This window comes from Streptomyces sp. SL06 (genome assembly GCF_058244745.1).
Map to the genome: position 1 here is coordinate 1,713,930 of NZ_JBSYOT010000002.1, position 917,517 is coordinate 2,631,446.

General features: G+C 71.4%; 760 protein-coding genes, 9 tRNA genes, 3 rRNA genes, 59 pseudogenes, 1 CRISPR repeat array and 5 riboswitches (2 of these 837 running past the window's edge). Of the genes and pseudogenes, 326 read left to right on the forward strand and 505 right to left on the reverse strand.

The window, feature by feature from the left end:
• On the forward strand, positions 1–62 hold the final stretch of the coding sequence (sepH, locus tag AC4IHM_RS07685; RefSeq protein ID WP_490866337.1) for a septation protein SepH. It extends 982 nt beyond the left edge of the window; 62 of the gene's 1,044 nt are visible here — the last part of the coding sequence; its start codon lies beyond the left edge, outside the window; the stop codon is at positions 60–62.
• A 78-nt stretch (positions 63–140) separates the two neighbouring features.
• On the opposite strand, the gene AC4IHM_RS07690 is transcribed toward sepH, so the two are convergent.
• On the reverse strand, positions 141–992 hold the full coding sequence (locus tag AC4IHM_RS07690; protein WP_490866338.1) for a sulfurtransferase: 852 nt from the start codon (positions 990–992) through the stop codon (positions 141–143).
• Positions 993–1,260: 268 nt separating this feature from the next.
• Between AC4IHM_RS07690 and AC4IHM_RS07695 the strand changes: the two genes are divergently transcribed.
• Complete coding sequence (locus tag AC4IHM_RS07695) at positions 1,261–2,061, forward strand: VOC family protein (protein WP_490866339.1); 801 nt, start codon at positions 1,261–1,263, stop codon at positions 2,059–2,061.
• A gap of 73 nt (positions 2,062–2,134) precedes the next feature.
• Here AC4IHM_RS07695 and AC4IHM_RS07700 read toward each other — a convergent pair whose 3' ends face one another.
• The 4 genes from AC4IHM_RS07700 to AC4IHM_RS07715 all read right to left on the reverse strand — a co-directional run bounded on the left by AC4IHM_RS07700 (position 2,135) and on the right by AC4IHM_RS07715 (position 7,503).
• Positions 2,135–2,785 carry a thymidine kinase gene (locus AC4IHM_RS07700; RefSeq protein ID WP_490866340.1) on the reverse strand — a complete coding sequence of 217 codons (651 nt, stop codon included), beginning with the start codon at positions 2,783–2,785 and terminating at the stop codon, positions 2,135–2,137.
• Positions 2,786–2,834: 49 nt separating this feature from the next.
• Positions 2,835–4,028: an alkaline phosphatase family protein gene (locus tag AC4IHM_RS07705; RefSeq protein WP_490866341.1), complete on the reverse strand. Its 1,194-nt coding sequence runs from the start codon at positions 4,026–4,028 to the stop codon at positions 2,835–2,837.
• Positions 4,028–4,624 carry a DUF5998 family protein gene (locus tag AC4IHM_RS07710; protein ID WP_003973177.1) on the reverse strand — a complete coding sequence of 199 codons (597 nt, stop codon included), beginning with the start codon at positions 4,622–4,624 and terminating at the stop codon, positions 4,028–4,030. The genes AC4IHM_RS07705 and AC4IHM_RS07710 overlap by 1 nt, the downstream gene beginning before the upstream one ends.
• 62 nt (positions 4,625–4,686) lie before the next feature.
• On the reverse strand, positions 4,687–7,503 hold the full coding sequence (locus AC4IHM_RS07715) for a bifunctional acetate--CoA ligase family protein/GNAT family N-acetyltransferase (protein ID WP_490866342.1): 2,817 nt from the start codon (positions 7,501–7,503) through the stop codon (positions 4,687–4,689).
• A gap of 199 nt (positions 7,504–7,702) precedes the next feature.
• Here AC4IHM_RS07715 and AC4IHM_RS07720 point away from each other — a divergent pair, with 199 nt between their 5' ends.
• Positions 7,703–7,984, forward strand: coding sequence for an HPr family phosphocarrier protein (locus tag AC4IHM_RS07720; RefSeq protein WP_490866343.1), 282 nt, complete (start codon positions 7,703–7,705; stop codon positions 7,982–7,984).
• A gap of 180 nt (positions 7,985–8,164) precedes the next feature.
• Here the strand turns inward: AC4IHM_RS07720 and AC4IHM_RS07725 are convergent, their stop codons facing one another.
• The 4 genes from AC4IHM_RS07725 to AC4IHM_RS07740 all read right to left on the reverse strand — a co-directional run bounded on the left by AC4IHM_RS07725 (position 8,165) and on the right by AC4IHM_RS07740 (position 12,944).
• The gene (locus AC4IHM_RS07725; RefSeq protein ID WP_490866344.1) at positions 8,165–8,860 is read right to left on the reverse strand and encodes a GntR family transcriptional regulator; all 696 of its coding nucleotides are present in this window, start codon (positions 8,858–8,860) and stop codon (positions 8,165–8,167) included.
• Positions 8,861–9,064: 204 nt separating this feature from the next.
• The gene (locus AC4IHM_RS07730; protein ID WP_490866345.1) at positions 9,065–9,829 is read right to left on the reverse strand and encodes a M23 family metallopeptidase; all 765 of its coding nucleotides are present in this window, start codon (positions 9,827–9,829) and stop codon (positions 9,065–9,067) included.
• A 12-nt stretch (positions 9,830–9,841) separates the two neighbouring features.
• Positions 9,842–10,006: riboswitch (cyclic di-AMP (ydaO/yuaA leader) on the reverse strand.
• Between the two features lie 191 nt (positions 10,007–10,197).
• Entirely contained in the window at positions 10,198–11,586 is a 1,389-nt protein-coding gene (locus tag AC4IHM_RS07735; RefSeq protein ID WP_490866346.1) for a M16 family metallopeptidase, read from the reverse strand.
• The gene (locus tag AC4IHM_RS07740; RefSeq protein ID WP_490866347.1) at positions 11,583–12,944 is read right to left on the reverse strand and encodes a M16 family metallopeptidase; all 1,362 of its coding nucleotides are present in this window, start codon (positions 12,942–12,944) and stop codon (positions 11,583–11,585) included. The genes AC4IHM_RS07735 and AC4IHM_RS07740 overlap by 4 nt, the downstream gene beginning before the upstream one ends.
• Positions 12,945–13,231: 287 nt before the next feature.
• Between AC4IHM_RS07740 and AC4IHM_RS07745 the strand changes: the two genes are divergently transcribed.
• A complete protein-coding gene (locus AC4IHM_RS07745) occupies positions 13,232–15,688 on the forward strand; it encodes a DNA gyrase/topoisomerase IV subunit A (RefSeq protein WP_490866348.1) in 2,457 nt (818 codons plus the stop codon).
• On the opposite strand, the gene AC4IHM_RS07750 is transcribed toward AC4IHM_RS07745, so the two are convergent.
• Positions 15,685–16,755, reverse strand: a complete 1,071-nt coding sequence (locus tag AC4IHM_RS07750; RefSeq protein ID WP_490866349.1) for a CobW family GTP-binding protein — start codon at positions 16,753–16,755, stop codon at positions 15,685–15,687. The genes AC4IHM_RS07745 and AC4IHM_RS07750 overlap by 4 nt on opposite strands.
• A gap of 318 nt (positions 16,756–17,073) precedes the next feature.
• Between AC4IHM_RS07750 and AC4IHM_RS07755 the strand changes: the two genes are divergently transcribed.
• A complete protein-coding gene (locus AC4IHM_RS07755) occupies positions 17,074–17,625 on the forward strand; it encodes a DUF6082 family protein (RefSeq protein ID WP_490866350.1) in 552 nt (183 codons plus the stop codon).
• Between the two features lie 126 nt (positions 17,626–17,751).
• Positions 17,752–17,988, forward strand: coding sequence for a hypothetical protein (locus AC4IHM_RS07760; protein WP_490866351.1), 237 nt, complete (start codon positions 17,752–17,754; stop codon positions 17,986–17,988).
• Between the two features lie 138 nt (positions 17,989–18,126).
• Here AC4IHM_RS07760 and AC4IHM_RS07765 read toward each other — a convergent pair whose 3' ends face one another.
• Positions 18,127–19,299, reverse strand: a complete 1,173-nt coding sequence (locus tag AC4IHM_RS07765; protein WP_490866352.1) for a citrate synthase/methylcitrate synthase — start codon at positions 19,297–19,299, stop codon at positions 18,127–18,129.
• Between the two features lie 114 nt (positions 19,300–19,413).
• On the opposite strand from AC4IHM_RS07765, the gene AC4IHM_RS07770 reads away from it, so the two are divergent.
• The 4 genes and pseudogenes from AC4IHM_RS07770 to AC4IHM_RS07785 all read left to right on the forward strand — a co-directional run bounded on the left by AC4IHM_RS07770 (position 19,414) and on the right by AC4IHM_RS07785 (position 24,137).
• Complete coding sequence (locus AC4IHM_RS07770) at positions 19,414–20,676, forward strand: citrate/2-methylcitrate synthase (protein ID WP_490866353.1); 1,263 nt, start codon at positions 19,414–19,416, stop codon at positions 20,674–20,676.
• Between the two features lie 54 nt (positions 20,677–20,730).
• Positions 20,731–21,676 (forward strand): annotated as a pseudogene (locus AC4IHM_RS07775) (ferredoxin family protein).
• A gap of 113 nt (positions 21,677–21,789) precedes the next feature.
• Positions 21,790–23,460, forward strand: coding sequence for an ATP-binding protein (locus AC4IHM_RS07780; protein ID WP_490866354.1), 1,671 nt, complete (start codon positions 21,790–21,792; stop codon positions 23,458–23,460).
• A complete protein-coding gene (locus tag AC4IHM_RS07785) occupies positions 23,457–24,137 on the forward strand; it encodes a response regulator (RefSeq protein ID WP_490866355.1) in 681 nt (226 codons plus the stop codon). The genes AC4IHM_RS07780 and AC4IHM_RS07785 overlap by 4 nt, the downstream gene beginning before the upstream one ends.
• A 19-nt stretch (positions 24,138–24,156) precedes the next feature.
• Here AC4IHM_RS07785 and AC4IHM_RS07790 read toward each other — a convergent pair whose 3' ends face one another.
• The 6 genes from AC4IHM_RS07790 to AC4IHM_RS07815 all read right to left on the reverse strand — a co-directional run bounded on the left by AC4IHM_RS07790 (position 24,157) and on the right by AC4IHM_RS07815 (position 31,119).
• Positions 24,157–25,749 carry a solute symporter family protein gene (locus tag AC4IHM_RS07790; RefSeq protein ID WP_490866356.1) on the reverse strand — a complete coding sequence of 531 codons (1,593 nt, stop codon included), beginning with the start codon at positions 25,747–25,749 and terminating at the stop codon, positions 24,157–24,159.
• Positions 25,746–26,309: a DUF485 domain-containing protein gene (locus AC4IHM_RS07795; RefSeq protein WP_490866357.1), complete on the reverse strand. Its 564-nt coding sequence runs from the start codon at positions 26,307–26,309 to the stop codon at positions 25,746–25,748. The genes AC4IHM_RS07790 and AC4IHM_RS07795 overlap by 4 nt, the downstream gene beginning before the upstream one ends.
• A 69-nt stretch (positions 26,310–26,378) precedes the next feature.
• A complete protein-coding gene (locus tag AC4IHM_RS07800; RefSeq protein ID WP_490866358.1) occupies positions 26,379–27,074 on the reverse strand; it encodes a response regulator in 696 nt (231 codons plus the stop codon).
• Positions 27,071–28,225, reverse strand: coding sequence for a sensor histidine kinase (locus AC4IHM_RS07805; protein ID WP_490866359.1), 1,155 nt, complete (start codon positions 28,223–28,225; stop codon positions 27,071–27,073). Before AC4IHM_RS07805 ends, AC4IHM_RS07800 begins: the two co-directional genes overlap by 4 nt.
• Positions 28,222–28,746, reverse strand: coding sequence for a DUF1453 domain-containing protein (locus AC4IHM_RS07810; RefSeq protein WP_490870782.1), 525 nt, complete (start codon positions 28,744–28,746; stop codon positions 28,222–28,224). The genes AC4IHM_RS07805 and AC4IHM_RS07810 overlap by 4 nt, the downstream gene beginning before the upstream one ends.
• A gap of 249 nt (positions 28,747–28,995) precedes the next feature.
• The gene (locus AC4IHM_RS07815; RefSeq protein WP_490866360.1) at positions 28,996–31,119 is read right to left on the reverse strand and encodes a DNA gyrase/topoisomerase IV subunit B; all 2,124 of its coding nucleotides are present in this window, start codon (positions 31,117–31,119) and stop codon (positions 28,996–28,998) included.
• Between the two features lie 440 nt (positions 31,120–31,559).
• Here AC4IHM_RS07815 and AC4IHM_RS07820 point away from each other — a divergent pair, with 440 nt between their 5' ends.
• Positions 31,560–31,790, forward strand: a complete 231-nt coding sequence (locus AC4IHM_RS07820) for a DUF7455 domain-containing protein (protein WP_490866361.1) — start codon at positions 31,560–31,562, stop codon at positions 31,788–31,790.
• A 111-nt stretch (positions 31,791–31,901) separates the two neighbouring features.
• Here AC4IHM_RS07820 and AC4IHM_RS07825 read toward each other — a convergent pair whose 3' ends face one another.
• The 6 genes and pseudogenes from AC4IHM_RS07825 to AC4IHM_RS07850 all read right to left on the reverse strand — a co-directional run bounded on the left by AC4IHM_RS07825 (position 31,902) and on the right by AC4IHM_RS07850 (position 41,785).
• Entirely contained in the window at positions 31,902–32,759 is an 858-nt protein-coding gene (locus tag AC4IHM_RS07825; RefSeq protein ID WP_490866362.1) for a S1 family peptidase, read from the reverse strand.
• Between the two features lie 135 nt (positions 32,760–32,894).
• Entirely contained in the window at positions 32,895–34,427 is a 1,533-nt protein-coding gene (locus tag AC4IHM_RS07830) for an RNA polymerase sigma factor (protein WP_490866363.1), read from the reverse strand.
• A gap of 427 nt (positions 34,428–34,854) precedes the next feature.
• Positions 34,855–35,742, reverse strand: a complete 888-nt coding sequence (gene whiH, locus AC4IHM_RS07835) for a sporulation transcriptional regulator WhiH (protein ID WP_490866364.1) — start codon at positions 35,740–35,742, stop codon at positions 34,855–34,857.
• A gap of 161 nt (positions 35,743–35,903) precedes the next feature.
• Positions 35,904–38,109, reverse strand: a pseudogene (locus AC4IHM_RS07840) (ABC transporter ATP-binding protein).
• Between the two features lie 137 nt (positions 38,110–38,246).
• Positions 38,247–39,005: an NUDIX hydrolase gene (locus AC4IHM_RS07845; protein ID WP_490866365.1), complete on the reverse strand. Its 759-nt coding sequence runs from the start codon at positions 39,003–39,005 to the stop codon at positions 38,247–38,249.
• Positions 39,006–39,385: 380 nt separating this feature from the next.
• Positions 39,386–41,785: a 2OG-Fe(II) oxygenase gene (locus AC4IHM_RS07850; protein ID WP_490866366.1), complete on the reverse strand. Its 2,400-nt coding sequence runs from the start codon at positions 41,783–41,785 to the stop codon at positions 39,386–39,388.
• Between the two features lie 81 nt (positions 41,786–41,866).
• Between AC4IHM_RS07850 and AC4IHM_RS07855 the strand changes: the two are divergent.
• Positions 41,867–42,091, forward strand: a pseudogene (locus AC4IHM_RS07855) (TOTE conflict system archaeo-eukaryotic primase domain-containing protein); the annotation flags it as partial.
• 559 nt (positions 42,092–42,650) lie between these two features.
• Here AC4IHM_RS07855 and AC4IHM_RS07860 read toward each other — a convergent pair.
• On the reverse strand, positions 42,651–44,207 hold the full coding sequence (locus AC4IHM_RS07860; protein WP_490866367.1) for a DUF4192 domain-containing protein: 1,557 nt from the start codon (positions 44,205–44,207) through the stop codon (positions 42,651–42,653).
• A gap of 131 nt (positions 44,208–44,338) precedes the next feature.
• Between AC4IHM_RS07860 and AC4IHM_RS07865 the strand changes: the two genes are divergently transcribed.
• Together AC4IHM_RS07865 and AC4IHM_RS07870 are read left to right on the forward strand one after the other, a co-directional pair.
• Positions 44,339–46,495 carry a RecQ family ATP-dependent DNA helicase gene (locus AC4IHM_RS07865; protein WP_490866368.1) on the forward strand — a complete coding sequence of 719 codons (2,157 nt, stop codon included), beginning with the start codon at positions 44,339–44,341 and terminating at the stop codon, positions 46,493–46,495.
• Positions 46,496–46,774: 279 nt separating this feature from the next.
• Positions 46,775–47,389 carry a hypothetical protein gene (locus tag AC4IHM_RS07870; RefSeq protein WP_490866369.1) on the forward strand — a complete coding sequence of 205 codons (615 nt, stop codon included), beginning with the start codon at positions 46,775–46,777 and terminating at the stop codon, positions 47,387–47,389.
• A gap of 267 nt (positions 47,390–47,656) precedes the next feature.
• Here the strand turns inward: AC4IHM_RS07870 and AC4IHM_RS07875 are convergent, their stop codons facing one another.
• From AC4IHM_RS07875 to AC4IHM_RS07885, 3 genes and pseudogenes are all read right to left on the reverse strand, one after another.
• Positions 47,657–48,289 carry a hypothetical protein gene (locus AC4IHM_RS07875; RefSeq protein WP_490866370.1) on the reverse strand — a complete coding sequence of 211 codons (633 nt, stop codon included), beginning with the start codon at positions 48,287–48,289 and terminating at the stop codon, positions 47,657–47,659.
• Positions 48,290–48,357: 68 nt separating this feature from the next.
• Positions 48,358–49,060, reverse strand: a pseudogene (gene rnhB, locus AC4IHM_RS07880) (ribonuclease HII).
• Positions 49,061–49,141: 81 nt separating this feature from the next.
• Complete coding sequence (locus tag AC4IHM_RS07885) at positions 49,142–49,762, reverse strand: TetR/AcrR family transcriptional regulator (protein ID WP_490866371.1); 621 nt, start codon at positions 49,760–49,762, stop codon at positions 49,142–49,144.
• Between the two features lie 176 nt (positions 49,763–49,938).
• On the opposite strand from AC4IHM_RS07885, the gene AC4IHM_RS07890 reads away from it, so the two are divergent.
• The gene (locus tag AC4IHM_RS07890) at positions 49,939–51,486 is read left to right on the forward strand and encodes an MFS transporter (RefSeq protein ID WP_490866372.1); all 1,548 of its coding nucleotides are present in this window, start codon (positions 49,939–49,941) and stop codon (positions 51,484–51,486) included.
• Between the two features lie 296 nt (positions 51,487–51,782).
• Here AC4IHM_RS07890 and AC4IHM_RS07895 read toward each other — a convergent pair whose 3' ends face one another.
• The 3 genes from AC4IHM_RS07895 to AC4IHM_RS07905 form a co-directional block, all read right to left on the reverse strand.
• Complete coding sequence (locus AC4IHM_RS07895) at positions 51,783–52,688, reverse strand: ADP-ribosylglycohydrolase family protein (protein ID WP_490866373.1); 906 nt, start codon at positions 52,686–52,688, stop codon at positions 51,783–51,785.
• A 12-nt stretch (positions 52,689–52,700) separates the two neighbouring features.
• Positions 52,701–53,360: a histidine phosphatase family protein gene (locus AC4IHM_RS07900; protein WP_490866374.1), complete on the reverse strand. Its 660-nt coding sequence runs from the start codon at positions 53,358–53,360 to the stop codon at positions 52,701–52,703.
• Between the two features lie 106 nt (positions 53,361–53,466).
• Positions 53,467–54,072, reverse strand: a complete 606-nt coding sequence (locus AC4IHM_RS07905; protein ID WP_490866375.1) for a YdbC family protein — start codon at positions 54,070–54,072, stop codon at positions 53,467–53,469.
• A gap of 157 nt (positions 54,073–54,229) precedes the next feature.
• On the opposite strand from AC4IHM_RS07905, the gene AC4IHM_RS07910 reads away from it, so the two are divergent.
• Positions 54,230–54,763 carry a TerD family protein gene (locus tag AC4IHM_RS07910; RefSeq protein WP_490866376.1) on the forward strand — a complete coding sequence of 178 codons (534 nt, stop codon included), beginning with the start codon at positions 54,230–54,232 and terminating at the stop codon, positions 54,761–54,763.
• Positions 54,764–54,841: 78 nt separating this feature from the next.
• On the opposite strand, the gene AC4IHM_RS07915 is transcribed toward AC4IHM_RS07910, so the two are convergent.
• Positions 54,842–57,736, reverse strand: coding sequence for a vitamin B12-dependent ribonucleotide reductase (locus AC4IHM_RS07915; protein WP_490866377.1), 2,895 nt, complete (start codon positions 57,734–57,736; stop codon positions 54,842–54,844).
• Between the two features lie 167 nt (positions 57,737–57,903).
• A complete protein-coding gene (gene nrdR / locus AC4IHM_RS07920) occupies positions 57,904–58,455 on the reverse strand; it encodes a transcriptional regulator NrdR (RefSeq protein WP_490866378.1) in 552 nt (183 codons plus the stop codon).
• Between the two features lie 575 nt (positions 58,456–59,030).
• Between nrdR and lexA the strand changes: the two genes are divergently transcribed.
• Positions 59,031–59,810, forward strand: a complete 780-nt coding sequence (lexA, locus tag AC4IHM_RS07925) for a transcriptional repressor LexA (protein ID WP_490866379.1) — start codon at positions 59,031–59,033, stop codon at positions 59,808–59,810.
• A gap of 172 nt (positions 59,811–59,982) precedes the next feature.
• Here the strand turns inward: lexA and AC4IHM_RS07930 are convergent, their stop codons facing one another.
• The 4 genes from AC4IHM_RS07930 to AC4IHM_RS07945 all read right to left on the reverse strand — a co-directional run bounded on the left by AC4IHM_RS07930 (position 59,983) and on the right by AC4IHM_RS07945 (position 66,540).
• A complete protein-coding gene (locus tag AC4IHM_RS07930; RefSeq protein ID WP_490866380.1) occupies positions 59,983–61,959 on the reverse strand; it encodes an ATP-dependent DNA helicase in 1,977 nt (658 codons plus the stop codon).
• Positions 61,960–62,120: 161 nt separating this feature from the next.
• Complete coding sequence (locus AC4IHM_RS07935) at positions 62,121–62,816, reverse strand: GNAT family N-acetyltransferase (protein WP_490866381.1); 696 nt, start codon at positions 62,814–62,816, stop codon at positions 62,121–62,123.
• 52 nt (positions 62,817–62,868) lie between these two features.
• The gene (locus tag AC4IHM_RS07940; RefSeq protein WP_490866382.1) at positions 62,869–64,758 is read right to left on the reverse strand and encodes an IucA/IucC family protein; all 1,890 of its coding nucleotides are present in this window, start codon (positions 64,756–64,758) and stop codon (positions 62,869–62,871) included.
• A gap of 426 nt (positions 64,759–65,184) precedes the next feature.
• Positions 65,185–66,540, reverse strand: a complete 1,356-nt coding sequence (locus AC4IHM_RS07945; RefSeq protein WP_490866383.1) for an aminotransferase class III-fold pyridoxal phosphate-dependent enzyme — start codon at positions 66,538–66,540, stop codon at positions 65,185–65,187.
• Between the two features lie 503 nt (positions 66,541–67,043).
• Between AC4IHM_RS07945 and AC4IHM_RS07950 the strand changes: the two genes are divergently transcribed.
• The gene (locus tag AC4IHM_RS07950) at positions 67,044–68,270 is read left to right on the forward strand and encodes a trypsin-like serine peptidase (RefSeq protein ID WP_490866384.1); all 1,227 of its coding nucleotides are present in this window, start codon (positions 67,044–67,046) and stop codon (positions 68,268–68,270) included.
• Positions 68,271–68,384: 114 nt separating this feature from the next.
• On the forward strand, positions 68,385–69,602 hold the full coding sequence (locus AC4IHM_RS07955; protein ID WP_490866385.1) for a trypsin-like serine peptidase: 1,218 nt from the start codon (positions 68,385–68,387) through the stop codon (positions 69,600–69,602).
• A gap of 66 nt (positions 69,603–69,668) precedes the next feature.
• On the opposite strand, the gene hflX is transcribed toward AC4IHM_RS07955, so the two are convergent.
• The 6 genes from hflX to miaA all read right to left on the reverse strand — a co-directional run bounded on the left by hflX (position 69,669) and on the right by miaA (position 77,846).
• The gene (gene hflX, locus AC4IHM_RS07960) at positions 69,669–71,162 is read right to left on the reverse strand and encodes a GTPase HflX (RefSeq protein ID WP_490866386.1); all 1,494 of its coding nucleotides are present in this window, start codon (positions 71,160–71,162) and stop codon (positions 69,669–69,671) included.
• A gap of 144 nt (positions 71,163–71,306) precedes the next feature.
• Entirely contained in the window at positions 71,307–72,830 is a 1,524-nt protein-coding gene (locus tag AC4IHM_RS07965; protein WP_490866387.1) for a M1 family metallopeptidase, read from the reverse strand.
• 83 nt (positions 72,831–72,913) lie between these two features.
• Entirely contained in the window at positions 72,914–75,070 is a 2,157-nt protein-coding gene (locus AC4IHM_RS07970) for a RelA/SpoT family protein (protein ID WP_490866388.1), read from the reverse strand.
• A 246-nt stretch (positions 75,071–75,316) separates the two neighbouring features.
• Positions 75,317–76,186, reverse strand: a complete 870-nt coding sequence (gene dapF, locus AC4IHM_RS07975) for a diaminopimelate epimerase (RefSeq protein ID WP_490866389.1) — start codon at positions 76,184–76,186, stop codon at positions 75,317–75,319.
• A 113-nt stretch (positions 76,187–76,299) separates the two neighbouring features.
• Entirely contained in the window at positions 76,300–76,800 is a 501-nt protein-coding gene (locus tag AC4IHM_RS07980) for a hypothetical protein (protein ID WP_490870783.1), read from the reverse strand.
• A gap of 107 nt (positions 76,801–76,907) precedes the next feature.
• Positions 76,908–77,846, reverse strand: coding sequence for a tRNA (adenosine(37)-N6)-dimethylallyltransferase MiaA (gene miaA, locus AC4IHM_RS07985; protein WP_490866390.1), 939 nt, complete (start codon positions 77,844–77,846; stop codon positions 76,908–76,910).
• 183 nt (positions 77,847–78,029) lie between these two features.
• Between miaA and AC4IHM_RS07990 the strand changes: the two genes are divergently transcribed.
• Positions 78,030–78,272: a hypothetical protein gene (locus AC4IHM_RS07990; RefSeq protein ID WP_490866391.1), complete on the forward strand. Its 243-nt coding sequence runs from the start codon at positions 78,030–78,032 to the stop codon at positions 78,270–78,272.
• 24 nt (positions 78,273–78,296) lie between these two features.
• Positions 78,297–78,581, forward strand: coding sequence for an antitoxin (locus AC4IHM_RS07995; protein ID WP_490866392.1), 285 nt, complete (start codon positions 78,297–78,299; stop codon positions 78,579–78,581).
• Between the two features lie 100 nt (positions 78,582–78,681).
• Here AC4IHM_RS07995 and AC4IHM_RS08000 read toward each other — a convergent pair whose 3' ends face one another.
• The 4 genes from AC4IHM_RS08000 to AC4IHM_RS08015 all read right to left on the reverse strand — a co-directional run bounded on the left by AC4IHM_RS08000 (position 78,682) and on the right by AC4IHM_RS08015 (position 82,773).
• Positions 78,682–79,407: a class III extradiol dioxygenase subunit B-like domain-containing protein gene (locus AC4IHM_RS08000; RefSeq protein WP_490866393.1), complete on the reverse strand. Its 726-nt coding sequence runs from the start codon at positions 79,405–79,407 to the stop codon at positions 78,682–78,684.
• A gap of 49 nt (positions 79,408–79,456) precedes the next feature.
• Entirely contained in the window at positions 79,457–80,974 is a 1,518-nt protein-coding gene (gene miaB, locus AC4IHM_RS08005; protein ID WP_490866394.1) for a tRNA (N6-isopentenyl adenosine(37)-C2)-methylthiotransferase MiaB, read from the reverse strand.
• 78 nt (positions 80,975–81,052) lie between these two features.
• The gene (locus AC4IHM_RS08010; protein WP_311574098.1) at positions 81,053–81,712 is read right to left on the reverse strand and encodes a response regulator transcription factor; all 660 of its coding nucleotides are present in this window, start codon (positions 81,710–81,712) and stop codon (positions 81,053–81,055) included.
• Positions 81,712–82,773: a sensor histidine kinase gene (locus AC4IHM_RS08015; RefSeq protein WP_490866395.1), complete on the reverse strand. Its 1,062-nt coding sequence runs from the start codon at positions 82,771–82,773 to the stop codon at positions 81,712–81,714. The genes AC4IHM_RS08010 and AC4IHM_RS08015 overlap by 1 nt, the downstream gene beginning before the upstream one ends.
• A gap of 102 nt (positions 82,774–82,875) precedes the next feature.
• Between AC4IHM_RS08015 and AC4IHM_RS08020 the strand changes: the two genes are divergently transcribed.
• Positions 82,876–83,361: a cation:proton antiporter regulatory subunit gene (locus AC4IHM_RS08020; RefSeq protein WP_490866396.1), complete on the forward strand. Its 486-nt coding sequence runs from the start codon at positions 82,876–82,878 to the stop codon at positions 83,359–83,361.
• A 4-nt stretch (positions 83,362–83,365) separates the two neighbouring features.
• Positions 83,366–84,604 (forward strand): cation:proton antiporter, encoded by a 1,239-nt coding sequence (locus AC4IHM_RS08025; protein ID WP_490866397.1) that lies wholly within the window; start codon positions 83,366–83,368, stop codon positions 84,602–84,604.
• 125 nt (positions 84,605–84,729) lie between these two features.
• On the opposite strand, the gene AC4IHM_RS08030 is transcribed toward AC4IHM_RS08025, so the two are convergent.
• Positions 84,730–85,167, reverse strand: coding sequence for a pyrophosphohydrolase domain-containing protein (locus tag AC4IHM_RS08030; protein ID WP_490866398.1), 438 nt, complete (start codon positions 85,165–85,167; stop codon positions 84,730–84,732).
• 108 nt (positions 85,168–85,275) lie between these two features.
• On the opposite strand from AC4IHM_RS08030, the gene AC4IHM_RS08035 reads away from it, so the two are divergent.
• Positions 85,276–86,271 carry a TAXI family TRAP transporter solute-binding subunit gene (locus tag AC4IHM_RS08035; protein ID WP_490866399.1) on the forward strand — a complete coding sequence of 332 codons (996 nt, stop codon included), beginning with the start codon at positions 85,276–85,278 and terminating at the stop codon, positions 86,269–86,271.
• On the opposite strand, the gene AC4IHM_RS08040 is transcribed toward AC4IHM_RS08035, so the two are convergent.
• Together AC4IHM_RS08040 and AC4IHM_RS08045 are read right to left on the reverse strand one after the other, a co-directional pair.
• Positions 86,250–87,704: a HAMP domain-containing sensor histidine kinase gene (locus AC4IHM_RS08040; RefSeq protein ID WP_490866400.1), complete on the reverse strand. Its 1,455-nt coding sequence runs from the start codon at positions 87,702–87,704 to the stop codon at positions 86,250–86,252. The two genes, AC4IHM_RS08035 and AC4IHM_RS08040, sit on opposite strands and share 22 nt — an antisense overlap.
• A 9-nt stretch (positions 87,705–87,713) precedes the next feature.
• The gene (locus AC4IHM_RS08045) at positions 87,714–88,400 is read right to left on the reverse strand and encodes a response regulator transcription factor (RefSeq protein WP_490866401.1); all 687 of its coding nucleotides are present in this window, start codon (positions 88,398–88,400) and stop codon (positions 87,714–87,716) included.
• A 289-nt stretch (positions 88,401–88,689) separates the two neighbouring features.
• On the opposite strand from AC4IHM_RS08045, the pseudogene AC4IHM_RS08050 reads away from it, so the two are divergent.
• The 8 genes and pseudogenes from AC4IHM_RS08050 (at position 88,690) to AC4IHM_RS08085 (ending at position 95,074) form a co-directional block, all read left to right on the forward strand.
• Positions 88,690–89,467, forward strand: a pseudogene (locus tag AC4IHM_RS08050) (amino acid ABC transporter ATP-binding protein).
• Positions 89,468–89,592: 125 nt separating this feature from the next.
• Positions 89,593–90,429 (forward strand): glutamate ABC transporter substrate-binding protein, encoded by an 837-nt coding sequence (locus AC4IHM_RS08055; protein ID WP_490866402.1) that lies wholly within the window; start codon positions 89,593–89,595, stop codon positions 90,427–90,429.
• Positions 90,430–90,513: 84 nt separating this feature from the next.
• Complete coding sequence (locus AC4IHM_RS08060) at positions 90,514–91,182, forward strand: amino acid ABC transporter permease (RefSeq protein ID WP_490866403.1); 669 nt, start codon at positions 90,514–90,516, stop codon at positions 91,180–91,182.
• A complete protein-coding gene (locus tag AC4IHM_RS08065; protein ID WP_490866404.1) occupies positions 91,179–92,078 on the forward strand; it encodes an amino acid ABC transporter permease in 900 nt (299 codons plus the stop codon). Before AC4IHM_RS08060 ends, AC4IHM_RS08065 begins: the two co-directional genes overlap by 4 nt.
• A 175-nt stretch (positions 92,079–92,253) precedes the next feature.
• Positions 92,254–93,865 (forward strand): annotated as a pseudogene (locus tag AC4IHM_RS08070) (FAD-dependent monooxygenase).
• Positions 93,866–93,990: 125 nt separating this feature from the next.
• A complete protein-coding gene (locus AC4IHM_RS08075; RefSeq protein WP_372455820.1) occupies positions 93,991–94,062 on the forward strand; it encodes a putative leader peptide in 72 nt (23 codons plus the stop codon).
• An 80-nt stretch (positions 94,063–94,142) separates the two neighbouring features.
• Positions 94,143–94,685, forward strand: coding sequence for a cupin domain-containing protein (locus AC4IHM_RS08080; RefSeq protein ID WP_490866405.1), 543 nt, complete (start codon positions 94,143–94,145; stop codon positions 94,683–94,685).
• Complete coding sequence (locus tag AC4IHM_RS08085; protein WP_490866406.1) at positions 94,682–95,074, forward strand: rhodanese-like domain-containing protein; 393 nt, start codon at positions 94,682–94,684, stop codon at positions 95,072–95,074. Before AC4IHM_RS08080 ends, AC4IHM_RS08085 begins: the two co-directional genes overlap by 4 nt.
• Positions 95,075–95,105: 31 nt before the next feature.
• On the opposite strand, the gene AC4IHM_RS08090 is transcribed toward AC4IHM_RS08085, so the two are convergent.
• The 5 genes from AC4IHM_RS08090 to AC4IHM_RS08110 form a co-directional block, all read right to left on the reverse strand.
• Positions 95,106–96,074: a sugar ABC transporter substrate-binding protein gene (locus AC4IHM_RS08090; protein ID WP_490866407.1), complete on the reverse strand. Its 969-nt coding sequence runs from the start codon at positions 96,072–96,074 to the stop codon at positions 95,106–95,108.
• 257 nt (positions 96,075–96,331) lie between these two features.
• Positions 96,332–97,171, reverse strand: coding sequence for a recombination regulator RecX (gene recX / locus AC4IHM_RS08095; protein WP_490866408.1), 840 nt, complete (start codon positions 97,169–97,171; stop codon positions 96,332–96,334).
• A gap of 3 nt (positions 97,172–97,174) precedes the next feature.
• Complete coding sequence (gene recA / locus AC4IHM_RS08100; RefSeq protein ID WP_490866409.1) at positions 97,175–98,302, reverse strand: recombinase RecA; 1,128 nt, start codon at positions 98,300–98,302, stop codon at positions 97,175–97,177.
• 250 nt (positions 98,303–98,552) lie between these two features.
• Positions 98,553–99,848, reverse strand: coding sequence for an AI-2E family transporter (locus AC4IHM_RS08105; protein ID WP_490866410.1), 1,296 nt, complete (start codon positions 99,846–99,848; stop codon positions 98,553–98,555).
• Between the two features lie 60 nt (positions 99,849–99,908).
• Complete coding sequence (locus tag AC4IHM_RS08110; protein WP_210962767.1) at positions 99,909–100,103, reverse strand: DUF3046 domain-containing protein; 195 nt, start codon at positions 100,101–100,103, stop codon at positions 99,909–99,911.
• 81 nt (positions 100,104–100,184) lie between these two features.
• Between AC4IHM_RS08110 and AC4IHM_RS08115 the strand changes: the two genes are divergently transcribed.
• Entirely contained in the window at positions 100,185–101,150 is a 966-nt protein-coding gene (locus tag AC4IHM_RS08115) for a hypothetical protein (protein WP_490866411.1), read from the forward strand.
• 39 nt (positions 101,151–101,189) lie between these two features.
• Here the strand turns inward: AC4IHM_RS08115 and AC4IHM_RS08120 are convergent, their stop codons facing one another.
• Genes AC4IHM_RS08120 through AC4IHM_RS08130 form a run of 3 tightly spaced genes read right to left on the reverse strand, consistent with a single transcriptional unit; the run spans position 101,190 to position 103,170 of the window.
• Positions 101,190–101,498 carry an AzlD domain-containing protein gene (locus AC4IHM_RS08120; RefSeq protein WP_490866412.1) on the reverse strand — a complete coding sequence of 103 codons (309 nt, stop codon included), beginning with the start codon at positions 101,496–101,498 and terminating at the stop codon, positions 101,190–101,192.
• Entirely contained in the window at positions 101,495–102,307 is an 813-nt protein-coding gene (locus AC4IHM_RS08125) for an AzlC family ABC transporter permease (RefSeq protein WP_490866413.1), read from the reverse strand. Before AC4IHM_RS08125 ends, AC4IHM_RS08120 begins: the two co-directional genes overlap by 4 nt.
• Positions 102,304–103,170, reverse strand: a complete 867-nt coding sequence (locus AC4IHM_RS08130) for an AraC family transcriptional regulator (protein ID WP_490866414.1) — start codon at positions 103,168–103,170, stop codon at positions 102,304–102,306. The genes AC4IHM_RS08125 and AC4IHM_RS08130 overlap by 4 nt, the downstream gene beginning before the upstream one ends.
• Positions 103,171–103,273: 103 nt before the next feature.
• Here AC4IHM_RS08130 and AC4IHM_RS08135 point away from each other — a divergent pair.
• Positions 103,274–108,254, forward strand: a pseudogene (locus tag AC4IHM_RS08135) (ATP-dependent helicase).
• 18 nt (positions 108,255–108,272) lie between these two features.
• Positions 108,273–109,094: an Fpg/Nei family DNA glycosylase gene (locus AC4IHM_RS08140; protein WP_490866415.1), complete on the forward strand. Its 822-nt coding sequence runs from the start codon at positions 108,273–108,275 to the stop codon at positions 109,092–109,094.
• 1 nt (position 109,095) lies between these two features.
• Here AC4IHM_RS08140 and AC4IHM_RS08145 read toward each other — a convergent pair whose 3' ends face one another.
• From AC4IHM_RS08145 to AC4IHM_RS08195, 11 genes are all read right to left on the reverse strand, one after another.
• Positions 109,096–109,581, reverse strand: a complete 486-nt coding sequence (locus AC4IHM_RS08145; RefSeq protein WP_490866416.1) for an SRPBCC family protein — start codon at positions 109,579–109,581, stop codon at positions 109,096–109,098.
• Positions 109,582–109,788: 207 nt separating this feature from the next.
• Positions 109,789–110,019: a hypothetical protein gene (locus AC4IHM_RS08150; RefSeq protein ID WP_490866417.1), complete on the reverse strand. Its 231-nt coding sequence runs from the start codon at positions 110,017–110,019 to the stop codon at positions 109,789–109,791.
• 6 nt (positions 110,020–110,025) lie between these two features.
• Positions 110,026–110,496, reverse strand: coding sequence for a Dps family protein (locus AC4IHM_RS08155; RefSeq protein ID WP_490870784.1), 471 nt, complete (start codon positions 110,494–110,496; stop codon positions 110,026–110,028).
• Between the two features lie 185 nt (positions 110,497–110,681).
• Entirely contained in the window at positions 110,682–111,062 is a 381-nt protein-coding gene (locus AC4IHM_RS08160; protein ID WP_003973269.1) for a helix-turn-helix domain-containing protein, read from the reverse strand.
• A gap of 109 nt (positions 111,063–111,171) precedes the next feature.
• Complete coding sequence (locus AC4IHM_RS08165; protein WP_490866418.1) at positions 111,172–111,720, reverse strand: CinA family protein; 549 nt, start codon at positions 111,718–111,720, stop codon at positions 111,172–111,174.
• Positions 111,717–112,490, reverse strand: a complete 774-nt coding sequence (pgsA, locus tag AC4IHM_RS08170; protein ID WP_490866419.1) for a CDP-diacylglycerol--glycerol-3-phosphate 3-phosphatidyltransferase — start codon at positions 112,488–112,490, stop codon at positions 111,717–111,719. Before pgsA ends, AC4IHM_RS08165 begins: the two co-directional genes overlap by 4 nt.
• Positions 112,487–113,968 (reverse strand): 30S ribosomal protein S12 methylthiotransferase RimO, encoded by a 1,482-nt coding sequence (gene rimO / locus AC4IHM_RS08175; RefSeq protein ID WP_490866420.1) that lies wholly within the window; start codon positions 113,966–113,968, stop codon positions 112,487–112,489. The genes pgsA and rimO overlap by 4 nt, the downstream gene beginning before the upstream one ends.
• Before the next feature lie 111 nt (positions 113,969–114,079).
• On the reverse strand, positions 114,080–114,955 hold the full coding sequence (locus tag AC4IHM_RS08180) for a helix-turn-helix domain-containing protein (RefSeq protein ID WP_490866421.1): 876 nt from the start codon (positions 114,953–114,955) through the stop codon (positions 114,080–114,082).
• A 262-nt stretch (positions 114,956–115,217) separates the two neighbouring features.
• Entirely contained in the window at positions 115,218–117,947 is a 2,730-nt protein-coding gene (locus AC4IHM_RS08185; protein WP_490866422.1) for a DNA translocase FtsK, read from the reverse strand.
• 117 nt (positions 117,948–118,064) lie between these two features.
• A complete protein-coding gene (locus tag AC4IHM_RS08190; RefSeq protein ID WP_490866423.1) occupies positions 118,065–118,748 on the reverse strand; it encodes a response regulator in 684 nt (227 codons plus the stop codon).
• 435 nt (positions 118,749–119,183) lie between these two features.
• A complete protein-coding gene (locus AC4IHM_RS08195; protein WP_490866424.1) occupies positions 119,184–124,652 on the reverse strand; it encodes a HAMP domain-containing protein in 5,469 nt (1,822 codons plus the stop codon).
• A gap of 394 nt (positions 124,653–125,046) precedes the next feature.
• On the opposite strand from AC4IHM_RS08195, the gene AC4IHM_RS08200 reads away from it, so the two are divergent.
• Positions 125,047–127,794 (forward strand): SpoIIE family protein phosphatase, encoded by a 2,748-nt coding sequence (locus tag AC4IHM_RS08200; RefSeq protein ID WP_490866425.1) that lies wholly within the window; start codon positions 125,047–125,049, stop codon positions 127,792–127,794.
• 76 nt (positions 127,795–127,870) lie between these two features.
• Here the strand turns inward: AC4IHM_RS08200 and AC4IHM_RS08205 are convergent.
• The 10 genes and pseudogenes from AC4IHM_RS08205 to AC4IHM_RS08250 all read right to left on the reverse strand — a co-directional run.
• Positions 127,871–127,946 (reverse strand) — tRNA-Thr (locus AC4IHM_RS08205).
• Between the two features lie 76 nt (positions 127,947–128,022).
• Positions 128,023–128,685: a DegT/DnrJ/EryC1/StrS family aminotransferase gene (locus AC4IHM_RS08210; protein ID WP_490870785.1), complete on the reverse strand. Its 663-nt coding sequence runs from the start codon at positions 128,683–128,685 to the stop codon at positions 128,023–128,025.
• A gap of 114 nt (positions 128,686–128,799) precedes the next feature.
• Positions 128,800–128,916 (reverse strand): 5S ribosomal RNA (gene rrf / locus AC4IHM_RS08215).
• A gap of 85 nt (positions 128,917–129,001) precedes the next feature.
• Positions 129,002–132,123: ribosomal RNA gene (locus tag AC4IHM_RS08220) — 23S ribosomal RNA — on the reverse strand.
• A 283-nt stretch (positions 132,124–132,406) separates the two neighbouring features.
• Positions 132,407–133,933 (reverse strand): 16S ribosomal RNA (locus AC4IHM_RS08225).
• Together the 16S, 23S and 5S rRNA genes form the textbook arrangement of a ribosomal RNA operon.
• A 498-nt stretch (positions 133,934–134,431) precedes the next feature.
• On the reverse strand, positions 134,432–136,117 hold the full coding sequence (locus AC4IHM_RS08230; protein WP_490866426.1) for a ribonuclease J: 1,686 nt from the start codon (positions 136,115–136,117) through the stop codon (positions 134,432–134,434).
• A gap of 151 nt (positions 136,118–136,268) precedes the next feature.
• Positions 136,269–137,168 carry a 4-hydroxy-tetrahydrodipicolinate synthase gene (dapA, locus tag AC4IHM_RS08235; RefSeq protein WP_490866427.1) on the reverse strand — a complete coding sequence of 300 codons (900 nt, stop codon included), beginning with the start codon at positions 137,166–137,168 and terminating at the stop codon, positions 136,269–136,271.
• A 240-nt stretch (positions 137,169–137,408) separates the two neighbouring features.
• Positions 137,409–137,858 (reverse strand): annotated as a pseudogene (thyX, locus tag AC4IHM_RS08240) (FAD-dependent thymidylate synthase); the annotation flags it as partial.
• Between the two features lie 3 nt (positions 137,859–137,861).
• Positions 137,862–138,782, reverse strand: a pseudogene (locus AC4IHM_RS08245) (HNH endonuclease); the annotation flags it as partial.
• Positions 138,762–139,052 (reverse strand): annotated as a pseudogene (locus tag AC4IHM_RS08250) (FAD-dependent thymidylate synthase); the annotation flags it as partial. The pseudogenes AC4IHM_RS08250 and AC4IHM_RS08245, both read right to left, overlap by 21 nt.
• 190 nt (positions 139,053–139,242) lie before the next feature.
• Here AC4IHM_RS08250 and AC4IHM_RS08255 point away from each other — a divergent pair.
• Positions 139,243–139,482: a hypothetical protein gene (locus AC4IHM_RS08255; RefSeq protein WP_490866428.1), complete on the forward strand. Its 240-nt coding sequence runs from the start codon at positions 139,243–139,245 to the stop codon at positions 139,480–139,482.
• 128 nt (positions 139,483–139,610) lie between these two features.
• Entirely contained in the window at positions 139,611–140,165 is a 555-nt protein-coding gene (locus AC4IHM_RS08260; RefSeq protein WP_490866429.1) for an SCO5741 family PH domain-containing membrane protein, read from the forward strand.
• A gap of 70 nt (positions 140,166–140,235) precedes the next feature.
• Here AC4IHM_RS08260 and AC4IHM_RS08265 read toward each other — a convergent pair whose 3' ends face one another.
• From AC4IHM_RS08265 to rpsO, 5 genes and pseudogenes are all read right to left on the reverse strand, one after another.
• Positions 140,236–140,691 (reverse strand): tetratricopeptide repeat protein, encoded by a 456-nt coding sequence (locus tag AC4IHM_RS08265; RefSeq protein WP_490866430.1) that lies wholly within the window; start codon positions 140,689–140,691, stop codon positions 140,236–140,238.
• Between the two features lie 25 nt (positions 140,692–140,716).
• Positions 140,717–141,470: pseudogene (gene dapB / locus AC4IHM_RS08270) on the reverse strand (4-hydroxy-tetrahydrodipicolinate reductase).
• 29 nt (positions 141,471–141,499) lie between these two features.
• Positions 141,500–142,881: pseudogene (locus tag AC4IHM_RS08275) on the reverse strand (M16 family metallopeptidase).
• A complete protein-coding gene (locus AC4IHM_RS08280; RefSeq protein WP_490866431.1) occupies positions 142,878–145,097 on the reverse strand; it encodes a polyribonucleotide nucleotidyltransferase in 2,220 nt (739 codons plus the stop codon). The pseudogene AC4IHM_RS08275 and the gene AC4IHM_RS08280 overlap by 4 nt, the downstream one beginning before the upstream one ends.
• 294 nt (positions 145,098–145,391) lie before the next feature.
• On the reverse strand, positions 145,392–145,679 hold the full coding sequence (gene rpsO / locus AC4IHM_RS08285; protein ID WP_490866432.1) for a 30S ribosomal protein S15: 288 nt from the start codon (positions 145,677–145,679) through the stop codon (positions 145,392–145,394).
• Positions 145,680–145,984: 305 nt separating this feature from the next.
• On the opposite strand from rpsO, the gene AC4IHM_RS08290 reads away from it, so the two are divergent.
• Positions 145,985–146,266, forward strand: a complete 282-nt coding sequence (locus AC4IHM_RS08290; RefSeq protein ID WP_490866433.1) for a DUF397 domain-containing protein — start codon at positions 145,985–145,987, stop codon at positions 146,264–146,266.
• A gap of 540 nt (positions 146,267–146,806) precedes the next feature.
• Positions 146,807–150,259 (forward strand): SCO5717 family growth-regulating ATPase, encoded by a 3,453-nt coding sequence (locus AC4IHM_RS08295; protein WP_490866434.1) that lies wholly within the window; start codon positions 146,807–146,809, stop codon positions 150,257–150,259.
• An 87-nt stretch (positions 150,260–150,346) separates the two neighbouring features.
• Here AC4IHM_RS08295 and AC4IHM_RS08300 read toward each other — a convergent pair whose 3' ends face one another.
• The 9 genes and pseudogenes from AC4IHM_RS08300 to rimP all read right to left on the reverse strand — a co-directional run bounded on the left by AC4IHM_RS08300 (position 150,347) and on the right by rimP (position 163,262).
• On the reverse strand, positions 150,347–151,303 hold the full coding sequence (locus tag AC4IHM_RS08300) for a bifunctional riboflavin kinase/FAD synthetase (RefSeq protein WP_490866435.1): 957 nt from the start codon (positions 151,301–151,303) through the stop codon (positions 150,347–150,349).
• A 135-nt stretch (positions 151,304–151,438) separates the two neighbouring features.
• Positions 151,439–155,917: a hypothetical protein gene (locus tag AC4IHM_RS08305; protein ID WP_490866436.1), complete on the reverse strand. Its 4,479-nt coding sequence runs from the start codon at positions 155,915–155,917 to the stop codon at positions 151,439–151,441.
• A 254-nt stretch (positions 155,918–156,171) separates the two neighbouring features.
• Positions 156,172–157,078 (reverse strand): annotated as a pseudogene (gene truB, locus AC4IHM_RS08310) (tRNA pseudouridine(55) synthase TruB).
• The gene (gene rbfA, locus AC4IHM_RS08315; protein ID WP_490866437.1) at positions 157,075–157,563 is read right to left on the reverse strand and encodes a 30S ribosome-binding factor RbfA; all 489 of its coding nucleotides are present in this window, start codon (positions 157,561–157,563) and stop codon (positions 157,075–157,077) included. Before rbfA ends, truB begins: the two are co-directional and overlap by 4 nt.
• Before the next feature lie 42 nt (positions 157,564–157,605).
• Complete coding sequence (locus AC4IHM_RS08320; RefSeq protein ID WP_490866438.1) at positions 157,606–157,899, reverse strand: DUF503 domain-containing protein; 294 nt, start codon at positions 157,897–157,899, stop codon at positions 157,606–157,608.
• A 155-nt stretch (positions 157,900–158,054) separates the two neighbouring features.
• Positions 158,055–161,162 carry a translation initiation factor IF-2 gene (gene infB / locus AC4IHM_RS08325; protein ID WP_490866439.1) on the reverse strand — a complete coding sequence of 1,036 codons (3,108 nt, stop codon included), beginning with the start codon at positions 161,160–161,162 and terminating at the stop codon, positions 158,055–158,057.
• A gap of 163 nt (positions 161,163–161,325) precedes the next feature.
• On the reverse strand, positions 161,326–161,607 hold the full coding sequence (locus tag AC4IHM_RS08330) for a YlxR family protein (RefSeq protein WP_490866440.1): 282 nt from the start codon (positions 161,605–161,607) through the stop codon (positions 161,326–161,328).
• Positions 161,608–161,721: 114 nt separating this feature from the next.
• A complete protein-coding gene (gene nusA, locus AC4IHM_RS08335) occupies positions 161,722–162,732 on the reverse strand; it encodes a transcription termination factor NusA (protein ID WP_490866441.1) in 1,011 nt (336 codons plus the stop codon).
• Positions 162,733–162,734: 2 nt separating this feature from the next.
• Complete coding sequence (gene rimP, locus AC4IHM_RS08340) at positions 162,735–163,262, reverse strand: ribosome maturation factor RimP (protein WP_490866442.1); 528 nt, start codon at positions 163,260–163,262, stop codon at positions 162,735–162,737.
• A 195-nt stretch (positions 163,263–163,457) separates the two neighbouring features.
• Here rimP and AC4IHM_RS08345 point away from each other — a divergent pair, with 195 nt between their 5' ends.
• Genes AC4IHM_RS08345 through AC4IHM_RS08355 form a run of 3 tightly spaced genes read left to right on the forward strand, consistent with a single transcriptional unit; the run spans position 163,458 to position 165,475 of the window.
• Positions 163,458–164,027, forward strand: coding sequence for a hypothetical protein (locus AC4IHM_RS08345; protein WP_490866443.1), 570 nt, complete (start codon positions 163,458–163,460; stop codon positions 164,025–164,027).
• A complete protein-coding gene (locus AC4IHM_RS08350) occupies positions 164,024–164,539 on the forward strand; it encodes a ferritin-like domain-containing protein (protein WP_490866444.1) in 516 nt (171 codons plus the stop codon). Before AC4IHM_RS08345 ends, AC4IHM_RS08350 begins: the two co-directional genes overlap by 4 nt.
• 27 nt (positions 164,540–164,566) lie before the next feature.
• Complete coding sequence (locus AC4IHM_RS08355; protein WP_490866445.1) at positions 164,567–165,475, forward strand: aminoglycoside phosphotransferase family protein; 909 nt, start codon at positions 164,567–164,569, stop codon at positions 165,473–165,475.
• A 139-nt stretch (positions 165,476–165,614) separates the two neighbouring features.
• On the opposite strand, the gene AC4IHM_RS08360 is transcribed toward AC4IHM_RS08355, so the two are convergent.
• The 6 genes and pseudogenes from AC4IHM_RS08360 to AC4IHM_RS08385 form a co-directional block, all read right to left on the reverse strand.
• Positions 165,615–166,196, reverse strand: a complete 582-nt coding sequence (locus AC4IHM_RS08360; protein ID WP_490866446.1) for a hypothetical protein — start codon at positions 166,194–166,196, stop codon at positions 165,615–165,617.
• Between the two features lie 27 nt (positions 166,197–166,223).
• A complete protein-coding gene (locus AC4IHM_RS08365) occupies positions 166,224–166,808 on the reverse strand; it encodes a WhiB family transcriptional regulator (RefSeq protein WP_490866447.1) in 585 nt (194 codons plus the stop codon).
• The gene (locus AC4IHM_RS08370; RefSeq protein WP_490866448.1) at positions 166,805–167,383 is read right to left on the reverse strand and encodes a hypothetical protein; all 579 of its coding nucleotides are present in this window, start codon (positions 167,381–167,383) and stop codon (positions 166,805–166,807) included. Before AC4IHM_RS08370 ends, AC4IHM_RS08365 begins: the two co-directional genes overlap by 4 nt.
• 94 nt (positions 167,384–167,477) lie before the next feature.
• A pseudogene (locus AC4IHM_RS08375) lies at positions 167,478–167,999 on the reverse strand (BN159_2729 family protein); the annotation flags it as partial.
• On the reverse strand, positions 167,996–168,256 hold the full coding sequence (locus AC4IHM_RS08380) for an RNA polymerase sigma factor (RefSeq protein WP_490866449.1): 261 nt from the start codon (positions 168,254–168,256) through the stop codon (positions 167,996–167,998). The pseudogene AC4IHM_RS08375 and the gene AC4IHM_RS08380, both read right to left, overlap by 4 nt.
• A gap of 73 nt (positions 168,257–168,329) precedes the next feature.
• Positions 168,330–168,611: pseudogene (locus AC4IHM_RS08385) on the reverse strand (sigma factor); the annotation flags it as partial.
• A gap of 206 nt (positions 168,612–168,817) precedes the next feature.
• On the opposite strand from AC4IHM_RS08385, the gene AC4IHM_RS08390 reads away from it, so the two are divergent.
• Positions 168,818–169,240, forward strand: coding sequence for a helix-turn-helix domain-containing protein (locus tag AC4IHM_RS08390; protein WP_490866450.1), 423 nt, complete (start codon positions 168,818–168,820; stop codon positions 169,238–169,240).
• Positions 169,241–169,405: 165 nt separating this feature from the next.
• Positions 169,406–169,633, forward strand: coding sequence for a hypothetical protein (locus AC4IHM_RS08395; protein ID WP_490866451.1), 228 nt, complete (start codon positions 169,406–169,408; stop codon positions 169,631–169,633).
• A gap of 54 nt (positions 169,634–169,687) precedes the next feature.
• Here AC4IHM_RS08395 and AC4IHM_RS08400 read toward each other — a convergent pair whose 3' ends face one another.
• The 7 genes from AC4IHM_RS08400 to AC4IHM_RS08430 form a co-directional block, all read right to left on the reverse strand.
• Positions 169,688–171,391: a proline--tRNA ligase gene (locus AC4IHM_RS08400; RefSeq protein ID WP_490866452.1), complete on the reverse strand. Its 1,704-nt coding sequence runs from the start codon at positions 171,389–171,391 to the stop codon at positions 169,688–169,690.
• A 73-nt stretch (positions 171,392–171,464) separates the two neighbouring features.
• Positions 171,465–172,007: a GNAT family N-acetyltransferase gene (locus AC4IHM_RS08405; protein ID WP_490866453.1), complete on the reverse strand. Its 543-nt coding sequence runs from the start codon at positions 172,005–172,007 to the stop codon at positions 171,465–171,467.
• Positions 172,008–172,122: 115 nt separating this feature from the next.
• On the reverse strand, positions 172,123–172,971 hold the full coding sequence (locus AC4IHM_RS08410; RefSeq protein WP_490866454.1) for a GNAT family N-acetyltransferase: 849 nt from the start codon (positions 172,969–172,971) through the stop codon (positions 172,123–172,125).
• Between the two features lie 97 nt (positions 172,972–173,068).
• Positions 173,069–174,226, reverse strand: coding sequence for a flavodoxin-dependent (E)-4-hydroxy-3-methylbut-2-enyl-diphosphate synthase (gene ispG, locus AC4IHM_RS08415; RefSeq protein WP_490866455.1), 1,158 nt, complete (start codon positions 174,224–174,226; stop codon positions 173,069–173,071).
• Between the two features lie 207 nt (positions 174,227–174,433).
• Positions 174,434–175,726 carry a M50 family metallopeptidase gene (locus AC4IHM_RS08420; protein ID WP_490870786.1) on the reverse strand — a complete coding sequence of 431 codons (1,293 nt, stop codon included), beginning with the start codon at positions 175,724–175,726 and terminating at the stop codon, positions 174,434–174,436.
• 8 nt (positions 175,727–175,734) lie between these two features.
• Entirely contained in the window at positions 175,735–176,991 is a 1,257-nt protein-coding gene (gene dxr, locus AC4IHM_RS08425; RefSeq protein WP_490866456.1) for a 1-deoxy-D-xylulose-5-phosphate reductoisomerase, read from the reverse strand.
• A gap of 147 nt (positions 176,992–177,138) precedes the next feature.
• Positions 177,139–179,103, reverse strand: coding sequence for an acyl-CoA dehydrogenase family protein (locus tag AC4IHM_RS08430; RefSeq protein ID WP_490866457.1), 1,965 nt, complete (start codon positions 179,101–179,103; stop codon positions 177,139–177,141).
• Positions 179,104–179,452: 349 nt separating this feature from the next.
• On the opposite strand from AC4IHM_RS08430, the pseudogene AC4IHM_RS08435 reads away from it, so the two are divergent.
• A pseudogene (locus AC4IHM_RS08435) lies at positions 179,453–180,467 on the forward strand (LacI family DNA-binding transcriptional regulator).
• A gap of 78 nt (positions 180,468–180,545) precedes the next feature.
• Here AC4IHM_RS08435 and AC4IHM_RS08440 read toward each other — a convergent pair.
• From AC4IHM_RS08440 to AC4IHM_RS08465, 6 genes are read right to left on the reverse strand one after another with little or no spacing between them, the layout of a single operon-like run.
• Positions 180,546–181,268 carry a glycoside hydrolase family 12 protein gene (locus tag AC4IHM_RS08440; RefSeq protein WP_490866458.1) on the reverse strand — a complete coding sequence of 241 codons (723 nt, stop codon included), beginning with the start codon at positions 181,266–181,268 and terminating at the stop codon, positions 180,546–180,548.
• Between the two features lie 32 nt (positions 181,269–181,300).
• A complete protein-coding gene (locus tag AC4IHM_RS08445; protein ID WP_490866459.1) occupies positions 181,301–183,526 on the reverse strand; it encodes a glycosyl hydrolase family 95 catalytic domain-containing protein in 2,226 nt (741 codons plus the stop codon).
• Entirely contained in the window at positions 183,523–185,499 is a 1,977-nt protein-coding gene (locus AC4IHM_RS08450) for a beta-galactosidase (RefSeq protein WP_490866460.1), read from the reverse strand. Before AC4IHM_RS08450 ends, AC4IHM_RS08445 begins: the two co-directional genes overlap by 4 nt.
• On the reverse strand, positions 185,499–186,452 hold the full coding sequence (locus AC4IHM_RS08455) for a carbohydrate ABC transporter permease (protein ID WP_490866461.1): 954 nt from the start codon (positions 186,450–186,452) through the stop codon (positions 185,499–185,501). Before AC4IHM_RS08455 ends, AC4IHM_RS08450 begins: the two co-directional genes overlap by 1 nt.
• Positions 186,449–187,486 carry an ABC transporter permease gene (locus tag AC4IHM_RS08460; RefSeq protein WP_490866462.1) on the reverse strand — a complete coding sequence of 346 codons (1,038 nt, stop codon included), beginning with the start codon at positions 187,484–187,486 and terminating at the stop codon, positions 186,449–186,451. The genes AC4IHM_RS08455 and AC4IHM_RS08460 overlap by 4 nt, the downstream gene beginning before the upstream one ends.
• 26 nt (positions 187,487–187,512) lie before the next feature.
• The gene (locus AC4IHM_RS08465; RefSeq protein ID WP_490866463.1) at positions 187,513–189,198 is read right to left on the reverse strand and encodes an extracellular solute-binding protein; all 1,686 of its coding nucleotides are present in this window, start codon (positions 189,196–189,198) and stop codon (positions 187,513–187,515) included.
• A gap of 401 nt (positions 189,199–189,599) precedes the next feature.
• On the opposite strand from AC4IHM_RS08465, the pseudogene AC4IHM_RS08470 reads away from it, so the two are divergent.
• A pseudogene (locus tag AC4IHM_RS08470) lies at positions 189,600–192,457 on the forward strand (glycoside hydrolase family 3 C-terminal domain-containing protein).
• 6 nt (positions 192,458–192,463) lie between these two features.
• Here the strand turns inward: AC4IHM_RS08470 and AC4IHM_RS08475 are convergent.
• Complete coding sequence (locus AC4IHM_RS08475; protein WP_490866464.1) at positions 192,464–193,141, reverse strand: response regulator; 678 nt, start codon at positions 193,139–193,141, stop codon at positions 192,464–192,466.
• 29 nt (positions 193,142–193,170) lie between these two features.
• Positions 193,171–193,701, reverse strand: a pseudogene (locus AC4IHM_RS08480) (sensor histidine kinase); the annotation flags it as partial.
• On the opposite strand from AC4IHM_RS08480, the pseudogene AC4IHM_RS08485 reads away from it, so the two are divergent.
• Positions 193,695–194,213, forward strand: a pseudogene (locus AC4IHM_RS08485) (glycosyltransferase); the annotation flags it as partial. The pseudogenes AC4IHM_RS08480 and AC4IHM_RS08485 overlap by 7 nt on opposite strands.
• A 29-nt stretch (positions 194,214–194,242) precedes the next feature.
• On the opposite strand, the gene AC4IHM_RS08490 reads toward AC4IHM_RS08485, so the two are convergent.
• The 3 genes from AC4IHM_RS08490 to AC4IHM_RS08500 form a co-directional block, all read right to left on the reverse strand.
• Entirely contained in the window at positions 194,243–195,688 is a 1,446-nt protein-coding gene (locus tag AC4IHM_RS08490) for an aldehyde dehydrogenase family protein (protein WP_490866465.1), read from the reverse strand.
• 172 nt (positions 195,689–195,860) lie between these two features.
• Positions 195,861–197,546 carry a PucR family transcriptional regulator gene (locus tag AC4IHM_RS08495; RefSeq protein ID WP_490866466.1) on the reverse strand — a complete coding sequence of 562 codons (1,686 nt, stop codon included), beginning with the start codon at positions 197,544–197,546 and terminating at the stop codon, positions 195,861–195,863.
• Positions 197,547–197,691: 145 nt separating this feature from the next.
• On the reverse strand, positions 197,692–200,121 hold the full coding sequence (locus AC4IHM_RS08500; RefSeq protein ID WP_490866467.1) for an ATP/GTP-binding protein: 2,430 nt from the start codon (positions 200,119–200,121) through the stop codon (positions 197,692–197,694).
• A 264-nt stretch (positions 200,122–200,385) separates the two neighbouring features.
• Between AC4IHM_RS08500 and gabT the strand changes: the two genes are divergently transcribed.
• Both gabT and AC4IHM_RS08510 read left to right on the forward strand, forming a co-directional pair.
• A complete protein-coding gene (gene gabT, locus AC4IHM_RS08505) occupies positions 200,386–201,720 on the forward strand; it encodes a 4-aminobutyrate--2-oxoglutarate transaminase (protein ID WP_490866468.1) in 1,335 nt (444 codons plus the stop codon).
• Positions 201,721–202,174: 454 nt separating this feature from the next.
• Positions 202,175–202,834 carry a phosphatase PAP2 family protein gene (locus tag AC4IHM_RS08510; RefSeq protein WP_490870787.1) on the forward strand — a complete coding sequence of 220 codons (660 nt, stop codon included), beginning with the start codon at positions 202,175–202,177 and terminating at the stop codon, positions 202,832–202,834.
• Here AC4IHM_RS08510 and AC4IHM_RS08515 read toward each other — a convergent pair.
• The 9 genes and pseudogenes from AC4IHM_RS08515 to AC4IHM_RS08555 all read right to left on the reverse strand — a co-directional run.
• A pseudogene (locus AC4IHM_RS08515) lies at positions 202,773–203,804 on the reverse strand (chitinase); the annotation flags it as partial. The gene AC4IHM_RS08510 and the pseudogene AC4IHM_RS08515 overlap by 62 nt on opposite strands.
• 240 nt (positions 203,805–204,044) lie before the next feature.
• Positions 204,045–204,503 carry a hypothetical protein gene (locus tag AC4IHM_RS08520; protein WP_490866469.1) on the reverse strand — a complete coding sequence of 153 codons (459 nt, stop codon included), beginning with the start codon at positions 204,501–204,503 and terminating at the stop codon, positions 204,045–204,047.
• A gap of 132 nt (positions 204,504–204,635) precedes the next feature.
• Positions 204,636–206,063: an NAD(P)/FAD-dependent oxidoreductase gene (locus AC4IHM_RS08525; RefSeq protein WP_490866470.1), complete on the reverse strand. Its 1,428-nt coding sequence runs from the start codon at positions 206,061–206,063 to the stop codon at positions 204,636–204,638.
• A gap of 35 nt (positions 206,064–206,098) precedes the next feature.
• Complete coding sequence (locus AC4IHM_RS08530) at positions 206,099–206,908, reverse strand: ABC transporter permease (RefSeq protein WP_490866471.1); 810 nt, start codon at positions 206,906–206,908, stop codon at positions 206,099–206,101.
• Between the two features lies 1 nt (position 206,909).
• Positions 206,910–207,839, reverse strand: coding sequence for an ABC transporter permease (locus AC4IHM_RS08535; RefSeq protein ID WP_490866472.1), 930 nt, complete (start codon positions 207,837–207,839; stop codon positions 206,910–206,912).
• A complete protein-coding gene (locus tag AC4IHM_RS08540; protein ID WP_490866473.1) occupies positions 207,839–209,014 on the reverse strand; it encodes an ABC transporter ATP-binding protein in 1,176 nt (391 codons plus the stop codon). Before AC4IHM_RS08540 ends, AC4IHM_RS08535 begins: the two co-directional genes overlap by 1 nt.
• 5 nt (positions 209,015–209,019) lie before the next feature.
• Positions 209,020–210,267 (reverse strand): polyamine ABC transporter substrate-binding protein, encoded by a 1,248-nt coding sequence (locus AC4IHM_RS08545; RefSeq protein ID WP_490866474.1) that lies wholly within the window; start codon positions 210,265–210,267, stop codon positions 209,020–209,022.
• Positions 210,268–210,322: 55 nt separating this feature from the next.
• Positions 210,323–211,868, reverse strand: a pseudogene (locus AC4IHM_RS08550) (gamma-aminobutyraldehyde dehydrogenase).
• A gap of 391 nt (positions 211,869–212,259) precedes the next feature.
• On the reverse strand, positions 212,260–212,895 hold the full coding sequence (locus AC4IHM_RS08555) for a DUF4190 domain-containing protein (protein ID WP_490866475.1): 636 nt from the start codon (positions 212,893–212,895) through the stop codon (positions 212,260–212,262).
• Between the two features lie 155 nt (positions 212,896–213,050).
• On the opposite strand from AC4IHM_RS08555, the gene AC4IHM_RS08560 reads away from it, so the two are divergent.
• Positions 213,051–214,112 carry an adenosine deaminase gene (locus AC4IHM_RS08560; protein WP_490866476.1) on the forward strand — a complete coding sequence of 354 codons (1,062 nt, stop codon included), beginning with the start codon at positions 213,051–213,053 and terminating at the stop codon, positions 214,110–214,112.
• 15 nt (positions 214,113–214,127) lie between these two features.
• Positions 214,128–214,835, forward strand: coding sequence for a glycerophosphodiester phosphodiesterase (locus AC4IHM_RS08565; RefSeq protein ID WP_490866477.1), 708 nt, complete (start codon positions 214,128–214,130; stop codon positions 214,833–214,835).
• 9 nt (positions 214,836–214,844) lie between these two features.
• Here the strand turns inward: AC4IHM_RS08565 and AC4IHM_RS08570 are convergent, their stop codons facing one another.
• The 3 genes from AC4IHM_RS08570 to AC4IHM_RS08580 all read right to left on the reverse strand — a co-directional run bounded on the left by AC4IHM_RS08570 (position 214,845) and on the right by AC4IHM_RS08580 (position 218,205).
• Entirely contained in the window at positions 214,845–215,378 is a 534-nt protein-coding gene (locus AC4IHM_RS08570) for an HXXEE domain-containing protein (protein WP_490866478.1), read from the reverse strand.
• A gap of 32 nt (positions 215,379–215,410) precedes the next feature.
• The gene (locus AC4IHM_RS08575) at positions 215,411–216,601 is read right to left on the reverse strand and encodes an ABC transporter substrate-binding protein (protein ID WP_490866479.1); all 1,191 of its coding nucleotides are present in this window, start codon (positions 216,599–216,601) and stop codon (positions 215,411–215,413) included.
• A gap of 164 nt (positions 216,602–216,765) precedes the next feature.
• On the reverse strand, positions 216,766–218,205 hold the full coding sequence (locus tag AC4IHM_RS08580) for a gamma-aminobutyraldehyde dehydrogenase (RefSeq protein WP_490866480.1): 1,440 nt from the start codon (positions 218,203–218,205) through the stop codon (positions 216,766–216,768).
• Between the two features lie 164 nt (positions 218,206–218,369).
• On the opposite strand from AC4IHM_RS08580, the gene AC4IHM_RS08585 reads away from it, so the two are divergent.
• The 6 genes from AC4IHM_RS08585 (at position 218,370) to AC4IHM_RS08610 (ending at position 224,114) form a co-directional block, all read left to right on the forward strand.
• Complete coding sequence (locus AC4IHM_RS08585; protein WP_490866481.1) at positions 218,370–218,885, forward strand: Lrp/AsnC family transcriptional regulator; 516 nt, start codon at positions 218,370–218,372, stop codon at positions 218,883–218,885.
• A 2-nt stretch (positions 218,886–218,887) separates the two neighbouring features.
• Entirely contained in the window at positions 218,888–220,261 is a 1,374-nt protein-coding gene (locus AC4IHM_RS08590) for an aspartate aminotransferase family protein (protein ID WP_490866482.1), read from the forward strand.
• Between the two features lie 205 nt (positions 220,262–220,466).
• The gene (locus AC4IHM_RS08595) at positions 220,467–221,243 is read left to right on the forward strand and encodes an ABC transporter ATP-binding protein (RefSeq protein ID WP_490866483.1); all 777 of its coding nucleotides are present in this window, start codon (positions 220,467–220,469) and stop codon (positions 221,241–221,243) included.
• Positions 221,225–222,667, forward strand: coding sequence for a hypothetical protein (locus AC4IHM_RS08600; protein ID WP_490866484.1), 1,443 nt, complete (start codon positions 221,225–221,227; stop codon positions 222,665–222,667). Before AC4IHM_RS08595 ends, AC4IHM_RS08600 begins: the two co-directional genes overlap by 19 nt.
• Before the next feature lie 133 nt (positions 222,668–222,800).
• The gene (locus tag AC4IHM_RS08605) at positions 222,801–223,208 is read left to right on the forward strand and encodes a VOC family protein (protein WP_490866485.1); all 408 of its coding nucleotides are present in this window, start codon (positions 222,801–222,803) and stop codon (positions 223,206–223,208) included.
• A gap of 192 nt (positions 223,209–223,400) precedes the next feature.
• The gene (locus AC4IHM_RS08610) at positions 223,401–224,114 is read left to right on the forward strand and encodes an LAETG motif-containing sortase-dependent surface protein (RefSeq protein WP_490866486.1); all 714 of its coding nucleotides are present in this window, start codon (positions 223,401–223,403) and stop codon (positions 224,112–224,114) included.
• A gap of 107 nt (positions 224,115–224,221) precedes the next feature.
• On the opposite strand, the gene AC4IHM_RS08615 is transcribed toward AC4IHM_RS08610, so the two are convergent.
• From AC4IHM_RS08615 to rpsB, 9 genes are all read right to left on the reverse strand, one after another.
• Positions 224,222–225,241 (reverse strand): ABC transporter ATP-binding protein, encoded by a 1,020-nt coding sequence (locus AC4IHM_RS08615; RefSeq protein WP_490866487.1) that lies wholly within the window; start codon positions 225,239–225,241, stop codon positions 224,222–224,224.
• Between the two features lie 2 nt (positions 225,242–225,243).
• Positions 225,244–226,845, reverse strand: coding sequence for an ABC transporter permease (locus AC4IHM_RS08620; RefSeq protein ID WP_490870788.1), 1,602 nt, complete (start codon positions 226,843–226,845; stop codon positions 225,244–225,246).
• A gap of 41 nt (positions 226,846–226,886) precedes the next feature.
• The gene (locus AC4IHM_RS08625) at positions 226,887–227,975 is read right to left on the reverse strand and encodes a thiamine ABC transporter substrate-binding protein (protein ID WP_490866488.1); all 1,089 of its coding nucleotides are present in this window, start codon (positions 227,973–227,975) and stop codon (positions 226,887–226,889) included.
• Between the two features lie 79 nt (positions 227,976–228,054).
• Positions 228,055–228,160, reverse strand: a riboswitch (TPP riboswitch).
• A gap of 49 nt (positions 228,161–228,209) precedes the next feature.
• Entirely contained in the window at positions 228,210–229,322 is a 1,113-nt protein-coding gene (gene rlmN, locus AC4IHM_RS08630; protein ID WP_490866489.1) for a dual-specificity RNA methyltransferase RlmN, read from the reverse strand.
• A 176-nt stretch (positions 229,323–229,498) separates the two neighbouring features.
• Positions 229,499–230,677: a phosphatidate cytidylyltransferase gene (locus AC4IHM_RS08635; protein ID WP_490866490.1), complete on the reverse strand. Its 1,179-nt coding sequence runs from the start codon at positions 230,675–230,677 to the stop codon at positions 229,499–229,501.
• The gene (gene frr, locus AC4IHM_RS08640) at positions 230,677–231,234 is read right to left on the reverse strand and encodes a ribosome recycling factor (protein ID WP_490866491.1); all 558 of its coding nucleotides are present in this window, start codon (positions 231,232–231,234) and stop codon (positions 230,677–230,679) included. The genes AC4IHM_RS08635 and frr overlap by 1 nt, the downstream gene beginning before the upstream one ends.
• Positions 231,235–231,412: 178 nt before the next feature.
• Positions 231,413–232,171 carry a UMP kinase gene (gene pyrH / locus AC4IHM_RS08645; RefSeq protein WP_490866492.1) on the reverse strand — a complete coding sequence of 253 codons (759 nt, stop codon included), beginning with the start codon at positions 232,169–232,171 and terminating at the stop codon, positions 231,413–231,415.
• A gap of 204 nt (positions 232,172–232,375) precedes the next feature.
• On the reverse strand, positions 232,376–233,212 hold the full coding sequence (gene tsf, locus AC4IHM_RS08650) for a translation elongation factor Ts (RefSeq protein ID WP_490866493.1): 837 nt from the start codon (positions 233,210–233,212) through the stop codon (positions 232,376–232,378).
• A 95-nt stretch (positions 233,213–233,307) separates the two neighbouring features.
• Positions 233,308–234,261, reverse strand: a complete 954-nt coding sequence (gene rpsB / locus AC4IHM_RS08655) for a 30S ribosomal protein S2 (RefSeq protein ID WP_490866494.1) — start codon at positions 234,259–234,261, stop codon at positions 233,308–233,310.
• 270 nt (positions 234,262–234,531) lie between these two features.
• Here rpsB and AC4IHM_RS08660 point away from each other — a divergent pair, with 270 nt between their 5' ends.
• A complete protein-coding gene (locus AC4IHM_RS08660; RefSeq protein ID WP_490866495.1) occupies positions 234,532–235,203 on the forward strand; it encodes a murein hydrolase activator EnvC family protein in 672 nt (223 codons plus the stop codon).
• Between the two features lie 28 nt (positions 235,204–235,231).
• Here AC4IHM_RS08660 and AC4IHM_RS08665 read toward each other — a convergent pair whose 3' ends face one another.
• From AC4IHM_RS08665 to AC4IHM_RS08745, 17 genes and pseudogenes are all read right to left on the reverse strand, one after another.
• Positions 235,232–235,789 carry a TetR/AcrR family transcriptional regulator gene (locus AC4IHM_RS08665; RefSeq protein ID WP_490866496.1) on the reverse strand — a complete coding sequence of 186 codons (558 nt, stop codon included), beginning with the start codon at positions 235,787–235,789 and terminating at the stop codon, positions 235,232–235,234.
• 128 nt (positions 235,790–235,917) lie between these two features.
• The gene (whiG, locus tag AC4IHM_RS08670) at positions 235,918–236,760 is read right to left on the reverse strand and encodes an RNA polymerase sigma factor WhiG (protein WP_490866497.1); all 843 of its coding nucleotides are present in this window, start codon (positions 236,758–236,760) and stop codon (positions 235,918–235,920) included.
• Positions 236,761–237,040: 280 nt separating this feature from the next.
• Entirely contained in the window at positions 237,041–238,228 is a 1,188-nt protein-coding gene (gene dprA, locus AC4IHM_RS08675; RefSeq protein WP_490870789.1) for a DNA-processing protein DprA, read from the reverse strand.
• A gap of 632 nt (positions 238,229–238,860) precedes the next feature.
• Positions 238,861–240,486 carry a YifB family Mg chelatase-like AAA ATPase gene (locus AC4IHM_RS08680; RefSeq protein ID WP_490866498.1) on the reverse strand — a complete coding sequence of 542 codons (1,626 nt, stop codon included), beginning with the start codon at positions 240,484–240,486 and terminating at the stop codon, positions 238,861–238,863.
• Positions 240,486–240,848, reverse strand: a complete 363-nt coding sequence (locus AC4IHM_RS08685; RefSeq protein WP_490866499.1) for a YraN family protein — start codon at positions 240,846–240,848, stop codon at positions 240,486–240,488. Before AC4IHM_RS08685 ends, AC4IHM_RS08680 begins: the two co-directional genes overlap by 1 nt.
• A gap of 153 nt (positions 240,849–241,001) precedes the next feature.
• The gene (locus tag AC4IHM_RS08690) at positions 241,002–241,310 is read right to left on the reverse strand and encodes a DUF2469 domain-containing protein (RefSeq protein ID WP_018544766.1); all 309 of its coding nucleotides are present in this window, start codon (positions 241,308–241,310) and stop codon (positions 241,002–241,004) included.
• A 56-nt stretch (positions 241,311–241,366) separates the two neighbouring features.
• Positions 241,367–241,891, reverse strand: a complete 525-nt coding sequence (locus AC4IHM_RS08695) for an NUDIX hydrolase (RefSeq protein WP_490866500.1) — start codon at positions 241,889–241,891, stop codon at positions 241,367–241,369.
• Positions 241,881–242,651, reverse strand: a complete 771-nt coding sequence (gene lepB / locus AC4IHM_RS08700) for a signal peptidase I (protein WP_490866501.1) — start codon at positions 242,649–242,651, stop codon at positions 241,881–241,883. The genes AC4IHM_RS08695 and lepB (AC4IHM_RS08700) overlap by 11 nt, the downstream gene beginning before the upstream one ends.
• Positions 242,652–242,744: 93 nt before the next feature.
• The gene (gene lepB / locus AC4IHM_RS08705; protein ID WP_490866502.1) at positions 242,745–243,731 is read right to left on the reverse strand and encodes a signal peptidase I; all 987 of its coding nucleotides are present in this window, start codon (positions 243,729–243,731) and stop codon (positions 242,745–242,747) included.
• Positions 243,622–244,704 (reverse strand): annotated as a pseudogene (gene lepB, locus AC4IHM_RS08710) (signal peptidase I); the annotation flags it as partial. The gene lepB (AC4IHM_RS08705) and the pseudogene lepB (AC4IHM_RS08710), both read right to left, overlap by 110 nt.
• Before the next feature lie 35 nt (positions 244,705–244,739).
• A pseudogene (gene lepB / locus AC4IHM_RS08715) lies at positions 244,740–245,438 on the reverse strand (signal peptidase I); the annotation flags it as partial.
• Between the two features lie 45 nt (positions 245,439–245,483).
• Positions 245,484–245,834 (reverse strand): 50S ribosomal protein L19, encoded by a 351-nt coding sequence (gene rplS, locus AC4IHM_RS08720; protein ID WP_016432403.1) that lies wholly within the window; start codon positions 245,832–245,834, stop codon positions 245,484–245,486.
• A gap of 136 nt (positions 245,835–245,970) precedes the next feature.
• Positions 245,971–246,804, reverse strand: a complete 834-nt coding sequence (gene trmD, locus AC4IHM_RS08725; RefSeq protein ID WP_490866503.1) for a tRNA (guanosine(37)-N1)-methyltransferase TrmD — start codon at positions 246,802–246,804, stop codon at positions 245,971–245,973.
• Complete coding sequence (gene rimM, locus AC4IHM_RS08730; RefSeq protein ID WP_490866504.1) at positions 246,804–247,358, reverse strand: ribosome maturation factor RimM; 555 nt, start codon at positions 247,356–247,358, stop codon at positions 246,804–246,806. The genes trmD and rimM overlap by 1 nt, the downstream gene beginning before the upstream one ends.
• A 131-nt stretch (positions 247,359–247,489) precedes the next feature.
• Positions 247,490–247,729 (reverse strand): RNA-binding protein, encoded by a 240-nt coding sequence (locus AC4IHM_RS08735; RefSeq protein WP_003973401.1) that lies wholly within the window; start codon positions 247,727–247,729, stop codon positions 247,490–247,492.
• A gap of 2 nt (positions 247,730–247,731) precedes the next feature.
• A complete protein-coding gene (rpsP, locus tag AC4IHM_RS08740) occupies positions 247,732–248,151 on the reverse strand; it encodes a 30S ribosomal protein S16 (RefSeq protein ID WP_490866505.1) in 420 nt (139 codons plus the stop codon).
• 210 nt (positions 248,152–248,361) lie between these two features.
• A complete protein-coding gene (locus tag AC4IHM_RS08745; protein ID WP_490866506.1) occupies positions 248,362–248,958 on the reverse strand; it encodes a hypothetical protein in 597 nt (198 codons plus the stop codon).
• Positions 248,959–249,620: 662 nt separating this feature from the next.
• Between AC4IHM_RS08745 and AC4IHM_RS08750 the strand changes: the two genes are divergently transcribed.
• On the forward strand, positions 249,621–250,514 hold the full coding sequence (locus AC4IHM_RS08750; RefSeq protein WP_490866507.1) for a class I SAM-dependent methyltransferase: 894 nt from the start codon (positions 249,621–249,623) through the stop codon (positions 250,512–250,514).
• 81 nt (positions 250,515–250,595) lie between these two features.
• Here AC4IHM_RS08750 and ffh read toward each other — a convergent pair whose 3' ends face one another.
• From ffh to nsdA, 5 genes are all read right to left on the reverse strand, one after another.
• Entirely contained in the window at positions 250,596–252,146 is a 1,551-nt protein-coding gene (ffh, locus tag AC4IHM_RS08755; RefSeq protein ID WP_490866508.1) for a signal recognition particle protein, read from the reverse strand.
• A 135-nt stretch (positions 252,147–252,281) separates the two neighbouring features.
• Positions 252,282–254,735, reverse strand: coding sequence for a [protein-PII] uridylyltransferase (locus AC4IHM_RS08760; RefSeq protein ID WP_490866509.1), 2,454 nt, complete (start codon positions 254,733–254,735; stop codon positions 252,282–252,284).
• Between the two features lie 109 nt (positions 254,736–254,844).
• The gene (locus AC4IHM_RS08765; protein WP_490866510.1) at positions 254,845–255,183 is read right to left on the reverse strand and encodes a P-II family nitrogen regulator; all 339 of its coding nucleotides are present in this window, start codon (positions 255,181–255,183) and stop codon (positions 254,845–254,847) included.
• Positions 255,180–256,523: an ammonium transporter gene (locus AC4IHM_RS08770; RefSeq protein ID WP_490866511.1), complete on the reverse strand. Its 1,344-nt coding sequence runs from the start codon at positions 256,521–256,523 to the stop codon at positions 255,180–255,182. Before AC4IHM_RS08770 ends, AC4IHM_RS08765 begins: the two co-directional genes overlap by 4 nt.
• A gap of 315 nt (positions 256,524–256,838) precedes the next feature.
• On the reverse strand, positions 256,839–258,335 hold the full coding sequence (gene nsdA / locus AC4IHM_RS08775) for a transcriptional repressor NsdA (protein ID WP_490866512.1): 1,497 nt from the start codon (positions 258,333–258,335) through the stop codon (positions 256,839–256,841).
• Between the two features lie 445 nt (positions 258,336–258,780).
• Here nsdA and AC4IHM_RS08780 point away from each other — a divergent pair, with 445 nt between their 5' ends.
• The gene (locus tag AC4IHM_RS08780) at positions 258,781–259,452 is read left to right on the forward strand and encodes a bifunctional DNA primase/polymerase (RefSeq protein ID WP_490866513.1); all 672 of its coding nucleotides are present in this window, start codon (positions 258,781–258,783) and stop codon (positions 259,450–259,452) included.
• A 185-nt stretch (positions 259,453–259,637) separates the two neighbouring features.
• Here the strand turns inward: AC4IHM_RS08780 and ftsY are convergent, their stop codons facing one another.
• The 4 genes from ftsY to AC4IHM_RS08800 all read right to left on the reverse strand — a co-directional run bounded on the left by ftsY (position 259,638) and on the right by AC4IHM_RS08800 (position 263,519).
• On the reverse strand, positions 259,638–260,852 hold the full coding sequence (gene ftsY, locus AC4IHM_RS08785) for a signal recognition particle-docking protein FtsY (RefSeq protein ID WP_490866514.1): 1,215 nt from the start codon (positions 260,850–260,852) through the stop codon (positions 259,638–259,640).
• 150 nt (positions 260,853–261,002) lie between these two features.
• The gene (locus tag AC4IHM_RS08790) at positions 261,003–262,232 is read right to left on the reverse strand and encodes a beta-ketoacyl-[acyl-carrier-protein] synthase family protein (RefSeq protein ID WP_490866515.1); all 1,230 of its coding nucleotides are present in this window, start codon (positions 262,230–262,232) and stop codon (positions 261,003–261,005) included.
• Entirely contained in the window at positions 262,229–262,501 is a 273-nt protein-coding gene (locus tag AC4IHM_RS08795) for an acyl carrier protein (RefSeq protein ID WP_490866516.1), read from the reverse strand. The genes AC4IHM_RS08790 and AC4IHM_RS08795 overlap by 4 nt, the downstream gene beginning before the upstream one ends.
• Before the next feature lie 73 nt (positions 262,502–262,574).
• Entirely contained in the window at positions 262,575–263,519 is a 945-nt protein-coding gene (locus tag AC4IHM_RS08800) for an alpha/beta fold hydrolase (protein WP_490866517.1), read from the reverse strand.
• A 407-nt stretch (positions 263,520–263,926) separates the two neighbouring features.
• Here AC4IHM_RS08800 and AC4IHM_RS08805 point away from each other — a divergent pair, with 407 nt between their 5' ends.
• Entirely contained in the window at positions 263,927–264,859 is a 933-nt protein-coding gene (locus tag AC4IHM_RS08805; RefSeq protein WP_490866518.1) for an acyl-ACP desaturase, read from the forward strand.
• Between the two features lie 16 nt (positions 264,860–264,875).
• Here the strand turns inward: AC4IHM_RS08805 and AC4IHM_RS08810 are convergent, their stop codons facing one another.
• From AC4IHM_RS08810 to AC4IHM_RS08825, 4 genes are read right to left on the reverse strand one after another with little or no spacing between them, the layout of a single operon-like run.
• Positions 264,876–265,685, reverse strand: a complete 810-nt coding sequence (locus AC4IHM_RS08810; RefSeq protein ID WP_490866519.1) for an acyl-ACP desaturase — start codon at positions 265,683–265,685, stop codon at positions 264,876–264,878.
• Positions 265,682–265,945 (reverse strand): acyl carrier protein, encoded by a 264-nt coding sequence (locus tag AC4IHM_RS08815; protein ID WP_490866520.1) that lies wholly within the window; start codon positions 265,943–265,945, stop codon positions 265,682–265,684. The genes AC4IHM_RS08810 and AC4IHM_RS08815 overlap by 4 nt, the downstream gene beginning before the upstream one ends.
• Positions 265,942–267,621 carry an AMP-binding protein gene (locus AC4IHM_RS08820; RefSeq protein WP_490866521.1) on the reverse strand — a complete coding sequence of 560 codons (1,680 nt, stop codon included), beginning with the start codon at positions 267,619–267,621 and terminating at the stop codon, positions 265,942–265,944. The genes AC4IHM_RS08815 and AC4IHM_RS08820 overlap by 4 nt, the downstream gene beginning before the upstream one ends.
• A gap of 58 nt (positions 267,622–267,679) precedes the next feature.
• Complete coding sequence (locus AC4IHM_RS08825; RefSeq protein ID WP_490866522.1) at positions 267,680–268,600, reverse strand: 3-oxoacyl-ACP synthase III family protein; 921 nt, start codon at positions 268,598–268,600, stop codon at positions 267,680–267,682.
• Between the two features lie 283 nt (positions 268,601–268,883).
• Between AC4IHM_RS08825 and AC4IHM_RS08830 the strand changes: the two genes are divergently transcribed.
• Positions 268,884–270,110 carry an IS110 family RNA-guided transposase gene (locus AC4IHM_RS08830; protein ID WP_490866523.1) on the forward strand — a complete coding sequence of 409 codons (1,227 nt, stop codon included), beginning with the start codon at positions 268,884–268,886 and terminating at the stop codon, positions 270,108–270,110.
• 192 nt (positions 270,111–270,302) lie between these two features.
• Here AC4IHM_RS08830 and AC4IHM_RS08835 read toward each other — a convergent pair whose 3' ends face one another.
• The 4 genes from AC4IHM_RS08835 to AC4IHM_RS08850 all read right to left on the reverse strand — a co-directional run bounded on the left by AC4IHM_RS08835 (position 270,303) and on the right by AC4IHM_RS08850 (position 276,608).
• On the reverse strand, positions 270,303–271,721 hold the full coding sequence (locus AC4IHM_RS08835; RefSeq protein WP_490866524.1) for a sugar porter family MFS transporter: 1,419 nt from the start codon (positions 271,719–271,721) through the stop codon (positions 270,303–270,305).
• Positions 271,722–271,866: 145 nt separating this feature from the next.
• Positions 271,867–275,460: a chromosome segregation protein SMC gene (gene smc, locus AC4IHM_RS08840; RefSeq protein WP_490866525.1), complete on the reverse strand. Its 3,594-nt coding sequence runs from the start codon at positions 275,458–275,460 to the stop codon at positions 271,867–271,869.
• Positions 275,461–275,734: 274 nt separating this feature from the next.
• Entirely contained in the window at positions 275,735–275,947 is a 213-nt protein-coding gene (locus AC4IHM_RS08845) for a hypothetical protein (RefSeq protein ID WP_490866526.1), read from the reverse strand.
• Between the two features lie 379 nt (positions 275,948–276,326).
• The gene (locus AC4IHM_RS08850; RefSeq protein WP_490866527.1) at positions 276,327–276,608 is read right to left on the reverse strand and encodes an acylphosphatase; all 282 of its coding nucleotides are present in this window, start codon (positions 276,606–276,608) and stop codon (positions 276,327–276,329) included.
• Positions 276,609–276,784: 176 nt separating this feature from the next.
• Here AC4IHM_RS08850 and AC4IHM_RS08855 point away from each other — a divergent pair, with 176 nt between their 5' ends.
• Together AC4IHM_RS08855 and AC4IHM_RS08860 are read left to right on the forward strand one after the other, a co-directional pair.
• Entirely contained in the window at positions 276,785–277,945 is a 1,161-nt protein-coding gene (locus AC4IHM_RS08855; protein WP_490866528.1) for a CAP domain-containing protein, read from the forward strand.
• 67 nt (positions 277,946–278,012) lie between these two features.
• Positions 278,013–278,417, forward strand: a complete 405-nt coding sequence (locus AC4IHM_RS08860) for a winged helix-turn-helix transcriptional regulator (RefSeq protein WP_490866529.1) — start codon at positions 278,013–278,015, stop codon at positions 278,415–278,417.
• On the opposite strand, the gene mutM is transcribed toward AC4IHM_RS08860, so the two are convergent.
• The 9 genes and pseudogenes from mutM to AC4IHM_RS08905 all read right to left on the reverse strand — a co-directional run bounded on the left by mutM (position 278,414) and on the right by AC4IHM_RS08905 (position 287,629).
• Positions 278,414–279,271 (reverse strand): bifunctional DNA-formamidopyrimidine glycosylase/DNA-(apurinic or apyrimidinic site) lyase, encoded by an 858-nt coding sequence (gene mutM, locus AC4IHM_RS08865; RefSeq protein ID WP_490866530.1) that lies wholly within the window; start codon positions 279,269–279,271, stop codon positions 278,414–278,416. The two genes, AC4IHM_RS08860 and mutM, sit on opposite strands and share 4 nt — an antisense overlap.
• Before the next feature lie 89 nt (positions 279,272–279,360).
• Complete coding sequence (gene rnc, locus AC4IHM_RS08870) at positions 279,361–280,212, reverse strand: ribonuclease III (protein WP_490866531.1); 852 nt, start codon at positions 280,210–280,212, stop codon at positions 279,361–279,363.
• A 7-nt stretch (positions 280,213–280,219) separates the two neighbouring features.
• The gene (gene rpmF / locus AC4IHM_RS08875; protein ID WP_003951102.1) at positions 280,220–280,393 is read right to left on the reverse strand and encodes a 50S ribosomal protein L32; all 174 of its coding nucleotides are present in this window, start codon (positions 280,391–280,393) and stop codon (positions 280,220–280,222) included.
• A 2-nt stretch (positions 280,394–280,395) separates the two neighbouring features.
• Positions 280,396–281,049, reverse strand: coding sequence for a YceD family protein (locus tag AC4IHM_RS08880; protein ID WP_490866532.1), 654 nt, complete (start codon positions 281,047–281,049; stop codon positions 280,396–280,398).
• Positions 281,050–281,186: 137 nt separating this feature from the next.
• On the reverse strand, positions 281,187–282,290 hold the full coding sequence (locus AC4IHM_RS08885; RefSeq protein ID WP_490866533.1) for a cell division initiation protein: 1,104 nt from the start codon (positions 282,288–282,290) through the stop codon (positions 281,187–281,189).
• Positions 282,291–282,411: 121 nt separating this feature from the next.
• Entirely contained in the window at positions 282,412–282,891 is a 480-nt protein-coding gene (coaD, locus tag AC4IHM_RS08890) for a pantetheine-phosphate adenylyltransferase (protein ID WP_490870790.1), read from the reverse strand.
• 26 nt (positions 282,892–282,917) lie between these two features.
• Positions 282,918–283,508, reverse strand: a pseudogene (rsmD, locus tag AC4IHM_RS08895) (16S rRNA (guanine(966)-N(2))-methyltransferase RsmD); the annotation flags it as partial.
• Between the two features lie 154 nt (positions 283,509–283,662).
• On the reverse strand, positions 283,663–285,885 hold the full coding sequence (gene recG, locus AC4IHM_RS08900) for an ATP-dependent DNA helicase RecG (RefSeq protein ID WP_490866534.1): 2,223 nt from the start codon (positions 285,883–285,885) through the stop codon (positions 283,663–283,665).
• Between the two features lie 61 nt (positions 285,886–285,946).
• Positions 285,947–287,629 carry a DAK2 domain-containing protein gene (locus AC4IHM_RS08905; RefSeq protein ID WP_490866535.1) on the reverse strand — a complete coding sequence of 561 codons (1,683 nt, stop codon included), beginning with the start codon at positions 287,627–287,629 and terminating at the stop codon, positions 285,947–285,949.
• 259 nt (positions 287,630–287,888) lie between these two features.
• Between AC4IHM_RS08905 and rpmB the strand changes: the two genes are divergently transcribed.
• Together rpmB and AC4IHM_RS08915 are read left to right on the forward strand one after the other, a co-directional pair.
• Positions 287,889–288,074 (forward strand): 50S ribosomal protein L28, encoded by a 186-nt coding sequence (gene rpmB, locus AC4IHM_RS08910; RefSeq protein ID WP_490866536.1) that lies wholly within the window; start codon positions 287,889–287,891, stop codon positions 288,072–288,074.
• A 190-nt stretch (positions 288,075–288,264) separates the two neighbouring features.
• A pseudogene (locus AC4IHM_RS08915) lies at positions 288,265–288,600 on the forward strand (FAD-dependent oxidoreductase); the annotation flags it as partial.
• On the opposite strand, the gene thiD reads toward AC4IHM_RS08915, so the two are convergent.
• Positions 288,581–289,378 carry a bifunctional hydroxymethylpyrimidine kinase/phosphomethylpyrimidine kinase gene (gene thiD / locus AC4IHM_RS08920; protein ID WP_490866537.1) on the reverse strand — a complete coding sequence of 266 codons (798 nt, stop codon included), beginning with the start codon at positions 289,376–289,378 and terminating at the stop codon, positions 288,581–288,583. The pseudogene AC4IHM_RS08915 and the gene thiD sit on opposite strands and share 20 nt — an antisense overlap.
• Positions 289,375–290,343: a thiamine-phosphate kinase gene (locus tag AC4IHM_RS08925; protein ID WP_490866538.1), complete on the reverse strand. Its 969-nt coding sequence runs from the start codon at positions 290,341–290,343 to the stop codon at positions 289,375–289,377. The genes thiD and AC4IHM_RS08925 overlap by 4 nt, the downstream gene beginning before the upstream one ends.
• A gap of 227 nt (positions 290,344–290,570) precedes the next feature.
• Between AC4IHM_RS08925 and AC4IHM_RS08930 the strand changes: the two genes are divergently transcribed.
• Positions 290,571–290,804, forward strand: a complete 234-nt coding sequence (locus tag AC4IHM_RS08930) for an Lrp/AsnC ligand binding domain-containing protein (protein ID WP_490866539.1) — start codon at positions 290,571–290,573, stop codon at positions 290,802–290,804.
• 233 nt (positions 290,805–291,037) lie between these two features.
• Here the strand turns inward: AC4IHM_RS08930 and AC4IHM_RS08935 are convergent, their stop codons facing one another.
• The 3 genes from AC4IHM_RS08935 to AC4IHM_RS08945 all read right to left on the reverse strand — a co-directional run bounded on the left by AC4IHM_RS08935 (position 291,038) and on the right by AC4IHM_RS08945 (position 294,095).
• Entirely contained in the window at positions 291,038–292,195 is a 1,158-nt protein-coding gene (locus tag AC4IHM_RS08935; protein WP_490866540.1) for a D-alanine--D-alanine ligase family protein, read from the reverse strand.
• 92 nt (positions 292,196–292,287) lie between these two features.
• A complete protein-coding gene (locus tag AC4IHM_RS08940) occupies positions 292,288–293,298 on the reverse strand; it encodes an NAD(P)H-dependent glycerol-3-phosphate dehydrogenase (protein WP_490866541.1) in 1,011 nt (336 codons plus the stop codon).
• Complete coding sequence (locus AC4IHM_RS08945; protein WP_490866542.1) at positions 293,295–294,095, reverse strand: lysophospholipid acyltransferase family protein; 801 nt, start codon at positions 294,093–294,095, stop codon at positions 293,295–293,297. Before AC4IHM_RS08945 ends, AC4IHM_RS08940 begins: the two co-directional genes overlap by 4 nt.
• 143 nt (positions 294,096–294,238) lie before the next feature.
• On the opposite strand from AC4IHM_RS08945, the gene cofC reads away from it, so the two are divergent.
• Both cofC and AC4IHM_RS08955 read left to right on the forward strand, forming a co-directional pair.
• Positions 294,239–294,877, forward strand: a complete 639-nt coding sequence (gene cofC, locus AC4IHM_RS08950) for a 2-phospho-L-lactate guanylyltransferase (RefSeq protein WP_490866543.1) — start codon at positions 294,239–294,241, stop codon at positions 294,875–294,877.
• 9 nt (positions 294,878–294,886) lie between these two features.
• On the forward strand, positions 294,887–295,090 hold the full coding sequence (locus tag AC4IHM_RS08955; RefSeq protein ID WP_490866544.1) for a hypothetical protein: 204 nt from the start codon (positions 294,887–294,889) through the stop codon (positions 295,088–295,090).
• Positions 295,091–295,210: 120 nt separating this feature from the next.
• Here AC4IHM_RS08955 and AC4IHM_RS08960 read toward each other — a convergent pair whose 3' ends face one another.
• The 4 genes from AC4IHM_RS08960 to leuC form a co-directional block, all read right to left on the reverse strand.
• Entirely contained in the window at positions 295,211–295,864 is a 654-nt protein-coding gene (locus tag AC4IHM_RS08960) for an HU family DNA-binding protein (RefSeq protein WP_490866545.1), read from the reverse strand.
• 137 nt (positions 295,865–296,001) lie between these two features.
• The gene (locus AC4IHM_RS08965) at positions 296,002–296,232 is read right to left on the reverse strand and encodes an SCO5555 family protein (RefSeq protein ID WP_399882174.1); all 231 of its coding nucleotides are present in this window, start codon (positions 296,230–296,232) and stop codon (positions 296,002–296,004) included.
• 276 nt (positions 296,233–296,508) lie between these two features.
• Positions 296,509–297,102 carry a 3-isopropylmalate dehydratase small subunit gene (leuD, locus tag AC4IHM_RS08970; protein WP_490866546.1) on the reverse strand — a complete coding sequence of 198 codons (594 nt, stop codon included), beginning with the start codon at positions 297,100–297,102 and terminating at the stop codon, positions 296,509–296,511.
• A gap of 5 nt (positions 297,103–297,107) precedes the next feature.
• The gene (gene leuC, locus AC4IHM_RS08975) at positions 297,108–298,538 is read right to left on the reverse strand and encodes a 3-isopropylmalate dehydratase large subunit (RefSeq protein WP_490866547.1); all 1,431 of its coding nucleotides are present in this window, start codon (positions 298,536–298,538) and stop codon (positions 297,108–297,110) included.
• Positions 298,539–298,733: 195 nt separating this feature from the next.
• Here leuC and ndgR point away from each other — a divergent pair, with 195 nt between their 5' ends.
• A complete protein-coding gene (gene ndgR / locus AC4IHM_RS08980; RefSeq protein ID WP_053137572.1) occupies positions 298,734–299,450 on the forward strand; it encodes an IclR family transcriptional regulator NdgR in 717 nt (238 codons plus the stop codon).
• 156 nt (positions 299,451–299,606) lie between these two features.
• Here ndgR and AC4IHM_RS08985 read toward each other — a convergent pair.
• The 10 genes from AC4IHM_RS08985 to AC4IHM_RS09030 all read right to left on the reverse strand — a co-directional run bounded on the left by AC4IHM_RS08985 (position 299,607) and on the right by AC4IHM_RS09030 (position 304,645).
• A tRNA-Glu gene (locus AC4IHM_RS08985) sits at positions 299,607–299,679 on the reverse strand.
• Positions 299,680–299,716: 37 nt separating this feature from the next.
• Positions 299,717–299,788 (reverse strand) — tRNA-Gln (locus tag AC4IHM_RS08990).
• Positions 299,789–299,808: 20 nt separating this feature from the next.
• Positions 299,809–299,881: transfer RNA gene (locus AC4IHM_RS08995), tRNA-Glu, on the reverse strand.
• Positions 299,882–299,943: 62 nt separating this feature from the next.
• A tRNA-Glu gene (locus AC4IHM_RS09000) sits at positions 299,944–300,016 on the reverse strand.
• Between the two features lie 39 nt (positions 300,017–300,055).
• A tRNA-Gln gene (locus AC4IHM_RS09005) sits at positions 300,056–300,127 on the reverse strand.
• A 94-nt stretch (positions 300,128–300,221) separates the two neighbouring features.
• On the reverse strand, positions 300,222–300,956 hold the full coding sequence (locus AC4IHM_RS09010; protein ID WP_490866548.1) for an HAD family hydrolase: 735 nt from the start codon (positions 300,954–300,956) through the stop codon (positions 300,222–300,224).
• Between the two features lie 76 nt (positions 300,957–301,032).
• Positions 301,033–302,517 carry a glutamate--tRNA ligase gene (gltX, locus tag AC4IHM_RS09015; RefSeq protein ID WP_490866549.1) on the reverse strand — a complete coding sequence of 495 codons (1,485 nt, stop codon included), beginning with the start codon at positions 302,515–302,517 and terminating at the stop codon, positions 301,033–301,035.
• Positions 302,510–303,286 (reverse strand): fumarylacetoacetate hydrolase family protein, encoded by a 777-nt coding sequence (locus AC4IHM_RS09020; RefSeq protein WP_490866550.1) that lies wholly within the window; start codon positions 303,284–303,286, stop codon positions 302,510–302,512. Before AC4IHM_RS09020 ends, gltX begins: the two co-directional genes overlap by 8 nt.
• Before the next feature lie 185 nt (positions 303,287–303,471).
• The gene (locus AC4IHM_RS09025; protein ID WP_490871017.1) at positions 303,472–303,663 is read right to left on the reverse strand and encodes a hypothetical protein; all 192 of its coding nucleotides are present in this window, start codon (positions 303,661–303,663) and stop codon (positions 303,472–303,474) included.
• 748 nt (positions 303,664–304,411) lie between these two features.
• Positions 304,412–304,645, reverse strand: coding sequence for a hypothetical protein (locus AC4IHM_RS09030; protein ID WP_490871018.1), 234 nt, complete (start codon positions 304,643–304,645; stop codon positions 304,412–304,414).
• On the opposite strand from AC4IHM_RS09030, the pseudogene AC4IHM_RS09035 reads away from it, so the two are divergent.
• From AC4IHM_RS09035 to AC4IHM_RS09070, 8 genes and pseudogenes are all read left to right on the forward strand, one after another.
• A pseudogene (locus AC4IHM_RS09035) lies at positions 304,533–308,239 on the forward strand (sensor histidine kinase). The gene AC4IHM_RS09030 and the pseudogene AC4IHM_RS09035 sit on opposite strands and share 113 nt — an antisense overlap.
• A 9-nt stretch (positions 308,240–308,248) precedes the next feature.
• Entirely contained in the window at positions 308,249–308,662 is a 414-nt protein-coding gene (locus AC4IHM_RS09040; RefSeq protein WP_005479910.1) for a roadblock/LC7 domain-containing protein, read from the forward strand.
• 111 nt (positions 308,663–308,773) lie between these two features.
• Positions 308,774–309,172: a DUF742 domain-containing protein gene (locus tag AC4IHM_RS09045; protein ID WP_003997626.1), complete on the forward strand. Its 399-nt coding sequence runs from the start codon at positions 308,774–308,776 to the stop codon at positions 309,170–309,172.
• On the forward strand, positions 309,153–309,728 hold the full coding sequence (locus tag AC4IHM_RS09050; RefSeq protein WP_055421789.1) for a GTP-binding protein: 576 nt from the start codon (positions 309,153–309,155) through the stop codon (positions 309,726–309,728). The genes AC4IHM_RS09045 and AC4IHM_RS09050 overlap by 20 nt, the downstream gene beginning before the upstream one ends.
• A 403-nt stretch (positions 309,729–310,131) precedes the next feature.
• The gene (locus AC4IHM_RS09055; protein WP_490866551.1) at positions 310,132–313,413 is read left to right on the forward strand and encodes a nitrate- and nitrite sensing domain-containing protein; all 3,282 of its coding nucleotides are present in this window, start codon (positions 310,132–310,134) and stop codon (positions 313,411–313,413) included.
• A gap of 10 nt (positions 313,414–313,423) precedes the next feature.
• Positions 313,424–313,837: a roadblock/LC7 domain-containing protein gene (locus AC4IHM_RS09060; protein ID WP_030948713.1), complete on the forward strand. Its 414-nt coding sequence runs from the start codon at positions 313,424–313,426 to the stop codon at positions 313,835–313,837.
• Positions 313,838–313,931: 94 nt separating this feature from the next.
• Positions 313,932–314,504, forward strand: a complete 573-nt coding sequence (locus tag AC4IHM_RS09065) for a DUF742 domain-containing protein (protein WP_490866552.1) — start codon at positions 313,932–313,934, stop codon at positions 314,502–314,504.
• Entirely contained in the window at positions 314,485–315,066 is a 582-nt protein-coding gene (locus AC4IHM_RS09070; RefSeq protein ID WP_009314218.1) for a GTP-binding protein, read from the forward strand. Before AC4IHM_RS09065 ends, AC4IHM_RS09070 begins: the two co-directional genes overlap by 20 nt.
• A gap of 176 nt (positions 315,067–315,242) precedes the next feature.
• Here AC4IHM_RS09070 and AC4IHM_RS09075 read toward each other — a convergent pair whose 3' ends face one another.
• Positions 315,243–315,440, reverse strand: a complete 198-nt coding sequence (locus AC4IHM_RS09075; protein WP_361578782.1) for an acyl-CoA carboxylase epsilon subunit — start codon at positions 315,438–315,440, stop codon at positions 315,243–315,245.
• Between the two features lie 17 nt (positions 315,441–315,457).
• Positions 315,458–317,041, reverse strand: coding sequence for an acyl-CoA carboxylase subunit beta (locus AC4IHM_RS09080; protein ID WP_490866553.1), 1,584 nt, complete (start codon positions 317,039–317,041; stop codon positions 315,458–315,460).
• Positions 317,042–317,394: 353 nt separating this feature from the next.
• On the opposite strand from AC4IHM_RS09080, the gene AC4IHM_RS09085 reads away from it, so the two are divergent.
• Positions 317,395–317,952, forward strand: a complete 558-nt coding sequence (locus tag AC4IHM_RS09085; RefSeq protein WP_490866554.1) for a YceI family protein — start codon at positions 317,395–317,397, stop codon at positions 317,950–317,952.
• A 22-nt stretch (positions 317,953–317,974) separates the two neighbouring features.
• Here the strand turns inward: AC4IHM_RS09085 and AC4IHM_RS09090 are convergent, their stop codons facing one another.
• The 7 genes from AC4IHM_RS09090 to AC4IHM_RS09120 all read right to left on the reverse strand — a co-directional run bounded on the left by AC4IHM_RS09090 (position 317,975) and on the right by AC4IHM_RS09120 (position 326,940).
• Positions 317,975–319,276 carry a hypothetical protein gene (locus AC4IHM_RS09090; RefSeq protein ID WP_490866555.1) on the reverse strand — a complete coding sequence of 434 codons (1,302 nt, stop codon included), beginning with the start codon at positions 319,274–319,276 and terminating at the stop codon, positions 317,975–317,977.
• A gap of 73 nt (positions 319,277–319,349) precedes the next feature.
• Entirely contained in the window at positions 319,350–320,954 is a 1,605-nt protein-coding gene (gene cimA, locus AC4IHM_RS09095; protein WP_490866556.1) for a citramalate synthase, read from the reverse strand.
• A gap of 374 nt (positions 320,955–321,328) precedes the next feature.
• Positions 321,329–322,417 carry a branched-chain amino acid aminotransferase gene (locus AC4IHM_RS09100; RefSeq protein WP_490866557.1) on the reverse strand — a complete coding sequence of 363 codons (1,089 nt, stop codon included), beginning with the start codon at positions 322,415–322,417 and terminating at the stop codon, positions 321,329–321,331.
• Positions 322,418–322,681: 264 nt separating this feature from the next.
• Positions 322,682–323,734 (reverse strand): 3-isopropylmalate dehydrogenase, encoded by a 1,053-nt coding sequence (locus AC4IHM_RS09105; protein WP_490866558.1) that lies wholly within the window; start codon positions 323,732–323,734, stop codon positions 322,682–322,684.
• Positions 323,735–323,821: 87 nt separating this feature from the next.
• Positions 323,822–323,953 (reverse strand): hypothetical protein, encoded by a 132-nt coding sequence (locus AC4IHM_RS09110; protein ID WP_007444772.1) that lies wholly within the window; start codon positions 323,951–323,953, stop codon positions 323,822–323,824.
• Positions 323,954–324,270: 317 nt separating this feature from the next.
• Positions 324,271–325,911, reverse strand: a complete 1,641-nt coding sequence (pruA, locus tag AC4IHM_RS09115) for an L-glutamate gamma-semialdehyde dehydrogenase (RefSeq protein ID WP_490866559.1) — start codon at positions 325,909–325,911, stop codon at positions 324,271–324,273.
• 102 nt (positions 325,912–326,013) lie between these two features.
• On the reverse strand, positions 326,014–326,940 hold the full coding sequence (locus AC4IHM_RS09120; RefSeq protein WP_490866560.1) for a proline dehydrogenase family protein: 927 nt from the start codon (positions 326,938–326,940) through the stop codon (positions 326,014–326,016).
• Between the two features lie 164 nt (positions 326,941–327,104).
• Between AC4IHM_RS09120 and AC4IHM_RS09125 the strand changes: the two genes are divergently transcribed.
• Positions 327,105–328,403 (forward strand): PucR family transcriptional regulator, encoded by a 1,299-nt coding sequence (locus AC4IHM_RS09125; protein ID WP_490866561.1) that lies wholly within the window; start codon positions 327,105–327,107, stop codon positions 328,401–328,403.
• Here AC4IHM_RS09125 and AC4IHM_RS09130 read toward each other — a convergent pair.
• Positions 328,384–331,656, reverse strand: coding sequence for an ATP-binding protein (locus AC4IHM_RS09130; RefSeq protein WP_490866562.1), 3,273 nt, complete (start codon positions 331,654–331,656; stop codon positions 328,384–328,386). The genes AC4IHM_RS09125 and AC4IHM_RS09130 overlap by 20 nt on opposite strands.
• Before the next feature lie 291 nt (positions 331,657–331,947).
• Here AC4IHM_RS09130 and AC4IHM_RS09135 point away from each other — a divergent pair, with 291 nt between their 5' ends.
• Complete coding sequence (locus AC4IHM_RS09135; protein ID WP_490866563.1) at positions 331,948–333,468, forward strand: FAD-dependent monooxygenase; 1,521 nt, start codon at positions 331,948–331,950, stop codon at positions 333,466–333,468.
• Between the two features lie 19 nt (positions 333,469–333,487).
• Here the strand turns inward: AC4IHM_RS09135 and AC4IHM_RS09140 are convergent, their stop codons facing one another.
• Positions 333,488–334,081, reverse strand: coding sequence for a TetR/AcrR family transcriptional regulator (locus tag AC4IHM_RS09140; protein ID WP_490866564.1), 594 nt, complete (start codon positions 334,079–334,081; stop codon positions 333,488–333,490).
• Between the two features lie 91 nt (positions 334,082–334,172).
• Here AC4IHM_RS09140 and AC4IHM_RS09145 point away from each other — a divergent pair, with 91 nt between their 5' ends.
• Positions 334,173–335,738: an MFS transporter gene (locus AC4IHM_RS09145; RefSeq protein WP_490866565.1), complete on the forward strand. Its 1,566-nt coding sequence runs from the start codon at positions 334,173–334,175 to the stop codon at positions 335,736–335,738.
• Positions 335,739–335,788: 50 nt separating this feature from the next.
• On the opposite strand, the gene serA is transcribed toward AC4IHM_RS09145, so the two are convergent.
• From serA to AC4IHM_RS09175, 6 genes are all read right to left on the reverse strand, one after another.
• The gene (serA, locus tag AC4IHM_RS09150) at positions 335,789–337,378 is read right to left on the reverse strand and encodes a phosphoglycerate dehydrogenase (protein WP_490866566.1); all 1,590 of its coding nucleotides are present in this window, start codon (positions 337,376–337,378) and stop codon (positions 335,789–335,791) included.
• 223 nt (positions 337,379–337,601) lie between these two features.
• A complete protein-coding gene (gene ilvC / locus AC4IHM_RS09155) occupies positions 337,602–338,600 on the reverse strand; it encodes a ketol-acid reductoisomerase (protein WP_490866567.1) in 999 nt (332 codons plus the stop codon).
• 117 nt (positions 338,601–338,717) lie between these two features.
• Entirely contained in the window at positions 338,718–339,242 is a 525-nt protein-coding gene (gene ilvN / locus AC4IHM_RS09160; protein WP_490866568.1) for an acetolactate synthase small subunit, read from the reverse strand.
• 21 nt (positions 339,243–339,263) lie between these two features.
• A complete protein-coding gene (locus AC4IHM_RS09165; RefSeq protein WP_490866569.1) occupies positions 339,264–341,105 on the reverse strand; it encodes an acetolactate synthase large subunit in 1,842 nt (613 codons plus the stop codon).
• A gap of 245 nt (positions 341,106–341,350) precedes the next feature.
• On the reverse strand, positions 341,351–344,641 hold the full coding sequence (locus AC4IHM_RS09170) for a putative bifunctional diguanylate cyclase/phosphodiesterase (RefSeq protein ID WP_490866570.1): 3,291 nt from the start codon (positions 344,639–344,641) through the stop codon (positions 341,351–341,353).
• A gap of 196 nt (positions 344,642–344,837) precedes the next feature.
• Entirely contained in the window at positions 344,838–345,779 is a 942-nt protein-coding gene (locus tag AC4IHM_RS09175; RefSeq protein ID WP_490866571.1) for a 2-hydroxyacid dehydrogenase, read from the reverse strand.
• 75 nt (positions 345,780–345,854) lie between these two features.
• Here AC4IHM_RS09175 and AC4IHM_RS09180 point away from each other — a divergent pair, with 75 nt between their 5' ends.
• Together AC4IHM_RS09180 and AC4IHM_RS09185 are read left to right on the forward strand one after the other, a co-directional pair.
• Entirely contained in the window at positions 345,855–346,853 is a 999-nt protein-coding gene (locus AC4IHM_RS09180) for an aldo/keto reductase (protein ID WP_490866572.1), read from the forward strand.
• A gap of 117 nt (positions 346,854–346,970) precedes the next feature.
• The gene (locus tag AC4IHM_RS09185; RefSeq protein ID WP_490870791.1) at positions 346,971–348,137 is read left to right on the forward strand and encodes a PQQ-dependent sugar dehydrogenase; all 1,167 of its coding nucleotides are present in this window, start codon (positions 346,971–346,973) and stop codon (positions 348,135–348,137) included.
• Positions 348,138–348,143: 6 nt separating this feature from the next.
• On the opposite strand, the gene AC4IHM_RS09190 is transcribed toward AC4IHM_RS09185, so the two are convergent.
• The 11 genes from AC4IHM_RS09190 to AC4IHM_RS09240 all read right to left on the reverse strand — a co-directional run bounded on the left by AC4IHM_RS09190 (position 348,144) and on the right by AC4IHM_RS09240 (position 359,954).
• Positions 348,144–348,341, reverse strand: coding sequence for a DUF6191 domain-containing protein (locus AC4IHM_RS09190; protein ID WP_490866573.1), 198 nt, complete (start codon positions 348,339–348,341; stop codon positions 348,144–348,146).
• A 37-nt stretch (positions 348,342–348,378) separates the two neighbouring features.
• The gene (locus tag AC4IHM_RS09195; protein WP_490870792.1) at positions 348,379–351,534 is read right to left on the reverse strand and encodes a helix-turn-helix transcriptional regulator; all 3,156 of its coding nucleotides are present in this window, start codon (positions 351,532–351,534) and stop codon (positions 348,379–348,381) included.
• A 101-nt stretch (positions 351,535–351,635) separates the two neighbouring features.
• Positions 351,636–351,833 (reverse strand): hypothetical protein, encoded by a 198-nt coding sequence (locus AC4IHM_RS09200; protein ID WP_490866574.1) that lies wholly within the window; start codon positions 351,831–351,833, stop codon positions 351,636–351,638.
• 194 nt (positions 351,834–352,027) lie between these two features.
• Entirely contained in the window at positions 352,028–352,717 is a 690-nt protein-coding gene (locus AC4IHM_RS09205; protein ID WP_490866575.1) for a hypothetical protein, read from the reverse strand.
• A 35-nt stretch (positions 352,718–352,752) separates the two neighbouring features.
• Positions 352,753–353,337 carry a GNAT family N-acetyltransferase gene (locus AC4IHM_RS09210; RefSeq protein WP_490866576.1) on the reverse strand — a complete coding sequence of 195 codons (585 nt, stop codon included), beginning with the start codon at positions 353,335–353,337 and terminating at the stop codon, positions 352,753–352,755.
• Positions 353,315–355,561: an MMPL family transporter gene (locus AC4IHM_RS09215; RefSeq protein WP_490866577.1), complete on the reverse strand. Its 2,247-nt coding sequence runs from the start codon at positions 355,559–355,561 to the stop codon at positions 353,315–353,317. The genes AC4IHM_RS09210 and AC4IHM_RS09215 overlap by 23 nt, the downstream gene beginning before the upstream one ends.
• Positions 355,562–355,773: 212 nt before the next feature.
• Positions 355,774–357,288 (reverse strand): Asp-tRNA(Asn)/Glu-tRNA(Gln) amidotransferase subunit GatB, encoded by a 1,515-nt coding sequence (gene gatB, locus AC4IHM_RS09220; protein WP_490866578.1) that lies wholly within the window; start codon positions 357,286–357,288, stop codon positions 355,774–355,776.
• 15 nt (positions 357,289–357,303) lie between these two features.
• Entirely contained in the window at positions 357,304–357,543 is a 240-nt protein-coding gene (locus tag AC4IHM_RS09225; protein WP_490866579.1) for a hypothetical protein, read from the reverse strand.
• Positions 357,540–359,033 (reverse strand): Asp-tRNA(Asn)/Glu-tRNA(Gln) amidotransferase subunit GatA, encoded by a 1,494-nt coding sequence (gatA, locus tag AC4IHM_RS09230; RefSeq protein ID WP_490866580.1) that lies wholly within the window; start codon positions 359,031–359,033, stop codon positions 357,540–357,542. The genes AC4IHM_RS09225 and gatA overlap by 4 nt, the downstream gene beginning before the upstream one ends.
• A gap of 6 nt (positions 359,034–359,039) precedes the next feature.
• Positions 359,040–359,336, reverse strand: a complete 297-nt coding sequence (gatC, locus tag AC4IHM_RS09235; RefSeq protein WP_003973500.1) for an Asp-tRNA(Asn)/Glu-tRNA(Gln) amidotransferase subunit GatC — start codon at positions 359,334–359,336, stop codon at positions 359,040–359,042.
• 246 nt (positions 359,337–359,582) lie between these two features.
• The gene (locus tag AC4IHM_RS09240) at positions 359,583–359,954 is read right to left on the reverse strand and encodes a DUF4267 domain-containing protein (RefSeq protein ID WP_490866581.1); all 372 of its coding nucleotides are present in this window, start codon (positions 359,952–359,954) and stop codon (positions 359,583–359,585) included.
• Between the two features lie 85 nt (positions 359,955–360,039).
• Between AC4IHM_RS09240 and AC4IHM_RS09245 the strand changes: the two genes are divergently transcribed.
• Positions 360,040–360,630, forward strand: coding sequence for a TetR/AcrR family transcriptional regulator (locus tag AC4IHM_RS09245; RefSeq protein ID WP_490866582.1), 591 nt, complete (start codon positions 360,040–360,042; stop codon positions 360,628–360,630).
• Positions 360,631–360,669: 39 nt separating this feature from the next.
• Here the strand turns inward: AC4IHM_RS09245 and AC4IHM_RS09250 are convergent, their stop codons facing one another.
• From AC4IHM_RS09250 to AC4IHM_RS09270, 5 genes and pseudogenes are all read right to left on the reverse strand, one after another.
• Positions 360,670–362,895: a putative bifunctional diguanylate cyclase/phosphodiesterase gene (locus tag AC4IHM_RS09250; protein WP_490866583.1), complete on the reverse strand. Its 2,226-nt coding sequence runs from the start codon at positions 362,893–362,895 to the stop codon at positions 360,670–360,672.
• A 262-nt stretch (positions 362,896–363,157) separates the two neighbouring features.
• Entirely contained in the window at positions 363,158–365,353 is a 2,196-nt protein-coding gene (ligA, locus tag AC4IHM_RS09255; protein WP_490866584.1) for an NAD-dependent DNA ligase LigA, read from the reverse strand.
• 14 nt (positions 365,354–365,367) lie between these two features.
• Positions 365,368–366,380, reverse strand: a pseudogene (locus AC4IHM_RS09260) (methionine synthase).
• Positions 366,381–366,399: 19 nt separating this feature from the next.
• Positions 366,400–367,098, reverse strand: a complete 699-nt coding sequence (locus AC4IHM_RS09265; RefSeq protein ID WP_490866585.1) for an SDR family oxidoreductase — start codon at positions 367,096–367,098, stop codon at positions 366,400–366,402.
• Positions 367,099–367,123: 25 nt separating this feature from the next.
• Positions 367,124–367,663 (reverse strand): LOG family protein, encoded by a 540-nt coding sequence (locus AC4IHM_RS09270; protein ID WP_490866586.1) that lies wholly within the window; start codon positions 367,661–367,663, stop codon positions 367,124–367,126.
• A 91-nt stretch (positions 367,664–367,754) separates the two neighbouring features.
• Between AC4IHM_RS09270 and AC4IHM_RS09275 the strand changes: the two genes are divergently transcribed.
• Positions 367,755–368,078: a DUF427 domain-containing protein gene (locus AC4IHM_RS09275; protein WP_490866587.1), complete on the forward strand. Its 324-nt coding sequence runs from the start codon at positions 367,755–367,757 to the stop codon at positions 368,076–368,078.
• Between the two features lie 191 nt (positions 368,079–368,269).
• A complete protein-coding gene (locus AC4IHM_RS09280) occupies positions 368,270–368,503 on the forward strand; it encodes a hypothetical protein (protein ID WP_490866588.1) in 234 nt (77 codons plus the stop codon).
• A 28-nt stretch (positions 368,504–368,531) separates the two neighbouring features.
• Here the strand turns inward: AC4IHM_RS09280 and mnmA are convergent, their stop codons facing one another.
• On the reverse strand, positions 368,532–369,662 hold the full coding sequence (gene mnmA / locus AC4IHM_RS09285) for a tRNA 2-thiouridine(34) synthase MnmA (protein ID WP_490866589.1): 1,131 nt from the start codon (positions 369,660–369,662) through the stop codon (positions 368,532–368,534).
• A 60-nt stretch (positions 369,663–369,722) separates the two neighbouring features.
• Between mnmA and AC4IHM_RS09290 the strand changes: the two genes are divergently transcribed.
• On the forward strand, positions 369,723–370,457 hold the full coding sequence (locus AC4IHM_RS09290) for an N-acetylmuramoyl-L-alanine amidase (RefSeq protein ID WP_490866590.1): 735 nt from the start codon (positions 369,723–369,725) through the stop codon (positions 370,455–370,457).
• Between the two features lie 33 nt (positions 370,458–370,490).
• Here the strand turns inward: AC4IHM_RS09290 and AC4IHM_RS09295 are convergent, their stop codons facing one another.
• The 3 genes from AC4IHM_RS09295 to AC4IHM_RS09305 all read right to left on the reverse strand — a co-directional run bounded on the left by AC4IHM_RS09295 (position 370,491) and on the right by AC4IHM_RS09305 (position 372,244).
• On the reverse strand, positions 370,491–371,654 hold the full coding sequence (locus AC4IHM_RS09295) for a cysteine desulfurase family protein (protein WP_490866591.1): 1,164 nt from the start codon (positions 371,652–371,654) through the stop codon (positions 370,491–370,493).
• A gap of 105 nt (positions 371,655–371,759) precedes the next feature.
• A complete protein-coding gene (locus tag AC4IHM_RS09300; RefSeq protein ID WP_490866592.1) occupies positions 371,760–372,044 on the reverse strand; it encodes a DUF4190 domain-containing protein in 285 nt (94 codons plus the stop codon).
• A gap of 32 nt (positions 372,045–372,076) precedes the next feature.
• Entirely contained in the window at positions 372,077–372,244 is a 168-nt protein-coding gene (locus AC4IHM_RS09305; RefSeq protein WP_490866593.1) for a hypothetical protein, read from the reverse strand.
• 115 nt (positions 372,245–372,359) lie between these two features.
• Here AC4IHM_RS09305 and AC4IHM_RS09310 point away from each other — a divergent pair, with 115 nt between their 5' ends.
• Complete coding sequence (locus tag AC4IHM_RS09310; RefSeq protein WP_490866594.1) at positions 372,360–372,986, forward strand: TetR family transcriptional regulator; 627 nt, start codon at positions 372,360–372,362, stop codon at positions 372,984–372,986.
• Between the two features lie 15 nt (positions 372,987–373,001).
• Here AC4IHM_RS09310 and AC4IHM_RS09315 read toward each other — a convergent pair whose 3' ends face one another.
• The 10 genes from AC4IHM_RS09315 to AC4IHM_RS09360 all read right to left on the reverse strand — a co-directional run bounded on the left by AC4IHM_RS09315 (position 373,002) and on the right by AC4IHM_RS09360 (position 383,767).
• On the reverse strand, positions 373,002–373,862 hold the full coding sequence (locus AC4IHM_RS09315; protein WP_490866595.1) for a thioesterase family protein: 861 nt from the start codon (positions 373,860–373,862) through the stop codon (positions 373,002–373,004).
• 92 nt (positions 373,863–373,954) lie between these two features.
• Positions 373,955–374,614 (reverse strand): trimeric intracellular cation channel family protein, encoded by a 660-nt coding sequence (locus tag AC4IHM_RS09320; protein WP_490866596.1) that lies wholly within the window; start codon positions 374,612–374,614, stop codon positions 373,955–373,957.
• 71 nt (positions 374,615–374,685) lie between these two features.
• Entirely contained in the window at positions 374,686–375,885 is a 1,200-nt protein-coding gene (locus AC4IHM_RS09325; protein ID WP_490866597.1) for an ABC transporter ATP-binding protein, read from the reverse strand.
• A 23-nt stretch (positions 375,886–375,908) separates the two neighbouring features.
• Positions 375,909–377,006, reverse strand: a complete 1,098-nt coding sequence (locus tag AC4IHM_RS09330) for an ABC transporter ATP-binding protein (RefSeq protein ID WP_490866598.1) — start codon at positions 377,004–377,006, stop codon at positions 375,909–375,911.
• Positions 377,003–378,001: an ABC transporter permease gene (locus AC4IHM_RS09335; protein ID WP_490866599.1), complete on the reverse strand. Its 999-nt coding sequence runs from the start codon at positions 377,999–378,001 to the stop codon at positions 377,003–377,005. Before AC4IHM_RS09335 ends, AC4IHM_RS09330 begins: the two co-directional genes overlap by 4 nt.
• 108 nt (positions 378,002–378,109) lie before the next feature.
• The gene (locus AC4IHM_RS09340; RefSeq protein ID WP_490866600.1) at positions 378,110–379,909 is read right to left on the reverse strand and encodes an ABC transporter substrate-binding protein; all 1,800 of its coding nucleotides are present in this window, start codon (positions 379,907–379,909) and stop codon (positions 378,110–378,112) included.
• Positions 379,910–379,979: 70 nt separating this feature from the next.
• Positions 379,980–380,987 carry an ABC transporter permease gene (locus tag AC4IHM_RS09345; protein ID WP_490866601.1) on the reverse strand — a complete coding sequence of 336 codons (1,008 nt, stop codon included), beginning with the start codon at positions 380,985–380,987 and terminating at the stop codon, positions 379,980–379,982.
• Positions 380,988–381,302: 315 nt separating this feature from the next.
• A complete protein-coding gene (locus AC4IHM_RS09350) occupies positions 381,303–382,100 on the reverse strand; it encodes an enhanced serine sensitivity protein SseB C-terminal domain-containing protein (protein ID WP_490866602.1) in 798 nt (265 codons plus the stop codon).
• A 118-nt stretch (positions 382,101–382,218) separates the two neighbouring features.
• Positions 382,219–383,022: an enhanced serine sensitivity protein SseB gene (locus AC4IHM_RS09355; protein ID WP_490866603.1), complete on the reverse strand. Its 804-nt coding sequence runs from the start codon at positions 383,020–383,022 to the stop codon at positions 382,219–382,221.
• A 76-nt stretch (positions 383,023–383,098) separates the two neighbouring features.
• A complete protein-coding gene (locus AC4IHM_RS09360; protein WP_490866604.1) occupies positions 383,099–383,767 on the reverse strand; it encodes an AAA family ATPase in 669 nt (222 codons plus the stop codon).
• A gap of 179 nt (positions 383,768–383,946) precedes the next feature.
• Positions 383,947–384,041, forward strand: a riboswitch (glycine riboswitch).
• Positions 384,042–384,157: riboswitch (glycine riboswitch) on the forward strand.
• 43 nt (positions 384,158–384,200) lie between these two features.
• On the opposite strand from AC4IHM_RS09360, the gene gcvT reads away from it, so the two are divergent.
• The 5 genes from gcvT to AC4IHM_RS09385 all read left to right on the forward strand — a co-directional run bounded on the left by gcvT (position 384,201) and on the right by AC4IHM_RS09385 (position 389,262).
• Complete coding sequence (gene gcvT, locus AC4IHM_RS09365; RefSeq protein ID WP_490866605.1) at positions 384,201–385,319, forward strand: glycine cleavage system aminomethyltransferase GcvT; 1,119 nt, start codon at positions 384,201–384,203, stop codon at positions 385,317–385,319.
• A 122-nt stretch (positions 385,320–385,441) separates the two neighbouring features.
• Complete coding sequence (gcvH, locus tag AC4IHM_RS09370; RefSeq protein ID WP_490866606.1) at positions 385,442–385,819, forward strand: glycine cleavage system protein GcvH; 378 nt, start codon at positions 385,442–385,444, stop codon at positions 385,817–385,819.
• A 15-nt stretch (positions 385,820–385,834) separates the two neighbouring features.
• A complete protein-coding gene (gene glyA, locus AC4IHM_RS09375) occupies positions 385,835–387,097 on the forward strand; it encodes a serine hydroxymethyltransferase (protein ID WP_490866607.1) in 1,263 nt (420 codons plus the stop codon).
• Between the two features lie 98 nt (positions 387,098–387,195).
• A complete protein-coding gene (locus tag AC4IHM_RS09380; RefSeq protein ID WP_490866608.1) occupies positions 387,196–388,563 on the forward strand; it encodes an L-serine ammonia-lyase in 1,368 nt (455 codons plus the stop codon).
• Positions 388,564–388,704: 141 nt separating this feature from the next.
• Positions 388,705–389,262, forward strand: coding sequence for a glycoside hydrolase family 25 protein (locus tag AC4IHM_RS09385; RefSeq protein ID WP_490866609.1), 558 nt, complete (start codon positions 388,705–388,707; stop codon positions 389,260–389,262).
• A 57-nt stretch (positions 389,263–389,319) separates the two neighbouring features.
• On the opposite strand, the gene AC4IHM_RS09390 is transcribed toward AC4IHM_RS09385, so the two are convergent.
• A complete protein-coding gene (locus AC4IHM_RS09390; protein WP_490870793.1) occupies positions 389,320–389,532 on the reverse strand; it encodes an EF-hand domain-containing protein in 213 nt (70 codons plus the stop codon).
• Between the two features lie 132 nt (positions 389,533–389,664).
• Between AC4IHM_RS09390 and AC4IHM_RS09395 the strand changes: the two genes are divergently transcribed.
• A complete protein-coding gene (locus AC4IHM_RS09395; RefSeq protein ID WP_490866610.1) occupies positions 389,665–390,303 on the forward strand; it encodes a GNAT family N-acetyltransferase in 639 nt (212 codons plus the stop codon).
• Positions 390,304–390,328: 25 nt separating this feature from the next.
• Here the strand turns inward: AC4IHM_RS09395 and AC4IHM_RS09400 are convergent, their stop codons facing one another.
• From AC4IHM_RS09400 to AC4IHM_RS09420, 5 genes are all read right to left on the reverse strand, one after another.
• Positions 390,329–390,940: an ADP-ribosyltransferase gene (locus AC4IHM_RS09400; protein ID WP_490866611.1), complete on the reverse strand. Its 612-nt coding sequence runs from the start codon at positions 390,938–390,940 to the stop codon at positions 390,329–390,331.
• 106 nt (positions 390,941–391,046) lie between these two features.
• Positions 391,047–391,550 (reverse strand): ATP-binding protein, encoded by a 504-nt coding sequence (locus tag AC4IHM_RS09405; protein WP_490866612.1) that lies wholly within the window; start codon positions 391,548–391,550, stop codon positions 391,047–391,049.
• A 296-nt stretch (positions 391,551–391,846) separates the two neighbouring features.
• Positions 391,847–392,614: an enoyl-CoA hydratase/isomerase family protein gene (locus tag AC4IHM_RS09410; RefSeq protein WP_490866613.1), complete on the reverse strand. Its 768-nt coding sequence runs from the start codon at positions 392,612–392,614 to the stop codon at positions 391,847–391,849.
• A 58-nt stretch (positions 392,615–392,672) separates the two neighbouring features.
• Positions 392,673–393,878, reverse strand: coding sequence for a L,D-transpeptidase (locus AC4IHM_RS09415; RefSeq protein WP_490866614.1), 1,206 nt, complete (start codon positions 393,876–393,878; stop codon positions 392,673–392,675).
• Positions 393,879–394,019: 141 nt separating this feature from the next.
• Positions 394,020–395,258 carry a L,D-transpeptidase gene (locus AC4IHM_RS09420; RefSeq protein ID WP_490866615.1) on the reverse strand — a complete coding sequence of 413 codons (1,239 nt, stop codon included), beginning with the start codon at positions 395,256–395,258 and terminating at the stop codon, positions 394,020–394,022.
• Between the two features lie 153 nt (positions 395,259–395,411).
• On the opposite strand from AC4IHM_RS09420, the gene glgX reads away from it, so the two are divergent.
• The gene (glgX, locus tag AC4IHM_RS09425) at positions 395,412–397,670 is read left to right on the forward strand and encodes a glycogen debranching protein GlgX (protein ID WP_490866616.1); all 2,259 of its coding nucleotides are present in this window, start codon (positions 395,412–395,414) and stop codon (positions 397,668–397,670) included.
• Between the two features lie 17 nt (positions 397,671–397,687).
• Here glgX and AC4IHM_RS09430 read toward each other — a convergent pair.
• Positions 397,688–398,152 (reverse strand): annotated as a pseudogene (locus AC4IHM_RS09430) (LuxR C-terminal-related transcriptional regulator); the annotation flags it as partial.
• A complete protein-coding gene (locus tag AC4IHM_RS09435; protein ID WP_490866617.1) occupies positions 398,065–398,988 on the reverse strand; it encodes an ABC transporter ATP-binding protein in 924 nt (307 codons plus the stop codon). The gene AC4IHM_RS09435 and the pseudogene AC4IHM_RS09430, both read right to left, overlap by 88 nt.
• A 148-nt stretch (positions 398,989–399,136) precedes the next feature.
• On the opposite strand from AC4IHM_RS09435, the gene AC4IHM_RS09440 reads away from it, so the two are divergent.
• The 7 genes from AC4IHM_RS09440 (at position 399,137) to AC4IHM_RS09470 (ending at position 411,514) form a co-directional block, all read left to right on the forward strand.
• Complete coding sequence (locus AC4IHM_RS09440) at positions 399,137–401,353, forward strand: ABC transporter ATP-binding protein (RefSeq protein WP_490866618.1); 2,217 nt, start codon at positions 399,137–399,139, stop codon at positions 401,351–401,353.
• Positions 401,350–403,221, forward strand: a complete 1,872-nt coding sequence (locus AC4IHM_RS09445) for an ABC transporter ATP-binding protein (RefSeq protein WP_490866619.1) — start codon at positions 401,350–401,352, stop codon at positions 403,219–403,221. The genes AC4IHM_RS09440 and AC4IHM_RS09445 overlap by 4 nt, the downstream gene beginning before the upstream one ends.
• Positions 403,218–405,212, forward strand: coding sequence for an ABC transporter transmembrane domain-containing protein (locus AC4IHM_RS09450; protein WP_490866620.1), 1,995 nt, complete (start codon positions 403,218–403,220; stop codon positions 405,210–405,212). The genes AC4IHM_RS09445 and AC4IHM_RS09450 overlap by 4 nt, the downstream gene beginning before the upstream one ends.
• Positions 405,209–407,017 carry an ABC transporter ATP-binding protein gene (locus tag AC4IHM_RS09455; RefSeq protein ID WP_490866621.1) on the forward strand — a complete coding sequence of 603 codons (1,809 nt, stop codon included), beginning with the start codon at positions 405,209–405,211 and terminating at the stop codon, positions 407,015–407,017. Before AC4IHM_RS09450 ends, AC4IHM_RS09455 begins: the two co-directional genes overlap by 4 nt.
• 241 nt (positions 407,018–407,258) lie before the next feature.
• The gene (locus tag AC4IHM_RS09460) at positions 407,259–408,950 is read left to right on the forward strand and encodes a M4 family metallopeptidase (RefSeq protein WP_490866622.1); all 1,692 of its coding nucleotides are present in this window, start codon (positions 407,259–407,261) and stop codon (positions 408,948–408,950) included.
• 339 nt (positions 408,951–409,289) lie between these two features.
• A complete protein-coding gene (locus AC4IHM_RS09465; RefSeq protein WP_490866623.1) occupies positions 409,290–410,939 on the forward strand; it encodes a M4 family metallopeptidase in 1,650 nt (549 codons plus the stop codon).
• A 68-nt stretch (positions 410,940–411,007) separates the two neighbouring features.
• Entirely contained in the window at positions 411,008–411,514 is a 507-nt protein-coding gene (locus tag AC4IHM_RS09470) for a DUF1990 domain-containing protein (RefSeq protein ID WP_490866624.1), read from the forward strand.
• 28 nt (positions 411,515–411,542) lie between these two features.
• On the opposite strand, the gene AC4IHM_RS09475 is transcribed toward AC4IHM_RS09470, so the two are convergent.
• Positions 411,543–414,161 carry a glycosyltransferase family 1 protein gene (locus AC4IHM_RS09475; protein WP_490866625.1) on the reverse strand — a complete coding sequence of 873 codons (2,619 nt, stop codon included), beginning with the start codon at positions 414,159–414,161 and terminating at the stop codon, positions 411,543–411,545.
• A 442-nt stretch (positions 414,162–414,603) separates the two neighbouring features.
• Between AC4IHM_RS09475 and AC4IHM_RS09480 the strand changes: the two genes are divergently transcribed.
• The 4 genes from AC4IHM_RS09480 (at position 414,604) to glgB (ending at position 422,220) form a co-directional block, all read left to right on the forward strand.
• Entirely contained in the window at positions 414,604–416,631 is a 2,028-nt protein-coding gene (locus AC4IHM_RS09480; protein ID WP_490866626.1) for an alpha-1,4-glucan--maltose-1-phosphate maltosyltransferase, read from the forward strand.
• Positions 416,628–418,346, forward strand: a complete 1,719-nt coding sequence (treS, locus tag AC4IHM_RS09485) for a maltose alpha-D-glucosyltransferase (protein ID WP_490866627.1) — start codon at positions 416,628–416,630, stop codon at positions 418,344–418,346. Before AC4IHM_RS09480 ends, treS begins: the two co-directional genes overlap by 4 nt.
• Positions 418,347–418,436: 90 nt before the next feature.
• On the forward strand, positions 418,437–419,831 hold the full coding sequence (locus AC4IHM_RS09490; protein ID WP_490866628.1) for a maltokinase N-terminal cap-like domain-containing protein: 1,395 nt from the start codon (positions 418,437–418,439) through the stop codon (positions 419,829–419,831).
• Between the two features lie 40 nt (positions 419,832–419,871).
• Positions 419,872–422,220, forward strand: coding sequence for a 1,4-alpha-glucan branching enzyme (gene glgB, locus AC4IHM_RS09495; protein WP_490866629.1), 2,349 nt, complete (start codon positions 419,872–419,874; stop codon positions 422,218–422,220).
• A 15-nt stretch (positions 422,221–422,235) separates the two neighbouring features.
• Here the strand turns inward: glgB and AC4IHM_RS09500 are convergent, their stop codons facing one another.
• The 5 genes from AC4IHM_RS09500 to AC4IHM_RS09520 all read right to left on the reverse strand — a co-directional run bounded on the left by AC4IHM_RS09500 (position 422,236) and on the right by AC4IHM_RS09520 (position 428,022).
• Positions 422,236–422,925 carry a siderophore-interacting protein gene (locus tag AC4IHM_RS09500; protein ID WP_490866630.1) on the reverse strand — a complete coding sequence of 230 codons (690 nt, stop codon included), beginning with the start codon at positions 422,923–422,925 and terminating at the stop codon, positions 422,236–422,238.
• Positions 422,926–423,342: 417 nt separating this feature from the next.
• The gene (locus AC4IHM_RS09505) at positions 423,343–425,559 is read right to left on the reverse strand and encodes a HelD family protein (protein WP_490866631.1); all 2,217 of its coding nucleotides are present in this window, start codon (positions 425,557–425,559) and stop codon (positions 423,343–423,345) included.
• Between the two features lie 169 nt (positions 425,560–425,728).
• Positions 425,729–426,043, reverse strand: a complete 315-nt coding sequence (locus AC4IHM_RS09510; protein ID WP_490870794.1) for a thioredoxin family protein — start codon at positions 426,041–426,043, stop codon at positions 425,729–425,731.
• A gap of 14 nt (positions 426,044–426,057) precedes the next feature.
• Entirely contained in the window at positions 426,058–426,486 is a 429-nt protein-coding gene (locus tag AC4IHM_RS09515; protein ID WP_490866632.1) for a MerR family transcriptional regulator, read from the reverse strand.
• Between the two features lie 141 nt (positions 426,487–426,627).
• The gene (locus AC4IHM_RS09520) at positions 426,628–428,022 is read right to left on the reverse strand and encodes a cation:dicarboxylate symporter family transporter (protein WP_490866633.1); all 1,395 of its coding nucleotides are present in this window, start codon (positions 428,020–428,022) and stop codon (positions 426,628–426,630) included.
• Positions 428,023–428,176: 154 nt separating this feature from the next.
• Here AC4IHM_RS09520 and AC4IHM_RS09525 point away from each other — a divergent pair, with 154 nt between their 5' ends.
• Positions 428,177–429,814 (forward strand): sensor histidine kinase, encoded by a 1,638-nt coding sequence (locus AC4IHM_RS09525; protein ID WP_490866634.1) that lies wholly within the window; start codon positions 428,177–428,179, stop codon positions 429,812–429,814.
• Between the two features lie 82 nt (positions 429,815–429,896).
• The gene (locus AC4IHM_RS09530; RefSeq protein ID WP_490866635.1) at positions 429,897–430,595 is read left to right on the forward strand and encodes a response regulator; all 699 of its coding nucleotides are present in this window, start codon (positions 429,897–429,899) and stop codon (positions 430,593–430,595) included.
• A gap of 12 nt (positions 430,596–430,607) precedes the next feature.
• Here the strand turns inward: AC4IHM_RS09530 and AC4IHM_RS09535 are convergent, their stop codons facing one another.
• Complete coding sequence (locus AC4IHM_RS09535) at positions 430,608–430,847, reverse strand: hypothetical protein (protein ID WP_490866636.1); 240 nt, start codon at positions 430,845–430,847, stop codon at positions 430,608–430,610.
• A 205-nt stretch (positions 430,848–431,052) separates the two neighbouring features.
• Between AC4IHM_RS09535 and AC4IHM_RS09540 the strand changes: the two genes are divergently transcribed.
• Positions 431,053–431,181 (forward strand): hypothetical protein, encoded by a 129-nt coding sequence (locus AC4IHM_RS09540; protein WP_490866637.1) that lies wholly within the window; start codon positions 431,053–431,055, stop codon positions 431,179–431,181.
• Positions 431,182–431,284: 103 nt separating this feature from the next.
• A complete protein-coding gene (locus AC4IHM_RS09545) occupies positions 431,285–431,998 on the forward strand; it encodes a helix-turn-helix domain-containing protein (RefSeq protein WP_490866638.1) in 714 nt (237 codons plus the stop codon).
• Positions 431,999–432,023: 25 nt separating this feature from the next.
• Here AC4IHM_RS09545 and AC4IHM_RS09550 read toward each other — a convergent pair whose 3' ends face one another.
• The gene (locus tag AC4IHM_RS09550; RefSeq protein WP_490866639.1) at positions 432,024–433,049 is read right to left on the reverse strand and encodes an ATP-dependent 6-phosphofructokinase; all 1,026 of its coding nucleotides are present in this window, start codon (positions 433,047–433,049) and stop codon (positions 432,024–432,026) included.
• 198 nt (positions 433,050–433,247) lie between these two features.
• On the opposite strand from AC4IHM_RS09550, the gene pta reads away from it, so the two are divergent.
• From pta to pyk, 3 genes are all read left to right on the forward strand, one after another.
• On the forward strand, positions 433,248–435,371 hold the full coding sequence (pta, locus tag AC4IHM_RS09555; RefSeq protein ID WP_490866640.1) for a phosphate acetyltransferase: 2,124 nt from the start codon (positions 433,248–433,250) through the stop codon (positions 435,369–435,371).
• Positions 435,368–436,573, forward strand: a complete 1,206-nt coding sequence (locus AC4IHM_RS09560) for an acetate kinase (RefSeq protein ID WP_490866641.1) — start codon at positions 435,368–435,370, stop codon at positions 436,571–436,573. The genes pta and AC4IHM_RS09560 overlap by 4 nt, the downstream gene beginning before the upstream one ends.
• A 107-nt stretch (positions 436,574–436,680) precedes the next feature.
• Entirely contained in the window at positions 436,681–438,111 is a 1,431-nt protein-coding gene (gene pyk, locus AC4IHM_RS09565) for a pyruvate kinase (RefSeq protein WP_490866642.1), read from the forward strand.
• A 68-nt stretch (positions 438,112–438,179) separates the two neighbouring features.
• Here the strand turns inward: pyk and AC4IHM_RS09570 are convergent, their stop codons facing one another.
• The 4 genes from AC4IHM_RS09570 to AC4IHM_RS09585 all read right to left on the reverse strand — a co-directional run bounded on the left by AC4IHM_RS09570 (position 438,180) and on the right by AC4IHM_RS09585 (position 442,607).
• Complete coding sequence (locus AC4IHM_RS09570) at positions 438,180–439,601, reverse strand: hypothetical protein (RefSeq protein WP_490866643.1); 1,422 nt, start codon at positions 439,599–439,601, stop codon at positions 438,180–438,182.
• A complete protein-coding gene (locus AC4IHM_RS09575) occupies positions 439,591–440,229 on the reverse strand; it encodes a DUF6114 domain-containing protein (RefSeq protein ID WP_490866644.1) in 639 nt (212 codons plus the stop codon). Before AC4IHM_RS09575 ends, AC4IHM_RS09570 begins: the two co-directional genes overlap by 11 nt.
• A 116-nt stretch (positions 440,230–440,345) precedes the next feature.
• Positions 440,346–440,978 carry a DUF6230 family protein gene (locus tag AC4IHM_RS09580; protein ID WP_490866645.1) on the reverse strand — a complete coding sequence of 211 codons (633 nt, stop codon included), beginning with the start codon at positions 440,976–440,978 and terminating at the stop codon, positions 440,346–440,348.
• A 651-nt stretch (positions 440,979–441,629) separates the two neighbouring features.
• Entirely contained in the window at positions 441,630–442,607 is a 978-nt protein-coding gene (locus AC4IHM_RS09585) for a tetratricopeptide repeat protein (RefSeq protein WP_490866646.1), read from the reverse strand.
• A 237-nt stretch (positions 442,608–442,844) separates the two neighbouring features.
• On the opposite strand from AC4IHM_RS09585, the gene AC4IHM_RS09590 reads away from it, so the two are divergent.
• Positions 442,845–443,462: a TetR/AcrR family transcriptional regulator gene (locus tag AC4IHM_RS09590; RefSeq protein ID WP_490866647.1), complete on the forward strand. Its 618-nt coding sequence runs from the start codon at positions 442,845–442,847 to the stop codon at positions 443,460–443,462.
• 24 nt (positions 443,463–443,486) lie between these two features.
• Here AC4IHM_RS09590 and icmA read toward each other — a convergent pair whose 3' ends face one another.
• The 5 genes from icmA to AC4IHM_RS09615 form a co-directional block, all read right to left on the reverse strand.
• Entirely contained in the window at positions 443,487–445,187 is a 1,701-nt protein-coding gene (icmA, locus tag AC4IHM_RS09595; RefSeq protein WP_490866648.1) for a coenzyme B12-dependent isobutyryl-CoA mutase large subunit, read from the reverse strand.
• Between the two features lie 95 nt (positions 445,188–445,282).
• Positions 445,283–445,621, reverse strand: a complete 339-nt coding sequence (locus tag AC4IHM_RS09600) for a DUF3817 domain-containing protein (protein ID WP_490866649.1) — start codon at positions 445,619–445,621, stop codon at positions 445,283–445,285.
• A 67-nt stretch (positions 445,622–445,688) separates the two neighbouring features.
• The gene (locus tag AC4IHM_RS09605) at positions 445,689–446,198 is read right to left on the reverse strand and encodes a MarR family winged helix-turn-helix transcriptional regulator (protein WP_490866650.1); all 510 of its coding nucleotides are present in this window, start codon (positions 446,196–446,198) and stop codon (positions 445,689–445,691) included.
• 90 nt (positions 446,199–446,288) lie between these two features.
• Positions 446,289–446,582 (reverse strand): MTH1187 family thiamine-binding protein, encoded by a 294-nt coding sequence (locus AC4IHM_RS09610; protein ID WP_053137231.1) that lies wholly within the window; start codon positions 446,580–446,582, stop codon positions 446,289–446,291.
• The gene (locus AC4IHM_RS09615; RefSeq protein ID WP_490866651.1) at positions 446,579–446,923 is read right to left on the reverse strand and encodes a DUF3817 domain-containing protein; all 345 of its coding nucleotides are present in this window, start codon (positions 446,921–446,923) and stop codon (positions 446,579–446,581) included. The genes AC4IHM_RS09610 and AC4IHM_RS09615 overlap by 4 nt, the downstream gene beginning before the upstream one ends.
• A gap of 227 nt (positions 446,924–447,150) precedes the next feature.
• Here AC4IHM_RS09615 and AC4IHM_RS09620 point away from each other — a divergent pair, with 227 nt between their 5' ends.
• The 4 genes and pseudogenes from AC4IHM_RS09620 to AC4IHM_RS09635 all read left to right on the forward strand — a co-directional run bounded on the left by AC4IHM_RS09620 (position 447,151) and on the right by AC4IHM_RS09635 (position 449,787).
• Positions 447,151–447,783, forward strand: a complete 633-nt coding sequence (locus AC4IHM_RS09620) for an AIM24 family protein (protein ID WP_490866652.1) — start codon at positions 447,151–447,153, stop codon at positions 447,781–447,783.
• A gap of 2 nt (positions 447,784–447,785) precedes the next feature.
• Positions 447,786–448,436: an AIM24 family protein gene (locus AC4IHM_RS09625; protein WP_490866653.1), complete on the forward strand. Its 651-nt coding sequence runs from the start codon at positions 447,786–447,788 to the stop codon at positions 448,434–448,436.
• Positions 448,433–449,209: pseudogene (locus AC4IHM_RS09630) on the forward strand (AIM24 family protein). Before AC4IHM_RS09625 ends, AC4IHM_RS09630 begins: the two are co-directional and overlap by 4 nt.
• Before the next feature lie 101 nt (positions 449,210–449,310).
• Positions 449,311–449,787: a MarR family winged helix-turn-helix transcriptional regulator gene (locus tag AC4IHM_RS09635; RefSeq protein ID WP_490866654.1), complete on the forward strand. Its 477-nt coding sequence runs from the start codon at positions 449,311–449,313 to the stop codon at positions 449,785–449,787.
• Between the two features lie 76 nt (positions 449,788–449,863).
• On the opposite strand, the gene AC4IHM_RS09640 is transcribed toward AC4IHM_RS09635, so the two are convergent.
• The 3 genes from AC4IHM_RS09640 to AC4IHM_RS09650 form a co-directional block, all read right to left on the reverse strand.
• Positions 449,864–451,138, reverse strand: a complete 1,275-nt coding sequence (locus tag AC4IHM_RS09640) for an MFS transporter (protein WP_490866655.1) — start codon at positions 451,136–451,138, stop codon at positions 449,864–449,866.
• 438 nt (positions 451,139–451,576) lie between these two features.
• Positions 451,577–452,533, reverse strand: coding sequence for a methylmalonyl Co-A mutase-associated GTPase MeaB (meaB, locus tag AC4IHM_RS09645; protein ID WP_490866656.1), 957 nt, complete (start codon positions 452,531–452,533; stop codon positions 451,577–451,579).
• Positions 452,534–452,591: 58 nt separating this feature from the next.
• Positions 452,592–453,815: an acetyl-CoA C-acetyltransferase gene (locus tag AC4IHM_RS09650; protein WP_490866657.1), complete on the reverse strand. Its 1,224-nt coding sequence runs from the start codon at positions 453,813–453,815 to the stop codon at positions 452,592–452,594.
• Positions 453,816–453,964: 149 nt separating this feature from the next.
• Here AC4IHM_RS09650 and mce point away from each other — a divergent pair, with 149 nt between their 5' ends.
• The 7 genes and pseudogenes from mce to AC4IHM_RS09685 all read left to right on the forward strand — a co-directional run.
• A complete protein-coding gene (gene mce, locus AC4IHM_RS09655; RefSeq protein ID WP_490866658.1) occupies positions 453,965–454,405 on the forward strand; it encodes a methylmalonyl-CoA epimerase in 441 nt (146 codons plus the stop codon).
• Positions 454,406–454,638: 233 nt separating this feature from the next.
• Positions 454,639–458,620 (forward strand): annotated as a pseudogene (gene scy, locus AC4IHM_RS09660) (polarized growth protein Scy).
• Positions 458,621–458,827: 207 nt separating this feature from the next.
• Positions 458,828–459,763, forward strand: a complete 936-nt coding sequence (locus AC4IHM_RS09665) for a cellulose-binding protein (protein WP_490866659.1) — start codon at positions 458,828–458,830, stop codon at positions 459,761–459,763.
• 97 nt (positions 459,764–459,860) lie between these two features.
• The gene (locus AC4IHM_RS09670; protein ID WP_490866660.1) at positions 459,861–460,835 is read left to right on the forward strand and encodes an ABC transporter ATP-binding protein; all 975 of its coding nucleotides are present in this window, start codon (positions 459,861–459,863) and stop codon (positions 460,833–460,835) included.
• Positions 460,832–461,608, forward strand: a complete 777-nt coding sequence (locus AC4IHM_RS09675; RefSeq protein ID WP_490866661.1) for an ABC transporter permease — start codon at positions 460,832–460,834, stop codon at positions 461,606–461,608. Before AC4IHM_RS09670 ends, AC4IHM_RS09675 begins: the two co-directional genes overlap by 4 nt.
• Before the next feature lie 123 nt (positions 461,609–461,731).
• Complete coding sequence (locus AC4IHM_RS09680; RefSeq protein ID WP_490866662.1) at positions 461,732–462,967, forward strand: ABC transporter ATP-binding protein; 1,236 nt, start codon at positions 461,732–461,734, stop codon at positions 462,965–462,967.
• A pseudogene (locus tag AC4IHM_RS09685) lies at positions 462,964–463,830 on the forward strand (ABC transporter permease); the annotation flags it as partial. The gene AC4IHM_RS09680 and the pseudogene AC4IHM_RS09685, both read left to right, overlap by 4 nt.
• Before the next feature lie 13 nt (positions 463,831–463,843).
• On the opposite strand, the gene AC4IHM_RS09690 reads toward AC4IHM_RS09685, so the two are convergent.
• Positions 463,844–464,176, reverse strand: coding sequence for an Rv1322 family protein (locus AC4IHM_RS09690; protein ID WP_490866663.1), 333 nt, complete (start codon positions 464,174–464,176; stop codon positions 463,844–463,846).
• Between the two features lie 255 nt (positions 464,177–464,431).
• Between AC4IHM_RS09690 and AC4IHM_RS09695 the strand changes: the two genes are divergently transcribed.
• Positions 464,432–465,460, forward strand: coding sequence for an LLM class flavin-dependent oxidoreductase (locus tag AC4IHM_RS09695; RefSeq protein ID WP_490866664.1), 1,029 nt, complete (start codon positions 464,432–464,434; stop codon positions 465,458–465,460).
• Positions 465,461–465,568: 108 nt separating this feature from the next.
• Here AC4IHM_RS09695 and AC4IHM_RS09700 read toward each other — a convergent pair whose 3' ends face one another.
• Entirely contained in the window at positions 465,569–465,961 is a 393-nt protein-coding gene (locus tag AC4IHM_RS09700) for an SCO5389 family protein (RefSeq protein WP_490866665.1), read from the reverse strand.
• A 280-nt stretch (positions 465,962–466,241) separates the two neighbouring features.
• On the opposite strand from AC4IHM_RS09700, the gene nucS reads away from it, so the two are divergent.
• Complete coding sequence (gene nucS / locus AC4IHM_RS09705) at positions 466,242–466,913, forward strand: endonuclease NucS (protein WP_490866666.1); 672 nt, start codon at positions 466,242–466,244, stop codon at positions 466,911–466,913.
• A gap of 89 nt (positions 466,914–467,002) precedes the next feature.
• On the opposite strand, the gene AC4IHM_RS09710 is transcribed toward nucS, so the two are convergent.
• From AC4IHM_RS09710 to AC4IHM_RS09725, 4 genes are all read right to left on the reverse strand, one after another.
• Positions 467,003–469,660, reverse strand: a complete 2,658-nt coding sequence (locus tag AC4IHM_RS09710; protein WP_490866667.1) for an ATP-binding protein — start codon at positions 469,658–469,660, stop codon at positions 467,003–467,005.
• Positions 469,661–469,935: 275 nt separating this feature from the next.
• Positions 469,936–470,259: an STAS domain-containing protein gene (locus tag AC4IHM_RS09715; RefSeq protein ID WP_490866668.1), complete on the reverse strand. Its 324-nt coding sequence runs from the start codon at positions 470,257–470,259 to the stop codon at positions 469,936–469,938.
• A gap of 178 nt (positions 470,260–470,437) precedes the next feature.
• Positions 470,438–471,286, reverse strand: a complete 849-nt coding sequence (locus AC4IHM_RS09720) for a 3-hydroxyacyl-CoA dehydrogenase family protein (protein WP_490866669.1) — start codon at positions 471,284–471,286, stop codon at positions 470,438–470,440.
• A 137-nt stretch (positions 471,287–471,423) separates the two neighbouring features.
• Positions 471,424–472,065, reverse strand: coding sequence for a TetR/AcrR family transcriptional regulator (locus AC4IHM_RS09725; RefSeq protein WP_490866670.1), 642 nt, complete (start codon positions 472,063–472,065; stop codon positions 471,424–471,426).
• Between the two features lie 81 nt (positions 472,066–472,146).
• On the opposite strand from AC4IHM_RS09725, the gene AC4IHM_RS09730 reads away from it, so the two are divergent.
• The 3 genes from AC4IHM_RS09730 to AC4IHM_RS09740 are packed head-to-tail and all read left to right on the forward strand — an operon-like array spanning position 472,147 to position 474,290.
• A complete protein-coding gene (locus AC4IHM_RS09730) occupies positions 472,147–472,929 on the forward strand; it encodes an ABC transporter ATP-binding protein (protein WP_490866671.1) in 783 nt (260 codons plus the stop codon).
• 25 nt (positions 472,930–472,954) lie between these two features.
• Positions 472,955–473,704 carry an ABC transporter permease gene (locus tag AC4IHM_RS09735; RefSeq protein WP_490866672.1) on the forward strand — a complete coding sequence of 250 codons (750 nt, stop codon included), beginning with the start codon at positions 472,955–472,957 and terminating at the stop codon, positions 473,702–473,704.
• Between the two features lie 13 nt (positions 473,705–473,717).
• Positions 473,718–474,290, forward strand: coding sequence for a cob(I)yrinic acid a,c-diamide adenosyltransferase (locus AC4IHM_RS09740; protein WP_490866673.1), 573 nt, complete (start codon positions 473,718–473,720; stop codon positions 474,288–474,290).
• Here the strand turns inward: AC4IHM_RS09740 and AC4IHM_RS09745 are convergent.
• Entirely contained in the window at positions 474,287–474,889 is a 603-nt protein-coding gene (locus tag AC4IHM_RS09745; protein ID WP_490866674.1) for a hypothetical protein, read from the reverse strand. The two genes, AC4IHM_RS09740 and AC4IHM_RS09745, sit on opposite strands and share 4 nt — an antisense overlap.
• A 152-nt stretch (positions 474,890–475,041) precedes the next feature.
• On the opposite strand from AC4IHM_RS09745, the pseudogene AC4IHM_RS09750 reads away from it, so the two are divergent.
• From AC4IHM_RS09750 to AC4IHM_RS09760, 3 genes and pseudogenes are all read left to right on the forward strand, one after another.
• Positions 475,042–476,234: pseudogene (locus AC4IHM_RS09750) on the forward strand (sensor histidine kinase).
• On the forward strand, positions 476,231–476,872 hold the full coding sequence (locus AC4IHM_RS09755) for a response regulator (protein WP_490866675.1): 642 nt from the start codon (positions 476,231–476,233) through the stop codon (positions 476,870–476,872). The pseudogene AC4IHM_RS09750 and the gene AC4IHM_RS09755 overlap by 4 nt, the downstream one beginning before the upstream one ends.
• Positions 476,873–477,006: 134 nt before the next feature.
• The gene (locus tag AC4IHM_RS09760) at positions 477,007–478,830 is read left to right on the forward strand and encodes a glycosyl hydrolase family 18 protein (protein WP_490866676.1); all 1,824 of its coding nucleotides are present in this window, start codon (positions 477,007–477,009) and stop codon (positions 478,828–478,830) included.
• A 12-nt stretch (positions 478,831–478,842) separates the two neighbouring features.
• Here the strand turns inward: AC4IHM_RS09760 and AC4IHM_RS09765 are convergent, their stop codons facing one another.
• The 24 genes from AC4IHM_RS09765 to AC4IHM_RS09880 all read right to left on the reverse strand — a co-directional run bounded on the left by AC4IHM_RS09765 (position 478,843) and on the right by AC4IHM_RS09880 (position 503,987).
• Positions 478,843–479,289 carry a DUF2550 domain-containing protein gene (locus AC4IHM_RS09765; protein WP_490866677.1) on the reverse strand — a complete coding sequence of 149 codons (447 nt, stop codon included), beginning with the start codon at positions 479,287–479,289 and terminating at the stop codon, positions 478,843–478,845.
• Positions 479,290–479,450: 161 nt separating this feature from the next.
• Entirely contained in the window at positions 479,451–479,825 is a 375-nt protein-coding gene (locus tag AC4IHM_RS09770) for a F0F1 ATP synthase subunit epsilon (RefSeq protein WP_490866678.1), read from the reverse strand.
• A gap of 130 nt (positions 479,826–479,955) precedes the next feature.
• Positions 479,956–481,404: a F0F1 ATP synthase subunit beta gene (atpD, locus tag AC4IHM_RS09775; protein WP_490866679.1), complete on the reverse strand. Its 1,449-nt coding sequence runs from the start codon at positions 481,402–481,404 to the stop codon at positions 479,956–479,958.
• Complete coding sequence (locus AC4IHM_RS09780) at positions 481,404–482,318, reverse strand: F0F1 ATP synthase subunit gamma (protein ID WP_490866680.1); 915 nt, start codon at positions 482,316–482,318, stop codon at positions 481,404–481,406. The genes atpD and AC4IHM_RS09780 overlap by 1 nt, the downstream gene beginning before the upstream one ends.
• Before the next feature lie 21 nt (positions 482,319–482,339).
• Positions 482,340–483,929 (reverse strand): F0F1 ATP synthase subunit alpha, encoded by a 1,590-nt coding sequence (gene atpA, locus AC4IHM_RS09785; protein WP_490866681.1) that lies wholly within the window; start codon positions 483,927–483,929, stop codon positions 482,340–482,342.
• Positions 483,930–484,098: 169 nt separating this feature from the next.
• A complete protein-coding gene (locus tag AC4IHM_RS09790; RefSeq protein ID WP_490866682.1) occupies positions 484,099–484,914 on the reverse strand; it encodes a F0F1 ATP synthase subunit delta in 816 nt (271 codons plus the stop codon).
• Between the two features lie 5 nt (positions 484,915–484,919).
• Entirely contained in the window at positions 484,920–485,474 is a 555-nt protein-coding gene (locus AC4IHM_RS09795; RefSeq protein ID WP_490866683.1) for a F0F1 ATP synthase subunit B, read from the reverse strand.
• A 41-nt stretch (positions 485,475–485,515) separates the two neighbouring features.
• Positions 485,516–485,746: an ATP synthase F0 subunit C gene (gene atpE / locus AC4IHM_RS09800; RefSeq protein WP_009321656.1), complete on the reverse strand. Its 231-nt coding sequence runs from the start codon at positions 485,744–485,746 to the stop codon at positions 485,516–485,518.
• 76 nt (positions 485,747–485,822) lie between these two features.
• Complete coding sequence (atpB, locus tag AC4IHM_RS09805) at positions 485,823–486,644, reverse strand: F0F1 ATP synthase subunit A (RefSeq protein WP_490866684.1); 822 nt, start codon at positions 486,642–486,644, stop codon at positions 485,823–485,825.
• Positions 486,645–486,869: 225 nt separating this feature from the next.
• Positions 486,870–487,304 (reverse strand): Cg1360 family ATP-synthase-associated protein, encoded by a 435-nt coding sequence (locus AC4IHM_RS09810; protein ID WP_490866685.1) that lies wholly within the window; start codon positions 487,302–487,304, stop codon positions 486,870–486,872.
• 288 nt (positions 487,305–487,592) lie between these two features.
• Positions 487,593–488,912: an MraY family glycosyltransferase gene (locus AC4IHM_RS09815; RefSeq protein WP_490866686.1), complete on the reverse strand. Its 1,320-nt coding sequence runs from the start codon at positions 488,910–488,912 to the stop codon at positions 487,593–487,595.
• Between the two features lie 182 nt (positions 488,913–489,094).
• Positions 489,095–489,772 (reverse strand): arsenate reductase/protein-tyrosine-phosphatase family protein, encoded by a 678-nt coding sequence (locus AC4IHM_RS09820; RefSeq protein ID WP_490866687.1) that lies wholly within the window; start codon positions 489,770–489,772, stop codon positions 489,095–489,097.
• Entirely contained in the window at positions 489,769–490,416 is a 648-nt protein-coding gene (locus tag AC4IHM_RS09825; RefSeq protein WP_490866688.1) for an L-threonylcarbamoyladenylate synthase, read from the reverse strand. Before AC4IHM_RS09825 ends, AC4IHM_RS09820 begins: the two co-directional genes overlap by 4 nt.
• A gap of 50 nt (positions 490,417–490,466) precedes the next feature.
• Positions 490,467–491,306, reverse strand: coding sequence for a peptide chain release factor N(5)-glutamine methyltransferase (gene prmC / locus AC4IHM_RS09830; protein WP_490866689.1), 840 nt, complete (start codon positions 491,304–491,306; stop codon positions 490,467–490,469).
• 94 nt (positions 491,307–491,400) lie between these two features.
• Positions 491,401–492,477, reverse strand: coding sequence for a peptide chain release factor 1 (gene prfA / locus AC4IHM_RS09835; protein ID WP_490866690.1), 1,077 nt, complete (start codon positions 492,475–492,477; stop codon positions 491,401–491,403).
• Positions 492,478–492,586: 109 nt separating this feature from the next.
• A complete protein-coding gene (gene rpmE / locus AC4IHM_RS09840; protein WP_019326867.1) occupies positions 492,587–492,811 on the reverse strand; it encodes a 50S ribosomal protein L31 in 225 nt (74 codons plus the stop codon).
• A gap of 138 nt (positions 492,812–492,949) precedes the next feature.
• Entirely contained in the window at positions 492,950–494,098 is a 1,149-nt protein-coding gene (locus AC4IHM_RS09845) for an LCP family protein (protein ID WP_490866691.1), read from the reverse strand.
• Positions 494,099–494,457: 359 nt separating this feature from the next.
• Positions 494,458–496,557 carry a transcription termination factor Rho gene (rho, locus tag AC4IHM_RS09850; protein WP_490866692.1) on the reverse strand — a complete coding sequence of 700 codons (2,100 nt, stop codon included), beginning with the start codon at positions 496,555–496,557 and terminating at the stop codon, positions 494,458–494,460.
• A gap of 407 nt (positions 496,558–496,964) precedes the next feature.
• The gene (thrB, locus tag AC4IHM_RS09855) at positions 496,965–497,882 is read right to left on the reverse strand and encodes a homoserine kinase (RefSeq protein WP_490866693.1); all 918 of its coding nucleotides are present in this window, start codon (positions 497,880–497,882) and stop codon (positions 496,965–496,967) included.
• Positions 497,883–498,310: 428 nt separating this feature from the next.
• Complete coding sequence (gene thrC / locus AC4IHM_RS09860) at positions 498,311–499,369, reverse strand: threonine synthase (RefSeq protein ID WP_490866694.1); 1,059 nt, start codon at positions 499,367–499,369, stop codon at positions 498,311–498,313.
• A 6-nt stretch (positions 499,370–499,375) separates the two neighbouring features.
• Entirely contained in the window at positions 499,376–500,668 is a 1,293-nt protein-coding gene (locus AC4IHM_RS09865) for a homoserine dehydrogenase (RefSeq protein WP_490866695.1), read from the reverse strand.
• Positions 500,669–500,831: 163 nt separating this feature from the next.
• Positions 500,832–502,223, reverse strand: coding sequence for a diaminopimelate decarboxylase (lysA, locus tag AC4IHM_RS09870; RefSeq protein ID WP_490866696.1), 1,392 nt, complete (start codon positions 502,221–502,223; stop codon positions 500,832–500,834).
• Between the two features lie 25 nt (positions 502,224–502,248).
• Complete coding sequence (gene nrtL / locus AC4IHM_RS09875) at positions 502,249–503,292, reverse strand: ArgS-related anticodon-binding protein NrtL (protein ID WP_490866697.1); 1,044 nt, start codon at positions 503,290–503,292, stop codon at positions 502,249–502,251.
• A 206-nt stretch (positions 503,293–503,498) separates the two neighbouring features.
• The gene (locus AC4IHM_RS09880) at positions 503,499–503,987 is read right to left on the reverse strand and encodes a response regulator (RefSeq protein ID WP_490866698.1); all 489 of its coding nucleotides are present in this window, start codon (positions 503,985–503,987) and stop codon (positions 503,499–503,501) included.
• A 178-nt stretch (positions 503,988–504,165) separates the two neighbouring features.
• Here AC4IHM_RS09880 and AC4IHM_RS09885 point away from each other — a divergent pair.
• The 3 genes from AC4IHM_RS09885 to AC4IHM_RS09895 all read left to right on the forward strand — a co-directional run bounded on the left by AC4IHM_RS09885 (position 504,166) and on the right by AC4IHM_RS09895 (position 505,356).
• Positions 504,166–504,237: transfer RNA gene (locus tag AC4IHM_RS09885), tRNA-Arg, on the forward strand.
• Between the two features lie 472 nt (positions 504,238–504,709).
• Entirely contained in the window at positions 504,710–504,958 is a 249-nt protein-coding gene (locus tag AC4IHM_RS09890) for a type II toxin-antitoxin system CcdA family antitoxin (RefSeq protein ID WP_490866699.1), read from the forward strand.
• Entirely contained in the window at positions 504,955–505,356 is a 402-nt protein-coding gene (locus AC4IHM_RS09895; RefSeq protein ID WP_490866700.1) for a DNA-binding protein, read from the forward strand. Before AC4IHM_RS09890 ends, AC4IHM_RS09895 begins: the two co-directional genes overlap by 4 nt.
• 243 nt (positions 505,357–505,599) lie before the next feature.
• A CRISPR array of direct repeats spans positions 505,600–506,005; the repeat unit is 29 nt; unit sequence GGGTCCATCCTCGCAGGCGCGGGGAGCAG.
• 361 nt (positions 506,006–506,366) lie between these two features.
• Here the strand turns inward: AC4IHM_RS09895 and AC4IHM_RS09900 are convergent.
• Positions 506,367–506,843 (reverse strand): hypothetical protein, encoded by a 477-nt coding sequence (locus AC4IHM_RS09900; protein ID WP_490866701.1) that lies wholly within the window; start codon positions 506,841–506,843, stop codon positions 506,367–506,369.
• 107 nt (positions 506,844–506,950) lie between these two features.
• Positions 506,951–507,413, reverse strand: a pseudogene (locus AC4IHM_RS09905) (pyridoxamine 5'-phosphate oxidase family protein).
• A gap of 260 nt (positions 507,414–507,673) precedes the next feature.
• On the opposite strand from AC4IHM_RS09905, the gene AC4IHM_RS09910 reads away from it, so the two are divergent.
• The 3 genes from AC4IHM_RS09910 (at position 507,674) to AC4IHM_RS09920 (ending at position 510,358) form a co-directional block, all read left to right on the forward strand.
• Complete coding sequence (locus AC4IHM_RS09910) at positions 507,674–508,690, forward strand: DNA-directed RNA polymerase subunit alpha (RefSeq protein ID WP_490866702.1); 1,017 nt, start codon at positions 507,674–507,676, stop codon at positions 508,688–508,690.
• 256 nt (positions 508,691–508,946) lie between these two features.
• Entirely contained in the window at positions 508,947–509,297 is a 351-nt protein-coding gene (locus tag AC4IHM_RS09915) for a PadR family transcriptional regulator (RefSeq protein ID WP_490866703.1), read from the forward strand.
• Positions 509,294–510,358, forward strand: coding sequence for a hypothetical protein (locus AC4IHM_RS09920; protein WP_490866704.1), 1,065 nt, complete (start codon positions 509,294–509,296; stop codon positions 510,356–510,358). Before AC4IHM_RS09915 ends, AC4IHM_RS09920 begins: the two co-directional genes overlap by 4 nt.
• Before the next feature lie 345 nt (positions 510,359–510,703).
• On the opposite strand, the gene AC4IHM_RS09925 is transcribed toward AC4IHM_RS09920, so the two are convergent.
• Together AC4IHM_RS09925 and AC4IHM_RS09930 are read right to left on the reverse strand one after the other, a co-directional pair.
• The gene (locus AC4IHM_RS09925) at positions 510,704–511,024 is read right to left on the reverse strand and encodes a hypothetical protein (protein WP_490866705.1); all 321 of its coding nucleotides are present in this window, start codon (positions 511,022–511,024) and stop codon (positions 510,704–510,706) included.
• 18 nt (positions 511,025–511,042) lie between these two features.
• Positions 511,043–512,818, reverse strand: a complete 1,776-nt coding sequence (locus tag AC4IHM_RS09930; protein WP_490866706.1) for an FAD-dependent oxidoreductase — start codon at positions 512,816–512,818, stop codon at positions 511,043–511,045.
• Positions 512,819–513,116: 298 nt separating this feature from the next.
• Here AC4IHM_RS09930 and AC4IHM_RS09935 point away from each other — a divergent pair, with 298 nt between their 5' ends.
• From AC4IHM_RS09935 to AC4IHM_RS09985, 11 genes are all read left to right on the forward strand, one after another.
• Entirely contained in the window at positions 513,117–514,388 is a 1,272-nt protein-coding gene (locus AC4IHM_RS09935) for a SchA/CurD-like domain-containing protein (RefSeq protein WP_490866707.1), read from the forward strand.
• Between the two features lie 151 nt (positions 514,389–514,539).
• Positions 514,540–515,010, forward strand: coding sequence for a cupin domain-containing protein (locus tag AC4IHM_RS09940; RefSeq protein WP_490866708.1), 471 nt, complete (start codon positions 514,540–514,542; stop codon positions 515,008–515,010).
• A complete protein-coding gene (locus AC4IHM_RS09945) occupies positions 515,007–516,278 on the forward strand; it encodes a beta-ketoacyl-[acyl-carrier-protein] synthase family protein (RefSeq protein WP_490866709.1) in 1,272 nt (423 codons plus the stop codon). The genes AC4IHM_RS09940 and AC4IHM_RS09945 overlap by 4 nt, the downstream gene beginning before the upstream one ends.
• Complete coding sequence (locus tag AC4IHM_RS09950) at positions 516,275–517,543, forward strand: ketosynthase chain-length factor (RefSeq protein WP_490866710.1); 1,269 nt, start codon at positions 516,275–516,277, stop codon at positions 517,541–517,543. Before AC4IHM_RS09945 ends, AC4IHM_RS09950 begins: the two co-directional genes overlap by 4 nt.
• Before the next feature lie 123 nt (positions 517,544–517,666).
• Positions 517,667–517,936: an acyl carrier protein gene (locus AC4IHM_RS09955; RefSeq protein WP_490866711.1), complete on the forward strand. Its 270-nt coding sequence runs from the start codon at positions 517,667–517,669 to the stop codon at positions 517,934–517,936.
• A 1-nt stretch (position 517,937) separates the two neighbouring features.
• A complete protein-coding gene (locus AC4IHM_RS09960; protein ID WP_490866712.1) occupies positions 517,938–518,417 on the forward strand; it encodes an SRPBCC family protein in 480 nt (159 codons plus the stop codon).
• Positions 518,418–518,457: 40 nt separating this feature from the next.
• Entirely contained in the window at positions 518,458–518,793 is a 336-nt protein-coding gene (locus AC4IHM_RS09965) for a TcmI family type II polyketide cyclase (protein WP_490866713.1), read from the forward strand.
• A 302-nt stretch (positions 518,794–519,095) separates the two neighbouring features.
• Positions 519,096–519,848: a DUF3152 domain-containing protein gene (locus tag AC4IHM_RS09970; protein ID WP_490866714.1), complete on the forward strand. Its 753-nt coding sequence runs from the start codon at positions 519,096–519,098 to the stop codon at positions 519,846–519,848.
• A gap of 71 nt (positions 519,849–519,919) precedes the next feature.
• Positions 519,920–520,354, forward strand: coding sequence for a PPOX class F420-dependent oxidoreductase (locus tag AC4IHM_RS09975; protein WP_490866715.1), 435 nt, complete (start codon positions 519,920–519,922; stop codon positions 520,352–520,354).
• Positions 520,355–520,493: 139 nt separating this feature from the next.
• Positions 520,494–521,243, forward strand: coding sequence for a DUF4142 domain-containing protein (locus tag AC4IHM_RS09980; protein ID WP_490866716.1), 750 nt, complete (start codon positions 520,494–520,496; stop codon positions 521,241–521,243).
• A 104-nt stretch (positions 521,244–521,347) separates the two neighbouring features.
• The gene (locus tag AC4IHM_RS09985) at positions 521,348–521,920 is read left to right on the forward strand and encodes a hypothetical protein (RefSeq protein WP_490866717.1); all 573 of its coding nucleotides are present in this window, start codon (positions 521,348–521,350) and stop codon (positions 521,918–521,920) included.
• A 26-nt stretch (positions 521,921–521,946) separates the two neighbouring features.
• Here AC4IHM_RS09985 and ku read toward each other — a convergent pair whose 3' ends face one another.
• Positions 521,947–523,065 carry a non-homologous end joining protein Ku gene (ku, locus tag AC4IHM_RS09990; protein ID WP_490866718.1) on the reverse strand — a complete coding sequence of 373 codons (1,119 nt, stop codon included), beginning with the start codon at positions 523,063–523,065 and terminating at the stop codon, positions 521,947–521,949.
• A 93-nt stretch (positions 523,066–523,158) separates the two neighbouring features.
• Here ku and ligD point away from each other — a divergent pair.
• A pseudogene (ligD, locus tag AC4IHM_RS09995) lies at positions 523,159–524,041 on the forward strand (non-homologous end-joining DNA ligase).
• A 21-nt stretch (positions 524,042–524,062) separates the two neighbouring features.
• Here ligD and AC4IHM_RS10000 read toward each other — a convergent pair.
• Positions 524,063–524,869, reverse strand: a complete 807-nt coding sequence (locus AC4IHM_RS10000) for a nuclease-related domain-containing protein (RefSeq protein WP_490866719.1) — start codon at positions 524,867–524,869, stop codon at positions 524,063–524,065.
• Positions 524,870–525,006: 137 nt separating this feature from the next.
• Here AC4IHM_RS10000 and AC4IHM_RS10005 point away from each other — a divergent pair, with 137 nt between their 5' ends.
• The 10 genes from AC4IHM_RS10005 to AC4IHM_RS10050 all read left to right on the forward strand — a co-directional run bounded on the left by AC4IHM_RS10005 (position 525,007) and on the right by AC4IHM_RS10050 (position 534,496).
• Entirely contained in the window at positions 525,007–525,486 is a 480-nt protein-coding gene (locus AC4IHM_RS10005) for a protein-tyrosine phosphatase family protein (protein WP_490866720.1), read from the forward strand.
• Positions 525,487–525,593: 107 nt separating this feature from the next.
• A complete protein-coding gene (locus tag AC4IHM_RS10010) occupies positions 525,594–526,349 on the forward strand; it encodes a hypothetical protein (protein WP_490866721.1) in 756 nt (251 codons plus the stop codon).
• The gene (locus AC4IHM_RS10015) at positions 526,346–527,590 is read left to right on the forward strand and encodes an ATP-binding protein (RefSeq protein ID WP_490866722.1); all 1,245 of its coding nucleotides are present in this window, start codon (positions 526,346–526,348) and stop codon (positions 527,588–527,590) included. The genes AC4IHM_RS10010 and AC4IHM_RS10015 overlap by 4 nt, the downstream gene beginning before the upstream one ends.
• Before the next feature lie 120 nt (positions 527,591–527,710).
• Positions 527,711–528,157 (forward strand): SH3 domain-containing protein, encoded by a 447-nt coding sequence (locus tag AC4IHM_RS10020; protein WP_490866723.1) that lies wholly within the window; start codon positions 527,711–527,713, stop codon positions 528,155–528,157.
• Positions 528,158–528,200: 43 nt separating this feature from the next.
• Positions 528,201–529,574 (forward strand): FtsW/RodA/SpoVE family cell cycle protein, encoded by a 1,374-nt coding sequence (locus AC4IHM_RS10025; protein WP_490866724.1) that lies wholly within the window; start codon positions 528,201–528,203, stop codon positions 529,572–529,574.
• A gap of 16 nt (positions 529,575–529,590) precedes the next feature.
• Positions 529,591–531,054, forward strand: a complete 1,464-nt coding sequence (locus AC4IHM_RS10030) for a penicillin-binding transpeptidase domain-containing protein (protein ID WP_490866725.1) — start codon at positions 529,591–529,593, stop codon at positions 531,052–531,054.
• A gap of 144 nt (positions 531,055–531,198) precedes the next feature.
• Complete coding sequence (locus AC4IHM_RS10035; protein WP_490866726.1) at positions 531,199–532,137, forward strand: AurF N-oxygenase family protein; 939 nt, start codon at positions 531,199–531,201, stop codon at positions 532,135–532,137.
• Positions 532,138–532,211: 74 nt separating this feature from the next.
• Positions 532,212–532,865, forward strand: a complete 654-nt coding sequence (locus AC4IHM_RS10040; RefSeq protein ID WP_490866727.1) for a TetR/AcrR family transcriptional regulator — start codon at positions 532,212–532,214, stop codon at positions 532,863–532,865.
• 31 nt (positions 532,866–532,896) lie between these two features.
• Positions 532,897–533,232: a DUF8847 domain-containing protein gene (locus tag AC4IHM_RS10045; protein ID WP_490866728.1), complete on the forward strand. Its 336-nt coding sequence runs from the start codon at positions 532,897–532,899 to the stop codon at positions 533,230–533,232.
• 103 nt (positions 533,233–533,335) lie between these two features.
• Positions 533,336–534,496, forward strand: coding sequence for a C40 family peptidase (locus AC4IHM_RS10050; RefSeq protein ID WP_490866729.1), 1,161 nt, complete (start codon positions 533,336–533,338; stop codon positions 534,494–534,496).
• On the opposite strand, the gene AC4IHM_RS10055 is transcribed toward AC4IHM_RS10050, so the two are convergent.
• From AC4IHM_RS10055 to AC4IHM_RS10075, 5 genes are read right to left on the reverse strand one after another with little or no spacing between them, the layout of a single operon-like run.
• Entirely contained in the window at positions 534,460–535,722 is a 1,263-nt protein-coding gene (locus AC4IHM_RS10055; RefSeq protein ID WP_490866730.1) for a styrene monooxygenase/indole monooxygenase family protein, read from the reverse strand. The genes AC4IHM_RS10050 and AC4IHM_RS10055 overlap by 37 nt on opposite strands.
• Before the next feature lie 22 nt (positions 535,723–535,744).
• Entirely contained in the window at positions 535,745–536,386 is a 642-nt protein-coding gene (locus AC4IHM_RS10060) for a GTP-binding protein (protein WP_490866731.1), read from the reverse strand.
• On the reverse strand, positions 536,367–536,807 hold the full coding sequence (locus AC4IHM_RS10065; protein WP_490866732.1) for a DUF742 domain-containing protein: 441 nt from the start codon (positions 536,805–536,807) through the stop codon (positions 536,367–536,369). Before AC4IHM_RS10065 ends, AC4IHM_RS10060 begins: the two co-directional genes overlap by 20 nt.
• Positions 536,804–537,313 (reverse strand): roadblock/LC7 domain-containing protein, encoded by a 510-nt coding sequence (locus AC4IHM_RS10070; RefSeq protein ID WP_490866733.1) that lies wholly within the window; start codon positions 537,311–537,313, stop codon positions 536,804–536,806. Before AC4IHM_RS10070 ends, AC4IHM_RS10065 begins: the two co-directional genes overlap by 4 nt.
• Entirely contained in the window at positions 537,310–540,357 is a 3,048-nt protein-coding gene (locus AC4IHM_RS10075) for a sensor histidine kinase (RefSeq protein ID WP_490866734.1), read from the reverse strand. Before AC4IHM_RS10075 ends, AC4IHM_RS10070 begins: the two co-directional genes overlap by 4 nt.
• Positions 540,358–540,794: 437 nt before the next feature.
• Here AC4IHM_RS10075 and AC4IHM_RS10080 point away from each other — a divergent pair, with 437 nt between their 5' ends.
• Positions 540,795–541,586 (forward strand): protein phosphatase 2C domain-containing protein, encoded by a 792-nt coding sequence (locus AC4IHM_RS10080; protein ID WP_490866735.1) that lies wholly within the window; start codon positions 540,795–540,797, stop codon positions 541,584–541,586.
• Between the two features lie 28 nt (positions 541,587–541,614).
• On the opposite strand, the gene AC4IHM_RS10085 is transcribed toward AC4IHM_RS10080, so the two are convergent.
• A complete protein-coding gene (locus AC4IHM_RS10085) occupies positions 541,615–542,109 on the reverse strand; it encodes a MarR family winged helix-turn-helix transcriptional regulator (RefSeq protein WP_490866736.1) in 495 nt (164 codons plus the stop codon).
• 238 nt (positions 542,110–542,347) lie between these two features.
• On the opposite strand from AC4IHM_RS10085, the gene AC4IHM_RS10090 reads away from it, so the two are divergent.
• Positions 542,348–543,175, forward strand: a complete 828-nt coding sequence (locus AC4IHM_RS10090; protein WP_490866737.1) for a lysozyme — start codon at positions 542,348–542,350, stop codon at positions 543,173–543,175.
• A 103-nt stretch (positions 543,176–543,278) separates the two neighbouring features.
• Here AC4IHM_RS10090 and lon read toward each other — a convergent pair whose 3' ends face one another.
• The gene (lon, locus tag AC4IHM_RS10095) at positions 543,279–545,723 is read right to left on the reverse strand and encodes an endopeptidase La (protein WP_490866738.1); all 2,445 of its coding nucleotides are present in this window, start codon (positions 545,721–545,723) and stop codon (positions 543,279–543,281) included.
• Between the two features lie 211 nt (positions 545,724–545,934).
• Between lon and AC4IHM_RS10100 the strand changes: the two genes are divergently transcribed.
• The 4 genes and pseudogenes from AC4IHM_RS10100 to AC4IHM_RS10115 all read left to right on the forward strand — a co-directional run bounded on the left by AC4IHM_RS10100 (position 545,935) and on the right by AC4IHM_RS10115 (position 552,729).
• Complete coding sequence (locus tag AC4IHM_RS10100) at positions 545,935–546,633, forward strand: polyamine aminopropyltransferase (protein WP_490866739.1); 699 nt, start codon at positions 545,935–545,937, stop codon at positions 546,631–546,633.
• Between the two features lie 114 nt (positions 546,634–546,747).
• Positions 546,748–547,488 carry a response regulator transcription factor gene (locus AC4IHM_RS10105; RefSeq protein ID WP_490866740.1) on the forward strand — a complete coding sequence of 247 codons (741 nt, stop codon included), beginning with the start codon at positions 546,748–546,750 and terminating at the stop codon, positions 547,486–547,488.
• Positions 547,485–548,610 (forward strand): annotated as a pseudogene (locus AC4IHM_RS10110) (sensor histidine kinase). The gene AC4IHM_RS10105 and the pseudogene AC4IHM_RS10110 overlap by 4 nt, the downstream one beginning before the upstream one ends.
• A gap of 282 nt (positions 548,611–548,892) precedes the next feature.
• Complete coding sequence (locus AC4IHM_RS10115; RefSeq protein WP_490866741.1) at positions 548,893–552,729, forward strand: multifunctional oxoglutarate decarboxylase/oxoglutarate dehydrogenase thiamine pyrophosphate-binding subunit/dihydrolipoyllysine-residue succinyltransferase subunit; 3,837 nt, start codon at positions 548,893–548,895, stop codon at positions 552,727–552,729.
• Between the two features lie 120 nt (positions 552,730–552,849).
• On the opposite strand, the gene AC4IHM_RS10120 is transcribed toward AC4IHM_RS10115, so the two are convergent.
• The gene (locus AC4IHM_RS10120; protein WP_030190019.1) at positions 552,850–553,035 is read right to left on the reverse strand and encodes a DUF6104 family protein; all 186 of its coding nucleotides are present in this window, start codon (positions 553,033–553,035) and stop codon (positions 552,850–552,852) included.
• A gap of 161 nt (positions 553,036–553,196) precedes the next feature.
• On the reverse strand, positions 553,197–553,982 hold the full coding sequence (locus tag AC4IHM_RS10125; RefSeq protein WP_490866742.1) for a hypothetical protein: 786 nt from the start codon (positions 553,980–553,982) through the stop codon (positions 553,197–553,199).
• Positions 553,983–554,118: 136 nt separating this feature from the next.
• Here AC4IHM_RS10125 and AC4IHM_RS10130 point away from each other — a divergent pair, with 136 nt between their 5' ends.
• Together AC4IHM_RS10130 and AC4IHM_RS10135 are read left to right on the forward strand one after the other, a co-directional pair.
• Positions 554,119–555,081, forward strand: a complete 963-nt coding sequence (locus AC4IHM_RS10130; protein WP_490870795.1) for a DUF4097 family beta strand repeat-containing protein — start codon at positions 554,119–554,121, stop codon at positions 555,079–555,081.
• Between the two features lies 1 nt (position 555,082).
• Positions 555,083–556,150 (forward strand): PadR family transcriptional regulator, encoded by a 1,068-nt coding sequence (locus AC4IHM_RS10135; protein WP_490866743.1) that lies wholly within the window; start codon positions 555,083–555,085, stop codon positions 556,148–556,150.
• Positions 556,151–556,237: 87 nt separating this feature from the next.
• On the opposite strand, the gene AC4IHM_RS10140 is transcribed toward AC4IHM_RS10135, so the two are convergent.
• From AC4IHM_RS10140 to AC4IHM_RS10155, 4 genes are all read right to left on the reverse strand, one after another.
• Positions 556,238–556,801 carry a Clp protease N-terminal domain-containing protein gene (locus AC4IHM_RS10140; RefSeq protein WP_490866744.1) on the reverse strand — a complete coding sequence of 188 codons (564 nt, stop codon included), beginning with the start codon at positions 556,799–556,801 and terminating at the stop codon, positions 556,238–556,240.
• Positions 556,801–557,010, reverse strand: coding sequence for a helix-turn-helix domain-containing protein (locus AC4IHM_RS10145; RefSeq protein ID WP_490866745.1), 210 nt, complete (start codon positions 557,008–557,010; stop codon positions 556,801–556,803). Before AC4IHM_RS10145 ends, AC4IHM_RS10140 begins: the two co-directional genes overlap by 1 nt.
• A gap of 69 nt (positions 557,011–557,079) precedes the next feature.
• Positions 557,080–558,045 carry a zinc-binding dehydrogenase gene (locus AC4IHM_RS10150; RefSeq protein WP_490866746.1) on the reverse strand — a complete coding sequence of 322 codons (966 nt, stop codon included), beginning with the start codon at positions 558,043–558,045 and terminating at the stop codon, positions 557,080–557,082.
• A 141-nt stretch (positions 558,046–558,186) separates the two neighbouring features.
• A complete protein-coding gene (locus AC4IHM_RS10155) occupies positions 558,187–559,416 on the reverse strand; it encodes an NAD(P)-dependent malic enzyme (RefSeq protein WP_490866747.1) in 1,230 nt (409 codons plus the stop codon).
• A gap of 619 nt (positions 559,417–560,035) precedes the next feature.
• On the opposite strand from AC4IHM_RS10155, the gene AC4IHM_RS10160 reads away from it, so the two are divergent.
• Genes AC4IHM_RS10160 through AC4IHM_RS10170 form a run of 3 tightly spaced genes read left to right on the forward strand, consistent with a single transcriptional unit; the run spans position 560,036 to position 562,764 of the window.
• Positions 560,036–560,998 carry an ABC transporter substrate-binding protein gene (locus AC4IHM_RS10160; protein ID WP_490866748.1) on the forward strand — a complete coding sequence of 321 codons (963 nt, stop codon included), beginning with the start codon at positions 560,036–560,038 and terminating at the stop codon, positions 560,996–560,998.
• 30 nt (positions 560,999–561,028) lie between these two features.
• Positions 561,029–561,970, forward strand: a complete 942-nt coding sequence (locus tag AC4IHM_RS10165) for an amino acid ABC transporter permease (protein ID WP_490866749.1) — start codon at positions 561,029–561,031, stop codon at positions 561,968–561,970.
• The gene (locus tag AC4IHM_RS10170; RefSeq protein ID WP_490866750.1) at positions 561,967–562,764 is read left to right on the forward strand and encodes an amino acid ABC transporter ATP-binding protein; all 798 of its coding nucleotides are present in this window, start codon (positions 561,967–561,969) and stop codon (positions 562,762–562,764) included. The genes AC4IHM_RS10165 and AC4IHM_RS10170 overlap by 4 nt, the downstream gene beginning before the upstream one ends.
• A gap of 106 nt (positions 562,765–562,870) precedes the next feature.
• Here the strand turns inward: AC4IHM_RS10170 and AC4IHM_RS10175 are convergent, their stop codons facing one another.
• The gene (locus tag AC4IHM_RS10175) at positions 562,871–563,650 is read right to left on the reverse strand and encodes a class I SAM-dependent methyltransferase (RefSeq protein ID WP_490866751.1); all 780 of its coding nucleotides are present in this window, start codon (positions 563,648–563,650) and stop codon (positions 562,871–562,873) included.
• A 100-nt stretch (positions 563,651–563,750) separates the two neighbouring features.
• Here AC4IHM_RS10175 and AC4IHM_RS10180 point away from each other — a divergent pair.
• Positions 563,751–564,381, forward strand: a pseudogene (locus tag AC4IHM_RS10180) (CGNR zinc finger domain-containing protein).
• Here AC4IHM_RS10180 and sodX read toward each other — a convergent pair.
• Positions 564,285–564,722: a nickel-type superoxide dismutase maturation protease gene (sodX, locus tag AC4IHM_RS10185; protein ID WP_490866752.1), complete on the reverse strand. Its 438-nt coding sequence runs from the start codon at positions 564,720–564,722 to the stop codon at positions 564,285–564,287. The pseudogene AC4IHM_RS10180 and the gene sodX sit on opposite strands and share 97 nt — an antisense overlap.
• 145 nt (positions 564,723–564,867) lie before the next feature.
• Between sodX and sodN the strand changes: the two genes are divergently transcribed.
• Positions 564,868–565,263: a superoxide dismutase, Ni gene (gene sodN, locus AC4IHM_RS10190; protein ID WP_490866753.1), complete on the forward strand. Its 396-nt coding sequence runs from the start codon at positions 564,868–564,870 to the stop codon at positions 565,261–565,263.
• 7 nt (positions 565,264–565,270) lie between these two features.
• Here the strand turns inward: sodN and AC4IHM_RS10195 are convergent.
• Positions 565,271–565,663 (reverse strand): annotated as a pseudogene (locus AC4IHM_RS10195) (tyrosine-type recombinase/integrase); the annotation flags it as partial.
• A gap of 598 nt (positions 565,664–566,261) precedes the next feature.
• On the opposite strand from AC4IHM_RS10195, the gene AC4IHM_RS10200 reads away from it, so the two are divergent.
• Positions 566,262–566,684 (forward strand): DUF6415 family natural product biosynthesis protein, encoded by a 423-nt coding sequence (locus tag AC4IHM_RS10200; protein ID WP_490866754.1) that lies wholly within the window; start codon positions 566,262–566,264, stop codon positions 566,682–566,684.
• Positions 566,685–566,942: 258 nt separating this feature from the next.
• Here AC4IHM_RS10200 and AC4IHM_RS10205 read toward each other — a convergent pair whose 3' ends face one another.
• The 3 genes from AC4IHM_RS10205 to AC4IHM_RS10215 form a co-directional block, all read right to left on the reverse strand.
• Positions 566,943–567,551 carry a GNAT family N-acetyltransferase gene (locus tag AC4IHM_RS10205; protein WP_490866755.1) on the reverse strand — a complete coding sequence of 203 codons (609 nt, stop codon included), beginning with the start codon at positions 567,549–567,551 and terminating at the stop codon, positions 566,943–566,945.
• 245 nt (positions 567,552–567,796) lie between these two features.
• Positions 567,797–568,957, reverse strand: a complete 1,161-nt coding sequence (locus AC4IHM_RS10210; RefSeq protein ID WP_490866756.1) for a family 2 encapsulin nanocompartment cargo protein polyprenyl transferase — start codon at positions 568,955–568,957, stop codon at positions 567,797–567,799.
• A gap of 88 nt (positions 568,958–569,045) precedes the next feature.
• Complete coding sequence (locus AC4IHM_RS10215; protein ID WP_490866757.1) at positions 569,046–570,452, reverse strand: family 2B encapsulin nanocompartment shell protein; 1,407 nt, start codon at positions 570,450–570,452, stop codon at positions 569,046–569,048.
• A 327-nt stretch (positions 570,453–570,779) separates the two neighbouring features.
• Here AC4IHM_RS10215 and AC4IHM_RS10220 point away from each other — a divergent pair, with 327 nt between their 5' ends.
• Together AC4IHM_RS10220 and AC4IHM_RS10225 are read left to right on the forward strand one after the other, a co-directional pair.
• Positions 570,780–571,358, forward strand: coding sequence for an N-acetylmuramoyl-L-alanine amidase (locus AC4IHM_RS10220; protein WP_490870796.1), 579 nt, complete (start codon positions 570,780–570,782; stop codon positions 571,356–571,358).
• 36 nt (positions 571,359–571,394) lie between these two features.
• Positions 571,395–572,321 (forward strand): 1-aminocyclopropane-1-carboxylate deaminase/D-cysteine desulfhydrase, encoded by a 927-nt coding sequence (locus AC4IHM_RS10225; RefSeq protein WP_490866758.1) that lies wholly within the window; start codon positions 571,395–571,397, stop codon positions 572,319–572,321.
• Between the two features lie 194 nt (positions 572,322–572,515).
• On the opposite strand, the gene AC4IHM_RS10230 is transcribed toward AC4IHM_RS10225, so the two are convergent.
• Positions 572,516–574,108 carry a Na+/H+ antiporter gene (locus tag AC4IHM_RS10230; RefSeq protein ID WP_490866759.1) on the reverse strand — a complete coding sequence of 531 codons (1,593 nt, stop codon included), beginning with the start codon at positions 574,106–574,108 and terminating at the stop codon, positions 572,516–572,518.
• Between the two features lie 62 nt (positions 574,109–574,170).
• Between AC4IHM_RS10230 and AC4IHM_RS10235 the strand changes: the two genes are divergently transcribed.
• The 3 genes from AC4IHM_RS10235 to AC4IHM_RS10245 all read left to right on the forward strand — a co-directional run bounded on the left by AC4IHM_RS10235 (position 574,171) and on the right by AC4IHM_RS10245 (position 576,177).
• The gene (locus tag AC4IHM_RS10235) at positions 574,171–574,431 is read left to right on the forward strand and encodes a UBP-type zinc finger domain-containing protein (RefSeq protein WP_490866760.1); all 261 of its coding nucleotides are present in this window, start codon (positions 574,171–574,173) and stop codon (positions 574,429–574,431) included.
• 250 nt (positions 574,432–574,681) lie between these two features.
• Positions 574,682–575,095: an ATP-binding protein gene (locus tag AC4IHM_RS10240; protein ID WP_416525014.1), complete on the forward strand. Its 414-nt coding sequence runs from the start codon at positions 574,682–574,684 to the stop codon at positions 575,093–575,095.
• 17 nt (positions 575,096–575,112) lie between these two features.
• Complete coding sequence (locus AC4IHM_RS10245) at positions 575,113–576,177, forward strand: RNA polymerase sigma factor SigF (protein WP_490866761.1); 1,065 nt, start codon at positions 575,113–575,115, stop codon at positions 576,175–576,177.
• Between the two features lie 23 nt (positions 576,178–576,200).
• On the opposite strand, the gene AC4IHM_RS10250 is transcribed toward AC4IHM_RS10245, so the two are convergent.
• Complete coding sequence (locus tag AC4IHM_RS10250; protein WP_490866762.1) at positions 576,201–576,656, reverse strand: hypothetical protein; 456 nt, start codon at positions 576,654–576,656, stop codon at positions 576,201–576,203.
• A gap of 191 nt (positions 576,657–576,847) precedes the next feature.
• On the opposite strand from AC4IHM_RS10250, the pseudogene AC4IHM_RS10255 reads away from it, so the two are divergent.
• Together AC4IHM_RS10255 and AC4IHM_RS10260 are read left to right on the forward strand one after the other, a co-directional pair.
• Positions 576,848–577,817, forward strand: a pseudogene (locus AC4IHM_RS10255) (diacylglycerol/lipid kinase family protein).
• A gap of 320 nt (positions 577,818–578,137) precedes the next feature.
• Complete coding sequence (locus tag AC4IHM_RS10260) at positions 578,138–578,395, forward strand: WhiB family transcriptional regulator (protein WP_003973730.1); 258 nt, start codon at positions 578,138–578,140, stop codon at positions 578,393–578,395.
• Positions 578,396–578,612: 217 nt separating this feature from the next.
• On the opposite strand, the gene AC4IHM_RS10265 is transcribed toward AC4IHM_RS10260, so the two are convergent.
• Complete coding sequence (locus AC4IHM_RS10265; protein ID WP_490870797.1) at positions 578,613–580,079, reverse strand: sensor histidine kinase; 1,467 nt, start codon at positions 580,077–580,079, stop codon at positions 578,613–578,615.
• Between the two features lie 610 nt (positions 580,080–580,689).
• Here AC4IHM_RS10265 and nagB point away from each other — a divergent pair.
• Positions 580,690–581,475 (forward strand): glucosamine-6-phosphate deaminase, encoded by a 786-nt coding sequence (nagB, locus tag AC4IHM_RS10270; protein ID WP_490866763.1) that lies wholly within the window; start codon positions 580,690–580,692, stop codon positions 581,473–581,475.
• An 86-nt stretch (positions 581,476–581,561) separates the two neighbouring features.
• On the opposite strand, the gene AC4IHM_RS10275 is transcribed toward nagB, so the two are convergent.
• The 4 genes from AC4IHM_RS10275 to AC4IHM_RS10290 all read right to left on the reverse strand — a co-directional run bounded on the left by AC4IHM_RS10275 (position 581,562) and on the right by AC4IHM_RS10290 (position 586,236).
• A complete protein-coding gene (locus AC4IHM_RS10275; protein ID WP_490866764.1) occupies positions 581,562–583,052 on the reverse strand; it encodes a glycoside hydrolase family 3 protein in 1,491 nt (496 codons plus the stop codon).
• A gap of 8 nt (positions 583,053–583,060) precedes the next feature.
• Complete coding sequence (locus tag AC4IHM_RS10280; protein WP_490866765.1) at positions 583,061–583,891, reverse strand: carbohydrate ABC transporter permease; 831 nt, start codon at positions 583,889–583,891, stop codon at positions 583,061–583,063.
• Positions 583,888–584,874, reverse strand: coding sequence for a carbohydrate ABC transporter permease (locus tag AC4IHM_RS10285; RefSeq protein WP_490866766.1), 987 nt, complete (start codon positions 584,872–584,874; stop codon positions 583,888–583,890). Before AC4IHM_RS10285 ends, AC4IHM_RS10280 begins: the two co-directional genes overlap by 4 nt.
• A gap of 87 nt (positions 584,875–584,961) precedes the next feature.
• Entirely contained in the window at positions 584,962–586,236 is a 1,275-nt protein-coding gene (locus AC4IHM_RS10290; protein ID WP_490866767.1) for an extracellular solute-binding protein, read from the reverse strand.
• 452 nt (positions 586,237–586,688) lie between these two features.
• Here AC4IHM_RS10290 and AC4IHM_RS10295 point away from each other — a divergent pair, with 452 nt between their 5' ends.
• From AC4IHM_RS10295 to AC4IHM_RS10320, 6 genes are all read left to right on the forward strand, one after another.
• On the forward strand, positions 586,689–587,447 hold the full coding sequence (locus AC4IHM_RS10295; RefSeq protein ID WP_490866768.1) for a GntR family transcriptional regulator: 759 nt from the start codon (positions 586,689–586,691) through the stop codon (positions 587,445–587,447).
• Positions 587,448–587,593: 146 nt separating this feature from the next.
• Positions 587,594–587,851 (forward strand): DUF3311 domain-containing protein, encoded by a 258-nt coding sequence (locus tag AC4IHM_RS10300; protein ID WP_490866769.1) that lies wholly within the window; start codon positions 587,594–587,596, stop codon positions 587,849–587,851.
• Complete coding sequence (gene mctP, locus AC4IHM_RS10305; protein WP_490866770.1) at positions 587,848–589,458, forward strand: monocarboxylate uptake permease MctP; 1,611 nt, start codon at positions 587,848–587,850, stop codon at positions 589,456–589,458. Before AC4IHM_RS10300 ends, mctP begins: the two co-directional genes overlap by 4 nt.
• 76 nt (positions 589,459–589,534) lie before the next feature.
• Positions 589,535–590,041 carry a GNAT family N-acetyltransferase gene (locus tag AC4IHM_RS10310; protein WP_490866771.1) on the forward strand — a complete coding sequence of 169 codons (507 nt, stop codon included), beginning with the start codon at positions 589,535–589,537 and terminating at the stop codon, positions 590,039–590,041.
• 52 nt (positions 590,042–590,093) lie between these two features.
• Positions 590,094–590,233: riboswitch (cobalamin riboswitch) on the forward strand.
• Positions 590,234–590,357: 124 nt separating this feature from the next.
• On the forward strand, positions 590,358–592,748 hold the full coding sequence (locus AC4IHM_RS10315) for a ribonucleoside-diphosphate reductase subunit alpha (protein WP_490866772.1): 2,391 nt from the start codon (positions 590,358–590,360) through the stop codon (positions 592,746–592,748).
• Positions 592,748–593,755 carry a ribonucleotide-diphosphate reductase subunit beta gene (locus tag AC4IHM_RS10320; protein WP_490866773.1) on the forward strand — a complete coding sequence of 336 codons (1,008 nt, stop codon included), beginning with the start codon at positions 592,748–592,750 and terminating at the stop codon, positions 593,753–593,755. The genes AC4IHM_RS10315 and AC4IHM_RS10320 overlap by 1 nt, the downstream gene beginning before the upstream one ends.
• Here the strand turns inward: AC4IHM_RS10320 and AC4IHM_RS10325 are convergent.
• Positions 593,668–593,934, reverse strand: coding sequence for a hypothetical protein (locus AC4IHM_RS10325; protein WP_490866774.1), 267 nt, complete (start codon positions 593,932–593,934; stop codon positions 593,668–593,670). The two genes, AC4IHM_RS10320 and AC4IHM_RS10325, sit on opposite strands and share 88 nt — an antisense overlap.
• 93 nt (positions 593,935–594,027) lie before the next feature.
• Here AC4IHM_RS10325 and AC4IHM_RS10330 point away from each other — a divergent pair, with 93 nt between their 5' ends.
• A complete protein-coding gene (locus AC4IHM_RS10330) occupies positions 594,028–594,996 on the forward strand; it encodes a GlxA family transcriptional regulator (protein ID WP_490866775.1) in 969 nt (322 codons plus the stop codon).
• A 14-nt stretch (positions 594,997–595,010) separates the two neighbouring features.
• Here AC4IHM_RS10330 and AC4IHM_RS10335 read toward each other — a convergent pair.
• The 10 genes and pseudogenes from AC4IHM_RS10335 to AC4IHM_RS10380 form a co-directional block, all read right to left on the reverse strand.
• Positions 595,011–596,403 (reverse strand): annotated as a pseudogene (locus AC4IHM_RS10335) (bifunctional albaflavenone monooxygenase/terpene synthase).
• Positions 596,400–597,485: an epi-isozizaene synthase gene (gene cyc1 / locus AC4IHM_RS10340; protein ID WP_490866776.1), complete on the reverse strand. Its 1,086-nt coding sequence runs from the start codon at positions 597,483–597,485 to the stop codon at positions 596,400–596,402. The pseudogene AC4IHM_RS10335 and the gene cyc1 overlap by 4 nt, the downstream one beginning before the upstream one ends.
• A 248-nt stretch (positions 597,486–597,733) precedes the next feature.
• Entirely contained in the window at positions 597,734–598,384 is a 651-nt protein-coding gene (def, locus tag AC4IHM_RS10345; RefSeq protein ID WP_490866777.1) for a peptide deformylase, read from the reverse strand.
• Between the two features lie 87 nt (positions 598,385–598,471).
• A complete protein-coding gene (locus AC4IHM_RS10350; RefSeq protein WP_490866778.1) occupies positions 598,472–599,452 on the reverse strand; it encodes a tetratricopeptide repeat protein in 981 nt (326 codons plus the stop codon).
• A gap of 114 nt (positions 599,453–599,566) precedes the next feature.
• Complete coding sequence (locus AC4IHM_RS10355) at positions 599,567–600,892, reverse strand: HD-GYP domain-containing protein (RefSeq protein WP_490866779.1); 1,326 nt, start codon at positions 600,890–600,892, stop codon at positions 599,567–599,569.
• A gap of 55 nt (positions 600,893–600,947) precedes the next feature.
• On the reverse strand, positions 600,948–602,276 hold the full coding sequence (locus AC4IHM_RS10360; protein WP_490866780.1) for an HD-GYP domain-containing protein: 1,329 nt from the start codon (positions 602,274–602,276) through the stop codon (positions 600,948–600,950).
• A gap of 132 nt (positions 602,277–602,408) precedes the next feature.
• Positions 602,409–602,720 (reverse strand): mycothiol system anti-sigma-R factor, encoded by a 312-nt coding sequence (gene rsrA / locus AC4IHM_RS10365; RefSeq protein ID WP_490866781.1) that lies wholly within the window; start codon positions 602,718–602,720, stop codon positions 602,409–602,411.
• Positions 602,717–603,394, reverse strand: a complete 678-nt coding sequence (sigR, locus tag AC4IHM_RS10370; protein ID WP_490870798.1) for an RNA polymerase sigma factor SigR — start codon at positions 603,392–603,394, stop codon at positions 602,717–602,719. The genes rsrA and sigR overlap by 4 nt, the downstream gene beginning before the upstream one ends.
• A 258-nt stretch (positions 603,395–603,652) precedes the next feature.
• Positions 603,653–604,279 carry an alpha/beta hydrolase family protein gene (locus tag AC4IHM_RS10375; protein ID WP_490870799.1) on the reverse strand — a complete coding sequence of 209 codons (627 nt, stop codon included), beginning with the start codon at positions 604,277–604,279 and terminating at the stop codon, positions 603,653–603,655.
• A 22-nt stretch (positions 604,280–604,301) separates the two neighbouring features.
• The gene (locus tag AC4IHM_RS10380) at positions 604,302–605,117 is read right to left on the reverse strand and encodes an SOS response-associated peptidase (protein ID WP_490866782.1); all 816 of its coding nucleotides are present in this window, start codon (positions 605,115–605,117) and stop codon (positions 604,302–604,304) included.
• A 50-nt stretch (positions 605,118–605,167) separates the two neighbouring features.
• On the opposite strand from AC4IHM_RS10380, the gene AC4IHM_RS10385 reads away from it, so the two are divergent.
• From AC4IHM_RS10385 to AC4IHM_RS10400, 4 genes are all read left to right on the forward strand, one after another.
• Positions 605,168–605,890 (forward strand): M50 family metallopeptidase, encoded by a 723-nt coding sequence (locus AC4IHM_RS10385; protein ID WP_490866783.1) that lies wholly within the window; start codon positions 605,168–605,170, stop codon positions 605,888–605,890.
• Between the two features lie 126 nt (positions 605,891–606,016).
• The gene (aroA, locus tag AC4IHM_RS10390; protein WP_490866784.1) at positions 606,017–607,333 is read left to right on the forward strand and encodes a 3-phosphoshikimate 1-carboxyvinyltransferase; all 1,317 of its coding nucleotides are present in this window, start codon (positions 606,017–606,019) and stop codon (positions 607,331–607,333) included.
• 12 nt (positions 607,334–607,345) lie between these two features.
• Entirely contained in the window at positions 607,346–608,359 is a 1,014-nt protein-coding gene (gene rsgA / locus AC4IHM_RS10395; protein WP_490866785.1) for a ribosome small subunit-dependent GTPase A, read from the forward strand.
• Positions 608,360–608,493: 134 nt separating this feature from the next.
• Positions 608,494–608,817, forward strand: a complete 324-nt coding sequence (locus AC4IHM_RS10400) for a DMT family transporter (protein ID WP_383189026.1) — start codon at positions 608,494–608,496, stop codon at positions 608,815–608,817.
• 12 nt (positions 608,818–608,829) lie between these two features.
• Here AC4IHM_RS10400 and AC4IHM_RS10405 read toward each other — a convergent pair whose 3' ends face one another.
• On the reverse strand, positions 608,830–609,444 hold the full coding sequence (locus AC4IHM_RS10405) for a TetR/AcrR family transcriptional regulator (RefSeq protein WP_490866786.1): 615 nt from the start codon (positions 609,442–609,444) through the stop codon (positions 608,830–608,832).
• A gap of 186 nt (positions 609,445–609,630) precedes the next feature.
• On the opposite strand from AC4IHM_RS10405, the gene hisN reads away from it, so the two are divergent.
• Both hisN and AC4IHM_RS10415 read left to right on the forward strand, forming a co-directional pair.
• Positions 609,631–610,431 carry a histidinol-phosphatase gene (gene hisN, locus AC4IHM_RS10410; protein WP_490866787.1) on the forward strand — a complete coding sequence of 267 codons (801 nt, stop codon included), beginning with the start codon at positions 609,631–609,633 and terminating at the stop codon, positions 610,429–610,431.
• Between the two features lie 131 nt (positions 610,432–610,562).
• Positions 610,563–610,967: a CBS domain-containing protein gene (locus AC4IHM_RS10415; RefSeq protein ID WP_490866788.1), complete on the forward strand. Its 405-nt coding sequence runs from the start codon at positions 610,563–610,565 to the stop codon at positions 610,965–610,967.
• Between the two features lie 100 nt (positions 610,968–611,067).
• On the opposite strand, the gene AC4IHM_RS10420 is transcribed toward AC4IHM_RS10415, so the two are convergent.
• A complete protein-coding gene (locus tag AC4IHM_RS10420) occupies positions 611,068–612,519 on the reverse strand; it encodes a catalase (protein WP_490866789.1) in 1,452 nt (483 codons plus the stop codon).
• Between the two features lie 143 nt (positions 612,520–612,662).
• Between AC4IHM_RS10420 and AC4IHM_RS10425 the strand changes: the two genes are divergently transcribed.
• Positions 612,663–613,079, forward strand: coding sequence for a Fur family transcriptional regulator (locus tag AC4IHM_RS10425; protein WP_490866790.1), 417 nt, complete (start codon positions 612,663–612,665; stop codon positions 613,077–613,079).
• A 66-nt stretch (positions 613,080–613,145) separates the two neighbouring features.
• Here the strand turns inward: AC4IHM_RS10425 and AC4IHM_RS10430 are convergent.
• From AC4IHM_RS10430 to AC4IHM_RS10445, 4 genes are all read right to left on the reverse strand, one after another.
• Positions 613,146–613,219, reverse strand: a tRNA-Met gene (locus AC4IHM_RS10430).
• 131 nt (positions 613,220–613,350) lie between these two features.
• Positions 613,351–615,165 carry a tetratricopeptide repeat protein gene (locus AC4IHM_RS10435; protein ID WP_490866791.1) on the reverse strand — a complete coding sequence of 605 codons (1,815 nt, stop codon included), beginning with the start codon at positions 615,163–615,165 and terminating at the stop codon, positions 613,351–613,353.
• A 240-nt stretch (positions 615,166–615,405) separates the two neighbouring features.
• Positions 615,406–615,479 (reverse strand) — tRNA-Met (locus AC4IHM_RS10440).
• A gap of 75 nt (positions 615,480–615,554) precedes the next feature.
• On the reverse strand, positions 615,555–618,524 hold the full coding sequence (locus tag AC4IHM_RS10445; RefSeq protein ID WP_490870800.1) for a UPF0182 family membrane protein: 2,970 nt from the start codon (positions 618,522–618,524) through the stop codon (positions 615,555–615,557).
• Positions 618,525–618,688: 164 nt separating this feature from the next.
• Between AC4IHM_RS10445 and AC4IHM_RS10450 the strand changes: the two genes are divergently transcribed.
• On the forward strand, positions 618,689–619,231 hold the full coding sequence (locus AC4IHM_RS10450; protein WP_490866792.1) for a PPA1309 family protein: 543 nt from the start codon (positions 618,689–618,691) through the stop codon (positions 619,229–619,231).
• Between the two features lie 31 nt (positions 619,232–619,262).
• Here AC4IHM_RS10450 and AC4IHM_RS10455 read toward each other — a convergent pair whose 3' ends face one another.
• The 4 genes from AC4IHM_RS10455 to AC4IHM_RS10470 all read right to left on the reverse strand — a co-directional run bounded on the left by AC4IHM_RS10455 (position 619,263) and on the right by AC4IHM_RS10470 (position 622,418).
• Complete coding sequence (locus AC4IHM_RS10455) at positions 619,263–620,357, reverse strand: YlbL family protein (protein ID WP_490866793.1); 1,095 nt, start codon at positions 620,355–620,357, stop codon at positions 619,263–619,265.
• Positions 620,358–620,411: 54 nt separating this feature from the next.
• Positions 620,412–620,576 carry a hypothetical protein gene (locus AC4IHM_RS10460; protein WP_490866794.1) on the reverse strand — a complete coding sequence of 55 codons (165 nt, stop codon included), beginning with the start codon at positions 620,574–620,576 and terminating at the stop codon, positions 620,412–620,414.
• Positions 620,577–620,701: 125 nt separating this feature from the next.
• Positions 620,702–621,163 carry a molybdenum cofactor biosynthesis protein MoaE gene (locus AC4IHM_RS10465; protein WP_490866795.1) on the reverse strand — a complete coding sequence of 154 codons (462 nt, stop codon included), beginning with the start codon at positions 621,161–621,163 and terminating at the stop codon, positions 620,702–620,704.
• A gap of 133 nt (positions 621,164–621,296) precedes the next feature.
• Positions 621,297–622,418 carry an SDR family oxidoreductase gene (locus AC4IHM_RS10470; protein WP_490866796.1) on the reverse strand — a complete coding sequence of 374 codons (1,122 nt, stop codon included), beginning with the start codon at positions 622,416–622,418 and terminating at the stop codon, positions 621,297–621,299.
• Positions 622,419–622,610: 192 nt separating this feature from the next.
• Between AC4IHM_RS10470 and AC4IHM_RS10475 the strand changes: the two genes are divergently transcribed.
• Together AC4IHM_RS10475 and AC4IHM_RS10480 are read left to right on the forward strand one after the other, a co-directional pair.
• Positions 622,611–624,056 (forward strand): zinc-dependent metalloprotease, encoded by a 1,446-nt coding sequence (locus AC4IHM_RS10475; protein WP_490866797.1) that lies wholly within the window; start codon positions 622,611–622,613, stop codon positions 624,054–624,056.
• Complete coding sequence (locus AC4IHM_RS10480) at positions 624,053–624,577, forward strand: NUDIX hydrolase (RefSeq protein ID WP_490866798.1); 525 nt, start codon at positions 624,053–624,055, stop codon at positions 624,575–624,577. The genes AC4IHM_RS10475 and AC4IHM_RS10480 overlap by 4 nt, the downstream gene beginning before the upstream one ends.
• A gap of 55 nt (positions 624,578–624,632) precedes the next feature.
• On the opposite strand, the gene AC4IHM_RS10485 is transcribed toward AC4IHM_RS10480, so the two are convergent.
• The 4 genes from AC4IHM_RS10485 to AC4IHM_RS10500 all read right to left on the reverse strand — a co-directional run bounded on the left by AC4IHM_RS10485 (position 624,633) and on the right by AC4IHM_RS10500 (position 628,554).
• A complete protein-coding gene (locus AC4IHM_RS10485) occupies positions 624,633–625,388 on the reverse strand; it encodes an AIM24 family protein (protein WP_490866799.1) in 756 nt (251 codons plus the stop codon).
• A 17-nt stretch (positions 625,389–625,405) separates the two neighbouring features.
• On the reverse strand, positions 625,406–626,086 hold the full coding sequence (locus tag AC4IHM_RS10490) for an AIM24 family protein (RefSeq protein ID WP_490866800.1): 681 nt from the start codon (positions 626,084–626,086) through the stop codon (positions 625,406–625,408).
• A 13-nt stretch (positions 626,087–626,099) separates the two neighbouring features.
• The gene (locus AC4IHM_RS10495) at positions 626,100–627,821 is read right to left on the reverse strand and encodes a TerD family protein (protein WP_490866801.1); all 1,722 of its coding nucleotides are present in this window, start codon (positions 627,819–627,821) and stop codon (positions 626,100–626,102) included.
• A gap of 136 nt (positions 627,822–627,957) precedes the next feature.
• Positions 627,958–628,554, reverse strand: coding sequence for a M48 metallopeptidase family protein (locus AC4IHM_RS10500; RefSeq protein ID WP_490866802.1), 597 nt, complete (start codon positions 628,552–628,554; stop codon positions 627,958–627,960).
• Positions 628,555–628,818: 264 nt separating this feature from the next.
• Here AC4IHM_RS10500 and AC4IHM_RS10505 point away from each other — a divergent pair, with 264 nt between their 5' ends.
• Both AC4IHM_RS10505 and AC4IHM_RS10510 read left to right on the forward strand, forming a co-directional pair.
• Positions 628,819–630,030, forward strand: a complete 1,212-nt coding sequence (locus tag AC4IHM_RS10505) for a TOMM precursor leader peptide-binding protein (protein ID WP_490866803.1) — start codon at positions 628,819–628,821, stop codon at positions 630,028–630,030.
• Positions 630,023–631,429 (forward strand): ABC1 kinase family protein, encoded by a 1,407-nt coding sequence (locus AC4IHM_RS10510; RefSeq protein ID WP_490866804.1) that lies wholly within the window; start codon positions 630,023–630,025, stop codon positions 631,427–631,429. The genes AC4IHM_RS10505 and AC4IHM_RS10510 overlap by 8 nt, the downstream gene beginning before the upstream one ends.
• Positions 631,430–631,537: 108 nt before the next feature.
• Here AC4IHM_RS10510 and AC4IHM_RS10515 read toward each other — a convergent pair whose 3' ends face one another.
• The 4 genes from AC4IHM_RS10515 to AC4IHM_RS10530 form a co-directional block, all read right to left on the reverse strand.
• Positions 631,538–631,861, reverse strand: coding sequence for a putative WhiB-interacting protein (locus AC4IHM_RS10515; RefSeq protein ID WP_490866805.1), 324 nt, complete (start codon positions 631,859–631,861; stop codon positions 631,538–631,540).
• Positions 631,858–632,226, reverse strand: coding sequence for a WhiB family transcriptional regulator (locus AC4IHM_RS10520; protein WP_490866806.1), 369 nt, complete (start codon positions 632,224–632,226; stop codon positions 631,858–631,860). Before AC4IHM_RS10520 ends, AC4IHM_RS10515 begins: the two co-directional genes overlap by 4 nt.
• 175 nt (positions 632,227–632,401) lie before the next feature.
• Positions 632,402–632,725 carry a hypothetical protein gene (locus tag AC4IHM_RS10525; protein ID WP_490866807.1) on the reverse strand — a complete coding sequence of 108 codons (324 nt, stop codon included), beginning with the start codon at positions 632,723–632,725 and terminating at the stop codon, positions 632,402–632,404.
• Positions 632,726–632,889: 164 nt separating this feature from the next.
• Positions 632,890–635,088, reverse strand: coding sequence for an ATP-dependent DNA helicase UvrD2 (locus AC4IHM_RS10530; protein ID WP_490866808.1), 2,199 nt, complete (start codon positions 635,086–635,088; stop codon positions 632,890–632,892).
• 182 nt (positions 635,089–635,270) lie between these two features.
• Here AC4IHM_RS10530 and AC4IHM_RS10535 point away from each other — a divergent pair, with 182 nt between their 5' ends.
• Entirely contained in the window at positions 635,271–635,513 is a 243-nt protein-coding gene (locus tag AC4IHM_RS10535; RefSeq protein WP_004983675.1) for a mycoredoxin, read from the forward strand.
• Between the two features lie 99 nt (positions 635,514–635,612).
• Here AC4IHM_RS10535 and nudC read toward each other — a convergent pair whose 3' ends face one another.
• The 5 genes and pseudogenes from nudC to AC4IHM_RS10560 form a co-directional block, all read right to left on the reverse strand.
• Positions 635,613–636,557 (reverse strand): NAD(+) diphosphatase, encoded by a 945-nt coding sequence (gene nudC / locus AC4IHM_RS10540; RefSeq protein ID WP_490866809.1) that lies wholly within the window; start codon positions 636,555–636,557, stop codon positions 635,613–635,615.
• 156 nt (positions 636,558–636,713) lie between these two features.
• Positions 636,714–638,126, reverse strand: coding sequence for a dipeptidase (locus tag AC4IHM_RS10545; RefSeq protein WP_490866810.1), 1,413 nt, complete (start codon positions 638,124–638,126; stop codon positions 636,714–636,716).
• 10 nt (positions 638,127–638,136) lie between these two features.
• Positions 638,137–641,647 (reverse strand): annotated as a pseudogene (locus AC4IHM_RS10550) (ATP-dependent helicase).
• A 141-nt stretch (positions 641,648–641,788) separates the two neighbouring features.
• Positions 641,789–645,481 carry an ATP-dependent helicase gene (locus AC4IHM_RS10555; RefSeq protein ID WP_490866811.1) on the reverse strand — a complete coding sequence of 1,231 codons (3,693 nt, stop codon included), beginning with the start codon at positions 645,479–645,481 and terminating at the stop codon, positions 641,789–641,791.
• Positions 645,482–645,846: 365 nt separating this feature from the next.
• Entirely contained in the window at positions 645,847–646,233 is a 387-nt protein-coding gene (locus AC4IHM_RS10560) for an MGMT family protein (RefSeq protein ID WP_490866812.1), read from the reverse strand.
• 185 nt (positions 646,234–646,418) lie between these two features.
• Between AC4IHM_RS10560 and AC4IHM_RS10565 the strand changes: the two are divergent.
• The 3 genes and pseudogenes from AC4IHM_RS10565 (at position 646,419) to AC4IHM_RS10575 (ending at position 652,517) form a co-directional block, all read left to right on the forward strand.
• Positions 646,419–649,197, forward strand: a pseudogene (locus tag AC4IHM_RS10565) (lysylphosphatidylglycerol synthase domain-containing protein).
• A gap of 90 nt (positions 649,198–649,287) precedes the next feature.
• Positions 649,288–650,838, forward strand: a complete 1,551-nt coding sequence (locus tag AC4IHM_RS10570) for an alpha/beta hydrolase (RefSeq protein WP_490866813.1) — start codon at positions 649,288–649,290, stop codon at positions 650,836–650,838.
• Between the two features lie 140 nt (positions 650,839–650,978).
• Complete coding sequence (locus tag AC4IHM_RS10575; protein ID WP_490866814.1) at positions 650,979–652,517, forward strand: alpha/beta hydrolase; 1,539 nt, start codon at positions 650,979–650,981, stop codon at positions 652,515–652,517.
• 71 nt (positions 652,518–652,588) lie between these two features.
• Here the strand turns inward: AC4IHM_RS10575 and moeZ are convergent, their stop codons facing one another.
• The 7 genes and pseudogenes from moeZ to AC4IHM_RS10610 form a co-directional block, all read right to left on the reverse strand.
• A complete protein-coding gene (gene moeZ, locus AC4IHM_RS10580; protein WP_490866815.1) occupies positions 652,589–653,767 on the reverse strand; it encodes an adenylyltransferase/sulfurtransferase MoeZ in 1,179 nt (392 codons plus the stop codon).
• Positions 653,768–653,830: 63 nt separating this feature from the next.
• A complete protein-coding gene (locus tag AC4IHM_RS10585; protein WP_490866816.1) occupies positions 653,831–654,580 on the reverse strand; it encodes a spherulation-specific family 4 protein in 750 nt (249 codons plus the stop codon).
• Positions 654,568–655,626: an SDR family oxidoreductase gene (locus tag AC4IHM_RS10590; RefSeq protein WP_490866817.1), complete on the reverse strand. Its 1,059-nt coding sequence runs from the start codon at positions 655,624–655,626 to the stop codon at positions 654,568–654,570. The genes AC4IHM_RS10585 and AC4IHM_RS10590 overlap by 13 nt, the downstream gene beginning before the upstream one ends.
• Positions 655,627–655,726: 100 nt before the next feature.
• Positions 655,727–656,901 (reverse strand): annotated as a pseudogene (locus AC4IHM_RS10595) (hypothetical protein).
• Positions 656,898–658,581: pseudogene (locus AC4IHM_RS10600) on the reverse strand (DUF3492 domain-containing protein). The pseudogenes AC4IHM_RS10595 and AC4IHM_RS10600 overlap by 4 nt, the downstream one beginning before the upstream one ends.
• Before the next feature lie 214 nt (positions 658,582–658,795).
• Positions 658,796–660,220: a DUF3152 domain-containing protein gene (locus tag AC4IHM_RS10605; RefSeq protein WP_490866818.1), complete on the reverse strand. Its 1,425-nt coding sequence runs from the start codon at positions 660,218–660,220 to the stop codon at positions 658,796–658,798.
• Positions 660,221–660,228: 8 nt separating this feature from the next.
• Entirely contained in the window at positions 660,229–661,251 is a 1,023-nt protein-coding gene (locus AC4IHM_RS10610; RefSeq protein WP_490866819.1) for an alpha/beta fold hydrolase, read from the reverse strand.
• 217 nt (positions 661,252–661,468) lie between these two features.
• On the opposite strand from AC4IHM_RS10610, the gene AC4IHM_RS10615 reads away from it, so the two are divergent.
• From AC4IHM_RS10615 to AC4IHM_RS10630, 4 genes are all read left to right on the forward strand, one after another.
• A complete protein-coding gene (locus tag AC4IHM_RS10615) occupies positions 661,469–661,690 on the forward strand; it encodes an Rv3202a family protein (RefSeq protein WP_490866820.1) in 222 nt (73 codons plus the stop codon).
• A gap of 217 nt (positions 661,691–661,907) precedes the next feature.
• The gene (locus AC4IHM_RS10620; RefSeq protein ID WP_490866821.1) at positions 661,908–662,549 is read left to right on the forward strand and encodes a TetR/AcrR family transcriptional regulator; all 642 of its coding nucleotides are present in this window, start codon (positions 661,908–661,910) and stop codon (positions 662,547–662,549) included.
• 155 nt (positions 662,550–662,704) lie between these two features.
• Positions 662,705–662,932, forward strand: a complete 228-nt coding sequence (locus tag AC4IHM_RS10625; protein ID WP_490866822.1) for a DUF3107 domain-containing protein — start codon at positions 662,705–662,707, stop codon at positions 662,930–662,932.
• Between the two features lie 226 nt (positions 662,933–663,158).
• Entirely contained in the window at positions 663,159–663,428 is a 270-nt protein-coding gene (locus tag AC4IHM_RS10630) for a hypothetical protein (RefSeq protein ID WP_490866823.1), read from the forward strand.
• A 42-nt stretch (positions 663,429–663,470) separates the two neighbouring features.
• Here AC4IHM_RS10630 and AC4IHM_RS10635 read toward each other — a convergent pair whose 3' ends face one another.
• Positions 663,471–664,226: a ferritin-like fold-containing protein gene (locus AC4IHM_RS10635; protein WP_490866824.1), complete on the reverse strand. Its 756-nt coding sequence runs from the start codon at positions 664,224–664,226 to the stop codon at positions 663,471–663,473.
• A 488-nt stretch (positions 664,227–664,714) separates the two neighbouring features.
• On the opposite strand from AC4IHM_RS10635, the pseudogene AC4IHM_RS10640 reads away from it, so the two are divergent.
• Both AC4IHM_RS10640 and AC4IHM_RS10645 read left to right on the forward strand, forming a co-directional pair.
• A pseudogene (locus tag AC4IHM_RS10640) lies at positions 664,715–667,097 on the forward strand (DEAD/DEAH box helicase).
• Between the two features lie 207 nt (positions 667,098–667,304).
• Positions 667,305–668,213: an alpha/beta fold hydrolase gene (locus AC4IHM_RS10645; RefSeq protein ID WP_490866825.1), complete on the forward strand. Its 909-nt coding sequence runs from the start codon at positions 667,305–667,307 to the stop codon at positions 668,211–668,213.
• On the opposite strand, the gene AC4IHM_RS10650 is transcribed toward AC4IHM_RS10645, so the two are convergent.
• Positions 668,210–669,106 carry an NYN domain-containing protein gene (locus AC4IHM_RS10650; protein ID WP_490870801.1) on the reverse strand — a complete coding sequence of 299 codons (897 nt, stop codon included), beginning with the start codon at positions 669,104–669,106 and terminating at the stop codon, positions 668,210–668,212. The genes AC4IHM_RS10645 and AC4IHM_RS10650 overlap by 4 nt on opposite strands.
• Positions 669,107–669,367: 261 nt before the next feature.
• Here AC4IHM_RS10650 and AC4IHM_RS10655 point away from each other — a divergent pair, with 261 nt between their 5' ends.
• Positions 669,368–669,520, forward strand: coding sequence for a DUF8834 family protein (locus tag AC4IHM_RS10655; protein WP_037837350.1), 153 nt, complete (start codon positions 669,368–669,370; stop codon positions 669,518–669,520).
• 63 nt (positions 669,521–669,583) lie between these two features.
• On the opposite strand, the gene AC4IHM_RS10660 is transcribed toward AC4IHM_RS10655, so the two are convergent.
• The 3 genes from AC4IHM_RS10660 to AC4IHM_RS10670 all read right to left on the reverse strand — a co-directional run bounded on the left by AC4IHM_RS10660 (position 669,584) and on the right by AC4IHM_RS10670 (position 671,904).
• Positions 669,584–670,189, reverse strand: coding sequence for a MarC family protein (locus AC4IHM_RS10660; RefSeq protein WP_490866826.1), 606 nt, complete (start codon positions 670,187–670,189; stop codon positions 669,584–669,586).
• Positions 670,190–670,241: 52 nt separating this feature from the next.
• Positions 670,242–671,099: a PHP domain-containing protein gene (locus AC4IHM_RS10665; protein ID WP_490866827.1), complete on the reverse strand. Its 858-nt coding sequence runs from the start codon at positions 671,097–671,099 to the stop codon at positions 670,242–670,244.
• 160 nt (positions 671,100–671,259) lie between these two features.
• Positions 671,260–671,904: a DUF6758 family protein gene (locus AC4IHM_RS10670; protein WP_490866828.1), complete on the reverse strand. Its 645-nt coding sequence runs from the start codon at positions 671,902–671,904 to the stop codon at positions 671,260–671,262.
• A 158-nt stretch (positions 671,905–672,062) separates the two neighbouring features.
• Here AC4IHM_RS10670 and AC4IHM_RS10675 point away from each other — a divergent pair, with 158 nt between their 5' ends.
• Positions 672,063–673,286 carry an MFS transporter gene (locus AC4IHM_RS10675; RefSeq protein ID WP_490866829.1) on the forward strand — a complete coding sequence of 408 codons (1,224 nt, stop codon included), beginning with the start codon at positions 672,063–672,065 and terminating at the stop codon, positions 673,284–673,286.
• Between the two features lie 30 nt (positions 673,287–673,316).
• Here the strand turns inward: AC4IHM_RS10675 and AC4IHM_RS10680 are convergent, their stop codons facing one another.
• The gene (locus AC4IHM_RS10680; RefSeq protein WP_490866830.1) at positions 673,317–673,910 is read right to left on the reverse strand and encodes a suppressor of fused domain protein; all 594 of its coding nucleotides are present in this window, start codon (positions 673,908–673,910) and stop codon (positions 673,317–673,319) included.
• 521 nt (positions 673,911–674,431) lie between these two features.
• Between AC4IHM_RS10680 and AC4IHM_RS10685 the strand changes: the two genes are divergently transcribed.
• Positions 674,432–675,547 carry a magnesium and cobalt transport protein CorA gene (locus AC4IHM_RS10685; RefSeq protein ID WP_490866831.1) on the forward strand — a complete coding sequence of 372 codons (1,116 nt, stop codon included), beginning with the start codon at positions 674,432–674,434 and terminating at the stop codon, positions 675,545–675,547.
• Between the two features lie 33 nt (positions 675,548–675,580).
• On the forward strand, positions 675,581–676,108 hold the full coding sequence (locus AC4IHM_RS10690) for a hypothetical protein (protein ID WP_490866832.1): 528 nt from the start codon (positions 675,581–675,583) through the stop codon (positions 676,106–676,108).
• Here AC4IHM_RS10690 and AC4IHM_RS10695 read toward each other — a convergent pair.
• The gene (locus tag AC4IHM_RS10695) at positions 676,105–676,842 is read right to left on the reverse strand and encodes a hypothetical protein (RefSeq protein ID WP_490866833.1); all 738 of its coding nucleotides are present in this window, start codon (positions 676,840–676,842) and stop codon (positions 676,105–676,107) included. The two genes, AC4IHM_RS10690 and AC4IHM_RS10695, sit on opposite strands and share 4 nt — an antisense overlap.
• Before the next feature lie 250 nt (positions 676,843–677,092).
• Here AC4IHM_RS10695 and AC4IHM_RS10700 point away from each other — a divergent pair, with 250 nt between their 5' ends.
• The 3 genes from AC4IHM_RS10700 to AC4IHM_RS10710 are packed head-to-tail and all read left to right on the forward strand — an operon-like array spanning position 677,093 to position 680,193.
• The gene (locus tag AC4IHM_RS10700) at positions 677,093–678,421 is read left to right on the forward strand and encodes a magnesium transporter MgtE N-terminal domain-containing protein (protein WP_490866834.1); all 1,329 of its coding nucleotides are present in this window, start codon (positions 677,093–677,095) and stop codon (positions 678,419–678,421) included.
• Entirely contained in the window at positions 678,411–679,016 is a 606-nt protein-coding gene (locus tag AC4IHM_RS10705; RefSeq protein ID WP_490866835.1) for a DUF1003 domain-containing protein, read from the forward strand. The genes AC4IHM_RS10700 and AC4IHM_RS10705 overlap by 11 nt, the downstream gene beginning before the upstream one ends.
• 43 nt (positions 679,017–679,059) lie before the next feature.
• The gene (locus tag AC4IHM_RS10710) at positions 679,060–680,193 is read left to right on the forward strand and encodes an Mrp/NBP35 family ATP-binding protein (RefSeq protein WP_490866836.1); all 1,134 of its coding nucleotides are present in this window, start codon (positions 679,060–679,062) and stop codon (positions 680,191–680,193) included.
• Positions 680,194–680,271: 78 nt separating this feature from the next.
• Here AC4IHM_RS10710 and AC4IHM_RS10715 read toward each other — a convergent pair whose 3' ends face one another.
• From AC4IHM_RS10715 to sigE, 5 genes are all read right to left on the reverse strand, one after another.
• A complete protein-coding gene (locus AC4IHM_RS10715) occupies positions 680,272–680,943 on the reverse strand; it encodes a hypothetical protein (RefSeq protein WP_490866837.1) in 672 nt (223 codons plus the stop codon).
• Between the two features lie 225 nt (positions 680,944–681,168).
• Positions 681,169–681,645: a sec-independent translocase gene (locus AC4IHM_RS10720; RefSeq protein WP_490866838.1), complete on the reverse strand. Its 477-nt coding sequence runs from the start codon at positions 681,643–681,645 to the stop codon at positions 681,169–681,171.
• 146 nt (positions 681,646–681,791) lie between these two features.
• Positions 681,792–683,672 carry a S1C family serine protease gene (locus AC4IHM_RS10725; RefSeq protein WP_490866839.1) on the reverse strand — a complete coding sequence of 627 codons (1,881 nt, stop codon included), beginning with the start codon at positions 683,670–683,672 and terminating at the stop codon, positions 681,792–681,794.
• 93 nt (positions 683,673–683,765) lie between these two features.
• Positions 683,766–684,713 (reverse strand): zf-HC2 domain-containing protein, encoded by a 948-nt coding sequence (locus AC4IHM_RS10730; RefSeq protein WP_490870802.1) that lies wholly within the window; start codon positions 684,711–684,713, stop codon positions 683,766–683,768.
• Positions 684,714–684,781: 68 nt separating this feature from the next.
• Positions 684,782–685,453: an RNA polymerase sigma factor SigE gene (gene sigE / locus AC4IHM_RS10735; protein ID WP_490866840.1), complete on the reverse strand. Its 672-nt coding sequence runs from the start codon at positions 685,451–685,453 to the stop codon at positions 684,782–684,784.
• A gap of 284 nt (positions 685,454–685,737) precedes the next feature.
• On the opposite strand from sigE, the gene AC4IHM_RS10740 reads away from it, so the two are divergent.
• Complete coding sequence (locus AC4IHM_RS10740) at positions 685,738–686,436, forward strand: O-methyltransferase (RefSeq protein ID WP_490870803.1); 699 nt, start codon at positions 685,738–685,740, stop codon at positions 686,434–686,436.
• 126 nt (positions 686,437–686,562) lie between these two features.
• Here the strand turns inward: AC4IHM_RS10740 and AC4IHM_RS10745 are convergent, their stop codons facing one another.
• Entirely contained in the window at positions 686,563–686,730 is a 168-nt protein-coding gene (locus tag AC4IHM_RS10745; RefSeq protein ID WP_003966491.1) for a DUF3117 domain-containing protein, read from the reverse strand.
• 385 nt (positions 686,731–687,115) lie between these two features.
• Between AC4IHM_RS10745 and chcB the strand changes: the two genes are divergently transcribed.
• Complete coding sequence (gene chcB / locus AC4IHM_RS10750; RefSeq protein ID WP_490866841.1) at positions 687,116–687,919, forward strand: 2-cyclohexenylcarbonyl CoA isomerase; 804 nt, start codon at positions 687,116–687,118, stop codon at positions 687,917–687,919.
• Between the two features lie 31 nt (positions 687,920–687,950).
• On the opposite strand, the gene AC4IHM_RS10755 is transcribed toward chcB, so the two are convergent.
• Positions 687,951–688,535, reverse strand: coding sequence for a DNA-3-methyladenine glycosylase I (locus AC4IHM_RS10755; RefSeq protein WP_490866842.1), 585 nt, complete (start codon positions 688,533–688,535; stop codon positions 687,951–687,953).
• Positions 688,532–688,888 carry a DivIVA domain-containing protein gene (locus AC4IHM_RS10760; RefSeq protein ID WP_490870804.1) on the reverse strand — a complete coding sequence of 119 codons (357 nt, stop codon included), beginning with the start codon at positions 688,886–688,888 and terminating at the stop codon, positions 688,532–688,534. The genes AC4IHM_RS10755 and AC4IHM_RS10760 overlap by 4 nt, the downstream gene beginning before the upstream one ends.
• Before the next feature lie 230 nt (positions 688,889–689,118).
• Between AC4IHM_RS10760 and folP the strand changes: the two genes are divergently transcribed.
• A complete protein-coding gene (gene folP / locus AC4IHM_RS10765; protein ID WP_490870805.1) occupies positions 689,119–689,979 on the forward strand; it encodes a dihydropteroate synthase in 861 nt (286 codons plus the stop codon).
• A gap of 112 nt (positions 689,980–690,091) precedes the next feature.
• Here folP and AC4IHM_RS10770 read toward each other — a convergent pair whose 3' ends face one another.
• The gene (locus AC4IHM_RS10770) at positions 690,092–690,850 is read right to left on the reverse strand and encodes an LOG family protein (RefSeq protein ID WP_490866843.1); all 759 of its coding nucleotides are present in this window, start codon (positions 690,848–690,850) and stop codon (positions 690,092–690,094) included.
• 108 nt (positions 690,851–690,958) lie between these two features.
• Positions 690,959–692,038, reverse strand: a complete 1,080-nt coding sequence (gene dapE / locus AC4IHM_RS10775; protein ID WP_490866844.1) for a succinyl-diaminopimelate desuccinylase — start codon at positions 692,036–692,038, stop codon at positions 690,959–690,961.
• Between the two features lie 84 nt (positions 692,039–692,122).
• Between dapE and AC4IHM_RS10780 the strand changes: the two genes are divergently transcribed.
• Together AC4IHM_RS10780 and AC4IHM_RS10785 are read left to right on the forward strand one after the other, a co-directional pair.
• Entirely contained in the window at positions 692,123–693,127 is a 1,005-nt protein-coding gene (locus AC4IHM_RS10780) for a VldE C-terminal domain-containing protein (protein ID WP_490866845.1), read from the forward strand.
• A gap of 320 nt (positions 693,128–693,447) precedes the next feature.
• Positions 693,448–693,678, forward strand: a pseudogene (locus AC4IHM_RS10785) (ATP-binding protein); the annotation flags it as partial.
• Positions 693,679–693,806: 128 nt separating this feature from the next.
• On the opposite strand, the gene AC4IHM_RS10790 reads toward AC4IHM_RS10785, so the two are convergent.
• Positions 693,807–694,904, reverse strand: a complete 1,098-nt coding sequence (locus AC4IHM_RS10790; RefSeq protein WP_490866846.1) for a bifunctional succinyldiaminopimelate transaminase/glutamate-prephenate aminotransferase — start codon at positions 694,902–694,904, stop codon at positions 693,807–693,809.
• Between the two features lie 108 nt (positions 694,905–695,012).
• Complete coding sequence (gene fdxA, locus AC4IHM_RS10795) at positions 695,013–695,330, reverse strand: ferredoxin (RefSeq protein WP_005480604.1); 318 nt, start codon at positions 695,328–695,330, stop codon at positions 695,013–695,015.
• Positions 695,331–695,470: 140 nt separating this feature from the next.
• On the opposite strand from fdxA, the gene AC4IHM_RS10800 reads away from it, so the two are divergent.
• Positions 695,471–696,478 carry a GNAT family N-acetyltransferase gene (locus AC4IHM_RS10800; RefSeq protein WP_490866847.1) on the forward strand — a complete coding sequence of 336 codons (1,008 nt, stop codon included), beginning with the start codon at positions 695,471–695,473 and terminating at the stop codon, positions 696,476–696,478.
• Positions 696,479–696,508: 30 nt separating this feature from the next.
• Entirely contained in the window at positions 696,509–697,375 is an 867-nt protein-coding gene (locus AC4IHM_RS10805) for a transglutaminase family protein (protein WP_490866848.1), read from the forward strand.
• Positions 697,376–697,466: 91 nt separating this feature from the next.
• On the opposite strand, the gene AC4IHM_RS10810 is transcribed toward AC4IHM_RS10805, so the two are convergent.
• From AC4IHM_RS10810 to AC4IHM_RS10845, 8 genes are all read right to left on the reverse strand, one after another.
• Positions 697,467–698,081, reverse strand: a complete 615-nt coding sequence (locus tag AC4IHM_RS10810) for a response regulator transcription factor (protein WP_490866849.1) — start codon at positions 698,079–698,081, stop codon at positions 697,467–697,469.
• Positions 698,078–699,244, reverse strand: a complete 1,167-nt coding sequence (locus AC4IHM_RS10815) for a sensor histidine kinase (RefSeq protein WP_490866850.1) — start codon at positions 699,242–699,244, stop codon at positions 698,078–698,080. Before AC4IHM_RS10815 ends, AC4IHM_RS10810 begins: the two co-directional genes overlap by 4 nt.
• On the reverse strand, positions 699,241–699,981 hold the full coding sequence (locus AC4IHM_RS10820) for an ABC transporter permease (RefSeq protein WP_490866851.1): 741 nt from the start codon (positions 699,979–699,981) through the stop codon (positions 699,241–699,243). The genes AC4IHM_RS10815 and AC4IHM_RS10820 overlap by 4 nt, the downstream gene beginning before the upstream one ends.
• The gene (locus AC4IHM_RS10825; protein ID WP_490866852.1) at positions 699,978–700,910 is read right to left on the reverse strand and encodes an ABC transporter ATP-binding protein; all 933 of its coding nucleotides are present in this window, start codon (positions 700,908–700,910) and stop codon (positions 699,978–699,980) included. Before AC4IHM_RS10825 ends, AC4IHM_RS10820 begins: the two co-directional genes overlap by 4 nt.
• Positions 700,911–701,070: 160 nt before the next feature.
• Positions 701,071–703,299, reverse strand: a complete 2,229-nt coding sequence (locus AC4IHM_RS10830) for a hypothetical protein (RefSeq protein ID WP_490866853.1) — start codon at positions 703,297–703,299, stop codon at positions 701,071–701,073.
• A gap of 157 nt (positions 703,300–703,456) precedes the next feature.
• Positions 703,457–703,879: a DUF6113 family protein gene (locus AC4IHM_RS10835; protein WP_490866854.1), complete on the reverse strand. Its 423-nt coding sequence runs from the start codon at positions 703,877–703,879 to the stop codon at positions 703,457–703,459.
• Positions 703,876–704,799, reverse strand: a complete 924-nt coding sequence (mshB, locus tag AC4IHM_RS10840; protein ID WP_490866855.1) for an N-acetyl-1-D-myo-inositol-2-amino-2-deoxy-alpha-D-glucopyranoside deacetylase — start codon at positions 704,797–704,799, stop codon at positions 703,876–703,878. The genes AC4IHM_RS10835 and mshB overlap by 4 nt, the downstream gene beginning before the upstream one ends.
• Positions 704,800–705,169: 370 nt before the next feature.
• Entirely contained in the window at positions 705,170–705,364 is a 195-nt protein-coding gene (locus AC4IHM_RS10845) for a hypothetical protein (RefSeq protein WP_266521076.1), read from the reverse strand.
• A 189-nt stretch (positions 705,365–705,553) separates the two neighbouring features.
• Between AC4IHM_RS10845 and AC4IHM_RS10850 the strand changes: the two genes are divergently transcribed.
• A complete protein-coding gene (locus AC4IHM_RS10850) occupies positions 705,554–707,704 on the forward strand; it encodes a S9 family peptidase (RefSeq protein WP_490866856.1) in 2,151 nt (716 codons plus the stop codon).
• Positions 707,705–707,804: 100 nt separating this feature from the next.
• On the opposite strand, the gene AC4IHM_RS10855 is transcribed toward AC4IHM_RS10850, so the two are convergent.
• From AC4IHM_RS10855 to AC4IHM_RS10875, 5 genes are read right to left on the reverse strand one after another with little or no spacing between them, the layout of a single operon-like run.
• Positions 707,805–708,854, reverse strand: coding sequence for an ABC transporter ATP-binding protein (locus AC4IHM_RS10855; protein WP_490866857.1), 1,050 nt, complete (start codon positions 708,852–708,854; stop codon positions 707,805–707,807).
• Complete coding sequence (locus AC4IHM_RS10860; RefSeq protein ID WP_490866858.1) at positions 708,847–709,830, reverse strand: ABC transporter ATP-binding protein; 984 nt, start codon at positions 709,828–709,830, stop codon at positions 708,847–708,849. The genes AC4IHM_RS10855 and AC4IHM_RS10860 overlap by 8 nt, the downstream gene beginning before the upstream one ends.
• Positions 709,831–709,839: 9 nt before the next feature.
• Positions 709,840–710,823 carry an ABC transporter permease gene (locus tag AC4IHM_RS10865; RefSeq protein WP_490866859.1) on the reverse strand — a complete coding sequence of 328 codons (984 nt, stop codon included), beginning with the start codon at positions 710,821–710,823 and terminating at the stop codon, positions 709,840–709,842.
• Positions 710,816–711,739: an ABC transporter permease gene (locus AC4IHM_RS10870; protein ID WP_490866860.1), complete on the reverse strand. Its 924-nt coding sequence runs from the start codon at positions 711,737–711,739 to the stop codon at positions 710,816–710,818. The genes AC4IHM_RS10865 and AC4IHM_RS10870 overlap by 8 nt, the downstream gene beginning before the upstream one ends.
• 9 nt (positions 711,740–711,748) lie before the next feature.
• Complete coding sequence (locus tag AC4IHM_RS10875; protein WP_490866861.1) at positions 711,749–713,380, reverse strand: peptide ABC transporter substrate-binding protein; 1,632 nt, start codon at positions 713,378–713,380, stop codon at positions 711,749–711,751.
• A 373-nt stretch (positions 713,381–713,753) separates the two neighbouring features.
• Here AC4IHM_RS10875 and AC4IHM_RS10880 point away from each other — a divergent pair, with 373 nt between their 5' ends.
• The 5 genes from AC4IHM_RS10880 (at position 713,754) to AC4IHM_RS10900 (ending at position 719,871) form a co-directional block, all read left to right on the forward strand.
• Entirely contained in the window at positions 713,754–714,782 is a 1,029-nt protein-coding gene (locus AC4IHM_RS10880) for an ABC transporter permease (protein ID WP_490866862.1), read from the forward strand.
• 70 nt (positions 714,783–714,852) lie between these two features.
• Positions 714,853–716,616, forward strand: coding sequence for an ABC transporter substrate-binding protein (locus AC4IHM_RS10885; protein ID WP_490866863.1), 1,764 nt, complete (start codon positions 714,853–714,855; stop codon positions 716,614–716,616).
• A 96-nt stretch (positions 716,617–716,712) separates the two neighbouring features.
• Positions 716,713–717,693: an ABC transporter permease gene (locus AC4IHM_RS10890; protein ID WP_490866864.1), complete on the forward strand. Its 981-nt coding sequence runs from the start codon at positions 716,713–716,715 to the stop codon at positions 717,691–717,693.
• A gap of 70 nt (positions 717,694–717,763) precedes the next feature.
• A complete protein-coding gene (locus AC4IHM_RS10895) occupies positions 717,764–718,801 on the forward strand; it encodes an ABC transporter ATP-binding protein (protein WP_490866865.1) in 1,038 nt (345 codons plus the stop codon).
• 26 nt (positions 718,802–718,827) lie between these two features.
• Complete coding sequence (locus AC4IHM_RS10900; RefSeq protein ID WP_490866866.1) at positions 718,828–719,871, forward strand: ABC transporter ATP-binding protein; 1,044 nt, start codon at positions 718,828–718,830, stop codon at positions 719,869–719,871.
• Between the two features lie 156 nt (positions 719,872–720,027).
• On the opposite strand, the gene AC4IHM_RS10905 is transcribed toward AC4IHM_RS10900, so the two are convergent.
• The 7 genes from AC4IHM_RS10905 to AC4IHM_RS10935 form a co-directional block, all read right to left on the reverse strand.
• Positions 720,028–721,143 (reverse strand): ABC transporter ATP-binding protein, encoded by a 1,116-nt coding sequence (locus AC4IHM_RS10905; protein WP_490866867.1) that lies wholly within the window; start codon positions 721,141–721,143, stop codon positions 720,028–720,030.
• A gap of 12 nt (positions 721,144–721,155) precedes the next feature.
• Entirely contained in the window at positions 721,156–722,217 is a 1,062-nt protein-coding gene (locus tag AC4IHM_RS10910) for an ABC transporter ATP-binding protein (protein ID WP_490866868.1), read from the reverse strand.
• Between the two features lie 10 nt (positions 722,218–722,227).
• Positions 722,228–723,205, reverse strand: coding sequence for an ABC transporter permease (locus tag AC4IHM_RS10915; protein WP_490866869.1), 978 nt, complete (start codon positions 723,203–723,205; stop codon positions 722,228–722,230).
• A gap of 104 nt (positions 723,206–723,309) precedes the next feature.
• A complete protein-coding gene (locus tag AC4IHM_RS10920) occupies positions 723,310–725,121 on the reverse strand; it encodes an ABC transporter substrate-binding protein (RefSeq protein WP_490866870.1) in 1,812 nt (603 codons plus the stop codon).
• Between the two features lie 101 nt (positions 725,122–725,222).
• Positions 725,223–726,257, reverse strand: coding sequence for an ABC transporter permease (locus tag AC4IHM_RS10925; RefSeq protein WP_490866871.1), 1,035 nt, complete (start codon positions 726,255–726,257; stop codon positions 725,223–725,225).
• 699 nt (positions 726,258–726,956) lie between these two features.
• A complete protein-coding gene (gene typA, locus AC4IHM_RS10930) occupies positions 726,957–728,873 on the reverse strand; it encodes a translational GTPase TypA (protein ID WP_490866872.1) in 1,917 nt (638 codons plus the stop codon).
• 186 nt (positions 728,874–729,059) lie between these two features.
• Positions 729,060–731,315, reverse strand: coding sequence for an ABC transporter family substrate-binding protein (locus tag AC4IHM_RS10935; protein WP_490866873.1), 2,256 nt, complete (start codon positions 731,313–731,315; stop codon positions 729,060–729,062).
• A gap of 332 nt (positions 731,316–731,647) precedes the next feature.
• On the opposite strand from AC4IHM_RS10935, the gene AC4IHM_RS10940 reads away from it, so the two are divergent.
• From AC4IHM_RS10940 to AC4IHM_RS10960, 5 genes are all read left to right on the forward strand, one after another.
• On the forward strand, positions 731,648–731,935 hold the full coding sequence (locus tag AC4IHM_RS10940) for an Rv0250c family protein (RefSeq protein ID WP_490866874.1): 288 nt from the start codon (positions 731,648–731,650) through the stop codon (positions 731,933–731,935).
• Positions 731,936–731,959: 24 nt separating this feature from the next.
• Positions 731,960–732,796 carry a succinate dehydrogenase subunit SdhC gene (sdhC, locus tag AC4IHM_RS10945; RefSeq protein WP_490866875.1) on the forward strand — a complete coding sequence of 279 codons (837 nt, stop codon included), beginning with the start codon at positions 731,960–731,962 and terminating at the stop codon, positions 732,794–732,796.
• The gene (locus AC4IHM_RS10950) at positions 732,796–734,742 is read left to right on the forward strand and encodes a fumarate reductase/succinate dehydrogenase flavoprotein subunit (RefSeq protein WP_490866876.1); all 1,947 of its coding nucleotides are present in this window, start codon (positions 732,796–732,798) and stop codon (positions 734,740–734,742) included. Before sdhC ends, AC4IHM_RS10950 begins: the two co-directional genes overlap by 1 nt.
• Positions 734,739–735,506, forward strand: coding sequence for a succinate dehydrogenase/fumarate reductase iron-sulfur subunit (locus tag AC4IHM_RS10955; protein ID WP_490866877.1), 768 nt, complete (start codon positions 734,739–734,741; stop codon positions 735,504–735,506). The genes AC4IHM_RS10950 and AC4IHM_RS10955 overlap by 4 nt, the downstream gene beginning before the upstream one ends.
• 141 nt (positions 735,507–735,647) lie before the next feature.
• Entirely contained in the window at positions 735,648–735,779 is a 132-nt protein-coding gene (locus tag AC4IHM_RS10960; RefSeq protein WP_490866878.1) for a hypothetical protein, read from the forward strand.
• Here the strand turns inward: AC4IHM_RS10960 and AC4IHM_RS10965 are convergent.
• The 7 genes and pseudogenes from AC4IHM_RS10965 to AC4IHM_RS10995 form a co-directional block, all read right to left on the reverse strand.
• Positions 735,766–738,406, reverse strand: a pseudogene (locus tag AC4IHM_RS10965) (SpoIIE family protein phosphatase). The gene AC4IHM_RS10960 and the pseudogene AC4IHM_RS10965 sit on opposite strands and share 14 nt — an antisense overlap.
• 675 nt (positions 738,407–739,081) lie before the next feature.
• On the reverse strand, positions 739,082–739,504 hold the full coding sequence (locus AC4IHM_RS10970) for a (deoxy)nucleoside triphosphate pyrophosphohydrolase (protein ID WP_490866879.1): 423 nt from the start codon (positions 739,502–739,504) through the stop codon (positions 739,082–739,084).
• 29 nt (positions 739,505–739,533) lie between these two features.
• The gene (locus AC4IHM_RS10975; RefSeq protein ID WP_490866880.1) at positions 739,534–739,725 is read right to left on the reverse strand and encodes an SPOR domain-containing protein; all 192 of its coding nucleotides are present in this window, start codon (positions 739,723–739,725) and stop codon (positions 739,534–739,536) included.
• 374 nt (positions 739,726–740,099) lie between these two features.
• The gene (locus AC4IHM_RS10980) at positions 740,100–740,852 is read right to left on the reverse strand and encodes a GntR family transcriptional regulator (RefSeq protein ID WP_490866881.1); all 753 of its coding nucleotides are present in this window, start codon (positions 740,850–740,852) and stop codon (positions 740,100–740,102) included.
• Between the two features lie 146 nt (positions 740,853–740,998).
• Positions 740,999–742,165, reverse strand: coding sequence for a DUF4190 domain-containing protein (locus AC4IHM_RS10985; RefSeq protein WP_490866882.1), 1,167 nt, complete (start codon positions 742,163–742,165; stop codon positions 740,999–741,001).
• 122 nt (positions 742,166–742,287) lie between these two features.
• Entirely contained in the window at positions 742,288–744,561 is a 2,274-nt protein-coding gene (locus tag AC4IHM_RS10990) for a DEAD/DEAH box helicase (RefSeq protein WP_490866883.1), read from the reverse strand.
• A gap of 56 nt (positions 744,562–744,617) precedes the next feature.
• Positions 744,618–744,824: a hypothetical protein gene (locus AC4IHM_RS10995; RefSeq protein WP_490866884.1), complete on the reverse strand. Its 207-nt coding sequence runs from the start codon at positions 744,822–744,824 to the stop codon at positions 744,618–744,620.
• 87 nt (positions 744,825–744,911) lie between these two features.
• On the opposite strand from AC4IHM_RS10995, the gene AC4IHM_RS11000 reads away from it, so the two are divergent.
• Entirely contained in the window at positions 744,912–745,538 is a 627-nt protein-coding gene (locus AC4IHM_RS11000) for an SAM-dependent methyltransferase (protein ID WP_490866885.1), read from the forward strand.
• 18 nt (positions 745,539–745,556) lie between these two features.
• On the opposite strand, the gene AC4IHM_RS11005 is transcribed toward AC4IHM_RS11000, so the two are convergent.
• A complete protein-coding gene (locus tag AC4IHM_RS11005; protein ID WP_490866886.1) occupies positions 745,557–746,819 on the reverse strand; it encodes a hypothetical protein in 1,263 nt (420 codons plus the stop codon).
• A 554-nt stretch (positions 746,820–747,373) separates the two neighbouring features.
• Positions 747,374–748,528, reverse strand: a pseudogene (locus AC4IHM_RS11010) (HesA/MoeB/ThiF family protein); the annotation flags it as partial.
• A gap of 219 nt (positions 748,529–748,747) precedes the next feature.
• Here AC4IHM_RS11010 and AC4IHM_RS11015 point away from each other — a divergent pair.
• The 7 genes from AC4IHM_RS11015 to AC4IHM_RS11045 all read left to right on the forward strand — a co-directional run bounded on the left by AC4IHM_RS11015 (position 748,748) and on the right by AC4IHM_RS11045 (position 759,606).
• Positions 748,748–750,070 carry a M14 family zinc carboxypeptidase gene (locus tag AC4IHM_RS11015; protein WP_490866887.1) on the forward strand — a complete coding sequence of 441 codons (1,323 nt, stop codon included), beginning with the start codon at positions 748,748–748,750 and terminating at the stop codon, positions 750,068–750,070.
• Between the two features lie 378 nt (positions 750,071–750,448).
• The gene (locus tag AC4IHM_RS11020; RefSeq protein ID WP_490866888.1) at positions 750,449–751,477 is read left to right on the forward strand and encodes a hypothetical protein; all 1,029 of its coding nucleotides are present in this window, start codon (positions 750,449–750,451) and stop codon (positions 751,475–751,477) included.
• Between the two features lie 22 nt (positions 751,478–751,499).
• Positions 751,500–752,540 (forward strand): hypothetical protein, encoded by a 1,041-nt coding sequence (locus tag AC4IHM_RS11025; RefSeq protein ID WP_490866889.1) that lies wholly within the window; start codon positions 751,500–751,502, stop codon positions 752,538–752,540.
• Between the two features lie 17 nt (positions 752,541–752,557).
• Complete coding sequence (locus tag AC4IHM_RS11030; protein WP_490866890.1) at positions 752,558–753,412, forward strand: ACP S-malonyltransferase; 855 nt, start codon at positions 752,558–752,560, stop codon at positions 753,410–753,412.
• The gene (locus AC4IHM_RS11035) at positions 753,409–757,011 is read left to right on the forward strand and encodes a type I polyketide synthase (RefSeq protein ID WP_490866891.1); all 3,603 of its coding nucleotides are present in this window, start codon (positions 753,409–753,411) and stop codon (positions 757,009–757,011) included. Before AC4IHM_RS11030 ends, AC4IHM_RS11035 begins: the two co-directional genes overlap by 4 nt.
• A 1-nt stretch (position 757,012) precedes the next feature.
• Positions 757,013–758,395 carry an MATE family efflux transporter gene (locus AC4IHM_RS11040; RefSeq protein ID WP_490866892.1) on the forward strand — a complete coding sequence of 461 codons (1,383 nt, stop codon included), beginning with the start codon at positions 757,013–757,015 and terminating at the stop codon, positions 758,393–758,395.
• The gene (locus AC4IHM_RS11045; RefSeq protein WP_490866893.1) at positions 758,392–759,606 is read left to right on the forward strand and encodes a glycosyltransferase family 4 protein; all 1,215 of its coding nucleotides are present in this window, start codon (positions 758,392–758,394) and stop codon (positions 759,604–759,606) included. The genes AC4IHM_RS11040 and AC4IHM_RS11045 overlap by 4 nt, the downstream gene beginning before the upstream one ends.
• 22 nt (positions 759,607–759,628) lie before the next feature.
• Here AC4IHM_RS11045 and AC4IHM_RS11050 read toward each other — a convergent pair whose 3' ends face one another.
• Positions 759,629–760,510, reverse strand: coding sequence for an SDR family oxidoreductase (locus AC4IHM_RS11050; protein ID WP_490866894.1), 882 nt, complete (start codon positions 760,508–760,510; stop codon positions 759,629–759,631).
• An 83-nt stretch (positions 760,511–760,593) separates the two neighbouring features.
• Here AC4IHM_RS11050 and AC4IHM_RS11055 point away from each other — a divergent pair, with 83 nt between their 5' ends.
• Entirely contained in the window at positions 760,594–761,172 is a 579-nt protein-coding gene (locus tag AC4IHM_RS11055; RefSeq protein WP_490866895.1) for a TetR/AcrR family transcriptional regulator, read from the forward strand.
• 113 nt (positions 761,173–761,285) lie between these two features.
• Here AC4IHM_RS11055 and AC4IHM_RS11060 read toward each other — a convergent pair whose 3' ends face one another.
• Both AC4IHM_RS11060 and AC4IHM_RS11065 read right to left on the reverse strand, forming a co-directional pair.
• The gene (locus tag AC4IHM_RS11060) at positions 761,286–761,690 is read right to left on the reverse strand and encodes a coenzyme F420-0:L-glutamate ligase (RefSeq protein ID WP_490866896.1); all 405 of its coding nucleotides are present in this window, start codon (positions 761,688–761,690) and stop codon (positions 761,286–761,288) included.
• A complete protein-coding gene (locus AC4IHM_RS11065; RefSeq protein WP_490866897.1) occupies positions 761,687–762,211 on the reverse strand; it encodes a hypothetical protein in 525 nt (174 codons plus the stop codon). Before AC4IHM_RS11065 ends, AC4IHM_RS11060 begins: the two co-directional genes overlap by 4 nt.
• Positions 762,212–762,313: 102 nt before the next feature.
• Between AC4IHM_RS11065 and AC4IHM_RS11070 the strand changes: the two genes are divergently transcribed.
• The 15 genes from AC4IHM_RS11070 to AC4IHM_RS11140 all read left to right on the forward strand — a co-directional run bounded on the left by AC4IHM_RS11070 (position 762,314) and on the right by AC4IHM_RS11140 (position 770,306).
• A complete protein-coding gene (locus AC4IHM_RS11070; protein WP_490866898.1) occupies positions 762,314–762,913 on the forward strand; it encodes a hypothetical protein in 600 nt (199 codons plus the stop codon).
• Positions 762,910–763,257, forward strand: coding sequence for a hypothetical protein (locus AC4IHM_RS11075; RefSeq protein ID WP_490866899.1), 348 nt, complete (start codon positions 762,910–762,912; stop codon positions 763,255–763,257). Before AC4IHM_RS11070 ends, AC4IHM_RS11075 begins: the two co-directional genes overlap by 4 nt.
• Entirely contained in the window at positions 763,254–763,634 is a 381-nt protein-coding gene (locus AC4IHM_RS11080; protein ID WP_490866900.1) for a hypothetical protein, read from the forward strand. Before AC4IHM_RS11075 ends, AC4IHM_RS11080 begins: the two co-directional genes overlap by 4 nt.
• Positions 763,635–763,671: 37 nt before the next feature.
• Entirely contained in the window at positions 763,672–763,992 is a 321-nt protein-coding gene (locus tag AC4IHM_RS11085) for a hypothetical protein (protein ID WP_490866901.1), read from the forward strand.
• Positions 763,993–764,108: 116 nt separating this feature from the next.
• Positions 764,109–764,372 (forward strand): hypothetical protein, encoded by a 264-nt coding sequence (locus tag AC4IHM_RS11090; protein ID WP_490866902.1) that lies wholly within the window; start codon positions 764,109–764,111, stop codon positions 764,370–764,372.
• Positions 764,350–764,859: a DUF6879 family protein gene (locus tag AC4IHM_RS11095; protein ID WP_490866903.1), complete on the forward strand. Its 510-nt coding sequence runs from the start codon at positions 764,350–764,352 to the stop codon at positions 764,857–764,859. The genes AC4IHM_RS11090 and AC4IHM_RS11095 overlap by 23 nt, the downstream gene beginning before the upstream one ends.
• 26 nt (positions 764,860–764,885) lie before the next feature.
• The gene (locus AC4IHM_RS11100; protein ID WP_490866904.1) at positions 764,886–765,728 is read left to right on the forward strand and encodes a helix-turn-helix domain-containing protein; all 843 of its coding nucleotides are present in this window, start codon (positions 764,886–764,888) and stop codon (positions 765,726–765,728) included.
• A gap of 125 nt (positions 765,729–765,853) precedes the next feature.
• Positions 765,854–766,204: a hypothetical protein gene (locus AC4IHM_RS11105; RefSeq protein WP_490866905.1), complete on the forward strand. Its 351-nt coding sequence runs from the start codon at positions 765,854–765,856 to the stop codon at positions 766,202–766,204.
• Positions 766,205–766,278: 74 nt separating this feature from the next.
• Positions 766,279–766,740: an NUDIX domain-containing protein gene (locus AC4IHM_RS11110; protein ID WP_490866906.1), complete on the forward strand. Its 462-nt coding sequence runs from the start codon at positions 766,279–766,281 to the stop codon at positions 766,738–766,740.
• A 184-nt stretch (positions 766,741–766,924) separates the two neighbouring features.
• Positions 766,925–767,068, forward strand: coding sequence for a hypothetical protein (locus tag AC4IHM_RS11115; protein WP_490866907.1), 144 nt, complete (start codon positions 766,925–766,927; stop codon positions 767,066–767,068).
• Positions 767,069–767,127: 59 nt separating this feature from the next.
• Positions 767,128–767,925: a diaminopimelate epimerase gene (gene dapF, locus AC4IHM_RS11120; RefSeq protein ID WP_490866908.1), complete on the forward strand. Its 798-nt coding sequence runs from the start codon at positions 767,128–767,130 to the stop codon at positions 767,923–767,925.
• Positions 767,922–769,013, forward strand: coding sequence for a D-alanine--D-alanine ligase family protein (locus tag AC4IHM_RS11125; protein WP_490866909.1), 1,092 nt, complete (start codon positions 767,922–767,924; stop codon positions 769,011–769,013). The genes dapF (AC4IHM_RS11120) and AC4IHM_RS11125 overlap by 4 nt, the downstream gene beginning before the upstream one ends.
• 37 nt (positions 769,014–769,050) lie before the next feature.
• The gene (locus AC4IHM_RS11130) at positions 769,051–769,575 is read left to right on the forward strand and encodes a cysteine peptidase family C39 domain-containing protein (RefSeq protein ID WP_490866910.1); all 525 of its coding nucleotides are present in this window, start codon (positions 769,051–769,053) and stop codon (positions 769,573–769,575) included.
• The gene (locus AC4IHM_RS11135; RefSeq protein ID WP_490866911.1) at positions 769,572–769,958 is read left to right on the forward strand and encodes a glutamate ligase domain-containing protein; all 387 of its coding nucleotides are present in this window, start codon (positions 769,572–769,574) and stop codon (positions 769,956–769,958) included. The genes AC4IHM_RS11130 and AC4IHM_RS11135 overlap by 4 nt, the downstream gene beginning before the upstream one ends.
• A 30-nt stretch (positions 769,959–769,988) precedes the next feature.
• Complete coding sequence (locus tag AC4IHM_RS11140; RefSeq protein ID WP_490866912.1) at positions 769,989–770,306, forward strand: DUF6087 family protein; 318 nt, start codon at positions 769,989–769,991, stop codon at positions 770,304–770,306.
• Here AC4IHM_RS11140 and AC4IHM_RS11145 read toward each other — a convergent pair.
• Complete coding sequence (locus tag AC4IHM_RS11145; RefSeq protein ID WP_490866913.1) at positions 770,303–771,562, reverse strand: hypothetical protein; 1,260 nt, start codon at positions 771,560–771,562, stop codon at positions 770,303–770,305. The genes AC4IHM_RS11140 and AC4IHM_RS11145 overlap by 4 nt on opposite strands.
• Before the next feature lie 340 nt (positions 771,563–771,902).
• Positions 771,903–772,991 (reverse strand): redox-regulated ATPase YchF, encoded by a 1,089-nt coding sequence (ychF, locus tag AC4IHM_RS11150; protein WP_490866914.1) that lies wholly within the window; start codon positions 772,989–772,991, stop codon positions 771,903–771,905.
• Between the two features lie 170 nt (positions 772,992–773,161).
• On the opposite strand from ychF, the gene AC4IHM_RS11155 reads away from it, so the two are divergent.
• Positions 773,162–773,767, forward strand: a complete 606-nt coding sequence (locus tag AC4IHM_RS11155; protein ID WP_490866915.1) for a DUF6542 domain-containing protein — start codon at positions 773,162–773,164, stop codon at positions 773,765–773,767.
• A gap of 39 nt (positions 773,768–773,806) precedes the next feature.
• Here AC4IHM_RS11155 and ppgK read toward each other — a convergent pair whose 3' ends face one another.
• Entirely contained in the window at positions 773,807–774,571 is a 765-nt protein-coding gene (gene ppgK / locus AC4IHM_RS11160) for a polyphosphate--glucose phosphotransferase (protein WP_490866916.1), read from the reverse strand.
• Positions 774,572–774,711: 140 nt separating this feature from the next.
• Positions 774,712–775,728 carry a 4-hydroxy-3-methylbut-2-enyl diphosphate reductase gene (locus AC4IHM_RS11165; RefSeq protein WP_490866917.1) on the reverse strand — a complete coding sequence of 339 codons (1,017 nt, stop codon included), beginning with the start codon at positions 775,726–775,728 and terminating at the stop codon, positions 774,712–774,714.
• A 104-nt stretch (positions 775,729–775,832) separates the two neighbouring features.
• Here AC4IHM_RS11165 and AC4IHM_RS11170 point away from each other — a divergent pair, with 104 nt between their 5' ends.
• The 3 genes from AC4IHM_RS11170 to AC4IHM_RS11180 all read left to right on the forward strand — a co-directional run bounded on the left by AC4IHM_RS11170 (position 775,833) and on the right by AC4IHM_RS11180 (position 778,784).
• Complete coding sequence (locus AC4IHM_RS11170; protein WP_490866918.1) at positions 775,833–777,206, forward strand: APC family permease; 1,374 nt, start codon at positions 775,833–775,835, stop codon at positions 777,204–777,206.
• A gap of 105 nt (positions 777,207–777,311) precedes the next feature.
• Positions 777,312–778,520 (forward strand): exodeoxyribonuclease VII large subunit, encoded by a 1,209-nt coding sequence (gene xseA, locus AC4IHM_RS11175; protein WP_490866919.1) that lies wholly within the window; start codon positions 777,312–777,314, stop codon positions 778,518–778,520.
• A 9-nt stretch (positions 778,521–778,529) separates the two neighbouring features.
• Positions 778,530–778,784, forward strand: coding sequence for an exodeoxyribonuclease VII small subunit (locus tag AC4IHM_RS11180; RefSeq protein ID WP_490866920.1), 255 nt, complete (start codon positions 778,530–778,532; stop codon positions 778,782–778,784).
• Between the two features lie 69 nt (positions 778,785–778,853).
• Here the strand turns inward: AC4IHM_RS11180 and AC4IHM_RS11185 are convergent, their stop codons facing one another.
• The gene (locus AC4IHM_RS11185; RefSeq protein WP_490866921.1) at positions 778,854–779,066 is read right to left on the reverse strand and encodes a DUF4287 domain-containing protein; all 213 of its coding nucleotides are present in this window, start codon (positions 779,064–779,066) and stop codon (positions 778,854–778,856) included.
• A gap of 263 nt (positions 779,067–779,329) precedes the next feature.
• On the opposite strand from AC4IHM_RS11185, the gene AC4IHM_RS11190 reads away from it, so the two are divergent.
• Positions 779,330–779,920: a malonic semialdehyde reductase gene (locus tag AC4IHM_RS11190; RefSeq protein WP_490866922.1), complete on the forward strand. Its 591-nt coding sequence runs from the start codon at positions 779,330–779,332 to the stop codon at positions 779,918–779,920.
• Between the two features lie 48 nt (positions 779,921–779,968).
• On the opposite strand, the gene AC4IHM_RS11195 is transcribed toward AC4IHM_RS11190, so the two are convergent.
• Positions 779,969–780,505 carry a DUF4245 domain-containing protein gene (locus AC4IHM_RS11195; protein WP_490866923.1) on the reverse strand — a complete coding sequence of 179 codons (537 nt, stop codon included), beginning with the start codon at positions 780,503–780,505 and terminating at the stop codon, positions 779,969–779,971.
• Positions 780,506–780,631: 126 nt separating this feature from the next.
• Here AC4IHM_RS11195 and glpX point away from each other — a divergent pair, with 126 nt between their 5' ends.
• Complete coding sequence (glpX, locus tag AC4IHM_RS11200; protein ID WP_490866924.1) at positions 780,632–781,663, forward strand: class II fructose-bisphosphatase; 1,032 nt, start codon at positions 780,632–780,634, stop codon at positions 781,661–781,663.
• Between the two features lie 99 nt (positions 781,664–781,762).
• Here the strand turns inward: glpX and AC4IHM_RS11205 are convergent.
• Both AC4IHM_RS11205 and AC4IHM_RS11210 read right to left on the reverse strand, forming a co-directional pair.
• Positions 781,763–782,141, reverse strand: a pseudogene (locus AC4IHM_RS11205) (WhiB family transcriptional regulator).
• A gap of 104 nt (positions 782,142–782,245) precedes the next feature.
• Positions 782,246–782,953, reverse strand: coding sequence for a DUF1707 SHOCT-like domain-containing protein (locus AC4IHM_RS11210; RefSeq protein WP_490866925.1), 708 nt, complete (start codon positions 782,951–782,953; stop codon positions 782,246–782,248).
• Positions 782,954–783,133: 180 nt separating this feature from the next.
• Here AC4IHM_RS11210 and AC4IHM_RS11215 point away from each other — a divergent pair, with 180 nt between their 5' ends.
• From AC4IHM_RS11215 to AC4IHM_RS11230, 4 genes are all read left to right on the forward strand, one after another.
• The gene (locus AC4IHM_RS11215) at positions 783,134–784,813 is read left to right on the forward strand and encodes a fumarate hydratase (RefSeq protein WP_490866926.1); all 1,680 of its coding nucleotides are present in this window, start codon (positions 783,134–783,136) and stop codon (positions 784,811–784,813) included.
• Between the two features lie 265 nt (positions 784,814–785,078).
• The gene (locus AC4IHM_RS11220; protein ID WP_490866927.1) at positions 785,079–785,285 is read left to right on the forward strand and encodes a hypothetical protein; all 207 of its coding nucleotides are present in this window, start codon (positions 785,079–785,081) and stop codon (positions 785,283–785,285) included.
• On the forward strand, positions 785,269–785,790 hold the full coding sequence (locus AC4IHM_RS11225) for a DUF6879 family protein (RefSeq protein WP_490866928.1): 522 nt from the start codon (positions 785,269–785,271) through the stop codon (positions 785,788–785,790). The genes AC4IHM_RS11220 and AC4IHM_RS11225 overlap by 17 nt, the downstream gene beginning before the upstream one ends.
• A gap of 78 nt (positions 785,791–785,868) precedes the next feature.
• A complete protein-coding gene (locus AC4IHM_RS11230; protein ID WP_490866929.1) occupies positions 785,869–786,639 on the forward strand; it encodes a transposase in 771 nt (256 codons plus the stop codon).
• Between the two features lie 1,123 nt (positions 786,640–787,762).
• Here AC4IHM_RS11230 and AC4IHM_RS11235 read toward each other — a convergent pair.
• On the reverse strand, positions 787,763–789,331 hold the full coding sequence (locus AC4IHM_RS11235; protein WP_490866930.1) for a recombinase family protein: 1,569 nt from the start codon (positions 789,329–789,331) through the stop codon (positions 787,763–787,765).
• A gap of 186 nt (positions 789,332–789,517) precedes the next feature.
• Here AC4IHM_RS11235 and AC4IHM_RS11240 point away from each other — a divergent pair, with 186 nt between their 5' ends.
• From AC4IHM_RS11240 to AC4IHM_RS11250, 3 genes and pseudogenes are all read left to right on the forward strand, one after another.
• The gene (locus AC4IHM_RS11240; RefSeq protein WP_490866931.1) at positions 789,518–790,903 is read left to right on the forward strand and encodes a class II fumarate hydratase; all 1,386 of its coding nucleotides are present in this window, start codon (positions 789,518–789,520) and stop codon (positions 790,901–790,903) included.
• A gap of 56 nt (positions 790,904–790,959) precedes the next feature.
• A pseudogene (gene fomD / locus AC4IHM_RS11245) lies at positions 790,960–791,665 on the forward strand (cytidylyl-2-hydroxypropylphosphonate hydrolase).
• 298 nt (positions 791,666–791,963) lie between these two features.
• Positions 791,964–794,027 carry a SpoIIE family protein phosphatase gene (locus tag AC4IHM_RS11250; RefSeq protein WP_490866932.1) on the forward strand — a complete coding sequence of 688 codons (2,064 nt, stop codon included), beginning with the start codon at positions 791,964–791,966 and terminating at the stop codon, positions 794,025–794,027.
• 52 nt (positions 794,028–794,079) lie between these two features.
• On the opposite strand, the pseudogene AC4IHM_RS11255 reads toward AC4IHM_RS11250, so the two are convergent.
• Positions 794,080–796,387: pseudogene (locus AC4IHM_RS11255) on the reverse strand (transglycosylase domain-containing protein).
• A 280-nt stretch (positions 796,388–796,667) separates the two neighbouring features.
• Between AC4IHM_RS11255 and AC4IHM_RS11260 the strand changes: the two are divergent.
• The 5 genes from AC4IHM_RS11260 (at position 796,668) to AC4IHM_RS11280 (ending at position 801,553) form a co-directional block, all read left to right on the forward strand.
• Positions 796,668–797,606, forward strand: a complete 939-nt coding sequence (locus AC4IHM_RS11260; protein WP_490866933.1) for an SPFH domain-containing protein — start codon at positions 796,668–796,670, stop codon at positions 797,604–797,606.
• Positions 797,603–797,869, forward strand: a complete 267-nt coding sequence (locus tag AC4IHM_RS11265; protein ID WP_490866934.1) for a type II toxin-antitoxin system antitoxin — start codon at positions 797,603–797,605, stop codon at positions 797,867–797,869. Before AC4IHM_RS11260 ends, AC4IHM_RS11265 begins: the two co-directional genes overlap by 4 nt.
• A 134-nt stretch (positions 797,870–798,003) precedes the next feature.
• Positions 798,004–798,528, forward strand: coding sequence for a PadR family transcriptional regulator (locus AC4IHM_RS11270; protein WP_490866935.1), 525 nt, complete (start codon positions 798,004–798,006; stop codon positions 798,526–798,528).
• The gene (locus AC4IHM_RS11275; protein WP_490866936.1) at positions 798,525–799,214 is read left to right on the forward strand and encodes an ABC transporter ATP-binding protein; all 690 of its coding nucleotides are present in this window, start codon (positions 798,525–798,527) and stop codon (positions 799,212–799,214) included. The genes AC4IHM_RS11270 and AC4IHM_RS11275 overlap by 4 nt, the downstream gene beginning before the upstream one ends.
• Entirely contained in the window at positions 799,211–801,553 is a 2,343-nt protein-coding gene (locus AC4IHM_RS11280) for an ABC transporter permease (protein ID WP_490866937.1), read from the forward strand. The genes AC4IHM_RS11275 and AC4IHM_RS11280 overlap by 4 nt, the downstream gene beginning before the upstream one ends.
• Before the next feature lie 27 nt (positions 801,554–801,580).
• Here AC4IHM_RS11280 and AC4IHM_RS11285 read toward each other — a convergent pair whose 3' ends face one another.
• The gene (locus tag AC4IHM_RS11285; RefSeq protein WP_490866938.1) at positions 801,581–802,519 is read right to left on the reverse strand and encodes a LysR substrate-binding domain-containing protein; all 939 of its coding nucleotides are present in this window, start codon (positions 802,517–802,519) and stop codon (positions 801,581–801,583) included.
• A 138-nt stretch (positions 802,520–802,657) separates the two neighbouring features.
• On the opposite strand from AC4IHM_RS11285, the gene AC4IHM_RS11290 reads away from it, so the two are divergent.
• Positions 802,658–803,212, forward strand: coding sequence for a peroxiredoxin (locus AC4IHM_RS11290; RefSeq protein WP_490866939.1), 555 nt, complete (start codon positions 802,658–802,660; stop codon positions 803,210–803,212).
• Between the two features lie 6 nt (positions 803,213–803,218).
• Positions 803,219–803,755 (forward strand): alkyl hydroperoxide reductase, encoded by a 537-nt coding sequence (locus AC4IHM_RS11295; protein WP_490866940.1) that lies wholly within the window; start codon positions 803,219–803,221, stop codon positions 803,753–803,755.
• A 93-nt stretch (positions 803,756–803,848) separates the two neighbouring features.
• Here AC4IHM_RS11295 and AC4IHM_RS11300 read toward each other — a convergent pair whose 3' ends face one another.
• The 3 genes and pseudogenes from AC4IHM_RS11300 to phoH2 form a co-directional block, all read right to left on the reverse strand.
• Positions 803,849–805,225, reverse strand: a complete 1,377-nt coding sequence (locus AC4IHM_RS11300) for an AI-2E family transporter (protein WP_490866941.1) — start codon at positions 805,223–805,225, stop codon at positions 803,849–803,851.
• Positions 805,226–805,369: 144 nt separating this feature from the next.
• On the reverse strand, positions 805,370–806,065 hold the full coding sequence (locus AC4IHM_RS11305; protein WP_490866942.1) for an aggregation-promoting factor C-terminal-like domain-containing protein: 696 nt from the start codon (positions 806,063–806,065) through the stop codon (positions 805,370–805,372).
• A 427-nt stretch (positions 806,066–806,492) separates the two neighbouring features.
• Positions 806,493–807,819 (reverse strand): annotated as a pseudogene (gene phoH2, locus AC4IHM_RS11310) (RNA 5'-3' helicase PhoH2).
• Positions 807,820–808,849: 1,030 nt separating this feature from the next.
• Between phoH2 and AC4IHM_RS11315 the strand changes: the two are divergent.
• Positions 808,850–809,976, forward strand: a pseudogene (locus AC4IHM_RS11315) (winged helix DNA-binding domain-containing protein).
• Positions 809,977–809,985: 9 nt separating this feature from the next.
• Here the strand turns inward: AC4IHM_RS11315 and AC4IHM_RS11320 are convergent.
• The 9 genes and pseudogenes from AC4IHM_RS11320 to AC4IHM_RS11360 all read right to left on the reverse strand — a co-directional run bounded on the left by AC4IHM_RS11320 (position 809,986) and on the right by AC4IHM_RS11360 (position 818,501).
• Positions 809,986–810,836: pseudogene (locus tag AC4IHM_RS11320) on the reverse strand (methyltransferase domain-containing protein).
• A 65-nt stretch (positions 810,837–810,901) separates the two neighbouring features.
• Complete coding sequence (locus AC4IHM_RS11325; RefSeq protein ID WP_490866943.1) at positions 810,902–811,777, reverse strand: LLM class flavin-dependent oxidoreductase; 876 nt, start codon at positions 811,775–811,777, stop codon at positions 810,902–810,904.
• A 41-nt stretch (positions 811,778–811,818) separates the two neighbouring features.
• A complete protein-coding gene (locus AC4IHM_RS11330) occupies positions 811,819–812,487 on the reverse strand; it encodes a hypothetical protein (protein ID WP_490866944.1) in 669 nt (222 codons plus the stop codon).
• 708 nt (positions 812,488–813,195) lie between these two features.
• A complete protein-coding gene (locus AC4IHM_RS11335) occupies positions 813,196–814,554 on the reverse strand; it encodes a putative T7SS-secreted protein (RefSeq protein WP_490866945.1) in 1,359 nt (452 codons plus the stop codon).
• The gene (locus AC4IHM_RS11340) at positions 814,551–814,868 is read right to left on the reverse strand and encodes a hypothetical protein (protein ID WP_490866946.1); all 318 of its coding nucleotides are present in this window, start codon (positions 814,866–814,868) and stop codon (positions 814,551–814,553) included. Before AC4IHM_RS11340 ends, AC4IHM_RS11335 begins: the two co-directional genes overlap by 4 nt.
• Positions 814,869–814,996: 128 nt before the next feature.
• Positions 814,997–816,040 (reverse strand): hypothetical protein, encoded by a 1,044-nt coding sequence (locus AC4IHM_RS11345; RefSeq protein ID WP_490866947.1) that lies wholly within the window; start codon positions 816,038–816,040, stop codon positions 814,997–814,999.
• A pseudogene (locus tag AC4IHM_RS11350) lies at positions 816,028–816,687 on the reverse strand (hypothetical protein). The gene AC4IHM_RS11345 and the pseudogene AC4IHM_RS11350 overlap by 13 nt, the downstream one beginning before the upstream one ends.
• Positions 816,688–816,816: 129 nt before the next feature.
• Positions 816,817–817,848: a hypothetical protein gene (locus tag AC4IHM_RS11355; RefSeq protein WP_490866948.1), complete on the reverse strand. Its 1,032-nt coding sequence runs from the start codon at positions 817,846–817,848 to the stop codon at positions 816,817–816,819.
• On the reverse strand, positions 817,836–818,501 hold the full coding sequence (locus AC4IHM_RS11360) for a hypothetical protein (RefSeq protein ID WP_490866949.1): 666 nt from the start codon (positions 818,499–818,501) through the stop codon (positions 817,836–817,838). Before AC4IHM_RS11360 ends, AC4IHM_RS11355 begins: the two co-directional genes overlap by 13 nt.
• Before the next feature lie 261 nt (positions 818,502–818,762).
• On the opposite strand from AC4IHM_RS11360, the gene AC4IHM_RS11365 reads away from it, so the two are divergent.
• The gene (locus AC4IHM_RS11365) at positions 818,763–819,182 is read left to right on the forward strand and encodes a DUF192 domain-containing protein (RefSeq protein WP_490866950.1); all 420 of its coding nucleotides are present in this window, start codon (positions 818,763–818,765) and stop codon (positions 819,180–819,182) included.
• Here the strand turns inward: AC4IHM_RS11365 and AC4IHM_RS11370 are convergent.
• From AC4IHM_RS11370 to AC4IHM_RS11430, 13 genes are all read right to left on the reverse strand, one after another.
• Complete coding sequence (locus tag AC4IHM_RS11370) at positions 819,135–820,010, reverse strand: hypothetical protein (RefSeq protein WP_490866951.1); 876 nt, start codon at positions 820,008–820,010, stop codon at positions 819,135–819,137. The genes AC4IHM_RS11365 and AC4IHM_RS11370 overlap by 48 nt on opposite strands.
• A 54-nt stretch (positions 820,011–820,064) precedes the next feature.
• Positions 820,065–820,682 carry an OmpA family protein gene (locus tag AC4IHM_RS11375; RefSeq protein WP_490866952.1) on the reverse strand — a complete coding sequence of 206 codons (618 nt, stop codon included), beginning with the start codon at positions 820,680–820,682 and terminating at the stop codon, positions 820,065–820,067.
• A gap of 8 nt (positions 820,683–820,690) precedes the next feature.
• Positions 820,691–821,269, reverse strand: a complete 579-nt coding sequence (locus tag AC4IHM_RS11380) for a hypothetical protein (RefSeq protein ID WP_490866953.1) — start codon at positions 821,267–821,269, stop codon at positions 820,691–820,693.
• Positions 821,270–821,302: 33 nt separating this feature from the next.
• Positions 821,303–821,902: a pilus assembly protein TadG-related protein gene (locus AC4IHM_RS11385; RefSeq protein ID WP_490866954.1), complete on the reverse strand. Its 600-nt coding sequence runs from the start codon at positions 821,900–821,902 to the stop codon at positions 821,303–821,305.
• Positions 821,899–822,099 carry a Flp family type IVb pilin gene (locus tag AC4IHM_RS11390; RefSeq protein ID WP_490866955.1) on the reverse strand — a complete coding sequence of 67 codons (201 nt, stop codon included), beginning with the start codon at positions 822,097–822,099 and terminating at the stop codon, positions 821,899–821,901. Before AC4IHM_RS11390 ends, AC4IHM_RS11385 begins: the two co-directional genes overlap by 4 nt.
• Positions 822,100–822,487: 388 nt before the next feature.
• Positions 822,488–823,375, reverse strand: coding sequence for a DUF5936 domain-containing protein (locus AC4IHM_RS11395; RefSeq protein WP_490866956.1), 888 nt, complete (start codon positions 823,373–823,375; stop codon positions 822,488–822,490).
• On the reverse strand, positions 823,354–824,346 hold the full coding sequence (locus tag AC4IHM_RS11400; protein ID WP_490866957.1) for a type II secretion system F family protein: 993 nt from the start codon (positions 824,344–824,346) through the stop codon (positions 823,354–823,356). The genes AC4IHM_RS11395 and AC4IHM_RS11400 overlap by 22 nt, the downstream gene beginning before the upstream one ends.
• A 9-nt stretch (positions 824,347–824,355) precedes the next feature.
• The gene (locus AC4IHM_RS11405; RefSeq protein WP_490866958.1) at positions 824,356–825,693 is read right to left on the reverse strand and encodes a TadA family conjugal transfer-associated ATPase; all 1,338 of its coding nucleotides are present in this window, start codon (positions 825,691–825,693) and stop codon (positions 824,356–824,358) included.
• An 18-nt stretch (positions 825,694–825,711) separates the two neighbouring features.
• On the reverse strand, positions 825,712–826,074 hold the full coding sequence (locus AC4IHM_RS11410; RefSeq protein WP_490866959.1) for a TadE/TadG family type IV pilus assembly protein: 363 nt from the start codon (positions 826,072–826,074) through the stop codon (positions 825,712–825,714).
• Position 826,075: 1 nt separating this feature from the next.
• Entirely contained in the window at positions 826,076–826,405 is a 330-nt protein-coding gene (locus tag AC4IHM_RS11415) for a pilus assembly protein (RefSeq protein WP_490870806.1), read from the reverse strand.
• Positions 826,406–826,533: 128 nt separating this feature from the next.
• Positions 826,534–827,787: a CpaE/TadZ family protein gene (locus tag AC4IHM_RS11420; protein ID WP_490866960.1), complete on the reverse strand. Its 1,254-nt coding sequence runs from the start codon at positions 827,785–827,787 to the stop codon at positions 826,534–826,536.
• A 7-nt stretch (positions 827,788–827,794) separates the two neighbouring features.
• A complete protein-coding gene (gene cpaB, locus AC4IHM_RS11425; RefSeq protein WP_490866961.1) occupies positions 827,795–828,502 on the reverse strand; it encodes a Flp pilus assembly protein CpaB in 708 nt (235 codons plus the stop codon).
• Positions 828,503–828,671: 169 nt separating this feature from the next.
• Positions 828,672–829,517: a hypothetical protein gene (locus tag AC4IHM_RS11430; RefSeq protein WP_490870807.1), complete on the reverse strand. Its 846-nt coding sequence runs from the start codon at positions 829,515–829,517 to the stop codon at positions 828,672–828,674.
• A 391-nt stretch (positions 829,518–829,908) separates the two neighbouring features.
• Between AC4IHM_RS11430 and AC4IHM_RS11435 the strand changes: the two are divergent.
• A pseudogene (locus AC4IHM_RS11435) lies at positions 829,909–831,619 on the forward strand (chitinase).
• Between the two features lie 97 nt (positions 831,620–831,716).
• Here AC4IHM_RS11435 and AC4IHM_RS11440 read toward each other — a convergent pair.
• The 4 genes from AC4IHM_RS11440 to AC4IHM_RS11455 form a co-directional block, all read right to left on the reverse strand.
• Positions 831,717–832,271 (reverse strand): hypothetical protein, encoded by a 555-nt coding sequence (locus AC4IHM_RS11440; protein ID WP_490866962.1) that lies wholly within the window; start codon positions 832,269–832,271, stop codon positions 831,717–831,719.
• A 12-nt stretch (positions 832,272–832,283) separates the two neighbouring features.
• The gene (locus AC4IHM_RS11445; protein ID WP_490866963.1) at positions 832,284–836,708 is read right to left on the reverse strand and encodes an RHS repeat-associated core domain-containing protein; all 4,425 of its coding nucleotides are present in this window, start codon (positions 836,706–836,708) and stop codon (positions 832,284–832,286) included.
• A 7-nt stretch (positions 836,709–836,715) separates the two neighbouring features.
• Positions 836,716–837,027: a hypothetical protein gene (locus AC4IHM_RS11450; protein ID WP_490866964.1), complete on the reverse strand. Its 312-nt coding sequence runs from the start codon at positions 837,025–837,027 to the stop codon at positions 836,716–836,718.
• 166 nt (positions 837,028–837,193) lie between these two features.
• Positions 837,194–838,123: a hypothetical protein gene (locus tag AC4IHM_RS11455; RefSeq protein WP_490866965.1), complete on the reverse strand. Its 930-nt coding sequence runs from the start codon at positions 838,121–838,123 to the stop codon at positions 837,194–837,196.
• Positions 838,124–838,525: 402 nt separating this feature from the next.
• On the opposite strand from AC4IHM_RS11455, the gene AC4IHM_RS11460 reads away from it, so the two are divergent.
• From AC4IHM_RS11460 to AC4IHM_RS11470, 3 genes are all read left to right on the forward strand, one after another.
• Entirely contained in the window at positions 838,526–839,038 is a 513-nt protein-coding gene (locus tag AC4IHM_RS11460; protein ID WP_490866966.1) for a SigE family RNA polymerase sigma factor, read from the forward strand.
• A 79-nt stretch (positions 839,039–839,117) separates the two neighbouring features.
• A complete protein-coding gene (locus tag AC4IHM_RS11465; protein ID WP_490866967.1) occupies positions 839,118–840,383 on the forward strand; it encodes a hypothetical protein in 1,266 nt (421 codons plus the stop codon).
• Positions 840,384–840,524: 141 nt separating this feature from the next.
• A complete protein-coding gene (locus AC4IHM_RS11470; RefSeq protein ID WP_490866968.1) occupies positions 840,525–841,505 on the forward strand; it encodes a hypothetical protein in 981 nt (326 codons plus the stop codon).
• A 120-nt stretch (positions 841,506–841,625) separates the two neighbouring features.
• Here AC4IHM_RS11470 and AC4IHM_RS11475 read toward each other — a convergent pair whose 3' ends face one another.
• The 6 genes from AC4IHM_RS11475 to AC4IHM_RS11500 form a co-directional block, all read right to left on the reverse strand.
• The gene (locus AC4IHM_RS11475) at positions 841,626–842,951 is read right to left on the reverse strand and encodes an Nramp family divalent metal transporter (protein WP_490866969.1); all 1,326 of its coding nucleotides are present in this window, start codon (positions 842,949–842,951) and stop codon (positions 841,626–841,628) included.
• 67 nt (positions 842,952–843,018) lie between these two features.
• Positions 843,019–843,702 carry a hypothetical protein gene (locus AC4IHM_RS11480; RefSeq protein WP_490866970.1) on the reverse strand — a complete coding sequence of 228 codons (684 nt, stop codon included), beginning with the start codon at positions 843,700–843,702 and terminating at the stop codon, positions 843,019–843,021.
• 100 nt (positions 843,703–843,802) lie between these two features.
• The gene (locus tag AC4IHM_RS11485) at positions 843,803–845,281 is read right to left on the reverse strand and encodes a GntP family permease (protein ID WP_490866971.1); all 1,479 of its coding nucleotides are present in this window, start codon (positions 845,279–845,281) and stop codon (positions 843,803–843,805) included.
• A 125-nt stretch (positions 845,282–845,406) separates the two neighbouring features.
• The gene (locus AC4IHM_RS11490) at positions 845,407–845,817 is read right to left on the reverse strand and encodes a RidA family protein (protein ID WP_490866972.1); all 411 of its coding nucleotides are present in this window, start codon (positions 845,815–845,817) and stop codon (positions 845,407–845,409) included.
• On the reverse strand, positions 845,814–846,599 hold the full coding sequence (locus AC4IHM_RS11495) for an IclR family transcriptional regulator (protein ID WP_490866973.1): 786 nt from the start codon (positions 846,597–846,599) through the stop codon (positions 845,814–845,816). The genes AC4IHM_RS11490 and AC4IHM_RS11495 overlap by 4 nt, the downstream gene beginning before the upstream one ends.
• A complete protein-coding gene (locus tag AC4IHM_RS11500) occupies positions 846,596–847,636 on the reverse strand; it encodes a sugar kinase (RefSeq protein ID WP_490866974.1) in 1,041 nt (346 codons plus the stop codon). Before AC4IHM_RS11500 ends, AC4IHM_RS11495 begins: the two co-directional genes overlap by 4 nt.
• Positions 847,637–847,775: 139 nt before the next feature.
• Between AC4IHM_RS11500 and AC4IHM_RS11505 the strand changes: the two genes are divergently transcribed.
• From AC4IHM_RS11505 to AC4IHM_RS11520, 4 genes are all read left to right on the forward strand, one after another.
• The gene (locus tag AC4IHM_RS11505) at positions 847,776–849,065 is read left to right on the forward strand and encodes an amino acid deaminase (RefSeq protein ID WP_490866975.1); all 1,290 of its coding nucleotides are present in this window, start codon (positions 847,776–847,778) and stop codon (positions 849,063–849,065) included.
• A 50-nt stretch (positions 849,066–849,115) separates the two neighbouring features.
• Positions 849,116–850,720, forward strand: a complete 1,605-nt coding sequence (locus tag AC4IHM_RS11510) for an N-acyl-D-amino-acid deacylase family protein (protein WP_490866976.1) — start codon at positions 849,116–849,118, stop codon at positions 850,718–850,720.
• Positions 850,721–850,848: 128 nt separating this feature from the next.
• The gene (locus AC4IHM_RS11515; protein WP_490866977.1) at positions 850,849–852,060 is read left to right on the forward strand and encodes a pyridoxal phosphate-dependent aminotransferase; all 1,212 of its coding nucleotides are present in this window, start codon (positions 850,849–850,851) and stop codon (positions 852,058–852,060) included.
• A 77-nt stretch (positions 852,061–852,137) separates the two neighbouring features.
• Positions 852,138–852,560, forward strand: coding sequence for an SCO4983 family protein (locus AC4IHM_RS11520; protein ID WP_490866978.1), 423 nt, complete (start codon positions 852,138–852,140; stop codon positions 852,558–852,560).
• Between the two features lie 109 nt (positions 852,561–852,669).
• On the opposite strand, the gene AC4IHM_RS11525 is transcribed toward AC4IHM_RS11520, so the two are convergent.
• Together AC4IHM_RS11525 and AC4IHM_RS11530 are read right to left on the reverse strand one after the other, a co-directional pair.
• Positions 852,670–852,846 (reverse strand): hypothetical protein, encoded by a 177-nt coding sequence (locus tag AC4IHM_RS11525; protein ID WP_490866979.1) that lies wholly within the window; start codon positions 852,844–852,846, stop codon positions 852,670–852,672.
• A 273-nt stretch (positions 852,847–853,119) separates the two neighbouring features.
• Positions 853,120–854,949: a phosphoenolpyruvate carboxykinase (GTP) gene (locus tag AC4IHM_RS11530; RefSeq protein ID WP_490866980.1), complete on the reverse strand. Its 1,830-nt coding sequence runs from the start codon at positions 854,947–854,949 to the stop codon at positions 853,120–853,122.
• Positions 854,950–855,236: 287 nt separating this feature from the next.
• On the opposite strand from AC4IHM_RS11530, the gene trhA reads away from it, so the two are divergent.
• On the forward strand, positions 855,237–855,941 hold the full coding sequence (gene trhA / locus AC4IHM_RS11535; RefSeq protein ID WP_490866981.1) for a PAQR family membrane homeostasis protein TrhA: 705 nt from the start codon (positions 855,237–855,239) through the stop codon (positions 855,939–855,941).
• A gap of 59 nt (positions 855,942–856,000) precedes the next feature.
• Positions 856,001–856,732: a Mut7-C RNAse domain-containing protein gene (locus AC4IHM_RS11540; RefSeq protein WP_490866982.1), complete on the forward strand. Its 732-nt coding sequence runs from the start codon at positions 856,001–856,003 to the stop codon at positions 856,730–856,732.
• Between the two features lie 107 nt (positions 856,733–856,839).
• On the opposite strand, the pseudogene AC4IHM_RS11545 reads toward AC4IHM_RS11540, so the two are convergent.
• Positions 856,840–858,868: pseudogene (locus tag AC4IHM_RS11545) on the reverse strand (thioredoxin domain-containing protein).
• Positions 858,869–859,159: 291 nt separating this feature from the next.
• Positions 859,160–862,180, reverse strand: a complete 3,021-nt coding sequence (gene cas3 / locus AC4IHM_RS11550; RefSeq protein WP_490866983.1) for a CRISPR-associated helicase Cas3' — start codon at positions 862,178–862,180, stop codon at positions 859,160–859,162.
• A gap of 137 nt (positions 862,181–862,317) precedes the next feature.
• Between cas3 and AC4IHM_RS11555 the strand changes: the two genes are divergently transcribed.
• Genes AC4IHM_RS11555 through AC4IHM_RS11580 form a run of 6 tightly spaced genes read left to right on the forward strand, consistent with a single transcriptional unit; the run spans position 862,318 to position 867,711 of the window.
• The gene (locus tag AC4IHM_RS11555; RefSeq protein ID WP_490866984.1) at positions 862,318–863,817 is read left to right on the forward strand and encodes a type I-E CRISPR-associated protein Cse1/CasA; all 1,500 of its coding nucleotides are present in this window, start codon (positions 862,318–862,320) and stop codon (positions 863,815–863,817) included.
• Positions 863,810–864,409 carry a type I-E CRISPR-associated protein Cse2/CasB gene (gene casB, locus AC4IHM_RS11560; RefSeq protein ID WP_490866985.1) on the forward strand — a complete coding sequence of 200 codons (600 nt, stop codon included), beginning with the start codon at positions 863,810–863,812 and terminating at the stop codon, positions 864,407–864,409. The genes AC4IHM_RS11555 and casB overlap by 8 nt, the downstream gene beginning before the upstream one ends.
• A gap of 4 nt (positions 864,410–864,413) precedes the next feature.
• Complete coding sequence (locus tag AC4IHM_RS11565; RefSeq protein ID WP_490866986.1) at positions 864,414–865,769, forward strand: type I-E CRISPR-associated protein Cas7/Cse4/CasC; 1,356 nt, start codon at positions 864,414–864,416, stop codon at positions 865,767–865,769.
• Positions 865,766–866,605: a type I-E CRISPR-associated protein Cas5/CasD gene (cas5e, locus tag AC4IHM_RS11570; RefSeq protein ID WP_490866987.1), complete on the forward strand. Its 840-nt coding sequence runs from the start codon at positions 865,766–865,768 to the stop codon at positions 866,603–866,605. The genes AC4IHM_RS11565 and cas5e overlap by 4 nt, the downstream gene beginning before the upstream one ends.
• Entirely contained in the window at positions 866,602–867,333 is a 732-nt protein-coding gene (gene cas6e, locus AC4IHM_RS11575; protein ID WP_490866988.1) for a type I-E CRISPR-associated protein Cas6/Cse3/CasE, read from the forward strand. The genes cas5e and cas6e overlap by 4 nt, the downstream gene beginning before the upstream one ends.
• An 18-nt stretch (positions 867,334–867,351) precedes the next feature.
• A complete protein-coding gene (locus AC4IHM_RS11580) occupies positions 867,352–867,711 on the forward strand; it encodes a restriction system modified-DNA reader domain-containing protein (protein WP_490870808.1) in 360 nt (119 codons plus the stop codon).
• A gap of 17 nt (positions 867,712–867,728) precedes the next feature.
• Here AC4IHM_RS11580 and AC4IHM_RS11585 read toward each other — a convergent pair whose 3' ends face one another.
• A complete protein-coding gene (locus AC4IHM_RS11585) occupies positions 867,729–868,199 on the reverse strand; it encodes an ester cyclase (protein WP_490866989.1) in 471 nt (156 codons plus the stop codon).
• A 59-nt stretch (positions 868,200–868,258) separates the two neighbouring features.
• Between AC4IHM_RS11585 and AC4IHM_RS11590 the strand changes: the two genes are divergently transcribed.
• The gene (locus AC4IHM_RS11590) at positions 868,259–869,275 is read left to right on the forward strand and encodes a LysR family transcriptional regulator (protein WP_490866990.1); all 1,017 of its coding nucleotides are present in this window, start codon (positions 868,259–868,261) and stop codon (positions 869,273–869,275) included.
• Here AC4IHM_RS11590 and AC4IHM_RS11595 read toward each other — a convergent pair.
• Positions 869,256–869,771 carry a YceI family protein gene (locus tag AC4IHM_RS11595; protein ID WP_490866991.1) on the reverse strand — a complete coding sequence of 172 codons (516 nt, stop codon included), beginning with the start codon at positions 869,769–869,771 and terminating at the stop codon, positions 869,256–869,258. The genes AC4IHM_RS11590 and AC4IHM_RS11595 overlap by 20 nt on opposite strands.
• Before the next feature lie 362 nt (positions 869,772–870,133).
• Between AC4IHM_RS11595 and AC4IHM_RS11600 the strand changes: the two genes are divergently transcribed.
• Positions 870,134–870,748: a TetR/AcrR family transcriptional regulator gene (locus tag AC4IHM_RS11600; protein ID WP_490866992.1), complete on the forward strand. Its 615-nt coding sequence runs from the start codon at positions 870,134–870,136 to the stop codon at positions 870,746–870,748.
• 88 nt (positions 870,749–870,836) lie between these two features.
• Here the strand turns inward: AC4IHM_RS11600 and AC4IHM_RS11605 are convergent.
• A pseudogene (locus AC4IHM_RS11605) lies at positions 870,837–871,133 on the reverse strand (winged helix-turn-helix transcriptional regulator); the annotation flags it as partial.
• Positions 871,134–871,295: 162 nt separating this feature from the next.
• On the opposite strand from AC4IHM_RS11605, the pseudogene AC4IHM_RS11610 reads away from it, so the two are divergent.
• The 3 genes and pseudogenes from AC4IHM_RS11610 to AC4IHM_RS11620 all read left to right on the forward strand — a co-directional run.
• A pseudogene (locus AC4IHM_RS11610) lies at positions 871,296–872,006 on the forward strand (NADP-dependent oxidoreductase); the annotation flags it as partial.
• A gap of 217 nt (positions 872,007–872,223) precedes the next feature.
• On the forward strand, positions 872,224–872,967 hold the full coding sequence (locus AC4IHM_RS11615; protein WP_490866993.1) for a hypothetical protein: 744 nt from the start codon (positions 872,224–872,226) through the stop codon (positions 872,965–872,967).
• Between the two features lie 281 nt (positions 872,968–873,248).
• Positions 873,249–876,458, forward strand: a complete 3,210-nt coding sequence (locus AC4IHM_RS11620; protein WP_490866994.1) for a tetratricopeptide repeat protein — start codon at positions 873,249–873,251, stop codon at positions 876,456–876,458.
• Between the two features lie 105 nt (positions 876,459–876,563).
• Here AC4IHM_RS11620 and AC4IHM_RS11625 read toward each other — a convergent pair whose 3' ends face one another.
• A complete protein-coding gene (locus tag AC4IHM_RS11625; RefSeq protein ID WP_490866995.1) occupies positions 876,564–876,824 on the reverse strand; it encodes a hypothetical protein in 261 nt (86 codons plus the stop codon).
• Positions 876,817–877,698, reverse strand: coding sequence for a mycothiol conjugate amidase Mca (gene mca / locus AC4IHM_RS11630; RefSeq protein WP_490866996.1), 882 nt, complete (start codon positions 877,696–877,698; stop codon positions 876,817–876,819). Before mca ends, AC4IHM_RS11625 begins: the two co-directional genes overlap by 8 nt.
• Before the next feature lie 157 nt (positions 877,699–877,855).
• On the opposite strand from mca, the gene AC4IHM_RS11635 reads away from it, so the two are divergent.
• Positions 877,856–878,254 (forward strand): DUF4307 domain-containing protein, encoded by a 399-nt coding sequence (locus AC4IHM_RS11635; protein WP_490866997.1) that lies wholly within the window; start codon positions 877,856–877,858, stop codon positions 878,252–878,254.
• A gap of 180 nt (positions 878,255–878,434) precedes the next feature.
• A complete protein-coding gene (gene greA / locus AC4IHM_RS11640) occupies positions 878,435–878,932 on the forward strand; it encodes a transcription elongation factor GreA (protein ID WP_490866998.1) in 498 nt (165 codons plus the stop codon).
• Positions 878,933–878,980: 48 nt separating this feature from the next.
• Here the strand turns inward: greA and AC4IHM_RS11645 are convergent, their stop codons facing one another.
• The 3 genes from AC4IHM_RS11645 to ilvA all read right to left on the reverse strand — a co-directional run bounded on the left by AC4IHM_RS11645 (position 878,981) and on the right by ilvA (position 882,244).
• The gene (locus AC4IHM_RS11645) at positions 878,981–879,838 is read right to left on the reverse strand and encodes an ABC transporter permease (protein WP_490866999.1); all 858 of its coding nucleotides are present in this window, start codon (positions 879,836–879,838) and stop codon (positions 878,981–878,983) included.
• On the reverse strand, positions 879,835–880,863 hold the full coding sequence (locus AC4IHM_RS11650) for an ATP-binding cassette domain-containing protein (RefSeq protein ID WP_490867000.1): 1,029 nt from the start codon (positions 880,861–880,863) through the stop codon (positions 879,835–879,837). Before AC4IHM_RS11650 ends, AC4IHM_RS11645 begins: the two co-directional genes overlap by 4 nt.
• A 151-nt stretch (positions 880,864–881,014) precedes the next feature.
• On the reverse strand, positions 881,015–882,244 hold the full coding sequence (ilvA, locus tag AC4IHM_RS11655) for a threonine ammonia-lyase (protein WP_490867001.1): 1,230 nt from the start codon (positions 882,242–882,244) through the stop codon (positions 881,015–881,017).
• Between the two features lie 169 nt (positions 882,245–882,413).
• Here ilvA and AC4IHM_RS11660 point away from each other — a divergent pair, with 169 nt between their 5' ends.
• The 3 genes from AC4IHM_RS11660 to AC4IHM_RS11670 all read left to right on the forward strand — a co-directional run bounded on the left by AC4IHM_RS11660 (position 882,414) and on the right by AC4IHM_RS11670 (position 883,973).
• Positions 882,414–882,914, forward strand: coding sequence for a MarR family winged helix-turn-helix transcriptional regulator (locus AC4IHM_RS11660; protein WP_490870809.1), 501 nt, complete (start codon positions 882,414–882,416; stop codon positions 882,912–882,914).
• Positions 882,915–883,027: 113 nt separating this feature from the next.
• Entirely contained in the window at positions 883,028–883,537 is a 510-nt protein-coding gene (locus AC4IHM_RS11665; RefSeq protein ID WP_490867002.1) for a sigma factor-like helix-turn-helix DNA-binding protein, read from the forward strand.
• Between the two features lie 178 nt (positions 883,538–883,715).
• Complete coding sequence (locus AC4IHM_RS11670) at positions 883,716–883,973, forward strand: hypothetical protein (protein WP_490867003.1); 258 nt, start codon at positions 883,716–883,718, stop codon at positions 883,971–883,973.
• Between the two features lie 3 nt (positions 883,974–883,976).
• On the opposite strand, the gene AC4IHM_RS11675 is transcribed toward AC4IHM_RS11670, so the two are convergent.
• Positions 883,977–885,131 carry a cystathionine gamma-synthase gene (locus tag AC4IHM_RS11675; RefSeq protein ID WP_490867004.1) on the reverse strand — a complete coding sequence of 385 codons (1,155 nt, stop codon included), beginning with the start codon at positions 885,129–885,131 and terminating at the stop codon, positions 883,977–883,979.
• A 96-nt stretch (positions 885,132–885,227) separates the two neighbouring features.
• On the opposite strand from AC4IHM_RS11675, the gene AC4IHM_RS11680 reads away from it, so the two are divergent.
• Complete coding sequence (locus tag AC4IHM_RS11680; RefSeq protein ID WP_490867005.1) at positions 885,228–886,346, forward strand: hypothetical protein; 1,119 nt, start codon at positions 885,228–885,230, stop codon at positions 886,344–886,346.
• 48 nt (positions 886,347–886,394) lie between these two features.
• Here AC4IHM_RS11680 and msrA read toward each other — a convergent pair whose 3' ends face one another.
• Positions 886,395–886,907: a peptide-methionine (S)-S-oxide reductase MsrA gene (msrA, locus tag AC4IHM_RS11685; protein WP_490867006.1), complete on the reverse strand. Its 513-nt coding sequence runs from the start codon at positions 886,905–886,907 to the stop codon at positions 886,395–886,397.
• A gap of 206 nt (positions 886,908–887,113) precedes the next feature.
• Positions 887,114–887,767 (reverse strand): NADPH-dependent F420 reductase, encoded by a 654-nt coding sequence (locus AC4IHM_RS11690; protein WP_490867007.1) that lies wholly within the window; start codon positions 887,765–887,767, stop codon positions 887,114–887,116.
• A 99-nt stretch (positions 887,768–887,866) separates the two neighbouring features.
• On the opposite strand from AC4IHM_RS11690, the gene AC4IHM_RS11695 reads away from it, so the two are divergent.
• Positions 887,867–888,235 (forward strand): winged helix-turn-helix transcriptional regulator, encoded by a 369-nt coding sequence (locus AC4IHM_RS11695; protein ID WP_490870810.1) that lies wholly within the window; start codon positions 887,867–887,869, stop codon positions 888,233–888,235.
• 10 nt (positions 888,236–888,245) lie between these two features.
• Here AC4IHM_RS11695 and AC4IHM_RS11700 read toward each other — a convergent pair whose 3' ends face one another.
• Positions 888,246–888,836 carry a TetR/AcrR family transcriptional regulator gene (locus AC4IHM_RS11700; protein WP_490870811.1) on the reverse strand — a complete coding sequence of 197 codons (591 nt, stop codon included), beginning with the start codon at positions 888,834–888,836 and terminating at the stop codon, positions 888,246–888,248.
• Positions 888,837–889,030: 194 nt separating this feature from the next.
• Here AC4IHM_RS11700 and AC4IHM_RS11705 point away from each other — a divergent pair, with 194 nt between their 5' ends.
• Complete coding sequence (locus tag AC4IHM_RS11705; protein ID WP_490867008.1) at positions 889,031–890,050, forward strand: aldo/keto reductase; 1,020 nt, start codon at positions 889,031–889,033, stop codon at positions 890,048–890,050.
• A 39-nt stretch (positions 890,051–890,089) separates the two neighbouring features.
• Here the strand turns inward: AC4IHM_RS11705 and AC4IHM_RS11710 are convergent.
• Both AC4IHM_RS11710 and AC4IHM_RS11715 read right to left on the reverse strand, forming a co-directional pair.
• Positions 890,090–890,340, reverse strand: a pseudogene (locus tag AC4IHM_RS11710) (NAD(P)H-binding protein); the annotation flags it as partial.
• Positions 890,341–890,594: 254 nt separating this feature from the next.
• The gene (locus AC4IHM_RS11715) at positions 890,595–891,635 is read right to left on the reverse strand and encodes an NAD(P)-dependent alcohol dehydrogenase (RefSeq protein WP_490867009.1); all 1,041 of its coding nucleotides are present in this window, start codon (positions 891,633–891,635) and stop codon (positions 890,595–890,597) included.
• Positions 891,636–891,791: 156 nt separating this feature from the next.
• On the opposite strand from AC4IHM_RS11715, the gene AC4IHM_RS11720 reads away from it, so the two are divergent.
• Both AC4IHM_RS11720 and AC4IHM_RS11725 read left to right on the forward strand, forming a co-directional pair.
• Entirely contained in the window at positions 891,792–892,661 is an 870-nt protein-coding gene (locus tag AC4IHM_RS11720) for a helix-turn-helix domain-containing protein (RefSeq protein ID WP_490867010.1), read from the forward strand.
• Positions 892,662–892,882: 221 nt separating this feature from the next.
• On the forward strand, positions 892,883–893,737 hold the full coding sequence (locus tag AC4IHM_RS11725; protein ID WP_490867011.1) for an MHYT domain-containing protein: 855 nt from the start codon (positions 892,883–892,885) through the stop codon (positions 893,735–893,737).
• A gap of 108 nt (positions 893,738–893,845) precedes the next feature.
• Here AC4IHM_RS11725 and AC4IHM_RS11730 read toward each other — a convergent pair whose 3' ends face one another.
• The 4 genes from AC4IHM_RS11730 to AC4IHM_RS11745 form a co-directional block, all read right to left on the reverse strand.
• Entirely contained in the window at positions 893,846–894,529 is a 684-nt protein-coding gene (locus AC4IHM_RS11730) for an ABC transporter ATP-binding protein (RefSeq protein ID WP_490867012.1), read from the reverse strand.
• A gap of 34 nt (positions 894,530–894,563) precedes the next feature.
• Entirely contained in the window at positions 894,564–896,054 is a 1,491-nt protein-coding gene (locus tag AC4IHM_RS11735) for an ABC transporter permease (RefSeq protein WP_490867013.1), read from the reverse strand.
• 171 nt (positions 896,055–896,225) lie between these two features.
• Positions 896,226–897,476 (reverse strand): L,D-transpeptidase, encoded by a 1,251-nt coding sequence (locus AC4IHM_RS11740; protein WP_490867014.1) that lies wholly within the window; start codon positions 897,474–897,476, stop codon positions 896,226–896,228.
• 221 nt (positions 897,477–897,697) lie between these two features.
• A complete protein-coding gene (locus AC4IHM_RS11745) occupies positions 897,698–898,051 on the reverse strand; it encodes a hypothetical protein (RefSeq protein ID WP_490867015.1) in 354 nt (117 codons plus the stop codon).
• Positions 898,052–898,160: 109 nt separating this feature from the next.
• Here AC4IHM_RS11745 and AC4IHM_RS11750 point away from each other — a divergent pair, with 109 nt between their 5' ends.
• On the forward strand, positions 898,161–898,496 hold the full coding sequence (locus tag AC4IHM_RS11750; protein WP_490867016.1) for a hypothetical protein: 336 nt from the start codon (positions 898,161–898,163) through the stop codon (positions 898,494–898,496).
• A gap of 94 nt (positions 898,497–898,590) precedes the next feature.
• Here the strand turns inward: AC4IHM_RS11750 and hutH are convergent, their stop codons facing one another.
• The 3 genes from hutH to AC4IHM_RS11765 form a co-directional block, all read right to left on the reverse strand.
• Positions 898,591–900,129 carry a histidine ammonia-lyase gene (gene hutH / locus AC4IHM_RS11755; RefSeq protein WP_490870812.1) on the reverse strand — a complete coding sequence of 513 codons (1,539 nt, stop codon included), beginning with the start codon at positions 900,127–900,129 and terminating at the stop codon, positions 898,591–898,593.
• A 93-nt stretch (positions 900,130–900,222) separates the two neighbouring features.
• Positions 900,223–901,371, reverse strand: a complete 1,149-nt coding sequence (locus AC4IHM_RS11760) for a GGDEF domain-containing protein (protein ID WP_490867017.1) — start codon at positions 901,369–901,371, stop codon at positions 900,223–900,225.
• Positions 901,372–901,481: 110 nt separating this feature from the next.
• Entirely contained in the window at positions 901,482–902,282 is an 801-nt protein-coding gene (locus AC4IHM_RS11765) for an enoyl-CoA hydratase/isomerase family protein (protein ID WP_490867018.1), read from the reverse strand.
• A gap of 210 nt (positions 902,283–902,492) precedes the next feature.
• Between AC4IHM_RS11765 and AC4IHM_RS11770 the strand changes: the two genes are divergently transcribed.
• Complete coding sequence (locus AC4IHM_RS11770; RefSeq protein WP_490867019.1) at positions 902,493–903,173, forward strand: hypothetical protein; 681 nt, start codon at positions 902,493–902,495, stop codon at positions 903,171–903,173.
• Positions 903,174–903,179: 6 nt separating this feature from the next.
• On the opposite strand, the gene AC4IHM_RS11775 is transcribed toward AC4IHM_RS11770, so the two are convergent.
• Positions 903,180–904,322 carry an adenylate/guanylate cyclase domain-containing protein gene (locus AC4IHM_RS11775; protein WP_490867020.1) on the reverse strand — a complete coding sequence of 381 codons (1,143 nt, stop codon included), beginning with the start codon at positions 904,320–904,322 and terminating at the stop codon, positions 903,180–903,182.
• Positions 904,323–905,175: 853 nt separating this feature from the next.
• A complete protein-coding gene (locus tag AC4IHM_RS11780; protein WP_490867021.1) occupies positions 905,176–906,042 on the reverse strand; it encodes a biotin--[acetyl-CoA-carboxylase] ligase in 867 nt (288 codons plus the stop codon).
• A gap of 113 nt (positions 906,043–906,155) precedes the next feature.
• On the opposite strand from AC4IHM_RS11780, the gene AC4IHM_RS11785 reads away from it, so the two are divergent.
• From AC4IHM_RS11785 to AC4IHM_RS11800, 4 genes are all read left to right on the forward strand, one after another.
• Positions 906,156–907,745, forward strand: coding sequence for an acyl-CoA carboxylase subunit beta (locus tag AC4IHM_RS11785; RefSeq protein ID WP_490867022.1), 1,590 nt, complete (start codon positions 906,156–906,158; stop codon positions 907,743–907,745).
• A 26-nt stretch (positions 907,746–907,771) separates the two neighbouring features.
• Positions 907,772–907,975: an acyl-CoA carboxylase subunit epsilon gene (locus tag AC4IHM_RS11790; RefSeq protein ID WP_490867023.1), complete on the forward strand. Its 204-nt coding sequence runs from the start codon at positions 907,772–907,774 to the stop codon at positions 907,973–907,975.
• A gap of 125 nt (positions 907,976–908,100) precedes the next feature.
• Positions 908,101–908,229 carry a morphogenic membrane protein MmpB gene (gene mmpB / locus AC4IHM_RS11795; protein ID WP_386320048.1) on the forward strand — a complete coding sequence of 43 codons (129 nt, stop codon included), beginning with the start codon at positions 908,101–908,103 and terminating at the stop codon, positions 908,227–908,229.
• A gap of 46 nt (positions 908,230–908,275) precedes the next feature.
• Complete coding sequence (locus AC4IHM_RS11800) at positions 908,276–908,899, forward strand: Maf family protein (protein WP_490867024.1); 624 nt, start codon at positions 908,276–908,278, stop codon at positions 908,897–908,899.
• Here the strand turns inward: AC4IHM_RS11800 and AC4IHM_RS11805 are convergent.
• The gene (locus tag AC4IHM_RS11805; protein ID WP_490867025.1) at positions 908,868–909,347 is read right to left on the reverse strand and encodes a hypothetical protein; all 480 of its coding nucleotides are present in this window, start codon (positions 909,345–909,347) and stop codon (positions 908,868–908,870) included. The genes AC4IHM_RS11800 and AC4IHM_RS11805 overlap by 32 nt on opposite strands.
• Positions 909,348–909,721: 374 nt before the next feature.
• On the opposite strand from AC4IHM_RS11805, the gene AC4IHM_RS11810 reads away from it, so the two are divergent.
• Positions 909,722–911,494: an acetyl/propionyl/methylcrotonyl-CoA carboxylase subunit alpha gene (locus AC4IHM_RS11810; protein ID WP_490867026.1), complete on the forward strand. Its 1,773-nt coding sequence runs from the start codon at positions 909,722–909,724 to the stop codon at positions 911,492–911,494.
• A gap of 68 nt (positions 911,495–911,562) precedes the next feature.
• Here AC4IHM_RS11810 and AC4IHM_RS11815 read toward each other — a convergent pair whose 3' ends face one another.
• Together AC4IHM_RS11815 and AC4IHM_RS11820 are read right to left on the reverse strand one after the other, a co-directional pair.
• Positions 911,563–912,546, reverse strand: a complete 984-nt coding sequence (locus AC4IHM_RS11815) for a DeoR/GlpR family DNA-binding transcription regulator (protein ID WP_490867027.1) — start codon at positions 912,544–912,546, stop codon at positions 911,563–911,565.
• A gap of 190 nt (positions 912,547–912,736) precedes the next feature.
• A complete protein-coding gene (locus AC4IHM_RS11820; RefSeq protein ID WP_490867028.1) occupies positions 912,737–914,185 on the reverse strand; it encodes an NAD(P)H-quinone dehydrogenase in 1,449 nt (482 codons plus the stop codon).
• 85 nt (positions 914,186–914,270) lie between these two features.
• Between AC4IHM_RS11820 and AC4IHM_RS11825 the strand changes: the two genes are divergently transcribed.
• The 3 genes from AC4IHM_RS11825 to AC4IHM_RS11835 form a co-directional block, all read left to right on the forward strand.
• Positions 914,271–914,708 carry a gamma-glutamylcyclotransferase family protein gene (locus AC4IHM_RS11825; RefSeq protein WP_490867029.1) on the forward strand — a complete coding sequence of 146 codons (438 nt, stop codon included), beginning with the start codon at positions 914,271–914,273 and terminating at the stop codon, positions 914,706–914,708.
• A gap of 92 nt (positions 914,709–914,800) precedes the next feature.
• Positions 914,801–915,625, forward strand: coding sequence for a purine-nucleoside phosphorylase (locus AC4IHM_RS11830; protein WP_490867030.1), 825 nt, complete (start codon positions 914,801–914,803; stop codon positions 915,623–915,625).
• A 299-nt stretch (positions 915,626–915,924) separates the two neighbouring features.
• Positions 915,925–917,517, forward strand: the 5' portion of a protein-coding gene (locus tag AC4IHM_RS11835) for a phospho-sugar mutase (RefSeq protein ID WP_490870813.1). It continues 66 nt past the right edge of the window; the window shows 1,593 of its 1,659 coding nt (coding positions 1–1,593); the start codon lies at positions 915,925–915,927; its stop codon lies beyond the right edge, outside the window.

The following is a 917,517-nucleotide window of genomic DNA, read 5'->3' on the forward strand; positions in this document are numbered from 1 at the left end:
GCGCGGCGGTGCCGAGCTGGGACGAGATCGTCTTCGGGACGCGGCGGAAGAAGCAGGAATAGGCGGTTCTCCGCGTGCGGGTCGGGGCCGCGTCCGTGTGGACGCGGCCCCGACCCGCACGCGTGCGTGCCCCGGCTGCCCTACTGCGGGTCCGGCCCCACCGCGACCGGACGGCCCGGCGTCGAGGACCACTGCGACCACGAACCCACGTACAGCGCCGCCGGGATGCCCGCCACCGCCAGCGCGAGCACCTCGTGGGCGCCCGACACTCCCGAACCGCAGTACACGCCGACCGCGCCGTCCTCCGTGGCGCCCAAGCTCTCGAAACGCGCCCGGAGTTCCTCGGCGGGCAGGAAGCGGCCGTCCGCCGCCACGTTGTCCGTCGTCGGCGCGGATACGGCACCCGGGATGTGGCCGCCGACCGGATCGATCGGCTCGACCTCACCCCGGTACCGCTCCCCCGCGCGGGCGTCGAACAGCACCCCGGACCGGGCGAGCGCGGCGGCCCCGTCCGCGTCCAGCAGCCCCGCCGCACCCGGCACCGGCGCGAAGTCGCCCTCCGCGGGCGTCGGAACGTCCGTCGACAGGGGCGCCTCCCAGGACGGCAACCCGCCGTCGAGGACCCGCACGTTCGGGTGACCCGTCCAGCGCAGCAGCCACCAGGCGCGGGCCGCCGCCCACCCCTGTCCGCCGTCGTAGACGACGACCGGCCGGCCGGCCGACACGCCCGCCCGGCGCATCGCCGCGCCGAACTCCGCCACGTCGGGCAGCGGATGCCGGCCGCCCGCGCCGGGCGCGGAGGCGAGTTCCCTGTCCAGGTCGACGAAGGCGGCACCGGGAAGGTGCCCGGCCGCGTACTCGGCCCGGCCGTCGAACTGCGGGGCTCCGGCCGCCTTGGCCGGGCTCAACTGCCAGCGCACGTCGAGCAGGACGGGCGGGTTCGCTCCCGCCAGTACGGTCGCGAGTTCTGATGCGGAAATGATGGCGTTCATGGCCCCATCCTGACGTACCGAGTGGCCGAGGCGCCGATGTCGGGCTACTCTGCCCGCCGGACAGTACCGATCACGAGGCGTACGGGTTCGGGCACATGCTGTACCACCCGAGCAACCGGGCTGTCCCACGGACGCTCCCGAAGCGCGTGGCACCGGGCCAGGTGCCGGCACCGGCGCGGAGGTCCGTCGGAGCGAACAGCCGTCAGAGCGGGAACCCGTCGGGCGGAAGCGGACGCACGGCCCACGCAGGGCCGAGAAGAGAGTGACGATGACCGACGCACGGGGGTCGACCGGCCGGCTCGGCGAGACGAACGCCCGGCGCACGCCCGGCACACCCTGCTGGGTGAGTCTGATGGTGCACGGACCGGCCGCGATCCACGACTTCTACGGAGCGCTGTTCGGCTGGGAGTTCCAGCCCGGCCCCGAGCAACTGGGCCCGTACGCGCGGGCCCTGCTCGACGGGCGCGAGGTGGCGGGTATCGGCCAACTCCCCCCGGACCGTCAGCTCCCCATCGCCTGGACGCCCTACTTCGCCTCCGACAACGTCAACCGAACGGCTGAAACAGTACGCCTGTGCGGGGGCACGATCGGTGTGGGCCCGCTCGACACGGCCGAGGCCGGCCGACTGGCCATCGGCTCCGACACGTCGGGCGCCGTCTTCGGCATCTGGGAGGCCGCGGCGCACCTCGGCACGACGGTCACGGGCGTGCCCGGCACACCGTTGTGGAACGAGCTGATCACCTTCGAGACGGTGAACGTCGCCAAGTTCTACGAGACGGTGTTCGGCTTCGAACCGGAGCCGGTGACCTCCGCCGGCCTCGACTACGTGAACCTCCGCCTGGACGGCCGCCCCGTCGCCGGCATCCATGGCGTCGGCAGCGACCTCTCCCGCGACCGGGGGCCGCACTGGGTGACGTACTTCGAGGTGGCCGACGCGAAGGAGGCCGCGGAGCGCCTGGTCGATCTGGGCGGACATGTCGTCGAGCCCACCCGGGACACGCCCCACGGCCGGGTGGCGACGGTGACCGATCCGGAGGGGGCGCGGTTCTCGCTGCTGGAGCGGCGGTGAGGGTGACGAGGGTGACGGCAGGACCGCGCACGGGGGCGCGGTCCGGGACCGGTCGACCAACCGCCGGGACGGGTCAGGTGGAGGAGAGGGGCAGCACGTCGGGCGACAGTGCCGCGGCCCTTGCCGTCGCGCTCGTCACCCGCCTGCGGTGATGACGCCGGCACAGCACCTCGTAGCCGATCTCGTCCGGGGACTGGGCGACATCGCCGACGACCACCTGGGCGCCCTCGACGACCATGACGCCGCCCACGGTGCGGGCGTTGTGCGTGGCGCGGGCGCCGCACCAGCACAGGGCCTCGACCTGGAGCACCTCGACACGGTCGGCGAGTTCGACCAGCCGCTGGGAGCCGGGGAAGAGCTTGGAGCGGAAGTCGGTGGTGATGCCGAAGGCGTACACGTCCACGTCGAGGTCGTCGACCACGCGCGCGAGCTGGTCGACCTGGTCCGGCGCGAGGAACTGCGCCTCGTCCGCGATCACGTAGTCCACCCGGCCGCCCTGCGAGAGGTGGTCGACGACGTGGGCGTACAGGTCCTGTCCGTCGCCGACCTCCACCGCGTCGGTGACGAGGCCGAGGCGCGAGGAGAGCTTGCCCTCGCCCGCGCGGTCGTCGCGGGTGAAGATCATGCCGGCCAGTCCGCGCGCCGAGCGGTTGTGCTCGATCTGGAGAGCCAGTGTCGACTTCCCGCAGTCCATCGTTCCGGAGAAGAACACCAGCTCGGGCATGAGGGGTTGGGCACCTTTCGGCAGCGGACGGCGGATGCGGGGCAGAGCGTCAGGAGCGTACTTCGAGCAGGGGGACGAGCTGCTCGGCAGGGGTCATCGATCCGTGGTTGCCGACCATCGCCGACTCCTTCGGTTCGCGCTCGGAGGCGATGAGCAGCACGTCGTCGCGCGCGGCGGCGACGACATCGCCGATCCGGTCGTACACCCGGTCGTCGACGCGGGGTCCGAACCAGCCCGCCGCGATCGCCTCGTCCCGGGACGCCACCCAGAACTGTTCGCCGAGCACCTCGCGCCAGCAGGTCAGCACGTCGTTGCGGGCACCGGGGACGGCGTAGACGTGCCGGGCGCGGCCCTCGCCGCCGAGGAGGGCGACGCCCGCCTTCAGCTCCCAGTCCTCGTCGAAGTCGATGCGGTGGTCCTCGTCGAAGGGCACGTCGATCATGCCGTGGTCGGCGGTGACGTACAGGGCGCTGCGCGGCGGCAGTTGCTCGGCGAGGCGCTGGGCGAGCCGGTCCACGTGGCCGAGCTGGCCGCGCCAGGTGTCGGAGTCGACGCCGAAGCGGTGCCCGGCGCCGTCGACCTCGGCGTAGTAGGTGTAGACGAGGGCGCGGTCGGCGGCGGCCAGTTGCTCGGCGGCGCAGTCCATCCGGTCCTCGCCCGACAGGCGTCCGTGGAACTCGCCGCCGCTGAGCGCGACCTTGGTCAGCGGGGTGTTGGCGAAGGTCGGTGAGGAGACCTGGGCGGCGTGCACGCCCGCCTCGTGGGCGAGGTGGAAGACGGTGGGATACGGCTGCCAGGGTCCTGGCGCCGTCCAGGGCTGCCAGCGCAGCTGGTTCATCAGCGCGCCGGTGTCGGGATTGCGCACGGTGTAGCCGGGCAGTCCGTGGGCGCCCGGCGGCAGGCCGGTGCCGACGGAGGCGAGGGAGGTCGCCGTGGTCGCCGGGTAGCCGGCGGTGATCGGGCGCCCGGTGCCGCCGCGCGAGCTGTCCAGCAGCGAGCCGAGGAAGGGGGCGTCGTCCGGGTGCGCGCGCAACTGCTCCCAGCCGAGACCGTCGACGAGGAGGACGCAGGCCCGGTCGGCGGGGGTCAGTTCGGTGATCCCCGCCGTCATGCCGGGGACGCCGAGGCCCGCGGCCAGCGTGGGGAGCAGGTCGGCGAGCGAGCCCGTGCCGTACTCGGGTACGGGGGCGGAGTCGACGGGGAGCGGTTCCGGGTGGGTGTCCCAGGCGGTGTGCCGCTCCATCAGCGGGCGGAGTCCGCGGTCGCCTCGGAGAGGGCCTGCGCGAAGGTGAGCGCCTGGCGCACCGTCTCCGGGCCGTCCCCGGCCTCGCTGACGCGCAGGCTGAGGTCGTCGGCCGTCGAACTGCCCGTGTAGCCGTGGTCGGCCTCGCAGTTGGGGTCGCCGCAGGCGGCCGGCTCCAGGTCGAGGCGCGAGACGGCGCCCCAGCCGATGGTCAGCACGATCTCGCGGGGCAGCGTGCCCGGCTTGTACTGCTCCGGGTTGGCGACCACCCGGCTGACGACGATGGACGAGATCCGGCCGAGCTTGACGGACTCCGTGGACGTGGTGGCGTACGGCGTCGGGGAGGTGTCGTCGGCGGCCTGCTCGTCGGTGTGGCTGACGATGAAGCGGTTGCCGGTGAGCACCAGCACGGTCACGTGCCGGCGCACCTCGTTCTGGTCGAACGTCGTCTCCTGATGGACCAGGTACGACCGGACGGGCTCGCCGCCCACGGCGGCCTCCACCGCCTCGGCCACGAGGGCCGGGTAGTAGCCGCTGCGCTCGATCGCCGCTCGCAGCCCCTGGGTCGTCGTACTGGTCTTGGCCATGCCGTCCATCCTACGGGGGCCCGCTGACTGCGGGACACGCTCCCGCGCGACCCGTCCCCCGGCCGGGCGGGTCAGTACGCCGGCAGGGTCCGCGGACCCAGGTGGTCCCGGGCGGGTGGGGGTGCGAGCCGGACGGAGGCACCGAGGACGCTCAGGCCGTGCGGGGCCACGACGACCGGTTCCAGGGTGACCGAGACGACCTCCGGGTGGTCGTCGACCAGCAGGGAGACCCTCAGCAGCAGTTCCTCCAGTGCGGCGGCGTCGACCGGTGCCGAGCCGCGCCAGCCGAAGAGGAGGGGTGCCGTCCGGATCGAGCGGATGAGGGAGGTGGCGTCGCGGTCGGTGACCGGAATCAGCCGGTGCGCCATGTCGCCGAGCAGTTGCGTGGCGGCCCCGGCGAGTCCGAAGGAGAGCACCGCGCCGGCCGCCGGGTCGATGACCGCCCGTACGACCGTGTCGACGCCGCGCGGCGCCATGCCCTGCACGACCGGGCGCAGTTCCTCGGGCCTTCCGAACAGCTCGGTCAACTCGGCGTACGCCCGTCGCAGTTGCTCCTCGTCGGTGAGGTCAAGGCGTACGCCGCCCAGGTCGGCGCGGTGGCGCAGGTGCGGGGCGGTGGCCTTGAGGGCCACGGGGTAGCCGATGGTCCCCGCGGCGGTGGCGGCGTGGTCGGGGGTGGGGGCGGGCAGGGCGCGGTGGAGGTCGATGCCGTAGCTGCCGAGCAGTTCGTGGGTCTGCCGGGGGTCGAGGGTGAGCCCCTGGCCGCGCGCGAGGTGGCCGGTTATCAGTTCGGCGGCGCCCTTCTTGTCGATGCCCTCGTACTCCGGCACCTTGCCCGGGTCGGCGGCCTCCCGCCGCCACTGGGCGTAGGCGACGGCCTCGCCGAGGGCACGGACGGCGCGTTCGGCGGCGGGGTAGGCGGGGATGAGGTGGGCGCCCTCCGGGGCCTGGACGGCGGGCGGCGGCTGCGCCGGTGCGGAGGGCCGTTCCCCCGCGGGGCCGGCGGCGGCCTGCGGTGCGGTGCTCGTCGCCGCCGACAGGGCCTCCGCCAGGCCGCCCAGTTCCACATGGACCACGAGGACCGGCTTGGTGGGCACCGCGGCCGCCGCCGACCGCAGGGCCTCCGCCAGCGCGGCGTCCCCGGCCTGGCCCTCCCCCATCGCCGGGATGGCGGTCACCACCACCGCGTCGCACGTGTCGTCGGCCAGGGCGCGGGAGAGGGCCGCGTGGAAGTCGTCCGCCGAGGCCGCCGTCGACAGGTCAAGCGGAGGGTGCGGCCGCAGCCCCTCGGACAGGCACGCGTCGTACGTCAGGAGGCCCAGTGACTCGGAGTTGCCCAGGATGGCCACCCTCGGTCCGGCGGGCAGCGGCTGGCGGGCGAGCAGCAGGCCCGCGTCGACGAGGTCGGTGATCGTGTCGACCCGGATCACTCCGGCCTGCCTCAGCAGCGCGGAGACCGTCGCGTGGGGCAGCCGCGTCGCCCGTACCGCGTGCCCCTGCGGTGCCACGCCGCCGTGCCGGGCGCCCTGCACCACGACCAGCGGTTTGACGGCCGCCGTCCGCCGGGCCAGGCGGGTGAACTTGCGCGGGTTGCCGATGGATTCCAGGTACATCAGCGCGACGTTGGTCCGCGGGTCGTCGTACCAGTACTGCATGACGTCGTTGCCGGAGACGTTGGCCCGGTTGCCGGACGAGACGAAGGTCGACACTCCGGTGACGCCGGTGACCCCGCCGCCGCGCCGGTGCAGCCGGGAGAGCAGGGCGATGCCGATGGCGCCGGACTGGGCGAACAGGCCGATCCGGCCGGTGCGCGGCATTTCGGGGGCGAGGGAGGCGTTGAGCCGCACGTCCGGGGAGGTGTTGATGATCCCGAAGGCGTTGGGTCCGATGATCCGCATGCCGTACGTGCGCGCGTGCCGTACGAGGGCGCGCTGGCGTTCGCGCCCGTCGGGACCGCTGTCCGCGTACCCGGCGGAGATCACCACCAGCCCCTGCACACCGTGCTCGCCGCACTCGGTGACGACCTCGGGGACGTGCTCGGCGGGCACGGTGACGACGGCGAGGTCGACGGGCCCGTCGATGTCGCGCACGGAGCGGCACGCCGTAACTCCGCCGAGTTCCTTCCGGTCCTCGGGCAGGGCCTTGTTCACGGCGTACAGCCGGCCGGTGTAGCCCGCGTCCAGGATGTTGCCGAGGATGCTGCGGCCGACGCCTCCCGGGGCGCGGCCGGTGCCGATGACGGCCACGGAGCCGGGCTGCAGCAGCCGCTGCACGGAGCGCGCCTCCGCGCGGTGCTCGCGCGCGTACTGCACGGCGAGCGAGCGGTCGGTGGGTTCGAGGTCGAACTCCAGGCGGACGACGCCGTCCTCGAAGCTGCGCTTCTGGGTGTACCCGGCGTCCATGAACACCTTGATCATCTTGGTGTTGGCGGGCAGCACCTCGGCGGCGAAGCGGCGGATGCCGCGCTCACGGGCGACGGCGGCGATGTGCTCCAGGAGTGCGGAGGCGACGCCGCGTCCCTGGTGGGCGTCCTGGACGAGGAAGGCGACCTCGGCCTCGTCGGCCGGCGCGGAGGCGGGCGTTCCACCGGGGCCGATGCGGTCGTAGCGTACGGTGGCGATGAACTCGCCGCCGATCGTGGCCGCGAGTCCCACCCGGTCCACAAAGTCGTGGTGCGTGAAGCGGTGGACGTCCTTGGCGGACAGGCGAGGATACGGCGCGAAGAAGCGGTAGTACTTCGACTCGTCGGAGACCTGCTCGTAGAAGCTGACCAGGCGCTCGGCGTCATCAACGGTGATGGGGCGGACGCGCGCGGTGCCGCCGTCGCGCAGCACCACGTCGGCCTCCCAGTGGGCGGGGTACTCGTGCCGGTCCGACGAGGTCTGCATGGGCCCCAGAGTACGGCTCGCGTACGACAACGGCGCGAGGCAGTCTGTGGAGGACGGAAGGTCGGGCCGAGGCCGCGGTCCGACGACCACACGGGACGGCACACGGCCGTCCCGGCACGCTTCACGATGTGGGAAACTGGTCTAGACAAGACTGGTCTAGACAACTTCAACCCTCTGAACACCTGAAGGGCAGCATCACATGGCTGAGCGCCGCGTCAACGTCGGCTGGGCCGAGGGCCTCCACGCCCGCCCCGCCTCCATCTTCGTCCGAGCCGCCACGGCCACAGGCGTCCCGGTGACGATCGCCAAGGCCGACGGGTCCCCCGTCAACGCGGCCTCCATGCTGGCCGTGCTCGGTCTCGGCGCGAAGGGCGGCGAGGAGATCGTCCTCGCCTCCGACGCCGAGGGCGCGGACGCCGCCCTCGACCGGCTGGCGAAGCTGGTCGCCGAAGGGCTCGAGGAGCTTCCCGAGACCGTCTGACGGACAACGCAGACGAAAGGCCCGCCCGGACACCCACCGGGCGGGCCTTTCGCTTTCTCTTTCCGCTTCACCCTTTACGGGCAACAGATCATCGGCATCGCACAACAGGTCGCGGACACCGAATCAGGGCAGCAGAAAAAAGCCCCTCGAATTTCTCTCTCTTTGTATACGGCGCCCGTGTTAATGGCGCACGCTCGCTGTGTTTACGGCACGTTGCGAGTTCCTCACACGCTCGGCCCGTCCGCCGCCGGCGGCGAAGCGCAGCCGGTGCGCCGGCGCCGACCGCTCGTTGTGCAGCGTCATGAGCGCCCGCGCGCGCTCGCTGTCGCCCCGGGCCACCGCGTCGACGATCGCGCCGTGCTCCGCCCAGTACTCCACCGGTCCGGCCGGCGCGTCCACGACGTACATCCAGGCGATCTTGTGGCGCAGCTGGGTCAGCAACGCCGTCAGCGAGGGGCTGCCGGCGGCCTGGGCGAGGGTCTCGTGGAACCAGCCGCCCAGGGCACGCAGATCCTCGTCGGCGCCCTGCCTGGCCCGCTCCTGCCCCAGCCTGACCAGCCCGCGCAGCACCTTGAGGTGGGCCTCGGTGCGGCGCCGGGCGGCCCGGGAGGCGCCGAGGGGCTCCAGGAGCGCGCGCGTCTCCAGCAGGTCGGCGGCCTCCTGCTCGGTCGGCTCCGCGACGCACGCGCCCGCGTGCCGCCGGGTGACCACGAACCCCTCGGCCTCCAGGGTGCGCAGGGCCTCGCGGACAGGGACGCGGGAGACGCCGTAGCGGCGGGCGAGGAGTTCCTCGGTGAGCCGGCTCCCGCGTCCGTGGACGCCGACGACGATGTCGTCCCGGATCGCCGTACACACCGCGTGCGCGGGAATACGCATGCTCGACCTCCGCCTTAATCCCCGTGAAACGTCGACGATTGACGCGTGTTCAGCGACTCTAAGCCAATCAAGCGGATATTCCGACGGCGGGGCCGATTTCATGGATATTTTTTGGACAGTGCCACGCCGGACGGGCCGGGCCGGCGAAATCGGGAAAACCCCGGCTCGGGAAGCCGGGGCTTTCGGGTGCCGCACTGTCCGTCGTCAGACGCTCACACCGTGGGAACGGAGATAGGCGACGGGGTCGATGTCCGAGCCGTACTCGGGGCTCGTACGGGCCTCGAAGTGCAGATGCGCTCCGGTGACGTTGCCGGTGGCGCCGGACAGGCCGATCCGCTGACCGGGGTCGACCGCCTGGCCGACGGAGACCCCGATGGACGACAGGTGGCCGTACTGCGTGTACGTGCCGTCGTGCATCCTGATCACGACCTGGTTGCCGTACGCCCCGCCCCAGCCGGCCTCGACGACGGTGCCGACGCCGACCGCGTGCACGGAGGTGCCGGTGGAGGCGTGGAAGTCGATGCCGGTGTGACTGCCGGAGGACCACAGGGAGCTGCCGGCCCGGTAGGCGGTGGAGACGTAGGAGGCGGTGATGGGCGCCACGAAGGTGTTGAGGCGCTTGCGCTCCGCCGCGCGGGCGGCGCGCTCCTTGGCCGCACGCGCCTCCTTGGCCGCCTCGGCCGCGCGCTCGCGTGCGGCCTCCTGGGCCGCCTCACGCGCGGCGGCGTCCGCGGCGGCCCGCTTCTGGGCGACGGCCTGGGCGTCGATCTCTTCGGCCAGGGAGCCGCCGATGGTGACGACCGGGGTGAGTCCGCTCTGCTCCATCTCGGGCTCGGCGGCGAGCGCCGGAGCGGCGAGGGTGCCGACGACGCCGGTGGTGGCGAGGGCCGCGACTCCCGCCGCGCGGGCGGTGGTGCGGTGCGTCCGGCCAGGGCGGCGGTGCTTGCCGGCGGCGCGCGTGAACGCCATGTGGAGGCTGGTCCTTTCCTTCCCTCTCGCCTACCGGGTTAGCTGACGGGTTCGGAGCAGGAAGGTCTCCTACGGGCACCCTCGCTGCGCGCGCGGGTGTCCGATTCACCCCAGGGACTGCGATGGGTCCCCGGCTCCCCTGGCTCGCGCCGTACGGGGACTCGGCGATGACTGTCCGGTGCCGCGGACGCGGCGCACTGCCTGACGAACAGCCCGGACGACGCTAAACGCGGCTGTCTTCAATCCTCAAACGCAACACGGCTTTTGTAGTGCACGCCACAGGGCAGACAGCCACCTTCTTCACCAATTCAGACAAAGGGCGGCTCTGATGACACTCCGGTCACCAGAGCCGCCACGCGCGCGTGCCGCTACTCGGCCGCCACCACGGTGACCTCACCGATGCCGAGGGCCTCGACGGGCTCCTTGATCTGTGCCGCGTCGCCGACGAGGACCGTCACCAGGCGGTCCACCGGGAAGGCGTTCACGACCGCCGCCGTGGCTTCCACGGTGCCCGTGGAGGCGAGTTGGCGGTAGAGGGCGGCCTGGTAGTCGTCGGGCAGGTGCTGCTCGACCTGGTCGGCCAGCGTGCCGGCCACGGCCGCCGCCGTCTCGTACTTCAGCGGCGCCACGCCCACCAGGTTCTGCACGGCCACGTCGCGCTCGGCGTCGGTGAGCCCTTCCGCGGCGAGCCTGCGCAGCACCGTCCACAGGTCCTCAAGGGCGGGACCGGTGTTGGGGGTGTCGACGGAGCCGCTGATGGCGAGCATGGCGGCGCCCGTGCCGTCCGGCGCGGAACGCAGGACCTGCCCGAAGGCCCGCACACCGTAGGTGTAGCCCTTCTCCTCGCGCAGGACGCGGTCCAGGCGGGAGGTGAGGGTGCCGCCGAGGCAGTAGGTGCCGAGCACCTGCGCGGGCCACACGCGGTCGTGGCGGTCGGCGCCGATACGGCCGATCAGCAACTGCGTCTGAACGGCGCCGGGACGGTCCACGACGACGACCCGTCCGGTGTCGTCGGCGGTCACCGGGGGGACGGGACGCGGCTCGGCCGTGGAGCCGGTCCACGCGCCCAGCGTGTCGCCGAGCAGCGCGTCGAGGTCGACGCCGGTGAGGTCGCCGACGACCACGGCGGTGGCCGTGGCGGGGCGGACATGCCTCTCGTAGAAGGCGCGTACGGCGGCCGAGTCGATCGCGGCGACCGACTCCTCGGTGCCCTGGCGCGGGCGCGACAGGCGCGTGTCCGCCGGGAACAACTGCTTGTAGAGTTCCTTGGCCGCGCGGCGGGCGGGGTTGGCCAGCTCGTGCGGGATCTCGTCGAGCCGGTTGCGCACCAGGCGTTCGATCTCGCTGTCCGCGAAGGCGGGCGCCCTGAGCGCGTCGGCGACCAGGCCGAGCGCCTTGGCGAGGCGCGAGGCGGGCACCTCCAGGCTCAGCCGGACGCCGGGGTGGTCGGCGTGCGCGTCCAGGGTGGCTCCGCACCGCTCCAGTTCGGCGGCGAACTCCTCGGCGGAGTGCTTGTCGGTGCCCTCGGAGAAGGCACGCGCCATGATCGTGGCGACGCCGTCGAGACCGGCCGGCTCGGCGTCCAACGGCGCATCGAGGAGCACCTCGACGGCGACGACCTGCTGCCCCGGGCGGTGGCAGCGCAGCACGGTGAGGCCGTTGCCGAGGCTGCCGCGCTCGGGTGCCGGGAACGCCCACGGCCTGGGCTCGCCGGCCTGCGGCCGGGCGTGGAATTCCATGGTGGCGAGCTGGGTCACTTGGCCGCCTCCTCGTTCTCGTCGGTGGCGTCTTCGGTGTCGGTGTCGTCGGCGGGTGCGGTGGGCTCGTAGACGAGCACCGCGCGGTTGTCGGGACGCAGGCGGGCCTTGGCGACCTCCTGGACCTCCTCGGCCGTCACGTCGAGCACCCGCCGCACGGCGGTCAGGGCGAGCTGCGGGTCGCCGAACAGGACGGCGAACCTGCACAGTTCGTCGGCGCGGCCGGCGACCGTGCCCAGGCGGTCCAGCCACTCGCGCTCCAACTGGGCCTGGGCGCGCTCCATCTCCTCGGCCGTGGGGCCCTCCTCGGCGAACCGGGCCAGCTCCTCGTCGATGGCGGTCTCGATGACCGGAACCTCAACGTCGCCGGAGGTCTTCACGTCCAGCCAGCCCAGGGAGGGCGCCCCGGCGAGCCGCAGCAGGCCGAACCCGGCGGCGACGGCCGTGCGGTCACGGCGTACGAGCCGGTTGTACAGGCGGGACGACTCGCCGCCGCCCAGGACGGTGAGGGCCAGGTCGGCGGCGTCGCACGCGCGCGTGCCGTCCTCCGGGAGGCGGTAGGCCGCCGTCAGGGCGCGGGCCGGGACCTCCTCCTCGACGATCTCGCGCAGCTCCTCGCCCATGATGTCGGGCAGCGAGCCGTCCCGCGGGGCGGGCTTGCCGTCGTGCGAGGCGATGGAGCCGAAGTACTTCTCGATCCAGGCGAGCGTCTGCTCGGGGTCGATGTCGCCGACGACCGACAGCACCGCGTTGTTCGGCGCGTAGTAGGTGCGGAAGAAGGCGCGCGCGTCCTCCAGCGTCGCCGCGTCCAGGTCGGCCATCGAGCCGATCGGCGTGTGGTGGTAGGGGTGCCCCTCCGGGTAGGCGAGCGCGGTCAGCTTCTCGAAGGCCGTGCCGTAGGGCACGTTGTCGTAGCGCTGGCGGCGTTCGTTCTTGACAACGTCCCGCTGGTTCTCCATCGACTCGTCGTCGAGGGCGGACAGCAGGGAGCCCATGCGGTCGGCCTCCAGCCAGAGGGCCAGCTCCAGCTGGTGGGCGGGCATGGTCTCGAAGTAGTTGGTGCGCTCGAAGCTGGTGGTGCCGTTGAGCGAGCCGCCGGCGCCCTGCACCAGCTCGAAGTGGCCGTTGCCCTTGACCTGGGCGGAGCCCTGGAACATCAGGTGCTCGAAAAGGTGAGCCAGGCCGGTACGCCCCTTGACCTCGTGGCGGGAGCCAACGTCGTACCAGAGGCACACCGCCGCGACCGGGGTCAGGTGGTCCTCGGAGAGCACCACGCGCAGGCCGTTGGCCAGGCGATGCTCGGTCGCTGTCAGGCCGCCGGAGCCTGCCTGCGCTGTGGCCGTGTGACCCATGGGCATGTACGTCCCTTCGATGGCGGAATCCTTGGCGGAATCACTGGGCGGAACTGCGGAATTCCGCCGTTCCTGCCACTGTATGCAAGCGTGCGGGACACCGGTGGAGTTCCCGTGCCTCGTACGCCCTGAGCGAGAACGCGGTTGGCGGTGCACCGGCCGCGAGGGCGTACTCTGCGGGCAGCGCCGGGCCGGGCAGCCCGTGACGGGTCCTGGTCGGTCGCTGTCAGTGCCGCAGTCCACAATGGACGGCGTCAGATCACCGTTCACGCTTCAGCAAGGAGCCGGCAGCGATGGCCCGCCGTAGTACGAAGACCCCGCCGCCCGACGACTCGTACGAGGAGAAGATCCTCGACATCAACGTCGTCGACGAGATGCAGGGCTCCTTCCTCGAGTACGCGTACTCGGTCATCTACTCCCGTGCGCTGCCGGACGCCCGCGACGGCCTCAAGCCGGTGCACCGCCGCATCGTGTACCAGATGAACGAGATGGGCCTGCGGCCCGAGCGCGGCTATGTGAAGTGCGCGCGTGTCGTCGGCGAGGTCATGGGCAAGCTGCACCCGCACGGCGACGCGTCGATCTACGACGCGCTGGTGCGCATGGCCCAGCCGTTCTCGATGCGCGTGCCCCTGGTGGACGGCCACGGCAACTTCGGTTCGCTGGGCAACGACGACCCGCCGGCCGCCATGCGGTACACCGAGTGCCGGATGGCCGAGGCCACCGGTTTGATGACGGAGTCCATCGACGAGGACACCGTCGACTTCGGCCCCAACTACGACGGTCAGGAGCAGGAGCCGGTGGCGCTGCCCGCCGCCTTCCCGAACCTGCTGGTCAACGGCGCCTCGGGGATCGCGGTCGGCATGGCCACGAACATGCCGCCGCACAATCTGCGCGAGGTGATCGCGGCCGCCCGGCATCTGATCCGGTATCCGAACGCCGACCTCGAAGCCCTGATGAAGCACGTGCCCGGCCCCGACCTGCCCACCGGCGGCCGGATCGTCGGTATGCCCGGCATCCGGGACGCGTACGCGACGGGCCGCGGCACCTTCAAGATCCGCGCGACGGTCACCGTGGACACGGTGACGGCCCGGCGCAAGGGCCTCGTCGTCACCGAGCTGCCCTTCGCGGTCGGCCCGGAGAAGGTGATCGCCAAGATCAAGGACCTGGTCGGCTCCAAGAAGCTCCAGGGCATCGCCAACGTCAAGGACCTCACCGACCGCGAGCACGGACTGCGCCTGGTCATCGAGATCAAGAACGGCTTCGTGCCGGAGGCGGTCCTGGAGCAGCTCTACAAGCTGACGCCGATGGAGGAGTCCTTCGGCATCAACAACGTCGCCCTGGTGGACGGCCAGCCCCTGACTCTGGGTCTGAAGGAGCTGCTGGAGGTCTATCTCGACCACCGGTTCACCGTCGTGCGGCGCCGCAGCGAGTTCCGCCGCAGCAAGAGGCGCGACCGGCTGCACCTGGTCGAGGGTCTGCTCACCGCCCTGGTCGACATCGACGAGGTCATCCGCCTCATCCGCTCCAGCGACAACTCCGCGCAGGCCAAGCAGCGCCTGATGGAGCGCTTCTCGCTGAGCGACGTGCAGACCCAGTACATCCTGGACACACCGCTGCGCCGGCTCACCAAGTACGACCGCATCGAGCTGGAGTCCGAGAAGGACCGGCTGAACGCGGAGATCGAGGAGCTGACCCGGATCCTCGACTCGGACGCGGAGCTGCGCAAGCTGGTCTCCGCCGAACTGGCCGTGGTCGCCAAGAAGTTCGGCACCGACCGGCGTACGCTGCTGCTGGAGTCGGCCGGCACCCCGGTCGCCGCCGTTCCGCTCCAGGTGGCGGACGACCCGTGCCGGGTGCTGCTGTCCTCGACGGGCCTGCTGGCCCGCACGGCGAACGACGAGCCCCTTGTCACGGAGGCCGGCGCCAAGCGCGTCAAGCACGACCTGATCGTCTCGGCGGTGCCGGCCACGGCTCGCGGCGAGGTGGGCGTGGTGACATCGGCCGGGCGTCTGCTGCGGGTGAATGTCGTGGACCTGCCCCAGCTCCCGGAGTCCATGCCGGTGCCGAATCTCTCCGGCGGTGCTCCGCTGGCGGAGTTCGTGTCCCTGGAGGACGACGAGACGGTCGTCTGTCTGACCACGCTGGACGAGTCCTCGCCGGGTCTCGCGCTCGGCACGGAGCAGGGCGTGGTCAAGCGCGTGGTGCCCGACTACCCGTCCAACAAGGACGAGTTGGAGGTCATCAGTCTCCGGGACGGCGACCGGATCGTCGGCGGGGCCGAGCTGCGCACCGGTGACGAGGATCTGGTGTTCATCACGGACGACGCGCAGTTGCTGCGCTACCAGGCCTCGCAGGTCCGCCCGCAGGGCCGTCCTGCGGGCGGTGTGGCGGGCGTCAAGCTCACCGAAGGCGCCAAGGTCATTTCCTTCACTGCGGTGGACCCGGCCGCGGACGCGGTGGTCTTCACGGTCGCCGGGTCGCGCGGCACGCTGGACGACTCCGTCCAGACCACGGCCAAGCTCACCCCCTTCGACCAGTACCCGCGCAAGGGCCGTGCCACGGGTGGCGTGCGCTGCCAGCGGTTCCTGAAGGGCGAGGACTGCCTGGCCTTCGCCTGGGCGGGCGCCGTCCCGGCCCTCGCCGCGCAGAAGAACGGCACGCCGGCCCAGCTCCCGGAGATCGACCCGCGCCGCGACGGCTCGGGCGTGTCCCTGCCGAAGACGGTGTCGGTGGTGGCGGGGCCGGCCTAGGCCGGGTCCTGGGACAGCGGCGGATCCTCGCCCTCGGGGTCCTGTACGTAGCGCAGGACGCCCCACATGCCGTGTTCGTCGGCGTGCGGGGCGTCGCCGCGGCAGGCGTCGAGTTCCTTGCCGAGGGCGGGTGCGTCGATGCCCGTGCCGATGAGGACGAGCTGGGTGCGGCGGGGCTCGGACGGTGTCCAGGGTTCCGGGTAGAAGCGCAGGAAGCGCCCGACGGCGTGCACGGCGTACCGGTTCCGGGTGTCGTACGGGCCGAAGTCGACGTACCCCTTGATCCGGTACAGGCCCTCGGGACGGCTGTCGAGGAACCGCATGAGCCGGCGCGGGTCGAGGGGCGTGTCGCAGACGAACGGCAGCGTCTCGTAGGCGGCGTGCAGATGCCCGGCGTGCGCGCCGCCCACGGAGTGGTCGTGCAGGTCGTCGAAGGACAGCTGCCCCACACGCTCCTCGCTCGGCCGGCAGTCGTAGAGGAACCCGGGGTCGATACGGCCGTAGGTCGCGGGCACGACGGCGGCGCCCTCGCCGAGTGAACGGACGAGGGCGAGCACGCGCTCGGCGTCCGGGGACCGGTCGGTCTTGTTGACCACGACCAGGTCGGCGAGTGCCAGGTGCCGGTCGATCTCGGGGTGCCTGGCGCGGGTGTCGTCGAACTCGGCGGCGTCGACGACCTCGACGAGTCCGCCGTAGACGACCTCCGGCCGTTCGCTGGCCAGCAGCATGCGCACGAGTTCCTGCGGTTCGGCGAGACCGCTCGCCTCGATGACGATGACGTCGATACCGGCCTCGGGCCGTGCGAGCCGCTCCAGGTAGCCGTCGAGTTCGCCCACGTCGACGGCACAGCACAGGCATCCGTTGCCGAGCGAGACGGTGGAGTCGCCAAGGGCGCCGGCGACGGCCATCGCGTCGATCTCGATCGAGCCGAAGTCGTTGACGACGGCGCCGATGCGGCTGCCTCCGCTGCGGTGCAGGAGGTGGTTGAGGAGCGTGGTCTTTCCGGAACCGAGGAATCCGGCGAGTACGACGACCGGGATCTGACGCGGAGTCGGGCGTTGCCCCACCTTGCGACCTCTCTCTCACCTACGCGTGCGCCGGCTCGCGGCCGGACGCGCGACACATGCGGAACTGCCTGCTCAGGATACGAGTCACGGCAGTCCGCGCGGAGTGAACGATTGTTGGCAGCGCTCGCGGGGCAGACGTTGGGCAAGGCGCCGGACCGTGCGACCCTCGCTTCCTTCTGTGCGCCTCCTCTCCGCCTCCCCGTCGATCAGCGCCGCTCGGCACCCTGGAGGCGGCAAGCGCCGCCCATCGCCCGCCGGTCCCCGTCAGCCGACCCGCACTCGACGACCAGCGGGCGGTCGCCCGATTCGGGGGTTGACATGGTCACACGCAAAAAGCTCACGGGGAGGTTCGGCCCCGCCGCGGCCGGGATGCTGATCGCGACGGCAGGGTTGACGCTGGCCGCGCATCAGCGGCGGCTGGAGGCGCAACGCCTCGAAATCAAGAGGCTGGAGCTGGAGGAAGTGACTTCCCGGCGCCGGGCACTGGCCCACCAGCAGCGCATGCACTGGGAGCTGCTCACCAGGGCGATGGACGACGCGTCCCTGGCCGCCGTGATCGACACCTACGACAAGGACATCCCGGCGGAGAAGCGGCGTCAGTTCTTCTACGCCAACGCCTGGTACGTCAACCTGTACCACCTCTACGAAACAGGCCTGTTGGATCAGCGGGAGTTGTTCGGGCGCCTGCGGGAGATCTTCCAGACGCCGCTGATGCGGGAGTACTGGGAGGCGTCCAGGGCACAGCGCGCAACGCTGGACGAGGCGTCCGGCGAGACCCGGATCGGGGCGGTGGTGGACGGACTGATCAAGGATCTGGACGAGGCGGACACGGACGAGTGGTGGGTTGTCGGCACCCCTCCGCCCGGCTAGGCGGCACGTCGGCCTCGGGCGAGTGAACCTCTCGACTCACTTCGGCCATGCCGTCACACTCGCCCCACTGATCACAGTAACGTGCTGCCGACCAGTGCGCCCACCCTGTGTAAGGACCGGTACCCCTTGAAGATCGTGCGCCGCATCGGTGTGCCTCCAAGCTCGCGCGGCAGTACCTCCGGAGCCAACTGCCCGGATCTGTTCGAACTGAGCGACGGCAATTTCGCCGTGATCGGCACGGAGGCCACCGAGGCCCTTGAGCGTGAGCTTCCCGCCGATGCCTCCCGCGCGGACTACGAACGCATCGTGGTCGTCAGCCGGGAGACCCTGATCCGCGCCAAGGCGGACATCCCCGACGCCTGACGGACGCCGCCACGCGCCCCCGGTCGCACCACACCACGGCGCCGGACACCACTCCCGGCGAGCAATCCGGCACCCCGTCCTTGCTCGACGCTCCCCGACAGGCCTGGCGCCCGAACGGCACCAGGCCGCTCGTATCCCTCAACCCACCGCGGGCACACCGACCGGCGCCCGCGGCCCCACATAGCGCGCCGCCGGCCGGATGATCTTCGAGTCCCGGGCCTGCTCCAGGATGTTCGCGCTCCACCCCACCACCCGCGCCGCCGCGAAGGTCGGCGTGAACATCTCGCGCGGCAGCCCGCACAGTTCCATGACGACACCCGCGTAGAACTCGACGTTGGTGTGCAGTTCACGCCCCGGCTTCAGCTCGGCGAGGATCGCCTCGACCTGTCGCTCCACCTCGACGGCGAACTCCACGCGCGGACCGCCGAACCCCTGGGCCACCTCACGGAGCATCAGGGAGCGCGGGTCCTGTGTGCGGTAGACCGCATGGCCGAAGCCCATGATGCGCTCACCGGCGAGCACCCGCTCACGGATCCACGGGTCGATGCGGTCGGGAGTGCCGATCGCATCCAGGGTGTCCAGCGCCCTGCTGGGGGCCCCGCCGTGCAACGGCCCGGACAGCGCCGCCACCGCTCCGACGAGGCACGCCGCGACATCCGCTCCCGTGGAGGCGATGACCCGCGCGGTGAATGTCGACGCGTTGAAGCCATGATCAATGGTGGAGATCAAGTACTGCTCGACCGCCCGCGTCCGCCGCTCGTCCGGCTCCTCGCCGGTCACCATGTAGAGGTAGTTGGCGGCGTACGACAGGTCCTCGCGGGGCTCCACCGGTTCGAGCCCCTGCCCCAGCCGGTACAACGCGGTCAACAGCGTCGGTACGGCCGCGGCGGCCACGAGGGTGTCCCGACGGCGCCGGTCGGCCGACAGGTCGTACACGGGTTGGAAGCCCTGCGCCGCGCCCAGCAGCGACAGGGCGGTGCGCATCCCGGCCGGCGGACCGGAGCGTCCGCCGGCCGCGGCGATGGCGGGCAGGGCCGCGCGCACCGTGTCGGGGAGCCGGCGCAGCGCCGCGGTCTCGGCGGCGAAGGCGGCACCGCGCCGCGCGTCCGGGAGTTCCCCGTGGACCAGGAGATGCCACACGTCCTCGAAACCGCGGCTGCGCGCGAGTTCGACGGCCGAGTACTGGCGGTAGTGGTAGAAGCCCTCGAGCCCGCGTACGTCGCCGACCTCGGTGTCGGCCACCACGACGCCCGCGAGCCCTCGCGGCACGTCGACGGGCGCCGCGACGGCAACGGTCCTGTTGACAGACATGATTACCTCCTCGAACTTGAGTCAACTGTCCATACTTGACCGGAACTCTGTCAATATTGATTGAATCAATATATTACTCAAGACACCCCTCGCCCCCATCGATACGGTGACCCCATGCGCGATCAAGAGCCCGACCATCCCGCCACCGGCGACGAGCGGCGCCTGACCACCCGGGAGGCGGCCGAACTGCTCGGCGTGAAACCCGAGACCGTGTACGCGTACGTCAGCCGCGGCCTCCTGGGCAGCCGCCGCACGCCCGGCGGCCGGGGCAGCACCTTCGACGCGCGGGAGGTGCGGGCCCTCGCCCGGCGCAACCGGCGTGACGGCGGCAGCGCCCCGGCCTCCGGCCAGGAGCCGGCCGTGCGCACCCGCATCACGCTCATCGAGAGCGACCGGTTCTACTACCGGGGCGTCGACGCGGTCGAACTCGCCACGCGCCACAGCTACGAGGAGGTGGCCGAGTGGCTCTGGACCGGGCGACCGCGTCCCGGCGCCGCCTTCTGCGCCCCCGCGTCCTCGGTGTCCGCGGCCCGCCGCGCCGTCGACGCCCTGCCCGAACACGCCGGCCCCACCGACCGGCTGCGTGTCGCGGCGGTCGCCGCCGCGGTCGCGGACCCGCTCCGCTACGACCTGTCCGAGGACGCGGTGCTGGGCACCGCGCGCACCCTCATCCCCACCCTCGTCGCCGCGCTGCCGCCCGTACGGCACGACGGGCACGACCGGGGCCCGCTCGCGCACCGCCTGTGGACACGGCTCAGCGGGCGGCCCGCCGACGAGGCGTCGCTGCACGCCCTCGACACGGCGCTCTCCCTGCTCGTCGATCACGACCTGGCCGCCTCCACGCTCGCCGTGCGCGTCGCCGCGTCGGCCCGCGCGCATGCCTACGCGGCCGTCTCCGCCGGGCTCGGCGTGATCGAGGGGCCGCTGCACGGCGCCGCCGGAGGACTCGCCCACCGGCTGCTGCTGGAGGTCCTGGACCAGGGCAGCGCGGGGCCGGTGGTCGCGGAGGAGCTGCGGGCCGGCCGGCGGGTCCCGGGGCTCGGCCACCGGCTCTACGCCGGCGAGGACCCACGCGCGCGTGCCCTGTTCGCACTCCTGGACGACATCCCCCGGGCGGCGCCCGCACTCGCGGCGGCCCGCGACGTCCAGGCCACCGCCGCCCGCCACACCCCGCTGCACGCCAACGTGGACCTGGCACTCGCCGTGCTCACCGCGTCCTGCGGCATGCCCTCCACCGCCCCCGAGACGATCTTCGCCATCGCCCGAACGGCGGGCTGGATCGCGCACACGCTGGAGGAGTACGGGGAGCCTCCCCTGCGTATGCGCCCCAGGGGGATCTACTCGGGACCGAGGCCGCCGCAACCCCTGCCGGAGTAGCGTTCGAGCGCGGCTGGAAGTCGCCACAGCGCAAGTCAGGTTAGGCTCACCTCTGTGAGTACGTGCTCAACCGTCTCCTGGGACCTCGACGAGCCCATTTCGGGCACCGCACCCGTCGCGAGGACCTGGTTGCTACTCGAACAGCCCGGCCCGTGGGGCGCCAAAGCCCTCACTTCGAGCCACCTGGACCCCGCGCTGGGGCGTGCCCTGGAGGCCGCGGTGAAGGGCACGGGCGTACGCGTCGCGCTCATCCGGCGGCCCGGACGCCACGCGGACCGCGGCACGTCCGCCGAGCGCCGGGTGTACGCGGCCCACACCGTGCCGGGGAACGTGTGGCTGCACGGCACCGCGCTCACCGACCCCCACCGGCTGCTCGACCTCGATTTCGCGGCGCTCGGCCGGGGTGACCGCCGTACCTTCGACTCGGTGCTCGAAGGCAGCCCCCATACGGGTGATCCGCTGGCTCTCGTGTGCACCAACGGCAAGCGCGACCGGTGCTGCGCCCTCCTCGGCAGACCGCTGGCGGCCGAACTCGCCGCCTCGGGGACCGAGGACGTTCTGGGAAGTCACTCATCTGGGTGGTCACCGCTTCTCGCCGACGGTGCTCGTCCTGCCCCACGGATACGTCTACGGCCGGGTCCGGGCCCACGCCGTCAAGGAGATCCTGCACGGCGCCCGGGAAGGACGGATCGTCCTCGGGGGCTGTCGTGGGAACTGCGCGTGGGAGCGCCCCGGCCAGGCGGCCGAGCTGGCCGTGCGCTCGGCCGTCGGCGAGCACTCCGCCCAGGCGCTGAGCGTCGTACGGACCGACGGTGCCGCACCGCGCTGGGAGGTGACCCTGGCCCACACCGACGGCCGGCACTGGCGGGTCACCGTCGCGCAGGGGGCGTCGGCGCCGCCGCGCCCGGAGAGCTGCGGGGCGTCGGTGCTGGGCTCGCCGGCCCGCATGGAGGTCACGGCGGTGCGCGAACTGTCGATGGCAGCGACGCTCGCGAGCTGACGTACCGGCAGGAGGCCCGCGAGCCCCGGCCCGACGTACTCGGGCCAGGTACTCGGGAAATCCCGCCACACCCGTCTACGGCATCGCGCCGCCACCCACGTACCGTCATGGGTATGCGCTCCACTCCCCCCGTACGACGCCTGCGCCTCGGCCTGCCGCGGCGGGTGTTCTCGCAGGTCCTGCTGATGCAGTTGGCGATCGCCGCGGGCGTCGCGGTGCTCGCGACCGGCCTGTTCCTGGCTCCCCTCGGCGACCAGCTGGACGACCAGGCGATGCTCCGCGCCCTCGCGATCGCGCAGACCACCGCGCAGCAGCCGCAGGTCGTACGGGACCTGAACGCGACCCGGCCGGCGACGCAGGGCCCGGTGCAGCAGGAGGCGGAACGGATCCGGAAGGCCACCAAGGCGAAGTACGTCGTCGTCATGGACCGGCAGGGCGTGCGCTGGTCGCACACCGACCCGGGGCGGATCGGCGAGGTCGTCTCGACCGACCCCGGGAAGGCGCTGGCCGGCCGTGAGGTCATGGAGATCGACAACGGCACCCTGGGCCGCTCCGCGCGCGGCAAGGTGCCGCTGCGCGACGGCGAGGGCGACATCATCGGGGCCGTCTCGGTCGGCATCGCGTACGACAGCGTCCGGGCCCGGCTGATCCATGCCATTCCCGGCCTGTTCGCGTACGCCGGCGGTGCCCTGGCCGTCGGGGCCCTGGCGGCCTGGCTCATCTCGCGCCGGGTGCAGCGGCAGACCCGGGACCTGGCCTTCTCCGACATCGCGGGGCTGCTCGCGGAGCGCGAGGCCATGCTGCACGGCATCCGGGAGGGTGTCGTCGCGCTGGACCGCGGGGGCAGGGTGCGGCTGCTCAACGACGAGGCGCAGCGCCTGCTGGACATCGGCGGGGAGGCCGTCGGCCGCTCCCCCGACGAGGCGCTCGGCGCGGGGCGCACGGCCGATGTCCTCGCCGGCCGGGTGACCGGCACCGACCTGCTGACCGTGCGCGGCCAGCGCGTCCTGGTGGCCAACCGGATGCCCACCGACGACGGCGGCGCGGTCGCCACCCTGCGCGACCGCACCGAGCTGGAACAGCTCGGCCGGGAGCTGGACTCGACCCGCGGCCTGATCGACGCGCTGCGCGCGCAGGACCACGAGCACGCCAACCGCATGCACACACTGCTGGGGCTGCTCGAACTGGAGATGTACGACGACGCCGTGGAGTTCGTCGGTGAGGTGGTCGGCGATCACCGCGCCACCGCGGAGCAGATCACCGGACGGATCCAGGACCCTCTTCTCGCCGCTCTGCTGGTCGGCAAGGCGACCGTCGCCGCAGAACGGGGGGTGGGCCTGCGGCTCTCCGACCGGACGCGGCTGCCGGACCGTCTGGTCGACCCCAGAGGGCTCGTCACGATCGTCGGCAACCTGGTCGACAACGCGCTCGACGCCGTCGCGGGAACACGACGCGCGCGTGTGGAGGTCGAATTGCGCGCGCGGGGCCGCGCCGCCACGCTCAGGGTGCGCGACACGGGGCCCGGGATTCCGGCGGAGCAGCGCGAGTTGGTGTTCACGGCGGGATGGTCCACCAAGGAACCGTCGGCGCACCGGCAGCGGGGCATCGGGCTGCCGCTGGTGCGCAGGCTGGCCGAGCGGCAGGGCGGCAGCGCCACCGTCGGCGAGGCGCACGGCGGGGGCGCCGAGTTCCTCGTCGTCCTGCCCGAGGCGCTGACCGAGGCGGACCCGGAATCCGCCCTCGCCATGCGCGTGGACACCGCTGCCGAGAAGGAGCCCCGGTGATCGAGGTCCTGGTCGTGGACGACGACGCACAGGTCGCGCGGGTCAACGCCGCCTACGTCGAGAAGGTGCCGGGCTTCCGCGTCGCCGGGGAGGCGCACGGCGCGCTGGAGGCGCTGCGCAGCGTGGAGACGCTGCCCCGCCTGGATCTGATCCTGCTGGACCACTACCTGCCCGACCGGACCGGTCTCGAGGTCGTCCAGGAGATGCGGCGGCGAGGGCACCAGACCGACGTGATCATGGTGAGCGCCGCACGGGACGTGTCGACGGTCCAGGCGGCGATGCGCCAGGGCGCCCTGCAGTACCTGGTGAAACCGTTCGCCTTCGCGGGGCTGCGCGCCAAGCTGGAGGCGTACGCGCGGCTGCGGCGCACGCTCGACGGGGGCGGTGAGGCGGAGCAGGCGGAGGTCGACCGGATCTTCGGTGCCCTCTCTGCGCCGTCGGAGCCGGGGCTGCCGAAGGGGCACTCCCCCACCACCGTCGAACTCGTGCGCCAGTGTCTGAGGAAGGCCGACGGCCCGCTCTCCGCCCAGGAGATCGCCGAGCGGACCGGGGTGAGCCGCCAGACCGCGCAGCGCTATCTGAAGCTCCTGGAGCGCACGGGACGGGCCAGGCTGACCCTCAAGTACGGTGACGCGGGCCGTCCGGAGCACCGTTACGACTGGGCGACCCGCGCCTGAGAGGTCCCGTCCCCCGTACCTACACGGCTCCCGCCCCGGTCAGCGAACGCACCTCCGTCTCGGCGTGCTTGGCCTCGTCCGGGACGTCCGGCGAGGTGACCGTGCCCAGCCAGCCCGCGAGGAAGCCCAGCGGGATCGAGACCAGACCGGGGTTCTGCAGCGGGAAGTACTGGAAGTCCACGCCGGGGAACAACGACTGCGGGCTGCCCGACACCACCGGGGACAACACCACGAGCAGCACGGCCGGGACCAGGCCGCCGTAGACGGACCACACCGCGCCGCGCGTGGTGAAGCCGCGCCAGAACAGGGAGTAGAGCAGCACCGGCAGATTGGCGGAGGCGGCGACCGCGAAGGCGAGGCCCACCAGGAAGGCGACATTGAGGTCGCGGGCGAGCAGGCCGAGCCCGATCGCGACGGCGCCGATCCCGACGGCGGCGACGCGCGCCACGGCGACCTCGCTGCGCGGCTTGGCGTCGCGGCGCCGCAGGGACGCGTACAGGTCGTGGGCCACGGACGCCGAGGAGGCCAGGGTGATGCCGGCGACCACCGCGAGAATGGTCGCGAACGCAACGGCGGCGACGATCGCGAACAGAATCGTCCCGCCGGTGGACTCCGCACCGCCGCCCAGGTCGAGGGCGAGCAGCGGGACCGCCGTGTTCCCGGCGGCGTTCGACGCGCGCACGGCGTCCGACCCGACCAGGGCCGCGGCGCCGAAGCCGAGGACGATCGTCATCAGATAGAAGCCGCCGATGAGGCCGATCGACCAGACGACCGACCGCCTGGCCGCCCGAGCCGTGGGCACGGTGTAGAAGCGGGACAGGATGTGTGGCAGCCCGGCCGTGCCCAGTACCAGGGCGAGCCCCAGGCTCATGAAGTCGAGGCGCGAGACCCAGTCCGCGCCGTAGGCCAGCCCGGGTGCCAGGAACGCCTCGCCGTGCCCGCTGCGTTCGGCCGCCGTGCGCAGCAGACGGTCGATGTCGCCGTGGAAGCGCACCAGGACTAGCGTCGTCAGCGCCACGGTGCCGCCGAGCAGCAGCACCGCCTTCACGATCTGGATCCAGGTGGTGGCCCGCATCCCGCCCAGCGACACATAGATCACCATGAGGGCACCGACGCCGATGACGGTCCAGGTCCGCGCCGCCTCGGTCGTGCCGCCGAGCAGCAGCGCGACGAGGCTGCCCGCGCCCACCATCTGCGCCACGAGGTACAGCACGGAGACGGTGACCGAGGAGGTGCCCGCCGCGATCCGCACCGGCCGCTCCCGCATCCGTGCGGCCACGACGTCGGCGAGGGTGAACCTCCCGCAGTTGCGGACCAGTTCGGCGACGAGGAACAGCACGACGAGCCAGGCCACCAGGAAGCCCACCGAGTACAGCATGCCGTCGTAGCCGTACAGCGCGATGAGCCCCGAGATGCCGAGGAAGGACGCGGCCGACATGTAGTCGCCCGCGATGGCAAAACCATTCTCCATCGGCGAGAAGAGTCGGCCTCCCGCGTAGAACTCCTCCGCCGAGCCCTGTCTGTTGCGGCCCACCCAGGTGGTGATCGCCAGCGTGACGGCGACGAACGTGCTGAACAGCAGCAGCGCCAGCGTCTGGTGGTCGCCCGTCATGAGGCACCTCCCCGCACTCCGCGCGTCAGTTCCTGGGTGTCCCAGCGCAGTTCGAGCGCCGCCCGGTCCCTGCGCAGCCGAGCGTGCCGGGCGTAGGCCCAGGTGAGCAGGAACGTCGAGGCGAACTGCCCGAGCCCGGCCAGCATCGCCACGTTCACCGCCCCGGCCACCGGCCGGGCCATCAGCGTGGGCGCCGTGGTGGCGGCCACCACATAGGCGACGTACCACGCGAAGAAGGCGACGCCCGCGGGCACCACGAACCTCCGGTACCGGCTGCGTACTTCCTGGAAGGCCGCGCTGCGCTGGACCTCCAGATACACGTCGGCCGCGGCCCGGGGTGGCTCCGCCGCCGGTTCCCGGCGCGGCGACGGCACCGCCGGCTCCGGGGACCCGTCACCGGCCGCCTCTCCCCAGCCGGAGGCGAGGGCGTCGTACCACGGGTCGTCGTACTGCGGACTCGCGGACATCTCGACGTGGGCCCGATCCGGTACGGCGCGATGGTCGACCACGCTTTCGGGACCACTCCCGGCGACGCTGAGGCGATCGTTGCTTGACTGCATGCTCAAGGATGGACAGAACGGGAAGATCCCCGACTCTTCTTCGCCTCCCACTTCACCCCATCAGGTGACTCAAACCCCTGGTGGCCGCACCAGCCCCTTCCCGTAGGCGTAACGCACCGCCTGGGCCCGGTCCTTGAGGCCCGTCTTGGCGAACAGGTTGTTGATGTGCGTCTTCACCGTCGCCGTGGAGACGTGCAGCCTGCTCGCGATCTGCCGGTTGTCGAGCCCCTCGGCGATGAGGACGAGCACCTCGGTCTCCCGGGTGGTGAGTCCGTCCGGTGGCGCGGGCGGGCCCGCCCGGCGCGGCTCGGGCTCGGGCTCGGGCTCGGACAGGCGCTCCAGCAGGCGCCGCTGGATGCTGGGCGAGAGCCCCGCGTCCCCGGACAGGACGCTGTGCACCGCCCGGACGATCTCGTCCCCGCCCGCGTCCTTGGTGAGATATCCGCGCGCCCCCGCTCTCAGCGCCGGAAACAGCGACTCGTCGTCCGCGAACGTCGTGAGCACGACGACCTGGGTCTCCGGGTACTCGGCGCGGATCCTGCGGGTCGCCTCGACCCCGTCGCAGCGGGGCATGCGCAGGTCCATCAGCACCACGTCCGGTGCGAGTTCGGCGACGAGACGCACCGCTTCCTCACCGTCGCCCGCGGCGCCCACGACATCGATGCCGGGCAGCAGTCCGAGCAGCATCACGATCCCCTCCCGCACAACGGTCTGGTCGTCCACGACCACCACCCGTGCGGTCCTCCCCCGTGCCTCCTTTGTCATACGGGCACCTTCAACGTCACCACGAACCCCTCCTCGCCCGGTTCCGCCCGCAACGAGCCGCCCAGCAACTCGGCACGCTCCCGCATGCCCAGCAGACCGTACCCACCTCCGGTGCCGGTGAGTTCGCCGGGCGTTCCTCCCGAGTCCCGCACATCCAGCACCACTTCGCGGGCGCCGTAGTCCAGTCGCATCCGGATCCTGGCGCCCGGGGCGTGCTTCCGGGCGTTCGTCAGTGCTTCCTGGGCCACCCTGCGCACCGCCTGCGACGCCTCGGCCGGCAGTGCTCTGCGATCCCCCGTAATGGTGACCTCCGCATCGCCCCCGGCCGTGCCGACGAGCTGGGTCAGGAAGTCCTCCAGCGGCGTCAGCTCTCCGCGCAGGGCGGACAGCGCCTGCCGGGTCTCGGCGAGTCCGTCGCGGGCCATCCCCCGCGCCGCCACCACCCGGTCGAGGATCTGCTGCCGGTCGGCGTCCCGCTCGATCAGCAGCCGGGCCGCCTCCAGGTGCACCATTTGCGCCGAGAGGCTGTGCGCCAGTACGTCGTGGATCTCCCGTGCGATGCGGGCCCGCTCCGCGAGGGCCGCGGACTCGGCCTCGGCCACCCGGGCGGCCCGCTCCTGGGCCAGCAGCCGCTGCGCGTTCCCCCGGGCCTCGGCGTCCAGTCGCAGGACGTATCCGGCGAGAGCCAGTCCGACCGCCGTCGCCGCCGTGGTCAGCCATGCGTCGTCACCGGCCACGGCGTAGGCGGTCAGTGCCACCGATGTCACGGGCAGCGCCGCCGCGATGGGCATCCTTTCCATTGCCACGACGGCACAGCCGCACCAGATGACCAGCGCGGGGCCGCGGAAGCCGACGGGCAGGGCGACGGCCGCGACCCCCAGCAGCACGGCGACCAGCGCCAGGGACGGCCACAACCGGTGTTCGAGCGTGGTCCGGAAAAAGGCCCGTGCCACGCTCACCACCGCCAGCAGTCCGACGGCCGTCGCGACGGCACCCCAGCCGTGCACATGGTTGCCGGTGAACGCGCCCCACAGCAGCCCTCCGAACACCAGCAGGCGCACGGTCCAGGCCAACAGGCGCCGGGGCGCGGAGACGCCTTGGTGCCGGAGCGCCTCCTTGGAGGGCCACCTCGTCCAGACGCTCTCCGTCACGCGGGCTCCTTCCAGGCGGGCCGGGACACGGCGTCACCGTATGCGGGACCGGTCGCCCCCGCCGGGCGCGAGGCCTGTACGCGCAGGGCGAGGACTGCCGAGCGGACCAGCAGGGTCACCGCGAGGGCGAGCAGCAGCGCGGAGCTTTCCTGGCGCACGCCCAGAGCGGCACCGATCCCGAAGAGGGCCGCGCGCAGCGCGATGCCGACGCCCCACACGGCGGCGCTCGCCCGGGTGCCCCTGCTCCACACGGCGCCGTCCGCCTCCGCCCATATGCGGGTGGTCCAGGCCCAGCCGGCCCCGGTGACCAGGCCGATGAGTGTCTCGGCGGCAATCAGCAGCACGGACGCGGTGTGGTGGTGGGCGTCGATCAGGCCCTGATCACGCAGTGCGACGATGCCCAGCACCACGGGCATCACCCACCAGCGCCGGTCGCCGTCGATCCGGCTTGCACGGAACTGGCGGGCGATCACCAGCCCGGCCACCGCGGTGATCATCAACGCGTCGACGAGCCCGGACATCATGCCTCCGTGAGCGGTGCGGGGTGATGTCGGCGGGGGATCCCGTCGACATCTTCGACATTACGGAAACGTCGAGGTCACGGGATCGGCGTCCGGGTGGATCATGGGTGGAGTCCCGCTCGTCGTAGAAATCCACCCATGGGTGGAGAAGCCCTGGGCCGGCCATCCGGGCAACCAGGGCACCCGGGTCCCGCACGACGAACCGGGCCCGGTTCTCGCTCCCGGGCCCGGTTCGACAACTGAGCGTGATCAGGCGTCGATGCGCGACCGGTCCAGGGTCGCCGCCGAATTGGAGATGAACTCCTTGCGGGGAGCGACGTCATTGCCCATCAGCAGGTCGAAGACCTGCTCGGCGGACTCCAGATCGGTGAGGTTGATCCGGCGCAGGGTGCGGCGCCGCGGGTCCATGGTCGTCTCGGCCAGCTGGTCGGCGTCCATCTCACCCAGACCCTTGTACCGCTGGATGGAGTCCTTGTACCGGATGTTCTTGCTCTGGAACTCCATGAGCTTGTCGCGCAGCTCGCGGTCCGAGTACGTGTAGACGTACTTGTCCTGGCCCTTCTTCGGCTGGACCAGCTCGACGCGGTGCAGCGGGGGGACCGCGGCGAAGACCCGGCCCGCCTCCACCATGGGCCGCATGTAGCGGTGGAACAGGGTCAGGAGCAGGGTGCGGATGTGGGAGCCGTCCACATCGGCGTCGGTCATCATGATGATCTTGCCGTAACGGGCCGCGTCGATGTCGAAGGTACGGCCGGATCCGGCTCCTATGACCTGGATGATCGCGCCGCACTCGGCGTTCTTCAGCATGTCGGTCACGGACGACTTCTGGACGTTGAGGATCTTGCCGCGGATCGGCAGCAGCGCCTGGAACTCGGAGTTCCGGGCGAGCTTCGCCGTACCGAGCGCGGAGTCGCCCTCGACGATGAACAACTCGCTGCGGTCAACGTCGTCGCTGCGGCAGTCGGCGAGCTTCGCGGGCAGCGAGGAGGATTCCAGGGCCGTCTTGCGGCGCTGGGCGTCCTTGTGCTGACGAGCCGCGATGCGGGTACGGGCCGCGGCGACGGCCTTCTCCATCACCACGCGGGCCTGCTGCGCGGCGTCGCGCTTGGTGGAGGTCAGGAACGCCTTGAGTTCCTTGGTGATGACGTTGTTCACGATGCGGCGGGCCGCGGAGGTGCCGAGGACCTCCTTGGTCTGCCCCTCGAACTGCGGCTCGGCGAGGCGGACCGTCACGACCGCGGTGAGCCCTTCGAGGGCGTCGTCCTTGACGATGTCGTCCTCGGCGACGCGCAGCAGCTTCTTGGTCCGCAGCACCTCGTTCATCGTCTTCGCCACGGCCTGTTCGAAGCCGGCGACGTGGGTGCCGCCCTTGGGCGTGGCGATGATGTTGACGAATGACTTGAGCGTGGTGTCGTAACCGGTGCCCCAGCGCATCGCGACGTCGACGCCGAGGTCGCGGGTGACCTCGGTGGGCGTCATCTGGCCATGGTCGTCGAGTACCGGGACCGTCTCCTTGAAGCTGCCCTGCCCGCTGAAGCGGAGGACATCGCAGACGGGCCGGTCGCTGGCCAGGAACTCGCAGAACTCACTGATGCCGCCGTCGAAGCGGAAGGACTCCTCGCCTTTGCTGCCGCCGTCGCCGAGGCCGAACTCGTCCCGCACGACGATGGTGAGTCCGGGCACCAGGAAGGCGGTCTGGCGGGCCCGCTGGTGCAGCGTGTCCAGGGAGAGCTTGGCGTCCTTGAGGAAGATCTGGCGGTCGGCCCAGTACCGCACGCGGGTGCCGGTGCGGTTCTTGGGGATCTTCTTGGCCTTGCGCAGTCCGTTCCCGGCTTCGAACTTGGCCTCCGGGCCCGCCCCGGCGAACGCGCCCGGAACCCCGCGCCGGAAGCTGATGGCGTGGGTGTGCCCGCCGCGGTCGACCTCGATGTCCAGACGCGCGGACAGGGCGTTCACCACCGAGGCGCCGACGCCGTGCAGACCGCCGGAGGCGGCGTACGAGCCGCCGCCGAACTTGCCGCCGGCGTGCAGCTTGGTCATGACGACCTCGACACCGGAAAGTCCGGTCTTGGGCTCGACGTCGACCGGGATGCCCCGGCCGTTGTCCCGGACCTCCACCGAGGCGTCGTCGTGGAGGATCACCTCGATGTGGTCGCAGTAGCCGCCCAGGGCCTCGTCGACGGAATTGTCGATGATCTCCCACAGGCAGTGCATCAGGCCGCGGCTGTCGGTGGATCCGATGTACATGCCCGGACGCTTGCGTACGGCCTCGAGCCCTTCGAGGACGAGCAGGTGCCGCGCGGTGTAGTTGGACCCGTCCCGGTCTGCTCCTGCCAGCAGCGCAGTGGACGGCACGGATGTCTCGGCGGTCACGCGGTTCGCTCCTCGCTGAATTTCAGATGGGGCCCCGCTGGGTAAGGGCGCGGCTCGGTTCACCGGTCAGAGGGTACCGAGGCCTGGTAGAGCCGTTGTAACGCCACCCTCGTCCTGGACTCACCCTAGTCCACGGTCGCATACCTGTTCGATCCCTCGATGGGGTGAAGTACACATCACGTTCCCTTCGAGGCATGAACCATTTAGGCTCCGGGCACGTCCTCATGAACAAACCGGCAACCCGGCCGGCGGGACCGACACTGACCGACTGCGCGAACCCGTACGACACAAAGACACGCAATACGGCACATTCGCCGCCAATCGGCAGCAGCCGACCTCTCGGAAAGTTTTTTCGAGGAAAAGCCACGAGCGGGAACGTTTTGGGGCTGGTTGGATGTTGACCCTGGTACGACAGCTCGTCGAGCTAGAGAAGAGGCGACGTGACTACTGTTCTGACTTCCGCAAGCCCGCTGACGGCCGCTGACCGCTGCGACCGCTGCGGCGCCCAGGCCTACCTGCGCGTCGTCCTGCTGACCGGCGGAGAACTGCTCTTCTGCGCCCACCACGGTCGCAAGTTCGAGCCGGAACTCAAGAAGATCGCCGCTGAGATACAGGACGAGACGGAGCGGCTGACGACCGTTCCGGGATCTTCCACCGAGGAAGAGCACTGACGGTACGCGCCCGACGACGAGCCGGCCCGGCACAGGCCGATGAACGGGCGGCCGCCCCCGGAAACCGGAGGCGGCCGCCCGTGGTCGTGCCCGACAGGCTCTCAGCGGCCGTCAGACGCCCTCGCGCTGCCCTGTGGCAGTGATGTCCCAGCCAAGCGTTCGCAGGACCGAGGAGACGCGTGTGTAGACCCCGGGGCTACCCGGGCGCCCACAGCCGCTGCCCCAGGACACCAGGCCGATGAGCCTTCCCTGGCCGACCAGCGGCCCTCCGCTGTCCCCCTGACAGGCATCGCGACCCCCGGTGTCCTCACCGGCACAGAGCATGGTGGCGGAGAGATACCGTCCGTCGCCGTTCCCCGGATAGGCCCGGCTGCAGTCCGCGTCGGGAAGCACGCGCACGCGTGCCGCGCGCAGGCTGTTCGCGTAGTCCCCCGCGCCCGAGGTGTCCCCCCAGCCGTAGACGAGCGCCCCCGTGTCCGGCGCGTAGGCGGGGTCGCCCTCGGCCGCCATCCCTATGACCGAGCCCGCGGGGAGGGCTTCGGAGAGGGTGACCACCGCGAAGTCACCGGCGTTGCTGGCGGCGTCGTGCCCCGGGTTCACCCAGACGGCCTGGACGGGGATCTCCCGGCCCTGGTCCGAGAGAAGGTCCGTACGGCCGGCGATGACCTTGAGATCGCCCACCCGGTCCGGCGGCGACCCGAGGACGTTCTCACCCAGACAGTGGGCCGCCGTGAGCACGGTGGTCCGGCCGACGGCGACCCCTCCGCAGAACTGTCCCGCCCGCGTACCCCCGAACCGGTCACGACTGGACAGGGCGACGGTCCACGGGCTGTCGGAAACCTCGACCGGAAAGCCGCCGACGACGATGCTGTCGGCGGACGCGGGGGCGGCGGACCCCAGCGGTATCGCGGTCGCCGCGGCCGCCAGGACCAGCGGCCGGGCCAGTGTCCGGGCAAAGAGGCGACGCATGCGGGCTCCTCACTCGTAGGTGATCGTGGGACACCCACAGTGATCCAGCCCACCGCGTCACGCACCCGCTGCTCAACGCGAAGGCCCGGTTCCGCACCTGCCGGAACCGGGCCCTGTCGCTCGTACGACCGCGACCTAGTCGAGGTAGTCCCGCAGCACCTGGGAGCGCGACGGGTGACGCAGCTTCGACATGGTCTTCGACTCGATCTGGCGGATGCGCTCGCGCGTGACGCCGTACACCTTGCCGATCTCGTCGAGGGTCTTCGGCTGACCGTCGGTGAGACCGAAACGCATGGAGACGACGCCCGCCTCGCGCTCGGAGAGCGTGTCGAGGACGGAGTGCAGCTGCTCCTGCAGAAGCGTGAAGCTGACCGCGTCGGCCGGGACGACCGCCTCGGAGTCCTCGATCAGGTCACCGAACTCGCTGTCGCCGTCCTCGCCCAGCGGGGTGTGCAGCGAGATGGGCTCGCGACCGTACTTCTGGACCTCGATGACCTTCTCCGGGGTCATGTCGAGTTCCTTGGCCAGCTCCTCCGGGGTGGGCTCGCGGCCCAGGTCCTGGAGCATCTGGCGCTGCACGCGCGCGAGCTTGTTGATGACCTCGACCATGTGCACCGGGATACGGATGGTGCGGGCCTGGTCGGCCATCGCGCGGGTGATCGCCTGCCGGATCCACCAGGTGGCATACGTGGAGAACTTGTAGCCCTTGGTGTAGTCGAACTTCTCCACCGCGCGGATCAGACCGAGGTTGCCCTCCTGGATGAGGTCCAGGAAGAGCATGCCGCGGCCGGTGTAGCGCTTGGCCAGGGAGACCACCAGGCGGAGGTTGGCCTCCAGGAGGTGGTTCTTGGCGCGGCGGCCGTCCTCGGCAATGATCTCCAGCTCGCGCTTGAGCTTGGGCGCGAGCTTGTCGGAGTTGGCCAGCTTGTCCTCGGCGAACAGGCCCGCCTCGATGCGCTTGGCGAGCTCGACCTCCTGCTCGGCGTTGAGGAGGGGGACCTTGCCGATCTGCTTGAGGTAGTCCTTGACCGGGTCGGCGGTGGCGCCGGCCGCGGCGACCTGCTGGGCCGGAGCGTCGTCCTCGTCCTCGTCGGACAGCACGAAGCCCGCGTTCTCGGTGCCCTCGGGCTCCTCCGTGGCGGTCTTCGGCTCCTCGACCGCCTCGTCCTCGGGAAGCTCGCCGTCTTCCTTCTTCGCGGTGGTCTTCTTGGCCGCCGTCTTCTTGGCGGTCGTCTTCTTCGCAGCGGCCTTCTTGGCGGTGGTCTTCTTGGCCACCGCCTTCTTGGCGGGCGCCTCCTCCTCGGCGGCGGGGTCGCCGACGGGTGCGGCCGGGGCGGCGGGGGCAGTGGCCTTCCTGCTGGTCACCGGCTTCGCCGCGACCGTCTTGGTGGCGGTGCGCTTGGCTGGACTCTTCGCTGCGACGCTCTTTCGGGTGCGCTTGGGCTCTGCGGCACTGACCATCAGCGTCACACCCTCTTCCTCGAGGATCTGGTTGAGGCTGCGCAGTACGTTCTTCCACTGAGTGGCCGGAATCTGGTCAGCTTCGAAGGCCCGACGCACGTCATCGCCGGCGATCTGCCCCTCAGCCTTTCCCCGCTCGATGAGCGCCATGACAGAGACGGACTCGGCGATCTCCGGCGGGAGCGTACGGGATGTGCTGGCCGACACGAACAACCTCTCGGAACGTTGGAAAACGGCTTCCGGCCCCGTCCGTGACGGACAGGGGCCGACCACCGGCTTGGGGATGGGCCGACGGTGCGGGCGGTGCCGGGGGAGATGCACAGCGCCGTGAACAACGTCCGTATTCCCTCCGCGGCTGTCACCTCTTAGGTCATCGTGTTGTTCCCACGAGTGTTACGCCCAATCCGCGTGGCCCGAGTCACACCCCGTAAGCGATCAAAATTAGTCAGATGCGGATAAAAAGGGTCATCACTGGTGTGATCCATCCGCATCGGGAGACTCAGCCTCTCATCACACCGTCGGACCCCGCGGAGTCACCAGGAACTCCACGGGGCCCGACAGCGGCGGCGAACGGCCGGTCACAGCCACAGGAGGGTTTGGCGTGCCCCGGGCCGCGCCGTTCCGGCGGAACGGCTCAGTGCTCGCGCGGGGCGGGCACCACGCGTTCCACCTCGGGGTGGGCGGTCAGAAGTTGGCGCATGGCCGCCTCGGCGGCAGCGCCGTCCCCGGTGGCGAGGGCGTCGACGATCCTGCCGTGCTGTGCCAGCGACACGTCGTTCGGCCGGTCACAGCCGGTGACCGGACCGCCGGAGACATGGAGAGCGGCGGAGACGATCCCCGAAAGGTGATCCAGCATGCGGTTGCCCGCGATCTGGATGAGCAGCCCGTGGAACTCGGCGTCGGCCCGGGAGAAGGTGAGCGCGTCACCCTGCCCCATGGCGTGCCCCATGATCCCGACCATGTCGGACAGCCGCTGCTGGATGTCCTCGCGTCCATGTCCGGCGGCCAGCCGCGCCGCGAGCGGCTCGATCGTCCAGCGCAGCTCGCTCAGCTCGCGGCGCTGGTCGTCACGCTGCGGTCCGAAGGCCCGCCATTCGATGATGTCCGGGTCGAGGAGGTTCCAGTCGCTGACGGGGCGCACGCGCGTGCCGACGTTCGGACGGGCGCTGACCAGGCCCTTGGCCTCCAGGACGCGCAGGGACTCGCGGACCACGGTGCGGGACACCTCGAAACGCTGGCCGATCTCCTCGGGCACCAGCGGACGGTCGGCGCCGAGATCACCCGAAACGATCATCTGGCCCAACTGCTGGACGAGTTGCCCGTGCAGTCCGCGGCCCCGATTGCCCGCGGTTCGCCGGCCCACGCGGCCCAGCTCGGTCTCCACCCCTTCCCAGGCGGGCGGCCCGACGCGGTCGACGGCGGGCGCCTCGGCGTAGGGATAGCGGTCGAGTTCGCCCGGGTTCGTGAGGCCGGAGTCGGCGGAACGGGCGGCGGTCATCATGGTGTGCGCAAGGGTAGTCACGCATCCTTTGTCGGCGCCCTCTCCAACTCCCTTGAGGTCTTTGGTGAAAAGCACACGAAAGGGTGATCGCTCACGCCATCGCAATTGACGCCTTATCGGAAAGAAATGGGCTTTCCACGGGGAGTTGCGCACATGTTCAGACCGGAAGGGTGTGACAGGCGTCATCGCACCCTGCGGCGCACGGTCATGAGCAGGTAGGCGCAGAGCAGAGCGGTCAGGGACAACGCCAGTGCGCTGCCCACCGGTTGAGCGATCACGCGCAGCACTTCCGCCACATATCGCTCACCTCCGAACGGCCACTGCGTCAGGAGGACCTCGCGCACCCGCATCGGGAAGCCGGCGGCCGTCCGTACGGATGGACCTTCCCAGACCTTTTGTACGAGCGGTACGACGAGGACGGGAACGGCGACCACCGCGGCGAGCCCGGCGGTGGTGGACCGGAAGACGCCCGCGGCGAGCACACCGGACCAGGCACACCCGACGACGAGCCCGAGCCAACCCGCGCTCAGCGCGGGCCAGTCGGCGGGAACACGGGCGAGTTCCCGTCCGTAGAACAGGTGGAGCACTTCGGCGTTGCAGCCCACCGTCAGGACGGCCAGCACCAGTGCGGTGGCCGCGGAGACGAGGAGTTTGGCGGCCAGCAGCCCCAGTCGGCGGGGCACGGTGCCGCGGTCCGCCGCGAGCGCGGGGTGACGGAACTCGTCGCCGAAGGCGAGCGCGCCGAGCAGCCCCGCGCCGAGCGCCGCGGGCGGCAGCGGCAGTTCCCGCGGCCACGCGGCCAGCAGCCGCTCCTGCGGGGTGTGCCCGACGCGGGCCAGGACCACGGCGGCGACGGCCGACACGAGGAGTACGACGGCGCCGGTGACGAACCCGGTGCTGATACCGACCACACGACGGAGTTCGTAGCGGAGGGGGCGGAGAGGGCTCGGGGCGGAGCGGACGGGAATGGGCGGCGGAAGCATGGACGCCACCTCCCGGCCCGGCGCGCCGGGGGTGAGGGCGGCGTACGGGCGCGGTGCGGGGCGGTTGCGAGGCGCGGGGGCTTCCCTGGGCGCGGGGACGGTCTCGGGCGCGGGGGCTTCGGTGGGGCTCCCGACTGCGGCTTCGGGTACGGCGTGTTCGGTGCGTCCCTCGACGGCGGCTTCGGGCGCGCGGACTTCGGTGCGTCGCCCTTCGGCGGGCGGCTCGGGCTCGGCGCTGTCGCGCGGTCGGCGGTCGGCGGGGGACGGCTGGGGGGCGTCGGCGAGGGACAGGTCGTCGAGAGGGGTATGGGGAACGGCCCCTGGAGAACTCGGGCTGCGGCCGCCGGAGGGCAGGGCAGGGCCGGTTGCGCCGGAGTCGGCGGCTGGTGGCGGCGGTTCGACGGGGGACGGGGCGATGGGTGATGGGCCGACGGGGCTCGGGCCGGGTGCGGCCGGCCTCCCGGGCTCCGGCACCCGTTCGCCGCCCTCGCCCTCCGGTCGCCGGGCCGCGGGTGCCACTCCCGCACCGGGGCCCATGTCACCGATCTCGTCCGCCAGTTGGTGGACGAGGATGCCATGCCGGAACGCGGCCTCGCCGATGTCCGCGCACGTACTGCCGTACACCGCGAGGCGGTTGCCGCCCTCGCGCACGACCTCGACCGAACGGCGGGCCGCCCGCGCTTCCTTGGTCAGGAGCGCGGCGAGACGGGCGGCGTGCGGACTCCGCACGGCGACCCGGGGGCGCAGTCTGGTACGGGCGAAGTCCTTCGCCTCCTGGTCGGCGACGACCCTGCCCCGTTCCAGCGTGACGACGTGGTCGGCGCTGCGCGCGGCCTCCTTGGGATTCGCTGTGCTGAACAGGACGGTGCCCCCCTGGGCGGCATGGGCGCGCAGCATGCCGTGGAGCCAGCGGGCCTCGCGGGCGGAGAGTGCGCCGGCGGGGTCGTCGAGCACGAGGGTGTGCGGGTCGGCGAGCAGCGCACAGGCCAGTCCGAGGCGTCGGTCCATGCCGCGGGAGAGGGTGCCGAGGCGTTCGTCGCGCAGGCTCACGAGGTCGGTCGACTCAAGGACTTCGTCGGCCCGCCGGACCGGGAGGCCGGCCGCCGCGCACAGCATGCGGAGATGACCGCGCACTGTGCGGGCCGGGTGCCCCGGCACGTCCCCCAGCAGCACACCGACCTCGCGCGAGGGGTGGGCGATGCGGTGCAGGGGGCGGCCTCTGAAGTAGGTGAGGCCACGGCCGTGTTGGAGTTCGAGCATGAGTCTGAGCGCCGTCGTCTTGCCGGCGCCCGATGCTCCGAGCAGCGCGGTGACGCGGCCCGCACGCGCCTCGAACGAGAACGTCGTCGACGGCGGGCGGAAGCTCCTTGCGGGGGTTGCTGGTCAGTCCGAAGGCCTGGATCACCCGTAGCAAGATAGCGTGCCATATCCGGTTTTTCGGGCATCGCATGGCTTGTCGAGCGCGGAGAAAGGTCCACCCCGCGGATCTCTTGTTCGCCGCTCGGTCCGCCGCGTGTTCCAGGGCCCCGCCGGAGCCCGGCGTCACACCTCGGGGCGCAGCATCGGGGGGTTGAGGAGAGTCGCCCCGCCCGCCCGGAAGAGTTGAGCGGGACGGCCGCCCTGGCGTGTGGTCGTGCCGCCGGTGGGGACGAGGAAGCCAGGTGTGCCCGTCACCTTGCGGTGGAAGTTGCGCGGGTCGAGCGCCACGCTCCACACCGCCTCGTAGACGCGCCGCAGCTCCCCGACGGTGAACTCGGGCGGGCAGAACGCGGTGGCCAGCGACGAGTACTCGATCTTGGATCGGGCCCGCTCCACCCCGTCCGCCAGGATCTGGGCGTGGTCGAAGGCGAGCGGCGCCACCGGCTCGCCGGCGCGGTCGTAGCCACCTTGCTCCAGCAGTTCCTCCACCGGCGCCCAACGGGCGTTGCTGGCGTCACCGCCCGCGCGCGGTGCGGGCAGGTCGGGAGCGAGCGCGAGGTGGGCGACACTGACGACCCGCATCCTGGGATCGCGCTCGGGGTCGCCGTACGTCGCGAGCTGCTCCAGGTGGGCACCGTTGTCCCCGACGGGTGCGGCCTGGTCGTGGACGCGCAGTCCCGTCTCCTCGGCCAGCTCCCGCGCCGCCGCCTGCGCCAGATCCTCGTCGGCCCGTACGAAACCCCCGGGCAGGGCCCAGCGGCCCTGGAACGGCGACTCGCCCCTGCGCACCGCCAGCGCGCACAGGGAGTGGCGGCGCACGGTCAGCACGACCAGGTCCACAGTGACGGCGAAAGGCGGAAAAGCTGACGGGTCGTAGGGCATGCGGCGATCATAGTCGTCTTCCTGACGATAAACACTCCCTTCGCCAACCGTCTCGGATACCCTGGGACCCGCGGTTTCGTGAGCATTTCCGCGTGACCATAAGCACTGATTACGTTCAGTAGCTCTCGGTGTCGATCGCTTACGATCTTGCGGTTTGCGTGGAGTGAGCGCTTCGCACCGTTCAAGTATGGCGACGCAACGCCCGAGGGCGACAGGCACAACGACACCACGCCGGACGCCGCCGGGCTCTTCGACACACCACCACATGGGCTTGCCTGGACGGCCAGAGCGAGACCGCGCCCAGAAGCGAAATGCACCCCCGCCGTGCCTTGTCGGCTCGGTGAGGAGATGGGGTTCGCCCCACGGGCGCCGGTCAGCTCTCAGCCGCGTGACCTGGGCCACTTCTCCCGGAGCCAGGTCAGGTCGGTCTCGGCGCGGGAGCGGGCCGCCCGCTCTCGGGTGAACACCGCGTCCGTCTTGGCCAGGACCAGGGTGTAGGGGCGTCCCTGGCGCCGGGTGGTGTGGGAGACGGGCAGGCCAGCGAGGTCGATGCGGCTGTGGATGTGGCGGCGCTTGTCCTTGGCGAGCGGCCACTCCATGGTCCGGCGGGTGCGGGAGGTGAGGAAGTCATCCAGGTCGGGGCAGAGATCGCAGTCGGAGGGGCAGCCGCGGTCCGGGGTGAGGGACCAGTCGTCCGCCGCCCGGACGGAGCGGGCCAGGGCCGCGGTCAGCCTGGTCTCGCAGTGGTCGGCGAGGGACTGGAAAGCGCGGGCCGCCGGGGTGCCGTCACGGACGCCGTCCTGTCGGCGGGCCGCGGTACGCAGGGACGGAAGCAGGCATTCCAGTACGGTGTCCGGTCGGCTGCGTAGAGCAGTGGTGATCATTTCGGCGGTCTCGGGACCAGCCGCCCGCAGGATGTGGGCGAGCGGGGTGCCGAGCCGCTCCAGGGCATCCTGGCGCTCCTTCTCCCGGCCGATGCCGAGCCAGCCGGTGAGCCGCTGCTCGAACGCGCGCCAGACCCCCTCGGCCAGTGGTGTGGCCACCCCGTCTCCGTCACCGTCCACACTCCGCAGCGCGGCGCCGAGGCCAGGCAGGGTTTCGAGCCAGGCGTCTCGGTCGGCCCCGGTGTAGGCACCGACCGGGCCGAACCAGCTGTCGACGACTCCGCGCGCCCACGTCCGTCCGTACCGTGCGGCCGCTTTCGCAAGATCGGGGGCGTGCCGCTCGTCCAGGGTCTCCACCCCGAAAGGCGCGAGGAGCATCGCGGCGGTGTCCGCTTCCTCCACTCCCACCGCGACGCCCAGAACCGCGGCGAAGAGCGGGGCTGCCGCCGGGCCCGAACCGTGGTGGTTCCAGATCGGCGCGAGCGACCGGGCGAGCGTACGCGCCAACTCCAGCTCCCCGGCGTCCAGGCGGCCCTGGAGTTCCCGCACGGCTTGCGCGGAGCCTGCTTCGGCACGTGCCACGAACGAGCGCTGCCGGGGCCAGAGCACCACCGCGGCCCGCCGGTACCAGCGGTCCAGGGTGTTGCCGTAGTTGCCCATGTAACCCTCGTACTCGGACTGGTAGGGCGTGAGGTCCTTGTTCTCGGTGGTGGCGCACACCTCGGCGTACGGAACGGGCAGCGAGATCTGCTCACCGCCGGCGTGCTCGGGGCGGGTCCACCAGCCCAGGGTGATCTCGTCGTCGATCAGGTCGGTCAGCTCGTAGTCGGAGAAGTCACCGCTGCGGCGGCGCTCGGCGCCGGGCTCGCCGTCGGGGTCGAGAAGGCACTCGCCTTCACACTCATCGTCCTCGCAGTCGTCGAAGTGCTCGACCTCGCCGTAGTAGTCGTAACGGTCGTAGGGCGGTTGGGCGTCCCAGGTCTCCTTCACCTCCGCGAGGGCGAGGACCGCTTCGCAGTCGGCCTGTCCGGCGGCCTGGCGGAGCAGGTCGGCGCGGGTGGCGTCGACGCCCTTGAGACGGCCCCAGTCCAGGCCCCGCTGGGTGTACTCGTGGTCGAGGAGGTAGACGAGCCGGCCCGGCGGCTCGGGCTTGGTGCGGCCGTAGCCGTAGCGGTCCTCGGCGGGCTGGGTGAAATGCTCAGTCACGCACTGGGCCAGCTCCGCCACCGGGCTGCCGCCAGGTTCGCCGACCGGACGAACGCGCTCGGCGAGCAGGTTCATGGTGAGGGTGATGCGGTAACCGGAGGTGACGGGCTTGACCTCGTGGCGGCAGTCCGCGTAGAAGGCGGTGAAGGTCAGCCGTTCCCTCGACGCCTTGTACGTGACGGAGCGGCCGGCGTGTTCGACGACGAGTTCACCGCCGGTGTGGTGCGAGGGCAGCGAGACGACGAGGCTGCCCACCATGGAGTCGTCCTTCTCGGAGTCCTGGTGCGGCAGGAAGAACTGGCCCTTGCCGTAGACGAGCAGCGCGTGCGGTTCGGCCCGCAGGACGGTGGTGGGCGGAAGGCCCAGCGCGGTGCGGACCCCGTCGAGGACACCGCTCAGCGTGCGCTGCCAGTCGGGGCCACCCAGGGTGAACCGGTCCGGGGTGATCTCCCAGGTGTCGCGCACACCGGTGTCGGACAGGGTCTGCTCCCCGCGGCCGAAGCGGGCCTGCCGGGCCTGAGCGATCAGCTTCCTGGTGACTGGGGCGCGTACGGGGAGCGGCAGGTCACCGACGCCGTCGACCGTGATGCGCAGCGCGCGGGCGGGCATCTCGATACGGGTGCTGAAGTCCCCGCGCCGCTCCGAGCTGTCCAACAGCTCCGCCAGACGCTCCCGTGCCCCTTGTCCCATGACGCGTTCGTCCCCCTACTCGGCGGCCTGCCCTTCCGGATGTTCCGAAAACCCTAGCGCTACGGGAAGTTCTTCACCGACCCCGTCCCCGCCGGCCTCGCCCGGCAACTGGGGGCCGCACTGCTGCGCGACGCCATGACCGCACGCGAGCGGATGTCCCTGGCCAGCTTCGACCGGTTCTTCCCCGCCCAGGGCCTGCTGCCGACCAAGACATCCGGCAACGGCAGTTTCGGCAACCTGCTCGCTCTGCCGCTCAACGGCGCATGCCGCGAGCGAGACACCACCCTCTTCTGCGACCCGGCGACGCAGAAGATGCGCAAGCGGCGGTCACTGCCCAGAATCAGCCGACACGAGAGTGCTCATCACACGCAGATTCCAACATTTCTGCAGGAACTCATGCTCACGATCACGCGCTCCCTACAGGAGACTGATCCACTTCGGTCCGACGCACCTCCCACCGGCCACCCCGAGCGCCGCGTGGGACCGCGTCACACCAGGTCAGGCTGCTGGCCACGACACATCGGCCGCCTGTTCGAGCATGGCCGGTCCCGGCAGGACGACCGGCCGGTCCGGGCCGGTCGGCACGGGTCGGTCGGCACGGGTCGGTCGGCACGGGTCGGTCGGCACGGGTCGGTCGGCACGGGTCGGTCGGCACGGGTCGGTCGGCACGGGTCGGTCGGCACGGGTCGGTCGGCACGGGTCGGTCGGCACGGGTCGGTCGGCACGGGTCGGGAGGGGTTCTCCGGCATCCCGCAGCTCCGCATGAGACCCACAGGAGAGCATCGTGTGCGGGACGCATGGCGACGATCCCGGCAGGCGTCGAGGCGGATGCCCGCGACCGTCGTCGGGGTCCCGACCGACCGCTTCAGAGTCGTTCGCCGCCCCCTTCGGTCCCGCCCCTGCGCGCTCCGTCCGGGCCGGGGTCCTTCCGGCCCATGCCCATGGCCCGCGTCCCCGAGGCGCGCGAACGGGTGGGGCCCGTTCGCGGGGCGCCGGGGCGCTCGGTCCCCGAGGGAGTGCGGGGCCGCACGATCTTCGCGCTCGGCTCACGGCCCTGCGTCCTCGCACGGCGACGAACGCCGTCGGCCGACACACCCGCGCGAGTGCGGCGCCGACGGCCGGACGGCGACTGCGCGGCGGGCAAGGGCTTGGCCGGCTCGCGCTTCTCCGGCCTGCCGGTCTGCTCGTCACCGTCCGTGGCACCCTCCCCCGCGTCCTCACGGCCTCCGCGCTCCGAACGCAGGCAGCGGCGGACCGACTCGGGATCGAGGCCCTCGTTGCACGCCTGGTGCAGGAGCCGGGCGAAGAGGTAGTCGGGGTCCGCGCCGAGTGCCATGGCCAGGGCTTCCCGGGCTTCCAGTTCGTCACCGGTGGACCACGCGACCCATCCGGCGAGCGTGAGGGGCGCGGCCGCGTGTTCGCCGTACGGTCCGATGCAGCGGCGGGCCAGGGCCCGCCAGAGGCGCAGCGCGGGTCCCGCCTCGTCGCCTTCCATCCACGCGGCCGCGCGGTCACGGGTCGTGCGGTCCTGGAGACCGAGGATCAGTGCCGCCGCCTCGTCGTGTCCGAGCAGTCGGTCGTCGCGCAGGTCCTCGGCCGCCGTCCCGGACACGGGCGGGGCCTCGGCGAGGCGCCGCATGACGCGCTCCGCCTTTTCCAGCGTCTCCCGGGCCACCTCGGAGCGGCCGGCGTCGTGGAGGATCCGGGAGACCACCGTCACGGCGGCCGCGTCCAGGGCAGCCGCCTGTTCGGCCACCGCGGCGCCCTCCCGGGGTAGCAGCCTGGCCCGCAGCTCGCTCAGCGAACCACGCACCTGGATACCGGCGTAGGCGGCCGCCGCGGCCAGCACCGACGTACCCGGCAGTCCCATGGGGACGCCCTCGGAGGGACAGCAGGCCTCGTCGTCGCAGCAGTACGACCAGAAGCGCCCGGCGGAGACGCACAGGGCTTCGACCACGGGTACGTCGAGGGATCCGCACTCGACGCGCAGCCTCTGGGCCAGCGGTCGCAGTCGCTCCATGACTTCCCGGCCGGTCTCGCCCGGTGCCGGTTCCTGGCAGAGGTAGGCCACCATCTGCTCGGGCCGGACGCCTCGCCGCTCGCTGCCGGTCACCAGACCGTGGACCAGTTGTCCGGCCGCAGCCGCCCAGTCGTCCGTGTTCGCGGGGATGCCGAGCCGCGCCCGGCCGCCGAAACGGCCCCGCCCGTCCCGGTCGCGCAGTGCGACCAGGACGATGCTGTCCTCGGGACGGTAACCGAGCAGGTACGGCAGGGCGTCGGCCAGTTCGGCGGGGGTGCGCAGGGTGACCTGGGGCTCGTCCCCGGAGCCGTCGCACGGGGCGCCGGCCGCCCGAACGGGGTCGGCGGGGCCCGCGATGTCATCGTTCTCGGAGGATCCAGTCGTTTCGCTGTGGTTCGTCATGGCCCGACGATCTCGCGGATCGCGAAGTTCCGCTTTGGCCTGTGGATAACCTCGATCAGGGACACGTCACCTTCGGCCGGCCCACCCGCTCCGCGGCCCGGATGTCAGTCCCGTCCTGTTGTATGGAACGCATGGAGCACACGAGCAACCCGGATCTCCGGACAGCGGCCGACACGGTCCTCGCCCGACTCGTCGGGGACGCCTCCGGCGGCGCCCAGCTGCGGGAGGACCAGTGGCGGGCGATCGAGGCGCTGGTCGCCGACCGGCGCCGGGCCCTGGTCGTCCAGCGCACGGGATGGGGCAAGTCCGCGGTGTACTTCGTGGCGACCGCGCTGCTGCGGGACCGGGGCGCCGGACCCACGGTGATCGTCTCCCCGCTGCTGGCGCTGATGCGCAACCAGGTCGAGGCCGCCGCACGGGCCGGTATCCGCGCCCGCACCATCAACTCCTCCAACACCGAGGAGTGGGACGCGGTCCAGGACGAGATCGCCGCGGGCGAGGTCGATGTGCTGCTGGTGAGCCCCGAGCGGCTCAACAACCCGGACTTCCGCGACCAGGTGCTGCCCAGGCTCTCCGCCGCGACCGGACTGCTCGTGGTGGACGAGGCCCACTGCATCTCCGACTGGGGCCACGACTTCCGCCCGGACTACCGGCGGCTGCGCACGATGCTCACCGATCTCCCGCCGGGTGTGCCCGTCCTCGCGACCACGGCCACCGCCAACGCGCGCGTGACCGCCGACGTGGCGGAGCAGCTCGGCACCGGCGGCACGTCGGACGCGCTGGTGCTGCGCGGCCCGCTGGACCGGGACAGCCTCAGTCTGGGTGTGCTGCGGCTGTCCGACGCCGCGCACCGGATGGCCTGGCTGGCCGACCACCTCGACCGGCTCCCCGGCTCCGGGATCATCTACACGCTCACCGTGGCCGCCGCCGAGGAGGTCACCGCCTTCCTGCGGCAGCGCGGCCACACCGTCGCCTCCTACACCGGCAAGACCGAGAACGCGGACCGGCAACAGGCCGAGGACGACCTGCTCGCCAACCGGGTCAAGGCGCTGGTCGCGACCTCGGCGCTGGGCATGGGCTTCGACAAGCCCGACCTGGGTTTCGTGGTGCACCTGGGCTCGCCCTCCTCCCCCATCGCCTACTACCAGCAGGTCGGCCGCGCCGGTCGCGGTGTCGAACACGCCGAGGTGCTCCTGCTCCCCGGGAGGGAGGACGAGGCGATCTGGGAGTACTTCGCGTCCCTGGCCTTCCCTTCGGAGGAATTGGTGCGCCGTACGCTCGATGTCCTCGCGCGCGCGGAGCGGCCACTGTCGCTGCCCGCCCTGGAGCCCCTGGTGGAGCTGCGCCGTTCCCGCCTGGAGACCATGCTCAAGGTGCTCGACGTGGACGGTGCCGTCAAGCGGGTCAAGGGCGGCTGGATCGCGACGGGGCAGCCGTGGGCGTACGACGCGGAGCGGTACGACTGGGTCGCACGCCAGCGCAAGGCCGAGCAGCAGGCGATGCGCGACTACGCCTCGACGGCGGGCTGCCGGATGGAGTTCCTGCAGCGCCAGTTGGACGACGAGGGGGCCAAGCCCTGCGGCCACTGCGACAACTGCGCGGGCCCGCGCTTCACCGCCGACACCTCGCCCGACGCCCTCGACGCCGCGCGGGTCGACCTGGACCGGGCCGGTGTCGAGGTCGAGCCGCGCCGGATGTGGCCGACCGGGCTGCCGGCGATCGGCGTCGATCTGAAGGGCCGCATTCCCGCGGCGGAACAGGCCGCGTCCGGCCGGGCCCTGGGCCGTCTGTCCGACATCGGCTGGGGCAACCGGCTGCGACCGATGCTCGCGGCCCAGGCACCTGACGGTCCGGTGCCGGACGATGTCGCGAAGGCCGTCGTGGGGGTGCTGGCCGACTGGGCGAAGGGTCCCGGCGGCTGGGCCTCCGGCGCCCAGCCACGTCCCGTCGGGGTGGTCACCGTCGCCTCACGCACCCGGCCCCTTCTCATCCGGTCCCTTGGGCAGCGCATCGCCGAGATCGGCCGGCTGCCGCTGCTCGGTTCGGTCGAGTACACGAGTGACGCGCCCCGGGCGTCCCGCAGCAACAGCGCGCAACGGCTCAAGGCACTCGACGGCGCGCTGACGGTGCCGCCGGCCCTCGCCACCACGCTCGCCGGGGTCGAGGGCCCGGTTCTCCTCGTGGACGACTGCACCGAAACCGGTTGGACCCTGGCGGTGGCGGCCCGGCTGCTCCGCCGCGCCGGTGCCCAGGGGGTGTTGCCACTGGTCCTGGCCGCACAGGGGTGACCGACCGCGCGACGCGGTTCGCGGGGCGGGCTCGCCGGGACGACCGCGCGTGCCGCGTCCCATGCGTCACCCGACGGCACTCCGGGTAGGGATATAGAACGCGCATCATCCGATAACGGTCGCCGGACTCAATTGCTCGTTGCCGCATCCAAGTTCGACAGGAAGAATTGAAGTCCGCTCCCCACACGCTCGTCCGTGATCCGGCAGGGCTTCATTGGGGTGCGCGCTCCCCGAATCCGACCCCGCCCGCAGTGTGGGCGCGTAGCCGAAGGGAGGAACGTGACCTTCGGATTCGCTCCGTCCTCGGCGGCATCAGTGCCGTCGTCCGCCGCTTCCGCCACCCGCGTGCTCGAACCGGCGGAGTGGGCCGCCGCCGGAATCCCACTGCTGCGCAATCCGCGGGAGGTCGTCAGCGGACTGCACTCGCGGCACCGCCCCGGACCGGCGACCGCGATCGTGGCCGTACTCGATCCGGACGAACGACTGTGCGCCAGCGCCTCGTTCACCAGCCGGCGGTCCACCGCCGACGGGTGGTTGTTCCGCAACGCGCTGCTCTCCCAACTGCGCCGGGTCATCCCCCATGATCTGCGCCGCCGCACACCGGTGCGCACCGCCGTACTGCTCTACTGCCGTGACGGCGACGCGCGTTGGACCGAGGAGGACGGCGCGTGGATGTGGGGGCTGCGAGACGCCTGCACGTTGCACGGGCTGCGCTGTGGCGCGTACATCACGCTGACCCGTGACGGCTGGCAGGTCCTCGGTGAGGGGCGCGGCGGACGCCGGCCCAACGCCGCGTCAGAGCCTGAGCCGTTCGCCACGTCGGAGACACCGCCCCCGCCGCCGCGCACCGGTGGTGTCGCCTCGGACGTGCTGCGCCGCGCGGCGGCTCGCTGAGCGGACCACCGGCGGGGCGGCGCGCGTCACGAGCGCGCCGGACGGCCAGGCCTGCGAGAGCACCTGGCAACGCCCGTACGCCACGCCTGTCCGAAGGCTCGTGTCCTCAAGGCTCGCCCAGCACGGTCCCGTCGCGGGAGGGCCCTGGACCCCACCGCGCGGGGTGACGTCGGCCGCGCGCGTGCACTCCGAGGCGACCACCGTGCGGGGCCTCCGGTCCGGCGGCCCTGTGTCGCACCGGGGTCCGCCGCACGCGGCGGACCTGGCTCAGACGGCCGCGCCCAGCACCGAGTTGATCCGCTGCGGGTCGCCGCAGACGATCAGCAGGGCGCCGGCCCGGGAGCGGGCCACGGTCAGGGCGGCGGCAGCGGCGCCCTCGGGACCGCCGTTGAGCGCGACCACGACCACGGCCCGCGACGCGGCGCGTTCCGCGACGGCGGCGTCCACGTAGAAGACGTCGTCGCCCGCGTCGTGCTGCGCCCAGTAGGAGGCATCGCCGAAGGACAGTTCGTGGGCCGCCCACGGGTGTGGTTCGCCGGTGGTGATCACCAGCACGTCACCGGGGGTGCGCCCCGAGTCCAGCAGCAGGTCCACGGCCTCTTCGGCGGCGTCGAGCGCGCCGTCGGGTGCGGCCGGGATCAGCTGGATCTGCGGGGTGGCCGGGGCAGCGGCCGGAGGGGCCGGAGCCGATGGTCCGGGCTTGGTCGGGGTCGTGTCGCGCGACGCGCGTTGCGTCGGCGGCGCCGGCCGCACCGGGCCGGGGCGGCCTGGGCGCGGCGGTGCCACGGGACGGGGGCCGGGTACGGGGCGGGGGGTCGGCGCGGTGCGGCCGCTGGCCGGAGTGGCGCGGGGACCCTGGGCCTTCTCGTGAATCTGAGGCTCCTCGGGAATGAGAGGCATGAGCTGATATTTATCAAACGTTGGTGCGGCTCGCGTCGGCGGGTGGCACATGCCCGCGAGCGGAACCGTCAGAAATCGAATCCGAGCTGACCCTCGATCTCCGGAACGCTTCCATCCACCCAACTGCGGACCTTCTTGAGGTGCCGCCACTGGGGCAGCGCATCAAGATACGCCCACGACAACCGGTGGTGCGGGGTGGGTCCCCGTACTTCCAGTGCGGCCTTGTGCACGGGCGACGGGTACCCGGCGTTGTCCGCGAAACCGAAGTCTGCATGGTCGGTACCCAGTTCGGCCATCATTTTGTCGCGCTGGACCTTGGCGAGCACCGAGGCGGCGGCGACGGCCACGCAGGACTGATCGCCCTTGATCACCGTGCGGACCCGCCAAGGCGCCCCGAGATAGTCGTGCTTGCCGTCGAGGATGACGGCGTCGGGACGGACCGGAAGGGTCTCCAGCGCACGCACCGCCGCCAGCCGCAGCGCCGCCGTCATCCCCTGCGCGTCGATCTCCTCGGGAGAGGCGTGCCCCAGGGCGTAGGAACGTCACCCAGGTCCGCAACTCGGCGGCGAGTTCGGTACGTCGCTTGATGGTGAGCAGCTTGGAGTCGGTGAGGCCCAGCGGGGGCCGACGCAGACCGGTGATCGCGGCGCAGACGGTGACCGGGCCGGCCCAGGCACCGCGCCCCACCTCGTCGACACCGGCAATGACCTTCGCTCCGGTCGTGGCGCGAAGGGAGCGCTCGACGGTGTGAGTAGGCGGTTCGTACGGCATGGCGCCCCCAGCCTACGCCGCCGCGAACCTGCGACGACACCCCGGTTCCCCAAACGTGACCGGCGTCCGCGAAGGCCTGGGTCAGCCGCCGTCGGGCCGCAGCAGCGGGACCATCAGCTGGTCGATCAGCTCCTCGATCTCCTGGCCCTCCCATTCGCTTCCACAAATCTTCGAGCGGTACATCATCATCGCCGGGATGGCGTCGAAGACGTATCCGTTCGCCGCGTCAGGCCGAACCTCTCCCCGCTCTATTCCACGGTTGACGACCTCGCGGAGCATCTTGAGGGTCGGCTCGACGACACCCTTGATGATCACCGTATGGAAGTGCTCGGCCTGAGTGTTGTCGCATTCGTGAATCACGGACCGCAGAGCGCATCCGGGTCGGGAGAACATCGCGTCGCGCGCCCTCAGACACAGCTCCAGAAGATCCTCGCGCACGCTTCCGAGGTCGGGCACCGTGTCGAAGCGCGGCAGGGCGGACCGCAGCGCGTCCGCGACCAGGTCCTCCTTGGACGACCAGCGGCGGTAGACGGCCGCCTTGCCGGTCTGGGCGGAGGCGGCCACGCCTTCCATCGTCAGGCCGTTCCAGCCGACGGTGCCGAGCTGCTCCAGCGCCGCGTCGAGGATCGCGTGTTCGAGGACCGCGCCACGTCGGCGGGAGGGCGTCTGGGCGGAGGCGGCCGCCCAGTGCGAAGCAACCATGTCGGGGTCTCCAGGAAGCAGGGAAAGCGAGTTCGGGGACGCACCGTGCGGCCACAACGGGGGACGGGACACACGGCGGCACTACAAGTGAACGCTTGCGTTCACTGTCGGGGAGTCACTAACGTCGAGGCAACAGTGAACGCGACCGTTCACTAAGTCATCGTGGGGGACACAGAGTGACAACCTCTTCTCAGATTCGAGACCAGAAGCCGGGAGCGGCCCGCCGGGAGGGGCATCCCGGCATCGCGCTCGCCGTCATCGCGGCCTGCCAACTCATGGTGGTGCTCGACGCGACGATTGTGAACATCGCACTCCCGCACATTCAAGACGCGCTCAAGTTCAGCACCACCGACCTCACCTGGGTCGTCAGCGCCTACACGCTCACCTTCGGCGGCCTGCTCCTGCTCGGCGGCCGGGCCGGTGACATCCTCGGCAGGCGCCGGGTCTTCATGACCGGCATCCTGCTGTTCACCTTCGCCTCGCTGCTCGGCGGCTTCGCCCAGGAACCCTGGCAACTGCTGGCGGCGCGCGTCCTGCAAGGTGTGGGAGGCGCGATCGCGTCGCCCACGTCGCTCGCCCTCATCACCACCACCTTCCCCGAGGGACCGGAGCGCAACCGCGCCTTCGGCGTCTTCGCGGCCGTGTCCGCGGGCGGCGGCGCCATCGGCCTGCTGGCCGGCGGCATGCTCACCGAATGGCTCGACTGGCGCTGGGTGCTCTTCGTCAACGTGCCGATCGGCGTACTGATCGCCGTACTCACACCGCTGTACATCAGCGAGTCCGAGCGGCACTCCGGCCGCTTCGACATCGCCGGGGCGGTGACCTCGACGGCGGGTATGGCGTCCCTCGTCTACGGCTTCATCCGGGCCGCGGACGAGGGCTGGCGGGACGACGTGACCATCGGCTCCTTCGTGGCCGCGGTGGTCCTGTTGCTGTCCTTCACGTTCATCGAGTCGCGGGCCAAGGAGCCGATCACCCCGCTGCGGATGTTCGCCGACCGCAACCGCTCCGGCACGTATGTGATCATGCTGAGCCTGGCAGCGGCGATGTTCGGCATGTTCTTCTACATCGTCCTGTTCGTCCAGAACATTCTGGGCTACACCCCCATCCAGGCCGGTCTGGCCTTCCTGCCGGTCACGGTGGTGATCGCGATCGGCGCGGGTCTGTCGCAGCGGTTCCTGCCCGTTTTCGGTCCGAAGCCCTTCATGCTCGTGGGCTCGACGCTCGCCGTGATCGGGCTCGGCTGGCAGGCTCTCATCAGCTCCGACAGCTCGTATGTCGGCGGGGTCCTGGGACCGATGCTGATCTTCGGCTTCGGCATGGGACTGAACTTCGTGACGCTGACGCTGACCGCGGTCTCCGGGGTCGCCCAGCACGAGGCGGGCGCGGCGTCCGGTCTGCTCAACGCGATGCAGCAGGTGGGCGGTTCGATCGGCCTCGCCATCCTGACGACGGTGTTCGGCACGGCCAGCAAGAACGAGGCGCGCGACCAGATGCCGGACTTCCTCACCAACGGCTCGGCCCAGCAGAAGGCGGAGTTCGCCCAGACGCACCAGCTGCCGGCGCCGTGGGGGCACGACGTGTTGGCGCAGGGCATCTCGGCGGCCTTCATCCCGGCCGCAGCCATGGCGGTCCTCGCGCTGGCCACGGCATGGCTGGTGATCCGGGTCCGCAAGAGCGACCTGGAGGCGCTGTCCGGATCGGCCGGTCCGGGGATCGGCTGACCACGCGGCACCGCGAGCCGGACGGGGTCCGCCGGCGGGCGTCAGGCACACCTGCCGCCCGCCACCCCGACGGCTCGCGGTCGGGGGCGTGTTGAACCGGCCGAGCAGGACGACGCACCACAGTGCGACGACCGGCGGCAACAGCACTCCCATGCCCCACTCCACCCCCTCGTACCCTGCCGGCCTCGTACGGGCTCCATGCCTCGCACAGCGGTCGTCACGACAACGAGCGGGTGGTCACGGAGAGTTCCCGTCCCGTACGGAGAGTTCTCGGCGGGGGGGGCGGCGCGGAGCCGTTAGGCCGGGGCCGTCGTCCACACGGGCAGTGCCTCGACCCGTTCCGACCACTCGGCCGGGGGCGCTCCCGCCTTGCCGGCCGCGATCACTCCGCCCACGATGGCGCAGGTCGTGTCCACGTCCCCGCCCACCTGGGCGGTCGTCCAGAAGGCGTGCTCGAAGTCCCCGAGGGCGCGGGCGGCCGACCAGAGGGCGAAGGGAACCGTGTCATGTGCGGCCGTACGCCTGCCGCAGCCCAGTACCGCCGCGACCGCCGCCGTGTCGTCGTGGCCGAGCATGTCCCGGGCACGGCGCAGTCCGGCGCCCACCTCGCTCTTCGGCACCAGGGCGATCACCCCGTCGAGGAGCGTGTGCGCGGCGGGCGGCCCGGCGGGGTCCGCGGCCAGGGCGGCGGCCGCGGCGACCGCCATGGCTCCGGCCACCGCCTCGCGGTGCTGATGCGTGGGGTGGGCCGAGATCTCCGCCTGGCGGGTCGCCCGCTCCGGGTCGTCCGCGTACCAGGCGCCCAGCGGCGCGACGCGCATGGCCGCGCCGTTGCCCCACGAGCCCTGGCCCTCGAACAGCGCTGCGGCGAGTTCGCGCCAGTCGCCGCCTTCCCTGACCAGCCGCAACAGCCGGTTGACCGCAGGGCCGTAGCCGCGGTCGAAGTCGTGGTGCCGGGCGAAGGAGAGCGCCAGCGCGTCCTGGTCGACGCGGTGGTGGGTGGCCAGGACGGAGACGACGGAGCAGGCCATTTCGGTGTCGTCCGTCCACTGCCAGGTGCCGGGAGGCAGCTCGCGGCGTTGCAGCAGCGGGTGGTTCGCGGGCACGAAGAACTGCGAGCCCAGCGCGTCCCCCACCGACAGGCCGCGCAGGCTGGACAGGGCCCGGTCCAGGCGCCCGTCGGGAACTGAATGAGCGGTCATCGCCCCGCCACCCTATCCGGTGATCCCGTACGGTTCCGGATCCCGCCAGCGTTCGAAGGGCCGGTCGAGGGTGTACTTGCCGTCCTCACCGAGAACGAGCATCCTCATCTCGGCGTTCCCCGGGTTCGCCAGGGACTCGAACTCCGCGACCGTCCAGTGGAACCAGCGCATGCAGAACAGCCGCATGGCGAGTCCGTGGGTCACCAGCAGCACGTTCGGCGGGTGGTCGGGGTCCTCGAAGCTGCGGAACAGGCTCTCCAGGAAGCCGCCGACCCGGTCGTACACGTCGGCGCCGGACTCCCCCTGGACGAAGCGGTAGAAGAAGTGGCCGTAGGCGTCGCGGTAGGCCTTCTGCAGGCGCACGTCGTCGCGGTCCTGCCAGTTGCCCCAGTCCTGCTCACGCAGCCGGGGCTCCTCCCGTACCCGTATGAGCGCGGGGTCGAGCCGGAAGGCGCGCAGCGTCTCGTGCGTCCGGCGGTACGGGGAGACGTACACGCTGACCGGCTCGCGGCCGAACACCTCGCGCAGCCCCTTGCCGGTCTCCTCCGCCTGCGCCCGGCCCCGGTCGGTGAGGGCCAGCGCGTGGTCGGGTTCGCGCTCGTACACGGAGTCATCGACATTGCCCTGGGACTCGCCGTGCCGGACAAGAACGATGCGCCGTGGTCGTGCCATGACAGAACCCTAGATCGAGACGGACGGAATCGAGCACTTGTATCGGCCCCATACGGCGTACATCACACGGTTTCCACATCCGGCAGGGTGCGGGCCCGTGCCCGTCTCACACGGTCCACGAGGGTTCCATCTCCACGATGTCCCCGGTCAGCGCCGCGATGTCGGCCTCCGTCTGGGCGCGCAGGGCAAGCCTCTCCACCCGCTCGGTGCGGTACTTGCCGTGCTCGGCGGCCGAGCGCCACATGGACAGCACCAGGTACTCGTTCCCCGGCGCCTCACCGAACAGCCCGCGCACCATGCCGGGTGAGCCGGCCATCGCGGGGTTCCAGACCTTCTCCTGCATGAGGACGTAGTGCTCGGCCCGCTCCTCGTGGACGCGGCAGAGCGCCACCCGCAGCAGGTCGGCGTCGGTGAAGCGGGGTTCGAATCCGGTCTTCACGTCGAACCGGTAGTCGAAGAGCCTGATCTGGGCGTCCTTGAAGGTGCCCGCCTGGGTGGCGGCCAGCCGGTCGTGGGAGCGGGCCATGAAGGAGTCGTAGAAGGTCCGGCTCTCCCAGAAGGCGAAGATGTGCGCCACGTCCGGCCGCCCCCGGCTCCAGCCACCCCCCTGTCCCCGAAAACCCGGCTCCCCCGGAAGCCCCGCCCACTTTCGCTGCCCCCGCTCGAAACCGCGACGGTCCACCACGGTGCAGCGAATCCACTTGACCAGCACGGCGCCATCGTAAGGCCCAGGAACGTGGCACCGGTCGCTTCCGCGGGACCGACCACCCGCACCTGCGTCGCTGTGCGTGGCAGGATGGAGAACCGGCCGTCACCGTCCGGCACTTGAGCTGGCCGGGCAGGGCCTGGGACCTGGGAAGGGGAAGTCTGTGAACGGCCTCAACAAGGGAATCGACAAGGTCGAGGTCGCGCTGCGGTGGGACCCGAGTCCGACGGGGCAGCCACCCACCGACCTCAACGTCGTGGCCGGCACCTATCCGGCGGACGATCCGTACGGCGCTCCCTCCTACGTGGTGCACTTCGACAGCCGCTCCCCCGACGGCACCATCTATCTCAACCGGGACAGCCAGGACGGCAAGGGCTTCGGTTTCGACGAGGTCATGATCCTGGAGCTGGACCGGCTCAACGCCCGCTACGCGCGCGTGGTGGTGGGCGTAGCGATCCAGCAGCGCTCCGAGGACCGGACCTTCGCCGACGTGGCCAACCCGGGCCTGCGCATCCGGGAGGGCTACACCGACCTGGCCACGGACGACTTCAGCGGCGTTCTCGGCGCCACCGCGGCGACGGTCGCGGAGTTCGTCCGGGACGAGACGGGGGCGTGGCAGTTCAACGGCGGCGTCCACGGCTTCGAAGGCGACCCGGCCACGTTCGCCGCCACCATGGGCACGGCACGCCGGCCCTGATCTCATCGGTGCATGTGTAAGGGGTGCCCACCATTGGTGGGCACCCCTTACACATGGACGGTCAAGTCCTGCCGGGTGTCAGCTGCACCCGCTGGTCGAGCCGCAGCCCTCGCAGATGTAGCAGGAACCGGCGCGCTGCATCTTCGTGCCGCAGGAGAAGCACAGCGGGGCGTCGGCCTGGATGCCCAGTTGCATCTCCACCAGTTCGGCGCTGGTGTGCGCCTGCTGCGGGGCGGGCTTGGCGGCCTCGCCCCCGGCGTTCGGCGTGGCGACGGCCTTCAGCTCCTGGGCGAGCGGCGCCGACTGGGCCAGGCCCTCAACGTCGACATCGTCGTCGGACGGCTCGTACGAACCCGTCTCCAGGTGGCGCTGACGCTCCTCGGCGGAGTGGATGCCGAGTGCCGAGCGGGTCTCGAAGGGCAGGAAGTCCAGCGCAAGGCGGCGGAAGATGTAGTCGACGATCGACTGCGCCATCCGCACGTCCGGGTCGTCGGTCATACCGGCCGGCTCGAAGCGCATGTTGGTGAACTTCGAGACGTACGTCTCCAGCGGCACCCCGTACTGGAGGCCGACCGAGACGGCGATGGAGAAGGCGTCCATCATGCCCGCGAGGGTGGAGCCCTGCTTGGACATCTTCAGGAAGACCTCGCCGAGACCGTCGTCCGGGTAGGAGTTGGCGGTCATGTAGCCCTCGGCGCCGCCCACGGTGAAGGAGGTGGTGATGCCGGGCCGGCCCTTCGGCAGGCGCTTGCGGACCGGGCGGTACTCGACGACCTTCTCGACCGCCTCGCGGATGGTCGCCTCGGCCTTCTCCGTCACATCGGCCTTCGGCTTCTCCTTGGTCTTGGCGGAGAGGGGCTGGCCGACCTTGCAGTTGTCGCGGTAGATGGCGAGCGCCTTGACGCCCATCCTCCAGGCCTCGAAGTAGACCTCCTCAACGTCCTCGACGGTCGCCGACTCCGGCAGGTTGACCGTCTTGGACAGGGCGCCGGAGATCCACGGCTGGATCGCGGCCATCATGCGGACGTGGCCCATCGCGGAGATGGAGCGCTCGCCCATGGCGCAGTCGAAGACCTCGTAGTGCTCCTGCTTGAGGCCGGGGGCGTCGATCACATTGCCGTTCTCGGCGATGTGGGCGACGATCGCCTCGATCTGCTCCTCCTGGTAGCCCATGCGGCGCAGGGCCTGCGGGACGGTGCCGTTGACGATCTGCATCGAGCCGCCGCCGACCAGCTTCTTGAACTTGACCAGGGCGAGGTCGGGTTCGAGGCCGGTGGTGTCGCAGGACATCGCCAGACCGATGGTGCCGGTCGGGGCGATGACGGAGGCCTGGGAGTTACGGAACCCGTTCTTCTCGCCGAGGCGCAGCACGTCCTGCCAGGCCTCGGTGGCGGCGGCCCAGATCGGCGTGTCCAGGTCGTCCACGCGGACGGCCTTGGCGTTCTCGTCGGAGTGCTGCTTCATGACCCGCAGGTGCGGCTGCGCGTTGCGGGCGTAGCCGTCGTACGGGCCGACGATCGCGGCGAGTTCGGCGGAGCGCCGGTACGACGTGCCGGTCATCAGGGAGGTGATGGCGCCGGCCAGGGAGCGGCCGCCGTCGGAGTCGTACGCGTGGCCGGTCGCCATCAGCAGGGCGCCGAGGTTGGCGTAGCCGATGCCGAGCTGGCGGAAGGCGCGGGTGTTCTCGCCGATCTTCTGGGTCGGGAAGTCCGCGAAGCAGATGGAGATGTCCATCGCGGTGATGACGAGTTCGACGACCTTGGCGAAACGCTCGGAGTCGAAGGACTGGTGGCCCTTGCCGTCGTCCTTGAGGAACTTCATCAGGTTCAGCGAGGCGAGGTTGCACGACGTGTTGTCCAGGTGCATGTACTCGCTGCACGGGTTCGAGCCGTTGATACGGCCGGACTCCGGGCAGGTGTGCCACTGGTTGATGGTGTCGTCGTACTGGATGCCCGGGTCGGCGCAGGCCCAGGCGGCCTCGGCCATCCTGCGGAAGAGCGCCTTGGCGTCGACCTCCTCGATGACCTCGCCGGTCATGCGGGACGTCAGGCCGAACTTGCCGCCGTCCTGCACGGCCTTCATGAACGTGTCGTTCACACGGACCGAGTTGTTGGCGTTCTGGTACTGGACGGACGTGATGTCGTCGCCGCCCAGGTCCATGTCGAAGCCCGCGTCGCGCAGGGCGCGGATCTTCTCCTCCTCCTTGACCTTGGTCTGGATGAAGTCCTCGATGTCGGGGTGGTCAACGTCGAGGATGACCATCTTGGCGGCGCGGCGGGTGGCGCCACCGGACTTGATCGTGCCGGCGGAGGCGTCGGCGCCGCGCATGAAGGAGACCGGGCCGGAGGCGTTGCCGCCGGAGGACAGCAGTTCCTTGGAGGAGCGGATCCGGGAGAGGTTCAGGCCGGCGCCGGAGCCGCCCTTGAAGATCATGCCCTCTTCCTTGTACCAGTCGAGGATCGACTCCATGGAGTCGTCGACGGACAGGATGAAGCAGGCGGAGACCTGCTGCGGCTGGGGCGTACCCACGTTGAACCAGACAGGGCTGTTGAAGCTGAAGATCTGGTGCAGGAGGGCGTAGGCCAGCTCGTGCTCGAAGATCTCGGCGTCGGCGGGCGAGGCGAAGTACTTGTTGTCCTCACCGGCCTTCCGGTACGTCTTCACGATGCGGTCGATGAGCTGCTTGAGGCTCACCTCGCGCTGCGGGGTGCCCACGGCACCGCGGAAGTACTTGCTGGTGACGATGTTGACCGCGTTCACCGACCAGAACTCGGGGAACTCGACGCCACGCTGCTCGAAGTTGACCGAGCCGTCGCGCCAGTTGGTCATGACAACGTCACGGCGCTCCCACGCCACCTCGTCGTAGGGATGGACGCCGGGAGTGGTGTGGACGCGCTCGACGCGGAGTCCCTTGCCCGCCTTGGTGCCCTTGGCGCGGGAACTCCGTGCCGGACCGCTCGCCGTCTCTGTCATGCCGCCTCCCTGTACGGGCGAAAACGCCCTGAAGTGCCCCGATTGTTCCCGTGGCACGGTGTTCTGTCTGGTGTCGCGGGCATCACTCGCATCGCCCGCGACAGGTCTTTGTCGCTCGCCGCCGTCCGGCCGCCCCCGGGCACCCGGGCCCGGGTCCGGCGCGCCGGTCAGTCGGCGGCGCCCGCGGGCTCGGGGACCTGTGCCGCCCCCGTGGACCCACGGTCGTTCTCCCGGCCCCCCGCGGCGGCGTCGTCGCCGTCCTGGCCGGGGCGCCCCGTCGCCTCCCTGAGTTCCGCGATCGCGGCCTCGAAGTCCTCGAGCGAGTCGAACGCCCGGTAGACGGAGGCGAACCGCAGATAGGCGACGAGGTCGAGTTCCTGCAACGGGCCGAGTATGGCCAGCCCCACGTCGTGGGTGGTCAGCTCGGCGCTCCCGGTGGCCCGCACCGCCTCCTCGACCCGCTGGCCGAGCTGGGCGAGCGCGTCCTCGGTGACGGGCCGGCCCTGGCAGGCCTTGCGCACACCGTTGATGACCTTGGTGCGGCTGAACGGTTCGGTGACCCCGGACCGCTTGACCACCATGAGCGAGCACGTCTCCACGGTCGTGAAACGACGGGAGCAGTCGGGGCACTGGCGGCGCCTGCGGATCGACGTGCCGTCGTCGGTCGTACGACTGTCGACGACACGGCTGTCGGGGTGCCTGCAGAAGGGGCAGTGCATGGTCTCCGAACCCTCCTCGCAGCAGACTCAATGGCCTCGTGAGGCCCTTCAGGCCCCTCGAAGCAGCCCCCAGCATAGGCGATCACGGCGGGCTCCGAGACCCGGGGGACCACAACTTGTGGGCTGCTGCCGCAATCCAACCACTAGATGTGGGGATTGGCCCGCACATTCACGCCCTGCACGCGTGTCGCGCCGGTGCGTACCGGAATCGAACGCCGGAGCGACGGCGGCAGCGCCACGCACACCCGCGCGCGCACGGCCGTATCGCCCGGGGGCATGCGGAGATACGGTGAGCACGGCGGGGAGGGGGCGTGGGACTACCGCGGGGGATGCGGGACCCGCCCTGTCGAACGGGACGCCGGATGGCAGACTGGGGCGGCCTCCCCGAGGTTGCCACCACGGCGGTGAAGAGTACAGCAATGAGCCCTTTTGTCTGTCAGGCGCTGCGGTAGCCATACACCCAGACACACAATCCGGGCGAGTGATTCGCGGTTTTTCACTCGAACGTGTGTTTGGCGCAACCTTTCGAAAGCCACTACCGTTGTGCAGCAGGGAGACCATCGAGAGGGGCCGACGTGACCACCACCGCCGACAGTGCCACCATCACTGCCCAGGACCGCCCCCAGGGCCGACCTGAGCCGGTGCACGCGATGAACGACGCCGCGAATCCCGAGGGGCACAAGCGCTCCCTGCCGGGCCGACCTCCCGGCATCCGGGCCGACAGCTCGGGACTCACCGACCGCCAGCGCCGGGTGATCGAGGTCATCCGCGACTCGGTGCAGCGGCGTGGATACCCGCCGTCGATGCGGGAGATCGGCCAGGCCGTCGGGCTTTCCAGCACCTCCTCGGTCGCGCACCAGCTGATGGCCCTGGAGCGCAAGGGCTTCCTGCGCCGCGACCCGCACCGCCCGCGCGCCTACGAGGTGCGCGGCTCCGACCAGGCCGCCTCCGTGCAGCCCACGGACACCGCGGGCAAGCCGGCCGCGTCGTACGTCCCGCTGGTGGGACGCATCGCCGCCGGTGGTCCGATCCTCGCCGAGGAGTCCGTCGAGGACGTCTTCCCGCTGCCCCGGCAGCTGGTCGGAGACGGCGAGCTGTTCGTCCTCAAGGTCGTCGGCGACTCGATGATCGAGGCTGCCATCTGCGACGGCGACTGGGTCACGGTCCGCCGCCAGCCCGTCGCCGAGAACGGCGACATCGTGGCCGCGATGCTCGACGGCGAGGCCACCGTCAAGCGCTTCAAGCGCGAGGACGGCCATGTCTGGCTCCTCCCGCACAACTCGGCGTATGAGCCGATCCCCGGTGACGACGCGACCATCCTCGGCAAGGTGGTGGCCGTACTGCGCCGCGTCTGAGCACCACGGCGGGCGGGTACGTCGCGACAGCGGCCCGCCGACCCCGACCGGGCCCCGGGACCTCTGCGCCGGTTCCGGGGCCCTGCGCTGTCCGAGGGCGCCCTCACCACCGGTCCAGGGGCCCCTCACCACCGGTCCAGGGCCCCTTCATCACCGAGCGGCGCGTCGGCGCTCAGGCGCCTTCCGTCTCCCTCGCCTTCGCGTCGATCGCGGCGAGGGACTTGCGGACCTGGTTGCGGTCCGTGGTGCTCCAGAAATCGGGCAGTGACGCCTTCAGATAGCTCCCGTACCGGGCCGTGGCCAGCCGCTGGTCCAGTACGGCGACCACGCCGCGGTCCCCCGAGGCCCGTACGAGCCGGCCCGCGCCCTGGGCCATCAGCAGCGCGGCATGGGTGGCGGCGACCGCCATGAAGCCGTTGCCCCCGGCTTCCTCCACCGCCTTCTGGCGGGCGCTCATCAGAGGGTCGTCGGGGCGCGGGAACGGGATCTTGTCCATGACGACCAGCTGACAGCTCGGCCCGGGGACGTCGACGCCCTGCCAGAGCGACAGCGTGCCGAACAGGCAGGTCCGCGGGTCGGCGGCGAAGTTCTTGATCAGCTCGCCGAGGGTCTCCTCGCCCTGGAGGAGGATCGGGAACTCCGGGATGCGGGAGCGCAGCTCGTCGGCGGCCAGCTGGGCCGCGCGCATCGAGGAGAACAGCCCGAGCGTGCGGCCGCCCGCCGCCTGGATCAGCTCCGTCAGCTCGTCGAGCATGTCACCGCGGTCGCCGTCCCGGGCGGGACGCGCCAGGTGCTTGGCGATGTAGAGGATGCCCTGCTTGCGGTAGTCGAAGGGCGAGCCGACGTCGATGCCCTTCCACTGGGGCACGTCGTCGCCCTCGGTGCCCTCGGGGGCGAGGCCCAGGGAGGCTCCGACGCCGTTGAAGTCGCCGCCCAGCTTCAGGGTGGCGGAGGTCAGGACGACCGAGCGCTCCGTGAAGAGCTTCTCGCGCAGCAGGCCCGCGACGGACATGGGGGCGACCCGCAGCGAGGCACCGAACCGGTCGTGCCGTTCGTACCAGACGACGTCCCACTCGGAGCCGTTCGTGATGCGCTCCGCCACGTCGTGCACGGACTCCACGGAGGCCAGCGCCTGCTTGCGGACCGCGTCCTCGTCCTGCACGGACTTGTCCCGGGTGCTCCCGATGGCCGAGATGACCGTACGGCAGGCGTCGCGCAGCGCCATCAGGGCGTACCCGAGGTCCTCGGGGACCTCCTCAAGGCGGCCCGGCAGTGCCAGCTCCATGAGCCGCTCGAAGCCCTCGGCGGCCGTCTGGAGCTGGTCGGCGGCCTTCTCGTTGGCCAGCTTCGCGGCGCGGCGGACCGCCCGGTTGACCTGGCCGGGCGTCAGCTCACCGGTGGCCGCCCCGGTGACCCGCGAGACCAGCTCGTGCGCCTCGTCGACGATCAGCACCTCGTGCTGCGGCAGGACCGGGGCACCCTCGATGGCGTCGATCGCCAGCAGCGCGTGATTGGTGACGACGACCTCGGAGAGCTTGGCACGCTCCCTGGCCATCTCGGCGAAACATTCGGCGCCGTAGGCGCACTTCGAGGCACCAAGGCACTCCCGGGAGGACACCGACACCTGCGACCAGGCCCGGTCGGAGACACCGGGCGTGAGGTCGTCGCGGTCACCGGTCTCGGTCTCGTCCGCCCAGTCGCGCATCCGCAGCAGGTCCTGACCCATCCTGCTGGTGGGGGCGGCGGCCTCGAACTGGTCGAAGAGGCCTTCCTCCTCGTCCTGCGGGACGCCCTCGTGGAGTCGGTGCAGGCACAGGTAGTTCGACCTGCCCTTGAGCATCGCGAACTCCGGGCGGCGGCGCAGCTGCGGGTGGAGCGCGTCGACCGTGCGGGGCAGGTCGCGCTCGACCAGCTGGCGCTGGAGGGCCAGGGTCGCGGTGGCCACGACGACCCGCTCCCCGTGCGCCAGCGCGGGCACCAGATAACCGAGCGACTTTCCGGTGCCGGTGCCGGCCTGGACCAGCAGATGGGAGCCGCCGTCGATGGCTTCCTCGACGGCTTCGGCCATGGCCACCTGGCCGGGACGCTCCGTGCCGCCGACGGCGGTGACGGCGGCGTGCAGGAGTTCGGGGAGTGAGGGCTTCGTCATAGCGCGACCACCCTACGGCCCGGCACCGACAAACGGGCGGGCACGTCGGGTTCGTGGGACGGGAGGGCCGCGACGGGCTGCGGGGACGGCCGGGGCAAGAGGGCTCCTGGGCGGCGGGCGGGCTTGAGCGGACGATCGGTGAGCGAGGGGGCGGCGGGTGTCTAGGGCGACGGCACGCGCGGCGACCGCTCCCGGATCATGAGGGCGGCCCGCTTTTCGGGCAGTTCGACCTCGGCGGCGAAACGGAACCCCGCGCCGAGGAAGGCGGCGACGGAGGGCGTGTTGCGCACGTCGGGTTCGGCGAGCACCCGTGTGCAGGCGGGCCGTCTGGCGAGGACCAGGTCGGTGACGGCCTCGATCAGTGCGGTCCCGATGCCCTGCCCACGGTCGGTGCCGGCGCCGATCAGGAGGTGGATGCCGGTGTCGTGCGGCCGGACGGGACAGTGGCGGGCCAGCGGGTCGAGGTCGGCCCGGTAGATCTCCCAGTAGCTCATGGGCACCCCCTCCAGCACCCCGACGCACGGCACACTGCGCCCGTCGCCGTCGAGCTGTGCCCGTACGTGTGCCTCGGTCACGCTCGGCGGACCGGTCAGCTCCCAGTAGGCGGCGACGGCGGGGTCGTTCATCCAGCGGCCGATGAGCGGAACGTCCCGTCCGACGTGGACGGGCACCAGGTGGAACACGCCGGCGGGGGTGGCGACCGGGCCCCAGTCGGCGACACGGTCGAGCAGGTCGTCGGCCACCCCCCTCTCCCCCGTCCTCCGCGGGTCGCTGCCCGGCTGTCCGAAGAGGGCGCCGAACTCCTCGGGCAGGTGCAGGTCCACGGTGTCGTCGGCGCTCGCGTCGGTGGAGGCCACGGTGTCGCTCCTTCGGGAGACGGAGAGGGCCGGAGGAGACCCGGCGCCCTGCTCAGGCGTGCAGCGGGTTGGCGACGGTGACGTAGACGGACTGGGTGTCCACAGGGCCGACGAGTTCGTCCAGGCCGTGCAGCCGGGTCAGCAGGTTGGCCTTGCAGCGCAGTACGGGCGAGTCGAGGAGGAGTTCCGGCAGCGGACCGCGCAGCGGGGCGGGGCCCGAGGCGAGCCGGCCGAGGAAGCGTCGGAAGGCCGCGAGCAGCAGCCGTTCGTCGGCGAGCCGCTGGGAGCCGAAGGCACCGATGAGGCCGAACACGTTGTTGACGGCGAGGTAGTACGCGAAGCGCTCGTCGGTGACCTCGTCGGCGACGAACGTGTCGCTGTGCTCGCCGATGCCGGGCAGCCGGGCGTCGAGTTCCGCACGCCGGGACTCGCGGAAGTAGTAGCCCTGGTTGTCGCGGTAGCGGCCGCCGGCGGGCCAGCCGTCGGCGTCCAGCAGGACGAGCGTGTTCTGCTGGTGCGCCTCCAGGGCGATCCCCGCGTGGGCGTCCAGCCACAGGACGGGACGTACGACGTGGTGGAGGTAGCGCAGGAACCACTCGGCGGCGACGGCCGCGCGCGGGCGGCCGGTCCGCCCGGCGAGCCGTGTGACGACCTCGGCCAACCGCGAGCGCGGGCCGTCCGCCCGCCGGAGCGGCTGCGGCGCGACCAGGCCGGCCACGCAGGAGACGTCGTCCGAGGGCCGGAAGGGATTGTGCCGGATGACGACGTCGAGGCCGCGCACGGGCCCGCCGTCCGGTCCGTCGACGGCGAGCCAGGCGGGGTCGCGGACGATGTCGAAGCCCGGGTGGGCGGCCCGCCACTGACGGGACAGTCCGGTGCGCAGCAGACGGTGGACCTCGACTCCGCGGTGGAGTTCCTTGCGGAGGTTCTCCCGCCGGGAGTTGGTGATGTGCAGGGCGAGCGAGAGCTTGAGCATGGCGGGGGCGCCGGTGCGGTGGACGGTCCGCAAGGAGGATGTGGGATGCCAGGGGGCGCCCTGCGGACCGAGGTCCCTGAGCAGTCCGGCGTCCAGCAGCGCGGCGGTCTCCGGCCGGTGCGACACGGCGCGGAACTGCCAGGGGTGCAGGGGCACAACCGCGTACCCGTCCGGCGGCGCGGGCCCGTCCCCGGCGAGGCGCGCGGTGAGCCGGGGTGCGGTGACCGGTCGGCCCCGTTCGGTCCAGGCCGAGTCGGTGGCGAGTACGGACGGGGCCACGGCCACCCAGTGCAGCGGGAAGGAGCCGCGCAGTTCGGGCGAGTACAGCCGCGCCTCCGCCTCCGTGAGGCCCTCGCGGCTCTTCGGGGCGGGATGCAGCGGGTGCCCGAGGAGGAGCGCCTGCTCGGCGGCGAGGAAGAGGTCGGGAGCGGCAGCGGGTTGTTCCTCGCGGTCGCGGAGGAATACGGCGGTACGACGGACGGAGTCGGCGACGCGCGCGACGAGGTCGGGTCCGTCGGTTCCCGGGGCGCCGGGCGTCTCCCGCACGAGCAGCGCGGCGAGCGTGACCGCGTCCACGGGCGGCGCGGAGGCGGGGGCGCCGGCCGGGCGCGGGGTGCCGAAGCGGTGCCGGCCGGTCGGGGACCAGTAGTGGACGGGGACGGACAGACCCGTGCCACTGGCCGGGAGCGGCACGTGGAGGACACCGTCGTCGGGTTCGGGCACGGCCGTCTCGCGGGCCCAGCAGCGAAGCAGGTTCTCCACCCCGGCGGCCTGGGCGGCGGCGTAGGGGTCGGGCCCGTCCGCGGGCTCCACGACGGACGCCGGCTCGTGCACGGGGGCGACGGCAGATGCCGGTACGGGCACCGGAACGGAGGAGGGGGTGGCGACCGACGCCGGCACGGCTCCCGGCGTGGCGGCAGGGGCCTCCGCGGGCACGGCTTCGGGGGCGGCAGCAGGCGCCGGCACGGACGCGGACCCGGGCTCCGAGTCACCGGCAGCCGCCGATGGGGGCCGCGGCTCCGGCTCCGAGGCGCCACCAGACACCGATGCCGACCGGGGCCCAGGCACCGAGGCCACACCAGACACCGGCGCGGGCGAAAGTCCGTCCGACGGGACGGCCACAGTCCCGGACGCCCCGACGGCCTCGGGCCCGAGCGTCGATACGCCGGCGGGGTCGGTGACAGGCCCATGCGCCGGGGCGGCATCACCTGCCGACGCGGACTCGCCCCCAAACGCCAGGCCGACCGGAGAGCCGGACGCCGGAACGGCCGATGACCCAGCCACCGGAACCGCCGGAGGCCCAGGCGTCGGGACGGTGGCCGGTGTTGGTTCGGGGTGGGAGTTGGTGTGCAACGCGGGTCCCTTTCACGTGTGGTGTCCGGACGGTCGAGGTCAGCACGGCGTAGGCGAGCCGGCCGGCGGTGTGAGGGCGCCGGCCTGGCGGTCCACCGTCTCGACGGCGTCGGCGAGCCGCTCCAGTACCGCCGTCGTCTGTTCCTCGGTGACGATCAGCGGCGGCAGCAGGCGTACGACGTTCCCGCACGGACCGGCGATGTCCACGATCAACCCGCGGCGCAGGCACTCCCGTTGGACCGCGGCGGCGGTGCCGTGGGCGGACGCGTCGCGTGTGCCGTCCGGTGCCAGCAGCTCGATGCCGGCCATCAGGCCCCGCCCCCGCACCTCGCCGACGCAGGGGAACTCCTCGGCCAGGGCGCGCAGTCGGCCCAGTATCCGGCCGCCCAGCGCGGCGGCGTGCTCCGCGAGGCGGTGCTCGCGGACGTGGGCGAGGGTCGCCGCACCCGCGGCAAGGGCGAGCTGGTTTCCGCGGAAGGTGCCGGCACCTGGCTCCCCGGCGTCCAGGTCGTCGCGGTGGACCACCGCGGCCAGCGGCAGGCTGCCGCCGATCGCCTTGGAGAAAACCAGCACGTCGGGGGTGATGCCGCTGTGCTCGACCGCCCAGAAGGCACCGGTCCTGCCGACGCCCGTCTCGGTCTCGTCGGCGATCAGCGGGACGGCGCGTCCGGCCGTGACGCGGCGCATGTTCCGGACCCAGGCATCCGGTTCCGGCGGCGCCCCGCCCCCGCTCCCGACCGGTTCAAGGATCACCCCGGCGGGCGGTTCCCCTCCCGACCGGCGATCGTCGAGGACGGACTCGGCCCAGTGGGCGGCGGGTTCGGCCCCGTGCTCGCCGCCGGCGCCGAACGGGCGGTGCCGGTCCCGCGGGTACGGCAGCAGCGTGAGCCCGGTGTCGCGCACCTCGCCGGGGCCGGCGTCGGTGAAGGCGATCACGCGGGTCCGCCCGGTGGCCGCGCGGACGAGTCCGACCGCGGTGGCGAGCGGCTCCGTGCCGGTCGGTCCGCAGAACCGCACGCGCGCGTGGTCGGCGAGTCCGGGCGGCAGGGTGCGCAGCAGCTCGGTGACGAAGGCGTCCTCGACGGGCGTGGCGAGGTTCATGACCTGCAAGGGGGCGCCCGAGTCGAGGACGCTGCGGATGGCCTCCAGCACGACGGGGTGGTTGTGTCCCAGGGCCGGCGTCCCGGCGCCCGAGACGCAGTCCAGGTAACGGCGGCCGTCGGCGCCCTCGATGGTGAGCCCCCGGGCCCTGACCGGCACGACGGGAAGGGCTCGCGCATAGGTGCGGGCCCCGAGTTCGCGCGCCGGCTGGCGCTTCGGGGCGCCCTCTCGCACGGCACGCGCCCGCGCGGACGCCTCGCCCATGAGCCCGTTTCCCACGAGCCCGTTCCCCATGGGCGCGTTCGCCGCGGTCGCCCCGGCGTTCCCGGCAATGACCCCGTCCCCGACTGCACCCCCGGGCGCAAACCCTCCGTACACGGATTCCGCCACCGCTTCCCGACCTCCCGTCGTCCGGACGCGATGCGGCGTGTCGGGCCGCTCCGGCACAGGGGACCGCGCCCGGACAGCGGCCCCCCCCACCGCTAACAACCGCGGACCGCGCACCTGGTTACGGGGTTCCCGAAGATCCTTGCGGGGGCGGGAGGTTCGTCGTCCAGTCCGGCACCGCGGCGCGGTCTTCCGGCCACTCGGGCCAAGGACCGGTGCAGCGTGCCAGGTCAGGCGGCTGTATCCGAACCGTTGCCGTTCCGTCGGAACTCCCCCACAGCGAACGAATAGTGTGTGATGCCGTTCCAGGTCGCCGTCGGCTCCGTGGAAGTCCCGGAAACGAACCGGGGATCAGGGGGAGCGGCACGACCGCGGCACCACGTTCGTTCTCAGCAGGGGGAGTCAACACCATGCGATCCATACGGCCGTCGTTCACCGCGCGCGAGCACCGGCGCGGGCGGCGCGGAACCTCCTCCGTGGCCGCCGTGGCGCTCGTCTCGGCGCTCGCGCTCACCGCCACGGCGTGCGACTCCGGCGACCCCGAGGCGAGCGGCGACGCCTCGGCCTCCGCGTCCGCCGCGGACGACGGCAACGGCGCGATACGGATCCCGGACAGCATCAAGGACAAGCTCAAGGAACACGGGATCGACATCGACGACTGGAAGCACGGCGCCTGGAAGAACTGGAACAAGGACGACTGGCTGCGTGAGGCGCAGGACTACGTCAACCCGATCATCGAGGGTCTGTGGGACCCGGACCGGATGCGGGACGCCGAGGAGCCCGACCAGGCGGTCGACGACAGCGACATCTCGGGCGACCAGGGCGTGACCGACCCGGAGCCGCGGCCGGTCGAGGCGCAGGCCGTCGCGCCCAAGTACCACGACAACGCCGCCACCGCCGGCAAGCTGCTCTTCGACTCCCCCGAGGGCACGATGGTCTGCTCGGCGACCGTCGTGGAGGACCCGGCGAACCCCGGCAAGTCCAACCTGGTGTGGACGGCGGGCCACTGCGTGCACGCCGGCAAGAAGGGCGGCTGGTACCGCAACATCGCCTTCGTGCCGTCGTACAACGACGCCGGCAGGTCGGCCGACGAACTGCAGGACCCGACCAAGGAGGAGGTCGCTCCCTACGGTGTCTGGTGGGGCGACTGGGCGCAGACCTCGGACCAGTGGATCGAGCAGGGCGGCTCGACGGGCGGTGACGGGGCGTCGTACGACTACGCCGTCATCCATGTGACGCCGGAGAAGGGCGGCGACGGCAGGTCGCTGGAGGAGACGGTCGGCTCGGCGCTTCCGGTGGACTTCACCGCGCCCGCCGTGCCGGAGGTCAAGAGCGTGAAGGCGATCGGCTACCCGGCCGCGCCGCCCTACGACGGGCAGCGGCTGTTCCAGTGCGAGGACAAGCCCGGCCGGCTGTCGATCAACGCCGCCGACCCGACGATGTACCGCATCGGCTGCACCATGACCGGCGGTTCGTCCGGCGGCGGCTGGGTCGCGACCGGCTCCGACGGCAAGCCGGCGCTGGTGTCCAACACCTCGATCGGCCCGGTGAAGGCCGGCTGGCTCGCCGGACCGCGGCTGGGCGAGGAGGCCAAGGGCGTCTTCGACGCGGTGAGCGGCAAGTTCGCCGGGCAGTGACCGTGCCCCGGACAGCACGCTGAACCAGCAGGACGGTGGGGTGGGCCGGGCGGTCTCCGGCACCCCGCCGCGTCTTCCATGACAGTCATACGTTCCGACGGGGGTCGTTCCATCATGCGTTCCGCACCCGCACCCGCACCCGCACCCGCCGCGCCCCGGCGCGGGCGACGCACCGTACTCGCCGCGACCGGCCTGGTGGCCGCCCTGACGCTCACCGCGACCGCCTGCGGCGGCTCGGAGAAGGACGAGGCCGACGCCAGGCCGGGCACCTCTCAGGCCGCCGGCACGGGCGCCGGTGAGGGCGGTGGGCTCCCGGCCGACCTCGCGGACCGGCTCAAGGAGCACGGCATCGACGTCGACCAGTGGAAGGACGGCGGCTGGAAGGACTGGGACGAGGACGAGTGGCTCAGTGAGGCCAGGGACTTCGTCAACCCGGTGATCGAGGGCCTGTGGGGGCCGGACCGGATGAAGTCCGCGAAGGAGGCCGACAAGACCGTCACGGCCAAGGACGCGACCGCCGACCGGGGCGCCACCGACCCGGCGCCGGCCCCCGTGGAGGCCGTGGCGGAGAGGACGCCGTATCACGAGAACGCCGCCCCGGTCGGCAAGGTCTTCTTCGACTCGCCCGAGGGCTCGATGGTCTGCTCCGGCACCGTCGTCAAGGACGTGAACCACCCGGGCAGGTCCAACCTGGTGTGGACGGCGGGCCACTGCGTGCACGCCGGCGGCAGCGGCGGCTGGTACCGCAACATCGCCTTCGTTCCGTCGTACAACGACCTCGGCAGGTCCGAGACGGAACTGGCCGACGCGACGACCACCGAGATGGCCCCGTACGGCACCTGGTGGGCCGACTGGGCGTCGACCTCGAACGAGTGGATCCAGGGCGGTTCGGAGAACGGCGGCGACGGGGCCGCCCACGACTACTCGGTCCTGCATGTGCAGCCGGAGCGGGGCGGCAAGTCGCTCGAGGAGACGGTGGGCGCCGCGCTGGAGGTGGACTTCTCCGCACCGTCGGCGACGGAGGTGTCCGGCATGGGCGCCTGGGGCTATCCGGCCGCGCCGCCGTACAACGGCCTGGAGATGTTCAAGTGCGTCGACCGGCCCGGCCGGCTGTCGCTGGGCCCGTCACTGCCGACGATGTACCGCATCGGCTGCACCATGACCGGCGGTTCGTCCGGCGGCGGCTGGTTCCGGGTGGTGGACGGCGAGACGAAGCTGGTCTCCAACACCTCGATCGGCCCGCTCGACAACACCTGGCTCGCCGGTCCGCAGCTGGGCCGGGAGGCCGAGGCCATGTACCAGAGGATGAGCACGGCCTACGGCGGCCGGTGACGCGCACGGTGGAGGGCCCGCCCCCTGTCTCCAGGGGGCGGGCCCTCCACCGCTGTCCTGCGGGTCTCAGCCGAGCGGCGCCGGCGTGTACGGCGTCAGCTCCGCCGCCAGCTCCTCGTGCACCCGGGCCTTGAGCAGGGTGCCCTCCGGGGTGTGCTCCTCGGAGATCACCTCGCCCTCGTCATGGGCGCGGGCGACGAGCTTGCCGCGGGTGTACGGCACGAGCGCCTCGATCTCGACCGAGGGGCGCGGCAGCTCCTCGTCGATCAGGGCGAGCAGCGCGTCGATGTTCCGGCCGGTGCGCGCCGAGACCGCGATGGAGCGCTTCTCGACCCGCAGCAGCCGCTGGAGCACCAGCGGGTCGGCCATGTCGGCCTTGTTGATCACGACGATCTCGGGTACGTCGGTGGCGCCGACATCCCTGATCACCTCGCGCACGGCGGCCAACTGCTCCTCCGGGACCGGGTGCGAACCGTCCACCACGTGCAGGATCAGGTCGGAGTCGCCGACCTCCTCCATCGTGGAGCGGAACGCCTCGACCAGGTGGTGCGGCAGATGCCGGACGAAGCCGACGGTGTCGGCCAGCGTGTACAGCCGGCCGCTCGGTGTCTCGGCGCGGCGCACGGTCGGGTCGAGGGTGGCGAACAGCGCGTTCTCCACCAGCACGCCCGCGCCCGTGAGGCGGTTGAGCAGCGAGGACTTGCCGGCGTTGGTGTAGCCCGCGATGGCGACGGAGGGCACCTTGTGGCGCTTGCGCTCCTGGCGCTTGATCTCGCGGCCGGTCTTCATCTCCGCGATCTCCCGGCGCATCTTCGCCATCTTCTCGCGGATCCGGCGCCGGTCCGTCTCGATCTTGGTCTCACCGGGACCGCGGGTGGCGAGGCCGCCGCCCTTGCCGCCGCCCATCTGCCGGGACAGCGACTGGCCCCAGCCGCGCAGTCGCGGCAGCATGTACTGCATCTGCGCGAGCGCGACCTGTGCCTTGCCCTCTCGGGACTTGGCGTGCTGGGCGAAGATGTCCAGGATCAGGGCCGTGCGGTCGATGACCTTGACCTTGACGACGTCCTCAAGGTGGATCAGCTGTCCGGGGCTCAGCTCACCGTCGCAGATGACGGTGTCCGCGCCCGTGTCGAAGACGACGTTCCGCAGCTCCTCGGCCTTGCCGGAGCCGATGTAGGTGGCGGCGTCGGGCTTGTCGCGGCGCTGGACGACGCCGTCGAGCACGAGCGCGCCCGCGGTCTCCGCGAGGGCGGCCAGCTCGGCGAGGGAGTTCTCCGCGTCCTGCACGGTGCCCGAGGTCCACACGCCGACGAGGACGACCCGCTCCAGACGGAGCTGGCGGTACTCGACCTCGGTGACATCCTCGAGTTCGGTGGACAGGCCCACGACCCGGCGCAGAGCCGCGCGGTCGGAGCGGTCGAGCTGCTCGCCGTCCCGCTGTGAGTCGGTTTCGTGGCTCCAGGCGACGTCCTCTTCCATCAGGGCATCGGCCCGAAGGCCCTCGGGGTAGGTCTGCGCGAGACGCTTGGTGTCCTGGGAGGGGGAAGAAGAGGAGGTCATTGGGTCCTTACGTGGCTGGGAAAGAGTCGCGCGGCACGGGTGACGCCGCACTGGGAACAACGCACGAGCGGCCGGGGAGATTCCCGCGGCCGTGCCGCGCCGTCCCGAAGATGGTCGCACGGCACGGGCCGTCTCGTCACCGCCTTATTTCCCGTGTGCCTTCTGGGCCGGGACGGGCGCCTGCTCGGTGGCCGCCGGGCTCCAGTCCGGGTGGCCGGGCATCGGCGGGGTCTTCTCGCCGTACAGCCAGGCCTGGAAGAAGTCGCCCAGGTCGCGGCCGGAGACCTCGGAGGCGAGCCGGACGAAGTCGGCGGTCGTCGCCGTGCCGTCCCGGTGTCGGCCGACCCATTGCGCCTCGACGCGCTCGAAGGCGGGAGCGCCGATCTCCTGGCGCAGGGCGTAGAGCACGAGGGCCGCGCCGTCGTAGACGTTGGCGCGGAAGATCCCGGTCTTGTTGCCGGGCTTGGGCGGCTTGGGGGCGGCCGGGGGTCCGCCCGCCGTGCGCCAGCGGTCGGAGGCTCCGTAGGCGGCCTTCATGCGCGCCTCCATGGGCCGGTCCGCGGTCTCCTGCGCGTACAGCGCCTCGTACCAGGTGGCGTGCCCCTCGTTGAGCCACAGGTCGGACCAGGTGCGCGGACTGACGCTGTTGCCGAACCACTGGTGGGCCAGCTCATGCACCATGATCGACTCGACGTACCACTGGGGGTAGGCGGGCTCGGTGAACAGCTCCCGCTCGAAGAGTGTGAGCGTCTGGGTCTCGAGTTCGAAGCCGGTGGTGGCGTCGGCCATGAGGAGGCCGTACGTCTCGAAGGGGTAGCGCCCGACCTTCTTCTCCATCCAGGCGATCTGGGCGGGCGTCTTCTCCAGCCACGGTTCGAGCGCCGCGCGGTGCTCGGACGGCACGACGTCCCGGACGGGCAGTCCGTGCGGGCCGGTGCGGTGCAGCACCGTGGAGCGGCCGATGGACACCTGGGCGAGTTCGGTGGCCATGGGGTGCTCGGTCCGGTAGGTCCAGGTGGTCGCTCCGCCGGTCCGCTCCACGCCCGTCGGCAGTCCGTTCGCGACGGCGGTGAGCCCGTTGGGGGCGGTGACGCGGAAGGTGAACCGCGCCTTGTCCGAGGGGTGGTCGTTGCAGGGGAACACCAGGTGGGCGACGTCGGCCTGGTTGGCCATGGCGAGGCCGTCGGCGGTGCGCACCCAGCCGCCCTGCCGGTCCTCGGGGTACACGGGGTCGCTGCTGTGCCGCACGGTGATCCGCATCCGCTCGCCCTTGTCGAGCGCCTCCTCGGGCGTGACGACGAGGTCCTCACCGGCCGTGACGAAGCCGGCCGCCTCGCCGTCGACCTCGACGGAGTCGACCGTCCCGTGGGCGAAGTCGAGGTTGATCCGGTCCAGGCCGGCCGTCGTCCGGGCGTCGATGGTGGTGACGGCCTTCAGCGGCTCGCTGTTGCTGCCGGAGTAGGTGAAGGAGAGGTCGTACGCCGTCACGTCGTAGCCGGGGTTCCCGAGGTACGGGAAGAGGCGGTCGCCGACACCGAGAGGGGCCGGCGGGGCGCTCGCCGCGACCAGGCAGACGGAGACCGCCGAGGCGAGCAGCGCCACGGCCCTGAGCCGGCGCCGGGAGCGCGCGCGGGACCGCGGAGTGGAGGTGTGAGGGGTGTGCAGCATCCCTCACGGCTATCAGCGCGCGCGTGTGCTGCGGCGACGGCGCGCGCCCGCTGCACCCGAACGGGTAGGCCCCGGCGCGCCGCTCAGGCGTTCGTCGGCTGCGGTTGTGCCCGGCTGACGTCGTACACGCCGGCCACGTCGCGCATCGCGCGCATGAGGGCGGGCAGCCGGGCCGCGTCCGGGAGCAGCACGGTGTAGGTGTGCCGCACCCGCTGCCGGTCCGGGGGCTCGACGGTCGCGGAGACGATCTCGGCGCCCTCGACGGCCATGGCCTCGGTGAGGTCGGCCAGGAGGTGCGGGCGGCCGAACGATTCGGCGAGCAGCGTGACCCGGCACTCGCTGCTCTCGCCCCAGCGCACACCGACCTCGGTACGCCCCCCGTTCTTCATCCGCGTCACCGCCGGGCATCCGGCGCGGTGCACGGTCACCACTCCCCCGCGTACGGCGAAGCCGGTGATCTCGTCGGGCGGTACGGGGGTGCAGCAGCCGGCCAGCCGCACACTCGCGCCCGGCGGGTCCACGAGGACATCGGCGGAGGCGGGGCGGGGGGCCGGCCCGTCGGTGGCCGGGCGCGGGGCGTCGGCGGCGGGGCCGCGGGCCGGGTCCTGTGCCTCGGCGGGCGCCGGGTGGGCCGCGAGCCGGCGCTGGATGGCGATCCGCGCGGCGGGCGTGTGGGCGTGCTCCAGCCACTCTCTGGAGGGCTCGGACGCGGGGTCCTGGCCCATCAGGAGCTGGACGGTGTCGCCGTCTCTCAGCACCGTGCTCATGGTCGCCAGGCGGCCGTTGACACGGGCGCCCATGCACGCGTGCGCGTCCTCGCCGTACTGGGCGTAGGCCGCGTCGACGCAGGTGGCGCCCTCGGGGAGGCCGAGGGTGCCGCCGCCGGGGCGGAAGACGGTGATCTCGCGGTCCTGGGCGAGGTCCTCGCGCAGGGTGGACCAGAAGGTGTCGGGGTCGGGGGCGCCGCGCTGCCAGTCGAGCAGCCGGGACAGCCAGCCGGGCCGGGTCGGGTCGGCGCGTTCGCCGTCGCCCGCGGCCTGCTGCTCCTCCGGCGGCGAGGCGTAGGGGTTGCCGAGCGCGACGACACCGGCCTCGGCCACCTTGTGCATCTGGTGGGTGCGGATGAGGACCTCGACGACCTGGCCGTCCCACGCGCGGGAGACCGCGGTGTGCAGCGACTGGTACAGGTTGAACTTGGGGACGGCGATGAAGTCCTTGAACTCCGAGACGACGGGCGTCATACAGGTGTGCAGTTCACCGAGGACGGCGTAACAGTCGGCGTCCTCCTGCACGAGCACCAGCAGCCGGCCGAAGTCGGCGCCGCCGAGCGGGCCGCGCTTGCGGGAGACGCGGTGCACGGAGACGAAGTGGCGGGGCCGGATGAGGATCTCGGCCGGGATGTCGGCCTCGCGCAGCACCTTGCGCACCTCGTCGGCGACCTCGGCGAGGGGGTCGTCCGCGCGGGCGGCGTTCTCGGTGACCAGCTCCCGCGTGTGCTCGTACTCCTCGGGGTGCATGACCGCGAAGACGAGGTCCTCCAGCTCGGACTTGAGCGCCTGCACGCCGAGCCGCTCGGCGAGCGGGATGAGCACGTCGCGGGTCACCTTGGCGATGCGCTCCTGTTTCTCGCGGCGCATCACGCCGAGGGTGCGCATGTTGTGGAGCCGGTCGGCGAGCTTGATCGACATCACGCGGACATCGTTGCCGGTGGCGAGGAGCATCTTGCGGAAGGTCTCGGGTTCGGCGGCGGCGCCGTAGTCGACCTTCTCCAGTTTGGTGACGCCGTCGACGAGATAGCGGACCTCGGCGCCGAACTGCTCACCGACCTGATCGAGCGTCACCTCGGTGTCCTCGACGGTGTCGTGGAGGAGGGAGGCGGTCAGCGTGGTGGTCTCCGCGCCGAGTTCGGCGAGGATCAGGGTGACGGCGAGGGGGTGGGTGATGTACGGCTCGCCGCTCTTGCGCATCTGGCCGCGGTGCGAGGACTCGGCCAGGACATAGGCGCGGCGCAGCGGGTCGAGGTCGGCGTCGGGGTGGTGGGCGCGGTGGGCCTCGACGACGTGGCCGATGGCGTCGGGCAGCCGGCCGCGGGCGGTGGTGCCGAGCAGGGCGGCACGGCCCAGGCGGCGCAGGTCGATCCGGGGCCGGGTCTTCCGGCGGGGGGTCGCCGGCGCGACGGCGCCGGGGACCGCGGGCGGCACAGGGCCTGGGCTCGCTGGATTCACGGCCTCCGCATTCATGGGCACCTCCGGCTGCGCGGACCGGCGGACGGGGTATCCCAGGGCGGACACGGCTCAGGGGATGGTGTCGGTCCCCCGTCCGGGCCGGTGCTTGATGCTATCGAGCCCATCATGTGCCGCCGACCGCCTCTCGCCGAGCGTGAAACGGATCACCCATTCGAGCGATGGTCCGAGGGTTTACGTTTTCGCACTGAGTGTCATGGACCGCGCTGTGGTTCATCGGGCCGTGGTTCATCGTGTGGTGGTTCAGCCGAGTACCCCTTCCAGCCAGGCGGAGTCGAACTCTCCGCGGGCGACGATCACCGCGGGGCCCGTCATCTCGATCTCGCCGTCGGGGCGCTCGGTGATCACCAGGGTGCCGCCGGGCACATCGACCGTGTACGTCGCCGGGGTGCCGGTGACCGCCGGGTCGGCGCCGTCCCTGCGGGCGGTGGCGACGGCCACGGCACAGGCGCCGGTGCCGCAGGAGCGGGTCTCCCCGGAGCCGCGCTCGTGGACGCGCATCGCGACGTGGCGGGGGCCGCGGTCGACCACGAACTCGACGTTCACACCGTCCGGGTAGGCGGTGGCCGGCCGGAACGGCGGCGGGGCGGTCAGGTCGCCCGCGTGGCGGAGGTCGTCGACGAAGGCGACCGCGTGCGGATTGCCCATGTCCACGTTCCGTGCGGGCCAGCTGTGCTCGCCCACGCTCACCTCAACGTCGCCCTCGGGCAGCAGCGCGCGGCCCATACGGACCGTGACATCGCCGTTCTTGGCCAGGTGCACGCTCTTCACGCCCCCGCGCGTGGCGACGGCGAGGTCGCCCTCGGTGGCGTGTCCCGCGTACTGGAGGTAGCGCGCGAAGACCCGCACGCCGTTGCCGCACATCTCCGCGACCGAGCCGTCGCCGTTGCGGTAGTCCATGAACCACTCCGCCTCGGCCGCCATGCCCCTGGCCTCGGGGTGCGCCGCGGACCGCACCACGTGCAGCAGTCCGTCGCCGCCGATCCCCGCCCGGCGGTCGCACAGGGCGGCCACGGCGGCGGGGGGCAGCGCGACGGCGTTCTCCGGGTCCGGGACGATCACGAAGTCGTTCTCGGTGCCGTGACCCTTGAGGAAGGCGATCCGCGTGCTCATTCCTCGATCGTACGGCGTGGGTACGACGGGACGGCAACGGGACGGGTGGTGCGGGCGGGGGCCCGCGGGGCGCACGCGCGCGTGGCCGCCGGCAGCGCGGCGGTGGGCCCGGGTCAGCCCCGCAGGCGGGCCACCCGCCACACCGCCAGGACGACGACGGCGGCGACCGCCAGGGCGTACACGAGGATCATCCGCCAGTCGGCACGGCGCCCCGATCCGCGCTGCGGCAGGCCCGGCCAGGTGTAGCCGACCCGGCGGGCGGCCATCATGCCCCAGCCGGCCGCGCAGGAGCAGATCAGCAGCCCCAGCATCGCGATCACGGCGCCGCTGTCGCCGAAGTCGAAGGCGAGCGGGAAGGCGAACATCAGGGAGCCGACCGCGGCGAGGCAGACGACGGGCGCGAGCTGCCAGACCCGCAGCCGTCCCTGCGGACGCAGCTCGACCTCGACCTCGTCCCCGTACATCTCGCCGGGCCCGGGACCGTCCGTGGTCACGCCCACCGGCGTCTCGTCGGGTCCGTCGGGACTCAGAGCGACCGCGTCCGGCTCCGGTTCGCCGTGGCCGGCGCTGCCGTGCCCGGTACTCGGTGCGGTGTCACGAGGGCCGGCCTCCATCGCCACGCGCCCTCCCAACTAGGACTCACTCGGTCGATCGAAGCTCGATGATGGCACGCCGCCGAAGGCCGGGATGACGGCCGGGGCGTCCCGATGCCATCACGTGATCAGGCTGTAACCGGTCGTTCGACCAACGACAGGGCGAGCCGCGGAAGTTCCGTGCGATCCGCCGCTCCCCCACTCAACCAGTGCACCCGCGGATCGCGCCTGAACCACGAATCCTGACGGCGCGCGAAGCGCTTGGTGGCGCGGACGGTCTCGGCGCGTGCCTCGTGGAGTGTGCACTCGCCGGCGAGTGCCGCGAGGACCTGCTGGTAGCCCAGCGCGCGCGACGCCGTACGCCCTTCGCGCAACCCCTGCGCCCGCAGTGCGCTCACCTCGTCCACCAGACCGGCCTCCCACATCCGGTCCACCCGGCGGGCGATGCGCTCGTCCAGCTCGGGGCGCGCCACGTCGACGCCGATCTGCACGGTGTCGTAGAAGGAGTCGTGGCCGGGGAGGTTGGCGGTGAAGGGCTTGCCGGTGATCTCGATCACCTCCAGGGCGCGCACGATCCGGCGCCCGTTGCCGGGCAGGATGGCCCGGCCGGCCTCCGGGTCGGCGGCGGTCAGCCGGGCATGCAGCGCCCCCGAGCCCTCCTGTGCCAGCTCCTCCTCGAGCCGGGCCCTGACCTCGGGGTCCGTGCCGGGGAACTCCAGGTTGTCGACGACGCCGCGGACGTAGAGGCCGGAACCGCCGACGAGGATCGGCCGGCGTCCCGCGGCGAGCAGCGCGTCGATCCGCTCCCGCGCCAGCCGCTGGTACTCGGCGACGGACGCCGTGACCGTCACGTCCCAGATGTCCAGCAGATGGTGCGGGACGCCGCCGCGCTCCTCGGGCGTCAGCTTGGCGGTACCGATGTCCATCCCCCGGTAGAGCTGCATGGAGTCGGCGTTGACGACCTCGCCGCCGAGCCGCCTGGCCAGGAAGACGCCCAGATCGGACTTTCCGGCCGCGGTGGGTCCGACTACGGCGATGACGCGGGGAGGCGTGGATGTGCTGCTCACCGGACCAGTCTCGCAAACCTCCCACCTCACCCCCGAACGAGTTACGTGACGGCGCGGGAGCCGGGGTCGTTGCCCGTTGCGAGGTTCCCGCTCCCCGGAGCACCGGGGCGATGGCACCGGATACGCGAACGGGCCACCGGATGCCGCGGGACATCGCTCGCACGAGTAACGTATGGAGTTGACATGGGCGTTCTTGCACGGCTTCTTCGGAGGTCGAAAACCACCGAGGAGAAGGCGGCCACCGAAGGGGCGCCGGCCGCCGAGACACGGGCCGGCACCCCGGACACCGGGCGCGCCACGGAGGAGAACGCGGCGCAGGCCGCTGAGACCGCGGGGGCCGCCGACTCGGAGAGTGTCGGCATCCCCAAGCAGCAGTCCGCCGTGGAGGCCGTCGACAACGAGGCCGACAAGGGCGCCCGCACCTGACTGCCCCGTGAGGGAAGGCGAACCATGGGTCTTCTGGACAACTTCAAGGCCAGACTCGAACCGGCGAAGGGCAAGGTCTCCGACCTCGCACAGCAGCACGGGGACAAGATCGATCGCGGTCTCGACAAGGTGGCGCAGACCGTCGACGAGAAGACCAAGGGCAAGTACAGCGACCGTATCCAGACGGGCACGGGCAAGGCCAAGGGCGCCGTGGACCGCCTTGCCCAGAAGGACGAGGGCAAGGACAAGGGCAAGGACAGCGGCAAGCCGGACACCACCCCGCCGGCGGGACCGCCTCCGGCCTCCTGACCCGGGCGCCCCGGCGCGCGGGCGAGCACCGGCCACTGCGGCGGGCGGTCACGGAGCGATCTGCGGATCGGCCCCGGGCCGTCCGCCGGTCCGTGCCCGGCTACGACCAGGCCGCCGCGACGTATCCCACCCCGTACGGCGCGTCCTCGTACAGCAGCGCGCCGGCCAGAGGCGTGTCCCCTGCCGCGCCCGCGAGGACCTGCCAGGGCGCCCGGCCCGACACCCGCAGCTCGCGGGCGAGTACGGCGTCCAGCGCGGCGAGCGCCGCCGCGTCCGCCGCGCCCAGCGCGCGTCCCAGCTCCGCGTCGAAGGGCGCCGCCCGCACGTCGAGGTACCCGGGCGCCTTGACCGTGCGGCACGCGCTGGCGTCGCCCAGCACCAGCAGCGCCACCCGCCCGGCCCGCGCCGCGATGTCCCGCCCCAGGGCGGCGCAGCGCTCGGCGGGCAGGGCCTCCCCCACTCCGACGCCCTCGACGGGGGCGTCGGCCCACCCGGTCCGCCCGAGCAGCCAGGCGCCCACGGCGAGCCCGTACGGCAGACCGGGTCCGTCCGCCGGGCCGCCCTCCGCGCCGACGGGCGCGCCCAGACGCACGTCCAGGTCCACGCCGAAGCCGCGGAACGAGCCGCGCGTGCCCTGGGGGTAGGCCTCGGGCCCGGCGGAGTCGGCGGGCCCCACGACCACGAGCCGGTCGGGGCGGGCCGCGGCGAGCACGCCCAGCGCGTCCGTGCAAGCGGCACGCGCGGCGTCCAGCTCGGGCGCGGCGCCCGCGGCGACCTCCGGTACGAGGAGCGGCGGGCAGGGGCAGACGGCGGCGGCGACAAGCATGATCGGCAGCGTAGCCCCGCGCCGGCGGCCGCCGCCCGACACCCCGCGGTCAGTCGCAGCCGCAGCCGCTCGCCATGGCCGGCTGGGGCGCGGGAGCACCGATCCCGGGCAGGCCCAGCATCACGCCCGCGGGTTTGGTCTGCTCGGCCGCGTTGCGCTTCTCCCAGGCGTCGCCCGCGCGGGTGCGGCGCACGTCGAGCACCGCGCCCTCGGCGAGGAGGTGGTGCGGGGCGGCGTAGGTGACCTCGACGGTCACCACGTCGCCGGGGCGGACCTCCTGGCCGGGCTTGGTGAAGTGCACGAGGCGGTTGTCGGGGGCGCGGCCGGAGAGGCGGTGGGTGGCGCCGTCCTTTCGGCCCTCGCCCTCGGCGACCATCAGCTCCAGGGTGCGGCCGACCTGTTTCCTGTTCTCCTCCCAGGAGATCTCCTCCTGGAGGGCGACGAGGCGCTCGTAACGCTCCTGGACGACCGCCTTGGGGATCTGCCCCGCCATGTCGGCCGCCGGGGTGCCGGGCCGCTTGGAGTACTGGAAGGTGAAGGCCTGGGCGAACCGGGCCTCCCGCACCACGTGCAGGGTCTGCTCGAAGTCCGCCTCGGTCTCGCCGGGGAAGCCCACGATGATGTCGGTGGTGATCGCGGCGTGCGGGATGGCGGCCCGCACCTTCTCGATGATCCCCAGGTAGCGCTCCTGCCGGTAGGAGCGGCGCATCGCCTTCAGCACCCGGTCGGAGCCGGACTGGAGCGGCATGTGCAGCTGCGGCATCGCGTTCGGCGTCTCGGCCATGGCGGCGATCACGTCGTCGGTGAAGTCGCGCGGGTGCGGGGAGGTGAAGCGGACGCGCTCCAGGCCGTCGATGTTCCCGCAGGCCCGCAGCAGCTTGCCGAAGGCCTCGCGGTCGCCGATGTCGGAGCCGTAGGCGTTGACGTTCTGCCCGAGCAGGGTGATCTCGCTGACGCCCTCGTCGACCAGGGCCTCGACCTCGGCCAGGATGTCGCCGGGACGGCGGTCCTTCTCCTTGCCGCGCAGTGCCGGGACGATGCAGAAGGTGCAGGTGTTGTTGCAGCCGACGGAGATGGAGACCCAGGCCGCGTAGGCGCTCTCGCGCCGGGTGGGCAGCGTGGACGGGAACGCCTCCAGGGACTCGGCGATCTCGACCTGCGCCTCCTCCTGCACACGGGCGCGCTCCAGCAGCACCGGCAGCTTGCCGATGTTGTGCGTGCCGAAGACGACGTCCACCCAGGGCGCGCGCTTCACGATGGCGTCGCGGTCCTTCTGCGCCAGGCAGCCGCCGACCGCGATCTGCATCCCGGGCCGGCTCGCCTTCTTGGGGGCGAGGTGGCCGAGGTTGCCGTACAGCTTGTTGTCGGCGTTCTCCCGCACGGCGCAGGTGTTGAAGACGACGACGTCCGCGTCGCCGTCGGCGCTCTCGGGGGCGCGGACGTAGCCCGCGTCCTCCAGCAGGCCGGACAATCGCTCGGAGTCGTGGACGTTCATCTGGCACCCGTAGGTGCGTACTTCGTAGGTGCGCGTGCCGCCCACTGACTGGCTCCGGTCGATGCTGCTCATGGCGACAAGGGTAGGCGGTCACGGTCGCGGCGGATGCCTGCGGCCCTTGGCCGCCGCGACCGCCCGCTCCGGGCGGGGTCAGGGCTCGATGAGGCCCGCGCGGATCGCGTACCGGGTGAGTTCCAGACGATCGCGCACGCCCAGCTTCTGCAGAAGGTTGGCGCGGTGGCGTTCGACGGTCTTGGCGCTGATGAAGAGCAGTTCGCCGATCTCCTTGGAGGTGTGGCCCTCGGCGACGAGCTTGAGGATCTCCTCCTCGCGCTCGGTGATGGGCCGCTCGGGCAGTCCGCCGCCCCGGTGCATGCGCTCCAGGTAGGAGCGGACGAGGGCCCGTTCGGCGCCGGGGTATATGAACGGCTCGTCGCGCACGGCGGCCCGGCAGGCCTCGACCAGGTCGCGGTCGGCGACGGACTTGAGGACATATCCGCAGGCACCGGCCTTGAGGGCCTCGAAGAAGTACTGCTCGTTGTCGTACATGGTCAGGATGAGGATGCGCAGCTCGGGCAGGCGGCGGGAGAGTTCGCGGGCCGCCTGGAGGCCGGTCATGCGGGGCATGGCGACGTCCAGGACGGCCAGGTCGACCTCGGTGGCCCGTGCCGCGGCGACGGCCTCGGCGCCGTCACCGGCCTCGGCGACCACGGTCAGGTCCGGTTCGCCGTCGAGGATGAGGCGTACGCCGCGGCGCACGAGGGTGTGGTCGTCGGCGAGCAGGACGCGGATCGGGGGCCGTGCGGACATCAGGGGCGCTCTCCGGTTCGGTCGCCGGGCGGTGCCGGGACGCGCAGGCGTACGTCGGTGCCCTTTCCGGGGGCGGGTTCGAAGTGGATCTCGGCTCCTATCAGCAGGGCCCGCTCGCGCATGCCGTGCATGCCGGCGCCCTCGGGTGCCGTGCCGAGGCCGGTGCCGTTGTCGCGTACGAGCAGTTCCACACCGTCGTCGGGCAGCGGCTGGAGGCGGAGCGCGGCACGGTCGGCGGCGGCGTGGCGGGCGGTGTTGGTCAGGCCCTCCTGGGCGACCCGGTAGATCACGAGTTCCGCCTCCGGGGAGAGCGGGGGGAGGTCGCCGGGGACGTGGTGGTGGACGGTCAGTCCATGGTGTGTGAACTCGGCGGCGAGCGAGCGCAGGGCGCTGGCGAGGCCGAGTTCCTCCAGGACGCCGGGGCGCAGCCGGCGGGCGATGCGGCGGATCTCGTCCAGGCCGGCCCGGGTGGCCTCCTGCGCCAGGGCCACCTCCTCGCGCAGGTCGGCGGGGACCCGGTCGGCGACGCGCTTGAGCTGGAGGAGGACAGCGGTGAGGGTCTGGCCGACCTCGTCGTGGAGTTCGCGGGCGATGCGGTGGCGTTCGTGCTCCTGGGCCTGCAGTGCCCGGCCGGTGCCGGCGGCGCGTTCGGCCTGGAGCCGGTCCAGCATCGTGTTGTACGTCGCGATCAGCTGCGCGGCCTCGGCCGGTCCCGCGACCGTCGGGCGGGCACCGGGCATCAGCAGGTCGGCGGTGGCCATGGCCCGGCCGAGCCGGTGCAGCGGGTTGAGGCCGATGCGCAGCACGATCGCGTTGCCGGCCAGCAGAGCCGCGAGGCCGGCCAGGACGACCAGCGCCTCTTCGGCCAGGACCGGCGTGGACACGGTGAGGGGTCCGAGCAGCAGTGCGGTGGCGACGACGAGGCCCGTGGCGTTGAGCGAGAAGATCCGCCAGAAAAGCGACACGGTCCTCTTCCCGCTCCTCCCTGATTTCGCGCACGAGACTGCCGCGTCCAGTTTCGCCTCCCGCGACCGGCCGCGTATATCCGTCACGACACCCATATCGCCACGGTACGCGTGGATGGCAGCATGGCGAGGCCACGCGCACGTGACGTACGTGCAGGAAGCGCAGCAAGATGTGCAGGACGAATGAGGGGAAAGCTCGTGTCAGCTCCACGCCTGAGGGCGACGCCGCTCCCGGGTATCGGGGTCCAGTACGACCTGGTGACCCGCGAACACCGCCACCTGTCGGTGGTGGCGCACCGCGACGGCACCCGCACGGTGAACGTATACCGGACCGACGACCCCGATTCCTGCGCCCACTCGCTGCGGCTGGCAGGCCCGGAGGCGAGCGCGCTGATCGACGCGCTCAAGCCCTCCCACCACAGTGCCAACCTGCTCTACACCACGGATCTGGGACTGGTCGCCGAGCGGATCGAGGTGACCGCCACCTCCCGCTGGAACGGGCGGCTGCTGGGCGACACCCGGATGCGGACCGAAACCGGCGCGTCGATCGTGGCGGTACTGCGACGGGCCGAGGCCATACCGTCGCCGGCGCCGGACTTCCGGCTCGTGGGTGGTGACACCTTGATCGTCATCGGCACCCGTGAGGGCGTCGACGCCGCCGCGGCGATACTCGGGCAGGAGTGAGTCTGTGCACGGCGCGGTCCTACTGATCGAGTTCGGTTCCATCATCCTGGGGCTCGGGCTCCTCGGCCGGTTCGCCGGCCGTTACCGCCTCTCCCCCATCCCCCTGTACCTGCTGGCGGGCCTGGCCTTCGGCGAGGGCGGGCTGCTCCCGCTCGGCGCGAGCGAGGAGTTCGTCGCGACCGGCGCCGAGATCGGCGTCATCCTGCTGCTGCTCATGCTGGGCCTGGAGTACACGGCCAGCGATCTCGTCACCAACCTCAAGTCCCACTACCCCGCGGGTGTCGTCGACTGCGCGCTCAACGCCGTGCCGGGCGCGGTGGCCGCCCTGCTGCTGGGCTGGGGTCCGGTGGCCGCCGTGGTCCTCGCCGGTGTGACATGGATCTCGTCGTCCGGTGTCATCGCCAAGGTACTGGGCGATCTGGGCCGGGTCGGCAACCGCGAGACGCCGGTGATCCTGAGCGTGCTGGTCCTCGAGGACCTGGCGATGGCGGTGTACCTGCCGATCGTCACGGCGCTCGTCGCCGGTGCCGGCCTGATGACCGGCAGCATCACGCTGGCGGTGGCGCTGGCCGCGGCCGGCCTGGTGCTGTTCGTGGCGGTGCGCTACGGCCGGCTGATCTCACGGTTCGTCTCCAGCGACGACCCGGAGAAGCTGCTGCTGGTGGTGCTGGGTCTGACGATCCTGGTCGCGGGCGTCGCGCAACAGCTCCAGGTGTCGGCCGCGGTGGGCGCCTTCCTGGTGGGCATCGCGCTGTCCGGGGAGGTCGCGGAGGGCGCGCACACGCTGCTGAGCCCGCTGCGGGACCTGTTCGCGGCGGTCTTCTTCGTCTTCTTCGGGCTGCACACCGACCCGGCCAGCATTCCGCCGGTCCTGCTGCCGGCCCTCGCGCTGGCCGTGATCACCGCCGTGACGAAGATCGCCACCGGGTACTGGGCGTCCAAGCGTGCCGGGATCTCCGTGAAGGGCCGCTGGCGAGCGGGCGGCGCACTGGTGGCGCGCGGCGAGTTCTCGATCGTCATCGCGGGCCTCGCGGTCTCGGCCGGCATCGAGCCGTCCCTGGGCCCGCTGGCCACGGCCTACGTCCTCATCCTGGTCGTCCTCGGGCCGCTCACCGCCCGCTTCACCGAGCCGCTGGCGTCCCGTCTGTTCCGCCGCCACGACAACCCCGACCGCTCGGGCGGCCACCCCGACGGGACACCCCGGTCGGCGGAGGCCGAGGCTGAGGCGTCGGTCGGCGACTGACCCCGCCCGGCCCCGGCGCGGGCTCCGACACGACCCCGGCACACAGGTGCCGGGGTCGTCGTACGAGAGGTCGACGCGGCGCCCGCCGAAGCGGTGGCGTGGGCACCGCGAGGCCCGCGCCCGCCTCAGCCGCCCGGCGTCGCCGAGGTCTCCGAGGCCTGCGGCGTGCGCGGTGTCCAGCCCTGGCGGCGCAGTACGCCGGACACGTCCGGTGCCTCGTAGTGCTCGCCCTTGAGGACCTTGCCGTCGGCTCTGCGGCTGACCCGGCCGTCGGGGCCCAGCTTGGTCATGTTGGAGCGGTGGATCTCGGCGATCACCGCGTCCAGGTCGATGCCGTGGACGAGGGCCGTGCCGTAGGCGACGTAGACCACATCGGCCAGTTCGTGCGCGAGCCGGTCGAGCGGGGCTCCCACCGACACCTCGGCGACCTCGGCGGCCTCCTCGGCGAGCAGCTCGCCCCGGTGCGCGGCCAGCTCGGGCGCGACCTCGGTCGGAGTGCTGCGGGCGTCCAGCCCGAAGGCGAGGTGGAAGGCGTGGACCAGTTCGGCGGGCGAGGAACTCATGCCGACGACTCTAGCGAGGCCCACTGACAGCCGTCCCCGGGTGCCTTCGGGCCCGCCGTGTGAGGGCGGCCCTGGTCAGCGCGGTTGCGGGCTGGCAGGATCGCGCCCATGTCCACACTGCTCTCCCGTGTCGGCGGGCGCCGGGCCGTCCGGGGCGCGGTCGCCGGTGCCGTCGCGCTCGGGCTGCTCCTGTGGTGGCTGCTGCCGCTGGGCGAGGAGCCGCCGAGCGGGACCATCACCTTCAGCACGGGCACCCGCGCGGGTGTCTACCAGAAGTACGGCGAACTGCTGCGCACCGCGCTGCGCAGGGACATGCCGCACCTGGACGTGCGGCTGATGACGAGCGCGGGCTCGCAGGAGAACGTCGAGCGGGTGGCGTCCGGGAAGGCCGACTTCACGATCGCCGCGGCCGACGCGGTGGAGACGTACAAGCTCGCCGGCGGCCCCGGTGCGGAGGGACTGCGCGGTGTCACCCGCCTGTACGACGACTATGTGCAGCTCGTGGTGCCGAGCGACTCGGACATCCAGTCGGTCGCCGACCTGCGCGGCAAGCGGGTGGCCATCGGGCTGCCGGACTCGGGGGTCCGGCTGATCGCCGCCCGGCTGCTGAAGGCCGTGGGCATTGATCCGGAGCGGGACATCACGCCCAGCGCGGACGGCATCGACACCGGCCCCGGCCGGCTGGGCGACCGGCTCGACGCGTTCTTCTGGTCGGGCGGGGTGCCGACGGACGGGCTCAAGCGGATAGCGGAGAAGTCCGCCTTCCGGTTCGTGCCGATCGGCGACGACCTCGTCACCAAGCTGCACAAGGCCGGCGGCGCGACCCGCTACTACCGCACCACGAACATGCCGGAGTCGGCCTACCCCACCGTCCAGAACGGCGCCGTGGTGCCCACGATGGCGGTGTCCAACCTGCTGGTGACCCGCGCGGACGTGGACCCGCGGCTCACCGAGTGGCTGACCCGGACGGTGCTCGACAGCCGCGACGGCATCGGGGCGCACGTCCACTCCGCGCAGTTGGTGGACCTGCGCACCGCGATCTACACCGACCCGCTGACGCTGCACGAGGGCGCCCGGCGCTACTACCGGTCGGTCAAGCCGTAGGGCCGCTCCGCGCCGCTGTCCGCGTCCGTCCCGGGCCGGGACCTCGGCACCGTGACCGTCACCTCCAGGCCGTGCGGCTCGTGGTGGCCGAAGGCGATCGAGCCGTCGCCCGCCGCGAGCAGCGCCCGGCAGATGGACAGGCCGAGCCCCGAACCCTTGACGTTCTGGTGCCGGCCGCTGCGCCAGAAACGGTCACCCACGCGCGCGAGTTCCTCGTCGGTGAGCCCGGGGCCCTCGTCGGTGACGACGACGGTGGTGGCGTCCCCGGTCGAGGCGACCTCGACCCGGACGGTCTCGTTCTCCGGCGTGAACTTCACGGCGTTGTCGATGACCGCGTCCAGGGCGCTGGAGAGCGTCACCGGGTCGGCCCAGCCGGTGGTCGGCGGGCAGTCCCCCTCCAGCCGTACGCCCTTGGCCTCGGCCGTCGGTGACCAGGCCGCCAGCCGCTCGGCGGCCAGCGCGCCGATGTCGGTGACCTTCAGGTCGGCCTGGCTGTGCTCGGCCAGCGCCAGGTCGAGCAGGTCGTCCAGGACCTGGGCCAGCCGCTTGCCCTCGGTCCGGACGGAGGCGATCTCCTCGTTGCCCTCGGGCAGTTCCAGGGCGAGCAGCTCGATACGCAGCAGCAGGGCGGCCAGTGGGTTGCGCAGTTGGTGGGAGGCGTCGGCGACGAAGGCGCGCTGCTGTTCCAGCACGTCCTCCACGTGGTCCGCCATCTCGTTGAACGACCGGGCCAGGCGTCTCAGCTCCGGCGGTCCCCCGGACGGCGCGACCCGGGACTTGAGCCGCCCGGTGGCGATGTCGTGGGTGGTGGTGTCCAGGACCCGCACCGGTCGCAGCACCCAGCCGGTCAGCCGGAGCGCGGCGCCCACGGCGAGCAGCATCGCGGCGACCTCTCCGGCGCCGACGAACAGCCAGCCGCGCAGGGTGCGCTCCCGCATCGAGTCGGTGGGCGAGTCGGTGACCACGACCGCGACCACGTCCCCGTCCCGGATGACCGGCGAGGCGACCACGAGCCGGCCGTCCTCCCAGGGCCACACCTGCTGCGGGTCGTGGCTGCGGCGGCTGAGCAGCGCCTCGTCGAAGGAGTCGCGCACCTCGCCGGTGCCGGGCAGGAACCAGGTCGTCGGCGCGTTGGCCATCGGGATGTGGTTGCGGTAGAAGACGCCCGCCTTGATGCCGTAGACCTCGTAGTAGCTGGTGAGTTCGGTCTTCAGGGTCTCCAGGCGCTCGTCGGTGCCCGTGCGGCGTGAACCGCCCGACATGTCCTCGGTGACGAACTGGGCGAGCGCGGCGAAGCGCGCGGTGTCGTCGATGCGGTCGATGACGACCTTCTGCTGCTCCGCCCGTGCGACGCTGACGCCGAGCGGAACGCCGAGCGCGAGCAGTACGGCCGCCATCAGGACGATGAGCAGCGGAAGCAGGCGTGTGCGCACCCGGCCCCGCTACGCGGTGGGGGCGACGAGGCGGTAGCCGACGCCGCGGACGGTCTCGATGAGCGCCGGCATGCGCAGCTTGGAGCGCAGGGAGGCGACGTGCACCTCGAGGGTGCGCCCGGTCCCCTCCCAGCTGGTGCGCCAGACCTCGCTGATGATCTGCTCCCGGCGGAAGACCACTCCGGGGCGCTGGGCGAGCAGGGCGAGCAGGTCGAACTCCTTGCGGGTGAGCTGGACGACCGTGCCGTCCACGCTCACCTGGCGGGTCGGCAGTTCGATGCGGACCGCTCCGAGGACCACCGCGACCACGGTGTTTCCCGTGTTGTCCTCGTGGGTGGTGCGCCGGCTGACGGCGTGGATCCGGGCGAGCAGTTCCCCGGTGTCGTACGGCTTGACCACGTAGTCGTCGGCGCCGAGGTTGAGGCCGTGGATGCGGGAGCGGACGTTGGCGCGGGCGGTGACCATGATGACCGGGGTGCTGGTGCGCTTGCGGATCTTGCCGCAGACCTCGTAGCCGTCCTGGTCGGGCAGGCCGAGGTCGAGCAGGACGACGCCGAAGGAGTCGGCCTCGGGGACGAGTGCCTGGAGCGCCTCCTCGCCGCTGCGCGCGTGGGTGACGTTGAAGCCGTGCCGGGCCAGGATCGCGGACAGGGCGGCGGCCACGTGGTTGTCGTCCTCGACGAGCAGCAGTCTCATCCGCGCTCCCTCCGGTTCATCGGCCGTACGCTCGGGACGGGTAGGAAAGACGGGCGCACGCGCGCGTGCCGCCCTGTGCAGTGACGCCGATGGAGAGGGACGGCGTCAAGGGGCTTCCGGTTGCGGCCGCTCGAAGTTATCCGGCCGATATGCGCCCTGTTCACCAGTGCTACGAGTCGTACCCGATTGCTATCGGATCGTGATGCTCAGATCTCCCTCAGATGTAGAGACTCACGTGTCCCGGGTCACTACTGTCCTGCGAAACCGAGGAGGACGGAGCCCGAGAGCGATGACCGAAGTATCGGTGGCCAAGGAAGACGAGGCCTCGACCGGCGAACTGGTCGTCCTGAAGAATGTCAACAAGCACTTCGGCGCGTTGCACGTGCTCCAGGACATCGACCTGACCATCACCCGCGGCGAAGTCGTCGTGGTCATCGGACCCTCCGGGTCCGGCAAGTCCACCCTGTGTCGCACCATCAACCGCCTGGAGACCATCGACTCAGGAACGATCACGATCGACGGCAAGCCGCTCCCCGCGGAGGGCCGGGAGCTGGCCAGGCTGCGGGCCGATGTCGGCATGGTCTTCCAGTCCTTCAATCTCTTCGCGCACAAGACGGTGCTCGAGAACGTGACCCTGGGCCAGACCAAGGTCCGCAAGGTGGACGCCAAGAAGGCCGAGGAGAAGGCCCGGAGCCTGCTCGACCGGGTCGGCGTGGGCGCCCAGGCGGACAAGTACCCCGCTCAGCTCTCCGGCGGTCAGCAGCAGCGTGTCGCCATCGCGCGGGCGCTGGCCATGGACCCGAAGGTCATGCTCTTCGACGAGCCGACGTTCGGCCCTCGACCCCGAGATGATCAATGAGGTGCTCGAGGTCATGAAGCAGCTCGCACAGGACGGCATGACCATGGTCGTGGTCACGCACGAGATGGGCTTCGCCCGGTCGGCAGCCAACCGCGTCGTGTTCATGGCGGACGGCCGCATCGTCGAGGAAGCCACACCGGACCAGTTCTTCAGCAACCCGCGCAGCGACCGTGCCAAGGACTTCCTGTCGAAGATCCTGCACCACTGAGTCTCTCCCCGCGCTCCCGTCGTACGGCTTCGTCCGCCCCGGCGGACGGCCCCGACGGCCGCGTCCGATCGCCTGATCCTCTGATCGTCCGATCGAAGTTCGATCACAGCCAAAGGATGTTCACCATGAAGCTCCGCAAGGTCACCGCCGCCTCGGCCACCATTCTCGCCCTCGCTCTGACCGCCACCGCGTGCGGCAGCGACGACGACAGCGACAGCGGCTCCTCCGGGGGCAGCAAGAAGATCACCGTCGGTATCAAGTTCGACCAGCCGGGCCTCGGCCAGAAAACCCCGCAGGGCTACGAGGGCTTCGACGTGGACGTCGCCACGTACGTCGCCAAGAAGCTCGGCTACGACGAGGACCAGATCGAGTGGAAGGAGTCGAAGAGCGCCGACCGCGAGACCATGCTCCAGCGCGGTGACGTCGACTTCATCGCCGCCACCTACTCGATCACCCCGGAGCGCGAGGAGAAGGTCGACTTCGCCGGCCCGTACCTGCTCGCCCACCAGGACGTGCTGCTGCGCGCCGACGACGACAAGATCAAGTCGCCGGAGGACCTCAACAACGCGAAGCTGTGCTCGGTCACCGGTTCGACCTCGGCCCAGAACGTCAAGAAGGATCTGGCGCCCAAGGCCCAGCTGCAGAACTACCCGACGTACTCCGCCTGTCTGACCGGTCTGCAGAACGGCGCCATCGACGCGCTGACCACGGACGACTCGATCCTCGCCGGTTACGCCTCCCAGTCGCAGTTCAAGGGCAAGTTCAAGCTCGGCGGCTTCAAGATGACCAACGAGAACTACGGCATCGGCGTGAAGAAGGGCAGCGACCTCAAGGCCAAGATCAACGACGCGCTCGAGGCCATGGTCTCGGACGGGGCCTGGGACAAGGCCGTCACGGACAACTTCGGACCGGCCGACTACAAGAACGAGCCGGCGCCGAAGATCGGTGACGTCAAGAGCTGAGGCCGGGCCTGACAGGGTGCGCCGCCCTCCGGAAGGGGCGGCGCACCGGGGCGGGTATTCCTACACGCGGAAGCGCGGGAGATCGTGTTCGACTTTCTTCAGGATTACGACCTGTGGGGAGCCTTCTGGAAGACGGTGCAGCTTGCTGTGCTCTCGGCCGTCGGCTCCCTGATCTGGGGCACTCTGCTCGCCGCCATGCGCGTCGGGCCGGTGCCGTTGATGCGCGGTTTCGGGACCGCGTACGTGAACATCGTGCGGAACATTCCGCTGACCGTGATCATTCTGTTCTCGTCGCTGGGACTGAGCCAGACACTGGGCGTCTACCTCGGCGCCGAGGGCAACTTCGACACGATCAACTTCCGGCTCGCCGTCCTCAGCCTAATCCTCTACACCTCGTCCTTCGTGTGCGAGGCGCTGCGCTCCGGCATCAACACGGTGCCGGTGGGCCAGGCGGAGGCGGCACGGGCCATCGGACTGAGCTTCAGCCAGGTGCTCCGGCTGGTGGTGCTCCCGCAGGCGTTCCGGTCCTCGGTCGTACCTCTGGCCAACGTACTGATCGCACTCATCAAGAACACCACGGTGGCCGCCGCCATCGGCGTCGCCGAAGCCGCCACGCTGATGAAGGACATGGTCGAGAACGAGGCGCAGTTGCTGCTGATCTCCGGGATCATCGCCTTCGGCTTCGTGGTCCTGACGCTGCCGACCGGCCTGCTCCTGGGCTGGGTGGGTAAGAAGGTTGCGGTGAAGCGATGAGTTCCCTTCTCTACGATGCCCAGGGCCCCCGTGCCAAGCGGCGCAACGTCCTGTTCACGGCCGTGTTCCTGGTCGCCCTCGCGGCCCTGCTGTGGTGGGTGTTTCGCACCCTCGACGAAAAGGGCCAGCTCGAGTGGGCCAAGTGGGAGATGTTCTTCACCAGTTCCGAGCCCTGGTCGACGTACATCTGGCCGGGCCTGCAGAACACGTTGAAGGCCGCCTTCCTCTCGGTGATCATCGCACTGCCGCTCGGCGCGGTGCTCGGCATCGCCCGCCTCTCGGACCACGTCTGGGTCCGGGTGCCGGCCGCGGTCGTCGTCGAGTTCTTCCGGTCCATCCCCGTGCTGGTCCTGATGATCTTCGGCAACGAGCTGTACTCCCAGTACACCAACGTCAGCTCAGACGACCGTCCGCTGTACGCGGTCGTCACCGGTCTGGTGCTGTACAACGCCTCCGTCCTCGCCGAGATCGTGCGGTCCGGCATCCTGTCGCTGCCCAAGGGCCAGGCCGAGGGCGCGATGGCGGTCGGGCTGCGCAAGGGCCAGGTCATGCGGCTGATCCTGCTGCCGCAGGCGGTGACCGCGATGCTGCCGGCCATCGTCAGCCAGCTCGTGGTCATCCTCAAGGACACCGCCCTCGGCGGCGCGATCCTCACCTTCCCCGACCTCCTGGCCGCCGCCAACACGATGAGCGCCTACTACGGCGCCAATACGATCGCCAGCTTCACCGTGGTGGCGGTTCTCTTCATCGCGCTCAACTTCGCCCTCACGACCTTCGCGGGCTGGCTGGAGCGCCGGCTGCGGCGGGCCAAGAAGTCGACCGGTGCGGTGCTCAAGGCGGACGACGCCGGGAATCCGGGGACCCCGGCGACCGGCGCCGGAGGCGTCACCCCCTGACGCCCCGTCAATACGTATGACCATCACGGAGGCAGTGGCATGATCGCCACTGCCTCCGTCGCTTGACGCGGGCACCGGCAGTAGGTTGCATACGTTCTGTGACCGTGCACCCTGCCCCAACGTCCTGTTCACCCACGTCTCCCGGGACGCCGCCACGGGCGGGGGGCGCCGCACCGTGGACCCGGTGATCATCACCGGAGCGGGGCCCGTCGGGCTCACGCTCGCCCTGGCGCTGGCGCGGCAGGAGGTGCCCTGCGTCGTCCTCGACGAGGGGCCGGGCAGGACCGAACCGCGTCCCGCGCGCACCGTCGTCCTGCGCGAGGACGTTCTGCGCGCTCGTCGAGCGGCTGACCGGCACTTCGCTGACGGGGCCGGGCTGCCGTTGGGCCGGATGGCGGTCGATGCGGCGCAAGCAGGTGACACGCGAGGTCGGGTTCGACGACGCCGATCCCGCGCCGCTGCACATCACCCAGCACGATCTGACCGGCGTCCTGCGCACCGCGCTCGCCCGGGAGCCACTCGTCAAGGTCGCCTGGGACAGCCGTCTGGACAGCATCGAACAGGAGGCGTCGGGCGTCACGGCGCACACCCGCGGCCCCGCCGGCACCTGGTGGCGCGGCAGTTACCTGGTCGGCTGCGACGGCCCCCGCTCGACTGTCCGCAAGCTCCAGGACATCCGCTTCCCCGGCCGCACCGCGGTGGAACGCTACGCCGTCGCCGCACTGCGCACCGAACTCCCGTGGACCGACGAGGCACTGCTCCACCGGATGCCGCCCTGGCGGACCTCCGGCCCTGCGGCCGGCGAGATCGTCGGCCGCCCCCTGCCGGACGGCGTGTGGCGCCTGGACTGGCTGCTGCCGCCCGGCAAGGACCTGGTCACGCCCGAACTGCTGGTCAACCGGGTCCGCGAGACCCTCACCGGCTGGACCGACGGGCCGACCCCGGCGTACGAACTGCTCGACACCGGGGTCCACACGGTCCACCACCGGCTGGCCCGTCGCTGGCGGGTCGACCGCGTCTTCCTCGCCGGAGACGCGGCCCACCTGCTCGGCGCGCTGGGCACGCAGGGCCTGGACGAGGGGCTGCGCGACGCCGGCAACCTCGCCTGGAAGCTGGCCGTGGCCTGGCATCACGGGCCGCACGAGGCACTGCTCGACAGCTACCACAAGGAGCGGCGCACCGCGGTCGCCGCACGGCTGCGCGCCGCCGACCAACTGCTCCCACTGCTGCGCGGCGGCGGCGGACTGCGCTCGTACGTCCCCGGCTCGGCCCGCGGCAATGACGCGCTGCTCGCGGACGGCCACCTGGGGCGCGGTGCGCTGGGCGCGCCGGGGACGTACGCCGGCTCGCCCCTCGCCCCCGAGAACCTCGCCGGCGAGGTGGCCGTCGGCACACCGCCCGGGGCACCCGTCACCGACGTACGGGTCACGGCGGAGGACGGCGCCCGCGTACGGCTGCGCGACCGGCTGGGGCGCGGGGCGCTGCTGGTGGTGCTGATCGCGCCGGGTACGGGGGTGTGGGACCGCAAGCACTGGGTGACCGCCGGGATCATGCCCCGGCTGGCGGCGGCGGTGACGGCGCTGCCCCACCACGCCGAGTTGCTGGTCGCGGAGAGTTATCCGGGTGCCGCGGCCCACACGGTGCTGCTGGTGCGCCCCGACGGTCATCTGGTGACGGCGCTGAACGGGGTGCGTCCGGCCGACCTGTACGCGGCCGCGGAGGCGGCGCTGGGCGGGGCGAAGGCGCCGGTGACGGAGGAGGCGGAGGCCGGGGCCGGGTCCCGCTGAACAGGGGGGACGGGTTCGCCGGTGGCTCGGGGCGGGCCGCCGGCAGGGGGTGCTGTCCACATGGTGAGGGTGAGTTGACCGGTCAGCGGCGTCATGGTCTACTCCGGATCGTGACCGACACCTGTGTGCGCCTGTGGCGGAGGGTCCATGTGGACCTCATCCGCTATGCGGGCTGCGTGTGTCGTCCGTCCTGCTGACTTCGCATCGCTTTCCACTTCGCGCGTGCCGCACCGGTGTGCCGCCGCGCGCTCCCTCGCGAAACCCCAGGACGGTACCCGTGTCTGTCTCCTCCCCCGCCCCCGCCTCCTCTTCCGCCGCGGCCACGCCCGCTCCCACGCAGGCCGAACTCCTCGACTTCGCACGGCGTACGGCCGCCGACGCCGAACTGATCGCCTCCCTGCCGCTCGACCCCGAGGGCCGTACCTGGGTCCGGCTGGAGGGACCGGCGGGCAGCGAGGCCTGGCTGATCGGCTGGCCGCCCGGGACCGGCACCGGCTGGCACGACCACGCCGACTCCGTGGGCGCCTTCGTGACCGCCGCGGGCGAGCTGAAGGAGAACGCGCTCGCCGCCCGTCTGCCCACCGACGGCTGGAAGACCCTGGAACTCACCGAGGACGTGGACCGGGAACGCCGGCTGCCCGCCGGGAAGGGGCGCGCCTTCGGCCGGCACCATGTGCACGAGGTGCTCAACGAGTCGGCCGACGTGCACGCCGTCTCCGTACACGCCTACTACCCGCCCCTGCCGCGGATCCGCCGCTACAGCCGCAGCGGGCAGACCCTGCGTCTGGAGCAGGTCGAGCGCCCCGAGGACTGGCAGTGAGCGAACCGACCGGAATCGACGCGCTGCTGGAGCGGGTGCGCGGCGGGTACCGGCGGATCGCACCGCGCGAGGCGTACGACGCCGCCGAGACCGGCGCGGCACTGCTGGTGGACATCCGGTACGCCGCCCTGCGCGAGCGGGACGGCGTGATTCCCGGTGCCCTGGTGGTCGAGCGCAACGAACTCGAGTGGCGTCTGGATCCGCAGGGCAGTCACCGTCTTCCCGAGGCCACGGGCCATGACGTGCGCGTCGTCGTGGTGTGCGACGAGGGTTACGCCTCCAGCCTGGCGGCGGAGTCCCTGCACCGCCTGGGCCTGCACCGGGCCACCGATCTGGTCGGCGGCTTCCAGGCCTGGCGGGCGGCGGGACTGCCGGTGACCGCTCCGTAGCCCGAGGCCGGCTCGGAACCGGCCGTCCGGCTCAGTAGTCGGCGGGGCAGTACAGCGGTGCCGTGTCCGCGTTGCGCTCGGTGACCAGGCGGATCGGCGTGTTGTCGATCTTCTTCGCCTGTCTGCCGCGCAGCAGGGCGATGGTGTTGCGGACGGCCAGTTCACCGGTGTTCCCGGCCGAGTTGGAGACCGTCGCGGAGAACCGTCCGTCCTTCAGCGCGGCGAGGGCCTCGTCGGTGCCGTTGACCGTCACGATCCTGACCTTGTCGGCTCCGGCCGCGTCGAAGGACTTGCGGGCGGCGAAGGCCATCTGCTCGTTGGCGACGAAGGCGTAGTCCAGGTCGGGGTGGGCTCGGGCCATGGTGTCCGCGACCTTGCCCGCCTTCTTGGCGTCGAACATGCCGGGCTGGTTGGCGACCACCTCGGCGTTGGCCGGAAGGGCGTCGGTGAAGCCGCCGACGAGCAGGTCGGAGGCGGCGCCCGGTGCGCCCGCGATGACACCGACCTGTACGTCACGGCCCGCCGCGTCGTCGGTGATCCACTGGGCGTCCAGTTGCCCGACGGCCTTCAGGTCGACGACAACCGCGCCCAGGATGTCGTCGGGGTCGGCGCTCACCGAGGTCAGGAAGACGGGGATGCCCGCGCTCTTGGCCTTCTCGACGGCGCTCTTCAGGGCGTCCGTGTTGACGGTCTGGAGGATGATCGCGTCGACCTCGCGCGCGATCATGTCCTCGATGTTGGTCAACTCCGTCGCGGCGTCCTGCTTGGAGTTGGCGGTGACCAGCCGCGCGAAGTTGTTCTTGGCGGCGATCTCCACGGACCGCTGGAGGCAGGTGTGGAACTGGCTGTCGCCCCCGTTGACGAACCCGAGGGTGAGCGGACCGTCGTTCGTGGAACCCGAGTCGGACGGGTAGAGGCCGCAGCCACTCAGAAGCAGTCCGGCGCCCAGAAGCCATATCTGTATCTGGGTCGTTCTTCGGTGGCGTGCGGGCGTGGGCATGGGTGGGCCGCCTTTCCGGGCGTGCTGGAGAGGTCCGTGCGAGTTCGCTCGCCGCCGGAGATCCGGGGCGGCGAATGCGCGCGGTGACCGCGGCTCGGGCAGCCACGCGACGGCGCAGACGGTACAGCCGTACGGAAGGTGTTCACCCTTCCGGGAACGCAAGGTAATCGTGCGCGATCGCCACCCCTCGGACGGGCGCCGGATCGCCGGTCCGGGTGCCCTTCCCCGCCGTGGGGAGCGCTCGGTGCGACGCCGGGTCAGAACCCCTCGTCGCCGAGGAATTCGGTGTCCTCGCCCTCTTCCTCCAGCGCCTGGCGGACCACCCGCAGGGCCGTGCCCTCGGGGTATCCCTTGCGGGCCAGCATGCCGGCGAGGCGGCGCAGCCTCTTGTCGCGGTCGAGGCCCCGGGTGGCGCGCAGCTTGCGGGCGACCAGCTCGCGCGCGGTCTCCTCCTCCTGCTCTGAGTCCAGCCGGGAGACCGCCGCGTCGATGAGCGCGGACTCGACGCCCTTGGTCCGCAGTTCCCTGGCGAGGGCGCGCCGGGCCAGCCCGCGGCCGTGGTGCCGGGACTCCACCCAGGCTTCCGCGAAGGCGCCGTCGTTGATCAGGCCGACCTCCTCGAACCTGGACAGCACCTCCTCGGCGGCCTCGTCGGGGATCTCCCGCTTGCGCAGGGCGTCGGCGAGCTGTCTGCGGGTGCGCGGGGTCCCGGTGAGCAGGCGCAGACAGATCGCCCGCGCCTGCTCGACCGGGTCCCGCGGAGGCTCCCCCTTCTCGGCCCTCGACGAGGAGGGGGTGCCTCCGTCCTCGGCGGACGGCTCCGCGCGTTCGCGCCGCCGGCGCCCCCGCGCGCCGCCCGCGCCCCGGCCCCGGCCGCTCCCGCGACGCGCCCCGCCGTCATCGCGACGCGCCTCGCCCTCATCGGGTGGGCCGGCGTCGTACGCGTCCTCGGCACCGTACGGCGCGAGGGGGCCGGCCGCCCCGTACGCGCCCTCGTCCGTGCCGACGGAGCCGTCGTCACCCGGTCTCCCCCGCTCGCGCTCCCGCGAGGCGGCATCCGGGTAGGTGTACTCGGCCCAGTCGGTTCGTCGTGTCACGGGTCAGCTCTTGGCTGCCGCGGCCTTGGACTTGGTGGCCTTGGCGGTCGCGGGGGCGGGCACCGCCGGTGCGGCGTCGGTCGTGGCGGCGGAGACGGCGGCGTCCGCGCCCGGCCCGGTGGCCGGCTCCTCGGGACGCACTCCGACGCCCAGCTTCTCCTTGATCTTCTTCTCGATCTCGTTGGCCAGGTCGGGGTTGTCCTTCAGGAAATTGCGCGCGTTCTCCTTGCCCTGGCCGAGCTGGTCGCCCTCGTACGTGTACCAGGCGCCGGCCTTGCGGACGAAGCCGTGCTCCACGCCCATGTCGATCAGGCCGCCCTCGCGGCTGATGCCATGGCCGTAGAGGATGTCGAACTCGGCCTGCTTGAAGGGGGGAGCGACCTTGTTCTTGACGACCTTGCAGCGGGTGCGGTTGCCGACCGCGTCCGTGCCGTCCTTGAGCGTCTCGATGCGGCGGATGTCGATGCGCACGGAGGCGTAGAACTTCAGCGCCCGGCCACCGGTCGTGGTCTCCGGGGAGCCGAACATCACGCCGATCTTCTCGCGGAGCTGGTTGATGAAGATCGCGGTGGTCTTGGACTGGTTGAGCGCGCTGGTGATCTTCCGCAGGGCCTGGCTCATCAGGCGGGCCTGCAGACCCACGTGGCTGTCGCCCATCTCGCCCTCGATCTCCGCGCGCGGGACGAGCGCGGCGACGGAGTCGATGACGATGAGGTCGAGGGCGCCGGAGCGGACCAGCATGTCCACGATTTCCAGGGCCTGCTCGCCGTTGTCCGGCTGGGAGAGGATCAGGTTGTCGATGTCGACGCCGAGCTTCTTCGCGTACTCGGGGTCGAGGGCGTGCTCGGCGTCGACGAACGCGACCTGGCCGCCGGCCTTCTGCGCGTTCGCCACCGCGTGCAGGGTCAGGGTCGTCTTGCCCGAGGACTCGGGGCCGTAGACCTCCACGACACGGCCGCGCGGGAGGCCGCCGACGCCGAGGGCGACGTCGAGCGCGGTCGACCCGGTCGGGATGACCTCGATGGGCTCGTTCGGCCGGTCGCCCATGCGCATGACCGCGCCCTTGCCGAACTGCCGTTCAATCTGTGCGAGCGCGGCGTCCAGGGCCTTCTCGCGGTCGGTTCCTGCCATGGGTTCCACCCGGTTTGCTTGATTCGATCGCTTCACGTCAAAGACGCTACTGCCTGCCACTGACAACGCGTCCCGATGCGGGTCCGGCCTGTGGATAACTCGGGCACTTGTCCGCCCGAACCAAGTCGAATCACCCGTCACGGGCCCTTGCCGAAGTCTCCATCAGAATGGATGTTCGATTTTCGTGTCAAGCGCACCACGCGGCACCCGCGAGAGTCACGTGCGCCGGGCCGCCCTCGGGACCGCGCCCTCAGACGGAGCCGGCGCCTTCCGCCCCTTCCGTCCCGGGGGCCGTCTGCTCCGGACGCCCGGTCCACAGTCTGCGCACCCGCGCGAGTGTGCGCACGCTCGTACGCGTCCCGGGCTCGGGCCTGCGGCTGCGGCTGCTGCGCCCTTGGACGCGCGGGTCGTCGGTGACGTCGTAGCGCTTGATGTACGCCCCGAGGAACGCCTGAAGCGTGGCGACCGCCGGGATGGCGATCAGCGCGCCGACGGCGCCGAGCAGGGCGGTGCCCGCGATGACCGAGCCGAAGGCGACCGCCGGGTGGATGTCCACGGTCTTGGACGTCAGCTTGGGCTGCAGCATGTAGTTCTCGAACTGCTGGTAGATCACCACGAAGCCCAGGACCCACACCGCGTACCAGGGGTTGACCGTGAAGGCGATCAGCATGGGCAGGGCGCCCGCGAGATAGGTGCCGATGGTGGGGATGAACTGCGACACCAGGCCCACCCACACGGCGAGCGCGGGGGCGTAGGGCACCTCCAGGACTTCCAGCAGGATGTAGTGCGCTATGCCGGAGACCAGCGCCATCAGACCGCGCGAGTACAGGTAGCCACCGGTCTTGTCGACGGCGATCTCCCACGCGCGCAGGACCTCGGCCTGCCGGGCGGGCGGCAGGACGGAGCAGAGCCCGCGCCGCAGCCGGGGGCCGTCGGCTGCGAAGTAGAACGAGAACAGCATGATCGTCAGCAGTTGGAAGAGGCCGCCGAGGACCTGGGCCGACACGTCCAGGACACCCGTGGCGCTGTTCTGCACGTAGTTGCGCAGCCAGTCGGAGCGGAGCAGGCCCTCCTGGATGTCGACCCGTCTCAGCTCGGTGTGGAAGTGGCCGTTGACCCAGTTGATGACGGAGTCGAGGTAGTCCGGGAAATCCTCGACCATCTTGACGATCTGGCCCGCGAGCATGGAACCGAGCAGCGTGACGAACCCCGCGGCGGCTATCAGCACGGCGAGGAAGACGAGGAAGGTGGCCAGCCCCCGGCGCATGCCGCGGGTGGCCATCCAGCTCACCGCGGGTTCGACGGCGAGGGCCAGGAAGAACGCGATGAGGGCATTGATCAGCAGACCGGTGAGCTGGTGGAAGGCCCAGCTGCCCAGCTGGAAGGCGGCGACGAGCGCGAGCGCCAGCACCATGGCGCGCGGCAGCCAGGGGGGCATGCGGGCGCCCGGCGCCGCGGCGCCGTCGGCCGGGGGGTCGGTGGGCGGCGTCGTACCGGTCGGGGATGTGTGCCGGGCGGCCTGCCCGGTCTCGTCAGTGGATGCCACGGGCCAAGTCTCGCCTACGCCACCACGGGCAGAGCCCCATCCGGTGATCTTCGTGAATCGTCACCGCTGCTCCTGGGGCACGTTCATGACGGTGCAGACCACCCGCCACACGTCCTTGGCGTCCCAGCCGGCGTCCAGCGCCTCGTGCACCGTACGTCCGCCCAGCTCCGCCATCACATGGTCGCGCGCGAAGGTGTCGGCGTACCCCGGACCGAAGTGATCCGTCATCCGCTCCCAGAAGACCGTCAACCGCATGACCCCAGTATCCCGCCCCTGAGAGTGGGCCCCGCGCCGGGACCGGGTGCCGGGACCGCTCCGCGCCCTACGGTCGGACCCATGGCCGAACCCGGAGCTTCCCCACTCTCCCCGACGCCCCCGCCCCCGCCGACTCCGCCGGCGCGCTCCCCCCTCGCGCGCGCGGAGCGCTTCGTGTGGCTCACCGCGCGCGTGCTGGAGCGGCGTCTTTTCGCCCACCACTTCCGCGGCGGCGGTGCCGACCCGGTGGAGACCGCGCTGGACGCCTACCTCAACGAGGACGGCGGGTACGGTCACGCGCTGGAGCCCGATCTGCGCGGCCCGGTCAGCGGGCCGCTGCACACCGCGCGCGCCCTGCGCGTCCTGGACGCCGTCGGACGCTGCGGCGGACAGCGCGTGGAACGGATGTGCCGCTATCTCACGTCCGTGTCCACCCCGGACGGTGCCCTGCCGACGGTCCATCCGAGTCAGCACGGGTACCCGGCCGCGCCCTTCCTGCCGGTCGTGGGCGACCCTCCCGGTGAACTGCTCGCCACCGGTCCGGTGGTCGGCCTGCTGCACCGCAACGAGGTGTGGCACGCCTGGCTGTTCCGCGCCACGGACTTCTGCTGGCAGGCGGCCGAGTCGCTGGACGCCGCGCAGCCGTACGAGGTGGAGGCGGCGGTCGCGTTCCTGGACTCCGCTCCCGACCGCCCGCGCGCGCAGGCGGCGGCCGGCCGGCTGGGCCGCCTGGTGCGCGAGCGGCGCCTGGCGGTGCTGGACCCGGACGACCTCGACGCGTATCCGGTCCTTGCCGGCGACGCCCCGGGCGAACACCACTTCCCGCACGACTACGCGGGAAACCCGCGCTCCCTCGCGCGGGTGTGGTTCACGGAGGACGAGATGGCCCGCTCACTCGACTTCCTCGCGGCGCAGCAGCAGGACGACGGCGGCTGGCCGGTCCGCCACCGGCATCGCTGGGCACCCGCACCGGCGCTCGAGGGCCGCCCCGCCGTGACACTCGATGCGCTGTGCACGCTGCGCGCGTACGGCCGCCTCCTCGACTGACGCGGCCCGTCCGGACCACGCCCACCCCGCTGCCCCGGCTCACCCGCCCATGGCCCGCACCCCCGCGGTCACCAGCACGGCCGCCGCGACGACGAGCAGGAACGGCGCGCGCAGCAACAGTGTCACGGCGGCCGCGGCGACACCCGCGGCCCTCGCGTCCAGCACGAGCGCGTGCCCGTCGGCGAAGGTCTGCTGGGCGGTGAGCGCCGCGAGGAGGGCGACGGGCAGCAGGGCGGCGAGCCGCCGGACCAGGGGCCGTTCCAGGGCGCCCGCGGGCACGAGCAGCCCGGCGAGCTTGACGACGTAGCAGCCCACCGCGGTCGCGCCGATCGCGATCCAGACGTTCAACGCTCTCCCTCCCGCGCGGGCCCCTCGTGGTCCCCACTGTCCTCGGTGCTCCCGGTGTCCGCACTGCCCCCGGCAGCCCCGGCACGGTCCTCCTCGGCCCCTCCCGCGCGGTGTCCGCGCGCCCACAGGACGAACGGCGCCGCCAGCCCGGCCACCAGGACGGGCACACCGGCGGGCAGCACGGGCAGCAGGCCGAGCCCCAGCAGGACGGCCAGGGCGGCGACCGCGCGCTCGGTGGTGGTCCTCAGCATGGGCGCGAGCAACGCCAGGAAGACCGCGGGTCCGGCCGCGTCGAGCCCCCAGGCGTCGGTGTCCCCGATGGCCGCCGCGCCCAGCGCGCCGAGCAGCGTGGTGAGGTTCCACAGCACGTACAGGGTGAGTCCGGTGACGGTGAACCCGATCCGCACGCCGCGCCGGGTGGGCTGGGCAAGGGCCACGGCCGTCGTCTCGTCGATCACCCACTGCGCTGCGAACGGCCGCACCGCGCGCGGGAGGGCCAGCAACTGCGACAGCCGCAGCGCGTAGAAGGCGTTGCGCACCCCCAGGAAGAAGGCGCCCGCCGCCGCGGTGAGCGGATTGCCGCCCGCCGCGAGCGCGCCCACGAGCGCGAACTGGGACGCGCCGGTGAACACCAGGAGGCTCAGGGCACACGTCTGCGCCAGGGTCAGTCCGCTGCCGGCCGAGGTCACCCCGAAGGCGAACCCGGACAGTCCGACGGCGACTCCGACCCCCAGGGCGTCCCGTACGACGGCGGCGTCCGGCTTGCCCCCGACAACGTCCGGGCCGGGAAGGGCTGTCTGTTCTCTCACACCTCGGACGGTAGGAGCAGCCGCCGCCGCGCGTCTTGTACGTTCTTGCGCTCCCGCTGGTACGCGCCGGGCGGCACGCCCACGATCCGCGCGAAGTGCCGGTTCAGGTGCGGCTGGTCGGTGAACCCCACGGCGAGGGCGGCCTCGGCCGGTGAGGTCCCGGTGTCGAGCAGCCGCCGCGCGCGGCGCACCCGGGCATCCGTCAGCCAGGTGTGGGGCGGCATTCCGTAGGCCTCCCGGAAGGCCCGCAGCAGCGCGAACGGGCTGCTGCCGAGTTCCCGGGCGAGCCGCTCCAGGCTCGGTGGGTCGGTCATCCGCTCCTCCAGCACGGCACGCGCGCGTGCCGCGGTCCGGGCCCCGGCCGTGCGCACCTCCCGACGCGGCAGCGGGCCGCCGTTCAGCCGGAGCAGCCGGGTCACGGCCACCCGCAGCAGGGTGTCGGCGGCCAGCGCGTTGCCCTCGTCGGCGGCCCGCAGCACGCGGTGCACCAGCTCGACCGTGTACGGATCGTCTAGCACCGGCCGCACGAATCCGGGCGTTCCGCGCAGCGTGGTCGTCTCCGCCGCGATCCCCGCCACCAGCTCGGGGGCCGGATAGACGGCCCCGTACCGCCACCCCTGCGGCACCCCGGCCCGCCCGGTGTGCGGGGTGTCCGGGTTGATCAGGGCGAGCGATCCCGCCCCCGCGTACTGGTCGCCCCCGCCGTGGTGGAAGACCTCCGCGCCGTCGGCGATGGCGGCGATGACGAAGTGCTCGTGCGTGTGGCGTACGAAGGTCTTCCGTACATACCGGGCGCGCAGCAGATCGACATCGGGCAGCTCCGCGTAGCGCCAGTGCCGTGCCCGCTCGTCCGCTCCCGCCATGCCCCCATTCTGCGTCAACCGCCCGCCACCTCCGCCGACGGCCGAAGCGGGCCCGCCGCCCCGGTTCGGGCCGATTGTCAGTGCTCGGGTGCACGATGGATCCATGGTCAGCTCCGCACACCGAGCCCTGGACGGCTTCTCCCCCGCGACCCGCGGTTGGTTCACGGGGGCCTTCTCCGCGCCCACCGCCGCCCAGGCGGGCGCGTGGCAGGCCATCTCGGAGGGTTCGGACGTGCTGGTGGTCGCCCCCACCGGCTCCGGCAAGACGCTGGCCGCCTTCCTCGCCGCCCTGGACCAGCTGGCCTCGACGCCCCCGCCCGCCGAGCCCAGGAAGCGCTGCCGCGTCCTGTACGTCTCCCCGCTCAAGGCCCTGGCCGTCGATGTCGAGCGCAATCTGCGCAGCCCGCTCACCGGCATCCGCCAGGAGTCGGTGCGCCTCGGGCTGCCCGAGCCCGAGATCAAGGTCGGCATCCGCTCCGGTGACACCCCGGCCGCCGAGCGCCGCGCCCTGGCCACCCGTCCGCCGGACATCCTGATCACCACTCCTGAGTCCCTGTTCCTGATGCTGACCTCGGCCACGCGCGACGCGCTGACCGGCATCGAGACGGTGATCCTGGACGAGGTGCACGCGGTCGCGGGCACCAAGCGCGGCGCCCATCTGGCGCTCACCCTGGAGCGGCTGGACGAGCTGCTGCCGCGGCCGGCCCGCCGCATCGGCCTGTCGGCGACGGTCCGGCCGGTGGACGAGGTCGCCCGGTTCCTCGCCCCTCGCGGCAGGGTGGAGATCGTCCAGCCGGACTCGGGCAAGGAGTTCGACCTGTCCGTCGTCGTCCCGGTCGAGGATCTGGGCGAGCTGGGCGGCTCCCCGGTCACGGACGGCAACGAGGGCGCGGAGCGCCCGTCGATCTGGCCGCACGTCGAGGAGCGGATCACCGACCTGGTCCAGTCGCACCGCTCCACGATCGTCTTCGCGAACTCCCGGCGCCTGGCGGAGCGCCTGTGCAACAGGCTCAATGAGATCGCGTACGAGCGGGCGACCGGCGAGCCACTGGACGAGCACCACTCCCCGGCGGAACTCATGGGGGGCTCGGGAGCCGCCCGGGGCGCCCCCGCCGTGATCGCCCGCGCCCACCACGGCTCGGTCTCCAAGGAGCAGCGCGCCCTTGTGGAGGAGGACCTCAAGGCGGGCCGCCTGCCCGCCGTGGTGGCCACCTCCAGCCTGGAGCTGGGCATCGACATGGGCGCCGTCGACCTGGTCGTCCAGGTCGAGTCACCGCCCTCCGTCGCCTCCGGCCTCCAGCGCGTCGGCCGCGCGGGACACCAGGTCGGCGCGGTCTCCACGGGCGTGGTCTTCCCGAAGTACCGCGGCGACCTGGTGCAGGCGGCCGTGGTCACCGAGCGGATGCGCAGCGGGGCCATCGAGGCCCTCAGAGTCCCCGCCAATCCGCTGGAACGTCCTGGCCCAGCAGCTCGTGGCGATGACCGCGCTGGACACCTGGCAGGTCGACGACCTCCTCGCCACCGTGCGCCGCGCCGCGCCCTTCGCCTCGCTCCCGGAGTCGGCCTTCACCGCCGTCCTGGACATGCTCGCGGGCCGCTATCCGTCCGACGCCTTCGCCGAGCTGCGCCCGCGCGTGGTGTGGGACCGGGTCGCGGGCACGGTCACCGGACGGCCGGGGGCGCAGCGCCTCGCGGTCACCTCCGGGGGCACCATCCCCGACCGCGGGCTCTTCGGGGTCTTCCTCGCCGGTGCCGATCCGAAGAAGGGCGGCGGCCGGGTCGGCGAGCTGGACGAGGAGATGGTGTACGAGTCCCGGGTGGGGGATGTCTTCACGCTCGGCACCAGCTCGTGGCGGATCGAGGACATCACGCGCGACCGGGTCCTGGTCTCCCCCGCTCCGGGCGTGCCGGGCAGGCTGCCGTTCTGGAAGGGCGACCAGTTGGGCCGCCCGCTGGAGCTGGGCCGCGCGCTGGGCGCGTTCGTGCGCGAGGTCGGCTCGCTCTCCACGGAGGACGCCCGGCTCCGCCTGGTCACCGCGGGTCTGGACGCCTGGGCCGCGGACAATGTGCTGGCGTACCTCGACGAGCAGCGCGAGGCCTGCGGACACGTCCCCGACGACCGCACCGTCGTGGTGGAACGCTTCCGGGACGAGCTGGGCGACTGGCGGGTCGTCGTCCACTCCCCCTTCGGCGCCCAGGTCCACGCCCCCTGGGCGCTCGCCCTCGGGGCCCGCCTGTCCGAGCGGTACGGCATGGACGCCCAGGTCATGCACGCCGACGACGGGATCGTGCTGCGTCTGCCGGACGCCGATCTGATGGGCCTGGACTTCCTCGACCAGGACCCCTCGAAGCCCGGACTGGAGTATGACGCCGAGCAGGCGCCCGTCGGCGCGGGCGATGTCGTCTTCGACAAGGGCGAGGTCGAGCGGATCGTCACCGACCAGGTGGGCGGTTCGGCCCTGTTCGCGTCGCGTTTTCGCGAGTGCGCGGCCCGCGCGCTGCTGCTGCCGCGCCGCAGCCCCGGCAGGAGGACCCCGCTGTGGCAGCAGCGCCAGCGCGCCGCCCAGTTGCTGGAGGTGGCGAGCGAGTACGGCTCGTTCCCCATCGTCCTGGAGGCGGTCCGCGAGTGCCTCCAGGATGTCTTCGACGTGCCCGGCCTGGCCGAGCTGATGGGCGACCTGGAGGCCCGCCGGGTGCGCCTTGTCGAGGTCACCACTCCGGAGCCGTCGCCGTTCGCCCGCTCCCTGCTCTTCGGCTACGTCGCCCAGTTCCTGTACGAGGGGGACTCGCCGCTCGCCGAGCGCCGTGCCGCCGCCCTGTCCCTGGACTCGCGGCTGCTGGCCGAACTGCTGGGCCAGGCGGAGCTGCGCGAGCTGCTCGACGCGGAGGTGCTCACCGAGCTGGAGCGCGAGCTGCAGTGGCTCACGGAGGACCGCCGCGTCAAGGACCCGGAGGGCGTCGCGGACCGGCTGCGGATGCTGGGCCCGCTCACCGACGCCGAGCTGGCCGAGCGGGGCGCCGAGCCGCAGTGGGCCCGGGAGCTGGCCGCCGCCCGCCGAGCGATCAAGGTGCGTATCGCCGGCGCCGACCACTGGGCGGCGGTCGAGGACGCGGGCCGGCTGCGCGACGCGCTGGGCACCGCGCTGCCCGTGGGTGTGCCCGAGGCGTTCACCGAGCCCGTCAAGGATCCGCTCGGCGACCTCCTCGCCCGCCACGCGCGCACCCACGGCCCGTTCACCTCGGTCACCGCGGCGGCCCGCTTCGGCCTGGGCGTCGCGGTCACCGAGGGCGCTCTCCAGCGGCTCGCCGCCGCGGGCCGGGTCGTGCAGGGCGAGTTCCATCCGGCCGGCATCGGCCAGGAGTGGTGCGACACGACGGTGCTGCGCAGGCTGCGCCGCCGTTCCCTGGCCGCGCTGCGGCACGAGCTCGAGCCGGTGCCGCCGGCCGCGCTCGGCCAGTTCCTCCCCCAGTGGCAGCACATCGGCAAGGGGCACGCGCTGCGCGGCGTCGACGGGCTGGTCCGCGCCGTCGAGCAGTTGCAGGGCGCCTCCGTGCCCGCCTCCGCCCTGGAGAAGCTGGTCCTGCCCTCCCGGGTGGCGGACTACCGCCCGGGGATGCTGGACGAGCTGACGGCCGCCGGTGAGGTGGTGTGGGCGGGAGCGGGCTCGCTGCCCGGCAAGGACGGCTGGGTCTCCCTCTATCTGGCGGACGCGGCCCCGCTGCTCCTGCCGCCCCCGCATCCCCTGGAGCCGACCGCGCTGCACCAGTCCGTGCTGGACATCCTGGCCGGCGGCTACGGCCTGTTCTTCCGGCAGATCGCCGACCAGGTCCGCGCCACCACCCACCCGGACGTGGCCGATCCGCAGCTGGCCGACGCCCTGTGGGAGCTGGCCTGGTCCGGGCGGCTGACGAACGACACGCTCGCGCCCCTGCGCTCCCTGCTGGGCTCCGGACGGACCGCGGGCTCCACCGCCCACCGTGCCAGGCGCTCGGTGCCGCGCGGACGCTACGGCTCGCTGACGGCGGCCGCCCGCCCCGTGTCCCGCACCGGCCCGCCGACCGTCGCGGGCCGCTGGGCCCTGCTCCCGGCCCGCGAGGGCGACGGCACGGTGCGCGCCCACGCCCTGGCCCGCACGCTCCTGGACCGGCACGGGGTGGTCACGCGCGGCGCGGTGGCCGCGGAGGGCATCGAAGGCGGCTTCTCCGCGGTGTACCGCGTCCTGGCCGCGTTCGAGGAGAGCGGTCAGGCCCGGCGGGGCTATGTCGTGGAGGGGCTCGGCGCGGCGCAGTTCGCCATGGAGGGCGCCGTGGACCGGTTGCGCGCGGTGGCGAACGCCCGCGAGCGCGGCGACGGCTCCGCTCCGGGACGGGCGGAGTCGCCCGCCGGCGGTTCCGGAGGCCTCCCCGCGCCCGGCGGCGGCGCGGGTCCGGGCGCCGGCTCCCCCTTCGGGCACGACGACCTCACGTCCGGCGGTGACGGGGGCGGCGGCACTCCCGACCTCTTCGACGATGTTCTCGCGGATCCCGACCGCCTGGGCCGGTCGCCCTCCCGGGGTGACTACATCTCCCCCCGCGACCACGCCGAACCGGGCGCCGGCGGTCCACGCGGGGGCGGCACGCCCGGCGGCTTCGGCGGCCCGCGCGGCGGGTGGGGCACCGGCTTCGCCGGCCGTCACGACCGCCCGGCGCCCGGACCGCCGGCCGTCGTCCTGGCCGCTGCCGATCCGGCGAACGCCTACGGCGCGGCCCTCGCCTGGCCCGAGCCGCCGGCCGGTGCCACGCACAAACCCGGCCGCAAGGCGGGATCCCTGGTGGTGCTCGTCGAGGGCGAACCGGCGCTCTACATGGAGCGCGGCGGCAAGACACTCCTGCTGTGGCCCGCCGACCCCGACGGCCCGCCCGCCGACGACGCCCGTCTGCGGGCCGCCACCCAGGCGCTCGCCGCAGCGGCGAAGGCCGGCTCCCTCGGCACGGTCACGGTGGAACGGATCAACGGCGCGGCGGCCCTCACATCGCCCTTCGGCCCTCTCCTGGAGGAGAGCGGGTTCATCGCGACCCCGCGCGGTCTGCGCATCCGGGCGTGAGCCTGTCACCCTTGACCCATGCCCGAAGGTGACACGGTCTGGCAGGCGGCGCGACGGCTGCACGACGCCCTCGCGGGCGAGGTGCTGATCCGCAGCGACTTCCGCGTGCCGCGGTACGCGACGGCCGACCTCACCGGCCGCAGGGTCCTGGACGTCACCCCGCGCGGCAAGCACCTGCTCACCCGCGTCGAGGGCGGCCTGACGCTGCACTCGCACCTGCGGATGGACGGCTCCTGGAAGGTCTTCGCCGCCGGTCAGCGCTGGAGCGGTGGCCCGGCGCACCAGATCCGGGTGATCCTCGGCACCGCCGGCCGCACCGCCGTCGGCTACCGCCTGCCGGTGCTGGAACTGCTGCGCACCGCCGACGAGGAACGCGCCGTCGGTCACCTCGGCCCGGACCTGCTGGGCCCGGACTGGGACCCCGGCCTGGCCCTGGCCAACCTGCGCGCGGACCCCGCCCGCCCGCTGGGCGAGGCCCTGCTCGACCAGCGCAATCTCGCCGGTGTCGGAAACGTCTACAAGAGCGAGCTGTGCTTCCTGCTCGGCGTCACTCCCTGGCTCCCGGTCGGCGAGCTGTCCGCCGACCGGGCGGCGAAAGTGCCCGCGCTCGCGCACAGGCTCCTGGAGGCCAACCGCGAGCGCCCGGTCCGCCGTACGACGGGCCTGCGCGGCCAGGACCTGTTCGTGTACGGCCGGTCGCCCCGGCCCTGTCTGCGCTGCGGCACGTCGGTCCGGGTGGCCGACCAGGGCGACGGCTCCCGCGAGCGGCCCACGTACTGGTGCCCGAACTGCCAGGCCGGGCCCGCGCCGTCCCCGGCGCCGTATCCGGGTCGCCGCTGACTCAGTCGGCGAGCAGGGCGTCCATCTGGCCGACCGCTTCCCGCAGCCCCTCCTCCATGCCCATCGTCATGAGCTGGTCCATGTGCTCCCGGGTGTCGAAGACCGCGCGCATCTCCATGCGGGTGCCGCCGTCGCGCTCGGTGAGCGTCACCCGGTTCGTGGTCGTCGGCATGCCGGGGTTCGGCACCCCGTCCGCGTCGGCGAACCCGTCGGTGAACTCCAGCGAGGTCGGCGCGGTGACGGTGGCGACCCGCCACCAGCCGCGGTACCTGGCACCGTCCGGGCCGGTCATGAAGTAGGTGACGTCCCCGCCCGGGGTCAGGTCGTGCTCCTCCACGGTCGCCGGATGGGTGGGCGGTCCCCACCAGTGCTCCAGTTGCCGGGGGTCGGACCACAGCTGCCACACGCGTTCCGCGGGGGCGGCGAAGTCGGCGACCAGGCTGAGGCTCAGACGATCGAGATCCCTGTCCAGGCCGGTGACACCCATCAGATCCGTCCTTCCGTCGGTTGTTGCCGCGCGCCGGGGCGTCCACGAGCCGCACCCGTCCGCGCCGCCGCTCGACCGCCGGGCCGGCCGCGTCCACATCGCCGCCGCGCTTTCGCACCGCGTCGAACCTCGTCGCACGGGCTCGGTCGACCACGAACCCGCCCCCACCGACCGCAATCGCACTGCGCCGCACGGCTCCGAACCGGCTCACGGTGTCCTGCGCAGCGCCCGTCGCCACCGCCCCGCCTCCAAGGCGCCCCGGGCCCGGCACCGCGGCACACAGTGCACGGGCAGCACGCTCAGCCCCCATCCGCCGACCGCGACCGCCCCTTCGAGCACGCCCGCGCCGGGCTCCAGCGCCAGGCGCAGCACGGCCCACCACCACAGCACGCCGAACCCCAGCGCGGCCGCCCGGCGAGCCGTCCGCGCCCACCTCATGGCGCGTCATCCGTTTTCGGCCTGGAACATCCAATGCTGTTTCTCGAGATCGGCCGTGATCTGGATGAAGATGTCCTGGCTCACGGGATCCGGCTCCCCGGTCGCCGCGATCCGCTCGCGCATCCGTACGATCACCGCGCCCAGCGCGTCCACGATCGTCTGCACCGCGGTGGTGTCGTCGACCCAGCCCTCCGGGGTCACGTCGATGCCACTGCCGACGGCCACCGTCGCGGCACGCCCGTCCGGGGACACCCCGAGTGCCGAGGCGCGCTCCGCCACGGTGTCCGAGTGCGTGCGCGCGGTGCCCACGAGTTCGTCGAGCTGGAGATGTACGGTGCGGAACCGCGGACCGACCACGTTCCAGTGGATCTGCTTCGCCACCAGGGCCAGGTCCACCAGGTCGACGAGGCCGCCCTGCAACGCCTCGGAGACGGTCTTCAGGTTCGCGTCGGACAACGGGCTCTTCACGACGTACATCCGCACCTCCGTCGGTTCGCCCCCGCTCTCCTCCACGATGACCGCACCGCCACGGACCGGCAAACCGGCGCACGCGAACCGGTCCGGGACGCGGAACGGTCCCGGGCATGCGAAAACCCCGACCGCACCTCCCCGGTCTCCCGGAGGGCCCCGGCCGGGGCCTCACCCGCACACGTTCTCGAAAATCAGGCGGCGACGACGTCCACTGCCTCGGCGGGCGCCTTGATGGTCACCCGTTCCGGTGGCACGCCGGTCACCGACACGGAACCCAGCATCGGGCGCACCGGTGCCGGGACGGTCTCGCTGGGCGTGGCCGCAGCGGACCGGGCCAGCTCGGCGAGGGCGAGTTCGTCGCTCACTTCCCGCATGAGTTCGGACATCCGTACGTCCAGCGCGTCGCAGATGGCGGAAAGCAGCTCGGAAGACGCCTCCTTCTGCCCCCGCTCCACCTCGGAGAGATAGCCGAGTGAGACTCGGGCGGACGAGGAGACTTCGCGCAGAGTACGGCCCTGGCGTTGGCGCTGCCGACGCAGCACGTCACCCAGCAGGCGACGGAGCAGAATCATCGGTGGCTCCCTCCTCGGACCGCGTAGCCGCATCCTTCACGCCCCACCGTACCGCCTCGCGCCGCGGCCGTGCGGGGAGCGATGTCGTGTTCACTCAGGGCTGCAAACATCAAAACCCCCCGTTCCGTTCCGTATCCTGTGCCCGCTCGTTCCCGGTCTGTTCGCCCGCAAGCTCCCTCAAAAGGAGTGCGAGTACGCTGCGTACACTCTCCATACGAATTTCCGCGCGGTCGCCGTTCAACCGCAGCGCCTCCACTTTTCCGCCGGTGGCGGAACTGTCGTCTGTTTCCAGGGGTCGTCCGTCGACGGCCACGAAGACCGTCCCGACGGGCTGTCCGTCCTGCGGATCCGGCCCGGCCACGCCGGTCGTCGCGATGCCCCAGTCGGTACCGAGTGCCTTGCGCACGCCTGCCGCCATCTGGGCGGCGACCTGGGGATCGACCGCTCCGCGCGCCGCCAGCAGTGAGCCGTCGACGCCGAGCAGTTCCCGCTTCAGTTCCGTCGCGTAGGTGGTGACGGATCCCCGGAAGGCCTTGGACGCCCCGGGGACCGCCGTGACGGCGGCCGCCACCATTCCGCCGGTCAGGGATTCGGCGACCGCGAGGGTCTCGCCCCTGACCGTGAGTAGTCTGACCACGTCCGCGGCCGTGGAACTCAAGCTTCCGTCCCCTTCAACGCCGCGCTGCGTTCGGCGATTCCCCGCCGCCGCAGCACAATGGCCTGTCTCACATAGTCCAGCCCGGTCGCGACGGTCAGGACGACCGCCGCCGCCATCACCCAGAACCGCAGGGTCGCCAGGGGTCCCGTCAGTGCCAGGACGTACATACCGACGGCCACGCCCTGGGTGAGGGTCTTGAGCTTGCCGCCGCGGCTGGCGGGGATGACGCCGTACCGGATGACGACGAAACGCAGCACGGTGATGCCGAGTTCCCGGCCGAGGATGACGATCGTCACCCACCACGGCAGATCGCCCAGCGCGGACAGGCAGATGAGGGCCGCCCCCATGATCGCCTTGTCGGCGATGGGGTCGGCGATCTTCCCGAAGTCGGTGACGAGGTTGTAGGTGCGTGCCAGATGGCCGTCGAAGAGGTCGGTGATCATGGCGACGGCGAAGGCGGCCCAGGCGAACGAGCGCCAGGCCGGGTCGTAGCCGCCGTTGCCGAGCATCAGCGCGACGAAGGCCGGTACGAGGAACAGCCGGAGCATCGTCAGGAGGTTGGCGACGTTCCAGACGCTCGCCTGGTTGACGGCGGCGGCCGCGATCTTGCCGCCGCGCCCGGCGGCACCGCCCTCGGTCACGCCCCGCTCCACGGCGCCCCCCGAAGTCGTACGCTCGGCCGGTTCCTGCGCGGCACCCGAGGCTCCGCGCGGGCCGGTCCTGCGCGCACTGGAGGAGCCGCCCGCCGCGGACGCCGGGACTCCGGTCATCTGCCGGCCTCCTCGCTCCAGGTGGGTGAGCCCAGCAGCGGTTCGGCCACCAGGTCGACACCCTCCGTACCGACCACCTTCGCGTCGACCATACGACCGACCGCCAGACCTTCGCCGCTCGTGAGCAGCACCTGGCCGTCCGTCTCGGGTGCCTGGTGCTCCGCGCGGCCGCGGACGCCGTCCCCGTCGTCGGCGGACTCCAGGGACTCGACGAGCACGCGCACGCTCGCGCCGACGCGCTCCTCGGCCCGCTGCGAGACGAGTTCCTCGGCCAGGCGGGACACGCGTGCCAGCCGCTCGGCGACGATGTCCTCGGCCAGCTTGTCGCCGTAGGTGGCCGCCTCGGTGCCCTCCTCGTCGGAGTAGCCGAAGACGCCGATGGCGTCCAGCCGGGCGTGGTTCAGGAACCGCTCCAGCTCGGCGAGGTCGGCGGCGGACTCGCCGGGGAAACCGACGATGAAGTTGGAGCGCACGCCCGCCTCGGGGGCCTTGCTCCGGATGGTGTCCAGCAGCTCCAGGAAGCGGTCGGTGTCGCCGAAGCGGCGCATCGCGCGCAGCACGTTGGGCGCGGAGTGCTGGAAGGACAGGTCGAAGTAGGGCGTGACCTTCGGGGTCGAGGTCAGCACGTCGATGAGGCCGGGGCGCATCTCGGCGGGCTGGAGGTAGCTGACGCGCACCCGCTCGATGCCGTCGACCTCGGCCAGCTCGGGCAGCAGGGACTCCAACAGACGGATGTCGCCGAGGTCCTTGCCGTAGGAGGTGTTGTTCTCGGAGACCAGCATGATCTCCTTGACGCCCTGCTCGGCCAGCCACCGCGTCTCGTTCAGCACGTCGCTCGGGCGGCGCGAGATGAAGGAGCCGCGGAAGGAGGGGATGGCGCAGAAGGAGCAGCGCCGGTCGCAGCCGGAGGCCAGCTTCACCGAGGCGACCGGGGAGCCGTCCAGGCGCCGGCGCAGGGGCGCGCGGGGTCCGGAGGCGGGGGCGAGGCCCTCGGGGAGGTCGGTCGGGCCGTGCCCCGGCAGGGCCACGGCGGCGCCGGCCTGCTGCCGCTCGGCGGGGCTGATCGGCAGCAGCTTGCGCCGGTCGCGCGGGGTGTGGGCGGCGTGGATGCCGCCGTTCAGGATGGTCTGCAGGCGGTCGGAGATGTCGGCGTAGTCGTCGAAGCCGAGGACTCCGTCGGCCTCGGGAAGGGCTTCGGCCAGCTCCTTGCCGTACCGCTCGGCCATGCAGCCCACCGCGACCACGGCCTGCGTTCTTCCGTGCCCCTTGAGGTCGTTGGCCTCAAGGAGGGCGTCCACGGAGTCCTTCTTGGCGGCCTCGACGAAGCCGCACGTGTTCACGACGGCGACGTCCGCTTTCTCGGCGTCCTCGACGAGCTTCCAGCCGTCCGCCTCCAGACGGCCTGCCAGCTCCTCCGAGTCCACCTCGTTACGGGCGCAGCCAAGGGTGACGAGTGCGACGGTACGGCTTTCAGGCATGGGCTCAAGACTACTTCGTCCCGCCGACGGCCCATGTCGACGGGGTTGGCCGCCCCCGGCCGCCACCGACCTCCCCGGCCCGCCCCGTGCCGGCTCGTCCCCCCGGTCGCCCTATCCGACCTGCGGGTCGCCCTTGGTGTACGTCAGGCGCTCGACGGCGCCGGGCTGGAAGTCGTCCTCGATCTTCTTGCCGTTGACGTACAGCTGGATGGCGCCGGCGTCCCCGAGGACGAGCCTGACCCTCTCGTTGTCCTGGAAGGTCTTGGAGTCGCCCTGCTTGAGCAGGCCGTCGAAGAGCAGGCGGCCGTTGTGGTCCTGGGCGGAGATCCAGCTGCGGCCTTCGGTGGCGCTGACCTTGACGGTCACCTTGTCGGCCGGCGCGGCGGCGATGGCGCTGTCGCTGGGCTCCGGCTTGGGATCGGCGGGCTTCTTCGGCTTGGCGCTCGGCGACGCGCTCTCGCCGGACGACGACTGGGCCCCCTCTGCGACGCTGGCCTCATTGCCGCCGTCGTCGCCGCCCTTGACGAAGGTGAACCCGACGAAGCCGATCACGGCGACGATCGCGGCGACCATGGCGGCGGTCCAGTTGGGTCCGCGGCGCTCGGGACGGATGCGCTCCGCCTCGAAGAGGGGTGCGGCGGGGGTCGGCGCGGGGCGTCCGCCGTGCTCGGCGTCGAACTGCGCGAGCAGGTCGGCCGGGTCGAGTCCGACGGCCTTGGCCAGGGTGCGGATGTGCCCGCGCGCGTAGACGTCTCCGCCGCAGGGCGCGAAGTCGTCCGCCTCGATGGCGTGCACGATGGCGATGCGGACGCGGGTGGCGGTGGTGACGTCGTCGACGGTCAACCCGGCGGCGATCCGGGCCTGCTGGAGGGCACGGCCGACGGAGGGGCGGGCTTCCTCGGAGACGTGCTCGGAAACATCTCGGGAAACGTCTTGGGACACGTCTTCGATCGGACGCTCGTCTTCAGGGGAGTTGCCGTTGGACACGGGGGCGCCTTTCGAGCGTATAGCCGCCTGCGCTGTACGTTCAGTCTAGGGGGGGTACAAACGGGTGGGGCAACCGGGCGGTCGGACTTTGTACGCCATCGGAATGGCCTCGTGTCCCGATGGTGCGGTGGCTGTGGGTCGGTTCCCTCAACTTGACGTAGGCCGTGGGGAAACGGTTGCTCAATGATCCCTAACGGGTGAGTCACGATCGGCCGCCCGGCCGCCGTGCCCTTTGTCGGAGGATCCCCGCGCGTATCGTTCCCTACCCTTCAGACTCCCCCCGGATCAGCGCGAGCACGCCGTCCAACTCGTCAGGCTTCACAAGAACGTCACGAGCTTTTGAGCCTTCGCTCGGCCCGACGACGCTCCGCGACTCCATCAGGTCCATCAGCCGCCCGGCCTTGGCGAAGCCGACGCGCAGCTTGCGCTGGAGCATGGAGGTCGACCCGAACTGCGTGGAGACGACCAGTTCGGCCGCCTGGCACAGCAGGTCGAGGTCGTCGCCGATGTCCTCGTCGATCTCCTTCTTCTGCTTGGTGCCGACGGTAACGTCGTCCCGGAAGACGGGCGCCATCTGGTCCTTGCAGTGCTGGACGACGACCGCGACCTCCTCCTCGGTCACGAACGCGCCCTGCATACGGGTCGGTTTGTTCGCGCCCATCGGCAGGAAGAGGCCGTCGCCCTTGCCGATCAGCTTCTCGGCGCCGGGCTGGTCGAGGATGACCCGGGAGTCCGCCAGCGAGGAGGTGGCGAACGCCAGCCGGGAGGGCACGTTGGCCTTGATCAGGCCGGTGACGACGTCGACGGACGGCCGCTGAGTGGCGAGCACCAGGTGGATGCCGGCCGCGCGGGCGAGCTGCGTGATGCGCACGATCGAGTCCTCAACGTCCCGCGGCGCGACCATCATCAGGTCGGCCAGCTCGTCCACGATCACCAGCAGGTACGGATACGGCTGGAGTTCGCGCTCGCTGCCCTCGGGCGTTTTGGCCTTGCCCTCGCGCACCGCGCGGTTGAAGTCGTCGATGTGCCGGTAGCCGTAGGCGGCGAGGTCGTCGTAGCGCAGGTCCATCTCGCGCACGACCCACTGGAGCGCCTCGGCGGCCCGCTTGGGGTTGGTGATGATCGGCGTGATCAGGTGCGGGATGCCCTCGTACGCGGTCAGCTCGACGCGCTTGGGGTCGACCAGGATCATCCGCACGTCCTCGGGGGTCGCCCGCATCATGATCGAGGTGATCAGGCAGTTGATGCAGGACGACTTGCCGGAGCCGGTGGCGCCTGCGACCAGTATGTGCGGCATCTTGGCCAGCGAGTGCATGACGTAGCCGCCCTCAACGTCCTTGCCGAAGGCGACCAGCATCGGGTCGTCGTCCTCAGCCGACTCGGCGAGGCGCAGTACGTCGCCGAGGTTGACCATCTCCCGGTCGGTGTTGGGGATCTCGATGCCGACCGCGGACTTGCCGGGGATCGGGCTGATGATCCGTACGTCGGGGCTGGCGACGGCGTACGCGATGTTCTTGGTCAGCGCGGTGATCCGCTCGACCTTCACGGCGGGACCCAGCTCGACCTCGTAGCGCGTGACCGTGGGGCCGCGGGTGAAGCCGGTGACGCGGGCGTCGACCTTGAACTCGGTGAAGACGGTGGTCAGCGAGTCGACTATGGCGTCGTTCGCGGCGCTGCGCGCCTTGCCGGGGCCGCCGCGGGTGAGGAGGTCGAGGGTCGGCAGGGAGTAGGTGATGTCGCCGGAGAGCTGGAGCTGTTCGGCGCGTGGCGGCAGGTCCCGTTCCTTGGGCAGCGGGGTCTTGGTGAGGTCGGGGACGGCGCCCGCCTGCTCCTGTTCGAGGGCCTGGGCGGCTTCCTTCTTGAGCTTGCCCGGCTGCGGGCGCGCGGCCGGCACGGGCATGGGGGTGGGCGTCGTCGACTCGCGCTCCCCCGTGCTCACGCCCTGGGTGAGGTCGGCGACCAGCGGCGAGGGCGGCATCCCGTGCAGCACGGCTCCGTCGAGCGCGGCGGCGGCGGCCGCGGCAACGTCCACGGCGTCCATCGGCCGGTTCATCTCGGGCTGCGGCACCGCGGAGCGCCGGGGCCTGCCGCGGCGCCGGCTGAGCGCCTCCTGCTCGGCCGCGTCGGGGTCGTACCGCTCGGCGGCGGGCGGCTCCCCGCGCTTGCGGGGCCGTGCGGGCAGCGCCTCGCGCCACTGCTCGTCGTAGCGTTCGTCGTCGTCGCCGAACTCGTCCGCCTCCGGGTCGCGGACGACGCCGAGCCGCATCCCGAGCAGCCGCAGGCGCTGCGGGACGGCGTTGACCGGGGTGGCCGTGACGACCAGCAGCCCGAAGACCGTGAGCAGCACGAGCAGCGGCACGGCCAGGACATCGGTCATCGTGTACGACAGCGGGGTCGCCGCGCCCCAGCCGATGAGGCCGCCGGCGTCCCTTATGGCCTGCATGCCCTCGCTGCGGGCCGGTGAGCCGCAGGCGATGTGCACCTGCCCGAGCACGCCGATGACGAGCGCGGACAGACCGATCACGATCCGGCCGTTGGCCTCGGGCTTCTCGGGGTGCCGGATCAGGCGCACGGCGATGGCGCCGAGCAGGATCGGCACGAGCAGGTCCAGCCGGCCGAAGGCGCCGGTCACGAGGATCTCGACGAGGTCCCCTACCGGGCCCTTGAGGTCGGCCCAGGTGCCCGCGGCGACGATCAGGGCGATGCCGAGCAGCAGCAGCGCGACGCCGTCCTTGCGGTGGGCCGGGTCGAGGTTCTTGGCGCCCTGCCCTATGCCGCGGAAGACGGCGCCGACTCCGTGGGCGATGCCGAGCCAGAGGGCGCGCAGGAGCCGCAGGACACCACCGGTCGGGCTGGGGGCCGGTTTGGGCACGGGCTTCTTCGCCGCGGCCTTCTTGGCGGGCGCCTTCTTCGCGGGTGCCTTTTTCGCAGCGGCCTTCTTCGCCGGAGCCTTCGCGGACTGCTTCTTGGCTGCGGAGGGACGTGAGGCCATGGGTGTGAGGTTACCGGGGGAGACGGCGGTCGACACGTGTGCCTGCCGCTTCACCCGTTCGTGTCGTACACGCGAGAGACCGGAACTGACGCCTCCGGTACTACTCCTGACAAGGCCTCACGGGCCCCCGTTGACGGCCGCCGGACCGCCGGACGTGCCCGGCTCCAGGGCGTCCAGCGCCCGCCGCAGTCCGGTGAGCTTGCGCTCCAGATGGGCCGCCGTGGCCACCGCCGCCGCGTCCGTCGACTCGTCGCCCAGCTGTTTGGAGAGGGCCTCGGCCTGCTCCTCCACGGCCGCCAGCCGCGCCGACAGCTCGGCGAGCAGCCCCGCGGGCTCCTTGGTCTCGCCGGCCGGGACCTTGCCACCGCCCTCCAACTGGAGCCGCAGCAGCGAGGCCTGCTCACGCAACTGGCAGTTCTTCATGTACAGCTCGACGAAGACGGAGACCTTCGCGCGCAGCACCCACGGGTCGAACGGCTTGGAGATGTAGTCCACCGCGCCCGCCGCATAACCGCGGAAGGTGTGGTGCGGGCCGTGGTTGATCGCCGTGAGGAAGATGATCGGGATGTCCCGGGTCCGCTCCCGTCGCTTGATGTGCGCCGCGGTCTCGAAACCGTCCATGCCCGGCATCTGGACGTCCAGCAGAATGACCGCGAAGTCGTCCGTGAGCAGTGCTTTGAGCGCTTCCTCCCCGGACGATGCCCGCACCAGCGTCTGATCGAGCGCCGAGAGGATCGCCTCCAGCGCCAGCAGATTCTCCGGCCGGTCATCGACCAGGAGGATCTTGGCCTTCTGCACCATGGCCCGCCCTCCTCGCCCCGGCGTGGGGCCTCCCCTGTCCGCAGGACTTGGGGCAGCACCGGCGGGCGCCGCCCCGGGGGACGACTCCCTTGCGCCGCCCGTCCTTGTGCCGGTCATCGTAGCCGTACCCCGCCTGTCGCCACACCCTGTCACCGTGATGTCACTGTGCACGTAGCGGAAACGCGGCGGGAGACCAGAAGGTTCCCCGAATCCCGTACTTCTACACGGCCCCGGGCACACCGAGTCGGCAACTCGGCGCGGACCCCGAAGGTTCCCGCCGTGTCCGCACACCCCACGTTCGCACACCGCCCGAGCGCGCCGCACAGGAGGTACCGGTACGCGCCGCGGACCCCGCAGTACCTTCGGACACCGCGTTCGAAGGTACTACGGACACGGCGTCCGGACCCGCCGCGCGCCGCCCCGCCGGTCCCGCGCTCACTCCTCCCGCATCCACTGCTGCATGACCGCCAGCAGGTGATCGGGGTCGACCGGCTTCGTCACGTAGTCGGACGCGCCCGACTCGATCGCCTTCTCCCGGTCGCCCTTCATCGCCTTCGCGGTCAGTGCGATGATCGGCAGCCCGGCGAACTGGGGCATCCGGCGGATCGCCGTCGTCGTCGCGTATCCGTCCATCTCGGGCATCATGATGTCCATCAGGACGACCGCCACGTCCTCGTGCTGCTCCAGGACCTCGATGCCCTCGCGGCCGTTCTCGGCGTACAGCACGGACAGGCCGTGCTGCTCGAGGACGCTGGTGAGCGCGAAGACGTTGCGGATGTCGTCGTCGACGATCAGCACCTTCTGCCCGCCGAACCGGATCGCGCGGTGCGGGCGGGGCGCCGCCTCCGGCCCGGCCTCCGACTGCCGCTCCCGCGCCGCGGGCCGCTCCCCGCTCTCCTCGCCGGCCTGGGGACGCCCCCGGAACAGTGCCTCCTTCCGCGAGCCCTGGTACGACTCCACCTCGGCCGGCGCCTCGGTCGGCGCCCCGGGCAGTTCGGCCACGGGCCCCGAGGACGCCGGCAGCTCGTCCGCCTCGGGGGGCGGCATGGTCTGCGCGTAGCCGTGCGGGGGCAGTTCGCCCGGGTGCAGCGGCAGATAGAGCGTGAAGGTCGAGCCGCGGCCCGGCTCGCTCTGCGCGTGGATCTCCCCGCCGAGCAACTGCGCGATCTCCCGCGAGATGGACAGCCCCAGGCCCGTGCCGCCGTACTTGCGGCTGGTGGTGCCGTCGGCCTGCTTGAACGCCTCGAAGATCACCTGCATCTTGCTGGCCGCGATCCCGATGCCCGTGTCGCTCACGGAGAACGCGATCAGCTCGGCGTCCGGGTCGTTCATCGAACCGGCCTCCAGCAACTGCTCCCGGATGGCCCGCGGGACCTCGTCCCTGGCCGGCCGGATGACCAGCTCGACGGAGCCCGAGTCGGTGAACTTCACCGCGTTGGACAGCAGGTTGCGCAGCACCTGGAGCAGCCTTTGCTCGTCGGTGTGCATGGTGGCGGGCAGCCCGGGCGACACCCGCACCGACAGGTCCAGGCCCTTCTCCGCGCTCAGCGGCCGGAAGGTGGCCTCCACGTAGTCGACCAGCTGGACGAGTGCGATGCGCGTCGGGGAAACGTCCATCTTCCCCGCGTCGACCTTCGACAGGTCGAGGATGTCGTTGATGAGCTGGAGCAGGTCGGAGCCGGCGCCGTGGATCGTCTCGGCGAACTCGACCTGCTTCGGGGAGAGGTTCGCGTCGGCGTTGTCGGCGAGCAGCTTGGCCAGGATCAGCAGCGAGTTGAGCGGCGTACGCAGCTCGTGCGACATGTTGGCCAGGAACTCGCTCTTGTAGCGCATGGAGACCGCGAGCTGCTCGGCCCGCTCCTCCAGCACCTGCCGCGCCTCCTCGATCTCGGTGTTCTTCACCTCGATGTCGCGGTTCTGCTGTGCCAGCAGCTCGGCCTTCTCCTCCAGTTCGGCGTTGGAGGACTGGAGCGCCTTCTGCCGCTGCTCCAACTCCTCCGACCGCTCCCGCAGTTGCTCGGTCAGCTCCTGCGACTGCTTCAGCAGCACCTCCGTCTTGGTGTTCACGGAGATGGTGTTGACGCTGGTGGCGATCATCTCGGCGATCTGGTTGAGGAAGTCCTTCTGGATCTGCGTGAACGGGGAGAAGGACGCCAGCTCGATGACACCGAGCACCTGCCCCTCGAACAGCACCGGCAGGACGATCACCTGGGCGGGCGGGGCCTCGCCGAGTCCGGAGGAGATCTTCAGATAGCCGCTCGGCGCGTTCTCCACGAGGATCGTGCGCTTCTCCTGGGCGGCCGTGCCGACCAGCGCCTCCCCCGGCCGGAACGAGGTGGGCATGGAGCCCATCGAGTAGCCGTACGACCCCAGCATGCGCAGCTCGTACGGGTCGGTCTCGACGCCGGCCTGGTCCTGGCCGTCGACCAGGGGCATCGCGAGGAAGAACGCGCCGTGCTGCGCGGAGACCACGGGAGTCAGTTCGCTCATGATCAGCGAGGCCACGTCCTGGAGGTCCCGGCGGCCCTGCATCAGTCCGGAGATGCGGGCCAGGTTGCCCTTGAGCCAGTCCTGTTCCTTGTTGGCGATGGTGGTGTCGCGCAGGTTGGCGATCATCTTGTTGATGTAGTCCTGAAGCTCGGAGATCTCGCCGGAGGCGTCCACGTCGATCTTCAGATTCAGGTCGCCGCGCGTCACCGCGGTCGCCACCCGGGCGATGGCGCGGACCTGCCGGGTGAGGTTGCCGGCCATCTCGTTCACGGACTCGGTCAGGTCGCGCCAGGTGCCGTCGACGTCCCGCACCCGCGCCTGGCCGCCGAGCTGGCCCTCGGTGCCCACCTCGCGGGCCACCCGGGTGACCTCCTCCGCGAAGGAGGACAGCTGGTCGACCATCGTGTTGATGGTCGTCTTCAGCTCCAGGATCTCGCCGCGCGCGTCGATGTCGATCTTCTTGGTCAGGTCGCCCTTGGCGATGGCCGTGGTGACCATGGCGATGTTGCGCACCTGACCGGTCAGGTTGGACGCCATCTGGTTCACCGACTCGGTGAGGTCCTTCCAGGTGCCCGACACGCCCGGGACGTGCGCCTGGCCGCCGAGAATGCCGTCCGTACCCACCTCGCGGGCCACCTTGGTGACCTGGTCGGCGAAGGAACTCAGCGTCTTCACCATGGTGTTGAACGTCTCGGCGAGCTGCGCGACCTCACCGCGCGCCTCGATCGTCACCGTCCGCGTCAGGTCGCCGTTGGCGACGGCCGCGGCCACCTGGGAGATGTTCCGCACCTGGACGGTGAGGTTCTTCGCCATCAGGTTGACGTTGTCGCTGAGGTCCTTCCAGATGCCCACGACACCGGGCACGTGCGCCTGGCCGCCGAGGATGCCCTCCGTGCCCACCTCACGGGCCACCCGCGTGACCTGCTCGGCGAAGGAGGACAACTGGTCGACCATGGTGTTGACGGTGGTGACCAGTTCGAGGATCTCGCCCTTGGCGTCGACGGTGATCTTCTTCGACAGGTCGCCCTTGGCGACCGCGGTGGTGACCTCGGCGATGTTGCGCACCTGCATGGTCAGGTTGTTGGCCATGCCGTTCACGGACTGCGTGAGGTCCTTCCAGGTGCCGGAGACGCCCTGCACCTCCGCCTGGCCGCCGAGGATGCCCTCGGTGCCCACCTCGCGCGCGACGCGCGTGACCTCCTGGGCGAACGACGACAGCTGGTCCACCATCGTGTTCAGGGTGTTCTTCAGCTCCAGGATCTCCCCGCGCGCGTCCACGGTGATCTTCTGGGACAGGTCACCGCGGGCCACCGCCGTCGCGACCTGCGCGATGTTGCGCACCTGCGCGGTCAGGTTGCCGGCCATCCCGTTCACGGAGTCGGTCAGGTCGCGCCACACACCCGCGACCCCGGGCACCTGGGCCTGACCGCCGAGACGGCCCTCGGTGCCCACCTCGCGGGCCACCCGCGTGACCTGCTCCGCGAAGGAGGACAGCTGGTCCACCATCGTGTTGATGGTGTTCTTCAGCTCCAGGATCTCCCCGCGCGCGTCGACGTCGATCTTCTGGGACAGGTCGCCCCGCGCCACGGCCGTCGTCACCTGGGCGATGTTGCGGACCTGGGAGGTGAGATTGCCGGCCATCGAGTTGACGGAGTCGGTCAGCTCCTTCCAGGTGCCCGACACGCCGTCGACCCGGGCCTGACCGCCCAGGCGGCCCTCCGTGCCCACGTCCCGGGCCATCCGGGTGACCTGGTCGGCGAAGCTGGAGAGCTGGTCCACCATCGTGTTCACGGTGTTCTTCAGCTGGAGCATCTCGCCGGAGACGTCCACGGTGACCTTCTGCGACAGGTCGCCGTTGGCCACCGCCGTCGTCACCTGGGCGATGTTCCTCACCTGACCGGTGAGGTTGCGGAACGCGGTGTTGACGGAGTCCGTCAGGTCCTTCCAGGTCCCCGCCGCACCCGGCACCTGGGCCTGCCCGCCCAGCTCGCCCTCCACACCGACCTCACGGGCCACCCGCGTGACCTCGGCACCGAAGGCGGACAGCTGGTCGACCATCGTATTGACGGTGTTCTTCAGCTCCAGCATCTCGCCGGCCACGTCGACGGTGACCTTCTGCGACAGATCACCGCTGGCCACGGCCGTCGTCACCGCGGCGATGTCGCGCACCTGGGTGGTCAGGTTCCGGAAGACGGTGTTGACGGAGTCCGTCAGGTCCTTCCAGATGCCGGCCGCACCCGGCACGTTCGCCTGGCCGCCGAGCTGTCCCTCGCCGCCGGTCTCGTTGGCCACGCGCGTGACCTCGTCGGCGAAGATCCGCAGCGTCTCGGTCATCTGGTTGATCGTCTCGGCGAGCTGCGCGACCTCGCCACGGGCCGGCACCGTCACCTTCTTCGACAGATCCCCGTTGGCGACCGCGCTGGTCACATGGGAGATCTCACGCACCTGGGCCGTCAGGTTCCCGGCCATGGTGTTGACGGAGTCGGTCAGCTCCTTCCACACCCCGGCCACGCCCGGCACCTGGGCCTGCCCGCCCAGGGCGCCCTCGGTGCCCACCTCCCGGGCGACGCGCGTCACCTCGGAGGAGAAGGCGGAGAGCTGGTCCACCATCGTGTTGACGGTGTTCTTCAGCTCCAGCATCTCACCGGCCACGTGAACCGTGACCTTCCGGGACAGATCGCCCTTGGCCACCGCCGTCGTCACCAGCGCGATGTCCCGCACCTGGGCGGTGAGCCGGTACGCCATCGTGTTGACGGAGTCCGTCAGGTCCTTCCACGAACCGGACATGCCACGCACCTGCGCCTGCCCGCCCAGCTTGCCCTCGGTGCCGACCTCGCTGGCCACCCGCGTGACCTCGTCCGTGAACGTCGACAACTGGTCGACCAGGTTGTTCACGGTCCGGCCGACCTTCAGGAACTCACCGCGCAGCGGATGCCCGGTGCCCTCGTCCGTCTGCGTCCGCAGCTCCATGCGGGGCGACAGATCACCGTCCGCCACCGCCGACAGCACCCGGCTGACCTCGGAGACCGGCCGCACGAGGTCGTCCACGAGCGCGTTCGAATGGTCGATCGCGGTCGCCCAGGATCCCTCGCAGGCGCCCGTCTCCAGCCGCTCCGTGAGTTTTCCCTCACGCCCGACCATGCGCCGCACCCGCGCCAGCTCACCCGTGAGGTGCAGATTGCGGTCGGCCACCTCGTTGAAGACAGCCGCGATCTCCGACATCACGCCGTCGCCGGAGACCGTGAGCCGTTTGCGGAAGTTCCCCTCCCGCATGGACACGAGAGCCGCGAGCAACCGATTCAGCGCGACTGTGTCCACGGTCGTACTGCCACCCCGCGTTCTGCCCTGGTTGCTCAGGGACTGTCCGCCTTTCGCGCGCGTCTTCGTGGCCCGCGTCGCTGCGCCAGACTCCACTGTGTCCCTCCCGCAGGGGTCGACCGATACTGCTGTGCCCGGCCGCCATCGCTCGGCGGACCGGTTACTGCCGCGTACTTTCGTGTGCTGCCCTGAGCGGTCCGGCCCGGCACGCCTGACCGCTTCCAGGGCTGCTGCCCAACCCACCGGGGGCGCATTCACCTGCCCGGACCTTCATGGGAAGCCTGCCCAGTGTTTCACCTCGACCGAACCAGGCCATAACAGTTCGGCAGCTTCGCACATCGTCCGCACACCCTCTGGGCGGAAACACTGCAGACCGGCATCCGCGGGGGCGGGGAAGGTAAGTAACCTTGCATGCGGCTGTCCAGCCGAGCCGGTCCGTCCGGCCTGGACGGTGGCACGGAGACGAGCGGGCATCGGAGGGGCGGCCGGAATGACCACCGGACTGATCCCGGGGGAGCAGCCCCCGGATCCCGGGTCGACGGGCGGACTGCCGCAGCAGCGGCACGAGCCGGTCGGCCATGAGGGCGTGCCCGGGGAGAGAGGGTCGAGGAATTCTGTGATCACCGCGCGCGCGGCCGCCAGTTTCGAGCCCGTCGGACGGTCCGTGGCCAGTGCCCGGTCCTTCGTCCGGGACACCCTCCAGGGCTGGGGCCATGCCGACATCGTCGACGACGCCGTGGTGCTCACCAGCGAACTGGTGACCAATGCCGTGGTGCACGCCGGTACCACCGCCGATGTCGTGTGCCTGCGCAGCGACGACGGCGTACGGATCGAGGTGGCCGACCACTACCCGGAGCGCGAGGTGCCCCTCCAGGGCTCCCCCGCGAACATGGGCAACCTCGACCGCGAGGGCGGCCGCGGCCTCCAGCTGTGCGCGGCCCTGGCCGACCGCTGGGGTGTCGAGTACACGCCCACGCTCAAGAACGTCTGGTTCCACCTCCACCTGCCCGAGCGCCCGGTCGGCACCCGCGCCGCCGGCCCCTCCCTCCCGGCCCACCTGCTGCCGCTCGCCGACGGCCGGGTCCGGGTGGCCGTCGTCCAGATCGACCGCTCCGGTTCCGTCACATCCTGGAACGAGGACTCCGAGGAACTCTTCGGCTACCCCGCGGACCAGGTCGTCGGCAAGCCGCTGACCGACCTCGCCGCCTGGCCGCACACCCCGGGCACCAGCACCGGCATCGCCGAGGCGCTCCGGCTCTCCCGCTGGGAGGGCAGCTACGGCATAAGGAGCGCCAGCGGCCGCGTCACCCCGGTCTACGCCTCCCACCTCCGGGTCCGCGACGCCGGCGGCGAGCCCTCCACGGTCTGCCTCCTCGTCCGGGACCACGAACGCGCGGTGCTGCAGACCCCGTTGCGCGTGCCGTCCGACTCCTCGTCCTCCGAGGGCCAGAGCGCCGACCCCTTCGAGGTGTTCATCGGCTCCCCCGCCCCGGACGACCTCGACGGCCTGCTCCAGCGCACGGTCGAGCGCGCCCGCGACATGCTCGACGCCGACGCCGCCTTCCTGCTCCTCGCGACCGACGACGAGACGGAGTTGGAGGTGCGCGCCTCCACCGGCCTGCCCTCCGCCCGCCAGCGCTTCGCCCGCGTCCCCGTCGAGGCCGGCCCCGGCCGCTACGGCTCGGCGCGCATGCCCGCCGTCCACGACGACCTGGAGGCCGTTCCCGGCACGGTCCCGCTGCTCAACAGCACGGGCATGCGCTCAGTCGTCACCGTCCCGCTCAAGGTCGAGGGCCGCCTCACCGGCTCCCTCGGCGTCGCGGCCGAGTCCCCCGGCCGGTACTCCAACGAGGAGGCGCTGCGCCTCCAGTTCGCCGCCGACCGCATCGCCCTGGCCGTCGAATCGGCACGCCTGGGCGAGCTGGAGCGGCTGCGGCGCGGCTCGCTCAGCTTCCTCGTCGAGGCCTCCGACCTCCTCGCGGGCACCCTGGACCGCGATCAGACGCTGGCCCTGATGGCTCAGATGACGGTCCCGACCCTGGCCACCTGGTGTGCCGTCTACACCATCGCCGACCAGGCCTCGGACCCGTACCTGTCCTACGTCCTGCACGAGGACGAGGAACTCATCGACGGCATCAAGTCCCTGCTGTCGAAGATCGCCCCGCCCGACCCGGTACCGACCCCGGGCGCCCGTGTCTGGACGGCCCCCTCCGAGATGGCCCACCAGGCGGCGCTGCGCACCTCCATGCGCGACCTGGGCCTCAGCGGCGGCTCGACCCACCAGCTGAGCACCGGCATCGGCCCGACCCTGGCCACCGCCGCCGCGGTGGGCGGCGAGACCGTGGTGCTCCCGCTGGTCGCCCGCAACCGCGTCATCGGCATGCTCACCCTGGGCAAACCCACCGACGACCACTTCCGCCAGGAGATCCTCGAACTCGCCGAGGACCTCTCCCGCCGGGCCGCCCTGGCCCTGGACAACGCCCGGCTGTACTCGGAGCGCACGGCCATCAGCCAGTCCCTCCAGCGCAGCCTGCTGCCGCCCGAGCTGCCCCTGATCGACGGCGTCGAGGTCGAGGTCATCTACCGCGCGGCCGGGGAGGGCAATGAGGTGGGCGGCGACTTCTACGACCTCTTCCCCATCAGCGACGGCGCCTACGGCTTCGCCATCGGCGACGTCTGCGGTACGGGCCCGAACGCGGCGGCGGTCACGGGCCTGGCCCGGCACGCCCTGCGCCTGCTGGCCCGCGAGGGTCTCAACGGCCCCGCGGTACTGGAGCGCCTCAACTCCGCCATCCTCGACGAGGGCGCCCGCAGCCGCTTCCTCACCCTGCTGTACGGCGAGATGCGCCCGCAGGAGGACGGCAGCGCGGAGCTGAAGGTGGTCTGCGCCGGTCATCCGCTCCCGCTCCGGCTTCGCCAGGACGGCACGGTCGAACCGGCCGCCGAGCCTCAGCCGCTCCTCGGCGTCATCGAGGATCTGGAGTTGTACGAGCAGACGGTCACCCTCGATCCGGGCAACGTCCTGCTCTGTGTCACGGACGGCGTCACCGAGCGCCGCGAGGGCACGCGCATGCTGGGTGACGACGGCCTCGCCGATGTCCTCACCACCTGCACGGGCCTGACCGCGGGCGCGGTCGCCGCCCGCATCATGCGCGCGGTGGAGCGCTTCGCGTCCGACGCCCCGTCCGACGACATGGCGATTCTCGCGATGCGCGTCCCCGAGCCCCACACGGACTAGGTCTGGGTCCGCGGGCCCGGTGACCGGGTTTCCGGGCATGCGAAAGGCCCCGCCCGATTGGGCGGGGCCTTTGCTGTGGAGCCCCCAAACGGAATCGAACCGTTGACCTTCTCCTTACCATGGAGACGCTCTACCGACTGAGCTATAGGGGCCGGTCGCTTTCGAGGTTTCCTCGCGGCGACGGAGTAGATCATACCCCGAGCAGGCCGGTGCTCCCAACCACGGACTTCAGAAAGCGGGCTGGAGCAGTCCGCCGAGCGCATTGCACGCGGAGACGATCCGCTGCATGTCGCGCTTGGTCAACGAGGCCTCGACGGGCAGCGCGAGCGTCTCGTCGACGGCCCGCTCCGTCTCCGGCAACGACACGTATCGCCGGAAGGCCGGCATCCGATGCACGGGCGTCTTCACCGGCACGCGGCATTCGACTCCCCGTGCCCTTACCGCCCGCGCGAACGCGTCCCGGTCGGGCCGGCCATTGCCCGGCACTCGCACCACGTACTGCTGATAGGTGTGCCCGTCGCCCCAGTCCGGGGGCCGCACGCCCCTCAACTTCCCGTCGAGATAGGCGGCACGCTGCCTGCGCTGCGCTATCTCGTCGTACGGCACCTCGGAATCGGCCTGCTCCAGTACGAGCAGTCCGTGCCGCTGTCCCACCGTGTGCAGGGGGCCCATGTCGGCCGGCCGCCCGAAGCGGTGCACGGTGACGACGGCCGCGGTCCGAGGCGTCAACGCCGCCTCGACGGCGGCGGCGTCCAGGCAGTACGTCGCCGCGTCTATGTCGGCGAACACCGGCAACGCGCCGGCCTGGGCCACGGCTTCGGCGACTTCCACGTTGCCGAAGGCGGATACGACGACCTCGTCGCCGACTCCTACGCCGGCGGCCCTGAGCATTGCTGCGGTACCCATAGGGGCGATGGTCGTAGCGTAACGTGAACTTCAAGTGACGGGAAACAAAAAAGGGTTGGACCAGGAACCGAAGTTCCTGGTCCAACCCTTTGAATAATTGTTCGGCGGCGTCCTACTCTCCCACAGGGTCCCCCCTGCAGTACCATCGGCGCTGTAAGGCTTAGCTTCCGGGTTCGAAATGTAACCGGGCGTTTCCCCTACGCCATGACCACCGAAACACTATGAAACAGACAACCAACCGGTGACCAACACAGTCAGATTGTTCGTGGTTTCAGAACCAACACAGTGGACGCGAGCAACTGAGGACAAGCCCTCGGCCTATTAGTACCGGTCACCTCCACACCTCACGGTGCTTCCAGATCCGGCCTATCAACCCAGTCGTCTACTGGGAGCCTTACCCCATCAAGTGGGTGGGAGCCCTCATCTCGAAGCAGGCTTCCCGCTTAGATGCTTTCAGCGGTTATCCCTCCCGAACGTAGCCAACCAGCCATGCCCTTGGCAGGACAACTGGCACACCAGAGGTTCGTCCGTCCCGGTCCTCTCGTACTAGGGACAGCCCTTCTCAAGACTCCTACGCGCACAGCGGATAGGGACCGAACTGTCTCACGACGTTCTAAACCCAGCTCGCGTACCGCTTTAATGGGCGAACAGCCCAACCCTTGGGACCGACTCCAGCCCCAGGATGCGACGAGCCGACATCGAGGTGCCAAACCATCCCGTCGATATGGACTCTTGGGGAAGATCAGCCTGTTATCCCCGGGGTACCTTTTATCCGTTGAGCGACGGCGCTTCCACAAGCCACCGCCGGATCACTAGTCCCGACTTTCGTCCCTGCTCGACCCGTCGGTCTCACAGTCAAGCTCCCTTGTGCACTTACACTCAACACCTGATTACCAACCAGGCTGAGGGAACCTTTGGGCGCCTCCGTTACTCTTTAGGAGGCAACCGCCCCAGTTAAACTACCCATCAGACACTGTCCCTGATCCGGATCACGGACCCAGGTTAGACATCCAGCACGACCAGACTGGTATTTCAACGACGACTCCCCCTGAACTGGCGTCCAAAGTTCACAGTCTCCCAGCTATCCTACACAAGCCGAACCGAACACCAATATCAAACTGTAGTAAAGGTCCCGGGGTCTTTCCGTCCTGCTGCGCGAAACGAGCATCTTTACTCGTAGTGCAATTTCACCGGGCCTATGGTTGAGACAGTCGAGAAGTCGTTACGCCATTCGTGCAGGTCGGAACTTACCCGACAAGGAATTTCGCTACCTTAGGATGGTTATAGTTACCACCGCCGTTTACTGGCGCTTAAGTTCTCAGCTTCGCCACACCGAAATATGACTAACCGGTCCCCTTAACGTTCCAGCACCGGGCAGGCGTCAGTCCGTATACATCGCCTTACGGCTTCGCACGGACCTGTGTTTTTAGTAAACAGTCGCTTCTCGCTGGTCTCTGCGGCCACCCCCAGCTCAGACCGTAAAGATCATCACCAGGTGTGGCCCCCCTTCTCCCGAAGTTACGGGGGCATTTTGCCGAGTTCCTTAACCATAGTTCACCCGAACGCCTCGGTATTCTCTACCTGACCACCTGAGTCGGTTTAGGGTACGGGCCGCCATAAAACTCGCTAGAGGCTTTTCTCGACAGCATAGGATCATCCACTTCACCACAATCGGCTCGGCATCAGGTCTCACCCACATGCCACCCGGATTTACCTGGATGACGGGCTACACCCTTACCCCGGGACAACCACCGCCCGGGATGGACTACCTTCCTGCGTCACCCCATCACTCACCTACTAACCGCTCGGTTCAGCGGCTCCACCACTCCCCTTTGCCCGAAGGCTCCAGGGCGGCTTCACAGCCTTAGCATCACGATATTCAGTGTCTGACGCTCTACAGCGGGTACCGGAATATCAACCGGTTATCCATCGACTACGCCTGTCGGCCTCGCCTTAGGTCCCGACTTACCCTGGGCAGATCAGCTTGACCCAGGAACCCTTAGTCAATCGGCGCAAACGTTTCTCACGTTTGTATCGCTACTCATGCCTGCATTCTCACTCGTGAACCGTCCACAACTCGCTTCCACGGCTGCTTCACCCGGCACACGACGCTCCCCTACCCATCCATACAGGCGTTGGCCCTATAGTATGAATGACACGACTTCGGCGGTACGCTTGAGCCCCGCTACATTGTCGGCGCGGAATCACTAGACCAGTGAGCTATTACGCACTCTTTCAAGGATGGCTGCTTCTAAGCCAACCTCCTGGTTGTCTGTGCGACTCCACATCCTTTCCCACTTAGCGTACGCTTAGGGGCCTTAGTCGATGCTCTGGGCTGTTTCCCTCTCGACCATGGAGCTTATCCCCCACAGTCTCACTGCCGCGCTCTCACTTACCGGCATTCGGAGTTTGGCTAAGGTCAGTAACCCGGTAGGGCCCATCGCCTATCCAGTGCTCTACCTCCGGCAAGAAACACACGACGCTGCACCTAAATGCATTTCGGGGAGAACCAGCTATCACGGAGTTTGATTGGCCTTTCACCCCTAACCACAGGTCATCCCCCAGGTTTTCAACCCTGGTGGGTTCGGTCCTCCACGACCTCTTACAGCCGCTTCAACCTGCCCATGGCTAGATCACTCCGCTTCGGGTCTTGAGCGTGCTACTCAAACGCCCTCTTAGGACTCGCTTTCGCTACGGCTACCCCACCCGGGTTAACCTCGCAACACACCGCAAACTCGCAGGCTCATTCTTCAAAAGGCACGCAGTCACGAGACACCAAGCAAGCTTGACGTCCGACGCTCCCACGGCTTGTAGGCACACGGTTTCAGGTACTATTTCACTCCGCTCCCGCGGTACTTTTCACCATTCCCTCACGGTACTATCCGCTATCGGTCACCAGGGAATATTTAGGCTTAACGGGTGGTCCCGCCAGATTCACACGGGATTTCTCGGGCCCCGTGCTACTTGGGTGTCTCTCAAACGAGCCGCTCATGTTTCGACTACGGGGGTCTTACCCTCTACGCCGGACCTTTCGCATGTCCTTCGCCTACATCAACGGTTTCTGACTCGTCTCACGGCCGGCAGACCGTAAAAGAGAGATCCCACAACCCCGCACACGCAACCCCTGCCGGGTCTCACACGCATACGGTTTGGCCTCATCCGGTTTCGCTCGCCACTACTCCCGGAATCACGGTTGTTTTCTCTTCCTGCGGGTACTGAGATGTTTCACTTCCCCGCGTTCCCTCCACACTGCCTATGTGTTCAGCAGCGGGTGACAGCCCATGACGACTGCCGGGTTTCCCCATTCGGACACCCCCGGATCAAAGCCTGGTTGACGACTCCCCGGGGCCTATCGTGGCCTCCCACGTCCTTCATCGGTTCCTGGTGCCAAGGCATCCACCGTGCGCCCTTAAAAACTTGGCCACAGATGCTCGCGTCCACTGTGCAGTTCTCAAACAACGACCAACCACCCATCACCCTGCCACTCACGACAAGTTCACTGGGGCCGGCAACTGAGGCAGCCTCACGGCCATACCCTCAGACACCCAACAGCGTGCCCGGCCCAAACCCGTCCGATGATCATGCCTTCCACACTCCGAAGAGCAGTACTGACAGCCACCGGCCCGAGTCCGGACCGAATAGTCAACGTTCCACCCATGAGCAACCGTGCAAGACATGCGCTTGCAGTCGGCCATGTGCTCCTTAGAAAGGAGGTGATCCAGCCGCACCTTCCGGTACGGCTACCTTGTTACGACTTCGTCCCAATCGCCAGTCCCACCTTCGACAGCTCCCTCCCACAAGGGGTTGGGCCACCGGCTTCGGGTGTTACCGACTTTCGTGACGTGACGGGCGGTGTGTACAAGGCCCGGGAACGTATTCACCGCAGCAATGCTGATCTGCGATTACTAGCGACTCCGACTTCATGGGGTCGAGTTGCAGACCCCAATCCGAACTGAGACCGGCTTTTTGAGATTCGCTCCACCTCACGGTATCGCAGCTCATTGTACCGGCCATTGTAGCACGTGTGCAGCCCAAGACATAAGGGGCATGATGACTTGACGTTGTCCCCACCTTCCTCCGAGTTGACCCCGGCGGTCTCCCGTGAGTCCCCAACACCCCGAAGGGCTTGCTGGCAACACGGGACAAGGGTTGCGCTCGTTGCGGGACTTAACCCAACATCTCACGACACGAGCTGACGACAGCCATGCACCACCTGTACACCGACCACAAGGGGGCGACCATCTCTGGCCGTTTCCGGTGTATGTCAAGCCTTGGTAAGGTTCTTCGCGTTGCGTCGAATTAAGCCACATGCTCCGCCGCTTGTGCGGGCCCCCGTCAATTCCTTTGAGTTTTAGCCTTGCGGCCGTACTCCCCAGGCGGGGCACTTAATGCGTTAGCTGCGGCACGGACAACGTGGAATGTTGCCCACACCTAGTGCCCACCGTTTACGGCGTGGACTACCAGGGTATCTAATCCTGTTCGCTCCCCACGCTTTCGCTCCTCAGCGTCAGTATCGGCCCAGAGATCCGCCTTCGCCACCGGTGTTCCTCCTGATATCTGCGCATTTCACCGCTACACCAGGAATTCCGATCTCCCCTACCGAACTCTAGCCTGCCCGTATCGACTGCAGACCCGGGGTTAAGCCCCGGGCTTTCACAACCGACGCGACAAGCCGCCTACGAGCTCTTTACGCCCAATAATTCCGGACAACGCTTGCGCCCTACGTATTACCGCGGCTGCTGGCACGTAGTTAGCCGGCGCTTCTTCTGCAGGTACCGTCACTTTCGCTTCTTCCCTGCTGAAAGAGGTTTACAACCCGAAGGCCGTCATCCCTCACGCGGCGTCGCTGCATCAGGCTTCCGCCCATTGTGCAATATTCCCCACTGCTGCCTCCCGTAGGAGTCTGGGCCGTGTCTCAGTCCCAGTGTGGCCGGTCGCCCTCTCAGGCCGGCTACCCGTCGTCGCCTTGGTGAGCCATTACCTCACCAACAAGCTGATAGGCCGCGGGCTCATCCTGCACCGCCGGAGCTTTCGACCCCCACAGATGCCCGTGAAGGTCAGTATCCGGTATTAGACCCCGTTTCCAGGGCTTGTCCCAGAGTGCAGGGCAGATTGCCCACGTGTTACTCACCCGTTCGCCACTAATCCCCACCGAAGTGGTTCATCGTTCGACTTGCATGTGTTAAGCACGCCGCCAGCGTTCGTCCTGAGCCAGGATCAAACTCTCCGTGAATGCTTTCCAACATCACGGGAGCGGAACCGTCGGAGGAATAATCCGACCGTTCACAGCGTCCTCGCTGTTGTATTTCAAAGGAACCTCAACCCGATCGGATCAACCGATACAGGTCGGGGTATCAACATATCTGGCGTTGACTTTTGGCACGCTGTTGAGTTCTCAAGGAACGGACGCTTCCTTTGTACTCACCCGAGAAACTCTCTCAGGCTTTCCTCCGGGCGCTTCCCTTCGGTCTTGCGTTTCCGACTCTATCAGATCTTTCCGACCCGATTTCCTCGGTGCTTTCCAGGTTCCCGCTTTCGCGTTTCCCTTTCCGGCGGCTCCGACTTTATCAGAGATTCTGAGTCGGAATTCCCGCCCTCCGGGGCCGACTCCGATCCACGAAGTGGTCGGGTGCCCGTCCGAGCGGAGGTGTAAACGTACTGGAGCGGGGCGCCGCGATGCAAATCGTGGCGCCCCGCTCCGGGTTGGCGCTGTCGGATACCCGACGGGCCGTCAGACCTCCACGACGACAGGGAGGATCATCGGACGACGCCGATAGGTGTCCGAGACCCACTTGCCGAGGGTCCTGCGCACCAGCTGCTGGAGCTGGTGCGGCTCGACGACCCCGTCCTGGGCCGAGCGTTCCAGTACTTCCGTGACCTTGGGGAGCACCGCGGCGAAGGCCGAGTCCTCGATGCCCGAGCCCCGGGCCTGGACATGCGGACCGCCGGTGATCTTGCCGGTGGACGAGTCGATGACCACGAAGACCGAGATGATGCCCTCGTCGCCGAGGATCTTGCGGTCCTTGAGGGCCGGCTCGCCGACATCGCCGACCGAGAGGCCGTCGACGTAGACGTATCCCGCCTGGACCTTGCCGGAGATCTTCGCCTTGCCCTCGACGAGGTCGACGACAACGCCGTCCTCGGCGATGACGATGTGGTCGTGCGGAATGCCGGTCAGGGCGCCCAGCTCGGCGTTGGCGCGCAGATGGCGCCATTCGCCGTGGACCGGCATCAGGTTCTTCGGGCGGCAGATGTTGTAGAAGTACAGCAGCTCACCGGCCGAGGCGTGGCCCGAGACATGGACCTTGGCGTTGCCCTTGTGGACGACGTGGGCGCCCCAGCGGGTGAGGCCGTTGATCACGCGGTACACCGCGTTCTCGTTGCCCGGGATGAGGGACGAGGCCAGGATCACCGTGTCGCCGTTGACGATGCGGATCTGGTGGTCCCGGTTGGCCATGCGGGACAGGGCGGCCATCGGTTCGCCCTGGGAGCCCGTGCAGACCAGGACCACCTCGCTGTCCGGCAGGTCGTCGAGCACCTTGACGTCCACGACGAGACCCGGCGGGACCTTGAGATAGCCGAGGTCCCGGGCGATGCCCATGTTGCGGACCATGGAACGGCCGACGAAGGCGACCCGGCGGCCGTACTCGTGCGCGGTGTCCAGGATCTGCTGGATGCGGTGCACATGGCTGGCGAAGCTCGCCACGATGATCCGCTTGCGGGCGCCGGCGAAGACCTGGCGCAGGACGTTGGAGATGTCCCGCTCCGGCGGAACGAACCCCGGGACCTCGGCGTTCGTCGAGTCGGCGAGCAGGAGGTCGATGCCCTCCTCGCTGAGCCGGGCGAACGCGTGCAGGTCCGTGAGGCGGTTGTCCAGCGGAAGCTGGTCCATCTTGAAGTCGCCGGTGTGGACGACCATGCCCGCGGGGGTGCGGATGGCGACGGCCAGCGCGTCCGGGATGGAGTGGTTGACCGCGACGAACTCGCAGTCGAAGGGGCCGACGCGTTCGCGGTGCCCCTCCGCCACCTCCAGGGTGTACGGGCGGATGCGGTGTTCCTGGAGCTTGGCCTCGATGAGGGCGAGGGTCAGCTTGGAGCCGATCAGCGGGATGTCCGGCTTCTCCCGGAGGAGGAAGGGGACGCCGCCGATGTGGTCCTCGTGACCATGGGTGAGGACGATGCCCTCGATGTCGTCGAGGCGGTCCCTGATGGACGAGAAGTCCGGCAGGATCAGGTCGATTCCGGGCTGCTCCTCCTCGGGGAAGAGCACTCCGCAGTCGACGATCAGAAGACGGCCGCCGTATTCGAAGACCGTCATGTTGCGGCCGATTTCGCCGAGGCCGCCGAGGGGGGTGACCCGCAGGCCACCTTCGGGAAGCGCCGGGGGACGGCCCAGTTCAGGATGCGGATGACTCAAAAGACTCTCCTCACCACACGCGCCACGTACCGGTGGGCACGTGGCGCGCGTGACGTTCGTGCAGAAGCAGTTGTCGTAGTGGGGTGCGGACACCGGATGTCCCGCGTATTCAGTTGTGAAGTCCGGTCGTGCGGTGGTGCCAAGTCTGTTGTCAGAGCTGTACCCCGCCGGCGGCAAGATCGATCTTGAGCTGCTCGGTTTCCTCGGGCGTGAGGCCGACCATGGGCGCGCGCAGCGGTCCGGCGGGCAGTCCCTGGAGGGCGAGCGCGGCCTTGGTGGTCATGACGCCCTGGGTGCGGAACATGCCGGTGAAGACCGGGAGCAGCTTCTGGTGGATCTCCAGTGCCTTCTGTACGTCACCGGCGACGTGCGCGTCCACCATGGCGCGCAGTTCGGGGGTGACGACATGGCCGACGACCGAGACGAAGCCGACCGCGCCCACGGCGAGCAGCGGCAGGTTCAGCATGTCGTCGCCGGAGTACCAGGCGAGGCCGGAGTGCGCGATGGCCCAGCTGGCGCGGCCGAGGTCGCCCTTGGCGTCCTTGTTCGCCACGATCCGCGGGTGCTCCGCGAGGCGGACCAGGGTCTCGGTGTTGATCGGGACGCCGCTGCGGCCGGGGATGTCGTACAGCATGACCGGCAGCCGGGTGGCGTCGGCGATGGCCGTGAAGTGCTGGTACAGGCCCTCCTGCGGGGGCTTGTTGTAGTACGGCGTGACGAGCAGGAGGCCGTGCGCGCCGGTGCGCTCGGCGGCGCGGGCCAGCTCGATGCTGTGCTGGGTGTTGTTGGTGCCCACCCCGGCGACGATGTGCGCCCGGTCGCCCACGGCCTCCAGGACGGCCCGTACGAGGTCCGCCTTCTCCGCGTCGCTGGTGGTGGGGGACTCGCCGGTGGTGCCGTTGATGATCAGGCCGTCGTTGCCTGCGTCCACCAGGTGGGTGGCGAGCCGCTGTGCGCCGTCGAGGTCGAGTGCGCCGTCCGCCGTGAAGGGCGTGACCATGGCGGTGAGGACCCGCCCGAAGGGGGTCTGCGGAGTGGAGGTCGGAGCCATGGGTTACACGCTACTCGTTGCTCAGGGCGGGGTCTGCCCTCGGGGGAGGCGGCAGGTCGGAACGGATTCGGAACGGATGTGGAGCCCGGCACTGCCTGCTCGGGGGTTCAAGCAGTGCCGGGTCCCTTTGATCAGGCTAGATGAACTTCTACAAACGCCGCAATACGGACACTTCGCACGGCTGATGCGTACATCTGTGCCCTGCCGCGTCCACCGGCCCGTCCGGCGCCGGTGGACGCGTTACGGCGCGACGCGCCCGTTGGCGTTGAAGGCGGCGTACGTGAGCGGCATGAGCCGGGCCCACTCGGCCTCCATCCTCTCGCCGACCATCTCGATCTCCCGTTGCGGGAAGGAGGGGACCTTCGCCAGTTCGTGCTGGGTGCGCAGGCCCAGGAAGTGCATCAGCGAGCGGGCGTTGCAGGTGGCGTACATCGAGGAGTACAGGCCGACGGGGAGCACCGCGCGGGCCACCTCGCGGGCGACGCCCGCGGCCAGCATCTCCTGGTACGTGGCGTAGGCCTGGCGGTACGACTCCTCCATGGACCGGTTGACCAGTTCGTGCTGCTCGGCGGTGCCCTCGACGAAGACGTACTTGCCCGGTCGGCCCTGCTGGACGAGCTTGCGCGACTCGTCCGGCGTGTAGAAGAGCGGCCGCAGCTCGCGGTAGCGGCCGGATTCCTCGTTGTAGGAGTTGTGCACGACGATGCCGTTGGCGAGGAAGTTGTGCCAGGGGCCCTCGACGGAGAGGTCGTAGGTCATCTCCTCCCCGTCGTCCTCGATGCCGACGATCCGGTCCGGGACGGCCTTCGCGATCTTGTCGCCCCGCCGTGCCTGCTCCCCGGCGCTCTTGACCGCGTGGCAGGGTTCGCAGGCGGGCGCGAGGTTCTTCTCGTCGAGAGCCCGCGTCAGATCGCTTGCCACGGGAATCACGTGGTCCAGGGCGAGCTGGTCGCGGGGGAAGTCCTGTCCGCAGAGATGACAGCTGTCGACCTCGTTGATCAGCTCCTGTCGCCGCGTGGCGGTCCACACCCCGATGCCTCGCCGCAGGCTCGGCGGAACGGGGGCCTCGGAGGGGCGCGGGCCGGTGCCGTCGGCCATCACCGCGTCGCCGACGACGAGTTCTCCCGCCTTGCGCCATCCCTCGGGAGTGAGCACGGCGTGATCCACCGTGCAGCGGAGCACCTTTCCGGAAGCGGTGGTGATCCTGATCAGGCGTTTGACCCCGGACTGGATCACGTCGACGATGCCGGCCCGCCGGGCGAGCAGCGTCTCCTCGTCGTAGCAGCGCACGTGGTTGCGGCGCACCGGCTCGAGCCTGCGCAGACGAGTGCCGGGGTGCAGCTCACGGAACTCCGCCACGGCCGACTCGGCCGCCTCGCGGTTCTCGTAGAGCCCCAGATAGTGGTTGGTCTCGCCATGCCCGACCTGTGCCATCCACTTGCCGGCCCGGCCGTGCCAGGTGACGCCGCCCGCGGAGTGCGGCAGCCGGTCCTCGTCGCCGGTGTGCCAGCGCTCGTACAGCTCGGCGATGGTGCGCCGGCGAAGGGTGCCGGCTTCGCTCTCCAGCGTGATCTCGGTGTCACCGGCGATGCACCAGCCGACGCGGTGCCGCATGAACTCGCGGAAGACGAAGATCGGGGCGCTGATGAAGAAGGTCATCGAGTTGTGCTCGAACGGGCTGCCGTGCCGGTCCCGCATCAGGTAGTTGATCAGGCCCTTCGAGCGCTCCGGGTCCTTCTTCAGCTCGTCCAGGGACTGCTCCCCGGCGGTCGAGACGCGGGCGGCGAACAGTACGTCGGAGTCGGACGCGCTGCTCTTGACCAGCTCGACGGTGATGTCGCTGCGAAGTTCGATCTTGTGATCGTCGGCGGGGGTGTCGGTCACGGTGTGGAGGGCCTTCCCATCTCGTCGCTTGGCGAGGCCACTCTACGGCCCGCCACCACATGGCCCGCCGAATGGGGCGTTCGATGCCGTGCCCCAATGAAATCGGTGAAACCGGGCACCCGCGGGGGCGTTCGTTCGTCTGTATGAGTAACAGCGATTCATTCGTTCCCCGAAGGGAGACACAGCCTCCATGATCCGCCGGCGTGAACCCGTGCCGTTCGCCTTCATCGCCGAAGCCGACAGGTTCCGCAGCAATGTCACACCCCCGCCCCGCGCGCGGGCGTCCTTCGGCCAGTTGGCCGGACGCTGGCTGCTCGGTCTCACCGTCGTCGCCGGACTCGTGGGTTCCCTCGTGATCGGGATGCCCGCCCTGTCGGCCGACCAGCCCTCCTCGCACAAGCAGCCGTCACAGGCCTCGAACAGCCGCTGAGGACCGTCCACGAAGGGCCGTGGGGCCGGTCCCGGCTCCCGTCCGGGCCCCCGAGGGTGGTGACCGCCGACACAGGTCGGTAGCCTCACCGGGCACAGCACATGCGATGGAACGAGTGAGGACCAGCCGTGCCCCTGCCCTTCCTGACGGCCGACCGGGCCTTCGACGCGGCCGACGACGTCGCGCTGCCGTACGACGACCGCGACCTCTGGCGCCGGCCCTACCGGCCCGGCCCGTGGCGTGTGGGGGCGGCGGCGCTGATGCTGCTGCTCGCCTCGTTCGTCCTGTTCGCGGCGGTCATCATCGCGGCGACGGGCTCGCTGTCCTCCGCGGGAGTCGTCTTCGGCCTCGCGGCCGTCGTCATCGTCTGTGCCCTGCGTCTGCTGCGCATGGGCGCGTGGGTGAGCGCGCACGGGATCCGTCAGGTGAGCTTCCTCACCACGCGCACGGTGGCCTGGCAGCAGGTCGCGACGGTGCGCACGGTCCAGCAGCCGGTGCGCTGGCTCGGGCTGCCGCGCACGGTGCAGGGGCAGGCGCTGCTCCTGGTCCGGCAGGGCCGGTCCGCCGAGCCCCTGCCGGCGCTGCTCACCACGCACAACTGCGACTTCCTCGCCCGGGAGGACGCCTTCGACCGGGCCGCCGACGCCGTGGAGGCGTGGGCCGACGAGTACCGGCGGGGCTGAGCGCCGACGACGGGACGCCGGGGGCCCGGATCCGCGGGCTGCGGTCCGGGCTTCCGGCGTCCCGGCCTGCTCAGGCCGCCTCGACGGGCTTGCCGTCGTGCAGGGCGATCGCCCGCTGCATGGCCCTGCGGGCGCGCGGGGTGTCGCGGGCGTCGTGGTAGGCGACGGCCAGGCGGAACCAGTTGCGCCAGTCGCCCGGGGCGTCCTCCGTCTCGGCCTTGCGCAGGGCGAAGACCTCGTCGGCCGACTCCCGGTCGACGCGTCCGCTGGGGGTGCGCCGCAGCTCGTCGACGGGCAGTCCGCCCTCGGCGTCGAGTTCGGCGGCGAGCCGGTTGGCCTTGCGGACGAACTGGGTGTTCTTCCACAGGAACCACACGCCGATCACCGGCAGGATCAGCACCGCGATGCCGAAGGTGACGGTGAGGAGTGTGCCGGTCCGGATGAGCATCACGCCGCGGCTGCCGGCCAGGGCGAAGTAGAAGACCAGGACGGCGGCCGTGACGACGTAGGAGATTTTCGCGCGCATGAGGGTCAGGGGCTCGGTTCGGGGCTCAGTTCAGGTCCAGGAAGTGTTCCAGGCCGAAGGTGAGGCCCGGGGTGGTGACCACCCGGCGGGCGCCCAGCAGGATGCCCGGCATGAAGCTGCTGTGGTGCAGGGAGTCGTGGCGGACGGTGAGGGTCTCGCCCTCGCCGCCGAGCAGGACCTCCTGGTGGGCGAGCAGGCCGCGCAGGCGGATCGCGTGGACCGGGACGCCGTCGAACGTCCGCGCCGCGGGCGCCGTCCAGGGCGGTGGCAGTGGCGTCGGGCGCCGGGGCGGAGCCTGCCTTCTGCCGGGCCTGGGCGATCAGCTGGGCGGTGCGGGTGGCGGTGCCGCTGGGGGCGTCCACCTTGTTCGGGTGGTGCAGCTCGACGACCTCGACGGACTCGAAGTAGGGCGCGGCGATCTGCGCGAACCTCATGGTCAGCACGGCGCCGATGGAGAAGTTCGGCGCGATGAGGACGCCCGTTCCCGGGGAGCCGTCGAGCCAGGTCGTCAGCCGCGCGAGGCGTTCGTCGGTCCAGCCGGTGGTGCCGACGACGGCGTGGATGCCGTGGCGTACGCAGTACTCGAGGTTGTCCATCACCGAGGCGGGGGTGGTCAGCTCGACGGCGACCTGGGCACCGGTCTCGGCCAGCGTGTCCAGGCTGTCGCCCCGGCCGAGGGCGGCGACCAGCTCCATGTCCTCGGCGGCCTCGATCGCCCGTACCGCCTCGGAGCCGATGCGGCCCTTGGCGCCGAGGACGGCCACGCGCAGCTTGCTCATGTCACATGCTTCCTTCTCGAAGGGGACCGTCAGGCGACGGCGTCGTGCAGCCGGGACGCCTGCTTGTCCTTCAGCGGGCCGATGACCGACAGCGAGGGCCGCCGTCCCAGGAACGTCACGGGCGACCGCGCGGACGTCGTCCGGTGTGACCGAGGCTATCCGGGCCAGCATGTCGTCGACGGACATCTGCTCGCCCCAGCACAGCTCGCTCTTGCCGATACGGTTCATCAGCGCGCCGGTGTCCTCGAGACCGAGGACCGTGGAGCCCTGGAGCTGGCCGACGGCACGGCCGATCTCCTCGTCGGACAGGCCGTGCTCGGCGACGTGGTCGAGTTCGTCGCGGCAGATCCTCAGCACGTCGTGCACCTGGGAGGGCCGGCAGCCCGCATACACGCCGAAGAGTCCGCAGTCGGCGAAGCCCGAGGTGTACGAGTACACGCTGTAGGCCAGGCCGCGCTTCTCCCGCACCTCCTGGAAGAGGCGGGAGGACATGCCGCCGCCGAGGGCGGTGTTGAGGACGCCCAGGGCCCAGCGGCGTTCGTCGGTGCGGGCGAGGCCCGGCATGCCGAGGATGACGTGGGCCTGCTCGGTCTTGCGGCCGATCAGCTCGACGCGGCCTGCGGCGCGGATGGTGCGCCTGCCGTCGCGCGGGGCGATGGGCGCGGCCACCGGTTCGCGGAAGGCACCGGCCTTCTCGAAGGCGGCGCGGACCTGGCGTACGACCTTGTCGTGGTCGACGTTGCCCGCGCACGCGACGACCAGGTGCGTGGGGTCGTAGTGCTTCTTGTAGAAGCGGCGGATGCGGTCGGCGGTGAGGGCGTTGACGGTGTCGACCGTGCCGAGGACGGGGCGGCCGAGGGCGTTGTCGCCGAACATGGTGTGCGCGAACAGGTCGTGCACGCAGTCGCCCGGGTCGTCCTCGGTCATCGCGATCTCCTCGAGGATGGCGCCGCGCTCGAACGTCGACGTCCTCCTCCTGGATCAGCGAGCCGGTCAGCATGTCGCAGACGACGTCGACGGCGAGTGGCAGGTCGGTGTCGAGCACGCGCGCGTAGTAGCACGTGTACTCCTTCGCCGTGAACGCGTTCATCTCGCCGCCGACCGCGTCGACGGCGGAGGAGATGTCCAGGGCGCTGCGCCTGGCGGTGCCCTTGAAGAGCAGGTGCTCCAGGTAGTGGGTGGCGCCGTTCAGGGCCGGGGTCTCGTCGCGGGAGCCGACGTGGGCCCAGATGCCGAAGGTCGCCGAGCGGACCGAGGGCAGGGTTTCGGTGACGATGCGCAGGCCGCCGGGCAGGGTCGTCCTGCGGACCGTGCCGATGCCGTGCTCGCCCTTGATGAGGGTTTGGGTACGGGCGACGGCCCGCGCCTCCGAGGAGGTACGGGCCGTCGCCGTGGCGCTACGGGACGTCACTGGTCGGCGTCGTCCTTCTTGTCCTCGCTGCCTTCCTCGCCCTCGATCACGGGGATCAGGGAGAGCTTGCCGCGGGAGTCGATCTCGGCGATCTCGACCTGGACCTTCTGGCCCACACCGAGCACGTCCTCGACGTTCTCCACGCGCTTGCCGCCGGCCAGCTTGCGGATCTGCGAGATGTGCAGCAGACCGTCCTTGCCGGGCAGCAGGGAGACGAACGCGCCGAAGGTGGTGGTCTTCACGACCGTCCCCAGGTAGCGCTCGCCGACCTCGGGCATGGTCGGGTTGGCGATGCCGTTGATCGTGGCGCGGGCGGCCTCGGCGGCCGGGCCGTCGGCGGCACCGATGTAGATGGTGCCGTCGTCCTCGATCGTGATGTCGGCGCCCGTGTCCTCCTGGATCTGGTTGATCATCTTGCCCTTGGGGCCGATGACCTCACCGATCTTGTCGACGGGGATCTTCACGGTGATGATCCGCGGCGCGTTCGGGGACATCTCGTCCGGCGTGTCGATCGCTTCCATCATCACGTCGAGGATGTGGAGGCGGGCGTCACGGGCCTGCTTGAGGGCGGCGGCCAGGACCGAGGCGGGGATGCCGTCCAGCTTGGTGTCGAGCTGGAGGGCGGTGACGAACTCCTTGGTGCCGGCGACCTTGAAGTCCATGTCGCCGAAGGCGTCCTCGGCACCGAGGATGTCGGTGAGGGCGACGTAGTGCGTCTCGCCGTTGATCTCCTGGGAGATCAGGCCCATGGCGATACCGGCGACGGGGGCCTTCAGCGGCACACCGGCGTTCAGCAGCGACATGGTGGAGGCGCAGACCGAGCCCATGGACGTCGAGCCGTTGGAGCCGAGGGCCTCGGAGACCTGACGGATCGCGTACGGGAACTCCTCGCGCGTCGGCAGCACCGGCACGATGGCGCGCTCGGCGAGGGCGCCGTGGCCGATCTCGCGGCGCTTCGGGGAGCCGACGCGGCCGGTCTCGCCGACGGAGTACGGCGGGAAGTTGTAGTTGTGCATGTAGCGCTTGCGGGTCACCGGGGAGAGGGTGTCCAGCTGCTGCTCCATGCGGAGCATGTTGAGGGTGGTGACGCCCAGGATCTGGGTCTCGCCACGCTCGAACAGGGCGGAGCCGTGCACGCGCGGGATGGCCTCGACCTCGGCGGCCAGGGTGCGGATGTCGGTGACACCGCGGCCGTCGATGCGCTTCTTCTCCTTGATGACGCGCTCACGGACCAGGGACTTGGTCAGCGAGCGGTACGCGGCGGAGATCTCCTTCTCGCGGCCCTCGAACTCCGGCAGGAGCTTCTCGGCGGCGAGCGCCTTGACGCGGTCCAGCTCGGCCTCGCGGTCCTGCTTGCCGGCGATGGTGAGCGCCTGGGACAGCTCGGGCCTGACGGCGCCGGTCAGCGCCTCCAGGACGTCGTCCTGGTAGTCCAGGAAGATCGGGAACTCGCCGGTCGGCTTGGCGGCCTTCGCGGCGAGGTCGGCCTGGGCGCGGCAGAGCACCTTGATGAAGGGCTTCGCGGCTTCGAGACCGGAGGCGACGACCTCCTCGGTGGGCGCCTCGGCGCCGCCCTCGACCAGCTTGATGGTCTTCTCGGTGGCCTCGGCCTCGACCATCATGATCGCGACATCGCCGTCCTCCAGGGCGCGGCCCGCGACGACCATGTCGAAGACGGCGTCGTCGAGTTCGGTGTGCGTCGGGAAGGCCACCCACTGGCCGCGGATCAGCGCGACGCGGACGCCGCCGATCGGGCCGGAGAAGGGCAGACCGGCCAGCTGCGTGGACGCGGAGGCGGCGTTGATCGCCACGACGTCGTACAGGTGGTCGGGGTTGAGGGCCATGATCGTGGCGACGACCTGGATCTCGTTGCGCAGGCCCTTCTTGAAGGAGGGGCGCAGCGGGCGGTCGATCAGGCGGCAGGTGAGGATGGCGTCCTCGGAGGGCCGGCCCTCACGGCGGAAGAAGCTGCCGGGGATCTTGCCGGCCGCGTACATCCGCTCCTCGACGTCCACCGTGAGGGGGAAGAAGTCGAGCTGGTCCTTGGGGTTCTTGGAGGCGGTGGTGGCCGACAGCACCATGGTGTCGTCGTCCAGGTAGGCCACGGCGGAACCGGCGGCCTGCCTGGCCAGCCGTCCCGTCTCGAAGCGGATGGTGCGGGTGCCGAACGCGCCGTTGTCGATGACGGCTTCGGCGTAGTGGGTCTCGTTCTCCACTAGTGTTTTCTCCTCGTCTTCGTCCCTCCTCGCCCGTGTGGCGGGGGGACGGTGGCGGAGAGGCGCTCCGGGCAGTGCGGGCCGGTCTTCGATCGAAGCACCCGGGGTTCTGCCCCCGGGGGCCACTACCGAGGACCGGCGGCGGCTGGGCGCGCCTCTCCTCGTTTCGTTCGTCGTGTCGTACGTCGTGCGTCGTGTGTTCTGTTACCACACTACAAAGCGGCGGCGACACCGCGCACGTACAGCAAAGGGAGCGGCCCCCGAACGAATGGGAACCGCTCCCTTCACGGCGTCTTAGCGGGCGCCCGCCGCGCCGCGGCGGATGCCGAGGCGCTCGACCAGCGCGCGGAAGCGCTGGATGTCCTTCTTGGCGAGGTACTGCAGCAGTCGGCGGCGCTGGCCGACCAGGATCAGCAGACCACGACGGGAGTGGTGGTCGTGCTTGTGGGTCTTGAGGTGCTCGGTCAGGTCGGAGATCCGACGGGACAGCAGAGCGACCTGGACCTCGGGGGAGCCGGTGTCGCCCTCCTTGGTACCGAAATCGGTGATGATCTGCTTCTTGACTGCGGCGTCGAGCGACACGCGTACTCCTCGTAGGTCTGTGAGTGGCCACCGAGTGCCCCCGGTCTACGTCTCGGGGGATCTTCCGTAACTCGGAAGGCGGGGATCCGCTGGGCGCGACCTCCAGGGCTCGGGGCTCCGGGGGCGCGTACACAAACGGCCGTCACACAGCGTACCAGTCCGGACGGACGCCCCTGGCCGCGGGCCCGGCGGCCGGTCCGTCACCCTTGCAGGTCACCTACATCCGCAAACCGCTGAGCAGGCAGAACTTCGGCCAGTAGGGTGACCGCACAGACCGCCAGCAGCACAGGAAGGACCTTGCCACGATGGTCAGCGCCGAGGACCCGGAACTCAAGGCTCGCAAGGAACGGGAGCGGGACGAGCTGTACTCCCTCGACATCTCCGGCGTCGAATGGCACAGCGCGCCCGGCACCGAGGAGCACGAGGAGCGGGTGGAGATCGCCTACCTTCCCGACGGTGCCGTGGCCATGCGGTCGTCGCTCGAACCGGAGACCGTGCTGCGGTACACGGAGGCGGAGTGGCGGGCCTTCGTGCTCGGTGCGCGGGACGGGGAGTTCGACCTGGAGCCGATTCCGGACGCCGAGTAGACGCCTGGTGAGTGCCGTGGCCCGGCGGTGGTGATTCGGGCGCGGGCGGGGTGGTGGGGCCGCACCGAGGTGGCGGTTCGCCGCCCCGTTGCCGTGTGCGGCGAGGAGTCGACGAGTTGACGGCGGGGAATCGTTGCGGGGCGTTGTGCGGCACTTTGGCGGCACCTCAAGGCGCTTGCCCGGTACGGGGGTTGCGTACCGGGATTTGAACGCCGGGGTTCGGGCAGGCTCGGACCGGGTGGTGCGTGGTTCTGTCCGAGTTGTGCGCCGGTATCACCTGGTTTGTTCGCTGCTGCGGGGCTGCCCGGTTCACATTTGGACGGGTTGTGACACCCAGGGCTCACGGCGGTGGGTGGGCGGGCCTGCCGTGGTGGGGCTTGTGGTGATTAGGCTGGGACCGGCGCGACGCCAGAACCCGTGGACCAGGCGTCGGCGTCCCAGGGGGAGAGCCGGTGCGCGGACGGCCTCGGACAACTTCGAATGACAGGCAAGGGTCGCCCCAGCACGGCATGAGGGTGCTCGACCACACCAGGAGGAACTGTGAGCAGCGACCGGGACGGGAACCGCGGGGGCTGGGCTACACCCGGCGATGACCAACCCGACGCGGAGTCCTCAGTCGAGGCGACGGGCGAGTTCACCATCGACTACGCGCCGCCCGCCTGGTACACGCAGAACGCGGCGAGTGATTCGGGGCAGGGGCAGAACAGGGAGCAGGAACAAGGGCAGGAACAAGGGCAGGGGCAGGCCGCGGCGGGGGCTTCGGGTGCCGGTTCGGCTTCGGGTGTCTCCGGGCCCTCCGGTTCTTCCGGGCCCTCCGCTCCGGCTGCCCCTCGTGGGCCGGTTCCGCCGCTGCCGGGGCTGACTCCGCCGCCGCACGCGGCCGCGTCCAACGGACCTTCCGCCATCCCGACTCCGGCCCCGGGGGCGCCCTTCACCCCGCCGCCGCCGACGCCCGCTCCGGGTGCCGCCTTCACGCCGCCACCGCCGCCGGGACCGGGGGCGCCGTTCACGCCGCCCGTGCCTCCGGGCGGCGGGCCGGCCGGGGTGCCCAGGCTGCCGGTCGGGAGCGGGTTCGAGCCGCAGGGGCGGCCGGAGCCCGAGCCGGATCCGGAGACCCGGGTGCGGTCCGAGTCGGAGGACGCTCCGGTGCCCGCCCCGGGCCCGGTGTCTCCCGCGGCCGTACCGGCGTTTCCGGCCGGGGGCTTCCAGCTTCAGGCGCCCGCTCCGCCGCCCGTCGAGAAGCCCGCGCCCGCACCGGATCCCGAGCCGGAGCCCGAGCCCGAGCCCGACAGCGGTGACCTCGACAGTGGCGCCACCATGCGGTTCTCCGCGGTCGCCCTGAAGCGGGAGATCGCCGAGCGCGCCGCGGCGGACGGCACCGGGCAGGACGAGCAGGACCAGCGTGACGAGCAGGCGGAGTCCGCGGTCGACGAGTCCGATGTCGCGGCCGACGCCGATGCCGACAACGCCACGACGGGCGCCGCCGACGATGCGGGTGCGGACCTGCCGCACGAGGCCCTCGCCGTGGCGGACGACGCCGTGGAGCCCGAGCACGTCGACGGTCCCGAACGCTCCGACGCCGGTGAGGGGGACGGCGCTGCGGACGCGTCCGGTGCGCCGGGTGACGGTCTCGACGCCGGCGTGTCCGACGCGGTCTCGGACGCGGTCTCGGACGACGCTGCGGACGGCCTTTCCGATGACGTTTCCGAGGACATCCCCGGCACCGGGCCGGAGCCGGTCGTCGCTCCGCCGCCGGTGCCCGGCCACGCACCCGACGCGGGACCCGCGCCCGCGCCCGAGGACGGCGTCCCGGCGGAGGGCAAGCGCGAGGACGCGGTGCCGCAACCCCGGGACGCCGAGCCCTCGTTGGACACCGTGGCGCCGGTCGGGGAGCCCGTGGACGCCGTACCGGCCGACGCGGCAGCCGGGGACAGCGGGGACAGCACACCGCAGGACGCCGTTCCGCAGGACGCGCCGCCCGCGGCACAGGCCGTGATGCCGCCGCTGCCTCCGTCGTACCCGCCCGCCACCCCGGCGCCGGCGCATCAGTGGCCCGCACAGCCCCAGTCGGCCCCCGCTCCTGAGCAGCCGGGTGTGCCGGCTCAGCAGCCTCCTTTCCAGCCGCAGGCACCGCAGCCGGCGCCCGCCGCGTGGAGTCCGTCGGCCGCCACGCCGACGCCGCCCGGTCAGGGGCCCGCGCAGCCCGTGCCGCAGCCTGGTTACGGCTTCCCGCAGCCGGGCGCCACGCCTCCGGCGGTCCCGCAGCCTCCGGTCCCGCAGCCGGGCGGCGTTCCCGCGCCCGAGACCGACGCCGGTTACGGTTTCCCGCAGCCCGGCGCGCAGGTCCCCCCGCCCCACTCCCCCGCCCAGCCCGGTGCTTACGGCTTCCCGCAGACACCGCACGGGCAGGCGCCGTACGGGCAGCAGCCGCACCCCGGTGTGCCGCAGCAGGGGCAGCCGCAGGGTGGCGGGGCGCAGACTCCGCCGGCTCAGCAGGGCCACGCGCCACAAGCCCCGCAGGCCCAGCCGTTGGCCCAGCCGGGTCAGGCCCCGCAGCCCCAGACTCCGCAGGCCCCGCCCGCCCAACAGCCGTATCCGGCACCGCAGGCACCCCAGCCGGCGCAGCCCGGGGTGCCCGGGTACCCCGGCGGGCCGGACCAGCAGCAGCCCCCGCTGCCCCCTCAGCCCTCACCGGCCCCCCAGCCGCAGCAGCCTCAGCAGCAGCCCGTCGATCCCCGGCTCGGGGCCGCCTGGCCGCAGCCCATGCAGCACGACCAGCGTCAGCCCACCAACCCCGGGGCGGCGCCGCTCGGTTACACCGCGGCCGTGGAGCTGTCGTCCGACCGGCTGCTCAACAACAAGAAGCAGAAGGCGAAGAGCAGCCGCCCGGCGGCCGGCGGTTCGCGGTTCAAGCTGGGCGGCAAGAAGGAGGAGGCGGAGCGCCAGCGCAAGTTGGAGCTGATCCGCACCCCGGTGCTGTCCTGCTACCGCATCGCCGTCATCAGCCTCAAGGGCGGTGTCGGCAAGACGACCACGACCACCGCGCTCGGCTCCACGCTCGCCACCGAGCGGCAGGACAAGATCCTCGCGATCGACGCCAACCCCGACGCCGGTACGCTCGGCCGCCGGGTGCGCCGGGAGACCGGGGCCACCATCCGCGACCTCGTCCAGGCCATCCCGTACCTGAACTCGTACATGGACATCCGGCGGTTCACCTCGCAGGCCTCGTCCGGCCTGGAGATCATCGCCAACGACGTTGACCCGGCCGTGTCCACGACCTTCAACGACGAGGACTACCGGCGCGCGATCGACGTGCTCGGCAAGCAGTACCCGATCATCCTCACCGACTCGGGCACCGGCCTCCTCTACAGCGCCATGCGCGGGGTGCTCGACCTCGCCGACCAGCTCATCATCATCTCGACGCCGTCCGTGGACGGTGCCAGCAGCGCCAGTACGACACTGGACTGGCTGTCCGCGCACGGGTACGCCGACCTCGTCTCGCGGTCCATCACCGTGATCTCGGGGGTGCGCGAGACCGGCAAGATGATCAAGGTGGAGGACATCGTCGGGCACTTCCAGACCCGGTGCCGGGGCGTCGTCGTGGTCCCGTTCGACGAGCATCTGTCCGCGGGTGCCGAGGTCGACCTCGACATGATGCGGCCGAAGGTGCGGGAGGCGTACTTCAACCTCGCGGCGATGGTCGCCGAGGACTTCGTACGCCACCAGCAGTCGCACGGTCTGTGGACGTCCGACGGCAACCCGCCGCCGGTGGCCGCCCCGCCGCTGCCGGGCCAGGGCTATCCGGGACAGCCCGGTGTCCCGGGCCAGTACGCCCAGCCGGGGCAGCCCGCTCAGCCTCAGCCGGGACAGCCGTATCCGCAACAGCCCGGACCGCCGTATCCGCAGCCCGGACCGCCCCACGCCCAGCCCGGTTACGGATACCCGCAGCAGGGACAGCAGCCGGGGCAGGCACCTCCCCCGCCGCAGCAGTAGCCCCGCGGCACCGTGCGAAGGCCCGCGCCGTCTCCGACGGCGCGGGCCTTCGCGTGTGCGCGGGCGGGGCCGGCGGCAGCCGGCCCGTCAGGAGCGGTGGGCGTCCGCCGCGATGATTTCGCGGCATCTGTCGACATCCGCCGCCATCTGCTCCAGCAGCGCGTCCAGGGTCTCGAACTTCGCCTGGCCGCGTACAAAGGCCAGGAAGTCCACGGCGACGTGCAGGCCGTACAGTTCGAGGCCCACGCGGTCGATGGCGTACGCCTCCACCGTGCGCTCGGTGCCGTCGAACTGCGGGTTGGTGCCGACGGAGATCGCGGCCGGCATCGACTCGCCCAGGGCGTGCAGCCGGCCGGCATAGACGCCGTCGGCCGGGATGGCGGTGTGCGGGAGGGTCTCGACGTTGGCCGTGGGGAAGCCCATCTCGCGCCCGCGCTGCGCACCGCGCACGACCACGCCCTCCACCCGGTGCGGCCGGCCAAGGATCTCCGCGGCGCCCTCGACGTCCCCCTCGGCGACCAGCCGGCGGGTCAGGGTGGAGGAGAACGGCTCGCCGCCCCCCGCGTCCCCGGTCACGTACAGGTCGACGACCTCGACCTCGAAGTCGTAGACCTTGCCCTGCTCGGTGAGGAAGTCCACGTTCCCGGCGGCCTTGTGGCCGAAGCGGAAGTTGGGGCCCTCCACGACCGCCCTGGCGTGCAGCTTGTCGACGAGGACCTTGACCACGAAGTCGGCCGGGGAGAGCTTGGAGAACTCCGTGGTGAAGGGGAGGATCAGCACCGCGTCCACGCCCAGGTCCGCCATCAGTTCGGCGCGGCGGTGGTGCGGGGCGAGCAGGGGCGGGTGGGTGCCGGGCCGGACGACCTCGCTGGGGTGCGGGTCGAAGGTGACGACGACGGCGGGGACGCCCAGTTCGCGGGCGCGGGCCACGGCGTGCTTGATGATCAGCTGGTGCCCGCGGTGGACGCCGTCGTAGGAGCCGATGGTGACGACGCTGCGTCCCCAGTCCTCGGGGATGTCCTGCAAGCCACGCCAGCGCTGCACTGTGTCTGCTCCTTGGTGGTTTCCGTGGTTTTCGTGGTGCCTCATACGCAGGTCCAAGGGTGCCATGCCCACCGTCTGCGGCCCGCATCGGTGTCGGACCTGTGACCGGGTGCACGCCGCACGGACGGGCCGGCGTCAGGCGGGTACCCGTGCCCCTGCCAGGCTCTCGACGGTGCGGCGGGCGCTGGGACCCACGAGTGCGTCCCAGTCCTGGGGCGCGTCGGCCAGCCAGCCGGTGAGGCGGGTGGCGAAGCCCGGGAGATGACGGGCCAGGTCCACCAGACCCCGGTCGAAGCGTCCGGCGCCGTCCGGGGTGCGGACGAGGAGGAACCCTGTGCGGTGGACGAGGGCGCGCAGGTCCTCGCCGTCGCACCGGGCGGCCGCGTGCAGCAGCGCGTCCAGGACGGCGGGCGCTTGTTCCCGGGCCAGGAGGTGCTCACGCAGCTCGCGGCGGAGCGTGCCGCCGCCGGGGCGGCTGCCGGGCGTGCCGTCCGGGGCGCCGTCGGCGGCCAGTACACCGGCCAGCGCGGCCCTCACCGGCTCGGGACCCTCGTCCAGAAGATGGGTGATCAAGGGCTGGAGTACGGCGCGGGCCGCCGGGTCGTGGTCGAGCCGCCGGTCGGCGTACGCGGCCAGGTGCCCGGCGGTCTCGGGGCGCTCGGCCACGGCCCGCCCGACGAGGGCGGCCACCCTGGGGGCCAGCGCGGGGGTGGTGGCGTCGGCGAGCCTGCGCAGCGCCTCCCCGGCGTCCGGGCCGCGCAACCGGGCCCGGAAGGCTTCGAGAACGGGCTCCGGGTGGGTCGGCAGGGCGGCGGCCACCGCGCTCGGCGGCAGGTACGGGTCGCCCGCCGCGAAGTGGTCGAGCGCCCTCGGGAGATGGCGGTCGCGGCTGCCCGGGTCCTGGACGAGCAGGGCGAGGGCACCGCCGCGCAGGGGACTGCCGGAGGGGCCGGCGAGCAGGACGAGGGCGGCGTGGCGGAGCAGGGCGCGGTCGGCGCCGGTGCGTGCGTGCGGGGCGGTGCGCAGGCCGTGGGTGACCGCCGCCGCCTGCCGTGCCGGGCGTTCGTCGCGCGCCCACCGCTCGACGGCCCGGCACAGGGCGGACGGCTCCTCCTCGGCCAGGACGGCGAGGAGTTCGTCGGCCCGGCGGTGCGTGCTGTCGACGAGCGCCTCGGTGAGGCCGTCCAGACCGCGATGGCGGTGGGTGTGCAGGAGCGCCTGCGCGGCCGTCGCGACGGTGGCGTGCGGGGTGGCGGGCAGCGGGCGTTCGTCGTCGAACCAGCGGACGAGGAGCGGTTGTACGGCCGTGGGGTCGGCGGTGAGCAGTGCGGCGACGGTGTCGAGATGGCGGGGACCGGGCTCGCACGGGGGGCCGTCGGCGAGGACGAGGCGGCGCAGCAGGTCCAGGCGCGTGGTCTCCGGGAGCCGCAGGGCCGTCCAGAAGGCGGGGCCGAACTGCCCCTGCGCCGACCGCTCTTCGCCTCCGCGCTCGGCGATGCCGTCGGCCAGCATCCGCAGCACCTCCGTGTACGGCGCCGCGTCGGGCACCCGCGTCAGCGCCTCGGCGAGCAGTCGCGAGGCCCACCAGGAGTGCGGTTCGGCATCGAGGGAGTTCACCAACTCTTCGAGGGTCAGGGAGAGTTGGGGAATGCCGTGCTGGCGGGCGAGGAGCAGTACGGCTTCGACGACGGGGCCGATGCGGTGGTGCGGCACGGGGAGAGCACGGGTGTCGTGCGGGGTGCCGCGACGGTGCACGAGGGCGCGCAGGGCCTCGTCCAGGTCGAGGTGCGTGCCCTGGATCCAGTCGGCGAGTTCCTCGTGCGCGAAGCGGTAGCCGCTGCCGGCGGGGACGAGGAGGCCCTCGGCGAGCACGGCCGACGCCCAGCCGGTGCCGCCGCCGAGCCGGGCCGGGGCGGGACCCCACGGGAACAGTGTCTCGAACGACTCCCGGTCGAGTCCGCCCTGCCCGGGACCGAGACTGCGCCGGGCGGCCTCGTGGACCTGCCCGGAGACCTTCGCCGCGAGCCGGCGTACGGCGCTGCCGTGCAGGCCGTTCGCCCCTGCCAGGCGGCTCGCGACGCGCAGGCACACCAGGTCAAGGTAGGCCGCGAAGACCGTGTCCCGGTCGACGCGGACGGGGGGCGGGTCGCCGGGGAGGGCGGCGTGGACCTCGGAGAGCAGGCGGAGCGTGAGGGGGTGGCGCCCGTCCTGGTCGGACAGGGCGCCCTCCGGCACCCGGTAGCGTGCGCGGGCTTCCCCGGCCTCTGCGTCGTCCAGGTCGCCGAGACGGACACAGGGCGGGAGTCCCGCGTCGCCCGCAGCGGCCCCCGGCCCGGCGGTTTCCGCCCGGGGTCCGACGGCTCGGGTCCCCCGGGACGGTCCGTCGGCGGCCGGCCTCGGCGCCCAGGAGGCTCCGCCGGCGGTCTCGGCGGACACCGCCGATGCGCCGGCGCGGGGATCCGGCCACGATCCCGCGCCGGGCTCCCCGGACGACGGACGCGGCTCGCCCACGGCGGCGTCCGACCACGAGCGGCCTCCGCCCGAATCCCCGGCCGACGGCCCCGATTCACCGACCGCAGGGCCCGACCACGGCCGCCCTGCATTCCACGTCCACGGCTGTCCGGGCCCGGCGACGGAAGGGCTCGGCCGCCGTTCGCCGTCCGCCGTCCCCGGTGCGGGCGCTCCCCCGGCGGCCCCGGGCGTCGGCTCCCCGGCGGCGACGGCCCGAGGCGACGGCACGCCCACGGCCTGCCCCGGGGCCCACGCCCCCACGGCCGACCCGGACGCCAACGCCCACGCCGGTCCAGTGGCCCGTCCCGACGGCAACGCCCCGGCGACCGGCCCCCATCGACCCTCCCCCGCGGCGGGAGCGAACCGGCGCTCCCCGGCCGTCGCCCGGTACAGCAGCTCGCGCGGGAACTCCGCCCCCGCGTGCTCCCAGTACTCCGCCCGGCAGGCGATCACGAGCCGTGCTCCGGTCTCCCGGAGCCAGGTCGCCGTGCCCTCGGTCCACTCGGGGAGGCGGTGGGCCAGGACGGGCGGCATCTCCTCGGGGCCGTCGAGCAGGAGCAGGAGGGGCCGTCCGGCGGTGCGGGCCAGATGGGCGAGGCGTTCCGGGGTGATGTCGCCGAGGCCGGCGGGGCGGGAGCGGTCGGAGGCGGCCACGATACGGGCGGCCCGGAGCAGCGTCCGGCGTGCCGCGTCCGCCAGCGACATGTCGTCGTCGCGGAGATCGGCGCCGCGCAGCCACAGCGTGGGCGCGGGCTCCGTGCCCCGGGAGCGGCGGGCGGCGAGGGCCGCCAGCTCGGTCGTACGGCCGCTGCCGGGCGCGCCGACCAGCCCGAGGACACTGGCGGGGCTCGCGGCGAAGGCGGCGAACTCCCGGGCCACCGCCGTCCGTTCGACCGGCTCCGCCCCGCCGGGACGGCCGCCCGGTCCGGCGGGACCGTCCGGTCCGGGACAACCGCCCCGTCCGGCGCCGGGCCCCGTGCCGCTGCGCCCGCCCCCACCGCCGCCCTTCTCCCCGACGCCGGTCCGAGCCCCGCTCCCGCCCCCGGCCTCTGTCCCAGCCGCAACCCCCGCCCCGGCACGAGCCGCGACCTCAGACCCAGGCCCAGCCCCAGCCCCGGTCCCGGTCCCGGTCCCGGTCTCGATCCCGCCGGCGACGCCAAGTTCAGCCGCGCCCCTCACCCGAGCCGCGACCCCAGCCCCAGCCCCAGCCCCGGCCCAAACCTCAATCCCGGCCTCAACCCCGGCCCCCTTCCCGGCCGCAGCTCCCAGCCCAGCCGCGCCCCCGACCCCGCCCCCAACCGCAGTCGCCCGCACCGGCGGCCCGTCCTGCCCCACCGACGTGGCCGTGAGGGCGAGGACGCCGGCCAGATTGAGGTCGGTGCCGTAGGCCGGGACCGTCGCGGCGTTCTCCGCGAGCAGGTCGGCGAGGGGGCCGGGGGCGGGGCGCAGCGGCACGGCGAAGCCCACGTCGCTGTGTCCGGAACTCAGGGCCGTGCCGAGGAGCCCGAGGACCGCGCCGGTCGCGACATCGAGCACGGGTCCGCCGGCCGCGCCGCCGCCCAGCCGCAACGCGTCCCGCCCGGCCGTGCCGACCGCGAGTTCCAGGGCGTCGCCGAGGAGGTGGAAGCGGTCGGTGGCCGTGTAGGTGACGCCGGTGGTGCCCAGGACCCGGGCCTCGCGCCAGCCGCCGGCGGCGATACGGACGTAGGTCCCGGCCTCGATACGGGCGCGGGTGGTGACGGGCAGCGGCTCGACGCCGAGGCTCTCGGTGCGTACGAGGGCCAGCCCGAGGGCGGGCAGCGGGATCACGTCGGCGGCGGCCACGACGCGGCGCCGGTCCCCTGCGGTGCGCAGGACGAGCCGGGACAGGCCGTCGACCGCTTCGTGACTGGTGAGCACCGTGCCGTGGTGGTCGGCGGCGAAACCGGTGCCGCGGGGGCGGCCGGCGAGGTCGTGGACGCGGACGAGGGCGTCGTCGGGCGGACACCACGACGGCTCGGCCTCCCGGGCCTGCGGCCCGTCGCACGAGTCCCGGGAGACGTCCCGGGACCGCTGTCCTGCCCTGCCGCCCGCCGCCTCCCGGGACCGGTTCCGCGACGCCATCGTCGAACCTCCCCCGCCGTACACCCGCGCTGTGTCTCCGACGGTAGGCGCCCGATGATCAGTGGGACAGATCCCGTGGCGAACGCGCCCCCTTCCACTCCCCCGGTTCACTCCGAGCGCCTGCCCGGACGGGTGAACTGGAGGCGTGGGTTGGATAGACCCTGAAGGTGGGGGAACCGAGGGGGACCGTGGAGCGGCGACAGTGAATTCCCCGTGATCGCCGCTCCACGGGCGGAATGTGACGGTGCGTCGGCTCAGCCGAAGACGGCCAGGCTCTTCGCCTTGCCCCGGTGCTCCTCCACGAGGGCGAGGAAGCGGCCCTCGGGGTCGAAGACGGCGACGGCGCCGGCCCCGGCGTATGTCTCGGGCATCTCCAGCCGTACACCGTTGACGAGCAGCCGGGCCCGTCTGGCGTCCACGTCCCAGCGCGGGAAGGCGGCGCCGGCCGCGTCCGCGATCGGCATGACCTCGAGTTCCTTCTGGAGCTGGTCCAGCGTCCGGGCGGCATCCAGCCTGTACGGTCCGACCCGGGTGCGGCGCAGTGCGGTGAGGTGGCCGCCGACGCCGAGGTCGGCGCCCAGGTCGCGGGCCAGGGCGCGGATGTAGGTGCCGGAGGAGCAGACCACCGAGGCCACCACGTCCAGCACCGGGGTGCCGTCCTCGGCGACAGCGTCCCGGAACGTCGTACACCGTGAAGGAGGAGACGGTGACGGGGCGGGCGGGGATCTCGAACTCCTCGCCCTCGCGGGCCCGCTTGTAGGAGCGCACGCCCTTGATCTTGATGGCGCTGACCTTGGACGGCACCTGCATGATGTCGCCGGTCAGCTTGGCGACGGCGGCGTCGACGGCGGCGCGGGTGACCTTCGAGGCGTCCTTGGACCTCGTGATCTCGCCCTCGGCGTCGTCGGTCGGTGTCGTCTGGCCGAGCCTGATGGTGCCCAGGTACTCCTTCTCGGTGAGGGCGAGGTGCCCGAGGAGCTTGGTCGCCCGCTCCACACCGAGGACCAGGACGCCCGTCGCCATCGGGTCGAGCGTGCCGGCGTGCCCGACGCGCCGGGTGCGGGCGATGCCCCGCATCTTGGCGACGACGTCGTGCGAAGTGAAGCCCGACGGCTTGTCGACGATGACAAGGCCGTCGGGCGTGGGGTGCTTGTCGGTCATTTAGCGGTGTCGTCCGTCTCGTCGGCGTCGGCCGTCTCCTCGACGTCGGCCGCGTCTTCTTCGTCGCCCGGCTTGCGGTACGGGTCCGCCTCGCCCGCGTACGCGGCGCCCGCGGACACCTCGCGCACCTTGGCGTCGGACTGACGCGCCTTGTCGAGGAGGTCCTCGATGTTGCGGGCGGTGTCCGGGAGGGCGTCCATGACGAAGGCCAGGGTCGGCGTGAACTTCACGCCGGCCGCCTTGCCGACCTCGGAGCGCAGGATGCCCTTGGCGCTCTCCAGCCCGGCGCTCGCCGCCGCGCGCTCCTCTTCGTCCCCGTACACCGTGTAGAAGACGGTCGCCTCCCGCAGGTCACCCGTGACCCGGGTGTCCGTGATGGTGACGTGCGAGCCGAGCCGCGGGTCCTTGATCCCGCGCTGCAGCTTCTGGGCCACCACCTCTCGGATGAGGTCCGCCAGCCTTTTCGCCCGCGCGTTGTCGGCCACTGGTCCGTCTCCCGTTCTTTCTTTCTCTCGCGTGTTCTCTGGTCAGTCGTCGTCGCCGTGGAAGCGCCGTCTCACCGACAGCAGCTCCACCTCTGGGCGGCCGGCCACCAACCGCTCGCACCGGTCGAGCACGTCGGTGAGGTGCCCCGCGTCGCCGGACACCGCGGCCAGGCCGACGACCGCCCGCCGGTGGAGGTCCATGTGCTCCACCTCGGCCGCGCTCACCGCGTACTTCCGCTGGAGTTCGGCGACGATCGGACGGACGACGGAGCGCTTCTCCTTCAGCGAATGTACGTCGCCGAGGAGGAGGTCGAAGGACAGCGTCCCCACATACATGTGTGCAGCCGGTTCACCCGCCGGTTCGGGATCGATGGCCCCGCCATCCAAGGGCGGGGACGTCAGAACCGTACAACGAACGGCCGGGGCCGATCGACGGATATTGTTCTCCGCCGACCGGCCCCGGACCGTGTCGCCTCGGAAGTCGGGGGTGCTTACACCCGCGGCTTCTCGCGCATCTCGTACGTCGCGATCACGTCGTCGACCTTGATGTCGTTGAAGTTTCCGAGGTTGATACCGCCCTCGAAGCCTTCGCGGATCTCGGTGACGTCGTCCTTGAAGCGACGCAGACCCTCGATGTTGAGGTTCTCCGCGATGACCTTGCCATCGCGCAGGAGGCGCGCCTTGGTGTTGCGCTTGACCTCGCCGGAGCGGATGAGAACACCCGCGATGTTGCCCAGCTTGGAGGAGCGGAAGACCTCGCGGATCTCCGCCGTGCCCAGCTCGACCTCTTCGTACTCCGGCTTGAGCATGCCCTTGAGGGCCGCCTCGATCTCCTCGATCGCCTGGTAGATGACCGAGTAGTACCGGACGTCCACGCCTTCGCGCTCGGCCATCTGCTGCGCACGCCCCGCGGCGCGCACGTTGAAGCCGATCACGATGGCGTCGGAGCCCATCGCCAGGTCGATGTCGGACTCCGTGACCGCACCGACGCCGCGGTGCAGGACGCGGATGTCGACCTCTTCGCCGACGTCCAGCTGGAGCAGCGAGGACTCGAGGGCCTCGACCGAACCGGAGGCGTCACCCTTGATGATCAGGTTCAGCTGCTGGACCTCGCCGGCCTTGAGCACCTTGTCCAGGTCCTCGAGCGACACGCGGCGCGTGCGCTTGGCGAACGCGGCGTTCCGCTCGCGGGCGGCGCGCTTCTCCGCGATCTGGCGGGCCGTACGGTCCTCCTCGACCACGATGAAGTTGTCACCGGCGCCCGGGACGTTGGTCAGGCCCAGGACCTGGACCGGCGTCGAAGGACCGGCCTCGGCGACGTTGTTGCCGTTGTCGTCGAGCATGGCGCGGACGCGGCCGTAGGCGTCGCCCACCACCATCGTGTCGCCGACCCGCAGGGTGCCTCGCTGCACGAGGACCGTCGCCACGGCACCGCGGCCGCGGTCGAGACGGGACTCGATCGAGATGCCCTGCGCGTCCTGGTTCGGGTTGGCCCGCAGGTCGAGCGAGGCGTCCGCGGTGAGGACCACGGCCTCCAGCAGGGAGTCGATGTGCAGACCCTGCTTGGCGGAGATGTCGACGAACATGGTGTCGCCGCCGTACTCCTCGGCCACCAGGCCGTACTCGGTCAGCTGACCGCGCACCTTGGTCGGGTCGGCGCCCTCGACGTCGATCTTGTTGACCGCGACGACGATCGGGACCTCGGCCGCCTTGGCGTGGTTGAGCGCCTCGACCGTCTGCGGCATGACGCCGTCGTTGGCCGCAACGACCAGGATCGCGATGTCGGTCGACCGGGCACCACGGGCACGCATGGCGGTGAACGCCTCGTGACCCGGGGTGTCGATGAAGGTGATCTTGCGCTCTTCGTCGTTGACCTCGGTCGCGACCTGGTAGGCACCGATGTGCTGGGTGATGCCGCCGGCCTCGCCCGCGATGACGTTCGTCTTGCGGATGGCGTCGAGCAGTCGGGTCTTCCCGTGGTCGACGTGGCCCATGACGGTAACGACCGGCGGACGGACGACCAGGTCCTCCTCGGAGCCCTCGTCCTCGCCGAATTCCAGGTCGAAGGACTCCAGCAGCTCGCGGTCCTCCTCCTCCGGGCTGACGATCTGAACCGTGTAGTTCATCTCGCCGGCGAGGAGCTGGAGGGTCTCGTCGGAGACGGACTGGGTCGCGGTGACCATCTCGCCGAGGTTCATCATGACCGCGACGAGCGACGCCGGGTTGGCGTTGATCTTCTCCGCGAAGTCGGTGAGCGAGGCACCGCGCGACAGGCGAATGGTCTCGCCGTTGCCGCGAGGCAGCATCACGCCGCCGACCGACGGGGCCTGCATGGCCTCGTACTCCTGGCGCCGCTGCCGCTTCGACTTGCGACCGCGTCGCGCGGGACCGCCGGGACGGCCGAAGGCGCCCTGCGTGCCACCGCGGCCACCCGGGCCACCGGGACGACCGCCGAAGCCGGGACGGCCACCGCCGCCACCGAAGCCGCCGCCACCGGGACGACCGGCGAAACCGCCGCCGCCACCGGGACGACCGCCGCCACCGCCGCCGGGACGGCCGGCGAAGCCGCCACCGCCGCCCGGACGACCGCCCCCGCCGGGACGACCGGCACCGGCCGGACCGCGGCCGCCGGGACCGCCACCAGGACGGGGACCGGCAGCCGGACGCTGCGGCATCATGCCGGGGTTCGGACGCGGACCACCGGGACGGGGACCGCCCTGGCCGCCCTGCGGACGCGGCATCGAGCCCGGGGACGGGCGGTTGCCGCCCGGAGCCTGGGGACGGGGACCGCCGCCCTGGCCGCCGGGGGCCTGCGGACGGGGACCGGCGCCGGGGGCACCGGGACCGCCCGGACGGGGACCGCCCTGCGGACGGGGCGCCTGCGGGCGCGCCATGCCGGCGTTGCCGCCGGAGGTGAAGGGGTTGTTACCCGGACGCGGGCCGCCGGGGCGGCCTCCGGGACGCTGTGCCGGGGCGCCGGGGCGCTGGCCACCGGGACGGCCCTGGCCGCCCTGCTGACCCCGGTCCTGACCAGGACCGGACGGACGGCCGCCGGGCTTGGGTGCGCCGGGGCGCGCAGCGGGCTTCGGACCGGCCGGAGCCGGGGCCGAGGCGGCCGATGCGGCCGGCGCGGCCGGTGCGGCCGGTGCGGTCGGCGGAGCGGTGAACTCCGGCGCGGCCGGGGCCGGACGCGGCGCGGGCTTCGGGCCCGGCGTCGGACGCTGGCCCTGGGCCGGCGCCGGGGCGGGCACCGACGGAGCCGCCGGCTGCTGGGCGGCGGCGGGCTTGGGTGCGGCCGGCGGCCGCGGGGCGGCGGGACGCTCTCCCGGTGCCTTGGCGCCGCGGGAGGGACCCCCGGCCTGCGCCGGAGACGGCGCTGCGGGCCTGGGGGCGGCCTTCTTCGGGGCCGCGGGACGACCGGCGGACCGGCCGTTGCCACTGCCCTGCTGGAAGGCGTCTGTCAGCTTGCGTACTACGGGCGCCTCGATCGTCGAAGACGCCGAACGGACGAATTCACCGAGTTCCTGGAGCTTGGCCATGACGACCTTGCTCTCGACACCGAACTCCTTGGCGAGTTCGTAGACCCGGACCTTAGCCACTTCGCTCCTCTGAGGTCCGGGTTGCGTCCGGACCGTCGCTAGTTCATGGGCGTACTCATCGCGTACTCATCGAGTGCTCATCGCAATCTCGACCTGCTTTCGACTCGCGAGGTACCGGGCCGCACGGGGTTCCGCGCGGCACGTCTTCCTTACCATGTTGCTTTCAGCAACCCTGTGCCTGCTCGACGTAGTGGCGCAACGCCTTTACGTCGAGCGGACCCGGGACGCGGAGCGCCCGCGGGAACGCCTTGCGGCGCACTGCCTGGTCGACACAGACCGGTGCGGGATGCACATACGCACCCCGGCCGGGCAGCGTACCGCGTGGATCGGGGGTGCAATTACCCTCGACCGCCACGGTGCGCAGCAGCTCGCTCTTGACCGCTCGCTCCCGGCACCCCACGCAGGTGCGCTCAGGGCATGCTCGGGCACGTGTCCGGCCAGACACTCCTAAGTCTACCTCCCCGTACCGACCTCACCCCTGTGGGGTAAGAATCGAACACACACCGCACGTGAAGCTGTCGTGATCTCAGCGCCGTGCGGCTTGGATCTATTCCCGCGTCTATTCCCCGTGCTCGGACGAGGGGCGGTCGGACGGCTGCTCCGTGTCCGGGCGGATGTCGATCCGCCAGCCGGTCAGCCGGGCCGCGAGCCGGGCGTTCTGGCCTTCCTTGCCGATGGCCAGCGACAGCTGGTAGTCGGGCACGATCACGCGTGCGGAGCGGGCCGCCAGGTCCACGACCTCCACCTTGGAGACGCGGGCCGGGGAGAGCGCGTTCGCCACCATCTCGGCCGGGTCGTCCGACCAGTCGACGATGTCGATCTTCTCGCCGTTCAGCTCGCCCATGACATTGCGCACCCGGCCGCCCATGGGGCCGATGCAGGCGCCCTTGGCGTTCAGGCCCGAGCGGGTGGAGCGTACGGCGATCTTGGTGCGGTGGCCGGCCTCGCGGGCGATGGCGGAGATCTCGACGGACCCGTCGGCGATCTCGGGCACCTCCAGGGCGAAGAGCTTCTTCACCAGGTTGGGGTGCGTACGGGACAGCGTCACGGAGGGACCGCGCACGCCCTTGGCCACCCGGACGACATACGACCGCAGCCGCATGCCGTGCGCGTAGGTCTCGCCCGGCACCTGCTCCTGCACGGGCAGGATGGCCTCCAGCCTGCCGATGTCGACCAGTACGTTCTTCGGGTCGCGGCCCTGCTGGACCACGCCGGTGACGATGTCGCCCTCGCGCCCGGCGTACTCGCCGAGCGTCGCGTCGTCCTCGGCGTCGCGCAGCCGTTGCAGGATGACCTGCTTGGCGGTGGTGGCGGCGATGCGGCCGAAGTCGGACGGGGTGTCGTCGAACTCGCGGGCCTCCTGGCCCTCCTCTAGGTCGTCCGGGTCCTCCTTCGCCCACACGGTCACATGCCCGGTGTCCCGGCTGAGCTGTACGCGCGCGTGGCGGCGGCTTCCCTCGGTGCGGTGATAGGCGATGAGGAGTGCCGACTCGATCGCTTCGACCAGCAGGTCGAAGGAGATCTCCTTCTCCCGCACCAAGCCCCGCAGGGCGCTCATGTCGATGTCCACGGCTACGCCTCCTCGTCTTCCGTTGTGTCGTCCGTGCCGTCGGTGTGCTCTGTGTGCTTGCGGTTGAACTCGACCTGGACGCGTGCCTTGTCGATGTCGCCGAAGGCGAGTCTGCGGGTGGTGGCCCTGCGGCCCTTCACTCCCGGTACTTCGAGGTCGAGTCCGTCGTCGTCCACGCCGAGGATGCGGGCGACCACTTCGCCGCCCTCGCGCAGTTGGAACCGCACCAGGCGGTCCGTGGCGCGCACGTAGTGGCGGTGCTCGGTCAGGGAGCGCTCCGCGCCCGGGGTGCCGACCTCAAGGGTGTACTCCGCCTCGCCCATCGCGTCGCTCTCGTCGAGCTTCCCGGACAGCGCGCGGCTCACCTCGGCGATCCGGTCCAGATCCGCGCCGGTGTCGGAGTCGACGACCACCCGCAGCACCCGCTTGCGCCCGACCGAGTCCACCGCGATCTCTTCGAGGTCCAGTCCCTGGGAGGCGACGAGCGGCTCCAGCAGCTCTCGCAGCCTCTCGCTCTGGGTGGTGCTCATCCGGGTGACTCCTCGGCCGCGTGTGCTGTTGTGGGATGGGGCGCGTGTCTGGTCAAAGGGTATCCGGTCCCGGAGGGTGTTGCCGTCCACCTGTGGACGAGCGGTGCCGATGAGTGGCCGCGGGCCCGTGCGCGGGTACGGTGATCAAAAGCGTGCCCGCTCATCTCTTCTTACGAGTTCACGAGGACGTTTGCCGTGCCACTCCTCCCTCCGTCGCGCGCCGGCTCCCGGCCGCGGAGAAGAACCCTGCTCGTCACCGCCGCCGGGGCGGCCTTGCTCGCGGGCTGCGCGGGCAAGGCCTCTGACTCCGGCGGCTCCGGCGATTCCGGCGGGTCCTCCGCCGCCGGCCGGGCTCGGGCGCGCGCGGCCGGTGACAGCCGGGAACTGGCGGCCCGTTACGACGCGGTGCTGGCCGCGCATCCGGCACTGGCGGACCGGCTGGGGCCGCTGCGGGCCGAGGTCGTGGCGCACGCCGAGGCGTTCGAGGACACCCCCGCCGTGTCGTCCGGGCCGTCCGGGCCGTCCGGCTCTCCCGTGGTGTCCGGCAAGGCGTCCGGTTCCGCGTCGGCGTCCGGTTCGACGTCCGCCGGTGTCCCGGCCGACGAGCGGGAGGCCCTCGGCACGCTCGTCGCCGCGGAGCGCGCGCTGGCCGACCGGCGGGCGAAGGCGCTGCTCGACGTGCCGGCCGAACTGGCACGGCTCATGGCCTCGGTGGCGGCCGCCGGGGCGGCCCACGCCTATCTGCTGACGGGGAGCGGGAAGTGAGCGGCTACGGCAAGAACGACAAGGACGCCGCGGTCCGGGCGAAGGAGCTGGCGGCGGTGCAGGCGGCACTGGCCGCCGAGCACGCGGCGGTCTACGGCTACGGCGTGATCGGCGGCCGGATCGGCGAGAAGCGGCGCGCGGAGGCGACGGCCGCCTACGACGCCCATCGCTCGCGGCGGGACACGCTGGCGCGGGAGGTGCGGGACCTGGGTGGCCGGCCGGTGGCGGCGAGCGCCGGTTACGCGCTGCCGTTCCCGGTGACGGACCAGAGCACGGCCGTACGGCTGGCCGCCGAGATGGAGGACCGGGTCGCCGGGGTCTGTTCCGACCTGGTGCGGGCGACGCGGGGCGCCCGGCGCGGGGCGGCCGCGGCGGCGCTGCGGGAGGCCGCCGTGCGGGCGGTGCGCTGGCGCGGGGAGAGCGTAGCCTTCCCGGGTCTCGCCGAGAGATCCGGTGAGACGGCGGGACCGGCCGGGCCCGCCGGATCGGCGTCGCCCGCACCGACGGCCTGACGTACCGCAGGAAGGAACGACTCGCGCATGGCTTTCGAACCGCCGCGGCGCGTCGTACGGGCGCTCGGTGAGGCGTCGGACGGCGGCGACTGGCTGGAGAGGCTGCCGCAGACGGCCCGGCAGGCCGTCGAGCAGGGCGGTTTGACCGTGGAGCGGGTCCAGGTGCCGGGCGGGCGCAGCAGCGTGGTGATCCTGGTACGGCGGGCGGACGGTACCCCGGCCGTGCTGAAGCTGGCGCCGCCCAGGGCCCGCCCGGAGAGCGAGCGGGCGGCGCTCTCGCACTGGAACGGGCTGGGTGCGGTACGCCTCCTGGGGCCGGTCACCGGTCCGGGTCCGGCCGCGGGGGTGCTGTTGATCGAGCGCCTCCAGCCGGATGTCTCGGTGCGTTCGCTGCCGGAGGCACGGGCACTGCTGGAGGCCGCGGGTACGCTGCGGCGGCTGTGGGTCGAACCGCCCCCGGACCATGCCTTCGAGACGGTCGGCGAGCGGACGGAACGGCAGGCGCGGGCGATGCGGGCGGCCGCGGAGCACGACAGCGAGGCCGCACCGCTGGTCGAGGCGGCTCTGGAGATCCGTGACGCGTTGCTCGCGGCGCCGCCTGAACGGTTGTTGCTGCACGGTACGTTCCGCCAGTCCAAGGTGCTCGCCGGGGAGCGGACGCCGTGGCTGGCGATCGGTCCGGACCCGGTGGTGGGTGAGTGCGCGTTCGATCTGGCCCGGCTGGTGCGGGACCGGGTGGAGGACCTGGTCGCGACGGCCTCGGGGGCGTCCACCACTCGGCGCCGGGTGAAGCGGCTGGCGGAGTCGCTGGAGGTGGATCAGGAGCGGTTGCGGGGGTGGACCCTGTTCCGTGCGGTGGAGTCGGGTGTGCGGGCGCGCCGGGTCGGGCGGGGCCGGGACGCCGAACTGCTGCTTGAGTTCGCGGGCTGGCTGTAGGACGGCACCGAGCGTGCGGCCGGGCCTCGCCGCTGACGACGCCCCCCTGCCCAGGTCTTCGCAGGGGGACGCCGTGCGTCCGGTCGGCGTGCCTCCCGAGCCTGCCGGCCGGAGTTCGCGGGGTGCGCCGCTCGGGCCGTCAGCGGTCGCCGGGCCCTGCGGGTGGCGACCCCCGTTCGACCAGGGCGGGGAACAGGCCGCCTTCGAGGGCCAGCAGCCGGGTGTGCCTGCGGATGTGGGCGGCCTGGTCGGGGGTGGGCGGGATGTCACCCGGGAGCGGCGTCCCGGGTGGCTCCTGGTAGGGGACGTGCGTGAACAGCGGGAGATGGGTGGGCGGCACCCGCCAGGACAGTAGCCGTTCACCGGCCACGAGCCGCAGCAGGTACGTACCGTCCGGGCCCGCTTCGGTGGCCGGGGTGATGACGGCGCTCGCCGGGTGCAGCGCCGCCAGCCAGGCGAGGAGATGGGCGCGTTCACGTGCGGCGCGGGTCAGCTCCCGCTCGTAGGACTCGGCGTGCCGCTGCCAGCGTTCGCGCTCCTGCCGGCAGTCGTCCAGATCGAGGGCGAGGCGTGAGGGGGGTGCGGCCGTCCGCCGGGTCGGGGCCTGCCAGGAGCGGAGCCGGTGGAGCAGGGCGGCGGTCCGGCCGACGGGCCGGTCCGGGACGACGGCCGCGGACGCTTCGGGCGCTTCCGGGCGGAGGGCTGCCGTGGGTGAGGGCATCAGTACTCCGTTGACGGTGATCAGTGGTCAGGGCTGCTGCGGCGAACCGGGGGCCGCGCTCGCGCTCCGCGCGCGGTCGTGGGCCTCCTGCTCCCGGGGCGCGGTGGAGCCGGTACGGCGGTAGCGACCGGCGTCACGCGCGTTGGCGGTGCGGCATGCCTCGTCGACGGGTTCTTTCAGGCGCAGATGCCGTTGGTAGGCGGCCCGAGTGCCGCAGGGTGCGGGAACCGGCCGCCGAGGGGCGGCCGGTTCCCGGGGCGCCGCGGGGGTGGCGGGCGACCGGGCCTGGGGCTGCCGGTCCGTCCTGCTGTCGTCCTGCCGGTCGGACCGGTGTTCCAGGGCGTGGCGCTGGGGGCCGGTCAGTCCGGCGACGACGCCGTTGCGATGGCACCGGGGAAGGCCCGCCTCACGTCGCAGCACGGCGGCTCGGCACTGATCGAGCACGGGGCAGGCCTCGCAGATCGCCATGGCCTGCGACCAAGTGCTGCGGGAGAACCACAGATCCGCGTCCTGGTGGCGGCAGGCGGCGCCGGCCTCCCAGGCTCGCGAGCCTCCCTCGTACCTCGTCCGCTCCCCCGCGCCGGTCCACTGCTCCGGCCGGCCGCGGCTCATCGGTCGGCTCCCGCCGGGTCCGGCTCGGGCACCGGTGTCAGGTCGCGCGGCGGCGGGTGGTGGGGCGGCGGCTCCTGACGCGGCGGCAGTTGACGGGGCAGCGACTCGTGAAGCGGCGTCGGCTCGTAGGGCGGCAGGCCGTGACGCGGGGCGTCGTGGGGCGGCGGGTCGTGGGGCGGGGAATCCGGGGGCAGGAGGTCCTGGGGCAGGAGATCCTCGCGCGGGGAGTCCTGACGCGGGAGTTTCTGACGCGGGGAATCGTGACGCGGAAGGTCCTGGCGCGGGAGATCCTCACGCGGGGAATCGTGACGCGCAAGGTCCTGGCGCGGGAGATCCTCACGCGGGGAATCGTGACGCGCAAGGTCCTGGCGCGGGAGATCCTCACGCGGGGAATCCTGGGCCTGGGCCTGCGGCCGGGGCCGGGACTCGGCGGTGTTGTCGGCCCGTAAGGGTGTGGGCGGTGTCCGTACCGGGTCGGGGTCGCCGCTCTCCACAGGGGTCAACGGCCCCAGATACACGGCCAGGTTGGCGAGGGTGCAGCGCTCGGGGCGGCCGTCGAGGGACATCAGGGGCATGCCGTCGTGGGCGCGGCGGCCCTGGAAGTACCAGAACGTCCCCGACGGCGTCCCGCTGGGGCAGGGACAGGTCGTAGGTGATCCCGTCGAGCCGGAAGGGGCGGTTCGGCTCCGCGGTCGGTGTGTCCCGCGAGTCGGGGGCGGACGTGAGGGCCACGACCGTCACCCGGACGCCGCCGCGCACTCCTTCCCCGGTCAACGTGTGGGGATGCAGGCGTTCCCCGACGGACGCGATGCCGAAGTACGCCCGCCAGCGCACCCATTCGGCGGGTCCGTCGACCCGGAGCACGACCCGCACCCGGTCGCCCTCGACCCGGACGCGGTGCGGACCGGCGTGCTCCGCCAGTTGGCGTTCGACGGCGCGGGCGACGCATCGGGCCCGTTCGCAGGAGGCGTCCCAGGCCAGCGCCTGGCGCTCCAGGTCGGTGCCCGGATGCGGGGCGCGGGCCCAGCCGCCGTCCGGCGCGCGGTGCAGCACCACGCCGAAGGAGCGCTCGGGGTCGACGAGGAGCCGGGCGGAGTCCAGCGCGTACGCGACGGCGTTCGCCTGTGCGGGCCGGACGGATCCGAGGATCGCGCGGATCACGGTCGCGACGTGCGGGAGGTTGCTGTTCACACCCGCACCGCCCCTGCCGACCAGCGCATCTTCCGCAGCGCGCGATAGGTGAGCGTCTTGACGGCGCCGACGCTGCGGCCCATCACCCGGGCCGTCTCCTCCGCCGTCAGTTCGTCGAGGAAGCGCAACTGGACGCAGTGCCGCTGCTGGGCGTTGAGCGCGTGCAGGGCGGTGCGGACCGTCTCGTGCGCCTCGACGGCCTCCAGTTCGCGCAGGGCGAGCGATTCGGTGTCCCGGCCGGAGGCGTGGTCCTGCAACTCGGCGACCGAACGTCTCCAGCCGGGACCGGCCGCGGCCGATCTCGTCGAGATAGAGGTTCCTGGCGATGGTGGTCAGCCAGGCCGCGAACGCCGTGCCCTGCCAGGTGAACGCGTCGATCCGGCGCAGGGCGCGGGTGAACACCTCCTGGGTCAGGTCCTCCGCCAGATGCCGGTCGCGGGTGCGGACGAGGAGGAAGGCGTACACGACGCGGTAGTGCTCGTGGTACAGGGCCGCGAACGCGTGCCGGTCACCCGTGCGGGCGCGGGCGATCAGCTCGGGTTCCGGACCGGGGGGCACGGTGGCGGCGTTCTTCGATAAGGACACGATGATCTCCGAATCTTCAGTCTTCATGTAGATGTAGATTCACCGAGCGGATATCACCCGACGCATGAGGTCGGGGATGACTACAGTTTTCACTGGGACGCACAGAGTGTCAAGCTGCTCACGAGGCGTGAGAGACAAGGGAGATGGCACCCGCACGCCCCTGACCCGGAGCCTTTGCCGACAGTCTGCGATCTGCTTGCGTTTGCAGATATCGATGGCCGATCCTCTGATGCGTGACGAACCACCAGAGCCGACCAGGAGACGCAGACGCCGACCATGATCCGTCTCACCGGGACGAGGACTTGGCGGCTCTGCTCGAACGGCTCCTGGCTCAGGCCCCCGGACGTACCCAGAAGGACCTGGCGTCGGGCGCCGGCATCTCCTACCCGACCCTGAACGCCTGGATGAACCGGACCCGCGGCACCTCCCGTATCGAACCGGAGAAACTGCGTGCCATGGTGGAGGTGTTCCGCCACTGGGGGGTGAGCACGACACCGAGGGAGTTCTTCGAAGCCGTCGGCCGATCCGTGCCCGGACCCAGCGGCGACGAGCGTGAGGCGCGGCTGCTGAAGCTGTACAGGCAGCTGCCCGAGTCACGCCAGCGGGCGCTGCTGAAGGATGCGGAGGTGATGCTCCAGGTCAGCCGCATCTCCTGACGTCGGCAGCGCCGTATGTGATTCAAAGGGCGCGGCGGAGACGGACGAGGGTTTTCACGATCCAGACCGTCACCGGTACCATCAATCACCCGCTGACCTCCCGGAGCGGATCACTTCGTGCCGTAGTGCATCCCTGGGGAGACAGTTGTGTGCATCCACATTTCCATGGCGGACGAGTTGCCCGGAATCGCGATCTGGGACCCCGACGAAGTCACTATCCACGTCGCCCGAGGCACCCAGGTGCGTGACGTGCTCCGGGAAGTACGGGACATCCTGACGGTCGACCTGGGTGCGCCCGTGTCGCGCAGCGGACCGTTGCGCTGCTTCTGCGGGATGCGTGTGGAACTCCCACAGGACCTGTTCCCCCACGCCGTCGAGGCGCAGGCCGGCTGATTGCGTACCGACGGCCGGGTGCTCTCTCGCGCCCGGCCGTCGGCCCGCGAGCCGTCAGGCGCTGAGCCGCGTGATCGCCTCGTCCACCGTCAGCTCCTCGCGCTCGCCGGTGCGGCGGTCCTTCAGTTCGAGCACGCCTTCGGCGGAGCGGCGGCCGGCGACCAGGATCTGGGGGACACCGATGAGTTCCGCGTCGGTGAACTTCACGCCCGGGGAGACCCCGGCCCTGTCGTCCACCAGGACCCGGACGCCGGCGGCGGACAGCAGGTCGGAGACATCGAGGGCCAGCTGGGTCTGCAGGGCCTTGCCGGCGGCGACCACGTGGACGTCGGCCGGGGCGACCTCCTTGGACCAGACGAGGCCCTTGTCGTCGGCGTGCTGCTCGGCGAGGGCGGCGACGGCGCGGGAGACGCCGATGCCGTAGGAGCCCATGGTCACGCGGGCCGGCTTGCCGTTCTGGCCGAGGACGTCGAGCTTGAGGGCGTCGGCGTACTTGCGGCCCAGCTGGAAGATGTGGCCGATCTCGATGGCGCGGTCCAGCAGCAGACCGGTGCCGCACTTCGGGCAGGGGTCGCCCTCCCGGACCACGACGACGTCGACATACGCGTCGACCTCGAAGTCACGGCCCGCCACGACGTTCTTGGCGTGGGTGTGCTCCTTGTTCGCGCCCGTGATCCACGCCGTGCCCGGCGCCACCCGCGGGTCGGCGATGTACTTCACCTTGTCGCCGAGGCCCTGCGGGCCGACGTAGCCGCGGACCAGGTCGGGGCGGCCGACGAAGTCCTCGGCGGTGACCAGCTCGACGGCGGCCGGGGCGAAGTGCCCCTCGACCTTGTCCAGGTCGACCTCGCGGTCACCGGGGACGCCCACGGCGACGATCTCGCCGTCCACCTTGACGAGGAGGTTCTTCAGGGTGGCCGAGGCCGGGACGCCGAGGGAGGCGGCGAGGGTCTCGATGGTCGGGGTGTCGGGGGTGGGGATGTCCTCGGCGGGGGGCGCGTCGGCCGCGTCCACCGGCGTGAGCGTGTGGCCGACCGCCTCGGTGTTGGCGGCGAAGTCGCAGTTCGGGCAGTCCACGAAGGTGTCCTCGCCGGCCCCGGCCGGGGCGAGGAACTCCTCGGACTTGGAGCCGCCCATGGCACCGGCGGTGGCCGCGCAGATGCGGTAGTCCAGGCCGAGGCGCTCGAAGACGCGCTGGTAGGCGGCGCGGTGCAGGGCGTAGGACTCGGCGAGGCCCTCGTCGGCGACGTCGAAGGAGTAGGAGTCCTTCATCAGGAACTCCCGGCCGCGCAGGATGCCGGCCCGGGGGCGGGCCTCGTCGCGGTACTTGTTCTGGATCTGGAAGAGCATGACCGGCAGGTCCTTGTAGGAGGACACCTGGTCCTTCACCAGCAGCGTGAAGATCTCCTCGTGGGTGGGGCCGAGGAGGTAGTCGCCGCCCTTGCGGTCCTGGAGGCGGAACAGCTCGGGGCCGTACTCCTGCCAGCGGCCGGTGGCCTCGTAGGGCTCGCGCGGCAGCAGGGCGGGGAGCTGGACCTCCTGGGCGCCGATGGCCTCCATCTCCTCGCGGACGATGCGTTCGATGTTGCCGAGGACCTTCTTGCCGAGCGGCAGCCAGCTCCAGAGGCCGGCGGCGGTGCGGCGCACGTAGCCTGCGCGGACCAGCAGCTTGTGGCTGAGGACCTCGGCGTCCGCCGGGTCGTCGCGCAGCGTCTTCACCATCAACTTCGACATGCGCTGGACCGGTGCGTTGGCCATGGTTCTCGTGTCTCCTGCTGCGTAAGGGTGGTGCTAGGAGGTTAGCCGGGCGGTCCGGTGCGGTGGAAATCGGTTATCGACCGGCCGTGGCCCTGCGCAGCGGGAGACGGGCGCCCATCACGGCGTACGGCTTGGGGGCGCTGGGGAAGAGGACCCGGCGGGCGAGGTCCTGATAGCCGAGGGAGCGGTAGAGGCCGCGGGCGGGGCTCTCGGTGTCGATGGCGGAGAGGATCGAGCGGGGTTCGGCGGCGCCGTCGGTGATCGTGGTGATCAGGGAGCGGCCCGCGCCGCGGTTCTGGTGCGCCGGGTGGACGTGGAGTTCGGTGATGACGAAGGAGTCGTCGAGCCAGGCGTCGGTGCCCTCGGCGCGGAGGTAGGGCTCGACGACGGTGGACCACCAGTGGGCGCGGTCGTTGGGCATGCCGTAGACGAAGCCGACGAGGGCGCCCCCGACGGTGGCGCCCAGGGCCCTGGCGCCCGGGTGGGTCATGTGGCGCAGAACGATCTGGCGGCGGACGGCCACCTCGTCCGGGCCCAGTCCGAACGCGGCGGCCTGGACCGCGAGTGCCTCGTCGACGTGCGCCGACAGGTCCAAGGGGCCGATCACGAGCTGCATGGGCGGGAGCCTACAGGGGGGCGTTCGGATGCCCGGTCGAATGCCTGGTCGGGGTGCCCGGTCCGGGCCGGGGCCGTACGCGGACCGGCGTGCGGTCGGCCGGGTCCGCCGGGTTTCAGAACAGGACGCTCATGAAGGCGCCGGTCTCCTGGAAGCCCACCCGGTGATACGTCCGCCGGGCCGCCGTGTTGAAGTCGTTCACGTACAGGCTGGCGACCGGGGCGACATCCGCCAGGGCGTAGCGCAGGACCGCCGCCATGCCGGGTGCCGCCAGGCCCTTGCCCCGGTGCTCGGGGGCCACCCACACGCCCTGGATCTGGCAGGCGCGGTCGGTCGCGGCGCCGATCTCGGCCTTGAAGACGACCCTGCCGTCGGTGTCGAAGCGGGCGAAGGAGCGTCCGGAGCCGACGAGTTCGGCGACCCGGGCCTGGTAGAGCAGGCCGCCGTCGCCGGCCATCGGGGAGATGCCGACCTCCTCGGTGAACATCGCCACGCAGGCCGGCATGATCCGGTCCATCTCGTCCTTGCGGACACGGCGGACGTAGGGGTCCGGGGCGATGTCGGAGGGCACGCGGTCGGTGACCATGAGGGGCTGCCGGTGGCGGACCTCGCGGGCCGGGCCCCAGCCGGGTTCGAGGAGCCGCCAGAGCTGGGCGGTGGGCTCGGCGGGGCCGACGATCGAGGAGCAGCGGCGGCCGGCCCGCCGGGCGCGGTCGGCGAAGGCGCGCACGGCGCGGGGGGTGGCGCAGATGGGGACGAGGTTGGCGCCCGCGTAGCAGAGGGAGGTCAGCATGCCGTGCTCGTACCAGCCCCACATCTCGCCGCCGAGCCGCCACGGGTCGAGGCCGGCGATCTGCACCCGGGCGGTCACGAAGGCGTTCGCGACCGGGTCGCGGTCGAGGACGGCGAGCGCGGCGTCCAGGTCGCTCGGTTCGAGCACGCGGGAGGTGGTCTGCGTCAACACGTGCGGGGGCCTCACCCTGAGATCTGCTGGTCCCCGCACTGTACCTGGCACGCATATGCCGCGCCGCCCCCAGGGCGACGCGGCAGGAGTGGGTGGGTCAGCCCGCGACGGAGACCGAGGGCTCGCCGGAGGCCACGCCGTCGGCCTCCATCTGCTCGGCGAGCTTCATGGCCTCGTCGATGAGGGTCTCCACGATCTTCGACTCGGGGACGGTCTTGATGACCTCGCCCTTGACGAAGATCTGGCCCTTGCCGTTGCCGGAGGCCACACCGAGGTCGGCCTCGCGGGCCTCGCCGGGACCGTTGACCACACAGCCCATGACGGCGACACGCAACGGCACCTCCATGCCCTCAAGCCCCGCCGTGACCTCCTCGGCCAGCTTGTAGACATCGACCTGGGCGCGCCCGCAGGACGGGCAGGAGACGATCTCCAGCCTGCGTTCCCTGAGCCCCAGCGACTGGAGGATCTGGATGCCGACCTTGATCTCCTCGACCGGCGGAGCCGACAGGGAGACCCGGATGGTGTCGCCGATGCCCTGGGAGAGCAGCGCGCCGAAGGCGACGGCCGACTTGACCGTGCCCTGGAACGCGGGACCGGCCTCGGTGACCCCGAGGTGCAGCGGATAGTCGCACTGGGCGGCGAGCTGCCGGTAGGCCTCGACCATCACCACCGGATCGTTGTGCTTCACCGAGATCTTGATGTCCCGGAAACCGTGCTCCTCGAACAGCGACGCCTCCCACAACGCCGACTCCGCCAGCGCCTCGGGCGTCGCCTTCCCGTACTTCTGCAGCAGCCGCCGGTCCAGCGAACCCGCGTTCACACCGATACGGACCGGCGTCCCGTGGTCACGCGCCGCCCCGGCGATCTCCCTGACCTTGTCGTCGAACTGCTTGATGTTGCCCGGATTCACCCGGACCGCCGCACACCCCGCCTCGATCGCCGCGAACACATACTTCGGCTGGAAATGAATGTCCGCGATCACCGGAATCTGCGACTTCTTCGCGATCACCGCCAGCGCGTCCGCGTCGTCCTGCGTCGGACACGCCACCCGCACAATCTGGCAGCCCGACGCCGTCAGCTCCGCGATCTGCTGAAGCGTCGCCCCGATGTCGGACGTACGCGTCGTCGTCATGGACTGCACCGAGACGGGGGCGTCGCCGCCCACCGCCACGGGCCCGACCTGGATCTGCCGGCTCTTGCGGCGCTCCGCGAGCCTGGTCGGAACGTCCGGCATGCCGAGAGAAATCGCAGTCATCTGCTGTGCAACCCCAAGTCTGGATCAAGGTCCGGCCCCGTTCAGCGGCGGGCTCCGGCATCCGAGATTACGGCACGGACATGAACGCCGGGCACCTGGAGTGCGGGAGATGCATCCTTTGGCGTCCATCTGCCGGGCCACCGGAGTGAGGCCCGATCCGCAGGGACATGCTCTCCGGATCGGGCTTTTCTTCGGATCGTCCGGACGTCAGGTGATCCGCACCGGATTGACGACGTCCGCGACCAGGACGAGCAGCGTGAAGCAGATGAAGATGCCCGCCACCACATAGGCGACCGGCATCAGCTTCGCCACGTCGAAGGGCCCCGGGTCCGGGCGGCGCAGCACCTTGGCCGCGTTGCGGCGCAGCGACTCCCACAGCGCGCCCGCGATGTGGCCGCCGTCGAGCGGCAGCAGCGGGAGCATGTTGAAGAGGAACAGGGAGAGGTTGAAGCCGGCCACCAGCATGACGAACATGGCGAGTTGCTGGGTGGGCGGGATGTCCAGGGTGGCGATCTCGCCGCCTACGCGGGCGGCGCCGACGACGCCCATCGGGGAGTCGGCGTCGCGCGGTCCGTCGCCGAAGGCGGCGTCCCACAGGGCGGGGATCTTGGAGGGCAGGGCGGCGAGGGAGTCGACCGCGTCGCCGACCCGGTCGCCCATCCAGGTCACGGACTGGCCGAAGTCCTGTTTCACCACGCCGGTGGCGGCGCTGAAGCCGAGGAAGCCGGCGGTGACGTACTCGCCCTCGACGATCTGTCCGTGGGAGTCCTTCTTGGCGACCTTGTTGGTGGCGATCGTCGCGTGGAGGGTGAGCTGCTCGCCCTTGCGCTCGACGACGACCGGCACGTCCTTGCCGGGGTTGGCGCGGATCAGGTCGGAGAGCTTGTCCCATTCGTCGGTGCGTACCCCGCCGAAGGAGATGATCTTGTCGCCCGCCCTGAGTCCGGCCGCCGCCGCCGGGGAGGCCGGGTCGGACTTGGTGCAGTTGTCGCGGTTCTCGCTCTGCGAGATGACGCACTGGGAGACGGAGCTGACGGTGGTGGTCTGCTGCGAGATGCCGAAGCCCATCAGCACGGTGAGGAAGAGCACCGCCGCGAGGATGAGGTTCATGAAGGGGCCCGCGAACATCACGATGACCCGTTTCCACGGCTTGCGCGTGTAGAACAGGCGCTTGTCGTCACCCGGCTGCAGTTCCTCGAAGGCGGCCGAGCGGGCGTCCTCGATCATGCCGCGCCAGGGCGAGGTGGAGCGGGCCTCCAGCCGGCCGTCGGCGCCGGGCGGGAACATGCCGATCATGCGGATGTAGCCGCCGAAGGGGATGGCCTTGACCCCGTACTCGGTCTCGCCCTTCCTCTTCGAGAAGATCGTCGGTCCGAAGCCGACCATGTACTGCGGCACGCGGATGCCGAAGAGCTTGGCCGTGGAGAGGTGCCCCAGCTCGTGCCAGGCGATGGAGAACAGCAGACCGAAGGCGAAGAGGACTATGCCGAGGATGAACATCAGGGTCGTCATGCACGGGCCTCCGCCGTCTGTGCCGCCAGTTGCCGGGTCCGGGCGCGCGCCCAGGTCTCCGCTTCGAGGACGTCCGCGACGGTGAGCGAGGTTCCCGTACGGGGGGTGCCGTGTTCCTCGACCACCCGCGTGACGGTCTCCATGATCCCGAGGAACGGCAGTGCGCCGGAGCGGAACGCCTCGACGCACTCCTCATTGGCGGCATTGAACACCGCCGGGGCCGTGCCCGCGAGTTCCCCGACGTGTCGCGCCAGGTTCACCGAGGGGAAGGCCTCATGGTCGAGCGGGAAGAACTCCCAGGTCGAGGCCTTGCTCCAGTCGAAGGCGGGGGCGGCGTCGGGGACGCGCTCGGGCCAGCCGAGGCCGATGGCGATGGGCCCGCGCATGTCGGGGGGCGTCGCCTGGGCCAGTGTCGATCCGTCCGTGTACTCAACCATCGAGTGGACATACGACTGCGGATGCACGACCACCTCAATGCGGTCGAAGGGAATGTCGTAGAGCAGGTGGGCCTCGATCACCTCCAGGCCCTTGTTGACGAGGGTGGCGGAGTTGATCGTGATCACCGGGCCCATGGCCCAGGTGGGGTGGGCGAGGGCGTCCTCGACGGTGACATGGGCCAGCTCCTGCCTGGTCCGGCCGCGGAAGGGCCCGCCGGAGGCGGTGACGACCAGCTTGCGCACATCGACGCGGGTGCCGGCGGCGAGGGACTGGAAGAGGGCGGCGTGCTCGGAGTCGACGGGGATGATCTGCCCCGGCTTCGCTAGGGCCTTGACCAGCGGGCCGCCGACGATGAGCGACTCCTTGTTGGCGAGCGCCAGGGTGCGGCCCGCCTCCAGGGCGGCGAGGGTCGGGGCGAGTCCGATGGAGCCGGTGATGCCGTTGAGGACGGTGTGGCAGTCGGAGGCGGCGAGCAGAGTGGCCGCGTCCGCTCCCGCGAGGATCTCGGGGAGCGGCTCACCGGTTCCGTACCGGTCGCTCAGCGCTTCCCGCAGCGCCGGTACGGCATCCTCGCGGGCGACGGCGACGGTCCGCGCCCGCAGCCGGTACGCCTGGTCGGCGAGGAGGTCGACCCGGCCGCCGTTGGCGGACAGGGCGGTGACCCGGAAGCGGTCCGGATTGCGCAGCACGAGGTCGATGGCCTGGGTCCCGATCGACCCGGTGGACCCGAGGACCACCAGGTCCTTCGGGCCGTCGCCCGCCACCGGGTCGTAGACGAGGTGGGGGTCGGCGAGGGGGGCTGGACTGTCGCTCATCCCCCCATTGTTGCCGCAACCGCCCGCCAGGAGGACAGCGCGTCCCTCGCACGGGTGTCACGGCGCCTGTGCGGGCGTGTGCGGTGGGACACATTCCGGGGGCGTGGGCGTCGGTCCGTGCCGGCCGGGGGCCACGGGGTGGCCGTGCTACCCGATGCGGCGGTGCACGTTCTTCCGCCGTGATTCGCCCGGGGTGGCGTCCGCGATCCAGGGACCGTCGCCCGACGGGTCGACGACGCCCTGCTCCAGCCACTCGTAGGCGCCGCCCAGCACGCCCTTGACGACCTTGCGGTCGAGGTCGTCGGTGTTGCTCCACAGGCGGCCGAAGAGTTCCTCGACCCGCAGCCGGGCCTGGCGGCAGAAGGCGTCGGCGAGTTGGTAGGCCTCGCGGCCGTGGTCGCCCTCGGTGCGCAGGTGCTCGGCGCGCACACAGGCGGCGCTCATCGCGAACAGCTCCGCGCCGATGTCCACGATCCGGCCCAGGAAGCCCTGCTTGGTCTCCATCCGGCCCTGCCAGCGGGACATGGCGTAGAAGGTGGAGCGGGCGAGCTTGCGGCAGGCGCGCTCGACAAAGCGCAGGTGACCGGAGAGGTCGGGGTGGCCGGAGGGGTGGAAGTCGGCGTACGTGCGCGGGAGTCGGCCGGGTCCCGCGACGAGCTTCGGCAGCCACCTGGCGTAGAAGGCACCGGCCTGCGCGCCCGCCCGCGCCTTGTCGGACAGGGTCTTGTCGGGGTCGATCAGATCACCGGCGACCGAGAGGTGGGCGTCGACGGCCTCGCGGGCGATCAGCAGATGCATGATCTCCGTGGAGCCCTCGAAGATCCGGTTGATGCGCAGGTCGCGCAGGATCTGCTCGGCCGGTACCGCGCGCTCGCCGCGGGCCGCGAGGGACGCGGCCGTCTCGAAGCCGCGGCCACCGCGGATCTGGACCAGGTGGTCGGCCATCAGGCAGGCCATCTCGGAGCCGTAGAGCTTGGCGAGGGCGGCCTCGATGCGGATGTCGTTGCGGTCCTCGTCGGCCATCTGGGAGGAGAGGTCGAGGACCGCCTCCAGCGCGAAGGTCGTCGCCGCGATGAACGCGATCTTCGAGCCGACCGCCTCGTGCAGGGCGACCGGCTTGCCCCACTGCTCGCGCACCGCCGACCACTCGCGGGCGATCTTCAGGCACCACTTGCCGGCGCCGACGCACATGGCGGGCAGCGAGAGGCGGCCGGTGTTGAGAGTGGTCAGGGCGATCTTGAGGCCGGTGCCCTCCGCTCCGATGCGGTTCGCGGCCGGGACGCACACCCGGTGGAAGCGGGTGACGCCGTTCTCCAGGCCGCGCAGGCCCATGAAGGCGTTGCGGTTCTCGACGGTGATGCCCTCGGAGCCGGCCTCCACGACGAACGCGGTGATGCCACCCCTGCCGCCCTCGCCGCCCTCGCCGCCCTTCGGCTTCGGGACGCGGGCCATCACGACGAGCAGGTCGGCGACGACGCCGTTGGTCGTCCACAGCTTCACGCCGTCGAGGACGTAGTCGTCGCCGTCCCGCACGGCGGTGGTCGCGAGGCGGGCCGGGTCCGAGCCGACATCCGGCTCGGTCAGCAGGAACGCCGAGATGTCGGTGCGGGCGCAGCGCGGCAGGAACGTGTCCTTCTGCTCCTGGGTGCCGAACATCTTCAGCGGCTGCGGCACGCCGATCGACTGGTGGGCGGAGAGCAGCGCGCCGATCGCGGGGCTGGCGGATCCGACCAGGGCGAGGGCCTTGTTGTAGTAGACCTGGGTGAGGCCGAGGCCGCCGTACTTGGTGTCGATCTTCATGCCGAGGGCGCCCAGCTCCTTCAGCCCCGTGACCACCTCGTCGGGGATCCGCGCGTCACGCTCGATCACGGCCCCGTCGATCTTCGTCTCGCAGAAGTCGCGCAGCTTGGCGAGGAAGGCCTCGCCGCGCCGGGCGTCCTCGTCGGCCGGGAGCGGGTGGGGGTGGAGGAGGTCGAGGCGGAAGCGGCCGAGGAACAGTTCCTTGGCGAAACTGGGCTTGCGCCAGTCCTGTTCCCGGGCCGCCTCGGCGACCTGACGTGCCTCGCGTTCGGTGACGGTGGATCGGGAGGAGGGGGTGGTTGGGGCGGACATGAGGCTCACCTCGCCGCGAATCGGCATCGAAGGGTGGTACGCCCGCGGAGCCCCTCATGAGGGAACTCGCCGACGTACGTTGCTAGTCGGTGCTACCCGATCGTGTGTACCCGTTCCGGGACGGACCCACCACCCTTCGTGCCGCCGTTCGGCCGATGGCCGCGGACGCGAGAGGATGGGCGGGAGAGCCGGGAGACACCGGGGGAAGAAAGCCGTCGAAGCGCTTCGACGACGTATGGACACCCGTCGGCGCTGAGGTTAATGTCGAGCCACCCTCACCCGCTCGTACCCTTGCCCTTGCCCGCCCCACGCGCGCTGTCGAAGCGCTTCACGAAGCTTGGAGAGCTGGATGGTCACTCTCGCCGAGGTCGCCCAGCATGCCGGAGTCTCGGCGAGCACGGTGAGCTATGTCCTCAGCGGCAAGCGGTCCATCTCCACCGGCACCCGGCAGCGGGTCGAGGAGAGCATCCGCAAGCTCGGCTACCACCCGAACGCCGGCGCCCGCGCCCTGGCCAGCAGCAGGTCGAACATCATCGCGCTGATGATCCCCCTGCGCACGGACATGTACGTACCGGTGATGATGGAGATCGCCATCGCGGTCGCGACCAGTGCGCGCGCCCACGGGTACGACATCCTGCTGCTCACCGGCGAGGAGGGTCCCGACGCGGTGCGCCGCGTCACCGGCAGCGGGCTCGCCGACGCGATGATCCTGATGGACGTTCGAACTCGACGACGAACGGCTGCCCCTGCTGCGGGGCACCGGCCAGCCGTGCGTGCTGATCGGACTGCCCGCCGACACCACCGGGCTGACCTGCGTCGACCTGGACTTCAGGGCGACCGGGGCGCTGTGCGTGGAACATCTGGCGGGGCTCGGGCACCGCGACATCGCCGTCATCGGCGAGGCTCCCGCGGTCTACGAGCGGCACACCGGCTTCGCCGAACGCACCCTCGACGGGCTGCGCACCCGGGCCCGGGAGCTGGGGCTGCGGCTGCTGCACCGGCCCTGCGAGGGCGGGTACGACGCGATGGCCGCGACCCTCGCCCGGCTCTTCGACGAACGTCCGGACACCACGGGGTTCGTCGTCCAGAACGAATCGGCGGTCGAGCCGCTGCTCGCCCTGCTGCGCCAGCAGGGCCGGGCCGTGCCCGAGGACGTGTCGGTGGTCGCGGTCTGCCCCGAGCAGGTCGCCGCCCAGGCCTCGGTGCGGCTGACCTCGGTCGCCGTGCCCGCGCAGGAGATGGGCCGGCACGCCGTGGAGCAGTTGGTCGCCAAGCTCGGGGGACGCGGGAGCGACGAGGTCGTGCTGCTCGCGCCGGAGCTGACCGTCCGGGCCAGCTCGGGACCGGCGCCCGTCCGGCCGTAGCCGCCACTCCCGCCGGGCCCGGAGCGGGTGAAGGGACCGGCCCCGGGCGGGCCGGCCCCTTCACCGTGGTGCGGTGCGTCAGCCGCCGCTGACCGTCAGGTTGTTGGTGCGGAAGTCGAGCCCGCCGGCGGACGAGGTGATCTCGTAGCCGAACTGCACGTCGCCGATGGTCTCGTTGCCCATCCAGCCCTTGGTGTCCTTGATCCACTTCAGGATCGGGAGGATGTCCACCCTGCCGGAGTTCGAGTCCGAGGTGCGCAGGAACGAGAAGACCTCGTTGGCGCCGTTGTCGCCCTTGTAGACGTTCCAGGTGTGGCCGCCGAGGGTGACGGAGCCCTGGGCGCTGCCGAGCGGGCCGACGGCTCCGTTCTGGTTGACCCAGAGCATGATCTCGTAGTCGTAGTCCGTGTCCCAGATGTCGTACGACGTGTTGTACGCGCCGGACGACGGCACCGTCACGTCGTAGTCGCTGGTGAGCGAGGTGAGGGAGGTGATCGGCTTGTTGATCACCTTCTTGGCGTTCGGGTAGGACTTGATGCCGCCCGTGTTCGGGTGGTCGGCCCAGGCGCCCCAGTTGGTGCCGGAGTTGGCCCAGACGCACTGGCTGCCGGCGCCGGAGCCCCAGATGTTGTTGTAGAGGGTGTAGCCGTTCAGGCTCGTGTTGCCCCACTGGTCGCAGGAGTCCCAGACGGCGGCCTGGGCGGGGGCGGAGGCGAGGCCGACCGTGGCGCCGAGGGCGAGGGCCGGGGCGAGGAGGGCGGTCAGGGTGCGGGTGCGTGGGGTGCGGGTGCGTGGTGCCATGGGTGTCCTTCCATGGGTGGGGGTGCGGGGGGCTACCGCGCCTTGGCACTCGTGGCGCTGATGACGCGGTTCTCTCCGGCGACGAGGTCGAGCGACTCGGTGCCGGAGGAGGTCCTCAGTTCGATGCGCTGGGTACGGCCGGGGCGCAGGACGGCTCTCGCGTCGCCGTCGGGCGTCCAGGCGAGGTCGAGTTCCGCGCCGAAGCGGGTGCGCACGCCCCGGAGTTCGCCCCGCGGGCAGGACGCGGGGAGGGCGGGCAGCAGGACCAGCCGGCCGGGGGTGGACTGGACGAGCATCTCGATGAGCACGGCCGGCAGGGCGTGGGCGGCGTCCGCGTTGTAGACCTCGCGGCGGGGGTAGTGCGCGCTCATCAGGGACGCGTGGAAGAAGTCCCCGTCGAGCACCCGGCCGAGGGCGTGGGCGACCCGTTCGCCGTCCCGCAGCCGGGCCGCGATCAGGGCGTGGTGGAGGTGGCCGTGCGCCGAGTCGTTCTCGGCGCCGCGCAGTTCGAGGGCGCGGTGGGCCGCCTCGGCGAGGCGGGGGGTGTCGTACGGGTTGATCTCGTCGAGCGGCCAGACGCCGTAGAGGTGGCTGAGGTGGCGGTGGTCGTAGCGGTCCGCGAGGCCGGGCCGGGCCCACTCCGCGAGGGCGCCGTCGGCGTTGGTCCGGTGCGGCGGGAGGCGGTCGGCGAGGGCGCGCCAGCGCTCGGCGTGCGCGGGGTGGTGCTCGGCGGCGGTCAGCAGGGCGTGCCGGGCGGCGGAGAGGTCCATGGCCGCGTCGACGGTGCCCCAGCTCGCGTTCGCGGGACGGTTCTCCGGCGAGTAGGAGGGGACGACGACGAGATGGCCGTCCGCATCGGTGCGGGTCAGGAAGTCCTCGTAGAACAGGGCGACTTCGGCCAGCGCGGCGACGGTACGGGGGTCCCGGGCGCCGCGGGTCTCGTCGTGGTCGACGAGGGGCTTGAGCAGCCAGTCCGCGCCGGCGGTCCACAGGTGGAGCGGGTACTCGCGGCTGAAGTGGTACGTGTGCCCCGACTCGCCGTCGGTGTGCGAGGGCGCGACGACGCCCCGGGTGCCGAAGATCGCGCGGGCGTTGTCCCGCCAGTCCGGGAGCTGCCGGTGGACCAGGGCGGCGTGGGCCTCGGTGACCTCGGGGAGGGCGGCCGCCGCGGCGGAGGCGGTCTGGAGGTTGAGGTTGGCGTTGGTGGTGAAGGCGCCGGACCAGGCGGTGTTCCAGTCGCCGGTCCACAGTCCCGTCAGGCGGGGCGGGAGCAGCCCGCTCGCCGACAGCAGGTGGTAGCGGCCGGCGGCGAAGAGCCGCTCCAGGAGGGCCGCGCCGGGGGGCCGGCGCAGCAGTTCCGAGCCCGGCAGGGCGCGTTCGGCGGGGTCGGCGGCGAGGTCGAGGGTGACGCGGTCGTAGGCGGTGCGGTGCAGGGCGCAATGCCGGTCGAGCAGACCGTCGTACGAGGCTGTGTCGCGCAGGGCGCGCAGGGCGCGGCTCTCGGCGACCACGTCCAGCTCGCCGGTGTGCCGGCGCACCCGGGTGAGGAGCAGCAGCTCCGTGGCGCCCCTGACGAGGACTCCGGGCGGCGCCAGCCGTGTGCTGCCGCCGGTGACGGCGGCCAGGGTGACGCCCGTGTAGGCCAGGTCGCTGCCGGGGTAGCGGGCGCGCAGGCTGAGTACGGCGCCCTCGGGGGTGAGGACGGCGCCGTGGCCGACGGCCAGTGCGGCGGGGGCGCCGGGGAGGCGGGGGTCGAGGGACAGGTCGAGGGCGAGGTCGGGGGCGGTGACGCGCTGGACGATCACGTCGTCGGCGCGGGAGACGAAGACGCGGCTGGTCCATGTGCCGCAGGTGGCCGTGGTCTCGCCGGTCGTGAAGTCGACGCCGCGGTGGTGGCCGGCGCGGGTGTCGCCGGGCGGTCGGTCCAGGCGCAGTTGGAAGGCCGGGTGGAAGGGGCGCACCCATCGCAGCGGGCGGCCGTCGGTGAAGGACTCGGCGGCGGCGGTGTCGCCGGCCAGCAGGCGGTCCTGGAGCGCGGGGAGTCCGGCGGCGAGGCGGGGCGGGCGGCGGTGCTCGTCCTCGCCGTCGGGCCGGACGAGGGTGTGATGGGTGACGATGACCCGGTCGTTGTTCGGATCGCCGAACACAAGGGCGCCGTGGTGGCCGTTGCCGGTCAGGAAGGCGTCCTCCCAGCGGGCGGCGGGCTCGGGCTCCCAGGTGCCGTGCACCGGCGTGTCGTGCGCCGGGGTGCCGGTCATGAGGCCGCCTCCGTGAGGACGGCCACGCCGTAGCGGCCGAGGGTGACGCGGTCGGTGACGGTCGCGTCGGTCAGCAGGTCGCGGTGGGTGCCCGGCACGTCGACGGTGACCGGGTCGCGGCCGTGGTGGAGGAGGAACAGCAGCCTTCCGCGGCGTACGGCCTCCACGTCGGCCGGGAGGGTGTCGAGGACCGGACGGACGCCCGCCTCGGCGGCGGCGCGGGCGAGCAGGTCGCGCAGCGCCTCCGGCTCGGGGAGCGTCGAGAGGTACCAGGCGCCGCCCTTGCGCAGGACGGCCGGCAGCCCGTCCAGCTCGCCGCCCTTGTAGTGGAGCGTCTCGGTCGCGGTGCCGTCGGACTCGATCTCCTCCGACCACAGGGTGCCGCGGAAGCCGTCGCAGGCGGCCGTCTCGTCCGACTCCAGCGGCCACCACTCGTGCAGGGTGCGGATGCCGAACAGCTCGCGCAGCCGGGCGTCCATGCCGCCCGGCCGGATCCGGTCGTCCATGTCGGCGACGCCGGTGAGGAAGCCGCAGACGAGGGTGCCGCCGCCGCGGACATGGGCGAGGAGGTTGTCGATCGCCGCGTCCGTGAGCGCGTAGAGCTGGGGGACGACGACCGCCCTGTACCGGCTCAGGTCGTGTTCCGGGTGGGCGAAGTCGGTGGTGAGGTGGGCCGACCACAGGGCGCGGTGCCAGGCGCGCAGGATGTCCGCGTGGTCGAAGCGGGTGGAGGGCCGGGCCTCCTGGGCGCCGGCCCACCAGGAGTGCCAGTCGTGCAGGACGGCGACATCGGCGCCGACGTGGCCGCCCGCCGTGTACGGGCCGAGCTTCGCGAGTTCGGCGCCGAGCTGCTTGACCTCCTGGTACGTGCGCCCCCGCTCCCCCGCGTGGCCGACCATGCCGGAGTGGAACTTCTCGGCGCCCTGCCGCGACTGGCGCCACTGGAAGTAGCAGACGGCGTCGGCGCCCCGGGCCACGGCCTGTAGGGACCACAGGCGGTTGAGGCCGCGCGGCTTGGGGTGGTTCGCGCCGCGCCAGTTGACGGGTCCCGCGGCCTGCTCCATGAGCATCCACGGGCCGCGCGCCTGGGAGCGGGTCAGGTCCTGGACGAGGGCGCCCTCCTGGGCGCCGAAGGGGTCGCGCGGGTCGGGGTAGAGGTCGACGGAGACGACGTCCTCCTCCTCGGCCCAGCGCCAGGCGTCCTGGCCGAACCACAGCGGCATGAAGTTCGTGGTCACCGGCAGGTGCGGGGTGTGGCGGCGGACGATGTCGCGCTCGGCGGCGAAGCACTCCAGGAGCATGTCGGAGGTGAAGCGCCGGAAGTCGAGGAGCTGGCTCGGGTTCCTCAGATAGTGGGCGCGGCGCGGTGGGGCGACCTCGGCCCAGTCGCCGTAGCCCTGGCTCCAGAAGGCGGTGCCCCAGGCGGTGTTGAGGGCGTCCAGGGTGCCGTACCGGTCCCTCAGCCAGCGGCGGAAGCGGGTGGCGGCCTCCTCGCCGTGGTCGTAGGTGCAGTACTCGTTGTTGATGTGCCACATGGTGAGGGCCGGGTGGTCCGCGTAGCGGGCGGCCAGGGCCTCGGTGACGGCGGCGGCGTGGCGGCGGTAGGTGGTGCTGGAGTGCGAGAAGTGCTGTCGGCCGCCCCACCACTCGGTGCGGCCGTCCTCGTCGCGGGGGAGGGTGTCGGGGTGGAGGTGGCCGAGCCAGGGCGGGGGCGAGGCGGTGGGGGTGGCGAGCACGACGCCGATGCCGTTCGCGTGCGTCAGGTCCATGAGGCGGTCCAGCCAGGCGAAGTCGTGGACGCCGGGGCGGGGTTCGAGCTTCGCCCAGGAGAAGACGCCGAGGGTGACGGAGTTGACGCCGGCGGCCCGCATCAGGCGGATGTCCTCGTGCCAGGTCTCCTCGGGCCACTGCTCGGGGTTGTAGTCGCCGCCGTAGAGGATGCGGCGGCCGGTGGCGTCCGACAGGTTCGGCATCAGCCCTTCACCGCCCCGGTGAGCATCCCCTTCTTGAAGTGGCGCTGGACGAAGGGCGAGAGCACGGCCACCGGCAGCAGGGCCATCACCATCACGGCCATCTGCACGGCCAGGCCGGAGAGTTCACCGGTCTTGATGGCCTGGCCGAGCCCGACCGGCGCCTCCTGCTTCTGCACGAGCTGGATCATGACGTTCTGCAGGGGCAGCATGTCCTGGTCGTTCAGGTACAGGGAGGCGTTGAACCAGGCGCTCCAGTAGCCGACGGCGTAGAACAGCGTGATCACGGCGACGACCGCGCGGGACAGCGGCAGCACGATCTGCCACAGGATGCGCAGGTCACCGGCGCCGTCGATGCGGGCGCTGTCGATCAGCTCCTGCGAGATGCCCATGAAGAAGCCGCGCAGCACCAGGATGTTGAAGACGCTGATCGCGCTGGGCAGGATCAGCGCCAGATAGCTGTCGGTGAGGCCCAGGGACTGCACCAGCAGATAGGTGGGGATGAGGCCCGCGCTGAAGAACATCGTGGCCAGCAGCACCATCAGGATCCAGCGGTGGCCGAGGGAGCCGCTGCGGGACAGTCCGTAGGCGCACAGCACCGACACCGCCATCGAGAAGAGGGTGCCGACGAGGGTGATCCCGATGCTGACGAGCGCGGCCCGGGTGACCTGGCCGCCGCTGAGCAGTTCCTGGTAGGCGACGAAGGTGATGTCCTTCGGGATCATCACCAGCCCGCCGGCCCGGTCGATGGTCTTGCGCGAGGAGAGGCTGGTGACGACGACGATCCACAGCGGGAACAGGATGGCCAGGCAGGCCAGGAGCAGCACCGTCGCCTTGCCGGCGAGTCCGGCCCGGCCGGGCGGCTCCTCCCACACGGGCCGGGGCGGGGCCGCCCAACGGCCGGGTGCGCGCGCCGGTTCGACGGCGGACGCGGTCACTTCCCGTACGGCGGTCACTTCTTGTACACCCCCTGCTCGCCCATGAGGTGGGCCACCTTGTTCGCGATGAGGACCAGGCCGAGGCTGATGACGCCCTTGACGAGCCCCGCGGCGGCCGCGTAGCCGAAGTCCTGGTTGCGCACGCCGTTCCACCACACGAAGGTGTCGAGGACCTCCGCGGCTCCTGGTCCGACGGCGTCGCGTTGCAAGAGGATCTGTTCGAAGCCGACCGTGAGGGCGTCGCCGACGCGGAGCACCAGCAGCAGGGCGATCACCGGACGCAGCGCGGGCAGCGTGACGTGCCACATCCGGCGCCGGCGGTTCGCGCCGTCCATCGCGGCGGCCTCGTACAGGTCGGGGCTGACCGAGGCGAGCGCGGCGAGGAAGACGATGATCCCCCAGCCCGCGTCCTTCCACACGCTCTGCGCGGTGACCAGGAACTTGAAGGTGTCCGGGTCGGTCATGAGGCTGAGCCCGTCGTACCCGTGGTCGCGCAGGAGCTGGGACAGCAGCCCGGCACCGCCGAACAACTGCTGGAAGACGGCGATGACCAGCACCCAGGAGAAGAAGTGCGGCAGGTAGAGGATGGCCTGCGAGATCGCCCGCACCCGGGGGCGGACCACGCTGTTGATGAGCAGCGCGAGGGCGACGGGGATCGGGAAGTACAGCACGAGCTGGAGCACGAACAGCACCAGCGTGTTGCGCACGGCGTTCCAGAAGGCGGAGTCCTCGAAGATCCGCTGGAAGTTCTCCAGGCCCACCCAGGGGCTGTGCAGGATGGAGACGATCCCGTTGTCGCTGATGTAGGGGTCGTAATCCTGGAAGGCGACGACGTTGCCGAGGATCGGTACGTAGTTGAAGAGCAGCACCAGCAGGACGGCCGGCAGCGTCATCAGCAGCAGTACGCGGTCGCGCCGGAACCGCAGGCGCAGGCTCAGTCTGCCGGTGTGCGGCTTTCTCCCGGTGGAGCCGGTGGCGGCGTCGGACGCCGCCGGGGCCTTCTTCGTCGCATCGGCCTCGGCCCTGGTCCGAGGCACCGTGCTGTGGGACACGGCCGTTCTCCTTGCCTCGGTACCGGTCAGCTCGCCGCCGTGCCGTTGTCGTCGAGCAGCTTCCTGTACCAGTCGCGGAGTCGGTCGCCGCCCTTGCTCCGCCAGTCGGAGACGGCCTGCTGCATGTCGGCGATCTTCTTGCGGCCGCGGACGATGTCGTCCTCCAACTGCTCGAAGTCGTTGGAGAGGTTGGTGTAGCGGGCGGGTTCGGTGATCTGCATGCCGTAGAAGGCGGGCTTCCTGGTGAAGGCGCCCATCCGCTGCTGCCACTCGACCTGTCCCCTGGCCACCTCGGGGAAGTCGGGGTGGGCGATGGTCGCGGCGGGGCTCGCCACCATCACGTAGGCGTTCATCACGTCGATGTTGCCCTGGTCGGTCTTGGTGGGCACACCGTTCTCGACGGTGTAGTGGGTGCCCTCCACGCCGTAGTTGGTGGCCATGTACTCCTTGGTGCCGTACGGCGCGGCGGTGACGTTGGCGACGGCGAGCACGTCGCGGATCACGGACTCGGACGCCTTCTTGTTGACGAAGGCGAAGATGCCGGCCGGGTTCTGCGCCCACAGCGTGGGGTCGCCGCCGTCGTGGCCGAAGATGTCCATCCCCCAGATCTTGAACTGCGGGTTCTGGGTGGCCTGTTCGGCGGTGCGGCTCCACCACTGCGAGGAGTCCTGGTTGTAGATGAGGAACTCGCCCGCGGCGAACTTGGGTCCGGGGTCGGTGGCGTTGCTCTTGCCCAGCCTGGCGTCGGGGTGCACGACGCCGGCGGCGAACAGCTTGCGCGTCCACTCCAGGGCTTCGAGGTACTCGTCGGTCTCGACGCGGTAGACCAGCTTGCCGTCGGCCTGGTTCCAGCCGAGCGACTTCTCGTTGCCGGAGAGCACACCGAAGGCGTTGAAGGCGGTCCACTTCATGTCCAGGCAGGCCCAGCGCTTGGCCCTGGCGTTGGTGGCCTCCTTGGCCAGCGCCATGAACTCGTCGCAGGAGCGGGGGACTTCGTAGCCCTCCTTCTCGAAGATGTCCTGCCGGTACAGCGGCACGATGCCGGTCACGTACGAGGAAGGCATCGGCAGTCCACGCAGCTTGCCGCCGAAGATGGACCGCTGCCAGGCGTCGGTGGGTATCGCCGCGAGGTTGGGGAAGTCCTTGACGGCGTCCCCGGAGAGGTAGGGGCCGAGGTCGGCGAACTTGCCGATGATGGCGCTGGGTATCTTGCCGGTCATGTTCCAGCCGGGTACGACCACCACGTCGGGCACCTCGCTGGAGGCGAGGACCGCGCCGAGCTTCTGGTCGTAGGTGTTGCCGTCCTGGTTCTGCCAGACCACGTCGACGCCGATGAGGTCGTTCATCGCCCGGTAGTAGGCGTTGTCGGCCTTCGGCGGTGAACCCCAGAACGGCGACATGACGGTGACCCTGCCGCCCTCGCCGAGCTTCTTCGGCACCGAGGTCTTCAGGTCCGCGAGGTCGAGCTTGCCGGTGAAGCCGACCGCGGAGCCGTTCCTGCTCGGGATGTCGGGGGTGACCACGTTGCCGGCCACGTACGCCGGAAGCAGCTTCTTGGCGTCCTTGCCCGAGGTGGTGCCGTCCCGCGAACCGCCGTCGGATCCGCCGCAGGCGGTCAGCAGCGGCATCCCTCCCGCCACCGCTGCGGTGGCGACCGCCGTGGAGGCGAGGAACTTTCTCCGGCTGGGGCCGGAGGCGGCGTTCGGCGTCATTGCGTCAACCCTTCGTGGCGCACCAGGACACCCGGCGGTGGCCGTCGGCTGCGGTGTCTCGAGTGGAACTGGCTGAGCCGAAGCGGTCGTCGGAGGAATGCCCGGTGTCCGTCGCACCTCACGTGCACGTCCGGGAGGAAGCCTCTTAGTCGAAGCGCTTCGATGTTGCTGCGAGGTTAAGTGAACGCCTGGGGGTGCACAAGAGCCGATTCCAGAATTCCTCCGAGGTATCGGGATGCCGGTAGTGGTCGAACCGGCTCATGTACCCCGGGGACACCCCTGGGACGGGGACGAGAAGTCGGAGGTGATGCGCCCAAGTGGCTTGACACCCGGCCCGGTGGCCAATGAGCATCGAAGCGCTTCGAAAGCGTCTCGCCGCTCCATCGCAAGGGGAACTCCACGTGACCGCACCCACGCCGCCCGCGCCGCCTTTCCGTGATCCGCGTCTGCCGTTCGCGAAGCGCGTCGAGGACCTGCTGTCGCGGCTCACACTCGATGAGAAGACCGGGTTCCTGCACCAGTTCGCGCCCGCCGTGGAGCGGCTCGGCATCGCCGCCTTCCGCACCGGGCAGGAGGCGCTGCACGGTGTGGCCTGGATGGGCCCGGCGACCGTGTTCCCGCAGGCCGTGGGGATCGGCGCGACCTGGAACGAGGACCTGGTGCGCCGGATCGGCGAGGCGGTGTCCAAGGAGACCCGGGCGATGCGCGCCCGCGACGACCGCGTCGGCCTCAACGTCTGGTCCCCGACCGTGAATCTGCTGCGCCACCCCCTGTGGGGCCGCAACGAGGAGGGCTACTCCGAGGACCCGAGGCTCACCTCGGCCATCGCCACCGCCTACACCCGCGGCCTGCGCGGCGGGCATCCGGTGTACTGGCGCACGGCGCCCGTCCTCAAGCACTGGCTCGCGCACAACAACGAGACCGACCGGGACACGTGCTCGTCGTCCGTCCGCCCGCGCGTCCTGCACGAGTACGATCTGCGGGCCTTCCGCGAGACCGTCGAGGCGGGTGCGGTGGCCGGGGTGATGCCGGCCTACAACCTGGTCAACGGCCGCCCCAACCACGTCTCCCCCCACCTCGGCCGGCATCTGCGCGCCTGGACCGAGGAGGATCTCCTGGTCTGCTCGGACGCGGGCGCACCCTCCAACCTGGTCGACTCCGAGCACTACTTCGACACCCACGAGGAGGCGACCGCCGCCGCGCTGCGGGCCGGGGTGGACAGCTTCACCGACCACGGCACGGACTCCGCCGGGATCGTCGCGCGGGTCCGGGGCGCCCTGGAGCGCGGCCTGCTGACCGAGGCGGACATCGACACGGCCGTGCGCCGGCAGCTGTCGGTGCGCTTCCGCCTCGGCGAGTTCGACCCGGAGCGCGACCCGTACGCCGTCACGGCGGACACCGCCACGGACTTCGACACCCCCGAGCACCGGGCGCTGGCGCGGGAGGCGGCCGAGCAGGCGGTGGTGCTGCTCAAGAACGACGGTGTGCTGCCGCTGGCCCCCGACACCCGCGTCGCCGTCGTCGGGCTGCTCGCCGACGAGTGCAAGCTCGACTGGTACAGCGGCACGCTCATCCACCGCTCCACTGCGCTGGAGGGCCTGTACGAGCGGTTCGGCGCCGAACGCGTGAGCTTCGCGGAGGGCGTGGACCGGGTACGGCTGAAGACGGCCGCCGGTGCCTTCCTGCACGTGCCCTCGGCGGACGACGCCGCCGACCCGGCGCGCGGCGCCCAGGGCGCCCTCGACCCGGCCCTGCTGACCGGCCGCACCGACCTGCCGCCCCTCACCACCGACGCCGCCGGCACCGAACTCGCGCTCGTCGACTGGGGCGAGGGCGTCCTCACCCTGCGCGCGCCCGACGGCCGGTATCTGTCCGTCGCCGAGGACGGCTACGTCCGCGCCTCCGCCGACCAGCCCGGCGGCTGGGTCGTGCAGGAGACGTTCCGCCTGGAACCCCACGGGGCCGGACACCTCCTGAGACACTCGGGTACGGGTCGTCACGTCTGTGTCGCCGCCGACGGCGTGCGGGTTGCCGCCCGCGACGACGACGCCCCGGAAATCTTCGAGGTGCTCGTCACCGAGCGCGGCGAGGACGCGGTGGCACGGGTCGCCGCGCAGGCGGACGTGGTCGTGGTGGTGGCGGGCAACGACCCGCACATCAACGGACGCGAGACCGAGGACCGTACGACGCTGCGGCTGCCCGGCCACCAGGAAGGGCTGCTGCGCGTGGCCCGCGCCGCCAACCCGCGCACCGTGCTGACGCTGGTGTCCGCCTACCCGTACGCCGTCGACACGCGGGCGCTCCCGGCGGTGCTGTGGACCGCGCACGGCGGCCAGGCGGCCGGCACCGCGCTGGCCCGGGTGCTGGCCGGGGACGTCTCCCCGCCGGGCGGCTCCCGCAGACCTGGTACGCGGGCGACGCCGACCTGCCCGAGCTGCTCGACTACGACGTGATCGGCGGCCGCCAGACCTACCTGTACTTCGAGGGGACGCCGCTGTTCCCGTTCGGACACGGCCTGTCGTACGCGTCCTTCTCCTACGCGGACCTGGCGGCGAGCACGGCCGACGGGCAGGTGGCCGTGTCCTTCACCGTCACCAACACGGGGGAGGTGACCGCCGACGAGGTGGCGCAGCTCTATGTCCGGGCCGAGAACCCGTCCGTGCCGCGCCCGCGCCGCGAACTGCTGGCCCACCGCAGGTTCACCCTCGCCCCGGGCGCCACGGAGGCGGTGTCCTTCGAAGTCCCGCTGTCCGCCCTGGCGTTCTGGGACGTGGCACTGGACCGGTGGCGGCTGGAGCCGGGCCCGTACGCGCTGCTGGTGGGCGCGTCGAGCGCGGACGTGCGCCTGGAGACGACCCTCACCGTCGACGGCGAGCCCGCCGCCCCGCGCCCGGTCCGTGAACGCGGCCTGGAGGCGGCCGACTTCGACGAGCAGAGCGGCACCGAGATCGTCGACCGGACGAAGGTCACGGGCGACGCGGTGACGCCGGTGGCCGACCGGACGGGCGAACTGCTCTACCGCGACTGCGACTTCGGTACCGGCGTCGGCCGGGTGGCGGTGTCGGTCGCGGGCGGGGGCACCGTGGAGATCGCCCTCGACGGGGGCCCGTCGGTGGCGGCGCTGTCACCGACGGCGCCCACGGCGGGGCCGTACGACTACGTGGAACTCGGCGCCGCGTTCGCCGCCGAGGGCGTCCACGATCTCCGCGTCAGGCTGCGCGGCGCTCTGCGGCTCGCGCACGTCGGCTTCTCCGGCTGAGGGTCCCTAGGAGTGCCGGGCCCCCGGCTCGCCGCCCGCCCTCACCAGGCCCAGTTCGTAGGCGACGATCACGGCCTGGGCCCGGTCGCGCAGCTCCAGCTTGGCGAACAGCCGGTTGATGTGGGTCTTCACGGTGTGGTCGGTGATGGTGAGCCGGTCCGCGATCTCCGCGTTGGACAGCCCCCGCGCGATCAGCGTCGGCACCTGCGTCTCGCGGGCCGTGAGGTCACCGGCCGCGCGGACCGGCGGCCGGGACGCCCGCGCGTGCACGAACTCGGCGATCAGCCGCTTGGTGATCTCGGGCGAGAGCAGGGCGTTGCCGTCCGCCACCACCCGTACCGCGTGCAGCAGTTCGGGGAAGGTGGCGTCCTTGAGCAGGAAGCCGCCCGCCCCGGCCGCGAGCGCGTCGTACACGTACTCGTCGAGGCCGAAGGTCGTCAGCATCAGGACCCTGGTCGCACCGCCGGACGCGGCCAGGATCTCGCGGGCCGCCTCGATGCCGTTCTTGTGCGGCATCCGGATGTCGAGCAGCGCGAGGTCGGGCCGGGTCTCGCCGGCGATCCGCACCGCCTGCGCGCCGTCCGCCGCCTCGCCGACGACCTCGATGTCCTCCTGGGTGTCGAGGAGGTTCACGAAGCCCGTGCGCACGACCGCCTGGTCGTCGGCGACCAGTGCCCTGATCACCCGCGTCTCCCCCGCTCGCCGCACGGCGCTCACCCGGCCCCCCAGGGCAGCTCCGCCTCCACCAGGAACCCGCCGTCCGGCTCCGCGCCCGCGCTGAGCCGGCCCCCGACCAGAGCCGCCCGCTCCCGCATCCCGGTCAGGCCGTGGCCGGTGCCGGGGCCGGACTCCGGACGGGCGTCCGCGGCCGGGCCGTCGTCGCGGATGCGCAGGGTGAGCAGCCGGTCGGCGCCGTAGTCGACCTCCACCACGGTGCGGGCGCCGGGCGCGTGCCTGCGCGCGTTGGTCAGCGCCTCCTGGGTGATCCGGTACGCGGACAGCTCCCACGCGGCGGGCAGCGGCTCCGGCTGCCCGGTGATCCGCAACTCGGCCGCGCCGCCCACCGCCCGGTGCTGCTCGACCAGTTCGCCGAGGTGGTCGAGGGTCGGCTGCGGGGCGGTGAGGGCCGCGCCGCCCTGCGGGGTGCGCAGCACGCCGAGCAGGCGGCGCAGTTCGGCCATCGAGGAGCGGGCTGTGGCGGCGATCTGCTGGAAGCCGTCGCGGGCCTCGGGGCCGAGTCCGGGCGCTGCCCTGGATCCGCCGGTCGGTCCCGGACGCCGTACTGCTCCTGGTCGGCGACGGACCTTACGCGCCCGCGCTGCGGCAACTCGCCCTGGACGAAGGGGTGCTGGACTCGGTGTTCTTCGCCGGCGGCCATCCCCAGCACGCGCTGCCGCCGTTCTACGCCGCCGCCGACGCCTTCGCCATGCCCTGCCGCACCCGCAGGGGCGGTCTGGAGGTGGAGGGCCTGGGCATCGTCTGTCTGGAGGCCGCAGCCTGCGGACTCCCGGTCGTGACGGGCGACTCGGGCGGTGCCCCGGACACCGTGCGCGAAGGCGAGACGGGACATGTCGTCGACGGCCGCTCGGTGGCGGCGACGGCGGACCGCCTGGTCAGGCTGCTCCGCGATCCCCGGGCGGCCCATGAGATGGGCGACAGGGGCCGCCGGTGGGTCCGTACGGAATGGACCTGGGACCACTCCTGGTCCACGCTGCGGGACCTGCTCGCGGGGGAGGTGGCCGGCCGGCGCCCGTAGGAGGACGCCGCCGGCCCGCTCCGGATGGGTCAGAGGGCGAGGCCGGTCAGGACGAGCACCCGCTCGTAGGTGTAGTCGTCCATCGCGAACCTGACGCCCTCGCGGCCCACGCCCGACTGCTTGGCGCCGCCGTAGGGCATCTGGTCGGCGCGGTAGGAGGGGACGTCGCCGATGACGACGCCGCCGACCTCCAGGGCGCGGTGGGCGCGGAAGGCCGCCTGGAGGTCGTGGGTGAACACGCCTGCCTGGAGGCCGTACTTGGAGTCGTTGACGGCGTCGAAGGCCTCGCTCTCGCCGTGCGCCTTCCGCACGCTGAGGACGGGCCCGAAGACCTCCTCGCGGGCGAGCGTGGTGTCGGCCGGAAGGTCGGTGAGGACGGTCGGCGCGTATGCGGCGCCGTCCCGCTTGCCGCCGGTGTGCAGCGTGGCGCCCGCCTCGACGGCCTCCCGCACCCACGCCTCGACGCGTTCGGCCGCGGCCTCGTCGACCAGCGGGCCAACGTCCGTCGCGGGGTCGTTCGGGTCGCCGGTGACCTGGGCCTCGACGGCGGCGACGATGCGCGGCAGCAGGCGGTCGTACACGGCCGCGTCGGCGATCACGCGCTGCACGGAGATGCAGGACTGGCCGCCCTGGTAGTTGGAGAAGGTCGCGATGCGGTTCGCGGCCCACGCCAGGTCCTCGTCGCTCGCCCAGTCGCCGAGGACCACGGCCGCGCCGTTGCCGCCCAGCTCCAGGGTGCAGTGCTTGCGCGGGACCGAGTCCATGATCGCGTAGCCGACCCGCTCGGAGCCGGTGAAGGAGATGACCGGCAGCCGCTCGTCCTGGACGAGGACGGGCATGCGGTCGTTGGGCACCGGGAGGATGCTCCAGGAGCCGGCCGGCAGCTCGGTCTCGGCGAGCAGCTCGCCGAGGATCAGGCCGGACAGCGGGGTGGCCGGGGCCGGCTTCAGGATGATCGGGGCGCCGGCGGCGATCGCGGGGGCGATCTTGTGGGCGCACAGGTTCAGCGGGAAGTTGAACGGCGCGATACCGAGGACGACGCCCCTGGGGAAGCGGCGGGTGAGGGCGAGCCGCCCCTGACCGCCCGCGTCGGTGTCCAGGCGCTGGGCCTCGCCTCCGTTGAAGCGGCGGGCCTCCTCGGCGGCGAAGCGGAACACGGAGACCGCGCGGCCGACCTCGCCGCGGGCCCACTTGACCGGCTTGCCGTTCTCGGCGCAGATCAGCCGGGCGATCTCCTCGGTGCGCTCGGCCAGCCGCCGCGAGACGTGGTCCAGGGCCGCGGCGCGGACGTGGGCGGGGGTGGCGGCGAACTCGTCCCGCACCGCGTACGCGGCGGCCACGGCCTCCTCGACCTGGGCGTCGGTCGGCAGGCTCACGGTGCCGACCCGGCCGCCGTCCCAGGGGGACGTGACGTCGAGACCGGCCTCGCCGGTGGCCTGGCGGCCGGCGAGCCAGAAGGCGTGGGTGGCTGTCACATTCCCTGTTGGCATGGTGGAGTCCGGGCCCTTCCGCGTCGGTGACGGTGTGTACGGGTGCGGGTCCACGGTAGGGGGGTGCGGGGCGGTTGGTGTTTGTCCGGGGTGTAGTGGCGAGGGCGGGTTGTTCGACGTGGCGGCCAGGTGGGCGGGCTCCGCCCGGTCGCTGCGCCTAGTCGGACGAGGTCGCCTTCAGGGCCAGCCACAGCTCCATCCGTACGTCCGGGTCGTCCAGGGAGCGGCCGAGGATCTCCTCGACCCGGCGCATCCGGTAGCGCAGCGTGTGGCGGTGGACGCCGAGGTCGGCCGCCGCCGCGTCCCACTGGCCGTGGCGGGAGAGCCAGGCGCGCAGGGAGGCGACGAGGTCGCCCCGGCCGGTGGCGTCGTGGTCGCGCAGCGCCCGCAGCAGACCGTCGGCGAAGGCGCGCACCGCGTCGTCGGCGAGCAGCGGCAGTACCGATCCGGCCGCCAGGTGTTCGTGCTCCACGCAGACCCGTCCGCGCCTGCGGGCCACCGACAGGGCCTGTTCGGCCTGCTTGTAGGCGGTGGAGGCGGCGATGGGTCCGGACGGCGCGGACAGGCCGACGACCAGGCCCTCCTCCTCGCCCGCCGCCCTCGGCTGCGGCGCCGGACGGGAGGACTCCAGCGCCGACGCGTACTCGACGCAGGCGGCGACGGCCGCGCCCCCGTCCCTGGCCAGTACCACCACCCGCTCGCCCTCGGGGACGACGAGCACCGACTCGCCGGAGCGGGCCGCGGCCGACTCCACGACCTCGGCGAGTGCGCCGAGCGGGTCGCCGTTCGTGTCGGCGGCGGCCAGCGCGGCGGCGGACTGCCTGGTCCTGGCGGCGGGCACGCGCGCCTTCGGTCCGGCGTGCGCCCGCGCGGCGGACGCGGAGGCCGACTCGGCGACGATCATCCGGAAGGGCGCGTCCAGCAGACCGCCGTACAGGTCCCCCGCGACCGTGCGCGCGTGCTCCGGTTCACCGGCCAGCAGCATGCGCAGCACGGCCGCGTCGATGCGCAGCCCGGCCTCGTGCAGGGAGCGGGAGCGTTCCGTGGTGAGCGTCAGGAGGGCGATGGCGGAGTGGACGGCGTACCGCTCGGCGGTGCCGGGGGCGGCGGCGGTGCCGACGGCGAGCGCGGAGCGGGGCCGGCGGGAGGTGCCGAGGGAGTGCAGTTCGACCCGGTCGCCGTTGCCGGGCTGGTCGGGCTGTTCGGCGCCGCCGACCACGCTGGAGGCGGGTGCGGGCCGCTCGCCCAGCCGCTGTACGTCGGCGGTGAGCCGGGCGGCCCGGCGGCCCGCCCACTCCGGTGCCGCGGCGACGACGGCGCCCGAGGCGTCGTACAGCGCCGCCCAGCCGTCGACCTGAGCGGCGAGCGCGGCCAGCAGCCCTTCCGGGCCGTCGGTCAGCGCCTGCCTGGTCAGCTCGCGCTGGGCGGCGAACCCCGCGGTGACCGCCCGGTACTGGTCGGCGGCGATCGCGGCGGACACGGCCTTGCTGATGGCGAGGAAGGGCGTGCGGCGCGGCACCTCAAGGAGCGGCAGCCCCTCCTTGCGCGCCGCCTCGACCAGCGCCGCGGGGATGTCGTCGTAGTTGACGCCGACGGCGAATCCGAGCCCCACCACCCCGGCGCCCGCCAGCCGCTTCACGTACCGGTGCATGGCCTCCGGGTCGTCGGCGTCCAGCTTGAGCGCGGTGATCAGGAGCAGTTCGCCGCCCTCCATGTAGGGCACCGGGTCGGCCAGTTCGCTCACGTGTGCCCAGCGCACCGGCGCGTCGAGGCGGTCCCCGCCCGCGCGGACGGTCAGTTTGAGCGCCGAGTGGTGGACGAGCGAGGCGAGCGTGGGGGGCATGGGGCCTGGGCCTTCGGATCCGTGACGTGGGGTGCGGAGAGGTGAGGAGACGTGAGCGGACTGTGACCTTTTGGCCGCCACGTATGAACGACCTGTGTCGATTCTGCCTCACTGTCCGGTCACCCGGTTGTCCGCCCCCGATGGGTCACCCGCGCAGATCCACCAGGAGCGGCGGCGCGTGCTCCCCCTCCACGGTGGTCAGCGACAGCACCGCGTGGCCCGCCGGCACGGCCTGCGCCAGCTCGGAGGCCGACCAGCGCTCGCGCTCGATCTGCCGCACCGTGACCGCGTCCGTCGTCACCGCCTTGCCCGTCACCAGCTTGCGCAGCGCGTGGAAGGCCCGGGTCATCGGCTGATGGGCGAAGACGGTGTGCTTGGCGACCTCCGTCGTCTCCACCCACTCGGTGCCCCAGGTCTGCGCGAACCGGCTGCCGTCCCAGGTGGAGACCCCGGAGAAGGCCGCACGGCAGCCCACCGCGCCGTGCAGCGGGCCGTGCAGCGGCTCCGGGACCTCGCCCATGCTGCGCAGGGCGAGCAGCACGCCCGCGTTCTGCGAGCGCAGCCGCTGGATGCGGCGCACCGACTCCGCGGTGATCGCGCCCGTCGCGTCGTCCAGGACCAGGCAGGCGAAGTGCGCCCGCCCGCGCTCCCTGACCACGGCGTGGAACTGTGCGAGGACCAGCCGGGTGATCACCTGGCCGGCCTCCTCGTGGCCGCGCTCGGGCAGGTCGATCCGCACCCGCAGCGGATGGTGGGCCACCGCGCGCAAGGAGAACGGCCGCTGCGGGCCGCCCCCTGCGAAGAAGTCCGCGAACACCGGCCGGTTCAGCAGCGCGAGCCGGTCGGCCAGGGCCCGGCCCACGTCGCCCGGCGTGCCGGTGTGCCGCAGGCGCGCGTCGAGTTCGCGGCGCATGACGTGGTTCCCGCTCGCGTCGAGCGCCTCCGCCAGCGGGGCCAGCGCCCGCTCCTCGCCCAGCAGCAGTTCGCGCAGCTCCGGCAGGGCGGGAAAGCGGCCGTGGACCGCGCGGAAGGGGCCGAGCAACTGGGCCAGCGCGGTGGCCGCTCCCTGCGGGCCCGTTTCGAGGTCGCCCACCAGTGCTTCGGCGAGGAGGGCGGCCGCCTCGTCCGGGTCGTCGGACTCGGCGTAGGGGTCGAGGTCGTGCAGCGAGGAGGGATCGCCGATGCGCACGACCACGTCGAAGGCGTCGTCCGCTCCCAGCGGGCTTCCCGCGGCGGAGACGGCGACGACGGCGCAGCGCCCGGTGAGCGCCTGCAACGCGAGCGCCTCGGTCACCGGCTCGACGAGCGTGCGGGTCTTGCCGGCTCCGGAGGGGCCGACGGCGAGCAGCGAGGTGCCGAGCACGTCCGGGCCGAGGGCCGTCCCGGCCTCCTGGTACGGCTGCGGGGTGCGCTCGGCCGCCACCCAGCGGCCGATGCGCACCTGCCCGGTGAGCAGGTCGTGGCGGGCGGCCCGGCGCGGCAGGTCCCGGGCGCCGGAGGGGTGCGTCCAGGCCGCGCCGCCCTGGCGCAGGACGGTGTCCCGGAAGGCGTCGAGGCCGCCTGCGCGCCGGGCGACGGTGAAGGCGTGCTCCACCCGGGCGCAGTCGACGTCGTTCATACGGTTGCCGGCGACCTCGGCGGTGAGCAGCTCGGCGGCCTCGTGCTGGCCGGCGTCGCGCAGGTCGGGCCACTGGGAACGGGGGCGGTCGGGCCCGGCAGTGCCGGGGTCGTCCGCCGTCCGGCGGCGGGCGTCGAGCAGCGCCTTGGCGTACGGCCGCCAGGCGCCGAGCCGGGCGAACGGCCAGACCACGAGCAGCGTGACGGCCGCGTACAGCGTGTTGGTGAACAGGGTGGAGGCCATCAGCCCGTAGCCGTCCGAGATCAGCACCGTCAGGGAGAGCAGCGGATCGACGACCGGCACCGCGGGCCAGCCGACGCCCGGGAAGGCGTCGGGAAAGACGAAGCTGAGGGCGAGGAGGGCGAGGAGGGCGGCGACCAGCGCGCGGGCCGGCCGGCGCAGGCGGACCACGTAGACGCGGACGATGGCGACCCAGCTGCCGAGCACGGCCACCGCGAAGACGAGCGCGACGAAGAAGAGGCCGTCGTAGAAGACGAGGGCGTCCGCTCCCGGGAGCGTCACGGTCCGTCCCTCGACCGGCTTGGGCGAGGCCACGGTGCCGCCCCACCACCAGTCGCGCGGTGTGAACATCCGCAGCAGGACGAACTGGAACGGGATGACGCCCTGCCGCCAGAACGACCACACCAGGGTCGCCAGGAGGAGCGGGATCAGCATGCCGGCGACATTGACCGGGGCGAGCTTCTCCCGGGGCTGCTTCGGCGGCTGGTAGCCGAAGCGCCAGATGCCCGTGCGGGCGTCCGGCCTCGCCTCGTCGAGCCAGGCGGCGACGCCGGCCGGGGACCCGGGAGCCTGTTCGGACGCGGGTGGCGCGCCCGGCGCCCGCGCGGGTCGCGGCGGCACCCTGGGCGCGTCCGCGGGCACCCGGGGAGGTCCCGCCGGGCGCGGCACCGGATTCGCATGGGTGCCCCGCGCGTCCCGGTTCCCGTCGCTGTCCATCGCCTTGCCCCCTGACCAGCCGCTCCGCCACCGTCCGCGAGCCAATCTAACGCCCTCGCAAGGGGAGTTCACCGCTTACGCGGCCGTGCCCGCGTCGATGTGTCCGCATGTCGCCACGCCCGGCACCTGTCCATGGCGGACAACCGGCCCGGCGGACAACGCCCAGATGGAGCATGCCCGCCCCACCCCGTCGGTCCTAACCTGCGAGAAAAGAAGGCAAGCGTCCGTATGATCCCGCAGATCCCGCAAGACCCAGGAGCCCTCATGACCGCACTTCCGCAGGAGCGCCGCGTCGTCACCGCCATCCCCGGCCCGAAGTCGCGGGAGCTTCAGGACCGCCGTACGGCCGTGGTGGCGCAGGGTGTGGGCTCCACGCTGCCGGTCTTCGTCACCCGCGCGGGCGGCGGTGTCGTCGAGGACGTCGACGGCAACCGTCTGATCGACTTCGGTTCCGGCATCGCGGTGACCTCCGTCGGCGCCTCCGCCGAGGCCGTCGTCCGCAGGGCCTCCGCACAGCTCGCCGACTTCACCCACACCTGTTTCATGGTGACGCCGTACGAGGGTTACGTCGCCGTCGCCGAGGCGCTGGCCGAGCTGACGCCGGGCGACCACGCCAAGAAGTCGGCCCTGTTCAACAGCGGCGCCGAGGCCGTCGAGAACGCCGTCAAGATCGCGCGGTCCTACACCGGGCGGCAGGCGGTCGTCGTCTTCGACCACGGCTACCACGGCCGTACCAACCTCACGATGGCGCTGACCTCGAAGAACATGCCGTACAAGCAGGGCTTCGGCCCCTTCGCGCCCGAGGTGTACCGCGTCCCGGTCGCCTACGGCTACCGCTGGCCGACCGGTGCGCAGAACGCCGGTGCGGAGGCCGCCGCGCAGGCGATCGACCAGATCACCAAGCAGGTCGGCGCCGGCAACGTGGCCGCGATCGTCATCGAGCCGGTGCTCGGCGAGGGCGGCTTCATCGAGCCGGCCAAGGGCTTCCTGCCCGCGCTCAGCCGGTTCGCCGAGGACAACGGCATCGTCTTCGTCGCCGACGAGATCCAGTCCGGTTTCTGCCGTACCGGCCAGTGGTTCGCTTGCGAGGACGAGGGCATCGTCCCCGACCTGATCACGACGGCGAAGGGCATCGCGGGCGGTCTGCCGCTGGCCGCGGTCACCGGCCGCGCCGAGATCATGGACGCCCCGCACTCCGGCGGCCTCGGCGGCACCTACGGCGGCAACCCGGTGGCCTGCGCGGGCGCGCTCGGTGCCATCGAGACGATGAAGGAGCTGGACCTCAACGCCAGGGCGAATAACATCGGGGCGATCATGAAGTCCCGTCTGTCCGCCATGGCGGAGAAGTTCGACGTGATCGGCGACGTGCGGGGCCGCGGCGCGATGATCGCGATCGAGCTGGTCAAGGACCGCGCCACCAAGGAGCCGGACCCCGAGTCGACCGCCGCGCTCGCCGGGGCCTGCCACCAGGCGGGCCTGCTGGTCCTGACCTGCGGCACCTACGGCAACGTGCTGCGTTTCCTGCCCCCGCTGGTCATCGGCGAGGACCTGCTGAACGAGGGGCTCGACATCATCGAGCAGGGCTTCACCCGCATCTGAGCCGGCCCGCGCGCAAGCACGCGCCCAAGCGGGTACGCGGTCGCCGAACGCGCGTCCGAGCCGCGATCGGCACGGCCGGCGGGGCGACCGGCGGGGCGTGTGAAGAAGGTGTGCGGGGTGGATGTCGGGACGCCGATGGCCCTGTCCTGAGCGCGACCCCTGCCGTAGGTTCTACGCAGATGAGAGATGCACCCCGCCCACAGGGGACTGTGGGCGGACCCCTCACAGGCCGGGGCTTCCCCAGCTTCGACCTGGTCGTGCCTCGCGCACAACCGGAGCCCTCGGGTTCCGGGTCTCCTCACCGATCGGACGGTCGCCCGCCCCAAACCCCCCGGGGCGCGCGGCGTTCCGGTCAGGACGGCCGCCCCGGCACCCGGGACGGCGGTTCACCGAAGGGCCGACACACTCCCCCCTTGTGTCGGCCCTTCGGTGTGTGTTTGCCAAGCTGTCGGGCATGCTGCTGCTCGGGCTTCCCGTCCTCCTCTTCGCGCTGATCACCTGGCAGGTCGTCGCCGACGGCCCGCTGATCGGGGTGGACGAACGGCTGAGCGGGGCGCTGGTCCACCCCGACCGGTCCTCCGAGCTGCTGGCCGGCCTCGGCAATGTGCAGGTGGCCGTGCCCGTACTCGCCGTCGCGCTGGGGTACATCGCGTGGCGCGGGCGCGCCGCGGGCACGGACCGCTGGTGGCTGCCGCCCCTCGCCGGGGCCCTGGCGATGGTGCTGGTGCCGGTGCTGGTCGTCCCGCTGAAGGAGTGGACCGAGCGCCCCGGCACACCGGCCGTGCCCCCGGCCGTCGGCTACTACCCCTCCGGACACACCGCCACGGCCCTCGTCGCGTACGGCGCGGCGACGCTGCTGCTCCTCGGGCCGCTGCGCTCGCCGGCCGCCCGCCGCGCGCTCGTCCTGCTCTGCGCGGCCCTGGTCCTCGGCACCTCCTACGGGCTGATGCGCCGGGGCTACCACTGGCCGCTGGACGTGGTGGCCAGCTGGTGCCTGGGGACGGTGCTGCTGGCCGGGGTGGCGCTGGCGGCCCGCCGGGTGCCGCGGCCGGTCAGCGGAAGTACGCGTCGAAGTTGTCCCGGAACTCCCAGTTCCCGTACCGGTCCCAGTTGATCGACCAGGTCATCAGGCCGCGCAGGTCCGGCCAGGTGCCGTGGGTCTCGTACGAGCCGCAGTCGGTCTTCCTGGTCAGGCAGTCCAGGGTCTTGGTGACCTCGGCCGGGGCGACGTGGCCGTTGCCCGCGTTGGTGGAGGCCGGCATGCCGATCGCCACCTGGTCGGGGCGCAGCGCCGGGAAGACGTTGTCCGGGTCGCCGGCGACGGGGAAGCCGGTGAGCAGCATGTCGGTCATGGCGATGTGGAAGTCGGCGCCGCCCATGGAGTGGTACTGGCCGTCCAGGCCCATGATCGGGCCCGAGTTGTAGTCCTGGACGTGCAGCAGGGTGAGGTCGTCGCGCAGGGCGTGGATGACGGGGAGGTAGGCCCCGGCGCGCGGGTCCTGGCCGCCCCACGGGCCGGTGCCGTAGTACTGGTGGCCGAGCTGGACGAAGAAGGTCTCCGGGGCCATGGTCAGCACGAAGCCGTCGCCGTACCGGGCCTTGAGGCTCTTCACGGCCGAGACGAGGTTGACGACCACGGGCGTCTTGGGGTTCTTGAAGTCCGTGTCGTCGGCGTCGAGCGAGAGCGAGTGCCCCTCGAAGTCGATGTCGAGGCCGTCCAGGCCGTACTCGTCGATGATCTTCGAGACGGAGGAGACGAAGGTGTCGCGGGCCGCCACCGTGGTCAGCTGCACCTGCCCGTTCTGGCCGCCGATGGAGACCAGCACCTTCTTGCCGGCCGCCTGCTTGGCCTTGATCGCCGCCTTGAACTCGGCGTCGCTCTCCACGTCCGGGCACTCGGTGACCGGGCAGCGCTCGAAGCGGATGTCTCCGGAGGTGACCGAGGTCGGCTCGCCGAAGGCCAGGTCGATGACGTCCCAGCTGTCGGGCACGTCGGCCACGCGGGTGTAGCCGGAGCCGTTGGCGAAACTGGCGTGGAGGTAGCCGACCAGGGCGTGGGCCGGCAGGTCCGAGGCTCCGGCGCCGGCGGAGGAGCCGGTGCGCGGGGCGGTGCCCGCGAGGTCCGCGTCGGCCGCACGGGCGGCCGACGTGAGCGCGGTCGTGCCGCACGCGGCGAGAGCCGCGGCGGTCAGCAGCGCGACGAGGGGGCGACGGGCGAGTGGTCTGGAGCGTTCCACAAGTGCCTCCGGGCATGGGGGAGATGGGGAGGGTGGAGCGCGCCCAATTTGGTCCAGACCAATTCTGTTGTCAACCCCTCGTGCCTCTCACCACTCGCTCCCCTCCCCCGCCAGGGCCGCCGCCGCCTCGTGCATCGCGAGTTCCAGGAGCGACGGATCGGTGAGGGTGCCGCTCCCGTCCGGCGGGATCAGCCAGCGGGTGCCGCCGGCGGACGGACCGCCCGGGTACGGCACCACGATCCAGGTGCCGAGTCCGGCCGTCCGGATGCCGGTGCCCAGCCAGCGGGCCGCCGTGCCGGGCGGCACGAAGAAGCCCGTGCGCGAGTCGCCGAAGTCGGCGAGCACCGGGCCGGGTTGGTCCAGGACACGGGACAGCACGTCGAGGGTCGGATAGCCGAGCCTGCTCGGCAGGATGAGCACGTCCCAGGCCTTGCCCGCGGGCAGCAGCGCGACCGTCGAAGGATCGCGCTCCCACTCCCGCCGGCAGGACTCGGGATCCGGTGCGACGGATGCCAGCCACCCGACCGCCGTCTTCGCGCCAGGCATGTGAAGACCTCCCTTTCACTCGGTGACGCGGGGTGCGTCACAAGGGAGAGGGAGGTGCCCCCGCCCGCATTACGCGGGTTGCGATGACTCGTTGGAGTGAACCGGGTCACAGGGGGCGCGGCCCGGCCGCACTCAGCTGTCGAAGCCCAGCCCCAGCCTGTCCATCGTGCGCAGCCACAGGTTGCGCCGGCCGTCGTGCGCGTCCGCGCGGGCCAGCGACCACTTGGTCAGCGCGATGCCGGTCCAGGCGAAGGGCTCGGGCGGGAACGGCAGGGGCTTTTTTCGGACCATCTCCAGTGCGGTGCGCTCGGTGCGCTCCCCCGCCAGCAGGTCGAGCATCACCTCGGCGCCGAACCGGGTGGCGCCCACACCGAGCCCGGTGTACCCGGCCGCGTAGGCGACCCGGCCCCGGTGCGCGGTGCCGAAGAACGCCGAGAAGCGGGAGCAGGTGTCGATCGCGCCGCCCCAGGCGTGCGTGAAGCGCACGCCCTCCAGCTGCGGGAAGCAGGTGAAGAAGTGCCCGGCGAGCCTGGCGTAGGTCTCGGGGCGCTCGTCGTGCTCGGCGCGCACCCGGCCGCCGTAGGGGTAGACGGCGTCGTATCCGCCCCACAGGATCCGGTTGTCGGCGGAGAGCCGGAAGTAGTGGAACTGGTTGGCGCTGTCCCCGAGGCCCTGCCGGCCGCGCCAGCCGACCGAGGCGAGCTGCGCGTCGGTCAGCGGCTCGGTCATCAGGGCGTAGTCGTAGACCGGGACGGTGTACGGGCGCACCCGGCGGACCAGGTTCGGGAAGACGTTGGTGCCGAGCGCGACGGTGCGGGCCCGGACCCCGCCGTACGGGGTGCGTACGGCCATGCCGGCGCCGTGGGGCCGCAGCGTGAGCGCCGGGGTGTGCTCGTAGACGCGGACGCCGAGGGCGAGGCAGGCGCGCTTGAGGCCCCAGACGAGTTTGGCGGGGTTGACCATGGCCACGCCCCGGCGGTCCCACAGCCCCGCGCGGAACGTCGGTGAGTCGACCTGCTCGCGCACGGCCCCGGCGTCCAGGTACTCGACGCCGTCGGCGAGGCCCTTGGCGCTGATCTCCTCGTACCAGTCCGCCAGTTCCCGGGCCTGGTAGTCCTCGGTGGCAACGTCGATCTCGCCGGTGCGCTCGAACTCGCAGTCGAGACCGTGGCGGGCGACCGCCTCCTCGATCGCGTCGAGGTTGCGGGCGCCCAGCTCCTCCAGCCGGTGGATCTCGTCCGGCCAGCGGGTGAGGCCGTTGGACAGGCCGTGGGTGAGGGAGGCGGCGCAGAAGCCTCCGTTGCGGCCGGAGGCGGCCCAGCCCACCTCGCGGCCCTCCAGGAGCACCACGTCCCGGTCCGGATCGCGCTCCTTGGCGATCAGTGCGGTCCACAGCCCGCTGTAGCCGCCGCCGACGACCAGCAGGTCGCAGCTCTGCGCGCCGGTGAGGGCGGGCCGGGGGCGGGGGCGGCCGGGGTCGTCCAGCCAGTACGGGACCGGCTGGGCGTCGGAAAGGGATTTCGTCCAGTCGTTGCCGCGACTCATGGCGCTCGGGGCCATGATTTCAACTCCCTACGAATGCGGTACGCGATGCACTACGCCTTGCGGCGATTTCGGCGGTTGCCGACGGCCATGGCGGCCAGAACGAACAGTACGGCGACGACGAACATGGCCGTACCGATGACATTGATCTGAACGGGCGTACCGCGCTGTGCCGATCCCCAGACGAACATGGGGAAGGTGACGGTGGAACCCGCGTTGAAATTCGTGATGATGAAATCGTCGAAGGAGAGCGCGAAGGCGAGCAGCGCGCCGGCCGCGATCCCGGGGGCCGCGATGGGCAGCGTGACCCGGACGAAGGTCTGGAAGGGACCGGCGTACAGATCCTGCGCCGCCTGTTCGAGGCGGGGGTCCATCGACATCACACGGGCCTTGACGGCCGTCACCACGAAGCTGAGGCAGAACATGATGTGGGCGATCAGGATCGTCCAGAAGCCCAGCCGGGCACCCATGTTGAGGAACAGGGTGAGCAGCGAGGCGGCCATCACGACCTCGGGCATCGCCATCGGCAGGAAGATCAGCGAGTTGATCGCGCCGCGCGCGCGGAAGCGGTAGCGCACCAGCGCGAAGGCGATCGCCGTGCCGAGCGCGGTGGCGCCCAGGGTCGCCCAGAGGGCGATCTGGAGGCTGAGCGAGAGGGAGCCGCACAGCCCGGCGACGCCGCACGGGTCCTTCCAGGCGTCCGTGGAGAATCTCTGCCACTCGTAGTTGAAGCGCCCGTTCGGTTTGTTGAACGAGAACACCGTGACCACGACATTGGGCAGCAGGAGATAGGCGAGCGTCAGCAGTCCGGCGATCACGACCAGATTGCGCCTGAACCATCTGACGAATTTGACGAAGGTCATTTTAAACCAGCTCCTCCGTCCCGGACTTGCGGATGTAGAAGGTGACCATGGCGAGAATCGCGGCCATCAGGACGAAGGAGAGTGCCGCCGCCGTCGGATAGTCGAGGACCCGGAGGAACTGCGACTGGATCACGTTGCCGATCATTCCGGTGTCGGCCGAGCCGAGCAGGGAGGCGTTGACGTAGTCGCCGGTCGCCGGGATGAAGGTGAGCAGCGTCCCGGAGACGACGCCCGGCATCGACAGCGGGAAGGTGATCTTGCGGAAGACCGTGGAGGGCTTCGCGTACAGGTCTCCCGCCGCCTCGTGCAGCCGTCCGTCGATGCGCTCGAGCGAGGTGTACAGCGGCAGGATCATGAAGGGCAGGAAGTTGTACGTCAGACCGCAGACCACCGCGAGCGGCGTGGCCAGCACCCGGTCGCCGGACGTCCAGCCGAGCCAGCCGGTCACGTCCAGGACGTGCAGCGTGTTCAGGGCGCCGACGACCGGTCCGCCGTCCGCGAGGATCGTCTTCCAGGCCAGGGTGCGGATCAGGAAGCTGGTGAAGAAGGGCGCGATGACCAGGATCATGATCAGGTTGCGCCAGCGGCCCGCCCGGAAGGCGATCAGGTAGGCGAGCGGATAGCCGAGCAGCAGGCACAGCACGGTCGCGGAGGCCGCGTAGGCGACCGAGCGCAGGAACTGCGGCCAGTACTCGGACACCGCGTCCCAGTAGGTGACGAAGTGCCAGGTGACCTTGTAGCCCTCCTCCAGCGAGCCCGTCTGCACGGACGTGGAGGCCTGGTAGACCATGGGCGCCACGAAGAAGACGACCAGCCACAGGATGCCGGGCAGCAGCAGCCAGTACGGCGTCCAGCGGCCCCTTTTGCGCGGGGGCTTCGTCTCCGGCGCGGTCGGCGAGAGCGGCGGTGGCGCCTCGGTGAGGGTGGACATCAGGCGGCCTCTTCCTCGGCCACGCCCGCGTCGATGTCCTGGGCCGCGTCCAGGCCGAAGGTGTGCGCCGGGTTCCAGTGCAGGACGACCTCGGCGCCGGGCACCAGGCGGGCGTCGCGGTCGATGTTCTGGGCGTAGACCTCGAACTCGGGGCAGACCGCGCAGTCGACGACGTACTGGGTGGAGACGCCGATGAAACTGGTGTTGGAGATCGTGCCGGTGACCCGGTTGCGGCCCTCCGGGACGGAGCCCGCGTCGTCCGCGTGGGTGAGGCCGATCTTCTCGGGCCGCACGCCGACCAGTACCTTGCCGCCGGCCCGGGTCGGCGCGGAACATCGGGCGCCGGGCAGGACCAGCTTGCCGCCGCCCGCCTTCACCACGATGTCGTCGCCGCTGCGGGTGTCGACCTCGGCCTCGATGAGGTTGGAGGTGCCCAGGAAGTTGGCGGTGAAGGTGGTCTGCGGATTCTCGTACAGGTCGGCGGGCGAGCCGAGTTGTTCGACGCGGCCCGCGTTCATCACGGCGACCCGGTCGGCCATCGTCATGGCCTCCTCCTGGTCGTGCGTGACGTGCACGAAGGTGATGCCGACCTCGGTCTGGATGCGCTTGAGTTCCAGCTGCATCTGGCGGCGCAGCTTGAGGTCGAGGGCGCCGAGCGGTTCGTCCAGGAGCAGCACCCTGGGGTGGTTGATCAGGGCGCGGGCGACCGCGACGCGCTGCTGCTGGCCGCCGGAGAGCTGGTGCGGCTTCTTGCGCGCCTGCTCGCCGAGCTGGACGAGGTCGAGCATCTCGCCGACCTGCTTCTTGACCGACTTGATGCCGCGCCGGCGCAGGCCGAAGGCGACGTTCTCGAAGATGTCGAGGTGCGGGAAGAGGGCGTAGGACTGGAAGACCGTGTTCACCGGCCGCTTGTACGGCGGCAGGGCGGTCACGTCCTGGTCGCCGAGATGGACGGTGCCCGCGCTGGGCTCCTCCAGTCCGGCGATCATGCGCAGGGTCGTCGTCTTGCCGCAGCCGGAGGCGCCGAGCAGGGCGAAGAAGGAGCCCTGCGGCACGGTCAGGTCGAGCGGGTGCACGGCGGTGAAGGAGCCGTAGGTCTTGCTGATGCCGGCGAGGCGGACGTCGCCGCCGCGGTCCGTCGCGTCTGCCTGGCTCTTCGTCGTATTCGTCGTCATCGTCGTCACGCCCCAGTGAGCTTCGCGAACTTCTCTTCGTAGGCCGTCTCTTCCTTCGGGCTCAGTGAGCGGAAGGCGTGGGACCGGGCCTGCATGGCCTTGTCGGGAATGATCAGCGGGTTGTTCGCCGCGTCCTCGTCGATCTTCGCCAGATGGTCCTTCACACCGTCCACGGGACAGACGAAGTTGATGTAGGCGGCGAGTTCCGCGGCCGGGCCCGGCTCGTAGTAGTAGTCGATGAGCCGTTCCGCGTTCGTCTTGTGCCGTGCCTTGTTGGGGATCAGCATGTTGTCGCTGGACGTGATGTATCCGCTGTCCGGGATGACGAAGTCCACGTCCGGGTTGTCCGCCTTGAGCTGGACAACGTCCCCGGCCCAGGCCAGACAGGCGGCGATGTCGCCCTTGGTGAGGTCGGAGGTGTAGTCGTTGCCGGTGAAGCGGCGGATCTGGCCGCGGTCGACGCCCCTTTGCACACGGGCGATCGCCGCGTCGTAGTCGTCGTCGGAGAAGCGGGCCGGGTCCTTGCCCATGTCGAGCAGCGTCATGCCGATGGAGTCGCGCATCTCGGTGAGGAAGCCGACGCGTCCCTTGAGCTTCGGGTTGTCGAGCAGGTCGGAGAGCGTCTTCACCTCGATGCCGTCCAGGGCCTTCTTGTTGAAGGCGATGACGGCCGAGATGCCCTGCCAGGGGTAGGAGTAGGCGCGGCCCGGGTCCCAGTCCGGGTTGCGGAACTGCGGCGACAGGTTGGCGAAGGCGTGCGGCAGGTTGGCCGGGTCGAGTTTCTGGACCCACCCGAGGCGGATCAGCCGGGCGGCCAGCCAGTCGGTGAGCACGACGATGTCCCGGCCGGTCTCCTGGTCCGCGGCGAGCTGCGGCTGGATCTTGCCGAAGAACTCGCTGTTGTCGTTGATGTCCTCCGTGTACGCGACCTTGATCCCGGTGCGCTTGGTGAACGCGTCCAGGGTCGGGTGCCGCCGGCCGCTCTCGTCGACGTCCATGTACTCGGTCCAGTTGGAGAAGGAGACGCTCTTCTCCTTCTCCGACCGGTCGTCGGCGGAGACACCGCCCTCGGTCTTGCCGGCCGCCGGGATGCCGCAGCCGCTCAGCGCCCCGAGTCCGCCGAGGGCGAGCGCGCCGCCCGTGGAGGCGCGCAGCAGTGAACGCCGGGTGAGGGCCGCCCTGCCGTTGGTGAGACTGCGCCGCACGGCGGCCGCGCGGGCCGGGGACAGGGGGTCTGGCTCGTACTGCTCCATGCGCGTGGTTGCCCTTTCGGGTGGGTCGGCCGTGGTCGGCGGCCTGGCGTGATGGCTATCGGTCCCCGAAGACGGTGCGGTGCCAGTCCTTGGCCGCCACCGCGGTGTTGTCGAACATGACGTGCTTGACCTGGGTGTACTCCTCGAAGGAGTAGACGGACATGTCCTTGCCGAAGCCGGACGCCCGGTACCCGCCGTGCGGCATCTCGCTGATGATCGGGATGTGGTCGTTGATCCACACGCAGCCCGCCCCGATCTCGCGGGTGGCGCGGTTCGCCCGGTACACGTCCCGGCTCCAGGCGGAGGCGGCGAGCCCGTACGGCGTGTCGTTGGCCAGCCGGATGCCCTCGTCGTCGGTGTCGAAGGGCAGGACGACCAGGACGGGTCCGAAGACCTCGCACTGGACGATCTCGCTGTCCTGGGCGGCGTCCGCGATGAGGGTGGGCCGGTAGTAGGCGCCGTCCGCGAGACCGCCCCGCGGTGCCTCGCCGCCGGTCACCACGCGCGCGTAGGAGCGGGCCCGGTCGACGAACCCGGCCACGCGCTCGCGCTGGGCGTGGCTGACCAGTGGGCCGAGGTCGGTGCCGGGGGCGAAGGGGTCGCCGACGCGGACGGTGTCCATGAGGGCGGCGGTCCGCTCGACGAACGCCTCGTACAGGGGCCGCTGCACATACGCGCGGGTGGCGGCCGTGCAGTCCTGGCCGGTGTTGATGAGCGCGCCCGCGACCGCGCCGTGCACGGCCGCGTCGAGGTCGGCGTCGTCGAAGACGAGGAAGGGCGCCTTGCCGCCCAGCTCCAGATGGAGGCGCTTGACGGTGGCGATGGCGACCTCGGCGACGCGCTTGCCGACGGCGGTGGAGCCGGTGAAGGAGGTCATGGCGACATCGGGGTGGCCGACGAGGTGCTCGCCCGCATCGCGTCCGGTGCCGCTGACGATGTTGACCACGCCGTCGGGCAGGCCGGCCTCGGTGGCGGCCTGGGCGAACATCAGGGAGGTCAGCGGGGTGATCTCGGCGGGCTTCAGCACGATGGTGTTGCCCGCGGCGATCGCCGGGAGGATCTTCCAGGCGGCCATCTGGAGCGGGTAGTTCCAGGGGGCGATCGACCCGACGACACCGATCGGCTCGCGCCGCACGTACGAGGTGTGGTCGCCGGAGTACTCCCCCGCCGACTGGCCCTGGAGATGCCGGGCGGCACCGGCGAAGAAGGCCGCGTTGTCGACCGTGCCCGGCACGTCGAACTCACGGGTCAGCTTCAGCGGCTTCCCGCACTGCAGCGACTCCGCGCGGGCGAAGTCCTCGGCGTGCCCGGCGAGCACCTCGGCGAACCGGTGCAGGGCGTCGGAGCGCTCGCCCGGGGTGGCGCCGGCCCAGCCGGGGAACGCCTCCCGCGCGGCGGCGACGGCCGCGTCAACGTCGTCCGGACCTGCCGGCTCATAGGTGAGGAACGTCCTCGCCGGTCGCCGGGTCGACGACGGTGTGCGTCCGTCCCGAGGTGCCCTTCGTCAGGCGGCCCGCGATGTACTGCGCCCCGTCCGCGAAGCGCTCCCGGGCCGGGAAACGGACCTGGGCGGCTGGGACGGCGTTGCCCGGGTTGTGCATGTCGCTCTCCTCGGTCTCCCCGTGATGGGGGCCGGCGTGGCTCAGGCTCGATGTGAGTGCCGATCCTGACAGAGCACTAGGCCTCCAACAAGGGATTCCGTTGTTGCCATTTGGTTACGCGACGGAATCTGTCGACCAGATGTCGAGCCGCCACGGAAAAGGACGGACGGACTGTCCGTGGCGCGTGCCGGACTCACGTGCATGGGCGCGTTCGCGATGCCGGGAAAGGGCGGCGGGGCGCGGGGAAGCGCGCCCGAGCCATGACGAGACCCGCACGCCGAAGCACCCGTATCCGCGCTCAACAGGCGGACCGGGCGTGGGGCATCGGCCTGCGGAGAGCGGGGGCCGCGAAGGGAACCGGGGACCGGGGAGAGGGGAGAGGGGGGAGCGGTCAGCTCCGCGCGGCCACGGAGACCGGCGCCGGGCGCGCGGCGCCGTAGTAGCCCTCGTCGTAGCCCGAGTCCTCGTTGCTCGCGATGGTGATCCCGACGGCGATCAGGGCGATCACCGCGACACCGAGCACGATGCCGATGATGCCCATGACGAAGCCGGCCTGCGCCTGCCCGTGGTTGGTGGCCTCGCCGCGCTCGGCCCTCCGGCGGCCCTTGACCCCGAAGACCACGGCGAGGACACCGAGCACCACGGAGACCACGCCGTACAGGCAGAACAGGCAGCAGGCCAGGATGCCGAGCACCATCGCCGCGGTGCCCGTGCCGTTGCGCGGAGGCAGCGCGATGCCGGGCCAGCCGTAGCCCTGGTTGTAGGCGGGGTAGCCGTACCCGCCGGGGACGCCGGGACCGCCCGGGACGGTGGGACCGCCGGGTGCCGCCGGCGGGGGCGGCACCGCGGGCCCGGGAGCCGCGAACCCGGCCGCCGGCATCGATGCGATCGTGGCCTGGTCGTGCACGGACGGGGGCCGCACCGGGCCCGCGTCCTGGCCCTTGTCCAGCGAGGGGCCGGTCTCCGGCGGCGCCCAGGGGTCGTAGCCGCCGGAGGGGTCCCCGCCCGGCTGTGTCGCGTCCGTCATGTCCGTCCCCCCGCGTCGATCGTGCCCGCCATGCTACGGGGCCGGACCCCGCGGTGTGAGACCCGCCTACGATGATCCCCGAACCACCGATCAGCCGATCACCCGCACCCCGCCACCGCACCGCCGGCCCGGGGCGCCGTTACGGGGAGGAACCCATGACCGAGCACCTCGTCGACCCCGCCGCCCCGCGCGACCTGCACGCCTTCATCGCCGGACTGCCCAAGGCCGAACTGCACGTGCACCACGTCGGCTCCGCCTCCCCGCGCATCGTCTCGGAGCTGGCCGCGCGCCACCCCGACTCCAAGGTCCCCACCGCCCCCGAGGCCCTGGCCGACTACTTCACGTTCACGGACTTCGCGCACTTCATCGACGTGTATCTGTCCGTCGTCGACCTGATCCGCACCCCGGAGGACGTACGGCTGCTGACCTACGAGGTGGCCCGGGACATGGCCAGGCAGCAGGTGCGGTACGCCGAGCTGACCGTCACCCCGTTCTCCTCCACCCGGCGCGGCATCGACGAGGACGCCTTCATGGAGGCGATCGAGGACGCCCGCAAGGCGGCCGAGGCCGAGTTCGGGACCGTACTGCGCTGGTGCTTCGACATTCCCGGCGAGGCCGGTCTTGAGGCGGCGGAGGAGACGACACGGCTCGCCACCGAGGACCGGGTGCGCCCGGAGGGCCTGGTCTCCTTCGGGCTCGGCGGACCCGAGATCGGGGTCGGCCGGTCGCAGTTCAAGCCGTACTTCGACCGGGCGATCGCCGCCGGCCTGCACTCGGTCCCGCACGCCGGCGAGACCACCGGCCCGCAGACGGTGTGGGACGCCCTCACCGACCTGCGCGCCGAGCGCATCGGACACGGCACCAGCTCCGCCCAGGACCCCGCGCTGCTGGCGCACCTCGCCGAGCGGCGGATCCCGCTTGAGGTCTGCCCGACCTCGAACATCGTCACCCGCGCGGTGCGCGACCTGGACGAACACCCGATCAAGGAGTTCCTGCGCGCCGGCGTCCTGGTGACCGTCAACTCCGACGACCCGCCGATGTTCGGCACCGACCTGAACAACGAGTACGCCGTCGCCGCCCGGCTCCTCGGCCTCGACGAGCGGGGCCTGGCCGCCCTCGCACGGGACGGGGTCGAGGCGTCCTTCCTCGACGCGCCGGGCAAGGCCCGCATCAAGGCCGAGATCGACACCTACACCGCCGACTGGCTCGCCTCCTGAGAGTTGCCGCCCACCATGAACCCCCTGCGCGACGTGACCGCCGTGGCCCACCGCGGCGACCCGTACCGGCACCGCGAGAACACCCTCGACTCGCTGCGCTCCGCCCTGGAGCGCGGCGCGGACGCGGTGGAGACCGACGTACGCCCGACCCGGGACGGCGTGCCCGTCCTGCTGCACGACGAGACGCTGAAGCGGCTGTGGGAGCGGGAGCGGCCCCTGCGCTCCCTGACGGCCGACGAGGTGCGCGAGCTGACCGCGGGCGGGGTGCCCACGCTCGCGCAGGCGCTGGCCGCGACGGAGGGCGGCCGGCTGATGCTGGACCTGCCGGGGACGCCGGACGAGCGGACGGTACGGCGCGTCGTGGACGTGGTCCGCGAGTGCGGGGCGCGGGAGCGCGTGTACTACACCGCGGGCGCCGCCGCCATGCTCGCCGTGCGCGCCGCCGACCCCGGCGCCGAGATCGCCCTGACCTGGACAACGTCGGCACCGCCCCGGCCCGCCCTGCTGGCGGCGGTGCGGCCGCGGTGGCTCAACTACCGCTTCGGACTGGTCGACCGGGCACTGGCCGACCGCGTCCACCGCGACGGGTTCCTGCTCTCCGTGTGGACCCCCGACACCCGCCGCTCCATGCGCCGCCTGCTCGCCCTGGGCGCCGACTCGATCACGACCAACCGCGTCGACGTACTGTGCGCCCTGCGCGCCGCCACCGGCCCACCCCGGTAGAGGATCACCTCACCCGAGCCGCCGCGCCACCGCGTGCGACACAAGGGTCGCCGCCCCCGCGACACCGAGCCCCACGGCGATCTCGCGCGCCCGCGCGACCCGCAGGCGACCTGCGCGGCGCAGCCGGTGGCGGGCCCAGAGCGTGAACGGGACGACGATCAGCGGCGAGGTCACCGACCCGGGCGTGTAGCCGCGCACCAGCCCGGCCTGTGCGAGGTGGACCAGTCCGTGCAGGCCGAAGGCGTTGAGCGCGCTCTGGTACACGGCCGACCGGCCGCCGGTCAGCCGGCCCGCGGCGGACGCGATGGCCACGATCGCGGCCATCGCCCCGACCGCCACCGCGAACTCCCGCCCGTCGACCGACGCGGCCCGCCGCCACACGGCCTCCGGCACGGCGGGGAACCGTTCCCGCGGGGACGGCAGGGTGCGCCGCCACCAGCCCGGCACGGTCGCCAGTTCCTCGATGTCGTGCAGCGCCCAGGCGGCGAGCAACCCGAGGGTGACCGCGCTCCCCAGCTCTTCCTCACTCACTGGATTCGTCACGCGGGTCAGTCTGCCGCGGCCCGGCCGCCCCACTACACCCCCACGATCGCGTTCCACCGCTTCGCGAACTCCGTCCGCTCCCCCGCCTCGATGTCCCGTGCGATCGCGAGTCGTTTGCGCATCGCCGTGTCCGGGAAGATCAGCGGGTCCTCGGCCAGGGCGGCGGTGTCCTCGTCGTCGGAGGAGGCGAGCACGTCCTGGGCGGCGGGGACCGGGCAGACGTAGTTGACCCAGGCGGCCAGCTCGGCGGCGACCTCGGGCTGGTAGTAGTGGTCGATCAGCAGCTCGGCGTTGGCCTTGTGGCGGGCCAGGTCGGGGATCATCAGGGACTCCGCCCACAGCTCGGCGCCCTCCTCCGGGACGACGAACTCGATGTCCGGGTCGTCCGCCTGGAGCTGGATCACGTCACCGGAGTAGGCCTGGCAGGCCAGCACGTCACCGCCGGCCAGGTCCTTGATGTAGTCGTTGCCGGTGAAGCGGCGGATCTGACCCCTGCGGACCTGCTTCTCCACCTGGTCGCAGATCGTGTGGAAGTCGTCCGCCGTCCAGTCGGTGATGTCCACGCCGTTGCCCTGCATCAGCAGCGCGAAGGCCTCGTCCATGCCGGAGAGCAGCGTCACCCGGCCCTTGAGGTCGTCCGCCCACAGGTCGGACACGTGCCGGACCTCCCGGCCGAGCCGGCGGCGGTTGTAGGCGATGCCGGTGATGCCCGACTGCCAGGGCACGGTGAACTTCCGGCCCGGGTCGAAGGCGGGCGACCGCAGCAGCGGGTCGAGGTACTTGGTGACGTTGGGCTGGCGGGAGCGGTCCATCTCCTGCACCCAGCCGAGCCGGACGAACCGCCCGCACATCCAGTCGCTGATGACGATCAGGTCGCGGTCGGTGGGCTGGTGGTTCATCAGGGACGGGCTGATCTTGCCGAAGAACTCGTCGTTGTCGTTGATCTCCTCGACGTACTCGACGGAGATGCCCGTCCGCTTCTCAAACGCCTCAAGCGTGGGCCGGCGGCTGGGCCGCTTGTCGTCGGTGTCGATGTACAGCGGCCAGTTCGCCCAGGTCAGCCGGTGTTCGGTGGCGGACCGGTCGGTCGCGGCGCGGGCTCCGGGCGCGACGTAGGCGGCCGGTACCCCGCAGCCGGCCAGCGCACCGAGCGCGGCGGAGCCGCCCAGGCCGCGCAGCAGGGTCCGGCGGGACATGGGGGGCGTCTTCGGCAGGAAGGGCATGGCCGCAGGATGCCCCGTCCACCCGGCCCGGGACAATCGACGCTGCGTCGAGCGCCTCCGTCCAGGCCCGACACCCTGTCGACCGGGAGAGCCCGCGGTGCACGCGCCGCGGCCCCGGACGGCAGAGACCGTCCGGGGCCGCGAGGCGTGCGGCGCGACCGCCGTCACACGTCCAGCGACGTCATCACGTGTTTGATCCGCGTGTAGTCGTCGAAGCCGTACGCCGACAGGTCCTTGCCGTAGCCGGACTGCTTGAAGCCGCCGTGCGGCATCTCGGCGACCAGCGGGATGTGGGTGTTGATCCACACGCAGCCGAAGTCCAGCTTCTTGGACATCCGCATGGCCCGGCCGTGGTCCTTGGTCCACACCGAGGAGGCCAGCGCGTACGGGACGCCGTTGGCCCACTCGACCGCCTGGTCCTCGTCGCGGAAGGCCTGGACGGTGATGACGGGGCCGAAGACCTCCTGCTGGATGATCTCGTCGTCCTGATCGAGGCCGGAGACGACGGTCGGGGCGTAGAAGTAGCCCGTCTCGCCGACCCGGTGGCCGCCGGCCTCGACCTTGGCGTGGGCGGGCAGGCGCTCGACGAACCCGGAGACCCGCTTGAGCTGGTCCGGGTTGTTGAGCGGTCCGTACAGCACGTCCTCGTCGTCCGGCTGCCCGGTCCTGGTCTCGGCCGCCGCCTTGGCGAGCGCGGCGACGAACTCGTCGTGGATCGACTCGTGGACGAGCACGCGGGTGGCCGCCGTACAGTCCTGGCCTGCGTTGAAGTAGCCCGCGACCGAGATGCCCTCGACCGCCTTGGGGATGTCGGTGTCCTCGAAGACGACGACCGGGGCCTTGCCGCCCAGCTCCAGGTGGACCCGCTTGAGGTCCTTCGCCGCCGACTCGGCGACCGCCATGCCGGCCCGCACGGAGCCGGTGATGGAGGCCATCGCCGGGGTCGGGTGCTCGACCATCAGACGGCCGGTGTCACGGTCGCCGCAGACGACGTTGAAGACGCCCCTGGGCACGATCGAGCCGATGATGTCGGCCATCAGGGCCGTGGAGGCGGGGGTGGTGTCCGAGGGTTTCAGCACGACCGTGTTGCCGGCCGCGAGCGCCGGGGCGAACTTCCACACGGCCATCATCATCGGGTAGTTCCACGGCGCAACCTGGGCGCAGACACCGATCGGCTCGCGGCGCACGAAGGAGGTCAGGCCCTCCATGTACTCGCCGGCACCGCGCCCCTCCAGCATCCGTGCCGCGCCCGCGAAGAAGCGGATCTGGTCGACCATCGGCGGGATCTCCTCGGAGCGGGTCAGCCCGACGGGCTTGCCCGTGTTCTCCACCTCGGCCGCGATCAGCTCCTCGGCGCGCTCCTCGAACGCGTCCGCGATCTTCAGCAGGGCCTTCTGCCGCTCGGCCGGCGTGGTGTCGCGCCAGGCGGGGAAGGCCGCGGCGGCGGCCGCCATGGCGGCGTCCACGTCCGCCTGCCCGGACAGCGGGGCGCTCGCGTAGGCCTCTCCCGTGGCGGGGTTGACCACCTCCGTGGTCCGTCCGTCGGCGGCGTCCCGGAACTCACCGTCGATGTAGTTGCGCAGACGACGCAGCTCGGTGCTCACTGCCGGCCCTCCAAGTTCGGGTGTCCAGTACCTGAGACACCACCCTAGACGGAGTCCCGACGCTTTCAACACCCCCGGCCGCTTCTAGGATGCGAAATCCGCAGATTGGGGGGATTCAAACAACGAATTTCATCGATACAACCTTGCGAAACTGACGATACGTCGTGCACAGTGATGCCGTGGCCAGTCGAAGCGCAGACCAGAAGGACTCCCGCGAGTCCAGGAACGGCGGACCCCAGTTGGACGCCGTCTCCCTCGCCATCATCGAGCAGCTCCAGGAGGACGGCCGGCGGCCGTACGCCGCCATCGGCAAGGCCGTGGGCCTGTCGGAGGCGGCCGTGCGCCAGCGCGTCCAGAAGCTCCTCGACCAGGGCGTGATGCAGATCGTCGCCGTCACGGACCCGCTCACCGTGGGCTTCCGGCGCCAGGCGATGATCGGGGTCAATGTGGAGGGCGACGTGGAGTCCGCCGCCGAGGCGCTGTCGGCCATGTCGGAATGCGAGTACGTGGTGATGACCGCGGGCTCCTTCGACCTGATGGTGGAAGTCGTCTGCGAGGACGACGACCACCTTCTCGAGGTCATCAACCGCCGCATCCGGGCCGTCCCCGGAGTGCGCTCCACCGAGAGCTTCGTCTACCTCAAGCTCAAGAAGCAGACCTACATGTGGGGAACCCGATAATCGTGAGCAGCGACAGCCCCAAGGATCTCAGCCGGACCGCCTACGACCACCTGTGGATGCACTTCACCCGCATGTCGTCGTACGAGAACGCCCCCGTCCCCACCATCGTCCGCGGCGAGGGCACCCACATCTACGACGACAAGGGCAGGCGCTACCTCGACGGCCTGGCGGGCCTGTTCGTGGTCCAGGCCGGACACGGCCGCACGGAGCTGGCCGAGGCCGCCGCGAAGCAGGCGCAGGAACTCGCCTTCTTCCCGGTGTGGTCCTACGCCCACCCCAAGGCCGTCGAGCTGGCCGAGCGGCTGGCCGACGAGGCCCCGGGCGACCTCAACAAGGTCTTCTTCACCACCGGCGGCGGCGAGGCGGTCGAGACCGCCTGGAAGCTCGCCAAGCAGTACTTCAAGCTGACCGGCAAGCCGACCAAGTACAAGGTCATCTCCCGCGCGGTCGCCTACCACGGCACCCCGCAGGGCGCCCTGTCCATCACCGGCCTGCCCGCGCTGAAGGCCCCGTTCGAGCCGCTGGTCCCCGGCGCGCACAAGGTGGCGAACACCAACATCTACCGCGCCCCGCTCTTCGGCGACGACCCCGAGGCCTTCGGCCGCTGGGCCGCCGACCAGATCGAGCAGCAGATCCTCTTCGAGGGCCCGGAGACGGTCGCGGCCGTCTTCCTCGAACCCGTGCAGAACGCCGGCGGCTGCTTCCCGCCCCCGCCCGGCTACTTCCAGCGGGTGCGCGAGATCTGCGACCAGTACGACGTGCTGCTCGTCTCGGACGAGGTCATCTGCGCCTTCGGCCGGCTGGGCACGACCTTCGCCTGCGACAAGTTCGGCTACGTCCCGGACATGATCACCTGCGCCAAGGGCATGACCTCGGGCTACTCCCCGATCGGCGCCTGCGTCATCTCCGACCGCCTGGCCGAGCCGTTCTACCGGGGCGACAACACCTTCCTGCACGGCTACACCTTCGGCGGCCACCCCGTCTCCGCCGCGGTCGGCATCGCCAACCTCGACCTCTTCGAGCGCGAGGGCCTCAACCAGCACGTCCTCGACAACGAGGGCGCCTTCCGCGCCACCCTGGAGAAGCTGCACGACCTGCCGATCGTCGGCGACGTGCGCGGCAACGGCTTCTTCTACGGCATCGAGCTGGTCAAGGACAAGGCCACCAAGGAGTCCTTCGACGAGGAGGAGACCGAGCGCGTCCTGTACGGCTTCCTCTCCAAGAAGCTCTTCGAGAACGGCCTGTACTGCCGTGCCGACGACCGCGGCGACCCGGTCGTCCAGCTCGCCCCGCCGCTGATCTCCAACCAGGAGACCTTCGACGAGATCGAGCAGATCCTGCGCGCCACCCTCACGGAGGCGTGGACGAAGCTCTGAACCCGACCGCCGGTCATCCCCTCGGATGATCACCCCGGCCCCGGCGCCGCCCGTTCGAGTGAGACACGGCGGCCCGGGGCCGTGTGCTGTCCGGTCCCCCTCCAAGGACTGCCTAGCGTGCCCAGTGACCGATCGGCCCCGCCTTCGTTCCCCCGGAAGGGGGACATGACCGGGGAAATACGGATCAGAACCGAGGTGTACGCCCATGGAGGCTCCGCCGGACAACGACGTGCTCTGGGCCCGCGCCCTGCACTTCCAGCACCACGACGGCTCTCCCGCGCTGCAAGGCGTGTCGCTCGGCGTCCGCGAGGGCGAGATCCTCGCCGTGAGCGGCCCGCGCGGCAGCGGCAAGACCACGCTGCTGCGCTGTCTGTCCGGGCTGGTCCGGCCGCAGGACGGCGAGGTGTGGTTCAACAGCGTGCCGGTGCACACCATGGGTCCGCTCAGCCGCGAACGGCTGCGCCGCGACCGCTTCGGCTGGATCGACCCGGCCCCCGCGCTCGTCCCGGAGCTGAACGCCTGGGAGAACGCCGCCCTGCCCCTCATGCTGCGCGGCACCGGCCGGCGCCGGGCCAAGACCGCCGCCCTGGAGTGGCTGGAGCGCCTCGACGTCGGCGACAAGGCACGCCGGCGCCCGCACGAACTCCGGCAGGCCGAGCGGCAGCGCGTCTGCATCGCCCGCGCCCTCGCCGTCACCCCCGCGGTCCTGTTCGCGGACGAGCCGACGGCCCCCCTGCACCGCGCCGACCGCGCCCAGGTGCTGCGGACGCTCACCACGGCGGCCCGCTCGCACGGCATCACCGTCCTGCTCGCCACGCACGACGCGCAGACCGCCGCCCTCGCGGACCGCACGGTGGCGCTGCTGGACGGGCGGCGGGTGCGGACCGTGCACCTGCCCCCGCTCGCCGAGACCGCGGTGGCCACGGGTGCCGCCGGGGCCTCCGGAACGGAAGGCCGGGCGGCGTGCTCGCTCTCCGCCTGACCCGCGGCGCCCGCCTCGCCGTCCAACTGCGCCGCCTGCTGGTCGCGTTGGCCTCGGCGGGCACGGGCCTCCTGCTGCTGAGCGCCCTCGGCCACGCGCTGACCCACCCGGACGCGTCCGGCGCCTCCGCGCTCCGCCTGGCCTGGTGCGCGGCGCCCCTCGCCGCCACGGTGTACCTCGCCGTCGCCGTGGCCCGCACCGATCCCGGCACCCGGCCCCGCTCGGGCCTGTCGGCGATGGGCCTGGGGCCGGGCCGCCTGATGGCCGTCTCGGCGACGACCACGGCCCTGTCCGGCGCCCTCGGCTCGGTGGCCGCCCTGTTCCTCTTCCTCCACCTGCGCGGCGACCTGTCGGGCCGGCCCTTCGGGGGCGCCGCGGCCGACGCCCTGGCCGTCGGCCACTCCCTGCCCGCGCCGGCCGTCCTGACCCTGCTGTGCCTCGTACCGGCCGCCGCGTCGGGGGCGGTCGCGTTCACGCTGCGTCCCCGCGAGACGCGGCCCACCCTGCTCAACGCCTCCCGCGGCTACGGCCGTTTCGGCGCGTACGGCTGGGGCAAGGCCCGCGAGACCTTCGGCGCCTACGGCCGCTTCGGCGCCCGCTGGGCACCGGCCACGGCGACCGGGGAGCCCTCCCGGCCCACCGGGGCCGCGGAGGTCACCCCGCTGGAGCGGGGCCCGAAGCGGGAGGGCGCGGACGCGGAGGACGCCTCCGCCCCGGGAGGCGCCCTGCGCACCCGGGTGAGCGACCCCCGCTCCTCGGCCCCTACCGACGCGGGCGACGACCGGCCCGCGGGACCGGCGGACGGCGCCGGGCCGATCCCGGACACCGCTGCCCGCGCCCAGCCCGCCAACGCCCTCCCCTGGGGCGTCGCCGTGCTCGCCGCGGGCCTCGCCGTCGAGACCTACGCGGGCGACGCGGCCACCGGCCCCGGCGCCACCCCCTCCGCCGGTGTCCTCGTCGGCTGGGCCCTCACCGCCCTGGGCCTCGCCCTGGCCGGCCCCGGCCTCACCCATCTGTGCGGGCGCCTGCTCCAGGCCGCCCGTCCCGGCGCCCTGCGCCTGCTGGCCGGCCGGGTCCTCATGGAGGAGTCGCACCGTATCGGCCGCCCCCTCGGCGTCGTCTGCGCCGTGGCCGCCGCGGCCTACGTGGCCGGGACGCTGAACGGCACGGACGCAGCCGTCTTCGGCCCACTGCGCACCCTGGGCGCGCTCCTCGTGGCCGGCTGCACGGTGGCCACCCTCCTCACGGCGGCCGTGGAGGCCAAGCACGCCCGTTCCGACACCACGGACGCCCTGCTGCGGCTGGGCGCGCCCCCGTCGACCCTGCGGGCCGCCGCGGCCCTGCGCGCGGGCGCCCTGGTCGTTCTGTTCGGACCGCTGACCCTGATCGTCGCGCAACTGGCGTCCCTGCCACTGTCCCGCTGATCGCGCTGCTCACGCCGACCGCACGGAGAACGCGTCGAAGAGACTCGCGATCCGGCGATGAGTTCCGCGCGCCCCCGGTGTCTACCCCCTCGAACGGCATGACCGGAGCAGCAAGCCCGACAGGAGAGACCCCATGTACCAGCAGATGATCTTCGTGAACCTGGCCACCAACGACCTCGACGCCTCCAGGAAGTTCTTCACCGCGCTCGGCTACGAGATCAACGCCCAGTTCAGCGACGACACCACCGCCTCCGTTCCGCTCGGTGAGACCATCGTCGTGATGCTGCACACGCCGCAGAAGTACCGTGAGTTCACGAAGAAGGACATCGTGGACTCGACGAAGTCCAGCGAGGTACTGCTCGCACTGAGCGCCGAGAGCCGTGAGAAGGTGGACGAGTTGGTCGAGAAGGCGGTCGCGGCCGGCGGCTCGGTCAGCGGCGAGACCCAGGACCACGGCTTCATGTACGGCCGTGCCTTCGACGACCTCGACGGTCACACCTGGGAGGTCGTGTGGACGGACCCGGCGGCCGTCCAGGGCTGAGTCGGGGTCCGGGAGCGCTGAAACGTCCCGGTGGTTAATAAGACGGCAAAGTCAACGTCCTTGGCCGGCATATGCGTTGACACTGCTTATGCACCGCTTATAAACCAGTGAGGCTCATGGGTGTACTGATGCCGTGTCATCGGGTGTCGGTACCCTGCCCACCCCCCATCTGCGCTCCCGTAAAGGACAAACGTGGCAGTCCTGTCCATACTCAACCGCACGGCGTCACGCCGTAGCGTCCGCGCTCTCGGCGTCGTCGCCGCCTCGGCGGCCCTGGCCCTCGGCGCCGCGGGCAACGCCCTCGCGTGCAACATCAGCGAGTTCTCCGCCGACGCCACGTGCGACGGCGACAAGGGTGTCATCACCGTCACCGACGTGGACCCCGCCGGCATCCCCGCCGTCGTCACCGTGTACCTGCAGAACAACGGTGCCGACGCGGAGAAGGTCGGCGAGCAGACCGTCAAGGGTTCGCGCGCGGGCAGCACCATCACCTTCGCCGCGGACTGGAAGCCGAAGGCCGAGTACCGCATCCACGTCAAGGCCGACCGCTACGTCGACGAGGACATCAAGCCGAACCTCGTGACCCCGTCGACCGCCTGCAAGTCGGAGGACACGCCGACTCCGACCCCGTCGGAAAGCTCCTCCACCCCGGCCGAGGAGACGGAGACGCCGGCTCCCGAGCCGTCCACCTCCGCCCCGGCACCGGCGGAGAGCGAGAGCACCGCGCCGGCGGCCGTGCCGGACAACAACGCTCCCTCCCCGGCGGTCGGTGAGTCCAACCTCGCCGAGACCGGTGCGAACTCCAACACCGGCATGATCGCCGGCATCGCGGCGGCCCTGGTCGTCGTCGGTGGCGGTGCGGTCTTCTTCGGCCTGCGCCGTCGCGGAGCGAACAGCGCGAGCTGACGCCCCGGTTGCCGTGACAACGGTGGCCCGTCCCCGGCGGGGGACGGGCCATCGTCGTCTCGTCCCACCCGTACACGGCCTTCCGGCCACCGGGAGCCTCGACCGTGTCAGCCCAGGACGACGACTTCCGTCGCGTCGAACTCCACGCCGACCGTGTCCCCCACCTCCGGAGCCGCCCGCAGCGCGCACGCCGCCTCCAGGCGTGGCGCGTCCTCGGGCTGGAGGTGGACGGCGACATGGGTGCCCCGGAAGGTGCGGGCGGCGACGGTGCAGCGCAGGCCCGCGTCGGCGGGGACGACACGGACCCCGGACGGCCGCACGAGCACCGTGCGCGTCCCCTGGGGGGCGTCCTGCGGGACCGGCACCTTGCCCCAGGGGGTGTCCGCCGCCTGCCCGGCGACGGTCGCCCCGACCACGTTGTCGAAGCCGAGGAAGCGGGCCACGAACGCGTCGGCCGGCCGCTGCCACACCTCAAGAGGCGTCCCCGACTGGGCGATCCGCCCGTCCCGCATCACCACGACCCGGTCGGCGAGCGCGAAGGCCTCGCCCTGGTCGTGCGTCACGGCGAGCACGGTGGTGCCCAACCGGCCGAACAGCTCCCGCAGTTCCACCACGAGGCGCTCCCGCAGCGAGCGGTCGAGCTGGCCGAGCGGCTCGTCCAGCATCAGCAGCCGCGGCCGGGGCGCGAGGGCGCGGGCCAGCGCCACCCGCTGCTGCTCACCGCCGGAGAGCGCGGCGACCGACCGGCGGGCGGCGCCCGTCATCCCGACCAGCTCCAGCAACTCCCCCACCCGGCCATGCTGTTCGGCCCGGGAGGCGCCACGCATCCGAGGTCCGAAGGAGATGTTTCCGGCCACGTCCCGCTGCGGGAAGAGCTGGTGGTCCTGGAACATCAGGCCGACCTCGCGCCGGTGCGCGGGCACTCCGGCCTGGTCCCGCCCGTCCAGCGTCACCCGCCCCTCGTCCAACGGCTGAAGTCCGGCGACCGCCCGCAGCAGCGTCGACTTGCCGCTGCCGCTCGGACCGAGCACGCACACCACCTCGTGCTCGGCGACGTCCAGGTCGACGGCGTCGAGCACCGCCCGCCCGCCGAAGCGGACGGTCGCGCCCTCAAGGCTCAGCAGCATCGCTAGAACTCCCCGCTCCGGTCGGTCCGCAGCCGCTCCAGCACCACGAGGGCCACGGCGCACACCAGCATCAGAATCGTCGAAAGGGCCATCGCCTGCCCGTAGTTCAGGTCGCCGGGCCGGCTCAGCAGCCGGGCCACGGCGACCGGCAGCGTCGGGTTGTCGGGCCGGGCGATGAACACGGTTGCCCCGAACTCCCCGAGGGACACCGCGAAGGCGAACCCGGCCGCCACCAGCAGCGCCCGCCGCACCATCGGCAGGTCCACCTCCCGCCACACCCGCCACGGCGAGGCCCCGAGCACCGCCGCCGCCTCCCGCAGCCGTACGTCCACCGCCCGCAGCACCGGCAGCATGGTCCGTACGACGAAGGGGACGCCGACCAGGGCCTGGGCGAGCGGCACGAGGATCCAGGAGGAGCGCAGGTCCAGCGGGGGTTCGTCCAGCGCGATCAGGAACCCGAAGCCGACCGTCACCGCGGACACCCCGAGCGGCAGCATCAGCAGCGCGTCGAAGCCGCGCACGAGGCGGCCCGCGTCACGCCGGGCGAGCGCGGAGGCCGCCAGCGCGCCGATCACCACGGCGATGGCGGTGGCGGCGAGGGCGTACTGGAGGGAGTTGCCGATCGCCTCGATCGGCGGGACGAGGAAGGTGCCGCCGTCCGCGCGGGTCAGCGCCCGGTAGTAGCCGAAGCCGGGTGCGCCCAGCGACCGTTCGACAAGGACGGCGAGCGGCAGCACCAGCAGCACGGCGACGCTGACCAGGACTCCGGCCAGCAGCGCCCACTGGCCGGTGCCGCGGGGCCGGCGCGCGGTCGTGGCCGCGTCCACCAGCCGAAGGGCCGTCTCCCGCCGCCGTACCGTCCCGGCGTGCACGGCGAGGACCGCGGCCACCGCGGCGAACTGGATCAGCGTCAGCACGGCGGCCGTGGACAGGTCGAAGACCTGGGACGTTTGCCGGTAGATCTCCACCTCCAGCGTGGAGAAGGTGGGCCCGCCGAGGATCTGGACGACGCCGAAGGAGGTGAAGGTGAACAGGAACACCATCAGCGCGGCGGCGGCGACGGCGGGTGCGAGCGCGGGCAGGGTGACCTGCCGCCAGGCCTTGAGCCGTGAGGCGCCCAGCGTCCGCGCGGCCTCCTCCTGCCGCGGATCGAGCTGCGACCACAGTCCTGAGACGGTGCGCACGACGACGGCGTAGTTGAAGAAGACGTGTGCGAGGAGGATCGCCCACACGGTGGTGTCCAGGCGTACGCCCCACAGGTCGTCGAGCAGTCCGCCGCGCCCGACCAGCGCCAGGAACGCCGTGCCCACGACGACCGTCGGCAGCACGAAGGGCACGGTGACCACGGCCCGCAGGAGTTGCCTGCCGGGGAAGTCGAACCGGGCGAGGACATAGGCGCCGGGCAGTGCGATCAGCAGGGTGAGCGCGGTGGAGGCCAGCGCCTGCCAGGTGGTGAACCACAGCACGTGCCGCACGTCGCTCTGCGCGAGCACGTCGCCGATCCGCCCGAACCGCCAGGCGCCGTCGACCCGCAGTCCGCGTGCGACGATCGCGGCGACGGGGTAGGCGAAGAACACCGCGAAGAACGCGACGGGCACGGCCATCAGGCCCAGCCGCGCCGCGCCGCGCACGGCCCTCGCCCCGCCTACTTCAGTACGAGTGAGGTCCACGACTTGACCCACTGGTCGCGGTGGTCGGCGATCCTCGCCGGGTCCATGGTCTGCGGGTCCTTCGCCTGCGGCCCGAACTTCTCGAACGCCTCGGGGATCCGCGCGCCCTCGCGCACCGGGTAGACGAACATGTTCAGCGGCATGTCGTCCTGAAACTCCTTGCCGATGAGGAAGTCGAGGAGTGCCTTGCCGCCCTCGGGGTTCCTGGCGTTGTCGAGCAGACCGGCGTACTCGATCTGGCGGAAGCAGGTGCCGGTGGCGACGCCCGTCGGCGCGGTGGCCGGCTGCGGGTCGGCGTAGATCACCTCGGCGGGCGGGGAGGAGGCGTAGGAGACGACGAGCGGGCGGTCGCCCTTGGCCTTCCTGCCGCCGGACGAACCGGAGAACTCCTCGTTGTACGCCTGCTCCCAGCTGTCGACGACCTTGACGCCGTTCGCCCTGAGCTTCTTCCAGTAGTCCTGCCAGCCGTCGTCGCCGTACGCGGCGGCGGTGCCGAGCAGGAAGCCGAGGCCCGGCGAGGAGCTGGCCGCGTTCTCGGTGACGAGCAGGTTCTTGTACTCCGGCTTGGCCAGGTCGTCGAAGGAGTCCGGCGGGCTGAGCCGGTGCTTGGCGAAGTAGGCCTTGTCGTAGTTGACGCAGATGTCACCGGTGTCGACGGGCGTGACCCGGTGCTTGTCCTGGTCGGTCCGGTACTCGGGACGGATCAGGTCGGAGCCCTTCGCCTCGTACGGCTGGAACAGCCCGTTGTCGAGCGCGCGGGACAGCAGGGTGTTGTCGACGCCGAAGAACACGTCGCCCTGGGGGTTGTCCTTGGTGAGGACGGCCTTGTTGACGGCCTGCCCGGCGTCGCCGTCCTCCAGCACCTTGACCCGGTAGCCGGAACTCTTCTCGAAGGCGGCGATGACGTCCTTGGACGCGGCCCACGAGTCGTGGCTGACCAGGGTCACGGTCTTGGAGTCGCCCGAGTCCCCGCTCCCGCCGTCGGACGACGATCCGCAGGCGGCCAGGCCCCCGGCCAGGCCGAGTCCGAGGGCCAGGGCGGTGGCCTTCTTGGTGATGCTCACTGAATTCCTCCTGGGTGACCAGGAGAAGACGCGGCCCCGCCCGGAGCCCCTGGTGAGGGTCCCGGGCAGGGCGCAACAGCTCGAGTGGTGACCGATCTCCCTACCCAGAATGACCTGGGCCAGGTTCGGAGGGTCTGCGGCCGGTGCCGCACTCTCAGCGCTGTGGCGCTCCCCTGTCGGAATATGAAGATGTGGATATGAAGTGGATATGAAGATGTACTGACGCCGCTCAGGCTACCGCTCGCTCGCGGCGAGCTGACCACACGCCCCGTCGATCTCCTGTCCACGGGTGTCCCGGATCGTCACCGGTACACCGTGCGCCGCGATCGCCTCCACGAACGCCTTCTCGTCCTCGGGCCGCGAGGCGGTCCACTTCGAGCCGGGCGTGGGGTTGAGCGGGATGAGGTTGACGTGCACGGGCCTGCCCTTGAGCAGCCGCCCGAGCCGGTCACCGCGCCAGGCCTGGTCGTTGATGTCCCGGATCAGCGCGTACTCGATCGACAGCCGGCGCCCGGACGTGGCCGCGTACTCGAATCCGGCGTCCAGCACCTCGCGCACCTTCCACCGGGTGTTGACGGGGACGAGGGTGTCGCGCAGCTCGTCGTCCGGGGCGTGCAGCGAGATGGCGAGGCGGCACTTGAAGCCCTCGCCGGTGAAGCGGTGGATCGCCGGGACGAGACCGACCGTGGAGACGGTGATGCCGCGCTGGGAGAGCCCCAGCCCGTCCGGCTCGGGGTCGGTGAGCCGGCGGATGGAACCCACCACCCGGTTGTAGTTGGCGAGGGGCTCGCCCATGCCCATGAACACGATGTTGCTGAGCCGCGCCGGCCCGCCCGGGACCTCGCCGTCCCTGAGCGCGCGCATCCCGTCCACGATCTGGTGCACGATCTCGGCCGTCGACAGGTTCCGGTCCAGGCCCGCCTGCCCGGTGGCGCAGAACGGGCAGTTCATGCCGCAGCCCGCCTGGGAGCTGATGCACATGGTCACCCGGTCCGGGTAGCGCATGAGGACGGACTCGACGAGCGTCCCGTCGAACAGTTTCCACAGGGTCTTGCGGGTGGTGCCCTCGTCGGTCGACAGATGCCGCACGACCGTCATCAGCTCGGGCAGCAGCGCCTCCTGGAGCCCCTGGCGGGAGCCGGCCGGGATGTCGGTCCACTGCTCGGGGTCGTGCGCGTACCGCGCGAAGTAGTGCTGCGAGAGCTGCTTGGCGCGGAACGGCTTCTCGCCGATCGCGGCGACGGCCTCCTTGCGCTCGGCGGGCGTGAGGTCGGCGAGGTGCCGCGGCGGCCGCTTCGCTCCGCGGGGCGCGGCGAAGGTCAGCTCACCGGGGGCTGGACGGGCCACGGTCGGACAACTCCTCAAGGACGGCGGGCCTGTGGCAACACTCCCCGCTCGGGGGGAAGGACGGCACAGCCATGCCGAAGCCAGGAGACCTCGCTGGGTCATCCCCGCGTCGGCGGGGATGCGCGGAAGGGCCCGCGGCCAGACGCCGCAGGCCCTTTCAGGCTACCTGATGACCGTCAACCCGAACCGACGAAGATCACCAGCAGCAGCCAGGCCACCGGCGCCGTCGGCAGCAGCGAGTCCAGGCGGTCCATGATGCCGCCGTGGCCCGGCAGCAGCGTGCCCATGTCCTTGATGCCGAGGTCCCGCTTGATCATGGACTCGCCGAGGTCGCCCAGCGTGGCGCTGACGGAGACCGCGAGGCCGAGCAGCATGCCCTGCCACCAGGCGCCGTCGTCGATCAGGAACTGCATGCACAGCGCGCCCGCCGCCATCGCGAACGTGACCGCTCCCAGCAGGCCCTCGCGGGTCTTGCCGGGGCTGATGCGCGGGGCGAGCTTGGTCCTGCCGAAGCGCCAGCCGACCGCGTAGGCGCCGGTGTCGCTGACGACCGTCAGTATCAGGAAGACCAGGACGCGCCACGCGCCGTCGTCCGCCATCAGCATCATGGCGACGAACGTGGCCAGGAAGGGCACGTAGAAGGCCGCGAACAGGCCCGCGGTGACGTCCTTGAGATAGCCCTCCGGCGGCTCGGTCATCCGCCACACGAGGACCGCGAGCGCCGTGAGCGCCATGGCGACCCACGCGCCCTCGGCGCCCCGCGCATACCCGGCGATCACCATGGCGGCGCCGCCGATGGCCAGCGGGACGAGGGGCGCCTTGATGCCCTTGCGCTCCTCCAGGCGGCTGGTCAGCTCCCACAGGCCCACCACGACGGCGGTCACGATCACGCCGACGAAGACGGCCTTGACGACGAACAGCGACGCGACGATCACCACGCCGAGCCCGACACCGACTCCTATCGCGGCACCCAGGTCACGGCCCGCGCTCTTCTTCTGCGGCTGCGGCTGGGACTGCGCCGGCTGCGGGGCGTCGGGCATGGGCTCCGGATTCTGCGGCACCGGCGCATACGGTTGCGCCGGCGGGTTCTGGTCGCGATACGGCTGGTCGTGCGGGTACCGGTCGCGCGAGGGCTCGTCCCGGTACGGGGAACCGCCCGGCCGAGCGGTCCCCCGGTCGTCGTCCTGGTCTCCGCCGTGATCGGGTACGTCGGGCACGATGGGCATGGGGCGAGTCTGCTGCGCGTGGTGCGCATCGTAGGCGGGACCCGCCGGGGCAGCCCCCTGGACAGGTCCCCGGTCGGACGGCCCCCAGTACCCGGACGGTGGCGGCGCTCCCCAGGAAGAGTCGTTCATCAGACCTCGAGCAGCTCCGATTCCTTGTGCTTCAACAGCTCGTCCACCTGTGCGACGTACTTGGCGGTGGTGTCGTCGAGTTCCTTCTCCGCGCGGCGGCCCTCGTCCTCGCCGACCTCGCCGTCCTTGACCAGCTTGTCGATGGCGTCCTTGGCCTTGCGGCGCACGGAGCGGATGGAGACCTTGGCGTCCTCGCCCTTGCTCTTGGCGACCTTGATGTAGTCGCGACGGCGCTCCTCGGTCAGCTCGGGGAACACCACCCGGATGATGTTGCCGTCGTTGCTGGGGTTGACGCCCAGGTCGGAGTCGCGGATGGCCTGTTCGATGTTGCGCAGGGCGCTCTTGTCGAAGGGGGTCACCACGGCCATGCGCGGCTCGGGCACGGAGAACGAGGCCAGCTGGTTGATCGGCGTCAGCGCGCCGTAGTAGTCGGCCACGATCTTGTTGAACATCGCCGGGTGCGCACGGCCGGTGCGGATCGCGGCGAAGTCCTCCTTGGCGACCACGACGGCCTTCTCCATCTTCTCCTCGGCCTCGAGGAGGGTCTCTTCGATCACCACTTGCTCCTGCGTGTCTTGAGTAGGCCCGGCTGCGGTTCCCTGGCGGGTCGGCGGCCGGCTGCGTCGCGTTCTTCCTGCACGGTTCCCGACCGGCGGGACATTGTCCATCCCCCGGCCCGGCCCCGTCCCGTCCGTCCCCCGGACAGGCGGCGTCCGCGGACGGGGTGTTCTCCGGTCAGTCCCGGCTGCCGTGGTCACCCACAAGCGTGCCGATCTTCTCACCCTTGACGGCGCGGGCGATATTGCCCTCCTTCAGAAGCTCGAAGACCACGATCGGGAGGCTGTTGTCGCGGCAGAGCGTGACGGCCGTCGCGTCGGCGACCTTCAGGTCACGGGTGATGACCTCGCCGTAGCTGAGCGCGTCGAACTTGACGGCGTCCGGGTTGGTCTTCGGGTCGGAGTCGTAGACGCCGTCCACGCCGTTCTTGCCCATGAGCAGCGCCTCGGCGTCGATCTCCAGGGCGCGCTGGGCGGCGGTGGTGTCGGTGGAGAAGTACGGCATGCCCATTCCGGCGCCGAAGATGACCACGCGGCCCTTCTCCAGGTGGCGCACGGCGCGCAGCGGGATGTAGGGCTCGGCGACCTGGCCCATGGTGATGGCGGTCTGCACACGGCAGTCGACGCCCTCCTTCTCCAGGAAGTCCTGGAGGGCCAGGCAGTTCATCACGGTGCCGAGCATGCCCATGTAGTCGGAGCGGGCGCGATCCATGCCGCGTACCTGCAGTTGGGCGCCGCGGAAGAAGTTGCCGCCGCCGATGACGACGGCGATCTGCGCGCCGTCACGTACGACGGCCGCGATCTCGCGGGCCATGGCGTGCACCACGTCGGGGTCGACGCCCAGGCCCCCACCGCCGGAGAAGGCCTCTCCGGACAGCTTCAGCATGAAGCGGCCGCGTACTTTGCCGTCGACGCTCTTCTCGGCCTTGGTGCTCATGGATCTCGCCTCTTCTACGTGGGTCACACACACGAAGAAGGCCACTGCCGGTGGGGGCGTGTTTCGCATCCCATACGCGGCAATGGCCTCCTCGTCAGATCTGCTGTCGTCCGCCGCCACGCGCGCGTGCGCCCAGGCATGCGCGAACGGCGCCGACGACTGCTGTCGACCCTACCGGGGTCGCGCGTCCGTCGCGGTACGGACTCAGATGCCGACCTTGATGCGCGTGAAGCGCTTCAGGGTGACACCGGCCTCGTCCAGCACCTTCTGGACGGACTTCTTGTTGTCGAGCGCGTAGGGCTGGCCCAGCAGGGTGGCGTCCTTGAAGAAGCCGTTGACGCGGCCTTCGACGATCTTCGGCAGGGCGGCCTCGGGCTTGCCCTCGGCGCGGGTGGTCTCCTCGGCGACGCGACGCTCGGACTCGACGACCTCGGCCGGCACGTCCTCCTTGGAGAGGTACTTCGGCGCGAAGGCGGCGATGTGCTGGGCGACACCCTTGGCGATCTCGGCGTTGGGCTTGTCCAGCTCGACGAGGACACCGATCTGCGGGGGCAGGTCGGGCATCGTGCGGTGCATGTACGCGGTCACGAAGCCGCCGGAGAACTGCGCGAAGCGGTCCAGGACGATCTTCTCGCCGAGGTTGGCGTTGGCCTCGTCCACGTACGCCTGGACGGTCTTGCCGGGCTCGATCTCGGAGGCGAGGAGGGCCTCGAGGTCGGCCGGGGCGGCCTTGGCGACGTGCTCGGCGATGGTCTTGGCGACGTCCTGGAACTTGTCGCCCTTGGCGACGAAGTCCGTCTCGCACTTCAGCTCGACGAGGACACCCGAGGTGTTGTCGTCGGCGATGATCGAGACGACGGCGCCGTTCTCCGCGGAGCGGCCCTCGCGCTTGGCGACGCCCTTCTGCCCCTTGATGCGGAGCGCCTCGACGGCCTTCTCGACGTTGCCCTCGGCCTCGTCCAGCGCCTTCTTGCAGTCCATCATGCCGGCACCGGTCAGCTCACGGAGCTTCTTGACGTCGGCGGCGGTGTAGTTCGCCATGATTCCGGAATCTCTCTCGAAGTCTGAAGATCTACGGGCCGGACGGCGGGGGCTTTGTGGGCCCCCGCCGTCCAGAACCCGAAGGTGGTGAGGGGTCAGGCCTGCTCGGCGTCCGCGGCCGGAGCCTCGGCGGCCGGGGTGACCGGAGCCTCGGCGGGCGCCTCGGCGGCGGGCGTCTCGGTGACCGGGGCCTCGGCGGGGGCGGCCTCGGCGGCCGGAACCTCGGCGGGCTTCTCGGCGTCCTCGGCGGGGGCGGAGTCGGCCTTCTTCTCGGCCTTCTCACCCTCGAGCAGGTCGCGCTCCCACTCGGCGAGCGGCTCGCCGGCGGCCTTCTCGCCCTTGGCACCGCCGGCGGCACCGGAGCGGGCGATGAGGCCCTCGGCGACGGCGTCGGCGATCACGCGGGTGAGCAGGGTGACGGAGCGGATCGCGTCGTCGTTGCCCGGGATCTTGTAGTCGACCTCGTCGGGGTCGCAGTTGGTGTCGAGGATGGCGACGACCGGGATGTTGAGCTTCCGGGCCTCGCCGACCGCGATGTGCTCCTTCTTGGTGTCCACGATCCAGACGGCGCTGGGCACCTTGGACATCTCGCGGATACCGCCGAGGGTCTTCTCCAGCTTGGCCTTCTCGCGGGAGAGGACCAGCAGCTCCTTCTTGGTGAGGCCGGAGGCGGCCACGTCCTCGAAGTCGATCTGCTCAAGTTCCTTCAGGCGCTGCAGGCGCTTGTAGACGGTCGAGAAGTTGGTGAGCATGCCGCCCAGCCAGCGCTGGTTGACGTAGGGCATGCCGACGCGGGTGGCCTGCTCGGCGATGGCCTCCTGCGCCTGCTTCTTCGTGCCGACGAACATGACCGTGCCGCCGTGGGCGACGGTCTCCTTGACGAACTCGTAGGCGCGATCGATGTACGACAGCGACTGGAGCAGGTCGATGATGTAGATGCCGTTGCGCTCCGTGAAGATGAAGCGCTTCATCTTCGGGTTCCAACGACGGGTCTGGTGACCGAAGTGGACGCCGCTTTCCAGCAGCTCCCGCATCGTGACGACGGCCATGGCCGTATCTCCTCGAGTTTCTCGGTTGCCGCGCAGGCCGGACGGCTTGCGCGCCTGACGCCCGCGATGCGCCGTGCCACGAAGGACCGAGGGGCGCTGACACGAGTCTTTGACGGCCTCGTGCCGGGGCGTGCGAAGTCGACCCGGTGACCCGGATCGCCATCAGAAGTGTACGGGACCCACGGGGTACCGGGTGACGCGGCTGTCCACAACCCGGAGGCGGTCCACAGGGCCGGGCGGCGGCGGGGCCCTATGCGGGACGGTTCTCGCATGCGAGCGAGGCGATGTGTGAGTGCGGGCATGTGGGTGGTGCTGCTGTGGGTGGTGGTCCTGGCCCCGGGACCGCCACGCCCGGTGCCGGCGGAGTCCGCGTCGGCGACAAGGGCGGCGACGGTGCCGGTGCCGGTGCCGCCCGCGGACGCGGTGCCGGGCCGGGACCCGGCGGTGCCGGCCGTGGCCCGCCACTGGCCGGTCGGCACCCGGCCCGCCGTCCTGCGCGGCTGGGAACCGCCGGCGACCCCGTACGGTCCGGGCCACCGCGGTGTGGACCTCGCGGCGCCGGGCGGGACCCCGCTACGGGCGGTGGCGGCGGGGCGGGTGTTCTTCGCGGGGCGGGTCGCGGGCAGAGGCGTCGTCTCGCTGGAACTGGCGGGGACGGGCGACCCGCCCCTGCGGACGACGTACGAGCCGGTCGCGGCGTCGGTGCGCGAGGGCGACGAGATCGCGGCGGGCGAGGTGCTCGGCACGGTCGAGGCGACGGGCTCGCACTGCGCGGCCTGCCTGCACTGGGGCCTGCTGCGAGGCAAGGTCTACCTCGACCCGCTGTCCCTGCTCCCGCCGTGGCTGCTGGACGGAGGGCCGTCCAGACTCCTGCCCGTCCTGGGCGTCCCACTGCCCGCCCGGCCGCGAGCGCCCGGGGCGTGGACGCCGGGCACCTCGTGAACGCCGGGGCCCCGGCCGGTCCCGGGCGTCAGCCCCGTACGCCCCGCAGCGCCATGGAGACCGCCGCCTCCGTGATCACCGGGGGCTCCTCCGCCGCTCCCAGCTCGATCCGCCGTACGGCAGCGTCCACGACGCCTTGCAGCAGCATCGCGGCCAGCCTCGGCTCCGCGTGCCCCATCTCCCCCAGCGCCTCGACGATCATCGCGATCAGACCGCCGTGCGCCGCGCGGATCTTCTCCCGCGCGCCGGCGTCCAGCTCGCTCGCGGAGATGGCGACGACGGCCCGGTGCCGGCGGTCCCCGACCAGTTCGAGCTGCTTGCGCACATACGCCTCGACCTTGGCCTCGGGGCCCGCCGCACGCTCCATCGCCGCCTCGACCTCGGCGGCCCAGACCGGGAAGTCGACGGCGCACAGCTCCTCGACGACCGCGGCCCGCGACCGGAAGTACTCGTAGACGGACGACCGGGCAAGCCCCGTGCGTTCGGCCAGGGCGGGGAAGGTCAGCGCCTCCGTTCCGCCGTCGGACAGCAGGGAGCGTGCCGCGTCCAGCAGGGCGGCACGCTGCATCGACCGGTGCTCGGCCACAGAGGCCGCTCGAATCCTTGGCACGTCACCACCTTACGGACGCGTCACGCCGTACGGGAGTCACCCACCCCGCCGCACGGGCGCCGACCGGCTCACCGAAGGGGCCGATCACATGCCATAAGCCCAGGTCAGCGGCCAAAACTCGCCAGTTTGGCCCGGAGCTGCAAGACGGACTTGGTGTGAATCTGACTGACCCGGCTCTCGGTGACCCCGAGCACGTTCCCGATCTCGGCGAGCGTGAGGCCCTCGTAGTAGTACAGCGTGACGACGGTCTTCTCCCGTTCGGGCAGCGTGTTGATCGCGCGCGCCAGGAGCCGCCGCAGCTCCCGGTCCTCGGCGACCTCCACCGGGTCGTCGGCGGCGGTGTCCTCCAGGGTGTCCATCAGGCTCAGCCGGCCGCCGCCCTCGCTCCCCGCGTGCAGCAACTCCTCCAGGGCCACCACGTTGGCCAGCGACAACTGGCTGAAGACCGCATGGAGATCCTCCACCGCGATCCCCATCTCCACGGCGACCTCGCTCTCCGACGGGGTGCGGCGCAGCCGTGCCTCCAGCGTCGCGTACGCGCGCTCCACGTTGCGCGCCTTCTGCCGCACCGACCGCGGGATCCAGTCCAGCGCCCGCAGCTCGTCGATCATCGCGCCCCGGATCCGGGTGATCGCGTAGGTCTCGAACTTGATCTCCCGGTCCACGTCGAACTTCTCGATGGCGTCGATCAGCCCGAACACCCCGGAGGAGACGAAGTCCGCCTGCTCGACATTGGCCGGCAGCCCCACGCTCACCCGGCCCGCCACGTACTTCACGAGGGGCGAGTAGTGCAGGATCAGCTGTTCCCGCAGCCGCTCGTCCCCCGTCGCCTTGTACGACCGCCACAGCTCGTCGAGCGTCGAGGGGGCGGACGGTCGCACGCTGCCACCGTCGCGGGCGGCTGGGGGGATGGCCGCCCGGTCGGACCCGGAGGTGTGCTGGGGCATTCGTCGCCTAGTGCCGTTCTGCCGTGATGTGGTGTCTGAGGCCGCCGGTCTGGTCTGGTCTGGTCGTCGTTGCTGTAGGCCGTCTGCGTGGGGCCCTTGTGAGCGTAGCGTGACTGGACCGTCGCGGTGCGCGAAGCATCGGGTGGGGAACATACGCAGATACGTTCCGCCGAACGCTCAACAGGGGGGACGATGATCGCTCTGGGTGATCACTCGAATACCTCAACTGCCGGAAATCCCACGGGCGTCGGGGTTCCCCCGGACGGCCGAACACGTTGCGTCAGGATGGCCTCCCGCCGCCGCGGACCGAGATCATCGCCTGGCGTGTCAACTTCCAGCCGTCGCCGTGTCGTTCGACGTAACCAAGTGCTCGAAGCTCGTACAGTCTCGCGATCGCGTCGTCCTCGGTGGTCTGGGCGGCGCGTGCCGCCTCGGCCGCCGTCGCGGCGTCGCGTGCGGGGAGTGCGGCCAGCACCTGGCGGGTCCGTGGTTCCAGGAGGTCGGTGGGCAGGACCGGCCCGCGGCGCTCCGGGGGCAGCTCCCCCATGTCGCCGACCAGTTCGACCACCTCGGCCGCGTCGCCGACGAGCACCGCGTCGCCGCGCAGCAGTTCGTGCACCCCCGCGGACAGCGCGCTGGTGGCCGGTCCCGGCACGCCCATCGTGTGCCGGCCGAGACGCTGGGCCGCCCGCGCGGTGACCAGCGAGCCGCTGCGGTAGGCGGCCTCGACGACCACGGTGCCCCGGGTCAGCGCGGCGATCACGCGGTTGCGCAGGATGAATCTGCTCGGCGTCGGGTGATCGCCCGGTGGCAGCTCTCCGACGACCAGTCCCTGTTCGGCGATCCTGGTGATCAGCCGGGTGTGCCCGGGTGGGTAGGGGCGGTCGACTCCGCAGGCGAGGACGGCGACGGTGGCGCCGCCCGCGCCGAGGGCGCCCCGGTGGGCGGCTCCGTCGATCCCGTAGGCGCCGCCGGACACCACGACCCAGCCGTGTTCGGAGAGGCCGGCGGCGAGGGTGGCCGCCATGTGGGCGCCGTACTCGGTGCAGGCGCGGGCGCCGACGACGGCGACCGACCTCAGTGCCCACAGGCGCAGGCTGGGCCTGCCGCGCACCCACAGTCCCAGGGGCCGGGCGTCCGCGAGGTCGTCGAGCTGCCCCGGCCACTCGACGGTGCCCGGCATCACGAACCGCGCCCCGGCCGCGCGGGCGACGGCCAGGTCCCGCTGCGGATCGGCCCGGCCCGCCCGAGCGCACAGCCCCGCCCACCGTTTCTCGCTCACCCCCGGCAGGGGGCGCCCGCCCCGGCGCAGCCGCCGCACCACGTCCGCGACCCCGCGTTCCCGCACCCAACGCCCACCGGTCTCGTCCCCCGGCTCAATGACCCGACTCAGAAAGACCCGCCCCAGCAACTCCCCGTCCCCCACCTCCAGACCACCGTCCCCGGCCGGTACCTCCCGCCCGGCCACACCGGCGGCTCGCGTCGGATCCGTACCCACCGCCACACCGGTGGCTCGGCCCGGGTCCTCACCCACGGCCACGGCTGCCGCCCCGGCCGGTTCTCCAGGCGCGGCCGCGTCCGCAGCCCTGCCCGGATCCACGCCCAGGGCCACATCGGCGCCCCCGCCTGGATTGTCACGCACGACCACATCACCGACTCGGCCCGGATCCACGCCCGCGGCCACGGCCGCCACCCCAGCCGCACCCGGGATCACATCGGCACCCCCGGCCCGATCCGCACCCGCGGCCACACCGGTCGGTCGGCCCGGATCCACACCCGCAGCCACAGCCGCCACCCCAGCCGGCCCTGCAGGCACGACCGCGTCCACAGCCCCAGCGCCACCCAGGACCACAGCGGCACCCCCGCCCGCATCCGCACGCACGGCCACACCGGCAGCCTCGGTCGCACTCTCGCCCGCGGCCACGCCGGAGGCGACGGGCACGGTGTCCCCCGTCACCCGACCGTCACCCATGGACACGCGACCACCCCCGGCCAGACCCTCGCTCGCGGCCACGGCGGCAGCCCCCGGCACGGTGTCCCCCGCCACCCGGCCGTCGCCTCCACCGGCAGCGTCGCCCCCGGGCACGGGCCCGCCCCCGCTCACGTCAGTGCTCCGAGGGCCATGGGGACGCCCCGCGGTACCCCCGTGCGGAGTTGCAGTGCCAGGGCGACGTCTCTCGTGTCGGGGCGGTCGTGGCCGACGAGGTCGGCCACGGTCCAGGCGACGCGCAGGACCCGGTCGAGGCCGCGGGCGGTGAGCACGCCCCGTTCCAGACAGCGTTCCGCCTCCTCCAGGGCGCCGGGCGCGGCAGGCCAGCGGCTGCGCAGCTCCCGGCCGGGCACCTCGCTGTTGGAGCGCCACGGAGTGCCCGCGAGGCGTGCGACCGCCCGCTGCCGGGCCGCGGCCACCCGGTCGGCGACGGTCACGGTGGCGTCACCCCGGGCGCCGCAACCGGTCAGCTGGCCGCGGGTGACCCGGTCCACCTCGACCCGGAGGTCGATCCGGTCGAGCAGCGGACCGGACAGCCGGGCCTGGTAGCGGCGGATCGCCGAGGACGAGCACTCGCACAGGTCCTCCTTCCGAGTGAACCGCCCGCACGGGCAGGGATTGGCGGCGAGCACCATCAGGAACCGGGCCGGAAACCGCACCACGCCCGCACTGCGCGCGATGACGACGTGCCCGGCCTCCAACGGCTGGCGCAGGGCGTCGAGCGCGTGGCCGCTGAATTCCGGCGTCTCATCCAGGAACAGGACGCCTCGATGCGCCAGTGAGACGGCTCCCGGCCGCGCGATGCCGGGGCCGCCCCCGACGAGGGCCTGCATAGTGGCGGAATGGTGCGGTGCGCAGTAGGGAGGCACGTCGATCAGCGGGTTGCCCGGGGGCAGCAGGCCGGCCACCGAGTGCACGGCGGTGACCTCCAGCGACTCCGCGCGGCACAGCCGGGGCAGGATGGCGGGCAGCCGTTCGGCGAGCATGGTCTTCCCGGCGCCGGGCGGCCCCTCCAGGAACAGGTGGTGGCCGCCGGCCGCGGCGACCTCCACCGCGGTGCGCGCCGACTCCTGGCCCACCACGTCGGAGAGGTCGTGCCCGTGGTCGTACTGCGCCGCTCCCATGCTGTGCATCCCGGTGGCGGCGCCCGTGCCTGGCATGCGCAGACCGGCGAGGAGCGGGTCGGGGCGGCCCTGCCGGTCCTGTTCCTCCTCGGGCACCGGCTCGTCGGCCAGGACGGCGATCAACTGGCGCAGACTGCGTACGCCCAGCACCGACACCCCGGGCACGAGGGACGCCTCGGCCGCGGCGCACTCCGGTACGACCACCTGTTCGTACCCCGCCTCGGCGGCGGCCAGGACCGCCGGCAGGATGCCGCGCACCGGCCGCACCCGGCCGTCCAGTCCCAGCTCCCCGATCATCACGATGTCGGCGAGCACCCGGGGGTCGACGCGTTCGGAGGCGCCCAGGACGCTTGCCGCGACGGCGAGGTCGAAGCCGCTGCCGCTCTTCGGCACCGACGCGGGACTGAGCCCCACCGTCAGCTTCTTCTGCGGCCACTGAGCGCCCGAGTTCACCACCGCGGCCCGCACCCGGTCCCGGCTCTCCGTCAGGCTCTTGTCCGGCAGCCCGACCAGCGTGAAGGCGGCCACGCCCGGTTCGAGGTCGGCCTGGACCTCGACCACGACGCCCTCGACGCCGACGAGCGCCACGGAGCACGTACGCGCGAACCCCATCACGCCACCCCCCGGGCGTGCTCGACCACCGGGGCGCCGCGCTGCGGCAGGAGCACGCCGACCAGGTCGACGCGGACGCCACCGGGCGGGGCTCCGCCGTGGGTCTGGATCCAGCGTTCGGCGAGCCGTCGCAGCCGCTCCGCCTTCTCGGGGGTCACGGCGGCCATCGGATGTTCGAAGGAGCCGCCCCTGCGGGTCTTGACCTCGCAGACGACGAGGACGTCCCCGTCGAGGGCCACGATGTCGATCTCGCCGGTCCTGCCGCAGCGCCAGTTGCGCTCCAGGACCCTCATTCCGGCTCCGGTCAGCCGGCGGGCGGCGAGGGTCTCGCCGTACTTGCCCATCGCACCTCGTGCGTTCATGTCGGCACCACCTCCGGCGCCAACGATGAGGGCGGTTCAGCAAGCTATTGGATCTTGGTGGACGGCCGGACGGCTGTGGACAACCTCGTCACCCGCGCGAGCGAGACCCGTCGATCACGAGCCGACCGCACCCGTCGATCACGCGTCGGCACTTCAACCGCTGGGAAGCTCCAGGTCGCTCTTGTTCAGCTCCTCAATGTTCACGTCCTTGAACGTCAACACTCGGACCTGCTTCACGAACCTGGCCGGCCGGTACATGTCCCACACCCATGCGTCGGCCATCGTGACCTCGAAGAACACCTCACCCTGGACCGAGTGCACCTGCATCTCGTAGTCATTGGTGAGGTAGAAACGCCGCTCGGTCTCGATCACGTATTTGAACAGGCCGACGACATCGCGGTACTCCCGGTAGAGCTTCAGCTCCATCTCGGTCTCGTACTTCTCGAGGTCCTCGGCGCTCATGGCATGTTCCCCTTCAGCCGTGCGGTCCCACCATTGTGCGCCAGTGCCGTGCGCCCCTAGACGATTTCGGTGTCGAGGGTCACCGGCCCGGCCGGGGGACCTTCGTCGAGCAGCTTGCGCAGCAGCTCGGCGAGTCTGGTCGGATACACCGTCTCATGTGCCCGGGTCAGTTCCCGACACGTCCACCAGCGCGCTCCGGCGACGCTGCGCCGCTCCAGCTCGGTCAGGCCGAGGGCCTCGGTCCTGGTCTGGGTGGTGCGGGCCAGGTAGTACCACTCGTCCTGGTCCCAGCGGCGCCCCGCGAAGGGGAAGGAGCACCTGCGCCGCCACAGCACCGGGCCGAGTGCGATGTCGGTGATGCCGGTCTCCTCCAGGAGTTCCCGGCGGGCGGCCTCCTCGCGGGTCTCGTCCCCCTCCACGCCGCCGCCAGGCGTGAACCACCAGTCGTCGTCCGGATCGTCCGGTTCGTGGCCGTGCAGCAGCAGGATGCGGTCCTCCGGGTCGAGCAGCACGACCCGGGCGACCCTGCGCAGCCCGCCCCGGTAGGTGTCCTGCCCCGCAGGGGTCGCCTCAGCGGCCACCGGTCGGCTCCACTGCGGCGCGAGAACGGGAGGCCCGCTTGGCGAGAGGGCCGTACGCCGCGCCGCCCAGGATCAGCACGGCCCCGGCGATCACCAGCGCGACGACCGTCCGCAGCGGGCCGGGCGAGGAGAGGCCGCCCAGCGTCTCGAAGCCGGTCGGCCGCTCCAGCATGCCGTTCATCGGCCAGACCACGGCGTCCACGCGGCCGTCCACGGCACCGCGCGACACGGTGCCGTCGGCCGCGTCGGTGAGGTGGGCGGTGGAGTCCAGGGAGTTGCCGCGCTCGTCGCCCAGCAGGAACAGGCGGCCCTCCGGGACGGTCACGGTCGGGAAGTCGCCGTTCTCGGCCGGCGTACCGGCGGGCAGGTACGGCTCGTCGATCACCTTGCCGTTGACCTTCAGCCTGCCCTTCTGGCAGCAGGAGACGGTGTCACCGCCGACGGCGACGACCCGTTTGACCATCGGGGCGTTGGCCCAGGTCGTGTCCTTGAAGACGACGACATCCCCGCGGCGCACGTCGCTGCCCGCCACCCGCTGCGCCAGCACCCGGTCGCCGGCGTCGATGGTCGGCGTCATGGAACTGGTCGGCACCGTGTAGGGCCGGTAGACCACCGCTCCCCAGACGAACCCGCCGAGGAACAGCACCAGACCCAGCGCCACGGCGAGGCCCGACAGCCGCTCCCCGGTCCGGCCGCCACCCGGGCTCCTGCTCGCTCCGCCGCCGCGCGGAGCCGTACGTGTCGTGCTCTCGCCACCCATGGAGCCGCACCCTACCCGGCGAGTACCCGTACGGGGCAGCCCCTCCCGGCGGCCGGAAGGGACTGCCCCGTGAACGGTCGTGCGAACCGGACGTCAGCGGGTTTCGGCGGGGGCGATGCGCCGGCGGCGCCACCAGACGACCGGGACGACACCGGCGAGGGCCAGGCCCTGCGGCGCCACCGACAGCGCGGCGGCCGCCGACCGGGCCTGCAGACCGTCCTGGTCGAAGGTGTCGGGGACCGGCAGGGTGCCCCAGCGGTTCATCGGCCAGGCGACCACGACGGCGCGGCCGACGACCTCGTCCACCGGGACCATGCCGTTGTTCTTGTCGGACTGGTTGTAGCGCGAGTCCCGGGAGTTCTGCCGGTGGTCGCCCATCACCCAGATGGAGCCCTGGGGCACCTTGACCTTGAACCGGCCGCCCTGGTCGTCGTCGCTGCACGGCGTGTTGCCCGGGTAGACGTAGGGCTCGTCCAGCGCCTTGCCGTTGACCTTGAGCGGGCCGGTCTTGTTGCACTCGACGGTGTCGCCGCCGACGCCGATGACCCGCTTGATCAGGTCCTTCTCGTCCGCGGACGGCATCAGGCCGATCCAGCTGAGGACCGTCTGCAAGGCGTTCGGGTCGGGCGTCGGCTCGCCCGCCAGCCACTTGTCCGGGTCGTGGAAGACGACGACCTCGCCGCGCTCGGGCTTCGAGCCGAACCAGGGGGTGAGCTTGTCGACCAGGACCCGGTCACCGATCCTGAGCGTGTTCTCCATCGAGGACGACGGGATCGAGAACGCCTGCACCAGGAACGTCTTGATCAGCAGCGCGAGCACCAGCGCGATGCCGATGAGGATCGGCAGTTCCTTCCAGAAGGAGCGCGGCTTCTTGGTCTCGGGGGGCGCCCCCTGCGGCGTCCCGCCCACTCCCTCGTCCTCGGTCCCGCTCTGTTCGTTCGTCACCCTGCCGTCCTCGGTTCCGGAGCCGTACCCGGAGCCCGGGACGCCGGTCACGGCCGGGCCGGCCGCTTCCCCGGGGCGTCCGCGGTTCTCCTCGCCGTCGTGTCCGGACCGTGCGCCAACCGCCACATCCCCCACGCCAACTCCTTACTCTCTGCCGCCGCCTGCCCCGTATACGGCGCAGACCCACCACTCCCATAACGAGCGGGAGTTCCGCAGGGGTCGGGAGTTGAACCAATGTGTTCGGATCGTCGGGGGCAACCCTATGCGACAGCCGGGAAGCGGCGGTCGAACCGGAGGCCGAATCGGACACGGACGCGTACGTTTTCGGTTCGTCCAGGGAGGTCCAGTGGCCGAACGGCCATGCGATCACCATGGCACGCCCCACCACCCCGTCCTTGGAGACCGTGCCGAAGTCGGTCTCCTGGTGGGCGCGGGAGTCGGCGGAGTTGGAGCGGTGGTCGCCCATCACCCACAGCCGCCCGTCGGGGACCGTGACCTCGAACGGCGTCCTGGACGGGGTGTCCCCGGGGTACAGGTAGTCCTCCTTCAGGGGGACTCCGTTGACGGTGATGCGGCCCTGGGTGTCGCAGCACTCGACCTTGTCCCCGCCCACGCCGACGACCCGTTTGATGAGGTCCTTCTCGTCGTCGGACGGCAGCAGGCCGATGGCGGCGAGGCCCTGCTTGACCTGCTTGATGACGACGGGGTCGTCCTTCTTGGTGGTCTGCTCCCCCTGGAGCCAGCCGCCGGGGTCCCGGAAGACCACGACATCCCCGCGCTTGGGCTCGGAGCCGAACCACGGGGTGAGCTTGTCCACCAGGACGCGGTCGCCGATCTGGATCGTCTGCTCCATGGAGCCGGACGGGATCACGAAGGCCTGGACGAGGAAGGTCTTCAGCACCAGCGCTATGAGGACGGCGACACCGACGAGGAGGGGGATCTCCTTGACCGCGCCGCGCCTGCGACGCCGCTTGACCTTCCGCTGGAGCTTGCGCCGCTCGGCACGGGAGCGCCCACCGGAGGTTCCGGCGGTGCGCCGGGAGCCGGTGGGCAGCAGGTTCTCCGCGGGGCTGCTGGGCGTCCCGCGCGGCTTGCCGCGGCTACCCATCGGTGTCCTCGTCGTGCTCCGCCCCGGAACGTCCGTGCCCGCGGCACGCGCGTGTAGGCGTCGGGACGTTCGAGGTGGGTGGCGTGGCCGACGGGCCAGACGATCCAGTCGGCGCGGCCGATCACCCGGTCCACCGGGATCATGCCGCCGCCCGGCGAGCCCAGGTGGTCGCGGGAGTCGCTGGAGTCGGCGCGGTGGTCGCCGAGGACGAAGAGGGTGCCGTCGGGGACGACGACGTCGAAGCGCACCGTGGAGGGACTGTCGCCGGGGTACAGGAACGCCGACTCGTCGACCCACTGGCCGTTCACCCGGATCCTCCCCTCGCTGTCGCAGCACACCACGTGGTCCCCGCCCACACCTACAACGCGTTTGATGTAGTCGCCGTGCCCGAAGAGCCCGGTGCCGTCGAAGACGACGATGTCGCCCCGCTGCGGCCGGCCATGGAAACGGTACGCCAACTTATTTACGAGAACCCGGTCACCGATCCTCAATCCGCTCTCCATCGATCCGCTGGGGATCTGGAACGGGCGCAGCACGAAGGTGCTGACCAGCAGCAGGAACAGCAGCAGGGTCAGGAGGGTCACGGTGATCCGGCCGCCCGGCACCGAGTCCCTGATCCGCCCGGCGAACGCAGAACGCGACCGTCCCCCCGGGCCCTTCGGAGCCGAGCGCTGCTCGGAGTCGGAAGGGCGGGAGGAGCGGTCGCGCTCCGTGGGCTGTGCTTCGGTGTCCATCGAGGCCAGATGCTATCCGGCCCCGGCGCGGACCCCGGAGAGCGCTCAGCTCTCGCGCTTCTCCTTGATCTTCGCGGCCTTGCCGCGCAGCTCGCGCAGGTAGTACAGCTTCGCGCGGCGGACATCGCCGCGGGTGACGAGTTCGATCTTCTCCACGATCGGGGTGTGCACCGGGAAGGTGCGCTCGACGCCGACGGAGAAGGAGACCTTGCGGACCGTGAAGGTCTCGCGCACGCCGGCACCCTGGCGGCGGATGACCACGCCCTTGAACTGCTGCACACGGGAGCGGTTGCCCTCGATGACGCGCACGTGGACGTTGACGGTGTCGCCGGGGCGGAAGGCCGGGACGTCGCTGCGCAGCGACGCGGCGTCGACGGAGTCGAGCAGGTGAGACATTTCGTCTGCTTTCCTCGCTGATGCCACAGGTCATCAACGGAAACTAGGTGTTTCGGAATCAGGGCCGTGCGGGTCGGGACGGGCGTCGTGTCCCCCTGTGGCAGGGGCGCGCTCCGGACGGACGCACAACAGCGGCCTATTGTTCCATGCCCGGCGTCCTGCGCCAAAATCGGCCGTACGGCTCCCCGTCCGGGTCGGGTTCCCAGCCCAGGATGGAGAGCATCTCGCGGTCCTTCTTGCCGAAGGCCTCGGGGTCGCACCGCTCGATCAGGTCGGGCCGGTTGGCCGTGGTGCGCCGCAGGGACTCGTCGCGGCGCCAGCGGGCGATCCTGCCGTGATGGCCGCTGAGCAGCACGTCCGGGATGCCGCGTCCGCGCCACCGCGGCGGCTTGGTGTGCACGGGGCCCTCCAGGAGGTTGGCCATGGCACCGGGGGCGAAGGAGTCGTCCCGGTGGGACTCGGCGTTGCCCAGCACGCCGGGCAGCAGCCGCGCCACGGCCTCGGTGACGACGAGTACGGCCGCCTCGCCGCCGGCCAGGACGTAGTCGCCGATGGACACCTCGTACACGGGCATCCGGGTGGCGTACTCGTCGACGACCCGGCGGTCGATGCCCTCGTAGCGGGCCGGTGTGAAGATCAGCCAGGGCCGCTCGGAGAGATGGACGGCGAGTTCCTGGGTGAAGGGCCGGCCGCTGGGCGTGGGCACGACGAGGGCGGGCCCACCGGAGCCCGTCTCATAGCCGTCGGCCAGGACGGAGTCCAGCGCGTCGCCCCACGGCCCGGTCTTCATGACCATGCCGGGGCCGCCGCCGTAGGGGGTGTCGTCGACCGTGTTGTGCCGGTCGTAGGTCCAGTCCCGCAGGTCGTGCACGTGGACGTCCAGTTGTCCGCGCGCGCGTGCCTTGCCGACGAGGGAGACGTTCAGCGGTTCCAGGTACTCGGGGAAGATCGTGACGACGTCGAGCCGCATCAGGCGTCTTCCCCGGCCGCGTCCCGTGCCGAGGCGATCTCCGCCCGGTCGTCGATCAGGCCCGGCGGCGGTTCGATGACCGCGCGCTGCTCGTCGAGGTCGATCTCGGTGACGATCTCGGAGACGAACGGCACGTAGACCTCGCTGCCGTCGGGGCGCTCCACCACGAACAGGTCCTGCGTGGGCAGGTGGGAGATCTCCGTGATCCGGCCGACCTCGACCCCGTCCCCGGTCACCACGTCGAGGTCGATCAGCTGGTGGTCGTAGTACTCGTCCTCGTCCTCGGGCCGTTCGCCCGGATCGACGTCGGCGATCAGGAGGGTGTTGCGCAGCGCCTCGGCGCCGGTGCGGTCGTGGACGCCGGCGAAGCGCAGCAGGAGGCGGCCGCTGTGCACCCGGCCGGTCTCGACGGTGAGCGGCCCGGCGGAGGCGGGGTCGGTGGCCAGTACGGCACCGGGCCCGAGCCTCAGCTCCGGCTCGTCCGTGCGGACCTCGACGGTCACCTCGCCCTTGATCCCGTGGGCGCGGCCGATGCGTGCGACTACCAGCTGCACTGTGCTTGATCTCCTGTCGAAACTGCGACGAGCCGCTCACGGCCCATACGACGCCGGTCACGGCCCATACGACTGCGGGCCGGGGACGGCCCAGTGGCCCTCCCCGGCCCGAGCCGGTACTTCTTCTGGCGTCAGCGGACGTGGTCCACGTCGACGAGGTCGACGCGGACACCGCGGCCGCCGATGGCGCCCACGACGGTGCGCAGAGCGCGTGCGGTGCGGCCGTTGCGACCGATCACCTTGCCGAGGTCGTCGGGGTGCACCCGGACCTCGAGTACCCGCCCGCGACGCAGGTTGCGCGAGGCGACCTGCACATCGTCGGGATTGTCGACGATGCCCTTCACGAGGTGCTCGAGAGCCTCCTCGAGCATGCTCAGGCCTCGGTCGACTCGGACGCAGCGGCAGCCTCGTCCTTCTTGTCGGCCTTCTTCTTCTGGGTGATCGCCTCACCCTTGCCCTCGTCGTCGCCGCCGAGCGCCTCGAAGGACGGACGGGCCGACTTCTCGGCCGGCTGGAGCAGCGGCGCCGGGGCGGGCTCGCCCTTGAACTTCTGCCAGTCGCCGGTCTTCTTCAGGATGGCGAGCACGGGCTCGGTCGGCTGGGCGCCGACCCGGAGCCAGTACGCGACACGCTCGGCGTCGACCTCCATCACCGACGGGTTGTACGTCGGGTGGTACTTGCCGATCTCCTCGATGGCCCGGCCGTCACGGCGGGTACGGGAGTCGGCGACGACGATGCGGTAGTGAGGCGAACGGATCTTGCCCAGACGCTTCAGCTTGATCTTGACTGCCACGGGAGTGGGTTCTCCTGGTTTTGACGTGATTGGGCACGGCGAGAGAGCCGCGTGGGGTTGCGGTACCCGAGTGCCCGATGGACGCGTCAGCCGGAGGAGAGAGGGGTCCTGTGCGACTGTCGAGTACAGCTAGCCATTGTGCCACACGCGGGCAGGCCCTCCGGACCGAGGGCACTGCGCCGGATCCGGCTGCCACGAGCAGCCGGATCCTCAGCCCGCCGCCGCGCCGACCACCTCCGGGATGCGGAACGGCTTCCCGCAGCCGCCGCACATGATCGGGGCCTGGGCCAGCACGGACGGGACGACCCGCACATTGCGCCCGCAGTCGCAGACCGCTTTGACGCGCACCCCTCCCCCGGAGGAGCCGTGGCGGGCGGCCGGGCCGCGGAAGCTGCGGGCCGAGTCGGTCGCGGTGGCCGCGGTGTGGGCCTTCAGCGCGCGCTGGAGGCGTTCGGTCGTCGGGCGGTAGCGGCGCTTGGCCTCGGGGCTGAGCGTGACCAGCGAGAAGCCGCTGCTGGGATGCGGCTCGTCGGGGTGGTCGAGACCCAGTTCCTCGGCGATCGCGAGGAATCGACGGTTGTGGTAGCGCCCCGCGCGGGAGGTGTCGCGTACTCCGCGCGCGGCGGCGATGCCGTGGACTGCCTCATGGAGCAGTCGCTCGAAGGAGAGTTCGTGTCCGCAGGCGGACGACGACTCTCCGATCAGGGATTCGGGCGCGGCAAGATCCGGCAGCTCGGGGTGGTACCGCTGAATGTCGGCCCACGCCTGCGCCAGCTCTGCGGCGAGAACAGGTGGTGTCGTGCTCACGTAATGAGAACGAGCCGGAGTGCCGCTGTGTTCCTATTCCGGGGCATCCCAAATAATTTGCACGTACCAGTCAGTTTCCGCTGATGCGTCATGACGAGGGCGGGTGCGCTGATCTGCGGAGAAGCCTCACAGCTCGTACCAAGCTGGTGCGTAGTCCGACGTACGCGCCGGCGCGCAACCGCCGTCCGTGCGCCGGGGTGGTGGGACTCGCGGGCGCGCAAGAGGCGTTTCGGTCGCTGTCGCGCCGGGGGAGGCACCCTCCGAGGGGCGCGTCGACGGACGTGACGTTACCGGGTGCGCCTCGGATGTACGGCACCACCCCGCCCTCCGCCGGTTTCCGGCGCCGCGGGGCGGTCGGCGGGCCCGCCGACCTTGGCCGAAACGGCCTCGCCCGCGCCGCGGCCACCCGCTGTCATCGCCCAGCGGCGCGATCAGGCCAACCACCCGAAGGGGAGCCGCCCGGGGTACCGCGCGGTCAGGCCCACGTTGCCGGGAAGTGAAATCTCGCCACGAAGGCGCGGATCGGGCAAACCGCCCGCCGCTACCACTGGACGCCACGGCAAGCCCGGAGTTACCTGGCATACGGGGGGAGTGCGAGCGCACTGCACGGGGGCCATGGAATCGGGCACAGCGGCAACACTCGGCGATTGGGGCGCTTTCCTATGACACCTACGCTCGTGCGGCGACACCCGTCCCACGCTGGGGCGAAGCCCCGGGTGGACCTGCGGGCACGCGCGCGTGACTGGTCCGAGATTCAGGAGCGGATGCTCGTACCGCTCTACGAGGCCGTCTACGAGCGACTGGACGTGGGCGACGGAACCCGTGTGCTGGGGCTGGGCTGCGGTTCCGGGCTGGCCCTGCTGATGGCGGCCTCGCGCGGCGCCGCGGTGACCGGTGTCGACTCCCGGTCGCCGGAACTCCTGGCCCAGGCGCGCCGGCGCCTGCTTCCGGAGACACCCGAAGCACCCGGCCCCCTCGACGCACACGGGACGTGGGGCCCACGCGCGCGTGCGGGCGCCCGGATCGTCGAGGGCACTCCCGAGCAGGTCCGGGACCCGTCGCGGCCGGCGTTCACCCTGGTGACCGCCTTCGAGCCCGTGGGGTGCCTCGCGGGCGACGCGGAAGGGCTGGGCGAGCTGCTCGGCCGGGCGACGCCGCTCGCCGGGCACGGCGCGGCCGTGGTGCTGGCCGGGTGGGGCCCGCCGGAGCGGTGCGCCACGACATCGGTACTGCGGGTCGCCGCACGGCTCGCGGATCCGCTGCGCGGCACGGGCGGCTGGCGCCCCGCCCTCCGGGACGACCTGGAGGAGGTCGCCCAGCGGGCCGGGCTCAGGCCGGACGGCTCGGGGCGGGTGGCGTGCCCGTTCGGGTACGCCGACGGCGGCAGCGCGGTGCGCGGTCTGCTGTCGACCGGGCTGTTCGACGCGGCGATCGCCGCGACCGACCAGGAGCAGGTCGACAAGGAGCTGTCGGAGGCGCTGCATCCGTACCGGCGGCCGGACGGGACCGTGTGGATGCCGAACGTCTTCCGCTATCTGATAGCCCGGATTCCCTGACGACCGGTTCCGCCGGCACGACGTGGCGGCGGAAGGCCGATGTCGTTGCCGAGGCGGAGGCCGGGTCGGCGGGTCGGCGGGTCAGCCCATGAACTTCTTGAACTCGTCCGGCAGCTCGAAGTCCTGGCCGCCCTGCTGCGGCAGCCCGAAGGCACCCCCGCCCTGCGCGGCGGCGGCACGCCGGGCGGCCTCCTCCTGCTCCTGCTGCTTGCGCTTCATCGGGTTGCCGGAGCGCTGCTTGCCCTTGGCCTTCTTCTGCTGCTTCTTCTGCCGGCCGGGCCCGCCGCCCATGCCCGGGACACCCGGCATACCGGGCATGCCGCCGCCCTGAGCCATGCGGGACATCATCTTGCGGGCTTCCATGAACCGCTCGATTAGGTTCTTCACGGCGCTGACATCGACGCCGGAGCCCTTGGCGATACGGGCGCGGCGCGAGCCGTTGATGATCGTCGGCTCCTGGCGCTCGCCCGGGGTCATCGACTTGATGATGGCGGCCGTGCGGTCGACGTCGCGCTCGTCGAGGTTGTTGATCTGGTCCTTCATCTGGGCCATGCCCGGAAGCATGCCGAGCAGCTTGCTGATGCTGCCCATCTTCCGGACCTGCTCCATCTGGGCCAGGAAGTCGTCCAGGGTGAAGTCCTGGCCCTTCTTGGACGCCAGCTTGGAGGCCATTTTCTCGGCCTCTTCCTGACTGAACGTCTTCTCCGCCTGCTCGATCAGGGTGAGCAGGTCACCCATGTCGAGGATGCGGGAGGCCATCCGGTCCGGGTGGAAGGCGTCGAAGTCCTCCAACTTCTCGCCGTTCGACGCGAACATGATCGGCTTGCCGGTCACCGAGGCGATCGACAGGGCCGCACCGCCGCGGGCGTCGCCGTCGAGCTTGGACAGCACCACGCCGTCGAAGCCGACGCCGTCGCGGAAGGACTCGGCGGTGTTGACGGCGTCCTGGCCGATCATCGCGTCGACGACGAACAGGATCTCGTCCGGGTGGACGGCGTCCCTGATGTCCGCGGCCTGCCGCATCAGCTCCTGGTCGATGCCCAGGCGGCCGGCGGTGTCGACGATGACCAGGTCGTGGACCTTGGCCTGGGCGAACTCGATGGAGTCCTTGGCGACCTTGACCGGGTCGCCCACGCCGTTGCCCGGCTCGGGCGCGTAGACCGCGACGCCGGCGCGCTCGGCGACGACGCTGAGCTGATTGACGGCGTTGGGGCGCTGGAGGTCGCAGGCCACGAGCAGCGGCGAGTGGCCCTGCTCCTTGAGCCAGCGGCCCAGCTTGCCCGCGAGGGTGGTCTTGCCCGCGCCCTGCAGACCGGCCAGCATGATCACGGTCGGCGGCTGCTTGGCGAAGCGCAGGCGGCGGGTCTCGCCGCCGAGGATGCCGACCAGCTCCTCGTTGACGATCTTGAGGACCTGCTGGGCGGGATTCAGCGCCTTGGAGACCTCGGCGCCGAGGGAGCGCTCCTTGACCTTCTTGATGAAGGCGCGCACGACGGGCAGCGCCACGTCGGCCTCGAGCAGCGCGATGCGGATCTCGCGGGCCGTGGCGTCGATGTCCGCCTCGGACAGCCGCCCTTTGCCCCGGAGGGATTTAAAGGTGGCTGACAGGCGGTCGGAGAGAGTATCGAACACGGCGGCGTAGGTCCTCGCGTCGGCGTTGGTGTGGGTCGCCCTCCAGGGTATCCGGCCCGGCAAGCAAATCGTCCCTGCCCGCCGGAGAGAGCGGACGGGGAGCGCGTCCGGCAAACGGACCAGGCGACCACGAGGTCACGCCTGCAGCGACTCCTCCAGCTCCCGGGCCACGGACGCCGCCTCGTCGCCCGGCAGCGGCGCACCCTCGCCCCGCGTGACATAGAAGGCGTCCACCGCGTTCGACCCCAGCGTCGACACGTGCGCGCTCCGCACCCGTACCCCCGCCGCCTCCAGTGCCCGCCCGAGCCGGAACAGCAGGCCCGGCGCGTCCTGGGCGCGTACCTCGATCACCGTGGCCAGCCGGGAGGCGGCCGGGGCGACCGTCACGCGCGCGGGGGGTGCGGTCACGCCCCGGCGCCGGGGGTGGGCGGCGTCCCGCTCCGCGAGCCGGGCGGCGATGTCGAGGGTGCCGTCCAGGGCCCTGACCAGGTCGGCGCGGAGCCGGGCCGCCTGCGGCAGGGAGCCGTACTCGGCGGCGACCCGCCAGTCCAGGAGCAGGACGGAGCCCTCGACGCCGTCGGGCAGCGGGAGGGAGCGCAGCTCGGCGGTGCGCACGGTGAGGCGGTGCATGGCCAGGACCCCGGCGACCGCCGGGAGCACGCCCGCCTGGTCGGGTACGGCGATCAGCAGTTCCACGCCGAGCGGCTCGGGTCCGTCGGCGGCCGGCGCCGGTTCGGCCGGCGGCTCGGTCTGGGCGCGCAGGGCCAGCACGGGCCCGCCGGTGCGGAAGGCCTCGACGGCGAGCCGCTCCTGCTCGGCGGTGGGCACGGCGGCCTCGGGTTCCTCCGGCTCGTCCCCCGCCAGCACCGCCGAGACCCGTTTGACCAGGTCGGCGACGAGGGAGCCGCGCCAGGACGACCAGGCGGCCGGCCCGGTGGCCAGCGCGTCCGCCTCGGTCAGGGCGTGCAGCAGCTCCAGGGTGTGCTCGGTGCCGACCGCCTCGGCGACCCCGCGCACGGTGGCCGGGTCGTCGAGGTCGCGCCGGGTGGCGGTCTCGACGAGCAGCAGATGGTGACGGACGAGGGTGGCGAGGACGGCCGCGTCCGCGCGGTCGAAGCCGATCCGGGCGGCCACGTCCCGGGCGATGGTCTCACCGGCCACGGAGTGGTCGCCGGGCCAGCCCTTGCCGATGTCGTGCAGGAGCGCGGCGACCAGAAGCAGGTCGGGGCGGTGCACACGGCGGGTGAACCCGGAGGCGCGGACGGCGGTCTCGATCAGGTGCCGGTCGACGGTCCACAGGTGCACGGCGTTGCGCTGCGGGCGGCAGCGCACCCGCTCCCAGTCGGGCAGCAGCCGGGTGACCAGGCCCTCGGCCTCCAGCGCCTCCCAGACCTGCACCGTGGGCCGGCCCGAGCCCAGCAGCGTCACCAGTTGCTCACGGGCCTCGGCGGGCCAGGGTGTGGTCAGGGGGCCCGTGGAGGCCGCCAGGCGCCGTACGGCGTACAGGGAGAGCGGGAGCCCGGCCTGTGCGGCGGCGGCCGCGGCACGCAGGGGGAGCACGGGGTCGCGTTCGGGGCGCGCGGCGCGGGCGAGCACCACCTCGCCGTCCTGCTCGACGACGCCCTCGGCCAGCGGCGAGCGCTCGGCGACCGGTTTCGCGCCGCCGCCCAGCATGGCGCGCAGCCTCGGCCGCACGGACCGCGAGCGCAGGACGCGCCCCACCTCGCGCCAGGTGACGTCGCCCGCGTACGAGATGACGCGGGCCGCCTCGTACACCTGCCGCAGCAGGGTGTCGGCGTCCAGCAGGCCCAGCTCGGCCGCCACCTGGTCCTGCTCCTGCAACGCCAGCCGGTCGGTCGCCCGGCCGGTCGCGAGGTGGAGCGCGTCGCGTACGTCGAGCAGTCGGCGCCGGGCGTCGGCGAGGCCCTCGCGCGGGGCGTCGGCCAGCCAGGAGGCGGCGACGGCGCGCAGGACGGTGGCGTCGCGCAGGCCGCCGCGGGCCTCCTTGAGGTCGGGTTCCAGCAGGAACTGCAGCTCGCCCTGGCGTTCGGCGCGCTCGGCACACAGTTCACGCAGTTCGGGGAGGCGTTTGGGGGCCTGGTTGCGCCAGTCGGCCAGGACGGCGGTGCGCAGTGAGGCGGTCAGGCCGAGGTCTCCGGCGAGGTGGCGGGCGTCCAGGAGGCCGAGTTGGACCTTGAGATCCTCGCCCGCGGTCTTCCGTGCCTGGCCCGGTGTGCGTACGGAGTGGTCGAGGTCGAGACCGAGGTCCCAGACGGGGTACCAGATCCGGTCGGCGAGGGCGGCGACGGCCCGGTCGTCGTTGCCGTCGTGCAGCAGGAGGAGGTCCAGGTCGCTGCGCGGGGACAGCTCGCCGCGTCCGTAGCCGCCGACCGCGACGAGCGACACGCCTCGCAGCCCTGCGGCGCCCGCATCGAAGAGGCCGGCCAGCCAGTCGTCCGTCAGCCGGGCGAGGGCCGCACGGCGCGGCGGCCCGGACCGCACCCCCTCGGTGAGGAGGCGCAGCCGGGCCGCCGCGTAGCCGCCGGGTCCCGAGTCCTCTGTTTCTTTCGTCACGTCCGTACTCGTCACCCGGCGACTCCGTTCCGTTCTTCTGCCTCGGAGGCGCCGAAGGCCTCCGGAGGCTTCAAGCTGCCCCGACGCCGAGTGGGCGTCGGGGCGGCTCTGCCTCGGCCTTGTCTCAGAGCGCGTCGGGACCGCGCTCGCCGGTCCGGACCCGTACGGCCGTGTCGACCGGGACCGACCAGACCTTGCCGTCGCCGATCTTGCCGGTGCGGGCCGCCTTGACCACGACATCGATCAGCTGATCGGCCTCGTCGTCCTCGACCAGGACCTCGATGCGGATCTTGGGCACCAGGTCGACGGTGTACTCGGCGCCGCGGTAGACCTCGGTGTGGCCGCGCTGACGGCCGTAGCCGCTGGCTTCGGTGACGGTGAGGCCGTGGACTCCGAAGGCCTGGAGGGCCTCCTTGATCTCGTCGAGCCGGTGTGGCTTGACCACGGCGGTGATGAGCTTCATGCGTCCACCTTCTTACTCTCGGCCTGGCCGGCCGGAGGGGTCGGAGTGGCGGTCGTCCGGGCGGCACCGCCGCCGGCGCCGCTGAAGTCGTATGCGGTCTCGGCGTGCTCGACCTGGTCGATGCCGGCCACTTCCTCGTCCTCCGGTACCCGCATGCCGATCGTCTTGTCCAGCAGGAAGGCGAGGACCGCGGAGACGACCAGGGAGTAGGCGAGGACCCCGAAGACACCGGCGCACTGCTTCCAGAACTGGTCGAGACCGCCGCCGTAGAAGAGGCCCTCAACGTCGGACTGGCCCTTGCCGGTGGCGAGGAAGCCGATGAGCAGGGAGCCGATGATGCCGCCGACGAGGTGGACGCCGACCACGTCGAGGGAGTCGTCGTAGCCGAACCGGTACTTCAGGCCGACCGCCATGGCGCACAGCACACCGGCGATGACACCGACGGCGATCGCGCCGAGCGGGGAGACGGCGCCGCCGGCCGGGGTGATGGCGACCAGGCCGGAGACGGCACCGGAGGCCGCGCCCAGCGTGGTGAAGGCGCCGTGCCTGATCTTCTCGTAGGCGAGCCAGCCGAGGACGGCGGCACCGGTGGCGACCTGCGTGTTGACGAACATCAGCGCGCCGACGCCGTCGTCGTTGCCGAGCCAGGAGCCGGCGTTGAAGCCGAACCAGCCGAACCACAGCAGCGCGGCACCGAGCATGACCAGCGGCAGGCTGTGCGGGCGCATCGGGTCCTTCTTGAAGCCGATGCGCTTGCCGATGACCAGGATCACGCCGAGCGCGGCGGCACCGGCGTTGATGTGCACGGCCGTACCGCCGGCGAAGTCGATCACGCCGAGTTCGGCGGCCCAGCCGCCGGAGCCCCAGACCCAGTGGGCGACCGGGAAGTAGACAATCGTGACCCACAGGGCGATGAACAGGCCCCAGGCCGTGAACTTCACCCGGTCCGCGAGGGCGCCGCTGATCAGGGCGGGGGTGAGCACCGCGAACATCAGCTGGAACACCGCGAAGACGAAGATCGGGATCGTGGTGCCGTCCCACAGCTCGGTCAGGCCGATGTCGCTGAGCCCGACCCAGTCGGAGGTCCAGCCGATGACACCTCCGGAGTCGGTGCCGAAGGCCAGGGAGAAGCCGTACAGCACCCACAGGATGGTGACGATGCCGAGGCTGATGAAGCTCATCATCAGCATGTTCAGGGTGCTTTTGACGCGGACCATGCCTCCGTAGAAGAAGGCCAGGCCCGGCGTCATGAGCATCACCAGGGCGGAGCAGATGAGCATGAAGCCTGTGTTGGCGGCAGAGAGCTCCGTCTCTGCGGCAAGCGTGATGGCTGGAGCCATCGGCGTCTCCTCGTCGTTGTACGGCCCCGTGCGGGCGAAGCCTGGGCGGGACTGAGGGGTGGGCCGGTTATGCGCCATGAGATTGGCGCAGCGCCGTTTCGGTGGACGCCCCTCGTTGTTTCACCGCCGTGACGAAGGTGCCGCGTGTGTTACGCGTCGATGAACTGCCGGATGCGGCGCCGGGCGGTCGTTGTCATGGTGCGACGGCCCGGCCGGGAGCACAAACCGGCCGCGGCGGGCCTCCGAATGACCTGGCATGGGGGAGCCGAGTCGGGCAGTTCGGGAGGGCCGGCCGCGGCCGGGGCTGGTGGGGTTTCAGACCGCCTCGGCGGTCTCCGGCAACTCGACGGCGAGCCGTTCCGTGAGGTCGACGACCTGGCCGAGGTCGCCGAAATCGCGTACGGCCGTGTCTACGGTCTTGCGGATGCGGGTGTTGACGCGTTCGGAGCGAACCTTCTTGGCGATCTTCATGGCGTCGACGGCCAGCACCGTGCTCTCCTCGGGCTCGCGGCGCAGCAGGTGCACGGTGGCCATGCCGATCAGGTTCAGCGCAAAGGAGCGCTGGTGCTCGTCGTCGTCGGTGAACAGTTCCACGGCGCGGCGCATCAGGGGGTCGGCGAGGGAGGCGTAGGTGGGGCTGCGGCCGGCCACGTAGGCGAGATCGCGGAAGGAGTGGGCATTCTCCCCGTACAGCTCGGCCTCGGAGAAGAAGCGGATCCAGTCGGGGTCCGGCTCGTCCCACTCGTCGGTCTCGGCGAAGGTGTCCTCGGCCATGCGCACCGCACGCTTGCAGCGGCCGGGCTGCCCCATGTTGGCGTAGGCGCGGGCCTCCATCGCGTACAGCATCGACTGGGTGCGGGGGCTCGCGCAGTCCCGGCTGCCGTACTGCGCGAGGTGGATCAGCTCCAGGGCGTCGTCGGGCCGGCCGAGGTGGATCATCTGGCGGCTCATGCTGGACAGGACGTACGAGCCGAGCGGCCGGTCGCCCGCTTCCTTGGCGGCGTGCAGGGCGAGCACGAAGTACTTCTGCGCGGTGGGCTGGAGTCCCACGTCGTACGACATCCAGCCGGCCAGCTCGGCGAGTTCGGCGGCGACCTTGAACAGCTTGGCGCGGCAGGGATCGGTCTGGGGTTCCTGGAGCAGGTCGGTCACCTCGTGCAGCTGGCCGACCACCGCCTTGCGGCGCAGACCGCCGCCGCACTGGGCGTCCCAGCGGCGGAACATGACGGCGGTGGACTCGAGCAGTTCCAGCTCCGGCCTGGACAGGCGGCCACGCGCGCGTGTGGCGGGTGGGGCCTCGCGTCCGGCGGACGGGGTGGCCGAGGGCGAGGGGACGAGCCAGCGCTGCATGGGCTCGATGAGGGAGGGACCCGCGGAGAGCGCCAGCGAGCTTCCGAGGAAGCCGCGCCGCGCGAGCATCAGGTCGCTGCGCGAGAACTCGCTGAGCAGGGCCACGGTCTGCGGGCCGGTCCAGGGCAGGTCGACGCCGGTCGCGGAGGGCGTCGGGCGGGTGGAGCGCAGGCCCAGGTCCTCGACGGAGACGACGACGCCGAAGCGCTCGGAGAACAGCTCGGACAGGATCCGCGGAATCGGCTCGCGCGGATTCTCGCCGTCGAGCCAGCGGCGTACGCGTGAGGTGTCGGTGGAGATGTGGTTGGCGCCCAACTGCCGTGCCCGGCGGTTGACCTGGCGGGCCAGCTCGCCCTTGGACCAGCCGCTGCGGGCGAACCACGAGGTGAGCAGCTCGTTGGGGCGCTTGTCAGCGGGCGACGCGCTGCCCGCGCTCGTACCGCTTCCGCCGTTGCCGCTCACTGGAACGCCCCCATCCCTGAAACCACCTGTCGCCGAGTGCGGCAAGCCCTACCAGAATGCCGGTGATCGCGGTCTTCCGTCCGGCGGTTGCCACCCTTGGAACGGGAGACCGGGTTGCCTCCGGCATACCCGAAAGTGCATGTGCCCCTCGGCTCCGTGCACACAAAGTAGTCCCACGATCACTCGTCCAGCCATGGCGATTGCAGAATCGCCACCATTCGCCACCCCTTCGAATGAACTGACGACGACCGGTACGCGATTCACTTGACACGCTCCAACCGGGCCTCGGCGCAACGGTGTACGCCGGGGCGTGGATGGCCGGGCGCACCACCCGGAGTGCTTCCGGACGCTGTCTGAAACGCGCCGGACCGGGGAGTGGGAAACAGAGAGTCACGTTTCACGTCCGCTGCGTAACCGTCGCCGGGCCGGACCCGTTGGAGGGGGTATGGGCTTCACGATCGGCATCGGCGGCAGTCGGGGCATCCGCGAGATCCGCTCCGGCGCGCGTCGCCGCGGCCGCGCCTCGGAGTGCACCGTCGTGGCCGAGTTCACCGGCCTGTGGGGCTGGGACGTGGTGCCGGGTGCCCGTGCGTCCGCGGGGGCCTGCTCGTGCGGCCGGTCCGACTGCCCGGCGCCGGGCGCGCATCCGCTGGACTTCGCGCCCGAGGTGCCCGCCGGGGCGACCCTGGGCGAGGCGAGCGCGGCCTGGGGCCGGTTCCCCGGCGCCGCGGTGATGCTGCCGGTCGGGCGGACCTTCGACGTGATCGAGGTGGCCGAGCCCGCCGGGCTGCGGGCACTGGCCCGGCTGGAGCGCATGGGCCTCCCGCTCGGCCCGGTCGCGGCCACCCCGCAGGGCCGCGCCCACTTCTTCGTCGCCCCGGGCGCCGCCGCCCAACTGCCCAGGCTGCTCTACCGCATGGGCTGGGACGACCCGTCCGCCCTCGACCTGCGCGGCCTCGGCCCCGGTACGCATGTCACGGCTCCGCCCTCCGACCGTGGCGGCCTGGGCCCGGTGCGCTGGCTGCGCCCGCCGGCCCTCGACTCGGCGACCAGGCCACCGGCGGCCCGGCTCCTGCTGGGGACGCTGGCGTACGTGGCCCATCGGTCACGGGCGTAGACGCCGGGCGCGGGCACAGGTCTCCTTCGCAAGCCTGAACGCACCGGACCCCCGTCCGCCAAGAGCGGCGGGCGCCCCTCCCCCGGACACACGGCGAAGCGCCCGTCCCCGTTGACGGGGAGCGGGCGCTTCCTCGCGCGTGTGCACGCGGGCCGGTTGGGAGCACCGGATTCCGGCAGGCGGTGTCACTCGCCGATGAGGGCATCCACGAACGCCGCGGGTTCGAACGGCGCCAGGTCGTCCGGGCCCTCGCCGAGTCCGATCAGCTTGACCGGCACCCCCAGCTCGCGCTGCACGGCGATCACGATGCCGCCCTTGGCCGTGCCGTCCAGCTTGGTGAGCACGATGCCGCTGACGTCGACGACCTCGGCGAAGACCCGGGCCTGGATCAGCCCGTTCTGGCCGGTGGTGGCGTCGAGCACGAGCAGCACCTCGTCCAGCGGCGCGTGCTTCTCCACCACGCGCTTGACCTTGCCCAGCTCGTCCATGAGGCCGGTCTTGGTGTGCAGGCGGCCGGCGGTGTCGATGAGCACAACGTCCGAGCCCAGCTCCTTGCCCTCCTTGACCGCGTCGAAGGCGACGGAGGCCGGGTCGCCGCCCTCCGGCCCGCGCACGGTGTGCGCACCGACCCGCTCGCCCCAGGTCTGCAACTGGTCGGCGGCGGCGGCGCGGAAGGTGTCGGCGGCGCCGAGGACGACGCTGCGGCCGTCGGCGACCAGGACGCGGGCGAGCTTGCCGGTGGTGGTGGTCTTGCCGGTGCCGTTGACCCCGACGACCATCACGATGCCGGGCTTGCCCGCGGCGGGCTCGGTCTTGACCTCGCGGTCCATGTCGGGGCCGACCAGGGTGATCAGCTCCTCGCGCAGCAGGGTGCGCAGTTCTTCGGGCGTGCGGGTGCCGAGCACCTTCACGCGCTCACGGAGCCGCTCGACCAGCTCCTGGGTGGGCCGCACGCCGACATCGGCGGTGAGCAGCGTGTCCTCGATCTCCTCCCAGGTGTCCTCGTCGAGGTGTTCCCGGGAGAGCAGGACGAGCAGGCCCTTGCCGAGGGCGTTCTGCGAGCGGGAGAGGCGGGTACGGAGCCGGACCAGACGGCCGGCGGTGGGCTCGGGAACCTCGATCCGGGGGATCTCGAGTTCTTCGACGACGGGCGGTTCCTCGACGGTCGCGGGAGCGGCGCCGCCGTCCGGGAGGTCGACCTCCTCGATCGTCCGGCGCGTTTCGTCGCGCGGCGTCTCGGCCTCGTCGCCGACGTGCGGCTCGGCCGGAGGGGCGGTGATGTCGGGTGTGGCGGGTGGCGGCGGAGGCAGTTGCCTCTTGCGGCGGGTGCCCACGACCAGCCCGCCGAGCGCGCCGATCACGACCACGGCGATGACTACAGCAAGGATGACGATTTCCATAACGCGTCCAGTATCAGCCATGGGCCCCGGGCACACCCTCCTTGTCGCTTCCTCCAAGGGACAAAGACCCCTGGAGGGGAGGAGCCGGAGCAGAGCGCGGGCCCGTGAGGGCCGGTCAGCGGCGTGGTCCGCGCGACCGGTCCCACGGTCCTACGGGCGGGTGAGTGCGAGGACGACGTTGTGTCCGCCGAAGCCGAAGGAGTGGCTGACGGCGGCGCGTACGTCCTGGTGGCGGGGTTCCTTGAGGACGCAGTCGAGGTCGAACTCGGGGGCCGGCGCCGACAGATTGGCGATCGGTGGGACGCGGCGGTGCTGAAGGGTCAGCACGGTCAGCGCGGCTTCGATCCCCCCGGCCGCGCCGAGGGTGTGGCCCAGGACGCCCTTGGACGCGGTCACGCTGGGCCGGTGCGGCAGGGCGCGGGCGACGAGGGCCGCCTCGGCGCCGTCGTTGAGGCGGGTGGAGGTGCCGTGCGCGTTGACGTGGTCAACGTCGTGCGGATCGAGGCCGGCCTCGGCGAGCGCGGTACGCAGGGCACTCTCGGCTCCCGGTGAGTCCGGGTGCGGTGCCACGGGATGGTGGGCGTCGGAGGTGCTGCCGCATCCCGCGAGCAGGGCGCGGGGCGGCTTGCCGCGGGCGCGGGCGTCGGCGGCGCGTTCCAGGATCAGGACGCCGGCTCCCTCGCCGATGACGAAGCCGTCGCGGTCCGCGGCGAACGGACGGGAGGCCTCGGCGGGTGCGTCCACGCGTGTGGAGAGGGCGCCCATACGCCAGAACCCGGCGGTGGACAGGCGGCCGACGGCGGCTTCGACACCGCCGGCCACCGCCACGTCGCACAGGTCCGCGGCGAGCAGATCGCGGGCGAGTGCGATGGCGGTCGCTCCGGAGGCACAGGCGGTGGCCGGGGCGATACTCGCGCCCCGGGCCCGCAGATCGATGGAGACCTCGCCGGCACCGAGATTGGGAATGATCATGGGGATGGCGAGCGGCGAGAGGGCCTCGGGACCGCGTTGTTCGAGACGGCCCGCCTGTTCCTCCCATTTCTCCGCGCCGCCCACGCCGCACCCGAGCACCGTGGCGACGCGGGCACCGTCCCAGCCGGCCGGGTCGAGACCGGCGTCCCGGACTGCTTCCCTGGCGGCGAGGACGGCGAGCCTCGCCGCCCGCCCCATGCGCCACGAGCGGCGGCCGATCCGCTGGTCCAGCGTCTCGTCCGGGACGGGAATCCGGCAGGAGAAGTCGACGGGCAGGCCGGCGAGGGCGGGATCGCGGGCCGCGGTGCCGTCTCCCGAGCACACGGCTTCCCATGTCGCCTCCACCCCCGCTCCGCCGGGCGTGACCAGCCCGAGGCCGGTGACGGCGACGGGGCGGCGCGGGGTCACGCGGTGGCCGCCGGCTCGGAGCCCGGGGTGCCGGCCCGGGAACGCAGGGTGTCGAGGTGGTCCGTGATCTGGGCGAGGGTGGTGGCGCGGGTGGCGTGCTCGTCGCTGATCAGCACGTCCAGGCGTTCCTGGAGGAGGAGCGCGAATTCGGCGAGGGCGAGGGAGTCCAGTTCGAGTTGTTCGAGGGTGGACTCGGGGTGGATCTCGTCGTCGGGGATCCGGAAGGTCGTCGTCAGCACGGAGCGGATCACGTCGTAGGTGTCGGACATGGGCAGGTGGGTCTCCTTCTCGGCGCTGGAAAGGAAGTTCGCGGCGGCGTCCTGGCAGCCCCCGGGCGGATGGTCAGTGCTGTTCCGGCGACAGCAGGAAGTCGCGGATGTCCTGGCCGAGCGGGTCCGCCGCGTCCTCCATGACGTAGTGGCCGGCGCGGGCGTAGCGACGTACCCGCGCGTGGGGTGCCCGGCGCTCCCACTCCGCCAGGACGAGCGGTGTGAACACCGGGTCGCGCATGCCCCATCCGACGAAAAGCGGCAGGCCGGACAGGTCGCTCCCGTCGCCGTCCGGTTCGAGGAGGCGCCAGGTCTCCTCCTCGTCGTCGCGCGGGATGCTGCGGATCAGTTCCACGACCGCGCGCCGGTCGCCCCTGCGGGCCAGCGGCAGCAGATACGCCCGGCGCTCGGCCCGGCGGAGCGCCTGTACGACCCCGGCCCGCACGGCGGCCCGGGGGAAGAGGTTGGTCGCGTGCGCCAGGGCGGCGAGGGGGCGGTGGTCCCGCATCCAGCGCAGGTACACCGGCAGCCGGTAGCCGGGGGGCCAGCGGAAGCAGAGGGTGTTGAGAGCCACCACGCGGGCCGCCAGGCCCGGCCTGCGCCGCGCCCACGCCATGCCCAGTGGGCCGCCCCAGTCGTGCAGCACCAGGGTCCAGCCGGTACGGGGCACGCCCCGGTCGGCGGTCAGGTGCTCGAACAGTTCGTCCAGGTAGGACAGTTGCAGCAGATGCCGGTCGACGGAGGCCGCCGGGAGCGGCGGGCGCGGGGACAGCCCCAGGCCCGGCAGGTCGGGGGCGATGCAGCGGAAGTCCGGTGACAGGCGGGAGATCAGGTGGCGCCACTGGTAACTCCACGACGGATTGCCGTGCAGCAGCAGGACGGGAGGGCCGGTTCCGCTGTCGAGATAGTGCTGGCCCGTCGCCGGGACGCGCCGCCACCGGTCGGCCGCCGGATAGCCGGGCAGTCGCTCGGCCGGTGGCGCGGGCGGAGTGGGGGCGTTCACCACGGCGGCGCTCACGCGTGCGCGACGGGAGTGAGGGGCGTGGGAGAACAGGCCGCCGGGCGCATGCGGGGCGTTGGGGGCATGGCGCCACCGTAGCGGGCGGCCGACGCACGGTGATCACCGAAATATCCCCGGGTGCGGGAACTTCACCCGGGTGGGCGAGATGGAACGGCCCGATGGCGTCGGATTGGGCAGTGAACCGCCTTGTCCATGCGCCGACTTCTCGGCTTCGCGCGTCAACATCGCCGTATGGGCCCTTTGTTCGCCCGCTCTCCCGCTTGTCACACTTACGGGCTCTCGGTGGCCGCCCGGCGTGCTGTGCGGAATGCGGTCGCGGGGTGCGTGAGCATGGCCGGTGACCGGTTCGTCTCTGCCGGCGGGTGGGTGGTGTCGCCGCACTCCCGGCTTCATCGGGAGGCTTTGTGCACACCACCGAGGTACGCCGCGAGGACATCGGACTGCTCACGGAACTGGAGCCGGTCGTGGCGCGCGCTCTGGACTCCCATTTCCAGGGCGCCGACGACTGGTATCCGCACCGGTTCATTCCCTGGGCGAGGGGGAGGGACTACGACGGATTCCTCGAAGGTGAGCCCTGGGACCCAGAGGACGGCGCGATGAATCCGGCCGTCCGGGACGCGATGCTGCACAATCTGCTGAGCGAGGACAACCTGCCCAGCTACCACAGGGTGATCGCCGAGTTGTTCGGCCGGGACGGCGCCTGGGGCACCTGGGTCAACCGGTGGACGGTGGAGGAGGACCGCCACGGGACGGCGATCCGGGACTATCTGATCGTCACGCGGGCGGCCGATCCGGTCGCCATGGAGGACGCGCGCCGGCTCCACATGCAGACCGGATACGACAGCGACTACCGCGGCAACGTCCTGGCCGGCCTGGTGTATGTGACCTTGCAGGAACTGGCCACACGGATCTCCTACCGGAACATCAAGCGCATCTGCGGCGAACCGGTGTGCGAGGCCCTGCTCAGAAGGATCGCGCAGGACGAGAACCGGCACATGCTGTTCTACCGCCGGGTCCTCGAAGCGGCCATGGAGCTTCAGCCGGAGCGGACCGTGCGGGCGCTGGAGTCCGTGGTGGCGACCTTCCGGTCACCCGCGCACGGTGCGCCCGACTTCCCCCGGCTGTCGATGTCGATGGCCCGCTCCGGCATCTACTCCCCGGTCACCCACCACGAGGAGGTACTCGCCCCGGTCATGCGTCATCTGCGGGTCTTCGACCGGACCGGCCTCGACGCCGAGGGGGAGGCGGCACGGGACCGGCTCGCGGTACTGCTCCGGGCGTCCGAGACCCGGGCCCGGAGGTTCGCCGGCCACGTGGGCTCCGGGCCGCGGGCGTAGTGTCCCGCGACGCCGCTCAGGCGGGTGCCGGGCGGCCGGCCGCCTGGGCGCCTGCCGCGGCGGAGTAGAGGTCGTGCCGGGTGAGGCCGAGCGCGCCGAGCGAGGGCAGCACGACCTCCGTGACGAAGGCGCCGTTGCCGAAGCCCGACGTGCGTACGGTCTCGCGCTCCCGGCGGTCGGGCAGCAGCTCGTGGGCGGGCATGCGGAACGTCCGTACCACGTGGGCCAGGTCCTTGAGCGTGCCGGCGCGGTCCTCGTCGAGGTGCATGGTCAGGATCCGCTGGTAGAAGCGGCAGTGGGCCATCTCGTCCCGGCCGATCAGCCGGTAGACCTCGGCGAGGACCGGGTCGCCGGCCAGGAGGGCGCGCTCACGCTGCTTGCGGTAGCTGACGAAGGTCGTCAGCTCCTGGAAGGCCGAGTACACGACCATCTGCCGGGGCGCCTGGTACGGCGGCTCCCAACGGCGTGCCATGACCGCGTCGGTGAAGTCCCGCACCTGGGCCTCGGTGCGCTGCCCGGTGCGCAGCAGGTACTCGCGCAGGGCGAGGGCGTGTTTGGCCTCCTCGTAGCCCCAGTTCGCGGAGAACCAGGCCTGGCCGTAGTCGCCGACCAGCAGGGACAGATGGGCCCGCAGATAGTCGGGGAGGAACATCTCGATGCCGCAGAACGTCTCGGCCGCGAGCGCCAGGCCGGGATCTCCCGGAACCTCGGGCAGCCGGTCCCAGGGCACGTCGTCGAACAGGCTCCAGCGGCGGGTCCGCTCGGCCCGCTCGAAGAAGGTCATGAACTCGCGGTGGAACGCCTCACGCAGCGCGGCGGAGGTCATCGTGCGGCCTCGCTGTGGACCGGCGGACGGGCCTGTCCGAGCATGTCGCACAGGTCCCCGACGGTCTCCACGCTGCCCAGGGCCTCGTCCGGGACACGCAGGCCCAGCTCGGTCTCGGCGATCACGATCATTTCGAGGAGCTGGACGGAGTCCACGCCCAGCGCGCGGATGTCCAAGTCCCTGCGCAGTTCCCCGGGGTCGCGATCGGTCACCCGCTGGTAGGCCTGGTGGAGAACCTGGAGGATGTCGGACGGTGTCATGCGGTGCTCCTTGGCCGGTCGGTGTTCTCGGACCGCAGGTCTCCGAGGAGATAGCTGCGGCGCGTCTCCTGGCGCCGGGGTTTGCCCGACGTGGTCTTCGCGAGCGTTCCCGGGCGCACGGCGACAACGTCCGCGACACTCAGCCCGAGGCGCAGCGACACGGTCTCCCGGACGGCGGGGCCGATCCGTTCGCCGTGCGTCGGCCGGCATTCGGCGATCACGACGACTTCCTCGGTGTCCGCGCCCGGTCTCGTGAAGGCGACCGCTCCCCCGGCGCGCACGCCGTCCACCGTCTCGGCGGCCCATTCCACGCGCTGCGGATCGATGTTGCGGCCCTGGACGATCAGGGTGTCCTTCAGCCGGCCCGTCGGGTGGAGGGCGCCGTCGGCCAGGTAGCCGCGGTCGCCGGTGCGCAGCCAGCCGTCGCCGGCGAAGGGACCCGGTCCGGCCTCCGCCTCGTCGGCGTACCCGCCGCACACGGAGGGGCCGCGGACCCAGATCTCCCCCACCCGCCGGTCGGCGCACGGCAGTCCGGCGCCGTCGACCACGCGTGCCTCGTGGCCCGGGAAGGGCGGGCCGCAGCCCACGGCCTCCACGGCCTCCTCGTCGTCGCCGCAGGGGACGGCCAGGTCCTCGTCCCTCAGCCGGGCCCATGAGACCCGGTCGGGACCGAGGGCGGTGCCCCGCGGGGCGATGGACACCGCGAGCGTCGACTCGGCCAGTCCGTAGCACGGGCGCAGTGCCGCCGGGTCGAGCCCTGCCGTGCCGTGGGCCTCGGCGAAACGCCGCAGGGTGCGGGCGCTGATGGGCTCGCCGCCGCACAGCAGTGTGTGCGCCGAGGACAGGTCGAGGCCGTCGAGCCGGTCGCCGCCGGTGCGCCGGGTGGCGAGCGCGTAGGCGAAGTTGGGGGCTCCGGTGATCGTCCCCCGTACGTCGGAGAGGGTGCGCATCCAGATGCCGGGATCGCGTACGAACAGCCGTGTGGAGAGCAGCGTGACCGGTACGCCCAGGGTCAGCGGGGCGAGCACGAAGCCGACCAGGCCCATGTCGTGGTGGAGCGGCAGCCAGCTCACTCCGTGGTCGTGGCGCGGGTCAGCGGCCAGCCCGTGCCGCATGATGGCCACGCCGTTGGCGGTCACGGACCCGGCCGTGGCCGCGACCGCCCGGGGCCGGCCGGTGCTGCCGCTGCTGAACTGCAGATAGGCGATCCGCTCGGGCCGGTAGGCGGCCGGTGCCGACGGGTCCGTGGCACGGACGGTTTCCAGGTGCTCGTAGGAGACGTGAGGGGCCGGTGTCGCGGGCACCAGGGCGAAGGCCGCCCGCTCGGCGACGACGAGGTCCGGCCGGGCCGCCGAGAGGGATTCGCCGATGCCCTCGCTCCACACGCCGCGGCGTCCCAGGACCGGTGGCGGTGGGAGCGGCACCGGGATCATCCCGGCCCAGACGGCGCCGAGGAAGGCGGGGACGAACCGTCCGGGGCTGTCGGCCAGCAGCGCGACGCGCCCGCCGGGCCGGGCGCCGCACTCGGCCAGTCCTCGTGCGCGGTCCCGCACTTCCCTCAGCAGCTCCGCCCGCGAGAGTTCCCGGGTGTGTCCGTCGCGGTCCAGGTACCGGTGGGCGGGGGTGTCGTCCCCTTCGTAGGTCTCCAGGACCGAGCAGATCCAGTGTTCGCGCACTAGGGAGCACCACCCTGTCCGCGACGCCCCGCTCGCGTCGCCGTGGAGGAGGGACCGTTCACCACTGGCACAGGGCGAGGCCGCAGCTGGTGCCGCTGGCCAGCCCGAACAGCGCGACCAGGTCACCGCGGTCGAGCCTTCCGGCGTCCTGCGCCTCGGCCAACTGGAGCGGCAGGCAGCCGGTGCCGACGTTGCCGTACCGGGGAAAGACCGGGACGAGCTGTTCCTGGGTGATGCCCACCACCTCGCAGACCGTACGGGTGAAGGGCGCCGACGCCTGGTGGACGCAGACCAGGTCGGCGTCCCCGATCTTGTGGCCCAGCTCGTCCAGCTTCCGTGCCCCCTCGACCGCGAAGCCCCGGCACGAGCGCACCAGGGCCTCGGAGTCGATACGCGGGCAGCGCGGCCTGTCGTCGTCGGCGAAGTAGGGATTGATCATGGTCGCGGAACTCCACCCGGCCGAGTCGGCGAGGAACTGCATGCCGAGCAGACCGGGTTGGTCGGACGCCCGCATGAGCAGGGCGGCGCCGATGTCGCCGCCGGTGTAGGCGGGCAGGGCGAGCGCGAGTTCACCGCGGTCGGCCACCTGGAGTCGCATCAGGCGGCTGGGCAGCTCACCCGTGACGATCAGTACGGTGGTGTGCTCGCCGGTCCGGATCAACGCGTCGGCGAGCTGCATGGCGTTCAGCACGCCGTTGCAGGCGTTCTTCACGTCGAAGACCGGGGCCGTCACGGCGAGCTTGTACGCGACGACGTGGGAGGTCGCGGGCTCCTCCAGGTCCTCGCTGACGCCCGCGAAGATCAGGAGATCGACCTCCGCGGGCGTCAGACCGGCCTGCCGCAACGCCGTTTCGCCCGCGGCGGCGGCGAGATCGGAAGGCAGGCTTCCGGGCGGGGCGACTCGGCGTTCCTCAAGGCCGTAAAGGCGTTCCAGGACGCCTTCGACAATCGTCAGACGGGGATTGGTGGCGCGCACCATTTCCTCGACTTCGGCCGCCGTCTGGCGCTGTTGAGGATGATGAACGGAAACACTGGTGATGCGACTGAAGCGGGAAATGCTTCCTTACCTTCTTTCTTGGGTCAGTCCTGGTCATTCGTAAGATCGGGGCACCCAGAGGTGTCGGGTATGGCTGTCATGCTTCAGCCGCTCGTGGCTCAGGAGGATTGGCCGCCCGGCACCCCGCGACGACTCGGCCGCTAATTGGGATGCGCGAGGCAGATCGCTGTGTAAGGACACGTCGGCGAGGTCGTCTGCTGGGACCATGTACGACACGTCGACGGAGGCTCACGTGCCCGAGATCTGGGCCGGTACGGATGCAGGTAAGGCCCATCACCACTGCGTGGTGATCGACTCCGAGGGGCGACGGCTGCTGTCGCGCCGGGTGGCCAACGACGAGGCCGAGCTGCTTCAGCTCATCGGCGATGTCCTGGACCTCAGCGAGGAGGTCACCTGGGCCATCGACCTGAACGCGGGCGGTGCCGCCCTGCTGATCGCGCTGTTGGTCAACCACGGTCAGCGGCTGCTCTACATCCCTGGCCGCACGGTCCACCACGCTTCCGGCTCCTACCGGGGTGACGGGAAGACCGATGCCAAGGACGCCTTCGTCATTGCCGACCAGGCCCGCATGCGCCGGGATCTGCACCCGCTGCAGACCGGCGACGAGGTCGCTGTCGACCTGCGGATCTTGACCGCCCGCCGCTACGACCTGGCCGCCGACCGCACCCGCGCGGTCAACCGGCTGCGCGCTCAACTGCTGGAGTACTTCCCCGCCTTGGAGCGGGCCTTCGACTACAGCAGGTCCAAGGCGGGACTCCTGCTCTTGACCGGCTGCCAGACGCCGGCCGCCCTTCGACGGACCGGCAAGAGCCGCCTGGCGACCTGGCTGAAGAACCGCAAGATCCGTGGGGCCGAGGGCGTCGCCGCCACGGCCATGGAAGCCGCCGAGGCCCAGTACACAGTCGTCCCCGGAGAGGAGCTGGCTGCCGCGATGGTGGTCAAGCTGGCGAGGGAGGTGATGGCCCTCGATGAGGAGATCGCCGAGACCGACCGGCTCATCGAGGGCCGGTTTCGCGAGCACCGCCACGCCGAAGTGATCACCAGCCTGCCCGGCATCGGTCCCCTCCTGGGTGCCGAGTTCATCGCGCTCACCGGCGGCGACATGGACGCCTTCGGCACCCCCGACCGCCTCGCCGGCGTCGCCGGCCTGGCTCCCGTGCCCAAGGACTCCGGACGCGTCAGCGGCAATCTGCACCGGCCTCGCCGCTACAGCCGGCGTCTGCTGCGGGTGTTCTACCTCTCGGCCCAGGTCGCCGCCCGCTGCTGCCCGGTTTCCAAGACGTTCTACGACCGCAAGAGGGCGGAAGGCAAAGGCCACAAGCAGGCCATTCTCGCCCTCGCCCGACGGCGCCTGAACGTGCTGTGGGCCCTTATACGTGACGGCCGGACGTTCATGGTGACCGCGCCTGAGCCCGAAGCCGCAGCGGCGTGACAGGCTCACAGCGAGTCACCAACTCCGCTTGACAACGTCATTGGGAATCCTCCTGGTGCACAGACCGTGTACACACCGACCGGCGCTTCCCTGGACTCCGCGCCTTTCACGGGTTGATCGGTTCGCGCAGCAGAATGCCATGAGACCGAGGGGCGACGGCGTGAGCCACTCCGACGACATCGCACCGGGAAGTCAGCCCATCTCCTCCAGGGCCTTTCCCTTCGTCTCCTTCACGAACTTGAGAACGAAGGGAATGGAGAGCGCGGCGAAGATCGTGTAAATCACATAGGTGCCGGAGAGGTTCCAGTCGGCCAGCGACGGGAAGCTCGCGGTGATGGCCCAGTTGGCGGTCCACTGCGCGGCGGCGGCCACGCCCAGTGCGGCGGCGCGGATCCGGTTCGGGAACATCTCGCCGAGGAAGACCCAGACGATCACACCCCACGACAGGGCGAAGAAGAGGACGAACATGTGGGCGGCGATCAGGGCGACCCAGCCCTGGGCGGCCGGGAGCTTGCCGTCGACCAGGTCGAAGGAGAAGGCCCAGGCCTCCAGCGACAGGCCGACCACCATGCCGACCGAGCCGATGAGGGCGAGCGGCTTGCGGCCGATGCGGTCCACGAAGATCATCGCGATCACGGTGCCGACGATGTTGATGATCAACGTCGTGAACGAGTAGAAGAAGGAGTCCGTCGGGTCGACGCCGACCGACTGCCACAGCGTCGCGGAGTAGTAGAACGCGACGTTGATGCCGACGAACTGCTGGAAGGCGGACAGGCCGATACCGACCCAGACGATCGGCTTGAAGAAGAAGCTGCCGCCGAGCAGGTCCTTGAAGGAGGACTTCTCCTCGCTGTGCATCGCGTGCTCGATCTCGGCGATGCGGGCGTCGAAGTCCACGTCCTTGCCCTCGACCTCTTCGAGGATCTGCTTGGCGCGCTCGTGCCTGCCGACGGAGACGAGGAAGCGCGGGGACTCCGGGATGACGAAGGACAGCAGGCCGTAGAGGACGGCCGGGACGACCATGACGCCGAGCATGATCTGCCAGGCCTCCAGGCCCAGCAGCCGACCGCGCTGGTCGCCGCCCGCGGCGTTCAGCAGACCGTAGTTCACCAACTGCGACACGGCGATGCCCACGACGATCGCGGCCTGCTGGAAGGAGCCGAGCCGGCCTCGGTAGGCGGGCGGTGAGACCTCGGCGATGTAGGCGGGGCCGATCACCGAGGCCATGCCGATGGCGAAGCCGCCGAACACGCGCCACATGGCGAGGTCCCACAGGGCGAAGGGCAGCGCGGAACCGACGGCGCTGACGGTGAAGAGGGCGGCGGCGATCCGCATGCAGTAGATGCGGCCGATGCGGTCGGCGATGCGGCCCGCGGTCGCGGCGCCGATCGCGCAGCCGATCAGCGCGACGGCGATGACCTGGGCCAGCACCGCGGAGCCAACGTCGTAGCGGTGCCGGATGGCCTCGACGGCGCCGTTGACCACAGAACTGTCGTAGCCGAACAGGAAGCCGCCCATCGCGGCCGCCGCCGCGATGAAGACGACGTACCCGAGATGATCGGGGCGGGCCGTCCTGGCTTCTGAACCGGGTGCCTGCGGTGTGCTGGCCACGTGTACTCCTCGGGCTGCCGGCAGCGCTGCCGGAGTGGTTCGCCCTTCGCGGTACCACCAGGAAGGGGCCTGAAGGCAAAGCAACGTCGAAGTCGATGTGACCGGGGGGGGACGGCAGGGCAGGGCGGTCGGGGCGTCCGGAGACCTAGCGCAGCCGCTGGCTGATGACCTTGGACACTCCGTCGCCCTGCATGGACACGCCGTAGAGCGCGTCGGCGACCTCCATCGTCCGCTTCTGATGCGTGATGACGATCAGCTGCGAGGCCTCCTGCAGCTCCTGCATGATCCGGATCAGCCGCTGGAGGTTGGTGTCGTCGAGCGCCGCCTCGACCTCGTCCATGACGTAGAACGGGCTCGGCCGCGCCTTGAAGATCGACACCAGCATCGCCACCGCGGTCAGCGAGCGCTCCCCGCCCGAGAGCAGCGAGAGCCGCTTGACCTTCTTCCCCGGCGGCCGGGCCTCAACGTCCACGCCCGTGGTGAGCATGTCGTCGGGGTCGGTCAGCACGAGCCGCCCCTCACCGCCCGGGAACAGCCGGCCGAAGACGCCCTCGAACTCACGGGCGGTGTCCCGGAATGCCTCGGCGAAGACCTGCTCGACGCGTTCGTCGACCTCCTTGACGACCTGGAGCAGGTCGGCGCGGGTCTTCTTCAGGTCTTCCAGTTGCTCGCCGAGGAACTGGTGCCGCTCCTCCAGCGCCGCGAACTCCTCCAGGGCCAGCGGGTTGACCTTGCCGAGCTGCTGGTAGGCGCGCTCGGCGGCCCTCAGCCGCTTCTCCTGCTCGGCGCGTACGAAGGGCCGGGGAAGGCCGCGCGGGTCCTCGCCCGCGGCGCGGCCGCCGTGGGAGCCGGTGTCCGGGGGCACCTCAGCGTCGGCGGGGGGCGAGGCCGGTACCAACTGATGGGGGCCGTAGTCGGCCATGAGCCCCGCCGGTTCCACACCTAATTCCTCCAGCGCCTTGGTCTCCAGCTGCTCGATGCGCAGCCGCTTCTCGGCGCCGAGTACCTCGCCCCGGTGGACTGAATCCGTCAACTTGTCCAGCTCCGCCTTGAGGTCGCGTCCGGCGGTGCGCGCGGCGGTCAGTTCCTGTTCGCGCCGGGCCTTGGCCGCCTCGGCGACGGTGCGCTCCTCGTCGGCGCGGGTCAGCGAGACCTCGATGTGGGCGAGCAGTTGCCGGGCCCCGGAGGAGACCGCCTCGGCGACGGCCGCCTCGTGCCGCAGCCTGGCCCGCCGCTGTTCGGCACGCGCGCGTGCCTCGCGTTCCGCGCGGGCCGCCCGGTCCAGGGAGTCGGCCCGTCCGGCGAGGCCCTTGACCCGCTCCTCGTGGGTACGGGCCTGGAGGCGGGCCTCCATCTCGGTCTGGCGGGCGTTGGCACCGTCGGCGGCGAGCCGGTCGCGCACGGAGGTGTCCGGTTCCTGCGCGCCGTCCTCCCCGAAGGGGGCGCTCTCCTCGGCGACGGCCAGCCGCTCCGCCAGCTCCTCGACCTCCGCCAGCGCCCTGTCCAGCGCCTCCTGCGCCCGTGCCGCCGCCGCGGCGGAGCGTTCCGCCTCACCGGCGGCACCCCGGGCCTGCCCCGCGAGCCGGCCCAGCCGCTGGGCGACGGACGACTTCTCCCGGTCGGCGGCCCGGCGCCGCTCCCCCAGCTCCTCGACGAGCGCGGCGCGCTCCCGGCGCCGCTCGACGGCCGCGTCCTGCGCCTCGGCGAGTTCCTCGCACCGCACGCCCAGTTCCGCCAGCTCCGCGGCGGCCCGGTCCACGGACGCCCGCACCTCCAGAAGACTGGGCGCGCCCGCGGACCCGCCCTGCGCGAAGTGGGCGCCCAGCAGGTCTCCCTCGGCGGTGACGGCGGTCAGCGCGGGATGGGCTCGGACCAGGCCCTCGGCGTCCTCCAGGCTCTCCACGACGACGATCCCGCGCAGCAGCCGCCGTACCGCGGGCATCAGTTCGGCCGGCCCCCGCACGAGGTCGGCCGCGTAGGTCAGCCCGTCGGCGGGCGCTTCCCGGGGCCCGTCGCCGGGGGCGCCGGCGAGCAGCAGGGCGGCCCGGCCCGCGTCCTGCTTGCGCAGCAGGCGGATGGCCTCGGCGGCGGCCGCGGGGGAGGTCACCGCGAGGGCGTCGGCGGCCGTGCCGAAGGCGGTGGCCAGGGCGGTCTCGTGGCCGGGCGTCACGGTGAGCAGGCCCGCGGCGGGGCCGAGCAGTCCGGTGATCCTGTCCTTGGCGGCGAGCAGCGCGCCGCTGCCGTCCTTGCGCCGCAGGCCCAGCGCGAGGGCCTCGTGGCGGGCCCGGGTCGCGGCGCGCTCGCGCTCGGCCACGGTGGCCGCCTCGCGGGCGGCGCCCAGGGCGGTCTCCGCCTCGGCCAGCGCCCGCCGGGCCGCGTCGTGCCGCTCGGCGAGTTCCCGGTCGTCGGCGTCGAGGCCGTCGACCTCGGCCTGGAGCGTCTCGTACTCCTCCTGCGCGGCGGCCGCCCGTTCCCCGGACTCGTCCCGCGCCTCGGCCAGCCGCTCGATCTCGGCCTGGGCGGAGGCGGCGCGCGAGCGGGCGGCGGCGACCTGGCCGCCGAGCCGGGCCAGCCCCTCGCGGCGGTCGGCGAGGGCGCGGGCGGCGTCCTTGAGACGGCGCTCCTCCAGGGCCAGTTCGCGTTCGAGGTCGGCGCGGTGGGCGACCGTGTCCTCCAGGGCCCGCTCGGCGGCCTCGAGGGCCGCCTCGATCTCGGCCTCCTGCTCGCGGACGCGGGCGGCCTCGCGCTCCAGCTCCTCCGGGTCACGGCCGCGCCGCTCCTCGGGGGGCGCGGAGGTGGCGCTCTTCACGCGCGCGTCGGCCAGCGAGATCGTGCCGCGCACCCGTTCGGCGAGCTGGGACAGCTCGTACCAGGTCTGCTGGGCGCGCTGGAGGCGCGGGGCGAGCCGGCGCACCTCGTCCTCCAGGTCGGCCTCGCGGCGCAGCGCCCTGCCCAGTTCCTGCTCGGCGGCTTCCTTGCGTTCCTTGAGCGCGGCCTCGTCGGCGATCTCACTGCGCAGTGCCTCGCGCAGCCGTACGAGGTCGTCGGCGAGGAGTCTGAGCCGCGCGTCACGCAGTTCGGCCTGGATGACGCCGGCCCTGCGCGCGACCGCCGCCTGCCGGCCCAGGGGCTTGAGCTGGCGCCGCAGTTCGTCGGTGAGGTCCTGCACGCGCGCGAGGTTGGCCTGCATCGCGTCCAGCTTCCGCAGCGCCTTCTCCTTGCGCTTGCGGTGCTTGAGGACGCCGGCGGCCTCCTCGATGAAGGCGCGGCGGCCCATGGGGTCGGCGTGCAGGACGGAGTCGAGCTGGCCCTGGCCGACGATGACGTGCATCTCGCGGCCGATGCCGGAGTCGGAGAGGAGTTCCTGGATGTCGAGGAGGCGGCAGGTGTCGCCGTTGATCTGGTATTCGCTGCCGCCGTTGCGGAACATGATCCGCGTGATGGTGACCTCGGCGTACTCGATGGGCAGGGCCCCGTCGGAGTTGTCGATGGTCAGCGACACCTCGGCCCGGCCGAGCGGGGGGCGGCCGGTGGTGCCGGCGAAGATGACGTCCTCCATCTTGCCGCCGCGCAGTGACTTGGCGCCCTGCTCGCCCATGACCCAGCTGAGCGCGTCGACGACATTGGACTTGCCCGAGCCGTTGGGTCCGACGACGCAGGTGATGCCGGGCTCGAACCGGAGCGTGGTCGCCGAGGCGAACGACTTGAACCCGCGCAGGGTCAGGGCCTTCAGGTGCACGCCGCCGGACTCTACCTCTCGGGGATGTCTCACTCCATGAACCGGTGAACCGTCGCGGTTTCACCGGTGAACGTGCAGGGCACATCAGACGTTGAAGAGAGTGAAAGGATGCGCGGGGAAGGAAAAGGCGGGCGGACGCAGGCGCTGGGACGGGGGCCGGGAAAGAAGAAGGGACGCCGAAGCGTCCCTTGCAGACTCTGACACCAGAGCGGTTGTACGGGCGTACTAGCAGCACACCCCACCACTGCCGTGCCGAAGTGAAGCGGTGCAGTGATCAGGTGAACGCAGGCTCCGCCTGGTGTGCGTCAACGCTCTCCATGCTCTCCATGATCCTGTCGTGAGAAGCGGCAGCCGCCAGCGCGTCGTTCTCCGCCTGGATTCGTCCGAGTTCGGATTCCAGGTCCTGGACGCGCTGCTGGAGCCGTCGCATCTCGGCGAGGAGTCGAGGGTCGGAGCCGCCGACGTAACCGAGAAGCGCCTTTGCCATGATGGATGGTCCTCCACAATGAGTGACCGACCGAAGCGGTGTGGGTCGTGAGGGAATCGCACCCGCGGTGCTTGGCACTCTTGAGTTTTTACTGCCGTTCAACCATGCCAAACAGCTAAGGTGCGCGGGGCTTTCAGAGTCTCACCAAAAAGTTTGACGGTCAACACGATCACGCCCCGTATCGGCGGGCGCCCGGGGGCATGCGGCCGGCGAACGGCGACGCTGCGACTCCTGCGGACCCCTGGGGGCGTGGCGGTCGATCTGCGTCGGGAGCCTGCCACGACGGGGCCGTCTTGGCAACCACCTGCCCGTTTTCGCCTCCGCCGCCCCCTGGAGCCGGGTCGCGGCGACTGTGCGCGGGCCCTCGCGCGAGCGGGCGTCAGCGGATGGCGAAACCGTCGTAGCCGCCGCGAGGTGTGTCCCAGATCTCGGTGACGCCGTCCACGCGTCCGGGCGTGTCGTCACCGTGCAGCCACCGGAGCAGTCCCTCGCAGCGCTCGCGCGGGCCCTCCGCGACGACCTGGACCCGTCCGTCGGCGAGATTGAGAGCAAAGCCACTCATCCCGCCCAGCTCCAGCGCCCTGGCCCGCGTGAACCAGCGGAAACCCACACCCTGGACCTGTCCGCGCACCCACGCGACCAGTCGTACATCCTCGTTCATGACTGCAACCTAACCAGTCAATGTCTTGCCGGGCACTTCACCCTCTTGCGGCATGCGGTACCGTCCCGACCCAGTGAATCTCATTTGAAACTCACTCGATCGTGTGAGTTCCGTGTTGATCGTGCGCACACGTCGACCGCGAGGACCGTGAGAACGAGGACGAGGAAGGCCAGGACATGGGACGCCACCGACGCTCAGACGCCGGCCGCGCCGCCACGGGCCGCGCAGCGGGGGGCCGCCCGACGGACGGCGCGACGGGACCGGGCCCCGGCCCGCAGACCCCGGACATGGGCGACCGCTCCACGATGGGGATCGCGCCGTACCTGAACCCCGAGGCGTACGAGGAGGTCCGCGCGCGGAGCGAGGCCTATCTGTTCGCGGCCGACGCCGCGGACGGCGACGCCCCGCAGGCCGCCCGTACGGTGGCCTTCCCCAGTGCCGGCTACACGCCCGAGGCCGGCCCCGAGGCCGCGGGCGGGCACCGGCGCCGCCGGAAGAAGGCCGCCACTCCGGTCCGCACGGGTCTGCTCGGTGTCTCGGCCGCGGTCGCCATCGGCACGGTGGCGGTGGCCACGGGCGCGGTGCCCGGCCTCGACAACTACCGGATCGGCGGCGGGGGCGGCGGGGGCGACCGGGTGCAGGCCCAGGACGCCCCGACGAACAGCCCGGCCGAGCAGGGCGGCACCGCCGGAAGCGCCGACACCGGCCGTGGCGGCGACGCCGCCACGAGCCGGGGCGCCGACCGGTCCTCGTCGCCCTCCGGGTCCGCCTCGTCCAAGCCCTCCGCGCCGCCCTCCGCCGCCGCGGCCGCTCCCTCGGCGCCAGCCTCGAAGCCCGCCGCCGCGGCCGGGACGCCGTCGCAGCCGACGCCGCCGCCCGGCGCGAAGGCGACGCCCGCGCCCTCGGCTCCGGCCGCCGAGGAAAATGCGCGGTCCAGCGCGCCCGCCGCCGTCTCGGAGGAGGCCGTCGCCCAGGCCCAGGTGCTCAAGCTCGTCAACGACGAGCGGGCCAAGGCGGGCTGCAGCCCGGTGGCCGCCAACAGCGCCCTGCGCGAACTGGCCGAGGACTTCAGCGAGGCCATGGCCGCACAGGGCTTCTTCGACCACACCGACCCCAGCGGCGCGACCCCCTGGGACCGGGCCGCGGCGGCCGGCATAAGCAACCTCGGCGGCGAGAACATAGCCCGCGGCCAGGCCGACGCCCAGGCCGTGATGGCCGCCTGGATGGACAGCCCCGGCCACCGCGCCAACATCCTGAACTGCGACTTCCAGACCCTGGGAGTAGGAGTCCACTTCGGCTCCGGCGGGCCCTGGTGGACCCAGAACTTCGGCTACTGAGCACACCCCCACCACCCCCGCCCCGCGCGCTCTGCGGGGCGGGTCCGTGCTCGCGTACGCTGGTTGCATGGCGACCACGCAGGAGCGCGCTGCGGAGCAGGATCTCCCGTACGACGTGTTCTCCAGGGCGTGTCCCTCGCGCGGCACGCTGGAGCACGTCACCGGGCGCTGGGGCGCGCTGACGCTCGGCGCGCTGTACGACGGTTCCTTCCGGTTCAACGAGTTGCGGCGCCGCGTCGACGGCGTCAGCGAGAAGATGCTGTCCCAGACCCTGCACGCGCTGGAGCGCGACGGCCTGGTGCACCGCGAGGCCCAGCCCACCAACCCGCCCCGCGTGGACTACGAACTCACGGCGCTGGGACATGAGGTGGCCGGACGGCTGGTCGCGCTCATCCAGTGCGTGGAGGGGCGGATGGACGAGGTGCTGGCCTCGCGCGAGCGGTACGACGCCCGCCGGCCCGAGGTGTTCTAGGGCAGGCGGGGCGCCCGCTGGCACTTGGGGCAGAAGTAGCTGGAGCGGTTCATCCACGGCCGGCGGCGCATCGGCGTGCCGCAGCGGCGGCACGGCAGGCCCTCCCGGCCGTACGCGTCGAGCGAGCGGTCGAAGTAGCCGGACTCGCCGTTGACGTTCACGTAGAGGCTGTCGAAGCTGGTGCCGCCGACGGCCAGGGCTTCGTTCATCACGTCCCGGACGTGCCCGAGCAGCTCGGTGGTGCGGGGGCGGGTGAGGGTCGCCGTGGGGCGTTCGTAGTGCAGGCGGGAGCGCCACAGGGCCTCGTCCGCGTAGATGTTGCCGACACCGCTGATCAGCGACTGGTCGAGCAGGGCCCGTTTGACCGTGGTGCGTCTGCGGCGCAGCGCCAGGTGGAACGCCTCGTCGTCGAAGAGCGGGTCGAGGGGGTCGCGGGCGATGTGCGCGATGACGTCGGGCAGCCCGTCGGGGGTGGTGTCGTGCAGCGACAGGCCGCCGAAGGTCCGCTGGTCGACGAAGCGGAGTTCGGTGGGGCGGGCGTCGGCGAAGCGGATCCGGACCCGCAGGTGCTTCTCGGCCGGTGCCTCGTGCGGCTGGACCAGCAGTTGGCCGCTCATGCCGAGGTGGGCCAGGACCGCCTGGTCGGTGTCCTCCAGGGGCAGCCACAGGTACTTGCCGCGGCGGCGTGGCGTGCCGACGCGGTGGCCCTTGAGGCGGTGGGCGAAGTCGTCGGGTCCCGCGACGTGCCGGCGTACCGCGCGCGGGTGCAGCACCTCGGCGTCGGCGACGGTCCGGTGGGCGACCCAGCGCTCCAGGCCGCGCCGGACGACCTCTACCTCGGGCAACTCGGGCATGGCACTTCCTCGGGTGGGCCGGTGGACGAGCCGAACGCCCGCCCCGGGGAGCGGGGCGGGCGTTCGGAACGTGCGGTGGGTCGGACGGATCAGGCCGATGCCGACGGGGCGTCGGCGCTCGGTTCGGCGACGGCTTCGGCGGCCGGCGGGCCGTCCGTCGTCGCCTTGGCGCGCTCGTCCGCCGCGGCCCGGATGGACCGCCACGCGGATTCCGCGGCCTGCTGCTCCGCCTCCTTCTTGCTGCGGCCGGTGCCGGTGCCGTACGAGACGCCTCCGACGCGGGCGGCAGCAGTGAAGGTCTTCTCGTGGTCGGGGCCGGTCTCCGTGACCAGGTACTCGGGGACGCCGAGCCCTTCGGTCGCGGTGAGTTCCTGGAGGCTGGTCTTCCAGTCCAGGCCGGCACCGAGGTTGGAGGACTTCTCGATCAGCGGGTCGAACAGGCGGTGCACCAGTTCGGAGGCCGCGTCGAGGCCCTGGTCGAGATAGACCGCGCCGATCACCGCTTCGAGGGTGTCGGCGAGGATGGACGCCTTGTCCCGGCCCCCCGTGCCCTCTTCACCACGGCCGAGCCGGATGAAGGAGCCGAGTTCGAGCCCACGGCCCACCTCCGCCAGCGCACGCGAGTTGACCACCGCGGCCCGCAACTTGGCCAACTGGCCTTCGGGCAGGTCGGGGTGGGTGCGGTACAGCGTGTCCGTGACGACGAGGCCGAGGACGGAGTCACCGAGGAACTCCAGCCGCTCGTTCGTCGGCAGACCGCCGTTCTCGTACGCGTAGGAACGGTGGGTCAGCGCGCGCACCAGAAGGGCGGACTCCAGCCGATAGCCGAGCCGCCCTTCCAGAAGCGTGTGGGACGAGGCCTGGGTGTCCGCCTTCTTCTTGGCGGGTGGGTCCGCCTTGGCGTCTTCCGCCTTCTTGGGGACTGACACGGTGCCTCTCACCAGCCGCTCAGACCTCGAGGACCTGGCGCTTGTTGTAAGTGCCGCAAGACGGGCACGCGATGTGCTGCTGCTTGGGCTCGTGGCAGCGCTCGCACGCAACCAGGGTGGGGACCGCAGCCTTCCACTGCGACCGGCGGTGGCGCGTGTTGCTGCGCGACATCTTCCGCTTCGGAACAGCCACGGCTACTTCTCCTGCTTCTCGGCGGCGTCCGCGGATCCTGACCCGTCGCCGCTCATCTCGTCCTTCTCGCCGTCTTCGAGTGAACCGGCGAGTCCCTGCAATGCCGCCCAACGGATGTCGACGGCGTCGTGGTGGTGGTCCGGATCGTCCGCCAGGCGTGCCCCGCACTCGGAGCACAGACCCGGGCAGTCCTCCCGGCACACCGGCTGCATCGGCAGTGCGAGCACCACCGCGTCGCGCAGCACGGGTTCGAGGCCGATCAGTCCGTCCTCGACGAAGAGCCTGTCCTCGTCGTCCTCGGCGTCGTCGCCCGGTTCCGCCACGGGGCGGCCACGGTCGTCGGCGTCAGGGTACGAGAACATCTCCTGGAAGTCCGCCACGAGCTTCTGCTCGAGCGGCTCCAGACACCTTACGCACTCCCCCGCGGCCTTGGCACGGGCGGTGCCCGTGACGAGCACGCCCTCCATGACCGACTCGAGCCGGAGGTCGAGTTCCACCGGGGCGCCTTCCGGCACTCCGATGACTCCCTGGACACCGAAGTCCTTGGGAGCGTCGACCGTGCGGGTCAGGCGCTGGAGCGCACCGGGCCGCCGCCCCAGCTCGTGTGTGTCGAACACGAGGGGGTCGCGGTGGTCGAGGCGCGCGTTCAGAACCATTCCTGCTTTCGGTCTTTCGTGACTGGGGGGCGCCGCCCTTCGGTGTTCCCGGGCAGCGGCGATCGCGGACGTACGCGCGACCGAAGAGCCAGGATACTGGACCATTCGCTCTCGGCCCAATCCGGTCCCGCCAGACCTCAGAGTCCGCGCCCCTGCTCGTAGGCCCGCAACTGCTCGGCGCTGATCATGCCGGTGTCGAAGAGGCTGGTCTCGTCGAGCGCCTGCGGCTGGGCCTGCGGGGGCTGGGCCGTCTGCTGGGGCTGTGCGTAGCCCTGCCCGCCGTCGTACCCCTGCTGCTGGGCGTCGTAGCCCTGGTAGCCGTACGGGTCGGCGGTCTGCTGCTGGTAGCCGTACGGGTCCTGGCCGCCGTCGTAGGCCTGCTGGTACCCGCCGTACGGATCGGGCTGCTGCTGGGCGTAGCCGTAGACCGGCTCCTGGGTGGGCATCTCCGGGACTGCCTGGGCCGGTGCCTGGGCCGCGACCGGCTGCGGCTCGGCGTACTCATGCCGGCGGGGCTGCTGGGCGGGGGTGTCCGAGAGGCCGGCGAGGTAGTCGGCGTCGCTGGAGTGCTGGACGGTGCTCATGTCGTCCGCGAGGGCGCCGAGGTCGTCGGTGGCGATCCGGCCGTGCAGCTTCTGGCGGCCCCGGCCGACCGCGTCCAGGGTCTTGGCCAGCACGGCCTCGAAGGCGCCGAGCTTGGTGTCGACGTAGGTGTCGGCGTCGCGGCGCAGTGTCTCCGGGTCGTGGCTGCGCTCGGGGGCGTCCTCGTCCTCGTAGCCGTTCTCGTCGAGGCCGGGTCCGGTGCCGAGCAGCTTCTCGCGGCCCCGGCCGACGGAGCCGAGGGTCTTGGTGAGGACGACCTCGAAGTTGGCGAGCTTGGAGTCGACGTAGTCGTCGGCCTCGGCGCGGACCTCCTCGGCCTCCTGGCGGGCCTCGGCGAGGATCCGGTCGGCCTCGGCCTGCGAGCGGCGGGCGACCTCGGTGCCGGAGATCAGCGAACCGCGCTCGGCGTGCGCGCTCTCGATGATCCGGTCGGCCTCCTGGCGGGCCTGCGCGACCATCTGCTCCCGGTCGCCGATCAGCTCCTGGGCCTGGGCGAGGGAGCCGGGCAGTTCGGCGCGCAGATCCTCCAGCATCGACAGCAGTTCGGCGCGGTTGACCACGCACGAGGCCGACATGGGCATGGCTCGGGCGCCGGAGACCATCGCGGTGATCTCGTCGAGCTTGTTCTGCACGTCCACCGTGTGCTCGCCACTCTCTACAGCTGTGTTGGAGACGGACGGAACGACTGTACGACCCCGGGATGTCCTGGGGACACCGGGTGACGGATTGTCAGTCTCCGGAGGCTGTGCGGCGGCTCGGTCAGGACTTGCCCAGGCGTTCCGAGAGCGCTTCGAGGACCAGCGGCGGCACCAGGTGGGCCACGTCGCCGCCCCAGGTCGCGACCTCCTTGACCAGGGAGGACGACAGGAAGCTGTAGGTGGGGTTGGTGGGGATGAAGAGGGTCTCCACACCCGAGAGGCCGTTGTTCATCTGGGCCATCTGCAGCTCGTAGTCGAAGTCGCTGACCGCCCGCAGGCCTTTGACGATGGCCGGGATCTCGCGCTGCTTGCAGAAGTCGACGAGCAGGCCGTGGAAGGACTCCACGCGTACGTTCCCGTACTCGGCGGTGACCCGGCGGATGAGGTCGATCCGCTCGTCGATCTCGAACAGGCCCTTCTTCGCCTGATTGATCATCACGGCGACGTAGACCTCGTCGTAGAGGCTGGAGGCACGGGCAATGATGTCGAGGTGTCCGTTGGTGATCGGGTCGAACGACCCGGGACAGACGGCACGGCGCACTTGTGTTCCCTCGCTCTCCGGTCCGGTCATCGTGCGTCTTCGCACGTAGAGGCGGCGCGACCGTACCAAAACGTTCCCTCGCCGTAGCGACGGGCCCGGACCGCCTCGAAGCCTCGCGGCCAGCTGAATTCGCCGCCTCTGGTGCTGCGCTCCACGGTGACGAGCGCCTGCCCGGCGAGCCAGCCCCCGGTACGGAGTGTGAGCAGGATCTCGCGGAGATCGTCGTCGCCGACGGCGTACGGCGGGTCAAGGAAGACGATGTCGTACGGCTCGGCCGGGGCCGAGGTGCGGATGATCTGTTCCGCTTTGCCCGCCCTGGCCTCGGCGCCGGGCAGGCCGAGGGCCTTGACGTTCTCCCGGACGGTGCGGGCGGCGCGGGCGTCGGCCTCGACGAGCAGGACGTGCCCCGCGCCCCGGGACAGCGCCTCCAGGCCGACGGCGCCGGAACCGGCGTACAGGTCGAGGACCCGCTCGCCGTCGAGCGGGCCGCCCAGCAAGGACTGCCAGGTGGAGAAGAGGCCCTCGCGCGCCCGGTCGGAGGTGGGGCGGGTGCGGGTGCCCGGCGGGACGGCGAGGCGACGTCCGCCGGCCTTGCCTGCGATCACGCGGGTCATCTGGGGGTCCTTGGTCGTGGGGTCTGTCCTGGTTCAGTTTCGCAGGCGGAGGCGGGGGGTCCGTGTCGTGGGCGAGCGCGGGGCCGTCCCGCCTCTCTCCCCCACGCGGCGCAGCCGCACACCGACGCGGCCCCGCGCCCCTGGAGGCGCGCCCGCCTCAGCCCTTTTCCAAGTACTGCTCCCGCTCCTCGTCCAGGAGGGCGTCCAGGGCCGTGCGCAGCCCCGGCAGGCCGGTCAGCTCCGGGTCGGCGGCGACGACGGCCGCCGCCTCCTGTCTCGCCTGGGCGATGATCTCCTCGTCCTCGATGACGGCGAGCACGCGCAGCGAGGTCCGGGCGCCGGACTGGGCCTGGCCGAGGACATCGCCCTCACGGCGCTGTTCGAGGTCGATGCGGGAGAGTTCGAAGCCGTCGAGGGTGCCCGCGACGGCGTTCAGCCGCTGCCGGGCCGGGCTCGCCTCGGGCATCTCGGTGACCAGCAGGCACAGGCCGGGGGCGGAGCCCCGGCCGACCCGGCCGCGCAACTGGTGCAGTTGGGAGACGCCGAAGCGGTCGGCGTCCATGATCACCATCGCGGTGGCGTTGGGGACGTTGACGCCGACCTCGATGACCGTCGTGGCGACCAGCACGTCGGTCTCCCCGGCGGCGAAGCGGCGCATGACGGCGTCCTTGTCGTCGGGCGGCATCCTGCCGTGCAGGACCTCCACCTTGAGGCCCTGGAGCGGGCCCTGCGCGAGCTGCTCGGCGATGTCGAGGACGGCGAGCGGGGGCCGCTTCTCGGCGTCCGCCCCAAAGGGCGCCGGCTGCTTGGGGCCCTTCTTCGGGTCCTCGTCCTCGTCGCCGATGCGCGGGCAGACGACGTACGCCTGGTGGCCGCCGGACACCTCCTCGCGCACCCGCTCCCAGGCCCGGGTGAGGAAGTGCGGTTTGTCGGCGGCCGGGACGACATGGCTGGCGATCGGGGACCGGCCGGCCGGGAGCTGGTCCAGGACGGAGGTCTCCAGGTCGCCGAAGACGGTCATGGCGACGGTGCGCGGGATGGGCGTGGCGGTCATGACGAGCAGGTGCGGGGGTTGTCTGCCCTTGCCGCGCAGGGCGTCGCGCTGCTCGACGCCGAAGCGGTGCTGTTCGTCGACGACGACCAGAGCGAGGTCGTGGAAGCGCACCTTGTCCTCGATCAGCGCGTGGGTGCCGATGACGATGCCGGCCTCGCCGGTGGCCAGGTCCAGCAGGGCGGGCCGGCGGGCGGCGGCTCCCATGGAGCCGGTGAGCAGGACCACCTTGGTGGCGTGTTCGGCGCCGCCGAGCATTCCGCCCTCGGCCAGCTCCCCCATCATCTCGACGACCGACCGGTGGTGCTGCTGGGCGAGCACCTCGGTGGGCGCCAGCATCACGGCCTGTCCGCCTGCGTCGACGACGGCGAGCATGGCGCGCAGGGCCACCATCGTCTTGCCGCTGCCCACCTCCCCCTGGAGCAGGCGGTGCATGGGGTGGTCGGTGGCGAGGTCGTCGAAGATCTCCCGGGAGACCTTCCGCTGGCCGTCGGTGAGGGTGAAGGGCAGGCGGTCGTCGAAGGCCGTGAGCAGTCCGTCCGGGCTCGGTCTCCTGGGGACGGCGGGGAGCTGGGTTTCGGCGTGGCGGCGGCGGGCGAGGGCGACCTGGAGGACGAATGCCTCGTCCCACTTCAGTCGGGCGCGGGCGTCCTCGATGTCCGCCTTGGTGTGCGGCCGGTGGATCTTGAGGAGGGCTTCGGGGAGGGGGACCAGGCCCCGGCCCCCGGCCAGGGAGCCGGGGAGCGGGTCGACGGCCTCCTGCGCGCTGGGCAGCACCGTCTGGACGGCCTTGGCGATCTTCCAGGACTCCAGCTTGGCGGTGGCCGGGTAGAGGGGGATGAGGGCGCCCGCCCAGGACTCGACGCTCTCGGTGCCGTCGTCGTCATCGCCGCTGCGCAGCAACTCGTATGCCGGATGGGCCAGTTGCAGTCGGCGGTTGAAGACGGAGACCTTGCCCGCGAACATCGCGCGGGTACCCGGCAGGAGTTCCTTGTGGGGCTTGCGGACGCCGTTGCCGAAGAAGACCAGTTGGAGGCGGCCGCTGCCGTCCGTGATGGTCACTTCGAGGCGCTGCCCCTTGCCGCCCGGGGCCTTCGACGAGGCGAAGGTGTGCAGGCGGGCGTCGGCGACCTGGGCCACCACCGTGACGTGCTCGTCCATGGGCAGGTCGGCTAGGTGGGTGAGCTGGCCGCGCTCCTCGTACCTGCGGGGGTAGTGGTGGAGGAGGTCGCCGACGGTGTGCAGGCCGAGGTGCTCGGCCATCACCTTCGCGGTGGCGGGGCCGAGCACCTTCTTCAGGGGTTCTTGCAGTGCGGGCACGAGATCCATTGCACACCACGCCGCTGACAATGGCCCGGCGCCTCCCGGGAAACCGCCCCGAAAGCCCGTGCTACTCCACGCCGACCAGCAGCAGCGCGCCCTGCCTGCCGCCCCGGTAGACCACCGTGTCGACGGCGAGGTAGGCCTCGCGGACGCGGGCCTCCAGGTGGTCGGCGACGCTCTCGGGCGCCTCGTCGCCGAGGACGAGGGTGACCAGTTCGCCGCCGGCCGCGAGCATGCGGTCCAGGACGGTCGCGGCCACCTCCGTGACATCCGCGCCGATCACGGCCACGTCGCCGTCGACGAGGCCGAGTACGTCACCGGCCTGGCAGATGCCCGCCGTGGTCCACGACTGGCGTTCGGCGACGGTGACCTCCGCGTGGCGGGTGGCGCCGGCCGCCGAGGTCATCGCCACCACGTCCTCGTCGAAGCGCCGCTCGGGCTCGTGCACGGCGAGCGCGGCGATGCCCTGCACCGCGGAACGGGTCGGGATGAGGGCGACCCTGATGCCTTCGGCGCGGGCCTGCTCGGCCGCCGCGGCCGCGGTGTGGCGCAGCTCGGCGTCGTTGGGCAGCAGTACGACCTCGCGCGCGTGCGCCCGCCGTACGGCCTGGACCAGCTCGCCGCTCGCGGGCGGCTCCCCGGGGCGCGCGAGCAGCGTGGTGGCGCCGGCCTCGGCGTACAGCCCGGCCAGGCCCTCCCCCGGCACGACGGCCACCACGGCGCGCTGGGTCCGCTCCCGGGGCGGGCGCTCGGTCCCGCCGGTGTGCACGTCGCCCTGGCCGAAGTGGGTGATGCGGATCCGGTACGGCCGTCCGGCCTCGACGCCCGCCTCCACGGCGGCGCCGGCGTCGTCGACGTGCACGTGGATGTTCCACAGTCCGTCGCCGCCGACCACGACGAGGGAGTCCCCGAGGGGGTCGAGCCGCTGCCGCAGGCGCGCCACGGCCGCGTCGTCGGCCTCCAGGAGGTAGATCACCTCGAAGGCGGGGCCGTCCTCGCCGTCCCGCGCGTCGGCGCACCCGCCCACGAGGTCCTCGCGGACGTGCTCCACGCGCGCGTGCGGCGCGAGGGCCGCCTCCGGCGCCGACGCCCGGCCCGTGAAGGTCTCCACCAGGGCCGCGAGGATTGCCACGAGGCCGCGTCCGCCGGCGTCGACCACTCCGGCGCGTTCCAGGACGGGCAGTTGGCCCGGGGTCGCGGCGAGCGCGGCGCGGGCACCCTCGTAGGCCGCGTGGGCGACTTCCGCGCAGTCGTCCCCCGCGCCCTCGGCCGCGTCGGCGGCGGCCGCGGCGACCGTGAGGACGGTGCCCTCGACCGGGTGGGCCACGGCCTGCCGGGCGGATTCGGCCGCGTGCCGCAGGGCCAGCCGCAGGCCGGTGCCTGCGGTGTGCGCGGATTCACTTCGCGCGGTGAGCACCTGGGACATGCCCCGCAGCAGTTGCGCGAGGATCGTGCCGGAGTTGCCGCGCGCGCCGATCAGCGCGCCGTGCGCCATGGCGCCCACGGCGTCCGCGAGCGAGGGGCCGTCGCTTCCCGCCGCCCCCGTCTCGTGCGCCGCGAACACGGCCTCCACGGCGGCGGTGGCCGACTCGACGGTCAGGTAGAGGTTCGTGCCGGTGTCCCCGTCCGCGACGGGATAGACGTTGATGGCGTCGATCTCCTCGCGCGCCCGTCCCAGCGCGCGCAGCGACAGGCCGCACCAGGTACGCACCGCCAGAGCGTCGAAGAACCTCTGCGGCACCTGCGCCACCTGCGCCTCCCTGAGCTGCTGGACGTGGCTGGCAGCGTAGACCGTGGGAGCGCGCCCGCCGGTAGAGGGCCGGGGCGGGCCCCTGAGCTGCCGTGGTAGTTTCGCTGTACGGGAGCAGCCGTTGTATGCTGCTCCGGTTGCCCGATCCGATCGGGCTCTTCCCCTGGCACCGCCACTCAGATCCCGGACCGAGTCCGGGACCTTGATCCCGGTGTGCCGGGATCAACCGTAAGTGCATCTGAAGTCTTTGGAGTGACCCGTGGCTGCCAACTGCAACGTCTGTGGCAAGGGGCCGGGCTTCGGCAACAACATCTCGCACTCGCACCGCCGTACGTCCCGTCGCTGGAACCCGAACATCCAGCGCGTGCGTACCGTGGTCGGCGGGACGCCGAAGCGCGTGAACGCTTGCACCTCGTGCATCAAGGCCGGCAAGGTCTCGCGCTGAGGCGTCAGCTGAGCGCGCGGCCACTGCCTGGTCCGCTGCACGGAGCCGGTCCACCTCGGGTGGGCCGGCTTTTTGCCGTGCCAGAATTCCGGGAATGCGCTTCGGGATCCTCGGCCCATTGGACATCCGCACCGACGACGGCGCCCCCGTCGACCCGGGCGGCCCCCGGCCCCGAGCGCTGCTGACGCTCCTGCTCGGTGACGCCGGGTACGGCGCCACCCTGGGCGGGATGGGTACGGGTGTGGCGGTCGTCGGCGCTCACGTGCTGGCCGGGGAACTCGCTCTGGCGGGCGGCGAGCACCGCAGCGCGTTCGCCGAGTACGAGGCGCGGATCCGGGACTTCGCCAAGGGCTGCCAGAAGGTCTCCGGCAACGCGGGGCCGTTCTTCGCGCCGCCCACCGAGCGCCGTGTCCGCAGCCGCGACCGCGTCTACCGCCTGCTCGGCTCGCGGTTGGCGGCCGGCCTCTTCAAGCGGCTCACGGAGAGGGCCGCCACCGGGATCCGGCTCAGGGACTATCCCGCCTGAGTGCCCAGCCGTGGTCCACCGGGCCGATGCCCTCGCCCAGCGGGTAGCCGGCCGCGATCGCGCCGGTGACGTACTCCTTGGCCGCCGCCGCGGCCTCCGGTACCGACTGGCCCTTCGCGAGGCCGCAGGCGATGGCCGACGCGAGGGTGCAGCCCGTGCCGTGGGTATGGCGGTTGTTGAGGCGCGGGGCGCGCAGCCAGTGCTCCTCGGTGCCGTCGGTGAGCAGGTCGACGGCGTCCCCGGCCAGATGGCCGCCCTTGATCAGCACCCAGCGCGGCCCGTACGCCAGCACGGCCGCCGCGGCCCGGCGCAGATCCGTGTCCGCCTCGACCCGTACGCCGGTGAGCTGGGCGACCTCGTCGAGGTTCGGGGTGGCGACCGTCGCCACCGGAAGCAGCCCGGTGCGTACGGAGTCCAGCGCGGAGGCGGCCAGCAGCGCGTCCCCGTGCTTGGAGACGCCGACCGGGTCGACGACGGCGGGGGCGTCGGCGGCGCCGATCAACTCGGCGACCGTCTCGACCAGTTCGGCGGAGGAGAGCATTCCGGTCTTGACCGCCTGGACGCCGATGTCGTCGACGACGCTGCGGTACTGGGCCCGTACCGCGTCCGCGGGCAGTTCCCAGGCGCCCTGCACGCCGAGGGAGTTCTGCGCGGTCACCGCGGTGAGCACGCTCATGCCGTGAGTGCCGAGGGCGAGCATCGTCTTCAGGTCGGCCTGGATGCCGGCGCCGCCGCCCGAGTCGGAGCCCGCCACGGTCAGGACCAGGGGCGGCCTCAAGACTCCACGTCCCCGCCGAAGTGGTCCCAGCCGCCGCTGCGGGTCCACGGCGCCCCGTCGACGGTCACCTGGGGCAGCGCCGAGGGGTTGAGGACCTCGCCGATGACCTTCCAGCGGGCGGGGAGCTTCACGTCCGGCGGGAAGGTGGCCACGATCGCGTGGTCCTCTCCCCCGGTCAGCACCCACTGCATGGGGTCGACGCCGACGGCCTGTCCGATGTCGTTCATCTGGGACGGGATGTCGATCCGGCCGGAGCGCACGTCGATGCGCACCTTGCTGGCCTCGGCGATGTGCCCGAGGTCGGCGATGAGCCCGTCGCTCACGTCGCACATCGCGGTGGCGCCGAGCCCCGCGGCGGCCGGTCCCGCGTGGTAGGGCGGCTCGGGGCGCCGGTGGGCCTCGACGAAGGCGCGCGGCGAGCGGAAGCCGCGGGACAGCACGGCGTACCCGGCCGCGGACCAGCCGAGCCAGCCGGTCACCGCGACGAGGTCGCCGGGCTGTGCGCCGCCCCGGGTGACGGGCTCCTGGTTGCGCAGGTCGCCGAGCGCGGTGATGGAGACGGTGATCGTGTCGCCGCGCGCCACGTCGCCGCCGACCACGGAGGCGCCGGCGACCTGGCACTCGTCGCGCAGCCCGTCCATCAGCTCGGTCGGCCAGGTCACCGGCAGTTCGGCGGGCACGACCAGGCCGAGCAGCAGCGCGGTCGGCACCGCGCCCATGGCGGCGATGTCGGCCAGGTTCTGCGCCGCCGCCTTGCGGCCCACGTCGTACGCGGTGGACCAGTCCCGGCGGAAGTGCCGTCCCTCCACGAGGATGTCGGTGCTGGCCACCACCCTGCGGTCCGGCGCGGCCACCACCGCGGCGTCGTCACCGGGGCCGATCCGGACCGCCGGGGTGGTGGTGAGACGGGAGGTGAGCTCCCTGATGAGCCCGAACTCCCCCAGCTCACCAACAGTGCCCTTCATCGCCTTGGCTCCCCTTCTGTGCCTGTCCGTGCCCGCTCGCGCGTCAGCTCTGTCCTCGTTGCGGCCGAAGCGCCCGTCGCCACGGTCGGCATGATCGTCAACCCGTGTCATCCCGGCCCCCCGGCGCGCGACGCCCCCGCCTCGCGGGTCTCCCCGTGAAGAGCGACGACGCGATACCGTGGCGTTCCTTTTCCCCACATGATCCTCGTGGCCGCTCTGGAGGTTCCGTGGTACAGGCGTACATCCTGATCCAGACGGAGGTCGGCAAGGCGTCGGCCGTCGCCGGGACGATCAGCAAGATCCCTGGAGTGATCCAGGCCGAGGACGTGACAGGACCCTATGACGTCATCGTCCGCGCCCAGTCCGGCACCGTGGACGAACTGGGTCGCATGGTGGTCGCCAAGGTCCAGCAAGTGGAAGGCATCACCCGTACTCTGACCTGTCCGGTCGTGCATCTCTAGCCCCTTCCGCCCGCTCGCTCTCGCACTGTTGATCGCCGCCGCAGGCTGCTCCTCGGCAGACGACAGCGAGTCGGCGGCGGTTCCCGCCCCGGACACGAGGTCACGAGGCTGTGGCGGAACCCGGACACGGCGCTGCCGCCGGCGAGCGGCGGGCTGGGGAAACCCGCTGATCATACTGCGAGAAGGCGATCCCCGAGAGGATCGCCTTCGTGGTCGTACGCGGGCGTGAGGCGTCAGCGCAGTCCCGTGGACCGCCGCAGTGCGGCCTGGACCAGCCGGTCCACCAGCTCCGGGTAACTCACGCCGCTCGCCTGCCACATCTGCGGATACATGGAGATCGGCGTGAAGCCGGGCATGGTGTTGATCTCGTTGATCACGAACTCGTCGTCCTCGGTGAGGAAGAAGTCCGCGCGCACCAGTCCCTCGCAGGACGCCGCGTCGAAGGCCAGCACGGCGAGCCGCTTCACCTCGGCGGTCTCCTCGGGCGTGAGCGGAGCGGGCACGACGCCGGGGGTGGAGTCGATGTACTTGGCCTCGAAGTCGTAGTACGCGTGCTCCGTGGGCGGCGGGATCTCCGCGGGGGCGGAGGCCCGGGGGCCCTGCTCGAACTCCAGCACCCCGCACTCGATCTCCCGGCCGCGCAGCGCCGCCTCGACCAGGATCTTCGGGTCGTGGCGCCGGGCCTCCTCGATCGCCTCGTCGAGCCCGGCGAGGTCGTCGACCTTGGTGATGCCGATCGAGGAGCCCGCGCGCGCGGGCTTCACGAACAGCGGCCACCCGTGCTCGCCGGCGAAGTCGACGATCCTGCGGCGGGCGCCGGACCGGTCCTGCTCCCACTCGCGGGGCCGGATCACCACGTACGGGCCGACCTTCAGCCCGTAGGAGGTGAACACCGCCTTCATGTACTCCTTGTCCTGGCCCACGGCCGAGGCGAGCACGCCCGAGCCCACGTAGGGCACGCCGGACAGCTCCAGCAGACCCTGGAGGGTGCCGTCCTCGCCGTACGGGCCGTGCAGCACGGGGAAGACGACGTCGACCTCGCCCAGCGCCTTGGGCACCGAGCCGGGTTCGCTGTAGACGACTTCGCGGTTGGCGGGGTCGACGGGCAGCACCACGGCGCCCTCGGTCGACTCGGCCAGTTCCTCGACGTCCGGCGTGCGGCGCTCGGTGATCGCCATGCGTTCGGGTTCGTCGGCGGTGAGGGCCCAGCGGCCGTCGCGGGTGATGCCGATCGGCAGGACGTCGTACTTGGTCCGGTCGATGGCAGCGAGGACGGCGCCGGCGGTGACCACGGAGATCCCGTGCTCGGAGCTGCGCCCGCCGAACACGACGGCCACACGCGGCTTGCGAGGCGGCTGTTCGGGGCTCTGGGGGAGGTTCTCGGTGCTCATATCGCGTTGAGAGTACCCGCCCGTAGGGCCCTGAGACAGCGTCGGCGGGGCCGCGTGGCGCGGGTGGCGCCCGGGGTCCGCACCGGCGTCGCTCAGCGTCGTTCGGGCTTCGCGCTGCGCGACATCAGCTCCTTCACCGCGACCACCGGGGACTTGCCCTCGTGGACGATGGCGACGACCGTCTCGGTGATCGGCATGTCGACGCCGTGCCTGCGGGCCAGATCCAGCACCGACTCGCAGGACTTGACGCCCTCGGCGGTCTGCCTGGTGACCGCGACGGTCTCCTGGAGGGTCATGCCCTTGCCCAGGTTGGTGCCGAAGGTGTGGTTGCGCGACAGCGGCGAGGAGCAGGTCGCCACCAGGTCGCCGAGCCCGGCCAGTCCGGAGAAGGTCAGCGGGTCGGCGCCGAGGGCGACTCCGAGGCGGGTGGTCTCGGCGAGGCCGCGCGTGATGAGGGAGCCCTTGGCGTTGTCGCCGAGGCCCATGCCGTCCGCGATGCCGACGGCCAGCCCGATGACGTTCTTCACGGCGCCGCCGAGTTCGCAGCCGACGACGTCGGTGTTGGTGTACGGGCGGAAGTACGGCGTGTGGCAGGCGGTCTGCAGGCGCCGGGCGACGGACTCGTCGCGGCAGGCGACCACGGCGGCGGCCGGCATGCGGGCGGCGATCTCCCGGGCCAGGTTGGGGCCGGTGACGACGGCGATCCGCTCGGCGCCGACCTTGGCGACATCCTCGACGACCTCACTCATCCGCATCGCGGAGCCGAGTTCGACGCCCTTCATCAGCGACACCAGGACGGTGCCGGGCGCCAGGAGGGGCCGCCAGTCGGCGAGGTTGGCGCGCAGCGTCTGGGAGGGGACGGCGAGGACGGTGAAGTCGGCGTCGTGCGCGGCCTCGGCGGCGTCGGCCGTGGCCCGCAGGCCGGCGGGGAGTTCGATGCCGGGCAGATAGTCCGGGTTGGCGCGGGTGGAGTTGACGGTGTCGGCCAGTTCGGCGCGGCGCCCCCACAGGGTGACGTCGCATCCGGCGTCGGCGAGGACCATGCCGAAGGCGGTGCCCCACGACCCGGTGCCGAAGACGGCCGCCTTGACGGGCTTGCTCACGTGCTCTGCCCTTCTGCCTGCGGTCCCTGCGTCCGGGCCCGCGTCGTGCGGGCCGCCTGCGACTGCGCCTGGGTGCGGCGCCGCTGCTCGATCCGCTCGCGGCGCGGGTCGTAGCGGCTCTCGGGCGCCTTCCGGCCGCGGATCTCCTCCAGCTGGCGCGTGACGGCGGCCATGATGACCTCGGTGACCTCCTTCAGCAGCTCCGCGGTCATCTCCCGGTCGTAGAACCGCGACAGGTCGACCGGCGGGCCCGCCAGCACCTGGTGGGTCTTGCGCGGGAGGATGCTGGGCTTCTTGGAGTACGGCGGCAGCAGTTCGTTGCAGCCCCACTGGGCGACGGGGATCACCGGGCACCTGGTCTGCAGGGCGACGCGCGCGGCACCCGTCTTGCCGGTCATCGGCCAGCCGTCGGGGTCGCGGGTGAGGGTGCCCTCGGGGTAGAAGGCGACGCACTCGCCGCGCTCCACTGCGTCGATCGCGGCCCGGAAGGCGCTGAGCGCGTCCGTGCTCTCGCGGTAGACGGGGATCTGCCCGGTGCCCCGCATCGCGGCGCCGACGAGTCCCTTCTTGAAAAGGCCGCTCTTCGCCAGGAATCGCGGCACGCGCCCGGTGTTGTACTGGTAGTGCGCGTACGCGAAGGGGTCGACGTGCGAATTGTGATTCACGGCGGTGATAAATCCACCGTCGGCCGGAATGTTCTCCATTCCCCGCCAGTCCCGCTTGATCAGAACCACCAGCGGCGGTTTGCAGATCACCGCGGCGAAGCGGTACCAGAAGCCGATTCTGCGGCGGGGCACGCTGACACCTTTCCTCCAGGGCCGTGGGCCGCACAAGTGTCGCCCCGCGCCGCCCGTCTGTCGAGAACACCGTACGCCCCGGCGAGTGAAGCGCCAGATCTCCCAGGTGACAATGACGGCGACGAGAGAAGGACGGAACGCTCGTGCAGTGGACCTTGGTCGTACCCGTGAAGCCCCTCACCCGGGCCAAGAGCAGGCTGTCGGACACCGCGGACGACGGGGTCCGGCCCGGCCTCGCGCTGGCGTTCGCACAGGACACCGTGGCGGCCGCGCTGGCCTGCCCGGCGGTCGCGGATGTGGCAGTCGTCACGGACGACGCACGGGCCGCGCGGGAGCTGTCGGCGCTGGGCGCGGTGGTCGTGACCGGCGAACCCGGCGGCGGTCTCAACGCCGCGCTGGCACACGGAGCCGCGGTGGTCCGGGCGGCGCGTCCGGACGGTCCGGTGGCCGCGCTCAACGCGGATCTTCCCGCACTGCGGCCGGCCGAATTGACGCGGGTCCTGGTGGCGGCAGCGCAATTCCCGCGCGCTTTTCTGCCGGATGCGGCCGGAATCGGAACCACCTTGCTGGCCGCGGCGCCCGGCCGTGAATTGGCCCCCGTTTTCGGCCCGGATTCACGCGCCCTCCACCGTGCGTCCGGCGCCGTTGAACTGACCCTGGAAGCAGTGGATTCGGTACGGCAGGACGTCGACACCGGCGGTGATCTGCGCAGCGCGCTGGCACTGGGAGTGGGGCCCCGTACGGCCGCGGTGGCCGCGCGGTTGCTGATCGCCGGGCAGTAGGCTGCCGGCATGCAGGCGACCGCGTACACGTACGACCCCGAAAGCCGCAGCGGGCAGGTGCTGCTGGACGACGGCACGCCCGTCCCCTTCGACGCGGCGGCGTTCGACGCGGGGGGTCTGCGGCTGCTGCGGGCCGGGCAGCGGGTGCGGATCGAGACCGAGGGCGCGGGCACGGACCGCCGGATCACGCTGGTGACGCTCCAGACCTTCTGACCTTCTGAGCGGCCGGGTGCCCCACGGGCGTGCGAACACGCCGCGGGCCGGACTCCGAGAGGGAGTCCGGCCCGGCGCGTGAGTGGCCCTGTGCCTGTTCGTCCGCCCGCTGCCCGCCGCCTACTTCTTGCGGGCGGTGGCCTTCTTGGCGGTGGTCTTGCGAGCGGCCGACTTCTTGGCCGGGGCCTTCTTGGCGGTCGCCTTCTTCGCCGGGGCCTTCTTGGCCGCGGTCTTCTTCGCCGCCGCCGTGGTGCTCTTGGCGGCGGACTTCTTGGCGGTGGTCTTCTTCGCCGTCGTCTTCGCCGCGCCGGTGGTCTTCTTGGCCGCCGTCTTCTTCGCCGCCGCCGTCTTCCTGGCCGCGCCCGCGGTCTTCTTCGCGGCGCCCGTCGCCTTCTTGGCGGCGGCCTTCTTGCCCGCGGCCCTGGAGATGGTGGGCGTCGGGCCGGACAGGCTGCCCTTGGGGGCCTTCTTGACCGCGATGTCGTTCTTCGGGAGCTTCTTCGAGCCGCTCACCAGGTCCTTGAAGCCCTGGCCCGCGCGGAAGCGCGGTACGGAGGTCTTCTTGACCCGAACCCGCTCCCCCGTCTGCGGGTTGCGGGCGTAGCGGGCCGGGCGGTCGACCTTCTCGAAGGAACCGAAGCCGGTGACCGAGACCCGATCGCCCGCGACGACCGCGCGGACCAGGGCGTCCAGGACCGCGTCGACGGCGTCGGCGGCCTGCTGCCGGCCGCCCAGTTTGTCCGCAATCGCTTCTACGAGCTGCGCCTTGTTCACGTCTTCCCCTTCGGAGACATCGCCAGAACGAATGTGTTCAAGCTTTTTCGCACGTTAGGCAGATATATACCGCAAATCAAACACGAAACGGGCTAATCACCCTTGTGCCGCAACGGACTCGGGCCGTGCCGGCCTGTTCAGCCTTCCTCTTCGGGGAATCGACCCTCGTCGAGGTCCGCGGTGAACCGCTCCAGACGCCTTGCCGCACCGGCGAGATCGTGTTTGGCCGCGGCCGTAATGACCAGCAGCTTCCGGGTCAGCGCCATCCGTACGCCCTCCGGGACTTGCAGTGCGCGCACTCTTGTGTGCGCTTCCTTGAGCCGGACCGCGACCGCCGTATAGAGCTCGAGTTGGCCGTCGTGTTCCATGCACAGATTGTGCCATCTGGGGCGAGTTGTCGCCTGCCCAGGGGGCAACTGCTGCCTCACACGGTCACTCGGGCACACCCGCGAGCCACGTCTCCAGGACTCATTTACCCCGGCAACCACGCCTCTAACGTGGGAAGTTGTCTCTCACCGCCGTACCGGGCGGCCGTGTCCGTACCCGAAAACAGCCGTACCCCCGATCGGGCCGATCGGGGGTACGGCGGGTGTGTTGGGTGGCCGAAACTCGACCTCGCGGCGCCTCCTTGGGAGGCCCGGGGGTCAGACCCGGAGGGTCTGCGGCTTGAACGACGGGCGCTTCGCCTCGTACGCGGCGATGTCCGCCTCGTTCTGGAGGGTGATGGAGATGTCGTCCAGCCCGTTCAGCAGCCGCCAGCGGGCGTTCTCGTCCAGCTCGAAGGAGGCGGTGACGCCCTCGGCGCGGACCTCGCGGGACTCCAGGTCCACCGTGATCTCGGCCTGCGGGTCGCGCTCCGCGAGGTCCCAGAGCGCGTCCACGATCTTCTGGTCCAGGACCACCGTGAGCAGGCCGTTCTTCAGCGAGTTGCCGCGGAAGATGTCGGCGAAGCGGGAGGAGATCACCGCCTTGAAGCCGTAGTTCTGCAGCGCCCAGACGGCATGCTCGCGGGAGGAGCCGGTACCGAAGTCGGGACCGGCGACCAGGACCGTGGCACCCCGGCGCTCGGGCCGGTTGAGCACGAACTCCGGGTCCTTGCGCCAGGCCTCGAACAGCCCGTCCTCGAAGCCGTCCCTGGTCACCTTCTTGAGCCAGTGGGCGGGGATGATCTGGTCGGTGTCGACGTTGCTGCGGCGCAGCGGGACGGCCCGGCCGGTGTGCGTGATGAATGCTTCCATGACTCTCAGACTCCAGCGGGCGTGGGGACGTCGGCGGCGGACAGGTCGGCCGGGGAGGCCAGGTGACCCAGGACCGCCGTCGCGGCCGCGACCTGCGGCGACACCAGATGAGTGCGGCCGCCCTTGCCCTGCCGCCCCTCGAAGTTGCGGTTGGAGGTGGACGCGGAGCGCTCACCCGGGGCCAGCTGGTCCGGGTTCATGCCCAGACACATCGAGCAGCCCGCGTGCCGCCACTCGGCGCCGGCCTCCTTGAAGACCACGTCCAGACCCTCGGAGACGGCCTGCAGACCCACCCGCGCGGAGCCCGGGACGACCAGCATGCGTACGCCGTCGGCGACTTTGCGGCTCCGTACGATCTCGGCGGCGGCGCGCAGGTCCTCGATGCGGCCGTTGGTGCACGAACCTACGAAGACGGTGTCCACGTTGATGGAGCGCAGCGGCTGACCGGCCTCCAACCCCATGTACTCCAGGGCCTTTTCGGCGGCGAAGCGCTCCGAAGCGTCTTCGTAGGAGGCCGGGTCGGGGACGCTGGCGGACAACGGCGCGCCCTGGCCCGGGTTGGTGCCCCAGGTGACGAACGGGGCCAGCTCGGCGGCCTCGATGACCACCTCGGCGTCGAACTCGGCGTCGTCGTCCGTGCGCAGCGTCCTCCAGTACTCGACCGCCGCGTCCCAGTCCGCGCCCTCGGGGGCGTGCGCGCGGCCCCGGAGGTAGGCGAAGGTGGTCTCGTCCGGGGCGATCATGCCCGCGCGGGCACCGGCCTCGATCGACATGTTGCAGATGGTCATCCGGGCCTCCATCGAGAGCTTCTCGATGGCCTCGCCCCGGTACTCCAGGATGTAGCCCTGGCCGCCGCCGGTGCCGATCCTGGCGATGATGGCGAGGATCAGGTCCTTGGCCGTGACACCCTCGGGCAGTTCGCCGTCGACGGTGATCGCCATGGTCTTCGGGCGGGCCATGGGCAGCGTCTGGGTGGCCAGCACGTGCTCCACCTGGGAGGTGCCGATGCCGAACGCCAGGGCGCCGAAGGCTCCGTGCGTGGAGGTGTGCGAGTCGCCGCAGACCACGGTGGTGCCGGGCTGGGTCAGACCGAGCTGCGGGCCGACGACGTGCACGACGCCCTGCTCGACGTCGCCGAGCGGGTGCAGCCGGACGCCGAACTCGGCGCAGTTCTTGCGCAGCGTCTCCAGCTGGGCCCGGGAGACCGGGTCCGCGATGGGCTTGTCGATGTCGAGCGTCGGGGTGTTGTGGTCCTCGGTGGCGATGGTCAGGTCGAGCCGGCGCACCGGACGCCCGCCCTTGCGGAGGCCGTCGAAGGCCTGCGGGCTGGTCACCTCGTGCAGCAGGTGCAGATCGATGAAGAGGAGGTCGGGCTCACCTTCGGCGCGCCGGACGACGTGGTCGTCCCAGACCTTTTCCGCGAGTGTCCTACCCATCGCTTTCCCTCCGGCCGGCGACAAGTCGCCGACCCAACTAGAGATCTTGAGGAGACGGCGCCCTCGCCCCTGTTTCCGGGCAACCGCCGCCAGGCCCTTTCGTCACGGGCCGCTGTGACTTCGTGCCATCCAGAGTGGCGGGTTCCACGGAAAATTGAACTTGCGTTTCACAGAGTGAGACGCGAGTATCGTTGCATGGACAACAGTAGCGGCGTCGGCGTTCTGGACAAGGCGGCCCTCGTCCTGAGCGCTCTGGAGTCGGGCCCGGCCACCCTCGCGGGGTTGGTCGCTGCGACCGGACTGGCACGACCCACGGCTCACCGCCTGGCCGTGGCGCTGGAACACCACCGCATGGTGGCGCGCGACATGCAGGGCCGGTTCATCCTCGGCCCGCGCCTGGCCGAACTGGCCGCGGCGGCCGGCGAGGACCGGCTGCTGGCCACGGCGGGCCCGGTGCTCACCCACCTCCGCGATGTCACGGGGGAGAGCGCGCAGCTCTACCGCCGCCAGGGCGACATGCGCATCTGCGTGGCCGCGGCCGAGCGTCTGTCGGGTCTGCGGGACACGGTCCCGGTCGGCTCCACGCTCACCATGAAGGCCGGCTCCTCGGCGCAGATCCTGATGGCCTGGGAGGAGCCCGAGCGCCTGCACCGCGGTCTGCAGGGCGCCCGGTTCACGGCGACTGCGCTGTCCGGCGTGCGGCGCCGGGGCTGGGCCCAGTCCATCGGCGAGCGGGAGCCGGGCGTGGCGTCCGTCTCCGCTCCGGTGCGCGGCCCCTCCAACCGTGTGGTGGCCGCCGTGTCCGTCTCCGGCCCCATCGAGCGGCTCACGCGTCACCCGGGCCGTATGCACGCGCAGGCGATCATCGACGCCGCCGGTCGTCTCTCCGAGGCGCTGCGCCGCACGGGCTGACCGCGCCCACCCGGCCGCCCGCATGGGAACGGGCCCGCCTCAACGCCGCGGCGGACCCCGCTCCCTTCGTACACCCCGCTTCCGATACGGGAGTTGACGCATCGCGCAACGCCGAAGGGGGCCCTCGCCGAAGCGAAGGCCCCCTTGGGACTCAGGTACCCCCGACCGGATTCGAACCGGCGCTACCGCCTTGAGAGGGCGGCGTGCTAGGCCGCTACACAACGGGGGCGTGGATCTTGCAAGCGCTACATCGCCGCAGATCCGAGCTGGTCTACCAGGACTCGAACCTAGACTAACTGAACCAGAATCAGTCGTGCTGCCAATTACACCATAGACCAATGTGGTTTAGACCAGTTCGTACCCCCGACCGGATTCGAACCGGCGCTACCGCCTTGAGAGGGCGGCGTGCTAGGCCGCTACACAACGGGGGCCCTAGCGATCCTGCATCGAGGACAGTGGGAGCTACCCGGGCTGCCCTCGCGGGAAGGATCTGTACCCCCGACCGGATTCGAACCGGCGCTACCGCCTTGAGAGGGCGGCGTGCTAGGCCGCTACACAACGGGGGCTTTGCGGAAGTGCTCCGCGGCGCAGATAAGCTCTGCGAGCTGGCCTACCAGGACTCGAACCTAGACTAACTGAACCAGAATCAGTCGTGCTGCCAATTACACCATAGGCCACTGGAACGCAAGCCCCGGAGGGGATTTTGTTCTAGCTTCGCGCTCCCGGTTTCCGGCCTTTTCAGGTCCGCTCCCCGGCGGCGCAGGAAGAACATTACCCGAAGGTGGACGGGGCTCCAAAACGGGTATCGCCGCCGAGGAGCGCCGGGAGTTCGCGGAGCGAGGCGATACGGCGCGGCCCGACGGGCGGGTCGACGGCCGCGTACACGCCGCCGCGGTCGATCCACACGGACAGCAGCCCGGCGTCGGCGGCGCCGCGTCCGTCGATCTCCGGGTGGTCGCCGACGTAGGCGACCTCGGGCGCGTCGAGGCCGAGGGCGTCGCAGGCGGCGAGGAAGGCGCGGGGCTCGGGTTTGGAGACGCCCAGCTCGGCGGCGCACAGGATGGCCTCGAAGCGGTCGTGCACACCGAGGACGCGCAGCTTGCGGTCCTGGACGGTCAGGCTGGAGTTGGAGAGCACGGCGTGCCGGTGGCTGTCGGTGAGGGCGTCGAGGACGGGCAGCACGTCCGGGAAGAGGGACCAGGCGGCCTCGTAGTGCGTGACGTAGCGCTGGAACCAGTCGTCGGCCTCGGCGTCCGTCAGCTCGGGCCGGCCCAGGAAGACCCGGGCGCGGTCGCGCCGCTGTGTGACGAAGTCCACCTCCCCGGCCGCGAACCGCGCCCACTGCCGGTCGGTGATCTCCCGCCAGCGCGCGAGGGCCCGCTCCGCGGAGCCGTACCCGGCGAGCAGGCCCTCGGCCACCAGGTGGGCGCGCATGCCCTCGCGGTCGGCGGTGGTGTAGTCGAAGAGCGTGTCGTCGACGTCCCAGACCACTGCTTTGATCGGCATGGCACCCAGCCTAGGCGGCCGGGTAACGCACGAGGGCGGCGGCCTCCGCGGCCGCCGCCCTCCTCATGTGCCTGGGTTACGCCGCGAGCCTCGCCAGCGCCGCGTCGATCCGGGTCAGGGCCTTCTCCTTGCCCAGGACCTCGAGGGACTCGAAGAGGGGCAGGCCGACCGTGCGGCCGGTGACGGCGACGCGGACGGGGGCCTGGGCCTTGCCGAGCTTGAGGCCGTGGGCCTCGCCGGCGGCCAGGACGGCCTCCTTGAGGGACTCGGGGGACGTCCAGTCGGCCGCGTCCAGCTTCTCCCGGGCGGTGCGCAGCAGGGCGTCCGAGCCCTCCTTCATCGCCTTGGTCCACGAGGCCTCGTCGGTGACCGGCTCCGCAAGGAACAGGAAGTCGACGTTGTCGGTGATCTCGGAGAGCACCTTGAGGCGGGTCTGCGCGTGCGGCGCGATCGCCTGCCACTTGGCCTCGTCGAAGTCCTCGGGCGCCCAGGGGGCGACGGGGGCCTTCAGCCAGGGGCGGCAGCGCTCGGTGAAGTCCTTGGTCTCCAGGAGGCGGATGTGGTCGGCGTTGATCGCCTCGCACTTCTTCAGGTCGAAGCGGGCCGGGTTGGGGTTCACGTCGGAGATGTCGAAGGCGGCGACCATCTCCTCGATCGTGAAGATGTCCTGGTCGGCGGAGAGGGACCAGCCGAGCAGGGAGAGGTAGTTGAGCAGGCCCTCGGGGAGGAAGCCGCGCTCCCGGTAGAGGTTCAGGCTGGACTGCGGGTCGCGCTTGGAGAGCTTCTTGTTGCCCTCGCCCATGACGTACGGCAGGTGGCCGAAGGCGGGGATCTCCTTGGCGAGGCCCAGCTCGATCAGCGCCTTGTACAGGGCGATCTGGCGCGGGGTGGAGGAGAGCAGGTCCTCGCCGCGCAGCACGTGGGTGATCTCCATCAGGGCGTCGTCGACCGGGTTGACGAGCGTGTAGAGGGGAGCACCGTTGGCGCGGACGATGCCGTAGTCCGGGACGTTCTCCGGGAGGTAGGTGATCTCGCCGCGGACCAGGTCCGTGAAGGTGATCGCCTCGTCGGGCATCCGGAAGCGGACGATCGGCTCGCGGCCCTGCGCCTGGTACTCCTCGACCCGGGCGTCGTCCAGGTCACGGCAGTGGCCGTCGTAGCCGGAGGGCCTGCCCGCGGCGCGGGCGGCCTCGCGGCGGGTGTCCAGCTCCTCCTGGGAGCAGTAGCACCGGTAGGCGTGGCCGGCGTCGAGCAGCTTGTGGGCCACGTCCCGGTAGAGGTCCATGCGCTGTGACTGGCGGTACGGCGCGTGCGGGCCGCCGACCTCGGGGCCCTCGTCCCAGTCGAAGCCCAGCCAGCGCATCGCGTCGAGCAGCTGGCCGTACGACTCCTCCGAGTCGCGGGCCGCGTCGGTGTCCTCGATGCGGAAGACCAGCGTGCCCTGGTGGTGCCGGGCGAACGCCCAGTTGAACAGGGCGGTGCGCACCAGGCCCACATGGGGGTTGCCGGTCGGGGAGGGACAGAAACGTACGCGTACGGGGGAACCGGGTGCGCTAGCCACGCTTGACAACCTTGTTGGTGAGAGTGCCGATGCCTTCGATGGTGACGGCGACCTCGTCGCCGACGTGCAGGGGGCCGACGCCGGCCGGGGTGCCCGTGAGGATCACGTCGCCGGGGAGCAGCGTCATGGCCTCGGTGATGTTGACGATCAGGTCCTCGATGGAGTGGATCATCTCGCTGGTGCGGCCGAGCTGGCGCTGGCCGCCGTTGACCGTGAGCTGGATGGTCAGATCGTTCGGGTCCAGTTCCGTCTCCACCCAGGGGCCCAGCGGGCAGGAGGAGTCGAAGCCCTTGGCCCTGGCCCACTGCTTCTCGCGGCGCTGCACGTCGCGGGCGGTGATGTCGTTGGCGCAGGTGTAGCCGAAGATCACGTCCTTGACGCGGTCACGCGGGACCTCGCGGCACATGCGGCCGATGACCACGGCGAGTTCGGCCTCGTGGTGCAGTTCCTCGGAGAAGGAGGGGTACTGGATCGCGTCGCCGGGGCCGATGACCGAGGTGGACGGCTTGAAGAAGGCGAACGGCGCGTCGGGCACCTCGTTGCCGAGTTCGCGGGCGTGCTCGGCGTAGTTGCGGCCGAAGGCGACGACCTTGTTGGGGAGCACGGGCGGCAGGAGCCTCACCTTGCTCAGGGGCACCTTGGTGCCGGACAGCTCGTAGTCCGCGAACGGGATGCCCTTGATGATGTCGAGGACGAGCTGGTCCGGCTGGTCGCCCTCGACCGCGCCGAAGGCGACGTTCCCGTCGATGGAGAACCTGGCGATGCGCACGGGTTGCTTGGCCCCTTGACTGAGCTGGCTGAAGTCTGACGCTCCAGGCTAACGCGGCAAGGGGCGGGCGCCTCGCGCGACCGGACCGCGCCCTGCGGGAGGGGGGTGCCGGTGGTCGTCGCGCGGGCGCCCGGGTGACAACTGGGGCGGCCGGCCGACTGAACGGCCGGCGGCCGGGTGACGTACTACTTCGCGGCGGAGGCCGCCGCGACCGGGATCTCCATGAGGACCGTGCGCCGGGGGTTGGCGGTCTGGGCGGGCAGCTCGACGGCGTGCTCCGGCTGCTCCCGGGTCCGCAGGTCGTCGGCGTCGTCGAGGTGTGCCAGCGTCGTGCGCCGCGGGTTGGCGATCTTGTGGAACATCGTCGTCGTCTTCACGGTTGTACAAGGCCCTGTCGTGTCCGGGCGCCCGAGGGGCCGCAAAGGCCTCTGCGAAGGCGCGAGTTGTCGGTTTTGCCTTCTCTGTAAAGCGTCAGGCTAAACATGCACTTCCCCGTCAACCCGTGGAGAGTCTGTGATCTAGGTGTGAGTTTCCTCACGTATCAAGACCCAAACCGGTCAATTCAGACTCCAGTGCCACCCCGACGAATCCGACAATGCACGACTGAAGCCATCATTCCGCTCCCGATCATGGCGACTGGGACACCCCTGGAGCACCGTCGACTCGCGGAGGTACGCCCCATTTGCGGTTGATCATCTTCTACGGCTGGTGACTCCCCCCTCACGTGCTGTCACGTATCCCGCGGCCTGCCCCTCGGCCCTTGTTGGAGGCCCTGCACTGTGCTGGAATTCCACGGACCGCCGCAGGATCGACCCGGCGCACAGGGGGCGCACCGAAGCGCCGAGCGGCGGCGAGAAGGGGGAACCAGCGCCGGTCACTCACGACCACCACGGGGGCGTATTCAGGGCGCCCCTATGACGCCGACACCGTGCCCAGCCGTTCACGCGGAGGGGTGCCTGGTCCAGAGGTTGCGACGCTAGTGCAGGGACGTTTCAAGAGGGATGGCAGCGCTTCGGCGGAGCCGGAGCCGCACGGCGGGACTGGCCCCAAGGCCGTCAGCTCCTCGCCCCAGCACGCCCAGAACCCGGGCCAGAACCAGCCGGGCGACGGTGGGGAGCGTGCCGGTCAGCCGACGGGCACGCCCGCTCCCCCCCAGCAGCCGCCCGCGAAGCCGGCCAAGGCCCCGACCGGCCCCGGTCCGCGAATAGCGCTGCGCAACTGGCGGATCTCCACCCGCCTGGTGTCGCTGCTGGCCCTTCCGGTGGTCGCGGCCACCTCGCTGGGCGCGCTGCGCATCAACCAGTCGATGGACGACATCCAGCAGCTCGACAACATGAAGCTGCTGACCGAGATGACCAAGCAGGCCACGGAACTGGCCGCCGCGCTCCAGGAGGAGCGCGACCAGTCCGCCGGCCCGCTGGCCCACGGCTCGAACGTCCAGCGCCATCGCCGTCAAGGGCGACCGGGACAAGACCGACCGGGCCCTGAAGAACTTCCTCGACAACTCCGAGGAGATCGACGCCGCCAGCAAGGACGGCAATCTCGTCGGCGTCCGCGACAGCCTCGTCGGCCTCGCGAGCGACCTGAACGACCTGAACAAGATCCGCGGTACGGCGTACCAGGCGAAGCAGAACTCGACCCAGACCGTCGAGTCCTACCACCGCCTGATCACCCACCTGCTCGACCTCTCGCAGGACATGGCGGAGGCGACCAGCAACCCGGACATGATCCAGCGCACGCGCGCCCTGTCGGCCTTCTCCTCGGCCAAGGAGTACGCGTCCATCCAGCGCGCGGTCCTCGCGGCGGCCCTCCCGGCGAACAACACCAGCAAGGGCGATCTCTCCGAGAACGACCGGCTGTACGCCCAGTCCGCGCTGCAGAGCCAGACCTCCGAGCTGCGCAGCTTCACCAGCATCTACGGCGACGGCGCCGACGACCTCCTCAAGCCGATCTCCGAGGGCAACCCGGTGATCGAGACGTTCCGACCAGTACGCCAGTCGCGCGCTGGGCCGGGTCAACGGCCTCGACGACCTGAAGACCCGGTCCTACCAGGACTGGCTGGACGACAGCTCCACCAAGATCCAGCAGATGAAGAACATCGAGCTGAAGCTGCTGGAGGACATGGAGCAGCAGGCTCGCGAGCTGCGCAACGAGTCCGAGCGCGAAGCGATCATCTCGGGTGTGCTGATCCTGCTCGTGCTGGGCGTGTCCCTGGTCGGCGCCTTCGTCGTGGCCCGCTCCATGATCCGCTCGCTGCGCCGCCTGGAGGACACCGCGACCAGGGTCGCCCAGGACCGGCTGCCCGAGCTGGTCAAGCAGCTCTCCGAGACCGACCCGCAGGATGTCGACACCTCGGTGGAGTCGGTCGGTGTGCACTCCCGGGACGAGATCGGCCGAGTGGCCGCGGCCTTCGACGACGTGCACCGCGAGGCGGTCCGCCTCGCCGCCGAGCAGGCCCTGCTGCGGGGCAACGTCAACGCGATGTTCACCAACCTCTCGCGCCGCTCCCAGGGCCTCATCCAGCGCCAGCTCTCGCTGATCTCCGAACTGGAGTCCCGCGAGGCCGACCCGGACCAGCTGTCCTCGCTGTTCAAGCTCGACCACCTCGCGACGCGTATGCGCCGTAACGGTGAGAACCTCCTCGTCCTCGCCGGTGAGGAGCCCGGCCGGCGCTGGACCCGGCCGGTCCCGCTGGTCGACGTGCTCCGTGCCGCCGCCTCCGAGGTGGAGCAGTACGAGCGCATCGAGCTGGCCTCGGTGCCCACCACCGAGGTCGCCGGCCGCGTGGTCAACGACCTCGTGCACCTGCTCGCCGAGCTGCTGGAGAACGCGACCTCGTTCTCCTCCCCGCAGACCAAGGTCAAGGTCACCGGTCACGCGCTGCCCGACGGCCGGGTGCTGATCGAGATCCACGACACCGGTATCGGTCTCTCCCCGGAGGACCTGGCCGCGATCAACGAGCGGCTCGCCTCGCCGCCCACCGTGGACGTCTCCGTCTCCCGCCGCATGGGTCTGTTCGTGGTCGGCCGCCTCTCGCAGCGCCACGGCATCCGCATCCAGCTGCGTCCGTCCGACTCCGGTGGTACGACCGCACTGGTCATGCTGCCCGTCGATGTCGCCCAGGGCGGCCGCAAGCCGCAGCCCAAGCCGGGTCAGCCCGCCTCGGGCAACAGCGGTCCGGCCGCCGCGCAGGCCGTCGCAGGTGTCGCCGCGGCCCGCCGCGGCGGCGGCCAGGGCGGCAACGCCCTCGCGGGCAACGGCGGCTACGGCGGTGGCGGCTCCGGTGCGCCGGGCCGGCTCGGCGCCGGTCAGGGACCGCGGGCCGCGCTGCCCGGACGCGACACGGGCGGCCGGCCGGGTGCGCCCGGCGGCGCACGCGGACCCCAGTCCTCCGCGGGTCCGGGCCAGCAGAACCGTCCGGCCCCGGCCGGGGCGGGAGCCGGCGCCGGCCAGGCGCCCGGTGCTCCGCAGGCCCTGCAGTCCACCGGCATGAACGTGCCGCAGCAGGGCAACGCAGCGCAGGGCCAGGACATGTTCGGCGGCGCACGCGGTCCCTCCGGACCCCCGCAGCGTGGCAAGCGCCGCAACAACGGCAACGGCGACGCCGAGCAGGGCCGCCGTCCCCAGCTGCCGCCGCGCGGCGGTCCCCGTGCGGAGCTGCCCGGTGGCAACCCGCAGCCCCGCGTGCCCAGTTGGAGCGACGAGAACGCGCAGCCGCCCGTGCCGCGCGCCTCGCTCGACAGCCCGCGCGGCCACGAGGAGCCGGACAACTCCCGCACGGACCGCACGCCGCACTACGACGAACGGCAGGGTCCGGGCTCGACCACCGAGATGCCGGTGGTGTCCCGGTTCGACGAGCCCCAGTCCCCCGCCGCCACCTCCGAGTTCGCCCGGCCCGACTTCGACGCCCCGGCCCCTCGCCAGGACGACCCCCAGAACACGGGCCAGTTCGCGCAGGTCGACCAGGGCCAGTACGACCAGAACCAGTACAGCCAGGGCCAGTACGACCAAGGGCAGTACGACCAGGGCCAGTACGACCAGAACCAGTACGCCCAAGGACAGTACGACCAGGGGCAGTACGGTCAGGACCAGTACGAGCAGCAGGGCGGCCAGGACACCCCGCAGAACGACCAGTTCTCGCGGCCCGAACCGGCCGCACGGCAGCAGGACAGCGGCTCCTTCGTCCGCTCGGACGTCTTCGGCGGGCATCCCTTCCGGACGGGTTCCACCGACCCCGCCTCGACGGACCGGTTCACCGGCGTCCAGGGCTACGACAACGGCTCGACCGGACAGCACAACCTGCCGGGCCGTCAGAACCCGGCCTCCACCGGCCAGTTCGAACGCCCGCAGGTCAACGGCACGCACGGCGGCAACGACTTCCGCGCCCCGCGTCCGCCGGCCCCGCAGCGTCCGGCCCGCCAGGAGCCCACCGGCCAGCACACCAACGGGACCGCCCCGCAGCAGCGGTCGGGAGACGGCTGGGCACTGCCCCCGGCCTCCGGTCCCGGTGACGGACGTACGCCGCTGTACGACACGCTGGAGACCAACTGGTTCCACGGCGACCGCGAGGCGAGGGCCCAGCAGGGCACCCCGGCCGCGGCCCCGGAACCGCCGGCCGCCCAGCCCCAGACCCCGGCGGCCCCCCAGCGGCCCGCCACCTCCGCCTGGCGCAGCTCGCCGAACGACGACCTCGTCCGGCAGGCGGAGCGCGTCAGGCAACCGGCCGCGGGCGGGGTCACCACCTCCGGCCTCCCGCGCCGGGTCCCCCGGGCCAACCTCGTCCCGGGAACGGCCCAGCAGCAGTCGCACCAGAACGGTCCGCAGGTATCGCGTGCGCCTGACGACGTGCGCGGCCGGCTGACCAATCTCCGTCGGGGAATCGCACAGGGCCGTCAGGCCGGTACCAACCAGACCGGCAGCTATCCGCGGCCCACTCACCAGCAGGAGCGTTAGTTGAGCCCGATGAGCCAGGCGGCACAGAACCTCAACTGGTTGATCACGAATTTCGTGGACAACACCCCAGGGGTGTCCCACACCGTCGTCGTGTCCGCCGATGGACTCCTTCTGGCGATGTCGGAAGGCTTCCCCCGTGACCGCGCCGACCAACTCGCGGCCGTCGCCTCGGGGCTGACCTCGTTGACCGCCGGGGCGTCCCGGATCTTCGAGGGCGGCGACGTGGCACAGACGGTCGTGGAGATGGAGCGCGGGTTCCTTTTCCTCATGTCCGTCTCGGACGGCTCGTCCCTGGCCGTCCTCGCCCACCCGGAGTGCGACATCGGCCTCGTGGGCTACGAGATGGCACTTCTCGTCGACCGTGCGGGCGCCGTACTCACGCCCGACCTACGCGCCGAACTCCAGGGAAGTCTGCTCCACTGATCCGCCCCGGCACCACCCGTGTTACCAAATCACCGTCCGGCCGCCACAATCCCCCCACCGGCCTCACCAGACGGCTTGACTGACCGACTTGCTGTCCCGCCCGGAGGATTCATGACCCCGCCCACCGCCTCTCATGATCCGTACGCGGAGCCGTACGAGGACGAGGGCGACCAGCCGCTGGTCCGTCCCTACGCGATGACCGGTGGCCGGACCAGGCCGCGCTATCAGCTCGCCATCGAGGCGCTGATCAGCACGACGGCCGACCCGGCAGCGCTCATGGGGCTGCTCCCCGAGCACCAGCGCATCTGCCACCTGTGCCGCGAGGTGAAATCGGTGGCCGAGGTGTCGGCCCTGCTGTCGATGCCGCTTGGCGTGGCCCGGATCCTGGTCGCGGACCTCGCGGAGGCCGGGCTCGTCGCCATTCACCAGCCTGGCGGCGACGAGAACAACGGCGGTGCGCCGGACGTGACACTGCTCGAAAGGGTGCTCAGTGGACTTCGAAAGCTCTGACGGAGGTCGGGCGACCACCTCCGCGAAGATCGTGGTGGCCGGCGGCTTCGGCGTCGGCAAGACCACGTTCGTGGGCGCCGTCTCCGAGATCAACCCGCTGCGGACCGAGGCCGTGATGACCTCGGCCAGCGCGGGGATCGACGACCTCACACACGCCGGGGACAAGACGACCACCACGGTCGCCATGGACTTCGGCCGCATCACGCTCGACCAGGACCTGATCCTTTACCTGTTCGGCACACCGGGCCAGGACCGGTTCTGGTTCATGTGGGACGACCTGGTGCGCGGTGCCATCGGCGCCGTGGTACTGGTGGACACCCGGCGACTGGCCGACTGCTTCCCCGCGGTCGACTACTTCGAGAACTCGGGGCTGCCGTTCGTCGTGGCGCTCAACGGCTTCGACGGGCAGCAGCCGTACAACCCGGACGAGGTCCGCGAGGCCTTGCAGATCGGTCCGGACACGCCGATCATCACGACGGACGCCCGGCACCGCGCCGACGCGAAGTCGGCGCTGATCACGCTGGTCGAGCACGCGCTGATGGCCCGGCTGCGGTAGGTCCGCCAAAGGTCGCAGCCAAGTCGGCAGAGGCCTACGGCACTTGCCGTAGGCGGCGGCGGAGCCGACTGTGTCCTTTGACACGGTCGGCTCCGCTGTTCATAACGTTTCGGCAGAGGAATCGGGTGGTATCAACACGCGTCGCGGTCGGCTGGTCTCACTGCGCGCACGAACGACCCGTCTTTTGACGGGCCTCGCTCTTTATGACCGTTTTACGTAGGGCTTACATCACGCCCAACCCCCGCGTTCCACTGTTTGGAAGAGCGCTGGCCGCCGTGCTGGAATGCCAGAACTGCCCGATGGTCAAAGACGTACTCAGCGGTAGCACGTACTCGATGACGAACCGGGCTCTGAGACACAGCGGCACGACGTAGGTGCCGACCGCCGAGAGGTTGTTGGTCGAGTGAGGCGAAGCACGAACAGTCCCGAGCCGTCGGCCCGGGGCAACTTCACCCCGCCGCCGCGCACAGCGGCGCCCGCCCCCGCCCCCGCTGCGGAACCCAAGACCGACCCCGCCCCGAGCGGCGGCCGCTTCTCGCCGCGCAACTGGCGGGTGGCCACCCGGCTCAACGCGATCCTGCTCATCCCGGTACTGGTCGGCCTCGTCATGGGCGGCTTCCAGGTGAAGGGCTCGATCGACACCTGGCACGACGCCGAGGACGCCGAGAGCACCGCGCGTCTGGTGCGCGCCTCCCTCGGCTACGCCAGCGCCCTCTACACCGAACGTGACGTCACGGCGGCCCCCCTGCTCCAGGGCAAGGGCGAGAAGGACACCGTCGTCGTCCAGGCCCGGGAGGCGACCGACAAGGCCGCCGACACCTTCGACGAGGCCGCCCGGGGCATGCCCGGCAAGGCCGGCCTGGAGCGCCGGCTGAAGGTGTTCCGCGGGCAGGAGCCCAAGCTCCAGACCCTGCGCGCGGCCGCTTACACCTCCAAGCTCAAGGGTGTGGAGACCGAAGAGGGCTACACCGGGATCGCCCACCCCCTGATGGAGTTCGCCAACGAACTGGGGCTCGGCACCGGCAACATCACCTCCTACGGCCGTACGGTCTACGCGATCTCCCTGACCAAGGCGGCGCTCTCCCTGGAGCGCTCCATCGGCATGCACATGCTGGTCAAGCCGGGCCCGGAGCCCGGCCACCTCGCCAGCCAGCGCGTCGCCCTGTCCTCGTACGCCTATCTCGAACGCGTCGCCGTCGAGGAGTACATCGGCGGCGGTACCGAGGCGGACGCGCAGAAGCTCAAGGACGCCGAGGCGAAGCTCGCGAAGGACGGCGCGGCCATGGCCAGGGAGGCCAAGGTCAAGGACCCGGACTACGTGCCGCCGCCCGCCAACCCGACCACGATGATCTCGGAGCTGGCCGGTCTCGACTCGACGGACACCGGCGCGCGGACCGAGCTGGCCAAGCAGGGCATCACGCCGGACAACTGGTGGGCGGTCAACACCCTCAAGTTCGACGCGTACGGCAACATCGAGTCGGACCTGGCCGACCGGGCGGTGTCGGAGGCCTCCGCCATCGCCGACGACGCCGAGCGGTCCACCTACATCACCGGCGCCGCGGTCGTGGTCGCGCTGCTCGCCGCGTTCATCCTGGCCGGCATGGTGGCCCGCCAGATGAGCCGCGCCATGCGCCGGCTGCGCAACGCCGCCTTCGGCATCGCCGAGCAGCGGCTGCCGATGCTGGTCGACCAGCTCTCGCGCACCGACCCGGGCCGGGTCGACACCCGGGTGCAGCCGATCCCCATCTCCTCCAGGGACGAGATCGGCGAGGTCGCCCGCGCCTTCGACCAGGTGCACCGCGAGGCCGTCCGGCTCGCCTCCGAGCAGGCTCTGCTGCGGGGCAACATCAACGCGATCTTCACCAACCTCTCGCGCCGCAACCAGTCGCTGATCGAGGGCCAGCTGAGCCTGATCACCGACCTGGAGAACAACGAGGCCGAGCCGGACCAGCTGGAGAACCTCTTCCGGCTCGACCACCTCGCCACCCGTATGCGCCGCAACGGCGAGAACCTCCTGGTCCTCGCGGGCGAGGAGCCCGGCCGCCGCTGGGACCAGCCGGTCCCGCTGGTCGACGTGCTGCGCGCCGCCTCCTCCGAGGTGGAGCAGTACGAGCGCATCGAGCTGTCCGGGGTGCCGGAGGCCGAGATCCACGGCCGCGCCGTGACCGACCTCGTGCATCTGCTGGCCGAGCTGCTGGAGAACGCCACCACGTTCTCCTCCCCGCAGACCAAGGTGCGCGTCACCGCGACCCGGCTGCCCGACGGCCGGATCATGATCGAGATCCATGACAAGGGCATCGGCCTGACCGCCGAGGACTTCGCGGACATCAACCACAAGCTGGCCAACCCGCCGACCGTGGACGCCGCGATCTCGCAGCGCATGGGCCTGTTCGTGGTCGGCCGGCTGTCCGACCGGCACGGCATCCGCGTCCAGCTGCGCCCCTCGGGCGAGCAGGCGGGCACCACCTCGCTGGTCATGCTGCCGGACGCCATCACCCACGGTGGCGGCGGCGAGCAGCAGCCGCGCGACGAGTTCACCGTCTCGCAGATCATCCCGGAGCAGCACATCCCGGGCGAGAACTTCGGCCAGGCCGGTCAGCCCATGCTGACCGCAGCCGAGCTGGGCTTCGACGACAGCCGGTACGCCGAGGTCCCCGACGACATACGCGAACTCGACCCGGTCGGACGCTCGCTGATGCGCGAGGAGCGCCGCGCGGCCCTGGAGTCCCACGAGCAGCCCGAGCTGCCGGGCCCGGCCGACCAGGACGGCACCGGGGAGGCCGGGGCCCCCGGGTTCCAGGACCAGTTCACGGGGCAGCAGCCGGTCTACGACCCCGCCCCGGAGGGCTACCAGGAGCAGCACAACGACGCGTACGACCAGCAATCGGCGTACGGCGACCAGCAGCAGCCGTACCAGGAGCCGCAGCAGCCGTCGTACGACGAGCAGTACTACGCGCCCAACGGCGGCCTGCCGCGAAGCGAGGAGTACTCGTCCGACGCCGGCTACTCCGACCCCTCCTACGCGGAGCCGGGTCAGAACGGGCAGCAGGCGGGCCCCGGCACCCAGGACGCCTACTCGACCTTCGAACAGCAGGGGTACCAGGACGACTGGTCCCAGCAGGGCGGCTACCAGAACGGCTATCCGGACCAGTACCCCGCGGGTGCCGCGGAGGCGCATTCCGGGCAGGCCGCTGACGTGAACGAGGCGGACCGCGTAGGCTTCGACCGTCCGGGGCCGGCCGCCTCCGCCGCCCACGAGCTGACCGACGCCGGTCTTCCCCGCCGCGGGTCCGCCGCGAGCGGCACGGGCGGCACGGGCGAGGCGCGGCGCGTGGGCCACGAGGCACCGGCCGCCGCACCGGGGCCCGGCGGTGAGGACGCCTGGCGGTCGGCCAACGACGACCGCTGGCAGCAGGCCTCACAACTGCGCAAGCCCAAGGCGGGCGGGGTGACCTCCTCGGGTCTGCCGCGGCGGGTGCCCAAGGCCAATCTGGTCGAGGGCGCCGCCGAAACCACTCCCCAGGGAGGCCCCCAGGTCTCCCGCGCTCCGGAGGATGTCCGGGGCAGGCTGAGCAACCTGCGGCGCGGCGTCGAGCGAGGCCGCAACGCAGGCAGTGAATCGAACGGCCAGGACACAAGGAATGAGCACCGTGGTCCTGACAGCACCTACAACCAGGAGCGTTAGTGTGAGCCCGATGAGCCAGGCGGCGCAGAACCTGAACTGGTTGATCACCAACTTCGTGGACAACACCCCGGGGGTGTCCCACACGGTGGTGGTCTCCGCCGACGGACTCCTTCTGGCGATGTCGGAAGGGTTCCCGCGCGATCGTGCCGACCAGCTCGCGGCCGTCGCCTCCGGTCTGACCTCACTGACCGCCGGTGCCTCGCGCATCTTCGAGGGCGGCAGCGTGAATCAGACGGTTGTGGAGATGGAACGGGGATTCCTGTTCCTCATGTCCATCTCCGACGGCTCGTCCCTCGCTGTTCTGGCACATCCCGAGGCGGACATCGGTCTCATCGGATACGAGATGGCTCTGCTGGTGGACCGTGCGGGCACGGTCCTGACGCCCGATCTGCGGGCCGAACTCCAAGGGAGCCTTCTCAACTAAAGGACAGACGGTGCGTTTTGGCGTCCCGTAGCCGTAAAGTTTCGGGACGCGGCTCCACATCGATGGGTGCCAGGCACAGTCGGAGGAGGAAGAAGTGGCAGCATCTCCAGGCGGTCCGTCATCGGGCAACTGGTCGTACGGCGCCGGTCAGGGCCGCAACGACGGCTCGGCGAACGGCTACGGCTACCCCTCCGCGCCACGTCACCGGCAGCCGTACGCGCCGCAGGGCCCCGGTCCTTCGCCGTACGACCAGCCGAACGCTCCACGCATCCAGCCTGTGCAGCCGCAACGCCGCACCCCTGAGCCGGCGCCCGCAGGGGCGTCGAACAACCCCCTGGTACGCCCGTATGCCATGACGGGCGGCCGTACCAGGCCTCGATACCAGCTCGCCATCGAGGCGCTGGTGCACACCACCGCGCAGCCGCATCAGATGCAGGGGCAACTGCCCGAGCATCAGCGGATCTGCACCCTCTGCCGGGAGATCAAGTCGGTGGCCGAGATCTCGGCCCTCCTGACGATCCCTCTCGGCGTGGCCAGGATCCTCGTCGCCGACTTGGCGGAGGCGGGCCTGGTCGCCATCCATCAGCCCGGCGGCGACGAGAGCGCCGGCGGCCAGCCAGACGTGACACTGCTCGAAAGGGTGCTCAGTGGACTTCGCAAGCTCTAGCGGCGGTCCTTCCCGCTCCACCACTTCCGCGAAGATCGTGGTGGCGGGCGGCTTCGGCGTGGGCAAGACCACGTTCGTCGGCGCTGTCTCGGAGATCAATCCGCTGCGTACAGAGGCTGTGATGACATCCGCGTCCGCGGGCATCGACGACCTCACTCACACGGGGGACAAGACGACCACGACGGTCGCGATGGACTTCGGCCGCATCACGCTCGACCAGGACCTGATCCTGTACCTGTTCGGCACACCGGGCCAGGACCGGTTCTGGTTCATGTGGGACGACCTGGTGCGCGGTGCGATCGGTGCGATCGTGCTGGTCGACACGAGGCGGCTCGCCGACTGCTTCCCCGCGGTCGACTACTTCGAGAACTCGGGGCTGCCGTTCGTGATCGCGCTGAACGGCTTCGACGGGCAGCAGCCGTACAACCCGGACGAGGTCCGGGAAGCGCTTCAGATCGGTCCGGACACGCCGATCATCACGACGGACGCCCGGCACCGCGCCGACGCGAAGTCGGCGCTGATCACGCTGGTCGAGCACGCGCTGATGGCGCGGCTGCGCTAGCCACCCGTCCTGGCGACACGCCCCCTTCGGCCACTGTGCCGCGGGGGGCTGTTTCGTCGCCGGGTGCGGGGGGACGTGGCCGGTCGCGCAGTTCCCCGCGCCCCTGGGTGGGTTGCCCCGCCGATGCAAGCGAAGAGAGGCCCCTCCGGGTGGAGGGGCCTCTCCTGTCGCTGAGGTCAGCGCCAGCTGTGGGGGGCTCGGAAGCCCGGCTCGCGTTCCAGGCGGCGCCAGCCCGCGCGGACGCGGCCGCCGCCGTGGGCCGGGGCGATCTCGGCGGGGCGGGCGGCGGCGCGGGCCAGGAGGAGGGCCGTGATGGCGGCGACTTCCTCGGGCTCGGCGTGGCCCTTCTCGACGCGGATGTCGGCAGTGGACATGGAAGTGGCTCCTCGGGTCACTGCGGCGGGTTGCCGTGCTTGCGGGAAGGCAGGTCGGCGTGCTTGGTGTGGAGCATGGCCAGGGACCGGATGAGCACCTCGCGGGTCTCGGCGGGGTCGATGACATCGTCGACCAGACCGCGTTCGGCCGCGTAGTACGGGTGCATCAGCTCCGTCTTGTACTCCTTGACCATGCGGGCGCGCATCGCTTCGGGGTCCTCGGCGTCGGCGATCTGCCGGCGGAAGATGACGCCTGCGGCGCCCTCGGCGCCCATCACGGCGATCTCGTTGGTGGGCCAGGCATAGGTGAGGTCGGCGCCGATGGACTGGCTGTCCATGACGATGTAAGCACCTCCGTAGGCCTTGCGCAGGATGAGTGAGATCCGCGGGACGGTGGCGTTGCAGTAGGCGTAGAGGAGCTTGGCGCCGTGGCGGATGATACCGCCGTGTTCCTGGTCGACGCCGGGCAGGAAGCCGGGCACGTCCAGGAGGGTGAGGATGGGGATGTTGAAGGCGTCGCACATCTGGACGAAGCGGGCGGCCTTCTCGCTGGCCTCGATGTCCAGGACGCCGGCCAGGCTCTGGGGCTGGTTGGCGACGACGCCGACGACCTGGCCGTCCAGGCGGGCCAGGGCGCAGATGATGTTGCGGGCCCAGCGCTCGTGGACCTCCAGGTACTCGCCGTCGTCGACGATCTCCTCGATGACCTTGGTCATGTCGTACGGGCGGTTGCCGTCCGCCGGGACCAGGTCAAGCAGGATGTCCGAGCGACGCTCCGCGGGGTCCGAGGACTCGGCGCGCGGCGGGTTCTCCCGGTTGTTCTGCGGGAGGAGGGAGAGGAGGTAGCGGACCTCGGCGAGGCAGGTCTCCTCGTCGTCGTAGGCGAAGTGACACACGCCGGAGGTCTCGGCGTGCACATCGGCGCCGCCCAGGCCGTTCTGGGTGATCTCCTCGCCGGTCACGGCCTTGACCACGTCCGGTCCCGTGATGAACATCTGCGAGGTCTCGCGGACCATGAACACGAAGTCGGTCAGGGCCGGGCTGTAGGCCGCGCCGCCCGCACACGGGCCGAGCATCACGCTGATCTGCGGGATGACCCCGGACGCCTTCGTGTTGCGCTGGAAGATGCCGCCGTAGCCCGCGAGGGCGGAGACGCCTTCCTGGATGCGGGCGCCGGCGCCGTCGTTGAGGGAGACCAGCGGGGCACCGGCCGCGATGGCCATGTCCATGATCTTGTGAATCTTCGTGGCGTGCGCCTCGCCCAGCGCACCGCCGAAGATGCGGAAGTCGTGGGCGTAGACGAAGACCGTACGGCCCTCCACCGTGCCCCAGCCGGTGACGACACCGTCGGTGTACGGCTTCTTGGCCTCCAGGCCGAATCCGCTCGCCCGGTGCCTGCGCAACTGCTCGACCTCGCGGAAGGAGCCCGGGTCCAGGAGCAGCTCGATCCGCTCCCGGGCCGTCAGCTTGCCCTTGGCGTGCTGCGCCGCCGTCGCCTTCTCGCTCGGCCCGGCCAGCGCCCGCGCACGGATCTCGTGCAGTTCGGCCACTCGCCCACGCGCGTCCGTCGGCTCACCCGGCGCCTCATCCAAAACGGTCATGTAGCGACTCTACGAAGCCGACCGAGGAATGCGAGCCGTCGACTCCGTACAGTCTCCGGCGCGTTTTCCTGGTAGCACTGAACAGAACCCCCACCGCGTGCAGCTGTTTCGACTGCTCAGAGGGCCCCCTGCTTGTAGAGGTCACACAAAGCCGTCGGCTGAGAGTCACCTCACATTCATGAGTGGTACATACCACCCCCGGAGTGACGCGAGGGGCGCGGCCCTCACATCGCGCGAAACGGTTGATGACCAAACAGAATGGGTCTACAGTCGGGACCGTTGAAATGATTGAACATTCAACATCAACGTCCGATACGACATCCCCCACGCCGTCCGCTCCCCCGGAGGACACCATGACCACGACCCCCGACCTCGCCACCCTGACCGGCGACTACACGATCGACCCCGCCCACACGACGCTCGGCTTCACCGCCCGCCACGCCATGGTCACCAACGTCAAGGGCAAGTTCGTCGACTTCAGCGGTGAACTGCACCTGGACGGCACCGACCCGTCCCGCTCCACTGCGTCCCTCAACGTCACGATGGACAGCATCGACACCGGGTCCGCCGACCGCGACGGCCACCTCAAGAGCGCGGACTTCTTCAAGACGGACGAGTTCCCGAAGATGACCTTCCGCTCCACCAAGGCGGAGTCCACGGGCGGCGACGACTACCGCATCACCGGCGACCTCACCATCCTCGGCACCACCAAGCCGCTCACCATCGACCTGGAGTTCAACGGCTCCGCCAAGGACCCCTTCGGCAACGAGCGCGTCGGCTTCGAGGGCAAGGCGGAGATCAAGCGCTCGGAGTGGGGCCTGAGCTGGAACGCCGCGCTGGAGACGGGCGGCGTGCTGGTCTCCGACAAGATCAAACTGAACTTCGACATCTCGGCGATCAAGCAGGCCTGACGCCACTCGCCCCGCGCCCGGGTCAGAAGCCGCCGCCGAAGTCCCCGCCGCCGAAGCCGCCCCCGAAGTCGCCGGGGTCGAAGTCGCCGCCGGAGACGTCACCGCCCCCGTGGCCGCCGAAGTCGCCGCCGTACCCGGCGCCGTGGGCGGGGCCCGACATCATGCTGCCCAGCATGGTGCCGACCAGCAGGCCGGGCAGGATGCCGCCGCCGAAGTAGCCGCCCGCCCAGGGGCCGTACGCCGGGCCCGCGTCCCAGTAGGGGCGGCGGCCGTGCTCCGTGTCCACCTCGCGGATCATCGGGTCCCGCCCGTCGGACAGCCGGGCCCGGTCGGCGGCGCAGACCGGAACCTCGCGGGTGGCGCCGCCCGGCGGCGTCCAGGTGACATCGGCGACCGACGGGCCGTGGCGCGGGTCGAAGAAGCAGGGCGGGCGGCGTTCGGGCAGCGGCCCGCCCTCGCGGCGGGCGGCGAGCCGAGCGAGCGAGAAGCGGCCGTCCTCCAATGCCCTGGTGACCGCGCGCACGTCCTCCGGCGCACGGGCGTCCGCCATGTACGTCTTGGCCTGCTCGTAGGCGTCCAGGGCACGTTCGTAGTCCGTGCGCATCGCGTCGTCGGCACCCGGTTCCGCCGGGTGGAAGTCCAGGCGGTCCAGTTCCTCGCCGAAGGCCGTGATGTCCTCGTCGACCACCACCCGCAGCCGTTCCAGCGCCGCCCGCTGTTCCTCCTCGCGGCGGCGCCGGGTTCGCCGGGCGAGCGCGTAGACGCCCGCGCCGCCGACCACCACGACCGCCCCGGCGGTGATCAGGGCGCCTGCCGGGGTGCCGCCGGAGTTCCAGGACGAGGGTGCGGAGCCGCGCACACTGCGCAGCGCGTCGTCGACGAAGTCGTTGAGCTGGGCCTTGGGATCCCCCGCGCCCTGCACGGCCGTCACCAGGTTCTGCACACCCTGGCGGCTCAGCACGCGGCTGTCGGCGCGCGCGTCGAAGCGGTCGCCGAGCCGGACTCCGTACAGGCCGGTGACGCCGGTCTCGGTGCGGAGGTTGCGGAAGAGGTTCTCGGTGGGATAGCCGGCCGGCAGGACCGCCACGAAGACGGGTTCGTCCGCGTCCTCGATCTTGTCGGCGAGCGCCTGCGCGTCCGATTCGGACAGCAGGTCGGAGGCGGCCGGGTCCACGTACACGGGGCTCTCGCGCAGGGCCGCGCCGATCTCTGAGATCTTGGTGTCCGCCTGCGCGCCGGGCGCACCGGCCGTCAGCACCGCCAGCGCGGCGACGACCGGCACGACCAGGAGGCGTATGAGGACTCGTACGCGGGCGTCCTTCATACGTTCGAACGTACCCGAATCCACCGCACTGAGACATCTGTACGAGATCGGGAACCCGGTGCGGCCGGCCGGCTCACTCGGCGGGCGCGACCCCTGCCCGCAGCAGCCCGTACGTGTACGCGTCCTCCAAGGCCTGCCACGAGGCGGCGATGACGTTCTCCGCGACGCCCACCGTGGCCCACTCCCCCGTCCCGTCGCTCGTGGAGACGAGGACCCTGGTGGTGGACTGGGTGCCGTGCACGCCCTCCAGGATGCGGACCTTGTAGTCGACCAGGTCGAGCTTGGCCAGCTCCGGGTAGATCTTCTCCAGGGCGACGCGCAGGGTCCGGTCCAGGGCGTTGACCGGACCGTTGCCCTCGGCGGTGGCCACGATGCGCTCGCCCTTGGCCCAGAGCTTGACCGTGGCCTCGTTGGCGTGGCTGCCGTCGGGGCGGTCCTCGGTGATCGCCCGCCAGGACTCGACGGCGAAGTACTTCAGCGGCCTGCCCTCGGCCTCGGCGCGCAGCAGCAGCTCGAAGCTCGCGTCCGCGGCCTCGTACGTGTAGCCCGCCAGCTCCCGCTCCTTGACCCGCTCGACCACCCGGCCGACCAGTTCGCGGTCGCCGCCGAGGTCGACGCCGAGTTCCCTGCCCTTCAGCTCGATGGAGGCGCGGCCGGCCATGTCGGAGACCAGCATCCGCATGGTGTTGCCGACCCGCTCGGGATCGATGTGCTGGTACAGGTCCGGGTCGACCTTGATCGCGGAGGCGTGCAGGCCGGCCTTGTGGGCGAAGGCGGAGACACCGACGTAGGGCTGGTGGGTGGAGGGGGTGAGGTTCACGACCTCGGCGATGGCGTGCGAGATGCGCGTCATCTCGCGCAGCCGGCCCTCCGGGAGCACCTGCTTGCCGTACTTCAGCTCCAGGGCGGCCACGACCGGGAACAGGTTGGCGTTGCCGACCCGCTCGCCGTAGCCGTTGGCCGTGCACTGGACGTGGGTCGCGCCCGCGTCGACCGCGGCCAGCGTGTTGGCGACGGCGCAGCCGGTGTCGTCCTGGGCGTGGATGCCGAGCCGGGCGCCGGTGTCGGCCAGCACCGTGGCGACCACGGCCTGGATCTGCGCCGGGAGCATGCCGCCGTTGGTGTCGCACAGGACGACGACATCGGCGCCGGCCTGCGCGGCGGCGCGGACGACGGACTTGGCGTACTCGGGGTTGGCGCGGTAGCCGTCGAAGAAGTGCTCGCAGTCGACGAAGACCCTGCGGCCCCGCGCCTTGAGGTGGGAGACGGTGTCGGCGACCATCGCGAGGTTCTCGTCCAGGGTGGTGCGCAGGGCGAGTTCGACATGCCGGTCGTGGGACTTGGCGACGAGGGTGATCACCTGGGCGCCGGACTCCAGGAGAGCCTTGACCTGGTGGTCCTCGGCGGCGGTCGCGCCGGCTCGGCGGGTGGAGCCGAAGGCGACCAGCTGGGCGTGGCGGAATTCGATCTCCTGCTGGGCGCGGGCGAAGAACTCGGTGTCCCGCGGGTTCGCGCCGGGCCAGCCGCCCTCGATGAAGCCCACCCCGAAGTCGTCCAGGTGCCGTGCGATGGCCAGCTTGTCCGCGACCGTGAGGTTGATGCCCTCGCGCTGCGCGCCGTCGCGCAGGGTGGTGTCGAAGACGTGGAACGAATCGTCGAGTGCGCTGGTTGCGGTCATGATCTGAAGGCTCCTGTATGGGATCTCGGTCTACCGGAATGACCGGCTCCACCGTCCATCTGTGATCCCTCGCGCTCTCTTCCCGGCTGGGTGTGGGCCAGGAAAACGAAAAACCTCTCGCGGGTGCGAGAGGTCTGCGCGCGGGTCGAGGACGACGGTGTCCGCCCGTACCTGGTCGTACGTGGCGGTCACTGCGGACCGGCGCGCCTGCTGCCAATAATCATGGCGAACGAGAGCACGGGGGCAGTCTCGCACATTCCGTCCCGCTACTCATCGTCCGTCTCAGAATGCGAGCGGGGGGCGTCCTGATCAGGCCTGGATCCCACGGGCGCCGGTGCGGGCCCGGCCGGGGCCCGCACCGGGTCGGACGCGCCTCATGCCAGGCGGTGCATCCAGCCGTGCCTGTCCTCGGCCGTGCCGCGCTGGATGTCCAGCAGGGCGCCGCGCAGCCGCTGGGTGACCTCGCCGGGCTCGCCGCCGCTCTGCTGCCACTGGGCGCCGGCCCGCTTGACCGTGCCGACCGGGGTGATCACGGCCGCGGTGCCGCAGGCGAAGACCTCGGTGAGGATGCCGTTCTCCGTGTCGCGCTGCCACTGCTCGACCGAGACGCGGCCCTCCTCGGCCTGGTACCCGAGGTCGCGGGCGACGGTGAGCAGGGAGTCGCGGGTGACGCCCTCCAGGATGGAGCCGGTGAGGGCGGGCGTGACGATCCGGTCGCCGTACACGAAGTACAGGTTCATGCCGCCCAGTTCCTCGATCCACCGGTGCTCGACCGCGTCGAGGTAGCAGACCTGGTCGCAGCCCTCGGCGGCGGCCTCGGCCTGGGCGAGCAGGGAGGCCGCGTAGTTGCCGCCGGTCTTGGCGTCGCCCATGCCGCCGGGGACGGCGCGGACGTGGTCCTCGGAGACCCAGATGGAGACCGGCTTGAGACCGCCGGGGAAGTAGGCGCCGGCCGGGGAGGCGATGACGAGGAACAGGTACTCGTTGGCCGGCTTCACGCCCAGGCCGACCTCGGTCGCGATCATGAAGGGCCGCAGATAGAGGGACTCCTCGCCGCCGTGTGCCGGGACCCACTCCTGGTCCTGCCGCACCAGCGCGTCGCACGCCTCGATGAACGTGTCCACCGGCAGCTCCGGCATGCCGAGCCGGCGCGAGGAGGCCTGGAAGCGCCGCGCGTTCTTCTCCGGCCGGAAGGTGGCGACGGTGCCGTCGGGGCGGCGGTAGGCCTTCAGCCCCTCGAAGATCTCCTGCGCGTAGTGCAGGACCATGCTGGCCGGGTCGAGGGAGAGCGGGGCGTAGGGAACGAGCCGGCCGTCGTGCCAGCCCCGGCCCTCGGTCCACCTGATCGTCACCATGTGGTCGGTGAAGTGGCGGCCGAACCCGGGGTTGGCCAGAATCGCCCGGCGCTCCGCGGCGGAGAGCGGGTTGGCGGAGGGCTTGAGCTCGATCGTGGGCGTCGTCATGGGTTGATGTCCTTCACCGGTTCTGATTGTGACGGGCCGCGGTCACGCCCGTACGGCCGGTGGCCGGTGCTAGGACGTCCGAGCATTCCCTGGTGTCGCGGCTTCGCGGTCGATTATCGCGCGCGGCCCACGACGGATGAAACGGGGTGAATGCGGCCCAGGAGTCGATGGTCGCACCTGGCGGACGCAGGAGAAAGCCGCCGGGTGCCTTGTTTCCGGACCCGGCGGCTTCGATGGAGATTCGATCGAGTGGCGCGGCGGGTGTCAGCCGGCTACTCGTACGGCGAGCGCGTCGCCGATCTCGGAGGTGCTGCGGGCGGGCAGGCCGCCGCGCTCGCCGAGGTCGGCGGCGACGGCGTCCTCGATGCGGGCGGCCTCGGCCTCGTGACCGAGGTGGCGCAGCAGCAGGGCGACGGACAGGACCGTGGCGGTGGGGTCGGCCTTGCCCTGGCCGGCGATGTCGGGCGCGGAACCGTGCACCGGCTCGAACATCGAGGGGAACTCGCCGGACGGGTTGATGTTCCCGCTGGCGGCGACGCCGATGCCGCCGGAGACGGCCGCGGCGAGGTCGGTGATGATGTCGCCGAAGAGGTTGTCGGTGACGATCACGTCGAAGCGCTCGGGCTGGGTGACGAGGTAGATCGTCGCCGCGTCGACGTGCATGTACTCGGTGGTGACCTCGGGGTACTCGGCGGCCACCCTGTCGAAGACGTTCGTCCACAGGTGCCCCGCGAAGGTCAGCACGTTGTTCTTGTGGATGAGCGCCAGCTTCTTGCGCGGGCGGGCCTGGGCGCGGGCGAAGGCGTCGCGGACGACGCGCTCGACACCGTAGGCCGTGTTGACGGAGACCTCGGTGGCGACCTCGTGCTCGGTGCCCTTGCGGATGGTGCCGCCGTTGCCTGTGTACGGGCCTTCGGTGCCCTCGCGGACGACGACGAAGTCGATCTGCGGCTCGCCGGCGAGCGGGGTGGCGACACCCGGCAGGAGCCTGGAGGGGCGCAGGTTGACGTGGTGGTCGAAGGCGAAGCGGAGCTTGAGCAGGAAGCCGCGCTCCAGGACACCGGACGGCACCGACGGGTCGCCGATCGCGCCGAGCAGGATGGCGTCGTGCGCCTTGAGGGCTTCGAGGTCGGCGTCGGTGAGGGTCTCACCGGTGGCGTGGTAGCGCCGGGCGCCGAAGTCGAACTCCTTGGTCTCCAGCTTCACGTCCTGCGGAAGGACGGCGGAGAGGATCTTCAGGCCTTCGGCCACGACCTCCCGGCCGATGCCGTCACCGGGGATCACTGCGAGCTTGAGGGTGCGAGAGCTTGCCGACATGGACCGCACCCTACGCCTCGTCCCACGGGATGACATGCGGCGTCCGGCATGCGGACGCCGCGAGGTCCCGTCGGCGTACCGTCGGCGTCAGTGGCCGGTGGCTCCGCCGTTGTCCCGGCGGTCGAGGGCGCGCTGGAGGGCGGCGGCGGCGTTCTTGCGGTCCGAGTCGCTGGTACGGGAGAGGTGGCGGACTCGGCGGCGGACGGTGGTCTCGGCCATGGGAATCGACTCCTTCGGCGCAGCGCACGGAAGTGCGGAGAAAACATGGGGGGTACGACGAGACACCGGAAGAGGCGGGAAGCACGGTGCCGCAGGGGTTGCCTGCACGGGGCCCGGCTCACGACCGCCATCCGCCCGATCGAGCGGGAACGTTCGGCTCCTACAAAGCTAAGGGAGCGTGGAGTGTCTGTCTCCACATTTAGTCGGGCTTCCTACTATCTGAGACAGTGCCCTCGGTCACACGGCCCCGACCTGCGAAAACGCCCGGCGGGCCAGGTCAGTGCGACCTGGCCCGCCGGGCGTTTCGGGTGCGGGGGTCAGCCCATGTGCGGGTAGGTGTAGTCGGTCGGCGCGACCAGCGTCTCCTTGATGGCGCGGGTCAGGGTCCAGCGCATGAGGTTCTGCGGGGCCCCGGCCTTGTCGTTGGTGCCGGAGGCCCGGCCGCCGCCGAAGGGCTGCTGGCCGACCACGGCGCCGGTCGACTTGTCGTTGATGTAGAAGTTGCCGGCCGCGTAGCGCAGCTTCTCCATCGTGTGGGCCGCCGCCGCGCGGTCGTTGGCGACGACCGAGCCGGTGAGGGCGTAGTCGGACACCGACTCCATCTGGGTCAGCATCTCGTCGTACGCGTCGGCCGAGCTGTCGTCGTAGACGTACACGGCGAGGAACGGGCCGAAGTACTCGGTGCGGAAGACCTCGTTCTCGGGGTCGGTGCACTGGACGACCGTCGGGCGCACGAAGTAGCCGACCGAGTCGTCGTAGGAGCCGCCCGCGACGATCGTGCAGGTCTCGTCCGCCTTGGCGCGGTCGATCGCGGCCTTGTTCTTGGCGAAGGACCGCTCGTCGATGACGGCGCCCATGAAGTTCGACAGGTCGGTGACGTCACCCATGGTGAGGTAGTCGACCTCGGCGGCGAACTCCTCCTTGAATCCGTCGTTCCAGATGGACGCCGGGATGTACGCGCGGGAGGTGGCGCTGCACTTCTGGCCCTGGTACTCGAAGGCACCGCGGGTCAGCGCGGTCTTCAGCACGGCGCGGTCGGCACTCGGGTGGGCGACCAGGAAGTCCTTGCCGCCGGTCTCGCCGACCAGGCGCGGGTAGGTGCGGTACTTCTCGATGTTGTTGCCGACGGTCTTCCACAGGTGCTGGAAGGTCCTGGTCGAACCGGTGAAGTGGATGCCCGCGAGGTCGCGGTGCTCCAGGGCGACCTCGGAGACCTCGATGCCGTCACCGGTGACGAGGTTGATGACGCCCTTGGGCAGCCCGGCCTCCTCCAGGAGCCGCATGAGCAGCACGGCGGCGTGGGTCTGGGTCGGGGACGGCTTCCAGACCACCACGTTGCCCATCAGGGCGGGCGCGGTGGGCAGGTTGGCCGCGATCGCGCTGAAGTTGAAGGGCGTGATCGCGTAGACGAAGCCCTCCAGCGGGCGGTGGTCCATGCGGTTCCACACGCCCGGGGAGTTGGCCGGGGGCTGCTCGGCCAGGATGCCCCGGGCGTAGTGGACGTTGAAGCGCCAGAAGTCGACCAGCTCGCACGGGCTGTCGATCTCCGCCTGCTGGGCCGTCTTGGACTGGCCGAGCATGGTGGAGGCGGCGATGGTCTCGCGCCACGGTCCGGACAGCAGTTCGGCGGCGCGCAGGATGATCGCCGCGCGGTCGTCGAAGGACATCGCGCGCCAGGCGGGGGCGGCGGCCAGGGCGGCGTCGATCGCGTCCCGGGCGTCCTGGCGGGTGGCGTTCGCGTAGGTGCCAAGGCGCGCCTTGTGGTTGTGCGGCTGCACGACGTCGAAGCGCTCGCCGCCGCCCAGCCGCCTGACACCGCCGATGGTGCAGGGCAGATCGACGGGGTTGTCGGCGAGGTACCGGAGCTTCTCCTCCAGGCGGGCGCGCTCCGGGGAACCGGGGGCGTATCCGTGCACGGGCTCGTTGACGGGGGTGGGGACCTGGGTCACAGCGTCCATGGGTTCCGTTACTCCTTAACTGAGCGGGTTGTACGAGCGGGTGCGGGCTCAGCCCTCGGTGACGATGGAACGGGCGAAGAACCGGAGGTTGGTCCGACCGTGTCAGCCACGGCCGACCACACTCCGCGCGAAGAACCGGAGGTTCGCCGGCTTCTCCGCCAGACGGCGCATGAAGTAGCCGTACCAGTCGGTGCCGTAGGCGGTGTAGACGCGCATGCGGTGGCCCTCGGCGGCCAGCCGCAGGTGCTCGTCGCCGCGGATGCCGTAGAGCATCTGGAACTCGTACTCGTCGAGCTTGCGCCCGGCGGTGCGGGCCAGCTCCTGGGCGATGGAGATCAGGCGGGGGTCGTGCGACCCGATCATCGGGTAGCCCTCGCCCTCCATCAGGGTGCGCAGGATGCGCACGTACGCCTTGTCGATCTCGTGGCGCTGCTGGTACGCGACCTCTGCGGGCTCCTTGTAGGCGCCCTTCACCAACCGTACGCGAGAGCCGCTGTCGGCCAGGCGTCGTGCGTCGGCCTCGGTGCGGAAGAGGTAGGCCTGGATGACGCAGCCGGTCTGCGGGAAGTCCCCGCGCAGTTCCTCGTGGATGGCGAACATCGAGTCGAGGGTGGTGTGGTCCTCGGCGTCGAGGGTGACCGTGGTGCCGATCTCCGCGGCGGCCTCGACGACCGGGCGGACGTTCTTCAGGGCCAGCTCGTGGCCGCCGTCCAGCGCCTGGCCGAACATGGACAGCTTGACCGACATCTCGGCGCGGGTGCCGAGGTCCAGCGGCTTGAGCCGGTCGATCAGCTCCAGGTAGGCGTCCCGGGCGGCCTCGGCCTGTGCGGGGGTCGTGATGTCCTCGCCGACGACGTCCATGGTCAGGTCCAGGCCCCGGTCGGTGAGGCTGCGGACGATCGGCACGATCTCGTCGACCGTCTCGCCGGGGATGAACCGGTCGACGACCGGCTTGGTCACGGGCGCGGCCGAGACCAGACGACGCATCCGGTCGCTGCGCGACGCGGCCAGAATCACGGGACCCAGCACGGGGCACCTCCACTTGCCGACCAACACACGGCCGCTCCCCGACGATTCGGGAACGGCACGGAGAACCACCGTGAAATCTAAGGATCCCCCCGATCGTCGGCCATCGACAGCTGTCACGCATCCGTGCCGCAGATCTCAGACAGATGTATGAAGGGCGGGCGCGAATGCGGCAAAATGGCCGAGTGATGTCGGATTCCAGAGGTTCCACAGGCTCCGGGGGACCCGGCGGCGACTACCAGGAGCTGGTCGACGAGATCTCGGAGCTGCTGGGCGCTCCGGCGACCCTGGAGAACCGCGACTTCGAGCTGATCGCCTTCGGCGCGTACGACAGCGAGGGCGACCTCGATCCCTCCGCGCTCGACCCGGTGCGCACCCGCTCGATCCTGACCCGGCGCTCCACGGCGGCGGTGCGGTCCTGGTTCGAGAGCTTCGGCATCACCCGCGCGACCGGTCCGGTCCGTATCCCGCCGACCCCGGAGGCGGGGGTGTACCGGGGGCGCACCTGTCTGCCGGTCCGGCATCGGGGGGTGGTCCTCGGCTATGTGTGGCTCCTGGACACCGACCCCGGCCCGACCGAGCGGCAACTGACCGCGGCGATGGAGGTCACGGCCCGGATCGGCGCACTGCTCGCGGACGAGGCGCAGCACGGCGCGGACCTGAGCCGGGAGCTGAGGGCGGTGCTGACCGCCGAGCGGGACTGGCAGCGGGACATGGCCGTGGCGGAGCTGCGCACCGCGCTCGGCGCCCGCGCGGACACCCCGCACGCGGTGGTGTGCGTGGCACCCTGGCCGTCGGCCGATCCCGACGACGCGCCCTCGGTCCGTACGGTGCCGGGCGCGACGGCCCTGTGCACGGTCCCCTGGGGCACCGCGGGCCACGCACTGGCCCTACTGGTCCGACTCCGCACGGCGGACGCGGTGACCCCGGCGACATCAGCGGCGGGACGACTGCTGGAGCGGGCATGGGGGGTGGGCGGGGCTGCCGGGGCGAGCGGCGCCGGTGTGGCTGGCGGGGCAACCGGTGGTGGCGGGGCTGACCGGGCAGCCGGGGTCGGTGTCGCCGCTGGGATCTCCGGGCCGCGGGTGGGGCTGGTGGAGTTGGGGGCGGCCTGGGGGGAGGCGGCGGCCGCGGCGCGGGCGGCGCGGGCCGAGGGGCGGTTCGGGCCGGTCGCGGAGTGGACGTCCATCGGCCCGTTCCGCCTGCTGACCGCCCTGCCCCCGCACGCCGCCCGCGATCCCGCCGTACGGGCGCTGCTCTCCCCCACCCACCGCGAGCTGGCCCGCACCGCCGAGGTCTACCTGGACCGCGCGGGCCAGGCCGGGCGCACCGCGGCCGAGCTGGGCATCCACCGCCAGACGCTGTACTACCGGCTGTCGCGGGTGGAGCAGCTCACGGGCCTGGACCTGGCCGACGGCGAGGACCGGCTGCTGCTGCACATGGCGCTCAAGGCCCACCGTCTGTAGTGGCTCCCGGGTGGCCCCGCGGCCCGGGTTCCGGGGACAGCCGGGCCGGGTCGGCCTCGGTCACGGCCGTCCTCGCGTCCAGCTCCCAGCCCTTGCCGTACGCCGCGGCGAAGGCCTCCTCGCCCAGCGCGGCCCGCCCCCGGCGGGTGAGGTCGCGCACCTGCCGGTCGGTACGGTCGTGCGCGCCCCGCAGCCGGGCGGCGGCGCCGAGCAGGAGGGCGGCCTCGTGGTGCCACCCCTGCGCCTCGGCGAGCGCGGCCGAGTTCACCGTCACCAGCGAGAGCATCGGCAGGTCCCGGGTCTCCAGCGCCGCCGCGTACGCCTTCGTCAGCGCCCGCCACGCACCGGTCCGGTCGCCGCACTCCAGGCAGAGCGAGGCCCGTACGCCGCCGACCAGCGTCCGCGCGTGGTCACCGGGGAAGGGGATGTCGCCGAGCAGACCCCGTTCTGCGCCGTCGAGCAGTGCCCGTGCCCGGTCCAGGTCGCCGAGCCGCAGCCGCAGGACGGCCTCCAGGGCGTCGACGAGGAAGGGCATCCCGGGCGATTTCGTGCGCAGCGCCCGTTCCCGGGCCGAGTCGATCAGCGCGATCACCAGGTCGGTGTCCCCGCGTCGCAGGTACAGGTCGATCCAGCGCAGGTCGCCGAGCACCTCACCGGCGAGGCTCCGCGAGCCGAACTCGCCGGCCAGCGACCGGGACTCGCGCAGATCGGCCAGCGCGCCGTCGAGATCGCCGTCGTACTGGCGCAACTGGGCGCGCACCGGCAGCACGTTCGCCCGGCCCCAGCGGTCGCCTGCCTGCCGGAAGCAGACCAGGGACGCCTCCACGTCGGTGCGGGCGCGGTCCAGTTCGCCCGCGTTCTCGGCGAACTGCGCCCGGAACATGCGGGCCAGCCCGGACAGCCACACGTCGTCGCCGTCGACCAGGCGCTCGACGATCGCGGGCGTGGTCCTCTCCCCCTGGAGGAACGCGAGCGAGATGGCGGCGAGCGCGCCGTGGGGGCCCGGCGACTCGGGGCGGGCGAGCAGCCGGGCGGCCAGTTCGCGGGTCCCGGCCCGGTCCTCCGCGATCTCCTCGGCGGTCCTGTCCCGCCGGGTGGCGGGCCGGTGGAGCAGGCGGATGGCGCGGGCGCGGTCGCGGTCCGCCGTGGGCGCGTCGCCGGGTACGGCCAGTGCCTCGCCCAGCCAGTGGGCCGCGTCGGGGTGCCGGCCGAGCATCTGCCAGTACCAGGTCAGGTTCAGGGCGAGGGAGAGGGCGCCGGGGGCGTTCCCGGTCTCGCACCGCCTGCGCAGGGCGGCCAGGGTGTTGTCGTACTCGGCGTCGACGACCCGCATGGACGCCAGCTGGCCGGGCCCGCGCAGCCGCGGGTCGTGCCGGGCCATCAGCGCGGCGAAGTGGTCGGCGGCCAGGTCGCGGACGGCGTCGAGTTCGCCCGCCGCGGCCAGCCGGCCGGTGCCGTACTCGCGCAGCGTCTCCAGCATGCGGTAGCGGCCCGGGTCGGGCGCGAGCCGGAGCAGCGACCGGTCGACCAGGGCGGCGAGCAGTTCGGGGATGTCGGCGGCCGGCACCGCGGTGCCGGCCGAGACCGCGGTGGCCGAGGCGGGCGTGACTCCGCCGGGCAGGGCCGCGACGCGGTCGGCGACCGTGCGCTCGTGCTCGCTCAGCAGGTCCCAGCTCCAGGCGATGACCGCGCGCAGCGTGCGGTGCCGGGGCAGCGCGGTGCGGCTGCCGGTGGTGAGCAGCCGGAACCGGTCGGAGAGCCCGTCGGCGAGTTCGGGCAGGGAGAGCGTCCGCAGCCGGGCCGCGGCCAGTTCGAGCGCGAGCGGCATCCCGTCCAGGCCGCGGACCACCTGCCGGACCCGGGGCAGCGTCGTGCCGTCGACCTCGAAACCGGGGCGTACGGCCGCGGCCCGCTCGGTGAACAGCCGTACCGAGGCCGCCGTACGGGCCTCCTCGACGCCGGCGTCCGGGCCGGGCAGCGCGAGCGGGCCGAGCGGCACGAGCGCCTCGCCCTCGACCGCGAGGGGTTCGCGGCTGGTGGCGAGCACGCGCAGCCCGGAGCAGCGGGACAGCAGGGTGGTGACCAGGTGGGCCACGGCGTCGATCAGGTGCTCGCAGTTGTCGACCAGCAGCAGGCTCTCCCGGCCGTCGAGCAGGTGGACGAGCAGGTCCGGCTCGTCGCCCTCGATCCGGGTGCGCGCGTCGAACATCGCGCCGCCGCGCGGACCGGTCCCGGCGAGCAGGGCGGCGCCGACCTTGTCCGGCTCGGTGACCGAGGCGAGGTCGGTCATCCAGACGCCGTCGCGGTACTCGTGGCGGTGGCGGTGGGCGGCCTCGACGGCGAGCCGGGTCTTGCCGGCGCCGCCGGGACCCAGCACGGTGACCAGGCGCCCGGCGGTGAGCAGCGTGCCGATCCGGGCGAGGTCGTCGTCGCGTCCGACGAGGCCGGTCAGCGGCACGGGCAGGTTGCCCGGCCCGGTCCTGGCGGCCTGCGGGGCGGGCGGCTCGGCGCGCAGCAGGCTCAGGTGGCGCTCGCGCAGGGCGGCGCCCGGGTCGGTGCCGAGGTCGTCGGCCAGGGTCTCGCGGACGCGCTCGTACAGGGCCAGGGCCTCGGCCCGGCGTCCCCGGGCGGCGAGCGCGTCCATGAGCAGGGCGGCGGCCCGCTCGTGAACGGGGTGCCCGGCGAGCAGGGCGGTCAGGCGGGCGGCGGCCTCGTCGGCCCGGCCGAGGGACAGCTCGGCGTCGGCGAGGTCGGCGACGGCCTCGGCCGAGACGTGGGCCAGCCGGGTCGCGGCGGCGGGCGCCACCGCGGCGACGGCCGTGGGCTCGGTGGCGGGGTGATCGCCCCACAGCGCCACGGCCTCGCCGAGCACGGCCGCCGCGGTGTTCGGGTCGCCGGCCCGCAGGCGGTCCCGGCCGGTCTCGGCCAGCCGCTCGAACCGGAGCGCGTCCACGTCGGCCGCGGCCACGTCGAGCCGGTAGCCGCCCGCCATCCGCGCGACGCCGTCGGCCGAGCCGAGGATCCGGCGCAGCCGGGAGACGAGTGCTTGCAGCGCGTGGGCGGCGTCGGCCGGCGGATCCTCGGCCCAGACCGCGTCGACCAGGGCGTCCCGGGCGACCGGGCGACCGCCCGCGAGCGCCAGCCGGGCGAGCAGCCCCCGCAGGCGCGCGCCCCGAACGGGCAGGGCGGCTTCGCCGCGGGACACCTCGAAGGCCCCGAGCAACCTGATGCCCAGCCGCGCGTCCCCGTCCATCCGCCCATCCTCCCGCGCACACCCTCGACTCCCCAAACCAGCGCCCGGCCCTCACCCGCGCCGCCGGGTCACGGCGGCGGGCGCGACCGGCGTGTCAGCGTCGTGTGCGCCGCTGTCAGCGCCGTGTGCGCGCCGTGTGAGCGGTCTCCGTCAGTCTGCGAGTGCCGGGCATTCCGCAGCCGGCCGGCCGGGGCACACCGTCCCCCGGAAGCGGCTCCGGCCGCGTGGACCTGCCATCGGCCCACCGGCCCATCGCCCATCGCCCATCGCCCATCGAAGAGAGAAGCCCTCATGCATGACGTACTGATCGTGGGAGCCGGCCCGGTCGGCCTGCTCCTCGCCTGTGAGCTGGGCCTCGCGGGCTGCTCCGTCCTGGTGCTCGAACGTGAGACGGAGCCCTCTTCCCCCTGGAAGGCCAACCCGCTCGGGATGCGGGGCCTGTCCGCCGCGTCGGTCGAGGCGTTCTACCGCCGCGGGATGCTGCGCACGCTGCTGACCGCCTCGGGCGTCGACGGCGATCCGGACGCGGACTCCGACGCGGACGAGCCGTCGCCTCCCCGTGGCGTGGGCCACTTCGCCGGCATGATGCTCAATCCGGCCGACGTCGATGTCGCCGCCCTGCCCTTCCTGCTGCCCAGCCCGGGGTCGCAGGGCGTGATGACGAGCCTCGAAGCGGTCGAGGCGGTGCTGGCCGAGCGGGCGTCCGCGCTCGGCGTGGAGATCAGGCGCGGCGTCACGGTCTCGGCCGTCGCGCAGGACGAAGAGGGGGTCGTCGCGCGGTCCGGTGAGGACACGTACCCGGCACGCTGGCTGGTCGGCTGCGACGGCGGACGCAGCGCGGTGCGAGGGCTCGCGGGCTTCGAGTTCGTCGGCACCGAACCGGAGTTCACCGGCTACGCCGCGCTCGTCACCATCGCCGACCCCGAGAAGCTGCGCCCCGGGTTCAACCCGACGCCCAACGGCATGTACCTCCGCACGCAGGTGAAGGAGTACGTCGCCGTGCTGGACGGCGACGGCGGCGCCTTCGACCGCTCGCGGCCGCCGACCCGTGAGCATCTCCAGGCCGTTCTGCGCCGTGTGTCCGGCACCGACGTGACGCTGACCGACGTCCGTCTCGCGTCGAGCTTCACCGACCGGGCGATGCAGACGACGACCTACCGGCAGGGGCGGATCCTGCTCGCGGGCGACTCCGCCCACATCCACTCCCCCCTCGGGGCACAGGGGCTCAACCTCGGTCTCGGCGACGCCATGAACCTGGGCTGGAAGCTCGCGGCGACCGTGCACGGGAGCGCACCGGAGGGGCTCCTCGACACCTACACCCGGGAACGCCGTCCGATCGGCGCCGACGTGCTCGACTGGACGCGTGCCCAGACCGCCGTCATGAAGCCGGACCCGCACGCCCAGGCGGTCCGGGCAGTGCTGCGCGACCTGCTCGGGACCCGTGACGGGACGACCTATGTGTTCGGGAGGACCTCGGGGCTGTCGAACCGCTACGACCTCGGCGACGAGCATCCGCTGGTCGGGCGCAACGCCCCGGAACTGCGTCTCAAGGACGGCACGCGCCTCGGCGAGCTGATGCGGGACGGGCGCGCGGTCGTGCTCGACTTCGGCGACGAGGAGGCCCTGCGCGGTCCCGCGGCGGCCTGGGGCGACCGGATACGGTATGCGGCCGGGCCGGCGAGGAACGACCTCGGATCGGGTGCCGTGCTGGTCCGCCCGGACGGCACGGTCGTCTGGGCGGGTGACCGCGTCCCCGACCGTGCGGCGTTCGAGAGTGCGGCGCGCCGCTGGCTCGGTGAGCCGGGCAGGTGAGGATCCCGCCGGCGAGCGCTCACGGCGTGGTGTCCCCCGCCGCGGCCTCGATCACCCGGCGGAGTCCGTCGGTCAGGGGTCCGGCCTCGGGCGCGGTCTTCGGGTCGAAGGTCCACTGCGCGACGAGGCCCGTCAACAGGGTCACGTAGAACATGCCGAGGGTGTCCGCCGTCTCGTCCGAGACATCCTCCTCCCGGCCGCCCATGAGCAGGGGGACGAGACCGCGCCCGGCCTCCCGCTGGGCCCGCGCCAGATGGTCGCGCACCTCCGGCATCCGGTCGCCCATGACCAGGACCTCCATGCTGAGGCCCCACAGCGAACCGGGCTCCCGCATGGTGCCGATGATGTTGGACCAGACCTCCTTGAACCGCTCGACGGATCCGGGTTCGGTCTCGCTCAGCGCGGTCCCGTCCCCCTCGAAGGCGTCGCCCAGTCGCTCGACCAGTGACACGTACGCCTGTGCGAGCAGCGCGTCCTTCGAGCCGTAGTGGTAGCCGATGGACGCGAGGTTGGTCCCCGACTCCCTGACGATGTCCCGCGCGGTCGTGCGCGCGAAGCCCCTCTCCAGCAGGCAGCGCTTGGCGCCTTCGAGCAGATCCTCACGGTGTCCCATGACGCCACCCTACCGCCGATCCATACAGGCGTCCCATACGGGGGTCTTATACGAATGTCCTACACGCTCGTTCTAGACAGCCGTATAAGACATGCGTACAGTCTCCGGCATGACAACCGACCCGTCCCTGGCCGGCCGCCGTGAATGGACCGCGCTGGCCGTGCTGATGCTTCCGCTCCTGCTGGTCTCGATGGACGTCTCCGTCCTCTACTTCGCCATCCCGGCGATCAGCGCCGACCTGGAGCCGAGCGGCACCCAACAGCTCTGGATCTTCGACATCTACGGGTTCGTCCTGGCCGGTCTGCTGATGACGATGGGCTCCCTGGGCGACCGCGTCGGCCGGCGCAGGCTGCTGCTGTGCGGCGCGGCGGCCTTCGGCGCGGCCTCCCTGGTGGCGGCGTACGCGAACAGCGCCGAGACCCTGATCGCCGCCCGCGCGGTGCTCGGCATCGGCGGCGCGACCCTGATGCCGTCGACGCTGGCCCTGGTGCGCACGATGTTCACCGACCCCGCCCAGCGGGCGAAGGCGATCGCGCTGTGGTCGGGCGTGATGACGGCCGGGGTCGCGCTCGGCTCGGTACTGAGCGGCGTACTCGTGCAGTACTTCTGGTGGGGCTCGGTCTTCCTGGTCAACCTGCCCGCGATGGCGCTCCTGCTGGTCCTCGGCCCGTTCCTGCTGCCCGAGTCGAAGGACCCCGCCCCGGGCCGCTTCGACCGGGCGAGCGTCCCCCTGTCGATGGCCGCCGTGCTGCCCGTCGTCTACGGCCTCAAGGAGATCCCCTCCGAGGGCTGGAACGTCCGGTACGTCGTCTCGGTCACCGTCGGCCTGCTGTTCGCGGCGCTGTTCGTGCACCGGCAGCGCACGGCCGCCGCACCGATGATCTCCCCGGCCCTGTTCCGCGGACGCGGCTTCGCCCCCGCCGTCGGCCTGAACCTCGTCACCGCGTTCGGGATGATGGGCTCGGCGTTCTTCACCACGCAGTATCTGCAGTCGGTGCTCGGCAGGAGCGCGCTGGAGGCCGCCCTGTGGGCGCTGCTGCCCTCGGTGCCGATCGCTCTGGCGGCCCCCGCGACGACCGCGCTGGTGCACAGGGGCGTGCCGCGCGCCCATGTCGTCACCGCCGGTTTCGCGATCGCCGCGAGCGGCTACGGACTGCTGGCCCTCGCCAGTACGGACTCGATGTGGCTGGTGCTGGTCGCCTGCGGTGTCCTCGCCTCCGGGATCGTCATGGTGATGTCCCAGCTGATGGACCTCGCCCTGGGCACGGTCCCGGCCGAGCGGGCGGGCGCGGCGTCCTCGCTGATGGAGACCGGCACGGAGTTCGGCGGGGCGCTCGGCATGGCGGTCCTCGGCTCCATCGGCACCGCCGTCTACCGCCACCGGATGCCGGCGTCCGCACCGGACGCGGCCCACGAGACGCTGGGCGGCGCGCTGGCCGTCGCCGACCGGTTGCCCGAGCGCGCGGGAGACGCCCTGGCGACGGCGGCGCGGGAGGCGTTCACGCAGGGGATGCGGGGGGCGGCGATCGCGGGCGCGGTGATACTCGCCGCCGCGGCGGTACTGGCGTCGGTGACCCTGCGCCGGATCAGGGTGCGCGAGGAGCCCCGCACGCCGAACGCCGGACAGGCTGACCAGCTCAGCCCGTCCGGCGCTTGAGGAAGAGGCCCGTCCGGGGCCCTGACGGTCCCTCCGAGGGGACGGTCGCCTCAGACGAGGTTGACCGACCGGGCCGAGGTCGCGCCGATCTCCGCCGAGACCTCCGTCAGCACCCCGGGGGGCACCGTGTCGTCCACGGTCAGCACGGCCAGCGCCTCGCCGCCCACGGTGGCACGGGCGACCTGCATGCCGGCGATGTTGATGCCGGCCTCGCCGAGCACGCGGCCGACGGTGCCGACGACGCCGGGACGGTCTTCGTAGCGCAGGACGACCATGTGGTCGGCGAGGGCGAGGTCCACGTCGTACTCACCGACGGCGACGATCTTCTGGAGGTGCTTCGGGCCGGCCAGCGTGCCGGAGACCGACACCTCCTCGCCGTCCGCGAGGGTGCCGCGCACGGTGACCACATTGCGGTGCTCGGGCGACTCCGAGCTGGTGGTCAGCCGGACCTCGACGCCGCGCTCCTGGGCGAACAGCGGGGCGTTGACGTACGACACGGTCTCGTCGACGACATCCTCGAAGACACCCTTGAGGGCGGACAGCTCCAGCACCTTCACGTCGTGCTGGGTGATCTCGCCGTACACCTCGACATCGAGGCGGACCGCGACCTCTCCGGCGAGCGCGGTGAAGATGCGGCCGAGGCGCTCGGCGAGCGGCAGGCCCGGCTTGACGTCCTCGGCGATGACACCGCCCTGCACGTTCACCGCGTCGGGGACCAGCTCACCGGCGAGGGCGAGGCGGACCGACCTGGCGACGGCGATACCGGCCTTCTCCTGGGCCTCGTCGGTGGAGGCGCCGAGGTGCGGGGTACAGACCACCTGGTCGAACTCGAACAGCGGCGAGTCCGTGCAGGGCTCCTTCGCGTACACGTCCAGACCGGCGCCGGCGACGCGGCCCTCCTTGAGCGCCGAGTACAGCGCCTCCTCGTCGACGATGCCGCCGCGCGCGGCGTTGACGATGCGGACGCTCGGCTTGACCTTGCGCAGCGCCTCGTCGCCGATGAGACCGAGGGTCTCGGGGGTCTTGGGCAGGTGGACGGTGATGAAGTCGGAGACCTCCAGCAGCTCGTCCAGCGAGAGGACCTTGACGCCCATCTGCGCGGCCCGCGCGGGCTGCACGTAGGGGTCGTAGGCGACGACCTTCATGCCGAAGGCCGACATGCGCTGCGCGACCAGGGCGCCGATGCGGCCGAGGCCCACGACGCCGAGGGTCTTCTCGGCCAGCTCGACACCGGTGTACTTGCTGCGCTTCCACTCGCCGTTCTTGAGCGCGGCGTTGGCCTGCGGGATGTTGCGGGCGGTGGCGACGAGCAGACCGCAGGCCAGCTCGGCTGCGGTCACGATGTTGGAGGTCGGGGCGTTGACGACCATCACGCCGGCCTTGGTGGCGGCGGAGACGTCGACATTGTCCAGGCCGACGCCGGCTCGCGCGACGACCTTGAGCTTCTTGGCGGCGGCGACGGCCTCCGCGTCGACCTTGGTGGCCGAGCGGACCAGGATCGCGTCCACGTCGGCGATGGCGGGGAGCAGTTCGGCCCGGTCCGCGCCGTTGCAGTGGCGGATCTCGAAGTCGGGGCCAAGCGCGTCCACGGTCGCGGGCGACAGCTCTTCAGCGATGAGTACGACAGGTTTCGAGCTCACGTGAGTCCTCACAAGTCCAATGCGGACGGCCGTCCCGACGGCCGCATGCGGTGGAGGGTTGCTAGCCGCGTGGAAGACGCACGACGCTGTGGGCCTGACGCGTATGTGTTGAGCAGTGTAGTGGCGTGGCGGGCGTCGTCCGGATCCTCTTGGGGAGCATCACCCGGAAGGGGAGCCCCGTGACGGCGCCCCGTGTGTCGGGCGCCGTCACGGGGCCGAAGATCTACGCCTCTTCGTCGACCCAGCTCATGAGCTTGCGCAGCTCCTTGCCGGTGGTTTCGAGCAGGTGCTCGGAGTCCTGCTTCTTGTACTCGTTGTACTTCTTCAGACCGCTGTGGTACTCGTCCATCCAGTTCTTGGCGAAGGTGCCGTCCTGGATCTCGGCGAGGATCTGCTTCATCTCGGCCTTGGTGGCGTCGGTGATGATCCGCGGGCCGCTGACGTAGTCGCCCCACTCGGCGGTCTCGGAGATCGACCAGCGCATCTTCTCCAGGCCGCCCTCGTACATGAGGTCGACGATCAGCTTCAGCTCGTGCAGGCACTCGAAGTAGGCGATCTCCGGCTGGTAGCCGGCCTCGGTCAGCGTCTCGAAGCCCGCCTTCACCAGGGCCGCGGTGCCACCGCACAGAACGGCCTGCTCACCGAACAGGTCGGTCTCGGTCTCCTCGGTGAAGGTCGTCTTGATGACGCCGGCGCGGGTGCCGCCGATGCCCTTCGCGTACGACAGGGCCAGCCCGAAGCCGTTGCCCGTGGCGTCCTGCTCGACGGCGGCGATACAGGGAACGCCGCGGCCCTCCTCGTACTGACGGCGCACCAGGTGGCCCGGACCCTTCGGGGCGACCATGCGAACGTCCACGCCGGCCGGGGGCTTGATGAAGCCGTAGCGGATGTTCAGGCCGTGGCCGAAGAACAGGGCGTCGCCGTCCTTCAGGTTGTCCTTGATGTGCTCCTCGTAGACCTGGGCCTGGATCGGGTCCGGGACGAGGATCATGATGACGTCGGCCTCGGCGGCGGCCTCGGACGGGCTCACCACGCGCAGGCCCTGCTCCTCGGCCTTGGCCTTGGACTTGGAGCCCTCGTGCAGACCGACGCGCACGTCGACGCCGGAGTCGCGCAGCGACAGGGCGTGGGCGTGGCCCTGGCTGCCGTACCCGATGACCGCGACCTTGCGGCCCTGGATGATGGACAGGTCGGCGTCGGCGTCGTAGAACAGCTCGGCCACTGGGTTCTCTCCTTGTGTGCAGGTGTCGCGTCCCACCGTATGCCGGTGGGGGGAAGGGAAGTTTCGGGGTCTCGGAATACGGGCGGCCGGGTCCTCGCCGGCCGCCCGGTCCCGTCGTTACGCGGACCGGTCGAGGGCGCGCAGCGAGCGGTCCGTGATGGAACGGCCGCCACGGCCGATCGCGATCGTGCCGGACTGGACCAGTTCCTTGATGCCGTACGGTTCCAGCATCTTGAGCATGGCGGACAGCTTGTCGCTGCTGCCGGTGGCCTCGATCGTCACGGCCTCCGGGGAGACGTCGACCGTCTTGGCGCGGAAGAGCTGGACGATCTCGACGATCTGGGAGCGCGTCTCGTTGTCGGAGCGCACCTTCACCAGAACGAGTTCGCGCTGGACCGCGTGGGTGGGCTCCAGCTCGACGATCTTGAGCACGTTGACCAGCTTGTTGAGCTGCTTGGTCACCTGCTCCAGGGGGAACTCCTCGACGCTCACCACAATGGTGATGCGGGAGATGTCGGGGTGCTCGGTGACGCCGACGGCGAGCGAGTCGATGTTGAATCCGCGGCGGGAGAAGAGCGCGGCGATCCGGGCGAGGATGCCGGGCGTGTTCTCCACCAGGACGGAGAGCGTGTGCTTGGACATGGTCTCTTCGGTCTCTCTCGCTCAGTCGTCTTCGTTGTCGCCGAAGTCGGGGCGGACGTCCCGGGCGGCCATGATCTCGTCGTTGGAGGTGCCGGCGGCGACCATCGGCCACACCATCGCGTCCTCGTGGACGATGAAGTCGACGACGACCGGGCGGTCGTTGACCGAGTTCGCCTCCTCGATGGCCTTGTCGAGGTCCGCGGGGTCCTCGCAGCGGATGGCGTAGCAGCCCATGGCCTCCGACAGCTTCACGAAGTCGGGGACGCGGGTGCCGCGGGCCTGCGGGTTGAGGTCCTCGGGGCCGGAGTGCAGCACGGTGTTGGAGTACCGCTGGTTGTAGAAGAGGGTCTGCCACTGGCGGACCATCCCGAGGGAGCCGTTGTTGATGATGGCGACCTTGATCGGGATGTTGTTCAGGGCGCAGGTGGTCAGTTCCTGGTTGGTCATCTGGAAGCAGCCGTCGCCGTCGATCGCCCAGACGACCCGGTCGGGCACACCGGCCTTGGCGCCCATGGCGGCGGGGACGGCGTAGCCCATGGTTCCGGCGCCGCCCGAGTTCAGCCAGGTCGCGGGCTGCTCGTACTGGACGAAGTGCGCGGCCCACATCTGGTGCTGGCCCACGCCGGCCGCGAAGACCGTGCCCTCGGGCGCCAGTTGACCGATGCGCTCGATGACCTGCTGCGGGGAGAGCGATCCGTCCTCGGGCTGGTCGTAGCCCAGCGGGTAGGTGTCGCGCCAGCGGCTGAGGTCCTTCCACCAGGCGGTGTAGTCGCCGCGGTTGCCCTCGCCGTGCTCCTTCTGGACGGCCTGCACCAGGTCGGCGATGACCTCGCGGGCGTCACCGACGATCGGCACGTCGGCGGCACGGTTCTTGCCGATCTCGGCGGGGTCGATGTCGGCGTGGACGATCTTCGCGTACGGGGCGAAGCTGTCCAGCCTGCCGGTGACGCGGTCGTCGAAGCGGGCTCCGAGGGCGACGATCAGGTCGGCCTTCTGCAGCGCGGTGACGGCGGTGACCGCACCGTGCATGCCCGGCATTCCCACGTGCAGCGGGTGGCTGTCGGGGAATGCGCCGAGCGCCATCAGGGTGGTGGTGACGGGCGCTCCGGTGAGTTCGGCGAGGACCTTCAGCTCCGCGGTGGCCTGGGCCTTGAGCACACCGCCGCCGACGTACAGCACGGGGCGCTTCGCGGCGGTGATGAGCTTGGCCGCCTCGCGGATCTGCTTGGCGTGCGGCTTGGTGACCGGGCGGTAGCCGGGCAGGTCCATGACCGGCGGCCAGGTGAAGGTGGTCTTCTTCTGGAGGATGTCCTTGGGGATGTCGACCAGGACCGGCCCGGGGCGGCCGGTGGAGGCGATGTGGAAGGCCTGCGCGATCACCCGGGGGATGTCCTCGGCCCTGGTGACCAGGAAGCTGTGCTTGGTGATCGGCATGCTGATGCCGACGATGTCCGCCTCCTGGAAGGCGTCCGTGCCGATCGCGGAGGACACCACCTGCCCGGTGATCGCGACCAGCGGCACGGAGTCCATGTTGGCGTCGGCGATCGGGGTGACCAGGTTGGTGGCGCCGGGTCCCGAGGTCGCCATGCAGACGCCGACCTTGCCGGTGGCCTGCGCGTATCCGGTGGCCGCGTGGCCCGCGCCCTGCTCGTGGCGGACCAGGACGTGGCGCACCCTGGTGGAGTCCATCAGCGGGTCGTACGCCGGAAGGATCGTCCCGCCGGGAATGCCGAATACGGTGTCGGCGCCGACCTCCTCGAGAGAGCGGATGAGGGACTGCGCACCCGTGACGTGCTCGGGGGCGGACTGTCCTCCGGATCGGGGCCGCGGCTGCGGGTGGGCCCCGGTGGCCTGCTCGGTCATCGGCATTCTCTTCTCGATGCTGAGGGTTTTTGCGAGGTTCGTGCGGTCTGTGGCTGCTGCTCGGCAGGTGCCTGTGCAACAAAAAACCCCTCGTGCCATAAGGCAAGCGAGGGGAGCGCGCCGGGTGTGGGTCGCCGGGAGTCCGGGTCGGTCCGGAACGTCACCAGGCTTCAGCCGACGCGCTTTCCAAGTACGAGAATTCGGGTGCGCATGGCACTGACCCTCCCCCCGGCGCGCACTCACTGTCAAGTGGGTGGGACGGGAGTCTCATTATGTGAGCGCAGAGCCGTGCCACCACCCAGGACGGCGGGCAGCCCGGCGCCGATACCGCCGACGCCCTTGGTGTACACCCCCGCGCCACCGCCCGCGAAGACCGGTTCGGCGGGCCCGTGCGGGACCGGGTAGTGGCCGGTTCCGAGCGCTCTGCGCAGCCGGTACTCGTCCAGCGGCCCGGAGAACGCCATGCCCTGTCCATGGGTGCAGCCCATCGCGCGCAGGGCGACGATCTGCTCGGGCAGGTCCACGCCGTCGGCCACGGACTTCAGCCCGAGGTCGGTGGCGATGCGCAGCAGACCACTGGTGATCTTGTGCAGCCGCGCCGACTCCACGACGCCCTCGATCAGACCGCGGTCGAGCTTGAGGACGTCCACGGGCAGGCGCCGCAGAGCGGTGATCGCCGCATAGCCGCTGCCGAAACCGTCCAGCGCGATACGGACGCCCACTCTCCGCAGTGCGTTGAGCCGGCGGTCCAGCTCGTCCAGGCCGACCCGTGGATCGATGTCCGACAGCTCGATCACAAGAGACCCGGGTGGGAGCCCGTGCCGGGTCAGCAGGGCCTCCACGGAACCCAGCGGCATGGAGCGGTCCAGCAGGCGGCGGGCGCCGACGCGTATGGCCACGGTCGCCGACAGGCCGGTCGCCGCGCGCTCGGCGGCCTGTTCGACGGCTTCCCGGAGCACCCAGCGGTCCAGCTCGGCGGTCTTGTCGCCGTCCTCGGTCACCCGCAGGAACTCGGCGGGGGTGAACATCACGCCCTGCGAGGAGCGCCAGCGCGCCTGGGCGCAGACCGAGGTGATCCGGCCGTCCGTCAGGGAGACCACCGGCTGGTGCAGCAGCGCGAACTCGCCGTCGTGCAGCGCGGCCCGCAGGCGCGTGGCCAGTTCGGCCTTGCGCACAACGTCCTGCTGCATCTGTGGCCGGTACAGCTCGACGCGTCCCTTGCCGCCCGCCTTGGCGCGGTACATCGCGAGGTCGGCGTTGCGCAGCAACTCGCCCGCGCCGAGGCCGGGTTCGGCGAAGGCGACGCCGATGGAGGCGTTGACCCGGACATCGTTGCCGTCGATGAGGTAGGGCTGCGAGAGGGTCGTCCTGAGACGGTCGGCGAGTTCCAGGATGTGACCCTCGCGGGCGGCCCGGTCCCGGGCGCCGTCCCCGACGATCAGGGCCGCGAACTCGTCGCCGCCCAGCCGGGAGGCGGTGTCGCCCTTGCGGACGGCCTCGTGGAGTCTGCGGGCGGCCTGGACGAGCAGTTCGTCCCCGGCCTGGTGGCCGATGGTGTCGTTGACGCCCTTGAAGCCGTCGAGGTCGATGAAGAGCACCGCCGTACCGCGCAGGGCGGCGCCCCGGTCGGAGGCGCGGCGGCCGGACAGGGCCTGCTGGACGCGCCGGGTGAACAGGGCGCGGTTGGGCAGGTCGGTGAGCGGGTCGTGTTCGGCGTTGTGCTGGAGCTGTGCCTGCAGACGCACTCGCTCGGTCACGTCGCGGCTGTTGAAGATGAGGCCGCCGTGGTGGCGGTTGACGGTGGACTCGACGTTGAGCCAGCCGCCGTCCCCGGAGCGGAAGCGGCACTCGATGCGGGTGGTGGGTTCCTCGACCGGGCTGGCGGCGAGGAAGCGGCGCACCTCGTGCACCACGCAGCCGAGGTCCTCGGGGTGGATGAGCCCGGCCAGTTCGCTGCCGACCAGCTCTTCCGCGGAGCGTCCGTAGACCCCGGCGGCGGCCGGGGAGACGTAGCGGAGGATGCCGTTGGGCGCGGCGATCATGATGACGTCGCTGGAGCCCTGCACCAGGGAGCGGAAGTGGTTCTCCTTCTGGGCCAGTTCCTGGGTGAGGGTGATGTTGTCGAGCAGCATGATGCCCTGGCGCACGACGAGGGCGAGGACCACGGTGCCGCCGGTCAGCAGGACCACGCGGTCGACGCTGCGGCCGTTGAGGACGTTGTAGAGGATGCCCAGGGTGCAGACCGCGGCCGCGAGGTACGGGGTGAGCGCGGCCAGGGACCCGGCGATGGGCCGGGCGGCCGGATAGCGGTCGCGCTCGCCGCCCGGCCCGGGGCCGGGCACGGACGTGGGCTCGGGGGCGTGCCCGTGCGCCGGCTCGGGCGCGGGCTGTTCGCCGGTGCCGCGCTGTCCGGGCACGTGCTCGCGCACCACGCGCGTGTGCCCGCCGGATCCCTTCTCGTCCGACGGCCGTCCGCGCCGGGACGCGGCCCAGGGCGCGTACGCGAGCAGCAGGGAGCCGGCGAACCAGCCCGCGTCGAGCAGTTGACCGGAGTGGTAGTTGTTGTGCAGCAGCGGTGAGGTGAACAGGGCGTCGCACATCACCGTCAGGGCGAGCGCGCCGATGGCCGTGTTGACCGCCGACCGGCATACGGGTGATCGCCTGAAGTGCAGCGCGAGCACCATGCTGACCAGGGCGATGTCGAGCAGCGGGTAGGCCACCGAGAGCGCGGCGTGCGCCACGCTGGAGCCGCCCTCGGCCTTGGCCGCCTGGGCGAGCGCCAGGCTCCACGCCAGGGTGAGCAGTGAACCGCCGATCAGCCAGGCGTCCAGGCCCAGGCAGATCCAGCCGGCCTTCGTGACCGGCCGTTTGGCCAGCACCAGCAGTCCGACGATGGCGGGCGGCGCGAAGCAGAGGAAGAACAGGTCCGCGTAACTGGGGTTGGGCACGGGCTGGTCCAGGACGACCTCGTGCCACCCCCAGACGAAGTTGCCCAGGGCGGCCATCGCGGAGGAGACGGCGAACAGCAGCCAGGCGGGCCGGAAGCGGACCCGGCTCCCGCGGGCGTAGAGGAAGCAGGAGACCGCGGCGGCGGCCGCGGCGGCGCTCAGCCCGAAGTCGCCCATGATCTTGGCGACGTGCGCCGATCCCCAGCCGAGCGCGGCACCGACTGCGTAGGCCGCGCAGACCAGGGCCAGCACGAGCTGGCGGACGAGGGTCGGTCCGCCGGTGGCGGCGGCCGGCCGGGGCAGCAGCGGTCCGGGCGAGGGCTGCGTGCGCAGCGCTCCGTCCAGCGTGGACACGGGTGTCGGGCTCACCGGGGCCTCCCGGTACGTGCGGCTCCCACGTCCCGCGGTCCCCGGTGCCCCGGGCAGACCGGGCGGACCGGGCTCCCGCGGCCGGCCGTGCGGCTCCGGTGAGGGCCGCGCCCGGGGGGCCGGCCGCCGGGCCTGCCGTGCGGACCCCGTCTGGGCGCGGTCGTGGTCGCGCGCCAGGGTCGCCGGCGGCGGCTCCGCCGCGTCGGGTCGTTCGTCCATAGGCCGTGCATCGCCCGTCGCCCCCCTCACAGTCTGAGATGTCCATCCCCGGCGCCGCCCGTACGCGGCGCATCCCCTGTCGGACGATACACCAGTCTCGTCACTCAGGGACATAGGTTCTCTACTCTCCGTGACGACCAGCGGGTATGCGCGCACCCACCGCATTCGAGGAATCGCGGAGGGTGCCAGAAGCGGATTACGCGCCCGTCGTCAGGATCACGTTGCGCAGCGGCTCCTGGTTCACGAAACGGTTCAACTGGTCCACCAGCAGCCGCTTGGCGCGCGGCAGAAAGGCGGAGGTCGGCCCGCCGGCGTGCGGGCTGACGAGTATGCCGGGAGCATGCCACAGGGGGTGCCCCGGCGGCAGCGGTTCGGGGTCGGTCACGTCGAGCGCGGCGGTGAGGCGTCCGCTCTCCAGTTCGGTGAGCAACGCCTTCGTGTCGACGACCGGTCCGCGGGCGACGTTGACGAGCAGGGCCCCGTCCTTCATGCGGGCCAGGAACTCCGCGTCGGCCAGTCCTCGGGTGGCCTCGGTGAGCGGAGTGGACAGGACGACGACATCCGCCTTCGGGAGCAGGGCGGGGAGTTCGGTGAGCGGGTGCACCGGACCGCGCGCCGTGGTGCGTGCGGAGCGCGCGACGCGCACCACCGGCGCGACCTCGAACGGCACGAGCCGGTCCTCGATGGCGGCGCCGATCGAGCCGTACCCGACGATGAGCACCGTGCGGTCCGCGAGCGCGGGCCGGAACCCGCCGAGCCACTCGCCGCGGTCCTGGGCGCGGACGAAGTCGGGGATGCCGCGCAGCGACGCCAGGATCAGGGCCAGGGTCAGCTCGGCGGTGCTGGCCTCGTGCACTCCGCGCGCGTTGCACAGCCGTACGCCCGCGGGCAGGTGCTCGAGACCCGGCTCCACGTGGTCGATGCCGGCGGAGAGGGTCTGGACGACCCGGACGGAGCGCATCCGCGGCAGCGGGCGTACGCCGGTCTCACTGGGCTTCATGTAGGGGACGACGTAGTACACGCAGTCGGCCGGGTCGGCGGGGAAGGTCTCCTCGCCGTTCCAGCAACGGTAGGCGGGGCCCTCGGGAAGCCCCTCGATCTCGTCCGGCGCGATGGGCAGCCACACGTCAGCAGTCATGGTCAGGAGGCTATGTCAGGGGCGCGGAGGGCAGAGGTTAGGTTGGGTGGCCTGACGAGGGAGGGTCACGACCAGGTGGAGCGCAGGACGATCGGCGCGACGGCACTCGCGGTGGGGGCCGTCGGACTGGGGTGCATGCCGATGAACTGGGCGTACAGCGCGTCGCGGCAGCGGGGCGACGAGTCGCTCAGGGCGGTGCACCGGGCCCTGGACCTGGGTGTCTCCCTGCTGGACACGGCGGACATGTACGGCCCGTTCACCAACGAGCTGCTGCTCGGACGGGTGTTGCGGGAGCGGCGGTCCGACGCCTTCGTGTCGACGAAGGTGGGTCTGCTCGTGGGCGACCAGCACATCGTGGCCAACGGCCGCCCCGGCTACGTGAGACGTGCCTGCGACGCCTCGCTGCGCCGGCTGCAGACGGACGTGATCGACCTCTACCAACTGCACCGCGCCGACCCCGAGATACCGGTCGAGGAGACCTGGGGCGCGATGGCGGAACTGGTCCGGGCCGGGAAGGTGCGGGCGCTCGGGCTCTGCGCGGTCGGCGCCCGGTCGGCCCGGCGGCCGGGGGCGCGGCTGCACGACGCGACGATCCGCCAACTGGAACGGGTGCAGCAGGTCTTCCCGGTGAGCGCGGTGGAGGCCGAGCTGTCGGTGTGGTCCCCGGAGGCGCTGCGGACGCTGCTGCCCTGGTGCGTCTCGCGCGGCGTCGGCTTCCTCGCCGCGATGCCGCTCGGCAACGGCTATCTGACCGGCACACTGACGCCCGGAGGGGGCTTCGAGCCGGAGGACCTGCGCGCCCGCCATCCCCGTTTCACCGCCGAGATGATGGCCGCCAACCAGCCGATCGTCGCCGGTCTGCGCCGGATCGCGGCCCGGCACGGCGACGAGGTCACCCCGGCGCAGGTGGCGCTGGCCTGGGTGCTGGCCCAGGGGCGGCACGTGGTGCCGGTGCCGGGCACCAAGCGGGAGCGCTGGGTGACGCAGAACGCGGACGCGGCACGGCTGCGGCTGACCGCGCGGGACCTGGCCGAGGTGGGTGAGCTGCCGGCGGCGCTGGGCTCGTGGGAGTGACGCGCCGAACGGCCCGGATGCCGGTTCACCCGGTTTTCCGGTTCGGGATCGGGCGATCGGGAACCTGGAGGACCCGTGCGGTGTATGACAAGAGGAACCCGCCGCGTCGAAGGGACCATGATCGTGCAACGTCGAGCCGTGCCGACCGTGTTGGCCGCCGTCCTCCTGCTGACGGCCGGCTGCTCCGCAGCCGACGGGGACTCCTCGGGTGCGGACGGGAGCAGCTCCCCGAGCAGTACGGCGGCGCAGTCCTCGCCCTCCGGCCCGGCCACCGAGGAGGCCCCGCCCGCCAAGGGCTCCGTGAAGGTGCTCCGTACGGTCGCCACGGGGCTGAAGAGTCCCTGGGGGCTGGCTCCGCTGCCGGGCGGTGACCTGCTGGTCTCCTCCCGGGACGAGGCCACGATCACCCGGGTGGACGAGAAGTCGGGCGAGAAGACGGAGCTGGGCGAGGTGCCCGGGGTGTCCGCGTCCGGCGAGGGCGGCCTTCTCGGCATCGCGCTCTCCCCCGACTACGCCTCGGACCACATGATCTACGCCTACTTCACCTCCGCGTCGGACAACCGCATCGTACGGATGCTGTACGACGAGAAGAAGCCGGCCGGCGAGCAGCTCGGCTCGCCCGACACGGTCTTCCGGGGGATCCCGAAGGGTGTCATCCACAACGGCGGCCGGATCGCGTTCGGTCCCGACAGGATGCTCTACGCGGGCACGGGCGAGAGCGGGGACACCGGCCTGTCGCAGGACCGGAAGTCCCTCGGCGGCAAGATCCTCCGGCTGACGCCGGACGGCGACCCGGCGCCCGGCAACCCCTTCCCCGACTCCCCGGTCTACTCGTACGGCCACCGCAATGTGCAGGGCCTGGCCTGGGACGGCAGGCAGCGGCTGTTCGCCTCGGAGTTCGGGCAGGACACCTGGGACGAGCTGAACGCCATCGAGCCGGGCGGCAACTACGGCTGGCCGGAGGCGGAGGGCGAGGGCGGTGGTTCCGGGTTCCGGGATCCCGTCGCCCAGTGGCACACCGACGAGGCCTCCCCCAGCGGGATCGCGTACGTGCAGGGCTCCGTGTGGATGGCCGGTCTGCGCGGCGAGCGGCTGTGGCGCATCCCGCTGAAGGGCACCCGGGCGGCGGCCGAACCGCAGGCGTTCCTGGAGGGCGAGTACGGCCGGCTGCGGACGGTGGCTGCGGCGGGCGGCGACAAGCTGTGGCTCGTCACCAGCAACACGGACGGCCGGGGCGAGGCGAAGGGCGGCGACGACCGGATCCTGGAGCTGGAGGTGAAGTAGGCCCGCTCAGCGCGCGCCGGGCCGGTCCCCCTCGGAGGCCTCCGGGTGCGGCAGCTGGACGACGACCCTGCCCGAGGAGAGGTCTATCGGACCGTGCCCGGGGTCGCCGTCACCGACGTCCTCACGGGTCAGTTCCAGGCGGTTCTGCTCGTCACGGGTGTGTGCGCGGCCGGGGGAGAACAGTTCCTCGAATGCGTTGAACACGGTGCCTCCGTCGTCGGCGTCCTTTACAGCGTAAGCCTCACTCCGTCGAACGGGACATGCGCCGTTCGGCCGGGAACAGCGCCAGCCGGTGGGCCACCGCCGCCGCCTCGCCGCGGCCGGAGACGCCGAGCTTGGCGAGGATGTTCGACACGTGGACGCTGGCCGTCTTCGGGGAGATGAAGAGTTCCTCCGCTATCTGGCGGTTGGTGCGGCCCTCGGAGACCAGCCGCAGTACGTCGCGCTCCCGGCCGGTGAGGCCCAGGGCCTCGGCCGGATCGGCGGGGGCCGTGGACGCGGCGCCCTGCCCGGCGGTGCGGCCGAGGGTGAGGCGGGCGCGCCGGCCGAGCAGGGTGACGGCTTCGGCCAGCGGGCGGGCGCCGAGGTGGTCGGCGACGCGGCCGGCCAGGCGGAGCAGTTCCGTGGCGCGGGCGCGCTCGTCCTCGCCGCCGGTCGCCAGGAGGGCGCCGGCCAGCCGGTGCCGGACGCGGGCGAGTTCGTAGGGCCGCTCCAGGCACTCGAAGGCGGTGACCGCCTCCGACCAGGTCTGCGGGGTGTCCCGGCCCTCGGCGCGGTGGAGTTCGGCGCGGACCCACTTCTCGTGGGCGAGCCAGACGGGGGCGCCCGTGGTCAGGGTCCTGGCGGCCTTGGCGATGCGTTCGAGGACCTCGGCGCGGCCCTCCTCGGCGGCCGGCAGACCGCGGGCGCCGGCCTCCGCCTCGGCGGCGGACAGCAGCAGGGGCCAGCCGTAGCGGTGGGTGCCGGGCGGGAAGCCGGCGTCCAGGACCCGGACGAGTTCGGCGCGGGCGTCCGGGAGGCGGCCCTCGGCGGCGGCCAGCCCCAGGGTGAGGGCGGCCAGCGGCAGGTGGTGCTGCGGCATGGGGTCGTGGGTGCCGTAGGCGGCGCGGGCCTCGGCGAGCAGCCGGGCGGCCTCGGCCCGCTCGCCGCGGGCGAGTGCGACGTGGGCGCGCTTGAGGGCGGCGCCGCCGCGCGGTGCGGGGCCCCGGCACCGGCCCGGGGCGCCGGCCAGCTCCGCCGCCTCGACGGCCTCGTCCCAGCGGCCCAGGGAGACGAGGGACTCGGCGAGGTTGCCCAGGACCCAGGCCTCGGACTCCAGCAGGCCCATCCGCCGGGTCAGCCCGATGCCCTCGCGCAGGATGCCGAGGGCCTCCTCGGAACGGCCGACGCTCTCCAGGGCCGAGGGCAGGTTGACATGGCTGCGGGCCACCACGGCGGTCCGCTCCTGCGCCACCACCACGTCCCTGACCTGGTACATCTCGGCGAGCCCCGCCTCGACGTGCCCGGCGTCCACCATCAGGCCGCCGAGGGTGAGCCGGGCGTTGAGTTCGATGTCCTCGGCGCCGACCATGCGCGCGTACTCGACGGCCCGCTCGGCGGCGGTCACCGCGGCGGGTCCTGGGCTGTGGAGCATCGACCAGTTGGCGGCCATGGCCAGCACCTCGGCGTGCACCTGGGAGGGCGGCAGCCCGCGGACCAGGTCCTGGGCGATGCCCAGTTCCCGCCAGCCGTCGCCGCGGCCCTGCGCCTGGACCAGCAGTGAGCGCTGGGTCCAGAACCAGGCGGCGCGCCGCGGTGCCCGTTCGTTTCCGTCCGCCGGGGCGCCGGTGGTGTCGTCGTGCCCGTCCTCCAGCAGGCGCAGCGCCCGCTTGGTGATCTTCATGGCGCTCTCGCGCTCCCCGCACAGCCGCCCGGCGACGGCCGCCTCGGCCATCAGGTCCAGGTAGCTCGGGGGCTCGGTGGCCGGGTCGCGTCCGCCGGGGGTCCCGCCGCGCCGTCCGGGCGGTGGGAGGGGGTGGACCTCGGTGCGGTCGAGGGGGCGCAGGGCGGCGCGTACGTCGTCGGGGGCGGCGTCCCACAGCTCCATCGCGCGCTCCAGCAGGCGCAGTTGCTCGGAGTAGGCGTGGCGGCGGCGGGCCTCGACGGAGGCATCCAGGACGGCGGGCAGGGCCTTGGCCGGGTCGTGGGCGTGGTACCAGTAGCTGGCCAGGCGCATCACGCGTTCGGCGGCGGGCACCAGCGTGGGGTCGGCGTCGAGGGCTTCGGCGTAGCGGCGGTTGAGGCGGGAGCGCTCGCCGGGGAGCAGGTCGTCGGCGACGGCCTCGCGGACCAGGGAGTGGCGGAAGCGGTAGCCGTCGCCGTCGGGCGCGGGGAGCAGGATGTTGGCGTTCACGGCGGACCGCAGGGCCTCGATGAGGTCGTCCTCGGCGAGCCGGGCGACGGCCGCGAGCAGCCGGTACTCGACGGTGGAGCCGCCCTCGGCGGCGATCCGGGCGACCCGCTGGGCGCTCTCGGGCAGGGCCTCGACGCGGACCAGGAGCAGGTCGCGCAGGGAGTCGGTGAGGCCGGTGGGGCTGCCCTCGTGGGCGGCGACGGCGAGTTCCTCGACGAAGAAGGCGTTGCCGTCGGAGCGTTCGAAGATCGCGTCGACCTGGAGCGGGTCGGGTTCGTGGGCGAGGATGCCGGCGATCTGGCGGCCGACCTCGTCCCGGGTGAAGCGGCCGAGTTCGAGGCGGCGGACGGTGCGCAGCCGGTCGAGTTCGGCGAGCAGGGGGCGCAGCGGGTGGCGGCGGTGGATGTCGTCGGAGCGGTAGGTGGCCAGGACGACGAGGCGGCCGGTGCGCAGGGTACGCAGGAGGTAGGCGACCAGGTGGCGGGTGGAGGCGTCGGACCAGTGCAGGTCCTCCAGGACGAGGACGACGGTGTGCCGGGCGGCGACGCGCTCCAGCAGGCGGGCGGTGAGCTCGAAGAGGCGGGCCATGCTCTCCTCGTCGTGCCGGCCGGTGCCGGGGCCCGGGGAGGTCTCACCCAGTTCGGGCAGCAGCCGGGCCAGCTCCTCCTCCTGTCCGGCGGCGGCCTCGGCCAGTTCCTGCGGGAGCCGTCTGCGCAGGGCGCGCAGCGCGGTGGAGAAGGGCGCGAAGGGCAGTCCGTCGGCGCCGATCTCGACGCAGCCGCCCAGCGCGACGACGGCGCCCTGTCGGCGGGCCGCCGCGGCGAACTCCTCGACGAGGCGGGTCTTGCCGACGCCCGCCTCACCGCCGAGCAGCAGTGCCTGCGGCTCTCCCCCGGCGGAGCCTTCGCCTCCGGCGCGGTCGAGCGCGTCGTGCAGCGTGCCCAACTCGCCGGCTCGGCCGATGAACACGGGACTGACGGACCTGGTCTCCACGCAACCGAGCATCGCACGCGGGTCTGACAACGGGGCACCGGTTTTCTCCGGGGGGACGACGGGCGCGAGTGCGGGGAGGGCGGCCGGGTGGCCGCCCTCCCCGCGTTCCCCGTTCACGCGGCCCGCGCGGACCGGTGCCGGCGTGGGAGCCGCGTATGGCTCTCCGCACCGGCGGCACCCGCGCGCGCGTCCCGGCGGGCGGCACGGCGGGCAGCGCGGCGGGCGCGGAGAACCTCGCGGGCCAGCCGGGCCTCGTCGGCGCGGCGGATCAGTTCGGCGGAACGGGCCCGCTGGATCTCGAACTCGAACATGGTGTGCCCCTTCGGTGAGACGCGGTGTCGGCTTCGCCTGTGGCGATGCCTCAACCCTCGTCTCCCAGGGGGGTGGGACACATCGGGTAAGTTCCGCATCTTCGGCGCCGGGCGGGGCCTTAGACGCGCGTGAGGGGTCTTAGGGCCGGGCGCGTCGGGCGCGCCGATGTCCTAAGACCCCTCAGTGGGCCCGGTCAGCCGGCGGAGGGCAGCCCCAGCAGGACGTCCGTGTACTTCAGGACGGCGAGGAGCAGGCCGATGACGCCGAGGGCGACGCCCGCCCAGGAGACCGACTTGATCCAGGGGGCCTGCGGCCGGCCGGGCGCGCCGAACGCGGGGCGGGCCAGCACCACGACGCCGACGATCAGCGCGACCAGGGCGAACAGTCCGCCCCACAGCGCGGTGGCGTGCCAGGCGTTGCCGTAGCCCTTCTCGATCAGCGTGCTGACGTTCGACGACGAGGAGGTCTCCAGCTGGCCGATCAGCGATTCGCGGGCGGAGGCCACGGTGCCGACCCAGCTGCCGGTCAGGGAGACGATGCCCAGCCCGGCGGAGACGACGGCGCCCGCGCCCTGGCCTACGCCGCTGGGCCCCTCGTCCGCGTCCGCCTCCGCATCGGCGGCGGCGTCGTCGCTCGCCTCGCCGACGGCGGCATCGTCGGCCGCGTCGGCGTCGTCAGTCGTGGTGGCGTCGTCGGCCGCGTCGGCGTCGTCAGTCGTGGTGGCGTCGGTGGCGTCGCCCGTCCCGGCGCCCTCGCCGTCCGGGGTCCCGGCGTCGGTGTTCCCGGTGGTGTCGGCCCCTGCCTTCTCAGGGGCCTCGGTCACCTCGTCCGTCTTGTCCATGTCGGTCTTCGCGCCGGTCTCGTCCACTGTCTTCGTTCCCATGTCTCGCACCGTACGGACGCTGTCTGAGAGGTCCCTTAACGATCCTTGTGAGCCGCACGCGCGCGTGCCTCACGTGCCGCGCGCCACTCGGGCGCGAGCACCGCCCACACTTCCATGTCCTGGCGCCTGCCCCGATGGGGGAAGCTCTCGCGCAGTACGCCCTCGCGCGTCAGGCCGAGCCGCCGGGCGGCGTTGACGCTCGGGGTGTTGGCGGACGAGGCATACCACTCCACGCGGTGCATGCCGCGCTCGTCGAACGCCCAGTCGATCAGGACCCGGGCGCCGCGCGTGACCAGGCCCCGCCCGGTCCCGGCGGGCTCCAGCCAGCAGCCGATCTCGCAGACGCCGGTCGCGGCGTCGAAGACGCGGAAGAGCAGGCCGCCGACGAGCGTGCCGTCCAGCCACAGCCCGTGCAGGAAGCCGGTGTCGGCGGCGTGCCGGTCGGCGTGGGCCTGGAGCACTGCGCGTGCGGAGTCGGCGTCGGTGGCCTTCGCGCCGAAGGGGATGTGCTCGGTGATGAAGTCCCTGCCCCGGTCCAGGTGGGCCAGGAACTCCTCGGCGTGCCAGGTCTCCAGGGGGCGCAGTTCGGCTCCGTCGTCACCCAGTGCTATCGCGTACATCCCGCTGCCGTTCCTCCTCCGCGAGGACGTCCGCCACCTCGGCGTCCGTCACGGCGGCAAGCCTCTCATGGGCCGCTCTGGCCTCGGGCGGCTCGATGCTGACGCGGGGCAGGAGGGCGTCCAGGCGGCGCGGCAGCCACCAGTTGGCGCGGCCGAGCAGATGCATCAGGGCGGGCACCAGGAGCGTACGCAGGACGAAGGCGTCCAGGGCGACCGCGGCGGCGAGCGCGATGCCGAACATGGCGATCACCCGGTCGCCGCTGAGGACGAAGGCGAGGAAGACCGAGATCATGATGACGGCGGCGGAGTTGATGACCCGCCCGGTCTCGGCGAGTCCGACCCGGACGGCACGGCGGTTGTCGCCGGTCTCCAGCCACTCCTCGTACATCCGGCTGACCAGGAAGACCTGGTAGTCCATGGAGAGCCCGAAGAGCACCGACACCATGATCACGGGCAGGAAGGGTTCGATCGGCCCCGCGCTGCCGAGGCCGATCAGCTCGCTCCCCCAGCCCCATTGGAAGATCGCCACGACGACGCCGAAGGCGGCGGCCACGGCGGCGACGTTCATGGCGGCGGCCTTCAGGGGGATGCCGACGGAGCGGAAGGCCAGCAGGAGCAGCAGACAGCCCAGGCCGACGACGACGCCGACGAAGAGGGGCAGCTTGCCGACGATGACCCCGGCGAAGTCGTCGTAGCCGGCCGTGACGCCGCCGACGTGCACGTCGAGCGCGGTGCCGGACTCGGCGCGCGGCAGCACCTCGGAGCGCAGCCGCTCGACGAGGTCGCTGGTCCGCCGGGACTGCGGCGCCGACTCGGGGACGACACCGAGGTAGCCGGTGTCGCCGCTGGAGTTGTAGGTCACCGGTGTCACCGAGGAGACGCCTTCGGTGGCGCGCAGGGAGGCGCCGAGGTTGTCCAGCGCGAGGCGGTCCTCGGCGCCGCGGACCTCGGTGACCAGGGTGAGCGGGCCGTTCACACCGGGGCCGAAGCCCTCGGCGAGGAGGTCGTAGGCCTGGCGTGTGGTCGTGCCCCTGGCGTCGTTGCCCTGGTCGGAGGTGCCGAGGCGCAGTCCGAGGGTGGGCAGCGCGAGGAGGGTGATCACGACGAGGGCGACGGCGCCGAGGAGCTTGGGGTGACGCTCGACGAACGCCGACCAGCGGGCGGCGAACCCGGTGGACAGCTCCGGTTCGGGCCCGTGCTCCGCGAGCCGGCGTCGCTCGCGCCGGCTCAGGGCGCGCGGGCCGATGAGGGAGAGCAGCGCCGGCAGCAGGGTGACGGAGGCCGCGACGGTGAGGACGACGGTCAGCGAGGCGGCGACGGCCACGCCGTTGAGGAAGCTGAGCCTGAGTATCAGCATGCCGAGCAGGGCGATGCACACCGTGGCACCCGCGAACACGACCGCCCGTCCGGTGGTCGCGACGGCGCTCTCGGCGGCCTCGGCGACGCCGAGCCCGCGTTTGAGTCCGCGCCGGTGTCTGGTGACGATGAACAGGGCGTAGTCGATGCCGACGCCGAGGCCGATGAGGGTGCCCAGCATGGGGGCGAAGTCGGCGACGGTCATGGCGTGGCCGAGGAGGGTGATGCCCGCGTAGGCGGTGCCGACGGAGACCAGCGCGGTGGCCAGGGGCAGCATGGAGGCGGCGAGGGAGCCGAAGGCGAGGAACAGGACGACCCCGGCCACGGCCACGCCGACGACCTCGGCGAGATGGCCGCCGCCGGACTCGGTGAGCGCCACGGCGCTGCCGCCCAGTTCGACCTGGAGTCCGTCGGTCTCGGCCGCCTTGGCGGTGGCGACCACGGCCCGTGCCTCGCCCGCGTCGACGTCCCTGGCGGCGTCCGCGAAGGTGACCGGGGCGTACGCGGTATGGGCGTCCTCGCTGATCAGGGGCGAGTCGGGGTCGTCGTACGGGTTGGTCACGGAGGCCACCCCGGGCAGCTCCGCGACGCGTTCCAGGGTGCGGGTCATGGACTGTTCGACGGCGGTGGCGCGGACGGTGCCGGCCGGGGTGTGCCAGACGACCGTGTCGCTGTCGCCGCTGAGGCCGGGGAAGCCGGAGTCGAGCAGCCGGGAGGCGCGGTCGGAGTCGGTGCCGGGGATCCCGTAGTCGTTGGAGTACGCGGAACCGGTGAGCGTGGCGGCCGTGGCCAGTCCGCCGAGGGCGAGGAGCCAGAGCAGGACGGCGACGAGGCGGCGTGCAACACACCAGCGTGCAAGGGCTGCCACGGACCTGCTCCCAGAGTGTCTGTTTGTGGATCTTTGGCCGGGAACAGTCGTCCATGGTGTGAACGCCCCGCAAAGAACGCATGAGCAATGTGAGGTCACTCTTGCAGGCAGAAATGATCCTTTGAGGAGTTAGTGGGCTTTTTCACAACAACAGCCCTGGGGGGACGCGTCGGGTTCGACGCGTCCCCCCAGGGCTCGGGATGTACCGGGTCTCAGCCCTCGGCGACACCCAGCTTCTCCAGGATCAGCTCCTTGACGCGGGCCGCGTCCGCCTGCCCCCTGGTCGCCTTCATGACCGCGCCGACCAGGGCGCCGGCCGCGGCCAGCTTGCCGCCGCGGATCTTGTCCGCGATGCCCGGGTTGCCGGCGATGGCCTCGTCGACGGCGGCGGTCAGCGCGCCCTCGTCGGAGACGACCTTGAGACCGCGCTTGTCGACGACCTCGTCCGGCGTGCCCTCACCGGCGAGGACGCCCAGGATGACCTGGCGGGCCAGCTTGTCGTTCAGTTCGCCGGAGGTCACCAGCTCGGCGACCCGGGCGACCTGCGCCGGGGTGATCGCCAGCTCGTCGAGCGTCGTGCCCGACTCGTTGGCGCTGCGGGCCAGCTCGCCCATCCACCACTTGCGGGCGGAGGCCGCGTCGGCGCCGGCCTCGATCGTGGCGACGATCGGGTCCAGCGCGCCCGCGTTGAGGATCGACTGCATGTCGGTGCCGGAGACGCCCCACTCCTCGCGGAGCCGGTTGCGGCGCACCAGCGGCAGTTCGGGCAGGGTGGAACGGATCTCCTCCACCCACTCGCGCGAGGGGGCCACGGGCACCAGGTCGGGCTCCGGGAAGTACCGGTAGTCCTCGGCCTCCTCCTTCACCCGGCCCGAGGTGGTGGACCCCGTGTCCTCGTGGAAGTGGCGGGTCTCCTGGACGATCGTGCCGCCCGAGGAGAGCACGGCCGCGTGCCGCTGGATCTCGAAGCGGGCCGCGCGCTCCACGGAACGCAGCGAGTTGACGTTCTTGGTCTCGCTTCGGGTGCCGAACTTCTCCCGGCCGTGCGGGCGCAGCGACAGGTTCACGTCGCAGCGCATCTGGCCCATCTCCATGCGGGCGTCGGACACGCCGAGCGCCCGGATGAGTTCGCGCAGCTCACGGACGTAGGCCCGCGCGACCTCGGGGGCGCGCCCGCCCGCTCCCTCGATCGGCTTGGTGACGATCTCGATGAGCGGGATGCCGGCACGGTTGTAGTCCAGCAGGGAGTGGGACGCGCCGTGGATACGGCCGGTGGCGCCGCCGACGTGCGTCGACTTGCCGGTGTCCTCCTCCATGTGGGCGCGCTCGATCTGGACGCGGAAGGTCTCCCCGTCCTCCAGCTGCACGTCGAGGTAGCCGTCGAAGGCGATCGGCTCGTCGTACTGGGAGGTCTGGAAGTTCTTCGGCATGTCCGGATAGAAGTAGTTCTTCCGGGCGAAGCGGCACCACTCGGCGATCTCGCAGTTCAGCGCGAGACCGATGCGGATCGCCGACTCGACGCCGGTCGCGTTGACGGCCGGGAGCGCGCCGGGCATGCCGAGGCAGACGGGGCAGGTCTGGGAGTTGGGGTCGGCGCCCAGTGCGGTCGAACAGCCGCAGAACATCTTGGTGCGGGTGCCGAGTTCGACATGGACCTCAAGGCCCATGACGGGGTCGTACGACGCCAGCGCGTCCTCGTACGACACCAGGTCGGTCGTGGTGGTCACGGTGAAACTTCCCTCTCAGCCCAGCAGGACGTCGTCGTCGCCCAGGCGCTTCAGCTCGCGGTAGAGGATGGCGAGGCCGGTGGCGATGGCGGCGGCGGACACGGCGGCGTCGACGAGACGGAGCGTGTCGCTCTCGGCCCGTGCGAGCTTCGCCTGCTTGGCAACGCCGAACGCGCCGAACACGGTGGTGGCCATGGACAGGTACAGGCCGTTCCGGGACTTCTTGAAGCCCTTGGCCTTCGACAGCTTGCTCACAGCGACGGTGCCTCCTCGATCAGCGGGTGGCCCCACCTTTCCACGAAGGCGGCCTCGACCGCGGCGCCGACCTTGTAGAGCCGGTCGTCCTTCATGGTGGGGGCGATGATCTGCAGACCCACCGGCAGACCGTCCTCGGGGGCGAGGCCGCAGGGCAGCGACATGGCCGCGTTGCCCGCCAGGTTGGTGGGGATGGTGCACAGGTCGGCGAGGTACATCGCCATCGGGTCGTCGGCGCGCTCGCCGATCGCGAAGGCGGTCGTCGGGGTCGTCGGGGAGACGATCACGTCGACCTGCTCGAAGGCCTGCTCGAACTCCTGCTTGATCAGGGTGCGGACCTTCTGGGCGCTGCCGTAGTACGCGTCGTAGTAGCCGCTCGACAGGGCGTACGTGCCGAGCATGACGCGCCGCTTGACCTCGGGTCCGAAGCCGGCCTCGCGGGTCAGCGAGGTGACCTCCTCGGCGGAGTGCGTGCCGTCGTCGCCGGTCCGCAGGCCGTAGCGCAGGCCGTCGAAGCGGGCGAGGTTGGAGGAGCACTCGGACGGGGCGATCAGGTAGTACGCCGACAGCGCGAGGTCGAAGGACGGGCAGTCCAGCTCGACGATCTCGGCGCCCAGCTCCTTGAGCAGTTCGACGGACTCGTCGAAGCGCTGGATGACGCCCGCCTGGTAGCCCTCGCCGCGGAACTGCCGGACGACGCCGACGCGCATGCCGGACACCGAGCCGTTGCGGGCGGCCTCGACGACCGCGGGGACCGGGGCGTCGATGGACGTGGAGTCCATCGGGTCGTGCCCGGCGATCACCTCGTGCAGCAGGGCCGCGTCCAGGACCGTGCGGGCGCAGGGGCCGCCCTGGTCGAGGGAGGAGGAGAAGGCCACCATGCCGTAGCGGGAGACGCCGCCGTACGTCGGCTTGACGCCGACCGTGCCGGTGACGGCCGCGGGCTGGCGGATGGAGCCGCCGGTGTCGGTGCCGATGGCGAGCGGTGCCTGGAAGGCCGCGAGCGCGGCGGAGGAACCGCCGCCGGAGCCGCCGGGGATCCGGGTCAGGTCCCAGGGGTTGCCGGTCGGGCCGTAGGCGCTGTTCTCGGTGGAGGACCCCATGGCGAACTCGTCCATGTTGGTCTTGCCGAGGATGACGACGTCGGCGGCCTTCAGGCGCCGGGTGACGGTCGCGTCGTACGGCGGGATCCAGCCTTCCAGGATCTTGGAGCCGACGGTCGTGGGCACGCCCTCGGTGGTGAAGATGTCCTTGAGCGCGAGCGGGACGCCGGCCAGCGGGCCGAGCCTCTCGCCGCGTGCCCGCTTCTCGTCGACGGCGCGGGCCTGCGCGAGCGCGCCCTCGCGGTCGACGTGCAGGAAGGCGTGCACCTTCTCGTCGACGGCCTCGATGCGGGCGAGGTGGGCCTCGGTGACCTCGACCGCGGTCAGCTCGCCGGAGGCGATCTTCGCGGCGATCTCGGCCGCGGTGAGCCTGATGATGTCGCTCATGGCGGGTTACTCCTCCCCCAGGATCTGCGGCACCTTGAAACGCTGCTGCTCCTGGGCCGGGGCGCCGGAGAGCGCCTGCTCGGGCGTGAGCGACGGACGGACCTCGTCCGGCCGCATGACGTTCGTCAGCGGGAGCGGGTGCGAGGTCGGCGGTACGTCTTGGTCGGCGACCTCGCTGACGCGGGCGACCGCGCCGATGATGTCGTCGAGCTGTCCCGCGAAGTGCTCTAGCTCTTCGGGCTTCAGCTCCAGACGCGCCAGCCGGGCGAGGTGGGCGACCTCCTCGCGCGTGATGCCAGGCATGCAGCGTTCCTCTGGGGTGAGTGTGCGGTTTGGGCGAATCGACTCGGGCACGTGGGCTTGGGCAAGTCGGTCCGGGCCCAATCCTATGGGGCGGGGCCCCGAGTGCGTGAAACGGTTTCCCCCACCGCCCGCTCGGGCGCGGTGCGCGTCCCGGGCGCGGCTGCCCGGGAAATGGTTGTCGTACCGGTCCCGCACACCGACGCAGACGCCCCGGGGCGGCCTCGGGGACGATCGGCGGCGACGCCCTCAGACCGCGAAGAGCAGACCGGCACTGATCAGGACGACGACCGCGGTGGCGAAGTGGATCCCGAAGGCCACGGCCCTGGCGCCCCCGTGGCGCAGCACTATGAGCGTGTCGCCGAGCGGCACGAGGGCCACGCACAGCATGAACCAGGCCTCGGCACGGGCGCCCGAGAAGGCCAGCAGCGCCAGGCCCACCACTCCGAGGGCGCCGTCCCGCAGGCCCTTGATCGTCAGATAGGCGCCGGCGTCCCCGCCGGGGTCGGCCGGGACGCCGTAGCCGGTGGCGGCGGACCCGGGCTGGAACAGGAAGCGGTATCCGAGGAACAGGCAGAACAGGTCGAGCACGACGGCCAGGGTGTACGCGGTGACGGTCACGGCTTCTCCTTGCTAGCGGCGCTAGGGGCAAGAGCGAAGCTAGCAGATCGTCGACAGAATGGCTAGCAATGCTAGAATCCGAGTCATGACGATCCAGACGCGCCGGGAGCGCGAACGAGCGGAACGCGAGCGGCTGATCGTGACGGCCGCGCGGGAACTGGCCGAGGCGGAGGGCTGGGACGCGGTCACCACCCGCCGGCTGGCCGCCGAGATCGAGTACAGCCAGCCGGTCCTGTACAGCCACTTCAAGGGCAAGGACGCGATCATGGCGGCGGTCGCGGTGCGCGGCTGCGAGGAACTCACCGCCGAACTGCGGGCGGCGACCGCGGCGGCCGGGGGCACGCGCGAGCGGCTGGCGGCGGTCGGGAGGGCGTACACGGCCTTCGGGCGGCGGCGGCCCGCGCTCTACGACGCGATGTTCACGCTCCGGGTGGACCTGCCGTTCGCCACGCCGGAGGCCCCGGAGCCCCTCCAGGAGGCGTTCGGCGAGCTGTTGCGGGCCGTGGAGCCCGTCGCGGCACCGGGCGAGGACCCTGGACTGCTCACGGAGACGTGGTGGGCTGGCCTGCACGGGCTGGTGACCCTGATGCGCAGCGGCCGACTGCCGGAGGAGGCCCACGAACGCCGACTGGACCTGCTGATCGGCCACTTCGTGCCGCGCGACCCCGCCGGCTGACCCTGCCGCCCGGGATTGACCCGCGCGCCGGCGGGCGGGTCAGTCGTCGGTCGCGGCCATCGGCAGCGCGGCGGCGGGCCGCACCCAGCCCCGTGAGCCCCGCGCGCGCAGCCACGCCGTCGTCTCGTCCGGCGGCATCGCGGCCGCGACCAGCCAGCCCTGTACGGCGTCGCAGCCCAGGTCGCGCAGGCGCTCCCAGGTCTCGTCGTCCTCCACGCCCTCGGCGACGACCAGCAGTCCGAGCGAGTGCGCGAGGTCGACGGTGCAGCGCACGATCTCGGCGTCCTCGGTGTCGACGGCCAGCCGGGCCACGAACGAGCGGTCGATCTTCAGCTCACTGACCGGCAGCCTGCGCAGATGGACGAGGGAGGAGTAGCCGGTGCCGAAGTCGTCCAGGGACATCTTCACGCCGTGCCCGGTCAGCGCGTTGAGGGTGTCGGCCGCGCGCTGCGGGTCCTCCAGCAGGACGTGCTCCGTGATCTCCAGTTGGAGCGCTCCCGCGGGCACCCCGTGCCGGGCCAGCCGGGCGGCCACCGAGCCCGCGAACCCGGGGGTGTGCACATCACGCGGGGACACATTGACCGCGACCGGCACGAACAGGCCCTGGGAACGCCACCGGGCGACCTGTTCCAGCGCCGTCTCCAGCACGTACTCCGTGAGATGGGGCATCAGCCCCGAGGACTCGGCGATCGCTATGAACTCGTCCGGCGGCACCTTGCCGCGCTCGGGATGCACCCACCGCACCAGGGCCTCAAGACCCGCGACCTGCCCGTCGAAGCGGACCTTGGGCTGGTAGTGCAGCTGGACCTCGTGGGCGTCCAGGGCCCGGCGCAGGTCGCCCAGCAGACCGAGCCGGTCCGGGGTGTTGGAGTCCCGCTTGGACTCGTAGACCTCCACGCCCGTGCGGTCCCGCTTCGCCTGGTACATCGCCACGTCCGCGCGGCGCAGCAGCCCCTCGGCGTCCAGCGCGTGGTCGGGGAAGACCGCGACGCCCGCGCTGGCCTCCAGGACGAGGGTGAGCCCGTCCAGATCCATCGGGGAGCTGAGCGCGGCCACCAGGCCCCGGGCGATCCGGGTCGCCGACGTGGTGGAGTCGGCCACGGGCAGTAAGACGGCGAACTCGTCGCCGCCGAGCCGCGAGGCCTCCGCGCCGCGCGGAAGGGCCTGCCGCAGCCGGTCGGCGGTCTGCAGCAGCAGCCGGTCACCGGCGAGATGGCCGAGAGTGTCGTTGACCGACCGGAAACGGTCGAGGTCGATCAGCATCAGTGCCGAGCGGGCGCCGATGCGCTCGGCGTCGTCCAGCGCGGTCCAGGTCCGCTCAAGCAGCCACTGCCGGTTGGGCAGTCCGGTGAGCGGGTCGCGCAACTGCTCCTCGGCCCGAGCACGGGCGATCCGCAGCGTGGAGTCCAGGGCGATCAGCGGGATGGAGAACAGCGGCAGCAGCAGCGGCTTGGCGACGGCGACGACGCAGATCAGCGGGGCGATGCCCAGCAGCGCGACGGCCACGAGGCCCTGTCTGACGAGGGCGGTGCGGGCGACGGTGGGCAGGCCGACGCGCGGTGTCTGCAAGTACCACAGCAGGGCGCGGGTGACGGCGAGATAGGCGACGGCGGCGAGTGCCACCTTGGGCGCCGCGGACACCCCCCAGGTGTCGGGGTCCCACGGGTCCTCCACCGACGGTACGGAGCCGCAGGCACCCAGCAGGAGCGCGCCCGCGGCGATGCCGAGGAGGTCGACCGCGCCGTGCAGCACGCCCTGGCGCCAGCGGCCCCGGCGGGCTATGCCGACCAGGACGACGACGGTGAGGCTGACCATGCCGGCCGGAACCCATCCGTACAGCAGCAGGACGGCGAGGGTGAGGGCGGCGCCGGAGCCGGTGCCGCCCCACCAGCGGGAGCGGCCGAGCATGACCAGGTGGCCGACGACGATGCCGGTCAGCACGGCCAGCGACCAGCCGACGGTGCCGGACGGGAAGAGGGCGTGGCCGTCGGTGAACGCCCGGTAGAAGCCGGCGCCCAGCACGAAGGCGGCGGCACCGACGATCGCCGCGGGCAACGCGGGCCAGGACAGGTGCCGTTCGCCGTCGATGTCGGCCGGCCCCTGGGCGTACCGCCGCACGGGCGACGGTGCGGAGCCGCGGGCGTCCGCCGCGGGATACGGCGCGCCACCATCGCGCTGCCCGAGCCGCCGGCCCACGTGCCACGCGCCCACCCTGCGACGCAGGCGCAGCCGTGAGCCCGCGGCGGCGCTCTCGGTCGGTTCCATTCCCGTCCCTCTCACAGCCTGCGGTGCCCACGCCACGCGGCCCGACGCCCGACAGTCATCAACGGCTCCGCGTTGGAGAACCCTTCGCCCCGTCCTGCGGTCGGGGCAGGGAGATGCCCCGACCGCAGCCGGGCACGGCGGGCGCACACCTCAACAGTAGGCCGCGGAACGCTTCCAGGGGCACCGGTCGTCGACGGTTGCCCGAATGCGCCCCGGCCACCCGTATGCATCTGATATGCGCCGATCGGGTGGCCTTCAACCGCTATTCCTCGGCCGAAAGCGCGACGCCGGCCGCCGCTTCGGCTCCTTGTTCGAGCAGGACGGTGAAACCCTCCTCGTTCAGAACAGGCACCTTCAGTTGCATGGCCTTGTCGTACTTCGACCCGGGGTTGTCACCGACCACGACGAAGGATGTCTTCTTGGACACCGATCCGGTCACTTTGGCGCCCCGGGTCTGCAGGGCGTCCTTGGCTCCGTCCCGGGTGAAGTCCTCCAGGGTGCCGGTGACGACGACGGTGAGGCCTTCGAGCGGGCGCGGGCCCCCGTCCTCCTCGGCCGACTGGTCCTCCAGGGGTACTCCGGCCGCCTTCCACTTGCGGACGATCTCGCGGTGCCACTCCTCGGCGAACCACTCCTTGACGGCGGTGGCGATGATCGGGCCGACGCCGTCGGTGTTCGCCAGCTCCTTCTCGGTGGCCTGCTCGATGCGGTCGAGCGAGCGGAACTCGCGGGCCAGGGCCTGGGCGGCGACCGGCCCGACATGGCGGATGGAGAGCCCGTTGAGGAAGCGGGCGAGCGGGCGGCTCTTGGCCTCCTCGATGTTCTTCAGCAGTGCGAGGGTGTTCTTCTTCGGCTCGCCCTCCTTGTTGGCGAAGACCGTGACGATCTTCTCCTCGCCGGTCTTGGGGTCGTGCTTGGGCAGCCCGCTGTCCGGGTCGAGGACATACGCCTTGATGGGCAGCAGCTTGTCGACGGTGAGGTCGAAGAGGTCGCCCTCGTCCACCAGTGGCGGCTCGGAGGGTTCGAGCGGTCCGGTCAGCGCGGCCGCCACGACAGCACCGAAGTGCTCGATGTCCAGGCACTCCCGGCCGGCGAGGTAGGAGACGCGCTCCCGCAACTGGGCGGGACAGGTACGGGCGTTGGGGCAGCGGAGGTCGATGTCGCCCTCCTTCATCGCCTTCAGCGGCGTCCCGCACTCGGGGCACTTCGCCGGCATCACGAACTCCCGCTCGCTGCCGTCTCTGAGGTCGGCGACCGGTCCGAGGATCTCCGGGATCACGTCACCCGCCTTGCGCAGCACCACGGTGTCGCCGATGAGCACGCCCTTGGCCTTGACGACCTCCTGGTTGTGCAGGGTGGCGAACTCCACCTCGCTGCCGGCCACCGTGACCGGCTCGACCTGCGCGTACGGAGTGACGCGGCCGGTGCGGCCGACGCCCACCTTGATGTCGAGGAGCTTGGTGTTGACCTCCTCCGGCGCGTACTTGTAGGCGATCGCCCAGCGGGGTGCGCGGGCCGTGGAGCCGAGCCGGCCCTGGAGGCGGATCTCGTCGAGCTTGACGACCACACCGTCGATCTCGTGGGCCACCGAGTGCCGGTGCTCGCCGTAGTAGGCGATGAACCGGCGCACGCCCTCCAGGTCGTCGACCACCCTGTTGTACGGGGAGGTGGGCAGGCCCCATTCCTTCAGCAGGTCGTAGGCCTGGGAGAGACGGGCCGGGCCCGAGAAGCCCTCCAGGACGCCGATGCCGTGGACCACCATGTGCAGCGGGCGGGTGGCGGTGACCCGGGGGTCCTTCTGGCGCAGCGAACCGGCCGCCGCGTTGCGCGGGTTGGCGAAGGGTTTGTCCCCCGACTCGACCAACCGGGTGTTGAGTTCCTGGAACTTGTCCATCGGGAAGTAGACCTCGCCGCGGATCTCCACGCGGTCGGGGACCCGGTCGCCCGCCAGGCGCTCCGGGATCTCCGCGATGGTGCGGACGTTGGGCGTGATGTCCTCGCCGGTGCGGCCGTCGCCGCGGGTGGCCCCGCGGACCAGCCGGCCGTGCTCGTAGGTGAGGTCGACGGCGAGTCCGTCGACCTTCAGCTCGCACAGGAAGTGGTACTTCTGCTCGCCCAGCTCCTTGGCGATGCGCTCGGTCCAGGCGGCGAGTTCGTCGTCGTTGAAGGTGTTGTCCAGGGAGAGCATGCGGGAGGGATGCTCTACGGCCGTGAACTCCGTCTCGTAGGCGCCGGCGACCTTCTGCGTCGGGGACTGGGGGGTGCGCAGCGCCGGATGCCGCTCCTCCAGCTCCTCCAGGTCGCGCAGCAGCCGGTCGAAATCGGCGTCGCTGATGACGGGGGCGTCCTTCACGTAGTACCGGAAGCGGTGCTCCTCGATCTGCTCAGCGAGCTGCGCGTGCTTCTCCCGCGCCGTCGCGGGCACGTTTGTCGTCTCCGCCTGCTTGTCGCCGGCCACCGTGTGTCCTCCCGTTACTCTGGGTTGTCCGCGAGGGATCTCGCCGCCCGGACGCAGTGGGCGAGCGCACGGCGGGCGTACTCGGGTGACGCGCCCGCGAGCCCGCACGCCGGAGTGACCGTGACCGTCTCCGCGAGCGACTCCGGCCGCAGCCCCAGCCTGCGCCACAGCGTCCTGACCCCCATGACGCTACCGGCAGGGTCTGACAATGCGGCGTCGGTGCCCGGCACGACACCGGTGAATAGCCGGGTGCCGCCCTCCACCGCCTCGCCGATCGCGTCGTCGTCACGCTCGGTGAGGAGCGAGAAGTCGAACGAGACGCCCGCGACGCCCGCCCGGCGCAGCAGCGCGAACGGCACGTCCGGTGCGCAGGAGTGCACCACGACGGGGCCGCCGCCGTGCACCCCGGCCACCTCGCGCAGCGCGCCCTCGACGATCTGCCGGTCCACGGCCCGGTGGGTGCGGTAGCCGCTGGCGCTGCGCACCCGGCCGCGCAGGACGGCGGTGAGCGACGGTTCGTCCAGTTGGAGCACGGGCCGGGCACCGGGCACGCGGCGCCGGACCTCCGCGAGGTGCAGGCGCAGCCCCTCCGTCAGCGAGGCGGCGAGGTCGCGGCAGGCGCCGGAGTCGGAGAGGACCGCCTCGCCGTTCCTGAGTTCCAGGGCGGCGGCGAGGGTCCAGGGGCCGACGGCCTGGATCTTCAGCGGGCCCTCGTACCCCTGCGTGAACTCCTCCAGCGCGTCGAGGTCCTCCCCGAGCCAGGCCCGAGCCCGTTTGGTGTCCCGCCCCGGGCGGTCGCCGAGCCGCCAGCCGCTGGGCTCCACGCGCGCGTACAGCTCGACGAGCATTCCGGCGGTGCGGCCGATCATGTCGGCGCCGGGGCCGCGGGCGGGCAGCTCGGGAAGGAAGGGGAAGTCCTCGAAGGTGCCGGTGACGGTCTTCGCGGCCTCGCGGACGTCGTCTCCGGGAGGGAGCCGATGCCGGTGGCGGGGCCGAAACACGGGCTGGTCTGGCTGTTGTCGCTCACCCGGCCAGCCTAGGGGGCGTCACCGCCCGGGACGCACCGTCAGGTCGTGGACCTCCGCGTCCCTCGGCAGGTCCAGGGCCATGAGGATCGTGGTGGCGACCGACTCGGGGTCGATCCACTTCGCGGGGTCGTACTCCTTGCCCTCCTGCTGGTGGACCTTGGCCTGCATGGGGCCGGCGGTGCGGCCCGGGTAGACCGAGGTGACGCGGACGCCGCCCGCGTGCTCCTCCTGGCGCAGGGCGTCGGCCAGGGCTTTCAGGCCGTGCTTGGAGGCGGCGTACGCGGACCAGCCCGCGTGGGCGTTCAGGCCGGAACCGGAGTTGACGAAGAGCACGTGGCCCTGGGCGACGCGGAGCTGGGGCAGGAGGAGGCGGGTCAGCTCGGCGGGGGCGACCAGGTTGACGTTCAGCTGGTGGTGCCAGGTCTTCGGGGTGAGGTCGCCGACCGGGCCGAGGTCGACGACCCCGGCGATGTGCAGCAGCGAGTCCACGCGGTCGGGCAGCGTCTGGTGGGAGAGGGCCCAGGACAGCCTGTCCGGGTCGGACAGATCGCCGACCAGCGTCTTCGCGCCGGGGAAGGCGGCGGCCAGTTCCCTGGCCCGGCCCGCGTCGCGCGCGTGCAGCACGATTTCGTCGCCGCGCCCGTGCAGGCGGCGGGCCACGGCCGCGCCGATGCCGGAGCCCGCTCCGGTGATCACATGTGTAGCCATGCCGGCCATGCTCGCATCACCGGTGCCTCACTCCTCACTCGATGCCCTGGCTCTCCTCCAGGTGGGCCAGGGCGCCGGCCGGCTCCTCGGCGAAGAGGACCAGTTCGATGAGGGGGCGGGGCAGGAAGCCCTCGTCCTCCATGCGGCGGAACTGCTCCTTGAGGCCGTCGTAGAAGCCGGCCGTGTTGAGCAGGACGACCGGCTTGTCGGTGTGCCCGTGCTTCTTCAGCTCCAGGATCTCCGTCGCCTCGTCCAGCGTGCCGGTGCCGCCCACCATGACCACCACGGCGTCGGACTTCTCCAGCAGCAGCCGCTTGCGCTCGGCGAGGTCCCGCGCGATCACCATCTCGTCGGCGTCCTCGCGCGCCTTGTCGGCCAGGAAGCCCACCGAGACCCCGAGCAGCCGTCCTCCGGCCTCCTGCACGCCGTCGGCGACCACCTTCATCAGCCCGGTGTCGGAGCCGCCCCACACCAGGGTGTGGCCGCCCTTGCCGAGCAGGGCGGCGAACTCCCTCGCGGGGCGCGTGTAGCGCTCGTCGAGGTCGGCGGCGGAGAGGAAGACGCAGATGTTCATGGGGCAACGGTACGGCCCGGCCGAAACGGGAAGAACCCGGTGTCCGGGCACGCTGTAGTGACCGGGGCCACTGTCGCACAGGAGGACGATCATGACCAAGGGACACCGCATCACCGTCGAGCCGAGCGACCGGCACGTGCGCGTGGTGCACGACGGACAGGTGCTCGCGGAGAGCGACAAGGCGCTGGTGCTGAGGGAGACGGGACTTCCGGAGCGGTACTACATCCCGCCCCAGGACGTACGCCTCGACCTGCTGACCCCGTCCGACACGCACACGCACTGCCCCTTCAAGGGGGACGCCTCCTACTGGTCGCTGCCGGACGCGGCGGACCTGGTCTGGGCGTACCCGGACCCGAAGGCGGACGTGGCGGAGATCAAGGACCACCTGTGCTTCTACGAGGTGGAGGTGGCCTGAGCGGTTCGTGTCCCGGCGGGGCCGCGGGGAGAGCGGCGACGGGCGGCGAGGCGTCGCTGTACGGCGTATCGTCGCCGCGGCGCGCTGGTGCTGCGGGCCGCGGCGAGCGGGCCGCCGGTGCGCCGGATCGCCGTGTTCCTGCGCCACACCGGCCTGGGCGAGGAGTTGATCCGGGTGCCCGGCAGTCCCCCATGTGGACGGGCATGGAGTCGGCGGCGCCGGGCCCGGCGCACGACGACGCCGTGACGGGCGACAGCCGGGTCCCGGAGCCGACGTCGGTCACCGCTCCCGTGCTGTCCCTGGCGGGCGGCCCGCGCGATCGCCGGGGCGGCCCCCACGGTGCTTACGGCACCGTGGAGGGGCAGACGCACACGCTGGAGCCGGGCGTACTGGCACCGGTGCTGACGGACTTCCTCGCGAAGTGAGCCAACGTCCGGGTCCCGGGTGGTCGGGTCAGGCCACGCCGGCCGTCACGCGTGAGGTGGAGGCGATCGTCGCCGAGCCCACCACGCGGGTGCCGTCGTAGAGCACGATCGCCTGGCCGGGGGCGACGCCGCGGACCGGGTCCGTGAAGGACACCTCCAGGGTGCCGTCGACCAGTTCGGCCCGGACCTCGCTCTCGCCGCCGTGGGCGCGGAGCTGGGCCGTGTAGGTGCCGGGGCCGGTGGGGGCGGCGCCGCACCAGCGGGGCCTGACCGCCCGCAGCCCGTCCACGTCGAGGGCCCGCGCCGGGCCCACCGTGACGGTGTTGTCCACCGGCGAGATGTCCAGGACGTAGCGCGGCTTGCCGTCGGGGGCCGGGGTGCCGATCCTGAGCCCCTTGCGCTGGCCGATGGTGTAGCCGTAGGCGCCCTCGTGGGTGCCGAGCCGGTTGCCCGCCTCGTCGACGATGTCGCCCTCGGCCCGGCCCAGGCGGTCGGCGAGGAAGCCCTGGGTGTCGCCGTCGGCGATGAAGCAGATGTCGTGCGAGTCGGGCTTCTTGGCCACCGCGAGGCCCCTGCGCTCGGCCTCCGCGCGGATCTCGTCCTTGGTGGTGAGCGTGTCGCCGAGCGGGAACATCGCGTGGGCGAGCTGGCGGTCGTCGAGCACGCCGAGGACATAGCTCTGGTCCTTGGCCAGGTCGGAGGCGCGGTGCAGTTCCCGGGTGCCGTCCTCGCGCAGGATCACCTTGGCGTAGTGACCGGTGCAGACGGCGTCGAAGCCGAGGGCCAGCGCCTTGTCGAGCAGCGCGGCGAACTTGATCTTCTCGTTGCAGCGCAGGCAGGGGTTCGGGGTGCGGCCGGCCTCGTACTCGGCGACGAAGTCCTCGACCACGTCCTCGCGGAAGCGCTCGGCGAGGTCCCAGACGTAGAACGGGATGCCGATCACGTCCGCGGCGCGGCGGGCGTCGCGCGAGTCCTCGATGGTGCAACAGCCCCGCGCGCCCGTGCGGAAGGACTGCGGGTTCGCGGAGAGCGCGAGGTGGACGCCGGTCACGTCGTGCCCCGCCTCGGCCGCGCGGGCGGCGGCGACGGCGGAGTCGACTCCGCCCGACATGGCGGCGAGGACGCGGAGGGGACGGGTGCGCTGCGGGGTCTCAGTCATAACCCGTCCAGGGTACGTGGAGACGGGAACCGGAACGCGCGAGTATGCGTTGGAGATCGCATGGGAGCTGAGCAGGAATCCACGGGCGGCTCCACGGGCGGGCCCAAGTCCACGGGCGGACCCAAGGACGCGGACCGGCGTATCGGCCGGCGGACGCTGATCGTCGGCGGTACGGCGGCGGCCGTCGGCTCCGCCGTGCTCGCGCGCGACGAGCTGTCCCGCCTGTGGTGGCGCGCACCGGGAGTCGAGCGGCCCCGCGAGGAGGGCGCCGTGGACTACTCGGGCGCCCGCTGGGTGGCGGCGTCGGGCGCGAACTGGCGGCGGGCCGACCGGCCGGACGACTACCGCATCGACATGGTGATCGTCCATGTCACACAGGGCAGCTTCGACAGCGCCGTGAAGGCCTTCCAGAACCCCGGGCACAAGGCGGCCGCGCACTACATCGTCGGGCAGGACGGGCACGTCGCCCAGATGATCCGCGAGCTGGACGTGGCGTACCACGCGGGCAACCGCGGCTACAACGAACGAAGTGTCGGCATAGAGCACGAGGGCTTCGTGGACCGCCCCCGGGACTTCACCGACAGGATGTACACCGCCTCCGCGCGACTGACGGCGGGGATATGCGCACGGTACGAGATACCCCTGGACCGCGAGCACATCATCGGCCACGTGGAGGTGCCGGGCACGGACCACACCGATCCCGGGCCGCACTGGGACTGGGACCGGTACATGAAGCTGGTCCGCCGGGCGGCCACGAGCGCCCCGTCGAGCGGCCCCTCGCAGTCCGGCGTCTAGGAAGTGCCGCTCCGCCCGTCCAGGGACCGCGCTCTAGGTCAGCCCCGCCGCCCGTGCCCGTTCCACCGCCGGTCCGACGGCCTTGGCCAGCGCCTCGACGTCGGCCTGTGTGGAGGTGTGGCCGAGGGAGAAGCGCAGGGTGCCGCGGGCCAGGTCGGGATCGGTGCCGGTGGCCAGCAGGACATGGCTGGGCTGGGCGACACCCGCGGTGCAGGCGGAGCCGGTGGAGCACTCGATGCCCTGGGCGTCGAGCAGGAGGAGCAGGGAGTCGCCCTCGCAGCCGGGGAAGGTGAAGTGCGCGTTGGCGGGGAGCCGGTGCGCGGGGTCGCCGCCGAGGACGGCGTCCGGGACCGCCGTGCGGACCGCGTCGACCAGGTCGTCGCGCAGGGCGCCGATCTCGCGGGCGAACCACTCGCGCCGCTCGACGGCGAGGAGGCCGGCGACGGCGAAGGAGGCGACGGCGGGCACGTCGAGGGTGCCGGAGCGGACGTGCCGTTCCTGGCCGCCGCCGTGCAGGACGGGCACCGGGGTGTACTCGCGGCCCAGGAGCAGCGCGCCGATGCCGTAGGGTCCGCCGATCTTGTGGCTGGAAACGGTCATCGCGGCGAGTCCGGAGGCGGCGAAGTCGACCGGGAGCTGGCCGACCGCCTGGACCGCGTCCGCGTGCAGTGGTACGCCGAACTCGGCGGCCACGTCGGCGAGTTCACGGACCGGCATGATGGTGCCGATCTCGTTGTTGGCCCACATGACGGTGGCGAGGGCCACGTCGTCGGGATTGCGGGCGACGGCCTCGCGCAGCGTCTCGGGGTGGACCCGGCCGTGGGCGTCGACCGCGAGGTACTCGACGCTCGCGCCCTCGTGCTCGCCGAGCCAGTGGACGGCGTCGAGGACGGCGTGGTGCTCGACGGGGCTGGCCAGGACCCGGGTACGGGCCGGGTCGGCGTCGCGGCGGGCCCAGTACAGGCCCTTGACGGCGAGGTTGTCGGCCTCGGTGCCGCCGGAGGTGAGGACCACCTCGCTGGGGCGGGCGCCGAGCGCCTCGGCGAGGGTCTCGCGGGCCTCCTCGACGGTGCGCCGCGCGCGGCGGCCCGACGCGTGGAGGGAGGAGGCGTTGCCGGTGACGCTCAGGTGCGCGGTGAGTGCCTCGACCGCCTCGGGAAGCATCGGGGTGGTCGCGGCGTGGTCGAGGTAAGCCATGGTGGGGCCGATTCTACGGGGCGCCCCGCCCGCGCCCGGCCTCGGTTCGGGGTTGGCCCCGAACGGTGGGCCCCGGGCGTGCGGCGGCACGGTCGTCGGGCCGTCTCACAGACTCCACGACATCGTGTTGTCCGCGGCCATGAACACCACCAGGACCAGCAGGTCGGCGACGCCGAGGCCGAGGCCGAGGAGGGCCCGGCCCCGCCGGGTGGTGCCGCGCCACAGGGCGATGCCCGCCAGGGCGATGGCGATCGGGCCCAGGAAGACGTTGAGGACGAGCAGCCCGAGCAGGCCGAGGACGAAGGAGGCGACGGCCATGCCGTCGGTGTCCCGGATGCCGGTCGGGCGGGCGGTGCGGGTGGAGCGGGTGGCCGGTGCGGTGAGCTGCACGAGGTTCTCCCTGCTGTGCGACGGTCCGTGCGTCAGTGGGCGGAGGTGCTCCGGCGGCGGCCGTGCCGCTCGCGGACCGCGAAGACGCCGAGCCAGACGGCGATGACCAGGGCGGCGGCGACGGAGAAGGTGAGCGGCGCGTGGGCGACGGTGCCCAGCACCACGCCGAGGAGCAGAAGTGCGGCGACGAGAAACAGCATGGAGCGGATCCCCCAACCTTCGGTGAACCATTGCGAGTACATTTGTTCACTGACTTCCCAGTCTAGCGCGCCCCACGGCTTTTCAATTCCAGAGAACAGTTGTTAACTGCATGGCATGAGTCACACTCCCGGCGTTCGGCAGGCCCAGAAGCGCAGGACCCGGCAGGCGCTCCTGGACGCGGCGCTCGGGCTGCTGGAGGAGCAGAGCCTGAGCAGCCTGGGACTGCGCGAGGTCACCCGTGCCGTGGGAGTCGCCCCGACCGCCTTCTACCGGCACTTCCACTCCACGGCGGACCTCGGCGTGGCACTGGTGGAGGAGGCGATGGGCAGCCTGCACCCGATGATCGGGAGCACGGTCTCACCGGTCGAGGACAGCGACGAACGCATTGCCCGCGCCGTCGAGTTGATCGCCGGGCATGTGGCCGCGCACCCCGCCCACGTCCGCTTCGTCGCCCGCGAGCGGCACGGCGGGGTGAAGCCGGTGCGGGAGGCCATCCGGGAGCAACTGGCCCGGTTCGCCGAGGAGGTGAAGGCCGAGCTGGCCGACGACAGCGCGTCGGTGGGCTGGAGCGAGGCCGATCTGAGGATGCTCGCGGGCCTCTATGTGGACCAGATGCTGAACGCGGCCTCCCTGTTCCTGGAGACGCAGGAGGCCTCGGAGGAGGAGCGCCGGCGTGCCGCCGCGACCGCGGCCCGGCAACTGCGGCTGATCAGCGTCGGCCGCCGGCACTGGCTGGGCTGACGGGCCGCGGGCGGGTCAGGGGAGCCGTACGCGGGCCAGTTGGCGGGACTGGGCGACCAGGCGGTCGGCGCTGTCCCAGACCTCGGCGTCCTCCTCCAGGAAGCCGCCGGCGAGGTTGCGGGTGGTGACGGCGACGCGCAGCGGCCCTGGTGCCGGGCGGCAGCGCACGTGCACGGTCAGCTCGACCGTCGGCACCCAGCCCTTCAGCCCCAGCTCGAAGGCGGTCGGGGGCAGCGCGTCCACCGCGAGGAGCACCGAGAGCGGGTCGGCGTCGCGGCCGTCGGCGAGTGCGAACCAGGCCCGCATCTCCCCCTTGCCCGAGGGCTGCCCGAGCGCCCAGCCCAGCGTGGCGGGGTCCAGCTTGAGGTTCAGCCGGTCGGTGATGGCCGAGCCGCCGCCGAGGGGGGAGGGACCGTCCTGCGGGCCGAGGCACTGGTCCACCGGCGGGATCGCGGGCGGCCTGGCCGAGGTGCGCACGTCGTCCGGGAGCGTGGCGAGGTCGCCGTAGGAGGCGAGGACGCGGATGCGCTCGACCTCGTCGCCCTCGTCGTCGTACTGGAAGAGGGAGGCCTGGCCGGTGGCGAGGGTGCGGCCCGTGCGGACGGCCTCGGTGCGCACGACCGCCGGTCCCGGCCGGGAGGCGGTGAGGTAGTGGGCCGAGACGGTGAACGGGTCGGGGTGCGGGAGGGCGTCACCGAGGGCGCGGCCCAGGACGGCCAGCAGATAGCCGCCGTTGACGGCGTCGAAGATCGTCCAGCCGGCGGAGAGGCCGATGTCGTAGATGCCGGGGGCGCGCCGGGTGACGGCGGTGTCCCGGTCGAACTCGCTGTCGCCGATGGTGGCCCGCGGGGCCGGCGCGAAGGCTGCTTCTGGCATGACCGCACGGTACAACAGGAAAATACTAAGCGGTAGCTTTCCCTGTGGTCCGAAGGACGCGGGACGGACCCCTCGCTCCCCCTCGCTCCCCCTCACTCCCCTTCCGCCACCGTGGACCGCCGGTTCCAGGCGCGCGGCGCCCGCCAGTGGAAGCGCAGGGCGAGCAGGCGCAGGGTGAAGGCCGTGACGACCGCGAGACCGCTGGTGAACGGGGTGAGGGCCGCGTAGCGCAGGCACAGGGCGACCATCGCGGAGCCGACGATCGCCGGGACGGCGTACAGGTCGCGGTCCCAGCGCAGCAGCGAGGGCACCTCGTTGGCGAGCACGTCGCGCAGCACGCCGCCGCCCACCGCGGTAGCCAGGCCCAGACAGGCGGAGGCGGTCAGACCGAGGCCGTGATCGTGGGCCTTGGTCGTGCCGGCGACGCAGAACAGGCCGAGCCCGGCCGCGTCGAAGATGTTCACGCCGGCCTGGAGGCGCTCCACATGGGGGTGGAGGAAGAACACCAGCAGGGCGGCGAGCAGCGGCGTGACGAAGTACCCCAGGTCCGTGAAGGCCGCGGGCGGCACGGCGCCGATGACCAGGTCCCGGAACAGCCCGCCGCCCAGCGCGGTGACCTCGGCGAGGACGGCGATGCCGAACACGTCGAAGTTCTTGCGTACGGCCAGCAGCGCGCCGGAGATGGCGAAGACGAAGATGCCGGCCAGGTCGAGGGTGTGCTGGACGGTGGGGCTGAAGAATTGCTCGTACACTCTTCCATTCTCACCCAGCAACGAGCCCCCGCCTTACAAACAAAGGCGGGGGCCCGGTGTTGGGGCAAGAATCACATCCCCTTGGCGGGAGGCTCCTCGTCGGCGGCCTGGGCGACCGCCGCGACCTCGGCGGCGACCGCGGCCGAGGTCGCGGCCGACTCGGCCAGCGCCTCCTCCGACACCAGCTCCGCGGCCTCCTTGGCGGCGGAGAGCAGGACGACGTCCTGCGGGGCCTGGTCCTGGAAGTTCTCCGGGTGGTGGCAGGCCACCTGCTGACCGGGCACCAGCTCCTTGAGCGGCGGCTCGGTGGTCGTGCAGATCTGCGTCGCCTTCCAGCACCGGGTGTGGAAGCGGCAGCCGCTCGGCGGGGCGATCGGCGAGGGCACGTCGCCCTTGAGCAGGATGCGCTCGCTCTTGGTCGACTTGCGCGACGGGTCCGGGATCGGCACCGCGGACAGCAGGGCCTTGGTGTACGGGTGCATCGGCGACTTGTAGAGCCGGTCGCGGTCGGCCAGCTCCATGATCTTGCCGAGGTACATCACCGCGATCCGGTCCGAGACGTGCCGGACGACCGACAGGTCGTGCGCGATGATCACGTACGTGAGGCCCAGCTCGCTCTGGAGGTCGTCGAGCAGGTTGACGACCTGGGCCTGGATCGACACGTCGAGCGCGGAGACCGGCTCGTCGGCCACGACCAGCTTGGGGTTGAGCGCGAGCGCGCGGGCGATGCCGATGCGCTGGCGCTGACCGCCGGAGAACTCGTGCGGGTAGCGGTTGTAGTGCTCGGGGCTGAGACCGACCACCGACAGCAGCCGCTGCACCTCCTTCTTCACCCCGCCCTCGGGCTCGACGCCCTGGAGCTTGAAGGGGGCGCTGACGATCGTGCCGATGGTGTGGCGCGGGTTCAGCGAGGAGTACGGGTCCTGGAAGATCATCTGCACATCGCGGCGCAGCGGGCGCATCCCGCCGACCCCGAGGTGGGTGATGTCCTTGCCCTGGAACTCGACCTTGCCCGCGGTCGGTTCGAGCAGCCGGGTGATCAGCCGGCCCATGGTCGACTTGCCGCAGCCCGACTCGCCCACGACACCGAGGGTCTCGCCGGCCCGGACCTCGAAGTCGAGGCCGTCGACGGCGCGGACCGCGCCGACCTGGCGCTGGAGCAGGCCCTTCTTGATCGGGAAGTGCTTCTGGAGCCCGGTCACCTTCAGCAGGGTCTCGCCGGGTGCGGCGTCCCGGGTGAGGGTGGCACCGCTCTGTGCGGGGATGGTCACCGCTTTGTCCTTGGCCTTGTCACTCACAGCTTCGGCGCAATCTCTTCGGTCCAGATACGCTCCCGCTGCTCCTGCGACATGTGGCAGGCGGCCCAGTGGTTGCTGCCGACCTGGGACAGCTCGGGGCGGACCCTGCGGGTGATGTCGTCCTTGGGCACGTCGGCGTACGGGCAGCGCGGGTTGAAGGCGCAGCCGGACGGGAGGTTGATGAGGGAGGGCGGGGAGCCCTTGACCGGGATGAGGCGTTCCTGCTGGTCGCGGTCGAGCCGCGGCATCGAGCCGAGCAGGCCCCAGGTGTAGGGGTGCCGGGGCTCGTAGAACACCTTCTCCGCCGGTCCCCGCTCGACGCACCGGCCGCCGTACATCACCAGGAGGTCGTCGGCCAGTTCGGCGACGACACCCAGGTCGTGGGTGATGACGATGACCGCGGAGCCGAACTCCTTCTGCAGGTCGCGGATCAGGTCGAGGATCTGCGCCTGGACGGTGACGTCCAGGGCGGTCGTCGGCTCGTCCGCGATCAGCAGCTCGGGGTTGTTGACCAGCGACATCGCGATCATCGCGCGCTGGCGCATACCGCCGGAGAACTCGTGCGGGTAGCTGTCCACCCGCTTGTCCGGCTGCGGGATGCCGACGCGGTCGAGCATCTCCACGGCCCGCCGCCTGGCGGTCTTCTTGGACACGTTGTGGTGGATGCGGTACGCCTCCACGATCTGCTGGCCGATCGTGTAGTACGGGTGCAGCGCGGACAACGGGTCCTGGAAGATCATCGCCATCTGCCGGCCGCGCAGCTTGCGCACGTGGTCGGGGTCGGCGGAGAGCAGCTCGGTGCCGTCCAGCCAGATCTCGCCGGAGATCTGCGCCTTGCGCTTGCCGTACTGGCCGGCGGTGTGCAGGCCCATGATGCCGAGGCTGGTCACCGACTTGCCGGAGCCGGACTCGCCCACGATGCCGAGGGTCTTGCCCTTCTCCAGCTGGAAGCTGAGCCCGTCGACGGACTTGACCAGGCCGTCGTCGGTCGGGAAGTGCACCTTCAGGTCGCGTACTTCCAGGAATGCCTTGGGCGTGAGCGGGGCGGCGAAGGACTCGCCCACCACGGCTCCGCTCCTGCTGAGGTCGGTCATGCGAGCCTCACTCGGGGGTCGATCACGGCGTACAGGATGTCCACCACGAGGTTGGCGATGAGCACCGCGAGAGAAGTGATCAGGACGACGCCCAGGATGAAGGGGAGGTCCTGGTTCCTGATCGCGTCGAGCACCTTCTGGCCGAGGCCGGGAAGGCTGAACGTGGTCTCGGTCAGGATAGCGCCGCCCATCAGGGCGCCGAGGTCCATGCCGAGCATGGTGAGCAGGGGCGTCAGCGTCGAGCGCATGGCGTGCTTGCGGATGACGACCTGCTCGCGCAGGCCCTTGGCGCGCGCGGTGCGGATGTAGTCCTCGCCGAGGATCTCCAGCATCGTCGCCCGGGTGATCCGGGCGTACATCGCGGCGTACAGGAAGGCCAGGGTGATCCAGGGCAGGATCATGCCGCCGAGCCAGCCGGTGAAGCTGTCCTCCAGGGGCACGAACTCCGCGTTGATCCAGCCCAGGCCGTGCGAGAAGATCGCCAGGCTGAGCAGGCCGGTGAAGTAGATGGGGAGGGAGACGCCCGCCAGCGCGACGACCATCGCGCCGCGGTCCCACAGGGTGCCCCGCTTGAGGGCGGAGAGCACACCGGCGGCGAGGCCGAACAGCAGCCACAGGACGGCCGCACCGAGCGCGAGAGCCAGGGTCACCGGGAAACGCTCGGTCAGCACCGGCCAGACGGCCTGCTCGCTGCGGAAGGAGTAGCCGAAGCACGGCGCGGAGCACTGGGTGACGTCGCCGCCGCCGGAGTAGGTGCGGCCGACGAAGATCCCCTTGAAGAACTCCCAGGCCTGGACGAAGATCGGGTCAGCCAGACCCAGCTTCTGCCGCACCCCCTCGACCGCCGCGGGGTCCGCCTGCTTGCCCACGAAGCTCGTGGCGATGTCGACGCCCGCCCACTTCGGGACGAGGAAGAAGATGCCGAAGACCACCAGGATGATGACCACGAGCATCACTACGGCGGCGAACAGCCGCCTGATGAGGTAAGCGAGCACAGCTAACGGCCCGCTGCGGACCGCGGGCCACCGGAGGTCGTCCGGTGGCCCGCGGTCACGCCGCGCCGGCCTTCACCTGCCTTTCGTGCCGTACGGCGGGTGTTCCGGTTACTTCGCGGACTTCAGGCCGAGGTTGACGAAGTCGTACATACCGCTGTAGCCGTCGGTGGTGTACACGTTCGCCAGTCGGTTCGAGCGCCAGTTGATGAACTTCTCGAAGACGAAGGGCAGGTAGTAGCCGCCCTCCATCACCTTGTGGTTGATCTGCTTGGCGATGTCGGCCTTGCCGTCGTCGTCGAGCGTGGTGACGTAGTCGTTGAACAGGCCGTCGATCGACTTGTCCTTGATCAGCGCGTAGTTGTTGTTACCGCTGTCGAGGATGTAGTTGCTGTTCCACAGGGGCAGACCGTATCCCTGGACGGACGGGAAGTCCGGGCCCCAGCCCATGATGATGATGCCGTAGTTCTTCTTGACGACGTTCGCGGGGCTGCCGATGATGCCGGCGGTCTGCGAGCCGTCGTACTGGTCGATGTCGACCTTGATGCCGATCTTCTTCAGCGACGCCTGGAGCGACTCGGCGGTGGCCACCTCGACCGGCTTGTTGTTCCGGACCGCGATGGTGGTGCTGAAGCCGTTCGGCTGACCGCAGGCCTTCAGCTCTTCCTTGGCCTTCTCGACGTTGCCGTTCTTGTTGGCCCCGGCCATCTCGTAGGGGTCGTACTTCTGCAGCTCCGAGCCGGGGACGGCCGGCGGCAGCATGTTGGTGCCGATGTCGCCACCCGCGACCGGGCCACCGCGCGCGGTCTGCAGCGAGACGTGGTCGGCCCCGTACAGCACGGCCTTGCGGCAGTGGATGTTGTCGAACGGCTTCACGCTCTGCGGGAAGACGGCGTAGCGGATGTAGCCGGAGACCGGGTTGTCCAGGTTCTCCTTGTGCTCCTTGAGAGCGGTGCTGCGGCCCTGCGGGGACAGGCCGGTCTGGGCCAGGTCCAGGTCGTAGTCACCGGAGATGAGCCGGGCGTCCAGCTCGTTGGCGTTGGTGAAGAACTTGATGGAGATCTTGTCCGGGTACGCCTTGCGGACCGGGTCCGAGTCCTGCTTCCACTCGGTGTTGCGGACCAGGGTCAGGTCCTTGCCCGGGTTGTAGGACTCGAACTTGTACGGGCCCGAGGAGAACGGGTGCAGACCGTACTTGGACTTGGTGTCCTTGTCCTGGCGGATCGGGGACGCGGAGGTGAGCGCCAGCATCTCCTCGAAGTCCGAGTTGGCCTGCGGGAGCTTGAAGACGACGGTCTTGTCGTCCGGCGTCTCGATGGCCTTCAGACCGAGCTTGTCCTTGGCCTTGTCCTTGTACGGACCCGGGTACTCGTCCTTCGGATCGAGCACCTCCTTGAGGTACGTCGGGCCGCCGGACAGCACGTCCTGCGCCCAGACGCGCTCGATGCCGTACTTGACGTCCTTGGACGTGATCGGCTGCCCGTCCTCCCAGGTGACGCCGTCACGCAGGGTGTACGTGTAGGTCTTGCCGTCGTCGGAGACCTTGCCGAGCCCCGAGGCGAGGTCCGGGGTCACACCGGCGCCGTCACTGCCGGGCTCCGTGGCGTTCGTGACGAGCTGGCGGCTGTAGTAGCGGGAGAAGTTCCACATGAAGCCGTAGTAGCCGCGCGTGGTGTCCCACGAGTCGGCGTCCTGCGCGCTGGCGAACTTCAGCTCGCCGCCCTTCTTGGCCTGGTCGGCCTGGGCGATCTTGTTGTTTGCAGCGTCGAAGCCGGCAGCGCCGTTCTTCGATCCCCCGCCACTGCTGTCGTCGTCGCCGCCGCCGCACGCCGCCGTGGTCAGCAGCGCAGCGACCACTGCGGCAGCGGCCACGGCCTGCTTGCGCCGCCCTGAGGTGCGTTGGGTAGTCACGATCTCGGATCCTCCGGATTAGATGAGAGACCCCGTGCAGGTGCCACGGGTAGCTTTGCGGTACGGCAGTTCAGCGGGAGCCCTTCGGGTCCAGCGCGTCGCGTACGCCGTCGCCGAAAAGATTGAAGGCGAGCACGGTGATGAAGATCGCCACGCCAGGGATCACCATGTACGTGGGATCCGACTTGTAGTAGTCGATCGCGCTCGAGAGCATCTGCCCCCAGGATGCGGTGGGCGGCTTGACGCCCACGCCCAGGAAGCTCAGTGCCGCTTCGGTGAGGATGTTGGTGGGGATCATCATCGTCGTGTAGACGATGATCGGCGCGACCAGGTTGGGCAGCAGTTCCTTGAACAGGATGTAGAACCGCCCGGCACCGAGGGAGCGGGCCGCCTCCACGTACTCCCGTTCACGCATCGAGAGGGTCTGGCCGCGCACGACGCGTCCGATGTAGGGCCAGCCGAAGAAGCCGATGACCAGGATCATCACGAACAGGCGCACACCTGTGCCGGACAGTCCCAGCATCTCGTTCGGCATGACGGAGACGAGCGCGATGATGAAGAGCAGCTGCGGGAAGGCCAGCAGGCCGTCCATGACCCGGCTGATGAGCGAGTCGACCCAACCGCCGAAGAAGCCGGCCAGGACTCCCAGGACGGTGCCGATCACGACGGCGACGATCGCGGACAGGAAGCCGACGAGCAGCGAGATCCGGGCGCCGTAGACGATGCGGGCGAAGATGTCGCGGCCGTTGACGGGCTCGACTCCCAGCAGGTGGTCGCCGCTGATGCCGCCCATGGATCCCGTGGGGGTGCCGAAGAGGGGGTCGATCAGGTCCTCGTGGTGCGTCTCGGGGTCCTGCCCGACGAGATTCGAGATCACGGGCGCGAGCAGCGCGATCACGATGAGGAGGAGCACCACGGCGCCGCCCGCGAGGGCCAGCTTGTCCCGTTTCAGGCGCTCCCAGGCGATCCGGCCCAGGGAACGCCCCTGTACTGCCTTGGCCTCGGCGCCGGCAACCGCCGCTTCCTCGGCCGCACTCGGGGCCGCTTCCGCGGTCGGCTCGTGCAATGGTGCCGTCATCTGGCAGGGACCCCTCTCAACCGGCGGTAGCCGGCCCGCACTTGCCGCTGTAGCGGCGTGGTTCAGTCCGTCGTACACAGGGGCGAACTCCCACCCCTTGTTGCGGGAGTCTTCAACGCTTTGGCGATCAGTAGCCAGAGTTGACGGGGAATGGATGCGCAACCGTGATGCTGTTTGAGGTGTTCCGTTATCCGGACAGTGGGTAACGGGGGTCGGACACGTACGAGTTAGGACATCAGGAACAGAATGGGGCGTTACGCTTCGATCTACGCGCGAAGATGTCGCCCTTCACCCACAGCTCGGAACCCGCGACGGTCAGTACCGGCTCCCCGCCGGAGGGTATCCGTACCCGCCCGCCGGAGCCTGGGCGGGGGCGGCGGCGTGCGCCTCGCGGTCGTAGAAGGGCCGGGTCTGGGCGCGCAGCCACATGGCGACCGGGTCATGGGCGTCGGTCATCGCGACCGTCGACACCGGCAGCCCGTCCGGCACCGCGCCGACGGACTGCTGCATCATCGCGCGCACCGCGTCGACGGCCGGCGGGGAGGTGTCGTACACATCGAGACCGATGGCGAGGTACGGCGCCCCCAGCGCCGGCTGCACCCAGGCGCGGCGCAGCGCGCGGACCGCCGGGGTGCGGTGGGCGTTCTGCGTGAGCAGGGCGTAGAACTGAGGGATCTCGATGGCCGGTTCGGACAGCCGCAGCGGCCCGGCGGGCTGGCGGTCCAGGCCGGAGGCGATGCGGCGCAGGTCCAGCCAGGGGATGCCGACGCCGCCGCCGGGTGCGTGCGGGTTGAGCCAGAGGCCGAAGTGGTCCGGGTACAGGGCGCGGGCCACCTCCAGTCCGTCGACCACCTCGTACGAACGGTTCCAGCCGCTGGCCGACAGCTCCTGGGCGGAGGTGACACAGGGCGCGTAACCGAAGCCCTCCACCTCCATGTTCCCGTACTGGGCGTCCGGGGCGCCGGCCTGGCCGTGCCACAGGAGCATCCAGACCTGGCCGGAGGTGGGGGTCGCGAGCGCGCGGAGCAGGGCCTCGTAGGCGTCGTAGCGCCCGGGGGTCACCTGGCGCAGCATGTGCTCGACCTGCCCGGTCGTGGTGCCGCTGGCGCTCACGTGTATCGCCCCTTCGAGAAGTCCCGGATATGGGACCAGCTTAAGGCTCCGCGAACAGGGGGCGCCCATGCGCTCGGGGCGCGCTGTCGTCCCGCGTGTGCGCCCGCCCGGCCGGCCCTCACAACTCCCGGTCGTAGAAGGGCCGGACCTTCTCCCGCATCCAGTCGCAGACCGGGTCCTGGGCCGCCTCCAGGAGGACCAGGTTGACCTGCCACTTCAGGGGCACCCTGGTCAGGGCCCGGCCCAGGGCGTCCAGGGGCAGGGCGCGGGCGTCGCCCTCCCAGTGGGAGAGTTCGACGCCGACGAACAGGACCGGGTCGGCGGTCTCGACGGCGGCAAGGCAGCGCCGGGCGCTGCGCACGACGCCGACGGCGGCGAACTCGGCGCCGGCCGCGGCCAGGAAGTCCACCGGGTCTTCCTGCCAGTCCGGCTCGAAGAGGCGGACCCGGCCGCCGGCCGCGGCCCCGTCCAGCGGGGTGCGGCCGGCCCGGCACAGCTCGGCCACGGCCGGCGGCGGCAGCGGGATGCCGACCACGCCGTCCGGGTTCACGGCGATGCCGAGCTGCGGCGGCAGCCCGCGGGCGAACTCCACGGCGGGGGCGACGGTGTACGCCATCTGCGCCCCGACGACCTGGCGGAACTGCTCCTCGGAGCTGAAGACCGGCACATAGGCCTGGCCGTCGATCTCCAGCGAGGGCAGGTCGAGGGGGCCGCTGCGCGGCCCGCCGCCGTTCGGCAGCGGCACCCATACGAAGCTGCGGCCGAGCACCTCCACGATCCGGCCGCCCGCGCCGGGCACGCCGAGCGAGGCGGACAGCACCTCCTCCAGCTCGTTGCCGGGCCAACCGCCGTGCGGGTGGGGGTGCGTCTGTGCCGGGAATCCGGCGGAGAAGTCCGCCGGGAGGTCCCCTGGGAAGTCCATCTGCCTACCGCCTGTGCCTGGTACCGCTGCTGTGGCTGAAAAGGCTAACGCGTCCGGTCCGAGGGCCCACCGTCCGTCACCCCGTGAACGCGATCCGGACCAGGGTGTCCGCCGCCGCCCGGTCCAGGAGGACCGCCGAGGCGCAGCCCGCGGGCAGGATGCCGGCGGTGATCGCGCGCAGCAGGCGGGAGTTGGCCGCGCGGTGCCGCAGGAAGGCGTAGCGCGAGACGGCCCGCCCGCGCTCGCGCTGGCCGGCCAGGGCCTCGCCGGCGCCGACGTTGAGCAGCAGCAGGTGCAGGGCGCCGCCCCGGCGGCGTGCTGCGCGGGCCAGCCAGCCGCGCACCCAGGCCTGGGTGCCGCAGTCGTGCACGACGACGCCCCCGCCGGAGCGCAGCGCGCGGCGCAGTCCGGCGTAGTGGGAGAGGCGGACGAGGGGCCGGTAGAGCGCGTACGGCACTAAGCGCGGCGTGCCGCGGTCCCAGCGGTCGCGGGTGTCCTGGGAGTCGACCCGGGGGCCGCGCACGGTGCGGGCCATCAGGGTGGACTTGCCGCTGCCGGGCAGCCCGGTGATCACCACCAGGTCCCGGGGGCCGAAGAGCAGGGCGTGCGGGCTGCGGCCGTCGCGGTCCCGCAGGTCGCGGACGACGGGTGCGGTCGGTTCCGCGCGGACCGCGCGGGCCGGGGCGGCGGGCTGCTCGGGCAGGGCCGGGCCCAATGCCGTGGCGTACGCCGTGGTGCTGTTCACCGTGATCGTCCTCCCCCTGGGGCGGTTCGGGCTCCCGCCTCCGTCGAGTGTAAAGAGAAGGTAATGCGCGGGTCTCCCGGTTTCGTTCACTTGCTGCCACAAGCCGGTCACAAGTGCGGCCCTGCCCAGGACCGGGCCGGGCGTGCGATGATGGCGGCGCCAACTGCATACCGGCCGTTTGAATCCGCGCGGGAGAGTCCCCGGCCTTCGCCGGGGCGCCGAAGGAGCAAGTCCCTCCCTTGAATCTCTCAGGCACCGTTACCGCGCGGGCGAGGCACATCTGAAAAGCGGACCGCCCCCGACGGCGGTCCCACCCAAGGTGCAAGTCCTGACCGCCGTGCCGCGGCGGTCATGGCGAACCTCTCAGGTTCCGATGACAGATGGGGAGGACCGACCTCGCCCGTGCCGTCCTGCCCTGGGAGACGACCGACCGATGAGCAGTACCGAACGCCGCCGTACCGCGCTGGATGCCACGCATCGCGCGCTGGGCGCGACCATGACCGACTTCGCCGGCTGGGACATGCCCCTGCGCTACGGCTCCGAGCGCGACGAGCATCTCGCCGTGCGCTCCCGGGCCGGTCTCTTCGACCTCTCGCACATGGGCGAGATCACCGTCACCGGTCCGCAGGCCGCGGCCCTCCTCGACCACGCGCTGGTCGGCAACATCGGCGCCGTGCGGCCGGGCCGGGCCCGCTACACCATGATCTGCCGCGAGGACGGCGGCATCCTGGACGACCTGATCGTCTACCGGCTCGGCGAGAGCGAGTACCTGGTGGTGGCCAACGCCTCCAACGCCCAGGTCGTGCTGGACGCGCTGACCGGGCAGGCGGCCGGCTTCGACGCCGAGGTCCGCGACGACCGCGACGCCTACGCGCTGCTCGCCGTGCAGGGTCCCGAGTCCCCCGGCATCCTCAAGAGCCTCACCGACGCCGACCTGGACGGCCTGAAGTACTACGCGGGCCTGCCCGGCACCGTGGCCGGTGTGCCGGCGCTGATCGCGCGCACCGGCTACACCGGCGAGGACGGCTTCGAGCTGTTCGTGGGTCCGGAGCACGCCGTCGCGCTGTGGGAGGCGCTGACCGGGGCGGGCGAGGGCGTCGGCCTGGTCCCGTGCGGTCTGTCCTGCCGGGACACGCTCCGCCTGGAGGCGGGCATGCCGCTGTACGGGCACGAGCTGACGACCGCCCTGACGCCCTTCGACGCCGGGCTCGGCCGGGTGGTGAAGTTCGAGAAGGAGGGCGACTTCGTCGGCCGCGCGGCACTGGCCGAGGCCGCCGGGCGCGCCGCCGCCACGCCGCCCCGGGTCCTGGTCGGCCTGGTCGCCGAGGGCCGCCGGGTCCCGCGCGCCGGGTACCCGGTCGTCGCCGGCGGCGAGGCCGTCGGCGAGGTCACCTCCGGCGCGCCGTCCCCGACGCTCGGCAGGCCGATCGCCATGGCGTACGTCGACCCCGCGCACGCGGCACCGGGCACGCCGGGGGTCGGCGTGGACATCCGGGGCAGCCACGAGCCGTACGAGGTCGTGGCGCTGCCGTTCTACAAGCGCCAGAAGTAGACACTGGGCGTCGGGGCACCCTCGCCGCCCCGCGCGTGTTCTCGCCGCTCACCAGCGGTTTCAGCAGTACCCCCTTGATCAGCCTTCATCAGCACTCCGCCGCGTACAGGAGAATTCAGGCCATGAGCAATCCCCAGCAGCTGCGCTACAGCAAGGAGCACGAGTGGCTGTCGGCCGCCGAGGACGGCACCTCGACGGTCGGCATCACGGAGCACGCGGCCAACGCGCTCGGTGACGTTGTGTTCGTCCAGCTCCCCGAGGTCGGCGCCTCGGTGTCCGCGGGCGAGACCTGCGGCGAACTGGAGTCGACCAAGTCGGTCTCCGACCTGTACTCCCCGGTCTCCGGCGAGGTCACCGAGGTCAACGAGGACGTCGTCAACGACCCGTCGCTGGTGAACTCCGCGCCCTTCGAGGGCGGCTGGCTGTTCCGGGTACGTGTCACGGACGAGCCGGCCGACCTGCTCTCCGCCGACGAGTACACCGCCTTCACCGCCGGCTGAGGAGTCACCCACCGCATGTCGCTTCTGAACACGCCCCTGCACGAACTCGACCCCGACATCGCCGCCGCCGTCGACGCCGAGCTGGACCGCCAGCAGTCCACCCTCGAGATGATCGCCTCGGAGAACTTCGCTCCGGTCGCGGTCATGGAGGCCCAGGGCTCGGTCCTGACCAACAAGTACGCCGAGGGCTACCCCGGCCGCCGCTACTACGGCGGCTGCGAGCACGTCGACGTGGTCGAGCGGATCGCCGTCGACCGGGTGAAGGCGCTCTTCGGCGCCGAGCACGCCAACGTGCAGCCGCACTCCGGCGCCCAGGCCAACGCCGCCGCGATGTTCGCGCTGCTCGAACCGGGCGACACGATCATGGGTCTGAACCTCGCCCACGGCGGGCACCTGACCCACGGCATGAAGATCAACTTCTCCGGCAAGCTCTACAATGTCGTCCCGTACCACGTCGGCGAGGACGGCCGGATCGACATGGCCGAGGTGGAGCGCCTCGCCAAGGAGAGCAGGCCGAAGCTGATCGTGGCCGGCTGGTCGGCCTACCCGCGGCAACTGGACTTCGCCGCGTTCCGCGAGGTCGCGGACGAGGTCGGCGCCTATCTGATGGTCGACATGGCGCACTTCGCCGGTCTGGTCGCGGCGGGCCTGCACCCGAACCCGGTTCCGCACGCCCACGTCGTGACCACCACCACGCACAAGACGCTGGGCGGTCCGCGCGGCGGTGTGATCCTGTCCACCGCCGCCTTGGCGAAGAAGATCAACTCGGCTGTCTTCCCCGGTCAGCAGGGCGGCCCGCTGGAGCATGTGGTGGCCGCGAAGGCCGTCTCCTTCAAGGTCGCCGCGAGCGAGGAGTTCAAGGACCGCCAGCGCCGTACGCTGGAGGGCGCGCGCATCCTGGCCGAGCGCCTGGTGCGCGACGACGCGAAGGCGGCGGGCGTCTCGGTCCTGACCGGCGGCACCGACGTCCACCTGGTCCTGGTCGACCTGCGCGCGTGCGAACTGGACGGGCAGCAGGCCGAGGACCGCCTCCACGAGGTCGGCATCACGGTCAACCGCAACGCCGTCCCGAACGACCCGCGTCCGCCGATGGTGACGTCCGGTCTGCGCATCGGTACGCCCGCCCTGGCGACCCGCGGCTTCACGGCCGAGGACTTCGCCGAGGTCGCGGACGTGATCGCGCAGGCGCTCAAGCCGTCCTACGACGCGCCGTCGCTCAGCGCCCGGGTGAAGGCCCTGGCCGACAAGCACCCGCTGTACCCGGGTCTGGACAAGTAGCGCCCGAGGCGTTCGGGGGCGCCGTGCCCGCCACAAGCGGAACACGGCGCCCCGCCCGAAGCACCACCCTCTGCACCACCCCGTTGTGAGGAGTCCCCGTGGCCATCTCGGTCTTCGACCTGTTCTCGATCGGCATCGGCCCGTCGAGTTCCCACACGGTCGGCCCGATGCGCGCGGCCCGCATGTTCGCCCACCGCCTGCGCAACGAGGAGCTGCTGGACTCCGTGGCCTCGGTCCGCGCCGAGCTGTACGGCTCTCTCGCCGCCACGGGCCACGGGCACGGCACGCCCAAGGCGGTGCTGCTCGGCCTGGAGGGCGACTCGCCGCGCACGGTGGACGTGGAGAAGGCCGACGACCGGGTCGGGGCGATCAGGTCCTCGGGCCGCATCAGCCTCCTGGGCGAGCACGAGATCGCCTTCTCCTACGACGACGACATGGTCCTGCACCGCCGCGAGGCGCTCCCGTACCACGCCAACGGCATGACGCTGCGGGCGTACGACGCGACGGGCGCGCAGGTGCGGACGAAGACGTACTACTCGGTCGGCGGCGGCTTCGTCGTGGACGAGGAGGCGGTGGGCGCGGACCGCATCGTGCTCGACGACACGGTGCTGAAGTACCCCTTCCGCACCGGCGACGAACTGCTGCGCCTGGCCCGGGAGACGGGCCTGTCCATCTCCGCCCTGATGCTGGAGAACGAACGGGCCTGGCGCGAGGAGGCCCGAATCCGCGAGGGCCTGCTGGAGATCTGGGGCGTGATGCGGGCCTGTGTGGAGCGCGGCATGTCCCGCGAGGGCATCCTGCCGGGCGGCCTGAAGGTGCGTCGGCGCGCCGCGAACACCGCGCGCAAACTGCGCTCCGAGGGCGACCCGAAGGCCCTGGCCATGGAGTGGATCACGCTCTACGCGATGGCGGTGAACGAGGAGAACGCGGCCGGCGGCCGGGTGGTCACGGCCCCGACGAACGGCGCGGCGGGCATCATCCCGGCCGTCCTGCACTACTACATGAACTTCGTGCCCGGCGCCGACGAGGAGGGCGTGGTCCGCTTCCTCCTCGCGGCCGGCGCCATCGGCATGCTCTTCAAGGAGAACGCCTCCATCTCGGGCGCCGAGGTCGGCTGCCAGGGCGAGGTGGGCTCCGCCTGCTCCATGGCGGCGGGCGCGCTCGCCGAGGTGCTGGGCGGCACGCCGGAGCAGGTGGAGAACGCCGCGGAGATCGGCATGGAGCACAACCTCGGTCTGACCTGCGACCCGGTCGGCGGCCTGGTCCAGATCCCGTGCATCGAGCGCAACGGCATGGCCGCGGTCAAGGCGGTCACCGCGGCCCGGATGGCGATGCGCGGCGACGGGTCCCACAAGGTGTCCCTCGACAAGGTCATCAAGACCATGAAGGAGACCGGCGCGGACATGTCGGTCAAGTACAAGGAGACGGCGCGGGGCGGGCTGGCGGTGAACATCATCGAGTGCTGAGCGCCCCGCGCGCCGGTCGTGCGCGCCGTGCGAGCGGCCCTTGGAAGCGAACTCGGAGTTTCCGCTTCCGGTGAGGATCGGCCATGCCATGGTGGGGGAATAACCAACTCCCGTCCCCCCACAGGCCATCAGGGAGGCCCCATGCTGCGCGGCATCGACGTCAGCGCCTACCAGTCCGCCACCTACGCCACGGCCGGCCTCTCCTTCGTCTTCGTCAAGGCGACGGAGGGCCGTACGTACGTCAACCCGAAGCTCGCGGCCCAGACCAAGCGGGCCCGCGACGCCGGACTCGTCGTCGGCTTCTACCACTTCCTGTGGCCGGGCAACCTCACCGCCCAGGCCGAGTACTTCCTCTCCAAGGCGCCCGAGAAGAAGGGCGACATCCTCGCCGTCGACTGGGAGACGACGGGCGGGGGCACCCACGCGAGCAACGCCGAGAAGGACAGCTTCATCCGGAAGCTGAGGGAACTGCGGCCGGACAACCGGGTCGTCCTCTACTGCAACCGGAACTTCTGGCTCAACATCGATACGACCTCGTACGCCGGTGACGGTCTCTGGATCGCCGACTATGTGACGGCGGGCAAGCCGCGCATCCAGGCCACGTGGCGCTTCCACCAGTACACCGACAACCCGGTCGACACCAACGTCGCGGACTTCGCAAGCAAGGCCGCTCTGAAGAAGTGGGCCGACGCCGCCTGATCCGGGGACGCCTCCGCCGGAGCCTCGGTGCCCGGCCCTCTTCACTCCCCCATGGCGCTACTTGTCCAGGTGTGCCCAGAACTCGTCGAACGACAGCTGCTTGTCGCCGTCGAGGTCGCGGCCGGCGATGATCGCCTCGGCCACCGACTCGGTGACGTTCCAGTCGCCGCCCTGGGCCAGCGCCGTCTTGAACTCGGCCGCGGTGATGAATCCGTCACCGTCGGTGTCGATCCGGTCGAACTGCTTGCGTGCTTCCTCGATGTCCGCCACCGGTCCGCCCCTCGTCTCGTGCACAACAACCTTCTGTCGCAGGTCAGATTATCCGCCCGCGCGGACACCCGGCGACGGTCGGGGCTGGGAGGCTGGCTCTTCCAGTGGAGAGGCGAGAGGCGAGGGGCGCGCGTGACGGAGAGGCTGCGGGGCATTCTGGACGCGGCGGCGCGGGGTGCGTTCCCGCCCGCGGACGGCGGGACGACCGTCGTGCCCCAGCACGGTGCCCGGGACGCGGGGGTCATCGCCTTCACGGCGCACTCGGTCGTCTTCACGGACGAGGACGAGGCCTGGGTGCGCACGACCCTGGGCTCGCTCAACTGCGACGCCCTCGCCGCGACGATGAACGCCCGGTTCCTGACGGCGCTCGCGGAGCGCACGGGGCGGGTGACCGACACCATCGACGTGCTGCTGACCGGCGCCCCGCTGCCGGGGCGGCCGCAGGCGGGGCTGACGGAGATCGCCGACCCCGGGCATCCCCGGGTGGTCGCGGCCCGGCGGCGGCGCGACCAGGTGCGGGTGTGGGCGGCGGACGGCGGGGTGCTCGTGCTGGGCCGCGGGGTCGCGGGTCGGCTGGAGGTCGCCGTCGAGGTGGCGGAGCCGGTACGGCACCGGGGGCTGGGGCGGCGGCTGGTGACGGCGGCGCGGCAACTGGCCGGGGGCGAGCCGGTGTGGGCCCAGGTGTCCGCGGGGAACGCCCGCAGTCTGCGGGCGTTCCAGGCGGCGGGCTACCGGCCGGTGGGCTCGGAGGCGCTGTTCCTCCGGCCCTGAGTCAGGCGCCCCGGGTCACGGTGTTTCAGTGCCAGGGCTTGTAGTGCGGGTTGCCCTCGCACTCGCTCATGATCTCGGTCTTGGTCTGCTTGTCGACCGGGCAGACGCCGATGATGTACTGCCGCTGGATGCCGCCGGGGAAGGCGACCTCGACCTGGTCGGCCCACTTGTGGGTGTCGCCGATGGTCTTGTTGACGTCGACGCCGCCCGGGGCGTCGACGTAGTAGTTGTAGCCGGACTTGTACCAGGTCTTGTACAGGTCGTGGTCGTAGGTCGTCGAGACGTACGGCGAGGGCTGGTTGACCAGGACGTACTTCTCGATGTCGTACTGGCCGTCCAGGACGTCCTTGGCGTGGAAGCCCTCTTCGAAGATGGTCTGCGGGCCCCGGCTGTCGCTGCGGTAGAGGGTGCCGCACGTGGTGCGCCAGACCGGCTCGGGGGTGATGCGGTCGACGTCGACACCGCGGTCGGCGGCGGCCCTGACCTTGTCGTCGAACAGGGGGCAGGCCGGGGCGGCCTTGGCGGGGACCGTCGTCGGGGCCGCCGCGCCGGGGACGGTGGCGGCCGAGGTGGCGAGGACGGCGGACAGCGACAGGACGGCTGCTGCGACCCGACGCCGCAGGCGAGTGGTGATCATGCGGGTACGATCCCGGCTGCGCGGCGCCGGGCCGCGGACCGTCACCCGTAGGCGGCGTGTCCGCCGAACGGAGTTGCTTTCGGAGGCAGATGGCCTCTCAACGGCCTCAGCGGTCCGCCACCCGCATCTCGAACCAGGTCGTCTTGCCGCGCGGCAGCAGATCGACGCCCCACCGGTCGGACAGCTTGTCCACGAGGAAGAGGCCGCGCCCGCTGATGTCCGTCTCCTGCACCGGCATCAGACACGGCAGCCCCCGGGAGGGGTCGCGGACCTCGACGCGGATCCAGCCGGGGCGGCAACGCATGTGGAGGCCGAACACACGGGCGCCGGTGTGGCGTACGGCGTTGCCGACCAGTTCGGAGACGAGCAGGACGGTGTCCTCCGTGACCTTGGGGCCGAGCTTCCACTGACGCAGGGCCACCACCTGGGCCAGCCGGCGCGCGGTGGCGGCGGACTCGGGGCGGGACGGTAAGGGAATCTCTCGCTCCGTCGGATTGCCGAACAGTTCCAGCGCCTTGAGCGCGTGTTCGTCCTCGACCGCCGGCGACCAGCGCGCCGCAGTCGCACGTCCGGCTCCCCGCGGCTGTTCCGTACCATCCAGCCCCGCCATGCCCCCATCATGGCCGCCCCGCAAGGGCTCGGGGGTCGTTCCCGGCGAATACGCGGCGGCGCGGACACGGCCCCGCAACGGGCGTTCGGCATATGCCGCAGGCAGCTCGGAGCCGGAAATGGACCGGCTGACCTGCGCGGACGGATCGGCCGGAGACACGCGGTCGGCTCCCTCGACAAGACGCGCTTAATGGTGCGTTAAGGCTGCCATAAACCGCCCGATCGAGGGACCCGGATCAGACATCGTGTCAATTGCAAGTGGTTCGGGGCCACTTCGGGTGAAGATTCCGGGGAGCGTCAGAGGAACTTCGCCTTCCCCGGCCCCTCCTCCACGAAGCTGCGCATCCCGCGTTCGCGGTCCTCGGTGGCGAACAGCCCCGCGAACCAGTTCCGTTCGACGGCGAGGCCGGTCTCCAGGTCCGTCTCCAGACCCGTGTCGATCGCCTCCTTCGCCGCGCGCAGCGCGATGGCGGGCCCCTTCGCGAGCCGCGCGGCCCAGCCGAGCGCCTGCTCGTAGACCTCGGCGGCCGGCACCACCCGGTCCACCAGGCCGAGCGTCAGCGCCTCGTCGGCCTTCACCTGACGGCCCGTGAAGATCAGGTCCTTGGCCCTGGAGGGGCCGACGAGCCGGGACAGCCGCTGGGTGCCGCCGGCGCCCGGGATCAGGCCGAGCAGGATCTCGGGCTGGCCCAGCCTGGCGTTCTCACCGGCGATACGGAAGTCGGCGCAGAGGGCGAGTTCGCAGCCGCCGCCCAGCGCGTACCCGGAGATCGCCGCGACCACCGGTTTGGGGATGCGGGCCACCGCGGTGAAGGAGTCCTGCAGCGCACGGGCGCGCAGGATCATCGCCGCGTGGTCCATCACCTGCATCTCCTTGATGTCCGCGCCCGCCGCGAACACCTTCTCGCCGCCGTGGATCACCACGGCGCGTACGTCGTCGCGTCGGGTGGCCTCCTCGGCCAGCTCCTTGAGCCGGTCCTGGGTGGCGACGTCCAGTGCGTTCATGGGCGGACGGTCCAGGCGCAGCGTGCCGACGCCGTCCGCGACTTCGAGATGTACGGTCATGCTCCGCAGGTTAGCGGGCGTTCACGCGCCGCGGCAGTCGCGGGACGTGCCCCGGCGGTCAGGCCTTCCACTTCTCCCAGGACATGTTCCAGCCGTTGAGGCCGTTGTCCGGGGCGATGGTCGCGTCCTCGGAGTTCTTGACCACGACCACGTCGCCGATGAGCGAGTTGTCGAAGAACCAGGCCGCCGGCGCCTTCTTGTCCCAGCCGCCGCGCACGTCGCGCAGGCCGATGCAGCCGTGGCTGGCGTTGCGGTTGCCGAAGGCGTCGCCGCCCCAGTAGTTGCCGTGGACGAAGGTGCCGGAGGTGGACAGGCGCATGGCGTGCGGGACGTCCTCGATGTCGTACTCGCCGCCGTAGCCGACGGTCTCGCCGTTCATCCGGGTCACGGCGAGCCGCTCGGTGATGACCATCTGGCCGTTCCAGGTCTCGTAGCCGGGCGCGCCGGTGGTGACCGGGAGGGTCTTGACCGTCCTGCCGTCCCGCACGACCTTCATGGTGTGCTTCTTGGCGTCCACGACGGAGACCTGGCTGCGGCCGACGGTGAAGGAGACGGTCTTGGCCTGTTCGCCGTAGACGCCCTCGCGGCCCTCGACGCCGTCGAGGTCGAGGTCGACGGTGACCTTGGTGCCGGGCTTCCAGTACTGCTCGGGGCGGAAGTCGAGGCGGTCGTTGCCGAACCAGTGGCCCTCGACCTCGACGGCCGGCTCGGTCTTGACGGTGATGGCCTTCTCGACCTCGTCCGGGCTGGTGATGCCCCGGTTGAAGCGGATCGAGAACGGCATGCCGACGCCGACCTTCGAGCCGTCCTCGGGGGTGAAGGTGCCGACGAAGGTGTTCTCGGGCGTCAGCGTGGTGAAGCGGGAGTCCTCGGCGGACGTGCGGCCCTCGGAGTCCTCGGCGACCGCGTGCACGGTGTACGTGGTGGAGGCGGCCAGGTGGGTGGACGGCGTCCAGGTGGCGCCGTCCCCGGATATCCGCCCGTCGACCTTCGCGCCCTTGGCGTTCTTGACCACGACCTCGGTCAGCCGGCCCTTCGCGGCGCCGACCTCTAGGACGCCGTTGGTGTCAACGTCCTCGGCCCCGTCCTCGGGGGCGATGGTGACGACCGCCTCGGAGTGCGTGCTCTGCGCCGCGGTGGAGTCCTTGGCGTCGCCTCCCCCGCCGTCCCCCGACCCGGCCCCCGGGTCCGCCCCTCCGCCGCACGCGGTGACCGCCAGCAGCAGCACCCCGAGCAACGCCCCCGTTATCGGACGCACGTTCACCCTGTCTCCCCTCGCCGGACCCGGTCGGGCCCGCACCCCGGTGCGCCCACGCGCACCGGCGCATCGTAACCGCAGGCCAGGGGCTCGGGGGACCGGTGAATTGTCACCGTTGCGTACCGAGTTCGCGGTCGGGTGCCGGGGTCAGTGCACCGCGCCGCCCGCCTTCCACTTCTCCCAGTCCATGTTCCAGCCGCCGAGGCCGTTGTCGGGGGCGACGGTCTTGTCCTTGCTGTTGACCACCTCGACAACGTCGCCGATCAGGCTGCGGTCGAAGAACCAGCCCGCCGGGGTGTCGGAACCGCCGCCCTTGGCATCGCGCAGCCCGACGCAGCCGTGGCTGACGTTGGCCCGGCCGAAGGTGTCGGCGGGCGCCCAGTAGTTGCCGTGCAGGAAGGTTCCCGAGCCGGTCAGGCGGATGGCGTGCGGGACGTCCGGGATGTCGTACTCGCCGCCGAAGCCGACCGTGCGGCTGTTCATGCGGGTGACGTCGTGCATCTCGGTGATGACCATCTTGCCGTTGTAGGTGGGGGTGGTCGGTGCCCCGGCGGTGATCGGCACGGTGGTCGGCACTGTGCCGTCCCGGCGGACCTCCATGGTCCGCCGGGCCGCGTCGACCAGCGAGACCTGGCTGCGGCCGACGGTGAAGGAGAACGTCTTGTGCTGGAGCCCGTACACCCCCGGCGCGCCCTCGACGTCCCGCAGGTGCAGGTCGACGGTGACCTCGGTGCCGGGCTGCCAGTACCGCTCGGGGCGGAAGTCGAGGCGGTCCTTGCCGAACCAGTGGGGGCGGATCTCGGTGGCGGGTTTCGCGGTCACCGAGACGGCGCGTTCGACGGCGGCGCGGTCGGTGATCTCCCGGTTGAACTCCACGGAGACGATCATGCCGGTGCCGACGACCGAGCGGTTCTCGGGGGCGAAGTACCCGATGAAGCGCTCTTCGGGGACGAAGGTGGTGAAGGTGGTGTGCCGCGCCGAGCGGTGGCCGTGCCCGTCCACGGCGACGGCGTCGACCGTGTACCTCGCGGCGAGCGAGAGCCGCTCGTCGGCGGGCTTCCAGCCGAGGCCGTCGCCGGAGATCCGGCCGGGCACCGGGGTGTCCCGCGCGTCCTGCGACCTGACGACCTTCACCGACTCCAGCCGCCCGTCGGACACCCGCACCGACAGCTTCTTCTCCGGCCGGACGGCCTTGCTGCCGTCGTCCGGGGTGATGCGGATGACCTCCTCAGCGCCGCGGTGCTTGCCGAACACCTCGCCGATGCCGGAGCCGATGCCGCCGCCGTCCGAGGTGCATCCGGCGGCCCCGGCCAGCAGTCCTGCCCATGTCAGTAGGGCGGCCAGAGCGGCCCCCGCGCGCCGTGCGCGCCCGTGTACGTGCCTCACATCCACCCGTAACGACCGGTCCGCCCTGGGGAAACGTGAGTGCGAGCCACCCGGTGGGCAGAACTGTGGGGAGAACGGCGCGACGGGAAGCGGCGGCCGGGACGCCGCGCCTCTTCGCCGTACGCCGTTCCGCGAGCCGTGGGAGGCTGACAGGTGTCCAGCGCAGCCGAGCAGGAGGCGGTGGCCGGGAGGCGGGCCGCCGAGGACGGGTACCGGCCCGTCGTGGTGAACGGCGCGCGGCCCGCCGCCGCACCGCCCGCCGGGCCGGCCTGGCCGGGCACCCCGGTGCCGCTCGGCGCCCGGTTCCGGACCGGCCCCGACCAGGTGGCGGGGACCAACTTCGCGCTGTGGGCGGGCGGCGCGGAGGCGGTGGAGCTGTGCCTGTTCGACGGGCCCGGTCCCGGCGGCCGGGAGAGCCGGGTGCGGCTGACCGAGCTGACCCACGAGATCTGGCACGGCTTCGTGCCGGGCGTGCTGCCCGGCCGGCGCTACGGCTACCGGGTGCACGGCCGCTGGGACCCGTGGACCGGCGCCCGCTGGAACCCGGCGAAGCTGCTGCTCGACCCGTACGCCCGCGCGGTGGACGGCGACTTCGCGCTGCCGCCGCAGGTGTACGGGCATGTGCGGGACTGGCCGGACCAGCGGGTGGCGGACACCGTGCGCGACGACCGCGACTCGGCGCCGTACGTCCCCAAGGGCGTCGTGGTCCATGACGACGACGACTGGTCGGACGACCGCCGGCCCAAGACCCCGTGGGCGGACTCGGTCATCTACGAGCTGCACGTGCGCGGCTTCACCAGACGGCACCCGGACATCCCGCCCGAGCTGCGCGGCACCTACGCGGGCCTCGCCCATCCGGCGGCCGTCGAGCATCTGACGCGGCTGGGCGTGACGGCGGTGGAGCTGCTGCCGGTGCACCAGTTCGCGCACGAGAGCCATCTGCTCGAACGCGGTCTGAGGAACTACTGGGGCTACAACTCGGTCGGCTACTTCGCCCCGCACGCCGCCTACGCGGCCTCCGGCACCACCGGGGAGCAGGTCGGCGAGTTCAAGCGGATGGTGCGCGCGCTGCACGCGGCGGGCATCGAGGTCATCCTCGACGTGGTCTACAACCACACGGCCGAGGCCGGCGAGCTGGGCCCGACGCTCTCCCTGAAGGGCATCGACAACCGCGGCTACTACCGCCTCCAGCCCGACGCGCGCCGGTACGCCGACCACACCGGCTGCGGAAACACCCTGCACGTCGTCCAGCCGCACGTCCTGCGGCTGATCACCGACTCGCTGCGGTACTGGGTGACGGAGATGGGCGTGGACGGCTTCCGCTTCGACCTCGCGGCGGCGCTGGCCCGCTCCATGCACAACGTCGACATGCTGTCCCCGTTCCTCGCGGTGATCGCGCAGGACCCGGTGCTGCGCCGGGTGAAGCTGATCGCCGAACCGTGGGACGTCGGCTCGGGCGGCTACCAGGTGGGCGCCTTCCCGCCGCTGTGGACGGAGTGGAACGACCGGTACCGCAACGCGGTCCGGGACTTCTGGCGGCACGCGCTGCCGGACGTCCGGGAGATGGGCTACCGCCTGTCGGGCTCCAGCGACCTGTACGCCTGGGGCGGGCGGCGGCCGTACGCCTCGGTCAACTTCGTCACCGCGCACGACGGTTTCACGCTCCGGGACCTGGTGTCCTACGAACGCAAGCGCAACGAGGCGAACGGCGAGGGCAACCGGGACGGCACGGACGACAACCGGTCCTGGAACTGCGGCGTGGAGGGGGAGACGGACGACGAGGACGTACGGGCGCTCAGGCGGCGCCAGTTGCGCAACCTCATGACCACGCTGCTGCTGTCCACCGGGGTGCCGATGCTGGTCGCGGGCGACGAGATGGGCCGCACCCAGGGCGGCGGCAACAACGCCTACTGCCAGGACAACGAGGTCAGCTGGGTGGACTGGAGCCTGCTCGACGACCCGGACTGGCGGCCCCTGTTCGAGCTGACCTCCCGGCTGATCGCGCTGCGCCACCGGCATCCCGTACTGCGCCGCCGGGCGTTCTTCTCCGGCCGGGCGCACTCCGCGGACGGCCTGCGCGACCTGGCCTGGTTCACCGCCCGGGGCGCGGAGATGACGGAGCGGGACTGGTACGCCCCCGCCGCCACCCTCGGCATGTATCTGTCCGGCCGGGACATCCCGGGCCGCGACGAGCGCGGCGCGCCGATCACCGACGACAGCTTCCTGGCCGTCCTGCACGCGGGCGACCGCCCGGCCGGGTTCGTCCTGCCGGGGCCTCCGTGGGCGGAGCGGTACGAGGTGGTCGTCGACACCGGCCGGGAGGAGCAGACCGGGGCGCCGGGCAGCGTGCATCCGGCGGGGGCGCCGATCACGGTGCCGGCCCGCACGGTGCTGCTGCTGAGGGTGGGGTGAGCGCGGGCGGCGCCCGGTCAGCCGAGGATGCCCCGGTCGTATCCCGCCGCCACCGCCGCCGCGCGGTCGTTGACGCCGAGTTTGGCGTACAGGTGGGTGAGGTGGGTCTTCACGGTCGCCTCGCTGATGAACAGCTCCCGGGCGATCTCCTTGTTCGAGGCGCCGCGGGCGACCAGGGCGAGCACCTCGCGCTCGCGGGCGGAGAGGGGCTCCCCGCCGGGTGCCCGGACGGCGGAGACCAGGCGGGAGGCGACGGCCGGGGAGAGGACGGTGCGGCCCCGCGCCGCCGCGCGGACCGCGGTGAACAGATCCTCGCGGGGCGCGTCCTTGAGCAGGTAGCCGGTCGCGCCGGCCTCGATCGCGGGCAGGGTGTCGGAGTCGGTGTCGTACGTGGTCAGCACGAGCACCTGGGCGCGGGCGCCGCGCCGGGTCGGTTCCCGGATGGCGTCCACGCCCGAGCCGCCCGGCATCCGCAGGTCCATCGGGCGGTGACGCGGGTGCGGGCGAGGAGGGTGATGACGGCGTTGACCGTCTCGTCCGTGCCGGAGAGGGTGACGCGGCCGTCCTTGTGCTCCAGCGAGGCGAGTGCGGGCAGCGCGTTCAGGTCGGCGTCGTCGAGCGGTGCGGACGGGGTGAAGCTGATGACGGTGGCGCCCGCCGAGCGCCGGATCAGTCCGGCCGGGGTGTCGAGGGCGGCGACCCGGCCCCGGTCGATCACCGCGATCCGGTCGCAGAGCCGCTGTGCCTCCTCCATGAAGTGGGTGACCAGCAGGACGGTGACGCCGCCCGCCCGGATGTCCTCGATGAGCTGCCAGGTCTCGCGGCGGGCGCGCGGGTCAAGGCCGGTGGTCAGCTCGTCCAGGACGACGATCCGGGGGTCGCCGACCAGGGCCAACGCGATGAACAGGCGTTGCTTCTGACCGCCGGAGAGCTTGGCGAACCGGGTGTCCAGCTTCGGGGCGAGGCCGAGGCGTTCGGTGAGCGGGCGCCAGTCGGCGGGGTGCGGGTAGAAGGCGGCGTACAGCTCCAGGGCCTCGCGGACGGTGAGCTTGGCCTGCAACTCGCTCTGCTGGAGCTGGGCGCCGAGGACCCGGGCGACCTTCTCGTGGTCGGCGACGGGGTCGAGGCCGGTGACGCGGACCCGGCCGGCGTCGGGCACGCGCAGGCCCTCGACGCACTCGACGGTGGTGGTCTTGCCGGCGCCGTTCGGGCCGAGGATTCCGAAGATCTCGCCCTCCTCGACGGCGAAGGACACACCGTCGACGGCGGGACGGCCACCGTAGGACTTGCGCAGGTCGGTGACTTCGATGACGGGCATGACACCAGGGTCCCGGCGCACGGGGGTCCGGCGCATCGGCCGACGCGCTGGAAGGCGCATCGACCGATCGGTCGATGCCTCCGTACGACCCCGGCGCGGTCGGAAACTCGGTGGGCAGTGTCAGTGGTGAACCGTAGGCTCGCTGCCGATGCCCACGACACCTGCACCCACCATGGAACCCGTCCCGGACCCGGCCGGCGCTCCCACCGCCGGCGCTCCCGCCGAACACCGGTCCACCGTGCGCGCGCTGCTGCGGCTGTGGCCCTATGTGCGGCCGGTACGGGGCCGGTTGGGGAGCGCGGCGTTCGTGGCGGTGCTCGCCTCCTGCCTGGGGCTGGTGATCCCGCTCGTCCTGAAGTGGATGGTGGACGGGCCGGTCGCCGACCGCGATCCGGCCGGCGTGTGGCTGGGGGCGCTGTACCTGCTGCTCCTCGGGCTGGCGGAGGCGCTGCTGTTCGGGCTGCGGCGGTGGCTGGTGGCCCGGCCGCTGGCGGGGGTCGAGGCGGGGATGCGGGCGGATCTCTACCGGCATCTGCAACGGCTGCCGGTGGCCTTCCACGACCGCTGGCCCTCGGGCCAGTTGCTGTCGCGCGGGACGACCGACCTGATGCTGCTGCGCATGTTCCTCGCCTTCCCGCTGACGTTCCTGCTGGTCAACAGCGTGACGATTCTCGTCGGTGTGGGCATCATGCTGGTCCAGGACTGGACGCTCGGGCTGGTCGTCCTCGGTCCCGCCGTACCCGTGATGATCACCTGCGCGGTCTTCGAGAAGAAGTACTCCGCGGTGGCGCGGCGCGCGCAGGACCAGGTCGGGGATCTGACGACCGTGGTCGAGGAGAGCGTGCTCGGCGTCCGGATCATCAAGGGGTTCGGCCGGCACCGCAGCCAGGCCAGGGCCTTCCACGAGCTGGCGCACACGCTGCGCGGGACGGAGCTGCGCAAGGCACGGCTGCTGGCGGCCATCTGGGCGGTCATCGTGACGCTGCCGGAGCTGGCGATCGGGGCGGCGCTGGTCATCGGCTCGGTACGGGTGGCGGACGGGTCGCTGTCCGCGGGGACCCTGGTGGCGTTCCTGTCCACGGCGCTGGCCCTGCGGTGGCCGGTGGAGTCCATCGGCTTCCTGCTGGCGGTGAGCCAGGAGGCGGCGACGGCCACGGACCGCTACTTCGAGGTCATGGACGCGGAGCCCGAGACCACTGCGGCCAAGGGCGGCAACGCCACCGGGACGAGCCGGGTCCCGGCGGCGGGGGCCCTGACGGACCGTGCGGTGAACGCCCCGACGGACCCCCGCGCGCACCTCCCGGCGGACGCTTGGACGGACCATCCGACGGACGCCGGGACGGACCCCCAGGCGGACCGTCCGACGCACGCCCTGCCGGGCGCCCCGGCGGACCACGCGGTGGCCCACGCGGTGAGCGACCCGACGAACCCTCGCGCGCACCACCCGGCCGGCGCCCGGACGGATCCCCCGGCGGACACCCTGCCGAACCCCCGGGGGGACCACCCGACGCACGGCGCGACGAAGACCTCGGCCGGCGCACTTCCGGAGCCCCGGGCGGGCCGTCCGGTCCGTGGCGGTGTCGGTGGGCTTCGGGGGATGCGGTTCGAGGGGGTGCGGTTTCGTTATCCGGACGCGGCGCCCGGCTCCCCGCCCCTCCTGGACCGCGTCGACCTGCACATCCGCCCCGGCGAGTCCATGGCCCTGGTCGGGGCCACCGGCAGTGGCAAGACGACGCTGACCGCGCTCGTGCCCCGCCTGCACGAGGTGACCTCCGGACGGATCACGCTGGACGGCGAGGACATCACCGCCCTGCCCCGCGAGGAGCTGCGCTCCATGGTCGCCGTGGCCTTCGAGGAGCCCACCCTCTTCTCGGCGACCGTCCGCGAGAACGTGCTGATGGGTGCCGGTGACGACGCCGGTGACGAGGAGCTGCGGCGGGCGCTCGCCGTCGCGCAGGCCGACTTCGCGCACGCCCTGCCGCAGGGCACCGCGACCCAGGTCGGCGAGCAGGGCCTCAGCCTGTCCGGCGGCCAGCGCCAGCGCCTCGCGCTCGCTCGGGCGGTGGTCGGCCGGCCGAGGTTCCTCGTCCTGGACGACCCGCTGTCCGCGCTGGACGTGCACACGGAGGCCGCCGTGGAGGCCGCGCTGCGGCAGGTCCTCGCGGACACCACCGCCCTGATCGTGGCCCACCGCCCCTCCACGGTCCTGCTCGCCGACCGCGTCGCCCTGCTCCGCGAGGGCCGTATCGCCGCCGTCGGCACCCACCAGGAACTGCTGCGCGCCAACGCCGAGTACGCCCATCTGATGTCCGGGCCGGACGGACCCGGGGAGCCCGCGGGAACCATGAAGGGGGAGGGCCGATGACCGCGCCCACGGCCACGGCGCCGCAGCGGGAGCAACCGGAGGACGGGGACCGGGCCGGGGCGAAGGACCTCACGGCCGACGACCTCTTCGACCGGGACGTCCTGCCCAGCCCGCCGGGCGCCACCGGCGTCCTGCTGCGCTCCCTGCTGGCTCCGCTGCGGGCCCGGGTCGCGCTCAGCGTCCTCCTCCTGCTGCTCCAACAGGCCGCGGTGCAGGCGGGCCCGCTGCTGGTGGCGTACGCCATCGACCGCGCGGTGCCGGCCCTGCGCAACGACGACCACGGTCCGCTGATCGCGGTCGGCGCCGGCTATCTGCTGTGCTCGCTGGCCGCGGGCGCGCTGCAGTACGCGTTCGTCGCCGCCGCGGCCCGGGTCAGCCAGGACGTGCTGCTCGACCTGCGGGGACGGATCTTCCGGCACGCGCAGGCGCTGAGCGTCGACTTCCACGAGCGCTACACCTCGGGCCGGCTCATCTCCCGCGCCACCACGGACGTGGAGTCGCTGCGCGAACTGCTCGACGAGGGCTTGCAGGAGCTGGTGACGGTCGTCCTCTCCTTCGTCTACATCTCGGCGCTGCTGCTCTGGCTGGACCTCGGCCTCGGCGCCGTCGCCGTGGCCTCGTTCGTGCCGCTGTACGCGCTGGTGCGGCTGTACCAGCGGCGGGCCGGACGGGCGTACCGGCAGCGGTCTACGGCGATCGCCACGCTGATCGTGAAGTTCGTCGAGACGATGAACGGCATCCGGCCGGTGCGCGCCTTCCGCCGGGAGGCCGTCAACGACGCGGACTTCGCCGCGCTGAACCGGCGTCACGAGCGGGCCAACGGCAACGCGCTCCTGGAGATGGCCCGTTACGTCGTCGGATCGCGGCTGGTCGCCAACACGGCCGTCGCCGGGATCGTGCTGTGGGGTGCCTACCGGGTCGCGGAGGGCACGCTGGCGCTCGGCGTCCTGGCGGCGGCGGTGCTGTACCTGCGCCGGCTGTACGACCCGATCGACCGGCTCGGCATGTTCCTCAACTCCTACCAGTCGGCGGCGGCCTCGCTGGAGAAGATCGCCGGGCTGCTGGCCCAGACGCCGTCCGTGCCCGAACCGGCCGCGCCGCGGGAGCTGCCGCCGCCGGAGTCGGAACACCCCGGCCGCGAGGTCGTCTTCGACGGGGTCGGCTTCGGCTACCGCACCGGCGGCGAGGTGCTGCCCCGCTTCGACCTGACGCTCCCGGCCGGGCAGACCGTCGCCGTCGTGGGCTCGACCGGCGCGGGCAAGTCCACGCTGGCCAAGCTGCTCGCCCGGTTCTACGACCCGACCGCGGGACGGGTCCTGCTGGACGGCGTCGACCTGCGCGACCTCGCCGTGCCCGAACTGCGGCGGGGCGTGGTGATGGTGACGCAGGAGGCGTTCCTGTTCTCCGGCACGGTCGCCGAGAACATCGCCATCGGCCGTCCGGAGGCGAGGCGGGAGGAGATCGAGCGCGCGGCGAAGGCGATCGGCGCCCACGACTTCATCGGCGCGCTGCCCGACGGCTACGACACCGACGTCCGCAAACGGGGCGGCCGGATCTCCGCCGGTCAGCGGCAACTCGTCGGGTTCGCACGGGCGTTGCTCGCGGATCCGGCGGTGCTGATCCTGGACGAGGCGACCAGCTCGCTGGACGTCCCCGGTGAGCGGGCGGTGCAGCGGGCGATGGCGACGGTGCTGAGGGGCCGTACGGCGGTCGTGATCGCGCACCGGCTCTCCACGGTGGAGATCGCCGACCGGGTGCTGGTGATGGAGCACGGCCGGATCGTGGAGGACGGCACCCCGGACGAACTGATCGCGGGCACCGGCCGGTTCGCGGATCTGCACCGGGCCTGGCGGGACAGTCTGGCGTGAGGACGGGCCTGCCGGGACGCGTTCGGAAGGCGTCGGCGATCGACGCGTACGAGGATCCGGGCAGCCCGGACCGCCGGGGCGGCTGGCGGTATCTGTGGTGGCTGGTCGGACGGCAGTGGCCGCGGTGCGTGGCGGGGGCGGTGTTCGCGAGTTCCTGGATGGTGCTGCTGGCGGCGACCCCGTATCTGATGGCTCGGGCGATCGACCACGGTCTGGAGCCCGGTGACCTGGGCGCGCTGGCGGGCTGGACGGGTGCGCTGGTCGCCGTCGGGGGCTGCAACGCCTGGCTCGGCGTCATGCGGCACCGCACGATGACGAAGGTGCGGATGGACGCCAACTTCCGCACGGTCAAGGTGGTCGTCGGACACGCCGCGCGGCTGGGTGCGGCCCTGCGCGCCCAGGTGGGGACGGGGGAGGTCGTCACCATCGGGGTGGGTGACGTGCAGACCATCAGCACGTCCCTCACGGCCGTGGGGCCGGGCATCGGAGCGGTCGTCGCCTATGCGGCGGTCGGCGGGCTGCTGCTGTCGCTGTCGCCCCGGCTCGCCCTCGTGGTGCTGCTCGGCGTGCCGGTGCTCGGGCTGCTGCTGGGGCCGCTCATGGGGCGCCTGCAGAGCAGGGAGGCCGAGTACCGGGAGCGGCAGTCCGTGCTGACCGCTCGGATCGGCGACCTCGCGGGCGGGCTGCGGGTGCTGAACGGCCTGGGCGGCAAGGGCCTGTTCGCGGACGCGTTCCGCCGGGACTCGGGGCGGCTGCGCGAGCAGGGCTACCGGGTCGGGGCGGTGACGAGCTGGATCCAGGCCCTCGGCGTGGGGCTGCCGACGCTGTTCCTCGCGCTGGTGACCTGGCTGGGCGCCCGGCTGGCCGTGCGGGGGCAGATCAGCGTGGGCGAGCTGGTGTCGGTGTACGGCTATGTCGTGGCGCTGGGCTGGCCGGTGGCGTTCCTCATCGAGATGGGCCACCAGCTCAGCCGGGGCGTGGTGGCCGCCCGCCGTGTCGTCGCGTTCCTGCGGCTGGAGCCGGTGCCGGACGACGGCACCCGTGACGCGCCGGCGGAGCCCTCGGCGCTGTACGACCCGGCCTCGGGGGTGCGGGTCGCGCCGGGCCGGCTGACCGCGCTGGCCGGGGCCCGCCCCGCCGACGCCGCCGAGGTGATCGACCGCCTCGGCCGCTACGCCCCGTCCGACGCGACCTGGGGCGGCATCCCCCTGGCCGACGTACCGCTCGCACAGATCCGCTCCCGCATCCTGGTCGCCGACGCGGAAGCCGACCTCTTCGCGGGCCCCCTGCGCGAGGTGATCGACGCCGGATCCCGACCGGGGGCCGCGGAAGGCCCCGGCGCGCGCCCCCACCACGGCGACACCGCACGGCTGGGCCCCACGGACACGAACGACGACACCGCACGCGCCCACCACGGGGACACGCACGGCAACCACCCACGCCCCCACCCTGCGAGCGCGTCCGGTCACGACACACCACCACCCCGCCCCACGACCTCGACCTCGACCGACCAGAGCGAACCCGTGCCCGCACGACGGCCCGTCGAGCCGGGACGGGCGATGTGTCTCGCCGTGGCCCTTCACGCGGCCGCCGCCGACGACATAGTCCGCGGCCTCCCCGACGGCCTGGACACCCCCGTGGCCGCACAGGGCCGCACCCTCTCCGGCGGCCAGCGCCAGCGCGTCCGGCTGGCCCGAGCCCTGCTGGCCGATCCCGAGGTGCTGCTCGCCGTCGAGCCGACCTCGGCGCTGGACGCCCACACCGAGGCCACGGTCGCGGACCGGCTCAGGGACGCCCGCAGGGGCCGTACGACCGTCCTGACCGGCACCTCCCCGCTGGTGCTCGACCGGGCGGACACCGTGCACTACCTGGTCGACGGCAAGGTCGCGGCCACCGGCAGCCACCGCCGGCTCCTCGACACCGAGCCGGGCTACCGCGCCCTGGTCGCCCGGGACGAGGACGACCAGGACACCCCGGAGGCCGCCCGATGACGCCGGGAGGGGTGGAGCCGCGGGAGGCGGCGGGGCAGCTGCCGGTCGCCGAGCGCGTCGACGTCCGCCGGGCGGTGGTCCGCCTCGTGCGCGCCGACCGGAGGTCCTTCGCGGTGGTCCTCGCGCTGAACGGCCTGGCCGCGCTTGCCGGGCTGGCGGGTCCGTGGCTGCTGGGCCGGATCGTCGACGAGGTGCGCGCCGGGGGCGGGGTGGGCGCCGTGGACCGGATGGCACTCGCCATCCTGCTGTGCTCGCTGGCCCAACTGCTGCTGGCCCGCTGGGCGCGGTACGTGGGGCACCGTTTCGGGGAGCGGACGCTCGCCCGGGTGCGGGAGCGGTTCGTGGACCGGGCGCTGGCCCTGCCCGCGGCCGTGGTGGAGCGGGCCGGCACCGGGGACCTGACCACGCGCGGCACCGCCGACGTGACCACGGTCGGCACGGCGCTGCGCGATGCCGGGCCGGAGCTGCTGATCAGTTCGGTCCAGGCGCTGTTCCTCAGCGTCGCGGTGTTCGTCCTCGACCCGCTGCTCGGCGTGGTCGGGGTGCTGGGGCTGACACCGGCGTGGCTCGCGCTGCGCTGGTATCTGCGCCGGGCGCGGGCCGGCTATCTCGCCGAGGGCGCGGCCACCTCGGACGTCGCCGAGACCCTGGCCGCCACGGTGGCCGGGGCCCGTACGGTCGAGGCGTTCGCGCTGAGCGGCCACCGCGTCGCGACGAACCGGGAGGCGCTGGAGGTCTCGCGGCGCACCCGGTTCCGCACGCTGTTCCTGCGCAGCGTGTTCTTCCCGGCGGTGGACATCTCGTACGTGCTCCCCGTGGCGTGCGTCCTGCTGCTCGGCGGGGTCCTGCACGTGCACGGATCGGTGAGCCTCGGGTCGGTGGTGGCATGCGCCGTGTACCTCCAGCAGTTGTCCGGACCGCTCGACGAGGTGCTGATGCGCATCGAGCAACTCCAGGCGGGCGGCGCCTCCTTCGCCCGGGTGGAGGGGCTGGCGCGCGCCCCGGGGGCGGCGCCGCAGGACTCGCCGGTCCCGGCGGACGACCGTATCGACGTGGCCGGGGCGCGGTACGCCTACGACCGGGGCGGGGAGGTGCTGCGCGGGGTGGACCTGACCGTGCGGCCGGGTGAGCGGCTGGCGGTCGTCGGACCGTCCGGGGCGGGCAAGACCACGCTGAGCCGGCTGCTGGCCGGCGTCGACGCGCCCACGCGGGGTTCGGTGACGGTGGGCGGGGTGCCCGTGGCCGGCCTCGGGCCCGAGCGGCTGCGCCGCCAGGTCGTGCTGGTCACCCAGGAGCACCACGTATTCCTCGGCACGGTCCGGGACAATCTCCTCATCGCCGAACCGACGGCCACCGACCCCCGGTTGTGGGCCGCACTCACCGCGGTCGGCGCCGCGGAGTGGGTGCGGGAGCTGCCCGAAGGACTCGGCACCGAACTGGGCACCGGCGGTCACCGCCCGGACGGCTCGCAGGCCCAGCAACTCGCCCTCGCCCGGGTGGTGCTGGCCGACCCGCACACCGTGATCCTGGACGAGGCCACCGCCCTGCTGGACCCGACGACGGCCCGGCACACCGAGCGGGCGCTCGCCGCCGTGCTGAAGGGCCGTACGGTGATCGCCGTCGCGCACCGCCTGCACACCGCGCACGACGCCGACCGGGTGGCCGTGATGGAGGACGGCCGGCTGACCGAACTGGGCACGCACGAGGAACTGGTGGCGGCCGGCGGGGCGTACGCGGCGCTGTGGGGGTCCTGGCACGGGGAGCCCTCCGGTGGGGCCGGCGACGCCTCCGTATATCGAACGTGAACCCCCGTTCAACGAACCGTTTCCGGCCAACTTTCTGACGCGCCCCTGACAAGAAGCACGTTCTGCTGCCACTCTTCCGTCGGCCCGCCTTCACAGTGCCCCCACAGCTTCCCCACGAGCACTGTGGCGCGGCCGGCTCTCAGCACGTGGTCTCTGCGTACCGCACAGTTCCGCCCGGCCGGCCACCCGCCGGCCGGTCTCCCCGGCCGCGCGACCCGCGGCCACGCAGAAGGAGTCAGCGTTGAGCAGCAGTTCTCCCCACAGACGCACGCCCACCGCCCCGTCCCGTCACACTCCGTCCCGTCGCACCGCGCACCGGCGTGCCGCGGCCGTCGCGCTGGCCGGTGTCGCCGCGCTGATCGCCACGGCGGTCCAGTCCGGCGCCGCCACCGCGGCGCCCGAACCGGCCCCCGCCGCGGGCGCCGAGGCCGTCCTGCTCACTCCGGCGCAGCGCGCCGAACTGCTCCGCGACGCCGACGCCGCCAAGGCGCGGACCGCCGCCGGCCTCGGTCTTGGCGCCAAGGAGGAGCTGGTCGTCAAGGACGTGGTCAAGGACAGCGACGGCACCCTGCACACCCGCTACGAGCGCACCTACGACAAACTGCCCGTCCTCGGCGGCGACCTCGTGGTCACCGGCGGCGCCGGGAGGACCGAGCAGGTCGTGAAGGCCACGGCGAGGGCGATCGAGCCCGCCACCGTTACGCCGAGGATCACCGCCGCGAAGGCCGAGCGGCAGGCGGTGTCCGCCGCGAAGGCCGCCGGCGCCGAGCGGCCCGACACCGACCGCGCCCCGCGCAAGGTGATCTGGGCGGCCGGCGGCACCCCGGTCCTGGCGTACGAGACGGTCGTGGGCGGCCTCCAGGAGGACGGCACCCCGAACGAACTGCACGTCGTCACCGACGCCGCCACCGGTGCCGAGCTGTACACGTACCAGGCGGTCGAGAACGGCACCGGCAACACCATGTACAGCGGCACGGTGACCCTGGGCACCGCGCAGTCCGGGTCGTCGTACACCCTGACCGACACCGCGCGCGGCAACCACCGTACGTACAACCTCAACCGGGGCACCTCCGGCACCGGCACGCTCTTCTCCGGCCCCGACGACGTGTGGGGCGACGGCAGCGCGACCAACCCCGAGACCGCCGCCGCCGACGCCCACTACGGGGCCGCGCTGACCTGGGACTACTACAAGAACGTGCACGGCCGTTCGGGCATCCGCGGTGACGGCGTGGCCGCCTACTCCCGGGTCCACTACGGCAACAACTACGCCAACGCCTTCTGGCAGAACAGCTGCTTCTGCATGACGTACGGCGACGGCGCGGGCAACGTCCGCCCGCTGACCGCCATCGACGTGGCCGGACACGAGATGACCCACGGCGTCACCGCCTACACCGCGGGCCTCAACTACAGCGGCGAGTCCGGCGGCCTGAACGAGGCCACGTCCGACATCTTCGGCACCGCGGTCGAGTTCTACGCCGACAACCCCTCCGACGCGGGCGACTACCTCATCGGCGAGAAGATCGACATCCGCGGCAACGGCACCCCGCTGCGCTACATGGACCGGCCCAGCAGGGACGGCGTCTCCAAGGACTACTGGTACTCGGGGATCGGCGGGGTGGACGTCCACTACTCGTCCGGCCCGGCCAACCACTTCTTCTATCTGCTGAGCGAGGGCAGCGGCACCAGGACCGTCAACGGCGTCGCCTACGACTCGCCCACCTCGGACGGCCTGCCGGTCACCGGGATCGGCCGCGCCAAGGCGGAGAAGATCTGGTTCCGGGCGCTGACCACCAAGTTCACGTCGACCACCAACTACGCGGGCGCCCGCACCGGCACCCTCGCGGCGGCCGGTGAGCTGTACGGCGCCAACAGCGCCGAGTACACGGCCGTGCAGCACGCGTGGGCGGGCGTCGGCGTCGGCGCGCGCCCCTAGGACGACAGCGGCGGCAACCGCTCGACCGGACGACCCACCGTTCCACGTCGGGGCGCCGCCCCGGAGGTTCGAATCCTCCGGGGCGGCGCCCCTCCCTTCTTCTCAGCGCACCCGCCGTTTTTTGCCAAGCACTTACGTACGCCTTGTTGCGACTTGACCGAGGTCACGCGCGTTCACGTTTGAGCAACATTCATCCGAGCGTTGACTTCCAGCCAACATCATCTCGCCCTCCTGACATGTACACACCTGAGATGTCAGTCTTCCGTCACCCGCCGCACAACTTCGCAGCAACCCGGCCGGACACCCCACGCCGACCGGTACCCCACCGAAGGAGTTTGTGTGTCTCCCCTCTTCTCGCGCCACAAGCGCACCACGCTGGCCCTCGCCACCGCGGTCGCGGCCGGCGCCATGCTCACCACCGGCCTGACCGCCGGCAACGCCGCCGCCGACGCCACCGCGCCGCGGGCCCTGCCCGGCGCCCCCGTCCTCCTGTCGGACACCGCACGCAGCGCGCTCATCCGGCAGGAGCAGGCCGACGCGGCCGGCACGGCACAGGAGATAGGCCTCGGTGCCAAGGAGCAGCTAGTCGTCAAGGACGTGGTCAAGGACAACGACGGCACCGTCCACACCCGCTACGAGCGCACCTACGACGGACTGCCCGTCCTCGGCGGCGACCTCGTCGTGCACCGCTCGGCGGCCGGCGCGACCAAGGGCGTGACCAGAGCGACCAAGGCCGCCGTCGAGGTCGACACCGTCACGCCGAAGCTCGCCGCGGCCAAGGCCGAGCAGCAGGCGCTGAGCGCGGCCAAGGACGCCGGTTCGTCGAAGACGGCCGCCGGCTCCGCGCCCCGCAAGGTGATCTGGGCGGCCGACGGCAAGCCCGTGCTCGCCTACGAGACCGTCGTCGGCGGCCTCCAGGACGACGGCACCCCCAACGAACTGCACGTCGTCACCGACGCCGCCACCGGCGCCAAGCTGTACGAGTACCAGGGCGTCGAGACCGGCTCGGGCAAGAGCCTGTACTCGGGCACGGTCACTCTCGGCACCACCCTGTCGGGTTCGTCGTACCAGCTGTACGACACCACCCGCGGCGGCCACAAGACGTACAACCTGGCCCGCGCGACCTCCGGCACCGGCACCCTGTTCACCGACGCCGACGACGTTTGGGGCACCGGCGCCGCCTCCAGCTCCGCCACCGACCAGACCGCCGCCGTGGACGCCGCCTACGGGGCCCAGGTCACCTGGGACTTCTACAAGAACTCCTTCGGCCGCAACGGCATCAAGAACGACGGCAAGGCGGCCTACTCCCGCGTCCACTACGGCAACAACTACATCAACGCCTTCTGGCAGGACAGCTGCTTCTGCATGACGTACGGCGACGGCGCGGGGAACACGAAACCGCTGACCTCGCTGGACGTGGCCGGACACGAGATGAGCCACGGCGTCACCGCCAACACCGCGGGCCTCAACTACAGCGGCGAGTCCGGCGGTCTGAACGAGGCCACGTCCGACATCTTCGGCACCGGTGTGGAGTTCTACGCGAACAACGCCTCCGACAAGGGCGACTACCTCATCGGCGAGAAGATCGACATCAACGGCAACGGCACCCCGCTGCGCTACATGGACCGGCCCAGCAAGGACGGCGCGTCCAAGGACTACTGGTCCTCCAGCCTCGGCAGCGTCGACGTGCACTACTCATCGGGCCCGGCCAACCACTTCTTCTTCCTGCTGGCCGAGGGCAGCGGGGCGAGGACGGTGGACGGGGTGAGCTACGACTCCCCGACCTCCGACGGCTCCACCGTCACCGGCATCGGCCGCGACAAGGCGCTGCAGATCTGGTACAAGGCGCTGACCACGTACATGACGTTGACGACCAACTACAAGGCCGCCCGCACGGCGACCCTGAACGCGGCGTCCGACCTGTACGGCTCGACGGGCACCGAGTACAAGGCGGTGGCCGCGGCCTGGACCGCGATCAACGTGACCTGACCGCCGCCAACACCACGGGCGGCACCCGGAACCAGCGGTTCCCGGGTGCCGCCCTACTCTTGGGACCCATGTCCTTCACGTACGACGACGTCGGCGCCACCCGCGAGGGCCACTGCCCGCCCGGCTTCCGCCCCATGCACGTACGCACCCGCCTGGGGGAGGGCGAACCGGTCTTCCGGCGCGCCGTCGAGGCCGTGTTCTCCTGGGAGATGCACCGGGAGATGGGGGTCGCCGTCGAGGCGAGCGCGGAGCGTGCCGCGCCCGGCGTCGACGTCACCGTCACCCTCGCCGGGATGATCAAGGCGCCCTGCCGGGTGGTGTGGACCCTGGAGGAGCCGCGCCGGGCGGGCTGGGCCTACGGCACCCTGCCGGGCCACCCCGAGTCCGGCGAGGAGGCCTTCGTGGTCGACCGCACGGGCGACGGCACGGTCTGGCTGACCGTGACCGCCTTCAGCCGCCCCGCCACGTGGTACGCGAGGGCCGGCGGACCGGCCGCCCGCCTCTTCCAGCACGCCTACGCCCGCCGCTGCGGCACCGTCCTGCGGCGGCTGAGCGGCGGCGACGAAGAAACCTGAGCGGACCGGCCGCCGCCGCTCCCGGCGCTCACCGCATCAGCATCCCCGCCGCCTGGGCCAGGTCGTCCGAGGGCCCCGCGACCAGCCCCGCCTCCGCGCCGGACGCCAGCAGCCGGTGCGTCGGCAGGACACGGACCGTGTACCCGAAGGGACCGGTGCGGTCCAGGGCGAGCGGGCCCTCGTACGCCCAGCGGCCCTCCAGGTCGGGGCCGCCCACCGGTTTCAGCGGCACGGTCGTCGCGTCGGTGATGCGGTCCTCGGAGTCCACCCGGCCGGAGACCGCCTGCACCTCCACGTCGTCGGGGACCAGGTCGCCGAGGTTCACCCGCACCCGCAGCGCGAGCGTCGTGCCCAGCTCCGCCAGGGCGGTGGCGGCGGACGTTTCCACGTGGTCGACGCTCACCCCCGGCCAGGCCGCCCGCACCCGGGTCTTCCAGTCGGCGAGCGAGCGGGCGGCGTCCGGGTCCATCGCGCGGTGCGCCTGGGCGGCCGGGGCGTACAGCCGCTCGACGTATTCCCGGACCATGCGGCCGGCCAGCACCTTCGGCCCGAGCAGGCTCAGGGTGCGGCGGACCATCTCGACCCACCGGTCCGGCAGCCCGCTCGCGCCCCGCTCGTAGAAGCGGGGGGTCACCCGCTGCTCCAGCAGGTCGTAGAGGGCGGCGGCCTCTATGGCGTCGCGCCGGTCCGCGTCGGTACCGGCGCCGTCGGCGGTGGGGATCGCCCAGCCGAAGTCGGGCTGGAACCACTCGTCCCACCAGCCGTCCAGCACCGACAGGTTGAGGCAGCCGTTGAGCGCCGCCTTCATGCCGCTGGTGCCGCACGCCTCCAGGGGGCGCAGGGGGTTGTTCAGCCAGATGTCGCAGCCCGGGTAGAGCTTCTGCGCCATGGCCATGCCGTAGTCCGGCAGGAACACGATGCGGTGGCGCACCCGCGGGTCGTCCGCGAACCGCACCAACTCCTGCACCAGCCGCTTGCCGCCGTCGTCCGCCGGGTGCGCCTTGCCCGCGACGACGATCTGGATCGGCCGCTCGGGGTGCAGCAGCAGCTCCGTCAGCCGGTCCCGGTCCCGCAGCATCAGCGTGAGGCGCTTGTACGACGGGACGCGCCGCGCGAAACCGATGGTGAGCACGTCCGGGTCGAGGACGTCGTCGATCCAGCCCAGCTCGGCCGTCCCGGCGCCGCGCTGCCGCCAGGAGGCCCGCAGCCGCTCGCGCACCTCCTCGACGAGCTGCTCGCGCAGGGTGCGGCGCAGTTCCCAGATGTCCTGGTCGGGGATGTCGGCGACCGAGTCCCAGCGGTCCGGGCCGCCGTCGGTCAGCGCGTCCTCGGCCCGCTGGACGCCGATCTGCCGGGCGCCGAGCCGGAACACCTCGGGGGCCACCCAGGTCGGGGCGTGCACCCCGTTGGTGACGGAGGTGATCGGCACCTCCTCGGCGTCGAAGCCCGGCCACAGGCCGGAGAACATCTCGCGGCTGACCCCGCCGTGCAGCAGCGAGACGCCGTTGGCGCGCTGGGCCAGGCGCAGGCCCATCACCGCCATGTTGAACAGGCCCGGCTCGCCGCCGGGGTAGGTCTCCATGCCGAGCCGCAGAACGCGCTCGACGTTGATGCGCGGGAGTTCGCGGTCGGGGCCGAAGTGGCGGGCGACCAGCTCGCGGTCGAAGCGGTCGATGCCGGCCGGGACGGGGGTGTGGGTGGTGAAGACGGTGCCGGCCCGTACCGCCTCCAGCGCGGAGTCGAACTCCAGCCCCGTGTCGCAGAGTTCGGCGATGCGTTCCAGACCGAGGAAGCCTGCGTGGCCCTCGTTGGTGTGGAACACCTCCGGCTCGGCGTGGCCGGTGAGCCGGCAGTACGTCCGTACCGCCCGGACACCTCCTATACCCAGCAGCATCTCCTGGAGGAGCCGGTGTTCGCTGCCGCCGCCGTAGAGCCGGTCGGTGACGCCGCGTTCGCCGAGGTCGTTCTCCTCCACGTCCGAGTCGAGCAGCAGCAACGGCACCCGGCCGACCTGGGCCAGCCAGATCCGGGCGCGCAGCTCCCGGCCGCCGGGCAGCGCGAGGGCCACGTGGGCGGGGGTGCCGTCGGCCTCCTTGAGGAGGGAGAGGGGCAGCTCGTAGGGGTCGAGGACGGGGTAGTGCTCCTGCTGCCAGCCGTCCCGGGAGAGCGACTGGCGGAAGTAGCCGTGCCGGTAGAGCAGGCCGACGCCGACGATCGGCACGCCCAGGTCGCTGGCCGCCTTCAGATGGTCGCCGGCCAGGATGCCGAGCCCGCCGGAGTACTGGGGCAGGGCGGCGGTGATGCCGAACTCGGGTGAGAAGTAGGCGACGGCGGCGGGGAGTCGGCCGGGCTGGGCCTGGTACCAGCGGTCGCCGGTCAGGTAGTGGTCGAGGTCGTCGGCCGCCGCCGTGAGCCGGCGCAGGAAGCGGCGGTCCTCGGCCAGCTCCGCGAGGCGCGCGGGCGGGACGGTGCCGAGCAGCCGTACCGGGTCCCGGCCGGAGGCGGCCCAGCACCCGGGGTCGACGGACTGGAAGAGGTCGCGGGTTTCCGGATGCCAGGACCAGCGCAGATTGCGGGCCAGATCACTGAGCGGTTGGAGGGGGTCGGGGAGAACGGGACGGACGGTCAGTCGACGGATCGCCTTCACACTCCACCTCAGCGCGTTCGCTCGATTGGACGGGATGTGCGTCACCTCGTCGCTTATGACGTTACCGGCACCGGTGTGTCCCCCGCCGGGGGCTTCGCGACCCGAGCGCCAGATCGGCCTGAACGGCTGTGCGGTCAAACGCCGTACGGGCTAATACGGACCGGCGTGGCGATATGGCCGGATCTTCACGCTCCGGCCTTCTTGCGATGCCCGACCCCGCGCGAAAAGCTGCACATGTCGCGAAAGCGCTGATTGCGGAAGCGGCATGCGGGAAGGCGTTCGGTCAGGGCCCGTCGCGTGTGTCGACATACGCGCGAGTAGTTAACGAAGTGCCGGATTGCCCACCAGAAGAGTGTGGGAAGGCTCCTGCGGTACACACATCGCACACATCCGCCTCCCCAGAGTCATCCGCCCACCCACGTTGTCGCGGACAGGAGCGGTCATGCCCACCACACACCACTCGTCAGCATCCGTCGCGGACGGCACCACCGTCGTCGGACGCATCCCCGTCCTGGACGTCCGCCCGCTGGTCCGGCAGGGACGCAGACCGGCCAAAGCCGTCACCGGAGAGTCCTTCGAGGTCTCCGCCACGGTGTTCCGCGAGGGGCACGACGCGGTGGCCGCCAATGTGGTCCTGAGAGACCCGCGGGGCCGGCCGGGGCCCTGGACGCCGATGCGGGAGCTGGCCCCCGGCAGCGACCGCTGGGGGGCCACCGTCACCGCGGGCGAGCCGGGACTGTGGTCGTACACCGTGGAGGCCTGGAGCGATCCGGTCGCCACCTGGCGGCACCACGCCCGGATCAAGGTCCCGGCGGGGATCGACGTGGACCTGGTCCTCGCGGAGGGCGCCCGGCTGTACGAGCGCGCCGCCGCGGACGTGCCCGGCGGCCGGGACCGGGCGGTGCTGTCGGCCGCCGTCGGCGCGCTGCGGGACGAGGCGCTGCCGGTGGCGTCGCGGCTGGCGGCGGGGCTGACGCCGGAGGTGGCCGGGGTGCTGGCCCGCCATCCGCTGCGGGAGCTGGTCACCACCTCCGACCCGCTGCCCCTGCTCGTCGAGCGGGAACGCGCCCTCTACGGCGCCTGGTACGAGTTCTTCCCCCGCTCCGAGGGCACCCCCCAGCAGCCCCACGGCACCTTCCGCACCGCCGCCCGCCGCCTGCCCGCCATCGCCGCCATGGGCTTCGACGTGGTCTACCTGCCCCCCGTCCACCCCATCGGCACCACCCACCGCAAAGGCCGCAACAACACCCTCACCGCCACCCCCGACGACGTTGGCGTCCCCTGGGCCATCGGCTCCCCCGAAGGCGGCCACGACACCCTCCACCCCGCCCTCGGCACCCTCGACGACTTCGACCACTTCGTCGGCCGGGCCCGCCGCCTCGGCCTGGAAATCGCCCTCGACCTCGCCCTCCAGTGCTCCCCCGACCACCCCTGGGTCCACAAACACCCCGACTGGTTCCACCACCGCCCCGACGGCACCATCGCCCACGCCGAGAACCCGCCCAAGAAATACCAGGACATCTACCCCATCGCCTTCGACACCGACCCCGAAGGCCTCCTCACCGAAACCCTGCGCATCCTGCGCTTCTGGATGGACCACGGCGTACGCATCTTCCGCGTCGACAACCCCCACACCAAACCCGTCGCCTTCTGGGAACGCGTCATCGGCGAGATCAACACCACCGACCCCGACATCATCTTCCTCGCCGAGGCCTTCACCCGCCCCGCGATGATGCACACCCTCGCCCAGATCGGCTTCCAGCAGTCCTACACCTACTTCACCTGGCGCACCACCAAAGAGGAACTCACCGAATACCTCACCGAACTCACCGGGGACGCCGCCGCCTACATGCGCCCCAACCTCTTCACCAACACCCCCGACATCCTGCACGCCTACCTCCAGCACGGCGGCCGCCCCGCCTTCGAGGTCCGCGCCGTCCTCGCCGCCACCCTCTCCCCCACCTGGGGCATCTACAGCGGCTACGAACTCTGCGAGAACACCCCCCTGCGCGAAGGCAGCGAGGAATACCTCGACTCGGAGAAATACCAGCTCAAACCCCGCGACTGGGCCGCCGCAGCCCGCGAGCACCGCACCATCGCCCCCCTCATCACCCGCCTCAACACCATCCGGCGCAAGAGCCCGGCCCTGCGGCAGTTGCGCGATCTGCACTTCCATCCCACGGACAAGGAGGAGGTGATCGCCTACTCGAAGCGGCGGGGAGCGAACACGGTCGTGGTGGTCGCCAACCTCGACCCCCATCACACCCAGGAGGCGACGGTCTCGTTGGACATGCCGCAACTCGGCCTGGACTGGCACGACTCGGTGCCGGTGCGCGACGAGCTGACCGGTGAGACCTACCACTGGGGCAGGGCCAACTACGTGCGCCTGGAGCCGGGCCGGACGCCCGCGCACATCTGCACGGTGCTGCGACCGTCCAACCCGCAGATCGGAGGGTCACCCACCTCATGACCGTGAACGAACCCGTGCCGGACACCTTCGAGGACACACCGGCCAAGGACCGCGACCCCGACTGGTTCAAGCGAGCCGTCTTCTACGAGGTCCTCGTCCGTTCCTTCCAGGACAGCAACGGCGACGGCATAGGCGACCTCAAGGGGCTCACCGCCAAGCTGGACTACCTGCAATGGCTGGGTGTGGACTGCCTCTGGCTCCCGCCCTTCTTCAAGTCGCCCCTCAAGGACGGCGGCTACAACGTCTCCGACTACACCGCCGTACTCCCCGAGTTCGGCGACCTGGCCGACTTCGTCGAGTTCGTCGACGCCGCCCACCAGCGCGGCATGCGCGTGATCATCGACTTCGTCATGAACCACACCAGCGACCAGCACCCGTGGTTCCAGGAGTCCCGCGGAAACCCCGAAGGCCCCTACGGCGACTACTACGTCTGGGCCGACGACGACACCCAGTACGCCGACGCCCGCATCATCTTCGTCGACACCGAGGCCTCCAACTGGACCTACGACCCGGTCCGCAAGCAGTACTACTGGCACCGCTTCTTCTCCCACCAGCCCGACCTCAACTACGAGAACCCGACCGTGCAGGAGGAGATGATCTCCGCACTGAAGTTCTGGCTGGACCTGGGCATCGACGGGTTCCGGCTGGACGCGGTGCCGTACCTCTACCAGGAGGAGGGCACCAACTGCGAGAACCTTCCGGCCACGCACGCCTTCCTGAAGCGGGTGCGCAAGGAGATAGACGCGCAGTATCCGGACACGGTGGTGCTGGCGGAGGCGAACCAGTGGCCGGAGGACGTTGTCGACTACTTCGGCGACTACGCCTCCGGCGGCGACGAGTGCCACATGGCCTTCCACTTCCCGGTCATGCCCCGCATCTTCATGGCGGTGCGCCGCGAGTCCCGCTACCCGGTCTCGGAGATCCTGGCCAAGACCCCCGCCATCCCCTCCGGCTGCCAGTGGGGCATCTTCCTGCGCAACCACGACGAGCTGACCCTCGAAATGGTCACCGACGAGGAACGCGACTACATGTACGCGGAGTACGCCAAGGACCCGCGCATGCGCGCCAACATCGGCATCCGCCGCCGCCTGGCCCCCCTCCTGGACAACGACCGCGACCAGATCGAACTGTTCACCGCCCTGCTGCTGTCCCTGCCCGGCTCACCGATCCTCTACTACGGCGACGAGATCGGCATGGGCGACAACATCTGGCTCGGCGACCGCGACGCGGTGCGCACACCGATGCAGTGGACACCCGACCGCAACGCCGGCTTCTCGTCCTGCGACCCCGGGCGGCTCTACCTGCCGACCATCATGGACCCGGTCCACGGCTACCAGGTGACCAACGTCGAGGCCTCCATGGCCTCGCCCTCCTCCCTGCTGCACTGGACCCGCCGCATGATCGAGATCCGCAAGCAGAACCCCGCCTTCGGCCTCGGCACCTACACCGAACTGCCGTCCTCCAACCCCGCCGTCCTCGCCTTCCTGCGGGAGGCGCCCCCGAACCGGGAGAAGGAGGACGACCTGGTGCTGTGCGTCCACAACTTCTCCCGGTTCGCACAGCCCACCGAACTCGATCTGAGCGCCTTCGAGGGACGCCACCCGGTCGAGCTGTTCGGCGGAGTCCGCTTCCCGGCGGTGGGCGCACTGCCGTATCTGCTGACCCTCGGCGGGCACGGCTTCTACTGGTTCCGGCTCCGCGAGGACGCCGTCTAGGCCGAGCCCCCGGGCGGGGGCGGTTTCCACCGGCCCGCCCGGGGCACGCATCAGTAACACCCCGACGACCCGGGGAAAGGACGCGACGCCATGTCGGAAACCGTCATACGCACCGTCCCGAGCCCGCCAGGCCTCCTTGCGTCGCTTGATCCACTGCTGCGGGACTGGTTGCCGCGCCAGCGCTGGTTCGCGGGCAAGGGCCGCCCGGTCAGCGGTTTCTCGCTGGTCGCCGCCACCGAACTGCTCCCCGCCGACGCCCGCCTCGGCCTCCACCACCTGCTGGTGCGCGCCCACCAGCCGCTCGGGCCGGCCCCGGGCGCGGCCGAGGAGCCCGGCGACTGCTACCAGCTCCTCATAGGCACGCGCGAGGCGCTGCCGCCCCGGCTGGCGCCCGCGCTGATCGGACACATCACCGAGGGCCCGCTGGCCGGCCGCACCGCCTACGACGCCCTGCACGACACCCGGCCCGCCGAGGTGCTCCTGGAGGCCCTGCGCGACCGGGAGCGCATCGGCGGGCTCCGCTTCGAGCGGGAACGGGACCAGGAGATACGCACCGGCCTGGTGCCGAGGCTGATGACCGCCGAGCAGTCGAACTCGTCGGTCGTATATGGAGATACGTTTATTCTCAAGGTGCTGCGGCGGATCGTGCCCGGTGTCAACCCCGACCTTGAGCTGCCGCTCGCGCTGGCCCGCGAGGGCTGCGCCCGGGTACCGGCACCGGCCGCGTGGATGGTGGCCGATCTGAACGGCCGGTCCTGGGTGCTGGGGGTGCTCCAGCCGTATGTGCAGGGCGCGACCGACGGCTGGGAGCTGGCCCTGCGCGAGCTGGCCAAGGGCGAGGACTTCGTCACCGAGGCGCGGGCGCTGGGCCGGGCCACCGCCGAGGTGCACACCGCGCTGGCCCGTGCGCTGCCGACGGTCACGCTCGGCCACGGCCAGGTGCGGCGGCTCGCCGACGGCATGATCGAGCGGCTGGAGGAGGCCGCCCAGGCGGTTCCCCTGCTGCGGCCGTACGCGCCCGCGCTGCGCACGGCGTTCACGGCGCTGGGCGACCTGGCCGCCGAGGGCCGTACCTGGACCGCGCAGCGTGTCCACGGCGATCTGCACCTCGGTCAGTGCCTGCGCTCCCCGGACGGACAGTGGTCGCTGATCGACTTCGAGGGGGAGCCCGCGAAACCCCTGGCCGAGCGGCGGATGCCGCAGCCGCCGGTGCGGGATGTCGCGGGGATGCTGCGCTCCTTCGACTACGCAGCGCACTCGGCCGAGGTCCCGGTGCCGGGCTGGGCCGGCGCCTGCCGGGCCGCCTACTGCACCGGGTACGCGGAGGCCGGCGGCCACGACCCGCGCACCGACCCGGTGCTGCTGCGCGCCTACGAGACGGACAAGGCGGTCTACGAGGTGCTCTACGAGGCCCGGCACCGTCCCGACTGGCTTCCGGTGCCCCTGTCCGCGGTGCGCCGCCTGTCCGCGCCCGAGCCGGAATGACCTCCCCTTCCGATCCCCCTTCGCCCTGGAGGCTCCACCCGTGACCGGAAAGAAGACGGCAGGCAGGAAGACGGCCGCGAAGAAGGCGGCGAAGGCCGCCAAGGCCGGGAAGAAGGCCGTCGCGGAGAAGGCCGTCGCGGAGAAGGCCGTCGCGGAAGAGGCCGTAACAGGTGCGGCGACCGCCCCGTCCGCCGAGGTCGCCGTCTCCCCCGCCCTGGACGCCGGCGACCGGGAGCGGCTGCTCGCCGGCACGCACCACGACCCCCACTCCGTGCTCGGCGCCCACCGGGTGCCCGGCGGAGTCGCCTTCCGTGCCTTCAAGCCGTACGCCCTGGCGGTGACCGTCCTGTCCGGGAAGCTGCGGGTCGAGCTGCACAACGACGGGGACGGGTTCTTCTCCGGGCTGGTGCCGCTCCGCGAGGTCCCCGTCCACCGTCTCCTGGTGGCCTACGAGGGGACGGTCCAGGAGGCCGAGGACCCGTACCGCTTCCTGCCCACGCTGGGCGAGCTGGACCTGCATCTGATCGGCGAGGGCCGGCACGAGCAGCTGTGGCAGGCGCTCGGCGCGCATCCGACGGTCCACGAGGGGGTCGCGGGCACCCGCTTCGCGGTGTGGGCGCCGAACGCGCGCGGGGTCCGGGTGGCCGGCGGCTTCAACTTCTGGGACGGCGCCGGTCACGCGATGCGCTCGCTCGGCTCCACCGGCGTGTGGGAGCTGTTCCTGCCCGGCCTGGGCGCGGGCGAGCTGTACAAGTTCGAGATCACCCGGCCCGACGGCTCGCGCACGTTCCGCGCGGACCCGCTGGCCCGCCGCACGGAGGTGCCGCCGGCCACGTCCTCCGTGGTGCACGCCTCGGACTACACGTGGGGCGACGAGGAGTGGCTGGCCCGCCGCGCCGAGGTGCCCGCGCACGAGGCGCCGATGTCGGTGTACGAGGTCCATCCGGCGTCCTGGCGCCCAGGGCTGACGTACCGTCAACTGGCCGAGCAGCTACCGGCGTACGTCAAGGACCTCGGCTTCACGCACGTCGAGCTGATGCCGGTCGCGGAGCACCCCTTCGGCGGCTCCTGGGGCTACCAGGTCACCGGCTTCTACGCGCCCACGGCCCGGCTCGGCGAGCCCGACGACTTCAAGTACCTGGTGGACCGGCTGCACCGGGCCGGGATCGGCGTCCTGATGGACTGGGTGCCCGCGCACTTCCCGCGCGACGACTGGGCGCTGGCCGAGTTCGACGGGCGGCCCCTGTACGAGCACTCCGATCCGCTGCGGGCCGCGCACCCGGACTGGGGGACGCTGGAGTTCGACTTCGGGCGCCGGGAGGTGCGCAACTTCCTGGTGGCGAACGCGGTGTACTGGTGCGAGGAGTTCCACATCGACGGGCTGCGGGTCGACGCGGTCGCCTCGATGCTCTACCTGGACTACTCGCGCGAGCCGGGCCAGTGGAAGCCGAACGAGCGCGGCGGCCGGGAGAACCTGGACGCGGTGGCCTTCCTCCAGGAGATGAACGCGACGGTGTACCGGCGGGTGCCGGGGGTCGTGACCGTCGCCGAGGAGTCGACGGCCTGGGACGGCGTGACCCGGGCCACCGACCACGAGGGGCCGAGCGGTTTCGGCGGGCTCGGGTTCGGGCTGAAGTGGAACATGGGCTGGATGCACGACACGCTCCAGTACATGAGCCACGACCCGGTGCACCGCGGGTACCACCACGGGGAGATGACCTTCTCGATGGTGTACGCGTACAGCGAGAACTACGTGCTGCCGATCTCCCACGACGAGGTGGTGCACGGCAAGAAGTCGCTGGTGTCCAAGATGCCGGGCGACTGGTGGCAGCAGCGCGCGAACGAGCGGGCCTACCTGGGCTTCATGTGGGCCCATCCCGGCAAGCAACTGCTCTTCATGGGCCAGGAGTTCGCGCAGGGCGCGGAGTGGTCCGAGGCGCACGGCCCGGACTGGTGGCTGCTCGACCCGGGGTACGGGGCGGCGGCGGACCACCGGGGCGTACGCGATCTGGTGCGGGACCTGAACACCGTCTACCGGGCCACGCCCGCGCTGTGGCAGCGCGACACCCACCCCTCCGGGTTCGCCTGGGTGGTCGGGGACGCCGCCGAGGACAATGTGCTCGCCTTCCTGCGGCTGGACGCCGACGGCACCCCGCTGCTCGCGGTGTCGAACTTCGCCCCCGTGGTCCGCCCCGACTACCGCCTCGGCGTCCCCGACGAGATCCCGGCCTGGCACGAGGCCCTCAACACCGACACCGCCCGCTACGGCGGCGGCGACGTGCGCAACCCCGACCCACTCAAGCCGGACCCCCACCCCTGGCACGGCCGCCCGGCAAGCATCCGCCTCACCCTGCCACCCCTGGCCACGGTGTGGCTGCGCCCGGCCTAGGGGCGCCTGTGTGCCCTACTCCAGCCCGCGCTTGCCCGGTGCCCAGAACGGCTTGGTGAGTACCGCCCGTCGGTCCCAGCCGGCCTCTCGCACGAGCACCTGCCGCACGTGCTGCACGGTCCGCGCCTCTCCGGCGACGTACGCGATCCCGCCCGGCTCGGGGGCGAGGCGTCGCACCGCGTCCGGGAGCGAGGTGCCACTCCTGGTGATCCAGTCGAGGCGGTCCGAGTACGGCAGGGGGAGCCGGTCGGCAGCCGTCTCCGTTTCGATGCAGCCGGAGACGCGCGCCCCGTCGGGCAGTGCGCCCAGCATCGCGCCGAAGGCGACCGACGCCGTCTCCTCCCCGACGAACACGTGGTGCGCGGCGTCGGGCCGCAGCACGAACGTCCCTTCCGGCTTGCGCATTCGGACCCGGTCGCCGACCGCGGCGCCGCTCCCCCACCGTGCTCCGGGGCCGCCCCCGGGGTGACCCAGTACGCGCAACTCGACGGCGCCCTCCGGGTCGTAGCGCCAGATCGAGTACGTGCGCAGAGTCAGCCCGTCGCCGACCAGGACCCTCACCTGCTGTCCGGGCCGGACGGTCAGCCCGGACAGGGCCTCGCCCTCGATGCGCAGGCGACGGAATCGGGCGGCGACAGCCTCGGTCCCGGTGACCGTGCCCTGAAGCGTCAGCAGGTCCAGGAGGGGGGAGAGCAGGGCAGCCATGGGACTCCTCGGAAACTCGTCGATGCGGTGGGGCACCGAAGACCGGCATCGAACCGAACGCGATACTAACGCGTTTCTTTCGAAACGCGATAGTACTCGTCTTCGCGCGTGCCCGCGTTCGGCTACGCACCGAACTCCTCTGGCGCCGCGATCAGTTGGCCGACTCGTGAGCGATCCTGTTCATGTCTCTCCTGCGAGTCGGGGGCCCGGTCGCGGGCGGCCGGGCTCCGCCAACTCGCGCTGCCCTGGGGCCTGTTGCGACAGCGCTGGTCACAGCCACTCGTTGACGGCTGTGGCCGGCACGGTCGCTTCGCAGCGGACGGCGACCTCGTCGTACCGGGTGACGACGGCACGGTGCCACCCGAGCCTGCCGATCCCGCACCCGACCGCGTGCCGGGCTTTGCAGTCCTCGGCGGCCTACGCGTCCACCAGCCCCTTCGGCAGCGGCCCCGTGTGCAGTACCCCCAGTCGTTGGGTGGCCCGGGTGAGGGCGACGTACAGGTCGCTGGTGCCGTAGCTGCCGGGTTCGACGACCAGGACGGAGTCGAACTCCAGGCCCTTGGACTGGCGGGGGTCGAGCAGGACGACGCGGTGGGTCAGGTCCGGCTCGGTGTCCGCCGGCACGTCGTCCAGGCGGGCCGCGAGCGCCCGGTGCAGTTCGCGCGGGGCGATGACGGCGAGGCGGCCCTCCTCGGGGGTCAGTTCCCGGACGGCCTCGGCGACGGCGGAGGGGAGGTCGGCGGTGGCGCGGATCCAGGGGCGTACGCCCGTGGAGCGGACCGAACTCGGCGGCTCGAAGCCGGGGTCGACGGCACGGACGACGGCCGCCGCCACGTCCATGATCTCGGCCGGGGTGCGGTAGTTGACGCCCAGGCGGGTGTGCTTCCAGCGGTCCTCGACATAGGGGGCGAGGATCTTGGACCAGGAGCCGACACCGGCCGCCTCCGCGGTCTGCGCCGGGTCGCCGACCAGGGTCATCGAACGGGTCGGGCAGCGCCGCATCAGCAGGCGCCAGGCCATCGGGGACAGCTCCTGCGCCTCGTCCACGATGATGTGCCCGAACGCCCAGGTGCGGTCGGCGGCGGCGCGCTCGGCGGCACTGCGGTGGTCGTCCTCCTCCTGGCGTTCGGCGAACCGCTCGGCGTCGATGATGTCGTGCGCCGACAGCACCTCCGCGTCCTCCTCGTCCCTGTCCTCGAACTCGTAGGTCCGCGACGCGTACGACACGTCGAGCACGCCCTGCGCGTAGGCGATCTGCTCCGCCCGCTCGCGTTCGGCGCGGGAACGGGCGATCCGGTCGTCCACGCCGAGCATCTCGGCCGCCTCGTCCAGCAGGGGCACGTCGGCCACGGTCCAGCGCCGGGTGACCGGGCGGCGGACGGCGGCGGCGTCCGCCGCGGGCAGGAAGGCCTCGGGGGCGGCGAGGAAGTCGGCGACCAGGCGGCGCGGGGTCAGCCGGGGCCACAGCTGCTCGATGGCCGACCAGACCTCGGGGTTCTCGGCGAGTTCGTCGCGGATCTGGGTGATGTCGCTGGGGTCGAGGAGGTTGCCGCCGTCGTAGGGGTCGGTGCCGATGCGCTCGGCGACCATGTCGGTGAGGGTGTTGAGGATGTGGCCCTCGAAGTGCTCGCGGGCCGCGTTGTGCGGCAGCTTCGCGGCGCGGGTGCGCTCGCGGGCGACGTTGACCAGGTCGTCGTCCAGCATGAGGACCTCGCGGTCGTGCTCGATCGCGATCACCGGGTCGGGCAGCGCCTGCCGGTCGCGGACCACCTCGGCGAGCACGTCGGCCATACCGGCCCGGCCCTTGACCGCCGCCGCCTCGGGCGGGTCCGCGGCCGTGGCCTTCACGCCCGGGAACAGCTCGCCGACCGTGGAAAGGAGCACGCCCGTCTCGCCCAGCGAGGGCAGCACCTCGCCGATGTAGCCGAGGAAGGCGGGGTTGGGGCCGACGACGAGGACGGCGCGCTTGGCGAGCAGCTCGCGGTGCTCGTACAGCAGGTAGGCGGCGCGGTGCAGGGCGACGGCGGTCTTGCCGGTGCCGGGGCCGCCCTCGACGACCAGCACGCCGCGGTGCGGGGCGCGGATGACGCGGTCCTGGTCGGCCTGGATGGTCTGCACGATGTCGCCCATGCGGCCGGTGCGCGCGGAGTTCAGCGCGGCCAGCAGCACGGCGTCGCCCGACGGGTCCTCGTGGCCGGTGCGGGTCTCGTCGCCGAGGTCGAGGATCTCGTCGTGCAGGGCGGTGACCGTACGGCCCTCGCTCGCGATGTGCCGGCGGCGGCGCAGCCCCATCGGGGTGTGGCCGGTCGCCAGATAGAAGGGACGGGCGACGTCGGCCCGCCAGTCGATCAGGACCGGGGTGCGTTCGGCGTCGTCGCTGCGCAGCCCGATGCGGCCGATGTGGTGGCCCTCCCCGGAGGCGAGGTCGATCCGGCCGAAGCACAGGGAGCCGTCCACCGCGTTGAGCGCGGCGAGCAGCCCGGAGCGCTCGGCGACCAGGATGTCCCGCTCCAGCCGGGCCTGCTGGGGGGTGTTGCCCTGCGCGAGCGCCTCGGTGACCGAGACCTCCGCGTCGCCGCGCAGCGCGTCCACGCGCGCGTACAGTCCGTCGACGAATTCCTGCTCGTGTCGCAATTCATCGTCCGGAAATTCGGTGTTTGACAATTCCACTCCCGCCCGGATACACTGTGCTCAGTGAACTTCTCTGTGACCTCAATTCTTTTGAAGTCACGAATCACCGAATATACGCAAGGAAATCCCCCGAGCGCAATTGCTCGGGGGATTTCTTGTCGCCGGGCAGCCGTCACAGCACGTCGGACAGCTCCTCCAGCAGCCGCCGCCTGGGCCGGGCGCCCACCATCGACTTCACCGGCTCACCTTCGCGGAACACCATGAAGGTCGGCATCGACAGCACCTTGTAGGCATTCGTCGTCACCGGATTCCGGTCGACGTTCAGCTGCACCACCCGGAGCCGGTCGCCCGTCTCCTCGGCCAGGGCGCCGAGCACCGGGGCCATCTGCCGGCACGGCGGGCACCAGTCGGCGGTGAACTCCACCAGCACCGGCAGCCGGGCCCCGATCACCTCCGCCGCGAAATCCGCGTCCGTCACCTCCGGCACATCGCTCGCTCTGCTCACAGTCCTCGCCCTCCCAGTTCGCACACGGGCTCCGGGCTCCCCGGAACCAGCGCCTCGGTGACCGGCTCCGCCCGCGCCGACTCGGCCCGCGCCAGTTGGTCGGCGACCGTCGCGCGTACCCCGTTCAGCTCGCCGATCAGCGCGTCCAGCTCCGTCAGCTTGCGCCGGTAGACCGCGAGCGACGCCGGGCAGGAGTCGCCCTCGGGGTGACCGGCCCGCAGGCACTCCACGAACGGCCGGGTCTCCTCCAGTTCGAACCCGAAGTCCCGCAGCGTCCTGATCTGCTTCAGCAGCTTCACGTCGCGCTCGTCGTAGGTCCGGTGCCCGTTGGCGTCCCGCCGCGCGGGCAGCAGCCCCCGTGACTCGTAGTACCGCAACGCGCGCGTCGTGGTCCCGGCGCGTGCGGCCAGCTCACCGATTCGCATGGACCCGAACGTATGCCTTGACGCGGACGTCAGGGCAAGGAGAAGCCCCGCGCGTGGTGCGCGGGGCCGGGGACCGGGCGGCTGAGCGACGGGGGGAGTAGCTCAGCCGCCCGGAGTGCGCGGGCCGTCGCGGGGCCCGGGTCAGGCCCTGGACAGCTCCTTCTCGCCGCCCTGCTCGGGCAGGTCCGCGGTGGCCTCGGCGCCGTCGGCGCCATGGTGTTCGTCCAGGAGGGTCTTCTCGTCGAACGGTGCCCGGCCGGCGAGCACCTCGCCCACCCGGTTCATGTCGATCTCCTTGGTCCAGGTGCCGATCAGCACCGTGGCCACGGCGTTGCCCGCGAAGTTGGTGAGGGCGCGGGCCTCGCTCATGAAGCGGTCGATGCCGACGATGAGGCCGACGCCGTCCACCAGGGCGGGCTTGTGCGACTGGAGACCGCCGGCCAGCGTGGCGAGACCGGCGCCGGAGACACCGGCGGCGCCCTTCGAGGCGACCAGCAGGAAGAGCAGCAGCGGGATCTGCTCGCCGATCGACATCGGCGTGCCCATGGCGTCGGCGATGAACAGCGAGGCCATGGTCATGTAGATCATGGTGCCGTCGAGGTTGAAGGAGTAGCCGGTGGGGACGGTGATGCCGACCACCGGCTTGCTGACGCCCAGGTGCTCCATCTTCGCGATGAGCCGGGGCAGCGCCGACTCCGACGAGGAGGTGGACAGGATCAGCAGGAACTCGCGGCCCAGGTACTTGAAGAGCGAGAAGACGTTCACTCCCGAGACCAGGCGCAGCAGGGTGCCGAGCACCAGGACGAGGAAGAGGACGCAGGTCACGTAGAAGCCGAACATCAGCACGGCCAGGCTCTTGAGCGCCTCGACGCCGGCCGAGCCGGTGACGGCCGCGATGGCGCCGAAGGCACCCACCGGGGCGGCCCACATGATCATCGCCAGGACGCGGAAGACCAGCCGCTGGATGTGCTCGATGCCGCGCAGGACGGGCTGCCCGGCGGAGCCCATGGCTTGCAGGGCGAAGCCGCAGAGCAGGGCGATCAGCAGGGTCTGCAGGACCTCGCCCGCGGTGAACGCGGAGACGATCGTGGTCGGGATGATGCCCATCACGAAGTCGACGGTGCTCTTGGCCTCCGCGTCGACCTGCGCCTGACCGGTCTCCTTGACGGCGTCGGTGAGCGCGAGGCCCGTGCCCGGGTCGAGGATGTTGCCGACGATCAGGCCGATGGCGAGGGCCACCAGCGACATCACCAGGAAGTAGACCAGGGCGATACCGCCGACCGCGCCGACCTTGGCGGCCTTGCGGACCGAGCCGATGCCCAGCACGATCGTGCAGAAGATGATCGGGGAGATCATCATCTTGATCAGGTTCACGAAGCCGGTACCGAGCGGCTTCAGTTCGGTCGCGAAGTCGGGGGCGGTGAGACCGACGGTGATACCGAGGGCGACCGCGATGATCACCGCGATGTAGAGATAGTGCGTGCGGTCCCGCTTGGCTTTGGGTGCGGCTGGTGCCGTAGCGGCGTTGCTGGTCACGGCGGCCCTCCTTGACGACGTCGTCGGCATCACCGGCGTGCGGCTCACGTCCGGGGGTTTGTTTCGGGGTCGGGGTGACTATCCCGCCCGGTGTGAGCGCGGTCACCCTTGCGTTCATTTAGTTCACAATCCAGCCACTTGAGAGACTGGCCGCATGCGCCTTTCCGTCCCGAGACCCCGAAGCCTGGCCGGGCAGCTCTTCGCCATGCAGGCCGTGCTGATAGCGGTCGTCGTCGCCGGGAACGCGCTGTTCACCTACATCGGCGACCGCCAGCAGGCCCAGGCGGCGGCCGGGCGGCAGGCCAGGTCCGTGGCGCTGGCGATCGCCGACTCGCCGTCCGTGCTGGAGGCGGTCGGCACCCCGGAGCCGACCGCGCGGCTCCAGCCGTACGCGGTGCGGATCATGCGGGACACCGACATCGACTTCGTGACGATCATGAATCCGCGGGGGATCCGCTGGACACACCCCGACCCGAAGCAAATCGGCCATCGCTTCCAGGGGCACATCGAGCGCGCGCAGCGGGGTGAGACCTTCACCGAGACCTACACCGGCACGCTGGGGCCGTCGGTGCGGGCCGTCACGCCCGTCCTCGACGACGGGCGGGTGGTCGCTCTGGTCAGCGCCGGAATCAGGGTCGAGGAGATCAGCAAGCAGGCGCAGGAGCAGCTGACGGCGCTGACGGGGGTCGCGGCCGGTGCGCTGCTGCTCGGCGCGGTGGGCACGTACGTGATCAACGCGCGGCTGCGCCGGCACACGCACGGCATGAACGCGGACGAGCTGAGCCGGATGCACGACTACCATCAGGCGGCGCTGCACGCGGTGCGGGAAGGGCTGCTGATGCTGGACGGGCAGTACCGGGTCGCGCTGATCAACGACGGGGGACGGGAGCTGCTCGGCGTGTCCGGTGACGTGGTGGGCGCCTCGGTCGCGGATCTCGGGCTGCCGGCGCCGCTGACCGGGGCGCTGCTGGCGTCGGAGCCCCGGGTGGACGAGGTGCACCTGGCGGCGGAACGGGTACTGGTGGTGAACACCTCGCCGGTGTCCGGCGGGGAGCACCGGGGCACGGTGGTGACCCTGCGCGACGTGACCGAGCTGCAGTCGCTGACCGGCGAGCTGAACTCGGAGCGCGGCTTCACCCAGGCGTTGCGCTCGCAGGCGCACGAGGCCGCGAACCGGCTGCACACGGTCGTCTCGCTGATCGAGCTGGGGCGCGCGGAGGAGGCCGTGGAGTTCGCGACGGCCGAACTGGAGCTGGCGCAGGCGCTCACCGACCAGGTGGTGGCGGCGGTGGGCGAGCCGGTGCTGGCCGCGCTGCTGCTGGGCAAGACGGCGCAGGCCAACGAGCGGGGAGTGGAGCTGGTGGTGTCGCAGGAGAGCCGACTGGACGACGGGCTGCTGCCGCCGTCCCTGCCCGCCCGGGACCTGGTGACGATCCTGGGCAACCTGGTGGACAACGCGGTCGACGCGGCCCAGGGCGCGGTGCCCTCGCGGGTGACGGTGGCGGCGTACACCCGGGCGGTCGGGGACGGCTCGGAGCTGGTGCTGCGGGTGTCGGACACCGGCGCCGGGGTCGATCCCGACCATGCCGACCTGGTCTTCCAGCGGGGCTTCTCCACAAAGCCCGCCGACGAGGGCGGGCGGGGCCTGGGGCTCGCGCTGGCACGGCAGGCGGTGCGGCGGCACGGCGGCTCCCTCACCGTGACGGAGGCCGAGGGCGGCGGCGCCCGCTTCGAGGCGCGGCTGCCGCTGGACGGCGCCGGGGGCCGCCCGGACGCCGGGGGTGCCTCATGAGGCGGGGACTGCCGGTGCGGGTCCCGGGCCGCGGGCACGCCCTCCGGTGCCCTCGCGCGGCGACACACGCGGGGGCCGCCGTATGACGCGGGAGCAGCCGATCCGGGTCCTGGTCGTCGAGGACGATCCCGTCGCCGCCGACGCGCACGTCATGTATGTCGGCCGGGTGCCGGGGTTCGTCGCGGTCGGCAAGGCGCACACGGGGGCGGAGGCGCGGCGCACGCTGGACCGTACGCCGGTGGACCTGCTCCTGCTCGACCTGCACCTGCCGGACGTGCACGGGCTCCAACTGGCCCGTTCGCTGCGGGCGGCGGGGCATCACACCGACGTGATAGCGGTGACCTCGGCGCGGGATCTGACGGTGGTGCGCGAGGGGGTGTCGCTCGGTGTCGTCCAGTACGTGCTGAAGCCGTTCACCTTCGCGACCCTGCGGGACCGGCTGGTGCGGTACGCGGAGTTCCGGGGCACCGCGGGCGAGGCGAGCGGCCAGGACGAGGTCGACCGCGCGCTCGCCACCCTGCGCGCTCCCGGCCCGGCCGCCCTGCCCAAGGGACTGAGCGGCCCGACACTGGAGCGGGTGACGGGCGCCCTGCGCGCCTCACGGGAGGGCCTCACGGCGGCCGGCGTCGCGGAGACGGTGGGCATCTCCCGCATCACGGCCCGGCGCTACCTGGAACACCTGGTGAACACGGGCCGAGCCGACCGAAGCCCGCTGTACGGGCAGGTGGGGCGGCCGGAGTTGGTGTATCGGTGGGTGCGGGGGGTGGAGAAGGGGCGTTAGGGGCGGGGGTGTTCAGGGCAGCGGCGCGGGTGCGGGCCGGGGCCCCGACGCTCTGATGGCTTCCGCGATCCTCTCGGCGGCCTCGGCGCGCACCATGCCCAGGTGCACGTACGGCTTGCCGCTGTGGGTGACCATCGGCCGTACGCTGCCCCAGACCCGTTCCGGCAGGCCCAGCCCGACCAGGGCGGCCCGGACGGCCTCCGCCGCGTCGTCGGCGGCCTTGCGGCCGTCCCGGTACGTCTGCGTGTCCATCGTCACCGGTGCCCTCCGGCATGGTCACGGACCTTCGTGGCATGACCGGCGGCCAACCAGATGTCCCCGGCCCCCTCGGCGGCCTTGAGGCTGCGCCATTCGTCCTGGCACGTCGCGCAGCCCGCGATCGGCGCACAGTCCAGCAGCCATGCGTTGAAGCCCACCGGCAGGTCTACCGGCGGGCCTTGAGACACTGACGGCCGAGGTGAACATCACGGCGCCCAGCGAAGTCCACACCTATCTACGGGCGTTCGCGGAGCTGTCCCGGATCGCCGTGTACGGGGCGGCTGCACGCGGCCTCATGGCCAAGGCCCTCGATTCCGCTGTCTCGTAAGCCTTCGCGTGCCGTGGGACCGCGTCCTCGTCCGCCCGTAGGTTCCTACAATCGGTATCGCTGGCCGAACAGCCCGTAGTCAGCGCGGCCCAGGACCCCTACGGTGTGGCGCGTGCGCCGACCCTCATCCCACCCGAACCAGTCGGGACCCCCGTTCAACGCCCTCGCCGCCCGCCGGTTGCGTGCCGCCCTCAATATGGGGCCCGAGCACGTCGCCCACGGCATGCGGGTCTCGTACGGACTGCCGTACGTCACCCCGGACCATGTGATCGCCTGGGAGCGGGGAGCGGCCTCCCCCGGGGGCCCGGAGCTGACCGCGCTCGCCGGGGTGCTGTGGTGCTCGCCCGGTGAGCTGATCGGCCGGCCGCAGACCCTGCGCGAGCACCGTGCCGCCCGGGGTCTCGCGCCGGAGGAGGTGGCGCGTGCCGTGGGGCTCGCGCTCCCGGTGTATCTGCAAATGGAGGAGACGGAGGGCTGGCACGGCACCGACCGCCAGTCGGCCGCGCTCGCCGAGGTGCTCGGCCTTTCGCTGCCCGACTTCGTGACCGTCACCGGGCGCGAGAACAAGCTCGCCGACCTGCTGTCCAGCGCCGTGACCACCCGCTGGCAGGGCTATGTGCGCCCGATCGCCAAGGTGGCCCCGCTGGACCGGCGGGTCCTGGAGAACGTCCTCCAGGTACTGCACCAGGACTACCAGAGCCACGTGGCCGCCAACCTCGGCTGGAGCGGCGGCGGAAGCGACCCCGGCGCCGGTGGCCGCGACTTCCTCGACCGCGTCGTGGAGCACTTCTGGGCGACGGTCGACCGGCATCCGTAGCCGACGGACGCCAGACGCCAGACGGCTAGAAGACCGACTCCGCCTCGTCCATCCGGTCCTTCGGCACCGTCTTCAGCTCCGTCACCGCCTCCGCCAGCGGCACCATGACAACGTCCGTGCCGCGCAGCGCGGTCATCCGCCCGAAGTCGCCCCGGTGCGCGGCCTCCACCGCGTGCCAGCCGAAGCGGGTGGCGAGCACCCTGTCGTACGCGGTGGGCACACCGCCGCGCTGGACGTGGCCGAGGATGACCGGCTTGGCCTCCTTGCCGAGCCTGCGCTCCAGTTCGTACGCCAGCGCGGTGCCGATGCCCTGGAAGCGCTCGTGGCCGAACTTGTCGATCGCGCCCTTGCCGTAGTCCATGGTGCCCTCGGCGGGGTGGGCGCCCTCGGCGACGCAGACGACGGCGAACTTCTTGCCGCGGGCGAAGCGTTCCTCGACCATCTTGACCAGGTCGGCCGGGTCGAAGGGGCGCTCGGGCAGGCAGATGCCGTGGGCGCCCGCGGCCATGCCGGACTCCAGGGCGATCCAGCCGGCGTGCCGGCCCATGACCTCGACGACCATCACCCGCTGGTGGGACTCGGCGGTGGTCTTGAGGCGGTCCATCGCCTCCGTCGCCACCCCGACCGCGGTGTCGAAACCGAAGGTGCGGTCGGTGGAGGAGATGTCGTTGTCGATGGTCTTCGGCACGCCGACCACCGAGAGGCCGGCGTCGGACAGCATCCGGGCGGCCGTCAGCGTGCCCTCGCCGCCGATCGGGATCAGCGCGTCGATGCCGAAGTTCTGGATCATGTCCGAGGCGTTCTCGCAGGCCTCGCGGAGCCGGTCGCGCTCCAGCCGGGAGGAGCCGAGGATGGTGCCGCCGCGGGCCAGGATGCCGCTGACGGCATTGAGGTCGAGGGAGCGGTAACGGCCGTCCAGGAGGCCCGCGTAGCCGTCCTCGAAGCCGATCACCTCGTCGCCGTAGTTGTCGACCGCTCGGTGCACGACCGACCGGATCACTGCGTTCAGGCCGGGGCAGTCGCCGCCTGCGGTGAGAACTCCGATACGCATCGTGCTCTGTCTCCTGCTCGCTGTCGACACCGGTGAGCCGAGCCGATTGTTTCACGGCCCGGACGGCGGCGGACGCGGACGGGCGTCCTGGACACCGCCGGAGGTACTGTCAAGAGGGCTCTGCTCGCCCTGGTGAGCGATTCTCGCGCACGAACTGCCGCCGGTCGCCACCCCATGAAGACGAAACGGAGAGCACGCGTGACGCGCAGCGTGTACGTGACCGGTATCGACCGCGGCGACGGCCGCCAGGTCGTCGAACTGGGGGTCATGGAACTCCTGACTCGGCAGGTCGACCGGGTCGGTGTCTTCCGTCCCCTGATCCACGGCGGGCCCGACCGGCTCTTCGAGCTGCTGCGCGCCCGCTACCGGCTCTCGCAGGACCCGGTGACGGTGTACGGCATGGACTACCACGAGGCGTCCGCCCTCCAGGCCGAACAGGGCGTGGACGAGCTGGTGTCCGCGCTGGTCGACCGGTTCCACCTGGTCGCGCGGGACTACAACGTCGTCCTGGTCCTCGGCACCGACTTCGCCGACACCCAGTTCCCGGACGAGCTGTCGCTGAACGCGCGGCTCGCCAACGAGTTCGGCGCCTCGGTCGTCCCGGTCGTGGGCGGCCGCAAGCAGAGCGCGGAGTCCGTGCTCGCCGAGACCCGCAACGCCTTCCGCGCCTACGACGGGCTGGGCTGCGACGTCCTGGCCATGGTGACCAACCGGGTCGCCCGCGAGGACCGGGACGAGATCGCCGAACGGCTCACGGGGAGGCTGCCGGTGCCGTGCTGGGTGGTCCCGGACGAGCCCGCCCTGTCCGCGCCGACCGTCTCGCAGATCGCGCACACCCTCGGCGCCGAGGTGGTACTCGGCGACGACTCCGGGCTCGCCCGTGACGCGCTGGACTTCGTCTTCGGCGGGGCCATGCTGCCCAACCTGCTGCACGCCCTGACCCCGGGCTGCCTGGTCGTCACCCCCGGTGACCGCGCCGACCTGGTGATCGGCTCGCTGGCCGCGCACAGCGCCGGCACCCCGCCGATAGCCGGTGTCCTGCTGACCCTGAACGAGGTGCCGGGAGAGGCCATCCTCACCCTCGCCGCCCGCCTGGCCCCGGGCACGCCGGTGCTCTCGGTGCCCGGCAACAGCTTCCCCACCGCCGAGCAGTTGTTCTCCCTGGAGGGCAAGCTCAACGCGGCCGCCCCGCGCAAGGCGGAGACCGCCCTCGGCCTGTTCGAGCGGTACGTCGACACCACCGAGCTGAACAAGCGGGTGTCCGCGCCCAGCAGCGACCGCGTCACGCCGATGATGTTCGAGCACAAGCTGCTCGAACAGGCCCGTTCCGATCTGCGCCGGGTCGTCCTGCCCGAGGGCACCGAGGAGCGGGTGCTGCACGCCGCGGAGGTGCTGCTGCGCCGGGGCGTGTGCGAGCTGACTCTGCTCGGTCCGGTCGAGCAGATCCGCAAGAAGGCCGCCGACCTGGGCATCGACCTCGGCCAGGCGCGGCTGATCGACCCGGCGGTCTCCGAGCTGCGCGACTCCTTCGCGCAGAAGTACGCCGCCCTGCGCGCCCACAAGGGCGTGACCGCGGAGCTGGCGTACGACGTGGTCGCCGACGTGAACTACTTCGGCACGCTGATGGTGGAGGAGGGGTTCGCCGACGGCATGGTGTCGGGCACCGTGCACTCCACCGCGGCGACCATCCGCCCGGCCTTCGAGATCATCAAGACCAGGCCCGGCGACACCGCGCGGGGCGAGGCCCCCGGGAAGGCGTCGATCGTCTCGTCGGTCTTCTTCATGTGCCTGGCCGACAAGGTCCTGGTCTACGGCGACTGCGCGGTCAACCCCGACCCGGACGCGGAGCAGCTCGCCGACATCGCCACGCAGTCGGCGGCCACGGCGGCCCAGTTCGGCGTGGATCCGCGGATCGCGATGCTGTCGTACTCGACGGGCACGTCCGGTTCGGGCGCGGACGTCGACAAGGTGCGCGAGGCCACCGAGCTGGTCCGCTCGCGCCGCCCGGACCTCCGGATCGAGGGGCCGATCCAGTACGACGCCGCGGTCGAGCCGTCGGTTGCCGCGACGAAGCTGCCGGGCTCGGAGGTCGCCGGGCAGGCCAGCGTGCTGATCTTCCCCGACCTGAACACCGGCAACAACACCTACAAGGCCGTGCAGCGCTCGGCGGGCGCGATCGCCGTGGGCCCGGTCCTCCAGGGTCTGCGCAAGCCGGTCAACGACCTGTCCCGGGGCGCACTCGTCCAGGACATCGTCAACACCGTCGCCATCACGGCGGTCCAGGCCCAGCAGTCCCCCAGTGAGAAGGCGTCCCACAGGTGAGCGCAACCCGCGTCCTCGTCCTCAACTCCGGCTCCTCGTCGGTGAAGTACCAGTTGCTCGACATGCGCGACAGCGCCCGGCTGGCGGTGGGCCTCGTCGAACGGATCGGTGAGGAGACCTCACGGCTGCGGCACACCCCGGCGGGCGGCGAGACCCGTGAGCGGAACGGGCCCGTCCCCGACCACGAGGCCGCGCTGAAGGCGGTGGCGGCGGAGCTGGCCAGGGACGGCCTCGGCCTCGACTCGCCCGAGCTGGCCGCGATCGGCCACCGCGTGGTGCACGGCGGGCTGCGGTTCACCGAGCCGACCGTCGTGGACGACGACGTGCTCGCCGAGATCGAGCGGCTGATCCCGGTCGCCCCGCTGCACAACCCGGCCAACCTCATCGGTCTGCGCACCGCCCAGGCGCTGCGCCCCGACCTGCCGCAGGTCGCCGTCTTCGACACCGCCTTCCACACGACGATGCCGGAGTCCGCGGCCCGCTACGCGATCGACGTGCCGACCGCCGACGCGCACCGCGTCCGGCGCTACGGCTTCCACGGCACCTCGCACTCGTACGTCCTGCGCAAGACGGCCGGGCTGCTGGGCAGGGCTCCCGAAGACGTGAACGCCATCGTGCTGCACCTGGGCAACGGGGCGTCCGCCTCGGCTATACGGGGCGGGCGGTGCGTGGACACCTCCATGGGGCTGACGCCTTTGGAAGGGCTCGTGATGGGTACGCGGTCGGGAGACATGGATCCGGCCGTCATCTTCCATTTGATGCGTGTTGGTGAAATGTCCGCCGACGAGGTCGACACTCTCCTCAACAAGAGGAGCGGTCTGCTCGGCCTGTGCGGTGACAACGACATGCGGGAGATCCTCCGCCGCGTGGACGCCGGCGACGAGCGGGCGCGGCTCGCCTTCGACATCTACATTCACCGGCTGAAGAAGTACATCGGCGCCTATTACGCGGTCCTCGGACATGTGGACGTGGTGGCCTTCACGGCCGGGGTCGGCGAGAACTCGGCGCGGGTGCGGGAGGCCGCCGTGACGGGCCTTGAGGGGTTCGGCCTGACGATCGACGGCGAGCTGAACGCCGCGCGCGGCACCGGGGCGCGGCTGATCTCGCCGGAGGGCGCGCGGGTGGCGGTGGCGGTGGTGCCGACGGACGAGGAAATGGAGATCGCGACACAGACCTACGCCCTGGTCGAAAGGGAAAGGTGAGGGCACCCGAGGACAGCTGGGAATTCTCTTGTGAGCACCGAGGCGCCCATGTGTATCTCCCGCCGGCCGGAATATTCCGCAGCGAAACAAACCGATAGGATCGCCCCATGCGCCGTTCGAAAATCGTCTGTACTCTCGGCCCCGCGGTCGACTCCCACGAGCAGCTCGTCACGCTGATCGAGGCCGGCATGAACGTGGCCCGCTTCAACTTCAGCCACGGCAGCCACGCCGAGCACCAGGGCCGCTACGACCGGGTCCGGGCCGCCGCCAAGGAGACCGGCCAGGCCGTCGGTGTCCTCGCCGACCTCCAGGGCCCCAAGATCCGCCTGGAGACCTTCGCGGAGGGCCCCGTCGAGCTGATGCGCGGTGACGAGTTCACCATCACCACCGACGACGTGCCGGGCGACAGGACGATCTGCGGCACGACGTACAAGGGCCTGCCCGGCGATGTCACCAAGGGCGACCAGGTGCTCATCAACGACGGCAACGTCGAGCTGAAGGTCATCGAGGTCGACGGCTCCCGGGTGCGGACGATGGTCATCGAGGGCGGCGTCATCTCCGACCACAAGGGCATCAACCTGCCCGGCGCCGCGGTCAACGTCCCCGCGCTGTCCGAGAAGGACATCGAGGACCTGCGGTTCGCGCTGCGCATGGGCTGCGACCTGGTCGCCCTCTCCTTCGTCCGGGACGCCAAGGACGTCGCCGACGTGCACCGCGTCATGGACGAGGAGGGCCGCCGCGTCCCGGTCGTCGCCAAGGTGGAGAAGCCGCAGGCGGTCGAGAACATGGAGGACGTCGTGATGGCGTTCGACGGCGTGATGGTCGCCCGCGGCGACCTGGCCGTCGAGTATCCGCTCGAGAAGGTCCCCATGGTGCAGAAGCGCCTGATCGAGCTGTGCCGGCGCAACGCCAAGCCGGTGATCGTGGCGACCCAGATGATGGAGTCGATGATCACCAACTCCCGGCCGACCCGTGCCGAGGCCTCCGACGTGGCCAACGCGATCCTGGACGGCGCCGACGCGGTGATGCTGTCCGCCGAGTCGAGCGTGGGCGCGTACCCGATCGAGACCGTCAAGACGATGTCGAAGATCGTCACGGCCGCCGAGCAGGAGCTGCTCTCCAAGGGCCTCCAGCCGCTGGTGCCGGGCAAGAAGCCGCGCACGCAGGGCGGTTCGGTGGCCCGTGCCGCAGCCGAGATCGCCGACTTCCTCGGCGGCAAGGGACTGGTGGCCTTCACCCAGTCCGGTGACACCGCCCGCCGGCTCTCCCGCTACCGCGCGGTCCAGCCGATCCTCGCCTTCACTTCCGACGAGTCCACCCGCAACCAACTGACGCTCAGCTGGGGCGTGGAGCCGCACGTGGTGCCGTTCGTGAACAGCACCGACGAGATGGTCGACCTGGTGGACCAGGAGACGGTCCGCCTCGGCCGGTTCAACGACGGCGACATCGTCGTGATCACCGCAGGCTCGCCCCCCGGCGTGCCCGGCACCACCAACATGGTCCGCGTGCACCACCTGGGCGAGACCCGGCGCTCCTGACGCTCCCCGCCCCGCGCGCCGAGGGCGCCCCCGTGGTCGGGGGCGCCCTCGGCTCGTGTGGGTGCCGCTCAGGTCGTGTACTGGTGCAGTCCCGGTACGTGCAGCGTGCCGCCGAACTGGCCGGCCTGGACGACCGTCACCTTGGTGAAGTAGATGAGCGGGATGTCCAGCGGCGGCGGGTTGTCCGGGTCGAAGGTGATCGGGATCAGCCCGAGCAGGTTGCCCGAGATGCTCTCGGTGTACATCACCGTGTCGCCGTCGCGGATCGTGGACGTCGAGCCCTTGGCCGCCTGCACGTGGTAAGTCCTGCCGGACTGCTCGTCGTTCACCGTCTGGTGCAGGTCGCCGATGTCGGTGCCGTTGGATATGACGTACTTCAGCACCTTCTTGGTGGTGCCGTCGGCCGTCCTCACCTGGACGACGCCCTTGTAGGAGGCGCCCTTCAGCAGCAGTGAACTGGCGTTGAGGTACCAGGGGTCGTCGGGCAGCGGCACCTGGTTGTCGACGCCGCCCTCCGCGTCCGTGGCGACCGGGCAGTCGTCCACGTCCGTCCCGGCGCTCTCGGAGGCGCTCGGGCTCGGCGAGGCGGTGGCCTTTCCGGCCGCCTCCCCGTCCTCGCCGTCGGTCTCCTTCGCCCCGCCGGCCGCCTTGCCGACCGACTCCACGGTGTCCCCGGCCGCCTTGGACGCCGCGTCGGCCGCGTCCCCGACGGTGTCCTTCGCCGTGTCGGTGACCTTGCCGACCGTGTCCCGCACGGGGTCGGGGGCCTCCTTGGCGGCGCTCTCGGAGGCGGACGGGGTGGCCTCGGCGCTGGGGCTCTCCTCGGCCTTCTTGCCGCCGGTGAGCAGGCCCCCCAGGACATCGCCGAGGCCGCCCAGCAGACCGCCGCCCTTGCTCTCGGAAGCGGAGGGGGACGGCTCCGCGGCGCTCGCGCCGGACGGGTCCCCGCTCTCGGACGCGGAGGGACTCGGGGCGGGACCGGCCTTGCCCGCCGCGTCGGAGGCGCCGGCCTCGGCGTCCTTGGCGGCGGGGCCCTTGGCGTCGGTGCCCTTGGTGTCCTTGTCGTCGGAACCTGAATCCGACGAAGAGGACCCGCCCTTGTCCGCACCCGACTCCCCCGCGGAGGCCGAGGAATTGGGCTCGTCGGCGTCGTCCTTGCCGTCCTCTGCCCCGTCCGTCGCCGAGGGCGAAGGCGTGGGCGACTCGCCCTCGGCGGCGTCCTCGATGGCCGCCACACAGTCCTTGTACTCGTCGGCCGTCAGGCTGTTGGAGGTCGGCGGCGCCGCGTCGTTGCCGTCGGCGACGGCCAGCGTCGGGGTGAACCCCATCCCCATGAGGACGGCCGTGGGCATCGCCGCCAGGGCGATCGCCTTCCCGGCCGGCATGTGGAGCCTGGTGAACAACGGCTTCTTGGGTGCCGCGTGGCGCGGCCCGGTTCTCACACGGGACGACTCCACGTCAGTCCCGCGGGTCACCTCGTCAGCCGGCACTGTGCCTCCCGTTCGCCCCGTTGGCCGGGCTCGTTCCTGACAGTTCGTTCGCTCCCAGTGCCTCGAAGGCCTGGGAGTGACGCCCACCGTCCGTCCCGTCCCGCGGCTGCGGAATCGTGGCGTCGGACGCCGGGGTGCCGGGCGCCGGGACGCCGGGGCCCGCGGTGCCGGGGACCACGCCCTCGGGGGCGTCGCCCGTTCGCTCGTCCCGAAGCGGCGGCTCGTCCCGCGGCGGCTCGCCGGGCACCCACGACACCGCCATCGCCCCGCCGACCAGCGCGAGCAGGAAGCCGATGAGGAAACCGCCGAGGTTGGACACGGGGATGGACACCAGCGCCAGCAGGATCGCCGCCACGCCCGCGAAGACCCGGACGTGCTTCTGGAACCACAGGCTGACGCCCAGGACGACCAGCAGCACGCCGATGATCAGGGACCCGGCACCCGCGGTGGTGGCCATCGCCAGCGTCAGGTGGCCGATCTGGAGATTCGCGTACGGGAAGTAGGCGATGGGGAGTCCGCCGAGCGCGACGAACAGGCCGGCCCAGAACGGCCGCGTGCCTCGCCAGGCACGGAACTGCAGCCTTCGGCGGGTGAACTGGCCGGTGGCGGCAGGGGTCTCGGCGCTCATGGAAAACAGCTCCCTGGTACGGCTTTGCTGTGGTGGAGTTGTGGGCCGCGGGCGAGACCGCGGCCGGGGAGGGACGGGCGGGGGCGCCACCGGCTCCCCCGCCCGTCAAGGTGTGCTTAGTAGCACTCCTTGACACCCTTGGACAGCGACATCTTCAGACCGCTGAGCTTGAAGGTGCCGGCGGTGGTCGCCCACGCCGTCTGCTTCACACCGGTCAGCGTGGCCGAGTCGGCCTGCTGCGCGAATCCGTACGGGTTCGCCGTGTCGCCCTTCTTGATGCCGGGACCCTTGACGGCGTCCTTGGCCGCCACACCGATGTCGATGCCGCGGAACGTGGCATCGGCCTGGAGGTCCTCGACATCGATGTACAGGTTCTCGGCCTCGACCGGCTTGTCGCCGCCGCCGGCCTTCAGCACGAGGCTGACCGAACCGAGCAGCGGGATGTCCGGGGTGACAACGGACTGACACATGTTCTTGATGGACGCGGACTTGAACGCCGAGACGGCGACGGGGTGGGCCGTCTTCTCGCCCTGCAGCGTGTAACCCGAGTCGATCGCCCCGTACTGGGAGAAGCCCGTGCCGTCGAGCCGGTCCGCCGTCACCTTGAACGACTGGCCGGAGACACTGAACGACGCGGCCAGCGCGCCCTGTGCCAGCGCGACGCCTATCGCAGCCGTGGCGGCCACGCTGGGCACCATGACCACGGCGAACCGCTTCCATCTGGTCCCGCCACGCACCTGGGACTCCATATTTCCTCCTTCTCGGACGTACATCTCCTGGCCTCGGCCGGCCCCCGGATCGGCGGCTCGGCCTGGCAGGGATGGGAGAAGTGCTACGTCCTCGGGAAGGAGAGCGCCCGCGGTCGGCGGCGCGTACAACGCGCCCGAATCACCGGCGATCACCCCCGAGCGACAACCACTGGTCGCGCCTGACACGCATCACGCACAACCCTGCTGGACAGGCTTCGCCCAGGGAGCGAAGACCCCCCTGCCCAAGAGCCGGCGCCACTGCCGCCGGCTCTGCTCGGTGGGGACCCAGGAACCCCCGCGCCCCGACTGGCTTTCGGGGTACGGGAAGGGACCGAGCGTCGCCGATCGTGGTGCATTCTCGCCGTCGACACAAGGGGGTTCGTTACTCGCTAGTAACGGCCGGATAACCACGAGACGACACGCGGGCCTCGAACGGCGACGCTGGGTACGCCATGAGGGCAGAACAAAACCATTGATCGACGGACAGATTCTGACAGATCGACGGCGCCGACTTACTAGCAGTAACAGCGGCCGCGATTGCCAAGATTTGGCAAAGCGCGGCCGCTTTGGCGCCCCGTCGACAGCTCCTTCACAGGAGCAACACCCCGGCGGACGGCCGACAACCGGTCACCGCCGGGGTCCTGCCGCCCGTCAGAACAGGGCGCGGGCCAGCGCCCTGCGCGCCGCGGCCACCCGCGGGTCGTCGGCGCCGACCACCTCGAACAGCTCCAGCAGCCGCAGCCGTACGGCGTCCCGCTCGTCCCCGGCCGTGACGCGGACCGTGTCGATGAGACGCCCGAAGGCGTCCTCCACATGACCGCCCACCAGATCCAGGTCGGCGGCGACGATCTGCGCCTGGGCGTCGCCCGGCCGGTCGGCTGCGTCCTGGCGCACTCGCTGCGGGTCGGCGTCCTGCACCCGCTGGAGCAACTCGGCCTGGGCCAGGCCCAGTTTGGCCTCGGTGTTGCCGGGCTCGTCGGCCAGCACATTCTTGTACGCCTGGACGGCACCGGCGAGATCGCCCGCGTCCAGCGCCCGCACGGCGGCCTCCAGCGCCGCGTCGTGCGGACCGGCCGGGCGCTCGGGAGCGGCGGCGGGCCGCTCACCCGGCTCCGCGTCGGGGTCGACGACGAGACCGGTCAGGCCGAAGCGCTGCTCGGCGACCTGCACCAACTGGTCGAGGGTCTGGCGGATCTGGGCCTCGCCCGCGGCGCCCTGGAAGAGCGGCAGCGCCTGTCCGGCCACGACCGCGAACACGGCCGGGATGCCCTGGACACCGAACTGCTGCATCAGCATCTGGTTGGCGTCGACGTCGACCTTGGCGAGGAGGAAGCGCCCGTTGTACTCGACGGCGAGCCGCTCCAGGACCGGGCTCAACTGCTTGCAGGGCTCACACCACTCGGCCCAGAAGTCGATGACGACCGGGACCTCGGTGGACCGTTGCAGGACATCGCTCTCGAAGCGGGCCTCGTCGACCTCGATGACGAGGTCGGCCGGGGAGACGCCTCCCGTCCCGCCGTTCCTGGCCGCGTCGGCTCGCGCCTGCTCCGCCTTCGCCTTGGCCTCCTGGGCCGCCTTCACCGCGGCGAGGTCGACGACCCCGCTCATGGACATGTTCCGTGGCTGCATGGGTCTATCCTCCCCCGTACGGTGCGCGCGTGTGAAAAGCGGGCCGAAAGCCCGCCCTGAAGTGTTCGGTCGGCGCCGGGTCCCCACCCCACGCCCGTGGTCGTCGCTGGGACGCGGGCCGGGCCCGCGCTTTCGCTACGAGTCGTAGCGTAATGCCATGACGGGCCGTCGGAACACCCCCTCCCGGTGATCTCTCTCACGGCCGGTCCCGGGTTACCCGCCGGTTAAGGTCGGGGCATGCAGAGCAGCATCCCCGCCGGCCGTGCCGGACGCCCGCGCAGTGCCGCGGCGGACACCGCGATCCTGGCCGCGACGCGGGCCGCCCTGGTGGAGCTGGGCTGGTCGAGGCTCACGCTGGGGGACGTGGCGACCCGGGCCGGGGTCGCCAAGACGACGCTCTACCGCCGCTGGGCGGGCAAGAACGAGCTGGTGGTCGACGCGGTGGCGGAGCTGTTCGACGAACTCCGGCTCCCCGACCGCGGTTCGCTGGCCGCCGACATCGAGGGGGTGGTGCTCCAGTTCGCGGCGATCCTGGCGCGTCCGGAGGCCAGGAGCGGTCTGATGGCGGTGGTCGCCGAGGCCACGCACGACGACGCGCTGCGCGAGCGCATCCGCACGTCGATCGTCGAGCGGCAGAAGCGGCTGGTGCTGGAGGGCCGGTCCCGCGCCCAGGCCAGGGGCGAGCTGCCGCCCGAGCCGGACGCCTCGCAGTCGGCCCGCACGGTGGACCTGATCTTCGACGTGGTCGCCGGCGCGGTGGTGCACCGCACGCTGGTCAGCGCGGAGGCCGCGGACGAGGACTGGGTGCGCGGCCTCACCCGCGTCCTCCTGACAGGCCTGGCCGGCGGGGAGTAGCCCCCGCGGGCCGGGCCGAAGGGGTCAGAAGCCCGGAGGTTCCGTGTACACCCCCCACTCCTCGCGCAGCACGCCGCAGATCTCGCCGAGGGTCGCCTCGGCGCGTACGGCGTCCAGCATGGGGGCGATCATGTTGCCGCCGGACCTGGCCGCGGCGAGCATCCCGTCCAGCGCGGTGCGTACGGCCGCGTCGTCGCGGGCGGTCCTGCGCTCGCCGAGGGCCCGCACCTGCTCGCGCTCGACCTCGTGGCTGACCCGCAGGATCTCCAGGTCGCCGGTGACCGAGCCGGTGTGGACATTGACGCCGACGACCTTCTTGTCGTCCTTCTCCAGTGCCTGCTGGTAGCGGAAGGCGGACTCGGCGATCTCGCCGGTGAACCAGCCGTCCTCGATGCCGCGCAGGATGCCGGAGGTGACCGGTCCGATGGGGTGCCGTCCGTCCGGGTGGGCGCGCAGGCCCCGCTCCTTGATCTGCTCGAAGATCTTCTCGGCATCGGCCTCGATGCGGTCCGTCAGTTGCTCGATGAACCAGGAACCGCCCAGCGGGTCGGCGACGTTGGCGACCCCGGTCTCCTCCATCAGCACCTGCTGGGTGCGCAGCGCGATCTCCGCGGCCTGCTCGCTGGGCAGCGCGAGGGTCTCGTCCAGGGCGTTGGTGTGCAGGGAGTTGGTGCCGCCGAGGATCGCCGCCAGCGCCTCCACGGCCGTACGCACCACGTTGTTGTAGGGCTGCTGGGCGGTGAGCGAGACACCGGCGGTCTGGGTGTGGAAGCGCAGCCATTGCGCCTTGTCGCTCTGCGCGCCGTACACGTCCCGCATCCAGCGGGCCCAGATGCGGCGGGCCGCGCGGAACTTGGCGATCTCCTCGAAGAAGTCGAGGTGCGCGTCGAAGAAGAAGGACAGGCCCGGCGCGAACACGTCCACGTCCAGACCGCGCGACAGCCCCAGCTCCACGTATCCGAAGCCGTCCGCCAGCGTGTAGGCCAGCTCCTGCGCGGCCGTCGCCCCGGCCTCACGGATGTGGTAGCCGGAGACGGAGAGCGGCTTGTAGGCGGGGATGCCGGCCGCGCAGTACTCCATGAGGTCGCCGATGAGCCGCAGGTGGGGCTCGGGCTGGAACAGCCACTCCTTCTGGGCGATGTACTCCTTGAAGATGTCGGTCTGGAGCGTGCCGTTGAGCACGGACGCGTCGACGCCCTGCCGTTCGGCGGCGACCAGGTACATGCAGAAGACGGGCACGGCGGGCCCGCTGATGGTCATGGAGGTGGTCACGTCCCCCAGCGGGATGTCCTGGAACAGCACCTCCATGTCGGCGGCCGAGTCGATGGCGACCCCGCAGTGGCCGACCTCGCCGAGCGAGCGCGGGTCGTCGGAGTCGCGGCCCATCAGCGTCGGCATGTCGAAGGCGACCGAGAGTCCGCCGCCGCCGTTGCGGAGGATCATCTTGTAGCGCTCGTTGGTCTGCTGGGCGTTCCCGAACCCGGCGAACTGCCGGATGGTCCAGGTGCGCCCCCGGTATCCGGTCGGATGCAGGCCGCGGGTGAAGGGGTACTCCCCCGGCCAGCCGATCCGCTCGAATCCCTCGTACTCGTCGCCGGGCCGTGGCCCGTAGACAGGCTCCACGGGATCTCCCGAGAGCGTGGTGAAGTCCGCGTCGCGCTTGCGCGCCGCGTCGTACCGGGCCTGCCACCGAAGGCGGCCCTTCTCAATGGCGTCAGCGTCCATACCCTCGAATTTACTAGGACATGTCCAAGTAAATGTCGATGGGGAGCCGCCGTACGGGTGTCCGTACGGCGGTGAGAAGGGTCCGGAAGGGCCGGCTACGCCTTGACCGCCGCGGGCGCGTCGGCGGCGACCTTGGCCTCCAGCTCCTGGCTGACCCTGCGCTCCACGAAGAACGCCGCGGTCGGGACCGTCCCGGCCAGCAGCACCCACAGCTGCTTGCCGACCTTCCACTTCGCCTTGGCGCCCAGGTCGAAGGCGAAGACGAGGTAGACGACGTAGAGCCAGCCGTGCGCGATGCTGACGACACGGGTGAAGTCGGCGGCGCCGTCCATGTCCAGCCCGTACTTGGCGATCATGCCGAGGCACAGCGCGATCAACAGCACACCGGTGACATACGCCATGACCCGGTAGCGGGTCAGCACGCTCTTTTTCATGCGTACGAGCGTAACCATCCGTTTCGCGCGATCTTGCGGCACCCCCGGCGACCCGCCCGGACCCCGTTCAGTCCTCGCCGAAGTCCCCCGCGGCCACCCGCAGCGGCCGGAGCATCGCGAAGATCTCGCCGCACTCCTCCGCGTCGTACGCGCCCAGGCCGAAGTCCATCGCCATCAGGTCGCGGGTGGCCGACTCGACGACCTCGCGGCCCTTGGCGGTGATCGTGGCCAGCGTGCCGCGGCCGTCGTTGGGGTTGGGGCGCTTGTCCACCAGGCCCGACCTGACCAGCCGGTCGACGGTGTTCGTCACGGACGTGGGGTGCACCATGAGGCGCTCACCGATCTTGGACATCGGCAGCTCGCCCGACTTGGAGAAGGTGAGCAGCACCAGCGCCTCGTACCGCGCGAAGGTCAGCCCGTACGGCTTGACCACCGCGTCGACCTCGGCGAGCAGGATCTGCTGCGCCCGCATGATCGAGGTGATCGCGGCCATCGAGGGCACACCGCCCCAGCGCTGCTTCCAGAGTTCGTCGGCGCGGGCGATGGGATCGAACGTGAGACTGAGGGGCTTCGGCACGGCATCAGACCCTACCGGCCGGTCATATCCCGGTCAGCCCCGTCTCGCCTTTCGATACCGACGGCGGGCGTGCGGGGCGACCGCGGCGGCTCAGCCGGCCAGGTGCCGTTCCACCGTGTCGACCTTCGACGTCAGACCGTCCGTCACACCGGGGCGGATGTCCGCCTTGAGGACCAGGGAGACGCGCGGCGCCCGCGCCTCCACGGCGGCGACGGCCCGCCGGACGACGTCCATGACCTCGTCCCACTCGCCCTCGACGGACGTGAACATCGCGTCGGTGCGGTTCGGCAGGCCCGACTCGCGCACCACCCGGACGGCGTCGGCGACGTACTCCCCCACGTCCTCGCCGACGCCGAGCGGCGTCACGGAGAAGGCGACGATCATGCGCCCACCACCCCTTCCTGGCGGGCGCGGGAGGCGATGACCGCGTCCTCGGCCTCGCGCCTGAGCTTGCGCTCGGCGAAGAACCCGCCGGTCGGCAGGACCGAGAGGACGAAGTAGAGGGCGGCGGTCCGCAGCGGCCACTTGGCGCGGTTCCAGGCGTCCGCCCAGAAGAGCACGTACAGCACGAAGAGGACACCGTGGATCATGCCCATCGCCGGCACCGCGTTGAAGTCGGTGGTCCGCTTCAGGACGGAGCAGACGAGCAGGAGGAGGAACGAGATCGCCTCGGGGCCCGAGACCAGGCGGAGGCGGCGGAGGGCGGTGGCGGTCTTGAGGTCCACGGGTCACCTTCGGTGGGAGAGGGATCGTTGCGCCGGGCCACGCCGGGCCGACGGTTTGTGAACGCGCGCACAAGCGCGCGTCCATTGTGGCAAACCTTCGACGCGCCCGGACGATGGGGTCGCTCCCGAGCGTGGCGGACCCGCTCCTGGGGGAAGGATCGGGGGCTCTCTCCACCCGTGGGACCTGTCGGCGGGGCCGCCCGGGAGCTACCTTCGCGTCTGTGGCGATGTTCCGACTCCATGAGAGCAAGGTGCTCGCCGTCGACATGACCGGGGACGCCGTCAAGGCGAAGAACGGCTCGATGGTCGCGTACGACGGGGAGATGGCCTTCAAGAGGCTGACCGGCGGCGGTGAGGGGATCCGGGGCATGGTGACCCGGCGGATCACCGGCGAGCGGATGACGGTGATGGAGGTGAAGGGGCACGGGACCTGCTGGTTCGCCGACCGCGCGGCGGAGATCAACCTCATCGGCCTCCAGGACGACAAGCTGTACGTCGAGTCCAGCAACTTCCTGGCGGCCGACGCCGGCCTGCGGACCGGCACCAGCTTCACGGGAGCGCGCGGCGCCTCCCAGGGCAACGGGCTGTTCACCACCACGGTCGAGGGGCACGGACAGGTGGCGATCACGTCGGACGGCCAGGTGGTGGTGCTGCGGGTCAGCGCGCGGTACCCGCTGATCGTCGACCCGGGGGCGTACGTCGCGCACCAGGGGAACCTGCGGCAGTCCTTCCAGTCCGGTGTGACCTTCCGCACGCTGTTCGGGGAGGGCGGCGGGGAGGCCTTCCAGATCCGCTTCGAGGGCGACGGGCTGGTGTACGTGCAGCCCAGCGAGCGCAACACGATCGCGGGGGACCTGTGACCATGGCATTCCAGGAGATCAACGCCAAGATGGTGCGGGCGACCGTGACACCGGGGCAACGGCTGTACAGCCAGCGCGGGGCGATGCTCGCGTACCAGGGAGAGGTGTCCTTCACCCCCGATCTGCGGGGCGGCCGGGGCGGCGTCATGTCGATGATCGGCCGCCGGGTGGCCAACGAGGACACGCCGTTGATGACCGTCGAGGGCAGCGGCACCGTGTTCTTCGGGCACGGCGGCCACCACGTCCAGGTGATCGGCCTCTCCGGCGACACGCTGTACGTCGAGGCGGACCGCCTCCTCGCCTTCGAGGGCAGCCTGGAGCAGAGCACGGTGTTCCTGGGCTCGCAGGGCGGGGTCATGGGCATGGTGCGCGGGCAGGTCAGCGGACAGGGGCTGTTCACCACCTCCCTCAAGGGCCACGGCTCGGTGGCGGTGATGGCCCACGGCGGCGTCTTCGAGATCCCCATCACCCCGCAGCGCCCGGTGCGGGTCGACCCGCAGGCCTACGTCGCCCACCACGGCGACGTGCGCAACAAGCTGTCCACGGCGCTGGGCTGGCGGGACATGGTGGGGCGCGGCTCCGGCGAGGCGTTCCAGCTGGAGCTGAGCGGCAGTGGCACGGTGTTCGTCCAGGCCTCGGAGGAGAAGCTGTGAGCGCGGTCCCCCACGACCCGTCGACCCTGCCGGCCGACGACAATGTCAACGCGTACACCTTCTGTGTGGAGCTGAAGGGGAGCCAGTGGTTCCTGCAGAAGGGGAAGATGATCGCCTACTACGGGACGATCGAGTTCAACGGGATCGGGCACGGCCCGCTGGACCTGCTGGTGCGCAGGTCCTTCCATTCGCCTCTGCACGCGAGCGACTGGGTGGTGGCCGAGGGCTCGGGCCGGATGCTCCTCGCCGACCGGGCCTTCGACGTGAATTCGTACGACCTCGAAGACGGCAACCTGACCATTCGCTCGGGCAACCTGCTCGCTTTTCAGCCAAGTCTCGCGCTCAAGCAGTCGATCGTGCCGGGTTTCCTGACGCTGATCGGCACCGGAAAGTTCGTGGCCGCCTCGAACGGCCCGGTGGTGTTCATGGAACCGCCGATCCGGGTCGACCCGCAGGCCCTGGTCGGCTGGGCCGACTGCCCGTCCCCGTGCCATCACTACGACCACGGGTATCTGACCGGCGTGCTGGGCGGTCTACGTGCGATGACGGGGCTGGGCGGGGCCTCCGGGGAGGAGCACCAGTTCGAGTTCGTGGGGGCCGGGACGGTGCTGCTGCAGTCGAGCGAGGCACTGATGGCGGAGCAGGCCACGGGGGCTCCGCCGCGGCAGGCGGGGGTGCCCTGAGCCGGGGCCCGCGGAGCGCCGGGGGGCCGGTTCGGAGCACCGGGGCTTCCCGGACAGCCGGGTGATCTCCGGCGCCACTCCGGGCCGTGAGCGGTAATCTGCGGAGTGTGACATCGAACGCGTGCGCACCGTCACCGTCACGGAGACCCCTTCACTAGTTCGCCTTTCAACATTTTAGGTAGACTTCATTCATGGAGACCGAGACGGCCACCCGCTGGCTGACCGATACGGAGCAGTGTGCCTGGCGCACCCACCTGGAGGTCAACAGGCTGTTGGCGCACCAGCTCGAGAAGGACCTGCAGCCGTTCGGCCTGACGATGAACGACTACGAGATCCTGGTGAACCTCTCCGAGTCGGAGGGCGACAGGATGCGGATGAGCGACCTGGCCACGGCCACGATGCAGTCCAAGAGCCGGCTGTCCCACCAGATCACCCGGATGGAGAACGCGAACCTCGTCCGGCGGGAGAACTGCGAGTCCGACCGCCGCGGGCTCTACGCCGTCCTCACCGAGCACGGCATGGAGACCATGCAAAAGGTCGCGCCGCACCACGTGGCCTCCGTCCGCAGGCACTTCATCGATCTGCTGGCCCCCGAGACCCTGGCGGAGCTGGACAAGGCGCTCAAGCCCATCGCGGAGCATCTGCGCGCGCAGCGGGGACGTTCCTGATCACGTCCCCGTAGGCCGTCGAGGCCTGGGCACCCGGCAGGCGGAGTCCGCACAGGGCGCCGCCTGCCGCGCGATGTCACGGGCGCCGGCCGGCCCCCGGTCCGGCCGGCGTCTCGTCGGTGGTCGGGGCGAGCCCGGCCGCCACGGCGCCGCGGCGGCGCCCCGGCACCAGCGCCGCCGCCACGGCGACCGCGCCGGACATCGCGAAGCACACCGGCAGGGGCAGCCGTTCCACCAGCAGGCCCACCATGGCGGCGCCGGCGGAACTCCCGGCGTTCACCGCGGTGTTGACCCATGCGCCGGCCCGGGTACGGAATCCGGGCGCCGCGCTCTCGTCGGCGATCAGGTACGCCGTCGTCAGCGCCGGTGCCACGAAGAGGCCGGCGCAGGCGACGGCCGCGACCAGTGTCCCGACGCCCGGGGCGAGGCCCGCGACGGCCAGGCACAGGCCGAGTCCGGCGGCGAGGAGGGGGAGCCGGGCGCGGGCGGACGCACTCCAGGCGACGGCGCCGTTCAGCAGACCGCCGACCGCGCTGCCCGCCGACAGTGCCGCGAGCACCCAGCCGGCCGTGCCGTCCCCGAGGCCGCGCTGCCCCGCGAAGGCGACCACGAGGAGATCGACGGCGCTCAGCGAGACGCCGACGCCCGCCGCGACGACGACGGGTTGCAGCAGGGCCCGTCCCGGGCCCGCGCCGCCTCGCCCGGCCGCCGGGGCGCCGCCGTCCTTCCGCCCCGGCGGAGGCGACGCGCCCACCGCGGGTGAGGTGACGAACGCGAGGGTGCCCACCGCCACCAGCAGTGCGCTGAGTACGACGCCGACGCTCGGCGGAGCGACGCCGACCAGCAGGCCGACCAGGAGCGGGCCGGAGACGAAGAGCAGTTCCTCGGCGACGCCGTCCAGGCTGTAGGCGCGCTGCAACAGGGCGCGGTCGGGGAGCAGTTCGGCCCAGACCGCGCGCATCGTGGGGCCGAGCGGGGGTGTGCAGGCGCCCGCGGATGCGGCGGTCGCGGCGAGGACGGCCGCGGGTGCGTCCGGGCGTTCGCAGGCCGCCGCCAGCGCGCAGAGCAGGGCGGCGTACAGCAGGGCCATCGGGAGCAGGGCGCGGCGCGGGCCGTGCCGGTCGACCAGGGCCGCCCGGCAGGGGGACAGGAAGACGCTCGTCGCCCCGAAGAGCGCCATGACCGTGCCGGCCAGGGCGTACGACCCGGTGGACCGGGCCAGGGAGAGCATCAGGGCGAGGGAGACCGTGCCGTACGACAGCCGGCCGACGAGGGCGGCGACGAAGGTGCGGCGGGCATGGGGGACCCGGAGCACGGCGGCATACGAAGGCCGCGAAGGGGGCGTGGACACGCGGAGGATTCCTCAACAGGAGGGCAACGGGGGGACGCCGAAGCACGCGACGGCCGGATAGCGCGGCGGTCGCGTACGGGGCGGGCCCTATGCCAAGAGGAGGAACACGCGGGCCAAGCTACCAACACGTCCCGCGAACGGCACGACGTTTGCCCGGGGACCGCCCCGCCCCACCGGCCCGCCCGGCCCGATATGCCCGGCACCCCACGCCCCCGGACACGGCGCGACCCCGTGCCCCGCACGCCCCGGCACCCGCACGCCGGTCCCGCAGCGCCCCGCCCGGCCACATCCGCCCCGCGCCCCCGCGCCCCAGCACGCCGCGCGACCCGGCGCACGGTCCCGGGAGGCGTCCCGGCGTTGCCGCGCCGGGCCGTGTCTCCGGCCCGCCGGAGTGACCTGCGTGAGTGCCCCGCGTGTGTGCTCGCCCAGGCGCCGGGGTCAGGTCTGGGTCAGGCCTGTCACCAGTTCGTCCGCCGCGCGGTACGGGTCCAGTTCGCCCGCGACGATGCGTTCCGCGAGGGCGCCGAGGCGGCGGTCGCCGTGGAGGTCTCCGATGCGTTCGCGCAGGGTGGTGACGGCGATCGTCTCGACCTCGCGGGCGGCGCGGGCGCGGCGGCGTTCGGTGAGGACGTCCCGTTCCTCCATCCACGCGCGGTGCTTCTCCAGCGCCTCCACGACCTCCTCGACGCCCTCGCCGCGCGCGGCGACCGTCTTGACGATCGGCGGGCGCCAGTCCCCGGGGCCGCGGGCCTCGCCCAGGCCCAGCATGTGGTTCAGCTCGCGGGCGGTCGCGTCCGCGCCGTCCCGGTCGGCCTTGTTGACGACGTAGACGTCGCCGATCTCCAGGATGCCGGCCTTGGCGGCCTGGATGCCGTCCCCCATGCCGGGGGCGAGGAGGACGACGCAGGTGTCGGCCTGGGAGGCGATCTCGACCTCGGACTGCCCCACGCCCACCGTCTCGACGAGGATCACGTCGCACCCGGCCGCGTCCAGGACGCGGATGGCCTGCGGCGCGGCCCAGGCGAGGCCGCCGAGGTGGCCGCGCGTCGCCATGGAGCGGATGTAGACGCCCGGGTCGGACACGTGCTCCGACATCCGGACGCGGTCGCCGAGCAGGGCGCCGCCGGAGAAGGGGGAGGACGGGTCGACGGCGAGGACGCCGACCCGCCTGCCCTGCTTGCGGTACGCGGTCACCAGCGCGGACGTGGACGTCGACTTGCCGACGCCCGGCGAGCCGGTCAGGCCGACCACGTACGCCCCGCCGGTCAGCGGCGCGAGCGTCTCCATGACCTCCCTGAGCTGCGGGGACGCCCCCTCCACCAGGGAGATCAGCCTGGCCACGGCCCGCGGTCGGCCTTCCCTGGCCTGGGCCACCAGTGAGGAGACGTCCTGCATCACAGCTCCGTTCAGCCACGTTCCGTCAGTAGTCGTACCGTGAGTCGTACCCGCGGGCTCAGCCCTTGGACACCCGCACGATCAGCGCGTCGCCCTGGCCGCCGCCGCCGCACAGCGCCGCCGCGCCGATCCCGCCGCCGCGCCGCTTCAGCTCCAGCGCCAGGTGGAGCACCAGCCGGGCGCCGGACATGCCGATGGGGTGGCCCAGGGCGATGGCACCACCATGCACGTTCACCTTTTCGGTGGACACGCCGAGGTCCTTCATTGACTGCACGGCGACGGCCGCGAACGCCTCGTTGATCTCGATCAGATCGAGGTCGCCGACCTCAAGGCCCTCCTTCTTCAGGGCGTGCCGGATGGCGTTGGACGGCTGCGACTGCAAAGAGTTGTCGGGCCCCGCGACATTGCCGTGCGCGCCGATCTCCGCGATCCACTCCAGGCCCAGTTCCTCGGCCTTGGCGCGGCTCATCACGACCACGGCCGCCGCGCCGTCGGAGATCTGCGAGGAGGAGCCGGCGGTGATGGTGCCGTCCTTGGCGAAGGCCGGGCGCAGCCTGCCGAGCGACTCGGCGGTGGTGTCCGCGCGGATGCCCTCGTCCTTGCTGAACAGCACCGGGTCGCCCTTGCGCTGCGGGATCTCCACCGGGGTGATCTCGGCCTCGTAGACGCCGTTCTTCTGGGCGGCCGCCGCGCGCTGGTGGGACAGGGCGGCGATCTCGTCCTGGGCCTCGCGACCGATGCCGAGGCGGGTGTTGTACTTCTCGGTGGACTCGCCCATGGCGATGCCCTCGAAGGAGTCGGTCAGACCGTCGTGCGCCATGGAGTCGATCATCTGCACCGCGCCGTACTTGTAGCCCTCGCGGGACTTCGGCAGCAGGTGCGGCGCGTTGGTCATGGACTCCTGGCCGCCCGCGACGATCACATCGAATTCACCGGCGCGAATGAGCTGGTCGGCGAGCGCGATGGCGTCGAGGCCGGAGAGGCAGACCTTGTTGACGGTGAGCGCCGGGACGCTCATGGGGATGCCGGCCTTGACGGCGGCCTGGCGCGCGGGGATCTGCCCGGCGCCGGCCTGGAGCACCTGCCCCATGATCACGTACTGGACCTGGTCGCCGCCGATCCCGGCGCGGTCGAGGGCCGCCTTGATCGCGAAGCCGCCGAGGTCGGCTCCGGAGAAGGGCTTCAGCGAGCCGAGCAGCCGTCCCATCGGGGTGCGGGCACCCGCGACGATGACGGAGGTCGTGCCGTTGGTGCCAGAGGTTCCAGGAGTTCCGGAAGACATGAGCTGCGATCCCCTTTTCCGGCCCGCACAGGCCGCGGAGTGAACGAGGGTTTACTCGAATGTACTGAGCGGTACGGCGCCCGTCATCGGGCCGTCGGTGTGATCGCGCGCACGTTGCGTAACCACCTCCGTAGCGCTGCACTGAGTCCATGCTGACGCGAATCGACCACATCGGAATCGCCTGCCACGACCTGGAGGCGACTGTCGAGTTCTACCGTGCCACCTACGGCTTCGAGGTGTTCCACACCGAGGTCAACGAGGAGCAGGGGGTCCGCGAGGCCATGCTCAAGATCAATGGCACGTCGGACGGCGGCGCCTCGTACCTCCAACTGCTCGAACCGGTCCGCGAGGACTCCGCGGTCGGCAAGTGGCTGGCCAAGAACGGCGAGGGGGTCCACCACATCGCCTTCGGTACGGCGGATGTGGACGCGGACGCCGCGGACATCCGGGAGAAGGGCGTACGCGTTCTGTACGACGAGCCACGGCGCGGTTCCATGGAGTCGCGGATCACCTTCCTGCACCCCAAGGACTGCCACGGCGTACTGACGGAACTCGTCACTTCGGCGGCTGTTGAGTCACCTGAGCACTGACCCTCGTACATATGGGCCGGTAGGGTTGGGCGCGGTCGCCGCTCAGTCCAGGGTGACCCGGTCCTGTCGTCGGCGACGCCGGGATCGCCGGGGTCGTGTTTCGGGGGGCGTACGACGGGGCAGCAGCGCATGCCCCGCCGTTGATCTGACACCATTCCCCGGGGGCCCCGTTCGTCGGACGGACGGAGCTCGTTCGGAGAACTTTGCGACCAGGGGACGGATGGGACCGCGCAGTGCGGGGCTACGAGAGCCAGGAGCGAGAGCCGGCGGCTGACGTTCGACCACCTCTCTCGGTTCGAGGCCGAGATGAAGCGGCTGAAGACCGAGCGGGAAAAGGCGATCCAGCACGCCGAGGACCTCGGCTACCAGGTCGAGGTGCTGCGCGCCAAGTTGCACGAGGCGCGGCGCACCATCATGTCCCGGCCCGCCTTCGACGGCGGCGATCTCGGGTACCAGGCCGAGCAGTTGCTGCGCAACGCGCAGACGCAGGCCGACCAGTTGCGGGCGGACGCCGAGCGGGAGCTGAGCCAGGCCCGCGCGCAGACGCAGCGCATCCTTCAGGAGCACGCCGAGCAGGCCGCCCGGCTCCAGGCCGAGCTGCACCAGGAGGCGGTGGCCCGCCGCCAGCAGCTCGACCAGGAGCTGGCCGAGCGCCGGCAGACCGTCGAGTCGCACGTCAACGAGAACGTGGCCTGGGCGGAGCAGTTGCGCGCCCGCACCGAGCAGCAGGCCCGCCGGCTGCTCGACGAGTCCCGTACCGAGGCCGAGCAGGCGATGGCCGCGGCCCGCGCGGAGGCGGAGCGGCTGACCGCCGAGGCCCGCCAGCGCCTGCGCAACGACGCCGAGAGCGCCCGCACCGAGGCCGAGCAGATCCTGCGCCGGGCCCGCGCCGACGCCGAACGGCTGCTGAACGCCGCCTCCACGCAGGCCCAGGAGGCCACCGACCACGCCGAGCAGTTGCGCAGCTCCAGCGCGACCGAGTCGGAGTCCTCGCGCCGCCAGGCCCAGGAGCTGAGCCGGGCCGCCGAGCAGCGGATGTCCGAGGCCGAGGAGGCGCTGCGCAAGGCCCAGGCGGAGGCCGAGAAGGTCGTCGCGGAGGCCAAGGAGTCCGCCTCCAAGGCCCTGGCGAGCGCCGAGTCGGCCAACGAGCAGCGCACCCGCACCGCAAAGGAGCAGGTCGCCCGGCTGGTCAGCGAGGCCACGAAGGACGCCGAGTCGACGAAGTCCGAGGCCGAGCAGCTGGTCGCGGACGCCCGCGCCGAGGCCGAGAAGATCGTCACCGAGGCCGCCGAGAAGGCCCGCACGCTCACCGCCGAGGAGTCCGCGACCCAGCTGTCCAAGGCGGCCAAGACCGCCGAGGACGTGCTGAACAAGGCGTCGGAGGACGCCAAGCGGACCACGAAGGCGGCCACCGAGGAGGCCGAGCGGATCCGCACCGAGGCCGAGGCCGAGGCGGACCGGCTGCGGGCCGAGGCGCACGACATCGCCACTCAGCTCAAGGGCGCGGCGAAGGACGACACCAAGGAGTACCGCGCCAAGACGGTCGAGTTGCAGGAGGAGGCGCGCCGGCTGCGCGGCGAGGCCGAGCAACTGCGCGCCGACGCGGTCGCCGAGGGCGAGAAGATCCGCGCCGAGGCCCGCAAGGAGGCCGTGGCGCAGATCGAGGAGGCGGCGAAGACCGCCGAGGAGCTGCTCGCCAAGGCCAAGGCGGACGCGGACGAGCTGCGCCAGACCGCGACGACGGACAGCGAGCGGGTCCGCACCGAGGCCATCGAGCGGGCGACGACCCTGCGCCGGCAGGCCGAGGAGACCCTTGAGCGCACCCGCGCCGAGGCCGAGCGGCAGCGCGTGGAGGCCACCGAGCGCGCCGAGGAACTCCAGGCGGACGCCGAGCGGGCCGCCCGCGAGCTGCGCGAGGAGACCGAGCGTGCCGTCGAGGCCCGGCAGGCGGAGGCCGCCGACGAGCTGACGCGGCTGCACACCGAGGCCGAGGAGCGCCGCACCGCCGCCGAGCACGCGCTGACCGAGGCCCGCGAGGAGGGCGAGCGGCTCCGCCGCGAGGCCGCCGAGGAGAGCGAGCGGCTGCGCGCCGACGCGGCGGAGCGGATCCGTACGCTCCAGCAGCAGGCCGAGACGGAGGCCGAGCGGCTGCGCACCGAGGCCGCCGCGGACGCGTCCGCCTCCCGCGCGGAGGGCGAGGCCGTCGCCGTACGGGTCAGGTCCGAGGCGTCCGTCGAGGCGGAGCGGCTGAAGTCGGAGGCGCAGGAGAGCGCGGACCGGGTGCGGGCGGAGGCGCAGACCGCCGCCGAGCGCATCGCCGCCGAGGCCTCCGAGGCGCTGGCCGCCGCCCAGGAGGAGGCCGCCAGGCGCCGCCGCGAGGCCGAGGAGCTGCTCGGGTCCGCCCGGCAGGAGGCCGGCCAGGAGCGCGAGCGGGCCCGCGAGCAGAGCGAGGAGCTGCTGGCCTCGGCGCGCAACCGGGTGGAGGAGGCGCAGGCCGAGGCGACCCGGCTGGTCGAGGAGGCCGACCGGCGCGCGACCGAGATGGTGTCGGCCGCCGAGCAGCACGCGCAGCAGGTACGGGAGTCGGTCGCCGGTCTGCACGAGCAGGCCCAGGAGGAGATCGCCGCACTGCGCGGCGCCGCCGAGCACGCGGCGGAGCGCACCCGGCGCGAGGCCGGGGAGGAGGCGGACCGGGTCCGCGCGGACGCCTACGCGGAGCGGGAGCGGGCCAGCGAGGACGCCGGGCGGCTGCGGCGCGAGGCCCAGGAGGAGACGGAGGCCGCCAAGACGCTGGCCGACCGGACGGTCTCCGAGGCCATCACGGAGGCCGACCGGATCCGCGCCGAGGTCTCCGAGCACGCCCAGCGGGTGCGCACGGAGGCGTCGGACGCCGTCGCCGAGGCCGAGCAGGCCGCCGCGCGCACCCGTGCGGACGCCCGCGAGGACGCCAACCGCATCCGGTCCGACGCGGCGACGCAGGCGGACACCCTGATCACCGAGGCGCGTTCCGAGGCGGAGCGGCTCACCACGGAGACGGCGGCCGACACCGACCGGATCCGCACGGAGACCGTCGCCGAGGCGGAGCGCGTGCGCACCGAGGCGGCGGACGAGGCCGCGCGGGTCCGGATGGAGGCGCACTCGGAGGCGGAACGGCTCACCGCGGAGACGATCACCGAGGCCGACCGGGTGCGGGCCGAGGCGAGCGCCCACGCCGAGCAGATGGTCGCGGAGGCCACCGGGGAGGCGGAGCGGCTGCGGGCCGAGGCCGCCGACACCGTCGGCTCCGCCCAGCAGCACGCCGAGCGGATCCGCACCGAGGCCGAGCGGGTGCGGACCGAGGCCGCCGCGGAGGCCGAGCGGGTCACCGCGGCCGCCCGCCAGGAGGCCGAGCGCACCCTCGACGAGGCCCGCAAGGACGCCAACAAACGGCGTTCGGAGGCGGCCGAGCAGGTCGACACCCTCATCACGGAGACCGCGGCGGAGGCCGACAAGCTGCTCGGCGAGGCCCGGCAGCAGGCCCAGAAGGCCACCGCGGACGCCGAGTCGCAGGCCGACTCGATGGTCGGCGCGGCCCGCACGGAGGCCGACCGGATCGTCTCGGAGGCGACCGTCGAGGGCAACGGCCGGGTGGAGCGGGCCCGCACGGACGCGGACGAGCTGCTGGTCGGCGCGCGCCGGGACGCGACCGCGATCAGGGAGCGCGCGGAGGAGCTGCGCGAGCGCCTCACCTCGGAGATCGAGGAGCTGCACGAGCGGGCCCGGCGCGAGGCCGCCGAGACGATGAAGTCGGCGGGCGACCGCTGCGACGCGCTCATCAAGGCCGCCGAGGAGCAGCTCGCCAAGGCGGAGGCGAAGGCCAAGGAGCTGGTGTCGGAGGCCAACTCCGAGGCCGGCAAGGTGCGCATCGCCGCCGTGAAGAAGGCCGAGGGGCTGCTGAAGGAGGCCGAGCAGAAGAAGGCCACCCTGGTCCGGGAGGCCGAGGAGCTGAAGGCCGAGGCGGTCCAGGAGGCGCGGCGCACGGTCGACGAGGGCAAGCGCGAGCTGGAGATCCTGGTGCGGCGCCGCGAGGACATCAACGCGGAGATCTCGCGGGTGCAGGATGTGCTGGAGGCGTTGGAGTCCTTCGAGGCACCGACGGGCGGCAAGGACAACGGGGTGAAGGCCGGAGCCACCGTCGGAGCCCCGCGTTCGGGTGGCAAGTCGTCAGACGGCTAGCGTTTGGGGCGGATTCGGTGTCTCCTGGAGGTCTTTGACCGAGTCCCGGCCAGATCCTTGGCCAGAACTTTGGCAAGCCATCCGCGGGTCAGCCACTCAAAAGAGGTGTCATTCTCCGTATCAAACGCGCATCCGCTCGATGACACACCGCATTGGCGCCTAGGATTCCCTCTATCACCTCACCCGGTCTCTTTCGACAGGAACCCCATGAGCGACACTTCCCCCTACGGCTTCGAGCTTGTGCGGCGTGGGTACGACCGCGCTCAGGTGGACGAACGTATTGCCAAGCTCGTCTCCGACCGTGACAGTGCTCTCGCCCGCATCACCGCTCTGGAAAAGCGCATCGAGGAACTCCACCTCGAGACCCAGAACGCCCAGGCCCAGGTCAACGACGCCGAGCCGTCGTACGCCGGTCTGGGCGCACGGGTCGAGAAGATCCTGCGTCTCGCCGAGGAAGAGGCGAAGGACCTGCGCGAGGAGGCCAGGCGCGCGGCCGAGCAGCACCGCGAGCTGGCCGAGTCCTCGGCCCAGCAGGTGCGCAACGACGCGGAGTCCTACGCCGCGGAGCGCAAGGCCAAGGCCGAGGACGAGGGCGTCCGGATCGTCGAGAAGGCCAAGGGCGACGCCTCGCAGCTGCGCTCCGAGGCGCAGAAGGACGCGCAGTCCAAGCGCGAGGAGGCGGACGCCCTCTTCGAGGAGACCCGCGCCAAGGCCGCGCAGGCCGCCGCCGACTTCGAGACGAACCTCGCCAAGCGCCGTGAGCAGTCCGAGCGCGACCTGGCCTCGCGTCAGGCCAAGGCCGAGAAGCGGCTCGCGGAGATCGAGCACCGCGCGGAGCAGCTGCGCCTGGAGGCGGAGAAGCTGCGCACGGACGCCGAGCGCCGCGCCCGCCAGACCGTCGAGACGGCACAGCGCCAGGCCGAGGACATCGTGGCCGACGCCAACGCCAAGGCGGACCGGATCCGTTCGGAGTCGGAGCGCGAGCTGGCCGCTCTCACCAACCGCCGCGACTCCATCAACGCGCAGCTGACCAACGTGCGCGAGATGCTGGCGACCCTCACGGGCGCCGCGGTGGCCGCCGCCGGTACGCCGGCCGAGGAGGAGCCGGTCTCCCGCGGGGTGCCGGCCCAGCAGTCCCGCTGACGCGGGGCGCACACCGGCCGGACAGGCAGGGAACACGGACGAGGCCTTCTGTCACTTGGGGTGGCAGTGGGCCTCGTCCCGTTCTAGCGTGGTCGCCATGATCGAGCTTGAGGGGCTGACCAAGCGGTACGGCGAGAAGGTGGCGGTCAACAATCTCTCATTCACCGTCAGACCGGGCATCATCACGGGCTTCCTCGGTCCCAACGGCGCGGGCAAGTCGACCACGATGCGGATGGTGCTGGGCCTGGACCACCCCTCCGCCGGGGACGTCCGGATCGACGGCAGGCACTACGAGCACCTCAAGGACCCGCTGACGCACATCGGCGCGCTGCTGGAGGCCAAGGCCTGGCACGGCGGGCGCAGCGCCTACAACCACCTGCTGTGCCTCGCGCAGAGCAACGGCATTCCGGCCGGCCGGGTGCGTGAGGTCCTGGACACGGTGGGGCTCACGGCGGTCGCCGGCAAGAAGACCAAGGGCTTCTCCCTCGGCATGGGCCAGCGGCTCGGCATCGCCGGGGCCCTGCTCGGCGACCCGCGGATCCTGATGTTCGACGAGCCGGTCAACGGCCTCGACCCCGAGGGCATCCACTGGATCCGCAATCTGATGAAGACCCTGGCCTCCCAGGGCCGTACGGTCTTCGTCTCCTCCCATCTGATGAGCGAGATGGCGCTGACGGCGGACCATCTGGTGGTCATCGGCCAGGGCAGGCTGCTGGCCGACACCTCGATGGCCGAGTTCATCGCGGAGAACTCCCGCAGCTACGTCCGGATCCGCACCCCGCAGCGCGAGCGGCTGCTCGACGCGCTGGCCGAGGCGGGGATCGCGGTCGCCGAGAGCGGTGGCGAGACCGTCGAGGTGGACGGCGACCAGTCGCAGGCCATCGGCGAGCTGGCGGCCCGGCACCAGATCGTGCTGCACGAGCTGAGCCCGCAGCGGGCCTCGCTGGAGGAGGCGTTCATGCAACTGACCGCGGAGTCCGTGGAGTACCACGCGCACAACGGGCAACCGCCCGGCCAGGTGCCGCCGCAGCAGCAACAGCAACCGTGGGGCAACGACTGGAGGAGGGGATGAGCGTGGCGGCGGCACAGGTAGTCCGGTCCGAGTGGACCAAGATCCGTTCGGTCGCGTCCACGGTGTGGACGCTGTCCCTCGCCGTGGTCGTCACCATCGCCCTCGGCATGCTGATCTCGGCACTGTCGAAGAACGAGTTCGGCAACATGAGCGAGCGGGACCGGCTCTCCTTCGACCCGACCTTCATCAGCTTCGCCGGGACGAGCCTCGGCCAGCTCGCGATGATCGTGTTCGGGGTGCTGGTCGTGGGCAACGAGTACAGCTCGGGCATGATCCGCACCTCGCTGGCCGCCGTGCCGAAGCGCGGCACCTTCCTGTTCAGCAAGATCGCGGTGGCCACCGCCCTCGCCCTGGTGGTGGCCATGGTCACCAGCTTCGCCACCTTCTTCCTCGGGCAGGCGATGCTCGGCGACCTCAAGGCGTCGATCGGCGATCCGGGAGTGCTGCGCGCGGTGATCGGCGGCGGCCTCTACATGACCCTCATCGCGATGTTCTCGATGGGCGTCGCCACGATGCTGCGCTCCCCCATGCTGTCGCTGGGCATCCTGATGCCGTTCTTCTTCCTGATCTCCAACATCCTGGGCAACGTCCCGGCGACGGAGAAGATCGGCCGGTTCCTGCCCGACCAGGCCGGCAGCAAGATCATGCAGGTGGTCACGCCGATCGACGACGACGTCCCGTACGGCCCGTGGGGCGGCCTCGGGATCATGGCCCTGTGGGTGGTCGCGGCGCTCGTCGGCGGATACGCGGTACTGAAGAGGCGGGACGCCTGAAAAGGTTCCGCGGGGCACCGGATTTTGCGCGAGCTTGAACGGAACCGTCAGCGCGTGGATATCCTCCTAACCCTTACGGGGGCGTGTGCCCTGCTGTCCTGAACCTTTCGATGGGTGCGGAGCATGATCGAGGCTGTCGGCCTGACCAAGCGCTACGGCGACAAGACCGCTGTGTACAACCTCTCCTTCCAGGTGCGGCCCGGTGCCGTCACCGGCTTCCTCGGGCCCAACGGTTCGGGCAAGTCGACGACGATGCGCATGATCCTCGGCCTGGACAATCCCAGCGCGGGGCACGTGACGATCGGCGGCCACCCCTACCGCAAGCTGCCGAACGCGGCCCGTCAGGTCGGGGCGCTGCTGGACGCCAAGGCCGTGCACGGCGGCCGGAGCGCCCGCAACCACCTGCTGAGCCTGGCCCAGCTGTCGGGCATCCCGGCCCGGCGGGTGGACGAGGTGCTCGGCGTGGTGGGCCTCCAGGAGGTGGCCGGACGGCGTTCCAAGGGCTTCTCCCTCGGCATGGGCCAGCGGCTCGGCATCGCCGCCGCGCTGCTCGGCGACCCCCAGGTGCTGCTCTTCGACGAGCCGGTCAACGGCCTCGACCCGGAGGGCATCCACTGGGTGCGCAACCTGATGAAGGCGCTCGCGGCGGAGGGCCGTACGGTCTTCGTCTCCTCGCACCTGATGAGCGAGATGGCGCTGACCGCCGACCACCTGATCGTCATCGGGCGCGGCCAGTTGCTCGCCGACATGAGCGTGACGGACTTCATCTCGGCGAACTCCGCCGACTTCGCGCGCGTGCGCACGCCGGAGGGCGACCCGCAGGTGCGCGAGAAGCTGACCTCGGCGCTGACCGAGGCGGGCGGGAACGTGCTGCCCGAGCAGGACGGCGCGCTGCGCGTGACCGGGCTGGCGCTCCCCCGGATCAGCGACATCGCGCACGACAGCGACGTACGGCTGTGGGAGCTTTCGCCGCACCAGGCCTCGCTGGAGGAGGCGTACATGCGGATGACGCAGGGCGCCGTGGACTACCGGTCGACCGCCGACCAGAAGGCCGGGCTCCAGCAGCCGCTGCCGCCCGGCGCGCAGCCGCCGATGCCGGTGCCCGGACAGGGCCAGCCCGGCTGGTACGCCCCGCCGCCGCCCCAGCACGGCGGCCCGCCCTTCCCGGCGGCGCAGGGTGCGCCCGGCCAGGCCCCGGCGGGACCGTACGCCGCCCCGGCCGCGCCCGGCGGGCAGCCGGCCAACCCGTACGCGCAGGAGGCTCCCCAGGTCGATCAGGCCCCCGCGCCGCCCGCCGCCGCACCGGCGACCGCCCCCGCGCCCGTCACCGACCCGACCAAGCCCGAGGACGCCCGATGAGCACGCCCCAGCCCCCGACGCCGCAGGCCGCGCCCGAGTGGCAGGCGGCGCCCGGTTCGCCGTACCCCACCTACACGTCGCCGATCCCGGTGGTGCGCACGAACGTCGTGCACGCGCTCGCCTCCGAGTGGACGAAGATCAAGTCGGTGCGCTCGACGATGTGGACGCTGGGCGTGTTCGTCCTGCTGGTCGTCGGCATCGGGCTGCTGGTCGGAGCGGTGGTGGCGCGCTCGTCCTCCGACCTGGCCGGCGAGAGCGCGCTGGGCCTCGGCTTCTTCGGGCTGCTGCTCGGCAGCATGTGCGTCATGGCGCTCGGTGTGCTGACCACCGCGTCGGAGTACGGCACGGGCATGATCCGCACGACGATGACCGCCTGCCCCAGCCGCGGCCGGGTGCTGACGGCGAAGGCGATCGTGTTCTTCCTGGTGGCGTTCGTGGTGACGCTGGTGTCCACGACGCTGGTCGCGCTGACGCACGTGGCCATGCTGGAGGACAACGGCGCGGTGGACCCCACCGGCGGGGAGTGGCTGAAGGGCACCGTCGGGGTCTCGCTGTACATCGCGCTGCTCGGGCTGCTCTCGCTGGCCGTCGGCTCGATCATCCGGCACTCCGCGGGCGCGATCACCATCATGATCGGCGTCCTGCTGGCCCCGCTGGTGATGGCGCTGTTCATGTTCTCGGATTCGCTGCGCGCCGTTCAGCGGGCGCTGTTCGAGTACTCGATCCCGAACCAGATGAGCATCTTCTACGCCAACTCGCTCTCCGAGTCCGGGCCTTCCGGCTGGGACCCGCTGTGGATCCTGCTCGGCGTGACCGCGGCCGTGTTCGCCGGCGCCTTCGCCCTGCTGCACAAGCGGGACGTTCTGACTGGGGCGTTCAGAATCTCGGCGCGTTGCGGGACCGCCGCACCCGTGTGGTGCGGCGGTCCTTCGCGTTCCAGCAGGACTTGTGCCAGTGCCGGCGCTCGTCGACGCCCGAGTGGGCCGGCCAGGCCACCACGTGCGGGACGCCGTCCGGAATCAACTGGTCGCAGCCGGGGCAGCGGTACGACTTCCCCCGCGCGCTCGCGCCCGCCACGTGCCGTACGCTCCACTCCTCGCCCTGCCAGCTCTCCGCCGACTGCCAGCCGCCGTAGCGGCCCGAGTCGTCGAGTTCGGCGCTGCGGCCGGACGGACCGGCTCCCTTGGGTCGGTTGCGACGCGGGGACACAGGACACCTCACGGAGCTATACAGGAAGTATGGGCGGCGTACAGCCTACGCGGCACGGACAGGGGTACACGTACGCCGCCAATCACCGCAACTCCCCCGGGCGCGGTTCCGGCCAGGTCCCTCGCGCCCCGTCAGAACGGCCGATTTTGCAGACAATCCGCAAATCTCTTTGCCCGGCCGTGTCCTCGGCACGTGTCAGACGGTTATGCCTTGCGGGGGAGCTCCGTGTCGGGGCCGAGGAAGCAGGAAAGAGCAATGCGCGTAGGAAGTTTCGTGCTGGGTGCCCAGTTCCCGGGCCAGGGGCAGGGGGAGGCGCTGCACCGCGCGGTCCGCTCGGCCGAGGTGGCCGAGGAGTCGGGACTCGACACGGTCTGGCTGGCCGAACACCACTTCGTGCCGTACGGCACGTGCCCGTCGGCCGTGACGCTGGCCGCGCTGCTGCTGGGGCGCACCCGGCGCATCCGGGTCGGCACCGCGGTCAGTGTGCTGCCCACCGTCCATCCCGTGGCGCTCGGCGAGCAGGCCGCGCTGCTGCACATCACGAGCGGCGGCCGGTTCTCGCTGGGCGTGGGCCGGGGCGGCCCGTGGGTGGACCTGGAGGTGTTCGGCGCGGGTCTCGAGGCCTATGAGAAGGGCTTCCCCGAGGCACTCGACCTGCTGGTGCGCTGGCTGCGCGAGCCGGCCGTCGGCGCCTCGGGCGAGCGCTTCCGGTTCCGCGAGGTGCCCGTCGTGCCGCGCCCCTCGGAGTCCCTCTCCGAGGCCGCGGGCCCGGAGGTGGTCGTCGCCTGCACCTCCCCGCCGAGCGTGCGCGCGGCGGCCGAGCGGGGACTGCCGATGCTGCTCGGGATGCACGTCGGCGACGAGGAGAAGGCGGAGATGGTCGCCCTGTGGCGGCGGCACGCCCGCGCGGCCGGGCGGCCGGCCGCGGAGATCCACGGCGCGGCCCATGTCTCGGCCGGCGTCTGCCAGATCGCGGACCGGCGCACGGACGCGGCGGAGACCCTGCTCAAGGCGGTGCCGGGCTGGCTGCGGCAGGGGCTGGGCGCCCATGTCACGGTGGACGGCCGCGCCCGGCGGATGCGCGACCCGTACGCGTACACCGAACTCCTCTGCGGGCTGCACCCGGTGGGCACGCCCCGGCTGTGCGCGGACCGGCTCGCGGCGACCGGCGAGCGCACCGGCATCTCCCGCTTCGCGCTGCTCGTGGAGGGGTCCGGAGACCTCGCGGCGACCGAGGAGAACGTACGGCGGCTCGGGACCGAGGTACTCCCCCAGCTCCGCTGAGCGGGCCGGTGCCGGGTGTGCGAGCCCCGGGAGCCCGGAAGGGGGAGCTTGCCGCTCCGGTACCACCGCACCTCCCGGGTACGGAGCGGCAAGCAGGCGACCACGGCGTCAGCAGTCGCGCAGTTCGGGCGACTGGTTCAGTATCTGGCCGCGCACCGAGGTGAATCGGGTCAGCTTCTCGTCGACGGAGGAGTCCAACGGGAACACCGCCACCCGGTGGCAGTTCTGGAAGGCCAGCCGCACCCCGAAGTGCCGCTGCAGTGCACCGCGTATGGCGTCACTCGCGAGCGCACGCAGCAGTTGGCCGCGCGCCTGCTCGTCCGGCGGGGGCGTCTGGTTGTCGGCGAACGCTCCGCCGTCGACCTTCAGCTGTGCCACCAGGGAGCTGACCATCTCCCATGCGTAGGGCAGGGAAGTCCGGACGCAGTCGACGAAGGCTGCTTCGTCGACCTCGCCTCGCTCGGCCTGTTCGAGTAGGGCCGGTGAGACGTCGAGCGACATGGGTTCTCCTCTCGCACCCCCGACTGGCGGGGGTTGCCGGACAGTTGAGGGAGTGCGCGATGACGAACACGCTGCGTACACAGTTCGCGACCTCCCGTTCAATACCGTAAGCAACCGATCGTGACCGCACCAGGAGAATGCCCAGATGGGCACCATCGCGTAGGCACACAATCGGCCAGTGCGCAAGACGGGGCCAATGGGAGAAGTGGGACAGTGCGCGAGGTCACCGCCGCACGGGCGAATCGCGCCGGGCCGGGCCGGTCGAGTAGCGTTGCCGACCATGCGTCTCGTCATTGCCCGCTGCTCCGTCGACTACGCGGGGCGGCTCACCGCCCATCTCCCCTCGGCCCCCCGACTGATCCTGGTCAAGGCGGACGGCAGCGTCTCGATCCATGCCGACGACCGGGCCTACAAGCCCCTCAACTGGATGTCTCCGCCCTGCACGCTGAAGGAGGGCGCGGACGCGGAGGAGGGCGTCTGGACCGTCGTCAACAAGGCGGGTGAGAAGCTCATCATCACGATGGAGGAGATCCTCCACGACTCCTCGCACGAACTGGGCGTCGATCCCGGCCTGATCAAGGACGGCGTGGAAGCGCACCTCCAGGAGTTGCTCGCCGACCGCATCGAGACGCTGGGCGAGGGCTACACCCTCATCCGCCGCGAGTACATGACCGCCATCGGGCCCGTCGACATCCTGTGCCGGGACGCCGAGGGCGGGACCGTCGCGGTGGAGATCAAGCGGCGCGGCGAGATCGACGGCGTGGAGCAACTCACGCGCTACCTGGAGCTGTTGAACCGCGACCCGCACCTCGCCCCGGTGCGCGGCGTCTTCGCCGCCCAGGAGATCAAGCCGCAGGCCCGCGTGCTGGCCACGGACCGCGGCATCGGCTGCCAGGTGCTGGACTACAACGCCCTGCGCGGCATCGAGGACGACAAGCTGCGGCTGTTCTGATCCGACCGGCCGTCACCGGCCACGCGCAAGGGCCGGGTCCGACACGGACCCGGCCCTCCCGCTGTTCCCGCTCCCCCGCCTCGGGAGGCTCAGATGATCCCGTCCGCCGCCGGGAGCGGACCGCTCGGCGACTCCGGGCCGCCGGTCGGCGTACTGCTCTGCGAGGCGCTCGCGGTGGCCGCCGGGGAGCCGGCGGTGACGGGCGGCGAGCCGGGCCCGCTCGCGCTGTTGGACGTCTCCGGGGTCGACGAAGGCGGCGTGTCCGTCTCGGTGGGCGCGGGTGTGGTGGGCTCGTCGGTCTCGGTGGGCGTTCCGGGGTCGCTCGGCCCGGTGTCCGTGGGCCTCGGCGAGGACGGCCGCGTCGTCGGCGAGGACGGCGACCTGCTCGGCTCGCTCGGTGAACCCGGGTCGTCCGGGCTCTCGCCGCCCGGGTCGCCCGGCTGCGCCGAGTCGCTCGCGTCGTCGGACGGCTGCGTCGACTCGGTCGGCGTCGGGTCGTCCGACGCGTCGGAGGTGTCGTCCGGGTCCGCGTCGGCCGGCCGGCCGGTGGCGCCCTGGCCCTCGCCGTCGTCGGAGGGCCGGTCCGCGCCGAGGCTGCCGTCGTCGACGCCCTGGCTGGCGGACGGGTTGACGCCGACCTCGTTGGAGGGGTCGTTCGGGTCGTTCTCGGACGTGGCGCCGAGCGTCACCACCGTGCCGAGCACGGCGACGAGCAACGCGCCCGCCCCGGCGGCCACCAGATTGCGCCGCGCGAAGCCCTTGATGCCGCCGCCCACCGTGCGGGACGGCTCCTCGGGGTGCTCGCGGCTGGTGACCAGGGTCGGCGACTGGGGAGGCGGCTGGAGCGGCGGGAAGGGCCCGGGAACGGCCGCGGCCGGCGACGCCGACTCCTCGTTGCGGGCGTCGGGCACCTCCTCCGCCGCGGTCGGGCCGAGGCCGGCCGCGGGTCCCGCGGCACCGAACGCGTCCGAGCCGCTGCCCAGGCCGGGCACTTCCCCGCTGCGGTCGGCGACCAGCGCGAGGGCACGGCGGCCGGCGACGGCGCCGCGCTTGTCGGAGAGCGCGCCGCGCAGCCCGATGGAGGCCTCCAACTCGGCGCGGGCCCGGTCGAGCTGGTCCTCGCACAGCGCGAGGATGCCGAGTTCGTGGTGGAAGTAGGCCTGTTCGGCGACGTCGCCGGCGAGCCGGGCGGCCTCGGCGCCCGAGCGCAGCGCCCGCTCCCAGGCGCTCCAGTGCAGCCCCGCGGCGAACGCGGGGGCCGCGGTGCGGGCCAGTTGGACGGCCGGGCCCTCCTCGTCCTCAACGGGCGCGGTCGTCGTCGGCACCAGCACGGCGAGGGCGGCCAGTAGGGCGTCGGCCTCGGCGCAGACCCGCTCCGGGGTGACCGAGGGGTGCCCGGCCCACCAGGCGTAGTGCTGGGCGGCGGCCAGCGCCCGCTCGGGTACGGCCTCCTCGTATCCGGCGCTCTCCAGCTGGGTGAGCACCCCGGCGGCGAGCCGGTAGCGGGAGCCGACCGGCGAGACCAGTCCGCAGTCGGTCAGCTCGCCCAGGGCGGCGTCCGCGTGGGTGTCGCCGACCAGGGCGGGCAGATGCGCCTGGTGCGGCACCTCGCCGCCGAGCGCGACGGCGAACTCCAGGGTGGCGCGGGCCGACGCGCTCAGCCGGGAGGCGAGCAGCGGGGCGGGCGCGGCGGCCTCGCCGAGGGACGGCAGGGGTACGTCGTCGGACTCGGTGGGCTCGTAGGGCGTGTCGTCGTCCGGGCGGGCGTCGGCGAAGACGCCGAACTCGTCCACCGCCTCGGCGCCGGCCCGCAGCCGGTCGCGCCGGCGCAGCAGGGCGCCGGCCTGGACGAAGCGCAGCGGCAGTCCCTCGGACTCGAACCAGAGGTCGCCGGCCCAGTTGGCCTCCTCCTCGGTCAGGGACCGGCCGGCGGCGCGCTCCAGCAGCTCGACGCCGTCCGAGCGGTCCAGGCCGGTGAGGAAGACCTCCTCGACGGCCGAGTCGGCGGAGGGGGCGGGCACTTCCGGGGTCGCGCCGATCAGGAAGGCGCACTCGGGGGTGGCCGCCAGCAGTTCGTCGAGGACGGTGCCGCCGAACTCAACGTCGTCCAGCACGACGACCGCGCCGACCTCTCTGAGGTGGCCGAGCAGTTCCTCCCGGTCCGGGCGGTGCAGGGGCGCGCGGTGGACGGCGTGGAAGAGGTCGTGGAGCAGGTCGTCGGCGGTGCGGTGGAGGCCGTTGAGCCGGACCACGCCGTCGGGGGCGAGGCCCGCGCAGTCCTCGGCGACGAGGTCGAGGAGGCTGGTGCGGCCGGAGCCGGCCGGGCCGGTGAGGCGCACGGAGCGGCCGCGGGCGAGCAGCCGCACCAGGCGTTCGCGTTCGTCCTCGCGGGCCAGCAGCCCCAGCACGGTGCGGGTCGGCCCCGGCGGGACCGGCGGCCGGGCGGCGCGGCCCACCTCGGCGCGTTCGGCGGCGGTGAGCTTCTCGGGCCGTGCGGGCCGCTCGGCGGCCGGGCAGACCTCGATCTCGCTGCCGTCGACCGGGTTGACGGTGACCAGGAAGTCGCCGGAGACGAGTTGCACCGTGCGGGCGAGTGCCGGCGTGTACTGTCCGAAGTCGGATGTGAGGGAGTCCCTCGGTGAGCGCGGGCGCGGCGCGTGGCCCGCCCCGGTCTCGAATTGACTCGACCGGGAGGTGCCTCCGTCGTCGTGGCCGTACTCCTCGGGGCCCCGGTTGTTCGGGTCCATCGGTTCAAGCCCCCCAAAAGCGTCGTGTGCACGGTCCCGGTCGGGACCACCCTCCCGGCCTTGCCGCACACCGCGCTGTCGCTTCTGGTCCGGGCCCGCCGGTGGGTTGCGAATGGGCGGGCAGCCAGACCCTAAACCTTCGCCCAGTATCTCCGACAGACCGGGGTGCCGGGCAGTCCGAGACATCACAGTCTCGTGAGGATTGCGTGTGTCGGGCGATTCGCCGTCCGGTGTCCGGGTCCCCCCGGTCCGCCGGCGCACACCTGCCCGCGGCATCAGACCCTGGGCAGGGTCTCCACACCGATGCCGCCCTCGATGGCCAGGATCCGGTGCAGCCGGGTGGCCACCAGCAGGCGCTGCATCTGCGGCGGTACTCCGCGCAGCACCAGTCGCCGGCCGCAGCGGCCGGCCCGTCGGTGGGCCCCCATGATGACGCCGAGTCCGGTGGCGTCCCAGGAGTCCAGTTCTGACAGGTCGAGCACCAGGTCGCCGGCTCCGTCGTCGACGGCCGAGTGCAGGACCGTACGGGCGTCCGCCGCGCTGCGGACGTTGAGGCGGCCCCCGACGACCAGCTCGACGTGGTCGCCCCTGATGTGCATATGCGCTCCCCGGCGTGCTTCTTCGTCGTCTCTGCGTGGTGTTCTCTGTCTTGTGGTCTCTCGGCGATATCAGGTGTTGCACCCTCTGACGGGCCGAAACGACCGGAGGTTGCCGCCTGTGAGCGAACCGATACCGAATTCACCCCGGCGTGTGATGTTCTCCGGGACTGACGAGACCTCAGTGCTTGTAGAAGCCCTGCCCGCTCTTGCGGCCGATGTCACCGGCATCCACCATCCGGCGCATCAGCTCCGGCGGGGCGAACTTCTCGTCCTGGGACTCGGTGTAGATGTTGCCCGTGGCGTGCAGCAGGATGTCGACGCCCGTCAGGTCGGCGGTGGCCAGTGGTCCCATGGCGTGGCCGAAGCCCAGTTGGCAGGCGAGGTCGATGTCCTCGGCGGTGGCGACGCCCGACTCGTACAGCTTCGCGGCCTCGACGACGAGGGCGGAGATGAGACGGGTCGTCACGAAACCGGCAACGTCGCGGTTGACGACGATGCAGGTCTTGCCGGTGGACTCGGCGAACTCCCGTGCGGCGGTGAGGGTTTCGTCGCTGGTCTTGTAGCCGCGCACCAGCTCGCACAGCCGCATCATGGGGACCGGCGAGAAGAAGTGCGTGCCGACGACCCGCTCGGGCCGCTCCGTCACGGCCGCGATCTTGGTGATCGGGATGGCGGAGGTGTTGGACGCGAGGACCGCCTCGTCCTTGACCAGCTTGTCGAGCGCGCGGAAGATCTCGTGCTTGACCTCCAGCTTCTCGAAGACGGCCTCCACGACGACGTCCGCGTCGGCGGCGGCGTCCAGGTCGGTGGTCGTGGTGATGCGCGCGAGGGCGGCCTCGGCGTCGTCGGCGGCGAGCTTCCCCTTGGCGACGAACCTGTCGTACGAGGCCCTGATGCCGTCGGTGCCGCGCCGCAGCGCCTCGTCGGTGACGTCCCGCAGGACAACGTCCCAGCCCGCCTGTGCGGAGACCTGGGCGATGCCGGACCCCATGAGACCGGCTCCGATGACGGCGAGCTTGCGTGTCACTGTGCGACTCCCCTGATACAGGCTGTTCTTGGCTCTCTCGGCCGGACATTAGCGGGAGTGAGGGGCTGTGTGACCGGTTAGTAACGCGCGTCACGTCTCACATGACGGACATCACACCGAGGGGTGGCATCCGGGTGTCACTGCGCGCCCCGTACGGCGTAGTTGAGCACCTTCGCACTGAACAGCCCTTCCATCTCGTCCAGCAGCAGGAGCACCTCGCGGGAGACCTCGGCCGGCCGGCCGCCCGCGACCATCCGCCGACCGATGCCCGCCATCACGGTGCCGTGCAGCCAGTTGATCTGACCGGCCATCAGGGCGGGCAGCGGGTCGTCGGCCGGGGCGCCGGTCTCCTCCCGCAGGGTCCGCTCCAGGTCGACGACGACCTCCTGGCCGATGGCCCACATCCGCGAGCGCAGGGCCGGCGACTCGTGGACGACCCTCATGAACCCCGCGTACCCCTCCGTCAGGCCGACCCGCGGGGAGACCGACTCGACCTCCTCGCGCAGCTCCCGCAGCACGGCGCCGGCGGCCGACTCGCCGTCGCGGCGCCCGCGCACCCAGCGGGAGAGCCGGTCGACCACGCCCTTGGAGCGGTCGAGGAAGAGGTCCTCCTTGGCCGGGAAGTAGTTGTAGACGGTGTTCACGGAGACGTTCGCGGCCTCCGCGACCTCCGCGACGGTCACGGACTCGAAGCCGCGCTCCAGGAACAGCCCCGTGGCGACATCCGAGATGTCCTGCCGGGTCTGCCGCTTCTTGCGCTCCCTGAGTCCCTCGGCCATGCCGCCATCCTAAGTGCCGCTGAGGTCGCTTAAAAATTGGGGGCATTGCAAAATTTAAGTGACTCTGTTTTTCTGGGGCGCATGGCAATCATCAGTACGGCCGGCCTGGCCCGGACCTTCGCGACGAAGCACGGCCCGGTCGAGGCGGTGCGCGGCATCGACCTCACCGTCCGCGAGGGCGAGATCCTCGGCTTCCTCGGCCCCAACGGCGCAGGCAAGACCACCACCCTGCGGATGCTCACGACGCTGCTCGCCCCCACCGGCGGCGCGGCCACCGTCGCGGGCCACGACCTGGCGACCGACCCGGCGGGGGTGCGCCGGGCGTGCGGGTACGTGGCGCAGTCGGGCGGCGTGGACCCGCAGATCACCGTGCGGGAGGAACTGGTCACCCAGGCCCGCCTGTACCGGCTGCCCCGGGCGCGGGCGGCCGAGCGCGCCCGGGAACTCGCCCGCGACCTGGACCTCACCGGACTGCTGGAGCGCGGGTGCGGCGCGCTCTCCGGCGGTCAGCGGCGCCGGCTGGACATCGCGATGGCGCTCACGCACCGCCCGCGGCTGCTCTTCCTGGACGAGCCGACGACGGGCCTGGACCCGGGCAGCCGGGCCGGCCTGTGGGACCTGGTGCGCCGGCTGCGCGACGAGTACGGCACGACCGTCTTCCTCACCACGCACTACCTCGACGAGGCCGACGCGCTCTGCGACCGCCTGGCCGTCGTGGACGGCGGCGTGGTGGCCGCCGAGGGCACACCGGCCGCGCTGCGACGGGAGTACGGCGGCTCGCCCGGCGCCTCCCTCCAGGACACCTTCCTCGCCATCACCGGCCGCGGCGCCGCACCCGCCGACGCCGCGCCCGTAGCCGTATAGGACCCCGAGGCCCCAAGGACCCCCGATGCTGCTCCACGACACCGCGCTGATCTACGGCCGCTATCTGCGCCAGTCCCTGCGCTCCCGCTTCGCGCTGCTCTTCGGCGTGCTGATGCCGCTGCTGTACCTGCTCTTCTTCGGCCCGCTGCTGACCGGCCTGCCGCTCGGCGGGCGGGGCAGCTCCTGGCAGGTGCTCGTCCCGGGCCTGCTGCTCCAGCTCGGGCTGTTCGGCGCCTCCTTCGCCGGCTTCGCGATCATCATCGAGAACGGCCAGGGCGTGGTCGAGCGCATGCGCGTCACCCCGGTCAGCCGCCTGGCGCTGCTGCTCGGCCGGGTGCTGCGGGACACCACGGTGTTCGCCTTCCAGGCGGTGCTGCTGGTGCTGGCGGCCCTGGTGATGGGCCTGCGCGCACCCCTGCCCGGCGTGCTGATCGGCTTCGTGTTCGTCGCCCTGCTCACCGTCTCGCTGGCGTCGCTGTCGTACGCGCTGGCGACGAAGGTCCGTACGCCGCAGGAGTTCGGGCCCGCGATCAACGCGCTGACCATGCCGTCCATGCTGCTGTCCGGTCTGATGCTGCCGATCGGCCTCGGCCCGGTCTGGCTGGACGTGCTGTCCCATCTGATGCCGTTGCGCTATCTGGTCGACGCGGTGCGGGACGCCTATGCCGGCGCCTACGCGACGCCGCACATGCTGTACGGCGTCCTGGTCGCCGTCGCCTTCGCCGCGCTCGCCGTGACGGTGGGCACACGCGTCTTCCGGACCGCCGGGGCGTAACTACGCTGGCCCCATGGTCAATCTGACGCGCATCTACACCCGGACCGGCGACCAGGGCACCACCGCCCTCGGCGACATGAGCCGGGTACCGAAGACCGATCGGAGGATCTCGGCGTACGCCGACGCCAACGAGGCGAACGCGGTGATCGGCACGGCGATCGCCCTGGGCGGCCTGCGCGAGGAGGTCGTCAAGGTTCTCGTCCGCGTCCAGAACGACCTGTTCGACGTGGGCGCGGACCTGTCGACGCCGGTGGTGGAGAACCCGGAGTACCCGCCGCTGCGGGTCGAGCAGTTCTACGTCGACAAGCTGGAGGCGGACTGCGACCGCTTCCTGGCCGAGGTCGAAAAGCTCCGCTCCTTCATCCTGCCCGGCGGCACGCCCGGCGCGGCCCTGCTGCACCAGGCGTGCACGGTGGTCCGCCGGGCCGAGCGCTCCACCTGGGCGGCGCTGGAGGTGCACGGCGAGACCATGAACCCGCTCACCGCGACCTACCTCAACCGCCTGTCCGACCTGCTCTTCATCCTGGCCCGCACGGCCAACAAAGAGGTCGGGGACGTGCTGTGGGTGCCGGGCGGGGAGCGCTAGGTGTTCTGTCCTGGGAGGTCTCCCGCTCCTGGCGACCGGCGGGGCCCGGGGGGTTCGGCGGGTTCGGCCGGGGCCTTCTTCGGCCGGATCAGATACGTGAGGGCGATCAGCCCGTGGATGCCGGCGACCCGCAGCGCCGTCCGCTGGAAGCCCCGCAGCGACGACACGTCGCCCCCGTCGCCGACGTACCGGACCGCGCCCTGGAGCAGCGCGCAGGCCACGGCCGCGGCCAGCAGTGTGCGCAGCCACAGCCGGCCCTCGTGCCGGGCCCGGGGCAGGCCGTGCCGCGGGGGCTTCGGCGGGGGCGGCCCGCCGGCCAGGCGATGGGCGGCGTGGCCGTCGAGCCGGCGGATCGTGTAGGGGCCGTAGGCGACCGTGCACCCGAGGTAGAGCGCCGCCAGACCGTGCTCCCAGCCGGGCCCGGCGCCGTTCTTGAGGTCGTACGCCGTCACGGCGAGCAGCACCAGTTCCAGGACGGGCTCGCACAGCAGCAGGAACACACTGGTGCGGCGCCACTTCAGCAGGTAGCGGGCGCCGAGCCCGAGCACCAACAGCACCCAGAACCCGGCCTCGCAGGCGATGATCAACGCGACGACCACGACGCACTCCCCTCGTTCGCCCTTCCAGGCTCCCGTCGCGGCAGGCCGGATTCGTCGTCGCCGGTGACGAACCCGCGGTACATCGAAGGATGCAGTCCCGGACCCTCCCCGGGGACAAGGCGGGCGGGGCGCGGGCCGTGTTGGATGGTGGCATGGCCGCCCGACTCCCCCGCCCGCACCGCGGCGACGCCTGCGTCGCCGCGGGCGGACTGCTCGGCGGGCTGCTGTTGTGGGCCGTCGGCCTGGGCATGCGGCCCGCCGACGATCCGGTCGTGCTGTTCGGCGGCGGCCGGCCCTGCTGGTCCCGCTCGCCGTCATGTCGGGCTGCGAGCTGCTGCGCAGGTCCGCCTCGCCCGTCGGCCTGCTGATCGCCACGGCCGCGCTGGTCGCGGACACGCTCAGCCAGGGCAGTCTCGTCACGCTGATCATGTACACCGACGTGATGTACGCCGCCGTGCTGTACGGCACGCCCGGCGCTGCCCGCCGCCTCCCGTGGATCACCGGCCTGCTGACGGTGGCGGCGACGCTGGTGCCGTTCGCGGTGTGGCGGATGCCCGAGGCACTGCTGATCGGTGTCGCCGTCGGCGTGGTGTCGTTCGCGCCCGCCTCCACGGGGCTGATCGTCCGCAACCACCGGGAGGCCGCCGACGCCGCCCTGCTGCGGGCCGAGCAGACGGCGCTGCTGGCCGAGATGGACCGGGTCCAGGCGGTGACCGCGGAACGCTCCCGGATGGCCCGCGAACTGCACGACATGGTCGCCAACCACCTGTCCGCGATCGCCATCCACTTAACGGCCGCCCTCTCCCTCGACGACCCCGCGACCACCCGGCGGGCGCTCGGCGTGATCCGCGAGAACAGCGTCGAGGGGCTGGCCGAGATGCGGCGCCTGATCAGCATCCTGCGCGACGACGGCGAGGACACCGCGCCGGCCACCGCCCCCACCCTCGACGGACTCGGCGCGCTGGTCGACGGCGCCCGCGCCAACGGACTCGACGTCGTCCTGCGGGCAGCGACCGGCGGGGACCTGCCCGCGCCGGTCGAGCTGGCCGCGTACCGGATCGTGCAGGAGTCGCTCACCAACGCGCTCAAGCATGCCTCGAAGGGGACGGTCCGGGTCGAGCTGACCCGGCACGACAAGGTCCTGCGGGTCCGCGTCACCAGCCCGTACGGCGACCTGGACACCCCGCGCGCGCCCGGCTCCGGCGCCGGCCTGGTCGGCATGCGGGAGCGGGCCGCGCTGCTGCACGGCACGTTCGAGGCCGCGGCGGCGGACCCCGGCTCGGCAGACGGCAGGATCTGGTCCGTGCGCGCCACCCTCCCCCTGACCGAAGGAGACCTCGCATGATCCGCGTCCTCGTCGCCGAGGACCAGTCCGCCGTCCGCGCGGGACTGGTGCTGATCCTGGGCAGCGCACCGGACATCGAGGTCGTCGGGGAGGCGGCGGACGGCGAGCAGGCGGTGGCGCCGGCCCGGGAGCTGCGGCCGGACCTGGTGCTGATGGACGTGCAGATGCCGCGCCTTGACGGTGTGTCGGCGACCGGGCGGGTGGTGGGCGAGCGGCTCGCCGATGTGCTGGTGCTGACCACCTTCGACCTGGACGAGTACGTCTTCGGCGCGCTGCGGGCGGGCGCCGCCGGGTTCCTGCTGAAGAACACCGAGGCCAAGGACCTGCTGGCGGCCGTGCGCACGGTCGCGGGCGGCGAGGGCGTCGTCGCCCCGGCCGTCACCCGGCGCCTGATCGCCGAGTTCGCCGCGAGGCCGGTCCGGGAGCCGGCCGCCGATCCGGCGGTGCTGGCGGAGCTGACCCGGCGCGAGCGCGAGGTGCTGTCCTGTCTCGGCGAGGGGCTGGCCAACGCCGCGATCGCCATCCGTCGGGACATGGCGGAGGCGACGGTGAAGACGCACGTCAGCCGGCTGCTGGGAAAGCTCGGGCTGCGAAGCCGGGTCCAGGCGGCCGTTCTGGCGCAGGAATTGGGGATCTGACGGACCAGGAGAACACAGAGAGGATCACTGGTCCAGACCTATTGACCTCTGGTCCAGACCTTTCTATTCTCGCGGCACTGCGGGCCGATGGCTCAGACGGCCCGCGCCGACAACCCCACATAAGGAGGCGCAGCATGCGCTTCAGACACAGAGCCGCGGCACTTCTCGCGACCCTGTCGCTCCCGCTGGCCGGTCTGGTCGGCCTCGCGAGTCCGGCCCAGGCGGCCGAGAGCGCGACGGCCACCTACACCAAGACCTCGGACTGGGGCACGGGCTTCGGCGCCGACTGGACGGTGAAGAACACCGGCACCACCACCATCACCTCCTGGACCGTCGAGTGGGACTTCCCCTCCGGTACCAAGGTCACCTCCGCCTGGGACGCCACGGTCACCAACTCGGGCGACCACTGGACCGCCAAGAACGTCGGCTGGAACGGGACGCTCGCCCCCGGCGCCTCGGTCTCCTTCGGCTTCAACGGCTCGGGCCCCGGCTCCCCCTCCAACTGCAAGCTCAACGGCGGCGGCTGCGACGGCACCTCCGTTCCCGGCGACGCGGCGCCCTCCGCCCCGGGCACCCCCACCGCCTCGGACGTCACCGGCACCTCGGTGAAGCTGACCTGGTCGGCGGCGACCGACGACCGGGGCATCAAGAACTACGACGTCCTGCGCGACGGCACGAAGGTCGCCACCGTCACCGGCACCACCCACACCGACACCGGTCTGAGCGCCGGCACCGAGTACTCCTACACCGTCCAGGCCCGGGACACCGCCGACCAGACCGGCCCGGCCAGCGGTGCGGTCAGGGTCCGCACCACCGGGGGCGGCGGCAGCGAGCCCGGCCCGAGCGGCAAGGTCAACCTCGGCTACTTCACCGAGTGGGGCGTCTACGGGCGCAACTACCACGTCAAGAACCTGGTGACCTCGGACTCCGCGTCCAGGATCACGCACATCAACTACGCGTTCGGCAACGTCAAGAACGGCCAGTGCACCGTCGACGACACCTTCGCCGCGTACGAGAAGGCCTACACCGCCGAGGAGTCCGTCAGCGGCACCGCCGACGCCTGGGACCAGCCGCTGCGCGGCAACTTCAACCAGTTGCGCCAGCTGAAGGCCAAGTACCCGCACATCAAGATCCTCTACTCCTTCGGCGGCTGGACCTACTCCGGCGGCTTCGGCCAGGCGGCGCAGAACGCGGCCGCGTTCGCCAAGTCCTGCAAGGCCGTCGTGGAGGACCCGCGCTGGGCCAACGTCTTCGACGGCATCGACATCGACTGGGAGTACCCGAACGCCTGCGGCCTGACCTGCGACACCTCCGGCCCCGCGGCCTTCAAGAACCTCTCGCAGGCGCTGCGCGACGAGTTCGGCTCCGACTACCTCATCACCGCCGCCATCACCGCGGACGGCTCCTCCGGCGGCAAGATCGACGCGGCCGACTACGGCGGCGCCGCCCAGTACCTCGACTGGTACAACGTGATGACCTACGACTACTTCGGCGCCTGGGACAACACCGGCCCGACCGCCCCGCACTCCCCGCTGACCTCGTACTCCGGCATCCCGGCGGCGGGCTTCAACTCCGCGGACGCGATCGCCAAGCTCAAGGCCAAGGGTGTGCCCGCCGCCAAGCTCCTGCTCGGCATCGGCTTCTACGGCCGCGGCTGGACCGGCGTCACCCAGTCCGCCCCCGGCGGCACGGCGACCGGCGCGGCACCAGGCACCTACGAGGCGGGCATCGAGGACTACAAGGTGCTCAAGAACGCCTGCCCGGTCACCGGCACCGTCGCCGGCACCGCGTACGCGCACTGCGGCAACCAGTGGTGGTCGTACGACACCCCGTCGACCATCGCGGGCAAGATGACCTGGGCCAAGGACCAGGGCCTTGGCGGCGCCTTCTTCTGGGAGTTCAGCGGCGACACCGCGAACGGCGAGCTGGTCGGCGCCATCAGCAACGGCCTGAAGTAACGAAAACCCCCCTCAAGCGACATTGACGCGCTGACCGGGCGGGGCTGCCTCCAGCCACGCGAGAAAACCGGTCAGCGCGTCATCGCTCATCGCGAGCTCCAGCCGTGTGTCCCGGTGCAGACAGGCCAGGACCACGGCGTCGGAGAGCAACGCCATCTCCTCCTCGCCGTCGGGCACCCGGCGGCCCGCCACCTCGATCGCCGAACGCTCCAGGACCCGGCGCGGACGCGGCGAGTACGAGAAGACGCGGTACCACTCGACCCGGTCGCCGTTGTACCGGGCCACCCCGTAGGCCCAGCCCTTGCCGCCCGTGTCGCCCTCCTCGGGGGCGTCCCAGCGCAGCGAACAGTCGAAGGTGCCGCCCGAGCGCTGGATCAGCCGGCGGCGCAGACCGAAGACGAAGAGCCCGATCACCACCAGGGCGACGACAATTCCGCACACAGTCAGAGCGAGGACCATCGACACCGACCTCCTCGTCTCCTAGGTAACGGAACAGAAAAAACACCCGGATCTGCCTCAGCCGCGGCCGGGTCCGGATGGCTCCGGTCCCAGCCGCGGCTGAGTGACGTCACAGCACAGCTCTCCCAGAGCCTAACGGCCCGGGATGTGCCCCCAGTGGATCAGCGCCTGGCCGCCGCACGCAGCCGGACATCCGCGCGGCGCTCGGCGTGGGCGTCGCCCTCCGACTTCGCGCGTTCGAGTTCCCGCTCCGCGCGCTGGACGTCGATCTCGTCCGACAGCTCGGCGATCTCGGCCAGCAGCGACAGCTTGTCGTCGGCGAACGAGATGAAACCGCCGTGCACCGCGGCGACGACCGTCCCACCGTCACTCGTACGAATGGTCACCGGGCCCGACTCCAGCACACCGAGCAGCGGCTGGTGACCGGGCATGACGCCGATGTCGCCGGACGTGGTGCGCGCGACGACCAGGGTGGCCTCGCCGGACCAGACCTCTCGGTCGGCCGCGACCAGCGCGACGTGCAGCTCAGCAGCCAAGGTGGCTCCTCGGGTCACCACCCGGCGGGAGAGCCGGGTGTTGGTTACAAGTCTAATGGGCGTGCCGGAAGGGGCGGGACGCACCCGCCCCCTCCGGTGTGGGCCGTGGGGCCCACCGTGAGCGCGAGGCTCAGGAGACGCCCAGCTCCTTGGCGTTGTTCTTCAGGTCCTCGATGCCACCGCACATGAAGAACGCCTGCTCCGGGAAGTGGTCGTACTCGCCGTCGCAGATCGAGTTGAACGCGGCGATCGACTCCTCAAGCGGCACGTCCGAACCGTCCACGCCGGTGAACTGCTTGGCGACGTGGGTGTTCTGGGACAGGAAGCGCTCCACGCGACGGGCCCGGTGGACGACGAGCTTGTCCTCCTCGCCGAGTTCGTCGATACCGAGGATCGCGATGATGTCCTGGAGGTCCTTGTACTTCTGCAGGATGTTCTTCACGCGCATCGCGGCCTGGTAGTGGTCCGCCGCGATGTACCGCGGGTCGAGGATGCGGGACGTTGAGTCCAGCGGGTCCACGGCCGGGTAGATGCCCTTCTCGGAGATCGGACGGGAGAGCACCGTCGTCGCGTCGAGGTGGGCGAAGGTGGTGGCCGGGGCCGGGTCGGTCAGGTCGTCCGCGGGGACGTAGATCGCCTGCATCGAGGTGATCGAGTGACCACGGGTCGAGGTGATGCGCTCCTGGAGGAGACCCATCTCGTCGGCCAGGTTCGGCTGGTAGCCCACCGCGGAGGGCATCCGGCCGAGCAGGGTCGACACCTCGGAACCCGCCTGGGTGAAGCGGAAGATGTTGTCGATGAAGAACAGCACGTCCTGCTTCTGGACGTCACGGAAGTACTCGGCCATGGTCAGGCCGGCCAGCGCGACGCGCAGCCGGGTGCCCGGCGGCTCGTCCATCTGGCCGAAGACCAGCGCGGTCTTGTCGATGACGCCGGACTCGCTCATCTCGTCGATGAGGTCGTTGCCCTCACGGGTGCGCTCGCCCACACCGGCGAACACGGAGACACCGTCGTGGTTGTTGGCGACGCGGTAGATCATCTCCTGGATGAGCACCGTCTTGCCCACGCCGGCACCGCCGAACAGGCCGATCTTGCCGCCCTTGACGTACGGGGTCAGCAGGTCGATGACCTTGACGCCGGTCTCGAACATCTCGGTCTTCGACTCGAGTTCGTCGAAGTTGGGCGCCTTGCGGTGGATCGGCCAGCGCTCACCGTCGTAGGTGTCGTCGGTGTTCAGCACCTCACCGAGGGTGTTGAACACCTTGCCCTTGGTGAAGTCGCCGACGGGGACGGAGATGGCCGAGCCCGTGTCGGTCACCGGGGCCTGGCGGACCAGGCCGTCGGTGGGCTGCATGGAGATGGTGCGGACCAGGCCGTCACCCAGGTGCTGGGCGACCTCCAGGGTCAGCCTCTTCAGCTCTCCCGCGTTCGCCGGGTCGGCGACCTCGACGTGGAGGGCGTTGTAGATCTCCGGCATCGCGTCGACGGGGAACTCCACGTCGACGACCGGGCCGATGACCCGCGCGACGCGGCCGGTGGCCACGCCCGACGCAGCGGTCGGCTCAACAGTGGTGGTCATTAGTTGTCACTCCCCGCGGTCGCGTCGGCCAGTGCGCTCGCGCCACCGACGATCTCGCTGATTTCCTGGGTGATTTCGGCCTGGCGGGCCGCGTTGGCAAGACGGGAGAGCGTGTTGATCAGCTCACCCGCGTTGTCGGTGGCCGACTTCATCGCGCGCCGCGTGGCGGCGTGCTTCGAAGCGGCCGACTGCAGCAGCGCGTTGTAGATGCGGCTCTCGACATAGCGCGGCAGCAGAGCGTCGAGGACGTCCTCCGCCGACGGCTCGAAGTCGTACAGCGGAAGGATCTCGTCCTTCGTCTGCTCCTGCGCGACCTCTTCGAGGCGCAGCGGAAGCAGCCGGGAGTCGATCGCCGTCTGCGTCATCATCGAGACGAACTCGGTGTAGACGATGTGGAGTTCGTCCACGCCGCCGTCCGCCGTCTCCTTCTCGATGACCTCGATCAGCGGCGCCGCGACCTTCTTGGCGTCCGCGTACGAGGGCTCGTCGGTGAAGCCCGAGAACGACTCCGCGACCTTGCGCTCGCGGAAGTTGTAGTGGGCCAGACCGCGCCGGCCGACGATGTAGGTCTCGACCTCCCTGCCCTCGCGCTCAAGGCGCTCGGTCAGCTGCTCCGCCGCCTTGATGGCGTTGGAGTTGAAGGCGCCGGCCAGACCGCGGTCGCTCGTGAGGAGCAGGACCGCGGCACGGGTCGGGTTGTCCGCCTCCGTGGTGAGCGGGTGCTTCGTGTTCGACCCGGTGCCGACCGCCGTGACCGCGCGGGTCAGTTCCCGCGCGTACGGCGTGGAGGCCGCCACCTTGCGCTGCGCCTTGACGACGCGCGAGGCGGCAATCATCTCCATCGCCTTGGTGATCTTCTTGGTCGCGGTGACGGATCGGATGCGACGCTTGTAGACCCGGAGCTGGGCTCCCATGAGTCAGGTCCCTTCCTTACGTCACTTGGCGGCGGACGGGGCGTCCTCGCCGAGCAGCCTGCCGTCCGAGGTCTCGAACTGCTTCTTGAACGCCGTGATCGCCTCGGCGACGGCCTGGAGGGTGTCGTCGGACATCTTGCCGCCCTCGCGGATGGAGGTCATGAGGCCCTGCTCCTGGCGGTGCAGGTACTCCAGCAGCTCCTTCTCGAAGCGGCGGATGTCGGTGACGGGCACCTCGTCCATCTTGCCGGTGGTGCCGGCCCAGACGGAGACGACCTGGTCCTCGGTGGCCATCGGCTGGTACTGGTCCTGCTTCAGCAGCTCGACCATGCGCTGACCGCGCTCCAGCTGCGACTTCGACGCGGCGTCCAGGTCGGAGCCGAAGGCGGCGAACGCCTCCAGCTCGCGGAACTGGGCGAGGTCCACGCGCAGCCGGCCGGAGACCTGCTTCATGGCCTTGTGCTGGGCCGAGCCACCGACGCGGGAGACCGAGATACCGACGTTCAGGGCCGGCCGCTGACCGGCGTTGAACAGGTCGGACTCCAGGAAGCACTGGCCGTCGGTGATGGAGATCACGTTGGTCGGGATGAAGGCCGACACGTCGTTGGCCTTGGTCTCGACGATCGGCAGACCGGTCATCGAGCCGGCGCCCTCCGCGTCGGAGAGCTTGGCGCAGCGCTCCAGCAGACGGGAGTGCAGGTAGAAGACGTCACCCGGGTAGGCCTCGCGGCCCGGCGGGCGGCGCAGCAGCAGCGACACGGCGCGGTAGGCGTCGGCCTGCTTCGACAGGTCGTCGAAGATGATCAGGACGTGCTTGCCCTCGTACATCCACTGCTGGCCGATGGCCGAGCCGGTGTACGGCGCCAGGTACTTGAAGCCGGCCGGGTCGGACGCCGGGGCGGCCACGATGGTCGTGTACTCCAGCGCGCCGTTCTCCTCCAGCGCGCCGCGGACCGACGCGATGGTGGAGCCCTTCTGGCCGATCGCGACGTAGATGCAGCGGACCTGCTTGCTCGGGTCGCCGGAACGCCAGTTGTCGCGCTGGTTGATGATCGTGTCGACGGCCAGGGCGGTCTTGCCGGTCTGCCGGTCGCCGATGATCAGCTGGCGCTGACCGCGGCCGATCGGGGTCATGGCGTCGACGGCCTTGTAGCCCGTCTCCATCGGCTCGTGCACCGACTTGCGCTGCATGACCGTGGGGGCCTGCAGTTCGAGGGCGCGGCGGCCCTGGGTCTCGATCTCGCCGAGGCCGTCGATCGGGTTGCCGAGGGGGTCGACCACGCGGCCGAGGTAGCCCTCGCCCACGGCGACCGACAGGACCTCGCCGGTACGGGTGACCGGCTGGCCCTCCTCGATGCCGCTGAACTCACCGAGGACGACGCAACCGATCTCGCGCTCCTCGAGGTTGAGGGCGAGGCCGAGGGTGCCGTCCTCGAACTTCAGCAGTTCGTTGGCCATGGCCGAGGGAAGACCCTCGACCTTCGCGATGCCGTCGCCGGCAAGGGTGACCGTACCGACCTCCTCGCGCGAGGCCGCGTCCGGCTTGTACGACTGGACGAAGTTCTCCAGCGCGTCCCGGATCTCCTCCGGCCGGATCGTGAGCTCCGCCATCTGAGTTCCCTGCTCTCCTTGTTGGGCCCGAAGTTTCACTTGGGGGGTATTCCACGAGTCGGGGACTCCCCCCAATAAGAGGTGAATCCTCTGCACGGCCCAACCAGGGCCGTCGTAAGTTCGTACTGCTTGTTCTGCTGTGTGCCGCGTGCCACGTGCCTGCGGGCCGCTAGCTCGCCATACGGCGGCCGGCGTCCTCGAGACGGTCCGCGATGGAGCCGTTGATGACCTCGTCACCGACCTGCACCCGGATCCCTCCGACGACCTCGGGGTCCACGTCGAGATTGAGGTGCATCGGACGGCCGTAGAGCTTCGCGAGGGCCGCGCCGAGGCGCTGCTTCTGCGTGTCGCTCAGCGGCACCGCCGAGGTGACGACGGCGACCATCCGGTCTCGCCGGTCGGCGGCGAGCTTGGACAGGGACTCGAGTCCCGCTTCCAGGCTACGTCCACGCGGCGCGGTCACAAGACGCGCGACCAGACGCTCGGTGGTCGCCTCCGCCCGGCGGCCGAGCAGGCTGCGTACCAGCTCGCCCTTGGCCGAGGTGGTGGCCGAGCGGTTGGTCAGCGCGGCGCGCAGCTCGGTGTTCGAGGAGACGATCCGGCCGAACCGGAACAGCTCGTCCTCCACGTTGTCGAGCCGGCCGGTCTTCTGCGCGGCGGTGAGGTCGGCGGTGCTCGCCAGCTCCTCCAGCGCGTCCACCAGGTCGCGGGACTGCGACCAGCGGGAACGCACCATTCCGGACACCAGGTCGGCGGTGGTGCCGCCGACGTGGCTGCCGAGGAGGCGCTGGGCGAGGTCCGCCTTGGCCTCGCCGGCCTGCGCCGGGTCGGTGAGGACCCGACGCAGCGACACCTCGCGGTCGAGCAGCGCGGTGACGGCGGCCAGCTCGTCGGCGAGCGAGACGGCGTCCGCGGCCGTGGAGTCCGTCAGCGTGTCGAGGCGCTCACGCGCGGCGACCAGGGCCTCGCGGCTCGCTCCGTGCATCCCACTCATCGGGTTGCCTCTGCCGTCGTGGCCTTGTCGTCGAGTTCGTCGAGGAAACGGTCGATGACGCGGCTCTGACGGGCGTGGTCCTCAAGGGATTCGCCGACGAGCTTGCCGGCCAGCTCGGTGGCCAGCTTGCCAACGTCCTGGCGCAGCGCGGACGCGGCGGCCTTGCGGTCGGCCTGGATCTGGGCGTGACCGGCGGCGATGATCTCCTCACGCTGCCGCTGGCCTTCCGCGCGCATCTCGGCGATGAGCGTGGCGCCCTGCTCCTGCGCCTCCTGGCGCAGTCGCGCGGCCTCGTGCCGGGCCTCGGCCAGCTGGGCCTTGTACTGCTCGAGGACGCTCTGGGCCTCGGTCTGCGCGGCCTCGGCCTTCTCGATACCGCCCTCGATCGCCTCGCGACGCTCTTCCAGAACCTTGTTGATGTTCGGGAGGAGCTTCCAGGCGAGGAAGCCGAAGACGATGACGAAGGCGAGCAGGCCGATGACAAGCTCGGGGATCGGCGGGATGAGGGGATTTTCCATCTCCTCGGCCGCGACCGTGAGCATCGGGCTCATGTGTGTGCCTTTCGTCTAGTCGGCTGGTCTGGGATCAGCGATCAGTAGCCGTAGACGAACGGCATGACCAGACCGATCAGGGCGAGCGCCTCACAGAAGGCGAAGCCCAGGATCTGGTTGGCGCGGATCAGGCCGGCCGCCTCGGGCTGACGGGCCAGGGCCTGGGTGCCGTTGCCGAAGATGATGCCGACGCCGACGCCGGGGCCGATGGCAGCGAGGCCGTAACCGATGGAACCGAGGGAACCTTCGACGGCAGCAAGGGTCTGGGACATGCCAGTTCTTCCTTTTCTCAACGGACCGGTGGGGGTTGGCCACCGGACGATTAGTGGAGGTCGGTCGTGCGCCTGCTCAGTGGTGCTCGGCGAGAGCGCCCTGGATGTAGGTGCACGTCAGCAGCACGAACACGTATGCCTGCAGAGCCTGGATGAACAGCTCGAAGGCGGTCATCACCACGGTCATGATGAACGAGACGCCCGCGTAGGCGATGCCGACGCCGTTCAGCAGGTACCAGCTGGCGATCGTGAAGAGCAGCAGCAGGGTGTGACCGGCGAACATGTTCGCGAAGAGTCGTACGGCGTGGGTGAACGGGCGGATCAGGATGTTCGAGAAGAACTCGATCAGCATGGCCAGCGGCAGCACCGGACCGAGCGACTTGTCGTAGCCGGTGACGTTCTTGAAGAAGCCGACGAATCCGTGCCGCTTGAAGGTGAGCGAGACCCACAGGATGTAGACGACCGCCGCGAGCACCGCCGGGTAGGCGATGATCGAGGTGACCGGGAACTGGGCGACCGGGACGATCGACCAGAGGTTCATCATCCAGACGAAGAAGAAGATCGAGACGATGAGCGGAACATACTTCTCACCCTCCTTCTTGCCGATGGTCTCGTACACGACCCCGCGCCGGATGAAGTCGTAACCCGCCTCGGCGACCATCTGGAACTTGCCCGGGACGACCTTCGGCCTGCGGAAGGCCGCCCAGAAGAACCCGACGACGACGATCGAGCCGAGCAGGGCCAGCAGCATCGGCTTGTTGAAGTACAAGTTGCTGTCGTGGTCGCCCCACAGGGGCTCGAACAGGAACGAGTGCAGGCCCGGAGAAGGGAAGCCACAGCCGTCAAAGATGTGGCAGTCGGTCTCGAAGGCGAGCACCTGCGTCGGATCAGCACTCACCGCGGGCTCCTTCAGCGTGGCGCATGGGTACGGCAACCTCGTTGTGTCGGCGCGGCGCGCTGCCGCTGTTCGGCACGGGACTGGTGTTACGGATGTGGGGGCGGCTGTGGGGCATCTCGCCTCGCGATTGAGCAGGCGTCAGCTGGGATGCCCGCGCCCGCGATGCCGCAGTTGGCACCGGACGATAGCAGGACTTCACATGCCTCTTTATCCCGGCCCTACCCCTCACGACGAATGGCCCGTCTTTTCGGGCTTTTCGCCCGAGGACTCGGGTTCGACGTAGAGAATCTTGGACTTCATGTGGGCGCGCGTCTGGGCGGCGATCCAGGCAAGAGTGGCGGCGACGAGTGTGAGCGCGAAGGCCCGGGGATTGAACAGCGTCGTGTTCTTGAACGCGGCGACGAAGATGAACAGCAGAAGAATCTGCGCCGCGTAGAGCATGAGGCCCATCGCCTGGAAGAGATGCGGAAGCGATTTGGCGGTGCGTTGCAGGATGTAGAGACCGAGCCCCATGAAGAGGATCGCCACCAGCGTTCCCACCACGGCTCCGACCGCCCCCTTGCCGCCGGCGGCCACGGCGCTGACGACGGCGGCTACAGCGCCGACGGCGGCCGTGGGCAGGGCAGCCTGAAGCAGGATCCGGGCGTCATTGGACGGCATGGCGGCAACTCCGCTTTCACACACAGGGGGTAGGTGTCGTCATGGACGAGCGTAGTCCCGGGCCGAGAGAGGACCTCAACGCCAAGAGACCGTCGCAGTGCGGTCTTTCAGCTGCCTTCGGGATACTCGTGAACCGTATCACAAACTATTTGATGAGGTCTTTACCTGTGGGTGTGCTCGCTGTCACACATGAGAGTGACACTGCGCGTTTGCGCAATTACTGCACCCACTTGTCTGGTATTGGGGTATTTCATTCCCCCACGAGTTGGCAATGCTCTAGTCAGATTCTTACCTTGTGCGCGAACGGTGTCCGATCGCGGTTGCCCCATTGACGCCCGAAACGCCCGCGGCGACCGGAACCCGCCCCTCGGCCTCGTCGTCGGCCTCCGCCCCGGCCGCAGCGGTCTCCCCGGCCGCGCCGCCGGCCTCGGCGGCCGGTCCCCGGCGCCGGTAGCGGGGCGGCACGAAGCGCTCGGCCCAGTACGGGGCGCGCGGGGTGAAGCGCGGCAGCAGGAGCAGGACCAGGCCCACCGCGCTGAGGAAGACCACGCCCAGCACGATCCACATGGACGCCGCGTTCACCGAGAAGGCGAGCGCGCCGAAGGCGATCAGCGCCGAGAAGAAGTACATGATCATCACCGCCCGGCTGTGCGAGTGGCCGATCTCCAGCAGCCGGTGGTGCAGGTGTCCCCGGTCCGCGGCGAACGGCGACTGGCCGCGCCAGGTGCGCCGCACGATCGCCAGGATCAGGTCGGCGGCCGGGACGGCGATGACGGTGAGCGGCATCAGCAGCGGGATGTAGACCGGCACCATCTGGTGCACGGTGTTGCGCTCCGAGCCGGAGAACAACTGCATCGCGTCCGGATCGACCTGCCCCGTCACCGAGATCGCGCAGGCCGCCAGCACCAGGCCGATCAGCATCGAGCCGGAGTCGCCCATGAAGATCCGGGCCGGGTGCATGTTGTGCGGCAGGAAGCCCAGGCACATGCCCATGAGGATGGCGGCGAACAGCGAGGCGGGCGCCGCGGCCTCGATGCCGTACGAATACCAGATCCGGTAGGCGTACATGAAGAAGGCCGCCGCCGCGATGCACACCGTGCCGGCCGCGAGGCCGTCGAGGCCGTCCACGAAGTTGACCGCGTTGATGGTGATGAGGACCAGCGCCACGGTCAGCAGGGTGCCCTGCCACTGGGTCAGCGCCACATTGCCCACGCCCGGCACGGGGATCCACAGGATCGTCAGACCCTGCACCACCATCACGCCGGCGGCGATCATCTGCCCGCCCAGCTTGATCAGGGCGTCGATCTCGAACTTGTCGTCCAGGACACCGATCAGCCAGATCAGCGCGGCCCCGGAGAGCAGGGCCCGCGGCTCGTTGGACCTCTCGAAGACCTCGCTGAGGTTGGTGAGATGGTCGGCGACCATCAGCCCCGCGCACAGCCCGAAGAACATCGCGATTCCGCCGAGCCGCGGAGTGGGCTCCCGGTGCACGTCACGTGCCCGGATCTCCGGCATCGCCCCCGCCACGATCGCGAATTTCCGTACCGGCCCTGTCAGCAGATACGTCACCGCGGCCGTGATGCAGAGCGTCAGCAGGTATTCACGCACGGGCTTCCCCACAGGTCTCGCTGGCCATCCTCAGCCCCACACCCTAGCGATGCGCGCATACGGTTGAGGACTTCCGGGTAGCGACGATGGTTGCACGTGTGGCTGTGCACCCGTGAGCGCCTACCCCGCCCGAGGGCGGATACGGCGGGAATCCGGCGCCCGGATCCCGCACCCCGCACGCGCTACGTCCGCGCCGCGACCCCCGTCAGCGCCGTCACCACCGGGTCCAGCGCCTGGTGTATCTCGTCGCCGATCGACCGGAAGAACGTCAGCGGCGCCCCGTACGGGTCGTACACCTCGTCCGCCTCCACCGTGGGCGCCAGCAGCCACCCGCGCAGCGCGGCGGCCGCGCGGACCAGGGCGCGCGCACGGGTGACCACGCCGTCCTCCAGGGGCGGCAGCGTGGCCGGGTCGATGGCGTTCACCAGCCGGGTGAACTCCTTGAGCGTGAAGGTGCGCAGACCCGCCGAGTGCCCCATCGAGATGACCTGCGCCCGGTGGTCCCGCGTCGCGGTGAGCACCAGGTCCGCGCGGATCACGTGCTCGTCGAGCAGCTCGCGCCCGGTGAACCCGGCCGCGTCCGCGCCGAAGTCCGCGAGGACCGTCTCGGCGTTCGCCTCCATGGGCGCGCCCTCGTGGCCCCAGGTGCCCGCGCTCTCCACGATCAGGCCGCCGCCCAGGACGCCGAGCCGCTCCGTCACGAAATGCCGGGTCAGCCGCTCGGTGATGGGCGAGCGGCAGACGTTGCCGGTGCTGACGTGGAGGATGCGGAAGCTGTCGCGCGGAAAGCCGAACGTCGTCGTCACCTCCGCGGCACGTTCCCCGTTGCCTATGCCACGCCCCGTCTCAGGGGCCGTCAATTCGCCACCTCGAGGTCGGGTACCACCTTGCGCAGCTCCTCGGCCGACAGCGCGCCCGCGCGCAGCAGCACGGGCACCTCGCGGGTGACGTCGACGATGGACGACGGGACGTTGCCGGGGGTCGGGCCGCCGTCGAGGTAGACGGAGACGGAGTCGCCGAGCATCTGCTGGGCCGCGTCGCAGTCCTCCGGCGCCGGGTGGCCGGTCAGGTTGGCCGAGGAGACGGCCATGGGGCCGACCTCGGTGAGCAGTTCGATGGCGACGGGGTGCAGCGGCATGCGGACGGCGACCGTGCCGCGGGTGTCGCCGAGGTCCCACTGGAGGGACGGCTGGTGCTTGGCGACCAGCGTCAGCGCGCCCGGCCAGAAGGCGTCGACCAGCTCCCAGGCCATCTCGGAGAAGTCGGTGACCAGCCCGTGCAGGGTGTTGGGCGAGCCGATGAGGACGGGCGTGGGCATGCTGCGGCCCCGGCCCTTGGCGTCCAGCAGGTCGGCGACGGCCTCGCCGGTGAACGCGTCGGCGCCGATGCCGTACACGGTGTCCGTCGGGAGCACCACCAGCTCGCCACGGCGGACGGCGGACGCGGCCTCGCGCAGACCGGTCACACGGTCGGTCGCGTCGTTGGTGTCGTATCGCCGTGCCATTTAGCGGGCCTCCTCGTACACGTACTGCGGGGTCGAAGTCGGGGCACCGCTCACGGCAGTGCCCTGCGGGCGGTCGCGAACCGCGGGCGGTTGTTGAGGTCGGGGTGGTCGGCCGCGTCGGCCCAGCCCCGCTCCTCGGTGAAGATCCACGGCACCTGGCCGCCCTGGGTGTCCGCGTGCTCGACGACGACCACGCCGCCGGGGCGCAGCAGGCGGTGCGCGGTGCGCTCCAGGCCGCGGATCAGGTCGAGGCCGTCCTCGCCGGAGAACAGCGCCAGCTGCGGATCGTGGTCGCGGGCCTCGGGGGCGACGTACTCCCACTCGGTGAGCGGGATGTACGGCGGGTTGGAGACCACCAGGTCGACCTGGCCGTCGAGGTCCGGGAAGGCCGTCAGGGCGTCGCCCTGGCGCAGTTCGACCCTGGACCCGGCCATGTTCTTGCGCGTCCACACCAGGGCGTCCTCGGACAGCTCCACGGCGTACACACGCGAGCGCGGGACCTCCTGGGCGAGCGCGAGCGCGATGGCGCCCGAGCCGGTGCACAGGTCGACGATGCACGGCTCGACAACGTCCATCGCGCGCACGGCGTCTATCGCCCACCCGACGACGGACTCGGTCTCGGGGCGGGGCACGAAGACACCGGGGCCCACCTGGAGTTCCAGGTAGCGGAAGTAGGCGCGGCCGGTGATGTGCTGGAGCGGCTCGCGCGCCTCGCGGCGGGCGACGACCTCCCAGTACCGGGCGTCGAAGTCCGTGTCCGGCACGGTGTGCAGCTCGCCCCGCTTGACGCCGTGCAGATACGCGGCGAGTTCCTCCGCGTCGGTGCGCGGCGAGGGCACGCCGGCGTCGGCCAGCCGCTGGGTGGCCTGGGCCACCTCCGCGAGCAGCACGCTGCGGGGGTTCGGGGGTCGCCCCCCGTGATGTTGCTGCACGCTGGTCCTCCGGGGCTGAGCTGTTCGTCCATACGGGTGTACGGGTACGGGCTTAGGCTGCGGCGAGCTTGGCCGCCGAGTCCGCGTCGACGCACGCCTGGATCACCGGGTCGAGGTCGCCGTCCAGGACCTGGTCCAGGTTGTACGCCTTGAATCCGACGCGGTGGTCCGAGATGCGGTTCTCCGGGAAGTTGTACGTGCGGATCTTCTCGGAGCGGTCGACGGTGCGGACCTGGCTGCGCCGGGCGTCCGCGGCCTCCTTCTCCGCCTCCTCCTGCGCCGCCGCGAGCAGCCTGGAGCGCAGGATACGCAGTGCCTGCTCCTTGTTCTGCAGCTGGCTCTTCTCGTTCTGGCAGGAGGCGACGACTCCGGTCGGAATGTGCGTGATGCGCACGGCTGAGTCGGTGGTGTTGACGGACTGGCCGCCGGGTCCGGAGGACCGGTAGACGTCGATGCGCAGGTCGTTGGGGTTGATCTCAACGTCGATCTCCTCGGCCTCGGGCGTGACGAGCACGCCGGCCGCGGAGGTGTGGATCCGGCCCTGGGACTCGGTCGCGGGCACCCGCTGCACGCGGTGCACCCCGCCCTCGTACTTCAGCCGCGCCCAGACGCCCTGTCCCGGCTCGGTGGCACCCTGGCCGCCCTTGGTCTTCACGGCGACCTGGACGTCCTTGTAGCCGCCCAGCTCGGACTCGGTGGAGTCGATGATCTCGGTCTTCCAGCCGATCCGCTCCGCGTAGCGCAGATACATGCGCAGCAGGTCGCCGGCGAACAGGGCCGACTCGTCGCCGCCCGCGCCCGCCTTGATCTCTAGGATGACGTCCTTGTCGTCGCTGGGGTCGCGCGGGACGAGCAGCAGGCGCAGCTTCTCGGTGAGTTCCTCGCGCCGCTTGTCCAGTTCCTTGACCTCGGCGGCGAAGTCCGGGTCGTCGACGGCGAACTCGCGCGCGGTCTCAACGTCGTCACCGGTCTGCTTCCAGGAGCGGTACGTGGCGACGATCGGGGTCAGCTCGGCGTAACGCTTGTTCAGCCTGCGCGCGTTGGCCTGGTCGGAGTGGACCGACGGGTCGGCGAGCTTCTTCTCCAGATCGGCGTGCTCGGCGACGAGTTCCTCGACGGCCTCGAACATCTTGGGCTCCTGCTACTGCGTGGGAGGGGAAAGGCGGGCGACCAAAAACGCCGGTCCCGGCGCTCCCCCGGCTGGGGGACGCGGCCGTGGACCGGCGGTTGGGGGCTCGCTACTTCTTGGAGCCGGCGGCAGCCTTGCCGAAGCGGGCCTCGAAGCGGGCCACACGGCCACCGGTGTCGAGGATCTTCTGCTTGCCCGTGTAGAACGGGTGGCACTCGGAGCAGACCTCGGCCCGGATGGTGCCGGACTCGATGGTGCTGCGGGTGGTGAACGACGCGCCACAGGTGCAGCTGACCTGCGTCTCGACGTACTCGGGGTGGATGTCGCGCTTCAAGGTTTCTCCTACTGTTCCTGGAGGGCACCGGGTCGCCGCCGCGGGCTGCGGAGCGTGAACCGGGGCCGACGTACCAGTCTGCCAGGACTGGCGCCATCCCCCAAAACCGGGGGCGGGGGCCGGGTATTCCCGCGCCCCTCACGGGGTGCCGCCCACCACGTCCTTCGCCTCGCCCGTGGCCGTTCCCCGCGTGGCGTCGGCCGGGATCGGGCGGTCGTTCTTCAGGGCGTCCCACACCTGCCGGGCCTTGGTCTCCTCGACCAGGACGCGGTTGCCGTTCTGGGGGTCGTACTGGACCGGCAGCGTGACCATGTCCAGGTGCGAGGCGCCGATGCCGCGCAGACCGCTCGCGAAGGACATCAGGGAGTTCACCGAGCCCAGGTCGGAGTCGGTGGTCACGGTCTTGGTGGCGGTGTCGGCGATGTCGTACAGCTTCTTGGGGTTGCCGAGCAGGCCGATGTCCTTGACCTGGCCGACCAGGGCCTTGACGAAGGCCTGCTGGAGCTGGATGCGGCCGAGGTCGGAGCCGTCGCCGACGCCGTGCCGGGTGCGGACCAGGCCGAGGGCCTGCTCGCCGTCGAGCCGGTGGGTGCCGGCGCTCAGGTCGAGGTGGCTGTCGGGGTCCTTGATGTCCTTGGTGGTGGTGACCTCGACGCCGCCGAGGTCGTCGACGAGGTTCTGGAAGCCGCTGAAGTCGACCTCCAGGTAGTGGTCCATGCGCAGGCCGCTGAGCGACTCGACGGTCTTCACCGCGCAGGCGGCGCCACCGGTCGAGTAGGCGGAGTTGAACATCACGCCGGTGGCGGCGGGGTGGTCACCGCCGTCGGCGTCGGTGCAGTCGGGGCGGTCGATGAGGGTGTCGCGCGGGATGGAGACCACGCTGGCCTTCTTGTGGCCCTTGTAGACGTGCACGACCATCGCCGTGTCCGAGCGGGCGGTGCCGTCGTCGGCGCCGCCGCCGAGCTTCTTGTTGCCGCCCGAGCGGCTGTCCGAGCCGAGGACCAGGATGTTCTCGGAGCCGTTGTCGGCCTTCCGGGGCCGGTCGGTGCCGAGGACCTGGTTGATGTCGACGCTGTGGAGGTTGCCGTTGAGCTTGAAGAACAGGACGCCCGCTCCGGAGCCGCCCAGGACGACGACACCGGCGGCGGTCCAGGCCGCGACGAGCAGGGCCTTGCGCCGCTTGCTGCGGGGCTTGCGGCGGCGGCCCTTGCCGCGGGGTCCGGGACCGGGGGGACGGGGCTCCCCGGGGCCGGGTATCGCGGGATCCGGCGTGCTCTCGGCGGACATGTGCTCCTCGGTGTTCGTCCGGTCGGGTACCCCCTGGGCTCAGGGTCGGGGTGAATCGGTTCCAGCGGTTTTCCACCGGTACCTCACCATCGTCCCTCCGTAGGGGAGACGGCGGAACTCGGGACAGGGTTGCACGACGTTCTGTGCGGGCCGGGTCGACCGGTGGTCACGGAGCGTGTTCGATGTGGGCTGGTCCGCGTCTGTGACCTGGGAATCCATGGTCGGCCGGGCGGGCGCGCGGGTCGGGTCGCGGGGCCGGCCCGTGTGGCGAAGGTCGCAGCCCGCAACGCCGGAGTCCCGCCCCGTCGGCGGTGCGACGGGGCGGGACTCGGGGTGGTGCGGGTGGGACCGGGGACGGCTCAGTCGCCGTTGCCGGGCGTCGGGGTCGTCTTCTGGATCTGCATCAGGAACTCGACGTTCGACTTGGTCTGCTTCATCTTGTCGAGGAGCAGCTCGATCGCCTGCTGCTGGTCGAGGGCGTGCAGCACCCGGCGCAGCTTCCAGGTGACGGCGAGTTCCTCGCTGCCGAGCAGGATCTCCTCCTTGCGGGTGCCGGACGCGTCGACGTCCACCGCCGGGAAGATGCGCTTGTCGGCGAGCTTCCGGTCGAGCTTCAGCTCGGCGTTGCCGGTGCCCTTGAACTCCTCGAAGATGACCTCGTCCATGCGGGACCCGGTGTCCACCAGCGCGGTGGCGAGGATGGTGAGCGAGCCACCGTCCTCGATGTTGCGGGCCGCGCCGAAGAAGCGCTTCGGCGGGTACAGGGCGGTCGAGTCGACACCACCGGACAGGATGCGGCCGGAGGCCGGGGCGGCGAGGTTGTAGGCACGGCCCAGACGCGTGATCGAGTCGAGCAGGACGACCACGTCGTGGCCCAGCTCCACCAGGCGCTTGGCGCGCTCGACGGCCAGCTCGGCGACCGTGGTGTGGTCCTCGGCCGGGCGGTCGAAGGTCGAGGAGATGACCTCGCCCTTCACCGACCGCTGCATGTCGGTGACCTCTTCCGGACGCTCGTCGACCAGGACGACCATCAGGTGGCACTCGGGGTTGTTGTGCGTGATCGCGTTGGCGATCGCCTGCATGATCATGGTCTTGCCGGTCTTCGGCGGGGCCACGATCAGACCGCGCTGTCCCTTGCCGATGGGCGCGACGAGGTCGATGATGCGGGTGGTGAGGACGCCGGGGTCGGTCTCCAGGCGGAGGCGGTCCTGCGGGTACAGCGGCGTCAGCTTGTTGAACTCCGGCCGTCCGCGGCCGTGTTCGGGTGCCATGCCGTTGACCGAGTCCAGGCGCACCAGCGCGTTGAACTTCTCGCGGCGCTCGCCCTCCTTGGGCTGGCGCACGGCACCGGTGAGGTGGTCGCCCTTGCGCAGGCCGTTCTTGCGGACCTGGGCGAGGGAGACGTACACGTCGTTGGGTCCGGGCAGGTAGCCGGAGGTCCGGATGAACGCGTAGTTGTCGAGGATGTCGAGGATGCCGGCGACCGGGATGAGGACGTCGTCCTCGTTGATCTGCGGCTCCTGGATCTCGTCGCGTCCGCGGCGGCCCCGGCGGTCCCGGTAGCGGCCACGACGGCCGCGGCGGCCGCTCCCGTCGTCGTCGTAACCGTCGTCGTGCTGCTGGCGGTCCTGGCGTCCGCCGCCCTGCTGCTGGCGCTGCTGGCCGCCGTTCTGGTTCTGCTGGTCGTCGCCCTTGTTGCGGCGGTCGCGGTCACGTCCGCGGTCCCCGCGCTCGCCACGGTCGCGGTCGCCGCGTTCGCCACGGTCGCCGCGGTCCCGGCGGTCGCGTCGGCGGCCCTCGCCGCCCTCGCCGTCGGAGCGGGTCTCGCTCTGGCCCTGCTGGCCCTGCTGCTGCGCGGGGGACTCGGTCCTGGGCTCGCCGCGGGTCTCGACTGCCACCGTCTCGGTGGCGGCGGACGGGCTGCCCGCGTCGGCGGTGGCGCGGCGACGGCGGCGCTCGGAGGGGGCGTCGTCACCCGCGGCGGCGGCCTGCTCGGCCGACGGCGAGACCTTGGGAGAGGGCTGGCCGGGGATGTCGATCTGCTGCTGGGCGGTGGCCTTGTCGGCGACCGCCTTGTCCGCCTTCTTCCCGGCCTTGCCGGCCTTCTCCGCCTTGTCGGCGGAGGCCTCGTCGCCCGTACGGGAACGGGAGGTGCTGCGGCGCTTCGGCTTGGTCTCGCCGGCGGCGTCCGCGGCGGCGGGCGCGGCCTTGGCGGGGGCTCCCCCCGCGGCCTGCGCCTCCTTGATGACCTCGATCAGCTGGCTCTTGCGCATCCGCGCGGTGCCCCTGATGCCGAGGCCGGACGCGACCTGTTGCAGCTCGGCCAGCACCATGCCCTCGAGGCCGGTGCCGCGGCGCCGCCGGGAGCCGGCACCGCTGGCAGGCGCGGAGGCGTCCGTGGCGGGCGCGGCAGCGGTCTCCTCGACACGTGCGCCCATCAGATCGGTGGTGTCGCTCACGAAGGGTCCTTCCCTGGAGCGGACGTCGGCCTGTCTGGCTCGGCGACCGGTTGTGCTGTCCGGCTTCGGTCCTTGCTGTGCGAACCGTGCCGGGGCGGTGGTCCGCCTGAACGGCGGAAGAGATATCTGGTGATGGCGCTACCCCTGGCCGTGGCACCCAGTGGCTGTGTCATGCGGCGTGGTCGCACCGGTTCCGAAGCGTGCCCGGCGGGCGCTCAGTGTCCGTGTCGGCCGTACTGGTCACGTACGACATCCACCACACAATGCGACTTGGGGGGCTCCCGGAAGAATGTCCGTCCCGGACGGGGACACGAGGCACCTCGCCATGGTGGGGTCGGGTGCAGACTTGAGATTAACACTACCGGATCCAACAAACATTCCCCCTCTCGAAATCCGGCAACCATGTGTCAGGTGGCGAGCGGAAGCACGCTCGCGCCCTGCTGGTCCAGGCTCAGCCGGTTGGCCGCCCAGTCCGTTCCGGCCAGCGCCTCGACCTTGTCGGCCGTGTCGGCGTCGGCCAGTGCCATCACCGTGGGTCCGGCACCCGAGATCACCGCGGGGATGCCGTCGCCGCGCAGGCGTTCCACCAGTGCCGCGCTCTCCGGCATGGCCGGCGCGCGGTACTCCTGGTGCAGCCGGTCCTCGGTGGCCGGCAGGAGCAGTTCGGGACGCCGGGTGAGTGCCTCGACGAGCAGCGCGGCGCGGCCCGCGTTGGCCGCCGCGTCGACGTGCGGGACGGTGCGCGGGAGCAGTCCGCGCGCGGTCTCCGTCAGCACCGGCTTTCCCGGTACGAAAACCACCGGAACGATGGAATCGGCGGGCTCCATCCTGATGGCCCGAGCGGCGCCGGAATCCATCCAGGACAGCGTGAAGCCGCCCAGCAGACAGGCCGCGACATTGTCGGGGTGGCCCTCGATCTCGGTGGCCAGGTCGAGCAGCGCGGCGTCGTCGAGGCGGGCCTCGCCGCCTATGGTCACCGCGCGCGCGGCGACGATGCCCGCGCAGATGGCGGCGGAGGAGGAGCCGAGGCCGCGGCCGTGCGGGATGCGGTTGGCGCAGACGATCTCCAGGCCGCGCGGCTGTCCGCCCAGGATGTCGAAGGCGGTGCGCAGGGAGCGGACGAGGAGGTGCTTCTCGTCGCGCGGCAGCGTCTCGCTGCCCTCACCCGCGATGTCGACGTGCAGCCCGGAGTCGGCCACCCGGACGACCACGTCGTCGTAGAGACCCAGCGCGAGGCCGAGGGCGTCGAAACCCGGGCCGAGGTTGGCGCTGGTGGCGGGGACGCGCACCCTGACGGCGGCGGCGCGGAACGCTGGACCGGCCATCGCTCGATGACTCTCCTTGAGCTGCGTGACTGTCTTGAGCTGCGGTGACTGTTGTGGACTGCGTGAGTGTCTGTGGACTGCGTGAGTGTCTCGGACTGCGTGCTCGTCGAACGACCTCCGACGAGCTACCGAACCCTCGGGATCGCCGCTGCCTGCCCAACGGCCGACCACTGCCGGTCGCTCCCTACCGCGGAGACGGCGCGGCACCGCGGCATATGCGGTGGGCGGGTTCGGTACAGCCTATCGAAGGAAGGTTCTGTGGCGACATAGGGCGCACAGGAGGCGCACGATGCGTGTCGTAAGCCCCTTGTGCACCCCCCGTCGATGACTTTCCCGGCCAAGCGCCGCTTACGCCCTCTCCTTGCGCTGGGCGCGTCGGATCGCGGGCCGGGCCCGGGTCCCCGGCAGGTGGCGGCCGGGGAGGCCGCTCAGGCCAGGCCGAGCCGCTCGGCCGCCGTCGCCGCGTCGACCGGGACGGTGACCGGCTGCGGGGCGCCGGCGACGGCCCAGTCCGGGTCCTTGAGGCCGTTGCCGGTGACGGTGCACACGATCTTCTGCCCCGGATCGACCCTGCCCTGCTCGGCCGCCTTCAGCAGACCGGCCACCGACGCGGCGGACGCGGGCTCCACGAAGACGCCCTCCTGCGAGGCCAACAGCCGGTAGGCGCGCAGGATCTCACGGTCCGTCACCTCGTCGATGGCCCCGCCGGACTCGTCCCGCGCGGCGAGCGCGAAGTTCCAGGAGGCGGGGTTGCCGATGCGGATGGCGGTGGCGATGGTCGACGGGTCCTTGACGACCTCGCCGCGCACGATCGGGGCGCTGCCGGAGGCCTGGAAGCCCCACATGCGGGGCGTCCTGGTGGCGAGCCCGTCGGCGGCGTACTCCTTGTACCCCTTCCAGTACGCGGTGATGTTGCCCGCGTTGCCGACCGGCAGGACGTGGATGTCGGGGGCGTCGCCGAGCATGTCCACGATCTCGAAGGCGGCCGTCTTCTGCCCCTCGATACGCACCGGGTTGACCGAATTGACCAGCGCCACGGGGTAGTTGTCGCTCAGCGCGCGGGCCAGCGTGAGGCAGTCGTCGAAGTTGCCGGCGACCTGGAGGATCTTCGCGCCGTGCACGAGGGCCTGGCCCATCTTGCCGAGCGCGATCTTGCCCTGCGGCACCAGCACGGCGGAGACCATGCCCGCCCGCACGCCGTAGGCGGCGGCACTCGCGGAGGTGTTTCCGGTGGACGCGCAGATGACGGCCTGCGCGCCCTCCTCCTTGGCCCTGCTGATGGCCATGGTCATGCCGCGGTCCTTGAAGGACCCGGTGGGGTTCGCCCCCTCGACCTTGAGGTGGACCTCGCAGCCCGTGCGCTCGGAGAGCACCTGCGCGGGCACGAGCGGCGTGCCGCCCTCGCGGAGCGTCACGACGGGCGTGCCGGCGGAGACGGGCAGCCGGTCCCGGTACTCCTCGATGATTCCGCGCCACTGGTGGGTCATTGCTGGTTACTCTCCTTCAACCCGCATGATGCTGGCGACACCCCGCACGGTGTCGAGCTTGCGCAGCGCCTCGACCGTACCGCCGAGGGCGGCGTCGGACGCGCGATGGGTGACGACGACGAGGGAGGCCTCGCCGTCCTTGCCGGACTGCCGCACGGTGTCGATGGAGACACCGTGCTCCGCGAACACGGTCGCGACCTGGGCGAGCACGCCCGGTTTGTCGGCCACGTCGAGGCTGATGTGGTAGCGGGTGACGACATCGCCCATCGGCGAGACGGGCAGTGCGGCGTACGCGGACTCGCCGGGTCCGGTCGCGCCGCCCAGCCGGTTGCGGCAGACGGCGACCAGGTCGCCGAGCACGGCGGACGCGGTGGGCGAGCCGCCGGCGCCGGGACCGTAGAACATGAGCTGCCCGGCAGCGTCGGACTCGACGAACACCGCGTTGTAGGCCTCGCGCACATTGGCCAGCGGATGGCTGAGCGGGATCATCGCGGGGTGGACGCGCGCGGTGACCGACGCCCCGTCCACGGCCCGCTCGCAGATGGCGAGGAGCTTGATGGTGCAGCCCATCTCCTTGGCGGAGGCGAAGTCGGCGGCGGTGACCTCGGTCATGCCCTCGCGGTAGACGTCGTCGAGGCGCACGCGCGTGTGGAAGGCGATCCCGGCGAGGATGGCGGCCTTGGCGGCGGCGTCGAAGCCCTCCACGTCGGCGGTCGGGTCGGCCTCGGCGTACCCGAGGGCGGTGGCCTCGTCGAGGGCCTCCTGATAGCCCGCCCCGGTGCTGTCCATGGCGTCGAGGATGAAGTTGGTCGTGCCGTTGACGATGCCGAGCACCCGGTTCACCTCGTCGCCGGCGAGGGATTCGCGCAGCGGCCGGATCAGCGGGATGGCACCGGCGACGGCGGCCTCGTAGTACAGGTCCCTGCCGTGCTCGTCGGCGGCGGCGTGCAGGGCCGCGCCGTCCTGGGCGATCAGGGCCTTGTTGGCGGAGACGACGGAGGCGCCGTGCGCGAAGGCGGTGGTGATGAGGGTCCGGGCGGGCTCGATGCCGCCGATGACCTCGACGACGACGTCGATGTCCCCGCGCTTGACGAGCGCGGTGGCGTCGGCGGTGACGAGGCCCGGGTCGATGCCCTCGCGCATCTTGTCGGGCCGCCGTACGGCGACACCGGCGAGTTCCACGGGGGCCCCGATCCGGGCGGCGAGGTCGTCGGCGTGCGTCGTCATGATGCGCGCCACCTCTGAGCCGACCACTCCACAGCCCAGCAGCGCCACCTTCAGCGGACGCGTACGCATCATCCGACCTCGTTTCCTCATACCGTCTGCGGTTGGACCAGTCTCACGCACCGGACGGGATTTTCTGCCTTTCGTCCGGATCGTGAGACGTTTATTTCATTTTCAGATGAGGTGCGAGCCGGAAGATCTTCGCCCCGCCGCCCGCTCCTCCCCCGCCCGCCCGGCGTCACCCGACGTCGAGACGGAGCAGATCCTCCTCGGTCTCACGCCGTACGAGGACCCGCGCCGCGCCGTCCCGCACGGCGACGACGGGCGGACGCAGCGCGTGGTTGTAGTTGCTGGCCATGGAACGGCAGTACGCCCCGGTCGCGGGTACGGCGAGGAGGTCACCGGGTGCCAGGTCGCTCGGCAGGAAGGCGTCCTTGACCACGATGTCCCCGCTCTCGCAGTGCTTGCCGACGACGCGCACGAGCATCGGCTCGGCGTCGGAGGTGCGCGAGGCGAGGGTGACGCTGTACTCGGCGTCGTACAGCGCGGTGCGGATGTTGTCCGACATGCCGCCGTCGACGGAGACGTAGGTGCGCAGCCCGTCGAGGGGCTTGACGGTGCCGACCTCGTAGAGCGTGAAGGCGGTGGGCCCGACGATGGCGCGCCCCGGCTCGACGGAGATGCGCGGTGTGCGCAGCCGCGCGCCCTCGCACTCCCGCGTCACGATCTCGGTCAGCGCCTTGGCGATCTCGTGCGGCTCACGGGGGTCGTCGTCGCTCGTGTACGCGATCCCGAGCCCGCCCCCGAGGTCGATCTCGGGCAGCTCGACGCCGTGCTCGTCGCGAATGTCCTTGAGCAGCCCGACCACGCGGTGGGCGGCGACCTCGAACCCCGACAGGTCGAAGATCTGCGAGCCGATGTGGGAGTGGATCCCGATGACCTCGATCCCGTCGAGCTGCAGGGCCCGGCGCACGGCCTCCGCCGCCTGTCCGTCGGCGAGCGGGATGCCGAACTTCTGGTCCTCGTGGGCGGTGGCGATGAACTCGTGCGTGTGCGCCTCGACGCCGACGGTGACCCGGATCTGCACGCGCTGCCGCGTGCCGAGGGCCTGGGCGGTGTGGGCGACGCGCACGATCTCCTGGAAGGAGTCGAGCACGATCCGCCCGACCCCGGCGCGGACGGCGCGCTCGATCTCCTGCGGTGACTTGTTGTTGCCGTGGAAGGCGATGCGGTCGGCGGGCATCCCGGCGGAGAGCGCGGTGGCCAGCTCCCCTCCCGAGCACACGTCCAGGTTCAGCCCCTCCTCGTCCAGCCAGCGCACGACGGCCCGGGACAGGAATGCCTTGCCCGCGTAGAACACGTCGGCGCCGGCGCCGAAGGCGGTACGCCAGGCCCGTGCCCGGGACCGGAAGTCGGCCTCGTCGAGGACGTAGGCGGGGGTGCCGTACTCCTCGGCGAGCCGGGTGACGGCGATCCCGCCGACGGTGACGGCACCGTCGGCGTCCCGCGTGACGGTCTCGGCCCAGACCTTCGGGTCGAGGGCGTTCAGATCGGCGGCCGGGGCGGAGTAGTGCCCCTCGGGGAGGACATCGGCGTGGCGGGGCCCGGCGGGGTGTGCGGAACGGCTCATTTCTTCGCTGGCTCTCTCGCTGGCTTCACAGGTGGTCGGGTGCGTCGATACCGAGCAGGGTCAGGCCGCCGGCCAGCACCGTCCCGGCGGCTTCGGCGAGCGCGAGCCGGGCACGGTGGGCGGCCGAGGGTTTCTCCCCACCGCGGGGCAGCACGGTGGGCAGGAAGGGCAGCGCGGCGTCGGCGACGTCGACGAGATGCCGGGCGAGTCGGTCGGGGGCGCGGTGCGCCGCGGCGGCGGCGAGGACGCGGGGGTGGTCGGCGAGGGCGACGAGGAGGTCCTGCGCGCCGGAGACGGGGCCGGGTAGGGCCGCGAAGCCGAGATCGGCGGCGTTGCGGGCGAGGGCGCGGGTGCGGGCGTGGGCGTACCGCACGCGGAAGAGGGGGTTGCTCTCGCGCTGGACGAGGTGGTCGGGGGTGATCCGGGGCCGGTCGTGGGCGGCGGGGTGGAGCAGGGCCCAGCGCCCGGCGTCGCGCCCGAGGCGGAGGGGGTCGCCGGGGGCGGGAACGGGCCGGACGTCAACAGGCGGCTCGGGCGGCTCCGCGGGCGCGGGTCCGACGGCGTCGACGTGTGCGCCGAGGACGGTGTCCCACTCCGCGTCGAAGGCCTCGGCGGAGGTACGCACGAGGGCGCCACGGGCGCGCAGGATCCGGGCGGCGGCCTGGGCGACGACGACGGCGCGGAGGTCGTGGGGGCAGTGCAGCTGTACGACGCGACCGTCGGGCCCTTCGTGCCCGTACTGTGCGCCGAGCCGCAGGATCTCCTCGACGAGGCCGGCGGGGGCGGTGCGGTGGAGGCTGATGTTGAGGAACCCGGGCCCGGTGAGGACGACGTCGGTGATGCCGTCGGTGCGGACGAGATACGTCCGCAGCACCTCGGCGACCCGACGGGGGGCCTGCCCGGCCGGCCGGGCGAGCTGGAGGGCGATGCCCGTGGCGTAGTCCCCGCACCCTCCGGGCCCCGGCGGCGCAACACCGACCCGCTCCGGCACGCCCACGTCCAGCTCCCCCGCGTCGACGGCACACCGCACGGCGTGCAGCACGGTACGGGAGAGTTCTACGGGGGTCACGGGTCAAGCGTATGGGAGAAGGGAGGTGGCCGGCGGCCCGGCTCTCTCCGTATGGCATTGGCACGCACTGATGGCGACCAACGGGCCGGGAGTCACGGGAGTCATGGGGGCCACGAGCCACGGACCGCAAGCCACGGGCCGAACCACGGTCCACAGACCACCGATCAAACCGGAACCGGCGACTGGGCCCGAGCCCCGGCCGGGGATCAAGCCTGAGCCGGGAATTCACTCTCCCCCGTGAGACCACCGAATAACCGCGGTATGGAACCCGAGGACGGCCCCGCCCCCTCATCCCTCCCCGCGGCACCGACGCCACTGCCCCTGCGCTCGACGAGCTGCCGTACGAGGCCGATGAGTTCGGCAGGCTCGAACGGCTTGGAGAGGAAGACGTCCGCCCCGGCATCGAACCCGGCGTCGACCTCGTACTGCGTACAGGCACTGATGATGGCGATCGGGAGGTCTCGGGTACGCGGATCGGCACGCAGCCGGACAGCGGTCCCGACCCCGTCCAACCGGGGCATGACCATGTCCAGCGTGACGGCGTCGGGCCGCACCTGATGGACGACTTCCAGACACTCGGCACCATCGGCCGCGGTCACGACCTCGAAGCCCTCCAGCTCGAGATTGACCCTGATCAGCTGCCGGATGACCTTGTTGTCGTCCACAACAAGAACCCGGCCAGACGCCCTAGGCACAACTCGAGAGTAGGTCGGGACCGGCCACCGCGTCCGGGTTTTCCCCACTTCCACCCCCTGCGGGGGACAACGCCCCTGCGACCGACGCCACGACCCGCGAAAACCCGTTCATGACCACCCCGACCAAGCTGGTAGTGTTCTACCCGTCGCCGCGAGCAACACCCACCGCGCCAGACACGCCCCCGTAGCTCAGGGGATAGAGCAACGGCCTCCGGAGCCGTGTGCGCAGGTTCGAATCCTGCCGGGGGCACCTTGGATTAGGTGCCCAAAGACCCCGCCACCAGCGCTTTCGCTGAGGACGGGGTCTTCGCGTACGTGCAGGCGTTTGCCAGTGACCACGTTGTAATAGCGTGCTGATCTTCGGATCCCCGATGGTGCGGTACTTGCGTACGATGCCAGCGGAACCCCGTCGATGACGGTCTCGAGTGCGAACTGCACATAACGCAGGTAGCCGCGGACGTCCTCACAGCTCTCACAGCGTGCTCAGAGCCAGTTCCGCGCCATCCAGCATCGTAGGAAAGTTTCACCAGCGTCCTGTAGCGGGCGCGCACTTCTATGTCCCCGATCAAGGGCCCCCGACTCGGGCTCCTAACGGCTTGGCTGACGAAGTCGCTTGAGTCCCCCACGCCTTTTCGCTCACCTGTCAGGAAACCGACGCTTGCCCCCGCGAGCAGCCGGAGCACCGCACAGTGACATCCCGCATACTCCAGTATGCTTGCCCTATGTCCTCAACGACTCGCATCACCGTCACGCTTCCCAGCGACCAGGTGGCGCAGCTCCGCAAGCTCACGGACAACGTCTCCGGCTACGTTGCGGAAGCCGTAGCCCGCCAGATCCGGCACCAGCTCCTGGGCGAGGACCTCCGCCGCCATGAGGAGGAGCACGGACCCTTCAGCGACGAGGAGCTCGCCGAGGCACGCTCGAAGATCTTCGGCTCCGCCGACCCCTCCAGGAACACGGACGCCGCGTGAGCGAGCGCATCGAGACCGTCGTCCTGGACTCGGAAGGGCTGTCCGCCTGGATCGCGCAGGACCGCAAGCTCCTCGCGATGCTGCAGGTCTTCCACGATATGGGGGCCGACCTCGTGATCGGGGCGAACACCATCGCGGAAGCCAGCCACTCCCGCACCAACATGCCTCGCCTGAACTGGGCCCTGTCCCGGATCAAGGTGGAGCCTGTCACCGAGCAGGCGGCGAAAGCGGCAGCGGAGCTGCTCAAAGGTGCCGGACTGCACGGGCACAAGTACGCCATCGACGCCACGGTCGCCGAGGCCGCGCTCCGCCAGCCGAAACCCGTCGCCATCCTGACCTCCGACAGCGACGACATGGCCAAGCTCTGCGGCGACCAACTCCGCATCGTTCCTCTCTGAACGGTTGGCCCACTCTGAGCACGCACCTTGGCAGGTTCCGTCGCACCGCCAGCCCTCGTGCCCCGTCCGTGCCAAGCAGAACGGTCCAAGCACCGTTGATTCCCAAGCTCAGAGCGCGAGTTCGATTCTCGTCACCCGCTCCACGACCCCCAGGCCAACGGCTGCCTCATCGGCGCGTTCAATGGCTCGTCCTCGCCAGCGCGGGGGGCAGACCACGACAATGACCATGTCGTCCGGATCGTCGGGTCCATCCTCGCAGGCGCGGGGAGCAGATGCACGAGGCGGCTCTGCTCACGGCGGGGCTGGGTCCATCCTCGCAGGCGCGGGGAGCAGTGGGTGCAGTCCGAGGGTGCGATCTACCAAATGGGTCCATCCTCGCAGGCGCGGGGAGCAGCAACGCGGTCACCCAGTACACGAGTCGGACGCGGGTCCATCCTCGCAGGCGCGGGGAGCAGTCGACGCCAGCGCCCTGCCGGCCGGCATCCGGTTCGCCGCCCAGGGTCCATCCTCGCAGGCGCGGGGAGCAGAGCTGGTCCCAGTCGCGGGGCTGGGCGGGGACGGGTCCATCCTCGCAGGCGCGGGGAGCAGGCCACTTGGAGCTGGGAGCCCAGCCTCTTGGTGGGTCCATCCTCGCAGGCGCGGGGAGCAGACTACCTGACCAGCAAGTTTCCTAGCGAGCAAGGCAGTTTTGAACCAACTGCAACGAGAGCAAGAAGTGAAATAAGCCGACCAAATAGTGGTACGCAAGTCTCCAGCGAACAGATTACGGCACCAAATAGACCGCCCCCAGCCTTTGCACCCGAGATCCCGAAACGTCATGCGGGCCGAGTTGGCCTGGTGCGAGGTGGTGGACCCCGATACCTTCCTTGCCCTGCGCCACTTCCGCACTACACGCAACAACGTCCTGCGGTCAGTCACGGCCGGGCACCGCGTTGACGGCTCAGCCGCTGCTGGACACGAGTCCCGCCCGACCAGCGGGGGAACCGCAAGGGCACCCGTCGTTCCCAAGCTCAGGGCGCACTGCCGTCTTCGCTGACGCGTAGGTCTTCTCGCATGCGTGCCCGAAGTGCGGCAAGGGCATCGTCATACGTTCGGCGTGACTCCAGGTACACGGGATCGGTGACCAGGACTCCCTCCATCACCCGGTCGCGGAGGTCTCTCAGACGGCGGAAAGCTTCCTCCGAGGCCGCCACGACGCGGCTGGGTGCGCTGATGGTCATCTGGTATCTCATGCCGATGCACGGTCCGAAGGCTTCGCGAGCCGTGGTGCGGCGCGTCGAGGGTTCCATGTCCGGGTCTCGGGCCATGTTGCCGCAGGCGTGACGAGCCTCCGACAGGCCGGCCAGGTAGTCCCCGTACAGGGTGCGGCGTGCTTGGGTCTCGCGATCCGAGCGCTCCCGTTTCCAGCGTTGACGGTCCAGGAGCATGGTGGATCCTGTGGCGATCGCCGCGCCCACTATGGTGCTGATCAAAGTGGCCCACTGCATGGGCTGACCGTAGCCACCGCCGCGGCACGTACCGGCCCGGCCCCGCGTCGCGACCCCGGGTCGCAGGCCGGGAGTTGCGGTGAAGGCCGGCGAGCCCGTGATGGTCGTCAGGGCAGCCACGTGCCGGATCGCATGATGACTCTTCCGGGTAGTTCTGGCGTGCCGCGCCATGCGCGCACTGTCTTCGGGGTGACGCGTATGTACAGGAAGGGGTCCTCTTCCTCGCGTGGGTCCCAGCCGAGTTTTTCGGTGAAGGCCTTCGTCGCGTGGTCGGGGGTTTGCTGGGGCGGGAAGAGCTGCGCCTCGCCCTGGAGGAGTACCACGTCGAAGGGGTCCGGTAGTGAGAGGTGCACGCGCGGCTGTTTGTGGAGGTTTCGTGCGATCGCCGACGTGGCGCTGGTGGACATCCATACGGCTTGGCCGTCCCACGAGAACCACAGTGGTCGCTGGTGCGGTCCCTGGTCGGGGTGGGAACGTCGACACCCATACGTCCCGCTCGGCGGCGAGCCGCTCCAGGGTGTCGCGCACGCGCTCTGCCGTCGGGCGGCGGGCGGTTCCTGTGGTCCTCATGAGGGGCGACCCTAGCCAAGCGGGTGCGAAGCGCGCCTCGGGCGCGGGACCTACGACCGGCGACCGATGTCCCGGGGCGCCTCGAACGTCTCCCGTCAACGGGCAAACATGCTCGCCCACTCAGGGTGAACTCACCGTTTCGTCGGGTTGGAGTCGGGTGGTTCGGTGCCATCGGAGGCCGATGAGGGCCTGTCGCCCGTACGCTTCGTGGTGTCTACGGCGTCACATAGCGGGCGCCACATCACAGGAGGCAACACCACGTGCTGATTGCTCAGCGTCCCTCGTTGACCGAAGAGGTCGTCGACGAGTTCCGCTCCCGGTTCGTCATCGAGCCGCTGGAGCCGGGCTTCGGTTACACCCTCGGCAACTCTCTGCGCCGTACGCTTCTGTCCTCGATTCCGGGTGCGGCGGTCACGTCGATCCGTATCGACGGTGTCCTGCACGAGTTCACCACCGTGCCGGGCGTCAAGGAGGACGTCACCGACCTGATCCTCAACATCAAGCAGCTCGTCGTCAGCAGTGAGCAGGACGAGCCGGTCGTGATGTACCTGCGCAAGCAGGGTCCGGGTCTGGTCACCGCCGCCGACATCGCGCCTCCGGCCGGTGTCGAGGTGCACAATCCCGACCTCGTCCTGGCCACGCTCAACGGCAAGGGCAAGCTGGAGATGGAGCTGACCGTCGAGCGCGGTCGCGGCTATGTCTCCGCCGTGCAGAACAAGCAGCTCGGTCAGGAGATCGGGCGGATTCCGGTCGACTCGATCTACAGCCCCGTGCTGAAGGTCACGTACAAGGTCGAGGCGACGCGTGTCGAGCAGCGGACCGACTTCGACAAGCTGATCGTCAACGTCGAGACGAAGCAGGCGATGCGTCCGCGCGACGCCATGGCGTCGGCCGGCAAGACCCTGGTCGAGCTGTTCGGTCTCGCCCGCGAGCTGAACATCGACGCCGAGGGCATCGACATGGGCCCGTCCCCGGTCGACGCCGCGCTCGCCGCCGATCTGGTCATGCCGATCGAGGAACTCGACCTCACCGTCCGGTCGTACAACTGCCTCAAGCGCGAGGGCGTCCACTCCGTGGGTGAGCTGGTGACCCGCTCGGAGGCCGACCTCCTCAACGTCCGCAACTTCGGCGCCAAGTCGATCGACGAGGTCAAGGCCAAGCTCGCCGGTCTGGGGCTGGGGCTCAAGGACAGTCCGCCCGGATTCGACGCGCCCGCCGCCGCCATCGGCGCGGACAACGACGCGGACGCCGGGTTCGTGGAGACCGAGCAGTACTGAAGGTGCGCCGCGCGCCGTGGACGGGGCGTGCGAGCCACGCCCGCTCCTCCGTCTCGGCGTCCGGGCGAGACGTACTGGGTCGACACCCGTTCCCGGCCGCGGGCAACTCCCCGCGACGCGGACCGCGGTCGATGTCCCGTTGGCCCGGTTTCTCGCCGGGTACCGCCGGCAGAGGGGTGTGGACGTGGCGTGGTCTCTCTACTATTCTGAAAATCCAACTAGTTGAGAAGCGGGCACGGAAGCGCGGGAAGACACGATGCGGGAGTTCGGTTCCGCGTGGCTGCGGGCGGTCCTGCCGCTCTGCCTGCTCGGGCTGCTGGAGCGGGGCGAGAGCTACGGCTACGCGCTGTTGCAGCAGTTGAGCGAGGCCGGCTTCGCGCCGGTCAAGGCGGCGACCCTCTACCCGGCGTTGAACAAGCTGGAGGAAGAGGGTGCCGTCGAGATCCGGTGGAGTGCCGGTGAGGGCGGGCCGGGACGTAAGTACTACCGCCTCACCGAGGCCGGGCGGGAACGGCTGGCCGGTGAGTACCGCGCCTGGCGGGAGTTGGGTGCCGTGGTGGACGACCTGGTGCCGCGAACGGTACCGAGGAGCGGGGAGGACTCATGAAGCGCGGCGACGAGCGGCAGCGCCTTGTCTGGCCGTCCGAGGAGGACGAGGCGTGGGCCGACCGGTTCACCTTCGCCCTGCTCCGGTACCACAGCGCAACCGGCGGGCTGCGGGAGCGCGTTCTCGCGGAGGTCCACGAGATGGCCGTCGAATCCGGGGTGCCCGTCCGGGAGTTGGCCGGTGACCCCGACGCGTACGCCGCCACGGTCGCGGCCGAGCGGGTCGACGAGGCTCACCGCGGCGACCTCGACCTGGGTGACTTCACGCCGGGGGCGCGCTTCGTCGCCGCCTTGTCGCTGACGGGTGGTCAGGCGGTGCTGTTCGGCGTGTTCCTGTGGTTCAGCGAGGGGTTCTGGCTTTCGGTCGGCTGGGCCTCGGGGGGTGCCGCGGCCCTGCTGGGCGTGCTGCTCGTGGTCGTGGTCGGGGTCATTCCCGAGTTGCGGGGCGCGGGGCGGGTACGGGCCGCCCGGATCGCCATGGGCTGCGTGCCGGTGCTGGTGGTGGCCGCGGCCGTCGGGTTCACCGCCGTACCGCGAGGGCCTCAAGTGTCCGTGCCCGCGGCTGCCTTGGTGCTTCTCGGGGTGCTGTTCGCGGTGCTGGCGTGGTGCGTGCCGGAGGCGGCGGTCGGGCGTTGGTTCGCCGGGCGGCCCGCGGCTGACGTGCCGCTGTCCGACGACGCGTGGCTGGCGCGGTTCGCGGGGCTGCTGCGGGGGCGGCACGGGTACTCCCCGCGGGAGGCGCAGCGTTACGTCGACGAGGCGCGGGACCATCTCGGGGCCTCGGGGCGCGGTGCGGCCGAGGAGTTCGGCCGGCCGGAGATCTACGCGGTGCGGCTGGCCGAGGGGGCCGGCCGGCCCCGGCGCGCGGCACGGGCGTTGCTGCGGCCTCAGCTGCTGTTCGGCGCCTGTCTGTGCTGGTACGCCTTCGACCTGGTCAGCGACCCGCGGCCGGAGTCCTCCTGGTTCTGGGCCCAGGTCGCCCTGCTGGCCGTCGCCGCCTGGGGATCGTCGTCGCTGCTGCGGACGTACTGGCGGGACGGGGCGGCGCGGAAGGCCGCGTGAGCCGGTGCCGCCGGGGGCCGGGACGTGGGGCCGAGTCGCGCAGGGCGACCTGGGCGCCGTGCGACGCGAGGGACTCGGCCCGGGGCCGTGCGCTCGGGCTCGCCCTCGCGTCCTTGCGGATCGGGGCCAGTACGACCACGCGCGCGCAGTCGTCGACGAGGTCGGCGTCGAAGGCGGTCGGTTCGCCGGTGAGCGCGCCCGTACAGTCCTCCTCGGCCGGTCCCGGGTCGGCAGGTGGGCGCCGATGGCGTCGAGGACCTTGGTGCCGGGGAAGTCGCGCACGGCGAGCGCGAGTCGGCCGATGCGCTTCACGACCGTCTCCGGGGCGCGTGAACCCAGCGCGGCTCAGAGGTACTTAGCCGTCACGGCGAGGGCGAGGTCCACGTCCGGCACGACCCGCTCACGGTTGACCCGCTCCGTGTACAGGTCGGCCACGGCCGCGCCAGTGGCCAGGTCCAGCGCGAGCAGCGAACCGGCCGACGTGCCGGCGAGGACATCGGCGGCTTCGAGGTGCACCCGAGCCTCGACCAGTCCCGCCGGCGCGCCGGCCTGCCATCCGTAGGCGGTCAGGCCGCCGGGCGCCAGTGCCGTGTTCGCCCTGGCCAGGGGCCACTCCCCGCTTCGGCTTCGCCCGTGACGCCCGCAGGTAGGCGGGGAGTGGTCCACGTTTGGTGGGTGGGGCGCTCACACCCGGGCGAGTACCGTCCTCACGACCTGGCGCAGCATCGCCTCCGGGTCCGGGGCCGGGCCCGGGGAGCGCCACGCAACGAAGCCGTCGGGGCGGATCAGGACCGCACCGGCGCGGGTCACTCCGTGGGTCCTGGCCCAGTCGGCGCCCTCGTCGTCCGGGATCAGGTCGGCCTCCGGTGTCCCGCCAAGGCGGTACAACGTCAGCGGGACCCGCAGCTCGGCCGCCAGGCGCGTCGCCGCCTCGTGCCAGCCGATGGGGCGGGCCGCGTCGCTGAGCAGCACCAGGGAGTTCTCGTAGAGGTCGAGGGTGGAGATACGGGCGTCGCCCCGGCGGAGCCACAGGTGGGGCGCCCTGCTGCCGGGAGCGCCGGTGAGGTCGAGGCCCTCCGGCACCACGGGGGTCGCCGGGTCGGCGCCGACCACCGCGCCCTGGGGGTAGCGGTAGCCGAGGGCGACGTTGAGGACTCCGCGCCGGGGGGCGCCGCCGGGGGTGCCCCCACGGCCTCCGGCCGGGCCGCTCCCGGGGCCTTCGGCCAGTCCATACCCGGGCTCACCGGAGCCAGCACCCCCCGGACCGCCCCCGAACCCGCCCCCGAAAGCCGGTGGCGGTGCGAAGCCCGGGTGGCTGTGTTCCGCCGAGCGGGCGGCGGCTCGGGCGCTGGTGGCCTCGGCGACCGGGCGGCGTTCCGTGTCGTATGTGTCGAGGAGGCCGTCGCCCGCCCAGCCCTCCAGGACCGCGGCCAGTTTCCAGGCGAGGTTGTGGGCGTCCTGGATGCCGGTGTTGGAGCCGAAGGCGCCGGTGGGGGACATCTCGTGGGCCGAGTCGCCGGCGAGGAGGACGCGGCCGGAGCGGTAGCTGCGGGCGACGCGCTGGGCGGCGTGCCAGGGGGCCTTGCCGGTGATCTCGATGTCGAGGTCCGGGTCGCCGACCGCACGGCGGATGTGGGCGGCGCAGCGCTCGTCGGTGAAGTCCTCGACGGTCTCGCCCTGTTCGGGGTGCCAGGGGGCGTGGAAGACCCAGTTCTCGCGGTTGTCCACGGGCAGCAGGGCGCCGTCGGCGTCCTCGCCGGTCAGGTAGCAGACGATGAAGCGGCGTTCGCCCACGACATCGGCGAGGCGGCGGGAGCGGAAGGTGACGCTGACGTTGTGGAAGAGGTCGCCGGGGCCGCTCTGGCCGATGCCGAGCTGCTCGCGGACGGGGCTGCGGGGGCCGTCGGCGGCGACCAGGTAGTCGGCGCGGATGGTGGTGTGCTCGCCGGTCTCCCGGCTCTTCACGATCGCCGTGACGCCCTCGGTGTCGGCCTCGAACGACAGCAGTTCGGTGCCGAAGCGCAGGTCGCCGCCGAGATTCGTGGCGTGGGCGAGGAGTTCGGGTTCGAGGTCGTTCTGGCTGCACAGGCACCATGAGCTGGGGCTGAGCCGGGCCAGCCCATTGCCGGGGTCGATCTGCCTGAACAGCCACTCCCCCGCGTCGCCGGTCAGCGCGGGCGTCTGGAGGATGCCGTGGTTGTCGGTCAGGGTGGCGGCGGCCCGCCGGATGCCGGGCTCGGCGCCGGCCACCCGGAAGATCTCCATCGTGCGGACGTTGTTGCCGCGACCGCGGGGATGGATGGAGGTGCCGACGTGGCGCTCCACGAGGGTGTGCCGGACGCCCAGCCGCCCCAGGAACACCGAGGTCGACAGGCCCACCAGGGATCCGCCGACGACGAGGACCGGGACGCGGTGGACCCCGGGGGCGGCTCGGCCGGACCGGTCGGCTCTTTCGTTCATCGCTGTTCGTCCTCCGTTGTGATCCGTTGTGATCCGTTGTGACAGGCCTTCGGGTCGGACCGTGATCGCGTGACTCGCCCCGCGACAGGTGTGCGCCGGGACCCTCATGCATGCCCCGTACGGCCCGACGAGGCCCGCGGCGGCTCAGGCTTCACCCGCTTAACCCTCCTGGTTCGCGGTCCCCGCGGGCACGGACCACGATCGTGCTTACGCGACCGTCGCACCCCGCCGGCATGGCGCGTGCCGCGGCGATCGCCCCCAGTCCACGACGAAGTTCCCCGGAGAAGAGGTGGACCGGATGACGGTCTCTCCAGTCGTAGCGACGGATGCCGCGACCACGGGCGCCACGGGCGCCACGGACGTTCCCGACGCCACGGCGAGGTCGGCCGACGTGTCCGCGGACGCGGGCGGCGTGTCGATATCCGCGTTCGACGGATCCCGTGTGCGGGTCGTCCTGATGCTGGACGTCCACGACGGGATGCAGCAGGAGTTCCTGGACGCCTACGAGCGCATCCGCGACCGGGTCGCCGCCGTGCCGGGACACGTCAGCGACCAGCTGTGCCAGTCCCTGGAGAACCCCACCCAATGGCTGCTCACCAGCGAATGGGAGAGCGCGGCGCCCTTCCTGGCCTGGGTCAACAGCGACGAGCACCTGGACACCGTCGAGCCCTTGCAGGACTGCGTCCGCGACACCCGCTCCCTGCGCTACAGCGTCCTTCGGGAGACCGCAGGTGAACAGGCCGCCGCCGGTGAGCCGCGGTCCGCTCCCCGGATCGGGGACAACGTCGTCCGGCACGCCCTGACCTTCACCGTGCGGCCCGGCAGCGAGACCGAGGTGGCCCGGCTGCTGTCCGACTACGCGTCGCCCGAGGCCCGCGTCGACGACTCCACGCGGCTGCTGCGCACCTCGCTCTTCCTGCACGGCAACCGGGTCGTGCGGGCCGTGGAGGTGCGGGGCGACTTGCAGGCCGCGCTGCGCCACGTCGCCCGGCAGCCGGAGGTGCGGGCCGTCGAGGAGGCCCTAGACCCGTATCTGGAGCAGGACCGGGATCTTCGCGACCCGCGGTCCGCGCGACGTTTCTTCACCCGGGCCGCGATGCCGGCCGTGCACCACGTGACGAGCCGCGGCCGGGCCGGCGCGCGCAGGCATCGGCTGGCGCTGCTCTACCCGGTCCGCACCGGCGCGGGTCCCGAACTGGCCCGGCTGCTGGCCCGCCAGGACGCCGCCGCAGCGCACGCGTCGGACGGCCCGGTCCTGGCCGCCACCGTCTTCCACCGCGACGACCTCGTCGTACGGCTCGTCGACGTGGCCGGCGATCCGGACCATGTGCCCGCGGCCCTGGTCCTGGGCCTGCGCGGAGCCGACGGGTCCAACGGGTCCAACGGGTCCAACGGGTCCGACAGGTCCGGGGGATCCGGTACGGCCGCCGGGGTCACCGGTGCCGAGCGGCTGCTGGACACCGCCGTCTACGGCGTCGAAGGGCCCCTGACCGAGGCCCGCACGCTCTCCCTGCTGCTTGCGCGCGCCCGTATGACGCCCCTGACCGACCGCCGCTCGCCGGCCTCCTGAGCCACACGGCGCACCCCGCGGCCGCACCCCGCGCCGCACCCCACGCCCGTGTCCCACGCCCCCCACCCCGCGCCCGGCCGGGCCCGACGGCGCGCCTGCCGGTCCGCGCGAACCTCCCCCCACCGCCTCCCGTCACCCCGGAGTGAACGACATGACAGACCAGCAGGTACGCATCGTCTCGCTCGGCGACATCGCGCCGAACCGCCGCCGCGGCGGAGACCTCCGCGCCCTTCTCACGCCCACCACCGCCGGCGCGACCAGCGGCTTCATGGGCGTGGCCATGGTGGAGCCCGGCGACCGCATCGCCGAGCACTACCACCCGTACTCCGAGGAGTTCGTGTACGTCACCGACGGCGCGCTGGAGGTGGACCTGGACGGCGTGCCGCACCCGCTCTCCGCCGGGCAGGGCCTGCTGGTCCCGCGGGACACGCGCCACCGCTTCCGCAACGTGGGCAACGTCGAGGCGCGCCTCGTCTTCCACCTGGGTCCCCTGGCCCCGCGGCCGGAACTGGGCCACGTCGACACGGAGGACGCGGCGGGCAACCCCCTCCCGCAGAACCGGGAGCACGCGGGAGGTGCCGGGCAGGAGCGTCCCGCCACCGCGGCCGAGGCGGTGTCATGACCCGGCGACGGGTCGCCGTCACGGGCATAGGCGTCGTCGCCCCTGGCGGGATCGGCGTGCCCGGGTTCTGGAACCTGCTGTCCGACGGCCGTACGGCGACGCGCCGCATCTCCCTGTTCGACCCGGCCGGGCTGCGCTCGCAGATCGCCGCCGAGTGCGACTTCGAACCGGCCGAGCACGGGCTGGACCTCGCCACGGTCCAACGGTGCGACCGCTACGTGCAGTTCGCGCTCGTGGCCGCCGCGGAGGCGGTGCGGGACGCGGAACTCGACCTGAGCCGCGAGAACCCCTGGCGGGCCGGCGCCACGCTGGGCACGGCGGTCGGCGGCACCACGCGGCTGGAGCACGACTACGTCCTGGTCAGCGAGCGCGGCTCGCGCTGGGACGTCGACGACAAGCGGGCCGGGCCGCACCTGGAGCGCGCGTTCACCCCGGCCGCCCTCTCGTCCGCGGTCGCCGAGGAGTTCGGCGTGCACGGCCCGGTGCAGACGGTGTCCACCGGGTGCACATCGGGTCTGGACGCGGTGGGGTACGCCTACCACGCCGTCGCCGAGGGACGCGTCGACGTGTGTCTGGCGGGCGCGGCGGACTCGCCGATATCGCCGATCACGATGGCCTGCTTCGACGCCATCAAGGCGACCTCGCCGGACAACGACGACCCCGCGCACGCCTCCCGGCCCTTCGACGCCGAACGCAACGGCTTCGTCATGGGCGAGGGCGCCGCGGTGCTCGTCCTTGAGGACCTGGAGCACGCTCGGGCCCGCGGCGCGGACGTGTACTGCGAGATCTCCGGCTACGCGACCTTCGGCAACGCCTACCACATGACCGGGCTCACCAAGGAGGGCCTGGAGATGGCGCGGGCCATCGACGCGGCGCTGGACATGGCCGGGCTGGACGGCTCGGCCGTCGACTACGTCAACGCGCACGGCTCCGGCACCCAGCAGAACGACCGGCACGAGACCGCGGCCGTCAAGCGCTCGCTGGGCGAGCACGCCTACGCGACGCCGATGAGTTCGATCAAGTCCATGGTGGGCCACTCGCTCGGTGCGATCGGCTCGATAGAACTGGCCGCCTGTGTGCTGGCGATGGCCCACCAGGTGGTGCCGCCCACGGCCAACTACACGACCCCCGACCCCGAGTGCGACCTGGACTACGTGCCGCGCGAGGCACGGGAGCGGACGCTGCGGCACGTGCTGTCGGTGGGCAGCGGCTTCGGCGGCTTCCAGTCCGCGGTCGTACTCAGCGGCTGCGAAGGAGGGCTGCGATGAGCGGACCACGAGGGACCGACAGCGGGGACCGGCGCGCGGTCGTCACCGGGCTCGGCGTGGTGTCGCCGCACGGCGTCGGCGCCGAGGCGTTCTGGAAGGCGGTCGCGGACGGCACCAGCAGCCTCGGGCCCGTCACCCGGGAGGGCTGCGGCCATCTGCCGCTGCGGGTCGCGGGCGAGGTGCGCGGCTTCGACGCGGCCGAGACGGTCGAGGAGCGCTATCTCGTCCAGACCGACCGCTTCACGCACTTCGCGCTGACCGCCACCCGACACGCCCTGACGGACGCCCGGTTCGGCCGGGCCGATGTCGAATCCGCATACTCGGTCGGGGTGGTCACCGCCGCCGGTTCGGGCGGCGGCGAGTTCGGGCAGCGTGAGTTGCAGAACCTGTGGGGACAGGGGGCTCGGTTCGTCGGCCCGTACCAGTCGATCGCCTGGTTCTACGCGGCCAGTACCGGCCAGATCTCCATCGGCAACGACTTCAAGGGCCCCTGCGCGGTCGTGGCCGCCGACGAGGCCGGCGGTCTGGACGCGGTGGCGCACGCGGCGCTGACCGTGCGCGGCGGCACCGACACGGTGGTCTGCGGCGCGACGGAGGCGCCGTTGGCCCCGTACTCGATCGTCTGCCAGCTCGGCTACCCGGAGCTGAGCCGCGCCGCCGAACCCGACCGCGCCTACCGTCCGTTCACCAACGCGGCCTGCGGGTACGCGCCGGCCGAGGGCGGTGCCGTACTCGTGGTCGAGGAGGAGGGGGCGGCACGGGAGCGCGGCGCCGACGTGCGGGCGACGGTGGCCGGGCACGCGGCGACCTTCACCGGGCCGTCCCGCTGGGCGCAGTCCCGGGCCGGGCTGGCCCACGCGATCGAGGGCGCCCTGGCCGAGGCGGGCTGCCGGCCCGAGGAGGTGGACGTGGTCTTCGCGGACGCCCTCGGGGTCCCGGAGGCCGACCGGGCCGAGGCTCTGGCGCTGGCCGACGCGCTCGGCCCGCACGCCCGGCGGGTGCCGGTCACCGCGCCCAAGAGCGGGACGGGAAGGGCGTACTGCGCGGCACCGGTGCTGGACGTGGCGACGGCGGTGCTCTCCATGGAGCACGGGCTGATCCCACCCACCCCGCACGTGTTCGACGTGTGCCACGACCTGGACGTGGTGACCGGCCGGGCCCGCCCCGGCGAGCCGCGCACGGCACTGGTGCTCGGCCGCGGGCTCATGGGTTCCAACTCGGCGCTCGTGCTGCGGCGCGGCGCCGTGCCGTCCGCGGGCCGGTGAACGACGCCCCGCGCACCCGTCGAACCGAACACCGACGGTCGCGTCCGGTCCGGCCGAACAGGGCCGGAGCGGACGGCGACCGGCCGGACAACCAACGCCAACCCGAGTGAAGGAGCACCCCTCATGACCGATCGAGTGGACCATCAGGTGACCGTCGAGGACCTGGCGGCGCTGATGAGGCGCACCGCCGGCGTGCACGTCGAACCGGCCGCCCTCAAGCAGCGGGCCGACGCCGGTTTCGACACCTTCGGCCTGGACTCCCTCGGCCTGCTCGGCATCGTGGCCGAGCTGGAGAAGCGGTACGGGCTGGGCCTGCCGGAGCAGGCCGAGCGCTGCAAGACGCCCGCGGACTTCCTCGCGCTGATCAACGGCGCCCTCAAGACAGGAGTGTGACATGGCAGGGCACACCGACAACGAGATCACCATCGCCGCTCCGCTGGAGCTGGTCTGGGACATGACCAACGACATCGAGGGCTGGCCCCGGCTGTTCAGCGAGTACGCCTCCGTGGAGGTGCTCCAACGCGACGGCGACCGCGTCACGTTCCGGCTCACCATGCACCCGGACGCCGACGGCAAGGTGTGGAGCTGGGTCTCCGAGCGCGTCGCCGACCCCGTCACCCGCAGCGTCCGCGCCCACCGGGTGGAGACCGGGCCCTTCCAGTACATGAACATCGTCTGGGAGTACTCCGAGACCGCCGAGGGCACCGTGATGCGCTGGACCCAGGACTTCGCGATGAAGCCGGACGCGCCCGTGGACGACGCCTGGATGACGGACAACATCAACCGCAACTCCCGTACCCAGATGGCGCTGATCCGGGACCGGATCGAGCAGGCGGCGGGCGAGCGGCGCACCGCCTCGGTGCTCGCCGACTGACACCGGCGGGCCGACCGACACCGACCGAGGGGATCACCCCATGCACCACACCCTGATCGTCGCCCGGATGGCACCCGGCGCGGCACCGGACATCGCGAAGGTGTTCGCCGAGTCCGACAGCGGCGAGCTGCCCCACCTGGTGGGCGTCGACCGGCGCAGTCTCTTCGAGTTCGGTGACGGCGTGTATCTGCACCTCATCGAGAGCGACGAGGACCCCGCCCCCGCCATCGGCAGGCTGACCGGGCATCCGGAGTTCCGCCGGGTCAGCGAGCGGCTCGAACCGTATGTCTCGGCGTACGACCCGTCGACCTGGCGCGGTCCGAAGGACGCGATGGCCCGCTGCTTCTACCGCTGGGAGCGGACCGCCGCCGGCTGACGGCCCGTCCTCCCTCGCATGCGTCGGGGTCGTCCGGTTCCCGCCGGGCGGCCCCGACGCCGGTGTGCGCGGACGCCGAACACGCTTGTGAGAAGGCCCACTTGAGGTTCTGTGACGTTCTCGCGGCTCCTTTCGTTCTGATTCCGGGAGTGCACGAAGTCCGTCGTGCGCGCCCGCGGACCAGGGGACCTGGAGAGGGGACGCACGTCGTGGGCCGAACCACCGCCCGCGGGACCCGAGCCCGCGGCCGAAGGCGCCGAGGACCGGCCCGACTGTTTCTGCCGGGGCTGGCCCTCGGGGCGGTGCTGCTGACCGCGGGCGCCGCCGTCGCGTACTGGCGGGAGACCCGGCCCCCGGTGACGGACGATCAGGTGGCGGACGTCGCCGACGCCCTGGACGCGGCCGAGCGCACGGCTTTGCCCGCGAGCCCGTCCCCGGCCCCTTCCCCATCCCCGTCCCCGTCCTCCTCGCCCTCCGCCGTCGCCATCCCGGCGACCGGGCCCGGCACCTTCGTCACCGCCCGCGCCGACGGCGCGACCGTGGGCACCGGCAGTCGCGTACGCCGTTACAAGGTCCTGGTCGAGAAGGGCGTCGACATCCGGGCGGGCGACGCCGCGGCCGAGGTGTCCGAGGTGCTCGCCGACCGCCGCGGCTGGACCCGGGACGGCACCAACTCCTTTCGGCTGGTGGGTTCGGGCCCGTACGACTTCGTGGTGAAGATCGCCACGCCGGGCACCGTCGACGAGATCTGCGGCGCCGCCGGACTGCTCACCCGGGGCGAGGTGAACTGCAGCGTCGGCACGGACGTGGTGGTGAACCTCAAGCGCTGGGTGCTGGGTTCACCCGAGTTCGACGGCCCGATCGGCGAGTACCGGGCACTGATCGTCAACCACGAGGTCGGCCACCGCATCGGCCGCGGCCACGAGACCTGCCCCGGCCCCGGACGGCCCGCCCCCGCGATGATGCAGCAGATCAAGGGCCTCAAGGGATGCGTCGCCAACGCCTGGCCCTACGACGGTGCCGGCGAGTACCTGGGCGGGCCCCCGGTCCCCTGAGCCACCCGGCGGGAGCGTTCGGCGGACGATCGGGGGGACAGGACGCGGGGCGGCGGGTGATGATCGGAGGCATGACCACCACACCGCGCTTCGACCCCCGTGCCCTGCTGGCGGAGAGCCGGCTCGGCGTGCTCGCGACGATCAAGTCGGACGGCCGCCCCCAGCTCTCCCCCGTCATGCCCGCCTACGACCACGAGGCCGGCGTCGTCCGCGTGTCGACCCGCGAGGGGCTGGCCAAGACGGCCAACCTGCGCCGCGACCCGCGGGCCGCGCTGGAGGTGACCGCCCCGGACGGGAGGTCCTGGGCCACCGCCGAGGGCGTCGCCACCCTCACCGGGCCGGGCACCGACCCGCACGGACCGGAGGTCGACGCGCTGGTGGAGTACTACCGCGCCGCCGCGGGTGAGCACCCGGACTGGGAGGAGTACCGCTCGACGATGGTCTCCGACCGCCGGGTACTGCTCACCATCACCGTCGAGCGGGTCTACGGGGCGGACATCGGCTGACCGGGCACGGGCGGCGAACAGCGTGTGCCGGGCGGCGTGTACGACGCGCGCAAAATTTGTGCCGGTGCGGTGATAGATCCGCCCGCCGTTTGCGTATGTCCTGGCGTACGAGTCTCTCGCGTCGCCCTCTGGAGGCACCATGCCCCGCCTGTCCCGCAGCAGGATCGGAGTCGTCGTCCTGTTCGGTGCGATGACCCTGACCCTCACCGCGCTGGCCTTCCCGGCCATGGTCGGTCTGGACCAGGGCAAGGACGACCAGAACAGGATCGTCGCCAACACGGAGTACGGTCCGGTCACCGAGGCGGACCGGGACTTCGTGGTCAAGGTGCGGGCCGCGGGGCTGTGGGAGTACCCGCTGGGCGAGATGGTGATGGAGCGCGGTACGACGAAGGCGATGAAGACGGCCGGCGAGCATTTGATCGTCGGTCACGCCGGACTGGACGCCATGTGCCGCCAGATCGCCCCCGAGTTGGGCATCACGCTGCCCAACCGGGCCTCCCCGCAGCAGGAGGGCTTCGTGGCGACGATCGACGCAAAGAGCGGCAAGGACTTCGACTCCACGGCCGTCAACATCATGCGGGTGACCCACGGCCAGATCTTCCCGGCCGTCGCCAACATCCGGGCCAGCACCAAGAACAGCCTGGTGCGGCAACTGGCGGACGTGGCCAACGACACCGTCCTGGACCACATCACGGTGCTGGAGAAGACCGGGCTCGTCGAGTACGACGACGTGACCTTCAAGCAGACCGGCCCGGCGAAGCTGCCGAAGGAGAAGACCACGCCGCCCCCGCCGGGGCCGGGAGAGCGGGTTCTGGTGCTCAAGCCGCGTCCCGACCTGAACGTGAACACGGCCTCTCCGAAGCCGACTCCGTCACCGGCGGCGCCCTGACCCCTGCCGCGCGGAGCACCTGGCACTCTCTTTTCGCCCTGTGCGATGATCCGGCGCGGGAGCCGGCCCGCCCCGGGGCCGAACGAGAGAGGAAGAGCGGGACCATGACCGCTTCCGGACCGGGCAGCGGCGCCACACCGGACGAGCCGGACGGTGTGCCGCCCGTGCCCGAGCACGTCTGGCGGATGTTCCTGGAGGACGACGAGCACGCCATCCGCGCCTCCGCCCCGAGGGAACCCTCCGCACAGGACCGGGCCCTTGGCCTGGACCCCGGACCGGCGTACGGCACCGACCCGTCCGATGCCCGCGGCACGCACCCGGGCCGCCCCTGCGCCACCGTCGGCGAGCCGTGGCGCCCGGAGGATCCGTGGACCGGACGGGCCTGGGGCGAACTGAACCGGCGGGCCCGGCTCCGGCGGGTGGGCCGGGTGGTCGGCACGGCCACCGCGGTGGCCCTCGCCCTGACCGCGTGGTCGCAGCTGTCCACGGCTCCGGGCGCCCCGGGCGGCGGGCCGGCCGACACCATCGGGCGCCGCCTGGAGGAGAGCCCCGCCCTGCCCACCCTGGCGTCCCCCGCACCGACGGAGTCCGGCCCGGCGACCCCCGCCGTCTTCGACACCGCGCCGTCCGTCGTCCCCCGGGCCTCCTTCTCGTCCGGGACCCTCGGCATCGGCTGAACGCCCACCGCCCGTGACGGGAGGCGTCAGGCGCTGCGTCTGCGGGAGGCCGTCTTCTTGGCGCTCTTGGCGCCCGTGTTCCCGGCGGGCGTGTCCTTGGCCGCCGTGCGCCTGCCCGCGGCCTTCTTGGCGGTGCCCCCGGCCGCCGTCTTCTTCGCGGTCCGGGCGGAGGGCTCGGCGGACTTCGCCGACGGCTTCCCGGCGGTGGAGGTCGTCTTCTTCGGCGCCGCCTTCTTCGCCGGGGTCTTCCTGGCGGCCGTCGACGTCGACTTCTTCCCGCCGGTCTCCTTGGGGGTCCGCCGGGACGGCGTCCCGCGCCGTGGCAGGGACCTGACCTCGGCGTCCTCGTCGGGCTCGGCGGGCTCGGCGCCCCGGGACTCCCGTGCCGCCCGCACACTGCCCTCCAGCGCGGCCATCAGGTCCAGCACCTTCCCGGGCTCGGCCTCCGGCCGGCTCTCCGGGGGCCTCTCGCCGGCGGTCTTCGCGGCGACGACCTCCTCCAGTGCCTCGCGGTACTCGTCGTGCAGGTCGTCCAGGTCGATCTCGCCGAGGGTGTCCATGAGGGCGTCCGCGAGGTCCAGTTCCTGGTCGCGGACGGTGACACCGGCGTCGGGCGCGACGCCCTCGGGGGCGCGCACCTCGTCCGGCCACAGCAGGCCGTGCATCGCGATGGCGTCGCCGACGACCCGGAGCATGCCCAGGCGCTCCCGGCCGCGCAGCGCGAACTTGGCGATGGCGACCCGGTTGCTGCGCTTGAGCGCCTCGCGCAGCAGCGTGTACGGCTTGGCGGCGGGGGCGCCGCTCGCGGCGAGGTAGTACGCGGAGCCCATCTGGAGCGGGTCGATGCGCTCCTCGGGCACGAAGGCCACGATCTCGATCGTCCGCGCCGTCGGGATCGGCAGGTGGGACAGGTCCTCGTCGGTGATCGGGATCATCGAGCCGTCGGCGTCCTCGTAGGCCTTGCCGATCTCGGCCTGGGTGACCTCCCGGTCCTCCAGCTCGCACACCTTGCGGTAGCGGATCCGGCCGCCGTCCTCGGTGTGGATCTGGCGGAAGGAGATCGAGTGGCTCTCGGTCGCGTTCACCAGCTTGATCGGGATGCTGACCAGGCCGAAGGAGATCGCGCCGTTCCAGATGGATCGCACGTGCAGCATCCTTCCTGCCGGACCACCTTCGGGCGGTTTGCCTTTGTTTCATAGGTTTCATGAGTTTCGCGAGATTCGTGAGATTCTCATCGTATGGCGCCCATGACAGAGGTGGAGGGGCGACGGATCGCCCTCAGCAACCTGGACAAGGTGCTGTATCCCGAGACCGGCTTCACCAAGGGCGAGCTGCTGCACTACTACGCGACGACCGCCGGGGTGCTGCTGCCGCACCTGCGGGACCGCGCGGTCTCCTTCCTGCGGTATCCGGACGGTCCGGACGGCCAGGTCTTCTTCACCAAGAACGTGCCGCCGGGTACGCCCGACTGGGTCACCACGGCCGAGGTGCCCCGCTCGGAGGGCCCGGCCCGGATGGTGCTGGTGCAGGACCTGGCGAGCCTGATGTGGGCGGCGAACCTGGTGACCGAGTTCCACACGCACCAGTGGACGGCGGACGATCCCGGCGAGGCCGACCGGCTGGTGCTCGACCTCGATCCCGGGCCGCCCGCGACCGTCGTGCAGTGCTGCGAGGTCGCGCTGTGGCTGCGGGAGCGGCTGGCGGCGGACGGCGTCGAGGCGTACGCCAAGAACGTCCGGGGCCAAGGGGCTGCATCTGCTGGCCGGGGTGCGGGGCGCGTCCTCGGAGCGGGTGTCGGAGTACGCGAAAGGGCTGGCGGTGGAGGCGGAGGAGGCCCTGCCGAGGCTCGTGGTGCACCGGATGACGCGCAGCCTGCGGCCGGGGAAGGTATTCGTGGACTGGAGCCAGAACGCCGCCCGCAAGACCACGGCCGCCCCGTACACGGTGCGGGCCCGCGCCGTGCCGGCCGTCTCCACTCCCGTGGCCTGGGAGGAGGTGGCGGGGTGCCGGCGGGCGGAGCGGTTCGCCTTCCGGGCGGAGGACATCGGTCCACGGGTGCGGGACCACGGCGACCTGCTGGCCCCGCTGCTCGACAGGGACCGGGCGGCGACGCTGCCGTGAGAGGCGGGGGCGGCCCGGTGCTCAGACCCGCGTCCAGGTGGCCCGGTCCCGGGCCATGGCGTGCAGGGCCTTCACGTCGGCCGGTTTGAGCACCCCGCCCAGGCGGGCCAGTCCCGGCAGTTCCCCGTCGGTGAGGAGGCGGACGGAGCGGGGCACGCCGGTGACGGTCACCCGTGCCGGTTCGACGAGGACCAGGACGGGGCGGACCTCGGCCGTCAGGGCGTGGGAGGCCCGGTCGGCCGAGGCGCGGACCCGGCGCAGCAGCGGACGCGGTTCGCGCCGGCCCAGCGCGACCAGGGGGTCGGTGACGCGGACCCGCTGCCCGCGGGCGGGCAGGACGTGGAGGGCGAAGAGCCCTCCGGGCCCGATCACCAGGTGGTGGACGCGGTCGCCGCCGGGCAGCGGGACGGAGTGCAGGGTGTGCAGGCCGGCGCCGTCGAGGCGGTCCAGGGCCGCTCCCGTCCTCTGCTCGGCGGCCAGCGCCCGCCGGCGCGGGTCGGTGCGCAGCAGCCGGTGTGCGGGACCGGGTGTCCGTTCCAGGTCGACCAGGAGTGCCTCGCCGGGCCGGTTGGGGGCGAGGTCGTCGTCGGGGTGGAGGGCGAGCCCGGCCAGTTCGGCGGGGGTCGGGACCGGGGGCGGGCCGACCGTGACCGGGCCGGTGAGGTAGGGGCGCAGGGCCGCGAGCACCTCGTCCTTCCGGTCGTCGCTCAGCAGATTGACGCGGGCGGCGTCACGGTCGTACCAGGCGACGTTCCCGCCGTCCGGGAGGCAGACGTACAGCCGTTCCTGCCCGTGCCGCCGGGCCGGTACGACGCGCAGTCCGTTCATGCACCATCACCCCGCGTCCATGGGACCAGGCGGGGTGCTGCGGGGGCAAGAACGCGGCTACCTTGGGGAGGAGTCGGGACAGGCCCTCGGGCCGCACTGGGGAGGCGCTGTTGGGTGTCCGCGGGACGGGATCCGACGTGCCGGCGCCGGGCCGGCCCTGGGACGAGATCGCGCCGGGGCTCTGGATGGGCGGGCACGAGTTCCGCCGGCCGGCCGGCGGGCTGGGGCTCGCGGTGGTGCGGGACGAGTTCGATCTCGTACAGACCCTGCTGCGGCTGCCCGGGTGCGGGCCGGACGACGGTGTCGAGCACCATGTGTGGCCGATCCCCGACGGGCCCCTGGACGGCACCCAGCTCGCCGGGGCGATCCGGCTGGCGGAGGCCGCGGACGAGGCGCTGGACGCGGGACGCAAGGTCCTCGTGCGCTGCTGCCAGGGGTACAACCGCTCCGGTCTCGTCGTCGCGCACACCCTGGTGCGCCGGGGCGCCACCGCCGACGAGGCGGTCCGGCTGATCCGGGCCCGGCGCTCGCCGTGGGCGCTGCACAACGAGCTGTTCGTGGCCTATCTGCGGGCCGGCCTGGACACCGCGCGGCTGCTTGAGGACCTGGCCGAGTAGCCCGGCCCGCGCCGGCGCACGCAAAATGGCCTTCCGTACGAAGACGCGTTCGGTGCAGCCCGGATCCGGGCGGGCCGCCCGCGCCGATCACCGACCCCAGGAGTGCAGTGCTCCCGAGCCGCCGTGGGCGCCCCGCCCGCGCCCCCGCCGTCCTCGCGCTGCTCCTGGCGACCGCGGCGGCCGGGACGCTGACCGCGTGCGGCGACACGGGCGGGCTGCGGAGCGCGGGCGCGACCCCGGCCGCGCGGAGCCCGGCCCGGCTCTGGCCCGACCTGCCGCCGGCGTCGAGTCCGGCCTACGACATCGGCGAGGTGGACAACGAGGTCGTGGAGGGCGTCACCGTGCCCGGCGGCGACATCCGCGCGGCGGACCCGGTGGCCGTCGTACGGGCGGAGATCGCCGCGCACCCGGACGACTACGCGGGCGACGGGGCGCCGTACCGCGAGACGGCCCGCCGGATGGCGGACTGCGGCGCGGACGGCGCCCGCGCCAACGAGGGCGACGGCGGGTGCCCCGTGCTGCGGCCGTACTACCGCGACCTGACCGGCGACGGGCGCGCCGAGCTGACGCTGGGCTTCCGGCTGCTGCCCGAGAAGCTGACCGCCGTGCGCGTCTACACCGTCGAGAAGGGCCGGCTCGTGCGGGTCATGTCCTACGACGACGCCGTGGGCGCGGTCGAGCTGGCCGGGCGGACGGTGATCGTCCGTTCGCCCTCGGAGGTCGCGGGCTACGAGTACCGGCTCCAGTGGACCTGGGACGCCGACCAGCGGGCCATGCTGCTGACCAGCGACGAGATGCTGCCCACCGACGACGGCGGAAAGCACACGGCACCGTCGCCGTCGTCCTCGGCGAGCGCGCGGTGAGGCTCGCCCTGCCGAGGTGGGCCGGGCCGCTCGCGGTGCGGGCCGCCGTCTTCATCACCGTGATGTGCTGCGCGCTCGCCGCGCTGCTCGGTGTCCTGGTGCACGTCTCGGTGACCGACCAGACCGTCGGCCAGGCCCGCGACGCGGCCCTGGCCCGGCTGCGGGAGGCGACCGCGTCCTACGAGGCGGGCGACCCGCTGCGGCCCGGCGCCGGCGTCGATCCGCCGGGGCTGCCCGAGCGGCTGCGCGAGCTGGCCGCCTCGGGCCGGCGCGGCACGATGGCCGCCGAGTACGAGGGGCGCCCCACGATGTGGGCGGCGGGCCCCGCGGGCGGCGGCCGGGCGCTGGCGGTGCGGGTCGACCACTCCCAGGGGGAGCGCACCATCGAGGGCCTGGACAGCGCGATCGTGTGGTCGTCGGCACTGGCGATCGGCGCGACGCTGCTGGTCGGCGCGTTCGCCGTGACCCGGGTGACGCGCCGGCTGCACACCACGGCCCGGGTGGCGCGGCGGATCACCGCGGGCGACCTCGACGCGCGGGTCGACGATCCCCGCGCGCAGGATCCGAGCCGGGCGCAGGACGAGGTGGCCTCGGTCGCCGCCGCGCTGGACTCCATGGCCGCGTCGCTCCAGGGCAAGCTGCTCGCCGAGCAGCGGTTCACCGCCGACGTGGCGCACGAACTGCGCACCCCGCTGACCGGCCTGCACGCGGCGGCCGAGCTGCTGCCGCCCGGCCGCCCGACCGAGCTGGTACGGGACCGGGTGGCGGCGCTGCGCACGCTCACCGAGGACCTGCTGGAGATCTCCCGGCTGGAGAGCGGGCGCGAGCGCCTGGAGACCGAACCGGAGGAACTGGGCGCGCTGGCCCGGCGGGTCATCCGGGGCTCGGGCACCGACACCCGCGTGGACATCGCGGGGGACGCTCGGGTGGAGACCGACCGGCGGCGCCTGGAGCGGGTGCTGGGCAATCTGGTCGCGAACGCGCACCGGCACGGGCGGGCCCCGGTGGTGCTGACCGTCGACGGGCCGGTGATCACCGTACGGGACCACGGGGACGGCTATCCGGACTACCTCCTCGCCCACGGGCCGCAGCGCTTTCGCACCGAGGGCGGGACGAAGGGGCACGGCCTCGGGCTGACCATCGCGCTGGGCCAGGCGGAGGTGCTCGGGGCGCGGCTGGAGTTCTCGAATCCGCCCGGCGGCGGGGCGCGGGCGCGGCTGACGCTGCCTCAGCAGCCCTGACCCCGCCCGGACCACGGCCCCTTCCCCGATGGCTCAGTGCGGCGGGCGGGCCGTGCCGGGCGCTCCTAATGTGGCGGTTAGTCATCTGACGACACGTTTCGCTCCCCGGGAGGTACTCCCATGTCCCTGCTGTCCGCACCGTCCCCGCGCTCACCGCTTCTCCGCGCACTCGCCACCGCCCTCGCGGCCGGCGCGCTCGCCACCGCAGCCGCCGTCACGCCCGCCGCGGCGCACGACGAGCCCGGCGGCGACCCGGCCCCCGCCGCGGCCGTCGACGGCGCGGGAAAGGGCGGTGAGCCGTCGAGCGGGAACGACGGCGGCGGCCAGGACCAGGGCCGCTACCGGGGTGTCGTCACGGCCGACCGGCTCGCCCTGCGCACCTCGCCGACCCGCGGCTCGGACATCATCCGGTACGCCCGCCGGGGCGAGGTCGTCTCCATCTACTGCAAGACGCCCGGCGACACGGTCGACGGCAACCCGCGCTGGTACCTCCTCACGGACGGCACCTGGGCCTGGGGCTCGGCCCGCTACATCGACAACATCGGCCCCGCGCCGCGCTGGTGCTGATGCCGACGACTCGCACACCCCGCCATTTAGGTAAGTTCCGGACATGACCAAGGCCGGAACCGGAACCGGAATCACCGTGGCACAGGCGGACACGCCCGTTCCCGTCGCCCGACTCCCCCGGCGCCGTGGCACCGAACTCGCGCTCATCCTCATGGCCGTCCTGCTGTCGGTGTTCGGCTACTGCAACGTCGGCCTCGCCCAGCACGGCACCCTCCCGCCCGGCGCCGCCGGTTACGGCGCCGGGCTCGGTGTGCTCGCGCTCCTCGCCCATCTGGCGGTACGGCTGCGCGCGCCCTGGGCCGATCCGCTCCTGCTGCCCATCGGCGTACTGCTCAACGGCCTCGGCCTGGTGCTGATCTACCGGCTCGACCTGGAGACGCCGGACGACCGGGCGGCCCCCACCCAGCTGGTGTGGTCGACGCTGGGCGTCGCGCTGTTCATCGTGGTCGTCCTGCTCCTGCGCGACCACCGGGTGCTCCAGCGCTACGCGTACGTCTGCGTCGCCGCCGCGCTCGTCCTGCTCACCGCGCCGATCCTCTTCCCGGCCGTGAACGGCGCCCGGATCTGGATCCGGATCGGCGACCTTTCCATCCAGCCCGGCGAGTTCGCCAAGGTGCTGCTCGCGGTGTTCTTCGCCGCCTACCTGGCCGCGAACCGCAGCGCGCTGGCGTACGCGGGGCGGCGCGTGTGGCGGCTCCAACTGCCCACCGGCCGCGTCCTCGGCCCGATCCTCGCCGTGTGGCTGGTCAGCGTCGGCGTCCTGGTCCTGGAGCGCGACCTCGGCACCTCGCTGCTCTTCTTCGGCCTCTTCGTCGTCCTGCTGTACGTCGCCACCGGCCGCACCGGCTGGATCGCGGTCGGCCTGCTGCTGGCCTCGCTGGGCGCGGTCGCCGTGGGCTGGCTGGAGCCGCACGTGCACAGCAGGGTGGAGGACTGGCTGCACCCCTTCGCGTCCATCGAGGCGGGCCGGGGCCCCAACCAGCTCGCCCAGTCCCTGTTCGCCTTCGCCGCGGGCGGGGTGACCGGCACGGGCCTGGGCCTCGGGCACTCCGTGCTGATCGGCTTCGCCGTCAAGTCGGACTTCATCCTGGCGACGGCCGGTGAGGAGCTGGGCTTCCTCGGTCTGACCGCCGTCATCCTGCTGTACGGGCTGCTGGTGGAGCGCGGCTACCGGGCGGCGCTCGGCGCGCGCGACCCCTTCGGCCGGCTGCTCGCGGTCGGCCTCTCCTCGATCGTGGCGCTCCAGGTGTTCGTCATCGCGGGCGGCGTGACCGGGCTGATCCCGCTGACCGGCATGGCGATGCCGTTCCTGGCCCAGGGCGGCTCCTCGGTCGTCACCAACTGGGCGATCGTGGCGCTGCTGATCCGGGTCAGTCACGCCGCCCGCAGCCAGGCCGACGCCAAGGCGGCGCCGTGAGAGCCGGGCCGCCGCGGTGACCCGGAACATCCGGCACGCCGCCGCCTTCTGCGCCCTGCTGCTGGTCGCCCTGCTGGTGAACGCGGCCCGGGTGCAGATCGTCCAGGCCCCGGAGTACGACGACAACCCGGGCAACCGCCGCCCGGACATCGCCCGCTACCAGCAGCCGCGCGGCGACATCCTGGTCGGCGGCAAGGCGGTCACCGGCTCCCGGGACAGCGGCGAGCACCTGCGCTACGAACGGACCTACGCGAACGGGCCGATGTACGCGCCGGTCACCGGCTTCGCCTCGCAGGCCTACGGCACGACCCTGCTGGAGCACGCCGAGGACGACCTGCTGTCCGGCGCCGACCCGGCGCTCGCGCCGATCCCGCTGTGGAACGACGTGACCGGGTCCCGCAACCCGGGCGGCGACGTGGTGACGACGATCGACGGGGCCGCGCAGCGGGCGGCGTTCGAGGGGCTCGGCCGGCACAAGGGGGCGGTGGCGGCGATCGAGCCGTCCACGGGCCGGATCCTCGCGCTGGTGTCGACCCCGTCGTACGACCCCCAGTCGCTCTCCGGGAACAGCGCCGCCGCCGACCGGACCTGGGAGCGGCTGAACGGCGACCCGGACAAGCCGATGCTCAACCGGGCGGTGCGCCGGACCTATCCGCCGGGTTCGACCTTCAAGGTGGTCACCGCGGCGGCGGCGCTGGACGCGGGCGTGCTCCGGGACCTCGACGCACCGACCCGCTCCCCCGACCCGTACACGCTGCCCGGGACGCGGACCAGGCTGACCAACGAGGGCGACGGGTGCGCGGACGCCTCGCTGCGGGAGGCCTTCGAGTGGTCCTGCAACACGGTGTTCGCCAAGCTCGGCGTGGACGTGGGCGTGACGGACATGGCGGCCACGGCGGAGGCCTTCGGCTTCAACGACGCCGGGGTGCGGATCCCCTTCGCCGTCTCGCGGAGCACCTTCGACACCTCGGTGGACCGGGCGCAGCTCGGGCTGTCGTCGATCGGGCAGTACAACACGCGGGCCACGCCGCTGCAGATGGCGATGGTGGCGGCGGCGGTGGCCAACGGCGGGCAGGTGCGGGCGCCGTATCTGGTGGAGCGGACGCTGCGGGCGGGCGGCGGCCTGGTGGCGGCGGCCGGGTCGCGGCCGTCCCGGGAGGCGATGCGGCCCTCGACGGCCGCGCGGCTCAAGGAGCTGATGACCGGCGTGGTGGAGAACGGCACCGGCGCGAACGCCGCGATCCCGGGCGCCACCGTGGGCGGCAAGACCGGCACCGCCCAGCACGGGGTCGGCAACTCGGGCACGCCGTACGCCTGGTTCGTCTCCTGGGCGCAGCGCGACGGGGACGTGGAGCCCGAGGTCGCGGTCGCGGTGGTGGTCGAGGGCTCGGCGGCGGACCGGGAGGGCATCAGCGGGGGCGGTCTGGCGGCGCCGATCGCCCGCGCGGTCATGAAGGCGGTGCTCGGCCCGGAGGCCTGAGCACCCCTCACCCCTCACCCCTCACTTCTTTACTCGCGGTCAACAAGTCCCGCGCAGGGGATTGACGAGCTTGCTGACAAGCAGTCTCATAAGACGAGCGAGTGACCGCGGGTAACCCGAACCGTACGACGAGGTGGGACAGCCATGACGACCCTGACGGAAGACGACGCGCTCGACGGCCTGCGCGACGCGCTCGGCCTGCTCAAGGACCGGGAGCAGGTGGCCGAACGGCTGCTCGACTCTTCCGCCAAGCACTCCTTCGACCCGGACAAGGAGCTGGACTGGGACGCGCCCTTCGAGGAGGGCAAGTGGTTCTGGCCGCCGGAGCTGGTGTCGCTGTACGACACCCCGATGTGGAAGCGGATGAGCGAGGAGCAGCGCGTCCTGCTCTCCCGGCACGAGGCCGCGGCGCTCGCCTCGCTCGGCATCTGGTTCGAGCTGATCCTCATGCAGCTCCTGGTCCGGCACATCTACGACAAGGCGGCGACGAGCGCGCACGTGCGCTACGCGCTGACCGAGATCGAGGACGAGTGCCGGCACTCGAAGATGTTCGCCCGGCTGATATCGCGCGGCGGGACGCCGTACTACCCGGTGAGCCCGGCGCACCAGCACCTGGGGCGCCTGTTCAAGACCGTCTCCACCACCCCCGGCTCCTTCACCGCCACCCTGCTCGGCGAGGAGATCCTGGACTGGATGCAGCGGCTGACCTTCCCCGACGAGCGGATCCAGCCGCTGATCCGGGGCGTCACGCGCATCCACGTCGTCGAGGAGGCCCGGCACGTGCGCTACGCCCGTGAGGAACTGCGCCGCCAGATGGTGACGGCCCCGAAGTGGTCGCGGGAGTTCACCCGGATCACCTCCGGCGAGTTCGCCCGCGTCTTCTCCGTCGCCTTCGTCAACCCCGAGGTCTACACGAACGTCGGCCTGGCCAGGCACGAGGCCCTGGCCCAGGTCAGGGCCAGCGGCCACCGCCGCGAAATCATGCAGACCGGCGCGAGGCGCCTCACGGACTTCCTGGACGACATCGGCGTACTGCGGGGTGTCGGGCGACAGTTGTGGCGGTCCTCGGGGCTGCTGGCCTGACCGGGCCGCCCGCCCCGGTGGCCGCGGGAGCGTACCCGGACGGCCGCGGGGACGCGCGGGCTACGCTGCGGTTCATGACCCCGCAGGCCCCCACCCCCGCCTACCGCCGGCTCAGTGTCGAGGAGCGCCGCGTCCAACTGCTCGACGCGGCGCTCGCCCTGTTCGCACACCGGCCGCCGGAGGAGGTCTCCCTGGACGACGTGGCGGAGCGGGCCGGGGTCTCACGGCCCCTGGTGTACCGGTACTTCCCGGGCGGCAAGCAGCAGTTGTACGAGGCCGCGCTCAGGTCGGCCGCCGACGAGCTGCGGCTGTGCTTCGACGAACCCCTCGACGGCCCGCTGCCGGCCCGGCTCTCCCGGGCCCTGGACCGCTACCTCGCCTTCGTCGACGAGCACGACACCGGCTTCAGCGCCCTGCTGCGCGGCGGCAGCGTGGTCGAGACCTCGCAGACCTCGGGCATCGTGGACGGCGTGCGCCGGGCCGCCGCCGAGCACATCACGCGCCACCTCGGCATCGGCGAGCCCGGCCCGCGGCTGCGGATGACCGTGCGGATGTGGATCACGGCGGTGGAGGCCGCCTCCCTGATCTGGCTGGACGAGGCCAAGGAACCGCCCGTCGACGAGCTGCGGGACTGGCTCGTGGAGCAGTTCCTCGCCGTGCTCACCGTCACCGCCCGCCGCGACCCGCAGACCGCGGCGCTGGTCGAGGCGTTCGCGGCGGATCTCTGAGTCCGGCGCGCGGATCGCCGACACTGGTGCCGTGAAGAGCGAAGACACCCCCTTCGAGGGCGGCCCCATGGACGGGCGGGTGCTGCCCGTCCTGGTCGGGATGACCGGGCACCCGCCGAAGACGTACCGCATCCCCGTGCCGGACCCGGACGGCGGCCCGCCCACCGTGCTCGTGTACCGGCGCGTGCCCCGCGAGGCCCGGGGCGGCCTCGGTCTCGCCCGCTGGAAGTACGCGTACGACCCCGAGGGCCGCAAGGGCTCCGGCCGCGCCTGGCCCTGGTCCAGACCGTCCCCGGGACCGGGCCGCGAACCGGGCGCCGATCCAGACGCCACGCCGGGTGGCAAACCGGACGACGCCCACGGGTGACCCCGTTGCGCCGAACCGCGCACACTCGGCGCGCGGAGCCCGGGAACACGCCACAAGCTCGCGGTGCGGAGCGGACGGGCCGCCCCGCACCGGAGGTGATGGCGTGTCAGGAAGGCTTCTGCGGCTGGTGTGCACGGCGGCGACGGCGGCCGGGATCGTCCTCGCACCCGTGCCCGCCGGGGCCGAACCCGAGCCCGGCGGGGCCGGCGGCGAGCGGTCCGTCGCCGAACTGCTGACGGACCTTCAGCGGCTCTACCAGGAGGCGGAGAAGGCCACCGAGACCTACAACGGCACCGAGGAACGGCTCAAGGAGCGGCGCGCCGAGGTGCAGCGGCTGGACGCCGCGCTGACCCGGACCCGGACATCCCTGGACGACAGCCGTGGCGCGGCCGGACGGCTGGCCCGCCAGCAGTACCAGGGCGGGACCAACCTCTCCCCCTATCTGCGGCTGCTGCTGGCCCGCGACCCGCAGCACGCGCTCGACCAGGGGCATGTGCTCGGGCAACTGGCCCGGGATCGGGCCGAGACGGTGGGCCGCCTGACCGGCGACGCGAGGAAGGCGGACGACCTGGCCCGGCGGGCCCGGGAGGCCCTGGACGAGCAACTCGCCCTGGCCGAACGCCAGGAGAAGCAGCGGGACGACGTACGCGACCGGCTGCGCGCCGTCGAGGAACTGCTCGCCTCCCTCAGCCCCGAGGAACTGGCCGCGCTGGCGCGGTTCGAGCAGAACGGGATCGCCGAGGCACAGGAGCGTTTCATGGCGTCCGGCGCGCTCGGCGACGACGGCAAGCCCTCGGCGGAGGGCGACCGGGCGGTGCGGTTCGCGGTGGAGCAGGTCGGCAAGCCCTACGAGTGGGGTGCCGAGGGCCCGGCGTCGTACGACTGCTCGGGGCTGACCTCCGTGGCCTGGCAGCGGGCCGGGACGCCGATCCCGCGGACCAGCCAGGAGCAGTGGGCGGAGCTGGACCACGTGCCGCTCGGCGAGCTGCGGCCCGGCGACCTGGTCGTGTACTTCCCGGAGGCCACCCATGTGGCGATGTACCTCGGTGACGGCATGGTCGTCCAGGCACCGCGTCCCGGCGCCAACGTCAAGGTGTCGCCGATCGCCGCCAACCCGGTCCTGGGTGCCGTACGCCCCGACCCCGGCGGGGAGCCCGTGGCACGGTACGCGCCGCCGAGGCTCCCCGAGGGGGCGACGGACGGGTCCGACGAGGGGTACGCCGCCGGTTACGCGCCGGCCGCCCCGGAGACCTCCGCGAGGTAGCCCTCGGTCTTCGCCGGGTCGAAGAAGAAGTTCTCGAAGTCGGCGGGGTCGTCGAAGCCGTTGGCGAAGCGGTCGGCGACCGGCTGGAGCCGGCCGGCCGCGCCGATCAGGTTCAGGACGTGCTCCGGCGGCGGGGCGAGCATGGCGTTCGTCCACTTGGTGACGTGCTGGGCCGTCTGCCAGTACCGCTCGAAGGTCTGCTGCATCCAGGCCTCGTCGAACTCCTTCTCCCCGTGCTCCAGGATCGAGGCGAGGTAGGCGGCGGCGCACTTGGAGGCGGAGTTGGAGCCCTGTCCGGTGATCGGGTCGTTGGCGACGACCACGTCGGCCACGCCGAGGACCCGGCCGCCGCCGGGGAGCCGGCCGATCGGGTTGCGGACGGTGGGGGCGTAGCGGCCCGCCAGGGTGCCGCCTGCGTCGGTCAGTTCGACCTTGGTGGCCCGCGCGTACTCCCAGGGGAGGAATCTCTCCATGAGTTCCAGGGTCAGGGAGAGGTGCTCCGCCGGGTCCTTGACGTCCGCGAAGGCGTCGAGCGGGCCGCCGGGTATGCCCTCCCAGAACAGGATGTCGGCGCGGCCCGAGGTCGTGAACGTCGGCATGATGAACATCTCGCCCACGCCGGGGACCAGATTGCAGCGGACCGCCTCCATGTCCGGGTGCTCCGGGCGCGGGCCCAGGCCGTGGACGTAGGCCACCGCGAGCGCGCGCTGCGGCTCGGTGTACGGGGAGCGCGAGGCGTCGCGGCCGAACATCTGGACCAGCTCGCCCTTGCCGGCCGAGACCAGGACGAGGTCGTAGGCGCGGGAGAAGTAGTCCAGGTCGCCGACGGCCGCGCCGTGGATGACCAGTTGGCCGCCGCGCTGTGCGAAGGTCTCCATCCAGCCGGCCATCTTCACCCGCTGGTCGACCGACTGCGCGAAGCCGTCGAAGTGCCCCACCCAGTCGATCGCCCGCTGCGAGGGGCCCGGGTCGAAGGAGCCGGGGGCCGCGACCGAGACGCCGAGTCCCTCGATCTTCGGGGCCTGGGACTCCCAGAAGTTCAGCTGGAGATCGCGTTCGTGCTGGAGTGCCGTGTGGAACATGCACTGCGTCGACATGACCCGTCCGGTGCGGATCTCGTCCGCGGTCCGGTTGGACATCAGGGTGACCTCGTAGCCGTGCGACTGGAGGCCGAGGGCGAGTTGGAGGCCGGACTGGCCGGCTCCGACGACGAGTATCTTCCGCATGCGGGGGACGCTCCTAAAGGGGCTACTCGGGGGTTTCGTCGAGCGCGTGGCCCACGAGGGACAAGAGGGTCTCGATGGCCGAGATCCGGCGGCGCGCATCCATGATCATGACAGGTATGTGCGCGGGGATCGTCAACGCCTCCCGCACGTCCTCCGCCTCGAACAGCTCGCTGCCGTCGAAGTGGTTCACCGCGACGACGTACGGCAGTCCGCAGCTCTCGAAGTAGTCCAGCGCGGGGAAGCAGTCCTTCAGGCGGCGGGTGTCGGCCAGCACGACGGCGCCGATCGCGCCGCGCACCAGGTCGTCCCACATGAACCAGAACCGCTGCTGGCCCGGCGTGCCGAACAGGTAGAGCACCAGGTCGTCGTCGAGCGTGATGCGGCCGAAGTCCATGGCCACGGTGGTGGTGAGCTTGCCCGGGGTGGCGGTGAGGTCGTCGGTCTCCTCGCTCGCCTCGGTCATCATCGCCTCGGTCTGCAGGGGCGTGATCTCCGAGACGGCGGTGACCAGAGTGGTCTTGCCGACACCGAAACCGCCCGCCACGACGATCTTCGTCGCGATCGGCGCGCGGGTGCGGTCCGTCTGCCAGGGTTGTACGGACTCGTCGGGGTCGACGAGGGGGGCGACGCCGTAGGCGGCGGCGTCAGAGACGACGGAGTCCACTGAGCACCCTTTCGAGCAGAGCGCGGTCCGGGCGGCCCGTGCCGTGGCCGGTCCCGGTGCCGTACACACGGATCTTTCCCTGGTCCGCGAGGTCGCTGAGGAGCACGCGGACCACGCCGAGCGGCATCTTCAGCAGCGCGGCGATCTCGGCCACCGTACGCATGCGGCGGCACAGTTCGACGATGGCCCGCATCTCCGGCATCACGCGGGAGGTCAGGCCGCCGTTCGTCAGTTCCTTGCGCTCCTCGGCGGCTTCGAGCGCGGCGGTGCCGGCCGTGGCGCCGACGAACGTCTCCACGAGCAGGACGTGGCCGAAGCGGGTACGGCCGCCGGTGAGCGAGTAGGGGCGTACGCGGGCGGCCTTGCGGTCGGCGCCGCGTACGGGAAGGTTCTTCGGGGCTTTCCTGGGGCTGCTGCTCATCGGGCGCTCCCCGTCGAGGTCGACTCGGACTCCAGGGATTTCCGCAGTTCGCTGCGGAGTTCGGGGGTCAGTACATGGCCGGCGCGGCCGACGAAGAGCGCCATGTGGTACGCGACGACGCTCATGTCGCAGTCCGCGGAGCCGTGCACGCCGAGCAGCGAGCCGTCGCTGATGGACATCACGAACAGGCTGCCCTCGTCCATGGCGACCATCGTGTGCTTCACCGGGCCGCAGTCCATCAGCCGGGCGGCGCCGATGGTCAGGCTGCCCACGCCGGAGACGACGGTGGCGAGGTCGGCGGCGGAGCCGCGCGGGCCCTTGCGGGGGGCTTCGACGACCTGCCGGGCCTCTTCGTTGCGACCGGGGTCGGAGGACAGCAGCAGGAGGCCGTCGGAGGAGACCACCGCGACCGATTCGATGCCGGGGACCTCCTCGACGAGGTTGGTCAGCAGCCAGTGGAGATTGCGGGCTTCACTGCTCAGTCCGAAGGTACTGGGCGCGGTCAACTGCTTGCCTCCTCGACAGTGCCCCCCGTGGCTTCTTCGCTTGTCCCCGCCGGTGTGTCCGGTGCCGGGTTCCCGGCCGTCCGGTCGGCGATCTCCGCCTCGACGTCGCGGCGGCCGGCCTCCGCCCCCCGGCGGAACCCTCCCAGCCGGCGACGGAGTGCCTCGGCGTCGACGGACCCCGACGCGCGGGGCCGCGGTACGGCGGGGGTGGTGAGCTTCGGCGTCCGCTTGGGCAGCCCCTTGCCGGTGACGGGTTCGCCCGACTCGTCGTCCTCGGCGTCCCCCGCCCGCGACGCGCCCTCGTCCGGCACCCGGTCGTGGGCGTCGGGTCCGATGGCGTACGGGTCACCGGCGCTGTGCCCCGGCGGGACGCCGTCCGGCGCGTCGGGGGCCGGCGTGGGCTCGGGGGCCGGCGCCGGCTCCTCGGCGTCCTCCTGGGGCGGCAGCAGGAGGGCCATCGTGGCGTCGTCGGGGAGGTCCCGGCCGGGGCTGGTGCCGGGGCCGGTGCCGTCCTCGGGGGGCGTCACGGCCTCGGCGGGCTCCGGGGCGGGCGGGGCGCCGGCCGGCGTGTCGTGCTCGTCCGGGCCGGGGTCCGCCGCCTGGGCCTGCTCGGGGGCCTGGGCCTGCTTGGGGGCCGGTTCCTGCTCGGGGGCCGGTTCGGCGGCCGGTGTCGGCGGCGCCGTGACCTGTGCCTGCGCCTCCGCGGCCCCGGGCGCGGCGCCTTCGGTGGCCTCCGCCGCCTCCGCTCGCCGTACCGCCTGTTCCGCCGAGGTCACCAGCGGGTCGGCGGTCCGGTCCTGGCTCTTCTCCGCGCGGCCGTGCAGGACGTTGGAGTTGGCCTCCGCGTCGGCGCCCGGCAGGGAGAAGGAACCCGTGCCGTCGGACACCGGGACGGTCGGGGCGAGCGCGGCCGGCGGAGCGGCGGCGAGCAGGGTGTTCGGGAGGACCACGACGGCGGCGACACCGCCCTGCTTCTGCTCCCGCAGCCGCACCCGCGCCCCGTGCCGGTGGGCGAGCCGGGCCACCACGTACAGGCCGAGCCCGAGACCGTCCTCGCCCTCCTGGTCGTAGGGCGCCTCCGGGTCGAAGTCGGTGAGGCGGGCGTTGAGCCGCTGGAGCCGCTCGGTGGCCATGCCGATGCCCTCGTCCTGGACGGAGAGCATCACCTCGCCGTTCTCCAGCAGCCAGCCGGAGACCTCGACGGGCAGGTCGGGCGGCGAGAAGGAGGTGGCGTTCTCCATCAGCTCGGCCAGCAGGTGGGACAGGTCGTCGGCCGCGAACCCGGCCACGTGCGCGTGCGGCGGCAGCGCGGCGATGCGCACCCGCTCGTACCGCTCGATCTCGCTGACCGCGGCGCGGACCACGTCGACCAGCGGCACCGGCGAGGCGCTGTGCTGGACGTGCTCGGTGCCGGCGAGGACGAGGAGGTTCTCGCTGTGCCGGCGCATGACCGTGGCGAAGTGGTCCAGCTTGAACAGGGTGGAGAGCCGGTCGGGGTCCTGCTCGCGCTCCTCCAGGCTCTCGATGACCGCCAGTTGCCGCTCGACCAGGCCGAGGGTGCGCAGCGCGAGGTTGACGAAGGTGCCGCCGATGCTCTTGCGCACCACGTCCAACTGGGCTGCGGACCGGCTGAGTTCGGCGTGCAGTTCCTCGCGGGCGTCGGCCATCTTCTGCCGTTGGCCCACGAGGTGCTTGCGGTCGGACTCCAGCGTGTTGACCCGCTCGGCGAGCGTGACGGCGTGCGCGTGCAGGGCGTTGACGGAGCGGACGACCTGGGCGAACTCGTCGTTGCGGCCGGTGAAGGCCACCGGCTCCTCGGCCACCGGGTCCTGCGCGCCGGCGAGCCGGGCCGAGCCGCGGCGCAGCACCGAGAGCGGCCGGGTGAGGGTGCGGGCCATGGCGGTGGCGATGCCGAGGGCCAGCAGGATCAGGGCGCCGAGGGCGGCGACCCGGATCTCCAGCTCGGTGACGTTGTCGTCGCGCAACTGCTCCAGTGCCGTGGTGCGCTTCTCGTAGAGCGCGGACTCGGCGCCGCGCATCGCGTCGACGCGGGCGGAGAGCGCGGCGTCCAGCTTCTTCGCGCTGGTGCCCAGGTCGTCGTCGGAGAGCGTCGGCTCGTCCGTGAGCCCCGCGAGGTACTTCTCCGCGGAGTTGACCTCGGGTCCGGTGACCGTGGAGTCGAAGCTGCTGCGCGCCTCCTTGGGCGCGTCCTCGCGGAAGTCGGCGAGCGCGGCGTCGGAACGCACCCGGGCCTGCTGCGCGGCGGCGGAGAGCGCGTCGCGCTGCTCGGTGTCGGCGTCCGAGGAGGTGACGGTCTCGGTCGGCAGGCCCGTGACCGGGTCGATGACGGTCTCGGTGCCGCTCGGCACGCCGAGGGCCGCGAGCAGCAGGCCCCGGGTGGCGGCGGCCTGCTGGACGGCGGTGTCCAGCTCGGCGAGCGCGTACGCGCCGGTGCCCGCGCGGGGCGGCATCCGCTCGGCCAGTTCCTTGGCCAGGGCGTGGAGTTCGGTGATCGTCTCCGAGTACGCCTCGTGTGCCTCCAGCGCGGTGCTCTTGCCGGTGAGTGCCGCCCGGCGCAGCGCCGCGACGGCGTCGAGGTCCTTGCGCAGGGAGGCGGGCGTGTCGGGGTCGGCGCGCAGCTCCTCCACCTGCCGGTCGACGCGGGCGCTGCGCTGCTCGGAGGGCGCCTTGGACTTGGGGCGGCCGGCCGCGATGTAGGGGGTGACCTCGTCGCGCTCGTCGGCGAGCGAGTGGGCGAGGGTCAGCGCGCCCTGGGTCTGCTCGGCGAGCGTCACCAGCTCCTGGGAGTCGTTCAGTTGGCCGGAGGCGGCCACCAACGACGGGGTTCCGGCCACGGCGACGGCGGCGGCCACGACCGCCACGGCGACGATGAGGCGGTTGCGTACGTGGGTGGGACGGCCCTTGCCGACGGGGGCCTCCGGCGGCGCCGGAGGCGTGGTGCCGGGGGTGCGCTCCGCGCTCCCCGTGGGGGCCGTCTGCTTGCCTGTGCGACGAGGCCGCGTCTTCTGCACCGGTGCTCGCATTCCTGACTCGTGTACCCGTGGGCCCGGGTGGCGCTCCGTCAACTGGCCGGTCGGCGCATGCACCCTCCGCCTGGCTCCGGGCTCCCCAGCCGCCGACTGGGCGTCGGACGGGAAGACCGCGTGAGCGGGGCAGGCCCCCCACCGGTTCCCGACCCTCCCAGTGCCGGTGGGCGGTGGGCGCGCATCATCCGACCCGCCACCCGAAGGAGTGAACCCCGGAGGGGAGTTGGCGGGCAAGTTCCGCCGGCTCGTGCGACGTGCCCGTGCGGCGCGCTGGTTGGACGTTCGAGACGGGCGGTGGCAATATGTGCCGCCGCGCGTCGCCCGAGCGTGGAATTCCGACCCAAATCCGGCGCCTGACCTGCACCCTCGCCTCGAAGAGGGGACTTGGGCCGACCATTTGCGGACACGGTGAAGGGCTCGTGCAGACTGGCTTGATGCGCACGGAACTCGTCTCGGAACCAGGCCTCGCCGACCACCCCAACGAGGACTTCGCGAGCGTCGGACTACCGGCCTCGGGACAGGGCGGCTCACTCGTCGTGCTGGACGGAGTGACACCGCCGCCGAACGGCACGGGGTGTCTGCATTCCGTACCGTGGTTCACGGCGCGCCTCGGCGGAGCGCTGACCGAACTGACCGTTTCACTCCCGGATGTTCCCCTCGTCGAGGCCCTGTCTCGCGCCATCGCTCGTACCTCGGCGGCGCACGCGGAAACCTGTGACCTTTCTCACCCGCGAACACCGCAGGCGACCGTGGTCCTTGCCCGCTGGTCCCCCGGCGCGGTCGAGTACCTGGTCCTGTCCGACTCGGCCCTGCTCGTGGAGGCGCCCGACGGCACGGTCACGGCGCTCCTGGACGACCGGCTGGCCCGCCTGCCCCGCTCGGCCCTCGCCACGGACGCGCTGGTCGACACCGGCTTGCGCAACAAGGAGGGCGGCTTCTTCACGGCCGCGGCCGACCCTTCGGCTGCGGCACGGGCGGTGACGGGGGTGCTGCCGCGCGGCGAGGTGCGCACGCTCGCGGCGCTGACGGACGGGGCCTCGCGGTGGGTGGAGAAGTTCGGGGAGGGCGACTGGAGGGACTGCCTCGCGCTGGTGCGAAAGCAGGGCGCGCAGGCGTTGGTCGACCGGGTACGGGAGCTGGAGCGGGCGGACGACGCGGCCGGCCGGGCGTTCCTCGGGCGGAGCAAGACGCACGACGACGCGACGGTGGTGTACGCGGAACTCTGAGGCGGCGCGGGCGCCGAGGCGGCGCGGGCTACCTCTCCATGCCCCGGTTCAGTTCGTGCAGCAGCCGGGCGAGTTCGGTCACCTCGCGCGGGTTCCAGTCGGCGAGCCGGCGCGCGTACCGGGCACGGCGGGCCTCCCGCACCCGGCCGACGCGTTCCTGGCCCTCCGGGGTCAGGGTGATGAGCCAGGCGCGGCCGTCGGCGGGGTCGGGTTCCCGGGCGACGAGGCCGAGTTCCTCCAGGGCGCGCAGTTGGCGGGACATGGTGGCCTTGCCGACGCCGATGTAGGCGGCCAGTTCGGTGGCGCGCTGTCCGCCGCACTCGCCGAGCCGTACGAGAAGGCCGTAGGCGGACGACTCCAGGTCGGGGTGGACCTCCCGGGCCATCTCGCCCTGGTTGGCGCGGGCGCGCCGGAGCAGGACCGTCAACTCCCGTTCCAGCGCCAGGAACTCCGGTTGGTTCACACCACTGCCCGGCGCCCCGGATTCGACTCCGTGACCGCCGCCGTTCCCGCCTTCGTGCACGTCAGCCCCTGCCTTGATTTTTCCGGTCCTGAAAGTTTCTGCCACGGGCCGCCATCGCCGCAGCTTGGCAAGTATTTCGCAGGCTTAGACCAACGGCGTCTCCCGGCGCCCTTCCCACCCCCCGTTCTACGTGCGTAGCGTCTTCACCGAACCCACGGCTGGCATGCGCACGCCAGCCATCGGTTCTCCCCGTCCACGCATCCCCCACCGGGCACCACCGAGCCCTCGGAGGCACGTCATGCTCGTGCACAGATCCAGATCGGCCCGCGGACGGCGCTTCGCCGCCACCGGGACCCTGCTCAGCGCGTTATTGCTGGTGTTCGCACTCCCCGCCCACTCCTCGTCGGCCGCCGACACCCCACAGCGCGGCTCGGCCCACCTGGGCATGGGCGTCGAGGAGCACGACGGGCGGCAGGGCACCCCCGTCCCGGCCGACGCCACCCAGACGGAGGGCGTCGACGTCTCCAGCCACCAGGGCAACGTCGCCTGGTCGACCCTGTGGAACAGCGGGGTCAAGTGGGCCTACGTCAAGTCCACCGAGGGGACCTACTACACCAACCCGTACTTCGCCCAGCAGTACAACGGCTCCTACGGCGTCGGCATGGTCCGCGGCTCCTACCACTTCGCCACCCCGGACACGACGAGCGGCGCCGCGCAGGCCAACTACTTCGTCGACCACGGCGGCGGCTGGTCCAAGGACGGCAGGACGCTGCCGGGCGCGCTGGACATCGAGTGGAACCCGTACGGCGCCACCTGCTACGGCAAGACGCAGAGCCAGATGGTCTCCTGGATCGGCGACTTCCTGAACACCTACAAGGCCCGCACCGGCCGCGACGCCGTGATCTACACGGCCACGAGCTGGTGGACCGAGTGCACCGGCAACTACAGCGGTTTCGCCGCGAACAACCCGCTGTGGGTCGCCCGGTACGCCGCGGCGGTGGGCGCTCTGCCGGCCGGCTGGGGCTTCTACACGATGTGGCAGTACACCTCGGCCGGTCCCACGGTCGGTGACCACAGCAAGTTCAACGGCGCGCTGGACAGGGTGGTCGCCCTCGCCAACGGCTGACGGCCCCCGCGCGTACAAGCGCGTACAAGGGTGAGGGCCCGGCCCCCTTCACGGGGGCTCGGGCCCTCACTCGTGCGGTGCGCGTCCGTGCCGCGCCGGTGGCTCAGAGCCCGGAAGCCGCTCCCACCGCCGCGACCGGGACCTCCGGCTCCGCACCGTTAGTCGCCGGTGCGAGCGCCAGCTCCAGGACCTGGCGGACGTCGGTGACCGCGTGGACGTCGAGCTTGTCCAGCACCTCCGCCGGGACGTCGTCCAGATCGGGCTCGTTGCGCTTGGGGACGATCACCGTGGTGATCCCCGCCCGGTGCGCGGCGAGCAGCTTCTGCTTGACCCCGCCGATCGGCAGGACGCGGCCGGTCAGCGAGACCTCGCCGGTCATCGCCACGTCGGTGCGGACCAGCCGGCCCGACAGCAGCGAGGCGAGGGCCGTGGTCATCGTGACGCCGGCGCTCGGGCCGTCCTTGGGGACCGCGCCCGCCGGGAAGTGGATGTGCGCTCCCCGGTCCTTCAGATCGCCCACCGGCAGTTCCAGCTCGGCGCCGTGGCTGCGCAGGAAGCTCAGCGCGATCTGCGCCGACTCCTTCATCACGTCGCCCAGCTGACCGGTCAGGGTCAGGCCCGCCGCGCCCGTCTCCGGGTCGGCCAGCGACGCCTCGACGTACAGGACGTCGCCGCCCGCGCCGGTGACCGCGAGGCCGGTGGCCACGCCCGGCACCGAGGTGCGCCGCTCCGCCGGGTCCTGGGCGGACTCGGGCACGTGGTGCGGCCGGCCGATCAGACCGCGCAGGTCGGCTTCGGTGACGGTGAACGGCAGCTCCCGCTCGCCCAGTTCGTGCTGGGCCGCCACCTTGCGCAGCAGCCGGGCGATCGACCGCTCCAGGGTGCGCACGCCCGCCTCGCGGGTGTACTCGCCGGCCAGCCTGCGCAGCGCGCCCTCGTCGACCGTGACCTCGTCCCGGTCCAGGCCGGCCCGCTCCAGTTGGCGCGGGAGCAGGTGGTCGCGGGCGATGACGACCTTCTCGTCCTCGGTGTAGCCGTCCAGGCGGACCAGCTCCATCCGGTCGAGCAGGGCCTCCGGGATGGCCTCCAGGACGTTGGCGGTGGCGAGGAAGACCACGTCGGACAGGTCCAGCTCGACCTCCAGGTAGTGGTCCCGGAAGGTGTGGTTCTGCGCCGGGTCGAGGACTTCGAGGAGGGCCGCGGCCGGGTCGCCCCGGAAGTCGGAGCCCACCTTGTCGATCTCGTCGAGCAGGACGACCGGGTTCATGGACCCCGCCTCCTTGATCGCCCGCACGATCCGGCCGGGCAGCGCGCCGACGTACGTACGCCGGTGGCCGCGAATCTCGGCCTCGTCGCGGACGCCGCCGAGGGCGACCCGGACGAACTCGCGGCCCATCGCGTGGGCGACGGACTCGCCGAGCGAGGTCTTGCCCACACCGGGCGGGCCCACCAGCGCCAGCACGGCACCGCCGCGCCTGCCGCCGACGACGCCCAGACCCCGGTCGACGCGCCGCTTGCGCACCGCCAGGTACTCGGTGATGCGCTCCTTGACGTCCTCCAGGCCCGCGTGTTCGGCGTCGAGCACGGCCTGGGCGCCCTGGATGTCGTAGGCGTCCTCGGTGCGCTCGTTCCACGGCATCTCCAGGACCGTGTCGAGCCAGGTGCGGATCCAGGAGCCCTCGGGCGACTGGTCGGAGGACCGCTCCAGCTTGTCGACCTCCTTGAGCGCGGCCTCGCGGACCTTCTCCGGCAGGTCGGCGGCCTCGACGCGGGTGCGGTAGTCGTCGGACTCCTCGCCCTCCTGCTCGCCGTTGAGTTCCCGCAGCTCCTTGCGGACGGCTTCGAGCTGGCGGCGCAGCAGGAACTCCCGCTGCTGCTTGTCGACGCCCTCCTGGACGTCCTTGGCGATGGTCTCGGCCACGTCCTGCTCGGCGAGGTGCTCGCGCAACTGCCGGGTGGCGAGCTTCAGGCGGGCGACCGGGTCGGCGGTCTCCAGCAGGGCGACCTTCTGCTCGGTGGTGAGGAAGGGCGAGTAACCGGAGTTGTCGGCGAGCGCGGAGACGTCGTCGATGGCCTGGACCCGGTCGACGACCTGCCAGGCGCCGCGCTTGCGCAGCCAGGCGGTGGCGAGCGCCTTGTACTCCTTCACCAGCTCGGTGACCTGGCCGGGCAGCGGCTCGGGCACGGTCTCCTCGACCTCGGTGCCCTCGACCCACAGCGCGGCCCCGGGTCCGGTGGTCCCGGCGCCGATGCGCACCCGGCCCCGGCCGCGGATCAGGGCGCCCGGGTCGCCGTCGGCCAGCCTGCCGACCTGTTCCACCGTGCCGAGGACGCCGGTGGCGGCGTGGGTGCCGTCGATGCGTGGGACGAGGAGGACCCGGGGCTTGCCGGGTTCGGACCTGGCGGCGGCCTGGGCGGCCTCCACCGCGGCCCGTACCTCGGCGTCGCTCAGGTCCAGGGGGACCACCATGCCGGGCAGGACCACTTCGTCGTCGAGCGGCAGCACGGGCAGGGTGAGCGGTGTGAAGGCGGCGGACTCAGCAGCCATGATCTCCCCTTCGGCAGTCAAGTTGAGTTACATAGACTCAATGAAAGGGAGTCCCCGATTGTTCCCCGGGGCATGTTCGCTCTGAGCGATCAACGGCCGCGACACCGGGCGCGCATACAGGAGCGCGGCCGGACGCTCCGGCATTCCCCGCCGGAAGCCCTGCCGGAAGCCCCCGCGAGGAGGACCGCCGGAGGGCTGCCAGGATGGGCCGATGCCGATCACTTCCCACGACTCCGACGACGCCCCCGAGGTGCTGGACCGTCGCGAGGGCCCGCACGGCGAGGTCGTCCTGCGCCGGCACGGGGCGCTGCTGCAGATCATCGCGAACGGCTGCTTCCTGATGGACACCTCCGACGGGCGCTCGGAACGGCGGCTGGTCGACGCGGCGGCCGACGCGCTCGCCGCCCGCGGTGGACGGACCGCGCCGCACCTGCTCCTCGGCGGACTCGGCGTCGGCTTCTCGCTCGCACACGCGGCGGGCGACCCCCGCTGGGGACGGATCGCGGTCGTCGAACGCGAGCGCGCCATCATCGACTGGCACCGCGCGGGACCGCTGTCCGCGCTGTCCGCCGCGGCCCTGGCCGACCCCCGTACGGAGATCCTCGAAGCAGACCTGGTCGGATACGTCGGCAAGGCGTCCGACCGGTACGACGCGCTCTGCCTGGACATCGACAACGGCCCCGGCTGGACCGTCACCGAGGGCAACGACGGGCTGTACACGCCGTCCGGACTGGCGGACTGCGCCCGGCTTCTGAGGCCCGGCGGAGTGCTTGCCGTATGGTCCGCGCGGCCCTCCCCGGAATTCGAAGAAAGCTTGCGCAATGCCGGATTCCAGCAGGTGCGTACCGAAGAGATCCCCGTTGCCCGGGGCGTTCCGGACGTCGTCCACCTCGCCGTCGGGCCTGGATAGCAAAGCCGCGCCGACTCCCCGTACGCTGCTGCTCTGACGCGGATCGTTCAAGCGTCGGCGCAGTCATGGGATCACCCCACGGATTCCGGGAAGCACACCTCTCAGGGGCGGGCGATGGAGCAGACACAGACCTCCCACAACGGCACGGCGACGGCCGCCCAGGGCGCGCAGCGCCGGGTGCTGGTGGTAGAGGACGACCAGACGATCGTGGACGCCATCGCGACCCGCCTGCGCGCCGAAGGGTTCCTGGTGCAAACGGCCGGCGACGGTCCGGCCGCCGTCGACACGGCCGAGGCATGGCAGCCCGACCTGCTGATCCTCGACATCATGCTGCCCGGCTTCGACGGCCTGGAGGTCTGCCGGCGCGTGCAGGCCCAGCGCCCGGTGCCGGTGCTGATGCTCACCGCGCGCGACGACGAGACGGACATGCTGGTCGGCCTCGGCGTGGGCGCCGACGACTACATGACCAAGCCGTTCTCCATGCGCGAACTGGCCGCGCGCGTGCACGTGCTGCTGCGCAGGGTGGAGCGGGCCGTCGTGGCCGCCTCGACGCCGCGCAGCGGCATCCTGCGCCTCGGCGAGCTGGAGATCGACCACGCGCAGCGCCGGGTGCGGGTGCGCAGCGAGGACGTCCACCTCACCCCCACCGAGTTCGACCTGCTGGTCTGCCTGGCGAACACCCCGCGCGCGGTGCTCTCCCGCGAGCAGTTGCTCGCCGAGGTGTGGGACTGGGCGGACGCCTCCGGCACCCGGACCGTGGACAGCCACATCAAGGCGCTGCGCCGGAAGATCGGCGCCGAGCGCATCCGCACCGTGCACGGCGTGGGCTACGCGCTGGAGACACCGACGCCGTGAGCGCGGGACGGGAGGCCGCACGCAGGAGCCCCGGCCCGCGCAACACCGGGGATCCCTGGGGCGGCGTACGCCCGTTCTCGATCAAGACCAAGCTGGGCGCGCTGGTCGTCACCTCGGTGCTGATCACCACCGGTCTCTCGGTGATCGCGGTGCACACCAAGACGGAGCTGCGCTTCATCACGGTCTTCTCGATGATCGCCACGCTGCTGATCACCCAGTTCGTGGCCCACTCGCTGACCGCGCCGCTGGACGAGATGAACGCCGTGGCCCGGTCCATCTCGCACGGCGACTACACGCGCCGGGTGCGCGAGAACCGCCGCGACGAGCTGGGCGACCTGGCCGTCACCATCAACCGCATGGCCGACGACCTGGAGGCCCAGGACCTCCAGCGCAAGGAGCTGGTGGCGAACGTCTCGCACGAGCTGCGCACCCCGATCGCGGGCCTGCGCGCGGTGCTGGAGAACATCGTCGACGGGGTCACCGAGGCCGACCCGGAGACCATGCGCACGGCGCTCGGGCAGACGGAGCGGCTCGGCCGGCTGGTGGAGACGCTGCTGGACCTCTCCCGCCTGGACAACGGCGTCATACCGCTGCGCAGACGGCGCTTCGAGGTCTGGCCGTATCTGTCGGGCGTGCTGAAGGAGGCCAACATGGTCGCGTCGGCACGCGCGGGCATTGCTTCCGGGTCCGGCAGCCACACCCGCACCGACGTGCACCTGGCCCTCGAACGTCTTCCCGCCGGAGCTGACGGCGCACGCCGACCCCGAGCGCATCCACCAGGTGGTCGCCAACCTCATCGACAACGCGGTCAAGCACAGCCCGCCGCACGGCCGGGTGACGGTCCGGGCGCGCCGCGGGGAGTTGCCGGAGTCCCTCGAACTGGAGGTGCTCGACGAGGGTCCGGGCATTCCGCGTTCGGAGTGGCGCCGGGTGTTCGAGCGGTTCAACCGGGGTTCGGTGTCCCGGCCGCACGGTCCGGGCAGCGACGGCGGCACCGGGCTCGGCCTGGCGATCGCGCGCTGGGCGGTGGATCTGCACGGCGGCCGGATCAGGGTGGCCGAATCCGAGCGGGGCTGCCGGATTCTCATCACTCTTCCGGGTCTGCCGTCGACACAGGGTTGACGTAAGGTGCGAAGCGAAGACCAAGATCCACAGGCATCCGCGCTGGCGGACACGTGTGATCAGGCACAGGACCGCGCTCTCTCGGCGCCGGGTCCCGCTCCTTCCTTCCCATACGCCGCAGAACCTCGCTTGTTTCCCGCCATTTCCTGCGCCGAAACGCCGTCTGCGATGTGACTTACGCGACGATGAACGGCCCGGCCTGACCTTCCGGGTCGGGGAGGCGTAGCCTTGATTCCCGCTGTCCACCATCATGTGAAGAAGCGGAAGAGGGCGGTTCTCGCCGTGTCGCCACAGTCCCCCAGTAACTCGAGCATCTCGACCGACACCGACCAAGCGGGCAAGAACCCCGCCGCGGCGTTCGGTGCCAATGAGTGGCTCGTCGACGAGATTTATCAGCAGTACCTCCAGGACCCGAATTCCGTGGACCGAGCCTGGTGGGACTTCTTCGCCGACTACAAGCCAGGGGCACCCGCGGGCCAGCCCGCCGCCGGCAAGGAGACCGGCAGCGCCCCCCAGGCCGCCCCCGCACCGCAGGCGCCGGCCCCGGCCCAGCCCCGGGCGGCCGCCCAGCAGCCCGCCGCGCCCGCGAAGCCGGCGGCCGCGCAGCCCGCCGCCGCTCCGGCGGCCCCGGCCGCACAGCCCGCGCAGGCCAGGCCCGCCGCCAAGCCGCAGGCGAAGGCCGCCGCGCCTGCTGCGCCTGCCCCTCCTGCCCCTCCTGCCCCTCCTGCCAAGGAAGCCACCACCGCCCCCGAGGGCCCCGAGCTGGTGACCCTGCGCGGCCCCGCCGCCGCGGTCGCGAAGAACATGAACGCCTCGCTGGAGCTGCCCACGGCCACGTCCGTGCGCGCGGTCCCGGTGAAGCTGCTGTTCGACAACCGCATCGTCATCAACAACCACCTCAAGCGCGCCCGGGGCGGGAAGATCTCCTTCACGCACCTGATCGGCTACGCGATGGTGCAGGCCATCAAGGCCATGCCGGCGATGAACCACTCGTTCGGCGAGAAGGACGGCAAGCCGACGCTGGTCAAGCCGGCGCACGTCAACCTCGGCCTCGCCATCGACCTGGTCAAGCCCAACGGCGACCGCCAGTTGGTCGTCGCGGCGATCAAGAAGGCCGAGACGCTGAACTTCTTCGAGTTCTGGCAGGCCTACGAGGACATCGTCCGCCGCGCCCGCGACGGCAAGCTGACGATGGACGACTTCAGCGGCGTCACGGTCTCCCTGACCAACCCGGGCGGCCTCGGCACCGTCCACTCGGTGCCGCGTCTGATGCCCGGCCAGTCGGTCATCCTGGGCGTCGGCTCCATGGACTACCCCGCGGAGTTCCAGGGCACCAGCCAGGACACACTCAACAAGCTCGGCATCTCGAAGGTCATGACGCTCACGTCGACCTACGACCACCGGGTCATCCAGGGCGCCGCCTCGGGCGAGTTCCTGCGCCAGATCGCCAACCTGCTCCTCGGCGAGAACGGCTTCTACGACGAGATCTTCAAGGCGCTGCGCATCCCCTACGAGCCGGTCCGCTGGCTCAAGGACATCGACGCCTCGCACGACGACGACGTCACCAAGGCCGCCCGCGTCTTCGAGCTGATCCACTCCTACCGGGTCCGCGGTCACGTCATGGCCGACACCGACCCGCTGGAGTACCAGCAGCGCAAGCACCCCGACCTGGACATCACCGAGCACGGGCTCACCCTGTGGGACCTGGAGCGCGAGTTCGCGGTCGGCGGTTTCGCCGGCAAGTCGCTGATGAAGCTGCGCGACATCCTCGGCGTGCTGCGCGACTCGTACTGCCGCACCACCGGCGTCGAGTTCATGCACATCCAGGACCCGAAGCAGCGCAAGTGGATCCAGGACCGCATCGAGCGCTCGCACACCAAGCCGGAGCGCGAGGAGCAACTGCGCATCCTGCGCCGGCTGAACGCGGCGGAGGCCTTCGAGACCTTCCTGCAGACCAAGTACGTCGGCCAGAAGCGCTTCTCCCTGGAGGGCGGCGAGTCCGTCATCCCGCTGCTGGACGCGGTCATCGACTCGGCGGCCGAGTCCCGCCTGGACGAGGTCGTCATCGGCATGGCCCACCGCGGCCGGCTGAACGTCCTGGCCAACGTCGTCGGCAAGTCGTACGCGCAGATCTTCCGCGAGTTCGAGGGCAACCTCGACCCGAAGTCGATGCACGGCTCCGGTGACGTGAAGTACCACCTGGGCGCCGATGGCACGTTCACCGGCCTGGACGGCGAGCAGATCAAGGTCAGCCTGGTCGCGAACCCCTCCCACCTGGAGGCCGTCGACCCGGTCCTGGAGGGCGTCGCGCGCGCCAAGCAGGACATCATCAACAAGGGCGGCACGGACTTCACCGTCCTGCCGGTGGCGATCCACGGCGACGCGGCCTTCGCGGGCCAGGGCGTGGTGGCCGAGACCCTGAACATGTCGCAACTGCGCGGCTACCGCACCGGCGGCACGGTCCACGTCGTCATCAACAACCAGGTCGGCTTCACCGCCGCCCCTGAGTCCTCGCGCTCCTCGATGTACGCGACCGACGTGGCCCGCATGATCGAGGCCCCGATCTTCCACGTGAACGGCGACGACCCGGAGGCCGTGGTCCGCGTGGCGCGGCTGGCCTTCGAGTTCCGCCAGGCGTTCAACAAGGACGTGGTGATCGACCTCATCTGCTACCGCCGCCGCGGTCACAACGAGTCGGACAACCCGGCCTTCACGCAGCCCCTGATGTACGACCTGATCGACAAGAAGCGCTCGGTGCGCAAGCTGTACACCGAGTCCCTCATCGGTCGCGGCGACATCACCCTGGAAGAGGCCGAGCAGGCCCTCCAGGACTACCAGGGCCAGCTGGAGAAGGTCTTCACCGAGGTCCGCGAGGCCAACTCCCAGCCGGTGTCCGCGGAGCCCTCGGACCCGCAGGCCGAGTTCCCGGTGTCGGTGACCACCGCGGTCACCTCCGAGACCGTCAAGCGGATCGCCGAGTCCCAGGTCAACATCCCCGACCACGTCACCATCCACCCGCGTCTGCTGCCGCAGTTGCAGCGCCGGGCGGCGATGGTCGAGGACGGCACGATCGACTGGGGCATGGGCGAGACCCTCGCCGTCGGCTCCCTCCTCCTGGAGGGCGTCCCGGTCCGCCTCGCGGGCCAGGACTCGCAGCGCGGCACCTTCGGCCAGCGGCACGCGGTCGTCATCGACCGTGAGACGGGCGACGAGTTCACGCCGCTGCTGTACCTGTCCGAGGACCAGGCCCGGTACAACGTCTACAACTCCCTCCTGTCCGAGTACGCGGCCATGGGCTTCGAGTACGGCTACTCGCTGGCCCGCCCGGACGCGCTGGTGATGTGGGAGGCGCAGTTCGGCGACTTCGTCAACGGCGCGCAGACGGTCGTGGACGAGTTCATCTCGTCGGCCGAGCAGAAGTGGAACCAGACCTCCGGCGTCACCCTCCTGCTGCCGCACGGCTACGAGGGCCAGGGCCCGGACCACTCCTCGGCCCGCCCCGAGCGCTTCCTCCAGCTCTGCGCGCAGAACAACATGACGGTCGCGATGCCGACCCTGCCGTCGAACTACTTCCACCTCCTGCGCTGGCAGGTGCACAACCCGCACCACAAGCCGCTCGTCGTCTTCACCCCGAAGTCGATGCTGCGCCTGAAGGCGGCGGCCTCGAAGGCGGAGGAGTTCACGACGGGCCAGTTCCGCCCGGTCATCGGCGACGACTCGGTCGACCCGGCCGCGGTCAGGAAGGTCGTCTTCACCGCCGGCAAGGTCTACTACGACCTGGACGCCGAGCGGAGGAAGCGCGGCCTCACGGACACGGCCATCATCCGCATCGAGCGCCTGTACCCGCTGCCCGGTGCCGAGTTGCAGGCGGAGATCGCCAAGTACCCGAACGCCGAGAAGTACCTGTGGGCCCAGGAGGAGCCGGCGAACCAGGGTGCCTGGCCGTTCATCGCGCTCAACCTGATCGACCACCTGGACCTGGCCGTCGGCGCCGATGTGCCGCACGGCGAGCGCCTGCGCCGCATCTCGCGCCCGCACGGCTCGTCCCCGGCCGTCGGTTCCGCCAAGCGGCACCAGGCCGAGCAGGAGCAGTTGGTGCGTGAGGTGTTCGAGGCCTGAGCCCTCGCGCCCACCCGACCGGAGAGGCCGGCCCCGTTCCCGGGACCGGCCTCTCCGGCTGCCGGACAGCGGGCGTGCGGCGTGCGGTGCCCGGTGCGAGGGCTCAGGCCCGCCGGCCGCCTACTCCTCGTCCTCGTCCTCGTCGTCCAGCCGGGCGAGCCAGGTGGCGAGCCGTTCGACGGGCACCTCGAAGTCCGGGTTGAGGTCCACGAACGTACGCAACTGTTCGGCGAGCCACTCGAAGGTGACCTCTTCCTCGCCGCGCCGCTTCTCCAGTTCCTCGATACCGCGGTCGGTGAAGTACATGTGGGGTTCTCCTGCTGCGTCCGTGTTCCGAATCCCCCCAGCCTATGCAACCGGCGCCACGCGGGGGCGGGCACGGTGACCTCCCGCGGCCGGGACGGGCGGGACGCCCGCGGAACCCTCGGGCGAGGCGGGCGCGAACCCGCGCGGCAGGCCGGCGCGCGTCACCGGGGGACGAGGGCCGGCGTGCCGTGAGCCGTCAGCAGGGCACCCGCCATGGTCCAGCCGGCGCCGCGGTGCCGCGCGCCCCACGCCATGAGCGACACACCGGCCGCCACCTCGGCCAGGGCGAGGGCGCGTCCTCCCGGTCCGTACGCCCGGGGCGGCCGTACGGCGAGACGGGCGGCGTCGCGCCACTGCGCCCCGGCGACCGGCCGGGCACCGGGCAGGGCGCGGGCGCTGCCGCACAGGCGGTCGGCGGGTTCGCCGGGGTCTAGCCCGGCCGGCAGCGAGACTCCCACGCGCGTGAGGACCGCGAGCAGACCGCGCAGCCTCGCGCGGGCGTCGGCCTCGGGATCGGGCTTCGTCAGCCGGTCCAACGACTGGACGTCCAGGACCGGGTCCAGGCCGAGCCGGGCGGCAAAGGTGCGCATCGCCTCGTCCTCGCCGGCCGGGGTACCGCCCGCGAGCCACACATAGCCGACCGGGCGGCGGAAGCCGGACGCCAGGGTGTAGCCGGCCCGGTCGGCGTCCCACCACAGGGCGAGCACGGGCCACGGGGCGCCGACGGCGAGCGCCACGGCCCAGCCGGTGAGCACGCGGTCGACCGGTTCGCCGCCGTGCCGCCAGGGCCCGCCCTCCGGGACGAGGGCGCTCCACTGCGCGCCGGCCCCGACCAGCGACATGCCTTCGCCCAGCAGCGGGGCGACGGCGGCGACGGAGTCCGGCTCGGCTCGGCACAGCAGCAGGGCGCCGGGCGCGGCAGTGGATACGGACTCTTGCGTCGACATGGTCACAAGTTAGGTCAATTACTCCCACCCGGCCGACCGTGATCAGCAGAACGGGTGTCTTGACTTTCCCTGCCCGCGATATATCGTGAATCACGGAGGACGCGATATGGCGCGTTCGGTCGAGGAGGTCTGCACCATGTCCGAGTGGTCCGTCGCGGCGCCCGGGAAACTCACCTTCGACGAGTCCGTGAGCGAGCTGCACGTACGCATCGTCAACGGAACAGTCAACGTGGTGGGCACGGACGAGGGTTCCGCCCGCCTGGAGGTGTCCGAGATCGAGGGGCCACCTCTCGTCGTCACCCACCAGGACGGCGTGCTCACGGTGGCCTACGAGGACCTGCCCTGGAAGGGCTTCCTCAAGTGGCTGGACCGCAAGGGCTGGCGCCGCAGCGCGGTCGTCTCCCTCGCGGTGCCCCCGGACACCCGCGTGGAGGTGGGCGTGATCGGCGCCTCGGCCGTCCTCTCCGGACTGGAGGGGCGCGCCGAGGTGAAGGGCCTCTCCGGGGACACCACTCTCGTGGGTCTCGCCGGACCGGTCCGCGCGGACACGGTCTCCGGGAGTGTGGAGGCGCAGGCCCTCACCGGAGACCTGCGCTTCAACTCCGTCTCCGGCGACCTGACGGTGGTGGAGGCGGGCTCCTCCGTCCGGGCCGACTCGGTGGGCGGTTCGATGATCGTCGACCTGGACCCGTCCGGCGGAGCCACCGACGTCAGTCTGACCAGCGTCTCGGGCGAGATCGCCATCCGGCTGCCCCAGCCGGCCGACGCCCGGGTGGAGGCGAACACGGCCAGTGGCACGGTCTCCAGCGCCTTCGAGGACCTCCGGGTGGCCGGCCAGTGGGGCGCCAAGCGGATCACCGGCCGACTCGGCGCGGGCAACGGCCGGCTCAAGGCCACCACGGTCTCCGGTTCGATCGCGCTGCTGCGCCGTCCGGCGACGCAGGACACACCGTGGGAGCGGGAGCCGCAGGACACCGGCCCGGCGGGCGAGGTGCAGGAGGACTCGGGGGACGGCTCGGGGGACAATTCCGCTTCCGGCCGGGATCCCGGCGCCACCGGCGCACCGGCCGACGGCACGACCGACAAGAAGGTGCTCTGACATGCCCCCCGTCTTCGCCCACGGCCGCCTCCGCCTCTATCTCCTCAAGCTCCTGGACGAGGCCCCGCGCCACGGTTACGAGGTGATGCGGCTCCTCGAAGAGCGCTTCCAGGGCCTGTACGCGCCCTCGGCGGGCACGGTGTATCCGCGTCTGGCCAAGCTGGAGGCCGAGGGCCTGGTCACCCACACCACCGAGGGCGGCCGCAAGGTGTATGCCATCACGGACGCCGGCCGCGCCGAGCTGGCCGGCCGCAGTGGCGAACTGGCCGACCTGGAGCTGGAGATCCGCGAGTCGGTCGCCGAGCTGGCCGCCGAGATCCGGGCCGATGTGCGGGGTGCGGCGGGAGATCTGCGGCGGGAGATGCGGGCCGCGGCCAGTGCGGCCCGCGGAGGCACCGGTTTCCGGGCGCGCGAGGAGGGGGGCGACTCCGCCGGCGGCGCCGGGGACCTCGACGACAAGGAGGCCTGGCGGGCCGCCAAGGAGGAGATGCGGCGCGTCAAGCAGGAGTGGAAGGAGCAGGCCCGGCGCGCCAAGGACGAGAGCCGCCGCGCCCGTGACGAGGCCCAGCGGGCCAGGCGCCAGGCCAAGGAGGCCCAGGAGCGGGCCCGGGTCCAGGCGCAGGAGGAGGTGCAGCGCATCGCCCAGCGGGTCCAGGAACAGGTGCAGGACCACTTCTCGCGGGGCGACTGGCCGACCGGGCTGCGCGAGGGCCTGAGCGAACTGGCCAGGGAGGTCGGCGACTTCGGGAAGGACTTCGGGAAGGAGTTCGGCAAGGACTGGGGCTTCGGCCGCACCGACGCCGGCGCGGGCACCCATCGGCCCGAGTACTCCACCACCCCCGAGGACTTCCCGGCCGGATACACCCCGTCCTGGGCCCACGAGGACCCGGCGGACTCCACCGGTGACCCGGCCCGCGACCTGGACCGGCTGCTCGACCGCTTCCGGGACGACATCCGCGACGCGGCCCGCGACCACGGCGTCACGGCCGACCAGCTCCGCGACGCCCGCCTCCGGCTGTCGGCGACCGCGGCACACCTCGACTCGATACTGCGGACGCCGAAGGCCTGAGCACGACGTGCGCGGCGCCCCGGCACACCACCGGGGCGCCGCGGCACATGCCGGTCAGGCGCAGGCCTTCCCCGCGGCACATGCCGGTCAGGCGCAGGCCTTCCCCGCGCCACTGCCCAGCACCCCGGTCAGCGACTCATGGGTCACCCCGTGGTCGGCGAGCACCTCGGCGGGCACACCGGGGCGGATGGTCAGGGCGAGGAGAAGGTGCTCGTCCCCGATGTGCCGGTCGTGCCGGGCGACGGCGACCCGCAGCGCCTTCTCCAGGATCTCCTTGGCGTCCCGGCTGAAGCCGCGGTGCCCGGACCACCGGCGGGCGCCCTTCCGTTCGCCGGACATCGCACCGACGCCATGGGTCTCCTCCACGCGGGCGACCACCTCCGCGACATCGATGCCCAAGCCGGCGAGGGCGTCGGACTCGGCCTGCGTCAGACCGGCCCGGCGGCCCGCGTCCTCCAGCGCCTGCCGTAGCGAATCGCGGCGCTCGCCGGCACCGAGCGCCGTCAGCGCGAAGGAGGCCCGACTGCCCTCGCGATCCAGCAGGGCGAGCAGCAGGTGCTCGGCGTCGACGGCCTGCGCCCTCGCCTGCTCGGCGTGCCCGACCGCTCCCTGCACCACGGCTCGGGCGTCCTTCGTGAACCGCTCGAACATCACTGCCTCCCGTACTTCTTGTGGACGGCCTGCCGGCTGACCCCGAGTTCCGTGGCGATCTCCTGCCACGACCACCCCTGATGGCGCGCGCTGCGCACCTGCACCGACTCCAGCCGCTCCAGCAGCCTTCGCAGCGCGGCGACGGCCCGCAGCCCGATCCTGGGATCGCGGTCACCCGCACGCGTGGCGAGATCCGTTGCTTCGCTCATGACGTCAACTCTGATTGACAGACCCTCGAATGTCAACCCCGGTTGACGCAAGCGGTCCGGAGGAGCGGGTCAGGAGGTGCTGAGCACGATCTTGCCGAAGTGCCCCCCGGCGGCCATCCGCTCGAAGCCCTCGCGGGCCCGGTCCATCGGAAGCACCTGGTCGAGGACGGGCCGGATGCCGGTGGCGGCGCAGAAGGACAGCAGGTCCTCCAGCTCGTCCTTGGTGCCCATCGTGGAGCCGACGACCTTGAGTTCCAGGAAGAAGATCCGGGTCAGCTCGGCGTGGGAGGGCCGGTCACCGCTGGTGGCGCCGGAGATGACCAGCGTGCCGCCCGGCCGCAGCGACTTCACCGAGTGGGACCAGGTGGCGGCGCCCACGGTCTCGATGACGGCGTCGACCCGCTGCGGCAGCCGCGCGCCCGGCTCGACGGCCGCCACGGCACCCAGCTCCACGGCCCGCTTCCGCTTCGACTCGTCCCGGCCGGTCGCGAAGACCCGCAGTCCCGCCGCCCTGCCGAGCACGATCGCGGCCGTGGCGACCCCGCCACCGGCGCCCTGCACCAGCACGGAGTCACCGGGACGCACCCCGGCGTTGGTGAACAGCATCCGGTAGGCCGTCAGCCAGGCGGTCGGCAGACAGGCGGCCTCCTCGAAGGAGAGTTCCTTCGGCTTGGGCAGGATGTTCCAGGTCGGCACCGCGACCTGCTCGGCGAAGGTCCCCGGATAGCGCTCGGTGAGGATGGAGCGGGGCTCCCCGGGGCCGACGCCGTGACCGGTCTGGCCGATCACGGAGTGCAGGACGACCTCGTTGCCGTCCGCGTCGACACCGGCGGCGTCGCAGCCGAGGATCATCGGCAGCCGGTCCTCGGGGAGGCCGACCCCGCGCAGGGACCACAGGTCGTGATGGTTGAGGGAGGCGGCCCTGACATCGACGACACTCCAGCCGGGACGGGCCTCGGGAGCCGGGCGCTCCCCCGACTCCAGGCCGGTCAGCGGCTGGTCGCGGTCGATTCGGGCGGCGTAGACAGCGAACATGGCCCTGACGATAGGGTCCGCACCCGCCGTCCGAAACCGTACGGCCCTGTGACACACACCCTCTTGCCCTCGTGCGGGGCGGCCGGGAAAACCGGCTCCGTCCGGACGGACGGAGCCGTTCACCGCACGGGGGTCACACCGTCACCGGCGTGCGACCCCTTCCGCACGGGCCGCGGCCGCCACCGCCGCCGTGACGGCGGGCGCGACACGCTCGTCGAACGGGGAGGGGATGACGTAGTCGGCGGCGAGGTCCTCGCCTACCACGGCGGCCAGCGCCTCGGCCGCCGCGAGCTTCATGCCCTCGGTGATCCGGGACGCCCGCACCTGGAGCGCGCCCGCGAAGATGCCCGGGAACGCCAGCACGTTGTTGATCTGGTTCGGGAAGTCCGAGCGCCCGGTCGCGACGACCGCCGCGTACTTGCGGGCGACCTCCGGGTGCACCTCGGGGTTCGGGTTGGCCATCGCGAAGACGAACGCGCCCTCGGCCATCGAGGCGACCGCCGGCTCCGGCACCGTACCGCCGGAGACGCCGATGAAGACGTCGGCGCCGGACAGGGCGGCCTCCAGCGAGCCGGACAGTCCCGTCTTGTTGGTGAAGCCGGCCAGGTCCCGCTTGACCGGGGTCAGGTCCTCCCGGTCCGCCGAGACGACGCCCTTGCGGTCGGAGACCGCCACATCCCCGATACCGGCCTCCACCAGCATCCGGGCGATCGCGACCCCGGCCGCGCCCGCGCCCGAGATCACCGCCCGCAGCTCGCCCAGCGTCCGGCCGCTCAGCCGCGCCGCGTTGCGCAGCGCCGCCAGCGTCACGACCGCCGTGCCGTGCTGGTCGTCGTGGAAGACCGGGATGTCCAGCCGCTCCTGGAGCCTGCGCTCGATCTCGAAGCAGCGCGGCGCCGAGATGTCCTCCAGATTCACGCCGCCGAAGGAGGGCGCGAGCCGCACCACGGTCTCGATGATCTCGTCGGCGTCCGTGCAGTTCAGCGCGATCGGGACCGCGTCCACGCCGCCGAACTGCTTGAACAGGATCGCCTTGCCCTCCATCACCGGCAGGGAGGCCTCGGGCCCGATGTCCCCGAGCCCCAGCACCGCCGTACCGTCCGTCACGACCGCCACGACCGACGACTTCCAGGTGTAGTCGTGGACGAGGTCGGGCTGCTCGGCGATCGCGCTGCACACCTTCGCGACGCCGGGCGTGTACGCCAGGGACAGGTCGTCCTTGTCGCGGACCGGCACGGTGGCCTGCACGGCCATCTTGCCGCCGCGGTGCAGCGCGAACGCGGGGTCGAAGGAGTCGAGGGGCTCCGAGCCCGTCCCCTGCTCCGTGCCGGCATCGCTGTCGCTGCGAGGATTGACGATCTCCGCTGCCACTTTGTCTTACCCCTTAAGAGTTCATGGTTGAGGGTTTGTCCACTCCTGGTGAGGAATGGGCGGGCACCGCGCAGGAAGACGGCCGTTGGGGCCACATGGGCCCCTGCGCGACGGGCGCGCCGCACACGCGCCCCGAGCCCCTGATGAGGGGTGTAAAGAACCTTCTTACCCGACGGACGCCCCCCTCGACGAGTCCGCCAAGTGCAAGCTCACATGTCGGACCCCGATCGCCGCATGTCGGTGACATGACTCATAGCCGGGGAACCGGACAACCTCCCGGCCCGGCTTGACAGGCCCGGAGAAGACGCCTTGGGCAACCGGGAACGCCCGCAATCCGTGTTCGGACAACGAGAAATTCCGCAGAACTTACGGCGGGAGGGGCGGATTCCCGGAAAGGTTCGGTCGTGATGTACCGACCTGGTGCGATTCGAGGAGTCACCCGTTATCCGATTTTGACATGACGGCCCCCCTGAACGGCCGAGTCCGAATGGCAAGATGCCGTCATCACACGAGGTCGCGGCACTCGAAGGCGTGTGCTCCCGTCGACCCACGGCGCCTGCCGGTCATCCGGCCGGCGTCCCGTCCCATCGGCAACTCCCTCACCGCCGGAGGAACCACCATGACCGCAAGCTCCACCCGTCGTACGACCGCCGCGCGCTCCCGGACAGCAGCGGTCGGTGCGATCGCGGTCGCAGGCGCGCTGCTGCTGACCGGCTGCGGCGACCAGACCGAGAGCAACGACTCCGGCAGCGGCGACAGCCAGTCCGCGAGCGCCGCACCGCTGGCCGACAAGCTGCCCCAGTCGATCCGCGACAAGGGCACCATCAAGGTCGGCTCCGACATCGCGTACGCCCCGGTCGAGTTCAAGGACGACTCCGGCAAGACGGTCGGCATCGACCCCGACCTCGCGGAGGCGATGGGCAAGCAGCTCGGGGTGAAGTTCGACTTCGAGAACGGCACCTTCGACACCCTCATCACCGGTCTGCGCTCCAAGCGCTACGACATCGCCATGTCCGCGATGACCGACACCAAGGACCGCCAGGACGGCGTCGACTCCGACACCGGCAAGAAGGTCGGTCAGGGTGTCGACTTCGTCGACTACTTCACCGCGGGTGTCTCGATCTACACCAAGAAGGGCGACGACCAGGGCATCAAGAGCTGGTCCGACCTGTGCGGCAAGAAGCTGGTGCTGCAACGCGGCACGGTCTCGGAGGACCTCGCCAAGGCCGAGAACAAGAAGTGTCCGGCCGGCAAGAAGATCTCCATGGAGGCGTTCGACAACGACCAGCAGGCCCAGACCCGGCTGCGCGCGGGCGGCGCCGCCGCCGGCTCCTCCGACTTCCCGGTCGCGGCGTACGCGGTGCAGACCTCCGGCGGGGGCAACGACTTCCAGCTCGTCGGCGAGCAGGTCGAGGCCGCGCCGTACGGCATCGCGGTCGCCAAGGACAACACGGAGCTGCGTGACGCCCTCAAGGCGGCGCTGGACGCGGTGATCGCCAACGGCGAGTACAAGAAGATCATGGAAAAGTGGGGCGTGGCGGAAGGCGCCCTCACGGAGGCCACCATCAACGGCGGCAAGTGACCGCGCGGCGGCCACTGAAAGGCAGTATCCGTGACTGTTGACAACGACAAGAAGGCGGGCGAACCGGCCGGCACCCCGCCGGCCGGACCGGAGGCCATCAAGGCCATCCCGGTCCGGCACTACGGGCGGTACGTCTCCGCGGTCGTCGCGATCGCGCTGCTGGCCGCGGTCGTCTACGCGTTCTCCCAGGGCAAGATCAACTGGGGTGCGATCCCGGACTACTTCTTCGACGACCGGATCCTGTCCGGCATGGGCAAGACGCTGCTGATCACCGTCCTGGCCATGCTGATCGGCGTCGTCGGCGGCATCCTGCTCGCCGTGATGCGGCTGTCGAAGAACCCGGTGACCTCGTCCATCGCGTGGTTCTACATCTGGTTCTTCCGCGGCACGCCGGTCCTGGTGCAGCTGGTCGTCTGGTTCAACCTCGGCCTGGTCTTCGAGTACATCAACCTCGGGCCGCTGTACCGCGACGAGTGGTCGGACTTCATGACGCCGTTCCTGACGGCGCTGCTCGGCCTCGGCCTCAACGAGGCCGCCTACATGGCGGAGATCTGCCGGGCCGGTCTGCTCGCGGTCGACGAGGGCCAGACCGAGGCGGCGCACGCGCTCGGCATGAGCCACAGCAAGACGCTGCGCCGGATCGTGGTCCCGCAGGCGATGCGCGTGATCGTGCCGCCCACGGGCAACGAGGTCATCAACATGCTGAAGACGACCTCGCTGGTGTCGGTCGTCCAGTACTCCGAGTTGTTCCGCGTGGCCCAGGACATCGGGCAGACCTCCGGCGCCCCGGCCGAGATGCTGTTCCTGGCGGCGGCCTGGTATCTGCTGCTGACCTCGGTCTTCAGCGTGGGCCAGTACTACCTGGAGCGCTACTACGCCCGTGGCTCCAGCCGCTCGCTGCCGGCGACGCCGTGGCAGAAGGTCAAGGCGAACATGATCTCCCTCGGCCGCCCGAAGGGGGGCATGGCATGACCGAGAAGCTCGACACTCCCGCGAGGGACGCCTCCGTCCCCATGGTGAAGGCCGAGGGCGTCCACAAGTCCTTCGGTCTCGTGGAGGTCCTCAAGGGCATCGACCTGGAGGTGCGGACGGGCGAGGTGTTCTGCCTCATCGGCCCCTCCGGCTCGGGCAAGTCGACGTTCCTGCGCTGCATCAACCATCTGGAGAAGATCAACGCCGGTCGGCTGTACGTCGACGGCGAGCTGGTCGGCTACCGCCAGAAGGGTGACAAGCTCTACGAACTCAAGGACAGCGAGGTCGCCGTCAAGCGCCGGAACATCGGCATGGTCTTCCAGCGCTTCAACCTGTTCCCGCACATGACGGCGGTGGAGAACGTCATGGAGGCGCCGGTGCAGGTCAAGGGCGTGAGCAGGGCCCAGGCCAGGGACCGCGCCCGCCAGCTCCTGGAGCGCGTGGGCCTGGCCGACAAGGCCGGCAACTACCCCTCGCAGCTCTCCGGCGGCCAGCAGCAGCGGGTCGCGATCGCGCGGGCCCTCGCGATGGACCCGAAGCTGATGCTGTTCGACGAGCCGACCTCGGCGCTGGACCCCGAGCTGGTCGGTGACGTCCTCAACGTCATGCGCGACCTCGCCGAGTCCGGTATGACGATGGTCGTCGTCACCCACGAGATGGGCTTCGCCCGCGAGGTCGGCGACAGCCTGGTCTTCATGGACAACGGCGTGGTGGTCGAGTCGGGCAACCCGCGTGAGGTGCTGACCGATCCGCAGCACGAGCGGACGAAGGCGTTCCTGTCCAAGGTCCTTTGAGGCCGTGCGAGGCCGTGCGTGGAGGGGCGGTACGGGTCTTCCGTGCCGCCCCTCCTGGTCACCGCCCCGCCGGCCGGCTCATCGGCTTCGGCCCGCCTGCATCGGCTCACTTCAGGGCGAGCAGCAGGGTGTCCGAGGGCGAGCACCACACCGGCCGCGCCTCGCCGAAGCCCTTCTCGCGCAGCACGCGCGCGTGCCAGGCCGCCGGGGGCGTCTCGCCTTCGGCGTGCTCGCCGTAGATCTCGAAACGGCGGGCCGTGGGCCCGGCCAGCACCGGGTCCTCGGCGGCGAGCTGCCACCATTGGGCCCAGTCGAGCACGCTTCCGCTCTTGGCGGCGTCCATCCGCGCGTGCCGCTGGGCGCGCTCGGCCGCGTTGATCCGGGGCGTCGTGTCGTCGATCATGTGATCCGCGTTCATGAAGACACCGCCGTCGCGGACCAGCTCCGCGACTTGGCCGTAGAGGACCGCGAGGGGTTCGGCGTGGAGCCAGTGCAGGGCCGTGGCGCTCAGGACGGCGTCGTACGAGTCGTACGGCAGCCTGGCCGGCCAGTCGGGGTCCTTGAGGTCGGCGGTCACCAGGCCGACGCGCGCGTCGCCCGCGAAGGTGCCCTCGGCGATGGCGAGGAGCGCGGGGTCGAGGTCCACGCCGGTGCTGGTGGCGTCCGGGAACCGGGCGAGCAGCCGGGCCGTGATGGTGCCGGTGCCGCAGGCGAGGTCGAGCACACGCGGTGCGGGGCCGACGAGCGCTCCGACCATGTCGAGCATGATCCGGAAGCGCTCCTCGCGGTCGGGCATGTACCACTCCTGCTGCCGGTCCCAGCTCTGCTGCCAGGCCTGCCAGTCGGTGGCGGGTGTGCCGGTCGTGGTGGTGTCCGAGTCCGTCATTCGGCTCCTCCGTCGCATGCCTCACGTAATACCCTGGGACCACGATCAGCTGTTACCTGACCGCAGGCACGACCCTAGAGCCCCACCGTAAGGACTACAAGTGGAACTGGCCTATTACTCGGATTACGCCGTGCGTCTCGTCAACACCGAGGAGCCGGCGCGGGGGCGGGACGTTCCTGACCTCGGTCGAGGCCGTCCGCGAACTCTTCGGCGTCAACCAGTCGGCGGCCCGGCGCGCCACGGAGGCGGACGTGACCCGGTTCCGCTCGGTCCGGGGGCGGCTGCGCGCGGTCTTCGAGGCGGCCGACGGCGGCGACGAGACCCTCGCCGTGGACCTGCTGAACTCACTCCTCCTCGAGTTCCCGGTGAGCCCGCAGATCTCCGGCCACGAGCACCGCGACGACGACGGCAGCCCGCTGTGGCACATGCACCTGGCGGACCACCCGTCCAACGCGACCGCGGGTTACGCCGCCATCGCGGCGATGGGCCTGGCCTTCCACCTCACCGAGTACGGCGTGGACCGCCTGGGCCTGTGCGAGGCGTCCCCCTGCCGCAACGCCTACCTGGACACCTCCACCAACCGCTCCCGGCGCTACTGCTCCGACCGCTGCGCCACCCGCGCCAACGTGGCCGCCTACCGGGCCCGCAAGCGCCTGGAGGCGGACCGGTCGGTCAGCACCGGCCTGAGCGCCGACAGCGCCCAGCGGACCACGGCGAACGGCGAGCGCTGACCCGAGCGCGGCGGCCGGTACCGGAACCGCACCCTGCCGAGCACGAGTTCCTGCGGCACCACCCCGTAGTCGGTGCTGTCCCCGCCCGCGAACGCGTTGTCCCCGAGCACCCACCAACCGGCCCCGCGCCGCTCGGCGGCCCGCTTGACCACGAGCAGGTCCTGCTGGAAGGGATGCCGCAGTACGACCACGTCACCCACTCTGACTCTGGCCCCCCAGTGCACGAGGAGCACGTCCCCGTGGTGCAGCGTGGGCACCATCGAGGGACCGGTCACCTCGGCCGGTCCGAAAGGCAACGCCCCTCTCACGCGCTCGGTCTCCTGCGACAGCTGCTCCGGCATAACCCGGCACCTCCCCGGTCTTTCCTCCACCAGTCTCAGTCTCACCCGGGACTTTTGTCCTAAGCCCATGGGGGCACCCGCGAAATCGGGCCTCCCAGGGAGTAATGTCCCCCCTGAGAAGACGATCACGAGGAAGGAACGCTTCATGCTTTCCCGCCTGTTTGCCCCCAAGGTCACGGTCAGCGCCCACTGCGACCTGCCCTGCGGCGTGTACGACCCGGCCCAGGCCCGCATCGAGGCGGAGTCGGTCAAGGCCGTCCAGGAGAAGATGGCCGGCAACGACGACCCGCACTTCCAGACGCGCGCCACCGTCATCAAGGAGCAGCGCGCCGAGCTGGCCAAGCACCACGTCTCGGTGCTGTGGAGCGACTACTTCAAGCCGCCGCACTTCGAGAAGTACCCGGAGCTGCACCAGCTCGTCAACGACACCCTGAAGGCCCTGTCGACCGCCAAGGCCTCCACCGACCCGGCGACCGGCCAGAAGGCCCTGGACTACATCGCCCAGATCGACAAGATCTTCTGGGAGACGAAGAAGGCCTGATCTCTGGCTAGGCCGTCTGACCTGCGGTTTCGCGGGTCACGTCGCCTACCTGTCCGCACCCGGTCCGCAGGCCGCCGAGCACGGCGTCCATGACGGCCCGGGTGCGGTCTTCTTCGCCCGGCCGCAGATGCGGGTGGATCCGCAGCGTGATGACGGCGGACGCGTGCCCGAGGACCATCTGGACCTGCTCGACGCTCGCGCCGTCGGCGATGAGCGCGGAGGCGTAGAAGTGCCGCAGGTCGTGGGTGACCATGTGCGGCATCTCAACGGGCTTGCGGGCCTCGTGCCCGGCTGCTTCGTTCTCCACCGCCTGGAGCACCTTGCGGGAGCACTCGGTCTTCCAGCGGCGGCGGTTGAGCGGCTCCCCCTCCTCCATGGTGAACAGGCACTGCCCGCCAGGCGGGCCCGGTCGGTCACAGCGGCGTCGTGGGCGGCGGACAAGTCGGTCACGTCGGCAACTCCGGAGGACGGGCGGCGGGCAGGGACGCACGGACGACCGTGTGCTGGAGCCGGTCACGCAGGTGCACCGCCCGCGCGGCTCCACCGTACTGCGGCCCTCCCAGCTCCCGACCGAGAACGGTGAGCCGGCGCACCATACTGGCCGACATGCGTTCCGGCGAGGACTGGAGAACGAAGCCGAGCATCTTTCCGTGCCGTCCAGGTCGCCCAGCAGCAGACGCCCGCCGGCAAGGTCGAGGTGCGCGGCGAACAGGTCACCAACCGACTGGTCATCGCCGTCCGCGCCGCGATAGAGGCGGATCACCGTCTCCGCGCTGACGATCGCCCGCTGGACGTGCTCCTGCCCGCCTACGGCCAGAAGGGTCGTTCCGGCGTACGCGGACTGCTTGGCCGCGGGGAAGTCGAGGACTCCCAGTGCCTCGTCCCGACCCGAGATCGCCTCACGAGATCGTTCGGCGTCCGACAGGGCGGCGAGCGCTCCTGCCGAGTCGCCGACTGTCGCCCGCGCCCGCGCCTCCAGGCTCGCCAGCCGCGCCCCGATGCTGCCGCCCTCCCTGTGCGGACGACCGACCTGGGCGAGCTGGGCCGCCCGCGCGGCCCACACCCACGGGGGCCGCACGGTGAACGCGACACACCAGCCCGTCGACGTCGGCGAGATCTCCGACCTGATCGACGAGGCCCTCGGCGCGACCGGCATCCTGCCGCCCATATCCCGGCTCGAAGAACTCGACAGAGTGCTGCGCGCCGAGATCGAGCGGCTCGTGCCGGTCGCGCAGCGGCAGGCCGACGCCACTCCACTCCGGTCCCGCGAGTGGTACACCCTGATCCAGGCCGCCGAGCGCGCCGAGGACGCCTTGGGTTACCAGATCGGCGCGACCCCGCTCGCCGGGGCAATCCACATCGGCGAACTCGCCCGCCGGGTGTCCGAGTTGCACATCTCCGCGGCAGGTGACGAGGCATGATCTGCGCGCGCTGCGACAAGCCCATCGAGGGACAGCCCGAGAAGATCATGCCCGACTCACCGACGGGCGCTACCGAGATCCTCGTGCACCCCGACTACTGCAAGGCGTCCCCGCGGCCCCTGCTTCGAGTCCGGCGTCAGGAGTTCTCGGGCCGTGTGTCGCGTGCCGGCCTCGTGGCGCGGGGGCGCCGCTCCGGATCGGTGGGCCGGGTTTCCATGACCAGCTCGTCGATCTCGTCGACCAGCTCGTACCGAGCCGCTACGGGTGCGGTTCGCGCCACATCGGCCACATTCGGGGGCCGTCCGGCAGGTCGAGGACCTCGCCAGTGAACTTGAAGCCGAGGCGTTCGTACAGCACCCGGCTGCGGGCGCTGCTCGCCTCCAGATAGGCGGGCAGCCCCTCGCGGTCACAGCGGTCGAGGGCCGTCCCGATGAGCGCGGTTCCCAGGCCCTCGCCCTGCCGTCCGGGGACCACGCCGATCATCCACAGGTACGCGTGGGCACGGCCGGAGGGGTGGATGCCCTCCGTCAGCCGGGCGATCAGCTCGACGCGCTCGTTCCGCGGATCGACGGCCTCGCGCACCTGTGCGGGGCCGTCCGCGCCGTCGCCGGGCTCGTCGCCGGTGTGCTCGTCCGCGGGGACGGGCAGCCACAGCGCGCAGGCCGCGCCGTCCTCGGTGAGGTCGATGCGCCCATCGGCGAGCACGGCGTCGGTGAAGGCGGCCATGAGCCGGTGGTGGGTCCGGCGGCGGTACTCCTCACCGGGGAAGACCCAACTGCTCACCGGATCGTCCCGGAAGGCCTCGTCCAGCAGCCGGACCACCCGCTCCCGGTCGCCCTCCCCCGCCGTCCGGATCACCACACCCATGTCCCGCCCGCCCTTTCGGCTCAACCTCGCCCGCGTTTACGGCGGTTGAGCCTATCCGGTGCCGTGGGCCACGAGCGGACCCCCACGGCCGCGGACAGGGGTCGGGCCCCGCACACCGTGGGGAAGTGCGGGACCCGCCCGACCGGAACCCTCGGCAGTGCGGTCGTACGTCGGTCAGGTGCCGTACGACCCTGCCTCGGGCCCCGGGGCTTGCGCGGCCGGCCGGGATGCGCCGGGTGAGGCCGTCAGGTGCTGCGCCGGGTCACATACTCGGCCAGGGCGAGCAGGCCGCCCGCCGCCTCCGGGTCGGACACGGCACGGGCGAGTTCCTGCATGGCTCTCGCCATCCGGTCGGCCGCATGGGCCTGCGCCCAGTCCCGGCCACCCGCCCGCTCCACGATCAGGGCGGTGCGTTCCAGATCCTCCTTGCCCTCCTCGTACGGCGCCGCGTACAGCTCGGCCAGTTCTGCGGCGGCCGGGGTGCCGGAGGTGAGGGCGGCGACCACCGGCAGTGACTTCTTGCGGGCGGCCAGGTCCGCGCCGACCGGTTTGCCGGTGCGGCGCGGGTCGCCCCATATGCCGATGACGTCGTCGATGAGCTGGAAGGCCAGCCCGGCCTCACGGCCGAAGCCGTCCAGGGCGTCGACGTCCTCGTCCGCGGCACCGGCGTACAGCGCGCCGAGGGCACAGGCGCATCCGAGCAGCGCGCCCGTCTTGGCCTCGGCCATGGCGAGCGTCTCGTCGAGGGTGATCTCACCCGGGGCGCGCCGCTCCATGGCCGTGTCCGCGTGCTGGCCCTCGCACAGCTCCATGACGCAGTCGGCGAGCCGGGTGGCCCCCGCGGCGGACGCGGGGTGCGGGTCCGCCGCGAGCAGCCGCAGGGCGAGCGCCTGGAGGGCGTCCCCCGCGAGGATGGCGTCGGCGTCGCCGAACACGGTCCACGCGGTCGGCCGGTGGCGTCGGGTCGCGTCCCGGTCCATCACGTCGTCGTGCAGCAACGTGAAGTTGTGGACCAGTTCCACCGCCGCGGCGGCCCGGCCCGCCGACGCACGGGCCACCGGTCCGCCGAGGGCGGCGGCCGCGGTGAGGACGAGCGCGGGGCGGATCGCCTTGCCCGCGTTGCCCGCCGCGGGTGTGCCGTCCGCGTGCTGCCAGCCGAAGTGGTAGAGCGCGATCCGGCGCATCGACGCGGGCAGCGACGCGATGGCGGAGCGCAGTTCGGGGTCGACCGACGCCCGGGACTCCCGTAGGAGAACCGCCGCCTCCTGTCCCTCGGGCACCACCGGCCCGTGTCCCTCGGGCGCTGTCCCCGGCTCCTTCTCCCGCTGTGTGCCGATGGGCCCGTGCCTTTCCAGCGTTCGGGTGGGGCGACGCGTCGCGGTGATGTCGCCACGTGTCTCCGTCATGGACTCACCTCCCCCATGGGTCCGCTTCCGTACCCCCGGGGTGTACCCGCCCGGGAGGGCGGGGACACGACGCCGGGGAGACGCAACGTCACCGCCAGCGGCCGATCTCGACGTTCTCCAGAACGCCGAGCGCGTCCGGCACGAGGACCGCGGCCGAGTAGTAGGCCGTGACCAGGTACTTGATGACGGCCTGTTCGTTGATGCCCATGAAGCGCACCGACAGACTCGGCTCGATCTCGTCCGGGATGCCGGTGGCCCGCAGACCGATGACGCCCTGGTCCTGCTCGCCGGTACGCAGCGCGATGATCGAGGTCGTACGGGCCTCGGTGACCGGGATCTTGTTGCACGGGTAGATCGGCACCCCGCGCCAGGTGGGGATGCGGTTGCCCGCAACGTCGATCGTCTCGGGGACGAGTCCGCGCTTGTTGAGTTCGCGGCCGAACGCGGCGATCGCGCGCGGGTGGGCCAGGAGCAGCTTGGTACCGCGCCGCCGGCTGAGCAGTTCGTCCAGGTCGTCCGGGGCGGGCACGCCGTCGTGCGGCTGGATCCGCTGGTCGTACTCGCAGTTGTGCAGCAGGCCGAACTCGCGGTTGTTGACCAGCTCGTGTTCCTGACGCTCCTTCAGCGCCTCCACCGTCAGCCGGAGCTGCTGCTCGGTCTGGTTCATCGGCTGGTTGTAGAGGTCGGCCACGCGGGAGTGGATGCGCAGCACGGTCTGGGCGACACTCAGTTCGTACTCACGGGGCCGGGCCTCGTAGTCGACGAAGGTGTGCGGGATGTCCGGCTCGCCGCTGTGGCCCGCGGCGAGGTCGATCTCCTTCTCACCGTGCTTGTTGGTGGGCTGCTGCGTGATCGAGCGCCGCTGCTCCAGGTGCGCGCGCAGCGAGTCCGCCCGCTCCGCGACCTGCTCCACCTCCTGGCGGGGCAGGACGAGCACCGTGCAGGCGGTGACCGCGCGGGCGGTGTACTCCCAGATGGCGTCCCCGTCGAGAAGGGCCTGGTCGCCGAAGTAGGAGCCGTCGGCGAGGACGCCGAGCACCGCGTCGTCGCCGTAGGGACCGGTGCCGATCTTCTCGACCTTGCCGTGTGCCAGCAGATAGACCTCGTCGGCTCGGCCGCCGAACGAGGCGATCACCTCGCCGGGCCCGAACTCCCGCTGCTCACAGCGCTGCGCGAGTTCCGAGAGAACCCCGTCGTCCTCGTACGACCGCAGGGCCGGCAGCTCGCCCAGCTCGGCGGGGATGACCTCGACGCGGTCGCCGGTCTTCACGAACGTCACACGTCCGTCGCCGACGGCGAAGGTCAGACGCCGGTTCACCCGGTACGTGCCGCCCTGGACATCCACCCACGGAAGTGAGCGCAGCAGCCAGCGCGAGCTGATCTCCTGCATCTGAGGAACGGACTTGGTCGTGGTGGCCAGGTTCCGCGCGGCCGCCGTGCCGAGGCTCTGCTGCGGCCTGGTCTGCTCGGTGCGGACCTCTTCGCCTACCGACATAAGGAATTGCCCTCCCAGTCATGCCGGACGGCTAGGCCCGGCATCGATGTGCGTGGACCAGCCTTCCTCACGGAGCGTGCTGATGCTATTACACGAAAGAGGGGGAATGGATCACGGACGGCCGGGGCAGACATGGAGGCTTGTCGCGGTCTTGACGGCATGTCCGGCCCTGCTCAGTGCCGTTGGCCGGGGCGAGACTGTCCGAATCGACTCGCACACGGACCGAACAAGTAATAGGAAGCCCTCCGCTTCGGTACAAGCACGGTACGAGGCGGTCGCGACAGGCGGCCGTCGCTCAGCGTGAAGGAGTCGGTCGTGGCCGCACCCATGTCCGCGAGCAGTTTCCTGAAAGCACTGAAGGCGGAAGGTCTCACCGTCGTGGAGGTCGGCGACTGGCGGGACCACAACCGCAACGACAAGGGTGCGTGGGGTCCCGTGCACGGCGTGATGATCCATCACACCGTCACCGAGGGCAGCGCGCCGACCGTGGACATCTGCCGCAAGGGGCACGAGGGCCTGCCGGGCCCCCTGTGCCACGGTGTCATCACCAAGGACGGCACGGTCCATCTGGTCGGCTACGGCCGGGCCAACCACGCCGGGTTCGGCGACGACGACGTCCTGCGCGCCGTGATCGCGGAGAAGGCGCTGCCCCCGGACAACGAGTCGAACACGGACGGCAACCCGCACTTCTACGGTTTCGAGTGCGAGAACCTGGGCGACGGCGACGACCCCTGGCCGGCGGTCCAGCTGGAGGCGATCGAACGGGCCGCCGCCGCGGTCTGCCGCCACCACGGGTGGAATGAACGATCCGTCATCGGGCACCTCGAATGGCAGCCGGGGAAGGTGGACCCGCGGGGATTCACGATGGCCTCGATGCGGGAGCGGGTCCGGGACCGGCTGAAGTGAGCCGCGCGTCGCGCGCGGCGGCGTGACAATGGCAGCGTGACCGGCACCGACACCTCCGACACCCCCGGCACCTCCGGCCTCGGCGCCCTGCGCCCCCGCCTGCCCTCGCCCTCGCAGGAGGTCGCCGACGGCAGGTTCGAGCGCTGCGGTGTCCGTTTGCTGCTGAAGCGGGACGATCTGATCCACCCCGAGCTGGTCGGCAACAAATGGCGCAAACTCGCGCCGAATCTCGCCACGGCGGACGGCCGTACGATCCTCACGTTCGGCGGTGCGTACTCCAACCACCTGCGTGCCACCGCCGCCGCCGGCCGGCTGCTCGGGCTGCCCACCGTGGGCGTGGTACGCGGTCAGGAACTGGCGGGCCGGCCGCTCAACCCCTCGCTGACCCGGTGCGCGGCCGACGGCATGCGGCTGCACTTCGTCGACCGCTCGACGTACCGCCACAAGAGCGAACCGGGGGTCCTGGCGGCCCTGCTGCGCGCGGCCGACGCCGAGGACGCGGTCGTCGTCCCCGAGGGCGGCAGCAACGCGGAGGCCGTCCGCGGCTGCCGGGCACTCGGCGAGGAACTGGGCGCGAGCGCCGACGTGGTCGCCGTCGCCTGCGGCACCGGCGGCACGCTCGCCGGTCTTGCCGCCGGGCTGCCCCCGGGGCGGCGGGCGCTCGGGATACCCGTGCTCAGGGGCGGCTTCCTGGCCGACGACATACGGCGGCTCCAGGAGCGCGCGTTCGGCGGGCTGCGCGGCGCCTGGAGCCTCGACGACCGCTTCCACTGCGGCGGCTACGCCCGCACCACTGCCGAGCTGGACTCCTTCGCCGCGGACTTCGAACAGCGCCACGGCCTCCCCGTGGAGCGCGTCTACGTCGCCAAGATGCTGTACGCCCTGCTCGCCCTCACCCAGGAGGGCGCTTTCCGGCCCGGGACGACGCTGGCGGCGGTCGTCACCGGCCGCCCCTTCGCCTGAGCGGGCCCGTCGAGAGCCACGGGATCCGCCGCGTCCGGCCGCACACACGCGCGGTCTGCCAATTGCCGACCGCCGTCGGCCCGACGCCACACCGACCCGGACGCCACGCGCGGGCGTGCTGTCCCGTCGCATCGCGGGGTGCGGGCCGGTCGTCCCGTCCGGCTGCCCCGCGACACGCCCCCTGCACCGTGCCGCTACGTCGCCTCCCGGTACGCCGCCGCCTCCTCCAGGTCCAGCCTGCGCAGCAGGGTCCGCAGCATCTCGTCGTCGATGTAGCGGGCGTCCCGCAGTCGGACGAACACCTCGCGCTCGGCGCCGATCATCTCCCGGGACAGTCGCCGGTAGGTGTCGTCGACGGTCTCGCCGGTGCCGGGGTTGACCTGTCCGAGCCGCTCCCACACGGCGTTGCGGCGGCGTTCCAGGACCATGCGGAGGCGGTCGGCGAGCGGGCCCGGCAGGGTGTTGCGCTCGTCGGCGAGAAGGTCGTCCAGACGCTGTTCGGCGGCCCGGGACGCCTGCGCCTGGGCGTTGGCCTCCGCCAGGGTCTCGGCCTGTACGTCACGCGAGGGGAACTTCAGCAGGCGGATCAGCGGCGGCAGGGAGACGCCCTGCACCACCAGCGTGCCGATGACCGTGGTGAACGTGAGGAACAGGATGAGGTTGCGCTCGGGAAAGGGCTCACCGCTGTGCATGGTGAGCGGGATGGAGAAGGCGATGGCCAGCGAGACCACGCCCCGCATCCCGGCCCAGGCGATCACGAACGGCCCCTTCCAGGTAAGGGCCCCCTCGCGCGCGCGGACGCGTGCCGACAGCCTCGGCAGGAAGGCCGCCGGGTACACCCACACGAACCTCGCCGCGGCGACCACCAGGAAGAGAGCGACCGCGTACCAGACCGCGTCGGCGCCGTGGGTCGCCCCGAGGCCCCTGAGCACGACGGGCAGCTGGAGTCCGATCAGGGCGAACACGGCCGACTCCAGGACGAACGCGACCATCTTCCACACCGCGTCCTCCTGGAGCCGGGTGGCGAAATCGACCTCCCACGCGCGGTGGCCGAGGAAGAGCGCGACGACCACCACCGCGAGCACCCCGGAGGCGTGCACCTGCTCGGCGACGGCGTAGGCGACGAACGGGATCAGCAGGGAGAGCGCGTTCTGCAGAAGGGCCTCCCTCAGATGCGTGCGCAGCCAGTGGAGCGGGAGCATCAGCACCAGCCCGACGCCGACGCCGCCCACCGCCGCGATCAGGAACTCGCCGATCCCGCCGGCCCAGGTCGCGCCCTCGCCGACCGCCGCGGCGAGCGCCACCTTGAAGGCGGTGATCGCGGTGGCGTCGTTCACCAGGGACTCGCCCTGAAGGATGGTGGTGATCCGGGAGGGCAGCCCCACCCGGCGGGCGACCGCCGTGGCCGCGACGGCGTCCGGCGGCGCCACCACCGCGCCGAGCACCAGGGCCGCGGTCAGCGGCAGGCCCGGCACGATCAGATAGGCGGCGCAGCCGACGACGAAGGTGGCGAAGAGCACGTAGCCGACGGACAGCATCGCCACGGGCCGCAACTGCGCCCGCAGATCCAGGTAGGAGCTGTCGGTGGCAGCCGTGTAGAGCAGCGGGGGCAGCAGCAGCGGCAGCACGATGTGCGGGTCGAGGGCGTAGTTCGGCACGCCGGGCACGTAGCCCACCGCCAGCCCCACCGCGACCAGCAGCAGCGGTACCGGCACGGGCACGCGCCGTCCCGCGGCGGCGATCGCGGCGCTGCCCGCGACCAGCAACAGCAGCGGCATCACGTCCATCGCTCTTCGCCCGCCCTCTTTTTCCGCGCGGTCATCCGCACACCCGTCGTAACCTGGCAATCATGAAACAGTGCACGCACGTCGACGCGCTGCCGCACCCGGAACCCGCACCGCGCAGCGAGACCTGCCTGGAGTGTCTGGCCGAGGGCACGGACCCGGTGCAGCTCCGGCTGTGCCTCGTCTGCGGGCATGTCGGCTGCTGCGACTCCTCGCCGAGGCAGCACGCGACGGGGCACTACAAGGTGACCGGGCACCCGGTGATGCGCACTCTGGAGCCCGGGGAGAACTGGCGCTGGTGCTTCGTCGATCATGTCCTCGTGTGACCTCGGCCCCGGACGGTTCGACCGTCTGACGCCTGGGTACGTCAACCCGGCGCGCGCTCTTCCGATTTGGGCCCGCCGAACCCCTAGCCACTGTACGTGTTCATGTGTTTACTATGAGTGACAGCAAGGGGTTGGGGTCTCGGGGACAGGAAACTTCGGAGCGCGATAACGTCACCGCTGAACCACGCATCGCGTTACCCGTGGGACGATCCCTCGGCCCTGTAACGCTTGTACCACCTTGGAGGTGAGGGTGTCCCAGATCGCAGGCGAGCCCGCGACCCAGGACTTCGTCGAAGTCCGGCTGCCGGCCGCGGGTGCCTACCTGTCGGTGCTGCGTACGGCGACGGCCGGCCTTGCAGCCCGTTTGGACTTCACCCTCGACGAGATCGAGGACCTGCGCATCGCAGTCGACGAGGCTTGCGCGATCCTGCTTCAGCAGGCCGTGCCCGGCTCGGTGCTCAGTTGTGTCTTCCGCCTCGTCGACGACTCGCTCGAGGTCACCGTCTCGGCCCCGACCACCGACGGCCATGCCCCCTCGCGGGACACGTTCGCGTGGACGGTGCTGTCCGCCCTCGCGGGCAAGGTCTCCTCCGCCGTGGACGAGGACAAAACCGTTTCGATCAGCCTCTACAAACAGCGCGGCGCGGGACCTGGGCCGCAGTGAGGGACGGGGACGGGCCGGTGCGGGACGAAGAGCGCGGCACACGGGAGCCGCCGGCCGAGGGCAAACGTTCTCCGAACGAGGACCGACGCATGACGGACGGCATCGACGGCATCCCCGAGCAGGCCCGGCCGCATCCGGAGGACGAGGCCCCGCCCGGGGCCGTCGTTCCGGGCGACGGGCAGCGGGCCGGGGACACCCCCGGCCCGCCCGTCCGAGCGGAGGCGGAGGCTCGGGAAAGGGCGACGGGCGGGACGATGAGCGAGCACGAGCGACACGCCGAGGACGAGGCGCCGGGTGCACGAGGTACGCAGGGCACCCGGCACGACCCGCAGGACCGCAGCGGGGCGCGCCTTCTCTTCGCCGAGCTGCGCACCCTGACGAAGGACAGCCCGGAGTACGCGGAGCTGCGCAATCGGCTGGTCCGCATGCATCTGCCGCTCGTCGAACACCTCGCGCGCCGCTTCCGCAACCGCGGCGAGCCTCTGGACGACCTCACCCAGGTCGCCACCATCGGACTGATCAAGTCGGTCGACCGTTTCGACCCGGACCGCGGGGTGGAGTTCTCCACCTACGCGACCCCGACGGTCGTCGGCGAGATCAAGCGGCACTTCCGGGACAAGGGCTGGGCGGTGCGGGTCCCGCGCCGGCTCCAGGAGCTGCGGCTGGCCCTGACGACGGCCACGGCGGAGCTGTCCCAGTTGCACGGGCGCTCCCCCACGGTCCACGAGCTGGCCCAGAAGCTGGCGATCTCGGAGGAGGAGGTCCTGGAGGGCCTGGAGTCGGCCAACGCGTACTCCACGCTGTCCCTGGACGTCCCGGACACCGACGACGAGTCCCCGGCGGTCGCGGACACCCTCGGCGCCGAGGACGAGGCCCTGGAGGGCGTCGAGTACCGGGAGTCGCTCAAGCCGCTGCTGGAGGATCTGCCGCCGCGGGAGAAGCGGATCCTGCTGCTGCGCTTCTTCGGCAACATGACGCAGTCGCAGATCGCGCAGGAGGTCGGGATCTCCCAGATGCACGTGTCGCGACTGCTGGCCCGCACCCTGGCGCAACTGCGGGAGAAGCTCCTGGTCGAGGAGTAGCCGACCGCGCTCCTGCCGGGCGGCTACTCCTCGGCGTTGCCGGGGCCCCGGATGCCGAGGGCCCGGGTGGTCGTGGGGTTGACGAGCAGGACCAGCGCCGTGACGGCCACCACGCCGAGCACGATGCCCGCGGGGATGGCCAGGCTGTCGGCCTGCAACAGGTTGTAGGCCACGGGCAGTGCCATGATCTGCGTGATGACGGCGGGTCCCCGGCTCCAGCCCCGCCGGCCCAGCAGCCCGCCGGCGGCGAGCAGCGGCAGCAGCGCGAGGACGATCAGGGTGACGCCTCCGGTGATGGCGGAGGTCCGGTCGTCGGGGTGGCCGGTGAGGCCGCCCACCAGCATCCAGCCGCCCCCGACGACGAGCGCCAGCCCCTCCAGCGCGGCGAGCGCGGCGGCGGCGGTGAGCCGGCCGGGGCGGGGGCCCGCCTCTTCGGCGGCTTCGGCGGCTTCGGTGGTGGGGGTCTGCTCACTGCTCACCCCTGAAGGGTAGCCCTCGGCGCACCGGCTCCCACGAGGGTGTCCGGCCGTCGCCGTGCGGACGTGTCATCCACTCGCCGCGCGGACGTATCACCGCTCGCCGCGCGGACATGTCACCCCCGCCGTGTGCCCGAGTGGCGATCCCCACCTCGGGCTGGGCCGGGTACCACCCAGTAGGTACCCTGCAGACCATGCGTGCACTTCTCGTGGTCAACCCGGCGGCAACCACCACGAGCGCGCGTACGCGCGATGTGCTCATCCACGCGCTCGCCAGCGAGATGAAGCTGGAGGCGGTCACCACCGAGTACCGCGGCCACGCGCGCGACCTCGGCCGGCAGGCGGCGCAGAGCGACGACATCGACCTGGTGGTGGCCCTCGGCGGCGACGGCACGGTGAACGAGGTCGTCAATGGTCTGCTGCACTCCGGCCCCGACCCCGACAACCTGCCCGGTCTCGCGGTGGTCCCGGGCGGTTCCACCAACGTCTTCGCCCGCGCCCTCGGCCTGCCCAACGACGCGGTGGAGGCCACCGGCGCCCTGCTGGACGCCCTGCGCCGGGGCGGCGAGCAGACCGTCGGCCTGGGCCTCGCCTCGGGCACCGCGGGCACGGAGGACGAGGCGGTGCCGGCCCGCTGGTTCAGCTTCAACGCCGGACTCGGCTTCGACGCCGGCGTGGTCGGCCGGGTCGAACAGCACCGCGAACGGGGCAAGAAGTCGACGCACGCCCTCTACGTCCGCCAGGTGATGCGGGCGCTCGTCGGCGAGCCGCACCGCCGCAGCGGGACGATCACCCTGGAGCGGCCGGGCGAGGAACCGCTCACCGATCTGGTGCTGTCCATAGTCTCGAACACGTCCCCCTGGACGTTCCTCGGCAATCGCCCGATCTACGCGTCGCCCGGGGCGTCGTTCGACACCGGGCTCGAACGTCCTCGGCCTCAGCCGGCTGTCGACGGCCGCCGTTGCCCGGTATGGCACCCAGTTGCTCACTTCGTCCCCCGAGCGCGGACCCCGGGGTCGACATGCTGTCTCTCTGCACGATTTGAGCGAGTTCACCTTGCATTCGAAGGTGCCACTCCCCCTTCAGATGGACGGTGACCATCTGGGACTGCGGACCAGCGTGACGTTCACAGGCGTTCGCCGTGCACTGCGTGTGATTGTGTGAGCAGAAGGGGCCAAAGTCCTTTCACTCGAACGTTTAGACCAGGATCCACCCCATGGAAGTACGGCTGTGACCTAGTCGACACCGAAGAATCAAAAAAAACTTTCCGGAAGGGGTTGTATCCGCCGCCGAGGTTTGCGAATCTCTTCTTGGCGATCGGGACGGCCCGCAAGACCGGCCTCCACAGATCACCGGAACCCCTCTTCAAACCACAGGACCACGCCAGGGAACCTGGCGGTAGGCCCTTCCCTTGTTGAGGGATTCGTGAAAGCGTTCACATTCACAAGCATCCCAGCATGTAATACCAAGGAGAGGTAGCAGCCATGGACTGGCGTCACCGCGCCGTTTGCCGCGAGGAAGACCCCGAGCTGTTCTTCCCCATCGGCAACACCGGTCCCGCGCTGCTGCAGATCGAGGAAGCCAAGGCCGTCTGCCGTCGCTGCCCTGTCATGGAGCAGTGCCTGCAGTGGGCGCTCGAGTCCGGTCAGGACTCCGGCGTCTGGGGTGGTCTCAGCGAGGACGAGCGCCGCGCAATGAAGCGCCGTGCCGCCCGCAACCGGGCCCGTCAGGCCTCCGCCTGACCATCCACCCTGCTGACAGCCTGAGCAATGGCGGCGCGTGTGCCTCACGGCATTATTTCGTAGACAGCGAGTACGCCAACCCCGCTCCCGAGCCGCAGCGCGCAGTACCCGGTGCACATAGGACGATGCATCGCAAGAGCACTGGCCTCGGACCAATACCGGTCCGGGGCTTTTTGCTGTCCGGATCCCGAACCCCGGATCCCGAAGCGCCTCGCCCCTATTTCTCCGCCGGCACCGGAATGTCAAGGATCACGCGGGTGCCGCGCTCCGGAGCCGGGACCATGTCGAAGGCGCCGCCCAACTCGCCCTCCACGAGGGTGCGGACGATCTGCAGGCCGAGATTGCCGGAGCGGTGCGGGTCGAAGCCCTCGGGCAGACCGGCACCGTCGTCCTGGACGGTGACCAGCAGCCGGGCCTCCTTCGTCGTACCACCACGGACCGCGGAGACCTCGACCGTCCCGGTGTCGCCCTCGCGAAAGCCGTGCTCCAGCGCGTTCTGCAGCACCTCGGTCAGCACCATCGACAGTGGTGTCGCCACCTCGGCGTCCAGAATGCCGAAGCGGCCGGTGCGCCGCCCCGTGACCTTGCCCGGCGAAATCTCCGCCACCATCGCCAGCACGCGGTCGGCGATCTCGTCGAACTCCACGCGCTCGTCCAGATTCTGGGAGAGCGTCTCGTGCACGATCGCGATCGAACCGACCCGGCGCACCGCCTCCTCGAGGGCGTCGCGACCCCGTTCGGACTCGATGCGCCGGGCCTGGAGGCGCAACAGGGCCGCCACCGTCTGGAGGTTGTTCTTCACCCGGTGGTGGATCTCCCGGATGGTGGCGTCCTTGGTGATCAACTCACGCTCGCGGCGACGCAGTTCCGTCACGTCGCGCAGGAGCACCAGCGAACCGATGCGCGTGCCCTTGGGCTTGAGCGGGATGGCGCGGAACTGGATCACCCCGTCGTGCGCCTCGATCTCGAACTCGCGCGGCGCCCAGCCGCTGGCCACCTTGGCGAGCGCCTCGTCCACCGGGCCGCGGGACGGAGCGAGTTCGGCGGTGGTCCGCCCGAGGTGATGGCCCACCAGGTCGGCGGCGAGGCCCATGCGGTGGTAGGCCGACAGCGCGTTCGGTGAGGCGTACTGGACGAGGCCGTCCGCGTCGAGCCGGATCAGGCCGTCGCCGACGCGGGGCGAGGCGTCCATGTCGACCTGCTGGTTCTCGAACGGGAAGGCACCGGCCGCGATCATCTGCGCGAGGTCCGAGGCGCTCTGCAGATACGTCAGCTCAAGGCGGCTCGGCGTACGCACGGTGAGCAGGTTGGTGTTGCGGGCGATGACGCCCAGGACGCGTCCCTGGCGCCGCACCGGGATGGACTCGACGCGGACCGGGACCTCCTCGCGCCACTCGGGGTCGCCCTCGCGCACGATCCGGCCCTCGTCCAGGGCGGCGTCCAGCATGGGGCGCCGGCCGCGCGGGACGAGGTGGCCGACCATGTCGTCCTGGTACGAGGTGGGGCCGGTGTTGGGCCGCATCTGGGCGACGGAGACGTACCGCGTGCCGTCATGGGTGGGGACCCACAGGACGAGGTCGGCGAAGGAGAGGTCGGAGAGAAGCTGCCACTCCGAGACCAGCAGGTGGAGCCACTCGAGGTCGGAGTCGTCGAGCGCTGTGTGCTGGCGTACGAGTTCGTTCATGGAGGGCACGGGCTGAGCGTACCCGGCGCTACGGACAGCGATCGAAATCAGCCGGGCCCGGCCGCTCCCCCGACCCGGACGGGCCCGGAAACACCCGCGGGCCGCGGCGCCTGGGAGGGACCCTCAACCCTCCCGGCACCGCAGCCCGGAGCAACATCGGCCGTGGGGTGTGCGGTCCCGGTCGGCCGAAGGGTGAGGAGCCGGGGCAGTCAGGGCAGAAAGCTCCGGTTCCTCGGTCCGCCCTCCTGTGCGGGGAGAGCGGAAGCCTGACGATCACCTTGCGTGAGTGTCACGGTCAGTGCCTCAGTGGCCATTGTGGACTAGACCACTAACCCTGTCCATGCCGCGGACGGTGTTTGTTGCCGGTGCGCTCCGCCGGCCGACCGGCGACCCGGGCGCCCTCAGAAGCGTAACCCTGTCGGCCCGGACACGGGAGCGGGCCGCCGGGGGCGATTTCCGCGAGCGCCGCCGGCCGCCCGACGCGTTCGAGGCGTTCGAGGCGTTCGAGGCGTTCGAAGCGCCCGCGGGGCCCCGCTCTGTTAGATTGGTCTAAACCACATAGCCAGTCCCGGACCCCGGGTGAGTCCTCTCTTCGAAATGGCGGGCCAGCGTGGAAGTTGTCATCGTTCCCGATGCCGAGGCGGGCGGCGAACTCGTGGCCGACGCCATGGCACAGCTGCTCCGGCGCAAGCCCGAGGCCCTGCTCGGGGTGGCCACCGGTTCGACGCCGCTGCCCGTGTACGAGGCACTGGCGGCCAAGGTGCGCTCGGGTGCCGTGGACACCGCGCGGGCACGGATCGCCCAGCTCGACGAGTACGTGGGGCTCCCCGCCGAGCACCCGGAGTCGTACCGCTCGGTGCTGCGGCGCGAGGTGCTCGAACCGCTGGGGATCGGCATGGACGCGTTCATGGGCCCCGACGGCACGGCCGCGGACGTGCTGGAGGCGTGCGAGGCATACGACAGGGCGCTGGGCGGGGCCGGCGGGGTGGACCTCCAGTTGCTCGGGATCGGCACCGACGGGCACATCGGCTTCAACGAACCGTGCTCCTCGCTCGCCTCGCGGACCCGGATCAAGACCCTGACCGAGCAGACCCGCCTGGACAACGCGCGCTTCTTCGACGGCGACATCGAGCAGGTGCCGCACCACGTGATCACGCAGGGTATCGGCACCATCCTGGAGGCCCGGCACGTGGTGCTGCTCGCCACCGGCGAGGGCAAGGCGGACGCGGTCGCCGCGAGCGTCGAGGGCCCGGTCGCGGCCGTGTGCCCGGCCTCCGCGCTCCAACTGCACCCGCACGCCACGGTCGTCGTCGACGAGGCCGCCGCCGCCAAGCTGAAGCTCGCCGACTACTTCCGGCACGCCTACACCCACAAGCCGCACTGGCAGGGCATCTGATCCCGGCCGGCCACCGCGCGCGAAAGGCGCCGGGTCCCCGTGACGGGGACCCGGCGCCTTTCGCGTACCGGGAGGCGAGGGGGCCGTCAGGCGCCCGCGACGGCCTCCGCCGCCGCGCGGCCGCAGACCCGGGCCGCGCCGTGGGTGGCCACGTGCAGGGCGCCGCGCGGCTCGGCGCGCGGCACGCCCATCTCGACGACGACCGTGTCGGGGCGGGCCGCCAGCAGGGTGTCGAGGGCCGCCGCCATCCAGGGGTGGCGGTGCTCGTCACGGACGACGGCGACGATGCGGCGCGGCCCCGCCGCGGCCAGCACCTCGGCACCGGCGTCCGCTCCGGTGAAACTGCCGGTCCGGGTGCCGGGGAGCAGGCGGGACAGTTCGGCGGCGACACCCCAGGGCGTCTCGTCGCCGACGGCGATGTTCGCGACGGGGCTGAGTGCGGCGACGTACGGCGGCTCGGTGAGGGGGGTGAAGCCCTCGGCGGGGGTGACGCGCAGGGCGCGGCGGGCCGCACGCAGGCCCACGTCACCGTCCGCGGCGTCCTCGGCGCGGGCGTCCGCGCGGTGCGCGGCGGTCCAGCGGGCCAGCGCGCGGACCCGTTCGGCGGCGTCGGCCAGGCGCTCCTCGGGCAGTTCACCCGAACGGACGGCCTGGACCAGGGCGTCACTGAGCCGCCGTACGGTGTCCTCGTCGCACAGGCCGCCGCCCACGCAGATCGCGTCGGCGCCCGCCGCGACCGCCATGGCGCTGCCGCGTTCGATGCCGTACGCGCCCGCGATGGCCCGCATCTCGATGCCGTCGGTGACGATGAGTCCGTCGTAGCCCAGCTCGCCGCGGAGCAGGTCGGTCAGGACGCGGCGGGACAGCGTCGCCGGGCGGTCCGGGTCCAGGGCCGGGACCAGGATGTGGGCGCTCATCACCGCGCGGCTGCCGGCGGCGATGGCCGCGCGGAAGGGGACCAGGTCGCGTTCGGCCAGCACCGCGGCGTCCACGTCGATGCGCGGCACGGCGTGGTGGGAGTCGACGCCCGTGTCCCCGTGGCCCGGGAAGTGCTTGGTGCAGGCGGCCACCCCCGCCGACTGCATGCCGGTGACGTAGGCGGCGGTGTGCCGGGCGACCAGGTCGGTGCCGGCGCCGAAGGAGCGCACTCCGATGACCGGGTTGTCCGGGTTGGAGTTCACGTCGGCGGACGGGGCCCAGTTGAAGTTGACGCCCGAGGCCGCGAGCCGGCGGCCGAGTTCGGCGGCCACCTCCCGGGTGAGCCCGACGTCGTCCACGGCGCCGAGGGCGTGGTTGCCGGGGAAGGAGGAGCCGGTGCGTACCTCCAGACGGGTGACGTCGCCGCCCTCCTCGTCGATCGCGACCAGCACGTCCTCGCGCTCGGCGCGCAGTCGGGCGGTCAGCGCGGCCACCTGCTCGGGCGTGGCGACGTTCCGCCCGAACAGGGCGACGGAGGCCAGGCCGTCGCCGAGGCGGCGCAGCAGCCAGTCGGGGGCGGTGGTGCCGGCGAAGCCGGGCTGGAGGACGGTGAGCGCGTCGCGCGTGAGGGTGTCGGTGGCCCTGGCGATGGTCGTCATCGGTGGCGTTATCCCTTCACGGCACCGGCGGTCAGGCCGCTGACGGCCCTGCGCTGGAGGAAGACGAAGAGGATCAGGATCGGAATGGCGAAGAGGGACGAGGCGGCCATGGTCGCGCCCCAGTCGTTGCCGAACTGCGTCTGGAAGCTGGACAGCCACAGCGGCAGGGTCTGGGCCTCGGCGTCCTTGTTGAGCACCAGGACCAGCGCGAACTCGTTCCAGGCGGTGATGAAGCCGAACAGCGAGGTGGACATCAGGCCGGGGGCGAGCAGCGGCAGGATGACCCGGCGGAAGGCCTGGGCGCGGGTGCAGCCGTCGACCATCGCGGACTCCTCCAGTTCCTTCGGCACGGCGGCGACGAAGCCGCGCAGCGTGAGGATGGTGAAGGGCAGGATCATCATCATGTAGAAGAGCGTCAGCGGTACGAGGCTGTTCAGCATCGACGCGTCCCGCACGATCATGTACATCGCGATGATCATGACTTCCCAGGGCGCCATCTGCGCCAGCATGAAGCCGATGACGAAGCCGCGCCGGCCCTTGAACCGCATCCGCGCGAGGGCGAAGGAGCCGGCCAGTGCGATGACCAGCGAAAAGACGACCGCGAGGACGGTGACGGTCAGCGAGTTGGTGACGTAGGTCCAGAAGTGGTCCACGTCGGTCGCGGTCTTGAAGTGCTTGAAGGTGACGTTGGTCGGGAACCAGACCGGGTCCTCCGAGATGATGTCGCCGGTCGGCTTGAAGGCCGTGGCGAACATCCAGTACACGGGGAAGACGAAGCCGACGAACAGGACGACGGCCGTGGCGTTGGGCCACAGGCGGCCGAAGAGCGAGCGCTTCACAGCTCGTCCTCCTCTTGCTTGAGCACGATCCGGAGGTAGTAGGCGGTCAGGCCGAGCAGGATCATGATGGTCAGTACCGCGATCGCCGCGCCCATGCCGTAGTGCTGGTTGCCGACGCCCTCGACGTAGGCGTAGACGGGCAGGATCTCGGTGAGCCGGTCGGGGCCGCCGCCGTTGATCAGGTAGACTTGCACGAATGCCTTGAAGACCCAGATGATCTCCAGGAACGTCGTGGCGTAGAGGAACGGCCGCAGGAACGGCATGGTGACCGTGGTGAAGCTCCGCCAGGCGCCGGCGCCGTCGAGGGCCGCGGCCTCGTACAGCTCGCCCGGGATGGTGGTGGTCGCGGCGTAGAGGTTGATCGCGACGAACGGGATGGACATCCACACGATCAGCACGGTGACGACGAAGAAGGTCGACATCTGGCTGCTGGTCCAGCTGTAGTCGGCCATGGAGTGCCGGCCGAGCTTGTCCAGGACCCAGTTGACGACGCCGAAGCGCTGGTCGAACAGCCACTTGTAGACGGTGGTGGCGGCCACGATCGGCATGGCCCAGGCCAGCACCAGACCGATCATCAGTGTGAACCGCATCCGCTTGCCGAGGCGGGCGAGCAGCAGGCCGATCAGGGTGCCCAGGACCATGATCAGGGCGACGTTGACCGCCGTGAACAGGATCGAGCGGAGGGTGACCCGCCAGAAGTCCTCGCTGGTGAGGGTCTCCGTGTAGTTGTCGACGCCGTTCCACTCGGTGAGGTGCTGGATCAGCTGCGACATGTTGAGGTTCTGGAAGGACAGCAGGAGGTCCTTCAGCAGCGGCCAGCCCAGCAGCAGTACGGCGGCCACGCAGGCGGGCAGCAGCAACAGGTACGGGGCGAGCGCGCCGGCCCGCGACGCGGCTCCCGTTCTCCGCCCGCCGGCGCCCCCACCGTCCTCCTTGCGCACGTCCGCCGGGTCCGAGGGCGGCCGTTCGATCTGCACGGTCATGCTCGCGGTCTCTCTCTTCTCGACCTGTTCACCTCGGCGCCGGGGCGGGGGCCGTCGGGTCCGGCCCCCGCCCCGGCCCACCCGGTGTTACTGCTGCTGCGACAGGCGCTTGTTGAACTCGCCCTCGACCTGCTTGGCCGCGTCGGCCGGAGACTTGCCGTTCAGGACGGCGGTCAGATAGGTCTTGATCGGGTTGGGCGCGTTCTCGACCGCGGCCCACTCCGGGATCAGCGGCGTGGTGCCACCGCCCGCGGCGGCCGGCGCGGCGGCCTCGGCGGGGGCGTTGCCCTCCAGGTTGCTCTGCAGCGACTCCTTGTTCGGGATGACGCCGTTGGACTTGGCCAGCGCGCCCTCGAACTTGTCGGACAGCGTGAGCTTCAGGAACTCCTTGGCGAGGTCCTGCTTCTTGCTGCCCGCGGCGACCGCGAGGTTGGAGCCGCCGAGGAAGACGCCCTCGGGCTTGTCGGCCGTGGCGCCCGGGATCGTGAAGTAGCCGATGTCCTTCTCGATCTTCGGGTTGGCCTCGGTCGCGATGCCGGCTTCCCAGCCCATGCCGATGAAGGCGCCGACGTTGCCCTTGGCGAAGACCTCACCCTGCTGCGGGGTGGCCTCGTCCTTGTCCTTGGGCGCCTTGGAGAGGGCCTGGAACTTCTTGTAGGTCTCCGCGGCGGCGGCGACCTTGGGGTCGTCGAGGTTGGAGACGTACTTGTCGCCGTCCTTCTTGACGAGTTCGCCGCCCTCACCGACCACCAGGCCGACGAAGTGGTACCAGTTCTGACCCGGCAGGTAGATCGGCTCGGCGTCGGTCTTCGCACCGATCGTCTTCAGGTCGTCGTAGAACTCGTCGCGGGTCTTGGGGGTCTCCTTGATGCCCGCGTCGGCCCAGACCTTCTTGTTGTAGAGGACGACGCGGTTGGCGAAGTACCAGGGGGCCGCGTACTGCTTGCCGTCGAAGATGGACGACTCGTTGAGGGACTCGGTCCAGTCCCCGCCGATCTCGGACTTGAGGTCGCTCAGGTCGGCGAGGCCGCCGGTCTTGGCGTAGGCCGGGGTCTGGGTGTTGCCGACCTCGAAGACGTTGGGCGGGTTCTCCTCGGACAGGGCGGTGGTCAGCTTCTGCTGGATGCCGTTCCACTGCTGGACCTCGAACTTGACCTTGGCCTTGGTCTTCGCCTCGAACTCCTTGGCGAGGTCCGCCTGCCAGTCGTCGGGCGAGGAACCGTCCATCACCCAGACGGTGAGCGTCTCGCCGGCGTAGCCGTCCGCCCCGGCCTTCTTGCCGTCGTCGCTGTCGCCCCCGCATGCCGCGATCGAGACCATCATGCCCGCGATACCGATCGCGGCTATCAGCTTGCGCTTCACGCCACCCTCCTCAGGGATGCCACAAACCCCCCTGCCTCCCCGCGGTTGCTCGTCGACGCGGACCGCCCATGGGGCCGGGACCTGGACCAATGGTGTAGACCAGTACCGGGAGCTTGGCCCAGACCAATAGGGCTGTCAAGGGTGTTCAAGCACCCTCACGTCGTCCGTGATGCGACCGAGATATGCAGGGACCTTTCATTGCGCAAGCGACAGATCGGGCGGACCCCGACCGGGTGTACCACCACCCGCCGAACGACACGCCGATACCGTCCCGAACGCGCGTACCAGCGACGCCGGCCGGCGCTGTGGACTAGACCAAGGGAGGTCCCGGAGGTATACAGAAGGGATCACGGAGCGTGCGGGACCATCCCGGCACGCGGCCGTGCCACGATGTGAGCCGTGGCCGACAGGGATATCGGTCGCTTCGGCATCCGGAGCCGGGAAGGCAGAGCATGAGCACCGACGTCAGCAGTGCGGAGAACGAGGGTGGGGCGACCGTCCGTACCGCGCGCGTGCCCAAGTACTACCGTCTGAAGAAGCATCTGCTCGACATGACCCGGACGCAGACACCGGGCACACCGGTGCCGCCGGAGCGCACGCTGGCCGCCGAGTTCGACACGTCACGCACGACCGTGCGCCAGGCCCTTCAGGAACTGGTCGTCGAGGGCCGCCTGGAGCGCATCCAGGGCAAGGGCACCTTCGTCGCCAAGCCCAAGGTCTCGCAGGCGCTGCAACTCACCTCGTACACCGAGGACATGCGCGCGCAGGGGCTCGAACCCACCTCGCAGCTGCTGGACATCGGCTACATCACCGCCGACGACCGGCTCGCCGGGCTGCTGGACATCACGGCGGGCGGGCGGGTGCTGCGCATCGAGCGGCTGCGCATGGCCAACGGCGAGCCCATGGCCATCGAGACCACCCACCTCTCGGCGAAGCGCTTCCCGGCGCTGCGCCGGTCCCTGGCGAAGTACACGTCGCTCTACACCGCGCTCGCCGAGGTGTACGACGTCCATCTCGCGGAGGCCGAGGAGACCATCGAGACCTCCCTGGCGACCCCCCGCGAGGCCGGTCTGCTCGGCACCGACGTGGGCCTGCCCATGCTGATGCTCTCCCGGCACTCGCGGGACCGGACGGGCCAGCCGGTGGAGTGGGTGCGCTCGGTGTACCGGGGCGACCGCTACAAGTTCGTGGCCCGCCTCAAGCGGCCGTAGCCGCCGCCCGCTCCCCCTGCTTCTCGCGCACACGGATTTGCGGTTGAGGACCGATACACGAACGAGGTCTTCCGCTGTCTCGACGCCGTCCCCTACATTTTCGTGCGCACTGCACCAGGTGATCAACGAGGGGACGGAGCCGCCGCATGTCACAAGCCCCGGAAACGAGCAGAGGGCCGACGGTGACGCCGGTGCGCGTCGTCATCGGCCTCTGTCTGGTCGCACCGTTCGTCGCCATGCTGTGGGTCGGTTCCTACGCCAGGACGGACCCGACCTTCATCGGCATCCCCTTCTTCTACTGGTACCAGATGGCGTGGGTGCTGATGTCCACCGCGCTGACGGTGCTCGCGTACCAACTGTGGCAGCGTGACCAGCGCGCCCGCCGGAAGGACGGCACCAAGTGAACGACGGCGTGAACGGCGTCGCACTCGCCGTCTTCATCTTCTTCTTCGTGCTCGTGACCGCCATGGGCTTCCTGGCCGCCCGCTGGCGCAGGGCCGACAACGAGCACAGCCTCGACGAATGGGGCCTGGGCGGCCGGTCCTTCGGCACCTGGGTCACCTGGTTCCTGCTGGGCGGCGACCTGTACACCGCGTACACCTTCGTGGCCGTTCCCGCGGCGATCTACGCGGCGGGCGCCTCCGGCTTCTTCGCGGTGCCGTACACGATCCTGGTGTACCCGCTGATCTTCACCTTCCTGCCGCGGCTGTGGTCGGTCTCCCACAAGCACGGTTACGTGACCACCTCGGACTTCGTGCGCGGCCGGTTCGGTTCGAAGGGCCTGTCGCTCGCGGTGGCCGTGACGGGCATCCTGGCCACGATGCCGTACATCGCGCTCCAGTTGGTCGGCATCCAGGCCGTGCTGGACGTGATGGGCGTCGGCGGCGGCGAGAGCACCCACTGGTTCGTCAAGGACCTGCCCCTGCTGATCGCCTTCGGCGTGCTGGCGGCCTACACCTACTCGTCGGGGCTGCGCGCGCCCGCGCTGATCGCGTTCGTGAAGGACACGCTGATCTACATCGTGATCGCCGTGGCGATCATCTACATCCCGATCAAGCTCGGCGGGTTCGGCGACATCTTCGCCTCGGCGAACGACAAGTTCACCGAGACCGGCAGCGGCGGGCTGGTGCCGGGCGGGACCAGCCAGTGGACGTACGCCACGCTGGCGCTCGGCTCGGCGCTGGCGCTCTTCATGTACCCGCACTCGATCACCGCGACGCTGTCCTCTCGCAGCCGTGAGGTGATCCGCCGCAACACCACCATCCTGCCGCTGTACTCGCTGATGCTGGGGCTGCTCGCGCTGCTGGGCTTCATGGCGATCGCGGCCGGGGTCAAGGTGGACAACGGCCAGTTGGCGATCCCGCAACTGTTCGAGAACATGTTCCCCGCCTGGTTCGCGGGCGTGGCCTTCGCGGCGATCGGCATCGGCGCCCTGGTCCCGGCGGCAATCATGTCGATCGCGGCCGCGAACCTGTTCACCCGCAACATCTACAAGGACTTCATCAAGCCGGACGCCACGCCGCGGCAGGAGACGAAGGTCTCCAAGCTGGTGTCGCTGCTGGTGAAGGTGGGCGCGCTGATCTTCGTCCTGGGCATGGACAAGACGGTCGCGATCAACTTCCAGCTGCTCGGCGGCATCTGGATCCTGCAGACCTTCCCGGCCCTGGTCGGCGGCCTGTTCACCCGCTGGTTCCACCGCTGGGCGCTGCTCGGCGGCTGGGCGGTCGGCATGGTCTACGGCACGGTCGCCGCGTACGGCGTGGCCTCGCCGACCCAGAAGCACTTCGGCGGCTCCTCGCAGGAGATCCCCGGCATCGGCGAGATCGGCTACATCGGTCTCACCGCCTTCGTGCTGAACGTCCTGGTCACCGTGGTCCTGACCGTCGTCCTGAAGGCGGTCGGGGCGCCCGAGGGCGTCGACGAGACCCGGCCGGGCGACTACACGGCGGACGCCGGCGACCCCGGCGTCCAGGTCGAACTGCCGCCGGCCACGGCGGGCAGCTCGACCTGAGCCCCGGACCACCACGACGGGCCGCCGGAGAGAACCCGGCGGCCCGTTGTCGTACCCGTCGGGCACACTCGGGGTCATGGACTTCGTGATCCGGCGGGCGGCGACCGACGAGTACGGGACTCTGGGGGAGATCACCGCGCAGGCCTATCTGCGCGACGGTCTCCTCGACTTCGGGGAGAGCGACACGTACCTCGGCGAGCTGCGGAACGTGGCCAAGCGGGCGGCGGACGCCGAGGTGCTGGTCGCCGTGGCGGACGGCCGGGTGCTCGGCGGTGTGACCTTCGTGCCGTCCGGCGGCCCCATGGCGGACATAGCCCGGCCCGGCGAGGCCGAGATACGCATGCTCGCCGTCGCCCGCGAGGCACGCGGACGCGGGGCCGGCGAGGCCCTCGTGAGCGCCTGCGTCGAACGGGCCCGGGGCGTCGGGGGCTGTGCGCGCGTCGTGCTGTCGACCCAGCGCGCCATGCACACCGCCCACCGCCTCTACGAACGGCTGGGCTTCACCCGCACGCCCGACCGCGACTGGAACCCGGCGCCGGAGCTGTACGACATCACCCTCATCACCTATGAACTGACACTCTGACACCAGCGTGACACTACATCTGGGGGTGCTCGCGCAGCCCGGCACAAGATGTATGCTCATGCTCGCTGTCGCCGCAGGGGAATCCGGTGCGAATCCGGAACTGTCCCGCAACGGTGTACTTGTGCGTGTTCGCCTCCGAGCGTGATCACGCGCCGGTTCAGTCCGAGGACCTGCCGACAGTGTGCCCGGCCCTTCCGGTCCGGGTGCCATGACGTCCGGGCCTCGTGGAGTGGGCCGGTGGGCGCGACGCCGTGTGCGCTCGTGAGTTCCCCCCTGCCCTCCGCCAGGCCCCGTGCCGAGCGAGGGAGTGCCCCACGTGACCATCGCGCCAGCCGACCCGGTTTCAGCGACCCCGGTGACGACTTCAGCCACCCCGGTGACCGAGGAGTCCGACGGACCCGGTGCCGCCCTGCTGCGGACCCTGACCGGGCTGACCGCCGACCTGCCGGGCGCCGACCCCGGCCGGGTCGCCGGCGCCGCGCTGCGCGGCCGGTCCGCCCACGCGGACGAGTCCGAGCTGCGCGAGCTGGCCACGGAGGCGGCGGCCGGGCTCATCTCGGAGGACCCGGTCTACTCCAGGCTGGCCGCCCGGCTGCTGACCATCGGCATCCGCGCCGAGGCCGCCTCCCAGGGGGTCACCTCCTTCACCGGCTCGGTCGCCACCGGGCACCGCGAGGGCCTGATCGCCGACCGCACCGCCGCGTTCGTCCGGCTGCACGCCGACCGCCTGGACGCGCTGATCGACCCGGCCGCCGACGACCGCTTCGGCTACTTCGGGCTGCGCACCCTGCACAGCCGCTATCTGCTGCGGCACCCCCTCACCCGCAAGGTCGTCGAGACGCCCCAGCACTTCATGCTGCGGGTGGCCGCCGGACTCGCCGAGGACGACAGCCCCCGTTCGGTCGACGAGGTCGCCGCGCTCTACGGCCTGATGAGCCGCCTCGACTACCTGCCCTCTTCCCCCACCCTGTTCAACTCCGGTACCCGGCACGCCCAGATGTCGTCCTGCTACCTCCTGGACTCCCCCAAGGACGAGCTGGACTCCCTCTACGACCGCCTCCACCAGGTCGCCCGTCTGTCCAAGCACGCCGGCGGCATCGGCATCGCCTACTCCCGCGTCCGCGCCCGGGGTTCGCTGATCCGCGGCACCAACGGGCACTCCAACGGCATCGTCCCGTTCCTGAAGACGCTGGACGCCTCGGTCGCCGCCGTGAACCAGGGCGGCCGTCGCAAGGGCGCGGCGGCGGTCTACCTGGAGACCTGGCACGCCGACATCGAGGAGTTCCTGGAGCTGCGGGACAACACCGGCGAGGACGCCCGCCGCACGCACAACCTGAACCTCGCGCACTGGATCCCGGACGAGTTCATGCGCCGGGTGGACGCCGACGGCCGGTGGTCGCTGTTCTCCCCCTCGGACGTGCCCGAGCTGCCCGACCTGTACGGCGCGGAGTTCGACGCGGCGTACCGCAGGGCGGAGGAGGCGGGACTCGCCCGCAGGACGCTGCCCGCCCGTGAGCTGTACGGCCGCATGATGCGCACGCTCGCGCAGACCGGCAACGGCTGGATGACCTTCAAGGACACCGCCAACCGCACCGCCAACCAGACCGCGGAGCCGGGCCACGTCATCCACTCCTCCAACCTCTGCACGGAGATCCTGGAGGTCACGGACGACGGGGAGAGCGCGGTCTGCAACCTGGGCTCGGTCAACCTCGGCGCCTTCGTCGACCGGGCCGCCGGCGACATCGACTGGGAGCGGCTGGACGCCACCGTCCGCACCGCCGTCACCTTCCTGGACCGGGTCGTCGACATCAACTTCTACCCGACCGAGCAGGCGGGCCGCTCCAACGCCCGCTGGCGTCCGGTCGGTCTGGGCGCGATGGGCCTGGCGGACGTGTTCTTCCAACTGCGCCTGCCCTTCGACTCGCCCGAGGCGAAGGCCCTGTCCACCCGGATCGCCGAGCGCGTCATGCTCGCCGCGTACGAGACGTCCGCCGACCTCGCCGAGCGGGTGGGTCCCGCGCCGGCCTGGGAGAAGACCCGTACCGCCCGGGGCGTGCTGCATCCCGACCACTACGGCGTCCGGACGGCCTGGCCGCAGCGCTGGGCGGCGCTGCGCGAGCGCATGGCCACGACCGGGCTGCGCAACTCGCTGCTGCTCGCCATCGCGCCGACCGCCACCATCGCCTCCATCGCCGGCGTGTACGAGTGCGTCGAGCCGCAGGTGTCCAACCTGTTCAAGCGCGAGACGCTGTCCGGTGAGTTCCTCCAGGTCAACTCCTACCTGGTGGACGACCTCAAGCGGCTCGGCGTGTGGGACGCCCGCACCCGTGAGGCGCTGCGCGAGGCGAACGGCTCGGTGCAGGGCTTCTCCTGGATCCCCGAGGACGTCCGCGCGCTGTACCGCACCGCCTGGGAGATCCCGCAGCGCGGCCTGATCGACATGGCCGCCGCCCGCACCCCGTACCTCGACCAGGCCCAGTCGCTGAACCTGTTCCTGGAGACGCCGACCATCGGGAAGCTCTCCTCGATGTACGCGTACGCCTGGAAGCAGGGCCTGAAGACCACCTACTACCTGCGCTCCCGCCCCGCGACCCGCATCGCGCGCGCGGCTCGGGCGCAGACCGCCGTCCCCGCCCGGCAGGCCTCCGATCCCGACGCGGTCGCCTGCTCCCTGGAAAACCCCGAGTCCTGCGAGGCCTGCCAGTAATGACCACCAAGAACCTGCTCGACCCCGGCTTCGAGCTGACCCTGCGTCCCATGCGCTACCCGGACTTCTACGAGCGCTACCGGGACGCCATCAAGAACACCTGGCACGTGGAGGAGGTCGACCTCCACTCGGACGTCACGGACCTCGCGAAGCTCAGCCCGGAGGAGCAGCATCTGATCGGCCGGCTGGTCGCCTTCTTCGCGACGGGCGACTCGATCGTGGCGAACAACCTGGTGCTGACCCTCTACAAGCACATCAACTCCCCCGAGGCGCGGCTGTACCTGAGCCGGCAGCTGTTCGAGGAGGCCGTCCACGTCCAGTTCTATCTGACGCTGCTGGACACCTACCTGCCCGATCCGGAGGACCGCGCCGCCGCCTTCGCCGCGGTCGAGAACATCCCCTCGATCCGCGAGAAGGCCGAGTTCTGCTTCACGTGGATGGACTCGGTGGAGTCGATCGACCGGCTGGAGAGCGAGGCCGACCGCCGCCGCTTCCTGCTCAACCTCGTCTGCTTCGCGGCGTGCATCGAGGGCCTGTTCTTCTACGGCGCCTTCGCCTACGTCTACTGGTTCCGCAGCCGGGGTCTGCTGCACGGGCTTGCCACTGGCACCAACTGGGTGTTCCGGGACGAGACCATGCACATGTCCTTCGCCTTCAACGTCGTCGACACCGTGCGCAAGGAGGAGCCGCAGCTCTTCGACGACCGGCTCCGGCAGGAGGTCACCGACATGCTGCGGGAGGCCGTCGAGGCCGAGTTGCAGTTCGCGCGCGACCTGTGCGGTGACGGTCTCCCGGGCATGAACACCGACTCGATGCGGCAGTACCTGGAGTGCGTGGCCGATCAGCGTCTGACGCGTCTCGGCTTCGCCCCGGTGTACGGCTCCGAGAACCCCTTCTCCTTCATGGAGCTGCAGGGCGTTCAGGAGTTGACCAACTTCTTCGAGCGGCGTCCCTCGGCGTACCAGGTGGCGGTGGAGGGCACCGTCGACCTGGACGAGGACTTCTGAGTCCGCCGAGTCTCCCCGCTCTCCGCCTCCCTCGCCGCCTCGTTCTCCTGGGCCTGCCTGAGCTGACGGTCGATGCGCCTGTCGCGCACGATGCCGATCACCGAGGGGAGGACCATGAGGACGAGGAGTCCGAGGGTCGCGAGCATTCCGATCAGGGCTTGTGTCTGTTCTCCGGTCATGGACACCACTCTCACGCCGGAGACTCCTTACCGGGAGTGGCAGGACTGCCGTAGGCCCTCGATTTCCTGCCAGCTCCGAGGCACACTGGCCGCATGTTGCAGAATGTGGCCGCCGTCCTGCTGGACGGCGCGCATCCCTTTGAACTGGGCGTGCTCTGCGAGGTCTTCGGCCTCGACCGCAGCGACGAGGGCCTGCCGGGGTACGACTTCGCGGTGGTCTCCGCGGAGGGCCCCGCGCTGCGCACCCATGTCGGCGGGCTGACCGTCTCCACGCCGTACGGGCTGGAGCGGCTGGAGAAGGCCGACCTGATCGCCGTGCCGGCCGGCGACGATTTCGCCCGGCGGGAGTATCCGCCCGAGCTGCTCGACGCCCTGCGGCGCGCCCTGGACCGGGGCGCACGGGTGCTGAGCGTGTGCTCCGGGGTCTTCGTGCTGGGTGCCGCCGGACTGCTGGACGGGCGGCGGTGCTCGGTGCACTGGCGCCACGCGGCCGAGCTGGCCCGGCGGTATCCGCGGGCCGAGGTCGTGCCGGACGTGCTCTACGTCGACGAGGACCCGGTGATCACCTCCGCCGGAACCGCGTCCGGCATCGACGCCTGTCTGCACATCGTGCGCAAGGAGCAGGGGCCCGAGGTCGCCAACAAGATCGCCCGGCGCATGGTCGTACCGCCGCACCGGGACGGCGGGCAGGCGCAGTACATCGAACGGCCGCTGCCGCGTGCCTCCTGCGACACCGTCGGCGAGGTGCTGACCTGGATGGAACAGCACCTCGACGAGGAGGTCACCGTCGAGCAGCTCGCGGCGCGGGCGCACATGTCCCCGCGCACCTTCGCCCGCCGCTTCCAGCAGGAGACGGGTACGACTCCCTACCGCTGGATCCTGCGCCAGCGCGTGCTGCTGGCCCAGCGGCTGCTGGAGGCGACGGACGAGACGATGGACGCGATCGCCTGGCGCACCGGCTTCGGCACGGCGGCGGCCCTGCGGCACCAGTTCGTCAGGGCCCTGGGCACCACCCCGCACGCCTACCGGCGCACCTTCCGGGGCCCGCGGGCCGCCGCCTGAGCCGCGTCACCGCGTCACCCACCCGCCGCCGACCGCGCCACGGGCCGGACCCGCAGATCGTTCGGGCGCAGGGTGATGCCCACCCGGACCGCGTCGTTCGAGCCCGGCACCTGCTCGAAGCGGTACTTGGCGGCGAGCGCGGCCGTGATCAGCGTCAGCTGCGCCATCGAGAAGTGGTCGCTCGGGCACTTGCGATTGCCCACACTGAACGGCTTCATGGCGTATTTCGGCACATTCTTCGCGCGTTCCGGAAGCCACCGGTCCGGGTCGAACTCCAGGCCGTCGGCGTATGACTTCGGATCGCGTTGGTTTGCGTACGGACTGTAGATGATGTCCGCCCCGGCCGGAATGCGATAGCCACCGAGTTCCGTCTCGGCCACCGAGCGCCGTGTCAATACCCATACGGCCGGACGCAAACGCATGGTCTCCAGGATGACATTGCCGGTGTGCGGAAGCTTGCGGAACGTCCTCGAATGCCACGGGGCGTCCACCGGTGACCGCTTCGACTTCGTCGCGTATGCGGTCGGCGTGTTCGGGGTGGTCGGCAAGTGCCTGGAGCAACCACATGATCGTGGAGGCGATGGTTTCGCTTCCGGGGGTGAGTATCGCGACGACCTGGTCGTGGATCTCCTGTTCCCCGATCGGGTCGCCATTGTCGTCCTTCGCCTCCAGCAATGCCGTGAGCAAATCGTCCGGCTTTTGACCGGACGCACGGCGCTCGGCGACGATCTCGTCGACCAGCAGATGCAGATCGGCCAACGCGTTGTTGAATTGGCGGTTGGCCGGCAGCGGCAGCCGGTACAGCGGCCCGAGCGGGACCACCATGCGCCGGTACATGCCCCGGAAGACGGTGGCGAGCGCGACGCACAGCCGCTCGGCCCGCTCGTCCATGTACTGCCCGCGCAGCAGGCAGCGGGCCGCGACGCGCACGGCGACCCGGAAGGACTCGGAGGTGGCGTCGACGGTCTGCCCCGGCTGCCAGCGCTCGGCGAGCGCGTGCGCCTCCTCCTCCATGATCGGCCCGTAGGCCGGGATGGCGTCGAGCTTGAACGCCGGCTGGATGGTGCGCCGCTGGCGCCGGTGCAGCGGGCCGTTGGCGGTCGCCACGCCCTCCTTGCCGAGCAGCCCCTCAAGCGACTCCCACAGCGGACCGGCGATGTGGTAGTCGGGGCTCAGGGCGAGGGCGCCGGTGAGTTCCGGGTCGGTGACCGCGTAGACGGTCTTCGGGCCGAGCTTGATGCGCACGATGTCGCCGTGGTCGCGCAGTTGGGTCATGTAGGCCAGCGGATCGCGGGCGAGCCTCCAGCCGTGGCCGAGCAGCGGGACGCCGCCACCGGCCACGGGTGGCTCGCGCAGCTCCGGTGCCGCTTTCGCGCGGGCGTCGGGGTTGACGGACTCGACGGTCATTTCTCACCTGCCGTTTCGTTGTTGACGTACGGGGGCGTGGACCGGTCGTCCCAGCTGTCGACCATGTACCGGCCGGACTCGTGGTGGAACCAGTAGACGGAACTGAACCAGTTCCGCATATTGCCGGCGTTGGTCCGCACGGCGTCGCTCAGTTCTTTTCCGCGTACGGTGCCGTCGGCGAGTTCGTCGGCCAACCGTAAGACATCCTGTTCCACGTCGAGGAATTCGGTGATGCATTCCTCGACGCGTCGCCTGATTTCGGCTATCGCTTCTTCCGGAGTGAGTTCCTGGTGGGTGATGAGACTGATGCCGAGATTGTGCACCTCGTCGCCCGCTATTTCCTTCGGCAGCGAGCAGAGGTCGTTGTACCAGGCGGCGAATTCCTGGCTCAGCAGCGCCGCCCGGCGGTATGCGGGGTGTTTCCGGACGGCGTCCGGCAGTTCACGGCCCGCGCTCGGCTCCAGCAGGTCGGTCCAGATCCAGTGCGCGAAAGTGAGCCGGCGCAGTTCGAGGTACTCCTCGACGCCGGGCACGATTCCGTTGGTGCGGTTGTGGAATTCCCGGTCGTACGCCTCGATCACCGCGTGGAAGTGCCGGGCGAACCGGGCGTTCCACGTGGCCGGCAGGAACGCGTAGAGCCGCCGCACGCTGTCGGCGAACCCGGCCACCAGCGTGTCCTCGTGGTTCAGGTGGTCCCCGGGTGCGTCGAGTGCCGTGTGCAGCCGGTCCCGCAGTCGCCGCCAGGCGGCGGGACGGCCGTGGACGATGTCCCGGTCGTGCCGGTCGTCCCAGACGAAGAACCAGGCGCTGTAGTCCGCTATCGCCTGCATGACCTCGTCGGGGGCGCCCAGGTAGTAGCCCGCCATGAGGTCCGTGTAGCACAGGCCGTCGGCATATTCCTCGACCTTGTCCGCCGGCATGAGCCGTTTTTCGAGCAGCCAGGTGCGGGTCTTCTCCTGGAGCTTCGGCCAATACGGGTGCAGTCGCCGGGGAAATGCCGCCTCGATCACCGGAAGTCGGAGCGATGGCGGTACTGCGGTCGCGGTCGGTGTCGCTGTGGTGCCGTGTGAGAAAGCATGCACGAACAAACTCCTCTCAGCCGCCGGTGGCGCACCCCTCTCGCTGAACGGGGCGTGCGCCGTTGCGTATCCCCGCTCTTCCCATTCAGCCCTACAACCGGCCGCCGTGGGAACGGATTTGCTTCATTCACTACCCCCCGGTGCCGGACTTCTCCTGTTGTGTGGCAGCTTCCGGCAGACGCACGGCGCCCGCTCGGGGTAAACCCGAACGGGCGCCGTGCGCACGGAGGATGGTGTCCGGTGGTGCGGTGTCAGTCGTTCGCGACCACGGGGTAGCGCGGCTCGTTCTCGGCCATCTGCCGCAGCGCGTCCTTGCGTTCGCGCTTGGAGAGCCGGTCGATGTACAGGTACCCGTACAGGTGGTCCGTCTCGTGCTGCAAACACCGCGCGAAGTAGCCGGTGCCGCGCACCTTGACCGGGTTGCCCCGCTCGTCCTGCCCGGTCACCTCGGCGTAGTCGGGGCGGGCGAGCGGCGCGTAGGCGGTCGGCACGGACAGACAGCCCTCATTGCTGTCGTCCAGGCGACGCCGGTCGGCGGGCAGTTCGACGAGCCTGGGGTTGCAGACCACGCCGACGTGGCGGACGCCCTCGTCGTCGGGGCAGTCGTAGACGAAGACCTTCTTGCCGACACCGATCTGGTTGGCGGCCAGGCCCACGCCCTCGGCGGTGCGCTGGCTGGCAAACATGTCCGCGACCAGCTGCTGGAGGTCCTCGCCGAAGTCGGTGACGTCCTCGCACTCCTTGTGCAGCACCGGATTGCCGACCACCGTGATCGGACGCGGGGTGCCGCGCCCGCGCCAGTCCGCCTCGCGCTCCTCGCAGTCCTCGGTGTCGACGACGAAGCCCTCGTCGTCCACGGGGAGCACGCCCGTGTGCTGCTGATCGGTGTCCTGCTGGGCCATGACCGACGTACGCCTTCCTCGAACAACTGGGGGTGATGCTGACGGCGACTGCTCCCGCAGCGGCCGGGTCAAGACTACGGGGCCCGGTCAGCAGACCTCTTCAAGATCCCGCCAGTCCCGTGAATCCGGACTGTCCGCGACCCAGCCGTCCAGCAGTCCCCGCACCAGGGAGGCCGGCGCGGCCACCCCGCACTCCCGCTCCGGCACCCACAACTGCCCGTCGGTGCGATGGCCGAGGGGCCCCGGGTGTCCCGGTTCGCTGTGGTCGTGCGGGTCGAGGTGCTCGCCCTCGCCCTCGTCGGACGGCATCCGGGACTCCGAGCACATCCGGCACAGCAGCCGGACCGAGGACGACCAGTCCTCGGCGGCGAACCCGGCGTCGGCGGCGAGCTGCTCCAGCGCGTCCCGGTCGGACTCGGTGGCGGCCTCCAGGAGGACCACCCAGGTGGGCACGGGCGACGGCGCCCACAGCTCGATCTCGTCGAAGACGGGGTAGGAGTGCCCGGCCGCGGTGGTGCGCTCCCCGTGCGGCACCCCGTCGTGCAGGACCACCTCGCCCCAGCGCCGACCCGAGGACGGCAGCGGGATCGACAGCACCTCGACGCGGGCGGGGTCCAGACGCCGCCCCCACACGACCTCGGCCTCGCCCTCGGGGGACAGCCGTACGGCCGCGCTGCCGAGGTCCATGCCGAGCGGCTCACCGGCGTCCGTCGCGCCTCCGGGCGTGCGCAGCCCGTAGGCCTGCCAGGCCCGGCGGGCCAGCGGCCAGTCCTGCAGCGCGGTGGCGGCGATGCCGACATTCCACCAGTCGGGCGCCCCGGTGTCCCGGTCGAGCAGCGCGACGGCCCGCAGACCGGCCGCCCTGGCCTGCTCCCAGTCGTGCCGGAACTTGTGCAGCAGGGCGAGATTGAACCATGACTCCGACAGCCAGGGTTCCAGGTCGGCGGCCCGCGTCAGCAGCGCGCCCGCATCCTCGTAGCGACCGTCGCCGATCAGCGTGAACGCGCGGTCGGTGGCCTGCCGCCAGGAGGCGGAGGGCCGGTGCCGTGCCTTGCCGAAGATCCTCACGATTCCCGCCTGCCAGTTCCGTTCTGTGGGCTGGCTGTGCCTTTCCACGCCCCCGGACACCCTCTCCTGCGCATCAAACCACGTACGGCTGCGGGGACGCTCATTACCCATGGGTTACCCAGCCGCGGGCGCGGTAAGACTGCCTCGGGAAAGCACTCGGGCCAGTGCTTCCACGACGTCGGGAGCGTAGTCGCCCGCGGTGGCCAGGCGCAGCTCCTCCAGTGCCGCGAGGCCGCCGCCGGGCCCGGTGTCCCGCGCCTTCTCCTCGTAGGCGTTGACGGCCCGTACGATCCGCGCGGCGACCGGCTGCTCCCGGCAGGGGTCGGCCTGCCGCTCCACGACCACCGCGACGGCCGCGTCGACGCCGGTCTGGCGGACGACGGCCCCGCCGAGCAGCGCGATCCGGCGCTGTTCCGCCGCGGGCAGGCCGGCGGTGGCCCCGGCCGGGACCGGGTCGACCAGGCTGAGCTGCCCGATGTCGTGCATGAGGGCCGCGTACTCCAGCACGGTCAGCTCGGCTGCGGACAGCCCCAGTTCCCACCCGACGGCGCCGCTGAGTTCGGCGACGCGGCGGGCGTGCCCGGCCGGGGTGTACCCGGCGATCTCGGTGGCGCGGGCCAGGGAGGCGATCGTCTGCCGGTAGGTGGCCCGGACGGCCGCGTACCGCCGGTAGGACAGCTGAGTGAGCAGCAGCGGCACGCAGAAGACGGGGAGCGCCCACAGCCCCGCCACGCCCACCGCGAGCGCCATCACCACCCCGGTCGCGCACACGGCGGAGGTGATGCCGACCATGCCGCGCAGCTCCTCGCGCAGCAGCGGGCCGAAGGGCCAGCCGGTACGCGCGTGCGCGGGCGCGGCGGCGAGCACGGCGTCGCACAGGGCGGTCAGGGCGAGCAGCCCGACCAGCAGCAGCGCGTACGCGGGGCCGCTCCAGTCGCGGAAGACGCCCTGGTTGGACAGCGGCAGGAAGCAGGCGGCCGCGAAGGCGACGGTGAGCACCCGCCGCGCCAGATGTTCCAGCACGGGCCCGCTGCCGCGCGCGACGTGGGGCACGCTGCCGAGCAACGAGGCGGCGAGGACGACGGTGACGGTCTGGGCGACGCCGTGCTGCGTGGGCCGCCCGGCGACGTCCCCGAGCAGCGCGTACGCCAGCGCTCCGGCGGCCCCCGGCGGAGCGGCCTCCCGGGCCTCGGCGCCGGCCCGCCGGGTCAGCTCGCCGAGGGCGACGAGGACGCCGAAGGCGAGCGCGACGGGCCGTTCCACCGGGCCGGACCACAGCACGCGGACGAGGCAGCCGAGCGCGAGGAGCCCGGCGCAGCAGGGGATGAGACGGAGGATCGCCGGGGAGCGGGTCCGGGGGGCGCCGTGGAGCGGGGGCGAGGACGGAGCCGGAGGCAGGGACGGGTGAGGTCGGAGGGGCTCGGGCCGGGGCGGCGTCATGGCGCGCTCCCGTCGGTACGGTCGCCCGGCCTCCCGGAGGCTTCCGTCGTCCCCGTCACCGCGCCCCCTTTCCGACCCGGTCCCGGGTGCCCGCGCCCCGGGCCGGGAGCACACCGGCGGGGCGGGCGGGGGCGCCGTCCGCCGTCACCGCGGGGCGCCAGCCGTGGTGCTCAAGGGCGCGGACCAGCGCCCCCACCATCCGCGGGTCGAACTGCCCCCCGGCGCACCGCTGAAGCTCCTTCAGCGCCGCCGCGACGGGACGGGCCCTGCGGTAGGAACGGGTGGACGTCATCGCATCGAAGGCGTCGGCGACGGCCACCACCCGGGCCGACTCCGGGATCCGGTCGCCGACCAGTCCGTAGGGGTAGCCGCTGCCGTCCAGGCGTTCGTGGTGGTGGAGGACGGCGGCGCGGGCCTCGCCCAGGAAGCGGATGCCGCGCACCATCTCGTGCCCGTACTCGGGGTGCAGCTCGATCACCCGGCGCTCCTCGGGTGTGAGCGGTCCGTCCTTGCGCAGCAGCCGGGTGGGCACCCCCAGTTTGCCGACGTCGTGCAGGATCCCGGCGAAGCGGAGGGTCTCGACGCGCTCGTCGTCCATGCCCAGCTCGCGGGCGATCATCATCGAGGCCTGGCCGACGCGCTCGCTGTGCCCGCGTGTGTAGCCGTCCTTGATGTCGACGGCCCGCACCAGCGCGCGGATGGTCGCCTGGTGCGCGGCACGTTCCCGGTGGTACTGGGCGAACGCCCACCACGCCACGCACATCGGCAGCAGCACGAGCAGCGCGGCCACCGGGCCGTACGGGCTGCGCCACAGGACCGCCATCATCAGCCCGGCGAGCCCGTGCACGGCGATCGGCCCGAGCGAAGGGAAGAACAGCCCCCGCCACGCCCGGCGGGCCGGCACACGGTCGGCGAGCGCCAGGATGCCGCCGTCCAGGAGGGTGAGGACCAGGCAGAAGGCCAGTACCGCGGCACCGGCCGGCACCAGGGCGTACGGGAAGTCGGGCGCGGCGACCGCGTCCCGCCCGCCCAGCTCCCAGTGGACGCGGGCGGCGGCCCACACGGCGAGGGTCAGCTGCGCGGCCCGCCAGACGCGCCGCAGGACGACGGGCCGCGGCACCGGGGACAGCAGGGCCCCGGGCAGCGCCACGAACGCGGCGGCGGGCGGCGGCAGCAGGAAGGCCCCGGCGAGCAGGACCGGGTAGCAGGTCCCGACGGAGCGGGACCGCGCGATCAGTTCGGAACCGGCGTACAGCGCGGCGAGCAGCAGCACGGCCCACCAGGGCACGTGCACGTGCGTCTCGGGCAGCGGCCGCAGGCAGCAGAGGGCGGCGAGGCCGACACCGGCGACGTACACACGCGCCCGCGCCGGTACCGCGTCCATGAGCCCCTCCCCCGGCCATGTCGGTCAGGCTCCGGAGCCTAGGGCGCCGACGGGAGGCCGCGGGCGGACAACCCGTGGATTAGCACGTACGAGTGACGGACGGCGGCCGTCACCTCACGGGCGTGGACCGGCTCAGGACTCCTGCGGAGTCGGCGGTGCCGCCGTGACATCGTGCTCGGGCACGGTCTGCCCGGAACGGATCAGGTCGAGCCGTCCCATGACCTTGGCGCGCAGGTCGCCGGGCACGTCGTCCTGTCCGCAGCACCGCTTGACCAGCTTCTTCACGGCCTGCTCCAGCCCGTACTTCTCCAGGCAGGGCGAGCACTCCTCGAAGTGGTGCTCGAACTTCACGCAGTCCGAGTCCGGCATCTCCCGGTCGAGGAACTCGTAGAGATGATCGAGGATTTCGCTGCAATCCGTCTCGTGCGGCTCTCCGCAGCTCATGACCCCGAGCCTTTCGCTTCGTTCGACTCTCCGGCGCCGGCCGGGACCAGGCCGCGGTCGCGGGCGTAGTCCTCCAGCATGCCGCGCAGCTGACGGCGTCCACGGTGCAGCCGGGACATGACCGTACCGATGGGCGTCCCCATGATGTCGGCGATCTCCTTGTAGGCAAAGCCCTCGACATCCGCCAGATACACGGCGATGCGGAACTCCTCGGGGATCGCCTGGAGCGCCCGCTTCACATCCGAGTCGGGCAGGTGGTCGAGCGCCTGCGACTCCGCGGAGCGCAGTCCCGTCGACATGTGCGACTCGGCGCGCGCGAGCTGCCAGTCCTCGATCTCCTCGGCCGCGCTGCGCTGGGGTTCGCGCTGCTTCTTGCGGTACGAGTTGATGAAGGTGTTCGTGAGGATGCGGTACAGCCACGCCTTGAGGTTGGTGCCCTCGCGGAACTGGTGGAAGGACGCGTACGCCTTGGCGTAGGTCTCCTGCACCAGGTCCTCTGCGTCGGCCGGATTACGCGTCATGCGCAGCGCGGCCGAGTACATCTGGTCGAGGAACTCGAGCGCGTCCCGCTCGAAGCGCGCGCTGCGCTCCGCGGTCGACTCCGTGCCCCGGCCCTCGGGCTGCTCCGCCTGGCCGTGTTCGGTCCCTGCGTCGGTCCCAGTGACCGGACCCACCTCCTCCAACGATGTCGCGAGGCCGAGACCGGCCCCACTCGAATCGGAGGATAGACGACGATCCGGTCCGCCCGCCGCCCGAACAGGGGCGGTCTTCGCCGCGTGCAGCACCGTCCAGTCCAGGTCGGCGCGGCTGCTGCGACTTGGGCAGAAGGCTGAAGCCATGCGGCGGACTTCCTCTCGTACGGCGTCGGTGCTGATTCTCAGCAACGGTATGTCCGGCACAACAGTGGCCGCTCGCCGCTCATTCCCGGGGTGTTACGCGAGTGACCCCGCCCACGCCACGACACCGTCGGTGATCACTTCCAGGGCCCGTTCCTGGGTGATCTCCGCCCGTTTGGGCACGGCGAGGCCGTGGTCGGCGTGCGGCACCTCGATCAGCCGGTGGGGGCCGTCCGGGAACTCCTGCGGTCGGCCGAAGGGGTCGTTGCCGCCCTGTACGACGAGGGTGGGCACGCCGGATCCGAGCAGTTCGTCCGCGCGCGACTTCTCGGGCCTGCCGGGCGGGTGGAGCGGGAAGCTGAGGGCGAGCACCGCGCGGGCGCCCAGTTCGGTGGCGGTGCGGCAGGCGACGCGGGCGCCGGCGCTGCGGCCGCCGGAGATCACGGGCAGTCCCGGTGCGGCCAGCGCGGGCCAGATGCCCCGCCAGCCGGTGTCCAGGGTCTTCGGCACGGGCGCCACCTTTCTACCGGCCACCCGCCAGGGCTGCTCGACGAGGGCGACGCTCACCCCGTGGGCGGGCAGTGCGGCGGCCAGGGCCCGCAGATCCCGCGCCTCGATGCCGCCGCCCGCGCCGTGGCTCACGCCCAGCACGAGGCGGGGCCGCCCCGCCGGGTGCCAGGTGATGCGGGCGGGGCCCGCGTCGGTCTCGACGACCTGTGTCACATCCGTTGTCGCGTCCGTCACGTCAGAAGAGTGTGCCCTCTTCCGGCGCCTCCAGCTCCTTGAGCAGGTCCGGCCCGTTGTTGCGGACGTTGCTCACGGCCGTGGAGACGGGGAAGGCCCGCATCAGCCCGGCGGGCGGGGGCGCCAGCAGGGAGGTCAGCTCCTCGGGGTCGGTGCGCGCCGGGTCGAGCCAGGCGTCCCAGCGGTCCGGCGTCAGCATCAGCGGCATCCGCGGGTGGATGTCGGCGAGGGCATGCGGGCCGTCCTCCGGGGCGACCGCGAGCGGCGTGGTCTCGGCCTCGGTCGTGATCACCGAGCACGTCACCCACCAGGCCTGCGGATGGTCGTCGGGCAGCGTCCCGTCCCGCCAGAACTCGTACAGGCCCGCCATGGCGAACAACGACCCGTCGGCCGGGGACACGAAGTACGGCTGCTTGCGGGGCCGCTTCCGGCGCCCCTCGACCTCCAGGTCCCGCTCCTGCCTGCCGGTGACCCACTCGTAGTAGCCGTCGGCGGGCAGGATGCAGCGCCGGGCGGCGAAGGCGCGGCGGAAGGACGGCTTCTCGTGGACGGTCTCCGCGCGCGCGTTGATCATCCGGGCGGCGCCCTCGGGCGTCCTGGACCAGGAGGGGACCAGGCCCCACTTCAGCCTCCGCAGCTGGCGAACCGGCTTCGGGTCCTCGGCGTCCTTCAGAGGACGGTCCAGGACGGCGTAGACCTCCTTGGTGGGGGCCACGTTGTAGTCGGGCTCCAAGGTCTCCTCGGGCTCCCACTTCTCGATCTCAAAGATTCCCCCGAGATCCTCGGGTCGACGACTCGCCGCATACCGTCCGCACATACGTGCCACACTGCCAGACCCCGCGCGAACACGAGGAGCCCTCACCGAACATGGACCACCTCGCAACGGCCTCGCTCTCCTCTCTCTGGGACGAGGTCTCCGGCACCCAGCCCGATCCCGACCTGTGGGTGGTGATCGCGACCCTGGTGGCCGCCCTCGCCGTCGTCGTGCCGCACGGGGTGTGGCGGATAGCGCGCAACGCGATCACCATCGCCCACGAGGGCGGACACGGGCTCGTGGCCCTGCTCACCGGGCGCACGCTGACCGGCATCACCCTGCACTCGGACACCAGCGGCCTGACCGTCAGCCGAGGCAAGCCGCACGGGCTCGGGATGATCCTCACCGCGGTCTCCGGTTACACCGCTCCCCCGCTGCTCGGCCTCGGCGGCGCGGCCCTGCTGGCCTCGGGGCGCATCACCCTGCTGCTGTGGCTGGCGACGGCGCTGCTCGTCGCGCTGCTGGTGATGGTCCGCAACGCCTACGGGGTGCTGACGGTGCTGCTCACCGGCGCCATGTTCGTCCTGGTCTCCTGGCTGGCCGGGCCGCAGGTCCAGGCGGCGTTCGCGTACGCGGTGGTGTGGTTCCTGCTGCTCGGCGGGGTGCGCCCGGCCTTCGAACTCCAGGCGAAGCGGTCCCGGGACGGCGCCGGGGACTCGGACGCGGACCAGCTGGCCCGGCTGACCCACGCACCGGCGGGGGTGTGGTTCTTCCTGTTCCACGCGGTGTCGCTGTGCTCGCTGATCGGCGGGGGACGCTGGCTGCTGGGGCTGTGAACCGGGGCGGGCGTGCACTCCGCGATCGTGCATATATGCACGGCAAGTGCACTGTTGCACTTTCGGTCAGATTTCGCCGCTTTTGATCAAGATCTCCGGTCGTGTTCAGCCATTAAAGTGGGGCCCATGACCGTGAACCCCGCGCACACCGCCCTCTGGCCCGCCCCGCACGCGAGCGGGGCCGTCGACGCGACCGTCCATGTGCCCGGTTCCAAGTCGGTCACCAACCGTGCCCTGGTGCTCTCCGCCCTCGCCTCCGAGCCCGGCTGGCTGCGCCGCCCGCTGCGCTCGCGCGACACCGTGCTGATGGCCGACGCGCTGCGCGCGATGGGCGTCGAGATCGAGGAGGGCGTCGGCCCCGAGGGCACCGGCGAGTGCTGGCGCGTCATCCCGGCGGGCCTGCGCGGTCCGGCCACGGTCAACGTCGGCAACGCGGGCACGGTCATGCGCTTCCTGCCGCCGGTCGCCACGCTCGCCGACGGCGCCGTCCGCTTCGACGGCGACCCGCGGTCCTACGAGCGCCCCCTGCACGGCGTGATCGACGCGCTGCGCGTCCTGGGCGCCCGCATCGACGACGACGGGCGCGGCGCGCTGCCGCTGACCGTGCACGGCGGCGGCGCCCTGGAGGGCGGCCCGGTCGCGATCGACGCGTCGTCGTCCTCCCAGTTCGTCAGCGCCCTGCTGCTGTCGGGACCGCGCTTCAACCAGGGCGTCGAGGTCCGCCACACCGGCTCCGCGCTGCCGTCCATGCCGCACATCCGCATGACCGTCGACATGCTGCGCTCGGTCGGCGCCCAGGTCGACACCCCGGAGTCCGGCGGCGAGCCGAACGTCTGGCGGGTCACGCCGGGTGCGCTGCTCGGCCGGGACCTGACGATCGAGCCGGACCTGTCCAACGCCCAGCCGTTCCTGGCGGCGGCGCTCGTCACCGGCGGCAGGGTCGTGATCCCCGACTGGCCCTCCCACACCACCCAGCCGGGCGACCGGCTGCGCGAGATCTTCACCGGAATGGGCGGCTCCTGCGAACTGACGGACCACGGGCTCGTCTTCACCGGCTCGGGTGCCGTGCACGGCATCGACGTCGACCTGAGCGAGGTCGGCGAGCTGACCCCCGGCATCGCGGCCGTCGCCGCCCTCGCGGACTCCCCCTCGACCCTGCACGGGGTGGCGCACCTGCGCCTGCACGAGACGGACCGCCTGGCCGCGCTCACCAAGGAGATCAACGAACTCGGCGGTGACGTCACCGAGACCGCCGACGGCCTGCACATCCGCCCGCGCCGTCTGCACGACGGGATCTTCCACACCTACGAGGACCACCGCATGGCCACCGCCGGCGCCGTCCTCGGCCTCGCGGTGGAGGGCGTACAGATCGAGAACGTCGCGACGACCGCCAAGACGCTGCCCGACTTCCCCGACCTGTGGACCGGGATGCTCGGGGCGTAGGGACGGTTCGCCATGCGCCGCTACGGCAAGCACACCGACGAGGACGACATCCGCTCCCGCCCCAACCGCAAGGGCAACCGGCCGCGCACCCACATCCGGCCCAAGCACGAGGACGCCGCCGAGGGCATGGTCCTCACCGTGGACCGCGGCCGGCTGACCTGCCTCGTCGACGACCGGATCGTCATGGCGATGAAGGCGCGCGAACTGGGCCGCAAGGCGGCGATCGTCGGCGACCGGGTGGCCCTGGTCGGCGATCTGACCGGCCGGAAGGACACGCTCGCGCGCATCGTGCGCATCGAGGAGCGCACCTCGGTCCTGCGCCGCACGGCGGACGACGACGACCCCTACGAGCGCGTGGTCGTCGCCAACGCCGACCAGCTCGCCGTCGTCACCGCCCTCGCCGACCCCGAGCCGCGCCCCCGCCTCATCGACCGCTGCCTGGTCGCGGCGTTCGACGGCGGCCTCACCCCGCTGCTGGTCATGACCAAGTCCGACCTCGCACCGCCCGACGAACTCCTTGAGCTGTACGGCGCGTTGGACATCCCGTACGTCGTCACCAGCCGGGAGGGGCTGGAGAACGGCGCCGCGGCCGACCTCGTGCGGGAACACCTGGACGGCAAGATCACGGCCTTCGTCGGCCACTCCGGCGTCGGCAAGACGACGCTCGTCAACACGCTGGTGCCCGAAGAACTCCGCCGAGTGACAGGTCACGTCAACGCGGTGACGGGTCGCGGCCGGCACACGACGACCTCGGCCCTCGCGCTGCCGCTGTCCTCGAAGTCCGGCGGCTGGGTCGTCGACACCCCGGGCGTACGGTCGTTCGGGCTGGCGCACGTCGACCCGTCCCGGGTGATCAACGCCTTCCCCGACCTGGTGCCCGGCACGGAGGGCTGCCCCCGCGGGTGCAGCCACGACGAGCCCGACTGCGCCCTGGACGCGTGGGTGGCCGAGGGGCACGCCGACCCGGCACGCCTGTATTCGCTGCGCAGGCTGCTGTCGACGCGGGAACGCAAGGAAGGCGACTGATCTTCGCGTGGTTTGGCGTGCCGTGCCAGCGGTAAGTGCATAATCGCACCAAGCCGGAACCAAGCCTGAGCAAAGCCGGACGAAGCCACTGATCGACGCAGCGGTCACAGTGTGGGACTACGGGAGGACAAGACATGGCGTGGCTGCTGGTCATAGTGGCCGGAGTGCTCGAAACCGGCTTCGCCGTCTGTCTGAAGCTGTCCCACGGCTTCACCCGGCTCTGGCCCACCGTCGCCTTCTGCGCCTTCGCGCTGGGCAGTTTCGGTCTGCTGACCATGTCCCTGAAGAAGCTCGACGTCGGTCCCGCGTACGCGGTGTGGACCGGCATCGGCGCGGCGGGCACCGCCATCTACGGCATGGTCTTCCTGGGCGACCTGGTCTCGACGCTGAAGATCGTCTCGATCAGCCTGGTCATCATCGGCGTGATCGGGCTGCAGTTGTCGGGCTCGGCGCACTGACCCCTCCCGCCGCTACGCCGTCAACCGGCGTGGCAGCGCGGTGCGTACGAGTTCCGCCACCCCGCCGTCGGCGGGCGGTGCCGCGACGCAGGACAGCGCGAGCCGCACGGCCAGTTCGCAGGTGCGGGCCAATTCGACGGCGTCCGCCGCCGGGAGCGGTCCGGCACGGTTCAGGACGGCGACCGCGCGGTCGCGGACCAGAGCCACGAAGTCGCCGGGCGAGGGCAGCGGACCGTCGGCCCGGCGCTGGGCCGGTACGACGGAGGAGGACGGCGCCGCCGTCAGCGCGGGCGACGGCAGCCGCTCGCTCCAGCAGCCGGTGAGCATGGCCCGTACCAGCGCGTTCTCGTGAGCGGCCGACATCATCCACTCGGCGGTGGCGGTGAGCCGTTCACGCGGGTCGCTGGGGCCGGAGAGCGCGCGGTCCACGCCGGCCAGATAGCCGTCGACCGCCCGCCGGACCAGCGCACGGGCGAGGCCCTCCTTGCTTCCGAACTCGTTGTACAGCGTCTGCCGGGACACCCCGGCCGCCGCCGCCACGTCCACCATCCGCACGGCGGACCACGGCCGGCTCGCCAACGCCGCATGGGCGGCATCGAGCAGGGACTCCCGGGCTGCAGGCACCATCGCCTCCCTCGGACCGAGCGACCTCGTGCCCAGATTTGACGGGCCCGCACACACTGTCAACCCTCCTCGCACGAAGAACCCTGCCGCCGCCGGGGCCGCGACACCCGCCCCACCGGCCCCGTCCCACGCCACGCCCCGGCAAACCCCTGTTCGCCCCGCCCCGCCCCCGACAGATACCGTGGCCGCATGCCCGACTACCTTGACGACCTCCGCCTCGCCCACGTCCTCGCGGACGCCGCCGACGCCGCGACGATGGAGCGCTTCAAGGCCCTCGACCTCAAGGTCGAGACGAAGCCGGACATGACCCCGGTGAGCGAGGCGGACAAGGCCGCCGAGGAACTCATCCGCGGCCACCTCGCCCGCGCCCGCCCCCGCGACTCGGTCCACGGCGAGGAGTTCGGCGTGTCGGGCACCGGCCCGCGCCGCTGGATCGTCGACCCGATCGACGGCACCAAGAACTACGTGCGCGGCGTGCCCGTCTGGGCCACCCTCATCGCCCTCATGGAAGCGGCCGAAGGCGGCTACCAGCCCGTCGTCGGCCTCGTCTCCGCCCCCGCCCTCGGCCGCCGCTGGTGGGCGGTGCAGGACCACGGCGCGTTCACCGGCCGCAGTCTGACCTCCGCCCACCGGCTGCACGTCTCCCAGGTCTCCACCCTCTCCGACGCCTCGTTCGCGTACTCCTCGCTCGGCGGCTGGGAGGAGCAGGGCCGGCTGGACGGCTTCCTCGACCTGACCCGCGAGGTGTGGCGCACGCGCGCGTACGGCGACTTCTGGCCGTACATGATGGTCGCCGAGGGCTCGGTCGACATCTGCGCCGAACCGGAGCTGTCCCTCTGGGACATGGCCGCGAACGCGATCATCGTCACGGAGGCCGGCGGCACCTTCACCGGTCTCGACGGCCGCCCCGGACCGCACAGCGGCAACGCGGCGGCGTCCAACGGCCGCCTCCACGACGAACTGCTCGGGTACCTCAACCAACGCTACTGAGCGCCCGCCGACTGCCCCTCCGCGCCCCCTTGTTGACTCGTGCTTTGCCTGCCACTCTGAGGGTTCCCCCACTTGTGAACTTGTGAATCCATGAACAACTCATGGATCACCGGCAGGAGGTGGCTCCACCCATGCTCGTCCGCGAAGTCATGAGCACGGTCGTCCTCACCATCGGTCCCGCCCACACGCTCCGCCAGGCCGCCGCCCTGATGTCCGCACGCCGCGTCGGCGCGGCCGTGGTGCACGACCCCGACGCGGGCATCGGCATCCTCACCGAACGCGACGTACTCGTCTCCGTGGGCCGGGGCCAGGACCCGGACACCGAACGCGCCCACGCCCACACCACCAACGACGTCGTCTTCGCCGCGCCGTCCTGGACGGTGGAGGAGGCGGCCGGGACGATGGCGCACGGCGGCTTCCGCCACCTCATCGTCCTCGACCGCGGTGAACCGGCCGGCATCGTGTCGGTCCGCGACATCATCCGCTGCTGGGCCCCGGCCCGGTCGCGGCACGAGGCGCGGGCGGTGACCGCCTGACGGGAACTCCCCGCGCCCCCGGGACGGCACGACGAACGGGCCGGACCCCCGTTCCCGGGGATCCGGCCCGTCGCTACGGCAAGCGGTCCAGTGCTGGATGTCAGCCGCGAAGGGCCTGGACCGCGGCCTCCAGCCGCTTGCCGAAGTCGTCGTCGGCCTGACGGAAGTTGTTCACCGCGCGCTCGACGATGTCGTCGCGCGAGACCTTGGAGAGGGCGCCGGCCAGATTGCCGATCAGCCGCTCCTTCTCCTCGTCCGTCATCAGCCGGTACAGGTTGCCCGCCTGGACGAAGTCGTTGTCCTCGGCGTGCGAGGGGGCCTCGGTCTCGCCGGTGGCGCCGGAGACCGCGACCGGCTGCCACAGGGGCCTGTCCGTCTGGAACGGGCCGCCGAAGCTGTTCGGCTCGTAGTTCTTCGCGCCCTTGTGGCGACCGTCGTACAGGAAGCCGTCACGGGAGTTGGTGCGCGCCTCGGTGGCGTGCGGGCGGTTCACCGGCAGGTGGTCGGCGTTGACGCCGACGCGGTAGCGGTGGGCGTCGCCGTAGGCGAAGAGGCGGCCCTGGAGCATCTTGTCCGGGGACGGGCCGATGCCGGGCACGAAGTGCGACGGGGAGAAGATCGACTGCTCGACCTCGGCGAACACATTCTCCGGGTTGCGGTTCAGCTCCAGCTTGCCGATCTCGATGACCGGGTAGTCCGCGTGCGGCCACACCTTGGTCAGGTCGAACGGGTTGAAGCGGTAGTTCGCGGCCTCCGCGGCGGGCATGATCTGCACGCCGACGGTCCAGGACGGGAAGTCACCGCGCTCGATGGACTGGCGCAGGTCGCGCTGGTGGGAGTCGGGGTCCGCACCGGCGAGCCTGTCGGCCTCGGCCTGCGTGAGGCACTTGATGCCCTGGTCGGTCTTGAAGTGGTACTTGACCCAGAAGACCTCGCCGGCCTCGTTGTTCCACTGGTAGGTGTGCGAACCGAAGCCGTCCATGTGGCGGTACGACGCCGGAATGCCGCGGTCGCCGAACAGCCAGGTCACCTGGTGCGTCGACTCGGGCGACAGGCCCCAGAAGTCCCAGACGTTGTCCATCTCCGTCGAGCCCGTGTAGGGGTCGCGCTTCTGGGTGTGGATGAAGTCGGGGAACTTGACGGCGTCCTTGATGAAGAACACCGGGGTGTTGTTGCCGACGAGGTCGTAGTTGCCCTCTTCGGTGTAGAACTTCAGCGCGAAACCACGCGGGTCGCGCACGGCGTCCGGCGCACCCAGGTTGCCGGCCACGGTCGAGAAGCGGAGGAAGGTCTCCGTCTGCTTGCCGACCTCGCCGAGGAACTTCGCCCTCGTGTACTTGGTGACATCGGCGGTGACCGTGAAGGTGCCGTAGGCGCCCGCGCCACGGGCGTGCACGACACGCTCCGGGATGCGCTCGCGGTTGAAGTGGGCCAGCTTCTCGAGCAGGAGCTGGTCCTGGACGAGCACGGGGCCGCCGACGCCCGCTGTCTCACTGTTCTGGTTGTCGGCTACCGGAGCACCGGCCTCCGTAGTGAGCGGTCCCTGAGTCACGTACGCCTCCTGCGCCAATCCTGCAAACCTGTCTCTTGGCTAATGCCGGTCTCGATCCTACAATGGACAGTGTCTAAGTCAAGTAAGGTTCCAAAGTCACACACGTTCGGGGTCTGGTCCCCCTTGCTGCTAGGCTGGCCTGTATGAGTGACCTTCTGGAACGGCTGCGTGGACGCGGATGGCGCATGACCGCGCAGCGGCGCGTGGTGGCCGAGGTCCTCGACGGCGAACACGTCCATCTGACGGCCGACGAGGTGCACGCCCGAGCCGTGGACAAGCTCCCCGAGATCTCCCGGGCGACGGTCTACAACACGCTGGGCGAGCTGGTCTCGCTCGGTGAGGTGCTGGAGGTCGCGACGGACAGGCGCGCCAAGCGCTACGACCCGAACGCGCACCAGCCGCACCACCACCTGGTCTGCGCCCAGTGCGGCGCGATCCGCGACGTCCACCCGGTGGGCGACCCGCTGGCCGACCTCCCGGACTCGGAGCGCTTCGGCTTCACCGTCTCGAACGTCGAGGTGACCTACCGCGGCACCTGCCCGAACTGCGCGGCGCCGTAAGCCTCTTCACTCACACAAACGCATCGAGGGCCGGAATCCTTTTGGATTCCGGCCCTCGATCTTCAGTAGCGGGGACAGGATTTGAACCTGCGACCTCTGGGTTATGAGCCCAGCGAGCTACCGAGCTGCTCCACCCCGCGTCGATGAATGGAACATTACGCCAGCCCCACGACCAGAAGCAAATCCCCCATGAGCTGCGGGTATTCGCCTCTTGGCTGCGGACGGTCCCCCGGGAGGTGCCCCCGGGGCGGCGGCACGGGTGGGCGCGGCCTCACGCCGACAGCTCCTGGCGCAGCGCGTCCCGCAGCCGCGCCGCCCGCTCCGCCACCTCCCGCGGCCCCAGCGACACCGCCCGGTCGGCCCACCGCTGCCCCTCGGCCAACTCCCCACGCCGCGCGCAGACCAGCGCCAGCCGCAGCGCCGCCCGCCCGTGGCCCGCGTCGGCGGCCCGGCGCCACCACACGACGGCCTCCGGCTCGCTCCCCTCCCGGGCCAGCAGCAGCCCCAGGTTGAACGCCCCGTTGCGGGACCCGGCCTCCGCCGCCTCCCGGTACCACCGCGCCGCCTCCACCACGTCGCCCCGCGCCGCGGCCAGCATCCCGACCCGCACCTGGGCGCGCCGGTGCCCCTGGGAGGCCGCCCGCTCGTACCACTCCTCGCACTCGGACTTCTCCTGTGCCGTCTCCCCCAACTCGTGCGCGGGCGCGGGCGGCCGGCGCGCGTCGAGCACCGTCGCCAGGCGGTACGCGGCCTCCGCGCTGCCGCCCCCGGCCGCGCACCGCAGGAACCGCTCGGCCTCGCGCTCGTCCCCGGCGCGCAGGCGGGCCATCCCGACCTGCAACGCCGCCTCCGCGTGCCCGGCGGCGGCGGCCCGCTCGTACCAGCGCAGCGCCGCCCGGTCCTCGCCCCGCCCGGCGTGCAGGATGCCGAGGTTGAACGCGGCGTCGATGCTGCCCGCCTCGGCGGCCTTGGAGAACCACGGCTCGGCACCGGACTCGTCCCCGGCGCGCAGCAGCAGGATGGACAGGGCGTTGGAGGCCTCCCGGTGCCCGGCGTACGCGGCCCGCCGGTACCACTGCTCGGCCTGCGTGGTGCGGCCCTGTTCGGCGCAGAGCAGCCCGAGGTTGTACGCGCCGTTGTCGTCGCCCGCGTCCATCGCGGCCCGGTACCAGCGCTCGGCGGTCTGGGTCTCGCCGCGCTCGGCGTGCAGCGCGCCCAGCGCGTTGGCGGCGTTGCCGTCGCCGTCCTGGGCGGCGCGCAGCCACCACACGGCGGCGCTCTCGGTGTCCCCGGCGTCCCGCAGCAGGAAGCCGAGCGCGCAGGCGGCGCGGGCCTCGCCGTCCCTGGCGGACGTGAGGTACCAGCGGCCGGCCTCCTTCAGCTCGCCCCGCTTCTCCAGGATCGTCCCGAGATGCAGCGCGGCCCGTCGGTGACCGCGCGCGGCGGCCTGCCGGTACCACTGCTCGGCCTCGCCGGCCGCGGGAGCCGTCGCGCCGCCGCCGTCACGGCCCCGCCCCGCGCGCCGGTCCAGCGCGTGCGCCAGCCGGTACGCGGCCTCCCGGTGCCCGCGCTCGGCCGCGCCCCTCATCCAGCGCTCGGCCCCGGCCCCGTCGCCACGGTGTTCCAGCAGGTCGGCGAGGGCGTAGGCGCCCAGTACATGGCCCTGTTCGGCGGACTGGCACAGCCAGTACTCGGCGGCGGGCTCGTCCCCGCGCTCGCGGAAGTGCCGCCCCAGCGCGTGGGCGGCCGCGGCGGACCCGGCGACGGCGGCGATCCGCCACCAGCCCGCGGCCTCGTCGGCGTATCCGCGCTGGTGCAGCAGAACACCCAGGTTGTTGGCGGCGGCCCGGTCACCGGCCGCGGTGGCGGCACGCAGGTGGGACTCGGCTCCGTCGAAGTCGCCGCGGCGCAGCAGCATCGCGCCGAGGACGCTCGTCGCCTCGACGTCACCGCCGTCGGCGGCGAGCCGCAGGCGCACTTCCTCGGCGGCCTCGTCGGCCGCCTCCTGGGCCTCGTCGGCGGCTTCCTCCTGACCGGACGGCTGCGCAAAACGCCCTGTCCCGAACAGATTTGCCATGTCCCCCATAACGTCCATCGTCGCACCACCTGCAACCTGGGTACATCCGGTATACCGCAGCCAGTGAGGTCACTTCAGCGTTTTGTCGACATGCCCACAGGGAGACAAGTCAAACACAGATCGACCCAACTCCCCCCGACGGCGCGGCCGTCGACATCCCCAGTACCTGAATCCGCACATCACAAAGGCCCGGATCCCTTTCGGAATCCGGGCCTTCATGGGTCGCTCGCACGTAGCTCACGACTTCAGTAGCGGGGACAGGATTTGAACCTGCGACCTCTGGGTTATGAGCCCAGCGAGCTACCGAGCTGCTCCACCCCGCGCCGTTGTGTTCACAACCCTAGCACGGCGCGGGGTGGGCTCTGACCAGCTCGAACGCCCGGCTCGTGGCAGCGGGGTCAGCCGCCGCCCGAGCTTTCGGCCGGGGTCGGACTGGCACTGGCGCTGCCGTCCCCGGACTCGTCCGCGTCGTCCCCGTTCTTTCCACCGGCGCCCTGGTCGGCCTTGGCCTGTGCGTCCTCGGCCCGCTTCAGCGCCTCTTCCAGATCCTTCTGCGCCTTGGCGTACGCGGCCAGGTCCTTCTGCTCCAGAGCCTTCTGGCCGGCGTCGAAGGCCTTCTGCGCGTCGCCCAGGGCCTCCTTGACCGTCGGGTTGGTCGACGTGGGCGGTGGTGGCTCCGTCGTGTCGTCGCCGGTGTCCGGGGGTGGCTGCGTATCGGCCGCCTGGGCTCCGAAGACCTTGTTGAGCGCGGCGTCGAGTGTGTTCTCGAAGGCGGTGTTGCCCCCGTAGCTCACCAGGATCTTGCGCAGCAGCGGGTACTTGAGGTCGCCACCGCGGACGTAGACCGGTTCGACGTAGAGCAGTCCTCCGTCGAGCGGCACCGTCAGCAGGTTGCCGTACTCGACCTCCGAGTCGCCGCCTCTCAGCAGCCTGATGGACTCGGCGATGTCCTGTTCGGAGTTGAACTGGCTCTGGACCTGTTTGGGTCCGTCGACGGTCGTACTCGTCGGCAGTTTCAGGATTCTGATCTTGCCGTAGCCCTCCGTCCCCGCCTCGGCGTCGACCGCCATGAACGCACTGAGGTTGTCGCGTCCGTTGGGCGTGAACGTCGTCGTCAGCGAGAACGACTGCTGATCCTGGTCGGGCATCTTCATGCTCAGGTAGTACGGCGGTACCGCGTCACCCGACTTGTTGGTCGGGTCGTCCGGCACCTGCCACACCTCACTGCCGCTGAGGAACGTGGTGGCGTCCTTCACGTGGTAGCGCGTGAGCAGTTCGCGCTGGACCTTGAACAGGTCCTGCGGGTAGCGCAGATGCGCCATCAGGTCGCTGGAGATCTCGCCCTTGTCCTGCACCGTGTTGGGGAACGCCTTCATCCAGGTCTTCAGGACCGGATCCTTGGTGTCCCACTGGTAGAGCTTGACGTCACCGCTGTACGCGTCGACGGTCGCCTTCACGGAGTTGCGGATGTAGTTGACCTGGTTCTGCTGGGCCACCACCGCGCGCGAGTTGTTGTTGGCGGTCAGCGAGTCGGCGGTGGTGTCGCCGAGCGTGGTGCGGGAGGCGTACGGATAGCCGTTCGTCGTCGTGTAGGCGTCGACGATCCACTGGATACGGCCGTCCACCACCGCCGGATAGGCGTCGCCGTCGATGGTCAGCCACGGGGCGACCGCCTCGACGCGCTCCTTGGGCGTGCGGTTGTACAGGATCCGCGAACCCTCGCCGATCGCGCCGGAGTAGAGGATCTGCGGTTCGCTGAACGCCGCGGCGTAGGCCGCACGGTTGATCGGGCTGGACAGGTCGACCCCGCCGTCGCCCTTGTAGCTGAACGTCTTCTCACCGTTGTCGTCGGAGTAGTCGATCTCCTTCTGGGGACCGCCGACGATCGAGTAGGTGGTGGTCTTCTCGCCGTAGTAGACCCGCTGCTCGTACGTGCCGAGGTCCCCCTCGGACGGCAGGTTGGACTCGGTGAAGACCGGGCGGCCCTCGGCGTCGACCTGCGTGCCCTTGGCCGCGACCACGCCGTAGCCGTGGGTGTAGCGGAAGTGGTTGTTGATCCAGTTCTTCTTCGGGATCCCTGCGAGGTTCAGCTCGCGCAGACCGATGACCGTGTCCTGGTCCTTGCCGTCCTTGGCATAGCGGTCGACGTCCAGATTGGTCGGGAACGCGTAGTAGTTACGCATCTGCTGGAGCTGCTGGAACGTCGGCGAGATGATGTTCGGGTCCATGATCCGGATGGACGCGGCGTCGTCCGCGTCGTCCCGGAGCTTGGTCTTGTCCTTGGTCTCGCTCCTGCCCGGGTACTCGGCGACCTGGGTGCCCTCGATGCCGTAGGCGTCGCGCGTGGCGGCGAGGTTCTTCTCGACGTACGGCGCCTCCTTGGCCTGCTCGTTCGGCTGGACCTGGAACTTCTGGACGAGCGCCGGGTACAGGCCGCCGATGAGGATCGCGGAGAGCACCATCAGGCCGAGGCCGATCACGGGCAGCTGCCAGGTGCGCCGCCACAGGGTGGCGAAGAACAGCAGCGCGCAGATGACGGCGATGCAGAACAGGATCGTCTTGGCCGGCAGGTAGGCGTTGGCGTCGACGTACCTGAGACCCGTCCAGTTGTCGGTGGCCTTGAAGTCGCTGGACTTCACCGCCAGTCCGTAGCGGTCGAGCCAGTAGGCGATGGCCTTGAGGGCGACGAAGACGCCGATGAGCACCGACAGATGGCCGGTCGCGGCGGCCGTGGCACGCGCACCGGGGCTGGTGACGCGCAGCCCGCCGTACAGGTAGTGGGTGAGCGCGGCGGCGATCACGGAGATGATCACCGCGGCGAACCCGAAGCCCAGCAGGAACCGGTACCAGGGCAGGTCGAAGGCGTAGAAGGAGACATCCAGCTTGAACTGGGGGTCCTTCTGTCCGAAGGGCACGCCGTTGACCCACATCAGCCAGGTCCGCCACTGGCCGGACGCGGAGGCGCCGGCGATCAGGCCGACCAGGGCGGTGATGCCGAGCAGCAGCCACTTCTTGTACGGGGCGATGCCCATCCGGTACCGGTCGAGGTTCTGCTGCTCCATCGACATGGCGCTGAGCGGCGGCCGCAGGCGGTGGGCCAACCAGATGTTGAACCCGACGGCGAGCGCCATCAGCAGACCGAAGACGAAGAAGAGCCCGATCTTGGTCCACAGGGTCGTCGTGAACACCGACGAGTAGTGGACCGACCGATACCACAGCCAGTCCGTCCAGAATCCCGCGAACATGGTGAACGCCATGGCAAGCACGGCGAGGACACCAAGTGTCATCAGCAGGGTTCGGACACGCCGGGACGGGCGGCCCACTCTGATCCGCGGCCCCGTCGGGGGGCCTCCGCCGCGGTCCGGCATCTGGAAAGCCAAGGTGCGCACCTCGAAGTTCGCTGTTGGTCCGTCAGGCCCTCGGGTTCGCGGGCCTCCCGTGCGCCCCCGGGATCGTGGGCCCACACCTATGCAACTTACTCATCGTTTACTCGGTTCCCGATTCGGGCGATTAACGAGGCAGGATTGTGACCATGTCCAACACCCCCATGGCAGCGAGCCCCCTCACCCGGGCCGTACTCGAGATCGACGAGTACGTCTCCGGCCTGGGCTGGGACCAGCCCGCACGCCTCTTCGCACTTGTCGACACCGCACGGCTGAGGGCCGATCAGCCCTCGCTCGCGGACCGGCTCGGTCTCCAGGAGGAGCCGGAGAGTTCCGGCCTCACCCCGATCGAGCAGGACGAGATTCCCATGGACCAGCCGCTCGACGAGTTCCTGGGCACCATCGCCTGGCCCGACGCGGTGGTCGGCTGCGCGCTCGCCGTGGAACGGCTGATGCTGCCCCCGTCGGCCGAGGCCCAGGTACCGGAGGGCCTGAACGAGGCGAAGCTGGCGCAGTGGGTGGCGCGGCACCCGGACCGCCAGGAGGTCCGCATGACGGTCGCGGTCCTGCGGGACGGCGCCCGTGACTCGGCTCTGCGGCTGCGGGAGAAGGACGCCGCCACGGAGGTCCTCACGGGTTCCGACCTGGTGCCGGGTCTGGCCCAGGCGTTGACGGCGACCTTCGAGGAGTAGCCTCGCCGGCCGGGTGCGCAGGCCCGCCGCGTCACCCGGTCGTACAGGTCTCCAGGTCCGCGGTCTTGCCCGACCTGATGTCCCCCAGCGCGCCCAGGGCGTCGTCGATGGTGTTCACCTTCACGAGGGTGAGCCCGTCGGGGATGTCCCGGGCGGCGGCCGAGCAGTTGTCGGCGGGCGTCAGGAAGTACTGGGCGCCCTTGTCGCGCGCGCCGATGGTCTTCATGCCGATGCCGCCGATCGGGCCGACCTTGCCGTTGTCGTCGATCGTCCCGGTGCCGGCGACGAACTTGCCGCCGGTGAGGTCACCCGGGGTGAGCTTGTCGTAGATGCCCAGGGCGAACATCAGACCGGCGCTCGGGCCGCCGACATCGGCCAGCTTGATGTCGATGGAGAACGGGAAGGTGTGATCGGTCCCGGCGGAGATCCCGACGATGGCGCGCTTCTCGCCGGTGTCGTCGGAGGCCTCGGTGGTGATGGTGACCTGCTCCGTACCGGTGGGCGTCCGGCCCTCCTTCTCCGCGGCGGCCTGCTCCTTGGCGGGCACGATCGTGAAGGCGACGTCCTGTCCGGGCTTGTGCTTGGTCACCAGTTCGGCGACGTTGGTGGGCTTCTTGACGGCCGTGCCGTCCACGGCCCTGATCACGTCACCGGCGTGCAGCCTGCCCTCGGCCGGGGAGTCCTTGACGACCGTGGAGACGACCACCCATGACTTCACCGGGATGTCGAGAGCCTTCAGGGCGGCGACCTTCGCGCTCTCCTGGGACTGGTTGAACTCCTCCGCGTTCTCCTGAGTGGCCTCTTCCTCGGTCTTGCCGTCCGGGTAGAGGGTCTCGTGGGGCACCACGCTGGTGTCGTGCGCCAGCCAGCCGTAGACGGCCTCCACGAGGTTCATCTTGTACTCGGCGCTGGTGACCCGGACGGTGGTCATGTTCAGATGACCGCTCGCGTCGTAGCTCTTGCGACCGGTGATCTGCAGCACCGGCTCGCCGTCGTGATCGCCCAGGGTGTTCACCGTCGGCCCCGGGGACATCTCCGCGTACGGCACGGGGATGAACACACCCGCGCACAGAAGCGCGATCAGCATCAGGGTGGAGGCGAGCATCGTCGCGGTGCGGCGTGGCATGGCACGACAGTACGGGACTCGGCTGTCAGAACACCGTCAGGGCGGAGCACCCGGTCAGGCACCGGTGCGCGACTTCTCCATGGCCTCGCGGAACCGGGCGTACCCGTCCAGTTCGGGACCGTCGCCGCGCGCCTTGCGGGTCCGATTGACCCAACTGCCCCACAGACTCGCACCGACAGCGGCCACCAACGGAATCAGCAACCAGGCAAGCGCTCCCATGCCGACCTCCCAACCCCATGAGCGTCCGCAACGGACTGATCAGCAGATTAACCATCCGTAGTGACAACGCTCACGCCGGGGGCCCGGTTACGCAACCGGAGGTACGCGGGCCGGCCCGGCGGCCGTCAACAGGCGCCCACCCACTCCTCGGTGCCGTCGGAGAAGGTCTGGTGCTTCCAGATGGGCACCTCGTGCTTGAGGTCGTCGATCAGCTTGCGGCAGGCCTCGAACGCCTCTCCCCGGTGCGGGCAGGACACCGCGACGACCACGGCGAGATCCCCGATCTCCAGGTCCCCCACACGGTGGACGGCCGCGAGCGCCCGCACGGGGTGGTCCGCGACGACCTTCTCGGCGATCCGCCGCATCTCGGCCTCGGCGCTCGGGTGGCACGAGTAGCCCAACCGGTCGACTTCGGCACCCCCGTCGTGGTTGCGCACCGTCCCCACGAACAGCGCGGTCCCGCCGGCCGCGTCGTCCCCGACGGCACGGAAGACCTCGTCCACGGACAGGGGCGTGTCCCGGACGGCGATCAGCTTGACGGGATCCTGCGCGGCCGCCTCACCGGGGTGGTCGTTGGTGGATGCCATGCGTCCATCGTGCCCCACGGCACGGACGGCGCGGAATAGCGTGATCGTCCGGCACGCGCGCGTGCCGCGTTGGAGTCTCCTACAGCCCCGGACCGCGGCGAGGGCGACGGCCCTCCGGGGCCGCCCGTGGCACTCAGATCCGGCGCCGGGCCTTCCGCGCCCGCCGCACCACCGCGGCCGCGCCCAGCAGCGCCACCGTCGCGCCCGCGGCCCCCGCCGCCGTCGCGTCCTTGCGTCCGAGGCGCCGCCCGGCGACCGTGTGCCGCCCGGCGACCTCCTCCAGCAGCTCCGCGAGCACCTCCTCGTTGGTGTACTTCGGCCGCCATCCCGCGTCGTGCAGCCGGCTGCCGCTCACCACCCAGGGGTACATGGTGTACGCCAGGTCCCCGGCCGGGGACGGTGTCAGTCCGATCCGGTGCAGCCGGGCCGCCGCGCCGAGCGCGACCGCGGACGGCAGTTCCATCCGCCGGATCCCGCTCAGCTCCTCGACCTCCTCCTGCTCCAGCCATCCGTCGCAGCCGACGGCCAGTTCCCCGTCGGCCTTCTCCAGGACGGCGTACTCCAGGGCACTGCACAGGTCGTCGACGTGGCAGAACTGCCAGGCGGGCCGCGATCCGGCCACGACGAGCAGCCGGGGCGACTCGAAGTACCTGGTCAGTGCGGTGTCGACGCCCCCGACGAGTACCGCGGGCCGGACGACGGTCACATTGAGTCCGGGATGCGCCCGGGGCGCGCGCCGGGCGAGCCGCTCGATCTCCAGCAGGTCGCCGACGCCGGTGGCCTCGGCGGTGGCGCGCAGCTCGGCGTCCTCGGACAGCGGCAGCTCGTTGTCCGGGAGGGCGCCGTAGACCATCGCGGAGGTGCACAGCACGACCCGGTGCACGCCGGCCGCCGCGGCGGCGGTCAGGACGGTCTGGGTCCCCCGGACGTTGTAGGCCGTCCGGGCGGCGGCGTCGGTCTCCAGCTCCAGGTCGACCGCCAGGTGCACCACGACGTCCGTACCGCGCAGCCGCTCGGCGATGGCCGGGTCCCGTACGTCCAGGATCTGCCACTGTGCCGCCGCGCAGTCACCGCGCCGTTCGTCTATGGCGACGACCTGTCTGACCTCGTCGGACGCGGCGAGCCGCTCGGTGAGCAGCGCTCCGACGCCGGACGCGGCACCGGTGACCGCGACGACGGGTCCGCGCGCGCCGGGGCGGGCGGAACTGGTTGACTGGTTTCGCGCTGCGCGAACCTGCGGATCTGGGGAACTCACCGGGCGTCTCCAGCGGTTGTCTTCAGTACGGGCGCGAGCGACGCGTACGTACCAGGTGGCATCCATCCTGCCGCAGGCCGTCAGTCGGCGAAGCACCGAGGCCCGAACCGCCCCGGGTGTCTACGCTGGGTGGTGAAGTCGGGCAGCCGTGCCGCCGGAAAGAACCGGCGGCCCTACCAGCCGAGGAACCCCGTGAGTGACACCCCATTCGGATTCGGCCTTCCGCCGGAGGAGCCGGACGACGGCGACGAGGGCAAGAAGAAGGACCAGCAGGGCGGCGGTGGTCAGGGACCGGCCAACCCGTTCGGTTTCGGGTCGTCCGGAGCCGGTGGCCTTGGCGGCCCCGGTGCGGACAATCCGTTCGCCGCCATGTTCGGGTCCATGAACCCCAACGACCTGGGCGCCGCGTTCCAGCAGCTGGGCCAGATGCTCTCCTACGAGGGCGGCCCGGTGAACTGGGACATGGCCAAGCAGATCGCCCGCCAGACGGTCGCCCAGGGCACGCCGGACGGCCGGAAGGACGCCAGCGTCGGTCCCGCCGACCGCAATGCCGTCCAGGAGGCCGTCCGCCTGGCCGACCTGTGGCTGGACGACGCGACCGCCCTGCCGTCGGGCGCGGGCAACGCGGTGGCCTGGAGCCGCGCGGAGTGGGTCGAGTCGACCCTGCCCGCCTGGCGCGAGCTGGTCGACCCGGTCGCCGAGCGCGTCGGCAACGCCATGGGCGAGGTGCTGCCCGAGGAGATGCAGGCCATGGCCGGCCCGCTGATCGGCATGATGCGGTCCATGGGTGGCGCCATGTTCGGTACGCAGATCGGGCAGGCCGTCGGTGTGCTCGCCGGCGAGGTCGTCGGCTCGACCGACGTGGGCCTGCCGCTCGGCCCGGCCGGCCGGGCCGCGCTGCTGCCGGCGAACATCGAGGCGTTCGGCAAGGACCTCGGCGTGCCGCAGGAGGAGGTGCGGCTGTATCTCGCCCTGCGCGAGGCCGCCCACCAGCGCCTCTTCGCGCACGTGCCGTGGCTGCGCTCGCACCTGTTCGGCGCCGTCGAGGGCTATGCCCGCGGCATCAAGGTCGACACGGCCAAGCTGGAGGACGTGGTCGGCCAGTTCGACCCGCAGAATCCCGAGCAGTTGCAGGAGGCTCTCCAGCAGGGCATGTTCCAGCCGGAGGACACGCCCGAGCAGAAGGCCGCGCTGGCCCGTCTGGAGACGGCTCTGGCGCTCGTCGAGGGCTGGGTGGACGCGGTGGTGCACAGTGCCGCCAAGCCTCGGCTGTCCTCCGCCGACGCGCTGCGCGAGACCCTGCGCCGCCGTCGCGCCTCGGGCGGCCCGGCCGAGCAGACGTTCGCCACGCTGATCGGCCTGGAGCTGCGTCCGCGCCGGCTGCGCGACGCCTCCCGTCTGTGGGCGTCCCTGACGGACGCGCGCGGCGTCGACGGGCGGGACGGCCTGTGGGCCCACCCGGACATGCTGCCGACCGCGACCGACCTGGACGACCCCGACGGCTTCGTGCACCGTGAGCAGCCCGACTTCTCCGAGCTGGACAGGATGCTCGGCGAGGCGGCCGGCAAGCCCGACCTGAAGAAGAGGGACGACCAGGGCCGGGACGAGGCCGACGGCGAGGGTGACGACACCGAGTGAGCCTCCATGACGACGCGGTCCTGGTCCTGAAGGGCCATCCGGACCAGGACGCGCTGCGTCAGGTCTACCTGGACCATCTGGCGGCGCACCCGGACGGCATGTGGAAGTCCTGCGGGGACGGGCACGTCACGGCGAGCGCCCTGGTGATCGACCCCTCGCGCGAGCGGGTCCTGCTGACCCTCCACAGGAAGCTGCGCATGTGGCTTCAGACGGGCGGCCACTGCGAGCCGGCCGACCGGACGCTCGCCGGGGCGGCCCTGCGGGAGGCGACCGAGGAGTCGGGCGTCGAGGGCCTGTCCCTGGCCCCGGGCGGTCCGGTGCGCCTCGACCGGCATCACACGCCCTGCGCCTGGCACCTGGACGTCCAGTACGCGGCGGTGGCTCCGGCCGGGGCGGAGGAGGCGATCAGTGACGAGTCCCTCGACCTGCGCTGGTTCCCCTACGCCGAGGTCGCGGACGTCGCCGACGACTCGGTCGTGCGCCTGCTGGAGGCGACCCTCGCCCGGCTCCGAGGCCGGTAAGGGGCGACCGCCTGGACGATCGCCCCTTACAACCGCGCGTCACGGCGCCGCGGGTTCAGCTCCAGACGTTGCCCTGGTTCTGGCCGCGGGCTCCCTGTTGGCCCATCCCGTACTGCGCGGCCAGGCCGGATCCGATCCGGGCGTTCTGCGGCGGAAGCAGTTCGCTGGGCTGGACGAGCGCGAACCCGCTGCCCATGAAGCTCAGCTCCCAGCCCTCGCCGGTGTTGCCACGGCGCCGCCACACCCCGGAGGAGTGCGTCTGGGCCTGCATCTGCACGCGCAGAGCGGTGGACCAGGCGACGATCGCGTCGGCGTCGCAGTTGACGTACTTGTCGGGCGTCACCCGCATCAGCAGCGGCGCGCCCGAGGTCATGAGGGCGACCCTGCCGCGACCGGTGATGTTGAGCTGGTACTTGCCCGAGCCCGAGATGCCGTACTGGCTGTCCACCGCGATGACCTCGTGGTGCAGGGACGAGTCCATCGCCAGCACATAGCCGCTGTCGACGGTGAGACCGTCCTGCTCGACCTCCATCACGTGGATGTACTGGGCGAGGTTGGCGAGGAAGACCGTGCCCTGCCCGTGGCAGCGCATCAGGTCCAGGCCCTCGCCCGTGTACATGCGCGCGTGTGCCTGGCTGCTGCTCTGGTACTCGGCGTCGAACTCGACGAGCCCCTGGTATGCGACCATCGTGCCCTTGCGGGCGAGCAGGTCGTCGTGGCCCTCCAGGACGACGCGGAGCATGTGCTTGTTCTGCAGGCTCCAGGCTTCCTGGGTCTGCTGGTCGTTGTACGCGAAAAGCGGGCTCTGCATGATGTTCTGGCTCCCCCTCAGCCCCGGACCCGGAGACGGTCGGTGCTGTCCTCGCTGGGCTGGACGACGACGATGCCCTGACCGGAGAAGGCCATCTGGAAGGCCTCGCCGCTGCCGCGGCCGATCAGCGACTGCGCCTTGAAGCTGCGCTTGCCCTTCACCTTGAGGTTCGGGGACCAGGCGACGAGGGCGTCCGGGTCGACGTACGTCTCGTCCTCGCCGTCGCCGCAGTCCACGACGATCGGCTTGCCGCGGGAGGTGAGCGCGACCCAGCCCTGTCCGGAGATCCTGGTGTTCCACAGGCCCTGCCCGGCGAACTTCGCCAGGCCCTTGACCCGCTCCACTCCCCAGGTCAGGTGGGCGTCGAAGGCGAGCAGATTGGTGGCGTTGACGGAGATCCCGTCGCCACCCAGATTGATGACGACGACGTTCGCGCCGTAGTCGGCGAGGTAGAGCAGGCCGTCGCCGGTGCACTTCATCAGGGGCGCGCCCTCGCCGGTCATCCAGTCCTTGGCGATCTGGCGGACGGCCGACGGGTTGGGCTCGTACTGGACGAAGCCCTCGTAGGCGACCATCGAGCCCACGCGCGCGAAGAGGTCGTTCCCGGTCTGCATGGCGACCTTCAGCATGTGGTCGCCGTGGTTCTCCATGCGGGCGGTGACGGGTGCGGGAGCGTAGCCCGCGAGCGGCTGGTTCATGTCGGGCTCTCCCTCAGATCTCGTACGGCTGGACGACGACGAAGCTGCCGGGGGCCGCCCGGAACTGGAGGTTGACGCTCTCGCCCGTGTCGCCCGCGTAGGAGTTGCGCCGCGTCCGCACCTGGCTGGAGACGACCACCTGCGCGGCGGCCGACCAGGCGACCACGGCGTTGCAGTCGGCGAACGTGGTGGGCGTGACCGGCAGCACCACGGGCGTGCCGTGTGTCTTCACGACGATCGTGCCATTGCCCTGGAACTGCATCGTGAACAGCGCGCCACCGGGGATGCCGTGGCCCTCGATGCGGCGGACCTCGTACTGGAGGGTCTCGTCGAAGGCGAGGACGTTCTCGGCGGAGACGCACACGGCGTCACCCTGCAACTCGATGGGGTGCAGCATCGAGGAGTCCTCCGCGAGGAACACCTGCCCCTTGCCGGTGCAGCGCATCAGCTGCATCTCCTGGCCGGTCACATTGCCCACGACCCGGCCGGCGAACCCGGCGCCCTTGTAGCTGAAGTCGACCTTGCCCTGGTAGAGCACCATGCTGCCCTGCCGGGCCAGTACGGGCCGGCCCTCCGCGCCGAGGTCGACGCGGACCAGCTTGCTGTTCTGCAGGGTCCAGCGCTGCCCGGTCTCCGTCTCCCGGAACTGCTGGAGCGCGGCGCTCACACCGGCGCCCTGCGGCGCGCCCTGGGGCATGCCCTGCGGTGCGCCGTGGGAGGCCTGCGGGCCGTAGCCCGGGGGCGGCGTGGGCTGTCCGTAACCGGGGGGCGGGGCGGGCTGCCCGTAGCCCGGAGGGGCGGCCGGCTGACCGTATCCGGGAGGCGGGGCCGGTGCCTGGGGCGGCTGGGGATGGCCGTAGCCGGGAGGCGGCGGCGCGGTCTGGCCGGGGACCTGGCCGTACGGCGCGGGGGCGGGAGCCGGGGGCGGCACCGGGGCGCCGCCGGGCGGCGTGTGCAGGGGCGCGACGATGGTCTGCGCGGCGTGCACGTCCGGGACGGGAGCCGGGGCGGGAGCGACCGGTGGCGTGGCGCCGGGCGGGGGAACGAAGCCCTGCGGCGCGGGGGCGGGGGCCTGCGGCGCAGGAGCAGGAGCCTGCGGCGCGGGAGCGGCGAACGCCGGGGGCGCCGAGGCCTGGGCGGGCGGGGCGAAGCCCGGGGCGGCGCCGGCCTGCGGCTGCTGAGCCTGCTGGGGCTCGGGCGCCTCGTCCTCGGCCACCTCGCCGCCGAAGTTCCGCAGCAGCGCGTCCAGCCCGCCGTCGAATCCCTGTCCGACGGCGGCGAAGCGCCACACGTCCTTCAGATAGAAGTCGCCCAGCATCACGGCGCGCTCGGTGGAGAACTCGGAGCCGTTGAACGGGTACCGGGCCACCTCCTCGCCGCCCGCGACGATCCGGATGTAACCCGGTCCGGCCTGCGACATCTGTCCGGCGCCGTCGATCGTCGCCGTGAAGGACAGCTTCTGGATCTGCGGCGGGATCCTGTCGAGGGTGACCCGGAAGGACTCCGTGTCACCCGCCTGCGCACCCAGCAGCTGGATGGACTCCTCGGGGGTCTTCGGCTGGTTGAAGAACACGAAGTACCGGTCGTCCGACAGCCGCTCCTCGGCATCGAGACCGAAGCAGCTGATGTCGAAGCTCAGCCCGGGGCCGGAAATCTGCACGCCTACGTACAGATCGGTGCCCGCGGTGAGATCACTGATCCTGGCCTTGTGGCCGCGTTGGAATTCCCTGGCCATGCGTTACGACCGTCCCCCATCCGAATGTGAGTGCGTCGCGTCAGGCTAACGGCAATCCCCGACACCGGTGGAAGTCGGTACACACCCGGTACAGAACCCGTGTGCGGCCGTGTCGGACAACCCGGAGAGGGGCGCGCTACTCGTCGCGGACGCCGGGGACGTGCGGCAGCCGGCCGGCGGCGACCACGCCCTCCAGATAGCCCCGGGCCCGCTCGGTGCGCGGATACGCCTCCAGCAGCCGCCAGAACCGGGGGCCGTGTCCGGGGACGAGCAGATGCGCCAGTTCGTGGAGGAGGACGTAGTCGACGACGTACTCGGGCATGCCCTGGAGGCGGTGCGACAGCCGGATGCTTGCGTCGGACGGCGTGCACGAGCCCCAGCGGGTGTTCTGGTTGGTGACCCAGCGGACCGAGCCGGCCCTGGCCCGCCCGTCGAAGTACTGGCCCGACAGACGCTCCGCGCGCTCGGCCAGCTCGGCGTCGCCGAGGACGCGCCTGCTCTCCTGGGCCGCCAGCTTGTCCAGCATGACGCTCACCCAGCGTTGCTCCTCCGCCTCGGACATCCGGGCGGGGATCAGCACGACGGTGCGATCACCCTCGCGGTACGCGGAGACCGTCCGGCGGCGCCGGGTGCTCCTGCGGACCTCGATCGCGCCCGTCCCCGAGCCGTTCGGCGGCGGATTCGTCGGAGTGCGCTGGGGCGCCCCGGCGCGGTGCAGTGGGTCGGCGGACACGCCACGACGTTACCCGCTGCACACGGGGAAGTCCCGGCTCCGGAATGGTTCCGTGCCGATCCGCGGCCTCTCCTTTGATATGGACGACTGATTCGTATGACGAATACCCCCTGCCTGTGGACAACTTTCGACGCCCCGTCGCGCATCCGGGCATGCTGGCACTCGCCGGCGGATTCGCGACCGACCGCAGGACCCGGTACGCGGCAGACCACCGCCGGCGCACGGGGACGTTCGACGACTTCGAGGACCTACGGGGGACCTGGCATGCATCCGATGGTGAAGCCCGCGCTCCGACGCGGCTGGCGCGATCTGAACACCGTGCAGTTCGGCATGACACCGGCCCACGCGCTGACGCTCGCACCGGTGGACACGGCGACGGGCAGTTTTCTGGAGCTGCTCAACGGCACGCGAGGGCCGGCGCTGCTGCGCGAGGAGGGGCACCGCATGGACCTGCCGGACGGGCATGTCGACCGGGTGGTGGAGCGACTGGCGCGGGCCGGTCTCCTCGACGACTCCCGGGGTGGCGGGCCGGCCGCGGAGGCGCTGCGGGAGCGGAAGGAGGTCCTCGACCGGCTCCGCCCCGACCTGGCCTCGCTGTCCCTGACCACCTCCGGGCCGGGAGACGCGATCAGACAGCTGGCCGCCCGGCGCGCCCTGCGGGTGCGGGTGCGGGGCGCCGGGCGGGTGGGCGCGGTGCTGGCCGGCCTGCTGTCGGGCGCGGGCGTCGGCGGGATCGACGTGCGCGACGGCGGGCGCGTCGAGCCGTGGGACGTCGCCCCCGGCGGGCTGCCCGCCGAGTCCGTCGGTGACCGTCGGGACGAAGCGGCCCGCCGTGTCGTCCGCCGGTGCGGTCCCGACCGGCCGCCGCGCCGCGGCCCGACGACGCCCGAGGAGGACTCGCCGGGCTTCTCCCTGGTGGTCGTCGCCCCGCGCGACGATGTCGCGGTGCATACGCCCGACCCCGCCTCCGCGGACTCCCTCATGGCCTCCGGCACCCCCCACCTGTACGCCGGTGTCGTGGAGGGGACCGGTGTCGTAGGCCCCCTCGTGCTGCCCGGCGAGACGGGATGCGCGGGCTGTCTGTACGCGGACCGCACCGACCGGGACCCGGCCTGGCCCCGCCTGGTGGCGCAGTGGCGCTCCGGCCGGCAGCGCCAGGTACGCCCGTGCGACCTCACCCTCGCCACGGCCGTCGCCGGGCTCGCGGCGGCCCACGCGCTCACCTTCCTGGACGGCGGGACACCCTCAAGCGCCGGCACCCGCTGGGAGGTCTCGCTGCCGGGTCTGCGGTGGCACGCGCGGCCGGTCCGGGCACACCCGGCCTGCCCGTGCGGGGCCGCCGGCAAAGGTAACCGGGAACACGTCCCCGGGGACGGGGAACGGCGCGCGACAATGGCTGGGCAAGGGTCGTCAGCCGAACCGCGCCGTGAGGCGGAACCGGCACGGCCGGCTGGGACTTGGAGGGCGCATGTCTGATCTTCCGCGCAAGGCGGTCACCCGGACCGCCAAGCTCGCCGCGCTCCCGCTCGGTTTCGCCGGGCGGGCGACCTGGGGGCTCGGCAAGCGGATCGTGGGCGAGTCCGCGGAAATCGTCGGCCAGCAGCTCCAGCAGCGCACCGCGGAGCAGCTGTTCAAGGTGCTGGGCGAGCTCAAGGGTGGGGCGATGAAGTTCGGGCAGGCCCTGTCCGTCTTCGAGTCGGCACTGCCCGAGGAGGTCGCCGGTCCCTATCGGGCCGCGCTGACCAAACTGCAGGAGGCGGCACCCCCGATGCCGACGCGCACGGTGCACTCCGTGCTCGCGGAGCGCCTCGGGGAGGACTGGCGGGATCTGTTCCTGGAGTTCACGGACAAGCCCGCGGCGGCCGCCTCGATCGGCCAGGTGCACCGGGCGGTGTGGCACGACGGCCGCGAGGTGGCGGTCAAGGTGCAGTACCCGGGCGCCGGTGAGGCCCTGCTGTCCGATCTGAACCAGCTCAGCCGTTTCGCCCGCCTGCTCGGCCCGCTGGTCCCCGGCATGGACATCAAGCCGCTGATCACAGAGCTGAAGGACCGGGTCTCGGAGGAACTGGACTACGACCTGGAGGCGCAGGCCCAGCGCGCCCACGCCGAGGAGTTCGCGGACGACCCCGACATCGTGGTGCCGAACGTCGTCCACCAGTGCGAGCAGGTGTTGATCACGGAGTGGATCGACGGCATCCCGATGTCGGAGATCATCACGGACGGCACACCGGAGCAGCGCGACCGGGCCGGCCAGCTCCTGGCCCATTTCCTCTTCTCCGGACCGGCGCGCACCGGGCTCCTGCACGCCGACCCGCACCCCGGCAACTTCCGCCTGCTGCCCGGCGGGCCCGGCGGCGAGGACGACTGGCGACTCGGCGTCCTGGACTTCGGCACGGTCGACCGCCTCCCGGGCGGACTGCCCGAGCCCATCGGGGAGGCCCTGCGCATGACACTGGACGGCGAGGCGGAGGCCGTCTACGAAATGCTCTGTGCGGAGGGGTTCATCAAGGAGTCGATGGAGCTGGACCCCGAAGCCGTCCTCGAATACCTTCTGCCGATCATCGAGCCGGCCCGGGTCGACGCGTTCGCCTTCACCCGCGGCTGGATGCGGAGCCAGGCCGCCCGGATCGGCGACCCCCGCTCCCCCGCCTACCAGCTGGCCAAGCAGCTCAACCTGCCGCCGTCCTACCTTCTGATTCACCGCGTGACCCTGAGCACCATCGGTGTGCTGTGCCAGTTGGGAGCGACGGTTCGGCTGCGCGACGAACTGGATGAGTGGCTGGTGGGGTTCGTCCCCGAAGACGAGCCGGACGAAGAGGAAGCCGAGGCGGGCGAGGACGTGTACGAGGTGGAGGAGACGGCGGCAAAGGCCTGAGCCGTCCGGAGCCGGACACGCCGTGGGGGCCGGTCCGTCCGGACGGACCGGCCCCCACGGGCAGAGCTTCGCCTCCCGGCCGGGAGACCACCGCTTCGGGTGTGTCGGTTACTGCATGACCGCCATGGCGAGCGCACGCCGGGCGCGCATCGAGGCGCGCTCCGCCCGACGCTGCATCCGGCGGGCGGTCACCAGGCGCAGGGCCCGGCGTTCCCGCTCGGCCTCGTGCAGGCGGTCGTGCATATGCGCACGAGCCAGGGCTTCTGGGATGAGTTGCATCTCGCGGGTCCTGTTCCGACGCGAGTCCTTCGCGTCACTGGTGGTGAAGTCTTCGGGCGTGGAGCCTGCGATGTCGTGGGTGGACGGCTTCATCGGGGCCTGCTTCTGGGGGTCGTACGTGAGGGGGCGGTCGATTGTTCCTGTGATGTTCATGCCGAAACCGGGTTCTTGCGGGGGCGGCCACGGGGCCGCTTCCGGGCTACGACGACACCCTGGACGAACAGCTCGCCACCCCAGACGCCCCAGGGCTCACGCCGCTCCTTGGCACCGGCGAGGCAGGCCTCGATCAGCGGGCAGGTGCGGCAGAGGGACTTGGCGTACTCAACGTCCGCCGGCGACTCGGCGAAGAAGACCTCCGGGTCGTAGGAACGGCACGGGACGGGCACGCCGAGGTTCTCGATGGCTTCGTCGAGCGCGGTGAGCGCAGTGAGCGGGGTCAAGGTGGAGTCCTCCGTGGAGCAGGGCTTGGGGATCTTCTCGAAAGGCGGTACGGACGGGGCGTGCGCTTCGAGTTGCACGGGTGGTCTTCCTCGTCTGGTCGTTCCGGCCGGTCGGCCGGGTGGCGGCTTGGTACCGGGTTCTTTTCTTGTCCCGAGGCGCCTTCGTGTCGTCGTCCCCGTTCGGGGACAAACAGAAGGGCCGCGGATCCCGGGTGGGGTTCCGCGGCCCTGAAGGCGCCGGCCTGATCGGCGATCAGGCTGGATCACTCCAGGGTTCTGGCCCACGGAAGGCCCACATCAGGTGGTGCTGCGTCGTCTGCTTCCGGAATCCGGCACCGGTCGCGGTAAAGGCATAGGCCAGCGCCTGTGCCTTTCCTGCTGCTTCCAGTGCCTTGGTCGGTCGCTCATTGCGCTCACGCACGGGAAGACCCGCGGAGGCAACGGAGACGGAGGCGGCCGGACGCACGGCAGGAATGCCGGGCAGACCGGTGCCCGAGCCGAAGGCGCCGAGCGTGCACAGGGAGACGGCCGGGCGATCGGTCATTTTGACGGTGGAGCTGAAGTTGATGCTGATCACTGGGCTCGCCTCCTCTCGGCGTCTCAAGGGACTGGGATGAACCAGTCCGCGGATATGCAAGTACAACATGGATTCAGGGCCTTCGGGAAGGCCGCTGCTCCCGTGACCAAGAACCTATGGGGATTCCCCGGGCATGCGCAAACTATTTTCCCGACGAGTTTGCGTCAGCCTCCCCCCTCACGTCCCACACCCTCCTGGCCTGCGCAGATGGCCAGGACATCGGCCCCGTAGCGGTTGAGCTTGCGCGCCCCCACCCCCGGGATCCGTGCCAGCTCGCGCTCGTCCTCCGGGACGGACTCGGCGATCGCCACCAGGGTCTTGTCGGTGAAGACGCAGAAGGCCGGCTGCCCACTGCGCCCCGCCTGGACGGCCCGCCACTCGATCAGCCTCTCGTAGACGCCCTCGTCCATGTCGGAGGGGCAGTCCTCACAGCGCATCAGCTTCATCTCACCGGCGCCGGTGAGTGAGCGCCCGCACACCCGGCAGCGGGCGGGGGTCCGCCGGGTCCGTCTCGGGACGGCGGTCGGGGCGCCGCCGCCGAATCCGCGCTCCACGCCTCCGGCGCCGCCGGTGGCCGCGCCTCCGCCCGCCGTGCCCGAGCCGGGCCGCAGGCCCTTCAGGAAGCGGCTGGGCCGGCGGCTCGGCCGGCCGCCGGGCGAGCGGGCGAGTGACCAGGAAAGGTGCAGACGTTCCCGCGCGCGGGTGACGCCGACGTAGAGGAGACGGCGTTCCTCCTCGATCTGCTCGTCGGTCTTTGCGTAGGTGATCGGCATCATGCCCTCGGCGACACCCACCAGGAAGACGACGTCCCACTCCAGACCCTTGGCGGAGTGCAGGGAGGCGAGGGTGACGCCCTGCACCGTCGGGGCGTGCTGGGCGCCCGCGCGCTCGTCGAGTTCCACGACGAGGTCGCTCAGGGTGGCGCCCGCTCTGGCGGTGGCGAAGTCCTGCGCGAGGTTGACCAGGGCGGCCAGTGACTCCCAGCGCTCCCGGACGGCGCCCGATCCGGCCGGGGGCTGCGAGGTCCAGCCCTCTCCGGACAGCACCGCGCGCACCTGCGAGGGCAGGTCGACGGCGTCGTCGAGAAGGGAGTCGTTGCCGCCGAAGCGCGCCGCGGCCCGCAGGGCGCTGTTGGCCCTGCGCACCTCCGGGCGGTCGAAGAAGCGCTCCGCGCCACGCAACTGGTACGGGACACCGGCGTCGGCGAGAGCCTGCTCGTAGGTCTCGGACTGCGCATTCGTCCGGAACAGAATCGCGATCTCGGCCGCCGGAACGCCCGAGTCGACGAGTTCGCGAACGCGGCGGGCGGCGCCCTCCGCCTCGGCCGGTTCGTCGGTGTACTCGGTGTAGACGGGTTCGGGTCCCGCGGGCCGCTGGGAGACCAGTTGCAGACGGTGGTCGGCGGCGCGGCCGCGGGCCTGCGCGAGCAGACCGTTGGCGAGGTGGACGACCTGCGGGGTGGAGCGGTAGTCGCGGACCAGCTTGACGACGGTGGCACCGGGGTGACGGCCGCGGAAGTCCAGCAGATGGTCGGGGGTTGCTCCCGTGAACGAGTAGATCGTCTGGCTGGCGTCGCCGACCACGCACAGGTCGTCGCGGTCACCGAGCCACAGCTCCAGCAGACGCTGCTGGAGCGGGCTCACGTCCTGGTACTCGTCGACCACGAAGTGCTGGTACTGGGCGCGGACCTGCTCGGCGACGTCGTGCCGGTCCTGGAGGACGGCCACCGTCAGCAGGAGTACGTCCTCGAAGTCGATCACGCCGCGCCCGCGCTTGAGGTCCTCGTAGGCGGAGTACAGCTGGGCGATCTCCGCCGGGTCGCGGGGTGCCTCGCGGCCCGCCTTGGCCGCCGCGAGGGCGTAGTCGGCGGGGACGGTCTGGGTCACCTTGGACCACTCGATCTCCGCGGTTGCGTCGCGCAGCTCGCCCCGGTCGAGGCGGATGCGGCAGGCGGCGGCCGCGTCGGCGACGAGCTGGATCTTGCGGTCGACGAGCCTCGGCAGGGAGCCGCCGATCGCTCTCGGCCAGAAGTACTGGAGCTGGCGCAGGGCCGCCGAGTGGAAGGTGCGCGCCTGGACACCGGACGCCCCGAGCTGGCGCAGCCGACCGCGCATCTCTCCGGCGGCACGGTTGGTGAAGGTGACGGCGAGCACGGTGGAGGGCTGAAGGATCCCGGCGCGCACCCCGTAGGCGATGCGGTGGGTGATCGCCCGGGTCTTGCCGGTACCGGCGCCCGCCAGCACGCACACCGGGCCGCGCAGGGCGGTCGCCACCTCGCGCTGCTCGGGGTCGAGCCCTTCGAGCACCGCGTCGGCCGAGTCCGGTACCCGCGGGAAGAGGGTGGAGTGCGTTGCTGCTGTCACACCGCCATGCTGCCAGGTCGCGGGAGACAGGTGAGTCGGCCTGTCCACAGGCACGCACTGATAGTCGTAACAATGCGACCGGCGTCACGTGCCGGGAATGGCCGGGTCACCGCGGACGTTCCCTTCGTGCGACCTCATCCCCGGGCCGCCGTTTCCCGAGTCGCCGAAGGAGCACGAGAGACATGCCGGGCACTGTGACGATGTACAGCACCACGTGGTGCGGCTACTGCCGTCGGCTGAAGAGCCAGATGGACCGTGAGGGCATCGCGTACACCGAGATCAACATCGAGCAGGACCCGGAGTCCGCCGCGTTCGTGGAGAAGGCGAACGGAGGAAACCAGACGGTGCCCACCGTGCTCTTCCCGGACGGCTCGACGCTGACGAACCCGTCGCTGGCGCAGGTGAAGCAGAAGATCGGCGCGTAGAGCGCGTAAAGCGCGTAGGGACGGTACTTGCGTCGTCGAGGGAGCGGGGGGTGGCCCCAGGCCTGGGGCCACCCCCCGCTCCCTCGACGACGCCCTGTCTCAGAACGCGCCGCGCGTCGGCAGTGGCTTGCCGTACCAGAGTTCGATGAGGCGGGCCGCGATCGAGATGCCGTAGGGCGGGAGCACCTCGCCGGACTCGAAGGCGGCGCCCAGTTCGTCGCGGGAGAACCAGCGGGCCTCCTGGATCTCGTCCCCGTCGACGTTGATGTCCGTCGAGGTGGCGCGGGCCATGAAGCCCAGCATCAGGCTGGACGGGAAGGGCCAGGGCTGGCTGGCGATGTACTCGACGGGGCCGACGGTGATGCCGACCTCCTCGTGGACCTCGCGGCGCACCGACTGCTCGATGGACTCCCCGGGCTCCACGAAACCGGCGAGGGTGGAGAAGCGGCCCTCGGGCCAGTGGACCTGGCGGCCGAGCAGGAGGCGTTCGTCCTCGTCCGTGACCGCCATGATCACCGCGGGGTCGGTACGCGGGTAGTGCTCGGCGCCGCAGGCGGGGCAGCGGCGGATGTGGCCCGCCGCGGCGATGACGGTGCGCTCTCCGCAGCGGGAGCAGAACCGGTGCAGGCGCTGCCAGTTCTCCAGGGCGACGGCATGGGCCATCAGGCCCGCGTCCCGGGGCGACAGGAGCAGGCCGGCCTCGCGCAGGCCCGCCGGGCGCGCGGACTGGTCCATGCGGCCGGGCAGGGAGTCCTTCTGGAGGGCGAAGTAGCTGACACCGTCCTCGCCGGTGCCCAGGAAGTAGCGGTGCGCCTCGGTGAGCGGGGCCTCGAAGGACGGGGTCATGACGATTTCGGTGCGCCCGTCGGGCGTCTCGTCGATGAGGACCTGGCCGCCGGAGACCACGAAGCAGCGCGTCGAGGGGTGGCTCCACGCCACCGCGAGCCAGGCCTCGTCGAGGCGCAGGTGGGCGGCGCGGTCGATGCCGCTGGGGGCGGTGAGCGAGATGGGACGGTCGGCGGTGTGGTCGGTCCAGGTGGTCACGGGTGCTTCCAACTCCCCCGGTGATGCGGTCGGTTCGGCAGGCGGTTCAGCGGGTCGTGCGGCGTGGCGACCGGGTCCGGGAGGGCTCGGCGGTGCGGGCGGCCTTTCCAGTGTGCCGCGCGCGGTGCCGGTCCGGACCCGCGCCGTAAGGAGCGCTCACGGCGCGTGGCGCCAGTGCTCCGCCAGGTCGCCCCACAGGTGGGCGGAGGTCTCGGCACCCTTGAGGAGCAGGTCGAGCCGCACCTTCTCGTCGGGGGCGTGCCAGCCGTCGGAGGGGACGGAGATGCCGAGGAAGAGCACCGGTGTCCCGAGGACTTCCTGGAGGTCGGCGGCGGGCCCCGAGCCGCCCTCGCGGGTGAAGCGGACCGGTTTCCCGAAGGCCCGGCCCATCGCGCGGACCACCGACTGCAGCGCCGGGTGGTCCAGGGGCGTCAGGCACGGGCGTGTGGCCGGGGCGAAGGCGATCTCGCAGCGGATCCCGGCGGGGACCTGCTCGGCGGCCCAGGCGCGGACGGCCTTCTCGACCTGGCCGGGCTCCTGGCCCGCGACCAGGCGGAAGGAGAGCTTCACCATGGCGGACGACGGGATGATCGTCTTGCTCCCCGGGCCCTGGTAGCCGCTGCCGATGCCGTTGACCTCGGCGGTGGGGCGGGCCCAGACGCGCTCCAGGGTGGTGAACCCGGCCTCGCCGTGGGCGGCGTACGACCTGGCCGTGCGCAGCCACTCCCGCTCGTCGAAGGGCAGCTCGGCGAAGAGGTCGCGTTCGTCGTCGCCGAGTTCGGTCACGCCGTCGTAGAAGCCCGGGATCGCCACGCGCGCGTGCTCGTCGTGCAGGGCGGCGACGAGGCGGGCGACGGCGGTGGCCGGGTTGGGGACCGCGCCGCCGAAGGAGCCCGAGTGGATGTCCTGGTCGGGGCCGTGCAGTCGGATCTCGCACTCGGCGAGGCCGCGCATGCCGGTGCAGACCGTGGGGGTGTCCTCGGACCACATGCCGGTGTCGGAGACGATCACCGCGTCGGCGGTGAGCCGCCCGGCGCGGTCCTCGACGAGGGCGCGGAAGTGCGGGGAGCCGGATTCCTCCTCGCCCTCGATCAGCAGCTTGAGATTGACCGCGGGGGCGGTGCGGCCGGTGGCGGCGAGGTGGGCGCGGACGCCGAGTGTGTGGAAGAACACCTGCCCCTTGTCGTCGGCCGCACCGCGCGCGTAGAGGCGGTTTTCGCGCAGGACGGGCTCGAAGGGCTCGCTGCTCCAGCCGTCCTCGCGGGCGGCGGGCTGCACGTCGTGGTGACCGTAGACGAGGATCGTCGGTGCCTGCGGGTCGCCGGAGGGCCACTCGGCGAAGACGGCCGGGGCGCCCTGGGTCGGCCAGACCTCGGCGGTCGGGAAGCCGGTCTCCTTCAGCTTGGCGGCGAGCCAGTCGGCGCTGCAGCGCACATCGGTCGCGTGCTCGGGCTGAGCCGACACGGACGGAATGCGCAGCCATTCGGCGAGGTCGTCGAGGAAGGCGGCGCGGTGCTGCTCGATGTACGTACGGACAGCGCTGACAGCATTGTCAACGGGGTGGCTCATACTCACGAGCCTATCGGCCCGCGGGGGTACCCCGATCGTGCGCTTCGTCACCGACCGGCTCGGCCAGCAGCAGGTTTTCCAGCGCGGCGCGGTCCGGCAACCCCTCGGGCCGTACGACCTCGCCGGTGCGTACGTACAGGAAGGCGGCCGTCACCGACTCCAGCGGTACGTGCTGCTGCTCGGCCCAGGCGAGGCGGTAGAGGGCGAGCTGGAGCGGGTCCGCGGTGGCGGCGCGGTTCGTCTTCCAGTCGACGATCTCGTACGTCGCCGTTCTGCCGTCGCCCTCCTTGTAGACGGCGTCGATACGGCCGCGTACGACCCGGCCGGCGAGCGAGAGCTGGAACGGCGCCTCGACGCGGTAGGGGGTGCGGCGGGCGTACTCGGTGCGGTCGAATGCCTCCTTGAGGAACTCCAGGTCCTGTTCGTCCGCGATCTCGGCGTCGCCGCCGGGCAGCTCCTCCGGTTCCAGCAGGGGGAGCGTCAGCGGTTCGAAGCGGGCCTCCACCCAGGCGTGGAAGCGGGTGCCGCGGCGGGCCGCGGGCTGGGGCGGGCGGGGCATGGGGCGGGCCAGCTCCTGGGCGAAGCCGTCCGGGTCGGCGGCCAGGCTCAGCAGCTGGGAGGCGGTCAGCGACGCAGGCAGGGGCACCTCGGTGACGCTTTCGCGAGCACGCAGGAGTTCGCCGCTGAGCGCGTCGAGGTCGCGGTCCCAGGAGGCGGCGGTACGGGCTTCCTCCGGAGTGAGACTGGCTGCGGCGGGCTGCTCGTGGCGGGTGCCGGACCGTCCCGGTTCCCCGGGGTGGGGGCGCGGCGGGGCGGTGGCGCCGGGCTGTCCCGCAGGCGCCGGCCGGTGCGGGACGGCGGGGCGGTCCGGGAGCCGGGAGTCCCGGTCTGCGGGGTCCTCGGTCCAGCCGGGGTCCGGTTCTTCCAGTTCTTCCAGTTCTTCCCAAAGCGGCTCGTCGTCCTCGGGTGGCGGCGGCCAGTCCGGGTCTTCGCCGCGGTCCGGGTCGTGCGGGGCGGCGGCGAGGTCCTCCAGGTGGGCGAGGACCGTCTCGGCGGCGGCCCTGCGGCGGGCGAGTGCCCCGTCGTCCAGGGGCAGCGGCCAGACCTGGTCGGCGGTCGCCGTGTGCAGGACCGGGTTCTCCTCGCCCTCGGCGGGTTCGTCCGCCCAGGCCTCGATCTCGCCGTGTCCGGCGGCGCAGTGCTCGTACAGAGCCGTGAGGAAGTCGGAAGGACCCCGGGGCCTCTTCTGGCTGGGCCCCCACCAGTGGCCGGAGCCGAGCAGCAGGGAGCGGGGGCGGGTGAAGGTGACGTAGCCGAGGCGAAGCTCCTCGGTGTGCTGGTGTTCCTTCATCGCCTCGTGGAAGGCCTTCAGGCCCCGGGAGTCCCAGGATTCGACGTTCGGGCAGGGTGTCGGCGTCGCCGCGCAGGCCGTGCGGCAGCACCTTGCCCTGAGCGGTCCACTTCTCGCGTCCCTGGCCGCTGGGGAAGGTGCCGGTGACCAGGCCGGGTACGGCGACGACATCCCACTCCAGGCCCTTGGCCCTGTGGGCGGTGAGCACCTTGACGGTGTTCTCGCCGCCCGGCAGGGCGTTGTCGAGGCCCTTCTCGTACTGGGCGGCGGTGCGCAAGAAGCTCAGGAAGGCGAGGAGGGTGGCCTCGCCGTCGCTCGCGGCGAAGGACGCGGCGACGTCCAGGAAGTTCGACAGGGTCTCGCGGCGGCGGGCGGCCAGGGCGTGCGGGGACGCCGACAGCTCGACCTCCAGCCCGGTGACGGCGAGGACGCGGTGCAGGACGTCCATGAGCGGGTCGGACAGGGCCCGGCGCAGGTCGCGCAGTTCGGCGGCCAGCCGCGCGAACCGCACGCGCGCGTCCGGCGAGAAGGGCAGCCCGTCGTCGTCCCCGGTGCCGTCCAGCGGCGTCTCCAGGAACGTGTCGAGGGCGTCCGCGAGCGATATCACCTCGGACGGGTCCACGCCCTCGACGGCCTCGGCGAGCCGCCGGTCGGGATCGTCTTCGCCGTCCACGCGCGCGTGGCTGACCAGGAGCCGGGCGCGACGGCCGAGGAGGGCGAGGTCGCGCGGGCCGATGCGCCAGCGCGGACCGGTGAGCAGGCGGACCAGGGAGGCGTTGGCGCCGGGGTCCTGGAGGACCTCGCAGACGGCGACCAGGTCGGCCACCTCGGGCAGATGCAGCAGTCCGGAGAGGCCCACGACCTCGACGGGGACCTCGCGGGCCACCAGCGCGCCCTGGATCTCGGCGAAGTCGGTCGCCGTACGGCACAGGACGGCGATCTCACCGGGTGCCTTGCCGGTGCGCACGAGGTGGGCGACGGAGTCGGCGATCCAGTCGATCTCCTCGGCGTGAGTGGGCAGCAGGGCGCAGCGGACCGTGCCGTCGCGTTCGGCGCCGGGGGCGGGGCGCAGGGCCTCCACGCCCGCGTGCATGGCGCGCAGGGGCTCGGCGAGGCCGTTGGCGAGGTCGAGGAGGCGTCCGCCGCTGCGGCGGTTCTCGCTGAGCGCCTGGCGGGTGGCGGGGCGGCCGTCCGCGTGGGCGAAGTGTTCCGGGAAGTCGTCGAGGTTGGCGACGGAGGCGCCGCGCCAGCCGTAGATCGCCTGGCAGGGGTCGCCCACTGCGGTCACGGGGTGTCCGGTGCCCCCGCCGAACAGGCCCGCCAGGAGGACGCGCTGGGCCACCGAGGTGTCCTGGTACTCGTCGAGCAGCACGACCCGGAACTCGTCGCGCAGCACGCGGCCCACCTCCGGCAGCCCGGCGAGCCGCGCGGACAGGGCGATCTGGTCGCCGAAGTCGAGCAGGTCCCGTTCGCGCTTGGCGGCCCGGTAGCGGATCACCAGGTCGGCGAGTTCGCGGCGCGCGGCGGCGGCCTCGGGGACCTTGCGCAGTTCGGCGTTGCTGAGCCTGACGCTCTCCAGGGAGTCCAGGAGGCCGGCGTCCCAGGCGCGCAGGTCCTCGGGGCGCACCAGGTGTTCGGCGAGTTCGGCGTCGAGGGTGAGGAGGTCGCCGACCAGGTCGGCGAAGGAGCGGGTGAGCGCCGGGTAGGGGCCGGGGGCCTCGCGCAGCACCCGCGCGGCGAGCTGGAAGCGGGTGGCGTCGGCGAGCAGACGGGAGGTCGGTTCCAGCCCGAGCCGCAGGCCGTGGTCGGTCAGGAGGCGGCCGGCGAAGGCGTGGTACGTCGAGATCACCGGTTCGCCCGGCGGGTGGTCGGGGTCGATCACGTCGGGGTCGGTGACGCCTGCCCTGATCAGGGCCTTGCGGACGCGTTCGGCGAGTTCGCCGGCCGCCTTGTTGGTGAAGGTGAGACCGAGGACCTGTTCCGGGGCGACCTGGCCGGTGCCGACCAGCCACACCACGCGCGCGGCCATCACCGTCGTCTTGCCCGACCCGGCTCCGGCCACGATCACCTGCGGGGCGGGCGGCGCGACGATGCAGGCCGTCTGCTCCGGGGTGAAGGGGATGCCGAGGAGTCCCTTGAGCTGTTCGGGATCGGTGATGTGGGCGGGCACGTCACAGAGGCTAGCGGCGGGCACTGACAGCGGGTGCCGGATGGCCTGCCGAGGCGGTGGAAGCGCTGGTCGGCACCTGTGGTGCGTCTCGTCACACCGTCTCGTCACACCGGTCGTGTCCGTTCCGGCCGCTCACTCCGCTCACTCCACGACGTGCCGCCCCTCGGGCCGTGCGCTGCACGACGCGCGGAAGGCGCAGTGGGTGCAGTGCTGTCCGGCGGTCGGGGTGAACCTCTCGTCGAGGACCTTGCCCGCGGCCGTGGCCAGCAGGTCGCCGACCCACTCGCCCTCCGGCCCCGCCAGGGACTCCTGCGCCTGCACCTTGGGCAGGGTCTCGCCGCCGTCCCGCTTGGGGGCACCCTGCCGCAGCTGGACGAGTTCGGCGCCGCCCGGGGCGGGGCGTACGCCGTCGAAGGCCTCGTCGACGGCGCCCTCGCGGACGGCGAGCTGGTAGACGGCGAGCTGGGGGTGGCGCGCCACTTCGGCGGAGGTGGGCGCCTGTTTGCCGGTCTTGAAGTCGACGACGTAGGCGCGGCCGTCGCCGTCCCTCTCGACGCGGTCCATCTGGCCGCGGATGCGCACCTCGTAGTCGCCCGCGTCCAGGGTCACGTCGAAGTCGTGCTCGCTCGCCACCGGGGTGCGCCCGGCTCGGTCCATGACGTGCCACTTCAGGAAGCGTTCGAGGGCCACGCGCGCGTTGGCCCTCTCCTGCGCCGACTTCCACGGCGCGTCGAAGGCGAGCGCGTTCCACACGGAGTCCAGGCGCTCCATGAGCACGGCGAGGTCGGCCGGGGTGTGCCCGGAGGCCACCTCGTCGGCGAGGACGTGCACCACGTTGCCGAAGCCCTGGGCGGCGGTCGCGGGCGCGTCGGCCTTCACCTCGCGGCCGAGGAACCATTGCAGGGCGCAGGTGTTGGCCAGTTGGTCCAGGGCGCTGCCGGAGAGCGTGACGGGCTGGTCGCGGTCGCGCAGCGGCACCTTGCTCTCGGTCGGGTCCCACATGCCCCACCAGCGGTAGGGGTGAGCGGACGGCACCAGGGGGCGGCCGTCCTCGTCGGCGAGGGCGGCGAGCCGGGCCAGACGGCGGGCGGCGGCCTCTCTCAGAGGCTCGGAGACGCGGGGGTCGACGGTGGTGGCGCGCAGTTCGGCGACGAGCGCCGCGACGGCGAGGGGGCGGCGCGGGCGGCCCGTGACGTCCGCCGGTTCGACGCCGAGTTCGGTCAGGAACCGGGAGAGCTGGTCGCCGTCGTCGGCCGGTGCCTTCACGGCGGTGACGACGAGCCGTTCACGCGCGCGCGTGGCGGCCACGTAGAACAGCCGGCGTTCCTCGGCGAGCAGCGCTCCGGGCGTGAGGGGTTCGGCGAGTCCGTCGCGGCCGATCCGGTCGGCCTCCAGCAGGGAGCCGCGGCGCCGCAGGTCCGGCCACAGGCCCTCCTGTACGCCCGCGACGACGACCAGCCGCCACTCCAGGCCCTTCGAGCGGTGCGCGGTCATCAGGCGGACGGCGTCGGGGCGTACGGCGCGCCGGGTGAGGGTGTCGGCGGCGATGTCCTCGGCGTCGATCTCCTCCAGGAAGTTGAGGGCGCCCCGGCCGCCGGTGCGCTCCTCCGCGCGGGCGGCCGTCGCGAACAGGGCGCACACGGCGTCGAGGTCGCGGTCGGCGTTGCGTCCGGCCGCGCCGCCCCGGCGGGCGGAGCGTTCCAGGCGGCCGGGCCACGGGGTGCCTTCCCACAGGTCCCACAGTGCCTCCTCGGCGCTGCCGCCGCCCGCCAGACGCTCGCGGGCCTTGCGGAGCAGCGCGCCGAGGCGCTGGGCGCCACGCGCGTACGCGGGGTCGTGCACCGCGAGCCGCTCCGGCTCGGCCAGCGCCCGCGCGAGCAGTTCGTCCGAGGGCGGCGGCAGCGGGTTGCCCGCGGCCCGCTCCTCGTCGCGCAGGGCCCGGCCGAGGCGGCGCAGGTCGGCGGCGTCCATGCCGGCGAGGGGGGAGGCCAGCAGGGTGAGGGCGGTCCCGGTGGGCAGCCAGCACGGACCGTCCGCACGGTCGGCATACCCGCCGGGAGCGGACCTCGCCGCCGGGGCGGCGTCCTCCTGGGGCACAACCTTCACCGCCGCCTCGGATGCGGCCTTTACGGCCGGGGCGGCGGGTACGGCCGGATCGGCGTCGGGCTCGGGCTCGGGCTCGCCCGCGGTGTGCGGCCCGGTTCCGTGCCCGGACACTCCGGTGCCGGCGTCTCCCGCCGCGCCCGCCTCCGGATCCGCCGTCCCGGCGTCGTCACCCGCGTCGGTGGCTCCGTGCACCGCACCAGGACCCGCCTGGTGCCCAGCCGCTCCGGTCGCGCCGTCGGCTTCGGGTCCGGCTGTCTCCGTCACGTCCTCATCGCCCCCGTGTCCGGGCGGCGCCGTGCCGTCCCGGGTGGGGGCCGCTCCGGGGCGGTCTCCCGCCTCCGCCTCCGCCACGGCCCGCAGTGCCGTCAGCAGGGGTGCCACCGCCGGTTCGTGGCGCAGGGGGATGTCGTCGCCGTCGATGTCCAGGGGGACGCCCGCCGCGCCGAGGGCTCGGCGGACGGTGGGAATGGTGCGGGCGCCGGCGCGCACCAGGACGGCCATGTCGCCCCAGGGGACGCCGTCCTCCAGGTGGGCCCGGCGCAGGATGTCGGCGATGTTGTCCAGCTCGATGCCGGAGGTCGGGTACGTGTACACCTCGACGCGCCCCCCGTCCCGCACTGGGGCGAGTTCACGGTGGGCGCGCACCTTGTCCGCGGGCAGGCGGGTCAGCGGCATCCGCTGGGTCAGCAGCCGGGTGGCGGCCAGCAGGGCGGCCCCGGAGCGGCGTGAGGTCCGCAGCACCTCGACCGGCGCCGGACGGCCGTCCGCGCGCGGGAAGGCGGTCGGGAAGTCCAGGATGCCGTTCACGTCCGCGCCCCGGAAGGCGTAGATCGACTGGTCGGGGTCGCCGAAGGCGACGAGGGTGCGCCCGCCGCCGGCCAGCGCGTGCAGCAGCCGTACCTGGGCCGGGTCGGTGTCCTGGTACTCGTCGACGTAGACCGCGTCGTACCGGGCGGCCAGGTCGGCGGCGACCTCGGGGCGGCGGGCGAGGAGCACCGCGCGGTGCACCAGTTCCGCGTAGTCGAGCACGCCCTGGAGGTCGAGCACGTCGAGGTACTCGGCGAGGAAGACGGCGGCGGCCCGCCAGTCGGGGCGGCCGATGCGCCGGGCGAAGGCTCCGAGCGCCTCCGGTCCCAGGCCCAGTTCGCGGCTGCGGGCGAGCACCGCGCGGACCTCGTCGGCGAAGCCGCGGGTGGTCAGGCAGGCTCGCAGCTCGTCTGGCCAGCGCACATGGGCCAGCCCGAGCCGCTCCAGGTCGACCTGCCCGGCGAGCAGCTCGCGCACCGTCACGTCCTGCTCCGGGCCGGACAGCAGCCGCAGGGGCTCGGCGAACAGGTCGCTGTCCTGGTGGGCGCGGACCAGGGCGTAGCCGAAGGAGTGGAAGGTCGTCGCGCGGGGGGCGCGCGCGGCGCCCATGCGCAGCGCCATCCGGTCGCGCAGTTCGACGGCCGCCTTGCGGCTGAAGGTCAGCACCAGGACGCGCTCGGGGTCGCCGCCCCTGGCGATCCGGTCCGCGACGGACTCGACGAGCGTGGTGGTCTTGCCGGTCCCGGGACCGGCGAGGACGAGCAGCGGTCCGGTGCCGTGCTCAACCACGGCGCGCTGGGCGGCGTCCAGAGAAGGGGGGTCCGTTCGCGCCGGCGGGGTACGCACCAGTCGGTAAGCGCCACGGCTCCCCCGCCGCACCGGGGGGTGCGACGGGTGCCTGGTGGAGAAAGAGGAGCTCACGTGGTTCGCCGGTCCTGGTGGGTGTGCTGGTGGGCCGTCCGCGCTGCGGGTACGGCGGTGGCCGCGGGATGAGGGGGACGCGTGCGGCCGACGCTACGCCGGTGAAAGAGGAGGAAGCAGCGCTTCCCCTTCTTCCCGTGGACCACGTGAGCCACGCGGGCCCCGTGGACCACTCCGGCCGCTCCGGCCACGCGGATCACACATGTCGCACGTATCGCTCGGATGCCTCAAACGTCCCGGGCCACCGACGACGCGCGTGCCCCCCGCCCCACGAACGTACGTCATGCCACGCAGGTGCCCGAAGTGTCCCGTCTCCCTCGTACGGATCACAGGCCACCCGTCGGCCGGTTCCATGGCGGAAGCTGTCAGGTGTGATCCTGTGCGCGTCCGCCGCCGTCCCAGCGCGCCCGTTTCAGGTCGAGGCGCGGAAGATGCCCCTGCGCGGCTCTGCTCGCCTCCTTCAGGGGCGTGCCCTCCTCCCGGTAGCGGTCGAGCGCCTCCCGTTCGTGTGCCGCGAGCAGGACCCCGTCGGCACGCACGACACGCCACCACGGGACACCGCCCCCGTAGAGGGACATCACCCGTCCGACCTGGCGGGGTCCGCCCTCCTCCAGGTACTCGGCGACATCCCCGTACGTCATGACGCGGCCCGGCGGAATCAGTTCGGTCACCTCGAGGACCCGCTCGGCGTACTCGGGCAGCGCGTCCGCGTACTCCGGGGGCACGTCGTCCGGAAGGCTCAGCTCGCTCATCCGCCCCATCCTGCCGCACCCCACCGACAGCCCGGCGCCCTTCGGGAGCTGCGCATCCCTCGCCCGGGAGCGGCGCTTCGGGCAGACTGTGCGGCCCGCACGGGCACCCTGATACCTGCCGAGGCGGACAGGGCATGCCACCATCGTGCGGGCGGTGACCAGTGATACGAGAGCAAGAAGAGGCGATGAAACAGCAGGGTGTGCACCCCGAGGACGCCGAGGGCACCTCTGACTCCTCGTCGCGCCCGGACACCGCGGAGAAGAGCGACGGGAAGGCCGGCAAGCGGGTGGCCGGAGGCAGGTCGGCGACGGCCGCCGACCCGGACGACGTGGCGCACATCGACGAGGTGGAGGGCGACGAACCGCTCCTCCCCGCGCGCGTGCACCGCCCGTCCGACCTGATGCGTCTCCTGGTGGGCGTCCTCGCCGTGGTCGTGCTCCTCGCCGTCGCCGCCTTTGCACACGGCACCACCTCGGGCCTCGAACAGGACATCAACAAGGGCACCGGCCAGGCGCCCGACCTCCTGATCAAGATCGCGGGGCTGGCCTCCAGCATCGCGATCCTCCTGGTGCCGGTCGCCTTCGCGATCGAACGGCTGATCAAACGCGACGGCCTGCGGATCGCCGACGGCGTGCTGGCGGCGGTCCTCGCGCACGGGGTGACCCTCGCCACCGACCTGTGGGTCGCCAAGAGCGCCCCCGGCTCCATCCAGGAGGCGCTCACCCAGCCCTCGCCCGGGGACGTCCACGCGCTGACCGACCCGGTGCACGGCTACCTGGCGCCGGTCATCGCGTACATGACGGCCGTCGGCATGTCCCGCAGACCCCGCTGGCGGGCCGTGCTGTGGATCGTGCTGCTCCTCGACGCCTTCTCGATGCTCGTCACCGGATACACCACCCCGTTCTCGATCATCCTGACGGTGCTCATCGGCTGGACGGTCGCCTACGGCACGCTGTACGCGGTCGGCTCCCCGAACGTCCGTCCCACCGGCCGGACGCTCATGGCGGGCCTGCGGCGGGTCGGCTTCCACCCGGTGACGGCCGCCCGCCAGGAAGTGCCGTCGGACAGCGTGGAGACCGGCGACCGCGGCCGCCGCTACTTCGTCACCCTGGAGGACGGACAGCCGCTGGACGTGACGGTGGTGGACCGGGAGCAGCAGGCGCAGGGCTTCTTCTACCGCGCGTGGCGCAACCTGACACTGCGCGGCTTCGCCACCCGCAGAAGCCTTCCCTCGCTGCGACAGGCCCTGGAGCAGGAGGCACTGCTCGCCTACGCGGCGATCGCGGCCGGCGCCAACGCCCCCAAGCTGATCGCGGCCTCCGAACTGGGTCCCGACGCCGTGATGCTCGTCTACGAGCACACCGGCGGGCGTTCCCTGGACTCGCTGCCGGACGAGGAGATCACCGACGACCTGCTGCGCGACACCTGGGAGCATGTGCGGGCCCTGCAGTCCCGGCGCATCGCGCACCGCAGGCTGGTGGGCGACGCGATCCTGGTGGATCGTTCCGGCACGGTGATCCTCACCGACCTGCGCATCGGTGAGATCGCCGCCGGTGACCTGCTGCTGCGCATGGACATCTCCCAGCTCCTGGTGACGCTCGGCCTGCGGGTGGGCGCCGAACGCGCGGTCGCCTCCGCGGTGGACGTGCTCGGCCCGGACGCCGTGGCGGACTGTCTGCCCATGCTGCAGTCCATCGCCCTGAGCCGCTCCACGCGTGCGACCCTGCGCAGACTGGCCCGGGAACGGGCCCAGCGCGAGCGGGAGGCGGTGCTGGAGTCCTCCCGGCAGGCCAAGCTGGCCCGCTCGGAGGCGGCCGGAGCCGACGGCACCGCTCCCGTGGGCGAGGAGACCGACAGGGCCGGCAGGCTCGACAAGCCCGACAAGAAGGCCGCGCGTGCCGAGCAGCGGGCCGAGAAGCGGGCCGTGGACGAGGCCATCGAGGAGGCGCGCGAGGAGGACCTGCTCACCCAGATCCGGCACGCCGTGCTGCGCATCAGGCCGCAGGCCCCCGTCGAGCCGGCCCGTCTGGAGCGGGTGCGGCCGCGCACGCTGATCAGCCTCATCGCCGGGGCGATCGGCGCCTACTTCCTGCTGACGCAGCTCACCCACATCGAGTTCGGGCCCCTGATCTCGAACGCCCAGTGGGGCTGGGTGGCCGCGGCCGTGCTGTTCTCGGCGGCGAGCTATGTCGCCGCGTCGATGTCCCTGCTGGGCTTCGTGCCCGAGCGGGTGCCGTTCCTGCGGACCGTGGCGGCGCAGGTCGCCGGGTCGTTCGTGAAGATCGTCGCCCCGGCGGCGGTCGGCGGCGTCGCCCTGAACACCCGCTTCCTGCAACGCGCGGGCGTGCGCCCCGGGCTCGCGGTGGCGAGCGTCGGCGCGTCGCAGTTGTTCGGGCTCGGCTGTCACATCCTGATGCTGTTGTCCTTCGGCTATCTGACCGGCACCGAGAAGACACCTTCGCTGTCGCCGTCCCGGACGGTCATCGCGGGTCTGCTGACGGTGGCGGTGCTCGTGCTCGTGGTGACCTCGGTGCCCTTCCTGCGCAAATTCCTCGTCACGCGCGTGCGGTCGCTTTTCGCCGGTGTCGTGCCGCGCATGCTGGATGTGCTGCAACGGCCGCAGAAGCTGGTCACCGGCATCGGCGGCATGCTGCTTCTCACCGCCTGCTTCGTGATGTGCCTGGACGCCTCGATCCGGGCCTTCGGCGACGACTCGAACGTCGATCAGCCTGGCGAGCGTCGCGGTCGTCTTCCTGGCGGGCAACGCCCTGGGTTCCGCGGCGCCGACACCGGGCGGTGTGGGCGCGGTGGAGGCGACGCTGACGGTCGGTCTGATCGCCGTCGGCCTGCCCAAGGAGGTCGCCGCTCCCGCGGTGCTGCTGTACCGGCTGCTCACGCTGTGGCTGCCGGTGCTGCCGGGCTGGCTGGTCTTCAACCACCTGACGCGGAAGGGCGCGCTGTAGGTGCCGGGTCCGGCAACGTCCCCGTACGTCCCGTAGCTCGTACGGCTCGCGCCCCGAGCGCACGAGCGCGCGCGACCGCACGATGGACGCATGCCGAATCCCTCCCGGCTGCGCGCCGCCGTGCTGACCACCACCGCCGTCACCCTGTCCGCCCTGCTGGCGGGCTGCGGCAGCGGGCCGCAGAAGGACGCCGCGGACCTGACGGACCAGAAGCTCGACTGGAAGGGCTGCCCGGCGCCGTCCGAGGCCGAGGGCGGCGGCGCGGCCCCCTCCGCGCTGCCGGACGGCGGCGAGTGGCAGTGCGCCACCATGAAGGCACCGCTCGACTGGGACCGTCCCAAGGGCGACACGATCGACCTCGCCCTGATCCGGGCCAGGGCCAGTGGCGCGGCGGACCGGCGGATCGGCTCGCTCGTCTTCAACTTCGGCGGACCCGGCGGATCGGGCGTCATCACTCTGCCGGCCTTCGGCCAGGACTACGCGAAACTGCGCACCCGCTACGACCTGGTCAGCTTCGATCCACGCGGCGTCGGCCGCAGCGCCCCCGTCGAGTGCCTGGACGACAAGCAGCTCGACGCCTACTTCCAGCAGGACGCCACCCCCGACGACGCGGCCGAGCGCACCGAGTTGCTGAACAGCACGGAGAAGTTCAACGCGGCCTGCGAGAAACGCTCGAAGAAGATCCTTCCGCAGGTGCGCACCACCGACGCGGCCCGCGACATGGACCTGATGCGCCAGGTCCTCGGCGACGAGAAACTGCACTACTTCGGCATCTCCTACGGCACCGAACTCGGCGGCGTCTACGCCCACCTGTTCCCCAAGCGGGTGGGCCGTGCCGTGTTCGACGCGGTCGTCGACCCCACGCAGACCGCGGAGCAGAGTTCGCTCGGGCAGGCCAAGGGCTTCCAGCTCGCACTCGACAACTTCGCCGAGGACTGCGTCTCGAAGGTCGAGGACTGTCCCGTCGGGGACACCGCAGAGGACGTCAAGACGCGCATCGCCAGGCTGTTGAAAGACCTCGACCGCAAACCGATCCCCGGCGCTTCCTCCCGCGAACTCACCCAGACCGCCGCAACCGGCGGCATCGCGCAGGCGCTGTACTCGAAGGACTTCTGGGAGTACCTCACCGAGGGCCTGGAGCAGGCCTACGACGGTGACGGCCGGGTTCTCATGATGCTGTCGGACGCGTTGAACGGGCGCAACGAGAACGGCACGTACAGCAACATCACCGCGGCCAACGTCGCCATCAACTGTGCCGACGACAAACCCCGGTACGACGCCGCGTACGTGGAGCGCAAACTGCCCGAGTTCCGGAAGGCCTCGCCGCTGTTCGGCGACTATCTCGCCTGGTCCATGATCAGCTGCACCGACTGGGCAGTCGCCGGTGCCGCCGACCATCCCGATGTCAGCGCGCCCGGTGCGCCGCCGATCCTGGTGATCGGCAACACCGGCGACCCGGCGACGCCCTACGAGGGCGCCGGGAAGATGGCGAAGGCGCTGGGCAGGGATGTCGGTGTGGAACTGACCTACAAGGGCCAGGGACACGGCGCCTACGACAGCAAGAACAAGTGCGTGCAGGACGCGGTGCACGGCTACCTGCTGGACGGGAAGGTACCGGCGGCCGGCACCGTCTGCTCCTGACGCCACACCACCAAGCGTGAGGGAAAGCAGCAGGTCAAAGCGTTATCCACAGGGGTCGGCGGGCTGTGCGCGCTCCGCCTACCATGGCATGACCGCCATCCGCCGCACGGCGCGGACGGCATGCCCGGGGGGAGAAGGACATGGCACGTCTCGCACGGTGGACGGCTCTGACGGCCGCCGCCGCACTGCTGACGGCGGGTTGCAGCGGTTCGTCGGACAGCGACAAGGACGAGGGGGGCACGAGCAGCGCGGGGCCGTCGGCGGTGGCGCCGTCCGGGGTGCCCGCGTCGCTGGCCTCCCAGACGCTGGACTGGGGCCGCTGCAAGGGCACGGACGACTCCCCCGCGCCGGACGGCGACTGGCAGTGCGCCACCCTTGAGGCGCCGCTGGACTGGTCCCGTCCGGACGGCGACACGATCGACCTCGCGCTGATCCGGGCCAGGGCGACCGGGGGCGAGCGCATCGGCTCCCTGCTGTTCAACTTCGGCGGTCCCGGCGGCTCCGGCGTCTCCATGATGCCGTCCTACGCCGACGCCGTCTCCTCGCTGCACAAGCGGTACGACCTGGTGAGCTGGGACCCGCGCGGGGTGGCCGCGAGCGAGGGCATCCGCTGCCGCGACGACAAGGCGATCGAGAAGGCCGAGTCGGTGGACACCACGCCGGACACCCCGGCCGAGGAACAGGCGTATCTCAAGGACGCCGCCGACTTCGGCAAGGGCTGTCAAAAGGCCGCCGGCAAGCTGCTGGCGCATGTCTCGACCACGGACACCGCCCGCGACATGGACCTGATGCGGCATGTGCTGGGCGACGAGAAGATGCACTACTTCGGCATCTCCTACGGCACCGAACTGGGCGGGGTCTACGCCCATCTGTTCCCCAAGCACGTGGGGCGCGTGATACTCGACGCGGTCGTGGATCCGAGCGCCGACACGATGGGGCACGCCGAGAACCAGGCCAGGGGCTTCCAGCGCGCGCTGGACGACTATCTGGCATCCACCGGGCAGGACCCGAAGCAGGGGTCGCGGGAGATCGCCGGCCTGCTGGAGCGGCTGGACGCGAAGCCGCTGCCGACCTCCTCACCGGGGCGGAAGCTGACACAGACGCTGGCCCTCACCGGAATCGTACTGCCGCTCTACAGCAAGGACGGCTGGCCGGCCCTGACCAGCGCGCTGGCGGCGGCCGAGGAGGGCGACGGCTCGGAGCTGCTGGCGCTCGCCGACGGCTACAACGAACGTGACCCCTCGGGCCGTTACGGCACGACGACCCACTCCCAGCGGGTCATATCGTGCCTGGACGACAAGCAGCGGCCGACCCTGGAGGAGACGAAGAAGCTGCTGCCGAGGTTCGAGAAGGTCTCGCCGGTGTTCGGCGCCTTCCTCGGCTGGGACACGGCCGGCTGGTGCCACGACTGGCCGGTGAGCGGCCAGCACGACACCCCGGAGGTGAGCGCGCCCGGCGCGGCTCCGATCCTGGTGGTCGGCAACACGGGCGACCCGGCCACGCCGTACGAGGGCGCCCGCAAGATGGCGGACGAGCTGGGCGAGGACGTGGGTGTGGTGCTCACCTGGAAGGGCGAGGGGCACGGGGCGTACGGGAGCGGGAGCGACTGTGTCGACTCCACCGTGGACGCCTACCTGCTGAAGGGAACGGTGCCGAAGGACGGCAGGGTCTGCTCATGACGGCGGCGGGGGCCCCGGGCACCCACGGTGCGCGAAACCCCCGCCGTCCGGGGCGGGATACCGGGGACCGGTCAGTAGACGGGCTTGTCCGGCTCGATCTGGTTGACCCAGCCGATCACGCCGCCGCCGACGTGGACGGCGTCCGTGAAGCCGGCGGACTTGAGGACGGCCAGGACTTCCGCACTGCGGACACCCGTCTTGCAGTTCAGGACGATCTTCTTGTCCTGCGGGAGGCCCTCCAGGGCGGAGCCCATGAGGAACTCGTTCTTCGGGACCAGGCGGGCGCCGGGGATGGAGACGATCTCGAACTCGTTCGGCTCGCGGACGTCGATGAGTTCGATGTTCTCGCCGTCGTCGATCCACTCCTTGAGCTGCTTCGGAGTGATCGTGGAGTCGGCGGCAGCCGCCTGGGCCTCCTCGGACACGACGCCGCAGAAGGCCTCGTAGTCGATGAGTTCGGTGACGGTCGGGTTCTCGCCGCAGATCGCGCAGTCGGGGTCCTTGCGGACCTTCACCTGGCGGTACTGCATCTCCAGGGCGTCGTAGATCATCAGGCGGCCGACGAGCGGGTCGCCGATGCCCGCGAGGAGCTTGATGGCCTCGGTGGCCTGGATGGAGCCGATGGACGCGCACAGCACGCCCAGCACGCCGCCCTCGGCGCAGGAGGGGACCATGCCGGGGGGCGGGGGCTCCGGGTAGAGGCAGCGGTAGCAGGGACCGTGCTCGGACCAGAAGACGGAGGCCTGACCGTCGAACCGGTAGATCGAACCCCAGACGTACGGCTTGTTCAGCAGCACACAGGCGTCGTTGACCAGGTAACGGGTCGCGAAGTTGTCGGTGCCGTCGACGATCAGGTCGTACTGGCCGAAGAGGTCCATCACGTTGTCGGCCTCGAGCCGCTCCTGGTGAAGGACGACGTTCACGTACGGGTTGATGCCCTTGATCGTGTCGCGCGCGGACTCGGCCTTGGGGCGGCCGATGTCGGCCTGGCTGTGGATGATCTGGCGCTGGAGATTCGATTCGTCGACCTCGTCGAACTCCACGATGCCGAGGGTGCCCACGCCCGCCGCGGCCATGTACATCAGACCCGGCGAACCCAGGCCACCGGCGCCGACAAAGAGCACCTTGGCGTTCTTCAGCCGCTTCTGCCCGTCCATCCCCACGTCGGGGATGATCAGGTGGCGGGAGTACCTGCGGACCTCGTCTACGGTGAGTTCGGGGGCCGGCTCGACCAGGGGTGGCAGCGACACGGGGACTCCGTTGGTCGGTCAGTGGTTACGGTTGTTCTCCTCGCAACACTGCCACGGCCTTTTTCATTCCGAGACACCCGTCCCGACCCGCGAGACAATTTCGTCCCAGTAGCCGGGCATCGTCTCCCACGGGTCGATCCGGCCGCCGCGGTCCGTGCGGTCGGTGAAGTAGATCGTGGCGGCACCCTGCCAGCGGGCGATGCGCAACGCCTCCTCCAGGTGCCCGCGGGGGACGCCGTGGACGAAGTGGCAGAACCGCTCGGGGGGATGGTCGGCGCTCCATTCGGAGGCCTGGGACCAGCGGTAGTCGCTCCAGGGGCCCGAGAAGGTGACGAGTTGGTCGGCGCTCTCGGCATAGCCGGGATGGGGGTGGGCGCCGTGGCCGAGCACGATGTGGGCACCGTCACGGATCCCCCGGAGGGTGGTGACCGTGCGGCGGATCTCGGGGAGGGCCGCCTTCCCGGACGGGCAGCGGTCGAGGAGGAAGCCGTCGACCCGGTACCAGTCGAGATACCGGTGGGCGTCGGAGACCTGCTCGCCGAGGCCGCGGGTTCCGTGGGCGGCGTCGAGGTGGCCGAGGACACGGACGCCCGCGTTGCGCAGCCGGCCGGCGGCCTCCAGACAGCGCGGGTCGGGATGGGCGCCGGGACCGTTGGCGATGTTGAGGACGACCCAGTGCAGGGGGGTACCCGGGCAGGTGAGGCCGGCCCACTCGTCGGGAGCGACGAGGGGATGGGCCAGGCCCGGGACACCGAGGCCGGTACGGACATCGGTGCTCGCGGTGCCCTCCTCGGTACTGGTCAGATACGGCATGCCGCCTCCATCCAGATGTCGCCGAGGGACTCTTCGAGGGCGATCCGGGGTCGCCAGCCGAGCCGGTCGCGCGCGGTGCGCACATCGGCCTGCTGCCAACTGCCGCAGCCGTCGGGGTAGGGGTAGGCGACCGGTGCCGGGTGCTCGGCGTCGGCCCGCTCGCCGCGGTGCCCCAGGGGCTCCGGGCGGTGATGCCCGAGAACGTCGGTGCGGTGATGGCCGAGGGCGTCGACGCGGTGGCCGACGGATTCGGTGCGGGGATGGCCGATGGTGGGGCGCAGGCCGCCGGGCGGTCCGTCGAGTTCGTGCAGCGCACCGCCGTAGCCGGCCACGCGGGCGAGGGTGGCGGCGGCGTCGCGCAGGCGGACGGCGCGGCCGGAGCCGATGTTGATGACGCCCTGCGCGGCGGAGAGCGAGGCGGCGTGGACGGCGCGGGCGACATCGCGGACGTCGATGAAGTCGCGCTGGACGCCGAGGCCGCCGAGCCGGAGTTCACCGTCGCCGGACTGCATCGCGCGGCGCATGGCCTCGGCGAGACGGCCCAGCGGGGAGCCGGCCGGGGTGCCGGGTCCGGCGGGCGAGAAGACGCGCAGGACGACGGCGTCCAGGCCGGAGCCCAGGACCAGTTCGGTCGCGGCGAGTTTGCTGACGCCGTAGGGGCCGCCGGGGCGGGGCACGGCGTCCTCCGCGGTGGAGGAGCCGGGCTGGCTGGGGCCGTACTCCGCACTGCACCCGACCTGCACCAGGCGGGCGCCGCAGCCGCTGCGGCGCAGGGCCTCGCAGACGGTGGCGACGGCGACGGTGTTGTGCCGGGTGAGTTCGCGGGCGCCGCCCCGGGTGGCTCCGGCGCAGTTGACGACGACACCGGGGTGGACCGCGTCGAGGAAGCGGGTGAGGGCGCCGGGGCTGCCGGTGGCGAGGTCGAAGCGGACGTCGGCGTCGTCACCGCGGCCGAGGGCGGTGAGCTGGACGGCCGGGTCGGCGAGCAGACGGTCGGCGACGAAGCGGCCGATGTAGCCGTTGGCTCCGATCAGCAGGACTCTCATCGGGCGGCTCCCGGTGCCGAGGCGTCGGGTCGGGAGGTGGTCATCTGGGGGCTCCTTCGGAGGATGATGCGGAGATGTGGAGGGCTGTCCGGGCGCGCGGTCATCGCGGCTGCTCCGCCGACGCGTGGGCCGAGGCCCTGGTGAGGCGGCGGGTCGCGTGGACCAGGAGGATCAGGGCGCCGATGCCGCAGGCCGCCGTCGGGACACCGGCCGGGCCGCAGGCGGCGACCAGGGCCTCCACCGGAGCGGCCAGGAAGCCGCAGCCGGGGAGGCGGCCGGCGAAGACCGTGGCCACGGCCGCCGCCTCGGCGGTGGCCGTGGCGGTGAGGACGAGCGTCGCGGAGTGGGCGTGGCCGTGCACGGTGAGCAGCCGGGCGAGCAGCAGCAGGGCGCCCAGGGCGAGCGCCTGGAGAGGGACGACTTGCTCGCCGAGTACCGCGCCGGTCGACGCGAGCAGGGCCGTCAGGGCGGCCATGTAGAGGGCGAACGTGCCGAACAGCAGGGGGCGTACGGAGGTGGAGAAGTCGGCCAGGCCGCGGCTGGAGGTCAGTTTGCGGCGGGCGTGCACGGCGAAGAGGTGGGCGCTGCCGGCCGCGGGCGCGCAGGACAGCGCGAGTGCCAGGACGGGGGCGAGGGTCGTGGGCCACGAGGCTTCGGTGGTGCCGTCGGGCAGACCGTCGGGGCCGCCGGTGAGGGCGTTGCGCAGGAGTCCGTCTCCGAGGAGGGCGTATCCGACGAGCCAGCAGGTCCAGGTGCCGGTGGTGCGCGTGGCGGCGCTCAGCGGGCCTCGGCGCAGTGCCGCGCGCAGGGCCAGGGTCACCGCGAGAGTGCCGACGGCTGCCGCGATCAGGCGCGGTCGGCCGTCGGTGAGGCGCAGGCCGGCCACGGTGGCGGCGCACAGTGTGCCGGGCAGCAGGGAGAGGACGATCCAGGCGGTGCGTGCCGGCGGCGCCGGGGAGGGTGCGGGCGGCGCGGGCGTGTCGCCGTCGCGCGGGACACGGGCGTACATCTCCTCCGCGAGGGAGAGACGTCCCGGTGCCTGAAGCGGGTGGCGGTCCGGTCGGTGACGCCGTGCGCCTCCAGGCCCGCGGCGATCTCGAGGGGGTCCACGGCGCGTTCGCACAGTTCGCGGTGGCGGTGCATGAGGGCCTTCACCGGGTCCGCGGCGGCGCGACGGGCGGCGGGGGCCGACGGCTTGCCGCCGACGGCTGCCCGGCCGGCGGCGGAGGACGTGTCCGGGGTATCGGGCCGGTTCAGTTCGCCGAGGCCGGTCATCGGGCCGCTCCCTCGGTCGCGGAGACGGGCGTCGTGGCCCGGACGGGAGCGTCCGTCGCCCAGCCGGGGCCGCTCCGGGCGAGAGCGCGGGGGGTCGGTTCGGTCCAGCGGCCGGGGACGTGGGCCTCGGCAGGCACGGCGAACGGCAGGGGTTCACCGGCGTCGTCGAGGACGACGCGATGTACCGGGGTCCGCGAGAGGATCTCCAGGTAAATACCGTGAAATGCCGCGACATTCTGCTCGACGGTGAACAACTCCAGTGCGCGGGCGCGCGCGGCGGCGCCCAGGCGCTCACGGCGCGCGGGGTCGCGCAACAGGGCGACGCACGCCTCGGCGAGCGCCCGCGGATTGCGCGGCGGCACCACGAGTCCGGTGCCGCCGATGGCCTCCACCACCGCGCCAACGTCCGTGGACACCGTCGCGCGACCGCAGAACATGGCCTCGACCAGCCCGGCCGGGAACCCCTCGACGACGCTGGAGAGGACCACCAGGGCGCCCGAGGCGTACGCGTCGGCGCGGGACGGCAGTTCCGGTCCGCCGGTCTCCTCGAAGGACACCGGGTTGCGGCCGACGGCGTGCGGACCGTCGGCCTCGTCGGGGAAGAGCTGTGCGGCCAGGCCCTTGCAGTGCGCGAGGTAGGCCGCGCCCTCGGGGCCCGAGGGGGCGCCGACGATCCTCAGCCGCGCCCCGGCCTCCGCCCTGCGGATCTCCGCGAAGGCGTGCAGCAGCGAGACCAGGTCCTTGGCGGGCTCGACCCGGCCGACCCAGACGAGGGTGTGCGGGTCGGCGCACTCCGGCGACTCCCCCGCCTCGGCGAACGGGGCCGCGTCCATGCCCGGGGGGACCGTGCGGAGCTTGGCGCGGTCGGCACCGCAGCGCTCCTGCCACCGGCGCGCGTGCGTGTTGCCGGGCGTGATCAGGACCGCCCGCCGGTAGGTCTCGGCGGCCAGCCGCCCGTGGAAGGCGGCCAGCAGGGACCGTATCGCGGGCGGGGAGCCGGGCTCCGTGAGGTAGTGCGTCCGCAGCCGCACCCCGTACTCGGTCACCAGCAGGGGCACGTCGCAGAAGTGCCCGGCGAGCAGGCCCGGCAGGGCCGCCGTGCCGCCGGACGCCGCGTGGCACAGGTCGACCGAGCCGAGGCCGTCGTCCTCGTACCAGTCGAGCGACAGGGGGCGCAGGGCGCGTTCGAGGCGTGCGGCGACGGCGAGCAGATCGGGGACGCGCGCCTCGCGCGCCGAGCGGTGGGCGCCGGGCGCACGGCAGGCGCGTTCCAGGGCGCGTACGGCCCTCTCCGAGCGGAGTGCGGCGGGCAGCCCGCCCTCGTCGCGGGCCAGCTCCGCGAGGCCGTACAGCGCACTGGCGAAACGGTCCGCCTCAAGGGCCGACGCGCTGGTGCACAGGGCCGCGGCCAGTTCGCCGTAGCACTCGGCGAAGCGCCGGCGCGCGCGCCGTCCATGGGCGATCCCGTCGTCCCCGGTGTCCCACAGCGAGGCGGTGCGCACCCGGCTGACCTGCGGTGGCAGCGGCACCCACCCCTCGGTCTCCTGGCACTCACTGCGGCTGAGCGCGTAGAACGTCGAACTCGTGCTGTTCAAGCCCGCGTACGAGCCGGTCGCACCAGAGTCCGGCCTCACCGCTCACATACGGATAGCCACCCTCCGTAAGCAGTCCGATGCGCACGCGCGCACCCCCGATCTCCCGTTTGGGGAGCCGCCGTTGGCCCGGCGGCTCGCAGCGGGACGAACGTATGCGGACTGGGAGGTGGTGCGATGGACGGTTGTCCATCCCACCACCAAAAGGGGTGAACGGTCGTAACTTTCCCGTGCGGGACGCGTTCGGTCGCGCTAAGAGATCAAGGAGTCACGGCATGTGACGCACAGGCCATGCCTGACCGTCAGCCGCCGGGGTAGGCCCAGGGGTTGGGGAGGCAGTGGATTCCGTCGTGGTCGAGGAACTTGGTCTGCTGCTGCATGACCGGCGCGAGTTCGCCGTCCTTGTCGCAGGTGACGTGGTTGTAGCCGATGCGGTGGCCGACCTCGTGGTTGATCAGCATCTGCCGGTACGGGTGGATCGCGTCGCCGTACGGCTCCGCGCCCTGCGCCCATCGGTAGGCGTTGATCATCACGCGCTCGGTGGCTGCGGAGTCGCAGGACACATTGTCCTCGGTGGTGTCCAGGCCGGACTTGGCGCACCAGACGGCGGTGGTGCCGGGGCTGGCCAGCGTGATCACGAAGTCGGGCTGCCCGGAGTGGATGCGTTCGAAGCTGCGGGCGCCGTTGTGGGCCCAGCTCCGGTTGTCGTTGAGCGTCTTCTGCACGGCCTCGGCGAAGAGTTGCCCGTCGAGGCCGAGCCCCTGCTCCACGTCCACCCGGTAGGTGTACTTCTGCCCCTTGCCCGGCCCCTTGGCGATGCCGGGGACCGCCTCGAACTTCCCCGAGCCCTTGAACGTGGCGCCGAGCGGGTACGTCCTGCCCATCTTCTGCTCGTACGTCAGCGTCGCCGCGGCCTCGGACGCCGGCCGTTCGTCCGTGCGCGACGAGGGGTCGTGGGCGTCGCGGGCCTGGTCGGTGGCGGACTGCGGGCGCAGGCCCTCGGCGTCCGTGCCGTCGGCGACCTGGCCGGCCACGACGACCGCCAGCACGGTGGTGACGGCCGCCGCGGCGACGCCGGTGAAGGTCCTGCCCTTGCCGCCCCTGGACTGCGCCGGATCACCCGTGGGTGCCGCGTCGTCGGCGTCCGACGCGATGCCACCACCGCCACCGCCGCCGTCGGCGTCCCAGTCGGTGACGGAGCCGTACGGGTCGGCGGGCGGTGCGGAGTCGGAGGTACGGCGCGGGGGGCGGGGCGCGAACACGCCGCCGTCCGCGCCGAAGGCGTCCAGATACTCCTGCCGAGGCCCGCCCGGAGGCGCCTTCCGCTGCCGCGGAAAGACCGGGCCGGGCCCGGCCGACCGCCCAGGAGGAGCGGAGGGCGCCGGGCCACCGGCGTCCGCCCCCGCCCCGGCGCCGTGTCCGGCGCCGGGGCGCCCGCTCAACTCGCCCCAGCCGCCGCCGGGTTCACGCTGCTCAGGATGCCCCCCACGAACCCGCGGCACACCACGCGCCGGAGTGCCGTCCGGGAATCGCGGCCCTCGGCCCGGGGCACCGGCATGTCCCTCCGGGGGCCCGGCCGCCCAGCCCTCCGAGGGTCCGGCCGTCCGGCCCTCCGGAGCGCCGGGCGTCCCGCGGTGGTCCGGCCGTGCGGGCCGGGCCTCCCGCGCTGCGGCGGTGTCCGCGGCGTCGGCCCTGGGGGCGGGCCCGCGGCGGCTGTGGCGTCCCACGTCGCGCCTCAGCCTCCTGTGGTCTGGTTGGCGGGCTCGTCGTCGACGAGCCCGTCGGTCCTCTCGCCGGCCGTCGATTCCCCGGTGTCCGCGAGGAGTTCGCGAAACGCCGTGGCCACGGCCTCCGGATATTCCATCATCGCCACGTGCCCCGCGTCCGGCAGGGTCAGCAGCCGGGAGTCACGGAAGGCGCGGGCAGCCCGCTGGGCCATGCGGTAGCCGACGAGTTGGTCCCGTCCACCGTAGACCAGCAGCGTGGGTGCGAGAACCCGTTCGGCCTGTCGCCACAACCCGTACTGGCCACCCACGGTGTACGAGTTGACGAGTCCGCGTGCGGAACGCGCCATGGCGTCCCAGAAGTACGGCAGTCGCGCCCGCCGCTCCATCTCCTCCACGGCGTTGCGGAAACCCTCCGGGCTCACCCGCCCCGGGTCGCCGTAGCAGAGCGCCATCACACCGCGGACCCGCTGCTCGGCGGTCCACTCCCGGGTGAGCCGGGTGAAGAGCGACGCCACCCCCGGCAGCGCCAGCAGCCCCGTCGGCACGGCGCTGCGCTGCACGCGGATCTCCGGCAGCGCGGGCGACACGAGGGTCAGCGTCCGCACCAGGTCGGGCCGCGCCGCGGCGACCCGGGTGGCGACGGCGCCGCCGAGCGAGTTGCCGAACAGATGCACGGGGCCGCGTCCGGCGGCGTCGAGGTGACGGACGACCGCGCGCGCGTGGCCCGTGATCGAGTAGTCGCCGTCGTCCGGTGGCGGGGAGTCGCCGAAGCCCGGCAGGTCGACGGCCTCGCTGTCGACGACGCCGTCCAGCAGCGGCATCAGCGCGGACCAGTTCTGCGAGGAGCCGCCGAGGCCGTGGACGTAGAGGGCGGGCGGCAGTCCCTCGCGCACCGGTGGCCTCGACCGCACCGTCAGGGTGATGCCGGGCAGGTGGACCGACCTGAGCCGCTCGCCCGCCGCGACCTTGACGGCCGAGGCCTTCGGCAGCACGTTGGCGGGCGGCACGGACGGCGGATCGGTCGAAGACATGCGGCAATGTTACGAGACGATCACGCCGCGGTTCATGTGTTCGCCCTCACAGGCGCGGGTGCACGGGCCCGGCGGCCGGGGTACGGATGCCCGCAGCGCACGCGGCCGGGACCGGTGAGGCATGGCGTCCCGATCGGGTGTCTCCTAGGCTCGTGTGGGTGGGCACCCGCGTGTGGCACCTGCACCTTCAGGGACGTTCGTAGGAAGGGAGCCCAGCATGACCGTCGACCCGACCGACCCCGAGACCTTCGACGACGAGGCACAGGACGCGGAGGAGTTCGACGTCGAGGCGCCCGACGCCGACGCGGCCGAGCAGCAGGCGGACATCGCGCCGGAGGGCGACGACCCGCTGACCGGCGTCGAACCGGACCGCGCCAATGAGGCCGACCTGGCCGAACAGGCCCGGGTCGTCTCCCACGACGAGGACGACTACCGCTGAGACGCGGCGGCGCGCGGCGTACGAAGCGGCGCAGCGGCCTCGCCGTGCGGAGGGGAGGCCGATTGTTGCCCCGTCTGAGCCCTTTTGAAACCTGTTGTGCGGCTTTCACCACCGTCCGGTCCGTGAAATTCTCCGCTCGCGGCACACACACCACGGTTACCGAAAAGTACGATGACGACGCGGCGCACACCGCACGAGGACGACTATGGGAGGCGGCGTGACAGCCATCGAGCAGACAGAGGCGGTACGCCCGCGGGGCACACGCCTTCCCCGCCGAGCCCGACGCAACCAGCTGCTGGGCGCCGCACAGGAAGTGTTCGTGGCCCAGGGCTACCACGCGGCCGCAATGGACGACATCGCCGAGCGCGCCGGCGTCAGCAAGCCGGTGCTCTACCAGCACTTCCCCGGCAAGCTCGACCTCTACCTCGCCCTGCTGGACCAGCACTGCGAGGCGCTGATCCAGTCCGTGCGGACCGCGCTCGCGTCGACCACCGACAACAAGCAGCGCGTGCGGGCGACGATGGACGCGTACTTCGCGTACGTCGAGGACGACGGCGGCGCCTTCCGCCTGGTCTTCGAGTCGGACCTGACCAACGAGCCCGCCGTGCGCGAGCGCGTCGACAAGGTCACGAACGAGTGCGCCGAGGCGATCTGCGAGGTCATCGCCGAGGACACCGGGCTCTCGCGCGCGGAGTCGATGCTGCTGGCCTCGGGGCTCGGCGGTCTGGCCCAGGTGGTGGCGCGCTCCTGGCTGCACAGCGACCGCAGCGTGCCGCGCGACCAGGCGGTGCAGTTGCTGACCTCGCTGGCCTGGCGGGGCATCGCGGGCTTCCCGCTGCACGGCAGCGAGCAGCACTGACCGACACACCGCGGCGGGCGAACGGCGGCTCTTCCCGCCGGCTGTTCGCTCCTGGCGTTCTCCGACGCACCGTGCACGTCCCCTCACCGGGCTAATGTGTGCGGGGTACGGCGCGGAAGATCGCGCACTTCACCGACCGTCGGAGGGACATAGCCGTGGAGGTCAAGATCGGCGTGCAGCACGCGCCCCGCGAGATCGTTCTGGAGAGCGGTCAGAGTGCCGAGGAGGTCGAGCGGGTGGTGGCCGAGGCACTGGGCGGCAAGTCGCAGTTGCTGAGCCTCGTGGACGAACACGGCCGCAAGGTCCTGGTACCGGCCGACCGTCTCGCCTACGTCGAGATCGGCGAGCCGGCTCCGCGCAAGGTGGGCTTCGGCGCGCTCTAGCCGTCCGACACGGGACGACGCACGAGGACGGGAGGGGTCCGGCGGTGATCAGCCGCCGGGCCCCTCCCGTCGTTTCCGGTTCCGGGCCTCCCGCTCGCGCCGCCCCGCCTCCGCGTTCACGGAGGGCTCACAGTTCACCCACAGGGGGAGGATTGCATTCCGCAGGTCAGGGGTAGTACGGCTGTGACCGTTTCGGGCAGGCCGGCCATCTGGGAGGGACCCCGACATGCTCTTGGAAGCGCTCAGCGCCGCGATCCTCGGACTCACTCTGGCATGGGCCGCCGCCCAACGCCTGCCGCACCGCCTCCCGGACCGCGTCATGGTCCTGCCGACGGGGATCGCCGGAGCCCTGTGCGGGGCGTTCGTCACCCACACCGCGCTGGGCGTGGGCGGCCTGCTGCCGGTTCTGCTGGGCTCGGCGGTGCTCGCCGCGACCTCGCTCTCCCTGCTGCTGCGCCCCGCGGGCAGGCTCCGACGCAGCTCGGCACCCGCCTGAGCGGACCGCCGTCGTCCGGGGCGCAGCGCGCCTGGGCAGCGGTCAGGCGGCCAGTCCCAGCGCCGCCATCCGCTTGGTGTGCGCCTCGGTGATCCGGGAGAACATCCTGCCGACCTCGGCGAGGTCGAAGCCGTCCGCGACACCGCCCACGAGCATCGTCGACAGCGCGTCGCGGTCGGCCACCACACGCTGGGACTGCGAGAGGGCCTCCCCCATCAGCCGCCGCGCCCACAGCGCGAGCCGCCCGCCCACGCGCGGGTCCGCGTCGATCGCCGCGCGCACCTTCTCCACGGCGAAACCGGCGTGCCCGGTGTCGTCGAGCACGGCCAGCACCAGCTCACGGGTGTCCGTATCGAGCCGGGCCGCGACCTCGCGGTAGAAGTCACTGGCGATGGAGTCGCCGACGTAGGCCTTGACCAGCCCCTCCAGCCAGTCGGACGGGGCCGTCTGCTTGTGGAAGGCGTCGTAGGCGGCCACGAAGGGCTCCATCGCCGCCGTCGACTCCTCACCGATCCCGGCGAGCCGGTCGCGCAGCCGCTCGAAGTGGTGGAACTCCGCCGACGCCATCTTCGCCAGCTCCGCCTTGTCCCCCAGCGTGGGCGCCAGCTTGGCGTCCTCCGCGAGCCGCTCGAACGCCGCAAGCTCGCCGTACGCGAGCGCGCCGAGCAGGTCCACGATCGCGGCGCGGTACTGCGGGTCGGCGGCGGCCGTCGTCCAGTCCCGGGCGGCGACCGAGGTGGCTGCGGTGGTTTCGGCGGGGGCGTCTGCGGCGTTGCCAGGCTTGTCAGAGCTCGTCATGCAGCGCACAATAACCCGCTCTCCGGCAGCGGGAAGGCCCTGGTCAGTCTGTGTGACGACAGCTACGTGACCAAATCGGCCATCGCGTGTGCGCGAATCCGGGGTATGGTGGTAATGCGCCTGCCGAGTACGCGACGTAGGTACCTCACGTCGTCGGGGCGCACGCATGAGGATGCCCGGTCGGTGGCCCGATCGGCTCCGACCCGACAGCCCTCCCTGCCGTACGCGACACTGCGTACGGAATCCGGAGGGGGACCCTCAGTGGTACGAGCGCTGGAGCGTCGACAGAGGTCCCGTGTCCTGCGGCTGACCCGCAAGGGCAGCCGACGTCCCCGACACGGTCCGGCACGACCCGCGCGCTCGCCTCGCACCACGTACACAGAAGAGGCAGCACCCTGACTACCACGTTTCGATCCCTCGGGATCCTCCCCGAGACCGCCGAGGCCCTTGAGGCCGTCGGCATCATCACTCCCTTCCCCATCCAGGAGATGACGCTCCCCGTGGCCCTGTCGGGCTCGGAACGTCATCGGCCAGGCCAAGACCGGCACCGGCAAGACGCTGGGCTTCGGCCTCCCGCTCCTCGAGCGCGTCACCGTCCCCGCCGACGTGGAGGCGGGCCGCGCGGCGCCCGAGTCCCTGACCGACGCCCCGCAGGCCCTCGTCGTCGTCCCGACGCGCGAGCTGTGCCAGCAGGTCACCAACGACCTGCTGACCGCCGGCAAGGTCCGCAATGTGCGCGTCACCGCGATCTACGGCGGCCGGGCCTACGAGCCGCAGGTGGAGGCCCTGAAGAAGGGCGTCGACGTGATCGTCGGCACCCCGGGCCGGCTGCTGGACCTGGCGGGCCAGAAGAAGCTGAGCCTCAAGCACATCAAGTGCCTGGTCCTCGACGAGGCCGACGAGATGCTCGACCTGGGCTTCCTGCCCGACGTCGAGAAGATCATCAACATGCTGCCGGTCCGGCGTCAGACCATGCTGTTCTCGGCCACCATGCCGGGCGCGGTCATCGGGCTGGCCCGCCGTTACATGTCGCAGCCCACCCACATCAGCGCCACCTCCCCGGACGACGCGGGCGCGACGGTCGCGAACACCAAGCAGTTCATCTACCGCGCGCACAACATGGACAAGCCCGAGATGGTGTCGCGCATACTGCAGGCCGACGGCCGTGGACTGGTCATGGTCTTCTGCCGCACCAAGCGCACGGCGGCCGATCTGGCCGACCAGCTCAAGCAGCGCGGCTTCGCCTCCGGCGCGGTCCACGGCGACCTCGGCCAGGGCGCCCGCGAGCAGGCCCTGCGCGCCTTCCGCAACGGCAAGGTGGACGTGCTCGTCTGCACCGACGTCGCCGCTCGCGGCATCGACGTCGAGGGCGTGACGCACGTCATCAACTACCAGTCGCCGGAAGAGGAGAAGACGTACCTGCACCGCATCGGCCGCACCGGCCGCGCGGGCGCGAAGGGTACGGCGATCACGCTGGTCGACTGGGACGACATCCCGCGCTGGCAGCTGATCAACAAGGCGCTGGACCTGGGCCTAGGGGACCCGCCGGAGACGTACTCCACCTCCCCGCACCTGTACACCGACCTCGGTATCCCCGAGGGCACCAAGGGCGTGCTGCCGCGCTCGGAGCGCACGCGTGCCGGGCTCGACGCGGAGGAGCTGGAGGACCTGGGCGAGCCGGGCGGCCGCGCCGGTCGCACGCGCGGTGGCCGGGGCGGCCGGGACGAGTCCCGTTCCGCCGACCGCGACCGTTCGTCCCAGGCGACGCCGCGACGCCGCCGCCGGATGCGCGGCGGGGCCCCGGTGGACGCGGAGACCTCCTCGGCCACCTCCGCCGAGGCCGTGACCGGCGGTGCGGACGGCGCCACGGACACGGACGCCGCCCCGGCGGCCCCCCGCACGCTGCGCCGCCGGCGCCGTACGCGCGGTGGAGAGCCGTCGCGCGGGCCGGTGGAGGCCGCGACGACCGGGACCCCCGTGGCGCAGGCCGCCGAGGGCTCCGTGCTCGCGACCACCGAGATCACCGAAGCGGCGGAGGCCGCGGAGGCCGCGGAGGTCGTGGAGACCCCGGCGAAGGCGCGCCGCCGCCGCACCCGCAAGTCGGCGGAGACGCCGGCCGCCCCGCTGGAGACCACCCCGGTGGTCGAGCCGACGGTCACCGAGACCGCGGTTGCCGAGGTTCCGGCGGCCGAGGCTCCCGAGGAGAAGCCGCGCCGCACCCGGAAGACGGCCGCCGCCAAGGCGGAAGCCGCCGTCGACACCGCCGAGGGTACGGAGGCCAGGCCGCGCCGCCGCACCCGCAAGGCCGCCGAGGCCACCGAGACGGTCGAGGCCGCCTCAGAGGCCGCGGCCGACGCCCCGGCGCCGATCGCACCGGCTGCGGAGACCACCGAGGCCAAGCCCCGGCGCACCCGCAGGACGGCCGCCGCCAAGGCAGAGGCCGCCACGGACACCGCCGAGGCCACGGAGGCCAAGCCGCGCCGCCGCACCCGCAAGGCCGCCGAGCCGGCCGAGATCACCGAGTCGGCCGCACCGGCTGCGGAGACCACCGAGGCCAAGCCCCGGCGCACCCGCAGGACGGCCGCCGCCAAGGCGGAAGCCGCCACGGACACCGCCGAGGCCACGGAGGCCAAGCCGCGCCGCCGCACCCGCAAGACGGCCGAGGCGAGCGAGACGGTCGAGGCGGGGATTCCCGCTCAGGCCTCGCTGGAGCCGGAGGCCGCACCGCGGCGCCGGACCCGTAAGGCCACGGTCGTCGTCGAGGCGCCCGTGGATGCCGTGGACCCGGTCGAGGCGAAGCCGAAGGCCCGCCGCACCCGCAAGACGGCCGCCACGGCCGCCGTCCAGCCCGCGGAGTCCGTCGAGAGCTGATCCACACCGCTCGTCCGACCGTCGGCCCGGTCCCGCCACCCAGGCGGGACCGGGCCGACGGCGTTCCCACTCCCGATGCCACGGCGCTCCGCCCCGACCGTGCGGGGCCCGGCCCACCGGACGGGCGGTCTCGGCCCGGCCGCCCCCTCCCCGCCCGTCCTCCCCCGCCCTTCCTCCCCCGCTCCCACCGCCCGATAGCCTCTGTCCGTGAGCCAGAACGCCGTCTTCAGCCCGCCCCCGGACGCCCGTGCGTACCGACTGCGCACCGGGCGCGGTGAGTTCGCCGTCGTCGACTCCCCCGTGGCCGCCGGGGTCGAGCCGAAGGGCACGGTGGTGATGCTGCCCGGGTTCACCGGGAGCAAGGAGGACTTCACGCTGCTGCACGAGCCGCTCGGGGAGCGCGGGTACCGTACGGTCGCCGTGGACGGACGGGGGCAGTACGAGTCGGACGGGCCGGAGCACGACGAGGCCGTCTACGCGCGGCCCGAGCTGGCCCGGGACGTCCTCGCGCAGGTCGCCGCCCTCGGGACGCGCGTGCATCTCGTGGGGCACTCCCTCGGCGGTCAGATCGCGCGTGCCGCCGTGCTGCTCGACCGCGCCCCCTTCGGGTCGCTCACGCTGATGTCCTCGGGCCCGGCGCGGATCTCCCCGTCCCAGCGGCAGCGCGTGAGGCTGCTGCGGGACGCGCTGGGCACCATGACGATGGCCGAGGTCTGGGACGTGATCCAGGCCATGGGGCCGCCCGAGGAGGCCGGCGCCCCGGCCCCCGACCGGGGCCCGGGGGATCCGGAGCGGCTGCGCGAGCGCTGGCTGGGCACCCGTCCGGCACAACTGCTCGCCACCGGACGCCAGTTGTGCGCGGAGCCGGACCGTGTCGCGGAACTCGCCGCCGTGCCGCTGCCGTGCCATGTGCTGTCGGGCGCCCACGACGACACCTGGCCCGTCCCGCTCCTGGACGAGATGGCCGTACGGCTGGACGCGCGCCGGACCGTCGTCGAGGGCGCCGAGCACTCCCCCAACACCGACCGGCCCCTGGAGACCGCCCGCGCCCTCGCCGACTTCTGGGACGGCCTTCCCGCACCACCAGGGACGGGCGACACTCCCTGCTCCCCCTAGTACTGCGTCTGCAAGTGCTCCCAGAAGCCGTCCCGCAGGGCCCGTCTCAGGTCGGCCTGGCCGCGCAGTGAGTACTGCAGCAGCCCCTCGGCCTCCACCAGCAGGTCCTGGTCCACCGGGCCGGGCAGGTAGGGATGGCCGGGGAGGAGTTCGAGCAGCGCGTCGCGGCCCCGGGCCGCCAGCCACTTCGCGGCGATCTGCGCGCCGACGAAGCGGACGTCCTCTCGGGTCGGCCGGGCCCCGGCCGTCGCGTCGAAGGCGTGGGCCGTGCGCCGGGAGACGTACGGCTTGAAGAAGTCCAGGTCGAAGGTGCGCTGGCTGTCGACCTCCCAGAGCAGCGGGTCGGCCTGGTTGCGGCCCTCGGGGGCCTCGATGCCCCACAGGTGGACGCGGGCTCCGTACCCCTGGGCGGCCTCGACCGCGGACACCAGGTCCTCGTCGCCGCCGAGCAGCGCCGCGTCGCTGATGGCGCGGTGCCGGGCGAGGGACTCCAGGTCGGAGCGGATGAGGGAGTCGACGCCCTTTTGCTGGTTGTTGGCGTTGAGGTTGCCCAGGCGCACCTTCACGTCCGGCAGTTCGGCGATGCACTGCTGTTCGGCGGTGTGGATGCGGCGGCGGGCACCGTCGTACCAGTAGACGCGCAGCAGGCGGCTGTCGGCGAAGATGGTGCGGGCCGTGTCGATGAGTGCCTCGATGAGTCCCTCGGCGTCCAGGTCGAAGGCCCTGCGGTCCTCGGTCCCGGCCACCAGCCGCCCCGCCGCCGCGTAGAGGTACCCGGCGTCGACGAAGATCGCGTGGGTCGAGGGCGTCTTCGCCACCTCGGCCAGCATGCGTTGCAGCAGCTCGTTGGTGCGATCGATGCGAGCGTCGAGGGACGCGAGGTCGTCGTTCATCGCCTTCATTGTCCTGGCGGTCACGCTACGAACACAACCGGTCCCGGTCAGTCTTGTATCAGGCACCTATCCCGCACGCCGGCCCCGCGCCCGGTAACAAGCGGCTTACCTGTCAGTAATTAGACGTTCGAAAAATTTCCTTAGCGTAGGGAATGTTCGTAACACGCGGCCCGTTGACTAGTACGGAACCCAGGGCACCGACGACCCGGGAGCCACACCAGTAGTTCTCCACTGGAGGATGACCAGATCAAGGGAGAGGCCATGCGCTTTGAAGTCATGCGACTCGACGACGTCGACGGGACCCCCGTGGACACGACCGTCGTGGACGCCGCCTCCGTAAACCGCATCGTCCAGCAGGCCGCCGCCATCGGGCAGCGCCTGTGGATCCGCCCCGCCGAGACCTCGGCCTTGTAGCGCGGACCCCGCACATGTTCGGGCCCCCGCACGGAACGCCGTGCGGGGGCCCTGTTCGTGCGCTCACGCGCCCTGGATCACCTGGGTGACGCCGTTGATGATCTGCTGCACGGCGATCGCGGAGAGCATCATTCCGGCGAGCCTGGTCACCAGGACCACGCCGCCGTCCTTGATGACCCGGATGATCAGCAGCGAGTACCGCATCACCAGCCACAGCACCACGTGGATCGCGAGGATCGCGGCCCACACCGACACCTGAACGCTCACGCTGTCGGCCTTCTGCACGGCCAGGATGACCGACACGATCGCGCCGGGCCCGGCGAGCAGCGGCATGCCCAGCGGTACGAGCGCGACGTTGACGTCCTTGGTCTGCTTCGGCTCGTCCGTCTTGCCGGTGAGCAGGTCGAGGGCGATCAGCAGGAGCAGCAGCCCGCCCGCGATCATCAGGGCGGGCACGGACACGTGCAGGTAGTCCAGGATCTGGTGCCCGAGCAGACCGAACACCGTGATCACGCCACCGGCGACGCAGACGGCCTGGAAGGCCATCCGCTTCTGCACCTTGGCGGGCCGGCCGGAGGTCAGCGCGAGGAAGATCGGGGTGATCCCGGGGGGATCCATGATGACGAAAAGGGTCAGGAAGAGGGAGCCGAAGACGGCGACGTCGAACATGGGTGAGGTACTGGCCTTGCGGGAGAGCGGAAGGTGGACGCGGGGGGGAAGCTCAGGCCCCGCCGGCCCCCGGCACGGGGAACGCCCCGAACGCCCGCCGCGTGATCTCCCCGTACACCTCGGGGTCCGTCGTGTACTCGCCGAGTACGCAGGTCTTCCGGCTGCCGTGGTAGTCGCTGGAGCCGGTCACCAGGAGCCCCAGCTCCTCGGCCAGGCCGCGCAGCCGTGCCCGGGTGTCCGCGTCGTGGTCCATGTGGTCGACCTCGATGCCGTCGAGCCCGGCGGCGGCCAGGTCCGCGATCGCGGCCTCCGGCAGCGTACGGCCCCGCTTGGCGGCGGCCGGATGCGCGAACACGGCGACCCCGCCCGCACCCTTGATCAGCCGGAGCGCCTCGAAGGGGTCGGTCTCGTGCTTCGCCACGAAGGCCCGGCCGCCGTCGGCCAGCCAGTCCTCGGTGAAGGCGTCGCCCACGGTCGGTACGACGCCCAGTTCCACGAGCGCGGAGGCGACGTGCGGCCGTCCGACCGAGCCGTCGCCGGCGATCCGGGCGACCTGTTCCCAAGTGATGGGCACGCCCAGCGTGTTGAGCCTGGCGACCATGCCCCGGGCGCGCGGCACCCGGTCGTCCCGGACCAGTTCGCGCTCGGCGAGCAGGGCGGGGTCCCGCGGGTCGAAGAGGTAGGCCAGCATGTGCAGGCTGACGCCGTCGAGGCGGCAGGAGAGTTCGGCGCCGGTGACCAGGGTGAGCCCCTCGGGCAGCGCGGCGACGGCCTCGGCGTGGCCCCGGGTGGTGTCGTGGTCGGTCAGCGCGACGACGTCGAGCCCGGCCGCGGCGGCCTTGCGCACCAGCTCGGCCGGGGTGTCCGTGCCGTCGGACGCGGTGGAGTGGGTGTGCAGATCGATGCGCACGACGCTGACTCCAAGCGGTGACGGGACGGAAGGGGACGCTCAAGGATAACCGGAACTCCACGCCTCACTGTCACAGCCGCAGCCGCCCCGCGCCCCCTACGCCCGCCTCTTCACGTGCAGCCGCGCGTCCTGCGCCCGCCCTCACGGGCAGCCGCGCCCCCTACGCCTGGATCATCAGCCTCGGCGACAGCGCCCCGCACGGCACGAGGTCCACCTCGGCGCCCGCGTCCCGCAGGTCGGTCAGCACCAGCTCCTCGTACATCAGCAGGCCCGAGCGCTCGGGCCACACGACAGCCCACAGCCACATGCCGAGAGCCTCCCCGGCGAAGACGGCGCGGTCGCCGGGGGCGCCCGAGACGTGCCAGAGAGGGGTGGGCCGGCCCGCGGCCAGGACCTTGACCTGGGGCGGCTTCTCGACGTCCAGGTACGGCCCCGGATCGGGTCCGTCCAGGCCCGCGTACCGGGCGCCGAGGCCGACGCCGAGTTCCTCGGCCACCAGGATCAGCTCACCGAGGCCGCCCAGCGGGCCGGGTCCGGAGCAGGCCACGGCGGTCGCCCGGCCGCCGCTGCGGTCGTCGCCGGCACAGGCCACGCCGGTGAACAGCCAGCCGACCGGCAGCGGCCAGGGCATCCACACCGGCACCTGCGTGCGGTGCACCACGACGCCGAGCGCCTCGACGCTGGGCGGGAGTACGGGCTGCAGCGGGTGCACGGTGCCGTGCCGGTCGCACTGCCAGGAATCGGCGAAGAGGCCGGGAGCCCTGACCCGGCCACCACACTTCGGGCAACTGGGTTCGCCCCTCATACGGCCCCACGGTCCTACCCGCGCTCCCCCACGTCAAGGACGATCACTCATCCGAACGGAAGGGCCGGCCACCGGGAACTAGATGTGCATTGCATTAATTAGCCGCACTAACTTAGTGTGTGTATATACCAACCATCCCTGGTCGCATTGGAGCAAGCATGGATCCCTTCGACGCGGGTGCGGGCGGCATCCTGCGGCAGCCCAAGGCCGTGTGGGCGACCGCGGGCGCGTCCGTCGTGGCCTTCATGGGCATCGGGCTCGTCGACCCGATCCTGCCGTCCATCGCCAAGGGCCTGGACGCGAGCCCCGGCCAGGTCTCCCTGCTGTTCACCTCGTACTTCCTCATCACCGCCCTCGCGATGCTGGTCACCGGCTTCGTCTCCAGCCGCGTCGGCGGGCGCAAGACCCTGCTGCTCGGCCTCGCCTTCGTCGTCGTCTTCGCCGGCCTGGCGGGCACCTCCGACACCGTCGGCCGGCTCGTCGGCTTCCGGGCCGGCTGGGGCCTCGGCAACGCGCTGTTCGTCTCGACGGCCCTCGCCGTCATCGTCGGCGCGGCGGCCGGGGGCAGCGCCGCGGCGATCCTGCTGTACGAGTCCGCCCTCGGCCTCGGGATGGCGTGCGGCCCGCTGCTGGGCGCGCTGCTCGGCGACGCGAGCTGGCGCTACCCGTTCTTCGGCACGGCCTTCCTGATGGCGATCGGCTTCCTGTGCATCGCCGTGTTCCTCAAGGAGCAGCCGAAGCCCGCCCGCAGGACCTCGCTGCTGGACCCGCTCAAGGCACTGGGCCACGGCGGCCTGGCCTCGGCCGCGGTGTCGGCGTTCTTCTACAACTACACGTTCTTCACCGTGCTGGCCTTCACGCCCTTCGTGCTGAACATGAGCCCGTACAAGTCCGGCGCCGTGTTCTTCGCGTGGGGCGTGCTGCTCGCCGTGTTCTCGGTCTTCGTGGCGCCGCGCATGCAGAAGCGGTTCGGCTCGCTGACGGTGCTCGGCGGCTCGCTGGTGCTGCTCGCGGCCGACGTGCTGGTCCTCGGCTACGGCGACCACACCGCGGCGATCGTCTGCACGGTCCTGTCCGGTGCCTTCATCGGCGTGAACAACACGGTCTACACCGAGCTGGCCCTCGGGGTCTCGGACGCCCCGCGTCCGGTGGCGAGCGCGGGCTACAACTTCGTGCGCTGGTTCGCCGCGGCGGCCGCCCCCTACTTCGCGCCGAAGATCGAGGAGTGGAGCGACGTCCACATGCCCTTCGTCGTCGCGGCGGTCACCGCCGTACTGGGCGCGGCCGTGGTCGTCGTACGGCGTCGCGCGCTGACGCACGAGGCCGAGGAGCTGGAGCCGGTGCACGCGAGCGAGGACGGCGTCACCGTCTTCGCCGACTGACGGACGCCGGGCGGGATCCGGTGAGTTCCGTCACTCCAGCGGGACGGCCCGGCGGGACGGATCGCGCAGGTCCGTCCCCTGCGTCAGCCAGCGCTCCTGGAGGGCCTGCGCGCCGTGCACGCGCTTCCAGGCGGCCTCGTTCGCCGTCATCGGCAGCAGCGGCAGGAACCGCACGGGGTCCAGCGGGGCGTCCAGCTCCAGGTCCTCGACCAGGCCGCCCGGCTCCGCGACCAGGACCGAGGTGAAGGGGGCCCCGGGCCACAGCGCCTCACCAACGTCCAGGGAGGCACCCGGGGCCACGACCACACCCTCGACCTGCGGAGAGGCGGCCAGCACGGCGAGCGGGCGGAGCACCTTGTCGGTGTCGGCGAGACCGGCGCGGACGGAGAGGACCAGCTCGGCGCGGGGGCCCTCGACCGGGTCGGCGAGCACGGCGGTGGGGTCCGCCATGGGCCGCGCCGACATGCCGAGGGTGGCATACCGGACGATGTCGCCCTCCGGGCCGGCGGAGAAGCGCAGCACCTCGATGCGGTCGGTGCCGAGGAAGGTGACCGCCGCGCGTGCGTCCGGCTCGCCCAGCGCACTGCTCAACCGGGCTTCGACCAGAGGGAGAACATCAGCCATGCGGCGAGCATAGAACTCGTCGGGAAGTGGCAAAGCGGCGCCTTGACACGCGGGTGACTGCTACTGTGAGCCAGCGGTTCGGGGCAGCACGCAGTGCGTCGCGATCAAGTCCCCGACGCTGTGAAGACTCCCCTACGGGGAACCCCTCTAAACAAGGGGAATGGATCGTCCCTCACGAGGGACCGGCCGGAGGAGGTGGGGCTGGCATGGACCGAAGTCGACCGTGCAGTACCACCCGCTCTTCCGGCCGCTGAGACAGCTGGTTCCGGTTCTTCCCGCCGCCGCCCTCTGAAACGCGCGCCGTCACTCGGAAGAGCACTTCGTCTCGTTTTGCCTGATCCGGTCCCATCGGCCGCGCCGATGCGGGTCAGCAGCTGAATCAGCAGCGAAGTCGGCCACCGCGACGGTGCGGTGCCCCCCGCTTTGTGGACGCGCCGAGCACGCGTGGTCAGGACGTCCTCATTCCGGGTGGTTCCACCCGTCACCGGCCTCGTTCGCTCCCCGTCGCGAAGGAGCCTGCCATGTCGATGATCCGTGACCTGCGCGCCGCGGTCCGCCCGTCCCGCGTCTCTCTGCGCAAGGACAACGGCGCCTACGACACCACCCGCGACCCGGCGACCGCCTCGGCCGTCGTCGACTGCGCCGTCTACCGCGACGGCACCCGCGTGGAGACGGACACCGCGCTGAGCCCGCACGGGGCGATGCGCCAGGTGCGCCGCGACGGCGGGTTCGTGTGGATCGGCCTGCACGAGCCCACCGAGGACGAGTTCGCCGGTATCGCCCGGGAGTTCGGACTGCACCCGCTGGCCGTGGAGGACGCGGTCCAGGCCCACCAGCGGCCCAAGCTGGAGCGTTACGACGACTCCCTGTTCACGGTCTTCAAGACCATCCACTACCTCGACCACGCCCAGCTGACCGCCAACAGCGAGGTCGTCGAGACCGGCGAGGTCATGTGCTTCACCGGGCGGGACTTCGTCATCACCGTCCGGCACGGCGGGCAGGGCTCGCTGCGCGCGCTGCGGCACCGGCTCCAGGAGGACCCCGAGCTGCTGCTCAAGGGCCCCTCGGCGGTGCTGCACGCCATCGCCGACCACGTCGTCGACGGCTACCTCGCGGTCGCCGACGCGGTGCAGGACGACATCGACGAGGTCGAGACGCAGGTGTTCTCGCCGGGCCGCAAGGGCGCCCCGCGCGGCACGGACGCCGGACGGATCTACCAACTCAAGCGCGAGGTACTGGAGTTCAAGCGGGCGGTGGCGCCGCTGCTGCGTCCCATGCAGTTGCTCAGCGAGCGGCCGATGCGGCTGATCGACCCGGAGATCCAGAAGTACTTCCGGGACGTCGCCGACCACGTGGCGCGGGTGCAGGAGCAGGTCGTCGGCTTCGACGAGCTGCTGAACTCCATCCTCCAGGCCAACCTCGCCCAGGCGTCCGTCGCGCAGAACGAGGACATGCGCAAGATCACCTCGTGGGCCGCGATCGTCGCCGTACCGACGATGGTGTGCGGGGTGTACGGCATGAACTTCGACTACATGCCGGAGACCCACTGGAAGTACGGCTACCCGCTGGTCCTGTCCGTCACGGTCGCCATCTGTCTGGGCATCCACCGCACGCTCAAGCGCAACGGCTGGCTCTGACCCGGGCCGGGCGGCGCTGGATAGGCTGACCGCATGACAAGCGAGCTGCTCGACCAGGCCCTCGTCGAGGAGGCCACGAAGAAGTCCGGCCTCGTCTGGGTCAAGGGGCCCGGGGTGCCCGCGCGGGCGCTGTGGCACGTGTGGCACGAGGGTGCGGCCTGCGTCGTCGGCGACGGGCCCGGCGAGCAGCCGCTTCCCGGGCTGGCCGACGGCGGCGCGGCCGAGGTCACGGTGCGCAGCAAGGACAAGGGCGGCCGGCTGGTCTCCTGGGCCGCCCGGGTCGTGGAGCTGCCCTCCGGCTCCGAGGCGTGGCAGGCGGCCGTCGCCGACCTCAAGGGCAAGCGTCTGAACGCCCCGGACGGCGAGGCCATGACCGGCCGCTGGGCCCGCGAGTGCCGGGTGCTGCGCCTGGAGCCGACCGGTGCCACGGCGCCGCTGCCCGACGCCTCACTGGCGGAGCCGCCCCTGCCGAGCCCGGCGACGACGCGCGAGGCGGCCCCGGCGGCACTGCCCCGCCTGCTGCTGAAGCGGCGCCGCGGCAGGCAGCGCGAGCGAGGTTAGGAGGTCGGCAACTGCTTGCCGTAGTCCAGGGTCTCGTCCTTCGCGGGTTCCTCGAGTGTGAAGTCCTTGTTCCAGTCCGAGAAGCTGAGTGTGCCCGCGCTGCCCGCCCGCACCAGGCGCAGCGGGTACGGCGTGTTCTCAAGGGAGACGTCCAGTGAGCCGCCGGCGCCCCGGTCGCCGGTGATCCGCACGGTGCGCACGCCCGCCTGCTCGTGCCGGCCGTCCGTCTCCACCGTGCCGTGCAGGGTCAGCAGACCGCCGAGGAGTACGTCCTTGTCCGTGAAGCCGCTGAACTTCTTGTACGCGGGGTCGCCCTGCGGCACCTTCACATACTTGCCGGCCAGCTTCTCGGCGGCCGCGGCGTCCCCGCCGTCGTGGCTCCAGAACCCGGCGTCGGCCTTGAGGAAGAGCTGCTCGCCGACGCGCAGCAGCCCGAACGTCGTCCCCTCGGCGGCGACCGACCCGGTGCCTCCGTCGGGCTTCAGCCGCATGTCGAGGGTGTACCTGTGCCCGCCCGCCTCCACGGTCCCGTGCAGGTGCACCGCCTCGGCGGACCCGGCGGCCGTGCGGGCCCTGGCGTGGATCTTGCCGGCCGGGAGCTTTCCGACCCCGTTGGTGCCCGCGTCCGGGTCCTCGCCGCCGCATCCCGTCAGCCCCGCTCCCGTCACCGCGAGGGCGCACACCGCGCCCCACAGAGCGGCCCTGCGGATTCGGCGCCGGGGAGTCACAGACACAGGTGGGACTGCCTTTCTGACAAGGGCTGACGCGAGGCCGGCAGGCGCCGGTGAGGAGCCGGCCGGGCCCGAACGGCGTACCGCAGCGTACCGGGGCCGCAGGCGGTCGACGGAGCCAGACCGTCCGGACCGGCCGCCGGGGCGGGGCCGATCGGGACGGGCTAGCCTGAAGCCCGTCCGAGCGGGCAATTCGGGAAAGAGACCCGTACGAAACAGCTCTCACGCACGCTTACGAAAAGGAGCCGCGGCCATGGCAGCGGGCGCCCCCCGGATCTTCGTCTCCCACCTCTCCGGCATCGCCGTGTTCGACCCGAACGGCGACCAGGTGGGACGGGTCCGCGATCTGGTCGTCATGCTCCGCGTCGCCCGCAAACCCCCGCGGGTGCTCGGCCTGGTCGTCGAACTCGCCACCCGGCGCCGCATCTTCCTGCCGATGACCCGGGTCACCGGCATCGAGTCGGGTCAGGTCATCACCACCGGGGTGCTGAACGTCCGGCGCTTCGAGCAACGGCCCACCGAGCGCCTCGTCTTCGGCGAACTGCTCGACCGGCGGGTCACCCTCGCCGAGACCGGTGAGGAGGTCACCGTCCTCGATCTGTCGGTGCAGCAGCTGCCCGCCCGCCGGGACTGGGAGATCGACAAGGTCTTCGTCCGCAAGGGGAAGAAGAGCAGCGCCTTCCGGCGCAACAAGGGCGAGACGCTGACCGTGGAGTGGTCCGCCGTCACCGGCTTCTCGGTGGAGGAGCAGGGGCAGGGCGCCGAGAACCTCCTCGCCACCTTCGAGCAGTTGCGCCCCGCCGACCTCGCCAACGTCCTGCACCATCTGTCCGCCAAGCGCCGCGCCGAGGTCGCCGCCGCCCTCGACGACGACCGCCTGGCCGACGTGCTGGAGGAGCTGCCGGAGGACGACCAGATCGAGATCCTCGGCAAGCTCAAGGAGGAGCGTGCCGCGGACGTGCTGGAGGCGATGGACCCCGACGACGCGGCCGACCTGCTCGGCGAGTTGCCCGAGGCGGACAAGGAGCGGCTGCTGAGCCTGATGCAGCCCGCCGACGCGGCCGACATGCGGCGCCTGATGGCGTACGAGGAGCACACGGCCGGCGGTCTGATGACGACCGAGCCGATCGTGCTGCGCCCCGACGCGACCGTCGCCGACGCGCTGGCCCGGATCCGCCACCCCGACCTGTCCCCTGCGCACGCGGCCCAGGTCTACGTGTGCCGGCCGCCCGAGGAGACGCCGACCGGCAAGTACCTCGGCACGGTCCACTTCCAGCGCCTGCTGCGCGACCCCCCGTACACACTGGTCGGCTCGATCCTCGACGACGACCTGCAACCCCTGGATCCGGACGCCGCGCTGCCCGTGGTCGCCGGGTTCTTCGCCACGTACGACATGGTCGCGGCGCCCGTCGTCGACGATTCGGGGTCCCTGCTGGGCGCGATCACCGTGGACGACGTACTGGACCACATGCTGCCCGACGACTGGCGCGAGACCGAATACCACCTCGAAGAGGCGGCGGAGGCGGCCGAGGCCGCCGAGATCCGGGGAGCGACGCGGGAGGTGGGGGGCGATGGTGCCTGAGCGCGAGACGCCTGCCCGCGAGCGCGCGGCGTCGGGGGCCACGGCCTCCTCCTCCCGGCCCCGCGGCACCCGGCTGGACCAGCCGAGCCCGCCCCGGCGGCGGATCCTGCCCGAGTACGACCCGGAGTCCTTCGGCCGGCTGTCGGAGCGCGTCGCGCGCTTCCTGGGCACCGGGCGGTTCATCGTCTGGATGACCGTCGTCATCATCCTCTGGGTGGTGTGGAACGTCTCGGTGCCGAGCGGCCTGCGCTTCGACGAGTACCCGTTCATCTTCCTGACGCTGGCGCTGTCCCTCCAGGCCTCCTACGCGGCCCCGCTGATCCTGCTCGCGCAGAACCGGCAGGACGACCGGGACCGGGTCAACCTGGAGCAGGACCGCAAGCAGAACGAGCGGTCGATCGCCGACACCGAGTACCTGACCCGGGAGATCGCCGCCCTGCGCGTCGGCCTGGGCGAGGTCGCGACGCGGGACTGGATCCGCTCCGAACTCCAGGACGTGATCAGGGACCTGGAGGAGCGGCAGAACGGCCACCGTCCCGACCGTGGGCCATTCCCTGCGGACCGGTCCGCAGGGCGTGACGTACACGACCGCTGACGGGGCTTTCCGCGCCCCGTGGGCGGCGCCGTACCATCGTCCTATGGCTACGGAAGACGCGGTGCGTGAAGCACTGGCGACGGTGAACGACCCCGAGATCAACCGGCCCATCACCGAGCTGGGGATGGTCAAGTCGGTGCGGATCGACGCGGACGGAGCGGTCGCGGTCGCCGTGTATCTCACGGTCTCCGGCTGCCCCATGCGGGACACCATCACGCAGCGCGTGACGGACGCGGTCGCCCGCGTCGAGGGTGTCACGCGCGTCGACGTCGAGCTGGACGTGATGAGCGACGAGCAGCGCAAGGAGCTGGCCGGCGCCCTGCGCGGCGGCCAGGCCGAGCGCGAGGTGCCCTTCGCCAAGCCCGGCAGTCTGACCCGGGTGTACGCGGTCGCCTCCGGCAAGGGCGGCGTCGGCAAGTCCTCGGTGACGGTGAACCTGGCGGCGGCGATGGCGGCGGACGGTCTGAAGATCGGTGTCGTCGACGCCGACATCTACGGCCACTCCGTGCCGCGCATGCTGGGCGCCGAGGGGCGGCCCACCCAGGTCGAGAACATGATCATGCCGCCTTCGGCCAACGGGGTGAAGGTCATCTCCATCGGCATGTTCACACCGGGCAACGCGCCGGTGGTGTGGCGCGGCCCGATGCTGCACCGCGCGCTCCAGCAGTTCCTGGCGGACGTGTACTGGGGCGACCTGGACGTGCTGCTGCTCGACCTGCCGCCCGGCACCGGCGACATCGCGATCTCGGTCGCGCAGCTCGTGCCGAACGCCGAGATCCTGGTCGTGACGACCCCTCAGCAGGCCGCCGCCGAGGTGGCCGAGCGGGCGGGCGCCATCGCCGTCCAGACCCACCAGAAGATCGTCGGCGTGGTCGAGAACATGTCCGGTCTGCCCTGCCCGCACTGCGGCGAGATGGTCAACGTCTTCGGCACCGGGGGCGGCCAGGCGGTCGCCGACGGCCTGACCCGCACCACGGGCGCGTCGGTCCCGGTCCTCGGCTCCATCCCGATCGACCTGCGGCTGCGCGAGGGCGGCGACGAGGGCAGGCCCGTCGTGCTCTCCGACCCGGACTCCCCGGCGGGCGCGTCCCTGCGCTCGATCGCGGGCAAGCTGGGCGGCCGGCAGCGGGGGCTCTCGGGGCTTTCGCTGGGGATCACGCCGCGCAACAAGTTCTGACGTACTCCGCCGTCGCCCGTACGGCGCCGGGGCGCTGTCCGACTGGACGGCGCCCCTCGGTGTGCCCGCGTGCGCCGGCTAGACGTACGCGGCGATGTCCTTGACCACGGAGAAGGCCAGCCCGTACGCGCTCATGCCCCTGCCGTACGCCCCGAGGTGGACTCCCTGCTCGGTGGAGCCGGCGAGCACCCAGCCGAACTCGGACTCCCGGTAGTGGAAGGACGTCGGCACGCCGTCCACGGGGAGGGACAGCGTCGACCAGGCCTCCCCCTCGAGGTCGTCGGCGAGGACCCACGCGGTCTCCGTCTGCTGCTCCAGCCAGTCGTCGCGCAGCGAGTGGTCCATCTGGCCCGGCCAGGTGAACGACAGCAGCCCCACGCCCGCGAGCCAGGCCGCCGAGGACACCGAGGTGGCCTCCAGCAGGCCCGTGCCGTCGGCGCTGCGCCGGTCGGGGTTGGCCGCGACGGTCACGACGACCGCGAACTTCTCCTTGGCGTCCTGCTCGTCGCCCGCCACGTGCTCGTTGCGCACGGACGGTTCGTCGCCGTGCCCGATCGAGCCGTGCTCCACGGACCCGTCGGCCGCCGTGCCGACCTGCATCAGCCAGCGCCGCCCCGTGAAGGCCTCGTCGAGGCCGTACCACGGGAAGGGCGCACTCAGGTAGCCGTCGACCGTACGCCGGGCGGAGAGGGCCTCTTGAGCACCCTCCGCGGCCGGCGTCTGCGCGACTGCCCGACTCGTCGTCTCCATGTCCCGGACGCCTCCTCGCTCTCGTCGGACCGGGCCCGCCCCCCTTCGGGCGCACTCGTCCGGTCCGCACAACAACTCGGGCAGCATAGCCACACCACCGGCGGCAGCCGGGAAGCCGCCCGGCGCGTGGGTCGCGCGGGTGTCGTCTTCAGGCCCTGTGCGCCTCGTCCGCAGTATGAGACACGTCACGTACGCGGGCCACCGGACGCAATCGCGCGGCGGAAATCAGGTGGCGTCGGTGTCGAAGGGCGGGCGGTCGTCGGAAGCGGGGCGTTCGGGCTTCTTCGACATGTCGATACGACCACCGCCGGAACCGGACGACGACGAAGAAGAGGACGACGACGCGGAGGACGAGGACGACCCGGACGACGACTCCGACTCGCGGCCGTGGACCGCGTCGGTGATCTCGGCCATCTCCTTCTTCAGGTCGAAGCCGTTGCGGATCTCCTTGAGGCCCAGCTCGTCGTTGTCCATCTGCTTGCGGATGAACGTCTTGGGGTTGAGGTCCTCGAACTCGAAGTCCTTGAAGTCGGGGCCCAGCTCCTCGCGGATGTCCTGCTTGGCGCTGTCCGAGAACTCCCGGATCTTCCGGATGGTGCGGGTCACGTCCTGGATGACCTTGGGGAGCTTGTCCGGACCGAAGACGAGCACGGCGAGGACGACGAGCGTCACCAGCTCTAGTGCGCCTATGTCATTGAACACCTGAAGCTCCTTGGGATGTCCGGGCCGCCACCACGGTACCCGCCGATCCCGTCGGACCGGTACCGTCCCGTGAGCCCCGAGTGCGTGTATGAGGCCGCTTTCCGAATTGTTTGCCTTCCTGACCCCTTGTCGGGCCTGTGCCCGGGTCAGTTCCCGTCGGAGGAGCCGAGCACCAGTGAGACCTTCGTCTCCTTGCCGGCGCGCTCCAGGGTCAGCTCCAGCCGGTCGCCGGGGCGGTGGGCGCGGGTCTTGACGATGAGTTCCTCGCCGGAGTGGACGCGCTGCCCGTCGACCGCGGTGATCACGTCCCCGGGCTTGATGCCGGCCTTGGCGCCGGGGCCGCCCGCGGTGACCGCGGGGCCGCCGTCGCCGCCCTTGGCGCCGACGCGGGCGCCGTCGCCGGTGTAGTTCATGTCGAGGGTGATGCCGATGACCGGGTGGGTGGCCCTGCCGGTGTTGATCAGTTCCTCGGCGACGCGCTTGCCCTGGTTGATGGGGATGGCGAAACCGAGGCCTATGGAACCGGCCTGGCCGCCGTCCGACTCGGCGCTTCCGCTGTCGGCGGACCGGATGGCGGAGTTGATGCCGATGGCCCGGCCCCGGGAGTCCAGGAGGGGGCCGCCGGAGTTGCCGGGGTTGATGGGCGCGTCGGTCTGCAGGGCGTCGACGTACGACACGTCGCTGCCGTCGCCCTCCTCGCCGCCCGCGGTGATGGGCCGTTCCCGGGCGCTGATGATGCCGGAGGTGACGGTGCCGGCCAGGTCGAAGGGGGCGCCGATGGCGACGACGGGGTCGCCGACCCGTACGTTGTCGGAGTTGCCGAGGGGCAGCGGGGTGAGGCCGCTGACGCCCTTCACCTTCACCACGGCGAGGTCGTATCCGCTGTCGCGTCCGACGACCGCGGCCTCGGCGGTGTCGCCGCTGTTGAAGGTCACGGTTATCTCGCCGCCGGAGCCGGCGGGCTCGACGACGTGGTTGTTGGTGAGGATGTGGCCGCGGTCGTCGAGTACGAATCCGGTGCCGGTGCCGGCCGCCTCGCTGCCGCTCACGTGCAGGGTCACCACGCCGGGCAGGGCACGGGCCGCGATGCCGGCGACGCTGTCCGGCGCCCGCTCGGTGTCCTCCCGGCCGGCCTGCGGCAGCTCGACCGTCCCGAGGCCGCCGTTGCGCTCCAGGTAGGCGCCCATGGCGCCGCCGACGCCGCCGGAGACCAGGGCGATGAGCAGCGCCCCGCCGACGAGCGCCTTCACGGTCCGCCCGCGCCCTCGCTCCGGCGGCTGCGTGTCCCCGCCGCTGTGCCGCGGGCTCGCGGCGGCCCAGGGGTCGTAGCGCCCCCAGGGATCGACGGCGGATTCGGCCTCCGGCGCCACCGACGGATCGGCAGGCGGGAGGTCCGCCGTGGCCGGGGCGGACGCGACAGGCATGTACGGGGCCGGGCCCGGTGCCCGCGGCGCCGTCGGGGGCGGGGCGTCCGCCAGCGACGGGTCCGGGAGCGCGCCCGGGGGCGCGGACGGTGCGTGGGCGGGTGCGGCCGGCGTGGCGTGTCCCTGCGGAGGCGGAAGCGGAGGCGGGGCGTCCGCCGACGGTCGGCCGGGTGTCCCGCCCGGGGGCGTGGGCGCTGTCGTCGTGCCGTGTGCCGGTGTCGTCGCCGGGTGCTGGACGGGGGGCGCGGGGGCCCAGGGGCCCGGCTCGCCGTAGGGCGGGGTGCTGTACGGGTCGGGGTCGTGCAGCGGTCCGGGGCGTTCGGCGACGGGCTCGGCACCCGGGGCGGCGCCGGTGGCCGTCGCCGCGTCCGCGAGCCCTTGTGTCCCGGTCGAGGGCAGGTCCAGCTCGTAGTCCCCCTCGTCGGTCACGCGGGGCGCCGACGGGCGTTCCAGCTCGAAGTCGCCCCCGCCGGTCTCCTCGTCACCGGTACCGGTGGTGCGAGCCGTGCGAGGGCTTTCCAGTTCGAAGTCACCGTCGGGCGTGTCTTCGGACGAGCGGGGGCGACCCCACCACTTCGCCTTCGTGGGCTTGCCCTCGTTCATGTTCTCCCCGCAGCTGGCCGCAGATCGTCGGCTCCAAGGCCTCTGGCGCCACCCGGATTCAATCAGGTTCGCGGGCGGGCGCGCAGATCCCGGTCAGGGAACCGGACGGTAGGAGGCGGCCGGGGTCGCCATCGGGTGGGGGGACGGAACCGGGGAGGGGGCCGCGAGCAGCGCGGGCGGCCTGACCTCGGGGGCCGCCGGCCAGGAGGCCAGGGCGAGCGGCGGAACCGCTTCGAGCGGACGTATCAGCGGGGACATGGCGGCGGCGCCGGCCGTCACCGGGGTGGTCAGCGCGCGCACGGCCCGCCGGTGGGCCTCGTCCCCCGCGGGCGCCGGCATTCCGGGCAGCAGCGGTGCGGAGACGGCGGTGGGCGCGACGGGGGTGTCGCCGAGCGCCCGCTGTCCCTGGGCCTGGCCGAGCAGCGGGGCGCCGCTGCGGCGGCGCTGGCCCTCGGGGGTGGTGGCCGCTCCGGCGCCCTGGGTGCGCATCGGCGTCACATTGCTTCCGCTGCCCGAGCCGCGCGCCTCGGTGGTGGTGTCCGGCGTGCCGACGGTGACCCCGGCCAGCGCGATCGCGGCCAGCGACACCGCTCCGGCGGCGGCGAACGCGAACCGCAGGCCGCGCGAGGGCGGGCGCTCGGGCTCCGGCCGGCCCACGTCGTGGATCCGGAAGCCCCGCCCCGCGGAGGGCGGCAGTACGGAGGCGTGCGGCCGGGCGGGAACGTAGTCGAACTCGAACCGCTCGTCCCGTTTCGTCCCGAAGGCTCCGGAGGCCGCGGCGGCGCCGACCCTGCCGGGCAGCCCGGCCAGGCCGTCGGAGATCCCTCCGCCGGCCGGCGGCGAGCCGCCACCGTCCGTGTCGCCTCCCCCGGGAAGCCCCTGGAGGCGGGCCAGGAAGCTCTCGGACGGGGCCGGCGGGGCCGCTTCCGCGAAGACGTTCTTCAACCGGCGCTGCGCGTCGACCTCGGTCTTGCACTTCGGACAGGTGGCCACGTGCGCCAGTACGCGCTCACGCGCGTCATGACCGAGTTCTCCGTCCACCAGGGCGGAGAGCCGGTCTCCCAGATGCTGCTCTGCGAGGTGTCCCTCGGCTTCAGGACGTGACCCACTCACGCGCTCGTGCCCCCTCCTCCCAGTGCGGGAACACCGGCCGCGAACGAGCGACGCTCGGCACGCGCCTTGGGAGAACGGTGTGCGAGCGCCTTGCGCAGCTGGGAGCGACCGCGGTGGATGCGGGAGCGGACGGTGCCGAGCTTGACGCCGAGGGTCGCGGCGATCTCCTCGTACGACAGCCCCTCGATGTCGCACAGGACGACCGCGGCGCGGAACTCGGGCGCGAGAGTGTCCAGCGCCTGCTGGATGTCCGCGTCGAAGTGGGCGTCGTGGAAGAGCTGCTGCGGGGTGGGCTCCTTGCTGGGCAGCCGCTCGGCCGCGTCGTCGCCGAGCGCGTCGAAGCGGATGCGCTGCTTGCGGCGGACCATGTCCAGGAAGAGATTGGTGGTGATGCGGTGCAGCCAGCCCTCGAAGGTGCCCGGCGTGTAGGTCGACAGGGAGCGGAAGACGCGGACGAAGACCTCCTGGGTGAGGTCCTCCGCGTCGTGCTGGTTGCCGGTGAGGCGGTAGGCGAGGCGGTAGACCCGGCCGCTGTGGGTGCTGACGATCTCCTCCCAGGTGGGCGGAGTCCACGCCTGCCCGTCCGCGTCGCTGGAGAAGGTCGCGGTCTGGGCGGGTCCCGCGGTGGGACCGGCGGCGTGGCTGTGGTCAGCAGCGGTGTCGTTCACGGATTTCGGCCTGCCTGCCGATCCGAGGAAGCGCCGCAGCACTCCACCCCGATCCGCGCGTGCGGCCGCACCTCCCCTGTCGGCTCTGGTGGTGTCCAGTGGAGCCCCTACCATAGCCACCTCGCCCGTTAGCTCCGGATAAGCGGTTTTACGAGAATTTGATCTGGGCCGACACGGCTCGTACGGCCGCGTCAGCACTTGCTCGGCACCCTGGCCCATTCGCCACCCCGTCGCAGCCCCGGTCGCTGGTCGTCTCTTCACTCCCCCTTTAAACGACTGGTCCCATCTGCGGGTTCCCGACGCCAACGGATACAGTCACGCCGAGGCAACGACGGGGACAGGAGAGGGCCATTACCGGCAACCGGCAGACGAGCTGGGCGTTCGCCGACGCCTATGTCGCCGAGGACGACGCGCTGCTGTGGGCACGCGACCGGGCCCGCGAGGCGGGCCTGCGCTCGGTGACCCCGGGCACGGGCTCCGCGCTGGGGTTGCTCGCCGCCGCCGTGGACGCCAAGGCCGTCGCGGAGATCGGCACCGGCTGCGGCGTCTCCGGGATCCATCTGCTGCACGGCATGCGGCCGGACGGGGTACTGACCACGGTCGACCCGGAGCCGGAGCACCAGCAGTTCGCCCGCCAGGCCTTCCGGGCCGCGGGGTTCGCCAGCAACCGGGCCCGGTTCATTCCCGGCAGCGCCCTGGACGTCCTGCCCCGGCTCGCGGACGCCGGCTACGACCTCGTCTTCTGCGACGGCGACCGCCTGGAGTACCTGGACTATCTCGCCGAATCGTTGCGTCTGCTGCGTCCGGGTGGGCTCGTCGCCTTCGAGGGCGTCTTCGGCGCCGGCCGGACGGTCGACTCCGGACCGCAGCCCACCGAGGTGCTGCGGCTGCGGGAACTCCTGCGCGCGGTGCGGGAGAGCCAGGAGCTGGTGCCGTCACTGCTTCCGGTGGGCGACGGACTGCTGTGCGCCGTGAAGCGGTGAACCGCCGGGCGCGGCGAACCGGTGAAATACCGTGCCGCCGCCCGGAGAGGAACGGAAAACGGAAAAACAATCACCCCGGCACCGTCTTCGATGCCGGGGTGACTGAAGGGTAAGGTCGCTCGCGCGTCAGCCGACGACCTTCTTGAGGGCGTCGCCGAGCGCGTCGGCCTCGTCGGGGGTCAGCTCGACGACGAGTCGACCGCCGCCTTCGAGCGGAACGCGCATGACGATGCCCCGCCCCTCCTTGGTCACCTCGAGCGGGCCATCGCCCGTCCGCGGCTTCATGGCCGCCATGCTCGTTCCCCTTCCTGATACCAGCTCACCGTCACAGCCGACGGCCCGTGAGGGCACACGCAGTCCGGCATGGACGCGCGACACCGGCATCGAACACATTGCTTCCCAGCCATTATCCCGCATCCCAGGACCCGATGACCAACATCGGTCGGCATCGCTTGGGCAACGCACGCGAGCAAAACCACTCAATTCGGCGATGTGACTGCGATACTGCCCGCCCTCGCCCACTTCCGCCGAATGGATACGGACCGGAATTCTTTGACGCAGGTCACATCCCCGGGAACGATCCGTCACCGTTGATCTCCGTCATGCTGGCTGCCGACACACCAAAGAGGCACTCCAGGACGCACACCGAGGCACACGCGACGACGCGGAGGGGAAATCCATGGCAGACACCGTGCTCTACGAGGTGAGCGACGGGCTCGCGACGATCACGCTGAACCGCCCCGAGGCGATGAACGCGCTGAACATCGAGACCAAGGTCGCGCTCCGGGACGCGGCGCGTGCCGCGGCGGCCGACGACGCCGTACGGGCGGTGCTGCTGACCGCGGCCGGGGAGCGGGCGTTCTGCGTCGGCCAGGATCTCAAGGAGCACATCGGGCTGCTGACCGCCGACCGGGAGACGGGCTCGGACCGGACCATGAGCACGGTGGGCGAGCACTACAACCCGATCGTGCGGGCGCTCGCCGGGGCCGGGAAGCCGGTGGTCGCCGCCGTGAACGGCGTGGCGGCCGGGGCGGGCTTCGGTTTCGCGCTCGCGGCGGACTACCGGATCGTCGCGGACACGGCGGCGTTCAACACGTCCTTCGCGGGTGTCGCGCTCACCGCCGACTCGGGCGTCTCCTGGACCCTGCCGCGGGTCGTCGGCCCCGGGCGCGCCGCGGACCTGCTGCTCTTCCCGCGCAGCATCGGCGCCCAGGAGGCGTACGAGCTGGGCATCGCCAACCGGGTCGTGCCCGCCGCCGACCTCCGGGCCGAGGCCGAGCGGACGGCGCGGGCGCTGGCCGAGGGGCCGACGGTGGCGTACGCGGCGCTGAAGGAGTCCATGGCGTACGGGCTGACGCACTCGCTCTTCGAGACGCTGGAGAAGGAGGACGAACTGCAGTCGCGGGCCGGCGCGTCGGAGGACCACGCGATCGCGGTGCGGGCGTTCGTCGACAAGGAGAAGCCCACGTACCTGGGCCGGTGAGGCCGTCCGGCGCGGCGGGCGGGCCGGTGGCTCAGGCCCGTCGCGCCGCGCAGGCCGCCAGGTGGTCGTCGACCAGTCCGCAGGCCTGCATCAGCGCGTACGCCGTCGTCGGGCCGACGAAACGCAGCCCGCGCCTCTTCAGGGCCTTGGACAGCGCCGTGGACTCGGGGGTGACGGCGGGGACGTCGGCGAGGGTCTTCGGGACCGGGCGCGCGGCCGGGTCCGGAGCGTGGGACCAGATCAGCTCGTCCAGTTCGCCGGGGGCCCAGTCGGCCAGCACGCGCGCGTTGGCGAGGGTCGCGTCGATCTTGGCGCGGTTGCGGATGATGCCGGCGTCGGCGAGCAGGCGCTCGCGGTCCTCGTCGGTGAAGGCCGCCACCTCGGCGATCTCGAAGCCGGCGAAGGCGGTACGGAAGCCGGTGCGGCGGCGCAGGATGGTGATCCAGGACAGGCCGGACTGGAAGGCCTCCAGGCTGAGCCGCTCGTACAGCGCGTCGTCGCCGTGGACCGGGCGGCCCCACTCCTCGTCGTGGTACGTCACGTAGTCCGCGGTGGACAGGGCCCAGGGGCAGCGCAGCGCGCCGTCCTGGCCCGCCACGGCCTCGCCTGTGCTCACTGCTGCTCCTCCTGGGCCGGCCGCTCGGGCGCGACGTGGTGGTGGGCGGCGGCACGGGCGCCGGCCAGCGCGGACTCCAGGTCGGCGATGCGGGCGTCGCGCTCGGCCAGTTCGGCGCCGAGGCGGCCGAGGGCGTCGTCGACGTCCGACATGCGGTAGCCGCGGGCGACGAGCGGGAAGCGGAGCCGCTCCACGTCGGCGCGGCCCACCGGGCGGTCCGGGGGCAGGGTGTCCCGCAGCTGCTCGGGGGCGGCGTCGGGCAGCGGGCCGCTGTCGCCGCCGCTCACCACGGCGAGTGTCACCGCGGCCACCACGACGGCCAGCGCGATGACGAGGAACAGGAACATGACCATCGCTGGGGCCCCCATGGTCGGGTGGTCGGGTCGGATCGGTGTTTCGCGGACGTGGCGGGAGTCGGAGTCCGTTGTGTCGGGTCCGATCGTGCCATGCGAGTCTGACAGTCGGGACCGCAGGCGGTCGAAGAGCAGGTACACGGCCCGGACACAGGGGGCTGACGCGCCGGCCGGCGCCCGGGGCGAGAGCGGCACGAGAGAACGGTGTGGACGTGGTGATGTCACAGGGGATGCTCAGGCTGGGCAAGCGTGAATTCGCGGCGCGCGAGCCGGTGGTCATGGCGATCGTGAACCGGACCCCGGACTCCTTCTACGACCGGGGGGCGACCTTCCACGACGAGCCCGCCCTCGCGCGCGTGGAGCGTGCGGTGGCCGAGGGCGCCGCGATCATCGACATCGGCGGGGTGAAGGCCGGACCCGGGGACGAGGTGTCGGCCGAGGAGGAGGCGCGGCGGACGGTGGGCTTCGTCGCGGAGGTGCGGCGGCGGTTCCCGGACGTCGTGATCAGCGTGGACACCTGGCGGCACGAGGTCGGCGCGGCCGTGTGCGAGGCGGGGGCCGACGTGCTGAACGACGCATGGGGCGGCGTCGACCCGAAGCTCGCGCAGGTCGCGGCGCGGTACGGGGCGGGGCTGGTGTGCACGCACGCGGGCGGCACCGAGCCGCGAACGCGGCCGCACCGGGTGACGTACGACGACGTGATGGCCGACATTTTGCGGGTGACGCTGGGGCTGGCCGAGCGGGCGGTGGCGCTGGGGGTGCCGCGGGAGTCGGTGCTGATCGATCCCGGGCACGACTTCGGCAAGAACACCCGGCACAGCCTGGAGGCGACGCGGCGGCTCGGGGAGATGGTGGAGACGGGGTGGCCGGTGCTGGTGTCGCTGTCCAACAAGGACTTCGTCGGGGAGACGCTGGACCGGCCCGTGAGGGAACGGGTGCTGGGGACACTGGCGACCACGGCGGTGTCGGCGTGGCTGGGGGCGCGGGTGTACCGGGTGCACGAGGTGGCGGAGACGCGGCAGGTGCTGGACATGGTGTCGGCCGTCGCCGGCCATCGGGAGCCGGCGGTGGCCCGGCGGGGGCTGGCGTAGGCGGGGTCCGGGGTGGCCGGGGGTGGGTGGGCCGACGCGGGGTTCTCACCCCCGCCGCCCTTGCCCGTTCCCTTCCCCCGGGGGCTTCGCCCCTTCGACCCCACCGGTGGTGTCAGCGGCCCGCTTCCTTGGAGACCAGGGTCACCGCTTCGCCCACGTCGTCCGTGACGTGGAAGAGCATGAGGTCCTTCTCCGCGGCCTTGCCCTGGGCCACGAGGGTGTCGCGGAGCCAGTCGACCAGGCCGCTCCAGTAGTCGGAGCCGAAGAGGACGATGGGGAAGCGGGTCACCTTCTGGGTCTGCACCAGGGTGAGGGCCTCGAAGAGTTCGTCGAGGGTGCCGAGGCCGCCGGGCAGGACCACGAAGCCCTGCGCGTACTTCACGAACATCATCTTGCGGACGAAGAAGTAGCGGAAGTTCAGGCCGATGTCGACGTACTGGTTGAGCCCCTGCTCGAAGGGCAGCTCGATGCCGAGGCCGACCGACATGCCCTTCGCCTCCAGGGCGCCCTTGTTCGCCGCCTCCATGGCGCCGGGCCCGCCGCCGGTGATGACCGCGAAGCCCGCCTCGACCAGGCCGCGGCCCAGCCGCACCCCGGCCTCGTACTCCGGCGAGTCCGGCGCCGTACGCGCGGAGCCGAAGACGCTGATGGCCGGCGGGAGTTCGGCGAGCGTGCCGAAGCCCTCGATGAACTCCGACTGGATGCGCAGGACGCGCCACGGGTCGGTGTGGACCCAGTCCGTCGGCGCACGCTCGTCCAGCAGCCGCTGGTCCGTGGTGCTCTTCTGTACCTGGCCCCTCCGCCGCAGGACAGGGCCGAGGCGCCGTTCCTCCGGTGGCCGCTTCTTGCCCTCGGGGTTGCCGGTGGCCATGCGCTCTCCCTCCGTTTGCGGGTTCTTCCACCTCAGCGTAGGTCTGCGCGGGTTACGTACGGGGGACCTCGGCCCGTCCGGCACGTACCGGCCCGAACCATTGCCGGATCATGCCGTCAACCAGGAACGCAACCGCTCCTCACCCGCCAGGATCCTGGCCGTGTCCACCCGCTCGTCGCGCTTGTGTGCCAAGTGCGGGTTGCCCGGACCGTAGTTGACCGCCGGGACGCCGAGCGAGGAGAAGCGCGACACGTCCGTCCAGCCGTACTTGGGGCGCGGGGTGCCGCCCACCGCCTTGATGAAGGCCGCCGCGGCCGGGTGGGAGAGGCCGGGCCGCGCCGCGCCGCTGTGGTCGTCGACCACGAACTCCGCCACCCCGCAGTCCGCGAAGACCTCGCGCACGTGGGCGAGGGCCTCCTCCGGAGTGCGGTCCGGGGCATAGCGGAAGTTGACGGTGACCACGCACTCGTCGGGGATGACGTTGCCCGCCACTCCGCCCGTGATGCCGACCGCGTTGAGTCCCTCGCGGTATTCCAGGCCGTCGATCACCGGGTAGCGCGGCTCGTAGGCAGCGAGGCGCGCGAGGATCGGGGCGGCGGCGTGGATCGCGTTGGAGCCCATCCAGGAGCGCGCCGAGTGCGCGCGCTCCCCCGTGGTTTTCAGCAGCACCCGCAGCGTGCCCTGGCAGCCGCCCTCCACCTCGCCGTCCGACGGTTCGAGGAGCACCGCGAAGTCGCCCTCCAGCCACTCGGGATGCGCCTCGGCGACGTGCTTGAGGCCGTTCAGCTCGGCGGCGACCTCCTCGTTGTCGTAGAAGACGAAGGTCAGATCGCGGTTGGGGTCCTGGACGGTCGCCGCGATCCGCAGCTGCACCGCGACGCCCGCCTTCATGTCGCAGGTGCCGCAGCCCCACAGGACCCCGTCCTCGTCCAGCCGCGAGGGGACGTTGCCGGCGATGGGCACCGTGTCGATGTGACCGGCCAGGACCACGCGCTCCGGGCGGCCCAGGTCCGTACGGGCCACGACGTTGTTGCCGTACCGCTCGACCGACAGGTGCGGCAGGGCGCGCAGGGCGCTCTCGATCGCGTCCGCCAGCGGCTCCTCGGTGCCGCTCTCGGACGGGAGGTCGACGAGCCGGGCGGTAAGCTCCGCAGCGTCCAGCGTGAGGTCAAGCGGGGTATCGGCCATGGCCCCGACCCTAACGCCCCCGCCTCTTCGGGCACTGCGCGTACCCGGCGTACGGCGGTCCCTACCCTCCAGTACCTTGTACGCGTGCTTCAGCCGCCATCACCCCGCAAACGCCGGGGCCGCCTCCTGCGTTCCGGGGCCGCCTCGATGGTCCTGCTGTCGGTCGCCGGATATCTGGCGGTGCAGTACGTCACCGGGGGCGCGGGCGCCCCGGGCTGCAAGGTGGTCTCCGGCGAGAACAGCGGGTCGGCCTACGAGTTCACGCCGGAGCAGGCGGTGAACGCGGCGACGATCACCGCCGTGGGCACCGCGCGCGGACTGCCGGAGCGGGCGGTAACGATCGCGCTGGCGACCGCGTTGCAGGAGTCGGCGCTGCGCAACCTCGACCACGGCGACCGGGACTCGCTCGGCCTGTTCCAGCAGCGGCCCTCGCAGGGCTGGGGCACGCCGAAGGAGATCATGGACCCGGCCTACTCGGCGGGCCTGTTCTACGACCACCTGGTCAAGGTGCCCGGCTACCTCGACCTGCCGCTCACCGACGCGGCCCAGCGCGTGCAGCGCAGCGGCTTCCCGTACGCCTACGCCAAGCACGAGCCGGACGCCGGTCTGCTGGCCGCCGCGCTGACCGGGCGGTCCGCGGCGACCCTGACCTGCGACGGCCGCCCCGGTGCGGCCCCGGAGACGGGTCCGGACGCGGTGCGCGCGGCGCTCGTGCGGGACTTCAGCCGCGAGGTGCTGCAGCCGGCCGGCGCGGAGACGGGCAGCGCCTCCGCGTCCGCCACTGCCTCGCCCTCGCCCTCGCCGGCCGCGGGTGCCGGGGGCGGCTCCGACGGGCGGACCGTGACGCTGCCCGTGACCGCCGACGCCGGGTCGGGTTCGGGATCGGCGCAGAGCCCTGAGCAACGTGGCTGGCAGTTGGCGCACTGGGCGGTGGCCAACGCCTCCTCGCTGCGCATCCAGCAGGTCTCCTTCGCGGGCCGGGTGTGGACCGCGGGGAACACCGACAGCAAGTGGTATCCGACGGGCACCGGTGACGCCAAGGGCGCCGAGCGGGCCACGGGGTCGGTGCGGATCACGACCGCGCCGTAGCGCTCGCCCGTACGAGCCGTCACTCCGGGGAGTTGTCCGCTCGGGCGTCGGGCGACGCGGTGCGCGCGGGCGCGCGCCGCCTTTCCCGGATGTCCCGGAGCCCAGGGAATTCAAGGGCTGTAAGGATTCGGCGGACTTTCTGGACGGGCGCCCTTTTGCCCGTTTTTCTGTGCACCCGATAATGCGACGTATTACCAACTCTTTGCGTTGTCTCGCCGCAACCTTCGTGTCGTTCGAGCGGTAGTCACTGCGTCCGGGCCCGGTCGATCACTCGCCGGGCACGGTCGGATCACCCATCGTTCTTCCGTCGAAGGAGCATCATGTCCCTCCCCCTGACCCGTCGGATCGCCCGTGCCGCGCTGCTCGTCGCCGCGGGAGCGGCAGCCGGGGTGGGTGCGGCCGGCTCCGCCGGTGCGGCTGCCCAGTTGCCCGCCACCCCGGACCTCGGCGGGCTGACCGCCCTGGACGGGGCGAACCTGGACGGGGCGGACGTCGGCGGCACCGTCGAGTCCGTCGCGCAGGCCGTGCCGCAGGCGCAGAAGGCCACCGGGGCACTGCCGCTGGGCTGAGCGGGCGGTGGTGCGGGGCGGGGTCCGGCAGTGCCGGGCCCCGCCTCCGCGTCTCGCCTGCGTCGGTGCGGTGTGGGCCGGTGGCCCGGCGTTGGTGGGTGGTCGGGCGGTCAGGGGGCCAGGCGTTGGGCGGCCGACCGGATCTGTTCGTCCGTCGCGGTGAGGGCTACGCGGACGAAGTTCTTGCCCGCGGGGCCGTAGAAGTCGCCCGGGGCCACCAGGATGCCGCGTTCGGCCAGATGGGCCACCGTGTCCCAGCAGGACTCCTCGCGGCCGGCCCAGAGGTAGAGGCCGGCCTCGCTGTGCTCGATGCGGAAGCCGTGGCCGAGCAGGGCCGCCCGCAGGGCCGCGCGCCGGGCGGCGTAGCGCTCGCGCTGGACGCGGACGTGCTCGTCGTCGCCGAGGGCCGCCACCACGGCCGCCTGCGTCGGTGCCGGCATCATCATGCCGCCGTGCTTGCGGATCTCCAGGAGCGGGCCGAGGACGGCCGGGTCGCCGGCCAGGAAGGCCGCGCGGTACCCCGCGAGGTTGGAGCGCTTGGACAGGGAGTGAACGGCGACCAGCCCGTCGTACGAGCCGCCGTTGACCTCCGGGTGCAGCACGGAGACCGGGGCGGCCTCCCAGCCCAGTTCCAGGTAGCACTCGTCGGAGGCGATCAGGACGCCGTGCTCGCGCGCCCAGGCGACGATGCGGGCCAGGTCCGCCTTGGACAGGACCCTGCCCGTCGGGTTGGACGGGGAGTTGAGCCACAGGAGCTTCAGGCCCGCCGGGTCCAGCTCGGCCGGGTCGTCGTAGGCCTCGTACTGCGCGCGGGCCAGGCGCGCGCCGACCTCGTACGTCGGGTAGGCCAGCCGGGGGAACGCCACCCGGTCGCCGGGGCCGAGGCCCAGCTGGGTGGGGAGCCAGGCGACGAGTTCCTTGGAGCCGACGACGGGCAGCACATGGCGGTGGGTGACGTCGTGGGCGCCGAGGCGGCGCTCGACCCAGCCGGTGATCGCGTCGCGCAGGGCGGGCGTGCCCCAGACGGTCGGGTAGCCCGGGGAGTCCGCCGCGTCGATGAGGGCCTTCTGGATCAGCTCGGGGACCGGGTCGACGGGGGTGCCGACGGAGAGGTCGACGATGCCGTCGGGGTGCGCTGCGGCCGTCTTCTTGTACGGCTCCAGCTTGTCCCAGGGGAAGGCGGGCAAGCGGTCGGAGACTGCGGACACGGTTCTGGCTCACTTTCATCGGTGCGCGTCGGTACGGCAAACGCCTCGGCCCCGTGCGGCGCCGATCGGATGCGATCAGGCCGTACGGGACCGAGGCGGCGCGGGTGCTTACGCCTGCGGCGGCAGCGCGGCGACGAAGGGGTGGTCGCGCTCGATCAGCCCCAGCTTGCTGGCGCCGCCCGGCGAGCCGAGTTCGTCGAAGAACTCGACGTTCGCCTTGTAGTAGTCCTTCCACTCCTCCGGAGTGTCGTCCTCGTAGAAGATCGCCTCGACCGGGCAGACCGGCTCACAGGCACCACAGTCGACGCATTCGTCCGGGTGGATGTACAAGGACCGCTGGCCCTCGTAGATGCAGTCGACCGGGCACTCCTCGATGCACGCCTTGTCCTTCACGTCGACACAAGGCTGCGCGATGACGTAGGTCACGCTGTCGTTCCTCCTCGATTGGGCGCTGGCGGGCCTCCTCAGGCTCCGCCGCCTGGCGCGCGGGAGCGCGGCGTCGTCGATGCCCGCCCCTAGTATCTCCGTTCTTGGGCATGATCCGAACAGGAGGGGTGAACCGACCCGTGGATTTCTCTGCCGCAGGACGCCTTGAGGTCCGTATCACCGCTGCTGACATGGGGAAACGAGTCTCCGTACGGCGCTTGAACGATGGTGGTGTCGCGGGTGAGAAGTTCACTGACACGGTAGGGGTTCTCACATCATGGGACGACGGTGTGCTGCTGATCACACGGAAGAGTGGTGAAACCGTCCGTGTCGCGGAGTCCGCGCTGGTCGCGGGGAAGGTGGTGCCGTCCGCACCCGCCCGCCGCCGCGGTCCCGCCGCGTCCTTCGCGGAGCTGGCGCGGGTCGCCGCACGGGCCTGGCCTGCGGTGGAGAGCGAGCGGCTCGGCGCCTGGGAGCTGCGGGCCGCCGCCGGGTTCACGCGACGGGCCAACTCGGTACTGCCGCTCGGCGATCCCGGACTGCCGCTCGACGAGGCGCTGACCGCCGTACGGCGCTGGTACGGGGCGCGCGGTCTGCCCGCGTACGTCCAGACGGCCACCGGGGCCGTGGGCACGCAGGAGCCGCTGTGCGCGGAGCTGGAGCGGCGGGGCTGGATCCGGGAGGTGACGGCCGAGGTGTGGACCGGCGCGCTGGCACCGGTCGCCGACCTGGCCGAGGGCGCCGGAGTGGTCCTGTCCCGGGAGGCGGACGAGGCGTGGCTGACGCGGTACCAGCGCAAGGGCGTCAGCGAGGTGGCCCTGCGGGTGCTGGGTGCCGGGCCGTCGGTGTGGTTCGCCACCGTGCCCGGTGCGGACGCTCCCACGGCGATCGGGCGGTGTGTCGTGGACGGGCGGTGGGCATCCTTCGCGGCCGTCGAGGTCGACCCCGCCCAGCGGCGACGGGGGCTCGCGACCGCCGTGATGGCCGCGCTGGCCCGGCGGGCGCTCGACGAGGGCGCCTCGGCGGCGTGGCTCCAGGTGGAGACGGACAACGCGGGGGCGCGGGCCCTGTACGCCCGGACGGGCTTCGCGGCGCATCACACGTACCACCACTACCGGGAGCCCGCGAGCGCCGGGACCGACCGGTGACCGACCACCCTGAAAGGGCACGAGCCGACCATGCGTCATCTCCGTCCCCGTCCCCCCTCGCCCCAACGCTCCGCCGAGCTGCGGCGGCGGTTCGCCGAGGAGGCGCGGTCCGAGCGGCCCGATCTGGCGACGCTGTGCCTGCTGGTGGGCGCGGAGGCGGACGGGGCGCTGGACGAGGCGGGGCTGGACGCCGCGCAGATGGAGCTGGACCGGCTGGCCGGAGAGCTGCCGTTCCGGCCGGGCACGCCGCGGGCCTGGGCGGTGGCGCTGCGCGATCTGCTCGGTGAGCGGTACGGGTTCCACGGCCTGGCCGCGGACTACCGGCGGCTGGAGTCGTCGTTGCTGCACGAGGTGCTGCGGCGCCGGCGCGGGTTGCCGATCATGCTGTCGGTGGTGTGGCTCGAGGTGGCCAGGCGGGCGGGGGCGCCGGTGTACGGGGTCGCGCTGCCGGGGCACTTCATGGTCGGGTTCGGGACCGAGTCCGGGCCGGACGAGCGGGTGTTCGCCGATCCGTTCGACGGGGGACGGGTGCTCACCGGGGGCGACGCGGAGGCGCTGGTCGCCGGGGCGGCGCAGGCGGGGGTACGGGCGTCGGACCTGGAGCCCGCGGCGCCGCTGGAGGTGGTGTCGCGGATCCTGAACAACATCCGGGCGTGGGCGGCGGGGCGGCCGGAGCAGTCGGCCGTGGGGTTGTGGGCGATCGAGTTGGCGCTGCTGCTGCCGGCGCACCCGGCGCGGTTGCGGTACGAGCGGGCGCTGCTGCTGGTGCGGCGGGGGGAGTTCTCGGCGGGGGCCGGGGAGTTGGAGGCGTACGCGGAGGTGGTGGGGGCGGTGGACGAGGAGGCCGCGGAGCAGGTGCGGCGGGAGGCGCGGACGGCCAGGTCGATGTTGAACTGAGGCTTCGCCCACGCGCCGCAGAGCTTCTGCCGTCGTGCGACCGCCGCTGGGACGTGGCTGGTCGCGCAGTTCCCCGCGCCCCTTCTGGGTGCTACAGCCAGCCCTTGTTTCTGGCTACCTGGACGGCCTCCGCCCTGTTTCTGACCGCCAGCTTCTGGATGGCTGTGGAGAGGTAGTTGCGGACGGTGCCCTGGGAGAGGTGGAGGGCCTTGGCGAGTTCGGCGTTGGTGGAGCCGTCGGCGGCCGTGCGCAGGATCTCGCGTTCGCGGTCGGTGAGGGGGTTGGCGCCCTCGGCGAGGGCCGCCGCCGCCAGCGTCGGGTCGATGACCCGCTCCCCCGCCAGCACCTTGCGTACCGCGTCGGCGAGTTGGGCCGCCGGGGCGTCCTTGACCAGAAAGGCGTCGGCGCCGGACTCCATGGCGCTGCGCAGATGGCCGGGGCGGCCGAAGGTGGTGAGGACGACCAGCTTGACGGCCGGGAGTTCCCGGTGGAGCAGGGCCGCCGCCTCGATACCGGTCGCACCCGGCATCTCGATGTCCAGCAGGGCCACGTCCACGCCGTGCGCGCGGGCGGCGTCCAGCGCCTCGTCGCCGCGGGCCACCTGGGCGACGACCTCGATGTCGTCCTCCAGACCGAGCAGGGCGGCCAGTGCCTCGCGGACCATCGCCTGGTCCTCCGCCAGCAGGACCTTGATCGTGCGGCTCATGCACCGGATCCTATGTCGGCTCCCGCACCCGCCGGAACGCGGGCGACCAGCCGGAACCCCCGGCGGGACCGGCCGGCCTCCAGCGCGCCGCCCGCCTTCTCCAGGCGCTCGGCGAGACCGGTCAGGCCGTTGCCCGGGACGTTCGCGTGGCCGGGGCCGCCCGAGCCGTCGTCCTCCACCGACAGCTCGAACACGGGCCCGTCCAGCGTCTGGCGGCCGAGCAGTTCCACCACGCAGCGCCGGGCGCCGCTGTGCCGTACGACGTTGGTGATCGCCTCGCGCAGCGCCCAGGCGAGGGCGGCCTCGGACTCCTCGGGGACGCCGGTCAGATCCGGCTCGGCGGGCAGCTCGGCGATCACCCCGGCCGCCGTCAACGCCACTTTCGCGCCCGCGAGTTCGCCGACGAAGCGGGGGCGCCGGTAGCCGGTGACGGCCTCGCGCACGTCGACCAGGGCCTGGCGGCTGACCTGTTCGATGTCGGCGACCTGCTGGGCGGCCTTGTCGGGGTGGCCGGGGAGCATACGGCCCGCCAGCTCGCTCTTCAGGGTGATCAGGGAGAGCGAGTGGCCGAGCAGGTCGTGCAGATCGCGGGCGAGGCGCAGCCGCTCCTCGTTGGCGGCGAGCTGGGCGACGGTGGCGCGGGCCTCGCGCAGGGCGACGGTCGTGCGGATCAGTTCCCGAATGCCGGTCATGGCGAAGCCGCCGAGCAGCGCCGGGAGCAGCAGGGCGCCGATGAAGGACGCCCCGTCCCGTACCGTCAGCGCGAGCACGGTGAGCAGTGCCGACGCGCCGGGGATCGTCCAGCGGGCGAGTCGCGCGGGCAGGGCGGCGCCGGAGGCGATCGACACGTAGACGAAGAGCACCAGCCACTCGCGGCCCAGGGCGAGGGTGAGGGCGGAGGACTGGGCCGCGAGGACCGCGAGGGAGCCGAGGACGGCGGCGGTCCGCTCGCCGCGGCTGTTGCGGAAGAGCAGCAGCATGTACCAGACGACGAACACAGCGAGGCCGCTCCAGCCGAGGACCCGGGCGCCCGGAGAGTGACCGCCGTGCAGCAGATCGCCGACCGGGGCGCTCAGGTAGGCCAGCCAGATGCTGGTCCACAGCACCTTGATGGTCCGCTGCCTGCGGTTCTCCGGGCGCTGCCCGATGCCGATGCCGCTCACGCCTTCAGCGTGTCCTTCCGGTACAGCCAGGCCGCGCCGCCCGCGAAGAGGAGGAAGTAGACGGCGAGGACGGCGAGGTCCTGTGCGTGCGGGGCCCGGCTCTGTTCGATCGACCGCCCCAGGGCAGCGTACGCGTGCGTGGGCAGCCACTCGGCGATGTCCCGGAGCCACTGCGGGAAGGTGGTGGTGGGCATCCACAGGCCGCCGAGCATGGACAGGCCGAAGTACACGATCATCGTGATCGGGCGGACCGCGTCCCCGGACGCCAGGTAGCCGATGGCGACGCCGAGCGCGGCGAAGACCAGGCTGCCGGCCCAGATCACGCCGGTGAGCGCGAGCCACTGCCAGGCGTCCAGGCGTACGTCCTTCACGGCCGCGGCGACGACGAAGACGACGACGATGGAGGGCAGGCTGACGACGGCGGCGCTCGCGGTCTTGGCGAGGACGTAGCCGCGGCCCGGGAGGGTGGTCAGCCGCAGTTGCCGTACCCAGCCGTTCTCGCGCTCCTTGGCGATGCGTTCGCTGTTGCCCATCAGAACGGCGGTCAGGGCGCCGAAGGAGGCCATGGAGACCATGAAGAAGGTCGGCAGGGTCAGTCCTGTGCCGTCGACCTCGGTGGTGCTGTCGGCGCTGCCCGCGATCAGCAGGAACAGGGCCGAGGGGTAGATCACGGAGAAGAAGAGGAACTTGCGGTTGCGCAGGGCGCGGGTGAGTTCGAGCTTGATCAGGGTGTTCACGGCTGCTTGGCCTCCTCGGCGGCGGTGAGGGCGACGAAGGCCTGCTCGAGTCCGAGGCCGGCGACTTCGAGGTTGCGGGGGAACAGGCCGAGTCCGTACACGGCGTGCACGGTGGCGTCGGCGTCGGAGGACTGGATGCGGACGGTGTGTCCCGGCCCCGCGGCGGAGCCGTTGTGCGACACCGTCAGGGAGGTCAGGAAGGGCAGCGCGCGCAGCGACGCCTCGTCGATCGCGCCCTCCAGGTCGAAGGAGACCCGGCGTGCTCCGGCCTTGGCCTTGATCTCGGCGGCGGTGCCGTCGGCCAGCAGCCGGCCCCGGTGCAGTACGAGCACCCGGTCGGCGATGGCGTCGGCCTCCTCCAGGTAGTGGGTGGCGAACAGCACGGTGCGGCCCTGTTCGGCCTGCTCGCGCATGGTGGCCCAGAAGGTCTGGCGGGAGGTGACGTCCATGCCGGTGGTGGGCTCGTCCAGGACGATCAGGTCGCTGTCGCCCGCGGTGGCGAGCGCGAAGCGGACCCGCTGGGCCTGGCCGCCGGAGAGCTTGTCCACCCGGCGGTCGGCGATCTTGGTGAGTCCGGCGCGGGCCAGCACGTCGGCGACCGGGTACGCCCTGGGGTGCAGCGCGCAGCCCAGCCGGACGAGTTCGGCGACCGTGACCTCGTCCATCAGCCCGCCGCTCTGCAGCATGGCGCCCACCCGTCCGGCGACGATGGCCTCGCGGGGCTCGGTGCCGAAGACGCGGACCGTGCCGCTGTCGGGGTGCCGGAGGCCGAGCAGCAGGTCGAGGGCGGTCGACTTGCCGGCCCCGTTCGGGCCGAGGAGCGCCACGGTCTCCCCGGCGTGCAGGGCGAGCGTCAGCCCGTCGACGGCCCGGACATCTCCGTAGCTCTTGGTCACCTGGTCGAACCCGACCGCCGTTGTCGTCGTCATGCCCCCATCGTGGCCGCGACGGGCGGGCGGCCGGCAGTGTCGGCGGTCCCGAGTGCCGGATGACAGATGTCATACGGCTGACACGGCTGCCGCCGCCGTGCGCCGCGTACGACGGCAGGGGCGCCCGGCGAGTGCCGTGCGCCCCTGCCGTGGGCCGGTGTCAGCTCGGGTCGGTGTCGATGACCGCGACCCGGTCGGTCTTGCTCTTCAGCGCCACGCGCAGGGCGCCGTACACGTCCTCGGGGGTGACCGGTGTCTTCTTGCCGTCGGCCCGGGTGACGAGCACTCCGTCGAAGGCCCCGCCGTAGAGGTCCTGGAGGGCCTTCAGGTCGGGCTTGTCGACCAGTTGGCCGTTGACGGCGGTGACCCGGAGGAACTTCCACAGCGACTTCTCCGGGCTCATGGGCACGGAGTGCGCGGCGTCCGTCTGCACGGTCACCTGGGCCGACATGGCCGGCTCGGCGAACTCCTTCAGCATCCGGTCGACCTCGGCATTGGAGATCTTGGGCTGCTGGGTGGTGGTCGGCACGGTCACCGAGGTGGCGGTGCCCGTCTCCACCTGGGCGCGGTACGCCGCCTGCACGGCCTCGGTCGACCTGTCAACGTCTATGCCCTGCCCCGCCTTGCCGTACACGGGGACGGCCTTGCCGGACTCGAACTTGATCGTGCCCTCGGTCATCGAACCGGCCCCGCCCGCGGCGTCGGTGAGGGCGGCGTGCAGCTTCTCCTCGTCGACCGGCATGACCGGGTCGACGACCCGCTGCCGGCCGAAGAGCGAGCCGATCACGGAGACCGGGTTGTAGTCGCTCGTCGCCGCCGCGCTGGCCGTGGCCTGGGTGTCGAGCTGGAGCCCGGCCTGGTCCGGCTTCAGGGAGACGGACTCGCCGCCCACCGTGAGCTGGAGCGGCTTGCCCGCGCGGGCGCCGAGGGCGTTGTCCAGTTTCTCGACGGCGTCGTCGCGGGTGCCGCCGCCGATGTCGACGCCGAGCACGGTGGTGCCCTTGGGCACGTCGGAGCGGTTCATGAGCAGGCCGGCGCCGTAGGCGACACCGGCGACGAAGACCAGGCCGCCGACGAGCAGCGGGAGCTTGCGCCCCTTCTTCTTGGCGGGCTTGGCGGAGCCTGCCGGCGGCGCGGAGACCGGCTCGGGCAGCTTGGGCGGCGTGTGCGGCAGAGGTCCGTCGGCGGACCCGCCCTGGAACGGGGCGTTCCGGTCGCTCGGTACGACGGGGATGCCGCTGGTGACGGTGTTCCCGGAGATGTTGTCCGGGTTGCCGTAGCCGGGGGTGCCCGGTTCGGGGACGGGGATCTGCGGGGTGAGGACCGCGGTGTCGTCGCTGAGCCCACCGCCGGGTCCGCCAGCGTGCGGCCTGCCCTGACCGCCGGGCCCACCGGGACCGTCAGGCCCGCCGGGGCCGCGCATGCCGTTCGGCACGGGCCCGTGCTGTCCGCCGGGACCGCCGGCCGAGGCCGACGCCAGTGCGCCGTCCCCGGTGACCGGGCCGCCCGTCGGGCCCGCCGGGCCCTGGGTGTCGCCGTACGGGGAGCCGCCGTTCGGGCCGTTGTGGGAGCCGGGGCCCTGGCCGCCCTGCCCGTCCTGCGCGAAGTACGGAAGGTCGTCGCGGTGCGGCTCGTGGCCCGCGTCGGCGCGGGGCCGGCCGCCGTTGCCGCCCAGCGGCCCCGCCGCCAGTGCCTCGGTCACGTCGAAGGATCCGGTGCCGCCGCCGTGGCCGGGAGCCACGGGTCCGCCGGTCGCCCCGGGGAGGCCGGCGCCGTTGGTGGAGCCGGGCGCGGTCATGGAGCCGACGACGCCACCGGGACGGCCACTTCCGCCGCCCGGCCGCGCACCGGCGGGGGCAGGAGCGCCGTTGGAGCCCGCGCCGGGTGCGCCCTGGCCGCCGGCCACCGCTCCCGAACCACCGGGCTGACCGGCGCCGTTGGTGGAGCCGCCACCTTGAGCGCCCTTGCCCGTACCGGACTTGCGCGGCGCGAACCAGTCGCTGGTCGGCTTCGTCCCGGCCGGCTGAGCGGGCTCGGCGGGAGTCTCGGCGGGGCGGCTCACGGGTGCGGGCGCGGGGGCGCTCGGTGCCGGTGCGGGCCGCTCGGCCTTCGGCTCGGTGCCGCCCGTGCCGCCCGGGACGCCGTCGGCGTCCGTGACGGGCTTGCGCATGACGACCGGCGGAATGGGCCGCGACCCGGGGATGTTGATCCGGATACGGGTGGTCAGCGTCGTCTCGGTCTTGCGCTCCTCCGGCCGCGCGGCCGAAGCACCCGCGTCCGTGGCGGCGTCGGAAGCCGTGGGTGTCCCGTAGGGCGGGGTGCCCGAGGGGTATGCGGCTCCGCCGCGCCCGTTGGGCCCGGAGGACGGACTGTCAGTTTCACGACTCAAGGCAGGTTCTCCCGGTTGGCTCCGCCGCCCGTCACACCGTAAAAGCGGGCGGCCCGGCGGCGCGCACCACCATACTGGCCACGTGTCGCGCGTATCCCGCGACCGCTGGGGAAACCCGCACCGGACTCGCGCGTCGGGGCCTGGGCGAAGTAGTACGTCACTTGCGAAGTCGGACGGCGTCGCCGTCCGGTTGCCGCACCGGTGCGAGCGTGGCGCACATCACAGCGGCGGCGATCCCGCCGAGCAGGAAGAGGTAGGAGCCGCCGGCGGCGGCGAAGAGGAAGTCGCCCTCCGGACGGCTGGTGGTGAGCAGGACCACGGCGAGCGCCCAGCCCACGGCGGGCGCGACGGCCCCGCCCCGGCGCCCCACGGCACGGCCCGCCCCGAGGCACAGCCCCACCTCGGCGGCCAGCGCGAGCAGCAGCCCGCCCGGGAACCACGCGGGCTGCACCAGCGCCCCGGCCACACCGACGACGGCACCGAGAAGGAAGAGCCCCAGGTAGAGGACGGCGCGCGCGGGCGAGGGCGCGCGCGGCGGCTGGGCCAGGGCGGAGGTGCCCGGCTCGCTGCGCCCGCTCACAACGCCTCCCCGATCCCGTTCCCGGCGACCCCGGCGACCCCGGCGACCCCGGCGACCCCGGCGACCCCGGCGAAGAGATCGTTCTCACGTCCGTGTCCGTCACCGGCCGGCTCACCCCGCACCAGTTCATAGAACTCGGTGGTGAAGAGGGGCTGGGCCAGTTCGTTGGAGAGGACGAAGTACGGTTCGGCCACCGTGATCTGTGTGGCGTGGGCGCGCATCGCGTCGGCCTTGGCGGCGGCGTACGCGGTGCCCTCGCCGTGGATCTCGGTGGTGACGTGCTCGTCGTCCACGACGCCCGGTACGTCCTCGACACCGGCCGCCTTCTCGAACGGCAGGCCGGGCAGGTCGTCGCGCAGCCGCGCGAAGGCGTCCTCGGCGTGGGAGCGCGGGACGCGGTTCCAGTACACCTTGGCGACGGGGCACCCGGCCTCGTCCGCCAGCTCCACCGCCCGCATGGCGACGCGGTGGGCCTGGATGTGGTCGGGGTGGCCGTACCCGCCGTCGGGGTCGTAGGTGACGAGCACCTGCGGGCGCACCTCGCGGATCACGTCGACGAGGAGTCCGGCGGCCCGGTCGAGGTCCGCCTGCCACAGACAGCCGGGGTCGTCGTTGTCGTCGAGGCCCATCATCCCGGAGTCGGCGAACCGGCCCGGCCCGCCGAGCAGCCGGAAGTCCTCGACGCCGAGCGCGCGCATGGCCTCCGCCAGCTCACCCCCGCGGTGCCGGCCGAGAGCGGCTCCGGCCAGGTGCCCGAGGCCGGGCGGGATGACCTCGCCCCGCTCACCGAGGGTGCACGTCACCAGCGTCACGTGGGCGCCCTCGGCCGCGTACCGGGCCATGGTGACGCCGTTGTTGATCGACTCGTCGTCCGGGTGCGCGTGCACCAGCAGCAGACGCCGGCCGGGGAGTTCCGTCATGGGCTCCACCCTATGAGACGCCGGAGCACCGCTCACACGTGCGCCTGCTGCCCGCCGGTGCAGCAGCCACGGCAACGACCGGGGTCGGGCACGCGGAACCCGACCGGTAGAGGCGTGTTCACCCGCCGACGGCACCGAAGCGCGCAGGATCATCACTCGGCGCGGCCGACCGATGTCCGGACTCAGGCAACTCCCTGCCCTGGAACGGCGGTACGGGGCAGCAGACGGCCTTCGTCGAGCAACTGCGCGCACCGTGAACACTTCACCCCGAAGTGTTCACGCCTCCAGAGACGCCACCCCCGGACAGCCGCCGGACAGCCGCCGAACCGGCCCGGCGTGCCTGCGAGGAAGCGGGCGGCCGACACCCCGCTCAGAACTTGATGCTGCCGATCATCCCCGCGATGTTCGTCGTCAGCTCACTGATCGTGGGCGCGATGGTCGACGAGGCCAGGTAGAAGCCGAGAAGCATGCAGACCACCGCATGCCCCGCCTTCAGACCTGACTTCTTGACCAGCAGGAAGACGACGATCGCCAGCAGCACAACCGCCGAAATCGAGAGTGCCACGGCGGCTCACCTCCAATAAGCCCAGGGACATGGGGGGGGGTCGGTCGCAGTCGAACCTTGGGGCAGATAAATCCACACAGCAAGCACCTGGTTGATACCCACTATGCGCTAGTGATCATAACTATCCGTGCGCGCGCATCTCTCGGCGCACGGCCGCACAAGGGGGCGCATGGCCAATATGGTCAAGGTATGACGACCGAGTCCGACTCCTTCCCCAAACGGCACGCCCGCACCCAGCGGTTCACGCTCGGCGCGCCGCGTTCGTTCACCGTGGCACCCGATGGTTCACGGGTCGCCTTCCTGCGCTCCGGTACCGGCACGGACCGGGCCAATTCGCTGTGGATCCTCGACGTGGAGGAGGGCGGGGAGCGCGTCGTCGCCGACCCCCACGCCCTCCTGGGCGGCGCCGAGGAGCACTTGTCCCCCGAGGAACGCGCGCGACGCGAACGCAGCCGCGAGGGCGGCGCCGGCATCGTCGGGTACGCCACCGACGCGGCGGTCGAGCTGGCCTCTTTCGCCTTGTCGGGGCGGCTCCACACGGCCGATCTGCGGGACGGGAGCGCGCGCGAACTGCCCACCCCCGGACCGGTGATCGACCCCCGCCCCGCCCCCGACGGCCGGCACATCGCCTACGTCGCCCGGGGCACCCTGCGGGTCGTGGGCGCCGAGGGCGAGGGGGACAGGGCACTGGCCGAGGCGGACGCCGACGGCGTCACCTACGGACTCGCCGAGTTCATCGCCGCCGAGGAGATGAAACGCAACCGGGGCTTCTGGTGGGGCCCGGACTCGGACCGGCTGCTGGTGGCGCGCGTGGACGACACGCCGGTGAGCCGGTGGTGGATCTCCGACCCGGCCCACCCCGAGCGTGATCCACAACACATCCCGTACCCGGCCGCCGGCACCGCCAACGCGGACGTACGGCTGTTCGCGATCGGCCTCGACGGAGAGCGCACGGAGGTCCTCTGGGACCGGGCGCGGTATCCGTATCTGGCGCAAGTGCACTGGTCAGCGGCGGGTGCGCCACTGCTTCTCGTACAAGCGCGCGACCAGCGCAGTCAGCTGTTCCTGGCCGTGGACACGGAGTCCGGGACGACCCGGATGGTGCACGCGGACGAAGATCCAATTTGGCTGGAACTCTTCCTCGGCGTTCCCTGCCGGAGCCCCTCCGGGCAGCTCGTGCGGATCGCCGACGAGGGCGGCGCACGCGTACTGGCGGTCGGTGAACGCCCACTGACCGGCGCTCAGTTGCATCTGCGCGCGGTGCTGGACGTCTCCGCGGACGATGTGCTGGTCTCCGCGTCGGCGGGCGAGGAGGCGGCCGACCCGGAGACGGGCGAGGTGCACGTGTACCGGGTGAACGAACTCGGCGTGGAGCGCGTCTCGCAGGAGCCCGGCGTGCACTCGGCGGTGCGCGCCGGGAGCGTGACCGTCCTCGTCTCCGCCACCCTCGACCGGCCGGGGACCCGGGCACAGGTGCTGCGGGACGGGAAGCCCACGGCGACCGTCGCCTCGTATGCCGAAGACCCCGGTTTGTCCCCGCGCGTGACGCTCACCCAGGGGGGCGCACGCCGCATCCCGTGCGCCGTGCTTATGCCGACGGACTACCACGGTGACACCCTCCTCCCCGTCCTCCTGGACCCGTACGGTGGCCCGCACGGTCAGCGCGTGGTGGCCGCCCACAACGCCCACCTCACCTCGCAGTGGTTCGCCGACCAGGGCTTCGCGGTGGTCGTCGCCGACGGCCGCGGCACCCCCGGCCACTCCCCCGCCTGGGAGAAGTCCGTCAAGGACGACGTGGCCGCGGTGGTCCTCCAGGACCAGGTCGACGCGCTCCAGGCGCTCGCCGCCGACTTCCCGCTCGACCTGGACCGCGTCGCCATCCGCGGCTGGTCCTTCGGCGGCTATCTGGCCGCGCTGGCGGCGCTGCGCCGTCCGGACGTCTTCCACGCCGCCGTCGTGGGCGCCCCGGTCACCGATCTGCGGCTCTACGACACCCACTACCAGGAGCGGTACCTGGGCCACCCCGACGAGCAGCCGGAGGTCTACCGCCGCAACTCGGTGATCGACGACGCGGGCCTGGTCGACGCCGCCGAGCCGCACCGGCCCATGATGATCGTCCACGGGCTGGCCGACGACAACGTGGTGGTCGCCCACTCCCTGCGCCTGTCCTCGGCGCTCCTGGCCGCCGGCCGCCCCCATGAGGTGCTGCCCCTGTCCGGGGTCACCCACATGACCCCCCAGGAGTCGGTCGCCGAGAACCTGCTGCTGCTCCAGGTGGACTTCCTCAAGCGGTCGCTGGCCCGGCGGCCCGACCTCACCCGTACGCGCCAACCGCTTTAACACACAGGCAACTTCACAGAAGCGGTACCGATATACGGACGCGCGAGGCTGATCAGCGTACGGCCGTGCGGGTGCCGTAAGCGGGCCGGGGAGCGCCATGTCACCCCGGCCCGCTGCCACGCTCCTCCGGCGGCACGACCTGCTTCTCCTCCGCGAAGTGGCACGCCGAGTCGTGGGCCGCGGGTCCCGAGACGGTCCGGAACTCGGCGGGCACGGCCAGCGCCGGCACCTCCAGCGCGCAACGCTCCCGTGCCTTCCAGCAGCGGGTGCGAAAGCGGCAGCCGGACGGGATGTTGGTGGGGGACGGCACATCGCCCACCAGGATGATCCGCTCCCGGTGCTCCCGGGCCTCCGGGTCCGGCACGGGCACGGCGGACAGCAGTGCCTGGGTGTAGGGGTGCGTGGGATGGTCGTAGATCTCGGCGTCGCGGCCGGTCTCCACGATGCGCCCGAGGTACATCACGCCGACCCGGTCCGAGATGTGCCGGACGATCGACAGGTCGTGGGCGATGAAGATGTAGGACAGGTCGAACTCGTCCTGGAGGCGGGCCATCAGATTGATGACCTGCGCCTGCACGGACACGTCGAGGGCCGAGACCGGCTCGTCGGCGACGATGATCTCCGGGCGCAGCGCGAGTCCCCGCGCGATGCCGATGCGCTGGCGCTGGCCGCCGGAGAACTGGTGCGGGTAGCGGTTGATGTACTCCGGGTTCAGCCCGACCACGTCCAGCAGTTGCCGCACGCGCCCCCGCCGGTCGCCCCTGGGGGCCACCTCGGGGTGGATGTCGTAGGCCTCCCCGATGATGTCGCCCACCGTCATGCGGGGGTTGAGCGAGGTGTAGGGGTCCTGGAAGACCATCTGGATGTTGCGGCGTACGGCCTTCAGGGCCCGGCCCGAGAGCCGGGTGATGTCCTCGCCCTTGTAGCGGATCTCGCCGGCCGTCGGCCTCTCCAGGTTGACCAGCATCTTGGCGACGGTGGACTTGCCGCAGCCGGACTCGCCGACGATGCCCAGTGTCTCGCCGCGGTCGAGGTGGAAGTCGACGCCGTCGACGGCCTTCACCGCGCCGACCTGCTTCTTGAAGAGGATGCCGGAGGTGAGCGGGTAGTGCTTGACCAGCCCCCTGACCTCCAGGATCGGCTCAGCCATGCAGGCACTCCCTCCAAAAGTGGCAGGCGCTGCCCCGTTCCGCGTCGGACTCGGTGACGTCGTACAGCGGGGGCACGTCGGTGCGGCAAACGTCCTGGGCCATCGGGCAGCGCGGGTGGAAGGCGCAGCCGGGCGGGATGCGGGTGAGGTTGGGCGGCAGGCCCTTGATGGCGTACAGCTCCCGGCCCTTCTGGTCCAGGCGCGGGATCGACTCCAGCAGGCCGCGGGTGTACGGGTGCGCCGGGGCCTTGTAGATGTCGTGGACCGGCGCGGTCTCCACGATCCGGCCCGCGTACATCACGGCGATCCTGTCGGCCACGTCGGCGACCACGCCCAGGTCGTGGGTGATGAGGATCAGGCCCATGCGCAGCTCGCGCTGGAGTTCCGCGAGCAGGTCCATGACCTGGGCCTGGACGGTGACGTTGAGGGCGGTGGTCGGTTCGTCGGCGATGATCAGCTTGGGTTCCAGGGCCATCGCCATCGCGATCATGATGCGCTGGCGCATGCCGCCGGAGAACTGGTGCGGGTACTGCCGCACCCGCTCCCTTGCGGCCGGGATGCGCACCCGGTCCATCAGCTCGACGGCCTTGGTCCGCGCGTCCTTGCGGGACATGCCGCGGTGCACGGTGAACATCTCGCCGAGTTGGTCGCCGACGGTCAGGACGGGATTCAGCGACGACAGCGCGTCCTGGAAGATCATCGCCATCTCGGCGCCGCGGACCTTGCGGCGCTCCTCCTCCTTGAGCTTCAGCAGGTCCCGGCCCTCGAAGAGGACCTCCCCCGCGGTGATGCGGCCGGGCGGGATGTCGAGGATGCCCATGACGGTCTGGGCGGTGACGGACTTGCCGGAGCCGGACTCGCCGAGGACGGCCAGGGTCTCGCCCGCGTCCACGCCGTAGCTGACGCCGTTGACGGCCTTGGCGACGCCGTCCCGGGTGTGGAACTCCACGTGCAGGTCGCGCACTTCGAGCAGCATGGCGGCGGCTCACCTCAGCTTCGGGTCGAGGGCGTCGCGCACCGCGTCGCCGAGCATGATGAACGCGAGGACGGTGACTGCCAGCGCGCCCGACGGCCACAGCAGCGCGTGCGGGGCGTTGCGGACGTAGGGGGCGGCGGCGGAGATGTCGATGCCCCAGGAGACGCTGGGCGGCTTCAGGCCGACGCCGAGGAAGGACAGGGTCGCCTCCAGCGAGATGTACGTGCCGAGCGCGATGGTGGCCACGACGATGACGGGCGCGACGGCGTTGGGCGTGATGTGCCGCAGCAGCAGCCGGGAGTTGGAGGCGCCCAGCGCGCGGGCGGCCTGGACGTAGTCGTTCTGCTTGGCGGTGATGACCGAGCCGCGGGCGATGCGGGAGATCTGCGGCCAGCCGAGCAGCACGATGAAGCCGATGACCGGCCAGACGGTGTTGCTGGTGATGACGGAGAGCAGGACCAGGCCGCCGAGGACGACCGGGATCGCGAAGAAGACGTCGGTGACCCGGGACAGGATCGCGTCCCCCGTGCCGCCGAAGAACCCGGCGAGTCCGCCGAGCACGCTGCCGAGGACCGCGACCCCGAGCGTGGCGAGGACGCCGACCGCCACCGAGGTACGGGCGCCGTAGACGGTGCGGGTGTAGACGTCGCAGCCCTGGCCGTTGAAGCCGAAGGGGTGGCCGGACTGGGAGCCCTGCTGGGCCTTGGCCAGGTCGCACTTGAGGGGGCTGTCGGGGGCGATCACGGACGGCCACACGGAGATGAAGACCAGGAAGAGGATCACCAGCGCGGAGATGATGAAGACGGGGTTGCGGCGCAGGTCGTGCCAGGCGTCGGACCACAGGCTGCGCGCCTTCTCCCGGGGGCCGGTGCCGTCCGGTGCGCCGGGTGTCTGTTCGAGCGTCGCCGCCTCGCTCGCGCCGAGGTCCATCTGCCCGCCCATGCCGGTGCCGGCGATGGCGCGCTCGGGTTCGTGAGGCTGCTGCTCAGGCATAGCGGATCCTCGGGTCCAGTACGGCGTACAGGAGGTCGACGACGAGGTTGGCGACGAGGAAGACGAGGACCAGGACGGTGACGAAGCCGACGACGGTCTGCGTGTTCTGCCGCAGGATGCCCTGGTAGAGCTGGTAGCCGACGCCGTGGATGTTGAAGATCCGCTCGGTGACGATGGCGCCGCCCATCAGGGCGCCGATGTCGGTGCCGATGAAGGTGACGACGGGGATCAGGGAGTTGCGCAGCAGGTGCCGGGTGATGACCCGGCGGCGCGGCAGGCCCTTGGCGATGGCCGTGCGGACGTAGTCGGAGCGCCGGTTCTCCGCGATGGAGGTGCGGGTCAGCCGGGTGACGTAGGCCAGTGAGACCGAGGCGAGGACCAGGCCGGGGACGATCAGCTCGCCGAAGGTCGCCTCGGCGGAGACGGCCGGTTCGATCCAGCCCCACTTGACGCCGAGCAGGAGTTGGAGCAGCAGGCCGGTGACGAAGGTGGGGACGGAGATGACGACCAGGGTGAGCAGCAGGACGCCGGTGTCGACGGGGCGGCCGCGGCGCAGGCCGGTGACGACGCCGAGGACGATGCCGACGACGATCTCGAAGAGGATGGCGACGATCGTCAGGCGGATGGTGACGGGGAAGGCCGTGCCCATCAGCTCGGTGACCGGCTGGCCGTTGAAGGCGGTGCCGAAGTCGCCGGTGAAGACGTTGCCCATGTAGGTCAGGTACTGCCGCCACACGGGCTTGTCGAGGCCGAAGTCCCTCCTCAGCTGGGCGGCGGTCGCCGGGTCGCACTCGCGGTCGCCGCACAGTCCCGCGATGGGGTCGCCCATCACGTTGACCATCAGGAAGATCAGCAGCGTGGCCCCGATGAAGACCGGGATCATCTGGAGCAGCCGCCGGACGACATAGCGTCCCATGGCGCCTCCTCAGCCGACCTTGATCTCGTTGTAGACCGGGACGCTGAACGGGTTGAGCTGCACGTTGGACAGCCGGTCCGAGTAGCCTGCGCTGCCGTTCTGGTACCAGAGCGGGATGGCCGCCATGTTGTCGCGGACGACCTCCTCGGCCTGCTGGAAGAGGCCGACGGCCTTGCTGGTGTCGGTCTCGGCGTTGGCCTTGTCGACGAGGTCGTCGAACTGGTTGTTGGACCACTTGCCGTCGTTGGAGGAGGCGTTGGTGTAGTAGAGCGGCTGGAGGAAGTTCTGGATGAGGGGGTAGTCCATCTGCCAGCCGGCGCGGAAGGGCCCGCTCATCTTCTGGTCGGTGATCTGGTTGCGGAAGTCGGCGAAGGTGCCGACCGGGTTGCCGACGCAGGCGCGGTCGTTGTCCAGGGCGTTGTTGATGGAGTTGCAGACCGCGTCGACCCACTGCTGGTGGGAGCCGGTGTCCGCGTTGTACGTGATCTTGACCTGGCCGCCCGGCAGCCCGCCGCCCTCCTGGACCAGCTTCTTGGCCTCGTCGGGCTTGTACTCGCAGGACTCGCCGCACAGGCCCGCCTTGAAGCCGCCGTCCGCGCCGAGGACGGGCGAGGTCCAGTCGGTGGCCGGGGTGCGGGTCTGCTGGAAGATCGTGTCGGTGATCTGCTTGCGGTTGATCGCCATGGACAGGCCCTTGCGGACCTTCTCGGAGCCCGACTTGTTCCAGTTGTCGTCGTAGAAGGGGAAGGCGAGGGTCTGGATGATGCCGGCCGGGGTGTTGATGTAGCGGTCGCCGAGGTCGTTCTTGACGTTCTTGAGCTGGGCGGCCGGCACGTCGTCGACGAGGTCGAGGTTGCCCGCCATCAGGTCGGTGTAGGCCGTGTTGTTGTCGGTGTAGACCTTGAGGTCGACGCCGCCGTTCTGGGCCTTGTCGTCGCCGGGGTAGTCGTCCCACTTCCGCAGGGACATCTGGGAGCCGCGGGCGTAGTTGTCCACCATGTACGGGCCGTTGCCGACCGGCTTCTTCAGCCAGGCGTCGTGGTTGTCGAAGAACGCCTTGGGCAGCGGCGCGAAGGCGGCGTAGCCGAGGGTGTCGGGGAAGCTCGAGAACTTCTGGTTGAGCCTGATGGTGAAGGTGAGGTCGCCGGTCGCCTTGAGCCCGGAGAGCGTTTCGGCGCGCTGCTCGCTGCCGTCCTCGGGGTGGGCCTGGTCGTAGCCGTCGATGTAGCTGAAGAAGTAGGCGTTGCGCTGGTTGTTCTTCAGGCTGGCGCCGTAGTTCCAGGCGTCCACGAAGGACTGGGCGGTGACCTTCTCGCCGTTGCTGAAGGTCCAGCCGTCCTTGACGGTGACGTTGAAGTTCTGCGAGTCGGAGGTCTCGATCTTGTCGGCGAGCATGTTCTGCGCCTCGCCGGTCTTGGGGTCGTACCTCTTCAGGCCCCGGAAGATCATGTCGAGGACCTTGCCGCCCTGCACCTCGTTGGTGTTGGACGGCTCCAGCGGGTTCTGAGGGTCGCCCCAGGAGGAGCTGAGCACCGCGCCGCCGTCCCCGCCGCCGTCTCCTCCCCCGCCTCCGCAGGCCGTCGCCGCGAGGGCTGCTGCCGCCGCGCATGCGACCCATTTGGCGTGCGTGGCTCCGCGCATGGAGTGCCTCCTCGTCCACTGATCCGTTATCGGTCAGCATCGGGGCAAAAGGGGCAGCCCGCACACGGATGCCTCCCTTTGGCGGAACCGCCGGCCGGCGAACCCCCGGTGTACACATTTCGACAACCCAACGTCCGCATAACGAACACATTGCCCAAATTATCCGGTTGGCCCGACATAAGGCACGGATCCATCACGGCACGCTACACGCGTAGCTACGTTCCTCCCATAGTCGGGCAAAAAAGGTAAAGAGCAGATCAACTCCGTCCAGATTTTATTGACCCTGAACGAATTGCGTTGAAAAAGTCCGGCGTAGCCCGTAGGGGAGTGTGCCCTGCGGAGTCATCAGACCCTCCCTTGGGCCAGGAGCACCATGACCCCCCCAACTCCATCAGCGGCTGCCCCGCTCGAGGTGACCGACGAGAGCGTCGTCAAGTCGCCCACGCCCACCACCCCCAAGGGCAGCGAGAGCCGTTCCCCCGGGCGCCTGGCCTGGATCCGCTTCAAGCGGGACAAGACGGGCGTCATATCGGCGTGCATCGTGATCTTCTTCTTCGCGATCGCGATCGCGGCCCCCCTGATAGCCAAGCTCTACGGCAAGGACCCGTACACCACCTACGCCAGCGACCGCCCGGAACTGCTGAACCCCTTCGCCTACCCGGCCGGCCCCAACGGCGGCATGAGCGGAGAGTTCTGGTTCGGCATCGAGCCCCAGCTCGGTCGCGACGTCTTCACCTTCCTGCTGTACGGCATCCGCACCTCGCTGGGGATCGCGCTCGCGGCCACGCTGCTGACGACGCTGCTCGGCGTGGTCATCGGCACCATCGCGGGGTACCTCGGCGGCAGGACGGACTACCTCATCGGCCGGGTCATCGACATCCTGCTGTCCTTTCCGTCGACCCTTTTCTTCATCGCGTTCATGCCGGTCGTCTACGGCCTCTTCGTCGCCGCCGACGAGAACATCCCGACCTCCCTGCGGGCCGTCTCCCTCATCCTCGTCCTCGCCGGATTCGGCTGGGCCTCGCTCGCGCGGCTGCTGCGCGGCCAGGTCCTCGGTCTGCGCGAGCGTGAGTTCGTCGAGGCGGCCAAGGTGACCGGTGCCTCCCCGTGGCGGATCGTGTTCAAGGAACTGCTGCCCAACCTGTGGACGCCGATCATCATCCAGTCCACGCTGATGCTCCCGGCGTTCGTGACCGCCGAGGCGGGGCTGGCCTTCCTCGGCGTCGGCATCATCGACCCGACCCCGGACTGGGGCGTCATGATCCAGCGCGGTGCCCAGTTCTACACCGAGGACATCACCTTCATGCTCTTCCCGGGCCTGTCGATGGTGATCTTCGTCCTCGCCTTCAACCTGCTGGGCGACTCGGTGCGCGACGCGCTCGACCCGAAGTCCAAGCGCTGACCCAAGCTCCATCCGGCTCGTCAACGCCGTCCGGCCGGCCCTCCCTTCTGCCCACTACTGGTAGGTACTCATGTCTTTCTCCCGCAGAAACTTCCTCATAGCCACCGGTGTCGTCGCGGCCTCCTCCTCCGTGCTGACCGCGTGCGGCAGTGGTGGCGGCGGTGGCGGTTCCGCTTCGAGCGACGCTCCCAAGGTCAGTGGCTCCAAGACCATGGAGATCCCGGTCGGCACCAAGGCCGACTCCACCGGACCGGCCCCCGAGGTCAAGGGCGCGGTCAAGGGCGGGACCATCTACTCGCTCGAACAGTTCGACATGGACCACTTGGACCCGGCCCAGATCTACGTCTCGACCGAGGCCGCCATCACCGTGCCGATCCTGCGCGGTCTGACCGGTTACAAGCTCGACGGCAAGGGCGGCGTCACCCTGGTCGGCGACCTCGCCACCGACGCCGGCACCCCGAAGGACGGCGGCAAGTCCTGGTCCTTCACTCTGAAGGACGGCCTGAAGTGGGAGGACGGCGCGGACATCACCATGGACAACGTCCGCCACACCTTCGAGCGCACCTTCGCCTCGTTCATCACCGAGGGCCCGCGCTTCGTCCAGCAGTTCCTGGAGGGCGGCGAGAAGTACAAGGGCCCCTACGACGGCAAGTCCCTCGACTCCATCGAGATCGACGGCAAGACGGTCACCTTCCGCCTCAACGAGCCCCGCGGTGACTTCAACTTCACGCTCGCGATGCGCGGCTACGCCCTGGTGCCCAAGAAGAAGGACACCAAGGAGAAGTACGACAAGCAGCCCGTGTCCAGCGGCCCCTACCGGATCAAGAGCCGCAGCATCGGCAAGTCCATGACCTTCGTGCGCAACGAGCACTGGGACCCGGAGACGGACCCGATCCGCAACGCCTACCCGGACACGTTCCAGTTCACCTTCGGCTTCCAGCCGCTGGCGGCCACCGACCGCTACATCGCGGACAAGGGCAACGACCAGTACGCGGTGCCGATCTTCAACGAGGTCGCCGCCGAGCGCGTCGCCCAGGTGCTCACCAACGCCGACCTGAAGAAGCGCGTCCTCACCGCGATCGACACGGCCACCTACTACTGGCCGATCAACACCACCCGGATCACGGACGTCAAGGTCCGCCAGGCCATCAACTACGCGTGGCCGCACCAGCAGCTCCAGACCATCCGCGGCGGTGCGTCGCTCTCCGAGATCGCCACCACGGTCTTCAGCCCGGTGACGCCCGGATACACGAAGTTCGACCTCTACGGCACGACCAAGAAGCCCGGCGGCGACCCGGCCAAGGCCAAGGCGCTGCTGAAGGAGGCCGGCAAGGTCGGCCAGAAGCTGGTCATCGCCTACCAGCAGTCCGACAACGCGGTGAAGCAGGCCGTCGCCATCAAGAAGGCGCTGGAGGAGGCCGGCTTCCAGGTCGTCAACAAGCAGGTCGACAAGTCGACCTTCTACACGCAGATCGGCAAGATCGACAACGGCTTCGACCTGATGGCCGCCGGCTGGAGCCCCGACTGGCCGAACGGCTACTCGGTCTTCTACACCTGCTGGAGCGGCGAGAACATCGGCAACGGCCGCAGCAACTACGCCCAGCTGAACGACACGGGCGTCAACAAGGCCATCGAGGCCGCCTCCAAGATCACGGACGCGGAGGAGGCCAACAAGGCCTGGGGCGCCATCGACCGCCAGGTCATGGAGCTGGCCGCCGTCGTGCCCGACTACCACCCCATCCGCAACTGGATGTACGGCTCCAAGGTCGGCAACGTCGTGTACGACGCCGGCAACACCTGCGTCGCCCTCTGCAAGCTCTACGCCATGAAGTAGGCGCGCGCTCCACGGGGCGGCCCCCTGTTCCGGGCCGCCCCGCAGCCCACCCCCCAACACCCCGGCGACGGCGCCCCGTCCGGAAAGTCACGCCCCATGCCCCGCTTCCTCGTCCGCCGAGTCATCGGCGCGCTGGTCATCCTCCTGATCATCAGCGCTGTCACCTTCTGGCTCTTCTACGCCATCCCGCGTGACCCCGCCATGATGTCCTGCGGCAAGAACTGCACGCCGGAGAATCTGGAGCAGATCCGGAAGAACCTGGGCATCGACGAGTCGATCGTCATGCAGTACTGGCACTGGCTGGCCGGCATCTTCGTGGGCCGCGACTACGGCGGTTACGGCTACTGCCACGCGCCGTGCCTCGGCTACTCCTTCGCCAACCGGGAGCCCGTCTTCGGCACGATCATGGACCGGCTGCCGCTGACGCTGTCGCTCGCCTTCGGCGCGGCCGTCGTCTTCCTCGTCGTCGGCATCGGCGCGGGCATGCTCGCCGCGCTCAAGCAGGGCAAGTTCCTGGACAAGTTCGCCAGCTCGGTCTCGCTCCTCGGCTCCTCGCTGCAGATCTACTTCGTCGGCTACATCGCGATGTTCTTCCTCGTCGCCCAGCTCGGCATCCTGAGCCAGCCCTCGTACACCCCGCTCACCGAGAACCCGGCCTCCTGGTTCTCCGGGCTGCTGCTGCCGTGGCTGGTGCTGTCGATCATCTTCACCGCCAACTACACCCGTATGACCCGCTCCCAGCTGGTGGAGCAGCTGAGCGAGGACTACGTCCGCACCGCCCGCGCCAAGGGCCTGTCCCGGGCCAACGTGTTCTTCCGGTTCGCCTGGCGCGGCGCGATGGGCCCGATCGTCACCGTCTTCGGCATCGACCTGGGCACCCTGATCGGGGGCGCGATCATCACGGAGTCGGTCTTCAGCCTCCAGGGCATCGGGCGGCTCGCGGTGCAGTCCGTGGACCAGAGCGATCTGCCCATGCTGCTCGGTGTGACCGTGCTGTCGGCCGGCGCGATCGTCTTCTTCAACATCATCGTCGACGCGGTCTACGCCCTCATCGACCCACGGATCCGGCTCGCCTGACCTCCGCCCGGAGTCGTCCCGCCCACCGCCCCACCCGGCTACCCCCCGCATCACCTTCTGGAGCGTCCCCGTGACGAGCACCGAACAGCAGCCCTTCCTCTCCGTCAGGGACCTCAAGGTCCACTTCTCCACCGAGGACGGCATCGTCAAGGCCGTCGACGGGCTCTCCTTCGATCTCGCCAAGGGCAAGACGCTCGGCATCGTGGGTGAATCGGGGTCCGGCAAGTCGGTCACCAACCTGACGATCCTGGGCCTGCACGACCGGGACCGCACCGCGATCGACGGCGAGATCGTCCTCGACGGCCAGGACCTGCTCACCACCCCCGAGCGGCGGTTGGAGCGGCTGCGCGGCAACAAGATGGCCATGATCTTCCAGGACGCGCTGGCCTCGCTGTCGCCGTACCACACCGTCGGCAAGCAGATCGGCGAGACGTACCGCAAGCACACCGGCGCCTCCAGGAAGGAGGCCCGGGAGCGGGCGGTCGAGATGCTGCGCCGGGTGGGCATCCCGCAGCCGGACATCCGGGTGGACGACTATCCGCACCAGTTCTCCGGCGGTATGCGCCAGCGCGCGATGATCGCCATGGCGCTGGTCTGCGACCCGGAGCTGCTGATCGCGGACGAGCCGACCACCGCCCTGGACGTGACCGTCCAGGCGCAGATCATGGACCTGCTCAAGGATCTCCAGCAGGAGTTCGGCACGGCCATCATCTTCATCACCCACGACCTCGGTGTCATCGCGGACATCGCGGACGACGTGCTGGTGATGTACGGCGGCCGGTGCGTGGAGCGCGGGACCAAGGAGGAGGTGCTGCGCGATCCGCAGCACCCGTACACGGTGGGCCTGATGAGTTCCATGCCGAGCCTGGACGGGCCGGTCGACGTGCCGCTCGAACCGATCCCGGGCTCGCCGCCCTCGCTGCTCAACCCGCCCACCGGCTGCCGGTTCCACCCCCGGTGCCCCTTCGCCGAGAAGGTCGCCGGCGGGCTGTGCGCAACCGAGCAGCCGCCGCTCGTGGTGGTCGAGGGACGGGGTTCCGCCTGCCACCTGCCCGGCGAACAGCGCCGCGGGCTGTTCGCCGACTTCGCCGGTTCCCGGCTCAACTGACGTACAAGAGACAGGACTTCACCATCATGAGCAACGCGGAAACGCTCCTGGACGTCAGCGGTCTGACCAAACACTTCCCGATCAAGGGCGGCTTCCCGCTCCCGCGTACGGTCGGGGCCGTGCGGGCGGTGGACGGCCTGGACTTCCAGGTCGGCGAGGGCGAGAGCCTGGGTCTGGTCGGCGAGTCGGGCTGCGGCAAGTCCACCACGGGCCGGCTCATCACCCGCCTCCTTGAGCCCACCGGCGGCACGATCAGCTACCGGGGCCAGGACATCACGCACGCGGGGCGCAGGGCGCTGGCGCCGATCCGCTCCGAGATCCAGATGATCTTCCAGGACCCGTACGCCTCCCTCAACCCGCGCCAGACGGTCGGCAAGATCATCGCCGGTCCGATGGAGATCAACGGCATCGACCCGGCCGGCGGACGCGAGAAGCGGGTGCGCGAACTGCTGGAGATCGTGGGCCTGAGCCCCGAGCACTTCAACCGCTTCCCGCACGAGTTCTCCGGCGGCCAGCGCCAGCGCATCGGCGTGGCCCGCGCCCTGGCCCTTGAGCCCAAGCTGATCGTCGCGGACGAGCCGGTCTCCGCGCTGGACGTGTCCATCCAGGCGCAGGTGGTCAACCTGCTCCAGAAGGTGCAGCGGGAACTGGACATCGCCTTCGTCTTCATCGCCCACGACCTCGCCGTCGTGCGGCACTTCTCACAGCGCGTCGCCGTCATGTACCTCGGTAAGATCGTGGAGATCGCCGACCGCGACGACCTGTACGACAACCCGCGGCACCCCTACACGCGTGCCCTGCTGTCCGCCGTGCCCGAGGCGACGGTGGAGGACACTCCCCGCGAGCGCATCCGGCTCGTGGGCGACGTGCCCTCGCCGATCGACCCGCCCTCGGGCTGCCGCTTCCGCACCCGGTGCTGGAAGGCGACGGACAAGTGCGCGTCCGAGGCACCGCCGCTGGTGCGGGTGGAGGGCAACAAGCCCGGCCACCTCACCGCCTGCCACTACCCCGAGACGGCGGACGGCGCTCCGGCCACCGCTCTCACCAAGAGCCCCCGGGCGGCTGCCTGACGACACCCCTTTTCCGTCGGCACCGCCCGCGGAACGGACCTTCCACGGCCCATTGACCCGAGCCCGGAAACGTCCGCTCCAGGGAAACCGAGGGCCCGCGCCTCCCCAGGCGCGGGCCCTCGGTCTGTTCCGTGCTCGTCGCGCGTCCGCGCGGGGTCAGCCCTGGCCCGTCTCCTCCAGCGCGGCCAGCGCCGGGTCCAGGACGATGTCCTCCTCGCGGGCCGCGGTCGTCGGCTCCTCCGGGAAGTGACAGGCCGTCAGGTGGCCCTCGCGGTTGCCGGCGAGCCGGACCAGCGGGGGCGCCTCGGACGCGCACTTGTCCTGCGCCTTCCAGCACCGGGTGCGGAAGCGGCAGCCGGACGGCGGCATGATCGGCGAGGGCACGTCGCCGGCCAGGCGGATCCGCTCGCGCTCCTGCGGCTCGTCGACCATCGACACCTCGGGGACCGCCGACAGCAGGGCGTGGGTGTAGGGGTGCCGCGGCCCGCCGTAGATGGAGGCCCGGTCGCCGACCTCGACCACCTTGCCGAGGTACATGACCGCCACACGCTGCGAGAAGTGCCGTACGACGGCCAGGTCGTGGGCGATGAACAGGAAGGCGATGCCCAGTTCCTGCTGCACCTTCTGGAGCAGGTTGACCACCTGCGCCTGGATGGACACGTCCAGCGCGGAGACCGGCTCGTCCGCGACGATCAGCTTCGGGTTGAGCGCCAGTGCGCGGGCCACGCCGATGCGCTGGCGCTGGCCGCCGGAGAACTCGTGCGGGAAGCGGTTGAAGTGCTCGGGGCTCAGGCCGACGAGTTCGAGCAGCTCGCGCACCCTCTTGTCCCGGCCGCCCGGCGGGTTGATCCCGTTGACCTCCATGGGCGACTTGATGATCGTGCCGACGGTCTGCCGGGGGTTCAGCGAGGAGTACGGGTCCTGGAAGATCATCTGGATCTCGGACCGGATCGGCGCCAACTGCCGCCGCGAGGCGTGGGTGATGTCCCGGCCCGCGTACTCGATCCTGCCCCCGGTCGGCTCAAGGAGGCGGGTGATGAGCCGGCCCGTGGTGGACTTGCCGCACCCGGACTCGCCGACCAGGCCGACGCTCTCACCGGCACCGACGGTCAGGTCGACGTCGTCCACGGCCTGGACGGCGCCGACCCTGCGTTTGATCGGGAACCCGCCGTAGATGGGGAAGTGTTTGGTCAGACCCTCGACCTTCAGCAGCGTCTCCGGGGACGCGGCGGAGATGCCCTGCGGTGCGGGGAGGGTGAGTTCGTCGCTCATGTCTCGGTCTCCCTAGCGCAGCCGGGGCTGGATCTTGTCGATGAAGAAGGTCTGCTTCTGCTCCGCCGTCAGATGACAGGCGGCGGCCCGGCCCTCGTCGAGCGGCGGCTGCTCGGTGCCGCACCGGTCGCCCGCCACCTCGCCGGTGAACGCGCACCGCGGGTGGAAGGGACATCCCGGCGGCGGGTTCAGCAGACTGGGCGGGGAGCCGGGGATCGGGGTGAGCGCCTGGTCGATGCTGCCGCCGAGCCGCGGCATCGAGCTGAGCAGTCCCCAGGTGTAGGGATGCCGTGGGCTGCGCAGCACTTCGGCGGTGCTGCCGCGCTCCACGGCCCGCCCCGCGTACATCACCAGCAGGTCGTCGGCCATGTCGGAGATGACGCCGAGGTCGTGGGTGATGAAGACGATCGCCGAGCCGAACTCCTGCTGGAGGTCCTTGAGCAGGTCGAGGATCTGCGCCTGGACGGTCACGTCCAGGGCGGTGGTCGGCTCGTCCGCGATCAGGAGGTCGGGGTCGCAGACCAGCGCCATGGCGATCATCGCGCGCTGGCGCATACCGCCGGAGAACTGGTGCGGGTAGTCGTCCACCCGGGACCCGGGCTGCGGAATGCCGACCTTGGTCAGCATCTCGATCGCCCGCGCCCGCGCCTCCTTCTTGGAGGCGCCGGTGTGCTTCATGAAGGGCTCGGCGATCTGCCGGCCCACCGTGTAGTACGGCGACAGCGCGGTCAGCGGGTCCTGGAAGATCATGGCGACCTTGTTGCCGCGGAGCTTCTCCATCTCCTTCTCGGTCGCGGTGACCAGTTCCTTGCCGTCGAGGACGATCTCGCCCTCCACCGTGGTGTTCTTGGGGTTGTGCAGCCCGAGGACGGTGAGGTTGGTGACGGACTTGCCGGAACCCGACTCTCCCACGATGCCGAGGGTGCGGCCGCGCTCGACGTCGAAGGACAGCCCGTCGACCGCCTTGACGATGCCGTCCTCGGTGGAGAACCGCACCCGGAGGTCGCGGACCGAGAGGAAGGACTCCGGCCCGGTCGGGGCCGTCTCGCCTTCGGTCTTGGTCAGAGTACTCACGGTGTTTCTCCTAGCTGAGCCGCACGCGCGGGTCGATGTATGCGTAGGCGAGGTCCACGACGATGTTCAGGAGAAGGATGAAGAAGGCCCCGAACAGCATGACCCCCATCGTCACCGGCAGGTCCTTGGTCAGCGACGAGTCGACCGCGAGGCGGCCGATGCCGGCCAGGTCGAAGGTGAACTCCGTGACCACGGCCCCGGACAGCAGCGCGCTGAGGTCCATGCCGAGGATGGTGACGATCGGGATGAGCGAACCGCGCCAGGCGTAGCGGAAGAAGACGTAGCTCTGCTTCATGCCCTTGGCCCGTGCGGTGCGGACGTGCTCCTCCTGGAGCTGCTCGATCATGGTCGAGCGCGACATACGGGTGTACTGCGCGGTGAAGATGGTGGCCATCACCGCCCAGGGGATGAGCAGACCGACCGCCCAGGAGAGCGGGTTCTCGGTGAACGGCTCGTACCTCGGGTTGTCCATGATCCCCGACTGGTACACGAGGACGCCGAGGACGATCGGGCCGAGGAAGTAGATCTGGAACGAGCTGAGGACGATGGAGGCGCCGCTGACGAGCTTGTCCGCCGCGGTACCGCGCTTCCAGGCCGCGAGCAGACCCGAGCCGAGGCCCAGGATCAGGAAGATGACCAGGCCGCCGATCGTCAGCGAGAGCGTCAGCGGGAACCGGTCCATGATCGAGTCCCAGACGAACTGGCCGGTGTCGAAGGACATGCCCAGGCACGGTGCGGAGCAGTGCCCCTGGGCGAAGTCGCGACCGGTCACGATGCCCGACATGAACTCCCAGAACTGGGCGGTGATGGGCTTGTCCAGGCCGAGGTTCTCACGGATCACCGCGATGTTCTCGGGGGTGCAGTTCTTGCCGCAGGACAGCTCGGCGAAGTCCTGGGGGATCGTATAGAACAAGAAGAAGGTGAAGGCGCCGATCAGGAAGATGATCACGAAGGCGCCGATCAACCTGCGAACGAGGAACTGAAGCATGGCAGGTGGATGCTCTCTTCGGGACGCGGCGGCAGAAAGGGAATGCCGTCCGTGGGGGTGCGCTCCGCGTGGCGCGCACCCCCACGGTCAGCCGGGCCGTGAGGCTACGGCTGCTTCAGGTACACATCGTTGATGTCGATGTAGTTCGACTCGGTGCTGTACCGCGCGCCGCCGATGTTCGACCCGTAGAGCTGCATCTGCTTCGAGTAGTAGACCGGGGCGGCCGGGTTGATCTCCTCCACGATGCGCTCGTGGGCCTGCTTCCAGGTCGCGGCGGCCTCCTCGGGCTCCTGCGTCAGAGCCTTCTTGATCAGCTCGTTGACCTGCGGGTCGTTGATGTGCGAGTAGTTGGACCCGCCGTCGGAGATCAGCTCACCGTCGTAGACCGGGGTGATGACCGTGGACGCGGACGGCCAGTCCTGGCCCCAGCCGGTCATGTAGAGGTCGTACGGGTTGTTCAGCTTGCCGACCTGCTCGTAGAAGCTGGCCCGGTCGATCTCCTTGGCCTGGATGTCGAGGCCGATCTTGGCCAGGGCGTCCTTGATGATGACCATCTGGGCCTGGCCGCGCGGGGTGTTGGAGTAGGCGTAGGTGAGCTTCGTGCCCTCGGCGACACCCGCCTCCTTCAGCAGCGCCTTGGCCTTCTCCGGGTCGCCGTTCGGCTTCTTCAGCTTGCCGAAGGGGTCGTACTCCGGGTCGAAGTTCGGCAGGGTCGGGCCGAGCAGACCACCGGCGACCTCGCCGCCGTAGCGTCCGCCGTCCGCCTGGACCATGGACTGGTTCGGGAGCGCGTAGGTGATCGCGTCGCGGACCTTCTTGTCCTTGATGCGGTCGAGGTTGAAGGTCAGCTGCCAGACGTAGATCTGGTAGCCCTGGATGGTGCGCTTCTTCGCCGCCGGGTCACCGATGACGGTCGACATCTGCGACGGGTCGACCGGGTCCGTGAACTGGATGGCGTTCTTGGCCTCGCCCTGGTCGGCGATCAGACGCTTGGTCTGGCTGGCCTGGTCGATGGTGCTGGTGAAGTTGTAGCCGTCGACGTACTGGTGACGCACCGAGTCGGTCTTCGCGTCCCACTGGTCGTTCTTGACCAGCTTCATGGACTTGCCGGGCTTGTACTCGGCGATCTTGTAGGGGCCGAGGGAGGCGGGAGCGGTGTCGTACTTCTCCTTGGTGTCCCGCTTCTCGGGCACGACGGCGTAGCCGGCCATGGCGAGGGCCTGCGGGAGGTCCGGGCGGGGCTGGGAGAAGTGGAAGACGACCGTGTTGTCGTCCGGCGTCTCCAGCACCGAGTCCGGCAGGTGCTTGCCCTTGTACGGGCCGTCGGGCAGCGCCTTGCGGTAGTCGTTGCCCGAGAGCCAGGACTGCACGAAGGTCGGCCCGTCGAAGATGACCTTGGAGTACAGGCGCTCGATGGTGTGGCGGACGTCCTTCGCCGTGATGGGGTTGCCCTGGTCGTCCTTGACGCCGTCCTTGAGCTTGTACGTCCAGGTCTTGCCGTCGTCGGAGGACTGACCGGAGTCGGTGGCGATGTCGCCGACGACGGTCAGGTTGCCCTCCTCGTCCTCCTGGAAGTTCGTCAGGCCGCGGTGGATCAGGTTGGCGAACTGGCCGGCGTCGCTGACGTAGATCTGGCCCGGGTCCATGTGGGTCAGGTCGGACTGCATGTAGACGTTGATGAAACCGCCGGGCTTCGCGCCGGCGATCTCCTCGGCCGGTCCGTTGGACGCCGCGGCGTCACCGTAGGCCACCGGGTCCTGCTGCTCGGCGGCGTCCTTCTGGCTCTTGGCGTCGCTGTTGTCCTTGCCGCCCCCGCCGTTGTCGCCGGAGCAGCCGGTCAGCACCAGGGCGCCGGCCACGATGGCCACGGCTATGGCGCGCGTGGTGCGCGTGGTGCGCGTTCTGATGGGCTTCATGATGCCGATCCACCTGCCTGTAGATAGTTGTCCACGAGTGCTGCCTGACGGTCCGGAGGCCCGGATCGGGGGCGGCAGCTCCCCCACCCACCAATGGACGGTTACCGTCCGGTCTTGGGGTCGAATGCGTCCCGGACGGAATCTCCGAGAAGGTTGAAGGAGAGAACGAAGGCGACCAGCGCCACCCCCGGGAAGAACATGAACATCGGGTCCTGCTCGTACACGTCGGCGCCGATGGCGAACATGCGGCCCCAGTCCGGGGTCGGTTCGACGAAGCCGACGCCGATGTACGACAGGAAGGCGATGGACAGGATCGTGCTCGGGAGGATGTAGGTGGCCTGCACCAGGATCGGCGTGACGATGTTCGGCAGGATCTCCTTGCGCACGATGCGCCAGGGAGAGGCACCGGACACCTTCGCCGCCTCCACGAACTCGCGCTCGCGCAGCGTCAGTACGGAGCTGCGCACCAGACGGGCCAGGCCCATCCAGCCGAGGAACCACATCACCAGGGTGATGGCCACGGCTCTGAGATACGTGGGGGTCTCGTCCTGGGGGGAGACGAACATCGCGGTCACGACGGGCATGAAGGCGATGAAGAACAACTGCTGCGGGAAGGCCAGGAAGAAGTCGGTCACCCGGCCCAGCCAGTAGTCGACCCGTCCGCCGAAGAAGCCGCTGACCATGCCGATGAGCACGCCGGTGAGCACGCACAGCACCGTGACGAGTACGGCCATGTAGAGGGAGGTCCGGATGCCGTACAGCAGCATCGTGAACACGTCGCGTCCGAGCTTGGGCTCGACGCCGAACCAGAAGTCGCCCGACATGCCGCCGAAGGAGCCGGTGGGCATGGCGAAGTCGTCCAGCAGGAAGGGGAATTCGGGTTCCTGGGCGTACAGCGTGTAGGGGTTCTTCCCGTACACCTTCGCGATGAGCGGTGCCAGCGCGGCGACGAGGAAGTACAGGATCACGACGCACGCGGAGACGACGCCGGTCCGGTCGCGTTTGAAGCGCAGCCACATCAGCTGCCCGGGAGACCGGCCTTCGTGGGTCTTCTCCTCGACGGCTTTGCCGGGCTCCGGAGCGTCGTCGGGGACGGCCGACGTTCCGGTGCCCTCGATGTCGATTGGACTTGTCACAATTGGCCCATTTCACAGGTGTGGGTGTACCGGACCGTCGATCGGCGCAGGGTGTGCGCGATCGCGGAACGGATCACGAAGAAGCGTCTGGACATCCCGGGTAATACGGGAAACCCGCAGCCGGACGCGCGTAGCCGAAAGCGCGGACTTCAGCGGCCGGCCTGCTCCTCAGAGTCGATCGCCGTCCGTCGGGGCGCAGCCGGAAGTGACGGACCGTGTGACCCACCCGGTGTTCGTGACACCTCGCATGGGTTCCTCCTCATGACTCCACGTGTTCACCGACAAGTGGGGGCACATGTCTGTCTTCCGACACCCCTGACGGAAGTTCAGACACCCCCTGGTGCTCGTGAGTCGGGCGCTGTCCCCACAGCGCGAGACCCATTGACCCGAGCGCTACGCGGCTAACTATCTGCCATGAGCAGAAGGACCGACCACCGTCTTTAAATCTCAATTCAGTCACAGCTCGCGGGTAGATCTTCCAAAATCTGGACAAACTGTTCGGGACGAGAAGGCCGCGAAACGGACGTGTTACATGGCTATCGGGCGTCCGTCTCCGCGTTTCGAACATCGGAGGTCTCCCGGAGGGCCTCATGAGGGAGTCGGGGGCGCGGAAAACCGGTTGAAAAAAGCCCGGGTGCCCCCGTCGTGGGGACACCCGGGCTCCGCCGTGCGGGCCGGCGTAGGCCGGCAGCGGTCGGATCAGCCGTGCTTGGCGCGGCTCGCGGCGCGGGCGCGCTCGCGGGCGTCCAGGTTCACCTTGCGGATGCGAACGGCTTCCGGGGTCACCTCGACACACTCGTCGTCGCGGCAGAACTCCAGCGACTGCTCCAGCGAGAGCTTGCGCGGCGGGACGATCGCCTCGAACGAATCGGCCGAGGAAGACCGCATGTTGGTGAGCTTCTTCTCCTTGGTGATGTTGACGTCCATGTCGTCGGCGCGGGAGTTCTCGCCGACGATCATGCCCTCGTAGACCTCGGTGCCGGGCTCCGTGAAGAGCACGCCGCGCTCCTGCAGATTCGTCATCGCGAACGCGGTGACGGCACCGGAGCGGTCGGCGACCAGCGAACCGTTGTTGCGGGTCGTGAGGGTGCCGAACCAGGGCTCGTGGCCCTCGTGGAGGGAGTGGGCGATGCCGGTGCCGCGGGTCTGGGTGAGGAACTCGGTACGGAAGCCGATCAGACCGCGGGAGGGGACCACGAACTCCATGCGGACCCAGCCGGAGCCGTGGTTGGACATGTTGTCCATCCGGCCCTTGCGCACGCCCATCAGCTGCGTGACCGCGCCCATGTGCTCCTCGGGCACGTCGATCGTCATGCGCTCGACGGGCTCGTACGTCTTGCCCTCGACCTCCTTGGTGACGACCTGGGGCTTGCCGATGGTCAGCTCGAAGCCCTCGCGGCGCATCTGCTCGACCAGGATGGCCAGCGCCAGCTCACCGCGGCCCTGCACCTCCCAGGCGTCGGGGCGCTCGGTGTCCAGGACGCGCAGCGAGACATTGCCGATCAGCTCGCGGTCCAGGCGGTCCTTGACCTGCCGGGCGGTGACCTTGCGGTCCTTGACGACCGCCTTGTTGTCCGCGCCCTTGCCGGTGGCGCCGCGGCCGACCAGCGGGGAGGTGTTGGTGCCGATGGTCATGGAGATCGCGGGCTCGTCCACCGTGATCAGCGGCAGCGGGACCGGGTTCTCCTGGTCGGCCAGGGTCTCGCCGATCATGATGTCCGGGATGCCGGCGACCGCGCAGATGTCACCGGGGCCGGCCTTCTCGGCGGGCCTGCGGGTGAGCGCCTCGGTCATCATCAGCTCGGAGATCCGCACATTCTGCATGGTGCCGTCGCGCTTCATCCAGGCGACCGTCTGGCCCTTCTTCAGCTCGCCCTGGTGGACGCGCAGCAGGGCGATGCGGCCGAGGAAGTTGTCGGCGTCCAGGTTGGTCACGTGCGCCTGGAGGGGGGCGCCCTCCTCGTAGGTCGGCGCCGGGATGTAGTCCAGGATCGTCGAGAAGAACGGCTCCAGGCTGGTGGAGTCCGTCGGGACCGTGCCGTCCTCCGGCTTGGTGAGGGAGGCGACACCGTCCCGGCCGCAGGCGTAGACGATCGGGAACTCGATCTGCTCCTCGTCGGCGTCCAGGTCGAGGAAGAGGTCGTACGTCTCGTTGACGACCTCGTCGATCCGGGCGTCCGGACGGTCCGTCTTGTTGATGCACAGGATGATGGGCAGCCGCTGGCTGAGCGCCTTGCGCAGCACGAAACGCGTCTGCGGCAGCGGGCCCTCGGAGGCGTCCACGAGCAGGACGACGCCGTCCACCATCGACAGACCGCGCTCGACCTCGCCGCCGAAGTCGGCGTGGCCGGGGGTGTCGATGATGTTGATCGTGATCGGTTCCCCGCCGGCCTTGGGGTGGTACTTCACCGCCGTGTTCTTGGCGAGGATCGTGATGCCCTTCTCACGCTCCAGGTCGTTCGAGTCCATCATGCGGTCGTCGACGGTGTCGAGCTGGTGCGCGGCGAAGGCACCGGCCTGCTTGAGCATTCCGTCGACGATGGTGGTCTTGCCGTGGTCGACGTGGGCGACGATGGCGACGTTGCGGATGTCGTGACGCGTTGTAGACGCAGCCATAAGTGGCTTACTCCCGGAGGGTGTGAGGACGGCCCTCGCGTACGTCCGTGTCACGCGGGCCTGCCGGGCGATACATGCCACGGCCTCACCCCATGGTACGGGGCCCGGAGCCCCGGAGCTTGCCGGGTGCCCTCCGTACGGGCCCGGGATGCCCGGTCGGCACAGGTCGGGGCGGGTCGGGGCGGGTCAGGACGAGGGCGATGCCGACGGCTGGGGGCCCTGTGCGCCCTTCTTCAGGAAGCCCATGTCCTCGTACAGCGGGGTCGCGAAGCCGAAGGCGCCCGCGTTGACGAGGTTCTTGCGGGCGGCCACCAGCTGGGGGCGCTGGTAGAGCGGGACGGAGCCGGCCGCCGCCCAGATCCGCGAGTCGGCCTTGCGCAGCAGGTCACGGGCCTCCTTCTGGTCCAGCGTGGCCATGGCCCGGTCGAACAGCTGGTCGACCTGGTCGGTGCCGACCCTCGTGTAGTTCTGCGCGACGTTCAGGGAGCCGTCGGCGGCCGGGACGGGCTTGGCGTAGATGGGGCGGGCGTCGGTGGCGGGGAAGGCGGTGGCGGGCCAGGAGTAGAGCGCCAGGTCGTACTCGCCGGAGGCGACGTGGTCCTTGAAGTAGCTCTCGTCCGGGACCTTGGTGATGTCGGTGGTGATGCCGATCTTCTTCAGCATGTCCGAGACGTGGTCGGCCACGGTGCGCAGGGCCTCGGAGCCGGGGCCCGAGGGGAGCACGAAGCGCAGGGTGAGCGCCTTGCCGTCCTTGGCGAGCGGGGCCGACGCCGAGCCCGCGGGGGCCGCGGTGCCCTTGGGGGCGTAGGCGCCGGGGGCGCCGCCCTGCGCGGTGTTCTTGCCGCTCTCCTGGTCGGTGTCGGCGTCCTGTTTCCTGCCTTCCTCATTTTTGCCGTCGCTCTTGTCGTCCTCGCCGACGACGTACGTCCCGTCGTCGTCGCCGGTGGACTTCTTCTCGTCCTTGGCGTCCTTCTCGCTCTTCGCGCCGGCCGCCTTCTCGCCCTTCTCGGTCTTCTCGTCCTTCTCGTCCTTCTTCACCGGCCCGCCGGGCACCCACCCGGCGTCCGTGAGGAGGGCGCGGGCCTCCTTGGCGTCCGGGTCGCCGAGCGCGCCGCTGCCGTCGGCGTAGGCGGGCTGGCCGGCGAGCGCGACATGGCTGCCCACGGGCTCGGCGGGCAGGCCCAGCGGTCCCAGGACCGCCTTGGCCAGTTTCTTGCGGTCCAGGGCGCGGGCCACGGCCCGGCGGACGCGCTCGTCCGCGAGGGGGCCGTCGGCGCCGTTGAGGGCGAGCTGGGTGTAGGCGGGCTCAAGCGACTTGCGGACCTCGAAGCCGCTGAGCGCCTTCTGCTTGCGTTCGGCCTTGGCCTCGGCCTCGCTCCGCTTCTCGCGGGCGAGGGTCTCCTTCTCGGCGGCCTCCTCGTCGGAGCCGTTGGCGAGCGCCCAGGAGCGCAGCGCCTGCGCGGCGGAGACGCCCTGCGGGCCGGGGAGCGGCGAGCCGCCCGAGCCCGCGGCCGGGGTGCCCGACGGGCCCATCAGCGGGGTGCCGGTGCCGGCGTCCCGCGAGGCGCCGGCCAGGGAGACCTGCTCGGCGGTGTCCGGGTCGATCTCCGCCAGGTCGAGCTTGCCCGCGGCCAGCTCGGAGACCCGCTTGTCGCGGGGCACGGAGCGCAGCACGATCTGCTTCAGCTTGGCCGGCTCCCCCCACCAGCGCGGATTGCCGGTGAGGACGACCTCGTCGCCCTTGGCGTCGACCTTCTTGACGGCGAAGGGACCGGCGGTGACCTTGAGTTCCCGCCGGGCGCCGTCGTTGAAGGCGTTGGGGGTGCCCATGACGTTCTTCGGGTACAGCGGCGTGAACAGCGACTGCCAGTCGGCGTAGGGCCGGCTGAAGGTGACCTTGACCTCCAGGTCGTTGGCGCCGCGCTCGACCTTCTCGATGCGGTCGTACCCGGCGTTGCGGGCGGTCCAGTAGGCGCTGTCCTTGCCGGACAGGGCGCGCCACTGGGCGGCGAAGTCGGCGGCGCCGATCTCCCGGCCGTCGCTCCAGACTGCCTGCTGGTTCAGCTTGTAGAGGACGACCTGCTTGGGCTCGGTGTCGACGACCTTCGCCGACTCCAGGTAGTCGGGGTTGCGCACCGGGCGGCCGGTCTCGTCCGTCCGGTACATCGAGGGCAGCACGGCCTCGGCGACGCGGGCCGTGGTGGCGTCGGCGTCCGACTGGAAGGCGTTCAGCGTCTCCGGCACGGAGTCCACGGCCCAGCGCAGGGTGCCGCCGTCGGAGACCCGGGCGCGGGCGGCGGCGGAGACGTCCTTTCCGGCCAGCGGCTTGCCCGACGGGTCCTTCGAGGTGCAGCCGGCCAGGGCGGGGACCGCGAGCACACCCGCGGTGAGGAAGGCGACCGAGCGCATGACCGCGCGCGGTGCGACGCCGACGTGGGACATCTCTGCTACCTCCGGAAGGCCGCGGGCATGGTGATCGCTTGTGGCGGCATATGAGCGATATGCCTTATATGCGTTATTCACGTTGATCATTTGTATCCGGATGGGGATGCGGCAACTGAAGAGGAAACGGTTCGGCGACACAGGGCGACACGTCGACGACGGCACGTAAGGCCACCCGTGCGGCGCAACGCCGGCCGCGGTGCACCGACGCGCCCCGGCCAATCGCTGCACATCCCTTCCCAGCGGCAGGTGTGACGCGCGACACTCTCAGGCGCATGAACGTCGCCCCCAGGGCCGGCCCCCGCCGTGCCCGACGGAAGTGAGGTCACGTCATGTCCGTGCACGACGACCTGTCATCGATGCAACGCAACCTGGACGACCTGTCCCGCTCGGTGGCCCGGCTGGAACAGCGGCTGGGCAGCCGCGGCCTGGAGGTCCGCCGGGTCCGCACCGACGCCGACCACCTGCGCGAGAGCGTCGCGCTGCTGCGGGCCGCGGCCGGTCCGGAGGCGGCAAGGCGTCCGGACCTCGTCCCGATCCCCGACACCCCGTACGACGGCTCGCTGTGGACGGACTCGGACGACGAGGGTCTCGGCGCCCGCGACCGCCACGCCCCCTGAACCCGACCCGACCGGAGTCGCCCAGTGGCCACTGGTACGGAACCTCCAGCCACCGAACCCCGTCCCCGAGGCGGCGGCGTCCACACCCCGACGCGCGCCGCCATCCGCGCCCCGCACCTGCGCACCGACCACTGGTGGCTGGCGCCGGCCGCCACCGCCGCCGGCCTGCTGGCCTTCGTCGTCTACTCCACCTGGCGGGCCCTGTCGGGCGCCGACTACTACGCAGCCCCGTACGTCTCGCCCTTCTACTCCCCCTGTCTGGCGGAGAACTGCGAGCCGATGCGCGCCGGACCCAACTGGGAACTCTTCGGCACCTGGTGGGGCCTGTCCCCCGCGGTCGTCATCCTGGTCTTCCCGCTCGGCTTCCGGCTGACCTGCTACTACTACCGCAAGGCCTACTACCGGGGCTTCTGGGCCTCCCCGCCGGCCTGCGCGGTGGCCGAGCCGCACCGCAAGTACACCGGCGAGACCCGCTTCCCGCTCATCCTGCAGAACGTCCACCGGTACTTCTTCTACGCCGCGCTCCTGGTCGCGGGCATCCTCACCTACGACACCGTGCTCGCCTTCCGCGACGAGCACTACGCCTGGGGCCACATGGGGCTCGGCACCCTGGTCTTCCTCGTCAACATCGTGCTGATCTGGGCGTACACCCTCTCCTGCCACTCCTGCCGGCACATCGTCGGCGGCAAGCTCAAGCACTTCTCCCGGCACCCCGCGCGCTACCGGGCCTGGCAGCTGGTCGGGCGGCTCAACGCCCGGCACATGGGGCTCGCCTGGGCCTCGCTGGTGAGCGTGGCGGTCGCCGACCTCTATGTGTATCTCGTCGCGTCCGGCGCCTTCGACGATCCGAGGTTCTTCTGATGTCCGTGGTCGACCGCCAGGAGTGGGACGTCGTCGTGGTGGGCGCGGGCGGCGCCGGGCTGCGCGCCGCGATCGAGGCCCGCGAGCGCGGCGCCCGTACGGCGGTGATCTGCAAGTCGCTGTTCGGCAAGGCGCACACCGTGATGGCCGAGGGCGGCATCGCGGCCGCCATGGGCAACGTCAACTCCGGCGACGACTGGCAGGTCCACTTCCGCGACACCATGCGCGGCGGCAAGTTCCTCAACCAGTGGCGGATGGCCGAGCTGCACGCCCGGGAGGCCCCGCAGCGGGTGTGGGAACTGGAGACCTGGGGCGCGCTGTTCGACCGTACGAAGGACGGCCGGATCTCCCAGCGCAACTTCGGCGGCCACGAGTACCCGCGGCTCGCCCACGTCGGCGACCGCACAGGCCTTGAGCTGATCCGCACCCTCCAGCAGAAGATCGTCTCGCTCCAGCAGGAGGACTTCCGCGAGACCGGGGACCACGAGTCCCGGCTCAGGGTCTTCCAGGAGTGCACGGTCACCCGGGTGCTCAAGGAGGGCCGGGAGGTCTCGGGCGTCTTCGGCTACGAGCGCGAGACCGGCCGCTTCCTCGTCCTGGAGGCGCCCTCGGTGGTCCTCGCCACGGGCGGCATCGGCAAGTCCTTCAAGGTGACGTCGAACTCGTGGGAGTACACCGGGGACGGCCACGCGCTGGCGCTGCTGGCCGGAGCGCCCCTGCTGAACATGGAGTTCGTGCAGTTCCACCCGACGGGCATGGTCTGGCCGCCGTCGGTGAAGGGCATCCTCGTCACCGAGTCGGTGCGCGGCGACGGCGGGGTGCTCAGGAACTCCGACGGCAGGCGGTTCATGTTCGACTACGTCCCCAACGTCTTCAAGGAGAAGTACGCCGAGTCGGAGGAGGAGGGCGACCGCTGGTACGACGACCCGGACCACAACCGGCGCCCGCCCGAACTCCTGCCCCGCGACGAGGTGGCGCGCGCGATCAACGCCGAGGTGAAGGAGGGCCGGGGCTCCCCGCACGGCGGGGTCTTCCTCGACGTGTCGACCCGGATGCCCGCCGAGGTGATCCGGCGCCGGCTGCCCTCCATGTACCACCAGTTCAAGGAGCTGGCCGATGTCGACATCACGGCCGAGCCGATGGAGGTCGGACCCACCTGCCACTACGTGATGGGCGGTGTCGCGGTCGACTCCGACACGGCCGCCGCCCACGGGGTGCCGGGGCTGTACGCGGCCGGCGAGGTGGCCGGCGGCATGCACGGCTCCAACCGGCTCGGCGGCAACTCCCTTTCCGACCTGCTGGTGTTCGGGCGCCGGGCGGGATGGCACGCCGCCGAGCACGCCGCGCGACGGGCCGGGGCGCGCCCCGGGGTGGACGACGCCGAGGTCGACGCCGCCGCGGCGGAGGCCCTGCGGCCGTTCTCCGCGGAGTTCTCCGCGGAGACGGACGAGCCCCGTGAAGGGCCTCCGGAGAACCCGTACACCCTCCATCAGGAACTCCAGCAGACGATGAACGACCTGGTCGGCATCATCCGCCGCGAGGCCGAGATGAAGCAGGCCCTGGAGAAGCTGGCGGAGCTGCGGGTACGGGCGAGGCGGGCCGGGGTGGAGGGGCACCGGCAGTTCAACCCGGGCTGGCACCTCGCCCTGGACCTGCGCAACATGCTGCTGGTCAGCGAGTGCGTGGCGCGGGCCGCGCTTGAACGCACCGAGTCGCGCGGCGGGCACACCCGCGAGGACCATCCCTCAATGGACCGCCGGTGGCGTCCGGTCAACCTGCTGTGCACGCCGGCCGATCCGACCGGCGGCCTGGCGGCGACGGACCCGGAGCGCGGCCGGATCACCCTGGAGCGGCGGACCACCGAGCCCGTCCGACCCGACCTGCTCGCCCTCTTCGAGAAGGAGGAGCTGGTCAAGTACCTCGCCGAGGAGGAGCTTTCCCCATGAGCGGCTATGAGGCCCGCTTCAAGGTGTGGCGCGGTGACGTGGAGGGCGGTGGTCTGGCGGACTTCCGCGTCGAGGTCAACGACGGCGAGGTGGTCCTGGACATCATCCACCGCATCCAGGCCACCCAGGCCCCCGATCTCGCGGTGCGCTGGAACTGCAAGGCGGGCAAGTGCGGTTCGTGCTCGGCGGAGGTCAACGGGCGTCCGCGGCTGCTGTGCATGACCCGCATGTCCGTCTTCACCCGCGAGGAGACGATCACTGTCACGCCGCTGCGCGCCTTCCCGGTCGTCCGCGACCTGGTGACGGACGTCGGCTTCAACTACACCAAGGCCCGCGAGATCCCCTCCTTCGTGCCGCCCGCCGAACTGGGGCCGGGCGAGTACCGGATGGCGCAGGAGGACGTGGACCGCCCGCAGGAGTTCCGCAAGTGCATCGAGTGCTTCCTGTGCCAGGACACCTGCCATGTCGTGCGCGACCACGAGGAGAACAAGCCGGTCTTCGCGGGCCCGCGCTTCCTCATGCGCGTCGCCGAACTGGACATGCATCCGCTGGACGCCGCCGAGGACACGGGCCTGGACCGCGGGCGCACGGCCCAGGACGAGCACGGCCTCGGCTACTGCAACATCACCAAGTGCTGCACGGAGGTCTGCCCCGAGGGCATCAGGATCACGGACAACGCGCTGATTCCCCTGAAGGAACGGGCCGTCGACCGCAAGTACGACCCGCTGGTGTGGCTGGGTTCGAAGATCAGGCGCCGGTCCTAGACGGTCCGGGCGTGGCCGGGTCGGAGCGCTTCGGCCCTCGGCCCCGGTCGCGGTGGCCGGTGCCCGTGCGTACGCTGCGAGCATGTTGCCGGCGGGGACGACTCGAACCCTTGTTCCGGTCGTGGTCGGAGGCGCGTCGCGGTGATCTCCGTCGACCTGGTGCCGCCCCTGGTCACGGCCGGGGCGGCACTGCTGCTTGCCGGGTACGGCCATGTGCGCCGCATCCGGCGGGCCCGGACGCGTACGACACCGGGGCGGGTCAGAAGAGGCTGAGCAGGGCCTCCGCCGGGTCGGCCAGCGGGGTGTCGCCGCCGGGGAGGGGCAGTTCGAACCACACCGTCTTGCCGCGCGGCGTACGGCGTGAGCCCCAGGCCGCGCTGAGCAGGCCGACCAGTTGCAGGCCGCGACCGCCCTCGTCGGTGTCGCGGGCGCGGCGCCGCCGGGGCTGGACCAGTCCGGAGTCCCAGACCTCGCAGACCAGGGTGCGGTCGAGCAGGAGGCGGAGTCTGATCTCGCCCTCGCCGTAGCGCAGCGCGTTGGTGACCAGTTCGCTGACGAGCAGTTCCGTGGTGTCGACCAGCGGCTCCAGGTCCCAGGCGAGCAGCTGGGTGCGGGCGTACTCGCGGGCCCGGCCGACGCTGCGCGGCTCGCGCGGCAGGGTCCAGTCGCCGACCGAATCGCCGGGCAGCCCCTGGACGCGGGCCATCAGCAGGGCGATGTCGTCCTCGCCGTGGTGGCCGTCGAGGGTGTTGAGGACCTGGTCGCAGAACGTCCTCCAGGTCCCGGTAGGTGTCGGCGCGCGGTGCCGTCGTGGAGGGGCGGTGGTCGGAGGACGGGTAGGCCGGGTCGGTGAGGGCTCCCACGAAGGCCTGGAGGCCCTCGTCGAGCGGGTGGTCGCGGCTCTCGACCAGTCCGTCCGTGTAGAGCGCGAGCAGGGCGCCCTCGGGCAGTTCGACCTCCACCTCCTCGAAGGGCTCGCCGCCGACGCCGAGCGGCAGTCCGGGCGGCACGTCCAGCATCAGCGCCGACTCGCCGGGCTCGACCAGGACCGGCGGCAGATGGCCGGCGTTGGCGAAGGTGCAGCGCCTGGTCACCGAGTCGTAGACGGCGTACACACAGGTCGCCAGGTACACCTCGGAGAGGTCGGCCTCGCGGGGGCGCCGGGCCGCCCTGGTGGCCTGCTGGACGCCTCCCGGGGCGCCGAGGCCGCGGGCGATCTCGTCCAACTGGGCCAGCACCTCGGCCGGTTCGAGATCGAGCTGCGCCAGCGTCCGTACGGCCGTACGGAGTTCGCCCATGGCGACCGCGGCGCGCAGGCCCCGGCCCATCACGTCGCCGACGACCAGCGCGGTGCGGTGCCCGGGGAGTTCGATGACGTCGAACCAGTCGCCGCCGACTTCGCTGGGCCGGCCGGTGGCCGCGTTGCCCGGCAGATAGCGGCAGGCGATGTCCAGGCCGGAGGCCTCCGGGTCGCCGGGCGGGAGCAGGGAGCGTTGCAGTATCAGCGCGCGTTCGTGCTCGCGCCGGTAGAGGCGGGCGTTGTCGATGCAGACGGCGGCGCGCGCGGCCAGCTCCACGGCGAGGTCGCGGTCGCGGTCCCCGAACGGCTCGCTGCCCTTGGTCCTGGCGAACTGGGCGAGTCCCACCACCGTGTCGTGCGCGACCATCGGCACGGCGAGCGTGGACTGCACGAGGCCGCCCTCCTCGGCGGGGACGGTGCGCGGGCGTGCCGCGCGCAGGGCGTCGGCGCAGGGCGAGTTGAACGGGTAGTGGTGGACGGCGCCGAGCTGGACGCGTTCGCCCGCGCCCTGGAACGGGGCCTCGGAGACGGCGCTGGAGAAGGCGACGCGGCGCAGCTCCGCGCTGCCGTCGGCGAGTCCGGGCGGGGTCTCGTCGCCCACCAGCAGGCCCTGGTAGAGGTCGACGGTGGCCAGGTCGCAGAAGCCGGGGACGACCACGTCGAGGAGTTCGCGGGCGGTGGTCTCCAGGTCGAGGGAGTTGCCGATACGGGCGCCTGCCTCGTTGAGAAGGGCGAGATTGCGCCGGGCGGCGGCGGCCTCGCGGGCGGCGGCGCGGCGGGCGGTGATGTCGGTTCCCAGCCAGGCGACACCGATGGGACGGCCCGAACCGCTGTGTACGCGGTAGAGGTTGACGGACCAGTGGCGGCGTTCCTCGAAGCCCGGCACGAAGCCCGTGACGTGCATGTCGGTGACGGAGTCGCCCGTCTCCAGCACCCGGCGCAGGGTGGCGGTGACCCGGTCGGCCTCGGCGCGCGGCAGGTAGTCGTGGACGCCCTTGCCGCGGTGGTCGTCGGGGGTGCCGCCGAAGATGGAGGCGAACCGCTGGTTGGCGCGGCGCACCCGCAGCTCGGGGTCGATCAGCAGGAAGCCGAAGGGGGATTGGCCGAATATGGCCTGCGAGGCGGCGAGGTCGGTCTCGATGCTGCGCAGGACGCGGACATCGACGACGATGCAGACGGCGGCCTTCTGCCCGTCCTCCGTCCGCGTCGGCATGACGTACACCTCGGCCAGCCCGCGCTGCCCCTGTTCGCGCCACCCGGGTTCGGTGCCGCCGTCCGGCGTCCGGAAGGGGACCACGCCGGTCCACTCCCGTCCGTCGAGGATCTCGGCCATCTTCCGCTGGCCGCGGTCCCGGAGGTCAGGATCGACGAAGGCCTCGATGGGGTCGGTGCCCACGGCTTGTTCCGCGCGGATGCCGAGCAGTTGCTCCGCGCGCAGGCTCCACTGGTCGACGAGCCCGTCGGGGCCGATGGAGAAGGAGGCGACCTTGACGTAGTCGTAGAGGGAGCCGGGCGGGCTGCTCTGCCACACCGCGTCACCGAACGGCACGCCGTCCGAAGGGCCCTCGGACTCCGTGGCCCTCGCTGGTATCTCGCTCACGCGAACCGTCCCCTCCAGCTCACCGCGTCCGGCACCGGTCACCGGGGGCGGCTGCCCGCAGTATCCAGCACTACGGCGCCGCACAACACGGTGTTCACGATCACAGCACGGTCCCGATGCTTTTCGGTCCGGACCGTGACAACACTTCCAGTCTTCTAACCAGCGGACACGTCATCGAATCACGCAGTTCGACAACTGCCACCGGCCTGAACCGGTCGGGGGACGGGACCGGGCCCGATGTCGGGACATTTCGGCTCGACGACAACGGTGCGTCACCTGCCCGTGGCGGCAACGCGAGTTCGAACCGCACCGCCTCGCCCGTCCGGTCCGGCGGGGCGGCGCGCCGGGCCGGAGACCGGTGGCGTGCCGCAGGGCGTGGGTGACCGGCTCGCCGACCAGCGGGGCGACGGTGCCGCCGACGCCGCCGGGGCCCCGGGCGCGCGGTGCGCGGCGGGCCGGGGGGCGGGCGGCCGGCACGGCGGCGGCGCGGGAAACGCCCACCCGGCACGGCCGCCCGCGCGCCCGGTCGCACCGGTGCCCTGCCCGGCCGGTGCCCCCTTCGTCCGTGTTCGGTTTCGCGGGGTTGATGCGCACATGCCCGGCATCCGGGCTCGATATCGGCCAGGGGCGCACTGAGGCAACCACGGTGCAGGGGGGCGCTCGTATCTGCCCGGTTCATGCACCCCGCGCGCCCGTGGCGCCCAGTCCCAGGTGCGCGAGCGCCCGCTCGACGGCCGGCACGTCCTGGTCGAGCCAGGGGACGTCCCAGACCTGGGCGGGGGTCAGCCAGCGCAGTTCGTCGTGGTCCTCAAGGGCCTCGGGGGCGGCGGAGCCGGGAAGCAGGCGCGCGGTCCACACCCGCAGGACGAAGGGGGGTCTGAGCGGCCACTGTCCGGGGACGCGCTCACCGGTCTCGGCCCGCACGCCGAGTTCCTCGCGCAGTTCGCGCACGAGGGCCGCCTCGGGCGTCTCGCCCGGCTCGACCTTGCCGCCGGGCAGCTCCCACCGTCCGGCCAGTTCGGCCGGTGCGCTGCGGCGCGCGGCGAGCAGGCGCCCGCCGTCGACCAGGGCGGCGCCCACCACGATCCGTTCCGTCATGCGCCGGAGCCTACGGCCTGTCGGCGCGGTCAGTCGGACGCGCCCGTTCCGTTCGGGCCGAGCTTTTCGACCCAGTAGAGCTGCTGGTGTCCGCGGGCGTGGAGGGTGTCCGCGATCTGCTGGGCCTCGGCCCGCGTCGCGTACCTGCCCACGCGGTAGCGGTTGCCGTTGTCGTCCTGCCGGAAGACCAGCCAGGGAAGAGTGACCGTGCTGTCGTTCATCGCGCCCCTCCACTTCCCGTCCGCGGCCCGCGCCGCGCCCCGCCCGCCAAGGAAACCGCACTCCGCATATGCCCGACCCTACGCCTAACCTTCACGCAGCGAATACGGCATGGCACAAAGAGGTACGCAACCAGCCAGAACCCAGGGGGCGCGCGATACAGAACGCGCCGTCCGCGCGCACCCGGTCCCCGGGGCGAGGGCATGCCGGGGGCGAGGGAGCGACCTGCGAGAACGACCGGAATCCGGCGCCGCGCGGAACATGGCGCGAGGGTGCGGACCCGCACACGGGCAACACAAAGGGGCGCAGGAGGCGCACGGGGGGCGTGCGCCATCTCACACCACCTGGGAATCGGCGAACTCCCCCGGCGGCGCCGCTATTTGACGGGCAGGTGGTACGCCACCCGGTACCGGTCGGCCGGGACGACCACGTCGGCCGTCTCGACCGCCCGGCCCGAGGCGTAGAAGGTGCGCTGGATGACCAGGACGACATGCCCGGGGACACCGCCCAGGGCGAGCAGCTCCTCGGCGAGGCCGGGGCGGGCGCCGACCTCCTCGGTGACATTGTCGACGACGACGTCGATGGCGGCCATGCGCTCGACGACGCCCATGCCGCCGAGCGGTCCCTCCTCGGGGAGCATCACCGGTGTGCGGCCGGTGAGGTCGAGCGGCTCCCAGGAGGTGGAGAGCATCATGGCCTCGCCGCCCTCACGGAAGACGTACCGCGTGCACATCACGCGGTCGCCGGGCTTGATCCCGAGCCGCTCGGCCACGGCGCCGCTCGCCTCGGCCTGCTCGCTGCGCGACTCCCACGTGCCGCGCGCCTCGCCGTCGGCCTGCTCCTGCCGGAAGGGGGTGGCGCCACCGGCCGGCCGGTACCCGGAGCGGGCGATGCGGCGGGGCACGGGCCGCTCGCGCACATAGGTACCGGAACCGGAACGGCCCTCGACCAGCCCCTCGGCCATCAGCACCTTGCGCGCCTCCAGGGCGACGGTGTCCGAGACGCCGTACTCCTCGCGGATCCGCGCCTGGGACGGCAGGCGGGTATGGGGCGGCAGCAGGCCGTCGGCGATCTTCTTGCGGAGATCACCCGCGACACGCAGATACGCCGGCTGCTCACCGAATGTCACTGGCCGCTCCCATCAGGTTGTACAGACAGCAACAGCGTCGCAACCGTAGGTTGTGCCAGGCAAGCAAAGGCCAGGGAATCACTCGATGTGATGACTTGTGTTCCGGAGGGCTTTGCGCAGGCACTTTCTCCCCGCTCCGGCCGCCGTCACACCTCCAGGCCGGGGTTCTGGGCCCCGCCCGCGCCGCCGTCCCCGTGATCCGGCCGCTCCGTGGACAGGCCCAGGGCCTTGCGGGCGGTGACCGTGGTGTCGGCCAGGACGAGGTCGTACCCCTTGCCGTAGTGCTCGTAGTACGCGTCGAGGTCGGTGGTCCGCGCCGCCAGGCTCCACTCCTCGCGCGCCGCCTCCAGGTCCGCGACCAGCTCGGCGACCGGGCGCTCGGCGCCGTCGGGCCAGCTGTGCCCGGTCAGCGTCCCGATCTCGCCCCTGAGCGCCTCCGCCACCTGCCCCGCCCAGATCCGGTAGGCCGCGAAGTCGTCCTCGACCGCCTCCGCCTCGGGCACCTCGTCCATGGCCCGGTTGAGCCGCCCCTCCGCCAGCAGATAGGCAAGCTGGTCCGGGTCGAGGTCGGCGGCGTTGTTGCGCAGCGAGCCGGTCAGCGTGCCGCGCTCGTCCGTGTTCCCGAACACGCAGGTGACCTCCCGGTCACCGGCCCGCCAGCTCTCGGCGGTCGGCGTCAGGTAGTACACGTCGGCCTCGGCGGGCAGGGCCCACCGGTCCAGGGCGTAGCGGTCCTGGAAGGCGTGGCAGCGCTCGTCGGCGGCGCGGGTGATCCCCTCGTCCCCGGGGTAGGCGCTGTCGCGCAGCTCGAAGGAGCCGAACACCTCGCCGTCGTGCTCCCGCCCGCAGGGCACCGTGTCGACGTCGTACGTCGCGCCCTCCAGTGAGCCGCCCGGGGTGGTGAAGCACTGGCCCTCCTTGAGCGCGTAGGCGGTGCCCTCGCCCCGCGCGGCGCCGCGGAAGCCGTCCCAGAAGTCGGCGGCGGCGCCCGTGGAGAGCGAGACCGCCCACAGGGCCAGCCCCACGCAGGACAGCACGGTGCCTGCCACGGCGAAGCCCTTGCCCCGCTCGCTCCGCTTCCTGATCCGGGCCAGCGCGATCAGCCCCAGCACCAGCCCGACCGCGGGCACGCAGCAGAGGAGACCGAGCACGAACGAGGCGATGGCGAGCCCGTTGACGGGTGCCTGCCGGGGATACGGCCCGTGGGGCACGCCCCAGGCTCCCGGACGGGGGTACTGCGGCGGGTACGGCCCCTGCGGGTACGGCCCCTGGAAAGGGGGTCCTTGGGGCCCGGACGGCGGCGGTATGGACACGTGTACCGTGCTCCTGCTTTCGGACGGTGCCGCGGAGGTGCCGCGATCACTGCGCGCATCGTAAGCACGCGGGCGGACGGGGCGGCGAGGAGGCCGTGCGCCGGGCGGTCCCGGCCGTTCGCTCAGGAGGTCTGCGCGGACTCCCCGTCTCCCACGCCCAGTCGGGCCTGCTCCTCCTCGACGATCCGCCGGGCCAGGTCCGTGTCCGACACGTCCACGGCGTCCGGCGTCGACTCGGCCACCGCGCTGCGCCGGGCGTAGGCGTCGAAGAGCCGGGCCTTGCGCTCCAGCATCCGCACCATCCGCTCGTCCACTCCGCCGGTGGCCAGGAGCCGGTGCACGCGGACCGGTCGCACCTGGCCCATGCGGTGGGCCCGCGCGATCGCCTGGTGCTCGACGGTCGGCTTGAGCTGGGGCTCGCAGATGACCACCACGGAGGCGGCCTGCATATTGAGTCCGACCCCCGCCGCCTGGATCTGCGCCAGCAGCACCGCCGGTCCGGACCCGGCCGTGAACTCGTCGACGAGCCGTTGCCTGCGGGCGGGCGGCACCGCGCCGGTGAGCGGCCCGAACACGGGGCCGTACCCGCCCGCAGCGGTACCGTCGAAGGCCGCGGCGGCCGCGTCGGCCGCGTCGGCGGAGGCGGCGGCGTCGGCGGAGGCGGAGGAGGCGGAGGCGGAGGCGTCCGGGGCGGCGAGGGCGTCCCTCACCACGGTCAGGACGTGCCGGAAGTTGGAGAAGACCACGACCTTGAGCCCGTTCTCCCCGGCCTCCCGCACGATCTCCCGGAGCCGGCCGAGCTTGGCGGACTTCTCGGGGCGCGCGTACGCCGCTCTGCGCATCGCCATGAAGTTGCCGTCGGCGACGGCCTCGCGGTAGGCCTCCTCGTCGTCGGCGCTCAGCTCCTCCCACTCGTCCGTGTGCTGGAGGCTGGGCAGTTCGGTCAGCACGTCCTCCTGGTTGCGCCGCAGATAGACGGGCGCGACCGCCTGGCGGAAGGCCACCGAACCGGCCAGTCCCGCACCGTCCTCCAGCCGCTCGGCCACGCCGGGGTCGAGCATCGCGACCAGGTTGCGGAACTCGGCGACCCGGTTCTCCATCGGCGTCCCCGTCATGAACAGGACGTGCTCGCACCGTGCGGCCCACCGGTCGACCGCCTGCGAGCGCAGGGCCTGCGGGTTCTTCACGGAGTGCGCCTCGTCGACCACCAGCATGGCGACCTCGTCCGGCTCCGGGTCCTGAAATCCGCGCAGGGAGTCGAAGGTGGTCACGGCGACCCCGCCCCGCTGCCGCCAGTCGGCGAAGGCGTCCTGCCGGTCGGGGCCGTGCAGCGGGGCGGCCCGCAGGGTGCTGCGGGCCTCGATCTCCCGCGTCCAGTTGACCAGGACGCTCGCCGGACACACGACGAGGAAGTGGGTGCGCCCTCCGGCGGCCAGGTGTGCCAGTACGGCGATGGCCTGGATGGTCTTGCCGAGGCCCATCTCGTCGCCGAGGATCACCCGGCGCCGCGCGAGCGCGAACCGCGCGCCGAACGCCTGGTATCCGCGCAGGGACACCCGGCGGTGCGAGTCGTCGAGCCGCAGGCCCCGCACCCGCTCGGCGATGCCGTCGGGCAGGAACCCCTCGGCGGCGGCGGTGTCGGGGGCGTGTCCGGCGATCTCGCCGAGCAGGCCGTAGTACTCGGCGGAGCGCAGTTCGAAGTCGGTCCAGGCCGCGAGGTCGCCCGGCGGTCCGCGCAGCAGGTCCACCGAGGCCTGGGCGAGCAGTTCGGGGGTCCCGGCTCCTTCCGCCTCCTCGACGAGGGTCCGGATCGCCGCCACGGCTTCCAGGGCCCGGGTCCTCTTCTCCCGTCCGGCGAGCAGCAGCCCGATCCGTCCGGCGGCCGGCCGGGCGTCGGCCAGCAGGGGGTCGAGCCGCCGCGTCACACCGGTCGCCGCGTCGAGCGCGCGGCGCGCCTCCGGGCCCGCCTCGACCAGTACGTGCAGGGCCACGACCAGCGCGGTCGTGCGCGGTTCGGGCCGGTCCACGTCCAGGTGCACGGCGGCGGTCTCTCCGGCCGCCCGCGCCAACTGCCGTGCGGCGGCCACGATCTGATCGACCGTGCGCTGCCCCACGCCCGGGATCTGCCGCAGCCGGTAGGGACCGGCGTCGAGTACGGCCCCCACCGTGGTGAGGCCGCTCTTCTCGACGGCCCCCAGCCGCAGCCGCCCGCCGGTGACATCCTGCAACCGGGCCACGGGAATGGCGTCGAGGGCCTCCGCGACCGCCGTGTCGTGGAGCGGCTTCAGCGCCGCCCTGACCGCCTCGACGGCCCTTTCGTGGTCCTCGGCCAGTGATCGCGCGGCCTCGTGCAGCCGCGTCCCGCGCGCGACCGTCTCGCGCTCACGGCGCCCCATGGCGCACCGCGTTCCTTCCCGGCCGCGGCGAGCCCGGTCCCCGGGCCGCCGCCTCCTCAACCGCTGTGCACACGCGCACGCACTCCTTGCGGGCCGAACGGGACGAGGAGTTCGACCGCGCCGCCGTCGGCACCGCCCGGGGTGATCGTCCTGACGGCCCGGGTGCCGCCCGGCCGCCGGGAGAGCGGCACGAAGAGCGTCCCGAGGCGCCGGCCGGGCGCACCCGGAACCGCGTCGAGTACGTCGTCCGTTCCGCCGGCCACCGGGCCACTTTGCCACAACAGCAAGATTTCGTGCCAGATCGTGTTCCGTCCGGTGAGACTGACCGCATCCCGACCGAAGGAGTTCCGATGGACACCACCGACGCGGGCACGTTCTGGGACGACCTCTACGCGGCCCGGACCCCGGACAGCGCTCCGCGGCCGAACGTCCGTCTCGTCGAGACGGTCACCGGTCTGTCCCCCGGCGACGCGCTGGACCTCGGCTGCGGCAACGGCGGCGACGCGCTGTGGCTCGCCCGCCGGGGCTGGCGGGTCACGGCCGTCGACATCTCGGCCGTGGCGACCGAACGGCTCACCGGGCACGCCCGCTCGCACGGCCTCGGCGACCTGGTCACCACCGAGCGGCACGACCTGCGCGAGTCCTTTCCCGAGGGCCGGTTCGACCTGGTCTGCGCCCACTACCTGCACACCCCGTTCGACCTGGACCGGGCGGCCGTCCTGCGCTCGGCCGCGCACGCGCTGCGCTCGGGCGGGCGGCTGCTGGTCGTCGACCACGGCTCGACCGCACCGTGGTCGTGGAACCAGGATTCCGATGTCCGGCACCCGGCACCGCGGGAGGTCGCGGCGGGCATCGGCCTCGGCCCGGCGACATGGACGGTCGAGCGGGCCGACGCCCCGCACCGGATCGCGACCGGCCCGGACGGGAGCACCGCCGAGGTCGTCGACCACGTCCTGCTGATACGCCGCACCGCCTGACCGAACGTGGCGGCGCCGTCAGTCGCGGGCCCCGGAGGTGCGCGAGCGGCGGTTGCGCCAGCGGGTGACCAGCCACAGGACGTTGACCCCGCCCAGGGTGAGGAGCACGGCCGCCGAGTCGGCGTTGCGGGTGAGACCGTGCTCGGGTCCCAGCCCCCGTGCCGCGCGGACCAGCAGGGCGATGTCGACGGGGAGGGTGACGGCGGCCATGAACGCCAGGCAGGCCGCCGTGCCGACCACGAGGACGACGCTGTAGACGCGGACGGCCCTGCGTTCGTGCGGGGGCAGCCGGGTGCTCGGGTCACCGGGCCCGGCGGCCCGCTTCCCGGCGCCGGGGAGCATCGCCCGCAGCACCCGCAGAGTCCGCCGGAACCGGTACCGGGCGTAGGCGAGGCCGTCGCCGTACAGGTCCCGGCAGCCGGTGAGGTCCTGGAGGACGAAGTACAGGTCCGTCCGCGTGAACACCATGCACTGGAAGGGCAGCGGCAGCAGGGCCAGCAACAGGGCCGCGGCCAGCAGCCGGTGGGCGGTCGCCCCGGTGTCCGTCAGGGCGAGGACCAGGATCAGGGCCGACGCGACGGACAGGTTGAGGGCGATGCCGGACAGGTAGGCGGTCAACCGGTGTCGGCGGGGGGCGAGTTCGATGCCGCTGATGTCGGTCTGCATGACGAGGAACTGCAGCCGGGTGCCCAGCCGCATCCTCCCCGGCACGCCCGCGGCACGGGCGGTGACCAGGTGCGCCAGCTCATGGGCCAGCAGCAGCGTCCATCCGGCCGCCGCCGCGCTGAGCAGGACCAGGCTGCCGTGTGGGCTCCACAGCAGGTCGCGATAGCCGGGGAGGAGGTCGGGCCGGCGGAACAGGGCGACGACGGCGGCCGCCAGCAGCGCTCCGACGAGCACGGGCAGCGCGGGGTGCAGGGCGAGCCGGACGTGGCGGGGGCGCAGCCAGGGCAGTGACGCGCGCGGCGGTTCGGCGTCCGGGACCGGGTGGTCTCCGACGCGTGCCACGAACCCGAGGGCGGTCAGGTCCCCGACGAAGTCCGCGATCTCGAACTCCTCGCCGGTCTCGGCGCGCAGGATCTCCTCGGTGCGGGCCACGCTCAGCCCCTCGCCCAGGAGTTCCACCGCGCGGGCCCCCGCGGCCGGCAGGGCGACGAAGGTCCTGGTGCTCATGCGGCCCACGATCCACTCGTCCCGGTCCCGCCGCACCGCCAGATCGTGCAGCACGACACGGGTCGACGGCTCGACCCGGGGACGATCCTGAGCCGCGGTGCCGGTCACGAGGTCACCCCGGGGTCGAGGTCCGCCCCGGCGACCGACCGCGGGTTCGTGCATGTGCCCGGGTCGGCGGACTTCCCTGGGTCCGTGGCCGGTTGCCGGTCCGTGGCCGGTCGCCGGTCCGTCGCCGGTTGCTGGTCCGTCGCCGGTTGCCGGTTCGTGTCCGGTTGCCGGTCCACGTCCGGTTGCCGGTTCGTGTCCGGTCGCGGGTTCGTGTCCGGTCGCGGGTTCGCAGCCGACCGCCGGTCCGTGGCCGCCCCCGGGCCCGTCACCGACTGCCGGTCCGCAACCGGCCTCGGGCCCACCACCGACCGCGCGTCCGCAGCCAGGCCCGGGTCCGGAACCGCCCCCGGGTCCGTGGCCAGTCGCCGGTCCGTGGCCACCCCCGGGTCCGTAGCCGGTATCGGGTCCTCGGCCGACCGCCGGTCCGCAGCCAACCCCGGCTCCGTGGCCAGTCGCCGGTCCACAGCCAACCCCGGGTCCATGGCCGCCCCCGGGCCCGTAGCCGACCGCCGGTCCATGGCCGCCCCCCGGTCCCCAACCGGCTCCAGCGCAACCGCCCGTTCCGCCCCGCAGGCCGGGCAGTCGGGGCGTTGCCGCGAGCGTTGCATGATCGGGTCGCCGGGCATCATGAGGTTGAGGCCGAAGCGGCAGCCGGGTTCGGTCCGGGGGACACCGCACAGCAGCGTGAGCGCGGCGTGGGCCAGCAGGCCGCCGGACAGGCCCGCGGTCACGGCGTTGGCCGGATTCCACGGCATACGGGGTGAGGCCACTTCCTCGTCCTGGCCGGGCGCGAGCCGCAGGTCGCGCCGCTCGATCTCGGCGTCGCGCAGGCACTCCCAGCACGCTCCCCGGCCGGGCGTGAACACCCCGACGCTCACCAGGGGGCCGCGGTAACCGGCCTCGGCCCATGCGGTGCCGGAGGCCAGGCAGACCCGGTTGGCCCATCTGCGGATCGCGGCGGGCCGGTCGGCGGCCAGCAACAGCACGTCGTACCCGGGCCGTTCGCCGACGCAGCCGGTGCCGCCCGCCAGCAGGTCCGCGAGGTCCGCCGGTCCGCGCACCTCACGCCGCTCGCCGGTGACCGTGGCGTGCGGGTTCAGCGCGCGCAGCGCGGCGAGGGCCGCGTCGATCTTGGGCGTACCGAGGTCGTCCTCGTGGAAGAGGGTCTGCCGGTTGAGATTGGACAGTTCGACGACATCCGGTTCGACGCAGTGCAGCCGGCCCACTCCGGAGGCCACCAGGTCCCGTGCGGCGGCCCCGCCGGTACCGCCGACGCCGACCAGCAGGACCCGGGCCCGGCGCAGCCGCAGTTGCGGCTCCCAGGGGCTCTCCCGCGGGCTCAGATCCATCCAGCGCAGCAGGGTCATGCCCCGGCTGTACCGCTCGCGTTCCCGTGCGGACAGCTCCGCCGGCGGCGCGGCCCCGGCGTCCTCGACGTACCCGGCCGCGGTCAGGTCCGTCATCGCCTGCACGATGTCCGGCGCCGGCAGCCGCAGTCGCGGGTGGCGTCGGGTCACCTCGGCGACGACGCCCGCGGTGTCCCGCGTACCGTCCATGGCCTCGACCAGCGTCCACACCCAGCCGTCGGGATCCCTGACCTCGGAACCGATGCCGTGGACGACGCTCCCGACCCTTACGTGGCCGTCCACCGTCCGGTACGCCCGGTGCTCCGGTTTGATCCGGGGCCGCCGCATCGTCTGCACCGTCATTTTCGCGCCAATCTCGTCAGCCCCAACTACCCGGACAACAACGGACATTGACAACCTTGACCCGATGAGCGAACGCTGACAAGAGCACATCGCACGGCACGCCACAGCCCCCACCGGGAGGACAAGGGATGGCGAACAAGATCGAGATCCGTCCGCTGGACAAGAAGGAGACCACCGGCGACAGCGGTGGCAACGGCGGTTCCTGACCTGACACGCACCATGGACCGCTACCTCACGGTCGCGGAAGCCACCGAGTCGGCGCGGCGGCTGGTCTCCCGGTTTCCCGGGGCCTGCCGCCTGCGCCGTATCGGCGTGTCCCGAGCGGGTCGGCCGATCCTGATGCTGTCGGTGGGCAACGGCCCGCGCCATGTCCTGGTGGTCGCCCGGCCGCACTCCGACGAGCCGGTCGGCGGGACGACGGCGCTCGCGCTCGCGGAGCGGGTGGCCCGCGGCGACCGGCGGTCCGCGGCGACCGACCCGGCCCTCGTCACCTGGAACCTCGTCCTGTGCCTCGACCCGGACGGCGCCGCGCTCAGCGAGGGCCTCGAAGAGGCGACGGCCGGGCCCGACCACACCCTGGAGAGCTACTACCGCGCCGCCTTCCGCCCGGTCGCGGCGGAACAGCCGGAGTGGGCACCGATCGTCTCGCGGCATCTCCCGGAGAGCCGGGCGCTGTTCGACGTCATCGACGAGCTGCGGCCCTTTCTCCAGTGCTCCCTGCACAATGTCGAAGCGGGCGGCAGCTGGGTCCAGTTGACCCGCGCCCTGCCCAAACTCGCCGACCCCTTCCAGGCGTCCGCCGAGCGGCACGGCATTCCGGTCCAGCACGGCACGTTCGACGCCCTGTACTGGGAGAACCCCAGCCCCGGCATCCATGTCCTGCCGCCGCCGGACAGTACCGACCGCCTGGCGGCCGGGTCCGAGAACATCGGGCTGTCCACCTGGTGCGCGCCGCAGCGCTACGGCGGGGTCACGGCGATCGTCGAAGTGCCCATGTGGGCCACCGACCTGGCCGACGACCTGTCCCCGCACCCGGACGCCGCGCACGTGCTGCGCGATCTGTCGGAGCTGGTCCGGGACGGCGGACGGCAGGTGACCGCGATCTTCGACAAGGCCCGCGGATTCCTGCCGCCGGCCGAGCACGACCCGCCCCGGCGCGTACTGGAGTGGATGGCCGACGACCTCTACGACCTGGTCGCCGACTCCTGGGAACCGCTCGCGCGGCAGGCGGCGCGGGCGTCCCGCGCCGAGGACCCGCGCGACGCCCCACCGCGGCTGACGACGGCCGAGGTCTGCGCCCTGGACGTGGTGGCCCGCCGTCAACCGCTGCGCGCGGCGGGCCTCCTGCTGCGGCTGCTGGAGACGGCGGACGACGGGGCCGCCCCGGAACTCCGTCGCGAACTGGGCGGACTCTTCACCTCGTGGTGCACGGACTTCGAGCGGGCCCTGCGTCTGCGCTGGGTCCCCGTGAGCCATCAGGTGTCGCACCAGGCCCGAACGATCGTTGCGGCTGTCGAAAGTTCGCTGATGCGTTTTCGGTGAATGGGGATCGCCTTCCGCAGACGCGACCGAGCACTCGTGCGGACATTGAACAACCCTCACCTCCACCGTCCAGGGCCGCCTCCGGATATCGCGATACCATGCCTTCGCTCCATTGACCTGCGCATATAGCCGAAGCACAGCCATTCGTATGACTTTTCATTGACCGGCGCCGGAGCGACTGCCATGATGTGGAGCACCGGCCGAACTGTTGAACGGCCAACTGCTCGAACGTCGAAAAGCACCGACCCGACCCACGGTCCCGTCTGCGCTTTTCCCCATGAACCTCGCCAAAGGATCTCCCCGGGACGGGAATCCAAAGCGAAAGTTTCGAACATCGTGCGCACCTCGGGGCGTCGCCCAACGGAGGTTTACGTTGCCGTGTCCGTCGACCACATGACCGAGTTGCCGGGTGTGGACCGCATCCGCACCCGGGACCCGAACAACCACATGAACTGCCGAAAGACCCAGCTCCTGGCCTACGTCGGCGCTCTCACCCCCTGGTCCGACCTGCTGATGTACCGCGCGCTGGGCTCCACCTCGGCCATCCACCGCCACTGCTACCTGCGCGGCAGGGACCGTTGGGCGTTCGACGCCCCGTACGTGACCGACGACGATCTGCGGCTGCTCGGGTTCGAGCCGTTCTCCGCCGGCACCGTGGACCTGGACCGCTTCGAATCCGGCGTCACCGCGTTCCTCGCCGCCGGACAGCCCGTGTTCTTCTACGCACCCCGGCACCACTTCCCCTACTGGGTGGAGTTCATGGACCGGGCCGGCACCCTCCCCGAGGAGTACGGGCTCCCGCACTCGTTCCTCGTCTGCGGAGCCGGCGGCAGCGAGGTGCTGCTGGTCGACAACATCTCCGACGACCACGAGTACTTCTCGCTCACCGTGGGGTGGGACGTGCTGCGCGACGGCTACGCCCGGGACCCGGACCACTGGTTCACCGGCTGCGCCACCCTCCGGCAGGTCTCCGGACCCGACCGGGACGGCTTCGAGGCCGCCTACCGCGTCTTCCTCGCCGGGTTCCGCGACGGCTTCGAACTCTACGACGTCATCGGTGACAACCTTGTCGCGGAGCGGGCGTCGATCGCCGCCGCATACCGCGCTCCCGGTGTCAACAGCATGGCGCTGCTGGCCGGTTCACGGGCCCTGTTCTCCCGGTTCCTGGCCCATACCGAGCACAGCGAGCCCGTACGCGCCGCCTACGCCCGCGTCGCGCGACTGGCCGGTGTGCTCTCGGACCGGGTCACCGCCTTCCAGTCCGGGCTGCCCGGTCTGCAGCCCGCGGACCGGATCCGCCGCGGCCTCGCACACCTGCGGCTGCGCGAGCAACAGGCGGCACGGCTCCTCGTCGCCGAGGCCGCCGCCCTTCCACAGATCCTTCCGGCCCCGGCCCCAGGCCGGTAGCCGCATCACACGGGGACCACACGTGCGACGACTCTTCCTGTTCAGCGGCATGGCGGGCGCGCAGGGCCCGCCCCTGGCCGCGCTGCGCGCGCTGTACGCGCGGCCGGAGAACGCGCGGTACTTCACCACCGCGGCCGAGGCCGTGGCCCGCGTACTCGACCATGTCGGCGCGGACGCCTACCGCCGGGAGCTGCCCGGCGGCATCCCGCTCACCGCCTGGCTGCGCGGCGACCCTCCGGACGCCGGCGCCCTCGACCACTCCATCGTGGACGGCCTGTGCGCCCACCTCTACCAACTGTGCCTGCTGCAACCCGCCGTGGGCCGCGCGGACGGCGACCGGCCCGCGCCGGTGGCCGCCATCGGCCACAGCCTGGGCCTGATCGGCGCGATGGTCGCGGGGCTGGGCATGACCAGCCGCCGGGAGTACACGGCGTTCTGCCACGACCTGATCGCGATGACCACGCTGACGCTGATCCGCTGCCACCGCCCGGCGCCGCCGCACGACGGCCCGGCCACCCCGATGGCCGCGGTGCTGGGCGTGCCGGCCGACGAACTGCGCGAGCTGGTGACGGACTCCCCCGTACACCTGGCGCTCGCCAACTCCGGCCGCTCGCACGTGCTGGCCGGCGATCCGGCCGACCTCGCCGACTTCCGGGCGAGACACGCGCGGCGGCTGGCCGAACCGACCGGGCGCTGGGCCTACCTGCGCAGCACCGCCCCGTTCCACACACCGCTCCTGGAGCCGGCGGTGCGGGCGACGCTGCGGGACCGGCACTTCATGACGTTCCCGCTCACCGGTGACCGGCTGGCCGTTCCGGTGTACGTCGCCGACCCGCCGGTCAATCTCCAGCACCGCGGTGACCTGCTGCCGGACGTCCTCGCCCACGCGGTGTGCCGCCCGCTGGACTGGCCCGGCACGGTCCGTGCCGCGCTCCGGGACTGCCGGCCCGACCAGATCGTCGACTTCGGACCGGGCCCGTCGGCCCGGGTGTTCACCCGGGAGACGCTGCGCGGCAGCCACAGCGGCCTGCGCTACCGCAGCGTCCCCGCACCGACCGCTTGAGTGAAGGAGCGCCACGCATGCACTGTCTGGTCTTCCCCGGCCAAGGCGTCCAGCGCAAGGGCATGGGGGTGGAACTGTTCGAACGTCATCCGCGCGAGACCGCCGCCGCGACCGAGTTGCTCGGCTATCCCGTGGCGGACCTGTGCCGCGACGACCCCGGCGGCCGGCTCGCCGACACCCGCTACGCGCAACCGGCCGTCTTCCTCGTCAACGCGCTGTCCTGGAGGGACCTGGAGCGCGATGGCCGGCGGTACGACTACTTCGCCGGGCACAGCCTGGGCGAGTTCAACGCCCTGGTGGCCGCCGGCGTCATCAATCTGATGGAGGGCCTGGCACTGGTCCGGCGCCGCGCCGAGCTGATGGCCGGCGTCACCAGCGGTGCGATGGTCGCGGTGCTCGGGCAGAGCGCGGCGCGCGTCGAGGCGACACTGCACGGCGCCGGGCTCAACCTGGTGCACGTCGCCAACCGCAACAGCGACCGGCAGGTCACGGTGGCCGGGGACAAACCGCAACTGGCCCTCGCGGTCAAGGCGCTGCGCGGGCAGGGTGCCCGGGTCGTGCCGGTCCCCGTCAGCGGTCCCTTCCACACCCCCCTCATGGCACCGGCCGGGCGGGCGTTCGCCACCGTCCTGCGGGAGTACGAGTTCCGCGCCGGGCACACCCCGGTGATGTCCAGTGTCACCGGCACGGCGTTCGCCCCGGACCTGGCCGTCCAGTTGCTCAGCAGGCAGATCCACCGCCCGGTGGAGTGGGTGCGCACGGTCCGGGCGCTGCGCGCGGCCGGCGTCGACCACTTCGACGAGGTCAACGGCACCACCCTCACCGCCTTCATCGCCCGGATCACGGCACGGCCCACGGAGGAACGCGTATGAGCACGGACATAGCCGTCGTCGGACTCTCCGTCGAGGTGCCGGACGCGCCGGACCAGCACGCGTTCTGGGACGTCGTCCGCACCGGCCGCAGCCTCACCCGGCCGTTCCCCGCGCGGCGGCGCCGGGAGGTCGAGGAGTACCTGCGCTACCACCGGGAGTCGGCGCTGACGCCGGACGGCGAGGACCGGGTCGAGTTCCACGACGGCAGCTTCCTGGACCGGGTGGACCTCTTCGACCACGAGTTCTTCGGCATGACCCCGAGGCAGGCCGCCGTCACCGACCCGCACCAGCGGCTGATCCTGCGCACCATGTACCGCGCGCTGGAGGATGCCGGCCGCACCGGCGAACGGCTGGCCGGCAGCCGCACCGGCGTGTACGTCGGCTACGCCGGCAACCCGGGCTGGTCGTACCTGGAGTACTTCTGCCGCATCGACCCCGCGCTGGGTCAGCTGGGCATCACCGGCAACATCGTCACGATGCTGGCCAACCGGCTCTCGTACCTGTACGACCTGCGCGGCCCCAGCATGGTGATCGACAGTGCGTGCTCGGCGTCGCTGCTGGCGCTGCACCAGGCCAGGTCCGCGCTGCTGCTCGGGGACTGCGACACGGCCGTGGTGGCCGGCACCCGGGTGGTCCCGGCGCCGGTGCGGCACCCGCACACGCGGATCGGCATCGAGTCGTCCGACGGTGTGACCCGTACGTTCGACGAGAGCGCGGACGGCACGGGGTTCGGCGAGGGCTCCGGCGCGATCGTGCTCAGGCGGCTGGAGCGGGCGCTCGCCGACGGCGACCAGGTGTACGCCGTCGTCAAGGGCAGCGCGGTCAACCACGACGGCAGGTCCGAGATGATGACCGCGCCGGACTCCGGGGCCCAGGCCGACCTGCTGGACGCCGCGTGGCGCGACGCGGGTGTGGATCCCCGCACCATCGGCTACCTGGAGGTGCACGGCACCGCCACCCGGGTCGGCGATCCGGTCGAGTTCGAGGGGCTGCGCCGGGCGTTCGCCGACCGGACCGACGACCGGCGGTTCTGCGCGGTGGGCACGGTGAAGGCGAACATCGGCCATCTCTTCGAGGGGTCCGGCGTGATGGGCGTGATCAAGGCGGCCCTCGCGCTGCGGCACCGGGTGATCCCGCCGCTGGCGAACTACGAGCGGCCGAACCACGCGATCGACCTCGACGACGGCCCGGTGTACGTGCCCAGGGAGGCGCACGAGTGGCGGGCGGGGGACGGCCCGCGCCGCGCCGGGGTCAGCGCCTTCGGCCTCGGCGGGACCAACGCGCACGTCGTGCTGGAGGAGTTCGCCCCGGCTCCGGCCCCGGCCGACGAGGGCACGCCGCCGCACCTGTTCACCCTCAGCGCCCGCAGCCCCGCCTCGCTCGGCCGGCTGGTCACCCGCTACCGCGAGGCGATCGACGCCGGCCGGATCGACGGGAGCGTCCGGGACGTGTGCTGGACCTCGAACATCTCCCGCGCCGGACACCCGCACCGGCTCGCCTACACGGTCGCCGACCTGACCGGGCTGCGCGTGGCGCTGGCCGCCACCGAGGCCGGTGGGGTGCCGGAGGCGGCCGGCACGGACGACGCCCGCGCCTGGACCTGCGGCGCGGCACTCGACCTGCGGGCCCGCTACGAGGGGCAGCGGCCGCGGACGGTGCATCTGCCGCCGTACGAGTTCGACGAGACCCGTGCCTGGATCGACTTCCCCGAGACCTGGCGGGACCGGTTCGCGCCGGCCGCCGCGCGGGCCGGGCACCCGCTGACGCACGAGGCGGGCTTCGCCCCGGCGCCGCAGGCCGAGCCCGGCGGGGGGCCGGTCCGCGTGATGGCGCTGGTGGGTCCGGCGGCGGCCGACACCGTGGCCGCCGCGCTGCCACGGGACGCGGTGCTGCGGACGCAGGACGCACTCGACACCCCGGACGCCTGGGACCGGCTCGCCGAGGAGCTGGTCGACGAGGGCTGCACGCACCTGGTGTACGCGCTCGCCTTCGACGCCGAACCGGCGGCCGACCCCGCGGAACTGGACCGCCGCGTCGACGAGCACCTCACCGGCCTCTTCCGGCTGGCGAAGGCGCTGATGCACGCGAGCGCCGGCCTCGACCTCGTCGTACTGACCCGGCGGGCGCTGGCGGTCGTGCCGGGCGAGCCCGGTGTGGTCGCGGAGCACGCGGCGCTCGCCGGACTGGCCAAGGCGATCGCCCGCGAATACCCGTACGTCGGCGTCCGGTTGCTCGATGTCGACGACCTGGTGCCGGCCGCGCTCCTTGGCGCGGAGATCCTCGCCGCCCAGGTCGGCGTGTACGCGCTGCGCGGCAAGGACAAGTACCGCGAGTCCTTCGCCGAGCTGCCGGAGGTGGCGGCGGTCCGCGACACGTATCTGCGGCCCGGCGGCGCCTACCTGATCACCGGCGGACTCGGCGGCATCGGTCTGGAGACGGCCCGGCACTTCGCGGCGGGCGCCCCCGGCATCCACCTGTACCTCCTCGGCCGCACCGCCCTGCCGCCGCGGGCCGAGTGGGACGCGGTCGCCGCCGACCCGCGGCATCCCGCGGCGGCGCGCGTCGCGGCGGTCCGCGAGATCGCCTCGCTCGGCGCCACCGTGCACCCGGTGGCCGCCGATGTCGCCGACGAGACCGCGCTGGGGGCCGTGCTGACCACCATCCGCGCCGGGCACGGCCGGGTGGACGGCATCGTGCACGCGGCCGGCGTGCCGGGCGACAGCCTCATCGCGTACCGGGAGGCCGACGGGTTCGCGTCCGTACTGCGGCCCAAGCTGCGCGGCGCGTTCCTGCTGCACCACCTGACCCGGCACGACCGGCCCGACTTCGTGCTGCACATGTCCTCGGTCGCCGCGGTGTTCCCGGCGCTCGGACAGGCCGACTACGCGGCGGCGAACCTCTACCTGGACCATCTGGCCCGCGCGCTGAACACACCGGAGCACCGCGTGGTCAGCGTCGACTGGGTGGCCTGGCGGGAGGTCGGCATGGCGGTCGCCGCCGGTGTCAACGAGGACCTGGCGTTCCGGTCGTTGCCCACCCGCACCGGCCTCGGCCTGATCGACGCGGCGCTGCGCGGCGACCGGGCGGGCTTCTTCGCCGGCGAGGTCAACTACGCCGACGACCTGATGAGCGTACTGCCGACCTACCCGGTGGCCCTGTCCGCGGACATCCAGGACAAGATCGAGGCGGGCCTCGCGGCGCTTGAGGAGCGGACCAGGCGGAACGTCGCGCGCGTACGCACGACTGTGGAATCCACCGAGGTACGGCTCACCGGGCGCCCGGACGGCGAGTACACCGACGCGGAACGGACGGTGGGCCGCTGCCTGGCCCATGTCCTCGGGCACCCGGCGATCGACGTGCACACCGACTTCCGGGAGCTGGGCGCCGACTCGATCACGGCGCTGACCATCGGCAACACCCTCTCCGCCTGCCTCGGGCGGCAGTTCGACACCGTCGACCTGATCAGCGAGCGCACCGTGGCCGCGCTCGGCCGGCTCGTCGAGACCAAGTACGGCGCGGACGGCCCCGGAGACGAGGAGGGCGACGACCCGGGCGACGACGCGTGGTTCGACGAGCTGCTGACCACGCCCGGGGGCTGACGTGCCGGACCTGACGCGGGGTCCGGTGCTGGCCGGCCTCGTCGGCCTCGCCGCCCCGCTGGCCCTGGCCAACCTGCTCCAGCAGGGCTATCTGCTGGTCGACAGCGCGGTCGTCGGCCGGTACGTGGGGGTCACCGGGCTGGCCGCGATGGGCGCGGCACAACCCCTGTACGCGATCCTGACCTCGCTGTTCATCGGGGTCTCCAGCGCGTTCGCGGTCCGGCTCGGGCACCTCGCCGGGGCCGGGCGGCGCGACGATCCGAGCGCGCTGCTGGCGCTCGGGGTCTGCACCGGGGTGTGGTCGGCGGTCTGCGCCGGGGTGGCCGCGCCGGCCGCGGCGCCGCTGCTCGCGCTGACGGGGGTGGGCGGCGAGGTCGCCGCCGAGGCCCGCACGTTCATCGTGACGCTGTGCTCGGGCATGGTCGCGGTCTACACGCTCGGCGCGGTGTGCGCGGTGCTGACCGGCCGCGGCGATGTCCGCCGGGCGACCGGTCTGATGATCGCCGCGAGCGCGTTGAACGCGGTGTTCGCCTGGCTGTTCGTCGGCCCCTGGCGGCTCGGGATCGGGGGCGCGGCACTGGCGGTACTGGTCTCCAACGCGCTGACCGCGGTGGCCGGTCTGTCCGGGCTGGTGCGCGAGCAGCGCCGGCCGCGGCGGTCCGGGGCGGCGTCGGTCACGGCAGCCTCGGTGCGCGCCGAGGTGGCGCGCGGGCTGCGGATCGGCGCCCCGATGGCCGTGCAGTACCTGCTGATCGGCGTCGGTGTGCTGGTGCTGGTGTGGATCATCACGCCGTTCGGTGAGGAGGCGCTGGCGGCGCTGACCGTCGTCGCCCGGCTGGAGCTGCTGACCAGCGTGCTGTTCCTCAACCTGTCGGGCGCGCTGATGGTGTTCACCGCGCAGAACACCGGCGCCGGCCGGGCGGCGCGCGTCCGCGAGGGGATCCGGCACGCCGTGTGGCTGGGGGTCGCGCTCACCACGGTGGTGTCCCTGCTGCTGCTCGTCGCGCGCGGGCCGATCGCCGCGCTGTTCTCCGGCAGTCCGGAGACCCGGATGGTGACCGAGCGGTACATCCTCATCACGGCGCCGTTCTTCCTGTGCTACACGCTGACGGTCGTGCTGCACGGCTGGTTCAACGGCATCGCCCGCGCCGTCGTGCCGTTGATCTGCACGGTGATGTCGCTGGGCGCGGTCCGGCTGCCGCTGTCGTACGGGCTGGGCCACGCGTGGGGGGTGGACGGCGTCATGTGGGCGACGGTGATCGGCTGGGCCGTGGGGCTGGGCTGCACACTGCTGGCCACCCGGCGGGCGGTGACCGCGCCGCGCCGCGGTCCCGGCGCGGAGGGCGGCGTGCCGACGGCCCCGGACGGGAGGGCCGCGCGGTGATCCGGTCACTGTTCGTCAGCGACATCCTGCCGCGGCGTCCCGCCGGGGGCGCGGGGCGGCGGATGGACCTGGTCACCGGGGCGCTCGCCGAACTGGGGCCGGTGGACGCGCTGTTCCTCGCCCCGCAGGGCACGGAGCCGCCGCCGGAGGAGACCGCGCGCTTCGCCCGCGCCGGGGTCGCGCCCGCAGCGCCTTACGCGGGCACGCGCGCCTTCCTGGAGATCACCGCGCGTGGGCCGTCCGCCGCCTACGCCGCTCACCAGCGGCGCGCGCTCGCTCCCGTCCTGCCGGGCTGGGCCACGGGCACCCGCTACGACCTGGTGTGGTTCAACCGGGAACGCGCCTGGCTGCCGCTGCGCGGCCGGTTCACCGGGCGCACGGTCGTCGACGTGGACGACTTCGAGGACGTGCTGATCCGCCGCTGGGGGCGGCTCGGCCGGGGGGTGTGGGGTGTGCCGCTGACGCCGTGGCAGCGGGTGCAGGCGCGTCGTTCGGCCCGCTGGTGGCGGCGGGTCCACCGGCGGGTGGCGCGGGAGGCGGACGTGGCCGTGGTCGCCTGCGCCGCGGACGCCGCCCGGCTGTCACCGGGGCCGACCGCGGTGGTGCCGAACACGTATCCGGCCCGCCCGCCGAGGCCGCCGCGCACCGGCGGGGGCCCCACCGTCCTGTTCCAGGGCTCCTTCGACTGGGCGCCCAACGCGGACGCCGCCGCCTGGCTGACCGGTGAGATCCTGCCGCTCGTCCACGCGCGGGTGCCGGAGGCGCGGGTGGTACTTGCGGGCCGCTCCACCCCGGATGTCGCCGCGCTGGCCGGCCCGCGTGTCGAGGTCACCGGCACGGTCCCGAGCATGGCGCCCTGTCTGCGCGCCGCCGACCTGGTGGTGGTGCCGCTGCGGGTGGGCAGCGGCACCCGCGTCAAGATCCTCGAAGCGTTCGCGCACGGCGTGCCGGTGGTCAGCACCACGGTCGGCGCCGAGGGCCTCGATGTCGTCCCCGGGGAGCACCTGGCCGTCGCCGACACCGCCGAGGGCCTGGCCCGCCACTGCGCCGACCTGCTCACCGACCGGGCCCGCAGCAACGCGATGGCCGACGCCGCGAGCCGCCTGCACGCCGCCCGCTACCTGCCCGAGCACGCGACGGCCCGGGTCCGGGAGGCGGCCCGGCGGGCGACGGGGAGCCGGGCCGGGGCACCGACGGGTATGTCCGAGTGACCGCCGGGGTGTCCCGGGCCGGTCAGGGCCGGATGTTCTCCAGGTCCTCCAGAAGGCCGGGGTGCTTAGGCTCCCAGCCGAGCGCCTGCCGGGTGTGGGCGCTGGACGCGGGCTGGTCGGTCGCGAAGACCGGGCCGAGAGCACCGTAGGTCTCCGACGGCACCGACTCGACCGGCAGGCCCAGCCGTCGGCCGATGACCGCGGCGATGTCGCGCACCGCGTCCCCCTCGTCGGCCACCGCGTGCCAGGAGCTGCCGGCCGGCGCCTGCTCCAGGGCGAGCCGGAAGAGGACGGCCGCGTCGAGCGCGTGCACGGCCGGCCAGCGCTGGGTGCCGTCGCCCGGGTAGCCGGACACGCCGCTCTGGCGTGCGATGCCGGTCAGCATTCCGGCGAACCCGCCCGTGCCCTGGTTGTGAACGGTGCGCGGCAGGCGTACGGCCGTGCTCCGGACTCCTTGTGAGGCCAGGCCCAGGACCGCCGTGACCGTGCGGCTCCGACCACCGACCGGCCCGTCGGTCGGCAGCGGGTCGGCCTCGGTGGCGGCGCGGCCCGCTGCCCGGGGCGTGCCCGAGACGACGACGAAGGGGCGGTCGGTGCCGCCGAGTCGCTCGCCGAGGGCTTCGACGGCCGCGCTCTCCTCGGCGACCCCCTTCGCGAGGGCCTCGGGGCTGCTGAAGTCGTTGCCGAAGGCCAGGTGGATCACGCCGTCGGCCCGGTCGGCACCGGCGCGAATGGCGTCCAGGTCGGCGAGTCCGCCACGGAGCGGCTCGGCACCGGCCGCCTCGGCGGCGAGCGCGGAAGCGTCGGAGCGGGCGAGTGCGAGGACGGTGTGGCCGTTGCCGAGCAGTTCGGCGACGACGGCGGAACCGATCAGACCGGTGCCGCCGGTGACGAAGACGCGCATGGTGCTCTCCCGCAAGTGATGGGACTCTTGTCCCGTCACTGTACAGGTGATGGGACAAGAGTCCCATCACATAGGATGTTCGTATGGCTCGATGGGAACCAGGCGCACGCGAACGCCTTGTCGTGGCAGCCGTCGACCTGTTCACCGAGCAGGGGTACGACGCCACGACGGTCGCGCAGATCGCCGAACGCGCCGGGGTCACCAAGAGCACCTTCTTCCGGCACTTCCCCGACAAGCGCGAGCTGCTGGTGGCCGGACAGGAGACGCTGAGCCGGCTGCTGGTCGAGGGAATCGCCGAGGCACCGGACGACGCCGGCCCACTCGCGGCGGTCGCGGCCGGCCTGGAGCGCGCATCGAGCGCGATGGGCCCCATGAACCGCGAACTCGCCCCCCGCCTGAAGGCGGCCGTCGCCGCCAGCACCGAACTCCAGGAGCGCGACGCCCTCAAGAGCGTCAGCCTCGCCGCCGCGATGACATCGGCCCTGGTCGCCCGCGGCATCCCCGAACCGACCGCGGCCCTCGCGGGCGAACTGGGCATCCTCGCCTTCAAACGGGCATACGCCCAGTGGTCCGAGGGCCCCCGCGACACCGATGACGGACTGGCCGGGTACGCCCTGGCAGCCCTGGCCGAACTACGGGCGGCAAGCGCGTCACTGGGCTGACCGGGGGCATCGGGGCCGGGCGGCCAGCACGTCCGTCGGAGTCGGCGATGACCACGGCGACGGCGGCGCCGGAGTGGGTGCTCAGGGTGTCGCGCAGGGAGCAGGCGGAAGCGTCAATCCTCGGGCAGCAGCCAGGCGCTCTCGGTGCCGGCCCGGTCGATCCCGGCGGAGGTGAGCTGGTGGCCGAGCGTGTGGCGGGCGATGATCGGGCCCTTCTCCGTGGCCAGGAAGTGCTCGGTGGAGGAGTCGAGGATCAGTTGCACGATCTCGGCGGGCTTGCCCGTCCTGGCTGACAGGGCGAGTGCCTCGGGGCCGGGGATGACATCGGCCAGGTCGACGTATCGCTTCTCCGTCACGGACACGGCCTTGCTGGCGACGACGATGTCCCCGTCACGCAGTCCGGTGCCGGTGCGGCTGAGGACGCCGGTGATGGTGCCGGCGAGATCGTCGCCCGGCTGCAGTTCAGGAAAGGGCTCCAGGGCGAAGGCGTAGAAGCCGGAAGTCGGGACGGCAGTCATCGGCGGGCTCCTGCGGCGGTCAGGACGGCGGTGTGCATGCGGACGTGAGCAGTGGCGAGTGACTCGGCCCGCTGCCGGGGCACGGCGTCCTGCCCGCTGGTGACCCAGTCGGCCACGCGGCGGAGGTAGTGCGGCCACAGTCGGCGGGCCGCTTCGACCACCGGAACCCCGGAGCGGATGCCGTGCCGGGCGTCTACGGCGGGCTGCGGCCACGGGTGTTCACCGTATCCGTCTGGGTGTTGGCCAAGGCTCTCCAGCGTGGTGAGCATGGTCTGGAGGCGGGCGGGCTCGACCACGCGGTGGTAAAGGCGGTACACGGTCGCTTCACCGCCCGGCGGTACGGGCGGTGGCGTCCGCGGCGCGGTCAGGTGCAGCAGGACGGGGACGGCTTGGTGGCAGATGGCCGGGAGGTGGGGGAAGGAGCCGGCGTGCTGCTTGGGGCTGTCGATCCGTACGGAGGAGAGGGGCCCGATGGCAGTGGCGGTGAGCAGGAGGAATGCGTCGATGCCGTAGCCGTCCACGCATTCCGACGGTTCCCTCCCTTCAGCGCACGATCGAGTGCCTGAACCACGCGGCCGACCTGCTTGAGGTCTACCGCAGGCGCTTCCCCCCCCATCGGACATGTGCACCTCGGCTGGCTCGGGGATCACGTCGAGGGATTCCAGTCGCAGGGCGGGGCGAACGCGTGGCGAACCCAGCTCACCCTGACCGAGCAGATCCGTCTTACCCGCGGAGTGATGCTGCACGGCAACCATGGCGAAGCGGTGCGCTTCTTGGGCAAGGGCGTGACGCGGTACGACGATTCCCACGACACCGAGTCGCTGATCTCCGTCCGCGACGCACTGGATCTGAACCCCGACCTGTACGGGCACGTCGAGTGCTTCGTGCCGGACACCGACGAACTGACGGTCGTCGTCGACTGCTCGGACAGCGTCGTCGCCCATGCCCACGGCCACCAGTGGCGGCCCGGCAAGCACTTCGAGTGGTGGAAAGGCCAGGCTTTCAACAAGCAGTCCGCCATGCACCAGGCAGACCTTCTCCTGGCCGGCCACCTCCACCACGAGTACGTGGACACGGACGGCCCGCGTACCTTCCCCCAGCCTCCGGCCACGGAGAGCGAGTCGACGGGGTGGCGGCACGACAAGGGCGCCACCGGGGCGCCGGGCCTGATGGTCGCCGTGACGAAGGACGGCCATACCCCCGTCAAGGAGGTGGTCCGATGAACCTGCAACTCGCCGACCTCGAACCAAGCGAAGCCCTCGTGGTGGTCGACTGGTCCGTCCTCGCCGAGCCGCACGTCGAGAGCGTCGCCCAGGCCGTAGCCCGCGCCTTCGCCCGCGACTACGGACTCACGCTGGAGTACGACGACGCCTTCCGGGAGGCGGTCATCGTGGCCGCCGAGCGGTCCGGAGACGTGCGACGCGTCCTCGCCGAAGCGGGTGCCGGCATGTTGCACCGCCGGCTTTCCCAGCGGCTTCGCGACCGCTGGCTGACCGACGCGAAGCACAGGTCCGGCCATGTCTCCTACGAGGCCGCCCGGCACGCGGCCGAGAGAAGCGGCCTGTGACCTACGACCGACGCCTCGTCGAGCATCTCCTACCGGCGGTGTGGGACGCGGAAGCGGCGTACGGCATTCGCAATCCCACCGCGCCGGATGCCGATATGCCGAAGGGCACGGTCGACAAGAAGGCCGCGGGGACGCTGTTCGCCCACCTCGCCGACATCCGGCGGGGCTGGGTGACGGCGCCCCTGTCCCTCGGCGAGCGCCAGGCCCTCATCCTGCGCTTCGGGGCTGACCTCGCGGACGAGGAGTCGGGTGCGCTCCAAGGAGTCACCGGGCGGGCCGTGCTCTACCGCTGCGAACGCGGCATCGGCAAGATCGCCGCGCACCTGAACGGGACCGAGTACGTGGACGGCTACGACGAGTTGGAGGGTGCCGCTTGAGCGAGGCAATGCCGAAGACGCGATCGAGTATTGGGACGTGACGACCAGGACGTACTACGAGCGGCAGGAGGACGGGACGGTCCTGTCCCGCCCGTACAACGAGGCGGAGAATGCTCAGGCGGACGCCAGGGCGAACCGGGCCCTCCTCGTCGAGGATCTCATGGAGAGCACTCTGCTTCTCTCCGCCGACAACGCGTCGAACGCCGCCTTCTCGGCCCTGGTCGAGGTCAGCGACGACGAGCTGAGAGCACAGGTCAACGCCCTGACAGTGCAGTCGAGCCGACAAGCAGACGTGCTCGCCGCCATGGTCCGCTTCCTCCTGGGACGCTTCGAGTCACTGGCCACCGAGGTCCGTTGAGAACCCGACTCCGCTTGGAGTGCTCTGGCAAGTCCTGGCAAGTTTCTCGACGCAGCATCAACGCTTCGGGCAGGATCGGGCACGCAGGGCGACACCGACCTCATCAGGAGGGCATCATGGCGCTGCGTATGCTCGGTAAGGACCCGAACAGCCCGGACGGCAACAGCCCGACCGTGTACCTGGACGAGGAGACGGACCGCTACCTGGTCCAGGGCTTCAACGTCGAGGACAAGGAGCGGCTCAGGCAGATGAGCATCCCCGCCCACGAGGGGGTCGTCGAGATCCCGCGCTACATGGTTCAGTACTTCCTTGAGCAGGACAGGAAGGGCGCGGACACCGACCCGGAGGTGGAGAAGGATGGCAGCGGCCCCGACGTTTAGGGAGCTGTTCCGCGACTGCCGGAGGAGCGCTGTCCACCTGGAGACGCGAGACGCCTACTCCAAGACGGACTCGGCTTTCGTCGACTGGAAGGCCGGCGTGCCTATCGACCCCGCTCAGCGGTGGGGTGCCTGGCACGAAATCGTCAGCGACGCCGTGGCGCGCGGCGTCGAGATCCGTCGAGCGCGCGTCGTTTCGACTCCCGTAAGCGAATATATCCGTTTCGAGTACGACGTGACGGACGGTTTGAATATCGCAGCAGGTGAGGATGTGCGCTGGCTCTCGCGGCGGAGCGCCACCGGAATCGCACTTCCGGGCAACGACTTCTGGTTGTTCGACTCCAGCCTCGTCTACGTCAATCATTTCGACGGAGAAGGCGAACCCACCGACCCGGAACTCACCGAGGACCCGGAAGTCGCAAAGCTCTGCGAGTCTGCTTTCGAAGCTGTCTGGAAGAAGGCCACGCCTCACGCAGAGTTCGCACACTGAAACACATACCGGACTGTCACCGAGAAATGGAACCGGCGTCTTCGAGCGTCCAGGAAGCACGTAAAGCGCTCGGGCGCCGCTTGGGTGAGATCCGGAAAGCGGCCGGGCTTACGAAACGTGCCCTGGCGCAGAACATCGGGTGGCATGAGTCGAAGGCTTCGCGCTTCGAGAGCGGCACGCGTGCGCCCTCGGAGCGCGATCTTCGTGATTGGTGCCGAGGGTGTGGAGCGGACGACCAGGCCGAGGATCTGGTGTCGACGGCCCAGGGCATCGAGGGCATGTACGTCGAGTGGCACGACATGGAGCGCGACGGTCTGACCTGGGCTCAGCGGTCCGTCCTGCCGCTCTGGGAGCGCACTCAGCGGTTCCGCTTCTATTCGCCTTGGCTGATTCCTGGGCCGGTGCAAACCGCCTCGTACATCAAGGCGCTGCTGACTTCGATTCGTGACCGCCGCGGCCTCGCCGATGACATTGACTCGGCGGTCGAAGTCCGTATCGAAAAGCAGAAGATCGTCTACGGCAATCACCAGTTCTCTATCCTCCTGGAAGAGGACGCCCTCTATCACCGCGTCGGCGGGCCGGCAGTCCTGGCCGGACAGCTCGGCTACCTGCTCACAGTGATGGCTCTGCCCACGGTGAGCATTGGGATCATCCCCCGAGATGTCGAACGGCCGTTCATGCCCGTCGAAGGGTTCTTCCTCTTTGACGACCACACCGTGAAGGTCGAGCTGGTCTCCGCTCACCTAAGCGTCGTGCAAAAGCACGAGGTGGCCATGTACGTCGAGACCTTTACCGACCTGGCTAACCTTGCCGTCCACGGCCATGCTGCGCGCGACATCATCACCAAGGCCATCAATTCACTCGACTGAGTCTGGCAAGTTCCGGCACACTCCTGGAGTTATTCTCACCCCCCTCCCTACCGTTATGCGCACGGTTCCAAAACGTGCCAGGGAGGGACGTGATGGCGTTGGCAAGTATCGGCAAGTCTCCTCGGGTGGCCGACTGCACGGCGGTTGATCCCACCATCGATGTAGAGGGAATTTCGGCACGGACCGAACTCGTCCTCGCGATGAAGATGGGCACCACCACCCGCGAGGACATGGATGCGTCCCTGCCGCTCCTCGTGCGACACCTGAGCAGCCTCCTGAATCTGGACCTCGGGCAGGCCGAAGACCGGGACGTACAGCGGCTGTGCCGACAGGGACGCACGCTGATCGAGCACGGAACGCGCCCCACCAACGAAACGCCGGCCTTCGGCGTCTTCATCTACCTCCGTGACACCGCCCTGGTCGCACGACGCCTGCTCTGGATCTGCGCCGAGCAGGAGGGGGTGAGTGCGCCGTGACCGTCGAAGTGGGCCACGTCGTCGGAGAGTTGTCACGCTACCTCAACGAGCACCCCGCCGAGGAGATGACACTGATGCCGCTGTACGCGGCTCGCGATCACACCTCGCATCGCGTCTGCACGCACGCGGAACGCTGCCCGGTCATAACCACGGGCGCCCTCGTGGTGAACGAGAGTGGGCACGTCCTCAGCCTGCGGCACCGCGGCGGGTTCGCACGCGCCGAGGCGGAGCCCGAGGAACAGGACGAGACCCTCAGCGGCGCGGCTCTCCGGCTGCTCACCGAAGAGGTCGGCATACGGGACGTGTGGACCGTTCCGGGCGCCGAGGGCCCATTCCTGATCGACGTGACCCGGCCGGGCCAGCATCGGTACGGGCCCCGGCTTCGGGTCGGCTTCCGGTACCTGTTCCGCGCCCACTCGGGCGCCGTGTTTCCTTCGGCGATCGAGACGGGCGCAGCCGCATGGGTGCCTCCGAACGACATCGGCATTCGGCCTGTCCGCAATCGGCTTCGTGCCCCCTCGGTCGGCGCCTCGTGAGCCAGTTGACACACCAAATCCGCTACGTGGCCTGCGTCCTGGCACTGGGCGGCGCCATTGCCCTCGGCATCTGGAGGGGCTGATGTACGAGCGCAAGCAGGCGACTACGCCCTCCATACCTCCACCGCCCATCGGGACCGTCCCCGCAACCCGGCAGCCGAGTGATGTCCGAGTTGGAGACTTCGTGTACCTCGACGACTCGTACCTGATGGTGCAAGACATGCGCTCCACCGGCATAGCAGGGCGGCGGGTCCTGATCTTCTCCGGCCATCCCCCGCTGGTCATGGACAGGGCGCTCACCATCTACCGCCAGGCCGAGTACCGCTGACTGCCTCACGTCTCGACCCTTCCATCTGAGCTACCCCACCTCACACGAGGAGTTTCGCCATGCGCTTTCGCAAGATCCACGGCGCGGGGAACGACTTCGTCTTCCCCGCCGTCGGCCTCGGCCCCGAGAAGGACTGGGCCAAGGAGGCTGAGCGGCTCTGCGCGAGAAGGACCGGAGTCGGCGCTGACGGACTGGTCATCAACAGGTTGATCGCCAGCGATCCTGCCGTCCTCGAAGTCGCCTGTTTCAACGCAGACGGCTCCGTCGCCACCATGTGCGGCAACGCCTTGCGATGCACCGCTTGGGCTGCGCACCGCGACCACGGCTTCACGGAGATGACCCTCCACATGGCCGGAGTGGGGCACCGGGCGGTCGTGAGCGACGACGGGGTGTGGGTCACGACCGAGGTCGGCGCCATCCACCCACGCCGCCTCAACACGATGATCAACAACAAGCCGACGTGGTTCGACAGTGCGCACACCGGCACGGAACACGTCGTCGCCGTCGTAGACGACGTGGATGCGATCGACGCCGAACTCGTCGGCCGCCTCGTCCGCCACCACGCCGACCTTGCCCCGCTCGGCACGAACGTCAACTTCGTCCAGTCGGCCGGCAACCAGGCCCTCAAGATCCGCACCTACGAACGCGGGGTCGGGGCGGAAACGCTGTCGTGCGGCAGCGGAGCCGTGGCGGCCGTCGTCATCGCGACCATGCGCGGCCTGGTCTCCCCGCGCCCCGTCACCGTTCACAACCGCGCCGGAGAGCCGCTCACGGTCCGGCCTCACGAAGACCGACCGCGCCGAACCCAATGGGTCGGCGGCCCCGTTACCCACACCTTCGAAGGGGTGCTCGCATGACCAACTTCCTCAATCCCGCCACGGACCCGACGACGCAGAAGGTCATCCACGACATCCGCGCCTGGGGACGCGACCGGCAGGGACTCAACGTCGCCCTCATCTACGGCCCGGTGTCCGACGAGGACCAGCTCTACCACTCGCAGTGCCCCGTCGACCAGCGCTCCGTGACCGCCCTGTCCGAGGCCCTGGACGAGATCGGCGCCCGCTGGACCGTGCTCAACCCCTGCGAGTCGAGCTTCATCGAGGAGCTGGCCTCGTACGACGTGGCCCTCTCCAATCTGCACGGCCCGTACGGGGAGGACGGACGCTTGCAGGGAGTCCTCGACTACCTCCGCGTGCCGTACTGCGGGAGCGGGGTCTCGGCGTCGGCGGTGGCCGCCGACAAGATCCTCTGCAAGAGGGTGATGCTCAGCCTGGGGGTGCCCACCCCCGGCTGGTCGGTGTGGTCCGGCGGGCCGGCCACTTGGAGCGGGCGTCCCGTGATGGTGAAGCCGCCCTTGGGGGGCTCCAGCGTCGGCATGAGCCTCGTGCGCGAGCAGGCCGAATTCGGTCGCGCACTGACTGATGCGGCGGGCAAGACGGGCGATGCCGTGCTCGTCGAGGAGTACGTGACGGGCACGCCCCTGACCGTGGGGCTACTGGAGCTGCCTGGCGGCTCCGTCGCTATCTTCCCTCCGCTGGCGACAGAGGCCACCGACGCCGAGTTCTATGACGCCGACGCCAAGCTCGACGTTGACTCCCGAGGCGCTGTCGCCGTACGGGTCGCGGACCTGTCTCCCGAGGTTCTGGGTGAGGTCACCCAGCAGGTCAAGACCCTGTGGGACGGACTCGAACTGCGCGGCTCGGCTCGCATCGACTTCATGCTCACCCCGGAGGGCCGGCCGTACGCGCTGGAGGTCAACCCCGCCCCCGGCATGTCGCGAGACTCGAACTTCGCGGTGGGCGCCGCCACGCTCGGCTTCACGCACACGGATGTCGTCCTGGCGATGCTCCACGAGGCGCTCGCCCGCCGGCCGTACGATGTCCCCCTGCCCACTCCCGCGTTCTCCAGCACCATGTCGACTCGGGAGGCTGCCGTCTCACCGTAGGAGCCAGCCCGCTGTGCCGCGCGTCCACGATGTCCCCATGTGCCGACAGCTCATCGACCCCGCCGAATGGGATCAACACGGGGGCTGGGCCCTCGGGGACCGGACCGAATGGTCCAACCGGGCGTGCGGCCTGGCGTCGCTGCGGATGATCCTCCTCGCCTACGGGCAGGAGGCGCCCACGGTCACGGAACTCCTCAAACTCGCGGTCAAGGGCGAGATCCTGACGCCGCGTGGAGCACTCCACGCGGGAATCGCCCGCCTGGCCACCGAACTAGGAGTTCCGTCGACCGCCGAGCCCCTGCCCGTCGAGAATCTGCCCGCAAGGCTGGACGATGCGCCGCTCATCGTGTCCGTGACAGAGCAGTTCCCCGGCGACGGGCGCTCGGGTGGCCACCTCGTCATCCTTCGCGGATACGAAGACGGCCCAGACCCGACGATCCACTTCCGAGACCCGTCGAGGTGGGGTCAGACTCATGGGCACGTCCCGCTCAGCCGTCTGGCCCACTCTTACACCGGCCGCGCGATCACCTTCGCGCCCCTGATTCACGGAGACCCCTCATGACCGAGGCAGACGGCCCCGCCGCCACCGACGTGACTGACACGGCGGTCAAGCCGGAGGGCGGCCGGACGATCGCAGTCCTGGGCGAGATGCTGGAGCTGGGCGACGAGGCGGTGGAGGCGCACCGCAATGTCGGCAAGATGACTGGCGAACTGGGGATCGACATCGTGATCGGCGTGGGCGGCGACATGGTGAAGCAGATGGTTCTCTACGCCGGGGCGCACGGGGTCGAACACCTCGCCATGGTCGCCGACAACAAGACCGCCGCGGAGTTCCTCGAAAAGATCCTCCAGCCCGGCGACAAAGTGCTCATGAAGGCGTCACGCGGCGGCATGCTGTGGCAGATCGCCCAGCGCCTCACCGGCCAACCGGTCACCGGCTTCTGAGCAGGCGGCCCAGAGGGGCGGGAGGACTCGATGGACGATGAGCCGCTCTCGGAGTGGGCAGAGCGCCGTGACGCGAAGATCGGGCAGCTTCGCGCGATACCGCTCGTGTCTGAAGACGGCCCGCAGGGCAGCCACCTGACTCCCGACGCGCCTCGTGTGATCCAACGATGGAATGGCCATCTCTGGGAGCCGCACGGCTTCGCGGCCAACCTGGCGGAGGCGAAGTGCATCTTGTACCCGGCTGCCCAGGAGCCGCCCACCCCAATGCCAGCGCCGACGCCCAACCCACTACGTGCCGGCGCTGGCAGGCACCGCAAGCCCCAAGGACCAGCTCCTAACGGGCGCTAACCGTCAGAGCGCTCCGGCTCCCCGGAGGCGGGCGCCTGGGGCGTCTCGTGGCCCGCCTCCACCGGGAGCGCGTAGAGGGCGTCTTCACCACTTTCCTGGACCGCATCTGCCAAGTCGGCGTCCTCGTCCTCGTGCGTCACGTCGGAGGCCGAGATCACGGCGTCCACCACCTCGCCGATTGCGACGCGCGGAACGTCGTCGATGCTTTCCGCGGCCTGTGGCTCGGACTTCGACAGCACCTCGCCCGTCTGCGAGTCCGTCACCGTGACGGTCACGGTCGGGTCGGGAGCGCGCTCGTCGTCGGGCGGCGGGGCAACCACGTGGGTCGTGACGGTGATGTCATCGCTCACCTGGGCGACTGCGGTCATGGTGACCCCGCCGTCCGGATGGGGCTGCACGGAGATGTCGGGGGTCGTGCCTGGCGCCGAGAGGTCGCCGATCCAGGCGCTGAACGGCGTCAGAGCCGTGATCACGTTGTCGATCGGATCGGGCAGCACCGCGTGTAGATCATCGCTGAACGCATGCGGTGTGGCGTTACCGTCAAGATCCACCCTGCCCTGCTGGTAGTAGGGCGTCTTCTTGTCGCCGCCTTTCGCCTCGGTTTTCCGACCCGGCGGAGGCTTCGGCTTCTGATTTTCCGGTGATCGGCGGGGCTGGGTCGCGGGCTTGGAATCCCTTTTGCCGGGGCTCAGTTGGGCGAAAAGGTTCGGCGTGGCGGCTCGTCCGCTCTGAAATACAGGGGCGTCCTGTGCCTGCTCACTCGGGGCCAGCCGCTTGTAAACAGGGCCATCGGCGAGAGCGACGCGCTTCGTGTCGACGATGGTCCTTCCGTCCTTCGTCTTGGTCGTCTCCGAGCCATCTCCGTAGGCAAGGGCATAGGCATCGCCTTCGCTCATGCCTCGCCGCTCGGCTTCCTTGATCAACGCCGAGCGCTGTTCCTCGGTCAACGGGACTCCGGCTATGCCACCGGCCCCGTCGAAGTAGGTGGACTCGAAGCCGCTTTGGGGAGTTTCGCTGTACGCGTCCCCCCGGAGCTTCACATCGTCGGCCGAGATAGCTGCGCCTTTGTGCGTCGAGGGGCCGTTCTGGCTTACGTCGAGGATGCTGAAACCGGTCCCCGCCGCCAGGGCAACGGCCACTCCGAGGTACGAGCCGATGGCCGTTTTCCGCTGGGGTTGCCCCTTGGCAGGAATGGCGAGCATGCGGCCGAGAAGGCTGCTCGAAATCTCTTCATAGTCATTGATCATTTCGGGCACAGAGCCGCTCCCCCACGTCATGCGGAACGTTTGATTCCCACGAGTAGAATATGCGAACGAGTGTTCGATCCAGCGGGTATGCCGCCTTCCCACCCTGGCCGTACCAGGCGGGATGGGCTGTCGTCCCGAAGGTCGGTGGGGCATACACCTAGCGGCGGTTGCGCTCAAGCGTTCCGATGGGATGTCAGCCGGAGAGCCCCCTGCGGAAGGTTCCAAACGCGACCGTTCGGCATCCAGCACCGATCCAGTACGGTAAAAACCTAGGGGCCCACCCCCGGAGGAGTGGACCCCTTCTGACCTGCGCATTTGCCAGATCAGTGACGTGGCGCCATGTCACCCACTACACGTTGAACCGGAACTCCACCACATCCCCGTCCTGCATCACATAGTCCTTGCCCTCCATGCGGGCCTTGCCCTTGGCTCGGGCCTCGGGGACCGAGCCCGTGGCGACCAGGTCGTCGAAGGAGATGACCTCGGCCTTGATGAAGCCCTTCTGGAAGTCCGTGTGGATGACACCGGCGGCCTCGGGGGCGGTGGCGCCCTTCTTGATGGTCCAGGCGCGGGACTCCTTGGGGCCGGCCGTCAGGTAGGTCTGCAGGCCGAGGGTGCGGAAGCCGACGTGGGCGAGGGTGGCGAGGCCGGGTTCCTCCTGGCCGACGGACTGGAGGAGTTCCAGGGCCTCGTCCTCCTCCAGCTCCGCGAGATCGGCCTCCAGCTTGGCGTTGAGGAAGATCGCCTCGGCCGGGGCGACCAGCGCGCGCTGCTCGTTCTTGAAGTCCTCGTCGGTCAGCTCGTCCTCGTCGACATTGAAGACGTAGAGGAAGGGCTTCGTGGTGAGGAGGTGGAGGTCGTGGAGCAGCTCATTGCGCTCGGTGCCCTGGACGATGCCGTGCGCGAAGAGCGTGTCGCCCTTCTCCAGGATCTCCTTGGCCTCCTCGACCGCCTTGGCCTTGGGAGCCACGTCCTTCTTGATCCGGGACTCCTTCTGGAGGCGCGGGAGGACCTTCTCGACGGTCTGCAGGTCGGCCAGGATCAGCTCGGTGTTGATCGTCTCGATGTCGTCCTTGGGCGAGACCTTGCCGTCGACATGGACGACGTTCTCGTCCTTGAAGGCGCGGATGACCTGGCAGATCGCGTCGGACTCGCGGATGTTGGCGAGGAACTTGTTGCCCAGGCCCTCGCCCTCGCTGGCGCCGCGCACGATGCCCGCGATGTCGACGAAGTCGACCGTCGCCGGGAGGATCCTCTCCGAGGAGAAGATCTCGGCCAGTTTCGTCAGGCGCGGATCCGGGACGCCCACGACGCCGACGTTGGGCTCGATCGTGGCGAACGGGTAGTTGGCCGCGAGCACGTCGTTCTTGGTCAGGGCGTTGAACAGGGTCGACTTGCCGACATTCGGCAGACCGACGATTCCGATCGTGAGCGACACGTTGCGACTTCCCGTACGTGAGGATGCGGAGGGTGGGCCAGGCAGGGCCGATCCACCAGTCTACGGGGTGTCCGGTACCGGCCCCGCGCGGTGTCGAACGCTTGGCCAAGCTCTCCCCCACGGCGTGTCTGTCGGGCTATTCGGCACATAAACCGACCTAAGTTGGTCCAGTGGAGCAACACAGGACGCGACCTTCGCAGTACGGACCGCGACGCATCCGGGCGCCGCTACCCCCGCAGGGCCGGGGCGCGGGCGGCGCCGCGGTCGGGCGCCCCGTGGGGCAGCGTGCGGTGGTGGGCGGGGACCGGCGGCCGGTCGCGGCGCGGCCGTCGCCGTCGGCCGGTTCGCCGGTGGCGCGGGTGGTGCGTACCCTGCGCGAGCTGCCCAATCCGCGGCTCACCGGGCTCGGCAGCGGTCTGTTCTGCATGGCCGTGATGCTCGTCCTCGGCTTCCTCGACCAACTGCTGTTCGACGCGTCCCTGACGGTGTACGGCGTGCTGTTCCTGCCGGTGTCCCTGCTGACCGCGTTCTGGGTGCGCAAGGGGGACCTGCTGACCGCCCCCATCGTCGTGCCGATCGCCTTCGCCGTGGGTCTGCCGACCGTCGCCGAGAGCGGCGAGGGTCTGGCCGGACGGCTGATGGGGGTCGTGACCGCCCTCGCCACGGAGGCCGGGTGGCTGTACGGCGGGACCCTGGTCGCGGGGGCGACCGCGCTCGCCCGGCGCATCCGCATGGTCCGCCGCCGGGCCACCGTCCGGAACCGACCGCAGGTGTGACGGGCGGGCCGGCCCGGCCCCGCCCGCCGTACGGGACGCTCAGCCCCCGGAGGGCCGGGCCCCGCTCTCCGCCGCCCGCATCGCCGCGCCCACGATCCCCGCGTTGTTCAGGAGTTGCGCGGGGACGATCTCCGCCTGGATGTCGTCGAGGTAGTGCAGGAACTTGTGCGCCTTGCGGCTGACCCCGCCGCCGATGATGAACAACTCGGGCGAGAACAGCATCTCCACGTGGGCGAGGTACTTGCGCACACGATGGGCCCAGTGCTCCCACGACATGTCGTGGTCCTCCTTGACCTTGCTGGACGCCCGCTTCTCCGCGTCGTGGCCGTCCAGCTCCAGGTGGCCCAGCTCGCTGTTGGGGACGAGGTGTCCGTCGGTGAAGAGGGCGCTGCCGATGCCGGTGCCGAAGGTGAGCAGGATGACCGTGCCCTGCCGGCCGCGACCGGCGCCGAAGTGCATCTCGGCGACGCCCGCCGCGTCCGCGTCGTTGACCACCGTCACGTCCAGGCCGCCCAGCCGCTCGCTGAACAGCGCACGCGCGTCCGTGTCGACCCAGCTCTTGTCGACGTTGGCCGCCGTGCGGACCGTGGCACCGCCCGTCACCACGCCGGGGAAGGTGAGCCCGACCGGCCCGGTCCAGCCGAAGTGCTCGACCACCTGCTTCACGCCGTCGGCCACGCCGTCGGGGCTCGCCGGGCGCGGGGTCAGCACCTTGCAGCGCTCCTGGGCCAAGTCACCCCTGTCCAGGTCCACCGGGGCGCCCTTGATCCCGGATCCGCCGATGTCCACACCGAAGATCTGCATGGCCATACGTTACGACGGCCGTCACGACGAACGACACGGCGGACGACCGGCGCTCACACGGGCGGGCGGTGGCCCGGACACTCACGCCCCGGACACTCACGCCCCGGACACGCGCGCCCCGGGCACCCACGCCCGGACGCTCACGCCCCGGCCGCCCCCGAACCGCCCCGCTCCGCCGCCAGGGACGTCGCCTCCTCGCGCAGGTCGCGGCGCAGCTCCTTGGGCAGTGAGAAGGTGATCGACTCCTCGGCGGCCTTGACGATCTCCACGTCCTCGTAGCCCCGCCGCGTCAGCCACTCCAGGACCTCTTCGACCAGGACTTCCGGAACGGAGGCGCCGGAGGTGACGCCGACCGTGGTGACGCCCTCCAGCCACGCCGCGTCGATCTCGTCGGCGAAGTCCACGAGGTACGCCTCGCGCGCGCCGGCCTGCTTGGCGACCTCGACCAGCCGCTTGGAGTTGGAGGAGTTGCGCGAGCCGACGACGATCACCAGCTCCGCCTCGGCGCCCATCTGCTTGACCGCGAGCTGGCGGTTCTGCGTGGCGTAGCAGATGTCGTCGCTCGGCGGGGAGATCAGCTGCGGGAACTTGTCCTTGAGCGCGTCGACGGTCTCCATGGTCTCGTCGACGGAGAGGGTGGTCTGCGACAGCCACACCACCTTCGACGGGTCACGGACCTCCACCTTGGCCACGTCCTCGGGGCCGTCGACGAGCTGGATGTGGTCGGGGGCCTCGCCGGAGGTGCCGATGACCTCCTCGTGGCCCTCGTGGCCGATCAGGAGGATGTCGTAGTCGTCGTTGGCGAAGCGGACCGCTTCCTTGTGCACCTTGGTGACGAGCGGGCAGGTCGCGTCGATGGTGGCGAGCCGGCCGCGCTCGGCCTCCTCGTGGACGACGGGGGCGACACCGTGCGCGGAGAACATCACGATGTTCCCCGGCGGGACCTCGTCCGTCCGCTCGACGAAGACGGCGCCCTTCTTCTCAAGGGTCTGGACGACGTACTTGTTGTGGACGATCTCGTGGCGGACGTACACGGGGGCCCCGTACTGCTCCAGGGCCTTCTCGACGGCGATCACCGCGCGGTCCACGCCCGCGCAGTAGCCACGGGGGGCGGCGAGCAGGACACGGCGGCCAGACGAAGCAGTCATGGCACCCATCGTAAGGCCGCGTTCGGCGGGTCAAAGATCGCGTGTGTCCGCCGTTGCCGGGGAGACTGACGGGGACATTACGAGACGCGGTCCGATGCGCTGGCGGAGGCAGGATGTCCGAGACCGGTACGACGGCCCCGGGGGCCGGTGGGGAGCACCGGCTGAGGCGCAGTCTGGGCTTCAGGGACCTGGTCGTCTACGGGCTCCTGTTCATCGCGCCCATGGCACCGGTCGGCGTGTTCGGCACACTGGACGCCAAGTCGCACGGCGCGGTGGCGCTCGTCTATGTCATCGCCACGATCGCGATGGCGTTCACCGCGTTCAGCTACGCGCAGATGGTGCGGGTGGTCCCCCAGGCGGGGTCGGTGTTCGCGTACGCGCGCGCGGGGCTCGGCAACGGGGCCGGTTTCGTCGCCGGCTGGATGGCGATGCTCGACTACGTCCTCATCCCGGCGGTGGCGTACCTCTTCTCCGGCATCGCCATGGAGGCGCTGGTCCCGGAGGTGTCGCGGTGGGTGTGGACGGCGATCGCGGTGGTCGTGACGACCCTGCTGAACCTGTGGGGCGTGCGCGCGGCGGCCCGGGTGGGCTTCCTGGTGCTCGCGATGGAGATCGTGGTCCTGCTGGTGTTCGTGGTGGCGGCGATCGTGGTCCTGGCGCGCGACGGTGCCGCGCGCGACTGGCTGTCCCCGCTGTCCGGTGACGGCACGCAGGGGGCGTTCGCGCTGTCGGCCGTGGTGGGCGCGGTGTCGGTGGCGGTGCTGTCGTACCTGGGCTTCGACGCCATCGCGACGTTCGCGGAGGAGGTGACCGGCGGGTCGGCGAAGATCGCGCGGGCGCTGCTGTTCTGCCTGGTGCTCGCCGGTGTGCTGTTCGTGGCGCAGACGTATCTGGTGGCGCTGCTCGATCCGGTGTCCTCGGCCCGGCTCGCTGCGGAGCCGGAGCGGCAGGGGTCGGCGTTCTACGACGCGGTGGACACGTCCGTGGGGACGTGGCTGCACGACCTGGTGGCGGTGAGCAAGGCGATCGGCGCGGCGTTCGCGGCGCTGGCCGGGCAGGCGGCGGCCGGGCGGCTGCTGTTCGCGATGGGCCGCGACCGGCGGCTCCCCGCGGCGCTGTCCCGGACGGATTCCGGGGTGCCGCGGGTGGCGCTGCTGGTCTCGGCCGTGATCACGATGGCGGCGGCGGTGTGGGCGGCACGGCGGGACGACGGTCTCGACCAGTTGGTCTCGGTGGTCGATGTCGGCGCGCTCACCGCGTTCACGCTGCTCCACGCGAGCGTGGTCGGCTGGTTCGCCGTCCGGCGTGGTGGGGGCCCGGTGAGCTGGTGGCGGCATGTGCTGGTGCCGGTGCTGGGCGCGGCGATCACCGTCGCGGTGATCGTGGAGGCCGCGGGGACCGCGCAGGTGGTCGGGGCGATCTGGCTGGCGGTGGGGCTGGCGGTACTCGCGGCGCAGGCGGGCCGAAGGCGCCCGGCGGGGGCGTGAGACCGCGGGCGGGGGCCTGAAGCGTGCGGCGGGGCGAGGGGCTGCGGTCCTGTGGGCGCGGCACGCCGGGTCGGGTTGTCGTACCCGGCCGTTACGCTCGGGCGCATGGCTGTTGACTCGACTCCCGAAGCGCCCCTCCCGGTGGGCGAGGTGTCCCGGCTGATCGGGGGCTGGATCGACCGGCTCGGCGGGGTCTGGGTCGAGGGGCAGATCACGCAGTTGTCGCGGCGGCCGGGCGCCGGCGTGGTGTTCCTGACGCTGCGCGACCCGTCGTACGACATCTCGGTGGGCGTGACCTGCTACCGGCAGGTCTTCGAGGCGGTGGCGGACGTGGTCGGCGAGGGTGCCCGGGTGGTCGTCCACGCCAAGCCGGAGTGGTACGCCCCGCGTGGGCAGCTGTCGCTGCGGGCCGCCGAGATCAGGCCGGTGGGCGTCGGGGAGCTGCTGGCGCGGCTGGAGCAGTTGAAGAAGACGCTCACGCGCGAGGGGCTGTTCGCGCCCGAGCGCAAGAAGCCGCTGCCGTTCCTGCCGCAGTTGGTCGGCCTGGTGTGCGGGCGGGCCTCGGCGGCCGAGCGGGACGTGCTCGAGAACGCCAGGCACCGCTGGCCCGCCGTCCGCTTCGAGGTGCGCAATGTGCCCGTGCAGGGCGTGCACGCCGTGTCGCGGGTGGTGCAGGCGGTGAAGGAGCTGGACGCGATGGACGACGTCGATGTGATCGTCGTCGCGCGGGGCGGCGGCAGCGTGGAGGATCTGCTGCCGTTCTCCGACGAGCAGCTGGTGCGGGCGGTCGCCCAGTGCCGTACGCCGGTCGTCTCGGCGATCGGGCACGAGCCGGACAATCCGCTGCTCGACCACGTCGCCGACCTGCGCGCCTCCACGCCGACGGACGCCGCGAAGAAGGTCGTCCCGGACGTCGGCGAGGAGTACGAGCGGGTACGGCTGCTGCGGGACCGCGCCCGGCGGTGCGTGGCGGCGTTCGTCGACCGCGAGGAGCGAGGGCTGGCCCACGCGCTGGCCCGGCCGTCGATACAGGACCCGCACCGGATGATCGACGAGCGGGCCGAGCAGGTGACGGCCCTGCTCGAGCGGGGGCGCCGTTCGCTGCGGCACCACCTCGACCGGGCCGACTCCGAGCTGACGCACACGCACGCGCGCGTGGTGGCCCTCTCCCCCGCCGCGACCCTCAAACGGGGGTACGCGGTGCTCCAGCGGGCCGACGGCCACGCCGTCCGCGACCCGGCCGAGGTGGAACCGGGCGAGATGCTGCGGGCACGGGTGAGCGAGGGCGATTTCTCCGTACGAGTCGACACATAGGGTGGGTGGATGACCAGCGAGGTGGAGCAGCCGACGGCCATGTCCGAGGCGCTCGGGTACGAGCAGGCGCGGGACGAGCTGATCGAGGTCGTCCGGCGGCTGGAGGCCGGCGGTACGACGCTGGAGGAGTCCCTCGCCCTGTGGGAGCGGGGCGAGGAGCTGGCGAAGGTCTGCCGCCGCCGGCTGGACGGCGCTCGGGCCCGCCTGGACGCGGCGCTGGCCGAGGAGGCCGGCGCGGAGGAGGACGGGGCCGGGGACCTGTAGGACGAGGACAGGGCCGGGACCCGTAGGACCTTGGCTGGCCCGGGGTCCCGGCGTGTCCGTGGCGTCCGGCTATCCGGCGGTGTCCTCGGCGAGGGTGTGCGCGACGAGCGCGTTGGCGTGCCCGTGGCCCAGGCCGTGCTCGGTCTTGAGCCAGGAGACGAGTTCCATGTGCCCGGTGAGCGGCGAGGAGCGGATCAGCTCCTTCCACTGCGCGATCGGTCGCCCGTACTTCTTCTCGATCGACGGGAAGTAGGAGGCGGGGCCCTTCACGGTGGCGGTCATGTCGATGCGGTCCCATCTGTCGAGGTCTGTCGAGGTCTGTCGGCGTACCGCCTGTACGACCCCCGGGATCCGGAGAAGTCGTCGCCCGGTCGACGTGACCCGTGTCACTCCGCCGGGAGAGTGGTGAGCCGGACACAGCATGTGAAGCGGATCACCGCACTCCCCATTTGGTTAAATCTTGGACTTCTTCGGCGTAGTGTCGTCCGCGTCAACGGCCCCCGCCCGACCGACGCGGAGCCGACGCATCCCGAGGAAGATCACGCATGTCTCTCGTTCTTGACCCCGCAGCCCAGGACCTGCTGTTCCGCGAGGCCCGTACCGCGAACACCTTCACGGACGAACCGGTGACCGACGAGCAGGTCCGGGAGATCTACGACCTGGTCAAGTACGGCCCGACCGCCTTCAACCAGTCGCCGCTGCGCATCACGCTGGTCCGCTCCGCCGAGGCCCGCGAGCGTCTCGTCCGGCACATGGGCGAGGGCAACCGGCCCAAGACGGCCACCGCCCCGCTGGTCGCGATCCTTTCGGCGGACAACGAGTTCCACGAGGAGCTGCCCTACCTCCTCCCGCACGCCCCGCAGATCAAGGACGCGGTCTTCGGCGCCCGCCCGGCGCGCGAGCGTGCCGCCGCGCTGAACGCCTCTCTCCAAGCCGCGTACTTCCTCATCGGCGTCCGCGCCGCGGGCCTGGCCGCCGGCCCGATGACCGGCCTCGACTTCGAGGGCCTGCGCAAGGAGTTCCTGGACGACGACCACACCCCGCTGATGGTCGTCAACATCGGCCGCCCGGGTCCGGACGCCTGGTTCCCGCGCTCCCCGCGCCTCGCGTACGAGCAGGTCGTCACCACGGTCTGAGGCACCCGACGCCGCGCCGCGGCCCCGGGTCCGGGGTACGGCAGGGGCTCACGTCAGCTTCAGCGCCGCCGCCATCCGACCCAGTTGGTCGAACGACCCGGTACCGGTCACGACCGTCGTCGCGCCGTTCATGCCCTCGGCGTCGTGCAGCACCAGCGCGTCGTACCGGCCGCCCTCGTAGCGGGTCCACGTCCGGCCGGCGATGCGCTGCGTCGTCTCGGTCGCCCGTGCCCCCTGGCTGGCGTCCTCGATGAACGCGGCGGGCTTCTTCGCGGTGGACTGCTCGATCGCCACGTATTCGCCGTCCGGCGCCCGGAAGCCCAGGTGCCAGGCGTCGGAGTCGCTGCCCCGGAAGCGGACGGAGGTCGGCTTCCAGTCCTCGGAAAGCCCCTCGGGCGCGGCCACCGGGTAGGACGCGGCGCGCTGCGCGGTGAGCAGTTCGACCCGGTAGTCGACCCGCTTGAGGTCCGGTTCCCCGTCATTGTGCGGAATGAAGATCCAGATCACACCCGCCGCGAGGACGATGAGCCCAAGAGAGAGAATCATGTCCCGGGCCGACTTCTGCTTGCCTTTCGTACCTGCCACGCCCCCTATCGTCGCAGGTGACTGATCCGCTCATACGTGGGGTCCCCTGCTCATTTTGTCGGACTGGCGATAGAGTCTTGGCCATACCCTCATCCGGCCGTCGCCGTATCAGAAAGGTGCGTTCCGATGACCGAGCATCATCTGCCGTCCGAACTGGACGTCCCCTCAGAGGCCCCCGACCGCAACCTCGCCATGGAACTCGTGCGGGTCACCGAAGCCGCGGCGATGGCCGCCGGCCGCTGGGTCGGGCGCGGTGACAAGAACGGCGCCGACGGCGCCGCGGTGCGCGCCATGCGAACCCTCGTCCACACCGTCTCGATGAACGGCGTCGTCGTCATCGGCGAGGGGGAGAAGGACGAGGCCCCCATGCTCTTCAACGGGGAGCGGGTCGGGGACGGCACCGGGGCCGAGGTCGACATCGCCGTCGACCCGATCGACGGCACCACGCTGACCGCCAACGGCATGACCAACGCGATCGCGGTGCTGGCCGCCGCCGAGCGCGGCTCCATGTTCGACCCGTCCGCCGTCTTCTACATGGACAAGCTGGTCACGGGTCCGGAGGCCGCCGACTTCGTCGACATCAACGCGCCCGCGTCCGTGAACATCCGCCGGATCGCCAAGGCCAAGCGGCGCACCCCCGAGGACGTCACCGTCGTCATCCTCGACCGGCCCAGGCACCAGGCCCTCATCGACGAGGTCCGGGAGACCGGCGCCCGCATCAAGCTGATCTCCGACGGCGACGTGGCCGGCTCCATCCTCGCGCTGCGCGAGGGCACGGGCATCGACCTGCTGCTCGGCGTCGGCGGCACGCCGGAGGGCATCATCTCGGCCTGTGCCGTGAAGTGCCTCGGCGGGACCATCCAGGGCAAGCTGTGGCCCAAGGACGACGAGGAGCGGCAGCACGCGATCGACGCCGGGCACGACCTGGACCGCGTGCTGACCACCGACGACCTGGTCTCCGGCGACAACGTCTTCTTCGTCGCGACCGGCATCACCGACGGTGAGCTGCTGCGCGGGGTGCGGTACCGCTCGGAGACGGCCACCACCGACTCGATCGTGATGCGGTCCAAGTCGGGCACGGTGCGGCGGATCGACTCCGAGCACCGGCTGAGCAAGCTGCGCGCCTACAGCGCGGTCGACTTCGACCGGGCCAAGTGACCCCACCGGCGGTGCGGGGCGCCTGCTGAGCCCGGCCGCCCCCGCCGGCATCGCGAAGGCGCCCCCTGTGCGAAGGGGGCGCCTTCGTCACGTCGGGGTCTAACCGGCCGCCGCTATGCGGCCCGTCGTGCGGGCGGCCTTCTTCAGTTCGAACGTCTCGGCGGCGGCGCCGGGCCAGGACCACGCGGCGTTCGGCGGCGGTGAGGCCGCCCCAGACGCCGTAGGGCTCGGGTTGCAGAAGGGCGTGCTCGCGGCACTCGACCATGACCGGACAGCGCGCGCAGACGCGCTTGGCGGCCTCCTCGCGGGAGAGCCGGGCGGCGGTCGGTTCCTTGGAGGGGGCGAAGAACAGTCCGGCCTCGTCGCGCCGGCACACCGCCTCGGTGTGCCAGGGAGCGTCTTGGTCCCTGTCCCGCACGGGCCCCCGCTGGGCCGGAACGGCAGCTGCCTGCGGGGACGAATGCGGCGGTTGCAGCACGGTCTACTCCTGACGACGGCTTCGCGAGCGAGAGACGATGCGTCAGGCTTACCCGTTGTACGCGCGCCTATGCACTGGGTTCCCCGGCGCCGGCCGGGGCCGCGCTACAAGTGCTTGCGCACACCCTTCTCGACCCTGCGGTGCACCCGGTCGAGGATGTCCGCGACGAACTTGCCCCGTCTGGGGCGCGCCTCGACGCTGCCCAGCACGGCCCAGCCGTCCACGTAGATGACGGGGGCCTCGGGCTCGGTGGAGTCGAGGGTGTGGACCTCGAAGCTGCCGAGCACGCCGCCGCCCGCGCCGCGCAGCGACACGTTCTCCGGGACGCGCACGTCGACGCTGCCGAAGACGGAGAACGCCTTGATCACTATCTGCTGGTGGGCGAAGACCGCCTCGCTGAGGTCTATCTCGACGCTGCCGAAGATCGCGTAGGCGTGGATTCGGCGGTTCGCCCGCCAGTGGCCCTTGCGGACGGCGCTGCTGAACACCGCCACCACATTCTCCTCGGGGTCCGGCGGGAAGGCGCCGACGGTGGGGCGGTGCGGGGCCGGGGCGGTGTGGGGGTGCCGTCCGGGGTGCGCGGCGGGCAGGTCCCGCACGAAGACGTCCAGCTCGCCGACGGTCTTGGCGGCCAGCACGCCGTCGACCCGCTCGGCGTGCTCGTCGGCGGTGAGCCGCCCCTCGGCGAGGGCTTCGCGCAGCATGTCGGCGACGCGGTCCCGGTCGGCGTCCGAGGCGCGCAGCTCGGAGGTGCGCGCCGCGGTGCCGGGTGGGGCCGCGTCCTGCGGTTGGGCGTGCTTGTGAAGGTCCACGGCAGCAGCGTACCGAAACGCGATAGATCGCGACCAGCCCTGTGGACAACCTTGTCGCGGCCTACTGAGCCTTACCTCACAAGCTCGGCACTCCGGGCAGGTTTTACGCTGGTGGACGCTGCCGACGGAGGCCAGTCGTCGTTGCTGAGGAATCCAGCCGCGCGTGTTGTCGAGTGAGGAATGGGCGAGATGCCTGAGTTCGCGTACACCGATCTGCTCCCCCAGGGTGAGGACACCACTCCGTACCGGCTGGTGACCGCCGAGGGTGTCTCCACCTTCGAGGCCGACGGGCGGACCTTCCTCAAGGTGGAGCCCGAGGCGCTGCGCAGGCTGGCCGAGGAGGCCGTGCACGACATCCAGCACTATCTGCGCCCGGCCCACCTGGCGCAGTTGCGCCGCATCATCGACGACCCCGAGGCCTCGGGCAACGACAAGTTCGTGGCGCTGGACCTGCTGAAGAACGCGAACATCGCGGCGGCGGGTGTGCTGCCCATGTGCCAGGACACCGGTACGGCGATCGTCATGGGCAAGCGCGGGCAGAACGTGCTGACGGCGGGCGGCGACGAGGAGGCCCTGAGCCGGGGCATCTACGACGCGTACAAGAACCTGAACCTGCGCTACTCGCAGATGGCTCCCCTGACCATGTGGGAGGAGAAGAACACCGGCTCCAACCTCCCGGCCCAGATCGAGCTGTACGCGACCGACGGCGGCGCCTACAAGTTCCTGTTCATGGCGAAGGGCGGCGGCTCCGCCAACAAGAGCTTCCTCTACCAGGAGACGAAGGCCGTCCTGAACGAGGCCTCCATGATGAAGTTCCTGGAGGAGCGGATCCGCTCGCTCGGCACGGCCGCCTGCCCGCCGTACCACCTGGCGATCGTGGTCGGCGGCACGTCGGCCGAGTACGCGCTGAAGACCGCGAAGTACGCGTCCGCGCACTACCTGGACGAGATCCCGGCCGAGGGCTCGGCGCTGGGGCACGGCTTCCGGGACAAGGACCTGGAGGAGAAGGTCTTCGAGCTGACGCAGCGGATCGGCATCGGCGCGCAGTTCGGCGGCAAGTACTTCTGCCACGACGTGCGCGTGGTGCGGCTGCCGCGGCACGGGGCGTCCTGCCCGGTCGCCATCGCCGTGTCCTGCTCGGCGGACCGGCAGGCGGTCGCGAAGATCACCGCCGAGGGCGTCTTCCTGGAGCGGCTGGAGACCGACCCGGCGCGGTTCCTGCCGGAGACCACGGACGAGCACCTGGACGAGGCGGGCGACGTCGTCAGGATCGACCTCAACCAGCCGATGGACGACATCCTGGCCGAGCTGACGAAGTACCCGGTCAAGACCCGGCTGTCGCTGACCGGCCCGCTGGTCGTGGCGCGTGACATCGCGCACGCCAAGATCAAGGAGCGGCTGGACGCGGGCGAGGAGATGCCGCAGTACCTCAAGGACCACCCGGTGTACTACGCCGGTCCGGCGAAGACGCCCGAGGGGTACGCGTCGGGGTCCTTCGGGCCGACGACGGCCGGGCGCATGGACTCCTACGTCGAGCAGTTCCAGGCCGCGGGCGGCTCCAGGGTGATGCTGGCCAAGGGCAACCGGAGCAAGCAGGTCACGGACGCGTGCGGCGCGCACGGCGGCTTCTACCTGGGGTCCATCGGCGGGCCCGCGGCCCGGCTGGCGCAGGACTGCATCAAGAAGGTCGAGGTCGTCGAGTACGAGGAACTCGGCATGGAGGCGGTCTGGAAGATCGAGGTGGAGGACTTCCCGGCGTTCGTCGTGGTGGACGACAAGGGCAACGACTTCTTCAGCCCGCAGCAACTCTCTCAGCCGACCTTCACGTCGATCCCTGTACGGGGTCCGGGCCTGGCCTGACCTAGGCAGCGACACCCGCGTAGAGCCCTCGGCCATCGGTCGGGGGCTCTACGCGCAGCGAGGCCGTCTCGTCCGCGAGCGGCCCACACAGAGCCGCGTAGGGCCTCACATCGGGGCCAGGCCGCGACAGACAGCCGCGCGGCCGTCCTCAGCAGTGGCGTACCCGACTACGCGAATATCAGCGTTGCCGCATAGACGACCATGAACAACCCTCGTACCGTCATGCGTACCGGCCCTAACGGGGGCCATGACCAAGGGGTTGAGCATGGCTCGCGAGGAACTGACCCGCCTTACCGGCAACGGGAACGGGGAGTGCGGACAAGGGGACTGCCCGAACGTGTACCGCACCGAAAAGAGATCGATCGTTGTGCAGGGCGACGTGTTCAACGGCTTCATCCCGCCCGAGGGCGAAGGGTTGGTTGAGATCCCGGAAAGCGTACTGAGGGAGGCTTTCAATGCTCTTGGCTGGTGAAGCCTGGCAAGCCAAGTTCCGAGACTTCCAGACCGAGGCATGGCGACTGGAAACCCTGCCGGTCTACCGCGTACCCCAAGAGGCCGAAGAGTTCTCGCGTTTCCTTGCGGGCGAACGGTTTCCGGGGCCGTACGAGGATTCGTGGACGGCCATGATCCGGCATCGCAGGGAATCCGGGGCAAATGTCGGGCGAGTGCACATCCTGACTCGGCCTCACTCCGACTACCTACGCTTCGAGTTCGAGAGGTATTACCGCCATCAAGCCCCCATCGGGGAAGATATCCGAATCCTTGACGTGACCGAGCGCGAGAATCCGTTGCCGGGTATTGAAGACTTCTGGATGTTCGACAAAGCAGAAGTCGTCATCATGCACTATGAGGCGGACGGAACGCAGATCAACCGAGAAGCGTATGAGGGGGACGTGACACCGTTCCTTGAATATCAGCGAATCGCGCTGGCCGAGTCTGTTCCCTTCGAGGAGTACGTGAAGGGCCTTGACCTTTGAGCCGGAAGAGCTAGGCCAGTCCAGAGCCGACCTAAGGGTTGTCCCGTAACCGCTGGCCACGGGTGAGATGATCTTGTCGTGTCTGGTGTGATCACGGCGTCGGAGCCCTCCTGGATAGCCCCGTTCACCGGGCTGAGCTCGCGTCAGTTCGGCAAGCTGATCACAGCCCTGCGCCGGGAGGGTGCAGACCCGGTGTGCATGGGCCGACCCTGGAGCCTGCCGCTGGAGGACCGGGTCCTGCTGGTCGCCGCGTACTGGCGAACGAACCTCACCATGCGCCAACTGGCTCCGCTGTTCGGGGTGTCGAAGTCGGCTGCGGACCGCATCATCGACCACCTGGGCCCGGCGCTCGCGCTCCAGCAGCGCAAGCGGTTCCGCAAGGACACCGTGCTCATCGTGGACGGCACCCTGGTCCCCACCCGCGACCACCAGGTTGCCGAGCAGTCGAAGAACTACCGGTACTCCACCAACCACCAGGTCGTCATCGACGCCGACACCCGGCTCGTCGTCGCCGTCGGCCGGCCACTGCCCGGCAACCGCAACGACTGCAAGGCATGGGAGATCTCGGGCGCGAAAGCCGCCGTCGGCCGCACCACCGTCATCGCCGACGGCGGCTACCGCGGCACCGGCCTGGTCATCCCACACCGCCGCCAACCCGGCCAGGCAAACCTCCCGGCCTGGAAGGAGGAACACAACGCCTCCCACCGAAAAGTCCGCGCCCGAGTCGAGCACGCCTTCGCCCGCATGAAGACCTGGAAGATCCTCCGCGACTGCCGCCTGAAAGGCGACGGCGTCCACCACGCCATGCTCGGCATCGCCCGCCTACACAACCTGATCGTCGCTGGGTGACGGGCAAACGGCCAGGTCATCGGCCCGTCCGAGATCATTTACGGGACAACCCTTAGGGCGTTCTATTGCCTCGGCTGAAGTTGCACGGCCCGCAGGCCGGGCGAAGGTTCTATGTCATTCGTTCCGCCTCGGCTGAGCGGAACAATGTGGTCGGCCGTCGTAGCTGGCCGGGAATAGCAGATAGAGCAGACAGGGTTAGCCGCGAGGATCGCGGCCCTGGATTTGAGATATTGAGTGTTATATCCACGCGCCCACGGGGAGGGGCGCGTGTGCTTTCTCTTCTGCTCCCGTCGCTTCGCTCCGGCCGAGGTGCAGGGCTCACAGCGTGAGCCGAGAGGATAGAGCCGCTTACAGCGGCTGCACATCATGTGAGGCAATAGCTTCTCCAAACAGAAGTGGCACCCTTCGAGGGGTGCCGTTAGTGGTGCTCTGCCTGGCCTCCATTCGTCGGCCAGGGGATGACTTAAAGAGATAGAGAGGCAGCGAAGGTTTCCGCAGGTCAGGGAAGAATGGGTGACTCTCAGAGGGTTACGCGGCAGTGCGTAGGGAGTGCACGCGGCAGGACGCCGACCCAAGACCGTTCTTCTGGAAGTGGTGCCCAGGCAGTACGAGGCACCGTGCGCCCGAATCAGGGGCGATCAAGGCCATGGCCTTAGCCGCAGTCATACCCTTCTGCACAGCCTGTCTGGTGAGCGCCTGGCCGTTCTCCCCGGCCAAAATGGAGGCTAGGGCTCCCTCGGCGAACTCGGCATGCCCGACTTGGTTCCCCCAACCGAGGGCGGCGAAGTACACCCGGAAAGCGAGCGGCTTGATTAGGGGGTTGCGCGCTTTCGCTCGGCAGTCGAGCTGAGAAATGGCACCCCACGGGGCACCGGGGCCGAATCCAATGGTCACTATTCCCTCGGGCGGTTGGTCGCGGGCATAAGAAAGCCCCGGCTATCGCCGGGACTGACAAAAACAAGACATGCAGTTTCTAACCCACCCAGGGTGGCGGTTTCAAGGAAGGGTGTTTAAACGGGCGGCGTGAGATCGTGTAAACGGTCTCCCTTGGAGAGTGCGGGCATGGAAAGGCCCCCGAAGCGTTTACACTCAACGGGGGCCAGGGATTCAGAGGGTCGGGTGGCTATCCGCCGCTGTACGGCCGACGCGCGGGCAAGAGGAACTCCGCCTCAGGCTCGGTCATCCAGTACCCTTCGGGGACGTGAAGCCCAGTCTCCTTAGCGATCTCCGCAAGCTCAAGCATTTTGCAAACGACTCGGCGGTTTCCGTCTTCGGCCTTCCCGACCGTGATCGTTACCCCGTGACGCTGTAGGAACACCCGACGCTGTTCGTCATCCTTCGTGGCCCATTCCTCCGCATAGTTGCGCCCCGTTTCCTTCCAGGCGGGCGCATCCTCAGCTTCCTTGATTTCGTTACGCAGTCGCTCGACCTTGGCCGACTGGGATTCGTGCTGCTTCCAGTAGCGTTCGATCTGAACTTCAGTCTTGATACGACCGGCCAGATAGTCAGCCTCCAGCCTGTCAAGCATGGCTTCGGCTTCCACCAGTTCCGTCTTCGCTTGACTGATCGAATTGCCAACCCTCTCCATTACAGGGAGGGGCCCAAGGGTGACATTCACGAACTGGCCGACGACCGTATCGAGATCTTCCCTCCGGATACGCCCGGGGTCGGAACAAGTCCCCGTGTTGATGTTATTGCACGCGTAGTAATGGAAAACTCTGCCGTTCTCCTTGGTCTTCTTGGACGAAGACATACGGGCGCCGCACACATCGCACTCGGCCACGCCTCCCAACATGGAACGCGAGGGCGTGGCGCGCGATACCGGACGGTTAGCCGTGATGCTGGCCACCAGTTCCGCCCACTCCCCGTATTCCATGAGCGGGTCATCCGTGATCCGTACCGGCTCACCATCGTCATCCGCGACAGTATCACCCTTATAGGTGTAGATACCGCCGACCGTGGGGTTAGTCACGATCGCTCGGATAGCGTTAGCGGTCCAAGCGACACCCTTCGGTTCGTCGCCGCGATCCATGCGCAGGTAATCCCGCCACGTCGGAACACCACGCTTGTTAAGATCAACGGCAATCTTGTATGATGACCAATCACTCTTCAGCTTCTCCACAATGTCACGGAGAAGGTTCGCGTATTCGTCATCCTGAATGAGCTTCTTACCCCCGTCCTCTTGGCGCTCAAATCGGTATCCGAACGGGAGTACACCGCCGATCCAAACGCCCTTCGCCTTCCGGGCCATCGAGCCGGACAGGGCACGCGCACGGATGGTGTCCAACTCGCCTTCCGCGAACGCGGCAATGATCTGAGCGAACATCTTGCCCATGGGGGTGGACATGTCGATGCCCTCGGTCACGGACACGATGGTTTTGCCGTGCTTCTGGCACCACTCGAAGATCTCGGCGAAGTGACCCGCCTTCCTGCTGAGGCGGTCGAGCTTCCAGACGGCCAACACGTCCCACTCGTCAGCCCGCTCCATGAACCAGGGACCGAGGCCCGGTCTCTTGAAGGGGTGCATCGCGCCGGACACATCCACGTCTTCAGCCCACCCCACGATGCGCCCCTCTATAGAGGGGCCGTGCGCCCAGTGCTCGACGGCCGCGCGCTGCTTCTCCGGGCTGGTGGTGTCGTCCTTCATGACGGACAAGCGGACGTTGCCCAGCACCCTCGGGTTAGAGATCATGCGCGGATGCTACGGGTGGTGCCGCTAACTGAACAAGTCGAACGACTTCTTCCAGGACCCGGCGCCGGCCCCGACGTTCACGTCGATCCCGGTGCGGGGCCCCGGACTGGCGTAGCCCGTTCCGGGCCGGGGGCGGATCCGCCCCCGGCCCGGAACATCCGCACCGCCCCGCACGCTGTACCGGGTATGAGCGAATACCGCATCGAGCACGACTCCATGGGCGAGGTCCGCGTCCCCGCGGACGCCAAGTGGCGGGCGCAGACACAGCGCGCCGTCGAGAACTTCCCCGTCTCCGGGCAGCGGATCGAGCGCGCGCACATCGAGGCGCTCGCCCGCGTCAAGGGGGCCGCGGCGAAGGTGAACGCGCGGCTGGGGGTGCTCGACAAGGACATCGCCGAGGCGATCCAGGAGGCGGCCGGCGAGGTCGCCGAGGGGAAGTGGGACGAGCACTTCCCCGTCGACGTGTTCCAGACCGGGTCGGGGACCTCGTCGAACATGAACACCAACGAGGTCATCGCCACCCTGGCCACCGAGCGGCTCGGCCGGGACGTCCACCCCAACGACCACGTCAACGCCTCCCAGTCGTCCAACGACGTCTTCCCGTCCTCCATCCACATCGCCGCCACCGCCGCCGTCACCCGCGACCTGATCCCGGCCCTCGGCCACCTCGCGGACGCCCTGGAGCGCAAGGCGCGGGAGTTCGGCGATGTCGTGAAGTCCGGGCGCACCCACCTCATGGACGCCACGCCGGTCACCCTGGGGCAGGAGTTCGGCGGCTACGCGGCCCAGGTGCGCTACGGCATCGAGCGGCTGAACGCGTCGCTGCCCCGCCTCGCCGAGCTGCCGCTGGGCGGCACCGCCGTCGGCACCGGCATCAACACGCCGCCCGGCTTCTCCGCCGCCGTCATCGAGGAGGTGGCCCGCGCCACCGGGCTGCCGCTGACCGAGGCCCGCGACCACTTCGAGGCGCAGGGCGCCCGGGACGGCATCGTCGAGACCAGCGGGCAGCTGCGGACCGTCGCCGTGGGTCTGACGAAGATCGCGAACGACCTGCGGTGGATGTCGTCCGGGCCGCGGACCGGGCTCGCGGAGATCTCGCTGCCCGACCTCCAGCCCGGCTCGTCCATCATGCCCGGCAAGGTCAACCCGGTGATCCCCGAGGCCGTCCTCATGGTCGCCGCCCAGGTCATCGGCAACGACGCGACCGTGGCCACCGCCGGAGCGGCCGGCAACTTCGAGCTGAACGTGATGCTGCCGGTCATCGCCAAGAACGTGCTGGAGTCGGTGCGGCTGCTCGCCAACGTCTCCCGGCTGCTGGCCGACCGGACCGTCGAAGGCGTCGTCGCCCACCGGGACCGGGCCCGCGAGTACGCCGAGTCCTCGCCCTCCGTGGTCACCCCGCTGAACAAGTACATCGGGTACGAGGAGGCCGCCAAGGTCGCCAAGAAGGCGCTGGCCGAGCGGAAGACGATCCGCCAGGTGGTGCTGGAGGGCGGGTACGTCGAGCGCGGCGACCTCACGCGCGAGCAGTTGGACGAGGCGCTGGACGTGCTGCGGATGACCCGTCCGTGAAGGGCGCTCCCGCGATCACCCGCGCGTCGTATGACCATGGCACCTAATATCTGTCCATGGCAGACGGTGAAGCGGTGAGCGCGGGGGCGGAGGCGGGCCGTGCGGCGGCCCCGGCGGAGTTCTGGGCGCCCGGGAGCCACATCCTGTGGCGGTACCGGGAGAACGGCGGCCCGCACCTGCACATCGCGCGCCCCGTCACCGTCGTACGGGACGACGCCGACCTGCTCGCCGTGTGGCTGGCACCGGGCACCGAGTGCGTCAAGCCGGTGCTCGCCGACGGTACGCCCGTGCATCTGGAGCCGCTGGCCTCCCGCTACACCAAGCCGCGGACCGTGCAGCGCGACCGCTGGTTCGGCACGGGTGTGCTGAAGCTGGCGCGGCCCGGCGAGCCCTGGTCGGTGTGGCTGTTCTGGGAACCGGGCTGGCGGTTCAAGAACTGGTACGTGAACCTGGAGCAGCCGCTGACGCGTTGGGAGGGCGGGGTCGACTCCGTGGACCACTTCCTGGACATCTCCGTGCACCCGGACCGCACCTGGTACTGGCGGGACGAGGACGAGTTCGCGCAGGCCCGGCGGGACGGGCTGGTGGACGCCCGGCTCGCCGAGCGGGTGCGCAGGGCCGGCCGCGCGGCGGTCGCGGAGATCCGTTCCTGGGGTTCTCCGTTCGCGGACGGCTGGGAACACTGGCGACCCGAGCCGTCCTGGGCGGTACCGTCGCTGCCGGAGGGCTGGGATCGGACGTTCCGCGCACGTGTCCTCATGAGACCCTTGCTGTGCCCCCGGGCAGGAAACGTAGGATCGTCCTCCGCAAGGGAGCGCGGCAGCGGCAACCAGCGGAGCGTGCGCTGTGCTTGACCGATCGTCACCGAGGGGCGGCAGGACGTGAGCGAGGGGTACGAGGGCAACACGGCTACGGGCCGCAGACGGTCCGCCGGTGACACAGGAACAGCCTCTGACCACGCGGGAATCCCGTTCCTGGGGCACGCATTCCGGGTATCGGGATTTCTGCGGGACGAACTGCACGCGCCGCGCGCAGTCCCGGACGGACGGATTCGACACGCGTGACGGAGCACCCGACCTCCTTCGACCGCCCCCCGACGGGCGCCGACCCCACGGACCCCCGCGGGGCGCTCCTGCGTACCCCCGGGTCCGCGTTACCGGCGCAGGGGCGCACCGGGGAGACGCCGCCCGGTGCGGGCGCTGACTCCCCCGGCGCCGTCGAGCACTGCCAGCCCGGCGCCGAGCAGGCCGCCGAGCCCGACACCCACCGCCCGCGGCCCCCGTCCGACGGGGTCCCTGCGCAGCCGGGCGGCGCGCAGGCCGGGTCCGTGGCACCGGCCGGCCCGGAGCGCCGTGCCGTGCCGTCGGTCCCGGAGCGGCGCAGCGGGCAGCCCGGCTCGCCCGGACAGCCCACGCCCATGCGGCGGGACGGGGACCGGCTGCGGTTCGTGGGGGCCGCCACGCGGCGGATCGCGCGGGGCATGGACCTCGACGAGATCGTGATGGGGCTGTGCCGGGCCACCGTGCCGACGTTCGCGGACGCGATCCTCGTCTATCTGCGCGAGCCGCTCCCGGTCGGCGACGAGCGGCCCACCGGCCCCCTGTTGCTGCGGTTGCGGCGCACCGACCGGATCCCGGCCGAACGGGACACCGAGAGCGGCTTCACCCCGGCGGCCCAGCCCGAACCCTCCGAGCTGGAGTCGGTCGGCTCCGAGCTGTGCGAGGTGCGGCCGGGCAGTGCGCTCGCGGAGGTGCTGCGCGGGGTGCGCCCGGTCTTCACCGACACCCCGGCCGCCCGCGCCGCCCTTCCCGAACTGCTCGGCGACGGGCGTGAGTTCGCGGTACCCGACGGCCGTAGGGCGATCCTCGCCCCGCTGCGCGGCCGGCGCCGGGTGATCGGTGCCGCCCTGTTCCTGCGCGGTCCCGAGCGCACCGCCTTCGAGGCCGACGACCTGCTGGTGGCCGCCCAGTTGGCCACGCACAGCGCGCTCGGCATCGACAAGGCGGTGCTGTACGGGCGCGAGGCGTACATCGCCGACGAGTTGCAGCGCACGATGCTCCCGGAGAACCTGCCGCGCTGCACCGGCGTACGGCTGGCCTCCCGTTACCTCCCGGCCGCCGAGACGGCGCGGGTCGGCGGCGATTGGTACGACGCCATCCCGCTGCCCGGCAGCCGGGTCGCGCTGGTCGTCGGGGACGTGATGGGCCACTCGATGACGTTGGCGGCCATCATGGGCCAGTTGCGGACCACCGCGCAGACCCTGGCCGGGCTCGACCTGCCGCCGCAGGAGGTGCTGCACCACCTCGACGAGCAGGCGCAGCGCCTGGGCACCGACCGCATGGCGACCTGCCTGTACGCGGTGTACGACCCGGTGTCGCACCGCATCACCGTCGCCAACGCCGGGCATCCGCCGCCCGTGCTGCTGCATCTGGGCGGCGAGGCCGAGGTGCTGCGGGTGCCCGCGGGCGCCCCGATCGGCGTGGGCGGCGTGGACTTCGAGGCGGTGGAGCTGGACGCGCCGGCCGGTGCGACCCTGCTCCTGTACACGGACGGGCTGGTCGAGTCGCGGCTGCGGGACGTGTGGACCGGCATAGAGCAGTTGCGGGAGCGCCTCGCCGCGACCGCCCAGCTCACCGGGCCGGACCATCCGCCGCCCCTGGAGGCCCTGTGCGACGAGGTCCTCGACATGCTCGGCCCCGGTGACCGGGACGACGACATCGCGCTGCTCGCCGCCCGCTTCGACGGGATCGCGCCCAGCGACGTGGCGTACTGGTTCCTGGAACCGGAGGACGCGGCTCCCGGCCGGGCCCGCCGCCTGGCCCGGCGCGCGCTCGCCCGCTGGGGCATGGAGGACCTCACGGACGCGGTGGAGCTGCTGGTCAGCGAGGTCGTGACCAACGCCGTGCGGTACGCCTCGAAGCCGGTCACCCTGCGGCTGCTGCGCACGGATGTGCTGCGCTGCGAGGTCGGCGACGACGTGCCGCAGTTGCCGCGGCTGCGGCAGGCCCGCGCGGACGACGAGGGCGGGCGCGGGCTGTATCTGGTGAACCGGCTGGCCCGGCGCTGGGGCGCGACGCGGCTGAGCACCGGCAAGGTGGTCTGGTTCGAGCTGAACCGGGGTTGAGGCGTGTGTGAGGGGGCGCCCTCCCCGGGCGCCCCTTCACGCGTTTCCTGGGCTACGGCAGCCAGTCCCCGGCGGGGGAGTCCGGGTCCTCCGGCTCCGTGGCGCCCCCGCCCGTGGGCGGCTCGGTGGACGGGATGTTCGACGGCGACTCGGCGGGCGGCTGTGTCGGCGCGTCGGAGGTCGGCGTGTTGGACGGGGGTGTCTCGGTCGTCGGCTCGTCGGACGGCGGAGCCTCGGTCGTCTCCTCCTGCGTCGGCGACTCGCTCGGCGACTCACCGGCCGACGGCGACTCGCTCGGCTTCACCGCGGCGCCCTGCTTGGTCTCCAGGTCGAACTCGGTGACCTCGCCCATGACGTTGAAGGTGTAGGTGGCCCAGATCTCGGCGGGGAAGCCGCCGCCGTTGACGCGGTACTCGACGCCGCCCGCCCGGTACATCGGGACCTGCGGATGCGGTTCCTTGTCGTCCTCGCCGAACAGGCCGACGGAGGTGACCAGACCGGGGGTGAAGCCGGTGAACCAGGCCGACTTGTTGTTGTCGGACGTACCGGTCTTGCCGGCGACCTGCTGGCCGTCGCGCTGCGGGTTCTCCCGCACGGAACGTCCTGGCCGTGCCGTCGTCGACCACGCCGGTCAGCACGGAGGTGACCGTGTCCGCGGCCTCCCGGCTGATGACCTGCTCGCCGACCGGGTCTGGGAACTCGATCTTGCGGTCCTTGTGTTCGACCGCCTTCACGATCGCCGGGGTGACCTTCTTGCCGTGGTTGTCGAAGGTGGCGTAGACCCCGGCCATCTCCAGCGGGCTGGCGCCCATGCTGCCGAGGGTCTGGGCGGGCACGGCCTCCATGTCCTTGGTCTCCATGCCGAGTTTGCCCGCGACCTTCACCACCTCGGACATGCCAACGTCGATGCCCATCTGCGCGAAGACGGAGTTGACGGACTTGTTCATCGCCTGCTGGACGTCGATGTCGCCGTAGTCGACGTCGTCCTCGTTCGGGGGCGCGAAGCCGACCTTCCGGTCGCCGTCCATCACGGGGCGCTTGCTCGTGCCGTCGTACAGCGTGTCGGCCGTGATCGGCACGCCGTTCTGCGTCTCGGCGTCCTGGTCGGCCGCGGCGGCGAGGATCACCGGCTTGAAGGTCGAGGCGGGCTGGTAGTCGTCGCGGGTGGCGTTGTTCGTGTAGTGCTTCACGTAGTCCACGCCGCCGTACATCGCCACGACCGCGCCCGTCTTCGGGTCGACGGACACGGCTCCGGCCTGGACGTCGGCGTCCACCTTGCGCTTTTCCGGGTCGAGTTTGCTGGTGAGCGAGGCCTTGACCGACTTCTCCAGCGCGGCCTGCTTCTTCTTGTCGATGTTGAGCGTGATGGTGTAACCGCCGAGATCCACCAGCGCCTTGGCCTGCTCCAGGTCCTCGGCGGTGCCCTGGGCGACGAGTTGGTGCTTGAGCGCGTTGTTCGCCGCCTCGACCAGGTATCCGGTCTGGCCCTCCATCCCGGGGGCGGCCTTGGGCTCCTTGGGCTGCGGGAACTCCATGCCCTGGCGGTCGGCGGCGCTCAGCCACTTCTGCTCGACCATGTTGTCCAGGACGTAGTTCCAGCGCTCCTGGACCAGCTTCTTGCCGGTGTCGCTGGCGATCGCCCAGTCGTACTGGTTGGGCGCCTGGAGCAGCGCGGCGAGGTACGCGCCCTGTTCGACCGTCAGGTCCTCGGCGTCGACGCGGTAGTAGGCCTGGGCGGCGGCCTGGATCCCGTAGGCGCCGCGGCCGTAGTAGCTGGTGTTGATGTAGCCGGCGAGGATGTAGTCCTTGGACTTCTCCCGGTCCAGCTTCAGGGAGATGACCAGTTCCTTCAGCTTGCGCGAGACCGTCTGCTCCTGGCTCAGGTAGTAGTTCTTGACGTACTGCTGGGTGATGGTCGAACCGCCCTGCGCGCCCTTGCCGGAGAAGGTGTTGAGCAGGCCGCGCGCGGTGCCCTTGAGGTCGACGCCGGCGTCCTTGTAGAAGGTCTTGTTCTCGGCGGCGACGAAGGTGCGCTGGACCTCCTTGGGCACCTTGGCCAGGTCGACGATCTCGCGGTTGCGATCGCCGGTGCGGGCCATGATGCTGCCGTCGCTGTACTTGTAGACGTTGCTCTGCAGTTCGGCCTCGGCGTTCCCCTCGGGGATGTCGATCACCATGTACAGCACGATGAAGGCGCCCATGCCGAGCAGGCAGAGGCCGAAGAAGGCGCCGAGGACCTTCTTCCAGGTGAAGAGACGGCGTATCCGGCCACGGCCGTCCGCGGGGGACGAGCGGCGTCGCCTCGGCGCCGCGCGGCGGCCACCGCGCTGTCGCGCTTTTCTCTCTTCCGCTCGTCCCATGGGTCCGATCCGCTCCGCTTCGTTCATCTGTGTGCACGTCTCGCTCACGCGTCACACAGGTTCGTCGCTCAGGTCAGCTCAGAAAGCTAACACCGGGAGATGTGACAAACGGCTACCGATCCGGCCTTGTACGGACGTGAGAATCAGCACCCGTTCCCATGGAACCGACGTACGAGAGGGGTACAGGGTTGCTGTTCGAGGGTAAAGTGCTATCACTTAGATAAATCGAAGCAAGCTGCTGAGGCGTGCCCGGCACGCCCGCGAGAACGGGGGACCCACCATGTCCGCACACGACACCCCGCAGGTCACGGCCGATGTGCCGGAGATGCCCGCACCACGCGTCCGCGAGATCCAGGCACAGAGCATCGGGGGCGGGTTCGCCCTGCTGCTGGGGCTGCTCGGACTGTTCGTCGGCGCCGGGCTAATCGCCACCGCCACCGCGGTCTCCTCGACCGGAGGGAAGGCAGTCTTGATCGTCGGCGGCATCCTGATCGCCCTGGCCGCCTTCCTCGCGATGTGCGGGCTGAACATGGTGGCGCCGGGCGAGGCCCGGGTGGTCCAGCTCTTCGGACGCTACCGAGGGACGATCCGCCAGGACGGGCTGCGCTGGGTGAACCCCTTCACCTCGCGCACCAAGATCTCGACGCGGGTGCGCAACCACGAGACGGCCGTCCTGAAGGTGAACGACGCCTACGGCAACCCGATCGAGCTGGCCGCCGTCGTGGTGTGGCGGGTGGAGGACACCGCGCAGGCCACCTTCGAGGTGGACGACTACGTCGAGTTCGTCTCCACCCAGACCGAGGCGGCCGTGCGGCACATCGCCATCGAGTACCCCTACGACGCCCACGACGAGGACGGCCTCTCGCTGCGCGGCAACGCCGAGGAGATCACCGAGAAGCTCGCCGTCGAGCTGCACGCGCGCGTGGAGGCGGCCGGCGTACAGATCATCGAGTCCCGCTTCACCCACCTCGCGTACGCGCCGGAGATCGCCTCGGCGATGCTCCAGCGGCAGCAGGCAGGCGCGGTGGTCGCCGCGCGGCGGCAGATCGTGGACGGCGCGGTCGGCATGGTCGAGGCCGCGCTCGCCCGGATCAGCGAGCAGGACATCGTGGAGCTGGACAACGAACGCAAGGCGGCGATGGTGTCCAACCTGATGGTCGTGCTGTGCGGGGACCGTGCCGCCCAGCCGGTCCTGAACACGGGGACGCTCTACCAGTGACGGCCCCGTCCGAGGGCCCGGCCCCGAAGCGCCGGCCGCCGCAGCGCAAGCAGGTGCTGCTGCGGCTGGACCCACAGGTGTACGAGGCGCTGGCCCGCTGGGCGGGCGACGAACTGCGGTCGGCCAACGCCCAGATCGAGTTCCTGCTCCGCAGGGCGCTGGCGGAGGCCGGCCGCCTGCCCCGCGACACCGGCCTGCCGCCACGCCGGGGCCGGCCGCCGGGGGACGGCGGTCCGGGCCCGGGGGCCGCGCCACCGCCGTGACCGCCCCCGCGCGGCGGCGGGCCGTGTAGCGGAATCGTGACAATCGGCTCCGACCTGCGAAGGCGCACCCGCCGTCGGGGTCTGTGCACCTTGCGTATACACGGCAGGTATACACCGTGTGTAGAGTGCTCGGCATGTCCATCGGTCACACTCTCCTGGGACTCCTGGAGTCCGGGCCGCGCCACGGTTACGACCTCAAGCGCGCCTTCGACGAGAAGTTCGGTCACGACCGGCCGCTGCACTACGGCCAGGTCTACTCGACGATGTCCCGCCTGCTGAAGAACGGCCTCGTCGTGGTCGACGGCATCGAGGCGGGCGACGGCCCCGAGCGCAAGCGGTACGCGATCACCGACGCCGGGATCACCGACGTGCAGCAGTGGCTCGTCACGCCGGAGAAGCCCGAGCCGTATCTGCAGTCGACGCTGTACACCAAGGTCGTCCTCGCGCTGCTCACCCACCGCGACGCCGCCGACATCCTCGACACCCAGCGCTCGGAGCATCTGCGCAGCATGCGCATCCTCACCGACCGCAAACGCAAGGGCGACCTGGCCGACCAGCTCATCTGCGACCACGCCCTCTTCCACCTCGAGGCCGACCTGCGCTGGCTGGAACTCACCGCCGCGCGCCTCGACAAGCTCCGTGAGGCGGTAACCCGATGACTCCTCCCGCAGGTTCACTGCTCTCGGCCGAGCAACTGCGCAAGGCCTACGGCCCCACCCTCGCCCTCGACGGCGCCGAGTTCTCCATCCACCCCGGCGAGGTCGTCGCCGTCATGGGCCCCTCCGGTTCCGGCAAGTCGACGCTGCTGCACTGCCTCGCCGGCATCGTGCCGCCCGACTCGGGGACCATCACGTACAACGGGCGCGAGCTGTCCGCCATGCGCGACGCCGAGCGCAGTGCGCTGCGCCGCTCGGACTTCGGGTTCGTCTTCCAGTTCGGTCAGCTCGTGCCGGAGCTGACCTGCGTCGAGAACGTCGCCCTCCCGCTGCGCCTGAACGGCACCTCCCGCAAGGAGGCCGAGCGGACCGCGCTGACCTGGATGGAGCGGCTGGAGGTGGACGATCTCAGGAAGAAGCGGCCCGGCGAGGTGTCCGGCGGCCAGGGGCAGCGGGTCGCGGTGGCGCGGTCGCTGGTCACCGGCCCCCGGGTGCTCTTCGCCGACGAGCCGACCGGCGCGCTGGACTCCCTCAACGGAGAGCGCGTGATGGAACTCCTCACGGACGCCGCCCGCTCCACCAACGCCGCCGTCGTCCTGGTCACGCACGAGGCGCGGGTGGCCGCCTACTCCGACCGCGAGATCGTCGTGCGCGACGGCAGGTCGCGGGACATGGAGCGGGCCGTATGAACGCGCGCCAGTGGACCCGGGACCTCGCCCTGGGCGTGCGCTTCGCCTTCACCGGCGGGCGCGAGGGATGGACCCGGGCCGTACTGACGGCCGTCGGCGTCGGGCTCGGGGTGGCCCTGCTCCTGCTGACGACGGCGATCCCGAACGCGCTCGAGGTCCGGCACCAGCGGGAGGCCGCGCGCACCGACTTCACCTACAGCGACACGCAACTGCCGAAGGCGAACAACACCCTCGTGGTCGCCAACGTCGGACAGGACTTCCGCGACAAGAGCATCCGGGGCCGTGCCCTGGAGCCGGAGGGGCCGCGGGCTCCGCTGCCGCCCGGCGTGGCGAGGTTCCCGGCGAAGGGCGAGATGGTGGTCTCCCCCGCGCTGAAGAAGCTGCTGGAGTCGGACTCCGGCGCGCTGCTGAGCGACCGGCTGCCGGAGCGGATCGTGGGCACGATCGGGGAGAGCGGGCTGATCGGCTCCTCCGAACTCGCCTTCTACCGGGGCGCCGACGATCTCACGCCGCACATCGACGGCGGCCGGGTCGCCCGCATCGACCGGTTCGGGGACCCGAACCCGGTGACCGAGCGGTCCGACCCGGTGCTGCTGCTGCTGATCCTCGTCGTCTTCGTGGTGCTGCTGATGCCGGTCGCGGTCTTCATCGCCGCGGCCGTACGGTTCGGCGGTGAGCGTCGGGACCGCAGGCTCGCGGCTCTGCGGCTGGTGGGCTCCGACAGCCGTATGACACGGCGGATCGCCGCCGGTGAGGCGCTTGCGGGCGCGGTGCTCGGGCTGGTCTTCGGCACCGGGTTCTTCATGGTCGGGCGACAACTCGCGGGGTCGGCCGAGGTGTTCGACATCAGCGTGTTCCCGAGCTACCTCAACCCCTCGCCGGTGCTGGCCCTGCTGGTGGCGGTGACGGTGCCGGCGGCGGCGGTGCTGGTGACGCTGTTCGCGCTGCGCGGGGTGGTCATCGAACCGCTCGGCGTGGTGCGCGCGGGCCGGCCGCCGCGGCGCCGGCTGTGGTGGCGGCTGCTGCTGCCGCTGGCCGGGCTCGCCATGCTCTACCCGATGCTCGGCAGGGGGCGCGGGGGCGGCGACTTCAACCAGTACCTCGTGACCGGTGGTGTCGTGCTGCTCCTGGTCGGCGTGACGGCACTGCTGCCGTGGATCGTGGAGAGCGTCGTCGCCCGGCTCGGCTCGGGCGGGGTGGCCTGGCAACTGGCCGTGCGCAGACTGCAGATGAGCAGCGGTACGGCGGCCCGCATGGTCAACGGCATCGCGGTCGCCGTCGCCGGGGCGATCGCGCTGCAGATGCTGTTCGCCGGGGTGGAGGGCGACTACACCCGGCCCACCGGGCAGGACCTGTCGATGGCGCAGATGGAGGTGACCCTGCCGACCGAGGTGCCGATCGCGGGGGCCGCCGAGAAGTTCCGCGGCACCGAGGGCGTGAACGCGGTCTACGCCTTCTCCGAGGGCTATCTCGGTGACCGGGCGCACGACCCCGGTCAGGGCACCACGGTGACCGTGGGCGACTGCGCCTCGCTGCGGGAGATCGCCCGCCTGACGTCGTGCGGCGACGGGGACGTGTTCGCCGTCCACGGCGCCGAGTGGGACAGCGATGTCGACGTGGCGAAGCTGGCCGCGCCGGGACGCAAGCTGTACCTCGACCCCTCCTACGAGGGCGACGTGGATGGCCTGGCGGTCCCCTGGACGGTCCCGCGGGGCGTCAAGGCGGCGAAGCCGCGCCCCGGTCTGCTGGCCGGGGTCGACCGCGGCGGCTTCCTGATCACGCCGAAGGCCATGCCGGCCGCGCTCGCGCCCACGCTGACCGGGCACGCCTATCTCCGGCTCGACGAGTCCGTGCCGGACGTGCGGGACCGGGTGCGCAACACCGCCGCGGTCGTCGATCCGCTGGCGTACCCCATGACGTGGGCGGCCACGGAGCGGGTCGACCGGTTCGACGCCATCCGCACCGGTCTGCTGGTGGGGGCGACGTGTGTGCTGGCGCTGATCGGTGCCAGTCTGCTGGTCTCGCAACTGGAGCAACTGCGCGAGCGGAAGAAGCTGCTGTCGGCGCTGGTCGCCTTCGGCACCCGGCGCCGCACGCTGAGCCTGTCGGTGCTGTGGCAGACCGCGATCCCCATCGCGCTGGGCCTGCTGCTGGCCTCGGTGGTCGGTCTGACCCTCGGCACGGTCCTCCTGAAGATGGCGGCCACCCCGGTCCGCGTCGACTGGACCGGCGTCCTGGCCATGACCGGCATCGGCGCCGCGGTGGTCCTGGCGGTGACCCTCTGCAGCCTCCCCCCGCTGCTGCGCCTGATGCGCCCGGAGGGCCTGCGCACGGAGTAGCCCCTACGCCCCCGCGCCCCCGCCGCCTCAGCCGTGGACCGTGCGTACCGGCAGGTCCTTCATCGCCTCGCGCAGGGCCGCCGCCAGTTCCTCGTACTCCGCGGAGCGGGCCGCGCCCGTGCGCATGGCGAGGGCGACGCGGCGGGTCGGGGCCGGGTCGGCGAAGGAGGCGGTGAGCAGCCGGCTGGAGCGGGACGTCTCCACCCGGACGGCGGTGCGCGGCAGCAGCGTCACCCCGAGGCCGCCCGCGACCAACTGCACCAGCGTGGAAAGTCCCGCGGCCGTCGTCGTCGCCGGGACGCCCGCGCGGCCCGCCTCCCGGCAGATGTCGAGCGCCTGGTCGCGCAGGCAGTGGCCCTCGTCGAGCAGCAGCAGCTTCAGCTCGCGCAGCACCGTGCGCGAGAGGCCCTCCCGGCCGCCGAGCCGGTGGCCCAGCGGCGTGACGAGCACGAAGTCCTCGTCGAAGAGGGGGAGTTCCGCGACGCCGGGCAGGCCGAGCGGCACCGCCAGCAGAAGCAGATCGAGGCGGCCGGTCGTGAGGCCGTCCAGCAGGCTCGCGGTCTGCTCCTCGTGTACCTGGAGGTCGAGGTCCGGATAGCGGTCGTGGACCAGCCGCAGCACCGTCGGCAGCAGATAGGGCGCCACCGTCGGGATCACCCCGAGCCGCAGCGCCCCGGTGAACGGCGCCCGTACCGCCTCCGCCTCCTCCAGCAGCGCGCCGACCTCCGCCAGTACCGCCTTCGCCCGCACCGCGAGCCGCTCGCCGGCCGGTGAGAGCAGCACCTTGCGCGTCGTACGCTCCACGAGGGTGACACCGAGTGTCTCCTCCAGGGCGGAGACGGCACCCGAGAGCGCGGGCTGGCTCATGCCTATCGCGGCGGCGGCGTCACGGAAATGCAGATGCTCGGCGACCGCGGCGAAAGCCCGCAGCTGGGCGAGGCTGGGCTGCCTCTTCCTGGCTGCCACTAATAACCACCTCCGATCAGCCCGACCGAGTGTAGCTATTTCACTAATCAATGCACTCTGTGCCAACATCAATAACGTCCAACCCATGGGAAACACTCGCAAAATGGGTGTTTCTTCGCTGCACTTTTTGGAGAGCACGTGCTCACTGTCGGTGACAGGTTCCCCGAGTTCGATCTGACCGCCTGCGTCTCGCTGGAGAAGGGCAAGGAGTTCCAGCAGATCAACCACAAGACCTACGAGGGTCAGTGGAAGGTCGTCTTCGCCTGGCCCAAGGACTTCACCTTCGTGTGCCCGACCGAGATCGCCGCCTTCGGCAGGCTGAACGACGAGTTCGCCGACCGCGACGCCCAGGTGCTCGGCTTCTCCGGCGACTCCGAGTTCGTCCACCACGCCTGGCGCAAGGACCACCCGGACCTCACCGACCTGCCGTTCCCGATGATGGCGGACTCCAGGCACGAGCTGATGCGCGCCCTCGGCATCGAGGGCGAGGACGGCTTCGCCAAGCGCGCCGTGTTCATCGTGGACCAGAACAACGAGATCCAGTTCACCATGGTGACCGCCGGCTCGGTCGGCCGTAACCCCAAGGAGGTCCTGCGGGTCCTCGACGCCCTGCAGACCGACGAACTCTGCCCCTGCAACTGGAGCAAGGGCGACGAGACCCTCGACCCGGTCGCGCTGCTGGCCGGGGAGTGATCTGACATGTCCCTCGACTCCCTGAAGTCCGCCATACCGGACTACGCCAAGGACCTGAAGCTCAACCTGGGCTCGGTCATCGGCAACTCCGATCTCCCCGCACAGCAGTTGTGGGGCACCGTGCTGGCGACCGCCATCGCCTCGCGCTCCCCGATCGTGCTGCGCGAGCTGGCGCCGGAGGCGAAGGCGAACCTCACGCCCGAGGCGTACTCGGCCGCCAAGTCGGCCGCCGCCGTCATGGCGATGAACAACGTCTTCTACCGCACCAGGCACCTGCTGTCGGACCACGAGTACGGCACCCTGCGCGCCGGCCTGCGGATGAACGTCATCGGCAACCCGGGCGTCGACAAGGTCGACTTCGAGCTGTGGTCCTTCGCGGTGTCCGCCATCAACGGCTGCGGCATGTGCCTGGACTCGCACGAGCAGGTGCTCCGCAAGGCCGGGGTGGACCGCGAGACGATCCAGGAGGCGTTCAAGATCGCCGCCGTGGTCGAGGCCGTCGGCGCCACGCTGGACGCCGAGGCGGTACTGGCCGCCCTGTAGCGGGCCCGCACCGGCCGCCAGTACGGCACACGACGACGGGCCCCGCCCACCGACTCGGTCGGCGGGGCCCGTTCGCGTGTCCGTGCCCCTGCGCTATGCCGGGGCGGCGTCCGAGGGAGGCTCGGGCTTCTCGTCCGCCGGCGGTGGCGGTTCCGCCGACGGCGGGGCGTCCTTCGAGGTCGCGCCCTGCGGCTTCGGGGCCTGGCGCACGGCGGCCTCCCGGGAGTACGCCCGCAGATAGCCCACGACGGTGTTGGTCACCGCCACCAGCGGTACGGCGACCACCGCGCCGCCGATGCCGGCCACCATGCCGCCTGCGGCCACCGACAGGACGACCGCCAGCGGATGGACCCGCACCGCGCGCCCGAGGATGAACGGCTGCAGGATGTGCCCCTCGATCTGCTGCACCGCCAGTACCACCGCGAGCGTCATGACCGCCGCGAACACGCCCTGCGTCACCAGCGCCACGACGACCGCGAGCGCGCCCGACACCACCGCGCCGACGAGCGGGATGAAGGCGAACAGGAAGATGAACACGGCCAGCGGGACGGCCATCGGCACATCGAGGAAGTAGATGCCGAGGCCGATGAAGATGGCGTCGATGAGCGCCACTATCACCGTGCCGCGCACATACGCCGTCAGCGTCCGCCACGCGCGCGGTCCCGCACCGGCAACGCCCGGCCGGGCCGCGGCCGGCACCAGCTTCAGCGTCCACTGCCAGATGCGCTTGCCGTCGTAGAGCAGGAAGAGCGTCGAGAAGGCGGCCAGCAGGATGCCGGTGAGCGCCTCGACGACGACCGTGACGCCCTCCAGTCCGGCCGACGTTATCTGGTCGGAGTTGGCGCCGACCGCGTCGCGCAGGCTCTTGGCGATCTCGTTGATCTGCTTGTCGGTGACATGGAGGGGGCTGTTCAGGAGCCAGTTGCGCAGTTCGTCGATGCCGTCCTGGACCTGGTCGGAGAGATTGTCGATGTTCTCCATGACCTGCCAGGTGACGAACCAGCCGATCAGCCCCATCACCACGAACCCGAGGATCGCGGTCAGGGCGGTGGCGGGTCCCCGCGGCACCCCGTGCCTGCGCAGCCACGCCACGCTCGGCTGGAGCAGCGCCGTGATGAGCAGCGCGGCCACGAACGCCAGCACCACCAGCTGTACGGCGCTGATGATGCGCATCAGCACCCACACGGTGCCGCCGAGGATCAGCAGCCGCCAACTGGCCTCCGCGGCGACCCGTACGCCCCAGGGCACGGCCTGGGCCGGGTCGGGGCGCGGCTGGACCAGGATCTGCTGGTGCGCGGAGGCGTGCTCCTCGGGCAGGTCGTCCTCCGGCGCCGCGATGTCGTCGGCGGGTGCCGCCGGGTCGCGGTCGCCGTCCGCCCGCCGTGCCTCTTCCCGGCGCTGGTCCAACCGGTTGCTCATCTCGGTCAGTCCGGCGCCGAGCCGGCCGAGCCACCCTGGCACTCGCGACATGATCCGTCCTCTTCCCCCGTCTTTCCTCACCACTCCCCCCGGAGTCATTTCGGTCCGACCGTACATGGCGGGAGCGCGAAAGCCCCCCACCGTAGGACGGTGAGGGGCTGTGCGAGGTTGAGCGGTGGGCCGTACCGGCCGGGCTCAGTACCAGTGGTTGGCCTGCCAGAAGGCCCAGGCGTCGCACGGGCTGCCGTAGCGGCTGTCCATGTAGCTGAGGCCCCACTTGATCTGGGTGGCCGGGTTGGTCTGCCAGTCGGCGCCGGCGGAGGCGTACTTGCCCGCCGGGAGCGCCTGGAAGAGACCGTAGGCACCGGAGGAGGCGTTGACCGCCTGGTAGTTCCAGCTGGACTCGTGGTCCACGATGTTGCTGAAGCACTGGAACTGGGCGCTCGGCACCATCTGACGGGCCATCGCCTGGATCTGGCCGATGCTGTAGGAACTCTGGACGGTGAAGCTGGTGGACTCCCGCTGGGCGTCGCGGCTGGCCGCTTCCTTCTCCGCCTCGCGCTGCTTGGCCTCCTCGGCCGCCTTCTTGGCCGCCTCCTGCTTGGCCACGGCGGTCTTGGCGGCTGCCGTGCGGGCCGCCGCCTCGGCGTCCTTCTTGGCGCTCGCGTCGGCGGCGATGGCCTGCACGTCGGCCTGCTGAGTCAGGGACGCGGTCTGCACCTGCGCCTGCTCGCCCATGGGGATGTCGGCGAGCAGCGTCGTACCGGGTGCCGTCGCTTCCGCGTCATTGGGCTGCGCGGTGCTTCCCGAGGCAACGCCGACGACACTTCCGACAGCGGTGACCGCCGTGGCCGAGGCCACTGCGAATCCTCGGACCGAGATCCGGCTCACACGGTTTCCTTCCAGCATCGCCCGCTTCGGTGACCCTCGCGGACGCAATCGTGCCCCTGACGCTGGCCTCCCCAACTACGGGTCACGGGAGGCACGGGCCCGGTGGACAACTCCCGCACGGGGAGCGCCGCGTGATGCTCGGGCGGCATACGACTCTGCTATGGAGTTGGTCTGGTGCTTCTGTGGCGCCGTACCGCTGGGGGTACAGCTGTGTCGTATGCGGGGCCTGACAGGAGTGAGACTCTGCCGTAACCCGGCGGGGTGAGGCAATTCTGTGTTGCGTGTGAAAGCTCACATCCCGTTTGGCCCAGGGGATTCACGGAAAGCCCCACACACCGAAGCGCCGCCCGGCTAGGCTCTTGGCCTTTCCGGACGGCGCCGACTGTCGGGCAACCGGCCCTTGTCGGGTCGGAATTCCCGGGAGGGGTCAGATGTGGCCGTCCTCCAGCATTTCGGTCACAAGTGCCGCGATCTGGGACCTCTCGGAGCGGGTCAGGGTGACGTGCGCGAAGAGCGGGTGCCCCTTCAGCTTCTCGATGACGGCGACGACCCCGTCGTACCTCCCCACCCGCAGGTTGTCCCGCTGGGCCACGTCGTGGGTCAGGACGACCCTCGAATTGGCCCCGATCCGGGACAGGACGGTCAGCAGGACGTTCCGCTCCAGCGACTGGGCCTCGTCCACGATCACGAAGGCGTCGTGCAGCGAGCGGCCGCGGATGTGGGTGAGCGGCAGCACCTCCAGCATCCCGCGGGCGGTGACCTCCTCGATGACCTCCCGGCTGGTGACCGCCGACAGCGTGTCGAAGACCGCCTGCGCCCAGGGGCTCATCTTCTCCGCCTCGGAACCGGGCAGATAGCCCAGCTCCTGGCCGCCCACCGCGTACAGCGGACGGAAGACCATCACCTTCTGGTGCTGCCGGCGCTCCAGCACGGCCTCCAGACCCGCGCACAGCGCCAGCGCCGACTTGCCGGTGCCGGCCCGGCCGCCCATCGACACGATGCCGACGTCCGGATCGAGGAGCAGGTCGAGCGCGATCCGCTGCTCGGCGCTGCGGCCCTTGATGCCGAACGCCTCCCGGTCGCCGCGCACCACGCGGACATCGCCGTCGGGCGTGACCCGGCCGAGGGCCTTGCCGCGCTCCGACTGGATGGTCAGACCGGTGTGCACGGGCAGGTCGGCGGCCTCGGGGACGTGGACGTGCCCCTCCTCGAAGAGGATGTCCACCTGCTCGCCCGGCAGGGTCAGCTCCGACATCCCGGTCCAGCCGGTGGCGTCCGTGATGGCCAGTTCGGCGCGGTACTCCTCGGCGAGGAGGCCGACGGAGGACGCCTTGATCCTGAGCGGGAGGTCCTTCGAGACGACGGTGACGTTCGAACCCCTCCGCCTGCAGATTGCGGGCGACCGCGAGGATGCGGGAGTCGTTGTCCCCCAGGCGGTAGCCGCTGGGCAGCACGCTGGGGTCCGAGTGGTTCAGCTCGACACGGACGGTGCCGCCGAGATCCCCGATCGGAATGGGGGCGTCGAGGCGGCCGTTCCGCACCCGGAACTCGTCGAGCAGGCGCAGGGCCTGCCGGGCGAAGTAGCCGAGTTCGGGATGGTGCCGTTTGGCCTCCAGCTCCGTGACCACGACGATCGGGAGCACTACCTCGTGCTCGTCGAAGCGGTTCAGAGCGTTCGGGTCGGCCAGCAGGACGCTGGTGTCGAGAACGTAGGTGCGCCTATCGGGCTTGTGGCGCTTTGTGCTGGTCACCACGGAAGGACGTACCCCCTCGGAAGAGGTCGGGGAGCGACGGAGTGGACGCTGGTCCGGGAGGGCGGGAACGAGCCGACCGGTCGACGGCCGCCATGCACTGGCGCGGGCCGCGGACCGGCCCTCCGCCGCGTCTCCCGTGCCGTGACCGCACGGTGGGGCTGGTGCAAAGGGCCTCCCGGGCGGACGGCTCCGTGCCGTCCGCTGAGATCCGACACCCGTGGTTCGGGCGTCGACCTGCTTGCCTTATGCCCTGGAACGAGCGCCGCCATGCCATGACACAGGGCGGCACACCGGTGAACTCCTCGTTACGGGTGTCCCACGGGGAGCCGGGCGGGGTGGGAGAAGCCGTGTCCGGCGGCGGCGGGGCCGGGGCGGGGCTGTCGCCGGGGGCGGCGACGGACTCCGGGAGTGGAGGCAGAAAAAACGGGCCGGTCCGTGGGGGGGGGATACGGACCGGCCCGAGGGGGGGTTTCCACCATAACCCTTTGTAAGTGATGCTGCGTGCATTGGCGTGCCACAACTACTCTCCGGAGTCGGCCGGCGACGCCCGGATGGCCGCGGAAGCACCTATTCCGCCCTGAAACATGGCCAAAACACAGCGGATTCCGAGGATTCGGCGGATTCGCGGGTGCGGGAAGTGACCCAAGGGGCGACCCGGCGGACCCGGCAGGCACCGCGACCCGCGTGTCGGACCGCCGACCGCTTCCTCCCACCGGGCGACACCACCGGCGAACGGCCACTTGACCGGGCACCGCGCAGCCCCCTCCACTGCGCGGTGCCAGACGCGCAGCTTTGCTCACGCGAATTACCTGGGTTCGAACTTACGCGACCGGGCGGTGCGGATTCGACCCGAGAAGGACAACGATGGATAACGATGTGGAAACCCTGTGAGGATTGACTGGCGATTCCGCATCCTCTCTCCCGGCACACGAATATTTGCGAAGGTACTCCCCTTAAGGTGCGAAAAATCCGAGTCGCCCGCAAACCCAACAGGCCGGGACCTGTCCTACTCCCCTCCTAACGTCACCCCATGACGAAGACGACGGGAATCACGTGGAGTGCGGCGAGCGCACGGCGGCTCGGACGGCAGTTCCTGGCCATGTCCGCCCGAGCGGCCACGCCGGTCGCCGACGTGGCCGGCGCGATGCTCGGCGTCCACGCCCAGGTACTGTCGGCGGCCGAGCCGGCGGTCGGTCTGCGAACCGACGGCACGACCCGAGCGGACGTACGCGCCGCCCTGTGGCCGACCGGGTCGCCCGCCGCATCGCCCTCGCTCGTGAAGACCCACGGCCCGCGCGGGACGGTGCACCCGCTCCCGGCGTACGGCTCGGCGAGGAGCGGGCCGGGCAGGTCGTGGCGGCGATCGGCGACGCACTCGACGGCGCGTCCCTGACCAGCGACGAACTCGGCGACGAGGTCGTCGCCCGCACCGGTCCCTGGGCCGGCGACCTGGTGATGCCGGCGTTCCAGACCATGTGGCCCCGCTGGCGGCAGGTGCTGCACCGGGCCGGGCAGTGCGGCGCCCTGTCCTTCGGCCCGAACCGCGGCCGCAAGGTGACGTACACCCGCCCACCGCACTTCGCCCCGCTCCCGCCCGAGGAGGCGTCGCGGCTTCTCGTACGCCGTTACCTGCACGCGTACGGTCCCGCCACGCGGCAGCACTTCGCCCGCTGGCTCGCGGCGCCGCCCGGCTGGGCGAGGGCCCGGTACGAGGAGCTGGCCCTGGCCGCCGCGGGCGAGGTCGAGGAGGTCCGCTTCGAGGGGGCTCCGGCGTGGGTGGTGGCCGGTGACACGGACTTCCCGGACGGGACGGAACGGGACGGGCTGCTGCGCGGGGTGCGGCTGCTCCCGTACTTCGACGCCTACCTCGTCGCCGCGCAGCCGCGGGAGCTGCTCTTTCCCGGGGACGCGTACCGGCGGGCGCTGGCGGGCGGGCAGGCGGGCGACTTCCCCGTGCTGCTGGTGGACGGTGTGGTGGCGGGCGTGTGGCACCAGCGTCGCCGGGGACGGCGTACGACCATCACGGTCGAGCCGCTGGGACGCCCGGCGGCACGGCAGGAACGGGAGCTTGCGGTGCGGGCGGAACGGGTGGCGGCGGTACTGGAGGCGCGGGCGGAGCCGGTGGTCGGCGAGGTGACGGTGGGCGCGCACGCGTGACTCTCGGGATCAGGGGCGCGGCCTGCGTACGTCGAAGAGGTGGCGCGCGCTGTGCGCGACGAAGGGTCCGTCGGCCTCGATGCGCTCGTGCAGGGCGCGCAGTCGGTCCCGGTACCCCTCGACGGTGAAGCCGGGGACCATCCACACGACCTTGCGCAGGAAGTGGACGACGGCGCCGATGTCGTTGAACTCCATCCGCAGCCGCTCCGCCCGCAGATCGACGACCTCCAGCCCGGCGGCCTCGGCGTCGGCACGCTCGCCCTCGGGACTGCGCTGCCGGTGGTTCTCCTCCGGCAGGGGCCCGAGGAAGTACTCGACGAGTTCGAAGACGCTGGCGGGACCGACGTGCTGGGCGAAGTAGCCGCCCCCGGGCATGAGCACGCGGGCGATCTCGGCCCAGTGCGGTCGCACGGGATGCCGGCTCACGACCAGGTCGAAGGCCTCGTCCGCGAAGGGGAGCGGCGCATCGTCGGGCGAGGCGACGACGGGGACGCCGCGGGGGCGGAGCAGCCGGGTGGCCTTGGCGACATTGGGCGGCCAGCCTTCGGTGGCGACGACGAGGGCTTGCGGGGTTCGCGGGGCTGTTGGGATCTCCGGGGGCCGGGGGCTTTCGGCGGCCCCGGGGCTTTGGCGGCTTCGGCTGCTCCGAGGGCGAGGTCCAGAACCTCCCCTCCCCCGGTCTGTACGTCCAGTACGGCGCCGGCGGCGGCCAGCCTGCCCGCCATGGACCGCGCGTACCCCCAGGACGGCCGGGCCTCGCTCGCCCGCCCCTCGAACCAGGAGAAGTCCCACCCCTCGGTGGGCACGGTGGCGCCCTCGGCCACGAATTCTTCGAAGGTACGGGGGCGGGGCTGTGCCACGGACGGATCCGATCGCTGAAGTGGACGGTGCGAGGCCACGGCCGACGGCGGGGTGGGCGTGGAACTCAGCCCGCCACCAGCGCCCGGACCTCCTCGGCGGCGAACCTCACGAACCCTTCCGGATCGGGTTCGTCCCCGGTCGGCTGGAGAATCACGGTGTCGGCCCCGGCCTCGGCCAACCGCCCTACGGCCTCGGCGACGGCCGCCGCGTCCCCGGCGACCCCGAGGTCCGGTACCGACTCCGCTCCCTCCGCGACCAGTTCGGCCCGAAGCCGCTCGGAGGCGTCGGCGCCGGTGGCGGCGAGGAGATACACGACCACCTTGTGCGCCTCCGTCCGCCCGGCCGCCGCGCGCCCCTCGTCGATGAGCCGCCGGGCCCTGCGAACCCCGTCGGGCGGGGTGGAGGCGGTGAGTACGGTCCCGTCGGCGGCCTCACCGGCCAGCCGCAGCGAACGGGGCCCGGTGGCACCGGCGAGCACCTCGACGGCGTGACCCGGCGGCCAGTCGAGGGCGACGTCGTCGAGCCGGACGTAGCGTCCCCCGGTCGTCACCCGCTCCCCGCGCAACAACGCCCGCAGCGCCAGGAGATGCTCCCTCAGCAGGGTGACGGGCGACTCGACCCGCGCCCCGACCTGCCCCATCCAGTCCTGCACCCCGTGCCCCACGCCGAGGACGGCGCGGCCGGGGAACATCCGGTGCAGGGTGGCGGCCTCCATGGCGGTGAGGGCCACGTTCCGCAACGGCACGGGCAGCAGTCCGACGCCGACGCGCACCCGCTCGGTCCACGCGAGCGCGGCGGCGGCCGTGGAGATGCCGCCCTCGCGGAAACAGTCCTCCCACAACCACAGTTCCTCAAGTCCGGCCTCGTCGGCCACACGAGCCACGGCACGCAGCCGCTCGGGGGCGAGCTGAGGACGGAATACGGCGCCGAGTCCAGTCATGGGATCTTCCTACCCGCGGCCCCGCCCACCGGACAACACCATTACGCGTCCGCGCCCAGGGGGTTCTCCCACCTGACCGTCTCGACAACCTGCCGCAAAATCCCCCGATACTCCGCCCGCCGGGCCGTTGCGACGGTACTGAGCGTGAGAACGGCCAGCCGCTTGCAGTCGGGGTGGGGGAGGTATGCGTGAATCTGCAGGAGGGGGAGGTGCGGGAGTCCGCTGTCAGCGGCGCATCTCCACGTGGTCTCACTGAGCGCCGCGGGCCCACAAGGAAGCTCCTCGAAGGCGACACGCGTATGCCCCGCGACCGACGTGACCGCACGGGCCGCCGTGACGCCACGTGGGGCGACGGTCGTGTCACGCCAGGAGATGGTGAAGAGGGAGAGCAGATGAGCCCCTCCGCCCGCCGTGTCGACGTCGTCGCGGTGCAGACCGACGGCACAGTGCACCGTACCGAATTCACACAACGCCCCAAGCATCCGCTGCCCCAATGCCAGCCGCGCGACGACCTGCTGACGCGTCAATTCGCTGGGGGCGGCGTCGAGCAACGGGGCGACGGCCTCGCACATCCTCTCGGCAAACGGCGAACCGGGCTCGGCAAGCAGGGAATCCATCGGCAGGGCGATGAAACCGGCGGGTTCGGCTAACCACAACTCTGCGCAAGGATCGTCGACGGATGCGTCGACAATGATCGCTGGGGTGCTCACAACAGGCCTCTCACTGCCGGTTCAGGGTTGGACGGGACGAACCCCTGCTCGTCGGCCACGGTCGATGTCTTCAGGAGTCGCACACCAGTCGGTGAAGCGCTGTCCACTCCGGTCACCGATTCGCTGCTCAACAATATGCAGGCGTCTCGGGGAAGCGCCCCTCCGAGAAGCTGCCGCCACAATTCCGATAAAGCGAGGGTCACCCGCAAACCAAATCGTTGCGATCTGGGCCTTCAGATTCGGCCTGGCTTTAGGCGTCATGCGTCGGGCCCACCACTGCGTGCCGAGATGCGAAGCGAAAACGAGCGGCAGTTGTTGGTCCTCGCGGGCTGGGTTCGACAACTCAAACCAACCATACTGACCGCCCGCCACCTCAGGCCGATCGGCAAGCCCTCGCGGAACATTACGCATGATTTGCCAGGGGTACGTGCGGAGAATACGTAACATCAGGAATGCCGATAGGATGATCTTCACCTGAGCAGCTACCCGATAGGGGCCATACAGAAAGTACGGCATGCAAACCCATACAACCCATCGAGCCGTGTAGGTGGAGGCCGCCAGAAGTACCACCCAGAGGGCGGCCCAGCAGATTAAACCGATGACATTCACGAACATGTGCCAGACCCAGGAACGCCGGGTGGGGGCATGGTCCCAGGCAGCGAGAGAGGTATCAGGATTCACAGTCCTTCGCTCCCTTTATCTCCAACATCAGAAAACGTGACGGACGAGGTCGATGATCCCGCCATTGTCAAGGATGAGGAGGGAGCCATCGATCCCGGCGACCATACCGTCTTTGATACCGCCTCCTTCTGCATCTACCACGTTGTTGTACAAACCCAATCCACCAGTGGCGACCCCGGTAACACCAGAAGTTACAGCGACAATATTTGCGGCTTTCGCCGGGTCGCTGAAACCTCGCACTGCTCGCGCGACCAATTGGTTGTCCAGCCCCACAACAAGTTGGGCTTCCTCGAAAGATTTTGAACCGTAAGTGGCTGCCTTCTGCCAGAATCCGAGAGACGCGCCACCTGCCTGGATAGTGCGGGTGGCTTTGATACCACCCTTTAATACAGCTCCCACTCCGGGCAGCACCGCTGCCGCATCTGCTCCCACCGAGACGGTGTTACTCCAGAAGTCGACATCGAGTTCTCCTTTAATAATTCCATCCATGAGCGAAGCACGAACCTCAGGATCGCTGAGCCTGAGTAGAAGTGCCGTGGCACTCAGCCCTGAAGCCGTAAGCATGAGCGCCGCCACCGTCGCGATACCCCACCCCAACGGCCCGGAAAGAAGCAACGCCACCACCCCGATCAACCCCGCCGTGAAGCTGAGGATGTCCGGCAGGTTGTCGCCGAGCCAGTCCAGTGCCTCGGCGAACCAGCCCGGCTCGTGCGGGACCAGCTTCTTCGTGGCGGCGCGGATCCGGCCGGCCCGGTACGCGGCCTTTGCCTCGTGCTCCTCGGCCAGCCTCTCCGCCCTGCCGATGATCCTCTTCAACTCGGCCTGGGCGTCCTCCAGGTCACCATTCGCACGCGTCAGAGCCTTCTGCGCGGCATCCCGGTCGGCCCCCTCCTTCCCGAGGCCGGGATGGTCACCCGCCTTGTCCGCGCGCCCTTGTGCACGATCGACCGCGGCCTGGGCCTCCTCCGCGTCCTTTTCCAGCTTCTTGGCCCGCCGCTGGAAGTCGTCGAGTTCGCCCTCCCAACGGTCCAGTTGGGTGGCCGCCTTGCGGATGGAGTGCGCCGCGTTCTTCAGATTCAGAGGCAGCGGACCACCGTCGAGCTGCTCACGGAAGGCGACGGCGGCGTCGCCCTTCCAACAGCTGCCGTCCAGCAGCTTGGTGACGAGGTCGTGGGTCTCCTGAAGGACCTTGGCGCAACCGCTGAGCTTCTTGCGCAGAGCCCGCACGGCTTCGGTGTCACCCGGCACCGGGTTGAAACCGAGGTGCGGATAGCCGGGGTTCGGGATGCGCGGAGCGGACTTGAGCCCCTGCGGTCTGCCCAGATCCGCCCGGGACCGCGGATCAAGAGCGGCGCCGTACTGGTCGTTTCCGGCGGTGATGGTCACGTCCTGCCACCACTCCCGCCCTCACGCGAGGCGCGCACCGCTTCTTCGAGTGCCTTGTCGACCTCGAGGTAGCTGTCCCTGCTCTTGCCGATGATGTCGGCCAGATCCTCCGTCTGCCTGCCGATCTCCTCGGAGCCGTACTTCCAGTCCTTCTGGAAGGCCTCGCACGCCGAGTCGAGATCATCCGTGCCGAGCCCGGTGATCGTGGCGTCCGACAGTGCCTTCCGAACGCCGTCGAGTGAAGTCGAGGACCTCCTCAACGACTTCATGAATCGCCCGAGTTCGTCACCGTCGACGGCAAGCCGGTCCGCCATGTGCCCGTCCCCTCTCCGGTTCACCTGCACCGGAGAGAGGAACGACGAGATCCGCTTTTCGTGACGTACACACGGCGGCTGCCCCACTCCGGGGGACCACATCCCGCCCCGAGGGCTGGTGACACCGGTCAGCGGTTGACGGCCTGGATCTCCTGTACGACCACGTCCTGGGTGGCACCGAACGTCCCGTCGGGAAGGTCACCGCCCGCGCCACCGCTGCCGGTCCAGTGGATCTCCCACGTCACAGTCGCCTGGAGCGGATACGAACCACTCCCCGAAGAACGCAGATACTTCACACCACACGGCGGCGTCTGCGCCGACTTCCCCTTGGCATAGGCCTCGCCGATACGGCCATTGTCGATCTCACACACACCGGAGGCGGGGTACGTCTCGGCATCCGCCGTACCCGGCTCAATCCGCAAAGAAACCGGCTCCGCCGTCGCGGTCGCCTCAATACCCAACACCGGCACCGACGCGGTAACGGAAACCGGCCTGAACTGAGCATTGTCCAGCCACGCCCAGGTCGGAAGATTCACCTTCGTCGCAACCGCAGGCGCCAGAGTCACCTGCGTACCCGGAACACGGATCTCGGCATACGCCAGCTCGGCGAGGATCTCCGGAGTCACGGCTTCCGGAATGTCGGCGGGCGGAGGATCACCCTTGTCCACCCAGAAGACAGGTCTGTTACAGGCATCCCAGCCCGGCGGGTAACTCTCATCGACGTACGAATCCCAGAAATACCCCTCCCCCGACTTGTCCTTGTTGAAATCCTTGTACGGCTTCCCCTTGACGTACCTCTCCCGCTGCTGGGCATCCCACTCGTACCCCGTCGACTCGGCCTCCCAGATCGGCTCCATGTACGCCTGAAGCTCCTCCGGCGTGTACTTCGGCGCATACCAACAAGCCGGCGGCGACCAGGAATTCACCGACGTCACAGCACCCACGGAACCACCACTGCCGTTCTTCGAACGATCGAAGACCACACCCCCGGCAGTTACCGACACAGTGCCGTCACCACCGGTGTCCGCGTGCTGCTCCGTGGTCGGGTTCTGAGTGTTGCCGTCCAGAATGTCGTCGGCGCGTGCGGTGCCCGGGAGCACAAGGAGTGCCAGGCACGCGCTTGCCGCGGCGGTGACCGGCAGCACCCTCATCGCACGGGTCAGGGACGGCACTTGTCACTCCCACTCTGCGAGGTGATCTTCTGGATCTCCCACACGCCTTCGCCGTTCTTCTTCAGCGACGTGTGGTAGATGACATAACTCTTGGCGGTCACCTAGGTTTTTCTGATCTCGTTGGTCTTGAGGAACTTCACGTACGCCTTGCCCTGGTCCTCGCAGTAGGTGAAGGAGGCGGTGCCGTCCTTGTCGACCGAGACTTGCGGCGCGTAGAAGCGATAACTGCCCGTGATGCCGGCCTTCTGATCGACATAGTTCTGGATGAACGCCTGGGTACCGGCAGCCGCTTCACCCTCGTAGTAATAGAGATAGGCCTTGTCAAGCGCGTCCTGGTTGACGATCGCCAGGTCCACGGCCTTGATGGACTGCTCGGTGTCGGCGAGCACCGCGTCCTTGTCCTTGTCGCCCGTCCTGGGCCACTCGAAGGTGTAGGAGAGATCGGCGGGCAGCTCGATCCTGGGCCGGCCGGCCTCCGACGGCTCCGACGCCGTCGGCGAGGCCGACGGGCTGGAGCTGCCCGTGTCCGCCCCCGCGATCTTGTCCTCCCCGCCGGAGGAACTGTCGTCGCCTCCGCACGCGGACAGCGTCAGGGCCGCAGCGGCGGTCAGCGTGAGCGCTGCGAGGACGGTGGGGCGGCGGCGAATCACGGTCGACTCCTGGGGGACGAGGCTTCTCTTGAGCGAAGCAACGCTATCCAGCAGGGTCGAGTGACACCAGGGGGACCCAGTCTCGGCCGAGGCGCTGGTGCGAAGCCCCAAGCAGAGTGCGAGGCTTCAGCGGTTGACGGCCTGGATCTCCTGTACGACCACGTCCTGGGTGGCACCGAACGTCCCGTCGGGAAGGTCACCGCCCGCGCCACCGCTGCCGGTCCAGTGGATCTCCCACGTCACAGTCGCCTGGAGCGGATACGAACCGTTCCCCGAAGAACGCAGATACTTCACACCACACGGCGGCGTCTGCGCCGACTTCCCCTTGGCATAGGCCTCGCCGATACGGCCGTTGTCGATCTCACACACACCGGAGGCGGGGTACGTCTCGGCATCCGCCGTACCCGGCTCAATCCGCAAAGAAACCGGCTCCGCCGTCGCGGTCGCCTCAATACCCAACACCGGCACCGACGCGGTAACGGAAACCGGCCTGAACTGAGCATTGTCCAGCCACGCCCAGGTCGGAAGATTCACCTTCGTCGCAACCGCGGGCGCCAGAGTCACCTGCGTACCCGGAACACGGATCTCGGCATACGCCAGCTCGGCGAGGATCTCCGGAGTCACTGCGTTCTCGATGCCTGCGGGTGGGGCGTCACCCGTGTCCACCCAGAAGTAGTCCTCGTTACACGAGTCCCAGCCCGGCGGGAAGCTCTCGTCGACGTACGAGCCCCACCAATAGCCCTTGCCGCTCCTGTCCTTGTTGAAGCCCTTCTCGTCGTCCTTGGCGTTGTACTTTTCCCGCTGCTCGGCGTCCCACTCGTACCCGGTGGATTCGGCTTCCCAGATCGGTTCCAGATACTTCTGCAGCTGTTCCGGGGTGTACTTGGGCGCATACCAGCAGGGGGGCGGGCTCCACGAGGCGGACAACGTCAACGCCCCGGTGGAGTTGCCGCTGCCGTTCTTCGAACGGTCGAAGACGACACCGCCCACGGTCACGGAGAGGTTGCCGTCGCCGTCGGCATTGGCTTCTTGACCCGTCGAACCACGGTTGCCGTTCTCACCACGCCCTCCGGCGAACGCGGTCGGGGCCAGGATCACCGGTAGAACACCCAGTGCGACAACTATGGCGCCTCTCAGACCATTCCTTACGGCTGGCATGCCTTGCTCCCCCGGTTTGACGCGATGTCCGTCGTCTGCCAAACACCCTCGGCGTTCATCGCGAGCTTCGTGTTGTAAAGGACGTAACTGTCCGCTGTCGTCGGGTTCTTGTCGACCTTTCCCGTCTTCATGTCCTTGATGAACGACTTGCTCTCGTCCGAACAGTAGGTGACGTACGCCTGGCCCTTTTCGGGAAGGTTGACCTTGTAGTCGAAGTAACGGGTCTCCCCGACCCAGGTGTGCTTCTTGTCGATGTACCCGAGCACATAGGTGATCGAGTCGCTCAGGGCCGACTCGACGTTGTAGAAACCGAGGGCTTTGGTGTCCGTGCTGCCCTCGAAGATCGCCTCGTCGACGGAGTTGACACTCAGCGTGCTGTCGGCGAGGGCCGCGTCCTTCGCCGCGTCTCCCGTCTTCTCGTACTCGAAGACGTTCTTCGCGTCGGAGGGAAACGTGATTTTCGGACGGCCGCCGGTGTCCGACGCACTGGGGCTCGGCGAGGCGGCCAACGTCTCACCGCCCGTGTCGGCGCCCGCGATCTTGTCACTGTCCTTCGCGGCGCTGTCGTCGTCGCCTCCGCACGCGGACAGCGTCAGGGCCGCAGCGGCGGTCAGCGTGAGCGCTGCGAGGGCGGTGGGGCGGCGGCGAATCACGGTCGGCTCCTGGGTGGGACGGGGCTTCTCTCGAGCGAAACAACGCTATCCACCGGGACCGAGGGGCACCAGGGCGGCGGCTGTCTCCCTGCGGCGCGCCGTGGGGCCAAATCCGCTGTACGTGGGGCTTCTTGGGCCATAACGGTTGCGTAACACGAGAGCGCCGGACCCCTGGCGTTTCGCCGTGGAAGCGGCAAAGAGGGCTGACCGTTGTCCGGGACGGATACGTTTCGTACAGGGGGCAATGGGAGGGGTGTCGGTATGGGACGGCGGCGTTGGCGGGACGGGACGGCTGCGTTGGTTGTGGCGGGGGAAGGCGGAGGCGTCCGAGTTCCGTTGGAGATCGCCGGTTCGTACCGCGCCCGTGCCAAGGGGCTGTTGGGGCGGGACTCGGTCGACGGCGCGATGCTCCTGACCCCGGCCAACAGCGTGCACACCTTTCGCATGCGGATGCCCATCGATGTCGCCTACCTCGACCGGCGGCTGGTCGTCGTCGCCGTGCGCACCATGCGGCCGGGCAGGCTGGGGCGGCCCCGGATGCGTTCCCGGCATGTGCTGGAGGCCGAGGCCGGGGCGATGGCCGGGTGGGGAGTGCGGGCGGGGGTACGGGTCGAGATCGTGGAGGAACCGCCCTCAGATGTGCGGGACTTCCTCGATGACGGTCACCCCGAAGCGCCATGAGCCCCGGTTGCCCACCGCCTCCGCACGCAGGCCCGCCTCCCAGGCGATCCGCGCGGCCCGCTCCCGCGACACCTCGGGGTAGTCCTCGGGACGGACCTTGAGGTAGCCGCGCCTGTCGGCGGGATACGTGCGCAGGGCCTCGCGCAGCCGCTCCTCCTGTTCCCGGATCACGGAGGGGTTTCCGGTGACGGTCCCGTCGTACGCCTGCCACGCGGCGTCCGATCCGCGCCATGCCATCCAGCCGACGCCGATGAGCGCGGCGAGGGCGAAGGCGCCCGCACCGAGCGCTTCACCGGTGGCGTCCGCCTGCCCGGGGGTCCGGGGACGGAGTTCGCCCTCGGGGTCCTCGATCACGGTGACGGTCTGTCCGACGTCGAACGCGTCGGACGTGGTTTTCAGGGCGGAGCCGGGGACTTGGCTGCCGTCCTGGTGTTCCAGCCCGTAGTTGTAGTCACGCCCCTGGCGTCCGTGCGCCGGGTCGCGCCACTCCTTGACGACCGTCACGGTGACCCGGTGGCCCCGCTGTTGCAGGGTGAGGCCGTCGCGGGCCATGGCGGCGGCGTACACGGACATCACGGAGGTGAGCACGATGAACAGGGCCGCGCCCGCCCTCGACTCCCGCGCCCCGAGCCTTCCGATCAGCGCGATGAGCAGCATGCCGTGCGCGATCCACAGGAGGGCCTGGACGGCAGGCCCGATGTCGTCCGTCAGGAGCAGCATCCCCGGGATGACGGCGAGCACGTAGCAGCCGATGGCGACCGCCATCAGGACGGGGCGCCGTACGCGCCTGTGCCGCGCGTCCGTCTCCGTGCCCACGGTGCCGGTCATGTGCGCCGTGGCTTGCGCGGCTTCACGTGCTTCCTCCGGCTCGGCATGGGTCCGTCAGGCCTCCGAGCGCGGGAACGAGATCTCGACCCTGCGGTTCTTCTTGCGGCCGGCTTCCGTCGAGTTGTCGGCGATGGGGTACTGCTCGCCGTAGCCGCGGACCTCGTAGGTGATGTCGGCGTCGTTCAGATTCTGGACCAGGACGTCCTGTACGGCGTTGGCGCGCTTCTTGGACAGCACGTCGCCGTGGGCGGAGGAGCCGAGGTTGTCCGTGAAGCCGAAGACGCGGACCTTGGTGGCGTTCTGGGTCCTGATCTCCTGCGCGATTCCCGCGATCCGGGACTTGGCGTCGTCGCCGAGCTTCGCGCTGTCCTTTCCGAACAGCACCTCGGCCTGGAGCGCCAGCGTGACGCTCGTGTTGGTGTCCTCGCGGCGTTCGTCGCCGCTCTGCTCCTCCACGACCGACTTGATGTCCAGCACCTTCGCCGCGGCGAGCGTGGCACCGTCCGGGAGCTTCAGGTCCGGGTCGTTGGGGTCCACCTCCACAGGCGCGGAGGCGGAGGCCTCACCGCCCGGCGGCCCGTTGGGCTCGTCATCGGCGTGCGCCGTGGTGGTCGTGGCGAGCAGGAGGGTGAGGGTGGTGAGGGCCAGGGTGAGGCGCGGGGGCGCGGTCATCGTGCGCCTCACCCGGAGATCTCGATGGTGCCGGTGGTGAACATGGGCAGTTGGAGCGTCACCTCGGTGGCATCGGCGGGGGGCGCGGGGAACTGCATGAAGACGGGCAGGGTCTCTCCTGCCTTCATGGCGGGAAAGTTGGTGGTCGTGAGCGGGCGTCCGTCGGTGTCACGCAGCACGTAGTAGCGCTTCTTGCCCTTGGAATCGACCAGAGTGGCACCGCCGAGGGAGCTGCCGTTCCGGATGATCTCGGTCTCGTTGCCGCTCAACTGGGCGGGAACGTTGACGGTCTTGCCGCCGTCGTTCTTCAGATCGCCACTGATCGTGACAAAGCCTCCCGCATCACGCTCTGCGGCGCTGACCTTGAGGAACAAGCCGCTGGGCCCCTTCAGCTCGGCCAGCGCCGGTCCCGAATCCCCTTCCTGAGCATCCGGCTTGGACTCGCTGCTCCTGGTGGCGGTGGTCGACGCCTCCGGCTTGTCGTCGCCGCCTCCACCTCCACAACCCACAAGGCCGAAGGCCAGCACGATCGCAACGGACGACGCGGTCGATCCCCCGCGGGCCCAGGTTGTGAACCGAATGCTCATGACTCCGCTTCCTTCGTCCTCATCGTTCGCCTGTCAGTCGTCGGCCAGATGCACATCGAACAGGTCCTCGGGTTTCGGTAGGTCCACGAGGTCGTCCGGATTCAGCTCCCAGCCCTCGCCACCCTTGCAGGAAAGGCTGGGCAGCACATCGTCGTCGGCATCCTCGGCGGGAAGCTTGAACGAACAGCGGGCTTCGATGACGGCGGTCGCGGTCTCCGTCGCCTTCTGGTCCTCGGTGCCCGGCACGACGGTGTCCCCGACCGTACCGTTGGTCTCGGCGACGACTGTGTAGCCCAGGAGCCCGTGCGGTGCGCAATCCACGCTCGCGTCATTGCGCGCCGCCAACTCCTGCGCACGCCAGCAGGCGTTCGGAACCGCAGCCCTTCCGTTGAATATGTCCTGCCACGCGTCGGGCTCCAGTACGTTGTCGAGCCACTGGTCCGCGAGGCGGTCCCGGGTTTCCAGGGCCGCCGCGAGTGCCGCCGCGTCAGCGGCCGTCTGTGCCTGGCTGCGTGTCGCTGCGGCCTGGCCGACCGCGAAGTAGGCGAGTGCGAGAAAGAGCAGGCCTCCCACCACCGTGATGTAGATGGGGAAAGCCTGCCCTGCGTCGCCGTGTCCGCGCGAATGCGTCAACCGCCGGTGACCTCGGTGATCTTGTCCTTGATCGCGTTGTAGATCGTCTGCCCGATATCCGTCCCCGTGATCGCCAGTACGATCGCCACCACCACCGCGATGATCCCCAGGTACTCCACGGCCGTCTGCCCCTTGTCGTTGCGGGCGGTGGCGCGGGAGTGCAGGTAAGCGGCTGTGGTGTGAAGCCAGTTGGTCATGGTGTTCCCCTCCAGGATGGACGATGTGGGCCGCAGTGCGGGCCCTGTCATCTGCTGTGGGTCGGTCCATCGGGGTCCGTCCGAGCCCGGCCACCCGGCGGTGGCCTCGGGGGCGGCTGGTGGTGATCTGTTGCTGGGTCATGCCGGACGTCACGTCGTCCACGATCTCCGCCTCCCCTGCGCTCAGTTGCGACCCCGACGTGTCGGGAGCACCAGACACCGACTGTCCCACATTTGATTGCAAGTGCGAAAGATGCTGGGTGGAAATGGCTCGACTAGGTTGTAAATTCGCTGTTGCTGACTTCCATGGTTCGTGTGCAGTCGCACCGATCTTGTTTACGCCGCCTCCTTTGCCCTGCTGTCCGACCGACATGCCCTCTCCCCTCCCCTACTCGCCCGTGATCGTGCCGAAGTCCGTCCCCGAGCCCAGGATCAGGCCCGCGCCGAGGAGGATCATCGTGGCCGGGACCATGAAGGTGGTGATCATCATCGTGGCCTTGGGGACTGCGCGGGCGGCCTTGCGGCGGGCGTTCTGGGCGTCGGTGCGGCGCATGTCCTTGGCCAGGGAGACGAGGGTGTCGACGATGGGGGCGCCCAGTTCCTCGCCCTGCTGAAGTGCCGTCACGAACATCGCCACCTGTTCGGAGTCGTTGCGCCGGCGCAGCTCCGCGAAGGCCTCGCGGCGGCTCACGCCGAGGTCCATCTGGCGCAGGGTGATGCGGAGTTCGTCGGCCCACGGCCCCTCGTAGCGCGTCGCGACGCGGTCCAGGGCCTGGCGGAAGCCGAGGCCGGCGCTGACCACGACCGCGAGTACGTCGAGGAAGTCGGGCAGCGTGCGCTCGATGACGTCCTTGCGGATGCGGATCGCCGACCAGATGCCGACCTCCGTCCAGAACGCCCCGAAGGCCAGCAGAAGCAGGGCGACCACGAACTGGCCGCGCAGCAGGAAGACCAGGAAGCCGACGGCGCCCAGGAAGCCGTAGACCGCGCGGCGCGCCGCGTAGCGGTTGATGGTCAGGCCGCCGGGGTTGCCCGCCAGGTCGATCCTGCGGCGGTACTTGGCGACCAGGGCCGGGCCCATCAGGCGCAGCACGGCGGGGGCGTAGCGCATGCCCATGCGGTCGATGAGGGACTCCACCGCGCCGGTGCGGGTGGCGCCGACCTCCAGGGCGAGCGCGAGGTCGCCGGGGAGTTTGGCGTCGGCCCGGTACATGCGGATGCCGGCGAAGACGCCCCAGACGCTCAGGCCCATGATCAGTGCGAGCGGCAGTCCCATACCCACTCCCATGTCCTCTCCCCCTCTCGAACGTCGATGCGGGACAGCCGGCGGATGAGGAGGAAGCCGACCGCGTACAGCGCGAAGGCGATGATCACCGCCGCCTGGCCGACCGGGGAGCCCGTCATGCGTTCCAGGGCCCCGTCCTTCACCCCGTTCATCAGGAACAACGAGCCGATGCCGAGTACGGGCACGGCGTACAACGTCATGCTGACCTGGGAGAGCTGCGTGCGGACCTCGCGCCGCGTCTCCTTGCGCTCCTCCAGCGTCTCCGTCAGGTTGCGCAGCGCGCCGACCACCTGGCCGCCCGCCCGGTTGGACAGGACGAGGGTGGTGACCAGGACGACCAGTTCGCGGGAGGGGAGCCGGTCGGCGAGTTCGCCGAGGGCGTCCTCCATCGAGGCGCCGATGGACAGTTGGTCGGTCACCTTGCCCAACTCCTCGCCGGCCGGGGCTTCCAGCTCCTCCGCCGCGATGCCGATGGCGGTGCGCAGGGCGAGGCCTGCCTGGGTGGCGTTGGCGAGGATCCGGGCGAGTTCGGGGAGCTGGTTGATGAACTTCTCGATGCGTTTCTGGCGTTGCCAGTTGAGGAACTGCACCGCCACGCCGATGCCGATCAGCCCGGCGAGCGGGCCGAAGAAGGGGGCGAGGGCGGCCTGGCCGATCAGCCACAGGCCCGCGACCACGGCGACCATGCAGGCGACGAACTCGCCGGGCGTGACGTCGAGGCCGGTCGCCACCAGGCGCAGTTCGAGTTTCCTGCCGAGCCTTGTGCGGCGCAGCCGGCGGTCCAGGGTGCGAAAGCGGCGCCGGCGGCCGGCGGGCACGAGTTGGCCGGTGGCGGAGAGGCGTTCGACCAGGGCCTCGCGCTGGGCCTTGCCCGCGGTGTAGGAGTGCAGGCCCATGACCGCCAGGGCGCAGGTCAGCAGCGTGATGCCGGTGGTGAGCGTGACGAGCGAGTCCAGTTCCATCGGGCGGTCCTACCTGGCTTCTCGGGTGGTGAGCTGGTCGGCGCGCTGGGCCACGCCGAAGGCCTGCGGGACGGGCTGGCTCGCCATGTAGAGGCGTTCGGCGGTGCGGTGCGGCAGGGGGTAGTACTCGTAGTCGCCGTAGATGCGGCCGTCCGCGGTCATCGGCCGGGCGTTGAAGCGGGCGACCGTGGCCAGCCGGTACGGCTCGCCCCCGTGGCTGGCGAGCAGGGCGATCTCGGTGACGCGGCGGGCGCCGTCGGCGAACCGGGTGAGCTGGACGATGACGTCGACGGAGCTGTTGATCTGGTCGTGCAGGGCCACGAAGGGGATCTCCACGTCCGACATGGAGGCCAAGGTCTGGAGCCGCATCAGGGCGTCCTCGGCGCTGTTGGCGTGGACGGTGGCGAGCGAGCCGTCATGGCCGGTCGACATGGCCTGGAGCATGTCCAGGGACTCGCCGCCGCGGACCTCGCCGACGACGATGCGGTCGGGGCGCATGCGCAGCGAGTTGCGGACCAGGTCGCGGATGGTCACCCGGCCCTGGCCCTCGACGTTCGGCGGGCGCGACTCCAGGCGGATGACGTGCGCCTGCTGGAGCTGGAGTTCGGCCGAGTCCTCGATGGTGATGATGCGCTCGGTCTCGGGGATCAGGCCGGACAGGGCGTTGAGGAGGGTGGTCTTCCCGGTGCCCGTGGCGCCCGAGACGATGATGTTGAAGCGGGCCTGCACCAGTCCGGCGAGCAGGTACAGCATGTGCTCATCGAGCGAGCCGAGGCCGATCAGCTCGTGGAGGGTGAAGGAGCGCGGGAAGCGGCGGATGGTGAGGGTGGCGCCGGTCAGGGAGAGCGGCGGGATGATGACGTTGACGCGTTCGCCGGAGGGGAGGCGGGCGTCGACCATCGGATTCGACTCGTCCACACGGCGGTTGACCGTCGAGACGATCCGCTCGATGGTCTGCATCAGCTGGTCGTTGGAGGCGAAGCGGAGCGGGAGTTGCTCCACTCGGCCGCTGCGCTCGACGAAGATCGCGTCGGGGCCGTTCACCATGATCTCGGTGATGGACGGGTCTTCGAGCAGGGGCTCCAGGATGCCCAGGCCGAGGGCCTCGTCCACCACCCGGCGGATCAGCTGGGAGCGTTCGACGGTCGACAGGACCGGGCCCTCGCGGCTGATGATGTGTCCGAGCACCCGTTCCAGCCGGGCGCGGCGCTCGGTCATCGCGAGGGAACTCATCTCGGCGAGGTCGATCTCCTCCAGGAGTTTGGCCCGGTAGGAGGCGACCAGATGTCCGTCTCCGCCCCGGCCGCCGTGCTCCTCGGGCGAGTGGATGCGTGCGCGCAGGCTCATGCGTCCTCGGCTCCTCGGTCAGTGGTCCAGCGGCATGGTGGCGGTCCTGGTGGCGTTCCCGAAGTCCCAGCCGGGGACGATCGAGGGGATGTCGACGGTGGCGGTGACCGTCACCTCGTCCCCGCCGTACGACGGCGGGCAGTTCGTGCCGCCCGCCAGCCAACTGCTGACGGCCGCGGCGCACGCCTCCCCCGCGCTCTTCTGCAGCGAGGCGCTGCGCGCGCCGGCGCGGGCCGCGGTGCCGGCCTGCTGGGCGGTGTACGCGATCAGGCCGAGCTGTACGGCGGCCATGGCGACGATGATCAGGACCGGGAGGAACCCGAGGTACTCGATGGCCGCCTGGCCCCGGTCCCTCGCGCGGCCCCGCAGGGAGTACGGCATCTCAGTCGTCCTCCTCCTCGACGGCACCCGCGTGTCCGTGCACGGTGAACGGGAAGCTGACCGTGCCCGGGAAGAGGATGGGGACCTCGATGCGTACGTCGGCGGTGACGTAACCGCCCGCGGTGCCGCAGTCCACATCGGCGCCTCCCTCCCACGCCCCCGGCAGCTTGTCCAGGCCTGCTTCTTGGCAGGCACCCTGCCGCGCCGCCCGTTCGGCCGCCGTCGCCGCCCGTACCGCCTCGTCCGCAGCATTCCCCGCGAGCGTGTAGGTGTACCCCACGAGGACGAGCTGCCACAGCACCACCAGCGTCGCGATGATCACCGGGGTCATGCCGAGGAACTCGACGGTGACCTGGCCCCGGTCGGGGTCACGGACCCGGTCCCGGCGCCGGCTCGGGCCCGGTCTCCGCACTCGGTCCCGGGCCTCGCCCCGGTGTCCGCCGTGGTCGCGTAACGGGCTCATCCCGCACCGTCCTTCCGGCGCCGGAGGCTCGCCGACCCCCGGTCGCCGCGGAACCGGCCGCTCTTGCGGTCGGTCTCGGGCGCCTTCACCAGGCCCAGTTCGCCCGCGAGGGTCCACAGGGCCTGCTTCACCGTGCTTCTGCTGTCCAGTTCGTGGACGCGGCCGGCGTCCACGGCGCTGTGGAGTTCCTTGAAGTTGGCGGGGACGGTGGTGCCGGCGATCGCCGTGCCGGTGATCTTCTGGATCAGCGGGGGCTGGATCTCGGTGCCCCGCGTGTGCCGGTTGACGACCACAGTCGTCTCCTCCGCCTTGCGGATCTGCAGCCGGTCCCACATCCGTACCGTCCGTTTGGCGCCCCGTACGGCGACCACGTCCGGGGTGGTGACCAGGAGGGCCGTGTCGGCCGTCTCCACGGCGGCGGCGCCGGGGCCGCCGAGTTGGGCTCCGCAGTCGACGACGACGACCTCGTAGCGCGAGCGCAGCACCCTGATGATCTGGCGGGCGGCGCGGTCGGTGACGTCCTCGCCGCGTTCGCCCTCGCCGGGGGCGAGCAGCAGGGCGAGGCCGCTGTCGTGGCGGAAGACGGCCTCGGCCAGGATGCGCGGGGAGATGTCCGCGATCGTGGCGAGGTCGGCCACGGACCGGCGGAACTGCACGTCCAGGTAGGAGGCAACGTCGCCGGCCTGGAGGTCCAGGTCGAGCAGTGCCGTGGGGCGGCCCGACGCCTGTGCGGCCAGGGCCAGTTGGATGGCGGTCAGGGTGGCGCCGACGCCGCCCTTGGCGCCGCTGACCGTGATCACGGTGCCGCCGGCGCCGGTGAACACGTCGCCGCCGCTGCCCAGGTGCCGGCGTACGCCCGCCGACCACTGGGCCACCGCCTGGACGCGGCTGGCGAGTTCCTCGTAGCCGAGCGGGAGGGCGACCAGGCCGCGGGCGCCGTAGTCCATGGCGGCCTGGAAGAGGCCGGGGCCGGGGTCGGAGGTGACGAGGATGACGCCGACGGCCGGGAAGCGGAGGGCGACGTCGCGGATCAGCTCCAGTGCGGGGACCGGGCCGATCCGCTCGTGGACGATCACGACCTCGGGCAGTTCGTCGACCGACTCGGCGGCCAGCCGGGAGAGCGTGTCGACGAGTTGGGTGGAGTCGACGACCGGGGCCACGGGTTCGGCGTCCGGGAGCTGGCCGAGCAGGGACGTGAGGGACCGTACGGCTTCCGCGTCGCCTACTGCCGGGAGGATCCTCGTGGGCATACGGTTCTCACTTGTCCTTCGCGAGTTCGTACGTCCGGTCCTTGTCGGGGACCGTGGTGTCGCCGCCGGGCGCCACCAGCGCGAGCCGGACCCGCTGGGCGAACGACTCGGCGTAGGTGATGCGCTGGGCGTCGATGGTGGACAGTGCGAAGGTGATGGGCACGGCGTCGGTGGGCCTGCGCTCGCGGCTGTTCTCGTCGGGTTCCAGCGAGGTGAGTTCGCCGACGTCGATGACCTTGGCGTTGGTCACGATGATCTTCGACTGGGCGGGGGTGCCCTCCCGCTCTCCCTCGAAGGTGGCGTACACGTTGACGGCGGAGCCCGGGGTGATCTTGCCGGCGACGCCGGTCGCCGCGTCGATCATGATGGCGACCTCCTGCTGTCCTGGCCGCAGAGCGGGCTGGTCGACGATCATGTCGCTCTGCAGCAGCGAGCCCTTCTTCAGCGTCGTCACGGCGATCTTGCCGCGGATCCGGGCGAGGTCGGTGACGGCGTTCTCCGACAGCCAGCGCTCGGGCATCTCGACCTTCTCGAACTGCCCGGCGCCGAGCGGCGTGTACGGCTCCACGTCGGACTTCAGCCGATACGCGGTGACCTCGGGTCCGACCTTGGACTTCACGTCGTTGATGACGGACAGCACGCCGGCGAACGCGCCGAGGGCGCACAGGACCGAGAGGATCAGCAGGATGATGCCGCGGCGCTGACGGGAGTTCATGTGCCGTGCAACCTCATTGGGGGAGTCGGTCGAACCGGATCGAGTCGGATCAGGTCGAGTCGGGTCGGATCGGGTCGAGTCGGATCAGGTCGGATCGGGTCGGGTGTCGGGCGGGCCGAGCGGTACGGGCGCGGTGCGGAGCAGTCGGTGCGGAGTTGTCGGTGCGGACCTACCCGGTGAGGGCTCTTCTCTCACGCCGCCGGCCGAGAGCGCGGTCCCGGTCGTCGTCGCACACCGGCGGGGTCGCGGAACAGAACACGCAGCGGTCGCCGATGACGTCGATGCCGCACCAGTGGCAGGTGCTCCGCCGCACCGACGTGACCAGTTGGTAGAGGACCGAGAGATCGGGCAGGTAGGCGCAGAACTCGGTCAGCCGGCCGGTCCCCCACCAGCCGGGGGACTCGGCGGGCAGGGAGATCTCGCGCAGCCCTTGCACACGCCAGGACGGGGCGAGGGTGCCGGTGACCCAGTCGGACGGGAGCTGCCCCTTGGCGACCAGCAGCCAGGTGCCGAACTCGGGTCCGTCCAGGGAGGCTTCGGGACCGATCCGCACCAACTGCGGCACGGGGTGCGCCACGACGCCGTACTGGCTGCCCGGCATCCACGACCTGGCGTGCGCCTTCAGCCCCACGGGGACGTGGTCGAGCCGGGCGACGGATCCGAGCAGCGCGCCGGAGTGGATGTAGTGGGTGAGCAGGCGGCCCGCCGAGGCGAGGACGCCGGGGCTGAGGTCGCAGGAGGCCAGCTGGCGCAACTGGCGTACCAGCACGGCGAGTCCGAGCGGCGGAAGGGGCGGCCGGAAGAGGGCGAGGCGGTCGGTCTCCAGGAGAGCGCGGACGGTGTGCAGCCGTCGTTCCACGCTCGCCGGGACGGCCTGCGAGAACACCACGATCACGTGCCCGTGCTGTTCGATCAACGACTGCAGCTCGGCCAGCGCGTGCTCCAGCGGACGCTTGTCAACGTCCTGGAGCACGACCGCGGGCAGGGTCCGTTCGTCCTGCGCCGGCAGTGCCATGTCGGCACTGGTCACGGCAATGGCAGTTGGCACGCGCAACTCCCCGTCTCCCCATGCCCTTCGGTGCGCCGGTGTTACTCCGGTACACCCGGATGACTTCACTGCGTGACTACCTGAGCACTGTAACCACGCGTCATTGACCGGAGAACAGCCTTTCTGTAGCTGTGGAACAACTTGTGTCGTACAAGGTGCTCCAAAACGGGGCAGGTTAAGCATTTTCCCCACCGGGATCCGGGTACCTCCGAGGGCCCCGCCCGGACCGGACCGCGTCCGGGTGCCGGCGGCGAACCTGGTCCGGACCTACCCCTTGACAGCCTCAATTGGTCTGGACCACCTTGTACTCCAACGGTGGCCACCGTCCCGATCCCTCCCCACTCCCCCGGAGGCACCAGTGGACCCCGTACGCAGACGGCGCGGAAGACGGCTCGGCACGCTCTCGGGCGTCGTCGCCGCCGCCCTGGCCCTCGCCTTCACGGCCGTCGGCCCGGCAACGGCCGCGGACGTCAACAACGCCAAGAACGCCGGTTTCGAGTCCGGTCTGAGCGACTGGACCTGTTCGTCGAACAGCGGCGCCACCGTCGCCTCCCCCACGCACTCGGGCTCCGCCGCGCTGAAGGCCACGCCGGCCGGGCAGGACAACGCCCAGTGTTCGCAGACCGTCGCGGTCAGGCCGAACTCGACGTACACGCTGAGCGCCTGGGTGCAGGGCGGCTACGCCTACCTGGGCGTGACGGGCACGGGCACGACGGACGTGTCGGCCTGGACCCCGGACTCGGCCTCCTGGAAGCAGTTGACGACGAGCTTCACCACCGGCTCCTCGACGACCTCGGTCTCGGTGTACACGCACGGCTGGTACGGACAGGCGGCCTACTACGCCGACGACCTGTCCGTCTTCGGCCCCGACGGAGGCGGGGGCGGCGGCGCGGACCCGGAGCCCACGGTCCCGTCGTCCCCGGCGGGCCTGAACGTCTCCGGTACGACGGCCAACTCCGCCTCGCTCACCTGGAACGCGGTGTCGGGCGCCACCGGGTACGTCGTCTACCGCGACGGTACGAAGGTGACGGCCGTGACCGGCACTTCGGCGACGGTGACCGGCCTCGCGGCCTCTACCTCGTACTCCTTCCAGGTCACGGCGACGAACGCGGCCGGTGAGTCGGCGAAGTCGGCGGCGGTGACGGCCCGCACCAGCCAGCAGGGCGATGTCGGCGGCGGCGACCTGCCCAAGCACGCGGTGACCGGCTACTGGCAGAACTTCGACAACGGGGCGACGGTCCAGCGGATCTCGGACGTGCCGTCCGCGTACGACATCATCGCGGTGGCCTTCGCCGACGCGACCACGACGCCGGGCGCGGTGACCTTCACCCTCGACTCGGCCGGGCTCGGCGGCTACACGGTCGACCAGTTCAAGGCGGACGTGCGCGCGAAGCAGGCCGCCGGGAAGAAGGTCATCATCTCGGTGGGCGGCGAGAAGGGCACCGTCGGGGTGAACGACCCGGCCTCCGCGGCCAACTTCGCGGACTCCGTGTACGCGGTCATGCAGGAGTACGGCTTCGACGGCGTCGACATCGACCTGGAGAACGGACTCAACCCGACCTACATGACGCAGGCCCTGCGCGCCCTGTCGGCGAAGGCGGGCCCGGACATGATCCTCACGATGGCGCCGCAGACCATCGACATGCAGTCGAACGTCCGGTTCGTACTTCCAGACGGCGCTGAACGTGAAGGACATCCTCACCGTCGTCAACATGCAGTACTACAACAGCGGCACGATGCTGGGCTGCGACGGCAAGGTGTACGCGCAGGGCACGGTCGACTTCCTCACCGCCCTGGCCTGCATCCAGTTGGAGAACGGCCTCGCCCCGTCCCAGGTCGGCCTCGGCCTCCCGGCCTCCACCAGCGCGGCCGGCGGCGGCCATGTCGCGCCCTCGGTGGTCAACGCCGCCCTGGACTGCCTGACGAAGGCCACCGGCTGCGGCTCCTTCAAGCCCCCGACGACCTACCCCGACCTGCGGGGCGCGATGACCTGGTCCACCAACTGGGACGCGACGGCGGGCAACGGGTGGTCGAACGCGGTGGGCGCCCACGTACACGCCCTCCCGTAGATCCGGCTGCCCCCGGTTTCCCGCCCGTGCTTCCCGGGCGGGAAACCCCTGCGGGCCGGCGACGTCGGTCCACTTCTCCGAGCAGTCGGGTCGCGCGTCAGGGCCGCGCTGCGGCGGACCATGCCTCGGACCTTTCCAGAATCGGTCCGTCGACCTCGACGGCACCGGAGACGTACGCGAGCCACCGCAGCTCGTCGCAGGCGAAGAAGGACTCACCCCAGGTGTCCACCCACAGACGCGCTTCCCGTTCGCCCGACTGCGTCAGGTCCCACCACGCCCAGCCACGAAACTCGGATTCGGGATCGAACTGGTACAGCCACTCCTGAAGGTCCCACGCCCCTCGCCCGATCGCGGCCGTGTAGCGTTCGGCGCCCCGGACCGCGAATTCAGGAACCGGCTGAGCACTTCCCCGGGCGACGGCGGCGAACCAGCCGGGGATCGAGTCGACCGGAAGATCCTCGCCTTCGAAAGGCTGTGAAACCGCCAGTCGAAGTGCGGGATCAAGCACGGACCGCACCCTTTCGTCGAACTCCGCGACCGGGCAACTGGTCCGTACGTCGAATACGCAGACAACGGGGGGCGTCTCCTGCGCCGATGGCCTCTGAGACAACCGGAGCCGTTCCTGCTCGATGTCCTCGATCTCGTGCATCATGCGGAATGCTTCCTAACCTTCCTGAACAATCCTGCCCGGGTACTTCGCCACTTCTTCCCTGAACTCATTGAGCATCCCGCTGGGAATACCGTACAAGTCGTCCCCCATGGTGGGGTCCGAGATCTCCGGGCAGATTCTCTTCATCTGCTTCCATTCGGTCTTGCTGAACCCGAGACCAGGCTCCTCTTGAGGCACTGCGGTACGTCTGATCTTTTCGCGGAACTCCGCCGATATCTGGAACTCGACGATCTGCCCCCCTTCACCTCGGAAACGGACAGTATGCCCAATGTCTCCACTCAGGTTGACGTAGAGCGCACCCTTGCCGGTGATGGTGACCTTGCCGTCGTCACCGACATGTATCCGCTTGCTCATCGGATGGTCGGTCTGTTTGCGGAACCCGGGGACCGCGTCCTCGCACCGCGGTGCCAGGCCGAGCGGATCGGTCCAGGAGTGCGGATTGTGAACGTAGGCGAACGGGTTGGGAGCCGGTGCGAGGCCGAGCGGGTCGGGAGTGAGGTAGCGCCCGGTTTCCGGGTCGTACATCCGGTGGTAGTTGTGGTGGAGGCCCGTCTCCGGGTCGAAATACTGGCCCGGAAACCGGAGCGGGGTGTAGGACGTGCTGTCGGCAGTCCAGGCTGTCTTGCCCCACACCGTGGTGCGTGTGCGCCAGGCAATGCCGCCGGAGGCGTCCAGGAGTTCGGTCGGCGTACCGACAAGGTCCGTGACGATGGCAAAGAACCGGGAGTCGATCTCTTCCTGGGCGACCGCGTTGGCCCCCACCCGCTCGGTCTGAGCGATCGGGTGCAGTCCCTGGTGGTCCCACGTGAGGGTGATCGGGTGGGGCAGCGACATCCCCACGGTGGTCTCTTCGCACAGGACGGCTCCGTCCCAGGTGTACTCCGTCCGCTCGACAACGCCGACTCCGTCTGCGTCCAGCCGCAGTTTGGCCATGCGGCGCCCGAGCGCGTCATGGAGATAGCGCCACTTGGTGCCGTCCGGCGTGGTGACCGAGACCAGGCGGTCCTCGGTGTCCCACTCGTATCGCCAGGTGTCCGGTTTGCGGGACAGTCTGATCTTCTGGCGCAGCGTGATGCGCCCGGCACCGTCGTGCTCATAGCGGATGTTCCCGGCACGAGTGATCCGTGTTCCGTCGTAGCTGCGGGAACCGGTGGCCTCGTGGCCGGGGTGTACGGCGGGCCACTCGGCGTCGGTTTGGTTGCCGGCCTCGTCGTACGCGTAACGTTCGGACCAGTCCTCAGCCCGGACGGCTGTGACGCGGCCCACCACGTCGAGCTCGAAGTGTCGTTCACCGGTCAGCCGATCGTCGACGCGGGTGAGGTAACCGTCCGCCCGGTAGGCATACCTCCTGCTCTGCACCGTCTCACCCGCCGCGTCCGACACGGACTGACTCGTGAGGCGCCCCAACTCGTCAAATGAGTGGGCCATGGCGGAGCCGCCGATGAGCCGGCTCAGCTCACGGCCCGCCGCGTCGTAGGCGAACTTGACCGTATGCCCGCCACCGGTCATCAGCTCGGTCGGCCGACCCGCCGGATCGTAGCTCCAGTTGCTGACGGCTCCCGTCGGAGTGACACGCTTCGTTCGGCGTCCCAGCGGGTCGTATTCGTGAGTGGTGGTTCGGCCGTCGACCGTTTCGGAGAGCACGTGTCCCGCGGGATCGTAGGCAAGGACCAGTGTCGAGTCCGCCGTTGCCGCGGTGGCTATTCGTCCTGCCCGCGTGTAGGTGTAGTCGGTGCTCCGGTCGTTGGCCGCCTTCCCGGTGACAAGGCCGAGAGTGTTGCGCTCGAACCGAGTCGTCTGCCCGAGAGCGTTGGTGGTGGCGGTGAGCCGGCCGGCACCGTCGTGTGCATAGGAGACGACGCGCCCGTCGAAGTCGGATTCGCTCACGAGTCGGCCTGCCGCGTCGTGGACGTAGTTCCAGCGTCGGCCCTGGGGATCGGTGACCCTTATGAGGCGCAACTCGGTGTCGTAGTCGAACACGTGACGTGTGCCGTCCGGCCCTGTGCGGGCCGTCATCAGGTCGAACTGGCCGTACTCGAACCGGGTGAGTGCTCCGGTCGCGCTTCTGTGGCTGCTGCAGTTGCCTTCGGCGTCGTACTCCCAGCATTCGTCCGATCCGTCGGCCAGCACACGCCGGCTCAGCCTGCCCTCCGAAGTCCGCTCCTGCCGAGTCACGTTGCCGACGGGGTCGGTGAATGCGCTCAGGCGACCGAACAAGTCCCGTGTGTAGTAGGTGCGTCCGCCGAGAGGATCAGTGATCTCGACAGGCAGTCCGGCGTCGTTGCACCGTACGTGCGTGCATTGACCCAGGGCATCGGTGACGGAAGTCAGGTGGCCCGAGGAGTTGTAGGTGAAACGGGTGGTGGCTCCCACCGGATCGGTCACGGAGACGCGGTCACCGTGTCCGTTGTACTCCTGGTACCAAACGGCCCCGTCAGGTCCTGTGATGACCGTGGGCAGACCATGGGCGTCGTACTCGGAGCGCAGCTCCGCTCCGTCCGGGCGTATGACGCGCGTGACGTTGCCCCGCTCGTCGTACTCGTACCGTCTCTCGGCTCCGAGAGGATCCACGACGGCGGTGAGTCGCAGGTCTTCGTCCCATTCCTGGGTCGTGACGTTGCCCAGGGGGTCCGTCTCTCGGATCAGGCGCAAGGCCTCGTTGTGCTCGTAGATCCGGGTGTGGCCGAGGGAGTCGGTCACTCGGGTGGTGCGTGTGCCGCTGTCGTGGGCGAGGGTCGAAGCGAGGAAGTCCCCCGTCCCGCCGGTCGCCACCACCCGGCCCCGTTCGTCGTACGTGTACCGGTACGAGGTGGCGTTGCGATCGGTCCAGGAGGTGACACGGCCCTCGGTGTCGTACGTGTAGCGCATCGACAGCCCCGAGGAGTTGGTCTCCTCGGTCAAGCGGCCCGCTCCGTCGTAGCCGAATGTGAGGAGGGTGACGCCCGGACCGTCCGGGATCCGGGGATCGAGGAGACGTAGGCCGGTGATGCGCGAGTGGGTGAGGTGGTGGTCCAGGGCTATGTGGTAACCGCCCGAGTGGACCAGCGCAGTAGGGCGGTCGGCTTCCTCGTAGACGACGGTGACGCGGTTTCCGTTGCGATCCGTCACGCGCTGCAAAGGGAGGTCGACTGCCTCGTCCCCGGCGGCGGCAACCGGCCCGTGGAAGACGTACGCGAAGCCGGTGCCGGGGTCCGTGATGCGTACGGCGCCGTCCGTCTCGTCGTCCCACGACAGAGACAGTCGGGAGCCGGGGGTTTCGGGGCTCACCGCTTCGCCCGTCTCCGGGTCGGGGAACGGGAAGCAGATGCGGGCACCGTCGGCCGCCGCGTAGACGAGGCCCTCGGCGTCGGCCTGGACGCGCTGGTCCAGGGTGGAGGCCCAGGACGGGCCGAACCAGCCGCCCCAGCGGTACGAGGAGAGGTGGGTCCGCTCCAGGACCAGGGGCAGTACGCCGGGGAGTTCGACATCCACCCGGTGCAGCGCCATGTCGCCGGTGGCCACGTCGATCGGGTCGCGTACGAACTTCTTGATCTCGTTGCGGATCGAGGCCGGCAGCTTGTCGAAGCCCGGGTTGAGCGACAGCCGCTCGAACGTGGCGCAGTTCAGCTTGAGGCCCTTGCTGAGCTTGGCGAGGTCGGCGGGCTTGAGGGCCTTGAGGCCCTTGCCGAGGGCCTTGCCCAAGGTGCCGAAGCCGACGCCGAGGAGGGCGCCCTCGGTGAGGATGCCGGCGAGCTTGTCGGGGTCCTTGAAGGCGGCGGGGTCGCGCAGCAGCGTGTCGAAGGCGGAGAACTTCATGCCCTCCTTCGCCATCTTCCCGGCCGCCGCGACCCCGCGGATCTCCTTCAGCGTCTTCAGCGCCCGCTCCACGGCCCGGATGACCTCCATCACCCCGCGGATCGCGGACGCCAGGACGGTGCCCTCCTCCTCGATCCGGGCAACCAGCGCCACCACCTTCGCCGCACGTGAACCGGCCATCAGTGTCGAGACGACGGCCGACGTGCCGCCGGTCAGTACGGACAGGGCCAGTCCCGCCAACTCCATCTCGGCGATCTCCGCCAGGATGACGCCGATCTCCGACAGCAGTTCGTGCGCCTTGTCCGCGAAGTCGTCCAGCGCCTTCGCACCCTCCCGGAGGGAGTCGGCCATCTCGGTGGCCTGTTTACGAGCCGACCTGGCCCGCTTGTGCAGGGCCTTGGCCGCCTTGCCCTCCCACTCCACGTCCGTCAGCGACTTGCGCGCCGCCTCGGCCGCGTCGTCCAGCCCCTTGGCCAGCGCACGCCACTTCTTGGCCAGCTCCCGGATGCCGTCCGGATCCACCGCCGGGTCCGTAATCCCCAGGAACTCCAGGCCGTCGGCGACCGTGTCGCCGAACATGTGGTTGAACTTGTTGACGTAGTGCAGCGGGTTGAGATCGACCACTCCCCGCTCAGCCCTTCTTCCGGCGCGCCGCGGCCGTCAGCAGCACCTCGAGCAGGTCGAAGGCGTCGGAGACGTCGCCCATGAACGTCGCCTCCGTCTCCCACTCCTCGTCCAGTTGCTTCGTCAGCTTCACGAGCGTGGTCATGCCCTCCTCGATGTCGTCCTTCGCCCCCAGGAGCGAACCCAACGCGCCGAGAGCGGACAGATCGTGCGACGCGGACTCGAACTCCCGCAGCGGCTTCGCCGTGTGGTGCCCCACCGCCCGCAGCCCCGACGCCGCCTTGTGCAGCGACGCGGCCTCCTTCGCCAGGTCCGCCATGCCGGCTCCTCCCCCGTGATTCGCCCTGTGCACATGCCAACCTGATGACACTAGTGAGGGCGGTTATGGGGGAGGCATGGGCGGCTTCAAGGTCGAGTAAAACTCGACTGCGGCGTGCGGGCGTACGCCGCAGCTGGCAACGGCGTCAAGGATTGCCGTACAGGGCTCAGCCGTCCTGTCGTGTGTTCTCGCTCGGCAGGAAGGTCTGGCGTGCCCAGAGGCTCAGCAGTACCGCTGTGCCGAGCACCAGCGGCACCGGGTCGTGGGCGGTGGGTACCCAGACGTATCCCAGTGCCGCGACCGTGCAGACCATCAGGGGGATGAAGGCCGCCGTGCCCTCCATCCCGCGGTGCAACCCCGGCTCGGCGGTGCCCAGGGTGCTCGCGCCGCCGGGCAGCCACGGGCCGACGGCGACCACCAGCAGGCCCACGGCCGCGCAGACGTCGACCAGTTGGCGGGGCACCGCTCCGGCGGCGTGCGGACCGACCGACCACATGCGCAGCGTGTCGCCGGCCAGTACGAGGGAGAGTCCGGCGATCCCGACCCACAAGGTGGGCCTCTGGTCGCTCCGTACGCGTCGGTACAGGGCCAACAGGAAGCCCAGGAAGAGGACTTCCGCGGTCCACAGGATCCCGGTCATGCCCGTCCCCAGCCGCCGGCCGTCGCCGGCCCCCCGCAGCAGCACCCAGCCCGTCGCCAGCACGGCCCCGGCGCCGACGGTCCCGTCGACGACGCGCCGCAGCAACGCCTGCCGGCCGGTGCCGGCATCGGCGGCGAGCACGAGGCCGGCCGTCGCCAGAGCCACCGTCCCCGTCACGCCGACGACCACCGCCGAACCGAGCAGTGACGCCCCGCTCCCCTCCCGTTCCGGCGGCCGAGCCGACATCGCGCCGACCGCCGCCCGGTACACGGCCCCGGCCAGCGCCGCACCGCTCACCAGGAGCAGCCTCGTCCGCACCCGTCCGCTTCTGCGCCGCGCACGGAGCAGGAACGAGACCGCCAGTCCGCAGCAGCCGACGGACGGCCCGAACGTCACCGTCCGTGCCGCCGCACCGGCGATCGTCCAGGGCCCGCCGAACGTCAGTGCCGTACCCACGAGGCAGGCCGTGCCCACCGTGCCCCAGAGCCACGCCCCGGTCCGACGGCCACCGCCCACTCGTCCCTCAAGTGCGTTCGGCGACTTCCTCAAGCCCGACATCAAGCGCGCCTTCCGCAGGTCACCCACCCTCGGGCCATTCCGTCGACCCTCGGATCCACGTGCAGACCGTAGAAGACGCGTCACGGGCCCCGAAACGAACCATCGGCTCATTCACTCGTACTGTTTAAGGGGCCCGGGACCAGCCGTGCTCACCCTTGAGGGGCTCTCCGTCGCTCTCGCCCGCGTCCCGTTCCCACGGGCGGTAAAGGGCCGGCCGCCTGTTGTGCCTCCCGGGTGAAACATTTCCCGGGGCCCACCGCATCAATGAGGTGACGGCGGCAAGCAACGGGGGCACGGCACATGGCACGACAGGGGCGGGCGGACGAGTACGCCGAGTTCGCGACGGCGCGGGCCGGGCATCTGTACCGGTCCGCGTGTCTGCTCACCGCGGGGGACACGCATCTGGCCGAGGATCTCGTGCAGGAGACCTTCGGGCGGCTGTATGTGCGGTGGGGGCGGGTCTCCCGGGTGGAGAATCCGGCCGGGTACGCGCAGACCGTGCTCACCCGGGCGTTCCTCGCCCATCAGCGGCGGCGCAGCAGCCGGGAGCGGGCGACGGACGTGTTCCCCGACCTGCCGGGTGCCGGTGACGGGGACGCGCCCCTGCGGCTGACGCTGCTGGACGCGCTGGCGCGGCTGCCCGCCAAGGACCGGGCGGTGATCGTGCTGCGCTACTGGGAGGACCGCTCGGTCGAGCAGACCGCCGACGTACTCAACGTCAGCTCGGCGGCCGTGCGGACGCGGTGCTCGCGGGCGCTCGGCAAGTTGCGCGGGCTGCTGGGCGAGGACCTCTCCGAGTACGCCAGATCCTGACGCCTGCTTCGCCTTCTCTCTCGCTCTTCGTCTCTCTCATCTCTCTCATCGACTCGCTTTGTGGAAAGGGTGGTTGTCCGTGCCCGAAAACCGGGGCCAGGACCCCTTCGAGGATCTGATCTCCACCGCGCTGCGCGACACGGGCAACGGCTTCCAAGCCGACGGCGCCGCCCTCGTCGCCGGGGGGTGGGCCCGGGGCCGGCGGGCCCGCATGAGGCGCAGGACGGCCGTGGTGGGCGGCGTTGCCGGGGTCGCCCTCGCCGGGATCGGCGGGGTGCTGGTCCTGCCGGCGGACCCGTCGGACGCCGAACGGGACGCCAAGGCGTCCGCCGGCTCCACGTCCACACCGGCCGCATCGACCGCTCCGGCCGCCTTCACCGGCGACGATCTGCTCCGGGAACTCAAGGAGTTGCTCCCCGAGGGCGAGGTGAGCGAGGAGGCGGCACAGGGCACGGACGCGGCGCGCGGTCCGTACGCCCGTCTCGTGTACGACGACGGCGACGGGGACTCCGCGATCGGCGTGGGCTTCGCGCGGGTCGAGCCGGGCAGCCCGCAGGTCGGGGAGCTGACCTCCTGCCCCGACAAGAACCTGGTGCCCTACGACGACTGCACCACCGGCCGGCTGTCCGACGGCTCGCTGCTCAAGGTGTACCAGGGGTACGAGTACGCGGACCGGCGCGAGGAAACCAAGTTCTGGTCCGCCGACCTCGTCACCACCGAGGGACAGCACGTCAACGTGTCCGAGTGGAACGCCCCCGCGGAGAAGGGCGCGCCGGTCAGCCGCGAGACGCCGCCGCTGTCGGCACACCAGTTGAAGAAGCTGGCCACCGCCGAGGTGTGGCGGGAGGTGGTCGACGCCATGCCGGAGAGCCCCAAGCCGTCCCGACCGACCACGCCCGGCGCCGAGTTGCCCCGGGCATCCGGGAAGGCGATCACCGAGACGCTCACCGGGCTGCTGCCGGGGAGGCTCGACGTGGTCACGCGCGGCGGGCAGGACTCCGAGTACGCCTATGTCGTGGTGGACGACGGGCGGGGCAGGAGCCTCGTCCAGATCAATGTGCAGCACGGCATGGCCGATCTCGCCGGGGAGTTGTACGCAGGCAGCGAGCCCCTGCCCGACGGGACGCTGGTCGCCGCCCAGCAGGGACCCGGCGAGAAGGCGGGCTCGGGCGTCGTCATGTGGACGGTGGACACGCTGCGCCCCGGGACGGACGGCTTGCGCGTGGTGGTCAGCGCCTTCAACACCGGCGACCAGAACGAGACCGCCACCCGCGACGCCCCCGCGCTGACCATGGACCAGCTGCAGGAGATCGCGCTCAGCAAGGAGTGGGACCGGTTGCGGTGACGGAGCCGGGGCATCGGGTCAACTTCCCCTTGGGGCACGCCTGGTGCCCCAACGGTCGCTTCCCCGCTCTGCGGGCGGGCCGCCTGTTGAGGGCGCGGGTCTAGAGTGCCAACAAGCCCTGCCCCCACAGGAGGACGGATAGTGCACGCCCAAGACGAACGCCACCACGGTCACCGGCCCGGGAACACCCGCACGATGCCACGCCGCGTCGACGACGCCGCGGTGACCGCCTCGCGGATGCCGGCCACTCCGCAGTCGGCCATGGTGTTGCAGCGCGCCATCGGCAACCAGGCGTACAGCCAGGTGGTGCAGCGGGCACCGACGAGTGCCCCCGCTCCTCCGGAGGGGGCCAAGATCGGCCTCACACTGTCGGCCGTGAAAGAGCGGTTCGAAGCGCTGAAGGCCGAGAATCCGGAACTGGCCAAGGAGCAGGAGGCCAGGTGGAGCAAACTTCTGATCGTCTTGCAGGAATTCGACAACTGGATGCGCAGCATTGAGGTCGGGTACCGGTTCGGCGGCAGCCTCATCGCGTACATCTACGGAGGAGAGAGGGCTCCTCAGGACATCGACATCGACGTGTCGAACGGCGACAACATGACCCGGCTGTTCAACGCGATGGAGAGGTCAGGCGACTGGTCCGGACAGACCGCTGGGCGGGACAACCAGCTCATGTCCATATATTGCAAGAACGCAAAGGTGCCGGAATTCCAGTTCGACGTGTCCAGCGAGACCACGGCCTTCAACAGCCCGTTCGAGCTGCAGGAATCAATGCAGGTGGAAGGCGATGCCGTCATTTCGGGTGACAAGATCTCGCGCGACGAGCTGATCCTCAACTACCTGGACCGGATGATCCAGAAGCCCGACACCGCGAAGGCCAAGGGCGACGACAATCAGGTCGCCGGCCTTCTGAGGGGCGTCGGGTGCCGCACCCAGGCCGATGTCAACGCCTACTGGGTCCGGAACATCGAACCGGCCATCAAGCGGGGGGACCCCCGCGCCTCCGCCCTCCGCGACAACCTGGCGGGCATCGCCATGGAGAGGTTCCCGAGCGAAGCCGAGGCACCGCGGGACGCCTCGCCCGAACCGATGGAGATCGACGGGGACGAGATGGAAATCGACTGATCCACGGACCGGGCCCGGCTCCGACCGGAGTCGGCCCGAGATCCGTTTCAGGCACAGGACCAGCAGGCCCGAACGGGCAGCGTCCCCCCGGAACAGGGGCGCGGCTGAGTCCCGCTGCCGCTACTGGAAGAACTCCGACCACGGCTGGTCCCAGACCTGCTTCACGCACAGAACCAGGAACAGCAGCCCCGCGATCGCGAGCATGCCGTTGCTCAGGCCGCCGTTGCGCCACTCGCGGGGGGTGCGGGAGGAGTTGAGGAGCCAGATCAGGGTCAGGGCGAGGAAGGGCATGAAGGCGGCGCCCAGGGCGCCGTAGATGATGATCAGGCGGAAGGGCTCGCCCTGGAAGAGCAGGACGATGGGCGGGAAGGTGAGCCAGAGCAGATAGGCGCGGAAGGCCCAGGAACGCTCGCGGCGGCCGGAGGCCAGTTCGTCGCCCCGCGCCTCGCGTTCGCCCCGCTGCCGGGCCAGGAAGTCGGCGAACATCAGGCTCACGCCGTGCCAGACGCCGATCAGCGAGGTGAAGGAGGTGGCGAAGAAGCCGATCAGGAAGAGCTTGCCGGTCGCCGTGCCGTACTCCCGCTCCAGGATGTCGCCGAGCTGGATCAGGCCCTTGTCGCCGCTGGAGATCGCGATGTTCGCCGAGTGCAGCAGCTCGGCGCCCACGAAGAGCATCGCGACGACGAAGACGCCGGTCGTCAGGTACGCGACCCGGTTGTCCAGGCGCATGACCTTCATCCAGCCGGAGTTGGTCCAGCCCTTGGCGTTGACCCAGTAGCCGTAGGCGGCGATCGTGATCGTGCCGCCCACGCCGCCGATGAGGCCGAGGGTGTTGAGGACCGAGTCCTTCTCGTCCGGGAGCACCGGAAGGAGGCCGGCGAAGGCGTCGCCCAGATGGGGCGTGACCCTGATCGCGAGGTACACCGTCACCACGAACATGACGCCCACCAGGACCGTCATGACCTTCTCGAAGACGTCGTACTTGTTGAACCAGACGAAGACCAGGCCGGCCAGGCCGCAGGCGATGCCCCACCATTCGAGGCGCATCACGTCCGGGAAGAGGGCCTGGAGCGGCAGGGCGCTGGACGACATCGCCGCCGCGCCGTAAACGAAGCCCCAGATCACCGCGTAGACCGCGAAGAACCACGTCGTCCAGCGGCCGAGGCTCGCCCAGCCGTCGAACAGCGTGCGGCCGGTGGACAGATGCCAGCGGCCGCACGCCTCCGCGAGGGAGATCTTCACCAGGCAGCCGACGATCGCCGCCCACAGCAGGGTGTAGCCGAAGTTGCTGCCCGCGATGAGCGTGGCCACGAGATCGCCGGCGCCCACGCCGGTGGCCGCGACCACGATGCCGGGGCCGATGTAGCGCCAACTGGACTTACGGGGAGCCGCGTCGGCCCCACCCGGTACGCCCAAGCCTGTGGTGTTGCCCGTGATGTCCGCCATGGGGGTCAAGAAAGCCCACGGCCGCCGGTGCGACAAGAGGGCGTGCACGCATCTTCACCCGATGCGCTTACTCGTCCCCGTCGGCGTCGGACTTCACTCCGGCCTTCGCATCGGGCTTCGAGTCGGGCTTCGAGTCGGGCTTCGCATCGGGCTTCGAGTCGGGCTTCGCATCGGCATCGGCGTCGGCATCCACCCCGGCCTGCCCATCGGCCTCCGGCTCCGGCTCGGCGTCCGTCTCGTCGTCCTCGAAGTACGCGTCCAGGACCTCGTCCAACGCGGCCTCCCACTCCGCGAACCGGCTCCGGGACGTCGCCTCGATCTCGATCGGGTACCACCGGCGGTCCGGCGTGTGCACCGTGACGGTGAACCGCTTGCCGAAGCGGCCCGTCTCCGTCTCGACGGCGCCCACCTCGTCCCAGCGGAACTCGCACGCCTGGTCGTCGAGGGACAGGCGTACGCCCTTGTGGTCGGCGACGATTCTGGCGCGGCGGTCGGCCGCCTCGAAGACCGGACCGCCGTCGGGGGCCTCCTCCTCGACGGCCTCCTCCTCCGGGGCCTCGTCCACCTCCGCGGTCCCCTCGGCGGGCGGCTCGGCGGGCGCCTCGTCCACCGGCGCGTCATCCGCCCCGGCGTCGTCCCGTCTCACGCCGTGCGGCTCGCCGGACACGGGCGCGGTGAGCCCGGGGATGAATGCCGGGTCGAATCCGGCGCCTTCCAGGGGCTGGCTGGTCGATCCTCTGCGCTGCTCCACAGCGGGCAGTATGGTCGACGATCCTGTGCCGGAGACAGCCAGCCCCGTCATCGTTATCAGACGCCTACACACAAGCCTGCACAGGCGCCTGCCCACACGCCTACAGGAACAGGCTCAGCACGGCCGCGACCACGAACCCGGCGACCGACAGGACACTCTCCAGCACGGTCCACGTCCGCAGCGTGTCCCGTTCGCTGATGCCGAAGTACTTGGCGACCATCCAGAAGCCGCCGTCGTTGACGTGCGAGGCGAAGATGGAGCCCGCCGAGATGGCCATGATGACCAGGGCGACGAACGCCTGGGAGTGATCGCCCGCCGCCAGCAGCGGCGCCACGATGCCCGCCGTCGTCACGATGGCCACCGTCGCCGAGCCCTGGGCGACCCGCAGCACCAGGGAGATCAGATAGGAGAGGACGATCACCGGCAGGCCCACGTCGTTGAAGGTGTCGGAGAGCGCCTGGGCCACGCCGCTGGCGCTGAGGACGGCACCGAAGATGCCGCCCGCGCCGACCACCAGCAGGATGTTGCCGACCGGCTTCAGCGAGGCCGTCGAGACGGTCTCCAGGGACTTGCGGGACCAGCCGCGCCGGATGCCGAGCAGGTAGTAGGCGAGGAACAGGGCGATGGTCAGGGCCACGAACGGGTTGCCGAAGAACTCGACCACCGAGCGGAGCGTGGACGGGTCCAGGGCGATGGAGGAGAAGGTCGCGGCGAGGATCAGGACCAGCGGGGTGCCGATGATGCCGACGACCGTGCCGAGCGCGACGGGGCTCTCGTGCGGCGCGACGCCGGCCTTGCGCTGCTCGTCGACGACGGCCTGCCTGGCCTCCTCGGCGGCCTCGACCATGTCCTGCGGTACGGGCACGAAGATGCGGCGGCCGATCCAGGCGGAGAACGCCCAGGCGGCGAGCACGGCGGGGATGCCGCAGACGATGCCCATGAGGATGACCCAGCCGAGGTCGACGTGCAGCAGTCCGGCGGCGGCGACCGGGCCGGGGTGCGGCGGCAGGAAGGCGTGGGTCATGGACAGGCCCGCGAGCAGGGGCAGGCAGTAGAGCAGGATGGACTTGCCGGAGCGCTTGGCGGCGGCGTAGACGATGGGCGCGAGGACGAAGATGCCCACGTCGAAGAAGACCGGGATGCCGAAGATCAGGCCGGTGAGGCCCATGGCGAGCGGGGCGCGCTTCTCTCCGAAGAGGCCGAGCAGGCGGGAGGCCAGTACCTGGGCGCCGCCGCTGACTTCGAGGATCGCGCCGAGCATGGTGCCCAGGCCGATGATGATGGCGACATGGCCGAGGATGCCGCCCATGCCGGACTCGATGGTCGAGACGGCGTCCGACTTCTGGACGGTGCCGAAGAGTTCGGTGACCGACAGGCCGGCGAGCAGGCCGACGGCTATGGAGACGGCGAGCAGCGCGACGAAGGGCTGGAGCCGCACCTTGATGATCAGGAAGAGCAGCAGCGCGATGCCGATCGCGGCGACGGTCAGCAGACCCGCCGTGCCGTCGATCAGGGTGAGCAGGCCACCGGTGTGCGGTGGGGTCTCGGCGGCGACGAGCTGGGGGGATATGGGGGACATTCGGGGGTCCTCTGGGTGAACACACGGAGCTTTCGGGCAGGGCGGGGCGCGGCACGGCACCCCGGGGACGAGGAGCACCGCACCGTGCGACAGACAGACAGACAGAGGAACGAACAAGAAGTGGCTCAGCCGAGGACGGCCAGCGCGTCGATCTCGATGAGGAGTCCGGCGGGCAGCCCGACGTAGACGGTCGTGCGCGCGGCGGGCGGCTGGGTGAGGCCCTGCTCCTCGAAGTAGGCGTTGTAGATCGCGTTCATCTCGGCGAAGTGGTCCACGTCCGTGAGGTAGACGCGGATCATCATCACGTCGTCCCAGTCCGCGCCGCCCTCCTCCAGGATCGCCTTGACGTTGGCGAGGGTCTGGAGGGTCTGTTCGCGCAGGGTGGGGCCGGCCGGGGTGGGGGCCTTGCCCTCCTCGTGGGGGAGGAAGCCGACCTGGCCGGCGACCTGGAGGATGTTGCCCTTCTTCACGCCGTGCGAGAACTTCGCCGGCGGGACGGTGTGGGTCGCCGGGACGAGGGCGGTCTTGTCGGTCATACCGTGTCCTTCTCGGAGTGCTGCTCGGTGTGTTGCACGGGGGTCCTGCCGGAGTACTCGCCGCTGATGGCGTCCGCCGTACGGCGCACCAGCGGGAGCAGGGTGAGGAGTTCGTCGGCGGTGACGACGACGTTCGGCGCGGAGACCGACATCGCGGCGACCACCCGGCCGTCGGCGCCCCGGATGGGCGCGGCGACACAGTTGATGGACTCCTCGTGGCCACCGAGGTCGGTGGCCCAGCCCTGGTCGCGCACCTTGGCCAGCTCCTTGAGGAAGCCGTCGGCGTTCGGTGTCGAACGGGCCGTGTACATGGGGTAGTCGAGCTTCTCGGCCACGGCCCGGCGCTCGCTCTCGGGGAGGTCGGCGAGCAGCAGCTTGGCCACGGCCGCGACGGTGATGGCGACGGGCTTGCCGATCCGCGAGTACATGCGGACCGGGTAGCGGCTCTCGACCTTGTCGATGTAGAGGACCTCGCCCTCCTCGTGGACGGCGAGGTGGACGGTGTGTCCGACCTGCTCGTTGAGGCGTACGAGGTGGGGGTGGGCGATCTCGCGGACGTCGAGGTTCTCCATCGCCTCCTGGGCGAGGGAGATGAGCCGGGCGCCGAGGCGGTAGCGCTGGTCGGACTGGCGGTAGACGAAGCCGTGTTCGTGGAGCGTACGCAGCAGGCGCAGGGCCGTGGACTTGTGCACGCCCAGGCGCTCGGCGACCCTGCCGAGGTCGGCGGGGCCCTCGGCGAGCAGCGGCAGGATGCTGAGCGCGCGGTCGACGGTCTGGCTCATGGCGTACGTACCTCCTCGTCGGCCCGTTCGCCGGCCTGTGTCCAGCCGGGGCCGAGTCGCAGTCTCCCCCACGCGGTGTCGTCGAGGGCGGCGAGGCGGTCGGCGTGGTCGCGGGCGGGGGGTGTGGCGAGGTCGCCGGGGACGGTGAGGGCGGCGGCGGCCATGAGGTGGCCGTGGCGGAGGCGGTCGCGGACGGGCAGGCCGCGCAGGGTGGCGGAGAGGAACCCGGCGGCGAAGGCGTCGCCCGCGCCGACGGCGGCGACGACATCGACGGTGAGGGCGGGGACGAAGGTGGTGTCGGCGCCGTGGAAGGCGGTGGCGCCGGTCGCGCCCTGTTTGACGACGAGCAGTGCGGGCTCGGGCAGCGCGGCGCGCACGGCCTCGGGACCGTCGAGCCCCCAGGCCTCGTCCTCGCCGACGAAGACGATGTCGGCGCCGCGCGCCAGCTCCAGGAGCACCTCGGGGCCGTCGTCGGAGCCGCGCCACAGGCCGGGCCGGTGGTTGACGTCGAAGGAGACGAGGGGGCGGCCGGGGCGGCGGGCGGTGAGGTGGCGCATCAGGTCGAGGCAGTGGGCGGAGAGCGCGGGTGTGATGCCGGACAGGTGGAGGACGCGTCCGGAGCGGATCGCGTCGAGGTCCATGGTGCGGACCGACATCGCGGAGGCCGCCGAGCCGGCCCGGTAGTACGCCACCTCGTGCGCGTCGGTGGCCCGGTCCCCTGCGGTGCGGAAGTACACGCCGGTCGGGCGGTCGGCGTCGCGGCGTACGGCGCGGACATCGACTCCGTAGGCGCCGATCGCCTCGACGAGGTGGTCGCCGAAGCCGTCGGCGCCGACCCGGCCGGCCCAGCGCGCGGTGTGTCCGGCGGCGGCGAGCACGCAGGCCACGTTGGACTCGGCGCCGCCGATGCCCCGGTCGAAGGAGGGGACGTCGGCGAGGCGCCCGGGGCGCGAGGGCAGGAAGGTGACCATGGACTCGCCGAGCGCGACGACGTCCACGACGTCGGGAGCGGTGCTGGTGGGTCCGGTGGCGGTCACGATGGCGGGGGCTCCCTTGCGGCTCTCGCGGGCCCCGGTGGATCCGTTGACCCCGCGTTGGCCGAGATGTTAGACACCAGTAAGCGACATACGCAATGGTCGTTGCAGAGAATGCAACACCGCAACGCATGGAGGCTCCATGGCCCTCGACACCGGCACCGAAGCCCTCGCCCGTCTGGCCGAGGAGCACGTCGACCACCGTTTCAAGGGCCTCCCGCCGGACGCCGAAGGACTGACCGTCGCCGAGCTGGCCGGTCGCCGCCGCAACCTCTTCACCGGCGGTTTCACCACCCCCGTGCTGGCCCTGTCCGCCGAGCGCCTGGAGCACAACCTCGCGCTGATGGAGACGTACGCGGCCCGGCACGGCCTCGCCTTCGCGCCGCACGGCAAGACCTCCATGGCCCCGCAGCTCTTCCACCGCCAGATCGAGCACGGCGCCTGGGGCATCACCCTCGCCGTGCCGCACCAGGTGCGGGTCGCCCGCGCCTTCGGCATCCGGCGGATCTTCCTCGCCAACGAGCTGGTCGACGCCGCGGCCCTGCGCCGGATCGCGGCGGAACTGGACGCCGACCCGGACTTCCGCTTCGTCTGCTACGTCGACTCCGTGCGCGGCGTGGAGCTGATGGACGCGGCGCTGACCGGGGCGGGGGCCGCCCGTGCGGTGGATGTCGTGGTGGAGCTGGGCGCCGGTGAGGGCGCGCGGACCGGGGTGCGCACCGAGGCGGAGTGCGCGGCGGTCGCCGACGCGGTGGCCGGTGCGCGGACGCTGCGGCTGGCCGGGGTCGCCGGGTACGAGGGCGAGGTGCCGCGGGCCGACCCGGAGAGCGTGCGCGCCTGGCTGCGGCGGCTGGTGGCGCTGGCCGTCGGCTTCGACGGGGCCGGACGGTTCGACGGGCTGGAGGAGATCGTGCTGAGCGCGGGCGGCAGCGCCTGGTTCGACGCGGTGGCCGACGTGTTCGCCGAGGTCCCGGAACTGTCCAGGCCCGTTCTGAAGCTGCTGCGCTCGGGCGCCTACGTCTCCCACGACGACGGGCACTACCGGGAGATCACCCCCTTCAACCGCGTCCCCGAGGAGGGCGCCCTGGAGCCCGCGTTCCGGCTGTGGACCCAGGTCGTCTCCCGCCCCTCGCCCGAGCAGGCCTTCGCCAACGCAGGCAAGCGGGACGCGGCGTACGACCTCGACCTGCCCTTCGCCCAGGTGGTCCGCTCCGCGGACGGCGGCCCGGAGCGCCCGGCGACCGGCGTCACCGTGAGCGGCCTGTCCGACCAGCACGCCTGGCTGCGCACCGGCCCAGGCGCGGTTCTGGAGGTCGGCGACTGGGTGGGCCTGGGCCTCTCCCACCCGTGCACGTCCTTCGACAAGTGGCAGCTGATCCCGGTCGCGGAGGCGGACGGGACGGTCGTCGACTACATCCGCACGTTCTTCTGAGCGACTGCATCCATACGTTCGTCCGAGAAGCCTGGGAAAGGAAGCGGGACATGGAAGAGCTGGTCATCCGGGGCGCGACCGTGGTGGACGGCTCCGGCGCCGACTCCTGCCGCGCCGATGTCGTGGTCGACGGCGGCCGGATCGTCTCGATCGTCAAGGAGGCGGCGGCCACCCGCCGCCCCGGGGCACGCCGGGAACTGGACGCCGAGGGCCTGGTCCTGGCCCCGGGCTTCATCGACATGCACGCCCACAGCGACCTGGCGCTGCTGCGGGACCCCGACCACAGCGCCAAGGCCGCCCAGGGCGTCACCCTGGAGGTCATCGGCCAGGACGGGCTGTCGTACGCGCCGGTCGACGACCGCACCCTCGGCGAGGTGCGCCGCGCGATCGCCGGGTGGAACGGCTCGGGCGACGACATCGACTTCGACTGGCGTTCGGTCGGCGAGTACCTGGACCGCCTGGACCGGGGCATCGCGGTGAACGCCGCCTATCTGATCCCGCAGGGCACGGTGCGCGCGCTCGCGGTGGGCTGGGACGACCGGGAGGCGACCGGCGCCGAGCTGGCGCACATGCGGCGGCTGGTCGCCGAGGGCATGGAGCAGGGCGCGGCCGGCATGTCGTCGGGGCTGACGTACACGCCGGGGATGTATGCCAAGGACGCGGAGCTGACCGAGCTGTGCCGGGTGGTGGCCGAGTACGGCGGCTACTACTGCCCGCACCACCGCTCGTACGGGGCGGGGGCCCTTCAGGCCTACGAGGAGATGGTGGAGCTGACCCGGGAGGCGGACTGCCCGCTGCACCTGGCGCACGCCACGATGAACTTCGGCGTCAACAAGGGCAGGGCGCCCGAGCTGCTGACCCTGCTGGACGACGCGCTGGCCGCCGGGGCCGACATCACCCTCGACACCTACCCCTACACCCCCGGCTGCACGACCCTCGTGGCGCTGCTGCCGAGCTGGGCGAGCGAGGGCGGCCCCGAGCAGATCGTCAGGCGGCTGGCGGACGACGACACCGCCGAGCGGATCCGGCACCACCTGGAGGAGACCGGCTCCGACGGCTGCCACGGGGTGCCCGTGGAGTGGGAGACGATCGAGATCTCCGGCACGGGCGACCCGGCGCTCGCGCGGTACGTCGGCCGTACGGTCCTGGAGTCGGCGCGGCTGCACGGCGAGACCCCGTGGGCGGTCGCCCGGCACCTGCTGCTGGCCGACCGGCTGGCGCCGACCATCCTCCAGCACGTCGGCCACGAGGAGAACGTCCGCGCGATCATGCGGCACCGCGTCCACACCGGCGGCTCGGACGGCATCCTCCAGGGCGTCAAGCCGCACCCGCGCGCCTACGGCACCTTCCCGCACTATCTCGGCCACTACGTGCGCGAGCTGGGCGTGCTGTCGCTGGAGGAGTGCGTCGCCCACCTCACCTCGCGCCCGGCGGCCCGGCTGCGGCTGCCCGACCGGGGGCTGGTCCGCGAGGGGTACCGGGCCGACCTGGTGCTCCTCGACCCGGCGACGGTCGCGGCGGGCAGCACGTACGAGGAGCCGCGCAGGCTTCCGACGGGCATCCCGTACGTGCTGGTGGACGGGCGGTTCGTGATGGAGGACGGGCGGCGCACGGACGTACTGGCGGGGCGGTCGGTGCGCCGGGTACCCCGCTGACGGCGCCGACGGCCCGCCGGTCCCGGGGGCGGGCGGGCCGCCCGATCGGAGAAATACACCCAAATCCCTCGTCCCACGTGGCGGACGACACGGCCCATGAGACGTAATCGGGTCGTAAGCTCGCGGACATGCAGGTGATCCAGTCGACCAAGCTCGCCAACGTCTGTTACGAGATCCGGGGCCCGGTGCTCGAGGAGGCGATGCGGCTGGAAGCGGCCGGGCACCGCATCCTCAAGCTGAACACGGGCAACCCGGCCGCCTTCGGCTTCGAGTGCCCGCCCGAGATCCTCGAGGACATCCTCCGCAACGTCTCGACGGCGCACGGCTACGGCGACGCCAAGGGCCTGCTGGCCGCGCGCCGCGCGGTCGTCATGCACAACCAGACCCTCGGCATCGAGACGGACGTCGAGCACGTCTTCATCGGCAACGGCGTCTCCGAGCTGATCGTGATGGCGATGCAGGGTCTGCTGGACGACGGCGACGAGGTCCTCGTACCCGCGCCCGACTACCCCCTGTGGACGGCCGCCGTCGCGCTGTCCGGCGGCACGGCGGTGCACTACCGCTGCGACGAGCAGTCCGACTGGATGCCGGACCTCGCGGACGTGGAGCGGAAGATCACCGACCGCACCAAGGCGCTCGTCATCATCAACCCGAACAACCCGACGGGCGCGGTCTACGACGAGGCGATGCTGCGCGGGCTGACCGACATCGCCCGCCGGCACAACCTGCTGGTCTGCTCCGACGAGATCTACGACAAGATCCTGTACGACGAGGCCACGCACACCCCGACCGCAGCGGTCGCCCCGGACCTGCTCACCCTCACCTTCAACGGCATGTCGAAGGCGTACCGGGTGGCCGGCTACCGGGTCGGCTGGATGTCGATCTCGGGGCCGCGCGCGCACGCCGAGTCCTACATCGAGGGCCTGACGGTGCTGGCGAACATGCGGCTGTGCGCCAACATGCCGGGCCAGCACGGTGTGGTCGCGGCGCTCGGCGGGCGGCAGACCATCAACGAACTGGTGCTGCCGGGCGGGCGGCTGCGGGAGCAGCGCGACGCCGCCCACGAGGCGCTGACCAGCATCCCGGGCGTGACCTGCGTCAAGCCGAAGGGCGCGCTGTATCTCTTCCCGCGGCTCGACCCCAAGGTCTTCAAGATCAGGGACGACCGGCAGATGGTCCTCGACCTGCTGCGCGAGGAGAAGATCATGGTCGTGCAGGGCACCGGCTTCAACTGGCCGGAGCCCGACCACTTCCGGGTGGTGACCCTGCCCGCGGCCGGGGACCTGCGCGAAGCGGTGGGCCGGATCGGGAACTTCCTGGACGGATACGGGCAGCCCTGAGCCGGATTCCGAACTCCCTCAACTTTAGATTGAATCCAATGTAGGATGATTTCCTGAAGCAATCAGGAGGCCATCCCATGTACGAACCGATCCGCGCCAAGTCGGTCCACAGCACGATGGCCGGCACCACCTCGGACTTTCCCCACCGGTCCCGGGAGGAGGAGCTGGACATCCAGCTCGCGGGCCATCTCGCGGCGCTGCTCGCCGTCACCGACGAGCTGCGCGCGCTGACGCCCGCCGCCGACCTGGACACCGCGGCCGACCGGCTCGCCCAGCAGGTGACCCGGCTGCGCCGAGGACAGGAGCCGGCCCGCGTGCCGGTGACGCCCGCCCGTCCCGAGCCGCATCTGGCGGCCCTGCACCGGCGCGCGCACACGCTGGCGGGCCGTGCCCTGGTGGTGGCGGCCTCCCGCGCCGACACGGCGGCCGCCATCCTGACCGCCGAACGCATGGACGCGCACGCCGCGGCCCTGGAGCCGCGCGAACTCGCGTCCCGCTGAGCCCGTACCCGCCGGGCTCCGAGCCCTCGGGGCTCCCCCGCACGGCCCCGGTCCGCACGCACCCGCAGCGACGCGCGGACCGGGGCCACCCGCCCGGACGTCCGGCGGGTCAGCCGAAGATCACCGTCAGGACGACGAAGAGCACGATGATCGCGAGGAGGATGGCCCACACCGGCCAGTTCCCGCTCCCCTGCGGATCCTCCGGCCCCCCGCCACGCGGGCGGTCCTCATCGAGCGGCGAGTCGTCGGGCCGGTCGCGTCGGTAGAAGTCACCGCCGTCTGCCATGGCGCATCCCTCCATCCCTGCTCCTGACCTCGCGGGTACCGCGTGCGGAGCGGGGCATTCACCCGGCCGGGGGCGGAGCGAAGCACGCCGAGGGGCCGGGTCCGTCGCACGCCCTTGTGCGGGGACCCGGCCCCAGCGGGGTATCCCTCGTGCTCCGGGGTACTGCGAGCTACTGGAGCGGAGGGAGACCCCCTCGCGGCCGGCCTTCGTGACGACTTCGCGGGTCAGGGCTAGCCGGACCGGCCGCGGAGCTTGGTGGTGACGGGGTGCGGGTCAGCCCAGGCGCCGCACCAGGGCCCGGTACTGGTCCCACAGCTCGGTGGGGGTGTGGTCGCCGAAGGTGTTCAGGTGGTCGGGGACGAGCGCCGCCTCCTCGCGCCACACCTCCTTGTCGACGCCGAGCAGGAAGTCCAGGTCGGTGTCGGCCAGTTCGAGGCCGTCGGTGTCCAGGGACTCCTTGGTCGGCAGCACGCCGATCGGGGTCTCGACGCCGTCCGCGCTGCCCTCCAGGCGCTCCACGATCCACTTCAGGACGCGGCCGTTCTCGCCGAAGCCGGGCCAGACGAACCTGCCCTCGTCGTCCTTGCGGAACCAGTTGACGTAGTAGATCTTGGGCAGCTTGGACTGGTCCTTGTCCTTGGCCACGTCGATCCAGTGCCCCATGTAGTCGCCCATGTTGTAGCCGCAGAACGGCAGCATGGCGAACGGGTCGCGGCGCAGTTCGCCGACCTTGCCCTCGGCGGCGGCGGTCTTCTCGGAGGCGACGTTGGCGCCGAGGAAGACGCCGTGGTTCCAGTCGAAGGACTCGGTGACCAGCGGTACGGCGGTGGCGCGGCGTCCGCCGAAGAGGATGGCGGAGATCGGCACGCCCTTGGGGTCCTCCCACTCCGGCGCGATGATCGGGCACTGCGCGGCGGGCGTGGTGAAGCGGGCGTTGGGGTGGGCGGCGGGGGTGGCGGACTCCGGGGTCCAGTCGTTGCCCTTCCAGTCCGTGAGGTGGGCCGGAGTCTCCTCGGTCATGCCCTCCCACCACACGTCGCCGTCGTCGGTGAGGGCGACGTTGGTGAAGACGGAGTTGCCCCACAGGGTCTTCATCGCGTTGGCGTTGGTGTCCTCACCGGTGCCGGGCGCGACACCGAAGAAGCCGGCCTCGGGGTTGATGGCGTACAGACGGCCGTCCTCGCCGAAGCGCATCCAGGCGATGTCGTCGCCGATCGTCTCCACGGTCCAGCCGGAGACCGTGGGCTCCAGCATGGCGAGGTTGGTCTTGCCGCAGGCGGACGGGAAGGCTGCGGTGACGTACTTGGGTTCTCCGGTGGGCGGGGTCAGCTTCAGCACCAGCATGTGCTCGGCGAGCCAGCCCTCGTCGCGGGCCATGACGGAGGCGATGCGCAGGGCGTAGCACTTCTTGCCGAGCAGGGCGTTGCCGCCGTAGCCGGAGCCGTAGGACCAGATCTCGCGGTCCTCGGGGAAGTGCGAGATGTACTTGGTGCTGTTGCAGGGCCAGGGGACGTCCTCCTGGCCCTCGACCAGCGGGGCGCCGAGGGTGTGCACGGCCTTGACGAAGAATCCCTCGTCGCCGAGTTCGTCCAGGACCGGCTGTCCCATGCGGGTCATGGTGCGCATGGAGGCGGCGACATACCCGGAGTCGGTGATCTCGACGCCGAGCGCGGACAGGGGCGAGCCGAGGGGGCCCATGCAGAAGGGCACGACGTACATGGTCCGGCCGCGCATGGAGCCGCGGAACAGGCCGCCCTCGCCGCCCGTGCCCCGGAAGATCTCCCGCATCTCGGCGGGATCTTTCCAGTTGTTGGTCGGGCCGGCGTCCTCCTCCTCGGCGGAGCAGATGAAGGTCCGGTCCTCCACGCGTGCCACGTCGGAGGGGTCCGAGGCCGCGTAGTAGGAGTTGGGGCGCTTGATCGGGTCGAGTTTGCGGAAGGTGCCCTTCGCCACGAGCCCCTCGCACAGGCGCTCGTACTCGGCCTCGGATCCGTCACACCAGACCACTTCGTCCGGCTGGGTCAGTTCGGCGATCTCGTTCACCCACGAGATCAGTTCCTGATGGTTGGTGGGGACGGGGGGAGCCGCGATGTCGCGCGCCACGATTGCTCCTAAGTGAGGGATTTTTTGTTGGAGGCCCCGTGGGGGCTGCGACCCGGATGCGTGACGTTGACCTCATGGGCGCTCATCCGGTATCGACCGCACTCATTTGATCATCCGACGTCGGCGCCCATCTGTCCAGAGGGCATCACAACTGAGCGGCGTGAGGATCGCCACGCGTCCACACCCCCGCGAGGAGCGCCGGGTGCCCCGTGAGACGATGGCCACTCGCCGACCGGCATCCGCCCCTACTGATACGTAACTTACGGAACCGTAGGTACGATGGGCTCATGACTGCGTCCGCTCATGACGCGCCCAGGGACACGACGGCCCCCGGCCCCGGCCCCGTGGCGCTCTCCCTGCCGCATCCGGTCAAGCCGAAGCTGCGGGGCTGGCTGCACCTCGGCATGTTCCCCGCCGTCCTCGTCGCGGGCCTGCTGCTCACCGCGCTCGCCGGGACGACTCAGGCACGCGTCGCCTGCGGGATCTACGTCCTGACGGCCTGCCTGCTGTTCGGCGTCAGCGCGCTCTACCACCGGGGCAACTGGAGCCCCCGCATGGACGGGGTACTGCGCCGCCTCGACCACGCCAACATCTTCCTGATCATCGCGGGCACCTACACGCCGCTCACGATGCTGCTGCTGCCGGGCGCCAAGGGCCAGTGGCTGCTGTGGGGCATCTGGGCGGCCGCGGCGGCCGGCATACTCTTCCGCGTCTTCTGGGTCGGCGCCCCGCGCTGGCTCTACACCCCCTGCTACCTGGCCATGGGCTGGGCGGCCGTCTTCTACCTCCCCGACTTCATGCGGGCCGGCGGCATCACCGTCCTCGTCCTGGTGGTCGTCGGCGGCCTGCTCTACAGCGCGGGCGGCGTGATCTACGGCCTCAAGCGACCCAACCCGTCACCGCGCTGGTTCGGCTTCCACGAGGTCTTCCACTCCTTGACCCTGGCCGCCTTCATCACGCACTACGTGGGGATCTCGCTGGTCGCCTACTAGGGAGCGCGGGGGCGGGAAAAGGCCCAGGCCACATCCCGTCCCCGTGGCATCCTGGCCGGGTGAAGGGTCCCGAGATCCACGTCGAGTTCGCCCCCGAGCTGCATCTGTTCGTCGCGCGCGCCCGGCCCACCGGTGCCACCAGCGCCGCCGTCGACGGCGTCTCCACCCTCGGCCACGTCGTCGAGTCCCTCGGCGTCCCGCTGACCGAGGTCGGCACGCTCCTCGTGGACGGCCGCGAGGTCCCGCCCGGACACATCCCGGCCGGCGGCGAGTCGGTGAGCGTACGGGCCGTCGAGCGCCCCCAGCGGGTGCCGGGCGCTCCCCTGCGCTTCCTGCTCGACGTGCACCTCGGCACCCTCGCCCGGCGCCTGCGGCTGCTCGGCGTGGACGCGGCGTACGAGTCGACGGACCTCGGCGACCCGGCGCTCGCCGCGCTGTCGGCGGCCGAGAAGAGGGTCATGCTCACCCGCGACCGCGGTCTGCTGCGCCGCCGCGAGCTGTGGTCCGGCGCCTACGTCCACAGCACCCGCCCCGACGAGCAGCTGCGGGAGATCCTGGACCGGTTCCGGCCCGAGCTGCGCCCGTGGCGCCGGTGCACCGCCTGCAACGGGCTGCTGGAGGAGGCCACCAAGGAAGAGGTGGCGGACCAGCTCAAGGCCGGGACCGAGCGCTCGTACGACGTGTTCGCGAAGTGCGGGACGTGCGGACGCGCGTACTGGCGGGGCGCGCACCACGGCCAGTTGGAGGCCATCGTGGAGCGCGCCCTCAGCGAGTTCGGCGGGCACCGCTAGCGGCGCGGCGGCGCCGGTCCCCGCCCGGCCGAGGGGGCCTCGGCGGGGCCGCACCGGACGCGGGAGCGTCGCCGACGGTGACCCGAAGGCGGTGGTGCCCCGGCCGCTCAGCCGCCCAGCGCGGTGCGCAGCCGATCCGGGTCGGTCGTCGGGGCGTCGCAGGTGAAGTTCCGGCAGACGTACGCGGCCGGCCCCCCGGCCACCAGCGGCCGGTCGGCGAGCAGGGGGAACTCGTCGCTTCCCTCGGTGCCGAAGGCCACGACCGCGCCGGGCGCCGTCCCGAGAAGCGCCGTGCGGTGCAGCCCCCGTGCGGCGCCGTCCGTCGGCTCGGGTCCGACGACGGCGACCTCGCGGGGACCGTCGAGCAGCGCCTCGGCGGTCGCGAGCCCCCAGCCGACGAAGCGCGGGACCCGCGGGCCGAGTGCCTTCACCACGCCGAGAGCGCGCTCGGCGGCGGTGCGGTGCGCAGCGGAGCCGGTGTGGGCGGCGTAGGAGAGCAGGGCGCCCGCGGCGGCGGACCAGCCCGACGGGGTGGCGTTGTCGGTCGGGTCCTGCGGGCGGCGGATCAGTCGCTCGGCGTCGGCCGCGGTGTCGTACAGCGCGCCGGAGCCGTCGGTGAAGCGGGTGAGGACGTGGTCGAGGAGCAGCCCGGCGAAGTCCAGCCAGACGCCCTCCCCGGTGACCGACGCCAGGGCGAGGAAGCCCTCCGCCACGTCGGCGTAGTCCTCCAGCACCCCGGTGTTCGCGCCGGCCCGGCCGTCCTTGCTGGTGCGGGTGAGCCGGGCCTGTTCGTCGAGGTGCAGCCGGACCAGCAGGTCGGCGGCGGCGACGGCGGCCTCCACCAGGTCGGGGCGCTCGAAGTAGGCGCCCGTCTCGGCCAGGGCGGCGATCGCGAGCCCGTTCCAGGCGGCGACCGCCTTGTCGTCCCGGCCAGGGGCGGGACGCGCGTCCCGCGCGGACAGCAGCCGCTCCCTGATGGAGGCGATCCGCCCGGCGTCGAACACGCCGTCCTGCTGCGGCAGTTGCAGTACGGAGGCGCCGTGCTCGAAGGTGCCCTGCTCGGTCACGCCGAAGTACCGCGCGGCCAGTTCCGCGTCGTCGGCCCCGAGGACCTCGGTGAGCTGCGCGGGCGTCCACACGTAGTACGCGCCCTCGGCGTGGTTCCCCAGGCCGTCGTCGCTGTCGGCGTCCAGCGCGGAGGCGAAGCCGCCCTCGGCGGTGCGCAGTTCCCGCACCATGAAGTCGGCGGTCTCCAGCGCGACCCGGCGGGCGAGGTCGGAGCCGGTGGCGCGCCAGAGGTGGGCGTAGACGCGGCACAGCAGGGCGTTGTCGTACAGCATCTTCTCGAAGTGGGGCACGACCCACTCGCGGTCCACGGAGTACCGGGCGAAGCCGCCGCCGAGCTGGTCGTAGATTCCCCCGCGTGCCATCCGCTCGCAGGTGTCCCGCGCCATCTGCAGCGCGCCCTCGGCGCCGGTGCGGGCGTGGTGGCGCAGCAGGAACTCGACCACCATGGAGGGCGGGAACTTCGGCGCGCCGCCGAATCCGCCCCACCGGGCGTCGTACTCCCGGGTCAGCCCGAGCAGCGCCTGCCCGAGCTGCTCCTCGCCGGGCGCCAGCGCGTCGCCGTAGGAGATCTCGCGCCCGGCGAGGTCCCGCACGATCTTCCCGGCGACCTCGGTGACCTCGTCCCGCCGTTCCGCCCAGGCCTGCCCGACACCCTGGAGAACCTGCCGGAAGGACGGCATGCCGTGCCGGGGCTCGGGCGGGAAGTAGGTGCCGAAGTAGAAGGGCTCCGCGTCCGGCGTGAGAAACACGGTCATGGGCCAGCCACCCTGCCCGGTCGCCGCCTGCACCGCCTCCATGTAGACGGCGTCGACGTTCGGGCCGCTCCTCACGGTCGACCTTGACGCTCACGAAGTGCGAGTTGAGGAACTCGGCGGTGGGTCCGTCCTCGAAGGACTCGCGTGCCATGACGTGGCACCAGTGGCACGCCGAGTAACCGACCGACAGCAGAACGGGCACATCACGCCGTTTCGCCTCCTCGAACGCCTCGGGTCCCCACGGCCACCAGTCGACCGGATTGTCGGCATGCTGAAGCAGATAAGGCGAGGTCACACCAGCCAGCCGGTTCATGAAAGTCAGCCTCTCACACCACAAGCTCCCAGCCAGGAAGCCCTCACCTCCTCCCCCGCGCGGTCAGCGCCTGCTCCGCTCCCCAGGGGAAGAGAGCGATATGGCGCGCTCTCGGGGATAAAGTCTGGGCGGGTCCGCGGAGCCACTGAGGCGTGGGGCGACCCGCACGGCCGCCCTCAGCCGCTCCGATCACCCGAAGGCCCCGCCGGCGCGGGGAGAAGGGAGCCGGGAATCTCGGTATATCCGGCCCATCCCTGCGGTTGTGTGGGAACAGGGACGGGCAGCGTATCGCTAGCGCCTCACGAGGTGCAGGCCCCGTGTGGGGGTGTAGGCGATAGGCCCTCTCGGCCCGCTGAGACATCGACCTCGGGGATCGAGAACGATCACAGCCCTGTTCCGTAGCGGCGGCCTGTCGGAGAAGGGCGGCCACTCGGAGACCGGCGAGAGGTGCGCGAGCCAACTGGTCGGAATTTCACTGGTGTTGAGAAGCAACTCACGCTGCTGAGCCCGGTGGGCGTCAAGGGACTCCTGGTCGTGCTGAGCACTGTGATCGTCGAGGTCGGCGGCCAGTTCACCGGCCGGGTCATAGCTGTAGAACGGTTTCCTGCCACCGGGGTTCCGGCAGAAGAGGACGACCACCGCCGTGCCGGGTTCCCTCAGACGCGACCGTGCGGATAGTGCGCCGGTGCTGCGATCGCCCTTGCCATGCGCCCCGCCGCTCTTCAGGGCTTCGACTCCCGTCGGCTCTCCGTCGAGGCCGTAGGGGTACAGGGCGCGGGCGTGGGCGGTGTTGTCATGGTCGCTGAGATCATCGAGCCACTGTTCCCAGGTTGCTCTGAGCAAGGAGCCGATGGGTGTCCGAGGGAAGGGTGCCGGGCTGTAGGCCCTCTCGATCAGAGAGGCGCCGTCTCGCGTGGCGTCGAAGCAGGCGGCTCCGTGCTGTCGTTCCGGGTTCCGCTCGCCGGCGCAGGACGCGCAGGTGGACGGGGCGGTGACGAGGTCGTTGAGGAGGTACCAGGACATCGTCAACGCATAGGGGGCGTACACGTGCGCGTCCAAGTTGCCCGGACTGTTCTCGGTGGGAGGGCTCACGAGGGGCAGGCCGTCCGGGGCGGGCAGGTGGAGGACGGTCATGCGCGCCTCGCGCAAGGGGGCCGGACGACCGGCCTGGTTAGGGGCGTGGCGGTGCAGACGCCCCCGGCGTTGGATGAGCAGGTCGACGGGGGCCAGGTCGGTGTAGAGGCGGTCGAAGTCCAGGTCCAGGGACTGTTCCAATACCTGCGTAGCGATGACGAGGAGGCGCTCCGGCCGGGCGGGGTTGCGCTGGGTGCGGTCTTCTCCCGGCCCCAGGACCTCCCGCAGCCGCATCTCCAGGGGGAGACGGTCGCGTGGCAGTAACTTCCCGTGCAAGAGGACCACTTCCTCGGGTCGCCAACCGCGCTTCCTGGCCCGCTCACATACCTCGAAGTAGAGGTCGTGGGCCGAGTCGACCCGATTGCGGATCACTGCGGTGCACCCTCCGTCGGCGGCCTCGCGGAGGATGAGGTCGGCCAGCGCTGCCGTGCCGGGGTCACGGACGAGGTCCAGGCGGGTGTGCTGCGGAGCGGGTGCCTCGTCCGGTCGCACGCCGGTGACCCGGCCCCCTCGGTCGATCAGAGTGACGGGACCCTCGGCCCGGAGTGGACGCGGCTGGGCACGATGGCCGCGGCACCAGGCGTCGGCTACGGCCTGCCGGGTGCCGCTCGGAAGGGTGGCCGAAAGCACCACCACCGAGGCTCCGGCATCCGCGAGCCAGCTGACAACGGCCTCCAGCAGCCGTTCCTGGAACAGCTCGTATGCATGGGCCTCGTCGATGATCACCGTTTTGTTGGCGAGGCCGAAGAGCCGGAGGAACCAGTGTTCTGACGCCTGGGCGGCCAGGATCACCTGATCCACGGTGCCGATGCCGAACGTGGAGATCACGCCACGACACCTACGGAGGTACCAGGGGTCGAGGACGGGCCGACCGGGCAGCTTGGGATCGTCCGCGGAAGACAGGGTGTCCTCAATGAACGGCAGGCAATCGGCCGCACGTTCATGGCCAGATCTCCGCTTCCCGGCGTCGAGCAGCCGATGGACGGCCGGGGAGGCTTCCGCCGTGCTGTGGACAATCGCCAAGTTGGCGTCCGTAGGGGTGCCGAAGGCTCGGGTGAGGAAGGAGATGTACTCGGCGGCTGCCTGATCGGTCCCTGCTCGGGTGGGCATTGCCGCGTACAGCCCGTGGTAGCCGTTGACGCGAGCGAGATGGTGGGCGTACCAGAGGGCGAGGCTTGTCTTCCCCGCCCCGGTGGAGCCTTCGACGAAGACCAGCGCGGGGCCGTCGATGGGCGCGGCTCTCATGGCAGCGGCCTGGAACGGGCGGGGGAGGGGTGCCTCGGGGAAGAGTTCTGCCCACTTGGGTGGCTCGGGCGCCCAGGAGTGCAGGCGCAGCTTGCGAAGAGCGGCTTCCGCCTGCCCTTGCGAAGCTTTCCACCACTGCTCGACGGTCTGAGTGAGAAGCCGGTAGTGGAAAAGGGTCTCGTCAGAGGCGATCCAGTCGGCCATCACGACCAGACCCGCGAACAGCGGGAGTGTCACAGGGCGTTCGAGGGAGGTGCGCTCGGGCAGACGTTCCAGGTCGACCCCGAACAGGCGGGCGAGGGTCTCGATCATGTGCCGGTAGTACGGGTCCCAGTCGTCCGGCCGGGCCGCACGGGCTGCCCGGTGAACGGTCTCGAGGTGGGGAATGTGGCCGTGGTGGCCGCCCAATAGCAGCGCCATGCGGTGGAGACCGCGGCCACGGCGCGCCTCACCCTCCCCTCCGCAGTGTCGGCAGGTACAGCCGAGCAGGCGCGGCAGGTGATGGGCTGTGACGTGCTCGTGCCCCGCCCAGGGAGCGAATCCCGATTCCTCCGGCACAGGCAATCCTGCCGAACGCGCCTGTGTGCGCCACGTCCTTCCAGCCTGTCGCATCCGTGAGCGGACCCAGCGCCCTCTGCCGAACTGGTGGAGGAAGCCGACGGACGCCTTGCCCAGGTCGTGCAAGGCGGCGTAGAACATGGCGTTCCTCCGCGCCACCGCTTCGTCCCCGGCGCCAAGAGCCTCGACGAGACGGTCCCGTACCGGCTGGGCAAGATAGTTGTCCCACAACTCGCCCGTGACAGCGCCCACATCGAGCATGTGGGCGAGCAGCGGATTCCAACTCCCCTCACCACGGCGGTCACTGACCCCGCGCTGGTCCGTCTTGCCCCAGATGAGTATCCACCCGAGACCGATTCTCCGGGAATCTCTCATCCGATCACCCCGCCACTGCTAGCGTTCGGCACATGCGATCCAGTCAACCCACAACGATATACCGAGGTTCAGGCGATGCCTCGAATCCGGTATGGCGGTGGGATCCACGCACGCAAGCGTGCCAGCCGGCACTGACAGTGGACGAAGTCTCCGGCAAGACTGCTGTCCGGCTGATGAACCTGGTGGATCTCCTGCGCAACGCGGACCGGGTCCTCGCGCTCTCGGGCTCGACCGCGGGAGAAGATGTCGCCGTCTTCGAGTACCTGATGGCGATCCTCTATTCGTCGGATCACGTCCCCGCCTCGCCCGAGGAGTGGCGCCGCTGGGTCGAGGGCCAGGAGTCGCTGAGTCCGGCGGCCGACTGGCTGGCTGGTGAGCCGGACGACCGATGGGACCTCTTCCATCCGGAGCAGCCGTTGGGACAGAACGCGGAACTCGCACCCTTCCTCGACGGGCACGGGGTGGGGCATGCCCAGGTCGTCATCGAACGGGCGGGCGACTACAACCAGTTCTTCGACAAGTCCCATCTGTACGACCCCGAACCGATGCGACCGGACGTCGCGTTCAGGGCGATGCTCGCCCAGCACGCCTACGGTCTCGGCGGCAGGGCGATGGCCAAAGCGGACTGGCTGGGGCCGCAGTTGACCTACCAGGCCGTCGGGCGGCTGGGTTCCCGTATCCGGGTGATCGCGATGGGGCCGACGCTCGGCGACACGCTACGGCTGAACCTCGTTCCCGGCAGGGACCGGCAGCCGACCTTCAACTACTCCTGGACGGACGGGCGGCGCCGTCGGCGCACCTTCCGTTCCGGGAAGGAGCCGCGCCTCCCCGACGGCCGGGCGGACCTGCACTCCTTCCTCGGACGGTCGATCCTGTTGCGACCCGTTCTCGTCGACGGCCGGTTGATGGTCGACCGGGTGCTGATGGCCGCCGGGGAGCTGCTCGCCCCGCTACCCTCTGCATACTTGCAGGACGCCGTGCTGACGCGGTCCGGGAACTACGAAGGGCCGCTGCGCCCGAGCTTGGACCGGGCCGTCTGGCAAGAGGCTCACGCGCTGTACGCGGCGGCCGCGGACCGGACCAAGGGCGCGGACCTGTACGACCGCCTCGCCGAACTGCCCGACAGGACGGTGGGCCTGTGGGCAGTGGGACTCGTCTCTCGCAAGTCAGCTGCCGTCAGGTGGGTGTTGGACTCGTTCCCGTACACGTCCGGTTTGCGGGTCGACCTGAAGTGGGCGGCCGACGAAGGATCGGCGATGTGCGAGTACGCGGCGAAGGCGCTGTGGTCGGCGGCGGTGACCGCCCGTGAGGCGGCGTATCCGAATGCCAAACCGGCGGACCGAAAGCCGCAGACTGCCCGGTTCAACGGATCGCGGGAGATGTGGGCCGGGGCCGCCGCTCCCTTCCACGCACTACTCGACTCGGTGAACGCGAACCAACGACCCGACGCCGGGCCGTTGGAAGCGTTCGGACGGGAGATCCGGACGGCCATGCGGAACGCCCTACAGTCCCGCCTGGCCTCGCTGCCGCCTGGTGAGCGTGGGATGAGGGCGCGGATCCAGGCCGAGAGGCGGCTCACGCAGATGCTGAAGGCCGAGAAGTGCCCCGCCTACCTCAAGGGGAATCCCGATGACTGATCCACAGTTGCCTCCGGAACTGCAGGCCCTGATCGCGGAGAGTGTCGACGACGTGGCTGCGTCGTCCAAGCACACGGCCACTCATGAGCGCCCCCGGTCCGAGCAGCTCAGCCGCTACCTGTGCCGCCTGGTGTGGGCGCACGACACCGGTGCACTCGCCGACCTGAGGCGGCCCGAAGCCCTGACCGAGCCGAGGCTGATCGCTGCGAACTTCGCCCCGGTGGAGGAGCAGCGGCCTGCCTACGAATACGTGGCGTTCCTCTTCGCGCGCTTCCATGCCGGCCGGAGCAGAGCGCTTTCCGGCTCAGGGTCGATGGGCCGCGCGCTCCGCCGTATCGGCAGTCCGGGCGGATGGGGCCCCAAGGACCCCGGGGCCACCCGGCTCCTCGACCGGTTGGTGGCCTCGCACGAACTCCCCCTGCGGCACCTGCAGCACGCGATCGAGCGCGCCCGCGCCTGCGACGCGACACCCCCGTCCTGGGCGCGGCTGGCGGACGACCTCACGAAGTGGCGGTCGCCCGGCGGATCGGTCGCCTACAACTGGGCCCGCGACTTCTACACCCCCGTTTTCCCTTCGAAGAGGAGCGACTGACGACGTGACGATCATCCGCAGCAACGCCGTGTACGAACAGCTCGGTTGCCACCAGTTCCTCTCCCTCCACGCGCTCGAAAGCCTGGTGGCAGTGCTGCCGGTCCGCGACGAGAACGGGATGGCGAAGATCATCCCGTTCGGTGGCGAGACACGAAACCTGATCACGTCGCAGGCACGACGACGGGCGGAACGGATGCTCGGCCGTGACCGTGCGAACGCGGGCGAGGGGGCGCTGGCCGGCTACACGATGGGGATGCGCACCCGCGAGTGGGCACTTCTCGCCACCGAGGCTCTCTGCGCCCTGGGCTGGGAGCGGGCCGAGGCCCTCCCGACCGCCAAGGCCGTTCTGGAAGGCGTGGGACTCAACTTCGGGGACAAGGAACGCACCCGCGACCTGACCAAGGTGCTGGTCTTCGCTCCCGAGGACGCCGGAGAGAAGCTGGCCGCTTCTATCGACGCCAAGCGCGATGTCGTGGCCGGGTGGATCAAGGAATTCGAAATGGCACGTGAGGCGGCGAAGAGCAACTCCCGGGGCAGGAAGCGAGCGGCTGCGGAACCCGAGTCGGCGGCCAATGGCGAGGGGGGCGCGGGCGAGTCGCGCATCCCTCCCCTGCCGAGGGATGTACGTGCCGGGGTACTCACGGCGCTCGCGCCCAGGGACGCCATCGACATCGCGTTGTACGGGCGCTTCCTCGCCGAGATCGCGGACTCACCCAATGTGGACGGCGCTGTGATGACCGGACCCGCTTTCACCGTGCACAGGGCCAACCAGATCGACGACTTCTACAGCGCCGCGGACGATGCCAAGGTCCGGCGCAAGGCGAACGCCCTGGACTTCCTGGACGCGGCGGACGACGCAGGCGCAGGGATGACCGGCTACCAGTCCCTGATCTCGGGGACGTTCTACCGACACGCGGCGCTGGACCGGGTGCAGCTGCGGAACAATCTGGCGGCCGGCGGGATGCCACCTGAGGAAGTGGACAAGGCCGCCTGCGCGGCGGAGCGCCAGTTCGTCGAGGCATTTGTTGACGCCATGCCCCACGCAAAGAAGAACACCACCGCTTCCACGGGCTCCTTGCCCAAGCTGGTCCTGGCCTTCGAGGGGGCGCGTCCGTTCAACTACTCCGCTGCCTTCGAATCGCCGATCGACGAGCGGGCGAGTGGAGGAGTCGCTCTTGCGGCCGCCCGCAGGCTCCTCGCGCAGCACCGTCTGGTCACCCGTAAGCGCTCTGACATCGGCGGGGGGCGCGTCCTCACCTACGACCTGGACATCCAAGAGCTGCTGACCGAACTCGCGGGCCAGGAAGGGGCGCTCGTCGCCACCGAGGCGGGTTCCGTCGAGGAAATGACCGCCCCGTGAGCCCGTACGTACTCCTGGCCCGATTGGCCGGTCCTCTCCAGTCCTGGGGGCTGAGCTCGCGGTTCGACCAGCGGGACACACACCTCAGACCCACCAAGTCAGGCTTCATCGGGCTGCTCGCCGCCGCCGCGGGGTTCAGCCGGGAGGATCCGATCACGCCGCTCGACGAACTCCGGTTCGCAGTGCGTGCCGACCGGCCCGGTACCCCAGTGGAGGACTACCACACCGTCGGCGGTGGACGGTATCCCCTTCGCCCTCGTGACCTGATCACCGACCACCGGCTGAACCGAACGACGGCTCCCCTCTTCGACAACGTGCCCGGCCGGGCGTTCGGCGTCATGCCCGGCCCCTCCGTCGGCGGCTGGTACGGGGCGCCCAAGGGCATCGCCCCCGATCCGAACAGTGGCCAGCTCCTCGCCCGGACGGGGCACCGCAACCCGATCATCACCAACCGCTCCTACCTCGCGGATGCCCAGTTCGTCGCGGCGGTCGAGCATGAGGACAAGCAGATGCTGGACGAGTTGGCCGTGGCTCTGGAACAGCCTCGGCGCTTCCTGTGGCTCGGACGGAAATCCTGCCCGCCCGCAGGAGAGATCTCCGGTGGGGTACACCCCGGATGCATCGAGGAGGTCCTCGCTGCCGCCCACCTGCTCCCGCAGGCCACCTCCGAACAGCCGTGGACCTGGGTCGAGGTGGCGCCCGGCACCACTGGCGCCTCAAGGATCAACGACCAGCCGGTCAGTTTCCACCCCACCCACCGCAGCTACGCGCCCCGCTGGGAACGACGCGTGTACATCGAACCGGGCCAGTCCATTGGATGGGAGCACCTGCTATGACCACGGCCTCCACTGCCATCGCACGCTTCGTGGCCTGTCACAGCGTCCTCCACCTCGACGCCCGCCATGTTCTGGCGCAGAAAGCCGTTCTCGACCCGCACATCATGCATCGCCTGGTGATGTCGGGTTTCAACGGGTGGATCACGCCGAATGAGCCTGACCCGCGGGCCCAGATGGGCATCCTGCATGTCTGGACATTGGACCTGAAAAACAACAGGCTGGTCCTGATCGTGCAGTCCCGCGTCCAGCCGGACTGGTCGTTCGTTCCCCAAGCGGCTCTGACCGACGGCATCACCACCCTGCCGGTCGACATGACGGTCCGTACCGGAGAGGCGTACGCCTTCCGGATCGTGGTGAACCCCACGCGCCAGCGTGGCACGCGCGAGGACGACCGCGCACCGCGTAAACGGCTGTCCGACACGACCCCCGGTCATGTCCGACGGTGGTTTGCCGATCGCCTCCAGGCCGAGGGCGAGCAACGTGTGGGTCCCCTCGGTGTCCGTCGCATCGGGGCACACGGGGTGACAGACTCCATGGCCGTGCGCATGCTGCCCAAGCTGAGCCTGACAGCCAAGCACCAGGGTGCCAGGATCGGCCGCGCGGAGCTGAAGGGGGAGCTGACCGTCACCGACCCCGAGGCATTCGCCGACGCCCTCGCCAACGGAGTCGGCCGGGCCCGCTCCTACGGTGCGGGACTGCTTCTGGTTCGTTCCCCGGACAGTGTCTGACCGAGCAGGGTCCGCCGGATCACGGCCGGGCCGCGAAGCCCGGAACGGGCTACCCGGACCGGCCTGTTCGAGGGACGACGTGTACGGGTTTCGGATCTGGTGGACGCCGGACTGCTGGCTCCGGGTACAAAGCTCACTTTCGAGCACAAGCAATCCGGGAAAGCGCATCTCGCACAGGTGGCTGCGGACGGCAGGATCGAACTGCAAGACGGGCAGAAGTTCAAAACCCCTTCCAGGGCAGCCGCCGCAGCTGTCGGACCTGGATCTTACGACGCCGACGACGGCCGCAAAGGACCACAGGAGGAAGCTTCTTGCTCACGCAACGCCGGTTTCCCATGCCAGATCGCTCTCTCTGTCAGCGAGGCCGGTGGCTCTTGAGCTGGTGAACTCCGCCCCTATGAAACGCTCTCCAGCTGGCGCAAGAGGCTGCGGTTGTCGGTGCGTACCCACTCTTCGACGAGGCGTCCCCTCTCGTCGAAGCGGAAGATGTTCAGCAGGTCGAATACGACGCGTCGGCCGTTGGGCGGCAGCGGGCCGGCCGGGGACTGGGTGAACTCACGGACGAAGGTGCCTTCGATCCATGTCTGGCAAGCCACGTGGTCGCCTTCGGCCACCACGATTCCGCGTCGGATGGAGCGGGCGTCGAAGGCGCCGCGTACTGACGCGAAGTAGGCGGTGAGTCCGGCGAAGTCGGATTCGAAACCGTCCGGCCCGTGAAAGCGGAACTTCTCCGTGTCGAAATAGGCCGCCGCCTCGGCCGGATCCTCGCCCGACACCTCCAGCTCACCGGCCCGGACCAGTCGCGCCACGAGTTCGTTTCGAGTGATTCGCTGTGTCATGTCGCCAGCCTGCCCGCCGCCAGGCATGCGGTCCAACGATGATTTCGCACGGTATCCATGCCGAATACGCATGGTAAATTCCAGCCGTGGCTGAGTTCACCCTCGCGGGCCTCCGGGTTGTTCAACAAGTCGCCGCCTCGGGTTCCTTCACCCGGGCAGCCGAGATACTCGGCTACACACAGTCGGCCGTCTCCCGTCAGGTCGCTGCCACGGAAGCGGCGGCCGGGGCGCCCATCTTCGACCGCAGGCCACGAGGCGTGGCGCTCACCCCGGCCGGCCAGGTGCTCGTCCGGCGGGCGGCGGAAATCCTCGCCGACCTGGCAGCGATCGAGCTGGAACTCGCGGGCCTGCGCGACCGGCTGGCGGGCCGCCTTGCGATCGGCTCCTATCCCACCGCGGCCATGGCCCTGGTCCCCAGAGCGATGGCACAGGTGACCGCCGGCCATCCGGGTCTCGCCGTCGCCCTGGAGGAAGCCTCGACCCCCGCCCTGCTTCGTCGGCTGCGGGCGGGCCGGCTGGACGTGGCGGTCATCGGGGTAGGCCACGGCCTGCCGGACTACGACCTGAGCGAACTACGCCAGGCCGCAGTGGTCCGAGGCGATCTTCTCGTGGTCGTCCCGGACACCCACCGGTTCGCGGACCACGACCGCGTCACCATTGCGGACCTGGCCCACGAACACTGGATCGCCGGGGACCGCACCACCGGCGAGCCGCAGTTCGGGGCCTGGCCGACCTTGCCGCGCCCCCGCATCGCCCACACCGCGCGCAGCTGGTCGACACGTCTCAGTCTGGTCGCGGCCGGCCTGGGCATCACTGTCATCCCCGACTTGGCCCTGCCGGCCCTGCCAAGGGGTGTACGGGCCGTGGCCGTCACGGACACCTGGCCCGGCCGCGCGACAGTCGTCGTAACCCGGCCGCGCCCCTCTGACCAGGCACAGGCGATGGTGACGGCCCTGCAGCATCAGGTCGCTCGCCTCCCCAAGCCTGACTCTGGGCAGGAACCGCAGAGAACTCGGAGATCTCCTGGTGAGAAGAGTGCCCCAAGCGGTGCCGGCTCCGCATCACCCGGTACAGCGCGCCGCCCTAGGCGGCCGGGCGCGTGAACCGGAGCGTCGACGTCACCGTCGTCAGGCCACGCATCATGCCCAGCCGGTTCCAGCTCATGCCGAACTGCTCCCGGTCGACGGTGAACTCGGTGGTGAGCGTGATCGCGTCCGCGCTCGACCCGGTGACCTTCACGGTGACGGCCTGCGGGCGGCTGACACCGCGGACGGTCAACCGGCCCTCGACCTCCACAACGTCGTTCTGGCGGAACACGGCGTCACGGACCGCGAAGGCGAGGGTGGGGTGGTGCTCAACGTCGAAGAAGTCCGCGCTGCGCAGGTGCTCATCGCGCTTCTTGTGCTGGGTGTCCAGGGAGGCGGCGTCCAGGGTCACGGCACCGTGGACGGTGCCGTCGGGGCGGACCTCGCCCTCGCCGGAGACGCCGTTGAACGTTCCCTTCACGGTGACCATGCCCCACATCGTCACCTGACTTACGGCGATGGTGGAGCGGTTGGCGTCGAGCTGCCACAGGCCGGTTTCCACAGCGGTGGTCATTGGGACTCCCTTGTTGGGCGGGGCGCGGCAGAGCCGTGGCACACGGTTCCGCCCCATCGGTCGACAGGCGGGGGATCACCCAGTCGACGTAAGCGGACTTTACCCCGCTTGATGGGCGCACGCAACGCCCGAGACCGGCACCCAGGGCGGCGAACGCGCCGCGCATCACGCGCACTTGGCGGATCCAGAGGCCCTGACCAGGATGTTCGGCGCAATCTTGAGTACTTGGCGCGCGAGACCGAAACCGGGTCGAAGCGGGTTCGGTCGGGGCGGCGGCGCATGGCCCCGTACCTGCGACGACCACTCGAAAGGCATAACCGGACTTTACCCCGCATGATGGGATGGCTGTTAGGATCACCGCCATGGACGTGCTACCGGTGGGCTGGGGGGCGCCGCGCCCAGAACGGGCGGACGCGGCCCGTAACCGTGCACATCTGCTGGCCACTGCACGCCAGATGCTGGCCGAGTCCGGTCCCGATCAGCTGACGATGGACGCGCTGGCCGAGCGGTCGGGCCTGGGCAAGGGCACCGTTTTCCGGCGCTTCGGCACCCGGGCGGGGATCTTCCAGGCACTGCTCGACGAGATCGAGCGAGGCGTGCAGGAGCGGGTCCTGTCCGGGCCGCCGCCACTCGGCCCCGGGGCGCCGCCGGTCGACCGGCTCATCGCGTATGGCCGGGCACGGGTGCGCTTGTTGCTCGAGAACACGGAGATCGCCAGATTCGCGCTCGACGGTCGCCAGCCCCTCCCGCTGAGTCCCCAGACACCAACGTCACAGATGCACATCCGGATGCTCCTGCGCCAGTTGAACCTGGACGGCGTGGACCTCGACCTGCTCTCGATCCAGCTCACCGCGGCGCTCGACGGCCCGCTTCTGCTGTACCTTTCCGCCGACGCGCTGACCAACGCGGGCCCTCAGATCGAGCAAAGCCTCGGCTCGGCCTGGCAGGACTTGATCGAACGGGTATGCAGGCCCTGACCGGCAGACGCGCCACGCCGGACGAATGCTTGGCGGGCCCTTTACGGATGTAGCCCTGCTCCGCCAGGCGTTGGGCGTACCGGCCGGCCAGTGGCTCCAGCATGCTGCGGCCCAGCGGTGTCAGCGCGTACTCCACCCGGAGTTTCGGGTCGGCGTGCACCGTACGTGACACGAACCCGTTTCGCTCCAAGCCGCGGAGCGACTGGGTGAGCACCTTCGGGGTGACGCGGCCCAGTGGCACGCGGAGTTCGGAGTATCTGCGCGGGCCGTCGTCCAGGCAGCGCAGAACCATGGGTGCCCACTTGTCACCGAAGCGGAAGGGCAGCAGCGGGGACGGGCACAGTTCGTCGAACAAGTCGGGTGGCAGCGGTGGCCGTTGCGTCATCGAGGGGCTCCCGTCCTCGGCCTTGGTGTCCAGTTGGTGACCGACCTTCTGGATATCTTCCGGAGCATCGGCTCAGCGAGAGGTATTCCGATGACCGGAAGGCAGCCGGCTTGCCGGTTTGAACCTCACGTCGAACGTCAGGTTCAAAGCAGGACGGAAATCATGCGCGCAGCCCGCTTCCACGAGTACGGCGGAACGGAGAGCCTGGTGATCGAGCAGGCCCCCGACCCCCACCCTGGGCCTGGTGAGATCCGTGTCCGTGTCGCGGCGGCCGGCGTCAATCCCATCGACTGGAAGCTGCGCTCCGGCGCCCTGCACCAGCTGATTCCCCTGGAGCTGCCCGCCATTCCGGGGCGCGACGCCGCCGGAGTGGTCGACGAACTCGGTGACGGAGTACGGGGGGTGAGCATCGGCGACCGCGTCTTCGGGCCGGGCGGTGTCACCGGCGCGACCGCGGAGCTGGTCATCCTCTCGGCCTGGACCCACTCTCCCGACACGTGGAACGACGAGCAGGCCGCGGGCGCCGGTCTCGCGTCCGTGACCGCGATGCGTGGCCTGAACGCGCTCGGCTCCCTCGCGGGGCGCACCCTGCTCGTCGAGGGCACCGCCGGAGGCGTGGGCAGTGCGGCGGTCGAGATCGCTGTGGCGCAAGGTGCCACCGTGATCGGGACGGCCGGCGAGCGCAACCACGAATTCCTCACCTCTCTCGGCGCCGTTCCCACCACCTACGACCCCGGCCTCGCACAGCGCCTCCCCGCTCTCCCCGCTCTCGCCGCGCGCGGCGTCGACATCGCGCCCGACACCGCGGCCTCCGGATCCCTGGGCGACCTCGTCGCGATCACGGTCCAGCCACGAAAGCCGCACTCGATCAGCTCACCCGTGCCGGGCGGCGGAGTTCGGGCCGTCAGGTTCCGAGTCGACACGGTCGCGCCCGCACGACACTCGACGTCGACAGCGGCATGGCGGCGACGCGCATGCGGTGATCGCGCCCGGCCGAGCGCGGCACCGGAGTCGCGGATGCCGCGGTGTCCGGGCACGGACCGGTCTCACCCGTAGAGCCGGGGCGGCCGCCCCCGCTAGGGTGACGCGCGTGAGCAATGCGATCACACTCCGCAAGGGCCGGTATCAGGCTGTGAAGCAGTGGGCGTTGCACGACTACGGCGCGCTGGACGGCCCCGCGCAGATCCAAGTGGGCACGCTCGCCCGGGGCGGCTGGTTCGTGGACCACATAGCCTTCGGCGCGCGCCGCTTCGACGACAAGCACGCAGCCTGGTTCGCGATCCAGCACCTGATGACCTTGCACGAGGGTCGCTGGCAGGAGACTCCCGTCGATCGGCGCCCCTTCCTCGTCGTGCGCCGTACCGACGGCTCGCGCGTGCTCTACGACCAGAACGAGGACGAGTGCCTGTACAGCTACTGGGGTCGGCGGAAGGACCAGTACTGGGCCAGGTACCAGGCGGCTGAAGGCGCGGGTGAACTACTCCGCCAGACCGCCACGCACAAGTACCTGGACGGGTTCATCCACCTCACGGAGTACCAGGACCCGTTGGACGGGAACGTGCGATACATGCTCGAACGGGCCCGCGAGGGCGGAAGTGACTACCGAGCCATCGACTACGTGACACGTGAACTCGCGGAGACGCGGTACGAGCAGTCTGTCCGCGGCAACGCCCGGGACCGTTTTCCGTACCAGAACAGTGACGTGGAAGGCGTGCCCGTGGACTCCGGTTCACCGAGTCCCGCCGGTGTCCGCCGACTGGCCTCGGGCGTGATGGTGGCGTCCGCGGATCTGGCGGAGCACAGTCGCATGTATGGACGCGACGGTCACCGGTAGGGACGGCGCGGACATCGACTCGCCCTCGCGGCGGACGGCGGGAGCGCTCCGCCGCGACCGGGAACCAACCTCTCCGCGCGGTGCGTGCCCCGCTTCACGTGCCGATGGCGGGTATTGCCCCCCCTCCAGGGCCCAAGGTCTCCTCGCCGCAGGACACTTGGCCCAGGCATAACCGGGGAAGGACCCGGGGATGGGCTCGGTGGGGCCCCGGGAACACCTGGGCCACCGGAGTGCCCGGGAGCACCCGGGAGGACACCGATGCCGCCGGAGGGGGCGCCACAATGCGGGACAGTCATCGGGCGGAGGCCGAGGGGCTGCTGAGGCGGGCCGTGGAGGAGGAGGTACGGCGCTCGGGCGGACGCACGGACGGGACCGTCCTGCTGTCCCGGGCCCGCGCGTCCCTGGACGCCATGGCGGGTACCGCCGCCGAGGAGTACGAGGCCTACACCCGCGCGCTGGACGAGGCGTCGGCCGGACAGCTCACCTTCGGGCAGCGCTACGCCCGCGAGGGGGCCGGCACTCCCCTGCTGGTGGCCGCCGTGGCGGCGGTCGCCGCGGTGGTCGCCGACGTGGCGCTCGGCACCGGCACCGGCACGGCGGTCGGCGCGGGAGTCGCCGTCGGGGTGGTCGGCGCCGCGGCGACCGTGGTGAAGGTCGCCGGGTCCCACGTGCCGGCCGCCCATCACCGCGCCGGGGCCGCCGGACAGCCCGGCGGGCCCGCGCAGTTGCGGCTGCAGTGGCTCACCGCGCTGGAGGTGCGCGGCATCCGGCCCTTCCTCGACCAGCAGCGGATGCTCGCCGCGTCCACCGGACCGGCCAAGACCGGGCCGAAGCTGCGGGGTGCCGACAAGAGCGCGGCGGCCCGGGGGCGCAACGCGCTGGAGCAGTCGTTCGGACAGCTTCCCGAGCCGGACGGCGCGTTCGCGGGCCGGCGGCAGGAGATGGCACGGCTGCTCCAGTGGGTGCGGGCGGCCCGCGCGAGCACCGAGACGAAACCGACGGTGGTGGTACTGCACGGGGAGCCCGGCAGCGGCCGTACGACACTCGCCGTGCGGGCCGTCCACGAGCTGCGGGACTACTTCCGCGGCGCGTGCCTGGTCGATCTGCGCGGGGACGGTTCGGCGGCGGGCGACGAGGCGCCGCTGAGCACCCGGGACGCGCTGCTGCACCTGCTGAACCGGCTCGGCGCGCCGCGCGAGCAACTGCTGTTCCGTGAGCGGTCCTCCGCTGACCAGCAGGTCAAACGGCTCAGCGAGCTGTACCACCAGCATCTGACGGGCGTGCCGGTCACCGTGGTCCTGGACGACGCCTCCGACCCCGAGCAGGTGCGCACGCTGGTGCCCGAGCGGTCGGACAGCCTGGTGCTGGTCACGGCGCGGGAGCCGCTCCGGCTGCCGCCCGACCTGCCCGCGCGGGTGTACGACCTTCCCGTCGAGGCGCTGGACGCGGCCGGCGCGGAGGAGCTGCTGGCCGCCGCCGCGGAGGACGCCTCGGGGCCCTACGACGCCGAGGCGGGCGACCGGATCCGGCAGTTGTGCGGCGGACTGCCGCTGGCGCTGCGGGTCGCGGGGTCGTCGCTCGGCCCGCGCTCGCCGCGCGCCCTGGCGACCGACCTGGGCGCCTACGGGCCGGTGGAACCGGTCGAGCGGGCCCTGTGGCTGCGCTACACCGACCAGCCGGAACCGGCCCGGCGGCTGCTGCGCCGGCTGGCCCTGGCGGGGCGCACCTCGCTGGGTGCCGCTGCCGCCGCCGCGCTGCTGGCCACGGACGACGTGGAGGCGACCAGGCAGTTGGCGGCGCTGTCGCGGGCGGGCCTGATCGACCATGTCCGGGGCAGCCGCTACCGGCTGCACGACGTGGTCCGCGCCTTCGCCCGCGCCCGGCTCGCCGACGAGGAGGAACCGGAGGAGCGGGCGGCGGCCCAGGAACGGCTGATCGCGAACTACGCCGAGCTGGCCGACTCCGTGCTGCGGCTGGTCGACGGCAACATGTCGACCCGCTCGGACCGGTTCGGGCAGTACGGCTTCACCTCCCTGGACGAGGCGCTGCGCTGGCTGGACGACGAGTCGAGCTTCATCACGGCGGCGCTCAGACACGCGGAGGGCGTCGACCAGGGCACGGTGCTGAACCTGCTGGGCGCGCTGTGCGACTACTGCCTGCTGCGCGGCGACCTGTACCGGCTGGGCGAGATCAGTGAGCTGGCGCAGTCGGTGGACCAGGGGCTGCTGGTGCGCTCGGTGCAGTGGCGTACCGGTATCGCGGCCCGGCAGCTCGGTGAGCTGGACAAGGCCCGTACGACGCTCACCTCCGTGGTCGACCTGTACCGGGAGGCCCACCACGACGCCGGCGCGGCCCGCGCCCTGTGCTCACTGGGCATCACGCTGCACCACCAGGGCAACCTCACCGACGCGGCGGCCAAGCTGCGGGAGGCGCTGGACCTCCAGGCCTCGCCGGAGCTGGACACGGACCGGGCCTGGACACTGCACGCGCTGGCGGCGGTGCAGCGGGACCGGGCCAGGCTGGCGGAGGCCCTGGACCTGCTCACCGAGTCCCTGGTGCTGCACCGCGCGGGCGAGTCGTTGCACGGCCAGGCGTGGGCACACTTCCAGCTCGGCCAACTGCACCTGCGCATGGGCGACGTGACACAGGCCGACTCGGACCTGCGCGCGGCCCTCGAACTGTACGGCCGCACCCAGGACGCCCGCGGCGAGGCCTGGGCGCTGACCCAGCTGGCGCGGGCGCGCCTGGTCGACGGCGAGGCCTCGGAGGCGTTGGAGGAGCTGCGGCGGGCGGCGGCCCGGCACCGGGAGAACGAGGACGCGCGCGGCGAGGCGTGGACGGTCTACTACGTGGGCCAGGCCTTGGAGGAGATGGGCGACCTGGACCAGTCGGTGCGTGAGCTGGAACGCTCCCGGACGATGTTCTCCCGGATGCGCGACGTGTACGGCCTGGCCTGCGCCCGGCACCACTCGGCGCGGGTCACCCGCGACCAGCGGGCCGCCCAGACGGGCTCGCTGCGCAACTCCGGCTTCGCCCGGCAGCTCCTGGTGGACGCGCGCGCCGACTTCCAGCGCATCGGCGTCGGCCACGGGGAGGCGTGGACCTGTCTGGAGCTGGCGGTGGTGGACGCGGGCAACGCCCGTACGCCGCAGGCACTCGCCCTGTGCGACGAGGCCGCCGCCCTGTTCGCCGCGTACGGCGACCGGCGGGGCGAGGACTGGGCCCGCTTCCTGCGCTGCACCCTGCTGCCGTACGCCGCCCCCGGGGGCGTGGAGGTCGGCTCGGCGGTGGCGCAGGAGGAGCTGGCCCAGTTGTCCCGGGCCCGCCACCCGGCCCGGGACACCAAGCTCGACGACTACGTGAACGCCTACCAACTGCTCCTGGAGCGCGGCGTCCAACTGGAGGCCGGCTGGCAGGCCTGGCGCCTCGGCATGACCCCGAACCGCCACGCCCGCGAGGTGATGGGGGTGGCGGTGACGGCCCGGCAGTAGGGCCGCGGCCTCAGCCCCGGCCGCCGCTTCGAGAGCCTGGGCGGCCGGGCACCCGCCGCGGAGCGCCCGCGCGCCGGGCGCTCCGCGTTTGTGCGGGGGCCGGTGTCAGCCCTGCTGCGTCTCCACCCGCCCGGACGCGTCGTCCTTGCCCCCGGCCTCGGGTTCCGCCTCCGGATCCGTCGGCTCCTTGAAGTCGACCTTGCCCATGTGGCGGCTCATGGACCGCATCAGCCCCCACACCGCGAGGGCCATCACCGCGAAGACGACGAACCCGAGGACACCGGGCGTCACCTTGTCCTCGTCGAGTTCGGCGAGAGTGACGAGGTGCGTCATTGCCAGGCTTGCGCTTGCACTCATGTCAGGCATTGTCCCGGATGCCCGCGAAGAGGTCGCGCTCGGGGAGGGAGGTGTCCACGAGGGACTTGGCCAGCTCGTACTCCTCGGTGGGCCAGACCTCCTTCTGGATCTCCATCGGCACCCGGAACCATCCGCCGTCGGGGTCGATCTGCGTCGCGTGCGCGATCAGCGCCTTGTCCCGGATCTCGAAGAAGTCGGCGCAGGGCACGTGCGTGGTGAGCGTGCGCTCCTTGCGCTCGAACTCGGCCCAGCGCTTGAGCCAGTCCCCGTACGGCGACTCCAGGCCGCGCTCCAGCAGAGCGTGGTGCAGTGCCTCGGTGCGGGGCCGGTTGAAGCCCTGGTTGTAGTACACCTTCAACGGCTGGTACGCCGGTCCGTACTCGGCCTCGGGGTACTTCTCGGTGTCGGCCGCGCCCTCGAAGGCCACCATCGTGATCTTGTGGGTCATGATGTGGTCGGGGTGCGGATACCCGCCGTTCTCGTCGTAGGTGGTGATCACCTGGGGCCGGAAGGAACGGATCCTGCGCACCAGCTCGCCGGCCGCCTTGTCCACGTCCTCCAGGGCGAAGCAGCCCTCCGGCAGCGGCGGCAGCGGGTCGCCCTCGGGCAGGCCGGAGTCGACGAAGCCTAGCCACTCCTGGCCCACGCCCAGGATCTCCCTGGCCTCGTCCATCTCCTTCTTGCGTACCTCGTGGATGTGCTCCTCGATGTACGCGTCGCCCTGGAGCTTGGGGTTGAGGATGGAGCCGCGTTCCCCTCCCGTGCAGGTCACCACCAGCACGTCCACCCCCTCGGACACGTACTTCGCCATGGTGGCCGCGCCCTTGCTCGACTCGTCGTCGGGGTGGGCGTGGACGGCCATCAGTCGCAGCTGGTCAGTCAAGACTCAATCCTCGGTAAGTCGGCGCCCGTGTGCACCGGCGCAATCGGCGGCTTCTATAGTGACCGAATCGAAGGGTGAATAATTCCGGAGTCCGGGAAGACCGGGCCCCGGGGCTCTTCCGGGACGCGCCCGGCCCGCTCCTGCCGAGAGGACGATCATGAGTACGGCGAGCACGCGCCCGCCCGAGGGCCGCTACGGCCGCTCCTCGGACGAACGGGCCGACCGCACCCTCAAGGTCGTCGGCGCCGTGCTCGGTGCCGTCCTGCTCGCGGTGATCGGCTGGTTCGGCTACCACTACGTCGGCCAGAACAAGATCAGCGGTGAACTGATCGGGTTCGAGCTGTCCGCCGACTCGGTGCAGGTGCACCTGGAGGTCCGCAAGGACGCCGGTGTCGCCGGCTACTGCACGGTGCGCTCCCAGGCCGAGGACGGCGACGAGGTGGGCCGGGCCGACTTCCGCTTCGCCGGGGACGACACGCGCATCGACAAGGTCGTCACCCTGCGGACGAAGGCGCCGGGCACCTCGGCCGAGCTGCTCGGCTGCCACGCGGAGTGACCCAGCGGGGCCCGCTGGCGCGAATCCATAGGGCCTGACCTGCGGCTACCTGAATCTGGTGGCTTATATCCTCCCCCTTTGGCCAGTGAATTGTTAGGCTCGTGGTTTCGCCCTTCCGTGAAGGAACATCCTTCTGGGTAGGGCGTTGATTTGTATTCCCAGTACCAACGAGGAGCACCCGTGACCCAGACCAGCGAGAACGTCACCTGGCTGACCCAGGAGGCGTACAACAAGCTCAAGGAGGAGCTTGAATACCTTACTGGTCCTGCGCGCACCGAGATCTCTGCCAAGATCGCCGCAGCGCGTGAGGAGGGGGACCTGCGCGAGAACGGCGGGTACCACGCGGCGAAGGAGGAGCAGGGCAAGCAGGAGCTGCGTGTGCGCCAGCTGACCCAGCTGCTCGAGAGCGCCAAGGTGGGTGAGGCCCCGGCCGCCGACGGTGTGGTGGCGCCCGGCATGGTCGTCACGATCGCCTTCGACGGTGACGAGGACGACACGCTGACCTTCCTGCTCGCCTCGCGCGAGTACGCGAGTTCGGAGATCGAGACCTACTCGCCCCAGTCCCCGCTGGGCTCGGGCGTCACCGGCCACAAGGTCGGGGAGAACGCGCAGTACGAGCTGCCCAACGGCAAGCCGGCCTCCGTGAAGATCCTCAAGGCGGAGCCCTACAACGGCTGATCCTTTGGTGACGGGCCCCCGGCGTCCTGGTGACGCCGGGGGCTTTCGTCATGCGGCGGCCGAGCGGTACTTGCGCACCGCCAGGGTCCTGAAGACGGCGATGATCAGCACGGACCAGATCACCGACGCCCAGACGGGATGCTGCATGGGCCAGGCGTCGGACTGCACGACGCCCGGGTTGCCGAACAGCTCCCGGCAGGCCTGCACCGTGGCGCTGAAGGGGTTCCACTCGGCGATGTGCCGAAGCCAGGGGGTCATCTGGCTGGAGTCCACGAAGGCGTTCGACACGAACGTCACCGGGAACAGCCAGATGATCCCTCCCGAGGTCGCCGCCTCCGGGGTGCGCACGGACAGGCCGATCAACGCTCCGATCCAGGTGAAGGCATAGCCCAGCAGAAGCAGCAGGCCGAAGCCGGCCAGGATCTTTCCGGCGTTGGTCGGATCCGCGGAGCCGGTGCGCCAGCCCACGATCAGCGCCACGATCGCGAGGACGAGCAGAGTGATGGAGGTCTGGACGAGGTCGGCGACGGTGCGGCCGGTCAGCACCGCGCCACGGGCCATCGGCAGGGAGCGGAAACGGTCGACGAGCCCCTTCTGCATGTCGTCGGCGATGCCGGCGGCCGAGCCCGCGGTGGCGAACGTGACGGTCTGGGCGAAGATGCCGGCCATCAGGAAGTCCTTGTAGATGCCCGGGTCGGTGGTGTTGCCGATCTTCATCGAGCCGCCGAAGACATATGTGAACAGGACGACGAACATCACCGGCTGGATGATCCCGAACAGGACCATCTCGGGAATCCTGGTCATCCGGATCAGGTTTCTGCGGGCGATGACCAGCGAGTCCCGGGCGGACTGGCCGAGGGGGTTGGCGCGCGCCGCGCCCCGTGCGGCGTCGGTGACGGCGCTCACTTGGCTGCCTCCTTCTTGTCCTTCTTGTCCTTCTCGCTCTTGCGGTCGGCGGGGTCGGCGCCTTCCGCCCGGCCGTTCTCCTCGGTCTCGGCGGTGTGGCCGGTGAGGGAGAGGAAGACGTTGTCGAGCGTGGGGCGGCGCAGGGCGATGTCGTCGATCTCGATGCCGCGGACGTCGAGTTCGCGGATGACCTCGGCGAGCAGCTTCGCGCCACCGGTGACCGGAACGGTGAGCTTGCGGGTGTGCTCCTCGACGGTGGTCGAGCCCTTGCCGAATCCGCCGAGCACCTCGGCGGCCGTCCGCATGTGCTCACGCTCGTGGACCACGACCTCGACGCGCTCTCCGCCGGTGCGGGCCTTGAGTTCGTCGGAGGTGCCGCGGGCGATGACGCGGCCGTGGTCGACGACCGCGATGTCGTGCGCGAGGTGGTCGGCCTCCTCCAGGTACTGGGTGGTCAGCAGCAGGGTCGTACCGTCGGCGACCAGCTGTTTGATGACCTCCCACAGCTCCTGTCTGTTGCGCGGGTCGAGGCCGGTGGTCGGCTCGTCCATGAACATGACGGGCGGGGAGACGACCAGGGCCGCCGCCAGGTCGAGCCGACGGCGCATGCCTCCCGAGTAGGTCTTCGTCGGGCGGTCGGCGGCGTCCGAGAGGTGGAACTGGTCGAGCAGCTCGCCGGCCCGTACCTTCGCCGCCTTGGCCCTCATCTGGTAGAGCCGGCCGACCATCTGGAGGTTCTCGCGGCCGGTCAGATATTCGTCGACCGCGGCGAACTGGCCGGAGAGGCCGATCGAGCGCCGCACGTCGTTGGGCTGCCTGAGTACGTCGATGCCCGCGACGACCGCCTTGCCGCTGTCGGGCCGCAGCAGGGTCGTGAGGCAGCGGACGGCGGTGGTCTTGCCCGCGCCGTTCGGCCCGAGCAGGCCCAGGACCGTGCCCTCGGGAACGTCGAGGTCGACGCCGTCCAGAGCCCTTACGTCACCGAAGGTTTTCACCAGGCCTTCGGCATAGATGGCGCCTGGCATATGAGTCTCCACGTCGTCGGGGAATCTTCGGAAAGCCTAGATTTGTGCGTTCTGCTCGGCCCAGCGAGCGATGCACGACACACAGTAACGCGATGTATCGCGTCTCACAATGTAATTACCCGAACGGGTGACGAAGGGCCTCCGGCCGCCCTCAGCCGATGACGGTGTAGCCCGCCTCCCGCAGCGCCCGGCCGACCTCGGCACAGTGCTCCGGACCCTTCGTCTCCAGGTGCAGCTCGACCTCCGCCTCCGTGAGCCCGAGCCGTGGATCGGTCCGCAGATGGCTCACGTCCAGGACATTAGCGTCGACCACTGACAACACCCCGAGAAGCGTGGCCAGGGCGCCGGGCCGGTCCGTCAGCCGCAGCCGGACCGCCAGGTAGCGGCCCTGCGCGGCCATGCCGTGCCGCAGCACGCCCTGCATCAGCACCGGGTCGACGTTGCCCCCGGACAGCACCGCGACCACCGGCCCCTCGAAGGCCCCAGGCTCGCTCAGCAGCGCCGCCACCGGACTCGCCCCGGCCGGCTCCACGACCAGCTTGGCCCGCTCGAGACACAGCAGCAGAGCGGTGGCCAACTCGTCCTCGGAGACCGTGCGGACCTCGTCCACCAAGGTGCCGACGATCCCGAACGGCACGTCGCCCGGCCGTCCCACCTTGATGCCGTCGGCCATCGTGGCGGGGTTCTGGACGGCCACCGGGCGCCCCGCGGCGAGGGACGGCGGGTACGCCGCAGCGCCCTGCGCCTGCACACCCACGATCCGTACGTCCGGCCGCAGTGCCTTCACCGCGACGGCGATCCCGGCCGCCAGCCCTCCCCCGCCGATGCCGACCACGACGGTCCGCACCTCGGGGCACTGTTCGAGGATCTCCAGTCCGACCGTGCCCTGGCCCGCGATGACGTCGGGGTGGTCGAAGGGGTGGATGAACACCGCGCCCGCGCGCTCCGCGTACTCCTGTGCGGCGGACAGCGTCTCGTCGACCACCTGGCCGTGCAGCCGCACCTCCGCGCCGTAGTCCCGGGTCGCGCTGATCTTCGGCAGCGGGGCGCCCTTCGGCATGAACACCGTCGAGCGCACACCGAGCAGCGACGACGCCAGCGCCACGCCCTGCGCGTGGTTGCCCGCGCTCGCCGCGACCACACCGGCGGCCCGCTGCTCGGGCAGCAGCCCGGCGATCCGGACGTAGGCGCCGCGCAACTTGAAGGAACCGGTCCGCTGGAGGTTCTCGCACTTGAAGTGCACCGGCGAGCCGACCAGCTGGGACAGGTGCCTGCTGCCCTCCATCGCCGTCACCCGTGCCACGCCCGAGAGCATTTTCTGGGCTCCGCGCACATCGTCGAGGGTGACCGGTCCGACACGGGCGGCCGTGCTGTAGCTCATGCCTCCAGCATCGCAGTTCACCGGCGCCCGGGAGCGGTGTGACCAACCTCCGAGACCCGCTTTGCCCAGCGCCCGTACGCCTCGCCGCCCGGCCGCGTACCCTTTCCCCCAACCAGCAGCCCTTCCAAGAAGTGAGCCCCCGGCCATGCCCACAACACCTGAAATGTCGATGGACATGACGACCGCCGGTGACACCGGTCTTCTCGAGACGCTCCAGCACGAGGTCGCGCTCTTCGCCCGTCGTGCCGAACAGACCCGGCTGGGCGGGGTCGGGCAGGTGCGCAACTCCATGGACCGCGCCGCCTACCTGCTGCTCAACCGCCTCGACAAAGAGGGTCCGATGGGCGTGAAGGCGCTCGCCGCGAGCATGGGGATCGACTCCTCGACGGTCACGCGGCAGGTGGCCCCGCTCGTCGACACCGGACTCGTCAAGCGGACCTCGCACCCCGAGGACGGACGCGCGGTGGTCCTCCAGTTGTCCCCGCGCGGCGTGTCGCGACTGGAAGAGGTCCGGTCCTCGCGGCGGCAGCTCATGGCCGAACTGACCCAGGACTGGGCGCCGCAGGAGCGCGAGGCGTTCTGCACGCTCCTCACGCGCTTCAACGGCGCCCTGTCCGCCCGTATGGCCCCCTCGGCGCCGTCGTCCGGTGAGTCTTCGCCGGCCTCCTGAGCCGCCTTTCACGGGCTTTCCGCGGCCGTTCGCACCGAACTCTTGACCGACGGGCCGTCGCTGGCCTGATATGAGACCTCACAGGGATCGTCGCCCTCTAGACAGGAGGCGCGGTGCGAGAACGGCAGGTGTCCCGCGGTGTCCGCCGGACCCGGGAGTTCGAGGCGTTCGTCGCGGGCGCGGCAGGGCGGCTGCTGCATGCCGCCACCCTCCTCACCGCGGAACCGCCAAACGCCAACCCGCGCGCGCGGCGCCTGCTCGTCCTCTCCCTCGCCCACACGTACGCGGACTGGGACCGGCTGCACGGGGAGGACCCGTACGACCGCGCCCGCCAATACCTGGCCACCCGTTTCGCCCGTGAGATCCGGCACCGCCACGGCGGTCTCGGCCGGACTCGCCGGCGCCTCACCGGTGCCCTGGGCGGGCTCGCACCGCGAGAACGCCTGGTCCTGGTGCTCAGGCTGTACGAGGGGGTCGCCGAAGAACAGGCGGCCGCCCTGCTCGGTCTGCCCGTGGAGCGCGTACGCACGCTCTGCGACCGGGCGACGGCCACCCTGCTGCACCCACCGCCCACCGCACCGGCCCGCCCGCTGACGACGGAGGCGAAGGCGGCGACGCCGTGACGCGCGGGGCGACCGGGGCGGCCGTTGTCGCGCCCGGTGTCGCGGCTGACAGCCCGTCCGGTGCCGCCTCGGGTGTCCCGTCCGGGTGCGGCTTCGGTGGCCCCGTCGGCGGCCCGTGCGGATGTGTGCGCGGCGGCGCGGCGGCCGGTACCCGCGCGTGGAGGGTCGGGAGGTTCCGGTGAACCGCGCTCAACGCGAGGCCGCGGCGCGGCGGATCATGGAGCAGTCGTCGCCGCGGGTGCCGCCCGAGCTGTACGCGGACGCGATGCGCCGCGGCGGACGCATGCTCCGGCGCAGGACCGTGGCCCGCCGCCTGATGTGGCTGGTGCTGTGCGCCGCGGTCCTGGCGTTCACGGTGTGGGCGCTGACCGCCCGGCCGTGGGTGGAGCCGCCGTCGGAGATGACCCCACCCGTCACGGGCTGGGAGGGCTGGTGAGCTCTAGCCCAGGGCCTGCTGGAGGTCGGTCAGCAGGTCGTCGACGTTCTCGATGCCGACCGACAGGCGCACCAGGTCGGCGGGCACCTCAAGGGCCGAGCCCGCGGCGGAGGCGTGCGTCATCCGGCCCGGGTGCTCGATCAGCGACTCGACGCCGCCCAGGGACTCACCGAGCGTGAACACCTTCGCACGGTCGCAGACCTCGACGGCCGCCTGCTCGCCGCCCTCGACACGGAACGACACCATGCCGCCGAACGCCTTCATCTGCTTGGCCGCGACCTCGTGCCCGGGGTGCTCCGGCAGCCCCGGGTACAGCACGCTCGTCACGCGCGCGTGCCGGGAGAGCATCTCGGCGACCTTGGTCGCGTTCTCGCTGTGGCGGTCCATGCGCACCGCGAGCGTCTTGGTGCCGCGCAGCACCAGCCAGGAGTCGAAGGGCCCGGCGACCGCGCCCATGGCGTTCTGGTGGAACGCCAGCTCCTCCCCCAGTTCCTGGTCGTCCACGATCAGCGCGCCGCCGACGACGTCCGAGTGGCCGCCCATGTACTTGGTCAGCGAGTGCACGACGACATCGGCGCCGAGGGCCAGCGGCTGCTGGAGGTAGGGCGTGGCGAAGGTGTTGTCGACGACGAGCCGGGCGCCCGCGTCCCGGGCGACCTGGGCGACGGCGGCGATGTCGGTGATGCCGAGCAGCGGGTTGGAGGGCGTCTCCACCCACACGGCCTTGGTCTGCCCGGTCAGGGCGGCCCGCACGGCGGCGGGGTCGCTCGTGTCGGCCACGGACCACTCCACGCCCCACCGGGCGGCGACCTTGGCGAAGAGCCGGAAGGTGCCGCCGTAGGCGTCGTTGGGGATGACCACGTGGTCGCCGGGGCTCAGCAGGGCGCGCAACAGGCAGTCCTCGGCCGCCAGTCCGGACGCGAACGCGAGGCCGCGACGGCCGCCCTCCAGGGCGGCGAGGTTCTCCTCAAGCGCGGTACGGGTCGGGTTCGCGCTGCGGCTGTACTCGTAGCCGCCGCGCAGTCCGCCGACGCCGTCCTGCTTGTAGGTCGACACCTGGTAGATCGGTGGGACGACCGCGCCCGTCAGGGGATCGGCGGTGTTGCCCGCGTGAATCGCGAGCGTCTCGAAGTGCTGACTGATGTGCCTGTCGCTCATGGGAACCGAGGGTAGCCGCGCGGGAGACTTCGCGCGTTTTCCACAGGGCGCGGGGCAGGTTGGCCAATTGTCGGCGGCGTCTGGTTCGCTTGAGGCATGGAGATTCTCTGGGTCCTGATGGCGCTGGTCGTGTTCGGCTTCGTGCTGCTTCCCGTTCTGCGGCGCCGGCGCGGTGCGGTCGGCCTGGTCCCACCGGGCCACCCGGACGCGGCGGACCCCTCGAACTACGGCTTCGCCCGCGAGGAGGAGCTGGACATCCGCATGCCCGGACCCGACCAGGACCTGCTGGACGTCCTGGACCTGGTGCAGCAGACGCAGGACTACCGGGGGGCGCAGCAGCTCCTCGCCGGCACGGAGGCGGCGGGCGAGCGGCGCTGGCAGCGCGTGCAGGCCTTCGCGGGCGCCGCGTCGCTCGAGCTGTCGCAGCGGCCCGGCGGGGTCGGTGAGACGCCGGGCGGGCAGTGGTTGCGGGTGTGGCGGGCCGAGGCGCCCAAGGACGCGGGCGGCGCGGCGGTGCACGCGGAGTTCCTGGTGCAGCAGGCGTGGCGGACGGCGACCCGGGGGACGGACGAGTTCCGGATCATCATGGAGGAGGCCAGGGCGGCCTGCTCGCAGGCGGCGCTGCTCGCTCCCGGGGACCCGATCCCGTACATCGTCGAGCTGTCGGTGGCGCGCGGCCTCGATTACCCGCGCGAGGACTTCGAGCAGTTGTGGCTGAAGATCCTGGACCGTGCCCCGGCCCACATGGGCGCGCATCTGGCCGCGCTGCACTACTGGTGCGAGAAGTGGCACGGCTCCCGCGACCTGTCGTACTCCTTCGCGGAGGCCGCGGCGGCCCGCGCGCCGCAAGGCTCCCTGCTGGCGGCCATGCCGCTGTTCGCGGTCTTCGAGCACCTGCCCGAGATCAATCTGGTCCGCGGTTTCTATCAGAGCGAGGTCGTCACCAAGGCGGTGCACGGCGCCCTGCACGCGGTCCACTCGGCACGCGCCGACGACCCGATGCAGGCGCACGTGCGCCATCTCCTGCTCTTCTTCCTGGTCCGCGGCGAGCGCTGGGCCGAGGCCATGAACCAGTTGATACTCATCGACGGCCACGTCGGCGCCCTGCCCTGGACGCTGTCCGCCGACCCGGCGGCGGAGTTCGCGGTCTACCGCGCGCTCGCGGTGGCGGGCTATGAGGCGAACGGCGGCAGTCCTGCGACGCTGCCGCACTGACGGCGGTGGCCCGGCGGGGTGCCGCCCGGCCGGGCCACCGCCTCGCGGTCAGCTCTCGGCGCGGACGGGAAGCCGCCACCCCGGGCGCGGGAAGTGGCAGGTGTAGCCGTCCGGGTAGCGCTGCAGGTAGTCCTGGTGCTCGGGCTCGGCCTCCCAGAAGGGGCCGACCGGCTCCACCTCGGTGACGACCTTGCCCGGCCACAGCCCGGAGGCGTCCACGTCCGCGATCGTGTCCTCGGCGATCCGCTTCTGCTCGTCGTCCACGTAGTAGATCGCCGAGCGGTAGCTGAGGCCGATGTCGTTGCCCTGGCGGTTCTTCGTGCTGGGGTCGTGGATCTGGAAGAAGAACTCCAGGAGCGTGCGGAAGTCGGTCTTCTCGGGGTCGAAGAGGATCTCGATGGCCTCCGCGTGCGTGCCGTGGTCGCGGTACGTCGCGTTCGGCACGTCGCCCCCGGTGTATCCGACCCGGGTCGCCGTCACGCCCGGGAGCCGGCGGATCAGCTCCTCCATCCCCCAGAAGCATCCGCCCGCGAGCACGGCCCTCTGTGTCTGCGCAGCCATCGCGGTCCTCCACATGTCAGTCGGCTAGGTAAGTCGGGCTTGCTCGGTCCGCACACCCTCCCGGTCCAACGTTTCAGGGACACCGGTGATTCCGTGAGGCCCCGTTCGTCCACGCAGACCGACCGCGCCGGGACGGCGCCGTCCGGCGGTCGCGGCTTCGCGCACCCGTGCGCCACGGAGGAAAGCCCAACGCCCGCGCGGTCCCGTCAGGTCGCCGTGGCCGTCGAAGGGACGCGGGGGATGGCCGAGTTCGGGTCGGTGCCCGAGAAGGCCAGGGTGATGACGAAGCCGGCGACCTCTTCCAGTTGGCGCACCCGGGTGAGGTCGCCGAGGACCGCCGGTTCGGCGCCGACGTCCCGCACCAGGGCGGAGACGACGCGCAGCGCGGCGGGGTCGTCGCCGCACATCGCCACCGTCACGGGGGCCCGGCCGCTTTCGGGACGGCTCGTCCACTGGGCGGCCGGGAAGAGGTGGAATGCCTTGACGACGTGTGCCCCCGGTGCCCACCCGGCGATCCGCCGTGCCGTCGACGCGCCGGGCTCGGTGAGCAGCACGCCCGCACCGTGTGCGACGGCGTTCGTCGGGTCGATCAACGGCGTCCCGTCGAGCGCTCCGTCGCGGGCACCCGCCAGTTCGAGCATCTCCTCGACGCCGTCCCAGGTCACGGCAAGCAGCACCGCGTCCCGCCCGGTGGCCGTCTCGCGCGGCGTCGCCGCGAGTGTTCCGCGGCCCAGTCGCAGGGCTAGTCGCTCCGCCCCGTCCCGGGACCTGCCGCCGATCACCAGATCGTGTCCGGCGCGCGCCCATCCCTCCCCCAAGGCCGCCGCCAGTGTTCCCGTGCCCAGAATGCCGATGCGCATCGTCGTCGCCTTCCGTTCGCCGACCGAATGGGAATTCACGGTAGGCAGGGCGTTACGCACCGCCTGGTGCGTAACGAACGCGCGAGAATGTGGGACGAGATGACCGGTCACGAGGATCACTGCCACGATTGGGTCGCCGACTGCCGGCTGCGCGCGGCCACGGACCTCTTCGCGCACACCTGGGACCCCGTGGTCCTGGCCGCCCTGCGCGCGGGACCGTGCCGGCGCCGTGAGCTGCGTACCGCGATCGGTGGCATCAGCGACAAGGTGCTCACCGACGCCCTGCGGCGGCTGCTGGCCAACGGTCTGATCGACCGCGAGGTGCACGCCGAGGCGCCGCCTCGCGTCGTGTACGCCCTCTCCGGACTGGGCCGCAGCCTCGTGGAGGGGCCGCTGGCGGCGCTCGGGCGGTGGGTCGGCGAGCACGGCGACGAGCTGCTCGACGCGCAGGAGCGAAACGCGGGGTGACCGCCCGCGGTCAGTCCGGCCGGCGCAGCCCCGCGACGAGGTGTCGGACCAGGCGGCGGGCGTCGTAGCGGGGGTCGCCCCCCGCGCCGATGCAGAGGTTGCCGACGCCGCGCATGAGGGCGAGGGCGGGCAGGTCGGAGCGGATCTCCCCGGAGGCGGTGGCGGCGCCGAGCAGCTCGGTGCACACGGGCACGAGGCGGTCGAGGAAGTACGTGTGCAGCGCCTCGAAGCCGGCGTTGTCGGACCGCAGTACGGCGGCGAGTCCGTGCTTGGTGACCAGGAAGTCGACGAAGAGGTCGATCCACTCGGCCAGGGCGGCGTAGGGGGTGGGGCTGCTCGCCAGCAGGGCCGGGCCCGCCTCGGCGCAGGCCTCCACCTGGTGCCGGTAGACGCCGATGATGAGGTCGGCCCGCGTCGGGAAGTGGCGGTAGATCGTGGCCGTTCCGACGCCGGCCCTGGCCGCGATGTCGCGTACCGGCGCCTCCACGCCCGACTCGACGAAGACGGCGGCGGCCGCGTCGAGCAGGGTCTTCTGATTGCGCCGGGCGTCCGCCCGTCTGGGGCGTGTCGCGGGCTCCGCGCCCTGGTCGCCGTCCTGCACCACGTCGTTCCTCCGCCACCGGTTGCTAAACGGGACACTGTTCCGTATCGTCAAACGGGACAGGGTCCCGCTTGGGCATGATGCCAGAACAGGGAACCCGCCACCAGGCCTCCCCTCCTCCGCGCACACCACCACGCGCACCATCATGTCCGTAATGCCCAATTCCCTCCCCACTCCCACGGAGGAACACCGTCATGCAGTACCGCACCTTGGGCCGCACCGGCGTGCAGGTCAGCTCACTCGCACTCGGCGCCATGAACTTCGGCAGCATCGGAGGCACCACCCAGGACGAGGCCACCGCCATCGTCGACGCCGCCCTGGAGGGCGGGATCAACGTCATCGACACCGCCGACTGGTACAGCGGCGGCGAGTCGGAGGAGATGGTCGGCAAGGCCATCGCCGGCCGCCGCGACGACATCGTGCTGGCCACGAAGGCGAACATGCCGATGAGCGACAAGCCCAACCACCAGGGCTCCTCGCGCCGCTGGCTGGTCACCGAGCTGGACAACAGCCTGCGCCGCCTCGGCGTCGACCACGTCGATCTCTACCAGATCCACCGGTGGGACCCGGCCACCAGCGACGAGGAGACGCTGTCCGCGCTGACCGACCTCCAGCGCGCCGGGAAGATCCGCTACTTCGGCTCCTCGACCTTCCCCGCCTACCGCATCGTGGAGGCCCAGTGGGCGGCCCGCGAGCACCGCCTGAGCCGCTACGTCACCGAGCAGCCCAGTTACTCCGTGCTTCAGCGCGGGATCGAGCGCGACGTACTGCCGGTCACCGAGCGGTACGGGCTCGGGGTGCTGGCGTGGAGCCCGCTGGCCTCGGGCTGGCTGTCGGGGGCCGTCCGCGCGGGCCGTGAGATCGCCACCCATCGCTCGGCGGTCCTGCCGGAGCGGTTCGACACCTCCCTGCCCGCCAACCGGGCCAGGCTCGACGCCGTCGAGCGACTGGCGCGGGTCGCCGAGGAGGCCGGGCTGACCATGATCCAGCTCGCGCTCGGCTTCGTGACCGCGCACCCCGGTGTGACCAGCGCGCTCATCGGCCCCCGCACCCTGGACCACCTGCGCTCGCAGCTCGCCGCCGCCGACACGGTGCTCTCCGCCGATGTCCTCGACGCGATCGACGCGATCGTCGCCCCCGGTACCGACCTGGCCGCGCACGAGAAGTTCGACGCCCCGCCCGCGCTGCTGGACGCCTCGCTGCGGCGCCGCTGACCGTAGGGCTCAGCGGCGTCCGGAAGCCGGCGCCACGGCCCGCGCGGCCCGCAGCACCGTCCACGCGATGCCCGAGTCGGCGATCGCCCGCTCCGAGTCCGGCTTGGTGCGCAGCCACGCCGACGGGACGCTGTCCGCGCCGACGACCGAGAGGTACACGAGGTGCCGTACGTCCGCGCGGGAGGCGGCGTGCACCAGGGCGCGGGTCGCCTCGTCGTCGCGCTTCGGGCCGCCCGCAGCAGCGGGACGACATGGCTGCCGAGGGTGCCCGTGCCGCCGGTGACCAGGATGCGGGGTACGTCATGACTGCTCCCGGGGGTCCTGGCGTCCGGGCGAGCAGGTGTCCGACCCCGCCCGTCCGGAACGTCCGCCGTTTTGTGTCCGTGGCGGTATGACCCGCGGCGGCGCGGCCGTGTGACGGGAAGGGCGAGAAAATCTCCGACGGACCTCGCCGGACCGAGCGGCCCCGCCCGACCGAGAGACTCGCGGACCGAGCGCCCTCAACCCGACAACCGCCCCCGCCCCCGCCCGACCGAGGAACCCGTCAGATCGTCGCCGTGTCGATCACGAAGCGGTACCGCACATCGCTCGCCAGGACCCGTTCGTACGCCTCGTTGACCTCGGACGCCGCGATCAGCTCGATCTCGGCGCCGATGCCGTGCTCGGCGCAGAAGTCCAGCATCTCCTGGGTCTCGCGGATGCCGCCGATGCTGGAGCCGGCCAGCGTCTTGCGGCCGCCGATGACCGAGAAGAGGTTGAGCGAGACGGGCTCCTCGGGGGCGCCGACGTTCACCAGGGCGCCGTCGGTGCGCAGCAGGCCCAGGTAGGCACCGAGGTCGAGCGGGGCGGAGACCGTCGAGACGATCAGGTCGAAGCCGCCCGCCGGCTCCCGGAAGGTGGCCGGGTCGCTGGTGGCGTAGTAGTGGTCGGCGCCCAGCCGCAGTCCGTCGGCCTCCTTGCGCAGCGACTGCGAGAGGACGGTCACCTCGGCGCCCAGGGCGTGTGCCAGCTTGACGGCCATGTGGCCGAGGCCGCCCATGCCGAGGACGGCGACCTTCTTGCCGGGGCCGGCCTTCCAGTGCTTGAGCGGGGAGTACGTGGTGATGCCGGCGCAGAGCAGCGGCGCGGCCTCGTCGAGCGAGATGCCCTCGGGGATGCCGACGACGAAGTTCTCGTCGACGACGATCTTCTGCGAGTAGCCGCCGTAGGTCGGCTCCCCGTCCTTGCCGACGCCGTTGTACGTCATCACGTTGCCGCCGGTGCAGTACTGCTCGAGGCCGGCCTCGCAGTTGTCGCACTCGCGGCAGGAGTCGACCATGCAGCCGACGCCCACCCGGTCGCCGACGGCGTATTTGGTGACGCCGTCGCCGACCTCGGAGACGATGCCCGCGATCTCGTGGCCGGGGACCATCGGGAAGATGGCCTCGCCCCAGCCCTCGCGGACCTGGTGGATGTCGGAGTGGCAGATGCCGGCGAACTTGATGTCGATCAGGACGTTGTGTTCGCGCACCGCGCGCCGCTCGATGGTGGTGCGCTCCAGCGGAGCCTTGGCGGCGGGTGCTGCGTACGCGGCGACAGTGGTCATGCCGGGTTCTCCGGGATTCTCTCGGCGGTGACTGGGTGATGGCTCCACTGTGCCGGGCCGGCGGGCGGCCACCCAGACCACAGTCGTGCCTACGTCCGGTATGCGTACCACCGGTGGGGACAGGGTCCTGTGCGTACGACCGGGAATACTGGGGGCATGGATGGACAGCTGGACCGGCGAGCCGAGCTGAGCGAGTTCCTGCGCACACGGCGGGCCCGGCTGAAGCCGGCGGACGTGGGGCTGCCGTCGTTCGGGCGGCAGCGCCGGGTGCCGGGGCTGCGCCGGGAGGAGCTGGCGCAGTTGGCCGGGGTTTCGGTGGCGTACTACACCCGCCTCGAACAGGGCAACGGGCGCAATGTGTCGGCGGAGGTCCTCGACGCGATCGCCCGCGCTCTGAGGCTGTCCGACGCCGAGCAGGCGCATCTGACGCATCTGGCCAGGCCGAAGCAGCAGCGCAGGCGGGCGGCGCGGGCGCAGCAGCCGGTGCGGGCGGCGCTGCTCCAACTGCTGGAGTCGATCGACTCGGTGCCGGCGTACGTGAGCGGCCGGCGCTCGGAGATCCTCGCCTGGAACCGCATGTCGGCGGCCCTCTTCGGCGACTGGGGCAAGCTGCCGGCCCCGGAGCGGAACTGGGCGCGGCTGGTGTTCCTCGGCCCTGAGTACCGCGATCTGTTCGTGGACTGGGAGCAGAAGGCGCACGACATGGTCAGCTCCCTGCGCATGGACGCGGGCCGGCACCCGGACGATCCGCGGCTGTCCGCCCTGGTCGGCGAGCTGTCCGTGAAGAGCGAGGAGTTCCGGCGGCTGTGGGCCACGCACGACGTCAAGGAGAAGAGCTACGGCGTCAAGCGGATGCGGCATCCGCTGGTCGGTGAACTGACCCTGTCCTTCGAGACGTTCCGCCTGGTCGACGACGACGAGCAGACCTTCGTCACCTATCACGCCGAGCCGGGCTCACCCTCGGCGGAGGCGCTGCGGCTGCTGGCGAGCTGGGGACAGGACGCGGCGGCTTCGCTCACCCCGTGAGCGCGCGCCCCGGCCCGGCGCCGCGGCGAGGGGTGTGCGGGCGTGGCGGCCGACCCGAAATGGAATGACATCGCCTGTGACGAACGACACACACCGGAGGGGACAGCTCCACCCATCTGCGTGATTTATTAAGCCATGTGGCTTGATTTCTTCGGCCCATTTCCATTGGATTCCGTCCTGTCCGGCGAGTCGGGACAGCGGTACACGAAAGGCATCGGGTCGTGACTGCCACGGTGACCGACTTCCATTACGGGGCAGTGACCCCGATAGCCGCATATCTGATGGCCTGCCTGGGCTCGGCGCTCGGGCTTCGCTGCACCGTGCGCTCCATGCGCCGCGGGCAGCGCAATCACAAGGCCGGCTGGCTCTTCCTCGGCGCGGTGTCCCTCGGCTGCGGCATCTGGACGATGCACTTCATCGGGATGACGGGGTTCAGCGTCGACGGCACCGTCGTCGAGTACGAGACTCGGCTGACCGTGCTGAGCCTCCTGGTCGCGATCGCCGTCACGGCCTTCGGGGTGTTCCTCGTCGGCTACCGCGGCGCGCGGGTGCCGGTCCTGGCCACGGCGGGCCTGTCGATGGGCCTGGGTGTCGCGGCCATGCACTACCTGGGCATGGCCGCCATGCGCGTGCACGGCAGCATCCACTACAGCGTCACGGCCGTGACGCTGTCCATCGTGATCGCCGTGGTCGCGGCCACCGCCGCCCTGTGGGCGGCGGCCACCATCCGCGGTCTGTGGTCGAGCCTGGGGGCCAGCCTCGTCATGGGGATCGCCGTCACGGGCATGCACTACACCGGCATGGCCTCCGTCAGCGTCCACCTCGACCGTGTGACCTCCCAGACGTTGAACTCCTCGATCGGGCAGTTGTCGTTCCTGCTCGCGATGATCGCCGGACCGGTGATCATTCTTGTACTGGCCGCGGCGATCGTCATGTTCGACCCCGATCTGGTGCTCGGTGACGACGAGGCACGGACGCCGTACCGGGCCGCCGTGGCGTCCCCGGGCCGATCGGCCCCGGCGGGGCAGTACGGATACCGGCCCCCGGAGGGCGACGGCTCCTGGCCGTCGCGCTGACCACGACTCGCGACGCCCCCGCGGTCCGGCGCCCCTTCGCCGGACCGGGCGGCGCGTCGCCCGACGCCGGAGACGGAGCGCCGCCCCGACTCCGGCGCCCCGCACCGCTCACGCCGACGCGTTCTCCTTCACGGTGATCCGTCCCTTGCGGATCGTCGCCAGGCGCGGTGCCTTCTTCGCGATCGCCGAGTCGTGGGTGACCATCACGAAGGTCAGGCCCAACTCCTTCCACATGCGGTCGAGTACGTCCATGATCTCGTCGCGCGTCGACTCGTCGAGGTTGCCCGTGGGCTCGTCGGCGAGCAGCACCTTCGGTTGCTTCACCAGCGCGCGGGCGATGGCCACCCGCTGCTGCTGGCCGCCGGACATCTCGCCGGGGAGATGCCCGAGCCGCTCGCCGAGCCCGACGGAGGCCAGCGCCTCGGCGGCCTTCTCGCGCCGCTCCCTCGCCCTGACGCCGAGCGGGACGAGCGCGGTCTCCACGTTCTCCTGCGCGGTCAGGGTCGGGATGAGGTTGAAGGACTGGAAGACGAAGCCGATGCTCTCGCTGCGCACCCGGGTCAGCCGGGCCTCGGGCAGCTTGGCCAGGTCGGTGCCGTCGAGGACGATCTCGCCCGAGCTGGGCCGGTCGAGCGCGCCCAGCATCTGGAGCAGCGTGGACTTGCCGCCGCCGGTGGGGCCCTGGATGACGAGCCGGTCGCCGTCGGCGATGGTCAGGTCGACGCCGTCGAGGGCGTGCACGGTGGCCTTGCCGCGGGTGTAGTGCTTGGTGACGGCCTTGAGTTCGTACATGGTGCAACTCCTGGGGAACGTAGAGGGGGTGGCGCTACTCCACGCGGCGCAGGGCGTCCGCCGGGCGGAGCCGGGAGGCGCGCCAGCCGCCGAAGCCGCCGGCGATCAGTCCGCCGGCCACGGAGAGGGCGACCGCGAGGGCGATGGTGGTGAGGCTGACGGGCGCGGTGAGGGCGATGTCCAGGCTCTTCGCGGCGCCCTGCCCGCCGGGACCGCCCATGCCGCCACCGCCACCGCCGAAGCCGCCGGGACCGCCCGCACCACCGCCGCCGGTGCCGCCACCGAGCTGGGCCTGGAGCGTCGGGCTGACCGCGGTGACGGCGTACGCCCCCGCCAGGCCGAGCGCGATGCCGAGGACGCCGCCGGCCAGGCCGTTGACGAGGGACTCGCCGACCACCTGCCGGGTGACCCGGCCCGAGCGCCAGCCCAGGGCCTTGAGCGTGCCGAACTCGCGCACCCGGCGGGAGACGGCCGAGGAGGTGAGCAGACCGGCGACCAGGAAGGCGGCGGCCAGGACGAGGATCGAGAGCCACTTGCCGACGCCGGCGGCGAGGGAGGAGGCGGTGGACAGGGAGCCGGAGACGGTGTCGGCGAGGTCGGCCGAGGTGGTGACCGTGGTACCCGAGATGTTCTTCTGGATCGCGGACTTGACGCCCCCGATCCGCTGCGAGTCGGTCGCCTTGACGTAGATGGTGGTGACCTTGTCCTTCGCGTCACCCAGCGTCTGGGCCTGCTGGAGCGGCACGTAGAGGTTGGCCGCCGCGTCCGCGCTGTCGGCCGTGGCGATGCCGACGACCTTGAACTTCGTGCCCTTGACGGTGACCGTGGAGCCGGTCTTGAGCTGCTTCTCCTTGGCGTACGCCGAGTCGGCGACGGCGACCTTGGCGTTGGTCTCCGACTTCTCGAAGGTGCGGCCGCTGGTGATCGTGGAGGAGGTCAGCGGGCCGAGGGCGGGCTCGGTGACATCGGTGCCGAAGACGGAGTAGCTGTTGACGTTGAAGTCGGCGCCGCCGCCCTGGACCCGGCCCTGCGGGGCCTGCCCGCTCCCCGGCCCGCCGCCCTGCTCCTGGCCCTGCCCCGCGCCCGAGCCGTCCTGCTGGACCTGACCGCGCGTGAACTGGCCGCTGACCTTCATGACCTGGAGGCTCAGCCCGCCCACCGCGTCGGCGACGCCGCTCTGTTCGGCGACCTTGCCGACGGTCGAGGCCGCCAGCGTCTGGAAGCCCTGCACCGTGACGCGGTCGGTGCTCTGCTCCTCGTCGGAGCCGTCCTCCTTGGCGTCGAACCGGAAGCGGGGCCGCTCGGAGGTGCCGCCGGACGAGGCGGGGGCCGCGGCCTTGGTGACCGTCATGTCCGTGCCCAGCCCGTACAGGGACTGAAGGACCTTGTCCTGGGCCCTGCCCATGCCGGAGGAGACGGAGTCGACGACGATGACCAGCGCGATGCCCAGGGCCAGCCCGGAGGCGACGACGAGGGCCGCCTTTCTGCGGCGGCGCAGTTCGCGCCTCAGATAGGTGAAGAACATGGCCGCAAGGTAGGGACGTCGCGTGATGAAGGGATAAGGCCCGCATAAGAGGAGGATGAGAAGCCGGGCAAGCGCCGGGCGCCCGCCGCCCCGGTGAGGGGGCGACGGGCGCCCGGGTGAAGTCGCGGTGGGCCGCGCCGTGTTGAGGTCAGGCCGCCGGACCGATGGCTGTCAGACCGCCGAACCCGCCTTCCACTGGGCCCAGTCCAGGTTCCAGCCGTTGAGGCCGTTGTCCGGGGCGATGGTCTTGTCTCCGGTGTTCTGGACGACGACCACGTCACCGATGATCGAGTTGTCGTAGAACCAGGAGGCGGGCGTGTTCGGGTCGTTCGCGCCCTTGGCGTCGGCCAGGCCCACGCAGCCGTGGCTGGTGTTGACGCTGCCGAAGATGGACTTGGCGCCCCAGTAGTTGCCGTGGATGAAGGTGCCGGAGGTGCTCAGGCGCATGGCGTGCGGCACGTCCTTGATGTCGTACTCGCCCTTGCCGTCGTCGTCGGTGAAGCCGACCGTCGAGCCGTCCATCCGGGTCTCCTTGAACTTCTCGGAGATCACCATCTGGCCTTCGTAGGTCTTGTTGTCGGGGGAGCCGGCGGAGATCGGGATCGTCTTGACGGTCTTGCCGTCCTGCGTGACCTTCATCTGCTTGGTCTTCGCGTCGACGTAGGAGACCTGATTGCGGCCGATCTTGAAGCTGACGGACTTCTGCTGGACGCCGTAGACGCCCTGGGCGCCCTCGACCCCGTCGAGGGCCAGCTTGAGGGTGACGGTCGAGCCCTCCTGCCAGTAGTCCTGCGGGCGGCAGTCCATGCGCTGGGTGCTGAACCAGTGGCAGACGACTTCCTGGCCGCTGGAGGAGTTGACGGTGATGCCCTTCTGGACGGCGGCCTTGTTGGTGATCTCCTTGTCGAAGGTGATCGACACGGGCATGCCGACGCCGACGGTGGTGCCGTCGTCCGGGGTGAAGTTGCCGATGAAGCTGTTCTTCGGGGAGACCGTGGTGAACGACGCGTTCTCGTGGGCGGCGCGGCCGTCGGAGTCCTTCGCGGTCGCCGTCAGCTGGTATTTGGTGGCCCGCTCCAGCTGGCCGCTGGGCTTCCAGCTGGTCTTGTCGGCGGATATCTCGCCACTGACCTCGGTGCCGTCGGAGGCGGTCATCCTGACCTGCGTGAGCGTGCCCTTGCTCACGGTGACCCCGGCGGCGTTGTTGATGGAGGCGTTGTCCGAGCCGTCCTCGGGCGTGATCTTGATCTGGGCCTCGGAGGTCTTCTTCGCCGCCGCTTCGTCCACCTCGGCCTGCGAGGTGTCGCCCTTCCCACCCCCGGAGGCGTCGGCGTCGCCGCTGGAACACGCAGAAAGCACCAGCACACCGCCGAGCAGTGCGGACGCGGCCATCAGGCCCCTGCGCCGCTTACCGTCCGTCATCACACGCTTCTCCATCGTTGCCGATTCCCGAAACCCCAAGATTCCCCGTCAAGACTTTCAACGCTACGACCGGTTCGTCCCGTTCCACATCGCTCGTATGTGTGGGGCACACCACGTTGACGGCGAGGCCGGAAGTGCGCGGTTCGGTCGGCGCGCCCCTTGAGACGACGAAACCCCGGGTGGCGGTTGCCGCCCGGGGTCACGATTTTCCCCACACTGCGTCAGCCGACCGTCGCCTCATCGTCTTCCGGGTCGTTCTCGCCGCCATCATCCTCGTCGAGGTCCCATTCGGGCGAGTCGGGATCGTAGTCGATCCGCTCACTGCTCCAGGAGGCCTGCTGGAGTTCGACTCCGGGTACCGCGCTGACCAGGTCGAAGGGGTCCACGAGATGAGCCAGGGCCTCGGCGGTGTCCTCCGTCACAGCGCGCTCGGAGTCGGCCCGCTCCTCGTCGGACAGTTCGGCGACGTTGGCGAGGGTCTGCAGCGCGGCCCCGGTGACGGCCTCCTCGTCGTCGACCTCAAGAACGAGGTCGACGCGAATACGCACAAAACGTGATGTCTCTGGAGTGCTCATGCCCGGAGCGTAAGGCCGACTCCTCCCGTGACTTTCCTGTGACCCGCGCCTTTCACTAACATCTGCCCACACGGCCAATTCGCCAGCGCCACAAGGGGATCGATATTCCGTGTCATCCGCTCGCCGTCCGTTGCTGACCACCGCCGCCGCGGGCGGTCTGCTGTGCGCCCTGTGGTTCGTCCCGTCAGCGAACGCGACACCCGAGACGCCGGTCCTCAAGTCCGCGGCCACGTCCCCGTCCCCGCAGGTCACCGCGCAGGCCAGAGCCGTGTCCGCGGAGACGGCGGACACCAAAGACACCACAGACACCGCCGAGGGCACGACCCGCCTGGCCGACACCGGCAGCTTCGACAGCACGCCGTACGTCATCGGCGGCACCGTCTGCCTGGCGCTCGGGGCCGGCTTCGTCGGGTACTCGATGCGCCGGGAACGCCTCGACCTTTGAGAGAACTTGACGTTCTTTTGGCTTCCTTGACTGCCGGGGGCGGTCCGGAGGGGCCCCTGTCCGCGCGCCGGAGCCCCTCGGGCCGCGGCGTCCGCTAGCGCAGCGGTCCGGTGACCTGCTCCGCCGCCGCGACCAGGCGCCCGGCCCGTACGAACGCGTCCGCCGCGGCGAGGTCGGGCGCCAGGTGGCGGTCCGGCCCGGGGCCCCGGACACCGGCCGCCCGTACGGCGTCGATGACGGCCCGCGAGGCCGGGGCCGGGGTGAGGCCGTCGCGGAGCTGGATCGCGCGCGTGGCGGCGTACAGCTCGACGGCGATCACGCGGCCGAGGTTGTCGACGGCCGTACGCAGCTTGCGCGCCGCCGCCCAGCCCATCGACACATGGTCCTCCTGCATCGCGGAGGACGGGATCGAGTCCGCCGAGGCCGGTACGGCGAGCCGCTTCAACTCGCCGACCAGGGCGGCCTGTGTGTACTGGGCGATCATCAGACCGGAGTCGACGCCGGCGTCGTCGGCGAGGAACGGCGGCAGGCCGTGGCTGCGGTTCTTGTCCAGCAGCCGGTCGGTGCGCCGCTCGGCGATGGAGGCGAGGTCGGCGACGGTGACGGCGAGGAAGTCGAGCACGTAGGCGACCGGGGCGCCGTGGAAGTTGCCGTTGGACTCCACCCTGCCGTCGGCGAGGACGACGGGGTTGTCCACCGCCGCCGCCAGTTCGCGTTCGGCGACGAGGCTCGCGTGGGCCATGGTGTCGCGCCCGGCGCCGGCGACCTGCGGGGCGCAGCGCACCGAGTAGGCGTCCTGGACGCGGGGCGCGCCCTCCTGGTGGTGCCCGGTCAGGCCCGAGCCCTTGAGCACGGCGAGCATGTTGGCGGCGCTGGCGGCCTGTCCGGGATGCGGGCGGATGGCGTGCAGCTCGGGGGCGAGCACCTTGTCGGTGCCGAGCAGGGCCTCCAGGGTCAGCGCGGCGGTGATGTCGGCGGACTTGTAGAGGGTGTCGAGGTCGGCGAGGGCCATGACCAGCATGCCGAGCATGCCGTCGGTGCCGTTGAGGAGGGCGAGGCCCTCCTTCTCGCGCAGTTCGACCGGCGCGATGCCGTGCTCGGCGAGCAGCTCGCCGGCGGGGCGTACGGTGCCGTCGGGGCCCTCGGCCTCCCCCTCGCCCATGAGGGTGAGCGCGCAGTGCGACAGCGGGGCGAGGTCGCCGGAGCAGCCGAGGGAGCCGTACTCGTGCACCACGGGGGTGATCCCGGCGTTGAGCACGGCGGCCATGGTCCGCGCGACCTCGGGGCGGACGCCGGTGTGCCCGGAGCAGACGGTCTTCAGCCGCAGGAACATCAGCGCGCGGACCACCTCGCGCTCGACGCGCGGACCCATTCCGGCGGCGTGCGAGCGGACGATGTTGCGCTGCAGCCGGGCCCGCAGGTCCGGGCCGATGTGCCGGGTCGCCAGGGCGCCGAAGCCGGTGCTGACGCCGTAGACGGGCTCCGGCTTGGCGGCCAGCGCCTCCACGATCTCGCGCGCCGCGGCCATGGCGGCCACCGCCTCGCCGGAGAGTTCCACGCGGGCGTCCGCGCGCGCCACGGCGAGCACGTCGGACGCGGTGGCCCCGGACGTCCCCACCACCACAGTGTGCATATCCATATTCAGGAGCGTACGCAGTGAATTCGATGGTGTCACGAGGGGGTACGTCACCGGCACCGGCCGGGGTCACCCCTTACCGGCACCGGCCTACGGCGAGTGCCGCCCGCGGAACCGCCTGCGCTCCCCGTCCTCCCTGCGCGAGGGCTCGTCCGCGAGCCGTACGACGGGATCGTCGGGTCCCTCGCGGCCGGCGACGACGGGACCGGCCGAGCGTTCCGCCTTGGCGCGGTACTGGGCGGCGTCGGCCAGCCGGAACAGCCGGCGGGCCGAACGGACCGGCCCGACCGGGTCCTCCGTGGACGCGACCCCGCAGGCCACGCCGTCCCCCAACTCCAGCTCGGCGGCCCGGCGGCACAGCTCCTCGGCCGCCTTGACCACCGCGTCGGCGGACGGCCCGACCGCGAGCAGGCAGAACTCGTCCCCGCCGAGCCGCGCCGCCAGCGCCCCCGGCAGCATCGCCCCGCACAGCGACAGCACCGACCCGAAGCGCTCCAGCAGCCGGTCCCCGACGGCGTGCCCGTGCGTGTCGTTCACCCGCTTGAGGCCGTTCAGATCGCATACGGCGAGGCTGACGACGACGCCCTCCTCGCGGTGGCGCTCCACGGCCTCGTCCAGCGCGGAGTCGACGGCGCGACGGTTGGCGAGCCCGGTGAGCGCGTCGGTGTACGCGAGGCGCCTGGCCTCCTCAAGACGCTCGGTCTGCGCGATCCCGGCGGCGACGACCGAGGCCAGCACGGTGGCGAAGTCGGCGTCGGCCCGCTCGAAGACCCGCTCCCCCACCGGCCGCGCCGCATACAGCTCGCCCCAGGCGCGGCCGTGCAGCACGATCGGCGCGACCACGCAGCAGCCGCGCCCCCGGCGGCGCAGGGCGGCGACGCGCTGATGGACGTATCCGGGGCGGCCGGCGGCGGGCCCCTCGGCCGTCTCGACCCAGGCGTCGGGCTCACCGCCGCCGGCCCAGCGCTCGTGCAGGAACTCGGTGATCTCCGCGAACTGGTGCACCGGATAGGACTCGTCCTCCGGGAACTCCTCCTCGCCCTCGGCCCGCCGGCCGACGTTCACCAGGACCCGGAGCCGGCCCAGCTCGCGCTCCCACACCGACAGCGCGGCGAAGCTGCCGCCGAGCGCCAGGCGCGCGCCGTCCGCCGCCGCCCGCCACGCCTCACGCGCGCTGTGCGCGGCGGCCATGCCCTGCGCCAGTGCCACCACGGCCGCGAGCCGCCTGTCGTCACCCATCACTCCAGGCTAGGGAGATTCATGCCGAAACGGGACTCAAGCAGGGCGAACGGGGGCGTTCGCGAACTCGCCCCCCTCCTGACTGCCCCCGGCACCCGACCGCGCCGCGTTCACTCCCCGGGCCAGCGCGGCGCCCGCTTCTCGTTGAACGCCGCCACTCCTTCCGCCCGGTCCCCCGAGAACGCCACCGACCGCCACGCCGCGTCCTCGACCTCCAGCCCGGCCCGCAGGTCGAGGCCGTGACCGAGCCGCAGCGCCCGCTTGGCCGCGCGCAGCCCCACCGGCGAGTTCGCGGCCATCCGGGCGGCGAGGTCGAGGGCCTCCGCACGGTCCCGCCCCTCGTCCACCAACTGGTCCACGAGCCCCAGCCCGCGCGCCTCCTCGGCCGCCACCCGGCGGGCCGTGAACACCAGCTCGGCGGCGCGTGCCGCCCCCACCCGGCGCGGCAGCAACTGCGTACCGCCGCCGCCCGGAATCACCCCGACGGACACCTCGGGCAGCCCCACCACCGCCGTACGGTCGGCCACGATCACGTCGCACGACAGCGCCAGCTCGAACCCGCCCCCCAGCGCGAAGCCGTGCACGGCCGCGATCACCGGCACCGGCAGCTCCAGCACCGACGTGTAGGCCCCCCGCGCCACCGGCCGCTGCCGCAGCAGATCGGCGTCGGAGAAGGAGTTGCGCTCCTTGAGGTCGGCGCCGACGCAGAAGGCCCGCTCGTGGGTCGAGGTCAGCACCACCACCCGCACGTCCCGGTCCTCGCCCAGCGCCGCGCAGGCCGCGCCGATGGAGCGGGCCATCGCGGTCGAGACGGCGTTCATGGCCTTCGGCCGGTCGAGCGCGAGTTCCGCGACTTGCCCGTCCCCGTGCCGCCGCACCAGCACGAACTCTCCGAACCGCTCCTCGCTCATGACACCCTCCGGTTAACGCGTGTTAACAAGCCGACCGCCCGATCATCGCAGGCGGACCCGCGCGGGGGAAGGCCCGACCTGCCCGCTCCGCGCACCATCCCGTTTACCCGTTCGAGTGATATCCGGCCGACCGCCGTACCCCGGACGACGGTGGACCGTAGCGTCGCTCCGCCACGGCGCAGGGGGGCGCGTGCGCATCGGGGAGGGACCATGACGACAAACGCACCGACGAGAACTCGGCACCCGTGGGGCCGCCGTGGCCGGCACCGCAGGCCCCGCCGCAAGGTGCTGCTGACCGCGGGCGGCCTCGCTCTGGCGGCCGGCGCCCTGAGCCTCGTACGCCTGCTGCCCGAGCCCGGCGGCGACGCGGGCGGCTTCGGCGCGGAGGCCGGGCCGCGCGTGGGCACGGATGGGGGCCAGGACGGCGCGGCGGGCCGGGAGAGAGTCGAGGGCGCGGCCGGGGTGACGGCGCCCGCCGACGCGCGCACCGCCGGTACGCCCGGGGCGAGCCCGTCGGCGACCTCCGCCATGGGCGGCCTGAGCGGCTCACCGGAACCGGGGCTCGTACCGGGGCCGTCCGCGAGCGGCCCCTCGGCGCCGTCCCCCGCCACGACGACCGTCCCGGACGCGCCGAACCCGGGCGACGCGAGGGACGGACGGGGCGAGGGGGACCGGGCCCAGGCCCCGCACACCCCGCGGTCGCCCCAAGTGCCGCGGTCGCCGCGCCCGTCGCAGCCGTCGGGGGCCGACACCCCCGCGCCGCGCCCCACGCCGACCCCGCCACCGGGCCGCGGCACGCCACCGGCGCCCGCACCGGCCCCGGAGCCCGGCGGCCGGGGCCTGTGCGTGCCGATCATCGGCCTGTGCGTGGATCTGCTCGGCGACGGCTGACCGGGCCTACGGCTCCCCGGCGCTGCCCCGCCGTGTCAGCAGCCAGGGCTCGACGACGCCGAGACCGCGCACCGGCCGCTGCCACATGGGCTGGAGCCCGAAGCGGTACGCCGGCGGCTCCGCGCCCTCCTTCTCCGCGGTGGCCACCTCCTCGGCGGCCGCCGCCTCCGAGGCCGGGGCGTCCCGCGTACGGATCAGCTCCTCCGCGAAGGCGGTGTCGACGAGAACGGCGTCCCGGGGGGCTATGGAGGTGAGCCGGGAGGCGAGGTTGACGGTGGTGCCGAAGACATCGCCCATCCGGGTGGTGACCGTGCCGAAGGCGATGCCGACGCGCAGTTCCGGCATGGTCTCGTCGTTCGCCATCGTCTCGATGAGGCGCAGCGCGATCTCGGCGGCCGTACCGGCGTCGTCGGCGGCGTAGAGCACCTCGTCGCCGAGGGTCTTGATCAGCCGTCCGCCGCGCGCGGCGACCAGGTCGGCGGCGGTGGTCTCGAAGGCCTCGACCAGCTCGCCGAGTTCCTCCTCCTCCATCCGGCGGGTCAGCCGGGTGAAGCCGACCAGGTCGGCGAAGCCGACCGCGAGCCGCCGGTCCACCATCTCCTCGTCGTCGCCGGCCTGGACGACCCGGCCGGCCGAGGCGGCGAGCTGGCGCCGCCAGACGTAGACGAGGAACTCCTGCAACTCGGGAAGGAGCAGCTCGACGATGGGATACGTGACCTCGGTGCGCGTCATCCCCGGTTCCGGGGGCTCGGTCAGGCCCTCCAGGAAGGAGTCGATCTGCCACTCGGCCAACCGGGCGGTGGTCTGCCCGGTGGACCGGGCCACCTGGATGGCCATGGCCTCGCTGAGCAGCCCCGCCTCCACCAGACCGGCCAGCCGCCGCAGGGCGAGGACGTTGGCCTCGGTGAGTGCCTTGGCCTGCCCTATGTCGGCGAAGCCCATGGCCCGCCAGAAACGGGAGGCCAGCTCCATGGAGACGCCCGCGCTGCGGGCGGCCTGGAAGGGGGTGTAGCGGCGGTCGGCGCCCAGAATGAGCCCTTCGAGGCGGAGCGCGAGCGGGTCCTCGCCGGGGTCGGCGGCATCCGGGGCGGGCTCGGGGTCCACCCGGCCGTCCCCGTCCGCGCCGGAGCCCGTGTCGTCGACGCTCACGCCTGCTGCCCTTCCGATCTGCCGCGGTCAGGTTCGACCGGCCCCAACTTTACGTCAGGTGTGCCCCAGCTCACTCCCGCTCGCCCCGAGCGACCCCCGACGGGGACGCCACACACGCCGCTACGGCGGGGACAGCACCGGCAGCGGCACGGCAGGACGACTCCCCTCACACAGACGGCCAACACGGCACCCGCACGGAAAAGCCGGGACAACCCCCACACCGATACGACCGGGACAGCGCCCACACCGAGGCAGCGCAACGGCTCCCCACCCGGCACAGGCCGGGTCAGCACCCGCAACGGCACGACAGGACGGCCCCCCACCCACACACGGCCAGCACAGCACCGCCCCGAAACAGCCGCCCCACACCGACACCTCCAGGACACCCGCCCCGATACGACCGGGACAGCACCCTCACCGAAGCGGCGCGACGGCTCCCCACGCGACGCGGCGGGGTCAGCATCCACCGCGAAACGGCCAAGGCAGCCCGAACCGCAGCGGCGGGACCGCACTCGACCCGAAACAGCCGAGGCACCCCCTGCGCCGAGGCGGCGCGACGGCCCTCCCACCCGACACGGCCGAGTTGGCACCCGCACCGACACGGCAAGGCGACTCCCCACCCACACAGCCGGGACGGCACCCACTCCGCAGTGCCGGAAGAACGCGGCGCCCCACCGTGCGCCCATCCCCGGGGCCCGTCCGGACAGGCCCGCGCCCACCCGGACCCGTCCGGAGAACGCCGCACCCAACCCCGGACCCGTTCCGAAGGAAGCCGTGCGCCTCGCGCCCCCCGCTCCGAAAGAAGCCGTGCCCCGCCGCTGACCCCACCGAAGAAAGCGGTCCGCACCCGTCGTCACGCCGGGCGCAGGTGCACGATGTCGCCCGCGCCCACCGGTTCCTGCACGCCCGCCTGTGTGGCCAGTACCAGTCTCCCGTCCCCGTCCACGGCCACCGCCTCCCCCACGAGCGACCGGTCCCCCGGCAGTTCCGCCCGCACCACGCGCCCGAGGGTCGCGCACCCCGCCGCGTACGTCTCCTGGAGGCCGCTGACCGCGGGGTCCCCGCCTGCCTTCCGCCACCGCCCGTACCAGTCCTCCAGCGACCTCAGCACGCCCCTCAGCAGCGGGTCCCGGTCGGTGCTCACGGCCCCGGCCAGCGCGAGGGACCCGGCCCGCGGGACCGGCAGCTCGTCGGCCCGGAGGGTGACATTGACGCCGACGCCGATGACGACCCCGTCGTCACCGGCCCGCTCAGCGAGGATGCCGCCGGCCTTGCGCTCCTCGTCGCCGACGGTCACCAGCAGGTCGTTGGGCCACTTCAGGGCCGTGTCGACACCCGCCGCCCGGGACAGTCCGGTCGCCACGGCGACGCCGGTGAGCAGCGGCAGCCAGCCCCAGCGGGCCACGGGCACCTCGGCGGGCCGCAGCAGTACGGAGAAGAAGAGCCCGGAGCGCGCCGGTGCCGTCCACTGCCGGTCCAGCCGGCCCCGCGCGGCGGTCTGCTCCTCGGCGACGAGGACGGCCCCCTCCCCGGCCCTCCCCTCGGCGGCGCGGGCCATCAGGTCGGAGTTGGTGGAGCCGGTGCGCTGCACCACGTCGACCTGCCGCCACAGCCCGCCCTCCCGTACCAGTCCCCGGCGCAGGGCCGTGCTGTTGAGGGGCGGCCGGTCCAGGTCGGACCACCGGTTGTGCGGGAAGCCGGAGGCGTCTCGGGGCGTCATGCAACCCACCCTAGGTGTGGGAAACACCGCACTGCCGATCGGAAGGGCCCCTACTACTCTACGGATGAGTAATCGTCCCCCCCTTTCTTGAGCAGGCAGGGAGCCGCATCCCGATGTCCGAGCCGGAAGAGCAGCAGCCCGACATCCACACGACCGCGGGCAAGCTCGCGGATCTCAGGCGCCGTATCGAGGAGGCGACGCACGCCGGCTCGGAACGCGCCGTGGAAAAGCAGCACGCCAAGGGCAAGCTGACGGCCCGTGAGCGCATCGACCTCCTGCTCGACGAGGGTTCCTTCGTGGAACTGGACGAGTTCGCCCGGCACCGCTCCACCAACTTCGGCCTGGAGAGCAACCGCCCCTACGGCGACGGCGTCGTCACCGGCTACGGCACCGTCGACGGGCGTCCGGTCGCCGTCTTCTCGCAGGACTTCACCGTCTTCGGCGGCGCGCTGGGCGAGGTCTACGGCCAGAAGATCGTCAAGGTCATGGACTTCGCGCTGAAGACCGGCTGCCCGGTCATCGGCATCAACGACTCCGGCGGCGCCCGCATCCAGGAGGGCGTTGCCTCGCTCGGCGCCTACGGCGAGATCTTCCGCCGCAACACCCACGCCTCCGGCGTCGTCCCCCAGATCAGCCTGGTCGTCGGCCCGTGCGCGGGCGGCGCGGTCTACTCCCCGGCGATCACCGACTTCACGGTCATGGTCGACCAGACCAGCCACATGTTCATCACCGGCCCCGATGTCATCAAGACGGTCACCGGCGAGGACGTCGGCTTCGAGGAGCTGGGCGGCGCCCGTACCCACAACTCCACGTCGGGCGTGGCCCACCACATGGCGGGCGACGAGAAGGACGCCATCGAGTACGTCAAGCAACTGCTGTCGTACCTGCCGTCCAACAACCTCTCCGAGCCGCCCGCCTTCCCCGAGGAGGCCGACCTCGCGGTCACGGACGAGGACGCCGAGCTGGACACGATCGTGCCGGACAGCGCGAACCAGCCGTACGACATGCACACGGTGATCGAGCACGTCCTGGACGACGCCGAGTTCTTCGAGACCCAGCCGCTGTACGCGCCGAACATCCTCACCGGCTTCGGCCGCGTCGAGGGCCGTCCGGTCGGCATCGTCGCCAACCAGCCGATGCAGTTCGCCGGATGCCTGGACATCACCGCCTCCGAGAAGGCGGCCCGCTTCGTGCGCACCTGCGACGCCTTCAACGTCCCCGTGATCACCTTCGTGGACGTGCCCGGCTTCCTGCCCGGCGTCGACCAGGAGCACGACGGCATCATCCGCCGCGGCGCCAAGCTGATCTTCGCCTACGCCGAGGCCACCGTCCCCCTGATCACGGTCATCACCCGCAAGGCCTTCGGCGGCGCCTACGACGTGATGGGCTCCAAGCACCTGGGCGCCGACCTCAACCTGGCCTGGCCCACCGCCCAGATCGCCGTCATGGGCGCCCAGGGCGCGGTCAACATCCTGCACCGCCGCACCATCGCCGGCGCCGACGACCCCGAGGCCGCCCGCGCCCGGCTGATGCGGGAGTACGAGGACGCCCTCCTCAACCCCTACACCGCCGCCGAACGCGGCTACATCGACGCGGTGATCATGCCCTGCGACACCCGCCGCCACCTCGTGCGCGGCCTGCGCCAGTTGCGCACCAAGCGGGAGTCCCTGCCCCCGAAGAAGCACGGCAACATCCCCCTGTGACCCTCCAGGAACCTTCAGGAGCCGCTGTGATCAAGGTCGTACGGGGCAACCCGACCCCGGAGGAACTGGCCGCCGCCCTCGCGGTGGTCCGAGCCCGCGCCGCGACGGGGGCAGCCGAACCCGCCCCCCAGCCCCCCGCGGACGCCTGGTCCGACCCGTCCCGCATCGCGACCCGCCGCCTCCCGCAGCCGGGCCCGGTGTCCTGGACCCGCACCTACTGGCCGGGATGAGGCAGGACGCCCGGGGGCGCGGGGAAGCGCGCGGGCAAGAGGAACGCGGGTAAGAGGAACGCCACGCCCCGATTTGAGTACCCGTACTCAGGCACCGCTCCCCGCCGGGGTCCCACGCTGGTGGCATGCTGTGGTCCGACCCCGAGAACGAGCCGCCCAAGGAACTGCGCGACATGCAGGACATGCTGCGGCGGCTGAGCGTTTTCCTGGCCCTGGCCATGGTCCTCGCGATGATCGTGATCGGCGTGCGGTGACGGCCGGCGCCTCCGGTGTCCCCGGTGCCGCCGATACCCTGATCACATGACAGACCAGCAGCCGCGCCGCCGACTCGTCCTCGCCTCCCAGTCCCCGGCCCGGCTCGGGCTGCTGCGCCAGGCCGGGCTCGCCCCCGAGGTGCTCGTGAGCGGCGTCGACGAGGACGCCGTCACCGCGCCCACCCCCGCCGAGCTGGCCCTCGCCCTGGCCGAGGCCAAGGCCTCCGTCGTGGCCGCGAAGCCCGAGGTGCACGGCGCCCTGGTGATCGGCTGCGACTCGGTGCTCGACCTGGACGGCCAGGCCCTCGGCAAGCCGGCGGACGCCGAGGAGGCCACCGCCCGCTGGAAGGCGATGCGCGGCCGGGCGGGCACGCTGCAGACCGGCCACTGCGTCTGGGACACCGCCTCGGGCCGTCATGTCTCGGCCATCGCCTCCACCGTCGTCCGCTTCGGCGAGCCGACCGACGAGGAGATCGCGGCCTACGTGGCCTCCGGCGAACCCCTCTACGTCGCCGGGGCGTTCACCCTGGACGGCCGCTCGGCGCCGTTCATCGACGGCATCGAGGGCGACCACGGGAACGTGATCGGCATCAGCCTGCCCCTGCTGCGGCGGCTCCTGGCCGAACTCGGGGTCGGCATCACGGCGTTGTGGGAGCCGGTGGCTGGCTGACCGGGGAGCCGTCGTCGCCCTTGCCGTCCACGGGCCGCCCGGCCGCGGGCTCCTCGCGGGGGTCGTGGGTCATCAGGAGCAGCACGACGAGGGCGAGGACGACGATCATGTACAGGAAGGCCTGCGGCCCGACCAGTCCCCAGCCGAAGGCGCCGAGCAGCCCGTGCACCACGGCCACGCTGACCAGCAGGACCCGGCCGAGCCCGGCGGGCGGGCGGTCGCGCAGCGCCACGAGCAGGGCGACCAGGGCGCACAGCGCGAAGTAGAGCCCGAAGACGACACCGCCGATCTTCGAGGACAGGGACATCATGTCCGGGTCGAGACCGGCCAGGGACATGTCCTGCCGGTCGACGACCATCCCCAGGAACCAGTTCAGCGCCGCCACGGCGAACGCCTCCGCGAGGAGCACCACCGCCACGATCCACGCCACCGGCCTGCGCACTGACACCGGTCCCCACCCACTTCCGACCGCTGCCGCACAGGACAGCTGTTACCCCAAGTACGTTCGAGACCCCCCGAACGCTACTAACGGGTAAACCCCGCCACAAGGGGTCCACCACGAGCAAAGAATCATTGGGCCATTGGTAGGGACTCCACAAAGAAACGGAGTGGTCCGCAGCACGCTCGCACAGAGACCTTGACCACACGGGAGGACTAGGGTTTCCCCGAGTAGCCCTGCGTACCGTGGTACGACAAGGGCTTTGGCAGGCCGAGCGAGCCTCGGATCACGCTCCGTGTGGGCAAGCTCACCAATGGGGACGGGTCGAAGTGCCGTGTCGGCAGTCCCTAAACTCGGCTTGTTTCAAGGAGGGAGCCTCAATCGTGCGCAAGGTGCTCATCGCCAATCGTGGCGAAATCGCTGTCCGCGTGGCCCGAGCCTGCCGGGACGCGGGGATCGCGAGCGTGGCCGTATACGCGGACCCGGACCGGGACGCATTGCATGTCCGCGCCGCTGACGAGGCGTTCGCCCTGGGCGGTGACACCCCCGCCACCAGCTACCTGGACATCGGCAAGGTGCTCCAGGCCGCCGAGGACTCCGCAGCGGACGCCGTCCACCCCGGCTACGGCTTCCTCTCGGAGAACGCCGACTTCGCCCAGGCCGTCCTGGACGCGGGCCTGACCTGGATCGGCCCGCCCCCGCAGGCCATCCGCGACCTCGGCGACAAGGTCGCCGCCCGGCACATCGCCCAGCGGGCCGGCGCCCCGCTGGTCGCGGGCACCCCCGACCCGGTCTCCGGCGCGGACGAGGTCGTCGCCTTCGCCGGGCAGCACGGCCTGCCCCTCGCGATCAAGGCCGCCTTCGGCGGCGGCGGACGCGGCCTCAAGGTCGCCCGCACCCTCGAAGAAATCCCCGAACTCTACGACTCCGCCGTCCGCGAGGCCGTCGCCGCCTTCGGCCGCGGCGAATGCTTCGTCGAGCGCTACCTCGACAAGCCCCGCCACGTGGAGACCCAGTGCCTGGCCGACACCCACGGCAACGTGGCCGTCGTCTCCACCCGCGACTGCTCCCTGCAGCGCCGCCACCAAAAACTCGTCGAGGAAGCCCCCGCCCCCTTCCTGTCCCGGGCCCAGACAGACCAGCTGTACGCCGCCTCCAAGGCCATCCTCAAAGAGGCCGGCTACGTCGGCGCCGGCACCGTGGAGTTCCTGGTCGGCGCCGACGGCACCGTCTCCTTCCTGGAGGTCAACACCCGCCTCCAGGTCGAACACCCGGTCACCGAGGAAGTCACCGGCATCGACCTGGTCCGCGAGATGTTCCGCATCGCCGACGGCGAAGAACTCGGCTACGACGACCCCGCCCTGCGCGGCCACTCCTTCGAGTTCCGCATCAACGGCGAGGACCCCGGCCGCGGCTTCCTGCCCGCCCCCGGCACCGTCACCCTCTTCGCCCCGCCCTCCGGACCGGGCGTCCGCCTGGACGCCGGCGTGGAATCCGGCAGCGTCATCGGCCCGGCCTGGGACTCCCTGCTGGCCAAACTCATCATCACCGGCCGCACCCGCAAGGAAGCCCTCCAGCGCGCCGCCCGCGCCCTGGAGGAGTTCACCGTCGAGGGCATGGCCACCGCCCTCCCCTTCCACCGCGCCGTCGTCACCGACCCCGCCTTCGCCCCCGAACTCACCGGATCCAGTGACCCCTTCACGGTCCACACCCGCTGGATCGAAACCGAGTTCGCCAACGAGATCAAGCCCTTCACCGCGCCCGCCGACGGCGAGGCGGACGAGGAGTCGGGCCGCGAGACGGTCGTCGTCGAGGTCGGCGGCAAGCGCCTGGAGGTCTCCCTGCCCTCCTCGCTGGGCATGTCCCTGGCCCGTACCGGGCTCGCGGCCGGTGCCCGCCCCAAGCGCCGCGCGGCGAAGAAGTCCGGCCCCGCGGCCTCCGGCGACACCCTCGCCTCCCCGATGCAGGGCACCATCGTCAAGATCGCCGTCGAAGAGGGCCAGGAAGTCCAGGAAGGCGACCTGATCGTCGTCCTGGAGGCCATGAAGATGGAACAGCCCCTCAACGCCCACAAGGCGGGCACCGTCAAGGGCCTGAGCGCCGAAGTCGGGGCCTCCCTCACCTCCGGCGCCGCCATCTGCGAGATCAAGGACTGAGGACACCCGCACAACGACACGACGGGGGCGCCCGGGACCACAGGACCGGTCCCGGGCGCCCCCGCCGTTCAGCGTCGGCGCATGTCGGCGACGCGCGCCCGCTCCGTCCCGCCGTTCTGCTCACCCAGGGGGGTGGCCGAGCGCAGCCCCGCCGCGCCCGGGACCTGACGGCGTGGTCCCGGAAGCGGCACGTCCCGGCGCTGCTGACGCGCTGGGACCGCATCGCCCCCCGAGGCCCCCGAGGCCCCGGCGCCGGTCGTCGCACCCCCCGACGCCCCGGCCACGGCGATCTGCACGCCCTGGTCGGCCAGGGCCTGGAGTTCGGTGGCGGCGCGGTCGTCGTGGGCCGGTGACTCGTCCGTGACCAGGCGGGTGATGACGTCCGTGGGCACGGTCTGGAACATGGTGTCGGTACCGAGCTTGGAGTGGTCGGCGAGGACGACGACCTCGGCGGCGGCCTGCACCAGCGCGCGGTCGACGGACGCCGACAGCATGTTGGAGGTGGACAGCCCCCGCTCGGCGGTCAGTCCGCTCCCGGACAGGAAGGCCTTGGACACCCGCAGCCCTTGAAGGGACTGCTCGGCGCCCGAGCCGACGAGGGCGTAGTTGGACCCGCGCAGCGTGCCGCCGGTCATCACGACCTCGACCCGGTTGGCGTGGGCCAGGGCCTGGGCCACCAGCAGCGAGTTGGTGACGACGGTCAACCCGGGCACCCGCGCGAGCCGGCGGGCCAGCTCCTGGGTGGTGGTCCCGGCCCCCACCACGATGGCCTCGCCTTCTTCGACGAAGCCCGCGGCGAGATCGGCGATGGCCGTCTTCTCGGCGGTCGCGAGATGGGACTTCTGCGGAAAGCCGGACTCTCGCGTGAACCCGCCCGGCAGTACCGCACCGCCGTGCCGGCGGTCGAGGAGTCCTTCTGCCTCCAGTGCGCGCACGTCCCGCCGTACGGTCACTTCGGAGGTCTGGACGACGCGGGCGAGTTCACGGAGCGACACGGCCCCGTTCGCTCGCACCATTTCGAGGATCAATTGGCGACGTTCTGCAGCGAACACGAAACTGACAGTAACCCCAACGACCGTCTGCTTTCAGCAGTATGCGCCGAATAACAGAAGTTGTTCGCATGACCGCAGCCCAAGTGGTATACGCGCCTACCCCACCCGCCTATGCCACCCGCAAGCTCGGCAACTCCCCGTGACCAGCGGGGAGTCGTTTCAAGCCGCGGACGCGAACCCGGGCCCAGGCCTAGCCCTCTGCGCCGGCCTTCCGCGTGTGCAGCTGCCGGGCGACCTCGGCGATCGAGCCCGAGAGGGACGGGTACACGGTGAACGCGTTCGCGATCTGCTCGACCGTCAGGTTGTTGTCGACGGCGATCGAGATGGGGTGGATGAGTTCCGAGGCGCGCGGCGCCACCACGACACCGCCGACCACGATCTCGGTGCCCGGCCGGCAGAAGATCTTGACGAAGCCGTCCCGGATGCCCTGCATCTTGGCGCGCGGGTTGCGCAGCAGCGGCAGCTTCACCACCCGGGCGTCGATCTTGCCGGCGTCCACGTCGGCCTGCGAGTACCCGACGGTGGCGATCTCGGGGTCGGTGAAGACGTTGGCGGAGACGGTCTTGAGGTCCAGCGGGGTGACCGCGTCGCCGAGGAAGTGGTACATGGCGATCCGCCCCTGCATGGCGGCCACCGAGGCGAGGGCGAAGACTCCGGTCACGTCACCGGCGGCGTACACACCGGGGGCCGAGGTCCGCGACACCCGGTCGGTCCGGATGTGCCCGGAGTCCTTGAGCTTGACCCCGGCCTCCTCAAGGCCCATCCCCTCGGTGTTGGGAATGGCGCCGACCGCCATCAGGCAGTGCGATCCCGTGATGACCCGCCCGTCCGACAGGGTGACCTCGACCCGGTCCCCCACCCGTTTGGCGGACTGGGCCCGGGAGCGCGACATGACGTTCATACCGCGCCGCCGGAACACGTCCTCCAGTACGGCGGCGGCGTCCGGGTCCTCCCCGGGCAGCACCCGGTCCCGCGACGACACGAGCGTGACCCGCGACCCGAGCGCCTGATAGGCCCCGGCGAACTCGGCACCGGTGACACCCGACCCCACCACGATCAGCTCTTCGGGCAGCTCCTCCAGGTCGTACACCTGGGTCCAGTTCAGGATCCGCTCGCCGTCGGGCCGGGCGTCGGGCAGCTCACGGGGGTGTCCGCCGGTCGCGATGAGCACCGCGTCCGCGGTGAGCGTCTCCTGGCTCCCGTCGGCGACCCGCACCACGACCTTCCGGGACCCGTCGAGCCCCTGCATCCCCTCCAGCCGCGCACGCCCGCGCATCACCCGAGCGCCCGCGCGGGTCACGGAGGCGGTGATGTCGTGCGACTGCGCCAGCGCGAGCCGCTTCACACGCCGGTTGACCTTCCCGAGGTCGACCCCCACCACCCGGGTGGCCTGCTCCATCGGCGGGGTGTCGTCGGCGACGATGATCCCCAGCTCCTCGTAGGAGGAGTCGAAGGTGGTCATCACCTCGGCCGTGGCGATCAGGGTCTTGGACGGCACGCAGTCGGTCAGCACCGACGCACCGCCCAGGCCGTCGCAGTCGACGACGGTCACCTCCGCGCCGAGCTGCGCGGCCACCAGCGCCGCTTCGTATCCGCCGGGTCCGCCGCCAATGATCACGATCCGAGTCACGTACCCCATTGTCCCGCACCCTTCAAGGGGAGGCCGTCCGGGGGCACCTCTGTCACAGCAGTACCGCCCGACCCCCCTGCCGTACCCTTCCCCCATGTCGCTCTACGCCGCTTACGCCGGCAACCTCGACGCGCGGTTGATGACCCGCCGCGCCCCGCACTCGCCGCTGCGCGCCACCGGCTGGCTGAACGGGTGGCGGCTGACCTTCGGGGGCGAGCACATGGGCTGGGAGGGCGCGCTCGCGACCCTCGTCGAGGACCCGATCTCCCAGGTCTTCGTCGCCCTCTACGACCTGGCCCCGATGGACGAGGACTCGCTCGACCGCTGGGAGGGCGTGGGCCTGGACATCTACCGGCGCACCCGCGTGCGCGTCCACACTCTTGAGGGCGAGGAGCAGGCCTGGACCTACGTCCTGAACGCCTACGAGGGCGGCCTGCCCTCCGCCCGCTACCTGGGAGAGGTCGCGGACGCCGCCGAATCGGCGGGCGCCCCCCACGACTACGTGATGGGCCTTCGCAAGCGCCCCTGCTGAGCCCTCCTCGTCGGAAACGACAAGACAACGATCGCAAAGCCGTGGCCTCCATCATCTACGCGCGTAGGCGAAGACCGGCTACCCTCTTCGGCGTGAACGCATCTCTTCTTCCGGACGACATCCAGGGCGACCCCTACGCCGCCGCCGACGCCGCCGCGGCCCGTCTGCGGGAACTCACCGGCGCCGAGACCCACGACGTCGCCCTCGTGATGGGCTCCGGCTGGGCACCGGCCGTGGACGCCCTGGGCGCTCCCGAGACCGATCTCCAGGTCACCGAACTGCCCGGCTTCCCGAAGCCGGCGGTGGAGGGGCACGGCGGCAAGGTCCGCTCGTACTCCATCGGCGACAAGCGAGCACTGGTCTTCCTCGGCCGCACCCATTACTACGAGGGCCACGGGGTGGCCTCGGTGGCCCACGGCGTCCGCACGGCCGTCGCCGCCGGCGCCAAGACGATCATTTTGACCAACGGCTGCGGCGGCCTGCGCGAGGGCATGCGCCCCGGCCAGCCGGTCCTGATCAGCGACCACATCAACCTCACCGCCACCTCCCCCATCGTGGGCGCGAACTTCGTCGACCTCACGGACCTCTACTCCCCGCGGCTGCGGGCACTGTGCAAGGAGGTCGACCCCACGCTGGAGGAGGGCGTCTACGCCCAGTTCCCCGGCCCGCACTACGAGACCCCGGCCGAGATCCGCATGGCCCGCGTCATCGGGGCCGACCTGGTCGGCATGTCGACGGTCCTGGAGGCGATCGCCGCCCGCGAGGCCGGCGCGGAGGTACTGGGCATCTCGCTGGTGACCAACCTCGCGGCGGGCATGACGGGCGAGCCCCTCAACCACGAGGAGGTCCTGCAAGCGGGCCGCGACTCCGCGTCCCGCATGGGCGCCCTGCTGACCCAGGTCCTGGGCCGCCTGTAGACCCGGCCCGGACAGCGGAACCCGGTCCGGACGGGTAGCCGCGTACGGCGGGAAGGGATGCGACGAGGGGTGTCCGCCCGCAGCGGTTGGCGCGTCAACGCGCGAACCTTTCCAGGTGACCGATTCCGCGCCGTTCCGAGGACGGACACCCCCCGGCGCGGCCCGACCCGCCCCACAGCCGAAGGCGCCACCCGCACCCCCACAACCCGCACAGGCCGCCGCAGGCACCCACCCCGCACCACACCCACACCCGCACCCGCACCCGCACCCGCACCCGCACCCGCAAGACACACGAGAGGCTGACCGACGTGCACGACGACGACCTCCTCGCACGGGCCAAGGCATGGCTGGCCGAGGACCCCGACGCGGACACCCGCGCGGAACTCGCCAAGCTCATCGACGCCGAGGACCACGCCCAGCTCACCGCGCGCTTCTCCGGCACCCTCCAGTTCGGCACCGCCGGCCTGCGCGGCGAACTCGGCGCGGGCCCGATGCGCATGAACCGCTCGGTCGTCATCCGCGCCGCCGCCGGCCTGGCCGCGTACCTCAAGAAGCAGGGCATCCCCCACGGGGACGGCACGGCCGGCCTCGTCGTCATCGGCTACGACGCCCGCCACAAGTCACAGGACTTCGCCCGCGACACCGCCGCGGTCATGACCGGCGCCGGCCTCCGGGCAGCCGTCCTCCCCCGCCCCCTGCCCACCCCCGTCCTCGCCTTCGCCATACGGCACCTCGGCGCGGTCGCCGGCGTGGAGGTCACCGCCAGCCACAACCCGCCCCGCGACAACGGCTACAAGGTGTACCTCGGCGACGGCTCCCAGATCGTGCCCCCCGCCGACGCCGAGATCGCCGCGGAGATCGCCGCCGTACGCTCGCTGCACGACGTCCCCCGCCCCGAGACCGGCGCGCGGATCCTGGACGACTCCGTCCTCGACGCGTACCTCGCCCGCACGGACGCGGTCCTCGCGCCCGGCTCCCCGCGCACCGCCCGCACCGTCTACACCGCGATGCACGGCGTGGGCGGGGAGACCCTCCTCGCCGCGTTCGCCCGCGCGGGCTTCCCCGCCCCCGCCCTGGTGACCGAGCAGGCCGACCCCGACCCGGACTTCCCCACCGTCGCCTTCCCCAACCCGGAGGAGCCGGGCGCGATGGACCTCGCCTTCGCGAAGGCCCGCGAGACGGACCCGGACCTGGTGATCGCCAACGACCCGGACGCAGACCGCCTGGCCGTCGCCGTACCCGACGGCACCGACTGGCGCATGCTCCGCGGCGACGAGGTCGGCGCCCTCCTGGCCGCCCATCTGGTCGCCCGCCGGGCGCACGGCACCTTCGCGGAGTCGATCGTCTCCTCCTCCCTCCTCGGCCGCATCGCCGAGAAGGCGGGCCTCCCCCACGAGGAGACCCTCACCGGCTTCAAGTGGATCGCCCGCGTGGCGGGCCTGCGCTACGGCTACGAGGAGGCGCTCGGCTACTGCGTCGACCCCGAGGGCGTCCGCGACAAGGACGGCATCACCGCGGCCCTGCTGATCACGGAACTCGCGTCCACCCTGAAGGAGGCCGGCCGCACCCTCCTCGACCTCCTGGACGACCTGGCCGTGGAGCACGGCCTGCACGCCACGGACCAGCTGGCGGTCCGCGTGGAGGACCTGTCCGTGATCGCCGCCGCGATGCGCCGCCTGCGCGAGCAGCCGCCCGCGCGGCTCGCGGGCCTGCCCGTCACGAACGCCGAGGACCTCACCCGGGGCACGGACACGCTGCCGCCCACCGACGGCCTGCGCTACACGCTCGACGGTGCCCGTGTGATCGTCCGCCCGAGCGGTACGGAGCCCAAGCTGAAGTGCTACCTGGAGGTGGTCGTCCCGGTCGCCGCGCGGCCCGGCCTCCCCGCGGCC

Bases quoted from the DNA above. Each gene is read 5' to 3' on its own strand.
- AC4IHM_RS07690 (WP_490866338.1), bottom strand. From the start codon at position 992: ATGAACGCCATCATTTCCGCATCAGAACTCGCGACCGTACTGGCGGGA.
- AC4IHM_RS07695 (WP_490866339.1), top strand. From the start codon at position 1,261: ATGACCGACGCACGGGGGTCGACCGGCCGGCTCGGCGAGACGAACGCC.
- AC4IHM_RS07700 (WP_490866340.1), bottom strand. From the start codon at position 2,785: ATGCCCGAGCTGGTGTTCTTCTCCGGAACGATGGACTGCGGGAAGTCG.
- AC4IHM_RS07705 (WP_490866341.1), bottom strand. From the start codon at position 4,028: ATGGAGCGGCACACCGCCTGGGACACCCACCCGGAACCGCTCCCCGTC.
- AC4IHM_RS07710 (WP_003973177.1), bottom strand. From the start codon at position 4,624: ATGGACGGCATGGCCAAGACCAGTACGACGACCCAGGGGCTGCGAGCG.
- AC4IHM_RS07715 (WP_490866342.1), bottom strand. From the start codon at position 7,503: ATGCAGACCTCGTCGGACCGGCACGAGTACCCCGCCCACTGGGAGGCC.
- AC4IHM_RS07720 (WP_490866343.1), top strand. From the start codon at position 7,703: ATGGCTGAGCGCCGCGTCAACGTCGGCTGGGCCGAGGGCCTCCACGCC.
- AC4IHM_RS07725 (WP_490866344.1), bottom strand. From the start codon at position 8,860: ATGCGTATTCCCGCGCACGCGGTGTGTACGGCGATCCGGGACGACATC.
- AC4IHM_RS07730 (WP_490866345.1), bottom strand. From the start codon at position 9,829: ATGGCGTTCACGCGCGCCGCCGGCAAGCACCGCCGCCCTGGCCGGACG.
- AC4IHM_RS07740 (WP_490866347.1), bottom strand. From the start codon at position 12,944: ATGCCCATGGGTCACACGGCCACAGCGCAGGCAGGCTCCGGCGGCCTG.
- AC4IHM_RS07745 (WP_490866348.1), top strand. From the start codon at position 13,232: ATGGCCCGCCGTAGTACGAAGACCCCGCCGCCCGACGACTCGTACGAG.
- AC4IHM_RS07755 (WP_490866350.1), top strand. From the start codon at position 17,074: ATGGTCACACGCAAAAAGCTCACGGGGAGGTTCGGCCCCGCCGCGGCC.
- AC4IHM_RS07765 (WP_490866352.1), bottom strand. From the start codon at position 19,299: ATGTCTGTCAACAGGACCGTTGCCGTCGCGGCGCCCGTCGACGTGCCG.
- AC4IHM_RS07770 (WP_490866353.1), top strand. From the start codon at position 19,414: ATGCGCGATCAAGAGCCCGACCATCCCGCCACCGGCGACGAGCGGCGC.
- AC4IHM_RS07780 (WP_490866354.1), top strand. From the start codon at position 21,790: ATGCGCTCCACTCCCCCCGTACGACGCCTGCGCCTCGGCCTGCCGCGG.
- AC4IHM_RS07790 (WP_490866356.1), bottom strand. From the start codon at position 25,749: ATGACGGGCGACCACCAGACGCTGGCGCTGCTGCTGTTCAGCACGTTC.
- AC4IHM_RS07795 (WP_490866357.1), bottom strand. From the start codon at position 26,309: ATGCAGTCAAGCAACGATCGCCTCAGCGTCGCCGGGAGTGGTCCCGAA.
- AC4IHM_RS07800 (WP_490866358.1), bottom strand. From the start codon at position 27,074: ATGACAAAGGAGGCACGGGGGAGGACCGCACGGGTGGTGGTCGTGGAC.
- AC4IHM_RS07810 (WP_490870782.1), bottom strand. From the start codon at position 28,746: ATGTCCGGGCTCGTCGACGCGTTGATGATCACCGCGGTGGCCGGGCTG.
- AC4IHM_RS07825 (WP_490866362.1), bottom strand. From the start codon at position 32,759: ATGCGTCGCCTCTTTGCCCGGACACTGGCCCGGCCGCTGGTCCTGGCG.
- AC4IHM_RS07845 (WP_490866365.1), bottom strand. From the start codon at position 39,005: ATGCCCTACGACCCGTCAGCTTTTCCGCCTTTCGCCGTCACTGTGGAC.
- AC4IHM_RS07850 (WP_490866366.1), bottom strand. From the start codon at position 41,785: ATGGGACAAGGGGCACGGGAGCGTCTGGCGGAGCTGTTGGACAGCTCG.
- AC4IHM_RS07860 (WP_490866367.1), bottom strand. From the start codon at position 44,207: ATGACGAACCACAGCGAAACGACTGGATCCTCCGAGAACGATGACATC.
- AC4IHM_RS07865 (WP_490866368.1), top strand. From the start codon at position 44,339: ATGGAGCACACGAGCAACCCGGATCTCCGGACAGCGGCCGACACGGTC.
- AC4IHM_RS07875 (WP_490866370.1), bottom strand. From the start codon at position 48,289: ATGCCTCTCATTCCCGAGGAGCCTCAGATTCACGAGAAGGCCCAGGGT.
- AC4IHM_RS07885 (WP_490866371.1), bottom strand. From the start codon at position 49,762: ATGGTTGCTTCGCACTGGGCGGCCGCCTCCGCCCAGACGCCCTCCCGC.
- AC4IHM_RS07895 (WP_490866373.1), bottom strand. From the start codon at position 52,688: ATGACCGCTCATTCAGTTCCCGACGGGCGCCTGGACCGGGCCCTGTCC.
- AC4IHM_RS07900 (WP_490866374.1), bottom strand. From the start codon at position 53,360: ATGGCACGACCACGGCGCATCGTTCTTGTCCGGCACGGCGAGTCCCAG.
- AC4IHM_RS07915 (WP_490866377.1), bottom strand. From the start codon at position 57,736: ATGACAGAGACGGCGAGCGGTCCGGCACGGAGTTCCCGCGCCAAGGGC.
- nrdR (WP_490866378.1), bottom strand. From the start codon at position 58,455: ATGCACTGCCCCTTCTGCAGGCACCCCGACAGCCGTGTCGTCGACAGT.
- AC4IHM_RS07930 (WP_490866380.1), bottom strand. From the start codon at position 61,959: ATGACGAAGCCCTCACTCCCCGAACTCCTGCACGCCGCCGTCACCGCC.
- AC4IHM_RS07945 (WP_490866383.1), bottom strand. From the start codon at position 66,540: ATGGGGAACGGGCTCGTGGGAAACGGGCTCATGGGCGAGGCGTCCGCG.
- AC4IHM_RS07950 (WP_490866384.1), top strand. From the start codon at position 67,044: ATGCGATCCATACGGCCGTCGTTCACCGCGCGCGAGCACCGGCGCGGG.
- AC4IHM_RS07955 (WP_490866385.1), top strand. From the start codon at position 68,385: ATGCGTTCCGCACCCGCACCCGCACCCGCACCCGCCGCGCCCCGGCGC.
- hflX (WP_490866386.1), bottom strand. From the start codon at position 71,162: ATGACCTCCTCTTCTTCCCCCTCCCAGGACACCAAGCGTCTCGCGCAG.
- AC4IHM_RS07965 (WP_490866387.1), bottom strand. From the start codon at position 72,830: ATGCTGCACACCCCTCACACCTCCACTCCGCGGTCCCGCGCGCGCTCC.
- AC4IHM_RS07970 (WP_490866388.1), bottom strand. From the start codon at position 75,070: ATGAATGCGGAGGCCGTGAATCCAGCGAGCCCAGGCCCTGTGCCGCCC.
- dapF (WP_490866389.1), bottom strand. From the start codon at position 76,186: ATGAGCACGCGGATCGCCTTCCTCAAGGGTCACGGCACCGAGAACGAC.
- AC4IHM_RS07980 (WP_490870783.1), bottom strand. From the start codon at position 76,800: ATGGAGGCCGGCCCTCGTGACACCGCACCGAGTACCGGGCACGGCAGC.
- AC4IHM_RS07990 (WP_490866391.1), top strand. From the start codon at position 78,030: ATGGGCGTTCTTGCACGGCTTCTTCGGAGGTCGAAAACCACCGAGGAG.
- AC4IHM_RS07995 (WP_490866392.1), top strand. From the start codon at position 78,297: ATGGGTCTTCTGGACAACTTCAAGGCCAGACTCGAACCGGCGAAGGGC.
- AC4IHM_RS08000 (WP_490866393.1), bottom strand. From the start codon at position 79,407: ATGCTTGTCGCCGCCGCCGTCTGCCCCTGCCCGCCGCTCCTCGTACCG.
- miaB (WP_490866394.1), bottom strand. From the start codon at position 80,974: ATGAGCAGCATCGACCGGAGCCAGTCAGTGGGCGGCACGCGCACCTAC.
- AC4IHM_RS08010 (WP_311574098.1), bottom strand. From the start codon at position 81,712: ATGTCCGCACGGCCCCCGATCCGCGTCCTGCTCGCCGACGACCACACC.
- AC4IHM_RS08015 (WP_490866395.1), bottom strand. From the start codon at position 82,773: ATGGGTGTCGTGACGGATATACGCGGCCGGTCGCGGGAGGCGAAACTG.
- AC4IHM_RS08030 (WP_490866398.1), bottom strand. From the start codon at position 85,167: ATGAGTTCCTCGCCCGCCGAACTGGTCCACGCCTTCCACCTCGCCTTC.
- AC4IHM_RS08035 (WP_490866399.1), top strand. From the start codon at position 85,276: ATGTCCACACTGCTCTCCCGTGTCGGCGGGCGCCGGGCCGTCCGGGGC.
- AC4IHM_RS08045 (WP_490866401.1), bottom strand. From the start codon at position 88,400: ATGAGACTGCTGCTCGTCGAGGACGACAACCACGTGGCCGCCGCCCTG.
- AC4IHM_RS08055 (WP_490866402.1), top strand. From the start codon at position 89,593: ATGAAGCTCCGCAAGGTCACCGCCGCCTCGGCCACCATTCTCGCCCTC.
- AC4IHM_RS08065 (WP_490866404.1), top strand. From the start codon at position 91,179: ATGAGTTCCCTTCTCTACGATGCCCAGGGCCCCCGTGCCAAGCGGCGC.
- AC4IHM_RS08090 (WP_490866407.1), bottom strand. From the start codon at position 96,074: ATGCCCACGCCCGCACGCCACCGAAGAACGACCCAGATACAGATATGG.
- recA (WP_490866409.1), bottom strand. From the start codon at position 98,302: ATGGCAGGAACCGACCGCGAGAAGGCCCTGGACGCCGCGCTCGCACAG.
- AC4IHM_RS08110 (WP_210962767.1), bottom strand. From the start codon at position 100,103: ATGCGGTTGACGGTCTTCTGGGAGCGGATGACGGATCACTTCGGTCCG.
- AC4IHM_RS08115 (WP_490866411.1), top strand. From the start codon at position 100,185: ATGGCCGAACCCGGAGCTTCCCCACTCTCCCCGACGCCCCCGCCCCCG.
- AC4IHM_RS08130 (WP_490866414.1), bottom strand. From the start codon at position 103,170: ATGGCGGGAGCGGACGAGCGGGCACGGCACTGGCGCTACGCGGAGCTG.
- AC4IHM_RS08140 (WP_490866415.1), top strand. From the start codon at position 108,273: ATGCCCGAAGGTGACACGGTCTGGCAGGCGGCGCGACGGCTGCACGAC.
- AC4IHM_RS08145 (WP_490866416.1), bottom strand. From the start codon at position 109,581: ATGGGTGTCACCGGCCTGGACAGGGATCTCGATCGTCTGAGCCTCAGC.
- AC4IHM_RS08150 (WP_490866417.1), bottom strand. From the start codon at position 110,019: ATGAGGTGGGCGCGGACGGCTCGCCGGGCGGCCGCGCTGGGGTTCGGC.
- AC4IHM_RS08155 (WP_490870784.1), bottom strand. From the start codon at position 110,496: ATGTACGTCGTGAAGAGCCCGTTGTCCGACGCGAACCTGAAGACCGTC.
- AC4IHM_RS08160 (WP_003973269.1), bottom strand. From the start codon at position 111,062: ATGATTCTGCTCCGTCGCCTGCTGGGTGACGTGCTGCGTCGGCAGCGC.
- pgsA (WP_490866419.1), bottom strand. From the start codon at position 112,490: ATGACCGGAGTCCCGGCGTCCGCGGCGGGCGGCTCCTCCAGTGCGCGC.
- rimO (WP_490866420.1), bottom strand. From the start codon at position 113,968: ATGCCTGAAAGCCGTACCGTCGCACTCGTCACCCTTGGCTGCGCCCGT.
- AC4IHM_RS08185 (WP_490866422.1), bottom strand. From the start codon at position 117,947: ATGGCCTCACGTCCCTCCGCAGCCAAGAAGCAGTCCGCGAAGGCTCCG.
- AC4IHM_RS08190 (WP_490866423.1), bottom strand. From the start codon at position 118,748: ATGGTGCAGAAGGCCAAGATCCTCCTGGTCGATGACCGGCCGGAGAAT.
- AC4IHM_RS08200 (WP_490866425.1), top strand. From the start codon at position 125,047: ATGACCACCGGACTGATCCCGGGGGAGCAGCCCCCGGATCCCGGGTCG.
- AC4IHM_RS08210 (WP_490870785.1), bottom strand. From the start codon at position 128,685: ATGCTCAGGGCCGCCGGCGTAGGAGTCGGCGACGAGGTCGTCGTATCC.
- dapA (WP_490866427.1), bottom strand. From the start codon at position 137,168: ATGGCTCCGACCTCCACTCCGCAGACCCCCTTCGGGCGGGTCCTCACC.
- AC4IHM_RS08255 (WP_490866428.1), top strand. From the start codon at position 139,243: ATGATCCGCCGGCGTGAACCCGTGCCGTTCGCCTTCATCGCCGAAGCC.
- AC4IHM_RS08265 (WP_490866430.1), bottom strand. From the start codon at position 140,691: ATGCGCGCGAAAATCTCCTACGTCGTCACGGCCGCCGTCCTGGTCTTC.
- AC4IHM_RS08290 (WP_490866433.1), top strand. From the start codon at position 145,985: ATGGTCAGCGCCGAGGACCCGGAACTCAAGGCTCGCAAGGAACGGGAG.
- AC4IHM_RS08305 (WP_490866436.1), bottom strand. From the start codon at position 155,917: ATGGCGTCGCGGAACCGGTCCCGGGAGGCGGCGGGCGGCAGGGCAGGA.
- AC4IHM_RS08320 (WP_490866438.1), bottom strand. From the start codon at position 157,899: ATGTATGTGGGGACGCTGTCCTTCGACCTCCTCCTCGGCGACGTACAT.
- rimP (WP_490866442.1), bottom strand. From the start codon at position 163,262: ATGAGCACCACCCAGAGCGAGAGGCTGCGAGAGCTGCTGGAGCCGCTC.
- AC4IHM_RS08355 (WP_490866445.1), top strand. From the start codon at position 164,567: ATGGCTTTCGAACCGCCGCGGCGCGTCGTACGGGCGCTCGGTGAGGCG.
- AC4IHM_RS08360 (WP_490866446.1), bottom strand. From the start codon at position 166,196: ATGCCCTCACCCACGGCAGCCCTCCGCCCGGAAGCGCCCGAAGCGTCC.
- AC4IHM_RS08365 (WP_490866447.1), bottom strand. From the start codon at position 166,808: ATGAGCCGCGGCCGGCCGGAGCAGTGGACCGGCGCGGGGGAGCGGACG.
- AC4IHM_RS08370 (WP_490866448.1), bottom strand. From the start codon at position 167,383: ATGCCCCTGATGTCCCTCGACGGCCGCCCCGAGCGCTGCACCCTCGCC.
- AC4IHM_RS08395 (WP_490866451.1), top strand. From the start codon at position 169,406: ATGGCGGACGAGTTGCCCGGAATCGCGATCTGGGACCCCGACGAAGTC.
- AC4IHM_RS08400 (WP_490866452.1), bottom strand. From the start codon at position 171,391: ATGGCCAACGCACCGGTCCAGCGCATGTCGAAGTTGATGGTGAAGACG.
- AC4IHM_RS08405 (WP_490866453.1), bottom strand. From the start codon at position 172,007: ATGCAGCTCGTGATCGGCCCCTTGGACCTGTCGGCGCACGTCGACGAG.
- ispG (WP_490866455.1), bottom strand. From the start codon at position 174,226: ATGACTGCGATTTCTCTCGGCATGCCGGACGTTCCGACCAGGCTCGCG.
- AC4IHM_RS08420 (WP_490870786.1), bottom strand. From the start codon at position 175,726: ATGTTCATCCTCGGCATAGTCCTCTTCGCCTTCGGTCTGCTGTTCTCC.
- dxr (WP_490866456.1), bottom strand. From the start codon at position 176,991: ATGAGCGACAGTCCAGCCCCCCTCGCCGACCCCCACCTCGTCTACGAC.
- AC4IHM_RS08430 (WP_490866457.1), bottom strand. From the start codon at position 179,103: ATGTCCGCCCCAACCACCCCCTCCTCCCGATCCACCGTCACCGAACGC.
- AC4IHM_RS08440 (WP_490866458.1), bottom strand. From the start codon at position 181,268: ATGGCACCACGCACCCGCACCCCACGCACCCGCACCCTGACCGCCCTC.
- AC4IHM_RS08445 (WP_490866459.1), bottom strand. From the start codon at position 183,526: ATGACCGGCACCCCGGCGCACGACACGCCGGTGCACGGCACCTGGGAG.
- AC4IHM_RS08450 (WP_490866460.1), bottom strand. From the start codon at position 185,499: ATGCCGAACCTGTCGGACGCCACCGGCCGCCGCATCCTCTACGGCGGC.
- AC4IHM_RS08465 (WP_490866463.1), bottom strand. From the start codon at position 189,198: ATGACGCCGAACGCCGCCTCCGGCCCCAGCCGGAGAAAGTTCCTCGCC.
- AC4IHM_RS08495 (WP_490866466.1), bottom strand. From the start codon at position 197,546: ATGCCCCCCACGCTCGCCTCGCTCGTCCACCACTCGGCGCTCAAACTG.
- AC4IHM_RS08500 (WP_490866467.1), bottom strand. From the start codon at position 200,121: ATGGACAGCGACGGGAACCGGGACGCGCGGGGCACCCATGCGAATCCG.
- gabT (WP_490866468.1), top strand. From the start codon at position 200,386: ATGACCGCACTTCCGCAGGAGCGCCGCGTCGTCACCGCCATCCCCGGC.
- AC4IHM_RS08510 (WP_490870787.1), top strand. From the start codon at position 202,175: ATGCTGCTGCTCGGGCTTCCCGTCCTCCTCTTCGCGCTGATCACCTGG.
- AC4IHM_RS08520 (WP_490866469.1), bottom strand. From the start codon at position 204,503: ATGCCTGGCGCGAAGACGGCGGTCGGGTGGCTGGCATCCGTCGCACCG.
- AC4IHM_RS08525 (WP_490866470.1), bottom strand. From the start codon at position 206,063: ATGGCCCCGAGCGCCATGAGTCGCGGCAACGACTGGACGAAATCCCTT.
- AC4IHM_RS08530 (WP_490866471.1), bottom strand. From the start codon at position 206,908: ATGACCTTCGTCAAATTCGTCAGATGGTTCAGGCGCAATCTGGTCGTG.
- AC4IHM_RS08535 (WP_490866472.1), bottom strand. From the start codon at position 207,839: ATGTCCACCCTCACCGAGGCGCCACCGCCGCTCTCGCCGACCGCGCCG.
- AC4IHM_RS08540 (WP_490866473.1), bottom strand. From the start codon at position 209,014: ATGACGACGAATACGACGAAGAGCCAGGCAGACGCGACGGACCGCGGC.
- AC4IHM_RS08545 (WP_490866474.1), bottom strand. From the start codon at position 210,267: ATGGAGCAGTACGAGCCAGACCCCCTGTCCCCGGCCCGCGCGGCCGCC.
- AC4IHM_RS08555 (WP_490866475.1), bottom strand. From the start codon at position 212,895: ATGACGGACGCGACACAGCCGGGCGGGGACCCCTCCGGCGGCTACGAC.
- AC4IHM_RS08560 (WP_490866476.1), top strand. From the start codon at position 213,051: ATGACCGAGCACCTCGTCGACCCCGCCGCCCCGCGCGACCTGCACGCC.
- AC4IHM_RS08565 (WP_490866477.1), top strand. From the start codon at position 214,128: ATGAACCCCCTGCGCGACGTGACCGCCGTGGCCCACCGCGGCGACCCG.
- AC4IHM_RS08575 (WP_490866479.1), bottom strand. From the start codon at position 216,601: ATGCCCTTCCTGCCGAAGACGCCCCCCATGTCCCGCCGGACCCTGCTG.
- AC4IHM_RS08595 (WP_490866483.1), top strand. From the start codon at position 220,467: ATGGAGGCTCCGCCGGACAACGACGTGCTCTGGGCCCGCGCCCTGCAC.
- AC4IHM_RS08605 (WP_490866485.1), top strand. From the start codon at position 222,801: ATGTACCAGCAGATGATCTTCGTGAACCTGGCCACCAACGACCTCGAC.
- AC4IHM_RS08615 (WP_490866487.1), bottom strand. From the start codon at position 225,241: ATGCTGCTGAGCCTTGAGGGCGCGACCGTCCGCTTCGGCGGGCGGGCG.
- AC4IHM_RS08620 (WP_490870788.1), bottom strand. From the start codon at position 226,845: ATGGCCGTGCCCGTCGCGTTCTTCGCGGTGTTCTTCGCCTACCCCGTC.
- AC4IHM_RS08635 (WP_490866490.1), bottom strand. From the start codon at position 230,677: ATGAACGACTCTTCCTGGGGAGCGCCGCCACCGTCCGGGTACTGGGGG.
- pyrH (WP_490866492.1), bottom strand. From the start codon at position 232,171: ATGAGCACCAAGGCCGAGAAGAGCGTCGACGGCAAAGTACGCGGCCGC.
- tsf (WP_490866493.1), bottom strand. From the start codon at position 233,212: ATGGCGAACTACACCGCCGCCGACGTCAAGAAGCTCCGTGAGCTGACC.
- rpsB (WP_490866494.1), bottom strand. From the start codon at position 234,261: ATGGCCGTCGTCACGATGCGGGAGCTGCTGGAAAGCGGCGTCCACTTC.
- AC4IHM_RS08660 (WP_490866495.1), top strand. From the start codon at position 234,532: ATGCGAGCGAGGCGATGTGTGAGTGCGGGCATGTGGGTGGTGCTGCTG.
- whiG (WP_490866497.1), bottom strand. From the start codon at position 236,760: ATGCCCCAGCACACCTCCGGGTCCGACCGGGCGGCCATCCCCCCAGCC.
- AC4IHM_RS08680 (WP_490866498.1), bottom strand. From the start codon at position 240,486: ATGGGGTTCGCGCGTACGTGCTCCGTGGCGCTCGTCGGCGTCGAGGGC.
- AC4IHM_RS08685 (WP_490866499.1), bottom strand. From the start codon at position 240,848: ATGAACGCACGAGGTGCGATGGGCAAGTACGGCGAGACCCTCGCCGCC.
- AC4IHM_RS08690 (WP_018544766.1), bottom strand. From the start codon at position 241,310: ATGAGCGCCGAGGACCTCGAGAAGTACGAGACCGAGATGGAGCTGAAG.
- lepB (WP_490866501.1), bottom strand. From the start codon at position 242,651: ATGGGTGGCGAGAGCACGACACGTACGGCTCCGCGCGGCGGCGGAGCG.
- rplS (WP_016432403.1), bottom strand. From the start codon at position 245,834: ATGTCTCACCTGCTCGACTCCGTCGACGCCGCGTCGCTGCGCAGCGAC.
- trmD (WP_490866503.1), bottom strand. From the start codon at position 246,804: ATGCGGCTCGACGTCGTCACGATCTTCCCCGAGTACCTGGAACCGCTG.
- AC4IHM_RS08735 (WP_003973401.1), bottom strand. From the start codon at position 247,729: ATGCTCGAGGAGGCTCTCGAGCACCTCGTGAAGGGCATCGTCGACAAT.
- AC4IHM_RS08750 (WP_490866507.1), top strand. From the start codon at position 249,621: ATGACACCTACGCTCGTGCGGCGACACCCGTCCCACGCTGGGGCGAAG.
- AC4IHM_RS08765 (WP_490866510.1), bottom strand. From the start codon at position 255,183: ATGAAGCTCATCACCGCCGTGGTCAAGCCACACCGGCTCGACGAGATC.
- AC4IHM_RS08770 (WP_490866511.1), bottom strand. From the start codon at position 256,523: ATGGCTCCAGCCATCACGCTTGCCGCAGAGACGGAGCTCTCTGCCGCC.
- AC4IHM_RS08780 (WP_490866513.1), top strand. From the start codon at position 258,781: ATGGGCTTCACGATCGGCATCGGCGGCAGTCGGGGCATCCGCGAGATC.
- ftsY (WP_490866514.1), bottom strand. From the start codon at position 260,852: ATGGAAATCGTCATCCTTGCTGTAGTCATCGCCGTGGTCGTGATCGGC.
- AC4IHM_RS08795 (WP_490866516.1), bottom strand. From the start codon at position 262,501: ATGTCCGACACCTACGACGTGATCCGCTCCGTGCTGACGACGACCTTC.
- AC4IHM_RS08810 (WP_490866519.1), bottom strand. From the start codon at position 265,685: ATGACCTCCGCCGCGCTGCGTGAGGCGTTCCACCGCGAGTTCATGACC.
- AC4IHM_RS08815 (WP_490866520.1), bottom strand. From the start codon at position 265,945: ATGACACCGTCCGACATCCTCCAGGTTCTCCACCAGGCCTACCAGCGG.
- AC4IHM_RS08825 (WP_490866522.1), bottom strand. From the start codon at position 268,600: ATGGTGCGCGCCACCAATCCCCGTCTGACGATTGTCGAAGGCGTCCTG.
- AC4IHM_RS08830 (WP_490866523.1), top strand. From the start codon at position 268,884: ATGTACGACACGTCGACGGAGGCTCACGTGCCCGAGATCTGGGCCGGT.
- AC4IHM_RS08845 (WP_490866526.1), bottom strand. From the start codon at position 275,947: ATGGCAAAGGCGCTTCTCGGTTACGTCGGCGGCTCCGACCCTCGACTC.
- AC4IHM_RS08850 (WP_490866527.1), bottom strand. From the start codon at position 276,608: ATGAACGAGGATGTACGACTGGTCGCGTGGGTGCGCGGACAGGTCCAG.
- AC4IHM_RS08855 (WP_490866528.1), top strand. From the start codon at position 276,785: ATGGGACGCCACCGACGCTCAGACGCCGGCCGCGCCGCCACGGGCCGC.
- AC4IHM_RS08860 (WP_490866529.1), top strand. From the start codon at position 278,013: ATGGCGACCACGCAGGAGCGCGCTGCGGAGCAGGATCTCCCGTACGAC.
- mutM (WP_490866530.1), bottom strand. From the start codon at position 279,271: ATGCCCGAGTTGCCCGAGGTAGAGGTCGTCCGGCGCGGCCTGGAGCGC.
- AC4IHM_RS08880 (WP_490866532.1), bottom strand. From the start codon at position 281,049: ATGGTTCTGAACGCGCGCCTCGACCACCGCGACCCCCTCGTGTTCGAC.
- recG (WP_490866534.1), bottom strand. From the start codon at position 285,885: ATGGATCTCGTGCCCGCACTGCAAGAACCCCTGAAGAAGGTGCTCGGC.
- AC4IHM_RS08925 (WP_490866538.1), bottom strand. From the start codon at position 290,343: ATGAAGGGCACTGTTGGTGAGCTGGGGGAGTTCGGGCTCATCAGGGAG.
- AC4IHM_RS08935 (WP_490866540.1), bottom strand. From the start codon at position 292,195: ATGAGCACCGAGAACCTCCCCCAGAGCCCCGAACAGCCGCCTCGCAAG.
- AC4IHM_RS08955 (WP_490866544.1), top strand. From the start codon at position 294,887: ATGCAGGCGACCGCGTACACGTACGACCCCGAAAGCCGCAGCGGGCAG.
- AC4IHM_RS08965 (WP_399882174.1), bottom strand. From the start codon at position 296,232: ATGGAACACGACGGCCAACTCGAGCTCTATACGGCGGTCGCGGTCCGG.
- leuD (WP_490866546.1), bottom strand. From the start codon at position 297,102: ATGGAAGCATTCATCACGCACACCGGCCGGGCCGTCCCGCTGCGCCGC.
- leuC (WP_490866547.1), bottom strand. From the start codon at position 298,538: ATGGGTAGGACACTCGCGGAAAAGGTCTGGGACGACCACGTCGTCCGG.
- ndgR (WP_053137572.1), top strand. From the start codon at position 298,734: ATGGACAACAGTAGCGGCGTCGGCGTTCTGGACAAGGCGGCCCTCGTC.
- AC4IHM_RS09010 (WP_490866548.1), bottom strand. From the start codon at position 300,956: ATGCCGATCAAAGCAGTGGTCTGGGACGTCGACGACACGCTCTTCGAC.
- AC4IHM_RS09040 (WP_005479910.1), top strand. From the start codon at position 308,249: ATGAGCCAGGCGGCACAGAACCTCAACTGGTTGATCACGAATTTCGTG.
- AC4IHM_RS09045 (WP_003997626.1), top strand. From the start codon at position 308,774: ATGACCCCGCCCACCGCCTCTCATGATCCGTACGCGGAGCCGTACGAG.
- AC4IHM_RS09060 (WP_030948713.1), top strand. From the start codon at position 313,424: ATGAGCCAGGCGGCGCAGAACCTGAACTGGTTGATCACCAACTTCGTG.
- AC4IHM_RS09075 (WP_361578782.1), bottom strand. From the start codon at position 315,440: ATGTCCACTGCCGACATCCGCGTCGAGAAGGGCCACGCCGAGCCCGAG.
- AC4IHM_RS09080 (WP_490866553.1), bottom strand. From the start codon at position 317,041: ATGACCGTTTTGGATGAGGCGCCGGGTGAGCCGACGGACGCGCGTGGG.
- AC4IHM_RS09085 (WP_490866554.1), top strand. From the start codon at position 317,395: ATGACCACGACCCCCGACCTCGCCACCCTGACCGGCGACTACACGATC.
- AC4IHM_RS09090 (WP_490866555.1), bottom strand. From the start codon at position 319,276: ATGAAGGACGCCCGCGTACGAGTCCTCATACGCCTCCTGGTCGTGCCG.
- cimA (WP_490866556.1), bottom strand. From the start codon at position 320,954: ATGACCGCAACCAGCGCACTCGACGATTCGTTCCACGTCTTCGACACC.
- AC4IHM_RS09100 (WP_490866557.1), bottom strand. From the start codon at position 322,417: ATGACGACGCCCACGATCGAGCTCAAGCCCTCCGCCAACCCGCTCTCC.
- AC4IHM_RS09105 (WP_490866558.1), bottom strand. From the start codon at position 323,734: ATGTCGGCAAGCTCTCGCACCCTCAAGCTCGCAGTGATCCCCGGTGAC.
- AC4IHM_RS09110 (WP_007444772.1), bottom strand. From the start codon at position 323,953: ATGGCCGAGACCACCGTCCGCCGCCGAGTCCGCCACCTCTCCCGTACC.
- pruA (WP_490866559.1), bottom strand. From the start codon at position 325,911: ATGGACGCTGTGACCCAGGTCCCCACCCCCGTCAACGAGCCCGTGCAC.
- AC4IHM_RS09125 (WP_490866561.1), top strand. From the start codon at position 327,105: ATGCGGCAAAATGGCCGAGTGATGTCGGATTCCAGAGGTTCCACAGGC.
- AC4IHM_RS09130 (WP_490866562.1), bottom strand. From the start codon at position 331,656: ATGGACGGGGACGCGCGGCTGGGCATCAGGTTGCTCGGGGCCTTCGAG.
- AC4IHM_RS09135 (WP_490866563.1), top strand. From the start codon at position 331,948: ATGCATGACGTACTGATCGTGGGAGCCGGCCCGGTCGGCCTGCTCCTC.
- AC4IHM_RS09140 (WP_490866564.1), bottom strand. From the start codon at position 334,081: ATGGGACACCGTGAGGATCTGCTCGAAGGCGCCAAGCGCTGCCTGCTG.
- AC4IHM_RS09145 (WP_490866565.1), top strand. From the start codon at position 334,173: ATGCGTACAGTCTCCGGCATGACAACCGACCCGTCCCTGGCCGGCCGC.
- ilvN (WP_490866568.1), bottom strand. From the start codon at position 339,242: ATGTCCAAGCACACGCTCTCCGTCCTGGTGGAGAACACGCCCGGCATC.
- AC4IHM_RS09165 (WP_490866569.1), bottom strand. From the start codon at position 341,105: ATGACCGAGCAGGCCACCGGGGCCCACCCGCAGCCGCGGCCCCGATCC.
- AC4IHM_RS09170 (WP_490866570.1), bottom strand. From the start codon at position 344,641: ATGGACGAACGACCCGACGCGGCGGAGCCGCCGCCGGCGACCCTGGCG.
- AC4IHM_RS09175 (WP_490866571.1), bottom strand. From the start codon at position 345,779: ATGACTGCTGACGTGTGGCTGCCCATCGCGCCGGACGAGATCGAGGGG.
- AC4IHM_RS09185 (WP_490870791.1), top strand. From the start codon at position 346,971: ATGATCGTGCAACGTCGAGCCGTGCCGACCGTGTTGGCCGCCGTCCTC.
- AC4IHM_RS09195 (WP_490870792.1), bottom strand. From the start codon at position 351,534: ATGCTCGGTTGCGTGGAGACCAGGTCCGTCAGTCCCGTGTTCATCGGC.
- AC4IHM_RS09200 (WP_490866574.1), bottom strand. From the start codon at position 351,833: ATGTTCGAGTTCGAGATCCAGCGGGCCCGTTCCGCCGAACTGATCCGC.
- AC4IHM_RS09205 (WP_490866575.1), bottom strand. From the start codon at position 352,717: ATGGGAACGAAGACAGTGGACGAGACCGGCGCGAAGACCGACATGGAC.
- AC4IHM_RS09210 (WP_490866576.1), bottom strand. From the start codon at position 353,337: ATGTACGCGATAGCACTGGGTGACGACGGAGCCGAACTGCGCCCCCTG.
- gatA (WP_490866580.1), bottom strand. From the start codon at position 359,033: ATGAGCGACATCATCAGGCTCACCGCGGCCGAGATCGCCGCGAAGATC.
- gatC (WP_003973500.1), bottom strand. From the start codon at position 359,336: ATGCCTGGCATCACGCGCGAGGAGGTCGCCCACCTCGCCCGGCTGGCG.
- AC4IHM_RS09245 (WP_490866582.1), top strand. From the start codon at position 360,040: ATGACGATCCAGACGCGCCGGGAGCGCGAACGAGCGGAACGCGAGCGG.
- AC4IHM_RS09250 (WP_490866583.1), bottom strand. From the start codon at position 362,895: ATGGAACCGACCGAGAGCGCCGCCGCGGGCTCACGGCTGCGCCTGCGT.
- AC4IHM_RS09265 (WP_490866585.1), bottom strand. From the start codon at position 367,098: ATGGCCGGCATGGCTACACATGTGATCACCGGAGCGGGCTCCGGCATC.
- AC4IHM_RS09270 (WP_490866586.1), bottom strand. From the start codon at position 367,663: ATGAACATCTGCGTCTTCCTCTCCGCCGCCGACCTCGACGAGCGCTAC.
- AC4IHM_RS09275 (WP_490866587.1), top strand. From the start codon at position 367,755: ATGACCAAGGGACACCGCATCACCGTCGAGCCGAGCGACCGGCACGTG.
- AC4IHM_RS09280 (WP_490866588.1), top strand. From the start codon at position 368,270: ATGTGGACGGGCATGGAGTCGGCGGCGCCGGGCCCGGCGCACGACGAC.
- mnmA (WP_490866589.1), bottom strand. From the start codon at position 369,662: ATGACTGAGACCCCGCAGCGCACCCGTCCCCTCCGCGTCCTCGCCGCC.
- AC4IHM_RS09290 (WP_490866590.1), top strand. From the start codon at position 369,723: ATGGGAGCTGAGCAGGAATCCACGGGCGGCTCCACGGGCGGGCCCAAG.
- AC4IHM_RS09295 (WP_490866591.1), bottom strand. From the start codon at position 371,654: ATGGCTTACCTCGACCACGCCGCGACCACCCCGATGCTTCCCGAGGCG.
- AC4IHM_RS09305 (WP_490866593.1), bottom strand. From the start codon at position 372,244: ATGCTGTTTCTCGTCGCCGCACTTCTGCTCCTCGGCGTGGTGCTGGGC.
- AC4IHM_RS09310 (WP_490866594.1), top strand. From the start codon at position 372,360: ATGAGTCACACTCCCGGCGTTCGGCAGGCCCAGAAGCGCAGGACCCGG.
- AC4IHM_RS09315 (WP_490866595.1), bottom strand. From the start codon at position 373,862: ATGCCAGAAGCAGCCTTCGCGCCGGCCCCGCGGGCCACCATCGGCGAC.
- AC4IHM_RS09330 (WP_490866598.1), bottom strand. From the start codon at position 377,006: ATGACCGACCTCAGCAGGAGCGGAGCCGTGGTGGGCGAGTCCTTCGCC.
- AC4IHM_RS09345 (WP_490866601.1), bottom strand. From the start codon at position 380,987: ATGACGGCACCATTGCACGAGCCGACCGCGGAAGCGGCCCCGAGTGCG.
- AC4IHM_RS09355 (WP_490866603.1), bottom strand. From the start codon at position 383,022: ATGGACTTCCCAGGGGACCTCCCGGCGGACTTCTCCGCCGGATTCCCG.
- gcvT (WP_490866605.1), top strand. From the start codon at position 384,201: ATGAGCAGTACCGAACGCCGCCGTACCGCGCTGGATGCCACGCATCGC.
- gcvH (WP_490866606.1), top strand. From the start codon at position 385,442: ATGAGCAATCCCCAGCAGCTGCGCTACAGCAAGGAGCACGAGTGGCTG.
- glyA (WP_490866607.1), top strand. From the start codon at position 385,835: ATGTCGCTTCTGAACACGCCCCTGCACGAACTCGACCCCGACATCGCC.
- AC4IHM_RS09385 (WP_490866609.1), top strand. From the start codon at position 388,705: ATGCTGCGCGGCATCGACGTCAGCGCCTACCAGTCCGCCACCTACGCC.
- AC4IHM_RS09400 (WP_490866611.1), bottom strand. From the start codon at position 390,940: ATGATCACCACTCGCCTGCGGCGTCGGGTCGCAGCAGCCGTCCTGTCG.
- AC4IHM_RS09405 (WP_490866612.1), bottom strand. From the start codon at position 391,550: ATGGCGGGGCTGGATGGTACGGAACAGCCGCGGGGAGCCGGACGTGCG.
- AC4IHM_RS09410 (WP_490866613.1), bottom strand. From the start codon at position 392,614: ATGACCGTACATCTCGAAGTCGCGGACGGCGTCGGCACGCTGCGCCTG.
- AC4IHM_RS09435 (WP_490866617.1), bottom strand. From the start codon at position 398,988: ATGCCCGTCATCGAAGTCACCGACCTGCGCAAGTCCTACGGTGGCCGT.
- AC4IHM_RS09440 (WP_490866618.1), top strand. From the start codon at position 399,137: ATGCCCACGACACCTGCACCCACCATGGAACCCGTCCCGGACCCGGCC.
- AC4IHM_RS09445 (WP_490866619.1), top strand. From the start codon at position 401,350: ATGACCGCGCCCACGGCCACGGCGCCGCAGCGGGAGCAACCGGAGGAC.
- AC4IHM_RS09455 (WP_490866621.1), top strand. From the start codon at position 405,209: ATGACGCCGGGAGGGGTGGAGCCGCGGGAGGCGGCGGGGCAGCTGCCG.
- AC4IHM_RS09470 (WP_490866624.1), top strand. From the start codon at position 411,008: ATGTCCTTCACGTACGACGACGTCGGCGCCACCCGCGAGGGCCACTGC.
- AC4IHM_RS09480 (WP_490866626.1), top strand. From the start codon at position 414,604: ATGCCCACCACACACCACTCGTCAGCATCCGTCGCGGACGGCACCACC.
- treS (WP_490866627.1), top strand. From the start codon at position 416,628: ATGACCGTGAACGAACCCGTGCCGGACACCTTCGAGGACACACCGGCC.
- AC4IHM_RS09490 (WP_490866628.1), top strand. From the start codon at position 418,437: ATGTCGGAAACCGTCATACGCACCGTCCCGAGCCCGCCAGGCCTCCTT.
- AC4IHM_RS09500 (WP_490866630.1), bottom strand. From the start codon at position 422,925: ATGGCTGCCCTGCTCTCCCCCCTCCTGGACCTGCTGACGCTTCAGGGC.
- AC4IHM_RS09515 (WP_490866632.1), bottom strand. From the start codon at position 426,486: ATGCGAATCGGTGAGCTGGCCGCACGCGCCGGGACCACGACGCGCGCG.
- AC4IHM_RS09525 (WP_490866634.1), top strand. From the start codon at position 428,177: ATGCGCCTTTCCGTCCCGAGACCCCGAAGCCTGGCCGGGCAGCTCTTC.
- AC4IHM_RS09530 (WP_490866635.1), top strand. From the start codon at position 429,897: ATGACGCGGGAGCAGCCGATCCGGGTCCTGGTCGTCGAGGACGATCCC.
- AC4IHM_RS09535 (WP_490866636.1), bottom strand. From the start codon at position 430,847: ATGGACACGCAGACGTACCGGGACGGCCGCAAGGCCGCCGACGACGCG.
- AC4IHM_RS09550 (WP_490866639.1), bottom strand. From the start codon at position 433,049: ATGCGTATCGGAGTTCTCACCGCAGGCGGCGACTGCCCCGGCCTGAAC.
- pyk (WP_490866642.1), top strand. From the start codon at position 436,681: ATGCGCCGTTCGAAAATCGTCTGTACTCTCGGCCCCGCGGTCGACTCC.
- AC4IHM_RS09575 (WP_490866644.1), bottom strand. From the start codon at position 440,229: ATGAGCGCCGAGACCCCTGCCGCCACCGGCCAGTTCACCCGCCGAAGG.
- AC4IHM_RS09580 (WP_490866645.1), bottom strand. From the start codon at position 440,978: ATGGAGTCCCAGGTGCGTGGCGGGACCAGATGGAAGCGGTTCGCCGTG.
- AC4IHM_RS09585 (WP_490866646.1), bottom strand. From the start codon at position 442,607: ATGCAGCCACGGAACATGTCCATGAGCGGGGTCGTCGACCTCGCCGCG.
- AC4IHM_RS09590 (WP_490866647.1), top strand. From the start codon at position 442,845: ATGCAGAGCAGCATCCCCGCCGGCCGTGCCGGACGCCCGCGCAGTGCC.
- icmA (WP_490866648.1), bottom strand. From the start codon at position 445,187: ATGGACGCTGACGCCATTGAGAAGGGCCGCCTTCGGTGGCAGGCCCGG.
- AC4IHM_RS09600 (WP_490866649.1), bottom strand. From the start codon at position 445,621: ATGAAAAAGAGCGTGCTGACCCGCTACCGGGTCATGGCGTATGTCACC.
- AC4IHM_RS09610 (WP_053137231.1), bottom strand. From the start codon at position 446,582: ATGATCGTCGCCTTCTCCGTGACGCCGCTCGGCGTCGGCGAGGACGTG.
- AC4IHM_RS09620 (WP_490866652.1), top strand. From the start codon at position 447,151: ATGTTCCGACTCCATGAGAGCAAGGTGCTCGCCGTCGACATGACCGGG.
- AC4IHM_RS09625 (WP_490866653.1), top strand. From the start codon at position 447,786: ATGGCATTCCAGGAGATCAACGCCAAGATGGTGCGGGCGACCGTGACA.
- AC4IHM_RS09635 (WP_490866654.1), top strand. From the start codon at position 449,311: ATGGAGACCGAGACGGCCACCCGCTGGCTGACCGATACGGAGCAGTGT.
- meaB (WP_490866656.1), bottom strand. From the start codon at position 452,533: ATGCAGGACGTCTCCTCACTGGTGGCCCAGGCCAGGGAAGGCCGACCG.
- AC4IHM_RS09650 (WP_490866657.1), bottom strand. From the start codon at position 453,815: ATGTCTTCCGGAACTCCTGGAACCTCTGGCACCAACGGCACGACCTCC.
- mce (WP_490866658.1), top strand. From the start codon at position 453,965: ATGCTGACGCGAATCGACCACATCGGAATCGCCTGCCACGACCTGGAG.
- AC4IHM_RS09665 (WP_490866659.1), top strand. From the start codon at position 458,828: ATGAGCGACACTTCCCCCTACGGCTTCGAGCTTGTGCGGCGTGGGTAC.
- AC4IHM_RS09670 (WP_490866660.1), top strand. From the start codon at position 459,861: ATGATCGAGCTTGAGGGGCTGACCAAGCGGTACGGCGAGAAGGTGGCG.
- AC4IHM_RS09675 (WP_490866661.1), top strand. From the start codon at position 460,832: ATGAGCGTGGCGGCGGCACAGGTAGTCCGGTCCGAGTGGACCAAGATC.
- AC4IHM_RS09680 (WP_490866662.1), top strand. From the start codon at position 461,732: ATGATCGAGGCTGTCGGCCTGACCAAGCGCTACGGCGACAAGACCGCT.
- AC4IHM_RS09695 (WP_490866664.1), top strand. From the start codon at position 464,432: ATGCGCGTAGGAAGTTTCGTGCTGGGTGCCCAGTTCCCGGGCCAGGGG.
- AC4IHM_RS09700 (WP_490866665.1), bottom strand. From the start codon at position 465,961: ATGTCGCTCGACGTCTCACCGGCCCTACTCGAACAGGCCGAGCGAGGC.
- nucS (WP_490866666.1), top strand. From the start codon at position 466,242: ATGCGTCTCGTCATTGCCCGCTGCTCCGTCGACTACGCGGGGCGGCTC.
- AC4IHM_RS09710 (WP_490866667.1), bottom strand. From the start codon at position 469,660: ATGGACCCGAACAACCGGGGCCCCGAGGAGTACGGCCACGACGACGGA.
- AC4IHM_RS09715 (WP_490866668.1), bottom strand. From the start codon at position 470,259: ATGCACATCAGGGGCGACCACGTCGAGCTGGTCGTCGGGGGCCGCCTC.
- AC4IHM_RS09725 (WP_490866670.1), bottom strand. From the start codon at position 472,065: ATGGCCGAGGGACTCAGGGAGCGCAAGAAGCGGCAGACCCGGCAGGAC.
- AC4IHM_RS09730 (WP_490866671.1), top strand. From the start codon at position 472,147: ATGGCAATCATCAGTACGGCCGGCCTGGCCCGGACCTTCGCGACGAAG.
- AC4IHM_RS09735 (WP_490866672.1), top strand. From the start codon at position 472,955: ATGCTGCTCCACGACACCGCGCTGATCTACGGCCGCTATCTGCGCCAG.
- AC4IHM_RS09740 (WP_490866673.1), top strand. From the start codon at position 473,718: ATGGTCAATCTGACGCGCATCTACACCCGGACCGGCGACCAGGGCACC.
- AC4IHM_RS09755 (WP_490866675.1), top strand. From the start codon at position 476,231: ATGATCCGCGTCCTCGTCGCCGAGGACCAGTCCGCCGTCCGCGCGGGA.
- AC4IHM_RS09760 (WP_490866676.1), top strand. From the start codon at position 477,007: ATGCGCTTCAGACACAGAGCCGCGGCACTTCTCGCGACCCTGTCGCTC.
- AC4IHM_RS09765 (WP_490866677.1), bottom strand. From the start codon at position 479,289: ATGGTCCTCGCTCTGACTGTGTGCGGAATTGTCGTCGCCCTGGTGGTG.
- atpD (WP_490866679.1), bottom strand. From the start codon at position 481,404: ATGACCACCACTGTTGAGCCGACCGCTGCGTCGGGCGTGGCCACCGGC.
- AC4IHM_RS09780 (WP_490866680.1), bottom strand. From the start codon at position 482,318: ATGGGAGCCCAGCTCCGGGTCTACAAGCGTCGCATCCGATCCGTCACC.
- atpA (WP_490866681.1), bottom strand. From the start codon at position 483,929: ATGGCGGAGCTCACGATCCGGCCGGAGGAGATCCGGGACGCGCTGGAG.
- AC4IHM_RS09790 (WP_490866682.1), bottom strand. From the start codon at position 484,914: ATGCACGGAGCGAGCCGCGAGGCCCTGGTCGCCGCGCGTGAGCGCCTC.
- AC4IHM_RS09795 (WP_490866683.1), bottom strand. From the start codon at position 485,474: ATGAGCCCGATGCTCACGGTCGCGGCCGAGGAGATGGAAAATCCCCTC.
- atpE (WP_009321656.1), bottom strand. From the start codon at position 485,746: ATGTCCCAGACCCTTGCTGCCGTCGAAGGTTCCCTCGGTTCCATCGGT.
- AC4IHM_RS09810 (WP_490866685.1), bottom strand. From the start codon at position 487,304: ATGCCGTCCAATGACGCCCGGATCCTGCTTCAGGCTGCCCTGCCCACG.
- AC4IHM_RS09825 (WP_490866688.1), bottom strand. From the start codon at position 490,416: ATGGCACGGCGATACGACACCAACGACGCGACCGACCGTGTGACCGGT.
- prfA (WP_490866690.1), bottom strand. From the start codon at position 492,477: ATGTTCGAGGCCGTCGAGGAACTCGTCGCCGAGCACGCCGATCTGGAG.
- AC4IHM_RS09845 (WP_490866691.1), bottom strand. From the start codon at position 494,098: ATGTCCGCCGAGAGCACGCCGGATCCCGCGATACCCGGCCCCGGGGAG.
- thrB (WP_490866693.1), bottom strand. From the start codon at position 497,882: ATGGCCGGTCCAGCGTTCCGCGCCGCCGCCGTCAGGGTGCGCGTCCCC.
- thrC (WP_490866694.1), bottom strand. From the start codon at position 499,369: ATGACCCACCAGTGGCGCGGAATCATCGAGGAGTACCGGGACCGGCTG.
- AC4IHM_RS09865 (WP_490866695.1), bottom strand. From the start codon at position 500,668: ATGATGCGTACGCGTCCGCTGAAGGTGGCGCTGCTGGGCTGTGGAGTG.
- lysA (WP_490866696.1), bottom strand. From the start codon at position 502,223: ATGAGCCGTTCCGCACACCCCGCCGGGCCCCGCCACGCCGATGTCCTC.
- AC4IHM_RS09890 (WP_490866699.1), top strand. From the start codon at position 504,710: ATGTCCTCAACGACTCGCATCACCGTCACGCTTCCCAGCGACCAGGTG.
- AC4IHM_RS09900 (WP_490866701.1), bottom strand. From the start codon at position 506,843: ATGCAGTGGGCCACTTTGATCAGCACCATAGTGGGCGCGGCGATCGCC.
- AC4IHM_RS09915 (WP_490866703.1), top strand. From the start codon at position 508,947: ATGCGGGAGTTCGGTTCCGCGTGGCTGCGGGCGGTCCTGCCGCTCTGC.
- AC4IHM_RS09920 (WP_490866704.1), top strand. From the start codon at position 509,294: ATGAAGCGCGGCGACGAGCGGCAGCGCCTTGTCTGGCCGTCCGAGGAG.
- AC4IHM_RS09930 (WP_490866706.1), bottom strand. From the start codon at position 512,818: ATGAACGAAAGAGCCGACCGGTCCGGCCGAGCCGCCCCCGGGGTCCAC.
- AC4IHM_RS09935 (WP_490866707.1), top strand. From the start codon at position 513,117: ATGACGGTCTCTCCAGTCGTAGCGACGGATGCCGCGACCACGGGCGCC.
- AC4IHM_RS09940 (WP_490866708.1), top strand. From the start codon at position 514,540: ATGACAGACCAGCAGGTACGCATCGTCTCGCTCGGCGACATCGCGCCG.
- AC4IHM_RS09945 (WP_490866709.1), top strand. From the start codon at position 515,007: ATGACCCGGCGACGGGTCGCCGTCACGGGCATAGGCGTCGTCGCCCCT.
- AC4IHM_RS09950 (WP_490866710.1), top strand. From the start codon at position 516,275: ATGAGCGGACCACGAGGGACCGACAGCGGGGACCGGCGCGCGGTCGTC.
- AC4IHM_RS09955 (WP_490866711.1), top strand. From the start codon at position 517,667: ATGACCGATCGAGTGGACCATCAGGTGACCGTCGAGGACCTGGCGGCG.
- AC4IHM_RS09960 (WP_490866712.1), top strand. From the start codon at position 517,938: ATGGCAGGGCACACCGACAACGAGATCACCATCGCCGCTCCGCTGGAG.
- AC4IHM_RS09965 (WP_490866713.1), top strand. From the start codon at position 518,458: ATGCACCACACCCTGATCGTCGCCCGGATGGCACCCGGCGCGGCACCG.
- AC4IHM_RS09975 (WP_490866715.1), top strand. From the start codon at position 519,920: ATGACCACCACACCGCGCTTCGACCCCCGTGCCCTGCTGGCGGAGAGC.
- AC4IHM_RS09980 (WP_490866716.1), top strand. From the start codon at position 520,494: ATGCCCCGCCTGTCCCGCAGCAGGATCGGAGTCGTCGTCCTGTTCGGT.
- AC4IHM_RS09985 (WP_490866717.1), top strand. From the start codon at position 521,348: ATGACCGCTTCCGGACCGGGCAGCGGCGCCACACCGGACGAGCCGGAC.
- AC4IHM_RS10000 (WP_490866719.1), bottom strand. From the start codon at position 524,869: ATGAACGGACTGCGCGTCGTACCGGCCCGGCGGCACGGGCAGGAACGG.
- AC4IHM_RS10020 (WP_490866723.1), top strand. From the start codon at position 527,711: ATGTCCCTGCTGTCCGCACCGTCCCCGCGCTCACCGCTTCTCCGCGCA.
- AC4IHM_RS10025 (WP_490866724.1), top strand. From the start codon at position 528,201: ATGACCAAGGCCGGAACCGGAACCGGAATCACCGTGGCACAGGCGGAC.
- AC4IHM_RS10035 (WP_490866726.1), top strand. From the start codon at position 531,199: ATGACGACCCTGACGGAAGACGACGCGCTCGACGGCCTGCGCGACGCG.
- AC4IHM_RS10040 (WP_490866727.1), top strand. From the start codon at position 532,212: ATGACCCCGCAGGCCCCCACCCCCGCCTACCGCCGGCTCAGTGTCGAG.
- AC4IHM_RS10055 (WP_490866730.1), bottom strand. From the start codon at position 535,722: ATGCGGAAGATACTCGTCGTCGGAGCCGGCCAGTCCGGCCTCCAACTC.
- AC4IHM_RS10065 (WP_490866732.1), bottom strand. From the start codon at position 536,807: ATGAGCAGCAGCCCCAGGAAAGCCCCGAAGAACCTTCCCGTACGCGGC.
- AC4IHM_RS10075 (WP_490866734.1), bottom strand. From the start codon at position 540,357: ATGCGAGCACCGGTGCAGAAGACGCGGCCTCGTCGCACAGGCAAGCAG.
- AC4IHM_RS10080 (WP_490866735.1), top strand. From the start codon at position 540,795: ATGCGCACGGAACTCGTCTCGGAACCAGGCCTCGCCGACCACCCCAAC.
- AC4IHM_RS10090 (WP_490866737.1), top strand. From the start codon at position 542,348: ATGCTCGTGCACAGATCCAGATCGGCCCGCGGACGGCGCTTCGCCGCC.
- lon (WP_490866738.1), bottom strand. From the start codon at position 545,723: ATGGCTGCTGAGTCCGCCGCCTTCACACCGCTCACCCTGCCCGTGCTG.
- AC4IHM_RS10100 (WP_490866739.1), top strand. From the start codon at position 545,935: ATGCCGATCACTTCCCACGACTCCGACGACGCCCCCGAGGTGCTGGAC.
- AC4IHM_RS10105 (WP_490866740.1), top strand. From the start codon at position 546,748: ATGGAGCAGACACAGACCTCCCACAACGGCACGGCGACGGCCGCCCAG.
- AC4IHM_RS10120 (WP_030190019.1), bottom strand. From the start codon at position 553,035: ATGTACTTCACCGACCGCGGTATCGAGGAACTGGAGAAGCGGCGCGGC.
- AC4IHM_RS10125 (WP_490866742.1), bottom strand. From the start codon at position 553,982: ATGTCGACGCAAGAGTCCGTATCCACTGCCGCGCCCGGCGCCCTGCTG.
- AC4IHM_RS10130 (WP_490870795.1), top strand. From the start codon at position 554,119: ATGTCCGAGTGGTCCGTCGCGGCGCCCGGGAAACTCACCTTCGACGAG.
- AC4IHM_RS10135 (WP_490866743.1), top strand. From the start codon at position 555,083: ATGCCCCCCGTCTTCGCCCACGGCCGCCTCCGCCTCTATCTCCTCAAG.
- AC4IHM_RS10140 (WP_490866744.1), bottom strand. From the start codon at position 556,801: ATGTTCGAGCGGTTCACGAAGGACGCCCGAGCCGTGGTGCAGGGAGCG.
- AC4IHM_RS10145 (WP_490866745.1), bottom strand. From the start codon at position 557,010: ATGAGCGAAGCAACGGATCTCGCCACGCGTGCGGGTGACCGCGATCCC.
- AC4IHM_RS10150 (WP_490866746.1), bottom strand. From the start codon at position 558,045: ATGTTCGCTGTCTACGCCGCCCGAATCGACCGCGACCAGCCGCTGACC.
- AC4IHM_RS10160 (WP_490866748.1), top strand. From the start codon at position 560,036: ATGACCGCAAGCTCCACCCGTCGTACGACCGCCGCGCGCTCCCGGACA.
- AC4IHM_RS10170 (WP_490866750.1), top strand. From the start codon at position 561,967: ATGACCGAGAAGCTCGACACTCCCGCGAGGGACGCCTCCGTCCCCATG.
- AC4IHM_RS10175 (WP_490866751.1), bottom strand. From the start codon at position 563,650: ATGACGGACTCGGACACCACCACGACCGGCACACCCGCCACCGACTGG.
- sodX (WP_490866752.1), bottom strand. From the start codon at position 564,722: ATGCCGGAGCAGCTGTCGCAGGAGACCGAGCGCGTGAGAGGGGCGTTG.
- sodN (WP_490866753.1), top strand. From the start codon at position 564,868: ATGCTTTCCCGCCTGTTTGCCCCCAAGGTCACGGTCAGCGCCCACTGC.
- AC4IHM_RS10200 (WP_490866754.1), top strand. From the start codon at position 566,262: ATGCTGCCGCCCTCCCTGTGCGGACGACCGACCTGGGCGAGCTGGGCC.
- AC4IHM_RS10205 (WP_490866755.1), bottom strand. From the start codon at position 567,551: ATGGGTGTGGTGATCCGGACGGCGGGGGAGGGCGACCGGGAGCGGGTG.
- AC4IHM_RS10210 (WP_490866756.1), bottom strand. From the start codon at position 568,957: ATGACGGAGACACGTGGCGACATCACCGCGACGCGTCGCCCCACCCGA.
- AC4IHM_RS10215 (WP_490866757.1), bottom strand. From the start codon at position 570,452: ATGTCGGTAGGCGAAGAGGTCCGCACCGAGCAGACCAGGCCGCAGCAG.
- AC4IHM_RS10220 (WP_490870796.1), top strand. From the start codon at position 570,780: ATGTCCGCGAGCAGTTTCCTGAAAGCACTGAAGGCGGAAGGTCTCACC.
- AC4IHM_RS10230 (WP_490866759.1), bottom strand. From the start codon at position 574,108: ATGGACGTGATGCCGCTGCTGTTGCTGGTCGCGGGCAGCGCCGCGATC.
- AC4IHM_RS10235 (WP_490866760.1), top strand. From the start codon at position 574,171: ATGAAACAGTGCACGCACGTCGACGCGCTGCCGCACCCGGAACCCGCA.
- AC4IHM_RS10260 (WP_003973730.1), top strand. From the start codon at position 578,138: ATGGACTGGCGTCACCGCGCCGTTTGCCGCGAGGAAGACCCCGAGCTG.
- AC4IHM_RS10265 (WP_490870797.1), bottom strand. From the start codon at position 580,079: ATGAACGAACTCGTACGCCAGCACACAGCGCTCGACGACTCCGACCTC.
- AC4IHM_RS10275 (WP_490866764.1), bottom strand. From the start codon at position 583,052: ATGACGACCATCGCCAGGGCCACCGACACCCTCACGCGCGACGCGCTC.
- AC4IHM_RS10285 (WP_490866766.1), bottom strand. From the start codon at position 584,874: ATGACCGTGCAGATCGAACGGCCGCCCTCGGACCCGGCGGACGTGCGC.
- AC4IHM_RS10295 (WP_490866768.1), top strand. From the start codon at position 586,689: ATGAGCACCGACGTCAGCAGTGCGGAGAACGAGGGTGGGGCGACCGTC.
- AC4IHM_RS10300 (WP_490866769.1), top strand. From the start codon at position 587,594: ATGTCACAAGCCCCGGAAACGAGCAGAGGGCCGACGGTGACGCCGGTG.
- AC4IHM_RS10310 (WP_490866771.1), top strand. From the start codon at position 589,535: ATGGACTTCGTGATCCGGCGGGCGGCGACCGACGAGTACGGGACTCTG.
- AC4IHM_RS10320 (WP_490866773.1), top strand. From the start codon at position 592,748: ATGACCACCAAGAACCTGCTCGACCCCGGCTTCGAGCTGACCCTGCGT.
- AC4IHM_RS10325 (WP_490866774.1), bottom strand. From the start codon at position 593,934: ATGACCGGAGAACAGACACAAGCCCTGATCGGAATGCTCGCGACCCTC.
- AC4IHM_RS10330 (WP_490866775.1), top strand. From the start codon at position 594,028: ATGTTGCAGAATGTGGCCGCCGTCCTGCTGGACGGCGCGCATCCCTTT.
- def (WP_490866777.1), bottom strand. From the start codon at position 598,384: ATGGCCCAGCAGGACACCGATCAGCAGCACACGGGCGTGCTCCCCGTG.
- AC4IHM_RS10355 (WP_490866779.1), bottom strand. From the start codon at position 600,892: ATGACGCCGCCCCGGCCCGAGCCCCTCCGACCTCACCCGTCCCTGCCT.
- AC4IHM_RS10360 (WP_490866780.1), bottom strand. From the start codon at position 602,276: ATGGACGCGGTACCGGCGCGGGCGCGTGTGTACGTCGCCGGTGTCGGC.
- rsrA (WP_490866781.1), bottom strand. From the start codon at position 602,720: ATGAGCTGCGGAGAGCCGCACGAGACGGATTGCAGCGAAATCCTCGAT.
- AC4IHM_RS10380 (WP_490866782.1), bottom strand. From the start codon at position 605,117: ATGTGCGGACGGTATGCGGCGAGTCGTCGACCCGAGGATCTCGGGGGA.
- AC4IHM_RS10385 (WP_490866783.1), top strand. From the start codon at position 605,168: ATGGACCACCTCGCAACGGCCTCGCTCTCCTCTCTCTGGGACGAGGTC.
- aroA (WP_490866784.1), top strand. From the start codon at position 606,017: ATGACCGTGAACCCCGCGCACACCGCCCTCTGGCCCGCCCCGCACGCG.
- rsgA (WP_490866785.1), top strand. From the start codon at position 607,346: ATGCGCCGCTACGGCAAGCACACCGACGAGGACGACATCCGCTCCCGC.
- AC4IHM_RS10400 (WP_383189026.1), top strand. From the start codon at position 608,494: ATGGCGTGGCTGCTGGTCATAGTGGCCGGAGTGCTCGAAACCGGCTTC.
- AC4IHM_RS10405 (WP_490866786.1), bottom strand. From the start codon at position 609,444: ATGGTGCCTGCAGCCCGGGAGTCCCTGCTCGATGCCGCCCATGCGGCG.
- hisN (WP_490866787.1), top strand. From the start codon at position 609,631: ATGCCCGACTACCTTGACGACCTCCGCCTCGCCCACGTCCTCGCGGAC.
- AC4IHM_RS10415 (WP_490866788.1), top strand. From the start codon at position 610,563: ATGCTCGTCCGCGAAGTCATGAGCACGGTCGTCCTCACCATCGGTCCC.
- AC4IHM_RS10425 (WP_490866790.1), top strand. From the start codon at position 612,663: ATGAGTGACCTTCTGGAACGGCTGCGTGGACGCGGATGGCGCATGACC.
- AC4IHM_RS10435 (WP_490866791.1), bottom strand. From the start codon at position 615,165: ATGGGGGACATGGCAAATCTGTTCGGGACAGGGCGTTTTGCGCAGCCG.
- AC4IHM_RS10445 (WP_490870800.1), bottom strand. From the start codon at position 618,524: ATGCCGGACCGCGGCGGAGGCCCCCCGACGGGGCCGCGGATCAGAGTG.
- AC4IHM_RS10450 (WP_490866792.1), top strand. From the start codon at position 618,689: ATGTCCAACACCCCCATGGCAGCGAGCCCCCTCACCCGGGCCGTACTC.
- AC4IHM_RS10455 (WP_490866793.1), bottom strand. From the start codon at position 620,357: ATGCCACGCCGCACCGCGACGATGCTCGCCTCCACCCTGATGCTGATC.
- AC4IHM_RS10460 (WP_490866794.1), bottom strand. From the start codon at position 620,576: ATGGGAGCGCTTGCCTGGTTGCTGATTCCGTTGGTGGCCGCTGTCGGT.
- AC4IHM_RS10465 (WP_490866795.1), bottom strand. From the start codon at position 621,163: ATGGCATCCACCAACGACCACCCCGGTGAGGCGGCCGCGCAGGATCCC.
- AC4IHM_RS10485 (WP_490866799.1), bottom strand. From the start codon at position 625,388: ATGCAGAGCCCGCTTTTCGCGTACAACGACCAGCAGACCCAGGAAGCC.
- AC4IHM_RS10490 (WP_490866800.1), bottom strand. From the start codon at position 626,086: ATGAACCAGCCGCTCGCGGGCTACGCTCCCGCACCCGTCACCGCCCGC.
- AC4IHM_RS10495 (WP_490866801.1), bottom strand. From the start codon at position 627,821: ATGGCCAGGGAATTCCAACGCGGCCACAAGGCCAGGATCAGTGATCTC.
- AC4IHM_RS10505 (WP_490866803.1), top strand. From the start codon at position 628,819: ATGCATCCGATGGTGAAGCCCGCGCTCCGACGCGGCTGGCGCGATCTG.
- AC4IHM_RS10510 (WP_490866804.1), top strand. From the start codon at position 630,023: ATGTCTGATCTTCCGCGCAAGGCGGTCACCCGGACCGCCAAGCTCGCC.
- AC4IHM_RS10515 (WP_490866805.1), bottom strand. From the start codon at position 631,861: ATGAACATCACAGGAACAATCGACCGCCCCCTCACGTACGACCCCCAG.
- AC4IHM_RS10535 (WP_004983675.1), top strand. From the start codon at position 635,271: ATGCCGGGCACTGTGACGATGTACAGCACCACGTGGTGCGGCTACTGC.
- AC4IHM_RS10545 (WP_490866810.1), bottom strand. From the start codon at position 638,126: ATGAGCCACCCCGTTGACAATGCTGTCAGCGCTGTCCGTACGTACATC.
- AC4IHM_RS10560 (WP_490866812.1), bottom strand. From the start codon at position 646,233: ATGAGCGAGCTGAGCCTTCCGGACGACGTGCCCCCGGAGTACGCGGAC.
- AC4IHM_RS10570 (WP_490866813.1), top strand. From the start codon at position 649,288: ATGCCGAATCCCTCCCGGCTGCGCGCCGCCGTGCTGACCACCACCGCC.
- AC4IHM_RS10575 (WP_490866814.1), top strand. From the start codon at position 650,979: ATGGCACGTCTCGCACGGTGGACGGCTCTGACGGCCGCCGCCGCACTG.
- AC4IHM_RS10585 (WP_490866816.1), bottom strand. From the start codon at position 654,580: ATGCCGTATCTGACCAGTACCGAGGAGGGCACCGCGAGCACCGATGTC.
- AC4IHM_RS10590 (WP_490866817.1), bottom strand. From the start codon at position 655,626: ATGAGAGTCCTGCTGATCGGAGCCAACGGCTACATCGGCCGCTTCGTC.
- AC4IHM_RS10610 (WP_490866819.1), bottom strand. From the start codon at position 661,251: ATGTCTTCGACCGATCCGCCGTCCGTGCCGCCCGCCAACGTGCTGCCG.
- AC4IHM_RS10615 (WP_490866820.1), top strand. From the start codon at position 661,469: ATGACCGTCGACCCGACCGACCCCGAGACCTTCGACGACGAGGCACAG.
- AC4IHM_RS10630 (WP_490866823.1), top strand. From the start codon at position 663,159: ATGCTCTTGGAAGCGCTCAGCGCCGCGATCCTCGGACTCACTCTGGCA.
- AC4IHM_RS10635 (WP_490866824.1), bottom strand. From the start codon at position 664,226: ATGACGAGCTCTGACAAGCCTGGCAACGCCGCAGACGCCCCCGCCGAA.
- AC4IHM_RS10650 (WP_490870801.1), bottom strand. From the start codon at position 669,106: ATGAACGACGACCTCGCGTCCCTCGACGCTCGCATCGATCGCACCAAC.
- AC4IHM_RS10655 (WP_037837350.1), top strand. From the start codon at position 669,368: ATGCGCTTTGAAGTCATGCGACTCGACGACGTCGACGGGACCCCCGTG.
- AC4IHM_RS10660 (WP_490866826.1), bottom strand. From the start codon at position 670,189: ATGTTCGACGTCGCCGTCTTCGGCTCCCTCTTCCTGACCCTTTTCGTC.
- AC4IHM_RS10670 (WP_490866828.1), bottom strand. From the start codon at position 671,904: ATGAGGGGCGAACCCAGTTGCCCGAAGTGTGGTGGCCGGGTCAGGGCT.
- AC4IHM_RS10675 (WP_490866829.1), top strand. From the start codon at position 672,063: ATGGATCCCTTCGACGCGGGTGCGGGCGGCATCCTGCGGCAGCCCAAG.
- AC4IHM_RS10680 (WP_490866830.1), bottom strand. From the start codon at position 673,910: ATGGCTGATGTTCTCCCTCTGGTCGAAGCCCGGTTGAGCAGTGCGCTG.
- AC4IHM_RS10685 (WP_490866831.1), top strand. From the start codon at position 674,432: ATGTCGATGATCCGTGACCTGCGCGCCGCGGTCCGCCCGTCCCGCGTC.
- AC4IHM_RS10690 (WP_490866832.1), top strand. From the start codon at position 675,581: ATGACAAGCGAGCTGCTCGACCAGGCCCTCGTCGAGGAGGCCACGAAG.
- AC4IHM_RS10700 (WP_490866834.1), top strand. From the start codon at position 677,093: ATGGCAGCGGGCGCCCCCCGGATCTTCGTCTCCCACCTCTCCGGCATC.
- AC4IHM_RS10705 (WP_490866835.1), top strand. From the start codon at position 678,411: ATGGTGCCTGAGCGCGAGACGCCTGCCCGCGAGCGCGCGGCGTCGGGG.
- AC4IHM_RS10710 (WP_490866836.1), top strand. From the start codon at position 679,060: ATGGCTACGGAAGACGCGGTGCGTGAAGCACTGGCGACGGTGAACGAC.
- AC4IHM_RS10715 (WP_490866837.1), bottom strand. From the start codon at position 680,943: ATGGAGACGACGAGTCGGGCAGTCGCGCAGACGCCGGCCGCGGAGGGT.
- AC4IHM_RS10725 (WP_490866839.1), bottom strand. From the start codon at position 683,672: ATGAACGAGGGCAAGCCCACGAAGGCGAAGTGGTGGGGTCGCCCCCGC.
- AC4IHM_RS10745 (WP_003966491.1), bottom strand. From the start codon at position 686,730: ATGGCGGCCATGAAGCCGCGGACGGGCGATGGCCCGCTCGAGGTGACC.
- chcB (WP_490866841.1), top strand. From the start codon at position 687,116: ATGGCAGACACCGTGCTCTACGAGGTGAGCGACGGGCTCGCGACGATC.
- AC4IHM_RS10760 (WP_490870804.1), bottom strand. From the start codon at position 688,888: ATGGTCATGTTCCTGTTCCTCGTCATCGCGCTGGCCGTCGTGGTGGCC.
- folP (WP_490870805.1), top strand. From the start codon at position 689,119: ATGCTCAGGCTGGGCAAGCGTGAATTCGCGGCGCGCGAGCCGGTGGTC.
- AC4IHM_RS10770 (WP_490866843.1), bottom strand. From the start codon at position 690,850: ATGGCCACCGGCAACCCCGAGGGCAAGAAGCGGCCACCGGAGGAACGG.
- dapE (WP_490866844.1), bottom strand. From the start codon at position 692,038: ATGGCCGATACCCCGCTTGACCTCACGCTGGACGCTGCGGAGCTTACC.
- AC4IHM_RS10805 (WP_490866848.1), top strand. From the start codon at position 696,509: ATGCGTCATCTCCGTCCCCGTCCCCCCTCGCCCCAACGCTCCGCCGAG.
- AC4IHM_RS10810 (WP_490866849.1), bottom strand. From the start codon at position 698,081: ATGAGCCGCACGATCAAGGTCCTGCTGGCGGAGGACCAGGCGATGGTC.
- AC4IHM_RS10825 (WP_490866852.1), bottom strand. From the start codon at position 700,910: ATGACGACGACAACGGCGGTCGGGTTCGACCAGGTGACCAAGAGCTAC.
- mshB (WP_490866855.1), bottom strand. From the start codon at position 704,799: ATGACGGAACTCCCCGGCCGGCGTCTGCTGCTGGTGCACGCGCACCCG.
- AC4IHM_RS10850 (WP_490866856.1), top strand. From the start codon at position 705,554: ATGACGACCGAGTCCGACTCCTTCCCCAAACGGCACGCCCGCACCCAG.
- AC4IHM_RS10855 (WP_490866857.1), bottom strand. From the start codon at position 708,854: ATGGCTGAGCCGATCCTGGAGGTCAGGGGGCTGGTCAAGCACTACCCG.
- AC4IHM_RS10860 (WP_490866858.1), bottom strand. From the start codon at position 709,830: ATGCTGCTCGAAGTGCGCGACCTGCACGTGGAGTTCCACACCCGGGAC.
- AC4IHM_RS10865 (WP_490866859.1), bottom strand. From the start codon at position 710,823: ATGCCTGAGCAGCAGCCTCACGAACCCGAGCGCGCCATCGCCGGCACC.
- AC4IHM_RS10870 (WP_490866860.1), bottom strand. From the start codon at position 711,739: ATGGGACGCTATGTCGTCCGGCGGCTGCTCCAGATGATCCCGGTCTTC.
- AC4IHM_RS10875 (WP_490866861.1), bottom strand. From the start codon at position 713,380: ATGCGCGGAGCCACGCACGCCAAATGGGTCGCATGCGCGGCGGCAGCA.
- AC4IHM_RS10880 (WP_490866862.1), top strand. From the start codon at position 713,754: ATGACCCCCCCAACTCCATCAGCGGCTGCCCCGCTCGAGGTGACCGAC.
- AC4IHM_RS10885 (WP_490866863.1), top strand. From the start codon at position 714,853: ATGTCTTTCTCCCGCAGAAACTTCCTCATAGCCACCGGTGTCGTCGCG.
- AC4IHM_RS10890 (WP_490866864.1), top strand. From the start codon at position 716,713: ATGCCCCGCTTCCTCGTCCGCCGAGTCATCGGCGCGCTGGTCATCCTC.
- AC4IHM_RS10900 (WP_490866866.1), top strand. From the start codon at position 718,828: ATGAGCAACGCGGAAACGCTCCTGGACGTCAGCGGTCTGACCAAACAC.
- AC4IHM_RS10905 (WP_490866867.1), bottom strand. From the start codon at position 721,143: ATGAGCGACGAACTCACCCTCCCCGCACCGCAGGGCATCTCCGCCGCG.
- AC4IHM_RS10915 (WP_490866869.1), bottom strand. From the start codon at position 723,205: ATGCTTCAGTTCCTCGTTCGCAGGTTGATCGGCGCCTTCGTGATCATC.
- AC4IHM_RS10920 (WP_490866870.1), bottom strand. From the start codon at position 725,121: ATGAAGCCCATCAGAACGCGCACCACGCGCACCACGCGCGCCATAGCC.
- typA (WP_490866872.1), bottom strand. From the start codon at position 728,873: ATGGCTGCGTCTACAACGCGTCACGACATCCGCAACGTCGCCATCGTC.
- AC4IHM_RS10935 (WP_490866873.1), bottom strand. From the start codon at position 731,315: ATGTCCCACGTCGGCGTCGCACCGCGCGCGGTCATGCGCTCGGTCGCC.
- AC4IHM_RS10940 (WP_490866874.1), top strand. From the start codon at position 731,648: ATGTCCGTGCACGACGACCTGTCATCGATGCAACGCAACCTGGACGAC.
- AC4IHM_RS10950 (WP_490866876.1), top strand. From the start codon at position 732,796: ATGTCCGTGGTCGACCGCCAGGAGTGGGACGTCGTCGTGGTGGGCGCG.
- AC4IHM_RS10955 (WP_490866877.1), top strand. From the start codon at position 734,739: ATGAGCGGCTATGAGGCCCGCTTCAAGGTGTGGCGCGGTGACGTGGAG.
- AC4IHM_RS10970 (WP_490866879.1), bottom strand. From the start codon at position 739,504: ATGACGGAACGGATCGTGGTGGGCGCCGCCCTGGTCGACGGCGGGCGC.
- AC4IHM_RS10975 (WP_490866880.1), bottom strand. From the start codon at position 739,725: ATGAACGACAGCACGGTCACTCTTCCCTGGCTGGTCTTCCGGCAGGAC.
- AC4IHM_RS10990 (WP_490866883.1), bottom strand. From the start codon at position 744,561: ATGGGGCGCCGTGAGCGCGAGACGGTCGCGCGCGGGACGCGGCTGCAC.
- AC4IHM_RS11000 (WP_490866885.1), top strand. From the start codon at position 744,912: ATGGACACCACCGACGCGGGCACGTTCTGGGACGACCTCTACGCGGCC.
- AC4IHM_RS11015 (WP_490866887.1), top strand. From the start codon at position 748,748: ATGGACCGCTACCTCACGGTCGCGGAAGCCACCGAGTCGGCGCGGCGG.
- AC4IHM_RS11030 (WP_490866890.1), top strand. From the start codon at position 752,558: ATGCACTGTCTGGTCTTCCCCGGCCAAGGCGTCCAGCGCAAGGGCATG.
- AC4IHM_RS11035 (WP_490866891.1), top strand. From the start codon at position 753,409: ATGAGCACGGACATAGCCGTCGTCGGACTCTCCGTCGAGGTGCCGGAC.
- AC4IHM_RS11050 (WP_490866894.1), bottom strand. From the start codon at position 760,510: ATGCGCGTCTTCGTCACCGGCGGCACCGGTCTGATCGGTTCCGCCGTC.
- AC4IHM_RS11055 (WP_490866895.1), top strand. From the start codon at position 760,594: ATGGCTCGATGGGAACCAGGCGCACGCGAACGCCTTGTCGTGGCAGCC.
- AC4IHM_RS11060 (WP_490866896.1), bottom strand. From the start codon at position 761,690: ATGACTGCCGTCCCGACTTCCGGCTTCTACGCCTTCGCCCTGGAGCCC.
- AC4IHM_RS11075 (WP_490866899.1), top strand. From the start codon at position 762,910: ATGAACCTGCAACTCGCCGACCTCGAACCAAGCGAAGCCCTCGTGGTG.
- AC4IHM_RS11090 (WP_490866902.1), top strand. From the start codon at position 764,109: ATGGCGCTGCGTATGCTCGGTAAGGACCCGAACAGCCCGGACGGCAAC.
- AC4IHM_RS11095 (WP_490866903.1), top strand. From the start codon at position 764,350: ATGGCAGCGGCCCCGACGTTTAGGGAGCTGTTCCGCGACTGCCGGAGG.
- AC4IHM_RS11100 (WP_490866904.1), top strand. From the start codon at position 764,886: ATGGAACCGGCGTCTTCGAGCGTCCAGGAAGCACGTAAAGCGCTCGGG.
- AC4IHM_RS11110 (WP_490866906.1), top strand. From the start codon at position 766,279: ATGCCGCTGTACGCGGCTCGCGATCACACCTCGCATCGCGTCTGCACG.
- dapF (WP_490866908.1), top strand. From the start codon at position 767,128: ATGCGCTTTCGCAAGATCCACGGCGCGGGGAACGACTTCGTCTTCCCC.
- AC4IHM_RS11125 (WP_490866909.1), top strand. From the start codon at position 767,922: ATGACCAACTTCCTCAATCCCGCCACGGACCCGACGACGCAGAAGGTC.
- AC4IHM_RS11130 (WP_490866910.1), top strand. From the start codon at position 769,051: ATGTGCCGACAGCTCATCGACCCCGCCGAATGGGATCAACACGGGGGC.
- AC4IHM_RS11135 (WP_490866911.1), top strand. From the start codon at position 769,572: ATGACCGAGGCAGACGGCCCCGCCGCCACCGACGTGACTGACACGGCG.
- AC4IHM_RS11140 (WP_490866912.1), top strand. From the start codon at position 769,989: ATGGACGATGAGCCGCTCTCGGAGTGGGCAGAGCGCCGTGACGCGAAG.
- ppgK (WP_490866916.1), bottom strand. From the start codon at position 774,571: ATGCAGATCTTCGGTGTGGACATCGGCGGATCCGGGATCAAGGGCGCC.
- AC4IHM_RS11165 (WP_490866917.1), bottom strand. From the start codon at position 775,728: ATGGGTGCCATGACTGCTTCGTCTGGCCGCCGTGTCCTGCTCGCCGCC.
- AC4IHM_RS11170 (WP_490866918.1), top strand. From the start codon at position 775,833: ATGTCCGAGACCGGTACGACGGCCCCGGGGGCCGGTGGGGAGCACCGG.
- xseA (WP_490866919.1), top strand. From the start codon at position 777,312: ATGGCTGTTGACTCGACTCCCGAAGCGCCCCTCCCGGTGGGCGAGGTG.
- AC4IHM_RS11180 (WP_490866920.1), top strand. From the start codon at position 778,530: ATGACCAGCGAGGTGGAGCAGCCGACGGCCATGTCCGAGGCGCTCGGG.
- AC4IHM_RS11185 (WP_490866921.1), bottom strand. From the start codon at position 779,066: ATGACCGCCACCGTGAAGGGCCCCGCCTCCTACTTCCCGTCGATCGAG.
- AC4IHM_RS11190 (WP_490866922.1), top strand. From the start codon at position 779,330: ATGTCTCTCGTTCTTGACCCCGCAGCCCAGGACCTGCTGTTCCGCGAG.
- glpX (WP_490866924.1), top strand. From the start codon at position 780,632: ATGACCGAGCATCATCTGCCGTCCGAACTGGACGTCCCCTCAGAGGCC.
- AC4IHM_RS11215 (WP_490866926.1), top strand. From the start codon at position 783,134: ATGGGCGAGATGCCTGAGTTCGCGTACACCGATCTGCTCCCCCAGGGT.
- AC4IHM_RS11220 (WP_490866927.1), top strand. From the start codon at position 785,079: ATGGCTCGCGAGGAACTGACCCGCCTTACCGGCAACGGGAACGGGGAG.
- AC4IHM_RS11225 (WP_490866928.1), top strand. From the start codon at position 785,269: ATGCTCTTGGCTGGTGAAGCCTGGCAAGCCAAGTTCCGAGACTTCCAG.
- AC4IHM_RS11235 (WP_490866930.1), bottom strand. From the start codon at position 789,331: ATGATCTCTAACCCGAGGGTGCTGGGCAACGTCCGCTTGTCCGTCATG.
- AC4IHM_RS11240 (WP_490866931.1), top strand. From the start codon at position 789,518: ATGAGCGAATACCGCATCGAGCACGACTCCATGGGCGAGGTCCGCGTC.
- AC4IHM_RS11260 (WP_490866933.1), top strand. From the start codon at position 796,668: ATGTCCGCACACGACACCCCGCAGGTCACGGCCGATGTGCCGGAGATG.
- AC4IHM_RS11270 (WP_490866935.1), top strand. From the start codon at position 798,004: ATGTCCATCGGTCACACTCTCCTGGGACTCCTGGAGTCCGGGCCGCGC.
- AC4IHM_RS11275 (WP_490866936.1), top strand. From the start codon at position 798,525: ATGACTCCTCCCGCAGGTTCACTGCTCTCGGCCGAGCAACTGCGCAAG.
- AC4IHM_RS11280 (WP_490866937.1), top strand. From the start codon at position 799,211: ATGAACGCGCGCCAGTGGACCCGGGACCTCGCCCTGGGCGTGCGCTTC.
- AC4IHM_RS11295 (WP_490866940.1), top strand. From the start codon at position 803,219: ATGTCCCTCGACTCCCTGAAGTCCGCCATACCGGACTACGCCAAGGAC.
- AC4IHM_RS11300 (WP_490866941.1), bottom strand. From the start codon at position 805,225: ATGTCGCGAGTGCCAGGGTGGCTCGGCCGGCTCGGCGCCGGACTGACC.
- AC4IHM_RS11325 (WP_490866943.1), bottom strand. From the start codon at position 811,777: ATGACTGGACTCGGCGCCGTATTCCGTCCTCAGCTCGCCCCCGAGCGG.
- AC4IHM_RS11340 (WP_490866946.1), bottom strand. From the start codon at position 814,868: ATGGCGGACCGGCTTGCCGTCGACGGTGACGAACTCGGGCGATTCATG.
- AC4IHM_RS11355 (WP_490866948.1), bottom strand. From the start codon at position 817,848: ATGCCAGCCGTAAGGAATGGTCTGAGAGGCGCCATAGTTGTCGCACTG.
- AC4IHM_RS11365 (WP_490866950.1), top strand. From the start codon at position 818,763: ATGGGACGGCGGCGTTGGCGGGACGGGACGGCTGCGTTGGTTGTGGCG.
- AC4IHM_RS11370 (WP_490866951.1), bottom strand. From the start codon at position 820,010: ATGACCGGCACCGTGGGCACGGAGACGGACGCGCGGCACAGGCGCGTA.
- AC4IHM_RS11375 (WP_490866952.1), bottom strand. From the start codon at position 820,682: ATGACCGCGCCCCCGCGCCTCACCCTGGCCCTCACCACCCTCACCCTC.
- AC4IHM_RS11380 (WP_490866953.1), bottom strand. From the start codon at position 821,269: ATGAGCATTCGGTTCACAACCTGGGCCCGCGGGGGATCGACCGCGTCG.
- AC4IHM_RS11390 (WP_490866955.1), bottom strand. From the start codon at position 822,099: ATGACCAACTGGCTTCACACCACAGCCGCTTACCTGCACTCCCGCGCC.
- AC4IHM_RS11395 (WP_490866956.1), bottom strand. From the start codon at position 823,375: ATGGGACTGCCGCTCGCACTGATCATGGGCCTGAGCGTCTGGGGCGTC.
- AC4IHM_RS11400 (WP_490866957.1), bottom strand. From the start codon at position 824,346: ATGGAACTGGACTCGCTCGTCACGCTCACCACCGGCATCACGCTGCTG.
- AC4IHM_RS11405 (WP_490866958.1), bottom strand. From the start codon at position 825,693: ATGAGCCTGCGCGCACGCATCCACTCGCCCGAGGAGCACGGCGGCCGG.
- AC4IHM_RS11410 (WP_490866959.1), bottom strand. From the start codon at position 826,074: ATGCCGTACTCCCTGCGGGGCCGCGCGAGGGACCGGGGCCAGGCGGCC.
- AC4IHM_RS11415 (WP_490870806.1), bottom strand. From the start codon at position 826,405: ATGACCCCGGTGATCATCGCGACGCTGGTGGTGCTGTGGCAGCTCGTC.
- AC4IHM_RS11420 (WP_490866960.1), bottom strand. From the start codon at position 827,787: ATGCCCACGAGGATCCTCCCGGCAGTAGGCGACGCGGAAGCCGTACGG.
- cpaB (WP_490866961.1), bottom strand. From the start codon at position 828,502: ATGAACTCCCGTCAGCGCCGCGGCATCATCCTGCTGATCCTCTCGGTC.
- AC4IHM_RS11430 (WP_490870807.1), bottom strand. From the start codon at position 829,517: ATGGCACTGCCGGCGCAGGACGAACGGACCCTGCCCGCGGTCGTGCTC.
- AC4IHM_RS11440 (WP_490866962.1), bottom strand. From the start codon at position 832,271: ATGATGCACGAGATCGAGGACATCGAGCAGGAACGGCTCCGGTTGTCT.
- AC4IHM_RS11450 (WP_490866964.1), bottom strand. From the start codon at position 837,027: ATGGCGGACCTGGCGAAGGAGGCCGCGTCGCTGCACAAGGCGGCGTCG.
- AC4IHM_RS11460 (WP_490866966.1), top strand. From the start codon at position 838,526: ATGGCACGACAGGGGCGGGCGGACGAGTACGCCGAGTTCGCGACGGCG.
- AC4IHM_RS11475 (WP_490866969.1), bottom strand. From the start codon at position 842,951: ATGGCGGACATCACGGGCAACACCACAGGCTTGGGCGTACCGGGTGGG.
- AC4IHM_RS11485 (WP_490866971.1), bottom strand. From the start codon at position 845,281: ATGTCCCCCATATCCCCCCAGCTCGTCGCCGCCGAGACCCCACCGCAC.
- AC4IHM_RS11490 (WP_490866972.1), bottom strand. From the start codon at position 845,817: ATGACCGACAAGACCGCCCTCGTCCCGGCGACCCACACCGTCCCGCCG.
- AC4IHM_RS11495 (WP_490866973.1), bottom strand. From the start codon at position 846,599: ATGAGCCAGACCGTCGACCGCGCGCTCAGCATCCTGCCGCTGCTCGCC.
- AC4IHM_RS11505 (WP_490866975.1), top strand. From the start codon at position 847,776: ATGGCCCTCGACACCGGCACCGAAGCCCTCGCCCGTCTGGCCGAGGAG.
- AC4IHM_RS11510 (WP_490866976.1), top strand. From the start codon at position 849,116: ATGGAAGAGCTGGTCATCCGGGGCGCGACCGTGGTGGACGGCTCCGGC.
- AC4IHM_RS11515 (WP_490866977.1), top strand. From the start codon at position 850,849: ATGCAGGTGATCCAGTCGACCAAGCTCGCCAACGTCTGTTACGAGATC.
- AC4IHM_RS11520 (WP_490866978.1), top strand. From the start codon at position 852,138: ATGTACGAACCGATCCGCGCCAAGTCGGTCCACAGCACGATGGCCGGC.
- AC4IHM_RS11525 (WP_490866979.1), bottom strand. From the start codon at position 852,846: ATGGCAGACGGCGGTGACTTCTACCGACGCGACCGGCCCGACGACTCG.
- trhA (WP_490866981.1), top strand. From the start codon at position 855,237: ATGACTGCGTCCGCTCATGACGCGCCCAGGGACACGACGGCCCCCGGC.
- cas3 (WP_490866983.1), bottom strand. From the start codon at position 862,180: ATGAGAGATTCCCGGAGAATCGGTCTCGGGTGGATACTCATCTGGGGC.
- casB (WP_490866985.1), top strand. From the start codon at position 863,810: ATGACTGATCCACAGTTGCCTCCGGAACTGCAGGCCCTGATCGCGGAG.
- cas6e (WP_490866988.1), top strand. From the start codon at position 866,602: ATGACCACGGCCTCCACTGCCATCGCACGCTTCGTGGCCTGTCACAGC.
- AC4IHM_RS11585 (WP_490866989.1), bottom strand. From the start codon at position 868,199: ATGCCTGGCGGCGGGCAGGCTGGCGACATGACACAGCGAATCACTCGA.
- AC4IHM_RS11595 (WP_490866991.1), bottom strand. From the start codon at position 869,771: ATGACCACCGCTGTGGAAACCGGCCTGTGGCAGCTCGACGCCAACCGC.
- AC4IHM_RS11600 (WP_490866992.1), top strand. From the start codon at position 870,134: ATGGACGTGCTACCGGTGGGCTGGGGGGCGCCGCGCCCAGAACGGGCG.
- AC4IHM_RS11620 (WP_490866994.1), top strand. From the start codon at position 873,249: ATGCGGGACAGTCATCGGGCGGAGGCCGAGGGGCTGCTGAGGCGGGCC.
- AC4IHM_RS11625 (WP_490866995.1), bottom strand. From the start codon at position 876,824: ATGCCTGACATGAGTGCAAGCGCAAGCCTGGCAATGACGCACCTCGTC.
- AC4IHM_RS11635 (WP_490866997.1), top strand. From the start codon at position 877,856: ATGAGTACGGCGAGCACGCGCCCGCCCGAGGGCCGCTACGGCCGCTCC.
- AC4IHM_RS11650 (WP_490867000.1), bottom strand. From the start codon at position 880,863: ATGCCAGGCGCCATCTATGCCGAAGGCCTGGTGAAAACCTTCGGTGAC.
- ilvA (WP_490867001.1), bottom strand. From the start codon at position 882,244: ATGAGCTACAGCACGGCCGCCCGTGTCGGACCGGTCACCCTCGACGAT.
- AC4IHM_RS11660 (WP_490870809.1), top strand. From the start codon at position 882,414: ATGGACATGACGACCGCCGGTGACACCGGTCTTCTCGAGACGCTCCAG.
- AC4IHM_RS11675 (WP_490867004.1), bottom strand. From the start codon at position 885,131: ATGAGCGACAGGCACATCAGTCAGCACTTCGAGACGCTCGCGATTCAC.
- AC4IHM_RS11680 (WP_490867005.1), top strand. From the start codon at position 885,228: ATGGAGATTCTCTGGGTCCTGATGGCGCTGGTCGTGTTCGGCTTCGTG.
- msrA (WP_490867006.1), bottom strand. From the start codon at position 886,907: ATGGCTGCGCAGACACAGAGGGCCGTGCTCGCGGGCGGATGCTTCTGG.
- AC4IHM_RS11690 (WP_490867007.1), bottom strand. From the start codon at position 887,767: ATGCGCATCGGCATTCTGGGCACGGGAACACTGGCGGCGGCCTTGGGG.
- AC4IHM_RS11695 (WP_490870810.1), top strand. From the start codon at position 887,867: ATGACCGGTCACGAGGATCACTGCCACGATTGGGTCGCCGACTGCCGG.
- AC4IHM_RS11705 (WP_490867008.1), top strand. From the start codon at position 889,031: ATGCAGTACCGCACCTTGGGCCGCACCGGCGTGCAGGTCAGCTCACTC.
- AC4IHM_RS11715 (WP_490867009.1), bottom strand. From the start codon at position 891,635: ATGACCACTGTCGCCGCGTACGCAGCACCCGCCGCCAAGGCTCCGCTG.
- AC4IHM_RS11720 (WP_490867010.1), top strand. From the start codon at position 891,792: ATGGATGGACAGCTGGACCGGCGAGCCGAGCTGAGCGAGTTCCTGCGC.
- AC4IHM_RS11730 (WP_490867012.1), bottom strand. From the start codon at position 894,529: ATGTACGAACTCAAGGCCGTCACCAAGCACTACACCCGCGGCAAGGCC.
- AC4IHM_RS11735 (WP_490867013.1), bottom strand. From the start codon at position 896,054: ATGTTCTTCACCTATCTGAGGCGCGAACTGCGCCGCCGCAGAAAGGCG.
- AC4IHM_RS11740 (WP_490867014.1), bottom strand. From the start codon at position 897,476: ATGACGGACGGTAAGCGGCGCAGGGGCCTGATGGCCGCGTCCGCACTG.
- AC4IHM_RS11745 (WP_490867015.1), bottom strand. From the start codon at position 898,051: ATGAGCACTCCAGAGACATCACGTTTTGTGCGTATTCGCGTCGACCTC.
- hutH (WP_490870812.1), bottom strand. From the start codon at position 900,129: ATGCACACTGTGGTGGTGGGGACGTCCGGGGCCACCGCGTCCGACGTG.
- AC4IHM_RS11760 (WP_490867017.1), bottom strand. From the start codon at position 901,371: ATGGGTGACGACAGGCGGCTCGCGGCCGTGGTGGCACTGGCGCAGGGC.
- AC4IHM_RS11765 (WP_490867018.1), bottom strand. From the start codon at position 902,282: ATGAGCGAGGAGCGGTTCGGAGAGTTCGTGCTGGTGCGGCGGCACGGG.
- AC4IHM_RS11770 (WP_490867019.1), top strand. From the start codon at position 902,493: ATGACGACAAACGCACCGACGAGAACTCGGCACCCGTGGGGCCGCCGT.
- AC4IHM_RS11780 (WP_490867021.1), bottom strand. From the start codon at position 906,042: ATGACGCCCCGAGACGCCTCCGGCTTCCCGCACAACCGGTGGTCCGAC.
- AC4IHM_RS11785 (WP_490867022.1), top strand. From the start codon at position 906,156: ATGTCCGAGCCGGAAGAGCAGCAGCCCGACATCCACACGACCGCGGGC.
- mmpB (WP_386320048.1), top strand. From the start codon at position 908,101: ATGCTGTGGTCCGACCCCGAGAACGAGCCGCCCAAGGAACTGCGCGAC.
- AC4IHM_RS11800 (WP_490867024.1), top strand. From the start codon at position 908,276: ATGACAGACCAGCAGCCGCGCCGCCGACTCGTCCTCGCCTCCCAGTCC.
- AC4IHM_RS11820 (WP_490867028.1), bottom strand. From the start codon at position 914,185: ATGGGGTACGTGACTCGGATCGTGATCATTGGCGGCGGACCCGGCGGA.
- AC4IHM_RS11825 (WP_490867029.1), top strand. From the start codon at position 914,271: ATGTCGCTCTACGCCGCTTACGCCGGCAACCTCGACGCGCGGTTGATG.